Below are 909,163 nucleotides of genomic sequence, written 5' to 3'. Positions count from 1 at the left end.
AGCAGCTCCCCGAGGTGCTCGCGCACCTCGGGGTCGGCGTTCATCGCAGCCCAGGGGGCCAGGTCGGACTCCCGCCAGGGGCGCAGCAGGAGCCGTTCGGTGCGCAGTTCGGTCATGGCCCGAGCCAACCCCGGGCCGACCGCCCTGTCGAGCGGATTTCCCGCGGCCGGTGCTACTCGGTGCTGCCGGTCAGTTCCTCCGCCAGGGAGCGCTGGAAGGCGGTGACGATCGCCTGCACCACCAGCGGCTGGATGCGGTCGGCGAGGCTCTTCATCCGGTCCAGGTCGGCCGGGGCCGGGTCGCTCTCCCGGTACGGCTTCCACACCGTGTCGCGGAACAGCCGGTGCAGGTCGTGCGCGGTGGCCCGGCTGTGCAGCCGGACGACCGCCCGCGCCGCCAGCAGGGTCTCCAGCGGTATCGGCACGTCCAGGATGCGCACACCGAGCGGCAGCAGACCGGGGTCGATCTTGAAGACGTCCGGTTCCCCGGTGCGGTGCAGGGCGCCCATGGCGGCGAGCCGGTCCAGGTCGGCGTCGGAGAGGTCGCGGCCGATCCGCCGGGCGAGCTGCGCCCGGTCGGCCTCCTCGGCGGCCTCCGGAGTCCACGAGGCGACCAGCGCCCGGTGGATCGCGAGGTCCAGCGAGCCGATGTCCTCGGGCAGTTGGGCGAGGTAGCGCTCGATCGCGGCGAGCGTCAGGCCCTGCCGCTGCAACTCCTCGATCAGCTCCAGCCGCCCCAGGTGCTCCGGCCCGTACAGGCCCACCCGGCGCGGGCCCAGCTCGGGCGGCGGCAGCAGGCCCTTGGCGGCGTAGAAGCGCAGCGTGCGGACGGTCACCCCGGCCCGGGCCGCCAGTTCGTCGACGGTGAGCTGCGGTGTGCCTGCTGTCATACGGTGCAACCTCTTCCGCCCGCACGCCCCCACCGGGTGCTGCAGTCCTGCTGTGACACCACCAGTGTGACAGTGCCGCGACCTGGCGGTCCACCGCGTCCGCGCCGGCCGGCGGCGGGGCCTGTCGGCGGGGTGCCTAGGCTCCCCGCGTGATCGTGCGTCCCACCGGGAGTGCGGAGGGGCCGTACGACGCGGCCTTCCTGCCCCGTCAGCAGATGGTTCTCCGAGCCGCCGACCAGCCGATTTCGGACCCGGTGGCCAAGTTCGGCGGCGAGCCGGTCTGGCTCTCCGAGCCGGCCTGGCCGGTGCATCCGGCCTCCGGCGAGCCGCTGGTGTTCGTCGGACAGTTCCCCGTGCCCGGCCCGGAGCTCCGGCTGGCCTACCTGTTCCTCCACGAGGAGGACATCGTCATGGGAGGGACCGACCCGGAGGCCGGCGACGCCGTCGTGCTGGTGCAGCCGGACGGCCGCATCCCCTCCTTCGCCGCCGTCGGGCCGCCCGGAACGCGCGGGCGGACCCTGTGGCGCCGGGGCCCCGACGACACGGAGATCCCGGTCGAGTGGCACGTCGACCTGCAGCCCGTACCACCCGCCGTCGACCGCTCGATCGACGAGGCGGCGGCGTACCAGAAGGGCATGCGCGGTGACGGCCCGTACGTCGAGGACTGCGACGGAGAGGAACTGCGCGAGTACTTCGGCGGTACCGCCTGCTACCCCAACCACCACGCGCGGGTCGACGCCCCCTGGCGGTTCCTCTTCAAGATCGGCGACGCCGGTGAGGGCCCGGACGATCCGTACTTCCTCAACTTCGGCTACGGCTACGGCTTCGCCTACGTCAGCCCCGACCACCGGGAGGGCCGCTTCTTCTGGGACTGCTGACGTGGCGCCCGTGCACCTTCGACGGCAAGCTCTAGGCTTGCGGCCATGAGCCCTTCGATCGCCACCAACACCCGGGTGGAGCTGGCCGGTTTGCTGGACTTCGTCCGTCCGCGCCACCGGGCGCTGCTGCTCACCCGCCGCGCCGACGGCACCCCGCAGGCCTCCCCGCTGACCTGCGGCGTGGACGACTCCGGCCGGATCGTCGTCTCCACGTACCCGGAGCGGGCGAAGACCCGCAATGCCCGGCGCGACTCCGCGGTGAGCGTGGTGGTGCTCTCGGACGAGTGGAACGGCCCCTGGGTGCAGGTGGACGGCGAGGCCGAGGTGCTGGACATGCCGGAGGCGCTGGAGCCGCTGGTGGAGTACTACCGGAACATCGCCGGCGAGCACCCGGACTGGGACGAGTACCGCGAGGCGATGCGCCGGCAGGGCAAGTCGCTGATCCGGATCACTCCGCGCCGCTGGGGCCCGATCGCGACCGGCGGCTTCCCGGCCCGTCTGGTGGAGGACCAGGCGTAGCGGAACCGGCGAGCGCGGTGCGGACGAGGGCCAGGACCTCCTCGTCCGCCAGGCCCAGGGCGCGGGCCTCGGCGACCAGCGCCCCGGCGGCCGCGTCGAGGCGGGCCCGGCCGGGTGACGCGGCGTCGGTGATCTGCGCCCCGCGGCCGCGGCGCAGGTCGAGCAGCCCCTCCTCGCGGAGGATCTGGTAACCGCGCAGCACGGTGTGCATGTTGACGTCGAGTGATTCGGCGAGGCCGCGGGCGGGCGGCAGCCGGTCGCCGGGCCGTGCGGTGCCGTCGGCGACGGCGCGGCGGACGCAGGCGGCGATCTGCTCGGCCAGCGGCTGCGGGGAGGCGGGGTTCACGCGGAAGAGCACGGGCAGTCCTCCCGCGGGCGCCGGACGAGCGCGGTGAGCAGCCCGGCGGCGGTGGCGGCGTCGGGGACGGAGACGGTGAACTCCCGTCCGTCGGTGAGCAGGACGGCGAGGGCCTCGCCGGGCCGCAGCACCAGGCCGCTGCGGCCGGGCCCGGAGCGGTACCCCTCGTCGCCGAAGACCCCGGTCCACCGGACCTCGCGGCAGTCGGCGGCGGCGATCCGCTCCAGCGGCAGCTGGATCCGGGGCCGGCGGAGCAGCGGCAGGCGCACGGTCAGGCCGTGCCGGTCGACGGTGACCCGGATGCGGCCGGCGGCCGTGGCGATCGCGCCGATCAGGGCGACCGGCAGCGCGCCGGCGCCGGCCCCGGAAACCAGCAGGACGGCGGCGAGCCCGAGCAGGGCGGGGCCGAGGGTCCGCAGCAGCGGCGAGCCGACCGTGCGGGACCAGGAGACGGCCTCCCCGGGGGCGAGCCGGATCGGGGCGGGCACCGGGGGAGCGGCCTGCCCGGCCGGAGCCGGGCGTAGGACCGCACCGCCCAGCAACAGGCCGAGTACCGCAGCGAGGGCCGCGCCGCCGACGCAGACCGCCACGGCGGTGCCCGACGGGCGGGCGTCGGCGGCGCGGGCGGCGTGCGCATTGGCGACGGGCACCAGGCAGCACAGCGAGCCGAGCAGGGCGGCCGCCGCCCAGCCGCCGGCGGTCAGGGCGCGCCGTGCGCGGGCCGGCAGGTCGTCGGCGAGTGCCAGGCGGGCGAGGGTGCCGCCGGTGAGCGCGATCAGCCCGAGGGCGGCGGCGAGGAAGCGCCAGGCCGGCAGGGTGCCGTCGGCGCCGTCGGCCGAGAAGTGCACGGCGAGTGGCTCGGGCAGCTGCGGCCGCAGCCGGGCGTACACCAGCAGGACCGCTGCGGCGGCGACCGCGGGCGGCAGGACGGCGACGGCCACTGCGGTGCGGGAGGGCCGGGGCGGTGGGGGTAAGGGCAGGGCGGGCACGGAGATCCCTCCAGGGACGCGAACGATCGCAGATTGTTCGCACCATGCTAGAACAATGCCAGGACGGTGACGGAACGATCTGCGATCGTCGGTGCGAACCTCCGTGCCTCCGCCCCGAAGAAGCCCGGGCAGCCCCGAGCGGTCCCGGGGCAGCCGGGTCCGGCCGTCAGGCTGCGGTCAGCGGCAGCAGGTCGGCGTGGTGGCGGCGGGTGACCTCGGGGTGGGCCCGGAGGTAGCCCTTGAGTTCGTTGCGGCCGAACTCGGCGAACAGCGGGTTGGCCGGGTCCTGGGTGGCGCCCGGGGCGTGGTGGGCCTGGGGGAACTCCAGCGGTTCGATGTGGGCGTCCAGCCGGGGGTTGTAGAAGAACGGCACGGAGAACCGCTCGCGGGCGCCGGGCGGGCTGACCACCCGGTGGCTGGTGGCCTTCAGGTAGCCGTCCGTGGCGACCTCCAGCAGTTCGCCGAGGTTGACCACGAAGGCCCCGGGCAGCGGCGGCACCTCCAGGAAGGAGCCGTCCGGGCGCTCCACCTGGAGGCCGCCCACGGTGTCCTGGAGCAGCAGGGTGATGAAGCCGTAGTCCTTGTGCGAGCCGACGCCCTGGGCGGCGCCGTCCGGGGCCGTGCCGGGGTACCGCACCAGCTTGAGCCGCAGGTGGGGGTGGCCCTCGAAGGCGTAGTCGTAGAAGTCCGGCTCGGCGCCGATCGCGGTGAGCAGTTCGTGCAGCAGCCGCTGCCCGACGCCGCCGAGCCGGTCGATCCAGTGCAGCGAGGCCTCCCGCAGTTCGGGCAGCGTCTCCGGCCACTGGTTCGGGCCCTCCAGCCACCAGTACGGGGGCTCGCCGGAGGTCGGCACGTGCGGGGGCAGTTCGGCGCCGATGTCGAGCTGGTCGCGCCAGTCGCGGTTGCCGCCGGTGCGTTCGTCGCCGGTGCGGGTGTAGCCGCGGAAGTGCGGGGAGTTGAGGTTGCTCACGGCCAGCCGGTCGGCCTCGGGGAGGGCGAAGAAGGCGCGCATGGCGGCGGTGAGCGCGGCGGTCTCGGCCTCGGTCACGCCGTGCCCGACGAGCTGGAAGAAACCGACGCCGGTGGCGGCGGAGCGGAGCTCCACGTGCAGCCGGGCGCGCTCCTCCGCGCTGCCGTCGGCGAGGGAGAGGTCGATCACCGGGAGGCCGGCCGAGGTGCCGGCGACGGGACCGGTGGAGGCTGCAGGACCGTTGGAAGGGGACTGCTGGGTCATGGGTGACATCACCTGGGTGTCGTGTGCCCCGGCGGGCCCGGCGGTCGCCGGGGACGCTGCCGCTGCCGCGCCGGGTGTGGCCGGTGCAGCGGGGCCGGGGGAGGGTGTGTGCCCTGAGGGCGGAGGACGAGCGGGATCAGCCGGAGCGTCGACAGGACATGCTCGTGACGCGGAGCAGGTCCACGTGGCGACGGCTGACGAGAAGGAGCACGTCACCAGCGTAACGGACCGCGATCGGCGGTGGCCGGGCCCGTAAGTCCCCCGCCGGGGCCGGGCGGCTCATCCGGCGAGTGCGCGGGCCGCCCGTTCCCTCAGCTCGTTCTTTCTGACCTTGCCGCTGACCGTCATCGGGAAGCCCTCGACGACGTGCACGTAACGGGGGGTCTTGTAGTGGGCGAGGCGGCCGCGGCAGTACTCGGCGACCTCCTCCTGCCCGAGGCCGGCGGCCGGGTCGTGGAGCACCACGAAGGCGCAGACCTCCTCGCCGTAGCGCTCGTCGGGCACGCCGACGACCTGGACGTCGGCGATCTTCGGGTGGGTGTGCAGGAACTCCTCGATCTCGCGCGGGTACACGTTCTCGCCACCGCGGATGATCATGTCCTTGATCCGGCCGACGATCGCCAGGTAGCCGTCCTCGTGCATCACCGCGAGGTCGCCGGTGTGCATCCAGCCCTCGGCGTCGACCGCCTCGGCGGTGCGCTCCGGGTCGTTCCAGTAGCCGATCATCACCGAGTAGCCGCGGGTGCAGAGCTCGCCGGGCTCGCCGCGGCCGACCGTCCGCCCGGTCTCCGGCTCGACCACCTTGACCTCAAGGTGCGGCAGCACCCGGCCGACCGTGCCGGTGCGGTGCTCCAGGTCGTCGTCGCGGCGGGTCTGGGTGGAGACCGGCGAGGTCTCGGTCATGCCGTACGCGATGGCGACCTCGGCCATGTGCATCTCGGTCTGGACGCGCTTCATCACCTCGACCGGGCAGGGCGAGCCGGCCATGATGCCGGTGCGCAGCGAGGTGAGGTCGTAGCCGGCGAAGTCGGGCAGGCCGAGTTCGGCGATGAACATGGTCGGCACGCCGTACAGCGAGGTGGCCCGTTCGGCCTGCACCGCGTGCAGGGTGGCGGCCGGGTCGAAGCCCTGGCCGGGGATCACCACGCAGGCGCCGTGGCTGAGCGCCGCGAGGTTGCCCATCACCATGCCGAAGCAGTGGTAGAAGGGCACCGGCAGGCAGATCCGGTCCTGCTCGGTGTAGCCGACCAGCTCGCCCACCCAGAAGCCGTTGTTGAGGATGTTGCGGTGAGAGAGGGTGGCGCCCTTGGGGAAGCCGGTGGTGCCGGAGGTGTACTGGATGTTGATCGGGTCGTCCGGCGCCAGGTCGGCGGGGAGGCCGCCGTCGCCGTCCAGCTCCCGGAATTCGGCCTCGCCGATCCACAGCGTCTCGCGCAGGCCCGGGCACTCCTCGCAGATCTCGGCCACCATCGCCCGGTAGTCGCTGGTGCGGTACGCGGGCTGGGCGACCAGCAGACTCACCCCGGACTGGTTCAGCGCGTACGCCAACTCGTGCGTGCGGTAGGCCGGGTTGATGTTCACCAGGATCGCGCCGAGCCGGGCGGTGGCGTACTGCACCAGCACCCACTCGGGGCAGTTGAGCGCCCAGATGCCGACCCGGTCGCCGCGGCGCACCCCGCGGGCCTGCAGGCCGCGGGCCACCCGGTCGACGTCCCGGCCGAGTTCGGCGTACGTCCAGCGGCGGCCGCTCGGCACGTCCACCAGGGCCTCGCGGCCGGGGTGGGCGGCGACCGCGCGCTCCAGGCACTGCCCGATCGTCTCGTCCAGCAGCGGCACGTCGGTGCGGCCGTGCGTGTGGGAAGCCTGCGCGGTCACCATTGACCTCCTGGGCTGGGCGGATCTGCCGGGACCAAGGCTTGCCATCGGGCGGCGCCGCGTCAAGGGCGTCCCGCGCACGGCGCGGCGCGTCCGTGGCATTCGGCGGGCGGCCGCCCCGACCCGGCGGCGCTGTCACAGAGTTGTGACGAAAGCGGGAAGAAACCCGGTACTCGGTGGACGATGGTTCGCCTAGGGTCGATCCCATGGCGCGTCAAAACTCCATCGGTCTGGGCAAGAAGCTCCTCCTGGCGGCCCGTTTCACGGGCGCGAGCGTACTGGGCGGTGTGGTCGTCGCAGGGCTGGCGCTCCCCGCGGTCGGGGCGGCCGGACTCGGCGCGCAGTCCGCGGTGGAGGACTTCGACAGCCTGCCGGACGACTTCGTCACCCCGCCGCTGTCCCAGGCGTCCGTGATCTACGACGCGGACGGCGGGACGATCGCCACCGTCTACAGCCGGGACCGCACGGTCGTCCCCGCCGACGGCATATCGCCCCTGGTCAAGGCCGCGCTCGTCGACATCGAGGACAGCCGCTACTACCAGCACGGCGCCGTCGACCTGAAGGGCGTGCTGCGCGCCCTCAACTCCAACGCGGCATCGGGCACCACCGCGCAGGGCGCCTCCACCCTCACCCAGCAGTACGTCAAGAACGTCTTCGTCGACCAGGCCGGCGACGACCTGCAGAAGGTCCAGGAGGCGCAGCGGCAGACCCTGGAGCGGAAGATCCAGGAGCTCAAGTACGCCATCAAGGTCGAGGAGACCCTGACGAAGGACCAGATCCTCACCAACTACCTCAACATCACCTTCTTCGGCGAGAAGGCGTACGGCATCGAGGCGGCCGCCCAGCGCTACTTCAGCGTCCACGCAAAGGACCTGACCTTGCCTCAGGCGGCGCTGCTGGCCGGCCTGGTGCAGTCGCCGTCCGCCTACGACCCGATCGTCAACCCGAACACGGCCAAGCAGCGCCGCGACACGGTGCTGCACAAGATGGCCGAGTACGGGCACATCACCGCCGAGCAGGCCCGGGAGGCGATCGCCTCGCCGATCGCGCTGAAGGTCACCCGGGCCCACCAGGGCTGCATCACGGCCGGCCTGGGCGAGGGCTTCTTCTGCGACTACGTCCAGAAGACCGTGCTGGCCGACCCGGCGTTCGGGAAGACCCCCGAGGAGCGGCGGGCGCTGTGGCAGCGCGGCGGGCTGCAGATCCGCACCACCCTCGACCCGAAGTCCCAGAAGGCGGTGCAGCAGGCCGTCACCGAGCACGCCGCGCCGTCCGACCGGCCGGCCGCGGTGACGGCGATGGTCCAGCCGGGCACCGGCAAGGTCCTGGCGATGGCGCAGAGCCGCCCGTACGGGCTGGGCAAGGACCAGACGACGATCAACCTGAGCGTGCCCAAGCGGATGGGCGGCGGCATCGGCTACCCGACCGGCTCCACCTTCAAGCCGATCGTGGCGGCGGCCGCGCTGGAGGCCGGAATCCCGGTGAGCCGCAGCTACACCTCGGGCTACAGCATGCCCTGGCCGGAGATGCGGGACTGCTCGGGCGGCCGCTTCCCGGAGGGCGGCGAGGTGCACAACGACAGCCGCACCCTGGTCGGCAGCTTCGCCATGCCGGCCGCGATGAAGCACTCGGTCAACACCTACTTCGCCAACCTGGAGGCCGAGGCCGGGCTGTGCACGGTGGCGCGGACGGCCGCGAAGCTGGGCATCACCCAGCAGGCGGGCGGCGAGAAGCTCAGTGTGGTGCCGTCGATGACCCTCGGCAGCAACGACCTCTCGCCGCTGGAGATGGCCGCCGCCTACGCGGCGTTCGCCGCCCACGGCACGTACTGTGCGCCGACCGCGATCACCGCGGTGACCGGGCCGGACGGCAAGCCCCTCGGCGTGCCGAAGGCGGCGTGCAGCGAGGCGATGTCCAGGACCACCGCGGACACGGTCACCGCGATGCTCCGGGGCGTGGTCGAGGACGGCGGCACCGGCGACACCGCCGGCCTGTCCGACCGCCCGACGGCCGGCAAGACCGGTACCACCAACGAGGGACGGCAGGTCTGGTTCGTCGGCTACACGCCGGAGCTGGTCGCCGCGACGGTCGTCAGCGACACCATGAACCCGGCCCCGCTGGAGGGCCAGCGGATGGGCGGCAAGCGGATCGACCAGGCGTTCGGCGGCGCCGTCGCCGGGCCGATCTGGCGGGAGGCCGTCGAGGGCGCCCTGGACGGCGTCCCGGCAGGGGAGTTCACCTACGTGCGGCTGCCCGCCGCCACCCCGGAGCCCTCCGACTCCACGCGGCCGACCCCGGACGCCGGACAGCCGACCCAGGGGACCGGTCAGCCGGGCCAGGGCGGCGGGCGGCCCACCCGGGGCGGCCAGCCGACCCCGGGCGCGGGACAGCCCAGCCCCGGCACCGGGCGCCCGACCCGCGGCACCGGCGAGCCGACCCCGGGCGCCGGTCGGCCGAGCGAAGGCACGGGAGAGCCGGGCCCGGGCACCGGCCAGTAGCCGGCCGGTGGCGGGTCAGTAGCCGGTGGCGCCGTCGATGCGTTCGCGCAGCAGGTCGGCGTGGCCGTTGTGGCGGGCGTACTCGGCGAGCATGTGGACCAGGATGCGGCGCAGCGACACCGGCTGGCCGGTGGCCCGGTGCACGCCGGTGACGTCCAGCGAGGGGGCGGCGGCGACGATCTCCCGGGAGCGCTCGCACTGCGCCCGCCAGACGGCCAGCGCCTTGGCCGGGTCGCCGTCGAGCCGTTCGAAGTCCTGCTCGGGGTCGTCGTCGGAGTAGTAGAGCATCTCCACGTCCAGCCCGGCGAACTGCAAGTGCAGCCACCACCGCTCGACCCCGGCGAGGTGCCGCAGCAGCCCGTGCAGGGTCAGCCCGGAGGGCGGCACGGTGTGCTCGGAGAGCTGGGCCGCCGTCAGCCCGGCGCACTTGAGGGCCAGCGTCTCGCGGTGGAACTCCAGGTACGAGGTGAGGATCTCGCGTTCGTCGCCGACCAGCGGCGGACCGGGCCGGGAATCGGCGTCGGCCCAGCCCTGGGCGTAGTTCTGCGGCGGAATCTCGGGTACGGGGTTCTCGCTCATACCGCCACCCTGGCACGGCGGAGTGACAGGTCGCCCAGGGGCGCGTTCAGGAGGCCTCGCCGTGCGGGAACGGGCAGCCGCCCGACTCGCGGGGGCCGAAGGTGCCGAGCTCGGAGATCCGGTACCCGTCGGGGTAGCCGCGGACCTGCCGACCGTCCCGGGCCAGGTGCGGCCTGCGGCGCGGCGGCAGCAGCCGCACCAGCCGTCCGCGCAGCCGCATCCCGCCGCGGACCAGTGCGGTCAGCAGTGCCGGCGGCGCGGGATAGCCGAAGGCCTCCCGCAGCGGGTCGTCCAGCAGACAGATCGAGGAGCGGCGCATCTGGCCGCCGAGCGGGCGGGGGTACCAGCTCGCGGTGAGGTCCAGGGTGGCGTCGGAGACCGCCCGGCCGCCCTCGTCGAAGGCGAAGTTGGCGCGCTCGTAGTCGTCCAGCAGCCGCTCGAACTCCTCGTACGTCTCCGGGACGTCCCGCAGGCCCATGTGGCGGCCGAGCTCGCGGTAGTAGTTGACCGCGGCCCGGATCTCGTGGGCGGAGTACGGGCGCCAGCCGTAGTCGTCCAGCCAGCGCTTGGGCACCACCACGAAGGTGGCGAGGACGTAGACGAAGTCCTCGTTGGAGATCTCGTACCGGCGGTGCATCCGGTTCATCCGGCGGATCGCCTCGCGGCCCGGTTCGGAGTCGAAGCCGTGCTCCAGCACGGCCTCCAGGATCAGCACGGTGTCGTCGTACCGCTTCTGCGCGCGGTTGGTGAACTCGCCCGTCCTGGCCAGCAGCCGGCCGACGGAGGGCACCGCGTAGGTGCGGTAGAGCGCGAAGCCCAGCGACTGGTTGGTGTCCCAGGGGAACTCGTACCAGCTGCTGATCCGGTAGATCTCCGCGTAGTCGGTCTCCGGGTCGAGCTGCTGGATGCGTTCCAGCCACTGGTGACGCTTCATCATGGGCCTTCCGGCGGGCTGGGGGCGGGATCGCCCCCGACTGTAGGGGCTGTCCAAGATCACGGTCAACGGCGCCGGTCGCGTCCGGCGGTGCCCGCCGGCGGTCGGGGGAGCGGCCCGGCCCGCCCGTGTCGCGGAGGTGCGGGGCCCGTCCCGGGTGCAGGGTGGAGGGGTGACGGTGCACGGACGGCGGCGCCAGGCCGCCCTGCGCGGGGCGTGGCAGCGAGCCCATGCGCTGGTGATGATCCCGCTGGGATTCATCGTGCTGATCTCGGTGGTCGACCTGGCCTCCCCGGCCGACGTGCACCTCGGCCCGCTGCTGGTGGTCGCCCCCGCGATCACCGCCTCCTTCGCCGGCGCCTGGCTCGCCGGCCTGATCGGCGCCCTGGCGGTGGCCGCGCAGGTGGTCATCGGGATCTTCCACGGCGGCCTGTTCACCACCAACCACGAGACGCAGATCATTGCGCTGATCCTGGTCTCCACGGTGATCGTGCTGTACTGCCGCGTCCGGGAGAGACGCGGCCGGGAGCTCACCCGGGTGCGCTCGGTCTCCGAGACGGTGCAGCGGGTACTGCTGCGCCCGCTGCCCGACCGGCTGGGGCCGCTCCGGCTCGCCGCCCTCTACCTGCCCGCCGAGGACGAGGCACTGCTCGGCGGTGATCTGTACGCCGCGACCCGGGTGCCCGGTGCCACCCGGGTGCTGATCGGCGACGTCCGGGGCAAGGGCCTGACCGCCATCGAGGACGCCGCCCAGGTGCTCGGCGCCTTCCGTGAACTCGCCCACCACCACACCGGGTTGCCCGGCCTCGCCGCCGCCCTCGACGCCGGCTTCGCCCGGCACCTGGCCGAGACCGCGGGGAGCCCGGGTGCCGCCGGGACCGCCGGGGGCGCGGACGGGGACGGGGTCACGGACGGGGACGGGGTCACGGACGCCGACGACGCCGTCGAGCGCTTCGTCACCGTGCTGCTCGCCGACCTGCCGGACGACCCGGTGGAACCCGTCCGGATAGCCAACTGCGGACACCCGCCGCCGCTGCTGCTGGCCGAGGGGAAGCCCGTCCGCACCCTGGAGGCGGACGGCTCCGCCCCGCCGATCGGGCTCGGCACCCTGCCCGGCGCGCACTACCGGCAGGACGCCTACGACGTGCACTCCGGCGAGACCCTGCTGCTCTACACCGACGGCGTCACCGAGGCCCGCGACGGCGAGCGCGCCTTCTACCCGCTCGCCGAGCGCGCCGCCCACTGGGGAGGCGTGGAGCCGTCCGCCCTGGTCGACCGGCTCCGCCGCGACCTGCTGGCGCACGTCGGCGGGCGGCTGAAGGACGACGCCGCGGCCGTGGCCATCGAGCGGGCATGAGCCGCCGGGGCCGGGTGCGGCCGTGAACCGAGGGGCAGCGGACGGGTACGTCAGTCGCGGGCCGGGCGTTCCTGCACGGCCCAGCCGTTGCCGTCCGGGTCGGTGAAGAACACGAAGGAGTTCCAGTCGCCGCCCCTGCCCTCGGCCTTGACGCCCTCCTCGAAGTGCTGCACCGGGCTGACGTCCACACCTCCGGCGACCAGGTGCGCGCGGGCGGCGTCGATGTCGTCCACCACCAGCTGGAGCCCCTGCATGGAACCGGGCCGGGAGTCGCTGATCCCGGTGCCGACGATGATCGAGCAGCCGGAGCCGCGCGGGGTCAGCTGGACGATCCGGGCCTCCTCGCCGATCCGGGAGTCGGTGTCGACGGCGAAGCCGACCTGCTCGGCGTAGAAGTGCTTGGCGCGGTCCACGTCGGAGACGGGGACGACCACCACCTCGAGCTTCCAGTCCACGGTTCCTCGCCTCCCGTTCCCCGGGCCCGTTCCGCCTGGATACGTGCCCCACCCACTGTGCTCGACGGGCCACCCGCCGTCCCGGCCGACACGCAGGGTGGCCGGCCGTGTGTTCCTGCAGCTCAGTCAGGCGATTCGGGCTCGAAGAGTGTCGAGTGCATGTTTCGATCCCGAGGATGCGTCCACCGCCGGAATGCGTTCGCACGGTCGGCGGCGGCGCCGCCCGCCTCTACCCGCTGCGGATCGGCCCGTGAACCGCCTCCGGGGGGTGTCAGGCCAGGGCCGCCGCCACCGCCGCCTCGGCGTGCAGCCTGGCCGTCGGGAAGACCGGCACCGGGCTGTCCTCCGCCCCGACCAGCAGCTCGATCTCGGTGCAGCCCAGCACCACGCCCTCGGCGCCGCGGGCCACCAGGCCGGCGATCACCTCCCGGTACGCCGTCCGGGACTCCTCGCGGACCACGCCCAGGCACAGCTCCTCGTAGATCACCCGGTGCACCTCGGCCCGTCCGGGCCCGTCCGGCACCAGCACCTCCAGCCCGTGCCCGGCGAGGCGGCCGCGGTAGAAGTCCTGCTCCATGGTGAACGCGGTGCCCAGCAGGCCGATCCGGCGCAGCCCGGCGGCCCGGACGGCCCCGGCCGTGGTGTCGGCGAGGTGCAGCAGCGGCACGTCCACCACCGCCGCGACCCGGTCGGCCACCTTGTGCATGGTGTTGGTGCAGATCAGCAGCAGGTCGGCGCCGGCCGCGGCGAGCGCCTGCGCGGCACCCGCCAGCACCTCGCCCGCCTCGTCCCAGCGGCCGGCGGTCTGCAGCCGCTCGATCTCGGCGAAGTCCACCGAGTACAGCACGCACTTCGCCGAGTGCAGCCCGCCGAGCCGCTCCTTGGTGAGCTCGTTCAGCAGCCGGTAGTACTCGGCGGACGATTCCCAGCTCATCCCGCCGATCAGTCCGATCGTCCTCATCGCGCCACTCTCGCACACCGCCCGGCCGAGCCCCGCGGGGTTTCCCTAGCAGCAGCGCCCCTCGGCGCCGGCCCGGGTGAAGTCGCCCGCCGCGAAGGCCCCGGCGGGGATGGTGAAGTAGAGCGACCCGGCGTCGCCCCAGCCCCAGTCGAGTTCGGCGTCGCCGGCGAGCTGGAGCAGGTGGACGGCGGGCCCGTCGGCGTCGCGGGCGGTCACCGCGGAGCCGTAGGAGGTGTCCGGCCAGCCGAAGGCGCGGTGGCGGTCGGCGGTGTTCCCGTCCAGGCCGTCCATCGCGTCGAGGATCAGCGAGGGGGCGCCCCAGTGCGCGTCCCGGTCGAAGGTGACGTCCTCGTCCTCGAGGTCCCAGCAGTCCGGGAGCATCACCACCCCGGTGGCGTGCAGCGGGACGGCCGGCCACCGCGTCGCCGGTGCGGGCGCGTCCGTCTCCACCGCCCGCGCCGGGTCGGCGGGGAGCACCCGGTACATCGCGGGGGAGGAGGTGTCCAGCTTCGCGTACTCCTCGTACGGGATGTCCGGGTCGAGCCGGAAGAAGTTCAGCGGGCCCGGCCGGACCGGCAGTCGGTCGCCCAGCCAGGGGGCGAGCACGTCGGTGTCGAGGACGGCGAGCAGGGAGAGCGGCATGCCGTCGTGGACGGGCCAGGGGGTGCCGGGCTCCAGCAGGGCGGGGCCGCCGAGCCGGCAGTGGCCGGTGGCCGGGGTGCCGTCCGCCGCGCGGTCCAGCCGGAATCCCCGTCGGGCCATCGCGGCGAACTGCCCGCCGGCCTCCTCGCCGAGCCGTTCGGCGCAGATCCGGTGCAGGGCGGCGTCGTCGTCGAACTCCATGCCGGTGATCATTCCAGCGCCCGGGAAACCGGTTGGCACCGGGCCGCCGCGGCGGGTACGACTGGTGGCCATGACCCTCACCGAACCCGGATTCGCCCCCGTCCCGCTCGACCTCGGGCAGGTCCGCCTCGTCCCGTGGGGCGCCGGGTTGCTGCGGTACGCCCCGGGTGTCGCCCGGATCACCGCGGACGAGGAGGTCGCCCGGTGGAACCCGATCCGCGAGACCGACCCCGAGGCTTGGATCCTCGGCCACGCCGACGGCGGCACCGGGGACGTGGCGGGCTTCGCCGTGCTGGACACGGCCACCGAGGCCCTGCTCGGCACCGTCGGCCTGTACTGGCCGAACCGCGCCGACGGCCAGGCCGCCATCGGCTACCGGCTGCTGCCGGAGGCCCGCGGCCGGGGCGCGGCCACCCTGGCCACCGCGGCCGCCACCCGCTGGGCGTTCACCACCGCGGGCGCCCGCCGGATCGAGCTCTGCCACGCGGTCGGCAACACCGCCTCCTGCCGGGTCGCCGAACGCTGCGGCTTCCCCCTGGAGGGCACCCTGCGCGCCTCGCACCGCTACGGCGACGGCCGCCACCACGACGAACACCTGCACGCCCGCCTGGCGGGCGACCCGGAGCCGCCGCCGTTCGGCGCCGCCCGATGAGGGTTCACTCCCGGGCCGTCGGCATGCCGATCAGGACGGGCCCGCCGTCCGGGGCGCGGGTGCAGGCGTCGTGGCAGTCGGCGTCCAGGCTGCAGCAGAGCGAGCAGACGGTGCCCTCGTGGAACGGGCAGTGCGCGGTGTCCGGCACTTCGTAGGCGGTCTCGCAGACCGTGCACACCCGGGTGTCGGTGGCATCGGCGTTGCCGGCGTCCGGGTTGGGCCGGGCCAGGTAGTAGCGCCCCTTGGTGGCCCGGGCGATCAGCGGGCTCAGCACCATGGCCAGCACCAGCGCGATGAACGGGCTGAACGCCTGTGCATACGTGCCGAACCAGCCGAAGAAGGCGGCGATGGAGACCGCGGCGGCCACGCACATCGCCCCGAACCCCGACGGGTTGACGGCGTACAGGTGGGCCCGCTTGAACTCGATGTGCTTCGGGCTCAGTCCCAGCGGTTTGTTGATCACCAGGTCGGCGGTGACGGCGCCGATCCAGGCGATCGCGACGTTGGAGTAGAAGCCGAGCAGGCTGCCCAGCGCGCTGAACATGTTCATCTCCATCAGCAGCAGCGCGATGCCGCAGTTGAGGAAGATGTACCAGACCCGGCCGGGGTGGCGGTGCGTCAGCCGGGAGAAGAAGTTCGACCAGGACAGCGAGCCGGAGTAGGCGTTGGTCGAGTTGATCTTGATCTGGGAGACGATCACGAACACACCGGCCAGCGGCAGCGCCGCCGCGCCCAGCCAGGGCCGCAGCGACTCCACGTACGGTGCGATCGGCTCCAACGCCCTGGTCTCGCCGACCGCGTCCAGCGCGGCGAACGCGAGCAGTGCGCCGCCGAGTTGCTTCAGCGCGCCGATCACCACCCAGCCGGGACCCGCGGCCAGCACCGCGAGGTCCCAGCGGCGCGCGTTCTCCGGCGTCCGCTTCGGCATGAACCGCAGGTAGTCCGCCTGCTCGCCGATCTGTGCGATCAGCGACAGCGCCACGCCCGTGCCCAGCCCGAAGCCGAGCAGGGTGAACCCGGAGCCGACCCCGTCGGTGCCGCCGAAGTGCGTGAACCCGCCGAAGACGCCGGGGGAGTGGAACGCCAGCACGACGAACGGCGCAATCAGCCCGGCGATCCACACCGGTTGCGTCCACGCCTGCATCCGGGCGATCCAGCTCATCCCCTTGAACACGATCGGGATCACGATCAGCGTGGTCAGCAGGTAGCCGACCGGCAGCGGGATGTGCAGCACCTCGTGGAAGGCCTGCGCCATGATCGAGCCCTCGAGGGCGAAGAAGATGAACGTGAAGCTCGCGTACACCAGCGAGGTCAGCGTCGAGCCGAGGTAGCCGAAGCCCGAACCGCGGGTCAGCAGATCCATGTCGACGCCGTTGGCCGCGCACGCCCGGGCGATCGGGATGCCGGTCAGGAAGATCACCGCGGCGGCCGTCAGGATCGCCGCCAGCGCGTTGGTGAAGCCGTACGACATCACGATGCCCGCGCCGATCGCGTAGTCCGCGAGGTAGGCGATGCCGCCGAGCGCGGTCGACGCCACCGCCGTCGGTGACCAGCGGCGGAAGGAGTGCGGCGCGTACCGCAGCGAGTAGTCCTCCAGGGACTCGTCCGCGGCGGTGCCCCGGTACGAGCGGCGCGGCCCGGTGCTTCGCCGTCCGCCGTCGTCGGGCCGGGTCGGGGCGTGCGGGCTGGTCGTGTCGGTCATGTCACCGCTCCCGTCTGTCCTCGGGTTGTGCGGCGAGGGTAGGGGCGGGGAGTTAAGCGCATCGGCTCGCCACGGTTTCACCGCCGTAACTGCATCCGATCGGTGACGCACCGTCAACCGGACGCGCCGACGGGCCCGGTCGGCAGGTCCCGACCCGCCGACGGGCCCGCCACGGCACTCAGCCCTGCGGGTCGCGGCCCTTCCCGGGCGGCCCGGCGAAGGCCTGGACGATCGGCAGCCAGGCGGCCGCGGTGTCACCGACCGCGGTGAGGGCGAGGTCGTCGGGGTGCCGCCGCCGGGTGGCGAGCAGGCAGAAGTCCAGGGCCGGGCCGGTGACCCGGTCGGCCGCGTCCTCCGGCCCCCACGCCCACGACTCGCCCGCCGGGCCGGTGAGTTCGACCCGTACCGGCGCACCGGGGGCGGGCAGGCCGTGCGCCGAGAAGGCGAACCCCATGGTGCGCACGCCGAGGTGGGCGATGTGCCGCAGCCGGGCGGTCGGAACGCGCACGGCCCCGAGGGCGTCGGCGACGTCCTGGCCGTGCGCCCAGGTCTCCATCAGCCGGGCGGTCGCCATCGAGGGCGCCTTCATCGGCGGGCCGAACCAGGGCAGCCGGGTGTCCTGCGGCACCGCGGCGAGCGCCGCCGCGAGCCGTGCCCGCCCCTCCCGCCAGCGGCCGAGCAGCGCCTCCGGCGCCTCGCCGACCCCTTCCGCGGCACCCCGGTCCACGGCGTCGAGGCCGTCCTCCGCGAACAGGCGCTGTGCCTCCGCCGCGAACCGCTCCGGGTCGCCGGCCGCCAGCAGCGACCAGCGGTCGGTCCAGGCGAGGTGGGCCAGCTGGTGGGCGACGGTCCACCCCTCGGCGGGCGTGGCCGCGGCCAGCCCGTCGGCGTCCAACCCGGCCACCAGGTCGTCCAGTTCGGCGCTCTCGGCGTCCAGGTCCGCGAGCAGTGCGGTGATGTCGGCCATCCCGTTCCCCCTCTTCTCCGGTCTTTCCCGGTCCTTCTCCGATCCGGAAGCCCATCCTGCTGCCGGACTCCTCCCCAAGCCAGGGGGTGCGTGTGAGAATCGCCCGGTGAGGAGCGCAGCCCCCGAGCCCCCGGACACGCGCGCCGCCGAGCTGGTCAGGTCCGCGGTACTGGCCGACCTGGCCCGGCGGGTGGTCGCCGACTGCGGCGCGGACGTCGGCCTGGTCGGCGTGCCCGACGGCCCGGACGCCATGGTGCTGCAGCACTGGGCCGGCACCCGCGCCGACCTGCTGCACAACCTCCGGGTGCCGGCCGGCACCGGCCTCGGCGGCCGGGCCCTCGCCGAGCGGATGCCCGCCTGGGTCCCGGACTACCGGGCCGCCACCACCATCTCGCACCACTACGACGCCGCGGTCGGCGCCGACGACCTGTACGCGATGCTCGGCGTGCCGCTCGTCCACGGCGGCGCGGTGCACGGCGTGGTGTACGCCGCGCTGCGCACGGTGGTGCCCTTCGGCGACGTCCGGATCGGCTCGGTGGCCGACCTGGCCGGCACCGCCACCCGGGCGCTGGCGGGGGCGGCCGCCTGGGCACCGGCCGGGGCCGCCGCCCGGGCGGCCAAGGCGGCCGCGGACCGGGCGGCCGGGGCGGGGCTGACCCCGCGCGAGCACGAGGTGCTGCGCTGGGCGGCGACCGGCCGGACGAATCCGGAGATCGCCGACCGTCTCGGCCTCAGCTGCCACACCGTGACCGGCTACCTGAAGAGCGCGATGCACAAGCTCGGCGCCCGCAACCGGACCGAACTGGCCATCGCCGCCCGCGAGTCCGGCATCGTCCGGTGAGCCCCGGCGGTCAGTTGACCTTGCGCTCCCGCCCCGCCCAGTACGGCTCGCGCAGCCGGAACTTCTGCAGCTTGCCGGTGGCCGTCCGGGTGAGCTCGGTGCGGAACTCCACCGAGGTCGGCGCCTTGTAGCCGGCCAGCCGCTGCTTGCAGTGCGCGATCAGCTCGGCCTCCTCGGCCTTCGAGCCGTCCCGGAGCACCACCAGCGCCTTGATCGTCTCGCCCCACTTCTCGTCGGGGACGCCGATCACCGCGACCTCGGCGACCGCGGGATGGCCGTACAGGCAGTCCTCGACCTCGATGGAGGAGACGTTCTCGCCGCCGGTGATGATGACGTCCTTCTTGCGGTCGGAGACGGTGAGGTAGCCGTCGGTGAGGGCGCCGCCGTCACCGGTGTGGAACCAGCCGTCCTGCAGGGCGGCCGCGGTCTCGTCCGGGCGCTCCCAGTAGCTGTCCAGCACGGTGTTGGACCGCACCAGCACCTCGCCCTCCTCGTCCACCCGCACGGTGGAGCCGAGCGCGGGCGCCCCGGCCTGCACCAGCTTCTCCGCCCGCTCGGCGGGCGACAGGACGTCCCACTCGGCGCGGGTGCGGTTGACGGTGAGCACCGGGGAGGTCTCGGTCAGCCCGTAGAGCTGCATGAACTCCCAGCCGAGCTCGGCCTCGACGCGCTGCACCACGGAGGTGGGCGGCGGTGCGCCGGCCACCACCATCCGCACCCGGTCCCGGCCGGGGACGGGCCCGTCCCAGGTCTCCGCGGCGGAGAGCACGGCGGCGACCACGGCCGGTGCGCCGCACAGCAGGGTCACCCCGTGCTGCTCGACCCGGCGCAGGATCTCGGCGCCGTCCACCTTGCGCAGCACGATGTGCTGCCCGCCGAGCCCGGTGAGCACGTACGGCATGCCCCAGCCGTTGGCGTGGAACATCGGCAGCGTGTGCAGGTAGACGTCCCGGTCGGAGACGCCGAAGTGCAGGCCCATCAGCGCGGCGTTCAGCCACAGGTTGCGGTGGGTGAGCCGGACTCCCTTGGGGCGGGCGGTCGTTCCGCTGGTGTAGTTGACGGTGGCGGTGTCCGACTCGGCGACCGGGTGCCGCACCGGCTCGCGGTCGAAGGCGTACAGCTCGCGGTCGCTCTCCTCGCCGAGCACGAACCTGTGCCGGGCGGGCACCCCGGCCAGCGCGTCCGCCACCTCGGGGTCGGTCAGCAGCACCGAGGCGCCGCTCTGCTCGACGATGTACGCGACCTCCTCGGCCTTCAGCCGGAAGTTGACCGGGACCAGCACCCGGCCGAAGCCGCTCACCCCGTAGAAGGAGGTCAGCAGGCGGGCCGAGTTCTGCGAGACGACGGCCACCCGCTCGCCGGGGCCGACGCCCAGCCGGTCGAGGCCGGCCGCCTGGGCACGGGCCAGTTCGGCCATCCTGCGGTAGCTCACCTCGCCCCAGGAGGCGGCCGGCTGGGACGGCTCGTCGACGATCCCGACCCGGTCGCCGTAGACCAGCTCGGCGCGGTCGAGGAAGTCCATGACGGAGAGTGGTGTCTGCATGGGGCCACTGTGCCCGCCCCCGCCGCCGCCCGGACACCCCCGATCGGGGGTGTTGACCGGAACGGAGTACCCCGGCCGTGGGTCCCCACCAGGGGCGACCACCCGAGTGCCTCTGGAAAGCGATCTCCAGGAGCCGCTGCCGCGCCGCGCGTCGCGTGCCCCGGCGGCGGCCGTGGACCGATGCTGGGGGGTGGGAGCGGTGGCGTACGGAGAGGCGGGCACACCATGGCGAGGATCGCGGTCTTTGGTGCCAACGGGTCGATCGGCCGGTGCATCGCCACCGAGGCACTGTCACGCGGCCACCGGGTGACCGCGGCGGTCCGCGATCCCGCCCGCTACCAGGGGCTCAGCCCGGAGGTGGCCCGCGGCGACGTGCTGCACGCCGAGGACGTCGCCCGGATCGCCGAGGGGCAGGACGTGCTGGTGAGCGCGGTCGGCGGCGGGGACGGCCCGGGCGCCCGCCGGCTGATCGAACCGGCCGCCCGGGCCCTGGTCGCCGGCCTGCGGGCGCTGGGCTCGGCCGCCCCGCGGCTGATCGTCGTCGGCGGCGCGGGCAGCCTGGAGACCGCGCCCGGCGTCTGCGTCTGGGACACCCCTGGCCTGCCCGCCGACGTGCAGCAGATGATGCACGCGCACGGCGAGGCGCTCGCCTACCTGCGCACCGTCGCCGATCTGCACTGGACGGTGCTCAGCCCCGCCGCGGACCTCGTCCCCGGCGAGCGCACCGGCAGCTACCGGACGGACACCGACCGGCTGCTGGTCGACGCCGAGGGCCGCAGCGCCATCAGCATCCCGGACTTCGCGGTGGCCGTGGTGGACGAGATCGAGCAGCCCGCGCACATCGGCGAGCGCTTCACCTGCGCCCACTGAGCACCCGCGGTGCGGCTCCGGTCAGCCGAGCTGGACGGACCGCTTGGCGAGGCCCATCCAGAAGCCGTCGATCACGCTGCGCTGGACGCCCAGGTCGGCCTCGCCGGCGCCGAGGGTGACGAACAGCGGGGCGAAGTGCTCGGTGCGGGGGTGGGCGAAGCGGCCGGCCGGTGCCTTGTGCTCGAAGTCGAGCAGCGCGTCGACGTCCTTCGCCTCCAGGGCGCGGCGGCCCCAGTCGTCGAACTCGGCCATCACCGAGGACACCCGGCCGTCGGTGCTCAGCGCCCGCAGGTTGTGGGTGAAGAAGCCGCTGCCGACGATCAGCACGCCCTCGTCGCGGAGCGGGGCGAGCCTGCGGCCGATCTCCATCAGCCGCTGCGGGTCCAGGGTGGGCAGCGAGACCTGCAGGACGGGGATGTCGGCATCGGGGTACATCTCGACCAGCGGCACGTACGCGCCGTGGTCCAGCCCGCGGTCCGGGATGTCCTGGACGGGCATGCCGGCGGTGCGCAGCAGCTTGCGGACGCCGTCGGCGAGGGCGGGCGCGCCCGGCGCCGCGTACTGCACCCGGTAGTAGTGCTCGGGGAAGCCCCAGAAGTCGTAGACCAGCGGCACGGTGGTGGTGGCGCCCAGCGCGAGCGGGGCCTCCTCCCAGTGGGCGGAGACCATGAGGATCGCGGTGGGCCGGGGCAGGTCGGCGGACCAGGCGGCGAGCTGGCCGGGCCAGACCGGGTCGTCGGCCAGCGGCGGCGCGCCGTGCGAGAGGTAGAGGGCGGGCATGCGCCCGGGGGCTGCGGTGCTCATGGTGGTCGTCCTCCCTGGCAGTCTCACCGGTGGTTCAAATTTTAACCATCTGTGTCGACGGTACACCCTCATTCAAATTTGAACAACCGCGGTAGGATCGACCCATGGACGAACCCCGTTGGCTGAACGAGAACGAGATGGCCGCCTGGCGCGGCTTCGTCGCCGCCACCAACCTGGTCGCCCGCCACCTGGAGCGCCAGCTCAAGGAGGACGCCGGCCTCTCGCACACCCAGTACGAGATCCTCGTCCAGCTCTCCGCCGCCCCCGACGGCTCCCTGCGGATGACCGACCTGGCCGACCGGCTGCTCACCTCCAAGAGCGGCCTCACCTACCAGGTCGGCCAGCTGGAGCGCAGCGGCCTGGTCTCCCGGCGCTCCTGCCCCAGCGACGTGCGCGGCGTCTTCGCCGAGATCACCGACCAGGGCTGGGAGGCGCTGCGCGCCGCGGCGCCCGGTCACGTCGCCGCCGTCCGCGAGGCCCTGATCGACGTCCTCACCCCCGCCCAGCTGACCTCGCTCGCCGACAGCCTCGGCACCGTGGCGAGCCGCCTCCGCTGCCGCGGCGACCGGCCCGGCGACTGACTTTCGGCCGGACCGGCTGATCAGGCGGCGTCGAGCGCGACCTCGGTGGCCTTGATCAGGGCGATGACGGGCGTGCCGACGGTCAGGCGCAGTTCGTCGGCGGCGTCCGCGGTGATGGCCGCGGTCAGCTCCACCCCGCCCTCGGCGCTGATCCGCACCCCCGCCATCGCGGGGCCGGCGGTGACCTCGGTGACCGTGCCGGGCAGCCGGTTGCGGATGCTCAGCCCGCTGATCGGACCGGTGGCCAGGGCGACCTCGGTGGCTTTGACCAGGGCGTGCACCGCACTGCCGGTCTCCAGGCCGAGGTCGCGGACGGCCTCGGTGGTGACGGCGGCGGTGAGCTCCACGCCCTCCGACACGGCCACGCGCACGGTGGCCATCACCGCGCCGGTGGTGACGCCGACGACGGTGCCCGGGATGCGGTTGCGGATGCTGAGACTCACGGACTTCTTCCTTGTGTGCAGGGGGTGCCTTGCTCGGAGGGGTAACGGGACGTCAACCGACGGCTGCGGCACGGACGCAGAGCACGTCGGGCAGGTGAGAGGTGATCAGCGACCAGTGGTCGCCCTCGTCGGCACTGCCGTAGACCTCGCCGTTGCGGTTGCCGAAGTACACCCCGGCCGGGTCGGCGTCGTCGGTGCACAAGGCGTCCCGCAGCACCACCCCGTAGTGGGGTTCGTCCGGCAGGCCGTCCGAGAGCGGCTGCCAGGTCTCGCCGGCGTCACGGGTGCGGAAGATCCGGCAGCGGTTGTCGACGGGGAGGCGGGCGTAGTCCGCGGCGAGCGGGAAGAGGTAGGCGGTGCCGCCGGTGCGGGGGTGGGTGGCCAGGCCGAAGCCGAAGACCGCGGGGAGGTTGCCGCCGATGTCCGTCCAGTTGGCGCCGCCGTCGTCGCTGCGGTACACGCCGCCGTGGTTCTGCAGGTAGAGGCGGTCCGGGTCGCCGGCGTCCCGGGCGACCTTGTGCACGCACTGCCCGAACTCCGGGTACTGGTCGGGCAGGAACTCGGCCCGGATGCCGTGGTTGGCGGGCGACCAGCTCTCCCCGCCGTCCTTGGTGCGGTAGACGCCGCCGGTGGAGACGGCGACCGTCACGGCCCGGGCGTCGCGCGGGTCGGTGAGCACGGTGTGCATGCCCTGGCCGCCGAAGCCGGCGTTCCACTCGGTGCGCTGCGGATGGTCCCAGAGCGCCCGGACGAGTTCGAAGGTCTCGCCCCGGTCGGTGGAGCGGAACAGCGCGGCCGGCTGCGTCCCGGCGTACACCACGCCCGGTGCCTCGTCGCCGGCCGGCCGCAGCTGCCAGACCCGCTCCAGCGAGGTGCCGGTGTCCTCGGGGAACCGCACCGCGGGCCGGGCCGGCTCCTGCCAGCTCGCACCGAGGTCGTCGGACCACCAGACGGAGGGCCCCCAGTGGCTGGAGTCCGCGCCCGCCAGCAGCCGCACGGCGCCGTCGCGGCGGTCGACCGCCAGCGAGTAGACGGCGTTCATCGCGAAGTGCGGGCCGGTGAACTCCCACTTCTCGCGGTCGGAACTCCGGCCCAGGAACAGGCCCTTCCGAGTCCCGACGGCCAACAGCACATCGGTCATGCAGCACCACCCGGTGAACGGTCGCGGCCCCCGCGCCAGTCTCCTCCGGGCCCGGTGCGGGTGCACGTCACCGCGCCGGGCGGCCGGCCGCGCCGTCGCCGGGACGGGCGGACCCCACCTCGGGCCGAAGGGCCCGCCGGTGCCGAAAGGGCTGGCCCCTCCTGCCCGTCGGCGGGGGAGGAGGGCGAGCGAGGGAGCGCAGCGACGGAGCACGGGGCACCTCCCGGCCGTCAGGCCGGGGGAGAGTGTCGGCGCCGGGTCAGGAGGGCCCGGAGGCGAGTGCGGCAGGCGGCGGCGATCCACGGGAGGGGCGTTCCCGGTCACTTCCCGTCGCGCCAGGCCTCCAGCAGCCGCAGCCACACCTCGCTCACCGTCGGGTAGGCGGGCACCGCGTGCCAGAGCCGGGAGACCGGCACCTCGCCGACCACGGCGACGGTCGCCGAGTGCAGCAGTTCGGCGACGGCCGGGCCGACGAAGGTCGCCCCGACCACCACCTCCCGGTCGAGGTCGACGACCAGCCGGGCCCGCCCGCGGTACCCGTCCGCGTACAGCCTCGCCCCGGCGACCGCGCCGAGGTCGTGGTCGACGGCGCGGACCCGCAGCCCGGCCTGCTCGGCGGCGGCCAGTGTGAGGCCGACGGCGGCGGCCTCCGGCTCGGTGAAGACGGCCTGCGGCGCCCCCGCGGTGTCGGCGGTCGCGCTGTGCGTGCCCCAGCGGGCGGTGTCGAGCCGCTCGCCGCGGGCCCGTGCGGCGATCGCGGCCCCGGCGATCCGCGCCTGGTACTTGCCCTGGTGGGTCAGCAGCGCCCGCCGGTTCAGGTCGCCCGCCGCGTACAGCCAGTCGCCGGGCACCCCGGCGACCGTGCAGCTGTCGTCGACGGCCGGCCAGGAGCCGGGCTCCAGACCGATGCTCTCCAGCCCCAGGTCGCCGGTGTTGGGGCGGCGCCCGGTGGCGTACAGCACCTGGTCGGTCTCGATCTCGGACCCGTCGGCGAGGGTGAGCACCACCCCGCCGTCCCGCCGCACAGCGACGACCTCGGCGTGCCGCACCCGGACGCCGGCGGCCTCCAGCCCGTCCGCGACCAGCTCGCCGGCGAAGGGCTCCATCCGGCCGAGCAGCCTGCCGCGGGCCAGCAGCACCACCTCGCTGCCGAGGGACCGCCAGGCCGCCGCCATCTCCACCGCGACCACGCCGCCGCCGACCACCGCCAGCCGCCGGGGGACGTCCTGCGCGGAGGTGGCCTCCCGGCTCGTCCACGGGTCGGCCTCGGCGAGCCCCGGCACCTCGGGCAGGGCGGGCGAGCTGCCGGTGCACAGCGCCACCGCATGGCGGGCCGTCAGGACGCGCCCGCCGTCGACCTGCACGGCGCGCTCGCCGACCAGCCGGCCGTGGCCGCGCACCAGGTCGATGCCGACGCCGTCCAGCCACGCCACCTGGTCGTCGTCGTTCCAGTGGTCGGCGAAGGCGTCCCGGCGGGCCAGCACCGCGGCCGCGTCCAGGCCCTCGCCGACCGACACCCCGGCCACCGCCCGCGCATGGGCGGCGGCCGAGTGCGGGCGCAGCAGCGCCTTGCTGGGCATGCACGCCCAGTACGAGCACTCGCCGCCGACCAGTCGGCTCTCCACCAGTACGGTGCGCAGGCCGGCCGCGGCCGTCCGGTCGGCCAGGTTCTCGCCGGTCGAGCCCCCGCCGACCACCACCACGTCGTACTCGTCCGTCTGCGCCACGTGTGCCCTCGCTTCCGCTCGCCGCCGTCCGGCCCGGGCCCATCCTGCCCCGTGGCGGCGCCCGCTGTCGGCTCGCCGCGCCCTCGGACCGCCGCGTCCTCAGACCACCGCCTTCGCGAGCCCGTCCTGCTCCTGCCGGTCCTGGCCCGGCGCCCGCATCAGCCGCTGCGGGCGCCGCACCAGGAGGTAGCCGAGCCCGGCCAGGGTGACCGCGCCGGTGCCGAGCAGCGCCGCCCACACCTGGTACCAGGGGGCTCCGGGCGGTGCCAGCAGGGCGCGCGGCCAGCAGATGTTGACCACCTCCAGGCCCGTCCACAGCACCGCGAGCACATTCAGCGGTGTGCCCCAGCGGCCGTACGAGACCTCGCCCGCAGGGCGCCAGGCGCCGCGCAGCCGGGCGGCCAGGGCGACCGCGGTGAGCAGGAAGAAGGGGAGGAAGGTGGCCGCGGTGCCGAAGGCGATCAGCGAGCCGATCGCGGTGGACTCCAGGCCGAGCGGCAGCGCCGCACTGCTGACCAGGGTGGCGGCGACCAGGCCGCCGATCGGCGCGCCGTGCCGGTTGACCTTCCGCACCTGCGCGGAGAACGGGAACACCCCGTCGCGGGCGAGCGAGTACAGACCGCGGGCGGCGCCGCCCTGCGAGGCCATCAGGCAGGCGGTGAAGCTGACCAGCACCACCAGCACGAAGGGCTTCGCCGACCAGTCGCCGAAGCCGGCGGTGACCGCGGTGGTGACCGGGTCGAGGTCGGTGCCGGCGACCACCGCCGCCGGGTCCGGGTGGGCCAGCGGCACGGCGACGGCGTTGAGGATCACCACCAGGCCGACGCCGAGCAGCGACCAGCGCATCGCCCGCGGCACCTGGCGGGCCGCGTCCTTGGTCTCCTCCGCGGTGGAGACGCAGGCGTCGAAGCCGATGAACGCCCAGCCGCCGACGGCGACCACCGCCAGGAAGGAGAGCAGCGGGCCCGTGCCGGTGGCCGCCGGGGCGCCCAGCGTGTCGGTGAGCAGCCCGAGCCCGTGCTTGCGGAAGAACAGCAGCAGGGCCAGGCCCACCAGCACCGAGGCGACTGCCTCCGCCGCGATCCCCAGCGAGACGAACCGGCGCAGCAGGGTGATCCCGTACGCGTTGACCAGGGTGCAGAACAGCATGAAGCCGAACGCGGCCAGCACCAGCTGCGCCGGGGTCGGGGTCGCGCCGAACAGTGCGAAGAACCAGGGCGCCGCCAGGTAGGCGACCGTGGTGTTGGCGAACATCACCGCGAACTGCCAGAGCCAGCCGGTCAGCCAGGCGAACGACGGTCCGGCGAGGCGCCGGCTCCACTGGTAGGCGCCGCCCGCCAGCGGCCACTGCGAGGCGAGCTCGGAGTACACGCAGACCACCAGCAGCTGGCCGAGCAGGCAGACCGGCAGCGCCCACACCCAGGCGCCGCCGGCCACACCGATGCCGACCTGGGCGACGGCGTACAGGCCGACGACGGGGGAGACGACGGCGAAGCCCATGGAGATGTTGCCGAGGACCCCGAGGCTGCGCCGCAGCTCCTGCCGGTAGCCGAGGGCCTCGAGCCGTTCGGCGTCCGAGGGGCCGCCGGGGCCGTTCGGTCCGTCCGTGCTGCCGGGGTCGTCAGGTCCGTGCGGTCGTGGGGGAGTGGTCGTCATGCGGTCCGCCTTGCCGTCGCCGAGCCGAAAACTAACTTAGTTAGTTCGGGACGGTAGCCCGGACCGGCCGGTAGCGGAAGGGACCGACACCAGGCTGTAACGTGGCCGCTCGACCGGGACGCGCGAACAGAGGACGGGACACGTGGGGCGACCGACCAGGCCGCTGCTCAGCAGGGCGGTCATCGCACGGGCCGCCCTGGACGTCGTCGACGCCACCGGCCCCGACGGCCTCACCATGCGCGCCCTCGCCGACCGCCTCGGCGTCAAGGCCGCCTCGCTCTACAACCACGTCTCCGGCAAGGACGACCTCCTCGACGACCTCGCCGAACTGGTCAACGCCGAGATCGACCTCGCCCCGCTCGACGACCCCGACTGGCGCCGCGGCCTCGCCCGCTACGCCCACGGCTACCGGGCCGTCTTCCTGCGCCACCCCAACACCATCGCGCTGCTCGCCCGCCGCCGCGTCGAGGCCGACCGCCAGCTGCGCACCTACGACGCCCTGCTCGCCGCCCTCGCCAGGGCGGGCCTCGACCCCGCCGACGCCGCCGAGGCCGCCGCCGCCCTGGACTACCTCGTCCTCGGCTCGGCCCTGGAGACGTTCACCGCCGGCTTCACCCGCGACGCCGCCGACTACCGCCCCCGCCACCCCGCGCTCGCCGACGCCCTCACCGCCTCCGCCGCCCGAGGCCCCGGACTCGACGACCGCGGCTTCGGCCTCGCCCTCCGGCTCCTCCTGAACGGCCTCGGGCGTTCCCCCGAAGGTCATGGGTGCCCATAAGGGGCGCGGGGAACTGCGCGATTCGGATGTGTGCCGCCGTACAAGATCGCGGCTTGCCCGTGCTGTCGTGGCACCCGCACTCGGACTGCGCAGTTCCGCCCCTGGCCTCCGGCCGGAAGGTGCGGCGCCAGTGAGCCCCTGAATCGACCCGAGCACCCTTGAAGCGCGTCTGTGCCCCGTCATGCAGCGGCGCCCCCGGGCCGGTGACCCGGGGGCGCCGCTGCATTGCGTGATCGCGTGCTCAGGACTGCGCCGCGGCCTCCGCCTCGGCGCGGGCCTTCGCCACCTTCTCGTGCACCTCGGCCATGTCGAGCTTCCGGGCCTGGGCGATCAGGTCCTCCAGTGCGGGCTCGGGGAGCGCGCCGGGCTGTGCGAAGACCAGCACGCCCTCGCGGATGATCGCCAGCGTCGGGATCGACTGCACGTCGAACGCCGCCGCCAGCTCCTGCTGAGCCTCGGTGTCGACCTTCGCGAAGACGAGGTCGGGGTGCCGCTCGGCGGCCTTCTCGAAGATCGGGCCGAACATCCGGCACGGGCCGCACCAGGCCGCCCAGAAGTCGATCAGAACGAAGTCCTTGCCCTCCGGACCGGGAACGATCGCGTCGAAGTTCTCCGTGGTCAGCTCGACCGTGCTCATCTGCCCTACCTGCCCTTCGGAAGTGGTCCGGTGGCGTCAACCCGGTCCGCCCCCGAGGTATTCCGAAGATTTTTTCCACCGCGTTGAGTCGATCCGGCGCCGCAGCCGTATTCACCGGTGCGGGCGCGGGGAGAGCGCCCGGACACACCGGACTCACACCGTGGGGGAATCAGCCATGCCCGACATCCGCCGTACCGCCCTGCTCGCCGCCTCCGCCGCCGCCGTGATCGCCCTGGTCACCGCCTGCGAATCCGACGGCTACGGCAGCAACAACGCGGGCGGGACCACCGCCCCGGCCGCGAGCGCGCCCGCCACGCCGAACAGCCCGTCGGAGCAGTCCCCGACCTCCCCGGCGCCCGCCGGCGGCGGTACGGGGCTGCAGACCGCGACCTCCTCGACGCTCGGCACCATCGTCACCGACGGCAGCGGCTACACGCTCTACCGCTTCGACAAGGACACCGCCAAGCCGCCGGTCTCCAACTGCAACGGTGACTGCGCCAAGCTCTGGCCGCCCGTGATGGCGAGCGACAACCCGCAGCTCAAGGGCATCGACGCCAAGCTGGTCTCCACCGTCACCCGCGCCGACGGGAGCAAGCAGGTCACCCTGAACGGCTGGCCGCTCTACCGCTACACCCCCGACACCAAGCCCGGCGACACCAAGGGCCAGGGTGTCGGCGGCATCTGGTGGGCCGTCACCCCGACCGGTGCCAAGGCGGCGGCCGCCGCCTCGCCCGCCACCGGCGGCGGCTACGGCTACTGACACCCGACGACCGTCACCGGCAGCCGGCGGAGAACCCGCGGCTGCCGGACAGGCCCGGCCCGCCGGCACGTCGGCACCGCCCGACACCGGCGGCCGCGGCCGACGGCACTGTGGGCCCGGCCGCCGGTCGGGGAGTCGGGTGCGGCGCGGGCGCCCGCGCCGCACCCACCACCGTTATCGACAGGAACCGCCCCCGACTTGAGGGCCTCGAGGGCCGCGGCGACCCCGGATCTTCCGGGGCGCCGCACCCTTTGCCCCGTCCCGATCCGTCCCGACCCGGGGCAACGTCTCGACCTGGAGGTGCGCGTGCGCAAGGATGGCGCCGTGACCGAGCATCCGTACCGTCGGAGGGCGGGCGCCGGAGGTCCGCCGTCCGACGGCGGCCCGGCCGCGGCGCCAGACGAGGAACTGATGCGTGCCCTGTACCGGGACCATGCGGGCCCGCTGTTCGGCTTCGTGCTGCGCCTGGTGGGCGGCGACCGGCAGCGGGCCGAGGACGTGGTGCAGGAGACGCTGGTCCGCGCCTGGCGCAACATCCACCGTCTGGACGACACCGCCACCGGCTCCCTGCGCCCGTGGCTGGTGACGGTGGCCAGACGGATCGTGATCGACGGCCACCGCAGCAGCATGGCCCGCCCGCGGGAGGTCGACCCCGCGCCGCTGGAGCTGCTGCCCGCCGAGGACGAACTCGAGAAGGCACTGCGGCTGATGACCATCTCCGACGCGCTGGACGACCTGACCGACGCGCACCGCGAGGTCATCGTCGAGACGTATCTCAAGGGACGTACCGTCAACGAGGCCGCCGCGGAACTCGGTATTCCCGCGGGTACGGTCAGGTCGCGCATCTTCTACGGGCTGCGCGCCCTGAAGATCGCGCTGGAGGAGCGAGGAGTGACATCGTGACGTCGCACCACGGGCAGCACGTCGACGTCGGCGCGTACATCCTCGGTGTCCTCGACCCGGAGGACCTCGAGCGCTTCGAGGTGCACCTCGCCGGCTGCGCGGTGTGCGCCGCCGAGATCGACGAACTCTCCGGCGTGGCACCGCTGCTGGCGGAACTCGCCGATGCCGGGCCGGTGGCCGCGCCCCCGTCCCCGCAACTGCTGGACCGGTTGGTCGGCGAGGTCTCCGCGACCCGGAGACGCAGTCGCGTGCGCCGACTGGCGCTGGTCGCCGCCGCGGCGGTGCTGGTGGTCGGCGGCCCGCTGGCCACCCTGGCTGCGACCGGCGGTGACGACCACACGCCGCCGCCCGCCGCGGTCGCGCAGTTCGCCGCCACCGACCCGGCCACCGGTGTCTCCGCGCACGTCGGCGTCGAGCCGAAGAAGTGGGGCAGCAGCATCAGCCTGTCGCTGTCCAACGTGACCGGGCCGAAGAACTGCGACCTGGTCGCGGTCTCCCGGACCGGTGAGCGGCAGACGGTCACCACCTGGGCGGTGCCTGCCACCGGCTACGGCACCGACGCACTGCAGACCACCGGCGGTGCGGCCCTCGCCCCGGGCGACATCGACCACTTCGAGGTCCGCACCCTCGACGGCAACCAGCTGCTGGTCTCCGTTCCCGCGAAGAGCGCCTGACGCCCTCCTCGTCCGACCCCCTGCTCCGCCCCGACCGGTACCGCGCCCCGGCCGGGGCGGCCGTGCGGGGGAGCCCGGTGGGCCGGTGCGGTCGGGCCGGTGCGGTCGGGCCGGTGCGGTCGGGCCGGTGCGGTCGGGCCGGTGCGGTCGGGCCGGGCGGTCATGTCGGGGCGAAGGTGCGGTGCAGCAGGGCGGCGATCCCGGACGGGTCGGCCGGGTGGACGCGGCCGGCGAGGTAGCCGTCCGGGCGCACCAGGAAGGCCTCGGAGCCGCGGGCCCCGTACGCGGTGCGGAACTCGTCCAGGCCGTCGCGCACGGCCGGGACGGCGAGCCCGTCCGCGCCGTTGCCGGGGGCTACCACGGCGTACACGTCGAGCTCGCCGCGGGCCGCCTCGCGGGCGGCCTCGGCGCAGGCGGCCGGCAGGCCGTCGGCCGCGTCGGGGCCCAGGTACAGCAGCAGGGTGTGGTCGGGGCCGCGGAGCAGGTCGAAGAGCCGCTGCGGGAAGGCCGCGAGGGCCTGGACGAGACCGCGGCAGTCCGGCGCCCGGTCGCCGGGCCGGACGGGTAGGTCCGCGGCGCCGTCCGCCGCGTCCGGGCCGAGCAGCGGGCTGTCCGGGTAGCCGACCAGCAGTTGGGCCTCGCGGCGCAGCACGTCCTCCATGCTGCGGCCGTCCGAGCCGATGCCCTGCCTGGCGTGCCGGACGGTGCGGCCGACGACCTCCTCGCCGATCGGGTGCCGTTCGGCGTGGTAGCTGTCGAGGAGGGCGTCCCCGGCGGCGCCGCGCAGCACCAGGGCGAGTTTCCAGGCCAGGTTGTACGCGTCCTGGATGCCGGTGTTCATGCCCTGGGCGCCGGTCGGCGGGTGGATGTGCGCCGCGTCCCCGGCGACGAACACCCGTCCCGCCCGGTAGCGGTCGGCCAGCCGGTGGCTGATCCGGAACACCGAGGACCAGCGCAGTGCCGAGACGGTCGCCGGCCGCGGTGACAGCCGGTCGACGACGGCCTGGAGGTGTTCGACGCCGGGCGGCCCGCCGGCGTCGAGGCCGTGCGCGATGCCGTCCGGGCCGCTCGCGTCCCGCACCAGCTCGGGGGCGGCGACCGCCGTCACCCGGTAGCGGCCCCGCCCGGGCAGCGGGATCGCGACCAGCCCGTCGTCGGGTGCGCCGTTCGGGAGGTGCCGCACCGCCCGCACCGCGTACCCCTCGGGCATGTCCCAGTCGAGCTCCACGTCGCCGAGCATGTACGACTCGGTGAAGGCGCCGCCCCCGAAGTCCAGCCCGAGCCCCTTGCGCACCCGGCTGTGGGCGCCGTCGCAGCCGACCAGGTAGCGGCAGCGGACGTGTTCCGTCCCGGTCGGCGTCTGCAGCACGGCGTGGACCCCGTCGGCGTCCTGCTCGAAGGAGAGCAGCTCGCAGCCGCGCTCCACCCGGGTGCCGTACCCCTCCAGGTGCCCGGTGAGCAGGTCCTCGGTGGTGTACTGCGGCAGCGCGGCGAAGCCGTACGGCACGTCGGGCGGCAGCCGCAGCTCGATCCGCGGCTGCTCCAGGCCGTCGATCCAGCTCAGCTGGCCGCGCAGCGGCACGGCGGCGGCGAGCGCCTGCCGGGCCAGGCCCATGGTGTCCCAGATCTCCAGGGTGCGGGGCTGGACGCCGACGGCCTTGGCGTAGCGGTGCGGTAAGGCCAGCCGGTCGACGATCCGGCAGTCGGCGCCGTGCCGCCGCAGCTCCGCGGCGGCCGTGAGCCCCACCGGCCCGGCCCCGACCACCAGTACGTCCGTGTCCACCATGGCCGGCTCCCTCTGCCGCGGGCGTGCTCCGCCTTCCAGCGTGTGCACCCCGCGGTGCCGCTGCCACTCGCGGCGGGCGGCGCGGCGGCGGGTGTCGACCCGGCCGGTGCGCGTGTGGGGTCAGCCGCCGGGTGCGGCCCGGCGGGCCGTGATCCTGCGCAGGGTGCGGCCGCAGTGCCGGGCGTAGAGCCGCTGGAAGAGCGGGACCAGTGGGCCCGCGAGGCGGGTCAGGAGGGTGCCGGGCCGGCTGAAGGCGGTGACGGTGAACCGGACGGTGCCGTCCGCGGCGAGCTCGACGACGAAGGACTCCTCGCCGCACTCCGGGTGGCCGGCCAGGGTGCCGTAGGCGAAGCCCGCGCGGCGGGGCTCGTCGACGGCCCAGACGACCTCGCAGGGCGCTGTGACCCGTACCGGCCCGGCCCCGATCGTGCACGTGACCCGGGTGCCGGCGGTGGCGTTCGGCGCATCGGCGGTGATCCGGACCCCGGCCGCCCGGTGCATCAGCCAGGTGGTGACCGCCTGCCCCGCCACCGCGAAGTCCTCCGGCCCGCGGCCGACCGTGGTGCGGTGGTGCAGGTGGTGGTAGCCGGCCGGGAGCGGGCCGGTGCCTGCGGTTGCCCCGACCTCCGGGTAGGTGAAGCTCATGCGCGGGCCTCCTGGAGTCGAACTGAACGCGTTCAAGATAGCTGGTGCTGCGGCGCCGGCCGGGCGCACACTGGAGGGGGAAGGAGGCCGCGCCCGCCCTGCCGGTCCGCCGCGCGGACGGCCGGACCCAGGCCGCCGCAGCAGGCGGTCCCGGCCCGACCGCGAGGCGCGGAAGCCGCCATGTCACCCGCCGTCCCGCTGATCTGCCCCCGCTGCGGACTGCCGCAGCGCGTCGTCCCCGGAGGGCCTCAGCGCCCGGTCAAGGTGGTGCACGCCGACACCGGCCGCGAGGGCTGCGAGCGCCCCGACACCGGCCCCGGGGCACCTGCCGCCCGCTGACGTGCCGCGAGGTGCCGGGAGGTGCCCCGGCCTCAGGCCGCCGCGACCCGCGGGGCCGCCGACAGCGTGGCGGATATGGCGCGGGCGGTGTCGAAGGCGCCGATCGGATCGTTCGTCCGCGTCCACGGGTAGGCGCCGCACCACGGCCCGATCAGCCGGAACTGCTCCAGGGCCAGGTCGTGGCGGCCCGCCCGCGCCAGGTAGTGCGCCAGCAGGTGCCGCAGCGCGGGCAGCCGCTCGCGCCGACGGGAATGCCCGGGGGCGCGCCGCCCGGGTCGTGTTGGCGGGGTTCCGGGCCGCGGCGCACGCTGGAGGGGAAACCCCAGGAGGTGTCCGCCATGATGCACACACTCGTCGGATGGCACATCGAGTTGGAGTTCCAGGAGGAGGGCGACCGGACGAAGGCGGTCGCGCTCGTCCGGCTCTCCGACGGCACCGAGGTGCGCTCGCACGGCTTCAGCACCCGGCACCACGCCGACAGCCCGCAGCCCAGGGTGGGCGAGGAGGTCGCCGGCGCGCGGGCGCTCAACGACCTGGCCATGCAGTTGCTCACCAAGGCCCACGGCGAACTGAAGGAGGGCGCCGCAGCCTCCGACCGCCCGCTGATGTAGCCCCCGGCACCCGCGGCCCGGCCGGGGCGCCGCACCCCGGCCGGTACGCCGCGGCGCTGCCCGGTGCTACCCGGCGGCGCCGACCGCCGGTCCGGGTCCCGCCGCGGATGCACCCCCGTTCCCGGCCGCCGCCGCGGACGGCCGGGAACGCTCGGCCAGCCGCACCGCGGGCCCGGTCGCCGCGCCCGCCAGGGCGAACAGCCCGCCCAGGACCAGCCAGCCCGCCGTGCCGCCGCCCAGCACCAGCGAGGTGAGCAGCACCGGCCCGACCATCCGCGCGACCGCCGTCCCGGTGCCGTAGAAGCCCTGGTACTGGCCCTGCCGGTCGGCCGGGGCCAGCCCGAAGCCGATCTCCCAGGAGCCGGCGGCCAGCATCATCTCCCCGGCCACCTGCAGGGCCGCCGCCAGCAGCAGCACGGCCGCCGCCGTCCACGGGGAGGTGCCCGACGAGGACGCCGCGAACGCGGCACAGCACGCCAGCAGCAGTACCCCCGCCCACCGGACGTACCGGGCGGCCGAGGCGAGCCCGTCCACCCCGCGCGCCACCCGCACCTGGCAGACCACCACGGTCAGCGTGTTCAGCACCAGCAGTGCGGCCGTCAGCCAGTCCGGTGCCGCCGTCCGCCCGACGGTCCAGAGCGGCACGATCAGCGACAGCAGCGGCATGTAGAGCAGCATCACCGTGTTCAGCAATGCCAGCAGCGCGTACGGCCGGTCGCGCAGCACGGCCAGCCGCGGCTCGCCCGCCACCACTGCGGCCGGTGCCACCGACGGCAGCCGCGACAGCAGCACCGCCGCGGCGAGGAAGCTCAGCGCGTCCACCGCCAGCACCGTCCGGTACGCGGCCGGGGTGTCCAGGTGCAGGGCCGCGCCGCCCATCGCCGCGCCCACCGCGAGACCCGCGTTGACCGTCGACTGCAGGTAGGCGCGGACCTCCGTCCGCCGGCCCGGCTCCACCAGCCCGGCCAGCAGCGCCTGGCGGGCGGCGGACAGGCCGCTCTGCGCGCAGCCGTACAGCAGCGCACCCGCCAGGAACACCCCGAACGAGCCGGCGGCCAGCAGGACGCCCACCGCCGCCGAGGTGGCGACGGCCAGCAGCACCGCCACGCCGCGCGGCCCGCGCCGGTCGGCGAGGTGCCCGAGCGGCACGCCCGCGACGGCGCCGGCCGCCCAGCCGAGCGTCAGCCCGAGGCCGATCTGGGTCGCCGACAGCCCGACGACGCGAGTGAAGTACAGCGCCGAGCAGACCAGGTACGCGCCGTCGCCGAGCGCATTGGTCAGCTGGGCGCCCGCCAGCCCGCGGGCCGGGCCCGGGGGCGGCAGCAGTCCTCGGTGCGGCATGGCGGTCCCTCCCCGGCGACGGTCTCCGGGCCGAACCCTAGGTCATGCCACCGACAGATCGGTCCGGCACCGGAACGCCCGTCAGCCCGCGAGCTCCGCCAGCGGGACGCCGGTGTCGGCGAGCCGGGCCGTGTCCACCGGCCGGCCCGAGCGGACCAGGTCGCGGATCGGGTCGACGACGTCCCACACGTTCACGTTCATGCCGGCGAGCACCCGCCCGCCCGACATCCAGAACGCGATGAACTCCCGCCCCGGGACGTCCCCGCGGAACACCACCTCGTCGTACCCCTCGGGCTCCGCGTAGCCGGTGTACTCCATGCCGAGGTCGTACTGGTCGGTGAAGAAGTACGGCACCCGGTCGTACACCGCGTCCTGACCGAGCATCGACTTCGCCGCCGTGGCGGGCTGGTTGAGCGCGTTCGCCCAGTGCTCGACCCGGATCGGCTTCCCGAACAGCGGGTGGAAGGCGTTGGCGACGTCGCCGGCGGCGAAGACGTCCGGGTGCGAGGTGCGCAGGTGCTCGTCGGTGCGGACACCGTTCTCCACCGTCAGCCCGGCGGCCTCGGCGAGCCGGGTGTTGGGGGTGATGCCGACGCCGACGACGACCGTGTCCGCGGGCACCAGGGCGCCGTCGGCCAGCCGCACCCCGCCGTCCTCCACCGCCGCGACCTTCACGCCGAAGCGCAGGTCCACGCCGTGCGCCCGGTGCAGATCCGCGAAGACCTGTGCGACCTCGCGGCCCAGCACCCGCAGCAGCGGCAGTTCGGCGACCTCGAGCACCGTGACTTCTGCGCCGGCGAGCCGGGCGGCCGCCGCCGTCTCCAGGCCGATCCAGCCGGCCCCGACGATGACGATCCGCGCGCCCGGGGCGAACTGCGCCCTGATCCGCTCGCTGTCGCCGACCCGGCGCAGCTTCAGCACCTCCGGCCGGTCGCCGCCCGGGACGGGCAGCGGGCGCGGCGAGGCCCCGGTGGCCAGCAGCAGCTTGGCGAAGCCCACCCGGCTGCCGTCGGCGAGGGTCACCGTGTGCCCGTCCGGGTCGATCGCGGTCACCGCCGTGCCCAGGCGCAGTGTCACGTCGTTGGCGGCGTACCAGTCCGCCGGGTGGACCTCGAACTCGGCGCGCGGCGTCTTCCCCTGCAGATAGCCCTTGGAGAGCGGCGGCCGCTCGTACGGCAGGTCGGGCTCCTCGCCGATCAGCTCGATCGGGCCGGTGTGGCCCTCCGCGCGCAGTGCCTCGGCGGCCTTCGCCCCGGCCAGGCTCGCACCGACGATGACGTACGGCTCCATGCTCGCTCCCTTGCTCGACTCCGCCGCCCGCCGACCGGGCACGCCACACCGGAGCATGCCTTCCCGCGGGCCGATCGGTGCCGTCGACACCCCGGCGCGCGCCCCTCCCGCGGCCGTGCCGGGGTCGTGCGCCCGGGGATGCGCGCGCTGATCCGACGCGAACGGTCCGACACGCCCTAGGCTGAGCAGCGCCACGAACCGGAAGGAGACGCCCGCATGGGTGAGCAGAAGGCCAGGGTGCGGTGCGTACCGGCGGTGCCGTGCTGGGTCAGCCTGATGGCCCGGGACCTCGGCGTCGCCCAGGCCTTCTACGGCCCCCTGCTCGGCTGGGCCTTCGAGCCCGGGCCGGACCGCTGGGGCGACTACGTGTGGGCGGTGGTCGACGGTGTGGAGGTGGCCGGCATCGGGGTGATGGCCGGGGACTGGCAGCCGCCGGTGGCGTGGACGACGTACTTCGGCATCGAGAGCGCCGACCGGGCCGGCGAGCGCGTCCGGGAGCGCGGCGGCACGCTGGCGGTCGGCCCGCTCTCCTTCGACGCGGGGAGGGTGGCGCTGGCCGCCGACCCGCAGGGCGCGGCCTTCGGGATCTGGGAGGGCGAGCCCGGGTTCGAGACCTGGATGAGCGAGCCGGGGGCCCCGGTCTGGATCGAGCTGCGCAGCCCGGACCCGTTCGCCGCGGCGCTGTTCTACGGCGAGGTGTTCCGCTGGGACTCCCGCGACATCGACCACTTCGAGGTCCGCTACGAGCACGAGCGGGTGGTGCTGCGCTCGGAGGGCCGCAGTGTGGCGGCGCTGCGGGCGGCCCTCGGCGGCGTCCCGCACTGGGAGGTGTTCTTCTCCGTCGCCGACACCGACGAGGCCGTCCGCCGGGCGGTCGAGCTCGGCGGCAGTGTCGCGGCGCCCGCCGAGGACGGGCCGTACGGCCGGACGGCCCGCCTGCGGGACACCGAGGGCGGGCACTTCTCGGTGATCGGTCCGGGCCACACCCTGCAGGAGAGCTGACCCGGGCGGGCTTCCCAGCGGCCGGCCTGCTCAGCGGTCGGCGGTGGCGTGCGCGAAGAGCCGCCGCATGGCCTCGGGGAGTTCCTCGGCGCACCGCACCGGGCGGCGGAACTCGAAGCGGGCGTCGAGCATCCGGCCGTCCTCGCCGAGCAGCCGCAGCCGCAGGCCGAAGCGGTCCAGGGCGACCGGCCGCACCTCGCGGATCGCGTCGGCGTCCGGTGCGCAGCGCTGCCCGGCGGCGCGCAGGCCGAGCGCGTGCACCTGGTCGGCGTGGGACGCGGCCAGGTGCTGGAGCAGCAGGGCCTCCTCGCGGGCGACCGGGTCGGGTGCGGCGGCGGCGAAGGCGGCCGGGTCGACGCAGCACTCGCTGCCCCACAGGTCCTCCACCGCGAGGTGTTCGGGCACCAGGCAGAGCAGCACCCGGCCCTCGGCGCGGCGGTGCGGGAAGAGCGCCTCGATGCGGGCCGGGGTGGCCTGCGAGAGCACGGTGAGCGGGCCCTGGACGGCGGCGCGGCCGCGGATGCGGTACGGCAGGGCGACCGGTGCGACGTCCACGGCGTCCAGCTCGGCGGTCACCGGGCCGTCCCCGCGGGCGAGGACGGCGATCCGGTGCAGCGGCGAGGTCTCCCCGACGAGGACGGCGACGGCCCCGTCCGGGAGCACCGCGCAGTCGACGAAGGGCGGGAGCCCGGGGCGCTCGACCAGGTCGATCCCCGGCACGTCCAGGACCACCGAGGAGGCGCACTCCAGCAGCGTACGGATTCGTTCTGCACCACTCGGCACGGCGTCGGACATCGCCCCTCCTCATCAGGTTAGGTAAGCCTAGCCTAATCTTCGGATTGCGCCAGAGGGGTCCGGGGTGCGCCCCGGGTGGGCCGTGGGTCAGCCGGCCTCCGCGCCCAGCATGCGCAGCACCAGGACGCCGTACCGGCGGCCGAGCTCCTCGGGCGACTCGGTGGAGCGGTCGGTGTACCAGCGGGCGACGTCGATGCCGAGCGAGGTGACGGCGCGGGCCGCCGTCCGGGCGTCCGGCACCTCGAACTCGCCGCGGGCGACGCCCTTCTCGATGATCCGGCGGACGGTGTCCTCGATCCGGATGCGCAGCTCGGCGACCTCGGCGAAGGCGTCCTCCGGCAGGGCGTGCAACTCGTTGTTGACGATCCGGCCGACCGTGTGGCCGCGCGCGTGCCAGGCGGTGAACTCCTCGACCAGGTGCCGCATCTGCTCGACCGGCTCGCCGCTGGACGCCTCGGCGTCCTCGACCAGGGCGAGGGTCGACCGGTGGCCCGTCCGGCTGATCTCGGACAGCAGGGCAGCCTTGGACGGATAGTGGATGTAGAGCGCGGCGGGGCTCATCCCGGCGGCCGTGGCGATGTCCCGGGTCGTGGTGGCGTGGTAACCGCGGCGGGCGAAGGACTCCACGGCTGCGAGCAGCAGCCGCCGGGCGGTCTCGGTGCGCTCCCCGGGCCACAGGTCGGCGGTTGCTTGGTCGGTCATGGCGTCAATCCTCGCAGACGGATCAAGGCCGGAGTGCGCCCGGCTGTTGACAGTGTGGGCCGTCGCCAACATGCTAAGCAAGCGCTTAGTCACCACCCTGTCGAAAGATTACGGCGAAAGGTTCGGCGATGACACCCTCCTTCAAGGGCCAGGTGGCCCTGGTCACCGGCGCCAGCCGGGGCATCGGCCTCGGCATCGCCCGCGAGCTCGTCCAGCGCGGCGCCAAGGTCTGCATCACCGCCCGCAACCCGGAGCCGCTCGAAGAGGCCGTCCGCGACCTCGGCGGCTCCGAGTGTGCGATAGCCGTGGCGGGCAAGGCCGACGACCCCGCCCACCAGGAGGAGGCCGTCGCCCGCACCATGGAGGCCTTCGGCCGGCTCGACATGCTGGTCAACAACACCGGCATCAACCCCGCCTACGGCCCGGTCCTCGACACCGACCCCGCGGTCGCCGCCAAGATCTTCGCCGTCAACGTCCTCGCCCCGCTCGCCTGGACCCGCCGCGCCCACGCGGCCTGGATGGGCGAGAACGGCGGCTCGGTCGTCAACGTCGCCTCCATCGCCGGCATCCGCGCCTCCGCGAACATCGGCATGTACGGCGTCAGCAAGGCCGCCGTCATCCGCCTCACCATGGAGCTCGCCGCCGAACTCGGCCCGAACATCCGGGTCAACGCGGTCGCCCCCGCCGTCGTGAAGACCAAGTTCGCCGAGGCCCTCTTCGAGGGCCGCGAGGAGAAGGTCGTCCGCGCCTACCCGCTCGGCCGCCTCGGCCTGCCCGAGGACGTCGCCGGCGCCGTCGCCTTCCTGCTCTCCCAGGACGCCGCATGGATCACCGGCCAGACCCTCGTCGTCGACGGCGGCGTGACCCTGGGCGGCGGGCTGTGACCGGCCCGGCCGGGCAGGGCGTCGTCGTCACCGGCGCCGGACGCGGCATCGGCGAAGCCCTCGCCGCAGCCTTCGCGGCCGCCGGCGCCCGTGTGGTCGTCAACGACCTCGACGCCGAGGCCGCCGAGGCCGTCGCCGCCCGGATCGGCGGCATCCCCGCCCCCGGCGACGCAGCCTCCGCCGAAGGCGTCGCCGCCCTGATCGCCGCCGCCCGCAGCGCCCTCGGGCAGATCGACGTCTACTGCGCCAACGCCGGCATCGCCCCCGTCGGCGGTGCCGACGCCGGCCCCGAGGTCTGGGCCCGCGCCTGGGACGTCAACGTGATGTCCCACGTCCGCGCCGCCGAGCAGCTCCTCCCCGAGTGGCTGGAGCGCGGCGAAGGCCGCTTCCTCGCCACCGTCTCCGCCGCCGGCCTGCTCACCATGCTCGGCTCCGCCCCGTACGCAGTGTCCAAGCACGGCGCGCTCGCCTTCGCCGAATGGCTCGCCGCCACCTACCGGCACCGCGGCCTCAAGGTGCACGCGCTGTGCCCGCAGGGCGTCCGCACCGACATGCTCACCGGCACCGGCGCCGCGGGCCAGGTCCTGCTCACCCCCAACGCCATCGAACCCTCGGAGGCGGCGGAGGCCACGCTCAAGGCGATCGCCGAGGAGCGCTTCCTGATCCTGCCCCACCCCGAGGTCGCCGACTACTACGCGGCCCGCGCCACCACCCCCGACCGCTGGATCGGCGGCATGAACCACCTCCAGCAGGCCATCGAGAAGAGGGAGGGCACCACCGCATGAAAGCCTGGCAGATCACCGAACTCGGCGAACCCGCCGAGGTCATGCGGCTCACCGACACCGAACGGCCCGTACCCGCCGACGGCCGGCTCCTCGTCAAGGTGCTCGCCGCCGCCGTCAACTTCCCCGACGCCCTGATGTGCCGCGGCCACTACCAGATCCGCCCGCCGCTGCCCTTCACCCCCGGCGTCGAACTCTGCGGCGAGATCGTCGAGGGCGACCGCGCCGGCGAACGCGTCATCGGCACCCCGCTGCTGCCCGACGGCGCCTTCGCCGAGTACGCCCTGATGGACCCGGCCGCGGCCTTCACCGCCCCGCCCGCCCTGGACGACGCCGAGGCCGCCGCCCTCCACATCGGCTACCAGACCGCCTGGTTCGGCCTGCACCGCCGCGCCCGCCTCCAGGCCGGCGAGACCCTCCTCGTGCACGCCGCCGCCGGAGGCGTCGGCAGCGCCGCCGTCCAGCTCGGCAAGGCCGCAGGCGCCCGCGTCATCGGCGTCGTCGGCGGGCCCGAGAAGGCCGCCGCCGCACAGGCGCTCGGCGCCGACCTGGTGATCGACCGCCACCGCGAGGACTTCGTCACCGCCGTCAAGGAGGCCACCGGCGGCCGCGGCGCCGACGTCGTCTTCGACCCGGTCGGCGGCGACGCCTACACCGGTTCCACCAAGTGCATCGCCTTCGAGGGCCGCATCCTCGTCGTCGGCTTCGCCGGCGGCACCATCCCCGCCCCCGGCCTCAACCACGCCCTCGTCAAGAACTACGCCATCCTCGGCCTGCACTGGGGTCTGTACAACACGTACGACCCGCAGGCCGTCCGCGACTGCCACGCCGAACTCACCGCCCTCGCAGCCAAGGGCATCGTCAAACCCCTCATCGGCGAACGCCTCGCCTTCGACCAGGCCGCCACCGCCGTCCAGAAGGTCGCCGACGGCACCTCCATCGGCCGCCTGACCGTCCACCCGTAAAACCACTGAAGGGGCGCGGGGAACGGCGCGGAGTGGAAAGGCACATGCAGTGCCCTCCCACTCCGCGCCGTTCCCCGCGCCCCAGTTTTTTTGTGCTTCGCCGTTCCAGCAGGGTGAACCCCGAGGGGCGCGTGGGGCCCCTCGGGGTTCGTCTCAGCCGGCGACCGGGGCCGGGAGGTCCACCAGGCGGGCCAGGGCGGACCGGTGGGCGCCCGGGGTGCCGAGGGCGATCTGGTCGGCCTTGGCGCGCTTGAGGTAGAGGTGCGCCGGGTGCTCCCAGGTCATCCCGATGCCGCCGTGCAGCTGCACGCACTCCTCGGCCGCCCGCACCGCCACCGCCCCGCAGTGCGCCTGCGCCACCGCGACGGCGATCTCCGCGTCGGCATCGCCCCGAGCCAGCGTGTCCACCGCGTACCGGGCGGCCGCCCGCGCCCCGACCGTCTCCAGCCACAGGTCCGCGAGCCGGTGCTTCAGCGCCTGGAACGACCCCACGGGCCGCGCGAACTGCGTCCGCTGCTTCAGGTACGCCACCGTGGTGGCCACGCACCACTCCGCAAGGCCCAGCTGCTCGGAGGCGAGCAGCCCGGCCCCCGTCAGCAGCGCCCGCCGCACGGCCGCCTCGGCCGCTGCACCGGCGGCCAGCCGCCGCCCGGGCACCCCGGTCAGCGCGAGGTCGGCCAGCGGGCGGGTGAGGTCCAGCGACGTCCGGCGGGCGACGGTCAGTCCTGCCGCCGCCGCTTCGACCGCATATAGAGCGGCCCCGTCCGGCCCGACGGCCGGCACCAGCAGCACGTCCGCGACGAGGGCGTCGGCGACCGAGGTGACCCGGCCGCTGAGGGTGCCCGCACCGTCGACCCGCACGGTCGCCGGGAAGTTCGCACCGGGCGCGGTGGACAGCGGTACGGCGAGCGCGGCCGTCCGCTCCCCGCCGGCGAGCGCCGACACCAGCTCCTCGGCGCCGCAGGCGAGCAGGGCGGTCGTCGCGAGCACGGCACTGCCGAGGAACGGCACGGGTGCCGCGCTGCGTCCCAGCTCCTCAAGCACGACCGCGGTTTCGCGCAGCGAGGCACCGGCACCGCCGAGCGCCTCGGGCACCTGGAGGCCGGTGGTGCCGAGGTCGGCGGCGAGCTTGCGCCACAGCGCCGGGTCGTACGGAGCCGACCCCTCGCAGCGGGCGAGGATCGCCTCGGGCGGGCAGTGGTCGTCGAGCAACGCCCTTACGCTGCTGCGCAGTTCTTCCTCGACCTCGGAGTACAGCAGGTCGGCCGGGCCGGTGGCGTCGGTCATCGCGGCAGCTCCTTCCAGGGCACGTTCTTGTCGGTGCGCGGCTCGCCGGGCAGGCCGAGGACGCGCTCGGCGATGATGTTGCGCAGGATCTCCGAGGTGCCGCCCTCGATGGAGTTGCCCTTGGCGCGGAGGTAGCGGTAGCCGGCCTCGCGGCCGGTGAAGTCGACGTGGTCGGGCCGGACCATCGTCCAGTCGTCGTACGCGAGGCCCTCCTCGGCGAGGAGTTCGACCTCCAGGCCGCTCAACTCCTGGGCGAGCCGGGCGAAGGCGAGCTTCATCGCGGCGCCCTCGGGGCCGGGCTGGCCCAGCGCGAGCTGCTGGCGCAGCCGTTCACCGGTGAGCCGGGCGACCTCGGCGTCCACCCAGCCCTTGAGGAGGCGCTGGTGCAGGTCGTGGGTGCGCAGTTCCGGCCGGGCACGCCAGGTCTCGGCGACGACGCCGACCATGCCGGCCTCGCGCGGTGCGGCCTGGCCGCCGATGGCGACCCGCTCGTTGTTGAGGGTGGTCTGGGCGACCTGCCAGCCCTCGCCGACGGCGCCGAGCCGGTGCGCGTCGGGGATGCGGACGCCGGTGAGGAAGACCTCGTTGAACTCGGCCTCGCCGGTGATCTGCCGCAGCGGCCGGACGTCGACGCCGGGGTCGGTCATGTCGCAGACGAAGTAGGTGATGCCCTGGTGCTTGGGCACGTCCGGGTCGGTGCGGGCGATCAGGATGGCCCAGCGGGCGGTGTGCGCGCTGGACGTCCACACCTTCTGGCCGTCGACCGTCCAGGTGTCGCCGTCGAGGACGGCCCGGGTGCCGAGCGCGGCGAGGTCGGAGCCGGCACCGGGCTCGGAGAAGAGCTGGCACCACACCTCCTCGCCCGTCCACAGCGGCCGCAGGAAGCGCTGCTTCTGCTCCTCGGTGCCGTACTTGAGGATGGTGGGGGCGGCCATGCCGAGGCCGATGCCGATCTTCCGCGGGTCGTTGCCGGGCGCCCCGGCGGCGGCCAGCTCGGCGTCCACGACGGCCTGCAGGGGCCGCGGCGCGCCGAGGCCGCCGAGCCCCTCGGGGAAGTGCACCCAGGCCAGGCCGGCGTCGAAGCGGGCCCGCAGGAAGTCGAGCCGGTCGGTGGTGGCGGGGTCGTGCGCGGCGAGCAGTGCCGCGACGCGGCCTCGGATCTCCTGTGCGCCGATGGCCATCTCAGCCCTCCTTCTTCTGGTAGCGCGCCAGTTCGCGGCGGGCGAGCGAGCGGCGGTGCACCTCGTCGGGGCCGTCGGCGAGCCGCAGGGTGCGGTTGCCGGCCCAGAGCTGGGCGAGCGGGGTGTCCTGGCTGACGCCGGCGGCGCCGTGTGCCTGGACGGCCTTGTCGAGGACCCACTCGACGGTCTGCGGGACGATGATCTTGATGGCCTGGATCTCGGTGTGCGCACCGCGGTTGCCGACGGTGTCCATCAGCCAGGCGGTCTTGAGCACCAGCAGCCTGGCCTGCTCGATCCGCACCCGCGACTCGGCGATCCACTCCTGCACCACGCCCTGGTCGGCGAGCGGCCGCCCGAACGCCACCCGGTCGACGGCCCGGCGGCACATCAGCTCCAGGGCCCGCTCGGCGATGCCGATGGCCCGCATGCAGTGGTGGATGCGGCCGGGGCCGAGCCGGGCCTGGGCGATGGCGAAGCCCGAGCCCTCCTCGCCGATCAGGTTGGCGGCCGGCACGCGGGCGTTCTCGAAGACCACCTCGGCGTGGCCGCCGTGGTCCTGGTCCTCGTAGCCGAAGACGGTCATGCCGCGCTTCACGGTGACGCCGGGGGTGTCGCGGGGCACCAGGATCATCGACTGCTGCCGGTGCTTGGCGGCGGTGGGGTCGGTCTTGCCCATCACGATGAAGATCCGGCAGTTGGGGTTCATCGCGCCGGTGATGTACCACTTGCGGCCGTTGACGACGTACTCGTCGCCGTCCCGCTCGATCCGGGTGGTGATGTTGGAGGCGTCGGAGGAGGCGACGTCCGGCTCGGTCATGGCGAAGGCGGAGCGGATCTCACCGGCGAGCAGCGGCTCCAGCCACTGCTTGCGCTGCTCCTCGCTGCCGAACTGGTCGAGGACCTCCATGTTCCCGGTGTCCGGGGCGGCGCAGTTGAGCGCGGCGGGGGCGAGCAGCACGGACCGGCCGGTGATCTCGGCGAGCGGCGCGTACTGGAGGTTGGTGAGGCCGGCGCCGGCCTCACCGGGGAGGAAGAGGTTCCACAGGCCGCGTTCCCTGGCGGCCGTCCGGAGGTCGCCGACGACCGCCGGGATGGTCCACGGCTCGCGGGCCGGGTCGGCGAGCTGGGCCGCGAGCACCGGCTCGGCCGGGTACACGTGCTCGTCCATGAAGTCGAGCAGCTGGGAGCGGAGCTCCTCGGTGCGGGTGTCGAAGGAGAAGTCCACGGGTCAGCGCTCCTTGAGTGCGGTGAGGCCGAACTGCACGAACAACGGGACGAGTTCGCCGACGCGGTCGAAGCCGGCGCCGACCGTGCCGCCCTGGGTGAAGCGGTAGTGGATGCCCTCCAGCACCACCGCGAGCTTGAACGAGGCGAAGCCGGTGTACCAGCCGAGCGCGGAGACGTCCCGGCCGGAGCCGGCCGCGTAGCGGGCGACGAGTTCGGCGGTCTCCGGGAAACCCTCGGCGAGCGCCGCACCGGGCAGCACGCCGTCGAAGCGGCGGGCGAGTTCGGTGTACATCACCAGCAGGCCGAGGTCGGTGAGCGGGTCGCCGAGGGTGGACATCTCCCAGTCGAGCACCGCCCGGATGCGGTCGTCCGGGCCGACCAGGACGTTGTCCAGCCGGTAGTCGCCGTGCACCAGCGCGGGGGCGGGGGAGGCGGGCAGGGTGCGGGCGAGCTGCTCGTGCAGGTCGTCGATGCCGGCCACCTCGCGGCTGCGCGAGGCGTCCAGCTGCTTGCCCCAGCGGCGCAGCTGTCGCTCCAGGAAGCCCTCGGGGCGGCCGAAGGCGCCGAGTCCGACCGCCTCCGGCTCGACGGCGTGCAGGTCGACCAGGGTGTCGACCAGGTGCAGGCCGAGCGCGTGGACGCGGTCGGGGCCCAGTGCGGCGAGGGCCGCGGCGTCCCGGTGCGGTGTGCCCTCGACGTACTCCATGAGGTAGAACGGCGCGCCGATCACCTCGGCGTCCTCGACCAGCAGCAGCGGCTCCGGCACCGGTACCCGCGTCGGGTGCAGGCCGGCCAGCACGGTGTACTCGCGGGTCATGTCGTGCGCGGTGGCGAGGACGTGCCCCAGCGGCGGGCGGCGCAGCACCCACCGCCCGGTGCCGTCCTCCAGCAGATAGGTCAGGTTGGACTTGCCGCCCTCGAACAGCCGCGCGCGCAGCGGGCCGGTGACGGTGCCCGGCAGGTCGGCGTCGAGCCGCTCGCGCAGCCGGTCCAGGTCGAGACCGGGTGGAGTCTCGTGGGTGTCGCTCATGGGCCTCGCCTCGGGAAGGACGGTGTGGACGGAGCGCTGACTAAGCGCTTGCTTAGCTTCGTCCCCGCGCCTTCCCGTTGTCAACGGCCCGCACCGTCTGCCGCACGGGCGACCACCCGGGAGGTGCCCCCAGCGCCCCTCGTGGATGTCCATGTGCCCCCAAAACCGGGGAGCCCGGCCGCTGTGGGGCGGCCGGGCTCCTGCTGGGGGTCGAGCGGTCAGTGGCCGCCCTCGTCGACGACCTCGACGTCCTCGATGTTCTGCTCGATGGCGTCGGCGGGCAGCGCGACGCGGATCGCCCAGGCGTAGATGCCCAGCGCGAAGGCCGCGACCAGGGCCATGTCCCACCACATCGGGATGCGGCCGACACCGTCGCCGAAGCCGCCCTGCCAGGAGATCAGGCCGAGGCCGATCAGGTACGCCGGCAGCCACTGCGCCGGGCGCCAGTCGAGCCGGGGCGCGTTCGGCAGGCCCTTGCGGGTGGCGTACGCGGCGTAGCTGCCGAGCAGCAGGTAGCCGATGAGGATCGCGATGCCCAGGCGGGCCAGGGTGTGCCAGCCGGTCCAGTAGATGATCAGGGTGGCGACCACGAAGGACAGCGGCGCGACGACCTCGCCGAACGGCAGGCGGTAGGAGCGCTCGCGGTCCGGCAGGCGGCGGCGCAGGGCGCCGAAGGCGAGCGGGGCGCCGGCGTACATCAGCACCGAGGCGGAGGTGATGAAGCCGACCAGCTCCTGCCAGCTCGGGAAGGGCAGGAAGCAGATGACGCCGGTGACGAAGGAGATGGTCAGGCCGAACCACGGCACGCCGCGCTTGTCGACCTTCTCGAAGAGCTGCGGCGCGTAGCCGTTCTTGCTCAGGCCGTAGGAGATGCGCGAGGTGGAGGTGGTGTAGATCAGGCCGGTGCCGCCGGGGGAGACGATCGCGTCGAAGTACAGCACCCAGGCGAGCCAGCCGAGGCCGACCAGGGTGGCGAGGCCGGCGAACGGGCCGGAGATGCCGGGGAAGTCGAGGTTCTCCCAGCCCTTGGCGAAGGCGCCGGCGGGCAGCGCGGCGATGAAGACGACCTGCAGCAGGACGTAGATCGTGGTGCCGATGGCGACCGAGCCGAGCACCGCGCGGGGGATGTCGCGCTTGGGGTTCTTGCTCTCGCCGGCCAGCTGGATCGCCTGCTCGAAGCCGAGCAGGGCGAAGATGATGCCGCTGGTGCTGATCGCGGCGAGCACGCCCTTCAGGCCGAACGGCGCGAAGCCGTGCGAGGTGAAGTTGCCGCCGTGGAAGTTGGTCACCGCGAGCACGAAGATCGTGAGCAGCGGGATGAAGATCTTGAACCAGGTCGCCGCGGAGTTGGTGTGGGCCAGCACGCGGACGCCGAGGAAGTTCACCGCGACGAAGACGCCCATCAGCACGACCGCGACCACGAAGCCGCTGGGGGTGAGGGTGCCGTTGTCGTTGAGGAAGCCCTTGGCGAACTCCCAGTGGCCGGCGTACCCGATCATGGCCTCGACCTCGATCGGGGCGACCGTCGCGGCCTGCAGCCAGGAGAACCAGCCGAACGACATGCCGGCCAGGCCGCCGAAGGCGTAGTGCGGGTAGCGCGCGGTGCCGCCGGCGACCGGGAAGAGCCCGCCGAGCTCGGCGTGGACGAAGGCGAGCAGGACGATGGCGACCGCGCCGATGCCCCAGGAGATGAGCGCCGCCGGGCCGGCGACCATGACGGCGTTCTTGGCGCCGTAGAGCCAGCCGGAGCCGATGATCGAGCCGACGGAGGCCCAGAGGAGGCCGATCAGTCCGACCTCGCGCCGCAGGGAGCGACTGCCTGTGCCTGACGGCGGGGCGGAGGACGGGGCGAGCTGGTCGACAGAAGCCATGGGTGGGATTGACCTCTCGGATGAATGGCAGGGGTTGAGAGTTGCCCAAGGCTAGGCGGATCGATTTGCCGAACAGAACCCCATGATTCCGAAAAGTTATCTCCGCAGAACGGAAATGATCATGAATATTCGTCAAATGCCTTGCGGGGTGCGAGAGTTGACGAATGTGCAGGTCGTCGGGAGGTTTCAAGATTTGAGCTTTTCTTGAGGAATTCCCGGGCCGGGTATCGAACCCCGCGGTAGTGCATAATGATGAGGCGGGCCGGTGGAGATTTCCAGGGTCTGTTGTGGAAGACTATGCAGATCTGAAAAATGGTGCAGACCACCATTCAGTGCGGTTCGGGCGCTGCCGATCCGGGCTCCGTGCGGGCCTCAGCCGCCCAGCACCTTGTCGCCGAGTGCGTCCACCGTGAACCACCGGTCGAACAGCTGTCCGCCGGCCTGCCCCGGCTCGGCGTCCTCGGCGAAGTAGTACAGCGGGTGCCCCTTGTAGAGCACCTGCTCCGTCCCGTCGGTGCGCTTGCCGATGCCGAGCAGACCGTCGTCCACCCCGGTGCCCGCCACCGGGACGCCCTTGGTGGTGAGCGGCGGCCACTGCGCCGCGCACTCCTCGTAGCAGGTCGACTGCGTGGAGGTGTCGCCGGCGAACAGGTAGAGGGTGCGACCCTGGGCGTCCACCAGGATCGGTCCGAGCCCGGCGTCCTCGCCCAGCGACACCTGGGTGCCCGGCATCAGCCGCTCGGTCGGCTCGGCCTCCGCACTCGGCACCGGGGCCGCCGGCTCCGACTCCTGCTGCGCGGGCCGGCCCGGCAGCGGCGCCGGCGTCGGGTCGCCCGGGGCGCAGCCGAGGCAGACGGCGGCGAGCAGGACGGAGGCAAAAAGGGCGGCCGGACGGACCTTGGGCATCGCGGACTCCTTCACCGGGCGTGAGCGGTCTGCTACCACTAGCGCCCGCCACCGCCCGCCCGGCCACCCGAGCGGCCCGTCCCTCGGCGGTTGGAGTGGTCCGATTGCCCTGGATGGCCGCCTCCGGCCGAGTGGCGCGCCGGTGTGCGCGGGGCGCCGCCGTCGCGCCGGACCCGGCTCAGTCGGCCGGGCCGTCCGCGGCCCACACCGTACGGTCGCCGCCGCGCCAGCCCACCAGATCGGGGTCGTCGAGGTCGGGCTCCGCAACCCCGGCATGGCGGATGAACTCCGCCACGTCCTCCTCGCGGTACGCCTTGCCGACCAGCCGGCCGTAGATCTCGACCCGGCGGTACGGGTGGGCCCCGTGGGTGGGCGGGCGCACCACGACGGGCGGGGTGAAGATGTCCCCGTCGTTCCGCTCCGGTGACGCTGCCATATCCCCAGTGTCACCCCTTGCGCACCCGAGCGGGTCGTCCGCGCAGCGGGATCGCCCGGCCGGCCCACAGTCCGCAGCCCCTCCGGTCGCGCCGGGTGATCGCCGGGGTCAGACCGGCCGGTGCCGCGGCGGGTCCGGCAGTGGATCGGTGAACAGCGGCGCCCGGTACAGCGGCGGCGGCTCGCCCGGCAGCTCGGCGAGCAGCCAGTAGTGCCGCAGCATGAGCTGCAGGATCCGCCGCACCCGCAGCAGCAGCGCCGCCGCCAGCGGCAGCTCCACCAGCAGTGCGGCCCCGAGGCTGGCCCACATGCCCTCTCGCCCCCAGGACAGCATCACGTCGAACCAGGCGTCGCAGATCAGCAGCACGCCCGCGGCCAGCGCCCACGGCACCAGCAGCCGGCGCCGCCGCCAGCCGAACCAGGCGGTCGCCGCGAGCGCCACCAGCAGGCCCAGGTCGAAGCCGACCCAGGCCACCCGCCACTGCTCCGCCACGTAGTGCGCGGGCAGCGTCGCCGCCAGGTACGCGATCCACGGCAGCAGCGCGGCACAGCACACCACCAGCACCCCGAGGCCCCGCCGGCGGCGGCGGTCGATGCCGCGCAGCTCCTCCTCGTCGAGGATGGTCCGCCAATCGGTGCCCTGCCCGCAGTGCGGACAGCTCGGACGGTGCTGCGCCATGGTGTCCTCCCGGGCCGGGCCGGTCGTCCCCTCCCGGCATTCTCGCGAACGGCCACGGGGCGCCGCACCAGGGGCGCCGCGCCCCTACTGGTTGCCCGTACGCCCGGACAGGGGCCGCCCCGCTCCTGCGCCCCCTGTGCCGGGCCTGCGCTCCTGTGCCCCCGGGCCTGCGCCTGGCCCGGGGCGGGGGCGGCGTCGTCCCCTTGAGGGGCGCCCGGGGGCGGTGCGGACCACCCGCCGCCCGGGCGACCAGCCGCATGCCCGGACGAGCTCAGGCCAGCAGGTTCACCCCGGCCTCGAACACCCGCGGCAGCCGCGCCGCCAGCGGTACGATCCGCGGCGCCAGCACCGGCCGCTGCCGCGCCCACAGCAGCGCCCCGGTCAGCAGCCGGTAGCTGCGCGAGGCCCGCCGCCACGCCTGCTCGTACGCCTCCGGCCGGCCCGCCCTGACGCACCGCACCAGCTCGCCCGCGCAGGCCAGCGCCACCGACAGTCCCTCGCCGGTGAGCGCGTCCAGGTAGCCGGCGGCGTCACCGACCAGCAGCGCCCGCCCCGCCACCCGTGCCCGGGCCCGCTGGTGCAGCGGACCGGCCCCGCGGACCGCCGTACCGGCCCCCGCCGGCAGCCGCGCCGCCAGCAGCGGGAAGCGCGCCAGCTGCTCGTCGAACGGCGCCCGGTCCGAGGTGAGCAGCGCCACCCCGACCAGTTCCGGCCCGATCGGCGTCACGTACGCCTCGGCCCGCGCCGACCAGTGCACCTCCACCGCCTCGCACCACGGCGCGACCGGATAGTGCCGGCGCAGCCCGTACCGGGCCGGCCGCCCGGACGGGCCCGGCCGGTGCAGACCCAGGGCCCGGCGTACGGGGGAGTGCAGCCCGTCCGCGGCCACCAGATGGCGGGCCGTCAGCCCGGCCGCAGCCACCGACCGGGCCCCGACCTCCACCCCCTCCACCCGCAACGGCACGATGCGGACGTCGAGTTCGGCGGCGCGGGCGGCCAGCGCCGCGTGCAGTGCGGTACGCCGCACGCCGAGGCCGTGGCCGGCCCGGAAGTGCGCCTCGGCACTGCGGCCGCCGTCGGCCTCCAGGTAGCGGATGCCGTGGAAGGCCCGGCCCGGCGGCTCCACGCCCAGCCGCGCCAGCGCGCGGACGGCGGCCGGCATCAGCCCCTCGCCGCAGGCCTTGTCGACCGGGGTGGGGCGCGGCTCGGCCACCACGACCTCCAGCCCGGCGAGCGCGCCGTGCACCGCCGTGGCCAGCCCGGCCGGCCCGCCGCCGACCACCAGCAGGTCGATCACTGCGCGGCCGCCGGCGCCGCCCCGCCCAGCGCCGCCTCCTCGCAGCGGATCCGCACACCGAGCAGCCACAGGTTCAGCACGGTGAAGGCGGAGGCCGTCACCCACGCCGAGTGCACCAGCGGCAGCGCCGCACCCTCCGCCATCACCGCCAGGTAGTTGGGGTGCCGCAGCCATCGGTAGGGGCCGCGGGTGACCAGCGGCAGGCCGGGCACCACGATCACCCGGGTGTTCCAGCGCGGCCCGAGCGAGGCGATGCACCACCAGCGCAGCCCCTGTGCCGCGACCACCACCAGCAGCATCGGCACCCCGAGCGCCGGCGTGAACGGCCGGTCGGCGAGGACGGGTTCGAGCAGGCAGCCGACCAGCAGCGCCTTGTGCAGCAGCACCATCGGCGGGTAGTGGCCGCGGCCGTGCTCGGTGCCGCCGCGGGCCAGGCTCCACGCGGCATTGCGGCGGGCGACGGCCAGTTCGGCCAGCCGTTCGGCGGCCACCAGCAGGACGAGCAGGGTGTACCAGGTCATCGGGTCCTCGATCACCAGCGGAGCAGGACGAGTTCGGAGCAGAATCCCGGCCCGAGCGCCAGCACCAGGCCGGTCGAGCCGGGCGGCGGCGGTCCCTCCGCCACGACGTCGCGCAGGATGTGCAGCACCGACGCGGACGACAGGTTGCCCGAGCGCGCCAGCGAGCGGCGGCTCGGTGCGAGCGCCGACTCCGGCAGGCCGAGCCCGTCCTGGAGCGCGTCGAGCACCTTGGGGCCGCCCGGGTGGCAGATCCAGGCGGTGACGTCCGCGGGCTTCAGGTCGTGCTCGGCGAGGAACGCCGCGACCTCCTCCGTGACGTGCAGCCCGGCCAGTTCCGGCAGTTCGCCGCCGAGCACGATCCGGAAGCCGCGGTCGCCGATGTCCCAGCCCAGCAGGTGCCCGGTGCCCGGGTACAGCCGGCTGCGGGTCGCCACCACCTCCGGCCCGCGCGAGGTGCCGTACCGCGGATGCCCGGGGCCGACCGCGAGCAGCGCGCCCGCGCCGTCCCCGAACAGTGCGGAGGCCACCAGGTTGGCGGTGGAGGCGTCCGAGCGCTGCAGGGTGAGCGAGCACAGTTCGGTGGAGAGCAGCAGCGCCGCCTGCCCGGGCCGGCCGGCCAGGTGGTCGTGGAGCCGGGCGAGGCCCGCCGCGCCCGCCGCACAGCCCAGCCCGAAGACCGGCAGCCGGCGGACGTCCGGACGCAGCCCCAGCGGTCCGGCCAGCCGCGCCTCCAGCGAGGGCGCCGCGATGCCGGTGACCGAGGTCGATACCACCAGGTCGATCTCCTCCGCGGCCAGCCCCGACTCGGCGAGCGCGGCCCGTACGGCCCGCTCGCCGAGGTCCAGGGCGGCGGCGATGAAGGCGTCGTTCGCCTGCCCGAAGCCGTCGATGTCCGCGTACCGCTCGAGCGGCAGCGCCAGGTGGCGGGTCGTCACCCCGGCGCCGGCGTGCAGGCGCCGCAGCGCCGCCCGGTCCGTCCCCGGCGGCAGGCAGAGCGCCGCCAGCGCCTCGGCGATCTCCTCCTGCCGGTACCGGTGCGCCGGCAGTACCCCGCTCACCGCCACGATTCGGGTCATCGGCTCAGGATAGGGACAGAGCTGACCAATACGGCGAAACAGGTGCTCCCGGGCGTGGCACGGCCCGGCGCCGGTGCGGTCCTCCGTCCGCCCCCGTCCGGCGGGACTTCCCCGTGCGCCGTTCCGGGGCTCCCGCCGTGACGGGCCGTAGCCTGACGGCATGTCCAGTGGGGCGGTCGGTGCCGCGGCCGGGCGGTGGTTCCGCCGACCGGTCCGGCTGCTCGCCGCCTGCCACCCGGCACCGGCCGCGGCCGTCACCCTGTTCGGCGCCGCCCTGGCCGCCGCCGCGGGCCGGCCGGTCGGAGCCGTCCTGCTGACCGGGGCCGCGGTGGCCGCGGGCCAGCTCTCCATCGGCTGGTCCAACGACCGGATCGACCTCGCCAGGGACACCGCCGCAGGCCGGGCCGACAAGCCGCTCGCCCGCGGTGCCCTCGCCCCGAGGACGGTCGGCACGGCCGCCGCCGTGGCCCTCGCCGCGGCCGTCCCGCTCTCGCTCGCCTGCGGGCCCCGGGCCGGTGCGGCCCACCTCGCCGGTGTCGCCGCAGGCTGGGCGTACAACCTGCGGCTGAAGGGCACCCTGTTCTCCTGGCTGCCCTATGCGCTGGCGTTCGGACTGCTGCCCGCCTTCGCCACTGCGCCGCCCGGGGCCCCGCTTCCGCCGTGGTGGGTGACGGCCGCGGCCGCACTGCTGGGCTGCGGCGCGCACTTCGCCAATGTGCTGCCGGACATCGCCGCCGACCGTGCCGCGGGCGTCCTCGGCCTGCCCCAGCGGCTCGGCCCGCGGGCGTCGGCGGCCTGCGCCTCGGCCTGCATGGCGGCGGCCACGGCGGTGCTGGTGCTCGGCCCGGGGCGGCCTCTCGGCCCGCTCGACGCCCTCGTGCTCGCCCTGGCCGCGGGGGCGGCCCTGCTGGCCCCGGCCGTGCCCGGCCGGGGCCCGTTCCTGGTGGCGATCGCCGTGGCCGCCCTCGACGTCGCCCTGCTGCTCGGCCGCGGCCTCCCGCCGCCGGCTGACCGTGCAAGGCCCTGTCCGAGGCCCGACAGCAATTCCCTTGCGCCGTGGCGGCGCGGTCGGCAGAGTCCGGACCGTGCTGGAACTGCGCGTTCTGCACTCCGACGACTGGCGCCTGTGGCGTGAGCTGCGGCTGACGGCGCCGACCGGGGCGACTGCGGCGTTCGGATCCGTCCCGGCGGACCGGCAGGGCCCCGGCGACCGGGAGGACCGGTGGCGTGCCCGGCTGGAGATCCCCGGCGGGCACAACCTCGCCGCCGTGCTCGACGGCCGGCCGGCACGGTCGGGGGCATCCCCGCGGCGGAGCCGGGCGGCGTCGAACTGGTCTCGATGTGGGTCGACCCGGCGGCCCGCGGCCGCGGGGTGGCCGACGCCCTGATCCGGGCCGTCGAGCAGTGGGCGATCGCGGGTGGCGCCCGCACGCTGCGGCTGTCCGTGATGCGGGGCAACGCCGCGGCGGCCGCCCTCTACGAGCGCCACGGCTTCACCGGCACCGGCGAGCCGGGAGACCTGCTCCCCGGCGGCGTCCGTCGGGAACGCGTTCCGGCCAGGCGCCTGCCCACCGCCTGATCACCGGCGCGGTTCGTGCGGCGGGGACACGAACGGGCCCTGCACGCGCCGCCGGAGCCGGGGATGAGAGGCTCGTCCCATGGAACAGCGCGTACTCGGCCGGACCGGCCGCCCGGTCTCCGTCGTCGGACTCGGCACCTGGCAGCTCGGCGCGGACTGGGGTGACGTCCGCGAACAGGACGCCCTCGCCGTGCTGGACGCCTCCGTCGAGGCCGGCGTCACCCTCTTCGACACGGCGGACGTCTACGGCGACGGCCGCAGCGAGCAGTTGATCGGCCGCCACCTCAAGGAGCGCCCCGACTCGGGGGTGTTCGTGGCCACCAAGTTCGGCCGCCGCGCCGAGCAGCGGCCGGAGCACTACAACCTCGCCAACTTCCGTTCCTGGGCCGACCGTTCCCGCACCAACCTGGGCGTGGAGCGGCTCGACCTGGTGCAACTGCACTGCCCGCCGACCCCGGTGTACTCCACCGACGAGGTGTTCGACGCCCTGGACACCCTGGTCGCCGAGGAGCGGATCGCGGCGTACGGCGTCAGCGTCGAGACCTGCGACGAGGCGCTGACCGCGATCGCCCGTCCGAACGTCGCCAGCGTGCAGATCATCCTCAACGCCTTCCGGCTGAAGCCGCTGGAGCGGGTGCTGCCGGCCGCCGCCGAGGCCGGGGTCGGCATCCTCGCCCGGGTGCCGCTCGCCTCCGGCCTGCTCTCCGGCCGCTACACCCGCGACACCGTCTTCGCCGCCGACGACCACCGCACCTACAACCGGCACGGCGAGTCCTTCGACCAGGGCGAGACCTTCTCCGGCGTGGACTTCGCGACCGGCGTCGAGGCGGCCGCCGAGTTCTCGGCACTCGCCCCGGAGGGCGCCACCCCGGCCCAGACGGCACTGCGCTGGATCATCCAGCAGCCGGCCGTGACCACCGTCATCCCCGGCGCCCGCAACCCCGAGCAGGCCCGCGCCAATGCGGCCGCCGCCGCCCTGCCCCCGCTCTCCGAGGCCGCCCTGGACGCCGTCCGCGACCTCTACGACCGCCGCATCCGCGCCCAGGTCCACGCCCGCTGGTAACGGCCGCGTGCCGGGGCACGGACGAGAATCACGGGTTGCCCGCCTGCCTGCGGCGAATCGCCCTAGGCTGGGACCACCTGCCGCCGTCGGAGGGAGTCAGCACCATGACCGAGCCGACCGCAGGGCGTCCCTACATGCCCGGTTACGGCATCCGGCCGGCCGACGAGGGTTCCGGCCTGCTCGACTGGGAGTGGGCGGTGAAGCGGCTGGCCGGCTCGCACGACTACTGGGTGTCCTCGGTGCGCCCGGACGGCCGCCCGCACACCATGCCGGTCTGGGGCGTCTGGCTGGACGACGCGTTCTGGTTCTCCAGCAGCGTCTCCTCCCGCAAGATGCGCAATCTCGCGGAGCGGCCCGACTGCGTGGTGGCCACCGAGGACCCGCGCGACCCCGTGGTGCTGGAGGGGCGGGCCGAGCCGACCGCCGACCCGGCGGAGATCGCCGCCTTTCTGGCCGCGCTCAATGCCAAGTACGCGGTGGCGTACGGCGTCGACTTCCTCGACCCGGCCGTCAACGCCACCGTGCGGGTGCGCCCGGCGCAGGCGATCGGCCTGCTGCACACCGACTTCCGCGGCTCCCCGACCCGCTGGCGCTTCCCCGACACGGATTGATGCCCCGGCAGCGGCCGGCCCGCTGCCTCACGGCGCGGTGGCTCTGTCCGCCGCCTCCTTCGGCACGTCCGGCCGGCGGAACCACGAGCCCTGCACGGCCCACTGCACGAGCATCAGCACGACACCGAGCAGCAGTGCGCCGATGCCGATGACGGTCACACCGCCGGTGTCGCCGAAGATCGGCAGGTCGATCGAGGTGGAGCCGTAGTCCGGGTCGGCGTACACGTCGAAGGCGCCGTAGCAGAAGAAGTACAGCAGCATCAGACCGCCCGCCAGCGGGGCGACGCCCTTCAGGAAGAAGTCCTTGACGCTGCGGGTCAGCACCCGCCGGTAGTACCAGACGCAGGCGAAGCCGGTCAGGCCGTAGTAGAACGCGATGCCCAGGCCCACCGAGGCGATCGAGTCGGCGAGCACGTTGCCGCTGATCGCGGTGAGCAGCACGTAGAAGGCGATCGAGGCGATGCCCATGCCGATCGTCGACCAGGTCGGCGTGAGGTGCCGGGCGTGCACCCGGGCGAAGTGCGAGGGCAGCGCCTTGTGCGTGGCCATCGAGAAGCTCGTCCGGGCGGTCGGCAGGATCGTCGTCTGGGTGGACGCGGCCGACGAGGTCAGCACCATGAAGATCATCAGCTTGCTGAGGAACCCGCCGAAGCCGGTGGTGCCGAACACCGCGTCGCCGAGCCCCGACAGCACGTCCCCGGAGTTCTCCTCGTTGCCGAGCCCGATGCCCTCCGTGCCGATGCCCGCGAAGGCCATGGCCGAGGTCGACACCAGGGCGTAGATGGCCAGCAGCAGCACCGTCGAGATGACCGCCGCCCGGCCGGGGGTGCGGGCCGAGTCGGCCGTCTCCTCGTTCACCGACACCGCGGTGTCCCAGCCCCAGTAGATGAAGACCGCCGAGAGGATGCCCGCGGTGAACGCGGTCGACGACGACACCTCGAAGGGGTTGAACCAGGAGGCGTCGACCTCGATCGCCGTCGACGGCGGGTTCTCCCCGTACACCTTGACCAGGGCCGTCACCGACAGCAGCACCAGCATCACGACCTCGATGGCCAGCAGCCAGCGCTGCAGGGCCGCGGACAGCTCGATGCCGACGTAGCAGATCCACGTCATGACGGCGATCCAGGCGACACCGGCGACGGTCGTCCAGGTCGTCGACTCGGCCAGCGAGTCCAGCCCGAACAGCTGGAAGCCGTAGATGCCCGCGATCTGCGCCAGGTTCGCCATCACGATGATGTCGGCGACGATGATGCCCCAGCCGCCCATCCAGCCCGTCCGCGGGCCGAACGCCCGGGCCGCCCAGGTGAACGTCGTCCCGCAGTCCGGGTCGGAGGCGTTCAACTCCTTGTAGGACACGGCGATCAGCAGCATCGGGATGAACGCCAGGACGGTGACGATCGGCGCCTGCAGCCCCACCCCGACGACGAGGATGCCCAGCGTCGCCGCAAGGCTGTACGCGGGGGCCGTGGAGGCCAGGCCGATGGCGACGGACGACACCAGGCCGAGCGCGCCGGTCTTCAGACCCTTCTCGCCGGCACCCGAGCCGGTCGACCGGGGTGCGGTGGAAGGAGTCTGACTGCCGGGAGGCACCGACACCGGGCCACCCCCTCTCTCCAGCCCGGAGGCTGTGACGGGGCCGCAAGGGCTCGTACTCGCACCATCGTACGCCCGCAACCGCCACCGCACTCGGCGTCATAACCCCCTGTGACCTGCGAAGACGTCAATTCACCCGGTGGGCCCAGCCCGCTGGAGCCGCCCCCGGGGCCTGCCGCGGCGACGGCTGCCGCACAGAAGGCCGTCCGGTCGCCCCACAAGGGGCGCGCGTGCCCTTTCCTCAGCCACGTCCGCGCGGCTCGCCGCGGTACGTGCCGAAGTACCAGCGGTTGCCCTCCGGGTCGCGGGCGGCGAAGTCCCGAGAGCCGTAGTCCGTCTCGTGCAGGCCAGTCACGATCTCCGCCCCCGCCGCGACCGCCCGGGCGTGCACCGCGTCCGGGTCCGCCGTCACCACGTACGCGCCGAAGCTGCCCGGCGGGGTCGGCCCGCCGCCGTCCCCGTCGTCCGGGTCCTCGCGGACGGAGCCCAGCATCACCCCGCCGCCCTCCGGCCAGCTCACCTGCGCGTGGTGCACCACGTCCCCCTCGCCGTACACCGCGGTCTCCTCAAAACCGAACGCCTCCACCAGGAAGGCGATCAGCTTCCGCGCGTCGTGCGCCCGCAGCGTCGGCCACACCTGCGGTGCGGGCCCGCCCGCCGGGACCTCTGCCGTACCCATCCGAATCCACCTCCGTGTGCCGGCCCGTGCCGTCACACCCCAGACTGCACCGCCTCCGGCACCCCGGCTTGGACGAATCGGAACTCCTCCGCCAGCCACACGCTCGGCGCCACCCCCGCCAGCGCACGGAACTCCCGCGCCAGATGAGCCTGGTCGAAGTAGCCGCAGGCCGCCGCGAGTTCGGCCAGCCGGCCGCCCCCGGACGCCGCCATCCGGCGGGCCCGGTCGAAGCGCACCACCCGCGCCGCGGCCTTCGGCGACAGCCCGGTCTCCACCCGGAACCGCGCCGCCAGATGCCGCTCGCTCCACCCCACCTCCGCCGCCAGCGCCGCCACCGGCACCCGGCCACCACTGCGCCGCAGCACCGACCACGCCCGGCGGACCTCCGGTGCGACCTCCCCGAACGGCCCCGCGGCCCGGGGGAGCAGCGCGTCCAGCACCGCGAACCGCTCCGGCCAGCCGGCCGCGGCCAGCATCCGCTCCCGGATCTCCCCGGCGAGCGGCCCCAGCAGGTCCTCCGCGGGCAGGTCCAGCCCCGCCAGCTCGCCGGCCGGCAGCCCCAGCAGCGGGCGCGCCGCCAGCGGGTCCAGCGCCACCTGGATGCCCGACTGCCGCCCGGAGTGGGTGATCAGCGCCGGCACGGTGTGCAGCCCGCCCAGCAGCGCCGTGTAGTCCTGCGGCCCGCGGCCCGGCTCCGGGTGCTCGGCCACCGTCAGCGGATCGTCCAGGGTGAAGATCAGCGTCAGGTACGGCGAGGGCAGCCCCCGGTGCCGTCCCGGCGGCAGACCCGCCTGGCGGTACCCGGCGTACCAGGGCGCGCACCGCGCCATCGCCCCGGCCGGCCGTGCACGCGGACTCTCGTCGACCACCGTCCCGTCCACCACCCCGCCAGTATCGGCCCGCCGGGCGCCGTACGCGGTACCCGGGTGAGACCCGGGTCACATCCGGCGGGGTGGATGTCACACCCGGGCCCCCTGTGCTGCTCTCGATCGGTGACCGCACACGGGAGGCACACCATGACCGGCAGCGCAGCCGACGGCGACGGGGCGACCCGGGCCTTCGTCGACCACCGCGACCTGCTCTTCTCCATCGCCTACAGCATGCTCGGCACCGTCGCCGACACCGAGGACGTGCTGCAGGAGACCTGGCTCGCCTGGGCCGGCCGCGGCACCGCGCGGATCGACAACACCCGCGCCTACCTGGTGCGGATCGCCGTCAACAAGGCGCTCGCCCGCCGGGCCGCGGTCACCCGCCGCCGGGAGACCTACTTCGGCCCCTGGCTGCCCGAACCGCTCGTCGCCCCCGCCGGCGCCGAACCGCCCGCCGGCACCGCGGAGGAGGCCGAGCAGGCCGAGTCCGTCTCGATGGCCCTGATGGTCGTCCTGGAGACGCTCTCCCCGCTGGAGCGGGCCGTCTTCGTGCTGCACGAGGTCTTCGGCTACCAGCACACCGAGATCGCCGACCTGCTCGGCCGCACCCCCGCCGCCGTCCGCCAGACCGCCCACCGCGCCCGCGAGCACGTGCACGCCAGGCGCCCCCGCTACCGCACCGACGCAGCGCTGCGCCGCCGGGTCACCGAGCGGTTCGCCGCGGCCGTCGGAGGCGGCGACCTGCACGCACTGCTCGACCTGCTCGCCCCCGACGTCACCCTGTGGGCCGACGGCGGCGGCCGGGCCCCGGCGGCCGGGCGCCGGCCCGTGCACGGCCGCGAACAGGTCGCCCGGACGCTGATGGCCGGCGCGGCCCGGAACGCCGCCGCCCTGCACGTCCGCTGGGCCCGGGCCAACGGCGACCCGTCGGCCGTCCTCTTCGCCGGCGAGGAGCCGTTCGCCGTCCTGGTGGTCGAGCCGACCGCAGACGGCGACCACGTCCGCGACATCTACTTCGTGACCAACCCCGAGAAGCTCACCCGCATCCACTGACCCACCGGGAGACCACCGTGAGACTCACCGTCGTCGCCGCCACCGGCGGCATCGGCCGCCACCTCCTCGACCAGGCGCTGGCCGCCGGCCACCAGACAACCGTGCTCGTCCGCAACCCCGACCGGCTCACCCCCGAGCAACGGGCGTCCGACCGGATTCGGGTCGTCACCACCGACCTCGCCGACCCCGACCCGGCCGCCGTGGAACGCGCCGTCGACGGCGCCGACGCCGTGCTCTCCGGCCTCGGCGCCCGCTCCAACGCCGAGGCGGGCGTCGCCGAGCGCGGCACCCGCGCCCTCGTCCGCGCGATGCGCAGCACCGGCACCCGGCGGATCGTCGTGGTCAGCGCCGCGCCCGTCGGCACGGTGCCCTCGCCCGGCCGCCCCGCCCCGCCCCGGTACGACCCCGGCGACGGCTTCCTGATGCGCCACCTCTTCGGGCCGGCCGTCAAGGCCGCGCTGCGGCCGCACTACGCCGACCTGGCCCGGATGGAGGACGAACTGCGCGACAGCGGCCTCGACTGGACGGTCGTCCGCCCGCCCCGGCTCACCGACGGGCCGGCCACCGGCACCTCCCGGACGGCCCGCGGGCAGAACGTGCGCGGCGGCTGGACCGTCCCACGCGCCGAGGTCGCCCAGCGGATGCTGCGGCTCCTCGACGACCCGCAGACCGTCCGCGAGGTGCTCGCGGTCGCACGCTGAGCCGTCCGCCACCCCGCCCGGGCCGCTGCCGGCCGGGCGGGCGGGTTCAGGCGGCGGCCGGCAGGCGGTCGGCCGTGTGCCGGGTGCTTTCGGCGGGCGCCGCCGGGGCGCGCGGGAGCGGGGTGCCGAACACCGCAGCCCGAGCCGCTGCGGCCAGTTCCCGGCGGCCCGCCGTACCCGCCGGGATCGGCGCGCGGAACTCCACCTCCGCCACCAGCCCGCGGGCGGCGAGCACCCGGCGGAGCGAGGCGAGCAGTCCGTCCTCGCCGACGAACGCCGCGACGGTCGCCGTCCGCCCGTCCGCGAGCCGGTAGCGCACCGCCATCGGCTGGACGGTCGCCCCGGCACGCACGGCCGCCTCGAACAGGGCCGGCCGGAACCGCCCGCCGCTGCGCCCGCACCAGGTGCTGCCCTCAGGGAAGACCGCCACCGGCTCGCCGCGGCGCAGCGCCGCGGCGACCAGGTCCACGGTGGCCGGCAGCGTGCGCAGCCGGTCCCGGTCCAGGAACAGGGTGCCGGCCCAGGCTGCCAGCGGGCCGATCAGCGGCCAGCGCCGCACCTCCGTCTTCGCCAGCATCCGGCCCGGCCGGACGGCCAGCACCAGCAGGATGTCCAGCCACGACACATGGTTGGACACCAGCAGCACACCGCCGTCCGTCCATGGTGGCGGGCCCGCCCGCAGCTCCACGCCGAGCGAGCCGACCAGCAGCCGGGCCCAGCGCCGCACCAGGCGCTCGCGCAGCGCCGGCCCGCAGCAGCCGCGGACCAGTGGTGCCAGCGCCACCCCGGCGAGCAGCAGCCCCGCGCAGGACACGCCGCGCAGCAGCTGCCGGCCGGGGCCGACCGCCGGGTCCGCGCCGGCCACGCAGTCCTCCGGCGTGCAGGGCGCGGTCGGCAGCCAGGTGTTCACAAGGCGGGCCCGGCGGACAGGAAGTGCCGCAGGTAGCGGGGGTCGGTCCGCTCCAGCGACAGCAGCACGTACAGGTCGGCGACGCCGAAGTCCGGGTCGTGCGCGGGCTCCCCGCACACCCAGGCGCCCAGCCGCAGGTAGCCGCGCAGCAGCGGCGGGATCACCGCCCTGGCCGGGCGCTCGATCCCCGCGTGCTCCCACGGGCGCAGCGGGGCGACCCGGTACTCCTCGGGCGCGAGGTGCTTGGCGAGCACCGCGTCCCGCACACCGGCCGCGGCGCTGCCGCCGTCGGCCAGCGGGACGGAACAGCAGCCCGCCACCCAGGAGTTGCCGGTGGTGGTCAGGTAGCGGGCGATGCCGCCCCACATCAGGTTGACCACGGCGCCGCTGCCCCGGTGGTCCGCGTCGATGCAGGAACGCCCGACCTCCACCATCCCGTCGCGCAGCCCGGACAGCCGCGACAGGTCGAACTCGGTGTCGGAGTACAGCCGGCCGGCCCGCCGGGCCGCCTGCGGGCGCAGCAGCCGGTACGTGCCGACCACCTCGCCGGTCGCGTTCTCGCGCACCAGCAGGTGGTCGCAGAAGTCGTCGAACGGGTCGGCGTCCAGGCCCGGCAGCGGGCTGTCCAGGACGGCGCCCATCTCCTCGGCGAACACCCGGTGGCGCAACCGCTGCGCGGCCCGGACGTCGCCCTCGTCCTGGGCCAGGGCGACGCTGTAGCCGGCGGGCGCGGCCGGCTTCGCGGACGGGGCGGCAGCGGCGGCCCGCTGGGGAACGGTCTGCTGGGGAACGGACGTTGTGAGGACGGGGGCGGTGGTCATCGCGGACTCTCCCTGGTCGTGGACGGGGCTGGACGCACTGCGCTCCGGACGGCTCCCGGCACCCCGTCAGGCTCATGACGGGCCGGTCACCCGTATGTCTCCCGTGGCCGGTCGGCATCGAGGTGGCCGCCCGACGGAGCGCAGATGTGGACCCGCTGAACGCCTGGCGCGGCCCGCACCCCGCCCGCCGCCGCAGCCCCGCCCGCGCGGCCCAGCCCCACTCGTCCCGGCCGGTGCCGCGGCGAACTGCCGCGCCCGGCGCCGCCCGTACACGTACCGCGGCCCCGCGCCGGCCCGCGGCGCCACGGGCACCACCTCCTGGCCAGGCCCGCCCGGTTCGGCCACACTGGGCGAACCGGGACGAACAGCCCTGTCGACGGGACCGCCGGAAGGCCCGTCGTCGACGACGAGGTCGAAGGGGTCGAGGCAGTGCATGGTGATCTTCGCCGGCGCAGGGCGGCGCTGGAGGACGAGTGGTCCCGCTGGGTACCGCGGCAGGCCGCCGACCCGCACCCCCCGCTCGACCTGCACACCCCGGCCGGCTCCGCCGCCGTCCGGCCCGAGGTCGCCGACTCCTGGCTGCGCTCCCTGACCACCGTCGACCCCGGCCGCACCAGCGCACCCATCAGCGACCCCGGTTCGCGCTGGGCCGGCTCGCCGCTCCGCGCCCCGGTCGAGGCCCTCGCCGGCGAACTCCGCTCCATCGCCGACGACGCCGGGTTCGTCGTCGCCGTCACCGACGCGTCCGGCACCATCCTGTGGACCTGCGGCGGCCGCGTCATGCAGCGCAAGGCCGAACGCGTCAACTTCGCCCCCGGCTCCCACTGGGACGAGCCCGCCATGGGCACCAACGCCCTCTCCCTCGCCCTGCGCACCGGCCGCGCCGCCACCGTGTTCTCCGCCGAACACCTGGTCTCCGCCCTGCACGGCTGGGTCTGCTACTGCGCACCCGTCCGCAGCTCCGACGGCCGCATCCTCGGCACCCTCGACCTCTCCACCACCTGGGACCGCTCGCACCCGCTCGCGCTCACCACCGTCCGCACCCTCGCCGCTGCGATCGGCGCCGCACTCCCCGCCGACACCGCGGCCCCGGCATCCGAGGGCATCCGGCTCACCTGCCTGGGCCGCGAGGAAGCCACCCGTGACGGCACCGCCCTGCGCCTGCCGCCCCGGCAGTTGGAGATCCTCACCCTGCTCGCCCTGGAGCCAGGCGGCTTCTCCGCCGACCGGCTGCGCACCGCCCTGTACGGAGACCGGCCGGTCACCGCCACCACCCTCAAGGCCGAGATCTCCCACCTGCGCCGCGCCCTCGGCGGCGCCATCACCGCCCGCCGCTACCGGCTCGCCGCCCCCGTCGACTGCGACGCGGCGACCGTGCTGCGCGCGCTGGAACGCGGCGACACCGCCACCGCCCTGCAGCACTACACCGGGCCGCTGCTGCCGCACTCCGAGGCCCCCGGCATCGTCGAGCACCGCGAGTACCTGGCGGTCGCCGTCCGTTCCGCCGTACTGGCCGGGGCCGCCCCCGAACCCGCCCTGCGCTACGGCGAACTCGCCCCGTACGACGCCGAGGTGCACGAACACGCGCTGCGCTCCCTCGCCCCCGGCGACGGGCGGCGGGCGATCGCGCTCAGCCGGCTGCAGGCCGCCCTGCGGGACTGAGCCCCGGCGGCCTCGCGGCACCAACCTTTCACCAACCCGAAGAGGTGAGAGTGGCCCGCGCGCCACGGCAGAGGGACGGCCGCCGGCGCCCCCGCCCGCGCCTTTCGACGAGGAGAGCCGCCATGGTGTACGCCCAGCCCGGAACCGAGGGCAGCATCGTCAGCTTCGCCCAGCGCTACGACAACTTCATCGGCGGCAAGTGGGTCGCCCCGGTGGAAGGGCGCTACTTCGACAACCCCTCGCCGGTGACCGGCCAGGTGTTCTGCCAGGTCGCCCGCTCCTCCGCGGCCGACGTCGAACTCGCCCTGGACGCAGCGCACAACGCCGCCGACGCCTGGGGCCGCACCTCCACCACCGAGCGGGCCAACATCCTCAACCGGATCGCCGACCGGATCGAGCAGAACCTCGAGAAGCTCGCCGTCGCCGAGAGCTGGGAGAACGGCAAGCCCGTCCGGGAGACCCTCGCCGCCGACCTCCCGCTCGCCGTCGACCACTTCCGCTACTTCGCCGGCGTCGTCCGCGCCCAGGAGGGCGGCATCGCCGAGATCGACGCCGACACCGTCGCGTACCACTTCCACGAGCCGCTCGGCGTGGTCGGCCAGATCATCCCGTGGAACTTCCCGATCCTGATGGCCGCCTGGAAGCTCGCCCCGGCGCTCGCGGCCGGCAACTGCGTCGTCCTCAAGCCGGCCGAGCAGACCCCGGTGTCCATCCTGCTGGTCGTCGAACTCGTCGCCGACCTGCTGCCGCCCGGCGTCCTCAACGTGGTCAACGGCTTCGGCGTGGAGGCCGGCAAGCCGCTCGCGTCCAGCCCCCGCGTCGCCAAGGTCGCCTTCACCGGCGAGACCACCACCGGCCGCCTGATCATGCAGTACGCCAGCGAGAACATCATCCCGGTCACCCTCGAACTCGGCGGCAAGAGCCCGAACATCTTCCTGCCGGACGTCATGGCCGCCGACGACGACTACCTCGACAAGGCCGTCGAGGGCTTCGTGATGTTCGCCCTCAACCAGGGTGAGGTGTGCACCTGCCCGTCGCGGGCGCTCGTCCACTCCTCCATCTACGACGAGTTCATCGCCCGCTGCATCGCCCGCACCGAGGCCATCACCGCCGGCAACCCGCTCGACCCCGCCACCATGATCGGCGCCCAGGCCAGCAACGACCAGTACGAGAAGATCCTCTCCTACCTGGACATCGGCCGGCAGGAGGGCGCCGAGGTCCTCACCGGCGGCAACGCCCGTACCGTGCCCGGCCTGGACGGCGGCTACTACATCGAGCCGACGATCTTCCGCGGCACCAACGACATGCGGATCTTCCAGGAGGAGATCTTCGGCCCGGTCGTCTCCGTCGCCACCTACGACTCCGTCGAGGAGGCCCTGCACATCGCCAACGACACCCTCTACGGCCTCGGCGCCGGCGTCTGGACCCGCGACGGCAACACCGCCTACCGCCTCGGCCGCGCCATCAAGGCGGGCAGGGTGTGGACCAACTGCTACCACGCCTACCCGGCGCACGCCGCCTTCGGCGGCTACAAGAAGTCCGGCATCGGCCGCGAGACCCACAAGATGATGCTCGACCACTACCAGCAGACCAAGAACCTCCTGGTCAGCTACTCCGGTCAGAAGCTCGGCTTCTTCTGATGAAGCCGGCCCCCACCAGGATCGAACTCACCGGCGCGGCCGAGGAGTTGCTGAGGACGCTGGTGGCCGTGCACGGGCCGGTGATGTTCCACCAGTCCGGCGGCTGCTGCGACGGCAGTGCACCGATGTGCTACCCGCGCGGCGAGTTCCGGGTCGGTGCCTCGGACCTGCTGCTCGGCCGCGTCGCCGAAGGCACCCCGTTCTGGATCAGCGCCGACCAGTACGCCTACTGGCGGCACACCCACCTCACCGTGGACGTCGTCCCCGGCCGCGGCAGCGGATTCTCCCTGGAAGCCCCCGAAGGGGTGCGGTTCCTGATCCGCTCCCGCCTCTTCACCGACACCGAGACCGAGGCCCTCGCCGTCCAGGGCCCGCTGCCCACCGGCGCCGACCACCAGGAGCCGTAGGGCTCGTCGCCCGGGCCGCCCGACCGACCGGCCCGGACCGCGGGGACCTGCGCGAGACGGAAGTACGATGCCGTTCCTTCCGATTCGCGCGGTCCTCGTGGTGCACCGGTCCCCGCGGTCAGCGGGGGGTGCTGAAGTCCGCGGGCAGGCCGACCGCCACCTGCTGCCACACCGAGTCGAGTGCGATGGCGGTCAGCTGCGCGGTGTCCAGCACGGGTGCGTCGCGGGTCGGCTTGGTCGCGGTGGTGGGAGGACCGGGGATGTTGCTCGACCTGACGCTCACCTGAACGCCGTCCGCCCCGAGCAGGTTGACCTGCCACTCCTGCTCGCCGCCGGCCGCGCGCTTCGCACGGTTCACCGTCAGCACGGCGCCGTCCGGCCGGGGCGTCGCGGTGCAGGTCGGCGGATCCGTGGGCGGAGGGCAGAAGCTCCGCTCGGACGGGTTCCCCGGCCGCTGGCGGATGACCTCGACGATGACGCTTCCCTCACCCCGTGCGTCCGTGACGCCGTACGCGGCCATGGCCCGCCGCAGCGGGCGGCCCGGGCCGAGCGTCGTTTCGGAGCCCAGCCCCATGGGCTTGCTCAGCGCCAGGCCGGCGGGCAGCCGGGCACGGAAGAGCTCGAGCATCTGCTGGGCGGTGACCGGAACGGGGACACCGGTCGCCGCCGGAGAAGCGGGCGAGGCGGAGGCCTGCGCGGTGCCGGTCGCCGAACTCGTCGGGGCCGGGCCCGTGGCGGTGGTCGTCGGCTTCTGGTGGGCCGTCAGCGCGCCCGCCCCGGCGAGCAGGGCGACGGCGGCGGCCCCGGCGACGACGGTCCGGCGGCGCTTGCGGCGGCGGCCGCGCTGCTGCGCCCCGACCGCCATGGAATCGACGGACGGGGGCGGTGCGGCATCGACGGCCTGCCGCAGGGCATGGCTGAACTGGTCTTCGAACGGCATGGGGGTACTCGACTTCCTCGTGGAACGGTGACGGCCGACCTGCAGCGGTGACGGGCGGTGGCAGGCGGTGGCGGGCTAACCCGCGGCCTGCTCGGCGAAGCTGTCGCCGAGCAGGGCCCGCATCCGGTTGAGTGCGCGGTGGGCGCGCGAGCGGACGGCCGTGGAGCTGAGTTGCAGCGCGGCCGAGGTCTCCTCGATGCTGCGGTCCTCCCAGTACCGCAGCACGAGCACGGCCCGGTCGGCCGGCGACATCGCCTGCAGCGCCTGCATCAGGGTCACCCGCAGGGCGGGATCGGCGTCGGTGACCGACGTGTCCGGGAGTTCGTGCGCCGCCCGCTCGGTGCTGCTGCGCCGCCGGCGGTGCGACAGGAAGGTGTTGACGAGCACCGTCTGGGTGTAGCCGACCGGGTTCTCCATCCGGGCGACGCGCCGCCAGCGGACGTATATCCGACTCAGTGCCTCTTGGACGAGGTCCTCGGCCAGGTGCCGGTCTCCGCCGGTGAGCAGGTAGGCCGTGTGGAAGAGCTGGCCGCCCCGGGCTGCGGCGAACTCCAGGAAGTCGGGCGGCCCGGCAGCCGTCCGACCGGTCGTCGGTGAGTGGTCCATGCCTGGTTAACGCGGTGGGACGACGTCCGTGTTGCAGGGCGTCGCCACATTGTTCGAACGAACGGGCATCGCCCCGCCGTCCCGGTGGGTGCCGGGGCGGCGGGGCCGTCCTCGTTCTCCAGCCTCACGGCGGAAGGGCTCAGTGCGTGGCATCCAGCCGCGCCCGCTGGTCCGCCGTCAGCTCCAGGTCGACCGCGGCCAGGCTCTCGTCCAGCTGCGCCACCGAGGAGGCCCCCACCAGCGGGATCACCGGCACCTCGCCGCCGATCAGCCAGGCCAGCACCACCTGGTTCGCCGTCGCGCCGGTCTCCGCCGCGACCTCCCGCAGCACCGCCAGCCGCCCCGGCGTCCCCGCATGGTCGAAGCCCTCACCCAGCGGCTTGTCCGACCGTACGTAACTCCCGCCCAGCAGCGGCGAGTACGCCACCAGCGCCAGTCCCGGTTCCGACCGTACGTAGCTCAGCACCTCGCCGCCCGCCACCCCGATGCTGCCGTCCGCGGAGCGGAGCGTCGGCAGATCGGTGCGGTGCCGCAGATAGCTGTGGTGGTACTGCAGCACCTCCCAGCCCGGCAACCCGGCTGCTGCCGCGAGTGCCCGGCCCCGTTCCACCCGCCACGTCCAGTGGTTGCTCACCCCGAGCAGCCCCACCGAACCCTCCGCCGCCAGCGAACCGAACGCCTCCACCGTCTCGGCCAGTTCGGTCCGCGGATCCTCGATGTGCGCGTACAGCAGGTCGATCCGGTCGGTGCCGAGCCGCTCCGCGCTGCGCTCCGCCGCCTCGCGGACGGCCTTCGCCGACAGGCCCTCCACATTCCGGCTGAACCCCGTCGACGGCGCGAGCGGCCGGGCGCCCATCTTGGTCGCCACCACCACCTCGTCGCCGATCCCGCGGCTGCGGCGCCACCGGCCGAGCAGTTCCTCGCTCTCGCCGCCCTGCGAACCGTGCACCCAGAAGGCGTAGTTGTTCGAGGTGTCGACGAAGCTGCCGCCTGCTTCCACGAAGCGGTCGAGCAGCGCGAACGAGGTCGGCTCGTCCACCGAGGTGCCGAACAGCATCGCCCCCAGGGCGAGCACGCTCACCTCGCGGCGGGTCGACGGGTCGGCGCCGATCGTGCGGTACTTCATGGCTGCTGCTCCCCAACTCTCCTCAGTTCCCCCGTGGGGACGGACGGTTCGGAGTCTGTCGGTTGGAGTGCACGCGAAGTCAAGCGGCGGGCGGGGTGGCGGGAACCCGCGGGTGCGCTACCGTCGTCCGACTCTCCGAGCGCGCCGCACCGGCGGCGGGCGCAGAACACCGGACGGAAGGCAGGCCACGGCCGTGTCCCAGCACCACCCGCACCACGTCCAGCAGCACAGCGGTCCGCCGCCGCGCCCCGGCCGGGCCTGGTGGTGGCTGCCCGAGCACGAGCGCCGGCGCCGCCGGGAGCAGAAGCGCATCCGCGAGGAGTGGAAGCGCCGCAACAAGCGCAAGGACGACAACGACTGCTGCGACGCGTGCGACTGCTTCAGCGGGTTCGACCCCTGCATGATCGCCCTGATCCCGGTGATGCTGGCCTCCGTGCTCAAGGCCTTCACCACCCGCGGCCGTGCGGGCGCCGACACCGACCCGGCCGCCCCCGTCCCCACCGGACCGCTCGCCGCCGGCCTCTACGGCGCCGTCCGCCACTACCGCACCCGGATCAGCCCCGGCCGCCCCGCCTGCTGCCCGTACACCCCGTCCTGCTCCACCTACGCCGTCCAGGCCCTCCACCGCCACGGAGCCCTCCGCGGCTCCCGCCTCACCCTCGGCCGCCTCCTCCGCTGCCGCCCCGGCACCAGCGGCGGCAACGACCCCGTCCCGGGGCGGTGAGGCAGGCTGGTCGGATGGTCACCGTCGATGAAGTGCGCCGGCTGGCGCTGTCCCTGCCCCGCACCGAGGAGGCGCTGGTCCGCGACCGGATCAAGTTCAGGGTGGGCCGGATCGTCTACCTCGCCTTCAGCCGGGACGAGTCGGTCCTCGGCTTCGCCTACCCCAAGGAGGAGCGGGCCGCACTGATCGCCTCCGCCCCGGACACCTTCCTGCCGCCCGACCCCGCCGACGAACGCTTCAACTGGGTCCAGGTCCGGACGTCGGCCGTCGACACCGACGAGATGCGCGAACTGGTCCTGGACGCCTGGCGCATGGTCGTCCCCCGCCGTGTTGCCGCCGCCCACCTCGACGAGGGCGGCCCGGGCCGCTGACGGGCCGGGACGGCGAGGAGGGTACCCGGCATCGGCTGTCGTCGGTATGCGCTACAACTGAGCGCACCACCCCGACCATCCTTTGGAGCGGCATGTCGGACAGCGGCGCGGAGCTCGGTCTGCCATCGGCGTCCGGCCTGTACGAGCGGGTGGTGACCGACGCCGTGGCGGCCCGGCTGGCCACGCTCGGCGAGGCCGGATGGCGGGTGGTCGATCGCCCGGTGCCCGAGGACTCGACCCCGTTCGTGCTGGCTCGGCACATCGGCTCGGCGGTCGAGCGGGCGTTGCTGGATCTGAACCCGGAGGATCAGGTGGCGACGGCGAACCGCCTTCTCGCCGCCCTGGCCGAGTCCGGCGCCGGTACGGCCGATCAGGTGGTGCCCGGGCCGCGCGAGCTCGTCGCACTCGCCGACAAGGAAGCCGATGGCGTCTACCGAGTCCGGCCGCTGACCCCGCTGTCCGAGACCGCGCTGCTCACCAATGCTCCGGAGGAGCAGAGCCTCGGCCACGAACTCCGCGCCGAACTCGCCTCAGCCGACCGCGTCGACCTGCTCTGTGCCTTTGTGAAGTGGCATGGCCTCCGAGTGATGGAGGAGCCACTGCGCGAACTGAAGCGCCGAGGCGTCCAGCTGCGGGTCCTCACCACCACCTACCTCGGGGCCACCGAGCGCGCCGCCCTGGACCGCCTGGTCCGCGAGTTCGGCGCCGAGGTGAAGGTCAACCACGAACTGCGCTCGACCAGGCTGCACGCCAAGGCCTGGCTGTTCCGTCGGGCGAGCGGCTTCGACACGGCCTACGTCGGCAGCTCCAACCTGTCCCGGGCGGCGTTGCTCGACGGGCTGGAATGGAACGTCCGGCTGTCCGGCGTCGCCACACCGGCCGTCCTCCGCAAGTTCGAGGCGACCTTCGACTCCTACTGGGCCAACCCCGAGTTCCGGCCGTACCACCCGGACACCGACGCCGATGAGCTCGACGAGGCCCTTCGGGCTGCCGGCGGATGGTCGCGAGGCGGCGGCGCCACGCTGCTCTCCGGGCTGGAAGTGCGGCCCCACCCGCACCAGCAGGCGATGCTGGAGAGCCTGGATGCGGAACGCAAGGCCCGCGGGCACCATCGCAACCTCCTGGTCTCCGCCACCGGCACCGGCAAGACCGTCACAGCCGCGCTCGACTACCGCCGGCTGCGCGCCGAGCACGGGGGCGACCTGTCGCTGCTCTTCATCGCGCACCGGAAAGAGATACTCGAGCAGTCACAACGGGCTTACCGAGAAGTGTTGGCCGAGGCCACCTTCGGCGAACTGCTGGCCGGCGGAGCCCGCCCGCAACACCACCGCCACCTCTTCGCCAGCGTTCAATCACTCCACGGCGGCAAACTCGCCGACTTCGCTCCGGACGCCTTCGACGTCATCGTCATCGACGAGTTCCACCACGCCCAGGCGCCCACCTATCGGCAGATCATCGACCACTTCCAGCCCGGGGAACTGCTGGGCCTCACAGCCACCCCCGAGCGCGCCGACGGCAAGCGGGTCCAGGACGAGTTCTTCGACGGCCGTATCGCCGCCGAACTCCGGCTCTGGCAGGCCCTCGAGGACGACCTGCTCTGCCCCTTCCACTACTTCGGCGTCCACGACAACACCGACCTGCGAGCCATCGGCTGGCGTCAGGGTGCCTACGACGCCGACGAGCTGAGCGAGCTGCTGACCGGTGGACACACCCAGGCCCGGCAGGTCATTCAGACCGTCCGTGACAAGGTCGCCGACCCTAGCCGGATGCGGGCCCTCGGCTTCTGCGTGTCCGTCCGCCACGCCGAGCACATGGCCGCCGCCTTCCGGCAGGCCGGGCTGCACGCCCTCGCACTCTCGGCGAACACACCCGCCGAGCAGCGCCGCGAGGCCCTCGACGGGCTGCGCGCCGGCCGCATCCAAGTCCTCTTCAGCGTCGATCTCTTCAACGAGGGCCTGGACGTCCCGGACGTGGACACCATCCTGCTGCTCCGCCCCACCTCCAGCGCCACGATCTTCCTCCAGCAACTCGGCCGAGGTCTGCGCCGCTCGCCCCACAAGGCCGTCCTCACCGTGCTGGACTTCATCGGGTACCAGCGCAAGGAGTTCCGCTTCGACGAGCGTTTCCGCGCGCTCACCGGCCACACCCGCCGAGGCGTCCAGGAAGCCGTTGCCGACGACTTCCCGCTGCTTCCGTCGGGATGCCAGATCGTGCTCGACCGGGTCGCCAAGGACATCGTCCTGGAGAACATCAAGACTCAGCTCAAGGCCGACGCCAAGCAGTTGGCCGCTGAAATCCGCTCCTACGGTGTCCCGACGCTGGCCGGCTACCTGGCGGAGAGCCGCCGCGACATCGACGACCTCTACCGCGGCAAGAACTCCTGGACCAGCCTGCTCAGACGAGCCGGCCTCCTCACCGAACCCGTACCCGACGGCGAGGAGCCGCTGCTCCGTCGCGTGCCTTCCCTGCTCCACGTCGATGACCCCGCTCGGGTCGCGGCCTACTCCGCCCTGCTGGCGGACGACGCACCTGACCTTGACCACTCGGCCGAGCCGCTCCGGACCTACGCGGCGATGCTCTTCTTCTCACTCTGGCCGGGCGGCGGCGGATTCCCCACCATCGCCGAGGGTCTGCGCTCGCTGCACGGGCAGCACCGATTCCGCGAGGAACTGCGCCAGGTCCTCGCCCACGGCCTGGAGCACGCGGCCCACGCCCCCGTGACCCTCGGCACCGACCTCGGACCACTGACGCACCGGCCGCTCGCCGTACACGCCCACTACAACGCACCCGAGTTGCTGGCCGCGCTGGGCCGGGCCTCGATCGACGGCTTCAAGCCGGCCACGTTCCAGTCCGGCGTGGTGTGGTGCGAGGAGTCCCGGACGGACGCACTGCTGGTCACCATCAACAAGGACGAGAGGAACTTCTCGGCGAGCGTTCGCTACCGGGACTTCGCGCTCAACGCCGACCACTTCCACTGGGAGTCACAGAACAGCACCTCAGCCGCCAGCCGAACCGGCCAGCGCTACATCGGCCACCGGAAAGCCGGCACCAATGTGCTGCTGTTCGTCCGCCGCTCCAAGACCGTCGAGGGCCGCACCGCGCCCTACGTGCTGCTCGGCCCCGCCGATTACGTCTCCCACGAAGGCGACCGACCCATGGCCATCACCTGGCGGCTGCACCACGCCCTGCCTTCGGACGTCCACCACTTCACGGCCGTGACCGCAGGCTGAGTCCGAGAACGCAGAAATGCGGGCCGGGATTGCTCCCGACCCGCACTTCGTGCAGTGGTGTCCGAGGGGGGACTTGAACCCCCACGCCCGATAAAGGGCACTAGCACCTCAAGCTAGCGCGTCTGCCATTCCGCCACCCGGACGGGGTGTGTTGCCTCGGGGTTTCCGTTTCCTTCGCCCCCTGGCGACAGAGAGAACATTACCAGGCTGCGGGACTGCTTCTCACCTGCGTTTCTGCCTCCTGGCGCCGGCCCGGAGGAACGATTCATCGTCAAGAACTGCAAACATGGTCAAATCGGGCGGTCCCGAGCCCCGCGCAGGAGGGGAGCATGCTCCCCTGTGCGCCGGCGGCGACGGAGCGTGCGGGAGCTGTGGAGCGCGCGGGGCGCAGGCAGCGCCCCGAAGGGGCCGTGGTGGGTGCGGTGGTCGTGGAGAGTCGGCTCGAGGGGCGTGCTGATCTGGGGAAACCTCCGACAGCGTGACCGTTCCGCTGGTACAACGAATCGTGACCGGGCCGATGTGGTCCGATCACGTTCGCATGTGGTCTGAACAGGTCACCCGCCGCCAGTTTCCAGTCCCTTGACCAGCGGCCGACGGGTGCTCTCCTAGCCTCTGTGGACCAAGGGAGCCTTGAGCGGAACGCCCGATTCCCGAGAGGCCGCGGCCGGCGCCACCCGCGCGGGTCTGCGGCCGAGCCTCCCGTCACGATGCAAAGGGTGGCTTGACGTGGAACAGATGAGCGGGGCGGCCGAGCGCACGTCGACGGACGCCGGCACCGGGGACCCGTCCGGGGCGAGACAGCCGGGCGTCGGCCCGGAACCCGGCGTGTGGCGGTTCGGCGCGGAGGCGCAGGAGGCCGCCGTTCCGCAGACCCGCCATGCGGTGCGCGACCGCCTCCTCGCCCAGGGCATGGGCGGCGAGCGCTACCAGGAGCTGATCGACGACCTGCTGCTGATCGTCTCTGAGCTGGTCAGCAATGCGGTGAACCACGCAGCAGTGGTCTCGCCCCGCCTCACCACCGAGCTGGCGATCGGCGAGGGCTGGGTCCGGATCGCGGTGGAGGACCTGCACCCGTACCGGCCGAAGGCCCTGGAGAGCGACCTGGGCAATCTCGGCGGCCGGGGTCTGCTGCTGGTCAAGAGCGTCACCCTGCAGGCCGGCGGTACCTGCGACGTGGAGCGCACCGAGGGCGGCGGCAAGGTGATCTGGGCGTCGCTCCCGCTGCCGGCCCCGCGCACGGCGGAGCCGGACAGCCATCCCTGGGAGCGGTGAAGGCCCGCGACGAACGCGAGGCCCGCGACGAACGCGAAGAACGTGAAGAACGTGAAGGGCTCGCGAGAACCGCGGAAGCAGGAGCGCGCTACCAGCCGCGTCCGGTGATCTCCCGGATGCCGGGCAGCGCCGCCTCGAAGACCGTGCGGAACCAGGCGGAGAACGGCTTCTCGTTCTCCAGCTCCTTCAGCTCCTCCGCGGTGACGAAGCGGGTGTCGGCGATCTCGTCCGGGTCGGGGACGAGGTCGGCGGTGACCAGGCCGACGAAGAGGTGGTTCCACTCGCGCTCGATCAGCCCGGAGGCCTCGTCGGGCAGGTCGTAGCGGACGGTGCCGGCCTCGCAGAGCAGCGCGGGCGCGATTCCGAGCTCTTCGGCCGTCCGGCGGGCGGCGGCGACGAAGGGTGGCTCGTCGGGGTAGGGGTGGCCGCAGCAGGTGTTCGACCAGACGCCGGGGGAGTGGTACTTACTGAGGGCGCGGCGCTGCAGCAGCAGTCGGCCCTGCTTGTCGAAGAGGAAGACCGAGAACGCCCGGTGCGGTCGGCCCGGCTGCTGGTGGGCGAGAGCTTCTCGGCGGTGCCGATGGTGAACCCGTCGTCGTCGACGAGCTCCAGCAGGATCTCGGTCGCACCGGCCCCCGTCCCGGCAGTGCCGGTCGCACCTGTGTCGATCCCCTGGAGGGTGTGCGTCCGGCCGGTCGACGAGATGTCGGACATGTGGTCCCCTTCGCATGTGGCGTCGGGGCCCAAGTCTGCCCCATGCTGCAGAGTCCCGCGGTCGCGACGCACGTGTGCCCGGGGAAGGGGCGAATGGCCGGGTGATGTGTTCGGGCCCTGACCGAATCCGTTGCGGACTCTTCACTTTGTGTCCGTTCGAGAGTCGGACATGCGCCCGATATCCGCCGGTCCGCGGCTTGAATGCGAGGCGCGCCGTCCGGAATGATGATCTGCACGGTGCGGCGGCCCCCGACGGCCGCCGGCGGCGGATTCGAGCTGCCGCATGCCCGCCGAGCGCCCGACCCACGGTGTCCCATACGGCAGAGGACGCCCGTTTCGGGGGCAAACGGGCCGTCCGGTAGCCTCAACCGGTGCGCCGGGCCCGAAGGGCGGCGCACCCCCACCCCCCGTCCCACCGATCGACGCTGTCACCCCAGCGTGCACACCGTCGACCGTACGTACCGCCAGGGAGTGAGTCCCGCTGTCCACTGTGATCGTGACCGGCTCCGAGCCGTCGGCCGCCCGGGGAGCCGGCGACTCGCTCCCCATCGGCACCGGCCCGGCCGGCGGACTCGGGACGGGCGCAACCGCCACCGTGACCGCGGTGCCGATCCCCGCCCAGGCCGACCGCACCGCCGACCGTCCCGCGTCCGCCCGCCCGGGATCCGGCACCCCGACCGGTGCCACCGCCCCCGGCGCGCTCGCCGCCGACCTCGCCGCGATCGGCTTCGGCCGCGTCCTGCACGCCAGGGACACCGCCGAGCTCGCCGACCTGCTGGCCGCCGCCGACCCCGCCGAGCGGATCGCCGTCATAGACGCCGGCTTCGTCGGCCACCGGCACGCGCTGCGCCTGGCCCTCACCGACCCGCGCTACCCGGCCGGCGCCGTCCCCGGCGCCGTCGCCGTGAACGGCGCGGCCGCCCGCGAGGCGCTGATCTCCGCCGCCCAGGGCCTCACCGGCGCCGAGCCGAGCCTGCCCGACGCCCTGGCCGGCGCCGTCCAGCGCGGCGGCATCGCCGTCCAGCGCCCCGAGCTCGGCACCCTGGTCGCCACCGTCCCCGCCGACGCCGACGAGCTGGCCGCGGCCCGCGCCGCCGTCGCGCAGGTGGACGAGGAGGCCGTCCGGCTGCGCCGCGCGGTGAAGGCCCGCGACGGCTTCTTCACCACCTTCTGCGTCAGCCCGTACTCGCGCTACATCGCGCGCTGGTGCGCCCGCCGCGGCCTCACCCCCAACCAGGTCACCACGGCCTCGCTGGTCACCGCGCTCGCCGCGGCCGCCAGCGCCGCCACCGCGACCCGGCCGGGCTTCGTCGCCGCCGGCCTGCTGCTGATCTTCTCCTTCGTGCTGGACTGCACCGACGGACAGCTCGCCCGCTACTCCCTGCAGTACTCCACGGTCGGCGCCTGGCTGGACGCCACCTTCGACCGCGCCAAGGAGTACTCCTTCTACGCGGGCCTGGCGATCGCGGCGGCCCGCACCGGCGACCACGTGTGGGCGCTCGCGCTCGCCGCGATGGTGCTGATGACCTTCCGGCACAGCGTCGACTTCGCCTTCATGGCCGCCGACCAGGAGACCGCCCGCAACCCCGCCACCGCCGGCAGCAAGGTGCAGGGGGCGAACTCCAGCCCCACCGCGCAGCTCTCCAACCGGCTCGACCGGGTCGGCTGGACGGTCTGGGCCCGCCGCATCATCGTGCTGCCGATCGGCGAGCGCTGGGCCCTGATAGCCCTGCTCACCGCGTTCACCACCCCCCGCACCACGCTCACCGTGCTGCTCGTCGGCTGCGCCCTGGCCTGCTGCTATACCACCGCCGGCCGGGTGCTGCGCTCGGTCAACCGGCGCCGCCCGCGCACCGACCAGGCCGCCCGTGAGGTCGCGATCCTGGCCGACGGCGGACCGCTCGCCGAGCTGCTCGCCCCGGCGCTGCGCCCGGTCGCCCGCCGGCTGCCCGGCCTCGCCGTCCCGCTGCTCGCGGCGGCCGCCTCGGCCGGCCTGCCCGCCGCCGTGTACCTGCTCGGCGGCACCTGGGCCTCGGTCGCCGCCGCCGCCGGGTACGTGCTGCTGAGCTCGCTCGTGCTGGCCCGGAAGCTGACCGGCCCCCTGGACTGGCTGGCCCCCGCGTTCTTCCGCGCCGGCGAGTACCTGACCGTCCTCGCCCTGGCCCTGCGCCTGGACACCGCCTCGCTCCCGGCCGCGTTCGGGCTGGTTGCGGCCGTCGCCTACCATCACTACGACACGGTGTACCGCCTCCGCGGCGGCACCGGCGCGCCGGCCCGCTGGCTGGTTCGCGCGACCGGCGGCCAGGAGGGACGGGCCCTGCTCGTCACCCTCTTCGCCGCACTCGTGTACGGCGGCGCCCCCAGCGGGGCCGTCGGCCACGAGGGGCCCGGAGCAGCCGCCCTGCAGGGCGGCCTGGTGGCCCTGGCCGCCGTCCTGGCCCTGGTCGTCGTCGCCGAGTCCATCCACTTCTGGGTGTTCGGCGACGCCACGGCAGAACACGACGAATCAGGAGACACCGCATGATCGGCCTCGTCCTGGCCGCCGGCGCAGGCCGCCGGCTCCGCCCGTACACCGACACCCTGCCCAAGGCGCTGGTGCCGGTCGACGGGGACCGGACCGTCCTGGACCTCACCCTCGGCAACTTCGCCGAGGTCGGGCTCCGCGAGGCCGCCGTCGTGGTCGGGTACCGCAAGGAGGCCGTGTACGACCGCAAGGACGCGCTGGAGCAGAAGTACGGCGTCAAGCTCACCCTGGTCGAGAACGACAAGGCCGAGGAGTGGAACAACGCCTACTCCCTGTGGTGCGCCCGCGAGCTGTTCGGCGAGGGCCTGCTGCTCGCCAACGGCGACACCGTGCACCCGGCGTCCGTCCAGCGCACCATGCTCGACGGCAACGACCGGATGGCCAAGGAGGGCAACGCCCCCGGCATCCTGCTCGCCCTGGACACCGTGAAGAAGCTCGCCGACGAGGAGATGAAGGTCGTCGTCGACCCCGCCCTCGGCATGCGCCGCATCACCAAGCTGATGGACCCGGCCGAGGCCACCGGCGAGTACATCGGCGTCACGATCATCAACCCGTCGGCGAAGGACGCCCTCGCCGACGCCCTGCAGGCCACCTTCGAGCGCGACCCGCAGCTCTACTACGAGGACGGCTACCAGGAGATGGTGAACCGCGGCCTGCGCATCGACGTGCAGCCGATCGGCGAGGTCTCCTGGGTCGAGGTCGACAACCACGACGACCTGGCCCGCGCGCGGGAGATCGCGTGCCAGTACTGACCCGGCTGCTGCCCTCGCCGGTCTTCGTGGAGATCCGCGCGGGCGCCCTCGACGCGCTCGGCGGCATCCTCGCCGACCAGCGGCTGTCCGCCTCCGGGCGGATAGCGGTGGCGATCAGCAACGGCTCCGGCGCGGTGCTCCGGGAGCGGCTCGAACCGCTGCTCCCGGGCGCCGTCTGGTTCCAGGTCGCCGACGGCACGCTGGACGCCGCCGTGCGCCTGGCCGACGAGATGCGCAGCGGACACTTCGACGCACTGGTCGGCCTCGGCGGCGGCAAGATCATCGACGCGGCGAAGTACGCCGCCGCGCGGGTCGGCCTGCCCATCGTGGCGGTCGCCACCAACCTCGCCCACGACGGCATCTGCTCGCCGGTCTCGACCCTCGACAACGACGCCGGGCGCGGCTCCTACGGCGTGCCCAGCCCGATCGGGATCGTGGTCGACCTCGACGTCATCCGCAAGGCGCCGCAGCGCTTCGTCGCGGCGGGCATCGGCGACGTCATCTCCAACATCTCCGCCTGCGCCGACTGGGAGCTGTCGCACCGGGTCACCGGCGAGCCGGTCGACGGCCTGGCCGTCGCCATGGCCCGCTCGGCCGGCGAGAACCTGCTCCGCCACCCCGGCGCCCTGGAGGACGAGGACCTCCTGCTGGCCCTCGCGGAAGCCCTGGTACTGTCCGGCATCGCGATGAACATCGCGGGCAGCACCCGGCCCTCCTCGGGCGCCTGCCACGAGATCTCGCACGCCCTGGACGTGCTGTACCCCAAGCGGTCCGCCCAGCACGGCGAGCAGGTCGGCCTCGGCGCCGCCTTCGCGAGTTTCCTGCGGGGCGAGCACGAGCTAACCGGTCTGATCGTGGAGCGCCTGGCGCGCCACGGACTGCCGGTGACCGCCGACGCGATCGGCTTCACCGAGGCGGAGTTCACCGACGCGGTGCACTACGCCCCGAACACCCGCCCGGGCCGCTTCACCATCCTGGAACACCTCGACCTCTCCCCATCCGACATCAGGGACGCGTACGCCGACTATGTCCAAGCAGTCCACTGACATCCCCCCGGTCGCCCCGGTCGACCTGACCCGCCGCCCCTCGATCGAGGAGCTGCGGGCCGTCATCCACCCGGAGGGGATGCTCCAGCGCCGCAGCGCCGAGCACTGGGCCGGCCGGCTCTACATGCGGAAGATCTCGCTGCGGATCACCCGCGTGCTGAGCACCGTCACGGTGATCACGCCCAACGGGCTGACCTACCTGATGATGTTCACCGGCATCCTGGCCGGCGCCGCCCTGGTGATCCCCGGCATCACCGGCGCCGTCCTCGCCGCCCTGCTGATCCAGGTCTACCTGCTGCTCGACTGCGTGGACGGCGAGGTCGCCCGCTGGCGCCGGCAGACCTCGCTCACCGGCGTCTACCTGGACCGCGTCGGCCACTACATGTCCGAGGCCGCGCTGCTCACCGGCCTCGGTCTGCGTGCCGCCGACCTCTTCCACCAGGACGGCACCGCCTCCGCCTGGCAGTGGGCCTTCCTCGGCACGCTGGCCGCGCTCGGCGCCATCCTGATCAAGTCCGAGACGGACCTGGTCGACGTGGCCCGCGCCCGCAGCGGCATGACCGCCGTCGAGGACAGCGCCTCCGTGCCGCGCTCCTCCGGTGTCGCCAAGGCCCGCCGGGCCGCCTCGGTGCTCAAGTTCCACCGCCTGATCGGTGCCGTCGAGGCCTCGCTGTTCATCCTCGCGGCGGGCATCGCCGACCAGGTCGCCGGCGGCCTCTTCTGGACGCGCCTCGCCGTGGTGGTCCTGGCCGCGATCGCCATGCTGCAGACCGTCCTGCACCTGCTGAGCATCGTCCTGTCGAGCAGGCTGCGATGAGCGACGCCCTGCGGCTCGGCGCCGTCATCATCACCCAGGGCAACCGCCCCGCGGAGCTCAATGCCCTGATCGACTCCGTCCGCGCCCAGGACGGCCCCCCGGTCGAGCTGGCCGTGGTCGGCAACGGCGCCCCGCTGCCCCCGCTGCCGGACGACGTCCGCACCGCCGAGACGCCGGAGAACCTCGGCATCCCCGGCGGTCGCAACGTCGGCATCGAGCTCTTCGGGCCGGACGGCCGCGACGTCGACGTGGTGCTCTTCCTCGACGACGACGGCCTGCTGCCGGGCCGCGACTCCGCGGAGCTGCTGCGCCGGGCCTTCGCCGAGGACCCGACGCTCGGCATCGTCTCCTTCCGGATCGCCGACCCGGACACCGGCGCCACCCAGCGCCGGCACGTCCCCCGGCTGCGCGCCAGCGACCCGCTGCGCTCCTCCCGGGTGACCACCTTCCTGGGCGGCGCCAGCGCCGTGCGGACGGCGGTCTTCCCGCAGGCCGGCCAGCTGCCCGCCGAGTTCTTCTACGCGCACGAGGAGACCGACCTCGCCTGGCGCGCGCAGGACGCCGGCTGGTCCATCGACTACCGCGCCGACGTGGTGCTGTACCACCCCACCACCTCGCCGGCCCGGCACGCCTCGTACTTCCACAACGTGGCCCGCAACCGCGTGTGGCTGGCGCGGCGGAACCTTCCGGCCCTGCTGGTGCCTCTCTACTTGGGAACCTGGTTCCTGCTCACGCTGGCCCGCCGCCCGTCCGGCGACGCGCTGAAGGCCTGGCTGGGCGGTTTCCGGGCAGGTTGGCGCGAGGCCTGCGGTCCGCGACGGCCGATGCGATGGCGTACTGTATGGCGATTGACCCGCTTGGGCCGACCGCCAATCATCTGATCGCTGCAGCCGGCAGTGCCCCCCTGTCGGTCGAACTACCTTCCGTGATCAAGGACGAATGTGTCGACATTGAGTGACCCGCTCAGCCTCTCGGCCCCGAGGGGTGCCGACGCGGGCCTGACCCCCCAGCAGCTCGTGGCCAAGTACGGCCTCACGGTGAGCGGCCGGCGGCCCGGCCTGCCCCAGTACGTCAGGCAGCTCTGGGCCCGGCGCCATTTCATCGTGTCCTTCGCGACCGCGAGACTGGTCGCGCAGTACAGCACGGCGAAGCTGGGACAGGTCTGGCAGGTCGTGACCCCGCTGCTCAACTGCGTGGTCTACTTCCTGGTCTTCGGTCTGATCCTGGGCAACAAGTCGATTCCGAACTACGTGCCCTGGCTCTGCATCGGTGTCTTCATCTTCCAGTTCATCCAGAGTGCGGTGCAGAGCGGTACCCGCTCCATCTCCGACAACCTGGGCCTGATCCGGGCGCTGCACTTCCCCCGCGCCTGCCTGCCGATCGCCTTCACCATCATCCAGCTGCAGCAGCTGCTGATCTCGATGGTCGTCCTGGTCGGCATCGTGCTGGCGACCGGCATCATGCCGGGCCTGAGCTGGCTGCTGATCCTGCCGACGCTGGTGCTGCTCTGCATCTTCAACACCGGCGTCGCGCTGGTCATGGCCCGCATCGGCGCCAAGACCAGCGACATGGCGCAGCTGATGCCGTTCATCCTGCGCACCTGGATGTACCTCTCGGGCGTGTTCTACAGCATCGAGGCGAACATCGAGACCTGGCCGAAGTGGATCCAGCTGATCGCGGACGTCAACCCGGCCTCGGTCTACATGGACCTGATCCGGTTCGCGTTCGACCCGAGCCACTTCAACCGTGAGGGTCTGCCGCCGCACGTGTGGATGGTCGCCGTCGCGTGGGCTGTCATCGCGGGCCTGTTCGGGTTCGTGTACTTCTGGAAGGCGGAGGAGCAGTACGGCCGTGGCTGACACCGCAACGACCAACGTCAAGGAGGCGGCCCCCGTGGACGCCGACCAGGCTCGCGTGCCCACCGTCGTCGTGGACGACGTGCACATCGTGTACAAGGTCCACGGCGCAGGCTCGGGCAAGGGCAGCGCCACCTCGGCGCTGAGCCGGATCATCTCGCGCAAGCGCTCGCCCGCCATCCGCGAGGTGCACGCCGTGCGCGGCATCAGCTTCACCGCGTACAAGGGCGAGGCGATCGGCCTCATCGGCTCCAACGGCTCCGGCAAGTCGACCATGCTGGCCGCGATCGCCGGCCTGCTGCCGACCGAGCGCGGCGGCATCTACACCAACGGCCAGCCGTCGCTGCTCGGCGTGAACGCCGCGCTGATGAACGACCTGACCGGTGACCGGAACGTCGTGCTGGGCTGCCTGGCGATGGGCATGTCGCCCGCCGAGGTGAAGGCCCGCTACCAGGACATCGTCGACTTCTCGGGCATCAACGAGAAGGGCGACTTCATCACCCTGCCGATGCGCACGTACTCCTCCGGCATGGCGGCCCGTCTGCGGTTCTCCATCGCGGCGGCGAAGACCCACGACGTGCTGCTGATCGACGAGGCGCTGGCCACCGGCGACCAGAAGTTCCAGAAGCGGTCCGAGGCGCGCATCCGCGAGCTCCGCAAGGAGGCCGGCACGGTCTTCCTGGTGAGCCACAACAACAACGCGATCCGCGACACCTGCGAGCGCACCATCTGGATCGAGAAGGGCGAGCTCGTCATGGACGGCCTCACCGACGAGGTCGTGCGGGCGTACGAGAAGCAGAACCACGGCTGATCGCCGCGGGTCGGGGCCGGTGCGGGGGGTGTCCCCGCACCGGCCTCCGTGTTGACCGGACGAGTGCCCGGTACGCGTGTCCGAAGGGGAACGCCGGCCGGGAGCGGTGTAGAACGGGGGAGTGACGGCAGTGGTGGCTTCGGCCAAATCAGACAATCAGACAGATGGCGCCACGTTGCAGAAGGCGGACCTGGAGAACTTCCCGGTCGCACCGTCCTTCCTCCCCGCCGCCTGGCGCACCGACCTGATGGCGGTCTACGGCTTCGCCCGCCTGGTCGACGACGCCGGCGACGGCGACCTCGCCGAACCCGAGCAGGTCGCCGCCCTGCTGGACGCCCCGGTCGTCGCCGACCCCACCGCCTTCCGGCTCGGCCTGCTCGACGGCCTGGAGCGCGACCTCGACCGCGCCTTCGAGGCCGCCCTCGGCCGGGGCGGCGAGCCGCCCCGCCACCCGCTGATGAAGGCGCTCGTCCCGCTCGCCGACCGCCACCCGGTCACCCCCGAGCCGTTCCGCCGGCTGATCGAGGCCAACCGCGTCGACCAGACCACCACCCGCTACGCCACCTACCGCGACCTGCTCGGCTACTGCACCCTCTCCGCCGACCCGGTCGGCCGGCTGGTGCTCGCCATCGCCGGCGTCGCCACCCCCGAACGGATCGCCCTGTCCGACGCGATCTGCAGCGGCCTGCAGATCGTCGAGCACATCCAGGACGTCGCCGAGGACCTCGGCCGCGGCCGGATCTACCTGCCCGCCGACTCCCGGGAGCGCTTCGGCGTCACCGAGGCCGACCTCGCCGAGCCCACCGCGGGCCCCCGGGTCCGCGAGCTGATCGCCTTCGAGGCCGAGCGCGCCCGGACCCTGCTCGACCGCGGCGCCCCGCTGGTGGGTACGGTTCACGGGAGGCTACGGCTGCTACTCGCGGGATTCACCGCGGGAGGGTACGCGGCCCTGGCGGCCGTCGAGGACGCCGGGTACGACGTCCTCGCCCAGCAGCCCAAGCCGGACAAGCGCCGCCTCGCACTGCGGGCGGCGGCACTCTTCGCGAAGGGAAGGTGAACGCCCGAGTGGCGGCATCACCACTGGCGTCGGCGCCGGTCATGGCGGCCTACCGGTACTGCGAGGCGGTCACCGCACTGCAGGCCCGCAACTTCAGCTACGGCATCCGGCTGCTCCCGGAGCCCAAGCGACTGGCCATGTCCGCGCTCTACGCCCTGGCCCGCCGGGTGGACGACATCGGCGACGGAGACCTCCCCGCGGAGCGCAAGGCCGAGCAGCTGCGCCGCACCCGCGAGCTGCTGGACGAGATCCGGGCCGGCGCCGTCGGAGAGGACGACACCGACCCGATCAAGGTCGCCCTCGCGGACGCCGCCCGGCGCTTCCCGATCCCGCTCGGCGGCTTCGACGAGCTGATCGACGGCGTGGAGATGGACCTCAAGGGCGTCGAGTACCAGACCTACGAGGACCTCAAGGTCTACTGCCGCTGCGTCGCCGGCGCCATCGGCCGGCTGTCGCTCGGCGTGTACGGCTGCGAGGACCCGGAGCTCGGCGAGCGCTACGCCGACACCCTCGGCCTCGCCCTCCAGCTCACCAACATCCTGCGCGACCTGCGCGAGGACGCCGCCAACGGCCGCACCTACCTGCCCACCGAGGACCTCGTCCGGTTCGGCTGCCAGGAGGGCTTCGCCCTGCCCGAGCCGCCGGTCGGCGCCGACTTCACCGGGCTGATCGCCTTCGAGGCGCAGCGCGCCCAGCAGGCCTTCGAGGAGGGCCTGCGGCTGCTGCCGATGCTGGACCGCCGCAGCCGTGCCTGCACCGCCGCGATGGCCGGCATCTACCACCGCCTGCTGGGCCGGATCGCCGCCGAACCGGAGTCGGTGCTGCGCGGCCGGGTGTCCCTGCCGGGCTGGGAGAAGGCGTACGTGGCGCTGTCCGGGCTCGCCGGAGGGCGTTCTTGAAACTTCCGCCAGTTATGTCACGCTGTGTCAACAGGGAATCACGGGCAAATCCAGTGATGTTGTCCACGAAGCAACGGCGAGACCAGGGCAGGGGGTGGCACCGATGACCGCACGGACGACGGCCGAACGGCCCACCGCCGTCGTGGTCGGCGGCGGCCTGGCCGGCATCACGGCCGCCCTGCGCCTCGCCGAGGCCGACCACCGGGTCACCCTGCTGGAGACCAGGCCCCGGCTCGGCGGCCTCGCCTTCTCCTTCCGCCGCGGCGACCTGGTCGTCGACAACGGCCAGCACGTCTTCCTCCGCTGCTGCACCGCCTACCGCGGCCTGCTGGACCGTCTGGGCGCGGGCCGACTGGTGGATCTCCAGCCGCGCCTGGACGTCCCGGTGCTCGGCGTCGCCCCCGACGGCCGCCGCACCTTCGGCCGGCTGCGCCGCGCCGGCCTGCCGGTGCCGCTGCACCTGGCCGCCAGCCTGGCCGGGTACCCGCACCTCGGCCCGGCCGACCGGCTGCGCGTGGTGCGCGCCGCCCTCGCCCTGAAGGCGCTCGACCTCGCCGACCCGGCGCTGGACGAGATCTCCTTCGGCACCTGGCTGCGCCGCAACGGCCAGACCCCGGCGACCGTCGCCGCCCTGTGGGACCTGGTCGGCGTCGCCACGCTCAACGCCACCGCCGAGCAGACCTCGCTGGCGCTGGCCGCGATGGTCTTCAAGACCGGCCTGCTCTCCGACCCGGGCGCCTCCGACATCGGCATGGCCAACGTGCCGCTCGGCCGCATCCACCACGACGCGGCCGCGGCCGAGCTGGAGCGGCTCGGCGTCCAGGTGCGGCTGCGCACCCGGGCTGCGGAGATCAAGCCCGCCGACCGGCACGGCGTCCGGCTGGAGGACGGCGAGCTGCTCACCGCCGACACCGTGGTGCTGGCCGGCGCCCAGGAGTCGGCCGCCGCCCTGCTGCCCGCGGGTGCGCTCCCCGACCAGCACCGGCTCGGCGAGCTCGGCCACGCGCCGATCCTCAACGTCCACGTGGTGTACGACCGCACCCTGCTGCGCCGGCCGTTCTTCGCGGCGCTCGGCTCGCCCGTCCAGTGGGTGTTCGACCGAACGGCCCATTCGGGCCTCGGCATTCCCGGCGCCCAGTACCTGGCGCTGTCGCAGTCCGCGGTGCAGGCGGAGATCGACCTGCCGGTCGCCGCCCTGCGCGAGCGCTACCTGCCGGAGCTGGAGCGCCTGGTGCCCGGTGCCCGGGAGGCGGAGGTGCTGGACTTCTTCGTCACCCGCGAGCGCACCGCGACCTTCGACCCGGCCCCCGGCACCGCCCGGCTGCGGCCCTCGGCGGTCACCGGCATCCCCGGCCTCCTGCTGGCCGGTTCGTGGACGGCCACCGGCTGGCCCGCGACCATGGAGAGTGCGGTGCGCAGCGGCCATGCCGCGGCGGACGCCGCACTCGCCCGCTCCGGCCGGCGCCTGCCCGCCGACCGCGGCGACGGGCGGTGGCCGCGATGACGCCGCCCCGCCCCACCACCACTGACATCGCACGACGCCTGGCGCCCACAGCAGCCGGGCATTCGCACGGAGAGGGAACGTACGTGGAGGCTCGCACCCAGGGCGCCGGTTCGGTGAAGGACACCCCGTCGGTGCTCGACCTGCTGGCACGCGGCCGGACCATGTGCACCCCGTCACTGCGTGCCGCCGTCGCCCGTTTGGCCGCACCCATGGACACCGTCGGCGCCTACCACTTCGGCTGGATCGACCGGGACGGCAAGCCCGCCGCGGGGGACGGCGGCAAGGCGGTGCGGCCCGCGCTGGCGCTGCTGTCGGCCGAGGCGGCCGGCGCACCGGCCGAGGCGGGTGTCCCCGGGGGCGTCTCCGTCGAACTGGTACACAACTTTTCGCTGCTCCATGATGACCTGATGGACGGTGACGAGACCCGGCGGCACCGGGCCACCGCGTGGACGGTCTTCGGTCCGGCCCAGGCCATCCTGGTCGGCGACGCGCTGGCCACGCTGGGCACCGAGGTGCTGCTCGACGCGGCGGTGACGGGCGGGGCGACCGCCGCGGACGCCGCACGCGCCGTCCGCCTGATCACCACCGCCACCCGCAAGCTCATCGACGGCCAGGCCATGGACGTCGCCTTCGAGCAGCGCGACGCGGTGACGGTGGAGGAGTGTCTGGAGATGGAGGGCGGCAAGACCGGCGCCCTGCTGGCCGCCTCCGCCGCGATCGGCGCCGTGCTCGCGGGCGCCGACGACCGGGTCTCCGACGCGTTGCAGCGTTACGGTCATCACCTGGGCCTGGCCTTCCAGGCGGTGGACGACCTGCTCGGCATCTGGGGCGCGACCGAGGTGACCGGCAAGCCGCACTGGGGCGACCTGCGCCAGCGCAAGAAGTCGCTGCCGGTGTGCGCCGCGCTCGCCGAGGGCGGCGCCGCCTCCCGCAAGCTGGCCGACCAGCTGGCGGATCCGCAGGGCCGCGGCGAGGAGAGCGAGCAGGTGCTCGCCGCCCGGGCCGCGCTGATCGAGGAGGCGGGCGGCCGCGCCTGGACCCAGGAGGAGGCCCGCCGCCAGCACCAGACCGCCCTCGCCGCACTGGACGAGGTGCCGATGACCGACGAGGTGCGGGAGCACTTCGTCGCACTCGCCGAATTCGTGGTGGTACGAGAGAGGTGACGTGAGTTGACAGCAACCGCGGGCGGCCGGCTCGACCCTGAGTACGATTCCGAGCCGGTCGCGGTGGGCGACCGCCCCCCGGTCCCCGACCTGGTGGCCGACCGTCAGGTGCCGGTGCCGGTGCTGGACGGCCTCGACCCGCCGCCCGAGGACGGGCGGCCGGTCGGCGGTCCGGCTCCGGTAGGACGATCGGACGATGTGCCCGTCGAGGCCGCGCTGGCCCGGGCCACCGCCCACCTGCTGTCACTGCAGAACCCGGACGGCTGGTGGAAGGGCGACCTGGAGACCAACGTCACCATGGACGCCGAGGACCTTTTACTGCGTGAGTTCCTGGGCATCCGCACCGCGGACCAGACCCGGGCCACGGCAGCCTGGATCCGCTCGCAGCAGCGCGCGGACGGCACCTGGGCGACCTTCCACGGCGGGCCGCCCGAACTGTCCACCACCGTCGAGGCGTACGTCGCCCTGAAACTCGCCGGGGACGACCCCGGCGCCCCCCACATGCAGGCCGCCGCCCGGTACGTCCGGGAGGCCGGCGGCATCGCGGCCGCCCGCGTCTTCACCCGGATCTGGCTCGCCCTGTTCGGCTGGTGGCCCTGGCAGCGCCTCCCCGAACTCCCCCCGGAGATCCTCTTCCTGCCCACCTGGGCCCCGCTCAACATCTACGCCTTCGGCCAGTGGGCCCGGCAGACGATCGTCCCGCTCACCGTGGTCTCGGCGCACCGCCCGGTGCACCCCGCACCCTTCGCACTCACCGAGCTGCACGCCGACCCCGCCGACCCGTACCCCGTTCGGCCGATGGCCCCGGCAGTCAGCTGGGAGGGCCTCTTCCAGCGCCTCGACCGGCTGATGCACCACTACCACCGCTACGCGGTGCGCCCGCTGCGACGGATCGCGCTCGCCCGCGCCGGCCGCTGGATCGTCGACCGGCAGGAGGCCGACGGCTGCTGGGGCGGCATCCAGCCGCCCGCCGTCTACTCGCTGATCGCCCTCAACCTGCTCGGCTACCGGCTTGACCACCCGGTGATGAAGGCCGGCCTCGCCGCCTTCGACGGCTTCACCGTCCACACCGAGGACGGCAGACGCTGGATGGAGGCCTGCCAGTCCCCGGTCTGGGACACCTGCCTCGCCACCATCGCGCTGCGGGACGCCGGGCTGCCCGCCGACGACCCGGCCGTGGTGCGGGCCGCCGACTGGATGCTCGGCGAGGAGATCACCACCCGCGGCGACTGGTCGGTCAAGCGGCCCCGGCTCGCACCCGGCGGCTGGGCCTTCGAGTTCCACAACGACACCTACCCCGACATCGACGACACCGCCGAGGTCGTCCTCGCGCTGCGCCGGGTCGCCCACCCGGAGCCCGCCCGGCTCAAGGGCGCGGTGCGGCGCGGCGTCGAGTGGTGCCTCGGCATGCAGTCCCGCGACGGCGCCTGGGGCGCCTTCGACGTGGACAACACCAGCCACCTCCCCAACAAGCTGCCGTTCTGCGACTTCGGCGAGGTCATCGACCCGCCCTCGGCCGACGTCACCGCCCATGTGGTGGAGATGCTCGCCGAGGTCGGCAAGGCCGCCGACCCGCGCGCCCTGCGCGGTACCGCCTGGCTGCTCGACCACCAGGAGGAGGACGGCTCCTGGTTCGGCCGCTGGGGCACCAACTACATCTACGGCACCGGCTCGGTGCTGCCCGCCCTGGTCTCCGCCGGCATCCGCCCCGACCATCCGGCGATCCGCCGGGCCGTCCGCTGGCTGGAGAGCCGGCAGAACCCGGACGGCGGATGGGGCGAGGACATGCGCTCGTACGACGACCCGGGCACCTGGGCCGGGCGCGGCGAGTCCACCGCCTCGCAGACCGCCTGGGCGCTGATGTCCCTGCTCGCCGCGGGCGAGGCCCCGGGCGGGCCGGGCAGCGGCACCGAGGCCGTCGAACGCGGCGTCGCCTGGCTGGTCCGCACCCAGCGGGCCGACGGCACCTGGGACGAGCCGCAGTTCACCGGCACCGGCTTCCCCTGGGACTTCTCGATCAACTACCACCTCTACCGCCTGGTGTTCCCGGTGACGGCCCTCGGCCGGTACGTGTCGGGGCGCCCCCTCGGGGCAGGGGGTGGTGAGCGGTGAGAAAACGTCTCTGCACCGGGCCGAGCGGAGGTACCCATGACCGGTGAACCGTTGCTGGTGCTGTGCGCACTCGGGCCGGAGGCCTGGGCCCTGCGCGGCGGCGACTGGGCCGGGGCGATCGGCGGATCGCCCGTCCTCGTGCGGACGGGCATCGGCCGCGCCAGAGCCGGCCGGAGCGTGCGCGCGCTGCTCGCCACCGGCGGGTACGGCGCCCTGGTCGTCGCCGGGTTCGGCGCCTCCGTCGCCCCCGGCACCGAACCCGGGGAGGTCATCGTCGCCGACGCGGTGCGCGACACCGAGGGCGGGCGCTTCGAACTCGAGTCGGCCCCCTCGCTCGCCAAGGCCCTGCAGGCCTGCGGCCTGACCACGCACACCGGGCTGCACCACACCTCGGACCACGTGGTGCGCGGCGACCAGCGCCGCGCCCTGCACGCCCGCGGCGCCCTCGCCGTCGACATGGAGGCCGCCGCCGTGCTCGCCGCCCGCGCCGAGCTGAGGCCCGACCTGCCCGCCGCCGTGCTGCGGGTGGTCGTCGACACCCCCGAGCACGAGCTGATCCGGCCGGGCACCCTGCCGGCCGGGGTGCGCGCCTGGCGGGCCCTGCGCGCCGCCGTCCCCGGCCTCACCGAGTGGCACCGCCTGGTCGCCACCGCAGCACCCCGTCCACCACAGCCCTCGACACTCCCGCAGAAGGCGAGTTAGCCATGGCCATGCCGCTGCGTCAGTCCATCCGCGTGTCCACCTACCTGTTGCAGCAGAAGCTCAAGCGCCGTGAGAAGTTCCCACTGATCGTCGAGCTGGAGCCGCTCTACGCGTGCAACCTGGCCTGCGAGGGCTGCGGCAAGATCCAGCACCCGGCCGGGGTGCTCAAGCAGCGGATGCCGGTGGCCCAGGCGGTCGGCGCCGTGCTCGAGTCCGGTGCTCCGATGGTCTCCATCGCCGGCGGCGAGCCGCTGATGCACCCGCAGATCGACGAGATCGTGCGCCAGCTGGTCGCCCGCCGCAAGTACGTCTTCCTCTGCACCAACGCCCTGCTGATGCGCAAGAAGCTCGACAGATTCACTCCTTCGCCGTACTTCACCTTCACTGTCCACATCGACGGCCTGCGCGAGCGGCACGACGCCTCGGTGGCCAAGGAGGGCACCTTCGACGAGGCGGTGGAGGCCATCAGGGAGGCCAAGCGGCGCGGCTTCCGGGTCACCACCAACTCCACCTTCTTCAACACCGACACCCCGCAGACCGTCATCGAGGTGCTCGACTACCTCAACGACGAGCTCAAGGTCGACGAGATGATGATCTCGCCGGCGTACGCCTACGAGAAGGCGCCCGACCAGGACCACTTCCTCGGCGTCGAACAGACCAGGGAGCTCTTCCGCAAGGCCTTCGCCGGCGGCAACCGGCGGCGCTGGCGGCTCAACCACAGCCCGCTCTTCCTGGACTTCCTCGAGGGGAAGGTCGACTTCGAGTGCACCGCCTGGGGCATCCCCAACTACTCCCTCTTCGGCTGGCAGCGCCCCTGCTACCTGATGGCCGACAGCTACGTCCCCACCTACCGGGAACTCATCGAGGACACCGACTGGGACAAGTACGGCCGCGGCAGGGACCCGCGCTGCGACAACTGCATGGCCCACTGCGGCTACGAGCCAACCGCCGTCCTCGCCACCATGGGCTCCCTCAAGGAATCGCTGCGCGCCGCCCGGGAGACCCTCGGCTCCGGTCGGATCAACTGAACGCGCGCCCCGGCGCGCGCCCCAGCGCGCGCCCGGGCGTGCGGACAACAGGCGAGCCGACCGCCCCGGCCGCACCCTGGACACAGACGGTCATCGCTCTCCACGAAGTCGCGAGGTGAAGCCATGTCACTTCTGTCCACCATCCAGGGACCCGCCGACCTGAGACGCCTGCCCGCCGGCGACCTCCCACTCCTCGCCGACGAGATCCGCGACTTCCTGATCGACGCCGTCACCCGCACCGGAGGCCACCTCGGACCCAACCTCGGCGTGGTCGAACTGACCATCGCCGTCCACCGCGTCTTCGACTCCCCGCGCGACCGCATCCTCTTCGACACCGGCCACCAGGCCTACGTCCACAAGCTCCTCACCGGCCGCCAGGACTTCACCCGACTGCGCGGCCGCGGCGGCCTCTCCGGCTACCCCTCCCGCGCCGAGTCCGAGCACGACCTCATCGAGAACTCCCACGCCTCCGCCGCCCTCGGACACGCCGACGGCATCGCCAAGGCCAACCAGCTGCTCGGCCGCACCGACCGGCACACCGTCGCCGTCGTCGGCGACGGCGCCCTCACCGGCGGCATGGCCTGGGAGGCCCTCAACAACATCGCCGAGGCCGACGACCGCCCCCTGGTCATCGTCGTCAACGACAACGAACGCTCCTACGCCCGCACCATCGGCGGCCTCGCCCACCACCTCGCCACCCTGCGCACCACCCGCGGCTACGAGCGCTTCCTCGCCTGGGGCAAGGAGGCCCTGCAGCGCACCCCCGTCGTCGGCCCGCCCATCTTCGGCGCCCTGCACGGCGCCAAGAAGGGCTTCAAGGACGCCTTCGCCCCGCAGGGCATGTTCGAGGACCTCGGCCTCAAGTACGTCGGCCCGATCGACGGCCACGACATCGCCGCCGTCGAACAGGCGCTGCGCCGCGCCAAGCGCTTCGGCGGCCCGGTCATCGTCCACTGCATCACCCAGAAGGGCCGCGGCTACCGCCCCGCCGAACAGGACGAGGCCGACCGCTTCCACGCCGTCGGCGCCATGGACCCGTACACCTGCCTGCCCGTCTCGCCCTCCCGCGGCACCTCCTGGACGTCCGTCTTCGGCACCGAGATGGTCGAACTCGGCAAGGAACGCTCCGACATCGTCGCTATCACCGCCGCGATGCTCCAGCCGGTCGGCCTCGCCGACTTCGCCGCCGCCCACCCCGACCGCACCTTCGACGTCGGCATCGCCGAGCAGCACGCCGTCGCCAGCGCCGCCGGCCTCGCCACCGGCGGCCTGCACCCGGTCGTCGCCGTCTACGCCACCTTCCTCAACCGCGCCTTCGACCAGGTCCTCATGGACGTCGCCCTGCACGGGCTGGGCGTCACCTTCGTCCTCGACCGGGCCGGGGTCACCGGCAACGACGGCGCCTCCCACAACGGCATGTGGGACATGTCCGTCCTCCAGGTCGTCCCCGGCCTGCGGCTCGCCGCACCGCGCGACGCCGAACAGCTGCGCACCCAGCTCCGCGAGGCCGTCGAGGTCACCGACGCCCCCACCGTGCTGCGCTTCCCCAAGGGCGACCTCGGCCCCGGCGTGCCCGCCCTCCGCCGGGTCGGCGGGGTCGACGTCCTGGCCGCCACCGGGCCCGCCCCCGAGATCCTGCTGGTCGCCGTCGGCGCCATGGCCCCTGCCTGCCTGGACGCCGCCGCGCTGCTGCTCGCCGAGGGCTTCACCGCCACCGTCGTCGACCCGCGCTGGGTCAAGCCCGTCGACCCCGCCCTGGTCGACCTCGCCGCCGCCCACCGCCTCGTCGTCACCGTCGAGGACAACGGCCGCGCCGGCGGCGTCGGCGCCGCGATCGCCCAGGCCCTGCGCGACGGCGGCGTGGACACCCCGCTGCGCGACCTCGGTATTCCGCAGGAGTTCCTGGCCCACGCCGGCCGCGGTGAGATCCTCGAGGAGATCGGACTCACCGGCACCGGCGTGGCCGCCCAGACCGCCGCCCACGCCAAGCAGCTGCTACCGATCCGAGGAGCGAACCAGCACCATGGCTGACCGTCCCACCGGGGGCCTCGACCTCGCCGCCCTGCTCGCCGACCGCGCCGCCGAGCGCTACGAGCTGCACGCCAAGTACCTCAATCCGCAGCTGCCGCGAATGCTGCACACCATCGGCTTCGACAAGTACTACGAGCGCGCCCGGGGCCCGTACTTCTACGACGCCGACGGCAACGAGTACCTGGACATGCTGGCCGGCTTCGGGATCTTCGCACTCGGACGGCACCACCCGGCGGTCCGCGCCGCCGTCCAGCAGGTCATGGACCTCGACCTGCCCGACCTCACCCGCTTCGACTGCTCCCCGCTGCCCGGCCTGCTCGCCGAGCAGCTGATCGCCCGCGCCCCCGGCCTGGACCGGGTGTTCTTCGGCAACAGCGGCACCGAGGCCGTCGAGACGGCTCTCAAGTTCGCCCGCTGCGCCACCGGGAGGCGGCGCATCCTCTACTGCGACCACGCCTTCCACGGCCTCACCGCAGGCTCGCTCTCGGTCAACGGCGAGAGCGGCTTCCGCAAGGGCTTCGGGCCGCTGCTGCCCGACACCGCCGTACCGCTCGGCGACCTCGCGGCCCTGGCACGGGAGTTGAAGAAGGGCGACGTCGCCGCCCTGATCGTCGAGCCGATCCAGGGCAAGGGCGTGCACGCCGCGCCGCCCGGCTGGCTGCACGCCGCCCAGGAACTCCTGCACGCCCACAGGGCGCTGCTGATCTGCGACGAGGTGCAGACCGGCATCGGACGCACCGGCGACTTCTTCGCCTACCAGCACGAGGAGGGCGTCCTGCCCGACCTGGTGTGCGCGGCCAAAGCGCTCTCCGGCGGCTACGTGCCCATCGGGGCGACCCTCGGCAAGGGCTGGATCTTCGACAAGGTGTACTCCTCGATGGACCGGGTGCTGGTGCACTCCGCGTCCTTCGGCTCCAACGCCCAGGCCATGGCGGCCGGCCTCGCCACCCTGCACGTGATGCGCGAGGAACGGGTGGTGGAGAACGCCCGGACGGTCGGCGACCTGCTGCGCGCCAGGCTCGCCGAACTGGTCGACCGGTACGAGATGCTGGCCGACGTGCGCGGCCGCGGCCTGATGGTCGGCATCGAGTTCGGCCGCCCCAAGTCGCTGAAGCTGCGCACCGGTTGGACGGCCCTGCAGGCCGCCCGCAAGGGGCTGTTCGCGCAGATGGTGGTGGTGCCGCTGCTGCAGCGGCACCGCATCCTCACCCAGGTCTCCGGCGACCACCTGGAGGTCATCAAGCTGATCCCGCCGCTGATCGTCACCGAGAAGGAGGTCGACCGCTTCGTGGACGCCTTCACCGAGGTGATGGACGAGGCACACCGGGGCAGCGGCCTGATGTGGGACTTCGGCCGCACCCTGGTCAAACAGGCGGTCGGCGGCCGGTGAACCCGCCCGAGGGCGTTTCTTCATAGGCGTACGGTGCCCCGTGAGGGGCGCGGGGAACTGCGCAATCCGGATGTGGGCCACCGTGCAGACCACGGCTCGACCCGAACTGCCGTGACAGCCACTCCCGGACTGCGCAGTTCTCCCCCAGCCTTCGGCCGGGAGGTGCCCCCACGCGCCCCTGAATTGACCACCCGTGCGCCTTTGAAGACGGCTCCCGGGGTGGCTCAGCGCGGTGGCTCGATCTCCGTGAAGCCGCCGCCGAGCAGCCGGGCGTCCACGCCGTCCGGCGGCAGCTCGCCGTGTTCGGCCAAGACCTCCGCGGCGTACGCCTCGGCGTCGTCCTGCGGCTCGTAGCCGAGCGCACGGGCCGGGGCGAGGTCCCACCAGGCGCGGGTGTTGGCGCTGATGCCGTTCACCACCACGTGCCCGTCGACCGGGGCGGTGAGTGCGGCGTGCACCAGCCGGGCGCAGTCGGCGGGGCTCAGCCAGGTGGAGAGCATCCGGGTGGAGCGCGGCTTCGGGAAGCACGAGCCGATCCGGATCGAGACGCTCTCCACCCCGTACTTGTCGGCGTAGAGCTGCGCCAGGCCCTCGCCGAAGACCTTGGACAGGCCGTAGTAGGTGTCGGGCCGGGGCGCGATGTCCGTGCCGATCAGGCCCTTGCCGCCGGGGCCGGGGCCCTGCAGCGGGGTGAATCCGACGGCGTGGTTGGAGCTGGCGAAGACCACCCGCTTCACCCCCTCCAGCCGGACGGCCTCGTAGAGGTGGTAGGTGCCTTCGATGTTGGCGCCGAGGATGTGGGCGAAGGTGTCCTCCAGCGAGATGCCGCCGAGGTGGACGACGGCGTCCACGCCGCGGACGGCCTCCCGGACGGCGTCCGCGTCGCGCAGGTCGAAGGCGAGGGCGTCGGGCTCGCCGGGGATCGGGGCGAGGTCGGCGAGCCGGAGGCGGTGGCCGTACGGGGGCAGCAGTTCGCGCAGCGTGGTGCCGACGCCGCCGGCGGCGCCGGTGAGCAGGATGGTCTGTGGCATCGTCAGTCCGTGGTGATCGTGTGGCGCTTGATGTGGTCGAGGTCGAAGTGGTCGCCGAGGCCCGGCCGTTCGGGCAGCCGGACGGTGCCATGCTCGTCCATGGCGTCGACGATCGCGTGGAGGTGCGGCGGCACGGCGTCGAAGTCGGTGTGCGGATGGAGCAGCCCGCGCTCGTACCAGCGGCCGTTGGTGGTGGCGCCGAGCAGCGAGAGGTTGCCGGAGCCGTTGCCGTGCACCTCGCAGTCCATGTTGAAGGCTTCGGCGAGGTGCAGGGTGCGGACGGCGGGGGTGATGCCGCCGACGTCGGTGGTGCCGGTGCGCAGGATGTCGCAGGCGCCGGAGGTGATCCACTCGGCCCGGGTGAAGTTCTTGCCCCAGGAGGTCTCCGGGCCGATCACCGGGATGTCGAGCTGTTCGGCGAGCCAGCGGTAGGAGGAGACGGAGGCCTCCTCCATGGGCTCCTCGAACCAGTAGTAGTCCAGCTCCTGGAGGGCCCGGCCGAGTCGGAGCGCCTCGGTGCGGGAGTACCAGTGGTTGGCGTCCAGCATCAGCTCGATGCCGGGGCCGACGGCCTCGCGGACGGCGCTGCAGGCGGCGATGTCCAGGGCCACGGACGGGGCGCCGGCCACCGGCGGCATCCAGGTGTGCAGCTTGATCGCCCGGTAGCCGCGCTCGACGAGCTGCACCGCGAAGGCGGCGTAGTCGGCGGGGGTGGCGAGGCCGCCGGGGATCTCGTCGCCGCACATGGTGGAGGCGTAGGCGGGGACTTCGCTGCGGGCGCCGCCGAGCAGCTTCCACACCGGCAGACCGAGGCGCTGCCCGGCGAGGTCCCACAGGGCGAGGTCGACGAAGCCGAGGGCGCGGTCGGTGAGGCCGCCGTGCGCGCCGCGCTGGCGGCGGGCGAGCGAGGTCCACAGGCGTGTCCGATCCAGCGGGTCCTGCCCGATCAGCGCGGGGCGGACGTACTTGTCGAGCACGGCCGGGCGCAGGTGGTCGGGCTGGACGAGGACGCGTCCGGCGGCGCCGTCGGTGTCGGTGACGGTGAGCAGTGCCTCGCGGACCTCGTGGGGTGCGGAGGGGTGCCGGTGGCCGTGGGCGTCGACGGCGGTGCGGGCCTCGGTGGTGAAGACGGTGAGTTCGATGCGTTCGATCGTCGCGGTCACGGAGGTCAGCCGTTCTTGGACTGGTAGGTCTGCTGGGCCTTGGTGAAGGCGTCGGCGACGGACTTGGCGAAGTCGGCCGCGGACATCTTGCCGAGCAGCACCTTCTGGAAGGCGGGCTCGGCGTCGGTCTTGGTGATCTTGGAGTACTGGGGGAGGTGGACCGGCGGCTGGACGAGCCTGGCGGAGGTGGAGTTGAGCGCGTCGCCGGCCTGCTTGGTGATGCCGGACTTGGCGTACCACTCGTCGGCGTAGGCCTCGGTGTTGGCCGGGATCTGGCCGACGTTCTCGTTCCAGTAGCTGTTGGAGGCGTGCGAGTCGAGGAACTCCATGAACGCCCAGGCCTCGTCCTTGTGCTTGCTGTTCTTGAACAGGCCGAAGCCGTCGACCGGGTTGGCGAGGATGGAGGTGCCGTTGGGGCCGGCGGGCAGCAGCATGCCGGCCACCTTGTCGCCGAGCGCCGTCTTCACGTCCTTGGTGGAGCCCAGGTTGTGGTGGACCATCATCACCTGGTTGGCCTGGAACTGGGCGAGCATCTGCGGGTAGGCGTTGGAGACGTCGGCCTCCGGGGTGGTGTTCCTGTACTGCGCGGCGATCTTCTCGATCAGGGCGACGTTCTGCGGGTCGGCGACGGTGGACCTGCCGCTCGCGTCGAACATGGCGTCCAGGCCGGAGTAGGAGTAGGCCTCGGCGAGGATCTGGAAGCCGGAGCCGGCGCCGCCGCGGATGGTGAAGCCGTACTGGTTCTTGGACTTGTCGGTGAGCCCGGCGGCGGCGGCGAACAGCTCGTCCCAGGTCCTGGGGACGGTGATGCCGGCCTCCTTGAACTTGTCGGCGCGGTACCAGATGACGTCCTGGTTGCCGGAGGACGGCAGCTGGTACAGGCCCTTGCCGCCGGCGGCGCTCTTGGAGATGGTCAGGAAGTTGGCCGACAGCTTGCCGTTCAGCGGGCTCTTGGCGTACAGGTCGTCGAGCTGGGTGAGCGCCTTCTGCGCGGTGAGCGAGGCGAGCAGGGCGGTGGTGACGCCGCCGACGTCGGGCGTGGAGCCGGAGGCGACGGCGGTGTTGTACTTCTCGGCGATCTCGGAGCTGGTGACGCCGACGTACTTGACGGTGATGTTCGGGTGGGCCTTCTCGAACTCGTCGATGAGGTGCTGCATCAGCGGGGTTCTGGCCGGGCCGGCGTTGTTGTCCCAGTAGGTGATGGTGACCTTGCCGCCGGCGTCGGAGGAGGAGCCTGCCGAGGAGCAGGCGCTCAGCAGGCCGAGGGCGGCGAGGGCGGCGGCGGTGGTGCGCAGGGTGCGGCTCATGGCGGTGGTGTCCTGTCGGATCGGCGCGGGTGGGGTGTGCGGTGCTTCGGTGCCGGTTCTCAGCCCTTGACGGCGCCGGCGCTCATGCCCTGGACGAGGTACTTCTGGACGACGGCGAAGACCAGCACCACGGGGACGGCGGCGACCACGCCGCCCGCGGCCAGGGCGCCGAAGTCGACGGTGTTCTCGCCGATGGTGGTCTGCAGGCCGACCGGGACGGTCTGCAGCTCGGGGTCGTTGAGGAACATCAGGGCGAAGAGGAAGTTGTTCCAGCTGCCGATGAAGGCGAACGACCCGACCGCGACGATGCCGGGCCGCAGCAGCGGGAGGACGACGGCGAGGAAGGCGCGCAGCCGGCCGCAGCCGTCCACCATCGCGGACTCCTCCAGCTCCACCGGGACGTTCTTCACGAAGCCGCTCATCAGGATCATCGCGAGCGGGAGCTGGAAGGTGGTCTCGGCGACGATCAGGCTCCACCGGGAGTCGATCAGGTGGAAGGTGCGGAAGATGTCGAACAGCGGGATCAGCATCATCGCGCCCGGCACGAACTGGGTGCACAGCAGCGCCAGCATGAACACCTTGCGGCCGCGGAAGTCGAAGCGGGCCAGCGCGTAGCCGCCCATCAGCGCGAAGAAGGTGACGAACAGCAGGGTGAGCAGGGCGATCCAGACGCTGTTGCGGAAGTACGTGCTGAAGCCCATGCCGTTCCACACCGTTTCGAAGTGCGCGGTGGTGATCGGCCAGGGGAGCAGGGAGTTGGAGCCGGCCGGGCGGAGCGCGAAGAGCAGCATCCAGTAGAACGGCACCAGGGTGAAGAGCAGGTAGAGGCCGAGCGGCAGGAAGAGCCGCAGCAGGCGGCCGTCGCGCCGCCGGGCGGGGCGGGCGGTGCTGCCGGCGGCGGTGCCGGCCGGGGCGGGCAGGGCGGCGGTGGTCACGGGGGTGCGCTCCAGGTCGGGGGTGGTCATCGGGGCCGCCGTCACTTCCCGCCGCCGAACCTGCTGAGCCGCAGGTACAGGATCGAGCAGAACAGCAGGATCACGAAGGCCGCCGTGGTGAGCGCCGATCCGTAGCCGAAGTCGTACGACTTGCGGGCGAGTTGGGCGACGTACAGCGGGAGGCTGGTGGTCGCGCCGGCCGGGCCGCCGTTGGTGAGGGTGTAGAGCAGGTCGACGTTGTTGAACTCCCAGACCGAGCGCAGCAGCGTGGCGAGCACGATGGCGTCCCGCAGGTGCGGGAGGGTCACGTGGAAGAAGCTGCGGATGCGGCCGGCGCCGTCCATGGAGGCCGCCTCGTACAGCTCCTTGGGCACGGACTGCAGGTCGGCGAGGATGAGGATGGCGAAGAACGGTACGCCGCGCCAGAGTTCGGCGACCACGGCGGCACCGAAGACGGTGTCGGGGTTGCCGAGCACGGAGGTGGCGCTGTCGCCGATGCCGAGTTCGCCGAGGTGGTGGAAGACGCCGGTGGCCGGGTTGTAGAGCAGGATCCAGATGCCGGTGGTGAGCACGCCGGAGACCGCCCACGGGGAGAAGACCAGCGCGCGGGCGACGGCCCGGCCGACGAAGGTCTCGTTGACGATCAGCGCCAGGGCCAGGCCGAGCAGCAGCTGCAGGGCGACCTCGGCGAACACCCACTTCGCGGAGAAGGCCAGGCTGTGCCAGAACTGGGCGTCGGCGAACATCCGGCGGAAGTTGTCCAGGCCCACAAAGGCGTCGTCGTAGGGCTCGTTGACGACGTGGTGCTGGAGCGAGGAGTACAGGACACTGCCGACCGGGACGACCAGGAAGACGGCCAGCAGCAGCACCGTGGGTGCGATGAGGGTGTACGGGGTGAGGGCCCGGCGCAGTCGGGGGCCGCGGGTACTGGGGGTGCCGGAGAGAGCCACGCGTGTGCTCGCCTCCTCTCTGCCCGGGGGCGGAACCAGCCACGCCCTTGGACGTTGTTCACAGGTGTGGACACCCTAGGTTTGACCCGGTGGAGCGTCAACCCCCCGTGCATCGAATTTGCGTTCATGGATGTGGACTGCGGTCATGGTGATGTATAACGCTGTCGAGAGGTGCCGCACCGTCCGCGCACCCGCCCCTGCTGCCCCCTCCGCCGCCCCATCCCTGGAGAGCGACCCCCATGCCTGCTGACCTGCCCGCAGACCGCACCCCCCTCGCCGACCGCCTGGACGGCCTCCTCTTCTTCCCCGTCACGCCCTTCGCGCCCGACGGCACGGTCGACCTCGACGCCTTCCGCGCCCACGTCCGCGCCCGCCTCGACGCAGGTGCCGCCGCCGTCTTCGCCGCGTGCGGCACCGGCGAGTACCACGCCCTCGGACTCGACGAGTACGAGGCTGTCATCGCCGCCGCGGTCGAGGAAACGGCCGGCGCCGTGCCCGTCGTGGCCGGAGTGGGCCACGGCACCGCCCTCGCCCTGGACTTCCTGCGCCGGGCCGAACGGGCCGGTGCCGACGGCGTCCTCGCCCTGCCCCCGTACCTGGTCAGGCCCTCGCAGGAGGGGCTGTACCGGCACTACGCCGCGCTCGCCGCCGCCACCCGGCTGGAGATCATCGTCTACGCGCGCGACAACGCGGTGCTCGACCCCGAGACGGTCGTCCGCCTCGCCGGGGTCGACAACATCACCGGCTTCAAGGACGGTGTCGGCGACATCGACCGGATGCAGCGCATCGTCAGCGCCGTGCGCACCGCGCTGCCCGACCGCCCGTTCCGCTACTTCAACGGCCTGCCCACCGCCGAACTCACCGGCCTCGCCTACCGCGGCATCGGCGTCACCCTCTACTCCTCCGCCGTCTTCTGCTTCGCCCCCGACATCGCCCTCGCCTTCCACCGGGCGCTCAACACCGGCGACGACACCACCGCCAACCGCCTGCTCGACGGCTTCTACCGCCCGCTGGTCGAACTCCGCGCCCAGGGCAGCGGCTACGCCGTCTCCCTGGTCAAGGCCGGCGTCCGCCTCGACGGCCTGGAGGTCGGCCCCGTCCGCCCGCCGCTCACCGAGCCCGCCCCGGAGCACGTCGCCCGGCTCGCCGACCTCGTCAAGCACGGCCGCAGCCTCATCTGACCCCACCGAGTCCGACCCCACCGAGCCGGGGTGCCCGGCCCGCACCCGCCGGGCACCCCCCGCACCCCCGGAGCCGCCGTGCCCACCTCCGCCTTCCTCTACCCCTGGGACGTGCTCGGCGACCCGCACGCCGCCGCCCGCCTCGCCGCCCTCGGCCCGGACCGGGCCACCCTCGCCTCCGCCTACCACTCCACCCGTGCCCTGACCCCCCGCCACCCCGAACGGCGCATCGTCACCGCCCGGCACTCCGCCGTCTACTACCCCGCCTCCGCCCGCCGCTGGCGCGGCCGCCGGCTGCGCCCGTACGCCCAGGGCTGGCTGCCCGCCGCCGACCCGTTCGGCGAGGCGGCGCAGGCACTGCTCGGCGCCGGTCTCGAGGTGCACAGCTGGGTGGTGCTCGCGCACAACTCCCGGCTGGGGGAGGAGTTCCCGGCGAGCACCGTGCGCAACGCCTACGGCGAGCACTACACATGGGCACCGTGCATCGCCCGGCCCGAGGTGGTCGAGTACGCCGCCGACCTCGCTGCCGAGGCGGCCGTGCGCCCCGGCGCGACCGGCACCGAACTCGAGTCCTGCGGCTGGTACGGGCTGGCGCACCTGCACGCCCACGACAAGATCGGCGGGGTGCCGCTCGGCCCGGCCGGGCAGTTCCTGATGTCCCTCTGCTTCTGCGAGGTCTGCGAGCGCGGCTACGGGGATTCGGCCGGTGCACTCCGCAAGGCCGTCCGGGCGGCGCTGGAGCCGCTCTGGCGGGGCGCCCCCGAACCCCGGGCCGAGCAGGAGTGGGACCGGGTGGTGCAGTTGATCGGGGTCGGGGCCGCGGCCACTGCACTGGCCCACCGCCGGGCCGCCGCACTGCACTTCCAGCGGGCGGCGGTCGCGGCCGTCCGGGCGGCCGCACCGGCCGGGTTCCGGGTGCTGCTGCACGGCGACCCGCTGCCGCACCGGTCGGGGCCCAACCCCGGGGTGGACACTGCCGGGGTGCTGGAGTTCGCGGACGGGCTGGTGCTGCCCGAGCCGGCCCGGACACTGCCGCTCGCCGCACCGCACCGCCGCCCGGGGACGGTCCTGGCGGCCAACCTGCCGGTGGTGGCGGGCATGGGCGGGGCTGCGCCGGCGGTGGTGCCCGGTGCGGACGAACTGCGGCTCTACCATGCGGGGCTGGCCTCGGACTCGGATCTGGAGGCCGTTCGGGCGTTGCTGCGCCGAGAGGGCTTTTAGGGGCGCGGGGAGCTGCGCGGGCGGGAGGTGCGGCACCGTACCTTCCGATTCGCGCAGCTCCCCGCACCCCTGTTGTGGTTGTCCGTCAGGACTTGGTGCAGAGGCCGGAGGCCTGCAGGGCGGTGAGGATCTTCTCCGAGGTCTCGGGGCCGAAGCCCTTGGGGTGGGCGGCCGAGGTGAAGTTCTGGCCGGTGAGTTCGACCAGCTTGGCGTGGTCCTTGGGGAAGTTGTAGACGGCCTGGCACTGCTTGCGGGCGGCCTCCACGGTGGCCTCGGGCCCGCGGGAGACGATGTCCGGGTCGAGTGCCTTCAGTGCCGCGACCAGCTTGTCGGCGGTGCCGGAGTCCGGCTTCGCGGGCAGCCCGGCGTCCGAGGGCGGGGCCGGCTTGGGGCTGGCCGCGGTGTCCTGGGCGGCACCGGTGCCGGAGGCGGCCGGGGCGGTGGTGGCGGTGGCGGAGGCGGGCCCGGCGGCCGGGTCGGCCTTCGGGGCCGAGCCGCTGGAGGAGCAGCCGGCCAGGCCGAGCACGGCGGCGGCGGCCAGGGCCGCGGTGAGGGTACGGGTGCGCATGGCGGACAGACTGTCATGCCCCCGCCGATGGGGGGAGGGGTGGCGGCTCAGATCGTGGGCGGCCACACCGGCCGGTCGTCCGGGACGGGCCGGCCGAGGCCGCGCAGCGAGCCGGGTGGCAGCAGGTGCTGCCGGTGCAGGTCGGCGGCGACCAGCCGGGCCACCTCGATCGCGCCGTGCGCCTGGAAGTGCGTGTTGTCGGCGACCCCGTCCGGGTAGTTGCCGCCGGGCTCCCGCCACAGGAAGTACGCCTTGGTGCCCTCCGGGCCGAGCTGCTGCCACAGTGCCAGGCTGAGCGCCTGCAGGTCGACGAGCGGCACCCGCTCGGCCGCGGCGAGGTCGCGCATCGCCTGCGGGTAGGCGCCGTGCGAGGCGAGGGCCCGGCCGTCGGCGTCGAAGCGGCGCCGTTCGACCGAGGTGACCAGGACGGGCAGGGCGCCGCGGCTGCGCGCCCCGTCGAGGTAGCGGCGCAGGTACTGCTGGTAGGTGGTGTACGGGTCGGTGCCGCGGGCCGGGTCGGAGGTCTTCTCGTCGTTGTGGCCGAAGGACACCAGCAGGCGGTCGCCGGTGCGCAGGTCGGCCAGGATGCCGTCGAGCAGGCCGAGGTCGGCGAAGCTCTTGGAGCTGGCGCCGGACAGCGCCCGGTCGTCGACCGTCAGGTGCGGGCCGGTGAAGACCGGCAGGGCCTGGCCCCAGCCGGCCCGCGGGGCGGCGGCGGTGGGGTAGACGGAGGCGGTGGAGTCCCCGGCGACGAACACCGTGCTGCGGCGGGGTGCCGCCGCGGCGGGGGCGGTGTTGCCGAGGACGGCCAGCAGGGGCGCCGCGGCGGCGGCGAGGGCGAGGCTGCGGCGGGTCGGGTCGGTCATCGGTCTCCTCCGGTGCGGCCCGCAGACGGGCGGTCGTCCCAGGGGCGCCAGCCGTCGGCGCCGAGCAGGTGGCTCTCACGGGTGAGGAGGCCGGCCTGGGCGGCGGTCAGTTGCGGCCGCTCGGCGGGGTCGGCGATCAGCGCGCCGGGGCCCTCGTTGGCGTACTCGGCGAAGCGCTGCTGCTGCCACGGGTAGCTGTTCGACATGGTGGCGTAGGGGGTGGCGGCGTCGACGCCCGGGCCGAGCCAGGAGCCGCGGACCGTCAGCATCGGCCGGGCGGTCGGGTCGCTGCTCGGTACCCAGGGGCGGGCGAGCCGGTAGGCGCCGTCGGCGGCGGCGCTGGTGACGGTGCAGCGGGTGGCGAGGAATCCGTACGCGGTGGTGCGGGCGGTGCTGGGGGCGAAGACGAAGCCGAGGGGTGGTGCGGCGAGGTCGGTGCGGCCGAGGGTGTGCAGCCGGCAGTGCTCGAGGACGGCGGTGGCGCGGCCGAAGACGAAGTCGACGTCGCCCTCGATGTGGCAGTGGCCGTAGTACTGCCGGGCGGTGACGGCCAGGGCGGCGGTGTCGGCGTAGAGGGTGTCCTGGTGGCCGAGGAAGCGGCAGCGGTGGAAGGCGCAGCGGTCGCCGGTGACCTTGGCGGCGACGGCCTGGGTGCCGGTGCTGCCGGGGTGGTCGGCGCGCAGCCAGTCGTTGGCGAAGGTGATGTCGTACGCGGTGAGCCCGTCCGCCTGGAGGGCGGCGGTGGCGCTGCCGGTGGTGCCCAGGGTGCCGCCGCCGGGTTTGGGCGTGCCGGCCGCGTTGTCGTACACGAGGACGGTGTCGCGGGCGCGGCGGCTCGCGCCGATCAGGGTGAGGTGCGGGCGGGAGGGCGGGACGGTGACGGTCTCGCGGTAGGTGCCGGGGGCGAGGACGAGTGTCCAGCCGGTCTCCGCGGTGGTGCCGGTGGGCGTGGCGGTGACGGCGGCCTGGACGGTGGTGTGGTCGCCGTGGCCTTCCGGGTCGACGTACAGCGTGCGGGGGTCGAGCCGGGCGGTGGGGGAGCCGTAGCGGCCCCAGCGGCCGGGTCCGCCGTGGGCGGCGGCGGGTGCGGCGCCCGGGCCGGTGCCGAGGAGGGCGCCGGCGGAGGCGAGCAGGACGGTACGGCGGGTGGGCATGGCGGGCTCCGGGGGTCGGTGGGCCGCGGGCGGTGGGGCGCACCGGGGCCGGACAGGGGGCGACACGCTCCGCCGCTGTTCGGGAATGTGAACAGCGGTCGCATCCATGTCCGGGAACCCTAGGGAGGGCGGCGCGGCGCTGTCAATGCCGGCGCCGGTTCCGCAAACGCCGGCGCGCCCCGCACCGAGGGGTGCGGGGCGCGCCGGTCGGACGGTCCGTCAGATGTGCCGGGTGGCAAGGGTGAGCCGGTCGCGGGCGTCCATCAGGGCGTCGCGGATCATCTGCTCGCGGCCGGGCGTCAGCCGTGCCACCGGCACCGAGACGCTCACCGCGTCGCGCGCCGGGTGTCGGTACGGGATCGCCACGCCGAAGCAGCGCACGCCCAGCGTGTTCTCCTCCCGGTCGACGGCGTAGCCGAGTTCGCGGATCCGGTGCAGCTCCTCGATCAGTTCCTCGCGGTCGGTGTGGGTGTGCTCGGTCATCGGCTCCAGCTTCTCCGGCAGCAGCCGGCGGATCTGCTCGTCCGTCCGGGTGGCGAGCAGCGCCTTGCCGTGCGAGGTGCTGTACGCGGGCAGCCGCCGCCCGATCCGGGTGAACGGCCGCAGGCTGTGCTGGGACTGACGGGTCGCCAGGTACACCACGTTGGTGCCGTCCAGGCGGGCGAGGTGGATGGTCTCGCCGGTGTCGTCGGCCAGCCGGTCCAGTGTGGGCCTGGCCGCCGCCACCGCCTCGTCGCCGTCGATGTACGAGCTGCCGACCAGCAGGGCCCGCACCCCGATGCCGTACCGGGTGCCGGTGGCGTCGGTCTCCACCCAGCCCAGTTCGACCAGGGTGCGCAGCAGCATGTACAGGCTGGACTTGGGGTAGCCGGTCTGCTCCTGCACCTCGGCGAGGCTGTGCATGCCGGTGTTCCCGGCGAAGTACTCCAGGAGCTCCACGGTGCGCACCGCGGACTTGACCTGGGCGCCGCCGGTGGCGGCGTCGTTCGGCGAGGGCATGTCCTTGACCCCTTCCGTCACGCGGCGTATCGTCCCGCGAGTTCAAATAGTCGTATCACGTTCAGCATACTGAACAGATTCACGGTGTGGGAGACAGGCCCGCGTCACGCCCCCGTACGGCGGACGCTACCCGACCGGCACCGTGCTGAGGAGGCCCGCGTGCACACCGACGACGCCCAGCCCGCCCCCGTCCACTCCACCGACCCGCGGACCGGCGCATCCCGCGGCCCGGTCGCCGTGGAGGCCGGGGCCGACGCCGTCGACACCGCAGTCCGTGCCGCCGCCGCAACCCTCCCGGCGCTCGCCGACCGCACACGCCGCGCCGAGTTCCTGCGCGCCGCCGCCGACCGCCTGGACGCCGCCGCCGACGGGATCACCGCCACCGCCGACGCCGAGACCGCACTCGGCACCGCCCGGCTCACCGGCGAGCTCGCCCGCACCACCTACCAGCTGCGCGCCTTCGCCGACCAGCTCGCCGAGGGCTCCCACCTCGGCCTGGTCATCGACCACGCCGACCCGGCCCTCGGCCGCCCCGACCTGCGCCGGATGAAGCTGCCGCTCGGCGTCGTCGCGGTCTTCTCCGCGAGCAACTTCCCGCTCGCCTTCTCCGTCGCCGGCGGCGACACCGCCAGCGCACTCGCCGCCGGCTGCCCGGTCGTCGTCAAGGCGCACCCCGACCACCCGGCCACCGGTGAGCTCACCGCGCGGCTGGTCCGCGAGGCCGCGACCGCCGTCGGCCTGCCCGCGGACGTGCTCCGCCTGGTGCACGGCTTCGAGGCCGGCCCCGCACTCGTCCGCCACCCGCTCACCGCCGCCGTCGGCTTCACCGGCTCGGTGCGCGGCGGCCGCGCCCTGTACGACATGGCGGCGGCCCGGCCCCGGCCGATCCCCTTCCACGGCGAGCTCGGCAGCCTCAACCCGGTCGTCGTCACCGAGCGGGCCGCCGCCACCCGGGCCGAGGAGATCGGCGCCGGACTCGCCGGCTCCTTCACCCTCGGCAACGGCCAGTTCTGCGTGAAGCCCGGCCTGGTCCTCGTCCCGGCCGCCGAGCCCGGGGTCGAGAAGGCCGTGGTCGCCGCCGCCGCACAGGCCCCCGCCGCCCCGATGCTCGACCCGCGGATGCGCGAGGCCTACCTGGAGGGAGTGCGCGAACGCGCCGCGCACCCCGGCGTCGAGGTACTGCTCGCCGGTGGCGCAGAGGCCGTCGAGGGCGCGCCGCTGGCCGTCCGCGCCGGAATCCTCGCGGTCGCCGCCGGCGAACTCGCCGAGCCGCTGCTCGAGGAGTGCTTCGGCCCGGTCACCGTCCTCGTCCGCTACCGGGACGCGGCCGAGCTGGAGTCCGTCCTCGCCCGGCTGGACGGCAACCTCACCGCCACCGTCCAGCTCGCCGCGGACGAGCGCGGGCCCGAGGCGGCGGCCCTGCTGCAGCGACTGGTCCCGCTCGCGGGGCGGCTGGTCGTCGACGGCTGGCCGACCGGTGTCGCCGTCGCCCCCGCCATGCAGCACGGCGGCCCCTACCCGGCCACCACCTCCACCTCGACCTCGGTCGGCGCCACCGCGATCGAACGCTGGCTCCGCCCGGTCAGCTACCAGAACACCCCGCAGGCGCTGCTGCCGCCGGAGCTGCACGACGCCAACCCGCTGGGCCTGCCGCGGCTCGTCGACGGCCGCCGCGAGGCCTGATCCTGCGGAGCTCCGCGCTCACAGCTCCGTCCGGCGCCGGCGGACCACCACCCACAGGTCCGTCAGTGCCAGCAGCATCAGCACCCCGGAGCAGACCGCGAACACCGTCAGCGTCCCGCTGCTCGGGATGTCGGAGGAGCTGTTGCGCGAGGCCCACAGGGCGAACCCGACCGTCATCAGCGCGAAGACCGGCACGAAGATCACCGAGAGCAGGAAGCGCAGCTTCAGGTCACTGCGCGCGGTCGCCGGCTCGGTGCCGCTGCGCCAGTACCGGGGTGTCTTCGCCGGACGCATGGCACTCACCTCCCGCCCCTTCCAGCCTAGGGCGTGTCCTCGAGGAAACGGGTGCTCCACAAGGGGCGCGTGGGAGTGCCTGAATCGACCGCCCGAGTGCCCTCCGAAGACAGTTCCCGGGTGCGTCAGCGCCCGGTGGGCCCGTTCTTGCGGGTCGGGCCGTGGTAGAGCGCGGTGACCCACCGGTTGGCCGCCTCGACCAGGGGTTCGGCGAGCGGCAGGGCCAGCAGTACCAGCAGGCCGGCCGTCCAGCCGGCGACCACGTCCGAGATCCAGTGGGTGCCGAGGTACACGGTGGTGAGGCCGATCGACGCCGCCGTCAGGCCGGCGAGCAGTGCTCCCATCCGCCGCCACCGCACCGCCAGGTAGGCCAGCACGCCCCAGGTCACCACCGCGTTGGCGGTGTGCCCGGAGGGGAAGATCGTGCCTCCGGCGAACAGCTCGGGGGAGTCGATGAAGTGCGCGTAGTGCGGGCCGAGCCGGCCGGTCAGGATCTTCACGCCGCCGACCGTGATGTTGAGCAGCAGCAGCGCCGCCCCCATCACCAGCAGCGGCCGCACCGTCCGCGTCCGGTACGAGCGCCAGCCCAGCCAGAGGCAGGCCGCGATCGCCGAAGGCCCGCGCTGGCCCGCCACGATCCACACGTCGAGCAGCGGCCGCACCTCCGGCCACCGCTTGTACGGCTTGAGCAGCTCCAGCCACCAGTCCAGCCGGACCAGGGCGGTGTCCGCAAGCACTCCGGCCACGACGGCGGCGTACACCAGCGCGGTCGCGGCGATCAGGAGGACACGTCCGCGACCGATCCGCGCCCGGACGGGGGCCTCCGGCGGCAGGGGCACGGACTGCAGGTCGAGGGAGGGTCGGATCGAGGCTTGCACCCCCTGACCCTACCCGTCCGCCGATCGGGGGACGGGCAGGGGGCGGAACGGGGAGAGGCCCCGCGGATGCGGGGCCTCCCGGGGCCGGCTCGGGCGTTGATCAGGGGAGCAGTCGCTCCACGGCGACCCGTCCGTACTTCTGGAGGTCCTGCCGCGCCTTCTCGATCAGTTCCGGGGTCGGGGTGCGGCCGGAGGCCATCACCAGGTCCTCGGGGTCGACGGGGTGTTCGGCGCCGGTGTGCAGCAGGTGGTCCGGGGTGGGCATCGATCGGCTGTCAGTGGACTCGGACATGGAGGCCTCCGGGTGGTACGAATGTCGGCCGTGCCGTCGAAGCGGCGCGGGCGGCTCCGGCTCCGCGACCCCGTCGGGGCAGCGGACGTCTGCTACCGAGTGTGGACCATCCGGGGGCCTGTGCGCACTGCGACGCTCTGACCCGCCGGTCATCGGTGCAGTTCCCGGGCCGTTCCGGCCGCCGGGGCTGCGCGCCCCGGCGGCGGTGAAAGGGGTCAGTCGAGCGGGCCGCCGGCCACGTACACGACCTGGCCGGAGACGAAGCCCGCGCCCTCGCTCGCCAGGAAGGAGATGGTGTTGGCGACGTCCTCGGGGGTGCCGACCCGGTTCACCGGGATCTGGGTGGCGGCGGCCTGCTTGAACGCCTCGAACTCCATGCCGACCCGGGCGGCGGTGGCCGCGGTCATGTCGGTGGCGATGAAGCCGGGGGCGACCGCGTTGGCCGTAATGCCGAACTTGCCGAGCTCGATCGCCAGGGTCTTGGTGAAGCCCTGCAGGCCGGCCTTGGCGGAGGAGTAGTTGGCCTGGCCGCGGTTGCCCTGCGCCGAGGAGGAGGAGAGGTTGACGATCCGTCCGAAACCGGCGTCCACCATGTGCTTCTGCACCGCACGGGTCATCAGGAACGCACCCTTGAGGTGCACGTTCATGACGGTGTCCCAGTCGGACTCGGACATCTTGAAGAGCAGGTTGTCGCGCAGCACGCCGGCGTTGTTCACCAGCACCACGGGAGCGCCGAGTTCGGCCGCGATCCGGTCGACGGCGGCCTGCACCTGCTCGGCGTTCGAGACGTCGGCGCCGACGGCGAGCGCCCGGCCGCCCGCGGCGACGATCGCGTCCACGGTCTGCTTGCCCGCGGACTCCTCCAGGTCGACCACGGCGACGGCGTAGCCGTCGGCCGCCAGCCGGAGCGCGGTGGCGGCGCCGATGCCGCGGGCCCCGCCGGTGACGACCGCGACCCGGGTGGAGGTGGACTGCTCGGTCATGCTCGTACTCGTCTCTCTCGGTGGTGGGGCGGGCCGGCACCGAGGCGGCGGCCGACCCGCGTGCCCCGGCAGGGCGAGCCCGGGGCGAAAGGTGGTACACAGCGCGCTGCGCGCACACCCTACCGGCGGGTAGTCTCGCGGGCCAGGGTGCAGAGCCGCAGGTGACGGAGGGTGAGGACGGGCCGCGGCCGGACGGGGGAAACCCAGCCTGTCGTGGGCCCGACAGGTGGCGGAAATATGCCAACTTTGCCGAACATGCGACTACTATCAGCCCCTGCCTGCCAGGGCGGCTCGACCGTTTGTATAGTGTGCGCCAGCAGCCACCGGCTGCACGGCTGACGCGCCCTCCCACACAGCGGGACGCTTACTCGCCGTTACTGCCCCGCTCGGGTGTCCCACACACACCGAGCGTGACACCGGGACGGATTTCATGGTGCTGGGGGAGATCCCGACAACCCGAGTGGCCGGTCGACTGCAGCAGTCGCCTGGACACCTCATCCGCGTGGCCCAGCAGGTGCACACCCGCTTGTGGTCCGAGCACGTCGGAGCCGATCTGACGGCTCCGCAGTTCGCCGTACTCCTCGCGCTCGCCCTCGAGCCCGGTGCCGATCAGCGCACCGTCGGCGAACGGGCCTCGCTGGACAAGGCGACGATGGCCGAGATGGTCGCCCGTCTCGTCCGGCGCGGCCTGGTGCTGCGCCGCCGCGATCCGGCCGACGGCCGGCGCAAGCTGCTGGCCCTGTCTCAGAACGGCGCCCAGGCGGTCCGCGAGGCCACCGGCGGAGTCGTCCGCGTGCAGCGGACGCTCTTCGAGCCGCTCACACCCGACGAGCAGATCGAGATCGTCCGGGTCATGGCCAAGATAGCCCGCCTCGAACCGGCCGCGGTCGCCGCACTGACCGACGCCCGCCCGCTGCTCGACGCCCAGCGGGCGATCGGCTACCTCATCCGGGTGGCCCAGCAGGTGCACACCAAGCTCTGGTCCGAGAAGGTCGGCGCCGAGCTGACCGCGCCCCAGTATGCGGTGCTGGAAGCGCTGGAGGCCGAGCCGGGTGCGGACCAGCGCACGGTCGGCGAGCTCGCCTCGCTCGACAAGGCGACGATGGCCGAGATGGTCAGCCGGCTCGTCCGGCGCGGCCTGGTGCTCCGGCGCCGCGACCCCTCGGACGGCCGCCGCAACCTGCTGTCGCTCTCGCCCGCCGGGCAGGAGCTGCTGCACCGTTCGGCAGCCGGGGTGCGCGAGGTGCAGGAACTGCTCCTCGCCCCGCTGGAACCGCACGAGCACGAGCCGGCGCTGGCTCTGCTCGGCAAGACCGCCCGCCTCGACGCCGGGCTGTAACGATTCGGCAGCTGCACGGCCCTGGCCGGGCAGCCGCCCCGAGGGCCGTCACCTGTGCGGAGTGACGGCCCTCGGTCGTACCCGGGTGTCGCAGCCGGCCCTCCCGGCCGGCTGCCGTGCCCGGCTCAGTTCCAGTCGAAGCCCTGCGGGTCCGGACCGATCCGGCTGCCGGTGTCGATCGTGGCGATCGCAGCCATGTCCTCCGCGTCCAGCTCGAAGCCGGCCACGTCGAGGTTCTCCTTGATGCGCGCCGGGGTGACCGACTTCGGGATCGCGATGATCCCGCTCTGCAGGTGCCAGCGCAGCACCACCTGGGCCGGGGTGCGGCCGTGCTTGGCCGCGACCGCCGCCAGCGCCGGCTCGCCGAGCAGCGACTTGCCCTGGCCCAGCGGGCTCCACGCCTCGGTGGCGATGCCGTGCTGCGCGTGGAAGGCGCGCAGCTCCTGCTGCGGGAAGTAGGGGTGCAGCTCGACCTGGTTGAGCACCGGCACCACCGAGCTCTCCTGCAGCAGCACCTCCAGCTGCTGCGGGCCGAAGTTGGAGACGCCGACCGACTTGGCGCGGCCGTCCGCCGCCAGCTGCTCGAAGGCCTTCCAGATGTTGCCGAAGCTGCCGTGCATCGGGCGCGGCCAGTGGATCAGGTAGAGGTCGACGTAGTCCAGCCCGAGCTTGGCGAGCGACTCGTCGAAGGCGCGCAGCACTGCGTCCCGGCCCTGCGGCCCGGACCAGTCCGCGGTGCCGGAGTTCCACAGCTTGGTGGTGACGAACAGCTCCTCGCGCGGGACGCCGGACTTGGCGATCGCCACACCGGTGCCGGTCTCGTTCTCGTACACGGCGGCGGTGTCGATCGAGCGGTAGCCCGCCTCGATCGCGGCGCCGACCGCGGGCACGGCCTCCGCGTCCGGAACCTGCCAGACGCCGTAACCGAGCTGCGGGATCACCGCGCCGTTGTTGAGCGTGACGGTGGGGATAGAGCTCACGGGAAGGGGTGCCCTCCTGGTCGTCCAAATACTTCCGGAATCAACCAACCGGCGGCCGGAGGAGAACATTCCCCGGCGGTCGCACATTCCCTCGAACCGGTGAGCTTCGCGCCCCTCGAACCGGTGAGCTTCCCGCCGCCCTGGCCGGAACCGGGCGGTGCGGACGGAAAACCTGTTGCGCGGCCCGCAGCCGGGCGGGCACGCTCGGTGACCATGACGTCCTGAACCCCTTGCGGCGCCCCGCCTCCCCCGACCGGGCCGGCCGCCCCCGCCCCCGCCACCGCACCCCGCAGCCCAGGCAGCACCATGCGCCGGGCCATGCCGCCGTGCCCGCGACCCGGGCCCGCGCGCCCCGACCTGCCCGTACCACCCCCGTAACGGAGCGTCATGCCGCTCGTACACCTGCCGCTGGATGACCCCGGCAGTCCCGACCTCTCCTCCCCGCTGGGCCTGCTGCGCTGGCTCTCCCGCGCCCAGCGGCGCGGCCAGGTGCTCGCCACCTGCTGGGGCGTCCTCGAAATGGGCTGCCAGGCGGCCCTGCCGCTCGCCCTCGGCCTCGGCATCCAGTCCGCCGTCGACGGTGACACCGCCGGCATCTGGCGGGCCGGCGGCCTCGCCGTCCTGCTCGCCGTCCTCCAGGCCACCGGCACCGTGCTGCTGCACCGCCAGGCCGTGTGGAACTGGATCACCTGCGCGGCGCAGATCCGCCAGCTCGTCGCCCGCCGGGCCTCCGGTCTCGGCGCCGGCCTCTCCCGCCGGATCGCCACCGGCGAGGTCGTCGCCGTCAGCAGCGGCGACGTCGAGAAGATGGGCTGGTACGTGGAGCTGATGGCCCGCGTCCGCGCCGCCGTCCTCGTCTGGCTCGGGGTCAGCCTGGTGGTGCTCGTCCGCGAGCCGCTGCTCGGCGCCGCCGTCCTGCTCGGCGTGCCCGTCCTCGCCGTCGCCGTCTGGCCGCTGCTCGGCCCGTTCGAACGGCGCTACTCCGAGCAGCGCGCACTCGGCGGGAAGGCCACCGAGCTCGCCGCCGACACCGTGGCCGGCCTGCGGGTGCTGCGCGGCATCGGCGGCGAGGAACTGTTCCTCGAGCGGTACCGCACCGCCTCGCAGAAGGTCCGCCGGGCCGCCGTCCGCGCCGCCCGCACCTGGTCGCTGATGCAGGCCCAGCAGGTCCTGCTGCCCGGCCTCTTCGTCGTCGGCGTCACCTGGTACGGCGCCCACCTCGCCGCGACCGGCCGCCTCGGCATCGGCGAGCTGGTCGCCGTCTACGGAGCGACGGCCTTCCTCGCCGCACCGCTGCGCATCCTCGGCGAGGCCGCGCACGCCTGGTCGGTCGCCCGGGTCTCGGCCGGCCGCGCGGCCCGCGTCCTCGCGCTCAGCCGCACCGCGCCCGGCGCGGAGTTCACCGAGAGCCTCGGCCGCCCCGAGCGGGGCGACCTGCACGACCCGGTCACCGGGCTCACCGCCCGGGCCGGCCGGCTCACCGCCGTGGTCTGCGGCGACCCGGACTTCGCCGGCGAGCTCGCCGCCCGGCTCGGCGGGCACGTCCCGCTCGCCGAGGACGAGCAGCCGCAGCCCTCGGTGCGGCTCGGCGGCATCCCGCTGGACGGCGCGCCGCTCGCCGACGTCCGGGCCGCCGTGCTCGTCCACGACAAGGAGCCGGTGCTGCTCTCCGGCACCCTCGCCGAACTGCTCGACGTGCCCGGCGCCGGCCGGGTCGACGTCGCCGACGCGCTCGCCGCCGCCCGCGCCGAGGACGTGCTGGACGCCCTGGTCGACGGCTCGCCCGAATGCGGGGGAGACCCGATGGCCGCCCGGATCACCGAGCGGGGCCGCTCGCTCTCCGGCGGGCAGCGCCAGCGCCTCGCCCTGGCCCGCTCGCTGGTCGCCGACCCGCCGGTGCTGGTCATGGACGAGCCCACCAGCGCGGTCGACGCCCACACCGAGTCGCGGATCGCGGCCGGGCTGCGCAAGGTGCGCGACAGCCGCACCACGGTGGTCTTCGCCACCAGCCCCCTGCTGCTGGACCAGGCCGACGCCGTCGTCCTCGTCCAGGACGGGCGGGTCGCCGCCGTGGGCACCCACCGCGGGCTGCTGGCCGACCACCCGCAGTACCGCGCCGTGGTGACCCGCGACGAGGACGCCGCCGGGTCCGCCCCGGCGCCCGCCCGTGCCGCGAGCGCGCCGCAGAGCGACACCCCGCAGAACGACACCCCGCACGACGACACCCCGAAGGAGGCGGCATGCGGCTCCCTCGAGGGCTGAAGCCCCCCACCGTCCAGGAGCAGGGGCCCGCCACCATGCTCCCGGTGGCCGGCCCGGCCACCGTCCGCGCCTACGTCCGCCTGCTCGCCCGGCGCCACCGCGGCGGGTTCGCCGCCGTCGTCGTGCTGCACTCGGTCGCCACCCTGGCCGGCCTGGTCGGCCCCTGGGTGCTCGGTTCACTGGTGGAGTCCCTCTCCACCGGCACCACCGAGGGCCGCATCCTCGCCGCCGTCGGCTGGTACCTCGCCGCACTGCTCGTCCAGTCCGTGTTCATGGGGCTGTCCCGGCTGCGCGGCGGCGTCCTCGGCGAGGAGGTCCTCGCCGACCTCCGCGAGGACTTCCTGGTCCGCTCGGTCGCCCTGCCGCCCGGCGTGCTGGAGCGCGCCGGCACCGGAGACCTGGTCTCCCGCGGCACCACCGACATCGACCGGCTCGCCAAGTCCGTCCGCGAGGCGGTGCCCGAGCTCGCCGTCGCGGTGGTCTCCGTGGTGCTGGTGCTCGGCGCACTGGTGCTCACCTCGCCGCTGCTCGCCGCCACCGCACTGATCGGCCTGCCGCTGCTGCTCGCCAGCTCCCGCTGGTACTTCCGGCGCGCACCGCAGTCCTACCGGGCCGAGTCGGCAGGGTACGCGGCGGTCAACACCGTGCTCGCCGAGACGGTCGACGCGGGCCGCACCGTGGAGACGCTGCGCCTCGGTGACCGGCGCGTCCGGCTGACCGACCGCAAGATCGGCGAGTGGGTCGCCTGGGAGCGGTACACGCTGTGGCTGCGCTCGGTCTGGTTCCCGACCGTGGACGCGACCTACGCGCTGGCCGTGCTCGGCACGCTCACCCTGGGCGGGGTGTTCACCGTGCAGGGCTGGATCGGCGTGGGGCAGCTGACCGCCGGCGTGCTGTACGCCCAGGCCCTGGTGCACCCGGTGGACCTGATCCTGCGCTGGTACGACGAGCTGCAGATCGGGCAGGCCTCGCTGGCCCGGCTGGTCGGGGTCCGCGAGGTGCCCGACCCGGACACCGACGACACCCTCCTTCCGGACGGGCGGCGGGTGCAGGCCGAGCAGGTGCGCTTCGGCTATCGCGAGGGCGCCGACGTGCTGCACGGCATCAGCCTGGACGTCGCACCCGGCAGCCGGGTGGCCCTGGTCGGGCCGTCCGGCGCGGGCAAGTCCACGCTCGGCCGACTGCTCGCCGGCATCTACTCCCCGGGCCGCGGCTCGGTCACCCTCGGCGGCGCCGCACTGGCGGCGATGCCCGCCGAGCGGGTCCGCTCCGAGGTCGCCCTGGTCAACCAGGAGCACCACGTGTTCGTCGGCACCCTCCGGGACAACCTCCGGCTGGCCCGGCCGGAGGCGGACGACACGGAGCTGCGGGCAGCGCTCGCCGCGGTCGACGCCGAGGAGTGGGCGGACGCCCTGCCCGAGGGGCTGGACACCGAGGTCGGCTCGGGCGGCACCGCCCTCACCCCGGCCCAGGCCCAGCAGCTGGCGCTCGCCCGGCTCGTCCTTGCGGACCCGCACACCCTGGTGCTGGACGAGGCGACCTCGCTGCTCGACCCGCGCGCCGCCCGTCACCTGGAGCGCTCGCTCTCCCGGGTGCTGGAGGGGCGCACCGTGATCGCCATCGCCCACCGGCTGCACACCGCGCACGATGCCGACGTGATCGCGGTGGTCGAGCAGGGGCGGATCAGCGAGTACGGCAGCCACCGCGAACTGGTGGCGGCCGGCGGCCCGTACGCCGCGCTCTGGCGGTCCTGGCGCGACGAACGCTGACGCCGGCGGCCGCTGCCGGAGCCTGCCGGACATTGCGCCGCCCGGGTCGCACCGGGCGGCGCGATACCGGCAAACCTCCACAGAACGGATCGAACGGAGCAGACTGATGGTGTGACCAAGACTTCCGGTGGTACCTCGGGCGGGTCGTCCGGCCGGCGCCCGCGGGGCGAGATCGCGGGCGTGTCGACCAGGGTGATCGCCATCGCGGTGGTGGCGGTGCTGGCGATCTGGTTCCTCTTCGCCAACCTGGACGACGTGAAGATCCAGTTCTGGGTGTTCAGCGTGACCGCGCCGCTGTGGATCGCCCTGCTGGCCACCCTGCTGGCCGGCGGTGCGATCGGCTGGCTGCTCCGGGGCCGCAACGACAGGTGACGAGCCCCTGGCCGACCCGTGGCCGGGGTCGGCCCCGGCGCGCGGGCCGGCATGGAGCGCGTACGGTGACCACGAGCTGACGCACCGTCGAATCCGTCCCCAACGTCCGCTTATGATTCGTTGGTGTTCGATTCACGGCACATCAGGACGTTCCACCAGGTGGTCACCTCCGGCTCGTACTCGGCGGCGGCCCGCGAGCTCGGCTACACGCAGCCGGCGATCACCCAGCAGATGAAGGCCCTGGAGCGGTCGGTCGGCGTGCCGCTGTTCACCCGGGCTGGACGGGGCCTGCGGCTGACCGAGGCGGGCGAGGCGCTCGCCCGGCACGCGGAGACGATCCTCGACAGCCTCGACTCCGCGCAGCAGCAGCTCGGCGCACTCGCCCGGCTGCGCGCCGGCCGCGTCCGGGTGTGCGCCTTCCCGAGCGCCAATGCGACCCTCATCCCGCAGGCCATGGCCCGCCTGCTCACCGACCACCCCGGAATCCGGGTGGAACTCCTGGAGGCCGAGCCGCCGGAGTCCGTGGACCGGCTGCTGCGCGGCGAGTGCGACATCGCCCTGGCCTTCCAGTACCCGGGCCTGCCGGTGGAGGTCCCGCCCGAGCTGGTGGAGACACCGCTGCTGGAGGACCAGCTCACCGTCCTGCTCCCGGTCGGCCACCCGCTGGCCCGCCGGCACGGAGTCCGGCTCGCCGACCTCGCTGGCGAGCGGTGGATCGCGGGCTGTCCGCGCTGCCGGGCGAACCTGCTGCACATCTGCGCCGAGGAGGGCTGGACCCCGGACATCGTCTTCACCACCGACGACAACCTCGCCGTGCAGAGCCTGGTCGCCGCCGGCGTCGGTATTGCGCTGATGCCCGCGCTGGTGCTGTCCTTCCTGTGCCACGCCAAGGTCACCGGACGCGTGGTGGAGCCGCACCAGCGCCGCCGGGTCCTCGCCTACGTGCTCCGCGAGCACCTGCGGGTGCCGGCCACCGCGCTCGTGCTGGCCGAGCTGCAGAGGGCTGCCGCGGCCCGTTCCGGCTGCTGACGGCACTGCCCGCGTCCCGCATCCATAAGCGGGAGTTGGGGAGACCGCAAAGAACTGTCGTTGGACGTGATGGATGGCGCGTCCGACGCTGCTTCCATGGCCACCGCCGCGAACCAAGCCGCCGTCCCCGCCGCCGTCCCCGCCGCCACCGCGGCCGCCACGGCGCCGCCCGCCTCCGCCCGGACCGCCGTTCCCGCACCTGTGCCACCGCCCGCCGTTCCCGCCCTTCCCACGGCCCGGACGGCGTCCGAAGGCCGCAGCACACCCCGGATGCAGCGGCTGATCGACGAGCTCCGGGCCGTCGTCCGCCGCGGTCTGCACCCCGACGAGACCGCCCGCCTGGTCGGCGAGTGCCTCGCCCCGCACCTCGGCCCCGACGACCTGCTCACCGCCGAACAGCAGCAGGGCGACCCGTCCCGCTACCGCCAGCACCTGGTGCACGCCGAGGAGGACGGCTCCTTCTCCGTCGTCGCCCTGGTCTGGCTCCCCGGCCAGCAGACCCCGATCCACGACCACGTCGCCTGGTGCGTGGCCGGCGTCCACCGCGGCACGGAGAGCGAACTGCGCTACCGGCTCGTCCCGGACGGCCCGACCGCACGCCTGGAGTTCACCGAGGAGACCGTCAACCCGCAGGGCACGGTCGCCGCCTTCGCCCCGCCCGGCGACATCCACCTCGTCCGCAACCCCGGCCCCGGCACCGCACTCTCCGTCCACGTCTACGGCGCCGACATCGCCCGCCTCACCACCAACATCCGGCGCATCTACCGGCTGCCCGCCGACCCGCGGCCCTCCGCCGCCGACGGATCCTGCGTCGACCCGCGCCCGTCCGCCGACGGGGTGTGAGCCCGATGGCTCTCGGCCTGCGCCTCCCGGCCCGCCCGGCCGCCCCGCCGCTGCTGCCCCGCACCGGCCCCGGCCTGCTCCTCGCCTGCCTCGGCACCGCCGCCGCCTGGGGCGTCCATGCTGCCCTGCCCGCCGTCCCGCGGCTGACCGCCGCCGTCGTGCTCGGCGTGGCCGCCGCCCACCTGCCCGGGCTGCGCCCGGTCGTCCGCGGCCCCGCCCGCCCGGGGCTGTCGCTGGCCGGCCGCCGTCTGATGCGGGCCGGCATCGTGCTGCTCGGCCTCGCCCTCGGCCTCGACGACCTGCTCGGACTCGGCTGGGCGACCGTCGCCATGGTGCTCGCCGTGGTCGCCGCCACCTTCGCCGGGACGCTGTGGCTCGGCCGGCGCCTCGGCCTCCCCGGGGACCAGCCCCTGCTGGTCGCCACCGGCTACTCGATCTGCGGCGCCTCCGCCATCGGCGCGGTCGCCGAGACCGCCGGCAGCGACGAGGAGGACGTCGCCGCCTCGGTCGCCCTGGTCACTCTCTGTGGCACCCTCGCCATCGCCGTCCTGCCCCTGCTCCACCACCCGCTCGGGCTGGACGCGCCCGGCTTCGGCCGCTGGATCGGGGCGAGCGTGCACGATGTCGGGCAGGTGGTCGCCACCGCCCAGACCGCGGGGCCGGTGGCGCTGCGCGAGGCGGTGGTGGTCAAGCTCATGCGGGTGCTGCTCCTCGCGCCGCTGGTCGCCGGAGTGGCGTTCACGCTCGCCCGCCGGGTCCGGCCGGGCCGGGCGGACGGGCGGGCGGCTGCCTCTGCCGCGGCGGGCACCGGCGCCGCCCGCCGCCCGGTGCCGGTGCCGCTGTTCGTGCTGGGCTTCCTGCTGGCGGTCGGGCTGCGCTCCACCGGCCTGCTGCCGCAGCACGCCCTCGACCTCGCCCAGGACGGCCGCGAACTCCTGCTTGCGGCAGCCCTGTTCGGCCTCGGCAGCGCCGTCGACCTGCCCTCGCTGGCACGCACCGGGGGCCGGATCGCCCTGCTCGGGCTCGGTTCCTGGGCGGTGGTGGCAGGGGTGTCCTATATCGGTGTCCTGCTGACGCGGTGAGCGGATACAGTCGATCGCGTCCGACCTGATCGACCCGCGAAGGTGCCAGCGATGAACCGACCGCCCGTCAGGGACGGCGCCGCATCCGCCGCCGTGACGCTGGACCGCCGGGACGGCCCCCACGGCGAGGTGGTGCTGCGCCGCCGCGGCGAGCACCTGGAGATCATCGCCAACGGCTGCTTCCTGATGGACACCGCGGATGGCCGCTCCGAGCGGCTCCTCGTGCAGGCCGCGCTCGACCTGCTGGCCGCTCCGCGGCCGTCGGTGCTGATCGGCGGCCTCGGCGTCGGGTTCTCCCTGGCGTACGCGGCGGCCGAGCCGCGCTGGGGTGCCGTTGCGGTGGCCGAGCGCGAGGAGGCGGTGATCGACTGGCACCGCACCGGCCCGCTCGGCGCGATCTCGGCCGGGGCGCTGGCCGATCCCCGGGTGACCGTGCTGCACACCGACCTGGTGGCGCACCTGGCCGGGCCCGGTCCGGCGTACGACGCACTCTGCCTCGACATCGACAACGGGCCGGACTGGACGGTCGACGAGGCCAACGACGGCCTCTACGGCCCGGCGGGCCTCGCGGCAGCACACCGCCGGCTCAACTCCGGCGGCGTGCTGGCGGTGTGGAGTGCGCAGCCCTCCGCCGCCTTCGAACAGGCCCTGCGCGAGGCCGGGTTCGAGGATGTGCACACCCTCGAGATCGCGGTGGCGCGCGGCGTGCCGGACGTGGTGCATCTGGCACGCCGCGCGTGAAGTGCGCCCCTGCGCGGGCTACTTCAGGCCGTTGTCCACCGCGGTCATGAGCTCACCGTTCGCGGTGTCGCCGTCGAAGGACCAGATCATGGCCCCCGCCAGCCCCTGCGCCTTGATCCAGGCGGTCTTGCGGGCGATCTCCGTCGGGTCGTCGTAGGTGTAGAGGACGTTCCCGTTGTAGATGTAGGCGAAGCCCGCCGCCGGGTCCCGGTAGATCGTGTAACCGCCGCTCGTGGCCATGTCCTTGAGCTTGTGGTAGTCCTCGTAGCCGGCCTCGTAGGTGCCGGGGGCGGCGCCGCTCGAGGTCTGGAACAGGCCGTTGGTGGTGCCGCGCGGCACGCCCTGCCAGCCGCGTCCGTAGAACGGGATGCCGAGGGTCAGCTTGCTCTTCGGCGCCCCGCCCGTGACGTACGCGTTGATGGCGATCTCGGAGCTGAACCGCTGGTTGGCGGGGCTCGGGTCGCCGGCCGGCAGCTTGAGCGCCGACTGCTGGTTGGTGGTGGTCTCCCAGGCGCCGTGGTAGTCGTAGCCCTGGATGGTGGCGAAGTCGAACGCTCCGAACAGGCCCGGGATGTCGATGCCCGCGGAGATCTTCGCCGGGTCGGCCGGCAGGAAGGCGCTCAGCGTGTAGTGCTTGCCGGTGGTGGTGCCGAGCGCGTCCAGCTGGCGACGGAACTCCTGTGCCAGCAGGGTGTAGTTGGCCTTGTCGGCGGGCTTGTAGATGTTGCCGAGGTGGCCCTCCGAGTTCGGCCACTCCCAGTCGAGGTCGATGCCGTCGAAGATGCCCGCCGCCGAGCCCGCGCCGCCGCGGCCGTCGATCACCGGCAGGTTGCCCTTGATGTACATGTCGATGCAGGAGCTCACCAGCGCCTTGCGGGAGGCGTCGGTGGCGGCCGCGTCGGAGAACCACTTGCTGTACGACCAGCCGCCGAGGGAGATCTGGATCTTCAGGTTGGGGTGCTTGGCCTTCAGCTGCTTGAGCTGGTTGAAGTTGCCGGCCAGCGGCTGGTCCCAGGTGTCGGTGGTGCCGGCCACCGAGTTGCCCGCGTCCCAGCCCTTGCCGAAGTCGGCCCAGGCGTCACCGGCGCCGTCGCCCGCGTTCGGGTCGGAGTCGTTGCCGGCGGCCTTGTTGGTGATGAAGCACTGCTTGGTGGTCGGGTGGATGTTGGCGAAGGCGTAGTTGAGCGTGGTGAGCTTCCCGGCGGTGCCCGAGGTCTCCAACTGCTTGACGCTGTAGCCGCGGGAGTAGATCGACCACTGGGTGAAGTAGCCGATCTTCAGGTTGCCGCCGCCCCCGCCGCCGATCTGGGTGCGGGCGGTGACCGGGCCGGAGGCGGCCGAGGCGTTGCCCGCCGCGTCCCGGGCCTTCACGGTGAAGGTGTACGAGGTGTCCGCGGCCAGGCCGCCGACGGTGGCCGAGGTGCCGGTGACGGTCGCGGCGATCGTCCCGCCGTTGTAGACGTCGTAGGCGACCACGCCGACGTTGTCGGTGGAGGCGGCCCAGGTGAGCGACACCGAGCTGGACGTGGTGCCGGTGACCGTCGGCGTACCGGGGACGGTCGGCGGCTGCGGGTCGGTGGTGTTCGGGACGGTCACGGTGACCGGCCCGGCCGGGTTGGAACGGTTGCCCGCCGCGTCGAAGGCGACCACGATGAAGCTGTGCGCGCCCGCCGACAGCCCGGTGACCGTGGCCGAGGTGCCCGTCACGGTGGCCCGCTTGGTGGTGCCCTCCAGGACGTCGTAGCCGGCCACCCCGACGTTGTCGGTGGAGGCCGTCCAGGACAGCGCCGCGCCGTTGCTGCCGCTCAGCGTCCCGGTCAGGTTGCCGGGGGCGGACGGCGGCGCGGTGTCGACGCCCCCGCCGCCGCACGGGGCGCCGTTCAGCTTGCAGTTGGCGAGCGGCGCGTACGCACCCGAATAGGCGATGTTGAAGCCGAAGTTGTACGAGCCGCCGGCCGGGATGGTCGGCTGCCAGCTCGGGTTCTTCACGGTGACGTGCGAGGACGCCACCGTGTAGCTCGCGTTCCACAGCGAGGCCACCGAGTTGTTGGCCGGCAGGTCGAACTCGAGGGTCCAGCCGTTGATGGCGTTCGCGGTGCCGTTGGCGATGGTGTAGCTGCCGCCGTAACCGCTGCCCCAGTCCTGGTCCTTGGTGAAGGTGGCGGTGGCGGAGGCGGCGTGCGCCGTGGTGGCCGGAAGGGCCACCGCGAGGAACGGGGCGAGCAGGGTCCCCGCGGCGAGCAGGGGAAGGCGGAACCGACGTCTGCGCATGGGTGAGAGCTCCTGTCCGGGAGCACGCCGGACCGCGTACGGCCCGGGGCTCCGCTACCTGTGGGGGCGGTGCAGGTGCAGGGCTCCGGTCGCGAGGGCGCGGCGGAGCCGGGTCCCCGGGCCGTCGGGTTGCCGCGGAGGTCCTGTCCAGGAGGTTAGGGACCGCGGCCGCCACTGGCAATAGGTCTGGACCATCCCGGGCGTACCCGGGCGGTGACGATCCGTCATTCCGATGACAGGAAGGTGCGGACACCACAAGGGGCGCGGGAACTGCGCAGTCGGGAGGCGGCTCACCTCGACTGTCGAGGCCGGCCGCATCCGCGCAGTTCTCCGCGCCCCTGCGGGGTACTCCCGTGCGTCAGCCGAACGGGTTGTACGCCGGAGGCTCCTCCGGGGCCGGCGGCGCGGCGGCCGGGGCCGCGTTCGACGGTGCGGGCGGGGCGAAGGGGTTGAAGTCCGGCGGCGGCACGCGGACCGGCGTGCCCTTGCCGGAGCCCGCGGGTGCCTCCTCGGCCTCCGCCGTGGCGGCCGCGTTCGACGGTGCGGGCGGGGCGAAGGGGTTGAAGTCCGGCGGGGGGACGCGGACGGGGGTGCCCTTGCCGGAGCCCGCCGGGGCCTCGTCGGCCGGGGGAGCGACAGGCGCTGCCGGAGCAGGGGCCGCAACGGCCGCCGGAGCGGCGGCCGGCGCCGAGGTGACCGTGCCGAACGGGTCCTGCGGCTCGTTCGTCACCACCGTGCCGAACGGGTCGGCCGTAGCCGCAGCCGGCGCAGCGGCGACCGGCGCGGCCACCGGAGCGGGCGCGGCGGCCGGGGCCGCGTTCGACGGTGCGGGCGGGGCGAAGGGGTTGAAGTCCGGCGGCGGCACCCGGACGGGGGTGCCCTTGCCGGAGCCCGCGGGTGCCTCCTCGGCCTCCGCCGTGGCGGCCGCGTTCGACGGTGCGGGCGGGGCGAAGGGGTTGAAGTCCGGCGGCGGCACCCGGACCGGCGTGCCCTTGGGCCCCTCCGGAGCCGAGGCGGAGGCCAGGACCGGAGCCGGCTCGGCGGGCGCGGGGACAACCGGCGGCACCGGGGGCATCGGCGGTGCCGGCGGGGCGGCGGGCACGGGCTCGAAGGACGCCTGCGGCAGCGTCGGCGCCTCGGGCGCCACTGTCGGCACGGGGACGGGCGGTGCGACAGGCTCGGGTGCGGGTGCGGGTGCGGGTGCGGGTGCGGGTGCGGGTGCCGGTGCCTGGGCTGCGGCGGGGGCGGCCTGCTGGGCGGCGGCCTGCGGCGGGGCGGCCATGACGCCGTCCCAGCCGAGCTGCACACTCTGCAGGACGTCGGCGAAGGCGGCCGTGTACAGCTCCCAGTCGTCCGCCTGCACGGTGCCGAGCTGCAGCACCAGCGCGGAGGCGCCGTCCGGGAGCGGGAGCACCGCCTCCACCACGGAGCTGACCGCCCAGCGGCGCTGCCCGTCGGCGGCCACCGGCGCCGGCACCGGCGAGGTGCGCGGCTCCACCAGCAGCGCCGCGGGACCGGCCGGCAGCAGCACCGTCCAGACCTCGGCGTGCGGCCGGGCGTCGGCCAGCCGGACGGCGAGTTCGTCGGCCGGGCCGCTGTGCGGGTGGAAGGAGACGGTCAGCGAGGCGTGGCTGGTGCGACCGCCGGCGTCGAGCGCGCACAGGCCGGCGAAGACCACCCCGGCCGCCGCGGCCTCGTCGGCCAGCGAGGCGGCCAGCACCGACCAGGTGCGGCGCTCCGCGGCACGGCTGCCGGCGAAGACCTCCTCGGCGACCTCGGCGAGGTGCTCGGCCACCGCGGCACCGCCGCCGCGCGCGGTCAGCGGGTGGAACACGGTCGGCACGACCAGGCGCACCTCCACCCCGGACCCGGTGGACAGCTCCTCCGGCCCGCGGGTGGGCCGGTCCGAGGCCAGCGCGGCGAGCGGGGCGGTGAACGGCGGGCGGAGCTTGCTGTCGCCGGGCTCCGGCAGCACGGGCAGCTGGAAGGCGGCCGGGGCCGCACCGCCGTCGCCCGAGGTGCCGTCGACCGGGACGCCGCACACCTCTCCGGCGCCGTACCGCGCAGCCAGCGCGGCGGTCGCACCGGCGGCGGACCCGGCGCTGCGCGCAGTGCCGGCCTCCACCACCGTGCCGAGCCCACGGACCGTCAGCACACCGGGCCCGCCCGGGGAGATCCGCAGGCCGAAGAGCTCTTCGGCGGAGGAGTGGCCGTCCCGGCGGACCGCCGTCAGCGACTCCACCGGGTGGTGAGTGGCCCGTTCGTCCAGCAGCGCCTCGGCCAACACGTCCAGTGTGGCGGCGATCCGCTCCGCTGCCGCGAAACCGTCCAGAGTCATGCGCCGAGCCCCCTCGCTCTCGGTGGAAAGTCGGTCCACTTTCTATCAGACCGTGCCGACGCGGCGGCGATGCCCCGATTCGTACCGGCCGCCCGCCTGACCGGCCGACAGGTGTGCTGCCTGGTACCGGCAGGGCCAGGCAGCGCATCCCCGCAGCGGGTCACAATGGCCGACATGAGCACAGCGAGCAGTCTCAACGACTTCCTGCGCAGCCGCCGCGCCCGTCTGCGCCCGCAGGACGTGTCCCTGCCGGAGTACGGCGGCACCCGCCGCGTGGCCGGCCTGCGCCGCGAGGAGCTCGCCCAACTCGCCGGCGTCAGCGTCGACTACTACACGCGGATGGAACAGGGCCGGGTCGCCAACCCCTCGGAGGCGGTGCTCGACTCGCTGGCCCGCGCGCTGCGCCTCACCGAGGACGAGACCCGGCACCTGCACCAGCTGGCCCGGCCGCGGCGCACCGCCAGGTCCGCCCGCCCGCAGCCGCCCCGCCCGCAGAAGGTACGGCCGATGCTGCAGCGGCTGCTCGACGAACTCCACGACGTGCCCGCCTTCGTCATGGGCCGCCGGATGGACGTCCTGGCGTGGAACGCGGCGGCCTGCGCCCTGCTCGGCGACTACTCCCTCCTCGACCCGGCCGAGCGGAACGTCGCCCGGATCACCTTCCTCGACCCGGCGGCCCGCACGCTGTACGCGGACTGGACCTCCTGCGCCCGCGAGAACGTCGCCTATCTGCACCTGCAGGCCGGACAGCGCCCCGACGACCCGCTGCTGGCGAGCCTGATCGGGGAACTGTCGGTCAAGAGCCAGGACTTCCGCCGCTGGTGGGCCGAACACCCCGTCCAGGACAAGACCTCGGGCACCAAGCGGTTCCACCACCCGCTGGTCGGCGACCTCGAACTCGCCTACGAGACGCTGCGCACGGCCGACGACCCGGACCAGGCCCTCGTCACCTACGCCGCCGACCCGGGCACCCCCTCCCACGACGCCCTGCACATGCTCCTCGCCTGGTCGGCCCCCGCCGAACAGGCAACCCCGTAAGCGGCGCAGCTCCCCACACCCCTGAACGACCGCCCTGGGGAGGGTTTCAGCCGGAGGCGAGGCGGCCCAGGGCGTCGGCTATGCCGTCGACGGCGAGGAGGCCGGCCAGGTCGCGGACCAGGCCCGCGCACGGGCCGTCGGGCCGCTCGTCGGCGAAGAAGGAGGCGAACTCGACCGCCAGGTCCGGCTCGCGGGCGGCGGTCAGGGCCAGTGCGGCGACCAGCTCCTGCACCAGCTGCAGCTCCAACTCCTCGCGGGGCACGGCCCGGTCGCCCAGCCAGTCGAGCGAGCTGATCTCCGCGTTGGCGATCCAGGCCCGTACCGTGCGCCGCACGCCGGGGCTGGGCTTGGGCAGCGCCAGGTGCAGCAGGATCTGTTCGTGGGCGGCCCGCCGCACCTCGTCGATGACCGCGTTGGTGCCTGGGCTGGCCGCGACCGAGCCGCCGCGCAGCAGGGCCGCGAAGCCGGGGCCGTGGCTGTCGACGAAGTCGAGGTAGCGGCCCATCACCCGCAGCAGCCGCTCGGAGAGCGGGCCTTCGGCGGGCTCCTCGAAGCGGGCGGCGAGTTCCTGCCCGGCGCGGCGCAGCGACTCCTCGTAGATCGCCTGCTTGCCGGGGAAGTAGTGGTAGACCAGCGGGCGCGAGGCGCCGGCCGCGGCGGCGATGTCGTCGATCGACACCTCCTCGGGCGGGCGCCGGCTGAACAGCTCCAGTGCGACCGCGATCAGCTGTTCCCGCCGCTCGTCCACGCTGAGCCGGCGCCGCGGCGCCTTCTCGGCACGGCTGGGCTGATCCTCCGACCGGGGCGCCGCCGAGGGCGTACGGGAAACCATGGCGCCACCCTATCCAGGCTTGGTCACCGGATGATCACCCGATCATGCGGAAACCGCCCCGAACTAAGACCGGCCGGCACATGGCGTCGCGACGCCGCCCCCCATGTGCCGGCCGGTCTAAAGGTGACAAAAGTCTGACGTGCGGCCGCAGGGCCTGGTCCGCGGCCGCGTCGGGTGGTCGAATCGGGGTGTGAACGAATCCACCGGATCGCCGGTCGGGCGCCGGGTGGTGCTCGGCATGCTCGGGCTGGGCGCGGCGGGTGTCGCGGCCGGGCCGCACCTGCAGCGCGTCGTCGAGGCGGTCACCAGCCGCGACCCGACGGGCCTCAGCGGCCTGGTACCGGGTGGCGGCGGGTTCCGCTACTACTCGGTGGTGGCGGCCGTGCCGCAGCGGACGGCCGCGGACTACACGCTGAAGATCGACGGCCTGGTCGACCGCCCGGTCACCTACCGCCTCGCCGACCTGCAGGCGATGCCGCAGACCCGGCTGGTCCGCGACGTCCAGTGCGTCACCGGCTGGCGGGTGCCGGGCACCCCGTTCGAGGGGGTGCGGCTGAGCGTGCTGCTGGAGCGGGCCGGCGTCCGCGACGGTGCGACCGCCGTCCGCTTCACCTGCTTCGACGGCGCGTACGGCGAGAGCCTCACCCTGGACCAGGCCCGCCGCGACGACGTGCTGGTCGCCCTGCGCATGCAGGACCGCCCGCTCGGCCACGCGCACGGCGGCCCGGTGCGGCTGTACGTCGCACCGATGTACTTCTACAAGTCGGCCAAGTGGCTCTCCGGCATCACGGTGACCGAGAAGGTCCACCCCGGCTACTGGGAGCGCCTCGGGTACGACGTCGACGCCTGGGTCGGCCGCTCGAACGGACGCGACGATGCACCCACCGGCTGACCCGGCGCGGGTGCACCGCTTCGCCCGCGCCGAGCGCTGGGTGCACCGCGGCACCGCCGCCCTGATGCTGGTCTGCCTGGCGACCGCGCTGATGCTGTACTACCCGCCGCTGTCGGAGCTGGTCGGCCGCCGCCGGCTGGTCGTCCTGGTGCACGAGTGGTGCGGGCTGCTGCTGCCGGTGCCGCTGCTGCTGGGCCTCGCCTCCCGTGCGCTGCGGGCCGACCTCGCCCGGCTCAACCGCTTCACGGACGCCGACCGCCGCTGGCTGCGGGCGGTGCGCCGCCGCTCGTACGACCGGCCGGCCGGCAAGTTCAACGCCGGGCAGAAGCTGTACGCGGCGTGGATCGCCGGCGCGGTGCTGGTGATGCTCGGCACCGGTCTGCTGATGTGGTTCACGCACCTGGCGCCGCTGGTGTGGCGCACGGGTGCGACCTTCGTCCACGACTGGCTGGCGGTGGCGGTGGCCGTCGTGCTGGCCGGGCACGTCTGGATGGCGGTGCGCGACCCGGAGGCCCGCCGCGGCATGCGCACCGGCCTGGTGGACCGGCACTGGGCCGTCCGCGAGCACCCCGGGTGGGACCCTCAGGAGGAGCGCCACTCCAGGTAGCGGCGGTACGCCTCGCGGCCGTCCGGCACGAAGTCCCACTCGGCGAGCCGTTCGGCCAGCTCCTGTTCGGTCACCCAGCCGTGCCAGGCCACCTCCTCCACCTGCGGGGAGACCGGGCCGTCCCAACGGGCCTCGTGCATGTCGCAGAACCAGGAGAGGCCCTCCTGCTCGAACAGGAACCGGAACAGCGGCACCGGCTCGATCCCGCGCACGCCCAGCTCCTCCTCGGCCTCGCGCACCGCCGCCTCGGCGTACGTCTCCCCGGTGCCGACCACCCCGCCGACGAAGCAGTCGTACGCGCCGGGGGCGAACAGCTTGGTGTCGGTGCGCCGGTGCAGGAAGATCCGGTCCTGCGGGTCGCGGACCAGGATGAAGACGCAGCGGTGGGTGAGCCCGTCCCGGTACACCTCGGCCCGGGTCGCGGTGCCGATAACCCGGTCCTGGTCGTCCACCACGTCGAGCAGTTCCTCGGCAGGGTTCGTCATGGTCACGGACACTACAGCGGCACCGGTGGGACCACCCGACTATCGTTCCAAGCGAAGGCGCAGGCGAGGGAACGGCGGACACGTGGCAGTGGTGGACATCTGGGGCGAGACGGCGGCCGGGTTCGAGCCGGTGCGCGAGGCCTTCGCCCGCAACTTCCGCGAGTACGGCGAGCTCGGCGCGGCGTTCGCGCTCTACGCCGACGGCCGCAAGGTGGTCGACCTGTGGGGCGGCGACGCCCGGCCCGAGGTCGGCGGCCGGCCCGCCCCCGCCGTGCCGTGGACGGCCGACACAGCGCAGGTCCTGCGCTCCGTCACCAAGGGCCTCACCGCCGCCACCGCGCTCCACCTCGTCCAGCGCGGCGCCCTCGACCTGGACGCCCCGGTCTCCTCGTACTGGCCGGAGTTCGCCGCCGCCGGCAAGGGCCGGATACCGGTGCGCTGGCTGCTCTCGCACCAGGCCGGGCTGCCCGTCCTGGACGTGCCGCTGCGCCTGGAGGACCTGCTGACCTGGGAGCCGGCCGCGGCCGCGGTCGCCGCCCAGGCGCCCGTCTGGGAGCCGGGCACCGCGCACGGCTACCACCCGTTCACCTTCGGCTGGCTGGTCGGCGAGGTGGTCCGGCGGGTCAGCGGCCGCAGCATCGGCCACTACCTCGCCGAGGAGATCGCCCGCCCGCTCGGCCTGGACCTGTGGATCGGCCTGCCCGCGGGCGCCGCGCCGCGGGTCGGCCGGCTGGTCGACCTGCCCGCCCCGGAGGCCGCGCACACCGGCCCGAACGGCATGAAGGTCCGCCCCAAGGCGTCCGTGGTCCGCGCCTACCAGGACCGCACCTCGCTCACCGCACGGGCCTTCGGCGCCGTCCGCTCCACCGTCGACCTCAACGACCCGGCGGTGCAGGCCGCCGAGGTGCCCGGCGCGGGCGGCATCGGCACCGCCCGCTCGGTGGCCCGCTTCTACGCCTCGCTGATCGGCGCGGCCGACCGGCACGGCGGGGCGCCCGGCGAGCGGCTGCCCGCCCTGTTCGGCTCCGAGGTGCTCAAGGAGGCGATGGGCCCGGCCGTCAGCGGCCCGGACAAGGTGCTCATCGTCAACACCACCTTCGGGCACGGCTTCTTCCGGCACGGCGGGACGTCCCCGATGGCCTCGCCCGCCAGCTTCGGCCACCCCGGGCGCGGCGGCTCGCTGGGCTTCGCCGACCCGGAGCTCGGCATCGGCTTCGGCTACGTCACCAACGGCATGCAGCCGGGTGTGACCGGCGACATCCGCTCACGGACGCTGATGGCCGCCGTCCGCCAGTGCCTCGACGCGCTGTGACCTGACGACAAGTCACTTCTCCGGCCCCAGGCCGCGCTCGTGCAGCCACTCCAGCTGCCGCTGCTGCTGGGAGGCCCGGCCGCCCGCATGGTCGCCGAACCGCCACACCTCCATGTCCGCCGGACCGCCGTACCGGTGGTACGCGGCGAACACGGTGGACGGCGGGCACACCGGATCCATCAGCGCCGCACTGAACAGTGCCGGAGCACTCGCCCACGGCGCCAGGTGCAGCCCGTCCACGTACGCCAGGGTGGCGAAGACCTGCTCGACGGCGTCCCGGCGGTGCAGGCCCAGGTACTCGGCGATCTCCGGGTACGGGCCGGCCGAGGCGGTCTCCACCGCCCGCGGGAAGTGCTGCAGGAACGGCACGTCGACCAGTGCCGCCGCCACCGCGTCCCCCGCCAGTGCGGCCGCCGCCAGCGCGAGCCCGCCGCCCTGGCTGGCACCGGCCACCACCACCCGCGCCGGGTCGACCTGCGGCAGGCCGCGGACGAAGTCCACGGCCCGCACCGCGTCCGTGTACAGCCGCCGGTAGTAGTAGTCCTCCGGAGAGCCGATCCCGCGGGTCATGAAGCCGGCCGCCCACTGCGGGCCGCCCGGATGCGGGTCGGGGGTGTCGTGGCCCTGCCCGCGGGTGTCCATCACCAGGTACGCGTAGCCCGCCGAGACGTACAGCAGCCGCTCCAGCGGCAGACCCCGGCCCTGGCTGTATCCGAGGTACTCGACCACGGCGGGCAGCGGACCCCGGGCACCCCGCGGCACCAGCAGCCAGCCGGCGACCGGCTCGCCGCCGAACCCCGGGAACCGCACGTCGTACACCTCGGCACTGCGCAGCAGGCACCCTTCCACCGGCGTCACCGCACTCCCGCCGCCCACCGCCCTGGCCGCGGCCAGCGTGCCCTCCCAGAACACCTCCAGCCCCTCCGGCCCGGCCACCTCCGGCCGGTATCGCAGCAACTCCTCGTACGGCATGTCGGTCAGCGGCACAGCAACTCTCCTCACGGGCTGCCTGATTTGAGCGGATCGCCCGGGGCACGGGGTTCAGATCAGGCCGCGGCGGGCCGCCCAGACGGCGGCCTGGAGGGGGGTGCGGACGCCGATGCGGTCGCAGAGGACGCGGATGCGGCGCCGCAGGGTGCGGCTGGACGTGGAGAGCCTGCGGGCCACGGCGTCCAGGGGGAGGCCCTCGGCGAGGAGCAGCAGCAGTTGGTGCTCCTCGGGGGCGAGAAGTCCGGCCGCCGGCCGCCGGGTCTGCGGTGCGGGCGGCTGCTGCCGGTGCGGGGCGAGCCGTCCGGCGGGCTGGGTGCGGCCGCGGTTGAGTGCGGCGGTGGGGTGCGTGGTGGTGCTCGGGTGCATGGTGCTCGGGTGCATGGTGGCCTCCTTGCCACGGAGTGGTGTGGTGCCCGGTCAGATCGGCAGTTCGGCGCCGTCGCGCAGGTAGAGCGGGATGCGGTCGAGCGGGGCGTCGGCGGTCACCGTGGTGCCGCCGGGGTGTTCCTCGCCCGTCCAGGCGCACCGCCAGGTGGCGCCCTCCGGCAGCCGGACGGTGCGTTCGCGTGCGCCGGCCTCGACGACCGGCGCGACCAGCAGGTCGGGGCCGAGCAGGAACTGGTCGCCGGTCTCCCAGGCGGCCGGGTCGTCGGGGAACTCCACGAACAGCGGCCGCATCGGCGGTACGCCGGTCTCCGCGGTGTGCCGCATCTGCTCCTGGATGTACGGGCGGAGCCGCTCGCGCAGGTGCAGGTACCGGCTGAAGATCTCGTACGCCTCCTCGCCGTACGACCAGACCTCGTTGGGGCCGCCGGTCATGGCCGGGCCGAGCGGCATCCAGGGCTCGCGGTAGCCGTGCAGCCGGAACAGCGGGCAGAACGCGCCGTACTGGAACCAGCGGACGATCACCTCGCGGTACGCCGGGTCGTCCGGGTCGCCGCCGTGGAAGCCGCCGATGTCGGTCGTCCACCAGGGGATGCCGGAGACCATGACGTGCAGGCCGGCCTTGATCTGGTCGCGCAGGGTGGCGAAGTCGGTGCCGATGTCGCCGGACCACAGGGCGGCGCCGTAGCGCTGGGCGCCGGCCCAGGAGGAGCGGTTGAGGGTGACGACCTCGGTTTCGCCGGCGGCGTGCATGCCCTCGTGGAAGGCGCGGGCGTTCTCCCGCGGGTACATGTTGCCGACCTCGAGGCCGGGGCCGGCGTGGTAGCGCAGGTTGGCCTGGTGGCCGGGGTTGATCTCCGGTTCGCAGGCGTCCAGCCACCAGACCTTGATGCCGTGGGCGAGGTAGTTCTGCGAGATCCGCTCCCACAGGAACTCCCGGGCCTCCGGGTTGGTGGCGTCGTAGAAGGCGACCTGGACGGTGGAGTCGACGCCCTTGTCCGGCCATTCGGCGTGCGCCATCGGGCCGTACTCGGTGCCGATGAGCAGGCCGCGGCGCTCCATCTCGGCGTGGTTCTCGCTGAGCGGGCTGACGGAGGGCCAGACGGAGACCATCAGCCGCACGCCCATGTCGTCCAGTTCGCGGACCATGGCGGCCGGGTCGGGCCACTCGGCGGGGTCGAGCTTCCACTCGCCGAGGTGGGTCCAGTGGAAGAAGTCGTTGACGATGACGGACAGCGGCAGGCCCCGGCGCCGGTGCTCGCGGGCGACGGCGAGCAGTTCGTCCTGGGTGCGGTAGCGCAGCTTGCACTGCCAGAAACCGGTGGCCCACTCGGGGAGTTCGGGGGAGTGGCCGGTGGCGTCGGCGTACCGGGCGAGGGTCTGCGCGGGTCGGCCGGCGGTGATCCAGTAGTCGAACTGCCGGGCGCTGTCGGCGACCCAGCGGGTGCCGTTGACGGCCAGTTCGACCCGGCCGATCGCCGGGTTGTTCCACAGCAGCAGGTAGCCGCGGTCGGAGAGCAGCACCGGGACGGACACCTCGGCGTTGCGCTGCACCAGGTCGATCGTGGCGCCCTTCTGGTCGAGCAGCCCGTGCCGGTGCTGGCCGAGTCCGAAGAGCTTCTCCCCGTCGTAGGCGGCGAAGCGCTGCTCCAGCCGGTGGTAGCCGTTGCCGGTCGGGGTGTACAGCCGGGCGCCGGGCCACCAGAAGTGCGCGGGCTGCTCGGAGAGCAGTTCGCTGCCGTCGGCGCGCAGGAAGCGGACGACGCCCCGGTCCGTGACCTCGGCGGTGATCGCGCCGTTGACGATCCGTCCGACGGCGCCCTCGGTCTTCACCACGGCCTGCGGTGCGGCCGGCGGCTGCTCGGCCAGGGCGCCCGGCAGGTCGTGCCGCAGCCGGCCGCCGCGCACGGCCCGCACCCGGATCGCGTCCGGGCCCCAGGGCTCCAGCCGCAGGGTTTCCAGGTGGCCGTGCCACTCCAGGGCGCCCTCGCGCTCGCGGAGCACGCCGGGGGCCTCGGGCTTCTCCGGCGGGGGGACGGGCAGGGGGTGGTTCACGGACGGCTCCTGGGGGTGCGCGCGGGCAGCGCGGGGCGCGCCGGTGGCGGCTGCGCCGCGGCGTGCGGGATCGGTGGGGGAGCGGGCGCGTGCGGGTGCGCCCGGTGTCCCGGGGATCGGCGATGCGCGCGAGCGGCCCGGTGGAGCGGGTGGTGCGGGCGGGGCGGGCGGCCCCGGCGGTGCGTCGGGCGGTGTGTCAGGGGGTGGCGGCTGCGGGGCCGCTGGACTCCCGCACGGTGAGGGTGGGACGCAGCAGGGTGAGCCCGGAGGTGTCCTCGCCGCCGGCCTGTGCCATCAGCAGTTCGACGGCGCGGCGCCCCATCTCCTGGGCGGGGATGGAGACCGAGGTGAGCTGCGGGGCCGAGTGCAGGGCCACCTCGTCGGGGCAGATCGCCACGACGGAGACGTCCTCCGGCACGGCCCGCCCGGACTGGCGGAGCTGGCCGAGCAGGTGCGGCAGCGCGGCCTCGTTCTGCACCACGAATCCGGTGGTGTGCGGCCGCTCCTGGAGGATGCGGGAGATCGTGCCGCTGGCGGCCTCGTGGCCGGCCCCGCACGGGCGGTGCAGGTGGCTCAGGCCGCGGGCGGCGGCCTGCTGCCGGAAGCCTGCGAGGGTGCGCTCGGCGAAGCCGGTGTGCCGCCGGTAGACGGACTCGGCGGCGCCGATCAGCGCCACCTCGCGGTGGCCCAGGTCGGCCAGGTGGTCGGCGGCCAGTGCACCGGTGGCCTCGAAGTCGAGGTCGACGCAGGTGAGCCCGGCCGGGTCGGCGGGCAGCCCGATCAGTGCGGCGGCGGCCCCGGTCTGCCGGAGCAGCGGGATGCGCTCGTCCTCCAGTTCGACGTCCATGAGGATCATCGCGTCGGCCAGTCCGCTGGCGGCGATGCGCTTCACCGCGGACGGGCCCTCCTCGCTGGTGAGCAGCAGGACGTCGTGGCCGTAGCGGCGGGCCGTGGTGGTGATGGCGATCGCGATCTCCATCATCACCGGTACGAACATGTCGGTGCGCAGCGGGATCATCAGCGCGATCACGTTGGAGCGGTTGCTCGCCAGCGCCCGGGCCCCCGCGTGCGGGTGGTAGCCGAGCTCGGCGATGCTGCGCTCCACCCGCAGCCGGGTGTCCTGCGAGATGGACCGCTTGCCGCTGATGACGTACGAGACCGTGCTCGGGGACACCCCGGCGTGCCGGGCGACCTGGGCGAGCGTGACCATCTGGTGCTCCATCTCGCGACACTGCCGGGCGCCCTGGTGAAGCGCTTCGACAATGTCTGCTGTGCGGCTCGATGCTGTCCTGCCCGGAGAGCTTAGAGAGGCAGATGGACTGTGTCCAGACCCAGTGTCGAAGCGCTTCACCAACCCGGTCGGGGCGCTATGCCTGTCCGGTCTCGAAGCGGCTGATCCGGTCGCCGTCCACGGTGAAGCGCCAGGCGGTGCGCATCTCGCCCCAGGTGTCGTTGCGGTAGTTGGCGATCAGGGCGAGCCCTCCCTCCTTCTCGGTCTGGACCTCCATGTGGCCCCGCGAGGAGAAGATCTCGCGGTCAGCCCAGGCCGCCAGCGGGCGGTCGGAGCCGTCGTCGGACATGGTGGCGTCCGGTGTGAGCACGGCGAAGAACGCGTTCGGGTCGCCGCCGTTGATCGCGGTGACCAGGGCGCGCACGGCGGGGTTGGACAGCTTGGCGGCGGGGATCGTCATCTGTGGGGCTCCTTCGTCCCGGTTCCACGGCACGGTGCCGTGCTTTCCAGAGACCATGCGGCCCGGCCGCCCGCCAGCGGCCGTGCGCCGTCCGCGCCCCGCCTCCCCGGTGCGCGGCGCGGGCTGTGCTTTGATCCGCTTCCGGGGGCTGACCGCGGGGAACCGCCGACGGAAGGAGTGCCCTGGATGGGGCCGGCCGAACTGATCGTCCTGACGTTCCCGTACGAGGTCATCACCGCCGAGGCCGCCCGCGCGCTCGGTGCGCTGCGGACGGCCGGGGACATCCGGGTGATCGACTCCCTGGTGGTCACCCGGCGCGCCGACGGCGCCGTGGACTACGCGGAGGTCGGCGAGGTCGAGCACCTGGGCGGGGTGGTCGCCGCCGGCGGCGACCAGCTGCCGCTGATCGGCCCGGCCGATGCCGAGGAGGCCGCCCGGCTGCTGGAGCCGGGCAGCGTCGCGGTGCTGGTGCTCATCGAACACCTCTGGGCCAGGAGCGCGGCGGAGGCGCTGGGGGCGGTCGGCGGGCGGATCGCCTCGGGGGTGCGGATCTCCCCGGAGCGGATCGACGAGGCCGTCCGCGCCGCCCGGGCCCGCAGTGTGCGCTGAGCAGCCCGTACGGGTGTGCCGGTGGCTCTGGTCGCGGGGCGATCGTTCCGCTACGGTGGGTGCATCACCGGTCACCCGGTGCGGTAGCGGCCCGTCCGGCGTTCCCAGTGCAGATAGCCCGCCAGCCAGGCGGTGATGCCGTCGGCGTAGCGCTGTGCGATGCCGCGCTGTTCCTCGTCCAGTTCCAGTTCGCGGAACGCGCAGGGGAGTTCGGCGAGCAGCCGGGCGTAGTCCTCGACCATCAGCTGTGCCTCGGCGAGGACGACCGCACAGGCCTCCTCCGGCGGGCAGGCGCGCTCGCGCTGGACGATCATCACCAGGTTGTACACGTCCCCGCGGGGCGCCTCCAGCGGGTAGGAGCGGACGTCATTGCTGAACGAGGGGATGTCGGCGGCCACTTGGCGGAGCCGGCGGAGCACCGGGTGGTGGAAGGTGCTCTGCGGCACGGTGAAGCCGCCGAGGCGTTCCAGCATGTCGAAGATGGTCTCCATGGCTGCCGTGCCCCGACGGAGCGTCAGATAGCCGTCGCGGTCCGGGATGCGGGCGGAGCGGCGGCCGGCCGCCTCGGCCGGATGGCTGGCGAAGTACCACTCCCAGTTGGCGGCGGCGCGTGCCCGCCAGCGTCCCGGCATGCCGGCGGTCGACCGTCTCCAGAGGTCGGCGAAGGCCCGTTCGACGTCCGAGGAGCCGTCGGGCAGCGTGCCGTGCAGGATGTCGGTCAGCCGGTCGCAGATCCTGGCGACCTCGGCCGGCCGGCGCCCCAGCTCGCTGTCGAACTGGTCGTCGAAGAGGAAGAAGAAGCCCAGCATGTCGGCGGCGAGAGCGAGTTCGTCCGGCCCGACGGCGGGATGGCTGAGCGCCGCGAGCTCGGCCACCTCCCAGTGGCCGTAGGCGGTGGCGTCGGCGACGTCCGCCAGTGCGCGGTGGCGGTCGAGCCAGGAGCGGTGCCGGGCGGCCGCGTGGGCGTGGTGCCGGCTGCGCCGATGGGGGAACGGGAAGTCGAGCGAGCTGTCGTCGGACATGGTGCTCCCAGCGCGGTAACTCTCGGGTGTGGTGCGGTGCGTGAGCGTCGTACGGTGCCTCGATGCTGCTGCTGGTACTGGGACGTAACGAAGATCGACTGCGCCGTCCGGCCCGGCAGATTACCCGATCGGATCATCAGATGGCGTGCGCACCAGGGCATTTGCCCCTCGTGTCGTGGCTCAACCATGGGCCGCCACCGCTGCCTGCACGAATGCCGCCCGCGCGGGCGCACGCGGCGCTAGGGTCGTGAACGGAACGAGGATCGGAAGAGGCGGAGGTCACGGCGGTGGCGGCAGATCAGAACGGCCCGGTCGGACAGGAGCACGGCACCCCGCCGACCGAGGAGACCCTGCGCGAGCGCGACGCCGAGCTGCGCGCCGCCGACGAGGCGGTCGCCCGGCTGTGCCGCAAGTTCGCCGCCGGCGGCACCGAGATCGGCGAGGTGCTGCTCTACTCCGGCCCCGGCGGCATGGGCAAGACCTCCCTGCTGCACCGCGTCCGCCGGCTCGCCAAGCTCCAGCCCGAGTGCACCGTGCTCTTCGCCCGCGGCGGCGAGCGCCAGCGCAACGAGCCGTTCCGCGTCCTGCGCCAGCTGCTCCAGCCCGTCCTCGGCGCCCTCCCCGAGGGCGAGAAGGAGGAGGTCTTCGGCAACTGGTACGGCATCGTCGGCCCCGCCATCGGCCTCGTCCCGCCCTCCGACGAGCTCGAGCCGCTCGACCCGCAGGGCGTCCGCGACGGCCTCGACTTCGTCTTCACCCAACTCGCCCCGCGCCGCGCCCCGTTGGTCATGGTCGTCGACGACCTGCACTGGGCCGACCAGGAGTCGCTCAACTGGCTCGCCGCCTTCGCCGTCCGCTCCCGCGAACTGCCCGTGCTCCTCGTCCTCGCCTTCCGCGACGAGTTCGACCACAAGGCCCAGGGGCTGCGCCACCAGATCGAGTCCATCGCCCACCACCGCCACGAACTGCGCCGCCTCACCCCCGACACGGTCGCCGACCTCGTCCGCGCCGACCTCGGCGGCGACGCCGAGGACGCCTTCTGCCGCCAGGTCTGGGCCGTCACCGGCGGCACCCCGTACGAGGTCGTCTCGCTGCTCAGGGAGGTCCGCGACCAGGCCCTGGAGCCCAGCGAGGAGAACGCCCGCAAACTGCACGACCTCGCCGCCGCCGCCCGCGGCGAGACCCTCCAGCACTGGCTCGACAAGCTCGGCCCGACCACCCTGCGGTTCGCCTGGGCCGCCGCGCTGCTCGGCACCGACATCCGGCAGAGCCTCGCCGCCACCATCTCCGCCCAGGGCCCCGAGCAGGCCGAGGAGTCGGTGCGCCAGCTGCGCCGCCAGCGCGTCCTCACCAGCCAGCCCAACGGGCGCCTGGAGTTCGTCCACCCGCTGATCGGCACCTCGATCTACCTCACCATGCCCGCCGGCACCAAGACCGCCATGCACGGCATCGCGGCCGCCGCCATCGAGAACGCGGGCGGATCGATGCTCGCCGCCTCCCGCCACCTGCTGGAGGTGCACTGCGAGGGCGACGACGCGATCGTCCGCAAACTCCGCAAGGCCGCCCAGGAACACCTCGCGATCGGCGCACCCGACGCCGCCAAGCGCTGCCTGGAGCGCGCCCTCAACGAGCCGCCGGACGAGGACATCCGCGCCGAGGTGATCTACGAGCTCGGCTGCTCCGCCCTGCTCACCGACCCGGCCGCCACCGTCAACCAGCTCAGCCTCGCCCTCGAACCGGAGAGCGGCCTGCGCCCGGAGCTGAGGGTCGACGCCACCTTCCGGCTCTCCGAGGCGCTCGCCCACGCGGGCGAGCTGACCCGCGCCGCCGCGCTCTGCCAGGAGGAGGCCGACCGCACCCCGCCCGGGCCCGGCCGGCTGCGCCTGCAGGCCGCCCACTTCATGTGGGCCGCCTTCCGGCGCGACGAGGAGGACGCCCTCGGCCGCTCGCGCCGCCTGCAGGAGCTCTCCGACTCGCTCACCGGCCGGGACAGCGCCGAGCGGGCCGTGCTCGCCATGCGCGCCTGGGACCTCACCCTCCGCGGGGAGTCCGCCGTCGGCGCCGTCGAGCTCGCCGACCGGGCCCTGGTCGGCGGCCGGCTGCCGGGAGAACTCGGCTGGACGGCCACCACCTGGGGCTTCGAGCTGCCCGCCCTGATCGGCCTCACCCTCACCTACACCGACGAGCTCAACCGCGCCGAACGGCTCTTCTCCGACGCCATCATGGAGTTCGAGGTGGCCGGCTGGAGCGGCGCCCACCGCGGCTTCGCCTACTTCCTGATGGGGCTCGTCCGGTTCCGCCGCGGATTCCTGCTGGAGGCCGAGGACTTCCTCCGCCGCGGCCTGCGGATCTCCGAGCGGATCGCCCCCGACCTGCCGCTGCAGTGGGACATCGTCGGCGTCCTCGCCGACACCCTGCTCGCCCGCGGCCGCGTCCAGGAGGCCTGGGAGCTCGCCCAGCAGTACCGCTTCGGACCGCCCTACCACCCCACCGCCATGGTGCTGCCCGACGCACCCACCCTCTACGGCAAGCTGCTGCTGGCCCGCGGCGACCGCGCCGAGGCCGTCGAGGTCCTCACCGAGGCCGGCCGGCAGCTCGACGACCGCGGCCGCTACAACACCGTCTGGGCACCCTGGGCGAGCCACCTGGCGCTCGCCGTCGCCCCCGACGACCAGGACGCCGCCCGCAAGCTCGCCCAGGACGCCGTCGAGCGCGCCCGGCACTTCGGCTCGGCCTCCGCGATCGGCGCCGCCCTGCGCCTGCAGGCCGCCGTCAACGAGGGCCCGGTCGGCGTCGAGCTCCTGGAGGAGGCGGTCGCCGTGCTCGGCCAGTCCCCGGCCGGCCACGAGCACGCCCACGCCCTGGTCGACCTCGGCGCGGCCCTGCGCCGCGGCGGCCGCCTGGTCGACGCCGGCGAATACCTCTACCAGGGCATGGAGCTCGCCCAGCAGTGCGGCGCCGACGGCCTGGCCGCCCGCGCCCGGCGCGAGCTCGCCGTCTCCGGGCTGCGCCCCAACCGGCTGCGCACCCTCTCCAAGGACGCCCTCAGCCAGCACGAGTGGGAGGTCGCCGAACTCGCCGTCCGCGGCCTGCCGCCGCAGCGGATCGCCGAGGACCTCGACCTGCCGCTGAGCCTGGTGCACCGCCGGCTGGCCGCCGTGCACCGCAAGGCGGGCACCGGCCCCGAGGGCCTGGCCGCCGCCCTCGGGCTCCCCGACCGGGACACCGACACCGACGACTGACCTGCGGCTTGCCCGGCCGCCGTGGCCGACCGGGGCACGCAGGGCGCAGCAGCGCCGTGCGTGGCCCCGGTCGGGCTAGGCTGCTCCCGGGGCGACAAGATCGCTCAGAATCGAACAGATGTCGAGGTGAGGCGGACGCGGAGCCGCTTCGGTGAGGAGCACGCCATGGCGGCATCGGCACAGGCCACCGAGGTACGGCGACGGCCCTTCGAGCCCAGCGGCGCCGGCGCCGCGATCGAGCAGTGGACCCTGCGCAACGGCCCGCTCGAGGCCACCGTCCTCACGCTCGGCGCCACCCTGCACTCCCTCACCGCGCCCGACCGTTCCGGCACCCCGGGCCAGATCCTGCTCTCCACCGACGAGCTTCCGCTGATCCTGGGCGCGGCCCGCCACTACGGCACCACGGTCGGCCGCTACGCCAACCGGATCGCCGACTGCCGGATCACCGTCGACGGCGTGGACCACCCGCTGGCCCCCACCGGCAACGGCGTCACCCTGCACGGCGGCCCGGACGGCTTCGCGCACCGAGTCTGGGACGCCGAGGAGATCCCCGGCGGCGTCCGGCTCCGCCTGCACAGCCCGGACGGCGACCAGGGCTTCCCCGGCGCCCTGGACGTCACCGTCTCCTACACCCTCTCCGCCGACGCCGTGACCATCGACTACCACGCGGTCACCAACAGGCCCACCGTGGTCAACCTGACCAACCACGCCTACTTCAACCTCGCCGGCGAGGGCAACGGCGACGTCCTCGGCCACCTGCTCACCGTCGACGCCGACCACTACACCCCGGTGGACGCCCGGCAGATCCCGCTCGGCCCGTACGAGCCGGTGGCCGGCACCCCGTTCGACTTCACCACCGCCCGGCCGATCGGCAAGGGCATCACCGAGGACCACCCGCAGGTCGTGGCCGCCCGCGGCTACGACCACAACTGGGTGCTGCGCGACCGCCCGGCCGACGGCAGCCCGAGCCGTGCCGCCCTGCTGGAGGACCCGGAGAGCGGCCGCACCCTGGAGGTGCTGACCACCGAGCCCGGCATCCAGGTCTACACCGCCAACGGCTTCCGCGGCGCCGTCACCGGCGCCCGCGGCGTGCCCTACGGCCCCTACTCCGGCGTCGCCCTGGAGACCCAGCACCACCCCGACTCGCCGCACCACCCCGGCTACCCCTCGACCGAGCTGCGCCCGGGGGAGGAGTTCCGCTCGACCACCGTGCTGCGCCTCTCGGCCGCCTGACCGCGGTGGCCGCCTGACAGCCATTGCTGCAAGCACCGCAACGACGGCCCGTACCGCCCGGAAGCCCCGGCAGGTACGGGCCGTCGGCGTTTCTGCCGTGACCTGGAAGAACGCGACGGTGTGCGGCGCCGGCGGGGGTTCGCGGGCCGGCAACTCGGAGGACACGTGGATGTAACGATCCGGGCGAGCCTTGCAGAAAGTTGCTGCAAGGGCTTTCAGGTTGCCTTTCGGCGCTGTTACGTTCCTCCCCAAGCCCGACGGCCGCAACGGCGCAGTCGGCACGGGACAGCCATTATGCGCGGTCCTCCACCAATTCGGGCACCCCCACCTTCCTAGGAGTTCTCATGCGGCGTGGCATTGCGGCCTCCGCACTCGTTGCGGCCCTTGCGGTTTCTCTTGCAGCCTGCGGCAGCAGCGGCTCCGGCTCGGACGCCAAGGGCGACGGCGGTCCGGTCACCATCACCTACTGGGACACCTCCAACGCCACCAACGAGGCTCCGACCTACCAGGCGCTCGTCCAGAAGTTCGAGGCCGCCAACCCGAACATCAAGGTCAACTTCGTCAACGTGCCGTTCGACCAGGCGCAGAACAAGCTGCAGACCGCCATGGGCGCCAAGGGCGCGCCGGACGCGTTCCGCGCCGAGGTGGGCTGGACCTCCGCCTTCGCCAAGGCCGGCTTCCTGGAGCCGCTGGACGGCACCCCGGCGCTCCCCGACGCCTCCGCCTTCCAGCCGAGCCTGATCCAGCAGGCCAAGTACGAGGGCAAGACCTACGGCGCCCCGCTGGTCACCGACACCCTCGGCCTGCTCTACAACAAGGACCTGTTCGCCAAGGCCGGCATCACCAAGGCCCCCGCGACCTGGGACGAGCTGAAGGCCGACGCCGCGCTGCTCAAGGAGAAGGCCGGCGTGGACGGCTTCTTCATGCGGGCCGGCGACGGCTACTACGCCATGCCGTTCCTGTTCGGCGAGGGCACCAACATGGTGGACGCCCCCGGCAAGAAGATCACCATCAACTCGCCGGAGGCCGTCAAGGCCGTCGAGACCTACAAGTCGATGTTCACCTCGCCCGGCACCGTCAAGGCCGACGTGACCACCGACTCGTACGCCCACATGATGGACGCCTTCAACACCGGCAAGGTCGCGATGATCATCCAGGGTCCCTGGGAGATCACCAACATCTACAAGGGTGCGGCGTTCAGCAACAAGGCCAACCTGGGCATCGCCCCCGTCCCGGCCGGCTCCACCGGCAAGGCCGGCGCCCCGACCGGCGGCCACAACGTCTCCGTCTACGCCGGCTCCGACGCCGCCCACAAGGCCGCTGCCGAGAAGCTCGCCGCGTTCCTGACCTCGGCCGAGAGCCAGACCACCCTCGCGCTGAAGAACTCCACCCTGCCGACCCGCGGTGACGCCTTCACCACCGAGGTCAAGGCCAACCTGGGCATCGCGGGCTACCAGGCCATCCTGAGCTCCGCCCAGCCGCGGCCCGAGCTGCCCGAGTACTCCTCGCTGTTCGGCTCGATCGGCACCAACCTCGGCAAGATCGTCCAGGGCCAGGCCGACACCAAGGCCGGCCTCGACGCCACCGCCGTCGACTACGCGAAGCTCCTCCCCGGCTTCGCCAAGTAAGACCACGGCCGCCCCCGTACGAAGACCCAGTCGCCGACGCGAGGCGGCGGACCTCCCGAAAAGGTGTCAACAATGGCAGTCGCCGTGCAGGGCGCTCCCGGTAAGAGCAGCCGCGGCCGCGAACCGCGTCCGGGCCTCGTGCAGCGCCTCAAGCTCTCGTACAGCAAGTACTGGTACGCCTACGCCATGATCGCGCCGGTCGTGATCGTGCTCGGCGTGCTGGTCGGCTACCCGCTCGTGCGCGGCGTCTACCTGACGCTCACCGACGCCACCAGCCTCAACACCGGCCGCCAGATCGGCGTCAACCACATCCCGGACAGCTTCAAGTTCGTCGGCCTGCACAACTACGCCGACGTGCTGTGGGGTCCGGGCTCGTACGACCGCTTCTGGTCGCACTTCGTGTGGACGATCGCCTGGACGGCCATCTGCGTCCTCCTGCACTACACCATCGGCCTCACCCTCGCCCTGCTGCTCAACCAGAAGCTCCGCGGCCGCGGCCTCTACCGCATGCTGCTGATCCTGCCCTGGGCCGTGCCGACCTTCGTCACGGTCTTCTCCTGGCGCCTGATGCTCGCCGACGGCGGCGCGATCAACGCCGTCCTCGGCTCCGTCGGCCTGCCCGAGCCCGGCTGGCTCTCCGACCCGTTCGCGCAGAAGGCCGCCGCCATCGCGGTCAACACCTGGGTCGGCGTCCCGTTCATGATGGTCTCCCTGCTCGGCGGCCTGCAGTCCATCCCGGCCGAGCTCTACGAGGCCGCCGAGATGGACGGCGCCTCCCCGTGGCAGCGCTTCCGCTACGTCACCCTGCCGGGCCTGCGCACCGTCAGCAGCACCGTCGTCCTGCTCGGCGTGATCTGGACCTTCAACCAGTTCGCCGTCATCTTCCTGCTGTTCGGCAACGGCGCCCCCGACGCCCAGATCCTGGTCACCTGGGCCTACCGCCTCGGCTTCGGTCAGATGCCCCGCGACTACGCGGTGTCCGCCACCTACGGCGTACTGCTGCTCTCGCTCCTGATCGTCTTCACCAGCTTCTACCGCCGTTGGCTCGCCCGCAACGAGCAGGCGAACGGCTGAGCGCCGCGCGCATCCAGCAGACCAGCGACATCCACGAGGCAGGTACCCGATGACCACCACCACCGAACGACCGGCCGCCCGCTCCTCGGCCGCCCACGCCGCCCGGCCGGCGAAGGTCCGCAGCCGCGAGCAGCGCAGCCCGATCGCCACCGCGCTCAGCCACCTCGCACTGATCACGGCCAGCCTGATCGCGCTCTTCCCCGTCGTCTACATCGCCTACATCTCGCTGGGCCCCGACGACATGGACTACCTGCACCCCGGTGAGATCCTCGGCAAGGCGACCCTGTCGAACTACACCAAGGTGCTCAACGAGACCGACTTCTTCAGCTGGTTCGGCAACTCGGTGATCGTCGCCGGCGGCACCACCGTCGTCGGCGTCATGCTCGCCGCCAGCACCGGCTACGCCGTCTCCCGGATGCGCTTCGCCGGCCACAAGCAGCTGATGTGGACGCTGCTGGTGACCCAGATGTTCCCGATCGCCGTGCTGATCGTGCCGATGTACTACATCCTGTCCAACCTCCAGCTGCTGGACAGCTACCTCGGCCTGATCCTGGTCTACTCGGGCACCACCGTGCCGTACTGCGCCTGGCTGCTCAAGGGCTACTTCGACACCATCCCGGTGGAGATCGACGAGGCCGGCCGGGTCGACGGGCTCTCCCCGTTCGGCACCTTCTGGCGGCTCATCCTGCCGCTGGCCCGCCCGGGCCTGGCCGTCGCCGCCTTCTACTCCTTCCTCACCGCCTGGGCCGAGGTCGCGTTCGCCTCGACCTTCATGCTCAGCTCGGACAAGTACACGCTCGCGGTGGGCCTGCAGTCCTTCATCAGCGAGCACGACCACCAGTGGGGCCTGATGGCCACCACCTCGGTGCTGATCGCGCTGCCCGCCGCGCTGGTGTTCTACCTCGTCCAGCGCCACCTGGTCACCGGCCTGACCGCCGGTGCCGCGAAGTCCTGATCGCCGACGTGGCCGCCCGGGCGCGGCGGTCGGTCCGCCGACCGCCGCCGCCCGGCCGAACCCCCCACTGAGGCCCACGGGCCGACGTACCGTCAAACACGCTCTGTTCGCCGCGATTCCCCAAGGGATGACTGACCAATGACCCAGAACCTGGCCGACGCCTCCCGGCCCGCCCCCGTTCCCGCCGCCGAGCCGATCGCAGCGAGTGCGGGCGCGTCCAGAGGCTGGTGGCGGGACGCGGTCATCTACCAGGTGTACCCGCGCAGCTTCGCCGACTCCAACGGCGACGGCATGGGCGACCTTCCGGGCATCCGCAGCCGCCTGCCCTACCTGCGCGACCTCGGCGTCGACGCGGTCTGGCTCTCCCCGTTCTACGCCTCCCCGCAGGCCGACGCCGGCTACGACGTCTCCGACTACCGCGCGGTGGACCCGATGTTCGGCACCCTGCTGGACGCCGACGGCCTGATCCGCGACGCCCACGAGCTCGGCCTGCGGATCATCGTCGACCTCGTCCCCAACCACTCCTCCGACCAGCACGAGTGGTTCCAGCGCGCGCTGCGCGAGGGCCCCGGCTCCCCGCTGCGCGACCGCTACCACTTCCGCCCCGGCAAGGGCGAGAACGGCGAGCTGCCGCCGAACAACTGGGAGTCGATCTTCGGCGGCCCGGCCTGGACCCGCTCCGTCAACCCGGACGGCACCCCCGGCGAGTGGTACCTGCACCTGTTCGCCCCGGAGCAGCCCGACTTCAACTGGGAGAACCGGGCCGTCGCCGACGAGTTCCGCTCGATCCTGCGCTTCTGGCTGGACATGGGCGTCGACGGCTTCCGGATCGACGTCGCGCACGGCATGGTCAAGCAGGCCGGCCTGCCCGACATCGGCGCCGGCGACCAGCTGAAGCTGCTCGGCAACGACGTGATGCCCTTCTTCGACCAGGACGGCGTCCACGAGATCTACCGCGACTGGCGCAAGATCCTCGACGAGTACCCGGGCGAGCGGATCGGCGTCGCCGAGGCCTGGACCCCGACCGTCCAGCGCACCGCCAACTACGTCCGCCCCGACGAGCTGCACCAGGCCTTCAACTTCCAGTACCTGGGCACCTCCTGGGACGCCGCCGAGCTGCGCGGGGTCATCGACGTCTCGCTCGACTCGATGCGCCCGGTCGACGCCCCCACCACCTGGGTGCTCTCCAACCACGACGTCACCCGGCACGCCACCCGCTTCGCCAACGAGCCGGGCCAGGGCACCCAGATCCGCACCGCCGGCGACCGCGAGCTCGGCCTGCGCCGCGCCCGCGCCGCCAGCCTGCTGATGCTGGCGCTGCCCGGCTCCGCCTACGTCTACCAGGGCGAGGAGCTCGGCCTGCCGGACGTCACCGACCTGCCGGACGAGGTCCGCCAGGACCCGTCCTTCTTCCGGGCCTCCGGCCAGGACGGCTTCCGCGACGGCTGCCGGGTGCCGATCCCGTGGTCCGGCACCGAGGCCCCGTACGGCTTCGGCCCCAACGCCGGCGGCCCGAGCTGGCTGCCGCAGCCCGCCGAGTGGGCCGGGCTGAGCGTCGAGGTCCAGACCGGCGACCCGACCTCCACCCTGGAGCTCTACCGCTCCGCGCTGGCCGTCCGCCGCGCGCACCCCGCGCTCGGCGCCGGCACCGAGGTGACCTGGCTGGAGGCGCCCGAGGGCGTGCTGGCCTTCCGCCGGGACAGCGCGCAGGGCTCCTTCGTCTGCACCTCCAACACCACCGGTGCGCCGGTCCGGATCCCGGCTCCCGGACGTATCCTGCTGTCCTCCGCGGACACCGAGGCCGCGGACGGCGAGATTCTGCTGGCAGCGGACAGCACCGTATGGTGGGCGGTCTGAGATGGTTGCAATAGGCTCTGGGATCGTGACTACGGCGCGACTCTCGGACATCGCGGCGCAGGCGGGGGTCAGTGAAGCCACCGTCAGCCGCGTACTCAACGGCAAGGCGGGCGTCTCCGCGACCACCCGCCAGACCGTACTGGCCGCCCTCGACGTACTCGGGTACGAGAGGCCCACCCGGCTGCGGCAGCGCAGCGCGGGTCTGATCGGTCTGATCATCCCGGAGCTCAACAACCCGATCTTCCCGGCGCTCGCGCAGGTGATCGAGCAGGTGCTCAGCCGGCACGGCTACACGCCGGTCCTGTGCACCCAGACCCCCGGTGGCTCCACCGAGGACGAACTCGTGGAGCTGCTGGTGGAGCGGGGGGTGGCCGGCATCGTCTTCGTTTCCGGTCTGCACGCCGACACCACGGCCGACCACGAGCGGTACAACAAGCTGATCGGCCGCCAGGTGCCGTTCGTGATGATCAACGGCTACAGCGAGCGGATCGCCGCGCCGTTCATCTCGCCGGACGACCGGGCGGCGATGTGGATGGCCGTCCAGCACCTGGTCGAGCTCGGCCACACGAAGATCGGCCTCGCGATCGGGCAGCGGCGCTTCGTGCCGGTGCTCCGGAAGGTCGAGGGCTTCCGGGCGGCCGTGCAGGAACTCCTCGGGCTGACCGAGGAGGAGGCCGACGGCTGGGTCCACCACACGCTGTTCAGCGTGGAGGGCGGGCACGCCGCGGCCGGTGTGCTGCTCGACAAGGGCTGCACCGCGATCGTCTGCGGCAGCGACATGATGGCGCTCGGCGCGATCCGCGCGGCCCGGCAGCGCGGACTGTCCGTGCCGCAGGACGTCTCGGTGGTCGGGTTCGACGACTCGCCGCTGATAGCGTTCACCGAGCCGCCGCTGACCACCATCCGCCAGCCGGTGGAGGCCATGGCCACCGCCGCCGTCGACGCCCTCCTCGAGGAGGTCGGCGGAAACCCCGCGCAGCGCGCGGAGTTCATGTTCCAGCCGGAGCTCGTGATGCGCGGCTCCACCGGCGCCAGCGTGCGCTGACCCCCCGTCGAGCCCCACCGGGCAGCGGCACACCCGTACGGCCCCGGAGAGCCCTCTCTCCGGGGCCGCAGCCGTCTCTGGGGGGCCTTGTGGCAGCCACTGGGGCGCGGGCAGCCACCAGGGGCGCTGGGAGGTGCCCTCAGTGCCCCTGGTGGCTGCCTCCGGGGCCGTCAGGCGATCCCTCAGCCCTCTTCGACGGTGCGGTGCGGGCGGGCGGTGCGTTCGGCGTCGGCGGCGTCGCCGGTGCGGGCCTCGGTGCGCCGGCTGCGGGCCAGGTAGTCGCGGACGACGAGCTCGACCGCGTCCTGCGGGTTGCCCGCTCCGGCGGCCAGCATGACCTCGATCGCCAGATCGGCGTCCAGTGTGACGGTGACCTTCGCTGCCATGGCGGCTCCTCAACTCCGGGGGAGCGTCAGCCTATCCGGGCGGGAAAGCGGGAAGAGGCGGGCAGGCCGAAGCCCCGGAGCGGCGGAAGGCTGCTCCGGGGCATCGGTCGGGAGAGGGGCGCCCGGGCCGTGGGACCCGGTTACGGCTTCGGGCGCCTGGCCCCGGCGTACGGGACGCCGGGGCGGGGTGGATCAGACCCGGCCGGCGAAGTCCGGCGCCCAGTTGGCGATGGTCTGGACGCGCACACCGGCGCGCGGGTTGGCCGCCTCGACGTACTTGCCGTCGCCGATGTACATGGCGACGTGGTGCACGCCCGAGTTGGCGCCGTTGTTGGACCAGAACAGCAGGTCGCCCGGCTGCAGGTTGTCCAGCGAGACGCGGGTCGAGTAGTCGGCCTGGTCGGCGGCGACGCGCGGGACGGAGATGCCCGCGGCGCGCAGCGCGGCCTGGGTGAGGCCGGAGCAGTCCCAGCCGCCGTTGCCGGTGCCGCCGTAGATGTAGGCCTGGCCCACCTTGGAGAGCGCGAAGTTGACCGCGGCGGCCTTGGAGCCGGTGGCGGCCTTCGCGGCCGTGGTGGTGGTGCTCGCCTTGACCGCGGTGGCCGGGGCAGCCTGCGCCTTGGCCGGGGCGGCCTGGGCGGCCTGGGCGGTGGCGGCGGTGCCGAGCGACAGCTTCTGGCCCGGGTAGATGGAGTGCGGACCCTGCTTCAGGACCGACTTGTTGAGCTCGTAGAGCTTCTGCCAGCCGCCCTGGACGTGGTTGCGCTCGGCGATGGTCGACAGCCAGTCGCCGGCCCGGACGGTGTAGGTGCCGCCGTGGTTCCAGCGGTTCTGCTGCCAGGACTTCTTGCCCTGCCAGGCCTTGCCGTCCTGGGAGGTGCCGGCGGAGGCGGTGGAGCCGCTGCTCGCGGTGGTGGAGCCGGTGCTCGGCGCGGCCGGCTTGGCGGCCGTGCTGCTGCCGGTCGAGGCGGTGGTGGTGGAGGACGAGCCGCCGGGGTTGATCTCCGGGGCCGGGCCGCCCTTGGTCAGACCGGCCTTGACCGAGCAGACGGGCCAGGCGCCGGGGCCCTGGACGGCCAGGACCTTCTCGGCGATGGCGATCTGCTGGTCCTTGGTGGCGAGGTCGGCGCGGGCGGCGTAGGCGCCGCCACCGAAGGAGGACCAGGTGCTGTTGGTGAACTGGAGGCCACCGTAGAAGCCGTTGCCGGTGTTGATGTGCCAGTTGCCGGTGCTCTCGCACTGGGCGACCTTGTCCCAGGTGGCGACCGTGGCGGCGGAGGCGGTGCCGGCGGCGAGGGACGGGATCGACAGACCGATGCCGACGACGCCGGTGGTGGCGAGAATGCGGCGGCCGCGCTTGGAGTTGATGGACAGCATGAAGGAGCGTTCCTCTCCCACGCCTGCGAGGTGAGCTGTCGGATTCGGGCTGGAGTTGCCCGGCCGCCCGCGCGGAGGCAGCGGTCTTTCCGCTGTTTCCGCGCGCGCGGCTTCACCCCAAGCCGAGGAACGGCGCATGGCCGTTCCCGGGCGACTTACCTGGTTCCCCCGCCCCTGCCGAAGTGCGTTTCGCATTGCCAGTCGGACCGCCGGCAGGACTCGGCGTTCGGGCCAACTGGGTCCGTGTGACCACGAACGTGGGAGGACATTAGACAGAGTTAAGTTCAAACCGCAAACATGTGTGATGCCGATCACAGTCGATCTTGAATGAATTCATGATCGATTCTTCGGTGTGATTGTGATCGACTTCGGCCGCTTTTGCGCAAAACTCTTGGGCTGAAACGGGCTTGTTTATGCTTCAGGCGTCGGGCCCGGGCAGGGCCCCGGGGGGAGGGGTGGGCCGATCATGGAGCACGGTGACGGGATGCCCGAGGGGGCGCCGCGGCGGGTGGGCTCGCACCGCCGCCCCGGGCGCCGCCGACTGCTCGGCTGGATCGCCGCACCGGTCGCCGCCGCGGCGGTCGGCGGCGGGGAGTTGGCCCGCCGGGCGCTCGCCGCCCCGTCCGCCCCGCCGCCGGCCTCCGCGGCACCCTCCGCGGGCCCTGCAGGGGCTTCTGCCGGGCACACGCATGCCGCCCCGGCCCCGGCCGAGCCCTCGCCCTCCCCGGTCGATCTGACGGGCCGCCGCTGGTCGGACGCGGCCGGCTGGGGCGGCGCCGTACCCGGCCCGAAGAGCGCCGTGCGGATCTCCGACCGGGTGCTGCTGGACGCGGATGCCGCGGTCGGCTCGCTGCTCGTGGAGCCGGGGGGCTCGCTGGTCTTCGCCCCCGGGCGCAGCGTCGCGCTGGCCTCGGCGGGCAGTGTCGAGGTGCGCGGCACCCTGGTGCTGGCTCCCGCGGACGGCTCCGTGCATGCCCTGAGATTTCCCTCTGCGGACGAACGGTCCTTCCGGGGCGGCGGCATGACGATGGTGGAGGGGGACACCGGCCTCTGGGTCACCGGCTCCGGCTACCTGCGACTGGACGGCGCCGCCAAGACCGCGTGGGTGCGCGCCGCGGCCGCGCTGAAGGCCGGCGCCACCGAGCTGCAGCTGGCCGAGCCGCCGACCGGCTGGCAGCCCGGCGACGAGCTCGCCGTCACCCCGACCGGACCCCCCGACGAGGGCGACTTCTCCACCCGGTACGATCTGTGCACGATCAGACGGATCGACGGCCGCACCGTCACGCTGACCGCACCCCTGGCGCACGCCCACCCGCGCGTCGCGGTCGGCGGCGGCGTCACCGCGGGCGCCGAGGTGCTCAACCTGACCCGCAGCGTGCGGATCGAGGGCACCCCCCGCGGTCGTACCCACGTCCACCTGACCAGCTCCCGGCGGGCCGACGTCCGGCACGCCGCCCTCCGCTGGGTCGGCCCCCGCAAGGCGGGCAAGGAGACCTGGAACGGCACCCCGGTCACCGAGCCGGTCCTCGGCCGGTACGGGCTGCACTTCCACATGCTCGGCGACGCCTCCCGCGGCACCGCCGTCGAGGGCGTCGTCGTCCGCGACGCCGGCAGCCACGCCTTCGTCCCGCACGCCAGCCACGGCATCACCTTCCGCAGCTGCATCAGCCACGACACCTGGGAGGACGCCTACTGGTGGGACGGGCCGACGGACACCCGCACCCCGCAGGAGCCGTCCGACGACATCGCCTACGAGTCCTGCGTGGCCTCCCGCACCGTGTACGAGCCCGCCCCGCGCGGCTACCGGCTCACCGGCTTCTCGCTCGGGGCGGGCACCGGCGGCACCGCCCGCGACTGCGTGGCGGTCGGCGTCCAGGGCGCCGCCGGCGCCTCCGGCTACGAGTGGCCGGAGACCAGCGAGGGCGTCTGGACCTTCGAACGCTGCCTCGCCCACAACAACCTGCAGAACGGGATCTTCGTCTGGCTGAACGCCCGCCACCACCACACCGTCGACCGCTTCGTGGCCTACCACAACGGCGGCTGGGGCATCGAGCACGGCGCCTACCTCAACGACTTCGACTACACCTCCGGCGTGCTGTACGGCAACGCCGCCGGGGGAGTGGCCGTGCACGCCCTCGGCCGCGACAAGGGCACCGTCTTCGACGGCATGCTCATCGACGCCGCGGGACAGTCCGACTACGCCGTCGCCACCGCCAAGCACCAGCTCGCCGGAACGACGGTGACGATCGGCCGGAGCCGCCTGACGGGCTACCGGAAGGCCGGAGTGGCCTTCCGCGCCGCCCCCGACGGTGAGCCGGACGACATCGCGGTGCTCGACTGCTCCTTCGGCGGCAACGAGGTCTGGCTGGACCCGCAGTCCCCGCCGCCCACCCGGATCGTGCTGCGCAGGGCCGGTGAGCGTCAGGCCGTGCGGCTGGAGCCGGGCGCCGGCAAGCCGCAGTGGAACGCGGCGGCGGCACCCGTCGCCGTGGACGGCCCGCCCCGTGCCGTCAGCACCCCCTCGATCCGGCTCGCGGACGCTGCGGCGCCCACCCGGCGGCTGCCCGTCTGAGGAGCGGGCCCGACGCGGACTCCCGTTTCATGCGGATCCGGTGAGGGCTGTGCAGGCCCGGTGTGCGCGTAGGGGCATGGCGAAGGGCCCCGACCGCTCCGGTCGGGGCCCTTCGCTCGTGCTCACTGCTCGGCCGCGGGCTCCTCGGCCTCGGCGGCCTGCTCCTCGACCGGTGCCGGCGCGGGCAGCGCGGCCAGGTACGTGGAGGCGATCAGCTGGCCGACGGCCGGGTAGGCGCCCAGCGGCGCGGCGCTCGGGCAGCCGGTCTCCTCGGCGGCGGTCGCCAGCAGCTCCGAGTCGGCCTCCGGGCCGATCACCAGCGGAGCCAGCGCGGGACGCTGCGAACCCGTGGCCTTCAGGTGGTCCACCGCGGCGGCCACCGAGCCGGGCACGTCCAGCGCCGCGGCCACCACCGGCACCGCGAGGCGGGCGGCCAGCAGCACGCCGGTGATCCCGGCCGCGGCAGCGGCCTCCTCACCGCCGGACACGGTCAGCACCACGCCGTCGGCGGAGGTCGCGATGGCGAACAGCCGGGCGCGGTCGGCACGGGCCAGACCGGCCTCGGAGAGGCGGACGTGGACGGCCTCGGCGAGCAGCGGGTGCGGGCCCAGCGGATCGGTCACCGGGGAACCGGCGCCCGCCGCGACCTCGTGCAGCTCCGTCAGGAAGCCGTGCGGGCCGGGCAGCAGCGGGACGACGATCGGCGGCGGCGCGCCGTTGCCGGCGGCCATGGCCAGCAGGCCGGCGACGGTCGGGGCGTCCTCCGCCTCGTCCGCGAGGTAGCCGGCGGCGATCTCGATGCCCGGCTGCTCGCCGCGCACGATGGAGAGCAGCTCGTCGACGATCGGGCGGGCCTCCGGGCCGGCCGTGGCCGGCACGGCCAGCAGCAGGGCCGGGGAGCCGGCCGGGACCTCGGGGCGCTCGGGACGGCGGTGGCGCCCCCGCGCACGGGAGCCTGGCGTACGGACGGGCAGTGGCGCGCCCGGGATGGCTGCGGTGCTCATGGCGGAGATCGTAGGACATTCCGGGGTCCGGACTGCAGTCGACTCCCGTGAGGGGTTGGTGGTGACGGCGCAAGCCCGGACATAAGCGCGCAAAGCTCTACGCCGTGCGCCGGATGCGTGCGTGACGCGGCTCACAGTGGCTGATGTGACTGCGCGTAAGCTCCGATACGAAGGTTGAAGATCGACGGGCCGCAGGGCCGCCCGCACCCACCGTGATCGTCCCGGTGGACCTCTGGGTCGGCTTGCCCCGGTTTGCCCGGCTTGATGCACCCGGATTCGACGCTACTGATGAGTCAAATGCACGCGCTTTGTCCCGTGCTGATGCACGTGCAGGCCAGCTATCATCACGTCAAGTGAGGCGAACGCCAGGCTTTGGGAGAAGACCATGGGTGACACGTACAACGGCATGGCGGCGACGGACCTCGACGGGGTGGTCTGGCAGAAGAGCCGGCACAGCAACTCGCAGGGCAACTGCGTCGAGTTCGCGGCCCTCCCGGGCGGCGAGGTCGCCATGCGCAACTCCCGTTTCCCGGACGGGCCCGCGCTCATCTACACCCGTGCCGAGATAGCCGCACTGCTCCTCGGGGCGAAAGACGGGGAGTTCGACCACCTGGCGACCTGACGGGGCGCCGGCCCGCGGCGGCGCGCGGGCCCGGTGCGTCGGGCGGGCGTCGGGCGCTGTGCCGGCGAGGTCCTGCCGGGCGGTGCCGCGCCGGTGGGCGATGCGCCGGCAGTCGTTCGCACCGGCAGTTGTTGCACCAGTGGTCGTTGCACCGATATATGAGGGCCGTCGTGGAGGGTCGCCACGGCGGCCCGGTTGTGTCTGCGGCCGTCTTCCGGCTTCCCGGGGCCGCAGCTCCCGGGGATCAGGCCGAGCGGTGCCGACCGGTGCCGGTGGCCGGGGCTGATTCGAACAGGGCCCACACGACCTTGCCCGCGCCGGCCAGCGGGTGCCAGCCCCAGGAACTGCTGAAGGAATCGACCAGGTGCAGGCCGCGACCGGACTCCGCCACGAAGTCCGCCTCCCGCGCGACCGGGCCCTGGCTGCTGGGGTCGCTCACCGCGCACACCACCTGCGGGGCGCGGTGCACCAGGCTTATGCGTATAGGGGTGCGGCTGTCCGCCGCCTGCAGCCGGCCCGGTTGCGCGGGCACCTGGATGCCCTGGCCGGTGCAGCCGTCCGGCGGTGCACCCACCGCGTGGCGCAGCGCATTGGTCACCAACTCCGAGGCCACCAGGGCGACATCGTCGAAGAGCGACTCGAGTCCCCAGTTCCGCAGGGTGGTCCTGGCGAAGTCGCGGGCCGATCTGACGGCTTCGTAGCGAGGGGCGAGGGTACAGCTGACCACGTACGGGTCGGCAGCGATGGCCGTACCGGTGCTCATGAAGAGCTCCTCCCATAAGGGGGCGGACACGGCGGGACCCACCCGGGTCATGCCGGTCACCTCCGACTCGCTCGGCCGCTCGGCCGTTCGGCCGTAAGCCCGGACCCGCACACGAACTCCCGGCCGCACAGGGGAGCGGCCGGGAGGGCATGGGGGGTCGCGCGTTCGGTCGACGCGAAGCCCGCGGAGTTGTCAGGTGCGTGCAAGTGCACGTGCACCATGGTCCTCTGCGCTCACTGCAGATGCAAGAGTCGATTCACGTGCAATCGCATGATTGGCATATGCAAGGAGCGGATGCACGTGCAAGATGGAGGATGTGATGCAGAAATAGGAGATCCTTGCGCCACTACGGGCACCGAGCGCGCCCAACTGATGGCAGACTGTGCGCTGTTTGGCCCGAGGTGGAGGTTTCCGACCGCATGACCACAGTTCAGCCCGGCGGGGGCTCGATGGTGCGCCGCATCCTCCTCGGCTCCCAGCTGCGGCGCCTGCGCGAAGGACGCGGCATCACCCGCGAGGACGCCGGCTACACCATCCGCGCCTCCGAGTCGAAGATCAGCCGCATGGAGCTCGGCCGCGTCTCCTTCAAGGAGCGCGACGTCGCCGACCTCCTCAGCCTCTACGGCGTCGACGACACCACCGAGCGCGAGGCGCTGCTCGGACTCGTCCGCGAGGCCAACAAGTCCGGCTGGTGGCACAGCTTCAACGACGTCCTGCCCGGCTGGTTCCAGACGTACGTCGGCCTGGAGGAGGCCGCCGCCCTCATCCGCACCTACGAGGTGCAGTTCATCCCCGGCCTGCTGCAGGCCGAGGAGTACGCGCGCGCCGTCTTCTCCCAGAGCCGCCCCGCCATCGCTCCCGAGGAGCTCGAGCGCCGGGTCAGCCTGCGCATGCGCCGGCAGAACCTCCTGACCGAGGACCGGGCCCCGCGCCTGTGGGCCGTCATCGACGAGGCCGCGCTGCGCCGCCCGGTCGGCGGCCCGGCCGTCATGCGGGCCCAGGTGCAGCACCTGATCGACATGGCCGAGCGCCCGAACGTCACCATCCAGGTGATGCCGTTCCGCTTCGGCGCCCACGCCGGCGAGAGCGGGGCCTTCTCCATCCTGCGCTTCCCCGAGCAGGACCTCGCCGACGTGGTCTACCTGGAGCAGCTCACCAGCGCCCTCTACCTCGACAAGCGGGACGACGTCGACGCCTACATCCAGGTCATGGAACGCCTCTGCGTCGACAGCCTGACGCCCGATCAGACCGTCGACCTGCTCACCTCCATCCTCAAGGAGCGCTGAACGGATTCGCGGCACAGGACGGAGGACGGCCGGGCGCCCCTGACGGGGTGCCCGACTTTTTTGACGACTCGTCTCAGCGGGCGACCGGAGCCGGTGAGGGCCGCAGGCCGAGGGGGCGGTCGGCGAACGCCTGCTCCGGGTCGACCTCGTAGCAGAGGTTGATGCTCGAGTCGCCGAGGGTGGTGTCGACGAAGCGCTGGACGTCCCCGACGGACCCGGTCTCCCAGAGGCAGGTCACGGCGGAGCCGTCGACGTGCGGGTAGAACTGCAGCACCCGGGTGCCGTCCGGTGCGCCGGTGCCGTTCATGAGGGCCTGGCCGCGGGGGAACGCGGTCTCCGGGTTCAGGATCGTGTGCTGGACCACGACGTACATGGGAGTCCTCCTCGCTCGTGGTCGTTCCGTACCGACGGTTCGACGCTAGGCCCGCGGAGGCGGCCGCCGCGTCCCGCACATTCACCAAACCGGTGCGGGCGGGATGGTCAATCCTGGCCATGCCGCTCAGACGAGGCCGTGCTCCAGCGCGAACGTGCTCGCCGCGGTGCGCGAGGAGACGCCCAGCTTGCCGAAGATGTTCTGCAGGTGCCGGGCGACGGTGTGCTCGCTGATCACCAGGGCGGTGGCGATCTGCCGGTTGCTCGCGCCGCTCACCACCTCGCGGAGCACCTCGACCTCGCGCGGCGAGAGACCGTAGCCGCTCGCGCCCGTGTCGGTGTCCGGACCGCCCTGGATGAGGGAGTCGGTGCGGGCGACGTCCGGTCCGGCCCCGAGTTCGGCGAACACCGCACGGGCCGCCTGGAGTTCGAGGGCGGCGGTGTCGTCGTCACCCAGTGCGCGGCAGGCGCGCGCCACCAGGACACGGGCCCGCGCCGCCTCGTACGGCACCTCGAGCTCCTGCCATCCGTGCCACGCCCGCCGCCCCGCGGCGAGACCGGCGGCGGCGTCGCCACCGGCCAGTGCCGTGGAGGCCGAGCCGTACGCCGCCGCCGCGCGGAGCACTTCGCTGTCCTGGTGCTCGGCGGCGGCCTCCAGCTGGCGGGCGGCCTCGGCCGCGGCGTCGAGGTCGCCGCCGGCCAGCACGATCTCGACGTACGCCGGCAGGAGGGCCGCCCGCTCCAGCTCCCGGGTGTGCTCGGACACGGCCCGGCGGATCGTCGCCGCCGCGGCCTCGCCGTTGCCCTGCGCCAGCCGCAGCAGCGCGAACCCGGGCTGCGGCTCGAACCCGCAGCGGTTGGCCTCCCGGTAGGCCTGCTCGGCCTCGGCCGGACGGCCCTGCAGCCGGTGGATCTCGCCCTGCCGGTAGAAGGCCTGCCCGCAGGCGATCCGGTTCAGCACCCCCCGGGTGTAGCGGCCGGTGGCCCGGCAGGCCTCGTCGAGTGCGGCGGGCCAGGCGCCGCCGTACTGCATGACCTCGGCGCGGTGCATCAGGCACAGTCCGTTGTGGGCGACCATCTGCGGCCGGCGCTCGCACCACTGGGTCAGGGCGTCCGTCCACTCGCGCACATGGCGCAGGTCGTACAGGTCGTGGCAGAAGCTGATGGTGTTGCAGTAGACGATGCCGCTGACGACGGGCGACAGCGCACCGGACTCGACGACCACGAGCGCCTCGTCCACCAGCCGGAGGCCCTCGTGGAGGCGGCCCAGGTTCATCAGCGCCCGGCCCTGCTCGTCGCGCGCCAGCCACACCAGGTCGGCGTCGCCGAACCGCTCGCCGATCGCGGCGCCCTCGGCCGCCGTCGCGTGGCCGGCCTGCCAGTCGCCGCAGCCCATCTGGCCCAGCCACACGGGGATCAGCAGATAGCCGCGTTCGACGCAGTCCCGCCCGTCGGCATCGAGGAGGCGCTCGCCGAGGGAGAACCACCCGCTCGCCCGCGCACCGTGGCCCCGGAACAGCATGCTGTGGCCGATCCACACCGCGCAGCGGACGGCCCGCGGCACGTCGCCGGCGTCCAGCCACCCCGCGTGGGCGCGTTCCAGTGCTGCCACGTAGTCCTCGTCGAGCCCGAGCATGTAGGCGGACCTGGCCAGCAGCTCCAGGTCGCCGGCGCCCACCGGTGCGGCCGCGTCGGCGGCGCTCAGGCTCTCGAAGGCCTCGCGCCAGGCATCGGCGGTGTAGCTCGCACGGCCCCGGACGAGATCGGTGCGGGTGTCCACGAGCCGATTATCGACCTGCCGGACCGGACCGGCAGAAGTGCGCGGCAGGCCCGGGCGGGTGCCGGCCGACAGGGCCCGGGGCGGGGCGTCACACCCGGGTCGAGGCCCCCGCGCGGGCGGACGTCTGGGCGCGCTCGGGCGCCTCGGGCTGCGGCGGTACGCCCAGGCACCACGGGAGCCCGTAGCGGGCGAAGAGATCCGCGCGGATCGGGGCCAGGGGCGTCGACGCCCCCGGCAGCAGGACGCCGATGCAGCCGCCCATCAGTGCGCTGCGCAGCACCGCGTGCTCGGCGACCGGGTCGGGTGCGCCCCAGTCCTTCAGCAGGCCGCGCAGGATCGCGCCGAGCTGCTGCTGCTCCGGGTCCTGGACGAAGGCGCCGACGTCCGGGTCGAGGATCAGGGCCAGGTGCGAGCGCATCACTCGCGGGTGGTCCAGGGCGAGGCCGAGGACGGCGTCGATGGCCCGCGCCAGCCGGGCGTCGGGGGAGGCCCCGACGGGCAGCTCCGCCAGGGCGGCGGCCAGCTCCAGATGCATCAGCCGATGGGTGGCTGCCTGCATCAACAGCCGTTTGCCGTCGAAGTAGTACGAGACCAGACCACGTGCCAGCCCTGCCTGTTCGGCTATGTCGCCGAGGGTCGTCCCGGCGTATCCCCGCTGGTCCACGAGCTCGACGGTGGCGCGCATGATGCGGCGGCGGGAGCGCCGGCGCATCTCCTCATTGACCGATTCCCCGCGAGGTGCCATCGTGTCTGCTCCGTACGTTGACTGGCTCCCGGCCAATATACTGGCCGGGCCCGTCGCGGCGTGGCCGGACGAGTCGGGCCGAGGCCGTCGGCGGCGGCGTACGGCGAGCGCCGGCTCCACCAACACGGGGGTTTGGTGGAGCCGGCGCTGCCGTGTTCCCCGGCAGTCCGCAGCCCGTCCGGCAGGACGGAGCGGGCGGCGCGGCCGGCGCCGATCAGCGGTCGGCGAGGACCTTCCGTGAGGTGCCGACCGGCTCCCCGGCCGCAGCAGTCGGGTCGCCGACGGGAGCGACAGCAGCGGCCTCCTCGGTCGACCTGACCGGGCGGCGCTCCAGGACCCATCCGACCGTCGTCACCAGCAGCGCCGCAAGTGAGACCCCGGCCACCAGCAGCAGGGCCGGGCGGTACCCGTCGAGCTGGGCCTGCGGGCTCTGGCCGCCGGCGCTGCCCGCGGTGATCACCGCGGTGGCGGCGGCGAGGACGATCGCACTGCCGACCTGGAAGGCCGTGTTGACCAGGCCCGAGGCGAGCCCCTGCTCGTCGTCGGCGACCCCGTTGGTGGCGGCGATGTTGACCGACGGGAAGGCGAGCGCGAAGCCCACGCCGAGCAGCACCATGCTCGGCAGCACCAGGCCCAGGAAGCCGGAGTGCTCGTCCAGCCGGAGGAAGAGCGCGTAGCCGGCGGTCAGTGACAGCACACCGAGCGGCAGCAGCCGGGCGGTGCCGAACCGGTCGACCACGGCCCCCATCTTCGTCGCCGACAGGGCGACCAGGGCGCCCGCCGGGAGGAAGGCGAGGGCCATCTCCAGCGCCGACCAGCCCAGCAGTCGCTGCAGGTAGAGCGTGGCGATGAACTGGAAGCCGGCGTACGACCCGAAGACCGCCAGCGCCGCGATGTTGGCCCGGGCGACCCCGCCGTTGCGGAAGATGCCGAGGCGGACCAGCGGGTGGGCCGCCCGGGACTCGATCACCAGGAAGAGGGCCATCAGCACCGCCACGGCGGCCAGCGAGCCGATCGTGCGGGCGCTCGCCCAGCCGGCGTTCTGCGCCTCCGTCACGGTGAAGACGAGCAGGAGCAGGGAGCCGGTGCCGGTGATCGCGCCTGCCACGTCGTACCCGGAGGTGCCGCGCGGCGGGGCGGGCTGCCGCGGCAGCAGCCGGAAGGCGGCGGCCAGGGCGATCAGTGCGACGGGGACGGGCATCAGGAACGTCCAGCGCCAGCCGGCCGAGGTGAGCAGACCGCTGAGCACCAGGCCGAGCGAGAAGCCGCTGGCGCCGCAGGTCGTGTAGATGGAGAGCGCGCGGTTGCGGGCAGGGCCCTCGGCGAAGGTCGTGGTGATGATCGACAGGCCGGCCGGGGCGGTGAACGCGGCGCTCACACCCTTGAGGAACCGGGCGGCTATCAGCAGGCCGCCGTCGTCCACCAGGCCGCCGAGCAGCGAGGCGGCGGCGAAGACGGCGAGGGCGATCAGGAAGACGCGGCGCCTGCCGAGCAGGTCCGCGGCGCGGCCGCCGAGCAGCAGCAGGCCGCCGTAGCCGAGCACGTAGCCGCTGACCACCCACTGGAGGGCGGAGGTGGACAGGTGCAGGTCGGTGCCGATGGACGGCAGGGCCACGCCCACCATCGAGACGTCGAGGGCGTCGAGGAAGAGGGCGGCGCAGAGGACGACGAGGGTGCCCCACAGCCGTGGGCTCCAGGCCTGAGTCGTCGACGGGTCGTCAGATGTGGTCGTCATGGCAATGAGAGTACATGCGCATGCATCCAGTGCAAGTGAATTTAATGCGCCTGCATTAGATGTGCGGACATGTGCTAACCTTGCAGCGTGGCTGAACCGGACCTTGCCCCAGAGTCCGCCCTCGTGTTCGAGTGGCGGGACGTGCTCGCGCGGCACGCCGCCGTCTCCTGCGCGCTGGATCGCGCCCTGGGCGAGCAGTACGGCCTCGGCATGAGCGAGTTCGAGGTGCTGGAGCGCCTCTGGGAGGACGAGCTGCGCGAGGGCCCCGGCAAGCTCCGGGTCCAGGAGATAGCGCAGACGGTGCACCTCAGCCAGAGCGCCCTCTCCCGGCTGATCGGCCGGCTGGAGAAGGACGGCCTGGTCGGCCGGGTGATGTGCGAGCTCGACCGCCGCGGCATCTTCGTCGCCCTCACCGACGACGGGCGCGCCCGCTACCAGGAGGCCAAGCCGCTCCACCGCGAGGTGCTCGCCCGCACCCTCGGCTGAGGCCCTCGCCGGAGGCCGTGAACAGCGCGCCCTACAGCACGGCGGCCAGCGCCGGGGCCAGCGCCACCAGCACCACCCCCGCGGGAGCCACCAGGGCCGCGAGCGTCAGCCGCAGCCGGTGGAGCACCGTCAGCCGCGGCCGCCCGGCCAGCAGCCGGTCCACCCGCCGCGGCGCCTGCGCCAGATGGTGGGGCGGGCACGAGCCGAACACGCCGCGCCCGGCGTTGATCTCCACCAGGGCCAGCGCCGTGGTGAGCCGCCCGTGCCGCCTCGCCGCCCGGTCGTCGGCCGCCAGCTCCACCAACTCGCCGACCTGGTCCCGGAACGCGCTGAACACGCCCACCCCCGGGAACCCGGTCGCCAGGGCCTCCGCACACTGCGCCAGCCAGTGGTGCCGGGCCCGCACATGGCTGCGCTCGTGGCTCAGCACGGCGGCCAGCTCACGGTCGGTCAGCTGCTGCAGGGCGCCGGTGGTGACCACCAGACGGGCCTCCGGGCCGGGCAGCGACCAGGCCTCGGGACGGACGTTCTCCAGCACCACCAGCCGCTCGCCGGTGCGCCGCTCCGCGCCGGAGCGGTTGCCCGCCGTCAGCTCGGCGGGCAACTCCGGTGCGCGATCGTCCAGATGGGCCTGCTGGGCGCCGCGCAGCGCACGGGCGGCGCGCACCTCGCGGGTCAGCGCCACCGCGGTCTGCAGCGCGCCCAGCGCGAGCAGAGCGGCCGTCAGGCGCCCCCAGCCCTCCGCACCCGCCAGGCCGTACGCCTCCTCCATCCCCGACGGTGCGCCGGCGAACACCGCCTCCCGCAGCGCGGGGAGCGCGGCCGCACAGGCGAGCAGCAGACTGAGCAGGCAGCAGAGCAGCACGGCGACGACCAGGGACTGCCAGGCGAGCAGGGCCAGCACGGGTTCTCGCTCGGGCCAGCGGGCCCGGGCCAGTCGGCCCGGCGCCACGGTGGCGAGCAGCAGTCCGAGCAGCAGCAGGCTCAGCAGGGCCGTCATGGCAGGGGCTCCCCCGAGGAGCGATCAGGAGCGCGACAGTGCGCTGCTCCCAACCTATGCGCCCGGCGCCCGCCGTGGAACGGGTTCGGTGCACAGGTGACCAACGACACCCCGTCAGGCTCTTCGGGCCGCCGCCAGGACGTAGGGCGGCGGTCCGTTCCCGCACGGACGGAGCCGCAGGGGCCGCCCGGGGCGGTGAACGCGGGCCCTCACATCGTCAGCAGCATGGCGAACATCCCGATGCCCATCGCCACCCGGCAGGCCCGGACCGTCCTGTCCTCCCCGTGCCCCGGCCCGACGGCCCCGCCGGCCCCGGCCGCCACCCCCGCCACCGCGCCCGGGGCGGACAGCAGCCGGCTCCCGGCCCACAGCGTGTACCCGCCGAAGTAGAGCAGGAGCACACCGGTCAGCAACGGCAGCCCCATCGGGGCGGCGGCTGCGCTCGGGACTCCCGCCGTGTGGTGGAGGTGTGCGGGAGCCCCGGCCATGGCGAGTGCCGTGTAGGCCATGGCGAGTGCCCCGATGCCGTGGTGCAGCCGGTGCACCCGCCCGCCCCGCACCGCGAGGGCGCCCAGCACCAGCCCGCCGGCGAGCACGGTGAACAGCCAGCCCCAGACGGCCCCGGGGAGGACGGCCATGCCCGCCATCCCCACCGCCATCGCGGCCTCCGCGGCGTCGCCCTCCCGGTGCGCGGCCGTGCAGCCCGGACGCCGCAGCCGCAGGACGCACAGTGCGGCGGAGCCCGCGGACAGCCCCGCCAGCAACCACGTGACGACGGCCGGACCGTGCACGGCGCCCCTCCCGACCGGTGCGTACGGACAGTACGTCCACGATCACCGATGGCGGCCGGGGGCAGCAGGGCGCGCAGGGGGGCGCACGGTGGTGCCGCTCCGGTCGGGGCGCCGGGTCGCGCCCCGGCCGCCCCTGGGGCGAGGCGCCGGCGGGACCGGGGGAGCAGTGCCCGGCCGGCGGGCGCCCGCCCCGGTGGCGGGGCCGCGGGTCGCGCGGGATGGTCGGGATACGGCGGCACCGCCGTACCGCGGCGATGCCCCGGCGACCGTCCGGCCGCCCCGCTGCCTGCCGTCCCGGCACCGCCCGGAACAGCCCCGAGGGGTGATCGAACGGCCGGATTTCCCGCCGTGAACCCCGTGAGCCGCAGGATTGCCCGGCAGACCCCCCTTGAACAGAAGAACCTTTCGTATCTATGGTGGGTACGTCGCAATACCTCCTGTCGAAGTGAGTCTCCGATGCAGAATCTTTCGCCGACGCTCGCCGTAGCGGGCGATGCTTCCGCCTCTCCGGCCGGCCACCCCGCGTGGCTCCGTCTCAAGGACGCGGTGGAGGCCCTCCGCCCGCTGCAGTCCAAGGACGGCTCCATCGACCTCTCCGCTGTCCAGCGCACCACCGTCGACCCGCTGATCGAGACGGTGCTCACCTCGGTGCAGGAGCTCGCCCCCCTCTTCCCGCACGACGCCGCGTACCTCGCCGCCGTCCAGGACGACCTGCGCAAGTGGGCCGACACCGGGTACCGCGAGCCCGACTTCCTCGACTCGCTGCTCGCCTTCCAGCCCGCCGAGCAGCGCGCGGACGGCCTCGAGCACCTCGTCGTCTTCCCGATGTACACCCAGAACGGCAACCCGGACCGCAACCTCGAGGCCGTCCTCCTGAAGGTCGTCTGGCCGGACTGGCTGGCCGAGCTGGAGCGCGAGCGCTTCGACAACCCGATGTTCGTGCCGATCACCTTCACCGACTTCACGGCCGGCTACGACACCAACTCCGCCGTGCTCTTCCCGGAGACCGTGGCCGTCCGCAAGGCGCCGGAACGTTTCACCTGGGGCGGCATCTTCTGCGACCGCGAGGCGGCCCGCTTCCGCGCCGTCTCCACCAGCGCCGTCGAGCTGCTCGGCCTGGAGATCCCCGAGGACGCCACCGGCCTCCTCAAGGACCAGGACCGCGCCCAGCAGACCTTCGTGCTGTGGGACCTCATCCACGACCGCACCCACAGCCACGGCGACCTGCCGTTCGACCCCTTCATGATCAAGCAGCGCAGCCCGTTCTGGATGTACGGCCTGGAGGAGCTCCGCTGCGACCTCACCGCCTTCAAGGAGGCCGTGAAGCTGCAGGCCGAGGGCTACGCCCAGGGCCGCGACGTCCAGTACGCGATCCTCTTCGACCGCCTCTTCCGCTTCCCCGTCAGCGGCGACCGCGTCCGCAACTACGACGGCATGGGCGGCCAGCTGCTCTTCGCGTACCTGCACAAGCACGACGCGCTGCGCTGGCGCGACAACCGTCTCTCCATCGACTGGGACCGCGTCGCCGAGGTCACCAACCAGCTGTGCGGCGAGATCGAGACCCTCTACCGCGACGGCATCGACCGCCCGAAGACGGCCCACTGGATCGCCGCCTACGAGCTGGTCTCCCGCTACCTCACCCCGCACCCGGCCTCCACCTGGGCCAAGGGCACCGAGGCGCTCCCGCTCGACATCACCGACGGCAAGGCCCTCAACAAGGCCCTGTGCGACGCGGTCAAGCCGGACGAGTTCCCGCTCAGCATGTTCTACGAGGCCCTCGCCAAGAAGCTGGGCGGCGTCATCGCCGCCACCACCGGCATCACCGGCGCCGGCGTGCAGGAGGTCGCCGCGTGACCGCCCGCCTCGAAGGCAAGGTGATCGCCGTCGCCGGGGCCAGCGGCCCCGCCGGCCAGGCCACGATGCGCCGCCTCGCCGCCGACGGTGCCACCGTCATCGGCGCCGACATCGACCAGCAGCGCCTCGACAAGGCCCTCGACAGCGTCCGCACCACCGTGCCCGGCGCCAAGGTCGACGGCCAGGTCATCGACCTCCTCGACCCGCAGGAGGTGCACGACTGGGCCGACCACCTGGAGGCCGAGCACGGCCACGTCGACGGCCTGCTCCACCTGGTCGGCGGCTGGCGTGGCAGCAAGACCTTCTTCGACAGCCGCATCGACGACTGGGACTTCCTGCACGACACCGTCGTCCGCACCCTGCAGCACACCTCGCTGGCCTTCCAGCCCGCGCTGGTCCGCAGCGGCGGCCGCTACGCCATGGTGTCCGCGGCCGCGGCCCACAAGCCGACCGCCGGCGGCGCCGCGTACGCCGCCGCGAAGGCCGCCACCGAGGCCTGGACGCTGGCCATGGCGGACTCCTTCGTGAAGGAGACCACCTCCGGGAACGGCGTACCCACCGCCGCAGCTGCCATCCTGGTGATCAAGGCCCTGGTCTCCCCGGAGATGCGGGCCGAGAAGCCGGAGGCCAAGTTCGCCGGATTCACCGACACCGCCGACCTGGCCGAGACCCTGGCGGGCCTCTGGGACCGCCCCGCAGCAGAACTGAACGGACAGCACCTGTGGCTGACAGCCCGATGACCATCGGCACCGAAGGCGCCCGCACCGACGCGGTGCGGCACCACGACCCCGCCGTGCGTGGATTCGCCAGCGACAACTACGCCGGCATCCACCCGGAGATCCTCGCCGCGATAGCCCTCGCCAACGACGGCCACCAGGTCGCCTACGGCGAGGACGACTACACCGCCCACCTGCAGCAGGTCTTCCGCCGCCACTTCGGCGACCGGGCCGAGGCGTACCCCGTCTTCAACGGCACCGGCGCCAACGTGGTCGCCCTGCAGGCCCTCCTGCCGCGCTGGGGCGCGGTGATCGCGGCCGAGTCCGCGCACATCAACGTGGACGAGTGCGGCGCGCCGGAGAAGATCGCCGGGATCAAGATCCTCACCGTCCCCACCCCGGACGGCAAGCTCACCCCCGAGCTGATCGACCAGCAGGCCTGGGGCTGGGACGACGAGCACCGCGCGCAGCCGCTCGCCGTCTCCATCACCCAGAGCACCGAACTCGGCACCGTCTACACCGCCGAGGAGATCAAGGCGATCTGCGACCACGCCCACGAGCGCGGCATGCTCGTGCACGTGGACGGCTCCCGGCTCGCCAACGCCGCAGCCACCCTCGGCCGCCCGTTCCGCGAGTTCACCACGGACGCCGGCGTGGACGTGCTGTCCTACGGCGGCACCAAGAACGGCCTGATGCTGGGCGAGGTCGTGGTCGTGCTCAACCCCGAGCGCGTCCGCAACCTCAAGTACCTGCGCAAGATGTCGATGCAGCTCGCGTCGAAGATGCGCTTCGTCTCCGTGCAGTTCGAGGCGCTGCTCGCCGGCGACCTGTACCTGCGCAACGCCGGCCACGCCAACGCGATGGCCAAGCGTCTGGAGGCGGCCGTCAGCGGGATCGACGGCGTGACGGTCGTCCGCCCGGTGCAGGCCAACGCCGTGTTCGCGATCCTCCCGCGCGAGGTCAGCGAGCGGCTGCAGAAGCGCTACCGCTTCTACTTCTGGAACGAGCACACCGGCGAGGTGCGCTGGATGGCGTCCTTCGACACCAGTGAGGCCGACATCGACGCCTTCGCGGCAGCGATCGCCGAGGAGATGGGCCGGGTCTGACCTGACCCGACGACCGGCCCCTCGAGGCTCGGCACCGACGGCCCCGGCGCGGAAACCCGCGCCGGGGCCGTCGCCGTTCGTGCGGCCCCGGCCGGTGGCCTGCGGCGCCGTTTTGCATCCGCTCCCGGATCGGCGTAGTGTTCACTGGTCGCTCGGCAGGGAGCACCGGACACGCGTCTGCGCGGACGGTCCCGGAGCGGCCAATCCCTTGAAACACCACTTCCCGGCTCGGGCTGGGTCGCGCCTTGTCGCGTCCCTGCGCGAATTCGGCGTGCCTGTTTATAGGAATTGCATTCGGGCCGGTGTCGGATTCGCTTCTCGGAGCGGGGATCGGCTAAGGTTTGAAACGTCGGACGGGCCGCAGGGCCGGTTCCGGCAAAGCGATGGAGAAAGCAGGTCGGCGAAGAGCACTGACTCGGGTCTGATAAGCTGGAAACGCGAAAGAGCGAAACGCCCGGAGGGTCCGCTGGAAGGCGGTCCGAAGGAAGTGTCCGTTCCTTGAGAACTCAACAGCGTGCCAAAAGTCAACGCCAGATATGTTGACATCCCCGGCCGGTCCTTCGCGGATCGGTTGGAGATTCCTTTGGAAATAACACAGCGAGGACGCAGTGCGCGGGATCACCCTATTCCGGTGGTTGCCGTGCCGCTCAACGCGAGTGTGCACCCGATAACGGGTCATCATTCACGGAGAGTTTGATCCTGGCTCAGGACGAACGCTGGCGGCGTGCTTAACACATGCAAGTCGAACGGTGAAGCCCTTCGGGGTGGATCAGTGGCGAACGGGTGAGTAACACGTGGGCAATCTGCCCTGCACTCTGGGACAAGCCCTGGAAACGGGGTCTAATACCGGATACGACCCGCCCCTGCATGGGGGTGGGTGGAAAGCTCCGGCGGTGCAGGATGAGCCCGCGGCCTATCAGCTTGTTGGTGGGGTAATGGCCTACCAAGGCGACGACGGGTAGCCGGCCTGAGAGGGCGACCGGCCACACTGGGACTGAGACACGGCCCAGACTCCTACGGGAGGCAGCAGTGGGGAATATTGCACAATGGGCGAAAGCCTGATGCAGCGACGCCGCGTGAGGGATGACGGCCTTCGGGTTGTAAACCTCTTTCAGCAGGGAAGAAGCGCAAGTGACGGTACCTGCAGAAGAAGCACCGGCTAACTACGTGCCAGCAGCCGCGGTAATACGTAGGGTGCGAGCGTTGTCCGGAATTATTGGGCGTAAAGAGCTCGTAGGCGGCCTGTCGCGTCGGATGTGAAAGCCCGGGGCTTAACCCCGGGTCTGCATTCGATACGGGCAGGCTGGAGTGTGGTAGGGGAGATCGGAATTCCTGGTGTAGCGGTGAAATGCGCAGATATCAGGAGGAACACCGGTGGCGAAGGCGGATCTCTGGGCCATTACTGACGCTGAGGAGCGAAAGCGTGGGGAGCGAACAGGATTAGATACCCTGGTAGTCCACGCCGTAAACGTTGGGAACTAGGTGTTGGCGACATTCCACGTCGTCGGTGCCGCAGCTAACGCATTAAGTTCCCCGCCTGGGGAGTACGGCCGCAAGGCTAAAACTCAAAGGAATTGACGGGGGCCCGCACAAGCAGCGGAGCATGTGGCTTAATTCGACGCAACGCGAAGAACCTTACCAAGGCTTGACATACGCCGGAAACTGGTAGAGATATCAGCCCCCTTGTGGTCGGTGTACAGGTGGTGCATGGTTGTCGTCAGCTCGTGTCGTGAGATGTTGGGTTAAGTCCCGCAACGAGCGCAACCCTTGTTCTGTGTTGCCAGCGAGTAATGTCGGGGACTCACAGGAGACTGCCGGGGTCAACTCGGAGGAAGGTGGGGACGACGTCAAATCATCATGCCCCTTATGTCTTGGGCTGCACACGTGCTACAATGGCCGGTACAAAGGGCTGCGATGCCGCGAGGCGGAGCGAATCCCAAAAAGCCGGTCTCAGTTCGGATTGGGGTCTGCAACTCGACCCCATGAAGTTGGAGTTGCTAGTAATCGCAGATCAGCATGCTGCGGTGAATACGTTCCCGGGCCTTGTACACACCGCCCGTCACGTCACGAAAGTCGGTAACACCCGAAGCCGGTGGCCTAACCCTTGGGAGGGAGCCGTCGAAGGTGGGACCAGCGATTGGGACGAAGTCGTAACAAGGTAGCCGTACCGGAAGGTGCGGCTGGATCACCTCCTTTCTAAGGAGCACACAGCAGCTTCGGACGAGTGTTCCGGAGTGCTCGCTCATGGGTGGAACGTTGACTATTCGGCACGGACAGAGTCACGGACGCTAGTACTGCTTCGGCGTGGAACGTGTGATGTGAACTGTTCGGGTCGGGCACGCTGTTGGGTCCTGAGGGAACGATGGTTTCCTCGTGGATGCCGGTCCCATGCGACGCAGCCTTCGGGTTGCCGAGGGTGGGTGTCTGGTCGTTGTTTGAGAACTGCACAGTGGACGCGAGCATCTGTGGCCAAGTTTTTAAGGGCGCACGGTGGATGCCTTGGCACCAGGAACCGATGAAGGACGTGGGAGGCCGCGATAGGCCCCGGGGAGCTGTCAACCGAGCTTTGATCCGGGGGTGTCCGAATGGGGAAACCCGGCAGTCGTCATGGGCTGTCACCCATACCTGAACACATAGGGTATGTGGAGGGAACGCGGGGAAGTGAAACATCTCAGTACCCGCAGGAAGAGAAAACAACCGTGATTCCGGGAGTAGTGGCGAGCGAAACCGGATGAGGCCAAACCGTCATGGTGTGAGACCCGGCAGGGGTTGCCGTGACGGGGTTGTGGGAGTGGGCTTGACCGGTCTGCCGGCCGGTCGGCGAGTCAGAAACCGTTGGTGTAGTCGAAGGACATGCGAAAGGTCCGGCGTAGAGGGTAAGACCCCCGTAGACGAAACATCAGCGGCTTGCTTGCCTATTTCCCAAGTAGCACGGGGCCCGAGAAATCCCGTGTGAATCTGGCGGGACCACCCGCTAAGCCTAAATATTCCCTGGTGACCGATAGCGGATAGTACCGTGAGGGAATGGTGAAAAGTACCGCGGGAGCGGAGTGAAATAGTACCTGAAACCGTGTGCCTACAAGCCGTGGGGGCAGTCTTCGGACTGTGACTGCGTGCCTTTTGAAGAATGAGCCTGCGAGTTTGCGGTGTGTAGCGAGGTTAACCCGTGTGGGGTAGCCGTAGCGAAAGCGAGTCCGAATAGGGCGTTCGAGTTGCATGCCCAAGACCCGAAGCGGAGTGATCTAGCCATGGGCAGGTTGAAGCGCGGGTAAGACCGTGTGGAGGACCGAACCCACCAGGGTTGAAAACCTGGGGGATGACCTGTGGTTAGGGGTGAAAGGCCAATCAAACTCCGTGATAGCTGGTTCTCCCCGAAATGCATTTAGGTGCAGCGTCGCGTGTTTCTTGCCGGAGGTAGAGCACTGGATAGGCGATGGGCCTCACCGGGTTACTGACCTTAGCCAAACTCCGAATGCCGGTAAGTGAGAGCGCGGCAGTGAGACTGTGGGGGATAAGCTCCATGGTCGAGAGGGAAACAGCCCAGAACACCGACTAAGGTCCCCAAGCGTGTGCTAAGTGGGAAAGGATGTGGAGTCGCAGAGACAACCAGGAGGTTGGCTTAGAAGCAGCCACCCTTGAAAGAGTGCGTAATAGCTCACTGGTCAAGTGATTCCGCGCCGACAATGTAGCGGGGCTCAAGCACACCACCGAAGTCGTGTCATTGCAGCAATAGGGCCAACGCCCGCTGTGATGGGTAGGGGAGCGTCGTGTGCCGGGTGAAGCGGCCGAGGAATCGAGTCGTGGACGGTTCACGAGTGAGAATGCAGGCATGAGTAGCGATACAAGAGTGGGAAACTCTTGCGCCGATTGACCAAGGGTTCCTGGGTCAAGCTGATCTGCCCAGGGTAAGTCGGGACCTAAGGCGAGGCCGACAGGCGTAGTCGATGGACAACGGGTTGATATTCCCGTACCCGCTGTGAAGCGCCAACGCTGAACCCTCTGATGCTAAGCCCGTGAAGCCGCCCCGGATCCTTCGGGTGAAGGGGAGTGGTGGAGCCGGCGGCCCAAGGTGGTAGTAGGTGAGCGATGGGGTGACGCAGGAAGGTAGTCCAGCCCGGGCGGTGGTTGTCCCGGGGTAAGGGTGTAGGACGTCACGTAGGCAAATCCGCGTGACACATAGTCTGAGACCCGATGCCGAGCCGATTGTGGTGAAGTGGATGATCCTATGCTGTCGAGAAAAGCCTCTAGCGAGTTTCATGGCGGCCCGTACCCCAAACCGACTCAGGTGGTCAGGTAGAGAATACCGAGGCGTTCGGGTGAACTGTGGTTAAGGAACTCGGCAAAATGCCCCCGTAACTTCGGGAGAAGGGGGGCCAGCCCCGGTGACGAGTCTTGCACTCCGAGCTGGGGGTGGCCGCAGAGACCAGCGAGAAGCGACTGTTTACTAAAAACACAGGTCCGTGCGAAGCCGTAAGGCGATGTATACGGACTGACGCCTGCCCGGTGCTGGAACGTTAAGGGGACCGGTTAGTCCGATTTCGGTCGGGCGAAGCTGAGAACTTAAGCGCCAGTAAACGGCGGTGGTAACTATAACCATCCTAAGGTAGCGAAATTCCTTGTCGGGTAAGTTCCGACCTGCACGAATGGCGTAACGACTTCTCGACTGTCTCAACCACAGGCCCGGTGAAATTGCATTACGAGTAAAGATGCTCGTTTCGCGCAGCAGGACGGAAAGACCCCGGGACCTTTACTATAGCTTGATATTGGTGTTCGGTTCGGCTTGTGTAGGATAGGTGGGAGACTTTGAAGCAGCAACGCCAGTTGTTGTGGAGTCGACGTTGAAATACCACTCTGGTCGTGCTGGATGTCTAACCTGGGTCCGTGATCCGGATCAGGGACAGTGTCTGGTGGGTAGTTTAACTGGGGCGGTTGCCTCCTAAAGGGTAACGGAGGCGCCCAAAGGTTCCCTCAGCCTGGTTGGCAATCAGGTGTTGAGTGTAAGTGCACAAGGGAGCTTGACTGTGAGACTGACGGGTCGAGCAGGTACGAAAGTAGGGACTAGTGATCCGGCGGTGGCTTGTGGAAGCGCCGTCGCTCAACGGATAAAAGGTACCCCGGGGATAACAGGCTGATCTTCCCCAAGAGTCCATATCGACGGGATGGTTTGGCACCTCGATGTCGGCTCGTCGCATCCTGGGGCTGGAGTAGGTCCCAAGGGTTGGGCTGTTCGCCCATTAAAGCGGTACGCGAGCTGGGTTTAGAACGTCGTGAGACAGTTCGGTCCCTATCCGCTGTGCGCGTAGGAGTGTTGAGAAGGGCTGTCCCTAGTACGAGAGGACCGGGACGGACGAACCTCTGGTGTGCCAGTTGTCCTGCCAAGGGCATGGCTGGTTGGCTACGTTCGGGAGGGATAACCGCTGAAAGCATCTAAGCGGGAAGCCTGCTTCGAGATGAGCACTCCCACCTCCTGGAGAGGGTAAGGCTCCCAGTAGACGACTGGGTTGATAGGCCGGATATGGAAGCCCCGTGAGGGGTGGAGTTGACCGGTACTAATAGGCCGAGGGCTTGTCCTCAGTTGCTCGCGTCCACTGTGTTGGTTCTGAAACCACGAACAGGCCTTGTGCCGGTTGTTCGATGTGTTTCACAGTGTTTCGGTGGTCATAGCGCGAGGGAAACGCCCGGTCACATTCCGAACCCGGAAGCTAAGCCTCGTAGCGCCGATGGTACTGCAGGGGGGACCCTGTGGGAGAGTAGGACGCCGCCGAACAATTCTTCAGAGAAGCCCCGCCCGGGTCCCGGGCGGGGCTTCTCGCATTTCCGGAGGGGAGCCATTGTCGATCTGGAAGACGCGCTGTGAGGCGGGCGCGGCCGGCCTGCTGACCGTGGTCGCGGGCCTCGGGGTTAGGGCCGTGCTGGGCGGGAGCGTGGCGAAGTATGCCGGCGATGCGCTGTACGCGGTGCTCGTGTACACGCTGGTGGTGCTCATTGCGCCGCGGATTCGGCCGGCCAGGGCGGCCGTTGCGGCGACGCTGGTGAGTTGGGGTGTGGAGTTCTTCCAGCTCACAGGGTTGCCGGCACGGTGGTCCGAGAAGAGCGTGATGGCCCGTCTGGTCCTCGGGTCGACGTTCAATGCGCCCGACCTCCTCTGGTACGCCGTCGGCGCCGGTGCCTGTTGGGCGATGCACCGGGGCTTGTCAGGGGGCCGTGGAAGGATGCGCGCGGTACGGGAGGAGAAGTGAGATGCGTGGTGGGGTCTGGCGACTGACGCGACAGACGGAACTCGTCGGTGAGGTCGACATCGACGAGGGCGACTTTCCCTGGTTGGGCGGTGTGTTCCGTCCGGGGCCGGCCTGGGCGGCGGTGGCGCCGTGGTTCGCCGAGACGTTGGCGCTGCTGGAGGAAGAGGAGTACGAGCGTTTCGACGAGGCGTACGACCGGATCGCCGAGAATCTGACGTTCTCCTCACCGGACGGGCCGGTGGCCGAGTTCCTGCTGCACATCGAGGGCGACCGGGCATGGTTCCGCTGGAGCGACGAGCCGTTCGACACGGACTGAGGCGTTCACCGTCAACTCGTGACAGCAGGGGCGGGCACGGGCGGGGGGACGTCGCGCATGTGGCGGAGCGGGGAGAAGAACACGAACCAGCCGGCCGCCCATGCACCGACGAAGGCCAGCCAGAGTGCGGGCCGCACCCCGATCAGCGTGCCGAGTGCTCCGCCCAGGACGCCGCCTATCGGCAGTGTGCCCCACACGACCCAGCGGACGGCCGCGTTCATCCGGCCCATCAGCTCCGGCGGTGTCACCGACTGCCGGTAGCTGAGCTGCGCGACGTTGTAGACCATCGCGGAGAAGCCCGTGACGGCCCAGCCCAGCGGGAACAACAGCACCCCCCAGCCTTGCCAGGCGGCCGCCGCGACGACCTGCGGCGCGCTGAACACCAGCATCGACACCCAGATGATCCGCGCCGAGCCGATCTTCCCGGCGAGGCGGCCGGCGAACACGCCCCCGGCGATCCCGCCGATGGCCGAGCCCGCCATGATCAGCCCGGTCAGCGCGGGCGGCACGTGCAACTCCCGGACGAGGAAGACCACCGCCAGCGCCGACGTCATGCCGCCGAACAGGTTCGCGGTGCCCGTGCACACCACGACCCTGCGCAGAATGCCGTGCCCGAAAACGAACTTCAGCCCCTCGGCGATCCGGCGCCGCAGCGTCTCGTCCGCCGCCCGGGCCGGCGGCGGCTCCTCCCGGGTCCTGATCCCCAGGATCGACAGGACCGAGACCGCGTAGGAGACCGCATCGGCCGTCATCGCGCCCGCGGCGCCGAACAACCAGACCAGCCCGCCGCCCATGCTCGGTCCGCCGAGCTGCGCGAACTCCTGGGTGGTCCCGAGCTTGCCGTTGGCGCTCATCAGGCGATCGGCACGGACAAGTGACGGCACATAACTCTGGTACGAGACGTCGAAGAACACCGAGCACACACCGGCCGCCACGGCGACCACGTACAGCTGTGCCATCGTCAGGACGTCGAACGCCGCCGCCACCGGAACCGAGCCGATGATCACCAGCCGGAGGAGGTTGCAGACGATCATGACGGAACGCTTGGCAGCGCCGTCCACCATCGCACCGGCCGGCAACGCGATCAACGCGAACGCCAGCGTGGTGGCCGCGGCCAGCAGCCCGACCTGGAAGGTGCTCGCCTCGAGCACGACGAGCGCGAGCAGCGGCAGCGCGACCTGGGTGACCGCCGATCCCATCTCACTGACCGTCTGGCCGCTCCACAGCAGCATGAAATCCCGCTGACGCCAGAGGCTCGGACCATCGGTCTTCGCCCCGGCACCCTGTAAGTCCTGCGTCACTTCCGTCACCTGCACCGACTCCGCTCTCGGATCCGTGGCCCGGACCAACCGCTGATCACCAACACGTCGGCACGGTGCTCCCGGTTCTCGCCGGCATCTCCCGGGATCTCGACGGGGGCCTCAGCCGGCGGAGTTCAGCACGGCCGCGGCGATCTCCCTGACACGGTCCATGGTGATGCCGGTGCGCTGCTCGACGGCGAGCGGGTGGTCGGTGGGTTCCAGATCGATCCACGGCCGTTCGCCGACCGGGCGGGTGTGCAGCCGGGTCTTGAGGTTGATCGTGGTGGGGCGGTAGATCGGCAGCTCGGTGGAGAACCATCCGAAGTACGACGGCTCGTTCTCGCGTCCGGGCATGTCCCACACCTCGGCGGCGCGGGCGAAGTTGGTGGCGCTCAGCGAGACCCACACGCCCCAGGAGAAGACCTCGTCGCTGCCGATCACCGGGATCTCGACCAGGCCGCGGACGAAGAAGTGCTCGCCCTTGATCACGCACTGGTCGGAGGAGAGCAGGCTGTCCGGGTCCTCCGCCAGTGACTCGTCCCAGTGGGCAGGCGCCGGGCTGGAGAAGTTCATCGGGACGTCGCCGTGGTGGCTGTTGCAGCAGGTGCAGGTGAAGCCGTGCTCGGAGGACATGCCGCCGACCCTAACCCGGCCCTGCGACGGCCGACCGCCCGGGTCCGGTGGCGGCTGACGGCCGGAGGCCGGCACGGCCCGGGACGGTGCCGATGCCCACCGTGCCGGGTCAGGTGGCGCGGGTGCCGTCGAGGGTCTCGCGGATGATGTCGGCGTGGCCGGCGTGCCGGGCGACTTCCTCGATCATGTGCAGGAGCACCCAGCGCAGGTTGCGGTGGGCGAGCTTCGGCCACGCGCACGGGGCGTCCAGGTCGGTGGCCGCGACGATCTCGCGGCCGGCGGCGACCTGCTCCTCGTAGTACGCGAGCCAGTGCGGGACCGTGTCGTGCTCGCCCAGGACGAAGTCGTCGTCCGCGCCGCCCTCGACGTGCGGCCACTCGTCGGGGAAGTACCGGCCGGCCAGGATCACCTGGAACCAGCGGCGCTCCCACAGGGCGTTGTGCTTCAGCAGCCCGAGCAGGGTCAGCGAGCTGGAGGTGGGAGCCTTGCGGACGTCCGCCTCGCTGATGCCGTCCAGGGTGCGGAGCAGAGCGGCGCGCTGCTTGTCGAGGAACCCGCAGAGGGCGTCCCGCTCGGTGGCGGTGGAGAACTGGGGGGCCGTCATGTTCCGCGACCCTACCGAGTGACGGGTGGGGGCGGCGCCGGCACAGGGTGGAGCGATGATGCCGGGAGGGATGCGGGACGCCCCGGCCACGGGGGCTCGGGGCGTCCGATTCGTCGAAGGGGAGGCCGGGGTGTCAGCCGGACTTGGCGGCGCGGCGCTCGGCCTTCGCGGTGGCCTCGGCCTCGTCGGCGGCCTCGGCCTGCTCGGGGGTGGGGGCGGTGCCGCCGAGGTGGGCGGGGAGCCACCAGCTGTCCTCGGGGCCGGCGGGCTTGGCCGGGTACTCGCGCTGGGCGCGGTCGAGCATCTCGGTCATGGCCGCGCGGAGCCGGCGGGTGACCATGACCGGCTTGTCCTGCGGGGTGAGCTCGATCGGCTCGCCGATCATGACGGTGATCGGGACGTGGCGCTTGGTGAGGGTCTTCGGGCGGCCCTTGGTCCACAGCTGCTGGGTGCCCCAGAGGATGACGGGCAGCAGCGGGGTGCCGGACTCGGCGGCCATCCGGGCCGCGCCGGTCTTGAACTTCTTCAGCATGAACGAGCGGCTGATGGTGGCCTCGGGGAACACGCCGACGATCTCGCCCTCGCGCAGCGCCTTCACGGCGGCGTCGTAGGCGGGCTGGCCGTCCGCGCGGTCGACCGGGATGTGCCGCATGCCGCGCATCAGCGGGCCGGAGATGCGGTGCTTGAAGACGTCGTCCTTCGCCATGAAGCGGGTCAGGCGCTTGCCGCCGCGCCAGGGGCCGAGGCCGGCGAAGATGAAGTCGAGGTAGCTGATGTGATTGCTCACCAGGACGGCGCCGCCGGCTGCGGGGACGTGCTCGGCGCCGACAATCGAGATCCGCAGGTCGAGCGCCTTGAACGCGGTCAGTGCGGCGCGGATCACCGGCGGGTACACGAACTCAGCCACGGTCAGCCCTACTTCTCGTCGGGCCTGATGCCCGGTCCGGCGGTACCCGGGCCGCGGGGCCGACCGGCGAGGGCGCGGCACGCCGCGGCGGCCACGGGTGTTTCAGCCCGATGATCCCCCGAAGACGTGCCCGCTGTCACGTGGGGGTGTCCGCGGGGCGCGATTTCGGCGGAGAGTTCTACGTCACGTGAGACCTGCGTCTCATCCGGGAACCCGCCTGATTGTCGCCCGCTCGGGGCGGGGGCTCAGGCGCGGGCGCCGACCCGGGCGCCGCCACGGCGCAGGAGCAGGTAGGCCTCGCAGCCGAGGCAGTAACCGAAGGCGGCGTTGAGGAAGGCCGCGGCGAGGGCCAGCCCGGTGGCGGCCAGGCCCAGCCAGTCGGCGCCGGAGAGGAAGCCGGCGGTGCCAGCGAGGGCGAAGGCGAGGCCGACGCCCTGGGCGAAGCGTGGCGGCCGGGCGTCCTCGAGCTCCCGCGGCGGCCCGAGCCGGGGCCGGACCAGGATGCGGTAGACGAAGCCGTACGGGGAGTGCTGCACGCCGGCGAGGGCGCCGACGGCGAAGACCGCCGTCTGGACGGCGAGCAGGGCGCCGCTGCCGGTGACCAGGGCGGCGGCGAGCACGACGGAGGTGAGGGCGGCCGCGAAGCGCGGGCCGCGGGGGTCGATCTGCATGGAGGGTGACTCCTGGGGCGCGAACCGGTGGGGGCCTGTCCGGCCGCTCGTGGCGGCCGCGGTCAGCGACAGCGGGACGCGGTGGCCCGGCACAGGTCGACCACGCGGCGGGTGGTCAGCCGGGGCAGCCGGGGGCGCGGGGAGTCCATGCGGAGGATCGTAGGGGGCTGCCGGGTGCGTGGTCGAGCCCCGGGCAGTACGAGGGCCTGGGCAGGCGGTGGGCCACACTGGTGCGGTGACCGGTTTGGTGGTGTGCGGCGTGGTGCTGGTGCTGGCGAGCGCCTTCGGGCTGCTGCGTGCGCACCGGGACGGGAGGCTGCGGGTGCGGGCGAAGGACGGGGCGGTGCGGCTGTCGGCGGCGGACCTGGGCGGAGCGCTGGGGGAGCGGGCGACGCTGGTGCAGTTCTCGACCGCGTTCTGCCAGCCCTGCCGGGCGACCCGCCGGGTGCTGGCCGAGGTGTCGGGCATGGTCGAGGGGGTGGCGCACGTGGAGATCGACGCGGAGGCCGAGCTCGACCTGGTGCGCCGGCTGGACATCCTGCGCACCCCCACGGTGCTGGTGCTCGATGCGACCGGCCGGGTGATCCGCCGCGCGTCGGGCCAGCCGCGCCGGGCCGATGTGATCGCGGCCCTCGGCGAGGCCGTCTGACCGGCGGGCTCGGGCCTCTGGGAAGGCCGTCGATCTTCGGGGCCGTTGTCAAGACCTTCAATCTCACAGCCCGATCTGCCGCCCGGTCAGGTGGTACGGGGCGCCGCCTGGGGCAGGATGGGCGCAGACGGTGGTGCAGCCGTCCCGGAAGTCTGTCGGACGGTGTGTGCGGCGGGGGTCGGGACGCTCGGCCGGGGCCCCGCAGCGCTAAGCTACTGGCCAGTAGCATACGTGGCTACTGGCGAGTATGCTGCCAGGAAGTTCCGGACGGGCGCAGGAAGACGTGGCCCGCGTGGGGCGGGAGCGTGCGTTCCGCCCATCTGCACCGCCGCAGCCGCCGGACAGGACCAGTACAGGAGACAGGCCGTGAGCTTGAGGATCGTTGTCTGTGTGAAGTACGTGCCCGACGCGACCGGTGACCGTCGCTTCGCGGACGACACCACCACCGACCGGGATGGCGTGGACGGCCTCCTGTCGGAGCTGGACGAGTACGGCGTGGAGCAGGCGCTGCGGATCGCGGAGGCGTCCGGGGACGCCGAGGTGACGGTGCTGACCGTGGGCGGCGACGACGCGAAGGACGCGCTGCGCAAGGCGCTGTCGATGGGCGCGGACAAGGCCGTGCACGTCAACGACGAGGACATCCACGGCTCGGACGTGATCGGCACCTCGGCGATCGTGGCGAAGGCGCTGGAGAAGACCGGCTTCGACCTGGTGGTGTGCGGCATGGCCTCCACCGACGGCACGATGGGCGTGCTGCCCGCGCTGCTCGCCGAGCGCCTGGGCGTGCCGCAGGCCACCCTGCTGTCCGAGGTCGCGGTCGACAACGGCACGGTGAGGGGCCGCCGGGACGGCGACGCCGCCACCGAGCAGGTCGAGGCCCCGCTGCCGGCCGTGGTGTCGGTCACCGACCAGTCCGGCGAGGCCCGCTACCCCTCCTTCAAGGGCATCATGGCCGCGAAGAAGAAGCCCGTGCAGGAGTTCGACCTGGACGACCTGGGCATCGACGCCGACACCGTCGGCCTGGCCGGCTCCTGGACCAAGGTCGGCGAGATCACCGCCCGCCCGCCGCGCACCGCCGGCACCGTCGTCACCGACGAGGGCGACGGCGGCAAGCAGCTCGCCGCCTACCTCGCCGAGCAGAAGTTCATCTGACCCGCCCGCGCGCATCCAACGAACGATCAGGAGCAAGAACCAATGGCTGAGATCCTGGTTCTCGTGGACCACGCCGACGGCGCGGTCCGCAAGCCGGCCCTCGAACTGCTCACCCTGGCCCGCCGCATCGGCGAGCCCTCCGCCGTCGTCCTGGGCGCCGGCGACCACACGGCGGCGATCGCCGCCAAGGCCGCCGAGTACGGCGCCGCCAAGGTCTACACCGCCGACGCCGACCGGTTCGGCAGCCAGCTGGTGGTGCCGAAGGTCGACGCCCTCACCCAGATCGCCCAGGCCGCCGGCGCCGCCGCCGTGCTGGTCACCTCCTCCGGCGAGGGCAAGGAGATCGCCGCCCGCACCGCGCTGCGGCTCGGCTCGGGCATCATCACCGACGCCGTCGACCTCGAGCCGGGCGAGACCGGCCCGGTCGCCACCCAGTCGGTGTTCGCCGCCTCCTTCCAGGTCAAGTCGACCGTGACCGCCGGCGCCCCGGTGATCACCGTCAAGCCGAACGCCGCCGCCCCCGAGCCGGCCCCGGCCGCCGGCACCGTCGAGCCCGTGACGGTGGAGTTCACCGGCAACGCCGCCACCGTCACCGCCCGCACCCCGCGGGTCTCCTCCGGCCGCCCCGAGCTGACCGAGGCCGCGATCGTGGTCTCCGGCGGCCGCGGCGTCGGCGCCGCCGAGGGCTTCGCCGTCGTCGAGGAGCTCGCGGACGCGCTCGGCGCGGCCGTCGGCGCCTCCCGCGCCGCCGTCGACGCCGGCTGGTACCCGCACACCAACCAGGTCGGCCAGACCGGCAAGCAGGTCTCCCCGCAGCTGTACGTCGCCGCGGGCATCTCCGGCGCCATCCAGCACCGGGCCGGCATGCAGACCTCGAAGACCATCGTCGCGGTCAACAAGGACCCCGAGGCCCCGATCTTCGAGCTCGTCGACTACGGCGTCGTCGGCGACCTGTTCACCGTCCTCCCCCAGCTCACCGCCGAGGTCAAGGCGCGCAAGGGCTGATCTCCGCACGGCGCACGAGGGGCGCGGCACCCGGGAGACCGGGGGCCGCGCCCCTCGCCGTTCCGCACCTCCTCCGAGGGGCGTTCCATGTGCCGTTCCACCCGCCGGGACATCCCGGGTGCCCGCCGCCCGAGGCGCGTAGAGTCCGGACCATGGGACTTCTGACGGCACTTGAGGGCGGATACGGCGACCGGGGCGACGCGGTGGTGGTCGACGGCCGGGCGATGTCGTGGGAGGAGCTGCTGGGCGCCGCCGGCGCGGTGGCCGAGCGGGCCGCGGGCGCACCCGCGCTGGCCGTGCTGGCCAGGCCGACCGCGGAGACCGTGGTGGCCGTGGTCGGCGGGCTGCTGGCCGGCGTCCCGGTCGTACCGCTGCCGCCCGACTCGGGGCCCAAGGAGCGCGGGCACATCCTGCACGACTCCGGCGCCACCCTGCTGGCCGTCCCGGCGGGGGAGCACTCGGAGGACGTCGAGGCCCTGCCGGTCGACCTCGGCGCGCGTTCGGGCGCGACCTTCGCCGAGCCCGCGCCGGAGCGCCCCGCCTTCGTGCTCTACACCTCCGGCACCACCGGTGCGCCCAAGGGCGCCGTGATCCCGCGCTCCGCCGTCGCCGCGGGCCTGGACGGCCTGGCCGACGCCTGGCGGTGGACGGCCGACGACACCCTCGTCCACGGGCTGCCGCTCTTCCACGTGCACGGCCTGGTGCTCGGCGTGCTCGGAGCGCTGCGCACCGGCAGCCGACTGGTGCACACCGGGCGCCCCACGCCCGGCGCGTACGCCGGCGCGCAGGGCAGCCTGTACTTCGGTGTGCCGACCGTGTGGTCCCGGGTGGCGGCCGACGACACCGCTGCCCGCGCCCTGGCCGGCGCCCGGCTCCTGGTGTCCGGCAGCGCGCCGCTGCCGGTGCCCGTCTTCGAGCGGCTCGGCGAGCTCACCGGCCACGCGCCGATCGAGCGCTACGGCATGACCGAGTCGCTGATCACCCTCTCCACCCGCGCCGACGGCGAACGCCGCCCCGGCAGCGTCGGCCTGCCGCTGGAGGGCGTCCGCACCCGGCTGGTCGGCGAGGACGGCGGCGAGCTGCCCGCCGACGGCGAGTCGGTGGGCGAGCTGCAGGTCTCGGGCCCCACGCTGTTCGCCGGCTACCTCAACCGGCCGGACGCCGACGCCGAGTCCTGGACCGCGGACGGCTGGTTCCGCACCGGCGACGTCGCCGTGGTGGGCCCCGACGGATTCCACCGGATCGTCGGCCGGGCCTCGGTCGACCTCATCAAGAGCGGCGGCTACCGGATCGGCGCGGGCGAGGTCGAGGCGGCGCTGCGCGACCACCCGGAGGTCGCCGACGCCGCCGTGGTGGGCGTCCCCGACGACGACCTCGGGCAGGCCGTGGTGGCCTACGTGATCCCCGACGGGCCGGTGACCGGCGAGGGGCTCACCGCCTTCGTGTCCGAGCGGCTGTCCGCCCACAAGCGCCCCCGGCGGGTCGTGCTGGTGGACGAACTGCCCCGCAACGCCATGGGCAAGGTGCTCAAGAAGGAACTGCTCGACCTCGGCTGAGCGGCGCGCCCGGCATGTGCCGGGTGGCCGGTCGCCGACGCTGCCCCGGGCCGCCAGGCATGGGACGGCCGCCCGTACGGGTACCACCGGTGTGGCGCGGGGGCCGCAGTACGGACCTACGCCGCCCGGTGCGTGGGGCACCGGGGTGGGCCGAGGGCAGGGGATGCTCTGTGATCGTCTGGGTCAATGGCACGTTCGGCGCGGGAAAGACCACCGCGTGTCGGGAACTGGTGGAGCTGCTGCCGGGGAGCCTCCTCTTCGATCCCGAAGTCGTCGGCGCCGGACTCTGCCGGATGCTGCCCGCCGACCGGCTCGCCCCGGTCGCAGACTTCCAGGACCTGCCCTCCTGGCGGCGCCTGGTGCCCGAGGTCGCCGCGGCGCTGCTCGCCGAGGTGCCCGGGCCGCTGGTCGTCCCGATGGCGCTGCTCCGCGAGGACTACCGCGACGAGATCTTCGGCGGCCTCGCCTCCCGGGGACTGGCCGTGCACCACTTCGTGCTGGACCCTGACGAAACGATCCTGCAGCGGCGGATAGCCGAGCGGGAGGAGTACCCGGGCGACCCCGAGCGCAACGACCGCGTCCGCCGCTGGTGCCAGGACCACCTGCCCGCCTACCGCGCCGCCAGACGGTGGCTCGGCCGCGACGCCCAGCTCGTCGACACCACCGGCCTCACCCCGCAGCAGACCGCCCGGCACCTCGCCCGGCTCGTCGCGGACGGCACCGCCCGCTGCCCGATCGTGCAGACCCCCGATCCCAGCGGCGACACCGTCGCGGCCGCCGTGCTGCTCTTCGACGAACAGGACCGCGTCCTGCTCGTCGACCCGGTCTACAAGCCCTCCTGGGAGTTCCCCGGCGGCGTGGTCGAACGCGGCGAGGCACCCACCGACGCCGCCCTGCGGGAGACCGCCGAGGAGCTGGGCCTGCACCTCGACGCCCCCGCCCTGCGGTTGCTCGCCGTCGACTGGGAACCCCGCACCGGACCGCGCCGCGGCGGCCTGCGCCTGGTCTACGACGGCGGCCGCCTCGGTGCCGAGGAGCGGCAGCGGCTCCGCCTGCAGCCCGAGGAACTGCGCAGCTGGCGCTTCGTCACCCTGGACGAGGCCGCCGGCCTGCTCCCCGCCGCCCGCCTGCGGCGCCTCGCCGCGGCCCTGGACGCGCGCGAGCGCGGCGAGCTGCGCTACCTGGAGGCCGGACTGCCGGCCGCCGTCGGGGCCGCGAAGGCCGGCTGACCGGCCGGTGGCCGGCCGGCCCGCGGTCGGCCGGCCACGGCGGGCCGTCGTCACTGCTGCCGCCGTCGCTGCTGCCGTCACAGCGGGAACCAGCCGCTGCCGACGTACCAGTGGCCGCCCGAGCACAGGTGGTCCGCCAGGGCCCGCCGGAGCGCGGTGTCCCTCGGCAGGCGGGCCGGCGGGACGCCCGGGTCGTCGAACACGAAGCGCAGCGGGTCGTCGTCCGACGGGGCGCCGTTCGGGCGCAGCGGCCGGAACCGGCGCTGGAAGCGGACGATGTTGGCGTCCTCGGGCAGGTACCGGGCGAGCTGCCCGTCCAGCAGCCAGGAGAAGATGCAGGCCGCCCGGTACGGCTCCGCGGGGAAGTACCGCGGGAAGAAGGCGCGGGCCGCGGCGAGGGAGCGGTCGCAGGCCCCGGGCCCGAGCGGCCCGCAGAAGTCGGGGACGTGCAGGTTCAGGCACCACTCCCCGGCAGCCGGAGCGCCGCCGGCCGGGGCCTCCTCGGCGCGCAGGCGGTAGCGCTGGAACTGCAGCCGGCCCAGCTGGTAGAGCTCGCCGCGGAACGGCAGCGTCAGCCAGGAGACCGCGCCCAGCCCGCCCTCGGCGTGCCGCCGGCGGTACACCGTGAGCTGTCGGCCCAGGTCGGCCAGCGTGCTGCGGGACACCTCCGGCGGGATGCCGAGGGTCCGGTGCCAGGCCAGTACCCGCGGTGCCAGTGCGACGAACAGCAGCGCCGGCAGGTACCGGCCCACGGCTCCGTCCGCCTCCGGCCAGTGCGGGGGCAGCCCTGCCGGACGGCCCAGGGTGCCGACGGCGGCGGACTGCGGCTCCAGCGCCTCCTCGAAGATCCGGCGCAGGCCGCGGTCGCGGGCCAGGCGGGTACGGACGGCCACCAGCTGGTTGATGTCGAGGTGCGGCACGCCGAGGTCCAGCAGCGCCGCGGGGAGCCCGTCGGCGGGCGGGAGTCCGGGCTCCGTCACGCCGGGCTCCTTTCGTGGGACGTCCTTCCATGATGGGCGGGGGACGGGGGCGGGCGGGTGGTGCGGGGCGGGTGTGCGGGGGTGCGGGGCGGGCGTGCAGCTCCGGGCGGGCGCGGCTCGGCCGTTCCCGGGCCGCGCGGTTCCCCCGCGCCGCTGCGGGTGGGCTGGGAGGATGGCGGTGTGCCGTTCACGTTGAGCCATGTTGCGGCGGTGGTGCCGTTGCTGGGGCGGGGGCCCGGCGGGGGGTGGGTCGCGTCGGGGCTGGTGGCGGGGTCGATGGCGCCCGATGTGCCGTTCTTCGCGGATTCGCTGCTCCCGGGCGTCTACCGCCACGGTGCCCTGACGCACCGGTGGTGGGCGGTTCCGACCGTGGACGTGGCGATCGCCGCGGGGATGGCCGCGGTCTGGCAGGGGTTGCTGCGCGAGCCGCTGACCGGGCTGCTGCCCGCCGGGCTGCCGGTGCCGGCGGGGGCCGTGCCGCTGCGGGGTGCTGCGGGGGCCGGGGCGTTCGCGCTGTCGGCCGCGGTGGGGGCGGCGACGCACGTGGTGTGGGACTCGTTCACCCATCCGGGGAGGGCCGGGGTGCGGGCCGTTCCGGTGCTGGGCCGTCCCCTGGCGGGGGGTGTGCCGGTGTGCACCGCGCTGCAGTACGGGACCTCGGTGCTGGGGCTGGCGGTGCTGGGCGAGAAGGTGCGCCGGTCGGCGCGCACGGCGTCTGCCGGGCCGGCGGCGGGGCGGGCCGGCCCCTTGTTGCGGCTGGCCGCGGGTGCGGGGCTGGCGGGTTCGGCGGCGGTGGGGGCGGCCCACCGGCTGGCCCGCCGCGAGCGCGGGCCGCTGCCGGAGTTCTGCTTCGGGGCGGGGGCCGGGCTGGCCGTGGGGGCGGCGGCGTTCGCGGCGGCCGCCGCCGTACGGGCCGGCGGGAGGGCTCAGCGCAGGCGGGCGTAGGCGCGCAGGAAGAGCGCCTCGGTGAGGGCCATCCGCTCCAGCTCCTGCGGGTCGACGCTCTCGTTGACGGCGTGGATCTGGGTGGTCGGGTCCTCGACGCCGATGAGGATGATCTCTGCCTGCGGGTAGAGCGTGCGCAGGGTGTTGCAGAGCGGGATGGAGCCGCCCTCGCCGGAGGCGACCATCTCGCGGCCGAACGCCTCCCGCATGGCCTCGCCCATCGCCTCGTAGGCGGGCCCGGTGGTGTCGGCGTCGAACGCCTCGCCGCCGCTGAGCACGGTGACGGAGGCCTGTGCGCCCCACGGCACTGCCGCCTCCAGGTGGGCGGCGAGGGCCTGCTGGGCGGCCTTGAGCTCCATGCCCGGCGGGATGCGCAGGCTGACCAGGGCCTTGGCGCTCGCCTGGACGGAGGAGGTCGCGCCGATCACCGGCGGTGCGTCGATGCCGAGGACGGTGACCGACGGGCGGGCCCACAGCCGGTCGGCGACCGTGCCGGTGCCGGTCAGCGCGACACCGTCGAGGACCTTGGCGTCCGCGCGGAACTGCGCCTCGTCGTACTGGACGCCCGGCCACACCTGGTCGGCCGTCAGGCCCGCCACGGCGACGTCGCCGTGCTCGTCGTGCAGGGTGGCGAGCAGCCGGACCATCGCCTGCAGGGCGTCCGGTGCGGCGCCGCCGAAGGCTCCGGAGTGCAGGTTGCCGGCGAGCGTGGTGAGCGCGACCTCGATCACGGTCATGCCGCGCAGGCTGGCGGTGACGGTGGGCAGGCCGGGCGCGAAGTTGCCGGTGTCGCCGATGACGATCGCGTCGGCGGCGAGCAGGTCGGGGTGGGCCTCGGCGTAGCGCTCCAGGCCGCCGGTGCCCTGCTCCTCGGAGCCCTCGACGATCACCTTGAGGCCGACCGGGAGGCCGCCGTCGACCTCGCGCAGGGCGCGCAGCGCGGTGAGGTGCATGAGGATGTTGCCCTTGCAGTCGGCTGCGCCGCGGCCGTACCAGCGGCCGTCACGCTCCGTCAGTTCGAAGGGCGGGCTGTGCCAGCCGGCCTCGTCGAGCGGCGGCTGGACGTCGTAGTGGGAGTACAGCAGCACGGTCGGGGCGCCGGCCGGGCCGGGGAGCTCGGCGTAGACGGACTGGGTGCCGTCCGGGGTGTCCAGCAGCTGCACGCCGGTCAGACCCTCCGCGGCGAGCGCGTCGGCGACCCAGCGGGCGGCCTTCCGGCACTCCTCCACCGGGAACTGCCGGGGGTCGGCGACGGAGGGGAAGGCGACCAGCTCGGCCAGGTCGGCCTTGGCGCGCGGCATCAGGGTTCGGACGGCCGCCGCCAGGTGCTGCTGGGTCATCAGGTGTCTCCTGTTGACGAGGTGCGGGTGATTTGTCCGATCATAGGGCGGCGCCTCGGCGTGACCCGCGTCATCCCTGCTGGCAGGGGTGGTCGGCGGGTCTAGGATGCGATCGTGACTGACTCCGGTAGCTCCCTCGACCCGCACTCCGACGAGCACGAGGCCGTCGGGCACGAGGCCGCGCCCGCGGCCTCCGACCAGACCGATGTGGACCTGGAGGCCACCGGGCCGGACCCGCTCGGCGGCGTCTGGGACGTGGTCGTGGTCGGCGCCGGCCCGGCCGGCTCCTCCGCCGCGTACGCGGCCGCCGTCCAGGGGCGCCGGGTGCTGCTCCTCGACAAGGCCGAGCACCCCCGCTACAAGACCTGCGGCGGCGGCATCATCGGCCCCTCCCGGGACACCCTCCCGCCGGACTTCAAGCTTCCGCTGCAGGACCGCATCCACGCCGTCACCTTCGCGCTCGGCGGCCGCTTCACCCGCACCCGCCGCTCCAAGCGGATGCTGTTCGGCCTGGTCAACCGGGACGAGTTCGACCTGCGCCTGGTGCAGGCCGCCGAGCAGGCCGGCGCGGTGCTGGTCACCGGCGTGACCGCGACCGGCGTCGAGGAGCAGGACGGCGAGGGCCGCACGGCGTTCGTCACCACCGCGGACGGCCGGCGCATCGAGGCCCGCGCGGTCGTCGGTGCGGACGGCTCCGCCAGCCGCATCGGCCGGCACGTCGGCGTCTCCTTCGACCAGATCGACCTCGGCCTGGAGGCGGAGATCCCGGTGCCGGAGGAGGTCTCCCGGGCCTGGGCCGGCCGCATCCACCTCGACTGGGGTCCGCTGCCCGGCTCGTACGGCTGGGTGTTCCCCAAGACCGACTCCGGCACGCTGACCGTCGGCGTCATCTCCGCCCGCGGCGACGGCGAGCGCACCAAGCAGTACCTCGCCGACTACATCCGGCAGTTGGGCCTCTCCGGCTTCAAGCCGAGCATTGAGTCCGGCCACCTGACGCGCTGCCGCGCCGAGGACTCGCCGCTCTCCCGCGGGCGGGTGCTGGTCGCCGGCGACGCGGCGGGCCTGCTGGAGCCGTGGACGCGTGAGGGCATCTCGTACGCCCTGCGGTCGGGTCGGCTGGCCGGCGAGTGGGCGGTGAAGGTCGCCGAGGCCGAGGGCACGGCGGACGTGCGGCGGCAGGCGCTCAACTACGCCTTCGCGATCAAGGCGGGGCTGGGGGTGGAGATGCGGGCGGGCAAGATCATGCTCGGGGCCTTCGAGCGCCGGCCGCACCTGTTCCACGCCGCGGTCTGCCTGGTCACCCCCGCGTGGCGGGCCTTCGCCCGGACCACGCAGGGGCACACCACGTTCGCGCAGGTGATGCGGGAGCACCGGGCCGCCCGGAAGCTGGCGGCGGTCGCGGGGCGCTGACGCCTCCGGCAGGAGCGTGCCCGTAGGGGCGCGGGGAACTGCATCGGACTCGGGTGGGCCGTCATTCGGACGGTGGCCCGCTCCCGGATTGCGCAGTTCCCCGCGCCCCCATGGGTTGTCCTACTGCTTGAGGCCGGTGTCGAGGGCGGTCATCAGGGTGCCGGCGGGGGTGTCGCCGGACATCTCCCAGATCATGGCGCCGAGCAGGCCCTTGGACTTCAGCCAGGCGGTCTTCTTCCCGATCGACCAGGGGTCGTCGAAGGTCCACCACTGGCCGCCGGCGCCGGTGTAGCCGTAGGTGGAGACCGACTGCTCGTCGTGGCGGACCGTCAGGTTGGGCACGGCGGTGAGCAGGTTGTGGTAGCCGCGGGTGCCGGCCTCCTCGGCGAACTGGCCGGGGGCCGCACCGCCGGCGGTCTGCCATTCGCCGTTCGCCCCGCCGTCGGTGACGTTCTGCCAGCCGCGGCCGTAGAAGGGCAGGCCGATGGTCAGCTTGCGCGGGTTGACCCCGGCGTCGAGGTAGGTCTGCACGGCCGACTCCACCGAGAAGTGGAAGCCGTACGGGTCCTGGGTGTCGGTGTACAGGTTGGCCTGGTGGCCGGTGCGGTTCGGTTCCCAGGAGTTGTCGCTGCCGGCGCCGTGGAAGTCGTAGCCCTGGACGTTGGCGATGTCGAGGTACTGGAAGATCTTCGACAGGTCCCAGCCCTGGGCGATCTTGGCGGGGTCGGCCGGGGTGAAGGCGGTCAGCAGCCGGTGCGGGCCGCCGAGGGCGTCCAGCTGGGTGCGGAACTCGGCGAGCAGTGCGGTCAGGTTGGCCTTGTCGTTCGCCGACCAGTGGTTGCCGGCGTGGCCGTCGGGCGAGCCGGGCCACTCCCAGTCGAGGTCGATGCCGTCGAAGATCCCGGCGGCGGTGCCGGGGCCGCCGGCGCCGTTGTAGAGCGGCAGGTTGCCCTTGATCCAGACGTCGATGCAGGAGGAGACGAGTTTCTTGCGGGAGGCGTCGGTGGCGGCCGCGTCGGAGAAGTACTTGGAGTAGGTCCAGCCGCCGAGCGAGACCACGACCTTGAGGTTCGGGTGCTTGGCCTTGAGCTTCTTCAGCTGGTTGAGGTTGCCGCGCAGCGGGGCCCAGCCGTCGTCGGCGACCCCGTCGACGGACTGTGCGGCGCTGAACGGGCGGGAGTAGTCGGCGTCCGCGTCGCCCGCGCCGGTGCCCTGGTCCGGGTCCTGCGGGTTGGCGGTGGTGCCCCTGGTGACACCGGCCAGGCAGGTCAGGTTGACCGGGTCGATGTTCTCGAAGGCGTAGTTGACGACGTCGAGCTTGGCGGCGCTGCCCGAGGTGTCGAGGTTCTTCACGAAGTACTGCCGGCCGTAGATGCCCCACTGGGTGAAGTAGCCGACCCGGGCGTACTTGCCGGGACCGACCAGGTCGGCGGTGGTGACGCTCAGCGCCGGGGTGGCCGGGGAGGCGTTGTCGGCGGCGTCGCGGGCGCGGACGGTGAAGCCGTACGCGGTGGCGGGGGAGAGGCCGCCGACGGCGGCGGTGGTGCCGGTGACGGTCTGCGCGAGCACGCCGTCGCGGTAGACGTCGTAGGCGGCGACGCGCTGGTTGTCGGTGGCGGCCGTCCAGGCCAGGGCGACGCTGCTGGAGGTGACGGCGGTGCTGCGCAGGGCGGTCGGCGCGGTGGGCGGCACGGTGTCGCTCGCCGGGTCGACCGTCCGGGCGGTCACCGCGGGGCTCAGCGGGCCGGTGTTGCCGCGGCTGTCCTTCGCGCGCACGGTGAGCGTGTACGCGGTCGCCGGGGCGAGGCCGGCCAGGGTGGCCGAGGTGGTGGCGGAGGTGCCGAGCACGGTCGAGCCGCTCAGCACCTCGTACGAGGCGACCGGGAAGTCCCCGGCGGTGGCGGCGGGCCAGCTCAGCGCCACGGTGTGCGCGGTGGTGTCGGTGACCTGCGGGGTGCCGGGCGCGCCGGGCGGCACGTCGGCGGTGCCGTCGCACTTGTCGCCGTTGATCCGGCAGCCGGTGGGCGTGCCGATCGGGCCGTTGGCGACGAACCAGAAGCTGTACGGCTCGGTGGTGGCGTGCGGTTGCACGGTGCCGTTGTAGTACGCGTTGACGGCGGTGACGTGCCGGCCGGTGACGGTGGCCTGGCCGTTGTAGCTGCTGGAGATCGTCACCCCGGCCGGGAGGTCGAACTCCAGCGTCCAGCCGGTGACGGCGGCGGCGTTGTCGTTGCGGACGACGAAGGTGCCCTTCCACCAGGAGCCGTTGTCGGCGCTGGTGAAGGCGGCGGTCAGGCGGCCGGCGGCATGCGCCGGGGCGGCGGCGAGCAGGGCGAGCGGCAGAGCGAGCACGGCGAGCAGGGCGGTGATCCTGGCCCTGGCGCGCCGCGGCGGCCGGACGTGCATGGTGGTCTCCCTGTCTGGTGTGGGGGTGCCGTACAGGGGTGCCGGGAAGCCGTCGACGACTGTAGGTGGTATGGACCATTGCGGTCAACAGGGCCATGCCACGCGAGAACTGACGGTCTGTCGGGGTGTCCTACCGGAGCAGCTCGTCGGCCAGCGGGCTGCGCACGTACAGCACCATCCGGCCGTGCCGCGCCCGGTTCACCAGCCGGGTCCCGGCGAGCACCGACAGGTGCTGGCTGACCGCGCCCGGCGTCACCCCCAGCCGGCGCGCCAGCTCGGTGGTGCTGACCGGCTCGTCCAGCATCGCGAGCAGCCGGGCCTTCGGCGCACCGATCAGCTGCTCCAGCGCCCGCCTGGTGGGCGGCGGCGCGGCCGGGCCGGCCATGGTGGCCTGCCCGCGCGCCGGATAGTTGATCACCGGCGGGGACTCGTCGCTGATGTTGGTGATGGCGCCGCGGGCGAAGAACGTCGGGGTGAACACCAGGCCGCGGCCGCCCACGACGATGTCGCTGTCGCCGTCGCCCCAGTCCCGGCGGATCGTCAGCACGCCGTCCCGCCACAGCAGCCGCGGGTCCAGGTCCTGGAACAGCGCCGCCGCGCCCCGCTCGGCCAGCACCCGCGAGCGGTGCACGATGTCGGCGTGCAGCACCGAACGGGCCCGCGGCCACCACTCCGGCGCCAGACAGCGCACCCAGTAGGTCTCCAGGGCGTCCGCGATCTCCGCCAGCAGCCGCGGCGGATCGGCCAGGCCTCCGGCCAGCAGCGGCGGTAACTGCCGGTCGTGCGGCAGGAAGGCGGGCTCCAGCTCGGCCCGCAACCGCTCCGGCGGCAGCGCCCGGACGACCGCGAGCTCCGCCTGTATCTCCGGGAAGGGCGTGCTCGGGCGGGGCGTGAGGAAGTCCGGCACGTACCGGTTCGACGCCACCAGGCAGCGCAGCAGCGGGGCGCACTCCAGCCGCTCGAACTCCGGCCGGATGCGCTCGAACATCGGGGCCTGGTGCACGTACTTGCCCGGGTGCGTCCACATCCGCAGGCTCAGCACCGTCTCCTGCAGCGGGGAGCAGGCGAACGACGCCGACGCGAGGTCCTCGAGCCCGAGCCGGAAACGGTGCACCTGATCCCCCATTCGTCAGCCCCACCCTAAATCAGTTCCGGGGACTGATCCGCATGCGGTGCGATGTGCGCATGACCACCACCTCCACGGGGGCGCCGGCCGCGCCCCGGGCATCGTCACGCCTTCTGCACCCCGACCCGACGGTGCGTCGGCTCGCGGCCATCACCCTGGTGAACACTCTCGGCAACGGCCTGTTCATGACTCTCGGCGCCCTGTACTTCACCCGCGTCCTCGGTTTCGGCGCCGCCCAGGTCGGCCTCGGCCTCACCCTCGCCGGGCTGGTCGGCGTGCTCGTCGGCGTCCCCGCCGGACGCGCCGCCGACCGCTGGGGCACCAAGCCCGTGCTGCTCGTCCTGGTCTCCACCGAGGCCGTCGGCACCGCCTGCTACCCGCTGGTCGGCGGCTTCACCGCCTTCGTCCTGCTCGCCTGCGCCGTCACCGCGGCCGACCGCGGCAGCGCCACCGTCCGCAACGCCCTCTACGCCGAGATCCTGCCGCCCGACCGCCGGGTCGCCGGCCGCGCCTACCTGCGGGTCGTCACCAACGTCGGCATCGGCATCGGCACCGGCGTCGCCGCACTCGTCCTGGTCGCCGACACCCGCGGCGCCTACAACGCCGCCGTCCTCGCCGACGTCGCCACCTTCGCCGTCGTCGTCGTGATGTACGCCGCGCTCAAGACCCCCGGGCGCAGCCCGGGCGGGACGGCCGAACAGGCCGGCAAGCGCTCCGGCTCCGCGCTGCGCAACGCGCCGTACGTCCTGGTCGCCGGACTGAGCGGCCTGCTCGGCCTCCAGTTCGCCATGATCGAGGTCGGTGTGCCGCTGTGGATCGCCGACCACACCGAAGCCCCCCGGGTCGTCGTCGCCTGCACCCTCGTCGTCAACACGATCCTCGTCGTCGCCCTGCAGGTGCGGGCCACCCGCGGCACCGAGGAACCCCGCTCCGCAGCGCGGATCTTCCGCCGCGGCGGCATCCTCGTCGCCCTCTCCTGCGTGGCCTTCGCCCTCGCAGCCGGACTGCCCGCCTGGCTCGCCGTCCTGCTGCTGCTCACCGGGGCCGTCCTCCAGGCGCTCGGCGAGGTGCTGGGCCAGGCGGCCGGCTGGGCGCTCGGCTACGACCTCGCGGAGGAGGGTGCGCACGGCGAGTACCAGGGCGTCTTCAACACCGGCTTCTCCGCGGCGATGATGCTCGGCCCCGTCCTCGTCACCACCGTCGTCATCGGCCACGGCCCGATCGGCTGGGGCGCACTCGCGGCACTGTTCGCGGCGGCCAGCGCGGCCATGGTGCCCGCCGTGGGGTGGGCCCTGCGGCGCAAGGCCGCAGCGGCGGCCTGAGGCGCGCGCTGCACCCCCACGAAGGTGCACCCGTGGGGGCGCGTGGGGGTACCTCCCGGCCGAAGGCTGGGGGAGAACTGCGCGAGGCGGAAGGGCGCATGGCCGCTGTCTTCCGATTTCGCGCAGTTCCCCGCGCCCCTTCCGGGGCAGGCCGGTTCCGTCGCGCCGGTGCGGGGGCTTCAGCGGACGACTTCGGGGACGGGGCGGCTGTAGGGGCGGTCGGCGGGGGTGACGGCTTCGGCGGGGCCGGCGGCGCGGAGGACGACGTCGAGGACGTGGTCCGGGTCGCAGGCGTAGCCGCCGCCGGCCCAGGCCGGGTTGGCCTCGACCACGGCCCAGGTACCGTCGGTGAGCCGGCCGACGTCGACGACGACGGCGCTCGGCAGGCCACCCGCGGCCAGGACGTCGGCGGCGAAGGCGAACACCTCCGGGCCGACCCCGGGCGACACGGCGAGGCCGCCGTCGACCGCGTACCGGCTCGCCGCCCGCACCGCACCGTCCAGCACGAACAGCCGGTACTCCGAGGCGAACGCCACCACGTCGCTGACCTGCACCAGGGTGTCGTCGTCCAGGGCGTCCGGCCCGGGCAGCCCGCTGCCGTCCGGATAGACCCGGGCCGGGAACAGCTTGTCCACCGGCGGCTTCAGGAAGGCCGGGCGGCGCAGCCGGCGCGCCTCGGCCAGGGTGGTGCACTCCACCTGACGGCCCAGCAGGTCCGCGGGCAGCGAGGCCAGCCAGTCGGCCGGCGGCTCCAGCGGCGCAACGCCCAGCGCCCCGGCGGCCGCGTCGGCGAACAGCGGACCGCCGTACAGGTGCGCCGGCCGCAGTCCGGCCAGTTCGGCCGGGACCTCCCAGCGCACGGCGGTGTGCGCCCGCAGGCCCCTGCGGCGGGCGCAGGTGAGCAGTTGCAGGCCGGTCTCGTTGATCCGGGGCGCGAGCAGGAGGAGCGTCATGGGCGCCCATGGTGGCCTGCCCGGACCCGCCGCGGCCAGCGGATTTCCCCTGTCGTACTGGCCGACCGGACGGTCGGCGTGTCAAAGTCCTCCCGAGCCCGTCCGACCCACCCTCAGCCGGAAAGCAGGCCATCCGCGATGACCAGCGAGAGCCCTCTCGTCCGCATCACCACCGCCGATGCGGTCACGACCCTCGAACTCGACTCCCCGCACAACCGCAACGCCCTCTCCACCCGCCTCATGGCGGAGCTCGCCAAGGGCCTCGCCGAGGCGGCCGCCGACCCGGCGGTGCGCGCCGTGGTGCTCGGCCACACCGGCAAGGTGTTCTGTGCGGGCGCCGACCTGTCGGAGGCCACCGGCAGCGACCCGACGGTCGGCCCGCGCGGCCTGGTCGACATCCAGCGGGCGATCGTCGACTGCCCCAAGCCGGTGATCGCCGCGGTCAACGGCCACGCCCGGGCCGGCGGCCTCGGCCTGCTCGGTGCGGCGGACATCGCGATCGCCGGGCCGGCCACCACCTTCGCCTTCACCGAGGTCCGCCTCGGCCTGGCGCCGGCCGTGATCTCGCTGCCGCTGCGCCCCAAGCTGGAGCCGCGCGCGGCCGCCCGCTACTACCTGACCGGCGAGACCTTCGGCCCGGCGGAGGCGGCCCGGATGGGCCTGATCACGGAGGCCGCGGACGACGTCGAGGCCGCCCTCAAGGTGCTGCTGGACGCCGTCCGGCAGGGCTCGCCGCAGGGCCTCGCCGAGTCCAAGCGGCTGGCCACGGCCGCCGTGGTGGAGTCCTTCGAGCGGGACGCCGACGAGCGCGTGGCGCAGTCGGCGCGGCTGTTCGGTTCGGAGGAGGCGCAGGCGGGCATGCGGGCGTTCCTGGAGCGCCGCCCGGCGCCCTGGGCGCAGTAGCCGTTACGGGCCGGGCGGGCCGCCCCGGGTTCGGGCCCGGGGCGGCCGGGTGCGGCGGGCGGCCGTCAGGTCCAGACGACGGTCGCCTTCTCCCGCCACAGGTCCAGCAGGGAGCGGTCGCCGGCGGTGTCCACGGCGTCCGCCGGCAGGCGGTTCCACAGCAGCAGGTACAGGTGATCGGCGGGGCCGATCACCGTGCAGTTCGCCAGGCCGGTGCCGCCCCGCTCGACCTGCGGCGCGTCCTGGCCGATCGTCATCAGCCAGCTCTCGGGGCGGTCGGTCGGCCGGACCAGCAGGGTGCGCGGCGATTCGCTGCGCAGCTTCGTCCGGGGCCGGGACATGAAGCCGGTGAGCAGCTCGTCCAGGCCGTCGGCGGCCACCGCCGGGTCGATGCCGGTCCGTCCGCCGCCCGCCGCGGACTCGGCGTCCACCCGGTGCACGGTCGTCTCGTGGAGCTGTCGGCGGGCCCAGAACGCCAGCGGGGACGGCGCCGGCAGGAAGCTCCAGCAGGCGAGGTCGGCGGGTGCGGCGTCCAGCACGGCCACCAGGTCGCCGTGCCCGGTGCGGAACCACTCCACCAGCTCGGCGTCGGACGGCGCGGGACCCCAGGCGGCCAGCTTGCCCGCCTCGTCCAGCGGCCCGGTGAGGCCGCCCTTGACGTGGGCGGCGGCCCAGCGGTGCACCTGCCCGGTGTGCAGCAGCAGGTCGCGCAACTGCCAGCCGGGGCAGGTCGGCACGGGCGCGTCCGGCGCCGTCCGCGCGGCGGTGTCGGCCAGCAGCGCGCCCTCGCGGCGCAGGACGTCGACGAGCTCGGGGATCTCCATGCGGCGAGTGTGCCAGGGACCCGGTGTGATGTTGATCGCCCGGCGCCTCGCCGGGGGCGCACGCCCGCTACGGTGAGCGCATGCCGACCGCCCGTACGCTCCTTGCCGCCGCCCGCCTCCGGGGCCGCCGTGCCGCCGGCCACGTGGTGCACAGGGCCTGGAAGTTCGTGCAGGAGGCCGGCGCGGTGACCAACCGCACCCCGGGCCCGTACCGGTTCGGCGAACTCGGCGACGGCACCAAGCTGGCGTTCCCGCTCGGCGCGGTCTTCAACGAGCAGTGGATCACCATCGGGCCGTTCTCGATCATCGGCGAGCGGGTGACCATCTCCGCGGGCTTCCTGCCCGGCCTCGACCTCGGCCCCGAACCGATCGTGAAGATCGGCGGCGGCTGCGTCATCGGCCGCGGCAGCCACATCGTCGGCCACCAGTCGATCGTCCTCGGCGACGACGTGTGGACCGGCCCCAACGTCTACATCACCGACCAGGCCCACGAGTACCGCGACACCGACCTGCCGATCGGCAAGCAGTGGCCGCGCAACGAGCCGGTCGAGATCGGCGCAGGCTCCTGGATCGGCACCGGCGCGGTGATCCTCCCCGGCGCCCGGATCGGCCGCAACGTCGTGGTCGCGGCCGGCGCCGTCGTCCGCGGCGACATCCCGGACCACAGCGTCGTCGCCGGCGCACCCGCCAAGGTCGTCCGCAGCTGGTCCCCGGACGAGGGCTGGCAGCCGCCGCTGCGCCACGACGCCCCGCAGCCGATCCCGGACGGCGTCACCGCCGAACAGCTCCGCGCCCTGGTCGGCTGGGACCTCCGCATCCCCGGCCAGGCGGGCCCCACCGCCGACGAATCCCGCCTGGCGTAGCGCCCCACGAGGGCAGTCACCCCTGGTGGTGCATCCCAGCAGGGTTGCTGACGGCCGGCCACAGACAGGTGCCCCCACGCGCCCCCCAGGTGGCTGCCCCTGATGGAGCGCAACTAGGGGCTGACCGCAAGCACGAGGTAGGCCGCCAGCACGGCCAGGTGCACTGCGCCCTGCAGCGGGGTCGCCCGGCGGGGAATCACGGTCAGGGTGCCGACGGCCACGGTCAGGGTCAGCAGCACCATGTGCGAGGCGCCGAGGCCGAGGACGAGCGGTCCGCTCAGCCAGATCGAGGCGACGGCCACCGCGGGCACGGTCAGCCCGATGCTCGCCAGCGAGGAGCCCAGCGCCAGGTTGATGCTGGTCTGCACCCGGTTGCCCGCGGCGGCCCGCAGCGCGGCGATCGTCTCCGGCAGCAGTACCAGCAGGGCGATCACCACACCGACCACCGAGGCGGGCAGCCCGGCGTCCGCGACCGCCCTCTCGATGGTGGGGGAGACCCCCTTGGCCAGGCCCACCACTGCCACCAGCGCGACGGCCAGCAGTGCCAGGCTGATCATGGCGGTGCGGGCGCTCGGCAGCTCCCCGTGGTCGTCCTCGGTGAGCGGTTCGCCCTCGGCGCTGACCGGCAGGAAGTACTCGCGGTGGCGCAGCGTCTGGGTGGTCACGAACAGCCCGTACAGGCCGAGCGAGGCGATCCCGGCGAAGGTCAGCTGGGCGGTGTTGAACTGCGGGCCGGGCGTGCTGGTGGTGAAGGTGGGCAGCACCAGGCTCAGGGTGGACAGCGTGGCGATGGTCGCGAAGGCCGCGCCGGTGCCCTCGGCGTTGAACACCGCGATCCGGTGTTTCAGCGCGGTCAGCAGGATCGACAGGCCGAGCACGCCGTTGCAGGTGATCATCACGGCGGCGAACACGGTGTCCCGGGCGAGGGTGGCGTTCTTCACCGGCGCGTCCGCCATCAGGGTGACGATCAGCGCGACCTCGATGACGGTCACCGCCACCGCCAGCACCAGTGAGCCGAACGGCTCCCCGACCCGGTGCGCGATCACCTCGGCGTGGTGCACCGCCGCCAGCACCGCCCCGGCGAGGAACAGCGCGACCACGGCCACCGCCGGCCCCGGCAGCGACCGGCCCCAGGTCAGGACGAGGGTGACCAGCGCCAGGACCGGCAGCACGACGGTCCACTGGACGAGGCCTCGGCGGATGCGGTCGATCATCCGTCGAGCTTCCCATTCCGGCCGCGCGCCGGCCGGGCGGCGCCGCCGGGGTGTCGGGACTTCACCCCGACTGCCGCCCCCGACCGGAGCCCCGAGCCGGAGCCCCCGACCCAAGCCCCCGAGCGCCCCCGTCAGGCCTGCCCGCCGGCCGCCGCCCAGGCGTCCTGGACGAGCCGGTCCAGCGCCGAGCGCTCGGCCCGCCAGCCCAGCTCCTGCCCGATCCGGGTGCAGTCCGCGACCAGCCGCGGCGCCTCGGCCTGCGCGGGCAGGTGCACCACCGGCACCCGGCGACCGGTCACCCGTTCCACCGCCGCGACGATCTCCAGCATGCTCGCCGGCGTCGCCCCCACGTTGTAGACCCGGAACCCGCCGTGCGCGGCCAGCACGTCCTCCGCGCCCAGTGCCCGCAGGTAGGCGTCGGCCACGTCGTCCACGTGCACGAAGTCCCGTACCACGCTGCCGTCGCCGTTCATCTCCAGGTACGGGTGGCGGCCCGCGGCGACCGCCAGCGCCTTCGGAATGATCCGGGCCTCGTCCACGTCGCCCGCCCCGGCCGCGTTGAAGCAGCGCAGCACCACCGCCGACACCTCGCCGGCCGCCGAACGCTCCGCCAGTTCCCGCTCCGCCGCCAGCTTGGACTCGCCGTAAGGGTTGCCGGGTGCGGTCGGCGCCGACTCGTCGATCGGCTGCCGCGCCGGCGCGCCGTACACCGCCGCCGTCGACCCGAACACCACCAGTGGTCGGCCGCCGCCCTCCCGTCGGCGCAGTGCGTCCAGCAGCGCCGCCGTCCCGCCCAGATTGACCTCGCGGTGGGCCCCGGGACGCGCCACCGACTCCCGGCCGCGGGTCAGCGCCGCGAGGTGGCACACCGCATCCACCCCGGCGACCGCCGGCGCCAGCGCCGCCGCGTCCCGCACGTCCGCCCGGAACACCCGCGCCACCGGCAGGCCGCCCGCCGCGGTACGGCTGCTGCTCAGCGCCCGCACCTCGTGCCCGGCCGCCGCCAGCCGCCGCACCACCGCCTGTCCCACGAAGCCGAACGCCCCGGTCACCAGGACCCGCACAACCCCTCCCAGCGCGGACGAAAACCGATTGCACCCCTGGACGCCATGCTGTCACGATCACCGCCATGACGACCCGAAAGGCCGGCGCCGCCACCTCCCGGTGAGCGCGATGGCACACATCCTCCCCCCGCACCTCGACCTCCTGCCCCGCCCCGTACGCGCCGCCGCACTCGCGCAGCACGGCCGGGCCCTCACCGACGGGCAGTACGAGCGACTGCACGCCGCACTCGACGCGGGCGACCGGGACGACCGGCACACCGCCCTCTTCCTCGCCGTCGTCCGCCGCGACCTCGGAAGGGTCACCGCGGCCCTCGCCGATCCGCTGCTCGCCCGCCGCGCCCTGGCCGCCGCCGGACGCCTCCCCGTCCCCGACGGGGCGCTCGCCGGACTCGCCCGCACCGCACCCCGCGACACCCGGCACGACCTGTACCGACTGCTGCGCCGCGCCCGCCGGCACGCGCTCGCCGAACGGCTGCTGCCCGAGGTCCGCGACCGCTACGACGCCACCGAGGCCGCCCGGCTGCTGCCCGCCTGCACTCCGGCCGCCGTCGACCGCTGGCTGCCACTGCTCCCGGCGCCCGACGGTGTCCTGCAGTCCCTGGCCCGCACCGCGCCGCGCGCCGTCGCCCGGCTGCTCGCCGACACCGCCCGGCAGTCGGACGGCCCGGTCCCGCACCGGCTGCGCGGACGCCTCGCCGAGGTGGCCGCCCGCGACCGGGCCGCCGCCGAGCACCTCCTCACCACCGCCCCCGACCTGCTGCCGCCCGCAGCCGCCGCCCGCCTCCTCGAACGGCCCGCGACCGTCCTCGCGGTGATCCGCTCCGGCGCCGCCACCCGGCTGCACCTGCCCTCCGGACCGCTCCCCGCCCGCGCACTCCGCGCCGCCCGCGCCCTGCCGCCCGCCGACCTGCGCACCCTCGCCGACACCTGCCGCCCGCGGCCCTCCCGGTCGCTCTTCGACCGGACGGCCTGGGCCCCCGAGCCGTACCTGCTGCTGCTCGATCCCGACACCCGCTCCCGGCTCGTCCGCGAACGCCTCGCCGCCCGGCCGAACACCCGCCGCCCCGAGATCAACGCCCTGCTCACCCTCGACCCCGCGGAACGGGCCGAGGCCACCGCCCCCTACCTCGCTCGCGTGGGCGACAGCCACTACGTGTCCGCGAACCTCCTCGCACTGCTCCCGCTCGAGCAGTCCGAGGAACGCCTCACCGCCCTCGCTGACCACCACCGCCACACCACCCGCATGCTGGGCCGCACCGCCCTGTTGCGCACCGCCGCCCGGGAAGGCCGGGACACCTGGGCACGGGTCCTGCTCGGACTCGAACGCGCATGGCACGACCACCCCGAGGCACGTGCCCTCGTCCTCCAGGAGGCGGCCAGGACACCGGAGCACCTGCTCGCCGCCACACCGGAGAAGGTCCTGCGGGACGCCGCCCTCTCCACCGCCCAGGCCCGCGACTCCACGGCACCCTGTCTGGCCGCCGCCGACACCTGGCTGCGCCGGACGATCCGCCGCGCCGGTGCGGACGGCGACGCCGACCGGACCGCCGCCCTCACCGAGCTCGCCGTGCACCTGCGCGAACACCCCCGCGCACCGGCCGCCGCACCGCCGCTCGACCTCTCCGGGCCCTGTGCCCGGGCGGTGTGGGACCGACTGTCCGCGGCCCCCGGCTTCGACCGGCCCGAACGCCGGCTCGCCCTCGCCGAACTGCTCCCGCCGCTGCCCGCCGTCGACACCCGGCTGGAGCACTTCCTGACCGGGGACCACCAGCCCGCGCTGTCGGCCCGGGCCGCCCGGCTCTGGCTGCGCGACCCCGCGACACGCGAGGAGCGCTGCGCGGCCCTGCTCACGGCCGACCCCGCGTTCGCCCGGGTCGACGCGGTGTTCGCCGTACTCGCCCGACGGCGCACCGATCTGCTGCCCGCAGCCATGGCCGCGGCCGTGTCCGCCGGCCCCGGCGACCGCGCGCCGTGGCTGCCGGCGCTGCCGGACGGCGCCGACCGGCAGGCCCGCGCCGCGCACACCGCCTTGGTCGGCCCGGTCGCCGCCGACGACGGCCGACCGCTCGCGGTCCGCGCCGCGGCGGCAGCCGTCCTCACCGACCCGGCGCAGCTCACCGAACTCGCCGCCGGTGCCCCGCAGCCCGTCGCCGCCGCGGCCCTGCTCCAGCTGGCCGCCCGCACCGAACCGGCGGCCGCGCTGACCGTCCTGCTCGGCCACCTCGGCGGCGGAGTCCGCGGCCGGGCCGCCGTGCACGGAGTGCGCCAGGTGCTCGGGCGGCTGCCCGAGGCCACCGGCAAGCAGCTGCTGGCCGAGCACCTGGCCCGGCCCGGGCTGGCCGTCGGCACCGCAAAGGAACTCGTCCGCGCACTCGCCGGCCTGCCCGACCGGGACGCCGCCGAGCTGGCGCTCAGGACCTGGGACGACCCCGGGCTGCACCGCGACGTCCGGGCCGTCCTCGGCGCGGCGCTCACCCGCCACCTCGACCGGCCCGGCGTCCTGCCGCGGCTGGCCGCGCACCTCGGCGAGGAGGCGGTCCGCGAGGCCGTCCTCGGGGTGAACCACACCCGGCTGCCGCGGGCGTGCCAGGGCCCGTTCGACAGCCTGCTCCGTACGGCGGTGCGCTCGGCCGACCCGGCGTCCGCAGTCCGGGCCTTCGCCGCCGCCCGCCGGCGGGCCTCCGTGGACGAGGACGTCGCGCGGGCCGCCGCCGACCGGTTGCTGGAGCCCGACGAACCGGCGGAGGTCCGGCGTGCCGCGCTCGCCCTGTTCACCGAACGGCCCACCGACCCGGCCGTCGCCGCCTGCTGGCCGCAGCTGGTCGAACGGCTCGCCGCCGAGGCCCGCACCGACCTCCGGACCCGGCAGCGCCTGGCCGAGCTCGGCGGGCGGCACCAGCAGTACGCCCTGCCTCCGTCGCTGCTCGAACCCCTGGTGTCCGCCCTTGCCGCCGCCGGACTGCCGGCCGCCGCCACCGCCGCTGCCCTGGGCGCCGCCGTCGGCGCCCTCGTGGCGGGCGACACCGGACCGAAGCACTGGGACCGGGTGATCGCCCTGGCCGGCGACCGCCCGGTTCGGCTGCCCGAACCGGCCTTCCCGAACGGGCGTCACCCCGACCCTTCGGCAGTACGCACCGTCACCGAGCGCCTCCGAGCAGACGGCCGCCCGGTGACCGCCCTCCTCGGCGCACGCCTGGTCGCCGCCTACGAACGCTGCACCGCCGACGGAGCCCTTCAGGAGGAACTCCGCCACTGGCAGCACCACCCCGACCCCGACGTGGCCGAAGCCGCCCTCCTCCCGGACTGCTGACGCCGAGGCAGCCGGGCAACCCACAGGGGCGCCCCCGGCGCCCCTGACTCGGCCACCCGAGCGCCTTGAGAAGTGCCGCTGCCTCGGTCCTACGCCGCCCGGTGCGGCCTCCGCCCCACCACCAGGGCGAGCACACCCGCCAGGGCGGCCGCCGCCGCGACGCTGGTCAGTGCGAGCGGCAGCCCCACTGCGTCCGCGAGGAAGCCGATCACCGGCGGGCCGATCAGCATGCCCGCGTAGCCCAGGGCGGAGGCCGTGGCCACACCCTGCGGTCCGCCGGTGGCCCCGGCGCGGCCGATCGCCAGCGGGAAGATGTTGGCCAGGCCGATGCCGACGAGGACGAAGCCGCCGAGCACCACCGTCACCGACGGGGCCAGCGCCGCGACCATCATGCCGGTGGCCGCGGTGAGGCCACCGAGGAGCATCACCCGGGTCGCGCCGAGCCGGATCGACAGCCAGGTGCCGCTGACCCGTCCGGCGGTCATCGCGAAGGCGAAGGCGGCGTAGCCGGCGGCGGCCGTCCCGGCGCTCGCGTGGACGTCGTCCGTCAGGTGCAGGGTGGCCCAGTCCGCCAGGGCGCCCTCGCCGTACGCGGTGAAGAGCGCGGTCAGGCCGAGCAGGACGACCAGCAGCCGGGCGTGCCGCGGCGCTGCGGCCGGTGCGCCCGCGCCCCTCGCGGCCGTGGCCGTGGCCGCGGTGACGGCCGGCGCCGGTGCGTCGCCGTCCCGGTCCCGCAGCAGGACGGCGCCGGCCGCGGCGGTGACGGCCAGTCCGAGCACCCCGCCGAGGGCGAGCGCCCAGGCGGCACTGAAGGTGCCGGCGAGCAGGCCGCCGACCGCGGCGCCGAGCAGGCCGCCGAGGCTGTACCCGGCGTGGAAGCTCGGCATGACGGGGCGTCGCAGCCGGGCGACGAGGTCGACGGCGGCGCTGTTCATGCTCACGTTGGCCGCGCCGTACCCGGCGCCGAAGAGCAGCAGGACGGCGCCGAGGGCGGCCACCGAGTGGGTGTGCGCGGGGAGCGGCACGGCGAGGCTCAGCAGGGCGAGCGAGCCGACGGTGACCTTGCGGCTGCCGTACCGCACGCACAGCCGTCCGACGAGGGCCATGGTGGCGACGGCGCCGGCGGAGATGCAGAGCAGGGCCAGGCCGAGTGCGCTGTGCGAGGCGTGCACCTGGGCGCGCACATCGGGGATGCGCACCACCCAGGCGGCGAACAGGAAGCCGTCGATCGCGAAGAAGGCGGTGAGGGCGAGTCGGGCGGCGGACCACGTCCGCGGGGCGCGGACCGCGGTGGCGGCGGTGTCGGAGAGGGGGTCGGCGGCGGAGGAGCGGGCTTCTGTTTTGTTCAGTAGCGGCACAAAGTCAGAATAGAGGAGTGCCGACCTCACCCACAAGTGCGCAGCAGCCCACGGAACCGACGGAACCGCACGGACTGCCGACAGCCGGAACCGCCGACGACGCCCCGCGCGCGGCCACCGGCGAAACCCGGTCCGCGGTCACCGGCGACGTCCGGTCCGCGGCCGCCGCGGAACGCCGCCAGGGCGCCGACCACCGCCGTCCGGCCCTCGACCGGGGGCGCAGCCTGCTCGGCCCCGCCCTCGAACTGATCCACACCGGGCGGGCGCCGACCCGCTCCGCGCTGACCAGCGCCCTCGACGTCACCCGCGCCACCGCCGGCTCCGTCACCGGCGAACTCGAGGCCCTCGGGCTCATCACCGTCGACTCCCGGCCGGCCGGCGGAGGCCGCGGCCGCCCCTCCCACCGGCTCGCCGTGAACCCGGCCGGCCCGGTCGTGGTCGCCGCCCAGATCCACGCCGACAGCCTGAGCGTCGCCCTGGGCGGCCTCGGCGGCCGTCTGGAGGAGACCCGCTACCTGGCGCTGCCCGACGCGACCGACCCCGTCCGGATGCTGCGCGCCGTCGCCGAGGCCGGTGCAGAGCTCGCCCGTGCGAGCACCCGCCGCTGCCTCGGCATCGGGCTGGCGCTCCCGAACCCGGTCACCGAACCGGACGGCACCGCGCTCGCCGCCCTGCACTTCGCCTGGCCCAGCGGCACCCCGGTCGCCGACCTGTTCGCGCAGGAGGTGCAGCGCGCGGACTTCGGTCCGAAGGCCCGCACGCCGCTGCCCAGCGCCGTCGCCAACGACGCCAACCTGGCCGCCCTCGCCGAACACCGCCACGGCGCCGGCCGTGACGCCCGGCACCTGCTGCTGGTCACCTCCGGCCACCGCGGCGTCGGCGGCGCCCTGGTCATCGACGGCCGCCTGCACACCGGCAGCGCCGGACTCGCCCTGGAGGTCGGCCATCTGACGGTCGACCCGCAGGGCCGGCGCTGCGTGTGCGGCAACCGCGGCTGCCTCAACGCGGAGACCGACCCGGAGGCGCTGTTCGTCGCCGCGGACCGCACGCCCGACCCCGCCGTGCCGCTGCTCGACCAGGCCCGGCGGCTCGCCCGGTCCGCCGCCGACGACCCCGGCGCCGCCGAGGCCGTCGCCCACGTGGTCGACCGGCTCGGCCTCGGCCTGGCCGGCCTGGTCAACATCCTCAACCCGGACCGGATCGTGCTCAGCGGGCTCCACCTCGACCTGCTCGCCGCCGCCCCCGAACGGCTTGCCGCCGTGGTCGCCGACCGCTGCCTGTGGGGCCGCAGCGGACGGGTCCCGATCGTGCCCGCCCAGGTCGACCACGCCGGTCTCGCCGGCGCCGCCGAACTCGCCTGGCAGCCCTATCTGCACGACCCCCAGGCGGTGTACGCGGGCCGCGGCTGAGGCACCGGCGGGCCGGACGCGACGAGTCGGGGAGGGCGGCCGGCCTCAGGCCTTCAGGCGCAGCCAGGTGGTGCCGGAGCGATCCGTCGCGCCCCGGGGCGTCGGGCTCGGCGGGCCGAATCCGCTGCCGCCGCCGACCGCGGATGCCACCATGGACGGGGACGCGAAGCGGGGAGAGGGGCGGCGGGCCGATGTCGTACGAGCTGGACCATGTGGTGCTGTGGGTGGCCGATCCGGTGCGGTCGGCGGGCTTCTACCGCGACGTGGTGGGGCTGGAGCCCGTCCGGCTGGCCGAGTACGAGGCGGGCGAGGCGCCGTTCGTGAGCATGCGGATCACGGCCGGCACGCTGATCGACCTGGTGCCGCTGACCGTGGCACCCCGGCTCAACGCCGCTCCCGGCGCGGCCGGCAGCGCCGGCAACAAGGCCAACCACGTCTGCCTGGCGATGTCCGAGGACGACTTCGAGGCGCTGCGGACCCGGCTGGAGGCGGGCGGCCACCCGGTGACCCCGTACGCGGAGAAGTCGTTCGGTGCCCGCGGCATCGCGCCGCGGACGTACTACTTCGCCGACCCGGACGGGAACGTCCTGGAGGCCCGGTACTACGGCTGATCGCCGGGGCACGCCCTCAGGGCCGGTCCCCGCCCGCCAGGGCGCGGGCTTCGGCCGCGAAGCGGCTGACCAGCGGACTGCGGTCGCCGCGCCGGTGCACCAGGCCGACGGAGGTGCGGGCAGTGTCCGGGGAGATCCGGCGGTAGGCGACACCGCGCAGCCGGAACCGCCGCACTCCGGCCGGTGCCAGGGACACCCCGAAGCCGGCCCCGACCAGCGCCGCCACCGTCTGCCACTCCACGGCCCGCTGGGCGACCCGCGGTTCGAACCCGGCCTCCCGGCACACTCCGACGATCCGGTCGTGGACCGTCGGCCCGCATGCCCGCGGCAGCAGGACGAACGGTTCCGCCGCAAGGCCCGACACCGGGACGACCCGCCGGGCCGCCAGCGGATGCCCGGACGGCAGCACGGCGACGAAGCCCTCCGACGGCAGGGGTTCGACGACCAGGTCCGGGTCCTCGGGCGGCTCGCGCATCAGGCCGACGTCGATCGTGTGCGCGTGCAGCGCCGCCACCTGCGGCGCCGTGGTCATCTCGCGGATCTCCAGTTCCACCCCGGGATGCCCGTCCCGGAAGGCCCGCAGCAGGCCGGGCAGCACGGTCGGTGCCAGGGAGGCCGCGAAGCCGACCAGCAGCCGTCCCGCCTCGCCCGCCGCGACCCGGCGGGCCGCCGCCAGCCCGGCCGACACCTCCTCCAGGGCCCGCCGTGCCGCAGGCAGCAGTTCCTCGCCCGCCGCCGTGAGCGCGACCCGCCCCGGTTCCCGGAGGAACAGCGGATGGCCCATGCGGTCCTCCAGCCGCCGGATCTGCTGGCTCAGCGGCGGCTGCGCAATGCCCAGCCGCTCGGCGGCCCGCCCGAAGTGCAGCTCCTCGGCGAGCACGGCGAAGGCGTGCAGCTGGTTCAGTGCGAGCTCCGGGCGGCCGTCATCCATACGCCGAGAGATATCACGAGGGCTGCTGCGGCGTATTGGACGTATCGCTGCAGGCCTGCCTACGGTCGGGGCCATGACGCAGCGACGGACGATCCTCAGCGGCTCCCTCTTCGAGGAGCAGATCGGCTACGCCCGGGCGGTGGTGGACGGCGACCGGGTGCACGTCTCCGGCACCACCGGCTTCGACTACACCGCCATGACCGTCTCCGAGGACGTCGTGGAGCAGGCCGAGCAGTGCCTGCGGAACATCACCGCGGCGCTCGCCGAGGCGGGCTGCACCCTCGCCGACGTCGTCCGGGTGCGCTACCTGCTGCCGGACCGCGCGGACTTCGAGCCCATCTGGCCGGTGCTGCGCAGCGCGTTCGGCACCGTCCGCCCGGCCGCCACCATGATGGTCTGCGGTCTCGCCGACCCCCGGATGAAGGTGGAGATCGAGGTGGACGCACGGCGGCCCGCCATCGACTGATCGGCGGCGGGCCGGTTGTGGGACGTCGGGTCGTCGAACGGACGGGGAGCGGCTCAGACCGAGTAGCCGAGGCGGCCCACGGTGCGGCGGCGCAGCAGCCGCAGCAGCGGGGCCGGCCGATCGGCGGGAGGTTCACTGCTGCCCCGGGCCAGGCTGGCGAGCCGGTCGGCCTCGTGGCCGCTCACCGCGACCGGCGCACCGATGCCGAGGTCGCGGTGGCCGGACAGCTCGACGAGGGCTGCAACGAGCACGGAGTAGTCGCTCATTCTGAGTTCCTTTCGGTCGATTACCTCTGACCTCAAGGATGACGTGCCGTCATGACACCAGGTTTGCAGGTGAGTCTCACTCTCATGGCCGATCGACGACCGGAGGTTACAGGCCGGTGACCGTGCGCCCGGCGGTGTTACGGGGCGGGCGGTCCGGACGAGTCCGGGACGAGTCCGGGGGCGTTCGGTCGGCGGGAATCACCGGCCTGCCCCGGGCGTTCAGCGGGCATGACGCTTCCTTCCGACACCCAGGTCCTGCGCTACGCCGCGTTCACCACCGACCCGTCCGGCGGCAACCCCGCCGGCGTCGTGCCCGACGCGGCAGGGATCGACGACGACACCCGGCTCGCGGTGGCCGCCGAGCTCGGCTACTCCGAGACCGCCTTCCTCACCAGGGCGGGTGAACGGACGTACGAGGCGCGGTACTTCAGTCCGCTGGCCGAGGTGCCGTTCTGCGGCCACGCCACCATCGCCTCGGCGGTGGCGCTCGCCGAGCGGATCGGTCCCGGCCCGCTGATCTTCGAGACCAAGGCGGGCCCGGTGCCGGTCGACGTCGCCGCCGGTCCGCACGGCGGGCTGATCGCCACGCTCACCAGCGTCGAGCCCTCCGTCGAGCCGGCGGCCGAGGAGGACGTGGCCGAGGCACTGGCCGCTCTCGACTGGAGCGCCGACGACCTGGACGAGACGCTGCCGCCGCGGATCGCCTACGCCGGTGCCCGGCACCTGGTGCTCGCCGCCGCCACCCGCAAGCGGCTCGCCGACCTCGCGTACGACTTCGACCGGCTGGCCCGGCTGATGACCCGGCTCGACCTGACCACCGTCCAGCTGGTGCACCGCGTCTCGGACACCGTCTTCCACGTCCGCGACCCCTTCCCGGTCGGCGGGGTCGTGGAGGACCCGGCCACCGGTGCGGCCGCCGCCGCGTTCGGCGCGTACCTGAGCGAGCTGGAGGGCCTGGGTCAGGCCGTCCTCACCCTGCACCAGGGCGAGGACCTCGGCCGCCCGGGGCTGCTCAGCGTCGAACTGCGCGAGGGCGAGCGGCGGGTGCGGGTGAGCGGCGCCGCGGTGCGCATCCCCGACCCGGAGCGGTGACCGGCGCCGGCGGCCGTTCTCCGCGGCCTTCCTCCGCGCCCGTACTACGCAGGGAGTAGGCGCGCCCACCCCGGCAGGCTGACGCCCGGGCGGCGGTTCGGCGGCTAGCCTTCCCGGCATGACCGAGGAACCCCCGCCCTGGCAGCCGCCGTGGGTCCGCGCTTCGAAGGCGGGCTGGCCGGTCGCGTCCTCGGTGCTGGTCGCGGTCGCCCAGACGGTCGGGACGAGCGCGGCGGCCCGGCACCAGGCCGGGCGCCTGCCGCTGGACGCCTTCGGTTACCTGCTGCTCCTGCTCGGGCCGGCGCTGCTGGTCTTCCGGCAGCGCCGGCCGGTCGCCGTCGTGGTCGGCACCACCGCCGTCACCGTCGCCTACCTGTTCGCCGGGTACCCGTACGGGCCGGTCTTCATCAGCCTGGTGGTGGCCGTCTGCGTGGCCGTTCAGCGCGGCCACCGCCGGGCCGCCTGGGCCTGCGCGGGTGCCTTCTACACCGCCCACCTGCTGATCTCCTACGTCCTGCCCGCGGACTGGGTGCGCGGACCGGACTCCCGGCCGACCGGCTGGCAGGAACTCGGCGTCGCCGCCTGGCTGTTGCTGGTGATCGCGGTCGCGGAGATCCTGCGCTTCCGGGCCGAGCGGATCGAGGCCGTCCGGGCCGCCGCCGAGCAGGCCCAGCGCCGCCGGATCGACGAGGAACGGCTGCGGATGGCCCGCGAACTGCACGACATCCTGGCGCACAGCATCTCGCTCATCCACGTCCAGGCGGGGGTCGCCCTGGAACTGCTCGACAGCAGGCCCGAGCAGGCCAGGACGGCGCTGACCACCATCAAGGCCGCCAGCAAGGAGGCGCTCGGCGAGGTCCGGCAGGTGCTCGGCACCCTGCGCGGCCCGGACGCCGCGGCCCCGCGCAGCCCCGCCCCCGGCCTCGACCGGCTGGACGAGCTCGCCCAACAGGCCCGCCAGGCCGGGCTCGCGGTCGCCGTACGCAGCCGCGGCACCGCCCGGCCGCTACCCCAGGGGCTGGACCTGACCGCCTTCCGGATCGTCCAGGAGGCACTCACCAACGTCATCCGGCACTCGGCGGCACGCAGCGCCGACGTGCTGCTGGAGTGGTCGCCCGAGGGGCTCGCCGTCCAGGTCGAGGACCCCGGCCCGGCGGGGGCGGGGGAGCCCGGAGGGTCGGGCAGCGGGCTGATCGGCATGCGGGAGAGGGTGTCTGCGGCCGGCGGCACCCTGGAGGCGGGGCCGCGGGCAGAAGGCGGCTTCCGGGTGCGGGCGTGGCTGCCGACGGCGGCGCCGGGCGGTCCGGCACCGTCGGGCGGTCCGGCGGGAGGCGAGGACGCGTGATCCGGGTACTGCTGGCGGACGACCAGGTGCTGGTGCGGGCCGGATTCCGCGCCCTGCTGGACGCCCAGCCCGACCTCGAGGTGGTCGGCGAGGCCGACGACGGCGGGCAGGCCGTCGCACTCGCCGCCGAACTGCACCCCGACGTGGTGCTGATGGACATCCGGATGCCCCGGCTCGACGGTCTGGAGGCCACCCGCCGGATCGGCTCCGACCCGGCGCTGGCCGCCGTCCGGGTGGTCGTGCTGACCACCTTCGAGCTCGACGAGTACGTCTTCGAGGCGCTCCGCTCCGGTGCCGCCGGGTTCCTCGTGAAGGACACCGAACCGGCCGAACTGCTCCGCGCCGTACGGGTGGCCGCGGCGGGCGACGCCCTGCTGTCCCCGGGCGTGACCCGGCGGCTGATCGGCGAGTTCGCCGCCCGCTCCAAGTCCCCGCAGACGGGCGGATCGGAGGCGCTCGCCGCCCTCACCGACCGCGAACGGGAGGTGCTCGCCCTGGTCGGGCTGGGGCTCTCCAACGACGACATCGCCCGCCGACTGGTCGTCAGCCCGCTCACCGCCAAGACCCATGTGAGCCGGGCCATGGTGAAGCTCGGTGCCCGCGACCGGGCCCAACTGGTCGTCCTCGCCTACGAGTCGGGCCTCGTCAGGCCCGGCTGGCTGGGGTAGGCCGCGGCCCGTGCCGTCGCCGGCTGCAGGGCCGGTGCTGTCCCTGGCTGCAGGGCCCGTGGTGGTGCAGGGTTCAGGACGAACACTCATGCAGGCGGGATGGTGACGGCCCCGGCGGCGGAGAAGACTTCACCGCATGCGAACCCTCCACCGGGCGGCACACCCGCCCGCCACTGCCGCCCTTGCCGTCCTGCTGTCCCTCGCCCCCCTCCTCACCCCGGCACGCGCCCGTGCCGCCGCCCGGCGTGCCTCCCGCTGTGCGCTCTACTGCGCCGGCACGCCCCGGCACCGCCACGGGTACTACGGCGGGAGTACCGCAGGTGCCGCTGGCCGGACGACGCGCAGGGCAGGCCCCGGGCGGGACGCTCGATGCAGTCCCGCCACAGCCCTGCATCGAGGAGATGGACACCGTGGACACCCTGCTCGCACACGCCTACGGCCCCTGGCCCGGCCCGTGGATCCTGCTGATCCCGCTGGCCTGGGCTGCCGTGATCCTCCTGGTGATGCTGATCCTGCGCCGTACGGTCTGGCGCGGCGGCCACGGCCCCGGCGGCCGATGGCACGGCGGCAGCCCGCTCGCCACCCTCGGCGACCGGTACGCCCGCGGGGAGATCGACGCCGACGAGTACCGGGCCAGGCGCGCGGTGCTGACCGAGGCGGACAAGCGCACCGGCGGTGCACGATGACCGTCGTCGAGCTGCACGCCGCCGCCCGGGTCGCCGACGCGGTCAAGCTGTACGGCATCGGCGAGACGCAGGTCCGCGCCCTGGACCACGTCTCGGTGGAGTTCCCGGCCGGGCGGTTCACCGCCATCATGGGCCCGTCCGGCTCCGGCAAGTCCACCCTGATGCACTGTGCCGCGGGCCTGGACACCCTCACCGCCGGCAGCGCCTACATCGGCGGCACCGAGCTCGGCACCCTCAACGACCGCCGGCTGACCGAGCTGCGCCGCGAGCGCATCGGCTTCGTCTTCCAGTCGTTCAACCTGGTGCCCACCCTCACCGTCCGGGAGAACATCACCCTCCCGCTGGACCTGGCCGGCACGGCACCCGACCGGGACTGGGTGGACGCCCTGATCGACGTGGTCGGCCTCGGCGACCGGCTGCAGCACCGGCCGTCCGAGCTGTCCGGCGGCCAGCAGCAGCGCGTCGCCGTGGCCCGGGCGCTGGCCGGCCTGCCGCAGGTGGTCTTCGCGGACGAGCCGACCGGCAACCTGGACTCCCGCTCGGGCGCCGAGGTCCTCGGCCTGCTCCGGCAGGCCGTCGACACCATGGGCCGGGCCGTGGTGATGGTCACCCACGACCCGGGCGCCGCCGGCTGGGCCGACCAGGCGCTGTTCCTCGCTGACGGCCGACTGGTCGACAGCATGGACGCGCCCACCGCCGACCGGGTGCTCGACCGCATGAAGGCGTTCGACACCGCACCCAGCCCCGCGTTCATCGGCCCCGCCGCACCCGGCCCCACCGGGGCCGCCACCCTCCGGAGGAGTGAGCGAGGATGAACACCGCCCTGCGGATCGGTCTCCGCTCGGCCCGCGCCCACCGGCGCCGGCTGGTGGGCACCGTGCTCGCCGTCCTGCTCGGCGTCGCCTTCCTGACCGGCACCATGGTGCTCGGCGACACCCTGCGGGCCAACTTCGACACCCTCTTCACCGACGCCAACGCGGGCACCGGCGCGGTCGTCCGCAGCGCCGACGTGCTGCCGGCCCAGAACGTCCCCGGCGGTGTCCGCGCGCCGGTGGACACGGCCCTCGCCGACCGGCTGCGGACGGTGCCCGGGGTGAGCGCCGCCGAGCCGTCCGTCCAGGGCGCCGGCCAGCTCGTCGGACGGAACGGGGAGCCGGTCGGCGGCAAGGGCCCGCCCACCCTGGCCGGCAACTGGCTCGCCGACGGCACCCTCAACCCCTACCGGCTGGCCGAGGGGCGGGCACCCTCCGCACCCGGCGAGGCGGTCGTCAACCGCGGCGCCGCGAAGGCCGGCGACCTGCACATCGGCGACAGCACCGTGCTGCGCACCCCCGACCCGGTGCGGATCACCGTCGTCGGCATCGCCACCTTCGGCGCGGACGCGGACGGCATGGGCCCGTCCACCTTCACCGGCCTGACCCTCGCCGACGCCGAGAAGTACCTCACCCCCAAGGGCGAGGGCCAGGCCTCGGCGATCCGGCTCCGCTCCGACCCCCTGACGCAGCAACAGCTCGTCGACCGGGTGAAGCCGGTGCTGCCGACCGGTGTCGAGGCACTGACCGGCCAGGCCGCGACCGCCGAGTCCACCGCGGACGTCTCCGGCCGCTTCCTGACCATGTTCACCACCTTGCTGCTGGTCTTCGCCGGGATCGCGCTGCTGGTCGCCACCTTCACCATCCACAACACCTTCGCCATCGTCGTGGCGCAGCGGACCCGGGAGAACGCGCTGCTCCGGGCGCTCGGCGCGAGCCGCCGCCAGGTCCTCGGCGGCACCCTGGCGGAGGCGGCCGTCGTCGCGGTGGTCGCCTCGGCGGCTGGCCTGGCCGGCGGCATCGGGGTGGCGGCCGGGCTGAAGGCGCTGTTCGCGGCCCTCGGCTTCTCGCTGCCCACCGGCGGGATGGTGATCGCCGGGGCTTCCGTCGTCCTGCCGCTCACCGTCGGTGTCGTGGTCACCCTGGGCTCCGCCCTGCTGCCGGCCGTCCGGGCCGGCCGCACCGCCCCGCTGGCGGCGCTCCGCGAGAGCTCGGTGGACGACGCGGCGAGCGGCCGCTCCGGCCGGGTCCGTGCAGCACTGGGCGCGGCCCTGCTGGTGGGCGGGGTGCCTGTGGCGGTGGCCGGTGCCACCAACGGGCCGTCGGTGGCCATGACCACCGCGGGCGCGATGGCCGCGTTGGCCGGCACGGTCGTGCTCGGCCCGGTGGCGGCCGCGGTGGCCGTCCGGGTGCTCGGCGCCCCGCTGCCCCGGCTGCGCGGCGTCAGCGGTGCCCTGGCCCGGCGCAATGCGGCCCGCAACCCCTCGCGGACGGCGGCCACCGCGACCGCGCTGATGGTCGGCGTCGCCGTGGTGACGCTGTTCACCGTCTTCGCCGCCTCGATCCGCGCCACGCTGGACGACACCGTCGACCGCTCCTTCGCGGGCGACCTCGCGGTCACCGCGCCCGCCTTCGGCGCCGGCGGCAGCGGCGTCAGCCCGAAGCTCGCCGAGGCCGTGCGCGGCCTGCCCGAGGTCGAGCAGGCCGTGGGCCTCGGCCGGGGCGTCGCCCGGATCGACGGCCACGGCCGGGAGTTGGACATCACCGACCCGGCCCGGCTGCCCGGCGTGGTCGACCTCGGCCGGGTGGACGGCGACCTCGCCGCCCTGGGCATCGACGGCCTCGCCGTCTCCCGCAGCGAGGCGGCCGAGCGCGGATGGCAGCTGGGCTCGACGGTCTCCGTCGCCTTCATTGACGGCACGCAGCCGTTCACCGTCCGGGCGCTGTACCAGGGCGGCGGCGTGGCCGGCGACTACCTGATGACCCGCCAGGCCTGGGCGCCGCACCGGGTCCAGGACAGCGACACCCTGGTGGCGGTGGCCCTGAAGCCGGGCGTCTCCTTCGCCGAGGGCAAGGCAGCGGTGCAGCACGTCGCGGACGGCTTCGGCAAACCGCAGGTGCAGGACCGCGACGAGTACGCGGCGAGCGCCGCGGGCGGCGTCGACACCATGCTCTCCGTGGTCTACGCCCTGCTGGCGCTGGCCGTCCTGATCGCCCTGCTCGGCATCGCCAACACCCTGACGCTGTCCGTGCACGAGCGCACCCGGGAGCTCGGCCTGCTGCGGGCGGTCGGGCAGACGAGGGGCCAGCTGCGTTCGATGGTCCGCTGGGAGTCGGTGCTGGTCGCGGCGTTCGGCACGGTCGGCGGCCTCGGCCTCGGAGCCTTCCTGGGGTGGGCCCTGGTCCGGGCCTCCGACAGCGCGGGCACCGGCTCCTTCGCCCTCCCGCCCGGGCGGCTCGCCGTGGTGCTGCTGGCCGGCCTGGTGGCCGGCGCGGTCGCCGGGCTGCGCCCGGCCGGCCGGGCGGCCAGGCTGGACGTGCTGCGGGCGATCGCCGCGGACTGACCGGCCCCCTCGGGTCGGACGCAGGACGGGCGCAGGACGGGCGCAGCGGTGAGTGGTGCCGCTGCGCCCGTCCGTAACCACTGTGGCGGTCGATAAGGGTTCGCTGGAGATGCGGTAACAGTCACTTATCGTAGTCACCTGTTACGCTTGGTGGGGGTGACGTCGTCAGGACAAGGGAGGCTCGCGATGGCTCTGCACACCGTGGACGTGGACCGCTCCGACCCGGAGTACCGCGCCTGGCTCAAGGAGGCCGTGCGCAGGGTCCAGGCGGACGCCAACCGCTCCGCCGACACGCACCTGCTGCGCTTCCCGCTCCCCGACGAGTGGGGCATAGACCTCTACCTCAAGGACGAGTCCACCCACCCCACCGGCAGCCTCAAGCACCGGCTGGCCCGCTCGCTTTTCCTGTACGGCCTCTGCAACGGCTGGATCAGACCCGGCAAGCCGGTCATCGAGGCGTCCAGCGGGTCGACCGCCGTCTCGGAGGCGTACTTCGCCAAGCTGATCGGCGTCCCGTTCATCGCGGTGATGTCCCGGACGACCAGCCGGGCCAAGATCGAGCTGATCGAGTTCCACGGCGGCCGATGTCACCTCGTCGACGACCCCTGCGAGGTCTACGACGTGTCCGCCCGGCTCGCCGAGGAGACCGGCGGCCACTACATGGACCAGTTCACCTACGCCGAGCGCGCCACCGACTGGCGCGGCAACAACAACATCGCCGAGTCCGTCTTCGCCCAGCTGCGCCTTGAGCCGCACCCCGAGCCGGCCTGGATCGTCGCCACCGCGGGCACCGGCGGCACCTCCGCGACCATCGCCCGGTACGTGCACTACATGCAGTACGACACCCGGATCTGCGTGGCCGACCCGGAGAACTCCTGCTTCTTCGACGGCTGGGTCAACCACGACCCGGACGCGACCTGCACCAGCGGTTCGCGGATCGAGGGCATCGGCCGCCCCCGGATGGAGCCGAGCTTCGTGCCGGGCGCCGTCGACCGCATGATGAAGGTCCCCGACGCCGCCTCGATCGCGGCCGTCCGCGTGCTGGAGCGGGTCCTCGGCAAGAAGGCCGGCGCCTCCACCGGCACCGGCCTCTGGAGCGCCCTGCGGATCGTCGCCGAGATGCGCGCCGCCGGCCGGACGGGCAGCGTGGTCGCGCTCATCTGCGACCCGGGCGACCGCTACCTCGACAAGTACTACTCCGACGCCTGGCTCGCCGAGCAGGGCATCGACATCACCGCCTACGTCGCCGAACTCGACGGATTCCTCGACGGATCGTCGATCGGCCTGGGCTGACCGAACGGCGGGGCGGCGCACCCGCGCCGCCCACCGGAGCCGGAGCCACGAGCGGCCGAAAAAATCCCGGCCGGCGATGTCGAGAACCCGTGGCCGGCTCCGTCCCTGCGGTGAACGCGACCACAATGGGTCGCACCAGCACCGAGGAGGAGCACCATGGCCAAGTACCTGCTGCTCAAGCACTACCGCGGCGCCCCGGCTGCGGTGAACGACGTGCCGATGGACCAGTGGACGCCGGAGGAGATCTCGGCGCACATGCAGTACATGAGCGACTTCGCGGCCCGGCTGGAGCAGACCGGCGAGTTCGTCGACGGTCAGGCGCTCGCCCCCGAGGGGACGTTCGTCCGGTACGACGGCGAGGGCCGCCCGCCGGTCACCGACGGCCCGTTCGCCGAGACCAAGGACCTCATCGCCGGCTGGATGGTGATCGACGTCGACAGCTACGAGCGCGCCGTCGAGCTCGCCGGAGAACTGTCGGCCGCCCCCGGAGCGGGCGGGAAGCCGATCCACGAGTGGCTCGAGCTGCGCCCGTTCCTGTCGGCGCCGCCCACCATCACGGAGTGACCCCACCCATGGACGAGGCCCTGCTCCGGAGCCTCACGCCGAGCGTGCTCGGCATCCTCGTCCGCCGCGGAGCCGACTTCGCGGCGGCCGAGGACGCCGTGCAGGACGCGCTGCTCGAGGCGGTCCGCGTCTGGCCGGACGACCCGCCCCGGGACCCGAAGGGCTGGCTGGTCACCGTGGCCTGGCGCAAGTTCCTCGACGCGACCCGGGCGGACACCGCCCGCCGCCGGCGCGAGGATCTCGTCGACGAGGAGCCGGCGCCCGGGCCCGCGTCCGGGGTGGACGACACGCTCCGGCTCTACTTCCTGTGCGCCCACCCGTCGCTGACGCCGGCGTCCGCCGTCGCCCTCACGCTGCGCGCCGTCGGCGGGCTGACCACCCGCCAGATCGCCCGGGCGTACCTGGTGCCCGAGGCGACCATGGCGCAGCGGATCAGCCGGGCCAAGCGCACCGTCTCCGGCGTGCGGTTCGACCGGCCCGGCGATGTCGCCACCGTGCTGCGCGTCCTCTATCTGGTCTTCAACGAGGGCTACTCCGGCGACGTCGACCTCGCTGCCGAGGCCATCAGGCTCACCCGGCAGCTCGCGGCCCGGGTCGACCACCCCGAGGTGGCGGGGCTGCTCGCCCTCATGCTGCTCCACCACGCCCGGCGTGCTGGCCGGACGGCGCCCGACGGCAGCCTGGTGCCGCTCGCCGAGCAGGACCGCGGCCGGTGGGACACCGCGTCGATCGCCGAGGGCGTCGAGATCCTGCAGGCGGCCCTCGCCCGCGACCGGCTGGGCGAGTTCCAGGCCCAGGCCGCCATCGCGGCACTGCACGCCGACGCGCCCACCGCCGGGGAGACCGACTGGGTGCAGATCGTCGAGTGGTACGACGAGCTCGTCCGCCTGACCGACAGCCCGGTCGTCCGGCTCAACCGTGCGGTCGCCGTCGGCGAGGCCGACGGGCCGCGCGCCGGGCTGGCGGCGCTCGCGGCGCTGGACGAGTCGCTGCCCCGCCACACCGCGGTGGCGGCGCACCTCCACGAGCGCGACGGCGACATCGCCACGGCCGCCCGGCTGTACGCCGAGGCGGCCCACCGGGCGCCCAATCTCGCCGAGCGCGACCACCTGGTGCGCCAGGCCGCCAGGCTCAACGCCCGCCGGCGCCGCTGACGGGCCGTTCCCGGGCGGCGACGTGCGCGGATCACCGCGTGCCGGGGCGTTCTGCGCGCCCCTTCCTGAGGAGTCCTCAGCTCTCCCTGACTTTTTCGGTGCACGGGGATTGACCGTGCCGAAACTCGGGGCCTAGGTTTCCTGAAACTTGCGAACCTGGTATCGAAAGTTTTCGTAGAACTGGCTTTCGTAACCCCACCCCACGCGAAGGGACTCCCCGTGATCAAGGCGACTCGTGCCGCGCTCGCCGGCGCCGCTGCCGCAGCCCTGGCCGTCTCCCTGCTGGCCCTGCCCACCGCCTCGGCCGCCACCGGAGGCGAGGACGGCACCTCGACCGGCCGGGCGGAGGACGGCGCACCCCGCACCCTCGGCGAGCTCGGCCGCCGGGCCGGCATCCGGATCGGCACCGCCGTCGACATGTCGGCCCTGGCCGCCGACGCGCCGTACCGGGCCGAGGCCGCAGGCGAGTTCTCCTCGGTGACCCCGGAGAACGTCATGAAGTGGGAGGCGGTCGAGGCCACCCGGGGCAGCTACACCTGGGGCCCCGCCGACGAGTTGATCGACTTCGCCCGCGACAACCGCCAGCTCGTCCGCGGCCACACCCTGGTCTGGCACAGCCAGCTGCCCGCCTGGCTCACCACCGGCACCTTCACCCCCGACGAGCTCCGCGAGATCCTGCACCGCCACATCACCGACGAGGTCACCCACTTCAAGGGCAGGATCTGGCAGTGGGACGTCGTCAACGAGGCCTTCAACGACGACGGCACCCTGCGCGACAGCATCTGGCTGCGCAACCTCGGCCCCGGCTACATCGCGGACGCCTTCCGCTGGGCCCACGAGGCCGACCCCAAGGCCGAGCTGTACATCAACGACTACAACATCGAGGGCGTCAACGCGAAGAGCACGGCCCTCCTGGCCCTGGTCACCGAGCTGAAGAAGCAGCGTGTGCCGATCGACGGCGTGGGCGTCCAGGGCCACCTCGCCGTCCAGTACCCGGCCCCGCACGACATCGCCGACAACCTGCGGCGCTTCGACGACCTTGGCCTCGACACCGCGATCACCGAGGCCGACGTCCGCATGGTGCTCCCCGCCGACGCCACCAAGACCGAGGCGCAGGCCGAGGGATACAGCGTGCTGCTGCAGGGCTGCCTGCTCACCGAGCACTGCACCGACTTCACGGTGTGGGGCTTCACCGACAAGTACTCCTGGGTCCCCGGCACCTTCTCCGGCCAGGGCTCGGCGAACATCCTCACCGAGGACTACCGGCCCAAGCCCGCGTACACGGCGCTCAGCCAGGACCTCCGGCTCGCCGGCCGCGGCTGACCGGCCGGCTTGGAGGGCCGTACGCCGGCCGCCCGGCCTAGACCGACCGGAACAGCCCAGACCGACCGGCACACGGGGGGCGGCGTCGCGGCGCCCATGTGCCGGTCGGTCTCAGGCCAGGACGACCTCGCCGATCAGCTCCCGGGCGGCGGCCGCCGCCTCGGCCGGCAGGCCGGCGTCGGTGACCCAGGTGTCGACCTCGGCCAGTTCCGCGAAGGTGGACAGCCCGACCGTGCCCCACTTGGTGTGGTCGGCCACCAGCACCGTACGGCGGGCGGAGGCCACCAGGGCCCGATTGGTCTCCGCCTCCGCCAGGTTGGGCGTGGTCAGCCCGGCCTCCGGCGAGATGCCGTGGGTGCCGAGGAAGAGCAGGTCGAAGCGGAGCTCGCGGATCGTCCGGTCCGCCACCGGCCCGACCAGCGCATCGGACGGCGTCCGGACGCCCCCGGTGAGCACCACGGTCGCGGCCGGGCCGCCGCCGCGCTGCGCCTGCTCGAAGACGTCCGAGACCCGCACCGAGTTGGTGACCACGGTGAGCCGCTCGATCCCGGTCAGCTGCCGGGCGAGGGCGTAGGTGGTGGTGCCGCCGGAGAGGGCGATCGCCGACCCGGGGGAGACCAGCCGGGCGGCGGCGCGGGCGATCTGCTCCTTGGCGGACAGCTCCAGCGCCGACTTCGCCTCGAAGCCGGGCTCGTGGGTGCGGGCCTGCCCGGCCGGCACCGCCCCGCCGTGCACCTTCTCGACCGCGCCGGAGCGGGCCAGCGCGTCGAGGTCCCGACGGATCGTCATGTCGGACACGTTCAGCTGCTTGGTGAGCTCGTTGACCCGGACGCCGCCGCGCCGCCGGACCTCGTCGAGGATCAGCGCACGGCGCTGTTCGGCGAGCAGCTGGGCGTTGTCGGTCACGGGTTCTCCTCGGGTCGTCTCCCGGCCCATCCTTGCACGTGACCGGCGTGCGACGGCCGGGAGCGGTCGAAGCCGTCCGGCGCCCGCGCGGTACGAGGACCGGCTCAGACGGGCAGGTCCTCGGGGACGAGCAGCTGCAGCTCCTCGGTGGACGGGTCGGCGAGCTGGGCGACCCGCATCGCGTGCCGTTCCACCATCGTCTCGAACACCTGCCTGGCGGTCCGGCCGTTGCCGAACGCCGGGCCGCGCTCCAGCGAGGCGAAGTGCTCCCGCAGGGCCTTCTCGGTGGGCTCGGCCAGCTCGTACTCGTGCTCGGCGCACTGCGCGCGGGCGATCTCCAGCAGTTCGTCGGCGCTGTAGTCGGGGAAGGTGACGGTGCGGGAGAAGCGTGAGGACAGGCCGGGGTTGGCGGCCAGGAAGCGTTCCATCTCGGCGGTGTACCCGGCGACGATCACCACGACCTCGTCCCGGTGGTCCTCCATGAGCTTGACCAGGGTGTCGATGGCCTCCCGGCCGAAGTCCCGGCCGCCGTCCTCCGGCGCCAGCGCGTACGCCTCGTCGATGAAGAGCACGCCGCCGCGGGCCCGGTCGAAGGCGGCCGCGGTGCGGATCGCGGTGGAGCCGATGTGCTCGCCGACCAGGTCGACCCGGGCCACCTCCACCAGGTGGCCGCGCTGCAGCACGCCGAGCGCGGCCAGGATCTCGCCGTACAGCCGGGCGACGGTGGTCTTGCCGGTGCCGGGGGCGCCGGCGAAGGCCAGGTGGCGGCGGAGCGAGGGCGCCTTGAGCCCGGCCTGGCGGCGGCGCCGGCCGACGGTGATCAGGTCGATCAGGGTGCGCACCTCCTGCTTGACGGTGGCCAGGCCGATCAGGGCGTCCAGGTCGGCGAGCGCCTCGTCGGCGGGGCGGCAGTCCGGGATCGGGGCGATCGCGGCGGGTGTGAGGGCGGGCCCGGCGCTGGTCAGCCGGGCGGTGGCCGGTACGAGCGCCGGGCCGGGCAGTCCGGCGGCAGTGCCGAGCCCCAGCCCGGGCACACCGGGTGGCACCAGCGGCGGCGGAGGCGCGAGCGTCCCGGAGAAGGAGGGGGAGGGGGCGGCGGGCAGTGCGGCGCGCGGCAGCGGGAATGCGGGCGGCGGCGGGGGCACGTCGTCCGAGACGCAGCCCTCGGTGACCGGACCCGCCTCGGAGAACTCGAAACCGGCCCGCCCGTTCTGCTCCGCCCGGCAGCGGGTGAGCACGGTGCGGCAGCCGTCGATGACGTGGAAGCCGAAGCCGCGGCCGTGCGAGACCCGGAAGTCCTCGAAGGTGCCGCGGCCCTGGGCGGAGACGTACACGCCCGCGTCGCCCGCGCCGCGTACGGTGCACTCGCGCAGCACCGGGTCGGCGCCCTTGGCGACGATCACGCCGGTGGCGACGTCGGCGATCTCGCAGCCGGTCAGCAGTCCGCCGCTGCCGTGGTCGCGGAACCACAGCCCGGTGCCCGCCTCCTGGATACGGCAGTCGGTCAGGTCGGCGGTGGCGCCGCCGCTCACCGAGACCGCGGAGGAGCGGATGCGGCTGAACGAGCAGTCGGCGGCGCTCGCCCGGGAGTCGCGGTCGAGGACGAACAGGGCGTCCGGCAGGTCGTGCAGCGAGCAGTCGGCGAGGGAGACCCGGGCGCCGTCGCTCACCCAGAGCGCCGGGTAGTCGCCGCCCGCGGAGTGGATCTCGCTGCCCTCGGCCTCCACCTCGGTGTCTGCGTCCCAGACCGAGAGGGCGCCGCGGCCGAAGCCGTGCAGGGTGCACCGTTCGAGCCGCAGCCGGGCGCGGCCGCGCAGGTCGGCGGCGTTCTCCGGCAGATCGTGGATGCGGCAGCCGGTGAGCAGCAGTTCGGCCTCGCTGTCCAGGGTGAGGCCGTTGCCGGTGACGCGGTGCACGGTGCAGTCGGTGAGCCGGCCGACGGCGCCGTCCTCGGCCTGGACGCCGCTGCCGCGGATCTCGTAGATCTCGCAGCCGGTGAGTTCGGCGCCGCTGCCGGTGCCGGTGAGCAGCAGTCCGGCGCCGCCGGCGTGGTGGATGCGGCAGCGGTCGAGCACGGCGGCGGCGCCGCCGAGCACGGCGATCCCGGCCTGGCCGGCGGCGGACACCTCCAACTCCTGCAGTCCGGCCCGGGCGCCGGCGCGCAGCCGTACGCCGAGGCCGGCCGGGTTGGCGACGGTGCAGCCGCGCAGGACGGCGGAGGCGCCCTCGGCGAGTTCGACGCCGGCCGAGGCCTGGGTGTCGATCCGGCAGGTGTTCAGCCTGGCGCCGTCCGCGGTGACGAGGACGGCGGGCAGCGAGCGGTCGGAGCCCTCGACGGTGAGGTCCTGCACGGTGGCGGCGGCGGTGACGGTGAGCGGCACGCCGGCCGGCGGGTTGATCCGGACGCTGCCGGGGCCTCCGGCTGCCAGGACGGTGACCGCCTTGTCGAGCAGCACCGCCTCGCGGAAGGTGCCGGGCCGCACGGTCACGGTGTCGCCGGGTTCGGCGGCCTCCAGGGCTTCCCGGAGCGTGTCGTACTCGCCGGCGCGGCGGCGCCAGCGGGACCCGCTGTCCTGCGTGACCCGGACCCTGAGCTCTGTCATGCGGTCTGTCGTCCCCACCTTCGTCATCGGCCCTGCGGATGGTCGGCCGCCTGCGCGGGTGCCCGCTGCGGCAGGGGCGCCGTCCGCGCACTACAACGAGTGGGCGTCGGCGCGGTGCCGGTCAGCGCCGGGTGTCGGGCCGCGGGCGCGGGCCCTCCTCCAGCACGGTGACCTCGTCGCCGACCCGGACGGTGCCGAGGACGTCGCCGACGGCCCCCTCCGGGCGCTCCGGAATGAGGTTCTGACCGAAGACCAGCTTCTTGCCGAACCGCCGGCGGCGGCCGAGCGTCAGCAGCGGCTCGGGCCCGCGGCGCTCGCCGGTCTCCTGGTCGGTGGTGGTGACCACGCAGCGCCCGCACGGCTTGACGACCCGGAAGACCACCTCGCCGACCCTGATCCGGCGCCAGCCGTCCTCGGCCCACGGCTCGGTGCCGGAGACGACCAGGTTGGGGCGGAAGCGCTCCATCGGCAGCGGCTCGGCCCGCCGGTCGCCGTCGGGGTGGTCCGCGGCGAGGTGCCCGTTGAGCGCGTCCAGCGAGGCGGTGGTGGCGAGCAGCAGCGGGTAGCCGTCGGCCATGCTGGTGGTCTCGCCGGGCCGGCCGTACTCGGGGTCGATCTGCCGGCCGGTGGCCGGGGCCTCGAGGTGCAGCAGGCGGACGTCGCCGAGCCGCTCGGCGAACCAGGTCTGCACCTCCTTGGCCGCCTCGACCGCGGGGAACAGGGTACCGAAGACGTCGCCCTGCGCGGCCTGGTCGCCGGCGGCGGTGCCGGGCACGGGGATGTCGATCGTCGCTCCGGACGGGTCGGTGACGGTCAGCGAGCCGTCGGGGTGCGGCTGGGTCCGGTACTGGCCGAGGGACGGCTCGTCCCGCTGGGTCACGGCGCGGCCGGTCGGGCCGGCTAGCATCCAGCGGCGGTCCCCGGCGAGGCCCCACGGTTCCACCCGGGCACTGTCGGGGCTCAGCCGGTAGGTCGACTTGACGGGGTAGACGTGGAGCGCTGTCAGCTGCGGCATGCCCCCATCCTGCCAGCCGCCGACAGTGCTCCGGTGCCGCGGCCGGGAATGCACGGGGGCCGCCCGGTCCGCCTGGTGCGGCGGTCCGGACGGCCCCCGGAGGAAGACCTCGGTGCCTGCTCCCCCGGCGCCCTCGTTCGCCGGGGTGGTGCGGGTGCGGTCAGCCGGCCTGCGGGTAGTACGCGGGGCCGGGGTACTGCTGCTGGACGGGACGGACCGGGGCGACCGGTGCCGCCGGGCGCAGCTGGTTGCCGCCGAAGCTCTGGTCGGCGAAACCCTGCTGCTGGCCCTGGCCGAAACCCTGCGCGCCGAACTGGCCGGTCATCCCGGTCGGTGCCGACGCGAAGCTGTTCTGGCCGCCGAAGCTCTGGCCGGCCTGGTAGCCGCCCTGGGGCGACTGGAGGGCCGGCGCCTGCGGACGCTGCGGGGGGAGGTACGGCTGCTGGCCGCCGTACCCGGGGACGGCCGGCTGCGGCGCCGACCCGTACATCGACGGCGCGGACTGCGCCGGGATGTACGAGGTGGCGGGGCCGCTGCTGGGGCCGGGGCCCAGGGCGAGGCGGGCCGGCGGCAGGGCGGGCAGGTTGGAGGCGGCCGGGCTGTCGAAGCCGGTGCCGTAACCGCTGCCGTAGCTGCTGCTGTAGCCGGAGCCGTAGGTGGCCGGGGGCAGGGCCGCCGGCACGTTGATGGGCGCGATCTGCGGGACACCGCGTTCTGCGACGAGGCTGTCGTAGATGGGCGTGCCGGAGGAAAAAGACGGAGAGGGGTAGCCGACTCCGTCGTAGGAGCGGGGCGAGGTCATGGGGCATACCGTAAGCCCACAACGTGCCTGCTGAGGAGAGTGGAAGAGGTGGGATTTCGACCGTTCACACAGTCTTCGCTCGATCGAAAGGCTCGAAAGTAGGCAAATACGACATATCCTCGGCCACTTCAGGCCATCATCCGGGCCTGACCACCGGTCGAACGCCGGGCGAACCGGCGGCATCGATCCGACGGACCCTGCGCCGTCCGAACCGGAGGGCGTGCGGAGCACCCCGCACGCCCTGCGGATCACCCGGCCGGACGCCGGTCGCGAAACCGCCGGTCAGCGCACGTGGACGGGCTGCGCCGGGAACCCCGGCCGGCCGGCCAGCTCCGAGGTGCAGTGCGCGCAGCGGACGGCCGCGGCCGGAACCGTGCTCAGGCAGTCGGGGCAGTCGGTCTTCGCCACCGGCACGTCCTTGCGCGGCTCGAACCGCGCCTGCAGCCGGCCGACCGGCAGCACCACGGCGAAGTAGATCACCGCGGCGATCAGCACGAAGCTGATCAGCGCGTTGAGGAACGCCCCGTACGGGAACACCGTGCCGGCGACGGTGAACGCCTCCTTGCTGTAGTCCCCGACCGCACCGCTGGCGATGCCGATCAGCGGAGTCAGGAACGCCGTCACGAAGCCCGTCACCACGGCCGTGAAGGCCGCCCCGATGACGATGCCGACCGCCAGGTCGACGACGTTGCCGCGCAGCAGGAAGCTGCGGAATCCCTTGAACACCGGGTGACTCCTCGAGAGTGCGTAGGGCCGCGCCCGACGCGGCCCGGCCGGGCCCCGCAGGGCCCGACCGGCATCCTGCCGAGGCGGGCGGCCCGCGGTCCAACCGCCGTCACCCGTTCCGCCCAGTCGTCGTACCGCAGGCGCCCACAGCGCCGCACGGCGGCTCGAAGGCCCCCGCCGGCTCCCGGGTCAGACACCCGCCTCCCGCAGCCGCCCGGCCTGCGCCTGGACCTTCACCACCGCACCCGCGACCCGGCGCACCGCATCCGCGTCCATGTGCGACCACAGCGGCACCGTGAGCACCGAGTCGGCCAGCCGGTCGGTCAGCGGCAGCGCCTCCGCCTGCCCCAGGTGCGCATAGGCCTTCTGCCGGTGCACCGGCGGGTGGAAGTAGCGGCGGCTGTCCACGCCCTCGGCCTTCAGTGCCCGGCCCAGCTGCGCAGCACCGAGCCCGAAGGCGGCGTCGTCCACGATCAGCGTGAGGTCCTTGAAGGTCGAGGTGTCGCCCGGCTCCGGCAGGGCGAGCCGCAGGCCCGGCAGCCCGGCCACGGCGGCCGCGAACACTTCCACCAGCGCCCCGCGGTGCGCCACCCGCTCGGGCAGCCCGGTCAGCGAGGCCAGGCCGACCGCCGCGTGCAGCTCGCTCATCCGCGCGTTCAGGCCCGGGAACAGCGTGTCGTAGTCGCCCGGGTTGCCGTAGTCGCGGGCGGTGCGCAGGGTCGCGGCGAGCGAGGCGTCCCGGGTGGCGACCAGGCCGCCCTCGCCGGCCACCGCGACCTTCGTCGGGCTCATGGAGAACACCTCGGCCAGCCCGAAGCCGCCGATCGGCACCCCGCCGCGGGCGCTGCCGAAGCCGTGCGCGGCGTCGTAGACCAGCGGCACCCCGGACGCGTCGGCGACCTGCTGCAGCCGCTCCACCTGGCAGGGCGTGCCGTAGACGTGGGTGGCCATCAGCGCGGCCGGCCGGTCGGCGGCCTTCAGCCGGGCCCCGGCGTCCTCCGGGTCGAGGGTGATGTCCTGCTCGCGGGCCTCGGCGAACAGCGGGGTGCCGCCCGCCCAGTGCGCGGCGTGCGCGGTCGCCGAGAAGGTGAAGCCGGGCATCAGCACCGGCCGCCCGCCGCCCACCCCGGCGGCCTGCAGCACCAGCATCAGGCCGGCCGTGCAGTTGGACACCGCCACCACGTGCTGCACGCCGAGCAGTTCGGCGGCGCGCTCCTCGAGTTCGGCGACCGTCCGGCCGTTGGTGAGCTGCCCGCTCTCCAGCACGGCGGCGATCCTGGCCAGCGCCTCCTCGCTGTGCGGCACCTTGACGCGGGTCAGTGGCAGGCCGTCGGGGAAGGCCGGGGTGCCGCCGAGGGCGGCGGGCGTGTCGAGGTCGGTGGTCGTCATGGTCGGGTCGATCCCCCCTGGGTCGATGTGGTGCCGGATGCCGGCCGTCCGCCGGGTGCCGGCGCGCTGCCGGCCGTCGGCGCATGGCCGGGTGGAGGTGGTGCGTCCGGACCGCCGGTGCGGACCGGGGCTTCCTGCGCCGCGGCGCCCGTCCGCCCGCCCCACTGCCCGGGCTGCACCCGCCACAGCGGCGGCCGGGAGTGCGCGCGGGCCTTCGGGCGGTCCCCGTCGGGTCGCGGCACGGCGAGCAGCACCAGCACCAGCGGCAGCACCTGCACGCGTTCGCGCGACAGGATGCCCATGTTGTTGATGGTCGAGAAGGCCCAGCAGAACAACAGCGAGTAGACCAGCGTGAAGGCGATGTACGAGCGCCGCAGGAACCACCGCGGCACCTGGCTCAGCCGAGGCCAGCTGCGGATGAACATCACCAGCAGCGCGAAGCACTCCACGGACTGCACGAGGTTCTGGATGTTCGACGCCTCGAACGGGAACGGCCGGAACAGCACGCTGATCACGGCCACCGGGAGACCGGCGGGATTCAGGCTGACCTGTGGCGACTCCTCGTCCGCCGCCCCCTGGTTGATCACCGACCCGCCCTGCGAGGTCCGCCGCGAGGTCTCCGACAGCACCTGGTTGACACTGTCGCCGCCGGTGCCGCTCGTCCCGAAGAACGTGGACACCTGCTGCAGCATCAGCATCACCATCACGCCCAGCACCGCGACGGTCAGGATCGTCCGCAACGGCCCGAGCGCGCTCACCTGCTGCGGCCGCCGGCGCAGCACGTACGCCACCGTCAGGCCCGCGCCGGCCAGCACCGTCACGTGCGGGCGGACCATCGCCGTGCCCAGCGAGCCCAGCGCGATGCAGAGGAACGCGCCGAACCGGCGGTCCAGCAGCCGCGCCACCCCGTAGGTGGTCAGGCCCAGGCAGAACATCATCCAGGCGTCCTTGCCGATGCTGGACGGCCAGAACAGCAGCGACGGCAGGAAGAACACCAGCTTGGCGTACCGCCGGGAGTCCGCCTCCGGGAAGGCGATCTGCAGCGCCCGCCAGAACAGCAGCAGGCCCCAGAAGCCGAACCAGGAGAACACCAGGAACCCGCCGACCAGCGAAGGCCCGGTGATCGCGTACACCACGCCGGTCACGATGATGACGAAGCCGGTGCCGGCGACCTTCATCCCCAGGTCGTAGTGGAACGTGCCGGACAGCGGGTTGTGGCTGTCCAGGAACAGCGCCAGCTCGGTGCCCCGCTGGTGGTACATCTTGGCGTCGGCCGCGCCGCCGTACAGCACGAAGGCCATCAGGTACCGCGGGAAGGCGCACAGCAGCTTCAGCGCCATCGCCAGCATCAGCAGCCGGAAGACGTCCTTCTCCGGGTTGGCCGCCGCCACCCGCGCCAGGATCGGCGTGCCGATCGCCATCAGCGCGGGCAGCACCAGCAGCGCCCCCCAGGTGTCGTAGCCGGTGTGCACCATGGCGAGCACGAACGCCGTCACGTAGCCGACGACCAGGGCGCCCGCGACCGCCGACGGCCACGGCACCCGCCGCGACAGCGCGGCCAGCGCCGCCCGGCCGGGCAGCAGGCGGGCCGCCGCGGCCGGAGCCGCCATCAGAAGACCTCCAGATCGCCCAGGTTGAACCGCCAGTCGGCCGGGGTCCGGCCCGCGGCGAGCGGGCCGGACGGGGACCGGGCGGCCAGCACCATGCCGGTGCGCGGCGCGGTCAGGTACCCGGCCCGCCGGGCCGCCGCGGCCGCCTCCGTGCCGGCCGCCAGGTGCCCGGCCACGTGGTCGCAGCCCGCCCGGGCGGCCTCCCGCAGCAGCCGGGCCGCACTGCCCCGGTCGCCCGGACGGACGATCACGTCGGCCAGCGTGAACTCGTGCAGCGGCCCGCGCCGGCGGGGCCGGCCGACGGCCAGACCGGCGAGTTCGCCGCCGCGGTGGCAGGTGACCACCCGGTAGTCCAGGCCCGGGGCGTCGCCGTACCGCCAGCGCAGGAAGTCCGAGGTGCGGCGCACCGCCAGGCGGGTGTCGGTGACGTCGGCGGCGGCCCGCTCCCGCAGCAGCTCGTCCAGGCCGGTGCGCGGCCCCGCGAACCACTCGGCGGCGGTCGGCAGCGCGCAGGCGAGCGGCCGTTCGCCGCCGCCGGAGCGCCGTGCCAATGCCGCCCGCACCCCCAGGGCGAACGCGGCGGGCCGCGCCACCCGGACGGCGATCGGCACCCGGCCGAGCTCCTGCCAGCCCATCTTCAGATAGCCCGGCAGGCTGTTGCCGTTCGGCGTGTTGAAGACCAGCTCGGCCTGCGCGGAGACCTCCTCCAGCAGCCGCAGCGTGAGGTCACGGAAGATCCCGCGGCCCTGGAAGTCCGGGTGGGTGGCGGTGTCCACCGGGCGGACGGCGGGCACCGCCCGGCCGCCCGACTGCCACTGCCACCGCAGGAACAGCCGCACCCCGGCGAGGCGCCCGTCCGCGTGCTCGGCCACCAGCCCGGGGCTCGAGCCGAACGGATTCTGCCGGTGCTTCCACTCGAAGAACTCGGCACTGCGCGTACCGGTCGGCCCGCCCGCCAGCGAGGCGGTCAGCAGCTCCAGCACGGCGGGCGTGTCGGCGTCCCTCAGTGGACGGTACGTCAGCCCGGCGCTTGATGAGGTCATCTGGGTCTTCGGCTCCATGTCGTCTCGCTCGCCCGGCCCGGCGGGCCGGCCGCCACCCCGGTCAGCGGGCCAGCACCCGGGCGTACACCTGCTCGATCGCGCGCTGCGCCCCGGCCACGTCGAAGCCGCGGGACCGCTCCCGGGCCGCCTTGCCGAGGCGCTCGCGCAGCCCCTCGTCGGCGGCCAGCCGGCCGAGCGCCGCGGCCAGGGCCGCCGGGTCGCCGGGCGGCACCAGCAGGCCCTGCTCGCCGTCGTCCAGCACCTCCGGCATGCCGCCCACCCGGGTCACCACCGAGGGCAGGCCGCTGGTCATCGCCTCCATCAGGGCGACCGGCAGGCCCTCCTGGCGGGAGCTCAGGGTGAACACGTCCAGTGCGGGCAGCAGCGCGGGCACGTCCGGCCGGGAGCCGGCGAACACCACCCCCGCCCCGGCCCTCGCCCGCAGCTCCGCCTCCAGCGGGCCGGCGCCGATCAGCACCAGGGCCGCCGACGGGTGCTCGCGGCGCAGCAGGTCGAAGGCGGCGAGCAGGCCGGCCTGGTCCTTCTTGGCGGTCAGGTTGCCGACCGTGCCCACCACCAGCGCGTCCTGCGGCAGGCCGAGTTCGGTGCGAGCGGCGGCCCGGGCGGCCGGCCCCTCGGGCGCGCCGGCGAGGTCCGGGCCGTGGTGCACGACCGTCACCCAGCCTTCGGCCGGGCGGCGCCGGGCGATGGTGGCCGCCACCGCGTGCGAGACCGCGACCACCGCGTCGTTGCGCCGGTAGGTCAGCGCATTGGCCCAGCGGGTCGCCGTCCGGTAGCGCTCCCAGACGTTGTGCTCGGTGTGCACCAGCCGCGGCGCCCGCGGCCCGAACGCGGCGAGCCGGGCCGCCACCGCGGGGATCGGCATGTGCGAGTGCACCAGGTCGTAGCGCCGCTCGGAGAGCAGCCGCCGCAGCCGCACCGGCCACAGCGCTCCCGGCGCCCCGCCCAGGCAGTGCACCCGCACCCCGGCCGCCTCCAGCGCCGGCACCAGGGCATCCTTGTACGGCAGCACGTACGCGACCTCGATCTCGTACCGCTCGGTGTCGGCGTGCCGGGCGCAGTTGAGCAGCAGCTGTTCGGCGCCGCCCCGGCCGAGCCCCTTGGCGAGCCAGAGCACCCGCCGCCGGCCGCTCACCGGTCCTCGATTTCGCGCAGCTGGAGAGTGGTCTCCGCGACCGACTCGGCGGGGCGGCGGGCCCAGCTGGGCGCCGCCCGGTGGTGCTCCTCGGCGACCGCCGGGTCGGGCCGCGGCGCGCGCTCCGCAGCCGCCGGTTCGGCCGGCTCCTCGGCGGGCGCCGGCACCGGCGCGGGCGCGGGCCGCTCGGCCGCCGCGCGGGCGGACGGGCCGCCGGTGCGGCCGATCAGCAGTGCGCCGGTGCGCAGCCCGTCCCGCTTCAGCCGGCGCCCGGACGGGCCGATGGTGCCGAGCAGCGCCACACCGGCCACCGGCACACCGGTCCGGGCCAGCAGCTCGGAGACCCGGTCGGCCTGCTCCGGCGTCACGTTCCCGGCCAGCGCCGTCACCAGCACCGCGTCGGAGTGCTGGACCAGGTCGTAGGCGTCGTTGGCGTGCAGCAGCGGCGAGGTGTCGATGAGCACCACGTCGGCGTGCTCCCGGGCCCGGCGCAGCACCTCGCCGGCCCGCAGCACCAGCGCCGCCGGGTAGGCGGTGGTGTTGCCGCCGGTGATCAGGCGGACGCCCTCCACCCCGGTCTCCCGGATCAGGTCGTCCAGGGCGGGCAGCCGCTCGCCGCTGAGGAGTTCGGCCATGCCCGGGCCGTCGCCGACGCCGAAGTGCAGGTGGGCCTGCGGGTGGCGGAAGTCGCAGTCGAGGACCAGCACCGCGCGGCCGGTCTCGGCGAGCGCCGCGGCCAGGTTGGCGACGGTGGTGGTGCGGCCGTCACCGCTGCGCCCGGACATCACCAGGACCACCGGCGCTGGGCCGGTGCGGGCCTTCCTGGCCGTCCCGGTGCGCTCCTGGCCGGGCCGGCCGGAGAGCGACTCGGGGCCGGTCAGCAGCAGGGTGGAGCGCAGCGAGCGGTACGCCTCGGCGGCCGGGTCGGAGGGGCGGGCCACCACCAGCGGCTCGCGCAGCCGCCGCAGCCGTCGGCCGAGCTGCGGGATCTCGCCGATGACCGGCAGGTTGAAGGCCTCCTCGGTGGTGTTGCGGGTGCGCAGCCGGGTGTCCATCCGGCTGAGCATCAGCGCGGCGACCACACCGAGCGACAGGCCGAGGACGACCGCCAGCGAGAGCCGCATGCCGCGGCTGGGGGAGGTGAGCAGGCTGCCGCCGGCCTCCTTGGCGTCGATGCTGCCCCACTGCTGGATGGCGTCGGTCTGGCTGTAGTTCTGCAGGGTGCTGATGTCGGTGAGGGTCTTGGTGAGCGCGTTCAGGGCGGCGGTCAGCTGCGGCTGGAGCTTCGGCTGGTCGCCGGCGCCGGCCTTGGTGAAGGCGTGCTGGAGGCTGTTGACCTGCTCCTGCTGGCTGTCGGCCTGCGCCCGGAGCCGCTTGATCGACTCGTCGGCGCTCTTCTTCGACTCCTGGCTGTAGCCGTTGATGGTGGCCTCGGAGAGCGCCGCCGCGAGGTCGGTGCAGGTCTGCTGGGTCGGCCCGGTGGTGGTGAAGACCAGCATCTGGGTGGAGGCCGCGGTGACCGTCCGGCGGGCGGCGAGGGCGGCCACGTCGGTCATCCCGAGCTTCTTGGCGGCGGTCGTGGTCACGTCCGAGCCCTGCGCGTAGCTGAGCACCTGGTCGGCGCGGACGGACTCGCCGGCGCCGGCGACCGGCGTGATCGCGACCTTGCACTGCCACTTGCCGTCGTCCACGGCGTCGCCCGCCGGGGTGAGCAGGAAGCCGATGATCAGCGCCGCGACGGTGCAGCCGACCAGCAGCCGCCAGTAGCGCCGCAGGACGGTGAAGTGGTTTGCCGGTTCCACCGGTTGGTTCCCCTCGCGATCGTGGTGCGGGCACGCGGCGGACAGGTCGGGCCGCGTCGTCGGCGGACCCCGGTGGCGCCGGGTGCGGTGAGGCTGGACGGGACGGCCCCGGGAGGCCCCGGGGTGCGCGGTCAGGTGGCGGCCGGTAACGCATCCGGTCGGCGGGTGCCCGGCGGCAGGCCGGCGCATCGTGGCTGTCGAAGTGACATCAGGCCCCCTGACGGCGTCGCCCACCCGGCCGCCCCGGCCCGGATGCCTCGCGCGGATCGCCGTACCCCCCGGCTGCCCGCTTCCCCCCTGCGATGCTTGCCGTCGCGGATCTGCGGCGCAAGCGCTTTGACGATTCTCGGCAGGGCGCATTTCGGCGCTCCCGCACGCCCTGCAACGGTTCCAGCGGGATTGTCCGAGTTTGACGGTTCGTCAATCCATCGTGCGAATCAGCCTCTTGCCGGCACCCGGTGCAGCGACCGCTCGTAGAAGCCGACCATCTGCGCGCACACCTGCGACAGGGTGAACGAGGCCAGGAACCGCGCCCGCGCCGCCTTCACCCGCACCCGGGCCGCCGCCGTGTCGTCCAGCGCCGACACCAGCGCCCCGGCCAGCTCGGCCGGCCGCTCCGGCGGCACCAGCAGCGCATAGTCCTCCGAGCCGACCGTCTCCCGCAGCGCCGGCACGTCCGCGCACACCAGCGGCACCCCGACGCCCATCGCCTCCATCGCCGCGCTGCCCAGCCCCTCCCAGCGGGAGGGCACCGCGAAGGCGTCCGCCGCGGCCATCAGGTCGTACACGTCGCCGCGCGGCCCCAGGAAACGCACCTGCCCGGCCCGGCCCGCCAGCTCCTCCAGCCGCGCCGTCTCCGTCCCCGGGCTGCCCGCCAGCAGCAGCACCGCCTCCGGCACCTGGCGGCGCACCTGCGCGAACGCCTCCACCAGCACGTCCAGGCCCTTCTGGTACTGCTGCCGCGCCGCGGCCAGCACCACCGGGGTGTCCTCCGCCAGCCCCAGCGCCGCCCGCACCGCGGCCCGCCGCTCCGGCGTCACCGAACCCAGCAGCTCCGGGTCGCGCCCGCGCGGCACCACGTCGATCCGGTCCGGCGACACCCGCAGCCGCCGCGCCATCGACGAGGCGACGTGCCGGGTCAGCGCATGGAACCGCCGGGTGCCCTGGGCGGTCGCCGCATCCACCGCCTGCGCCGCCCGCACCTTCCACGGCGACAGCCCCCGCGCGTGCAGGTGCTCCGGCCCGTACGAGGAGTTCACCAGGCTCGACACCACCGGCGTCCCCGCCGCAAGCGCCGCCGCCCGGCCCAACACGTCCGACTCGTACAGCGTCGTGTGCACCAGGTCCGGCCGGTGCTCGCGGACCAGCCGGCGCAGCCCCGCCGCCGTCCCCGCCCGCCCCGCCCGGTGCACCCCGAACACCCGCGCCCCCGCCGCCACCAGCTGCGGCTGGAACCCGTCCGGCGACTCCTTCAGGTACGCGACGTCCAGCCGCACCCCCGAGCGCACCAGGTGCGGCGCCATCGCCGCCAGCCCCTGCTCGGCACCGCCGATCCGGTGCAGGCTGTCGATCACATAGAGCACATGCACAGCAGCGACCCCCCGGGAACCCCGGCGCGGCAGGTCTCCCGCCCGTCCCGCGCACTGACAGGCGCTCAGCATCCCAGCCCCGGCCCGCCTCCGCCAGGAAATCCGGCAGGAGGGGCCCGCACGGCCCGCGCCCGCGCACCCCGCCGGCCCGCCCGCCCCGATCCCGGCAACCACCTGCGCGGCGCGGGCGGGCTGTGCCAGGGTCGGGGCATGCCAGCCGCCGAGTCAGCGCAGCCCGCCGTCCTGCACCTGGTCACCGACCCGCGGCGGCGCGGCGCGCAGAACCTCGCCCGCGACCTGCACGCCGAACTGCTGCGCCGCGGCCACCGCTCCGAACTGCGCTCCCTCCAGCCGCACCCCGACGCGCCCGACGCCCGGGACGCGCCCCCGCTCGGCGCCACCCGCTACCACCCGGCCACCCTGCGGGCCCTGCGCGCCGCCGCCCGCCGCGCCGACGTCGTCGTCGCCCACGGCTCCTCCACCCTCCCGGCCTGCGCCGCCGCCCTGCTCGGCACCCGCACCCCCTTCGTCTACGTCAACATCGGCGACCCCCGGCACTGGACGGCCACCCCCGCCCGCCGCCTGCGCACCGGCCTCCTGCTGCGCCGCGCCGCCGCCGTCGCCGCCATCTCCGACGGCGCCCGCACCGTCCTCCTCGACCACTTCCGGCTGCCCGCCCGCACGGTGCGCACCATCCCCAACGGCCGCGCCGCCGACCGCTACCCGCCCGCCGCCGACCCGGCCGACCGGCGCGCCGCCCGCGCCGCCCTCGGCCTGCCCGCCGACGGGCCGCTGCTCGCCTGGGTCGGCGCCCTCGCCGGAGAGAAGCGCCCCGACCTCGCGATCGACGCCCTGGCCAAGATCCCCGGCGTCCACCTCGCCCTGGCCGGCGACGGCCCGCTGCGCGCCGCCACCGCCGCCCGCGACACCACCGGCCGCGCCACCTTCCTCGGCACCCTCGCCGACCCCGCACCGCTCTACCGGGCCGCCGACGCCCTGCTGCTCACCAGCGACAGCGAAGGCGTGCCCGGCGTGCTGATCGAAGCCGCCCTGGCCGGCCTGCCCGCCGTCGCCACCGACGTCGGCTGGGTCCGCGACGTCGTCCTGGACGGCGTCACCGGCACCCTCGTCCCGCCCGGCGACGCCGACGCCCTCGCCGTCGCCGCCGAGAAGCTGCTCGCCGACGCCCACGGCGCACTCGGCGCCGCCGCCCGCCGCCACGCCCTCGCCCGCTTCGACCTCGCCGTCGTCACCGACGCCTGGCAGCAACTCCTCACCGAAACCGCCCGCCGCTGAAACAAGGTGCCCGGGCGGGCACTTCAGGGGCGCGATCGTTCACCTGCAATTGCCTGTCCGCCGCAGGCGGCCGGGCGCATACTGTGCTCCGCGGCTCGCACCCGCGCGACAGGGCCACCCCGGACCCGGCCCGGCTGCGCCGCGGCGGGGGGTGTGCGATGGCGGTACTCGCGATCATCGTCGGAGTGGGCCTGCTCTGGCTGATCACCGGCGTCCGGGTGGTCCAGCAGTACGAGCGCGGCGTGGTCTTCCGGCTCGGCCAGGTCCGCAGGCAGGTCCGCGGCCCCGGCCCCACCCTGCTCATCCCGGTCGTCGACCGGATGCGCAAGGTCAACGTCCAGGTCATCACCATGCCGGTGCCCGCGCAGGAGGGCATCACCCGCGACAACGTCTCCGTCCGGGTCGACGCCGTGGTCTACTTCCGGGTCGTCGAGCCGATCCGCGCCACCGTCGACGTGCAGAACTACATGTTCGCCATGTCCCAGGTCGCCCAGACCTCGCTGCGCTCCATCATCGGCAAGAGCGAGCTCGACGACCTGCTCTCCGGCCGCGAGGGGCTCCACCGCGGCCTCGAACTCATGCTGGAGAGCCCGGCGGTGGGCTGGGGCGTGCACATCGACCGGGTCGAGATCAAGGACGTCGCGCTGCCCGACTCGATGAAGCGCTCGATGGCCCGCCAGGCGGAGGCCGACCGCGAGCGCCGCGCCCGCATCATCACCGCCGACGGCGAGTTCCAGGCCGCCGCCAAGCTCGCCGAGGCCGCCACCGTCATGGACGCCACCCCGGCCGCCCTGCAGCTGCGCCTGCTGCAGACCGTCGTCGAGGTCGCCGCCGAGAAGAACTCCACCCTGGTGCTGCCCTTCCCGGTCGAGCTGCTGCGCTTCTTCGACGCCGGCGCCGCCAAGGCCGCAGCCGCCGCGGCGACACCCGCCGTCCCCCACCAGGCCGCCGCACCCGTGGACCCGCCCGCGCCGAAGCCGGAGCCCGCCCCGGAGGCCTGAGCCGCCCCCGAACCGACTACCCGAGTGCCTTCGAAGACCCGCACTCGGCCGATCGGGCGAATCCGTCCCCGACCGCCCTGCTCCGGCTGGATCATGACGCGGCGCCACTGCCAGGCTGGCGCCCGTGAAGCTGCTGCGCACCGCCACCGCCCTGCTCGCCATCACCGCCGGCCTCGCCCCGGGCACCGCCGCGGCCGCCGCCCCCGACACCCCGCGGGACGGCGCCCACGCCCTGCACCCGGGCCACCCGCAGCGCACCGCGGCCCAGCACCAGGAGGCCGTGGAGTTCTTCTGGTACGGCTGCAAGCACTGCGCCCTGTTCGAGGAGCCGCTGGAGCGCTGGGCCGCCCGGCACAGCGCGGACGTCCTGCTGCGCCGAGTCCCCGCCGTCTGGCCCGGCGGCCCCGACGAGCAGCGCCAACTCGGCCACGCCCGGCTGTACTACACGCTGGAGAGGCTCGGCGAGGTCGACCGGCTGCAGGCCGCGGCGTTCCGGGCCGTCCGCGAGCGCCGCGCCGACCTCGCCACCGAGTCCGGTGCCGAGGCCTGGGCGCTCACCCAGGGCGTGGACACCGCCGCCTTCCGGGCCGCGTACCGCTCCGCCGAGGTGGACCGCCTGGTCGCCGACGCCCCCGAGCAGCTCGTCCGGAACCGCATCACCGAGATCCCGACCGTGCTGATCGGCTCCGGCCGGACGTCCCCGACCGGCGCCGGCGGCGTCGAGCGGATGCCCGACGCCATGGACGGCCTCGTCGAGCACCGCTGAGCCCCCCGCCGCCGACCCGTCCCACCTTCACCGAACAAGCCCCTGGCGCGCACACCTTGTGCCAGAGTGGGACGCCCGGGCCGCACCTCTGCTGAGCTGCGGCCCACCGGCATCCACATGCGAGAGGGCGGGGGCCCGTGGGGGGACACAGCACGCAGGTCGTCGACGGGCGCGGGACGGAGACGGCGGCCCGGCCGGCCGTGCCCGAAGGACCGCCGCCGGAGCTGGTCTTCAAACGGCGGCTGCGCCCGGCGCAGACCGCCCGCGAACTCTGGGCCGCCCGCGAACTCGTCCGCGCCCTCGCCGAACGCGACCTGCGCGCCCGCTACAAGCAGGCCGTCCTCGGCTTCGCCTGGGCGGTGCTCACCCCGCTCGCGCTGTGCGCCATCTTCACCCTGGTCTTCCACCGGGCCGTGAAGATCGACACCGGCGGGGTGTCCTACCCGCTGTTCGCCTACGTCGGCCTGATCGTCTGGCAGTTCTTCAGCAACACCATGAACCAGGGCGCGCTGAGCCTCGCCAACAACCTCAGCCTGCTCAACAAGGTGTACTGCCCGCGCGAGGTCTTCCCGCTGGCCACCATGCTGGTCGCCTCCGTCGACATGCTGATCGGCGTCGGCGTGCTCGGCGTGCTCTTCCTGGCCACCTGGACGGCCCCCGCCGCGACCGCCCTGTGGGTGCTGCCGCTGCTCGCGATCCAGTTCGCCTTCACCTACGGCGTGGCGCTGATCCTCTCCGTCGCGGTGGTGTACCTGCGCGACGTCCGCCACCTGCTGCCGATCATCACGCAGATGGGCGTCTTCGCGACCCCGGTCGCGTACCCGCTGGCCCGGATCCCCGCCCGGATGCAGGAGATCTACTGCGGCATCAACCCGCTCGGCGCCGTCATCGAGGGCTACCGCCGCGCCCTGCTGTACGGACAGGCCCCCGACGCCCGCCTCACCGTCATCGCCGCGGTGTCCTCGCTGGTCTTCCTGGTCGGCGGCTACCTGTTCTTCAAGAAGCTGGAAACGGGGATCGCCGATGTCGCGTGAGTACGAGCTGGGCACCATCCGCACCGAGCACGTCTGGAAGCGCTTCAAGGCCGACCAGCAGCGGATGCTGCTGCGCGACAAGGTCGAGTCGATGGCCCGCCGGCTGCGCGGCGGCCGCGGCGAGGACTGGCGCTGGGCACTGCGCGACATCAACCTGCACATCGAACCCGGCGAGTCCGTCGGCCTGATCGGCTCCAACGGCTCCGGCAAGTCCACCCTGCTGAAGATGCTGACCCGGGTGATGTACCCGTACGGCGGCATCATCGACGTCCGCGGCCGGATCGGCGCCCTGATCGAGATCCGGGCCGGCATCCACCCGGACCTCACCGGCCGGGAGAACGTCTACCTGTTCGGCGCGCTGCTCGGCCTCAAGCGCCGCGAAGTGGCGTCCCGCTTCGACGACATCGTCGAGTTCGCCCGCCTCGGCGGCGCCATCGACCGGCAGGTCAAGTTCTACTCCTCCGGCATGCAGATGCGCCTCGGCTTCGCCGTCGCCGCCTACCTGGAGCCGCACGTCCTGCTGGTCGACGAGGTGCTCGCCGTCGGCGACGCCGTCTTCCAGCAGCGCTGCCTGGACCGGATGCGCGAGGTCGCCGAACAGGGCACCACCATCGTCTTCGTCTCCCACGACCTGCCCGCCGTCCAGTCCATCTGCCGCCGCGGCGTCTGGCTGGAGCAGGGCACCGTCCGGGTCGACGCCGGGATCAAGGACGCCCTCGCCGGGTACCGCGACTCCATCGAGGCCCAGTCCGAGGCCTCCGCCCGCACCGGAGAACCGCTCCAACTGCTCAAGTACGAGGTCACCGGCGAGGACCGCGAGAACCTCGTCACCGACGAGCCGATGACCGTCGAACTCACCCTCGGCGGCGACTACCGCGGCGACGCCACCCTGCACCTCGGCGTCAGTGAGGGCACCTCCAGCCCGATCTTCCAGATCAGCCACGAGATCCGGCTCACCGGCGACGACCACCACGTCGCCTGCGTGATACCCCGCCTCCCGCTGCCCCGCGGCCGCTACACCCTCTGGGCGGGCGTCTACTCCATCGGCAAGACCGACGGCGGCACCCTGATGAGCTGGCACTCCGTCGGACAGTTCGACGTGTTCGGCCCCATGCTGGACACCCCGCCGCGCGCCGTGGTGCTGGCCGCGCCGGTCTTCGTCCCGCACCACTGGGAGGAGTGACCGCGGTGAGACCCGTCCGGGTGCTCGTGCACCTCAACAACCTCGCCCTCGGCGGCGCCCAGCTCAACGCCGTGGACATCGCCCGCACCATGCGCGACCGCGGCCACCACCCGGTGCTCTTCGCCCAGGGCGTCGCCGGCGACGCGCCCCTGGTCGGGGTCGCCGCCGGCCACGGCCTCGACGTGGTGGTGGCCGGCGGCCCGGACACCCCGCACGCCGAGGTCCGCCGCAGCATGCAGAAGCTGGCGGACGAACACGGCAGCGAACTGATCCACGCCTGGGAGGTACGGGCCGCCCGCAACGGCTTCTTCGGGCCCGGCCGGCTCGGCCGGATCCCCGTCGTCACCACCTTCTACGGCATCCGCATGCTGCGCGGCATGCCCAGGCACCAGCCGCTCGTCCTCGGCCTCGGCGCCCTCGTCGGCGACGGCAGGGCCTTCGGCCACCGCGACGTCCGCCTCGTCGAACCGCCCGTCAACACCGGCACCGACGCCCCCGGCCAGGTCGACGGCGCCGCCTGGCGCCGCGAACACGGCATCGGGGAGGAGGAGTTGCTCCTCGCCATCGTCACCCGCCTGGTGCCCGACCTGGAGAAGGACGCCGGCGCCGAACTCACCGTCGACGCCGTCCGCAGGCTCGACGACCCCCGGGTCCGCCTCGCCGTCGTCGGCGCCGGCCCCAGCCTGGAGCGGCTGCGCGCCCGCGCCGCCGAGGCCAACGCCGCCCTCGGACGCGAAGCCGTCCTCGTCCCCGGCCAGATGGCCGACCCCAGGCCCGCCTACGACGCCGCCGACGTCGTCCTCGGCATGGGCGGCTCCGCCCTCCGCGGCCTGGCCTTCGCCAAGCCCGTCGTCGTGCACGGCGCCGCGGGCTACACCGCCGTCCACGAACCCGGCCCGCTCGTCGAACCGCACGCCTCCCGCTGCATGTACGGCTTCGGCGACGGCAGCCGCGACCCCGGGCCGCTCGCCGACCAGCTCCGCAGCCTCCTCGACGACCCCGGCCGCCGCACCGAACTCGGCCGCTGGGGGCGCGAATGGGTGGTCGGCCGGTTCTCGCTCGACAGCGTCACCAGCGCCTTCGAACAGCTCTACCTCGAAGTGCTGGCCGCCCCGCCCGGCCCCGCCCGCTGGCTGCGCGACCTCGAGCAGATGACCCGCTACGAGTTCACCAAGCCCACCGCACTGCGCCTGCTCGGACGGTGACCCGCCGTCCGGCATTCCCAGTGATCGGACCCGTCGATCCGGCGTTGTAACGGCGTTGCCGCAGCTGGCAGCATCCATACGTCGGGTCGTTCGCGGGCGCAGCGCGCGGCGACCGCTCCGCCTTCCTTCCAACCAAGGGATCTGACAGCATGTCACGCGAGATCAGCGTCGCCATCGCCTACCACAGCGGCTACGGCCACACCGCCCGCCAGGCCGACTTCGTCCGCCAGGGCGCGGAGGACGTTCCGGGCACCACCGTCCACCTGATCGCCGTCGACCAGATCACCGACGAGCAGTGGGAGCAGCTCGACACCGCCGACGCCATCATCTTCGGCTCGCCGACCTACCTGGGCGACGTGTCGGCGGCCTTCCGTACCTTCGTCGAGAAGACCAGCGGCCGCTGGATGAAGCAGCAGTGGAAGGACAAGCTGGCCGCCGGCTTCGTCAACTCCGGCGCCAAGAGCGGCGACAAGCTGCACAGCCTGCAGTCGCTGTCGCTGTTCGCCGCCCAGCACAGCATGATGTGGGTCAACCTCGGCCTGCTGCCCGGCTGGAACAAGTCCACCGCCTCCGAGTTCGACCTGAACCGCCTCGGCGTGTGGCTCGGTGCCGCCGCCCAGTCCAACGGCGACCAGGGCGCCGACGCCATGCACAAGTCCGACCTGGCCACCGCCGAGCACCTCGGCCGCCGCGTCGCCGAGCAGGCCCACCGCATCTCCGCCTGACCGGTACTCCGGGGGCGCCGGGCAACCGGGTACGCCGACAGGGGCGCGGAGAACTGCGCGCAGCGGCAAGGCACATGGTCGATGCCTTCCGACTCGCGCGGTTCCCGCGCCCCCGTTTTGGGCGGCCCTACCTGTATGTGCGGCCCTTCCAGGCCGCTCCTCGGCCGCGCCAGTGCTGTGCTGCCGAGTCGACCGTCATCAGCAGGTACAGCCCCGCCGTGAACGGCAGCAGCAGCGCCTCCGCCGCCGGCCGCCCGTAGTACCGCTCCATGGGGACGAACGTCCCCGCCATCACCGCCCAGGCGGCGCCGCCGAGTGCGGCCGTCCACGCCGACCCCGAGGCCGCCCCGGCGACCACCGCAACGACCGGCACCAGGTACACCAGGGCGAGCCCCAGGACCGTCCCGGCCAGCAGCACCGGCGAGTACCGCAGCTGGGCGTAGGCACTGCGCGACACCATCCTCCACAGCTCCGCCAGCCGCGGGTAGGGCCGCACGCTGTCCACCTGTTCGGCGAGACCGAGCCAGGTCCGGCCGCCGGTGCGTTTCACCGCCCGGGCGAGGTTGACGTCGTCGATGACCGCCCCGCGGATCGCGGCCACGCCGCCCGCCCGCTCCAGCGCCTCCCGCCGGACGAGGGTGCAGCCGCCCGCCGCGGCGGCGGTCCCGGCCCCGGCCCGGTTGCTCCACCGGAACGGGTACAGCTGGGCGAAGAAGTACACGAAGGCCGGGACGATCAGCCGCTCCCACCGGGTCTCCACCCGCAGCCGGGCCATCTGCGAGACCAGGTCGAGGCCGTTCGCCTCGGCGGCGGCGACCAGGTCGGCGAGCAGGGTCGGGCCGTGGGCGATGTCGGCGTCGGTGAGCAGCAGGTGGCCGGTGTCGCCGGCGAGTTCGACGCCGTGCCGCAGGGCCCAGAGCTTGCCCGTCCAGCCGTCGGGGAGCGGGGGAGGGGTGGTGACCGTCAGCGGCAGCCCGCCGCCCTCGCCGAGCTGTTCGGCGATCGCGCCGGTGCCGTCGGAGCTGTGGTCGTCGACGAGGATCACCCGGGCCGAGCCGGGGTACTTCTGGGCGAGCAGCCCGGGCAGCGAGTGCGGCAGTACGGCGGCCTCGTCCCGGGCGGGCACCACCACGGCGACCGACGGCCACCTGCGCGGTGCGGGCCGGGGCGGCAGCCGCTGGTCGGTGCGCCAGAACATGCCGTGGCAGCAGGCCAGCCACACCCAGACGGCCAGGGACAGCGCGGACACCCACTGCAGCACGGTCACGCTGGCAGTCTGCCGCACCGGGTCCGTCCGCAGCGGTTCCCGTGCGGGGCGGTTCGGTAGAGTCGTCCCCTGTGAAGATCGCACTGGTGGACTCCGGACTCGGACTGCTCGCCGCCGCCGCCGCCCTGCGCCGGCTGCGCCCCGACGCGGACCTGGTGCTGTCCTCCGACCCCGACGGCATGCCCTGGGGTCCGCGCACCCCGGAGGACATCGCCGAGCACGCCCTGGCCTGTGCCCGGGCGGCCGCCGCCCTCGAGCCGCACGCCCTGGTGGTGGCCTGCAACACCGCCTCCGTGCACGGCCTGGCCCGGCTGCGGGCCGAGCTGGAGCCGGGCCTGCCGGTGATCGGCACCGTCCCCGCGATCAAGCCGGCCGCGGCCGCCGGCGGCAGGGTCGCGATCTGGGCCACCCCGGCCACCACCGGCAGCGCCTACCAGCGCGGCCTGATCGCGGACTTCGGCGGCTCCGCCGAGGTCGCCGAGGTGGCCTGCCCGGGCCTCGCGGACGCCGTGGAGCGCGGCGACCGGGCCGCCATCGTGGCCGCCGTCGCCGATGCCGCGGCCCGCACCCCGGCCGGCACCACCGGCGTCGTCCTCGGCTGCACCCACTACGAGCTCGTCCGGGACGAGATCCGTGCCGCGCTCGCCGACTCCGCCGCCCCCGGCCTGCGGCTGTACGGCTCCGCGGACGCGGTGGCCGCCCAGGCGCTGCGCCGGCTCGACGGTGCGGGCGTCACCGCGGGCGGCGGAACGCTGGCCGTGCTGCACAGCGGCCGTCCGACCGTCCTGTCCGAGGCCGCCGCCCGCTACCCGGAGGGCCGGCTGATCTCGAGCGCCGTCCCGGCCTGAGCCGCTGCCCGGCGGCGATTGCACCGTTCCGGCCCGCCGACGGGCCGTCCGTTCGTAGGGTGACGGCATGACCGAAACGATCATCTTCGACCGGCTGTGCAACTTCCGCGACCTCGGCGGCCACCGGGCGGCGGACGGCCGCACCGTCCGACCCGGTCTGCTCTACCGTTCCGACTCGCTGGGCAAGCTGGACGGCCCGGACCTGGCCCGCTTCCGGGCGCTCGGCATCCGTACGGTGATCGACCTGCGCTACCCGTGGGAGATCGCGCAGACCGCCCGCATCCCGGACTTCCCCGGGCTGGCCTTCCACAACCTGTCGATCGAGCACCGCCCGTACGACCAGGCCGCCCTCGGGCCGGACGTCGACCCCGGCCCGTACCTCGCCGAGCGCTACGCCGAGGTCGCCGAGGACGGCGCCGGCGAACTGGCCGAGGTGCTGAGGGTGATCGCGGACGCGGACGCCCCGCTGGCCTTCCACTGCTACTCCGGCAAGGACCGGACGGGCATCGTGGCGGCCCTCGTCCTCACCCTGCTCGGCGTCGCGGAGGAGGACATCCTCGCCGACTTCGCCCGGACCGAGCACGCCACCGCCACGCTGGTCGCCGAGTGGCACGCCCGCCACCCCGACCTCACCCTCGTCTGGCCCGGCTACGGCCGCGCACCCGCAGACATCATGCGCCGCTTCCTCGCCGCCCTGACCACCCGCTACGGCTCCGTCGCCGCCTACGCCGCCACCCGCCTCGGAGCCGACGACACCCTGACCGCCTCCCTCCGCACCCGCCTCCTCACCGTCTGACAGCCCAACGGGCAACGCATCAGGGGCGCGTGGGGGGCACCTCCCGGCCGAAGGCTGGGAGAACTGCGCGAGTCGAAGGCATCAAGCGTGTGCCTTCCCACCGCGCACAGTTCTCCGCGCCCCTCATGGGTGAACGGCCGCTAGACCGTCGCCCCCCGCCAGCGCTGCACGGCCGGCTCCAGCCCGGACAGGATGGTGTCGAAGCGCCGCGTCCCGGTCGTGGAGTCGACCTGCAGCCGGCTGATCTGCAGCGGATGGGCGGGCAGCCGGGGGCCGAGCCGGTGGTCGGAGAGGAAGCCCAGGCGGTAGCCGAGCCGCCGCAGCACCGCATCGGCCCGCGGGTCGTACCCGCCGTCCGGGTAGGCGAAGGCGGTGGGCGCCTCGCCGAGCCACCGGGTGAGGGCCAAGTGGGCCGCGGTGATCTCGGTCTGCACGGTGGAGTCGTCGCAGCGGCTCAGGCAGGGGTGGCCCAGGGTGTGGTTGCCGATGGCGATGTCGGCGGCCTGCAGGGCCCGGAGGTCCTCGGGGTGCAGCTGCTCCTGCCGCGGCGGCAGCCGGTCCGCGCTGACCCGCAGCTCCTGCAGACAGCGCCGGCGGTCCGGGTCGGGCAGTTCGCGCAGGCGGGCGAGCAGCCGCCCGGTGGCCCCGCCGGGCAGCAGCCGGGCCCGGCCGCCGTGCCGGGCGAGGTAGGCGGCCTCGTGCCACCAGAACGGCCGGTCGGTGCCGATGAGCTCGGCGATCACGAAGGCGGCGGCCGGGATGCCGCGGGCGGCGAGGAGGGGCAGGGCGTGGGTGAAGACGGTGCGGTCGGCGTCGTCGAAGGTGATGAGCACCGAGCGCGGCGGCAGCGGGCGGCCCTCGGTGACGGCCCGCTCGACGGCCGTCAGCGAGACCGGGTTGGCGAGCCGGCGCAGCCGGTCCAGCTGGGCGCCGAAGGAACGCGGGTCGGTGACGCCGTGGTAGGCGAGGACGGCGAGCCGCTGGGCCGCGCGGGCCCGGAAGAGGGGCTGGACGGGGGTGAGGCGGAGCCAGCTGCCGCGGTTGCGCAGCGGGGCGCGGTCGTGGGTGTGCACAGGGTCGCGTCGGACGGTCGTGGTCGGCAGGGCGCTGACGGTCGTCGAATCGGAGTACGGCACGCGGTTCCCCCCTCGGTCGCCGCAGTACGGCGTGGCGGTACCGTCGGCAGGCGGAGCCCGGCCTCCGACCCCGGGTGCGGCGGCTCCGCCCCCGGTGTGTTCCGGTCCGCGCCGAGGACTCCCTGCCCGGCTGCGAACGGCTCCTGGATCGCTCAATGTAATGGAGACCCACGGGCCCGACGGATGGTTGTACGGTCGTCGGCGAAATTTCGTCCGTCGTGCGCGGGCGCTTTTTCGGCGCTCTCGTGGACACTGGGCGGTATGCCGGGGGAGGGGTGCTCGGATAGCGTGGAGGACATGGTGCACACGGATGGTCACGAGTCCCTGACTCGATGGGCACGGATGTGGAGCGGGTGCGCGCTGGAGCGCCACAAGCTGCTTCTCTCGCTGGTCGGTGCCGCCTGCATCGTGGTGGGCATCCTGGTGGCCGTTCTGGTGCCGGAGAGCGACGGTCCGGCCTGGGCGATGGCGGTCGCGGGCTGCCTGGCGGCCGGTGTCGTGGTGCTGGCCCGGGTCGCCGTGGCCTGGCTGCGCAAGCCCGCCCGGGTCGGCTGACGGACCCCTCACGGCCGCTCCGCCCCTCCCGGCCCTCTTGACCCCGGTCCCCTCGCGCCCCCTGCGCCGGCCCCGCGTGCGAGCGCCCCGATTCCCGCCCGCCGGCGTCTCCGATTCCTGGCCGGAAAGCGCCCGGGAATGACCGGACCGGCCGGTTTTCGGCCCGCCTACCCGCTTCTTTCACATTTCCGGGGCAGCAGCCCCACACTTCCCCCTACTGTGGTTCCCGCCCGGGCGCGACCACCCCGGGCACGGGCCGGTACGACGGCGCCGGGGAGGGCGCCGCGGAGGGGAGAACGATGGGGACGACCGCCGCGCCCGCGGCTGCCGGAGGGTTCCGCACCACGCTCAAGCGCGGCCTGGCCCGCGCCGCCGGCTCGGTGCCCGGAGAGGGCGCCACCTTCCTCATCTACCACCGGATCGGCGGCGGCACCGCCGACGAGCTCGACGTCGCGACCGTCGACTTCACCGCCCAGCTGGACCTGCTCGCCGAGCTGCCGCCCGGCCGGGTCGTCTCCATCGACGAGGCCAGCGACCGGCTCGCCGCCGGCCGCCGCACCCCGAGCACCGTGCTGACCTTCGACGACGGCTTCGCCGACGTGTACGAGCGGGCCTGGCCGCTGCTCAAGGAGCGCGGCCTGCCGTTCACCGTCTACCTGGCCAGTGGGCACGTCGGCGGCGAGATGCGCTGGGAGGGCTCGACCGCCAAGGGCCCGGCCGCACCCGGCCTCGGTTGGGAGCAACTGCGCGAGATGGCCGGCTCCGGCCTGTGCACGGTCGCCAACCACACCCGCACCCACGCCCGGCCCGTCCTGCTGACCACCGCCGAGCTCGACGGCTGCAACGACGACGTGGAGCAGCACCTCGGCACCCGGCCCCGGCACTTCGCCTACACCTGGGGCGTGCCGGTGCCGCACATGGCCGTCGCCCTGCGGGCCCGGTTCCGCACCGCCGCCACCGGCGAGGTCGGCCGCAACCTGCCCGGCTCGGACCCGGCCCGGTTCTGCCGGGTGCCCGTCCGCCGCACCGACCCGATCGACTTCTTCCGTGCCAAGCTCTACGGCCGGCTGATCCCCGAGCGCGCCTACGCCCGGATCGTGGCCACCGCCAAGGCGGTGGGCGCCCGTGCCTGAGCCCGCCGTGACCGGCGTCCCCGCCGGCGTCCCGCGTCCCGCGCCCCGGCTGCGCGGCCCGGGCGGCCGCCCGCTGCGGGTCGCCCACCTGACCACCGTCGACATGAGCCTGCAGCTGCTGCTCGCCACCGAGCTCACGGTCGACGTGGAGGCCGGCTTCGAGACCTACGGGATCAGCGCACCCGGCCCGTACGTGCCGCAGCTGGAGGCGATCGGGGTGCGGCACGAGCCGCTGCACTCGCTGACCCGCTCCTGGCAGCCGCGGGCCGACGCGGCCGCCGGCCGGGAGCTGCTCGCCGTGCTGCGCCGCATCCGGCCGGACGTGCTGCACACGCACAACCCCAAGACCGGGGTGCTGGGCCGGATCCTCGGCCGGCTGGCCGGCGTCCCGGTGGTGGTCAACACCTGCCACGGGCTCTGGGCGCAGGCCCACGACCCGTCGGCGAAGCGCGCCTTCGTGCTCGGCGCGGAGGCGCTGGCCGGCCGGTTCTCGCACGCGGAGCTGTACCAGAACGCCGAGGACCGCCGCACCCTCGCCCGCGCCGTGCCGCGCCACCGCTCACGGGTGGTCGGCAACGGCGTCGACCTGACCAGGTTCACCGAGGACCGCTCGGCCGACCGCGCCCGGCTGCGGGCCGAGCTCGGGGTGTCCGACGGCGAGCTGCTGGTAGGCGGGGTCGGCCGGCAGGTCGCCGAGAAGGGCATCCGGGAGTACGCCGAGGCGGCCCGGGCCCTGGCCGGCAAGGCCCGCTTCGTCTGGATCGGCCCGCCCGACCCGGACAAGCCGGACGCCCTGGGCGGCCCCGAGAGCGGCGTGGAGTTCCTCGGCGCCCGCTCCGACATGCCCGAGCTGTACGCGGCGCTCGACGTCTTCGTCCTGCCCTCCTACCGCGAGGGCTTCTCGCGCTCGGCCATGGAGGCCGCGGCCGGCGGCCTGCCGATGGTCCTGAGCGACATACGCGGCTGCCGGGAGATCGGCACCCACGGCGAGCACCTGCTGCTCGCACCGCCCGGCGACGCCCGGGCGCTCACCACGGCGCTGGACCGGCTCCTCACCGAGCCGGACCTGCGCACCCGGCTCGGCACCGCGGCCCGCAGCAGGGCACTCGCCGAGTTCGACCAGCGCGCGGTCGCCCGGGTCTCGCTCGAGACCTATGCGGCCGTCGCCAGGGTCCGACGGCTGCCCTGGACGGTCGGCTGAGGGGCCCGCACACCACACATCCGTCCTGGGGGGAGAGCATGCAGCCTGTTGGGGGAGGAATCAGGCGTGGCGGTGATCTGCTGATCGCCGCGACGGCCGGGATCGTCGCGATCCCGCTCGGCCTGCTCGTCTACGTGCTGATCCGGTGCACCATGGGCGGGCCGGTGTTGTTCCGGCAGACCCGCACCGGCCGGCACGGCAAGGAGTTCGACATCCTCAAGTTCCGCACCATGCGGGAGAAACGTTATGCCGACGAGCCGGACGCACCACGCATAACCCGGCTCGGCCGCCTGCTGCGCACCACAAGCCTCGACGAACTGCCCCAGCTCTGGAACGTCGCCCGTGGGGAGATGGGCGTCATCGGCCCCCGGCCGACCCTGCCCGAGCAGGTCGTCCACTATTCCGACCGCCAGCGCGGCCGGCTCTCCGTCCGCCCCGGCCTCACCGGCTGGGCCCAGGTCAAGGGCCGCAACTCGATCACCTGGCCCGAGCGCATCGAACTCGACCTCTGGTACATCGCCCACCGCTCCCTCCTCCTCGACCTGCGCATCCTGCTGCTCACCGTCAAGGTGCTGCTCCGACCCGCCGGCATCACCGCCGCCGGCGGCGTCAACCCCGGCTTCCCCGCCCCCGCCGAGGCACCCGACCTGGTCGTGGTGCCGCTGATGGCCCCGCGGGAGGCCGAGCAGGCCGCCCCGACCGCCGCCGCCACCCGATGATGGAGCCATGACCGACCAGCTGTGGATCGCCGGCGCCGGGGGCGTCGGCCGCGAGGCACTCGACACCGCACTCGCGGCCGGCGTCCCGGTCGCCGGCTTCCTCGACGACCGGGCCCGCGGCACCGAGGTGCGCGGCCTGAAGGCGATCGCCCCGGAGGACCTGCCGCCCGGCAGCCGCTACCTGGTCGGCATCGCCGACCCGAACGTCCGGCTGCGGCTCACCGCCCTGCTCGACGCGGCGGGCGGCGAGCCCGCCGTGCTCGTCCACCCGCGGGCACTGATCGCCCCGGACACCGAACTCGCCCCCGGCTGCCTGGTGATGGGCGGCGCGTACATCTCCAGCAGCGTCCGCCTCGGTGCGCACAGCCAGGTGCACTACAACGCGACCGTCGGCCACGACGCCGTCCTGGGGGAGCGGGTCACCGTCTACCCGGGCGGCAACGTCTCCGGCTCCGTCCGGCTGGCGGACGGCGCCACCGTCGGCTCCAACGCCGTGGTGCTGCAGGGCCGCACGGTCGGCGCCGGCGCCTTCGTCGGCGCGGCCGCCGTGGTCACCCGGGACATCGCCCCCGGCACCGTCGTCGTCGGCTCCCCGGCCCGCCCGCTCCACCGGCCGGCGGACGGCTGACGAGGGCCCGGCCCGGCTGCGGAGGCTAGGGTCAGGCCATGGCCATCCCGAGCTTTCTCGCCGAACTCCGTGCCCTCGTCGGCACCCGTCCGCTCTGGCTCTCCGGCGTCGCCGCCGTGATCGTCGACGACCGCGGCCGCGTCCTGCTCAACCGCCGCAGCGACAACGGCAGATGGGCGCTGATCGGCGGCATCCTCGACCCGGGCGAGCAGCCCGCCGAGGGCCTCGCCCGGGAGGTGCTGGAGGAGACCGGGGTGCAGGTCGAGCCCGAGCGGCTGACCTCGGTGACCGTCTCCCCGCTGCTGGAGTACCCGAACGGCGACCGCGCCCAGTACCTCGACCTCACCTTCCGCTGCCGACTGCTGGCCGGCGAGCCACGGGTGAACGACGACGAGTCGCTGGAGGTCGGCTGGTTCGCCCCGGACGCGCTGCCCCCGCTGGACGACTACGCCCGGCACCGGCTGGCCCTCGCCCTGGCCGGTGCCGAGCACACCGTCTTCTCCTTCGAACCGCAGGTCAGCAGGAGCTGAACCACTCCGCGGTGCGCTCCAGGCCCTCCCGCAGCGGCACCGGCCGGACGTCCGGGAACAGCTCGCGCAGCCGTCCGTTGTCGGCCTGCGAGTCCCGGACGTCCCCCGCGCGCGGCTCGGTGTGCTCGGTCTCCAGCGGCCGGCCGAGCACCGAGCCCAGCTCGCCGATCAGCTCCATCAGGGTCGTCCGGGTGCCGAACGCCAGGTTCACCGGGTCCGGGTGGACGACCCGGCGCAGTACCGCCTCGGTCAGCACCTGGGCGACCGTGCCGACGTAGGTGAAGTCGCGGCTCTGCCCGCCGTCGCCGTGCACCGTCAGCGGACGGCCGGCCAGCGCCGCGTCCAGGAAGGCCGGCACCACCGCCGCGTACGCGTGCCCGGCAGGCTGCAGCGGGCCGAACACGTTGAAGAACCGCAGCGGCAGCACACCCAGCCCGTAGCAGTGGTGGTAGGCCGCCAGGTACGCCTCGGTGGCCAGCTTGCTCACCGCGTACGGGCTCATCGGGGCGGTGCGCATCGTCTCGCGCTTGGGCAGCTCGCGGTTGGCGCCGTACACCGAGGACGAGGAGGCCGCCGCCACGTACAGGCCGCCCGCGCGGCGGGCCGCCTCCAGCACCTGCAGGGTGCCGGTGGCGTTGGCGTGGTGGCTGGCCAGCGGGTCGGCCACCGACCGGGGGACGGAGGGCAGGGCCGCCAGGTGCACCACCGCGTCGGCGCCCGCGAACGCCTCGTCGAGCAGTGCCGCGTCCAGGATCGTGCCCTGGTGGAAGGCGACGTCCAGGCCCTCCAGATTGGCCTTGTCGCCGGTGGACAGGTCGTCCACCACCCGGACCTCCGCGACCTCGGGACGGGCCAGCAGGGCCCGCGCCAGATTGGCGCCGATGAAGCCGGCTCCGCCGGTGACGACCACGCGCATGCTGGGACTCCCCCCGTTCGGCCGGAGCCTCTCCCCGCCCCGCGCTCCCGGCCGATGCTAGCGGCGGCACCCGCTGCCGGGTGGTCGTTCCATCACAAATGGGGCCGACCGGTCTTGTGCTGGCGGTAGGTCTCCTCGGCCGCGTCCAGCACCGCCGCCAGGTCGCCGCCCGCCGTCGCGGTCACCACCGCCGCCACCGCGCCCTCCACGAACGGGGCGTCCGCGAACCGCACCGGGAAGGGCAGCCCGTGCTCGTCCGCGTCCGCGAGCAGCGCCAGCACCGTGGAGACCGCGCTGCCCATGTCGGACAGCACCGCGACCCCGTGCCCCTGGTCCACCCGCCGGGCCGCCGCCGCCACCAGCACCGCACTGGTGCCCAGACCGTCGGACTGGCTGCCGCCGGTCGCCGCGACCGGCGAAGGGTCCTCGCTGCCGGTCATGGTCAGCGCCAGCTTCCGCACCGCCAGCGCCAGCTCCTGGCTGTGCGAGACCAGTACCACCCCGACCCTGCCGTGCCCGGCCGGCCGGCCGGCCGGGGCACCGACGCGGGCCGCGTCGCGGTCGCGGACCCGGCGCCGGGGGCTGACGGGGCGTCGGAGATCGGGATCACATCGGCGCGCGTACCGGCCCGGCGGTCCATCGGCTGCTCCTGTGGGCTGCGAAGGTCTGGAAGGGCACTGCAGAAGCTGAACGCCCTGAGTGCACCACTCTTGCAGCCCGCCGCGCCCGGACCGGCCAATGGCGGCCGTGTCTACCACAGCGGATGCCGTGCCCGCGGGTGATCCGCCGCATCCACCGCGCTGTCGGCGAACCCGCCCCGCCGGGACGGCCCCGCTGGCTACGCTGGAGGCCGGACGACATCGGGAGGAGCACGGTATGGCGGCCAACACGGTGGCGGGCGCGGAGCACGCCCGGAAGCCCGTCCTGGACCTCGGCGGGGCGGAGTGGCTCTCCAGCAGCCAGGGAGCCGGCGACGTCCAGATCGCCTTCGTCGAGGGCTACATCGCGATGCGGGACGGCCGCAGCCCCGACGGCCCCGCGCTGATCTTCACCCCGGCCGAGTGGCGGGCCTTCGTCCTCGGTGCACGGGACGGCGAGTTCGACCTGACCTGACCCGGCCGGTCGGCACACGGAACGCCGGGCGGACCTCCGGCTGAACCCCCGGTGACGCCCCGGAGGTCACAAATGAATTCTGATGGTCCGAAACTCGTTGACTGCTGGACAAGCAGCGGCCCACAGTATGGAGCAGGCAGACGCCGTGCCGACCGCCCCCACGCGGTCGAGCACGGCGCCCGCTGTGCTACCCGTCACCGGCGCCGGCGACGAGCTCCTCCCGAGGTTTCCCCGCACGCACCTGAGTGCGTCGGCCGGTCCGGGCCCGTGGAAGGGCCGGTCGTCGCCGGGAGGTGTGGCACCGTGCCGAGAGCTACTCGACACCGGTACCGGTGCCCGGGTCATCCGCACGCCCCCACGCGGCGGTGCCCCGGACAGGTCCGCGAGTGCGACGGGCCGGGGCCCCGCGAACCTGGCTTGTGGAGTTGTCGTTCGTACTGCTGCGCCGCCCGCCCGGTGTCCTCGGACGCCGGCTCCGGCGACGGTCGATCAGGTCTGTTCGCACGACGACGTGCTGAGCGAGGGAAAGCGCGCCATGACACGCCTGAACAAGCCGCCCCCCGGTGGGGCGAGCCCACAGCGACTGTCGTGCTGAACCGAACGTAGCCCGGACGGTTGCTCAGAGTCAACATTGGTCTCTGAGCGTCGATGCCCGGCCGGTCACCGCCGTGCGCCCGCGTGCGCCGGAGCACCCGTGCGCGGGCCGGACGGCCGGGGCCCCGTACGATGGTGTCATGTCATTCCTTCGCCGTCGCTCGGGCTCGCCCGCAGGTCCGGACTTCGACGTGCTCGCCATGGATCCGGGCGACTGGCCCGGCCACTTCGGTGCCATGACGATGAACGCCCAGGACGGCTCGTGCCAGGGCATCTTCCTGCGCTACGACCTCTTCGGGGGCCGCGGCCCGGCCATGTTCATCGGCAACCTGCCGGAGGGCTCGCCCGCCCGCGAACCCGAGGACGACGTGCCCTTCGAGGTCCGCCAGCTCCTCGCCGCCCTCGAGAACGACGAGCCGGTGGAGTTCGTCTCCGCCGAGGACTTCCCGGTCATGCTCGGCGACGACCTGCTCATCGTGAAGAAGGTCAAGGTCAGCGAGGAGCGGGTGTTCTGCTCCCAGTTCGGCCGCAGCGACGGCGTGCTGGTCACCATCGCCTCCTGGGACCGCCCCATCGCGGACGACCTCTACCAACTGCTCAAGCCGCTGCCCGCAGAGATGTTCCAGCAGGGCTGAACCGACCGGTACGGGCGCGCTTGACGGTAGCGATCAACGCTTCGTACAGTCGCCGACATGTCATGCCTCCTCCCGCTGCTCACCCGCCGCAGGCATCTGGACCTGCGGCGCGACGCAGGCGGGACCTGTCCGGGCAGATGACCGGGGCCCCGGCCCCCTCGTCGTCCCCGCGGCACCGGGCCGCCACCGGCCGCCCGCGTCCGACCGGGTCGTCGGCCGGCCGTCCCGCCCGCCGCCGCCCCCACCCGGTGCCGTCCGCCGCCCGCCGCGTCCACGCCGACAGCCCGGAGACACCGACATGACCCCAGCACCCACCCCGGTCGACGAGCGCGCCGCCGTCGCCGACGCCCTCGCCCGCCTGCCCCGCGTCGCCGACCTGCTCGCCGCCCGCGCGGAGGAGCACGACCGCGACGGCACCTTCCCGTACCAGGGCGTCGAAGCCGTCCACGAGGCAGGCCTGCTCACCCTCACCGTCGCGCGACGGCACGGCGGCGCGGGCGCCGGCCTCGCCGACACCGTCCACGTCCTGGCCGGCCTCGGCCGAGGCGACGCCTCCGTCGCCGTCCTCGTCGCACACACCCTGCTGCTCCACGCCGAACAGGCCCGCGGCGGCCTCTGGCCCGCCGCCTCCTACCGGCGGGTGCTCACCGAGTCCCGGCGCGGCCCCGCACTGCTCGGCACCCTGCGCTCCGAGCCCGGCGGCCCGGTCGGCGCCCCGCCCGCCACCGTCGCCCACTGGGACGGCGAGGCCTGGGAGTTGACGGGCAGAAAGACCGACTGCAGCGGCGCCGAGGCACTCTCCTGGATGGCCGTGCCCGCCCGCACCGACGAGACCGTCCCCCGGGTCGGCCTCTTCCTCGTCCGCGGGGACAGCCCCGGCCTCGAGATCGACCCGGTCTGGGACCAGCTCGGCCTGCGCGCCAGCGCCGGGCACGACGTGATCCTCGACAAGGTGCGGGTCGCCCCCGAGCACGCCGTCCGGCTCACCCTGCCCGGGCACGCCGACCCCGCACAGCAGGCCGCCGCCGAACTCTCGCGGGCCTGGCACGACCTGGCGCTCTCCGCAGTCCACCTCGGCACCGCACGCGCCGCCCAGGACTGGCTGATCCGCTTCCTGCGGCAGCGCACCCCCGCCAACCTCACCGAACCGCTGGCCGAACTGCCGCGGTACCGCTACGCGCTCGGCGAGATAGAGGCCTCGCTGATCGGCGCCGAAGAAGTGCTCCGCGCGACCGCGGCCGGGATCGACCGCGGCGACCGCGAGGCCGTCGCCCGCAGCGCGGCCGGCCGCCTCATCGCCGGCCGGGCCGCAGGCTCCGCCGTCCAGGAGGCCGTGGCCCTCACCGGCAACCCGGGGCTCAGCCGCCGCCACCCGCTGGAGCGGTACCTGCGCGACGTCCTCAGCAGCCGGATGCACTTCCCCCCGGACGAAGCAGTCCTCGACACCCTCGGCCGCACCGCCCTCGACCGCGGCAACCCCCGCCGTCCCTCGTAACCGAACCCCGCACTGGCCGGCCGGCCGCAAAAGGGGCGCGGGGAACTGCGCGGGACGGAAGGTGCGGCGCCGTTTCTCCCGTTCCGCGCAGTTCCCCGCGCCCCTATGGCGCTTGCCCGTTGCCCCTGGTGGTTACTCCGTTTCCGGTGCTGTCAGCGGGTGCCGACCGCTGCGCGGACCGCGCGGCGGGCCAGTGCTGCGTCGTCGTAGAGGCGGCGGATCATGATGCGCTGTTCCTCGCCCGCGCCCGGGACGTCGTGCAGGCGGATCTCCCGCATCAGCACCATCACCAGGTTGACCAGGAAGGCGTCCCGGGCCAGCGTGCCGCCGGACTGGGCGAGCTGGCTGATCTGGCGGCGGGCCGCGGTGTCCCCGGAGAGCACGCTCCACAGCACCGCCAGGTCGTACCCGGGCAGGTACCAGCCGGCCTCCTCCCAGTCGAGCAGCACCGGGCCGGACGGGGCCAGCAGCAGGTTGCCGAGCAGGGCGTCGCCGTGGCACAGCTGCCAGGGGCTGTTGGCGAGGCCGTGCAGCAGCTGCCGGAGGTCGCCGGCGTCCCGGTCGGTCAGCTGGCCGACCGAGTGGAAGCGCGCGATCTCGAGCTGGTAGTCGAGCGGCTTGCCGAAGACGTCGGTCGGCGGCCGCCACAGGTTGAGGGTCCGGACGGCGCCGAGCACGGCCCGCACCTCGCCCGGGGTGGGCGGGTTCACCGGGTGCCGCTCGCGCGCCGCCGGGCGGCCGGGCACCCGCTCGAGCACCAGCACGCAGCGGTCGTGGTCGGCCGCCACCAGCCGCGGCAGCCGGACCGGCGGGCGGTGCCGGACGAACGCCCGGTAGACGGCGACCTCGTGGTGGAAGCGGGCGATCAGCTGTTCGTCCCTGGCCGCCTGCGGGGCAAGGCACTTGGCGACGACCGGGGCGCGTCCGATGGTGCCGGCGACGAGGATGTGCCGGCTGCCCTCCCGCAGCACCTGGCGGGGGAGGAACGCGGGACATATCCGCGAGACGGCGGCCAGCGCGGCCTTCACGGCGGGCGTCTGGAGCGCGGCGGGGTCGACCCGGTCGACGAAGCCGTCGCCCGTTCGGGTGGTCAGCAGTCGGCCGCCCATGGGGCGGCCGGCCTGGTCGGGCCGGCCGGCGAGCGCGGTGCGGGCCAGGGCGGTGCGGGGGTCGCGCAGCTCGGTGCCCCTCGGCGCGGGCCGGCCGCCGGCCGCGTTGGGGGGCCGCAGCGCGGGGCGGGCCTGGCCCGGGATGTGGCGCGCGCTGCCCGGTTCGAGGGCGGGTGCCGGGCGGGTGCCGGTGCTGGCTGTGGAGTACATGGGCTGGTGAGGGTCCCTTCCTGGCCGACTGCTGTGCCGTCTGTGCCCGTCGCCGGGGGCTTTGCGGTGCCCCTGGCGGGCCGGGCGGCCCCGGGTGGAGTGCGGGCGTCGGGCGCGGAGCGGGCGGGCCTCCTCCGCACCCTGGGGAATGCGGTGTCCGCCTGCCGCGCCGTGCCCGACGCCCCCGCGCCACCCGGCTTCGCCACCCCCTCCGAGGGAGCCCCGGAGGTGTCCGCCCGGAACCGGTCGACCCGGCCCCTGACGGCCCGTCGGGCCGGAACCGTGGACGCTCCGGCCGTTTCCCGGCTCCGAAGTCGGGGTGGCGCCTTCCTACCTGACACCCCGTCGGCACTGGCACACCATGTGGCGTGCCCTGGCGAACCCTGGCGAATGGTCGCGTGGCATGTGACAGAGCCACTACTGTCGAAAACAGCCGAGGAACCTGGGGGCTTCACGTGAGCAAGGGGCCGAACGCCAGACTCGCCGACCTGTTCGCCCTGACCGGATGGTCCAAGGGCGAGCTCGCCAGGCTGGTCAACCGGCGCGGTGCGGCGATGGGGCAGCAGCAGCTGTCGACCGACACCTCGCGGGTCCGGCGCTGGATCGAGCAGGGGGAGATCCCCCGCGATCCGGTGCCGAGGGTGCTCGCCGCCGTGTTCACGGAGCGGCTCGGCCGTGTCGTCACCACTGAGGACCTCGGTCTCGAGCGACACCGGCCCACCAGGGCGGGCACCCCCACGGAGACGGCGGCGGTGGTGCCCTGGCAGCCGGATCGGACAGCGGCGGTCCTCACCGAGTTCACGGGAATGGACCTCATGCTGAACCGACGCGGTCTGGTCGGTGCGGGCGCGGCGCTCGCCGCCGGCACCGTCATCGCCGACAACCTCCACGACTGGCTCACCGGCGACGGTGTGGCGTACGCCGCCGAACGGCCCGGCCCGCGCCACGTGCTCACCCAGGGCGGTGCGCAACCGGTCGTGGACGTGTACGACGCCGGCCCGGTCGGCAACGACGAGGTCTCCGCCCTGGAGCGGTCCGTGGAGGTCTTCCGGGCCTGGGACGCCTCCCGCGGCGGCGGCCTCCAGCGCAAGGCCGTGGTGGGCCAGTTGAACGAGGTCGGCGGAATTCTGACGCATCGCCACAGTCCGGCCGTGGAACGCCGGTTGTGGACGGTTGCGGCCAACCTGGCCGTGCTGGCCGGCTGGATGTCGCACGACGTGGGCCTGGAGCCCACCGCGCAGAAGTACTTCGTGATCGCCGCGCAGGCGGCGAAGGAGGCCGACGATCGTCCGCGGGCCGGTGAGGCGATCTCCCGGGCGGCCCGCCAGATGCTCCATCTCGGCCGGGCCGACGACGCGTTGGAGCTGATGCAGCTCGCCCAGGCCAGCGCGGGGGACCGCGCGCAGCCCCGGACCCGCGCCATGCTGCACACCGTCGAGGCGTGGGCGCAGGCCTCGCTGGGCCGCTCCGAGGCGACCCACCGGGTGCTGGGCGAGGCCGAGGACCTCTTCGTCCAGGAGGCCGGGGAGGCGCCGCCGAGCTGGATGCAACTGTTCAACGAGGCGGAGCTGCACGGCATGCAGGCGCTGGTGTACCGGACGCTCGCCGAGCACGACCCGGGCGCGGTCCGGCTCGCCGAGCACCATGCGCGGCGCGCCATCGACCTGCGTCCGGCCGGCCGGGAGCGCTCCGCCCTGCTCGACCAGATCACGCTGGCCTCGGTGTACTGGATCTCCGGCGAGCCCGATGCGGCGTGCCTGCAGGCCAAGCTGGCGATGAACGCGATCAACCAGACCTCCTCGATGCGCACCTGGGACCGGCTGCGCGAGATGTACCGGCTGGCCGGCCGCTACCGGGGGATGCCGGAGGTGGCGGAGCTGCGCGAGGAGATCGACGCGGTGATGCCGCAGCGGCGGCGCCAGGTCTGACCCGTCCGCCCGGGCCCGGGTCGGTGGGTCCGGGGCGTGCAGGGGTGCGCCCGGGGTTTCCTCGGGTGTCCTCGGTCGTGTCCGCGTGGGTGTGCCTCAGGCCGGGCGCAGCAGCATCCGCAGTGCGGTGGCCCGTCCGTCGGCGCCGATCAGCGGTGCGCCGGTGCAGCGCAGCACGGCCGTGCGGCCGTCGGGGCGGCGTATTCGGAGGGTGGTGGAGCAGGCCTGCCCGTGCACCAGGATGCGGGTGACCAGGCGGCAGAGCTGCGGCCGGTCCTCGGCGTGCAGCAGGGCGGGCAGGGCGTCGAGGGTGAGCGGGCCAAGGCGGCGGTCGCGGCCGAGCAGGCGGAACGCGCCGTCCGACCAGTGCACGCGGTCGGTGAGCAGGTCCCACTCCGCGGCGGCGACGTCTCCCGGGCGGCTCACGGCGGGTGCGGGGCCGGCGGTCAGGCTCATCGGGGCTCGCTGCGGTTCTGAGAGGTGAGGGTACGGCCCGCGGGGGCCGGGGGAGGCCCCGTGGGGGCGGCCTGTCGCACGAGCGTCCCACATTCGCGCGTCCGATGTGGGGGATATGCGGACATCGTCCGTGGATTTTCCAGAGGCATATGCCGGAGCGGCGGGCGCCTCCAGGGCCGCGGCGCCGCCGGCGGGGGCGCCCGACGGCTGTTCTCCGCCGCCGTTCCGTTGCCCTGTGTGCAGATAACGGCCCCAAGCGGTAGCCTTCGGTGATTCCGGCGCCCGGGCGCCTGTCCAGGACCGATCCACCCCCGGCGACGGAAATCCCGTTGCCTCGACGACCGCCGCAACGGATGCTGACCTCATGTTCGAGCCAGTGATAGCGCCCAGTGCCAGTCTCGTCGGCCTCCTGCAGAGAGGCCGCGGCGACGGGCAACTGCATGCCCTGGCAGCCGACCGTGCCGAGGCGATCGACGCCCTGGAGTACTGCGTCACCCACGACCCCCGCGCCGACTGGCAGGTCGAGAACCGCTCCCTCTACTACGCGCGCCTCTACATGGAGCTGGAGGCGCCGCTCACCGGCATCAAGCGTCACCTGCACGCACCCGAGGACGCCGTCGACCAGGACGAGGCCCGCACCGGCCTCGCCCTCTCCGTCCTCGGCCACCTCGCCGCGTACGGCCGCCGCGACGCCCTCGACCTGCTGCGCGGCTACACCGCCGCCGGCTGGAACTGGTCGTGGGCGCTCGACGAGCTGGCCCTACGCGACGACGACCGGGCCCTGCTGCAGATCGCCCCCGCCGTCCTCGACCGCTTCCCGGCAGGCCCGGAGGGCGACGCGAGCCTGCGGGCCGCCATCCGCGGCGCGTACGAACCGCGGCCCTGGCGGCTGTGGGCCGCCCACCACCCGCGGGTCGCCGCAGCCGGCGAGCAGTCACCCTTCGACCTGTGGCAGCGCCAGCTCGACCGCGGCGGCGTCACCCCGGGCTGGAGCACCGCCGACGTGCTCGCCTGGGCCGACCGTCCGGACCCGGCCGCCGCCGGTGCGCCCGACGCCGCTGCCGCCGCCCGCCGGGCGGCCGCTGCCGCCCGCTGCCTCGCCGCCGTCGTCCGGCCCGAGGACCGCGGCGAGGTGCTGAACGCCGCCCGCCACGGCGAGGTCGGCGCCCGCACCGCCGCCCTGCGCTATCTGGTCGACCGCAACGATCCCGCGGCGGCCGGCCTGATCGAGGCCGCTGCCGCCGACGTCGACGAGCGGATCGTCACCGCGGCCCTGGAGGTGCTCGGCCGGATGCGCGGCCCCCAGGCGCTGGCACACGCCCGCCGCTGGGCCGACCCGGCCACCGGCGGCGCCGACAGCGCCCTCGGCGAGGCCGCCGTCCAGTTGCTGGCCGACGCCGGCGAGCCCGCCGACGGGCCGCTGGTGGTGGACGCGCTGCGCCGCTGGATCTCCGTCCGCGGCGTCGAGGGAGCCGGTCTGGCCACCCTGGTCGACGGTGCGGGGCGGCTGGCCGCCGCCGCAGCCGTCCCCGCCCTGCGCCACGTGTACGGGGAGACGGTCTCCTCGGAGCTGCGCGGCCGCGCCGCCCGCGCACTGGCCGCGACCGACCCGCACTTCGCCGAGGGCCCGGCCGTCGAATGCCTGTGGGACTGCGAGGAGTCCACCCGGGAGCTGGCCGCCCGCCATGTCACCACCACGGGTGACGTTCGCGTGCTGGAACGCCTGCGCCGGCTCGCCGCCGACCCGGCGGAGGAGGCCGAGGTGCACGCCGCCGTGCGTGTGCGGCTGACGGCGCGGGAGCGTCCGTAGATCATCGAAGGTTGCGATTCCGGGCAAAACGCCCCCGGGCTTGCGGCATGATGAGCGGGACCTTCGCCAGCACGTCCCCTGGAGCACCGGCGCCATGAACCGATCCCGTCTGCTCGCCCGCGCCGCCGTGCCGCTGGCCGCCGCGGCCTCCGTGCTGGCCCTCGCCGCCCCGGCGCTGGCCCATGTCGAGGTCGAGTCGGCCACCGCCCGGGCCCTCGCGACGGACGCCGTGGTCGCCTTCGACGCCGAGGGGGAGTCGACCACCGCCGGCATCAAGCAGGTCCGGGTCGTGCTGCCGGAGGGCATCGCCCCGTCCGACGTGGCGCTCGTCGAGGCGCCCAAGGGCTGGACGTTCACCCCCTCCGCGGACGGCTTCCAGGTGGCCGGGGCGGCCCTGGCACCCGGGAAGAGCGCCGCCTACAAGGTCAAGGTGCGGCAGCTGCCGGACGCCAGGTCGGTCGCCTTCAAGACGCTGGTCGGTTACTCCGACGGCCGCGTCGACCGCTGGATCGAGCTGCCGCAGGGCACCGCCAAGCCCGACCACCCCGCGCCGGTGCTGAAGCTCGCCGCCGCCGCGCCCGGCGCCAAGCCGCTGCCGGCCTCCCCGTCGGCCTCCGCCACCGTCTCCGCTGCCGCCACCGACGCGCCGCCGCCCTCGCCCGCGCCGAGCCCCGCGAGCTCCTCGGCGAGCCCCGGGGCCACCGCCCCCGTCGCCTCGGACAGGGGCTCGGGCAGCGGCACCGCGACGATCCTCGTGGTGGTCCTCCTTGCCGCAGCGATCGTCGGCGTCGTCCTCTGGCGCCGCCGCGCGGCACCGCACGACTGACGCCGCAGCAGACGGAGGGCCCGGTCCGCAGCGCGGACCGGGCCCTCCGTCTGCTGCCGGGGCGGCTACTCGACGGCGCCCGCGTCCGGCGCGAGCACGCCCGCGGTGACCAGGCCGATGATGACCAGGCCCAGTGCCACCCGGTACACCACGAACGGCATGAAGCTGTTGTGCGAGATGTACTTCAGGAACCAGGCGATCGCCGCATAGCCCACCACGAAGGCGATGGCCGTGGCCAGCAGGGTCGGCCCCCAGGCCGGCGCCGGGCCCTCGCCGATCTTGAACAGCTCCAGCGTGCCGGAGGCCAGCACCGCCGGGATCGCCAGCAGGAACGAGTACCGCGCCGCCGCCTCCCGGCTGTAGCCGAGCAGCAGACCGGCACTGATCGTGCCGCCCGACCGCGAGACGCCCGGGATCAGCGCCAGGGACTGCGCGAAGCCGTACGCCACTGCGTGGGGCAGCGTCAGATCGCTGATGGGGCGGGCATTGCGCACCGCCCGGGAGCGGTCCGCGACCGCCAGGATCAGGCCGAACACGATCAGCGTGGTGCCGATGACCCGCAGATCGCGCAGCGAGGTCTCGATGGTGTCCTGGAAGGCCGCGCCGAAGATGCCGATCGGCAGCGTGCCGACGATGACGAACCAGCCGAGCCGGGCGTTCGGGTCGCTGCGCCGCTCCGGCTTGAACAGGGCCGTCACCCAGGTGCCGACGATGGCCGCGATGTCCTTGCGGAAGTAGATCAGCACCGCCGACTCGGTGCCCAGCTGGGTCACCGCCGTGAACGCCGCCCCGGGATCGTCCCAGCCCAGCAGCGCCGAGAACACCCGCAGGTGCGCGCTGGAGGAGACGGGCAGGAACTCGGTGAGCCCCTGGACGAGGCCGAGCACGGCCGCGTGGAACCAGTCGATCACCGGGCACCCCCCAGGGGCGTCCGTCGGTGGGTGTGCATGGGGGCTGTCCTGTTCCTCGTGATGGCGCGCGTCCGCGCGGGGCGGGACGCAGAAGGGCCGGAGTCCGGGGCCGCCGCTGTCCGGCCGCGCATCGCCGCCATGATCGCCCCCTCCGGCGCAGCTGGAGGATAAGCATTCAAGATGACCAGGATCTGTCTGCAGGGACAACATCCGGTGTCGCGCACGGGTGCCCCGTCGGGGGTGCGGAGAACTGTGCAGTCCGAGGGTGGGCGACATGACGGCATGTCAACCCCGGTCCGACCGCGAGGCTGCGGCATGCTGGCCGGGTCACGGCACCACGGACGGGAGCGATCGGCATGGGCGGACGGCTGGCCGGCAAGGCCGCGGTCATCACGGGAGCGGCCCGCGGCATCGGCCGCGCGACCGCGGAGCTGTTCGCCGACGAGGGCGCCCGGCTCGTCCTCACCGACATCGACGGCCCGGCCGTGGAGTCCCTGTGCACCGAACTCTCCGCCGACGGTGCCGAAGCGGTGCCGGTGGCCGGCGACGTCGCGGAGCCCGCCGACGCCCGGGCGATGATCGAGGCCGCCGTCCGCGCCTACGGTGCGATCGACGTGCTGGTCGCCAACGCCGGCGTCATCCCGCTGAGCACCGTCGCCGAGGCCACCCCCGAGGACTGGGACCGGGTGATGGCCGTCGACGGCCGCGGCATGTTCCTCACCTGCAAGTACGCGATCGAGCGGATGGCCGCCGCCGGCCGAGGCTCGATCGTCTGCCTCTCCTCGATCTCCGGCGTCGCCGGCCAGGCCTCCCAGGCCGTGTACGGCCCCGCCAAGTTCGTCGCCACCGGCCTCACCAAGCACCTGGCCGTCGAGTGCGCACCCCAGGGCATCCGGGTCAACGCCGTCGCCCCCGGCACCATCCGCACCGACCGCGTCCGGCAGCTGCCCGACGAGCCCGGCGGCCCCGAGTACCTGGAGGCGATCGTCGCGCTGCACCCGCTCGGCCGGCTCGGCGAACCGGAGGAGGTCGCCAGCGCCATCCTCTTCCTCGCCTCCGACGAGGCCTCCTTCGTCACCGGTGCGGTCCTGCCGGTCGACGGCGGATACCTGGCCCGGTAGACAGGACTCCGAGCCCGGACCGGCCGTCAGCCGCGGGCCGGGACGAAGCGCAGCGGCGTCCCCGGGCGGGCCTGTGCCGCGGCGGCGAGGTCGGCCCTGGGCACGACACCGACGACCGGATAGCCGCCGGTCGTCGGATGGTCGGCCAGGAACACCACCGGCAGGCCGTCCGGCGGCACCTGGACGGCGCCCAGCGGCATGCCTTCGCTGGGGAGTTCACCCCCGCGGGTCCGGGGCAGCGGCGGGCCCTCGGTGCGCAGGGCGATCCGGTTGGAGGCCGCCGCGACCCGGTAGCCGGCCCCGAGCGGCGGCCGGGCGAACCAGTCGTCGTGCGGCCCCGGCAGCAGCCGTAGCACCAGCTCCGCCGGAGGGCCGGGCAGCGGCACCAGGTCCGCGCCGGGGCCGGCCGCGGCCGTGCCGACCGGCAGCCGGTCGCCCTCCGCCAGCGGGGCGGGGCCGAGCCCGGACAGCAGGTCGGCCGAGCGGCTGCCCAGCACGGGCGGCACCGCGATCCCGCCGGCCACCGCCAGGTAGCTCCGCACCCCCGCGGTCGCCGGACCGACCTCCAGCAGCGCCCCGGCCGGCACCCGCACCGCGGCGCCCCAGGCGGCGGGCCGCCCGTCCAGCCGGACGGGGGCGGGCGCACCGGTCACCGCCACCACGGCCGGCGCCGAGGCCCGGACGGCCACCCCGCCCAGCGTGGTCTCCAGCGCCGCCGCGTCCGGCGGGTTGCCGAGCAGCCGGTTCGCCGCCCGCAGGGCCGGTTCGTCCAGTGCTCCCGCCCGCGGCACCCCCAGGTGCGCGACTCCGCGCCGGCCCAGGTCCTGGACGGTCGTCAGCGGGCCGGGCCGCACCACCAGCAGTTCAGCCACGGGACGCCACCGCCGTGAACCGGACCCGGGTGCCGGGCGCGAGCAGCGCCGCCGGCTCGCGCTCCGCGTCGAACAGCCGCAGCGCGGTGTGCCCGAGCAGCTGCCAGCCGCCGGGGGAGGAGCGCGGATAGACGCCGGTGTACGGCCCGGCCAGCGCCACCGAACCGGCCGGCACCGAGCTGCGCGGGGTCTCCCGCCGCGGCACCGCGTACTGCGCGGGCAGGCCGGTGAGGTAGCCGAAGCCGGGGGCGAAGCCGCAGAAGGCCACCCGGTACTCGGGCTCGGTGTGGATGCGTACCGCGGCCTCCGGGGAGACGCCCCACAGCCCGGCGACCTCGGCCAGGTCGGCGCCGTCGTACACGGTCGGCACCGACACCAGTGGTCCGTCGGCCGGCGGGTGCTCGGGCAGCGTCCAGCCGGCCAGTTCCCGGGCCAGCGCGGCGCGGTCGGCGACACCGTCCAGCAGCACCGTGCACGCGGCGGGCACGATCTCCGTCACCGCCGGCAACTGCGCACGGCGGTCCAGCAGTTCGGCGTACAGCGCGGCGACCTGCCCGGCCGAGCCCGCGGTGACGAGCAGTGCGTCCTCACCGACCGGCCGGACCACCGGCCTCGCGCCCCCCGCCCGGCCGCCCATCAGGTGAACGCCTCGACCCGCACCCCGGCGGAGGCCAGTGCCCCGCGCACCCGCCAGGCCAGCTGCGCCGCGCCCGGGGTGTCCCCGTGGACGCACAGCGAGCGGGCGCTGACCGCCACCGACTCGCCGCCCGCCGCGGTCACCGCGCCGTCCCGGGCCAGCCGGACGGCGCGGGTGATCACCGCCTCGGGATCGTGCACCACCGCGTCGGGTTCGCGCCGCGGCACGAGTGTCCCGGCCCGGGTGTAGGCGCGGTCCGCGAACGCCTCCGCCACCACCGGCAGGCCCACCCCCTCGGCCACGGCGAGGAGTTTGGAACCCGGCAGGCCGAGCAGCGGCAGCGGCCCGTCGCAGACCGCACCCGCGCGCAGCACACCGGAGACCACCGCCTCCGCCTGCTCGTCGTCCGCCACCACCCGGTTGTAGAGGGCGCCGTGCGGCTTCACGTAGGACACCCGGGAGCCCGCGGCCCGGGCGAAGACCTGCAACGCGCCGATCTGGTAGGCGATTTCGTCGGCGAGCTCGTCCGGCGGCACGTCCATCGCCCGGCGTCCGAACCCGGCGAGGTCCCGGTAGGAGACCTGGGCGCCGATCCGCACCCCGCGCTCCGCGGCCAGTGCGCAGACCCGCCGCATGGTGGAGGGATCACCCGCGTGGAACCCGCAGGCGACGTTGGCGCTGGTGACGACGGACAGCAGTGCCTCGTCGTCGGTCAGCGTCCAGCGTCCGAACCCCTCACCGAGGTCCGCATTGAGATCGATCACCGCGTCGGTCACGCGTCCGCCCGCCTTCCAGCCAGCTCCTGGTGGTGATCGTAGAGCCTGATCGTTTGCCCGCGTGCCGGGCCGGTCGTGCGGCCGCCGGGTTTGCCGAGTGGTCATCACCCGTTCGCGCAAGCACCGGCTTCCGTCACCGTGAACCGAGCACGAGCAGACCCACCAGCACCGGGAACGGCCCCTGCCGGGCCGACGGCCCGACGAGGCCGGGCGGGCGCCACCCACAGCACCGCCCGAACCGCGTCCCGAACCGCGTCCCGGACCGTCCCGGGCCACCGGCCGCGGCGTACCCAGTGCCGGGTGGGCCCGCAGTCCACGGCCGGTGCCGTACCGAGGGCGAACCACCACTACAGGACGGAGACCGGCGAGAACAGGCCCTTCTGCCACGGCTCGGGTGCCACCCGCACCGCCAGTGCGGGCACCAGTGCGAGCTGCACGGCCACGGCGGCACCGAAGGGCGCGGACGCCCGGCCGGTGGCTCCCGTGTTCACCGCGCTGTTCACCGCGCTCACCGCACCGGCCGCAGCGCCCGGGCGGCCTTGGCCGCCACCGCCGCCGACTCCGCGACGAACCGCCCGCGGCGGACGCCCAGCACCCGCAGCGCCGGGCCGTGGTCCAGCGCCACGAACCCGGCCGCGGCGGTGGCGAGCAGCCGCCAGAAGGCGACGGCGGGGGAGTGCAGCGGCGCCGGCAGCCGCCCCAGCGACTGGCGGAGCCGCAGGCAGTGGAAGGGGATGTGCCGCAGCTCGTCCGCGGCGATCCGCCCGGCGACCTCCGCGACCAGGCCGTCCGCGGCCCCGTCCCGCACGGCCCGGTAGTACGGCACGGCGACCACCTCGGCGACCAGCAGCACCATCAGCTCCAACCGCAGGCCGAACAGCCGGCGCAGCCGGACGAAGAGGGCGTCGCTCCAGTGCGAGCCGAGCAACGGCGTCCCGGTGGCGCGCAGCAGTTCCGCCAGCAGCCGGGCGTGGTTCTGCTCCTCGGCGACGAACAGCCGCACCGCGGTGGCGTAGTCGGCGTCCCCCGCCGCGTCGGCCTTGCCGATCAGGTCGGTGCCGTCGCCGTCCTCGCCGACCTGGAACTTCTGCAGGCTGCGCAGGAGCTGGGCCGAGGCGCGGGCCCCGCGGGTGAAGTCCGGGTCGCCCAGCTCCGTGCGCCAGGCCGCCTCGGCGGTGAAGTGCGCCACCCACCGCGCGAAATCCAGGCGGTCGAGGCCGACCGGTGCCCCGGTCGCCGTGTCGACGGCGGTCATCGGACGGCCGCCGGGGCAGCAGCGGCGAAGCCGTTCGGGGCGGTGACGGCCTGCGCCCACTCGAGGCGGCGGATCTCCTTCAGCACGATCAGCAGCGGCACGGCCCCGACCACGCCGAACGACATGTCGACGAATCGCCAGTACAGCGGGATGCCGCGGAGCGGTCCGCAGATCAGTGCCAGCGGCAGGATGCCGGCGCAGGCCAGCAGGGCCCAGCGGATCACCCAGACGTTGCGCACCGGGTCGCGGAGCGGGCCCCAGAACGCCGCGGCGATCACCAGGTGGGCGAAGGCCAGCCAGTCGGTGCCGTAGGCGAGGAACGGGTAGCGGTCGCCGGTCTCGGCGATGCCGTCGCGCACCCAAACCGCCCGCCCGGCCAGTCCCGGCCAGTGCTCGCCGAGGCCGCTGCCGGTCACCGCGTCGGCGAGCCAGCGGGTCTCGGTCTCCAGCGGGAAGGCCGTCAGGCCGCTCAGGACGAGGCAGACGATGAAGATCCACAGCCAGGCGCGGACGCGCCGCAGAGCGGCGGCCCGGGCCACCGCGGGATCGGTGTCCTTGGTCATGACGGCACTCTAGACCCTGGAATTGAACGCGTTCAAGATGAGAACTGAACATGTTCAACAAAGCCTGCGGGCGGCCGGAAACCGGGGCAACCAGGCTCGTTTCGGATGTTGTCGGTGCGAACCTCTAACCTTGTCCCCCGTGACCGCCATCGCAGACCAGCCCGCCGCGTACGAGCTCCGGCAGCCCGCCGCAGCCGCCCGGCCCGCACCCGGCCCGGCCGCCGACGAGGGGCTCGCCCGCCGGCTCAAGGCGCTGGCCTGCACCGCCCCCCTGCACGACCTCGACGCGCGCAAGGTCAACCTGGCCGGCGAGTACGGCTCGTACACGATGGCCGAGCTCGGCCTCGCCGTGATCGACCTGGTCACGCTCAACATGGACTTCGACACCGGCGCCGACCGCGACATAGTGCTGAGCCGCCTCCAGCCGCGGATCGCCGCGCAGAACCCGGCCCGCGCCACCGCCGAGCACGAGCGGGTCGGCCGCTGGGTCCTCGAGTCGCTGATCAACGTCGGCAGCGTCGACCGCGGCTTCCGCGCCGTCTACGGCACCTTCGGCGCCGACGGCGGCTACGTCCGCCGCGACTACGACTTCAAGCTCATCGAGGAGGTGCCGGGCCCCGACGGCGGCGTCTACCTGCGCACCACCGACGAGGCCGTCAACGTCCTCGTCGGCGCCCTCGACACCGACGTCACCTCCGCCCAGATCGCCGCCGAGGTCAAGCTCGAGGTGCTGATCCGCCGCGGCCGGCTCGCCGACGCGCAGCTCGCCGCCGAGCAGGCCCGCTACCGCACCGTCCAGTACGCCGAGACGCTGCGCCGCGCCCTCGAGGCCACCCGCCGCAACGTCCGCGCCGTCGACTGGATGGAGACCGTCCCCGATCTCATCGACGAGGCGCTCGACCACATCGCCGACCGGTACCGGCACGAGAACGCGATCCTCACCAACATCCGCAAGGCCCGCGACGAGAGCACCGACCCCGAGCACAAGCGCCGCGCCGCCGAACTCGTCGACATCGTCAAGGACTGCATCCGCCGCCACACCCAGCTGCAGACCCGCCTGCTGGAGGCCGGCCCGCTCTTCCGCGCCGAACAGGACCGCCAGGCCTTCGCCGCCCCCAGCGCCCGCAGCGGCATAGACCTCTACGGGCACCTCCTCGCCCCGCTCCTCGAACTCCCCCTGGAGCAGGCCGTCCGGCCCACCGACGCCTTCTTCGCCCGCGGCACCGGCCTGCGGACACCCGTCTCCGTCCGCGTCGCCGACCTCGTCGACCTGCTGCTCACCCCGCCCGTCGAACGAGAGCACCTCGGCGCCGAACTCCCCGAACCCGACCTCGTCGCCACACCCGACGACAGCCGGTTCAGCGAGGCCCAGCTCGAAGCCGCCCTCGAACTCCTCGACCTCCCCGCGGACGCCCCCCGACGGCTCTCCGGCCTGCTCGCCGAAGCCCGCCGCCAGGACCCGGACCTGCCCTACCTGGTCGCCCTGCTCGCCGTCCACGCCGCCAGCCCGCCGGTCGGCACCGCCTACCGCCAGGGCGAGGAACGCCTCCTCTTCGCCGTCGACGACGGCACCCGCCTCGACGACCCCGAATTCGGCGGCGCCGACCTCATCGTCGGCAGCGCCCTCCTCGACGCCGCAGGCATGGCCGCCGCCCGCAAGGAGGCCGGCTGATGGCGCAGCTCGCGCACAGGGCGCACCGCCAGGGGCGCGGGGAACTGCGCAACCCCAGCGCGGTCAACCTCGCGCACGGGGCCCACCCCCAGGGGCGCGGGGAACTGCGCACCCCGGAAGGCCCCCGACCCGCACCCGACCTCCCCGGGGCGACCCGCCCCCACCCGGCGGCCCACCCCACGATTGCGCAGTTCCCCGCGCCCCTTGAGGTGCACCGTTCCTGCAAGGAGTCTCGTTCGTGACGATCCACCACGATGCGGTGGCCTGGGCCCCCGAGCCGGAGCCGGCGGCAGCCCCCCTCACTCCGGCCGACGTCGCCGACGCCGCCCGGCTGGTCTCCTTCGGCCTGCAGGCGAAGCTCCTCCCGGCCCGTGACGCGGAGTACGCCGAACTCGTCCGCCGCTACCGCGAGGACCCGCCGTTCGCGCGCCTCGCGGATGCCGTGGCGACCGGCATGGGCCTGGTCGTCCTGGAGGTGTCGCCGCGGGCGGGCATGGCGGTGGCGGCGGGGGAGGACTCCGTCTTCGCCGTCCGGATGGGCGACTACTCGCGTCGGGCGGCCTCCGAGTCGACCGACCGCTTCCTGCACGGCCTCGCGCATCTCGCGGTGGCCGCCCTGGCCTTCCCCCGCCCGGAGGACCTGGCCGACGACGGCTATCTCGGCCGGGTCACCGTGAACGGCGTGGACACCTTCGTCCGGCAGGCCTGCCGCCGCCTCGAGGAGCGGGCGGAGGCGGAGGGCGAGGTCACCGACCCGGCCTCGGACGCTCCCGGCCTGGAGGCGGCCTGGCGGGTGTGGGCGCGCCGCTCGTCCACCGGTGCGACCAAGGACGCCCGCCGGCTGGCCGGTTCGACCACGGGCATCGTCTCCAAGGCGGTGCTGTTCCTGGTCGACTCCGGGTTCCTGCAGAAGACCTCGGACGACGCGGGCGGCACCTTCCGGACGACGGCCCGCTACCAGCTCCAGGTCCGCGACCTGGCCGGTTCGGCGGCGATGGCCGAGCTCACCGAGCTGGGCGTCGTCCCGGTGACGGACGGCACGGCCACCCTGCTGCCCGCAGACCACTCCGACGAGCTGGTCGCCGACGCCGGCCTGCCGTTCCACTCCCTCTGACCCTCCGGCCTGCCGGCCCCGACTCCCCGCACTCCGCCCCGACACTCCGCGCCCGTCCCCACCGACCGGCACCCACTCTGGAGAACCGCAGCACCATGTACGAGCTCAACCGGGTCCGCCTGTACTCGATCGGACCGGCCGGCGCCCGCTATGCCGACACGGTCCTCGACCTGCGCGGCGTCGGCGAGCCGGTGGCGGAGCCGGCCCCGCAGCAGATCGGCCTGTTCGGCGAGGAGCCGGAGGGCCCGCGGCGCCGCCCGGCCCCGGCCGGTGTGCTGTTCCTGGAGAACGGCGGCGGCAAGTCGGTGCTGCTCAAGCTGATCTTCTCGGTGATGCTGCCCGGCCACCGCAACACCCTGGGCGGTGCCAGCTCCGGCGTGCTCCGCAAGTTCCTGCTGGCCGACGACTGCGGGCACGTCGCCCTGGAGTGGCAGCACACGGTGACCGGCGAGCTGATCGTCGTCGGCAAGGTCAGCGAGTGGCGCGGCCGCCAGGTCTCCTCCGACCCGCGGAAGTTCGCCGAGCTCTGGTACTCCTTCCGCCCCGGACCGGGCCTGACCCTGGACGCCCTGCCGGTCGCCGAGCGGGTCAGCCTCGCCGGCGACCAGAAGGTCCGCGGCCGCCGCCGCACCATGAAGGGCTTCCGGGACGCCATGACCGAGGCCGGCAAGGCCTGTCCCCACCTGGACCTCACCTTCGAGGAGATCCACGACCGCTGGAACGAGCACCTCGGCGACCTCGGCCTCGACCCCGAACTCTTCCGCTACCAGCGCGAGATGAACGCGGACGAGGGCGAGGCCGCCGGCCTGTTCGCGGTGAAGCACGACGCCGACTTCACCGACCTGCTGCTGCGCGCCGTCACCGACACCCGCGACACCGACGGCCTCGCCGACCTCGTCCACGGCTTCGCCGCCAAGCTCGGCCGCCGCGCCGAGCTCACCGCCGAACGCGACTTCACCGCAGGCTCGCTGGACCTCCTGCAGCGGATCGTCGACGCCACCGCCGCCCGGGAGACCGTCCGCGAGACCCACCGCGCGGCTGAGCGCCGCACCCGCCGCCTCGCACACGCCCTCACCTCCCGCGCCGCCGCCGAACGCGACCGCGCCCAGGACCTCGCCGTCGAGGTCGCCGCCGCCGCGAGCGCCGTCACCGCCGCCGAGGCCGACCGCACCCGGCACTCCCTGATCACCGCCGAACTCACCCACCGGCACGCCACATTGGGCCTGGCCGCGGCCACCGGCGAGGCCGCCGCACTGCGCCGCGAACTCATCGACGCCCGTACCCTGCACTCCGCCTGGCAGGCCGCCGAGGCCGTGCTGCGCCACCGCGCGGCCGCCGACCGGGTCGCCCGCGTCTCCGCGGCGATCCGCGAGGCCGAGCTGGACGCCGCCCCGGCGCTCGCCGCCCGCGCCCAGGCCGCCGGCGCCCTCGCCCGCGCCCTGGAGACCGCCGCCCTCGCCGCCGAGGCCCGCGCCGACCAGGAGGAGCTGCGCGCCGGCGAGCTCCAGGAGGACGGCTCCGCCGCCCAGTCCGAGGCGACCGCCGCCGCCACCGCCGCGCAGAAGGCCCGCAGCGAGGCCGAGCACCTGCGCCAGCGCCTCGCCGAGGTCGAGCAGGAGACCGCCGCCGCCGTCGAGGCCGGCTGGATCGACGCTTCCGAAGACCCTGACCCGGCCCGCGCCGCCCTGTACGCCTCCGACGCCGAGAAGGCCGCCACCGCCGCCCTGGAGCAGGTCCGGGCCGCCGCGGAACAGGCCGCCGCCCGGGTCCGCGAGACCGCCGCCGCCGAGGCCCGGGCCGAGCTCGCCGCCGCCCGCGCCACCGACGCCCGCACCGCCGCCGAGCTCGCCCTGGCCGCCGAGCGGCGCACCGCCGCCCTGCTGGCCGCCGAGCCACGGCTCGCCGAGCTGCTCTCCCTGACGCCCCACCAGGAGGGTGCCGCGGAGGACGAGGGCTTCCTCACCCCCGCCGTCCTGGACCGCAGCGCCGAGGACCTGCGCGAGCAGCTCGACCAGGCCGTCGCCACCGCCGAGCGCACCCTGTTCGACCTGCGCACCGCCGCCGCCGACGACTCCCGCATCCTGGCCGCGCTCGGCGACGGCGGCCTGCTGCCGCCCGGCCCCGACGTGCTGGCCACCGTCGAGTACCTCGGCGAGCACGGCATCCCGGCCCTGCCCGGCTGGCGCTACCTCGCCCAGTCCGTCGACCCGGCCGACCACGACGCCATCCTCGCCGCCCGGCCCGAGCTGGTCGACGGCGTGGTCGTCACCGACCCGTCCTCGCTCGACCGCGCCCGCGAGGCCCTGCAGGCCGCCGCGCTGCTGCCGCGCTCCACCGTCGCCGTCGGCACCGCCGCCGCCCTGATCGCCCCGATCGAGGCCGAGCCGCCGTTCTTCCTGGTCCCGCCGAACCCCGCCATGCACGACGAGCGGGCCGCCGACGACGAGCGCCGCGGGCTGCGCACCCGCGCCACCGCCCGCGAGGAGCACATCCGCGAGCTCGCCGCCCGCCTCGGCCACGACCGGGCGCTCGCCGCCCGACTCGCCTCCTGGCACGCCCAGTGCCCGCCCGGCACCCTCGCCGAACTCGCCGACGCGGCCCGCGCCGCCGCCGAGCAGTCCGAGACCGCCACCGCCGTGCTCGCCGCCGCCCGCGCCGAGCACGCCGAGGCCGAGGGCGACCACACCGCCGCGGCCGGCGCCCACGAGGAGCGCCGCGAGGCCGCCCAGCAGGCCCGCCGCCGCGCCGACGCCCTCGCCGGCCTCGCCTTCCGCCTGCGCGAACGCGCCACCTGGACCCGTCGCCAGCGCGAACTCGCCGACGACGCCGCCGAGTGCGACCGCCGCCAGACCGCCTGCGCCGAACGCGCCCGCACCTGCGACGAGGACCGCCGCGCCGCCCAGCGCGCCGCCGACGACGCCCGCCGCACCGCCCGCACCCTGCGCGCCGAACGCGCCGAACTCTCCACCGTCGCCGAGGACGCCACCGAGCCCGCCGGCACCGCCGCCTCGCTGCCCGCCCTCCGCGAGGCCTACCGCGCCGCCTCCCAGGTGTACGAGAAGGTCGGCGTCGGCGCCGACCTGCGCGCCGAGCAGGCCCGCGCCGAGGGCGACGAGGCCGCCGCCGCGACCGAACTCGACCGCCTCACCAACAAGGTCCGCACCCGCGCCGAGGAGCTCCTCGCCAGCCCCGACGGCGCCGACGGCCCGGCCCGCCAGGCCGCCGCCGCCCGCGCCGAGGAACTCGTCGCCACCATCGAGGCCCGCTCCGCCACCGCCAGCGAACAGCTCGGCCGGCTCCGCGGCGAGGCCGAACGCTCCGCCCCCGCCGACGGCGAGGCCCACACCGAACTCCCCGAGGAGCTCGTCCCCACCGACCCCGAGCACGCCCAGACCCTGCTGCGCACCGCCACCCTGCTGCTCGCCGAGCGCCGCGAACGCCTGGACACCGCCCGCACCGAACACGCCGACCTGCTGCGCACCTTCCAGTCCGCGCAGGCCGCCGCCGCCGACTTCGACGAGACCGCAGGCCAGCTCCGCGACGGCCTGCGCGACAACCCCGACGAGGCCGAGCCCGCCGCCGAGCCGTACCTGGGCGGCCTCGCCGAGGCCCGCGCCGCCGCCACCGACACCCGCCGTACCCTGCGCACCGCCGCCGGCGAGCTCAGCGGCGCCGAGCTCGCCGTCCGCGACGCCGCCGACGCCCTCATCCGGCACGCCAACGCGGCCCGCTACGAGGCCGTCCGCACCCCGGCCCGCCAGCAGATCCGCGAACTGCCCACCGCCGCACTGCCCGAGCACGCCGCCGCCTGGGCCGCCGCCTTCGCACCCCGGCTGCGCGTCCTCACCGACGAACTCGCCCAGCTGGAGCGCAACCGCGGCTCGATCGTCGACCGGCTGCGCGGCCTGGTGGAGTCCTCGCTCGCCACCCTGCGCGCCGCCCAGCGACTCTCCCGCCTCCCGGAGGGGCTGGGGGAGTGGTCCGGCCAGGAGTTCCTGCGCATCCGCTTCGAGGACCCGGACCACGCCGTCCTCGTCGAGCGCCTCGGCGAGGTCATCGACGAGGCCACCCGGGCCGCCGTCAAGAAGAACTCCGACCTGCGCCGCGACGGCATGTCACTGCTGCTGCGCGGCGTCGCGGCGGCGATCGGCCCCAAGGGCGTCAGCGTCGAGATCCTCAAGCCGGACGCGGTGCTGCGCGCCGAACGCGTCGGCGTCGGCCAGATGTCGGACGTCTTCTCCGGCGGCCAGCTGCTCACCGCCGCCATCGCGCTCTACTGCACCATGGCCGCACTGCGCGCCAACGACCGCGGCCAGTCCCAACTGCGGCACGCCGGCACGCTCTTCCTCGACAACCCGATCGGCCGCGCCAACGCGACGTACCTGCTGGAGCTGCAGCGGGCCGTCGCCGACGCGCTCGGCGTCCAACTGATCTACACCACCGGCCTGTTCGACACCACCGCACTCGCCGAGTTCCCGCTGGTCATCCGCCTGCGCAACGACGCCGACCTGCGGGCCGGCCTCAAGTACATCTCGGTCGAGGAGCACCTGCGCCCCGGCCTGCCCGCCCCCCAGGACCCGGACGGCCCGACCGTCCACGGCGAGATCACCGCCACCCGCATGTTCAAGCGCCCCGCGGAGGCCCCCGCCGGCTGACCCGATCGGCCACTTCGGGTGCCCGCACCCCTGAAGTGGCCGATGGCCGGGTGCCGCACCCCGCCGCGGCGTTAGGCTCCTGGCTCAGGACCGGCCCCGGAACCGCCGCGGCGCCCGGCCGCCACGACCCGGGGGGAGGCCGTCGAATGGAGCTGCACCAGCCGGCGCAGACGGACCACCACCTGTCCCTGCACACCGCCCTGGTCCACTGCCCCCGCTGCGACTCCCGCGCGCTCCGCACCGGCGCCCGCCTGGTCTGCACCTCCTGCGGGCTGGTCCGCGAGACCGGCCGCTCCTTCGCCGGCCCCGTCCTGGTGACGGCCGGCGAACGCTGTCCCACCTGCGGCCGTACGCTGCGGCACGCTGCCGAGCACGCCGCCTGGCCCGGCACCGTCCGCGACCGGGCACTGCGCTGCGGCTGCGGGACGCGCTCCCGCCACCCGGTGGCCGTCCACCCCTCCTGGCACCGCAACCAGGGCGCCGATCCGGTCTCCGGCCTGCCGCTCTGGCTGCGCACCGGCGTCCGGGGCAACGTCCTGTGGGCCCTGGACGCCGCCCACCTGGACGCCGTCGAGGCCCAAGCCGAAGGGCCCGCCGATGTCGGCGCCGGGTCACGAGGGCCCGGAGGCGAGCGGGTGAGCAGTACGTCTCCGCGGTGCTGCGCCCGCCGAGCCGCGGCAACGGCACCCTGGCGAGCCGCCTCCCGGCGTGGATCAAGAGCGCCAAGAACCGCCGGGACGTACTGCTCACCCGCTCGCCTGCGGGCCCTGCTCCCGGCAGGCGGCGCAACGCCCTGACCGTCCCGATCTCCCCGCATCCCCGTCCGCCGCCCCCCGGAGGCCATGCATGCCGGTGCTCGCCCACCTCAGTGACATCCACCTCGGCCAGGTCCGCCCCGGCCCGGACGGGCCGGACGGCGGCGAGCGCGCCGAGGCGCGGGCCCGGCAGGTGATGGCCTATCTGGAAGGCCTGCCCGGGCCGATCGACGCCGTCCTGGTCACCGGCGACATCGCCGACCACGGTGCGCCCGAGGAGTACGCGGCGGCCGCCCGCATCCTCGCCTCCGACCGCTGGGAGGTGCTGACCTGCCCGGGCAACCACGACGTCCGGGAGGCCTACCGATCGGGGCTGCTCGGCGAGGATCCCGCCCCCGGCCCGGTCAACCGGCTGCACGAACTCCCCGGCCTCACCGTCCTGATGTGCGACTCGAGCATCCCCGGCCGCGACGAGGGCCGGCTCGACGAGGAGACCCTGGCCTGGCTGGACACCACCCTCAGCCACGCCCGCCGGGACGTGCCCGCCGTGGTGGCCTTCCACCACCCGCCGGTGGAGCTGCACGCCCCGCTGGTCGACGCCATCCGGCTGCAGGACACCCCGCGCCTGGCCGCCGTGCTGCGCTGCCACCCCCAGGTCGCCGCCGTGCTCTGCGGCCACGCCCACACCCCGGCAGCCACCCGCTTCGCCGGCCTGCCGCTGGCGGTCGCGCCCGGCGTGGTCTCCACCGTCACCCTTCCCTTCGAGGGCGGCGAGGGCATCGTCTTCGACCACCCGCCGATGGTCGCCTTCCACATCCTGGACGATCGGCGCAGGCTGACCACACATCACCGCATCGTTCTCTCCTGACATCGGGCCGTCCCCCACCGGCCACCCCGCCTCTGCCCGACCAGGAGCCCCCATGCCCCGCACCCTGCACGCCGAGCCGGTCGTCCGCGACCGCGCCCACCTCAACGAGAGCCCGCTCTGGGACGACCGCCACCAAGTCCTGCGCTGGGTCGACATCCTGGCCGGCCACGTGCACAGCTGGGACCCGGCGACCGGGGAGCGCACCCTGTTCGAGGCGGGTCTGCCGGTCGGCGCGGTGGCCCTGCGGGAGGCCGGCGGGCTCGTCCTGGCGGTCGCCGACGGCTTCGAGATACTCGAGGACGGCCGGACGACCCGGATCGCCGACCTCGACTCCGAGGGCGGCGATCTGCGGATGAACGACGCCGTCTGCGACGCCGAGGGCCGCCTGCTGGCCGGCACCATGGCCTACTCCCACGAGCCGGGCCGCGGCACCCTGCACCGCCTGGACCCGGACCACACCGTGCACACCGCCCTGCCGGAGGTCACCATCTCCAACGGCCTCGACTGGTCGCCGGACGGCAGGACCGCCTACTACGCCGACAGCCCCACCCGCGAGGTCCGCGCCTACCGCTACCACGAGGGCGGCCTGCTCGAGCCCCGCCCGTTCGCCGCGCCCGAGGGCGGTGTGCCGGACGGCCTCGCGGTCGACGCCGAGGGCGGCGTGTGGGTCGCGGTGGCCTTCGCCGGCACCGTCTGCCGCTACCTGCCGGACGGCACCCTGGACACCGTGGTCCGCGTTCCCGCCACCGTGACCACCAGCTGCGCCTTCGGCGGCCCCGGCCTGGACACCCTGTACATCACCACCGCCACCGAGAACCTCACCCCCGCCCAGCTCGCCGAGCAGCCGCTGGCGGGCGGGATCTTCGCCTGCACCCCCGGCGTCCGCGGCCGCCGCGCCCACCGCTTCCGCGGCTGACCCGGCCACGCCCCCGGGGCGTGTCCTCGAAGGTCACGGGTGCGCCCCTCGTACGGCACCCATGCCCTCGAGGGCGCGCCCCGGGCCCCCGATACACCCTCCGGTGGGCGAGGTGTCGTACTCGGTCGGAAACTTGAAGAAGTCTTCCCAGTCTTGGATGCTGGACCCCCCGGGCATGTCCCGGGTGGTGGGCCGGCGCCGCTGCCGGCAACGGAGGTCAGCCGTGACGGACCTGTTCCGCGAGGAGCTCGGGGCGCAGCTGATCCAGGCCCGCAGCGACCTCGCCACCGCCAGGGCGGCGGGCGACGACGACGGCGTCCAGGCCTACCGGGGGCGGATCGCGAGTCTGCTGCGGATCGCCGCGCGGCACGGAGTCGAGCTGCCGCACACGCCGGACGAAGAGGAAGACGAGGACGACTGAGCATGCCGGTCCCGCTCTACCAGGCCAAGGCGGAGTTCTTCCGTACCCTCGGTCACCCGGCCCGCATCCGCGTCCTCGAACTCCTCCAGGACGGCCCGCGTCCGGTCCGCGAGCTGCTCGCCGAGATGGACATCGAGCCGTCGAACCTGTCCCAGCAGCTGGCCGTGCTGCGCCGCACCAACCTGGTGACGGCGACCCGCGAGGGCAACACCGTGGTCTACGAGATGAGCACGCCGGACGTCGCCGATCTGCTGCGCGCCGCCCGCCGGATCCTCACCGAGATGATCGCCGACCAGGGCGTGCTGCTGGCCGAGCTGCGGGGCAACGACCGCATGCCGATGCTCTGACCGCCGGCGCGCCGCTCACCGCGCGGCGGTGTCAGACGCCCGCGCCGCCGGGGCGGTGGCAGTTGCGGTAGCCGGCGACCACGCTGTCGAGCAGGCCGGGGAAGCGGGCGGCCAGGTCCTCGCCGCGCAGGGTGTTCATCTTCGAGGTGCCGCGGCGCACCTGCCGGATCACGCCGGCCTCCCGCAGCACCCGGAAGTGGTGGGTGAGCGTGGACTTGGCCACCGGCACGTCGAAGGCCAGGCAGTTGACCTCGCCCGCGCACTCGGCCAGCGAGGACACGATCCGCAGCCGGACGGGGTCCGCGAGTGCGTGCAGCACGGCCTCCAGGTGGATCTCGTCCACGGCGGGCTCCGGGAAGGCGACGGCGTGGGGGGTCGTGTCGGGGCTGGTCTCGGTCACCCCCTCATAGTACGAGGGTCGTCGTAGTTTGACAGTTCTCGTAGTACGAGAGTTATCGTACTGAGCAGGCCATCCGGCCGACCGCAGAACCGCCTACCCGCCGGCCACCGCCGAAGGAGCTGCCGTGAGCGCCCTGTTCGAGCCGATCACCCTCCGCTCGCTGACCATCCCCAACCGGGTGTGGCTCTCGCCGATGTGCATGTACTCGGCGGCGCCGGACGGCCCCGAGCAGGGTGTCGCCACCGACTTCCACCTCGTCCACCTGGGCTCCCGCGCCGCGGGCGGCGCCGGCCTGGTGATGGTGGAGGCCACCGGTGTCCGGGCGGACGGCCGGATCTCCCCGTACGACCTCGGCCTGTGGAACGACCGCCAGCAGGAGGGCCTCGCCCGGATCGCCGCGGCGATCTCCGCGCACGGCTCGGTGCCGGCGATCCAGCTCGCGCACGCCGGCCGCAAGGCCTCCACCGGCCGCCCGAACGAGGGCTCCCTCCCGGTCGCGCCGGCCGACGGCGGCTGGCAGCCGGTCGGCGCCTCCCCGGCCGCCTTCGAGGGCCACCCGGTGCCGCACGAGCTGACCGCCGAGCAGATCGCCGAGCTGGTGCAGGACTTCGCCGCAGCCGCGGTCCGCGCCCGCGAGGCGGGCTTCCAGGTCGCCGAGATCCACGGCGCCCACGGCTACCTCGTCCACTCCTTCCTCTCGCCGCACTCCAACCACCGCACCGACGGCTACGGCGGCGACTTCGCCGGCCGCGCCCGCTTCGCGCTGGAGGTCGCCGCGGCCGTCCGCGCGGTCTGGCCGGAGGACCTGCCGGTGTTCTTCCGCGTCTCCGCCACCGACTGGCTGGACGGCGAGCCGAGCTGGGCGCCGGACGAGTCGGTGCTGCTCGCCAAGGAGCTGGAGGCGATCGGCATCGACCTGATCGACGTCTCCAGCGGCGGCATCGCCAAGCACGCCGCGATCACCGTCGGCCCCGGCTACCAGGTGCCGTTCGCCGAGAAGATCCGCACCGAGGCCGGCATCCCGGTCAGCGCCGTCGGCCAGATCACCGAGCCCGCCCAGGCCGAGGAGATCGTCGCCTCCGGCCGCGCGGACGCGGTGATGCTCGGCCGCGAACTGCTGCGCGACCCGTACTGGCCGCTGCACGCCGCCCGCGAGCTCGGCGCCGAGCGCACCTGGCCCCGCCAGTACGGCTACGCAGTGGGCTCGCGCGGCTGACCGGCCGTCACCGCCACACCCGGCTGCTCTCCAGCGGCGCCCGGCGACCCGCCGGGCGCCGTCGTGGTTCCCGGCTGCCCGCGAGCGGTGAGGCAGAGTTCGGCCCGCGCTGCCGCTGCGCAGCGATCTGACGCGAGATCAGGATCTCCAGCAGGCTCCATGCCGTGCCGAACACCCCCAGCCCCATCACCATCAGCGCCGGCACCAGCAGCCCGCTGCCCGCGTACGAGGCCAGGGTCGCCACGATCAGCGCCACCAGCGTCAGCGACAGGCTGAACAGGGCCCGCACCGCGGAGGCGCGCACCTCCTCGGGCAGACGGCGGCGAACGGCGGACATCGGCGAGCCTCCCCGGCGCAGCGGACGTACGGAGCGCGGCGGGTGTGCTCCGGCGCACCCCGCCCGACATCCACCACCCTGCCCCACGCCCGCCCGCCCATGCCCGGAAATCCCCGATTCACCCCGGAATCCGGCCCTCCTGTGGTGGCGGACCGTCAGTCCAGCGTTGCGTTGAGTTCCTCGAGCGCCCCCGCCACGATGGTGCGCATCGCCCGTTCGGCGAGTTCCGCGTCGCCCGCACAGATCGCCTCCGCGACCTCCCGGTGCAACTGCACCGCGTACGGCCGGGGCTGGTGCGGCATCAGGCGGTGCTCGGTGCGGCCGGTCAGCACGGCGCCGACCGTGTCCTTCAGGTGGGCGAACATCTCGTTGCCGGAGGCGCGCAGCACGATCGCGTGGAAGGCGATGTCGTGCTCGAGGAAGGTCTCCAGGTCGGCGGCGCGTGCGGTGACGGTCAGCTCCACCGCCAGCGCGCTCAGCTCGCGGCGGTCGTCGTCGCTGGCGTGGACGGCCGCGAGCGCCGCCGCCGCGGGCTCCACCGCGACCCGCAGCGAGCCCAGCGAGCGCAACTGGGCGGCCCGGTCGGCGCCGGCCAGCCGCCAGCGGATCACCAGCGGGTCGAAGACGTCCCACTCGCCCTTGGGCCGGACGGTGATCCCCACCCGGCGCCGCGGCGCGACCATGCGCATCGACTCCAGGATGCGGACGGCCTCGCGCACCACGGTGCGGGAGACCCGGAAGCGCTGCTCGAGTTCCTCGGTGCGCAGCACCGCGCCCGCGGGGATCTCGCCGGAGGCGATGGCCGGGCCGAGTTCGGCGAGCAGCTGGCCGGGCAGGCCCTGGATCTCCATCGGCCCAGACTATCGGGAAGTAAAAGTATGACGATTTTATTGCGGGCGGTTGAATAAGTCATACCTTTGCGCCAAGGTGAGCGCGGAACAGGCAGAAGAGGAGCACCACCCCATGGCTCTCAGCGTCGAGACCCAGCCGCCCGCCGTCGTGGTCATGGGCGTCTCCGGAGTCGGCAAGACCACGGTCGCGCGGCAGCTCGCCGAGCGGCTCGGCCTGCCGTACGCCGAGGCGGACGACTTCCACCCGGAAGCCAACATCGCCAAGATGAGCGCCGGCATCCCGCTCGACGACCAGGACCGCGAACCGTGGCTGCACGCCCTCGGCGACTGGCTCGGCGGGCGCGCCGCCGCAGGCACCGGCGGCGTCGTCACCTGCTCGGCCCTCAAGCGGCAGTACCGCGACACCCTCCGCGATCACTGCCCGGACGCCTTCTTCCTGCACCTCAGCGGCGGCCACCACCTGATCCAGGACCGGCTCGCCCACCGCGTCGACCACTTCATGCCGACGTCGCTCCTCGACTCCCAGTACGCCGCGCTCGAACCGCTCCAGCCCGACGAGCACGGTGCCGTACTGGACGTCGGCCCCACCCCAGCTACCCTCGTCGAGTCGGCCGCAGCCCTGCTGGGCCATGTCAACGGAGACCTCGCGTGACCCCCACCTCCCTGCTCGCGGCCGCCGCACCGGCCCTGCCGCACACCGACAGCAACGGCAGACTGCTCATCGCGGTGCTGCTCAGCATCGGCGCCATCGTGCTGCTGATCACCAAGCTGAAGCTGCACCCCTTCCTGGCGCTCCTGCTCGGCTCCGGCCTGCTCGCGGCCGTCGCCGCCGCCCCCTTCGACAAGCTGCTCACCAGCTTCGCCACCGGGTTCGGCAGCACCGTCGCCGGCGTCGGCCTGCTCATCGGCCTCGGCGCGATGCTCGGCAAGCTGCTCGCCGACTCGGGCGGCGCCAACACCATCGCCGACACCGTGCTGGCCCGCACGGGCAGGCGCGGGCTGCCCTGGGCGATGGCCCTGATCGCGGCCGTGCTGGGCCTGCCGCTCTTCTTCGAGGTCGGCGTCGTCCTGCTGATCCCGATCGTGCTGCTGGTCGCCCGCCGCGGCAACGTCCCGCTGATGCGGATCGGCATCCCCGCCCTCGCCGGGCTCTCCGTCCTGCACGGCCTGGTGCCCCCGCACCCCGGCCCGCTGGTCGCCGTGGACGCGCTCAAGGCCGACCTCGGCGTCACCCTCGCCTTCGGCCTGCTGATCGCCGTCCCCACGCTGATCGTCGCCGGCCCGCTCTTCGGCCGGATCGCCCAGCGCTGGGTCGGCCCGCTCGCGGTGCCCGCCGCACCGGGCTCCGACGCCGCCCCCGGCTCCGACGCCGACGGGCCCGCCGCCGCCGGGGACGGCACCCCGCACGGCGGGACCACCCCGGCAGGCACCGGCTCCGGGACGGCCACCGCCACCCGTACGGCGCTGCCCACGGCCGTCCGCCCCGAGCACGCCCCGCGGTTCGGCGCCGTGCTCGCCACCATCCTGCTGCCGGTCGTGCTGATGCTCGGCAAGGCACTGGTCGACGTGGTGGTCGACGACCCGAAGGCCGGAATCCAGCGGGTCTTCGACTTCATCGGCTCGCCGCTGATCGCCCTGCTCGCCGCGACCCTGCTCGGCATGGTCACCCTCGGCCGCGCGGCCGGCTTCGACAAGCAGCGGATCTCCGACACCGTCGCCGGCTCGCTCGGCCCGATCGCCGGCATCGTCTTCATCGTCGGCGCCGGCGGCGGCTTCAAGCAGACCCTGATCGACGTCGGCGTCGGCCAGGCCGTCAGCGACTGGGCCACCGACTGGCACGTCTCCGCCCTGCTGCTCGGCTGGCTGATCGCCGTCCTGATCCGCCTGGCCACCGGCTCCGCCACGGTCGCGACCATCACCGCCGCCGGCATCGTCGCCCCGCTGGCCGCCGGCATGTCGAGCAGCCACTCCGCCCTGCTGGTCCTCGCGATCGGCGCCGGCTCGCTCTTCTTCTCCCACGTCAACGACGCCGGCTTCTGGCTGGTCAAGGAGTACTTCGGGATGAGCGTCGGTCAGACCGTGAAGTCCTGGTCGGTCATGGAGACGATCATCTCCGTCGTGGCGATCGCCCTGATCCTCCCGCTCAGCCTGATCGTCTAGCGCTCGCCGCCGAACACACCGGAGCGGTCAGCGGGCCCGTTCGGCCCGACGGGCCAGCAGCTCCCCGAGCGGCGCGTCCGGCACCTTGCGCCACCGCTTCGGACGGCGGCCGGCCGCCCGCTCCGCCACCTCGGCCGCCCGGTCCCCGACCGGGCGGCCGTTCAGCGTCGCCAGCACCGTCCGCTGCAGCCGGCGGTTGGCACTGTTCACCGCCCGCTTGCGGAGACGGATGCTCGTCCGCGAGCTCTTGTCGTTCTCGCCGTAGGCGTTCCGCCGGTCCTTCAGGTAGCTCAGCCGCTTCTTCTCCCGCGGCGTCCTGCGCACCATGCACATCGCCCCCTTCCCGCACCGACGCTAGGCGCCGGGCGGTGAAGGGGGCGAACGCTTTTCGCGAGGCTGTGCTTATTACTTCCCACGCTTCGCGAGGCTGTGCCTATTACTTCTTTCCACGCTTCGCGAGGAAGGCCTCGACCTGCTTCCGCACCTCCGGCGTGTCCAGGCCGCGCACCGTCATGGTGGTGCGGCGCCGCAGCACGTCGTCGACGGTGTACGCCCACTCGTTGTCGGTGGCGTACGCGACCTGCGCCCAGACGTCCGGGCCGTCCGGGTGGATCGGGGCGCCGAGGTCCGGGTTCTCGGCGATCAGGTGGGCGATGTCGAAGGAGAGCGTGCCGTAGTGGCTGGCCAGGTGCTTGGCGACCAGCGGCTCCATGCGCGAGCCGGGCTCGCGGTCGACCAGCAGGCGGTGCGCGACGGCGTTCGGCGCGCCGACGCCGGGCAGCGGCACGGTCGCCGGGAAGGGCGACATGTCCTCGGCGAGGCCGGTGCCGGGCACGTGCTTGAGCTTCTCCAGCACGGCGCGGCCGATGTGCCGGTAGGTGGTCCACTTGCCGCCGGCGACCGACAGCATGCCGCCGCGGCCCTCGGTGACGACGGTCTCGCGCTTGGCGGCGGCGGTGTCGCCGGGGCCGCCGGGCAGCACCCGCAGGCCGGCGAAGGCGTAGGTGATGAGGTCGCGGTCGAGGTGCTCGTCGCGGATGGCGTGGCCGGCCTCGTCCATGATCTGGTCGATGTCGGCCTCGGTGGCGCGGACGTCCAGCGGGTCGCCGGTGTACTCCTCGTCCGTGGTGCCGAGCAGGACGTGGTCCTCCCACGGGATCGCGAAGGACACGCGGTACTTGTCGATCGGGATGGTCAGCGCGGCGCGCCACGGGGTGCGGCGCTTGACGACGACGTGTGCGCCCTTGGAGAGGCGGATGGACGGGGCGGCGCCCGCGTCCTCCATCTTCCGCAGGTGGTCGACCCACGGGCCGGTAGCGTTGAGCACCAGGCGGGCGGAGACGCCGAACTCGGTGCCGTCCAGGCGGTCGCGCAGCTCGGCGCCGGAGACCCGGCCGCCGGTGAAGCGCAGGCCGGTGACCTCGGCGTGGTTGAGCACCACGGCGCCGGACTCGACGGCGGCGCGGACGGTCATCACGGCGACCCGGGAGTCGTTCATCTGGTGGTCGCCGTAGACGGCGACCGAGCGCAGGCCCTCGGTGCGCAGCGCCGGCACCTGCTGGGCGGCGTGCGCGGCGGTGGAGACCCGGCCCATGCCGTCGCGGAAGGCGGAGAGCGCCGAGTAGAGGAAGACGCCGGCGCCGAGCTTGGGCGCGCTGTGCGGGCCGCCCTTGTAGACCGGCACGAAGAAGGTCAGCGGGTTGACCAGGTGCGGGGCGACGTCGGTGGCGAGCGCGCGGCGTTCCTTGTGGTTCTCGGCGACGAGCTTGACCGCGCCGGTCTGCAGGTAGCGCAGGCCGCCGTGGACGAGCTTGGAGGAGGCGCTGGAGGTGGCCCCGGCGAAGTCGCCCGCGTCCACCATGGCGACCTTGAGACCCGCCTGCGCCGCCGTCCAGGCGGTTGCGGTGCCGAGGATGCCGCCGCCGATCACCAGCAGGTCGTAGGTGGCCTTGCCGAGCAGCTCGCGGGTCTCGGCGCGGGAGGCGGTGCGGCCGGTGGTGAAGCCGGCGCCCAGAGTCGGAATGGTTGCCATGGTGTGTGTACGGCGGCCTGGTCGGGCTGCCGTGTCTCCTCTCGGGTGTGCGGTGCGGTCTCCGCCGGGAGACCGTGGCCGGCCCGGTGCGGCGGGCCGGAACGTCACGAAGGCCGGCCGGGGCGGCGCTGCCCCGGCCGGCTGGTCCGTCAGCTCTGCTCGTCCTCCTCGACCCAGCCCATGGTGCGCTCCACGGCCTTGAGCCACTTCTTGTACTCGCGCTCGCGGGTGGCCTCGTCCATGCGGGGGGTCCACTCGGCGGCGCGGTGCCAGTTGGCGCGCAGCGTGTCGAGGTCGCTCCAGAAGCCGACCGCGAGGCCGGCCGCGTAGGCCGCGCCCAGCGCCGTGGTCTCGGCGACGTAGGGGCGCTCGACGGGGGCGTCGAGGACGTCGGCGATGTTCTGCATCAGCAGGTTGTTGGAGGTCATGCCGCCGTCGACCTTGAGGGCGGTGAGCTCGACGCCGGAGTCCTTCTGCATGGCGTCGACGACCTCGCGGGTCTGCCAGGCGGTGGCCTCCAGGACGGCCCGGGCCAGGTGGCCCTTGGTCACGTACCGGGTCAGGCCGGCGATCACACCGCGGGCGTCGGAGCGCCAGTACGGGGCGAACAGGCCGGAGAACGCCGGGACGAAGTAGGCGCCGCCGTTGTCCTCGACGGTGGAGGCCAGGGTCTCGATCTCGGCCGCGGTGGAGATGATGCCGAGCTGGTCGCGCAGCCACTGCACCAGCGAACCGGTGACGGCGATCGAGCCCTCCAGGGCGTAGACCGGCTTCTGGTCGCCGATCCGGTAGCCGACCGTGGTCAGCAGGCCGTGGTAGGAGTTGACGACCTTCTCGCCGGTGTTCAGCAGCAGGAAGGTGCCGGTGCCGTAGGTCGACTTGGCCTCGCCCTCGTCGAAGCAGGTCTGGCCGAACAGCGCGGCCTGCTGGTCGCCGAGCGCGGAGGCGACGGGCACGCCCTCCAGGTCGCCGATCGCGTGGCCGTAGACCTCGGCGGAGGAGCGGATCTCCGGGAGGACGGCCAGCGGCACGTCCATGGACTCGGCGATCTTCTCGTCCCACTCCAGCGTGTGGAGGTTCATCAGCATGGTGCGGCTGGCGTTGGTCACGTCGGTGACGTGCTTGCCGCCGTTGACACCGCCGGTCAGGTTCCAGATGACCCAGGTGTCCATGGTGCCGAAGAGGATCTCGCCGGCCTCGGCGCGCTCGCGCAGGCCCTCGACGTTGTCCAGCAGCCAGCGGATCTTCGGGCCGGCGAAGTAGCTGGCCAGCGGGAGGCCGGTCTCGCGGCGGTAGCGGTCCTGGCCGACGTTGCGGCCGAGCTCGCGGCAGAGCGCCTCGGTGCGGGTGTCCTGCCAGACCAGCGCGTTGTGGACGGGCTCGCCGGTGTTCTTGTCCCACAGGACGGTGGTCTCGCGCTGGTTGGTGATGCCGATGGCGCGGATGTCGTCCTTGGTGAGGCCGGCCTTCTCGAGGGCCCCGCGGATCACCGACTGGACGCGGGTCCAGATCTCGGCGGCGTCGTGCTCGACCCAGCCAGGCTGCGGGAAGATCTGCGAGTGCTCCTGCTGGTCGACGGCGACGATCCGGCCGTCGGCGCCGAAGATGATGCAGCGGCTGGACGTGGTGCCCTGGTCGATCGCGGCGATGTAGTTCCCGGTGGGCGTGGTGCCAGAAGTCATGGGGTCCTCGGATCTGGATGAGGGATTCAGGGACGGGCAGGCCTGACGTGGGGTCAGTCCCCGTGGGCGGGTGCCGGGCAAACCCCGGTCGGGCTCAGAAGACGATGTGGTAGAAACCGCCGGCCAGCAGGCCGCCGATGGCCGGGCCGGCCACCGGAATCCACGCGTACGACCAGTCCGAGCTGCCCTTGTGGGGGATGGGCAGCAGGGCGTGGGCGATGCGCGGGCCGAGGTCGCGGGCCGGGTTGATCGCGTAGCCGGTCGGGCCGCCGAGCGAGAGGCCGATGCCGACGACGGTGAACGCAACGATCAGGATGCCGGTGCCGGAGAGGCCGAGGCCCTTGTTCAGGCCCTGGGTGAGGATGGCGAGGCAGAGCACGAAGGTGCCGATGATCTCGGTGAGCATGTTCTGGATCGGGTTCCGGATCTCCGGACCGGTCGAGAAGATGCCGAGGGTGGGGTCCTCGTTGGCCTGGAACTGGCCGAGGTAGGTGACCCACACCAGGAGGGCACCGATGAACGCGCCGAGCATCTGGGAGCCGATGTACAGCGGGACCTTGCTCCAGTCGCCGGTGTCGGCGGCGATGGCCAGGGTGACCGCGGGGTTGAGGTGGGCGCCGGACTTGGGGGCCGACATGTAGGCGGCGATGAGGACCGCGAAGCCCCAGCCGAAGGTGATGGCGAGCCAGCCGGCGTTGATCGCCTTCGACTTCTTGAGCGTGACCGCGGCGCAGACGCCGCCGCCGAGCAGAATCAGAGCGGCGGTGCCGAGGGTTTCGCCGACGAAGATGTCGCCGTTGGAGAAAGCGGACACAGAGACTCCCTTGTCCTGGTGGCCCGGAGGTGCGGGTGGGGGCAGGTGGGCCGGGCGATCCGGTGCGGGTGAGCGCAGTGGGAGCGGATCTCCCGGCCGCCGTTCGACAATGTCGACCGTTATGCGGAAGCTTCCACCGCGGCCACCCTCCACGTCAAGGCAGGGTTACGCACCTGTGACGGACGGGGTCACCGGGACGCGCCGGACGACCCGGGCAGTCGGCGGAACGGGCGAACCGCACCGTCCCCGGGCATGCGAAAAGGGCGCGGACGGGGCTGTGCCCGTCCGCGCCCTGCGCGGGTGTCCTCAGGGGCCTCCAGGGGCCCCGGGGCCGGTCAGAACCGGCCGGCGCCCAGGTCCCGGGAGATGGCCCGGGCGGCGCTGCGCACCGACGCCACCAGGCCCGGCTTCACGAAGCCGTCCTCGGTGACCGTCTCCACCGGCCCGCTGACGCAGACCGCGCCCACCGGATTGCGCCGCCGGTCCTGGATCAGCGCGCCGATCGAGGCCACGCCCTCCCAGGTCTCCTCGATCGAGTCGGCCCAGCCCCGCTCGCGGATCAGCGCGCACTCGGCGTCCACGTCCGCCGGGTCGGTCAGCGTGCGGAGCGTGTAGGACTCGAGCGGCCCGTCGCCCAGCTGCCCGCGCGCCACCGGGTCGTACGCCAGCAGCACCTTGCCCAGCGCGGTGGAGTGCAGCGGCTGCATCGAGCCGACCTCCAGCACCTGCCGGGTGTCGTCGGGGCGGAAGACGTGGTGCACGATCAGCACGCCCTGCTGGTGCAGCACGCCCAGGTAGACCGTCTCGCCGCTGGCCCGGGCCAGGTCGTCGGCCCACACCAGGGCGCGCGCCCGCAGCTCGTGCACGTCGAGGTAGCTCTGGCCGAGCCGGAGCAGCTCGGCGCCCAGCTGGTACTTCCCGCTCTCCGGGTCCTGCTCGACGAAGCCCTCCTGCTGCAGCGTGCGCAGGATGCCGTGCGCGGTGCCCTTGGCCAGGTCGAGGGCGGTCGCGACCTCGGACAGCCCGAGTCGGCGCTCACCGCCGGCCAGCAGGCGCATGATCGCGGCGGCCCGGGAGAGCGACTGGATCGGGCCGGGCATTGGCTACCTCCCCTGACAGGCGGTCGACATTGTCGACCGAAGTGTTGACGGCACGAGTCTGCCAGGCCGACGGCCGGACGCGCACCTTTCCGATCACTCCGCACCGCACGCGACCCGGTCACCCGCCCCCGCGCACGGCCCGGGCGAGCCCCGCGATCTCCCGCTCGCCGACCCGGCAGCAGCCGCCGACCAGCCGCGCCCCGTCCGCCAGCCAGCCGGCCACCCGGGACGCCCGGAAGGTCGGCTCGCCGCGCCAGCCGCGCGCCGCGGCGTCCCACTCCTCGCCGCTGTTGGGGTACACCACCACCGGCTTGCCGGCCGCCCGGGCCGCGAGCGGCACCGCCCGGTCCGCGTCGGCCGGCGTGCAGCAGTTGACCCCCACCGCCACCACCTCGTCCACGTCCGCGGCCATCGCCAGCGCCTCCGCCAGCGGCTGCCCGGCCCGCGTCCGGTCCCCGGCCGCGCCGAACGACAGCCAGGCCGGCACCCCCAGGCCCCGGACGGCGCGCAGCAGCGCCTCCGCCTCCACCGCGTCCGGCACGGTCTCCATGGCGAGCACGTCCGGGCCGGCCGCCGCCAGCACCTCCAGCCGCGGCCGGTGGAAGCGCTCCAGCTCGGCCGCGCTCAGCCCGTACCGGCCGCGGTACTCGGAACCGTCCGCGAGCACCGCCCCGTACGGGCCCACCGAGGCCGCCACGAACAGCGGGCCCGCGGCGCCCTCCGCCTCCGCCCGCCGCGCCGCCTCCCGGGCCAGCCGCACGCTCAGTGCCAGCAGCCGCTCCGCCTCGGCCCGGCCGAGGCCGCGGCGCGCGAAGCCCTCGAACGAGGCCTGGTAGCTGCCGGTGATCGCCACCTGGGCGCCGGCCCGGAAGTACCCCAGGTGCGCGGCGGTGACCGCCCCGGGGTCGTCCGCCAGCAGACGGGCCGACCAGAGCGCGTCGGAGAGGTCGTGCCCGGCGTCGGCGAGCTGGTTCGACAGGCCGCCGTCCAGCACCAGCGGCCCGGCCGCCAGGGCCGCGGCGAAGTCCGGGCGGGCCGGACGGGCGCCCGGCGAGGCGGGCGGGGGAGCGGCGGGCACGGGACACCTCCTGCGGCGCGGGCCGGCTCCTGCTGCGGTGGTCGGCGCGGATGCCTGAACTGTAGAGCGGCCGGGGCCGCTGCGGAGGCCCGGGGCGCGGATCGGCCCGCGACCCGGCCCCGCGGGCCGCAGGCGGGGCGATCCACCCGTACGAGTGATCGAAATTGGCTGGCGGTCGTCACCCTGCTGCGCTACGTTCTTCTCACATCGAGAACGACTCCCCGAGGCGCCGCTCCGACGGTTCGACGGCGCGGCACCCACCGAAGGCAGGTACGGACATGGCAGGCGACAGCGACACCGGGCGCCCCGGCGAGGCTGCGGGCGGGGGCGAGCACGCCTGGCTCGCGGCCTACGACCCGCGCGCCTTCACCCCCGTCGCCGTCACCGTCGACGTCGTCGCCCTCACCCTCCGGGCCGGTGAGCTCAACGTGCTGCTCGTCGAGCGCGGCGAGCCGCCCTACCAGGGCTGTTGGGCCCTGCCCGGCGGCTTCCTGCGCGCCGGCGAGGAGGACCTCCCCGGCGCCGCCGTCCGCGAACTCGCCGAGGAGACCGGCCTCGAGGGCACCCTGGAGGCTGCCGCCGCCCTCAGCCGCATCCACCTCGAACAGCTCGGCAGCTACGGCGCCCCCGAGCGCGACCCCCGGATGCACGTGGTCTCCGTCGCCTACCTCGCCTTCGCCCCCGACCTGCCCGACCCGCAGGCCGGCACCGACGCGGCGGCCGCCGCCTGGCACCCCGTCGCCACCCTCGACCTCACCACCCCCGAGACCGCCGGGCCGCCCGCCGACACCCACGGGGGTGGCGTCGGCGGGCAGCCCGGCATCCGCCTCGCCTTCGACCACGCCACGATCCTCGCCGACGGCCTCGACCGCGCCCGCGCCAAGATCGAGTACAGCCCGCTCGCCACCGCCTTCCTCCGGCACGACTTCACCATCCCCGAGCTGCGCGCCGTCTACGAGGCCGTCTGGGGCGAGCGCCTGCACGCCGGCAACTTCCACCGCAAGGTGCTCTCCGTGCCCGGCTTCGTCGAGTCCACCGGTGCCACCACCGAGCGCGGCGGCCCCCGCGGCGGCCCCCGCGCCCGCACCTACCAGGCAGGCGACGCCCGGCTGCTCCACCCGCCGCTGCTGCGCCCCTCGCACGAGGACGGCATCCGGTGACCGCGCCGCGCGCGGACCGGCCGCGCACCACCCCGCGCACCTTCACCGAGGCCCTCGCCGCCGTCCTCGGCGCCGCCGCCCCGGCCGACCTCTTCCCCGCCGACACGGCCGACGCCGCCCGCCGGTACCGCCGCCTCGCCCGCCTCCTGCACCCCGACACCGCACCCGAGGCCCACCGCGCCCGCGCCACCACCGCCTTCGTCGCCCTCGGCCGGCTCTGGGAGCAGCACAACGGGCCGGCCGACGGCGCCGCGGACGAGCTGCGCACCGCCCGGCACACCTACCGGCTCGGCCCGGTCGCCGCGACGGGCGACATCGCCGTCCTGCGCACCGCCACCACCACGTCCGGTGCCCGGGTCCTGCTGAAGATCCCGCGCAGCGCCGCCGACAACGACCTGATGGAGCGCGAGGCCGCCGCCCTCACCCGGCTCGCCCGCCACGGCGACCGCCGCTTCCACGCCTACGCACCGGCCCTCCTGGAGTCCTTCGGCCACCAGGACGCCACGGACCCGGCCGCCGAACCGCGCCAGGTCAACGCCCTGGTCCGGCAGAGCGGCCTGCGGCCGCTCACCGACGTCCTGCAGGCCTACCCCGACGGCATCGACCCGCGCGACGCCGCCTGGATCTGGCGCCGCCTGCTGGTCGCCCTCGGGTACGCCCACCGGGCCGGCGTCCGCCACGGCGCCGTCCTGCCGGAGCACGTCCTCGTCCACCCCGCCGAGCACGGCCTGGTCCTTGTCGACTGGTGCTACGCCGGCACCGGCGCACCCGCTCCCGCGCCCGCTCTGGTCGAGCGCCACCGCGCGCTCTACCCGCCGGAGGTCCCGGCCCGACAGGCTGTCACCGAGGCCACCGACATCCACCTCGCCACCCGCTGCATCGAGCTGCTCATGGGCGGCCGGGCGCCCAAGCAGATCCGCGCCTTCATCGCCGGCTGCACCCTGCCCGCCGAGCCCCGCCGACCGCACAACGCCTGGAAGCTCCTCGCCGAGCTCGACGAGCTGCTCCACGCCCTCTACGGCCCGCGCACCTTCCGGCCGTTCCACCTGCCACCCACTGCCTGAGGAGGCCCCGATGGGAAGCGGTTCCTGGTCCACCGACGTCTACGACGCCGCCGCGCACTACCGTGCCGGCACCGGCGCCAGCGCCTTCGCCTACAGCGACGCCACCACCCGCGGCGCCCGCTCCGACTGGAAGGCCCACCCCACCCTCGACCCGCACGGCCTCACCCTCCGCGAGAGCCGGGACTCCGACGAGCACCCCACCTCGCTCGCCATCGCCGTCCTGTTCGACGTCACCGGCTCCATGCAGACCGTCCCGCGCGTCCTGCAGACCAAGCTCCCCGAGCTGTTCGGCCTGCTCCTGCGCAAGGGGTACACCGAGCACCCGCAGATCCTCTTCGGCGCCGTCGGCGACGCCACCTGCGACCGCGTCCCCCTCCAGCTCGGCCAGTTCGAGTCCGACAACCGGATGGACGACAACCTCGGCAACATCCTGCTCGAGGGCGGTGGCGGCGGGCAGATGACCGAGTCCTACGAGCTCGCCATGTACGCCATGGCCCGGCACACCGCGCTGGACTGCGTCGAGCGCCGCGGCCGCAAGGGGTACCTCTTCCTGATCGGCGACGAACTCCCCTACGGCAAGGTCAAGGCCCGGGAGATCAGGGCCGTCCTCGGCGAGACCGTCTCCGAGGACATCCCGGTCAGCACGATCCTCGCCGAGCTCCGGGAGCTCTACCACGTGTACTTCATCCTCCCGGCCGGCACCGCCTACGCCGGCAACGCCGAAGTCCTCGGCACCTGGCGCAAGCTGCTCGGCCAGCACGTCATCGAGCTCGACGACCTCGACGCGGTCTGCGAGACCATCGCCCTCACCATCGGCCTGGGCGAGGAGGCCATCGACCTCCAGGAGGGGCTCGACGACCTCACCGACATCGGCTCCGGCGCCGTCGCCAGCGTCGGCAAGGCCCTCGACGGCCTCGCCCGGCACAGCCGCGAGGCCGCCGTCCCCGGCGCCGCCCTGCTCGACCCCGCGGACCGCTCGGCCACCGGCACCACCCGCCTCTGACCGACCCCGCCTCCGACCGCTCCGCCTCCGCCGTACTGCCGCAGCCTGCAGACCGCGCCGGCCCCACCCCGGGGCCGGCACCCGGCGCCCACCCACCCCGCCGCACCACCGACAGAACAGGCACCGCCGTGACCGAGCCCCTCACCGACGGACACGTCATCGTCTGCGACCTCGGCTTCGGCGACGCCGGCAAGGGCACCGTCGTCGACCACCTCTGCCGCGGACCGCTCGGCCCCGACACCGCCCGACCCGCCCGCGCCGTCGTCCGCTTCAACGGCGGAGCCCAGGCCGCCCACAACGTCGTCACCGACGACGGCCGGCACCACACCTTCGCCCAGTTCGGCTCCGGCACCCTCGCCGGCGTCCCCACCCACCTCTCCCGTTTCATGCTGGTCGACCCGCTCGCCCTCGCCGCCGAGGCCCGCCACCTCGCCACCCTCGGCGTGCCCGACCCGCTGGCCCTGCTCACCGTCGACCGCCGCGCCCTGCTGACCACCCCGTACCACGCCGCCGCCAACCGCATCCGCGAGCAGCGCCGCGGCACCGCCCGCCACGGCTCCTGCGGCATCGGCATCGGCGAAACCGCCCGCTACGCCCTCGACCACCCCGAGGACGCACCCACCGCCGACGACTGCACCCGCCCCGCCCGCCTCCGCCGCCGCCTCACCCTGCTCCGCGACCGCCTCGCCGACGAGCTCGGCCTCGCCCCCGCCGCCGTGCCCGCCCCGCCGCCCGCCGACTGCGCCGAGGCCTTCACCGCCTTCGCCTCCCGCGTCCGCCTCACCGGCCCCGAGGAGCTCACCCGCCTGCTGCGCAGCGGCCCCGTGGTGTTCGAAGGCGCCCAAGGCGTCCTGCTCGACGAACGGCACGGCTTCCACCCCTACACCACCTGGTCCACCACCACCTTCGCCAACGCCGAGACCCTCCTCGCCGAGGCAGGCCGGCCCGCCGCCGCCCTCCGCCTCGGCGTCCTGCGCACCTACACCACCCGGCACGGCCCCGGCCCGCTGCCCACCGAGGACAAGACCCTCGACCTCGCCGAGCCGCACAACACCACCGGCCGCTGGCAGGGAGCCTTCCGCACCGGACACTTCGACACCCTCGCCCACCGCTACGCCCTGACCGCCGCCGGCGGCGCCGACGCGCTCGCCCTCACCCACCTCGACACCGCCGCCCGCCACCCCGGCCTGCGCCTCTGCGACGGCTACGAACTCGACGGCGCACCGCTGCACGCCGTCACCAGCGGCAGCCCGGGCGACCTCGACGCCCAGGCCCGCCTCACCGAGGCCCTCGGCCGCGCCCGCCCCGGCCGCCTCACCGACCCGGGCCGCGACCCGCAGGCCTGGTCCGACGCCGTCGCCGACCGCCTCCGCACACCCGTGCTGATCGAGTCCCACGGCCCGACAGCCCGTCAGAAACACCACCGCCGACGCCCCGCCCGCCGCAGTACCATCCACCCCATGACCACACACCAGGCCGACCGGACGACCTACGGCCCCGGCTCGCACTGCCACTGGTGCGGCGCCCCCTACAGCCCCGGCACCGTCGGGTGGCCCCGCACCTGCCCCGGCTGCAACGAGATCAGCTACCGCAACCCGCTGCCCGTGGTCGTCACCCTCCTCCCCGTCGTCGCCCCCGAGTCCAACGGCCTGGTGGTCATCCGCCGCACCATCGAGCCCGGCTACGGCGAGCTCGCCCTCCCCGGCGGCTACATCGACTACGGGGAGAGCTGGCAGCAGGCCTGCGTGCGCGAGCTCCGCGAGGAGACCGGCATCGAGGCCGACCACACCCGGGTCGCCCTGGTCGCCACCGACTCCGACACCGCCGGCGGCTTCCTCTGCCTCTTCGGCATGCTCCCCGCCCGCCGCATCGAGGAGCTCCCGCCCTCCGTCCCCACCACCGAGACCGAGGGCTGGCAGTTCATGCCCACCGCCTCCCGGCTGGCCTTCCCCTTCCACACCCGAGTGGCCCACGCCTGGTTCAACGGCGACTACGCCCACCTCGCCTGAGACCACGCCGCCGCGGCCGGGCCCCGCCCCCGCCCGGGGGCCCTGGCGCGCCCGACGATCACATGGCAAGGTCTGCTCGTCAGCCACCACGCGGGCGGCCCGCCACAAGCAGCCCCGCCCACCGCCCCGGCCCTCGGCGGGGGCGCCCCACCCCGGGAGACCACCACCGTGAGCACCCCACCCGAAGGCCGACCGCTCTGGCGCCCCGACCCGGCCCGCGCCGCAGCCGCCCGGATCGTCGCCTTCCAGGCCTGGGCCGCCGAGCACCACGACGCCCCCGCGGCCCCGCTCGCCCCGGCCGCCGACGACGAGCAGGCCGCCGCCCGCTACGCCGCCCTGCACGCCTGGTCGACCGCCGACCTCGAGCGCTTCTGGACAGCGGTCACCGAGTGGTTCGACGTCCGCTTCACCACGGCCCCCGAGGCCGTCCTCGCCGACCAGGCCATGCCCGGCGCCCGCTGGTTCCCCGGTGCCCGCCTCAACTACGCCGAGCACGCGCTCCGCGCCGCCGAGGACGCCGACCGGGCCGACACGCCCGCGATCCTCCACCTGGACGAGACCACCGAGCATCCCGCCGCCCTCACCTGGGCCGAGCTCCGCCGCCAGGTCGGCTCGCTCGCCGCCGCCCTCCGCGCCCAGGGCGTCCGCCCCGGCGACCGCGTCGGCGCCTACCTGCCGAACATCCCGCAGGCCGTCGTCGCCCTCCTCGCCACCGCCGCCGTCGGCGCCGTCTGGACGTCCTGCGCCCCCGACTTTGGCGCCCGCAGTGTCCTCGACCGCCTCCAGCAGATCGAGCCGACCGTCCTCTTCGCCATCGACGGCTACCACTACGGCGGCAAGGACCACGACCGCACCGAGGTCGTCGCCGAGCTCCGCCGCGAACTCCCCTCGCTGCGCACCGTCGTCCACATCCCGCTGCTCGGCGGCCCGGCCCCCGACGGCGCCCTCGACTGGGCGGAGCTCGTCGCCGGCGACACCGAGCCCGTCTTCGAGCCGGTCCCCTTCGACCACCCGCTCTGGGTCCTCTACTCCTCCGGCACCACCGGCCTGCCCAAGGCCATCGTGCAGAGCCAGGGCGGCATCCTCGTCGAGCACCTCAAGCAGGCCTCGCTCCACCTCGACCTCGGCCCCGAGGACCGCTTCCTCTGGTACACCTCCACCGGCTGGATGATGTGGAACTTCCTCGTCGCCGGCCTCCTCGTCGGGTCCACGATCGTCACCTACGACGGCAGCCCCGGCCACCCCGACACCGGCGCCCTCTGGTCCGTCGCCGCCCGCACCCGCGCCACCGTCCTCGGCACCTCCGCCGCCTACGTGATCGCCAGCCGCAAGGCCGGCCTCCACCCCGGCCGCGACCTCGACCTCTCCGCCGTCCGCTGCATCGGCACCACCGGCTCCCCGCTGCCGCCCGACGGCTTCCAGTGGATCTACGACGAGGTCAAGCAGGACGTCTGGCTCGCCTCCGTCAGCGGCGGCACCGACGTCTGCAGCTGCTTCGTCGGCGGCGTCCCCACCCTCCCCGTCCACCTCGGCGAGATCCAGGCCCCCTGCCTCGGCGCCGCCGTCGAGTCCTGGGACGTCCAGGGCCACCCCCTCACCGACCAGGTCGGCGAGCTCGTCGTCACCAAGCCGCTGCCCTCCATGCCCATCGGCTTCTGGAACGACCCCGACGGCACCCGCTACCGGGACAGCTACTTCGACATGTACCCGGGCGTCTGGCGCCACGGCGACTGGATCACCGTCACCTCCCGCGGCACGGTGATCATCCACGGCCGCTCCGACTCCACGCTCAACCGCCAGGGCGTCCGGATGGGCTCCTCCGACATCTACGAGGTCGTCGAACGCCTCCCCGAGATCGCCGAGTCCCTGGTCATCGGCGTCGAGGAGCCCGACGGCGGGTACTGGATGCCGCTCTTCGTCGTCCTCGCCCCCGGCGCGGACCTCGACGACTCGCTGCGCGCCCGTGTCCGCACCGAGCTCCGCACCCAGCTCTCGCCCCGCCACGTCCCGGACGAGATCATCGCCGTCCACGGCCTTCCGCACACCCTCACCGGCAAGCGGATCGAGGTCCCGGTCAAGCGGCTGCTGTCGGGCACCCCGCTGGAGAAGGCGGTCAACCCCGGCTCGGTCGACAACCTCGACCACCTGCGGTTCTTCGAGCGCCTGGGCGCCGAGCGCCGCAGCTGAGCCCGCCCCGCCGACCGTCGCCGTCCGACCCCGGACATGCGAGCAGGGGCGCTTCCAACCCCCACGGTGGAAGCGCCCCTGCGGCCCCGGCCCTGCCCCGGGGCGCCTACTCGCCGGACAGCACCTGGTGCGCCGCCGCCCGCGCGTCGGCCGCGTTGTCCGCAGCCCGCGCCGCCGCAGCGGCCCGCCGGCACTGCGCCAGCGTGTACTTGGCCAGCGCCGTCCGCACATAAGGGATCGACGCGGCACCCATCGACAGGCTCGTCACCCCGAGCCCGGTGAGCACACAGGCGAGCAGCGGGTCGGATGCCGCCTCGCCGCACACCCCGCAGCTCTTGCCGACCGTCTGCGCGGCCTCGGCCGACAGCGCGATCAGGTCCAGCAGCGCCGGCTGCCACGGGTCCTGCAACCGGGCCAGCGCACCCACCTGCCGGTCCGCCGCGAAGGTGTACTGCGCCAGGTCGTTCGTCCCCAGCGACAGGAACTCCACCTCCTGGAGGATCGACCGCGACCGCAGCGCCGCCGACGGGATCTCCACCATCGCACCGAACTTCGCCTGCAGCCCCGCCTCACGGCAGGCCTCGGCGAAGGCCTTCGCATCCTGGCGGTCGGCCACCATCGGCGCCATGACCTCCAGGTGCACCGGCAGCCCCTCGGCCGCCCTGGCCAGCGCCCGCAGCTGCGCCGCCAGCACCTCCGGGTGCTCAAGAAGCGTCCGCAGCCCGCGCACCCCGAGCGCCGGGTTCGGTTCGTCCGCCGGCGTCAGGAAGTCGAGCGGCTTGTCGGCACCGGCGTCCAGCACCCGGACGACGACCCGCCGCTCCGGGAAGGCCTCCAGCACCTTCCGGTACGCCTCGTACTGCTTCTCCTCGCTCGGGGCCTTCGCCGAGTCGTCGAGGAAGAGGAACTCGGTGCGGAACAGGCCGACGCCCTCCGCCTCGGCCCCCAGCGCCGCCGGCAGGTCCGCCGGGCCGCCGATGTTCGCCAGCAGCGGCACCAGGTGCCCGTCCGAGGTCCGGCCGGGCCCGGAGGACGCGGCCAGCGCCGCCTTCCGCTCGGCCGCCAGCCGGCGCAGCTCCTCCTGCTTGTCGTCCGACGGGTTCACCAGCACCTCGCCGCTGCTGCCGTCGACCGCGACGACGACACCCTCGGCCACGCCGGTGGCCCCGGGCAGCGCCACGACCGCCGGCACCCCGAGCGCCCGTGCCAGGATCGCGCTGTGGCTGGTCGGCCCGCCCTCCTCGGTGACGAACCCCAGCACCAGCGTCGGGTCCAGCAGCGCCGTGTCCGCCGGAGCGAGGTCGTGCGCGAAGAGCACGTACGGCTCGTCGCTGTCCGGCACGCCGGGCATCGGCACACCGAGCAGCCGGGCCACGATCCGGTTCCGGACGTCGTCCAGGTCGGCCACCCGGCCGGCCAGGTAGTCGCCCGCCGAGGCGAGCAGCGCCCGGTAGGCGGCGAAGGCGTCGTAGATGCCCCGCTCGGCACTGCTGCCGACGGCGATCCGACGGCTGACGTCCGCCATCAGCTCAGGGTCCTGCGCCATCAGCGCCTGCGCCTCGAGCACGGCCTGCGCCTCACCGCCGGCCAGGTTGCCGCGCGCGATCAGGTCGGCGGCGACCGCGTCGACCGCGGCCTGCGCCCTCGCCTGCTCGTGCGGGGCGTCCTCGCTGGGTATCTGCGTCGCCGGGGGCTCCAGTACCGCCGTCCCCATGTGCCGCACCGGGCCGATGGCGACCCCGTGGCTGACCCCTACGCCGCGAAGCATCGGTTCCACGTTCTGAGTTTCCTTTCACCCGGCCAGGCTCGGGCTCCCGATTGCAGAGTGCGCACCGTCCCGCCGGTCCGCACCCGGGACGTCAGTTCCAGGTGAAGAGTTCGCCGCCGGTGGCGACCTCGCCGGTCTCGGCGACACCGGACAGCGCCTCCGAGGAGGCCTCCAGCGCGACGATCGGCGAAATGGGCGACTTTCCGGCGGCCTCGACCGCGGCCGGGTTCCAGCGGATCACCGGCTGGCCCCGCTTGACCTCGTCGCCCTTGCCGACGAGCAGCTCGAAGCCCTCGCCGTTCAGCTGCACCGTGTCGATGCCCAGGTGGGTCAGCACGCCGTGCCCGTCCGCGTCCACGACGACGAAGGCGTGCGGGTGCATCGAGACCACGAGCCCGTCCACCGGCGCGACCGCCTCGGTGGGCTCGCGCACCGGGTCGATGGCGGTGCCGGGCCCGACCATCGCGCCGGCGAAGACGGGGTCCGGCACATTGGCCAGTCCGACGGCCCGACCGGCGAGCGGCGAGGTCACAGTGGTCATGGTGGAGCCTCCCAGGTGCGGAGTACAGCGCGTGCGGCCGCGTTGCAGCGGCGTCGGCATCAGCTGAAGCCTAAATCATGTCAACTTCGGACATACCGGCGCGTAACGACAGGGTGGGCCGAGCGGGGACGCGCCCTGCTCGGGCAGCACCGAACCGCCGCGCGCCGGCCGTCGGCGCAGTAACGACGGGCCCGAGCCGACTCAAGTGGTCTAGTCCTCTGCGCCGATGCGCGCACTCTACGGCATGCGGGCGACTGCCGACGATCGCCTGCGCGCCGCGGTGCGACGGAGGGCCGGTACGCCGACCGGGTGACCCTGGTGCGACTCGATTAGGCGCTCGGCCGGGGAGCGGCTATCGTTGCTCGAGTCGCCACGGCGCGATGGTTAACTCAGCAAGTCGGGAACGCAAAGATCCGGTCAACGGCCGGTAAACGTTCTGATAAGCTGGAAACACGAAAGAGCGAAACGCCCGGAGGGTCCGCTGGAAGGCGGTCCGAAGGAAGTGTCCGTTCCTTGAGAACTCAACAGCGTGCCAAAAGTCAACGCCAGATATGTTGACATCCCCGGCCGGTCCGTGTGGATCGGTTGGAGATTCCTTTGGAAATAACACAGCGAGGACGCAGTGCGCGGGACCGCCCTATTCCGGTGGTTGCCGTGCCGCTCAACGCGAGTGTGCACCCGATAACGGGTCATCATTCACGGAGAGTTTGATCCTGGCTCAGGACGAACGCTGGCGGCGTGCTTAACACATGCAAGTCGAACGGTGAAGCCCTTCGGGGTGGATCAGTGGCGAACGGGTGAGTAACACGTGGGCAATCTGCCCTGCACTCTGGGACAAGCCCTGGAAACGGGGTCTAATACCGGATACGACCCGCCCCTGCATGGGGGTGGGTGGAAAGCTCCGGCGGTGCAGGATGAGCCCGCGGCCTATCAGCTTGTTGGTGGGGTAATGGCCTACCAAGGCGACGACGGGTAGCCGGCCTGAGAGGGCGACCGGCCACACTGGGACTGAGACACGGCCCAGACTCCTACGGGAGGCAGCAGTGGGGAATATTGCACAATGGGCGAAAGCCTGATGCAGCGACGCCGCGTGAGGGATGACGGCCTTCGGGTTGTAAACCTCTTTCAGCAGGGAAGAAGCGCAAGTGACGGTACCTGCAGAAGAAGCACCGGCTAACTACGTGCCAGCAGCCGCGGTAATACGTAGGGTGCGAGCGTTGTCCGGAATTATTGGGCGTAAAGAGCTCGTAGGCGGCCTGTCGCGTCGGATGTGAAAGCCCGGGGCTTAACCCCGGGTCTGCATTCGATACGGGCAGGCTGGAGTGTGGTAGGGGAGATCGGAATTCCTGGTGTAGCGGTGAAATGCGCAGATATCAGGAGGAACACCGGTGGCGAAGGCGGATCTCTGGGCCATTACTGACGCTGAGGAGCGAAAGCGTGGGGAGCGAACAGGATTAGATACCCTGGTAGTCCACGCCGTAAACGTTGGGAACTAGGTGTTGGCGACATTCCACGTCGTCGGTGCCGCAGCTAACGCATTAAGTTCCCCGCCTGGGGAGTACGGCCGCAAGGCTAAAACTCAAAGGAATTGACGGGGGCCCGCACAAGCAGCGGAGCATGTGGCTTAATTCGACGCAACGCGAAGAACCTTACCAAGGCTTGACATACGCCGGAAACTGGTAGAGATATCAGCCCCCTTGTGGTCGGTGTACAGGTGGTGCATGGTTGTCGTCAGCTCGTGTCGTGAGATGTTGGGTTAAGTCCCGCAACGAGCGCAACCCTTGTTCTGTGTTGCCAGCGAGTAATGTCGGGGACTCACAGGAGACTGCCGGGGTCAACTCGGAGGAAGGTGGGGACGACGTCAAATCATCATGCCCCTTATGTCTTGGGCTGCACACGTGCTACAATGGCCGGTACAAAGGGCTGCGATGCCGCGAGGCGGAGCGAATCCCAAAAAGCCGGTCTCAGTTCGGATTGGGGTCTGCAACTCGACCCCATGAAGTTGGAGTTGCTAGTAATCGCAGATCAGCATGCTGCGGTGAATACGTTCCCGGGCCTTGTACACACCGCCCGTCACGTCACGAAAGTCGGTAACACCCGAAGCCGGTGGCCTAACCCTTGGGAGGGAGCCGTCGAAGGTGGGACCAGCGATTGGGACGAAGTCGTAACAAGGTAGCCGTACCGGAAGGTGCGGCTGGATCACCTCCTTTCTAAGGAGCACACAGCAGCTTCGGACGAGTGTTCCGGAGTGCTCGCTCATGGGTGGAACGTTGACTATTCGGCACACACGGTAAGGGGTCACCAGTACTGCTCTTCGGGGCGTGGAACGTGGATCACCGCCGGGTGGGTCGGGCACGCTGTTGGGTCCTGAGGGAACGATGGTTTCCTCGTGGATGCCGGCCCCATGCGAGGGCGCTGCTTGGCAGTGTCGGAGTTTGGGTGTCTGGTCGTTGTTTGAGAACTGCACAGTGGACGCGAGCATCTGTGGCCAAGTTTTTAAGGGCGCACGGTGGATGCCTTGGCACCAGGAACCGATGAAGGACGTGGGAGGCCGCGATAGGCCCCGGGGAGCTGTCAACCGAGCTTTGATCCGGGGGTGTCCGAATGGGGAAACCCGGCAGTCGTCATGGGCTGTCACCCATACCTGAACACATAGGGTATGTGGAGGGAACGCGGGGAAGTGAAACATCTCAGTACCCGCAGGAAGAGAAAACAACCGTGATTCCGGGAGTAGTGGCGAGCGAAACCGGATGAGGCCAAACCGTCATGGTGTGAGACCCGGCAGGGGTTGCCGTGACGGGGTTGTGGGAGTGGGCTTGACCGGTCTGCCGGCCGGTCGGCGAGTCAGAAACCGTTGGTGTAGTCGAAGGACATGCGAAAGGTCCGGCGTAGAGGGTAAGACCCCCGTAGACGAAACATCAGCGGCTTGCTTGCCTATTTCCCAAGTAGCACGGGGCCCGAGAAATCCCGTGTGAATCTGGCGGGACCACCCGCTAAGCCTAAATATTCCCTGGTGACCGATAGCGGATAGTACCGTGAGGGAATGGTGAAAAGTACCGCGGGAGCGGAGTGAAATAGTACCTGAAACCGTGTGCCTACAAGCCGTGGGGGCAGTCTTCGGACTGTGACTGCGTGCCTTTTGAAGAATGAGCCTGCGAGTTTGCGGTGTGTAGCGAGGTTAACCCGTGTGGGGTAGCCGTAGCGAAAGCGAGTCCGAATAGGGCGTTCGAGTTGCATGCCCAAGACCCGAAGCGGAGTGATCTAGCCATGGGCAGGTTGAAGCGCGGGTAAGACCGTGTGGAGGACCGAACCCACCAGGGTTGAAAACCTGGGGGATGACCTGTGGTTAGGGGTGAAAGGCCAATCAAACTCCGTGATAGCTGGTTCTCCCCGAAATGCATTTAGGTGCAGCGTCGCGTGTTTCTTGCCGGAGGTAGAGCACTGGATAGGCGATGGGCCTCACCGGGTTACTGACCTTAGCCAAACTCCGAATGCCGGTAAGTGAGAGCGCGGCAGTGAGACTGTGGGGGATAAGCTCCATGGTCGAGAGGGAAACAGCCCAGAACACCGACTAAGGTCCCCAAGCGTGTGCTAAGTGGGAAAGGATGTGGAGTCGCAGAGACAACCAGGAGGTTGGCTTAGAAGCAGCCACCCTTGAAAGAGTGCGTAATAGCTCACTGGTCAAGTGATTCCGCGCCGACAATGTAGCGGGGCTCAAGCACACCACCGAAGTCGTGTCATTGCAGCAATAGGGCCAACGCCCGCTGTGATGGGTAGGGGAGCGTCGTGTGCCGGGTGAAGCGGCCGAGGAATCGAGTCGTGGACGGTTCACGAGTGAGAATGCAGGCATGAGTAGCGATACAAGAGTGGGAAACTCTTGCGCCGATTGACCAAGGGTTCCTGGGTCAAGCTGATCTGCCCAGGGTAAGTCGGGACCTAAGGCGAGGCCGACAGGCGTAGTCGATGGACAACGGGTTGATATTCCCGTACCCGCTGTGAAGCGCCAACGCTGAACCCTCTGATGCTAAGCCCGTGAAGCCGCCCCGGATCCTTCGGGTGAAGGGGAGTGGTGGAGCCGGCGGCCCAAGGTGGTAGTAGGTGAGCGATGGGGTGACGCAGGAAGGTAGTCCAGCCCGGGCGGTGGTTGTCCCGGGGTAAGGGTGTAGGACGTCACGTAGGCAAATCCGCGTGACACATAGTCTGAGACCCGATGCCGAGCCGATTGTGGTGAAGTGGATGATCCTATGCTGTCGAGAAAAGCCTCTAGCGAGTTTCATGGCGGCCCGTACCCCAAACCGACTCAGGTGGTCAGGTAGAGAATACCGAGGCGTTCGGGTGAACTGTGGTTAAGGAACTCGGCAAAATGCCCCCGTAACTTCGGGAGAAGGGGGGCCAGCCCCGGTGACGAGTCTTGCACTCCGAGCTGGGGGTGGCCGCAGAGACCAGCGAGAAGCGACTGTTTACTAAAAACACAGGTCCGTGCGAAGCCGTAAGGCGATGTATACGGACTGACGCCTGCCCGGTGCTGGAACGTTAAGGGGACCGGTTAGTCCGATTTCGGTCGGGCGAAGCTGAGAACTTAAGCGCCAGTAAACGGCGGTGGTAACTATAACCATCCTAAGGTAGCGAAATTCCTTGTCGGGTAAGTTCCGACCTGCACGAATGGCGTAACGACTTCTCGACTGTCTCAACCACAGGCCCGGTGAAATTGCATTACGAGTAAAGATGCTCGTTTCGCGCAGCAGGACGGAAAGACCCCGGGACCTTTACTATAGCTTGATATTGGTGTTCGGTTCGGCTTGTGTAGGATAGGTGGGAGACTTTGAAGCAGCAACGCCAGTTGTTGTGGAGTCGACATTGAAATACCACTCTGGTCGTGCTGGATGTCTAACCTGGGTCCGTGATCCGGATCAGGGACAGTGTCTGGTGGGTAGTTTAACTGGGGCGGTTGCCTCCTAAAGGGTAACGGAGGCGCCCAAAGGTTCCCTCAGCCTGGTTGGCAATCAGGTGTTGAGTGTAAGTGCACAAGGGAGCTTGACTGTGAGACTGACGGGTCGAGCAGGTACGAAAGTAGGGACTAGTGATCCGGCGGTGGCTTGTGGAAGCGCCGTCGCTCAACGGATAAAAGGTACCCCGGGGATAACAGGCTGATCTTCCCCAAGAGTCCATATCGACGGGATGGTTTGGCACCTCGATGTCGGCTCGTCGCATCCTGGGGCTGGAGTAGGTCCCAAGGGTTGGGCTGTTCGCCCATTAAAGCGGTACGCGAGCTGGGTTTAGAACGTCGTGAGACAGTTCGGTCCCTATCCGCTGTGCGCGTAGGAGTGTTGAGAAGGGCTGTCCCTAGTACGAGAGGACCGGGACGGACGAACCTCTGGTGTGCCAGTTGTCCTGCCAAGGGCATGGCTGGTTGGCTACGTTCGGGAGGGATAACCGCTGAAAGCATCTAAGCGGGAAGCCTGCTTCGAGATGAGCACTCCCACCTCCTGGAGAGGGTAAGGCTCCCAGTAGACGACTGGGTTGATAGGCCGGATATGGAAGCCCCGTGAGGGGTGGAGTTGACCGGTACTAATAGGCCGAGGGCTTGTCCTCAGTTGCTCGCGTCCACTGTGTTGGTTCTGAAACCACGAACAGGCCTTGTGCCGGTCGTTCGATGTGTTTCACAGTGTTTCGGTGGTCATAGCGCGAGGGAAACGCCCGGTCACATTCCGAACCCGGAAGCTAAGCCTCGTAGCGCCGATGGTACTGCAGGGGGGACCCTGTGGGAGAGTAGGACGCCGCCGAACAATTCTTCAAAGAGAAGCCCCCACCCGCGCAGGGTGGGGGCTTTGTTGTTGTAGGGTCAACCCCGCACAGTCGACCGGTGAGCGCGTCGAGCGGTACAGCTATCAGGAGGGTCCCAGGTGGAGGTTCAGGAGACGCGCGTGCAGACCGACCGCGTCCTCACCATCCCCAACCTGCTGAGCATCGGCCGGCTGGTCGGCGTTCCCATCTTCCTGTGGCTGATCCTGTGGCCGGTGTTCGGCGGGCCGAACAACGACGGCTGGGCGATCGTCATCCTGATGCTCAGCGGGGTGAGCGACTACCTCGACGGCAAGCTCGCCCGGCGCTGGGGGCAGATCAGCCGGCTCGGGCAGATCCTGGACCCGGCGGCGGACCGGCTCTACGTGCTCTCCACGCTCGTCGGTCTGACCTGGCGGGACATCCTGCCGCTGTGGGTGACGGCGGTCCTGCTGGCGCGCGAGGTGTTCATCGCGTCGCTGCTGCCGATTCTCAACCGGCACGGGTATGGCCCGTTGCAGGTGAGTTTCCTGGGCAAGGCGGCCACGTTCAATCTGATGTATGCGTTTCCGCTTCTGCTGCTGGGCAACGGCGAGAGCTGGCTCGCCACGGTTGCCGAACCGGTCAGTTGGGCATTCATCTGGTGGGGCACGACCCTCTACTGGTGGGCCGGCATCCTCTATGCGGTCCAGGCCAGGCAGCTCGTGCGGGCGGACCGCCCGGCTGTCTGAGTGCTGTTGACAAGATCTTCACGTCCGACTTGCCGCGACACGGTGAGTCGGACGTTTTTATCCGGGTAGAGAAGCCCTTGAACGGTTTGATGGATCTGCAGGGTTCACCACCGCACAAGGAGGACGCACCCGAAATGAAAGCCGTTGTGATGGCGGGTGGCGAGGGCACTCGGCTCCGTCCGATGACGTCGAGCATGCCCAAGCCGCTCCTGCCCGTGGCCAACCGGCCGATCATGGAGCATGTGCTCCGGCTGCTACGGCGGCACGGTCTCACGGACACCGTGGTGACCGTCCAGTTCCTGGCCTCCCTGGTGAAGAACTACTTCGGGGACGGCGAAGACCTGGGGATGAACCTCACCTATGCCAACGAAGAGGTCCCGCTGGGTACCGCGGGCAGTGTGAAGAACGCCGAGGACGCGCTCAAGGACGACTCGTTTCTGGTGATCTCCGGTGACGCCCTCACCGATTTCGATCTTTCCGAGCTCATCGCCTTCCACCGGGAGAAGGGCGCGCTGGTCACGGTGTGCCTGACCCGGGTGCCGAACCCGCTGGAGTTCGGCATCACCATCACCGACGACGAGGGCCGGGTCGAGCGCTTCCTCGAGAAGCCGACCTGGGGCCAGGTCTTCTCCGACACGGTGAACACCGGCATCTACGTGATGGAACCCGAGGTGTTCTCGTACGTCGCGGCCGGCGAGTCGGTCGACTGGTCGAGCGACGTCTTCCCGCAGCTGCTCAAGGAGGGCAAGCCGGTCTACGGCTATATCGCCGAGGGCTACTGGGAGGACGTGGGCACCCACGAGAGCTACCTGAAGGCCCAGGCGGACGTCCTCGAGGGCAAGGTCGAGGTCGAGCTGGACGGCTTCGAGATCTCCCCCGGCGTGTGGGTGGCCGAGGGTGCCGAGGTCGACCCCGAGGCGGTGCTGCGCGGTCCGCTGTACATCGGCGACTACGCCAAGGTCGAGGCCGGCGTGGAGCTGCGCGAGCACACCGTGCTGGGCAGCAACGTGGTCGTCAAGCGCGGTGCCTTCCTGCACAAGGCCGTCATCCACGACAACGTGTACGTCGGCCCGCAGAGCAACCTCCGCGGCTGCGTGATCGGCAAGAACACGGACGTCATGCGGGCGGCCCGGATCGACGAGGGGGCGGTCGTCGGCGACGAGTGCCTGATCGGCGAGGAGTCGCTGCTGGCGGGCAACGTCCGGGTGTACCCGTTCAAGACCATCGAGGCCGGCGCGGTCGTCAACACCTCGGTGATCTGGGAGTCCCGCGGCCAGGAGCACCTCTTCGGTGTCCGCGGCGTCTCCGGCATCCTCAACGTGGAGATCACCCCGGAGCTGGCCGTGCGGCTGGCCGGGGCGTACGCGACCACGCTGAAGAAGGGTGCGACCGTCACCATTGCGCGTGACCACTCGCGTGGTGCCCGGGCACTCAAGCGGGCGATGATCTCGGCGCTGCAGACCAGCGCCATCGACGTCCGCGACCTGGAGAACGTGCCGATGCCGGTCGCCCGGCAGAACACCGCGCGCGGCAGCGCGGGCGGCATCTTCCTGCGGACGACGCCCGGTGTGCCGGACTCGCTGGACATCCTGTTCTTCGATGCGAACGGCGCGGACCTCTCGCAGGCCGGCCAGCGGAAGCTGGACCGTGTCTACGCCCGCCAGGAGTTCCGGCGGGCCTTCCCCGGCGAGATCGGCGACCTGCTGCACCCGTCCAGCGTGTTCGACTCGTACGCGCGGAACCTGCTGCGGGCGGTCGACACCAGCGGGGTGCGCGAGGCGGGCCTGAAGGTCGTCGTGGACGCCGCGCACGGCAGTGCGGGGCTCGTTCTCCCGAGCATCCTCGGCCGGCTCGGCGTGGAGACGCTCACCGTCGACAGCGGCCTGGACGAGGCACGGCCGACCGAGGACGCCGAGGAGCGGCGGGCGGCCCTGGCCAGGCTCGGCGAGCTGGTCTCCTCCTCGCGGGCCGCCTTCGGGGTCCGCTTCGACCCGGTCGGCGAGCGCGTGTCCTTCGTGGACGAGCTCGGCCGGGTCATCCAGGACGACCGGGCGCTGCTGGTGCTGCTCGACCTGGTCGCCGCCGAGCGGCGCAGCGGCCAGGTGGCACTGCCGGTGACGACCACGCGGATCGCCGAACAGGTCGCCGCGTACCACGGCACCCAGGTGACCTGGACGACCACCTCGCCGGACGACCTGGCGAAGGCGGCCGCCGACGAGGGCACGGTCTTCGGCGGCGACGGCCGCGGCGGCTTCGTGGTGCCCGAGTTCAGCGGGGTGCTGGACGGCCCGGCGGCGTTCGTCCGCCTGGTCGGCCTGGTGGCGCGCACCCAGCTCACGCTGAGCCAGATCGATGCGCGCATCCCGCAGGCCCACATCCAGCGGCGCGACATCGCGACGCCGTGGGCGGCCAAGGGCATGGTGATGCGTTCGGTGGTGGAGGCGGCCGGGAACCGGCGGCTGGACACCACGGACGGCGTCCGCGTGGTGGAGGCGGACGGGCGCTGGACGCTCGTCCTGCCGGACCCCGCGGAGGCGGTCACCCACCTGTGGGCGGAGGGCCCGGACGACCAGGCTGCCGAGCAGCTGCTCGACGAGTGGGCGTCCGTGGTGGACTCCGCGGGACGCTAGCAACGCGTCTGCGAAGGCGCAGGGCGCCCCACGAGGGGCGCTGACCACCCGCGCGGTGAAACCGGCCGGGGCGGGGCGGCGAAGGGCCGCCCCACCCCGGCCGGTCACGTTTTCGACCAGCGCCCGGTCACGGTTGGGGTGCCGTTTCGGGCCCTACAACGGGGGCTGTGCGTACGCGGCCCCGGCGACATGGGACGATGGCCTGCATGCCAGCAACGCCGACGCCGAGCGACCGCAACGGACGGTTCAACCGTCCGGACGCCTCGATGTCCCTGCTGACCAATGTGATGGACCACAGTCTGGACGAGGGCTACGCCGAGGCGGCCCGCCGTTCCGAGGGCCCGAGCCGGCTGCCGAGGACCCTGCGGGGCAAGCTCACGCTGGCCGTCGGGCTGGCGCTGGCCGCGACCGTGGTGACCGTGGGCGGGGTGAACACCTTCAAGGCCGAGCCGACGCTCGCCAAGGAGCGGGACGCGCTCGTGCACCGCGTCAACGACTCCACCAGGACCGCCGACGACCTGCAGCGGCAGGTCGAGGACCTGCGGGACCGGGTGGGCCGGGCGCAGCAGGACGCGCTTCCCGTCGGCGGGGACGACCGGCTGGCGCAGCTGGCGGCCCGTACGGGCACCGGGGAGATCAGCGGGCCCGGAGTGAAGCTGGTCATCGAGGACGCGGCGGGCACCGGCGCGGGCGGCTCGGTGAGCAACCCGCGGGAGGCCGAGGGCTTCAGCAACACCGGCCGGCTGCGCGACCGGGACCTGCAGCTCGTGGTGAACGGGCTGTGGCTGTCCGGCGCCGAGGCGATCTCGATCAACGGCCAGCGGCTGACCACCCTGTCGGCGATCCGCGCCGCCGGTGATGCCGTGCTGGTGGACAACCGGCCGCTGGTGCCGCCGTACACCGTGCTCGCGGTCGGCAACGGCGAGCGGTTCGCGGAGACCTTCAGGTCCAGCTCGGCCGGGCGCTACCTCAAGCTGATCGAGGAGAGCTACGGCATCAAGTCCAACCTCTCGGTGCAGAAGAAGATGTCGCTGCCGGCCGCGCTCGGCGTGACCCTGCGGACTGCCCGGCCGCAGAACGCCGAGTCCTCGGCCCCGGCCGGAGCCTCGCCCTCGGGCAGTGCCCCGCCGTCGGCTTCCGCCCCTGCCAGTACTGCCACCAGTTCACCGGCCGGTACGGCCGGAACAGCCACCTCCACCCGGACAGGAGTACCTTCACCGTGATTGCCGTTCTGGGGCTCGTGATCGGCGTCGTCGTCGGCCTCTTCGTCCAGCCAGAGGTGCCCGACGCTGTTGTGCCGTACCTGCCGATCGCGGTGGTGGCGGCGCTGGACGCGGTCTTCGGCGGCGTCCGCGCGATGCTGGACGGGATCTTCAACGACAAGGTGTTCGTTGTCTCGTTCCTGTCGAACGTGGTGGTGGCGGCGTTGATCGTCTTCCTCGGCGACCAGCTCGGTGTGGGGGCGCAGCTCTCCACCGGCGTCGTCGTGGTGCTCGGTATCCGGATCTTCTCCAACGCAGCCGCGATCCGGCGGCATGTGTTCAGGGCGTAAGGAGAACCAGTCGTGGAACAGGACGACAAGCCGAAGGGCCGGCCGGGGCCGCAGGAGCCCGTGCCCGCCGCCGACCACCCTGCTGCCGAGCCGCCGGCTGTCGAGCCGCCGGCCGCCGGGGCGTCTGCCACCGAGCCGTCTACTGGCGAGCCGTCTGCCGTCGAGCCTGCCGAGCCGGTGGCCGAGGAGCCCGCGGTGGAGCCGGCCCCGGAGAAGGCCGCTGCGGCCGGCGCAGCCGCCGAGGAGGCCGTCGGGCCGGGAGAGGACGGGCCGCGCCCGCACACGGCCGGTGCAGGCTCCTCCGAGGACGCCTCCGAGGAGGGGCCGGCCGACGCGGACAGCACGTCCGGCAGTGACACGGCCGCCGACGAGGAGAACCCGGCCGGCGCCGACAGCACGTCCGCCGGTGACACGGCCGCCGGCAGCAACGGTGAGGGCGACTCGCGCCGCAGGCTCAGGGCCGCGGTGTGGCCGCCGCGGATATCGCGCGGGCAGCTGGTCGTGGCCGTGCTGCTCTTCGCGCTGGGCCTCGGCCTGGCGATCCAGGTGCGCTCCACCAACGACCACAACCAGCTGCGCGGCGCCCGCCAGGAGGATCTTGTCCGCATCCTCGACGAACTGGACAGCCGCCAGCAGCGTCTCCAGCAGGAGAGGACGCAGCTCGAGCAGTCCCTGACCCAGTTGGAGAACAGCTCCAACCAGGCGAAGGAGGCTCAGGAGCAGACCAGGAAGAAGGTGACCGAGCTGGGCGTGCTCGCGGGGACCGAGCCGGCAACCGGGCCGGGAATCGTCTTGACGATCAATGATCCCCAGGGGCAGGTGAAGGCGGATATGCTGCTGGACACCCTGCAGGAACTCCGGGCGGCGGGAGCGGAGGCGATTCAGATCAACGATGTGCGTGTGGTGGCCGGCACCTACTTCACCGACGGCCCCGACGGCGGTGTGCAGATCGACGGCAAGAGCGTGTCGCAGCCGTTCCGCTTCACGGTCGTGGGCAACCCGCAGGACCTGACGCCCGCGCTCAACATCCCGGGCGGTGTCGTGCGCACCTTGGAGAAGGAGCAGGCGACCGCCGTCATCACCCAGCAGCAGAAGGTCGTCGTCGACGCGCTCGCCGAGCCCAAGCCGCTGCAGTACGGCAAGCCGGCGGCGAAGTGACGGGTCGACTGTCCTACGGTCCGTCAGGTTTCCGCCACCCCCGGTGGCGGGCCGACGAGGCACCTGAGGCACACTGGGATGTTCCACCCGGGCGGTGCGCTCCGCCGCCTGCTCGGGCCCGGCCGGATGCCGGGCCAGCTGCCTGTCCGAGCCTGTCACCCTGCCCCGCGGGCGGGTCTGTCACACGCAAGGGGATTCGCCCGTGAGTCTGTTCTCGAAGCTGTTCGGCCGCAACAACCGCCAGGATTCGGTCGAGGCGCCCACCGCGCGCCACCGCCGCCCGGGTGAGGAGGCCGCCGTTCCCGGCATGCGGCCCGCGCCCGAGGCGGACCAGTACGCCGAGCGGCCGCTGTTCCGCGACGGCCAGGGCGCAGCTCCGTACGAGGGGAATGCGCAGGGCTACGGCGCGTCGGTTGAAACGGGTGGCGCGCCGCGCATAGGTTTCCCGGCAGCACCCTCAACCTCCGGTGGAGGGTTTACCCCGGACCCCTACGCCGGGCACGTCCAGCAGGGTGTGCCGAGCCAGGAGGCTGTGACGATGGCTGGCACCTCTCCGTGTCCGCGGTGCGGCAACCAGAACCCCCTCACGGCCAGGTTCTGCTCCAACTGCGGCACGGCGCTGCGCCACGCCCCGGTGCCCGAGGGCGCCGCCGAGACCACGTCGACCATCTCGATCTCCGGCATCGAGTCGTACGAGCCCGGTGCCACGTCGACCGGCGCCACCCCGGCGCTGTCGCCCGAGGTGCTGGCCGCGATCGACGCGCTGCCGCCGGGCTCGGCCCTGCTGATCGTGCAGCGCGGCCCGAACTCGGGCAGCCGCTTCCTGCTGGACTCCGACGTGACCACGGCAGGACGCCACCCGCAGGGCGACATCTTCCTGGACGACGTGACGGTCTCGCGCCGGCACGTGGAGTTCAGGCGGCTGCCCGGCGGCGGCTTCTCGGTGGCGGACGTCGGCAGCCTGAACGGCACGTACGTCAACCGGGAGCGGATCGACGAGGTCACGCTCAACAACGGTGACGAGGTCCAGATCGGCAAGTACCGGCTGGTGTTCTTCGCCGGTCACGCCCGGGGGTACTGAAACCGACGTCGGCAGGAGCCCGTGTGACTGCGAATCCTCCCACCACCCTCGGGGCCACCCCCGTGCCCGCCACACGACGTGCGGCCGAGGCACGGGGGAGGGGCGGCGACGAGCTGCTCTCGATCGGCGCCGTGCTGGCCTTCCTCCGGGACGACTTCCCCGAGGTCACCATCTCCAAGATCCGCTTCCTGGAGGCGGAGGGGCTGGTCGACCCGCAGCGCACCCCCTCGGGCTACCGCAAGTTCAGCGCCGGTGACGTCGAGCGCCTGGCGTACGTGCTGCGCATGCAGCGCGACCACTACCTGCCGCTGCGGGTGATCCGCGAACACCTGGACGCGATCGAGCGGGGTGAGTCGCCACCGGCGCTGCCGGCCCCGGAGGCCAGGCCCGGGCCGCTGGAGGAGGCGGACCGCGAGCTCGTCGCCGCGGCCGGGGCGGTCACCGGCGTCCGGCTCGGCCGGGCCGAACTGCTGGCCGCGGCCGAGGCGGAGGAGGCCGAGCTCCTCGAGTGGGAGTCGTACGGCCTGGTGGCGGCGGGTGCCGACGGCGGGTACGACGGCGAGGCGCTGCAGATCGCCCGGCTGGTCGCCGAGCTCGGCCGGTACGGGTTGGAGCCCCGGCACCTGCGGGCGATGAAGGCGGCCGCGGACCGCGAGGTCGCGCTGGTGGACCAGGTCGTGGCGCCGCTGCGGCGGCACCGCAACCCGCAGACCCGGGCGCACGCCGAGACCACCGCCCGGGAGCTGGCGACGCTGTCGGTGCGGCTGCACGCGGCCATGGTGCAGGCGGGGCTGCGGGCCCGGCCGAGCTGACCGCCGGCGCCCCTGCTGCGGGCCGGCCGGGCCGCGACACCCCCGGGGCATGTCGGCTGACCAGCAGGGGAAGGGCTGCGCTTTCCTATCGGCGGCGCGAGCCATAGGGTTGCCAGTGTGAATGAGCTCGACGTCGTGGGTGTCCGGGTGGAGATGCCTTCCAACCAGCCGATCGTGCTGCTGCGGGAGGTCGGGGGAGATCGGTACCTGCCGATCTGGATCGGTCCGGGCGAAGCGACCGCGATCGCCTTCGCGCAGCAGGGCATGACCCCGGTGCGGCCGCTGACGCACGACCTCTTCAAGGACGTGCTCGACGCGCTCGGCCAGCAGCTCACCGAGGTACGGATCAGCGACCTGCGCGAGGGCGTCTTCTACGCCGAGCTGGTCTTCTCCGGCGGTGTCGAGGTGAGCGCGCGCCCCTCGGACGCCATAGCGCTGGCCCTGCGGACCGGGACGCCGATCTACGGCAGCGAGAACGTGCTCGCCGAGGCCGGCATCGCCATCCCGGACGAGCAGGAAGACGAGGTGGAGAAGTTCCGCGAGTTCCTCGACCAGGTCTCGCCCGAGGACTTCGGGGGCGGCCAGCAGTAGCCCCGTGGGCTGCTGGTACCGCCGGGCCGGCGCGCCGTTCGCGGCCGCCGGCCGCGTCGTTTTCCCAGACGTAGTACCGGCCGCGACCCTCTGCAACTCACGCTTTGCAAAAAGTCGCCGTCCTACCCACACTTGGGGCACGAAAAACCACTCTCCGGAGTGACATCCGACCGGAGCCCCGGCGTGGCGATCGTTGACGGGCCTGTGGTGACTGCCTACCGTCAAGGGAGGCTACGGCCGGTCGGCGCCGTCCGGCGTCCGGAGAGCTGCGGGACCGAGTGGACGGAGGCAGGCATGAGCGGTAACGGCGATGAAGCCGCCGCCGGGGGCCTGTGCGCCGTGCACGTGCCGCGGGCCGGCCGCACCCCGGGCCCGCGTTCCTGGGAGGGCCCGGCCGAGCCGGCCGAGGGCGACCGCCCCCGGGTGGGCCGATTCCCGGCCGTCCAGGCCGGCCAGCCCGCGATCGAGCGCATCCCGCCGACCTCGGCCCTGGTCGGCTACCGCGGCCCGACCGCCTGTGCCGCCGCCGGTATCACCTACCGTCAACTCGACTACTGGGCCCGCACAGGGCTGCTCGAGCCGAGCGTCCGCACCGCGTACCCGGCCGGTGCGCAGCGACTGTACAGCTTCCGCGACATCCTGCTGCTGAAGATCGTCAAGCGGCTGCTGGACGCCGGCGTCTCGCTGCAGAACATCCGGGTCGCCGTGGCCCACCTGCAGGTGGCCGAGCCCACCGACCTCACCGGCCTGACCCTGATGTGCGACGGCGCCACCGTCTACGAGTGCACCAGCCCCCAGCAGGTGGTGGACCTGCTCGGCGGCGGCCAGGGCATGTTCGGCATCGCGGTGGGTGCGGTCTGGCAGGAGCTGGAGGCTACCCTCGGCCGACTGCACGCCGAGCGCACCGACACCGGCGAGACCCTGGTCGGCCACGACCCCGCCGACGAGCTCGCCCGCCGCCGCAACCGCGCGGTCTGACGCACCGCCACGCCCGGCCGGCCCGCACCGGGCGGGAACCGCCGCTGCCGTCCGGCGCGTCCCGCCTGATGTGTCGATCAAGGATCTGAAGGCCCTGCGCCGGGCCGCGGCGCGTCTGAAGCGGCCACTGCCCGGGCTCGGCGACCGGAAGGGGCGGCGCCGCTGGTTCCAGGCCGCAGTCGTGTTCAGCGCCGTCGCACTGGCGCCCAGCGCCTGGCTGTGGACGGCCCAGGACGGCCGCGTCCGCACGGTGGCCGACGCACCCTCCGCGCCCGTCGCCGTGGTCTTCGGCGCCGGCCTGTTCGACGGCGAGCCCTCCCCCTACCTCGCCCACCGGCTGGACGCGGCGCTGAGCCTCTATCAGCAGCACAAGGTGCAGGCGATCCTGGTCACCGGCGACAACAGCACCACCGACTACGACGAGACCGACGCCATGCGCGACTATCTCACCGAGCGCGGCGTGCCGGCGCAGCGGGTGGTCGGCGACTACGCGGGCTTCGACACCTGGGACTCCTGCATCCGGGCCCGCCGCATCTTCGGCGTCGACCACGCCCTGCTGGTCAGCCAGGGCTTCCACGTGCGCCGCGCACTGGCCCTGTGCGAGGCCGCCGGCATCGAGTCGCACGCGGTGGCCGTGGACGAGCCGCGCAACTCCACCTGGTACTACGGCGGGCTGCGCGAGATCCCCGGCGCCGGCAAGGCGGCCCTGGACGCCTTGCTGCGCCCCGACCCGACGTTCCTCGGCGAGACCGAGACCGGCGTCGCCCGCGCCCTCGCGGACGCCGCCCGGCCGTAGGACGCGTGGCACGACGCGCTCCCGCCCGCAGCCCTGCGTCCTTGGACGCACCCCGCCTCGAACGAATTGTCAGAGCCGTGCGCGATGATCTCCGTGTGCGGACTGTGCCGAGCATCATCCACCTCGACATGGACGCCTTCTTCGCCGCGGTGGAGCAGGCGGCCAAGCCGAGCCTGCGCGGCAAACCCGTGATCGTCGGCGGGCTCGGCGGCCGCGGGGTCGTCGCCACCGCCTCCTACGAGGCACGGAGGTTCGGCGTGCACTCGGCGATGCCGACGGCCCAGGCCCGCCGCCTCTGCCCGAACGCCGCCTTCCTGTCCGGCCGCTTCGCCGCGTACCGGGAGAACAGCGAGATCGTGATGGGCCTGCTGCGCGAGCGCTCCCCACTGGTCGAGCCGCTCAGCCTGGACGAGGCCTTCGTCGACCTGGAGGCCGGCCCGTACGGCCCCGCGCTGGCCGCGGCCGACCCGGCGGCCGGCGCCCAGCTGGTGCTCGCGGTCGCCGAGGACCTCCGCGCCGACATCCTCGAGCGCACCGGACTGACGGCCTCGGTGGGCGCGGCAGGCTCCAAGCTGATGGCGAAGATCGCCTCCGAGCAGGCCAAGCCCGACGGGCTCGTCCTGGTGGAGATCGGCTCCGAGCGGGCGGTGCTCAGCCCGATGCCCGTCCGAGCCCTGCCGGGGATCGGCCCGGCCACCGAGCAGACGCTGCGCCGGGCCGGGCTGACGACCGTGGCCGACCTCGCCGCGGCGGGGGAGGCGGAGCTCGTCCGGCTGCTCGGCCGCGCGCACGGCACCGGCGTCCACCTGATGGCGACAGGGCTGGACGAGCGGGCGGTGGTGCCGGACCGGGACGCCAAGTCCGTCTCCGTGGAGGACACCTTCGAGGTCGACCTCGCCGACCGGGACCGCATCCTGCACGAGATCGACCAGCTGACCGCGCGCTGCGTCCGGCGGCTGCGGGCGGCCGGCCGCTCGGGCCGCACTGTGGTGCTGAAGGTGCGGCGCTTCGACTTCTCCACGCTCACCCGCTCGGAGACGCTGCGCGCCCCCACCGACGACGAGGCGGTGATCGCCGAGACGGCGCGCCGGCTGGCGCTGCAGGTCGACACCACCGGCGGGGTCCGGCTGCTCGGGGTCGGTGTGTCCCAGCTCGCCGACTACACCCAGGAGGACCTGTTCGCGCAGGCCGCCCAGGCGGCGGAGTCCGAGCGGGCCGTCGAGGCGGAGCGTGCGGCCGAGGCCGAGGCCGAGTGGGGCACGGGGGCGGAGCAGGGCGGGGACGCGGCAGCGGAGGGCGGGGCCGCGTCGGAGCAGACCGGACCGGGGCCGGGCGGCGGGCCGGTGGTGGAGAGCGAGTCGCTGCTGCTGCGGCGCTGGCTGCCCGGCCAGGACGTGGCGCACCGCGAGTTCGGCCCCGGCTGGGTGCAGGGGAGCGGCGTCGGCCGGGTCACCGTTCGCTTCGAGACGCCGTACAGCGCGCCGGGCCGGGTGCGGACCTTCACCGTCGACGACCCCGACCTGCAGCCGTCAGGACCGCTGCCGCTGCGCGAAGCCTGAGCCACCGCCGGGCGACCGGGGCGGCGGCGCCGGGGGAGGAATGCCGAGCGGCCCCGCACCGTCCCAGGTGCGGGGCCGCTCGGCGGGGCCGGGCCGTGTCCGTGGTCGCGATGCCCACAACCTCCCACGGGGGTCCGGCCCCCTCGCGCCCTGTCCCCTGGCGCGAGGAGACGCCTCGTCAGGCGTCGGTCTTGGCCAGCTCGGGGCTGGGGGCGGCCGCGGTGCCGGCGGCCGGGGCCGGCGAGGCGGCCGGCTTGATCCGGCGGATGGCGAACGGCACCAGGCCGGCCACGACGCAGACCACGGCGGCGGTCCAGTAGGCGTGCTCGTAGGCGTCCAGCGTCGGCAGGGCGACCGGGATCGGCAGCTTCATGGTGTCGCCGGTGAGGATCGCGGCCATGACGGCGGTGCCGATGGCGCCGCCGACGGTGCGCAGCACCGCGTTCATGCCGTTGGCGATGCCGCTCTGCTCGGCCGGGACGGCGCCGTTGATGTAGGCCGGCATGGCGGCGTAGGCGAGGCCGACGCCGAGGCCGAAGACGGCGGAGGCCAGGTAGATGTCGATCTCGTGGCTGTGCCGGACGCCGAGGTAGGCCATGGCGATCGCGCCGAGGATGCCGCCGGCGACGAGGGGCAGGCGCGGGCCGCGGCGGGCGATCATCAGGGCGCCCAGCGGGGCGGCGACCATCGAGCCGAGCGCGGACGGCAGCAGCATCACGCCGGCGTGCAGCACGGTGGCGGTGAAGCCGTAGTGGGCGAGCTTCTCGGGGGTCTGCGCGAAGTTGCTGATGACCATGAAGGAGCCGTACATCCCGAAGCCCATGAGCAGGCCGGAGATGTTGGTGAAGGCGACGGCCGGGCGGGACATCATCTTCATGTCGACCAGCGGGTGGCTGACCTTGGCCTCGATGAGGATCCAGACGAGGGCGACCACGGCGGCGACGGCGAACAGGCCGAGGGTGCGGTTTGAGGTCCAGCCCCAGTTGTTGCCCTGGCTGACGGCGATCAGCAGGGCGGAGAGCCAGCCGGCCAGGGTGAGGGCGCCGAGCGGGTCCGCGCCGCCGTCCTTGTCGACGACCGGGTCCTTGGGCACCCGCAGGGCGACCAGCGCGACGGCGAGCAGGCCGAAGGCCAGGCCCATCCAGAAGATCGACTTGTAGCTCCAGTGCTCCAGCAGGAGGCCGGTGGCGACCAGGCCGAGGCCGCTGCCGACGCCCATGGAGGCGCTGATGGCGGCGACGCCGCCGGTGACCTTGGCCTTGGGCAGCTCGTCGCGGACGATGCTGATCGCGAGCGGCAGCACGCCACCGCCGGCGCCCTGCAGGACGCGGGCGACGACCAGCCAGGTGAAGGAGTGCGTGCCCACCGCGAGGGCGGAGCCGGCGACCAGGCCGGCGAGCGAGACCAGCAGCATCGGCTTGCGGCCGCGCAGGTCGCCGAACCGGCCGAGCAGCGGGGTGAGGACGGCTGCGGACAGCAGGTTGGCGGTCATCAGCCAGGTGATGCTGGAGCCGGAGACGTCCAGCTCCTTGGCCAGCGACGGCAGGATCGGCACGACCGCGGTCTGCACCACGCTGAACGCCAGCATGGCCAGCACGAGCGCGGGGAGCACCCGCGCACTGCTCGGCCGGTCTGCCGTGGTGGCGGGCTGTGGGGCCTCACTCACGGTGGGTTCCTCCCGTTTTGGTACTGCCCGGAGCCCGGTCAAGTGCTTCAGGCGAGAGATAGTGAATCAGCTGAAGTAACGATGCAGGCTGATACTTCAATGTGTCAAATATCGATTGGTGAAGCTTTGGCAAAGTGAAGGCCCCGGTCCGCATCGGCGGACCGGGGCCTTCACCCGGCGAACGGGCGACGCCCGCCCGTGCTCAGATGTGCCGCAGCGGCTCCGGCTGGGGCCCGGCCGTGCGGGCCGCCACCTGCGCGGGCGCCGGACCCGCCGGGTGGGGGCCGGTGTGCACGGCCGCCGGCGCCGGACCGTCGGCCGCGGCCGCCCGGTCGGCCGGCAGCGGCCCGTACGGCTGGTGCGCCGTCTCGTCGTGCACCTCCACGTGCTCGCGCCGCAGCTCCTCGCGGACGAGCTCCTCCTCGGTGTACCGCTCGACCACCAGGCGGACCCGCTCGACCGGCGCCAGGTACTTGCGTACCACCGGCCGCTCCTCGCGCAGGGTCACCTCCTCCATCGCCTCGGCGATCTCCTGCTCGGTCAGCACGGCCCGCTCGGCGTCGGTCACCGGCACCCGCTCCACCCGGACGCGCTCGCGCACCACCGGCACCCGCCGCTCCACGGCCTCCGAGGTCACGTACTTGCGCAGCCGCGCGGTGCCCAGCACGTGCCACTCGGTGCTGATGTCCAGGCGCTCCTCGCGGCAGGTGATCTCCACCGGCCCGCGCGGCCCGGCGTCGCCGTCGGCGTGCTGCCCGCCGGGGTGCTGCCCCTCGACGGACGGCACCCGGTGCGGTGCGGCGGACGGCGCGACCAGCGGGCGGACGTTGCCGCCGGCCGGCACCGCCTGGAGCCGCATCGTGTTGTCGTGCGCCTCCGGGCGGTGGTGGCCGTCGTGCGGCTCGGCGCGGTCGTGCCGGGTGCCGGGCCCGCCGTCCGGCTGCCGGGCGTGGCCGTGGCCGTTCGCGGCGGCCGGCCCGGCAGCCGGGGCGGCCGCCGGGCCGGGGGAGCCGTTGGCCACCGACCCGAAGTCGGCGTCCCGGCTGCGCCCGGCCGGGGCGGCTGCGGGTGCCTCCGCGGTCGGGCGGCCGGTGCCCGAGGTGTCCAGACCGTAGTAGCGGTAGAGCTGCAACTCCTGGGCCGGTGAGAGGTGCTGGCCCACGCCGAAGTCCGGGGACTCCTTGATCAGCGACTTGTCGTACGGGACCCGCAGCTCCTCGCCGGAGAACTCGCTGGTGGTCAGCGGGACGAAGGCGTCCCGGCCGAAGATCCCGGTGCGCACCGCGGCCCACTCGGGCTCGCCGGTTGCGTCGTCGAGATAGACCTCGTCGACCGTGCCGATCTTGTCACCGTTCCGGTCGACCGCCTTGTGCCCGATCAGGTCTCGCGGATCGATATCGGTCTGCACGCTGTCCTCCAGTGCAACTGCTCCTGTGGTACTCGGAAGTGGGGTCACCTGGAGGAGCTGGCCAGACGCCATCTCACACAAAACGCCATGGACCGGACAGCGGCGAGCCGGGCGGGGCCGTCCGGGCCGGTGATCGGCCGTCCGGGGGAACGCGGCGCGTGGGACGCCGGTCACAGCACCCGTCATCGACGGGTGTCCCGCTGGTACCCTGGGCGGCGACCGCCGAACCCGCGCGGGAGAGTCCCCGACCCTGCTGAGCTGGGGCAAGGGGCGCCGAAGGAGCAACTCCTCCCCGGAATCTCTCAGGCATCCGTACCGCACGGGACAGGTCACTCTGGAAAGCAGGGCAGGGCCGTCGGCACAGGAGCCGCCGGTGACCACCCTCACCGACGGTGCAAGCCGAAAAGATGCCCCAGGGCGTCGGGGCGGCGAAGCTCTCAGGTACCGATGACAGAGGGGGAGGCCTGACGGGTTCGTGCGTCCTCGGCTCCCCACGGCGGCCGACCGGCGTGCGTACCCCCGCCGGTCCGTGACCAGGAGGCCTCGACCCCCATGAACGCCCAGCCGAACCTCACCGAGCTCGAGCAGGCCAGCCCCTTCGAGACCCGCCACATCGGCCCCGACGCGGCCGCCCAGGCGAAGATGCTGGCCCAGGTGGGCTACGCCTCCCTGGACGAGCTGTCCGACGCGGCCGTGCCCGAGGCCATCCGCAGCCTGACCGCGCTGGGCCTGCCCGCCGGTCGCAGCGAGGCCCAGGTGCTCGCCGAGCTGCGCGAGCTGGCCGGGCGCAACCAGGTCGCCACCTCCATGATCGGCCTCGGCTACTACGGCACCTTCACCCCGCCGGTGATCCTGCGCAACGTGCTGGAGAACCCGGCCTGGTACACCGCCTACACCCCGTACCAGCCGGAGATCTCGCAGGGCCGCCTCGAGGCGCTGCTGAACTTCCAGACCCTGGTCTCCGACCTGACCGGCCTCGCCACCTCCGGCTCCTCCCTGCTCGACGAGGGCACCGCGGCCGCCGAGGCGATGGCCCTGGCCCGCCGCGTCACCAAGGTCAAGGGCGGCGTCTTCCTGATCGACGCCGACACCCTGCCGCAGACCGTCGCCGTGATCGAGACCCGCGCCGTGCCGACCGGCGTCGAGGTCGTCGTCGCCGACCTGTCCGAGGGCATCCCGGCCGAGATCGCCGAGCGCGGCGTCTTCGGCGTGCTGCTCCAGTACCCGGGTGCCTCCGGCGTCGTCCGCGACCTCGCCCCGGTCATCGAGCAGGCGCACGGCCTCGGCGCGGTCGTCGCGGTCGCCGCCGACCTGCTCGCCCTCACCCTGCTCAAGTCCCCGGGCTCGCTCGGCGCCGACATCGCCTGCGGCACCTCGCAGCGCTTCGGCGTCCCGATGGGCTTCGGCGGCCCGCACGCCGGCTACCTCGCCGTCCGCGCCGAGTACGCCCGCAACCTGCCCGGCCGCCTGGTCGGCGTCTCCGTCGACTCCGACGGCAACCGCGCCTACCGCCTCGCCCTGCAGACCCGCGAGCAGCACATCCGCCGCGAGAAGGCCACCAGCAACATCTGCACCGCCCAGGTGCTGCTCGCCGTGATGGCCTCCATGTACGCCGTCTACCACGGCCCCGACGGCCTGGCCGCGATCGCCCGCCGCACCCACCGCTACGCCGCGGCGCTCGCCGAGGGCCTGCGCGCCGACGGCGTCGAGCTGGTGCACGGCGCGTTCTTCGACACCGTCACCGCCCGCGTCCCGCAGCGCGCCGACGAGGTCGTCGCCGCCGCGCTCGCCGCGAACATCAACATCTTCAAGGTCGACGCCGACACCGTCTCGATCTCCTGCGACGAGACCACCACCCGCGAGCACGTCGCCGCCCTCTGGGCCGCCTTCGGCGTCACCGGCGCCGAGCTGGCCGAGACCGCCGACGCGCTGCCGGCCGCCCTGCTGCGCGAGGACGAGTACCTCACCCACCCGGTCTTCCACAGCCACCGCTCCGAGACCGCCATGCTGCGCTACCTGCGCCGCCTGTCGGACCGCGACTACGCGCTGGACCGCGGCATGATCCCGCTGGGCTCCTGCACCATGAAGCTCAACGCGACCACCGAGATGGAGCCGGTGACCTGGCCGGAGTTCGGCCAGCTGCACCCCTTCGCCCCGGCCGACCAGGTGCAGGGCTTCCTCAGCCTGATCCACGGCCTGGAGCAGCAGCTCGTCGAGGTGACCGGCTACGACGCGGTCTCCATCCAGCCGAACGCCGGCTCCCAGGGCGAGCTGGCCGGCCTGCTGGCCGTCCGCGCCTACCACCACGCCAACGGCGACACCCAGCGCGACGTCTGCCTCATCCCGTCCTCCGCGCACGGCACCAACGCCGCCTCCGCGGTGATGGCCGGCATGCGCGTCGTCGTGGTCAAGACCCTCACCGACGGCGACGTCGACGTCGAGGACCTCAAGGCCAAGATCCAGCAGCACCGCGACCAGCTGTCCGTGCTGATGGTCACCTACCCGTCCACCCACGGCGTGTTCGAGACCGAGATCACCACCATCTGCGAGCTGGTGCACGAGGCCGGCGGCCAGGTGTACGTCGACGGCGCCAACCTCAACGCGCTGGTCGGCCTTGCCAAGCCGGGCAAGTTCGGTGCCGACGTCTCGCACCTGAACCTGCACAAGACCTTCTGCATCCCGCACGGCGGCGGCGGTCCGGGCGTCGGCCCGGTCGCGGTCCGCGAGCACCTCGCGCCGTACCTGCCGAACCACCCGCTGCAGGAGGAGGCCGGCCCGGCCACCGGCGTCGGCCCGATCTCGGCCGCCCCGTGGGGCTCGGCGGCGATCCTGCCGATCTCCTGGGCGTACGTCCGCCTGATGGGCGGCGAGGGCCTCAAGCGCGCCACCCAGGTGGCCGTGCTGAACGCCAACTACATCGCCAAGCGGCTCGCCCCGCACTTCCCGGTGCTCTACACCGGCCCCGGCGGCCTGGTCGCGCACGAGTGCATCATCGACCTGCGCCCGCTCACCAAGGAGACCGGCGTCACCGTCGACGACATCGCCAAGCGCCTGATCGACTACGGTTTCCACGCCCCGACCATGTCCTTCCCGGTGGCCGGCACGCTGATGATCGAGCCCACCGAGTCCGAGGACCTGCACGAGATCGACCGCTTCTGCGAGGCGATGATCGAGATCCGCGCGGAGATCGACAAGGTCGGCTCCGGCGAGTGGCCCGCCGAGGACAACCCGCTGCGCAACGCCCCGCACACCGCCGCCAACCTGGCCGGCGACTGGCAGCACGCGTACACCCGCGAGGAGGCCGTCTTCCCGGCCGGCGTGAACCCCGCGGACAAGTACTGGCCGCCGGTGAGCCGCATCGACGGTGCGTACGGCGACCGCAACCTGGTCTGCTCCTGCCCGCCGCTGGACGAGTACGGCAACTGAACCGGTAGCGCATGACGGCGAGGGCCCCGGAGGAAGCTTCCTCCGGGGCCTCGCGGCGTTCGGGACGGCCTGGCGGCCGTCGGGCGGCTGTTGCTTGCCGGGCGGTTGCGCTTGTCCGTCAGGCTGCCACGGCGAGCGGCCGCCGCGGGGCGATCACCCGGCCGTCGGGCAGCAGTTCACCGGTGTCCTCGAAGAGGAGGACGCCGTTGCAGAGCAGGCTCCAGCCCTGCTCGGGGTGGCGGGCCACCGGGACGGCCGCTTCGCGGTCGGCCGACTCTGCCGAAGGGCACTCAGGACGGTGCTGGCACATAGCTCGTACCCTCGCTTCGCTCGCGATCCTCCCCGCCGCACGGCACCCCCGTGGCGCGCCGCCCTGCCGGCGGATCGTCCTCTTCGCCGGCCCAGGTGTGAACCGGCGCTCCAGTGGGTAGGACAACCGCCCACTTGTGCTGGTTCCCAGTGTCGGCATCCCGCGGCCTTCCCGCAGCCGTTTCGTGACATGCGCCACAACTCCTTGCCCGAGATCACCCGTTCAGGCGGCCGAGCAGCGCGGGAACGACGAAACGGGCCACCGGTGACCTGACCCCAATGGGTCAGACCCGATGGCCCGTCCGGGCGAGTCGACGCGTCGGCCCCGGCAGGGCCGCGGCGCGTCAGCCCTGGCTGAGCAGGACCGCGGTGCCGCCGAGCGGCGGGCGCTCCAGGGCCGCCAGCAGCTCGGCCGCGTGGTAGATCCGGTGCGCCGTCACGCCCAGCGGCGCGGGGGAGAGCGGGATCAGCAGGTCGTCCCCGCCGTCCGGCGCCGAACCGTTCAGCCACAGGGCGGTGGCGTAGTGGCCGGGCATCGACAGCAGCCGCGGCAGGCGGACGGTGCGCGAGCCCTGTGCCAGCTGCCAGGCCTGCCGCAGCGCCTGCACCGTGGAGTCGAGGTAGGGGCCGGCCGCGAAGTGCGAGAAGGTGTGCCCGCCCGCCGTCTCGGCGACCTCCGCCGCGGCGACCACACCACCGGTGCCGTGCTTGATGAGGAACCGCCAGCCGGTGCGCCGCGCCGTGCCGAGCGCGGACCCCTCCAGTACGTAGACGGCCAGCGGATGCGCGGGCAGCAGCGGGCCGGGGGTATGGCGCAGCGCGGCTGCGGCCGGCTTGCTCAGCGCGCTCTCGTCGTCGAGGGCGGCCAGCACGGCGCGCAGGGCGCTGGGCGGTGGCTGAGGGGTCTGCAGAGTCATGGCGGGTCGCCTCTCCGTGCGAGATCGGCGTGCGAGTGCGGCATACCGGCGTGGCGGGACCTGGGCCGTGTCCGGTTGGGCATGATCGCGGTGCGGGCGCGGGAACCACGCGAGCACGAGGTTGTCGTGCGACGGGAAACCGGCCGGGAGCGCAGTGCGAATTCTACTCGAACAGGTGCGCAGGGTGACCTTCTTATCACGTTCGGTGTGGTGCGGCAAGTCCGATCAGAGCTGACGGTCCGTCAGATTCGGGCGTCGCCACCGCGTTCGGGACGCCGGGCTATCGATCTTCCGGATGGGCATGATGCATGCACGGTCGACCTAGGGGAGGAGGACGCTCATGGGCGAGAAGGTCGCTGCCACTCGCGCTGAACTGTCCGACCGGCAGCTGTACCGCCGCAAGCTCCAGTCCTGTCTGGACGTGCTCGAGCGGATGCTGCGCGAGGGACGCTTCGACCGCCCCAGAGCGATGATGGGCCTGGAGATCGAGCTCAACCTGGCCGACGAGCAGGGCATGCCGGTGATGCGCAACGCGCAGGTCCTGCAGTCCATCGCCTCGGCCGACTTCCAGACCGAGCTGGGCCGCTTCAACATCGAGGTCAACGTGGCCCCGCGGCGGCTCGGCGGGCACGTCCTGGAGGAGCTCCGCGAGGAGGTCGACACCTGCCTGCGGTACGCCGACCGGCAGGCCGCCGAGGCCGGCGCCCGGATCGTCATGGTCGGCATCCTGCCGACCCTCGACGTGGACCACACCGGCCTGGACGCCATGTCGCACAACAACCGCTACAGCCTGCTCAGCGACCAGATACTGGCCGCGCGCGGCGAGGACATCGCGCTCGACATCGACGGCGTCGAGCACCTCGCCGTCGAATCCGTCTCGATGGTCGCCGAGGCCGCCGCCACCTCGCTCCAACTGCACCTGCAGGTCACCCCGGAGAAGTTCGCACCCGTCTGGAACGCCGCCCAGGCGATCTCCGCCAGCCAGGTCGCGCTCGGCGCCAACTCGCCGTTCCTGTTCGGCCGCGAACTGTGGCGCGAGACCCGCCCTGTGCTCTTCCAGCAGGCCTGCGACACCCGATCGGCGGAGCTCAAGGCCCAGGGCGTGCGCCCCATCACCTGGTTCGGGGAGCGCTGGGTCGACTCCGCGCTGGACCTCTTCGCCGAGAACCTGCGCTACTTCCCGGCCCTGCTGCCGATCTGCGACGACGAGGACCCGGTCAAGGTGCTCGCCTCCGGTGGCATCCCCAAACTCGCCGAGATGCGGCTCCACAACGGCACCATCTACCGCTGGAACCGCCCGGTGTACGACGTCGCCGACGGCGTCGCCCACCTGCGGGTGGAGAACCGCTGCCTGCCCGCCGGGCCCACCGTCAGCGACGTCCTCGCCAACGCCGCCTACTACTACGGACTCGTCCGCGTCCTGGCCGAACAGTCCAGGCCGGTCTGGACGAGGCTGCCCTTCGAACGCGCCGACGAGAACTTCCACACCGCCGCCCGGCACGGCATCGATGCCGTCCTGCACTGGCCACGGCACGGCCGGGCCGGCCGCGGCGGCACCGCACCCGTCCCCGTCACCGAACTGGTCCTGAACGAACTGCTCCCGCTGGCCCACCAGGGTCTCGACGAATGGGGCGTCGAACCCGCCGACCGCGACCGCTACCTCGGCATCATCGAACAGCGCTGCCTGCGCCGCACCAACGGCGCCTCCTGGCAGGCCGCCACCGTGCATCGGCTGCGCGAGCACTTCGGCATGGACCGCACCGCCGCCATCGCCGCCATGACCAGGAGGTACGTCGAGTACATGCGCACCGGGGAGCCCGTGCACACCTGGCCGGTCGGCTGACCGGGCCGCCACCCCGGCGCTTTCGTTCCCGTGTGCGAGGATGATCGGCCCGGAGGCCGAACCGGCCTCCGGGCCCGCGCGCCGGCCGGCCGCGGGCGGCCGCCCCCGCGGGAGACCAGGTGACCAGCGTTACGACCGAGCCGGAGACCGGCACTCCGGCCCGCCGCCTGCTCGGCGTCGAGCTGCTCATCGTGCTCGGGCTCTCGCTCGGCGCCAGCGGCATCGGCGCCCTGATCAGCTTCGCCGACTCGCTGAGCCAGCCCGTCGCGCTCAGCCAGCAGGTCGCCACCCTCAACGGCTCCCGCGCGCCCGGCCGGCCGTGGATCGACCTCGCCTGGCAGCTCTACTACATCGCCCGCGGCCTGATGCCGGTCGTCCTCGTCGGGTACCTCCTCGTACGGGAGTCCACCTCGCTGCGGGTGATCGGCTTCGACCTGCGGGACAAGGCCCGCGACCTCGGCCGCGGCACCCTGCTGGCCGCCGCGATCGGCGGCACCGGGCTCGGCCTCTACCTCGCCGCCCAGGCAGCCGGCTTCAACCTCACCGTCGCCCCCTCCGGACTCCCCGCCGTCTGGTGGCGGATTCCCGTCCTGATCCTCTCCGCCTGGCAGAACGCCATCCTCGAGGAAGTGATCGTCGTCGGCTACCTGCTGCGGCGCCTCGGGCAGCTCGGGTGGTCCTGGCCGGCGATGGTGGTCACCAGCTCGGTGCTGCGGGGGTCGTACCACCTGTACCAGGGCGTCGGCGGCCTGATCGGCAACATGGCGATGGGCGTCGTCTTCTGCCTCCTCTACCGCCGCTGGGGCCGGGTCGGCCCCCTGGTCACCGCCCACGCCCTCATCGACACCGTCGCCTTCGTCGGCTACGCCCTCCTCGCCGGCCACGTCTCCTGGCTCCCCACCCCCTGACGGGGTCGCTCCTGATGGGCCGGCCCTCAGGGGCCGGTCGTCCGGTGCCAGAGGCGGGGGCGCGGGGGGCGGTGGAGGAGGTGGTCGACGTGGTGGCGCTGGAGGCCCTGGAGCGGGTCGACGGGGATGAGCAGGCGGTCGCGTCGCAGGAGGGAGTTCCGGACCAGCCGGGGCGGCATCACGTCGTCGATCCAGGCGAACGGGCGGCCTGCCGCGTACCGGAGGAGCGGCGCCCACTTGTGGCCGGAGAACAGTTCCGCCAGCCGGATGCGCGGGTCGCCGGGCCGGCGGACGTAGCGGTTGACGGCGACGACCGGGAGTTCGGGGAGGCCGAGGAGCGGTGCGAGGAGTTCGTTGGCGGACTCCTGCCAGGTGGTGGCCCAGCACAGCTCGTAGGTGCCGGAGAGCTCCCGCAGCCAGGTGCCGTGTTCGGGGGAGAGCAGGACGTCGTAGCCGAGCAGGTGGTGCCGGTCGAAGGGGTCGTCGGGGTGCGGTTCGGCGGGGTTGAGGACGCCGTCGACGTCGATGAACAGCAGTGGTGCTGCGGGCAATGGGTGCTCCCCCCGGACGGCCTCGGACTGTCCTGGGGTACGGACGCGGTGGGCCGGCCGGCGGTTGCTCAGACGCCGGCGGTCTCGCGGAGGGGTGCTGCTGCGGCGGGCAGCGGGCGGGTGAGCCGACGGACCTCGGGGACGACGAGCACGGCGGCGGCGAGTGCCAGGGTGCCGACGGCGCAGGCCCACAGGGCGCCGCCGAGGCCGAGGGCCTCGGCCGCCGGGCCGGCCATGGCGGTGCCGAGCGGAGTGAGCGCGATCGAGCCCAGGTGGTCGTAGGCACTGACCCGGGAGAACATCTCGGGCGGGACCTCCTGCTGGAGGGCGACCATCCAGTTGACGCCGAACACGGTGACCCCGGCGCCGGAGACGAACATCGCCGCGACCAGCAGCGGCAGCCCGGCCCGGACGGCGAGGGCGAGGGCGGGCAGGGCGAACAGGAAGACGCCCCAGTTGCCGACGAGCAGGATGCGCCGGGGCTGCCAGCGGGTCATCAGCAGGCCGGCCGCGACCATGCCGATGCCGAACGCGGCCATCGCCAGGCCCCAGGCGCGGGCGCCGCCGAACCGCTGGGCGGCGACCACCGGACCGTAGACCGTCTCCACCGCGCCGACGCAGGCCACCACGAAGGAGAACTGCAGCACCACTGCCCACAGCCATCGCCGCGAGGCGAACTCCCGCCAGCCGAGCCGCAGTTCGTGGACGAGGCCGCCGCTGTGGGCGGCATCCCGGGGAGTGGCGTCGACCTTCAGGAAGATCCGCAGGCCGCCGGCCAGGGCGAAGCCGGCGGCGTCCAGCAGCAGCACCCAGCCCGGGCCGACGGCCGCGGTCAGTGCGCCGCCGAGCGCGGCACCGCCGATCTGCGCCCCGTTCATGGCCATCCGGTAGACCGAGAACGCCTTGCCGGCGTGTTCGGCGGCCACGCTCTCCATGATCATGCCCTCGGAGGCGGGGGCGTAGAACGCCTGCCCGGCGCCGCCGGCGGCGGACAGCAGCAGCAGTGCCCAGAGCGGGGTGGCGCCGCCGAGCACCAGCGCGGCCAGCACGGCCTGGGAGAGGGCGTTGAACAGGTTGGCCGCGACCATCACGTGATGGCGCGGCAGCCGGTCCGCGAGCGCTCCGCCGACCAGCAGGAACAGCACCAGCGGCACCAGGCGTGCCGCGGTGACCCAGCCGACCTCGGTCGCGGTGCCGCCGGCCTCCAGGACGGCGAAGGCGGTGGCGATCGGCGCACCCGCATTGCCCAGCCCGCTGACCACGGTCGCGGCGGTCTGGATACGGAAGTTCCGCCCGGCCCAGGCGAAGGGGCGCGGCGCAGCGGGGGTGGGGGAGGAGGCGGAGGTCACCCGGAGACTATCGGTGTTCCGCCACGGGATGTCCATCCGATTTCCGGAGCGCGGCGTCCGGTCCGTCCCGTCCGCGGGGTCCGGCGCCGGGCGGGTTCAGCCGAGGTGCCCCCACAGGAAGCTGAGGGTGCGCTGCCAGGCGATGTCGGCCTGCAGCGGGTCGTACGTGCCGAGCAGGTTCTCGTCGTTCATGAAGGCGTGGCCGGCCGGGTAGAAGTGGATCTCCGGCCGCCGGTCGGTGGCCTCGCCGATGAGCATCGCGGCCTCGTCCACCGCCTCCTGCGGGTTGGAGCGGTCCTCCTCGCCGTAGTGGCCGAGCACGTGTGCGGTCAGCCCGCGGTAGTCGAAACCGGGGATCTTCGGCAGCCCGTAGAACGGCACCACCGCGGCGACCCGGTCGCCCTCCTGTGCGGCGAGGACGAGGGCGAGCCCGCCGCCCATGCAGAACCCGACCGCACCGACCGAGTCCCCGACCACGTGCGCCTGCCCGAGCAGGAAGTCGACGGCGCCGCGCAGGTCTCGGGCAGCCCGGTCGGGCGGCATCGCACGCAGCATCCGGGCGGCCTCCTCGCGGTCGTGCGTGGTGGCGCCGCCGTACAGGTCGGGGGCGAGGGCGACGAAGCCCTCGGCGGCGAAGCGGTCCACCATCGACACCATGTGGGAGGTCAGCCCCCACCACTCCTGGACGACCACCACGCCGGGTCCGGTGCCCTGCGGTGGCAGCGCCAGGTAGCCGTGCGCGGTCCGCCCGTTGCTGGGGAAGGTGACGTTCTGCGGGGAACTGCCCATGGCCTCTCCGTGGGGTGGGCCGCAAGCGCGCGGCGGGCGGCGGGCACGGGTCGGGCCCGCCGGACGGTACGGGAGCGGTGCTGCGGAGGATGCGGGGACGATGCTATGCGCGGTGGGCCCGCGGCACCCGGCACCGGCACCGCGCCGATCGGGTGAGCGGGGCACCGCTGCGCCGCTCAGCCCATCTCCTCCAGGGCCCGGCCCTTGGTCTCCTTGATGCAGAAGACCACGAACGGGATGGAGAGCAGCGCGAAGCCCGCGTAGATGGCGTACGTCGCCGACAGGTTCCAGTCGGCGAGGTCCGGGAAGCTGACGGTGATCGCCCAGTTGGCGATCCACTGCGCGGACGCGGCGACGGACAGCGCCAGCGCCCGGATCGCATTGGGGAACATCTCGCCGAGCAGTACCCACACCACCACGCCCCAGGAGAAGGCGAAGCAGAACACGAAGACGTGCGCGGCGATCAGCGCCACCGTCGCGTAGGTCTGGTCGAGGGTGGCGCTGTCGCCGGTGCCCTGCCGGTGGGAGAACGCCCAGGCGGCGGTGCCCAGCGAGGCGGCCATGCCGATCGAGCCCGCCAGCGCCAGCGGCTTGCGGCCGATCCGGTCGACCAGGGTCATCGCGAGCACCGTGCCGATCACGTTGATGATCGAGGTGGAGAGACTGATCAGCAAGGAGTCGGACTCGTTGATGCCGACCGACTGCCAGAGGAACGACGAGTAGTAGAAGATCACGTTGATGCCGACGAACTGCTGGAACACCGAGGCGCCGATGCCGATCCACACGATCGGCAGCAGCCCCAGTCGCCCGCCCATGAGGTCCTTGGCGCGCGGTTTGTGCGTGGTGTTCAGGACGGCGCGGATCTCGGCGATCCGCGCGTCCAGGTCGACGTCCGGCCCCTCGACCTCGGCGAGCACCTCGCGCGCCTGCTCCTCGCGCCGGTCGGCGATCAGGTAGCGCGGCGACTCGGGGATGGCCAGCGCCATCAGCCCGTAGACCAGGGCGGGGATCGCCTCCACGCCGAGCATCCACTGCCAGGCCTGGATGCCGCCGAGGTGGTTGGTGGACTCGCCGCCGGCCGCCTCGTTGAGCGCGTAGTTGGCGAGCTGGGAGACGGTGATGCCCAGCACGATCGCCAACTGCTGGAAGGAGGCCAGCCGTCCGCGGTACGCGGTGGGCGCCACCTCGGCGATGTACGTCGGTGCGATCACCGAGGCGATGCCGATCGCGATGCCGCCGACGACCCGCCAGAAGCCGAGCAGGGCGATGCTCGGCGGGAACATCGAGCCGATGCCGCTGATCGCGAAGAGCACCGCGGCCAGCAGCATCGTCCGCACCCGGCCCATGCGGTCGGCGAGGCGGCCGGCGACGACCGCGCCGAAGGCCGAGCCGAGCAGGGCGATCGCCACCACGAACGCCGTCGTGCCGTTGCCCACCTCGAAGTGCCGCTGAATTCCCGTCACGGCGCCGTTGATGACGGCGCTGTCGTAGCCGAAGAGGAAGCCGCCCATCGCGGCCGCGGCCGAGATGAACACGACGTGGCCGAGATGGTCCTCGGCGTGCGGCGGGGAGGTGGACACGGCGAGCGGCCCCTCGACGGTCGGCGGCCCGCCTGCTCGGCCGGGTGGGCAGGGTACGTCCCACAGTCCATCAGCTCCCCGACCCGCCCGCGCGCCGGGCGACCCGTCAGGGGGCGCCCGAGTGCCTATGCAGGCGACTCCCGCGGTGCCGCCCGCAGGGCGTTGCGGCGCAGGACCTGGGTGCGGGCCCCGGCGTCGAGGCCGGTGGCGCGTTCGGCCAGCCGGTCGGCGAGTGCGGCCTGTTGCCCGACCGGCTTCTTGTCGTCGTACTTGAACTTGGCCCGCACCTCGCGGATCGTCAGCCGCAGCCCGCGCAGGCCGCCCAGCAGCGGGCCGAAGGGTGCCGCCCCGGGTGTGACGCCGAGCGGGGCCTCCGGCTGGAGGCGGGCCAGTTGGCGGGTGAGGATCTCGGCCTTGCCGGCCGCGTCCTCGACGATCTCGGCGGTGCAGTCGAAGTGGACGGAGGCGTAGAGGCTGGTCGGCGTGTGGGGCTCGTCGCGCCAGTACCCGGGGGCGTAGGCGTAGTCGTCGGTCACCGCGAGGGTGGCGTGCGGGTCGGCGCGCAGGGCGGCCCAGACCGGGTTGGGTGCGGCGAGGTGGAGCAGGATCTCGCCGGCGTCCGCGTCCAGCAGGAAGTGCGTGGGGACGAGCACCGGGCCCTGCCCGGCCGGGCCGTTGGCGGCGAGCAGGCCGAAGTCGCGGCCCTCGGCCAGCCAGGCCCGCCACTCGGCCTCGCTGCCCCTGTCCCACGGCCTGATCAGCACGGCTTCCCCCCGGCGGTGAACTCGGCGAGGTACCCGGGGAGGGGCAGCCCGTCGCCCGGGTGCGGCTCGGGGGTGCCGTAGGCGGTCTGCACCGGCACGACGCCGGACCAGTGCGGCAGGCCCAGGTCCTCCTCGTCGTCGTTCACCCCGCCGGTGCGGGTCTTGAGCGACACCTCGTGCAGGTCGAGGCGGATCACGGCGGTCGCGGCGAGCTCCTTGGCGTTCGCCGGGCGGGCGTCCGCGGAGCGGCCGGGCACGGCGTGGTCGACCAGCGCGTCCAGCGCCACCGCGAGCTCCTCGGGGTCGGTGACCTGGTGGGCGGTGCCGTGGGCCACCACCGAGCGGTAGTTGACGGAGTGGTTGAACGCGGACTTGGCCAGCACCAGGCCGTCGACCAGCGTCACCGTGACGCACACCGGCAGGCCCGGGTCGGCCCCGGCGGCGCGCAGCGGGCGGCTGCCGGTGGAGCCGTGCAGGTAGAGCCGGTCGCCGACCCGGGCGTAGATGGTGGGCAGCACGACGGGTGCGCCGTCGGCGACGAAGCCGAGGTGGCAGACCCAGGCGCTGTCCAGCACGGCGTGCACGGCCGTGCGGTCCCAGCTGGCGCGGTCCTTCGAACGGGTGGGCGTGGTGCGGGGCGTGCTGGCGTAGGCCGTGTCCGACATGACAGCCTCTCTGTACTAGTGCATACTGTGCTTTGTGCTAGGAGAGTATCCGATCAAGGGTCGGCGGGCCAGCGAGATTGCGGCCGACATCGAACGCGCGGTCGGCAGCGGCCACCTGCCGCCCGGTTCCGCGCTGCCCCCGCTGCGCGAGCTGGCCGGCGGCCTGGGCGTCAACCCCAACACCGTCGCCGCCGCCTACCGCCTGCTGCGCGACCGCGGTGTGATCGAGACGGCCGGCCGCAAGGGCAGCCGGGTGCGCCCCCGCCCGGTCACCACCCCGCGGGACGAGGTCCGCATCCCCGTCCCGCCCGGTGCGCGCGACCTCTCCGACGGCAATCCCGACCCGGCGCTGCTGCCCGCGCTCGGCCCCGCGCTCGCGGCCGCCGCCGGCGGCGAGCCGGTGCTGTACGGGCACCCGACCGCCGATCCCGGGCTGCTCGCCCTCGCCCGAGCCTCCTTCGAGGCGGACGGCGCCCCGCCCGGCGCCCTCGCCGTCTGCTCCGGCTCGCTCGACACCATCGAGCGGGCGCTGACCGTCCGGCTGCGCCCGGGCGACCCGGTCGCGGTGGAGGACCCGGGCTGGGGCAGCCTGCTCGACCTGCTCGCCGCACTCGGCCTCAAGCCGGTGCCGGTCCGGATGGACGACGAGGGGCCGCTGCCGGTCGAGGTGGCCAATGCGCTGGCCCTGGGCGCCCGCTGCCTGATCGTCACCAGCCGCGCGCAGAATCCGACCGGCGCCGCGCTCGGTGCGGCCCGTGCGGCCGCCCTGCGCGAGGTGATCGCCGCGCACCCGGACATCCTGCTCGTGGAGGACGACCACGGCCACGGCATGGTCGACCTGCCGTTCCAGTCCCTCGCGGCCGGTCCGGACGGCGTGCCGCTGACGGACCACCGGCTGCTGGTGCGCTCGGCGGCGAAGGCGTACGGGCCCGACCTGCGGCTGTCGGTGGCGGTCGGCGACGAGGACACGGTGGGGCGCATCCTGGGGCGGCAGCGGCTGGCCGCGGGCTGGGTGAGCCATCTGCTGCAGCGCACCGTCGCCGAGCTGTGGCGCACCGACGCAGCGCCGGTCGCCGAGGTGGCGGCGGCCTACCACGGGCGCCGCGAAGCCCTGCTGTCCGCGCTGGCCGCCCGCGGCATCGCGGCCCGGGGGCGGAGCGGCCTGAACGTGTGGGTGCCGGTGCCGGACGAGACGGCGGCGGCGGCCGGCCTGGTGCAGCGCGGCTGGGTGCCCGCCGCCGGTGCGCGGTTCCGGCTGCACTCGGCGCCGGGGCTGCGGCTCACGGTGGCCACCCTGGAGGCGGCGGAGGCCGTTCGGCTGGCGGAGGACGTGGCGGAGGTGCTGGCGGCCGGCCGCGGGGGCTCGCGACCGGTCTGACGTGCGGCGTTTCCGAGGTGGTGGCGCGCGGTGCCTGCGGACGCCCGGGGCGGGCGGCGGTGACGGAGGGACAAACCCCGTCACTGTCCGAATTGTGCGGTGCAGATACCTGGCGGTAACCAACGCGTCCATGCCATCTTCATCGCGCCACCGGCCGGCGGTCCACCCTCACCAGCCTCGCGCCCCCACAGCGCGAGGCCGTCCGCAGGAGTTCCGCCGTGCCCGAGATCAGCCCTGCCCGAAGAAGCGCAGCTGCACGAAGAGCCGCCGCCCTGCTCGCCTCCGCCGCCCTGGCCCTGCCGCTGCTGGCCGGCACCGCCGCACCGGCCGCCGCCGCCACCGGCCCCATCGCCGTCGTCTCCATGGGGGACAGCTACATCTCCGGCGAAGCCGGCCGCTGGAAGGGCAACAGCGACACCGCGAGCGGCAGCCGCGACGGCACCGACCGCGCCTGGACGGGCAGCGGCTACGACCCGGCCCGCGTCTACGGCTCCACCTACGCCAACGGCTGCGACCGCTCCGACTCCGCCGAGGTCCGCTCCGCCACCGGCATCGCGCAGACCCAGATCAACCTCGCCTGCTCCGGCGCGACCACCGCCAACGTCTTCCGCGCCGCCAACGGCGGCCAGTCCTTCAAGGGCGAGGCCCCGCAGGCCGACCAGCTCGCCGCCGTCGCCGCGCAGAACACCGTCAAGCTGATCACCCTCTCCGTCGGCGGCAACGACCTCGGCTTCGCCGACGTGATCTCCACCTGCGTCCAGGACTACGAGATCTGGTGGTCCTACTGCCACGACGACCAGCAGGCCGCGGTGAACGCCAGGATGGACGCCGCGATGGCCGGGGTCGGCAAGGCGGTCGACGAGGTCCGCGCGGTGATGTCCGCCGCCGGGTACAGCGCCTCCTCGTACCGGATCGTGCTGCAGTCCTACCCCTCTCCGATCCCGCGCAGCAGGGAGAACCGCTACCCCGAGAGCGGCTGGAGCCGCACCAACACCGGCGGCTGCCCGTTCTGGGACCTCGACGCGAACTGGGCGCGCGACACGCTCGTCCCGCAGATCTCCGACCGGCTGGCCGCCGTGGCCGCCGCGAAGGGCGTGCAGTTCCTCGACCTGCGGGACCTCCTGCAGGGCCGCGAGGTGTGCTCGACCGCGACGAGGCTGGCCACGCCGACCGTCGCGCCCTCGGCCACCACCAGCGAGTGGGCCCGCTTCCTCGACATGGGCACCACCACCCAGGGCACCCTGCAGGAGTCCTTCCACCCCAACCACTACGCGCAGCTCGCCCTCGGCCGCTGCCTGACCCTGCTGGACGCGAAGACCACCGGCAACTGGTCCTGCCGCAACACCCCCGGCCAGGACGCCGCCGGGATGTACCTGGCGGCCCGGTAGGACAGCCGCAAAGGGGCACGGGGACTCGCGGCTCCCCGTGCCCCCGGGCCGGCCGCCCGGCCCCTGGCTCAGTGCACGGCGCCGCGCATCAGCTTGCCCTCCGTGGACAGCAGCCCGGAGCGGTAGTCGAAGCGCGGCGTCGCCGCGAACATCAGATAGAGGTACTTCGGGTTCTCGGCGAACCAGTAGCCGGGCGTCAGGTCGCCGCGGCTCAGCGGCGCGGAGGTGACGTCCTCGGCGACCGTGTAGCCGCCGGGCACCCGCAGGTGGTCCCGCAGGCCGGTGAAGTAGGAGTACGCGGTCTCCTTGAACCGCTGCTCCCCGGTCAGCATCCACAGGTCGAAGGAGGAGTTGACGTACTCGGGGCGCAGGTCGTTGCGGCCCGAGCGGACGGTGGCGTTCCCGTAGTCGATCGCCTCCGGCACCACCGCGTTGTTGTCCAGGATCATCGTCCAGGTGTCGTAGTAGTCGACGGCGGCATCCATGTCCCCGCCCTTGCCGAGCAGGCCAGGGTAGAAGGAGCCGAGCTCGGAGGCGCCGCGGCCGGTCGTCCGCCCGGTGCTGTAGTCGACCTGCTTGTACCAGGCGTAGCCGCCCTGGTGCTCGAGCTGGTACCGGAGCACCGCGCCGGTCAGCAGCCGGTACCAGTCGCCGAGTTCGCGGTCGCCGAAGAGTTCGGCGCCGGCCCACAGGTACTCGTAGTAGGAGTCGACGGGTGGGTTGGGGGCGCAGGAGGTGGTGTCCGTCCAGCGACCGGTCTCGATGTTGAGGGTGGTGCCGAGCAGGCCGATCGCGGAGCGCCGGTCGAAGACGGCGCGCATGGCGCGCCTGGCGGCGTTCCAGTACTTCTGGTCGCCCGTCAGCTGCGAGAGCATGCCGAACTCGAGGATGTTGGAGCCGATCTCGGCGAGTGGGCCGGCGTTGCCGGAGACCGCCCCGGTCCGCAGGTTGACGTACCGGTAGGGCATGCCGGTGGGGGAGCGGGTGAAGGCGGGCAGCAGCCGGTCGGCGAGCTCCCGGCAGCGGTCGAGCAGCGGCTGCCGCCCGGTGCAGAGGTAGCCGGCGACCAGGCCGCCGACCAGGCGGATGATCGTCTCGAAGACCTGGACGTCGGCGTCCTGCGCGGGGTCGAGCTCGGCCTCGATCCAGTCCGCGGCGAGCGCGACCTCGTCGTCCAGCTCCATCAGCCACAGGGTGTCCAGCGCCTCCACGATGGACAGTCCGAAGGTGCGGCCCTCGGCGAAGAAGTCGTTGTGCCCGCCGGAGACGGGTCGGACCTCGTCGTGGCCCCAGGCGGCCCGCTTGTACCCCTCCCAGCTGTGCACGAACTCGTCGCGGATCTCCCGGGCGACCGCCGCGTCGGCCGGCATCGCGGCGGGTGCGGCGAGGGCGGCGGCTGCGGGTGCGGCCGCGGCGGACGAGGGTCGGGCGAGCGCGGCCCCGGCGGTGGCCACGGCGGCGGACAGCACGGTACGGCGGCGGGGCAGGGAGAGTGATCGCATGCTGCCGGACGCTAGCGACGGTGACCGTCCGTGGTCCGACAATCACGAGAAGACGCGTGTCGGCGCTACCGCCCAGGTCAGGGCGGTGGCGCCGACTGCGGGTCACCCGCCGGATTCACCCGACAGATGTCCTTGACTCTCCGTCAGGTGGCGGAGCCCCTGGCCAGCAGCGACTGGGCGTGCTCGCGGACCTGCTCCTTCGTCAGATAGGCGTCGGTGTACTCGAAGTCCTGCAGCCGGGCGGGCTGCCGGGCGAGGAAGCCGGTGCGCACGAAGTCGTCGCCGGCGGTCGCGTTCAGCAGCCAGTTCGCGCCGACGCGGAACTTGCCCGCGTTCGTCCGCATCGCCATCAGGTGGTAGCCGCGGGCCACCAACTGGGCCGGGACACCGTGCAGTTCGACGCCGACGGGCTTGGAGACGGCGTCCTTGCCGCCGAGGTCGACGACCAGGCCGAGGTCCTTGTGGTAGTAGGGCTCCAGCGGCTGGTTGTGCAGTGCGGCGACCACGTTGTCGGCGACCGCCTTGCCCTGCCGGGCCGAGTGCTGGGCGGTCGGCGGGCAGACCGCGCCGTCGCCCTTGGCGAGGTCCGGCACGGCGGCGGCGTCGCCCAGCGCGAACACCCCGTCGAACTGCGGCACCCGCATCTCCGCGGTCACCGCGATCCGGCCGCGGACGGTCTCCGCGTCCAGCGTCGCGATCAGCGGGCTGGCGACCACGCCTGCCGTCCAGATCAGCGTGCGGCTCGGCAGCACCCGGCCGTCGGTGAACTTGACGCTCTCCGCGCCGACCTCGGCCACCGACACCCCGAGCGACACCTCAACCCCGCGCCCGCGCATGATCTCCAGCGCCGTGGTGCCGAGCTTGTCGCCGAGCTCGGGCATCAGCTTCGGCGCGATGTCGATCAGGTGCCACTTGATCAGCCGCGGGTCCAGCCGCGGGTAGCGGCGGATCGCCGCCGTGGTGAGCCGCTGCAGGCAGGCTGCCGTCTCGGTGCCCGCGTAGCCGCCGCCGACCACCACGAACTGCAGCCGCGACTCCCGCTCGCGCTGGTCCAGCGTGGTCGACGCGAGGTCCAGCTGGGCGATCACGTGGTCGCGGATGTACGTGGCCTCGGCGAGCGTCTTCATGCCGCGCGCGTAGTCCCGCAGCCCCGGGATGTCGAAGGTGCGGGTCACGCTGCCGGGGGCGAGCACCAGGTAGTCGTACCGCTCGGCGACCACCTCGTCGGTGATCTTGCGGACCACGATCACCTTGGACCGCGGATCCACGCCGATCGCGCCGCCCGGCACGATGTGGGTGCGCCGCAGCGTGCGGCGCAGCGACACGGCGACCGACTGCGGGGTGAGCACCCCGGCGGCCACGTGCGGCAACAGCGGCAGGTAGAGCTGGTAGCTGAACGGAGTGACCAGGGAGATCTCGGCCTCGGAGGGCGCGAGCTTGCGCTCCAGGCGGCGTGCGCACTCGAGGCCGGCGAAGCCGCCGCCCACGATGAGGATTCTGGGTCGCTCCATCGTCCATCCCTTACGTGCTCGTCCGTGCCGTGCCGGGACATCGTTTTCCCCCAAACTCGCACGGACGAACAGGCACTGCCACCGCAGCAGGGCGCGGGAGGGAGCGCCGCGCCGATAGGCTGGCCGGATGCTCCCCGAGGTGACGGCGGTCCGGTACGTGACGCCCCTGCGCGAAGGCGGCTCGATGCCCGGCCTGGTCGAGGCCGACGACCGCCGCCTGTACGTCCTGAAGTGGTGCGGCGCGGCCCAGGGCCGCAAGGCGCTGATCGCCGAGGTGCTGGCCGGCGAACTCGGCCGGGGCCTCGGGCTGCCCGTCCCGGAGCTGGTGCTGCTGGACCTCGACCCGGTGCTCGCCCGCAGCGAGCCCGACCACCAGATCCAGGACCAGATGCGGGCCAGCGGCGGCGCCAACCTCGGCATGGCCTTCGTCAGCGGCGCGCTCAACTTCGACCCGCTCTGCTTCGACGTGGACCCGCAGCTCGCCGGGCGGGTGCTCTGGTTCGACGCCCTGATCGGCAACGTCGACCGGTCCTGGCGCAACCCCAACATGCTGATGGCGCCCGGCGGGCTGCGCCTGATCGACCACGGCGCCAGCCTGATCTTCCATCACCACTGGGCCGGCGCCGCCGGGTGGACCGGCCGCCGCTACGACGCGGGCGACCACGCGCTGCGGCACGCCGCGCCCGACCTCAAGGCCGCCGACGACGAGCTCGCTCCGCTGGCCCCGGCCGCGCTGGAGGCCGCGATCGCCGCGATCCCCGAGGTGTGGCTGGCCGACGAGCCGGGCTTCGACTCGCCGGGCGAGGTCCGAGAGGCGTACCGCACCCGGCTGACGGCCCGCCTCGCGGGCCCCCGCGACTGGCTTCCGGAGGTGGCCGGCTGATGGCCGAGCGGACGAACGACGAGTACCACGACTACGAGTACGCGGTGGTCCGTGCGGTGCCCCGGGTGGAGCGCGGCGAGTTCATCAACGTCGGGGTGCTGCTCTACTGCCGGCAGTCCGGCTACCTCGGCGCCCGGACCCACCTCGACCAGGGGCGGCTGCTCTCCCTCGACCCGGTCGCGGACGTCGCCGGGGTGCGGCGGGCGCTGCACGGGGTGGAGGCGGTGTGCGCGGGCGGCGGGGCCGCCGGGCCCGCGGCGGGGGACAGCCCGGGGCAGCGGTTCCGCTGGCTGACCGCGCCGCGCAGCGCCGTCCTCCAGCCGGGGCCGGTGCACACCGGCCTCACGGCCGACCCGGAGGCCGAGCTGCGGCACCTCTTCGACCAGCTGGTGCTGTAGGCGATCGGGTCGCCCGGATGCGTTCGGCAACAAGCCGCGCATGACAGTTGCGGTGCTCAAATCTTGAGCGGGTGAAGCATGCGGGCGTACGCTGGCCGCATGGGCACGACAGCGACCACCACCGCGCCGTCCGCCGCCGACCTGATGGAGTCGGTGGCGGCCGTCGGCGCCGCGTACTTCCAGGACTTCGCGGCCGCCGCGGGCCGGCACGGGCTCAGCTCGAGCCAGGCCAAGGCGCTCAAGGCCGTCCAGGAGCCGGTGCCGATGCGGGCGCTGGCCGGGCGGCTAGGCTGCGACGCGTCCAACGTCACCGGCATCGTCGACCGCCTGGAGGCCCTGGGCCTCGCCCACCGCGAGGCCGCGGCCGGCGACCGGCGGGTCAAGATCGTGGGCATCACCGACCGCGGCCGCGAGGTGCTCGACCTCGTCCGCGCCGACATGGTCCGCACCCGCGACGCCTTCGCCAGCCTGGCCCCCGAGCAGCGCACCGCCCTGCAGCAGCTCTGCGACCACGTGCTCCCGCTGCTCGCCGAACGCCAGGCGTAGCCACCCGCGGGGTGCGCGGACCTCGACTGTTAGGCTTGCGAAGCGTGAGCGCGAAGCCCCAGATCCCCAATGTCCTGGCCAACCGGTACGCCTCGGCGACGCTGGCCCAGCTCTGGTCCCCCGAGCACAAGGTGGTCCTCGAGCGCCACCTGTGGCTCGCCGTCCTCAAGGCCCAGCAGGACCTCGGCATCGAGGTCCCGGCCGGCGCCGTCGCCGACTACGAGCGCGTGATCGACCAGGTCGACCTGGAGTCGATCGCCGCCCGCGAGCGGGTCACCCGGCACGACGTGAAGGCCCGCATCGAGGAGTTCAGCGACCTCGCCGGGCACGAGCAGATCCACAAGGGCATGACCTCCCGGGATCTCACCGAGAACGTCGAGCAGCTGCAGATCCGCCAGTCGCTGGAGCACGTCCGCGACCGCACGGTGGCCGTCCTCGTCCGCCTCGGCCGGCTCTCCGCCCAGTACGGCGAGCTCGTCATGGCCGGCCGCTCGCACAACGTCGCCGCCCAGGCGACCACCCTCGGCAAGCGCTTCGCGACCGTCGCCGACGAGCTGCTGGTCGCCTTCGAGCGTGTCGAGGAGCTCCTCTCGCGCTACCCGCTGCGCGGCATCAAGGGCCCCGTCGGCACCGCCCAGGACATGCTCGACCTGCTCGGCGGTGACGCTGACAAGCTCGCCGAGCTGGAGCGCCGGGTCGCCGCCCACCTCGGCTTCGACAACGTGCTCACCAGCGTCGGCCAGGTCTACCCGCGCTCGCTGGACTTCGAGGTCGTCTCCGCGCTCGTCCAGCTGGCCGCCGGCCCCTCGAGCCTGGCCAAGACCATCCGCCTGATGGCCGGCCACGAGCTGGTCACCGAGGGCTTCAAGGCCGGCCAGGTCGGCTCCTCGGCGATGCCGCACAAGATGAACACCCGCTCCTGCGAGCGCGTCAACGGCCTCGCCGTCATCCTGCGCGGCTACGCCTCGATGACCGCCGAGCTCGGCGGCGACCAGTGGAACGAGGGCGACGTCTCCTGCTCCGTCGTCCGCCGGGTCGCCCTGCCGGACGCCTTCTTCGCCTTCGACGGCCTGCTGGAGACCTTCCTCACCGTCCTCGACGAGTTCGGCGCCTTCCCGGCCGTGATCGAGGCCGAGCTCGACCGCTACCTGCCGTTCCTCGCCACCACCAAGGTCCTGATGGGCGCGGTGCGGGCGGGCGTCGGCCGGGAGACCGCGCACGAGGTCATCAAGGAGCACGCCGTCGCCTCCGCCCTGGCCATGCGCGAGGGTGCCCGCGAGAACGCGCTGCTCGGCCGCCTCGCCGACGACGAGCGCATCCCGCTGGACCGCGCCGCCCTGGACGCGCTGCTCGCCGACCGGCTCTCCTTCACCGGCGCGGCCGGTGCCCAGGTCGCCGAGATCGTCCGCCGGATCGAGGCGGTCGCCGACCGCCACCCGGAGGCCGCCAAGTACGCCCCGGGCGACATCCTCTAGGGCTTCTGTTCAGGGGCGCGGGGAACTTCGCGGTTCCCCGCGCCCCTTGTGCGATCCCTCATGTGCTGTCGGGGTTCGGTGCGGTTCGCGGGTGGCCCGGGTCCATGGGCGGGGTGGTGGTGTCGCAGCGCCAGGTGCAGTTCGGCTCGGCGACCTCCCGTTCCGGCTCCAGGGCGTCGCTGCGGACGGTGGCCAGCGCCAGCAGGCCGCCCGCGGCGAGCAGGCCCGCGCAGATCAGCATCGCCGTCGCGAAGGCGTCGTCGACCTCCGCGGGGACGCGGTACGCGTCGCCGCTCAGCCCGGCGAGTGCGGGCAGCGCGGCCACCGCGAGCAGCCCGGCCGCGCGGGCCGCCGCGTTGTTCACCCCGCTGGCGATCCCGGCCCGCCGGACGTCCACCGCGGCCAGTACGGTCGCGGTCAGCGGCGCCACCAGCAGCGTCATCCCGCAGCCCAGCACCGTCACCGCGGGCAGCACGTCCGTCCAGTACGAGGCGTCCGGGCCGATCCGCAGCATCAGCAGCACACCGGCCGCGCAGATCATCGGGCCGAGGAACAGCGGCAGCCGCGGCCCGATCGCCCGGCCGAGGCGCCCGGCCCGGCTGGAGAAGGCCAGCATCAGTACGGTGATCGGCACCAGCGCCACACCGGAGGCCAGCGGGCTGAAGCCCGACACCACCTGCAGCTGCACGGTCAGCAGCAGGAAGATCCCGCTGAACGCGCCGTACACGCACAGCGTCACCAGGTTGACCGAGGCGAACAGCCGGGAGGAGAACAGCCCCAGCGGCAGCATCGGCTCCGGCGTCCGCCGCTCCACCAGCACGAACGCCACCCCGAACAGCACGCCCAGCAGCCCGGCGACCGGCGCGAAGACGCTGCCGGTCTCGGTCAGTGCGTACGTCACGCCGCCGAGCGCCAGGGCGGCGAGCACCGCGCCGAGCACGTCGAACCGCCCGGAGCGGTCCGGGTCCCGGGTCTCCGGCACGTGCCGGGCCGACACTGCGATCACCACGACGGCGACGGGCACGTTCAGCAGGAAGATCCACCGCCAGCCCGGCCCGTCGACCAGCCAGCCGCCGAGGAACGGGCCGACCGCCGCCGCGACGCCGCCCAGCCCCGACCAGGCGCCCACTGCGGCACCCCGGTCGTCCGGGTGGAACACCGCCTGCAGCATGGCGAGCGACCCCGGCGTCAGCAGCGCCCCGCCGATGCCCTGCAGGGCGCGGGCCGCGATCAGCACCTCGATCGTCGGTGCGGCCGCGCACGCCGCCGACGCCACCGCGAACCAGGCTACGCCGATCAGGAACACCCGCCGCCGCCCGTACCGGTCGCCCAGCGAGCCGCCGAGCAGGATCAGCGCGGCCAGCGTCAGCAGATAGGAGTTGACCGTCCACTGGAGGGCCTCGAGCGAGGCGTCCAGATCCTCGCCGATCCGCGGCAGGGCCACGTTGACCACGGTGCCGTCCAGCATCGCCATGCCGGAGCCGAGCACCGTCGCCAGCAGCACCCAGCGCGCCCGTGCCGAGCCCATCCGGATCGCCAGTGCCGCCTCGTCGCCGCTCATCCTTCGATCGTCCCCCGCACCGGGTCCCGCGCGCACCCCACGGGGAGGAAACGGCCATCGCTGACCGGGGCAACCGAAGCGTCACCACATGGACCCTCGCGGCGAGCTGGTGAACGCCCGTCGCGGTAGCACTGATCGGGTCACTTCAAGAGGCGGCAGAAATGCGGCTGTCTTACATTCGAGCCGTCCGTGGGCGGTCCTCGACCTCAAGGTAGCTGCGATGATGAGACACTCAGGCCAGGTGATTGCCACTGCATTATTGGCAACCGGCGCATTCACTTCTCCGGCCGCCGCGAGCCCGGCCGGCCCCGATCCAGCGGCGATCTGCGCCGTCGCGGGCCAGTACGCAGCTGCCGGATTTCTGTCCGAGGCAAGGGCGCTCTACAAGCAGGTGGCTGATTCCGACCAATCCAGCTGTATCGTCACGGGCGTTGTCAAGGTTCGCATGCAGGAGATCGACGCAACGGAGGCAGCAGAAATCGGGCGGCGTTTACTCGAGAGCGGCGACCTTGACTCCGCCCGGGTGAAGTTCCAGGAAGCACTGGATTTGAACAAGACGAACACGGACGCTGCGGCCGGTCTTGCCGAGGTTTCGGCGCGCAGGGCTCTTGCAAGGTCTGATTTCTCTGGCATTCGCGCTGGTCAACGGGGGATGCCGAGGAGGTCGAGGGGCTTGGTGAAGGGTTCGTAGGACAGGTCGCGGACGGCCGCGGCGATGTTGGTGGCGCCGTCGGCGCGCAGGTGGTTGAGCGCGGTGTTGCGCAAGCCGGCCATGTTCTCCGGGCCGTGACCGGTGCGGACCTGGGAACGGTCCTCGTCCCAGAGGGTGTCACGAACGTAGTGGATCTTGTTCTCGATGCCCCAGTGCCCGCGGACGGCCTGGGCGAGGTTCTCGGGCTTCGCCCGCGACGAGGGCAGGTCGGTGACCACGTAGACGGTCTCGCGGGTCCGCTTGCCGGTGGCCTGTTCGGTGCGGTGACGAGTGATCCGGGCGACCTGCCTGACGTGCGGGAACGCGAAGTGGGAGACGGTGAGGACCTGGACGACCCGGGTCTCGGTGCGACCGTGGCCCCGGCTGCGGTCGTAGTACTTGGCGGTGGCCTGCTTCCAGGGCAAGGCCCGGCAGCTGGCGTGCAGGGTCGGCTGGTTGGCCTTCACCGTCAGGACGAAGTGGGCCTTCTTGTCCTCGACCAGGAACCGGGCGGTCTCGACCTGGGTGTGCAGGGCGTCGGCGGTGACGACCGTACCGGAGATGTCCAGCGCCGCCAGCAGGTCCCGCAGGCACGGGATCTCGTTCGTCCCGTCCGGCACCCGCAGCTGAGCCAGCAGACGGTCGTCCTGGTCGACGACCGAGAGCAGGTGGGCGGCCTGCCGGTCTCGGGTGCGTGAGCCCCTCGCGCTCTTGCCGTCCGCCGCGAGCCGGCGTGGCCGGGGACCCGGCTCGCCGACCGGCTGCAGCAGGACAGCGAGCCCGGCCGGGTTCAGCTTCTCGACCACACGGCGCACAGTGTCCATCGACGCCGCCGGCCGCACGCCCAGCGCGCCGCGCGGCGGGAAGCCCAGCCTCTCCAGCGTGTGCTGCGGGGCGCGCCGTAGCCACTGACCAATCGCCGCGTACGAACGGGCCCCGGCCACCACCGCGCAGGCCGCCGCGCGGACCAGTGCGAGCAGTGGATACCGCCGTCCGCGCCGATCCCGCGGGTCCCACGCCTCGGGCCCGTCACCCGCACCGGTGACAACGCACGACAGCACGGCCGCGGGCATGGAAGACTCACAGAACACCGAAGCTCCGTTGGTAGTAAGCGACTTGAGAGGTCACTCACACCAACGGAGCTTCGGTCTTTCCGGTCACACCCCCGATGACCAGGCGCTTTGCAAGATCACATCGACCTTGCAACAGCCCTGACTCCTGCCAGCCGCGGTCCGGGGTCGCTGGTGGAGGATAGTGCGCTCAGCCCGAGGCTGGCGTACGAATATGCGTGCCTGGCCGGCCTTCCGCAGCCTCCGGCTGCGTCCAAGGCCATCCGATACCTGCGCTTCGCCCTGCCAGCCAAGGGTGACAAGCAGCTCGCCTGGGGCGATCCATGTTTGCGCGGCCTGCGTACCGAGGGGGAATTTCAGCAGCTGACGGGCAATGCGCCGCCGGAGGGATTCCTGGATCTGCCGACTTTTTCCGATCACCGGGCCGGCATGCGCGCCGCAGGACTGGTGTCGCCGAGTGATCTGCTCCACTTCACCGTTACCAGTCGGAGGCGAAATAGGTTGGCTGCGCACCTGTCTGCGTCGCCCATCGTCATCGCCAGGTACCGACGGATCGCGCAGCTGGCCGAACTTCACGGAAACCTCATGATGCCTGCGGTTCTCCATCTCCTGTTGGAATGCGAAATCGATTCTCCGGCCCGTCTGAGACTGGCAGTATTGAGCAGCCTGGGCGGCTTGGTGGAGGATCTGGAAGCTCGAGCTGAAGAATCTGGCGTGGCCCTCCCGCCAGAGCCGCGCACCTGGTTGGAATCAGCAGCTTCCAGGGCCGGTCGCTTTCAGTGCGCCGCGAGGGCACTCCTGTGCCGCCGGTAGATGCTCACGTGACACGGGATGACCGAGCGGAGGCGCCGATGGGCCCGGCGTGTTCGGTTCGGCACGCTGGTGGGAGCGTTTGCAGTCGGCTGCCTGCGGCGATGCTTGCGGCACGTCGTGTCCGCCGAGTTCTCCGGGCCGCCTGCTCCTAGTCTGGGCGCATGTCAGCCCCCGGCCCCGACTGGGCCCGCATCGCACCGGGCTGGGACCCGGAAACCCGGACCGACCGCGACGACGAGGCCGCCGAGGCGGAGCTCGCCGCGATCGGCCGCACCGCGGGCCGGGTCGCCGGCGGCGGCATCCGGGCCGCCGTCCTCGGCGTCAACGACGGGCTGGTCACCAACCTCTGCTTCATCCTCGGCATCGCCGGCGCCGCCGTGGACGCCGCGACGGTCCGGCTGTCCGGGCTGGCCAGCCTGGTCGCCGGGGCGCTGTCGATGGCCGCCGGCGAATGGGTGTCGGTGCGCGGCCAGCGCGAGGTCGCGCAGGGCATGGAGAGCACCCTCCAGCAGGCCTGGCGGCACTCCCCGCCGGTCGTGATGGCCCACCTGGCGCGCAGCATGCGCGAGCGCGGCCTCGACGCGGAGACCGCCGTCCGGGCCACCCGCGGCGTCGTGTCGGCCGGCCGGACGGCCCGGCCGACCAGTCTGCGCATCCTGTTCGGCGTCAGCGTCCAGGACGCCGGTTCGCCGGCCGTCGCCGCGGTCAGCTCGCTGCTGCTCTTCGCCGTGGGCGCACTCGTACCGCTGGTGCCGTGGTTCGTCACCGAGGGCGGCACCGCAGTGACCGCCTCCGCGGTGGTGACCGCCCTCGCCTCCCTGGCCGTCGGTGCCGCCCTCGGGCTCGGCTCAGGCCGCAGCGCCGTGCTCACCGCGCTGCGGCAGCTCCTGATCGTCGCTGCGGCCTCCGCCGTCACCTACGGCCTCGGCGCCCTGGCCGGCGACGCCGTGGGGTGAGGAGCTGTCTTCAAGGGCGCTCGGGCGGTCGCTCCGGGGGCGCACAGCCAGGCTCCGATGCTCCCGCGCTACTCCAGCAGGCCGGCGCGGCGCCAGCGCGGGGCTGTTCGGTGGTCGACGATGCCGAGGTCGGCGAAGAACACCATGGCCTTGCGGGCCCAGTCCGTACGGGCCTGCTGCCAGTGCGGGTTGGCGGCGGCGGCCCGCCTGGCCTCGGCGACGTCCAGCCCGGCGAGGGCGTAGACCCGCGGGTGGACGAGCTCCGCCACCGCGAGCCGGGCCATCACCAGCAGGCCGCGCCGGAACACCGCCCGCCGTGGCGCGCCCATCCCCGCCCAGAGCCGCTCCAGCTCCGGCTTGGCGTAGCCGATGTGCCGAGCCTCCTCGATCACGTGGATGCGCGCCACCTCGCGGGCCAGCGGCTGCAGCGACTCGTCGCGGACCATCTCGCGCTGCATCGCGTCGGTGAACTCCTCCACGAAGATCGCCCCGGCGAAGGTCATCGCGGTGTCGTTCAGCAGGAAGTGGAACTTGCCGCGCCGGTGCGCCTTCGCGGTCGGCCGCGCCGACGGGTAGCCGGTCGCCGTGATGTACTGGGCGAACATGGTGGAGTGCCGGCACTCGTCGGCGACCTCGGTGAGCGCGTACTGGGCGTGCCGGGTGGTCAGATCGCTCTCGTACACGTGCCGGATCAGGCCCTCCATGAGCACCAGCTCGAACCAGATGCCGGCCGCGGTCGCCGAGGCGAGCTGGTGGACGCTCAGCTGCGCCCGCTGCCGCGGCGTGAGCGACTCCCACAGCGGCGTGCCGTAGAGGGCGACCCGGTGCTGCGGCAGCGCGAAGTGGTCGGGGTCGAGGTGCTGGTCCCAGTCGATCTCGGTCAGCGGATCGTAGGAGTGCCGGGCGGAGGCGCGCAGCAGCCGGGCGGCGTTCTGCTCGCGGTCCTCGGGGCGGGCGGCGGTCTCTCGCATGGTCGGCTCCGGTGGGGGCGGGGGCACCAACGGGAGCAGTGAACCAGTTAGACGACGTGTCAACAAGGGGTCGCGCGCGGGCCGCGTCCGCTCCGGGGACACTGACCCCATGGAGCCAGTCGCGGCCTTGGAGCGCATCGCCTTCCTGCTGGAGCGCGAGGACGCCTCCCCGTACCGGGTGAAGGCCTTCCGCACGGCGGCGGACGCCGCCCGCACCCTGCCCGGCGGGCCGGTGGACGCCGCCCGCGCCGCCCGGCTGCCCGGGGTCGGCCCGAAGACCGCCCAGGTCATCGCCGAGGCCTCGGCCGGAGGCGTCCCCGGCTATCTCGCCGAACTCGAGGAACGCGCCGGACCGCTCGCCGAGGGCGCCGACGAACTGCGCACCGCCCTCAAGGGCGACTGCCACCTGCACTCCGACTGGTCCGACGGCGGCAGCCCGATCGAGGTGATGGCCCGCACCGCCCGCGACCTCGGCCACGAGTGGGCCGTCCTCACCGACCACTCGCCCCGCCTCACCGTGGCGAACGGCCTCAGCGCCGACCGCCTCCGCGAGCAACTGGAGGTCGTCGCCGCACTCAACCGCGAACTGGCGCCGTTCCGGCTGCTCACCGGCATCGAGTGCGACATCCTCGACGACGGGAGCCTCGACCAGGAGGACGGCCTGCTCGCCGAACTCGACCTGGTGGTCGCCTCCGTCCACTCCAGACTGCGGATGGAACGCGCCCCGATGACCCGCCGCCTGCTCGCCGCCGTCCGCAACCCGCTGGTCGACGTCCTCGGCCACTGCACCGGCCGCCGGGTCGGCGACCGGCCCCGCCCCGAGTCGCAGTTCGACGCCGAGGCCGTCTTCGCCGCCTGCGCCGAGTCCGGCACCGCCGTCGAGATCAACAGCCGCCCCGACCGCCGCGACCCGCCCACCGGGCTGATGCACCTCGCGATCCGGGCCGGCTGCGTCTTCACCGTCGACAGCGACGCCCACGCTCCCGGCCAGCTCGACTGGCAGGCGTACGGCTGCGCACGGGCCGCCGCGGCCGGGATCGGCCCGGACCGCATCGTCAACACCCGATCGGCCGACGACCTCCTCGCCTGGACCGCCGCCTAGGCAGCGGTCACCCGGCGGGGGCGCGGCCGCGGTTTCAGGCGGTCAGCCGTTCCCGCAGGTGGCCGAGGGTCTCGTCCTTGATGCCCAGGCCCGCGCGGGCGTAGCTCTCCACGTCGCCCCAGCCGTCCGCGACCGCCTGCAGGGCGGCCTCCAGGTAGGCGGTCCGTACCCCGAACACCGCCTCCGCGATCTCCGGGTCGCCGCCGCCCGCGGTGAACGCCTCGATCAGCGGGGCGAAGGCCGCCTGCACCGCCGCACCCACCGACAGGTACTCGGCGGCCACCGTCCGCTCGTCCGCGCCGAGCAGCAGCAGGACGAGTGCCGCACCCCAGCCGGTGCGGTCCTTGCCCGCGGTGCAGTGGAAGAGGACGGGCCCGCCGTCCTTGTGGGCGAGTGCGGTGAGCAGCTGCCGGTACGCCTGCCGGGCGGACTCGGCGGTGACGAAGGCGCGGTAGTCCGCGGCCAGTGCGCGGGCCGCCCCGCCGGCCCGGAACTCGCGGTTGGCGAGCAGGGGGTCGGCGAAGGCGGCGGCCAGCCGGGCGGCGGTGCCGGTGCCCGCCGGGTCGGCCATGACGTCGGCGACCAGCAGGTGCGCACCGCCCGGCATCCGGTCGGGGCGGGCGGCCCGTTCCCGCGCGGTGCGCAGGTCGACGACGGTGCGCACACCGAGTGCGGCGAAGGCGGGGTCGGAGGGGACGTCCAGGCGGTCCAGCTGGCCGGAGCGGAACGCCAGCCCCGGTCGGATCCGGGCGCCCCCGGCAATCGCGATCCCACCGAGATCGCGCAGGTTGGCGACGGTGCTGGAGCCCACGGTCCGGGAGCACTGCATGGCTACCTCCAGGCAGGGACGCGACTCATCTGCACGGTAGGCCCAGCGGTGCCCGGCCGCTCGCGGAACGCGGCCGTCCGACGCCGGAGCGCGGATGCGGCCCGGGCGGCACCGCCCCGCCGGGGCAGGGGGCGCAGGGGAGGCGCACGACAGCGCACCGGGCGCGCGCCGCCCGTGCCTCGCGCGCCGCATTGCCCGGCGGACCGCCAGGCGGCAGTGTGTGTCGGGGCTCACACAAGGTGGGCGGAGGAAGGGACGGACCGCCGGACATGGCAGCCAAGATCCTGATCGTCACCGGTGACGCGGCGGAGTCGCTGGAGGTGTTCTACCCCTACCAGCGGCTGCGCGAGGAGGGGTACGAGGTGCACATCGCCGCGCCCGCCAAGAAGACGCTGCAGTTCGTGGTGCACGACTTCGTGGACGGCTTCGACACCTACACCGAGAAGCCGGGCTACACCTGGCCCGCGGACGTCGCCGTCGCCGACGTCGACCCGGCCGACTACGTGGCCCTGGTGATCCCCGGCGGCCGCGCCCCCGAGTACCTGCGCAACAACGCCGACGTGCAGCGCATCGCCGCACACTTCTTCCAGGAGGACAAGCCGGTCGCGCAGATCTGCCACGGCCCGCTGATCACCCTGGTCGGCGGCACCCTCAACGGCCGTACCACCGCCGCCTACCCCGCGCTGGAGCCGGACGTCGCAGCCGGGGGCGCCGACTTCGTGGACAGTGAGGCCGTGGTCGACGGCGTGGTGGTCTCTGCCCGCGCCTGGCCCGACCACCCGGCGTGGATGCGCGCCTTCGTCGAGGTGCTGCGCGAGAAGGCACCGGTCGAGTAGCGCCGTACGCCCCCGACGGGCGATCAGGGCGGCCCGCCGGCCTCGAGCCGGCGGGCCGCCGCCGTGTCAGAGCTGCTCCGCCCGGGGCGGGTTGGGGCCGGCCACGGCACAGGTCAGCGCCGCCACCCTGGTCGCGAACCGGCACGCCTCGGCGACCGCGTCCGGTGTCAGTGCGTCCGGCCGCCCGCCGAGCAGGCCCTGCCCGCCGAGGCTGTGCAGCAGCCCGGCGGTGAACGCGTCGCCGGCGCCCACCGTGTCCACCACCTCGACCGGCCGCGCGGGCACCGCGATCCGCTCGCCGCGCAGCGAGGCCAGCACGCCGTCGGCGCCGAGCGTCACCACCACCAGCGGCACGCCGTCCGCGTGGAACCGGTCGCACACCGCCCCCACGGCGGCGCCGGGGAACAGGTGGCCGACGTCGTCCGAGCTCAGCCGCAGGATGTCCGCCAGTGCGCACCAGCGCGGCAGCCGCTCCCGGTAGACGGCCGGATCGACCAGCAGCGGACGGACATTGGGGTCGATCGACACCGTCGCCGTGGCCCTCGCGGCGGCCAGGTATGCCTCGATCGCCGGGCCGCCGGGGTCGCGGGCCAGCGCCAGCGAACCGGTGTGCACACAGGCCGGGCCGTCCGCGCCGCCCGGCGTCACGGCCGCCAACTCGGCCTCCGTCCACTGCCAGTCCGCGGTGCCCTCGGCGTGGAAGGAGAAGCTCGCCCGGCCCTCGCCGTCCAGCTCCGCCACGGCCAGCGTGCTGGACTCGGCCGCCGCCGCGCAGCCCGACAGGTCCACCCCCGAGCCGGCCAGCCGAGCACGGAACAGCCGCCCGAAGACGTCGTCCGCGAGCCGCGCCCGGAACGCCACCGGGGTGCCCAGCCGGGCCAGCGCGACCGCGGTGTTCGCCGGCCCGCCGCCCGGGTGCACCCGCAGCGCCAGCTCGCCGGGCCCGCTGCGGGCGGCGTCGGTGAACGCGTCGGCGACGCACTCGCCGATGACGGTGACGCGGACCGGGCTGTGCGGCACTTCGGGGACCTCCTGGACGGGCACGGGTGACCGCCGTCCATCATGCCCGCCGCCGCGGCCGCCGTGCGCCGACGGTCGCGGAGCCTGCCGCCTCAGGGCCGGCCCTCAGCCGGCGGCCGATCCGCCGGCCAGCAGCGCGGTCGTGAACTGCCGCCGTTGCGCCGGGTGTTCGCCGAGCCACCGGCCGAGCTGGTGGACGGCCTCCGGCCAGACCAGGCGGGTCAGGGCGGAGCGGGCCGCCAGGGCCCCGCCGACGGCCGCGGTGACCTCGGGCGGGATCACCTCGTCCCGGCCGGGGACGGCCAGCACCGAGCGGCCGGCGAAGCCGCGCAGCGCGGTGAGCGCGGGGGAGTCCCGCCAGCTGCCGGGCTGCCGGATGATCCCGGTGAAGCCCGCGCCGAACGGCACCGGCCAGGCCTGCCGGGCGTACACCGCGGGCGCGCACAGGCCGACGGCCCGCACCCGCGGGCCGTACCGGGCGGCCAGGTCGGCGACGGTCTGGCCGCTCATGCTGAAGCCGATCAGCACCAGCTCCCCACCGTCGGTGTGCCGGTCGATCAGGGCGGCGGCCTGCCGCACCCGCCGTTCCAGCGACAGCTCGGCGAGCCGGCCGGTGCTCGCACCGTGTCCGGAGAAGTCCAGTGCGAGCGCCCGGCAGCCGTGTCCGGCGAGGTCGCCCAGCAGCGGGACCAGCCGGCTGCTGTCGCTGCTGCCGGCGCCGTGCAGGGCGACGGCGGTGAGCCCGGTGGCGGGCGCGGTGGGCGGCAGGGAGAGGGCGGCGAGGTCCTCGCCGTCGGCGTCGAGACGGAAGCGGTCCATGGCGGGGGCGACGCCGCCCGGGCGGGCGCGGTTCCGGCCCCCGGCCCCGGGTGGCGCCGCCCGGGGTGCCGGGCCGTCCGATCGGGTGAAGGGTGGAGGCATGGCAGTGCAACCCGACACCGTGCGCACCCTGTTCGCCGCGGCGCAGGACACCTTCGGCCGGCACGTCCGCCGGGCGGCCGAGGGCGGCCTCTGGCAGGACCCGACCCCGTGCGCCGAGTGGACCGTGCGCGACCTGGTCAACCACCTGACCGCCGAGCATCTGTGGGTGCCCCCGCTGCTCGAGGGCCGCACGGTCGCGGAGATCGGTGACCGGTTCGACGGCGACGTGCTCGGCGACGACCCGGTCGCCGCGTGGACGGCGGCTGCCGAGGCCTCCCGGGCGGCCTTCGCCGCACCGGGCGCCCTGGAGCGCACCGTCCACCTCTCGTACGGCGAGCGCCCGGTGCTGGGCTACTGCCGGGAGATGACGGTCGACGCGATCGTCCACTCCTGGGACCTGGCCGTCGGCGTCGGTGCGGACCGGGCCATGGACCCGGCCGCCGCCGACTTCGCGTTCGCCGAGGTGTCCCCCTACGCGGACGGCCTGGCCTCCTCCGGCGTGTTCGGGCCGCCGGTGCCGGTGCCGGCGGACGCCGACGCCCAGACCAAGGTGCTGGGCCTGACCGGCCGCGACCCCGCCGACCCGCTGCACGCCGGAGGCTGAGGCCGCCGGCCCCGCGCCGGGCGCCCGCGGCCGACGCCGGTCAGCAGCTGCGCAGGCCGGGCACCTGGTTGAGCAGCTGCGCCCGCGGCGAGGTGAAGCGGGCGTAGGCCTCGCCGCTCTCGGCGCCGGGCCGGAAGGCCGCGACCCGGTGGCAGTTCTGGAAGGCCAGCTTCACCCCGAAGTGCCGCTCCAGGCTGCCGCGGATGGCGTCGCTGGCCATCGCCCGCAGCAGCTGGCCGCGCTCCGCGTCGCTCGGGGCGACCGTGTTGTCGGCGAACTCCTCGGGGGAGTCCTCGAGTTCGCCGCTCAGCCGGGCGACCAGCCGGTACGCGTAGGGCAGCGAGTCGCGGACGGTCTCGACGAACGCGGCCTCCTCGACGTCGCCGTGCTCGGCCTTCTCCAGCAGGGCGGCGGGGACGTTCAGGGACATGGCGGAGCTCCTTCTGATCGCGGAAGCGGTGGGGCAGGCGGATGCCCGGGCGCAAGGGGACGCCCCGGGCTAGTTCTGAAAGTGAAAGTCATTTCCAGCAAGCTCATCCTGATGAGGCCCTGACGACCTGTCAACCCCGGTGTCGGCCGAACGGGGGCCGGGTCGCGCGCCGCACCGGCCGTTCCTAGGCTTGGGGCGAGGAGGTGTCCCGGTGGAAGAGCACACGAGTGGCGCCGACCGGCGCATCCTGGACCGGATCGGTGAGATGGTCGCGGCCGAACGGGAACTCCGGACGATGCTGGCCGAGGGGCGGATCGACCCGGACAGCGAGCAGCAGCGGCTGCGCGAACTGGAAGCGGAGCTCGACCAGTGCTGGGACCTGCTCAGGCAGCGCCGGGCACGGGTCGACGCCGGGGACGACCCCGACCTCGCCGCGGTGCGCAGCATCGAGGAAGTCGAGCGCTACGAGTCCTGAGCGCCACGGTCGGTGACCGCGCGGTCGGTCGCGCCTCTGCGGGTCACTCCCCGCGGGCGCCGAGCAGCGCCTCCAGCGCCGCGGCATTGCGCTGCACGTCGGCCGCGAGCGACTCCATCAACGCGCGGCTCTCGGTGTCCCGCTCGCCGAACCACTCCGCGATGTCGCGGTAGGTGGCGACGACGATCCGCTCGGCCCGCAGATTGCGGGCCAGGGTGGCGGTGAGCGCCGAGTCGGCCGGCACCGAGTAGTCGGTGTGGGCCCGCTGGGCAAGGGTGTCCGGGTCGAAGTTGGGCCGGCCGCCGAGGGCCGCGATCCGCTCGGCCACCGCGACGGCGTGCCGCATGCCCTGCTCGGCGTGCGCGTTCAGCAGGGCCGCCGCCCGGACGGCCTGCTCCCCGCCGCCCCCGGCGGCGAGCGCGTCCCGGGTGTAGCGCAGCCAGCCGACGACCTCGGTGGCGACCACGTCGTTGAGGACGCTGATCGCCCGCTCCTCGTCCAGCCGCGGCGCGGTGCCCGGCTCGGCGGCCATCGTGCGGTGCGCCTCGCGGCTGATGCGGGTCACGTCGACGGCGAAGCTGTCGGCCATTGCGGTGCCTCCTGTGCGCGGGCGGTCCCCGTCATGACCGACGGTATGCCGGACGGCCGCGCGGGGAAACCGGGGCCGGCGCCCCGGGCGGGGGCGCCGGCCGGAGTCCGGGCTCAGAGCGGCAGCAGCTCGGGGCGCTTGGCCTCGATGTGGTCGCCGGAGGACTCGCCGCGCAGGCGGCGGCCGACCCACGGGATCAGGTAGGCCCGGGTCCACTGGAGGTTCTCCCGGCGCTGCTCGGCCGGGGTCGGCTCGGGCTGCGTCGGCCAGGGCGCCTCCGGGTCCTGCTCGACCGGGAGGCCGAGCGAGCGGGCGGCCAGCAGGGCGACCCGCTGGTGGCCCTCGGGGGAGAGGTGCAGCCGGTCGTCGCTCCAGGCGCGGCGGTCGTGCACCGAGCGCAGCGACCACAGGTCGGCGACGGCGCAGCCGTTGCGGTCGGCCACCGCCCGCAGGTGTCCGTTGTAGGTGGCGATCTTGCCGCGCAGGTGGCGCAGCACCGGCACGTTGCGGGTGTCGAAGCCGGTGCAGACCAGCACGGTGCCGGCGTTGCGGGCCAGCTCCACCACGGCCGCCTCGAAGCGCTCGGCGACCTCGTCGGGGTCGCTGCCCGGCCGCAGGATGTCGTTGCCGCCGGCGCAGAAGGTCACCAGGTCGGGCTGGATGCGCCGGACCTCGGGCACCTGCTCGGCCGTGATCTGGTCGAGCAGGCGGCCGCGGACGGCGAGGTTGGCGTACCGGAACTCGCGGTCGGGGCGCCGCTCGGCGAGCATCCCGGCGAGGCGGTCCGCCCAGCCCGCGTAGCGGCCGTCCGGGCCGGGGTCGTTGAGGCCCTCGGTGAAGCTGTCACCGAGGGCGGCGTAGGAAATGGGGTCAAAGGGCTCCAGTAGATCAGGCATGGGGTTGATGTTTCACCCTGTGAAGTGACCTACGCCACCGTAGGTGGGCTGTTGCAGAGCGTGATCTCTGCCACGCCGATCGTCGCCCGCTCGCCTCCGGGCCCTCCCGACCCGGCACCGACGATCGTCGCTCCGTCGCTGCGCTCCCTCGCTCCTCACTTTCGGCACCGGCGGGCCCTACGGCTCGGGCGGGGTTTCGCTCCCTTGCGGTTGGGGGCCTCAGACGGCTGCGGCGCAGGCGTCCAGGATGACCCGGCCGACCAGGGCCGGGTCGTCGCTCATCGGCACGTGCCCGCAGCCGGGCAGCCGTACCAGTCGGGCGCCGGGGATCTCGCGCAGCGCCCGGACGCCCTGGCGGCGCACCAGCAGGCGGTCCCGGGTGCCCCAGCCGATGGTCACCGGCACGCCCGGGACGTCGCCGGTGAAACGCACCCGGCGGCCGGCGGCGAGCGTCGGCGCGAAGCCGGTGGCCTCCCGCAGCGCCCGGGTCTCGCCGATCGCACCCGCGGCGCAGAGCGGCGGCCCGGCCGGGCGTAGATGCTGCTCACCAGCAGGGCGCGGCCGGCCGTGGACCGCGCCAGCCGTTCGACGGCGGGCTGCGGCAGCGCCCGGGCGCCCAGCCGCATGCCGGCCAGTACGGCGAAGGCGTACCGGCGCTCGGGCTCCGTCCAGAACCCGGCGGGGGAGAGGGCGGTGACCGAGCGGGCCAGGCCGGCCCGGCCGAGGCCGAGGGCGAGCAGGCCGCCCAGCGAGTTGCCCGCCACGTGCGGCCGCTCGACGCCGAGCGCGGCGCAGAAGGCGCCGATGGCGGGCACCACGGCCGGCAGGTCGTACGGGACGCCGTCCGGCAGCGCCGGCGAGGTGCCGAACCCGGGCAGGTCGACGGCGATCACCTCGTGGCGGGCGGTGAGCGCGGGCAGCACCGGCTCCCAGGCCTGCCAGTGGTGGCCGATGCCGTGCAGCAGCAGGAGCGGGCTGCCGGTGCCCTCCCGGTGGTAGCGCACCGTGGTGGTGCGCGGGCCGTACGGGGAGGGCAGGGTGAAGGTGACCTCGGCGGGCATGCGGAGCACTCCTCTGTTGGACGGAATGTCAGCAAGGATTACCGACCGGTAGCCGCCCCGGCAAGCCCCCGGCGGCGCCGGTGTCGAGCAGGGCGGAAATGACGTCAGAACAGCGCCCGCTGCGCATCCGGCGCGGGCGGGCGGCGGTGGCGACGCAGCTCCACCCCGCTGCACGGCCCCGACGGTGCCGGGGACAGCCCCCAGCCGGTCAGCCGTCGGGCGTCCAGCAGCAGCGGCTCACCGCCGTCCGGCTGCTCCAGGAACAGCTGCCGCCCGATCGGCGCCAGCAGCGTGCCGCCCACCGTGGCGCCGTCCGCCAGCCCCACCACCTCCCGGTACGCCGGCGGCGGCCCGGCCGACAACCCGAACAGCCCGACCTGGTCCACCACCTCGCCCTGCGGGAACAGCTCCACCGGATGCCCCGCCAGCACCCCCAGCACCGCCGAGCGCAGCTCCGCCACCCGCGCCGCCCGCTCCTCGGGCCCCGGCAGGTGCCACCACTGGTCGGCCTTCGCCCGCACCCCGAAGCGCTCACGGGCCAGCCCCGCCCCGGCCACCGTCAGCTCGGCCCGGCGGACGGCCGGCAGCGGACCCCGCGCGACCACCGTGAACACCGGAGCCCCCTGCTCCAGCAGCCGGGCCCGGCCGCGCTGCTCCGCCGTCAGCCCTACCTTGGCGAGATCGCCGCCGAACCAGGCCAGGTAGAGCAGGTACGTTCTGCCGTCGTCCAGGATCCGGTCGCGCGCCAGCGCCAGCCCGCGGTCGACCGCCTGGCAGGGCACGCACAGCACCGCCCCCGTCGACGGCTCGATCTCCGCCCGGTGCGGGCAGGGTCTGCGGTCGGCCTCACCGGCCAGCCACGGGCCCGAGCAGTACCGCGGCCCGTGCAGCCGCCAGCTCACCGCCGTGCCCGCCGCCACCACCCGCTCGTGCCGCCGGCCGCCGCGCACCGCCCCCAGCACCGCCTGCCCGTCCCGCCAGTCCAACCCGGTGCAGCGCCAGCCCGCCTGCCCGTCCACGTTCGCGACCTCCTCGGCTCCCGCACCCATCCCACCAGACGGCACCGACAACCCGCCCCCGGCCATGGGTGCGGGTGCCCCCGGCGGTGCGGCGGGCGTACGGTCGCCAGGGGGACGTACGAAGGAGGCCCTGTCATGGCGGAGCAGCGGATTCCCGGGATCGACCCGTCGGCGGTGCCGAGCGGCGAGGGGTGCGCGGAGTGCCTCGCCGGGCAGGACGCCGGCTGGTGGCTGCACCTTCGGCGCTGCGCCGAGTGCGGGCACATCGGCTGCTGCGACTCCTCGCCGTCCCAGCACGCCACCCGGCACGCCCGGGAGAGCGGGCACCCGTTCCTCACCAGTTTCGAACCGGGCGAGGACTGGTTCTGGAATGCCGAGACCGGCGAGTACTACACCGGGCCGGCCCTGGCCCCGCCGCTCTCCCGGCCGGGCGCACAGCCCTCGCCCGGCCCGTCCGAGAGGGTGCCCGCGGACTGGCAGAGCAGGCTGCACTAGTGTCCTGAGTCAGGACACTAGGCCCCCGGGAGAGGGCGTGGGCGGTTCAGTCGCCGAGGGCGAGCCGCAGGCCGAAAAGGGCGACCACGCCGCCGGTGATCCGGTCGAGGACGCGCTTGGCGGTCTCCCCGGCGAGCCACCGCTGGACGACCCGGGCGAAGCCCACCAGCACGGCCGACCAGAGCGTGCCGAGCACGATGTGCTCGCAGGTGAGCAGCGTGCCGAAGGCCAGGTGCGGTGCGCCCGGCGGGACGAACTGCGGCAGCAGCGCCATGTAGAACACGCCGACCTTGGGATTGAGCAGGTTGGTGAGTGCGCCGCGCCGCCAGCCGGCGCCGAAGTGGTCGCGTTCGCCGGCGTCCGCCGGGTCGCCCGGTTCGGCGGGGTGCCCGTCGGGCCGGCGCCGCCAGGAGTCGCGGATCATGCGCCCGCCCATCCACAGCAGGTAGGCCGCGCCTGCCCAGCGCAGCACCTCGTACGCCAGGTGGGAGGCGGTCAGGACGGCGGTGGCGCCGGCTGAGGCGAGGACGCCCCAGGCGAGGGTGCCGGTCTGGATGCCGAGGACGACGCCCCAGGCGCGTCGGCGGCGGCCGAGGACGGCGGTACGCAGGATGAGGGCCGTGTCGAGGCCGGGGGTGAGGGTCAGCAGGCCGACCAGGACGGCGAAGGACCAGAGGGCGGTGGCGTTGTCCATGCCCGGTGAGCCTATCGGTCGGCCGTTCCCGGGTCGCCGGGGCGGGGCCAACTGCGGCCCTCCTTGCCCTCGATGCTGCGGTTGAGCCGGGTGAGCAGTCGGGCGAGGGCGGCGACCTCGTCCTGCGGCCAGTCCGCCAGGACGGAGGCGAGGCCGTTCAGCGACCACTCGCGGTCGTGGTGCAGCCGGCGCAGGCCCTCCTCGGTGATGCGCAGTTTGCGGGCGATGCCGCCGGCCGGGTCCGGGATGCGCTCGACGAGGTTCTGACGGAGCATCGCCGCTGTCTGCCGGTTGACCGTGGAGGTGTCCAGGCCGAAGGCGTCAGCGAGCTGACCGATGGTCATCGGGCCCTCGGCCTCGATCCGGCTGAGCAGGGTGTACGCGCTGCGCTCCAGGCGGCCGCCGGCGTCGGCGCGCAGCGCGGCCATCGCCTGGTGGCGTCCGATCAGCATCAGTTCGCGTTCGAGGTCGCCGAGCTCCTCGTGCACAACGTCCTCCTCGTCGGTCCGCCGCCGGTGATCCCTCCGGCTCCAAGTCAATCGTATGTGCATCATGCACATCATGTGTACGATGCATATCGTACCCCCGTGACTTGGAGCCCCTCTTGAGCACACCTCCCTCCGCGCGCACCGGCGGCGGCGCGATCATCGGCGTCCTCGCCGGCGCCGGCATCGCCGTCTCGCTGATGAACACGCTCGTCGTCCCGCTCATCCCGGACCTGCCGGAACTGCTGGGCACCACACCCGCGAACGCCTCCTGGGCGATCACCGCCACCCTGCTCGCCGGCGCCGTGGCCACCCCCGTGCTCGGCCGGCTCGGCGACATGTACGGCAAGCGCCGCGTCCTGCTGGCCAGCCTCGCCCTGATGGTGATCGGGTCCTTCGTCCCGGCGCTGGCCGGCGGCCTCGTCCCGATGGTGGTCGGCCGCGCCCTGCAGGGCTGTGCGGCGGCCGTCATCCCGCTCGGCATCAGCATCATGCGCGACGAGCTGCCGCCGCAGCGGATGGGCTCGGCGATGGCCCTGGTCAGCTCCTCGCTCGGCATCGGCGGCGCGCTCGGCCTGCCGCTGGCCGCCGTCGTCGCCCAGCATGCCGACTGGCACGTGCTGTTCTGGGCCTCCGGCGCGCTCGGCGCGGTGGTGATCGCCCTGGTCGCGGCCTTCGTGCCGGAGTCCCCGGTGCGCTCCGGCGGCCGCTTCGACCTGGTCGGCGCGGTCGGCCTGTCCGTCGGCCTGCTCTGCCTGCTGCTCGCCGTCTCCAAGGGCGGCGACTGGGGCTGGGCGAGCGGCACCACCCTCGGCCTGTTCGGCACCGCCGCCGCGGTGCTGCTGCTCTGGGGCGTCTGGGAGCTGCGCTCCGGCAGCCCGCTGGTCGACCTGCGCACCACCGCCCGCCGCCAGGTGCTGATGACCAACATCGCCTCGGTGGTGATCGGCTTCGCGATGTACGCGATGTCGCTGATCGTCCCGCAGCTGCTCCAGCTGCCGGAGCGGACCGGCTACGGCCTGGGCCGGTCCATGGTGGTCGCGGGCCTGTGCATGGCGCCGTCCGGCCTGGTGATGATGGCCGTCTCGCCGTTCTCCGCCCGGCTGTCGGCGGCCCGCGGCCCCAAGGTGTCGCTGCTGGTCGGCTCGCTGGTGATCGCGGCCGGGTACGCGCTCTCGCTCGGGCTGACCGGGCACGTGTGGGGCATGGTGCTGTTCTCCAGCGTGATCGGCGCCGGTGTGGCCTTCGCCTACGCGGCGATGCCCGCGCTGATCATGTCCGCGGTGCCGGCCTCCGAGACCGCCGCCGCGAACGGGCTCAACAGCCTGATGCGCTCGATCGGCACCTCGACCTCGGCCGCCGTGGTCGGTGTGGTGCTCTCGCACATGACCGTGCGGATGGGTCCCGCGGTGCTGCCCTCCGAGGCGGGGTTCAAGACCGGTCTGACGATCGGTCTGGGCACCGCCGTCCTGGCCGCCCTGGTCACCCTGGCCGTCCCGGGCCGGGCCAGGGCGGCCGCAGCCCCCGCCCTCGTCGCCGAACCCGGCGACGAGCCCGCAGCCGAGCCGGCCGTCCGCGCCTGAGCAGGCAGCCGGCAACCGGCAGACGTACGGGCCGCCCCGCGGTGGGGCGGCCCGTACGGCGCGGTCAGGACCGGCGGCCGGTCGTCAGGCGTCGGCGCCCAGCCACAGGTCGGGGCCGAACACCTCGTAGTGGATGTCGGCCGGGCGCACGCCCGCCGCGATCAGCTGCCCGCGCACCGAGCGCAGGAAGGGCAGCGGGCCGCACAGGTAGGCGGTGGTGCCGGCCGGGATCTCCACGGTCGACAGGTCGACCAGCCCGGTGCGCTCGGCGGGCCACTCGCCGACCGGCCGCTCGTAGAAGACGTGCGCCTCGGCGTCCGCCAGCTTCGCGGTCAGCTGCTGCAGGTCCGCGCGGAAGGCGTGGGCCAGCTGGTCGCGGTCGCCGTGGACCGAGACCACCCGCCGGGTGGAGGCGGTGGCCGCCAGGTGCGACAGCATCCCGATCATCGGGGTGCAGCCGATGCCCGCGGAGGCCAGCAGCACCGGGCCGTCGCCCTCGGCCAGCGTCACGTCGCCGAACGGCGGGCTCAGCAGCAGGGTGTCGCCCGCGCCGATGTGCGCGTGCAGGTGGTTGGAGACCTCGCCGGCCGGGGTGTCGTCCACCCGCTTCACCGAGAACTGCAGTGCGCCGTCGGGCTGCCCGGAGAGGCTGTACTGGCGGATCTGGTGGGCGCCGTCCGGGAGTTCCACCTGTACCGAGACGTACTGGCCGGGCGAGGTGGCCGGCAGCGGGCCGCCGTCGGCCGGGCGGACGAGGAAGGTCGCCACGTCGTCGGTCTCCAGCAGCCGCGCCACCACGGTGTACGGGCGCCACAGCGCCTCCGGGCCGGTGCCGACCTCGGTGTACAGGCCCTTCTCCAGCGCGATCAGCGCGTTCGCCATCAGCCAGTAGACCTCGTCCCAGGCCGCCGCGACCTCGGGGGTCACCGCCTCGCCGAGCACCTCGACGATCGCCGCGAACAGGTGCTCGTGGACCACCGGGTACTGCTCCGGGGCGACGCCCAGCGAGGCGTGCTTGTGGGCGATCCGGGCGAGCATCGCGTCCGGCCGCTGCTCGGGGTGGGCGACCAGGGCGGAGGCGAAGGCGGCGATCGAGCCGGCCAGGGCCTGGCGCTGGGTGCCGTTCGCCTGGTTGCCGCGGTTGAACAGGTCGCGCAGCAGCTCCGGGTGGGCCTCGAACAGCCGCTCGTAGAAGCGTGCGGTGATGTCGCCGACGGCGGCGCCGACGACCGGCAGGGTGGCTTCGACGACCGGGGCGTTCTGCGGGGACAGCATGGAGGGCTCCCTTAATTGGTATTTGATCTTCGTATTTTGCTGGACGGGAACAGGGCGGGTGCCGGGTCCGGCGGACGGGCCGGGGTGGGGGCGGGTTCGGTCCGGGGGCGGCCCGGCTGTCAGTCCGGCGGGCGGACCGACAGGCCGAGTAGTACCGGGCCGGTCGGCGAGGCGACCAGGTCGTCGACCGACAGCGGGTCGAGCACCGCGAAGAACGCCTCCTGTGCCTGGCGGAGCGCACCGCGCAGCCGGCAGGCCGCCCGGAGCGGGCACGGCGGATCGTCCTCGCAGCCCACGACGTCACCGACACCCTCCAGCTCGCGCAGCAAAGCGCCGAGCGAACCGGTGCGGCCGGCCGGGGTGAGGGCCAGGCCGCCGCTGCGACCACGCCGCGCCTCCACCACGCCGAGGCGCTGCAGGCGGCTCACCACCTTGGCCGCGTGGGTGTAGGGCACGTCCATCGCGGCCGCCACCTCGCGGGTGGTCGGGTTGGACTCCTCGTCCAGCACGGCCAGCCGCATGGCGATGCGAAGCGCGATGTCGGTGCTCTTGGTCAACCTCACGCACAGCAGACTATCTAATGCGAATCCTGGATTCGTATTTGGGGTGCCTATTGCGGCATCCGTGCAGGTGGGGCGGCCTGCAGCCGGGCGAGCAGCTCGGGGCCGGACCAGCTGCGGCCGCCGCCGGGGCCGGCCGCCTCCGCCTGCCGGACGAGCTCGATCAGCCGGGTGTTGGCCGGCGCCGCCAGGCCGTGCCGGGCGGCCATCGCGACCACCTCGCCCTGCAGGCTGTCGATCTCCGTCCGCCGCCCGCGCTGCAGGTCCTCCCAGGTGGACGAGCGGGCCTCGGCGTCCACCTGCAGCGCCGCCGCGGCCAACCGCCGGAACACACCGTCCGGCAGGGCCAGCAGACGGGGCATCAGCGCCGTCGGCAGGGCGCCCAGCCGCGCCGGACGCACCCCGTCCGCACGCATCGCGGCGAGCGCCTCGCGCTGGCACAGCGCCAGGCAGCGGCGGTAGGCCCGCTGTCCGAGCTCCTCGCGCAGCGGCAGGCCGGACAGCGCGTTGACCGCGTTGTTGAGGTTCATCAACAGCTTGCCGTACTGCACCTCGCGCATGTCCGCGCGGCGCTCCACGGCCAGCCCGGCCGCCCGCGCGGCCTCGGCCAGGGCCGCCCCGGCCGGCTGGTCGTCGATCATCAGCGCACCGCCGGAACCCTGGTGGAAGACGCCGGGCGCCTTCTGCAGCACGTTGTACGGGACCATGCCGGCGACCACCGGGTGCTCCGGGCCGACGGCCTCCCTGATCGCCGCTGGGTTGTGCAGGCCGTTCTGGAAGCTGACCAGCGGGGTCGCCGGGCCGAGATGGGGCGCGACGGAGGCGGCGGCCTCGGCGGTGGCCGCCGACTTCACCGTGACCAGCACCAGATCGGCGCCGCCGGCGGCCGCCGGGTCGGTCTCCGCACGGAGCCCTCCGGCGGGCACCCGGATCGTGGGGCGGCCGCCGCCGGTGAGGGTCAGGCCGTCGGCTTGCACCGCCTCCATGGCCGCCGGGCGCCCGATCAGGGTCACCTCGGCGACCTCGGCGAGCAGGCCCCCGAGGTGGCAGCCGATGCTGCCGGCTCCGAGGACGGCGATCCGCAGCCGATCGGACGGCGGGGCGGGCAGGTCGGACGTCACGGCGGTCATCCTCCGGGCGGCGTACGGACGGGCGGGTGCCGAGCACCCTAGATCGTCCGGCCCCGCCTCCGCGAGGGGCGTGAGGCCCCCGGACGGCGCGGGTCGGCCGCAAGGGGCGCGGGCCTTGGCGCGGTGCGGGCCTGCCCGGCCGGCGTCCTGGCAGGATGGCGGCATGGAACGTGTGCTTGGAATCGGCGGGTACTTCATGCGCGCCGCCGACCCCGCGGCCCTGGGTGCGTGGTACCGCGACTGCCTGGGTCTGGACGCCGACGGGAACGGCCTGTGGCGTCAGGAGGCCGGGCCGACGGTGTTCGCGACGTTCGACTCCGGGACGGACTACTTCGCGTCCCGCACCCAGCAGACCATGCTCAACTTCCGGGTCCGCGACCTGGATGCGATGCTCGCGCAACTGCGCGCCAAGGGCGCGGACGTGGCCGAGGGCACCCAGGACATGGAGGGCGTCGGCCGGTTCGGCTGGGTCACCGATCCCGAGGGCAACCGGATCGAGCTGTGGCAGCCCGCCTGAACCTGAACCGCGCCGCCGAACGGGACTTGACGGCCTCCCGGTTCAGGGCAGGGGGCCGATGAGGGTGGCGGCGGTCCGGGCGATGCGGTTGCGGGTTCCGGCGCCGTCGAGGTAGCCGGCGACCATGGCGCCGTCGCGGAGCAGGAGGAGGGCGTCGGCGCCGGCGGCCGGGTCGGGATGGCCGCAGGCGCCGAGGAGTTCGGCGAGGGCGTCGCGGAACCACTGCCGGTGGTCGGCGACCAGGCGGCGGACGGGGTGGCCGGCGTCCGGGTACTCCGCGGCGGCGTTGATGAACGGGCACCCGCGGAACCCGGGCCCGCAGACCTCCTCGGCCAGCGCCTCGACGAGCACGGCCAGGGTGGTGCGCGGGTCGCCGGCCGCTGCCGCGGCGTCCGCCAGCCGGGCCCGGACGTGCTGGTCGCGTCGTCGGAGGTAGGCGAGGACGAGTTCGTCCTTGCCGGGAAAGTGCCGGTAGAAGGTGGCCTTGGTGATGCCGGCCTCGGCGATCAGGCGGTCGACGCCGACGGCCTGGATGCCTTCCGCGTAGAAGAGTTCCGCGGCGGTGTCGAGCAGTCGCTCCCGGGCCGCGGACCTGCGGGAGGCCGGGTCGGCGAGGACTGTTCGATCGCTCATGTGCCCCAACCCTACAGGCGGCGCACCGGCCCGGAGGCGGTCCTCGGGGCCCGGGCGTCACTCCGGGCGGCGGGCGGTGCCGTACCTGCTCCGCGGTCTTGCGCGGCCGGGCCCTCCCGCATTTAACTATCACTGCTAGTTAAATGCGGGAGCGGACACCGAGGAGCATCGGGTGCACCAGTACGCGGACCACTACATCGGCGGCACCTGGCGGCCCGCCGCCGGGCCGGACACCATCGAGGTGATCAACCCGGCGACCGAGCGCCCCATCGCCACCGTCCCGGCCGGTACCCCCGCCGAGGTCGACGAGGCCGTCGCCGCGGCCCGCGCCGCCGCCCCCGGCTGGGCCGCCGCCGGCCGCGAGGAGCGGCTCGCCGCCCTCACCCGGCTCCGCGACGGCCTCGTCGCCCACCGCACCGAGATCGCCGAGACCGTCACCGCCGAACTCGGCACCCCGATCGGCTTCGCCGACGCCGTCCAGGCCGGCACTCCGATCGCCGTCGCCTCCGCCTACCTCGACGTGCTGGCCGACTACGCCTTCCACGAGAAGGTCGGCAACTCCACCGTCTACGCCGAGCCCGCCGGCGTGGTCGCCGCCATCACGCCGTGGAACTACCCGCTGCACCTGATCGTCGCCAAGGTCGTCCCGGCGCTCGCGGCGGGCTGCACCGTCGTCCTCAAGCCCTCCGAGGAGACGCCGCTGATCGCCCGGCTGTTCGCCCGGATCGTCGACGGCGCCGGCCTGCCGCCCGGCGTGTTCAACCTGGTGACCGGCCTCGGCACGGTGGTCGGTGCCGCGCTCGCCGCCCACCCCGGTGTGGACGTGGTCTCCTTCACCGGCTCCACCGCCGTCGGCCGGGCCATCGGCGAGAGCGCCGGACGCGGCATCAAGAAGCTCTCCCTGGAACTCGGCGGCAAGTCCGCCAGCGTCGTCCTGCCCGGCGCCGACCTGGCCCGCGCGGTCAACGTCAACCTGGCCAACGTCTTCGCCAACTCCGGCCAGACCTGCACCGCCTGGACCCGCCTGCTGGTCCACCGCGACCAGTACGAGGAGGCCCTGGCCATCGCAGCCGCCTCGGCCGGCAAGTACGCCCCGGGCGACCCGGCCGACCCCGCCACCCGGGTCGGCCCGCTGGTCAGCGCCCGCCAGCGCGAGCGCGTCCGCGGCTACATCGCGGGCGCCCTGGAGGACGGCGCCCGCCTGGTCGCCGGCGGCCCCGAGCAGCCCGACGGACTGGAGCAGGGCTACTACGTCCGCCCCACCGTGCTCGCCGACCTCCCGCCGGACGCCACCGCCGCCCAGGAGGAGATCTTCGGCCCCGTCCTCGTGGTCCTGCCGTACGACGACGAGGAGCACGCCCTGGAGATCGCCAACGGCACCGAGTACGGCCTGGCGGGCGCCGTCTGGGCGGGCGACGACGACAGCGCCGCCGCCTTCGCCCGCCGCATGGACACCGGCCAGGTCGACATCAACGGCGGTCGCTTCAACCCGCTCGCCCCCTTCGGCGGCTGGAAGAACTCCGGCGTCGGCCGCGAACTCGGACGGCACGGCCTGGAGGAGTTCCTGCAGACCAAGTCCCTCCAGTTCTGACCCGGCCGTACCCCCGGCCGCACCCCCGTACGACCTCCCGCCTCCGCCACCCCGCCCGCACCCGAAGACACCGAGGTGACCGCCATGGTCCGCGCCGCCGTCCTGCGCTCCGCCGGGGCCCCGCTCGAGATCACCGAGATCGACCTGCCCGACCCCGGCCCCGGCCAGGTCCGCGTCCGGCTCGCCGCCGCCGGCGTCTGCCACTCCGACCTGTCGCTGACCCGCGGCAAACTGCGCGCCACCCTCCCGCTGGTGCTCGGCCACGAAGGCGCAGGCACCGTCCTCGCGGTCGGCGAGGGCGTCACCGCCGTGGCACCCGGCGACCCGGTGGTGCTCAACTGGGCGCCCGCCTGCCGCGCCTGCCCGTCCTGTGCGATCGGCGAGCCCTGGCTGTGCGACAACTCCGGTACGGCCTCCACCGGCCTGTACGCCGCGCTGGCCGACGGCACCGGCCTCCACCCGGGCCTGGGCGTCGGCGCGTTCGCCGAGGAGACCGTCGTCCACGAGCGGGCCGTGCTGCCGCTGCCGGCCGGGGTGCCGCTCGACGCGGCGGCCCTGCTCGGCTGCGCCGTCCTCACCGGCTACGGGGCCGTGCACAGTGCGGCCCGGGTGCGGATGGGGGAGTCGGTGGTGGTGTACGGGCTCGGCGGGATCGGCCTGGCCGTCCTGCAGGCGGCCCGCATCGCCGGCGCTGCACCGGTGGTCGCCGTCGACGTCTCGCCGGACAAGGAGGAACTGGCCCGCCGGCACGGCGCCACCGAGTTCCTGATCGCCGACGACAGCACCCCGAAGGCGGTCCGCGAACTGACCGGCGGCCGCGGCGCCGACCACGCCTTCGAGTGCGTCGGCCGCGGCAGCACCATCCGCTCGGCCTGGTCCGCGACCCGGCGCGGCGGGCGGACGACCGTGGTCGGCATCGGCGGCAAGGAGGACATGGTCTCCTTCTCCGCGCTGGAGCTCTTCCACTACGCCAGGACGCTCACCGCCTGCGTGTACGGCAACTGCGACCCGGTCGAGTCGGTGCCGGAGCTCGCCGGCCACGTCCGGACCGGGCGGCTCGACCTGGAGGCGCTGATCACCGACCGGATCGGCCTGGAGGACATCCCGGAGGCCTTCGAGCGGATGGCCGCCGGCCGCGGCGGCCGCTCCCTGGTCGTCTTCGACCACTGAGACCACCCGGCGCAACGCGGAAGGTCCCGCACCCTGTTGAGGGTGCGGGACCTTCCGCGTTGCCCGGGAGCCTCAGGCCGCGGGCTTCTCGGCCGCCGAGGCGACCGGGACCGGCTTCGGGGCCGAGCCGCCGGACTTGCGCAGGAAGAGGAACAGGGTCGGCACCAGGTAGGCGGCCCAGACCGCGACCTGCAGCACCGTCGGGTCCGGCTGGAAGTTGAAGACGCCCTTCAGCAGGGTGCCGTACCAGCTGTCCTTCGGAACGGTGCTGGAGATGTCGAAGGCCTGGCTGGTCAGGCCGGGGATCCAGCCGGCCTCCTGCAGGTCGTGCACGCCGTAGGCGAGCACGCCGGCCGCCACGACGACCAGCATCGCGCCCGTCCAGGTGAAGAACTTGGCGAGGTTGATCTTCAGGGCGCCGCGGTAGAACATCCAGCCCAGCACCACCGAGGTGAGCAGGCCGAGGATCGCGCCGACCAGCGGCCGCACCCCGTCGCTGGTCGCCTGGACGGCCGTCCAGATGAACAGCGCCGTCTCCAGGCCCTCCCGGCCGACCGCGAGGAAGGCCGTCACCACCAGGGCGAGGGTGCCCATCGCCAGCGCGGCGTCCAGCTTGCCGTGCAGCTCGGCCTTCAGGTGCCGGGCGGTGCGGCGCATCCAGAAGACCATCCAGGTGACCAGGCCGACCGCGACGATCGACAGCGAGCCGCCGAGCGCCTCCTGCGCCTCGAAGGTCAGCTGCGTCGAGCCGTACTGCAGCACCGCGCCGAAGGCCATGCTCAGCACGACGGCCGCGCCGATGCCGATCCAGACCGGCGCGAGGCGGTCCCGGCGGTCGGTCTTGACCAGATAGGCGATCAGGATGCAGACCACGAGGCTGGCTTCGAGGCCTTCCCGCAGACCGATCAGGTAGTTGCCGAACACAGGGGACTCCCGGGGGTGGAGGTGGTACGGGGCAGGGGCTCAGCCGAACAGGGCCTGGCCCCACCATTCGCCGGGCTTGCGGACACCGGGCGGGCACGCGAAGTGGCCGGAGCCGACGTGCACGATGTACTCGTTGAGCGCGTCGTTGGCGGCCAGCTTCGACTGCAGCGGCACGAAGGCCTTGCGGGTGTCGCGCTGGTAGGCGAGGAAGAACAGGCCGGCGTCGAGGCGGCCGAGGCCGTCCGTGCCGTCGGTGAAGGAGAAGCCGCGGCGCAGGATCATCAGCCCGTTGTTGCTGTCCGGGTGCGCCAGGCGGACGTGCGCGTCGTCCTTCATGGCGGACAGGTCCGGGGTGTCCCGCTCCTTCTGCTTGCCGACCGGCGCGCCCTCCAGCTTGGAGCGGCCGAAGACGTCCTCCTGCTCCTGCAGCGAGGTGCGGTCCCAGGTCTCGATGGTCATCCGGATGCGCCGGGCGACCAGGTACGAGCCGCCGGTCATCCAGTCCTGGCCGTCGCCGGGGGCCGCCCAGACGTGGTCGGCCAGCGCCTTGGCGTCGGTGCCGGCGATGTTGTGCGTGCCGTCCTTGAAGCCCATGAGGTTGCGCGGGGTCTGCGCCTCGGGGGTGGTCGAGGAGGTCTTGCCGAAACCGAGCTGCGACCAGCGGACGTTGACCACGCCCATGCCGATCCGGGCCAGGTTGCGGATCGCGTGCACGGCGACCTGCGGGTCGTCGGCGCACGCCTGCACGCAGATGTCGCCGCCGCTGCGCGCCGGGTCCAGCCGGTCGCCGGGGAACTTCGGCAGGTCGACCAGGGCGTCGGGGCGCTTCGCCTTGATGCCGAAGCGGTCCACGCCGTCCTTCTCGAACAGCGTCGGGCCGAAGCCGATGGTGAGGGTCAGACGGGAGGCCGGCAGGCCCAGGGCCTCGCCGGTGTCGTCCGGCGGCGCCTCCGGGATGCCGCCGGTGGCGCCGGTGCCGACCTCGCGGCCGCCGGTCATCGCCGCGGCGGCCTTCGTCCACTCCTTCAGCATCTTCACCAGGGCCTCGCGGTCCTTGGTGGCGACGTCGAAGGCGGCGAAGTGCAGGCGGTCCTGGACGGGCGTGGCGATGCCGGCCTGGTGGTCGCCGTAGAAGGGGATGTCGACGGTGGAGTCGATGCCGGGGGCGGCGGCGGGCGCACCCTCGTGCATGGTCGCGGCGGCGACCGAACCCGCGGCGGCCGCGCCGAGGGCGAGGCCGGCGCCCGCCCAGCCGATGACGGCGCGGCGGGTGGGTGCGGCGTGGTCGGCGGCGGTGTCCGGGGCAGTGGGCTCGGCGGTCTCGGCGTCCACGGTTGTTCCTATCGGTCCTGTCTCGGCGGAAAGCCGCGGCGGCCGGGTCGGCCGCCGCGGCGGGGCGCTGGTGCGGGCGTCCGGCTTACTTGGCGACGACCGCGGCGGCCAGCTTCGACAGCGGCTCACCCAGGGAGTTCACCGCGTCCGAGAAGACCTTGCGCTCGGGCTCGGTGACCTTGTCGTACGAGGTGTAGACCTCGCCCTGCTTGTACTTGGCGAGCAGCGCCTTGATGGCGGCGAATTCGGTGTCGAGGGTCTTGACGAGGGCGGCGTCCTTCTCGGCGACGACCGGCTTCAGCAGCTCGTACGCCTTCTCGGCACCCTCGACGTTGCCCGCGAAGTCGGACAGGTCGGTGTGCGAGTAGCGGTCCTCCTCGCCGGTGACCTTGCCGGTGGCGACCTCGTCCAGCAGCTCCTTGGCGCCGTTGGCCATCGAGGTCGGGGTGATCTCGGCCTTGGGGACGCGGGTCTGCCAGTCCTTCAGGTCCGTCACCAGCTGGTCGGCGAGCTTCTTCTCCTCGTCGCCGATCTTGTTGTCGGCGAACAGGGACTTCTCCAGGCGGTGCCAGCCCGTCCAGGTCTGGCCGGCCTCCAGGCCGTCCTCGCGGACGTCGGTCTTCGGGTCGATGTCGCCGAAGCTCTCGGCGATCGGCTCGGTGCGCTCCCAGCCCACGCGGGACGGGGCGAACAGCGACTTGGCCTTCTCGGCGTCACCGGCCTTGATGGCCTCGGCGAACTGGGTCACCACCGGGATGGTGGCGTCGGCCTGCTCCTGCGCGTACTTGCGGTACGCCTCGACCGCGGCGGCCAGACGCGGGTCGGCGGCCTTCGCGGCCGAGTCGCCGCCACCGGTGACGGTGATCTTCTGGCGGATGCCGTCGCCGGTCATGCCCGGCTTGCAGGCGATCTCGTACTCGCCGGCCTTGATCTCGGCGTGGATGGTCGCCTTGGTACCGGGGCCGATGTTCTCGCGCTCGGTGACGATCTTGTCGCCGGGACCGTAGACGTAGACCTCGGTGGCCTTGGAGCCCTTGTTCTCGACGGCGAGCTCGACCGTGCCGGCGGGGAAGCTGGTCCTGGAGACCTCGCAGGCGGTGTCGGAGGCGTTGACCTTGACGGCGTCCGCGGAGGACGCCTCGTCCTTCTTCGAGCAGCCGGCCAGGGCGGCGCCGGCCACGGCGAGGGTCAGAAGCGTCGCTGCAGAGCGGCGGGCAGACATTGGCGTACTCCGAGGGTGCTGGTCGATTTCCGGCACCCAGACAGTAGGGGAAGCAAGCCTAACCTAACAACCTTTCGAACCGTCAGGTGGAAGCATCGAATCCCAGCCGTGACCTCGGCAGTTCACCCCCTCCGGGCCGCCCCCGCCCGGCCCGCAGGCCGGTCCGGCACCCGGGTCGGACCGGCGCGGCAAGGATCGTTCGTCTGCCCCTGCATCCACTGCGGAGCCGGGTCGACCCAGGTGTTCAGCGCCGCCGCGGCCGCCCCGGCGTTACCCAGGTCATACCGGTCGACGGCCGGGAAGACCGGCTTCTTCCGGGTTGCCGGGCGGCAGAACCGCTGCGCCCGGTCCAGCAGCTTGCCGTTGTCGCCGGAGGCGGTCGGCGCGACGGTGACGTCCCGGAAGCGGTTCATCACGGACAGCGGCCGGAGCAGTCCGGTACGGACGGGGCGCACGGGGCCTCCGTGAGGGGCCTGAGGCGGCGTCACCCCATGGAAGCGCATCGGTGTGTCATGTATCAGGCGGCCTGCGGCATCCCGTGCCCGCCGCGTACGCTCAAGACGAGGAGGCACCGCCGATGGACAGTCAGGAATGGGACGCCCGCTACCGCGTCACCGAGCAGCTCTGGGGTGTCGAACCCAACCGCTGGGTCGTCCGCGAGTGCGCGGACCTGCCGCCCGGCCGCGCCCTCGACCTCGCCGCGGGCGAGGGGCGCAACAGCATCTGGCTCGCCGAGCGGGGCTGGCACGCCACCGCTGTCGACTTCTCCGCCGTCGCCCTCGACCGCGGCCGGGCCCTCGCCGCCACCCGCCCCGGCGGCACCGCCGACCGGATCGACTGGGTGCACGCCGACGTCCTCACCCACGCCCCGGAGCCCGGCGGCCACGACCTCGTCCTCGTCGCCTACCTCCAGATCCCCGCCGACGACCGCCGCACCGCAATGCGCAGTGCCGCCGGGGCACTCGCCCCCGGCGGCACCCTGCTGGTGGTCGGCCACGACACCGCCAACCTCACCGAGGGCGTCGGCGGCCCGCAGGACCCGCGCGTCCTCTTCACCCCGGCCGACGTGCTCGCCGACCTGGCCGGCCTCGGCCTGGAGACCGTCCGCGCCGAGCAGGTGCGCCGCCCCGTGGCCGCCCCCGACGGCCGCGGAACGGCGGGCGAGGCCGTCGACGCACTCGTCCGGCTGCGCCGGCCCGTGCGCCGACCCGCCCCGTCCTGCCCGTTCCGTCCCGCCCCGGCGCAGCGCTCAGCGCGGCCTGCGCCGGGCCCTGCGCGGCGAGGCCTCCAGCGCCTGGAGCCCGCCGGCCCGGAACCTGTCCCGCCAGGCGGCCACCAGCGCCGCCGAGTGTCCGAGCCGCCCGGCGGCATCCTCCGCGGAGGCGTGCTCGCAGGCCAGGACGATCCGGGCGCGCAGGGCGAGCCCGCGGTCCGGCGCATTGGGCGAGGCCCAGGAGCTCAGTACGGCGCGGTCCGGTTCGGCGATCCGGCGGGCGGCCGCGGCCGGCCGGGGCTGCCGGTCGCCGGGCAGGATCGCCTGGCTGTCGGCGTACCGGAGTTCGGCGCTCTCGTCGGCGATCCGGAAGGCGGTGCCGATCAGCGGCCGGCCGTGCTGGTCGGCGATGGTGCGCCTGACCTCCAGCCCGTCGGGTGCGGCGTGCTCGGCGGTGCCGCGGGCGAGCTGGACGCTGTCGGCGGCCCGTAACCGCAGCCCGGCCGCGGCCGCCCAGCCGTACAGGTCGCCGAGGTCGGCGTCCTGGCCGGACTCCGCCGCCGCCTCGCCGAGCGCCCAGGCGGCCCGCCCGAGCTGTGGCACCAGGACGGTCAGCACCGGCGCGAACCAGGAGAGCGCCGACTGGAGCGTCCGCCCCTCGGTGTCCCGCAGCCGGTGGTCGTAGGTCAGGGCGGCCCGCCCCGCGGGCAGCTCCAGTGCGGCGGCCGCCCAGTGCTCGGGTTGTCGGCGCAGCAGCCGGCCGTGGCCGGCGGCCGCCCGCGCCGGGCGCAGGAACGAGCCCGGGAAGGCGTGCGCCGGGGCCGGTCCGGGGGAGGGCCGGGCGGCCCGCCCCTCCCGTGGCGCGAGTACGTAGGTGCCGAGGTGGTCCCCGGCGACGCAGCCCTGCGTCCGCAGGTGCTGCAGTGCGGCCCGTACCGTCTGCCGGTTCACTCCGTACTCGGTGGCGAGCTGCCGCTCCGACGGCAGGTTCTGCCCCACCGGGAACCGCCCCCTCCGGATCTCGCCCCCCAGATCGCGCGCGATGTCCAGGTACGCCGGCGAACGGCGTTCCGTCTGTTGTCCAGGCATGCCGAGGAGACCCCCACTGGTCGTATCCGTAGCGCTACCCCATGACTGTGCACCGTCAGCATAGGGCACTGGTCTGGACCATTGGTCTGCTGCGGGTGAATCTTCCGTGCAGGCACCGGACATTGGGGCCCGGAGCGGCACCCGTCGCGCCGGGTACGGCCGAACGGGCGATCTTCCACCGCGCATTGGCCCAGCCGCTGTCGCGGTGCCGGTCAAACGCTCGCAGACTCGGAGACCGGGGGTGAGATCGAGTGAGAGGCTGTCCAGTGAAGCTCGTCGTTCGTCGGCTCGTTGTCGCCGCCACCGCGGCCTCCGTCGGTCTGGGCATGGCCGCCTGCGGCAGTGCCAAGCAGTCCACAGGCGGAGGCGCGTCCGGGTCCGCCGCCTCCGGCGGCACGGTCAAGGTGGGTCTTCTCCTTCCGGAGACCAAGACCACCCGTTACGAACAGTTCGACCGCCCGCTGCTCGAGGCCAAGATCAAGGAACTGGTCCCCAACGCGCAGATCGACTACTACAACGCCAACCAGGACGCGACCGTCCAGCAGACGCAGGTCGACACCGCCCTCACCAAGGGCAACCAGATCCTCGTCCTGGACGCGGTCGACTCCAAGGCCATCCAGTCCTCCGTCCAGAAGGCCCACGACGCCGGCGTCAAGGTCATCGCCTACGACCGCCTCGCCCAGGGCCCGGTGGACGCCTACGTCTCCTTCGACAACAACAAGGTCGGCCAACTCCAGGGCGAGGCCCTGGTGAAGGCCGTCGGCGACAAGTCCGGCTCCGGCGAGATCATCATGATCAACGGCTCGCCGACCGACCCCAACGCGGGCCAGTTCAAGGCCGGCGCGCACTCCGCCATCGACGGCAAGCTCAAGATCGGCAAGGAGTACGACACCCCCAACTGGGACCCGAACAACGCCAACCAGGAAGCCGCCGCCGCCATCACCGCGATCGGCGGGCCCAACGTGGTCGGCGTCTACTCCGCCAACGACGGCATGGCCGCCGGTATCGCCACCGCGCTCAAGGCCTCCAACCTCAGCGTCCCGCTGACCGGCCAGGACGCCCAGCTCGACGCCGTCCAGCGCATCCTCAACAACACCCAGACGATGTCGATCTACAAGCCGTACGAGCCTGAGGCGGCCGCCACCGCCGAGATCGTCGCCGCCTTCGCCAACGGCGCCAGCCCCTCGGCCTCCGCCGTCCCGACCACCTCGACCAGCGGCAGCGGCCAGAAGGTCCCGTCCAACCTGATCACGCCCATCGTGCTCGACAAGGCCAACATCAAGGACACCGTGATCAAGGACGGCCTCTACACCACCGAACAGATCTGCACCGCCGACTACGCCCAGGCCTGCAAGGACGCCGGACTGCAGTGACGCGTGCCCCCGTGTCCGTCGACCCACAAGGGAGTTGATGTCCGTGGCAGGCTCACCCGTCCTGGCACTGCGCGACGTCTCGAAACGGTTCGGCGCCGTCCAGGCGCTGACCGACGTCGAGCTCGAAGTGCACGCCGGCGAGGTCGTCGCCCTGGTCGGCGACAACGGCGCCGGGAAATCCACCCTGGTCAAGGCGATCGCCGGCGTGTACGTCCCCGACGGCGGCGTCCTCGAGTGGGAAGGGCGGCCGGTGACCGTCCACCGCCCGCAGGACGCCCAGCACCTCGGCATCGCCACCGTCTACCAGGACCTCGCGCTCTGCGACAACCTGGACGTGGTGGGCAACCTCTTCCTCGGCCGCGAACTCCGCCGCATCGGCATCCTGGACGAGGTCGCCATGGAGAAGCGCTCGCGCGAACTCCTCAACACCCTCTCCATCCGCATCCCGAGCGTGCGCATCCCCATCGCCTCGCTCTCCGGCGGTCAGCGGCAGACCGTCGCCATCGCCCGCGCACTGATCGGCGACCCGAAGGTCGTCATCCTCGACGAGCCCACGGCCGCCCTCGGCGTCGAGCAGACCGCCCAGGTGCTCGACCTGGTCGAGCGCCTGCGCGACCGCGGCCTCGGCGTCATCCTGATCAGCCACAACATGGCCGACGTCATGGCCGTCTCCGACAAGATCGCGGTGCTCCGCCTGGGCCGCAACAACGGCATCTTCGACCGCCGCGCGACCAACCAGGAGGAGATCATCTCCGCGATCACCGGCGCCACCGACAACGCCGTCACCCGCCGCAAGGCCCGAGGGCAGGAGGGCCAGCAGTGAGCAGCGACAACACCGGCGGCTCCGGCGGCGACCAGCAGCCGTACGAACGTCCACCGCTGCCCGAGGACAGCATGCCCAAGGGCGGCGTCAACGCCCCCGTCCCGGTCGCCGCCGACGCGACCCCGGCCGTCGACCCCCGCCTGATCGTCCGACAGGAGGGCCTGCACGGCTACCTCGACGAGTTCAGGCGCCGGATCGCCAGCGGCGAGCTCGGCTCACTGCCGGTCGTCCTCGCCCTGATCATCATCTGGGCGGTCTTCGGCAGCCTGGACTCGTCCTTCCTCTCCGCCCAGAACCTCTCCAACCTCTCGCAGCAGATCGTCGGCACCGGCATGATCGCCATCGGCGTCGTGTTCGTGCTGCTGCTGGGCGAGATCGACCTGTCGGTCGCCTCGGTCAGCGGGCTGTGCGCGGCCATCTACGCGGTGCTCAACGTCACCAACGGCGTCAACGCCTGGGTGGCCATGTTCGTCGCGATCGCCGGCGGTGCCGTGGTCGGCTTCATCCAGGGCTTCTTCTTCGCCAAGGTCGGCGTGCCCGCCTTCGTGGTCACCCTCGCCGGCAACCTCGGCTGGAACGGCCTGATGCTGCAGATCCTCGGCGCCACCGGCACGGTCAACCTCCCCGGCAACGACATCGTCTCCCGGCTCTACAGCACCATCTACAGTCAGCAGGTCGCCGCGTACGGGCTGGCGGCGGCGGGCGTACTGCTCTTCCTCGGCGCCTCACTGGTGGACGCACGGCGCAGACAGGCCGCCGGGGTGCCCTCCCGGCCGCTCACCGACATCGTGCTGCGCACCGCGGTGCTGGCGATCGTGGCCTTCCTCGCGGCGTACACGCTCAACCAGTACAAGGGCCTGCCGCTGGCCCTGCTGATCTTCCTGGTCTTCATCGTGGTGCTGGACTTCGTGCTCCGCCGCACCACCTACGGCCGGCAGATCTTCGCCCTCGGCGGCAACATCGAGGGCGCCCGCCGGGCCGGTATCAACGTGTCCTGGATCAGGATCTCGGTGTTCGCCATCGCCTCGGCGATGGCGGCGGTCGGCGGTCTGTTCCTGGCCGCGCAGATCCAGTCGGCGAGCCAGACCTCCGGCGGCGGCAACCTGCTGATGAACGCCATCGCCGCGGCGGTCATCGGCGGCACCAGCCTCTTCGGCGGCCGCGGCTCGACCTGGTCGGCACTGCTCGGCGCGCTGGTGATCGGCTCGATCCAGTCCGGCATGAACATCATGGGCCTCAGCAACGCCATCCAGTTCATGATCACCGGTGCGGTCCTGCTGGCGGCAGCGATCATCGACTCGCTGTCGCGCCGCACCCAGAAGGCGGCCGGCCGGGCCTGACCCCGGACGGCCGGTACGGCCCCTCCCCACCGAGTCCACCGGCGGACGCGTGCGGGGAGGGGCCGTCCGCACGCGTGCCGCGCCGGCCGTCTCAGGCGGTGGCGACCAGGTGCTTGTAGAAGAAGGTGCTCGGGCGGAGCGTGCCCGCCGGGTCGGCGGCGTAGTCGGGGACGGCGCCCAGGGTCGTCCAGCCCGCCCTGCGGTAGAGCCGCTCGGCGGAGCTGCCGGTCTCGGTGTCCAGCAGCAGGAGGGTGCGGCCGCGCTCGGCGGCGGCCTGCTCGGCGAGGGCCAGCAGTGCGCCGCCCAGCCCTCGGCCGCGCGCGTCGCTGTGCACCAGCAGCTTGCCGATCTCGGCGCGGTGCGCGCCGTTCGGGTACTGCGCCAGGGCGAGGCTGACCGTCCCGGCGGGCCGGTCGGACGGGCCGGCCGCCCACACCAGCAGGCTGCCCGCGGCGACGGCCGCCGCCCGGGAGCGCCACCAGTCGGCGGCCTCGGCGGTGGTCAGCCGGGCGGGGAAGCCGACCGAGGCGCCGCCGCGGACGGCGTCGACCAGCAGCTCGGCCAGGCCCGGGGCGGCGGCCTGCAGGCGCTCGGCGGTGAGGAGTTCGGGGGTGAGGAGTTCGGCGGTGGACACGGGCGTCCCTTCGGGGCTGGGCTGTCGGTCTGCCGCGCGGGCAGTGATGGGCGGGGAGTGATGTGCGGGCAGTGACGTGCAGGCGGTGCGGCCGTCAGGGCATGACGAGGGCGAGGACGTAGCGGGCCGGCTCCGGGCCCGGGCAGTGGAAGGCGGAGCGGCCCCACAGCCGGAAGCGCAGGCAGTCGCCGGGGGTCAGCCGGTGCGTCCGCTCCTGGACGGTGAGCTCCAGCAGCCCGGAGAGCAGCCACAGGTGCTGCTCCAGGCCGGGCACCGACGGGCCGTCGTAGTCGATCGCGGCCCCGGCCGGGAGGGTGCCCTCGAGCAGTTCGCCGCGCAGGCCGGCCAGCGGCGGCGAGACCGAGCGCCGGACGAAGCCGGAGGCCGGGTCCGTCCAGACCGGCTGGTCGGCGGCGCGCACCAGGCCGCTGCCGTTCTCCTCGACCTCGGCGAGCAGCTGGGACATCGTGCGGCCGTAGGCGCGGCAGAGTCGACCGAGCAGGGCCGCGGTCGGGCTGATCTCCGCGCGCTCCAGCCGGGAGAGCGTCGAGCGGCTGACGTCCGCGCGCAGCGCGAGCTCGTCCAGCGACCAGCCTTCGGCGGTGCGCAGCTCGGCGAGGCGGGCGGCCAGCCGAAGGTCCAGCGGGTCCTCGGATCTCATATCCGGGACTGTATCCCAGATCTGGGAGAGTTCTCCAGATCGGCCGGACAGCCGGGGCCGACCTATCGTGGAGGGGCGTGGGGGCCGGTACGAGGAGCGAGCGATGGAACCGGACAACGGGCAGTTGACCGTCTCGGTGCAGCGTTCGGCGCACGGCGTGGTCGTCCGACCCCAGGGAGAACTGGACCGGGACGGCGAGGTGCCCATGCGCGAGGCCCTGGAGCAGGCCGTCGCGGCGTCGCCCGGCCTGCTCGTCGTCGACTGCGGCGGGCTCACCTTCTGCGACTCGGCCGGCCTCGACCTGATCTTCGGTGCCCGCAGCGTCGTCGAGACGGCGGGCGGCGCCCTGGTCCTCGCCGACCCGGGCCCCGCCGTCACCGGCCTGCTGGAGATCGCCGGGGCCGACGAGGTGCTCAGGGTCTACGGCACGGTCGCCGAGGCGCTCGCCGCCGGCGAGCACTGACCGGTCGGTGGGCACTGGCCGGTCGGTGGGCACTGGCCGGTCGGTGGGCACTGGCCGGTCGGTGGGCACTGGCCGGTCGGCGAGCACTGACCGGTCGGTGGCACCAACCCCCCGGGAGGCGCCCTGGCGCCGGGGATAGGCTCGTTCCGTGAGTGACGACATGTCGGCGGAACCGCTCCCCGCAGCGGCCTCGGGGTTCGAGCGCGGTACGGACGGGCCCAAGGTGATCGTCGCGGGGGCGGACAGTTCGGAGGCCTCCTGGCGCGCGGTCGCCTACGCGGCCGGGCTCGCCCGGCGGCAGAACGCGCTGCTCGCCGTCGTCTTCGTGCAGCCCGTGCTCGGGGCGGCCGCCGCCTTCGGCCTGCCGGTCGCCGAGACCACCGGCGCCGTCGCCGGCGAACTGCTCGCCGAGATCCGCTCCGGCGTCGAACGGCTCCGCGGCATCTACGAGATGCGCTGGCAGTTCCTCACCTTCCCCGGCGACCCCTACAGCGGGCTGGTGCGCGCCGCCGACGAACTCAAGGCCGACGCCGTGGTCGTCGGCGCCTCCGAGAGCGCCGGACACCGGATCGTCGGCTCCGTCGCCGTCCGCCTGGTCAAGGCCGGCCGCTGGCCGGTCACCGTGGTGCCCTGACGGCACCTGCGGCGGACCGGGCGGCCGGGCCGCCGCGGCCGGGCCGGGTTCAGGCGGTGCGGCGGACCTTGAGGGCCCAGAGGACCAGGGGCACCTGCAGGGGCAGGCGGGCGGCGGCGATCTCGCGCCACGGGGAGGGGCGGTGCCGCCAGTCGTACGCCATCTTGACGTTGGCCGGGAAGGCCGCGGCGAACAGCCCGGCCGCGGCGAGCGCCCCCGCGGCTCTGGTGCGCGGTGCCAGGACCGCTGCGCCGACCGCGAGTTCGGCCACCCCGCTGGCGTACGTCCAGGCCCGTGGCGAGCCCGGCAGGGAACGCGGCACGATCGCGTCGAACTGCCGCGGCGCGGCGAAGTGCGCCACTCCGGCGCCGACCAGCAGACCGCCCAGGGCGCGGGCGGACAGGGAACGGACGGGCATCGCGGGACCTCCGAGCGGCGGGACGGCAGTTGTTACCCGACAGTAGTGTCCGCCGGGTGCCGCTGGGAAGGCGCGCCCCGCCCCGACCGGGACGGCCGCCCTGACACACTGCCGCTGTGGAGCTCCTCCTGGTGTCCGACACCCACGTCCCCGCCCGCGCCCGTACCCTCCCCGGCGAACTGCTCGACCGGATCGCCGCCGCCGACGCCGTGGTGCACGCCGGGACGACTGGACGGACACCGCCACCCTCGACCTCTTCGAGAGCCGCGCCCGCCGCCTGATCGCCGTCCACGGCAACAACGACGGCCCCGACCTGCGAGCCCGCCTCCCCGAGACCGCCCGCGCCGAACTCGACGGCCTGGTGCTCGGCGTCGTCCACGAGACCGGCCCGGCCCGCGGACGGGAGGAACGCTGCGCCGCCGCCCACCCGGGCCTGGACGTCCTGGTGTTCGGGCACAGCCACATCCCCTGGGACACCGCCACCGCGGGCGGCATGCGGCTGCTCAACCCGGGATCGCCGACGGACCGGCGGCGCCAGCCGCACTGCACCTACATGACCGCCCGGATCGAGGCGGGCCGGCTCCTCGACGTGGTGCTGCACCGGCTGCCGCCGCGCAGCACGACGGCGGGCGGTTGAACCCGCCCGCCGTCGTCGCCCTGCTCGCTGCGGCTGTCAGCCGACGAAGCCCAGTGCGGCCACCGCGCCGATCGCGCCGAGCCCCATGAAGACCGGCATCAGCACCTTGATCTCCACCCAGCTGCCGGCCCGGAAGCGCATCGCCTTCGGCGGGCCGATCGGGTACCAGCGCTTGCGGCCGATCGGGATCGGCCACAGCACCGGGCAGCCGGAGACCGTCAGCGCATCGCCCAGGCAGTGCACCAGCGCACCGAGCGCGACCGGCAGGCCGATCCACAGGTAGTCCTGGCCGGGCTGGTCGAACAGCCAGTTCGCGCCGTTGCCCGGCTTGTCGAGCACGCTCGCCAGCGTCCAGGCGCTGGTCGCACCGAGCAGCCACACCAGGATGTCGCTGGACATCCGGGCCTGCCGCCACAGCAGGCCCTCCACCGCCAGCACCATGTGGATGAACAGCACCACCAGGACGCCCCAGCGGTCGCCGTACGCGGAGAACAGCGAGGCCACCACGCCCGACAGCGCCGCCCAGAGCCAGGTGTGGGTCAGCGTGCGGTGGCCGCCGTTGCGGCGCGGGTCGCCCTTGCCGCGGGTCGCCTTGTAGGTCGCGGCGCCGATCTTGTCGATGACCTCGCACAGGCCGCGCGAGAGCGGGCCGAACGCGCGGGAGACGGTCGCCGCCTTGTGGTCGAGGTCGGGCGCGAGCGCGGCGCCCGCCGATATCAGCGCACCCGCCAGCAGGACGGGCCAGGGCATGGGCCGGTCCAGCGTGTACGCGGCCGCTCCTGCGGCCAGCCAGGCCGCCGCGCCGGAGAGCGCGTGTGCCGGTCCCATCATGGTGTTTCCCACCCCATCGCACGGTACGGGCGCCGTTGCGCGCCCCGGTAGGGGCGCAGCATAGCCGAGCCGGTCAAGGGCCCTGCCGGGGCCCCTGACTGCCGGTCACCGGCCCCGAGGGGGCGGTCGGTCGGGCCCGGAGCTCCGTACCCGGACGACTGCTCCTGATGGGCTGCCGCCGTGGATCAGCGGGCCTCCGCGCGCCGCTCCAGGGCGTCCCGCCCGGCCTCCTCGACCACGCCGACCGGGTCGGCGGCCAGCCGCTCGAGCAGCTCGACGGTGCCGGGGGTGGACCAGTTCCAGACGGTGTGGGCGAGCTTCGCCCGCACCCCGGGGTCGGGGTGGTCGGCGAGCACCGCCAACTGCTGCACCGGCCCCTTGCGGCGCCGCCGCAGGCCGAACCAGTGCAGCAGGTCGAGCAGTACGGCCGGATCGCCCGGATCGCCGGCGGCCTCCAGCCGGGCGAGCAGCACCCGGGTCGGGGCGGGCGGGCCGTCCAGCGGGTGCGGCAGGCGCTCGCGCAGCCGCCGGCCGCCGTACTCGCCGCGGACCCGGCAGCCGTCGCACTGGCAGGGCCGCCGGCCGTGCGAGCCGGGGAAGTACCGCCAGCCGGTCACCTGCGGGGCCGTCCGGACGCGGTGGATCTCCGCGGCGGACACCGACCGCGGCAGGAACACCTCCCAGCCGCGCGGGTCGTCCATCGCCGCGAGCCGGCCGGCGGCCTCGGCCGCCGTCACCTCCTCGCCGGCCCGGCCGAAGTGCCGGACCGTCACCGGCTCGGCGTCCGCCAGCCGGAAGTGCACCGCGACCAGCCCGCCCCGGGTACCGAAGCGGGCCAGCTCGCGCAGCCACTGATGGGTGAGCGTGTACGAGGGCAGCACCGGGAAGCAGTGCACGCCGCGCGACCCGCGGCCGGTGGCCCGGATGCCCGTACGCCTGATCCGCGGCGCATGGGCCGCCGAGGTGAGATGGACGAAGATCGGCACGGCAGTCAGACTAACGGCCGGTCATGACAGGCCGTCCGGGCCGGTGGCCCGCCGGGCGGCGGCCGAGACGGCCGCCGGCCGGGCCGCGAGCCCGGGCCGGGCCGCCCAGAACTCCGCAGGGCGCCCGGCCAGTGCCGCCAGGAGGTCTCCGGGGCCGAGGTCGCCCTCGGCTGCCGGGTCCACCTCCAGCAGGTCCGGTGCCACCGGCACCAGGAAGCGCAGGCCGACGTTCTGGCCGATCAGCAGCCGCAGCCCCTCGGCTCCCAGGTCGCGCAGCGGCAGCCGGTGCAGGGCGTGCGCGGTGGCGACCAGGCGCGTGGCGTCCGGCCCCGGTGAGGGCCGGGCGCCCTCGAGGTCGTCCAGGGAGCGGCCGAGATCCGGCGCCCCTCCAGCGTGCTCAGCAGTCACAGCCGCAGTCGCAGCAGTCTTTTTTTTTTTTTTTTTTTTTTTTTTTTTTTTTTTTTTTTTTTTTTTTTTTTTTTTTTTTTTTTTTTTTTTTTTTTTTTTTTTTTTTTTTTTTTTTTTTTTTTTTTTTTTTTTTTTTTTTTTTTTTTTTTTTTTTTTTTTTTTTTTTTTTTTTTTTTTTTTTTTTTTTTTTTTTTTTTTTTTTTTTTTTTTTTTTTTTTTTTTTTTTTTTTTTTTTTTTTTTTTTTTTTTTTTTTTTTTTTTTTTTTTTTTTTTTTTTTTTTTTTTTTTTTTTTTTTTTTTTTTTTTTTTTTTTTTTTTTTTTTTTTTTTTTTTTTTTTTTTTTTTTTTTTTTTTTTTTTTTTTTTTTTTTTTTTTTTTTTTTTTTTTTTTTTTTTTTTTTTTTTTTTTTTTTTTTTTTTTTTTTTTTTTTTTTTTTTTTTTTTTTTTTTTTTTTTTTTTTTTTTTTTTTTTTTTTTTTTTTTTTTTTTTTTTTTTTTTTTTTTTTTTTTTTTTTTTTTTACAGCCGTCGCAACAGTCGCACGAGTCGCAGCAGTCGCAGTCGCAATTGCAGTCGCAGTTCCGCTGGCAGAAACCGTCCTTCTTCTCCCGGCTCCACGGGTCCTCGTGCTCGCAGCACATCAGCTGGCAGGTGCAGGCCATCGCGGCCCACACCGCGCAGCCCGCGAGGCCGGAGCGGCGCGGCTTCTTCGGGGGGAGGGGCGTCGGCGGCTCGCCGATCAGCGGGCCGCCCGGGTGCGGGGCGTGTGCGGTGACCGAGCAGCCCGCGCCGTGGCCGAAGACCCGGTCGACGGCCAGCCCGGTCTCGTGGGCGAGCAGCCGGTGCACCAGCGCCCGCTCGGCGAACTCGACGTCCTTCAGTGCCAGCCGGATGCCGTGCACCGCATCCCGGCACAGCCGCTCGACCTCGGCCCGGCCGGTGCCGGTGGCGGTCAGCGGGTTCCACAGGCCGGCCGCCGCGTCCGCCTGCTCGTCCTCGGCGGCGTCCAGCAGGTGCGCGAGGCGCCCGAACAGCCGCCCGGCCTCGGCCAGTGCCGCCGCATTGCCCGGCCGGCCGGCGAGTACGGCGGTGTGCGCGAACGCCGCCGCCGTCGCCGTCTCGGTCGGCTCGGTCACCAGCAGCACCGAGGAGCCGGGCCCGGCCGCCCGCTCCAGCTCCGTCTGCCGGCCGGCCGCATCCAGCAGCACCGCGGTGTCGAAGCCCAGGCCCGCACCGCCGCCCGCGCTCTGCCTGTCCCAGCGCCGGGCCACCGCGCGGGCCCCGGCGGCGACCGGCCGCCGCGCGAACACCCCGTCCGCGTCCAGCACGTGGTCGCGGACCTTGACCGAGGCCAGCGCCAGCGACACCGCGGCGGCGAGCCGCGCACCCTCGCCGCGGGCGACCTCGGCGGTACGCATCCCGCGCAGCGGGCAGGGGCCCGCCGTCCGCCGCCCGTCGGCCACCCGCGGGGCCTGCGCCTCGACCAGGACGGATATCACCAGGCCGTCGTAGTTGGTGGCCGTCCTGGCCAGCTGCCCGTGGTCGTCGCGCAGTGCCAGGCACAGCCCGCACAGGTGCGCCGTCCACGAGTTGTGCAGTGCCTCCGACAGACTGTGCCGGCACGGCCTGATGATTCCGAACACCGTTCCCCCTCCCCGTCCGCGGCCTTGTACACCGCGGGTGAACGGCCGTCATCCTAGGGCCTGTCGGGCGCCCGACGCCGCGCGCCGATGCGACGCGGATTGTCGGACAGGCCCTGGGGGGTCGCCCCGGACACCCCACGGCCCCGCCCGTCTCCGGCTTGCCGAGGCGGACCGTCCGGGAGACGGTCGAAGGGGCACCGCAGGGGCGGTCGGCCCGGCGGGCCGGGGACTTCCGGCACTCCCGCCCGGGGCCGGCCCGCGATGGACTGGCAGCAGGCCCGCCGACCCGGCGCCGCACCCGCACCCGCTCGACCCGGGAGGACACCGCCATGAAGGCCGCCGTCGTACGCGACTTCACCGCACCGCTCGCCATCGAGGACCGCCCCCGCCCGGAGCCGGCCCCGCACCAGGTCCTGGTCCGCATCGAGGCGTCCGGCCTGTGCCACACCGACATCCACGCGGCCCGCGGCGACTGGCCCGTCCGCCCCACCCCGCCGTTCGTCCCCGGGCACGAGGGCGTCGGCATCGTCGAGCGGACCGGAGCACTGGTCCGGCACGTGCGGGTCGGCCAGCGGGTGGCCATCCCCTGGCTCGCCGACGCCTGCGGCCGCTGCGACCACTGCGTCTCCGGCTGGGAGACGCTCTGCCTGCAGCAGCACAACTCCGGCTACTCGGTGGACGGCGCGTACGCCGAGTACGCCGTCGCCCACGGCGACTACGTGGTGCCGGTGCCGGACGGCATCGACCCGCTGGACGCCGCACCGCTGTCCTGCGCCGGGGTCACCACCTACAAGGCCGTCAAGGTCGGCGGCGCCCGCCCCGGCTCGCGGGTGCTGGTCTCCGGCATCGGCGGCCTCGGCCACCTCGCCCTGCAGTACGCGCGGCTCCCGGCGCCGAGACGATCGCCGTCGACGTCACCGACGAGAAGCTCGACCTCGCCCGCGAACTCGGCGCAGACCACCTCGTCGACGCCCGCAAGCAGGACGTCGCCGCCGAGGTCCAGAAGCTCGGCGGCGCCGACGCCGCCATCGCGCTCGCCGTCAGCAACGCCTCGTTCCGGGCCGCGTACGGCGCGCTGCGCCGCGGCGGGACGCTGGTGCTGGTCGCCCTGCCGCCCGAGGGCACGCTGGAGATCCCGGTCTTCGACACCGTCCTCAACGGGACGAAGGTGGTCGGCTCGATCGTCGGCACCCGGCAGGACCTCGCCGAGGTGTTCCGGCTGCACGAACTCGGCCGCACCCGGGTGATGCGCGAGTCCCGCCGGCTGGAGGAGGTCAACGGCTGCTTCGAGGAGGTTCTGGCGGGCACGGTTGCCGCCCGGCTGGTGTTCGACCTGAGCTGAGGCGGTGCCGCACACCGCAGACGGGCCCCGTACAGGTTTCAGACCGCCAGGTAGCCGCCAGGTTCGGCGGCGAACAGGGGGCCGGCCGGGCCGGCCACCCGCCAGGCGGGGGCGGGGCGCGAGCCCGTCGTGTCGGGCGGCACCGACAGTACGGTGCCCGAGTCGAAGGCCAGCTCCAGGCCGCCCGAGCGGGTCACCGAGGCCGCCGCCACCCGCGCACCGGCCAGTGCGGCGAGTGCGGCGGACGGCCGCAGCGTCAGGCCGGGGTAGAAGTGCTCCACCTCGGCGGCCGTCCGCAGCCGGAAGTCGTTCTCCACCGTCAGCACCACACCGCCGGACAGCGTCACCGTCAGCCGCCCGGCCGCCGCGACCGCCTCCACCCGCAGGCCGCCCAGCACGGATTCGATCTCGCGGACCACGGAACCTCCTCGGACGGGCGGCGCTGGCCGCTCCATTGTGACGCCGCCCGGTACCGGCGTCATGCCGGCCCGGCCGCCGACACGCCGTTGACCAGCTCGATCGCGCCACCCGGCCCGCCCCGCCGGGCCAGGCACGCCGCCGCCCGCGGCCCGGCCTCCGCGGCGGGCACCGCGTCCGGGCGGGCGCCGCCGAGCCGGCCGCCGTCGAAGACGTACACCAGCTGCGGCATCACCCCGGTGTCGGCGGGCAGCCAGTCCAGGCCGAGCAGCCGGCCGGGCGGCCGTACCGTGCCGAGGCGTTCCCGCAGCAGCCGGGCCGCGGTCCCGCGCGGCGTCTCGCGGTCCGCCGCCACCGTGCCCTCCACGGAGACCACCCGGCCGGCGCCGTCGGTGGCGAGCACCTGGACGAGTGCCCGGATGCGCGGCCGGGTCGCGATGTACGTCCGGCGGTCCAGCGGCGGCGTCACCGGCGGCCGGTCGCCACCCGCCAGCGCCAGCCCGGCCGCCCGGGTGTACGGCGGCGCGGGGAGGGGCGGCAGCAGGGCCGCCGCGGGCCCCACCGGCCGGCTGTCCTCCAGCTCCACCGGCTCCGACCCGGCCGGGGCCCGCAGGCAGGCCGTGACCCGGCGGGACAGCTTCGGCGGCAGCGCCGACGCCGCCTGCCGGGGGGTCACGAACGCGTACCCGCCGATCTCGTCCTCCTGCAGCCGCACCGCGGCCAGCTCCGCCGCGGTCGGCGCCGGGGCCCAGTACAGGAAGGACACGATCGGCGGCCGGTACCTCGCCATCGCCCAGTCCACGCTCGCCAGCCCCTGCAGCCGCGGACGCAGCGCCATCTCCTCCAGCAGCTCGCGGACGGCCGTCTCCCGCAGCGTCGCGTCCTGCAGCTCCCACCCGCCGCCGGGCACCTCCACCGGGTGCTCGTGCTCGTACACCGCCCGGACGACCATCAGCCGCCCCGCGCCGTCCCGGAACAGCACCCCCGCTGCCGCCAGCGGAAACGGGCCGCCGCCACCGCCCCACCCCATACCGCCGCCCTCCGTGTGCCGCCCGCGCCGCCGTCCGGTCCTCACGGAAAGCATCCAGGACACTCCGGAGCGTACGCACGCCGTCCGGGGCCCGGCGGGCGAACATGGCCGGATGGCCGTCACCTACCGCAGGATCTACGGCGCACCGGGCCCCGACGAGGGCGTGCGCGTGCTGGTCGACCGGCTCTGGCCGCGCGGCCTGGCCAAGGAGAAGGCGGGCCTCGACGAATGGCTGCGCGCGGTCGCCCCCAGCACCGAACTGCGCCGGTGGTACGGGCACGACCCGGACCGGTGGGCGGAGTTCCGCAGCCGCTACCTGGCCGAACTGGAAGAGCCGGAGCAGGCCGAGGCCCTCGCCCACCTGCGCGACCTGGCCGCCCGCGGTCCGCTCACCCTGCTCACCGCCACCCGTGAGGCGGACCTCAGCCACGCCGCCGCCTTGGCGGAACTGCTCTCCGGAGAAGCCTGACCGTTCAGCTGCAGCTCAGGTGCACCAGAACAGGATCGGCGTGCACGACTTCGAGGGCCGCGGCGAAGGCCGGCCGTGCGTGGGCTTCGAGGTCGCCGTGGCGGTCGGCGCCGTGCTGCCCTGCTGCGTGGCGGAGGCGGTGGGCGCGGCCGTGGCAGTGGCGGAGCCGCTCGCCCTGGCACTCGCGGACCTCGAGGGCTTCACCGAGACCGTGGGGGACGGGGCGGCCGAAGTGGTGGCCGGAACCGCGGTGGCGGTCGCGGCGGCCGTCGCCTGCGCGTCGTCCACCGGGGCGGTGATCGGGCGGGCTGCGCCGTTGCCGTCGGGCGCGGCCAGTGCCAGCACGCCGGCGCCGCCCAGAGCCAGACCGGCCGCGGTCAGCAGGACGGCGCGGCGCCTGCGCGGCGCGGGCCGTCGCCGGGCCCGGCGGCCCTGCGGCTCGCCGTCCGCGGGGTGGTGGGGCAGGCCGGGCTGCTGTCCGCCGGGGGCGTAGCGCGGCGGCTCCGGGGCCGAGGCGGGCAGCACGGCCGTCGCGTCCATCGGCGCCGGGCCGCCGGGCCCTCCGCAGCCGGGGCAGGACAGTGCGCCGTTCAGATGGCGTCGGCACGGTGCGCAGTAGTCCATGGGATCTTCCGGGGTCGGTTCTCGCGCGGCTGGCGCGTACTTGCCACTGGACCCTACGCACGGCACCCGAACGGCCGACAGGTGTCATGTGTGAGGCTTTCGAGGAGATCCGATGCGGCCCGCCGCCCGCTCGGCACGCACGCGAACGGGCCGACCGCCCCAACGGGACGGCCGGCCCGCGCGCTGTTCGGCCGGGTCGACGCTACGAGCCGGAGACCTCCAGCACCTGCGCGTACGGCGCCAGCTTGCGCAGCGACTCGATGCTCTTCATGCACTGCTCCCGCGACTCCTCCGGGTCGCCGGTGACGACGACCGAGCCGTTGCTGGCCTTCAGGCGGAAGCGGTGGTTGCCCGACTCGTCGACGTACAGCTCGAACTTGCCTGCCATGACGGATTTCACCTCTCGATCGGGGGCCCCCTCTCCGGGCACCGTAGGAGCAAAACCCTTGCATCGCAGGCCAGATGAGGCATTCGGGTGGATACCGAACGGGCGCCGTTGCTCCTGGCTGGATGCCGACTGCACGCGCGCTACCTTCTTCTGCCGTGCCCGCCTCAGAGCGGTGGGCCTGCCGACCCCGCTGCTCGGCTCCCCGTTCGGCTGCCGGTGAGCGTGCTGTACTCCCGCGGCGTACGGGTTCGCTTCGGTGCTTCGATACGCCGTGATCTAGCATGAAACGAGAGGTTCGGCTCGATGCCCCGCACCATCGGGTGAGGAGGCCGCCATGGCGCAGGACGGCAGAGGCGGATTCGGGCAGCTGGGCGGTTCCCGGTATCTGCCGATCTCGGAGCACGGTCTGATCGGCGATCTCCGTACCGCTGCGCTCGTCGCCACCGACGGCACCATCGACTGGTACTGCTGCCCGCGCTTCGATGCACCCAGCGTGTTCGCGTCCATACTCGACGCCGACCGGGGCGGCCGCTTCGAACTGTCCGCGGACGTGCCCGCCCGTACCCGGCAGTTCTACTTCCCCGACACCAACGTCCTGATCACGCGGTTCTTCGCCGCGGACGGGGTGGCGGAGATCCAGGACTTCATGCCCGTCGTGGACGAGTCCCGCGAGGCGGACCGCCACCGGCTGATCCGGCGGGTGATCTGTGTCCGCGGGGTGCTCCCGTTCCGGGCGAAGGTCGCCCCGCGGTTCGGTTACGGGACCGAGGCGCACACCGTGGAGCTCGAGGACGGCCACGTGGTGTTCCGTTCCTCTTCGCTGTCCCTGGCGCTGACCACCACCGTGCCGACCGAGACCGACGGCGTGGACGTGTGGTCGCACTTCAAGCTGCTGGAGGGCGAGTCCGCGGTGTTCGCCCTCGACCGGGTGAGCGCCGATGTCAGCCCGCGTGCCTGCCCCGACCTGGAGGCGGAGCGGCAGTTCGAGGCCACCGTCCGGTTCTGGCGCCACTGGCTGTCCCGCTCGCGGTACCACGGACGGTGGCGGGAGATGGTGCATCGCTCGGCTCTGGTCCTGAAGCTGCTCACCTATGCGCCCACCGGCGCGATCGTTGCCGCGCCGACCACCAGCCTGCCCGAGCAGATCGGCGGCGAGCGCAACTGGGACTACCGCTACGTGTGGGTCCGCGACGCGGCCTTCTGCATCTACGCCATGCTCCGCCTGGGCTTCACCTCGGAGGCCGAGGCGTTCATGGGCTTCATCTCCGAGTACGGGATCATGCGGGGCACCAAGGAGACCGGACCGCTGCAGATCATGTACGGCATCGACGGGCGCTGCGACCTGCCCGAGTACGAGCTGTCCCACCTCGAGGGTCACCTCGGGTCCGCGCCGGTGCGGGTGGGGAACGCCGCCACCGGGCAGCTCCAGCTGGACATCTACGGCGCGCTGCTCGACTCCGTCTATCTCTACGACAAGTGGGGGCAGCCGATCAGCAGCGGTCACTGGGACGAGGTCGGTGCCGTGGTGGACTGGCTCTGCGAGCACTGGGACCAGCCGGACGAGGGGGTCTGGGAGACCCGGGCGGGCAGGCGCGACTTCGTGTACTCGCGGTTGATGTGCTGGGTTGCGCTGGAACGGGCGATACGGATGGCGAACCGGCGCGGGCTCCCCGCGGACCTGCTCCGCTGGCGGCAGTCCCGTGACGCGATCTACCGGCAGATCATGGCCCGCGGCTGGTCGGCCGAGCGCGGCGCGTTCGTCCAAGGGCTGGACGACAAGGTCCTCGACGCGTCCCTGTTGATGATGCCGATGGCCAAGTTCATCTCGCCCACCGACCCCAAGTGGCTCTCCACCCTGGACGTGCTCACCTCGGATCTGGTCTCCGACTCCCTGGTCTACCGTTACGACCCGGCGGCCAGTCCGGACGGACTCCGGGGCTCCGAGGGAACCTTCTCAATCTGCTCCTTCTGGTACGTCGAGGCGCTGGCCCGGGCGGGTCGGCTGGAGGAGGCCCGGCTTGCCTTCGAGAAGATGCTCACCTATGCCAACCATGTCGGCCTGTTCGCCGAGGAGATCGGCCGGACCGGCGAACAGCTCGGCAACTTCCCCCAGGCGTTCACCCATCTCTCGCTGATCAGCGCCGCCTTCAATCTGGACCGCGCTCTGGGCTGACGGTGGCGTCGCAGGAGTCGGCGCCGACGTCGCAGGACACGCCGCCGGGTCCGCCCTCCGCGACGGTGCGGGCGAGCCGGGCGAGCAGGGCCCGGAACACTTCGCGCTCGTCCTCGTCGATGACGGAGAGCAGTTCGTTCTCCGCCGTCCTCACCTGTCGCCGCAGTTCATGGAGGGTTTCGACGCCCTGCCGGGTCGCGACGATCTTGCGCCGACGGCGGTCGGCAGGGTCGAGTCGACGCTCCACCAGGCCCGCCGCCACCAGGTCGTCGAGCAGGTAGGTCATCACCGTGCGATCGATCCGTAGGTAGCCGGCCAGCGCGACCTGGTTCGGCCCGTCGCCCTCGACCACGGCCGCGAGCGTCTGAAAGCCGCGGGCGCCCTGGGCGACGCCTGCGAGCACCGAGGAGACGGCGGTCCGGTAGGCGTGCGCCACCGCCATGAGCGAGAAGCCGAAGTCCTCCGTGAGGTCGGCACACCCGGCTGCCGGCGCGGTCTGCGTCTCGCTGCCCATACCAGGAATGATACGCAGCGGCCCGCTGTTGGTGAGATTGTCTGCTCCGCAGACGATCTGCCGGGCAGCACAACTCCGCAGGTGCCAATCATGCCAAGCACCGCGAACGAGGAAGGCCAGGCCCGTCATGCTCAAGATCGGCATCATCCTCGGCAGCACCCGCCCCAACCGCAACGGCGAACAGGTCGCCAAGTGGGTGCTCGACATCGCATCGCGCCGTACCGACGCCGAGTTCGAACTCATCGACCTCCGCGACCACCCGTTGCCGCACCTCGACGAGCCCATGCCGCCGTCGCTCGGCCAGTACCAGAACGAACACACCCGGCAGTGGGCGGACGAGATCGCATCGTACGACGGGTTCGTCATCGTGACGCCCGAGTACAACCACGGCATTCCCGCCGTGCTGAAGAACGCGCTCGACTTCCTCTACGCCGAGTGGAACAACAAGGCGGTCGGCTACGTGTCCTACGGCGGAGTGGGCGGCGTCCGCGCCGTCGAACAGCTGCGCCTCGTCGCCGCCGAGCTCCAGATGGCCGACGTGCGCCAGCAGGTCGCGCTGTCCCTGATCACCGAGTTCGAGAACTACCGCGCGTTCAAACCGGGCGACTACAACCTGCCCGCCCTGAACGCGATGCTCGACCAGGTCATTGCCTGGAGCACCGCGCTGGCGCCGCTCCGCGTTCCGTCACCCGTCGCGGCGTGAGCGGACCGGAGAACGACGGGGTGGCGGCGCCGACAGCGGCCGGCACGAGACGCGCGGCATCGCACGGTGACGCGTGGCCACCCGGGCAGGCGGACCAGCGTTCGGAGGGGGAGGCGGCTCGCTCGACGTAAGCCTCGACGCACTCGGCTGCGATTTTCTGACCGACCGTCAGATCGTCAACCCTCCAGTCCACCGCCTTGCCGACAAGGTCGACGCGCTGCGGCGGTGTACCCGGCGGGGCCGGAGCCGATGACGATGACCTCGCGCACGTCGGTGTTATCGCTCGTGGGGCGTCAGCTCTCCTGCTGCTTGGCGTCGATCTCGGCGATCAGGCCCTCGATGAGGTGCTTGATCTCGTCACGGATGGGGCGGACCGCCTCGACGCCCTGACCCGCCGGGTCGTCGAGCTTCCAGTCCAGGTACTTCTTGCCGGGGAAGTAGGGGCAGGCGTCGCCGCAGCCCATGGTGATGACGTAGTCGGACGCCTGGACGGCGTCGGTGGTCAGCACCTTCGGCTGCTGGTCCGAGATGTCGATGCCGAGCTCGGCCATCGCGGCGACCGCCGACGGGTTGATCCGGTCGCCCGGCGCGGAGCCGGCCGAGCGGACCTCGATGCGGTCGCCCGCGAGGTGGCGCAGGAAACCGGCCGCCATCTGGGAGCGGCCCGCGTTGTGGATGCAGACGAACAGCACGGACGCGGAAGCGGTGGTGGGCATGGCTCTTCCTTCATCGAGACCCGCGGCCGGGGCGCGGCGCATCTCGGGCCCGGCGGGGCTGTGTGCTTGGGATTTCCCCCGACGGCCGCTAACGTATCAGCCCATGGTGATGTCAGTCGACAGTGACGTGTTGAAGGCCCTGGCCGACCCGCTGAGGATGCAGATCCTCGCGCTGCTCGCCCAGGAGGCGCTGTGCACGACCCACCTCGTCGAGGAGACCGGCGCCCGGCAGACGAACCTGTCGAACCACCTCAAGATCCTCCGGGATGCGGGGCTGGTCGACACCGAGCCGTGCGGTCGTTTCACCTATTACATGCTCCGCCCCGACGCCCTCGAGGCCGTCGCGGCGGGGTTCGCCGGGCTGGCCGCCACCGCCCGCGAGGCAGCAGGCCGCAAACGCTCTTGCTGAAACCCCCCACAGCCCCCACCGGCGGCCTGTCCCGCCCTGTACGAGGAGTGTCCTTGAGCGTCATGGACGAGGCGAGATCCGAGACTGACCCCGTGAACCATGCGAACACGGACGGCACCGAGGAGCCTCTGGCGGTCGAGCCGCCCGCGGTGCCGCTGCTGAACCGGGTGGCCGCCGAGCTGGTCGGCACCGCCGCCCTGGTGGCGGTCGTGGTCGGCTCCGGCATCCAGGCCACCGCACTCACCCAGGACGTCGGCCTGCAGCTGCTGGCCAACTCCCTGGCCACCGTGTTCGGCCTCGGCGTGCTGATCCTGCTGCTCGGCCCCGTCTCCGGCGCGCACTTCAACCCGGTCGTCACCCTCGCCGAGTGGTGGACCGGACGCCGCGACCCCAAGGGCCTCGGAGCGCGGGAGGTCGCCGCCTACATCCCGGCGCAGATCGCCGGTGCCATCGCCGGCGCGGTCCTCGCCGACGCGATGTTCGGCCAGGCCCTGGTGCAGTGGTCGACCCACGACCGCTCCGCGGGACACCTGCTGCTCGGAGAGGTCGTCGCCACCGCCGGCCTCGTCCTGCTGATCTTCGGCCTGGCCAAGAGCGACCTGCTGCGGTTCGCCCCCGTCGCGGTCGCCTCCTACATCGGCGCCGCGTACTGGTTCACCTCCTCCACCTCGTTCGCCAACCCGGCCGTCACCATCGGCCGGGCGTTCACCGACACCTTCGCCGGCATCGCGCCGTCCTCGGTGCCCGGGTTCATCGGCATGCAGTTGATCGGCGGGGTGGCGGGTCTGGCGCTGGTGGCGCTGATCTTCGCGCACCGCGCGGGCCGCAAGGCCGACGCCTCGTGAGCGCCGTCCGGCGCGCCCAGGTCCTGGTCGTCGGAGCGGGCCAGGCCGGCCTCGCCGCCGGGTACCACCTGCGGCGCGCCGGACTGGACTTCGCGATCCTCGACGCCTCCCCGTCGCCCGGCGGCGCATGGCAGCACTACTGGGACAGCCTCCACCTGTTCTCCCCGGCCGCCTACTCTTCACTGCCCGGCCGCCCGATGCCGGGCCAGACCGGAAAGGACTGGCCCGACGCCGACCACGTCGTGCAGTACCTGACCGAGTACGAGAAGCGGTACGAGCTGCCCGTCCACCGCCCCGTGCACGTCCACGCCGTGGAGAACTCCGGGGACGGCGGCCTGATCGCCCGTACCGACGACGGCACCTGGCACACCCGCGCCCTCGTCAGCGCCACCGGCAACTGGTGGCGGCCCTTCGTCCCGGCCGTCCCCGGCCGCGAATCCTTCACCGGCCGCCAGCTCCACACCCGCGACTACCACCGGGCCGAGGACTTCACCGGCCGGAGGGTGGTCGTCGTGGGCGGCGGCAACTCCGGCGCCCAGATCGCCGCCGACCTCACCGTCCCCCAGCCTTCGGCCGGGGGTGCCCCCATAGCCGCCGCCGTCCGCTGGGTCACCCGCCGACCGGCCCGCTTCCTCCCCGGCCACATCGACGGGCGCGCCCTGTTCGAGATCGCCACCCGCCGCGTCCGGCACGGCGGCGAACGGATCTCCGACCTCGGCGACATCGTGGCCACCCCGCCCGTCCGCCGGGCCCGGGACGCCGGTCTGCTCACCGACCACCGCATGTTCCACGCCCTCACCGCGGACGGCCCGCAGTGGGCGGACGGCACCGTCTGGCCCGCCGACGCCGTCATCTGGTGCACCGGCTTCCGCCCCGTCCTCGCCCACCTCGCCCCGCTCGGCCTGCGCACCGGTGATCGCGGCCGGATCGCCACCGTCGGCACCCGCGCGGAGACGGACCCGCGCATCCACCTGCTCGGCTACGGCGACTGGACCGGCCCGGCCTCCGCCACCCTCATCGGCGTCGGCCGCACCGCCCGCACCGCAGTCCAGGAGATCAGAGACCGGCTGAGCTGAGCCCTCACGCGGGTGCCACCGTGCGGAGGCGATCCGGAATCCCCAAGGGATCAGACCTGGGCTCCGACGGACCATTCGACGCGCGGTGGGCGGACGGCCGCACACAGCGGCTGTCCCTTGGCGTCGGTTGCACCCAGGCGGGCGACCAGCAACCCCGAACGTGCGGCAGCGGTGAGGACGGCCGGGTCGACGGCATCGAGCATGAGCTTGGCGCGGCGGAACACGGTGAACGTGCCGGTGCCGTCGACGGTGCCCCACGAGAGGTAGATGAACCGCTGACCGGGCCGGCCCTGGATGTACGGGCCTTTCATGTCGGTGCTCGAAGTGGTGCAGTCCAATGTCCAGGTCGCCGCGGAGGCATCGCCGGGCTGCGGATCGAGCAGTTCCTCGCGCCGTTGAACGGCGATGTGGATGTTCGTGTAACCGGGGAAGTCGGGCCCGGCGGCACAGGTGCGGCCGGGTAGGTCGAAGGCCTCGATCCGGATCTGCATGGGGACAGTCTTTCTCGGCGGTCTGTCAGCCGTCGGGACGACAGGACCCCGCCGCAGGCGTTCGGGTTCTCCTGTTTCGTGATCGGCAGCGGGTTCCGAGCCACTTCGATCGAGTGGTGTCTTCCTGACCGGCGGCCACGACTTGGCGCGTGTACCGGGCTGTTGGTCGTCTCCGGGAGCGATCTAGGCTGACAACAGCCCTGGGGCCGGAACAGCACGAGGAGCTGCGATGCATGAGGGCCGGGAGCTTGCCGAGGCTCAGCAGGAACACTGGCAGCAGACGTACGGAGCCCATCCCGGCATGTACGGCGACCGGCCTTCGGGCCCGGCGGTTCACGCCGCCGAGGTGTTCCGGGCCGCAGATGCGGACGACGTGCTGGAGCTGGGTGCCGGCCACGGCCGTGACGCGCTGTTCTTCGCCCGCTCGGGGTTCACCGTGCTGGCCGCCGACTTCAGCCCTGTCGGCCTGGACCAGCTCCGCGCGCAGGCCACCGCCGAGGGCCTGGCCGAGAAGGTCACCACCGCGGTGCATGATGTGCGCGAGCCGCTGCCGCTCGCCGACGCCTCGGTGGGCGCCGTCTTCGCACACATGCTGCTGTGCATGGCGCTGTCCACCAAGGAGATTCATGCCTTGGTCGCGGAGGTCCGCCGAGTCCTGCGGCCGGGCGGCGTCTTCGTCTACACCGTCCGCCACACCGGCGACGCCCACTACGGTGCGGGCGCCGGACACGGCGACGACATCTGGGAACACGGCGGCTTCGCCGTCCACTTCTTCCCCCGCCACCTGGTCGACGAGCTCGCCGAAGGCTGGACCCTCACCGACGTCCACCCCTTCGAGGAAGGCGACCTGCCGCGCCGCCTGTGGCGCATCACCCAGACCCTGCCCCGGTGATCGGCACTGCACCGCCCGCGTGGGCGGTCGACGGCGCCTGCTCTGTGCCCCGGTGCGCACCGCCTCCGCCACCGATCCGGCCGTCTGTGACGAGGCGGACGTCTGCCGCATCGATCACCGGCCAGTGATACCCCCGATCTCGACGCCGGACGACTGGAAGTCTGTGAGACGGGCATCCTGGCAACCCCGGGGCGTCCAGATGCGCGCGGGTCGACGGAGAGGACCGGTGACCATGGCCAGAAGCGGGCCGCTGGATCGGCAGGTGGTCCACGACGAGCTGGATCGGGCATGCGCCGAGTTCCACCGACTGCTGGCAGCGGCCGGGGCGGACGACCTTGCCCGGCTCACCCGCGGCACGCGGTGGACGAACGAGCAGCTGCTGTGGCACATGCTGTTCGGCTTCGTCGTCACGCGGGTCCTGCTCGTGCTCGCACGCCTCCTGGGCCGGTCGCCCCGCGGCGTCGGCCGGGCCTTCGCGCGGGTCCTGGACGCGGCCACCGTTCCGTTCGACCTCGTCAACTATGCCGGGCCGTGCGGGGCGGTGAAGGTCATCGGTCCCCGGCGGATGGGCGCGCAGTTCGACCGCGTCATCGCCGCCCTGCACCGCGGGCTGGACCGCGAGTCGGACGCCGATCTCGCTCGCGGTATGCACTACCCCGTCCGCTGGGACCCGTTCTTCAAGGACTACATGACCCTCGCGGACATCTACCGCTACCCCACCCGGCACTTCGACTTCCACCGCCGCCAGCTCACCCTCGACGACCGGGGCTGACGTCCGGACCCGTGGCGGCCGGACCTGACGAGGTCAGCCGACCGATGGACTACGACGCTCGATCAGGAGGACATCCCGCCAGACTCCGTGGTGGCGGCCGATGCGTTCGCGGGTGCCGATCACCCGGAAGCCGGTCCGGGCGTGGACGGCGAGGCTGGCGGTGTTCTCCGGGAACACGCCGGACTGGATCGTCCAGATCCCGGCCTCCTCCGTGGAGGCGATCAGCGCCCGCAGCAGCCGACCGGCGACACCACGGCCGCGGGCGTCGGGGTGGACGTACACCGAGTGCTCCACCACGCCCGCGTAGGCGCAGCGGTCGGAGACCCGGCTCGCCGCGACCCAGCCCAGGACGCGGTCGGTGCGGTCGACGGCCACGAAGCGGTGCTCGGCCAGTCTGGCCGTGTCGAACGCCTGCCAGGCGGGTGCAGCGGTCTCGAAGGTGGCGTTGCCCTCGTCGATGCCGGCCTGGTAGATCGCCAGGACCTGGTCGGCGTGGTCGTCGGTCATTGGCGCGACCCGGGTGTCAGCAGCCACGATCGTCCCCTTGGGGCAGCTCGGTACGGGGCTCGCCGAGGATGGTCGCGACGGCGGCCGGAAAGACCGTCAGGCAGGCGCGGTTGACCTGGTAGCGGGTGGAGGTGCCCTGCTTCTCGGGGAGGACGAAGCGCACCTCTGCAAGGACCTTCAGGTGGTGGGAGACCGTCGACTGGCCCACGGGCGAGCGTCCGACGATCTCGCCGACGCTCATCGGTCGGCCTTCGGCCGCGAGCAGGTGCAGCAGCTGGATGCGGGTGGGGTCGGCGAGTGCCTTGAACCACGACGCGTACAGCTCGGCGGCCTCGGCATCGACAACGGTACTGGTGCAGTTCGACTGGTTCATCGATAATCGACGATAGTCGATCGAATGCCCTGTGGGAACGCCTGCGGTCGGCTCAGCCCGTGGCGGCGGTGAGCATGCCGGCCATGGTGGCGAGCACGCTCGGGGTGACGCGGTAGTAGACCCAGGTGCCGCGCCGCTCCGAGGTGAGCAGGCCTGCCTCGCGGAGCTTCTTGAGGTGGTGGGAGACGGTGGGCTGGGAGACACCGACGTCCTGGATGTCGCACACGCACGCCTCGCCGCCTTCGTGGGAGGCCACGCGTGAGAAGAGCCGCAGGCGGACCGGGTCGGACAGGGCCTTGAACATCGCCGCCATCCTGACCGAGTCCTCCTCCGAGAGCGGGGCGGAGGTCAGCGGCGGGCAGCAGGGCGCTGCGGCCTCCGGTTCGAGCAGTGGAAGGTTGACCACCTCAAGATTCGACATGCATCTATGTTGACACTTGCCGAATCACATCGGAAGGGCGGCCTGCTGTCGGCCCAGTCGGGCGGCGAGATGCCGGGCGATGTGCGCGGCATCGCGGCCCACGCCGCGAAGGGAGGCCGAGGAGAGGCTGCGCCGCCACTCCAGGCCGACGTGGGCGAGCAGCGGGTGGGTGCGGGAGAGGCCGCCGCGGTGCAGCGGTGCGCCGTCGCCGCCCGGGGCGTCCAGGCCGTGCAGGTGCGGCACGGCGGGCCGGTAGCCGGTGGCGAGGATGGCGGCATCGGCGTACTCGCGCCGCCCGTTCGGCCACAGCAGCGTTCCGCCGTCCGCGGCCGTGAACGGCGGTCGCCGCTCCGGAGCGCGGGCCTCCAGCGCGGCGCGGTAGGCGCCCGTGTCGAAGGCGGGCGCGGTCGGCGGACGTCGCAGCAGGCGGCCGACCGGGGCCGAGTCCAGGCCGGAGACGGTGAGCCACACGTGGAAGTCGCGGCCGAACGGCCGCTGCCGGGCGAAGCGCACCGGGGAGCGGGTGGCGAGCGCGGTGGGGGAGTGGCGCCGGCTCTGTCGCCATCTGCACCGCGGAGTTCCCCGCGCCCGCCACCACGACCTGCCGGCCGGCGAACGGCTCGGGGCTGCGGTAGTCGCAGAAGTGCAGGGCCGTGCCGGTGAAGTCGGCCAGGCGGACTGCCCGCCCCCGATCGCCGCGACGTCCACCGTCCCTATGTTCCCCCCTGATTCGACAAACGCCTATGTTGACGCCCATCGAATCAGGTGCCATGCTGGCCGCACAGCAGGACATCGACAGACTTCGAAACAAGAGACCCCTGGAGGCAGCCATGACCGAGCACGCCACCGACGGCCGCGCCACCAGCTGCTGCCCCAGCAGCGGCCCGGCAGAGACGCACCGCACCCAGCAGCCCGCGGCCGCCACCCCCTGCTGCGGCACCGCCCAGGACGCCGCCGACGCCGGAACCTGCTGCGCCCCGGACGCCAAGCGCGAGGCCACCGCCGCCGGCGCCGGCTGCTGCTGACCCGGCCCTCCCACAGCCATTCACCCCTCCTACCGACGCGGAGACCCGAGATGACCGAGAGCACCCCCGAGGACCTGCCCGTCGCCGTCATCGGCGCCGGACCGATCGGCCTGGCCGCCGCCGCCCACCTGATCGAGCGCGGCATCGAACCCGTGGTGCTGGAAGCCGGAGCCTCGGCCGGCACGGCGGTCCGCGAGTGGGCCCACGTCAGGCTCTTCTCGCCGTGGGCGGAGCTGATCGACCCGGCCGCCGAGAAGCTCCTCGCCCCGGCCGGCTGGACCCGGCCCGACGGCAAGGCCTACCCCTCCGGCGGCGACTGGGCCGAGCAGTACCTGCAGCCCCTCGCCGACGTCCTCGGCGACCGCGTCCGCTACAACACCCGGGTGACCGGCGTCGCCCGCGCCGGCCGCGACCGCATCGTCGACTCCGGACGCGACGAGCAGCCGTTCACCGTCCACGTCGAGCACGCCGACGGCCGTGAGGAGCGCATCCTCGCCCGCGCGGTGGTCGACGCCTCCGGCACCTGGTCGACCCCCAACCCGCTCGGCGCCAACGGCCTGCCCGCCCTCGGCGAGCGCGCCGCCGACGGCCGCATCTCCTACCGCGTCCCCGACCTTGCAGACCCGGCGGTTCGGGAGCGGTTCGCAGGCAGGCGCACCGCCGTCGTCGGCACCGGCGCCTCCGCGTTCACAGCCCTGGCCCACCTCGCCGACCTGGCCAAGGCCGAGCCCGGTACGCACGCCGTCTGGGTGCTGCGCCGCGGCATCAACGGCAGCACGTACGGCGGGGGCGAGGCCGACCAGCTGCCCGCCCGCGGCGCGCTCGGCCTGCGGGCCAAGAAGGCCGTCGACGACGGCCACGCCACCGCGCTCACCGGCTTCCGCACCGCCGCCGTCGAGGCCGACGGTGACCGCCTGGTCCTCGTCGCCGAGGACGGCCGCCGCAGCGAAGGTGTCGACCAGGTCGTCGTGCTGACCGGCCTGCGCCCGGATCTGTCCTTCCTCTCCGAGGTCCGACTCGGCCTCGACGAGCGACTCCAGGCCCCCACCGCCCTCGCCCCGCTGATCGACCCCAACCAGCACTCCTGCGGCACCGTGTACCCGCACGGTGCAGGCGAGCTCACCCACCCCGAGAGCGACGTCTACCTGGTCGGCATGAAGTCCTACGGCCGCGCGCCGACGTTCCTCGCCATGACCGGCTACGAGCAGGTCCGCTCCGTCGCCGCAGCCCTCGCCGGAGACCACGAGGCCGCCGCCCGCGTCGAACTCACCCTCCCCGAGACCGGGGTCTGCGGCGGCGCCGGCCTCTTCGACGAGCCGAACGTCGCACAGAACGGCGGCGGGGGCTGCTGCTCGGTCCCGGCCGTGCCGCAGCTCATCACCCTCGGCGCTCCCGCCACCGAATCCTCGTCGTGCTCCACCAGCGGCGGTTGCTGACCCCTCTCGTGACTGCCATTCACCTCAGCGGGGTCGCGACCGGAACAGGGGACCGGTCGCGGCCCCGCGCCGCCCTGCCCGCCCTGTGCGCCACCCAGATCACCGGCCGGGGCATCCTCTACTACGCCTTCCCCGTGCTCGCCCCGCACATCACCGCCGACACCGGCATGACCACCCTGCTGCTCGCCCTGGTGCCGGGCCCCATCGCCCTGCCCGTCGGCATCGCGATCCTCGTCGGCACCATCCGCGGCAACCTCACCCTGCTCCACGCCACCGCCGTCACCGACCGCTGGGGCACCAACGCCTATGGACACCTCACCGCCCAGCTCGGCGCACCGGCCGCCATCGCCGGTGCCCTGGCTCCGTGGGCGACAGCGGCGATCACTCCGTCCCTGGGTGGCGGCTGTCCCGGCTTGTTCGGGGTCCTCGCTGCGACCTCGGCGGCCGCGGCTCTGTTCACCGCGGCCTCGACCGTGCGACGCAACCCCTGAGCCACTGCGACGGCAAGCACGGAAGCGGCGCCCGCCTCTGTTCACGAGAACCCGACAGCACCTGTAGACGAGTTCGGGCAGCGCGGGCCCCTGCCGAGTTGGCAGGGGCCCGCGCTGCAGAGAGCTGAGGAGAGCCTGGACCCGTCCTCGACGAGCAGCATCCCGGCCGACACCCGCCCACCGCCTACCGCCTACCGCCTACTGACGGCCTGACGGCCCGGCCTCACTTCAGGTGCCGGGCGAAGAACCGGGCCCCAGGGGCGAGCTCGAACTGCGGGACGCCGGTGTGCCCGCCCATGTTGGCGTGCAGGGTCTTCTCCTCGGAGCCGAAGGCGTCGAACAGGTCCAGGGCCGCCTGCCGGTCGTTCCCTTCGTCGTCCCACTGCAACAGGACATGCAGCGGAATGGTGACCCGGCGGGCCTCCTCGAACATGGCGGCGGGCACGAGACTCCCGGCGAAGAAACCGGCGGCCACGATGCGCGGCTCGACCACCGCAAGGCGGACGCCGATGGAGATCACTCCCCCCTCGTACCCGACCGGGCCGCCGATCTCGGGCAGCGACAGGAGGGCGTCCAGGGCGGCCTGCCATTCCGGGACCGCCTTCTCGACCAGCGGGAGGATGAGGGCGTCGACGATCTCGTCGCCGACCGGCTTGCCGGCCTCCATCGCCCGGCGCAGGTCGGCGCGGGCCTGCTCGGCGGCGACCCAACGGGGCCGGTCACCGCTCCCGGGGAGCTCGATGGTGGCCGCGGCGAAGCCGTACTCCGCCGCGTAGTACCGGGCCCGCCCCGCCAGCCGGGGATACATCTTGCGCAATCCGAGCGGAGGGTGGCCGATCAGGATCAGCGGCGCCGGTGCGGATGCAGGGCCGGGCGTCCACAGGATGCCGGGGATCTCGCCGAGGGTGAACTCGCGCTCGAGGACACCGTCGTCGAGACGCTGTTCGGAAGTGAATTGCACGGTCATGCCTTTCGGGAGTGCTCAGAGACGGCGCTCCCGGACGACCTATCGCCCGACCGTGACCCCGGAGGGGAGCACCCATGTCGATACTGCGTTCACGGGTACCACCTCCTCGTTCTCTCGCACGGCTCCCGGAAACGTAGCAGTGGTCGCCGTGGTCCGCCAAGCGGGTTCTTGCGCGGGCTCCGTGGCCGGACCCTCCTTCGCACAGTCGCCGGATGCGTCCCGGGCCGAGCGGGCCCGTGTTGCTTCGTTTCCGCAACTGCCGCCCCGGGGCTGCGACATAGTGTCTCCGTGGCCTCGGACGAAGGACGAACCATTGGTGGCAGGTACCGGCTGGACGTACCCGTCGGCCGCGGGGGAATGGGCCGGGTCTGGCGCGGGTACGACAGCACGCTCGACCGCACCCTGGCCGTCAAGGAAGTCCTGCTCCTGTGCCTGGTGGCCGGGACGGCGCTGAACGGCATCGGTCTGCTCACCGTGTCCACCGTCCCCGGCCACTTGCGCATGCTGCTGCTGAGCGCGGGTACCGCCGTCGCCTGCGGAGAGCTCCGGCGGGTGTGGGAGCCGGGTCGACTCCTGCGTGCCGGACCGCTGCTGCGCGCACCCGCAGGACCGGCCGCCGTCCGGGCCTTCGTCCTGGGACCGGTGGTGGCCCTCGCGGGCTGTGTCCATCTCAGCCTGTTCGTGGGGCTCGCCGACGCCGTGCTGAGGTGGGGCGCCAGCGCCGTGATGGTCGTCGTCACCCTCAAACTGCGTGGTGCGAGCGCTCGGAGCCCCATGCCCGTCGCGGCGCCTGCCGACTGAGCGGGCTCTCGCGCAGTGGGTCGACGCGGGTCGGTGCGGTGCTGGGCTGGCGCGAACCGTGAACGCCCGATCGTGAATTGACGTCTGGTCAGGCAGTGCACGTGTCAAGGGGAGGGGCGCCCGTGTCGGACGCGGAGCAGTGGGGTGGGCCGGAGCCGAAGCAGACCCTGAAAGGGCTGCTGGCGCTGGTGGGGGAGCGGTTCGTCGAGTTGTGCGCCGCGCCGCACGGGGTGGGCGGCGCCGTGCGGCGGGTGGTCGTGCTCGACCCGATGGAGCCGCAGGAGTCGCCGGGCGACCTGCTGGTCGCGGTCGGCGTCGACCCGCACTCCCCGGAGGCCGTCGCCCTGGTGCGCCGGGCCGGGAGCGCCGGCGCGGCCGGAGTGGTGCTCCGCCCCGGAGGGACGGAGACCGGGACCGAGGCGCTGCGGGAGGCAGCCGCCGAGGCCGGGACGGCGGTGCTCTTCCGCGGCTGGTGGACGGACTGGTCGACCGCGATCGGGATGCTGCACGCGGCACTGTCGGTGGCGCGGGAGCCGGGCATCGCCGGTGTGCCGCTGGGCGACCTGGACGAGCTGGCCAAGGCGATCGCGATCCAGGTCGGCGGCTCGGTGACGATCGAGGACCTGGACTCCAACGTCCTCGCCCACTCGCCCACCGGCCACGGCGCGGACCCGGTCCGCCAGGCGACCATCCTGGGCGGCAGGCCGCCGGCCGGACGCCTCCTGGACATGGACCGGGCCGGCTTCTTCCGCCAGCTCTGGAAGTCGACCGACGTGCTGTACCGCAAGGCCCACGGGGAGACCCCCGAACGCCTGATCGTGCCCGTCCGGGCCGGCGAAGTCCCCCTGGGCTCGATCTGGGTGGCCGCGGACGGGGAGCCGTTGTCCGTGCCCGCCGCCACCGAGGCCCTCCGCGCGGCCGCCCGCGCGGCCGTCGCCCACCTGCTGCACGACCGCGCACGCCGCGACGGACAGGACCAGCAGCTGCTGGAGGCCGCATGGGCCCTGCTGGACGGCCGCGGCTCCGCCGAACTGCTGGCCGCCAGGACGGGGCTGCCCCTCGCGGAGCCGTGCGCGGTCCTCTCCGTCCGCCTTCCCTCCGGCAGCGCAGGCGACCCGGGCCGCAACCGGCTGGTCAAACTGGCGTACCGGCACTGCTCCGCACAGGGCCTGCACCCGGTCGTCGTGCCCTCCGACCGGGGCGTCCTGGTGCTGGTCGGCGGCCTGGCGAAGGACGAGGGGCAGGCGCGCGCCCACATCGCGCGGCTGGGCCGGTCGCTGGCCCGGGACCTGTCGAACGAGCTCCGGGCGCGGGTGCGGATCGGAATCGGCGAGGTCCAAGGCAGTCTGGACGAGGCACCGGACTCCCGCCGGACGGCCGATCTGGCGCTCGGCGGCCTGCTGTTCGGCACCACCTCCCTCGACTGCGCGCGTGTGGAAGAGGTGGCCGACGCCGTGGCGCTGCTGCACTACGTCGACGCACTGAGGGGCGAACGCCCGCCCGTGACAACACCGGTGGACCGGCTGGTCGAGAAGGGCGACACCGCCCTCATGGACACGCTGCGCGCCTACCTCGACCACTCGCGGGAGAAGGCCAGGGCCGCAGACGCCCTGGGCGTCGCCCGGAGCACCTTCGCGCACCGCGTCGACCACACCCTGGTCAAGGCCAGCGGCATCGACCTGGACGACCCCGACGCCCGGCTGCTGGCCCAGCTCCAACTCCGCCTGCTGAGCCGCCGGACCGGCGACGCGGACTGAACTTCGCCGCCCCGCACGAAAAACGTGCACGGCGGTCGTCGCCCCGCACGACGGCGGGCCGGCAGGTACGGCCGGCCGACGCACGGCACGGCCCCGCCGGCCCCGCGTCGTCGCACCGCACCAACAGGCGGCCGCGGGCTCCCGGCGCCGGCCGCCGGCGCGGACCCGCCCCCGCAAACCCGGACGGCGGGACGAAGACGCAGCCGGCTCCTGACGGGCAGCCTGGTCACACACGGTCGACGCAGCAGTCCACGGCCGTGCAGCCGGACGACCCAGCGGAGCGTGACGCCATGACCGGACCCCAGCCGACCACCCTTCAGAGCCCCGAGCGGCGCGAGCTCATCCTCCGCGCGGCCGTCCGCGAAGGGCTCCTCGACCCCGAGCACGCGCAGCTCGCAGGGTTCGTCGACCTCGACGCCGTGGCGGCCACCGTCGATTCGCTGCACCGCGCCTTCCGGGGGCCGGGCGAGGTGCTGCACACCTTCGCGGCGAAGGCCAACTGCCTGGTCCCGGTGCTGGAGCGGCTGCGCGGCCTCGGGATGGGCTGCGAGGTCGCCAGCCCCGGAGAGTTCGCCCAGGCCCTCGCCGCCGGATTCGAGCCGGAGCGGATCGTCTACGACTCCCCGGCGAAGACCCGCAGCGAACTGTGCAGGGCCCTGGACCTCGGCGTCGCGATCAACATCGACAACTGGCAGGAACTCGCCCGGATCGACGAGATCCTGGCCGACCGGGCGCCGGACGAGGTCCGCTCCAGGATCGGCGTCCGGGTCAACCCCCAGGTCGGCGGCGGCTCCATCGGCGCCATGAGCACCGCCACCGCACACTCGAAGTTCGGGATCACCCTGGCCGACGAGGGCAACGCCGAGCGGCTCGTCGCCGCCTTCCGCGACCGGCCCTGGCTCACCTGGCTGCACTGCCACGTCGGCAGCCAGGGCTGCCCGCTCGACCTGATGGCCGAGGGCGTCGCGGCGGCCGCCGGCTTCGCGGAGAAGGTCAACAGCGAGCTCGGCCGGCGCCAGGTGGTGGGCCTCGACATCGGCGGCGGACTGCCCGTCAACTTCGACAGCGACCTCGTCAGCCCCGGCTACGACGCCTACGTGGCACGCCTCCGCACCCACGCGCCCGCCCTGTTCTCCGGCGAGTTCCGACTGGTCACCGAATTCGGCCGCTCGGTGCTGGCCAAGGCCGGCTTCACGGCCGCGTACGTCGAATACACCAAGAACTCCGGCGGACGGCCGATCGCCCTCACCTTCGCCGGCGTCCAGGTCGCCACCCGGACGGTCTTCGCCCCGGACTCCTGGCCGCTGCGGATCAGCGCACACGACGCCACCGGCACCGAGAAGCACGGCGGGCCGGTCGTGCAGGACATCGCCGGCCCCGCCTGCTTCGCCGGCGACCTGGTCGCCGAGGCCCGCCCGCTGCCGCTGCTGGAACCCGGCGACATCGTCGCCCTGCTGGACACCGGCGCCTACTACACGTCCACCCCGTTCGGCTACAACAGCCTCCTCGAACCGGCCGTCCACGGCGCCACCGTGGCGGCCGACGGCACCGTGCGGTTCAGCCTGCTGCGCCGGGCGCAGACCGTCGAGGACCTCCTGGCCAGGACCGGCGGGTGAACCGCGAGGCCACCCGCTCCGCCGCCACCCGCCCACCGACCCCGCGTCGCCGACCCCGAGGACCGTCATGACCCGCTCGCGCCGCCGCCCCGTACCGCCGTCCGTCCCGACACCGCCCGGCCGCAGGTTCCGGCCCGCCGACCAGATCGTCGTGGTCGCGGTCCTGATCCTCGCCTCCGCCCTCGCGGTGGCCGGCGTCCCCACCGCCACCGTGCTGGAGCTGCTCGCGGGTGCGGGCGGCGTCGCGGTGGGACTCATGCAGTGGCAGCCCGCCACCCTCCGCGGGCCCCGCCGGGCCCGGCCGTAGCCCGCGCCGTTCGACCCGCCCGTCGCTGTACGCCACGGGGAGGGTCCCGTATGAACGTCGGACAGGCGTTCACCGCGGTTTGTTCCACTGAGCGTGGCCGACCGCGGCGGCGGCCCGGTGGCCGTGTGCGAGCCGGGAATCCGAAGTGGCCGTGCGCACAAGGAGTTACCGGCTGCCCGCTGCCGGTCGACCCGTACCGGCCCGGACTTCCCTGGTCCCGGCCCGGCACCCTGCCTCCAAAACAGTCCCGGCCCGTCGGGCGCAGCGTGTGCGCCCGGCGGGCCGGGGGTCGTTCGTGCGATGGACCCGGGCGGGACGTCGTGGGTCGACCGCCCGGGTCCACCGGTCGGGGGCCGGGGTCAGCCGGCGGTCACCGAGGTGTCGTCGATCAGGAAGCTGGTCTGGAGGGAGGAGTCCTCGGTACCGGTGAACTTGATCGTGACGGTCTTGCCCTTGAACGCCGACAGGTCGAGCGTCCGCAGGACGTAGCCGGAGGCGGCGTCGGCGTTCGAGTAGGTGGCCAGGGTGGTCGTGGTGGTGCCGTTGACGACCTGGACCTTGAGGGTGTCGTACGCCGTGGTGCCGGTCTCGGCGGTGGTGATCTTGTTCCAGAAGGTGAGCTTCGGCGCGGTGGCCGTGGCCGGGATGCTGACCGACTGGGAGAGCGTGTCGGTGTGCGCGGTGCCGTAGCCGTCCAGCCAGGCGTAGTACGAGCCGTTGCGCGGCGTCTGGCCGGCGTCGGTCGTGATCACGCCGGTGGACGACGTCCACGAGGCGGTGCCGGACTCGAAGCCCGGGTTGAGCAGCAGGTTGGTGCCCGACGGGGGCGGGGTGGTGCCGCCGCAGGTGGTGGCGGTCGGGGCGACGGAGACCGCGCCCCACGCCTTCTCCACGGCCGCGCACTGGGTGCTGCCGGCGCCGTACAGGTCCTTGGCGGCCTTGATCGTGGCGGTGCGGGCACCCGGGTAGTCGGTGTTGGAGGTCATGTAGACCGACAGGGCGCGGTACCAGATCTTGGTGGACGCGTCGTTGCCGATGCCGGTGACCGAAGAGCCGTCGCAGGTCGGGCTGTTGCCCCACTGGGACTGGCCGGAGCCGGCGGCGAGCAGGTAGAAGAAGTGGTTGCCGACACCGGAGGAGTAGTGCGGGTTCAGGTTCTTGGTGCTGGTGGTCCAGCACTTGACCGACTTGCCGTCCTTGCTCGGGTCGTCCATCCAGCGCAGCGGCGTGCCGTTGCCGTTGATGTCGATCTTCTCGCCGATGAGGTAGTCGGGCGCGTCCGCCGGGCTGTTGGCGTTGAACTCGACCATCGTGCCCATGATGTCGGAGGTGGCCTCGTTGAGGCCGCCCGCGTCGCCGCTGTAGACGAGTCCGGCGGTGGCGGCGGTGACACCGTGGCTCATCTCGTGGCCGGCGACGTCGATCTCGGTGAACGGCTTGGAGCCCACGGCGCCGTCGCCGTAGATCATCGCGAAGCTGGCGTCGTCCCAGCCGGCGTTGCCGTAGTTGGTGCCGTAGTGGACGAAGGAACGGGCGCCGACGCCGTCGTTCTTGATGCCGGTGCGGCCGAGGACGTTCTTGTAGAAGTCCCAGGTGGCCTGGATGCCGTAGTGGGCGTCGACGGCGACCGTGGCGCGGTCGGACAGGGTGTTGTCGCCCCAGGTGTTGTCGGCGTCGTTGAAGGCGACGCCCCAGCCGGCCGGCGGGGAGTCGTTGGTGGCGGTCTGGTTCTGCGCGTCGCGGGTCTCGCCGTTGCCGCGGGCGGAGTCCTTGAGGGTGTAGCTGGTGGCGGAGTTCTGGGTGGTGCTGACGCTCACGTTGCCGACCTGGTACCCCTTGCCGGTACCGGTCGCGGCGACGGCGGCGAGGGCGGCGGGAGCGACCGGGGCGGTGGGGGCCGCCTTGGTCTTCTTCTGCTGCACACCCTCGGGCAGGAACGCCGAGAAGCTGTCCCAGCTCTCGCCCGTGGCACCGGTCTTGGCGTCCACCAGGACGTGGAAGTGGCTGGGGGACTGGTCCGGTGCGGTGCCGTTGACCGTGACCTCCCAGACCAGGCGGGGGGTCGCACCGGTCACGTCCACCTTCAGGGTGGCGGTGCTGCTGCTGCGGGTGCCGCGGAAGAGCTTGGCGGCCTTGGCGATCGCCTGCTGATCGGTGACGGAGGGGGTCACCGAGAGCGAGATCGGGGCGGCCAGGGTCAGGTCGGCGGAGTCGATCCGGCCGTCCGGGGCGGAGTGGACGACGACGTCGCCGCCGCGGACGGGGAGGCCCTGGTAGGTGCGGTCGAAGTGGACGTGGCGGGTGCCGTCCGCGTCGACCTGGACGTTGGTGGCGCGGAACCCGTCGTGGGCGCCGGCCTTCACCGCGTCCGGGTGGGCGGTGACCTGTGCGGTGGCGTCCTGCACGGCCTGGCTGTGGGAGGCCTTGGGCTGGGGGCCGGGAGCGGCCGAGGCGGGGGCGCCCGCGCCGGCGATCACGAGGCTGCTGACCGCGAGGGTGAGCGAGCCGCTCAGAAGGGGTCTCTTCATGGCGCCGAAGCGTGCTGGTTCATATGAATACCAGTCAACGCATGGCAATTCTGTAAAAATTAACAGACTTCAAGTTGACTGTTGATGCCGGCGGCCGCGGAACTGAAGGTTCCCTGTGAACAGGCCCTCCTGCCTGGGAGTTCTCGGTGGGCGAAAGTTCGTCCCCGTCGCCCGCCCGGCCCCCCCTGTGATCCATATCACCGCCGGGGAAGGCGAGGTGAGGCCCCGTCCCGGGGCGTGCCGGGACGGGGCGGAAGGGGTGCGCTCAGACGCCCGCGGCGACCAGGACGCCGTCGGTGGCGAAGCCGAGGAGCAGGCCGACGAGGATCATCCAGGTGGTCAGTTCCTTCATGGCCGCCCGCCGGGCGACGGCCAGCAGCTCGATCACCACGTAGAGGATCGAGCCGGCGGCCAGCCCCAGGAACGCCACGCTGACGGTCTCGTTGGTCACCTGTTGCCCGATCAGCGTGCCGACGAAGGTGGGGCCGCCGCCGATCAGGCCGAGCAGGGCCAGGAAGCCCCAGGAAGGACGCTCGCCGTCGGCCGCCAGCGGGGCGACGATGCCGAAGCCCTCGGTGGCGTTGTGCAGGCCGAATCCGATGACCAGCAGGACGGCGAGCGAGATGTCGCCCGCCGCGGCCGAACTGCCGATGGCCAGGCCCTCGGCGAGGTTGTGCAGGCCGATGCCGACGGCGATCATCAGCGCGAGGCTCGCCGCGTGCGAGCGCTGCCCGGTGGCGAGTTCGGTGGCCGCGGCGGCGCCCGGGCCGTGCGAGAGCGGCGGGGCGGGTGCGCTGCGGCGGGCCACCCAGCGGTCGTAGCGGACGAGCCCGACCAGGCCGACCGCCAGCCCGGCGGCGAGCACCCCGCCGTCCCGCGCGGCGGCCCCCCAGTCGTGGTCGGCCAGGGCGGTGTCGGTCGGTTCCCAGGCCTCGGCGAGGACGTCCCAGAACAGGAACAGCAGGATGCCGATGGCGGTGGCGTTCAGCGCGGCCCGCAGCCGCGGCGCGGGGCTGCGCAGCCGGCCGATCGGCAGGCCGAGGAAGATCGTGAAACCCGCGACGGCGCCGAGCAGGGCGATCTCCGGACCGGACATGGTGGACACCCCTCCCGGGAGAGCGCGGCAGCCGGAGGGCTGCGGCCGGATTGGTTAGGCTTACCTAATGCCTCTCTCCCCAAGCCTGGCCCGCCCGGTGCCGGGCCGCATCTTTGGCCGGGCCGGCCGTGTGCCGGCGGATGGCCGGGCTGCCGTCAGGCGGTGAGGCCGAGCGGGTCCGGCACCGCGTCGAGGAGTTCGGGGCCGTTCGACCGGACGCTGTTCACCGCGGTGGACACCGCCCGGACGGCCAGGTCGCCCTCGGCCGGGGTGTGCAGCAGTCGCCGCAGGTCGGTGGGGTCGGAGTTGCCCGGGTCGAGCCAGTCGGCGAGGTCCTCGAGGGAGATGGCCAGCGGCATCCGGTCGTGGATGCGGCCTGCGCTGTCGGTGGCGTCGGTGGTGATGACGGTTGTCGTGGTCAGCCAGGCGGCCGGGTCGTCGTCCGGGACGGAGCGGTCGCGCCAGAACTCGTACAGGCCGGCCATCAGCATCACCGAACCCGTGCTGAGGTAGTACGGCTGCTTGAAGGCCTTCCGGTCGCCGGAGGCCTCGACCGGCCGCCACTCGAAGTAGCCGTCCGCCGGGATCACGCAGCGGCGCGCGGCGAAGGCCTTGCGGAAGGCCGGCTTCTCGTGGACGGTCTCCGACCTGGCGTTGATCATCCGGGCCCCCGCGGACGGGTCCTTCGCCCAGGAAGGGACCAGGCCCCAGCGCAGCGGGCGCAGCTGCCGCACGACCTCGCCGGTCTCGCGGTCGACGCGCTCCAGCACCGCGGGCACCGGGTTGGTGGGTGCGACGTTCCAGCTCGGGGCGAGGGTCTCGGCCGGGTCCCAGCTCAGCTCGCCGAGCAGGTCGACGAGGTCGGCAGGAGTGGTGGTGGAGACGAAGCGACCGCACATGCCTCCACCCTGCCACGGCTGCTGCCGCAGGGCGGGCAACTCTCCGGACACAACCGGGATGCCCCTCGGCACGCACCCGTGTGCCCTAGGCGGGCCGTTCGCGGACCACGTCCTCGGGGCGTTTGTCGGTGCGCAGGCCTTCGAAGCGCGGGGCGCGCAGGCGGCCGTCGCGGGTCCACTCGGTGAAGGCGATCTTGGCGACCAGCCGGGGGTGGACCCAGTGCACCCGGCGTTCGGTGGTGGGCGGGTCGGCGAAGGGCGGGTCGGGGCGGGCGAGGGCGTCCAGTCGGGCCCGCAATCGGTGCAGCAGGGCGGTGTCGAAACCGGTGCCGACCTTGCCCGCGTAGCGCAGTTCGGTGCCCTCGTAGTGGCCGACGAGCAGTGCCCCGAAGCCGGTGCGCTGTCCGGAGGGTTCGGTGAAGCCGCCGATCACCAGTTCCTGGCCGGCGGTGCAGGGCAGTTTCAGCCAGTCCGAGGAGCGGCGCGGTACGTAGCGGCTGTCGGCGCGTTTGGCGATCAGGCCCTCCCAGCCGCGGGCGCAGGCTTCGGCGAGCGGCACCGGGCCGTCCGCCCGGGCGTGCTCGGTGAAGTACAGCGGGTCGGTGAACTCCAGGGATTCGCACAGCAGTTGCTTGCGGTGGAGGAGGGGGAGCCCGGTGGTGTCGTGTCCCATCAGGGCGGTCAGGTCGAACAGGAAGTAGTAGACCCGGACGCCGGCCGCGGCGGCCCGCACCGGGTCCCGCAGCTGCATCCGGCGCTGCAGGCGGGCGAAGCTGGTGCGGCCCTCGTCGTCGAAGGCGACGATCTCGCCGTCCACGGTGAACCGCGGCACGGGCTGGGCGGCGAGCGCGGCGACCAGTTCCGGGTACCCCCCGGCCATCGGTTTGCCGGTGCGCGAGACCAGGCGGACGGCGGCGCCGTCCCGCTCGGCGACGGCGCGGACGCCGTCCAGTTTGCGTTCCAGCAGCCAGTCGGCGGTGAAGACGCGGCGCTCGCTGGGCGAGGCGAGCATGGGGCGGATCAGCACGTTCTCGCAGGTACCCGGGGGTCGGCCGGGCGAAAACCGTTCCGGTCGTCCTGCCGCTTGGACGGCCCAGTGGGACAGTGGAGTCCGGGGGCGGCCGCTGGAAGGAGCACGCCGATGGACCAGCAACCCATGCCCGGCAGCATGCAGCCCACAGTCCGGCCGGGGGCCGCGGCGGTGCCGGAGGAACCGCACTACCCGATGCACCCGCACTTCCGGCAGAAGCCGAAACTGTCGGTCCGGATGCGGGAGATGTTCCTGGGGGTGAGCACCTCGGCCGTGGTGTTCCTGCTCTCGCTGACCGTCGGCCTGGTGATGGTCGAGGTGCAGGTGGACTCCAACTGGATGACCGCGTTCTGCTCGCTGGTCTGGGCGATCACCTTCTTCGCGATGATCGGCTGGTACATGGGCCACCGCGGCGGCGATCAGCTCCCGGTCGGCCGGGTCCAGGCGGCCTGACCGGCGCCGCGCCACGGGGTACGCGGACCGCGTACCCCGTGGCGTGCGGTGTGCCGTCAGCGGCGTCCCGCGGGGGTCAGCGGGCGCGCCAGACCGTGGTGATGTTGCAGAACTCGCGGATGCCGTGGCCGGAGAGCTCCCGCCCGTAGCCGGAGCGCTTGACGCCGCCGAACGGGAAGGCCGGGTGCGAGGCGGTCATGCCGTTGAAGAACACCCCGCCGGCCTCGATGTCGCGGGCGCAGCGCTCCTGCTCCGCGGCGTCGGTGGTCCACACGTTGGAGCTCAGGCCGAACGGCGTGTCGTTGGCCAGCTCGATCGCCTCGTCCAGGCTGTCCACCCGGTAGACGGTGGCGACCGGGCCGAAGGCCTCCTCGTGGTGGATGCGCATCTTGGGGGTGATGCCGGTCAGCACGGTCGGCAGGTAGTACCAGCCGCCGTCCAGCTCCTCGGGCAGGCCGTCCGGGCGGGCGCCGCCGCACTCGGCGACCGCGCCGGCGGCGACCGCGTCGTCGACCAGCTCCTCGAGGTCGGCCCGGCCCTGGCGGGTGGCCAGCGGGCCGATCTCGGTCTCCTCGACGAGCGGGTCACCGACCTTCAGCGTCCGCATCCGGTCGGTGAACGCGGTGGTGAAGGCGTCGTACACCTCGGCGTGCACGATGAAGCGCTTGGCGGCGATGCAGGACTGCCCGTTGTTCTGGGTGCGGGCGGTGACCGCCCACTGGACGGCGGCGGCCAGGTCGGCGGAGGGCATCACCAGGAACGGGTCGCTGCCGCCGAGTTCCAGCACCGACTTCTTCACCTCGTCGCCGGCGATCGAGCCGACCGAGCGGCCTGCGCCCTCGCTGCCGGTCAGGGTGACGGCCGCGACCCGCGGGTCGCGGACGACGCCCTCGACGGCGGAGGACTCGATCAGCAGGGTCTGGAAACAGCCCTGCGGGAAGCCCGCCTCCAGCAGCACCCGCTCCAGCGCCAGGGCGGTCCGCGGCACGTTCGAGGCGTGCTTGAGCAGGCCGACGTTGCCCGCCATCAGGGCCGGGGCGGCGAACCGCACCACCTGCCAGAGCGGGAAGTTCCACGGCATCACGGCGAGCACCACGCCGATCGGCCGGTAGCGGACGTGCACCGAGCCGGCGCCCGAGTCCGCCACGTCCGCCTCAGCCGGGTGCTCGTCGGCGAGCAGTTCCGGCGCGCGGTCGGCGTACCAGCGCATCGCCTTGGCGCACTTGGCGACCTCGGCGCGGGCCGCGGCGACCGGCTTGCCCATCTCCACGGTCATGGTGCGGGCGAGGTCGTCGCGCTCGGCGTCCAGCAGGTCGGCCGCCCGCCGCAGCAGGGCGGCCCGCTCGTCGAAACCGGTCGTCCGCCAGGAGGCGAAGGCCGCCGTGGCCAGGCCGAGCCGCTGCTCGAGGGCGGCGGCGTCGTACGGGGTGAAGGTCTCGACGGTCTCCCCGGTGGCCGGGTTGACGGTGGCGATGGCCATGGCTTTTCACTCCTCGGTTCGGGCACGCGGGTGCCGGTCGGGCCCCGGTCGGATCAACCCTCCCCCCCGATCGGGGTGGGGCGCTTGCCGCGGCGGCTGCCCGGAGTGCGGGCGGTGCCGCCGCGGCACACTCACCGTGCGGCAGGTCAGTGCGCGGCGAGCGGGTAGTGGTCGGAGAGGTCGGTGTACGTGTAGCTCCTACCCCAGCTGGTGACCGTCCACGGCACACTGTGGAAACGCACGACCTGGTTGGTGTACTGCTGCGGCCGGGCGTGGTCGGCCCGGTACAGCACGTAGTCCAGGTCCTCCTTGGGCTCGCCCGGGTAGCGGTAGGCGGCGATCGAGTTGTCGGCGGTGTCGAAGGAGTACGGCCATCCGGTGCGGGCGGAGGCCGGCGCGAGGTTCCCGTTGTCCAGCAGCGCCTGGTACTCGGAGCCGTGCGAGTCGACGTTGAGGTCGCCGGCGACCACGACGGGCTCGGCGGCCGGGATCTGCTTGGCGTCCAGGAAGGCGCGCATGGCGATGAGCTGCTCGGCCCGGACGGCCGCGGGCTCGCCGCTGGAGCAGCCCGAGTCGGTGGACTGCAGGTGGGTGCCGATCACGTGGGTGCGCAGGCCGTTGACGTTCAGCACGGCGTAGACGAAGCCCTTGTTGGACCACCAGTCGGCGCCGCAGGCGTCCTTGAAGACGTACTGCTCCTTGCGCAGGATCGGCCACTTGCTGAGCAGCGTCACCCCGCCGTCCTCGGGGGTGGTGGAGCTGTAGCTGCCCGAGGTGGCGTCCCAGCCGCTCGTCGAGCGGCCGACCACCGGCGTGTGGTACGGGTACGCGGCCGAGGCCCGGGCGGTGAGCGCGTCGGAGGCGGCGTTGTCGAAGGCCTCCTGGAGGACCACCACGTCGTGGCCCTGGAAGAAGTCCGCCGAGGCGATCGCCTGGGCGCGGTGGTCCTGGCCCCAGTTCGGGTAGAGCGACTTGCTCATCAGGAACACGTTGTACGAGAGGACGTCGAGCGCGGGCGCGGTCAGCGGGGCGCTCTCGGCCGCGGCGCCGGTGATTGCCGCGGCGCTTCCGGCGGCCGCCGCAGGGGTGGCGGCGAGGGTGCCGAGCAGGGCGGCCGCTGCGCAGGCTGCGGCGGCCGTTCCGGGGGCGCGGCGGACGGACGACAGGGGCATCGAAGCTCCGTGAGGGTGTGTCGTGAACCCGTCGAGTTGCGGGATGTTGTGCATCCAACTTCGGCGCCCGCACGGCATGCAAGACATCGGGCGAGCATCCGATGAACTCGTCCGAAACAGTGCTACCGATCGGTAGTCGGATGGCCTGCGGCCGGGGCGGGGCGGGGCGGGGCGCCCGACCCGGCCGCAGGAGGGCCGACCGCTCGTCAGTTCACCCCGCGGGCCGTCCAGAAGTCGCCGCGGGCGAGCACCGAGGTGTCCGTGTTGTCGGTGAAGAAGCCGTCCACGCCCAGGTCGTACAGGCGGCGGGCCCAGCCGATCGCATCGCCGTACGCGTTCGGGTCGGTGCCGCGGCGGAAGTCCACGGGGAGGAAGGAGTTCTCGTTGCGCACCGTCCACGGGTGCAGCACCAGGCCGGCCGCGTGCGCGTCCGCGACCAGCGTGGTGGGCGGCAGGAGCCTGCCCGCCGCGTCCACCGGCGCGATCAGCTGGGTGGTCGGGCCGATGCCCTGCGCGAACGAGGCCAGCCAGCGCAGACCCGCCGGCGTCACCAGGTCCGCGACCGTCCGCCGGTCCCCGGCCAGCACGAAGTCGTACGGCTGCGTGGTCGGCCCGCTCAGCAGCTGCACCCGCGGGTTGCCGACCAGCTTCGCCAGCCGCTGCAGACTGCTCGGCTCGAAGGACTGCAGGATCGCCCGGCCGTTCCGCCCGGCCAGACCGCAGCGGCGCAGCTCGTCCGCCAGCCGCTCCTCCAGCGGCAGTCCGATCGACCGGAAGTAGCTGGGGTGCTTGGTCTCCACGTACAGCCAGACCGGGCGGCCCAGGCTGCGGGAGCGCTTCTCGGCGAACTCCACCACCTCGCGGAAGGTCGGCACCGGCCAGCGGCCGTCGTAGGGCGTGTTGCGCTGGCGCTGCTGCGGCAGACGCTCCTTCGCGCGCAGGGTGCGCAGCTCGGCGAGGGTGAAGTCCTCGGTGAACCAGCCGGTCAGCGGCGTGCCGTCGACCGTCTTCGTCGTCCGGCGGGCGGCGAACTCGGGGTGGTCGGCGACGTCCGTGGTCTCGGCGATGTTGTTCTCGTGGCGGACCACCAGATGGCCGTCCCTGGTCGGGACGAGATCCTGCTCGATGACGTCGGCGCCGAGCTCCAGCGCCAGCTCGTAGCTGCCCAGGGTGTGCTCGGGGCGGTAGCCGCTGGCGCCGCGGTGGGCGACCACCAGCGGGTGCGGCAGGCGGTCCATGGCGGTGCCGGTGCGGACGGGCGGCCGCGTCCCGGCCGCCCGCTGCTCGTCGGCGGCGTACGCGGGTGCTGCCGTGGCCGCCGTACCCAGCGCGGTCGCGCCGAGGCCGGCTGCGCCGGTTGCGCGGAGGAACGTGCGGCGCGAGGAACCTTCACCGATCGGACGCTGCGTCATCTGGCCTCCCTGCCAAAGGGTCCGGTCTCTGCCACGGCACCCTAGGGCGCAGCCGCGCACCGCACGGTGAACCGCGGACGAACCACCGCCCAACCGCCGCCCAACGCCCTTGGCCGGGCCCGGTTCGGGCGTGCTCGTCGAATTCGGGCCACCCTGCGGGCGGCCCCTGCCGTCAGGGGGCGAGGCGACGGCGGCGGGTGGCGAGGAGGGTGACCGGGAGTGCCAGGAGGCCCAGCAGGGTGAGGGTGGTCCCGGCCCCGGTGACCCGGACGAGGGTGCGGACGGAGCCGGCCCCGGGGGCGTCCACCGTGCTGTCGGAGGCCCAGACCACGCGGCCGCGCACGGTGGAGTCGGCGATCGTGCCGTCCGCCACGTCGCCGAAGGAATCCGGAATCTGGGAGTCGATCGAGTCGTCCCGGTTGTCGCCCAGCACGAACAGCCGGTGCGGGCGAACGTGGACGCTGAAGGTCCGTGCCGTGCCCCGGGCATAGGGCTCGTCGATGCGTTCGCCGTTGCGGCGCAGTCCGTTCGCCCCGCAGCAGCCGAGGCTGTCCCCGCCGGTGCCGATGAGCCGCTTCACCTGCAGGCCGGTCGGCGTGCCGGCCGGGTCGACCGGCACGTCCAGCAGCAGGAGATCCCCGCGCCGGACGTCGGCGGCCGACGCCCGTTCGGTGAGGACGACGCCGCCCGGCTCGAGGGTCGGGGCCATGGCCGGGCCGCTCACCGCGCGCAGCTCGTAGCGCGTCGCCAGCACGGTCGCCGCCGGTGCCGCCGCGGCGAGACCCGCCGCCAGCATGCCGGCCGCCACCCACACCGGCGTCCGCCGTCTCCGTGCCACTGCGCTGCTCCCTCTCCCCGCCCGGCTCCGGACGGTGCGCCGGGGCCGCGCCATCCTACGGGCCGTCACCGCAGGTCGGAGCAGGGGAGGCCCCCTTCGGGCGGGCCGGTGGTCGGCCGCGGCCGGGCGGCGCTGCGGGGCCGGTGCGGTGATCCTGGAAGCGCGGGGTTCCGGAGGCCCCGGCGCCCGGAACCCGCGGGCCGGGGTGCGGCGTCCTCCGGGCGGACGGTACCGGTACGGCGGAAGGGCGGCGAGTGACGCGGGGCGAGGGGACGGCAGTACGGAATCGGGTACCGCGGATTCGGGCGCTTCGGGTGCCGGCCCGGAAGACCGGGAGCACCGGGAACGCCGGGAAGGCCCGGCTGCCCCGGCGCCGCGGCACGGTCGTCGCCGCGCTCGCCTGCACCGTTGCGCTGCTGCTGGTCGGCCACCGGCTGGTGCCCAACCGGGTGTGGCGGCTCGGCAGCCTGCTGGAGGCCTTCCTGCCGTGGATCGGCCTCGCCGTTCCCGTCCTGGCGGTCGCGGCGCTGATCAGGTGCTCGCGCACGGCCGCGGTCGCCGTGCTGCTCCCCGCCGTCGCCTGGGCGGCCCTCTTCGGCGGGCGACTGCTCCCCGGCGGCGACGGCCCGTACGACCTGACGGTGGTGCAGCACAACGTCGCGGCGGAGAACACCGATCCGGAGGGCACCGCCGCGAGGCTCGCCGCCACCGGCGCGGACCTGCTGGCCGTCGAGGAGCTGATGGAACCGGCGACCGGGGTGTACGAGCGCGTCCTCGGCGGTGCCTACCCCTACCGGGCGCGCTCCGGAACGGTCGGCCTGTGGTCGCGGTACCCGCTGGCGGACATCCGGCCGGTGGACCTCAAGCCCGCCGACGTGCACGAGTACTGGAAACGCGGGGTACGGGCCACCGCCCGTACCCCGCACGGGGATCTCGCCGTGTACGTGGCGCACCTGCCCTCGGTGCGGATCTCCCCGGCATCCGGCTTCACCTCGGCCCGGCGCGACGAGAGCGCCGGGAAGCTGGCCACCGCGATCGCGGCGGAGCCGCAGCAACGCCTGCTGCTCATGGGGGACTTCAACAGCACCCTGGACGACCGCGGCCTGGCACCGGTCACCTCCCGGTTGACCCCGGCCCGCGCCGGCTTCGACTTCAGCTGGCCGGCCGGCTTCCCGCTGGTCCGGATCGACCACGTGCTGTGCCGCGGCCTCACCCCGGTCGACACCTGGACCCTCGCCGCCACCGGCAGCGACCACCTGCCGGTGGCGGCCCGCATCCGCTTCTGAGCAACCACCGAGGGGCGCGGGGCCTGCGCAGTGCGGGTTCCGAATCGCACGGTTCCCCGCGCCCCTGAAGGGTCGGCCCCTCTTACGCTCCCGCCGCCAGGCGGGAGGACCCGATGTGGCTCATGCCGGCCGGAGCGCCGAGGAGCTTCGGGTGCTTCGCGGCGTCGACGGAACCGGGCCCGTGGACGGTGAGCTCGAAGTCTCGATGCGCCTTGGCGTCCGGAGCCAGCGGCAGGCGGATGCGCCCGTCCCCGACCAGACGCCGTACCGCGGTGCGGCTGAGCCCGAGCCCGAGCATGAGCAGTCGTTCGACGCGGACCGGCGCGGGCAGGTCGAAGCCGACCAGTACCTTGAGCGGCGTCGGGTCGTCGAGTGCGTAGAGGGGCGTACGGGTCTCCAGTGCCCAGGTACCGGTCCAGTCGAGGCGGTATCCGTTCCTGGCGGCGAGCGACGTGCTCATCGTCAGCTCCCGCACCACGGCCGGGTCGTTGTTCTCGTACGCCACCAGACGGGCGGGCTCCAGCGACGAGACGTGGGCGCGTTCGTGGACGGGCACCTTGGAGGTCCGGTCGCACGCCGCACAGCTCAGGAGCAGCCAGACGTCGAGGAGCTTGCCGTTCGCGTTGACGCGGATCTTGCCCGAGGGGCGGTGACGCGTGCCGGAGCAGTCCGGGCAGGGCCGTACGACAGCGGGCAGGGCGGACTGACGCACGGCCCACAGGGCCTTGCGGTCGGTATTCATGGATGTGGTTGCTTTCAGGACTCAGCAGGAGCTCTCGCAGGCCGAGCCGCGGCTCCTGGGACATGACGGTGCACACGAGGGCGCGGGTCGTCGCCTCGGGGCCGAGTGGTCAGGCTCAGAGGACGACCGCGCGACAGGTCGGTCGTTGCTACGTGGCAGCCGTTACATGTACATGTGGGTGATCATGTCGGGGCCGCGACCCGCGGGCAACTCAATTTCCCGAGTGGTCGGGCCGGGCGTAACCAGGCCGGGGGCTGGGCGGTTACGACTCGGAAAGTTCCGTGTAACCGGGGCACAACACTGGGCGGGTCGAATGGCCTACCCGTCGGTGTCCGACCTCCCACCCCGAGGTGCGAACAGATGAAGTTGACCCCCCGTGAGCAGGAGCGCCTGCTCATCCATGTGGCTGCCGATGTCGCCCGCTCGCGGCGGGCCCGCGGGTTGCGGCTCAACCATCCGGAGGCGGTCGCGCTGATCACCTCGCACGTGCTGGAGGGCGCCCGGGACGGCCGCAGCGTCGCCGAGCTGATGGAGTCCGGGCGGCAGGTGCTCACCCGCAAGGACGTGATGGAGGGGATCGCCGAGATGATCCCGGACGTCCAGGTGGAGTGCACCTTCCCCGACGGCACCAAGCTCGTCACCGTCCACGGGCCGATCCAGTGAGTGCGCAGGGGCCCCTGGTGCCGGGCGAAGTCCTGTACGGGGACGGGGAGATCGGGCTCAACGCCGGGCGGCCCGTCACCCGGCTGACCGTGGTGAACGGCGCCGACCGGCCGATCCAGGTCGGCTCGCACTACCACTTCGCCGAGGCCAACCCCGGCCTGGAGTTCGACCGTGCCGCGGCCCGCGGGCAGCGCCTCAACGTCCCGGCCGGCACCGCCGTCCGCTTCGAGCCGGGCATCCCGGCCGAGGTCGGACTCGTCCCGATCGGCGGCCGCCGCGAGGTGCACGGCCTGCGCGGCGAGACCGGAGGAGCCCTCGATGACTGAACGACGCGCCGCCCTGTGGCTGAGCCGAGAGCGCTACGCCGACCTGTACGGGCCCACCACCGGTGACCGCATCCGCCTGGCCGACACCGACCTGCTGATCGAGGTCGAGGAGGACCGCTGCCGCGGCGGCGACGAGGCGGTCTTCGGCGGCGGCAAGGTCATCCGCGAGTCGATGGGGCAGGCCCGGACCAGCCGCGCCGAGGGCGCCCCCGACACGGTGGTCACCGGCGCCGTCGTCCTCGACCACTGGGGTGTCGTCAAGGCCGACGTCGGCATCCGTGACGGCCGGATCACCGCCCTCGGCAAGGCCGGCAACCCGGAGACCATGGACGGTGTCCACCCCGGGCTGGTGATCGGCCCGGAGACCGAGGTGATCTCCGGCAACGGGAAGATCCTCACCGCCGGCGCCATCGACGCCCACGTCCACTTCATCTGCCCCCAACTCGCGGACGAGGCCCTGGCCTCCGGCATCACCACGCTGATCGGCGGTGGTACCGGCCCAGCCGAGGGCACCAAGGCCACCACCATCACCCCCGGCGGTTGGCACCTCGCCCGGATGTTCGCCGCGATGGACGACCTGCCGCTGAACATCGGCCTGCTCGGCAAGGGCAACACCGTCAACACCGCTGCCATGCACGACCAGTTGAGGGCCGGTGCGCTCGGATTCAAGATCCACGAGGACTGGGGCGCCACCCCCGCCGCGATCGACGCCTGCCTCGGTGTCTGCGAGCAGACCGGCGCCCAGCTCGCCATCCACACCGACACCCTGAACGAGGCCGGGTTCGTCGCCGACACCCTCGCCGCGATCGCCGGGCGCGGCATCCACGCCTACCACACCGAGGGCGCCGGCGGCGGCCACGCCCCCGACATCATCACCGTTGTCTCCCAGCCCAACGTGCTGCCCAGCTCCACCAATCCGACCCGCCCGCACACCGTCAACACCGTCGACGAGCACCTCGACATGCTGATGGTCTGCCACCACCTCAGCCCGCACGTCCCCGAGGACCTGGCCTTCGCCGAGTCCCGCATCCGGCCGTCCACCATCGCCGCCGAGGACGTCCTGCACGACCTGGGCGCCATCTCGATCATCAGCTCGGACTCCCAGGCCATGGGCCGGATCGGCGAGGTCGTCCTGCGGACCTGGCAGACCGCCCACGTCATGAAGATGCGCCGCGGCGCCCTGCCCGGCGACGGCCGCGCCGACAACCACCGGGCCCGCCGCTACGTCGCCAAGTACACGATCAACCCGGCCGCGGCGCAGGGCGTCGACCACGAGATCGGCTCCGTCGAACCCGGCAAGCTCGCCGACCTGGTGCTCTGGACCCCGGCCTTCTTCGGCGTCAAACCCGACCTGGTGATCAAGGGCGGCCAGATCGCCTGGGCCCAGATGGGTGACGCCAACGCCTCCATCCCCACCCCGCAACCCGTGCTGCCCCGGCCGCAGTTCGGCGCCACCGGCCGCGCCCCCGCCGCCAACTCCCTCAACTTCACCGCCCCAGCGGCGATCGACGACCGCCTGCCCGAACGCCTCGGCGAACAGCTCGGCGTCCGCAAGCAGTTCACCGCCATCCGCTCCACCCGAGGCGTCACCAAGGACGACATGGTGAACAACACCGCCCGCCCCGACGTCCGGGTCGACCCCGACACCTTCACCGTCACCATCGACGGCGAGACCGTCACCCCCGCTCCCGCCACCGAACTCCCGCTCGCCCAGCGGTACTTCCTCTTCTGAGGACGCCCAGGTGCACACCGCCCTGCTGCTCCTCGCCGACGGCCGCTTCCCGGCCGGCGGCCACGCCCACTCCGGTGGCGCCGAGGCCGCGGTCAAGGCCGGCCGGATCCACGACACCGACACCCTCGCCGCCTTCCTCACCGGACGGCTGCACACCACCGGCCTCACCGCCGCCGCACTGGCCGCGGCCGCCGCCGCTCCCGACGCCGACCTCGCCGCCCTCGACGAGGCCGCCGACGCCCGCACCCCCTCGCCCGCCCAGCGCACCACCAGCCGCCGCCTCGGCCGCCAACTCCTGCGCGCAGCCCGCGCCGCCTGGCCGCACCCCGTCCTCGACCGCCTGCACACCGCCCACCCCCGCGGCGCCCACCAGCCCGTCGCACTGGGCACCACCGCCCTCGCCGCCGGCCTCACCCCCGCCGAGGCGGCCGCCCTCGCCGCGTACGAGAGCGTCAACGGCCCCGCCACCGCCTGTGTCCGGCTGCTCGGCCTCGACCCCTACCAGGTCGCCGCCGTGCTCGCCCGGCTCGCCCCCGACCTCGACACCACGGCCGCCGAAGCGGCGGCCGCCGCCGCCCGCGGCACCCTGCCCGCCGCCTCCGCCCCGCTGCTCGACCTCTACGCCGAGCAGCACAGCTCCTGGAAGGTGCGTCTCTTTGCATCGTGACCACGTCGACCCCCACGACGCCCCCGCCCGCCACAGCTGGACCGAGCAGACCCGCACGCGCCACCGCCGGGCCCTGCGGATCGGCCTCGGCGGCCCCGTCGGCTCCGGCAAGACCGCCACCGTCGCCGCCCTCTGCCGGGCCCTGCGCGACGAGGTCTCGCTCGCCGTCGTCACCAACGACATCTACACCACCGAGGACGCCGAGTTCCTGCTGCGCAACGCCGTCCTGCCGCCCGAGCGGATCACCGCCGTCGAGACCGGCTGCTGCCCGCACACCGCCATCCGGGACGACATCTCGGCCAACCTGGAGGCCGTCGAGGAACTCGAGGAGAGCGTCGGCCCGCTCGACCTGGTGCTCGTCGAGTCCGGCGGCGACAACCTCACCGCCACCTTCAGCCGCGGCCTCGTCGACCACCAGATCTTCGTCATCGACGTCTCCGGCGGCGACAAGATCCCCCGCAAGGGCGGCCCCGGCGTCTCCACCTCCGACCTGCTCGTCGTCAACAAGACCGACCTCGCCCCGCTGGTCGGCGCCGACCTCGCCGTGATGGCCCGCGACGCCAAGGCGCAGCGCGGCGACCTGCCCACCGTCTTCACCGCCCTCACCGCGCCCGACGGCATCGCCCCGGTCGCCGCCTGGGTCCGCGCACGGCTCGCCGCCCGGTGACGGCCCCGCACCACACCGCCGCCGTCCGGGCCGCCGCACGGATCACCGCGGCACCCGACGGGCGGGGCGGCACCGCCCTGCCCGTCCTCGCCGGGGCCGGCCCGCTCGCCCTGCGCCGCACCCGCGGCGCCCCCGGCACCGCGCACGTCTGCGTGATCGGCTCGATGGCCGCCCCGCTCGGCGGCGACCGCCTCGCCCTGCACGCCGAAGTACTGCCCGGCGCCGCCCTCACCGTCACCAGCGCCGCCGCCACCGTCAGCCTCCCCGGGCCCGACCCCGCCCCCGCCCACTACGACCTGCAGCTGACCATCGGCGAGGACGCCGAACTCGACTGGCGGCCCGAACCGGTCGTCGCCGCCGCCGGCAGCCACCTCCTGCTCACCACCGTGATCACCCTCGCCGCCGGCGCCCGCCTGCGCTACCGGGAGGAACAGGTCCTCGGCCGCCGCCACGACTGGGCCCGCGGCGCAGCCCCCGGCCGGCTCACCGCCCGGCTCACCGTCCGCCGCGCCGGCCGCACCCTGCTCGACCAGCAGACCGACCTCGGCCCCGGCGCCCCCGGCTGGGACGGCCCCGCCGTCCTCGGCCCGCACCGCACCTGCGGACAGCTGCTCACCGTCGGACACCCCGCCCCCGCCCCGCCTCCCGCGGACACCGACGCCGCCCTGCTCGCCCTGCCCGGCGAGGCCGGCGACCCGCCCGCCGTCCTGCTCACCGCACTCGCCCCCGACGCCCTCGCACTGCGCCGCCTGCTCGGCTGACGAGCGAGGGCGTCACCGGCGAGAAGCTCCCGCCGGGCCGTCACATTCGCGCCGCCCCGAACGTCATTCAGGTGGAAGCGCGTACGGAGGAGGAAGGGCACCGATGGACGGGAACGACTGGCTGGCGGAACAGTTCGAGGGCCACCGCGCCCACCTGCGGGCAGTGGCGTACCGGATGCTCGGCTCGCTCGGCGAGGCCGAGGACGCGGTGCAGGAGGCCTGGCTGCGGCTCAGCCGCACCGACACCGCCGCCGTCGAGAACCTGGGCGGCTGGCTGACCACCGTGGTCGGCCGGGTCTGCCTCGACATGCTGCGCTCGCGCCGCGCCCGCCGGGAGGAGCCGGTGGGGGAGCGGCTGCCCGACCCGGTGGTGTCGCCCGCCGACGGCACCGACCCCGAGCAGCAGGCACTGCTCGCCGACTCGGTCGGGCTCGCCCTGCTGGTGGTGCTGGAGACGCTGGCCCCGGCGGAGCGGCTCGCGTTCGTGCTGCACGACATGTTCGGCCTGCCCTTCGACGAGATCGCGCCGATCGTGGACCGCACCCCGGCCGCCGCCCGGCAGCTGGCCAGCCGGGCCCGCAGGCGCGTCCAGGGGGCCTCGCCGGTGCCGGACCGGGACCCGGCCCGCCGCCGGCAGGTCGTCGACGCCTTCCTCGCGGCCTCCCGCGGCGGTGACTTCGAGGCGCTGGTGGCCGTGCTGCACCCCGAGGTGGTGCTGCGGGCGGACGACGGCCCGGCCGCCCCGCTCGTGGTGGTGCGCGGGGCCGAGGCGGTGGCCTCGCAGGCCTTCCGCTTCCGGCACCTGGCGCCGTTCGCCCGGCCGGCGCTGGTCAACGGCGGCGCCGGCACGGTGACCGTGGTCGAGGGCAGGCCCGTCTCGGTCATGGACTTCATCGTCGCGGACGGCCTGATCGTCGCGATCGACATCCTCGCCGACCCGGACCGCCTGGCCCGCCTCGACCTCGCCCTCCTGGAGGACTGAACCGGCCCGGCATGCGGCGAGCCCCGCCCGGCAGTGCGCCGGGCGGGGCTCGTCGGTGTACGGGGGAGCGGCGGGTTCAGCTCGCGTCGGCCGCGCGGCCGCGGCGGTCGAGGGAGGCGAGGTAGGCGTTGTAGGCGGCCAGCTCGGCGTCGCCGTCGCGGTCGGCGGCGCGGTCGCGGCGGCGGGCCTGCCGCTCCTCGGAGCGGGCCCACTGCAGGGTGAGGGCGATCAGCACGATCGCGGTCGGGATCTCGCCGAACGCCCAGGTGATGCCGCCGGCCAGCTTCTGGTCCTCGAGCAGGCGGGTGCCGGGCGGGGCGCCGGCCGCGGTGAAGGTCGACACCAGCGGGTGCGTCGCCATCATCACGGCGACGCCGAAGAAGGCGTGGAAGGGCATCCCCACGAACAGCTCCAGGATGCGCATCACGTAGCCGGGCCGGTGCGGGCCCGGGTCGACGCCCATGATCGGCCAGAAGAACAGCATGCCGACCGCCAGGAAGTGCACCATCATCGCGATGTGCCCGAGGCGGTACTCCATCAGGAAGTCGAACAGCGGGGTGAAGTACAGCGCGTACAGGCTGGCGATGAACAGCGGGATGGTGCAGCCCGGGTGCGAGACGACCCGGATGTACCGGCTGTGCAGCAGGGCCACCAGCAGTTCGCGCGGGCCGCGGCCGTTGCCCTTGCCGGCCGGCCGCAGGGCCCGCAGGGCGAGGGTGATGGGGGCGCCGAGCAGCAGCAGGATGGGGGAGAGCATGGACAGCACCATGTGCTGGATCATGTGGGCGCTGAACAGCACCATGCCGTAGTCGTTCAGCCGGGTGCAGGTGACCAGGAGCACGGTGCCGATGCCCGCGGCCCAGGCGACCAGGCGGCCGACCGGCCACTTGTCACCGCGGCGCCAGAGCCGGACGGCGGCCGCGGTGTACAGGCCGAGGGCCAGCAGAGCGCCGATCAGGAACGGCCAGTCCGGCGACCAGCCCAGTGCCGCGGACGGGCTGTACGGGCCGAGTGTCCCCATCCCCCCGTGGTGGTGCATCCCTGCGGTGCCGTCGCCCATCGGCGTGTCCTGCCTTCGCTGGTGCCGGCCGCGCCCGCCGCGGGCCGGTCCGGTTCGTCCGTTTTGCTTCCGGCCAAGAGTAGGCCGCACTTACGCGGCCGCAGCACCCGACCCCCGGGCCCCGGCCCCGGGCGCGCCGGAACAGGCTGTGGCTGCTGCCCTCCGTCAGCACCGTCTGCGTCGCCGTCCCGTACGCGCTGATCAACTACGGCGGGCAGCGGATCAGCTCCGGCTTCGCCTCGGTGCTCTTCGCCTCGGTGACCGTCCTCCTGGTGGCCTTCTCCCGGCTGATCTCCAGGATCACCGTGCTCGCCCGGCAGTGGGTGGGCATCGCCGCCGGCCTGGTCTGCCTCACCGTCCTCGTCCAGCAGACCTGCGGCGGGCTCGGCGCCCGCGACCTGCTCGCGCCCGCTGCCGTCCTCGCCGCCGCGGTGCTGCACGCCCTCACCTGCGCCGTGCCGGCCCGGCACGCGGCCGACATCCACGTCCTCACCGTCGAGGTGCTGCCGATCGGCATCGGCGGGGCGCTCCTGCTCGGCCTCGGCGTGGCCGCCGGCATGCTCGGCGCCTCCACCCTCACCAGGACCGGGCGCACCGGACCCGACCGGACCAGGACCGGGCGCACCGGACCCGACCGGCCGGCGAAGGGCGGGGGCGGCCGGGTGCGTGCCCGCCCCGTCGACTGACGGCCGCTCCTGCCCGGCGCCCTATCGGCCGGTGCTGCCGGCCGCCGGGACGAGGGTGTTCTCGCCGGTGTGCCCGGCCGCGAAGTCCTCGACGTTGCGGACGGTCGCGGCGATGATCTGGCCGACCGCGGTGTGCGTGAAGTACGCCTGGTGGGACGTCACCAGGACGTGCGGGAAGGTCATCAGCCGGGCCAGCACGTCGTCGGTCACCCCGTGCACGGACCGGTCGGTGAAGAACACCCCGGTCTCCTCCTCGTACACGTCGAGCCCCACGCCGGAGAGCCGGCCGGCCCGCAGGGTCTCCACCAGGGCGGCGCTGTCGACCAGGCCGCCGCGGCTGGAGTTGACCAGGATCGCGTCGTCCTTCATCCGGGCGAGGGCCTCCGCGTCGATCAGGTGCCGGGTGTCCGGCAGCAGCGGGACGTGCAGGCTCACCAGGTCGCTGCGGGCCAGCAGTTCGTCCTTGTCCACGTACGACATGCCGAGCTCCAGGCAGGCCGGGCTGGGTGCGATGTCCCAGCCGAGCAGCTCGGTGCCGAAGCCGTGCGCGATCCGGGCGAAGCACTCGCCGATCTTGCCGGTGCCGACCACGCCGACCGTCATCCCGTGGACGTCGCGGCCGAGCAGGCCGTCCAGCCGGAAGTCGAACTCCCGGGTGCGGGTCGCCGCGCGCAGCAGCCGCCGGTTCACCGCCAGGGCCAGCGCCCAGGCGTGCTCGGCCACCGCGTACGGCGAGTAGTACGAGACCCGGGCGACGGTGAGGCCGAGTTCGCGGGCGGCCGACAGGTCGATGTTGTTGAAGCCGGTGGAGCGCTGGGTGATCAGCTTGGTGCCGCCGGCCGCCAGCCGGGCCAGCACCTCGCCGTCCAGGACGTCGTTGACGCTGCTGCTGACCACCGGGAACCCGTCGGCGAGCGGTGCGGTGTCCCGGGTGAGGAAGACGTCCAGCATGCGCAGCGGGTGCCTGCCCTCGAACGCGGCGCTCAGCAGCGGCCGTTCGTCGGTCTGCACGCCGTAGGCGAGGATCTCCATCGGGCTGTCCCTCCAGCTCGCGGGTGGCGGCCGTCCCTTCGGCCGCCCTCCCAACCTATGGTGTGCCGCCGGGCCCGGCCATGGGCCGATTGCCCCCAATGGGTGTACCGACAGGGGCGCGGGGACTGCGCAGTCCGGGTCGGGGTGGTCTGTACGACGGCCCGCATCCGAACTGCGCAGTTCTCCACCGGCCTTCGGCCGGGAGGCGCCCCCCCGCGCGCCCCTGGGGACGACCCGTCAGCTGCGGCTGCCGGCCCGCCGCGGCCAGGGCTGCGCCGTCGGCGCCGACCGTGAGCAGTGCGGTCAGCAGGACGGTCGGGCCGAGCTCCATCGCGGTGTTGAGGACGCCGCCGGCCAGGCCGATCTGCTCCTCCGGGACGCCGTCGGTGGCGAGCACCGCGGCTCCGGCGAAGGCGAGCGCGGCGCCGAAGGGCAGCAGCACCAAGCCCGGGACGAGCGGCAGGTAGGTGCTCCCCGCGTCGAGGTGGGCCAGGGCGAGCAGGCCGGCCGCGCCGGTGGCCAGGCCGGCCGCGGTGACCGCCTTGGGCCCGAACCGGCCGACCAGCGGGCCGGCCACCCGTCCGCCGACCAGGAGGGCCGCGGCGTAGGGGAGGAAGGCGCCGGAGGTGGCGAGCGGGGTCCAGCCGAGGTCCTGCTGGAGGTGCAGGGTCAGCAGCAGGAAGAGGGTGGCGGTGCCGCCGGCGCTGAGCATGGTGGCGGCGAGGCCGAGCAGGCGGCGTCCGCCGTGGAGGAAGCCGAGCGGCAGCAGGGGCTGGGCGGCGCGCCGCTCGCGGAGCACGAAGGCGGCGAGCAGCAGGACGCCGAGGGCGAGCGGCAGGGCCCAGCCGCCGGTCTCGGTGAGGACGAGGCCGTAGCTGACCAGGACGGTGCCGGCGGTGGCGAGGACGGCGCCGGGCAGGTCGAGTGCGGGGCGCTGCTCGCGCGGCCGGTCGGCGGGCAGCAGCCGGGGGGCGAGGGCGAGCACGGTGGCGGCGACGATCACCGGGACGGCGAACATCCAGCGCCAGGACAGCCAGCTGGCGACCGCACCGGAGGCGAGGTTGCCGGTGGTGGCACCGAGAACGGAGAGCCCGCCCCAGGTGGCCATCGCCCTGCCGTACGCCTCCGGACCGGGCAGCAGCGCCTTGAGCACGGCCATGCCGGCGGGGGCGGCCAGGGCCGCGGCCGCACCCTGGACGAAGCGGAGCAGCAGCAGGGCGGTGTAGCCGGGGGCGATCGGGGCGGCGGCCGAGGCCAGGCCGAGGACGACCAGGCCGACGGTGAGGATGCGGCGGCCGCCGTAGCGGTCGGTGAGCCGCCCGCCGAGCAGCAGCAGTGCGGCGAAGGAGAGGCCGTAGGCGGCGTTCAGCAGGACGAGCCGGCTGTGGTCGGCGCCGAACTCGCGGCCGATGTCGGGCAGCGGCACGGAGATCGCCATCAGTGTGAAGATCAGTGTCGCCTGGACGGTGCCGAGCAGTGCGAAGCCCGGGCCGGTGCGCGGTCCGGATGCGGCGGTGGACGCCGCGGTGGTGGTGGTCGATGCCATGGTCTCCCCCTCTTAGTGAACCATTCGTTCCAGTATGAGGCCGTGCGACGGCCGCGCGATGCGGCCGATGGAGCGGTGGAGCGGTGGAGCGGTGGAGCGGTGGAGCGGGTATTGCCGGTGGAGCGGTGGTGCGCCCGGGCTCAGTCCAGCAGGGACAGGGCGAGCCGGGCCGCATCGGTGATCCGCTGCGGGTCCTCGCCGGCCTTGCCGACCACCCGCATGCCCTGCATCACGGTGAGCAGCAGCCGGGCGATCGCCCGCGGGTCCTTCTCCGGCGCCAGTTCGCCCTGGGCCTGTGCCCGGGCCAGCGCGCCGGCGGTGAGCGTCTCCAGGGTGTCCCAGCTGGCCCGGACCCTGCGGGCGGCCTCCGGGTCGTGGGCGGCGAGTTCGGTGGCGGTGTTGGTGATCAGGCAGCCGCGGTGCCGCTGCTCGCGCACCGCCTCGTCGGCGAAGCGCTGCAGCACGGCACGGACCGTGGGCAGGGCCGCGCCGGGCTGCGAGAGCTCGGAGAGCAGCTTGGCGTCGGTGTTCTCGCGGTACCGGTCGAGCGCCTTCAGGAACAGTTCGTGCTTGCCCCCGAAGGTGGCGTACAGGCTGGCGCGGCCGATGCCCAGGCGCTCGGTGAGGTCGGCCATCGAGGTCGCCTCGTACCCGCGCTCCCAGAACAGCTCCAGCGCCGACTGCAGCGCCGCGTCCGGATCGAACTCCTTGGTCCTTGCCATGGGAAGACCATAGCGCTATCTGGATCGATCGGTCAAGAAAGTTGGGCGAGAAAGAGCCCCGCCCGCCGGACGGCGGACGGGGCTCCGGGAAGGATCCGGAAGGACCGCAGGTCAGATGACCGTCTCGGCCTCGGTGTAGCGCTCCTGCGGAACGGTCTTCAGCTCGGCGACCGCCTCGCCGAGCGGCACCAGCCTGATGTCGGTGCCCTGCAGCGCGGTGATGTGGCCGAAGGCGCCCTTGTGCGCCGCCTCCACCGCGTGCCAGCCGAAGCGGGTGGCCAGCACCCGGTCGTACGCGGTCGGGGTGCCGCCGCGCTGGGTGTGGCCGAGGATCACCGGACGGGCCTCCTTGCCGAGGCGGTGCTCCAGCTCGCGGGAGAGCTGGGTGGCGATGCCGGTGAACCGCTCGTGGCCGTACATGTCCTTGGTGCCCTCCTCCCACGGCATGGTGCCGGGCTCGGGCTTGGCACCCTCGGCGCAGACCACGATGGCGAACTTCTTGTGCCGGTCGAAGCGCTCGCGCACCACGGCGGTCAGCTTGTCGATGTGGAAGGGGCGCTCGGGCACCACGATGGCGTGGGCGCCGGCCGCCATGCCCGCGTTCAGGGCGATCCAGCCGGTGTGGCGGCCCATCACCTCGACGACCATGACCCGCTGGTGCGACTCGGCGGTGGTCTTCAGACGGTCCAGCGCGTCGGTGGCCACCGAGACGGCGGTGTCGAAACCGAAGGTGACGTCGGTGCAGGCGATGTCGTTGTCGATGGTCTTCGGCACGCCGACCACCGGCAGGCCGGCGTCGCTCATCAGCTTGGCGGCCTTGAGGGTGCCCTCGCCGCCGATCGGGATGACCGCGTCGATGCCGAGGTCCTTGCAGTGCTGCTTGGCGCGCTCCACGCCGTCCCGCAGGTGGCTGGGCTGCACCCGGGAGGAGCCGAGGATCGTGCCGCCCTGGGCGAGGATGCCGCTCACCGACTCGAGGGTGAGGGGACGGTGGACGCCTTCGAGGAGGCCGCGCCAGCCGTCCTGGAAACCGATGATCTCGTCGCCGTGGTCGACCACCCCCCGGTGGACCACGGAACGGATCACGGCGTTCAGGCCGGGGCAGTCACCGCCGCTGGTCAGGACACCAATACGCATTGCTTTGCAACTCCCCTGGGGGCACCTCCCAGCCGCCAGGCTGGGGGGAAGAACCGGAGGCCGGACTACCACCTCGGTGTCGCCACCGCGGAACGGCCGCTCCCGGGCGTCGTCGGCCTGGGGGCGACCATGAGGCACAGCATACGGTCCCTGCGTCCGGCCGGGCAGGAGCCGAGCGGGAGCGGCATCGTCGACGCGTCCGCGCAAAACTGCGACCGGACGCCGAGGAGGGTGGTGCGTCCAGCGTTCCTATTCTCTTATGCATCCCGCCCGTGCGGCACCGACTGACCGAAATGCGGTCAATCGGTGCCCCTCGGAGGATCAGGCGGGCTGGCTCGTGGCCGCGATCCGCTCCGCACGCAGTGCGTCGTACCACGTGGTGTCGGCGGGCGGCAGGGCGCTGACATCCAGCGCCAGCTTGATCAGCATGTCGGCGACGGCAGGGTTGCGGGCCATCACGGGGCCGTGCAGGTAGGTGCCGAAGACGGTGTCGCGGAACGCGCCCTCCGTCCCGTCGCCGGTGCCGTTGCCGCGGCCCACCTGCACACTGGCGAAGGGCTTCACGCCCTCGCCGAGGTGGGTCACGCCCTGGTGGTTCTCGAAACCGGTCAGCTGCGGCAGGCCCAGCTGCGGGTTCACCTCGGCGAGCACGTCGCCCACGCAGCGGGCGCCCTCGCCGCGGGCCGTCCACACGTCGAGCAGCCCGAGGCCCGGCTCGCGCTCGCCCAGGTCGTTGATGAACTCGTGGCCGAGGATCTGGTAGCCGGCGCAGACCGAGAAGATGATCGCACCGTTCTCGGCTGCGCGGACCAGGCCGCCGTCGTTGCGCAGCCGCTCCGCGGCCAGCCGCTGCGGACGGTCCTCGCCGCCGCCGATCAGGTAGATGTCGCCGCTGGTCGGCACCGCCTGGTCCGAGCGGACGTCGATCCGGGTCACCCCGAGACCGCGCTGCCGCGCCCGCCGCTCGACGACCAGCGCATTGCCGCGGTCGCCGTACGTGCTGAGCAGGTCCGGGTAGACCCACACCAGGCGCAGGCTGCTCTCACTCATCCTCGAAGGCCTTCCGTACTGCTGCTGAGGCTGCTGGAACTGCGGGTCGGCGGGGTACGACATCAGGCCGCCACCGCCTTGCGCAGCTGCTGGAAGGCGGTGTAGTTGGCGATCGCCTCGATCCGGCCGGGCGGGGCCATCCGGACGGCCTGCTCCAGGGTGTCCACCACCTGGAACTGCAGCCCGGCGACCTCCAGGCGCACCGCGAGGTCGAGCTTGCGCTGGCCCATCACGAAGATCGGGTGGCCGGCCAGGCGCTCGTAGTCGACGTCCCACAGCCAGGAGGTGTCGGTGCCGTCCGCGTCCAGCGCGTTCACCGACAGCACCACCGGCGCCGGCGGCTGGTCGATCAGCGTGAAGGTCTCCAGCCAGCCGGCCGGGTTCTTCGCCAGCAGAAGCCGGACGTCCCGGCCCTGGTACTGCACCACGTCGTAGCGGCCGGCCACCGCGGCGACCGTCTGCATCCGCTGCAGCGCGACCTGCGGGGCGACCCCGAAGACCGCGGCGACCGCGGCGGAGCTGGTGGCGTTCGCCAGGTTGGCGCGGCCGGGCAGCTGGAGCTGGATCGGCCAGGCACCGCGGTGCGGGTCGATCACATGGGTGCCCTGCAGCGCCCAGTGCGGGTTCGGGCGGCGGAAACCGCACTGCGAGCAGAACCAGTCGTCGCCGGGGCGCTGCATCACACCGCCGCAGGACGGGCACGACCAGGCGTCCTCCTTCCACGCCTGCCCGGCGGCCACCCAGACCACCTTCTTGCAGGAGGAGGCGGCCCAGGTCACCAGCGGGTCGTCGGCGTTGGCGATGATCACCGCGTCCGAGTCCTTGAGGCCCTCGCGCCACTTCTCCGCCATCATGCGGGTCTCGGCGGCGCGGTCCAGCTGGTCGCGGGAGAGGTTCAGCAGCGCTATGGCCTTGGGCCGGGTGTCCCGGGCGACCGTGGCCAGGTACTTCTCGTCCACCTCGATCACGCCGAAGCGCGCGTCCGAACCGCCGGCCAGCGCGGCGGTGATGCCGGCGGGCATGTTGGCGCCAAGGGCGTTGGAGACCACCGGGCCGGCGGCGCGCAGCGCCTCGGCGATCAGCCGGGTGGTGGTGGTCTTGCCGTTGGTCGCACTGACCAGGACCACGTCGAGGTGCTCGGACAGCGTGGCGAGCAGGTCCGGGTCGAGCTTGAGGGCGATCTTGCCGCCGATCACCGAGCCACTGCCGCGGCCGGCCTTCTGCGAGAGGGCAGCGGCCATCTTGCCGGCCGTCACAGCGATCTTGGCGCGGGCGGGCAGCGAGGCGTCGCGTGCGGCCGTGGCTTCCGAATCGGTGCCTGGCATGCTCAGTGGTTCCTCCTTGCTGCTGCACCGCCCGGGTCGTGCGGTGACCGTCGGACGGCGGGGACGTGGGTCAGCCTACCCACTCCGGCGGTCGGCTTTGAGCCCAGGACCCTGCGCAGCCTGCCGGGACGGGTACGGAAGAGCCCTTGACAGCCGTCCGCCTCCGGCCGGTCCCGGACGTGATGACCGGTCACCGGCAGCCGGCGGAACTGTGCGAATCAGGGCAAATGGTCACCCCGGGTACTGGGCGACGACGAAGACGGAGGACGGGCGGAGCTTCTGCCAGGCGGTCGTGGGGTGGTAGCGGTAGTTCCAGGCGGTGGCGAGGGCGAGTGCGCGGTCGACGACCGCGCCGGCCCGGTTCGCGTACATGTTGCAGCGCAGGAGGCGCCCGATCCGGGAGGTCGGCGCGGCCGCGCAGAAGAGGCTCGACCGGATCGACAGCCCGGCCTCGCGGACGGCCCGCTCCAGCAGGTGTCGCGGGATGCCGCGTTCGCGCTTGGTCAGCCCGGGGCGGTCGGCCGAACGCCAGTCGCCCATGGAGACGACGGGTTCGCAGATCAGCACCCAGCCGCCCGGGGCCGTCACCCGGCCGATCTCCCGGACGACCTTGGACACGTTGGGGATGTGGTGCAGCACGCCGAAGCAGAGGACGAGGTCGAAGCTGCGGTCGGGGAACGGCATGTCGCCCGACGGGAGGGGGTCCTCGTACCGCACGGGCGTCGACCGCAGGTCGGCCGAGCGGAGGTGCGCGGAGGGTTCCAGGATCGTGATGTCGTCGATCCTGTCCAGCACGGGGAGGAACTCACCGCCGAAGGCGCTGCCGAGCCCGAGCGCGCGGGGGAAGCGGCGGTCGGGGAGGTACCGGAAGCCGTACTGGCGGTTGAACCCGCTGTAGCCGTACTCCTCCGAGTTGGAGGACGCCGCTCCCAGGTTCGCGTACGCCTCGCGTTCGTCGTCGAACCACTCCTCGATCTGCGCGGGGTCGAAGTCGTCCCCCCACAACTCGCGGCCGGACAGGTAGCGTTCGGCGAACTCGTCTGTTCTCATGCGGCGCACACTAGGGCCGCACCGGGAGGAGAAGGGTCCGCCCCGGCCGGGAGGGCCGCAGACATGCCACCGTTGGAGCAATGGAGCGGCGGCCCGGGTGCGGCGCGCCAGACTTGGCCCGGCCCACCGAGGAACGGAGACCGGGATGCTGAAGACGATGATCGCCGATCCGGACAAGCCCGGCTCGCTCTCGCACGCGGCACGCGCCCGCCGCTGGACGGAACTCCTCCGCTGCTTCCCGGACCTCGCCGAGATGCGGGTGCTCGACCTCGGCGGCACCCCCGACTCCTGGCGAGCGGCACCCTGCCGCCCGGCCCACGTGGTGACGGTCAATCTGGACCCGGCCACCGCACGGCACGGCGAGCCCGGCCTGACGGCGGTGGTCGCCGACGCCTGCGAGCTGCCGCCGTCCCTGGCGCACGAGCGCTTCGACCTGGTGTACTCCAACTCGCTGGTGGAGCACGTCGGCGGGCACAGCCGCCGGCAGCGGTTCGCCGAGGCGGTGCAGACCCGGGCGGGCCACCACTGGGTGCAGACCCCGTACCGCTACTTCCCGATCGAGCCGCACTGGGTGTTCCCCGGCATGCAGTTCCTGCCGTTCCGTGTGAGGGTCGCGATCTCCCAGCACTGGCCGCACGGGCACATCCGGTCCGACGGCCCCGCCCAGGCGGTGACGGACGTTGCCGAGGTCGAGCTGCTGTCGGCCACCGAGATGCGGTCGTACTTCCCCGACTCGCACATCTGGTTCGAGCGCTTCGCGGGCCTGCCCAAGTCACTGGTGGCCCGGGCATAAGGGGCGCTGTGGCGTCGCCACGCGCCCCTTATGGTCGGCCCGAGCCGGGTCAGGCGGCCGTCCGGAACCAGCGGGTGTAGGTGTCGGCGACCGTGTCGAGGTCGAAGTGCCGGTGCACCCGGCTGCGGCCGGCGGCGGCCAGCCGGGTCCGCAGGGCGGTGCTGCGGCCGAGTTCCACCATGGCGTCCGCGATCTCCCGGGGGGAGTCGATGTCGACCAGGACGCCGGCCCGTCCCTCGTCGAGGACCCAGGGCACCGCGCCGCTGCGGCGACCGGCGAGGACCGGGACCCCGACGGCCATGGCCTCCAGGAGGATCATCGGGCAGGCCTCCAGCCGCGAGGGATGGACCAGGGCGGTCGCCTCCGCGGCGAGGCGCTCGAGCAGCTCGCCGTGGCCGGTCGGGCCGACGAACTCCACTCCCTCCGTGAGGCCCTGGCCCGCCGCCCAGGCGGCGGCGGTGCCGTCCGGCTGGAACCCCTCGCCGAACATCAGCAGCCGGGCGGCCGGAAGGCGGCTCCGGGTCAGGCCGAAGGCCCGGAGCGCGGCCTGGCCGTTCTTCAGCGGGCCCCAGCCGTTGAGGACGGTGGCGAAGACCGGTGCGGCGGTGGCCGCAGGGGGAGGCGCGCTCGGCATGCCGGCGAGCCGGACGCCGTTGGGGATGACCCGGACGGGCACGGGTGCCCGCAGGACCCGCCGCAGGTGCCGGGCCGTGTACGGGCTGACGCCGCTCAGCGCGGTGGCCCGGTGGACGGCGGGCACGGCAAGGGTGTTGCGCAGCCAGCGGTACGGGCTGAGGCCCTCCTCCCAGGCACAGCGCAGCGGGGCGTCGTGGGCGGTGACGAAGGCGGGCATCCCGCTGCGGGCCGCGGCGAGGGCGAACTCGTACGTCCAGTGGGCGCTGATCACGTCGGCGGGCCGGGCGTGCATCTCGCGGACGAGGGCCTCCCGTTCGACCCGGAAGAAGTCGCGCAGGTAGTGCCGGGCGTGCGCCCGCATGGGCACCACGACGACGGTCAGCGGGCCCGATGTGCGGACCCAGGGCCGCTCGACCGCGCCGAGCGCGTACACGGTGACCCGGTGGCCCTGGTCGAGCCAGGTGCCGGCGAGCAGGCCGGTGTACGGCACGGCGTAGGTGGTCGGCGGTCGGCAGCCGAGGCGGTCGGCGAGCGGGGCGAGCGAGATCGGTCCGGTGAACCCGATGTGCATGGTGGTCCTTCCACCTCAGAGGCGGCCGGTGCGGGCAGGTCGGGGGAGCAGGCCGTGCGACGCGGCCATGGCGAAGACGGGCACGTTCCGGCGCACGAGGAGCCAGCAGGCGGTGACGGGGAGCAGGGCGAGCAGCCCGAGTGCGGTGGAGCCCGGCGCGGTGTGCCCGTACCGCGCGCCGGTGTGCGCCGCCAGGAAGAGCGAGCAGCCGATCACCGCATGGACCAGGTGCGCACGCAGGACGGCCGGCACCTCGACCAGGCCCGCCCGGTGCCAGCCGGCCAGCTGGAGGGCGTGCCCGACGGCGGGGCCGACGGCCATGGCGGCGGGGACGAGCGCGAGGCTGCGCATCCAGGTGGCGGCGCCGACGGCGAGGAGGACGGACAGGGCGACGGCGGTCTGGACGACCAGCAGTCCGCGCAGCGCCTTGCGGACCTCGTCGATGGCGTAGCCGATCGAGCAGAGGAAGTAGAGGGCGGCGTTCAGGGCCAGCAGCGGTACCAGCTCGGAGGCGGTCTCCCAGCCGGGGCCCAGGAGCACCGCGAGGGCGGACGGGCCGAGGCCGGCAGCGGCGCCGAACGGGATGAACGCCAGGCCGGAAGCGGCGCTGAGCATGTCCCGTACTTTCGGCGCCAGCGGCAGCCCCTGGCCGTGGGCCCGGGCCAGGACGGGCGTCGCCGCGTGGTGCAGGCTCTGGCACAGCAGGTTCAGCGGGATCGCGACGGTCAGCGAGGCCCGGGAGAACTGGCCGGCCGCGGCAGGGCCGAGCAGCCGGGCGGTCAGCCAGAGCGGGGACTGCAGGGCCGCCGTCTGCACCAGGCCGTAGCCGGTGAACGTGCCCGAGAGCCCGATCATCGACCGGGCCGGGACGTCCGGTCCGTCCGGGAGGTCCGCCCGGGCCAGCCGGGCGGTGGCGACGAGCAGCGTGCAGGCGGAGGCCGCCGGGAACGCCGCGGCCATCCCGTACGGATTCCAGCCGAGGCCGAGCAGCAGCGCGCCGGTGACCATCCCGCCCAGCTGGCCGCCGAGGTCGGCCGCCACGGACGCCCGGGCCAGCCCGCACCGGCGGAGCGCCGCCGTGGCGACCGCCGCGGACGGCAGGACGAGGAACTGCAGGCCCAGGATGCGCAGCAGAGGCTCCATCAGCGGGAGGTGCCACAGCGCGGCGCACGGGCCTGCGGTGACCTGCACGGCCAGGCAGCTCAGCGCTCCGGTGACGGCGGAGATCCGCCGGGCGGTGCGCAGCGCCTGACGCGTGAGGTCCTCGCTCCGCAGCAGGTAGGTGGCCAGTCCGGCGTTGGAGAAGAGCGTCAGGACCTGGAGGACGCCCAGCGCGGTGGCCTGCGCGCCGTACGCGCTGCTCAGCACGGTGCGCGCGGTGTAGGCGGTGTAGACGATCTGCAGCACGGTGTTGGCGGCGGCGCCGCCGTAGTTCCAGACCAGGGCCGCGAGTGCGCTGCGGGCCTCGGGGACGGCGCGGACGGTGCTCATGCGGCGGCCGCCCGGAGACGCAGGGACCGTCCCGCCGATGCGGACCGCCGTAGGGTGCGCGGCGCCGTCGGCCCTCTCAGCAGCAGGCCGATCAGCAGGCTCTGCTCGAAGGGCATGGCGTACGCCATGCAGAAGCAGGCCATGCCGGCCACGGACAGCCACATCGCCAGCCCCATCGGGGTGCGGTACGTGGTGCGGTGCAGCACGGCGAGGACGAGCCAGACGGCGGCGCAGAGCCCCACCAGGCCGACCCTGAGCAGCAGGTGCAGGTAGAAGTTGTGCGGCTGGCTCTCGACGACGTGTCCGTACAGCAGCCGGTCGAATCCGGAGCCGAAGGGCAGGCCGAACAGCCAGTCCGTCACGCCGTTCAGCCGGCCGACGAGCAGGTTCGAGCTGTCGATGCGCCACTCCAGGGTGTCTTCGTTGGTGGCCGAGGAGGCCAGGTTGCGGGTCAGGCCGGCGCCGGGCGAGAGCGACAGGAGCAGCAGGGCGGTCGCGGCGAGCAGCACCGCCAGGGTGATCCCGGCCGCCCTGAGCCCCGCCCTCGCGGGACGGAACAGCAGCCAGCCGGCCACCATCACGAGCGCGGCGAACCACACGGTGCGGTGCTGCAGCAGCACCACGACCGGCAGCAGCAGGCCGGCCAGCAGCCGGCCCCCGGGCGAGCCGAGCGGGTTGCACAGCAGCATGACCGCCGCCTGCGCCACGACCAGGGCCGAAGCGGCGTCCACCGGGCGGGAGTTGACCATCCGGCCGTCGACCAGGACGGAGGTGGAGTTGCTGCCGATCCCCAGCCGGCTCCACCAGAACACCGCGGCCAGGCAGTAGACGCAGGCCAGGACCGCCCACAGCCGGACGACCAGCCGGTCCAGCGACCTGTCCGACCGCACGGTGGCGGTGTAGCAGGCCGCTCCGAGTGCGTGGAGGAAGTACACCCGGGCCTCGTTCCCGGCTCCCTCGACTCCGTACGCCGCCATCCCGCTGACGACGGACGCCGACACCAGCAGGCCCAGCACTGCCAGGGCGACGTGGCCCGGGGCCGGCCTGATCGGGCGGCGCACCACGGAGACGACGGCGGCGATCCCGGCGCACACGGTCAGCAGGTCCAGCGGGTAGAGGCTGATCCCCGCACTCACCACCGGCACCTGGCCCCGCGCCAGCACCAGCCAGGCCTGGCCGCCGGCCAGCGTGCAGACGCCGAAGGCGGCGGAACGGACGAAGAGCAGCACCACGGCGACGGCCGTGGTGAGGGCCGCCGCCGCCAGGAGTGCGCTCTGCGCGGTGAACCCGGCGAGCACGTCAGGCCCGCCGGGCGCGGTCCAGGGCCGCGGCCAGCGTCGTCCGCGCGTAGGGCGCGACCATCAGCAGGGGCGCCCACGGCCACAGGTGCCGGTGGCAGAAGGCCCACCACTGCGCGGGCGGCAGCTCGCGCTGCGAGACCACCCGTCGCAGTGCCTCGCGGATCCCGATGCCGGGCTCCCGGGAGCCGCTCAGCGGCGGGTTGGTGTCGCAGGCGCCGACGTACCGCGGGGTGACCCAGAGCGGGATTCCGGCCCGCCGGGCCCTGAGGCCGTAGTCGAAGTCGCCCATCGAGTGCCGGAACCTGCGGTCGATGTCGCCGAGCCGCTCGCGCACGCTGCGCGGGACGAGCACCACGTTGCCGTTGCAGGTGTCGCAGGGCTCGGGCGCCCCGGTGGGGTCGACGAGCGAGAAGGCGTGCGAGCGCGGGTGCCAGCGGGGCAGGGTCCGCCGCCGGCCGGAGTAGGTGGTGCGGGCCCCGTCCGTGGAATGCAGCGCGCCCACGACCACGGCCCCGTCGCCGACCTGCTCGGCGGTGGCGAGGAGGTCGGCGAGCGCGTCGGCGGTGAGCTGCACGTCGTCGTTGAGCCACAGCTGGTGGTCCCAGGGCGGCAGGCCGCCGCGGGCGCTGCACCGGCTGGCGGTCCGCATCCCCTCGCCCCAGAAGACGTCCTGGCCGACCGTCACCACTTCGACCTCGGGGAAGTTCTCCGCGACCGCCCGGGCCGTGCCGTCGGTGCTGCCGGCGTCCACGAGGTGGACGGACAGGACCGTCCCCGCCGGCAGGCCGCGCTGGTTGCGCAGCGAGGCGAGCGCGGCCAGCGTCTTCGGGGCACGGTTGTGACAGGTCATCAGCACCGCGATACGGAGTTGTTCCACAGGACGAACATGGGCCACCGGGTGCCCCCGCGTCCCGCCGACACTCCGAGGTGTCGCGCTATTCGCGGAACAGCACCGCGTCGCACTGGTACATCCGACCCGTTCGGCCGTCGCTGAACCCGGGCAGGACGTGCATCAGGGCGAAGCCCCGGTCCCGGGCCCAGTCCAGGGCCTCCCGGTAGAGCATCCCGCCGGCGTACAGCGGCACCAGGGACATCTCCAGCTGCAGCCCCGCACAGTCGGCGATGCGCTCCCCGGCCCCGGCCAGCACCTGCCGTTCGAAGCCCTGGACGTCCAGCTTGAGGAAGGCCCGCTCGCCCTCGGCCACGAGGTTCGGCCACAGCGCGTCGAGGCGCTGCACCTCGACGTCCTCCGTCCGGACGTACGCACTCTCCGGCGCGGCCTCGGCGTGCAGCCCCAGCATCGGCAGCAGCGAGCTGCTCGCGCCGGCGTTGCCCGCGACGTTGATCGCCGCGGTGCCGGGCCGCTCCCCGAGCGCGCACCGCACGGCGTTCCAGCGCGGATCGCCGGCCGCCCGCCGGAGCAGCTGCCGGTGGAGTTCGCCGATCGGTTCGAAGGAGGTGATCCGTCCGCGGTAGCCGCAGACGCGCAGCCGGGAGGCATAGTGCCCGGTGTGCGCGCCGACGTCGAGGACGACGTCCACGCCGTGGTGGCGCAGCAGGCGGGCGACCGGGTGGTCGGGGCAGTCGTCGGGGTAGCGCGCAACGTCGAGGCCCAGTCGTCGGACGGCGCTCCGCGCGCTGTGCAGCAGGGTCATCGCGCCAGCTTCGCAGGAAGTGGCGGAGCATCAGTTCATTGGCGCGGCTCCGTCGGCGAGTGTCGCAGGCGGTGCCGCGCCCGCGCCGTGCAGGGCCGGGCCCTCGCCGGGGCCGGGCTGCCGCCGGCCGGGCAGCGATGCGGGTGATCCGGGAGAGCAGGCGAGCAGCACGGCGACGAGCACCAGGACCAGCAGCAGGAACGGGCTGAAGTCGACGCCGCGCAGCGGCGCCTCGGTCACACAGGTGGCCACGGTGATGGCCAGCAGCGCCCAGGGCAGTCCGGCACCGGCACGCGCGGTGCGGGCGGCGGCCGCCACCAACGCCACCGCGAACAGCAGCAGGCCGACGGCGCCGACCAGCCCGGAGGTGGCGAGCGTCTGGTGCAGCTGGCTGTGGGCATGGGAGTAGACGCCCTGGACGGGGGAGGAGCGGTCGGTGAACAGCGTGGGGCCGTAGCCGAGCAGGACGTCCGAGCGGAAGGCGCTCATCGCCATGTCCCAGACCGCCGTCCGCCCGTGCAGGGTGCTGACCTCGCGGTCCGACAGCACCTGCCCGGCCCCCTTCACCAGGGCCGGCACGAGGACGGCCCCGCAGGCCGCGATGCCCAGCACCAGCCCCCGGCGCAGCAGCGGGTGGACGCGGTCCTGCACCCCGCGGCGGTACAGGAAGAGCAGGCCCAGCGGCGCCGCCAGCCACGCGGTACGGGACTGGGCCAGGACCAGGACGGCCGCCGCCGCGGCGCCGTGCAGCGGCCACAGCCGGCCGCGGTACAGCGGCGCCAGCTCCACGGCGAGGGCCACCGAGGCGATGACACCCAGCAGGATCGGATGCGTGGTGACGCCGACCAGGCGCGAGGAGCCGAGCCCGGGCAGCCGGAAGTTCACGATGGGGCTTGCGGCCAGCGCCCAGTCCGGCGCGACGGCCAGCGCGCCCAGGCTGCCCCAGGTGTAGACCCGCAGCATCGCCCGCAGCCGGCGCAGCATCGCGGCGGGCCGGATCGGCGGCGCCGCGTACAGGGCCGCGACGGCCAGCGGGGCGAGGTAGAGCCGCCAGTCGTCCGCGCCGCCGTGTCCTCCGAACAGGGCGGACAGTACCGGGCCGGCGTACATGCCGACCGCCGCTGCGACCAGGGCCGGACCGACGGGACCGCCGGGCCGGCGGGGCCCGGCCAGGGCGCACAGCAGCACGCCGGCGAGCAGCGCCATGGTGCCGAGCACGTAGACCATGCCGAGCTGCAACTGCCAGGCGGCCTGGCCCTCCTGGACGGACGGGAGGTCCCATCCCGGTGGGGCGCCGGAGTCCGTGGAGCTGCGCGGCGACAGCACGACGGCGAAGAAGGCCGGGCCCAGGGCGACCGCCCACGAGGCGACTGCTGCCAGGCGGGGGGCCACGGTGGTGGTGCTGCGGCGCACAGACACTCCTCGACAGGGTGAGAGCGGCTGACCCGAAATACGGTCAAAAGTGTTTAAGCTCCCTAAGGGGATATCTCATGCCTTGGTGCAGAGTCCGGGCCGCCCCGGATGCCACGACCGGAACAACCCGAAGGGGTGCACGTTGGATCTGCGTGGATTTTTCAGGACCATGGCGCGACGCTGGCTGTCCGTCACGCTCCTGGCGCTGGCAGGCCTCGGCGCCGGGATCGCCGTGACGGCCGTCTCCACGCCGCAGTACCAGGCGAGCAGCCAGATCTTCGTCTCTACCCGCGCCACCAGCGACATCTCGGAACTCAACCAGGGCAGCGCGTTCTCCCAGGCGCGGGTCCAGTCCTATGCCGACATCATCTCGAGCCCCCGCATCACCGGCCCCGTCGTCAAGAAGCTGCGGCTGAAGACAACGGCGAACGAACTGTCCGGGCGCATTTCCGCCAACGCCAAGCTGAACACGGTGCTCATCGACATCACCGTCACCGACACCGACCCGGTGCAGGCCGCGCGGATCGCGAACGGCGTGGCCGAGGAGGCCGGCCGACAGATCGTCAGCCTGGAGACACCGCCCGGGCAGGGCACCGCCCCCGTCCACATCGGCATCACCCGGACGGCCGGGACACCCGGCGCGCCGCTCTCCCCGAAGCCCGTGCTCAACGCCGCGGCCGGCCTGCTCGCCGGCCTGCTGGCCGGTGTCGGCCTCGCTCTGCTGCGGGAGACCCTCGACACCACGCTGCGCACCGCCCACGCGCTCGGCAACGCCACCGGGCTGCCGGTGCTCGGGTCCGTGCCCTTCGACAAGGCCGCGCCGGACAACCCGCTCGCCGTCGGCCCGGTCGCCCACAGTGCACGGGCCGAGGCCTTCCGGCTGGTGCGGACGAACCTGCAGTTCGCCCAGGTGGACCGCAAGCCCCGGGTGATCATGGTGACCAGCCCGCTGCCGGGCGAAGGGAAGACCAACACCGCCGCGAACCTCGCGCTCTCCCTCTGCGAGACGGGCGGCCGGATCTGCCTGGTCGACGCCGACCTGCGCAACCCGTGCGTCGCCAAGACCTTCGGACTCGTCCAGGACGCCGGCCTGACCAGCGTGCTGATCGGCCAGGCGGCCGTCGGAGAGGTGCTGCAGGAGTGGGGCGACGCCGGCCTGAAGGTGCTCACCTCCGGGCCCGTCCCGCCCAACCCGGCGGAACTCCTCGCCTCCGACCGGATGGGACAGGTCCTCGCCGACCTCGCCCGGGACTTCGACACCGTCATCGTGGACAGCGCACCCCTGCTGCCCGTCGCCGACACGGTGGGGCTGGCCCACGCCGTCGACGGCGCGGTCTTCGTCGTACGGGCCGGCCGCACGCCCGGGGAACGGGTGCAGGCGGCCGTCGAGTCCCTGCGCTCGGTCGGCGCGCCCGTCCTCGGCGGCGTCCTGAGCATGGCCAAGCTGCAGAACGAGGGCTACGGGTACGGGTACGGCTACGGGTACGGCGAGCAGGTCGCGGGCGACCTGCTGGTGGCGCCCAGGAAGCTCGGCGAGGACACCGCGGCCGATGCGGTGAAGGCCGCCAAGTGACCCGCTTCGAGGTGCTGTTCGTCTGCACCGGCAACCTCTACCGCTCCCCGATCGGGGAGCGGCTGTTCGCCGCGCACACCGGCCCGTCCGACGGCGGCGTCCGGGTCGGCAGTGCCGGGACGCTGGCGCGCCCCGGCCTGCCGGTGCCGCCGAGCACGGCCGCCGTCCTGGAGGAACTGGGCGGCACGGCCGACGCATTCGCGACCAGGCGGCTGACCGCGGGCCTGGTCGCCTCGGCGGACCTGGTGCTGGGCCTCGCCCGGGAGCACCGCGACGCGGCGGTGCGCCTGCACCCCGTGGCGCTGCGGCGCTGCTTCGCGCTGGAGGAGTTCGTCCGCCTCGCCGACGCGGCGGGTCCGGAGGAGCCGGAGGGCGGCCCCCGCGCCGTGGTGGCGCGGGCGGCCGCACTGCGGGGCCGCACTCCTCCGGTCGCGGAAGGGGCCGACGACATCGCGGACCCGGACGGCCGTCCGGTGGAGGAGCTGCGGACGTGCGCCGCGCGGATCGACCGGGCCGTGCGCCGGGCCGCCGCCGCGCTGATGATCCGTCAGGGCCTGCCGCTGAGCGACTGACCCGCCCGGGCGGCGGTGCGCGCCAGCGCCCGTCCCGCCCGGAACAGGGCGGGATGGAAGCCGGAGAGGATGGTCTCCAGCCGGTCCGTACTGGTGCGGGTGGAGACCACCAGCCGGTCGATCCGCAGCGGGTGCAGGGCCGACGGGTCCGCCAGCCGGTGGTTGTAGAGGAACCCGGTGCGGTAGCCGGCCTGCTGGAGGATGCGGTGCACCCGCTCGTCGGTGTTCCCGTTGGGGTAGGCGAAGGCGGCGGGCGGGCGGCCGAGCAGGTCCGTCAGCTGCCGGTGCGCCTCCAGCACCTCCGTCCGGACCTGCTCGTCGTCGCAGCGGTCGAGGCAGGGGTGGGTCAGGGTGTGGTTGCCGATGACGACCCCGGCCGCCTCCAGCTCCCGCAGCTCGCCGCCGCTGAGCTGGCGCCGGCGCGGCGCGGGCACGGCGGCAGTGGCCCGCAGCTCGGCCAGGGCGAGCCGGCGCTCGCCCTCCGGGAGCAGCTTCAGCGTGTGGGCGGTGGCCTCCGGCGCGGCCGGCGGAAGGCGGTCGGTCCGCGCGCCGTGCCGGACCAGGTGCTCGACCTCCTCCCACCAGAACGGCGTGTCGGTGCCGACCAGCCCCGGGATGACGAAGCACACCGCGGGGATGCCCCGGGCGGCCAGCATCGGAAGGCCCCGGCTGTGCACGCTGTGGTCGCCGTCGTCGAAGGTGACGAGCACGCTGCGCGGCGGCAGCGGCCGGCCGCCGTGCACCGCCGCCTCGACCTGCTCCAGCGAGACCGGGACGAAGCGGCGCTGCAGCAGGTCGAGATGCGCCCCGAACGCCGCCGCGTCCTCGACCCCGTGGTAGCCGAGGACGGCGAGCCGGCCGGCCGAGCGGCGGCGGAACCACGCCTGGAAGGGCGAGCGCCGCAGGGCGCGGTCGGCGCCCTGCCACGCGTCCCAGCGCAGGTACCAGCCGACCAGCCGCGCCCGGACCGCCGGGTTCACGCGCGGACCAGGGCCGGGAACGAGACCCCGATGCCGACGCCCCGGTACCAGTGGTCACGGGGCTTCTCGCTGAAGTGCAGGAACTCCCGCCGCTGCTCCTCGGCCCAGCGGGGCAGCTCGCTCCAGCAGTACGTCTTCGTCGCGAGCACCACGGCGCCCGGGGACAGCAGCGGCGTCGCGGCGGCGAGCTCGGCCCGCTCGTGCTCCGGCGTCCAGCCGGTGTCCACGAACAGCAGGTCGATCGGGTGCTGCCGCACGACCGGGCCGGCCAGGAACTCCAGCGAGTCGCCGATCACATGGTCGACCACCTTGTCGTACGGGGGCACGATCAGCTCGCCCGCACGGTCGTCGATGTCCACGGTGGCCAGCCGGCCGCTGCCGTTCCTGAGCAGAGCCGCCGCGATCACCGCGCTGCCCAGGCCCCGGTTGGTGCCGGTCTCGACCACGAACTCCGGCCGCAGCGCCCGGACGAAGGCGTACCAGCCGATCCGGCGGCCGTAGCGGACCACCGGGTCGGTGGTGGCGTTCCGCTCGCTCCGTGCCAGGCGCGCGGCGACGACCCGACGCAGCTGCTCGTCCTCCTGCACCTCGGCCAGGTAGCCGCGGATCTCCTCTACCGGGCTGCCCGTCGCCGTGGCGACGAACCAGGAGAGGTGCTCGAGGTTGAGCGGCTCGAGGTCGTAGGTGTAGTGCACGTGCTCGCGCGAGCGGACGAGCCAGGACGCGGACTGCTTCACGGCCTGGGCGTTGTGGCGGGCCACGGCCGCCAGCCGGATCGGGAACGTGGCCAGGGGGGCCAGCGGGCTGGCCGCGATCCGCCGGGTCAGCGCAGTGTGCTGCATGACTGCTCCTAATGTGTCTTTCCCGTGCGAGTGGCGGGCCTCTGACATCCCGTCACGGCCGGTTTGTGGCAATTTATCCATTATGGAAAGAAAGTTTCCGGCGACACGCCACCCGGCCGGGCGCCCACAGGTGGCCCTGGTCGTGCCCTTCCTCTCCGAGTTCCGGCGCTCCTTCTACCGACGGCTCGAGGAGGACCTCGACGCCCGCGGGATCGCCCTCGTCGTCGCGTACGGCGAGCCCTACAGCCGGGACCAGCGCGCCCGCCGGGACGTGATCGACATGGACGGCGCGGTGCGGCTGCGGCAGTCCAGCCTGTGGGTCGCGGGCCGCCCGCTGGTCCACAAACGGCTCGGCTCCCTGGCCCGCACCTCGGACGTCCTGGTGGTGGACCAGTCCCTGCGCAACCTGGAGCTGTACCCGATGCTGCTGCGGCAGCTCGCCGGCCGCGGTCCGGCCGTCGCGATGTGGGACCACGGCCGGACCTACACCGCCCCGCAGTCGCGGCTGGAGCAGTCGCTCAAGTTCGCCCTCACTCGACGCGCCCGCTGGTTCTTCTCCTACACCGACGGCGGCTCGCGCGCGGTGACCGAGCACGGCTTCCCCCGGCAGCGGGTGACGGTGGTGCAGAACGCCGTCGACACCACGGCGCTGGGCGAGGCCTACCGCAGGGTGACGGAGGAACAGCTGGCCGCCCTGCGCGCCGAGCACGGCCTCACCGCGGGCCGCACCGGGCTGTTCGTCGGCGCGCTGAGCTCCAGCAAGCGCATTCCCTTCCTCGTCGCGGCGGCCGAGGCCGTCGCCGAGCGGCTGCCCGGCTTCCGGCTGCTGGTCGCAGGCGCCGGTGAGCAGCAGGACCTGGTGGAGGCCGCCGCGTCCCGCAGCCGGGTCGTGGTGCCGCTGGGGCCGGTGTTCGGCACCCGCAAGGCGCTGCTGGGGGCGGTGTCGGACGTCCTGCTCATGCCCGGGCTGGTCGGCCTGTGCGCCGTGGACTCCTTCGTCCTGGAGACCCCGGTCGTCACCACCCCGTGGCCCTGGCACGCCCCGGAGTTCGAGTACCTGGAGCACGGCCGCAACGCCCTCGTCGCACCGGACGACGTGCAGCAGTACGCGGACGCCGTGGCCGGCCTCCTCGGCAGCCCGGCGGAGCTCGGCGCCATGCGGCAGGAGTGCCGCAAGGACGCGGCGCGCTACACCGTGGAGGAGATGAGCCGCCGCTTCGCCGACGGGCTCGTCGACCTGCTCCGGGACGCGCGCCGGTGAGCCCGCGGACCGCCGCGCAGCCCGGCGCGCCCGCACGGGCCGACGGCTTCGAGATCCACCGGACCCCGGCCGCGCTCGCACCGTACGAGCAGGGCTGGCGGGACCTCGTCGCCGCCGTTCCCGGCTCCTCCTACTTCACGACGCCCGACTGGGTGCTCGGCACCTGGGAGGCCATGGACCCGGCCGCCGCCGCGGCGGCCGAGGTCGCACTCTGGACCGGACCGGACGGGCGGCCCGAGGCGGTGGTGCCGCTCGCCCGCACCAGGGGCAGGCTCCATCCGCGCATCCCTCTCCCGGTGAGGTTCTGGACCCTGCTGGGGGCGGACGCCGACGGCGCGGACCACGGGCTCCTCCCCGTCGCCCTGCACCGGCGCGAGGAGGTCCGGGCATGGCTGCGCCGACGCACCCGGGGCAGCAGCCTCTGGCTTCCCGCCATGGACCCGGAGGGCGACACCGCCCTGCTGCCCGCCGGCTCCCGCCGCATCGCCCGGACCACCTGCCCCCGGCTGGAGATCGGCACCGGGGTCGCCGTCGGCTCCGCAAGCTTCCGCCGTCTCATGAGACGCCGCGAGCGGCAGCTCGCCGAGGCCGGGATCGCCTTCCGCTGGGTCGGGCCGCAGGACATGACCGCCGAACTGCTCGACGCGGTGCTCGCCCTGCACCGCCTCCGGCAGGACCACCGCGGGGCGGTGACCGCCCTGGGCCCGCACCGCCGCCCGCTCCACCTGCGCCTCCAGGCCCGCGCCGACGCCGACCACGGACCGGCCGCCCTGGTCGCCGAACGTGAGGGCACCCCGGTCGGCGCCGTCTACGGCTTCCTCTGGCAGGACACCTTCGCCTACTACAACGGCGGCTGGGACCCGGCCTACGCCCGGCTGAGCCTCGGCACCGTCCTCCTCGACCGGACGATCGCGGAGGCCACCGCCCTGGGCGCACGCACCTTCGACTTCCTCCGCGGGGACGAGTCCTACAAGTACGACTCGTTCGGTGCCGCGGACCGCTTCGACGAGCAGTGGCTGCGGCCCCGCAGTGCGGGGGCCCTGGTGGCGGGCGCCGTGCTGCGCCACGCCCGGCGGCGGCACGGCGGCCCCTGAGTCCGCGTCAGCCCTTCGCCGGGTCGGGCGGCGGGGAGCGGTCCTCGCGCAGGGACCGGAACAGCTCGGAGGCGGCGGGCTCGTCCGGCACGTCCCGGTCCGGGTCCGCCGTGTACGGCTTGCGGGGGACGGTCCGGTAGTCCACCTGGCCCTCCGGGACGGCGCGGAGCCGCGTCACCAGGTCGTACAGCTTGCCGAGCGAGTCCAGCTCCGAGTCGGCGGTGATGGAGGACGTGACGGCGTCCAGCACCGGATAGAGGCGGGCGGGGTTGAACAGCGTCCCGCTGCTGCGCAGCTTCGCCGCCAGCAGGCCGAGGAAGGCCTGCTGGCGGGTCATCCGGTTGGTGTCGCTGCCGTCGCCGACGTACTCGCGGGCCCTCACGTAGGCCAGCGCATCGGTGCCCTGCAACAGGTGCGGCCCCGCGGACAGGTCGAGGCCCACGTTCGGGTCCCGCTCCGCCCGGGGCAGGTCCACCTCGACGCCGCCGACCGCGTCCACGATCCGGCTGAACCCCTCGAAGCCCACGACGAGGTGGTGGTCGACCCGGATGCCCGTGAGGTCCTCGAAGGTGCGGATCGTGCAGGCCGCGCCCCCGAGGTCGAAGGCCCAGTTGAACTGCGCGTACTGGGCGCGGCTGGCGCCCCCGCCGGCCCGCGGGCAGCTCGGGATGGACACCATCAGGTCCCGCGGCACGCTGACCACCTGGAGGCGCTTCCCGTCCCCGGCCAGGTGCACCAGCAGCACGGTGTCGGAGCGCGCGCTGCCCAGCTCGGGACGGTAGTCGGAGCCCATCACCAGGATGTTCTGGGCGTTCCCGGAGGACTTGGGCCGCAGGCCGGCCTGGTCCGCGAGGGCCTTTTCTGTCGCGGTGTCCGTGCGGAGGTTCCCGTCCAGCCGGACGTAGGCCCACCAGCCCAGGCCGATCGTGAGGGCCAGGACCGCGGCGACCGCCACGGCCAGCAGCCGCAGCACCCTCCGGCGCCGGTGCGGTGACGGTGCGTCGGCCGGCGCGTCCTCCGGTGTACCGGGCGGGGGAGTCCCCGGTGCGCCGGTCACCGTTGGTCGGCCCGTTCGGTGACCGGCCGTCCGGTGCCCGAATCGCCGTGTCCTGCCGTTCGCGCCGCCGTGCCCATCGGACCGCCGCCTTCCGTCCGGAGTAAAGGATGCGTGCCGCACCCGCAGGGTTCTTCCTGCTGTGTGAGAGTGATTGCCAGGAATGTCCCTGTTCACGTTTATCTGACATCTTTTACTCCTAAAGGGGTGTCAAGTGGCGATCTCTGTTCCGCGCCCGCCGTCCGAACGGCGATCGGTCAGAAGGCCTCCCGCCAAGCGGGCGATCGACATCGTCGGCGCCACGTCGCTCCTCCTGCTGTTCCTGCCGGTCATAGCGGCCGTCTTCCTGCTCCTCAAGGCCACCTACCCCGGCCCCGTGCTCTTCCGCCAGGTCCGCGCCGGCCTGCACGGCAGGCCCTTCTGCATGCTGAAGTTCCGCACCATGCACCTCGGCGCCCACGCGGCACGGGCCGCCCTGGCCGCGCGCAACGACTCCGACGGCCACCTGTTCAAACTGCGGGACGATCCCCGGGTCACCCGGATCGGCCGCCACCTGCGCAGGCTCTCGCTCGACGAACTGCCCCAGCTCCTCAACGTGCTCCGCGGGGAGATGTCGCTCGTCGGCCCGCGGCCGCTGCTGCTGGAGGACTCCGACTACACCGGGCGCGCCCGGGACCGGCTGCTCGTCCTGCCCGGCCTCACCGGCCTGTGGCAGGTGCGGGGCCGCTCGAACCTGCCGTGGGAGGAGATGCTCCGACTGGACCTGCACTACGTCGAGAACCTCTCCCTCCGCCTCGACGCCAGCATCCTGCTCCGAACCATCCCCGCAGTGATCACCAGCCGCGGGGCGCACTGAGGGCACCACGAGGGGCGCCGGGGGCGCTCCTCAGGCTTTTGGCCTGAAGCGCGCCCCCGGCGCCCCTCGTGGTGCAACCTCTACGGTGCGACCTCGCGGTGCAACCTCTACGGTGCGACCTCGCGGTGCAACCTCTACGGTGCGACCTCGCGGTGCAACCTCTACGGTGCGACCTCGCGGTAGAGGTGCTCGACGCTCCGCAGCCAGGTGGTCTCGGTGAAGTGCTCCTCGAAGACCCGGCGGCAGTGCGCCCGCAGGGCCGGGAAGCGGGTGCCGGCGGAGGCGAGGACGGGGCCGAGCGGCTCGTCCCAGGAGACCACCGCGCCCGTGCCGCGGGACCTGACGGTCTCGGCGACCGACGAGCCCTCGAAGGCGAGCACCGGGAGTCCGGCGGCGAGTGCCTCGACCTGCACCAGCGGTGCGCCCTCCAGGCAGCGGCTGGGGAAGACCAGCCCCCGCCAGCCGGGCAGCCGGCCGCGGAGCCCGGCGCGGTCCAGCCGGCCGAGGAAGCGGACCGACCGTGGGGCCGCCGCCTTCGCCCGGTCGAGGAGTTCGCCCTCGCCCACGACGTCCAGCGGCTCGGTGGCCGGCCAGCGCTCCAGCAGTTCCAGGACGCCCTTCTCGGCGGTGAGCCGGCCCGCGAAGAGCCACCGCTCCCCGGTGCCGCCGACCGGCGGGGGCGCCGGGTCGTCGACGAAGTTGGGGATCAGTGCGGCGCGTTCGGCCGCGAGCCCGGCCCGCCGGTAGGTGCGCAGGCTCAGCTCGGATAGCAGCACCAGCCGGTCGGCCCGGTGCAGCAGCGGATCGCCCTCCGGACCGCGGCGGTTGGCCCAGGCGAGCGGGGCGGTGGCGAGCCGCGACTCGCGGTAGCAGCCGTGCCGGACGCCGGCGAAGCGGTCGCCGTCCGGGCATGCGGTGCACGGGGAGCCGTTCCGGTAGAGGGTGGCTCCGGCGCACAGCGGACGGTAGTTGTGCAGGGTGGCCACCAGCGGGCCGTGCCAGTCCCGGACCCAGTCGCGGCCGAAGTTCGGGAACAGGTTGTGGACGTGCACCACGTCCGGGCCGAAGGCCCGCAGCTCCGCGACCGGGGAGCGACCGCGCCCGGTGGCGACGGTGGCGGCGGCCCGCAGCGGGTAGAGCCTGCTGCGGGCCAGGTCGTCGGTGTGGGCGGCCACCACGGTCACCTCGTGGCCCGCGGCCCGCAGCGCCCGCGCCTGGTCCCGGACGGCCTCGTTCTCGCCGCTGGGCTGGGCGGAGGCGTAGAAGCTGTGCACCAGTGCGATCCGCAGCGGGCCCATCGGTCAGTCGGCCTCTCTCATCCGGGGCGGGCGAAGCGCGATCCGCGCCAGGTACTCGGGGTTGTTGCGCAGGTAGCGCCGCCACAGCCGGCGGGGCTCCCGGGCGAGACGGTACGACCACTCCAGGCCGCGCTGCTGCATCCACGCCGGGGCGGGGCGCTGCAGTCCGGCGTGGAGGTCGAAGGCGGCCCCGACGCCGAGCAGCACGGGAGCCGTCAGCAGCGGCCGGTGCGCGGCCATCCAGCGCTCCTGCTTGGGCGTCGACAGGCCGACCCAGACCAGGTCCGCACCGCTGTCGTTGATCCGCCCGACGATCTCGGCGTCCTCCTCGGCGGTGAGCGGCCGGTACGGCGGCGAGTGCGTGCCGGCCACCCGCAGCCCGGGGAAGCGCGCGCACAGCCGCTCGGCGAGCAGCTCCGGCACGCCCGGCCCGGCGCCGTAGAAGTACGAGCTCCAGCCCCGTTCGGCGGCCCGGGCGAGGACGTCGAGCATCAGGGCGGGGCCCGGCACCCGGCTCATCGCGGGGGCGCCGGCCCGGCGCCCGGCCCACACCATCGGCATGCCGTCCGGCACGGTCAGCCCGGAGGCGTTGTGGATGCGCCGCAGCGCCGGGTCGCGCTGCGACTCCATCACCCCGTGCACGCCGGTGACGCAGACGTAGCCGCGCTCCCCGGTCTCCACCCGGCGGCCGATCTCCTCGACCGCGGTGCCGGGCGTCACGGCGCTGATGCCGACGCCCAGCACGTCCACTCGCGGCAGTGCCGCCATCAGCGCTGGTAGGGGCGGCCGTCGAGGCGGGCCCGCACCTGGTCGTGGACCCAGCGGTAGGTCTGCTCCAGGCCGTCGAGCAGTGGGATCGACGGCGCCCAGTCGAGTTCCTTGGCGATCCGGGTGTTGTCGCTGTTGCGCCCGCGCACGCCCAGCGGGCCGGGGATGTGGCGGTGCTTCAGCCGGACGCCCGCGACCTCCTCGACCAGGGCGTACAGCTGGTTGATCGTCACCAGCTGGTCGGAGCCGATGTTCAGCGGCTCGGTGCTCGCGCTGCGGGCCAGCCGCAGGGTGCCGGCCACGCAGTCGTCGATGAAGGTGAAGCTGCGGGTCTGCTCGCCGTCGCCCCAGATCTCGATCCGGTCCGTGCCGGTGAGCACGGCGGTGGCGACCTTGCGGCAGGCCGCGGCGGGGGCCTTCTCCCGCCCGCCGTCCCAGGTCCCGTACGGGCCGTAGACGTTGTGGTAGCGGCCGGCGCGGGTGGTCAGGCCGTAGTCCTCCCGGAAGTGCCGGGCCATCCGCTCGGAGAAGAGCTTCTCCCAGCCGTAGCCGTCCTCGGGCATCGCCGGGTAGGCGTCCTCCTCGCGCAGCGGGAGGACGTCCGCATCGGTCTGCTTGTCGGCGGCGTAGACGCAGGCGGAGGAGGAGTAGAAGTACCGCCCCGCACCGTGATCGCGGGCGGCGAGCAGCATGTGGGTGCTGGAGAGCACGGACAGCATGCAGGCCGCCTTGTTGCTCTCGATGAAGCCCATGCCGCCCATGTCGGCCGCCAGGTGGTAGACCTCGCCGGCACCACCGGCCATGGCCTCGTCGCAGGATTCGCGGAGCGAGAGGTCCCGGACGAGGTTCTGCGCCCCGGCGTGGACCTGGTACCAGTCCTCCTGGGGTTTGCGGTCCACGGCCCGCACGGTGAGGCCCTCGGCGAGCAGCGCACCCGTGAGGTGCCCTCCGATGAAGCCTCCGGCGCCCGTCACCACGGCATCGACATCAGCCACGGTTCGATCTCCCTTCCCGGCAAATGAGACAATTACCTGGAAAGGGGTATATCTGGGCTGAAGGGGCGTCAGCCCCCGCTCCCGGCGGGCCCCCGTTCGCGCCCATCCATTCGGCCCAACCGTGCACCCCCGGCCGCGCGCTGCGGGTGCACCACCCAGGGCGCTGGGGGGTGCACCACGAGGGGCGCGTGGGGGGAACCTCCCCCCACGCGCCCCTGAAGTGACCACCCAAGCACCTTTGAAGACGGCTCCTGATGCCTCCGGTTCAGCGGCCGGGGCGGGTGGGCCACGGGGTCGGCAGCTTGTCCGCCGCCTCCGCGAGGTGGGCGGTGATCACCAGGGTGCCGTCCTCGACCTGGTAGTCGAGCGGCGCCGCCAGCTTCCGCATGGTGGAGATCAGCCCGGTGTTGGAGGACTGGGTGACCGCGTACACGGTGGCCACCCCGGCCTCCAGGGCGAGGGCCGACATCCGGCGCAGCAGGTCCACGCCGAGGCCCTGCCGCTGCCAGGTGTCCTCGACGAGCAGGGCGACCTCGGCACCGTCGTCGTCCCACATCAGGTGGGCGAGGGCGACGATCCCGCCGTCGGAGTCCTCCACCGCGAGGGTCTGCCCGTGCCGCGGGTCGAGCAGGTGGTCCAGGTAGCGGTCGGCGTCCTTCACCGGGCCGTGGTAGCGCTTGCGCAGGGTGTCGGAGGAGCAGCGCCCGTGCATGGCCAGTGCGGCGTCCTTGTCGCCGGGCTCGGCACGGCGGACGGTCAGGTCGCCGGCCGGCCGGGCGAGCCGGGCCTCGACCTTGGGCACCCGCGGGCCGAGCAGGCTGTCCAGTTCGACGAGGGCCTGGCCGCGGGCGAACTCGGTCGGGGTGAACGGCAGGTGCGGCCGGGTCAGCTCGATGAGGTCGCCGCCGGGGACGGGCAGCCGCATGGTGTGCCCGTCCACGCCGGCCGGGGTGGACCGTCCGCGGTCGGGGTACTGCCGGATCGTGCAGCGGCCGAACAGCTGCCGCAGGGCGACCGGCAGCTCGGCGGCGTCCAGCGCGGTGCGGGTGGCGAGCGCCAGCACGTGGGTGGGCGCGTCCACCAGGTCGTGCGCGTCGGCGCGGTCCGTCCAGATGTCGGTGCCGCCGGCCGCGGCGACGGCGGCGGCGAGTTCGGTGCGGTCCAGGGTCTCCGGGGCGCGGACGAAGAACTCGTCGACCGTCCCGGCGGCCAGCGGGTGGGACTGCATCGAGATGATGTTGACCCGGTGCACGGCCAGCGCGGTGCACACCCGGGCCAGGCTGCCGGGGGAGTCCTCGACGGTCGTCCGGATGCGCCACAGCACGGTGGCCTCGAGGCCGTCCAGGGGGTCGCTCACCGCGGCCTCCCCGGGCGGGGCATGGGTGTGGGGCGCCGGAGGTCCGTGCGGCCGCCGGTGCGCCCACCAGCCGTGGAACACGGCCGTGGCGAGCATGGCGACGGCCGACACGACGAGCAGCACCGGGCCGTCGTGGCCGTGCACGACGACGTTGGCGACGAGGTCGGCGGTGGCGACGGCGAGGAAGACCGCCGCGAGTTCGACGGTCTCTCTGCGCCAGCGGTGGGTACGGGCGGCGCGCCGCTGGGCGCGCGAGGGGCCGGTGGCCGCAAGGGGTTCACGAGTGTCCATGCAGCCATCGTGTCGCGCCGGTGTTTCACGATCACGAATCCCCCGTGACCTGACGGTAAATGTCTCCGGGATGTGCCCGGTGGCATGATCGGGGCACGTCAGCAGGTGCGGTCGGTGCCCGGACGGCCCGTCAGCTCCGCGCCCGCGGCCAGCACTTCGTCCACGAGCAGCCGGATGTCGGCCTCCGTGGTGGTCGCGTTGAGCAGGCAGGCGCGGAGCATCTCCCGGCCGCGCAGCACCGCGCCGGTCACGAACACCCGGCCGCGCAGCTGGACGGCGGCCGGCAGCTCGCGGTTGAGCCGGTCGACGGCCTCCTCGTCCAGCCCGGCGGGCCGCAGCCGGAAGGCGACGATCGAGGTCTCCACCGGGGCGAGCAGTTCGAGCTCCGGCTCGGCCTCGACGAGTTCGCCCAGCCGGCGGGCGAGGGCGGTGGTGTGCGCGATGTCCGCGGCCACGCCGTCGCGTCCGCGGTGGGCGATGGACGCCCAGACCTTCAGCGAGCGGAACGGCCGGGTCTGCTCGGTGCCGTACTCGGAGAACCAGCCGAGCGAGCCGGCCGCCTCGTCGCGCAGGTAGGAGGGGACCAGGCTGAAGGTGCCGCGCAGCCCGTCGGTGTCGCGGACGAGTGCGCAGCCGCAGTCCACCGGCACGCCGAGCCACTTGTGCGGGTCCAGGGCGAGCGAGTCCGCACGCTCCATGCCGGCGTAGCGGTGGGCGATCGCCGGGTCGAGCACGCCGAAGGCGCCGTACGCGCCGTCGACGTGCAGCCACAGGCCCTCGCGCTCGGCGATGTCGGCGATCGGGTGGAACGGGTCGACGGCGCCGGTGCCGACCGTGCCCGCGGAGGCGACGACCAGGAACGGCAGCCGGCCGGCCGCCCGGTCCTCGGCGATCGCGCGTTCCAGGGCGCCGGTGTCCAGCCGGCCGTCCGCGTCGGTGCCGACGGTGCGCAGGTGGCGGCTGCCCAGGCCGAGCAGCTCGGCGGCCTTGCGGACACAGGAGTGGGTCTCGCCGGTGACGTAGCCGACCAGCGGCGGCAGGGCCGCCATGCCCTCCTCGCGGACGTCCACGCCGGCCTTCAGGGCGGCCCGGTTCCGGGCGGCGGCGAGGCAGACGATGGTGGCCATCGAGGTGCCGGAGGTCAGCAGGCCGCCGCCGGCCGGGTGCGGGAAGCCGACGAGCTCGGCGATCCAGCGCACCACCGCCCGCTCCAGGTGGACGTCGGCGTGGTCGCCGCCGGCCGAGCTGGGGTTCATCGCGGAGGCGGCCAGGGTGGCGAGGATGCCGGCGGGCTGCGGGGCGGAGTTCACCCAGCCGAAGAACCGCGGGTTGCCGTTGCCCATGGGGGCGGGCATGACCTGCTCGGCGATGGTCTTGAGCAGCCCGTCCAGGTCGGTGCCGGCGTCGGGCAGCGGCAGGTCGAGCAGGGCCCGGCGGTCGGCGTCGGCCATCGGCTGCCAGACCGGCCGCCCGGGCAGGCCCTCCAGGTAGTCGGAGACCAGGTCGGCGGCGGCGCGGGCGGCGGTGCGGAATTCCTCGGACGTCATGGCGGTGCGCTCCAGCAGTGGGGTGGGGAAGCCGCGGCGCGGCGTCCTCGGCGCACCTGCATGGAGATCGTACGCTCCTTACATCTGCACAGGTGAGGCAGCCACTCAGGTGCCCCCACGCGCCCCAGGGGTACGACTCAGTCCAGGGTGCTGGAGAGCCCGCCTGCGGAGCGGCAGTAGCCGGCGATCTCCTTGTCGGTGATCTGCGAGCACAGCTTGGCGGCGGCGCCGGACTCGGTGTAGTTGACCGTCCAGTAGCTGAGCATGCCCTGGGCGCAGGCCTTGCGCTGCCAGGCGTCGGCGGCGGTGGCGCACTGCTGGGCCGCCCAGTCCGCGCGGTCCAGGTTGTACTTCATGGTCCGCGAGCCGACCCCGCGGCTGCAGTCGTTGGCGCCGCCGCCGGCCTGTGCGTTCAGGCACCACTTCAGGGCCCCGGCGAAGGCCTCGGGGTGGTTGGCGTAGTCGTGCGAGCTGAGGTAGAGGGTCGGCGCGTAGAAGAAGCAGGCGGACTGGAAGAGGGCCGGCTGCTCGGGGCAGGGGTAGAGCGGTTCGGCGGCGAGCTTGTCGGCGGGCAGGTTCGCCTTGGCCTTCTCGTCCTCCTCGTCCGGGGCGAAGAGCTGCATGAACAGGCCCTCGGAGCAGGTGATCCGCCGGCTGGTGGTGGGGAACTTGTTGCACAGGTCGCGGGCGGACGGGATGTCCTGCTTGGTGACGAACATGATCCCGTGGCCGACGCCGTGGATGCACGGCCCGGTGTTGGCGGGCGCGCACAGCGTGAGGATGTCCTGCTGCGGGTTCTTGGAGGCGGCGAGCATCTCCTCGACCGCGCCGTGCAGGTAGCCGGCCGCGCAGGTCTCGTGCGGGAAGGAGATGACCTTCTGGAAGTCCTCGTGGTACCGCTTCACCGCCGTGTGGCCGAGCTCGTGCGCGATCGGGTGGCAGAACCGCACGGTGTACGGCTTCTCCTTGCTGATCTTGTCGAGGTCGGCGAGCGCCACGCCGGGGTCGGTGGCGTCCATCTCCGCCACCAGCTTGTTGCGCAGGGTGCTGCGGGTCCACACCGCGGGGTCGCCGGTCGGTGCGGCGGCGGGGGCGGCCCCGCCGCCGGGGGCGGCCTGGGTGGTGGCGGGTGCGCCGGCCGCGGCGGGCGCGGTCTCCGGCGTCCACCGGGTGACCGTGACCGCCCCGATCCCCAGTACGGCGAGCAGGACGGCGGTGACGATCGCGAAGATCCGCGGCTGCATGCTGGTGATTCCCCCGGTGGTCGACGACGGACGGGCGGCACACCCATCCTGACGGCGGCAGGGCCGATTGCACGGACCGGCTGCCGCCGAACGGTGAAGTGTCGGCACCGTCGGACGACGGAGTTCCCCCGGACGGCGGAACGGCCCCCTGCCGACACATCATCCCCACCGTCTCACACCACGAGTGACAGGTCGTACGTTCGCAGCCACTCGTCGAGGCCGAGCACCACCTCGGTGGCGGCCCTGGCGTACTGCGGGTCGGCGCCGGGCGCCAGCGCGTCGGCGGTGGCGCGGCGGTCCAGCAGAGCGGCCGCGGGGGCGGCCGGGTCGGCGGCGAGCCGGCCGAGCGCGGCCTGCAGGGCACGCGGGTAGCGGGTGTCCTGGATGGCCGGGTACGGGCTCTTGGGCCGGTCGGCGACCGCGTCCGGCAGCAGGTCGCGGACGGCGGCCCGCAGCAGGCTCTTCTCCCGGCCGTCGAAGACCTTCGTCCGCCACGGCGCGTTGAAGACGTACTCCACCAGGCGGTGGTCGCAGAACGGCACCCGCACCTCGAGCCCGCAGGCCATCGACAGGCGGTCCTTGCGGTCCAGCAGGATGCGGACGAACCGGGTCAGGCTCAGGTGGGTGAGTTCGCGCATCCGGCGTTCGACCGGGTCGGTGCCGGGCAGCTGGGGGACGGCGGCGATCGCCTCCCGGTACCGGTCGGCCCGGTAGGCCTCCAGGTCGAGCTTGCCGAGCAGGTCGGGGCCGAGCAGGCCCTCCCGGGGGCCGGCGCCGAGGCCGGCCGTGCGGGCCAGCAGGGCGGCCCAGGGGAAGGTCCCGGAGGCGATCAGCGCCGGGTCGTGGAACCACGGGTAGCCGCCGAACAGCTCGTCCGCCGACTCGCCGGACAGGGCGACCGTCGACTCCCGCCGCACCTCGCGGAAGAGCAGCAGCAGCGAGGTGTCCATGTCCCCGAAGTCGAAGGGCAGGTCACGGGCGCGCAGCGCGGCGGCCCGGTGCGCCGGGTCGCTGAGTGCGGCGCTGTCCAGCTCGACGGTGCGGTGCTCGGCGCCGACGTGGGCGGCGAGCAGCCGTGCGTACGGGCCGTCGGGGGTGCCGCGCATGGTGTCGGGCCGGAATTCCTCGCTCTGCCCGGTGAAGTCGACGTCGAAGGTGCGGATCGGGCCGCGGCCGTCGGCGTCCAGCGACCGGGCGGCGAGCGCGGTGACGGCGCTGGAGTCGAGGCCGCCGGAGAGCAGCGCGCACAGCGGCACGTCGGAGATCAGCTGGCGGCGGACGGTGTCCTCCAGCAGGCCGCGGACGGTCGCCACGGTGGCCGGCAGGTCGTCGGTGTGCTCGCGGGCCTCCAGCGTCCAGTAGCGGCGGGCGGCCATGCCGGCCCGGCGGACGGTCACCAGCTGGCCCGGCTCGACCTCGGCGATCCCCCGGTAGACGGTGTGCCCCGGGGTGCGGGTGGCGCCCAGCAGCTCGCGCAGCCCGGCCAGGTCGGTCTGCGGGCGGATCGCGGGGTGGGCGAAGAGCGCCTTGGGTTCGGAGCCGAAGACCACGCCGTCGGCGGTGCGGTGGTAGTACAGCGGCTTGACGCCCATCCGGTCGCGCACCAGCAGCAGCTCCTCGCTGCGGGCGTCCCACAGGGCGAAGGCGTACATGCCGTTCAGCCGGTCGGTGAAGGCCGGGCCCCACTGCAGGTAGGCGCGGAGCACCACCTCGGTGTCGCTGCGGGTGCGGAAGCGGTGGCCGGCCAGCTCCAGCTCGGCGCGGAGCTCGCGGTGGTTGTAGACCTCGCCGCCGTAGGTGAGGACGGCCGGGGTGTGCCCGTCCTCCTCGGCGGCCATCGGCTGGGCGCCGCCCGGCGGGTCGATCACGGCGAGTCTGCGGTGGCCCAGCGCGGCGTGCCGGGCGAGGTACAGCCCGGCGCCGTCCGGGCCCCGGCAGGCCATGGTGGCCGTCATCGCCTCCAGCACCGGCCGCTCCCCGGTGAGGTCCCGGTCGAACGCCACCCACCCCGCGATCCCGCACATCTCTGCCTCCGCCGATGCCGTTGCGTGTACGGACCACTACGCTACGATGTCGCGCTCGGCGCCCGCAAGGGTGTTCGACAGGGCCGAACGTCGGAATGCCTGCCCGATTTCGGGCAGGATTCTTGGGTATTCGGCGATCGGGTGCATAGGCTCCTGGTCCGTGCCCGCCTCACCGCACCCTCACGAAGACCTCCTCGCCCACCTCACCCGCACCAGCCCGCTGGGGCCGGGAGAGGCCGCGCGAGTCGTGGCGGAAGTGCTGGCGTACTTCTCCGAGACCACCGAGGAGTACGTCCGCCGCCGCCACGGTGAGCTGCAGGCACGTGGCCTGACCAACGAGCGGATCTTCGCCCGCCTCGGCGCCGAACTGGCGTCCCGGCGTGTTGCGGCGCCCGAGCTGTCCACCCGGCAGCTGCGCCGCATGGTGTACGGATGAGCCGCCGACCGCTGTGAAACCGAAGGAGTCCCACCCATGTGCGGAATCGTGGCCTACATCGGCCCCAAGGACGCGACCGCCTTCCTGCTGGAAGGCCTGCAGCGACTGGAGTACCGCGGTTACGACTCGGCCGGCGTCGCTGTCACCGGCAAGCAGGGCGCACTGAAGGTCTGCAAGGCGAAGGGCCGCGTCGCCGACCTCGCCGCCGCCGTCCCCGCCCGCTTCAAGGGCACCACCGGCATCGGCCACACCCGCTGGGCCACCCACGGCGAGCCCAGCGACGCCAACGCCCACCCGCACGTCGACAACGCCGAGAACATCGCCGTCGTCCACAACGGCATCATCGAGAACGCCGACGAACTGCGCGCCAAGCTCACCGCCGAGGGCGCCGTCTTCTCCTCCGAGACCGACACCGAGGTCCTCGCCCACCTGATCGCCGCCCACCGCATCGAGGGCACCGAGCTCGAGGACGCCGTCCGCGCCGCCCTCAAGCACGTCGTCGGCACCTACGGCATCGCCGTCGTCGACGCCCGCCAGCCCGACCGCATCGTCGTGGCCCGCAACGGCAGCCCGATCGTCCTCGGCCTCGGCGAGAAGGAGATGTTCGCCGCCTCCGACGTCGCCGCCCTCGTCCGCTACACCCGCCAGGTCGTCCACCTCGAGGACGGCGAACTCGCCGTCCTGCGCGCCGACGGCTTCCGCACCTTCACCGAGGACGCCCGCACCGTCACCCGCCAGCCGTCCACCGTCGACTGGGAGGTCGCCTCCTACGACACCGGCGGCTACGAGCACTACCTGCTCAAGGAGATCCACGAGCAGCCCGCCGCCGTCGAGCGCACCCTCTCCGGCCGCCTCGACGAGCGCTTCGCCACCGCCCACCTCGGCGGCCTCAACCTCGACGCCCGCGAACTCCGCGAGATCCGCCGGGTCAAGATCCTCGGCTGCGGCTCCGCCTACTACGCCGGCGAGATGGGCGCCCAGCTCATCGAGGAACTCGCCCGCATCCCCGCCCACAGCGAGCCCGCCTCCGAGTTCCGCTACCGCAACCCCGTCATCGAGGCCGACACCCTCTACGTCGCGGTCAGCCAGTCCGGCGAGACCTACGACACCCTCGCCGCCGTCCAGGAGATCAAGCGCAAGGGCGGCCGCGTCCTCGGCGTCGTCAACACCGTCGGCAGCGCCATCGCCCGCGAGTGCGACGGCGGCATCTACCTGCACGCCGGCCCGGAGATCTCGGTAGCCTCCACCAAGGCCTTCACCTCCACGGTGATCGCCTTCGCCCTGCTCGCCCTGCACTTCGGCCGCATCCACGACCTGTCGCCCGCCGACGGCCGCCGCATCGTCGCCGCCCTCAAGGCCCTGCCCGACCACATCCGGCAGATTCTCGACCAGCAGGACGAGATCGCCAAGCTCGCCGCCGAGTACGCCGACAACTCCGGAATGATGTTCATCGGCCGCGTCCGCGGGTACCCGGTCGCCCGCGAGGGCGCCCAGAAGCTCAAGGAGATCAGCTACGTCCACGCCGAGGCGTACCCCGCCAGCGAGCTCAAGCACGGCCCGCTCGCGCTGATCAGCCCCGAACTCCCCACCGTCGCCCTCGTCCCCGACGACGAGCTCCTCGACAAGAACCTCACCACCCTCGGCGAGATCAAGGCCCGCTCCGGCCGCGTCCTCGCCATCGCCCACCGCGCCCCCGAGACCAAGCTCGCCGACCACTGCATCGTCGTCCCCAAGAGCGAGCCCGAACTCGACCCGCTGCTCCTCAACATCCCCCTCCAGCTGCTGGCCTACCACGCCGCCGTCGCCCTCGGCCGCGACGTCGACAAGCCCCGCAACCTGGCCAAGTCCGTCACCGTCGAATAACCGAGTGACAAACAGGGGCGCGTGGGGGCACCTCCCGGCCGAAGGCCGGGGGAGAACCGTGCAGTTCCCCGCGCCCCTCGGCGGTGCCTAACCGTCCTGGAGGATGGCGGCGATGCCCCGGTGGGCGAGTTCCTCCTCGTGGCGGTGGCCCAGTCGGGGGGCCAACTCGAGGGCCTGCCGGTGGAGTCGCAGGGCCTCCTCGGGCAGGCCGGCGAGCCGGCAGGTTTCGGCGTAGGCGTTGAGGAAGCGGATCTTCCAGTGCTCCTCGAAGAGTTCGTCCAGCAGGGCGAACGCCTCCCGGTGGCGGGCCAGGGCCTCCTCGTAGCGGCCCATCTGCCGCAGGGCGACGCCGAGGCAGTTGAGGCACCACGCCTCGTTGTGCAGGTGCCTGTCCTCGCGGGACAGCTCCAGCGCCCGGTGCAGGTGCTCCACCGCCTCGTCGGGCGCCTCCCGGGCGACGGCCACCCCGAGGGTGATCCGGGCCGTCAGCGTGGGCGGCCATGCGGGGTCGGTGTGGGGGACGTCCAGCCCGGGCCCTCCCGGGCGCTGCGCCGCCTCCTCGCGGTGCCCCAGCTGCAGCAGCGCCCACGCCTCCGCCGCGGCCGCATGGGCGGCACCCGCAGGGCAGCCGTCCTGCTCGTACAACTTCCCTGCCAGCCGGAAGAGTTCGAGCGGTTCCTCGACGTGCCCCTCGTCCCATCGCAGATACCCGCGCCGCACGGCCAGTTCGGCCTCGGAGCGGACGTCCCCGACCCGGGACAGCTGCGGCAGCGCGGCCTCGTACGCGGCGCCGGCCTCCGCCATCCGTCCCGCGTTGTAGCGGGCGAAGCCCAGATCGCTGTGGGCCTCGCCCAGTTGCCTCGGATCGCCGAGCCGTTCGGCGGCGGCCAGCGACCGTTCGAAGAGGACGTTGAGGTGCGTGGTGCCGCAGCGCCGCGCGAAGTACGCCCGCAGGAACCGCGGCAGCTCGCAGACGTGCACGTCGGCCCCGACGGCCGCGGCCGTTTCGAAGGCGGCGATCATGTTCTCGTACTCCGAGGCGAGCCACCCGAGGGCCGCGTGCTTGTCCGCGAACTGCGGCAGTGCGGCCGGGGGCCTGCCTGCGGAGGGCGACCGGCCGGAGGACAGGAACGGCATCGCGGAGTCGGCGGCTGCCGCCGCGTGCACGTAGAAGTCGAGCACCCGGCCCAGCGCCCGCTCCAGCTCGGCCGGCTGGTCCTGCTGCCCGCAGGCCCGGCGCGCGTACCCGCGGACCAGGTCGTGCAGGCGGTAGCGGCCGGCCGTGGGCTGCTCCACGAGGTGGGCGTCGAGCAGGTCCTCCAGCACCGCCCGGGCGCTGTTCAGCGGCATGTCGGCGGCGGCGGCCGCCACGTACTCGTCGAAGGACGCCCCGGGCAGCAGGCCCAGCAGCCGGAACAGCCTGGCCTGGGCCCGGTCCAACTGCCGTACGGACATGGCGCATGCGGCGTCGAACTCGTCCACGCCCTGCGACATCCGCTCGACCAGGATGCCCACCGTCCAGCCCGGCCGGTGCCGCAGCCGGGCCGCGGCCAGCCGCAGGGCCAGCGGCAGGCGGCCGCACAGCCGCAGCACCTCGGCGGCGGACTCCGGGTCGCGGCCCAGCCGGCTGCCGGGGCCGCCGGGGTCGCCGCTGGCCCGGGCCAGCAGCTCCGCGCTCTCCTGCGGGCTCAGTACGTCCAGTGACACCGGCGGCACCTCGTCGAGGCCCACCAGCCGGTTGCGGCTCGTGATCAGGGCGACGGACGGCCCGGCGCCCGGCAGCAGCGGACGGACCTGCTCCGCGTCGGCGGCGTTGTCGAGGACGACGACGGCCCGCCGGCCGGCGAGCTCCGACCGCCAGCACGCCGCCAGCTGCTCGACGCCCTCCTGCGGGACCCGCTCGGACGGGACGTCCAGCGCGCCCAGCAGCATCCGCAGGGCGGAGTCGGGATCGAGCGGCTCCCGGCCCTCGGTGAACCCGTGCAGGTTCACGTACAGCTGGGCGTCCGGGAACCGGTCGGAGAGCCGGTGCGCGGCGTGCACCGTAAGGGAACTCTTGCCGACGCCGGCCATGCCGTCGACGGCGACCACCCCGTGGCTCTCCACCGCGGCGAACACGGCGGCCAGTTCGGCCTCGCGCCCGGTGAAGTCCGGCAGGTCGCGCGGCAGATCGTTGCGGGGCCGCGGCTGCACCTGGCGGCTGCTCTTCGGCGGCGCCGGCAGGGGGTTCGAGGAACGCTCCCACAGCGGGCGCAGCGGGCGCGGGTCGCGCTTGGCGATGCGGCAGAGGGCGACCACCGCGGGCCACGGCGGCACGGTCCGGCCGTTGAGGTACCGCGACAGGGACGACGAGCTGAGGCCGGTGTCCCGCGCCAGGGCCCGTACCCCGAGCCCGGACAACTCCTGGAGCAGCCGCAGCCGTTCGGCCAGCTCCTCCAGCGGTCCTGCCTGCGCCGCCTGCTCCTGCATGTCCATCGGCCCCCCGTCTCGCACTGTCCCGTTCCGGCAGAAGTCTCCCCGGCCGGGTCGCCGCTGATCAAGGCCGTTCCGGGTGTCCCACGGTGTCCCACGGCCCTCGCCGGGGCGGCCCGGCCCGGCTGGAATGTACTCACACCCCGCAAGGACGGGGCACCGACCGAAGGAGCAGATCGAGATGCAGTCCCGCATGCAGAACCCCGCCGCCGTGCTGCCGGGCGCGATGCAGTCCATCCAGGAGCTGTTCAAGGCCGTGCACTCGGGCGGCGTGGACGGACAGACGCTCGAGCTGGTGCACCTGAGGACCAGCCAGATCAACGGCTGCAGCGCCTGCGTCGACGGCGGCGCCAAGTCGGCCCGCAGGGCCGGGGTGAGCGACGAGCGCCTGGCCGCGGTCGCCGCCTGGCGGGAGGCCCCGTACTTCACCGACGCGGAGCGGGCGGCCCTCGCCCTGGCCGAGGCGGCGACGCGGCTGGCCGACCGCCCCGACGCGGTGAGCGACGAGATCTGGGACGCGGCCGCCACCCACTACGACGAGAAGCAGCTCGCCGCGATCGTCCTGATGACCGGCGTCACCAACCTGTTCAACCGGCTCAACGCCACGACGCGCCAGATCGCCGGCGCCTGGGGCTGACGGGCCCGCACCGCAGCACGTCCCTAGCATGAAAATCCTGCCCACCCACGACCTGCACCCCGACCCGGAAGGACACCAGCCATGAACGACACCAAGAAGACCGAGGGCACCTTCGACGGCTTCACGGCCGACGAGCGGGAGGCCATGAAGGAGCACGCCAAGGAGCTGAAGGCGGCCGCCCGCCGCGGCTCGCGTGCCGAGAAGGCGGCGGAGACGGAGGCCGCCGTGCTCGAGAAGATCGCCGAGATGCAGGAGTCGGACCGCACCATGGCCGAACGCATCCACGCCGTCGTCAAGGCCGGTGCGCCGGAGCTCGCGCCGAAGCTCTGGTACGGGATGCCCGCGTACGCCAAGGACGGCAAGGTGGTCTGTTTCTTCCAGAGCGCCCAGAAGTTCAAGACCCGGTACGCGACCTTCGGCTTCAGCGACCTGGCCAACCTCGACGACGGCACCATGTGGCCGACCACCTACGCCCTGGCCGACCTCACCCCCGCCGACGAGGCCAGGCTCGCCGACCTCGTCAAGCGCGCAGTCTCCTGAAGTTGTACGCGCCGGGGGCACCCCTGGTGGTGCCCCGCCCGGTGCGTCCGGTGCACCCCGTCAGGGTTCGACGATGCGGAGGGTGGCCACGGCCGGGTCGGCGGCGCCGCGGACGTGGCCGGTGGGGGCCGCTGCCACGTTCTGCAGGAAGTCGACCAGGTCGGCGGTGATCTCCTCGCCGGGCAGGACGTTCGGAATCCCCGGCGGGTAGGCGGAGAGGGTGTCGGCGGACACCCGCCCGACAGCCTCGGCGGCGGGTACCGGCCGGCCGGGGGACAGGAAGGCCTCGCGGGCGGTCATCCGTACCGGCCCCGGCTCCGGCAGCACGAGGTCCAGCGGGCGCCCGGAGACCCCGGCCTCCGCCGGCAGCGCGTGCAGCGCCGCGGCGAACCGCTCGGCGTCCGGCCCTGCGCCGGCCCCGACCACGGCGACCACGGCGGCGTCGGTGGCGACCTCCACCAGCACGCCGTGCTCCTGCATCAGCCGGCGCCGTGCCTCGTGCCCGGTGATGCCGCCCGCCCGGACGTCCACGGACACCCGCAGCGGGTCGGCGGCCACGATGTCCCGGAAGCGTCCGAAGCCGTCGCTGACCACCCTGAACCGCCCGCCGGCGCGGACCGCCGCCCGCATCGCCTCGGCGGCCGCCAGCGAGGCCGAGATGCCGTCGCGTCCGCAGACCAGCGCCCGCCGGGCCTCGTCCAGCGAGGCGAGCAGCAGGGCGCTCGCGCTGGTCGACTGGGTCAGGTGGAACACCCGCTCCACCAGCGGCTCCAGCCGGTCCGCGAACGGGCCTTCGCCGAGGTGCAGCATGGCGGCCTGGGTGAGCGCCCCGCCGAGCTTGTGGGTGCTGGACACCACCAGGTCGGCGCCCTGGGCGAGGGCGTTCGCGGGCAGGTCCGGGTGGAAGCCGAAGTGCGAGCCCCAGGCCTCGTCCACGATCAGCGGCACCCCGGCCGTGTGCGCGACCCTGGCGAGAGCGGCGACGTCGGCGACCGCGCCGAAGTAGCTCGGGGTGACCACGTAGGCGGCCGCGGCCTGCGGGTGCCGGGCGAGCGCGACCGCGAGGTCCCCGGCCGACACGCCGTGCGCGATGCCGGTCCGCCGGTCGACCGACGGCTGCACGAAGGCCGCGCCGAGGCCGGACAGCACCAGGCCGTCCACGACGCTGGAGTGCACGCTGCGCTGGACGACCAGCGTCCGGCCGAGGGCCTGGGCGACCAGGGCGGCGATCCGGTTGCCCTGCGAGGCGCCGTTGGTCAGGAACCACGTCCGCCGGGCGCCCCACGCGTCGGCGGCCAGCCGCAGCGCCTGCTCCATCGGGTTGTCCGGGCCCAGGTCGATGCCCTCCAGCAGCGGCGGCACGTCCAGGCGCAGCACCTGTTCGCCGAGGTGGCCGGCCAGCCCGGCGAAGCGGTCGGGGTCGGCGGCGTGGCCGGGGACGTTCAGCCGCAGCCAGTCGCCGGCGGTGCTGCGCCGCACGGCCTCGGCGTACGGGGCGTGCAGCTGCGCCGGGTCGGCGGAGGCCGCGGCGGCGGCGGAGACGGGGAGGGTCATGGTGCTCACCCCTCGACCGTCGCACCGCGCCGGCCATCGAGGAACCCGGTAGTTTTCTGGACATCTCCAGAAAACGTCGATAGCCGAGGCCCCGCCGTGCTCGAACTCCGGCACCTCCAGGTGCTCCGCGCGATCGCCCGCGAGGGCTCGCTCGCCGCCGCAGGCCGCGCCCTGCGGCACAGCCAGCCCACGGTCAGCCACCACCTGGCCACGCTGGAGGCGCACTTCCGCACTCCACTGGTGCACCGCGGCGCCCGTGGGGCCGTCCTCACCGAGGCCGGACTCGCCCTGCTGCCGCACGCCGAGGCGGTGCTGGGCCGGATCAGGGTCGCCGAGCGGGAGATCGCCGACCTGGTGGAGCGCGGCGCGTCGACGCTCCGCGTGGGCACCTTCCCGACCGCGGGCGCCCTGCTGCTGCCGCCGGCCGTCCGCACCCTGCACCGCAGCGGCGTGCACCTGGCCCTCACCGAGGGCGAGCTGCCGGCCCTGCTCGCGGGCCTGCGCAGCCACCAGCTGCAGCTCGCACTGGTCTACTCGCGGCCGGACGGCGGCCTCGACCTCGGCGAGGAGTTCGTCGTCCACCCGCTGCTGGAGGACCCGCTGCAGCTGGTGCTGCCCGCCGACCACCCGCAGGCCGTCCGCGCCCGGGTGCCGCTGGCCGCGCTCCGCGACGAGGGCTGGATCCTCGGCGTCAGCGAGTCGGACCCGGTGGACCGGGTGCTGGTCCGGGCCTGCGCCGAGGACGGCTTCGAGCCCGTCCCGGTGCTGCGCACCGACGACTACGGCGTCCTCCAGGGCTTCGTGGCCGCCGGGATCGGCGTCGCCCTGCTGCCCCGGCTCGGTCTCGGCGCGCACCGGGACGACCTCGCGGTGCGCGCCGTCGACGGCCCACAGCTCGCCCGGAGGATCGGGGTCGCCGCCCTGCGCACCAGCGATTCCGCCAATGCCCGCGCCCTTTTGGAAGCCCTGCGTGACGAGGCGGAACGGCTGCGTCACCGCTGGTCCGAGGCCGATCGGGCCGCGGGCGGCGGGGGATGATGCCCCGTCAGCTCGGGTGGACTATGGTGCGACCATGGCACTGGAGTGGGAGCAGGTCGTCGTCGACTCCGCCGATCCGGTGGCGCTGGGCCGCTGGTGGGCCTCGGCCCTCGGCTGGGTGGTGGTCAACGACGACGCCGACGAGTTCGAGATCCGCCCGTCCGCGGACACCCTGCCCGGCCTGGTCTTCCTCCCGGTGCCCGAACGCAAGCAGCTGAAGAACCGCCTCCACCTGGACTTCCGGCCGGACGACCAGGCCGCCGAGGTCGAGCGCCTGCTCGCCCTCGGCGCCCGCCGCGCCGACGTCGGACAGGGCGGGGCACCCTGGGTCGTCCTCGCAGACCCGGAGGGCAACGAGTTCTGCGTACTCGGCCAACGAAGCGACCCCTGACGGGAGAACGAGCGATGCGATTCGGGATCATCGGCACGGGCACGGTGGGCCGCACCCTGGCCACCAAACTCGTCGCGCTGGGCCACGAGGTCACCCTCGGCTCGCGCACCAAGGACAACACCGCGGCGCTCGCCTGGGCGGACCAGTCCGGCCCGCACGGCCACGCCGGCACCTTCGCCGACGCCGCGGAGTTCGGCGAGGTGGTCGTCAACGCCACCGCCGGCACGGTGTCGCTGGACGCGCTGCGCCTGGCCGGCGCCGAGCGCCTCGCGGGCAAGGTGCTGATCGACGTCTCCAACCCGCTGGTCTTCTCGCCCACCGGCGAGGTCACCCTCGCCCCGGTGAACACCGACAGCGTCGGCGAGCAGCTCCAGCGGGAGTTCCCCGAGACCCGGGTGGTGAAGGCGCTCAACACCCTCTCCGCCCCGCTGATGGTCGACCCGGGCCGGGTGCCCGGCCCGCACCAGCTGTTCGTGGCGGGCGACGACGCCGAGGCGAAGACCCTGGTGCGCGGCGTGCTGGAGCAGTTCGGCTGGCCCGGAGAGGACATCGTCGACCTCGGCGACATCACCGCGGCCCGCGGCGTCGAGATGCTCATGCCGTTCTGGCTGCGGCTGATGCGGCACTACGGCCACACCGACTTCAACTACTCGATCAGGAGCGCCGACTGATCATGGCGGACCAGGCACCACCCCCGCTCGAGCCGGTCGTCGAGGACTGGCACACCGCGCTCGCCGTCGTCGCCCACCCGGACGACATGGAGTACGGCGCCGCGGCGGCCGTCGCCCGCTGGACGTCCCAGGGCAAGCGCGTCGTCTACGCGATGGCCACCAGCGGCGAGGCCGGCATCGACTCCATGGACCCGGAGACCTGCCGCGGCGTCCGCGAGGCCGAGCAGATCGCCTCGGCGAAGCTGGTCGGTGTCGAGGTGGTCGACTTCCTCGGCCACCCGGACGGCGTCGTCGAGTACGGCCTGCCGCTGCGCCGGGACATCGCCCGGGCGATCCGGCGGCACCGGCCGGAGATCGTGATCACCACCAACTTCCGTGAGACCTACGGCGGGATGTGGCCCAACCAGGCGGACCACATCGCGGTCGGCCGGGCCACCCTGGACGCCGTCCGGGACGCGGGAAACCGCTGGGTCTTCCGGGAGCTGGTCGACGAGGGCCTCGAGCCGTGGAACGGCGTCCGGCAACTGTGGGCGGCCGCCTCGCCGGACGCGCGGCACGCGGTGGACACCACCGACTTCTTCGAGGCCGGTGTGGCGTCGCTGAAGGCCCACCGGGCCTACCTGGAGGGGCTCGGCGGCGACATGGCGGACGCCCGCGGCACGCTGGAGACCTTCGGTGCGATGGCCGGCGAGCGGCTCGGGACGCGCTACGCGTCGCCCTTCGAGGTCATCCCGCTGGGCTGACCGCCGCCCGAGTCGCTGCTGTCCGACCCGCCCCCGCACGACCCGCCCCTGCCGGGTCCGTGCGGGGGCGGGTCGCCGTCCGCGGGGGAGCCGGCCGCAGGGCCGTAGGTACCCCGTCCGTCCGTGCCCGGGCCTGCCGTGTCCCGACCGCTCGTGCCGGGGCCGTCGGTGCCCGGGCCGTCGGTGCCCGGGCCGTCGGTGTCCCGGCCGTCCGCGGGCCCGGCCGCCGCCCGCTCGCGGCGCCGCCGCAGTACCGTCCGCAGCACCAGGAGGGCGGCGAGCGCGCCCAGTGCGACCAGCAGGTACACCTGGTAGCGCAGGGCGCGTTCGTAGAGGGCGCCGATGTCGGTGCCCAGGACGTAGCCGAGGGTGGCCCAGACGCCCACCCAGAGCACGGCCCCGGCGATGTTGGCGGGCAGGAAGCGCCGCCAGGCCATCCCGGTGGTGCCGGCGATGATGCCGTTGGTCTGGCGCAGACCGTCGACGAACCGGGCGACGGTCACCACCTTGCCGCCGTTGCGCTCGAAGAAGCCCTGGGCACGTGCCGTCCGAGCCGGGGTGAGCGCGACGTAACGGCCCCACCGGTGGACGAAGGCGTGTCCGCCGGTGCGGCCGATCAGGTAGCCGAGGCAGTCGCCGACGACGGCCGCCGCGACCGCGATGGCGACCACCGCGGCGATGGACATCCGCCCGGTGCCCGCGTAGACGGCGGCGAGCACCAGGACGGTCTGGCCGGGGACGGGAATGCCGCAGTTGTCGAGCAGCACCAGCAGGCCCACTGCCAGATACCCGTAGTCGTCCAGCAGTGGGGCCAGGTGGGCCAGCGGGCCCGGCAGCGGGGGCGGGGGCAATCCCTTAGCGGCGTTCCTGCTGGTGCTCGATGACGCAGTCGGGGCCGGGGTAGACCAACCCGTCGTGGCCGTCCTCGAAGTGGACCAGGTACGGGGGCTCGCCGTCGGCGCCGCGGACTTCGATGATCTCGCCCTTGCGGTCCACCATGCCGACGGACTTGCTGTGGATGTGGAGCCGGTCGCCTACGGTGGCTTGCATGATCATGCTCCTCGGTGACTCTCGGCACTGAACTGTGCTTCCACTCTGCGGCGCGCTCCGGACGCACGCAATGGGGGCAGATCGGGCCCAACCTCCCAGGTCCCGCCGCTGATCACTTCCTTGCCGCCATGCAGCATCGAAATTGCATGCTTCGATCGGTTTTTTGCGCACGGGTATGGACTTCCTGCGCTGCGGCCTCGTAGTCTCACCACGCCCGGCGGGAAGCCGCGGGCTGCGCCGACACGACGTCAGCGCGGCGCGGCGGCCGGGCACTTGCCCCCACCCGGAGCACCCCCACGACCGGCAAGGATGTGCAGCCGCAGATGCAGCAACCACCACCCACTCCGCGCGGACGCCGTACCGTCGCGGCCCTGACCGCGACCGCCCTCGGCGCCGTCGGCCTGCTGACCGCCGTTCTGGCGAACGCCGGTGCCGCGCACGCCGCCGCCGTGCCCGCCCTCTCCCCGCTGAACGTCCCGGGCCGCGGCGCCACCGTGCCGTTCGTCGAGCAGGAGGCGGAGTACGCCGCCACCAACGGCATCGTGATCGGCCCGGACCGAAAGTACGGCAACCTGCCCTCCGAGGCGTCCGGCCGCCAGGCCGTCACCCTCAACGGGGTCGGCCAGTACGTCGAGTTCACCCTCACCAAGCCGGCCAACTCGATCGACTTCCGCTACAGCCTCCCGGACTCGCCGGACGGCAAGGGCCGCGACGCCTCGATCGACCTGCTGGTCGACGGCGCCAAGCTGAAGAGCGTCCCGGTCACCTCGAAGTACGGCTGGTACTACGGTGGTTACCCGTTCAACAACAACCCGGGCGACACCAACCCGCACCACTTCTACGACGAGACCCGTACGCTGCTCGGCCAGACCTACCCGGTCGGCACCAAGATCCGCCTGCAGGTCGCGTCGACCGCCCAGTCGCCGACCTTCACCGTCGACCTGGCGGACTTCGAGGAGGTCGCCGCGCCGATCGGCAAGCCGGCCGGCGCGCTGGACGTGGTCGCCGACTTCGGCGCCGACCCGACCGGCGCCACCGACTCCACCGCCAAGTTCCAGGCGGCGGTCAACGCGGGCGCCGCACAGGGCAAGACGGTCTACATCCCGCAGGGCAACTTCACCCTGTACAGCCACGTGGTCGTCGACCGGGTCACCCTGGTCGGTGCCGGCCCCTGGTACTCGGTGCTCGGCGGCCGCGACCCGATCAACCGCGCCAACGCGGCGGGCATCTACGGCAAGTGGGTGAACCAGGGCGGCAGCACCAACGTCAACCTCAAGGACTTCGCCGTCATCGGCGACATCCGCGAGCGGGTCGACGAGGACCAGGTCAACGCCATCGGCGGCGCCATGTCCAACTCCACCATCGACAACCTGTGGCTGCAGCACACCAAGGTCGGCGCCTGGATGGACGGCCCGATGGACCGCCTCACCATCAAGAACAGCCGCATCCTCGACCAGACCGCGGACGGCGTGAACTTCCACACCGGCGTCACCAACTCGACGGTCACCAACACCTTCGTCCGCAACACCGGCGACGACGGCCTCGCGTCCTGGCCGCAGGACAAGCCCAACACCAACGACAGCTTCACCCACAACACCGTGGTGCTGCCGATCCTGGCGAACAACATCGTCACCTACGGCGGCCGCGACTTCACCATCTCCGACAACGTCATGTCGGACACCATCTCCAACGGCGGCGGCCTGCACATCGCCAACCGCTACCCGGGAGTCAACTCCGGCAGCGGCACCGCCGTGGCGGGCACCATCACCGCCGCCCGCAACACCCTGATCCGCACCGGCAACAGCGACTACAACTGGAACTTCGGCGTCGGCGCGGTCTGGTTCAGCGGCCTCAACGAGCCGATCAACGGCGCCACCATCAACATCACCGACACCGACATCCTGGACAGCTCGTACGAGGCCGTCCAGACGATCGAGGGCCCGGCGAACGGCATCAACTTCACCAATGTGAACATCAACGGTGCAGGCACCTACGCCGTCCAGGCGCAGGCCGCTGCCACCATGAAGTTCACCAACGTGAAGGCCACCAACATCGCGCAGTCCGCCACCCCGATCCACAACTGCGTGGGCAGCGGCTTCGTGATCACCGACGGCGGCGGCAACTCCGGCCTCACCGGCTCCACCTGCAGCGGCACCTGGCCCACCCCGGTGTGGACGTACAACGGCGTGCCCTCGAACCCGGGCACCTCCAGCCCCTCGCCGAGCCCCTCGCAGTCCTCGTCGCCGTCGCCCAGCCCGTCCACCTCTCCGACGCCGACCTGCCCGACCGGCACCGGCAACATCGCCCAGGGCAAGGCCGCCACCGCTTCCAGCTCGAACCAGGCCTACGGTGCGGGCAACGTGGTGGACGGTGACGCCAACAGCTACTGGGAGAGCGCCAACAACGCCTTCCCGCAGTGGGTGCAGGTGGACCTCGGCTGTGCGGTGAGCCTGTCCAAGGTCACCCTGAAGCTGCCGCCGGCCTCGGCGTGGAACACCCGGACGCAGACCCTCGCGGTCTCCGGCTCCACCGACGGCACGTCCTTCACCACCCTGGCCGCCTCGGCCGGCCGCACCTTCGACCCGGCCACCGGCAACACGGTGACCGTCGACCTCCCCGCCAACACCACCCGCCACCTGCGGATCACCGTGACCGGCAACACCGCCTGGCCGGCCGCGCAGTTCTCCGAGGTGCAGGCCTTCCTCGGCAGCGGCCAGACCTCGTCCCCGTCGCCGACCCCCACCACCACGCCGGGCTGCAACCCGGGCACCGGCAACATCGCCCAGGGCAAGGCCGCCACCGCTTCCGGCTCGACCCAGGCCTACGGTGCGGGCAACGTGGTGGACGGTGACGCCAACAGCTACTGGGAGAGCGCCAACAACGCCTTCCCGCAGTGGGTGCAGGTGGACCTCGGCTGTGCGGTGAGCCTGTCCAAGGTCACCCTGAAGCTGCCGCCGGCCTCGGCGTGGAACACCCGGATGCAGACCCTCGCGGTCTCCGGCTCCACCGACGGCACGTCCTTCACCACCCTGGCCGCCTCGGCCGGCCGCACCTTCGACCCGGCCACCGGCAACACGGTGACGATCAACCTTCCGGCCAACTCCGTCCGCCACCTGCGGATCACGGTGACCGGGAACACCGGCTGGCCCGCAGGCCAGCTGTCCGAACTCCAGGCCTTCGCTTCCTGACACCCGGAGACCTGGCAGCGGATACCCACCTCGCCGGAGGTGGGCATCCGCCTTTTCCGCTCCAGGAGTTGTTGTCAAAGGCACTCGGGTGGTCGATCCAGGGGCGCCTGAAGAATCGCCTTTTAAGGAGCGGTCGTTCAGACTGCGGGGCGCTCGGCGAGGTAGCCGCGCAGCATCCGCTTGCACTCGCCGATGAGCGCCGGATCTCCCTCCGGGTCCACCCGGAAGGCCACCTTCAGGACGGCGTCCGCGCACTCCAGTGCCACCCGCAGGGACAGGGCGAAGCCCGGGTAGGCGAAGAGGTCGCCGCCCAGGGCGCCGATCCGTTCCGCCACCGCCGCGTTGTTGTCCAGGTCGCGGTCGAGCAGGTGCTCGTCGTCCCGCAGATCGCCCGGCACCGCGCCGACCAGCCCGAAGTCCAGGTGCCCGAAGCCGGCGACGGTGCGCTTCATGGCCACGAACTCGTCCACCGCCAGGTCGACGAAGGCCGCGACACCGACCGGTGCGGCTCCCTCGATCCGGGCGGAGAGCCGGGCGAGGAAGCTCTCCAGATTCCGTTCGGCCAGCGCGCCCAGCAGGCTATCCTTGCCGGAGAAGAACTGGTAGAGCGTTCCGATCGGCACCTGCGCCCGGTGGGCGACCTCCTTGGTGGTGAGCGCAGTCGGGCCGACCTCGTCGAGCAGGCCGGCGCAGGCGTCCAGCAGCCGCTCGTACCGCTCCAGGCTGCGTTGCTGGACGGGCCGCCGCCGGACGGCCGTGGTCGGTGGCCGCTGGTCCGTCCCCGTCTGCGCCTTCATGGGATCACTGTGCCGCATCCGGCGGTACAGGCGCGAATCGCCAATAAGGGACAGGGGCATGGGGCGGACGGGCAGTCACACCGGGTACGGGCGCGGGCCCGGGGAGTGCGTGCTTCCCGGGCCCGCGTCCGGGGGTGCGGCCGGTGTCAGCCGCAGTGGCTCCAGTCGCTGAAGTACGAGCTCTGGTCGGACTCGCTGAACCAGCCGCCCCACCGCACGCACTTGCCCGCCGCGTACGCGTACACCGGGCCGGCGTACTTGGTGTAGGAGCCGGTGTCGTTCTTCTCGGCGCTGCCCTGGACCTGGAGACGGGCCGACATCTTCACCGCGGGGCCGCTCTCGCCGCGAACCGTGACGACGCAGTTGTAGCCGGTGGAGCTGTTGTAGAGCAGGTAGGTCCACACCTCCCGGTTGATCAGCTTCTCCGAGTCGACGACGCTGTAGCCGGAGCCGCAGAGGGCGGTCGGTGACGCGGCGAGGGCCGAGGCCTGCGGCGCGGACATCACGGAGACGGCGCCGGCCATCGCCACGGCACCGAGGACTGCGGTCAGTTTCTTGAGCAAGGGAAGGTTCCTTTCGAGGACCGGAATTCCAGCCTGTCCACCCGAAGAATCCGGCAGCGGTGATTCCTGCCCATTTCCTGCGGATGCACAGCCCGGATGCTAGGCAGCCCCGCAACGGTCATGCCAAGCGAAGCCCCTGATGAGGGCGGTCGGCACACCCTTTCGGCCAACCGTCGGAAATGGCGCGGCGCGAGCGGGTGTTCCGCGATTACTGCGGGGTCGGGACACGGCCGGCCGGGCTGTCGTGCCCCCTTGTCCCCGTTGATTCCGATGTAGCGGCGGAGTATCGCGCCGCAATTCCGGTATTGACGGAATGCCGTGCGTGTGGTGCCGGGGTTCCGGCGGCCGTTCCGGGCTGCCGGTTCCACGCGGACATTGGCGTGAATCGGATGTCCGGGCGCCCCGGCCGCAGGAGCCTCAGTCGCCGGGGGCCGTGGGGAGTCCGGCCTCGGTCAGTTCGGCGCGCAGCCGCGGCCAGGTGGCGGCGAATCCGGGGTGGAGGCGGAGCGCGTCGATGCCGGCGGGGAGGAACCACCGGTGGGCGCTGCCCTCGCCGTCGCCGCGACGCGGGCGGAACGGCTCGGCGACGGCCGCGACGACGGTGTGGTACGCCCAGCCGCCGTGGTCGTCCACGAAGGTGTGCAGGTGCTGCAGGGCCGGGACGCCGCCGAGTTCCTCGGCGCATTCGCGGCGGGCGCCGTCCCAGGGGCTCTCACCCGCTCGAAGCGCGCCGCCGGGGATGCTCCAGGTGCGGCCGTGGTGGACCCGCCAGGAGCGGCGCTGCAGCAGCAACCGGGGCCCGTCGCAGAGGAGGAGGCCCGCGGCGCCGTACCGGCCCCAGTGCCGGCAACCGCGCCGGTCCCGGACGAACCCCTCGCCGCTGTCGGCCATCCTGTCCCCCTGTCCGGTGCGTCTTCGGACATTGTTCACCCCGGCCCGCCCGGCACGACGGGCCGCCCCGTCCAGGTGCGGCGCCCGTACCGGACGAAGCGGCTACGCCGTGCCCGGCGCCGGTCGGCCGATGGGCGGCCGGGTGTCGACCGGGTACCAGGCGGCATTGCCGGGTGCCGGGTTGAAGTCGTAGCGGATTCCGTTGCGGCCGAGTCCGACCAGCGCGAGCGAGGTGGTCGCCCAGATCCGCCCGGTGCCGAAGTCGCGGTGCTGGACGAGCGCGGCCGGATCGGTGCGGTCCAGCCCGTCGCCGTCCGCGATCGCCGGCCAGTCGCCCCACACCTCGGCGGTCGGGGCGTCGGCGCCGTCGACGGGGGCGGTCGGCGGCTCCGGCCGGCGGACGGCCGCCAGCCGGGGCCGGAAGTGCGCGAGCCGGGCGGCCATCATCCGCGAGGCGCGCTGCGAGGACGTGCGGTGCGCGGCGAGGCCCTCCATCCCGTCGTTGATGACGGCGTGCAGCCCCGGCTCCAGCGCCCGGCGGGTCAGCTCGGTGCCGCTCCACCCCAGCATGGACACCGCGTCCGGCCCGGCGGTGATCAGGTGGAACGGGTCGTAGCGCGCCCAGTCCCGGTCGGCGAGGTCGTCGCCCTCCGCGGCCAGCAGCGGCAGTTCACCGCGCGAGAGCCGGTGCGCCGGGTCGGCCGGGAGCCCGAAACCGTTCAGGATGCAGGACAGGCGGGGGGTGCGGCCGGCGCCGCCGGGATCGACCGCCAGCCAGGTGCCGCCCGCCAGCAGGTCGAGGCCGCCCAGCAGCCGCGGCCGGTCCGGCCAGTGCCGGGCGGGCGGCAGCCAGGCCCGGTCGGCGTACTCGTCCCGTGCGGCGAGGACGACGACCGGCACCGGCGAGCCGGGATCGAAGCTGACGAACACGGTGCACACGGCGCATCCCCTCTCCTCGGCGGTCTCCTGCCTGCGATCCTCGCACGGGACCGGGCTGTCCCGTCCTGCTGTCGGGATCTGACGTGCAGTCCGGGCGGCCGAGCCCTCGCCGGCGCGGAGCGGCACATCCGGGCGACGGGCGGTGGTCACCGATGCGACGCGCCGGTGCGGCGGAGGACGGTCACGCCGCCGAGGTCGGCGGGTTCGAGTTCGATCGCGCGGCGGAGCTGTTCCATGCGTTCCGGCATCGGCTCCCAGCCGGGTTCGCCGGCCATGTCGATGTTCAGGCTCCGGATCTCGCGGACGTAGGCCCGGGCCAGGCCCCGGAAGTGCAGCGGCAGGCCGGGCCGGCTGTGCCCGCTGGGGGCGACGCTCACCCACAGGGCGTCGGTGGTCTCGTTCTTCCGGCTTGCGGGCTTCGCGGCGTCCCGCACGACCAGGCGGCTGCGGACGGTCAGCCAGTGTCGCATCGCGGCCTGTGTCGGACCGGACAGCGCGACGGTCTCGGTGGCCGGTACGGCCTGTGGATTGCGGTGCTGGGGAAGCCGGGTGACGCGGATTCTGCCCCGGCGGGCATCGACGTCGCCCACGCGCAGGTGGCACAGCTCGCCGGCGCGGCAGCCGGTGTCCATCACCGTACCGATGATCGCGAGAATCCGGCTCCGGGCCTCGGACTGGCCCGGCCGGACCGCCCGCTCCAGGTGGCCCAGGAGGATGCTGCGCGGGCGGGCTGCCACGACCGGCCGGAGCACCACCTGCACGTCGCGTTCCGGAAGCACGACGGCGATCCCCGCTCCGGCGCCGATGATCTGCAGGCAGACCTCCCGCACGCTCATGGAGGCGGGGGAGGGCCGGTCCGGCCGGGCGGTCGGCTTGCGCCGCAGGAGGCCGAGTTCGGCTGCCGTCAGGTAGGCGGCGAGGGTGTCCGGCGCCAGCAGCTCCGTGAGGGAACCGGCCGCCGCCGGTGGGAGCTCGCCCCGTTCCAGCGCGGTGCGGAGTTCACCGGCGACCCACCGCAGTTGCTTCGCCCGGGACTTGCCCGTGGGCGGTTTGCAGGCGCGCTCCACCACGGCGTCCAGCGCCCCGACCGAGGGTGCTGCTTCCACCGGGACGTCTGCCATGCGGGCCACCTTAGTGCTGGGAGCGAGGCTTTTGTGATGATCGGCTAATAACTGGCCTGGAGCAAGATCATCGGGGGTCGGGTTCACGGGGGTGGCCGCCCGCTTCGGGTGATCCGTTTCGGCGTGGTGGCCGCCCTTCGGCACCTGTCCGGGATTCCCCGCGCCGCGGCGCCTGTCGCATGCCTCTGGTGTGCCTCGTCGGCATCGGACTAACATGAGGTTGCCTCATGTTCTTGTGCCGTGTTTTTTCGCCTCACCCGTCGCCACCGTGATGCAGGGAGTCAGGCTGTGCCGAACCGACTCGACCTCCCGTCCGACTTCCGCTGGGGGGCCTCCACCGCGGCGTACCAGATCGAAGGGGCGGTGGACGAGGACGGCCGTGGCCCGTCCGTCTGGGACGTGTTCGCCGCCCGGCCTGGCGCCGTCCGGGACGGGCACACCGGGGCGGTGGCCTGCGACCACTACCATCGCTATCCCGAGGACATCGCCCTGATGCGGGGCCTCGGCCTGGACGGCTACCGCTTCTCGATCGCCTGGCCGCGCATCCAGCCCGCCGGCGCAGGGCCGGTCAACCCGGCGGGGCTGGACTTCTACGAGCGCCTGGTCGACGCCCTGCTGGAGGCCGGCATCGCGCCGCTGCCCACCCTCTTCCACTGGGACCTCCCGCAGGCCCTCGAAGACGGCGGCGGCTGGCTCAACCGCGACACCGCACACCGCTTCGCCGAGTACGCCGCGGCGGTGGTGGACCGCCTGGGCGACCGCGTGCCCGCCTGGATCACCCTCAACGAGCCCTTCGTGCACATGGTGTACGGCTACGCCCTCGGCATCCACGCCCCCGGCCGTGCGCTGATGCTCGACGCGCTGCCCGCCGCCCACCACCAGCTGCTGGGCCACGGCCTGGCGGCCGCGGTGCTGCGCGAGCACGGCCTGCAGGTGATGATCGCCAACAACCTCACCCCGGTGTGGCCGGCCACCGACGACCCTGCCGACATCGAGGCCGCCAACGCCTACGACGCCCTGCACAACCGGCTGTTCACCGACCCGCTGCTGCTCGGGCACTACCCCGACCTGTCGGCCTTCGGCCTCACCGAGGACCTCGGCGGCGCGGTGCAGCCCGGCGACCTGAAACTCATCTCCGCCCCCGGCCTCGACGGCCTCGGCGTCAACTACTACAACCCCACCCGCATCGCCGCCCCCACCGACCCCGGCCTCCCCTTCTCCGAAGCCCCCATCGAGGGCGTCCCCCGCACCGCCTTCGACTGGCCGGTCGTCCCCGACGGCCTGCGCGGACTCCTCGTCGGCCTCCGCGACCGCTACGGCGCCGCACTCCCGCCCGTCACCATCACCGAGAACGGCTGCTCCGTCGCCGACCGACCCGCCCCCGGCGGCACCGTCGACGACCCCGACCGGATCAGCTACCTCGCCGGCCACCTCGACGCCCTCGCCGAGGCCGTCGCCGAAGGGGTCGACGTCCGCGGCTACTACACCTGGTCCCTCCTCGACAACTACGAATGGGCCGAGGGCTACCACCAGCGGTTCGGGCTGGTTCACGTCGACTTCGAGACCCAGGTGCGTACACCCAAGGCGTCGTACGCCTGGTACCGCGACCTGATCGCGGCCCATCGGCACCGGCACGCGCGGTAGTCCCAGCTGAGATGCCCGACTTCCCTTCCATATGGCCAATTTGAAGGCCCTGCCAGACCATCCTGCAGTGTCCGACTGTGATGGCAGGGTGTTCGACGGCCTGACCCATTCCGGTGAGGCCGGAGTGGCCGTGCGGGGATTCCTTCGAGGCGCTCGCGACGCCGTCCGCGGCCTGTGGGCCGGCGCGCTCGGGAGTCGGGAGGGCAGGTGCCAGGGCGGTCTCCGGCGGTGTGGTGGGCATCCTTGGCCAGGGCGCGGTGCTCTCCCCGCGGTCGCGGCACAGGCTGCCCGTGCTGTGGGCACACTCGGGACTCCGTCGGCTGTGCCCGGAGCACGGTTCCGGCTGTGGTGCCCTGTTTATGGTGCCTCGCATTCACACCGCGTCCGACGGTGTGCCTGTCGGTACCAGTGCCAGGAGGGCAGCCGATGAGCGCAGTCTCAGTACAGTCCGGAGTCGCCGGAGTCCCGGATGGGGCCGGCGACGTCCAGCCCGTGGGTGCCTACTTCGAACGCATGCCGTTCGGGCGGGCCCACGTGATGATCGCCCTCGCCCTGTTCATGGCCTTCGTCATCGAATCGTGGGAACAGCTCGCGCTGGTCTACGTGTCCGCCGACCTGGGCGACGCCTTCGCCCTCGACACCGGCCGGATCGGGTGGGTGCTGTCGGCCGTGGCCCTCGGCATGATCCCCGGCTCGCTGGTCTGGGGGCCGGTCGCCGACCGCATAGGGCGGCGGGCCGTGTGCCTGTGGAGCCTCGGCTCGTACGGCATGGTGGCGCTGGCGAGCGCGTTCTCGCCGGACTTCGCCACGCTGATGGCCGGCCGGGTGCTCTCCGGGATCGCGCTGGCCGGGATCTACACGATCACCTTCCCCTACTTCATGGAGCTGCTGCCGGCCCGGGTGCGCGGGCGGGCGGCGGTGTACCTGTCGATCGGATGGCCGATCGGGGTGCTCGCCGCCGTGGGGGTCACCCAGGCGCTGTCGGGGATGGGCTGGCACGTGGTGGCCATCGCGAGTGCGCTGGCGGGCCTGTGGGCGTTCGCGATCCGGGCCTGGGTGCCCGAGTCGCCGTACTGGCTGGCGGGCCGGGGCCGGCACGCCGAAGCCCGGGAGGTCCTGCTCGGCCTCGGGGCCGAGGTTCCGGAGGGCACCGTGTTCGCCGTCGTCGAGCCCGAGCGGGCCGGCAACCCGCTGGCGCTGCTGCGGGGTCGGCTGCTGCGGATCACCGTGCTCATGCTGGTCGTGAACTTCGCCTTCAACTGGGGCTACTGGGGTCTGCAGACCTGGCTGCCCACGCTGCTGCAGGAGAAGGGGCTGAGCATGTCCAGCAGCCTGGGCTTCGTGGCGCTGAGCGCGCTGTTCATGATCCCGGGCTATGTCTCGGCGTCCTACCTGACCGGGCGCTTCGGCCGCAAGAAGGTCTTCCTGCCCTATGTGGCGGCCTCTGCGGTCAGCGGGGTGCTGTTCGCCTGCTCCAGCACCCTGACCGAGCTGTACGTCGCCAACTTCGCGCTGTCGTTCTTCAGCCTCGGCGCGTGGGGCGTCTGGAACACCTGGAACGGCGAGTTCTACCCGACCGCGCTGCGTGGCACCGGCTACTCCTGGGCGACCGCGGCCCAGCTGATCTCCACCTCGGTCGCACCGTCGGTGGTCGGCTACCTGCTGGCGCGGGCGACCGGGTTCTCGTCCACGGTGCTGTTCATCACCGCGTTCCTGGTCGTGGCGCTGGTCGTGGCCGTGCCGCTGCCGGAGACCGAGGGCCGGGACCTGGAGTGACATACCGGGACAGACGGTGACAGGATCGTGCGGGTGAGACTGGGAGTGGACGTGGGGCGCGCCACCACCGTCGCCGTGCTGGTCGAGCCGGGCGGGTACACCGTGGCGCGCGCGGTGGTGGACAGCGTCCCCGGCCTTGCGGAGTGCCTGCGCGCGGTGCTCGCCGCACTGCCCGAGGACCGGATCGGTGAGGTCGACGCCGTGGGCCTCACCACCGACCTGGAACGCGGCCCGCTGCGGCTCCGGCCGGTCGCCGTCCTGCGGATCTCCCCACCCTGCCATCCGGCCCTCGGGCCGCTTGCGGGCTGGCCTCCGCGGGCCGCCCGCGCCATCGGCCCGCTCAGGCGGGTCGTACGCGGCGGCTCCGCGCTGACCGGGCGGCCGCTCGCCCCGCTCGACCGGGCAGCCGTCACCGACCTCGCGCGGCGGGCCGCCACCGAGGGCGTCACCGCTTTCGCCGTCGCGGCGTCCGGGGCGCTCACCCGGCCAGACCCGGAACTCGCCGCCGCCGAGGCCATCGCGGACGCCGTGCCCGGCGCGGAGATCACCCTGTCGCACGAGCTTGGCCGCTCGGGGCTGCGGGAACGCGAGAACACCGCCGTCCTCAACGCCGCCCTGCAGCCGTGGGCCCTGCGCCTGACCGGCACGGCCGAACGCGCCCTGCGGGCCGGCGGCGTCGTGGCACCGCTGCACCTGGCCCGCAACACCGGCGGACTGGTCTCCGCCGCGTACTTCCGCCGCTACCCGATCCTCGCCACCGCCTCCACCACCGCGAGCGCCGCGCGGGGCGCCGCGCTCGCGGCCGGGGCCGAGCGCGCCGTGGTCGTGGACGCCGGTGCGGCGGAATTCCGGTGCGTGAGCGTCACCGACGGCGAGGTGGAACGCTCCGACGTCGGCCCCGGCCTCGGCGGCGTCGACCTGGACCTGGACCGGATCCGCGCCGACGTCCTTCTCCGCGGTGACCTGGCGCAGCCCGGTGCCGACCAGGTCGCCGCCCTGGTGGCCGGAGTCCAGCAGCGGGCCCCCGGCGGGGTGCTGCTCGCGGCGGGCGGCGAGCCCCGGCTCGTGCCGGTCCGCACCCCGGATCCGGCGGTCGCGATCGCCGCCGCCGCGTACGGAGCCGCCCGCTCCGAGATCGTCGCCGAGGTCGACCGGGTCGCCGTCGCCGGCGGCAGCGCCGAACTCGATCGTCTCCTCGGTCTCGCCGGCGACCAGGCCCTGGCACGGGTCGTCGCCGCCGGCGCCGCCCCGGACACCGCCCGTATCGCCTTCGCCACGCACACCCCGGTCTCGTACCTCCCGGAGGGGGTACACCGCATCCGCGCCCGGGCCCTCGGCAGCCCCACGGGACTCCCGTCATGAGCCGCCGTCGACGGTTCGTCCCGTCGTACCGGCGGCCGCCCTCCGGGCCCGCTGAGCCCGTGCACCGGGAGCGGCGTTCGGGCGGTTCGTGCGCGCGGGTACCACCGGTGGGCGGCAGAGCCCCGCACCCTCGTCGTGCCCACGTCCGGGCGAGCGCACCGGCAGCGCCGAGCCGCCCCCCGGCAGGCACCTGCCCGCTCCCGCAGCTGCCGGGTCGGCGCCCATGACATCCGAGGTGAGGACCGTGCTGGACGCCGCGCGGCTGGAGGACCTCGCGAAGGGGGCGCTGGTGCTCGCCGCGGGTGCCGAGCACTCCTCGCACCGGGCGAGCCTCGACTGGGCGCGGGCCGCGATCGGCGAGCACGGGCCGGTGCCGCTGATCGGGGCCGGGGCGCTGGGTGCCGGACGGATGTGCGTGACCGTCAGCCTGCTCGGATCCTCGGCGGCGCTCGCCGAGCAGCTGCCCACGGGAGAGGAGCCGCGCCGGGCCGTAAGGGCGCTGGAGCGGCACCTGCGCCGGACGGCGGACGCCGTCGTCGCGCTCAACACCGCGGCCGAGAACGCCCTGCTCTCCGTCGTCACGGCGGCGACATGCGGGCTGCCGCTCGTGGACGGGGACGGCTGCGGACGGGTGCTCCCGCTGCTGGAGCAGACGACGTTCACGATCGCCGGGATCGAGATCGCACCGGTCGCCCTGGCCACGCCCGCCGGCGATGTGGTCGTCGTGGAGGCGGCCGGCAGCCGCGTGGAGGAGCTGGTACGGCCGCTGGTCCTCGCGGCCGGGGGCTGGGCCGTCGCCGCCTGCTACGCCATGGACGGTGAGCGGCTGGCCGCGGCCGTGGTCCCGGGCACCGTGAGCCGGGACCTGGCCGCGGGGCGTCCACCCCAGGGCGACCCGTTCGCCCCGTGGCAGCCGCGGCCCCGCAGGCTGGGCATCGGGCGGATCGCCGCCGTCGAGCACCCCGCACCGCCGGGACCGACAACCGCAGTGGGAGCGCCGCTTCCGTCCCGGCCGACCAGCGTGGTCGTCTCCGAGACCGAGGGCCTGCACCGCCGGTTCCGGCTGGAGGCGCACAACGAGGTGCTGCTGGTCCTCGCCGACGGCGCACCGGTCGCGGCCGCGCCCGACCAGATCCTGATGCTGTCGGCGGCCGACCGGCGCGTACTGGACGTCGAACGAGCCGTGCCCGGCATCGAGGTGGAGATCGTCGTGATCCCCGCCGCACCCGCCTGGCACTCCACGCAGGGCCGCCGACTGGCCGCCGCCGGCGGGCTCATCCTGCTGGGCCCCTTTCCGGACGGGGACACCGAAGAAGCGGAGGAGACCGAGTGGTGAGACGCGCCGACCTGCCCGCGCCCATGACCGTCGCGGAGCTGGTGCAGTACGGCCCGCTGCCCGGCATCCGCATCTTCGGTGCGGCCGGGCGCGGCGGCGAGGTCCTGGACGTGCGCATCGTCGACCGGCGGGAGGCGCTCGACGACCTGCGCCCGCACACCGCGGTCGTCCTCACCGACGCGCTCGCCCGGACCGGCTGGGTCGTGGAGATGGCCCTGCGCAAGGCCTGGGAGCACGCGGCCGCCTGCGTCGTCGTACCCGAGGCGGCGGTGGCCGCGCATCCGCCGGGGGCCCTCGCGGACCGGCTCGGGGTGCCGCTGCTGCTGATCCGCGAGGACGCACTGGAGGGCGCGGTACGGATCGCCTCCGCGGTGTCCCGGCCCGACGCCGGGCGGACCGCGCTGCTGGCGCAGGCCGCCCAGCGATTCGCCGCCGCCGGGCCGCACGCCGAACGCGTGCTGGCGGCGCTGCACACGGTGCTGCCCGCCACGTCGGTGGCGCTCACCGATCCGATGGGCGGGATGCTGAGCGGGCGGCAGTCCGTGCTCGCCTCCGCGGACGCGGTGCGGCTGGAGGTGCCGGGGCCCGACGGGCGGCCGCTGGCGGTGCTCGTCGCAGACTCCCGTTCGAAGGAGGCGGGCTGGGCGACGACGGTCGGGGCGGTGCTGCGGCTGGCGGTCCCCGCGCTGACCGCGTGGTCCGCCACCCGCCGCCTCGGCGAGGAACAGCTGGCCCGGCGGAGCGAACTGCTGCTGGACCAGCTGACGCACGGTTTCCCGGAGCAGGACGACGAGGCCCGCGACCGGATCCGCGCCGAGGCGGCCGCGCTTGGCTGGCCGCTGTCCGGCCCGATGGTCGCGTTCGCCCTGCGGCTGGCCGCAGACCCGGGCACCGGGACCGAACCGGGACCGGCGCTGCGTGCGCTGTGGGCCAGGCACGGCGTCGGCGGGCCGCTCGTCGCCCACGAGGACGGCTGGGTGTCCTGGCGGTCCGCGGCGGCCGACCTTCCGGACGCGGGCCCGGAGGTGTGGCTGCGACAGGGCGAGACACAGCTGCTCGAGGCCGTCCGGGCCATCGCCGACCGTCTTCCGGTTGCCGGCGGGGTGGCCGGCCCGGCCACCGGCCCCGACACCCTCGGCGCGGCACTGGCCGATGCCCGGGCCGCCGCGGAGGTCGCCGCGCTGCCCGGCTCCGTGGTCCGCGCCGACCGCATGGGGCCGGCCCAGCTGCTGTCCGCGCTCCCCACAGCGGCTCTGCGGCGTCCCGCCGAGGTGGTCCTGGCACCACTGCTCCGCGCGGACCGGGACGGAGCACTGCTGCGCACCCTGGCCGTCGTGCTGGACCAGGGCGCGGCCCCGTCGGAGGCGGCGGAGATCCTGGGCGTCCACCGGAACACGGTCGCGGCCCGTCTGGAGCGCATCCGCTCGCTCGGCTTCGATCCCGATGACCCGGACCAGCGCCTTCCGCTGCACCTCGCCTGCCGCGTCCTGCTCACGGGTCCGGAGTAGACCGACCGGCAATCGGGGGCGGCCCTCGTCCTGCCCGGCCGGCTCGCGGGGAGGCAGCGGCGAACGAGGGGTGGGCCCGGTCGCCGTGTGGGGGTGGTTGGCGACCGGGCCCGGATCAGGGGTGGTGGGGAAGGCCGTCAGGCATGGACGCCGTAGGCGGCCTCCGCCCGTTCGCGGGTGAGCAGGCCCTGCCGGAGGTCTTCCCGCACGGCCTCGGCGGGGCGCTCGGCGACCGGGCCGAACCCGCCGCCTCCGCCGCTCTCACAGCGCAGCACGTCGCCCCGGCGCACCGCCAGCGCGTTGACCTTGAGCAGTTCGCGCTCGTCGTCCCGGCCGGGGTTGAGGACGACGCGGGGCGGGGCGCCCTCGCCGCCGCCGAAGACGCCCCAGGCGGGGGTGACCGAACGCTCCCACCACAGCGACAGGTTCTGGTCGGCCTCGAAGCGGTACTCGCGCACCACGCCGTTGCCGCCGCGGGTGCGGCCCGCGCCGCCGGAGTCGGGGCGGACCGCGTACTCGGTGACGCGCACCGGGAAGAGGGTCTCCAACACCTCGACGGGCATGTCCCGCAGGGAGCCGTTGACGTTGTTGATCAGGCAGGACTCGCCGTCGTCGGTCTGCCAGGCCCCCCAGCCGCCGACGGTGGCCTCCTGGGAGACGAACAGCCTGCCGTTGCGCGGGTCGGTCCCGGTGAACTGCACGATCATCGAGTCGCCGTAGCTGGCGGCGGCCGCCCGGGCGGGCACCGCGGGGGCGAGCGCCTTGACGACCAGGTCGATGACCAGCCCGAGGTGGGAGTAGTAGTACTGACAGGCCGCCGGCTCGACGGCGGCGAGCATCGAACCCGGCCGGGTGAGCACGTCGAGCGGCCGGAACGATCCCCCGTTGAGCGGGACGTCGCCGCTGACCAGCAGCTTGTAGCCGACCCGGCAGGCGGCGACGGTCTGGGCCGCACCGCAGTTGACGGGGCCGGTCGCCTGGTCCGCGCAGTCGGTGACGTCCATCGTCATCCGGTCGCCGGAGATCTCGACGCGCACCGTGACGTGCAGCGGGGTGCCGAGGTCGATGCCGTCGTTGTCCAGGTGGCCGGTCGCCACGTAGACGCCGTCCGGGATGGCGGCGATCTGCTCGCGCTCCAGCCGCTCGGTCTGGGTGAAGATCGCGTCCCGTGCGGCGAGGACGGTCTCCAGCCCCCAGCGGCGGACGATCTCGGCGAACCGCCGGGCGCCGGTGCGGGCGCAGGCGACCTGGGCGCGCATGTCGCCGAGCGTCGGCTGCGGGAAGCGGACGTTGCGGGCGATCAGCGAGTGCGCCTGCTCGCAGGGCTCGCCGTCCTGATAGATCTTCAGGGGGCCCATCCGCAGGCCCTCCTGGTGGATGGAGGTGGAGTCCATCGAACCGCCGGGGTCCTTGGAACCCATGTCGATCCAGTGCGCCCGCGAGGCGGCGAAGCCGATGGGTCCGCCGCCGTCGGCGGTGTCCTCGGCGAAGATCGGGGCGTACACGGTGACGTCGTTGAGGTGGGTGCCGCCGATGTACGAGTCGTTGAGGACCCAGACGTCACCGGGCCGCCAGACCTCCGCGCCGTACATCTCCTCGGTGGCCCGCGTGCAGACCTCCAGGTTGCCCAGGAAGATCGGCAGGCCCGAGGACTGGCCGAGCACGTTGTGGTCCCGGTCGAGCAGCGCGACCGCACAGTCCTTCGCCTCGTAGATGGTGGGCGTGTAGGACGACCGGATGAGCGTGGTGTTCATGTCCTCCGCGGCCTGCAGCAGCGCGCAGCGGATGATCTCGGTGGTGACCGGGTCGATGGCCCGGGTGCCGGTGGCCGTCATGCCGTAGCTCCAACCTTGATGACGAGGAAGCCGTTCTCGTCGACGGTGACCGACGAGTCGGGCGGGACGACGGTGGTGGAGGTGGCCTCCACGATGACCGCGGGTCCGTAGACGCACTGCCCGGAGGGGAGCCGTTCGCGACGCAGGACCGCGGTGTCGTGCGGCCGGCCGTCGAAGACGACCTGACGCCGCGGTACGGCGTCGGTGGCGACCTCGTCGGCGGTGTACGGCAGGGCCGTGATCTCGGGCAGCGCCCCGAGCGCGGTGCTGCGCAGGGTGACGAACTCGACGGGCGCCTCGGGTGTGGCGTGCCCGTAGCGGCGTTCGTGCAGCCGGGCGAAGCGTGCGGCGGCGGTGGCGAGGAAGTCGTCGGCCGCCGGTTCGGCGGCGAACAGCAGAGGCACGGCGAGGGTGTAGTCCTGGCCCGCGTACCGCATGTCGACGACGTGCTCGACCCGCCGCCGCTCCATGGGGACGCCCTGCTCGGCGAGTTCGGTCAGTGCCTCGTCCTCCAGAGCGGCCAGCGCACGGGCCATGGCCTCGCCGTCGAGGTCGTCGCCCGTGGTGAAGTACTGCCGGGTCAGGTCGCGGCGGACCTCGGTACCGAGCATGCCCCAGGCGGAGAACGCCCCGGGGAAGCGCGGCACGACGACTTCGCGGATGCCGAGCTCGCGGGCGATCTCGACGGCGTGCATCGGGCCCGCCCCGCCGAATGCCAGCAGGACGAACTCCCGGGGTTCCAGGCCGTGTTCGACGGTGAGGGTGCGGATCGCCTGGGCCATCTTGGCGTTCGCGACGTCGCAGATGCCGCCCGCGAGTTCCAGCGGTTCCAGGCCGAGTTCGCCGGCGAGGGCACCGACGGCCTGCCGGGCCGCGTCGACGTCGAGTGTCATGTGGCCGCCGGCGAACCACTCCGGATCGACCCGGCCGAGCACCGCGTTGGCGTCGGTGACCGTGGCCCGGGTGCCGCCGCGGCCGTAGCAGGCGGGCCCCGGCACGGCGCCGGCCGACTCCGGGCCGACGCGCAGTCCGCCGGCCTCCGCGTAGGCGAGGGAGCCGCCGCCGGCGCCGATGGTGTGCAGGTTGACCAGCGGCATGAGGACGGGGAAGCCGTCCGCCGAGCCCTCGTTGGAGACGTCGGGGCGGCCGTCGAGGACCAGCGAGACGTCGAAGGAGGTGCCGCCCATGTCCACGCAGATCGCGTTGCGCCGGCCCAGCAGACCCGCGGCCGCGGCCCCGCCCATGGTGCCGCCGACCGGCCCGGACAGCAGCGTCTGGAGCGGGTGGCGGCGGGCGTGTGCGGCGTTCACGATGCCGCCGGAGGACTGCATCACCTGGACCGGGACGGTCAGGCCGTGCTCGGCGAACCGCCCCTCGATCCGGCTCAGATACCGGCGTACCACCGGGCCGGTGTAGGCCTCGAGGACGGCCGAGGACGTCCGCTCGTACTCGCGCCACTCGCCGGCCACCCGGTGCGACAGCACCACGACGACGTCCTCGCCGAGCTCCTGCTCGAGGATCTTCGCCGCCAGCAGCTCGTGGTCCGGGTTGACGTACGAGAAGAGGAACGAGACGGCGACCGCGTCGAAGCCCTCGTCCTTCGCCCGCCAGGCGGCGGCCCGCACGGCGTCCTCGTTGAGCGGTTCGAGCTCGGCGCCACGCCAGTCCAGGCGCCCGCCCGCCTCCACCGTGTCGCAGCGGTCGACCAGCGGCTTCGGCTTGCGGTAGTGCAGGTCGAACATCCGGTCCCGGTTGCCCCGGGCGATGTGGTAGACGTCCCGCATCCCGGCCGACGTGAGCAACAGGAAGCGGGCACCCTTGCGCTCCAGCAGGGCGTTGAGGCCCTGCGTCGTGCCGTGCACGAAGAAGGAGATGTCGCCGGGAGAGTCCACCGCCCGGCCCAGCGAGGCGAAGACCCCCTCGGCCAGGTCTCCCGGCGTCGTCGGCGCCTTGGCCGCGAAGAAGGTACCGCTGTCCTCGTCATAGGCGACGACATCGGTGAACGTCCCACCGATGTCCATGGCCACCCGATACGTCATGCCGCCTCCCGGCTTTCTCCAAGGGATCGCCGAGGACGCTAGTCGGGGGCCTCCGGGAGGAGCTGTGCGCGGCGCACGGGTGGCGGATCGCCGCAGTGCGCTGCGCCCGGTTCAGCGATCTCCACCAGGGACCCCGCCCGGCTGCTGCAGGTCCTCGTGCAGGTGGACGATGCGCCACGCAGTGTCCCCGCCACGCCGCAGGACGGCGGTGTTGCGGACCAGCTCGGGGCGCAGTTCGCCGGCGGACGGGTCGGGCGCGAAATCCACCAGCAGCCAGTAGCGCAGCACCGCGATGTCGCCGAAGACGTCCACCACCTGTCCGTACGGCTCCAGTCCGGTCTCCACCGGCCCCTCACCCGCAGCCGGGCGGGCCTCCCGCACCCGGTCCAGGTCCGGCTTCCCGAAGAGCAGCTCGGCGGTCCCGGAGTCCCAGACGGTGGCCTCCGGGTCGAGACAGGCGTCGATCCGCGGGCGGTCCCCGGCCGCGTAGGCCTCGTACATGGCGGTGATCACCTGCCACACGGCAGCGGCGTCGGCCGAGTCCGCGCCCGGGCGGGCGCCGCTGGGAAAACCTGGGACTGCGGGCATGAAGGGCCTCCTGAAGGCTGAGGGCGAAGGCGAGGGGCGCGGCCGGTCGAGCGGCGGCGGGCAGCCAACCTACACACCCTCGCCCGGGCCACGCTGCGCGTCGCCTCCCACCGGCCCCACCGCGCCGGGGGACGCGGCGCCGGGCGGCGTGGCCCGCACGGAGAGACCGCCGGGCCCGGCCCGGGGACTGTCGTCCACCGGGCCGGGCCTTCGTTCGGTTCGGCCTGCCGCAGCGGCCGGGGTTCAACGTCCGGTTCAGCAGTTGGGGATGACGGTGCCGTTGTTGTCCTTGGCCTCGTCGTTGCCCCACTTGGACAGGTAGTAGGCCGAGACCCACTGGCCGGCCGGGCCGACGTCCGGGTCGGTCTTCAGCCACCAGTGGTTGAAGCTGCTGCCGTTGCGGATCTCACGTCCCCACGCCTTGCAGAACACGTAGTTGGTGCCCTGGTAGAGCGTGCCGGTGCTCGTCGTGCTGGTCGGGGAGCCGTACACCGAGGCGTTGGCGAACGTGTCCACCCAGTACTTGGTGTTGCTGGGCGGCGGCGGGGGCGGGGTGGAGCCTCCGGGGCAGTCGGGGATGACGGTGCCGTTGTTGTCCTTGGCCTCGTCGTTGCCCCACTTGGACAGGTAGTAGGCCGAGACCCACTGGCCGGCCGGGCCGACGTCCGGGTCGGTCTTCAGCCACCAGTGGTTGAAGCTGCTGCCGTTGCGGATCTCACGTCCCCACGCCTTGCAGAACACGTAGTTGGTGCCCTGGTAGAGCGTGCCGGTGCTGGCCGTGCTGGTCGGGGAGCCGTACACCGAGGCGTTGGCGAACGTGTCCACCCAGTACCGGCCGCCGCCGGGCGGGGGCGGGGTCGAGCCGCCGCCGGGGCCGTAGAGGCGGATGGCGCCGTAGTAGTCGCCGTGCGAGGACAGTGCGGACACCTGCACGTGGCCGCCGGAGTACGGCGCCTCGGCGATGTAGCCCTGACCCAGGTAGATCGCCACGTGATGGATGGTGGACGGCGAGTTTCCGAAGAACACCAGGTCGCCCGGGAGCAGCCGGCCCGTCCCGTCGGCCCGGTAGAACCTGGCCACCGCGCGCGAGGACTTCCACTGCGTGGTGGTCACGCCGTTGATGACGTCCGTTCCCACCGCCAGGTAGTAGGCGTAGCGGACCATGCCGGAGCAGTCCAGGCCCTTCACGTGGCAGTCGTTGGGGGCACCGTTGGACGCGTCGCAGATGCCGTACGACGGGCCCGGCTGTGCGCCGTGGCCACCGCCCCACGAGTACGGCGTGCCGATCAGGCCGCAGGCCGCGTTCACCGCCGAGTTGGCCTGCGGCGCGGCCCCGGAGGAGAGGACACCGCAGGCGGGCGCCGCATTGGCCGGCTGCGCACCGGCGAAGAAGACGGCGAGGGAGGCCAGTACGGCCAGGAGTGCGGCGAGGCGTAGGACCGGAAGGGCCCGCCGCGGTAACAGGTCAACGCGCGTAGTCACAGGGCATCCTTAATCTCGTGCGCCACAAGTGGCGGCAGTGGAAGGGGGGTTGGTGGCGGCTATTCAAGCACCGCGAAGTCGACTCCGGTAGGCCCGGGTGAAAACATTTTCTGCAAGCCTCACGCGCACTCGGAAGCTCCATTGGTCCGCCACGGGTCGGGCACAGCGAAGCGCAACCGCACTGCGCGGATGCCGTGCAAAAGATAAGCCAACTACCGTACACGGCAACGGCGTTGGCGTCTGCGTGGGCCGCCGCCACAGTGCGGCCCGGGCGCGGTGTGCCGTAGTGGAACGGTCCGAATTCCCCCTGCTGAAAGGGAACGGAATGCGTACCGGGTCCGCGGGGAATCCGACTTCAGGGCGTCGTGGCATGGCCGGGGGGGGGATTCCTGCAGGATCTCGGATTCGATCGGTGCGGGCCGCGCCCGCGAGGTGTCAGCGGACGTACAGGTGGGTGGTCAGGTTGGTGAAGGAGACGGCGGAGCCGCTCTGGAGGAGCGCAACGCCTCCCCGCTGTCCCTGTACCCGGCCGGCGCGGCAGCCGACCCGGGCGGGAGTGACGGCGAACCCGGCGGGGTCGGTGGGGCAGGGCTCCTGGCGCGCGCCTCGGCGGTGTTCACGCAGGCGGTCGGTCGCACCCTCGCCGAGTTGCCGACGCACGACGTCGAGCGTGCGGTGCAGCGGCTGGCGGACCGCAAACGGCGGATCACCCTCGTCGGGGGGCGCTTCACCAACCTCTTCGCCCACTACCTCGGCCTGCACCTGATGCAGCTCCGGGACGACGTCCGTTTCCTGCCCGACCGCGATGTCGAGCGGGCGGCCGTGCCCGGCGCGCTCGGCCGCCGCGACGTCCTGGTGGTGTTCGACTACCGACGCTACGAGCCGGACAAGGTGACCATGGGGAGCTCGTCCAGGAGCAGGGCGGCCGGGTGGTCCTGTTCACGGACGCCTGGCTCTCCCCGGTGGCCGCCCATGCGGAGGTCGTGCTGCCCGGCCAGGTCGGGGCGCTCTCCCCTTGCGACAGTCTCGTCCCGACCCTCGCGGTCACCGAGGCGGTGATCGCCGGGATACTCGAGACCCTCGGCGAGGACGGGCACCGGCACATGCAGCGAGGCGAGGGCATCGCCAGGCGCGCCGGGCTCTACTGAGCCCGGAAGCCGCGGCAGTGGTTCTGCCGGGCCCGGCGTGAGGCGTCGGATCCGGGGCGGCAGACAGTTGCGTCTACGGTGCCGGCCTGTTCGACGGCCTAAGGGCTGCCGCCGGCGGTTCGGCCTGGTCCACGTCGATTTCGCGACACAGCGGCGCACACCGAAGGCGTCGTACGGTTGGTACCGCGACCTGATCGCTTCCCACCGTGCGTGGCAGGAGCGGTAGTAGGTGGCTGTATCTGAGATGACGCAAAGTCAGTCCGATGAATCGGGTGCCCGAAGTCGCATTCGACGACGTCATGGCACTGCGCTGCGCGCTGGCAGAGGTGACAGGGTGTTCAATGCGTTAGAGCATCTAACAGAAAGCCTGGTCGTAGCCATATCCCCTTCCTGGTTGAGTCGGCAGTGCTGCGGAAGGCGCTCGGGCCCGAGCTGTACGAGGCCGTACTGGCCGTCCGCCGCGCGGAGGCGGAGCTGTTCGCGATGTTCACCGACGCGGACGTCATCTAGTACTCCACCTGTAGTTCTTGATCACTGTTGCGGAGCGACCTGTCGTTGCCGCCGCCCGTCGTCGATCATGGGTGGCCTCATCCGTGCCGCTGCGCCGGGCGGACTGGAAGGCTGAGCTCATGGCTTCGAGCATCGTCTCCAGTGCACCGAGTATCTGCGGACTGGTACGAGCGCCCTCTGGGTTCGGTTGCGGGAGCTCCTGCAGGACCAGGGGCTTGACCCTGAGGCGACGGTCGTCGTTGGCCTCTTGCAGGAGGGCCCCGATCACGAGGATGGCCAAGTCTCCGGCGACGGCAGGGTCTACAGGTCCAGCCTCTTCTATTGATCAGAAACGGCTCGGGTTCTCATCAACATGAGGGGGCTTCACCGGGGTCGCCTGATCCGCCTCGATGGTCCTGGCCGCCTCGGCTGCTTCCCGGAAGGTGACGACCGCCTCGCCGTTCTCCCGCGCCCATGCGGTGAGCATCCTGATGGGTTCCTCCAGGGTTCGCCCGAGATCGGTCAGGCCGTACTCCACGCGCGGTGGCGCCTCGGCGTACGCGTGCCGCTCGACGAGCCCGTTGGCTTGGAGCCGGCGCAACGTCTGGGTCAGTACCTTGCGTGAAATGCCACCGCTCAGCTCGACCAGCTCGCCGTGGCGCAACGGGCCGTCGGTCAGCGCGAAGAGCGTGACCATGGACCACTTGCTGGCGATGATCTCCATGGCCAGGAGAGCGGGACAGTCGGCGAGGAAGGCAATTCCGGGTCGCAGGCTCATGCCCCGAAGGTTACCTGGAGGTACCTGATGGCCGCCTATCGTCGTCGAGGTGCGCACGCCCCCTTACTCGCATCTCGCACGATTGAGGTTTCAGCCATGTTCGTCTCCCTTGCCGTCGTCACCGTGGTCATGTCGGCGCTTCTCCTGCTATCGGCCGGGGCCAAGTCTCTGCGGACGCGGCACATCACCGAGCAGATGTCCACCCTCGGAGTGCCGCAGGGCATGATGGCTTTCCTGATCGGCGCTCAGATCGCGGGCGCGGCCGGTGTGATCGCCGGACTCTGGTGGGGACCCGTCGGAATCGCCGCCGCGATCGGCCTGACGCTCTATTTCGCCGGGGCGGTCGCCTTCCACCTGCGCGTCGGCGACCGCAAGGGCGCGTCTCCGGCGGTGGTCCTCACTGTGGCCTCCGTCGCCCTGATCGTGCTGCGTGCTGCCACCCTCTGACAGCGGACAGCCGGTCTGACGCTGGCCTTGATCGTGCTGAGTGAGGTTGGTCTCCGATGAGGACGGCCACCGTTGATCATCGTGAGTTGTGTCGACAAACGAAGATCAGCCGGTGGCCGTGGGCCACAGCGTAGATCCTGCTCGGTGGCAATCGGTATTCGAGGGCCTGATGGGCAAGGTGGCGGGCCGGTTCGCCCGGGTGGAACCCCGCCGCCGAGCAAGGGCGTTCGTGCTGGGGCTGCTCGCGGACCCGCCAAGGAAGAACTGCTGGACGATCGCCGAGCACGCCGGTAACGCCAGCCCGGCCGGCATGCAGCACCTGCTCAGCCGGGCCCGCTGGGATGCCGACCGAGTGCGTGACGACATACGGGACTTCGTAGTCGAGCACCTCGACGACGAGGACGCCGTACTGGTCGTCGACGAGACCGGGGACCTGAAGAAGGGCACCGCGAGCGTCGGGGTCCAGCGCCAGTACACCGGAACCGCGGGCCGGATCGAGAACTCCCAGGTCGCCGTCTACCTCGTCTACGCGAGTGCGGCCGGGCACGCCGCCATCGACCGCCGCCTCTACATCCCACGGTCCTGGACCCAGGACCCGCAGCGGTGCCGCTCGGTCGGCATCCCCGACGACCTGAGGTTCGCGACCAAGCCCGCCCTGGCCACCGAGATGATCGCCCAGGCCCTGGACGCCGGAGTCCGGGCCAGGTGGGTCACCGGTGATGAGGTCTACGGCGGCGACCCGCACCTGAGCGCCGACCTGGAACAGCGTCAGATCGGCTACGTCCTGGCCATCTCGCGCAAACGGCCCGTCCCCACCCACGCGGGCATCTTCCCGGCTGGCGTGCTGGCCCACGGCCTGCCGAAGAAAGCCTGGCAGCGGCTGTCGGCGGGAGCCGGAGCCAAGGGCCACCGCTTCTATGACTGGGCCCAGGTCGAGATCACCAGCCCGAGCGGCACCTCGGGGCATCGGTGGCTGCTCGTGCGACGCAACCGACGCACCGGCGAACTCGCCTACTACCGCTGCTCCTCACCCCGCCCCGTCCCCCTGACCGCACTGGTCAAGGTGGCCGGCCGCCGCTGGACAGTCGAGGAGACCTTCCAAGCCGCGAAGAGCCTGGCCGGACTGGACGAGCACCAGGTCCGCCGCGGGGTCTCCTGGCACCGCTGGACCACCCTGGCCATGCTCGCGCACGCTTTCCTCGCCGTCACAGCCGCCATCGAATGGGCCACGACCAACACGACCCCCGAGCTCAGCCCGCTGACCTGCAACGAGATCCAAAGACTGTTCGCAGCCCTGCTCGCACCGGCCCGCGACCTCGCCCACCGCCTGCACTGGTCCGCATGGCGCCGCCAGCACCAAGCACGCTCGCGCACCAGCCACTACCAGCGACAAGCCACCCAACAACCATGAAGATCACGATCTACAGCCGGAGTACTAGGCCGTTCGCTGGCGGTATTGACTGGCTACTCCTCGGGCTCCCAGTCGATCAGCTGCTCGAACACCTGCTGGTCGCCCTCGATCTTCAGGTCGCTCAGCGTGAGGCGGCCCCATACGAAGAGGAGCAGCTGCTCGGCCGTGCCCGTGGCCGAAGCGGAGGCGGGCGCGGCGTCGTCCGTGAGGGGTGCGGGCCAGGCGCCGGTGCCGTCCAGCGCGAGGAGCCAGGAGCGGCCCTCGGTGGCGTGGTAGTGGATGGTGGCGGCCTCGTGCGGCCAGGCCGCCGGGGTGGAGTTGCAGGTGTCGAGAAATTCGGCCACGCCGTCGATGGCGACGTCCGCCGGCATCGGCTGCACGGCGCCTGCGGCGAGCTGGGCGTCGTAGGTGTGCACCAGCACCTCGTGCACCCGGCGCCGGGCAACGCCCCAGGCATTCGCCGGCGACACGCCGGCGCCCCACCACGCCCAGCACTCGCGCTCCGGGCCGGCCTCGCGCAGCGCACTCAGCAGCAGCTCGTTCGACTCGGCGTACCAGGCCAGCAGCGCCTCGAGCTCGCGCGGCACCTCCGCGGCATCCTTGGCCGGCGGAGCCTCGGCCGGGCCCGCGGCGACGATCGCGGCCCACCAGCGCTGGCCCGTACCCAGGTGCTGCACCAGATCGAACAACGTCCACTCGGGGCAGGACGGCACCGGCGCGTCAAGGCTGGGCGCGGCGGCAACCGCACTCCGGAACGCGGCCGACCGCTCGTCGATCAGTTGCAGCAGGGCGGAATACTCAAGACTCTCTGTCACATCGCTTACCTATCACCCCAGCTCAGCCGACCGCACCCTATTTTCCAGGCCGTCGGCTGCGGGAGTTGGAGCACCTAACCGAAAGCCTGGTCGTAGCCATATCCCCTTCCTGGCCGGCTCGTCGAACGAGTCATGGGGAAGGGGAGCGGTCCTCCGTGGACGGTGCCGGATGACCTGTGGGGGCGGATCGAGCCGTTGCTGCCGGTCAGGCAGCGGCGTCCGCGCCATCCCGGCCGGCTGCCACTGGACGACCGTGGTTGCCTGCAGGGGATCCTGTTCGTGCTGTGCACGGGGATCCAGTGGGAATGGCTGCCGCAGGAGCTCGGCTTCGGGTCGGGGATGACCTGCTGGCGCCGGCTGCGGACTGGCACGAGGCCGGGGTGTGGGACCGGCCGCACCAGGTGCTGCTGACCGAGCTGCACCGTGCCGGGAAGCCGGCTGGTCCCGGGCGGTGATCGACGGCTCCCATCACCAGGCCCGTCGGGGCGGCCCAAAACCGGTCCGAGCCCGGTCGACCGTGCCCGGCCGGGCTCGAAGCACCACGTCATCACCGACGCAGGCGGCACCCCGCTCGCCATCACCCTGACCGGCGGCAACCGCCACGACATCACCCAGCTGCTGCCCCTGCTCGACGCGATCCCGCGGATCCGCGGAGTGACCGGTCGCCCCGTCACCGGCCGCGGCAGTTGTTCACCGACCGGGGCTACGACTTCGACAAGTACCGTCGGCTCCTGTGGAAGCGCGGTATCAAGCCGGTCATCGCCCGACGCGGAGTTCCGCACGGCTCCGGCCTGGGCTCGGTCCGCTGGGAGATCTGCGACGACATCCACGAGGCGTTGCTGAAGCTCGCCTGCTGTGTGATCACCTACAGGCGAGTCCAGGCATTGTGTTAGCTCCTCTTAGCGAGGTGCCACCAACGGTTCGGTACAGCCGGGGACGCCGTGAATCTCCCGCCGGCCGTCGGCCCGCCCGGCCGGCGCGCCAGGCAGTCGTCCGTCACGCCCACTTGATGGAGCAGCCCATGCTCGGCCGGTGCGGTTCCGGGACGGTCCGGCCGGCCAGCACCAGGTTGATGGCGTGCCGCAGCAGGTTCCCGGTGACTGGTTTCCCGTTGCCGGGCGTCGAGTCGTCCATTGCGCCCCGGTAGGCCAGCTCGCGGTGGGCGTCGTAGAGGAAGAAGTCCGGTGTACAGGCAGCCTGGTACGCCCGGCCGACGGACTGGTCGAGGTCGATGAGGTACGGGAAGGCCCACCCCGTGCGCGTGACCTGGGCGTGCAGCCCGTCGGTGTCGTCGGCGGGTGCGACGGCCGGGCTGTTGCTGCAGATCCCGACGACCGCGAGGTCCGGGAACTCGTCGACCAACTCGGCGAAAGCCTGCTCAACGTGCCGTACGTACGGGCAGTGGTTGCACAGGAAGGCCACCAGCAGGGCCGGTGCGGCGGCGAAGTCGTCCCGTGCCACGACCCGGCCGTCGATCGAGGGCAGCGAGAAGTTCGGCGCCGGTGTCCCGAGTGGGACCAGGGTGGAGATGGCGGCCATCTGATTCACTTCCTCTGATCGACGGCGGCGGCCGTGCGTATACCGCCATGGTCGTCCGATGGGACCGGTGGTTGCCAATTCACCGATGCCGGTCACCGCGACGTCTGCGTCGGCCGCAGTGACAACCGCCGGTCGATCGGCGGCGCCACCGCCGGCGACCGGGCGCCGGGCTACTGCGACAGCCACTGCGCCGACGACGAGTGACCGGCCGACATCGGCTGTACCTGGGCGTGGACCAGTGCGACGTCGGAGTCGTCCCCGACCCTGCCGCTCGCCCGGGGGCGCGTGTCCGTGGTGTCACCATCTCGTCACCGGACGCATCGGCCGGCCGGCAGGCTCTCCCGCGTCGAACCCGGCGAGCCGAAGCATGGGAAGATCGCTTCCCGACACCATCCGCGTCAAAGCGGTTGGCGAAGCCGTCCGAATCGTCATCGAGGAGCAGCTGTGACCGAGCAGCACGGCCCGCAGCAGCGCATCGCCGACGCCATTCGACCGGCGATGCTCAACGGCCTGCAGGACGCCGAACTGATCGGCGCGCCGGGCACCGATCGCATCAACGAATGGGTCGACTGGATTGCGGCGGTCATCGCCGGCGAGGTCGTACAGCCGATCGCTGCCGAACGCGACGCCTTCGCGGACCGGGTGGACACCCTCACGCACGTCGCCAGGCGCAACAAGGAGGGATACAAGGACGCGGCCCGAGACGTGCAGCTGCTCGAGGCCCGTGTCGCCGAGCTGGAAGCGGAGGTGACGCAGTTGCGTGTACCCGGTGTCGTGCTCGCCGGCCCGGGGGCGGAAGCCGACGCGGCAGCGGCGGCCGGTGCGCCGCCGCAGTCTCTCCGGGACCGGCTCCGCGCCAAGTACCCCGCCACCGCAGAGGCTCTGGACCGCCGGGATGCCGAGGCCGGTCAGAGCCGGAACGCAGAGGACTGACGGTCCGTCGGATGCGTCGGCGTCGGTGTCGGTCGTACGGCGCCGAGCGTGCCGATGTTGTAGTGGTGCAGGTGCCGCCCGCCCGCCGACATGTTGCCCCAGGGCAACCAGCCGCCCCGGATACCGTGGGTGATCAGCCGGACGATGCGGGCGCTCATGAACCGGTCCCCCCTCGTTGTTCCCGCCGACACTCGATCCGGTGCGTTCCCGCCGCGCCCGCGCGGTTGCCTTCCCCGCGATCCGCCACCCGGACGGCGCAAGGCCGCTGCCGCCGGCACGAGGGATCGGCGGTGTGTGCGGCCCGTAGCCGAGTCACACGGTTCGCGCCCGGGCGCATCGGGCGGCCGTGCCCCCGACCCCGGTCATCACCGGTGTGTGTGGGGGGCGTCCAGCCAGCCACCTTCACCGCCGCGAGCCCGGATACCGTCCTCGCCGTGTCGGTCGACTTCCTCTCCGACTTCGCCGCCGTCCACCCTCTCTACGACGAGACCGGTCCCGGGGCCGCCCAGGAGAGCGAGTACCAGGAGAGGATGGCGAGGATCGTCGCGCCGGGCAGTTCGGCCCAGTAGGCGAGGACCTGGCGCGGTTCCGGCGCCCGGCTGGCTCTTCGTCGCTGTGCGGTCCATGCCTGCTTACACAGCGTGTCCTACGCGGGGCCGAAGCCACTTCGGTCCCGGCTACGGCAGCGGCAGCTCGGTCCACACGGTCTTGCCGTCCCGGGTGTAGCGAGTACCCCAACGTTCCGTGAGCTGGGCGACCAGGAAGAGACCTCGTCCGCCCTCGTCGGTCATGCGGGCGCGCCGCAGGTGGGGTGAGGTGCTGCTGCCGTCGGAGACCTCGCAGATCAGGAAGCGGTCGTGGATCAGCCGCAGGACCACGGGTGCCCCGCCATAGCGGTAGGCGTTGGTGACCAGCTCGCTGACGGTCAGTTCGGCGGTGAAGGCCAGCTCGTCGAGCCCCCACTCCGCCAGCGTGGAGGTGGTCAACTGGCGGGCCCGGGCGGCGGCGGTGGGCTCTGCGGGCAACTCCCAGGAGGCCACGTTCTCCGCCGCCAGCACCCGGGTGCGGGCGATGAGCAGCGCGACGTCGTCGTGGGAAAGCTTCGGTAGCAGGGCGTTCTCCACCGCCGCGCAGGTCTCCTCGAGGAGCTGGGCGGGCCGGCACAGTGCCTCGCGCAGCCGCTGCAGCCCGACATCGAGATCGCGGTCCCGGGCCACGATGAGCCCGTCGGTGTAAAGCGCCAGCAGGCTGCCTTCCGCGAGCTGCAGCTCTGCGGCCTCGAAGGGCAGCCCGCCCAAGCCCAGAGGCGGCCCGGCGGGTAGGTCGGGAAGGCTGAAGCGGCCGTCCGGAGTCACCACCGCAGGCGGCAGGTGGCCGGCCCGCGCCAACGTGCACTGCCCGGAGACGGGGTCGTACACCGCGTAGAGGCAGGTCGCGCCGACGATCTGTTGCGATTGCGAACCTCCGTCGGCCATCTCCTGCTCATCGGCGAGGCGGTTCACCAAGTCGTCCAGATGGGAGAGCACCTCGTCCGGCGCGAGGTCCAGGTTGGCCAAGGTGTGGACGGCGGCGCGCAGTCGGCCCATGGTGGCTGCGGCGTGCAGGCCGTGGCCGACCACGTCGCCCACGACAAGGGCGACGCGGGCGCCGGAGAGTGGGATCACGTCGAACCAGTCGCCGCCGATGCCCGCGGCCGGATTGGCCGGCAGATAGCGATGGGCGACTTCGACGGCACGGTGCTCGGGCAGTCCGTGGGGCAGCAGGCTGCGCTGCAGGGTCAGCGCCGCTTGGTGCTCCTGGGTGAAACGGCGGGCGTTGTCGATGCAGACGGCGGCGCGGGCCGCGAACTCCTCGGCGAGCGTGAGGTCGTCCTCCTCGAACGCTTCGGGCCGCCCGGCCCGCCACAGGCTGACGACGCCCAGGAGCAGGCCGCGGGCGATCAGCGGCACCACGATGAGCGAGTGGGCCCCCAGGGCGACAGCGCGCCTGGAGCGCTCCGGGTCCTGGAAGTACCAGCCGGGGCTGCTCTCCAGCTCGTATTCGACAACCGGCAACTGCTCGATCAGGCACTTGGCCTGCGGCGTGCGGCGATCGAAGGAGAAGACCTCGCCGACCGGGTACATCACCTCGAGCGCCCCCGGTACGACCGCCTGGACCGCCGCTCTGCGCATCGGCCCGGATGCCCGGGTGGGCTCCTCGCCCCGGATCACAGGCTCCAGAAGGTCCACCGCGACGGCGTCGGCCAGATCGGGGACCGCGACGTCGGCCAGTTCCCGGGCGGTCTGCGCCACGTCCAGGGTGGTGCCGATCCGGGTACTCGCCCGGTTGAGCAGCGACAGGCGGCGCCGGGCCCGGTGGCGGTCGGTGACGTCCTCCACCATCTCGGTGACCCCGAGAACCCGGCCTGAGGGGTCCTGCATCCGGAAGGCCGAGATCGCCACCATGCGCTCACGGTCGGGATCCCGCCGCACCCGGCAGGGCTGCTCGGTGAAGATCAGCGGCTCGCCCGTCTCCAGGACCCGTCGCAGCCGTTCCTCGACCGTCTCCATGTCGGAACCGATCAGGAAGTCACCTATCCGCCGGCCGCGGTGCTGCTCGACCGGGATCTCGCTGAACCGGGCGATCGCCCTGTTGACCCGCAGGATGCTCAGGTCGGGGGCGTGCACCGCCAGGCCGATCGGGGAGCGCCGGAACAGGCCGTCGAGTACCGATCGGTCCGTCTCCCACTGGGCCATCTCCTCGGCGGGCGCTGCGACCAGGAACCACTCGGAACGTAGGTCGGCCCGCGTCACGGCACGGGCCCGGAATCCCAGCTCCACTCTGCGGCCGCTCTGGTGCAGCACCGGCAGCACCCCGTACCAGCCGCTCTCGCGCTCACACTCAGCGACCGCGGTCAGCACCGCATCCCGATCGGCGGGGTGGACCAGGAACTCGGCCGCCGCGCGACCGAGCGCCTCGTGCAGCCGGTACCCGAGCAGGGCCTCGGCTCGCTCGCTCCAGCCGACGACCCTGCCACGGTCGTCCAGGACAGCCCACGCCGAACGGCTCACTGTGAACGGATCCTCAGGAGCCTCGCCGATCGCGGGCACCGGTGCGTCCATATCGCCAGTATCACCGAGGGCGGATCACCCGACTTGCCGAGACCGGCAGCGGCGCTTGGACATGCTGCTCCGGGTGAGCGTGTCACGACGTGAAGCGCTGCCCGAGGATGCGCGCCGGGGGGCGCCGCAGGGCGACGTGCGGGGCATCCAGTGCTGAGAGTGGGAGGCCGATGCTGCCGACGACGCCCACGGTGCGTACCGCGTTCGGGAGGCGGTGACAGGGTGTGCGACGAGTCCTGGTGCCGTCACCAGTGGTTTCGTCGGCGGCCGGACCAGGTCGAAGGCACAGCGGTGCGGTCGGCGAACGCCCCGGTGTCTCGCGAGCCGGCCACATCGGACCTACGTCGCCGCGCCGCGTGCCGGGTCCTCCGCGTCCCGTCCTTCCGCGGCGAGGCGGCGTACGGTGCGCTCCAGGCGGGTCTGCCGGACCTGGGGCGTGGGTGCCTGGAGGAGGGGGAGGACGGTGAGGTAGCGGCCGGTGCGGTCGAGGGCTTGGAAGGCGCGGCCGGCGGCGGGGTCGGCTGCGAGCGCGCTGGCGAGGTCGTCGGGGACGGTGGCGGTGCGCTGGGACCGGTAGGCCCGTGCCCACCGGCCGTCGGCCTGCGCGCGGCGGACCTCGGCAAGACCTGGCTCGCGCATGCGGCCCTCGGCGGTGAGGACCGCCACCTTCTCGACGTTGACCTGCGACCAGAGGCTGCCCGGCCGCCGGGGGACGTACTTCTGCAGGTAGTACCGCTCGTCGAGTGCGCGCCGCTGACCGGAGATCCAGCCGTAGCACAGGCCCACGTCGACCGCTTGGTCGCTCGTCAGTGACGGTATCCCGGTGTTCTTCTTGGCCAGCTTCAGCCACACGCCCTCGTGCCTGCTGTGATGGACGCTCAGCCAGTTCGCGAACGCCTGTTCATCGGCGAAGGGAAGGACCTCGACCCCGTCGATCTTCTCCGTGTGCTCCATCCGGCAAGGCTAATGGGGTGTGGTGCCGGCGGAGCCGCGAGCAGCGGCGTCCGTGCCCGGCCGGGGGCGCCAAGGTGTCGGCGGCCCGTTCCTCCCGGCAGGCCGTGGATTCGGGCGCGCCGGGTGTGACGAGCAGGCCGTAGGTTCCGGGCCGAGGCCGGTCAGCACGATGCCTGCTGCCGGAGTACGCACCTTGCCGCAGGTGGAAGGAAGGCCGGTGTCGCACAGGACCGGTTCACCGGTGTCCCGCGGGACGGCTCGGCCAAGGCGGCCGCGACGACCGGCCGCCCGGGCTTCGACCGGCACCCTGCCGACTCCGGGAACGTTGTCGAGCGCTGCCCCGACTGCAATGGCACGGCCTGGACACCCGCTACGACAGGACCCGAGAGCCCGACCAGGCCGCCGTCGCCATCGCCTCGATCTCGCTCCGGATTCGACCCTTGGAGACGACCTCCGGCTAGCCCGCTTGGTCGGGCATCGCCATGGTGGTGGGGACGTAGCGCATGCCGTACTTCGCGCCGATCTCGTTGACCTTGGCCATGTCCATCCGGCCGTCGGCGGTGCGCAGGGCGGGTCCGGCGGCGAAGACGTCCTCCAGGTAACGGTCCCACCCGCCGGGCGTGGAGACCTGCAGGCAGCGGGCAGGCGGCTGGGAGGCATTGCGCATGGCGTGCGGGATGCCGCGCGGCAGCAGCGCGCACATGCCGGTGTCGAGCCGGTAGGTCCGGCCGTCGTAGTCGATCTCCATGGCGCCGTCCATCACATAGACGAACTCGTCCATCTGCTCGTGCACATGGAGCGGAACGTCGATGTCCAGCTGGTTGATCAGGATGGAGGCCCGGCCCTCGGTGTCGGCGGTGCCCGCCTTGACGCCGAATCCCGGCGGCAACGGGACGCTCGGCTGCCGGTTCTCGGCAGGCTGGAGGACAAAGAATCGTTCACTGCTCATAAAGCTGACTCCCCGTCGGTACTCGTCGGACTCGCGATGCGCCCGGACAGGTCGCATGGCGCGTCCACGGCCGTATACTTCTGCTGCGGAAGCGGATTCCTGTTCCGTTTTGATGCTAGAAAGGAGCACACGCAATGTCAACGCGATCGACCGACGGCGGGGAGCAGCGGCCGCGCGCCGATGTGGCCCGCAACCGCGCCCGGCTCCTCGCCGCTGCGCGCGAGCTGTTCACCGAGCGCGGCGACGAGGTGCAACTCCCGGACGTCGCAAGGGCGGCCGGCGTCGGAATCGGAACCGTGTACCGGCACTTCCCGACCCGGGACGCCCTTGTCGAGGCCGCGGCAGAGGACCGCTTCGCGGAGATCCTCGCCTTCGCCCGCGGCCTGGCCGACGAACCCGGCGACGATCCCGTGCTCAGCTACCTGCGCCACGTCGGCGAACTCCTGGAGAGCGACCGCGGCCTGTCCACCGCCATCGAGACACTCCGCGGCACGGCCGGCTCCGCGCCCCTCGGTCGCACCCGGACCCAACTCGAGGAAGCGGTAGCGGTGTTGGTCGAACACTCACGCCAGACCGGCGCCATCCGCCCGGACGCCACCGTCGCCGACGTCTACCTGCTGGTCGGCGCGATATCGGCAACTGTGCGGACCGGTAGCGGCCAATGGCGACGCCTGGTCGAACTCGCCGTGGAGGGGCTGTCGACCAGGCGCCCGGCGTAGCCGCCGTCGGCCCGCACCGGCGTGATGCGCCTGCATCATTGCGCACGGGCTTCGTCCGGCGACACTGACGATCGCGTTCCCAGCGCACTCGCGCTGGAAGGCGCGTCGCCGGGCGGCTGCGGGTCAAGGGGTCGCCTGTCCGGGGCCTGCGGCACGCCGAGGTCCGTCTGCGCGGCGGTGTGGTCGGGGGCGGGGCGGCCGCGAGCGGGGCGGCGAGGCCGTCGGGACGGTGGCGGTGCACCTGTGCATCGGCTGCCCGTTGCTCCCGGCAGCCCGTGGTCCAGCCGTACCGGGTGGCGAGCAGGCCGTGGGCTTCCGGGCAGAAGCTGGTCGGCGCGATCCTGCTGCCGACGCGTGCAACGCGACGTTCCGGGCCCGCCGCCCGAACCGGCCGCACCTGCGGTTCTCAGCCGGGCGGCCGTTCGTCGGTTGCACCGGGGGACCCGCCGGCGAGGTATGCCCTGATGGCGTCGATCAGGTTGCCGAAGACGTACTCGGGCGGGATCCGCTGCCACAACTCGTAGACCTTCAGGGTGTCCACCAGGGCCGAGTCGGGACGCGCCAGGACGAAGGTGACGTGGCGTGCGGCGAGGAAGTCGAGGAGGCTGTGCAGGCGGAGCCCGGCGGAGTAGTCGACGTCGGCGATCCCTGCGGCGTCGAGTACCAGCCAGCGCACCGGATCGGGTGCGTCGTCGACGAGGGCCCTGACCTCGTCGGCGAAGCGGCTCGCGTTCGCGTAGAAGAGCTCCGCGTTGAAGCGGAAGACGATCAGGCCGGGTGCACTCTCGATCCCGGGCTCGGCGGCCCGGTACGTGGGTTCGCCCTTCTCGGTGACCCCGACCACGAAGTCCTTGGGCCGGTACTCCCGTCGGACGACCTCGAAGAGGGACAGCGCGAGGGCCAGCAGGACGCCCTGCTCGACGCCGATGCCGAACACCGCGAAGGCGGTGACGACGGCGACGACGAACTCGTTCCGGCGCCGGGCGTAGATCCGTCGGAGGCCGCGTACGTCGACGAGGTCGAGGCCGACCAGGAACACGATTCCGGCCAGCACCGCGAGGGGCATGTCGGCCACCAGCGAGGTGAGGCCCAGGACGACCAGGAGCGAGATCAGGGCCATCGTGAGGTTGGCGACCTGGGTCCGGCCGCGCTGCTGGTCGAGGATCTCCGTCTTGGTCGGGGAACCGTTGACGACGAAGGTTCCGCTGAACCCGGCGGCGATGTTGGCGGCCGAGAGACCGACCAGGTCGCGGTTGATGTCGACGCGGTCACCGTGTTTGGTCGCGAAGGCGTGCGCCGTCGCCGCGCTCTGCGCCAGGATCAGGACGAAGCAGGAGAGCGCCACGGAGAAGACCCGGGACACGTCGCCGGGGGTCAGTCCGGACGGCAGACCGAGCGGCGGGAAGCCGCCCTCGACGGCGCCGACGACCGCGACCCCGTGGTGGGAGGCGCCGGTCGCCGCGGAGACGGAGATCAGCGCGACCACCGCCACGAGGGTGCCCGGGAATCTGGGCAGGAACCGTTTGAAGGCCACGATGACCACGATCGTGGCGGCGCCGTAGGCGGCGGTGCGCCATGAGATCTGGTCGAGGCGGGTCAGCCAGGACCACTGCTGCTGGAACCAGTTGCCGCGGCCTTCGGGGATGCCGAGCAGCTCGGGAATCTGAGCCGTCGCCACCTGGACACCGACACCCGTCAGGAACCCGATCAGGACGGCGGCCGACAGGAAATCGGCGAGGAAGCCGAGCCGGAGAAGGCGTGCAGCAGCCAGGATGGCGCCCGACACCAGGGCGGTGAGGCTGGCCAGCCCGACCCACTGCGGCGAGCCCGGAGTGACGCCGGCGATTCCCAGCTCGAGCAGGCCGGCGTAGAGGATCGCCGCAGTGGCGGAGTCCGCGCCGACGACGAGCAGCTTCGACGAGCCCAGCAGGGCGAACGCGACCACCGGAAGGATCAGTGTGTACAGGCCGGTGACGATGGGCATGCCGGCGATCGAGGTGTACCCCATGACCTCGGGGATCGCGACCGCCGACAGCGCCACCCCGGCGATCACGTCCCGGCCCAGCCACGCCCGCCGGTACCCGCGCATTGACGCGGGTACCAGCCTCGTCATGCCAGTCACGTGGGCACCTCGACAGCGGCCGGAGAACGCATACGCTCCATGGTGGCCGTCGGAGGACCGCGGTTCCGGCATTTGGTCCGAGTCTGCGGTGTCGGCGACGACCGCCCGGCGTTCGGGTGACTGCGGCCCGGGCCGTCACGGAGCGGCCCGGGCATCCCGCGGTCCGAGGCGGGTGGAGTGCTTACCGGGCTCGCGCACTGTTTGCCGCTGACGGCTCGCGGCCGGCGATGGCGTCGAAGACGTCCGCCATCGCCGCGAGGCTGTGTCCGCTCACGAAGGCGTCGCAGTGCGGAAGCGCTGCCGCGATCCCGGCGGCGAGCGGGGCGTAACCGGGCGCGGCCTTACGGGGGTTGACCCAGACGACGCGATGGGCGAGTCGGCCGAGCCGGGCCGTCTCCCGGCCGACGGCCGACGGGTCCTCGCCCTCCCAGCCGTCGGAGAAGATCACCACCACCGCTCCCCGGGCCATGCCGCGCCGTCCGAAGCGGTCGTTGAACTCCGCGAGCGCCCGCCCGATCAGCGTGCCGCCGGACCAGTCGGGGGCGGCCCGGCCCGCCCGGCGCAGCGCGGCATCCGGGGCCGTGTGCCGCAGCACCGGCGTCAGACGGGTCAGCCGGGTGGCGAAGACGAAGATCTCGGCGGCCACCCCGGATCCCGCCCGTGCGCACAGCCGGGAGAAGAACCGTACGTAGACGCGGGTGTACGGCTCCATGGAGCCGGAGACGTCGCACAGCAGCACCAGCGGTCGGCGGCGCAGCCGGCCGTGCGAGCGGGCCAGCCGGACGGTCTCCCCGCCGGTTCGCAGGCTGCGCCTCAGGCTTCGGCGCAGGTCGATGCGGCGGCCCCGCGGGTCGGCCTCCCGGCGGCGGGTGCGACGCAGCGGGACGCTGATCACGAGGTTGTCCAACAGGCGGTCCAGTTCGGCCAGTTCGCCCGGTCCGAAGGTGCCGAAGTCCTGCTGCGCGAGCGCTTCGGCGGTGCTGCCGACCAACCGCTCCGCGCCGGTGCGGGCGGGCCGCTCGCGCGCTTCGCCGGCGACGTCCCGGTGGAGCGGGCCACTCGGCAGGGGTCCGGCCGCGGGGCGTGGCGGTGCCGGGGCGGCGGCCGGGGGCGCGCCCGGTCCGGGTTCGAGGCCCGGGAGCGGCGGGTTGTCGGGGGATCCCCGGCTGTCGGCCGGGTCCGCCTGCCCGCCGAAGAGTGCGGCGAAGACGCGGTCGAACGGCTCGATCTGTTCATGGGCCGTGACGAAGGCCAGCCGGGCAGCCCAGTACAGCGTCGTCGGATCCACGGGCGGCAGCAGGTCCAGTACGTCCAGGAAGCGGCCCGAACGCTCGGGCGTGACCGGGACGCCGGAGCGGTGCAGCGCGGCGCCGAGGCGGGCGGCGAAGGCGGGCCGGTCGAAGGCCGGGAATCGGGCGGGCGGTGCGGTCATCGGCTCAGCCCTCGGGTCGGCCGACCAGCCAGGGGAGCCCGCGGTCGCGTACCAGGTCGACGTCCTCCCGGTACTTGACGAGGACGCCGAGGGTCCGGTCGGCGGCGTCGGCGTCGAGCCGCTCCACGCCGAGCAGGGTGAGCGCGCCGACCCAGTCGATGCTCTCGGCGATGCCGGGCGGCTTCTGGATCTCCAGGGTGCGGATCCGGCGTACCGACGCCGCCACGTCGGCCGCGAGCGAGGGCGTGGTCCCGGGGACGCGGCGGCGCACGATCTCGACGACCCGTTCGGTGTCCGGGTAGTCGATCCAGTGGTAGAGGCAGCGCCGTTTGAGGGCGTCGTGCAGGTCGCGGGTGCGGTTGGAGGTGAGTACGACGACCGGTGTGACGGTGGCGTGCACGGTGCCCAGTTCCGGGATGGTGACACTGGCCTCGGCCAGCACCTCCAGCAGGAAGGCCTCGAAGTCGTCGTCGGCGCGGTCGATCTCGTCGATCAGCAGCACCGCGGGCATGGGGCCCGGGTGGGTCAGCGCGGCGAGTACCGGGCGGCGCAGCAGGAAGGCGTCGGTGAAGAGGTCGGCCTCGGCCAGTGCCACGCCCTGGCTCTCGGCGAGCCGGATGCTCAGCAGCTGGCGCGGATAGTTCCACTCGTACAGCGCCTCGGCGGCGTCGAGTCCGTCGTAGCACTGCAGCCGGATCAGCGGGCTGCCGAGGACGCCGGCCAGGGCGCGGGCGGCCTCGGTCTTGCCGACGCCCGGTTCGCCCTCCAGCAGCAACGGCTGGGGCAGGCGCAGGGCGAGGTAGAGCGCGGTGGTCAGGCCGGGGTCGGCGAGGTAACCGAGGGAGTCCAGCGCGGCGTGCAGGGTCGGCGGGTCCGGTACGGCCCGCGCGACTGCCGCCCGGGCCGACTCGGCCGTCCCGGGCGTGCCGGCCTCGGTCACGGCACCTCCGCGGACTGGGCGGTCTCGGCCTCGAAGCGGTCGCGGCAGCCGGTCGAGCAGAACCAGTGCCGGTGCCCGCGGGCGTCCGAGTACGGGGTGTCGGCGGCGACGGCGACGGTCATGCCGCAGACCGGGTCGAGCGCGGTGAGCGGTTCGGCCGCCGCCTGCGCGGGCCCGGTGGCCGCCTCCTCGGTGTGCACCGACAGGGCGTGCCGCGAGGCCACCAGCTCGGCCAGGATCGACACGGCGATCTCGCCGGGCGTGCGGGCGCCGATCCACAGCCCGGCCGGCGTGTGGATCCGGCCGCGCTGCTCGGCGGTGAGGTCGAGGCCGTCGAGTACGGTGGCGCCGCGACGGCGGCTCGCGACCAGCGCGACGTACGGCACCCGGGCCCGCGCGGCACGGGTCAGCAGCCCCTCCTCCTGCCGTCCGTGGGAGGCGATCACCACGGCCGCCACGTCGGCGAGCTCCTCCGCGGTGACCTCCTCGGCGGCCGTCCGGATGTCGTACCCGAGCCCGGCACCGAGCGCGACCAGGCTCCGGCCGATGGGGGTGTCGCCGAGCACGAGCACCACCGGGGCGGGCCGCAGCGGCTCCAGGAAGATCTCCAACTCGCCGCCGGACAGACAGGGGTTGGCGACCAGCAGGGTGCCCGCCTCACCCTCCTCCTGCGGCTGTGCGGGAGCGTCGGGCGAGATCCGCAGCAGCAGCGACTCGCCGCTGCGCAGCAGCCGCAGTGCCTGCATGCGGACGGTCGCCTCGGCGCAGACCCCGCCGACGAAACCCTCGATCCGGCCGTCCTCCAGGACCAGCGCGGTGTCGCCCGGCTGCGCACTGGTCGGGTGCAGCGCACGCACCACAGTGGCCTTGACGAACGGCACCTGACTGTCGGTCAGTTCCGCCATCCGCCGCTCCAGGGCCGGGCTCGCACTCATGCGACCGCCTCGCAGGGCTCGGCAGGCGCTTCGCGCACACGCACCTTCTGATCGGTGGCCTCGCTTCGCTCGTTCACGGTGCCCGCCTCGCAGGGCTCGGCAGGCGCTTCGCGCACACGCACCTTCTGATCGGTGGCCTCGCTTCGCTCGTTCACGGTGCCCGCCTCGCAGGGCTCGGCAGGCGCTTCGCGCACACGCACCTTCTGATCGGTGGCCTCGCTCCGCTCGTTCACTGCGGCGCCTCCACACCTCCGTGCATCGCCAGCCACACCCGGCCGGGGGTCAGCGGCATGTCGGCGTGCCGGACGCCGATGGCGTCCATCACCGCGTTGACGACCGCCGGGGGCGAGCCGACCGTCGCGGACTCGCCGACGCCCTTGGCCCCGATCGGGTGGTGCGGGGACGGTGTGACGGTGTGGCCGAGCTCCCAGGCCGGCACTTCCAGCGCGGTGGGCACGAGGTAGTCCATGAAGGAGCCGGACAGGCAGTTGCCGTCCTCGTCGAAGCTGATGATCTCGCTCAGCGCCATGCCGACGCCGTCGGCGAGGCCGCCGTGCACCTGCCCCTCGATGATCATCGGGTTGATCCGGGTGCCGCAGTCGTCGACCGCGACGAAGCGGCGCACCTTCACCACGCCGGTGCCCGGGTCGACGTCCACCACGCACAGGTAGGCGCCGTACGGGAAGGTGAGGTTGGGCGGGTTGTAGACCGTGGTGGCCTCCAGATGGCCCTCCACGCCCTCGGGCAGTTCCAGCACGCCGTGCGCGGCGAGCGCGATCTCCTGGATCGTCTTCGCGGCCGTCGGGTCGCCCCTGACGAACCAGCGGCCCTTCTCCCACTCCAGGTCGTCGGGGGAGACCTCCATCATGGCGCCGGCGACGATCCGTGCCTTGTCGCGGACCTTGCGGGCCACCACCGCCGCCGCGGCGCCCGAGACCGGGGTCGAGCGGCTGCCGTAGGTGCCGAGTCCGAACGGCGTCTGGTCGGTGTCGCCGTGCACCACCTCGATGTCCTCCGGCGGGATGCCGAGCTCCTCGGCGACGATCTGGGCGAACGTCGTCTCGTGCCCCTGGCCCTGGCTCTGGACGCTGAGCCGCACCACCGCCTTGCCGGTCGGGTGCACCCGCAGCTCGCAGCCGTCGGCCATGCCGAGGCCCAGGATGTCCATGTGCCTGCGGGGCCCGGCGCCGACCGTCTCGGTGAAGAACGACAGGCCGATGCCCATCAGCTCGCCGCGCGCCCGCCGCTCGGCCTGCTCGCGGCGCAGCGCCTCGTAGCCGGCCAGGTCGAGCGCCTTGCGCAGGGTGGCCGGGTAGTCGCCCGAGTCGTACTCCCAGCCGGTCTTGCTCGGGTACGGGAACTGATCGGGCCGGATCAGGTTCTTCATCCGCAACTCGGCCGGGTCGGCGTGCAGTTCGTCCGCCAGGCAGTCCACCAGCCGCTCGATCAGGTACACCGCCTCGGTGACCCGGAACGAGCAGGCGTAGGCGACGCCGCCGGGTGCCTTGTCGGTGTAGACGCCGGTGACGGCACAGTGGGCGGCCTCGATGTCGTACGAGCCGGTGAAGACGTGGAAGAAACCGGCCGGGAACTTGCTGGGCTGGGCCGTCCCGTTGAACGCGCCGTGGTCGGCGAGCACCTTGACCCGGACGGCGAGGATCCGGCCCTCGCGGGTCGCGGCGATCTCGCCGTGCATGTGGTAGTCGCGGGCGAACGACGTGCTCATCAGGTTCTCGGAGCGGTCCTCCACCCACTTGACCGGCTTGTGGGTGAGGATCGAGCCCACGACCGCGCACACGTAGCCGGGGTAGATGCCGACCTTGTTGCCGAAGCCGCCGCCGATGTCGGGGGAGATCACCCGGATCTTGTGCTCGGGCAGCCCGGCGACCATCGCGTACAGGGTGCGGTGGGCGTGCGGCGCCTGGGTGGTCGACCAGAGGGTGAGCTTGCCGTCGACCGGGTCCATGTCGGCCACGCAGCCGCAGGTCTCCAGCGGGGCGGGGTGCACGCGCGGGTAGAGCATGTCCTGGGCGACGACCACCTCTGCGCGCGCGAACACCTCGTCGGTGGCCGCCCCGTCGCCCGCCTCCCAGTCGAAGATGCGGTTGTCGGTGCGGCCCTCCTGGTCGTCCCGGATCACCGGCGCGTCGGCGTCCAGCGCGTGCCGCGCGTCGATCACCGGGGGCAGCGGCTCGTACTCGACGTCGATCAGCTCGACGGCGTCGCGTGCCGCGTAGTGGTCGTCGGCGACGACGAACGCCACCTCCTGGCCCTGGAAGCGCACCTTGTCGGTGGCCAGCACCGCCTGGGTGTCCATCGACAGGGTGGGCATCCAGGCCAGGCCCAGCCCCTCCAGGGCGGCACCGGTGATCACCGCCCGGACCTTCGGGTGCGACTCGGCCGCAGAGGTGTCGATGGACACGATCCGGGCGTGCGCCAGCGGGCTGCGCAGCACGGCGCCGTGCAGCATGCCGGGCAGCTGCACGTCGTCCACGTAGTGCCCCTTGCCGCGGACGAACCGCGGGTCCTCCTTGCGCTTCAGCCGCCCGTAGCCGATCGGGCGCTCCTCCGCGGGCGCCGACCCGGTCTCCTGAACGGCGGTCATGGCGTGCTCCCCGCGCTCGCATCGGCGGCGACGGTGGCCTCCGCCGGGTGGTCCGCGGCCCATCGGACCGCGCGGACGATGTTCAAGTAGCCGGTGCACCGGCAGAGTTGGCCGGAGATCGCCTCGCGGATCTCCTGGTCGGTGGGGTCCGGATTGCGGTCCAGGAGCGCGCGGGCGGTCAGCATCATGCCCGGCGTGCAGAAGCCGCACTGCAACCCGTGCTGCTCGATGAACCCCTGCTGGACCGGGTCGAGGCCGTCTTCGGTCTCCAGGCTCTCCACGGTGCGCACCCGGTGCCCGGACGCCATGGCCGCCAGCATCGTGCAGCTCTTGACCGGCTCGCCGTCGAACAGCACCACGCAGGTACCGCAGTTGCTGGTGTCGCAGCCCCAGTGGGTGCCGGTGAGGCCCAGGTCGTCGCGCAGGAAGCGGACCAGCAGGTGCCGGGCCTCCACCTCGGCCGTGCGGTCCTCGCCGTTCACATTGATGGTGACCTGCATCGCCAGCCGTCCTTTCGGTTACGCCGTGCTCACGGCCCGCCGGGCCCGTTCGGCGGCCCGGCGCAGCGCGCGCTCGGTGAGCTCGCCGGCCAGGTGCCGCTTGTAGGCGGCGGTGCCGCGGGTGTCGGTGACCGGATCGCAGTCCTCGGCGGCGATCCGGCCGGCCGCGGCGAACGCCTCCTCGGACGGCTCGCGGCCGACCAGGGACTCCTCGGCGCGCCGGTAGCCGACGGCCGACACACCGACCGCCGCGAGCCCGACGCCGGCCGTCCCTATCCGCCCGTCCGCCAGCGACAGGGCGGCGCCGGCCGCCGCGATGGCCCAGTCCCCGGTCTTGCGCTCCACCTTCTCGTAGGCGCTGCCGGCGTTCGGCAGGATCGGCACGCGGATCTCGACCAGCATCTCGCCGAGCCCCACGTCCGTCTCGTACGGCCCTTTGTAGAAGTCCGCCATCGGCACCGAGCGCCGCCCGCCGTGGCCGAGCACCACCGCCACCGCCCGGACGGCCGCGCAGACCGCCGACAGGTCCTCCGCCGGGTCGGCCTGGCAGAGCGAGCCGCCGATGGTGCCCCGGTTGCGCACCGGCGGGTCGGCGATCACCCGTTCGGCGTCGTGGAAGATCGGGAAGAGCCGGCCGACCGGCTCGGACTCCAGCAGGCTGCGGTGGCGGGTGAGCGCGCCGATGCACAGCTCCGTGCCCTCCTGTCGCACGTAGTCCAGTTCGTGCAGGTCGTTGATGTCGACCAGGAGTCCCGGACGGGCCAGGCGCAGCTTCATCATCGGCAGCAGACTGTGCCCGCCGGCGATGACCCTGGCCTCCTCACCGAACCGCTCCAGCAGGGTGAGGGCGTCGTCCACGCTCTCCGCCCGCCGGTACTCGAATGACGCGGGAACCTGCACGACGGCCTCCTCACGCAGTGCCTCCGGTGATGGCGGACCCGCGGCAAGGACCACGTACCGCACGAGCGCACTGTCACCCCGGCGACCGCCCGGGTCAACGGCGACTGAAGGGAATGGTTAAGAGCCGTCCACGGCTGACATGTGGGGGAGGCCTTGCGACCGCTGGAGGCGGCGATGACCCTCACACAGCTCAGGGCGTTCGTCGCGGTGGCCCGGCTCGGCTCGGTCAAGGCCGCGGCGATCTCCCTGGGGGTCAGCGAGCCCGCGGTCTCGGGCGCGGTCGCCGTGCTGCGCCGCGAGCTCGGCGACCGGCTCTTCGTCCGGGCGGCGGGCGGGATCACCCTGACGCCCGGCGGGCGCCGGCTGGCCGCGGGCGCGGCCGAGATCGTGGGCCTGGCCGAGGAGACCCGCCGGCAGGTCCGGCAGGCCGGTGCGGACAGCTCCCACCTGCGGGTCGCCGCCACCGAGACGACCGCCGAGCAGATCGTCCCGCCGCTGCTGGAGGCCTTCGTCCGGCGGCACCCGGACGTGGAGACCACGACCCTCGCGGTGCCGTCCACCGCGCTCGGCGAGCTGCTGCTGGACCGGCGCGCGGACGTCGCGATCAGCCCGGTCGCCGCCGAGCCCTGCACGGTCGCCGCAGCGCCCGGCCCGGACACCCTCGAGCACATCCCGTTCCTGCGCATCCAGCTCGTGGTGGTCGCCTCGCCGCACCACGCCGGCGCCCGGCCGGACCACGTCGACGGCGGCCGGCTGCACCTGCCGATCGGCCGGCTGTCCCGGGAGCACTGGTTGCTCGGCCCGGGCGGGCTCGACCCCGGCACGCCCGGCGGCTCCTTCCTGACCCGGCACGGCGTCGGCGACGCCGACGCGTCGATCTTCCCCAGCACCAGTGCGGCGCTGGGCGCGGCCGTCGCCGGCGACGGGCTGTCGCTCGCCGTGCTCCACCTCGTCCGCGACGAGCTGCGCCACGGCACCCTCACCGTCGTCGCCGTCCCCGGCACCCCGGTCAACGGCGTGCTGCGGGCCGCCGCCCTGCGCGGTGACCGGCGCTCGCCGGCCGCGTCCGCGCTGTGCCGGTTCGTGACCACGCCCACCGCCGTGCGGAGCCTGCTGACCCGGGCCACCGGCGTGCCGGCGGACCACTACCGGCCGACCGTCCGGGTGAGCCTGTGGAGCTGACCGGGGACGGCTCCGGGGGAATCGCCGGGTGGCCGGTCATCGTTGGAACGTACGTCGACGGCCGGAACATCGGGGCACCGGGCAGATCCGGGCAAGGAGGCTCGTCCACATGGAGTTCACCAACGAGTTCCGCGTGAGCCTGCCGGTGGAAGCGGCCTGGGACCTCTTCACCGACGTCGAGCGGATCGCCCCGTGCATGCCGGGGGCGCAGCTCACCGAGGTCGAAGGCGACCGGTTCCACGGCACGGTCAAGGTGCGGGTCGGAGCGGTCACCGTGCAGTACCGGGGCACCGCCGCGTTCGACGAGCGGGACGAGGCGAGCCGCACCGTGCGGCTCACCGCCTCCGGACGCGACGCGCACGGCCAGGGCAACGCCGACGCGCACATCACCGCACGGCTGGCACCGGACGGCGACGGCACCCGGGTGACCGTCGAGACCCGGCTCAGCATCACCGGGAAGGTGGCCCAGTTCGGCAAGGGCGTCATGACGGACATCAGCCGGAAGCTGCTGGACCAGTTCGCGGCCTGCCTGGAGGAGCAGCTGGCCGCCGAGCACGAGAGCGGGGGCGAGGCCGTGCCGGCCGCGCAGCCGGCGGCCGCCGAACCCCCGGCTGCCGCATCCGCAGCTGCCGCACCCGCCGCCGGGTCGGCCGAACCCGCGGGGGAGCCGCAGGCCGCCTCGGCGGAGGGCGAGCCGCTGGACCTGCTCGCCGTGGCCCGCGGGCCGGTGGCCAAGCGCCTGGTGTCGATCGCCCTCGCCGGGTTGATCCTGCTGGGGGTCGCGCGCCGGCTGCGCCGGGTCTGCCGGTGTCTGCGAGGGGGACACCGTGCGTGACGTCCTGGACGAGGTGTACCGGTGGTACCGCGCGGGCGAGAGCTTCGGGCTCGCCACCGTGGTCAGCACCTTCCGGAGCGCGCCCCGCCGGCCGGGTGCGGCGATGGCGGTGTCGGCCTCCGGCACCGTGGTCGGCAGCGTCTCGGGCGGCTGCGTCGAGGGCGCGGTGTACGAGGAGGCCGAGGAGGCCCGGCTCTCGGGACGTCCGGTGCTGCGGTCGTACGGGGTGAGCGACGGCGACGCCTTCGAGGTGGGGCTGACCTGCGGCGGCACGATCCAGATCTTCGTCGAACCCGTGTCCAGCCGGACCTTCCCCGAACTGCCGGACGTGGTGACGTCGTTGGACGCCGGCGAGCCTGTCGCGGTGGCCACCGTGGTGACCGGCCCGGACGGCGGCCCGGGCGCGCTCGGGAGCCGCCTGGTCGTCTGGCCGGACCGCGACTCGGGCACCCTCGGCTCGGCCGCCCTGGACCGCGCGGTGGGCCTCGACGTCCGCGGTCTGCTCGAGCACGGCACGACGGGGCTGCGCCACTACGACACCGCGGGCCGCTGCCTGGACGGTGAGGAGTTCGCCGAGCTCGGCGAACTGACCGTGTTCGTGGGGTCGTTCGTCCCACCGCCGCGCATGCTGGTGTTCGGTGCGATCGACTTCGCCGCCGCGGTCGCCGAGTTGGGGTCCTTCCTCGGCTACCGCGTCACGGTGTGCGACGCGCGGGCGGTGTTCGCCACCGCCTCCCGTTTCCCGCACGCGGACGAGGTCGTGGTGCGGTGGCCGCACGAGTACCTGGCCGAGGAGGCCGCGGCGGGCCGGATCGACGGCCGCACGGTGGTGGCCGTCCTCACCCATGACCACAAGTTCGACGTGCCGCTGCTGGCCACCGCGCTGCGGTTGCCGCAGCTGGCGTACATCGGCGCGCTCGGCTCGCGCCGGACCCACCGCGAACGGCTGGCCCGCCTGCGCGAAGCCGGCCTGGAGGAAAGGGAGTTGGCCCGGATGTCGGCCCCCGCCGGGCTCGACCTCGGTGCCCGCACGCCACAGGAGACGGCAGTCTCCGTCGTCGCCGAGATCATCTCCGCCCGCTGGGGCGGCACCGGTCGGCCGCTCACCGGGACCGACGGCCCGATCCACACCGCCACCGCGGCCGGCGAGCAGCCGCCGGCCCCGGTGGAGGCCGGCTGAACAACGTGCCCGGCCGGCCGCCGGCGCGACGGCTCGTGGGGGGCGTTGCGGCAGTCCCGGTGAAGGGTGGGTGGGGGATGCGATGGGGCGCCGGTCGGTCGGACGGGCGGGCCCGGCCCGCGAGGACGGTGGGTACGTCGCGGGACCGACGATGCCGCCGTCCTGATGGCGCGTCAAGTCAAGGCGCGTGAGGTTTCTGCAATTTGCAGCAAGGCCATTCACTTCGCGGCATCACCGCCGACGGATCGGTCGACCGGGCACGGCGGTGGGGGAGGTTTGGCGGGCTGCCCGGGAAATCTTGTATGGTTCCTCGCGAATCATCCAGAGGGGTGGAGGGACCGGCCCTACGAAGCCCCGGCAACTCCCCGGTCGACCCGGCGTCCGAAGTACGCGCCGCGCCGCCCGGGATCAGTGCCAACTCCGGCCTGTCGCCAATGTGGCGCGGGAAAGATGAGGAGACACGGTGCTCTCTGTGCTGTCCTTCGTCCGGGCGCTTCCCGCCCCGGTCTCTCCGCGTGCCCGTCTCGTGCCCGGCACAGGCAATCGGCCGACTTCTCCGGCCTGTCCTCGCTGACCACCCCCGCTCCCCGCACGGAGCGTCCGTGAGCGAGGCCCGCCCGCCGCTCACGGGATCTGAGACGGAGTACCCATCCATGGAGAACACGAGCGGCGTCGGCGTGCTCGACAAGGTCACCTCGATCCTCGGCACGCTGGAGGCCGGCCCCGTCACCCTGAACGGACTGGTGGCCGCCACCGGCCTGGCGCGGCCCACCGCCCACCGGCTCGCCGTCGCACTCGAACACCACCGTCTGGTCACCAGGGACCTGCAGGGCCGGTTCGCCCTCGGCCCCCGGCTCGCCGAGCTCTCGGCGGCCGTCGGCGAGGACCGCCTGCTGTCCGCGGCCGGCCCGGTCCTGACCCACCTGCGCGACGTCACCGGTGAGAGCGCCCAGCTCTACCGCCGACAGGGCGAGATCCGGATCTGCGTGGCCGCCGCCGAGCGCCTCTCCGGGCTGCGCGACACGGTTCCCGTGGGAATCACCCTCCCCATGAAGGTCGGCTCCGCCGCCCAGATCCTGCTCGCCTGGGAGGAGCCCGAGCGCCTCCACCGCGGCCTGCAGGGCGCCGGCTTCACCGCCACCGCCCTCAGCGGCGTGCGGCGCCGCGGTTGGGCCCAGTCCATCGGCGAGCGCGAGCCCGGGGTCGCCTCCGTCTCCGCGCCCGTCCGCGGTCCGTCCGGCCGGGTCGTGGCCGCAGTCTCGGTCTCCGGCCCCATCGAACGGCTCACCCGTCACCCCGGCGCGCGTCTCTCCCAGGCCGTCATCGAGGCCGCCAACCGCCTCACCGAAGCCCTGCGGCACCCCTGACCGGCTCCCACCTGCACGTGGGGCTCGAGCCGCCGGAGCCCGGCCGGACGGCAGCCGGTTCGGTGGGCTCGCGGGGCTGGCCGACGGCCGGCGGCATCGGTAGCGTCAGCGTGTGGATCAGGACGAACGGTTGCTTCACGCCTCGTCGTTCGGTGCGGCGGCGGTCGCCTATGCCGAGCACCGCCCCGACTATGCGCCGGCCGCGGTGCGCTGGGCGCTCGAACCCGCGCCCGGCCCGCGGGTGCTCGACCTCGGCGCCGGTACCGGCAAGCTGACCGCAGGGCTGGTCGTGCTGGGTGCCGAGGTCGTCGCGGTCGAGCCCGACCCGGCGATGCTGGCCGAGCTGCGCCGCTCGCTGCCCGACGTCCGCGCCCTGCCGGGTACCGCCGAGGCGATACCGCTGCCGGACGCCTCCGTCGATGCGGTGCTGGCCGGCAACGCCATGCACTGGTTCGACATGGCCGTCGCGGGGCCCGAGATCGCCAGGGTCCTCGCACCCGGCGGCGTCCTGGCCGGTCTGTGGAACGTCCTGGACGACCGGGTCGACTGGGTCGCCGGGCTGGCCCGGGTCGGCGGGAGCGCGGCCGTCGGCCCCCGTGACACGCCCGCCGCCTGGCGGGCCGAGACGGCCGGCATGCACCTTCCGAAGACCGGCGGGGCCGCCCGGTTCGGTTCGCCGGAGCAGGCGGAGTTCCCGCACGGGCAGCGCCGCACCGCCGACTCCCTCGTGGCGGCACTCGCGACCCGCGCGGGGCTGCTGGTCATGCCGGACCGGGAACGGGAGGCCACGCTGGGCCGGATCCGCGCCTTCCTCGCGAGCGGACCGGAGACCGCCCGCGGTGAGTTCACCCTGCCGATGCTGACCGGCGTCCTGCGCGTCCGGCGGCTCTGAGGCATCGCCTCGACGTCCGGGTCCGCAGTACCGCCGCGAGGATGCGGGGTGTCACGTGTGGCCGGATCCGACTCCTCGCCCGGGCGGCCCGTGTCAGCATGCAGTCGGTGAGATTGACTGACTGAACACGGACAAGAAGAGGGGGGCTTCCATGACCACTCGGCTCAGGAGCGGCGCCGGTCGGCGGCGCCGGCCGGCGCTGACGGCGGCGGCGCTGTGCGGGATCATCGGTGCAGGCACGGTCGGCGCGACCCCGGCGGCAGCGGCCGATCAGCGGCACGCGATCTACGCCGTCGCCCACCGGGTCGACACCCTGGACGGTGTGGACGCCGCGCTCGACCACGGCGCCAACGGCATCGAGATCGACGTGTGCGCCTGGTGGAACCCGAACGAATGGCGCGCCTATCACGACTGTTCCTCGGCCGGCGACGCCCGGCTGGGCCCCGGCTTCGACAGCATGATCGACCGCATCCTCGCGAACGCCCGCGCGGGGCGCCGACTCGCACTGGTCTGGCTGGACATCAAGGACCCGAACTACTGCGGGGAGCAGCAGAACCGCGGATGCAGCGTCGCCGGCCTGCGCGACAAGGCGCAGCGGCTGACGGCTGCCGGGATCCAGGTGCTGTACGGCTTCTACGAGTACCACGGCGGCAGCACCCCGGACGTCGGCGGCAGGGGCTGGAAGAGCCTGGAGGGCAGGCTCGGCCCCCTGGAGGGCATGACGACGACCGGGACCCGCGATCGGGTGCGCGCCGCCTTCGACCGGTCGGGTTCCGCGATCCCGGCCGGTCGCCGGGTGATGGACTACGGCGACAGCGACATCACCAAGGGATTCGGCAACTGCACGGAAGCCACGTACAACACGTGTGCGGAGCTGAAGAAGGGTGCCGGGGACCGTGCCGCGGGACAGCTCGCGGCCACGCTGTCCTGGACGACCACCTACAACGATCCGTGGTACGTCGACAAGCTGCTGGGGGATGCGCAGGTGGACGGCGTCATCGCGGGCTACGGCGCCTTCACCGGGGTGCGTGAGTACGACGGCGGCTGGCAGTGCGCCAACGCCGTCAACCTCGTCCGTGACTGGGTGAACCGCCACAGTGCCACCCATCGCATGGCCACCGGCGGTGACCGCCTGTTCAGGTAGGACAGCGGCCGGGCCGCCGCCGGACGCCGGATCGGAGCCGTTCCGCCGCACCGGCGGCGTTTCGCCCGGCCGACGGTCCGGGGGCCGCCTAGTCTCGGCCTGTGGGACAGCCCGAGCAGCGCGCCGAAGGTGCGGGACCGTTCACCACCCGGCTCACCTGGCACCCGCCCGGCGGTGGCACCGCCGTGTGGGAGTCGCGGCTCGCCCGGCGGCGCGGACTCATCGCCGTCCGCCCGCCCGGCGTGAGCACCGGCCATCACGCCAGCGCCGACGACGCCGGACTCCGCCGCCTGCGCAGGCTCAACGCCATCGCGGCCACCGCCTTCGTCATCGGCGGCGCGCTGTTCGCGGCGGGCGCCGGTGTCGCCCAGTTCGGCTCCGGCGACGCCACCACCTGCGCCTCGATCTACTTCGCCGGCGGCCTGTTCTTCAACACCGGCGGCTACGTCTCCCTGCTCCAGGTCGTCAACGCGCCCCGCCATGTGCCCGGGGGCGAGGGCCGACTGGTCACCCGGCACTGGCGGTGGTGGAGCTACGAGCCGACCCGGGTGGACTGGCTGAGCGCGTTCGTCCTGTTCGCCGGCACCCTGGTGTTCGCCGTCAACCTGATCGACTCCTTCATGCAGGGACTGAGTGCCCAGCAGATCAACCGGCTGATCTGGACGCCCGACGTCATCGGCTGCGTGCTCTTCCTGGTCTCCGGCCACCTGGCGTTCGTCGAGATCTGCCACGGCCGGCCCTGCATCCGCCGCCGCAGCCTCGGCTGGTGGATCGTCGCCGTGAACCAGCTCGGCTCCGTCCTCTTCATGGTCTCGGCACTCGCCGCCTACACCCGACCCGCCACCGACAGTCTGATCAACTCAGACATCGCCAACTGGGGCACCCTCGTCGGAGCCCTCTGCTTCTCGGTCGGCGGTGTCCTCCAGCTCTACGAACGTCCCTAGCCGGCGGGTGGGGCGGGCTGTCAGCCAGTGGCGTTCGGCAGGGCTGTGCCGACCCGGGTGCGTACGGCCTCGACCGCCTCCCAGTCCGCCGTGCTCAGCAGGGCGAGGGCGGCGGGGAAGACGCCGTCCTGCTCCTTGAGGATGTGGGCCCGAAGCCGGCCGAGGGTGTCCAGGAGGCGTCCGGGCCAGGTGGGGTCGGCGGGCGTGCCGTCCGCCGCCTCGCCGAGGACGGCCTCGATGTGCCGGTGTTCGGCCTCCAGGACGGCGATGTGGTCGGGGAACTCCCCGGCCAGGGCCGGGAACAGGCCGCGCTCCTCGACCTCGGTGTGCGGGCGGAGCAGGGCGGCGATGTGCCGGGCGGCCGCGGCCGCGCGGGGTGTGTCGCCGTCGCGGTGCGCGGCCCGAACCGCGCCGATCAGGTTGACCACGGCCTCGTGTTCGTTCGTCAGGTCGCGTATGGCGGTGAGGGCCTGGCATCCGCAGTACTCGCACATGTCGGGGTGATCCCCTCTCTCGGCCGGCCGGCGGCCGGTCAGGCGTGGGCGGCGCGGTGGACGGCGCGCCTGACCCGGGTGGCGGTGAAGGCCAGGGCGGCCAGGGCGACGAGGACGAGTGCCGCCAGGCCGGCGGCGTAGGAGTGGTAGCTGCCGTACAGGGCGCCCAGCAGCAGCGGCGGGACGAATCCGCCGAGGCCGCCCGCCGCCCCGACCACACCGGTGACGGAGCCGACCTGGTCCGCGGGCGCGAGCAGGGCGACCAGGGCGAACGTCGCCCCGCTGCCGGCGCCCAGGGCCGCGGCCATGGCCAGGAAGGCCACCGTGCCGAGCGGGGCCAGTGCGGGGGTGAAGGCCTGGACCAGGGCACCGAGGGCGACCACGCCGAGCGCCCAGCCGAGCACCCGGACAGGGCCGGTCCGGTCCGACAGCCAGCCGCCGACCGGCCGCATCAGGACCGCCAGCAGCACGAACCCGGCCATCCGGTTCGCCGCGTCGGCCTGCTGGAGCCCGTAGGCGGTCTTGAGGTAGGTCGGCAGGTAGACGGAGAAGGCGACATAGCCGCCGAAGGCGACGGCGTACAGGGCCGAGGCCTGCCAGGTGGTGCGCAGCCGGAGCGTCTTGCCGAGGCGGCGGGCCAGCGGCTCGGACGGCACCGTGCGCCCCGGCGCGTCGCGCAGCAGGAGCAGGGCCACCACCGCGTACGCGGCGAGCACGACCGCGGTGAGGACGAAGGGGGCGGCGGTGCCGTGGCTCTTGACCAGGTTCACCGTGGTCAGGGCGCTGATCGCGGTGCCACCCATGCCGGCCCCGAAGACGCCGACGGCCGTACCCCGCCGCTCCGGGGGGAACCAGGCGCTGACGAAGGGCACGCCGACGGCGAACGAGGTACCGGCGATGCCCAGGAAGAACCCGCCGACGAGCAGTTGGGCCAGCGACGAGTGCCCGGCGAGGCCGAGGTACAGCACCGGAACGATGGTGGCGGCGGACACCAGCGGGAACATCACCCGGCCGCCGTAGCGGTCGGTGAGCGCGCCCACCGGGATGCGGCCCAGGGAGCCGACGATCACCGGCACGGCGACGAGCAGGGACTGCTGGAACGAACTGAGGCCGAGCGAGTCCTTGAACCGCGGGCCGAGCGGGCTGATCAGCGCCCAGGCCCAGAAGTTGAGGGCGAATCCGAGGGTGGCCAGGGTCAGCATCAGCGTCCGCTGCCCGGACGTCGGTGCAGTCGGTCGGTTCCCGTTCGGACGGGTGTCCATGGTGTGCTCTCCGTTTCTCCGGCGCGGGCGACGGACCGGGCCGGCGGGAGGAGTCCGGCCGGGCGTCGGACTGGGTCGTGCACGGTGGTCGCCCTCCGGTCCGATCAGGCATCAGCCTGCTGTGTCCGGGGTCTTCCGAGGCCCTGCCGACGGTCCCCGACCGGGGGACCGGAGGTCCTGATTCCAGCTGGGGCTCCCGGGACCCCCGGCGGGGTCATCAGGGACCTTCGGCCCCCGCGCGGACCGGTGTTCGCTGCCTACCGTTCGGCCCATGGAGCGCGAGACGACGGCGGGTGACTCCGGTGCCCGTGGAGAAGAGCAGTGGCCGCTGGCGGCGAGACGGCTGCTGACACGCCGCGAGGTGTCGGCCGACGGCCGGGCCGTGTTCGGCGAGGGCGGCACCGAGTGGGAGGGCTTCTACCGGGACCGCTGGTCCCACGACAAGGTGGTGCGGTCCACCCACGGGGTGAACTGCACCGGTTCCTGCTCCTGGATGGTGTACGTCAAGGAGGGCATCATCACCTGGGAGCACCAGGCGACCGACTACCCCTCCATCGGCACCGACTGCCCGGAGTACGAGCCGCGCGGCTGCCCGCGCGGAGCCTCCTTCTCCTGGTACACCTACTCGCCCAGCCGGGTGCGCTACCCGTACGTGCGCGGCGCGCTGCTCGAACTGTGGCGCGAGGCCCGCCGCCGGCTCGGCGATCCGGTGGCGGCGTGGGCCGAGATCACCGGCGACCCGGCCAAGGCCCGGGCGTACAAGAGCGCGCGCGGCAAGGGCGGCCTGGTGCGGGCGGACTGGGACGAGGTGACCGAGCTGGTCGCCGCCGCCCAGGTGCACACCGTCAAGACGTACGGCCCCGACCGGGTGGCGGGCTTCTCCCCGATCCCGGCGATGTCGATCGCGTCGTTCGCGGCCGGGGCCCGGTACCACTCGATGATCGGCGGGACGCTGCTGTCGTTCTACGACTGGTACGCGGACCTGCCCATCGCCTCGCCGCAGGTCTGGGGCGACCAGACCGACGTGCCGGAGTCCGCGGACTGGTGGAACGCGGGCTACCTGATCATGTGGGGCTCCAACATCCCCGTGACCCGCACGCCCGACGCGCACTTCCTGACCGAGACCCGCTACAACGGCACCAAGATCGTTGCGGTCAGCCCCGACTATGCCGACAACGTCAAGCACGCCGACGAATGGCTCGCCCCGCACCCCGGTACGGACGGCGCGCTGGCCATGGCCATGGGCCATGTGATCCTGCGCGAGTTCCTCGTCGACCGCGAAGTCCCGTACTTCCGGGACTACCTGCGCAAGTTCACCGACGCCCCGTTCCTGGTGGCCCTGCGCGAGCACGAGCACGGTCTCGTCCCGGACGGGTTCCTGACCGCGGCCGACCTCGGACACGACACGGAGCACGCCGGGTCCAAGACCGTCCTCGTCGACTCGGCCACCGGCGAGGCGGTCGTGCCGAACGGCTCGCTCGGCTTCCGCTGGGCGAAGGAGCAGGGCCACTGGAACCTCGACCTGGGCGATGTCGTACCCGAGCTGAGCCTGCTGGAGCGGGCCGAGGAGACGGTCGAGATCGCACTGCCCCGCTTCGACGAGGGCGCCACGGAGGGCGGCTCGGTCCTGGTGCGCGGTGTGCCGGTGCGCCGGATCGGCGGCCGACTCGTCACCACCGTCTTCGACCTGATGCTCGCCCAGTACGGGGTGCACCGCCCCGGTCTCCCGGGCAGCTGGCCGTCGTCGTACGAGGACGCGTCGCAGCCCTGCACCCCGGCCTGGCAGGAGACGATCACCTCCGTGCCGGCCGAGCAGGCGGCCCGCATCGGCCGAGAGTTCGCCCGCAACGCCGAGCGCACCAACGGCCGGTCCATGATCGCGCTGGGGGCCGGAACCAACCACTGGTTCCACTCCGACACCATCTACCGGGCCTTCCTGGCGCTCATCACCATGACCGGCTGCCAGGGCGTCAACGGCGGCGGCTGGGCGCACTACGTCGGCCAGGAGAAGGTCCGCCCGGTCACCGGGCAGCAGCACCTGTCGTTCGCCTTCGACTGGCAGCGGCCCACCCGGCACATGGCGGGCACCTCGTACTGGTACCTGAACTCCGACCAGTGGCGCTACGAGGCGTTCGGGCCCGACGAGATCGCCTCCCCGCTCGGGGAGGGACGGTTCCGGGGCAAGGGCTTCGCCGACTGTCTGGCGCAGGCCGTGCGACTGGGCTGGACGCCCGGTCACCCCGGCTTCAACCGCAACCCGCTCGACCTGACGGACGAAGCCGCCCGGGCCGGCCGGCCGGTCGCCGAGCACATCGTCGACGAGCTGAAGTCGGGACGGCTGCGGTTCGCCGCCGAGGACCCCGACGACCCCGCCAACTTCCCGCGCGTGCTGACCGTGTGGCGGGCCAACCTGCTCGGTTCCTCCGGCAAGGGCAACGAGTACTTCCTGCGCCACCTGCTGGGCACGGACGGGTCCGTCCGCTCCGAGGAGACCCCGCCCGAGGGCCGTCCGAAAGACGTGGTGTGGCGGGAGGAGGCGCCCGAGGGCAAGCTCGACCTGCTGGTCACCATGGACTTCCGGATGACCTCGACCGGCCTGTACGCCGACGTCGTCCTCCCGGCCGCCACCTGGTACGAGAAGGACGACCTGTCCAGCACGGACATGCACCCCTTCATGCACGCCTTCACCCCGGCCATCGCCCCGCCCTGGCAGGCGCGCACCGACTACGACACCTTCCTGACCCTCGCCGACCGGTTCAGCGAGCTGGCGGCCGACCACCTCGGCACCCGCACCGACGTCATCGCCGTGCCGCTGCTGCACGACACCCCGGACGAACTCGCCCAGCCGGGCGGTGTGGTGCGGGACTGGAAGACCGGCGAGTGCGAACCGGTCCCCGGGAAGACCATGCCGAAGCTGGCGGTCGTCGAACGGGACTACACCGCGATCGCGCAGAAGATGCGCGCCGTGGGCCCGCTGCTCGACACCCTGGGCACCACCACCAAGGGCGTCACCGTCGTCCCGGACAAGGAGATCGACGAACTCCGGCACCGCAACGGCACCGTCAGGGACGGGATCGCCGCCGGACGGCCCTCGCTCGCCACCGCGAGCCACATGTGCGAGGCGGTCCTCGCCCTGTCCGGCACCACCAACGGACGTCTGGCCGCCGAGGGCTTCCGGGTGCTCGAGAAGCAGACCGGCAGCGAGGGCCTGGTCGAACTCGCCGCCGAACGCGAGGCGGAGCGGATCACGTTCGCCGACACCCGCACCCAGCCCCGCGCGGTGCTGACGTCGTACGAGTGGTCGGGCTCGGAGACCGGCGGCCGGCGCTACTCGCCGTTCGTCATCAACACCGAGCACAAGAAGCCCTGGCACACCCTCACCGGCCGGCAGCACTTCTTCGTCCAGCACGACTGGGTGTCCGAGGTCGGCGAGCAACTGCCCGTCTACCGGCCTCCGCTGAACTCGCCCCGGCACTACGGCGACGAGCACCTGGGCGACGGCCGGGCCGAGGTCACCGTCCGCTACCTCACCCCGCACTCCAAGTGGTCCATCCACTCGAACTACCAGGACAACAAGTACATGCTCGACCTGTCCCGCGGCGGCCCGGTCATCTGGATGTCCACCGGCGACGCCGAGAGGATCGGCGTGAAGGACAACGACTGGATCGAGGCGTACAACCGCAACGGTGTCGTCGCCGCGCGAGCGGTGGTCACCCACAGGATGCCCGAGGGCACGGTGTACATGTACCACGCCCAGGACCGCAACGTGAACGTGCCGAAGACGGAGGTCAGCGGCAAGCGCGGCGGCATCCACAACTCCCTGACCAGGCTGCTGCTCAAGCCCACCCATCTCGCGGGCGGCTACGCACAGTTCACCTACGCCTTCAACTACTACGGCCCGACCGGAAACCAGCGCGACGAGGTCACCGTCATCCGGCGTCGCTCGCAGGACGTGGAGTACTGACATGCGCGTGATGGCCCAGATCGCGATGGTGATGAACCTCGACAAGTGCATCGGCTGCCACACCTGCTCGGTCACCTGCAAGCAGACGTGGACCAACCGCACCGGTGTCGAGTACGCCTGGTTCAACAACGTCGAGACCAAGCCCGGCGTCGGCTACCCGCGCCGCTACGAGGACCAGGAGAAGTGGAAGGGCGGCTGGATGCTCGACGCGCGCGGGCGGCTCGTCCTGCGCTCGGGCGGACGCGTCAAGCGGCTGCTGTCGTTGTTCTCCAACCCCGACCTGCCGTCCATCGAGGACTACTACGAGCCGGTCACCTACGACTACGACAACCTCGTCAGCGCCCCGGCCGGGCGCGACGTCCCGGTCGCCCGCCCGCGCTCGGTCCTCACCGGGGAGCCGACGGCGATCACCTGGGGCGCCAACTGGGAGGACGGCCTCGGCGGCGCGCCCGAGCACGCGGGCGGCGACCCCAACCTGACCGGCGAGTGGGCCGAGAAGGTGAAGTTCGAGTTCGAGCAGACCTTCCTCTTCCACCTGCCCCGGCTGTGCGAGCACTGCCTCAACCCGGCCTGCGTGTCGGCCTGTCCGTCCGGCGCGATGTACAAGCGGGTCGAGGACGGCATCGTCCTGGTGGACCAGGACCGCTGCCGCGGCTGGCGGATGTGCGTGACGGCGTGCCCGTACAAGAAGGTGTACGTCAACCACGCCACCGGCAAGGCCGAGAAGTGCACCTTCTGCTTCCCGCGGATCGAGGCCGGCCAGCCGACCGTCTGCTCCGAGACCTGCGTCGGCCGGCTGCGCTACCTGGGGCTCCTGCTGTACGACGCCGACCGTGTCGGCGAAGCCGCGGCCACCCCCGACGAGAAGGACCTGCTGGACGCCCAGCGCGGGGTCTTCCTCGACCCGCACGACCCCGAAGTGATCGCGGCGGCGCGGGAGTCGGGCATACCCGAGGACTGGATGGAGGCCGCCCGGCGCTCCCCCGTGCACGCGCTGGTCTCCACCTACAAGGTGGCGCTGCCGCTGCACCCGGAGTACCGCACCCTGCCGATGGTCTGGTACGTTCCCCCGCTCTCCCCGGTGCTCGACGCGGTGGACTCGGCGGGCGGCAACCAGGACAACCCCGACCACGTCTTCGCCGCCGTCACCCGGCTGCGCATCCCGCTGGAGTACCTGGCGGAGCTGTTCAGCGCCGGGGACACCGACGTGGTGGCCGGCGTGCTGATGAAGCTCACCGCGCTGCGCTCCTACATGCGTGAGCGCACCCTCGGCGAGGCGGGCGACGAGAGCGCGCTGAAGGCGGTCGGGCTCACCGCCCGCGAGGCGGAGGACCTGCACCGGCTGCTCGCCGTCGCCAAGTACTCCGACCGGTACGTCGTCCCCGCCGCGCACAAGGAGGACGCCGCCGCCCTCGCCGGGATCGAGGACCGGTGCCCGGTCGAGGTCTCAGGCGACCGGGGCGGCCGGGTGATGCTCGGCATCCCCACCCTGCGCCGCAGGACGGGGGAGTAGGGGCATGAACGCACCGCACATCGGCATCCGACCCCGGGCCCGCCGGACCCGTCCGGTCGGCACACCGCAGGAGACCGCGCAGCGCGTGCTCGTCCTGCGCCTGCTCTCCCTGCTGCTCCAGTACCCGGACACCGAACTGGCCGGCGCGCGACAGGCGTTGGCCGCCACCGTCGAGGCACTGCAGCCGTCCCCGGCCGCCGCCGAACTCGCAGCCTTCACCGCCTGGTTCGCCGAGCAGCCCCCCGACGCCCTGGAACGCCACTACGTCGAGGTCTTCGACCTGCGCCGCAGGAGCAGCCTCTACCTGACCTACTACCTGCACGGCGACACCCGCCGCCGCGGCACGGCCCTGCTCGCCCTCGCCCAGCGCTACCGCGCCGCCGGCTGGGAGCCCGACGCCGCCGAACTCCCCGACCACCTCCCGGTCGTCCTCGAGTACGCCGCGCTCGAGGGCCCGGGCAACGGCGAGGCCCCGCTGCGCCAGCACCGGCGCGGACTGGAGCTGATCCGGCACTCCCTGGCCGACGTGACGTCCCCCTACCGGCACCTGCTCGCCGCGCTGCTCACCCTCCTCCCGCCGCCGACCACCGCCGATCTGGAGGCCGTGGCGGAGCTCGCCGCCGCAGGCCCGCCGGCCGAGGAGGTCGGTCTCGAACCGTACGGCGGTCACCTGTTCGCGCCGCCGCAGACCTTCGTTCCGCCCGAGCCCGCCGCTCCGACGCTGATTCCGCTGTTGCCGACCCGGACCCGAGAGGACGACCGATGAGCCCCGCAGGTACCCCGCTCGCCGCCGCCGTGGGCGGCGCCGACCTGCTGCTGTGGGTCGCGTTCCCGTACATCTGCCTCGCGGTCTTCGTGGTGGGGCACATCTGGCGCTACCGCCAGGACCAGTTCGGCTGGACCTCGCGCACCAGCCAACTCCTGGAGCACCGTTGGCTGCGCTGGGGCAGTCCGCTGTTCCACCTGGGCGCCTTCGCGGTGATCGGCGGCCACGTCGTGGGCCTGGCCGTGCCGGCCTCGTGGACGGAGGCGGCCGGGATCTCCGAGCACGCCTACCACCTGACGGCCGTCTCGCTCGGCACGGTGGCCGGTGTGGCCATGATCGCCGGACTGGGCATGCTGTGCGCCCGCCGACTGCTCACCCGGCGGATCCGGCTCACCACCGACCGGAGCGACAAGCTGCTCTTCCCGCTGCTCACGGCGACCGTGCTGCTCGGCTTCTTGGCCACCGCGGTGCACAACGTCGCCGGCGACGGCTACGACTACCGGTCCACCGTCTCGGTCTGGTTCCGCGGCGTGTTCACGTTCCACCCCCAGCCCGAGGCGATGGCGGGCGCCCCCCTGCTGTTCCAGCTGCACGCGCTCTCGGCCTGCCTGCTCTTCGCCGCCTGGCCGTTCACCCGCCTGGTGCACGTGTGGAGCGCCCCCGTCGGCTACCTGGTCCGCCCGTACCTGGTCTACCGGCGGCGAGCCGCCCCGGCAGGCCGTCCGCAGGGGGCTGCGGCGGTACGCGGACGCCGGGCCTGAAGCGGCGAGAACCCCGCGGCGGGACGCCGGAGCGTCGCGCCGCGGGGTCCACCGGGCACCGGTCAGCAGCGGACGCTGCGCTCGCAGTCGGGCCAGCGCTTGATCTGCGCCTCGATGGCGTCCGCGCGGGCGTCCGCGGCGTCGGCCTCGCGGAAGTGGCCCTGGCTGCGCAGGCGCTCGGCCTCCTGGCGGAGCTTCGCGGCCCGGTCCGCAGATCCGGCAATCCGCTCCGGAATCCGGACACTTGGCGCCCTGCCCCCTGCCGATCGGCGGGGCCGTCCGGTACGCCCGGGTACGCCTCCGGCGCCGGTGATGTGGACGGGCCCGGTCAGAGCTCGTCGTGCCAGGCGAAGGCCGTGATCCGCCATCCGTCGGGGGTGCGGACGAACTGGATGGTCTTGGTGCCGCCGCCCTCGAACGGGACGCCGTCCAGGACTCCGGACTTGCGGTACTCGCCGAACCGCGAGGCGATGCCGCCGACGATCTCCGTCCGCTCGGAGGTCTCCCACTCGGAGAACTCGACCAGGCGGCCCTCGGAGAGCAGCCGCACCCGCGGCTCGATGAACTCCTCGACGGTGTACGCCGTGAACTGCGGGTTGGTGCTGACGATCACGCCGCCGGGAAGCATCAGGCGGCGCAGCCGGGCCACGTCGGCGGGCTTGCCGTCCCGGTTGTCGAAGGCGCCGAAGAACTCGGTGGTCAGCTGGTCGATCTCACTCTTGGACACGGTGCGACAGTAACATTGCACAGGTCTGCGGCGGCAGGGGTCGGGCGGACCACGAACGACCGTCTGCGGGCCGGAACCCGGCTCAGGCGGTCGGACCGTGCGCGTGCTCGCGGAGGCGTTCGGCGAGGGCGAGGAAGACGAAGACGTTCGGCGTCGTGCTCACCGCGGCACTGGTGAGCGCGCGCCACCGTCCGGCGACCTTCAGGCGGATGACACCGTCGAACACCTTGACCTCCTGGATCTCGTGCCACCGCGCCGACTCGCGCGCCGACCCGACCTCGTGCCGGGTCAGCCACAGCCGGCCGAACTCGAGCCTTCCGTCGGAGGCCAGTGCGGCGATCGCTGCGGGAAGTCGGGCGCGGGTGACCGCGTCCTGGACGGCCGGCCCCCACTCGCGCGGGTTGGTGAACTTCCCCGGCTCCGCGACCTCGCCCACGCCGTCCGCCCGGCCGCGCAGGACGACCTTCCCGCCCGCGACGTCCGTGAGCGTGTACTCGTACGACGTGTATCCGCCGACTCCGGTGTGCCGCACGGTGTTCTGGAGGACGGACGTGCTCTCGTAACGGACGGCGTGGACCCGGCCCTTCACCACGGCGGTGAGGCCGCGGTCGTAGAGGTCGAGCCGAACACCGCTGTTCTTCCTCGCCGTCGACCGCTCCAGCGGGATGCCGATCAGGCACAGCAGGAGCAACCCCAGCGGCAGCACCGCCATGGCCGCCGCCGCGGTCAGGGACAGGGCGAGCGCGATGCCGCCCAGCACGACGACGGCGGCCGCGGCGCAGCCGACGGAACCCGACTGCGACTGCGCCCCCGGGTACACCGCGCGCCGGGCACCCAGGCCCGCGCGGGCCGCGGCCTCGTCGACGGCGGTCGGCAACCGGCCTAGGTCGTCCGTGCGGCTGTCCTGTCCGGTCATGATCTCCCCTTGACGGCGCGGTCGGTGGCCCGCCCGGCGGTCCGGCGCGGTGCGCACCGAACGGGCCGTACGGTGCAGTGCCACGCTTCCCGCCGGACGTCCGGGCGGACAGGACACGGCACCGGCCAGATGTGACCGGTCGTCACCGCAGCCCGTGCGACAGCGCTGCACCGCACCGCACGCCCGCGGGAATTGTCAGACACGCCTAGGATGCGGCTGGTCGCAACGGGTTGCCCGGGGCGGGAGTTGCTCCGAAGGAGGGGGACGGATGGCGGGCCGGATGCTGTCGGACCGGTACGAGCTGGAGGAACTGCTGGGCCGGGGCGGCATGGGCGAGGTGTGGGCGGCCCGTGACCACCTGATCCGGCGCCGTGTCGCCGTCAAGCTGCTGCACCCCCAGCGCGACGCCGACTCCGCGGCGGAGCTGTTCTTCCGCGAGGCGCGCACCGCCGGCGGGCTCAACCACCCCGGTGTGGTCACCATCTTCGACCTGGGGACGAACACCGACGGCACGCCGTTCCTCGTCATGGAGCTGCTGGCCGGACGCGACCTGGGAACGGTGCTGCGCCAGGACGGCCCGCCCGAGCCGGCCGTCGCCGTCGAGTGGGCCGTCCAGGTCGCGGATGCGCTCGCCGTCGCGCACACCGCCGGGGTCGTGCACCGGGACCTCAAGCCCGCCAACCTGATGCTGACCACGGCCGGTTCGGTGAAGATCCTCGACTTCGGCATCGCCCGCTACCTGTCGACCGTGACCCAGGCCAGCCGCATCATCGGCACCCCCGCCTACATGCCTCCCGAGCGGCTGGAGGGCAAGGCCGGCGACGGCCGGGCCGACCTGTACGCGCTGGGCTGCGTGCTCTACGAACTGCTCACCGGGCGCTCCCCGTTCGGTGACCTGGACGCGGCTGCGCTGATGTTCGCCCACATCGGGCGGGTGGCTGCGCCGCCCAGCGCCCACCGCCCCGGCGTGTCCGCCACCCTCGACCTGCTCGTTGCCGACCTGCTCGCCAAGAAGCCGGAGCACCGGCCGTCCACTGCCGCCGAGGTCGCCGACCGCCTGCGTGCCATGGCCGTTGCACCCCCGAGGCCGCGCACCGCGGAACCGGTCCCGGCCCTTGTGGAGCCGAGCCCGACCGCCGTCGACCCGGACTGGGACCGGCTCAGGGAGGAGCAGCGGCGCGCCCGGTTGGCCCGGGCGACGACCCGGGACGCCACGGGCGGCGGAGCGGTTGCCGTGCAGCCGGAAGCGGCGGAGCAGGAACCGCCCGCGGAGCCCGCCGACTCCCCGCCGCCTGCCGAGACCGCACCGGAGGCCGAAGACAAACCCCGCAAGCCCGCGATGTCCGGGCCGCGGTCGGTGGTGGGCGCCCTGCTTCTGCTGTTCCTCCCGCTGGTGACGATCTGGGTGACCTCCGGATTCACCCACGCCTACCAGGCGGAGCCCGCCCCGGCGCTCTGGAAGCTGGTCGTTTACGGCGTGGTCGCCCTGCCCGTGCTGCTGCTGGCCGGGCTGGCTGCCGTGGTCGCCTTCGCGCTGCTGAGCGTGGATTGGGAAGAGCCGGGCTGGCTTATGACCCTCCTGGCCGCGCAGTTCGTCGGATGCCCGACCGTCTTCGTGCTGAGCCTCGTCGATCCCGGCTGGTTCGGCGTGCTCGGCACCTCGGCCGCGGTGGTCCCCCGCCTGCTCGGCCTCGCCTGATCTCCGCCGGCAGGCGGCCTTCGCAAGCGTCCGACCTGGGGATACGGGCGACCGGTCGTATTCGGCCGGTCGGTGTCCTGGCTGCTGACCGACCGCCGACAACACGATGTGGTGCGTCGGAAGCAGCCGACGCCGCGTCGTCGCACCGTGCTGACGATGCGCCGGATCAGCCGGCCCCGACGAGGGCCACCCATGCCGAACCAGGGGAGTAGCAGCATGTCCGACTCGCGTGCGAGCAAGTTCGTCCGCCGTTGCAAGGCCGTCGTCGGTGCGACGGCGCTGGCGTTCGCCGCCGCCGTGGCCGTCCCGGCCGCAGCGCAGGCCGAGCCCGTGCACCACTACTACATCGAGATCGGCGGGACGGGTTCGGTGGCGGAGGCGCCTGGCTGCACCAGCACCTTCTACTTCGCCAACCAGCACCTGAACGGCGGCATCCCGATCCCGGTCTGCTACCCGGCCAGCGGCGGCCCGTTCGTCGGCAGCCACAACGAGATGCCGGCGCCGTTCGCGGCGAGCTTCGGCGACAGCGTCAACCAGGGCTTCCGGAACGCGCTCGCCGCGCTCGAGAGCGCCTACCGTGCCGACCCCGCGGGGCACTTCACGATCGCCGGCTACTCGCAGGGCGCCTGGGTCGGCGACCTGCTGCTCCAGGCGGTGGCCGACAACGCCACCGCCGTCCCCCGGTCGCAGGTCGACGGGATGCTCTACGCCGACCCGCTGCAGCCCGACACCGGCTTCTGGCACCTGGTCCCGCGCGGGGTCTACCTGCCTGCGGTCGCGGTGTCCCCGGGCACCGGCCCGGCGGAGTTCCCGGGCGTCCCGGTGCAGCGCTTCTGCATCCGTACCGACGGGGTGTGCGACGCGACCTCGCTGGAGTCGTTCGGCGGCTTCCTCAAGCAGCACCCGCTCTACTGGCAGGAGGGCAGCATCATGACGCAGACCCTCGGCAACACCGGCGGCAACGGCACCGTCTGGGTCCCGGCCGCCGCCTGACGGCAGGCACAGGGCCGGCCGGTCAGCTCCGGTCGGCCCGGTCCTCCGTTGCCCCGCCGCGGTTCGCGGACTCGGCGCGGTTCGCAGGCCCCGCACCGGGGTCGGCGAACCGCGCCGGCGCGTACTTCGCCTGCTGCTGCCGGTAGGAGTGCGCCAGGTGGTGCTGCAGCCGGACGTGCCGGAACTGGTAGACGGCGCCGGTCTGGCGCAGCACTCCCCGGCGGTACGCGTCGTCCAGGAAGGCGGCCGTGTCCCAGGGCAGTTTGCCGGTCAGCGGCAGCCAGACCCGGGACAGCACCACCCACTGCCCCCAGGCGGTGAAGGAGAGGACGTACGACAGGGCGCCGCCGATCCCGCCGACCGCGCCGATCAGGAGCCCGTCCGTGAGACCCCAGGACATCGGCCCGAGGAAGCCGCGCAGCAGGCCGACGATCAGGTACCCGCCGAGGGCGATCGTCACGACGAGCAGCGGTGCCAGGACGGCGAGTTGCCGGGCGGCCGTGGCCCGGTTCGAGGAGAGCAGGCCGGTCGGGGTGGCCGCGGAGGCGACGTCCAGCGGCGCCTCGAGGACGGCCACGAGCCCGAAGACCAGCCCGGCGGCCGAGCCGAAGATCAGCCCGAAGGCGAGCATGTTGATGAGCGTGCCCTGGAGCACGTACACGTTCGTCAGCGGCAGGCCCATGTAGACGGCTCGTTCGAGGGTGAGGGCGCATGCGCAGCCGATGCCCATCACGGACCCGCCGAGCATCCCGCTGCCGAACCGGCCCACGAAGGTGCGTACGGGCCCGCGGCCCATGCTGTTGCGGGCTCTCGGCAGCCGCAGCCGGAACCGGGCCGGCTCGAACGGCCGGCCGCCGGACGCGGCCAGGACGGCGTACACCGAGCCGAAGGCCAGGCCGGCGGCCGGCCCCATCAGCGCCCCCTGCAGCAGGGCCTCGCCGAGGCCGGTGGGGGTGATGAGCAGGGTGACCGCCCAGTCGGCGCCGGCGACGCACAGCGCGGTGGCCAGGACGACCGCCGCCGTGCGCGTCGGCCGCCGCAGTGCGGCGGAGATCTGCCACCAGGCGAGGTCCTGCTGGTCGCGGTCGAGCCGTACCAGGTGGTGGGCGAGGAAGCCGAGCCAGCGCCGGGCGGAGTCCGGGTCCCGGTTCTGCGGCCCGCCGGGCCGGCCGTCGGCGGACTGCTCGGCGGCGCGCCGCCGGTAGACCGTCGGCACGAAGCCCGCCAGCAGGTGGTCCTCCAGGGAGTGCGCGGTGGGGAACCTGGCGCCGTCCAGCAACTCCGCCGGGCTCCGGTCGCGTGCGTCGCTGTACATGGTGCGGGCCAGGATGACCATCAGCGGGGTGCTCAGCACCTCGGCCAGGTGCCTGCTCGCCGGGCTCTCCCCGGCCCGCAGCTCCGCCAGGACGTCCTCCCACACCGCCCCGGCCGGGCCGCCGCCGTCGGCCTGGGCGGCCGGCCGCGCGGTCCGCGGCAGGTAGTCCGCGAGGTCGTCGAGGGTGAGGTCGGCGAGCTCGATCCCGGCCGCCCACACCAGCGGTGTGCCCGCCGCCCGCACGGCCTCGGCGAACTCGCCGCGGCGGCTGGTCAGGACGAGCGGCAGCGAGGTGGAGTTGAGCGCCTCCAGCGCCTCGCACCGCAATCCCTCCGCGATCTCGTCGAAGCCGTCCAGGACGGGCAGCACGAGGTCGGCGTCGACGAGCGCGGCGGCCAGGGTCGCCCCGCTGGGGACCCGGCGGGCCAGGTGCGGGTGGTCGCGCAGCAGCCGGCCGATCAGCCAGTCCCGCAGCACCGTCGTGGTCGGGTCCCAGGAGCCGAGGCTGAAGATCACCGGCACCCGGTCGGCACCGGTCCGCGTCTCCAGGAAGTCCAGGGCGAACCTGATCGTCAGGATCGACTTGCCCGAGCCGGCCCGGCCGAGCACCACCAGCCGGCCGGAGGAGATCCTCCGGTAGACCTCGGCGGCACTGCGCAGATCACCGCTCAGGTCCATCCGGTCCGCCGTGGCGCCCGGTTCGAGGCGCTGGACGTTCTCCGAGTGGTCCGTCAGATCCGGCGGTGCCTCCCGCCAGCGCACCGGGAGCGGGAAGGGGTCGTGGACCCGGCGCTGCTCCTCCTCGCGCCGCCAGCGGCGCCGCACCTCCCGCGCCAACTCGTCCGCGGCATCGGCGAGTGCGCCGCGCACCGGCGACGGACCGGGCGACCCGGGGGCCGGCAGGGCGGCCGGTGCACTCTCGGCCCTGCCGAGCGTGGCCGCCAGCAGCCGGCGGTCCCCGGGGCCCACCTCCAGGGCGTCCGCCAGCAGGTTCACCGTGCCGAGCCGGTGGTCGGTGGCCTTGCCGGTCTCCAGCCTGCGGATCGTACGGACGCTCACCCCGGACCGCTCCGCCAGGAGCTCCTGCGTCAGCCCCGCCTGCGTGCGCAAGCGGCGCAGCAGCGGCCCGAGTTCATCCGTCACTGCACTCCCTCTACTACTCCCGAGTAGGCCGAACCGCGGACGAGCCTACCCTGACGGTCGGTCATATATGGCCGGTGTCATGGCCTGTGCTCCGACCAGGGCGAACGCCAGCATCGGTGCTGCGGGCGGAAGGCCGGCCACGGGACCGGCCGGGCGGCGCGTCCCGTCGGGCAACCCGTGAGGAGAGGACATGGCCTACCGCTACTGGTGCGGCGAGTGCGGATTCAGGACGGCCTGGCTCGGCGAGTCCGAGGGCGAGCGGCAGCAGGTCGAGCACTACCGGCGCAAGCACCCCGGCATCCCGCCCGGCGGCCACGTGGAGGTCGACCGGAAGGACCCCGGGGGAGGCCTCGGATGCCTCCAACTCGTGGTCGTCGCCGTCGTCCTGCTGGCCCTCGCGGCCTCCTGCCGCCGCTGACGAAAGGAACGAAGGAACCATGGGAACGAACGACGAGCAGGGCTGGGACGCGGCCAGGGCCGCACACCGGGCGCTGCACGGCATCCTCGTCGAAGGCAAGCGGGCCGGGCAGGTCCAGGACGACCTCGACCGGGCGGGGCCGGCCTTCATCGGGGTCTTCTGCGCCTTCTTCCGCAACGTCATGGAGCGGGCCCTCACCGGGCACGAGAGCGTGGACACCGTCCGGTCGTACCTGAACCGCCTCAAGGCCGCCCACCCCAGGGAGCTGGCGGCCCTCCAGACGTACCCGATGGCGGTGTTCGTACTGGAGCAGATCGGCCCGGGGGCACCGCCTCCGGGCGAGTCCCGGCTGTTCTCGCTGGAGGGCGAACTGCTCCACCAGATGCGGCTGGCGGCGGACTACACGGCAAAACAGGAGAACCTCGTAGGAGACGTCCTGGAGCTCTACCTCCAGGGCGCCTCCGCCCGCTACGTCACCGGCACGTACTGACCGGGTGGCCCGCAGGGAGCGCCCTTCACGGCGTGGCCGTCTCCTGGTGGAGGTCGAGGGCGACGAGGAGGTGGACGGCTGCGTCCGTCCAGGGGGTGACGGCTGCGGCCGGGGTGTCGGTGCCGAGGGTGGTGGCGACGGTCCGGACCAGGCCGGCGGCGGTGTGCAGACCGGTGCGGTGCAGGTCCGCGGCGGCCGCGGCGAGGCGGTCGTGGCCGGTGCGGCCGCACCCCCGCAGGCCCGTCTGGACGAGATCGGCGAGTGCGGAGAAGGCGGACTCCAGGGCGCGGGTGATCGGGTCCGCGGTGCGTACGCCGGCGGGCGTGAGGATGCGGGTGCCGGTGTCGGCCGCCAGGTCGGGGAGGACGAGCCCGTCCGCGGTGAGGACGGCGAGCGGGTCGAGCACCGGGCGGCCGCCCTCCCGCCGCAGCAGGCCGCTGACGAAGCGGACCTGCCCGCTGCCGAGTGCGTCGGCGAGGGCGTCCAGCCGCCCCGGGCAGACCGGGTCGTGGTGGGCAAGGACGAGTGCGCTCCCGCCGGACGGGTCGTGGACGACCGCCTCCAGCCGCTGCCGGGCGGCGTCGTAGCCGACGGGTCCGACGGAGGAGACCGCCAGCACGCGGGCGGTGTCGGCCTCCACCCGCGGCCGGATCAGCCGTGGCGGCCGGTCGTCCCGGTCGCCCAGGTGTGCGGCGATGTCACGGACGAGGAGTGTCCCGGGCAGGTCGGCCCAGGCGGAGCCGACCGGGGTGACGCTCGTGGCGGCCACCCGTCCGCGGCCGATGGCGACCGTCCGGCCGGGGCTGCGGGAGATGGACTCGCTGACGATGTTGGCCCCGGCCAGGGCCCGCAGCGGGGAGCCGAGCAGGCGCCGGGCGGCCAGGTCGGCGCCGGTGAGGGACTGACCCTCCGCCAGGTCCCAGCGCTTGCGCAGCACCAGGGCGATCCCGGCGTCCGGCTGCGCGAGGTACAGCTCGGCCGAGCGTTCGGCCGGTGTCCGGCCGGAGATCCGGCAGCCGAGCGCGACCAGCCGGACGCGGCGCAGCGGGGTCTCGGCCGGCTCCTGGGTGCCGAGCACGCCGGGCCGGTCGAGTGCGCCGGCCCGGTGCCGGGCGTGGAGTTCGGCGACCAGAGCGGCGACCTGCGCCGCCTCGTACCGGGTGTCGCGTGCCGTGTAGGAGTCGACCTGGCTGCGCAGGTCGGTGAGGACCGCCGCGGGCCAGTGCAGTGAGGCCCGGGACAGGGCTGCGCCGGTGCGGTCCAGCTGTGCGGCGAACACGGGCGTGGTGTGGGCGACGCCGTCCAGCAGCAGCTCGTCGGCGAGGGCCAGGGCCTCGTCGAGGCCGGAGGGGTCGGTGTCGCGGCCGGGCCCGGCGGGGGCGGGGCCGCCGACCGAGACCCGGCGGCTCGCCGCGGGGGACGCTCCGCCGTCCGCGTCGGCCGCGCGGAAGGCCCAGACCGCGAGGGCGACGGTCTCCCCGCGCTGCGCCGCGGCGGCGTCGGTCAGGGCGTAGCCGAGCTCGTGCGGGACGGGGAATCGCACGGTGCAGGTGGCCAGTTCGACCCAGGGGGCGGGCTGCGCCTCGCGGGCGGGGTGCACGGTCGCCGTGTAGCCGCGGGCGAGGACGCGGCGGGCGGCGGCGAGGGCGGCCCCGCCGAGTTCGGCCTCGAGCCGGGCGTCGTCGAAGCAGCCCGGCGACCAGTCGACGAAGGACGGACCGACCGCCTCCTCCCGAACGGCTTCCCGGTGGGCCTGTCGGTAGGCCAGCACCAGGCCGATCCGGTGCCGGCAGGCGCCTGCCGCGGCGCAGCTGCACTCGGCGGCGTCCAGACCGGTGCCGGCGGGCAGACGGGTGTGGCTGCCGTCCGGGAAGGAGCCGAGGACGCCGCCGTCGGCCGCGAGTTCGATCCGGGGGCCGGCGCCGGCGTCCAGGTCCTTGGCGGCGCGCTTGACCAGGCCGCGGTTGGCGAGCGCGGCGAGCGTGTCCGAGGTGAGGGCGAGCAGGTCCTCCCGCGGCGGCGCGCCCGCGAGGGCGGCGTCGGCGGTCACCGGCCCACCTTCTCGGCGACGAACTCGGCGAGCCGGCCCGGCGTCATCGCGCCCACGTGGGCGCCTGCCTCGGCGAGCCGGCCCGCGAGCTTGCGGTCGTAGACCGGGTCGGCCTCCTCGTCCAGTGCGGCCAGGGCGAGGACGGTCGTGCCCTGCGCGACCAGGCCCCGGACGGTGCGGACCAGCCGGTAGGGGTCGCCGCCCTCGTAGAAGTCGGAGATCACCGCCACGATGCTGCGGCGCGGATTGTCGACCAGCCCGGCGGCGTGGTCGACGGCGCGGGCGATGTCGGTGCCGCCGCCGAGCTGGACTCCCATCAGCAGCTCGACCGGGTCGGCGACCTCCGAGGTCAGGTCGACCACCGCGGTGTCGAAGGCGATCAGGTGGGTGCGCAGCCCGGGCAGGCTCCACAGGCAGGCGGCGGTGACGGCGGAGTGGATCACCGAGTCGACCATCGAGCCCGACTGGTCGACGAGCAGGATCAGTTGCCACTGCTCCAGGTGCCGCCGGGTCCGCGAGTGGAAGTGCGGACGCTCGATCAGCACCCGGCGCTGCTCCGGCAGGTAGTGCGCCAGGTTGGCCCTGATGGTGGCCCGGAAGTCGAAGTCGCGGGCCGACGGCAGGCGGCTGGGGCGGCGCGACCGGGCACCGGTGAAGGCGCGGCGCAGCTCGGGGCGGAGCCGGTCCATCAGATCGCGGACCACCGCCTCGACGATGCGCCGGGCCATGGCGAGCACCTCGGGGTCGGTGACGATCTCGTCGATCCCGTACCGTTCCACGGCGTCCCGCTCCAGCCGTTCGACGGTCTCCTTGGGGAAGAGCCGGTGGACGTCGTCCAGCCAGTCGACGGCGGTGACCCGGGAGGGGCCGTCGCCGCTGGCCCGCGTGCCGGCCGGGCCGCTTCGGACGCCGCGCCGCTCCAGGTCGGCGTCGCGGCCGTAGAGCCATTCGAGCGCCGCGTCCCGTGCGGCGGCGTCCTGGCAGAGCGGGCCGGTGGCGCGTTCGGCGGGCGCGCCGAGGATCAGCCGCCAGCGCTCCAGCCCCTCGTCGGCGGTCACGCCCGCCGCGTGCTCGTGCCGACTGCCGGTCACCGCGGTGCCTGCCTGTTGCGCAGGCCGGACCTGTCGAGCAGTCGGATCACGTTCTCCTCCAGGGCCCGCGCGCGGGCCAGGTCCAGCGGGGCGGCCGAGGTGCGCAGCAGCGAGCGGGCCGAGCCGCGGCGGTTGCGCCGCTCCAGCAGGCGTTCGGCGATCCGTTCGCGTTCGCGCGGCGGGAACCAGGCGAAGGCCTGCCGCAGGGCGGGCAGGCCGGTGAGGAAGTCGTCGCCGGTCATGGCGGTGACGATCTCGTCGAGGGTGTCGAGCAGGGTGGCTGCCGGCGTGCCGCCGTCGACCGTGCCGCCGAGGCCGGTGATCTCGTCGCGGGCGAGGGCGAACAGGCCGGCCAGCCAGTCGCCGAGTTCCTGCGGGTCCGTCGTCGCGAGGGCGCGTGCCCGCTCGGCGGCCTCGCCGCCGCCGCAGCCGAGGGAGCGGAGCAGTCCGAGTGCGGCGCCGCGGAGGTCGGCGGGTGCGGCGGGGTCGGCCGCGATCCGGCGGGCGGTGTCGGCCGCGGCCGCGCGGGGGAGGGTCAGTACGGCCTCGGCGTGGCGGAGCGCGTCCCGGACGGCGGCCAGTGCCTGCAGCCGGCCGGGGTCGACGCCGCTGCCGCCGTGGAGTCCTTCGGCGAGCCACAGGACGCGGCCGACCGCCTCGTCGACGAGCCCGGCGAGCAGCGGGCTGCCCGCGGTGCCGTAGATCCGGTCGTGCCGCCACAGGTGCAGTGCGGTGGTCAGCACCTCGCCCGCCGGGCCGAGTTCGGCGATCGTGGCGATCCGGGCGGAGAGTGTGCCGAGCAGTTCTGCGGAGAGCGTGTCCGCCCCGCACAGCACGGCGTCGAAGAGCACCGTGGAGAGGGTGCCCGCCTCCGCGCCCGGTGAGCCGCCGGCCGCGGCCCGTGCTCGTTCGGCGAGGGCGACGGCGGCGGCCTCGTCCAGCCGTGCGCCGTGGGCGCCCGCCTCGATCAGCGCCGCCTCGCGCCCGTGCGCCGCGGCCGGCTCCCAGCGTTCGGTGAAGACCGGGTCCGACCCGGCGGCGGGGCCGGACTCGCGGACGTGGCCCGGAATGCCGAGCACCCGCAGCCGGTGCAGCACCCGGCTGCGCGCCAGGCCGTCCGGGTCGGTCAGGTCGGCGGTCGCCGCGCGGCCGGACTCCACGCCGCAGTGCGCGAGTTGCGCGGCCACGTCGTGCACCAGGGGCGGGGCGGGCGTGGCCGGATGCAGCCGGCCGACCCGGTCGCCGGTGCTCGCGGCCAGCATCTCGACCACGGCGGGATCGGTGCCGGGGGCGAGCGTGCCGCGCCCGCTCCACGGCAGCGGCTGCTCCAGGGCCTCGCTGATCAGTGCGCCCGCGAGGCCGTCGAGCACGTCGGTACGGGCCTGCACCGGGTGGCCGCGCATCGCGGCGAGGCCCGCGGCGAGGCTCCGGGCGGCGATCAGGTCGGCCGTGGAGACGCCGATGCGCCGGTCGCGCAGCCGTCCGACGATCTGTTCCAGCAGGCCGTCCGCGGCCGCGGCGGGCCCGCGCTCCCACAGCAGTTGGTAGTAGCCGGGGGAGGGCATGCCGGACTGGTAGCCGCCGAAGGCGTCGAGTTGGCGGAAGGAGTACGGCACCAGGAAGCTGCCGCCCAGCGCACCGGCCGGCGGCCGGGGGACGGCCGGCCACTCCTCCACCCCGAAGGGCCCGCCGACGCCGGCCAGTGTGCGCAGCGCGGGGGTGTGGAAGCCGCCGGTGACCACCAGGACCGGCCTTCCGCCGGCCCGGGCGAGTGCGGCGCGGACCCAGCGGGCCATGTACTCCTCCCGCGCCCGGTCGCCCGGTTCGGCCCGGGTGTCCCCGCGGACCAGGTCGAAGTAGGCGTCGAGCCGCTCCCGCAGGCCCTCGGGCGGCGCGACTTCGACGATCCGGTCCCACAGGGCGTCCACGGAGTCGGTGTCGAAGCGCCGGCAGAGGCGCCGGGTGGCCTCGGCGTACCGGCTCTCGGCGTCGGCGAATCGGTTGGCGAGCGGTTCGGCCCGTTTGGTGAAGGCCGGGTGCCAGGCCGGCAGGTCGATGAAGTGCACCTGCGCGCCGGCCGCGCGGCCGCGGGTCAGCGCGACCCACTCCGGCGAGTACTCGCACAGCGGTGTCCAGGACGTCGCGGTGCGCTGCTCGTCGCGGTAGTGGCTGAACACGGCGACCGGCAGCTCGTGGCCGAGCAGCAGCTCGTCCAGCCGGGGGTTCATGTCGGCCGGGCCCTCCACCAGCACGTGGGCCGGGCGGAGGGCCTCGACGAGGTCGGCCACCAGCCGTGCGCAGGCCGGCGAGTGGTGGCGCACGCCGACGAAGACCGCTCCGTCCGGGTGCCGCTTCGCGGGCGTGCGGCCGGGGTGTTCCGCGGGCATCAGCCGGCCAGCAGGTGTCGGGCCCGGTAGAGGTCCTGCCAGGCCGCGCCGGGCCGGCGCCCGGCCTGCTGCTCCAGGAAGCGGCGAAGCCGGGCGAGGTCCTCCGGGCTGTCCTTGGCCGCGGTGCCGGCGAGGCAGGTGACCACGTCTGCGGCGTTGCCGGGCTCGCCGCGCAGGAACCAGCCGCGTACGCCGACCGCGTGCGCCACCGACACGGCCTCCGCGGTGCTCATCACCGCGGAGATCCGCTCGCCGGAGGTCTGCGGGACGCGCAGTTCGCGGAACGTCCCGACCAGCACCTCCAGCACGTCGCGGTCGGGCGGCGCCTCGACTCCGGAGCGGCGCAGCAGCGCACCCACCTCGGCCTCGACCAGGGCGAGTTCGGTGTCGAAGTCGGCGACGGGGAAGACCGTCTCGAAGTTGAAGCGGCGCTTGAGGGCCGCGCTCATCTCGTTGACGCCGCGGTCCCGGGTGTTGGCGGTGGCGATCACGTTGAACCCGGCGCGGGCGAACACCATCCCCTCCGGCCCGTCCAACTCCGGTACGGCCATGACCCGTTCGGAGAGCAGGGAGAGCAGGCAGTCCTGCACCTCGAGCGGGCAGCGGGTGATCTCCTCGAAGCGGACGAGCCGCCCCTCGGCCATGCCGCGCAGCATCGGCGCCGGCACCAGGGAGCGCTGCGAGGGCCCTTCGGAGACGAGCAGCGCGTAGTTCCACGAGTACTTGATCTGGTCCTCGGTGGTGGCCGCGCCGCCCTGCACGGTGAGCGTCGAGGTGCCGCTGACCGCGGCCGCGATCAGCTCCGACAGCAGGGACTTGGCCGTGCCCGGTTCGCCGACGAGCATCAGTCCGCGGTTGGTGGCCAGCGTGACCAGCGCCCGTTCGACCAGCGCGGCGTTGCCGACGAACTTGCGGCCGATCCCGGCCTCCTCGTCGCCGACGACGAACCGGCGGGCGGCCCGCAGGCTCAGCTGCCAGCCGGGCGGGCGCGGGTCGTTGTCGGCGGCCCGCAGGGCCGCCAGTTCGTCCGCGTACCTGATCTCGGCGGGCGGCCGCTGGAGTGCGGCCCCCCGGACGTCGGCGCTCACTTCGCGGTCACCTCTTCCAGGTCGGCGAGCAGCTCGGAGGCGGTGACTGTGTCCAGGTCGCCGAAGCGCAGCGGGTAGTCGCGGCTGGACCAGTAGTCGCCCGGTGCCGTGTCCAGCCAGACCGTCTCGAAGACCTGGTCGGGGAAGAGGTCCAGAACGCCGACCGCGATGCCCTCGTCGAGCTGGATGACCAGATAACAGCCGTCGCCGAGCCGCTTGGAGAACCAGCGCTCCACACCGGCGTCCTGCGGTGTGCCGCGCTCCCAGCCCCGCTTGGTCAGGCCGAGCAGGCGGCCCACCGGCACCTTGCAGCCCTCGAAGCGCCCCAGGCGGCCGGCGGCCTCCTCCTCCGGCGACAGCCGGTGCACCGGCCGGCCGAGCTGCGGGAACGGCTGGAGGATCTCGTAGTCGGCGAAGAGCTCCGACCACGCGGCCACGGCCTCGCCGAGGTGCAGCGGGTGGGCGACGCGGACGGTCGCCTCGTCGGCGAGGGTGAACGCGTCGTCCTCGGCGTCGGCGAAGGTGCGGTCCTCGGCGACCCGGAAGGCGGTCGTCGTCGGGGTGCCCGCGCCGTCGGTGCCGTCCGCGAGCCAGACCAGGCGCCGCACGAGGTGCCAGACCAGCGGGTGCCGGACGAACAGCTCCCGGAACTCGGCCGCGGACCAGCTGCGCCCGGCGACCATGGCCGCCTCCAGCCGGCGGATCTGGCCGGAGGCGATGGTGCGGACGTCCTTCTTCAGCGCGGCGAAACGCTTGCGCTCGGCCGGGGCGAGCTCCTGGTCGTCCTTGACGCCGGGGGCGGGCAGGTCCTTGCGACGCTTGCCGGCGCCGTCCAGCACGAACGGGCGCAGCTGCTCGTCGAAGCCGACGGTGAAGCGGCGCGGGCCGTAGTCGACCACCGTGGTGCCGTCGGCGTCGAGGCCGAGGTCGGGGACGAGGCGGTCCGAGAGCTGCTCTCCGGTGAGGCCCAGGCCCCTGGCCACCTCGGCGATCTTGTTCTCGGCGCGGGTCCTGAGCGCCTTGAACTTCACCCGCTGGGCGATGCCGTGCAGGTGCAGCAGGGCGATGTCGCTGCCGATCTCGGCGAGGACGTCGAGTCCCTCCACTGCGCGGTGGTGGGCGCTCTGGCCCGGCCAGTCCCGCACGATCGGGGTGAGCCGGCGGACGGTCCCGTCGTCCCCGAGGGGCCCGAGGGCGTGCAGGGTCCAGCTCTCCTTGGCGGGCATGCCGGCCTGCCGCCACTCCTCGAACAGCGCCCAGGCGAACGCCGCCAGCGAGTCGGTGCGGCAGGCCTCGATTGCCACGGCGAGCCCCGGGTACGGGGCGCCGGGCTTCGACAGGGCCAGCATCATCAGCACGTGCCGTACGGCATCCGCCGGCAGCGCCTCGCCCGAGGTGAGCAGCAGCTGCGGCAGCACGGCGGGCTGCACCCAGCCGGGCAGCACCGGCATCCGGGCCGGCAGCGCGTTCTCCAGCGGGTCCGCGGCCAGTGCCTCGGAGACGATCTCCGCCGCCTCCTCGCCGTACCGGGCGGCGACGGCGGCCAGGACGGCGTCGGTGCCCTCGCCGGCCGCGACCTGGCGCAGCCCCTGCTCGGCGGCCCTGCGGGCGGGCCCGACGGGGCCGACCGCGTCCGGCACCAGCAGCACGGCCGCGGCCACCCCGTGCCGGGCGAACCAGGAACGGGCGGTCGGCTGGGCGGACTTGAGCCGGACCAGGGCGTCGGCCATCAGCCGGGCGGCGCGGACGTCGAGGATCGGCAGCAGCAGCGGAGCGACGTTCGCCGGCTGGGCCTCGGCGACCGCCAGTGCCGCACCGAGCGCCGCGGTGCCGTACCGGGCGAGGATCGGGCGCAGCGCGTCGTAGCCGCGCCAGGTGTCTGCGGGCCGCCAGTTCTCGACCCGGGGGGCGAGCACCTCGGCGGGGCCCTGCACCAGCAGGCGGCAGGCGTACCAGAGGCTGCTGCGCTTCCCGAGGACCTGGTCCGCCTCCGCGGCCCAGTCCGTCGACTCCGGGTACTGCCAGCCGGTGAACGCCGCCGCGGACCAGCGCTCCTGCTCGCCGTCGAGCCAGATCAGCTCCGCCGTGTCGTCCGGCTGCAGTCCTTCCAGCACACGCGGTTTGGTGGGCGTACGCCTGCGCGTCCACGGCGGGGAGACCAGCAGCGCCGGTAGTGCCTCCGGCGCCGCCTCGGCGACCCGCGGGCGGGCGCCGTCCAGCGTGCTGACCAGCTCCGCGGCCGCGGTGTCGAGCCGGGGCAGCAGCTCGGGCAGCAGGGCCAGGTGCGCCGTCACATGGTTGTTGAGGAGCTGTCGGGCGGCCGGGGCGTTCTTGCCGCCCTTGAGCGCCGCCGCGGCGAGCAGCCGGGTCGCCCGGACGGGGAACCGCTGCATGGCCTCCTGCAGGGCCTGGCGGATGTGCCGGTCGTCCATGCGGGCGAGCAGCAGGCGGAAGGCGTCGTCGCTCGGGAACTGCGCCACGGCCGAGGCGACGGTGCGTATCGCGTCGGAGCGGTAGGCGCTGTCGATCGCATCGCCGAGCAGGGGCACACAGGCCGTCCCGACGCTGTCGGCGAGCGTGGCGATGAGTGCCACGGACCAGCCGTGCCAGATCCGTACGGCCGGGTCGAGCCGGCCGACCTGCGCGGGATCGTCGAGCAGACGGAGCAGCAGTGACCGCATCATGGGCGCGTTCGCGCCGTGGCCGGGCTCGTCGGCGATGCAGTCGTCCGCCCACCCCGGTGTGCCCGGCGCCAGGTAGGCCGCGGCGAGGCGGCGCCGCGGCGTGGTGCGGCACTCCGCGAGCGCCGCGACGGCCTGCTCGTAGTCGGCCTCCTCCGCGGCGGCGAGCAGCGCCCGCACCCGGTCCAGCAGTGAGGACACGAGGTACGGGTGGATGTACTCCGCCGCGCGGAGGAAGCGCAGCGCCGTGTCCGTCCGGCCGGACCCGTGGTGGTCCCAGTCGGTGGTGACCTCGAAGACCTCCAGCGCCGCGCGGGCGGCGAACGCCGGGCCGTGCTCCATCATCCAGGTGTCGGCGAAGTCCGACTCCTGCCACCCGCCGGACGCCCACGCGGGCGGCACCATGCTCGCCACGGCGGCGGCCCCGAGCGGATCGGCCTCCCCGGCCAGGTAGGCGTACGCGGCGCGGACCAGCGCCGGGTCACTGGCAGGGGCGGCCAGGAACTGCCCGATCCGGTCGGACTGGGCCGCAATCTGGTCCCCGCAGCGGCGGACGGCGTCCGGCCTGGGCTTCTCCACGGTCCGTGCCGCGCTGTTGCCGCGGCGCGGCTGGACCATCCGCCGCCATGCGCGGGGCAGCACGAACGCGTCCTCGTCCGGCAGCCCGACGGGCCCGGCCTCGGGCTCGCGGGCGGGGGCCGGGGCCGGGGCCGCGTCGGCCGTCGTCTCGGCGTACCCCTTGCGCTGCTTCTCCGCCACCAGCTTGGCGAAGTGCGCCTCCGCCGCCTCCGCGGAGCCCAGCGCCTTCACCTGGAGGCGACCCTCCGAACCGATCCGGCCGTAGCGCACCTGCACCGAGGCACCCTCGACCGCAGCCTCCCAGAACTTCGCAGAACCGTCACCGACGAGCTCCCAGCGCCGCACAGCCTTCTCCTCCGAAGCGTGGTCGTGCACCGGGTGCAGCGGGCCCTCCGGTGATCAGTGGGCGAAACCCTAGCGACCAGGTCGGACAGCCTGCGCAGCGCGGTCGGCCCCACGGCCGGGCGGGCCCCTAGCCGCCCTTGCCGGAGGTGCCGCCCCCTCCGCCGAGGTCGTCGTGGCCCACGTGCTCGCCCGGTGTGGACAGCTCCTCGACGGCGGAGGCGCCGACCACTGCGCCGGTGGACCTCTTGCCGCGCCGCAGCCGGCGCTCCAGCCAGGTCGCGAAGGAGGTGAGGGCGAAGTTCAGCACGACGAAGATGGCCGCGACGACGGTGAAGCAGGCGATGGTGTTGGCCCCGTAGTTGGCGCTCATCGGGCGGACGGAGGCCAGTAGTTCGGAGAAGCCCAGCAGCGCGCCGCCCAGCGCGGTGTCCTTCACGATGACGACCATCTGGCTGACGATCGCCGGCAGCATCGCGGTGACCGACTGCGGCAGCAGCACGTAGCGCATCACCTGGTTCTTGCGCATGCCGATCGCCTCGGCCGCGTCGGTCTGGCCCCGCGGGAGGGAGAGGATGCCGGCCCGTACGATCTCCGCGAGCACGGCGCCGTTGTACAGGACCAGGCCGGTGACCACCGCGTACAGCGGCCGGCTGTCGGGGCTGACGTCGGTGAACTCGGAGTACGCGGCATTGGCGAACAGCATCAGGATCAGCACCGGGATGGCGCGGAAGAACTCCACGACGGTGCCGGCCGTGCCCCGCACCCACAGGTGGTCGGAGAGCCGGGCGATGCCGAACAGCGCCCCGAACGGCAGCGCGATGACCATGGCGAGCGAGGCGGCGATGAGGGTGTTCTCGAGCCCCGGCAGGAGGTACGTCTCCCAGGCGCGGGAGTCCGTGAAGAAGGGCCGCCACTTGACCCATTCGAGCTGGTTCTTGTCGATGAGGCTCTGGACCACCCACCAGGCCACACCGGCGACGGCGATCAGGAACGCCGCCGTGAACAGCAGGTTGCGCCGTTTGGCGCGCGGCCCCGGAGTGTCGTAGAGGACGGACGGCGGGGTCATCGCCTCACCGAGACCTTCTTGGCCACCCTTCCGAGGAGGAGCCCGGTCGGCAGCGTGAGGCAGATGAAGCCGAACGCGAAGACCGCGGAGATGAGGAGGAGTTGGGCCTCGTTCTCGATCATTTCCCGCATCAGCAGGGCGGCCTCGGCGACACCGATCGTGGCGGCCACGGTGGTGTTCTTGGTCAGCGCGATCAGCACGTTCGCCAGCGGGCCCACCACGGAGCGGAACGCCTGCGGAAGGACGACGAGCCTCAGCACCTGGGGGAAGCTCAGGCCGATGGCGCGCGCCGCCTCCGTCTGGCCCACGGGCACCGTGTTGATGCCGGACCGCAGCGCCTCGCAGACGAACGCCGAGGTGTAGGCGGTCAGTCCGAGCACGGCGAGCCGGAAGTTGATGGTGGTGAAGTTCTCGGCGCCGAGGGTGATGCCCAGCGTCTGGAACAGGCCCAGCGAGGTGAAGACGATGATCACGGTGAGGGGGATGTTCCGGACCACGTTGACGTAGGCCGTCCCGAAGCCGCGCATCAGGGGCACGGGGCTGACGCGCATGGCCGCCAGGACGGTGCCCCAGATCAGCGCGCCGACGGCGGAGTAGAAGGTGAGCTGCACCGTCACCCAGAAGGCGCCGAGCACGTTGTAGCCCTCGAGAAATTCGAACACGGTCTCCCCGCCTTCCGCGAGTGACGGGCGAGGCGCGCCGCCCCGGGGCGACGCGCCTCGGACTGCGCGTCTCAGGTGACGATGACGCCGATCTTCGGTGCGGGCTCGTTCTGGTAGCCGGACGGGCCGAGGTTCTTCTTGACCGCCGCCTCCCAGGAGCCGTCCGCGACCATCTTCTCCAGGGCGGCATTGATCTTCGCCTTGAGCTCGCTGTCCTTCTGGACGCCGATGCCGTAGTTCTCGTTGCTCATCTTGAAGCCGCCGAGCTTGAACTTGCCCTTGAACTCCGGCTGCGAGGCGTAGCCGGCGAGGATCACGTCGTCGGTGGTCAGCGCATCGACGGCCCCGTTCTCCAGGCCGGTCAGGCACTCCGAGTAGCCGCCGTACTCCTGCAGCTGCGCATTCGGGGCGATCTTGGTCTTGACGTTCTGCGCGGAGGTGGAGCCGGTGACGGAGCAGAGCTTCTTGTTGTTCAGGTCCTCGGGCTTCGTGATGGAGTTGTCGTCGGCCCGGATCAGCACGTCCTGGTGCGCCAGGAGGTACGGGCCGGCGAAGTCGACCTTCTCCGCACGGGCGGGCGTCATCGAGTACGAGGCGGCGATGAAGTCGACGTCGCCGCGCTGGAGCAGCGTCTCGCGGTCGGCGCTCTTCGCCTCCTTCCACTCGATGTTGCCGGGGTCGTAGCCGAGCTCCTTGGCCACGTACGTGGCCACGTCGACGTCGAGGCCCGTGTACGTGCCGTCCGGGGTCTTCAGCCCGATGCCCGGCTGGTCGAACTTGATGCCGACGGTGACCTTCTGATCGCCGCTGGCGCCGCTGGTGGTGCCGCCGCCGTCCGATCCGCAGCCTGCGGCCGTCAGGGACAGCCCGAGCGCAACCGCAGCCGCGAGGGTGACCTTGCGAAGTTCCATGGTGATCGTTCCTTGTGCTCGCTGGTCCCCGTCAGTGGTGCAGGATCTTCGAGAGGAAGTCCTTGGCCCGCTCGCTGCGCGGGTTGCTGAAGAACTGATCGGGTGTCGTCTCCTCTACGATCCGGCCATCTGCCATGAAGACCACACGGTTGGCGGCCGATCGGGCGAATCCCATCTCGTGGGTGACGACGACCATCGTCATTCCCTCGCGCGCCAGCTGCTGCATCACCTCCAGCACCTCGTTGATCATCTCGGGGTCGAGCGCGGAGGTCGGCTCGTCGAACAGCATGATCTTCGGGTCCATGGCCAGCGCCCTGGCGATCGCCACGCGCTGCTGCTGGCCGCCGGAGAGCTGCGCCGGGTACTTGTCCGCCTGCGAGGCGACGCCCACCCGCTCCAGCAGCCGGCGCGCCCGTTCCTCGGCGGCCTTCTTGTCCTTCTTGCGGACCTTGACCTGGCCGAGCGTGACGTTGTCGAGCACGGTCCTGTGCGCGAAGAGGTTGAACGACTGGAAGACCATGCCGACGTCCGCCCGCAGGGCCGCCAGCTCGCGGCCCTCGGCCGGCAGCGGCCTGCCGTCGATGGAGATCTCGCCGGAGTCGATGGTCTCCAGGCGGTTGATGGCGCGGCACAGCGTGGACTTCCCGCCCCCGGACGGCCCGATGACGACCACGACCTCACCACGGGCGATGGTGAGGTCGATGTCTTGGAGCACGTGGAGATCGCCGAAGTGCTTGTTGACGTCGCGCAGCACGACCAGATCGCCCGCGGCCGGGGTGGGGGTTTCCTTCGTCACGGCTGCTCCACTCGTCGGCTTCATGGTCCGCCGCCCGCACCGCAGCCGCACGCCGACCCGCGGACGGACACGTCAGGGGCGCCCCTGACGTGTCCCCCGACCTACGGCCAGGCGCGGGCCAGCACCGCGACGGCGGCCGCTCCCACGGCCCCGGCGCCCAGAAACAGGGCGACGAGGCGGCTCTTCAGGTGGCGGTAGCGCTCCTCGTACTCGCTCCGCAGCTCCCGGCAGCGCTGCGCGATGCGGGTGACGGCCAGACGGGACACCTGCAGGCGCTCCCGGGCGTAGGCCTCTTCGACTTCCTCGCGCTCGCCGGTCGTGAGCCACGGGAACTGGTCGGCGAAGGCGGCGGCGTCCCGCTGCGCCGTGGCGAGCTCGGCCTGCCACAGCAGGTAGCCCTCCAGCTGCTGCAGGCTGCCGGCGGCGTCGGTGGTGTGGTCGTCCATTCGGGGAGCCCCGGTCAGGCGTTGCCGCCGGGGCCGGACCGGCGACGCGGGTTGTCGTACTCGGCGGGGGTCACCCCGGCGAGGTGCTTGGCGGGTTCGCCGTGGTTGTCGAGGTAGTCGCGGGCGGCGATGTCGGGGTGGTGCAGCTCGAAGGCCGGGGATTCGGAGCGGATGCGCGGCAGGGTGAGGAAGTTGTGCCGCGGCGGCGGGCAGGAGGTGGCCCACTCCAGCGAGCGGCCGTACCCCCACGGGTCGTCGACGTCGACGTTCTCGCCGTACTTGGCGGTCTTCCAGACGTTGTAGAGGAACGGCAGGATCGACAGGCCGAGCAGGAAGGCGCCGACGGTGGAGACGCTGTTCAGCGTGGTGAAGCCGTCGGAGGCGAGGTAGTCGGCGTAGCGGCGGGGCATGCCCTCGGCGCCGAGCCAGTGCTGGACCAGGAAGGTGGTGTGGAAGCCGACGAACAGCGTCCAGAAGCAGATCTTGCCGAGCTGTTCGTCGAGCATCTTGCCGGTCATCTTCGGCCACCAGAAGTGGAATCCGCCGAACATCGCGAAGACGACGGTGCCGAACACCACGTAGTGGAAGTGGGCCACGACGAAGTACGAGTCCGAGACCTGGAAGTCGATCGGCGGCGCCGCCAGCAGGACACCCGTCAGGCCGCCGAAGAGGAAGGTGACCAGGAAGCCGACCACCCAGAGCATCGGGGTCTCGAAGCTCAGCGAGCCCTTCCACATGGTGCCGACCCAGTTGAAGAACTTCACGCCCGTCGGCACCGCGATCAGGAAGGTCATGAACGAGAAGAACGGCAGCAGCACCTGCCCGGTCACGAACATGTGGTGCGCCCACACCGTCACCGACAGACCGGCGATGGCGATGGTCGCGGCGACCAGGCCGGAGTAGCCGAACATCGGCTTGCGGCTGAAGACCGGCACGATCTCCGACACGATGCCGAAGAACGGCAGGGCGATGATGTACACCTCGGGGTGGCCGAAGAACCAGAACAGGTGCTGGTAGAGCATGGCCCCGCCGTTGGCCGCGTCGAAGACGTGCGCCCCGTACTTGCGGTCGGCCTCCAGCGCGAGGAAGGTCGCGGCGAGCACCGGGAAGACCAGGATCACCAGCACCGCGGTCAGCAGCACGTTCCAGACGAAGATCGACATCCGGAACATCGTCATGCCGGGCGCGCGCATGCAGATGATGGTGGTGATGAAGTTGACCGAGCCGAGGATGGTGCCGAAGCCGGAGAAGGTCAGCCCCATGATCCACATGTCCCCGCCGATGTTCGGGGAGTGCACCTCGTCCGACAGCGGCGGGTAGGAGAACCAGCCGAAGTCGGGTGCGCCCTGCGGGGTGAACAGGCTGGCGACGACGATCAGGGAGCCGAACAGGTAGAGCCAGTAGGCGAACATGTTCAGCCGCGGGAAGGCGACGTCGGGCGCGCCGATCTGCAGCGGCATGATCCAGTTCGCGAAGCCCGCGAACAGCGGGGTCGCGAACATCAGCAGCATCGCGCCGCCGTGCAGGGTGAACAGCTGGTTGAACTGCTCGTTCGAGATGATCTGGTTGCCGGGGCGGGCCAGTTCGGCGCGCATGATCAGGGCCATCACACCCGCGACCAGGAAGAACGCGAACGACGTCCCCAGGTAGAGCGTCCCGATCTTCTTGTGGTCCGTGGTGGTGAGCCACTGGACCAGGACCTTGCCTCGTGTCGTTTCCCGCGGTTGTGCACCGGCCTGTGCCGTTTCCGTCCCAGCAGCCATCGGTTCCGTACTCTCCTCGCCTGGTTCCCCCGGTCGCCATCATCATGGTGTAACCGGGCGAACGCACACGGTGGCGGCGAGCAGGTGCGCGTCGGCATCACCCGTTTGCCGGTACGAGATGCGGTCGCGGCGGCGCGTCGAGCCGGGGTCGCGCGGATCAGCGGTGGGCGAGTGCCAGCTGCAGGCCGCCGTCGGCCGAGGCCGGGAGGTCGAGCGCCGACGCGACGTCCGGCGGCAGGGTGCGCAGGCCCAGCAGGCCGGCGGTGAGCTCGGCGGCGGCGCGGTGCCAGTCGTTCGCACGGCGCAGCAGCGCGTGGCCGCTGCCGGTGACCCGGTAGCCGGCGGCCTGCGCACCGGCGGCGCGGGCGCGGGCGGCGAAGCGCTGGGTGGCATCGGGCGCGGTCACCCGGTCGAGGTCGCCGTGCAGCATCAGCAGGCGGCGGCCGGCCAGGTGCTCGCAGGGCTCGTCGTCGGGGCACCAGGGCGCGAGGGCGACCACACCGGTCACGCACGGGTGCCCGCCGGCCCGCAGCGCGGCCCGGCCGCCCATGGAGTGGCCGATCAGGACGGTCGGCACCGGGCCGAGCTCCTCGGCGAGGTCCTGCAGGGCGGCGACGGTGTCCTGTGCGGCGTCGGCCCGGTCGCCGTTCCAGCCGCGGCAGCGGTAGCGGACGACGCCGACCGCGACACCCGCCCCGGCGGTGGCCTTCTCCACCGCCCGCGCGAACGGCCGCATCCGCAGGCCCGGCAGGTTGACCGGACCGGGACGGTGCAGGCCCGCCTCCTGGCCGCCGTGCAGCACCAGCACCGCGGCGCCGGGCGCCTCGGGCCGCTCGCGCCACACCAGCGCCCGGTGGCCGGGGGCTCCCGGCACCGCCTGTCCGTCCATTGCCGTCACTCCTGTCAGCAGAGGCTGTCACTGTACGCGGCGGGGTGGGCGGACCGTAAGGACGGGTGGGCGCGGGCACCCGCCGCCCGGCCGGGCGCCCGCCGTGCTGACGCGGCGTCGGCCGTGCGGCCCACCGTCCGGCGCCGGGCTCGTAGGGTTGGGGGCATCGGCCCGCTTCGCGGGCCGGGCACGGGGACCGACCGTCACCACCGAAGGAGAGGCCATGTCTGACGCCCCCTCGACCCTGCCCGCCGCCGGCGCCCCCGGCCGGGCCGAGATCGGCGTGATCGGCGGGTCCGGGCTGTACGCGCTGCTCGACGACGTGACCGAGATCGCCGTCCAGACGCCGTACGGGCCGCCCAGCGACTCGGTCTTCCTCGGTGAGGTGGCCGGCCGCACCGTCGCCTTCCTGCCGCGGCACGGCCGCGGGCACAGCCTGCCGCCGCACCGCATCAACTACCGGGCGAACCTGTGGGCCCTGCACTCCCTCGGGGTACGGCAGGTGCTCGGCCCGTGCGCGGTCGGCGGCCTGCGCGCCGAGTACGGCCCGGGCACGCTGCTGGTGCCGGACCAGTTCGTGGACCGCACCGTGGGCCGGGCGCAGACCTTCTACGACGGCCTGCCGCTGCCCGACGGCTCCGTGCCCGAGGTCGTGCACGTCTCCATGGCGGACCCGTACTGCCCGGACGGCCGCCGGGTCGCGCTGGCGGCGGCCGGCGCCAGCGCCTGGGAGGCGGTCGACGGCGGCACCCTGGTGGTCATCGAGGGCCCGCGCTTCTCCACCCGCGCCGAGTCCCGCTGGTTCACCGCGAACGGCTGGTCGGTGGTCGGCATGACCGGGCACCCGGAGGCCGTCCTCGCCCGCGAACTCGGCGTCTGCTACACCTCGCTGGCCCTGGTCACCGACCTCGACGCGGGAGTGGAGACCGGCGAGGGCGTCACCCACGCCGAGGTGCTGGAGGTCTTCGCCCGCAACGTCGACCGGCTGCGGACCGTGCTCTTCAAGGCGCTCGCCGACCTCCCGGCGGCCCGCGACTGCGTCTGCTCGCACGCCCTCGACGGCCTCGACACCGGCCTCGCCGGCGTCCCCGGCTGAGGCATCGCAAGCACGCCGCGCGAGCCCCGCACGGAGAACCGTTTCGCTGCCCGCGGCGCACCTTAGGGTGCCTGCACGCGGGGGTTGCGGTGCCCCGGGGGTCCGTCCTGCCCGACGCGGCCGGGCCCCCGGCCCCGCGGCAGGTGCTTTCAGGACGCCCGGCGGGGAGCCGCCTTCTTCGCGGTGGTCTTCTCGGCCGGGGCCTTGCGTGCAGTGGTCTTCTTCGCGGGGGCCGTCCTGCACATGCACCTGGTGCAGGGCCGGGCCGCTGTGCCCATCGGTCGCCGCGTGCAGCCGGACGGGCACGCTGACCAGCCCGGACGTGATGACGCCTTTCCAGGGACCTGCGGCATGAGCTGTCTCTTTTATGGGAATTTACCCCGGTATGCCGGAGCGACAGGTCACGGAAGTCGAGGGCCGCCGCCTGGTCCTCTCCCACCTCGACAAGGTGCTCTGGCCGGCCACGGGCTGGACCAAGGGCGAGGCCCTGTACTACTACGCCCAGGTCGCGCCGCACCTGCTGCTGCACATCCGCCGCCGGCCGGCCACCCTGCTCCGCTTCCCCTCCGGCGTCGGCGAGGAGGGCTTCTTCGCCAAGAACCCGCCCCCCGGGCTGCCTGACTGGGTCCGCACCATGGTCGTCGACAGCCACGAAGGGCCCAAGGAGCGCGTCACCGTCGACGACCTCCCCACCCTGATGGCCCTCGCCAACGGCTACGCCCTCGAACTCCACGTCCCCCAGTGGAGCGCCGACACCGGCCCCGCCGCCCACGACCGGCTGGTCATCGACCTCGACCCGGGACCCGGCGCCGACATCACCCTCTGCTGCCAGGTCGCCCGGCTGATCCGCGAACGGCTCGCCGCCGACGGCCTCACCGCCCACGCCAAGACCTCCGGCAGCAAGGGCCTGCACCTGTACGCCGCCCTCCGCCCGAGCGACGCCTCCGCCGTCGTCGGTTACGCCCGCAGCCTCGCCGAGAGCCTCGCCGCCGAACACCCCCGGCACGTGGTCAGCAGGATGACCAAGACGCTGCGCCGCGGCAAGGTCTTCGTCGACTGGTCCCAGAACACCACCGCCAAGACCACCGCCGCCCCCTACACCCTGCGCGCCACCGCCGTCCCCGGCGTCTCCACCCCGCTCACCTGGGACGAGATCGAGCACTGCACCTCCCCGGACGACCTCGCCTTCACCCCCGACGACGTCCTCGCCCGCATCGCGGACCGCGGCGACCTGCTGGCCCCCCTCCTCACCGAGTCGGCAGAACTGCCCGCAGAGAGCTGACTATTCGTCAACTTCACCTCCCGAAGGTGGATTTGTGCCGCAGTGCACACAGGGTTGAGCAGAGTTGACTTTCCGTCACATCTGTTCAATGATCCCCGGGGCCGATCGCTCGCACACGCCCGATCGTGCCGCATCCGTACCCTGCGCCACCCGCGACCCGACCGGGCTCGTGGAGACACCCAGGCGGTCCGCCGTATCCGGTCGGCCGCCGCTCGGAACGGAGGACGACGAATGAAGCGGAAGATCCTCGCGCTGGTGATCGGCGGCGCGGCGCTGATAGGCAGCGCCCCCGCCTTCGCGACGGACCTGGATTCCTACTACGCGGGCGTCCACGCCTGGAGCCACGGCAGCAACGGCCAGGTCGCAGTCGCCGACACCGCCGCCGACAGCCACGAGGTGTACGCCAACTACGCCCGCTACGGCAAGGGTTCCGCCGAACTGCGGAACGGCTCGGGCAGCGGCAGCACCGTCTACAGCTCCATGGACACCTCGCACTACGTGACGAAGATCCAGGCGTGCGTGGCCATCGACTTCTTCCCGGACTCCTGCACCGGATGGGCCTACCGGTAGGGCCTGCCCGCCTACTTCAGCGACGAGGGCGTATGGACACAGCAGAGAGCGATCGTGCCGCCGGGGCCGGGCAACCCGTGCTCGACATCCGCGGGCTGCACTGCCGCGCGGGTGACCGGGTGCTGTTCGGTGGTCTTGACCTGGCCGTGCGGCCCGGTGAGTCGGTGGTGGTCACCGGGCCCAGCGGATCGGGCAAGAGCACGCTGCTGGCCTGCATCCTCGGCCTGGCACGCGGGGACTCCGGAACGGTGCGGGTCGCCGGCGAGGACATCGGGGCACTCGGCAGGCGGAGACTCGCCCGCCACCGCGCCGCGCACATCGGCATGGTCTTCCAGTTCGGCGAACTGCTGCCCGAGTTGACCCCGGCCGACAACGTCGCGCTGGCGGCCCTGCTGTCCGGCACCGGCAGGGCCGCGGCCTACGCGGCGGCCGAGGCGCTCCTGGCGGAGCTGGGCGTGCCGGCCGACGGCCCGACCGCCCGGCTCTCCGGAGGTGAGCGCCAACGTGCCGCCGTGGCAAGGGCCCTGGTCAACTCGCCCGCGCTGCTGCTCGCGGACGAACCCACCGGCTCCCTCGACGCGGCGGCGAGCTCCCAGGTGGCCGAACGACTCCTCGCCGTGCCCCGGCAGCGCGCCTGCGGCCTCCTCCTGGTCACCCACGACCTCGCGCTCGCCGAGCGCGCGGACCGCGTCCTGCACCTGGCCGACGGCGTGCTCCGGCCCGCGGTGACGAGCGGCGGCGCCGCGTGAGGAGATCCGGACGCCGTGTCCGCCTGCTGCGCATCGGCCTCCGGGCCGGCCTTGCGGCAGAGGCGGGCCGCATCCGCTTCGCCGCCGTCTGCACGGCAACGCTGGTGCTGTCGCTGGCCCTGGCCGCACTGGTCGCGATGCACGCCGTGTACGAGGGAGGGGCCGCGCGCGAAGTGGCACGGTCCCCACTCCCGGCCGCCGCGCCCGAGTCCGCGGCCTTCCTGTGGCAACCAGCCTCGGACTCGGTCGCGGGACGGCAGATCACCCTGTTCCAGGTCGTCCCGCTGCGGGCCGATGCCCCCGTCCCCCCGGGCCTGTCGCGCTGGCCGGGCCCCGGCGAGGTGTTCCTGTCGCCGGGCCTGCTGGCGGCCGGCCGCACCGAGGGGATCACCACCCGCTACGGGAAGTGGGCAGGCACGGTCGGCCCGTCCGGGCTCGCCGGCCCCGGTGAGAAGCTCGCCTACGTCCGCCCCGCCGCGGACCGGATCGACCGCGAACACGCCCTTGCCGCAGGTGGGTTCGGCGACCGCTTCGCCTCGGCCGCGGGGGACGGGCAGCGCGCCGCACCGGAGTGGATGTTCACCGCGATGGTCTGCGGCCTGCTGCTCCTGCCCGCCGCCGTGCTCGTCCTGCTGGCGGTCCGGATCGGCGCCCGGGGTCGCGACGACCGGGCAGCGCTGGTCGAGGTGCTCGGCGGCGGCCGGGGCGACCGGGCCCTGATCGCGCTGGGCGAGGCCGCACCGGCCGTGCTGGCGGGTGCTGTGCTCGCGGCCGCGGTGGTGTCCGCCGCCGCGGCCGCGGACACCACCGTCCCGCTGGTGGGCTTCCGGCTGCCCGCGGCCGATCTGCGTGCCGACCGGGTCGGGTTGGCGGCCGCGGTCGCCGCCGCAGCGGTCCTCGTCCCGGGCGCGGCCGTCCTCACTGCCGGGGGCCGTCCGGCAGGCGGCCGGGCCGGGGCCCGCAGGGTGCGGCCGCTGGCGCTGCCGGCCGACCCGGGGCGCAGGGCCGTGCTGTGCCCGGTGATGCTGCTGGTCGCCGTCCGCGGCCCCGACCTCCTCACCCTGGGCACCTCGCCGTACCTGCTGGTCAACTGGGCCGGCGTGGCCGGTGTCCTGCTCACCCTGCCGGCCGCCGTGGCTGTCGCGGCGGGAGCCTGGGGGAGGGGCCTCGCCCGGCTGGGGAGGCGGTTCGGCCGGCCGGCACTGGTCGTCGCGGGCAGCCGCGCCGCCGCCCACCCCGCGGCCGTCGCCCGACTGGTCTCCGGTGTGGTGGTGGCCGTCTGCCTGCTGGTCCAGGCCGTCGTCTGGTACGGGCAGTTCGGCGAGGCCGCGCGGGCCGCGCAGGCGACCAGGGACCGGCTCGGCGACAGCGCGCTGGTCGTGGCCGGGGCGTCCGGGATCACCGCCGAGCAGCTCGCCGAGATCGTCCGCCGGGGCGGCGGCCGGGTCGCGGCGGTGGCGCTGGTGGGAAGGCCGGAGCAGCACGAGTTCTGGCTCCAGGGCGACTGCCCGGCCCTCCGTACGCTGCGCCTGGACTGCCCTCCGCCGGGGACGGAGGCCCCGGTCGGCAGGCACCCCACAGATCCCCGGGTCGCCGAACTGGTGGCCTGGTACGGCGAGGGCGGGGCCCGGCCGACCGCGCGGCGCGGCTCTGCCGCCGGCTCCGCCGGGCCGGGCACCAGCAGCCGGCTCGTGCTGGTCTCCACCGACGGACGCGACCTCTCCGTCCCGGCGTTCAAGCAGGCCGCGTTCCAGGTGCTCCCGGGCGGCGCGTCCGTCGATGCCATCGGCGGGGACTGGCTGGCGGCCGCCCGCGTGAACGCGGACCACGGACGCTGGATCGTGCTGTTCGGCCTCGCCGGAGTCCTGGTCGTCGCCTTCGCGAGCGGCACCGCCGGGCTGGCCGAATTCGTCCGGACCGGGCGGGCGTTGGGGACGCTCGGGGTGCTGACCGGCAGCCGTACGGTGCACGCCGGCACCGCTGCCCTCGGCGTCTTCCTGCCGATCGCCGCCGCCGGGCTGGCGGGCGAGTTCACCGGTGTCTGGATGGCCCTGCCGACAGGCCGCGGCGGGGCTACCGGCCCGCTGGACCGGGCTCTGCTGCCGTGTGCCGCCGCGGTGGCCGTGGTCGCGGCCTGCCTCGCCCTCTGGGGATTCGCCGTCGCCGTCCGGGAAGGGCGGCGCTGGCGCCCGGTGGGCGACTGAGGCACGCGCCGAGCAGGGTGTGCGGCATCAGCCGTTCCACAGGCGGCGGGCCTCGGCGACCGCCTCGCGTCGGACGGCAGCCTTCCGGCTGCCCGTCCAGGGCCCCACCAGTCGGGGGCGAGCGGCAGCAGGGCGTGGGCGGTGGGCTGATCGGGGTGGAGGCCGATGCGGCGGAGGGCGTCGGCCCGCACCCTCACGGTGACGAAGCCGCGCCACCGCCCGCCCTGAGCGGGGTCGCGGCCGCAGGCCAGGTCGCAGCGGATCTGCTCCCCGGCGAACGGACGCCAGTCGATGCCGCGGTCACGCAGTCAAACGGCGAGGGCGAACCCCGGGCGCGGCATGCCGGACACGTTCTCGACGGTGAGGACCGTCACCCACTCCTCGTCCATGGGCCCAGACTGCCAGTCCGGCTGACGTGTTGTCGCACGGGTTTCCGGGTGTATGCCGGGTGGTCGGACACGGCCGGTAGGGTCCGGGGTATGACACAGGGGTTCGATCTCGTCGAAGGTGTCGCTGCCGGTCTCGAGGACCGTGCCGCGGCCTGGTGGTTCGTGCAGGACTTCGCGGAGCACTGGGTCGCTCCGCTCGGGGAGGACGACGGCTGGGCGGAGGCCGACCTGGCCGCGGCCGAGGAGCGGCTCGGGGTCCGGCTGCCGGCGGCGCTCCGCGAGGCGTACGGGCTGTTCGGACGCCGCCCCGACCTCACCGCCAACCACGACGTGCTCCTCGGGCCGGCCGACCTCCGCATCGACGAGGACGGCAAGGTGCTGGTGTTCCGCGCCGAGAACCAGGGAGCCGCAGCCTGGGGCGTCCTGCTCGACGACCTGCACCGGCCCGACCCGGCGGTGCTGATCGAGACCGGCGGCACCTGGAAGCCCTGGCTGGACCGGCTTTCCGTGGCCCTGGTCGAACTGGTCCTCTCCGAGTCCCTGCACGCCCCCGAGGGCCGCAGCGACCACCTGGAGCCGCTCGGGGACGAGACCCTCCACCTGGTCGAGGAGCAGTACGTCCAACTCCCCTTCCCCGACTACCCGGTCGGCAGCGAGCAGCCCGGCAGCCGCTGGTTCGCCGGCGACGACGTGCTGCTCCGCGTGGACGGCGGTGACTTCCTGTACGCCCGCGCCCTCACGCCCGAGGCGCTCGCTGACCTGCGCAAGGCCCTCCCCGGCGACTGGCTGAACGGGGAGTGAGACGCAGCAGCCGGGCCGCGGGCGCCGTGGTCGGCTCGGCCGTCGGGGACGCGCTGGGCGCGCCCTTCGAGTTCGGGCCGGCCGGGGCGTTCTCGGCACGCTTCCCGGCCCCCGGTGCCGGCGGCGAGATGTGCGGCGGGGGCGGCTGGGAGGCGGGCGAGGCCACCGACGACACCCAGATGGCGGTCCTCGTCGCCGAATCCCTGCTGGAGCGCGGCGGGTTGGACCTGCCGGACATCTTCGCCCGCTTCCGGCACTGGGCGGCCTCCGAGCCCAAGGACATCGGCCTGCAGACCGAGGACGTCCTGACCTCCGGTCTGCCCTGGGACCTCGCCGCGGCGATCCACTTCCAGACCAGCCTCCGTGCGGCGGGCAACGGTTCACTGATGCGGGTCGCCGGCTCCGCCGTCCGGTTCGCCCGTGCCGGACAGCAGGGCACGATGGACGCCGCCCGCCGGATCGCCGCCCTCACCCACGGCGACCGGGCCGCCTGGGAGGGTACCGCCGTCCTGCACGACCTCGTCCGGGTGGCCCTGGACGGCGGGGACCCGCTGGCGGCCGTCCCGGACGTCCTCGCCGCCGTCGACCCGGAGAACCGCGGCCGGTACGCCGTCGTCCTCGCCCCCGACTGGCATCCCGACGAGGCAACCGAGTTCAACGGCGCCGTCTGGCCCTGCCTCGGCTCCGCGGTCTGGGCGCTGCGCACCACCGACGGCTTCGAGGAGGCGCTGCGGGCCGCCGTCGACCTCGGCGGCGACACCGACACCGTGGCCGCCGTGACCGGTGCACTGGCCGGTGCGGTGTACGGCCTGGAGGCGATCCCCGAACGCTGGACGGCGCCCCTGCACGTCCTGCTCCCCGGCTCCGGCGGCCGGGTGCTCCGCCTCCCCGGCCTCCTCGACCTCGCCGCCCGCCTGGACGCCGCACACCCGGCGGACGCCTGACACCCGCCAGGTGGGCGGCCGACGTACGGCCGTGACGCACCCGCCGGGCACCTTACGGAAGTCGTACGGCCGGCCGGGGCGCCCGTGCCGGGGTGTCGGGGTTCCTATCCTCGGAGGTGTGAACCTGCCCGACGGCGTGAGCCGCCCCCCGCACACCGGCCGCATTCTGGTGGTCGACGACGACCCGACCGTCGCGGAGGTGGTCACCGGCTACCTCCGGCGGGCCGGCTACCAGGTCGACCGGGCCGCCGACGGGCACCAGGCGCTGGCCGCCGCCGCAACCGGCCCCGACCTGGTGGTGCTCGACCTGATGCTGCCCGGGATCGACGGCCTGGAGGTCTGCCGGCGGCTGCGGGCGACCGAGCACGGCGCCCGGCTGCCGGTGGTGATGCTGACCGCCAAGGGCGACGAGGCCGACCGCATCCTGGGCCTGGAGCTCGGCGCGGACGACTACGTCACCAAGCCGTTCAGCCCGCGGGAGCTGGTGCTGCGCGTCCGGTCGGTGCTGCGCCGCGCCGGGTCGGCCGCCCCGGTGTCCGGCACGCCGGCGCCCGGTGTTCTCGTGAGCGGAGACCTCGAACTGGACCCGCAGGCCCGCCGGGCGCGCCGTTCGGGCACCGAACTAGCGCTCACTCTGAGGGAGTTCGACCTGCTGGCGTTCTTCCTCCGGCACCCCGGCCAGGCGTTCGGACGGGAGGAGCTGATGCAGCGGGTGTGGGGCTGGGAGTTCGGCGACCTGTCCACGGTCACCGTCCACGTCCGCCGGCTGCGTGAGAAGATCGAGGACGACCCGGCCGCGCCGCGCCTGATCAGCACCGTCTGGGGCGTCGGCTACCGCTTCGACCCGGTGGGGAGCTGATCCGCCATGAGGGACCTGCTGTTGATCGCCGCCTTCGCCGCGCTCGGTGCGGGCGCGGCCGGCCTGCTCGGCTGGCCCGCCGTCCGGCTGCTGCGCCGCCGGTCGGTCGCCCTCTCGCTGCTGTGCGTGGCCGTGGTGACGGTGCTGGCGATGACCGCCGGCACCGTGTCGGTGGCGCAGGCGATGTTCCTGTCCGAGCACGACCTCGGTGTGGTGGTCACGGTGACCCTGATGGCGGCCGTGGTCTCGCTGGTGACCGCGGCGCTGCTGGGCCGCCAGGTGGTGGCCGGCAGCCGGGCGCTGGCCGCGGCCGCCCGTACGGTAGGCAGCGACGCCGGATTTGCCGCACCGGCCCAGCCGCTCGGCAGTGAACTGGCGCAGTTGAGCGAGGAGTTGGCGGCGACCAGCGCCAGGCTGGCGGAGTCCCGGCGGCGCGAGCAGGCGCTGGAGCACTCCCGCCGGGAGCTGATCGCCTGGATCTCGCACGACCTGCGGACCCCGCTGGCGGGCCTGCGGGCGATGGCCGAGGCGCTCGAGGACGGCGTTGCGGACGACCCGCCCCGCTACCTGACGCGGATGCGCACCGAGGTGGACCGGCTGACCGGCATGGTGGACGACCTGTTCGAGCTGTCCCGCATCCAGGCGGGCGCGCTGGCGCTCTCGCCGTCCCGGGTGTCGGTGTACGACCTGGTGGGCGATGCCGTCGCCGGCGCCTCCCCGCTGGCCCGTGAGCGGGGAGTGCGGCTGGAGGGCGGCCCGGTGGAGGCGGAGCCCGTCGAGGTGGACGGCCGGGAGATCACCCGGGTGCTCGGCAACCTGCTGGTCAACGCGATCCGCTGCACCCCCGCCGACGGGGTGGTGGCGGTCGCCGCCCGGCGGGAGGAGGGCGAGGTGCTGGTGTCGGTGACGGACGGCTGCGGCGGCATCCCGGAGGCCGATCTGCCACGGGTCTTCGAGACCGGCTGGCGCGGCGGCGCGGCCCGGACGCCGCGCACCGCGGCCGACGGGGCAGGGCCGCACCACGGGGACTCCGGCGCGGGGCTGGGTCTGGCGATCGTCCGCGGCATCGTCGAGGCGCACGCCGGCCGGGCGACCGTCCGGAACGTCTCCGGGGGCTGCTGCTTCGAGATCGCCCTGCCGGCGGCTGCGGCCCGGGTCTGAGCGGCCCTGCCCGCGCGGACCGTCCCGGCCGGGGATTTGTCATAGCCGTGACCGAATACGTTTACAGCTGCCGCGGTCCGCGCTACGTTCCGAGTGGGAGCGCTCCCATCCCTTCGCCGGGGCCTGCCCCGCGGGCCCCGCCCCCACCTGTCGAAAGGGACACCGCACATGGCAGACATCCGCCGACGGTTACACGTGCTCAGCCTGCTCACCCTCCTCGCCGCGCTGCCCGCGCTGGTGCTGGTGGTGCTCGGCGGCCCCCGGGCCGAGGCGCACGGGGCGCCGATGACGCCCGGCAGCCGCACCTTCCTCTGCTACCAGGACGCCATCACGTCCACCGGCGAGATCAAGCCCAGGAACGCGGCCTGCGCGGCCGCGGCCGGGATCGGCGGCACCACGCCCTTCTACAACTGGTACTCGGTGCTCCGCTCGGACGGCGCCGGGCGCACCCGCGGCTTCGTGCCGGACGGGCAGCTGTGCAGCGGCGGCAACACCAACTTCACCGGCTTCGACCCGGCCCGCACCGACTGGCCGCTGACCCACCTCACCAGCGGCGCCGCGTTCACCTTCACCTACAACGCCTGGGCGGCCCACCCGGGCACCTTCCACCAGTACGTCACCAAGGACGGCTTCGACCCCGCCGAGCCGCTGACCTGGGACGCCCTGGAGAGCACGCCCTTCCAGTCGGCCACCAACCCGGCGCTCACCGGTACGGTCGGCACCATCGAGGGCAAGTACACCTGGAACGGCACGCTGCCCGCGGGCAAGTCCGGACGGCACATCATCTACACCGTCTGGCAGCGCTCGGACAGCGCCGAGACCTTCTACTCCTGCTCCGACGTCGTCTTCGACGGCGGCACCGGCCAGGTGACCGGTGTCGGCGACGGCAGCGGCCCCACCGACCCGCCGCCGGCCTGCGCGGCCTGCTCGGCGACGTACCGGACGGTCGGCAGCTGGTCCGGCGGCTACCAGGGCGAAGTGACGGTGAAGAACACCGGCACCACGCCGATCCTCGGCTGGATGGTCCACTTCACCCTGCCGAACGGCCAGAGCCTGGCCAGCGTCTGGAACGGCACCGGTACCGGCACCGGCACCGCGGCGACCGTCGACAACGCGAGCTGGAACGGCTCCTTGGCGGTCGGCGCCTCGACCAGCTTCGGCTTCGTCGCCAACGGCGGCGCCCCCGATCCCGCGGTGGCGTACTCCTGCATGGTGATGTGACCCCGTCCCGGCACGGCCGATCCACCCGGCGCACCTGATCCGCCCGGCCCGCCGGCGAGTCGCCGACGGGCCGGTCCCGCGGCCCGGTCATGCCTCACGCGGGATCAGGGCGGCAGCGGTGCCGCCGCGGACCCCCGCACGCCCGTGGCGGGATCGCCCAATGTGCAACCCGGGTTCCGTCTGCGGCCGCGCCGGGTCCGCGGTGCAGGCGCGGCCGGGGCAGCAGACCCTAGGCTGGCCCCATGAGGGCGCTGCACCGTCTCGACCGCCGACTCTTCGCCCGCGTCGCCGTGAGCAGGCTGCGCGGGGCGCACCCCGTGCTGCCGCGGCTCAGCGCCGCGGCCAACCACGGCGTGCTCTGGTTCGGCGTGGCGGCCGCGCTCGCGGCCACCGGCAACCGGACCGCCCGGCGGGCCGCGCTGCGCGGCACCGGCGCGCTGGCACTGGCCTCGCTGCTGGCCAATGTCCCGGCGAAGTACGCCACCCGGCGGCCGCGGCCGCTGCTGGACGACGTCCCGCTCGTCCGGCGGCTCGCCGTGCAGCCGGTGACCACCTCCTTCCCGTCCGGGCACTCCGCCTCCGCGGCCGCGTTCACCGTGGGCCTGGCGCTGGAGTCGCCGGCGCTCGCGGTCTGCGCGGCGCCGGTGGCGTTCGGCGTGATGGCCTCCCGGGTGTACGTCGGCGTGCACTACCCGGGCGACGTGCTGGCCGGGGCCGCCCTCGGCGCCGGCGCGGCCCTGCTCACCACCCGCTGGTGGCCGCGTGCGGCCGAGCAGCCCGCCCGGGCGGCCCGGCCGCGGGTCGGCGCGCCCGCCCTGCCGCGCGGCAACGGCCTGGTCGTGGTCGTCAACGCCGACTCCGGCCCGGACGGCCCCGAGCCGGCCGTCGCCGAACTGCGCCGGCTGCTCCCGGAGGCGGAGATCGTCGAGCGGGGCCCCGACGGCGACCTCCCCGCCCTGGTCGAGCAGGCCGCCGACCGCGCCGCGGACACCGGCGGAGCACTCGGCATCTGCGGCGGCGACGGCTCGGTCAACCTCGCGGCCGCCGTCGCGCACCGCCGTGGCCTGCCGCTCGCCGTCTTCCCCGGCGGCACCCTCAACCACTTCGCCGTGGACGTCGGCGTCGTCGCGGCCGCCGACACCGCCGACGCGGTGGAGGCCGGCAACGCCGTCTCCGTCGACCTCGGACGGGCCTGCGGCCCCGGCGGCCCCGACCAGCACTTCCTCAACACCTTCAGCATCGGCGTCTACCCCGACCTCGTCCGCACCCGCGAGCGGTACGAGAAGCGGCTCGGCAAGTGGCCGGCGCTGGCCGTCGCGCTGGTCCAGGTGCTTTCCGCGGCCGAGCCCGTCCGGGTGTCCGTCGCCGGGGTCCCGCGCAACCTGTGGCTGCTCTTCGCGGGCAACAGCGTGTACGATCCGCCCGGCTTCGCCCCGACCCGGCGGGCCCGGCTCGACGACGGCCTGCTCGACGTCCGGGCGGTCGACGGCAGCCACCCGTTCGCCCGCACCCGGCTGGTGGCGGCCTTCCTGCTCGGCACCCTCGGACGCTCCCCGGTCTACCGCGAGGCCCGGCTGCACGCCCTGGACCTCACCGACCTGCGCGGCATCGACCACGCCGCCGTCGACGGCGAGGTCGTCGACGCCCCGGAACACCTGCTGCTGGAGAAGGTCCCGCGCGGCCTGACCGTCTACCGCCCCGCCGAATCCTGACCGGACGAACCGCCGGACGAAGCACCGGGCACGGGCTCCGCGGGCTCGACCACCGCCTCGACCCCGTGCCGCCGGAGCGCCGCGGCCAGCAGCTCCGTCTCGACCAGGGTGCCGGTGAGGCCGTTCGACGCCAGTTCGTCCGCGGCGCTCCGCGCCTCGGCGAGCGAGAGCCCACGGTGCTCGCGCAGGGCGCGCAGCAGGCCGACCCGGCCGGTGAGGGGAACCGCCGTCCGTACCCGGGCCGCACCGTGCTTCGCCAGCAGGGCCCGGCGCAGCGGCTCCGGAGTCGGACCGCCGGTGTCCTCCTCGCACCAGCCGTGCCCGCAGGCCCTGCAGCGCCCCTCGCTGCCCCACCACAGCCGCCCGCCGTGGACGAACTGGCCGCTGTCGCGGACCAGGACGCCGCCGCAGGCCCCACACTGCTCCGTGCTCTTCACGCCCTGGCTGATCACCGCGATCCCTCCCCGGAGGGCATCCTGCCACCCCGGCGCCACGGCAGGGCGGCATGATGGGGGAGTGCCCGAGGGCGACACCGTCTACCGTACGGCCGCGCAGCTCCGGGAGGCCCTGGCGGGCCACCGGCTGACCGCGGCCGACCTGCGCGTGCCCGCCCACGCCACCGCCGACCTGACGGACCGCCTGGTGCTGGAGGTCGTGCCGCGCGGCAAGCACCTGCTGACCCGGTTCGACGGCGGCCTCACCCTCCACACCCACCTGCGGATGGACGGCCGCTGGGCGGTCTTCCGGGCCGGCGAGAAGTGGCACGGCGGCCCCGCGCACCAGATCCGCGCCGTCCTCGGCACCGCCGAACGCACCGCCGTCGGCTACCGCCTTCCGGTCGTCGAACTCCTGCGCACCGCCGACGAGGACCGGGCCGTCGGCCACCTCGGCCCCGACCTGCTCGGCCCCGACTGGGACGCCGCCGAGGCGCTGCGCCGCCTCACCGCCGAGCCCGGACGCCCCGTCGGGGAGGCCCTGCTCGACCAGCGCAACCTGGCCGGCATCGGCAATGTGTACGCCAACGAGCTCTGCTTCATGGCCGCCGTCACGCCGTGGACGCCGGTCGGCGAGGTCGCCGTGCTCGACCGGATGGTCGCCAAGGCGCAGCAGCTGCTGGAGGCCAACAAACTGCGGGTGGAGCGGATCACCACCCGCGAGGACCGGGCCGACCGCCGCACCTGGGTGTACGGGCGGGCCCGCCGTCCCTGCGCCCGCTGCGGGACACCGGTGCGGACGGCCCAGTACGCCCAGGACCGCCCGGCCTTCTGGTGCCCCCGCTGCCAGCACGGGCCGAGCCCGGCCTGACGGGACGCGGCCGTCAGCGGCCGGTGCGGTCGCGGGTGTCGAAGCGGGCCAGCTCCAGGGCGGCGCGGTGCAGGACGGCGGTCAGTCCGGCCGTGTCGCTGCCGGGGAGGCCGCCGAGGCCGTCGGCGAGGTCCTCGACGACGTCCCGCGCGATCTCCGCGGCGATCTCTTCGGGGCCGGCAGCCGGCCCGAGCTTGCCGACGGCGGAGGCCGCCCGGGCGGGGGCGAGCAGGGCGGCCGCCTGTTCGACGAGCCAGCCGGGCACGCCCGCGGCCCCCTCGAGCGGGACGGCGTACGGGCGGGCGCCGGCGTACCGGGCATCCTCGGCGAACCCGGCCTGCTTGACCTTCAGCACGGGCCGGCCGACCGCCGTCGGCAGGTCCTCGGCGGGCTTCAGCACGTACCCCTCGGCGAGGTTGCCCTCCAGCGGCGGCAGGCCGAACAGGGCGGGCATCCGGCTGGGGAACAGGGCCGGCAGCTCCTGGAGCCGAACCAGCGGCCCCTCCGCCAGCAGCGGTGCACAGGGCAGCCCGGCGGACGCGGCTGCGCGGCGCAGCGGTGCGTCGCCGACCCAGAGCGGCTCGCCGCCGGCCTCCAGCACCGCGTCGAAGGCCAGCCAGTGCAGGCCGGGCGCGTACCAGACGCCGGTCTGCACGGCCGGGACGCCGTCCTCGGCCGGGACCTGCGGGTGCGGGTAGCGGCCGCCGAAGAGTTCCCCGTAGAGCACCACGCGGCCGGGTGTGCCGTACGCGTCGCGCAGGGCGTCGGCGGCGCGGCGGGCGGCCACCGCCAGGGCGGGCCAGATCCGGGACAGGCCGAAGAACCGGTCGAGGGCGTCGCCGTCCAGCACCTCGCGGCGCTTCGCCGCCCGTACGGCGCCGTCCTCGCAGACCAGGGCCAGGTGGGCGCCGTGCACCTTCTCGGTGGCCGTCCAGCGGCGGACGGCGGAGCCGCTCAGCGCGGCCCGCTCGGGGATCTTCGGGTACAGGGGGAAGCCGTCGACGGACATCCGCCGAGCATCCCGGCCCGGCCGCCCCCACGGCAAAGGGATTACCGACCGGGCCGAAACCCCGGCCATTGGGCCGCCCGGGGGTGCCCCGGCTGCTTCTAGGGCTCCACCAGGGCCGGGTGGCGGGGGTCGTCGACCTTGATCGAGAGGTCGGCGAGGTCGCGGGGGCGGGTCTCCTCCTCGTAGCGGGCGAAGGCGGGCAGGGTCCAGCGTTCGTCCTCGGGGGTGTGCCGGGCGAGGGCGGCGGGGCCCATGGCCAGGTGCACCGTCAGTTCGAAGGGCAGCCAGCGGCCGAGCAGCAGTGCACCGTCCACCAGCAGCACTCCGCCGGACGGCAGCTCGGTGTACGGTGCCCGGGTGGCCCGGTCGGCGGCCGCGTCCCAGAGCGAGGGCAGCACCCGTCCGCTCCCGCCCGGGTCCAGCGGCGCGAGGACCTCGCGCAGCAGCGCGCCGTCGTCGAGCCACAGGTCGTGGAAGGCGTCGGCGTCGTGCCGGCCGTACTCCAGTCGCAGGGAGGCGGGCCGCAGGAAGTCGGCGGCGGACACCCGGAGGACCGGGCGGCCGCGCAGCCGCAGCGGTTCGACGAGCGCGTCCGCGAGGGCGCCGGGCCGGGCGGCGGCCGCGCCGTCGAGGGCGACCCGCACCCACGGGGCGTCCCGCGCCGCGTCCTCGATCCGGTCGGCGACCAGGCCGGCCAGCCGTTCCCGGGAGATCGGTGTCACCCGCACCCTGCTGCTCCTTCCTCCCACCGGGCCGACTATATTGCGCCGGAACTGACGGACCATCACGCGAACACCGCACCCACCGGGGAGAACGCCGTGCCCGAGCTGACCCTTGCCGACGTCGACGCCCTCGCCGCCGAGGCCCATGCCGGGCAGGTGGACAAGATCGGTGCACCGTACGTCGAGCACGTGCGCGCCGTCGCCGCCGGGCTGGCGCCGTTCGGCACCGGCCTGCAGATGGCGGCGCTGCTGCACGACGTCCTGGAGGACACCCCGCTGACCGCCGACGACCTGCTGCGTGCCGGGGTGCCGTTCGGCGTGGTGGCGACCGTGCGGCGGGTCACCCGGGTCTCCGGGGTCGCCTACAGCGCGATGCTGGAGCAGATCGCCACCGACCACTCCGCGACCCTGGTGAAGATCGCCGACAATGCGCACAACTCGGTGGCCGAGCGCGCCGCCCGGCTCGACGAGGCGGACCGCCGCAGGCTCGCCGACCGGTACCGGGCCGCCCGCCGGGTGCTGTGGCCGGCCGCCGCCCCGGCCGACGTCCGGACCATCGTCGGGATCGTCAACCCCGCCCTGCTGGACGAGCTCGGCTGACCCGCCGGGCCCGCCCCGCCGCAGGCCGGGCGAGGTGTGGCCCCCGGGCCCCGGCAGGAGCACGCTGGAGTCAGGAACGCGGCCGGCCCGCCCGCCGCGGCGGCTCCGCCGTCCTGCGCCGCGGGCCCCGACCGCCCGAGCACAGGGAGCCGGCCATGTCCGACATGTACCAGCGGATGAACGACAAGACCGAGCGGGACGAGGAGGACGTGCGCTCGCGCGACCCCGAGGAGGGCATCACCTCGTACCAGACCGCGCACGCGCAGGACGAGTCGATGGCCTGGTGGCAGGGAATGGTGGACGAGGACAGAGGCAAGGGCGGCCCCGAGGGCCAGGCCCCCCAGGACGCTGCGATTGGGCAGGACGCGCGCTGGGAGCTGCCCGGCTACACCCACGAGCGCGAGCTCGGTGCGGGAGCGGCCGGGCGCGTCGTGCTGGCCAGCCATGATGCGACCGGCACGCCCGTCGCGGTCAAGTACCTCAACGGCGAGCACGCCGACCACGAGAACTTCCGTACCGAGGCCGGGCTGCTCGCCGGCCTCGACTCCCCGCACGTCACCCGTCTGTACGAGTACGTGGAGGGCCCGCGGGGCGCCGCCATCGTCATGGAGCTGGTCGACGGCATCTCGCTGCGCGACCTGCTGCAGGCCGAGGGCGCCACCGGCCCCGAGGCGGCGCTGACCGTGCTCAAGGGCTCGCTGCTCGGCCTCGCCGACGCCCACCGGGCCGGCGTGGTGCACCGCGACTACAAGCCCGGCAACGTCATCGTCACCACCGAGGGCGTCTCCAAGCTGGTCGACTTCGGCATCGCGGTGCAGAGCGGGGCCAAGGGCGACATCGCCGGCACCCCCGCCTACATGGCGCCCGAGCAGTGGGCCGGCGAGGCCGCCTCCCCGCGCGGCGACGTGTACGCCGCCACCGCGACCTTCTTCGAGTGCCTGACCGGCGCCAAGCCGTACGCCGGCACCACGCTGATGGAGCTGGCCGTCCAGCACACCGAGGCGGACATCCCCGACGAGCAGGCCCCCGAGGCGCTGCGCCCGCTGATCCGTTCCGGCCTGGCCAAGACCCCGCAGGACCGGCCGGAGGGTGCCGCCGAGCTGGTCGCCGACCTGGAGGCGGTCGCCGCCGGTGCGTACGGGCCGGAGTGGGAGGAGCGCGGCCGCGGCAGCTGGCCGGCCTGGTCGCCCTGCTGCCGCTGCTGCTGCCGCACCCGCACGGGCACGCCGCCGGCAACACCTCGGTCGCCACCACCACCCTGTCGCAGCCCCCGGGCGGCGTCGCCGCCGTCCGGCGGTTCGGTCCGCGGGCCAAGCTGCTGAGCGCCGCCACCGGACTCGTCCTGCTCGGCGGCACCCTCGCCGGGGTCGCGGCCGCCGGCTCCTCCGACTCCACCACGACCACCGAGGTCGCCGCCCCGAAGGCCACCACGACCTTCGGTTCCGACGGCCCCGTGGCGGTGCCGTCGTCGTCCGCCCCGCCGTCCGGTTCGCCCTCGGCGTCCGCGTCCCCGTCGGCCTCGGCCTCCCCGTCGGCGTCGCCGAGCGCCTCCCCGACCACCTCGCCGTTCGCCTCGCCGAGCACCTCCCCGACCAAGAAGCCGACCACGGCCCCGCCGACCAGCGCCCCGCCGACCACGCCCACGACCACGCCCACGACCAGCGCCCCGCCGCCGCCGACCCTGCGGGTCATGCGGCTGAGCGTCAGCACCACCTGCGGCAGCCGGAACTACGAGGTGGTCGCCAGGGTCACGGCCGCGACGGACGGTGCGGCGAGCGGCACGGTGACCGTCGCCTGGTATTCGGGCGTGAGCCGGCTGCCGGTCTCCACCGTTCAGCTCACCCTCCCGAAGGGCAAGACAAGCTTCAGCACCACGGTGTCGGCTCCGAGCACCTCCGGCTCCTGGACTGCACGGGTGAGTTCGAGTCCGGCGGCCGAATCGGGCCAGGGCAGCGCATCCGGTCCCGTCAACACGAGCACTTGCGTCATCCTGACCTGAGGAAACGAGACATGAGCACCCCGCAGCAGCCGGACGAGGACGCCACCGTCCGCTTCGGCGCCAAGCCGCCCCGGGCGGACGAGACCGTGCGCCTGAACGCGCCGAAGCCCGACCCGGAGGCGACCTTCCGCCTCGGCCCGGCGCCCGTGCCCGCGGCGGACCCGGAGGGCACCGTCCGGCTCGGCCCGGCCAAGCAGCCGGACCCGGAGGGCACCGTACGGCTGAACCCCGCGCAGCCGAACCCGGAGGCGACCGTTCGGCTCGGCGGAGCCGGGGCGCGGCCCGTGCCGCAGGCGTACCTCCCGCCGCCCTCGCAGCAGCAGCCGCCGGCCGAGAGCTTCGAGAGCGCCACCTTCCTCGATCCGCAGGTCTGGCCGACCCCGCCGGTCGGTACCGCCGTCCCGGCGCAGACCCCGGCGATGGGTACGCCCCTCACCCCGGCGATGGGCACCCCGATCACCCCCGCCCTGGGCACTCCGGTGCCCCTGACCGCAGCTGCGGCTGCTGCCACGGTGCCCGGCCCGGCGCCCGCGGCGCAGGACGGGCTGCAGCGCTTCGGACCGGGCGTGCCCCCGCAGGCGGCCGCGGTCTGGCACGGGGCGACCGCGCTGCCGCCGGCCCCGGAGCAGCCGAAGCGGCGCCGCCGCTGGCTGCTGCTCCTGCTGATCGCGGTGCTCGCCTGGCTGGCATGGGACCGCTACGGGCGGCCGGTCGCGGTGAGCGGGGTCGCCGTCCGCACGGACAACGCGAACGGGCCCTCGTGCGACGGCACGGCGGTGATCACCGGCACGATCTCCACCGAGGGCGGCGCGGGCAACGTCCGCTACCGCTGGAAGCGCAGTGACGGCACCGACTCCGGCGTGCTCACCCAGCCGGTCCCCAGTGGCCGCCGCACCACGGACGTGGTGCTCCGCTGGACCTTCCAGGGCCACGGCAGCGTGCAGGCCACGGCCACCCTGGAGATCGTGGGACCGGGCAGCGGCACCTCCTCGGTGTCCTTCCCCTACACCTGCCCCTGACGACGCCGCCCATCGAGCCGCTCTTGGCGTGCACGTTGTTCTCGGCCTTGGTGCCGCGCATGCGGGCGGCCAGGGTGCCGCCGACCATGCGGTCCGGGTTGCCGGCGACGGGCAGTGCGTTGTACCAGGCGTTGAACCAGGGCTTGTCCTGGGCGGCCTTGAGCAGGCCGGCCATCTTGCCCGGGGTGATCAGGTCGTAGCGGGAGAGGCCGGAGCCGTCGACCTGGCGGCCGCCCGGGGTCTCCAGGCCGTTGGCCTTGAGGAAGCCCTTGATCTGGTTGACGCCGGTGGCCCAGTCGCCCTTGCCGCCCTTGACCTTGCCGAGTTCCTTGGTCAGGTGCTCGGCGATGCCGTTGTTGCTGATCTTCAGCAGCGGGACGACCAGCTCGGCGAGGGTCTTGGAGTCGTGCGAGGCGAGGGGCTGCGAGGCCTCCGAACCGGTGGCGGTCTGGACGCCGCGCTGCACCTTCACGCCGTGCCGGGCGAGTGCGCCGGCGAAGACCTTGGCGGCGTAGGTGGCCGGGTCCTCGACGGTCACCCAGTAGGTGGCGGGTGCGGCGCCGGCGGCGATGCTGCCGGAGAGCAGCACCTCGTTGGCGCCGCGGCGGCGGTCGGCGTCGGCGGTGGTGGCGCTGCCGGCCGCGCCGGTGGTGATGCTGCCGGTGAACTTCATCGGGGCCTCGGCCGGCACCAGGGCGACCTTGGCCTTCTCGCCGGCCGCGCCCGGGGTGACGACGACCTGGACGGTGTCCATCTGGTACTCGGCGTCGTTGGCGACGGTCAGGCCGGATATCTGCGGGCTGTACGAGTAGGCCTCGTCGTCCCAGGCCCAGCCGGGGCCGAGCGGGGTGCTGTCGTAGCGGCTGCCGTCGGCGAGCACCCGGCCGGTGACGGTGGTGATGCCGGAGGCGGCGACCTTGGCGGCCAGGTCGTCGAGGTCCTGGACGAGCAGGCTGGGGTCGCCGCCGCCGCGGAGCACCAGGTCGCCGGCGAGCTTGCTGCCGGACACGGTGCCGGTGGTGCGGACCTCGGTGGTGAAGCGGTGGTCGGCGCCGAGCAGGTCGAGGGCGGCGGCCGAGGTGACGGTCTTCATGGTGGACGCCGGGGTGAGCAGGGCGCCGGGCTGGCGTGCGTAGAGGACCTGGCCGGTGGCGGCGTCGAGGACCTGGACGCCGGCCTGCGCGTTGGCGAGGCGGGCGTCGGCCAGCAGCGCGTCGAGGTCGGCCGTCAGCGTCGGGTCGGCCGGGGCCGGGTTGTCGGCCTGGGCCGAGCCGGCCAGCAGGGTGGCGGCGAGGGCGGCTGCTGCTGCAAGCGGCAGGGCGCGGCGGTGCAGGCGTGCGGGCACAGATGCTCCAGGAATCGGGTGCGGCGGGGCGCGCGCGTCGCCCACGCCCCCCATTGGCCTGTACATTATCATCTGACGGATCATCAGATGATCTTCCTCGGGAGTGATGGACCCCCGCTCCTGTACACGCCTCGGGAGCCCGGTAGGTATCACGGTTCTGCGGGAATTCCGGTTGCATGCCGCGCCGGTTCCCGTGCGGTGGAATCCGGCCGGCCCCGCGGGCTCAGCCCACCGAGAAGGCGGTGACCCCGCTGTCCGTCCCGACCAGCACCCGCCCGCCGGCGAGCACCGGGGAGGCGAAGTGCGGCGCGGGGCCGGTCTTCGCCCGCCGGAGCTCGCGTCCGGTCGCCGGGTCCAGGGCGAGCAGCACCCCGTGCCGGTCGTCCACCACCCACACGGCGCCACCGCCGACCACCGGCGACCCGCCCCGCCCGAGATCCACCTGCCAGTCCTCGTGCAGCGAGCCGTCCTGGCCCACCGTCAGCCGGGCCAGCCCCTGCAGGCAGGGCACGTACACCGCGGAGCCGTCCACTGCGGCGCCGCCGTACGCCGGGCAGACCGTCGCCTGCGCGACCTGCCCGCCGATGCCGCCGAGCCGCTGCGCGTCCATCACGTACGCCTCGCCGCGCTTGCCCACGGCCAGCACGTGGTCGCCGACCCGCACCGGTGCGAGCGAGCCCAGGTCCAGGTCGGAGGCGTTGTCGTCCGCCCAGGTCGAGGGGGCGAAGAAGTCGAGCCGCCGCAGCTCGGGGGAGAGGGCCACGACGGAGTCCGAGCCGTCGTAGGAGCCGCCCACCGACTCGCCGTTGCCGACCGCGACCAGCAGCCGGTCGCCGTCCACCACGGGCCCCCCGCTCGCCCAGATCCCGCCCTCGCGGGCGGTCGGCACCGCGTACGACAGGACGGTGCCGGCGCCGCTGGTCGGCACCGACACCACACTGCCGACGTAGTCGCCGCAGTCGCCGAAGAGGCCGCCGAAGGCGACCACCACCCGGCCGTTCCACAGCGCCAGCGCGGCCCGCTGCTGGTGCGCCACCGGGTCGCCCTTCGGCGGCTCGACCTCCCGCTGCACGGCGAGTGCGCCGGTCCGCGCGTCCAGCCCGGCCAGCAGGTGCTTCCCGCCGGCCAGCTCGGCGACCGCGAACACCCGCCCGGTGTCCGGATCGTAGACCGGTGTGCCGGTGATGCCCAGCGGGTCGATGTTGCCGCAGGGCAGCTCCGCCGCCCTGGCCGGGGAGCCCAGGTGACGGCTCCACACCACCTTCCCGGTGGCCGCGTCCAGCCCGTACACGGTGTTGTTCTCGGTGGCCGCGAGCACCCGGTCGCCGATCACCAGCGGCTGCGCGTACACCGCGCCGTCGAGCTCCGCCGTCCAGACGCCGTGCAGCGGACCGACCGGCGCCGCGCCCGGTGCCGTGCCGGTGCGCAGCGCGTCCCGGTGGTACGTCGGCCAGTCGCCGGGCTGCAGCGGGGTGGCGCTCGCCGCGGTGGCGACCACCGTGGACGGCAGCGCGCCGCCGGCGCCGCCGCCGGCCGAGGTGCAGCCGGCGAGCAGCGCGGCCAGTGCGAGGGCGACCGCGGGCAGCGCCCGCCGCCGGTCAGCTCGGGGCGGTCGCACCGCCGCCGGCCTTCACCGCCTCCACCATCCGCTGGTGGAGCTCGCGCGCCGTCGCCTCGTCCCCGGCGGGCACCGGACTGCCCTCCACGGTGAACCAGTCCAGCGCCCCGCTGTACTGCACCGTCAGCCGGGCCTCGCCCTCGATCCACGTCGTGTGGACCGTCAGATCGCCCTTGATGACGCCCAACTCGACCGTTCGCACCCCACCGGTGCCGGCGAGAATGCCCTGCGTGGTCCAGGTCGCCCAGGTGTTCACGGAGCCTCCCCGATGTGCGGCCGACAGTACGAACTCGTCATGCCCCAAGACATACCGGGTGACACTCCGGTTTCCGGTCGAATCACCCCGCCGTGGGCATGTCGAGGGCCGCCCCGCGGGGCCATCGGCAGGGCCCCGGCGGCATCGGGCGTGCCGTGCGGGGCGCGGCTACCATCGGCGGTATGGGAGAGCGACCCGCCGCGCTCACCGCGCCGCAGCTGGTACTCGAGACCGACGGCGACTCGCAGGTCATCAGCCCGAGTCGCACATACCACGTCGGCCGCGACCCGACGAGCGAGATCGTCCTCAGCGACCCGCGGGTCTCCTGGCACCACGCCGTGCTGCACGCCGACGGCGACCACTGGTCGCTCGACGACACCGGCTCCACCAACGGCACCTTCACCGACGGCCACCGGGTGCAGCACCTGGACGTCGGCCCCGGCAGCGTGCTCCGCTTCGGCAGCGCCGCCGACGGGCCCTGCTGCAGCCTCCACGAGCTGCCCCGGAAGCCGGCCGTCGACCGGCAACCGTCCGCGCTGACCGCCATCACCGGCTCGCTGCGCCCCCCGACCACCGTCCGCCCGCTGCCGGCGAAGGTGGTGCGGATCGGCCGCGCCCCCGACAGCGACCTGGTCGTCGGCGACCTGTCGGTCTCCCGCCGGCACGCCGAACTGCGCGCCCGGCCCGACGGCCGCTTCGAGATCGCCGACGTCGGCAGCCACAACGGCACCTACCTCAACGGCCAGCCGGTGCTCAACGCCCTGGTCGGCGAGGGCGACCTGATCGGCATCGGCCACTCGGTGTTCTGCCTGGTCGGCGACGAGCTGCAGCAGTTCGTCGACACCGGCGACGTCGACCTCGACGTGGACGGCCTCACCGTCACCGTCGCCGGCGGCCGCCGGCTGCTCGACTCGGTGACCTTCCCGGTCGGCCAGAAGACGCTGCTCGCCGTGGCCGGCCCGAGCGGCGCCGGCAAGTCCACCCTGCTCAACGCCCTCACCGGGCTGCGGCCCGCCGACGAGGGCGCCGTCCGCTACGACGGCCGCGACCTGTACCGCGACTACGCCGAGCTGCGCCGCCGGATCGGCCTCGTCCCGCAGGACGACATCCTGCACACCCAGCTGCCGGTCCGCCGCGCCCTGCGGTACGCCGCCGAACTGCGCTTCCCCGGCGACACCGCCGCCGCCGAGCGCGAGGCCCGGGTCGAGGAGGTCATCCACGAACTCGGCCTGGAGAAGCGCGCCGACCAGGTGATCTCCAGCCTCTCCGGCGGCCAGCGCAAGCGGGTCAGCGTCGCCCTGGAGCTGCTCACCAAGCCCTCGCTGCTCTTCCTGGACGAGCCGACCTCCGGCCTCGACCCCGGCATGGACCGCTCGGTCATGCAGATGCTGCGCAACCTGGCCGACGACGGGCGCACCGTCATCGTCGTCACCCACAGCGTGCTCAGCCTCGACCTGTGCGACCGGCTGCTGCTGCTCGCCCCCGGCGGCCGGATCGCCTTCTACGGCCCGCCCGGCGAGACGCTGGACTTCTTCGGCTTCAAACAGTGGCCGGACGCCTTCGACGCCTTCGAGAACGACGCCGACCGCGACTGGGCCGGCCAGTACCGGTCCTCGCCCGCCTACCGCCGCTACATCGCCGGCGCGATGGACCACCCCCGGCCGGCCGCCCTCCCGGCGCCCGCCGCCGAGGCGCCCGCGCCGCCGCCCCCGCCGCCGCAGAGCTGGGGCAAACAGGTCTCCACGCTGGTCCGCCGGTACGCCACCGCGCTGACCGCCGACCGCACCTTCCTGGCCGTCATGATCGCGCTGCCCTTCGTCATGGGCGCGATGGCCCGGGCGCTGGCCGGCAGCAAGCTGGACGAGAACAGCGTCTTCAACGGGCTGCTGATCCTCTGCGTCGGCGCGGTCCTCACCGGCGCCGCCAACTCCGTCCGCGAGCTGGTCAAGGAACGCGTCATCTACCAGCGAGAACGCGCCGTCGGCCTGTCCAGATCGGCCTACCTCTGGTCGAAGATCATCGTGTTGGGCACGATCACCGTCGTCCAGGCGGTGGTGCTCACCATGGTCGCCCTGCTGGGCGTCGATCTGCGCCCCCAGGGCGGCAGCGGCGTCCTCATGCCGTCGCTGGCGGAGATCACCCTGGCCGTCGCCCTGCTCGCCTTCACCGCCATGATGCTCGGCCTGCTCATCTCCGCCCTGGTGAAGAAGGAGGAGGTGACCATGCCGCTGCTGGTGCTCGTCGCGATCGTGCAGGTGGTGTTCTGCGGCGCGCTGATCCAGCTGAACAGCACGCCCGGGCTCGCCCAGCTGTCCTGGATCGTCCCCTCCCGCTGGGCGTTCGCCGCGATGGCCGGAACCCTCGACCTGCACGCGATCGTGCCCAAGCCGATCACCTCCGACCCCCTGTTCCGCCACGAGACCTCCGCCTGGCTGATCGCCATGGGCATGATGGTGGTGCTGAGCATCGTCCTCGGCCTGCTGGTCTCCCGCCTGCTGCGCCGTCACGAACCCGCCGTGATGCGGAGGTGACCGCCGGATGACAGCCCCGTACGAGTTCCAGCCGACCCATGTGGCTCCCGCCGACGGGCTGCAGACCTGGGCGAGCCCGGACCCGTCCCGGCCCTCGGTGCGGCTCGACCCGCTGCTGCCCGTCCGGGTCGCCGACAGCAGCGGCAACTGGTCCCGGATCGTCTGCTCCAACGGCTGGTCGGCCTGGGTCGACGGCCGCCTGCTGGTCACCGTGCCGCACCCGCCGCCCGGCACCGACCACGGCCTCGCCACCGTCGAGGACCCGCGGCCGCTGCTCGCCGCCCTCGAGAAGGCCCTCGCCTCCTACCGCCGCCTGGTCGGCGAGTACGCGGACGGCCTGATCGACCTGGAGACCTTCCGCGAGCGCACCCGCAACCTGCGGCTCGGCGCCGTCCTCGACGGCCCGTCCGCCTGGCTGCTCGACCTCGACCAGGGCCGCTGGTTCTACAGCGACGGCACCCGGCTCCAGACGTACGCCACCGTCGAGCCGCCGTCCGCCGGGGCGTCCGCGGCCGGCAGCCGGGGTGAGGCCGGATGACCACTGCCGCACCGACCGACCTGACCGGCCACCAGCTCGCCGCCTACCGGCTGGAGCAGCTGATCGGGCGCGGCGGCATGGCCGTGGTCTACCGCGCCGAGGACCTGCGCCTCGGCCGCACCGTCGCGGTCAAGCTGCTCGCCCCCGACCTCGTCCGCAACGACGTCTTCCGGGAGCGCTTCATCCGCGAGTCCAAGGCCGCCGCGGCCATCGACCACCCGCACATCGTGCCCGTCTACGATGCCGGCGAGGCCGACGGCCTGCTCTACATCGCGATGCGGTACGTCAGCGGCCGCGACCTGCGCGCCCTGCTCGACCGGGAGGGCCCGCTCTCGCTGCGGCAGACCGTGCGGATCACCACCCAGGTCGCCTCCGCGCTGGACGCCGCACACAGCCACGACCTCGTCCACCGCGACGTCAAGCCGGGCAACATCCTGGTCGCCGAGGGCACCGACTCCGAGCACCCCGAGCACGTCTACCTCACCGACTTCGGCCTCACCAAGAAGTCCCTCTCGCTCTCCGGCCTGACCACCGTCGGCCAGTTCGTCGGCACGCTGGACTACGTCGCCCCCGAACAGATCAACGGCAAGCCGGTGGACGGGCGCTGCGACGTCTACAGCCTCGCCTGCGTGGTCTACGAGATGCTCTCCGGCACCCCGCCCTACCAGCGCGACGACGACCTCGCCCAGCTCTGGGCCCACCTCAACGACCCGCCGCCGCACCTCAGCGAACAGCGCCCCAACCTGCCGCCCGCCCTGGACGACGTGCTGATCCGGGCACTCGCCAAGACCCCGGACGAGCGCTACGACAGCTGCCTGGCCTTCGTCGGCGCCCTGCACGGCGTCGAGCACGTCGCGGCGATCCCCGTGCCGACCCCGACTGAACTCGTCCCCCAGATCCCCGAGTCGGCCGTACCGAAGATCCCGCCCCCGCCCTCACCCCCGCCCGAGCCCCCGCCCTGGGCTCTTCCCGTCTACGGCACAGGGGGTAACCCATAGGGGCGGCCGGGGGCACCTCCCAGCTTTCGGCCGGGAGGTGCCCCCGGCGCCCCTCGTGGGACACCCCTACGCCGGTGGGTGGTTGTCGCGGCGCACGCGGGCCGCCGTCCAGCCGCCGATCAGGCCGGCCACCGCGCCCCAGACCGCGCCGACGGCGACCAGCACCAGCAGGTCCGGCTCCAGGACCGCCGCGCCGCTGCCGCCGAAGCCCAGCAGCGTCAGGCCGTATGCGGCGGAGATCCGGGTCAGCACGCCGATCAGCAGCATCGCCACGGCCAGTGCCAGCGCCAGGTGCAGGGCGTGCTGCCAGGCCTTGACCGTGGGCGGTGCGTGCATCGCCATGCCGAGGCCGGTCAGCAGCAGTGCCACCACGGCGAGGGCGACCAGCAGCCAGGCCCGGGAGTCCTGTTCGGTGAGGGTGGCGAGGTCCAGCCGGACGTTCTGGTCGTCCCGCAGCACCCCGGCCAGCGGCTGCGGCATCGGCAGGCCGAGGGTGCCCGCGACATGGCCGTGCCAGACCCCGCCCATGCCGACGCCGAGCGCCAGCCAGGCCAGGTTCGGCAGGCCGAGGAAGACCACCGCCAGCGTCTGCTTGGCGTGCCCGCCGACCGCGGCCTCCACCAGCCCGATCGGCAGTGCCAGCGCCACGTACACCAGCAGCAGCGTCAGGGTGGCGTGTGCGGCCGGGCGGACGGCGGTGTTGAAGCGCAGCAACGGCAGCGGCAGCGGGGTGCGCCGGGAGACGGCCAGTGCCAGCAGCAGGACGACCGCCAGCCACAGCAGGCCGAAGCCGACCGCCCGGCCGGTGTCCACCGCGAAGCCGACCGTCGGGGAGGCTCCGATGAGGTCGCCCAGTTCGTCGACCAGCGGTTCGCCGGTGGACACGGTGAAGCTCTTCTCGGCCGGCAGCGAGAGCAGCAGCACCGCCGCCGTCCACAGCACCGCGACCCGGCCCACCCGGGCCAGCAGCTCGCGGCCGGTGACGGTGGCGTGCAGCCGCATCGGCCGCAGGAACAGCCAGGCCAGCAGCAGCGCCCCGGTCAGCCCGACCGACAGCGGCACCGCCTCGATCCCGCCCTTGGCGCCGGCCACGAACGCCGCCCCGCCCTCCACCCGGGCGGACGCACCGAAGGCCATCAGCACGGTGGCGGCGACCACCGCCCCGTAGCCGCCGGACGGGAGCTCGTTCGCCCCCGCGAAGTACAGGCCGACGGCCGCCATCGCCACCATGCCCGCCACCGCGGCCGCCACTGCCGCCAGGGCCTCGCCCCAGTGCCGCAGTTCGGCCGAGGGGCCGCCGGTCCTGGCCCCTGTTCCGCCGCTCGTACGGGCACCGGGCCCGCTGCTCGTCCGCACACTCAGCTCCTGCCGGGTCGGCTCCGGTGGACTCCTTCCAGACTCCGCCCGCGGCCGGGGAACGGCGAGCTGTCGCGCGGGCGGGCCCGGGCGCGCGGAGAATGGCCTCCGGGGGGTGTCAAGGACGGGAGGAACACCCGTGAGCCCGAACCCGCCGCCGCCCGACCAGCCGTCCGGCCCGCCAGAGGGCCCGGCCGGGCCGCCGTCCGGACCGCTCTCCGGCCCTCCTTCCAGCCCGCCGCCGTCCGGCAGCCGTCCGGGCGATTCCGGTCCGACCTCCTACCCCTCGGGCCCGCCGTCCGGACCGACCTCCGGCCCGGGCGCCCACCCGGGCGGGGCCGGCGGCACCGGGGGGCCGCCCAGCGGTCCGCGGACGGTGGTCACGGGTGGCGGAGGCGGCGGCGAGCACCGGCGCACTCCGTGGTGGCGCAACCCGCGCACCGTCCTGCCGGCCGGTATCGCGGCGGTGGTGCTCGGCGTCGTCCTCGGCCTGGTGCTCAGCGCCGGGTCCGGCGGCACGGCGGCGGCCCAGCCGGTCGCGCTGCAGCCGGCCGGTTCCGCCGGGCAGGACCCGTTCACCGGTTCGGTCGCCCAAGAGGGCGCGAGCCCGAGCGCCGGCACCGGGTCGGCCGCACCGCCCACCGGCGGCACCCGCAGCGGCGGCGACGCGGGCCTCTACGGCGGCACCATGAACGTCTCCAGCTGCGACGTGGCCAAGCTGAGCGGATTCCTCACCGCCAACCCGGACAAGGCCAAGGCCTGGGCCGGGGTCGAGGGCATTCAGCCCAACGAGATCGACCCCTACCTGAAGACCCTCACCCCGGTGGTGCTGCGGGCCGACACCCGGGTCACCAACCACGGCTTCAGCAACGGCCAGGCCACCGCGTACCAGGCCGTCCTGCAGACCGGCACCGCCGTGCTGATCGACTCGCACGGTGTGCCGAGGGTCCGCTGTGCCTGCGGCAACCCGCTGCTGCCGCCGGCCCCCGGCGCGCCCGCCTCGTACAACGGGCAGCCCTGGTCCGGCTTCAACGGGCAGCAGGTGGTCACCGTGACGCCCGCCCCGGCGCCGATCGAGGTGATCGTGCTGGTGGACATGAACGGCACCCCGTTCGGCCGGCCGACCGGTGGCACGGGCGGCGACACCACCCACGCGCCGACGGTGCCGCCCACCGCGCCGTCCTCGGGCTCGTCCTCCGGCTCGTCCTCCGGCGAGCCGCTGGACGGCGAGCCGGAGGACGAGCCGGAGGACGAGCCCGAGGACGGCGCGGTGGGCGGCACCGTCGGCACGTGGGTGGTGTCGCCCACCGCGCCGTCCTCGGGCTCGTCCTCCGGCTCGTCCTCCGGCTCGCCGTCCAGCGGCTCGCCGTCCTCGGGGACACCGTCGAGCGGCACCCCGTCCTCCGGCAGCCCGAGCTCGGGGCCGTCGGGATCGGAGTCTGGCTCGACGGTGTCCCCGAGGACGGCGAGCCGCTGGACGGCGAGCCGGAGGACGAGCCGGAGGACGAGCCCGAGGACGGCGCGGTGGGCGACACCACCCACGTGCCGACGGTGCCGCCCACCGCGCCGTCCTCGGGCTCGTCCTCCGGCTCGTCCTCCGGCTCGCCGTCCAGCGGCTCGCCGTCCTCGGGGACACCGTCAACGGCCAGGCCACCGCGTACCAGGCCGTCCTGCAGACCGGCACCGCCGTGCTGATCGACTCGCACGGTGTGCCGAGGGTCCGCTGTGCCTGCGGCAACCCGCTGCTGCCGCCGGCCCCCGGCGCGCCCGCCTCGTACAACGGGCAGCCCTGGTCCGGCTTCAACGGGCAGCAGGTGGTCACCGTGACGCCCGCCCCGGCGCCGATCGAGGTGATCGTGCTGGTGGACATGAACGGCACCCCGTTCGGCCGGCCGACCGGTGGCACGGGCGGCGACACCACCCACGTGCCGACGGTGCCGCCCACCGCGCCGTCCTCGGGCTCGTCCTCCGGCTCGTCCTCCGGCTCGCCGTCCAGCGGCTCGCCGTCCTCGGGGACACCGTCGAGCGGCACCCCGTCCTCCGGCAGCCCGAGCTCGGGGCCGTCGGGATCGGAGTCCGGCTCGCCCTCGGCCCCGTCCTCGGCGCCCTCCTCGGCCCCGTCCTCGGTACCCTCCTCGGCCCCGTCCTCGGCCCCGTCCTCGGTGTACTCCTCGGCACCGGCGAGCTCCGCCGGGCACTCCTCCGCCCCGCAGAGCGCCCAGTCGGCACCGGCCTCCGCCCCGGTGTCCTGACCGCGACGACCCCGCCGGGCACCGACCGCCGTGTCGGTGCCCGGCGGTAGGTTCCGCGGCATGGGATTCACCGGAAACCTCACCGTCGCCCGCTCACGCACCCCGCTGGCCGAGAGCGCCGCCGTCCGCGCGAGCGGGGCTCTCCCGGAGCAGTCGGCGCAGGCCGGGGCATGGCAGTTCCTGGCGACGTCCGGGGAGGACGTGCGGGCCGCCGCCCTCGCGGCGGAGACGGCCGGGCCGGTGGTGAGTGCGTTCGTCCTCGACAGCGACTTCGCCGTGGTCGAGGCGTTCGACGCCGACGGGCCGACCTGGACGTGCGTGCTCTCGCCCGAGACGGCGCTGGACTACGACTGCCCGCAGGATTGGATCGGCGCTCCCGCCGAGACCGCCCGCACCGCGGCCGACTGGGCCGCCGCCCACGGCCTGACGGCCGACCACGCAGCCCTCGCGGCCGTCTTCGCCGCCGAGAGCGACCCGTTCGCCGAGGACCTCGTCCTGGAACTGCTCGCCGCCCTCGGCCTCCCCTTCGATACTCCCGCCGCCACCTGACCGTCGGCGCGCCCCGCGGGGGCGACCGGCTGGTAGCTTCGGGGCGCATGGAGAGCACGCAGAGTACGCAGGGCACCGCAGAGTCCGTCCGGGCCGCGCTGGACGGCTGGGGAGTGCCGTACGGGTGGGTGGAGATCGACCCGGAGTTCGCCGACACCGCGCAGTTCTGCGAGCGGTACGGCTTCACCCTGGAGGACTCGGTCAACTGCATCCTCGTGGTGGGCAAGACCGAGCCGCGCCGCTACGCCGCCTGCCTCGTCCAGGCCACCCGGCGGCTGGACGTCAACCGGGCCGTCAAGAAGCTGCTCGGCGCCCGCCGGGTGTCCTTCGCGAGCGCCGAGGAGACCGTCGAGCTGACCGGTATGCAGGTCGGCGGGGTGACGCCGGTGGCGCTGCCGCCGGGGATGCCGGTGTACGTGGACGCGCCGGTGCTGGAGCGCGCCGAGATCGTCCTCGGCGGCGGTGACCGGGCCGGCAAGCTGCTCGTCGCCCCGAAGGCCCTGCTCGACCACCTCCCGGGCGCGGAGGTGGTCGACGGACTGTCCACCGCCCCGCCGGCCTGACACCGGTCCGGACACCGCGGCCGGGGGACGGGGGGAACCTGGACGGAACGTCCAGCGCGTCCCCCCTGCGCCACTCCATTTCGTCTCCTGCCAAACCGTGGTTCGGGCGCACAGAATGTGCGCCACACCGAACGAAGGAGGTGCCGATGGGGACGGAACCGACGGAATCGGGCGCCGGCGCGCCGTTCACGGGCGCGCCGCTCGCCGGAGTGCTCGTCGCGGACTTCGGGCGGGTGCTCGCGGCCCCGTACGCCACGATGCTGCTCGCCGACCTCGGCGCGGACGTGGTCAAGGTCGAACGCCCCGACGGCGGCGACGACACCCGCGCCTGGGGCCCGCCCTACGCCCCGGACGGGCAGGCCACCTACTACCTGTCGGTCAACCGCAACAAGCGCTCCCTCACCCTCGACCTGCGCGAGGAGGCCGACCGCCGCCGGGCCCTCGAACTCGCCCGCCGCGCCGACGTGGTGGTGGAGAACTTCCGCCCCGGCACCATGGCCCGGCACGGCCTCGCGTACGAGGACGTGCACGCCGTCAACCCGCGCGCCGTGTACTGCTCGATCACCGGCTTCGGCACCGGCGAGGGCGCCGCGCTGCCCGGCTACGACCTGCTGATCCAGGCCGTCGGCGGGCTGATGAGCGTCACCGGAGCGGGGCCCGGCCAGCCCGTGAAGGCCGGGGTCGCCCTGGTCGACGTCCTCACCGGCCTGCACGCCGCCGTCGGCATCCTCGCCGCCCTGCGCGAGCGCGACACCACCGGCCGCGGCCAGCTCGTCGAGGTCAACCTGCTCTCCACGCTGCTGTCCAGCCTGGTCAACCAGTCCGCGGGCTACACCCTGGCCGGCGCCGTCCCCGGCATCCTCGGCAACCGCCACCCGTCCATCGCCCCGTACGAGGTGTTCCGCGCCGCCGACCGGCCGCTGGTGGTCGCGGTCGGCAACGACCGCCAGTTCGGCGCGCTGTGCCGCGGCGTGGACGCCCCCGACCTCGCCGACGACCCGCGCTTCACCACCAACGCCGACCGGGTCGCGCACGTCGACGAACTCGCCGAGGAGATCGGCCGGCGGCTCAAGGAGCGCACCGCCGCCGCCTGGTTCGAGCACCTCACCCCGCTCGGCGTCCCCTGCGGCCCGGTCAACGACGTCGCCGGAGCCTTCGGACTCGCCGAACGCCTCGGCCTCGCCCCGCGCACCGACCAGGGCCTGCCCGCCAACCCGATCGGCCTCTCCCGCACCCCGCCCGCCTACCGCCTCGCCCCGCCGCGGCTCGGCGAGCACACCGACGAACTCCTCGCCTGGCTCGACGCACCCCACCACCCCACGAACGGAGACACCCCGTGACCGGCCCGATGAAGGACCCGCTCGACCTGCTCGACATCCCGTCGCTGCTCACCGACGAGGAGCGCGAGATCCAGGCCACCGTGGCCCGCTTCCTCGCCGACCACGTCCGCCCCAACCTCGCCGAATGGTTCGAGAACGCGCACTTCCCGCGGGAGATCGCCCCCGAACTCGGCAAGCTCGGCGTCCTCGGCATGCACCTGGAGGGCTACGGCTGCGCCGGCACGAACGCGGTCGCCTACGGCCTGGCCTGCCTGGAGCTGGAGGCCGCCGACTCCGGCTTCCGCAGCTTCGTCTCCGTCCAGGGCTCGCTCGCCATGTACTCCATCCACCGCTACGGCTCCGAGGAGCAGAAGCAGGAGTGGCTGCCGCGGATGGCCGCCGGCGAGGCGATCGGCTGCTTCGGCCTGACCGAGCCGGACTTCGGCTCCAACCCGGCCGGCATGCGCACCAAGGCCGTCCGCGACGGCGACGACTGGATCCTCAACGGCGCCAAGATGTGGATCACCAACGGCGCCATCGCGGACATCGCCACCGTCTGGGCCTCGACCGAGGAGGGCATCCGCGGCTTCCTCGTCCCGCGCGGCACCCCCGGCTTCGAGGCCCGCGAGATCAAGCAGAAGCTCTCGCTGCGCGCCTCCACCACGGCCGAGCTGAGCTTCGCGGACGTCCGGCTGCCCGCCTCCGCGCAGCTGCCCGGGGCGCGCGGGCTCGGCGCCCCGCTGGGCTGCCTCAACGAGGCCCGTTTCGGCATCCTCTTCGGCGCGGTCGGTGCCGCCCGCGACTGCCTGCAGACCGCGCTGGCGTACGGCGCCGACCGGATCCAGTTCGACCGGCCGATCAGCGGTTTCCAGCTCACCCAGCAGAAGTTCGCCGACATGGCCGTCTCGCTGAACAACGCCGCCCTGCTCGCCGTCCACCTCGGCCGGCTCAAGGAGCAGGGCCGGATCCGCCCCGAGCAGGTCAGCACCGGCAAGCTCAACAACGTCCGCGAGGCGATCGCCATCGCCCGCGAGTGCCGCACGATCCTCGGCGCCAACGGCATCTCGCTGGACTACTCGCCGCTGCGCCATGCCAACAACCTGGAGTCCGTCCTCACCTACGAGGGCACCAGCGAGATCCACACCCTGGTCATCGGCCAGGCCCTCACCGGTATCCCCGCCTACCGCTGACGGCGGGGCCGGTCTCAGCCCAGGAAGGCGCGCAGCAGGGCGGCCGTGGCGGCCAGGTGCTCCTCGGTCGCCCGCCGCGCGCCGTCGGCGTCGCCCGCCAGGATCGCGTCCACCATGCCGCGGTGCTGGTGGGCGGCGTGGTCGATGTTCCGCTCCAGCATCGGGATGGCGTTGAGCAGGTCGTTCAGCCGCATCCGGGCCTCGGCGATCGCGGTGGCCAGCGAGCGCGAGCCGGTGAGTTCGGCGATCGCCAGGTGGAAGCGGGAGTCCAGGCGCCGGTACTCCTCCGGCGGGGCCTGCTCCAGCTCGGTCAGCCGCCGCTGCAGGTAGGCGCGCTGCTCGGCGGTGAGGCTGCGGCGGGCGGCGGTCTCCGCGGCGCCGGCCTCCAGGACGAGCCGGTAGGTGAGTGCGTCCTCGAGTTCCTCGCCGAGGTCGCTGGCGGCCCGGCGCAGCTCGGCTACGTCCGGCGGCGGCATCCGGTAGGTGACGAAGGTGCCGCCGTAGCGGCCGCGGCGGGACTCCACGGCGCCCGCCTGCTGCAGGGAGCGGATCGCCTCGCGCAGGGTCTCGCGGCCGACGCCGAGCCGGGCGGCGAGGTCGCGTTCGGCGGGCAGCCGGTCGCCGTGGCCGAAGACGCCCAGCTTGATGGCCTGCAGCAGCCGTTCGACGGTCTCCTCGAAGGCGTTGCCCGTCCGGACGGGCCGGAAGATCGCCCCCGCCTGCCAGTCGATCCCTGCCTCGTCCACGCGGGCATCGTACCCAGGCCCCTGTGTCCGTCCAGGGGTCTGCGCGCCCCTCTTGACGTGCCCCGAACCCAGGGTGAACGATGCTGCCCACTCAATGGTCTGTTTTCGGGCCATTGAGTGTTCGGAGGGCGCATCCACACCGCTGTGGCTGCGCGCGCGTCCAGGCCCGCCTCACTCCCCAGGGGTGCCCATGTCCGCCGACCCCACACCCGACTCCGCCGCGCACCACACTCCCGCACCCGTGTTTCCCCCGGCCTCCCCGCCGCCCCCCGCAATCCCGCTCGGGGCCGACGAACAGCGGCTGCACGAGCTCGGCTACGCCCAGGAGCTGGCCCGCTCGATGTCCGGCTTCTCCAACTTCGCGGTCTCCTTCTCCATCGTCTCGATCCTCTCCGGCTGCCTGACCCTGTACGGGATGGGCATGAACACCGGCGGCCCGGCGATGATCGTCTGGGGCTGGCCGCTGGTCGGCCTGCTCACCCTGTGCGTGGGCCTGGCGATGGCCGAGATCTGTTCGAGCTACCCGACCGCCGGCGGCCTCTACTACTGGTCCGCCAAGCTCGCCCGCAGCCGGGCCGCCGCCTGGTCCTGGTTCACCGGCTGGTTCAACTTCCTCGGCCAGGTCGCGGTGACCGCCGGCGTCGACTACGGCGCCGCGTTCTTCACCAACGCCTTCCTCGCCCTGCAGTTCGGCTTCGAGGCCACGCCGGTGCACACCGTGGAGATCTTCGCGGTGATCCTGCTGCTGCACGGCCTGCTCAACACCCTCGGCGTGAAGCTGGTCGCCCGCCTCAACGACATCTCGGTCTGGTGGCACCTGATCGGCGTCACCGTCATCGTCGGCGCGCTCGCCGTCCTGCCCTCGGAGCACGCCTCCGCGTCCTTCGTCTTCACCGAGTTCGTCAACAAGACCGGCTTCACCAGCAACTTCTACGTCGCCATGCTGGGCCTGCTGCTCGCCCAGTACACCCTCACCGGCTACGACGCCTCCGCGCACATGACCGAGGAGACCCACGACGCCGCCCGCTCCGGGCCGCGCGGCATCGTCAACGCGATCACCGTCTCGCTGGTCGCCGGCTGGGTGCTGCTGCTCGGCATCACCTTCGCCATCCGCGACTACGAGGGCGCGCTCGGCGGCCCGACCGGCGTCCCGCCCGCACAGATCTTCATCGACGCCATCGGCACCACCGGCGCCAAGGCGCTGCTGCTGATCGTCATCGGCGCCCAGTTCTTCTGCGGCATGGCCTCCGTCACCGCCAACTCCCGGATGATCTACGCCTTCTCCCGGGACGGCGCACTGCCCGGCTCCGCCCTCTGGCACCGCATCTCGCCGCGCACCCACACCCCCGTCAACGCGGTCTGGCTCGCCACCGGCGGCGCCCTGCTGCTCGGCCTGCCCGCGCTGTGGAACTCCACCGCCTACACCGCGGTCACCTCCATCTCGGTGATCGGCCTGTACATCTCGTACGTCATCCCGACTTTCCTCAGACTGCGCCAGGGTGACGCCTTCCAGCGCGGCCCCTGGCATCTGGGCCGCTGGAGCAGGATCATCGGGACCGTCGCGGTCGGCTGGACAGCCGTGATCACCGTGCTGTTCATGCTGCCCACCGTCAGCCCCGTCACCGCCGTCAGCTTCAACTACACGCCCGTCGCGGTCAGCGTCGTCCTCGGCTTCGCCGGCCTGTGGTGGCTGGTCTCCGCCAGGCACTGGTTCACCGGCCCCAAGGTCCACGGCACGCCCGAGGAACTCGCCGCCCTCGAAGCCGAACTGGAGACCCGATGAGCAGCCCCAGGCTCACCCTCGACCGGCTGCGCGAGCTGGTCGCCGACGGCAGTGTGGACACCGTCGTCCTCGCCATCACCGACATGCAGGGCCGCCTGCAGGGCAAGCGCCTCGCCGCCGAGTACTTCCTCACCGACGTCGTCCCCGGCGCCGCCGAGGGCTGCGGCTACCTGCTCGCCGTCGACACCGACATGAACACCGTGGACGGCTACGCCGTCTCCTCCTGGGAGAGCGGCTACGGCGACCTCGTCCTCGCCCCCGACCTCGCCACCCTGCGCATGGTGCCCTGGCACCCGGCCACCGCCATGGTCCAGTGCGACGTCCGGCACCACGACGGCCGCCCGGTCACCGTCTCCCCGCGGCAGGTCCTCCGCCGCCAGCTGGAGCGCCTCGCCGGCTACGGCTGGCAGGCGTACGCCGGCACCGAACTCGAGTTCATCGTCTTCCGTGACAGCTACGAACAGGCCTGGGAACGCGCCTACCACGGCCTCACCCCGGCCAACCAGTACAACGTCGACTACTCGATCCTCGGCACCGCCCGCATCGAACCCCTGCTGCGCCGGCTGCGCAACGAGATGGCCGGCGCGGGCCTCACCGTGGAGTCCGCCAAGGGCGAGTGCAACCTCGGCCAGCACGAGATCGCCTTCAAGTACGCCGACGCCCTCACCACCTGCGACAACCACGCCGTCTACAAGACCGGCGCCAAGGAGATCGCCGCGCAGGAGGGCTGCAGCCTCACCTTCATGGCCAAGTACGACGAGCGCGAGGGCAACTCCTGCCACATCCACCTCAGCCTGCGCGACGCGGCCGGCACCCCGGTGATGGCCGGCGACGGCCCGTACGGCTTCTCCCGCACCATGGAGCACTTCCTCGCCGGGCAGCTCGCGTGCCTCCGCGAGTTCGCGCTGCTGCTCGCCCCCACCGTCAACTCCTACAAGCGGTACGTTCCGGGCAGCTTCGCGCCCACCGCGATCGCCTGGGGCCGCGACAACCGCACCTGCGCGCTGCGGGTGGTCGGCCACGGCTCCTCGCTCCGCTTCGAGAACCGTGTCCCCGGCGGCGACGTCAACCCCTACCTGGCGGTCGCCGCACTGATCGCCGCCGGCCTGCACGGCATCGAGCACCAGCTCGAACTGGAGCCGGAGTTCACCGGCAACGCGTACGCCTCCGACGCTCCCCGGGTGCCCGCCACGCTGCGCGACGCGGTGGACGCCTTCGAGGGCAGTGAGGCCGCCACCGAGGCCTTCGGCAAGGACGTCGTCCGGCACTACACCCATGCCGGCCGGGTCGAACTCGCCGCCTACGACCGGGCGGTGACCGACTGGGAGCGGCGCCGCGGATTCGAGCGGCTGTGAGCACCCTGCACCACCGCCCGCTGATCGGCATCACCAGCTACCAGGAGGAGGCCGCCTGGTCGGTGTGGCGGCAGCACGCCTCACTCGTCCCGCAGACCTACGTCGACGCGGTCTCCCGGGCCGGCGGCACACCCGTCCTGCTGCCCCCGCAGCCGGGCGGCGCCGGCCGGCTGGTCGACGCGCTCGACGGGCTGGTCCTGGCCGGCGGCTCCGACATCGACCCGGCCCGGTACGGCGCCGCCGCCGACCCGCGCACGGGGGATCCCCACCGGCCCCGCGACGCCTGGGAGTTCGAGGTGCTGGAGGCGGCCCTGGAGCGGGACCTGCCGCTGCTCGGCGTCTGCCGCGGCATGCAGCTGCTCAACGTGGCGCTCGGCGGCACCCTCCTCCAGCACCTCCCCGACGGCAGCCACCAGCACGTCCCGGCGGAGTTCGTGCGGCAGCCCGTCCGCATCCGGCCGGGCAGCCGGACGGCCGCCGTCCTCGGCGACCACACCAAGGTCAACTGCTACCACCACCAGGCCGTCGCCCTCCTCGGCACCGGCCTGCACCCCACCGCCTGGAGCGCCGACGAGACCGTCGAGGCCGTCGAACTCCCCGGCCACCGCTTCGCGCTGGGCGTCCAGTGGCACCCCGAGACCGACCCCGACGACCTCCGCCTCTTCGAGGCACTCGTGCACGCGGCGGGCGGCGCCCCCGGAGGCGCGGACACCACCCCGAGCATTGCTTCTCCACCGGACAAGGAGCACTTCTGATGACCGATCCCGACCGCTACGAGGTGGTCAACCCGGCGACGGAGGAGGTGATCACCACCGTCGACATGGCCGGCCTCGCGGAGACGGACGCCGCGATCGCGAGGGCCAGGGCGGCGTTCGAGCCGTGGCGGCGCCTCGCCCCGGCGGACCGGGCCCGCCTGCTGCGGGCGTTCGCCGCGGCGGTGGACGCCGACCGCGAGCACCTGGCCGCCCTGGAGGTCGCCAACGCCGGGCACACCATCGGCAACGCCCGCTGGGAGGCGGGCAATGCCCGCGACGTCATCGAGTACTACGCCGCCGCGCCCGAGCGGCTGTTCGGCCGGCAGATCCCGGTGGCCGGCGGCATCGACGTGACGTTCAAGGAGCCGCTGGGCGTCGTCGGCATCATCGTGCCGTGGAACTTCCCGATGCCGATCGCCGCCTGGGGCCTCGCCCCGGCCCTCGCGGCGGGCAACACGGTCGTCCTGAAGCCGGCCGAGCTCACCCCGCTGACCGCGCTGCGGCTCGGTGAACTCGCCCTGCAGGCGGGCATTCCGGAGGGCGTGCTGGAGATCCTGCCGGGCCGCGGCCCGGTGGTCGGGCAGCGCTTCGTGACCCACCCGGACGTCCGCAAGGTGGTGTTCACCGGTTCCACCCGGGTCGGCAAGGAGATCATGGCGGGCTGCGCGGCCCAGGTGAAGCCGGTGACCCTGGAGTTGGGCGGCAAGAGCGCCAACATCGTCTTCGCCGACGCCGATCTGGCGAAGGCCGCCGCCACCGCGCCGTACGCGGTGTTCGACAACGCGGGGCAGGACTGCTGCGCGCGCTCCCGGATTTTGGTCGAGGAGTCCGTGTACGAGGACTTCCTGGCGCTGCTGGAGCCGGCCGTCCGCGGGGTGCGGGTCGGCGACCCGGCGGACGAGAAGACCGAGATGGGGCCGCTGATCTCGGCCGCGCACCGCGAGCGGGTGGCCTCGTACGTGACGGCGGCGGCGTTCACCGGCAGCGCGCCGGAGGGGCCAGGCTTCTGGTACCCGCCGACGGTGCTGGCGCCCGTGCGGCACGACGACCGGGCCTTCACCGAGGAGATCTTCGGCCCGGTGGTGGCGGTGGTGCCGTTCCGCGGCGAGGCGGACGCGGTGCGGATCGCCAACGCCACCGACTACGGGCTGTCCGGCTCGATCTGGACGAGGGACGTGGGCCGGGCCCTGCGGGTCGCCCGCGGCGTGGAGGCGGGCAACCTGTCCGTCAACTCGCACTCCTCGGTGCGCTACTCGACGCCGTTCGGCGGATTCAAGCAGTCCGGTCTGGGCCGCGAGCTCGGCCCGGACGCCCTCGACGCTTTCACCGAGACCAAGAACGTCTTCATCTCCACGGAGGAGTGACCAGCATGACCAAGCGACTGGACGGCCGGGTGGCGGTCATCACCGGAGCGGGCAGCGGCATCGGCCTGGCCACCGCGCGGCGGTTCGCCGCGGAGGGCGCCAAGGTCGTCTGCGTGGACCTCGACGAGGAGACCGGCGCCAAGGCCGCCAACGAGGTCGGCGGCCTGTTCGTGCGGGCCGACGTCACCGACGAGGACGCGGTGCGCGGCATGTACGAGCGGGCGGTCGAGGAGTACGGCAGCCTGGACATCGCCTTCAACAACGCGGGCATCTCCCCGCCGGACGACGACTCCATCCTCACCACCGGCCTGGAGGCGTGGAAGCGCGTCCAGGACGTCAACCTGACCAGCGTCTACCTGTGCTGCAAGTACGCGATCCCGCACATGCAGCGGCAGGGCAAGGGCTCGATCATCAACACCGCCTCCTTCGTGGCGGTGATGGGCGCGGCGACCTCGCAGATCTCCTACTCGGCCTCCAAGGGCGGGGTGCTGGCGATGTCCCGGGAGCTGGGCGTGCAGTTCGCCCGCGAGGGCATCCGGATCAACGCGCTCTGCCCGGGGCCGGTCAACACCCCGCTGCTGCAGGAGCTGTTCGCCAAGGACCCGGAGCGGGCCGCCCGCCGCCTGGTGCACATCCCGCTCGGCCGGTTCGCCGAGCCGGAGGAGATCGCCGCCGCGGTGGCCTTCCTGGCCAGCGACGACTCCTCGTTCATGACCGCCAACACCTTCCTGGTGGACGGCGGCATCTCCGGCGCCTACGTCACCCCGCAGTAGACCGACCTGACACGGCGGCGGCCGGGCGGCCCGAGGAGAGGGTGCCGCCCGGCCGCCGCCGCATCCACGGGTCGGTACGGGATCAGGAGGACGAGTCCCCGCCGACCGCGAGGCCGAGGCCGTAGCCGGCGGCGTCGCCGCCCACCGCGAAGGCCGCACCCTCGGCGGAGTACGCGTCGCCGCCCACCGCGAGGGCGTGCTCGACGAGCGCCTCGGCGTCGCCGCCGACCGCGAGGGCGCCGCCCTCGACGGCGCTGGCGTCGCCGCCGACGGCCAGCGCGCCGTGGGCGGAGGCCGTGCCGGCGGCGCCGAGGACGGCGAGGCCGGAGATGAGTGCGGCGGTGGTGAACCTGGCAAGGCTGGAGCGCATGAGTCCTCCTGGTCGGAAAGCCGGACGGCACCGATCGTCCGTCCCGCCACCGCCCGCGTACGAACCGACACGGCCCTGTCACCCGCCCGCCTCACCTCGACGGAGTAGCCCTTCGCCCGACCGGGTGATTTGGCCACGTGCCCCAGGAGTGTGTGGTCGCGCAGTTCCCCGCGCCCCCGTGGGGTTGCCCAGCTGCCTTCGACGACAACCTTCAGGGGGTGCCCGAGCGCCTTCGGCGACGCATCCGGGGGAGGTGGAGCGACGGGCGCCGGGTCAGCGGCCGGCGCCCGGGGGCAGTTCCAGCTCGAACCACACCACCTTGCCGTCCTTGGTGGCCCGGACTCCCCAGCGGTGCGCCAGTTCGTTGACCAGGTGCATGCCGCGGCCGCCCTCGTCCTCGGCGCGGGCCCGCCGCAGCCGCGGCTCGTGCCGGTCCCGGTCGGCGACCTCCACGGTGAGCACCTGGTTGCGGAACATCCGCAGCTGCACGGGGGCTCCCGCGTGCACCAGGGCGTTGGTGATGAGTTCGCTGGTCAGCAGCTCGACCATGTCGGTGAGCCCGGTCAGCCCCCACTCGGTGAGCGTCTCGCGGGCGAAGCGCCGGGCGTGCCGGACCATGGCGCGGTCCCCGGCGAGGGTGAGGGTGGCGAGCCGGTCGCCGCCGATCGGCCGGGAGTGCGCCATGATCACGGCGATGTCGTCCTGCCCGGCGGCGGCGCCGAGGGCGGCCAGTACGGCGTCGCAGGTCTGCTCCAGCGAGTCGCGGCGTTCGGCGACGGTGCGGCGCAGCATGTCGATGCCCTCGTCGAGGTCGCGGCCGCGGCGCTCGACGAGTCCGTCGGTGTAGAGGACCAGGATGGCGTCCTCGTCGAGGGTGGTGTGCACGGATTCGAAGGGCACGCCGCCGACGCCGAGCGGGGCGCCCGGGGGCAGCTCCAGGAGTTCGGTGGAGCCGTCGGAGCGGGCGATCACCGGCGGCAGGTGGCCGGCGGTGGCGGCGGTGCAGATCCGGTCGACCGGGTCGAAGAGCACGCAGACGCAGGTGGCGAACTGGCTTTCGCCGATCGCCGCGGCCGCGTCGTCGAGGCGGCGCAGCACCCGGGCCGGGTCCATCTCCAGGGTGATCAGGGTGCGGGCGACGGTGCGCAGCTGGCCCATGGTGGCGGCGGCCCGGATGCCGTGGCCCATCACGTCGCCGACGATCAGCGCGACCCGGCCGCCGCTGAGCGGCACCACGTCGAACCAGTCGCCGCCGACCTCGCTGATGACGCTGCTGGGCAGGTAGCGGTGGGCGATCTCCAGGCCGGGGGTGCGGTGCACGTCCTGCGGGAGGAGGCTGCGCTGCAGGGTGAGCGCGGTGTCCCGCTCGCGCCGGTAGATCCGGGCGTTGTCGATGCAGACGGCGGCCCGGGCGGCGAGTTCCTCGGCGAGCGCCACGTCGGCGTGGGTGAAGGCCTCCGGGTTGCGGGTGCGGACGAACTCGACGCCGCCGAGCACGGTGCCGCGGGCCAGCAGCGGCACCATCAGGTACGAGTGGACGCCGGCGTCCAGGCTGGGGGCGATCCGGTCGGGGTGGGCGACGATCCGGCGCAGCGCCTGCTCGTCGACGTGCGGGACGAGGATGGAACGGCCGGTGCGCAGGCTCTGCGCGTACAGCTGCGCGGAGCGGGAGCCGCCGCCGACCGGGTCCGCGGCGCCGACCATCTTGCCTTCCTCGTCGATCTCGCCGACGGCGACGGCCCGCAGCATCACCGAGCCGTCCCGCGGCACCGGTTCCGGCTCGTCGCCCTCCAGGACGGACTCCAGCAGGTCGACGGTGACGAAGTCGGCGAACCGGGGGAGCACCACGTCGATCAGCTCCTGCGCGGTGCGCTGCAGGTCGAGGGTGGTGCCGATCCGGGTGGAGGCCTCGTTCAGCAGGGCGAGGCGGGCCTGGGCGGCGCCGGCCGCCTCCAGGGCCCGCTGCCGCTGCTCGGCGGCGTCCCGCTCGCGTGTGTACAGCAGGGCGTTGTCGATGGAGACGGCGGCCCGGGCGGCGAGTTCCCCGGCGAGGCGCAGGTCCTCCTCGTCGTAGGGGCGTTCGGTGACGCTGCGGTAGAAGGTGGCGATGCCGACGGCGGCCCCGCGGGCGATCAGCGGCACCACCATGACCGAGCGGACCCGCTGTTCGCGGACGGCCGCGGCGCGCTCCGGGTCGTCGTTGAACCAGTTGAGCGTCGGCTCGTCGAGGTGCGGCAGCAGCACCGGGCGGCGGTGGGCGAGCACCCAGGCGTACGGCGTCGACGGGTGGAAGCGGTGCACGCTGCCGACCGGGGAGACCGGGCTCATGCCGCTGCCGGGCACGGTGTGGAAGGCCATCCGGCGCAGCACGGCGGAGCGGTCCGCGCGGCCGGGGCCGCCGGTCTCGGCGCCGCGCACCAGGGCGTCCAGGACCTCGACGACGACGGTGTCGGCGAGCCGGGGGCTGGCGGTCTCGGCGAGCTCGCGGGCGGTCTGGGTGAGGTCGAGGGTGGTGCCGATCCGCGCCGAGGCGGCGTTGACCAGGGCGAGCCGCTCCTGGGCGGCCCGGGCCTCGGTGAGGGCCTGCTCGCGGGCCTGCGCGGTCTGCTGCTGGTGCAGGTAGAGCCGGGCGTTGTCGATGGCGACGGCGGCCCGGGAGGCGAGTTCGTCGCCGAGGGTGCTGTCCTCCGGGCCGAAGCCCTCCCGGTCGGGGCTGCGGGAGTACACCACCATGCCGAGGACGGTGCCGCGGGCGACCAGCGGGGCGACCCGCACCGGCCGCGGGCGGTCGTCGAGGTAGCTGCGGACGCGTTCGGTCAGCGCCTCGTCGGCGAGCAGCGGCAGGTCCCAGTTGGGGGCGACGACCGTCCGGCCGGAGGTGAGGGCCTGCTCGTAGACCGAGCCGGGCGGCACCCGGTAGACGGCCTCGGTGGGCAGGTCGGCGATCGGGTGTTCCGGGTCGGCGGTGGCGACGGCGAGGCGGCGCACCCGCAGCCCGTCGTCCACGGCGGCCGCGTCGGTACCGGAGACGAGGTGTTCCAGGGCGAAGACGCCGACCGCGTCGGCGAGCCTCGGCACGATCACCTCGGCGAGCTCCCGGGCGGTCTGGCGCAGGTCCAGGGTGGTGCCGATGGAGGCGGTGGCGTCGGCGAGCACGGTGAGGCGTTCGCGGGCGAGGGCGGCGGCGTGCTCGGCCCGGTAGCGCTCGGTGACGTCGACGATGGTCGAGCTGACGCCGAGCACGTGCCCGCCGGGCTCCTCCAGCCGGAAGTACGAGGCCGACCAGGCGTGGTCGTGGGTGGGGTCGCCGGGGGTGCGGCCGTGCGAGCGGGAGTCGACGACCGGCGGGCCGCCCTCCAGCACCTTGCGCATGACGGCCTCGACCTCGCGGCCGTTGATGCCGGGCAGCACCTCGGTGACCCGGCTCCCCAGGTGCTCGGCGACCGGGAGGCCGTTGATCCGGGCGAGGGCGTCGTTCAGCCGGACGAAGCGCAGGTCCGGGTCGTAGACGGCCATGCCGACCGGGGACTGGGTGAAGAAGCCGTCCAGGACGGCGAGGTCGGCCTGCAGCCGGCGCAGCGCGGTCACGTCGGAGGCGACGGCCAGCACCAGGGGATGCCCGTCGGGGCCGTTGATCGGGTGGGTGCGGAACTCGAGGTTCACATGGTGGCCCTCGCGGTGCTTGACCGGGAACACCCCGGACCAGGCCCGGCCGCTGAGGATGTGCTCGAACAGGACCAGCACGTCCTCGCGCTGGTCCTCGGTGATCAGCAGGTTCGCCGCGAACTCGCCGACGGCCTCCTCGGTGCTGTAGCCGAGCAGCGTCTCGGCATCCCGGCTCCAGTGCAGGATGCGCCCGTCGTCGGCGATGAGCGCGGTGGCGATCGGCACCATGAGCAGCCCGTCCTGGGCAGGCCGGACGGGCCCCTCCGAAGCCGTTTCCCGGCGGTTCGGCGGGCTTGTGCCCTGCTCGGGATCGTCCATGCCAGGCACCGTCCAGGAGATCGGCGTTCCGCCCTGCCATCCTCCCATGGCTGCCGGAGCCCGCACAGAGGAGCGCACGGGCCCGGGGCACGCCCCGGGCCGCCCGGGGGCACGGGCGGGGCCGATAGGGTTCGCACGGTGAGACGCAGGTCAGGCATCCCGGCGAGCCCGCTGCCGCAGCGGGACGGCATCGACGCGGTCCGGCTCCGGCTGCCCCCGGACGGGCCGTGGCCGACCGTCCGCGGCTACCTCCTGGAGCGCTACGGCCGGGCGATCGGCCCCGCACGGGTCGAGACGATGCTGCGCGAGGGCGTCTTCGTCACCACCGAGGGTCCGCTCACCGCGGACACGGCCTACCGGCCGGGGGAGTTCGTCTGGTTCCACCGCGAGCTGGAGCCGGAGACGCCGGTGCCCTTCGAGGTGGAGGTGCTGTACCGGGACGAGCGGATCGTGGTCGTCGACAAGCCGCACTTCCTGTCCACCACCCCGCGCGGCCGCCATGTCACCGAGACGGCCCTCGCCCGGCTGCGCCGCGACCTCGGTCTGCCCGGCCTCGGCCCGGCGCACCGCCTGGACCGGCTGACCGCCGGGCTGGTGCTGTTCGTCGCCCGCCCCGAGCTGCGCGGCGCCTACCAGGGGCTGTTCGAGCGCCGGGCGGTCCGCAAGGAGTACGAGGCGATCGCCGGGTACGACCCGCAGCGGCCGCTGCCCGCCACCGTCCGCAGCCGGATCGTCAAGGAGCGGGGCGAGCTCGCCGCCCGCGAGGTCGAGGGCGAACCCAACAGCGAGAGCCGGATCGAACTCGTCGGGCACCGCGACGGGCTCGGCCGCTACCGCCTCCACCCGCACACCGGCCGCACCCACCAGCTGCGGCTGCACATGGCCTCGCTCGGCCTGCCGATCCTCGGCGACCCGCTCTACCCGCAGGTGCTCGCCGAGCCCGCCCCGGACGACTTCCGCCGACCGCTCCAACTGCTCGGCGCAGTCCTGGAGTTCACCGACCCGGTGAGCAAGCGTCCGCTGCGCTTCGACAGTCGCCGCACCCTGAGCGCCTGGACCTCCCGCCCCTCCTGGGAAGCCGGTACCCGGGGTGGGGTCGACCCGTAGGGGCGCGGGGGCCCTTCTCACAGCCCTTCTGCCGCGAGCGCCCGCACCGTCGCGACGGTGTCCGCCTCGGCCGCGGTCTTGTCCTCCCGGTAGCGGACCACCCGGGCGAAGCGCAGGGCCAGCCCCGCCGGGTACCGCGGGCTGCGCTGCAGGCCGTCGAAGGCGACCTCCACCACCAGCTCCGGCCGCACCTGCACGTCGTACGCGCCGCGGCCGGTCTCCCGGGCCAGCAGCTCGCGGGTCTGCCAGGCCAGCAGTTCGTCGGTGAGGCCCTTGAAGGTCTTGCCGAGCATCACCCACTCCGGCAGCCCCTCCTCGCCGCCGGAACGCGCCCCCAGGTGCAGGTTGCTCAGGTAGCCCTGCCGCCGCCCGGTGCCCCATTCGGCGGCGAGCACCACCAGGTCCAGCGTGTGGTGCGGCTTCACCTTGATCCACCCCGCGCCGCGCGGCCGGCCTCGTACGCCGCCGCCGGGTCCTTGACCACCACGCCCTCGTGGCCGCGGCCGAGGGCACCGTCCAGGAAGGCGGCCGCCTCCGCAGGGTCGGCGGTGACCAGCCGCGGCACCCGCAGCGCGCCGTCCACCAGGCCGGCCAGTGCGGCCCAGCGCCGCTCACCGGGCTCGTCGATCAGGTCGGTGCCGTCCAGGTGCAGCAGGTCGAAGAAGTACGGGTGCAGCGGCACCTCGGCGCGCAGCCGCTGCGGGTCCTGCCGGGAGGCGGTGCGGGCGGCCGTCACCTGGAAGGGCCGCGGCCGCCCGTCCGGGCCCAGGGCGATCGCCTCGCCGTCCAGGACGGCCGAGCGGACGGGCAGCGCCAGCGCGGCCTCGACGAGCTCCGGGACGCGCGCGGTGATGTCGTCCAGGCTGCGGGTGAACACCCCGACCTCGCCGCCGTCCCGGTGCACCTGCACCCTGATGCCGTCGAGCTTCCACTCCAGGGCCGCCGGGGAGGCCTTCGCCAGCGCCTCCGCGACGCCCGGCGCGGAGGAGGCCAGCATCGGCCGCACCGGCCGGCCCACCTCCAGCCCGAACGCGCCCAGCGCCGGGGCCCCGCCGGTCAGCGCGGCCTCCGTGACGGCCCGCGCCGAGCCGCGGAACATCAGCGCCCGCCGCACCGCGGCCGCGGGCACCCCGGCGGCCTTCGCCACCGCCTCGGCCATCACGCCGTCCAGCGCACCCTGCCGCAGCTCGCCGACCAGCACCCCGCGCAGCAGCCGCTGCTCCGCCCCGGTGGCCCGCCCGAACAGGCCGTCCAGCAGCTCCCGCCGGGCGGCCTGCGCACCGCGCCCGTGCACCGCGGCCAGCTCCGCCAGCAGCCCCTCCGTCTCGGCGACGCCGAGCGAGGGCTCTGCAGCCGGGTCCGGAAGCTCGCGCAGCGCGGCGTACCCGACGCCGACCCGCATCCGGCGGGACTCGCCGGACAGCAGGGCGGCGGCGGCCGGGCCGTCCTGCGGACCCAGCTCCCGCAGGCAGTCGGCCAGCAGGGCGATCTTCGCGGTCCGGCCGGGTTCGGCGGCGACCGCCTCCGACACCCGGGCGACTCGTTCCAGCACGGCGGGCTCCCGTCCCGAGGGGGCGACTGCCTGCCATCCTGCCCCGGTCAGCCGCCCAGCGGCACGGTGGCGCCGGTGAGGGTGTCGTGGCTGCGGGCCGCGTCGAAGACGCCCGTGAGGTCCGGGTGCCGGCCGACCACGGTGTGGGCGAGTGCCAGCTCCGCGGGCTCCAGACGGCGGGTCAGCCCGACGTGCGGGGCCCAGCGGCCGGGCAGGTAGTGCGTGTCGGGCTGCTCGGCGCCGTCCAGCAGCAGCCACACCCGGCGGTGCAGGTCGACCAGCTCGAAGGTCGGCACCACCGACCAGCTCAGCACCCGCCGGCGGCTGCGCGCCGAGAACGACAGCAGCCCGGTCAGCCGCACGGGCAGCGGCAGCACCTCGGCCATCAGCTCGCCCACCGCGTCCAGCGCGCCCTCGGGCGCGGCCCCGCAGGCGGCCAGCGCCAGCGCGGCCTCGACGAGCTCCGGGACGCGCGCGGTGATGTCGTCCAGGCTGCGGGTGAACACCCCGACCTCGCCGCCGTCCCGGTGCACCTGCACCCTGATGCCGTCGAGCTTCCACTCCAGGGCCGCCGGGGAGGCCTTCGCCAGCGCCTCCGCGACGCCCGGCGCGGAGGAGGCCAGCATCGGCCGCACCGGCCGGCCCACCTCCAGCCCGAACGCGCCCAGCGCCGGGGCCCCGCCGGTCAGCGCGGCCTCCGTGACGGCCCGCGCCGAGCCGCGGAACATCAGCGCCCGCCGCACCGCGGCCGCGGGCACCCCGGCGGCCTTCGCCACCGCCTCGGCCATCACGCCGTCCAGCGCACCCTGCCGCAGCTCGCCGACCAGCACCCCGCGCAGCAGCCGCTGCTCCGCCCCGGTGGCCCGCCCGAACAGGCCGTCCAGCAGCTCCCGCCGGGCGGCCTGCGCACCGCGCCCGTGCACCGCGGCCAGCTCCGCCAGCAGCCCCTCCGTCTCGGCGACGCCGAGCGAGGGCTCTGCAGCCGGGTCCGGAAGCTCGCGCAGCGCGGCGTACCCGACGCCGACCCGCATCCGGCGGGACTCGCCGGACAGCAGGGCGGCGGCGGCCGGGCCGTCCTGCGGACCCAGCTCCCGCAGGCAGTCGGCCAGCAGGGCGATCTTCGCGGTCCGGCCGGGTTCGGCGGCGACCGCCTCCGACACCCGGGCGACTCGTTCCAGCACGGCGGGCTCCCGTCCCGAGGGGGCGACTGCCTGCCATCCTGCCCCGGTCAGCCGCCCAGCGGCACGGTGGCGCCGGTGAGGGTGTCGTGGCTGCGGGCCGCGTCGAAGACGCCCGTGAGGTCCGGGTGCCGGCCGACCACGGTGTGGGCGAGTGCCAGCTCCGCGGGCTCCAGACGGCGGGTCAGCCCGACGTGCGGGGCCCAGCGGCCGGGCAGGTAGTGCGTGTCGGGCTGCTCGGCGCCGTCCAGCAGCAGCCACACCCGGCGGTGCAGGTCGACCAGCTCGAAGGTCGGCACCACCGACCAGCTCAGCACCCGCCGGCGGCTGCGCGCCGAGAACGACAGCAGCCCGGTCAGCCGCACGGGCAGCGGCAGCACCTCGGCCATCAGCTCGCCCACCGCGTCCAGCGCGCCCTCGGGCGCGGCCCCGCAGGCGGCCAGCGCCAGCGCGGCCTCGACGAGCTCCGGGACGCGCGCGGTGATGTCGTCCAGGCTGCGGGTGAACACCCCGACCTCGCCGCCGTCCCGGTGCACCTGCACCCTGATGCCGTCGAGCTTCCACTCCAGGGCCGCCGGGGAGGCCTTCGCCAGCGCCTCCGCGACGCCCGGCGCGGAGGAGGCCAGCATCGGCCGCACCGGCCGGCCCACCTCCAGCCCGAACGCGCCCAGCGCCGGGGCCCCGCCGGTCAGCGCGGCCTCCGTGACGGCCCGCGCCGAGCCGCGGAACATCAGCGCCCGCCGCACCGCGGCCGCGGGCACCCCGGCGGCCTTCGCCACCGCCTCGGCCATCACGCCGTCCAGCGCACCCTGCCGCAGCTCGCCGACCAGCACCCCGCGCAGCAGCCGCTGCTCCGCCCCGGTGGCCCGCCCGAACAGGCCGTCCAGCAGCTCCCGCCGGGCGGCCTGCGCACCGCGCCCGTGCACCGCGGCCAGCTCCGCCAGCAGCCCCTCCGTCTCGGCGACGCCGAGCGAGGGCTCTGCAGCCGGGTCCGGAAGCTCGCGCAGCGCGGCGTACCCGACGCCGACCCGCATCCGGCGGGACTCGCCGGACAGCAGGGCGGCGGCGGCCGGGCCGTCCTGCGGACCCAGCTCCCGCAGGCAGTCGGCCAGCAGGGCGATCTTCGCGGTCCGGCCGGGTTCGGCGGCGACCGCCTCCGACACCCGGGCGACTCGTTCCAGCACGGCGGGCTCCCGTCCCGAGGGGGCGACTGCCTGCCATCCTGCCCCGGTCAGCCGCCCAGCGGCACGGTGGCGCCGGTGAGGGTGTCGTGGCTGCGGGCCGCGTCGAAGACGCCCGTGAGGTCCGGGTGCCGGCCGACCACGGTGTGGGCGAGTGCCAGCTCCGCGGGCTCCAGACGGCGGGTCAGCCCGACGTGCGGGGCCCAGCGGCCGGGCAGGTAGTGCGTGTCGGGCTGCTCGGCGCCGTCCAGCAGCAGCCACACCCGGCGGTGCAGGTCGACCAGCTCGAAGGTCGGCACCACCGACCAGCTCAGCACCCGCCGGCGGCTGCGCGCCGAGAACGACAGCAGCCCGGTCAGCCGCACGGGCAGCGGCAGCACCTCGGCCATCAGCTCGCCCACCGCGTCCAGCGCGCCCTCGGGCGCGGCCCCGCAGGCGGCCAGCGTCAGGTGCGGCCGGTGCCCGGGGTGGGTGTTGCGGGCCAGGCTCGGCACCCCGGCCTCGGAGAGCTGCTGCCAGACCTCCCGCACCGCCGCGTCGAGGGCGGGTGCGCAGGTCAGCTCGACGGTCTGCATGCGCCCACGCTACGGGCCGGCCCGCACGCCCCCGCCGACGGGGTTCACTGCGGCGGCCCTCCAACGCGGGCGCCCCGCGGCCCGCCGGGCGACCATGCGAGGGTGACCACCAGCGAGACCAGCCCGCCGGCCGCGGCCGCCGCGCCGCCCGTCCTGGACCGGCGGCAGCGCAACGTCGTCTTCGTCACGATCATGCTCGGCATGCTGCTCGCCGCCCTCGACCAGACCATCGTCGGCACCGCGCTGCCGACCATCGTCTCGGACCTGGGCGGCGCCGAGCACATGTCCTGGGTGGTCACCTCCTACCTGCTAGCCGAGACCGTGACCACCGCGCTGGTCGGCAAGTTCGGCGACCTGTTTGGCCGCAAGCTGGTCTTCCAGGTCTCCGCGATCGTCTTCATCACCGGCTCCTTCCTGTGCGGCCTGGCGACGAACATGTCGCTGCTGATCGCCTGGCGGGCCATGCAGGGCGTCGGCGCCGGCGGTCTGATGGTCACCTCGATGGCGCTGATCGCCGACGTCATCCCGCTGCGCGAGCGCGGCAAGTACCAGGGCGCGATCGGCGCCGTCTTCGGCGTCGCCACCGTGGTCGGGCCGCTGCTCGGCGGCCTGTTCACCGACCACCTGACCTGGCGCTGGGCGTTCTACGTCAACGTGCCGATCGCGATCGTCGTGGTCGTGGCCGCCGCCCGGACGATCCCCTCCGTCCGCTCCGCCGGCCGCCCGGTCATCGACTACCTCGGCATCGGGCTGGTCGCCGTCGGCTCCAGCGCCGTGATCCTGGCGACCAGCTGGGGCGGCAACGAGTACGCCTGGAGCTCGCCGGTGATCATCGGCCTGTTCGCGGGCGGCGCCGTCGCGCTCGGGCTGTTCTGCTGGGCGGAGACCCGCGCGGCCGAACCGATGCTGCCGATGCGGCTGTTCCGCAACCCGGTGTTCTCGGTCTGCTCGGTGCTCAGCTTCATCGTCGGCTTCGCCATGCTCGGCGCGATGACCTTCCTGCCGACCTTCCTGCAGTACGTCGACGGCGACTCGGCGACCGTCTCCGGCGTGCGGACCCTCCCGATGGTCTTCGGCCTGCTGGTCGCCTCGGTCTTCAGCGGCACCGTGGTCAGCCGCACCGGGCGCTACCGGATCTTCCCGATCGTCGGCTCCGCCGTGATGGCCGTCGGCCTCTACCTGCTGTCGCTGATGGACGCCGACACCCCGAGCTGGCTGCAGTCGCTGTACATGCTCGTCCTCGGCGCCGGCATCGGCCTGTGCATGCAGGTGCTCACCATCGCCGTCCAGAACACCGTCGACTACGCCGACCTCGGCACCGCCACCTCCGGCGTCACCTTCTTCCGCACCCTCGGCAGCTCCTTCGGCACCGCCGTCTTCGGCACCATCTACACCAACACCCTCGGCGACCGCCTCGCCGAGGGGATCGCCGCCTCGGCAAGCCTCACCGGAGCCGACCCGGCCGCCCTGGCGCGCGCCGCCGAGAACCCGAAGGCGCTGCACGAACTGCCCGCCGACCAGGCCGCCCCGATCGTCGACGCCTACGCCGACGCCCTGCACACCGTCTTCCTGTGGACGGTGCCGGTCGCCGCGATCGGCTTCGTCGTCGCGCTCTTCCTCAAGCAGGTGAAGCTCCGCGACTCCACCCGCGCCACCTCCACCGACATGGGGGAGGGCTTCGCCCAGCCGGTCTCCGGGGACTCCGCGCGGGTGCTCGAACTCTCCGTCGCCACCATCATCCGCAGCACCGACCTGGAGACCGCCCGGCGGATCGTCGACGAGTCCGGGACACGGCTGGACATGGCCCAGGCCTGGGCGGTCATGCAGGTCGAACTCTTCACCCGCACCGTCGGCCACTCCTCCCTCGCCCTGATCGCGGCCCGCCGGAGGCTCCCGCCGGAAGTGCTCGAACCGGTCTTCACCCGTGCCGTCACCGAGGGCTGGCTCTCCCGGGTCAACGGCTACTACATGCACACCGAGGCCGGGCAGGTGGAGGCCGGGAAGATCAGCCACGCCTGGGCCCAGTGGCTCTACGAACAGCTGGAACGGGAGGCCGGCCGCCCCCGCAGCGCCGAACTCCGCGCCGCCGTCGACACCATCGCCAAACGCCTCATCGCCGAGGACCTCACCGAAGGCCTCCCCGCAGCAACCCTGCGCGGCGCGTAAGGGGGCAACCCGCAGGGGCGCGGGGAACTGCGCGGTCCGGGGGCGGGTCACCTCGCTGACGTGGGCCGGCCCGATTCCGTACGGTGGTCCACTCCCTGATGGCGCAGTTCCCCGCGCCCCTATGGTGCTGCCCCGATGCGTTGGCCCTGCCCGGTTCAGCGGAAGGTTGCGGCGAGGAGGGCGACGTCGTCGTCGGCGGTGGGGGAGAGGCCGGTGAGGACGGCGTCCAGGAGGTGCTCGCCGTCGGCGTTGCGGGGCAGTCGCAGGTGGGTCAGGCGGGCCAGCGAGGCGTCGATGGGTTCGTCGCGGCGTTCGACCAGGCCGTCGGTGTAGAGCAGCAGGTGGTGGCCGGGCGGGCACTGGGCGGTGACCTCGGCGAAGCCGCCGAAGCCGGTGGCCAGTGGTGGTCCGGGCTCGACCGCGAGCAGTCGGACGGAGCCGTCCGGGGCGATCAGGGCGGGCGGCAGGTGCCCGGCGCTGGCGAAGGTGCAGACGCCGGTCTCCGGGGACATCACCACCGCCAGGCAGGTGGCGGGGCGCCCGGCGGCCAGCGGTGCGGTCAGCCGGTCCATCCGCTCGAGGATGCGGCCGGGCGGCAGGTTGCCGGAGGCGATCATCCGCAGCATGGCCTGGTAGTGGCTCATCTCGACGGCGGCTTCCAGGCTGTGCCCCATCACGTCGCCGATCGCCAGCAGCGTGGTGCCGTCGGGCCGCGCCACGGTCTCGTACCAGTCGCCGCCGACGAGGGCGCTGGCGCCGGCCGGCCGGTAGCGGAAGGCGACCTCCAGGCCGGGGTGCGGGGCGCCCGGTTCGGCGAGCAGGGCCCGCTGCAGGTCCAGGGCGATGCCGTGTTCGCGGGTGAAGCGGCGGGCGTTGTCGATGCTGACGGCGGCCCGCAGCGCGAGGTCGGCGACCACCACCGCATCCTCCTGGGTGAACAGCGGCGAGGCGCCGGCCCGGATCAGGGTGACGGTGCCGAGCGGACGGCCGCGGGCCACCAGCGGCGCGACCATGCCGGAGTGGACGCCTGCGCGGCGCAGTGCCGCCAGCCGGTCGGCGCTTGCCGCGGCCTGCCCGAGCCGGGCGTCGGAGGGGAGGTTCTCCACCACGGGCCGGCCGGTCTCCAGGGCCCGCCGGGCGGCGGAGCCGGGCTGGTGGTCGATGTACTCGCCGGCCTTGCCGAGGGCCCGTGCACACTCCTCCAGTTCCGGGACGGAGACCAGCGAGGCCCGGCGCAGCCGCAGGTGCCGGCGCGAGGCATGCAGGGCGGGCGCGTCCTCGGACGGCGGCAGGACGTCCACCGAGGCGGCGTCGCCGAGTTCGGGGACGAGGAAGCGGGCGAGCTCCACGCAGGTGGTGTCCATGTCGAGGGTGGTGCCGATCATGGTGGAGGCGCTGTCCAGCATGGCGAGCCGCTCGCGGGCGCGTTCCAGTTCGTGCTGCTGCTGGCGGGAGGCGGTGACCTCGAGCACGATCCCCGCGAGGCCGACGATCCGGCCGCCGACCTCCAGCCGGTGGTAGGCGCCGTGGAAGTAGCGGCGGGCGAGCGGCGAGGGCACCCGGGTCTGCCCGCTGGAGGTGGTCTCCCGCGGGATGCCGTCCGCGAGGACGGCCCGCAGCACGTCGGTGCGCGCGTCGATGCCCGGCACGATCTCGGCGATGGTGCGGCCGACGTGGTCCTCGGCGGGCACGCCGTTCATCCGGGCGAGAGAGGAGTTGACGTACAGGTACCGCAGGTCGGTGTCGAGGACGCCGACCGCGCCCGGGGTGCCCTCCAGCAGTTCGCGGAGCGGGGACGGCAGGCTGCGCCACACACCGTCGTCGGCCATGGCGTCACCGCCTTCCCGCAGCACGTCCGCCCTCCATCGTCGCGGGCGCGGCAGGCGGCTGCATCCGCAGAGGTTTCCGGCCGCGGCGCGGTCGGGCCCCGGCCGACTTGCCGCCCGCCCGCGCGCTGACAAGGTGGGAGAGCGAGCCCTTGCCCGAGAGGGGAGCACCCGTGCAGCCGAACGACCGCGACCGCACCGACGCCGCGCTGCTGGAGGCGCTGTTCACCCGTGCCCCGGCCGGGCTGTTCGTGCTCGACCCGGAGCTGCGCGTGGTGCGTTTCAACACCGCGGCCCGCGGCATGCGCGGCCTGCCCCCGGACGCCGTGGTGGGCCGGACGGTCGAGGAGTTCGCCCCCGGCTTCCCGCACGAGAAGCTGACCGAGATCGCCCGGGCCGTCCTGGCCACCGGGAACTCGGTGCGTCGCCTGGAGGTCTCCGGGACGGTTCCGCACGACCCGGAACGCCGGATGGTGGCCTCGCTGTCGATGTTCCGGCTGAGCGCCCCCGGCGGCCGGGTGCTCGGCCTGGCCGTGATGGTCGAGGACATCACCGAGCAGCAGGCCACCGCCGAACGGCTGGCGATCCTGAACGACGCGCAGCGGCTGATCGGCTCCACCCTGGACGCCTCCGCGACGGCCGGTGAACTCGCCGAGGTGGCGGTCGGCCGGTTCGCCGACATCGTGATCGTCGACCTGCTGGACGACGTCCTGCGCGGCCGGCGCCTGCCGCCGGGCCCGGTGCCCGCCGACGTGCCGCTGCGCCGGGCGGTGCTCCGCTCCACCGAGGAGTTCCGCAGCTCGGTGCCGACCGGGTCGCTCACCTCGCTGATCTTCCCGACCGTGCTCACCCAGAGCATGCACGACCACCGGCCGCGGCTGATCGCCCACTTGAGCGCCGACGACCCGCTGATGGTCGCCGACCCGGCGCGGGCCCGCCGGCTCGCCGAGGCCGGCGCCCGATCGCTGGTCGTCGCGCCGCTCACCGTGCACGGCACGGCGCTCGGCCTCGCCGTCTTCATCCGCTCCGCCACCGAGGCCCCCTTCGACGAGCAGGACCTCGAAGTCGCGACCGAGCTGGCCGACCGAACGGCGCTGAGCGTCCACCGGGCCTGGCAGTACCTGTACGAGCGGACCATCGCCACCGCGCTGCAGCGCCGCCTGCTGCCCGTCCGGCCGCCCGAGCTGCCCGCCGTCGACACCGCCTACCTGCACCTGTCCGGGGACGCCGACGCCGACTGGTTCGACGTCGTCCCGCTCTCCGGCGGCCGGGTCGCGCTGGTCTGCGGCACGGTCGCCGGACGCGGCGTGGAGGCCGCCGCCACCATGGGCCAGCTGCGCACCGTGGTGCAGACCCTGGCCCGCCAGGACCTGCCGGCCGACGAACTGCTCGGCGTCCTCGACGAGACGGTGCGCCGGCTGGCCGAGGAGACGGTGCCCCAGCCGGGCGAGCCGCAGGTCGCCGCGAGCTGCCTCTACCTCGTCTACGACCCGGTCACCGGCCGCTGCAGCGCGGCCGCCGCCGGCCACCCGCCGCTGATGCCGATCGCGCGCAACGGCGGCCTGCTCGACTTCGACGTGCCGGTCGGCCCCGCGCTCGGCCGCGGCGGCGGAGAGGGCTACGAGGCCGTCGCCGTCGAACTGCCGGAGGGCAGCCTGCTGGCGCTGTACACCCGCGGCCTGACGGCGGGCGCCGACAGCGCCGGCCAGGGCGGCCGGGACCGGCTGCGGCGGCTGCTCGCCCACCCCGACCGCAGCCTGCGCGAGCTGTGCGACGACGTCGCGTACGCCGCCGTGCCGCACCGGCTCGACGAGGACGCCCTGCTGCTGCTCGCCCGCACCAGGATCTTCGGCAGCGACCGGGTCGCGCTCTGGACGCTCCCGGCCGACCCGGCGGTGGTCGCCACCGCCCGCACCCTGGTCTCCCAGCAGCTCGCCGCCTGGGGGCTGCACGGGGTCGCCGACGACACCGAACTGATCGTCAGCGAGCTCGTCACCAACGCCATCCGGTACGGCAAGGGCCCCGTCCGGCTGCGGCTGATCCGCGACCGCGGCCTGCTCTGCGAGGTCACCGACAGCAACTCCGCCGCCCCCCACATGCGGCTGGCCCGCACCGGCGACGAGGGCGGCCGCGGCCTCTTCCTGGTGATGCACCTGAGCCGCCGCTGGGGCACCCGGTACGGGGAGCGCGGCAAGACCGTGTGGGCCGAGCAGCCCCTGGTGGTGGCGCCCGAGCGGGCCGCAACCATCGCATGATCGACTCGTTGGATGATCAGCAGTCCACCGGGCTGCCGCCCGTACCGACAGCCACCGGAGCCCCCGCCCATGGACCGCCAGACCCCGCGCCGCCGCGCGTCGCGGCCCGCCGACCGGCGCACCGCCGCAGCGCCCGAGGGCGTCGTGCAGAGCGACGCGGAGGAGGTCCTGGTCGTCAACTACCGCCGCCTCGCCCGGATCGCCTACCTGGTGCTGCCGGCCGGGGCGGACCGGCGCCGGCGCCTGCTGCGCGCCCACGCCGTCACCCAGCGCGCCCTGTCCGGCCCGCCCTGGAACGCCGCCGGGCGCCGCCCCGCCGAGGAGCTCTACGAGGAGCTGCGGGACCGCGTGGTGCGCCGCGCCCTGGCCGCCGCCCGCCGCCCCGGCGACCGCGCCCTGCGGGTCCTGCCCCAGGTCTGGGGCCTGCGCTTGACCACCGCGGACGGCGACCTCGCCGCCCTCGCCCTCGACCGGGCACTCGCCGCGCTCACCCCCGCAGGCCGGGCCGCCTACGCCCTGCACGCCGTCGACGGACTGCCGCCCTCCGAGGTCGCCGCGGTGCTCGTCCGCGCCGGCGAGACCAGGCCCGACCGGGCCCGGCGGGAGGCCGACGCCGTCCCGGACGGCCTCGCCGGGCACTGGGACGGCGAACGCTTCGACCCGTGCCTCGTCCGCGTCCAGCCCGGCGACCTGATCCGCCGCCGCCGGGCCGCCCGGCTGGCCGCCGCCGCCCTGCTGCTCCTGCCCGTCGCCGCCGGGACCGGCCTGGTGGTCCGGGAGTCCCGGGCGCCCGCGCTCCGGCTGCCCTCCTCGGACGGCGCAGCGGCTGCCGCCGACCCCGCCGGACTGGTCCGGGTGGACGCCGCACTGTGGAGCCGCAGCGCCCGGCTCGACCACTCCGTCTGGCCCGCCCGCGGCGACCGCACCGGCGACCGGCAGCTGCTCGGCCGCGCCCTCGCCGCCTGGCGCGGCACCACCCCCGCCCGCCTCGAACCGGGCACCGCCGCCGGCCCGCCCGCCGCACCTCCCCACCTGCTGTACGCCGGGACGGTCGACGGCGACCCGGTCGTCCTGCTCCACGACGGCGGCCGGATCGCCCAGTGGACGGACAGCCGGGGCCTGCTGCTCGCCCGCGCCGACGACTCCGACGTGACCACCGCGGCCGCCCTGGTGCTGCACCGCTCGGGCGGCTCGGTGCGCTACCTGCTCGCCCCCTGGATCGACGAGGCCGCGCTGCGCAGCCTGCGCGAACCCGGCCGCCCGGCCCGCCCGCTCGCCCGGCGGGACGGCGTCACCGACCGGGTCCCCGCACCGCCGGCCGGCGGCTGCCCCGACCTGCCCGCGCTGCAGCTGCGCTCCTCCCGCACCGTCGCCGAGAACCATGCCTTCCTGCTCGCCGACCTCGGCGGCCTCGCCCCGGCCCACTTGACCTACACCCCGCCGCCCACTGCCAGTACCGCAAGGGCGCCCCGTGAGGCCGCCGGCCCGGAGGCGCTGGCCACCTGGGCGCACACCGCCTGTGCCGTGCCCGAGCGCTCCGCGGGGGTCAAGGCCCTCAATGCCTGGGCCTTCGCCGTTCAGCCGCTGCCGCAGCAGGCGGGCAGCGCCACCTGGGTCTGCCTGCGCACCGACCGCTGGAACGGCACCGGCTCGGCCGCCACCGAGCTGCTGCTGCCGGGCGACCGCGAGCCGGTGCGGACCGGCTTCGCCGAGGGCCGCGGCTGCAGCCGCTTCGACCAGGACACCGTGGCCTGGAGCCGCTGGCGTGCCCCCGACGGTCACGACCTGCTCCTGGTCGCGGGGAGTCGCCGCATCGTCCGGCTGACCGTCCGCGCCGGGCACACGGCCGCCGACCGCTCGGTGCAGGACCGGACCCTGGTCGTCGACCGCCCGGGCCCGGAGCGCCCCTCGGTCGAGGGCGTCCGCGGCGACGGCACGGTGGTCCGCCCGCTGCCCTGATCCCGCCCCGGGCGCCGGCCTCACCCGCCCGGCCGCCACGGCGGGCCGCCGCCCCCCGCCCCGCGTACGGTCGTCGCGACACCGGCGGACGGACGACGGGAGGCGAACCGTGGCGACCACCGGCCTGCCGGACCAGGTGCCCCGGACGGTCCCGCCCGGCCGGACGGAGACCCGCGGCGGCCCCGTCCGCGCCGCACTCATCGGCGCCGGCACCGGGCTGCTGGTGGTGCTCGCGATCACCGTCGGCAGCCGCGGGCTGCGCGGCCTGGACTCCGACCTGGTGCCCTACGCGGTCGTCACCGTCGTCCTCGCCTGCGTCCTGGCGCACCGCGGCGCGGACCGCATCGCCGCCACCGCCCGCCGGTTGCTGCGGTGGGCCAGGCACCCGTCCCGCCCGCGCCTCCGCCTCCACCGGCGCGCCGGACCGCGGCCCTCGCCGGCCGGCCGGCTGGTGCTCTGGGGCTCCGCGGCGGCCGCAGCCGTCGCTCTCCCGCTCGGCTGGGGCTGGTTCGCCGTCGGCGCCGTCGGCACGTACGGGCCGGGCCTGCGGCTGCGGCTCTACGGCCGGGACGTCCTCGGCTACACCCGGGACGGCCTCCCCGGCCTGCTCGTCCGCCACTGGCTCGACCTGGCCGCCCTCGTGGTGCTCGCCGGCTGCGCAGGGCTGTTCCTGCAGTGGCGGCGCGAGGGGCGGGACGACCCGGGACGGCGCAGCGCCCGCGACGTGGTGCCGCTCGCGGCACCGGCCGCCGTCGCCGCCACCGGCCTGCTGCTCACCGCCTCGGAGGTGATCCTCGGCGGCGGCGGCCACCGGTTCCTGTCGGTGCTCCACCTGGTCTCCCTGGTGGCCGCAGTGGCGCTGCTGCCGTACGGCGGGTACCGCCGGATCCTCCGCGGCCGGGCCCGTACGGCCGAGGAGTGTCCCGTTCACGAGGCGGAGGTGCCGAGCCCGTGGTGACCGGCAAGGACCTCCCCGCCCGCCGCGACTGCCTGCGCGTCGCCGCCGTCGTCTCCGGCGGACTCGCCACCGGCACCGCCCTGGTCGCCGCCGGCGCCCTGCCGCGTCGCGGCGACGGCACCGCCGTCCCCGTCCGGATCGCCGACCGGATCGCCCGCGGCCAGGCCGTCGCCTTCGCCTATCCCGGCCCCGAGGACCGCGCCCTGGCCGTCCGGCTCGCCGACGGCACACTCGTCGGCCACTCCGCCGTCTGCACCCACCTCGCCTGCGCCCTGGTGCACCGCCCCGGGCAAGGGCCCGACGGGGACCTCCACTGCCCGTGCCACGGCGGCGGGTTCGACGTCCGGACGGGCGAGGTCACCGGCGGGCCGCCGCCCCGCGCGCTGCCGAAGGTCCTGCTCACCGAGGACGCCCGCGGAGCGGTCTGGGCGGTCGGCACCGCACGCCCCGGCGAGGACGAGCAGGCGGGCCTCTGCCGCGGCCTGCGCGCACGCGACCCGGACACCGCGGACCGGATCGGCTGCGAGCCGTGAGCGCGTCCGGGGAGAGCGGCGGGACCGGGCCGGAGCCGCAGCGGCCCGCCCGGCACCGGATGGTGCTCGCCGGCGTCCTGGTGGCCTTCCAGGCCTGGGCGCTGGCCGCAGCCGCCGACGCCTGGGCGGAGGGCGCCACCACGGCCGTCCGGTGGTGGACCGGCCTCTCCGCGCTGGCCTTCCTCGCCGTCCTGGCGCTACGACCGGCGCCCGCTGAAGCCGGGCGGTGCGGACGGTCGGGGATAGGCTGATCACGGCCCGGCAGCCACCGGAGAGGAACGGACGGCCGTGCAGATCACCAAGGACACCCGCCTGTGCATGTCGCTCGCGGCCCGGCCCGGCAACTTCGGGACGCGTTTCCACAACTACCTGTACGGCGAACTCGGTCTGGACTACGTCTACAAGGCCTTCACCACCGACGACCTGCCCGCCGCCATCGGCGGAGTGCGGGCGCTCGGCATCCGCGGCTGCGCGATCTCCATGCCCTTCAAGGAGGACGTGATCCCGCTCGTGGACGAGCTGGCGCCGTCCGCCGCCGCCCTCCGCTCGGTGAACACCCTGGTCAACGACGACGGCCGGCTGACCGCCCACAACACCGACTACACCGCGATCCGGCTGCTGCTGGAGAGCCGGAAGGTGCCGGCCGGGGCCGACTTCGTCCTGCGCGGCAGCGGCGGCATGGCGAAGGCCGTCGCCGGAGCCCTGCACGACGCCGGCTTCCGGCAGGGCACGGTCGTCGCCCGCAATCCGCAGGCCGGGCGGGAGCTCGCCGACCGGTACGGATTCGACTGGCGGCCGGACGCCGGCGGCCTGCAGGCGGCGCTGCTGGTGAACGCGACACCGATCGGCATGGCGGGCGGGCCCGAGGCCGAGGACCCGGCCTTCGCGGAGGAGGCCGTCCGCGCCGCCGGCACCGTCTTCGAGGTGGTCGCACTGCCGGTGGAGACCCCGCTCGTCCGCGCCGCCCGGGCGGCGGGCACACCCGTGATCACGGGGGCGGAGGTGCTGGTGCTGCAGGCCCTGGAGCAGTTCGAGCTGTACACCGGCGTCCGCCCGGACGAGGAGCTGGTGGCCCGCGCCGCCGCGCACGCCCGCGGCTGAGCGCGGCGGGCCGTGTGCCGGGTCGGGCCGGGGCAAGGGGGCGGGTTCGGGAGGCGGGGGCGGGCGACGGTTTCCCTCGGGGTATAACTGCAGCGTGACCACCGATCTGCCACCGTCGACCAGACCCGTGACGCTGGAACACGTCGCGAAGGTGGCCGGCGTGTCCCGAGCGACCGTGTCCCGCGTGGTGAACGGCAAGTCCACCGTCGATCCCGAGCTCCGCCGGATCGTCGAGGAGGCCGTCGCCGCCACCAACTACGTGCCGAACTCCGCCGCCCGCTCGCTCGTCACCCGGCGCACCAACTCGGTGGCCCTGGTGGTCTCCGAGGCCGAGCGGCGCAACCAGCCGCTGGACCCGTTCGTCGGGCGGATGTTCACCGACCCGCACTTCGGCCGGGTGGTGAGCGGCGTCATCCAGGTGCTGCGCCCGCAGGGCATGCAGATGGTGCTGATGCTGGCGGACGACGCCGAGTCGCGCAGCCAACTGCTCGGCTATCTGCGGCAGGGCCACGTCGACGGCGTCATCCTGATCTCCTCCAACGCCGCCGACCCGCTGCCGGCCTGGCTCACCGAGGCCCGCATCCCGGCGGTGCAGGCGTCCAGGCCCGCCTCCTCCAGCTCGATCGCGTACGTGGACGTGGACCAGCGGGAGGGCGTCCGGCTGGCGGTCGACCACCTGGTGGGGCTGGGACGGAAGCGGATCGCGACGATCACCGGCCCGCTGGACATGCCCGCCAGCCAGGAGCGGCTGACCGGCTTCCGCGAGGCGCTGGCCGCGCACGGCCACGGCGAGGGCGTGTACGTGGAGGGCGACTTCACGCAGGACGGCGGCGCGGCGGCGATGCGGGTGCTGCTGGAGCGGGCGCCCGACCTGGACGCGGTGTTCATCGCCTCGGACCTGATGGCCCTCGGCGCGCTGCCGGTGCTGTCGCGCAGCGGGCGGCGGGTGCCCGAGGACGTCGCGGTGGTCGGCTTCGACGACAGCAGCGCGGCGCTGGCCTGCGACCCGCAGCTGACCACGGTGCGGCAGCCGGTCGAGGACATGGCGGCCGAGATGGCGCGGCTGGTGCTGCGGCAGATCGCGGAGCCGGCCAAGACGATGCCGATGGTGGTCTTCCGGCCGTCACTGGTGATCCGCCACTCCGCCTGAGCCGAGGCAGGCCCGCGTAGGGGCGTGGGGAACTGCTGGGGGCGCGGGGAACTGCGCAGTCCGGGGGCGGGCGTCACAACGGTACGGGCCGGCCATGGTCTGTACGACGGCCCGCATCCGAATTGCGCAGTTCCCCCCAGCCTTCGGCCGGGAGGTATCCCCACGCGCCCCTGTCGACTCTCCCTTGGAGAGCGTTTTCTCATCTGGGTGTAGCTGGCAGGCGCACGCCCATTGACACGGGAGGTTTTTCGGGGGCACTCTCTAGCCGCTGGTGAGAGAGCGCTCTCTCGATTGGCTCGAGCAGACGGAGAGGAGACCCGTGGACCTGACGCAGCTGGAGCGGCACCGGCCGACCCTGGAGGACGTCGCCGAGCGTGCCGGGGTTTCCCGGGCCACCGCCTCCCGGGTGGTCAGCGGCTCTCACCCGGTCAGCGAGCGGCGCCGGTCCGCCGTGCTGCGCGCCGTCGCCGACCTGCGGTACGTGCCCAACCAGGCCGCCCGCTCCCTGGTGAGCCGCCGCACCGGCTCGTACGCCCTGGTGCTGCCGGAGGGGATGGGGCAGGTCTTCTCGGAGGGCTTCTTCCCCACCCTGATCCGCGGTGCCACGGCCGAACTCGAGGAGTCCGACGAACAGTTGGTCATCCTGCTGGCCGGTTCCGCAGCCGGCCGGCGGCGGATCGAGCAGTACGCGCGGGGCGGGCACGTGGACGGCGTCGTGCTCGCCTCGGTGCACGACCGCGATCCGCTGCCCGGCCTGCTGGCGGGCACCGGCATCCCCGTGGTGTGCAGCGAACGCTCCTACGGCGGGCTGCAGTTGCCCTACATCGGGGTGGACAACGCGGGCGGTGCGGCTGCCGCCGTCCGGTACCTGAAGAAGATCGGCCGGACCCGGATCGCCACCGTCGCCGGGCCCTCCTCCACCCCGGCGGGGCAGGACCGGCTGGCCGCCTACCTGCGCGAGACCACCCGGGTGCACCGCCGTCCGCTGGTCGCCGAGGCCGACTTCACCGTCGAGGGCGGCCGGGCCGCGGCCGCCCGGCTGCTGGCGGAGGAGCCGCGGATCGACGGCCTCTTCGCCGCCTCCGACCAGATGGCCCTGGGCGCGCTCGACGCCCTGCGGCGGGCCGGCCGCCGGGTGCCCGAGGACGTGGCCGTGGTCGGCTTCGACGACGTCGACTGCGCCCGCCTCGCCGAGCCCGCGCTCACCACCGTGCACCAGCCGATCGAGCAGCTCGGCCGCCAACTCGTCCGCCTGGTGCAGCGGTTGGCAGCCGGGGAGGAGGCCGGACCGGCGCTGGTGCTGCCCACCGCGCTGGTCGTGCGCGATTCCGCCTGACCCGGCCACCCGACCCCCGCCCGAGGACGGCCATGGACCACCCCCGACTCCGCAGGCCGACGGCGCGCGGACCGCCGTGCGCGGGCCCCGCCCCCCACCGATGCACCGTCGTTCAGACTCCGCACCACCCCCACCCAGCTGGAGTTCCCCATGACAACGGCACCACCGCACGTCCTGTCGCGCGTGCCGCGCCCCCGGCGGGCGCTGACCCGGCTGCTGACGGCCCTGCTGCTCGCCGTCGGCGCCCTGCTCGTCCCGTTCGCCCCCGCGGCCCCCGCGGCTGAGAGCCTGCTTTCCCAGGGCAGGACCGTCACCGCCTCCTCCACCGAGAACGGCGTGGCCTTCCCGGCCTCGGCCGCCGTCGACGGCAATGCCGGCACCCGCTGGTCGAGTGCCTTCGGCGACCCGCAGTGGCTCCAGGTCGACCTGGGCGCCACCGCCACCGTCAGCCGTGTCGTCCTGCAGTGGGAGGCCGCCTACGCGACCGGCTTCAAGCTGCAGACCTCCGCCGACGGCACCGCCTGGACGGACGTCTACAGCACCGCCGCCGGCACCGGCGGCACCCAGAACCTCACCGTGAACGGCACCGGCCGCTACGTCCGGATGTACGGCACCGCCCGGGCCACCCAGTACGGCTACTCGCTCTGGGAGTTCCAGGTGTACGGCACCCCCGGCGGCGGCACGGGCGGCGGCGACGTCCAACTCTCGTACAACAAGCCGGCCGTGGCCTCCAGCAGTCAGAACGACGGCGGTTGCGGCAACTGCACGCCGGGGAAGGCCGTGGACCAGGACCCGGCCACCCGCTGGGCCACCGCCGCCTGGAGCGACCCGGCCTGGATCTACATCGACCTCGGCGCCACCGCCACCGTCCACAAGGTGATCCTCCAGTGGGACCCGGCCTACGCCACCGCGTACAGGCTGCAGGTTTCGGGCGACGCCGCCAACTGGACGGACATCTACTCCACCACCACCGGCAAGGGCTTCAAGGAGACCATCACCAACCTGAACGGCACCGGCCGCTACGTCCGGATGTACGGCACCGCCCGGGTCGGCCAGTACGGCTACTCGCTCTGGGAGTTCCAGGTGTTCGGCACCGGCGGCAGCCCCGTCACCCCGCCGCCGCTGCCGCCGAACCCGACCTTCCCGGCCGGCCGGCTGGTCTTCGGCGACGAGTTCAACGGCCCGAACGGCACCGCGCCGGACGCCGGCAAGTGGACCACCGACCCCGGCCCGGGCGTCAACAACGAGCTGGAGTACTACACCACCGGCAACAAGAACCTCTTCCAGGACGGCACCGGCAACCTGGTGATCGAGGCCCGCAAGGAGGTCACCCCCGGCTCGTCCTGCCCGCGGGACCCGCTCTCCGGCAGCACCACCTGCCAGTACACCTCCGGCCGGATCAACACCTCCGGCCACTTCGACTTCACCTACGGCCACGCCGAGGCCCGGATCAAGGTGACCGGTACCCAGGGCCTGTGGCCGGCCTTCTGGATGCTCGGCTCCAACTTCAAGTCCGGTACCCCGTGGCCGTACTCGGGTGAGATCGACATCATGGAGCACGTGGGCAAGGTCGCCGACACGGTGTACTCCACGCTGCACGCGCCCGCATACAACGGCGCGGGCGGGTACGGCTCGCCGTACACCCTGGCGGGCACCGACTTCGCAGGCGCCTTCCACACCTACGCCGTGGACTGGGACTCCGCCCACATGACGTTCTACGTGGACGGCAACGCCTTCTTCACCGTGGACCGCACCGCCCTGGAGACCACCCGCGGCCCGTGGGTGTACGACCACCCGTTCTACCTGATCCTCAACAACGCGGTGGGCGGCGACTGGCCGGGCGCCCCGGACGCCTCGACCGTGTTCCCGCAGAAGATGCTCGTGGACTACGTCCGCGTCTACCAGTAGCGGGAGTCGCCGCCGGCCGGGTGCCCCGTGCGGAGCACCCGGCCGGCGGTACTGCTGTGCGCGCCGATCGGGGCGTCGAGGGCGGTCAGGGCCGGTAGACGCGGCCCGGCTCCGGGGCCGCGGGGGCGAGGAGTTGGGAGACCGTCACCACCGTGTAGCCGCGGCGGTGGAGTTCGGCGAGGATGCCCGGGACGGCCGGGACGGTGCCCGGGTAGATGTCGTGCAGCAGGATGATCCCGTCGCGGCGGACCTGGTCGAGGACGCGCTGCTGGATCAGCGCCGAGTCATTGGTGTCGTAGTCCTTGGCGGTGACGCTCCACAGCACCTGGGCGACGCCGAGTTCGGCGCAGATCCGGGACACCTCGTCGTCGGTGCGGCCCTGCGGCGGGCGCATCAGGACGGGCCGCCTGCCGGTGATCCGCTCCACGGCGTCCTGGGTGCGGGATATCTCGGCACGCGCCTCTGCGGACGGGATCTCGGTGAGGATGCGGTGCGTCCAGGTGTGGTTGGCCGGCTCGTGGCCCTCGGCGACGATGCGGCGGACGGTGTCGGGGTGCTCCACCACGTGGTTCTTGCCGAGCATGAAGAAGGTCGCGTGCGCGTTCTCCCGCTTGAGGATGTCGAGCAGCCCGGGCGTGTACTCGCTCGGCCCGGCGTCGAAGGTGAGGGCCACGCAGGTGGCCTTGCGGCAGTCGACGCCCTGGACGGCGGTGTCCTGGGAGACCGCCGACGCCCGGTCGCGGGCCGCCCGCGGGGCGGTGGTCTCGTACGAGGCGCAGCCGCCCAGGGCCAGGGCCACGGCGGCCGCCATGGCGAGCGCTGGTACGGTACGCCTGCGAACCCTGCTGCTGCCGAACGGCATCGAGCCCCCTCCCCGCGGCCACGCCGCCGGTCGGAGGCGTGTTCGAGGAGACTCTAAACGACCTTACATACCTGGTATGCAGCGGGGTTGTTGTGCTCAGGCCATCCGGCCGTGCTCAGGCCATCCAGAAGAAGACCGCGGTCATCCGCTTGTCCTCCATCGTGCTGCCCCAGTAGCCGGTCGCGGTGTGGATGATGTTGGCGCTGTACAGCAGCAGCCGGTTGAAGCGGTGCGGGACGCGGACGTCCTCGACGAAGGCGTCGGCGGGCACGAAGCGGGTCCCGAGCGCATCGACCAGGTTGTTGTGCGGGGCGGCCACGATGTTGCCGCCCAGCGCCCCGCCCGGGAGCTGCTGGCGGTAGAAGCTGGTGCCGCAGTCCTTCGGCGCCTCGGGGTTGAGGTAGAGCACTGCGGCGTAGCGGCACACCGCGCGCGAGTCGGTGTGCGGGCGCGGCTCGCACTCGTCCTTGCCGACCACCTGGATGCAGTTGTGGTTCACGGTGGCGCCGGCCGGCCCGGTCTCCGCCCAGATCCGGCGTGCGCCGGTCGCCTTCGTCACCAGGCCCTCGACGTGGGCGAGTTCGTCCGGCGTCAGGCCCGGCATGGTGCGCATGCCCGGCCAGGTCTCGGGCTTGTGCGGGTAGCCCTGGCTCCAGTCGTCGCGGGCCAGGCAGCGGGCCCGGACGGCTTCGGCGTCGGGGAGCACGTCGTCGATGACCCAGTAGTCGCGGCCGCGGGTCGGCTTGCGATAGGGCAGGACCGGGAGCACCGGCGTCCGGGGGAGGGGTGACATGGCCCCGACGGTAGCCAGGCCGGTCGGCGCCTCTCGCCCGTGATCAGGTCAATTGTGCGTCAAGGCGAGGCCAAGGCGGTCGGTGCCGGTGCCGCGGTCTGCGGCGCGCCGAAGTGCGCGACGTAGTGCCAGACCCGCTTGAGGTCCTGCGGGTCGTACCGGCCGCTGCGCTCGGCGTCGCCGATGATCCGCGCGTCCAGCAGGCCGTCCTCGGCGATCTCCTCGCCCAGGGCGACGAACTCCGGTCCGCGGAAGTCCGGACGGCGGCGCAGCACGTCGACGGTGATCCGGAAACCCGGGTGCCACTCGAGCGGGCAGGGCAGCCGGCGGGCGTCCTTCTCGACCTGCGTGCCGCGGTAGCAGGGGTCCAGGACGAGCGCCTCCACGTCGCGGTCCAGCCGGACCGGGCCGTGGACCTGTGCTTCGACGTAGTCGTCCAGCGGGGGCGGGTTGTCGCGTTCGAGGATCGCGAGGAGTGCGAACCGGGTTGCGACGCCGAAGTTCTCCGGTTCGGTGAAGCTGTCGGGATAGCAGAAGGTGGCCCGTTCGACCGTGTCGGCGGTCAGCCGGAGGTAGGAGGAGCCGAACCGGGGTGCGCCGCCGCCGGGCAGGCCGCGGAAGTCCACGGCGCCGTAGACCGGGCGCTCGTGGCCCGGGGCGTCGTCGTAGGCGCCGCCGAACATCCGGCTCTCCCAGCGCCATCGGTCGCCTCCGGGGTGGGCGGAGAGGCTGCCGGCCCCCGTGCCGGTGACGAACTGCGAGCGGTAGAGGCCGTCTTCGGCCAGCCCGTGCAGGACGGGCCGGCCGCGCGCCGTCCGGTCCGGGTGGAAGTTCAGCGTCAGGCGCAGCCGGGGGTCGATCGGGCCGCCCGTCGAGCGCGCCGTGACATGGCGCAGGGCGCGCCGTTGCGGGGTGTCCTCGATGCCGGTGCTCATCGCCGCAGTCTGCCGGAGCCGCGGGCCGCGGCGCATCCGGATTCGAGCGGGGTAACGCCCCTGAACCGACTTCAGAACAGCCAGCGGGCGAAGACGACGGCGCCGAGGACGGTGAGGCCGAGGAGGGTCAGGGCGGCGAGCACGGCCACCACGGCGCAGGAGAAGAACGCGAGGTCGGAGGCCGTGTCCTCCGCCACGACGGTGCCGTCCGCGTCGCGGAGTTCGTCGCGGACCGCCTTGGCGTCGTACCAGTCGACCGGGTGTCCGGCTCGGGTGGTGGCGGCTTCGCGGACTTCTGCCAGCCGGGTGCGGGCGGTCTCCGTCGGGGCGTCGGACTCCGGGCCGCGCCAGGCGAGGGCGGCCATCCGGGCGAGCGGGTCGGCGTAGCGCTCCTCGAAGGCGGCGGTCTCCGCCGGGTCGCGGTCCTCGTCCAGGTACGTCCAGCGGCCGGCCTCGGCGGGCTCGCCGTACAGCCGGTACACCTCGGCCAGCCTGCGGCGCGCCGTCAGGTCGGCGGGGCGGCTCCCGACCAGGCCGCGCAGGCGCTGGCGGGCGACGGGTATCCGGCCGGCGCGGAGGTCCGCGTCGGCCCGGGTGAGGGCGGTCCCGACGGTCATCGGAGCATGGTCGGGGCCGGCGCAACCGCAGGTCAAGGCGGTTTCCGCCGGGGAGGGGCCGCTCAGGCGTTTGCGGACGGGAGGAAGCCCTCCAGCAGCGGGACGAGCAGCCGGGTGCGCCGCATGACGTCCATGTGGGTGGTGCGCGGCAGGACGGCCAGCCGGGCGTCCGGGATCAGCTCGTACATCTCCACCGCGTGGTCGAGGCGGACGAAGTCGTGGTCGCCGACGACCAGCAGGGTGGGTGCCGCCAGGCGGTGGAGTGCCTCGGCCGGCCAGCCCTCGAAGGTGCCGACCGCGCCCGAGGCCTTGGCGGCGAAGTCGTCGAAGTGGTCCGGCTCGGGGGAGACGGCGAGGTAGGCCTCGCGCATATCGGCGAAGTCCCGTTCGGTGGGCATCCGGGTGGAGCCGGGGTGGAGTTCGGAGTGGCGGATCTCGTCGTGGTAGCCGTCGGGGCGGTAGTTGGTGGAGGCGAGGACGAGGTGGTCCACCCGGGCCGGGTGGCTGATCGCCAGCTCCAGTGCGACGTAGCCGCCGAGGCTGAAGCCGAGCAGGTCGGCCCGTTCGATGCCGAGGTGGTCGAGCAGCCCGAGGACGTCCTCGGCGAGGTGGCCGATGCGGAACTCGCGGTCGGTGTCGGCGGTGTGTCCGTGGCCCTGGAGCTCGGGTGCGATCACCCGGCGGCCGGGCGGGAGCGCCGCGATCAGGGTGCCGAAGGCCATCTCGGCGGTCAGCAGGCCGCCGTGCAGGGCGATCAGCGGCCGCCCGTCGGCGGGGCCGTGCTCCTCGTAGTACAGGTCGATCCCGTTGACGTGCAGGTGGCGGCCGGCGGTCACGAGTCCTCCTGGCTGGGGCGGCGTTCCGCTCCAGTCTGGGCCGCCGGACCGCCGCCGCCCGGGAGGAGCGACGGCCCGGCGAGCCGCGGGCGGGCCAGGTGCCCCGGCGCCCCTGAACCGGACCCGGCCACTCCGAATGTCAGTGGCGGTCGAGATGATGTTCGACATGAAGGACGCAGCCGCCCTGGCCACCCATGCCGCCTATGCCGATGCCGTCGCCACCGCCGTGCAGGCGGCCGCGGCCTACTACGCCGACGGCGCCACGTCGCTGGGCGACGACGAGTACGACGCGCTGCTGCGCTCGATCGAGGCCTACGAGCAGGCCAACCCCGGTGAGGCGCTGCCCGACTCGCCGACCGGCAAGGTCGCCGGCGGCGCCGCGGTCGGCGACGTCCCGCACTCGGTGCCCATGCTCAGCCTGGACAACGTCTTCTCCGGCGAGGAGCTGGAGGCCTGGGCGGCCGGCCTGGAGCGCCGGCTCGGCCGCCCGGTCGACGGCTGGTGCGTCGAGCCCAAGCTCGACGGCCTCGCCGTGGCCGCCCGCTACCGCGCAGGCCGCCTCGTCCGCCTGATCACCCGCGGCGACGGCCTGGCCGGCGAGGACATCGGCCACGCCGCCGACGCCGTCCTCGGCTTGCCGCAGACCCTCGCCGAGCCGCTCGACATCGAACTGCGCGGTGAAGTCCTCCTGACGCAGAGCCAGTTCGAGAAGGCCAACGAGGTGCGGACGGCGCACGGCGCCACCCCCTTCGCCAACCCCCGCAACGGCGCCGCCGGCACCCTGCGGGCCAAGGACCGCCCGTACCGGATCGAGCTCACCTTCTTCGCCTACGGCGCGATCGGCCTCGACGGCCTCGGCCACAGCGAGATCCTCGAGCGGCTCGCCGCCCTCGGGGCCAACACCGCCGCCGGCACGGCCGCCACGCCCGCCCGCTGCGCCGGCGTCGCCGAGGTGCAGCAGCGGATCGACGCGATCGCCGCCCTGCGTGCCGCCCTGCCCTTCGGCATCGACGGCATCGTGGTGAAGGCCGACGCCGCCGCCGACCAGGAGCAGGCCGGCGCGGGCTCCCGGGCGCCGCGCTGGGCCGTCGCCTACAAGCTGCCCGCCGTGCACAAGGTCACCCGGCTGCTCGGCGTCGAGTGGAACGTCGGCCGCACCGGCGTGATCGCCCCGCGCGCCGTCCTGGAGCCGGTCGAGGTCGACGGCGTCACCATCACCTACGCCACCCTGCACAACCCGGCCGACATCACCCGCCGCGGCCTGCTGATCGGCGACCAGGTCTTCGTCCACCGCGCCGGGGACGTCATCCCGCGGGTCGAGGCGCCGCTCGTCGACCAGCGCACCGGCGACGAGCAGCCGATCGAGTTCCCCGCCGCCTGCCCGCGGTGCGGCGACGCCATCGACACCTCGCAGCAGCGGTGGCGCTGCGTCCGCGGCCGCGGCTGCCAGGCCGTCGCCTCCATCCGGTACGCCGTCGGGCGCGACCAGCTCGACGTCGAGGGCCTCGGCGGCACCCGCGCCGTCCAGCTGGTCGAGGCCGGCCTGGTCGCCGACCCCGCCGACCTGTTCGCGCTGACCCGCGAGCAGCTGCTCACCCTCGACCGGATGGGCGACACCAGCGCCGACAACCTGATCGCCGCCATCGAGGAGGCCAGGACGCGCCCGCTCAACCGGGTGTTCTGCGCACTCGGCGTGCTCGGCACCGGGCGTTCCATGTCCCGCCGCATCGCCGCCCACTTCGGCAGCATGGCCGCCATCCGGGCCGCCGATGCCGAGGCCCTCGCCGAGGTCGACGGCATCGGCCCCGAGAAGGCCGCCGTGATCGTCACCGAACTCGTCGAACTCGCCCCCGTCCTGGACAAGCTGGCGGCCCACGGCGTCGGCACCGCCGAGACCCCGCCCGCCGCCGCAGCCGCCGCCACCGGGGAGGCCGCAGGCCCGCTCGCCGGCGAAGCCGTCGTGGTCACGGGCAGCATGACCGGGCCGCTCGCCGAGCTCAGCCGCAACCAGATCAACGAACTGATCGAGCGGGCCGGCGGCAAGGCCTCGTCCTCGGTCTCCAAGCGGACCACCCTGCTGGTCGCCGGCGAGAAGGCGGGCTCCAAGCGGGCGAAGGCCGAGGAGCTGGGCATCCGGGTGGTGTCGCCGGAGGGCCTGGCCGAGCTGGTGGGGGCGCTGCTGGTGTGAGGGGGCGGCGTGGCCGCGGGCTGTCGGCTTCGGGCCCGGGCCGCCCGGAGCCTGAGTCCCGGGGCCCCAGGTCCCGTGAATCCTGAGGCCGGACGGGTGGCCTGGCTGGCCGATGGCGGACACGGCGGGGGTGAGGATGCGGGGGTGGGTGCCCGGCGTGCGTAGGGTGCAGGTCGGCGGGCGGCCGGTCGGGCCGTGGGTCCGCCGGAGAGGAGCCCTGGAGTGAAGCTGCTGCGCGTCGGCCCCGCGGGGTCGGAACGGCCCGCCGTCCTCGCCGGTGACGGCCGGCTGCTGGACCTGTCCGGCCTCACCGCGGATATCGACGGCCGCTTCCTGGCCGGCGGCGGCGTGGCGGCCGTCCGGGCTGCCCTCGCCGCCGGCACCCCGCTGCCCGAGCTCGACCCGCAGGGTCTGCGGATCGGCGCACCGGTGGCCCGGCCCGGCAAGGTGGTCTGCATCGGCCTCAACTACCGCGACCACGCGGAGGAGACCGGTGCCGCCGTCCCGGCCCGCCCGGTGGTGTTCCTGAAGGACCCGGGGACGGTCGTCGGGCCGTACGACCGGGTGCTGATCCCGCGCGGCTCGGTGAAGACCGACTGGGAGGTGGAGCTCGCCGCCGTCGTCGGGAGCCGGGCCCGCTACCTCTCCTCGCCCGCCGAGGCGCTCGGCACGGTCGCCGGGTACGCGGTGAGCAACGACGTCTCCGAGCGGGAGTTCCAGCTGGAGTTCTCCGGGCAGTGGGACCTCGGCAAGTCCTGCGAGACGTTCAACCCGCTGGGGCCGTGGCTGGTCACGCCGGACGAGGTCGGCGACCCGCAGGCGCTCGCCGTGCAGCTGGACGTGAACGGCGTCCGGCGCCAGCAGGGCAGCACCAAGGACATGATCTTCGAGGTCGGGTACCTCCTCTGGTACCTCAGCCAGTACATGGTCCTGGAGCCCGGGGACGTCATCAACACCGGGACCCCGGCGGGCGTCGCCCTCGGCCGGCCCGACCACCCGTACCTGCGCCCGGGCGACGTCGTCGAGCCCGCCATCGACGGTCTCGGCAGCCAGCGCCAGACCTTCGCCGCGGCCTGAGCCCGGCCGCCCGGGGCGCCGCGGTGCGCGTCCGGCTCGGCTCGGACTGGCCGGTCTGCACCCTGGCCGCCCCTACGGCGAAGTCCTCTGCCTCACCGATGAGTTGATCGCACACCTCGCCCCGGCCGAGCGGCAGGCAGTGCTCGCCGGGACGGCCGTCCGCAGCCACCGGCTCCGTACGGCGCCCGACGCCGACCTCTGAGGGGCGGGGGAACTGCGCAGCTCAAGAGCGGCCGCCTCAACGCTCGCGGGCAACCCCTGAGTGGTTGGCCCGGTGTGTGAGGGCGCCGCCCACCCTTCCGGGGACGCCGCCGTTCCGCCGGACGGAGCAGCCGCCGGGGTGGCGCCCGCCGCGCACCCCGCCCGGCTCGCACCGTGGGGTATGACCCGTACTCAGACCGCGCTGCTGTGCGCGGCCACACTGTTCGCAGCCACGCTGCAGACCACCGTTGGGGCTGCCACCGCCGCACCCTCCGGCGGCCACGACCGGCAGACCTGCGAGGCCACCCCCGGACCGCTCCGCGGTCCGGCCCGCCGGATCGACCGCATCGTGCGCGAGACGATGGAGGAGTTCGATCTCAAGTCCGTGCTGTTCAAGGTGACGGAGGACGGCCGCGAGATCGTGACCGGCGCCCGCGGGGAGTCGATGACGAGCGTCCCCGCCGAGCCCGGCATGCACTTCCGCTCCGGTTCGGTGGCCATCGCCTACATGGGCACCGTGCTGCTGCAGCTGGTCGAGGAGGGCCGGGTCGGCCTCGACGACCCCGTCTCCCGCTGGCTGCCCGGCCTGCCGCACGGCGACGAGATCACCCTGCGGATGCTGGGCAGTTCGACCTCCGGTCTGGTCGACTACGTCCGCGACCCGGGCTTCCTCGCCGCGCTCGACGCCGACCCGTTCCAGCACTGGACGCCGGAGGAGCTGGTCGGCATCTCCACCGCCCAGCCGCTCTGGTACGAGCCGGGCACCGACTGGAGCTACTCGCACGCCAACTTCGTCCTGCTCGGCGCCGCGCTGGAGCGGATCACCGACACCCGGCTCGACCGGCTGCTGGAGGAGCGGGTGATGGGCCCGCTCGGGCTGAAGGACACCCGCAACGGCTTCACGCCCGACATCCCCACGCCCGTGCAGCACGCCTTCACCGCGGAGCGCGGCACCTACGAGGAGTCCACCTTCTGGGACCCGTCCTGGACGACCGCGCCCGGGGCCGTCCTCACCACCCACATCTGCGACCTGGAGCGTTCGGCCCGGGCCATCGGGAGCGGCGAACTGCTCTCCCGCCGCTCCTTCCGCGTCCAGCTCGACCCCGGCACGGTCGGCCTCGGCGGCGGGACGCCGACCTGTCCGCCCGACGTCTGCCTGCTCAACACCGAGGCCAGGCACTTCGGCCTGGGCGTGATCGTGGTCAACGACTGGATCCTGCAGAACCCGTCCTTCTCCGGCTACGCCGCCATCCAGGCCTATCTGCCGCACAATCGGCTCTCCATCGCCGTGTCGGCCACCAAGGGGCCCGGCTCGCCGGACCAGAACTCGGCGCAGGTCGTCGCCGAGCGCATCTCCGAACTGCTCGCCCCGGAGAACCCGTTGGTCCTCGCCTGATTCCTCCCGTCCCCGCACCGCCCCCTGCTGCCCGTGCACTGCCCCGCCGTCCCGTCCGCACCGGCCGGCCCCGTCGAAGGGGTCGGCCGGAGGCGGTTCAGGCCCCGTACCGATGGGTAACCCGGCTCTGCCGACGCCTCGTTGGCATGCATCCGCCACTCTCGAACCCCGGGCAGGCCCGATGATCCGGCACCTCCTCCGCACCGCGCTGCTGCTCCCCCTGGCCGCCGCCCTGGCGGCCGCACCGGCCGGCCCCGCCGGTGCCGCGCCCGCAGCGTCCGAACTGCCCGCCGCCACCGCACAGTCGGCCGGCTGGGCGGCCCCGCTCTCCACCCGCGGCCGCGACATCGTCGACGCCGACGGCCGGAAGTTCCAGCTCCGGGCCGGCAACTGGGACGGCGCACAGGGCTCGTGGAACGGATCGGGCGACAAGGCGGACCCCGCCAACCACCACAGCGGACAGGACTCCCACGGCATCCCGCTGGGCCTCGACCGCACACCCCTGCCCGCGCTGCTCGCCGACTTCCACCGGCTCGGCCTCAACAGCATCCGGCTGCCCTTCTCCAACGAGATGATCCGCACCACCGCACCGGTGCCGGACGCGGCCGTCGCCGCCAACCCCGCGCTGCGCGGCCTCACCCCGCTCGGGGTCTACGACGCCGTGGTGCGCGCACTCACCGCCGACGGATTCGCCGTGATCCTCAACAACCACACCAACACCACCCGTTGGTGCTGTGGCCTGGACGGCAACGAGCGCTGGAACAGCAGCCAGTCCACCCGCCAGTGGGAGGACGACTGGGTGTTCATGGCCCGCCGCTACCGCGACGACAAGCGGGTGGTCGGCGCCGACCTCTACAACGAGGTCCGCCGCGACTACCTCGACGACCCCAACTGGGGCCTCGGCGACGCCCACGACTGGTACACCGCCGCCCAGCGCGCCGGCGACCGCATCCTCACCGAGGGCAGCCCCGACCTGCTGATCGTGGTCGAGGGCATCAACTGGACGGGCATCCCCGCCGACGGCCTGCCGCACGGCCGCCCCGCCCTCGCACCCGTCCGCACCCTCTCGCACACCCTGGTCGCCTCGCACAAACTCGTCTACTCCGCCCACTTCTACGGCTACACCGGCCCGCGCCACAGCGGCGCCACCGGCCTCGGCGAGACCCACGACGCCCGCTACCAGGACCTCACCCGCGACGAGCTGTACCGCGTCCTCGACGAACAGGCCCTCTACGTCGCAGCCGGGACCGGAGAGCACTTCACCGCCCCCGTCTGGATCAGCGAGTTCGGCATCGGCGCCGACGAGGGCGCGGCCGCACCGCGCGCCTGGTTCGGCAACTTCACCGACCGGCTCGCCGCCCTCGGCACCGACTTCGCCTACTGGCCCCTCGTCGGCTGGAACGACCCCGGACGCGGCGACAGTTGGGCCCTGCTCCGGTACGACTCCGCAGGCCGCCGCTCGGGCGTGCTGGACGGCACGGACTGGCGCGCCGCCGGCTGGAACCGCCTCACCGCCGTACCCGCCCCGAACGGGCCGGTACCGCCCGTCGACGCCTGGCACATGCTGAGCACCGACCACGCCGACGCCGTGCAGTCCCTGCGCGTCCGCGCCGCCGGCGACTGGGACGGCGGAGCCCGCAAGGCCGTCTGCCCCGACGGCGAACGCCTCACCGGCCTCGCCCACACCGGCGGACGCGGCCTGTGCACCGACACCGCCACCGGCGGCGACCTCCGGGCCGCCACCGGGGACGCCGTCGTCGTCCGCGACGAACGGAACGTCCCCGCCGGCGGCGACTGGGCCTCCGGCTACACCAAGTTCCAGTGCGCCCAGGGCCAGTTCCTGATCGGCTACAGCCTCCGCGGCGCCCGCGTCTCCGCCGCCCTCTGCGTCCAGGCCCGCCGCCCCCTCGGCACCGCCGGGCGCACCGTCTGGTTCGACCGCGGCGACAACCGCCCCGCCGGCAACCCCGGCGGCGAGTACGCACACGGCGCCTACAAGGGCCAGTGCAGCCCCGGCGAATACGCCGCCGGTATCGCCTTCACCACCCGCATCGGCTCCTCCGGCACCCCCGACGCCCTCCTCTGCCGCCCGCTGGCCTGAGCCTCCCGTGCCTCGAGCACAATGCAGGGCGGAGACGGGGACGGACGGACTTCGGAAAGGTGCGGTGTGGTCCGGGAGAGCGACATCGGATGGCTGTGCGGCCTGGTCGGCCGGGCGGAGCCGGACGAGGGCTGGGAGGAGGACGAGCACGTCCGGTACTGGCTGTACCAGGAGTGCCTGTCTGCCTGCACGGCCGGGACCGAGGCGGCGATCGTGGAGATCGTCGTGCGGGACCCGGACCGTGCGATGGCCGAGTCCACTCTGGTCCGGTACGTGGACGGGCTGGCGCCCGACTGCGGATCGGCCGGCTCCTTCGCCGACCGGGTGCAGGGGATTGCGGCGCGGGCCGCGGGATTCGACTTCCTGCGGACGAGGATCGAGCACTGGATGCTCGTCAAGCGGGCCGACACCGATCCCGCGGGCGTGCTCCCCGAGATCCTGGCGGGCACCCATTGGCTCCAGCGGAGGACCGTGGAGACCTCGCGGTCGCGCCGGGTCCTGACCGCCCTGGCCGAGGACGGGGGCAGCAGGAAGGTCAGGAACGCGGCCGCCGAGCGGCTCCGCAGGGAGTCCCCCGACGGGTGGGTGCCGTAGGGCCCGTCCGCCCCCGGGCCGGGTCAGGTGGGGAAGCCGAGGTGGACGTGGTCGTGGTGGGCGTCGTCGGTGAAGTACTGGCGGGGTGTGGTGCCGCCGGGGAGTTGGCGGGGGCCGCCGATGTTGTAGGAGCCGAGGGCGGCGGCGTCCCGCATGAAACCGTCCACCAGGTCGTGCGGGGTGGCCGGGTCGACCACGGCGTGGTCGTCGATCTGCCAGACGTCGACGGCCCGGCCCCGGGTGTGATCGCTCGTGCGGGAGGTGTCGAAGACGTTGACCGGGTGGCCGCTGCGGAGCACCGTCACCGTGAAGGTGTACTTCGCGGCGAGCGCCAGCATCGCCTCGAGCACGCTGTCGTGGACGGCGCCGCCGCGGACGTCGGCGATCGCCGCGAACGGCAGTCGGATGCGCGGTTGGGCCAGTACCCGCTGCGCCGCGTCGGAGATCCGTGCGGCGGGCGGTGCGGGTTCGGCCGGGTGCAGGGCGGTGACGTTCCACCGGGGCTGGGCCCGGACGAGGCGGACGTCGATGGTGGTGCCGCCGGCCGCGTCCGGGGTCCACTGCCGGCAGACGACCATCACGCTCGCGGAGTCCGGCTCGTAGCCGCCCCACTGGGCGTTCACGATCTGTAGCGCGGCCGCTTCGGCGGGCCCGAGGAGCGGCCCGGCCTGTTCGGCGAGCGAGGGGTCGAGGCCGAGCGCCGCGACCCGCTTCCGGGCGGCGGCCAGGCCCTGTTCGCCGGGAGGCCAGGCGCCGATCGCCTCCACCAGTTGCACGGCGCGCAGCTTGACCTCGGGATGGTTCTCGCCCGGCCCGGGCTGCCAGGGCGTGGTCACGGGCAGCCCGGCCGACGACGGCGAGGACGGCGCCGAGGAGGGCGAGGCGGACGGCGACCCGGGTGTGCCGGGGCCCGCGGCCGTCCCGGCCCGGCTCGTGCAGGCGCCCGCCAGGGCCCCGGCGAGGCCCAGCAGCACGGCTCGCCGCGGCAGGACGTGGGCCGGCGGTGCGGGCCGGCGGCTCGGGGCGTCCACCGCTCCACGGTAAGGCCGCGGCGGGCCCCGCACCCTGCGGGAGCACCCGGGCCCGGCCGGCAGGATCCTCGAGACGCGCCCTCGCGCACGACCAGGACCGTCAGATCCGGACGGCCGCGCTCGCCCCGCTCTCCCGGCCGCAGCGGTCCACCGCCGTGGCCGTGTACCGGCCCGCGGCAGCGACCGGGAGCGGCCGGCCGGCGTCCGCGGCCGGGAGGACCGCCGTCAGGGTGCCGGCCGTGCGGCCGTGTGCCTGCGGGTGGTGGTAGAGCGCGTACCGGAAGGGCGGCCGGGCGCCGGGGCCGGGGGAGAGGAGCAGACCGGCGTCGGAGGCGGCGAGCCGCGGGGGAGACGGCGGCGTGCCGCCGGCCAGGCGGGGGAGCAGCGGGCCGAGGGAGGGCCGGCGCCAGTGGTCGGCGGCGAGCCGGGCGACCGCGCCGATCGGGTCGGCGCGCAGGTTGCGGGCGCTGAACAGGATGTCGCCGCCGATCTGCGGCAGTTCGGCGTTGAGGGCGAGGTGCCGGGAGAGTTCGGCCGGGTCCTGCCAGGCCTCGGCCTGCCCGGGGGCGCCCGCGCGGTAGGCGGACTGGCCGATCCACAGCAGGGTGTCCCGGTCGGCGGTCTGTGCGGCCCACCAGCGGGCCAGGGTGCGGTAGTCGGCCTGCGGGTGCCCGATGTGCCAGTACAGCTGCGGGGCGACGTAGTCGAGCAGGCCGTCGCGCACCCAGCCGAGCGAGTCGGCGTGCAGGCCGTCGTACGACTGGAACGCCGAGGTGGCCGATCCGGCCGGGTCGGTGGCGGCGTTGCGCCAGACCCCGAACGGGCTGACCCCGAACGCCGCCTCGGGGCGCACCGCCCGTACCAGGTCGCGCAGTTCGCGGATCAGCAGGTCGACGTTGCGCCTGCGCCAGGCGGCCCGGTCGGTGGAGCCGGCGCCGTACGCGGCGAAGGAGGCGTCGTCGGCGAACGGCTCCCCGCCCGTCGGGTAGGGGTAGAAGTAGTCGTCGAGGTGGACGCCGTCGACCGGGTAGCGGACCACCGCGTCCAGGATCGCCTGCTCGACGAAGGCACGGGCCGCGGGGACGCCCGGGTCGTAGTAGAGCCGGCCGCCGTGGGCGACCGTCCACTCGGGGTGGCGGCGGGCCGGGTGGTGCGCGGCGAGCCGGGCGGGGTCGGCGTGCAGGGCCACCCGGTAGGGGTTGAACCAGGCGTGGAAGGCGAGGCCGCGGGTGTGGGCGGCGTCCACCAGGAAGCGCAGCACGTCCCAGCCGGGGTCGAGCCCCTGGGTGCCGGTCAGCCAGTGCGACCACGGCTCGAAGGGTGACGGCCAGAACGCGTCCGCGGTCGGCCGCACCTGCACGAACACCGCGTTGACGCCGAGCGCCGCGGCCGCGTCCAGCAGCCCGGTGTACGCGCTGCGCAGCCGGTCCTCGGGCAGGCCGGGGGCGGGCGGCCAGTCCATGTGTTCGACCGAGGCGATCCACAGGCCGCGCAGCTGCCGCTCCGGCGTGTCCGCGGTTCGGGCCGCCGCGCCGGGGGTGGCGGCCAGGGCGAGCGCACCGAAGCCGCCCAGGAACAGCCGACGGGACGGACGCAGCGGCATGGGGGCTCCCGGGGGCGCGAAGGTACCGCCACTGTCCCGCCCGCCGTCGACGCCGGGGCGGCGGCGCACCGCCGGCATCCTCCGCACGGGGGAATTGCCGGGTGAATTGTCGGCCCCCGCGGCGCCACCGGCCACTTCTGACGGCCCGTCGGGGACAGAGTGGTCACCGGCTCCACTCCTCGGGAGGCAACACCGTGCTCACCCTTCCGGTCCGGCTGCTGTCGGTGCCGCTCGCCGTCGCGCTCGCCGCCCTGCTGCCCGCCGGGTCGGCCCCCGCCGGGTCGCCGTGGACCACTGCGGAGGCCCGGAGCCTCGGCTCCGATCTGGACGGGCTGCTCGCCGACGTCCGCCTCGCCGGGGCGCAGGTGTCCGCGCTGGTCACCGACGCCGCCACCGGCGAGGTGCTGTACCAGCGTTCGTCCGGGGCGCTGATGCTGCCCGCCTCCACGCTCAAGACGGTGACCGCGGCGGCCGCCCTCGACCTGCTCGGCCCGGGCCATCGCTTCACCACCGAGGTGCTCGCCGCCGGCCCGCGCACCGGCGGGCGGATCGACGGCGACCTGGTGCTCCGCGGCGGCGGCGACCCGACACTCCTCCCGGCCGACCTGGACGCCCTGGCGGCGCAGGTCGCCGGGGCCGGTGTCACCGAGGTGGGCGGCGCGCTGCTGGCCGACGCGAGCCGCTGGGACGGCGTGCCGCTCGGCCCCAGCTGGGCCTGGGACGACCAGGCGGCGTACTACAGCCCGCAGATCTCCGCACTCACCCTCACCACCGACACCGACTACGACCCCGGCACGGTACGGGTGGTCCTGACGCCCGGCGACGCCGCCGGCCGGCCCGCGACGGTGCGGGTCGTCCCGGCGGAGGCACCGGTGCGGTTCACGGGGCAGGTGGTCACCGGCGCGGCCGGCAGCGCCCGGACGGCCGCCGTCGACCGTACCCCCGGCGGCAACGAACTCCTGCTCTCCGGCAGTGTCCCGGCCGGCGGCGGCGCCGGCGAGGAGTGGATCGCCGTGGACCGCCCGGCGCTGGTCGCGGGTGCGGTGTTCGCCGCCGCGCTCGCCCGGCACGGGGTCACCGTGCGCGGGCAGCTCGCCGAGGGCCGGGCGCCCGCGGGCGCCGCCGTGCTCGCCGCCCACGACTCGGCGCCGCTCGCCGACCTGATGGCGCCCTTCCTGAAGCTCAGCAACAACGGCATCGCCGAGCACCTGGTCAAGGAGATCGGAAAGGTTCGGGCGGAGAACGGGAGTTGGGCGTCCGGCACGGACCAGGTGCGCGGCTTCCTGCAGCGTGCCGGGCTGGAGCCCACCGAGGCCCGGCAGGTGGACGGCTCCGGGCTGTCCCGGCACAACCTGCTGACCGCCGGGCGGCTCACCGCCCTGCTGCAGTTCGCCCGCAAACAGCCGTGGTTCGACACCTGGTACCGGGCGCTGCCGGTGGCCGGCGACGCCCGCCGCGCGGTCGGCGGCACCCTCGCCAACCGGATGCGCGGCACCGCCGCGGAGGGCAGGGTGCACGCCAAGACCGGCTCCATGACCGGCGTGGACGCACTGGCCGGCTACGTGGAGCGGGCCGACGGCCGCACCCTCGCCTTCGCCGTCCTGGTCAACAACTTCAACGGCACCGGGCCGCGTCCGGTGATCGACGCCTTCGCCGTCCGGCTCGCCGGCGACGGCGGCGCCGCACTGCGGACGGCACCCGCCGCACCCGGCCCCGCCCGGGACTGGGAGACCGCCTGCCTCACGGACGCCAGGTGCTGACCGCCCGCGCCCTGCGCCTGCCGGCCGCCGCGCTGGCGCTGGCCGTGCTGGCGTCGGCCGCCGGCTGCGTCCGCCGCGGTGACGAGGACCTCGGGCCCGTCCCGGACGTGCCCGGCGGCGAGTTCACCGTCGCCCTCACCGAACCTGACCACCTCACCCCCGGCCGCACCACCAGCAGCTACTCGCTGCAGGTGATCCAGGGCCTCTTCGACACCCCGGTCGCCCTGGACCCGGCCGACGGCCACGCCGTCCCGCTGGCCGCCGAGTCGCTGACCACCGACGACCAGCGGGTGTGGACGCTCAGGTTCCGGCCCGGCGCGGCCTTCCACAACGGCGAGCCGGTCACCGCGGCCAGCTACGCCGCCGCCTGGAACGCCGCCGCGTACGGCCCCAACGGCTGGGAGGCCAACGGGTACTTCAGCCAGATCGACGGCTACGCCGCCCTCAACCCGGCGGACGGCGCCGAGCCCGCCGCCGACCGGCTCTCCGGCCTCGAGGTGGTGGACGACACCACCCTGAGGGTCACGCTGGGCGCACCCTTCAGCCAGTTCCCGATGCTGCTGGCCTTCCCCGCCTTCGCCCCGCTGCCGAAGGCGGCCTTCGACGACCCGGCCGGGTACGACCTCCACCCGGTCGGCAACGGCCCGTTCGCGATGGACGGCGACTGGCGGCACCACCAGCGGATCGACCTGCGCCGGGCCGGCGGCTACACCGGCCTGCGTCCGCCGACGGCCGACGCCGTGCACTTCCGGATCTTCACCAGCAAGGACACCGCCTTCACCGAACTCCGGGCCGGCCACGTCGACTTCATGGCCAGCGTGCCGCCCGCCCGGGCCTACGAGGCAAAGCGCACCTTCGGCCGGCGGTACTCGGTGCGGCCCAGCGGCACCATGGACTACCTCGGCCTGCCGCTGTGGGACCCGCGGTACGCCAAACCGGAGCTGCGGCAGGCCATTTCGATGGCGATCGACCGCAAGGGCATCACCCGGGCCATCTTCAACGAGGTCTTCGCACCGGCCGACTCGCTGGTCGCCGCGATGATCCCCGGCCACCGGGCGGGCGCCTGCGGCGAGACCTGCACCTACCGGCCGGAGCGCGCCAAGGAGTTGTTCGACAAGGCGGGCGGCTTCACCGGCACGCTGGAGCTGTACTTCGCCAACTCCGACCCCACCTACGAGCAGTGGATGACCGCGGTCGCCAACGAGCTCAAGCAGAACCTGGGCATCCGCGACGTCGCCTTCCGCAAGATGTCCGGCGCCGACCTCGGCCCCATCCTCAACGGCCGCAAGGCGACCGGCCCGTACCGGCAGAACTGGGTGGTCGACTACCCCAGCGTGCAGAACTACCTCGCCGGGCTGCTCGGCCCCAACAACCGTTCCGGCTGGTCCGACCCGGCCTTCGACGAGGCGCTCGCCCTCGGCAACGCGGCCCCGACCGCCGCCGAGTCGGAGGAGCACTACCACCGGGCCGAGGCCATCGCGCTCAAGGCCCTGCCGCTGATCCCGCTCTGGAACTGGCAGGACCAGACCGCCTGGAGCAGCCGGATCGGCAACGTCGTCGTCGACCCGTACGTCGCCGGGCTGCACCTGGAGAAGGTGACCGTGCGGCACTGACCCAGCCCTGACCACCGTCGCAACCACACGATCCGGGGGCGCCCGCCGATGGGCCGATACATCGCCCGCCGCCTGCTGTACGCCGTTCCCGTACTGCTGGCGACCACCTTCCTGATCCACGCCATGGTCTTCGTCCTGCCCGGCGACCCGATCCAGGGTCTGGCCGGCGACCGGCCCGTACCGCCCGCCGTCCTCGCCGAACTGCACCACCGCTACCACCTCGACGACCCGCTGGTCGTCCAGTACGCCAAGTACCTCGGCGGCCTGCTGACCGGCGACCTGGGCCGGACCTTCACCGGGGAGCCGGTCGCCGACGCCCTCACCGGCCGCTGGCAGGTCACCCTGCGGCTCGGCCTCACCGCCTGGTTCCTGGAGACCGTCCTCGGCATCGCCCTCGGTGTGTGGGCCGCGCTGCGCAAGGGCCGCTGGGCGGACAACGCGGTGCTCGCCGGCACCACCCTGGTGATCGCCGTCCCCGTCTACATCGTCGGCTACCTCGCCCAACTCCTGCTCGGCGTACGGCTCGGCTGGTTCCCGATCTCCGGCACCGAGGACGGCTGGCCCACCGCCTACCTGCTGCCCGGCCTGGTCCTGGCCTCCTTCGGCGTCGCCTACGTCGCCCGGCTCACCCGGGCCTCCCTGCTGGAGAACCTGCGCGCCGACTACGTGCGCACGGCCGGCGCCAAGGGCCTGCCCAGGTGGCGGGTGATCGTCCGGCACACCCTGCGCAACTCGCTGATCCCGGTGGTCACCTTCCTCGGCGTCGAACTCGGCTCGCTGATGGCCGGCGCGGTCGTCACCGAGTACGTCTTCAACCTGCCCGGCATCGGCCAACAGGTCTTCCAGGCCATCCAGTTGCGCGAAGGACCGACCGTGGTCGGCATCACCACCGCACTGGTGCTGGTCTACTGCCTCGCCAACCTGCTGGTCGACGTCCTGTACGGCCTGCTCGACCCGAGGATCCGCCATGACCAGTAGCCCGCCCGCACCGGCGCCGCCGCCCGCACCCGCACCGCCGGCCCCCGCCCCGACCCGCGACCTCCTGCTGCCCCCCAAGCGGCGCCCCGGCCGCGGCGAGTCCCCCTCCGCGAGCGCCTGGCGCGACCTGCGCACCCGGCCGCTCGTCCTCGCCTGCACCGGCGTCCTGCTGCTGATGGCCCTGATGGCGGCCTTCCCGGAGCCCTTCATCGCGGTGCTCACCCACGACAGCGGCCGCTGCGAACTCTCCGACTCCCGGGTCGGCCCCAGCATCGACCACCCCTTCGGCTTCGACCTGCAGGGCTGCGACTACCTCGGGCAGGTCGTCCGCGGCAGCCGCCCCTCCCTGGTCATCGGGATCGCGGTGACCGCCGGCGCGCTGCTGCTGTCCGTCGTCCTCGGCCTGCTGGCCGGCTTCTACGGCGGCTGGGTGGACGGCCTGGTCTCCCGGGTCACCGACGTCTTCTTCGGCCTGCCGTTCGTGCTCGGCGCCACCGTCGTCCTGGTCGCCTTCCCCGACCACGGGCTCGGTGCGATGACCCTCGTCCTGGTCGCACTCGGCTGGACGACCATGACCCGGGTGATGCGCGCCCAGGTCATCGGCCTCAAGGACGCCGACTACGTGCAGGCCGCCCGCTCCACCGGCGCCCGCCCGCTGCGCCTGATGACCCGGCACCTGCTGCCGAACGCGGTGACCCCGGTGGTCGTGGTCGCCATGCTCAACGTCGGAAACGTCATCTCCGGTGAGGCCACGCTGGACTTCCTCGGCGTCGGACTGCAGTACCCTGCCCTCTCCTGGGGTCTGCAACTCAACGCGGCCCAGGCGTACTTCCTCGACTTCCCGCACCTGCTCGCCTTCCCCGCGCTGTTCCTGTCGGCGACCGTGCTGAGCTTCATCCTGCTCGGCGACGCCGTCCGGGACGCCTACGACCCGAAGCTGAAGTGAGGCCCCGCATGCCGACCCCTCCCCGCACCCGCACGGTGCCGGCGGCCCTGCGCCCGGGCGACCGGGTCGCCGTCGCCGCACCCGCCGGGCCGCCCGACCCCGACCTGCTCGACCGCGGCACCGCCCTGCTCGCCTCCTGGGGCCTGGAGGTGACCGTGCTGCCGCACGTCCGCGACAGCTACCTCGGCCACCTGGCCGGCCGCGACGAGGACCGCGCCGCCGACCTCACCGCCGCCTGCACCGACCCCGGCATCCGCGCCGTCTTCTGCGCCCGCGGCGGCTACGGCACCCAGCGCATGGTCGACCTGGTGGACTGGCGGGCGATCGCGGCCGCACCAGCGCCCGCCCTGCTGGTCGGCTCCAGCGACATCACCGCCCTGCACGAGGCCTTCGCCGCCCGGCTCGGCACCACCACCCTGCACGCCCCGATGCCCGCCACCGGCGCCCTGGTCGACCGCCCGGAGAGCGCCGACCACCTGCGCACCGTGCTCTTCGAGCCCGAGAAGGCCACCGAACTGCCGCTCACCAGTGAGGTGCTGGCCCCCGGCACCGCCCGCGGCCGGCTCGCCGGCGGCAACGCCAGCCTGCTCGCCGCCTCCGTCGGCACCCCCACCGCACTGCCGCCGGACGGCTGCCTGCTGCTCCTGGAGGAGACCGGCGAGGAGCCCTACCGGCTGGACCGCATCCTCACCCAGCTCACCCGCTCCGGCACGCTGGCCCGGGCGGCCGGCATCGTCCTCGGCGACTTCACCGACTGCGGGCCCGAGGACGAGGTCCGCGCGGTGCTCGCCGACCGGCTCGGCGGACTCGGCATCCCCGTCGCCGCCGGTCTGCCCGCCGGGCACGGGCAGCTCCAGCTGACCGTGCCGCTCGGCATCCCGGCCGAACTCGGCAGGGGCGTGCTCACCCTGCTGGAGCCGCCGCTCGCCCCGCGCGACGGCCACGGCCGCCCGACCGCCGAGGAGGCCGCGTGCGCGTCCTGATCTCCGCCGACATGGAGGGCGCCACCGGCACCACCTGGCCGGAGGACGTCGAACCCGGCGCCCCCGCCTGGCGGCGGATGCGCCGCCTGCTCACCGCGGACGTCAACGCCTGCATCGCCGGCCTGTACGCCGGAGGCGCCGAGGAGGTGCTGGTCAACGAGGCGCACGAGACCCAGCGCAACGTCCTGCTGGAGGAACTCGACCCGCGGGCCCGGCTGCTGGTCGGCCGCCACAAGCCGCTCGGCATGATGCAGGGCGTCCAGGACGCCGACGCCGTGGTCTTCCTCGGCTACCACACCGGCGCCGGCGAACCCGGCGTCCTCGCCCACACCTACCTGGGCGCCGGCCTCACCGGCTTCCGGATCGACGGCGAGAACGCCGACGAGGGCCGGATGAACGCACTGACCGCCGCCGAGCACGGCGTGCCGGTCATCCTGGTCACCGGCGACGACCGCACCTGCGAGGCCGCCGCAGCCTGGGCACCCGAGGCGCGTACGGCCGCCGTCAAGGAGTGCGTCAGCCGGTACGCGGCGATCTGCCTGCCCCCGGAGCGCAGCACCGCCCTGATCCGCGAACGGGCCGAACTCGCCATGCGGGACCACCGGATGCTCGGCCGCCCCGAACCGGTCACCGGCCCGCACCGCTTCGAGATCGACTTCCACGCCACCCACCAGGCCGAGGCCGTCGCAGCCGTCCCCACCGTCGAACTGCTCGGCCCGCGTACCGTCGGATACACCGCACCCGGGGCCACCCGGGCCGCCCGCACCTTCAAGGTCTGCACCGTCGTCGCACGGGCGGCCGCCGAACAGCACTACGGCTGACCGCGGCCGTGCAGCAGTGGCCGTGCATCCGCGGCTGCGCACCAGCAGTCGTGCACGACAGGAGGACCCGTGACCGTGACCCCGCAGGCGCTCGACACCGAGGTGGCCGGCCTCTGCCGCGACCTGCTGCGCATCGACACCGTCAACCCGGGCGACGGCAGTGGCCCGGGTGAGCGCGAGGCCGCCGAGTACGTCGCCGCCCGGCTCGCCGAGGCCGGGCTCGCCCCGCTGCTCACGGAGTCCGCGCCGCGCCGCGCCAGCGTGCTCGCCCGGGTTGCCGGCACCGACCCCTCGCTGCCGCCGCTGCTCGTCCACGGCCACCTCGACACCGTGCCCTTCGACGCCGCCGACTGGACGCACCACCCGCTCTCCGGCGAGGAGGCGGACGGCTGCCTGTGGGGCCGCGGCGCGGTGGACATGAAGGGCACCCTCGCCATGACGCTGGCGCTGGTCCGCGGCTGGTCCCGCACTGGGCGGCGGCCGCGCCGCGACCTGGTGCTGGCCTTCCTGGCCGACGAGGAGTCCACCGGGGAGTACGGCGCCCGCTTCGCGGTGGACCGGCACCGCGAGTGGTTCGACGGCGTGACCGAGGCGATCGGCGAGTCCGGCGGGTACTCGGTGCCGGCCGGGCAGCAGCGGCTCTACCCGGTCGCGGTGGGCGAGCGCTGCACCGCGTGGATGCGGCTGGCCGCCACCGGCACCGCCGGCCACGGCTCCCGCGGCGGCGCCGACAACGCCGTCGCCACCCTGGTGCACGGGCTGTCCCGGCTGGCCGCCCACCCCTGGCCGACCCGGCTGACGCCGCCGGTGGAGGCGCTGCTCGCCGAACTCGAGCGCGTCCTCGGCACCGTGATCGACCGGGAGCGGCTGGAGGCTGAGGCCGTCCGACTGGGGCGGGCCGGCGGACTGTTCGCGCACACCGTCCGCAACTCGGCCGTGCCGACGGTGCTGCAGGCCGGGCGGAAGGTGAACGTGATCCCCGGCAGCGCCTCCGCCCAGGTCGACGGCCGGTTCCTGCCCGGTACCCGCGAGGAGTACCTGGAGACCGTCGAGCGGCTGCTGGGCCCGCAGGTGGCACGGGAGTTCATCAACCTGGAGGAGGCCGTCGCCGCCGACCACACCGGCCCGGCCTTCGCCGCGATGGCCGACGCCCTGCGCGCCGAGGACCCGGCCGCCCGGCCCGTGCCGTACCTGATGTCCGGCGGCACCGACGCCAAGACCTTCAACCGGCTGGGCATCGCCTGCTACGGCTTCGCACCGCTGCTGCTCGACCCTGAACTCGACTACCCGCGGATGTTCCACGGAGTGGACGAACGGGTGTCGGCCTCCGGCCTGGCCTTCGGCGTACGGGTGCTGGACCGCTTCCTCGGCAGCTACTGAAGGGCACATGGGCAGCCACACAGGGGTGCGGGGACCACCCCTCAGCGGCGGGCTGCCTTCTCGCGGGTGCGGGCAGGTGCGCTGCCCGTCCGCGGGCCGGCGGCGGCCTTCCGGGCTGCGGCGTCCGGCACGGTGAAGGCGTACAGGCCGGTGGCCACCGCGATCGCGGCAAGTACCAGGTAGGCCAACCGGTAGGCCTCCAGCGGCGGGTGGGCCTGCGCGGGTCCGCCGGCGCCGAGCACCAGGACGGTGGTCACCACGGCCGGCGCCAGTGCATTGCCGGTCTGCCGGACGACCGTGTTGAGAGTGGCCGCATGGGCGACGTCCGCCGGGGCGACGGTGCTGAACGAGGCGATCGTGGTGGGCACGAAGACCCCGCCCATCGCCAGGCCGAGCAGGAACATGTAGCCGCGGAACGCCCACAGGCTCGTCCCCCCGTCGGCAGCGGCGAACAGCAGCAGCACCCCGGCGACGCCCAGCATGCCGGTACCGATGATCACCCGCGGCCCGACCCTCGAGTACACCGCGCCGACCAGCTGCATGGTGAGGAGCACCCCGAAGGCCTCGGTGAAGGTGGTGCTGCCGCTGTCCAGCGCCGAACCGCCGCGGGCCTCCTGAATGTAGATCGGGCCGAGGAACATCGCGCCCATGATGGGCACGTAGCCGACCAGGCTGATCAGGTTGGTGTCGCGGAACAGCCGGTCGCGGAACAGCCGCAGCCGCAGGATCGGTTCGGCGACCCGCAGTTCGACGGTCACCGCCACGGCGAGCAGCACCGAGCCGGCCGCCAGTGCACCCAGCACCGGCGGCTGCGACCAGCCGAGTTCCGGCCCGGTGCAGACCCCGTACATCAGGGTGGCGGTGCCGGCGGCGCAGAGCAGCAGGCCGGGCAGGTCGAGCCGGCCCGCGGCGTGGTCCCGGTGCTCGGCGAGGAAGGCCAGACCGAAGAGGACGGCCAGGGTGCCGAAGGGCACGTTGACGTAGAACACCCAGCGCCAGGACAGGCCGGTCACCAGCAGGCCGCCGAGCAGCGGGGCCAGTGCCGGGGCGATCTGCTGCGGAATGATCAGCAGCCGGGCGAGGCGCACCTGCTCGGCCTGGCCGAAGGTGCGGAACAGCAGCGCCTGCGAGGTCGGCATCAGCAGGCCCGCGGCGAGGCCCTGCAGGGCGCGGGCGGCGACCAGGGCGGTGAGGTTCGGGGCGGCCCCGCACAGACCGGAGGCCGCGGTGAAGGCGCCCAGGGAGAGCAGCAGCGTGCGGCGGCCGCCGTGGCGCTCCACGAGCCAGGCGGACGCGGGGATCATCATGCCCAGGCAGACCGGGTAGACCACGACGACGCCGGTCAGTGCGGCCGGGGTCAGGTGGAACTGCCGGGCGATGCTGGGCAGTGCGACGGTGGTGATCGCACCGTCGACGATGCAGATGAACGTGGTCAGGACGGTCATGATGGGCACGACGTGGCGCTGGCTCAGGCGGGTGCTCATAGAAACTGAGCATACTCACTATGATGGTGCTCATAAAGATGCAGGGATGGGGACGGCACGGCATGGCAGCACAGGGACAGGCCCCCGGGCGCAACTTCGGCAGCAGCGACGTCCTGGTGGACGAGCTCTTCGCCACCACCCAGCGGCTGCGCGCCTTCGTGGACGGCAGGCTCCGCGAGCACGGCGCCTCCGTGTCGCGGCTGCGCACCCTCCGGGTACTCGCCCGCGCCGGCGAACCGCTGCGCATGAGGGATCTCGCCGAACTCGTCGGCAACGCCCCCCGCACCACCACCACCATCGTCGACAGCCTGGAACGGGACGGTCTGGTCGAGCGGGTGCGCCATCCCGAGGACCGTCGCGCCTTCCTGCTGACCCTCACCGAGGAGGGCATCCGCCGCCACCGCGAGGCCGAGGAACTGGACCGCGAGGCCCTGGCCGCCGCCACCGGCACCCTCGAGCCCGCCGAACGCGAACAGCTGCGCGCCCTCCTCGCCCGCATCCGCACCGCCGTCGGCGAGGAGGCGTCCGCAGCCGGCACGGACGGGTGAACTGCCGTCCCGCGGACGGCAACCCGGCGCGCGATCCGGGTATCGGACGGGTGAAAGGACGGGCTCGGCCGTCAGGCCGGCCGATCTTCCTGCCGAAGGGGTTCGTGACCGGAAGGAGGGGATCACCTCGCGTTATGTCCTGCTGGGCCTCGGCCTCGTCTCCGCCCTCGCCCTCGTCCTCTTCCTCGCTGCAGCGCGGGCGGGCACCCGCAGCGAGGAGGAGGACGAACAGGAGCCGTAGGGGCTGATCGATTCGGGTGCCCCCGGCGCCCCAGGTGGTCGCCCGTTGCCCCATTCACCTTCACCGCAGGGGGCGGCCCTCGCGTTGGTGGCGGCCGGGGGTTGTCCCGAAGGCGCGGCGGAAGGCTTCCACGAAGGCGCTCGGTGAGGACCAGCCGCAGGCCGTCGCCACCGAGGTCACCGGCCGGCCCGCCGCCAGCAGGGTCAGTGCGTGGTGCAGCCGCAGCTGTGCCCGCCACTGCGGGAAGCTCATTCCCGTCTCGCGGCGGAACAGCCGGCTCAGCGTGCGCTCGGACGCCCCGACGGCTGCGCCCAGTTCGGCGAGGCTCCGGCCGTCGGCCGGGTCCGCGGCGAGCAGGTCGGCCAGGTCGCGAAGGCGCGGGTCTGCGGGGGTGGGCAGCCGCAGTCCGAGGGCGGGCGCCCGGCGCAGCTGGTCCAGGGCGACCTGCTCCAGGGCGCCGGCCTGTTCGCCCTGCGGCGGCTCCGGCCCGCTGAGGACTTCGACCACCTCCCACAGCAGTGCCGACACCGCGAGCACCGCGGGCTCGGTCAGACCGAGCGGGTTGACCTCGGCGGGGAAGCTGAGGCTGCGCAATTCGCTGGGCCCGTGGGCCCGGTGGGCGTGCGCGACGCCGGCCGGCACCCACACCCCGCGGTGGGCGGGCACTGCCCAGCTGCCCTGCTCGGTCGACACCTCCAGCACGCCCCGGCCGGGGCAGATCAGTTGGTTGACGGTGTGGAAGTGCCAGTCGATGCGCTCGCGGTGGGCCAGCGGGCGGCGGGTCGGTCCGTGCAGATCCTGGCGGGTTGTCGACACGGATCGGCAGACTATCGGAAGCCCGTACCCCCGCCCCCCGGCCAGGCTGGTCACGTCAACGAACGTATGGGGAGGCGCAGATGACGCTCGAGGACGGCACACGCCGGACAGCCGGCACGGCGGCCCACGCGCCGCCGCGGCCCGGGGGCGACGGAACCGGCGGTGTCTGGCGCCGGATGCGCCTGTGGGGCACCGCCCACGCCGTGGACGACTTCTACCAGGGGCTGGTGCCCGCGGTGGTGCCGTACTTCGCGCTGGACCGGGGCTACGACTACGTCGCCGTCGGCGGGCTCACCCTGGCTGCGACGATCGGGAGTTCGGTGCCGCAGCCGGCGATCGGGCTGGCCGTCGACCGCTGGCGGCTCGGCGGTCTCGCCGCCGCGGGGGTGGCGCTGGCCGGGGTCGGCCTCGGCCTGTCGGGGCTGGTGGAGTCGTACGCCGCGGCCTGGCTGCTGGTCCTGCTGTCGGGGCTCGGCGTGGCGATGTTCCACCCGGCGGCCGGGCGGTCGGCGCGGGAGGCGGCGGGCGGGAGCACGGCGGCGATGAGCGTGTTCGCGGCGGGCGGCAGTGTCGGCTTCTTCCTGGCACCGGTGCTGGCCACGCCCGCGCTGGCGGCCTGGGGAGTCCGGTCGACGGTGCTGTTCGTGCCGCCGGCGCTGCTGACGGGCTGGGTGCTGCTGCGCCACCGGCGGCGGCAGCGGGCGGCGGCTCCGGCCCGGGCGGAGGCTCCGGCGGGGCCGGACCGCTGGCCGCCGTTCCTGGTGCTGACCGGGGTGGGGGTGGTGCGCTCGGTGGTCTTCTTCGGGGTGAGCACCTTCCTGGAGCTGCACTGGCTGCGCGACCTGCACGCCTCGCGCGCCGTGGCGGGGGCGGCGCTGGCGGGCTTCCTGGGCGGTGGCGTCGCCGGGACGCTGCTGGGAGGGCGGATCGCGGACCGGATCGGCGCGGTGGCCGCGGTGCGGCTGGGCACGGCGCTCACCGTTCCGGCGCTGGCCGGCCTGTGGCTGGCTCCGGGCGCCGTCGCCCCGCTGGTCTTCGCGGTGCTCACCGGGCTGGTGCTGAACGTGCCCTTCGCGGTGCTGGTGAAGCTCGGCCAGGACTACCTGCCGGGGCGCCCGGGCACCGCGGCCGGGGTCACCCTCGGGCTGGCGCTGAGTGCGGGCGGGCTGAGTGCGCCGCTGCTGGGCGCGGTCGCGCAGGACCACGGCACGCAGGGGGTGCTGGCGGTGCTCTGTGCGGTGCCGCTGGCGGCACTGGCACTGGCCTACCTGCTGGTCGAGCCCGGCGGGGGCCCGGTCGGCCGGGTCAGGCGACGTGGCAGAGCTTGACCACGGAGACCCGGTGCAGGTCGATCGCGAGCGGGGTGTGCCGGCGGTGCCGGCGGGCGTCCTCGGACTCGGCCCGGGCGAGCGCCTCGGCGAGTGCGTGCTCGGCCTCGTGCGCGTCGACGATGAAGAGGTGGACGCCGCCGTCGGGCGTGCCGTCCGGCCCGGTGTCACCGGAGTCGTGCGGAATCTCCACACGCCAGCGGAACAGATGCGGCGCGGCCGGCCTGGACCTCTTGGTCATCGGCGTGCTTCCTCTCCCGTGCGGACGTGACGGGCGTTGGAGCTCCGTGGCGTTCGGGACCTTTGTGCGGTTCGTATCACCGTATGGGGGTGAAATATGTCCGTCAAGAGGACGAGATGTGCAGTAAATATTCCGTTCAGCGGATAAATGCGGGGCAACCCCGGTACGGTGCTTGTATGAGCGACCTCCACGAGTCGGCCGCCCTGTCCGCCCGGCGGCTGCGTACCCGCACCGCCCTGCTCGCCGTCCTCGCAGAGTACGGCGCCCTCAGCCGTGCCGACCTCGGCCGGCTCACCGGCCTGTCGCGGTCCGCCGTCAGCAGCGCGGTCGCCGACCTGCGCGCCGAGGGCGCCGTCACCGAGCAGCACGCCCCGTCCGCCGTCGCGGCCGGGCGCGGGCGGCCCGCCGCGGTCGTCGCGCTCAGCCGCGACACCGGGCTCGTCCTCGGCCTCGACCTGGGGCACTCGCACATCACCGCCGCGGTCGGCACCGGCGAGGGCACCGTCCTCGGGGAGGCCACCGCCCACCTCGACATCGACGACCACCCGGAGCAGGCGCTCGACACGGCGGCCGACCTCGCCGCCGAGGCCGTCCGGCAGGCCGGCTGCGAGCCCGGGGGGATCGGCGCGGCCGCGGCGGGGCTGCCCGCCGCCATGGACCTGCGCACCCGGACCGTCCGGTCGCCCACCGTCCTCGCCAAGTGGATCGGCCTCGACCCGGCCGCCGAGCTCGGCCGCCGCCTCGGCATCCCCGTGACCGTCGCCAACGACGCCGAGATGGGCGCCCGCGGCGAGCGCGCCCTGGGCGCCGGGCGCGGCTTCGGCGACCTGATCTACGTCAAGGCCTCGCACGGCGTCGGCAGCGGCCTCGTCCTCGGCGGCCAGGTGTACCGCGGTGCCCTCGGGCTCGCCGGCGAGATCGGGCACATCCAGCTGCCCGGGGCGACCAACTGGTGCCGCTGCGGCAACCGCGGGTGCCTGGAGACGGTCGTCTCCGTCCAGGAGGTCCGGCGCCGGCTCACCCACGTGCTGGCCAGCGCCGACCGCGGGGCGGTGCCCGCCGAGATCCCGCCGCTGGCCGAGCTGGGCGCCCGCCCGGCGGCCGCCCGGGTGATCACTGATGCGGGCCGCACCCTCGGCCGCGTCCTGGCGGACCTGGTCAACTGCCTCAACCCGGCCGCGATCATCATCGGCGGGGAGCTCGGCCAGGCCGGCGCCCCGCTGGTCGCCGGCGTCCGCGAGTCCGTCGACCGCTACGCCCAGCCCGCCGTCGCCGAGGCGGTGGAGATCCTGCCCGGCGCGCTGGGCGTCCGCGCCGAGCTGCACGGCGCCCTGGTCACCGCGGCGGAGAGCCGCCGCTCGGCGGCCTGACGGCGGCCCGCCCCGCACGGGGGTGCGGGCCGGGCCGGGTGCAGGGCGGGCCGCCGTCGGTCCCGGCCGTTCCGGTGGGCCCGCCCGGCCCCGATGGCGGCCGGGGTGGGGCCGGGCGGGAGCTGGTGCGCCTCCGGTCAGGGGCAGGTCTTCCAGGCCAGGTGGTAGACCGTGTTGATGTCCCCGTCGGTGGAGTCCATCGTCATGAAGCTGGTGGTCTTGTTCGGGTCCGAGGTGCCCGCGTTGACCCGCAGCTCGGTGTTGATGTTGAAGTTCCGCTGCTCGCCGCAGGGTGCGTACACCAGGGCGGCGACGTCCACCGAGTCGGTGGCCTGCCAGCTGTCGTCGACCGGTCCGGTGAAGCGGTGGTTGCTGGAGGTGGTCTGCGCGGAGCCCTGGAAGTAGTAGCTGGCCTTCTGCAGGCCGGTGGCGCCGCGCTCCAGGTGGGCGAAGCCGCGGTAGTCGGCGGAGGCGATCGCGTAGGTGAAGCCCTGCGGCACGTGCACGTTCAGGTTGAGCTGGCAGTTCTTGCGGTAGTCGGTCGGCTTGGAGCCGACGCCGACCTGGGCCAGGTACTGGCTGTAGGTGACCGTGAAGGCCGTGTTGTCGGGTGAGACCGCGACCGCGGCGGTGCCGGCGGGACAGCCCGAGCCGTTGACCGTCGCCACGTTGATCACGATCTTGTCCGGCGGCGGCGGGGTGGTCCACGGGCCGGCGGGCGAGGCGGCCGCGGCCCCGGGGGCGGTGACCAGTGAGGCGGCGGCGGCGCCGACGGCGACGAGCATGCGAACGATCAAGACGGGTCCTTCCGATCGTGCACCGGCCGCCGGACGGGTTGTCCGTCCGGCGGTTTGTCGCGTACATGTCACCATGGTTGCGGCCCTGCGTACAGAGGGCCGACGACGCTCCGTCAGGAACGCCTGACGGAGCGTCGTCCTCCGGAACTCCTCGCCGACCGCCGGAACCGCCGCCGCACACCGCCCGACTACCTGCTCCGGGCCGGCAGCGGCCGGCCCCAGCACCACGGACCACCGGGAGAGTTCCATGCGTTCTCGCACGCTGTGCGGCCTGGCCGCCGCCCTTGCCCTGCTCGCCGCCGCCTGCTCCGGCGGCAGCGGCACCGCACCCGCGGGCACGGCCGCACCGGCCGCGAGCGGATTCCCCGTCAGGACGGCCGACTGCACCGGGGCCGAGACCGTCTTCGACGCCCCGCCGAGCCGCATCGTCACGAGCAACGCCGCCGCCCTCGAGATGCTGCTGCAGCTCGGCGCCGGCGACCGAGTGATCGGCACCGGCTTCCCGCCGGGCGCCGGCACCGTGCCCGCCCCGCTCGCCGACCGGGCCGCCGCCGTCCCCGTCCTCGGACGCACCGTCATCGCCAAGGAGAAGCTCCTCGGCTCCGGCGCCGACCTCTACGTCGACACCTTCGCCGCCATGGGCGCCATGGGCGGGGCCATGGGGGCCGCGCCGACCGAGCAGGAGTTCGCCGCCGCCGGCATCAAGCACGTCCGGCTGCACTCCACCGCCTGCGCCGACCGGCTGAAGGGCCCGCAGCAGGACCTCGCCGAGGTGGAGGCCGACATCCGCAGGCTCGGCGCCGTCACCGGCACCGCCGCCCGCGCCGAGGAACTCGTCGCCGGCATGGAACGCACCGTCGGTGCGGTCCGCACCGCCCTCGCGGCCGTCCCCGCCGACCGTCGGCCCTCCTACTTCTTCTTCGACGCCGACGCCGGCACCAAGCAGCCGATGGCCGCCTGCGGGCGCCAGGTCGCCAACGCCGTCATCACCCTCGCCGGCGCGCGCAACGTCTTCGCCGGCTGCGGGGGCACCTTCAAGCCGGTCTCCTGGGAGGACGTGGTCGCCGCCGACCCGGACTGGATCCAGCTCGGCGTCCGCAACCGCGGCAGCGAGGCGGAGACCCGCAAGGCGTACGAGCAGGCCGAGGCCTTCCTGCGCGACTTCCCCGCCACCAAGGGGCTCAGGGCCGTCCGCGAAGGGCACTTCGTCCGGATCGGCTCCGAGACCACCACCATCGCCGGCGTCCGCAACGCCGACACCGTGCGGGAGATCGCCCGCACCGTCCACCCCGGCCTCGCCGTGGACGGCCGCTAGATGAAGGCCCCCACCACCACCCCCGCTGCCGGTGGCCGCGCCGCCGTCCGGGCCGGCGCGGCGGCCGCCGTCCTCGCCCTCGCGCTGGCCGTCTCGCTCACCCTCGCCGTCTCGCTCGGCGCCGTCCACGTCCCGCCCGGCGAGGTGTGGACCGTCCTCGCCCGGCGCCTGTCCGGGCAGCCGCCCGAACCCGGCACCCGGGACCTCATCGTCTGGCAACTGCGCACCCCGCGCGCCCTGTTGGCCGCCCTGGTCGGGGCAGGTCTGGGGCTGGTCGGCACCGCCGTGCAGGCACTCGTCCGCAACCCGCTCGCCGACCCCTACCTGCTCGGCATCTCCTCCGGCGCCACCCTGGGCGCCGTCGCGGCCACCGTGCTCGGCGCGGGCGCCGGCCTCGGCATCGGCCTCTCCGGCGCCGCGTTCGCCGGCGCCCTCACCGCCTTCGCCCTGGTCTGGACGCTCGCCCGCCGCGGCGGCGGCTTCGCCCCGCTGCGCCTGGTGCTGGCCGGCATCGGCATCGGCCAGTTCCTCTCCGGCTTCACCAGCTTCCTCGTCCTGCAGGCGGGGGACGAACAGCGCACCCGCGGCGTGCTGTTCTGGCTGATGGGCAGCCTCGGCGGCACCACCTGGAGCCAACTCGCCCTGCCCGCGGCCGCCGTGGCGCTCGGCGCGATCGTCCTGCAGGCCCGCGCCCGCGCCCTGAACGCCCTGCTCGTCGGCGAGGAGACCGCCGCCGGCCTCGGCGTGGACACCGTCCGGCTGCGCCGCGAACTCTTCGCCGTCACCAGCCTGCTGACCGGCACCATGGTCGCCGTCTCCGGGGCGATCGGCTTCGTCGGCCTGCTCGTCCCGCACGTCTGCCGGCTGCTGGTCGGCGCGGACCACCGGCGGCTGCTGCCGCTCGCCGCACTCGCCGGCGCCGTCCTGCTCACCGCGGTCGACACCCTCGCCCGCACCGCCCTGGCCACCCAGGAGGTGCCGATCGGCGTGGTCACCGCCCTGCTCGGCGCACCCGTCCTGCTGTACCTGCTCGACCGGCGGGGGGAGCACCGATGAGGATCGACATCGAGGACCTGACCGTCGCCCTGGCCGGGCGGGACGTCCTGTGCGGAGCCCGGCTGGTCGCCGCCGAGGGCGAGATCGCGGGCCTGGTCGGGCCGAACGGCAGCGGCAAGTCCACCCTGTTGCGCACCGTCTACCGGCACCTGCGGCCGCGCGCCGGACGGGTGCTGCTGGCCGGCCGGGACGTCCGGTCGCTGACCGCGGCCGCGGCCGCCCGGCACATCGCCGCGCTGCCCCAGGAGCGCGGCACGGAGACGGAGTTCACCGTCCGCGAGATGGTCGCCATGGGACGCTCCCCCTACCAGCGGGCCTTCGCCGGGGAGTCCGCCGCCGACCTGGCCCTGGTCACCGCCGCCCTCACCGAGGTCGGCCTGCAGGGGCACGGGGCGCGGCCGTTCGCCGCCCTCTCCGGTGGCGAGCGCCAACGCGTCCTGCTCGCCCGGGCGTTCGCCCAGCAGCCGGACGTCCTGGTGCTGGACGAGCCGACCAACCACCTCGACGTGCAGCACCAGATCGAGCTGCTGGCCCTGCTCCGCGCCCGGCGCCGCACCACCCTCATCTCGCTGCACGACCTCAACGCCGCGGCCTCGCTCTGCGACCGGCTGCACGTGCTGCACCGCGGCGCCGTGGTGGCCTCCGGGCCGCCGCGCGAGGTGCTCACCCCCGAGCTGCTCGCCGAGGTCTTCGGCGTCCGGGCGGCGGTGGTCGACCACCCGCTGACCGGCGATCCGCTGATCGCCTTCGACCACCGCGGGGCGGACGGCCGGTGAGCACCGTGCGGGCGGCGGCGGTCAGAAGTCGGCCTTGATGCTCTTCATGGTGAGGTGCGACTCGGCGCGCAGCACGCCCGGCAGGCCGCTCAGCCTGCCGGTCAGGAAGGCCTCGTAGGCGGCGTGGTCCGCGACCGCCACGCGGAGGAAGTAGTCGGGGCGGCCGAACAGCCGGCGGAACTCGACCACCTCCTCGAAGGAGGCCACCGTCTCCTCGAAGGCCTGCACGGTCTTCAGGTCGGTGGCGTACACCTCGACGTCGACCAGGACCTCCAGGCCCCGGCCCACCGCCGCCGGGTCGACGACGGCCCGGTAGCCGGCGATGACGCCCGCGTCCTCCAGCCGCTTGACCCGCCGCAGGCACGGCGGCGGGGTCAGGCCCACCCGCCTGGCCAGTTCGACGTTGGTGAGACGCCCGTCCCGCCGCAGATGGAACAAAATGTCGCGATCGATGGCATCCAGGCTCATTTCATTGCTCATAGCGTGATCATAAGGCCACAATCCGCAACCACATAAGGTGCATTCTGTCCTAATGTTTCGGCATGGCTCTGCTTTCGTCCGCCGCCGACGCGACCGCACCCGCCCCTGCGGCCGCTCCCGCCCCCGAACCCGTGCCCCCGGCCGGCCGCCAGGCCCGCCGGCCGCGCTGAGGCCCTCGCCGCGCTGCGGGACTCGGCCTCCGTGGGCCTCGGCATGGTGCCGCTCGGGCTGGCCTTCGGGGTGCTGGTCACCCACGCCGGACTCTCCTGGTGGTGGGCGAGCGTCTTCACCGCCGTGATCTACGCCGGATCGTTCGAGTTCCTGCTCGTCGGCCTGGTCGCCGCGGCCGCCCCGATCGCGACGGTCGCCCTGACCGCCCTGCTGGTCAACGTCCGGCACGTCTTCTACGCGCTGTCCTTCCCGCTGCACCGGGTGAAGGGCCGCGGGGCCAGGGCGTACGGCACCTTCGCCCTGACCGACGAGGCCTACGCGCTGACCTCGGGCGACCGGGCCCGCACGTGGTCCGGCCGCCGCATCCTGTGGCTCCAGGCGTTCCTGCAGCTGTACTGGGTGGGCGGCGCCACCGCAGGGGCCCTGCTCGGCACCCTGGTCCCCGACGGCATCACGGGCCTGGACTTCGCCCTCACGGCGCTCTTCGCGGTGCTGGCGATCGACGCCGTCCGCGAACGGCGCGGCGACCTGCCCACCCCGCTGCTCGCCCTGCTCAGCGCCCTCGCCGCCCGCCTCGCCGTCCCCGGACAGATGCTGCCGGCCGCCTTCGCCCTGTTCACCGCCGGCCTCCTCGCCCGCCGGCTCGCCACCCGCAGGAGGGCAATCCGTGCCTGACACCCGCTACCTGCTCGCGGCGGTGGCCGTGTCCGCCGCCGTCACCTGGGCCCTGCGCGCCCTGCCGTTCACCGCCCTGACCCCGCTGCGCACCAGCCGGACGGTCCGGTACCTCAGCACCCGGATGCCCGCCGGCGTGATGGTGATCCTGCTCGCCTACTGCCTGCGCGACCTCTCGCCGACCGCGCCGGGCAGCCTCGTCCCGCTGGTCGCCCTCGCCGTCACCGCCGGCCTGCACCTGTGGCGCCGCAGCGCCCTGCTGAGCATCGGCTGCGGCACCGCCGTGCACGTCGCGCTGGCCAGTGCACTTCTCGCGCACTGACCCGCAGCGACCGGAGGCCGGGCCTCAGCACTCCTCGAAGTGGCTGGGGCGGCCGTCCCGCAGGACGGGCCGGCCGCGCCGCTCCGCCACCGCCCGGTGCACCAACTCCCGTCCGCCGTCGGCGCGCAGCAGCACACAGGAGTGCCAGGGCGTGGTCCAGGCGTCCGCGGCGTCGAGCAGCCGCAGACCGAACTTCTCCGCGCCCGGCCGCTGCGGATGGATGGACAGCCGCACCGCCCGCGGATGGTGCTCCTCGATCAGCGCGCCCCAGGCCCGGCTGCGCTGCACCACCCCGTACGCGCGGCGGCGGCAGGCGCGCTGCAGCGCGGATCTGCTGCCGGTGAAGCCGACCGTGTCGTCCAGCAGGAAGCGGGTGATCCCCCGGTACAGGGCGAGGGTGTCCGGGTCGGTGCGGACCTCGGCCCGCAACTCCTCCAGACGGGGTGCGTAACGCTCGTGCACCAGCGCCCGTTTGGCGTCGTACGGCAGGTCGCCGAGGATGTCCCGCAGGTCGAAGAGGGAGAGCCGGTGCAGGCCCTCGCGGCTGATCACTGCGGCGAGTTCGTCGGCGTAGGCGTCGATGTGCGCGTCCGGCACCTGGATGAGGTCGCCGAAGACGTGGCCGTCCGAGCAGATCACCATCCGCGCGCCCGGCGGGTGGACCTCCTCCACCGCGGCGCACAGCCCGTCGAGGAAGGCCAGGGAGAGCCGTTCGCCCTCGTCCGGCAGGTGCCCGAGCACCTTGGCGGGGCTCGGCGACTTGCACGGGAATCCCGGCAGGGTGAGGACGACGGGCTCCCCGGCGGCCACGAAGCCGGCGATCCGCCGGAGTTGGGCCGGGAAGGCCGCGGCCGGCACGCTGCCGGCGCCGTCCGCGGCACGGCGGTGCGGGAGCAGCAGCTCCAGGACGGCGGCGCTGGTGCGGGCGACCGAGGGCGGGGCGAGGGGTGCGGTGAGGGTGCCGGCGGGCGGCATACGGGACTCCACGGGACGGTGCGGTGCAGGCGGTGACGGGCGGTGCGGGTCTTGCGGATCGGGGCTCAGAGGCGGCGGTCGTACGCGACGGGCAGCGATTCGGTGCCGCGGGCGAGCACGGCGGGGATCCACTCCAGGGCGTCCAGGTCGCCGGCCGGCCGCAGCCCGGGCAGCCGGGCCAGCAGAGTGCCGAGCGCGATCTGCAGTTGGGCCCTGGCGAGGGCCGCGCCCGGGCAGAAGTGGACGCCGTGGCCGAAGGCCAGGTGGGCGTTGGGGGAGCGGCCGAGGTCGAGCGCGTCGGCGTCCGGGAACTGCGTCCCGTCGCGGCCCGCGGCGGCCAGCGAGACGATCACCGAGTCGCCGGCCGGGATGCGGGTGCCGTGCAGGTCGCTGTCGGTGGCGAAGAACCGCCAGGTGGTGAGCTCGAACGCGCCGTCGTGGCGCAGCAGTTCCTCCACCGCCCGGGGCAGCAGGGCGGGCTCGGCGCGGAGCCTCGCCAACTGGCCGGGGTGCCGGAGCAGGGCCACCAGCATGGTGGAGATCTGGTTGGTGACCGGCTCCTGACCGGCGACGAGGAGCTGGAACACCATCGAGTCCAGCTCCGGGCGGGTCAGTTCGCCCGCGTCGTGCGCGGCGACCAGCCGGGCGAGCAGACCGGGGCCGTCCGGGCCGCCGCTCTGTGCGGCGCGCCGGTCGGCGACCACCTCGGCGATGTACGCCTCCAGGCAGCGCAGCCGGGCCTCGTACGCAGGGCGGCCCGGGTCCTGCGGCCCGACCGGCTGCACGACCTTGCCCCAGTCCCGGTCGAACCGGTCGGCCAGGGCAGGCGGCAGGCCGATGGCCTCGGCCAGCACCCGGAACGGGTAGCGGGCCGCGAACCCGGCCACCAGGTCGGCCCCGCCGGTGGCGGGGAGTTCGTCGACCAGGGCGTCGGCGAGCTCCTGCAGGCGGGGACGGAGCGCCTCCACCCGGCGCGGCGCGAAGGCGTCCGCGACCAGGGCGCGCAGGGCGGTGTGCCGGGGCGGGTCCTGGTGCAGCAGGTGCACCTGCAGCCGGGAGTGCTGCGGCTCCGGCATGATCGAGGCGAGCCGACGCCAATTCGCGTTGCCCAGCGCATGGTTCTTGCCGAGCCGCGGGTCGGAGAGGGCCTCCCGGGCGGCCCGGTACCCGGTGACCAGCCAGGCGGTGATGCCGGACGGGAACCGCACACGGTGCACCGGCCCGGCCTCGCGCATCCGGCGGTACAGCGGGTACGGGTCCCGCTTGAACTCCCGCCCGTACAGCGGAACGGGATCGGGCAGGGCGGTGCCCGCGGAGAACGGGCAGACGGGTCCGGACGCGGTCATGGGGTGTCCTTGCGATCGGTGGACTGACGTGGAATCAGGTGTGGTTGCGGCCGGTGACGGCGAGCAGGACGGCGGCGGCGCCGACACAGGCCGCCGCCGCCGCGAGCCCTCCGCGGACGCCTCCGGCCCCGGCGGCGGCCGTCGCGAGCGCGGGCCCCACGGCGAAGCCCAGGCTGCGGGCGAGTTGGACGACCGAGCCGGCGGAGCCCAGCCGGCCGGGCGGGGCGGACTGCAGCGCCAGGGCCTGCACCGGGCCGCCGTACAGGCCCATGCCGCAGCCCGCGACCGCCAGGCGCCACGCGCTGTCGGCCGGCGCCCCGGAGCCGCCCAGCAGGAGCAGCAGCCCGGCCGCCGTCACCGCAGCGCCCGCAACGGCCGTACGGCGCGCGCCGAGCCGCCCGGCGAGCCGCCCGCCCGCCTGCCCCGCCAGGCCCATCGCGAGCGGGAAGCACAGCATGGTGAGGCCGGTGGCGGTCGCGCTCACCCCGGCGTCCCGCTGGAGGTGCAGGGCGAGCAGGTACTGCATGCCCGCGACGCCCGCGGCCAGCGCCGTGACGGTGCCGTGCACCGGCGACAGCACCGCCACGGCTGCCCGCCCGGCCGGCCGCCGCAGCCACACCGCGGCCAGGACGGCCGCGGAGGTCACGAGTACCGCAAGGCCGAACCGTCCGGGCGACAGCGTCAGCGCCAGCAGCACCGCCGCCACCGCCCCGCCGACGAGCGCGGTATCGGCCAGGGCCGGCCCAGGGCTCGGCTTCGGGGGCAGACGGGTGCCGGAGCCGGGGCGCGGGGAGCTCTGCGATCCGGATGCGGGCCCGTCGTGCAGCCCGTGGCCGGGAGGCGCGGCCCTCCGGACCGTCCACAGCGCGGCCGCGCAGACGGGCAATGCCAGCAGGAACACCGCCCGCCAACCCACCGCGTCCAGCAGCGGCCCGCCGAGCGCCGGCCCGGAGACCGCGCCCAGTGGGCCGAGCGTGGCCGGAACACTCAACGCCCGTGCCCGCAGGGCGGGTCGGACCGCCCGCGCGGCCACCACCGGCATCAGGACGAACACCAGCGCACCGAACACGCCCTGCCCCGCCCGCGCCGCGATCAGCCAGCCCGCCCCGGGCGCCAGGGCGGCCGCCGTTCCGCAGGCCGCGAAGCCGACCACCGCCGGCTGCACCGCGGCACGCAGCCCGACGCCGTCCAGCCACCGTCCGGCCGGCAGCAGCAGGGCCACCACCGGCAGCTGGTAGGCGAGCGCGGCCCACTGCGCCGTCCGCTCCGGCACGGCGAGGTCCCGTGCGATCGACGGCAGCGCCAGGTTGACCGCATTCATGTCCAGCAGTGCGGCGAACGACAGCAGCCCCGCCACCGCCACCAGACCCCAACGGTCCTGCTGCGGCGGGGCTGCAGGGTCGGCCGTGCCGGTCATCGCGGGTCCTTCCGGGGTGGGACGGGCACCGCCGGCCGATGCCCGTCCCACCAGTCGGGCGCAACCGGCAGGCGGTTCCCGAACACCCGGACCAATTCCGGCTGCGCGCCCGACGCCCGGGAGGTCAGCCCGCGGCGCCCGCCGGGACCTCGATCCCGGGCGCACCGCCCGCGGTCTCCGCCTCCCGCAGCAGACCCACAAGTTGCTCCCGGGCCCGGGCCACCCGTGAGCGCACCGTGCCGATCGGGCAGCCCGCCACCTCGGCCGCCTCCCCGTAGCTCATCCCGACCACCTGGGTCAGCACGAAGGCCTCGCGCCGCTGTTCGGGCACCCGTGCCAGCAGGTCGCCCAGAGCGATCCCGTCCTCGAACCCGGCGGTCAACCGCGGCTGTTGGCGCTCCGCGGCCTCCTCCCAGTCCGGCAGTGCTGCGTGCTGGGGACGGACGGCGGCGCTGCGGTAGCGGTCCACCACCGTCCGCCGGGCGATCGACAGCAGCCATGTCCGGGCCGAGGACCGGCCCGCGAAACCGGGCAGGCTGCGCAGTGCCCGCAGGAACGTCTCCTGCGCCAGGTCGTCCGCGGCATCGGTGCCCGCGAGGTGCGCCACGAACCGCCACACGTCGCGCTGGGTGGCCCGGACGAAGGCCTCCACGTCCTCCGTCCGGCCGAGCCTTGCCGCCAGGGCGAGTTCCGTCAGTCGGACGTCATCCACGGCGCGCCACCCGCCTCGCGCAGTCTCCCGGTGCGGACGGCGCTACCGTCCGCACCGCACCGTGCGGGAGCATGGGCGGATGACCTGTGCCGACTACCGCGCGGCGGCGTCCGCGCAGCTCGATGGCGAAGCACCCGCGACGGACGGCGGACCGCACTGCGCCGACTGCGCCGACTGGCTGGCCGCAGCCCACCGGCTGCAGGCCCTGACGCGGGCCGCACCCGGCCCCACCGAGGGCTGGACGCGGCAACTGCTCGGCAGCCTCGGCATCGCGACGGAGGGGGGCACGACGGACGGGGGCGGGACGGACAAGAGTTCTCATGAGGGTTCCTGACGGCAGGAAGGAGCGCGCGGCGCCACCCCACGGGCGCGCCGCCGACGGTCACCGGCCGACGGCACCCCGCCCCGGGGCGCGCCGAACCGCGCCGCACGGCCGCGGACTTCACCGCAGCGACGGCACTCCCGGAGCGCACCGGCCGGTCGGGGCACACGCCGGCCCGGCCACTGCCCCTCCCGGCGGACGGCACCGGGAGCGCAGCGGCAACCGGCCCGCTGCCGCAGCGGGGGACGACCCCGGGGACGGCGGGCTGTTCAGACGGCCGGCAGCAGCGCCGGCGGCCCCCGTCTGACCACCGCGTGCGCCAGCGCCGGCCGCCGGGGCCGACGCGCACCGCGCACCACCGGGCGGACCGCCCGCGGTGCCTCCGGCCGGTACGGCGAGAGCAGCAGCACCAGCGGCGCGAGGACATCGGCCAGCGTTCGGAGGACGGCGGCCGTCGCGGCCAGTGCGGCCTCCCCGCGCCACAGCAGCAGCGAGCAGGCGAACGCCGCCAGCAGGTGCGCGGCGACCATCCCGGCCGACATGCCGTGCAGCAGGCCGGACGAGCCGGCCGCGGCCGCGTGGTGCCCCGCGTGCGCGGAACTTCCGGCCGCACCCAGCAGCGCCGGGTCCAGCCCGGCCGCCTGCGCCAGCTGCACCGGATCGACCCCGGCCGGGGTCTCGCCGTGCACGCACAGCAGCAGGCGCAGCAGGTCCGCGGACGGCGGTGCAGGCGCCGGCGACGTCCGTTCGAACAGCAGGTGCAGCGCGGCCTGGGCGGTGATCATCCAGGCGGCGACCGGGCCGAGCCCGCGCCGCCGCCCTGCCGGCACCCAGGTGCCGGCGGCCGTCCCCGCGACCGCGAGCCCGAGCACCCCCGGCCGCACCTCGCCGCCGGAGACGGCACAGTGCCCGGCCGCGGCCAGCGCCACGCACACGGTGGCGAAGACCGCGACACGCAGGAGGCGGAGCTGACAGACGATCACAATGCCCCCATCGTCGCATCCCCCCACCACCCGGCCTCGACCACCCCCGGACACCACGGCTGCCGGGCATGCCACCCAGGGGCCCCGCGCCCCCGGTCGCCCCAGGGCCCGGCGCGGTGCCGCTCGGGTCAGGCCGCGCTGCCGGTGTCGGCGGCGTCGGCCTGGTGGAGCAGCAGGGCTGCGAGCCGGCGGGCCTCGGCGGGTGTCAGGGAGGCCCAGACCTCGGTGGTGCCGTGCGGCTCGGGGACGGTGTGCAGGACGACCCGCCCGCCGCCGGTGGGAAGGACGCCGGGTGCCAGCGGGGAGACGGCGATCGTCCGGGCGCACGAGGTGTGCAGGAGCTGCGGCGGGGCGCTGCGACGGGTGTCGGTCGGCACGGTGTCCTCCGGTGGTCCCGGCCCGCCGTCGGGTGCCGGGCCGCGGCTTCCAGCGGACCGCGGGCGGCCCCGGCCGGACCAGGGCCGCCGGGCCCGCCGCACGTCCCTGCCCGGGTGCTGCCCGGCCGCCGCCCGGCCCGGCCGGGTCGACGGGCCTTCCGGCGGTCGGTACCGGGCCGTTGGGCCCTGTCCCGGGCAGCCGCCGGAGGCGCACGCTCGGAGTACCGACGGAACCCGGCGGCAAGGAGAGATCACCATGATCCAGCCAGGCCCCACCCCGGACGAGCTGCGCGCCCTGGCCGCCGCCGGAGGCGCCGCTCCTTCCCTGCACAACAGCCAGCCGTGGCGTTTCCGGCCGAGCGCGGACCTGCGCCGGCTGGAGGTGTTCGCGGACTACCGGCGGGCCGTTCCGGTCACCGACCCGGACGGCCGGGCGCTGCACATCTCGGTCGGCGCCGCCCTGCTCAACCTGCGGGTGGCCGCGGTCCAGCTCGGGCGCGACCCCGTGGTCCGGCTGACGCCCGGCAGCGCGGGCCGTGACCCGCTGGCCGTCGTCGACCTGTCGGCGCGCCGTCCGGCCGACGCTCCGCCGCCGTTCGGCCGGGACCTCTACCCGGCGCTGTTCCGGCGGCACTCCAGCCGCGAGCCGTTCACCAACCGGGACGTCCCGGAGGCGGTGCTCGGCGAACTCGCCGCCGCAGCCCGGGCGGAGGGCGCGGCGATGGCGGTCCTCGAGGAGGCCGGCGTGCGGCGCGTCCTCGACCTCACGGCGGAGGCCGAGGCCCGGATCGCCGCGGACGTGGCCCGGCAGGCCGAGACCCGCTCCTGGCTGCGCCCCGAGGCACCCGCCGTGGACGGCATCCCGGCCTCGGCCCTCGGCCCGCAGGATCACGACGCCCGGGTGCCGATGCGCAGCTTCACCGGCCGGCCGCCCGGCCCCGCCACGCTGCCCCAGCCGCCCACCGCCCGCTTCGAGGCACTGCCGCAGCTGGCCACCCTGACCACCCACGGCGACCGCCCGGCGGACTGGCTGCGGGCCGGGCAGGCGATGGAACGGGTCTGGCTGCTCGCCACCCTGTACGGCCTGCGGCTCTCGGTCCTCCACCAGGCGGTGGAGTGGCCGGACACCCGCCCGCTGCTCCGCGACCCCGAGGAGGGCCCCGGCCACGTGCAGCTCGTCCTCCGCTGCGGCTACGGCCCGCCCGGCCCGGCCACCCCGCGCCGCCCGGTCGACGACATCCTCGACCTTCCGCAGGGGTACTGAGCCCGGACCGCACCGCGGTCGGGAAGGCTGCACGAGCCGTCGCACCGGACCACGATGGAGGGAGGAGGGGCCCGCGGCGGGAGGAGTCGAACGATGCCCCAGCACACCCGCGAACCGGCGACCGCCCGGCCGGCGGTGCTCCTCGGGCTCGCCGTGGAGGCGGTGCGCTGCGCATCCGACGCGGCGCTCGCGGCCCCCGGCACCCCGGGTCCGTCCGGTGCCGGGCCCGCCCCGGCCGGTGAAGGTCCGGCGGACGCCGCCCTGGCCGAGGCCGAGCGTGCCCTGCAGCCGCTGGAGTCCGCGATCGAGGAGGACACCGCCGCGCTGCTCGCCCGCCACGACCCCGAGCCGCGCGGCACCAGGGCGCTGCTCGCCGAGGTCCACCTGGGCGCGGACGTCCAGCAGCTGGCCGAACTCGCCCGCCGGACGGGGGAGATCGCCTGGGTGCGCCGCTCCCGCGGCCCGCTGCCGGAGGACCTGCGGGCCGTCCTGCGGCCGACGGCCTCGCTCGCCCTCGCCATGCTGGACCGGGCCGCCGGAGCCCTGCGCGAGGCCCGCCCCGGACGCCTCGCCGGGCTGGAGGGCGACGCCGCCGAGCTGGACCGCCGGCAGGCCCTGCTGTACGGGAGGCTGCTCGCCGCCGACCCGTCCGTGGAGCGCGCGGACCTGGTCGACGCCGTCCTGCTGTGCGGCTACTACCGGCGCTGCGCGGACCTCGCCCTCTCCGCCGCGCGCCACGCGGACCTCTTCACCTCCGCGGAGTGACCGTTTCCACCCCAGGGGTGCCGGCCCTGCTGCGGACGGACCAGGCGCGGTGACGGCCGCCCCGGGGCGTCGTTGCGCAGCCCATGAAGAAGATCACCGCGCTCTGTGCGCTCACCCTTGCCCTGCTCGCCCCGGCCGCCTCCGCGCGGGCCGACAACGACAGCAACTTCGGCGGCGGCGTCAACGCCGCCAACAACTGGAACTTCACGGCCGCTGCCGTCTGCCTGGCCGAGGTGGCCGTGGTCCCGGTCCTGGGTGACTGGGTCGGTGACCACGTGAACAACTGCAGCAACGGCAACGTCATCGACCACGCCACCGGCCTCGTCGGCGGCCTGCCCCCGAAGCAGGCGGCGCCCGGCACGCACTGACGACCGGTCAGGGCAGCCCGGCCGCGGCCGTGGCCTCCCGCAGCCGACGGGCGACGGCATCGTCGACGACGGTGCCGCCGTGGGCGATCAGCAGCCCGGCGAGTTCGGGGTCGGCGGGGTCGACGGCCAGCAGCCCGTCCGGGACGAGGGCGGCCAGCAGGTCGGCGACCACCCGCGCATAGGCCGTGGAGGCGGTGGCCGGGACGGCGGCGGCCAGGTCGCCGGCGCCGATCACCAGGACACCGCCGACCGTGCGCTCGGTGGCGGGGACGGCCGGTTCGACGGTGCGCCCGTCGGCGTCGCAGGCCAGGTCGACCACGACCGAGCCGGGGCGCAGCGACCGCACGGCCGCGGTGTCGATCGGCATGGGCACCGACTCACTGCTGCTGACGACCACGTCGAAGCGCGACAGCACGGCCCCGCGCCGCCGTACGTCCCAGGAGCCGAGCGGCAGCACGAAGCCGCCCTGGGCGGCGATCGCGGCCTGTGCGGCCCGGCCGGCGGCGTACGCGTGGACGGTGGCGCCCAGCCGGCGCGCCGTGTCGATCGCCCGCAGGCCGGCGGGGCCCGCGCCCAGCACCAGGACGAGCGCGGGTTCGGCGACCCCGCCGGCCAGCTCCCGGCCGAGCCGGTCCGCGGCCAGCAGGACGGCCTTGTACCCGGCCAGCGCCGCCTGGCCGCAGCCCGCGTCGAACCGTCCGGCCGGCACGCCGGGCATCCCGGGCAGCGGCGGGGGATCGGTGCCGATCAGGGTGAGCCCGGCGTCCGCCCAGCGCCGGACGAGGTGCGGGACCTGCCCGGCCCGCAGCAGGCAGAGCAGCAGCTGCCCCCAGCGCAGCCGGTCGACGGTCTCCGCGGGCGGCCGGCGCACCGCGGCCAGGACGTCCGCACGGGCCGGCAGCTCCCCGGCGGGAACGATCTCGGCCCCCGCCGCCGTGTACGCCGCATCCGGGAAACCCGCGGCGGCGCCGGCGCCCGTCTCGACCAGGACGCGCACACCCAGCTGGCGGACGGCCGGGACCGAGCGCGGCACGAGCGCCACCCGCCGCTCACCCGGAAGGGATTCGCGGCACACCCCCAGCACCACGGCCGACATCGCCACTCACCGACCTGTCCATGTCTACGACCAGTATCCCCTGTTTGCGGGCCCGGGCGGCCGGGCCGGAGACTGGACGTGCTCGGGTTCCCGCTGGGAGGCGGTCGTGGCAGCACCGGGTTGGCAGTTCTGGGTGGACCGCGGGGGCACCTTCACCGATGTCGTCGCCCGGCGGCCGGACGGCCGCATCCTCACCTGCAAGGTGCTCTCCGAGGACCGCCGGCACCGGGACCCGGCCGTGCAGGGCATTCGCACCCTGCTCGGCCTCGGCCCCGAGGAGCCGCTCGACGGGGTGCCGATCGACACCGTCCGGATGGGCACCACGGTCGCCACCAACGCCCTGCTGACCCGCAGCGGCGAGCGCACCGCCCTGGTGGTCACCCGCGGCTTCGGCGACGCCCTGCGGATCGGCTACCAGAACCGCCCGCACATCTTCGCCCGCGAGATCCTCCTGCCCGAGCTGCTGCACGAGCGGGTGATCGAGGTGGACGAGCGGATCACCGCCGACGGCACCGTGCTCCGCCCGCCCGACCTGGACGCACTCGCCGAACAACTGGAGGCCGCGCACCGGGACGGCATCCGCTCGGTCGCGGTCGCCCTGCTGCACAGCCACCTGCACCCGGAGCACGAGCAGGCCGTCGGCGCGGCCGTCCGGCGTGCTGGCTTCCCGCACCTGTCGCTCTCCAGCGAGGTGAGCCCGCTGATGAAGCTGGTGCCGCGCGGCGACACCACCGTGCTGGACGCCTACCTCTCGCCGGTGCTGCGCCGCTACGTCGAGCAGGTCGCGGACAAGCTGCACGGGGTGCGGCTGATGTTCATGCAGTCCAACGGCGGGCTCGCCGAGGCCGGGCACTTCCGCGGCAAGGACGCCGTGCTGTCCGGCCCGGCCGGCGGCATCGTCGGCATGGCCCGGATGTCCGAACTCGCGGGACACGACCGGGTGATCGGCTTCGACATGGGCGGCACCTCCACCGACGTGTCGCACTACGCGGGCGCCTACGAGCGGGTGTTCACCACCCAGGTCGCCGGCGTCCGGCTGCGCGCCCCGATGCTGGCCATCCACACGGTGGCCGCGGGCGGCGGCTCGGTGCTGCACTTCGACGGCAGCCGCTACCGGGTCGGCCCGGACTCCGCCGGCGCCGTACCGGGACCGGTCTGCTACCGCGGCGGCGGCCCGCTCACCGTCACCGACGCCAACCTGATGCTCGGCCGCATCCAACCCGCCCACTTCCCCGCTGTGTTCGGCCCGGACGGCGATCAGCCGCTCGACCTGGACGCCGTCCGGCAGGCCTTCACCGCCCGCAGCGCGGAGATCCGCGAGCACACCGGGGACGACCGCAGCCCCGAGGAGGTCGCCGCCGGCTACCTGCGGATCGCCGTCGCCAACATCGCCAACGCGGTCAAACGGGTCTCCGTCCAACAGGGCCACGACGTCACCCGGTACGCGCTGACCACCTTCGGCGGCGCGGGCGGCCAGCACGCCTGCGCGGTCGCCGACGCCCTCGGCATCCGCACCGTGATCGTCCCGCCGATGGCCGGAGTGCTGTCCGCCCTCGGCATCGGGCTCGCCGACACCGCCGTGCTGCGCGAACAGTCCGTGGAAGCCGCACTGGAACCCGCCGCGATGCCGCGGATCGACGCGCTGGCCGAGGAGCTGACCGAGGCCGCGCGCGCCGAACTGCTCGCCGAGGGCGTGCCCGCCGACCGCATCCGCACCACCTGCCGCGCCCACCTCCGCTACGACGGCACCGACACCGCCGTCCCCGTGGAACTCGCCGGGCCGCAGGCCATGACCGAGGCCTTCGAGGACGGACACCGCACGCTCTACTCCTTCCTGATGGACCGTCCGATCGTCGTCGAGTCCCTCGCCGTGGAGGCCGCCGGCCTCACCGAACAGCCCGACCTCACCCCGCTCGGCGCAGCCGGGGGCGAGGACCCTGCCCACGAGGAGCCTGCCGACGAAGCGCCCGCCGACGAGGAGCCCGCCGGAGAGCCCGAGCAGGTCCGGCTGTGGAGCGACGGGGCGTGGCACGAGGCCGCGCTGCTCCAGCGCGAACTCCTGCACCCCGGGCAGACGGTGGCCGGTCCTGCGGTGATCGCCGAAGCGGGCTCCACCACCGTGGTGGACACCGGCTGGCAGGCCGCCGCAGGCCCGCTCGGCCACCTCCTGATGGAACGCACCGCCGCACCCGCCGAGGCCGACGCCACCGCCGAGGCGGACCCGGTGCTGCTGGAGGTCTTCAACAACCTCTTCACGGCCATCGCCCAACAGATGGGCGCCCGGCTGGAGTCCACCGCGCAGTCGGTCAACATCAAGGAACGGCTGGACTTCTCCTGCGCCCTCTTCGACCCGGACGGCAACCTGGTCGCCAACGCCCCGCACATCCCCGTCCACCTCGGCTCGATGGGCACCACCGTCAAGGAGGTGCTGCGCCGCCGCCACGGCTCGATCCGGCCCGGCGACGCGTACGCCGTCAACGACCCCTACCACGGGGGCACGCACCTGCCCGACATCACCGTGGTCACCCCGGTCTTCGACGGCGAGGGTGAGGAGATCCTGTTCTTCGTCGCCTCCCGCGGGCACCACGCCGAGATCGGCGGGCTGACCCCCGGATCCATGCCGGCCGCCAGCCGCCGGATCGAGGAGGAGGGCGTCCTCTTCGACGACTGGCTGCTCGTCGAGGACGGCCGGCTGCGCGAGGCCGAGACGCGGCAACTGCTCGCCTCCGCGACCCACCCCTCGCGCAACCCGGACGCCAACCTCGCCGACCTGCGCGCCCAGATCGCCGCCAACCGCAAGGGAGTCGAGGAGGTCGGCGCGATGATCGACCACTTCGGGCGGGACGTCGTCCAGGCGTACATGCGGCACGTCCAGGACAACGCCGCCGAGGCCGTCCGCCGGGTGGTCGACCGGCTGGAGGAGGGCGAGTACCGCTACGAGACGGACTCCGGGGCGGTGATCGCCGTCCGGGTCTCCGTCGACCGCGAACACCGCACCGCCACCGTCGACTTCACCGGCAGCTCGGCGCAGCTCCCCGGCAACCTGAACGCTCCCTCGGCGGTGGTCACCGCCGCCGTCCTGTACGTCTTCCGGACCCTGCTGGCCGACGACATCCCGCTCAACGACGGCTGCCTGCGCCCGCTGCGGATCGTCGTACCGCCCGGGTCGATGCTGGCACCCGAGCACCCGGCGGCCGTGGTCGCCGGGAACGTGGAGACCTCGCAGGCCCTGGTGGGCGCCCTGTACGCGGCGCTCGGAGTGCAGGCCGAGGGCTCCGGCACGATGAACAACGTGAGCTTCGGCAACCGCCGCCACCAGTACTACGAGACCCTCGGTTCCGGCTCCGGAGCGGGGGACGGCTTCGACGGCGCCTCCGTCGTCCAGACCCACATGACCAACTCCCGCCTCACCGACCCGGAGGTGCTGGAGTGGCGGCTGCCGGTGCTGCTGGAGGAGTACGCGGTCCGGCCGGGCAGCGGCGGCGCAGGGCGCTGGCACGGCGGCGACGGGGCCGTCCGCCGGGTGCGGTTCCGCGAGCCGATGACCGTCAGCCTGCTCACCGGCCACCGCCGCGTCCCCCCGTACGGTCTGGCGGGCGGCGAACCCGGCGCCCTGGGCGCCAACCGGATCGAACGCGCCGACGGCACCGTCCAGCACCTGGCCGGCTGCGACTCGGCCGAGGTCGCCGCCGAGGACGTCCTGGTCATCGAAACCCCCGGCGGAGGCGGCTACGGCCCGCCCGGTGACCCGCACCAGGGCAGCCCATAGGGGCCCAGTTGCCTCAACAACGCGTCTCAGGCCCCCGCGGGGGCGAGGAGGTGGCGCAGGGAGCGGTTGTGGCGGCGGAGCCAGGCGCGGTAGGCGGGGTTGACGCTCGCCAGGTCGAGGTAGGCCCGCCGGAGGTCGGTGTAGAGGTCGTCGAGCACCTGGCCGCCGACCGCGCCGGGCCGCCAGGTGAGCAGCAGCCGTACGGCGAACGGGTCGCCCTGCACCGGTCGTAGTACGGTGCCCGGCCCGGGCGGCGAGGTCGGCTGGCAGGGGCGTACCGCTTCGCCGGAGGCGACGAGTTCGGCGGCGGTCGCGTTGTCGCGGACCTGGACGACCCGCGGGTCGAGCCCGGCCTCGGCGAACACCCGCCGCAGCGCCGCGTATTCGTGGTCGGCGGTGGGGTCGACCATCCAGGTGTCCCCGGCCAGGTCGGCGAGCCGGACGACGGACTGGGCGGCGGCCGGGTGCCCCTCGGACAGGGCGACGAACTGCGGTTCGCGGGCCATCAGGACGCGCTGTGCGGCGCCGGCCGGCAGCCGCAGCGGGAAGCCCTCGCTCTCGTGGACGAAGGCGATGTCCAGCTGGTCGGCGGCGACCATGTGCAGCAGGGCGATGGCCGAGATGTCGATGTGGATGGTGGTGTCGGTGTCCGGGAGGCGGTCGTGGACGCGGCGCAGCCAGGCGGCGACGGCGCGGCTGCCGACGCTGCCGATCCGCAGGCGTCTCCGTCCGGTGCCGGCGGCCTCCTCGCGGGCGGCGGCGAGGAGGGCGTCCATGCCGCTGATGACGGGTCTGGCCCGGGAGAGCACCGAGTGGCCGAGCGGGGTGGGCCGGCTGCCGGTCTGCTCGCGGGTGAACAGCCTTCCTCCGATGGCCCGTTCGATGCGGTGCAACTGGGTGGTGAGGGAGGGCTGGGTCATGCCGAGCCGGCGGGCGGCCTTCCGTACGCTGCCGGTGTCCGCGATCGCGCACAGTACACGCAGGTGTCTGACGTCGAGCTCCACGACGGGAGCATAACCAGGCACCCCCGATCCGCCAAGTGCATGCCAAGATTTGCTCACGGAACGTCAAAGATCTTCGCTGCCAGGGGTATTGCACGGTGCTATCACCGGTTGGCATCTCCGCGCTCCCGGTCCGCTGGCCCAAGCTCGGTGCATCAACCGTCACCGTGTCCCGCGGCCTCCCCACGGCCCGGGACCCGCGAATGGAGTCCCCCACATGAAACGCTCCATGACCGTGCTCGCCGCTGCCCTCGGCCTCGCCCTCGCCGGTGCCACCGCCGCGGCGCCCGCCTCGGCGGCCCCTGCCGTCCAGCAGGGCGTCCAGGGCTACACCGGCACGGCCCACGCCGGCACGGCCGCCGAGGAGGCCGGCAACAAGGCGTTCTACGAGGCCGTGATGAAGTCGGCGCTGGCCAAGCAGGCCGCCCACCCCTACCTCAAGGCCGTCACCGTCACCTACGACGCCAGCCGGGCGCCCTCCTTCTCGACCGTGATCTCCCGCAGTGCGCAGATCTGGAACAGCTCGGTGAGCAACGTCCAGCTGCGCTCCGGCAGCAACGCCGACTTCCGCTACTACGAGGGCAACGACTCCCGCGGCTCCTACGCCAGCACCGACGGCCACGGCCGCGGCTACATCTTCCTCGACTACGCGCAGAACCGGCAGTACAACTCGCTCCGGGTCACCGCGCACGAGACCGGCCACGTGCTCGGTCTGCCCGACCACTACTCCGGCCCGTGCAGCGAGCTGATGTCCGGCGGCGGCCCCGGCACCTCCTGCACCAACCCCTACCCGAACGCGGCCGAGAAGCGCCGCGTCCAGTCCCTCTGGACGAACGGCTTCGCCGTGGTCGGCTGACGACCGCGCGGCACGCCGACGGCCCGGCCCCCGTATGGAGGAGCCGGGCCGTTGTCGCTACTCAGTGACGGCCGCCGAGCGTGAACAGCAGGATCACGAAGCCGGCGAACAGATGCGTGCCCGCGATGTAGATCGAGGCGCGGATCAGCATCGCCCTGCGCTTGTTCTTCTCGTCGCGGACTGCCTCGCTCACGGCCGTGCTCCCGGTGTCTGGGCGTACCTGCCCGTCCATTGTGCACGGTCGCCCCGCACCGCCCGCCGGGCGGCCCCGCCCGGTCAGGGCGCCGAGCCGAAGTCCTGCGTCCACCACGGGCCGCCCTCGCCCAGGTGCACCCCGACGCCCAGGTCGGTGAAGCCGCAGTTGAGGATGTTCGCCTTGTGGCCGGGGCTGTTCATCCAGCTCTTCATCACGTCCGCGGCGTCGCGCTGGCCGCGGGCTATGTTCTCGCCCCAGCTGCTCCACTTGTAGCCCGCCGCGTCGATCCGCGGCTGCGGGCCCTGGCCGTCCGGGTTGGTGTGGTCGAAGAAGTTCCGCGCCGCCATGTCGTCCGAGTGGCGCTGCGCCGCGAGCTCCAGCTTGGCGTCGGACTTCACCGGGGTGCAGCCGACCTTGCTGCGCTCCTGGTTGACCAGCTGGACCACCTGCTGCTTGATGCTGAGCGTCGTCGGGGCCGGGCTCGCGCTCTTCGAGCGGGTCGGCGTCGGCCTGGGCGTCGTCGGGGTGGACGTGGGCGTGGGCGTGGGGGAGGTCGACGGACTGGCGGACGGCGAGGGGGAGGCCGTCGGCGACGGGGTGGGCGTGGGGGACGGCGGCGCTTCGCTGGAGAGGGCCGCCTGCACCTGCACGGACGGGACGGGCGGCTCGGCGGTCGTCCGGCCGCCGGGGTCGGGCAGGGCGACGGCGATGATCGCGGCCGTGGCGGCGGTCACCGCGACCGTGCCGCCGACCGCCAGCGGCACCCGCGGCCGGGCGCTGACACCGCGGTGCGCGCCGCGGCCACCGCCTCGCCGGTGCGAACGCGGCAGCGAGCCGTGGTGCGACACGGTGGAGGGCGCGGGGGCCGGCGGAGCCGCGGCCGGCGAGAGGTAGGCGCCCAGCGCGCCGAGGTCGCCCGCCGACACCGGCACCATGGCCAGGCCGGCCAGCAGCCCCTCGGCCGGGAACAGGCCGCTCCAGTGGCGCGAGCAGATCGCGCACTCGCGGGCGTGCCGGGCGATCCGCTTGCGCCACAGCGCGCTCGGCACGCCGTCCCAGCGCATGGTGAGCTCCGAGAGCGTCCCGCACCGGTCGGCCACCGCCAGTGCGCGGACGACGACGCGGGCCGTCTCCAGCTGGCCCTTCATCCGCTGCACCCGCACGGCGGCGTGCTGCGGCGGCAGCTCCAGCGCGGAGGCCAGCTCGCCGCGGGTCAGCTCGCCGGCCGCCTCCAGCCACCACAGGGCGAGCAGCTCGCGGTCGGCCTCGTCGAGCCAGCGGGTCGCTTCGGCCACCTCGCGGCGCTGCCCGGACAGGCCGAGCCGGACGATGGTGAGGTCGACGAAGTCCGCCCCCGGGTCGGCGACGTCGTACGCGTCGCTCAGCCCGGCGCCCGCCGCACCCGCCTGCATCCGCTCGTGGTGGCGCCGGCGGATCTGGTTCATCGCGATGGCCACCAGCCACGAGCGGAACCCGGCCGGGTCGCGCAGGCCGTGCAGGCCGTCCATGGCTCTGAGCAGGGTCTCCTGCACGACGTCGTCGGTGTCGGAGTGCCCGCCCAGTGCCCGGCCGACGATGTTGTAGAGCAGAGGCAGGTGCCCGCTGATCAGCTCGTCCGTGGCGCGCTGGTCGCCGGCCCGGGCCTGCACGACCAGCAGTGCTGCGCGGTCACTGTCCATGGCGGTCCACCTTCTCGGTCGGGCCGGTGTGCGGCCCCGTGCTGTGCTGCTGTCGTACTGGGAGATCGTTCCGCGGGCTCCGGATAACGAAAATCGCACCGGATTTCTGTACGAGGCACCGGGCAGTTGTGCGGTGGACAGTAGCCGACCGCGCAGCCGGGCCGCACCCGCCGGGCGTGCCCGTTGTGACCTGCGGAAAAAACTCGCTCGCGCCGGGCGGCCGGCTCCGTCACCCTGGCGCGATGACGGATTCCCTGGTGAGCACGGCTGCGGCGGGCGCTGCGGCAGGTCTGGGCGTGGCGATGCCCCTGGGCGCGGTCGGCGTCCTGCTGCTGCAGGAGGGCGGCCGCGGTCTGCGCCAGGGGGCGAGCGCGGCGACTGCGGTCGCCCTGGTGGACTTCGTGTACGCAGCGGTCGCCGTCCTGGTCGGTCCGAGGCTGGTCGGTCTGATCGGCGGCGGTGAGCGGTGGGTGCGGCTGGTGGCCGCCGCGGTGCTGGTGGCGATCGCGGTCCGCGGCCTGCTGTCGCTGCGCGGCGGGTCGGCCCCCGGGGCCGCGGCCGCACCGGTCGAGGGCGGCACGGCCCGGCGCTCCTTCGTCCGCTTCGCACTGCTGACCCTGGTCAACCCGACGACGGCGCTCTACTTCACCGCGCTCACCGCGGCCCGCGGTGCGGCGGCCGCAGGTACGGCGGTGGCCGTCGTCTTCGCCTGTGCGGTGTTCGCGGCCTCCCTGGTCTGGCAACAGTTGCTCGCCGCGGCCGGCGCGTTCGCCGGGACGCGGCTGACCGTGCGGACCAGGCGCGTCACGTACGCGTTCGGCTACGGGCTGGTGCTCTGCTTCGCCGTCCGGCTGGCCTGGCCGACGGGCTGACCGGGCACTCCGGGAGGGGGCCCGATCCGGGCGCTGTGGCCCGGGCCACACGATGGGCCGACCGGTGTCCGGCTTCGTTGGGCGCTCCGTGGTCGACCGGTCGACACCGTGTCGACCGTGTGGCCCGGATCACCGGCGGATCTGCGTGATCCGGCTCACCGGAGCCCTCCGCCGACGGGCCGGAATCCGCTCTAAATCGCGCCCGGCGGATTCGCCCCGAAAGATCGATACGGCCGGTAACGGTGCCCTGACCTGCTGGTTTGTGGTCGAACCTTGTTTCGTGGGTGGTGGGTCCCTACCTTCGAAACCAGTGCGGCGGACCGCCTGGCCCGAGGGCCTGGTGATGCCGATGCCGCCGTACCCCATGAACCGCAGGCCGATCGGGTCTGCTGACCCGTGCCCGGGTGTGTCCCGGGCGTGCCCGAAGGGAACCGCATGCTTTTCCGTCACGAGACCGCCGCTGCCACCTCCACCGCCGCCAAGCGCACCAAGCGTCTGCGGATGGCCGTCATGGGCGGCGCGCTGGCCGTCCTGCCGGTGGCCGGCCTCGTCACGGCGAACACCGCCTCCGCCGCCCCGGCGTCGACCTGGGACAAGGTCGCCGCGTGCGAGTCCTCGGGCAACTGGGCGATCAACTCCGGCAACGGCTTCTACGGCGGCCTGCAGTTCACCTCCAGCACGTGGGGTGCGTTCGGTGGCCACGCGTACGCCGCGAACGCGCACCAGGCGACCAAGGCGCAGCAGATCGCCGTCGCCGAGAAGGTCCTGGCCGCGCAGGGCCCCGGCGCCTGGCCGGTGTGCTCGGTCAAGGCCGGCCTGACCAAGTAAGACCCGTACGCGACCGCCGCGGCCCCACACCCGGCCCGGCCCCCGCGCACCGCAACGGCCCGTTCCCCCACCAGGGGAACGGGCCGTCCGCATGCCCGGCTCAGCCCAGGGTGTAGTGGAAGGCGTACGTGTGGTTGCCCTCGTCGTCGATCCGGATGTCGAGCCGGCCGGTGATCCCCGCCAGCTCCTCCGTACCGGTGCCCGGCACCACCGCGACCACCAGCCGCTCGCCGCCGCTGCCCGGCGCGCAGTGCTGCAGCACGAAGCTGCCCTTGCGGCCGTCGAGCTCACCCGTGTAACGCTCGAAAGCCGTGTACGCGGCGGGCCGGCCCTCGCCGTCCGCGGCGCTGATCATGTGCACGGTACTGGTGCCCGCCAGCGCACCCCGGAAGGTCTTGGTCAGCCTCACCCGGGCCAGCGTCGCGCCGGGCAGCTCGTCGACCACCTCGGGCTCCCAGCTGTCCACCGTGAACGCGCCCTCGGCCTGCCTGTCCATCGCCGTCCCCTCGTCGTCACGGATCGCCTGCGGCCAGCCTGGCACGCCGCACCGACAACGGACCGCCGACAGACCGGTCGGGCCCGGCACAGGCATCAGCCCGCGAGCACCCGCACCGCCGCCGCGAGCCGCGCCGGGGCCTGCGGGTCGTACTGCAGGAAGAGCCGCGGCTCGGTCAGCTCCAGCTCGATCAGCAGCGGTGCACCGTCCTCGTCGCGCACCAGATCCACCCGGGCGTACAGCAGCTCCGAGCGCTCGGGCACGGCCGCCAGCACCTGCTCGGCAACCGCCAGCTGATCGGCGTCCGGCTCCCTGGCCTCGTCCGCGAACCGGCCTTCCGGCCCGGAGAGCATCGGCCCGCGGCGCACCGCATGGCTGAACCCGCCGCCCAGGAAGACCAGCGAGGTCTCGCCCTCACCGTCCACCGCCGGCAGGTAGGGCTGCACCATCGCCGTCCGGCCGGCCGCGGTCAGGCTCTCGGCGTGGGCGGCGGCCGCCGCCCGGTCGGTGGTCCGCACGGTGTCCCGGGCCCCGGACGACACGGTCGGCTTCACCACCAGCTCCGGCCACGGCGCCGTCCCGTCGGCCAGCCGCCCGCCCGGCGCGACCCACGCGGTCGGCACCACCGGCACCCCGGCCCCGGCGAGTTCCCGCAGATACGTCTTGTCGGTGTTGCGCTCCAGCACCGGCACCGGATTGCAGAGCCGGGTCAGCTCCGCCGTCCGCCGCGCCCAGTCCAGGAACTCCGCCCGGCGCCCGATGTAGTCCCAGGTGCTGCGCACCACCGCCACGTCGTACCGCGACCACTCGGCCGCCGGGTCGTCCCACACCACCCGCTCGGCAGCCAGCCCCTGCCCGGCGAAGGCGGCCAGCGCCACCTCCACCTCCATGTCCGGCGCCTCCCGGCTGGTCACGTACGCCACGGCGGGGGCGGGTGTCGCGGTCATGCTGCTGCTTCTCCTCCGGTAGGCCGACCGAACGGTTCGTCGTACGAGCACCCTAGGGGCAGGCGCCAAAGGCATTTGGTGCACCCCCGAGTGGTGTCCCGTGTGCTCCGGGGCCGGCCGGCTGCGGGCCGTGGGGTGGCGGGCACGGTCGATCTGGTGGGGGACGAGGCGCTGGCGGGGGTGGACCTGGTCGGCCCGCTCGGTCCCGTCCCGGCTGCGCCGGGCGTACGGCTGGTGACGGCGTCGGTCGCCGAGTGGCAGCCCGAGCGGTGCTACGAACTCATCCCGCACTCGCTCCGGAGTCGGTGCGCTGCCCGGACGGCCGCAGTGCCGCCCGCCCGGTGCTGGCCGGGCAGCGGGCGGCGGGCTTCCGGTACAGCTCGCGGCGGCGCCTGCTGACCCTCGAGGGCGGGCGTGAACTGCCCCCGGCGTTCCCCGGGTTCGCCCACCTGGGGGCCGATCCGGCGGCCGGTCCGAACTGGACCGGCCAGTCGAGGGTGGCCTCGTACTACGCCCGACCGCGCTGTGCCCGACCGCCCGGCCCGGCCCGACCGACGAGGTCGGTGAGCAGGGTGCGGCCCTCCGGCCAGTCGCCGAGACCGGAGTCGCTGTTGATGTGCCCGAGGGCGCCGGCCCCGACGAACTGCGAGCCCCAGGCGGCGGCGAAGGCGGCCGCCCGCTCGATCGTGCACCAGGGGTCGTCGCTGCTGGCCACCACGGTGCTCGCGAAGGGCAGCGGCTGCAGCGGGACGGGCCGGAAGCCGTACAGCTCGGGGACCTCGGCGGTGTCGACGTCGGCCGGGGCGACGAGCAGGGCGCCGAGCACCCCGGCGGTGTCGGTGCGGCCGGCGGCCCAGTGCGCCACCGTGATGCAGCCGAGGCTGTGCGCGACGAGGACGACGGGCCGGCCGGCGGCGACGACCGCCCGGTCGAGCTCGGCGACCCAGTCCGCGAGCTGCGGCTTGTCCCAGTCGGCCTGCTGCACCCGGACGAAGCCGGGGTCGGCGGCCTCCCAGCGGCTCTGCCAGTGCTCGGGGCCGGAGTTCTGGTAGCCGGGCAGGACGAGGTGGGCGGGGGCGTCGGACACGGGCGGGCTCCTTCGGCTGACTGACCGGGCGGTTCGGACGCGGCGGTGGTGGTGGGAGCGGCGTCAGCCGGCGGGCGGCAGGACCTCTTCGACCGCGCTGGTCCCGGTGCCGGGCCGGGACTCCCAGCGCCAGGTCTCGTCGAGGCGCAGCCGTCCGTCGCCGAGCCGGGAGACGGTGCTGACGCAGTGTCCGCTGCTGGTCTCGCCGTCCCGGTTGAGCTGGACGTACCGGAAGTCGAGGGTGTCGCCGGCGCGGGTGCCGACGAGGTGGCCGTGCACGATGTCGCCGCCCTGGTACGAGGCCCAGACGCGCCCCTCCTGCTCGCGGTAGGCGAAGCTGGTCGCGGCGTCGACCTCGCCCTGCTCGGCGCGTCCGATGGGCGAGAAGACCAGGCCGTCGAGGGATGGCAACATGGGCGGCGCTCCTTCCGTGCGGAGCGCACAGTCGATCACGGCGGCCGCGGGGGCTGCCATCCGTTTCCGGATACTGGGACGGCGGTCTCGCTGCGCGGAAGCCCGGCAGGTCGGTCAGGGCGAGCGGGCCGGGCTCAGAGGTAGTCGTCGAGCAGGGCGAGCGTGAAGCCCTGCTGTTCGACGGTGCGCAGCACCAGCCGCAGCATGTCCGTCATCGTCCCGTTCCACTCCCTGGGCCCGCGGAAGTGGGTGAGGATGATGTCGCCGGGGTGCAGCACCCGGTCCGCCTGGCGGTACTCCATGCGGTCGGGGAAGGCCTCCTCGTTCCACAGCGGGACGGCGCGGATGCCGCACTCCTTGGCGGCCCGCAGGGTGTCGTCGGTGTACTCGCCGTAGGGCGGGCGGAAGAGCGGCGGCCTGCTGCCGGTCTCGCGGTCGATCTCGTCCTGCTGGCCGCAGATCTCGGTGCGCTGCTCGGCGGCGGTCAGCTTGCGCATGTCCCGGTGGTTGAGGGTGTGGTTGCCGGCGGTGGCCCGGCCGTCGGCGGTGAGGCCGCGGAAGTAGCCCCAGTCGGAGCGGGCGAGGTAGCCGGAGAGGAACGTGCTGTAGCGGATGCCGAGTTCGGCGGTCATCCGGGCGAACTCCGGGTCCTTCTCGGCGCCGTCGTCGATGGTGAGGAAGACGACGCGGTCCTCGGTCGGGACGCGCCGGACGACGGGCGGCAGGCCGTCCCGCAGGGTGACCCCGGGCTGTCCGGCGGCGAGCGCGGGGCGCTGCCCGGGCGGGGGAGGGGCGGTGGCGGGCAGCCGGTCCAGGTGCCAGCGCTCGGCCTTGGCGCGGGCCTGGCGTTCGGCCGCCGCGCGGGCGGCCACCACCGGGTCGACCTGGTGCTGCTCGGCGAGGAAGGGGATCGGTTCCGGGACGTCCGGCGGCAGGGCGGCGGCAGAGGCCGGGGCTGCGGCGGTGACCGGGGGAGCGGCGGGCCGGGCGGGGGGAGCGGTGCAGGCCGTCAGGACGAGACCGAGGCCGGCCCAGACTATTGGCCCAACCCTGCGGCGACTACCTGATGATCTGATCTTCATACCGGCGGATGATCCCCGGACGGCTCGCACGCCAACCGCCGGCCCCGGCGGTGTCCCGCGGACGGCCCAGCGACGGAGTGTCAGGCCGGGGGCTGGACATCGCCCGTGGTAGTGCTCCGCCCGCCGGGCCGGCCCGGCCCTCCGCCCGGCGGAAGGCCGGGGTGGTGCGCGGCGGGCCCGGGGCCCGCACCGGGTGCACCCGCGGTGGTGTCGGACGGGCCGTCGTCGAAGGCGATCCGGGAGACGATCCGGTAGCGGTCCCCGCGGTACACCGAGTGCACGTACTCCATGGGCCGCCCGTCCGCGTCACTGGTCAGGCGCTCGAACAGCAGTGCCGGCGAGAGCACCGGAACCCCCAGCAGCCGGGACTCGCTCTCGTTGGTGACGGTGGGTTCGATCGACTGCACCGCCTCGCGGACGCGGACGCCGTGCCGCTCGCGCAGCAGGTCGTAGAAGTCGCCCGACTCCATGTCGGCCGGCTGCAGACCGGGCACCAGCGCGGCCGGCACGTGCAGGTGCTCGATGGCCATCGGCTCACCGTCGACCAGCCTCAGCCGGGCGATCCGGGTCAGCTTCGCCGCGGGGGAGATCCGCAGCCGCCGGCCGAGCCGTGCCCCGGCCGGCACGGTCTCGAACTCCAGCACCCGCCCGGCCCAGCTGCCTGCTGCCCGCGGCACGCTGAAGGCGCTGCCCTCGGAGGCCATCGCCATCTCCTGGACGACCTTCTCCGGCGCCACGAACATGCCGCGCCCGTGCTCGCGGACCAGCAGACCGGTTGCCACCAGCTCGTCCACCGCCGCCCGCAGCGTCGGCCGGGACACCCCGAGCTCCTCGCACAACGCCCGCTCGGACGGGATCGGCTCACCGGGCCTGCGGGCCTCCACCAGATCCCGCAGATGCTCGCGCACCCGCGTCCGCTTCACTGCGCCCCCCGGTCTCTCGCCCGACATGGCAGCTCCCTCGTCCCGAAACTGACCAGTACCTTACCAATACGGCGCCGCCGGGATCAGGGGATGCGGGCGGGCGCCCATGTGGGTTATCGCGCCACGTTGCGCCTTCTCATGAGCTCTGCGCCCTCTTTGCGCACGCGCGGAATCCGTGAGACGCCGCCCCTGCAAATCGGGTTGCCACCGGGCGGTCCGGCCGGATAGGAAGCCTGAATGCTTAGAGGTAGCACGGTCGGGCTCAGGGCCCGGCACGAGGACGACATTCCGATCCTGCGGACCGAGCTCTACGACGACGTGGTCAACTCCTCGCGCGCCGAAGGCAGGCCCTGGCGGCCGATGGCGCCCGGCTCGAAGGACCCGCGGCTCGTGGTGGACGACACGAACGAGGGGCTCGTCCAGTTCTCCGTGGTGGAGCTGGACGGCGGCACGCTGGTCGGCACCGCGACCCTGTGGGGCATCGACACCCACCACCGGTCCGCGCACATCGGGCTGGGCCTGCTGCCGTCCGCCCGCGGCAAGGGCTACGGCACCGACGTGGTCGCGGTGCTCTGTCACTACGGCTTCGTGGTGCGCAGCCTGCAGCGCCTGCAGATCGAGACGCTGGCGGACAACACCGCGATGCTGCGCTCCGCCGAACGCAACGGCTTCGTCCGCGAGGGCGTGCTGCGCTCCTCGGCCTGGGTGATGGGCGAGTTCCTGGACGAGGTGCTGCTCGGGCTCCTCGTCCACGACTGGAAGCCGGAGCCGAAGCTCTAGGTTGCCGCCGGGCCCGGCCGCTCCGGGACGACGACGTGGCCTCCGCCGCGCTCCGCGGCGGGGGCCACCGCCCGGCCGGCGGTGCAGACGATCGCCGAACGGGCGGATCGGGCGCCGGAGGCCCGCTCAGCGCTCCGCGACCACGACGTAGAACGTGACGGCCGCGAAGAAGGGCCCGCTCTCGAGGTGGTTGAGCCAGCGGGCGGCCCCGTCCTCGGTGAAGTACCCGGCGGCGACGGCTCGGCGGGTGCAGCGTTCCAGGCCGAGGACCAGGTCGGCGGTGCGGACGTCCCGGAAGACCGGGGTGATCGGGAGGACGGCCGACACCGCGAACCCGGCCTCCGAAGCCAGCCGCGGGAGCCGGCTGCCGATGCGGGCGTTGTGCACCGCCTGCTCGGTGACGTACCGGGTGTAGGCCTGCGACAGGTCGCCGTCCGGGTGGTCGACGGTCAGGGTGCCCCAGTCCGGCTCGCCCGTGACGAGCCGTCCGCCGGGCCGCAGCACCCGGCGGATTTCCGCGAGCGCCCGGCCCGGGTCGGCCACGTGCTGCAGTACCCGGTCGGTGCGGGCGCGGTCCGCGGCGCCGTCCGGCAGCGGCAGGTCGTGGAGGTCGCCGAGCCGGACCTCGACGGCGGCCTGCCCCGCCGTCCGCGCGGTCGCGGTGTCGACGGCGGCCCGGTCGTGGTCGACGCCGATCACCCGCCCTGCCGGGCCCACCGCCCCGGCCAGTGCGCCGAGGTCCGTGCCGGGGCCGCAGCCGAGGTCCAGCACCGTCCCGCCGGGCCGGACGTCGAGCTCCTCGAGCATGCGCTGCTTGTAGGACCGCCCGAGATCCGTGGCGGCCACCCGGTCGAGGTAGGCGATCGGGTCGGGGGTGTCGGTCTCGAACGCGGTGGAGGTCATGTCTGCCAGTCAATCAACCCCCGTCCGGCGACGGGGCGCCGAAGCCCTTCCGGTGCCGCCACTTGACGGGCCAACTGGTCTATGCCACTTTCTTTTACCAGTGGTGCTCCAGTCCGCAAGTGGTAAGTTTTCCGTCCTCCCGAGGTGGCTCCGCCGTGATCATTCCGACGCCCCGCCGGATCGTCCCCGCGCCCGGCCGGTTCACGTTCGACCACGGTACGGCCGTGTACGCCGCAGGCCCGGCCGCGGCCGCCGCCGACCTGCTCCGCACCCTGCTCCGCCCGGCCACCGGGCTTCCGCTGCCGCCCTCCCCGGACGGCGCCGTGCTGCTCGCCGTCGACCCGGCGCTCACCGCCGAACTCGGCCCCGAGGGCTACCGGCTCGCCGTCACCCCCGAGGCCGTCCGCCTGCACGCCGCCGCCACCGCCGGCCTGCTGCACGGCATCCAGCGGCTGCGCCAGCTGCTCCCCGCCGAGGCGCTGATGGACCGTCCGGTGCCGGGCGTCCGCTGGCAGCTGCCCTGCCTGACCGTCACCGACCGCCCCCGCTACCCCTGGCGCGGCCTGATGCTCGACGTCGCCCGGCACTTCCTGCCCGTCGCCCACCTGCACCGCACCGTCGACCTGCTCGCCCTGCACGGGCTGAACGTGCTGCACCTGCACCTGACGGACGACCAGGGCTGGCGGATGCCGGTCTACTCCTACCCGCGGCTCACCGCGGTCGGCTCCGTCCGGGCGCGGACGATGACCGGCCGGGCCGGCAGCGGGAGCTTCGACGACCGCCCGCACGGCGGCGCGTACACCAAGGCCGAACTGCGCGGCCTCGTCCGCCACGCGGCCGAGCGCGGGGTCACCGTCGTTCCCGAGATCGAGATGCCCGGCCACGTCCGGGCCGCCCTCGCCGCCTACCCGCGGCTCGGAAACGTTCCCGGGCGGCAGCTCGACGTGTGGACGGAGTGGGGTGTCTGCGAGAACGTCCTCGGGGTGCACGACGAGGCACTGGCCTTCTGCACCGACGTGCTGGACGAGGTGATGGAGGTCTTCCCCTCGCCGTACGTGCACCTCGGCGGCGACGAGTGCCCCACCGCCGAGTGGGAGGCCGCCCCGTCCGCCCGGCAGCGCGCCGCCGGGCTCGGCCTCGCCTCGCCCAAGGAACTGCACGGCTGGTTCCTCGGCCGGATCGGCGCCCACCTGCTGGAGCGCGGCCGGCGGCCGGTCTGCTGGGCCGAGGACAGCAGCAGCCCCGGGCTGCCGCCCGAGTTCACCGTGATGCCCTGGCGGGACGCCGACCACGGCCTCGACGCCGCGCTCCGCGGCCACGACATCGTGATGGCCCCCTACCGCGCCACCTACCTGGACTACCCCGCGTCCGACCGTCCCGACGAGCGGCTCGGCCAGGACGGCGCGGTGGTGGACCTGCAGGCCGTCCACGGGCTCGATCCGGCCCCCGCGCACTGGCCGGAGGAGGCCCGGGCCCGGGTCCTCGGCGCCCAGGCCCAGCTGTGGACCGAGTTCGTGCCCGACCCCGCGGAGGCCGACCGCCGGCTCTACCCGAGGCTCTGCGCCCTCGCCGAGCGCGCCTGGAACCCGGACACCGACTGGCCCGCCTTCGAGCACGCCCTCACCGGCCACCGCCCCCGACTGGCGGCCCTGGGCCTGCCGACGGCCTTCTGACCGGGCGCACCCGACCCGCCCGCTCACGCCCGCCCCGCTCACGCCCCGCCCGCGGCCCCGCCGCCCCCGATCCGCACCACCCGCACGCTCCCTGCCCTGCACCCGGGTGCCGCGCTCCGCGGCACCGTCCCGCACCGCCCCACCGGAGAGAGGGATCACCGTGTCAGGAAAGCCCCGTACCCCGCGCCGCCTGCGCACCGCGACGGCCGTCTGCGTCGCCGCCGGACTGGCGGGCGCCGCGCTGCTCACCGCGCCCGCCTCGGCCGCGACCGACGCGCTGAGCGTCCGCTACCGCACCAGCGCCACCGGTGCCACCGCCGACCAGTCCGAGCCCTGGCTGGAGGTCGTCAACACCGGCACCACCACCGTGCCGCTCGGCGAGATCAAGCTGCGCTACTACTTCAAGGCGGACGGCCCGAACACCGTCTACCGCTTCGCCTGCTCCTGGGCGGTCAAGGGCTGCGCCAACATCACCGGCACCTTCGGCACCCTCGCGAACCCGACCGCGACCGCCGACCGCTACCTGGAGATCGGCTTCACCGCCGGCGCCGGCTCGCTCGCCCCGGGCCAGAGCACCGGCGACATGCAACTGCGGTTCTACCGCTCCGACTGGCAGACCCTCGTCCAGTCGGACGACTACTCCTTCGGCGCCGCGCAGACCTCCTACGCGAACTGGGACAAGGTCACCCTGCAGCGCTCCGGCACCCTGCTCTGGGGCACCGCCCCGGCCGGCAACACCCCGACCACGCCGCCGACCACGCCCCCCACGACCCCGCCCACCACGCCGCCCACCGACCCGAACGCACCGGCCCTGTTCGACGACTTCTCCTACACCTCCAGCAGCGACCCCCGGTTGCAGCAGAACGGCTGGACGGTGAAGTCCGGCCAGGGCGGCCCGGGCGTCCCCGGCGCCACCTGGTCCCCGGCGGACGTCACCTTCGCGAGCTCCGTGATGAACCTCCGGCTCACCACCGACGGCACCGCGGCGGGCACCAGGGAGACGGAGATCCAGACCACCGCCCGGAAGTTCAAGAACGGCACCTACGCGGCCCGGGTGAAGTTCGACGACGCCCCGAGCGGCGGCCCCGACGGCGACCACGTCAACCAGACCTTCTTCGCCTTCACCCCGCTCAACCGGCCGATGGACCCGGACTACAGCGAGCAGGACTTCGAGTACCTGCCGAACGGCGGCTGGGGCGAGCAGGGCAACATCATGTACTCCACGTCCTGGGAGACCTACAACCCGGACCCGTGGAACGCCGTCAACACCCACACCGAGAGCCGCACCTCCTTCAACGGCTGGCACGACCTCCAGATCACCATCGACTCCACCGCCATCACCTACTACATCGACGGACAGGTCTTCGCGGTGCACGGCGAGCCCTACCTGCCCGAGACCCGGCAGTGGATCGACTTCAACCACTGGCTGATCGACCTCAACGGCCAGACCGCCGGCACCCCGCGCTCCTACGACGAGCAGGTCGACTACGTGTACTTCGTCCAGGACCAGGTGCTCACCCCGGCCCAGGTCGCCGCCAAGGTCGCCGGCTACCGGGCGGCGGGCACCGCCTTCACCGACACGGTGCCCGCCGGCTGATCCGCAACGGCTGCCGCGCCCGCCCGCCCGGCCCGGAGGGGCCTGCGCGGCCGGACGGCAAGGGCTCCGCTCCGATCGGCCCCGATCCGATCGGAGCGGAGCCACTGGTTCCGTTTGACACCTTCGGAGGTCCGGGACTAGGGATGAAGAATGCGCCTGGGCGTGCCGGCTGACGGCGATCCGGGGGCGGTGGCCGGGCAGCCGGACGCCCCCGCAGACAGTCACGCCCCCGGCCTCCAGCTGCCGCCCGGCAGCGCGGACCACGAACGTCCGCCGCCCGGCAGCGCGGACCGGCACGCCCCGGACGGCGCGGGCGGTGCCGCCACCGGGCCGCCCGGCACGAACCCCGGGTCCGCACGCCCCGGCACCGGTGCAGGCCTGTCCGGGCCGAACGGCCCACCCGGCCCGTCGCCCGTGCCGCCCGGCCCGTCCCCCGGCGCGGCCGACCGCGCGGCCCTCGACCGCGACGCCGTGGAGAAACTCCTGGCCGAGGCGCTGACCAGGGCGGTCGCCGCCACCTCCGGCTACGGCGGGCTGATCTACCTCCCGTCGCCCGACCGCCGATCGCTCGTGCTCAGCACCGTCGTCGGCGTCCCCCTGCCGCTGCTCAGCGCCTTCCGGCGGATCGCCGTGATGGCCCCGCTCCCCACCTCCGAGGCCTACCGCACCGGCCGCACCATCGTCCTCGCCGACCCCGACGAGACCATGCGGCGCTTCCCCAGGCTCGCCGTCGGTCTGCCCTACGCCTACTCCTTCGCCGCCGCACCGATCAGCACCCGCGACGACACCCTCGGCGTGCTGTGCGTGCTGTGGCCCGGCGGCGCCGAGGCGGGCCTGCCCGGCGGGGCCCGCCGCCAGCTGCGCACCTCGGCCAACCGGATCGCCGCCGCCCTCGCCCCGTACGGCTCCCTGGTCGCCGCCGACCAGCCGACCGTCGTCCAGCTCCCGCCGCCGTCCGGCCCGGCCACCCGCGTCGGCGTCTTCGACTGGGACATCCCCGGCAGCAGCCTCACCATCGACGACGACCTCGCCGGCATCCTCGGCATCGCCCCCGGCTCCTTCGACGGCCGCGCCGCCACCCTCGTCGACCGGCTCTCCCGCGAGGACGTGCCGCTGCTGCGCGAGGCCGTCCGCCGCGCCGCCCGGGAGGGCCGCCCGTTCGACCGGCAGGTCAGGGTCAAGGACCCGCGCGGCGGGCACCGCACCCTCGAACTCCGCGGCCGCCGGGTCGCCGACGGAACCCACCTGGTGATCGTCGTCCTCGACGACTCCGCCGGCTCCGCCGCGGTCGCCGCCGTCGAGCGCCTGCGCGACGGCGTCTTCGCCCTCGACGCCGAGGGCATGGTCGTCTACGTCAACCGGACGGCCGAGATGTTCCTCCAGGCCAGACGGGACGAACTCCTCGGACGCCACCCCTGGGACGTGCTGCCCTGGCTCGGCGACCCCGCCTACGAGGACCGCTACCGCGCCGCGATGCTCTCCCGCCGCCCCACCGCCTTCCTCGCCTGCCGGCCCCCCGACCACTGGCTCGCCTTCTCGCTGTACCCGGACGCCCACGGCGTCACCGGCCGGATCGTCGCCGCCGCCGAGCCCACCGACCCGGCCGCCCGCAACGCCCTGCTGCACGAGGCCCCGTCGCCGGCCGCCCCCGCCAGCCTCGGCGCCACCTACCACCTGCTCCAGCTCGCCAGCGCCCTCACCGAGGCGGTCACCGTCCAGGAGGTCTGCGACACCGTCCTCCAGCAGATCCTGCCCGGCTACGGCGGCCAGGAGCTCGCCCTCTACCTCGCCCAGAACGGCCGCATGCACCTCGTCGCGCAGAGCGGCTACCCGGAGGGCTTCCTCGACCGCTTCGAGGCCACCCCGATGGGCGCCCGGCTGCCCGGCGCCGAGACCCTCAGCGCCGGAAGCCCGCTGTTCTTCCAGACCTCGAGCGAACTCCAGGCCGCCTACCCCGGCATCCCCCAGGACGAGATGCGGGCCTGGGCCTTCCTGCCGCTCATCGCCTCCGGCCACCCCGTCGGCAGCCTCATCCTCGGCTTCGAGCAGCCCCGCACCTTCACCCCAGAGGACCGCGTCCAGCTCACCGCCCTCGGCGGCCTGATCGCCCAGGCCCTGGAACGCGCCCGCCTCTACGACGCCGAGTTCACCCTCGCCCGCGGACTCCAGCAGGCCCTCCTCCCGCACCGGCTGCCCGCCGTGTCCGGCATCGCCATCACCGCCCGCTACCTCCCCGGCACCCGGGGCATGGAGATCGGCGGCGACTGGTACGACGTGATCGCCACCCCGCACGGCCTCTGCCTGGTCATCGGGGACGTCGAGGGCCACAACGTGGGTGCCGCAGCCACCATGGGCCAGCTGCGCAGCGCCGTCCGCGCCTTCGCCTCCGGCGGCAGCCCGCCCGCCGAGGTCCTCGTCCGCACCAACCACCTCCTCGTCGACCTCGATCCCGGTCTGCTCGCCAGCTGCTGCCTGATCCACCTCGACCCGACCGACGGGCGCGCCCACGGCGTCCGGGCCGGCCACCTGCCGCCGCTGCTGCGACGGCCCGACGGCCGCACCGAGGTCGTCGACCTGGAGGGCGGCCCGCTCCTCGGCGTCGACCGGTCGGCGCACTACCCGACCACCCGGCTGCACCTGCCGGTCGGCTCCGTCCTCGCCCTGTACACCGACGGGCTGGTCGAGACCCCCTCCACCTCCATCGACCAGGGCATCGACGAACTGCGCAGCTCGCTCGCGCACGCCGGGCCCGTCCTGCCCGCCCTGCCGGGCGCACCCGACAGCGCCGGGTCCGCCCACGGGGCACGCACCCTCGACGGCCTCGCCGACCGGCTGGTCGCACGGGCCAGCCGGACGGCGCAGCGGCTGGACGACATCGCGCTGCTGCTGATCCGCCGCGAGTGACCCGCCGGCGCCGGCCGGAGCAGCGACTTTGGTCGAAGCAGGTCGATACCGAGGATGGTGGCGGCCGCCCGGGGGCGGACCGCTAGCCTCTGCCCGTGACCACGAAAACGACCGCGCTCCGCACCCCGGGGCCGCTCCTGGGAGCGCTCCTCCCGACGGCCCCGACCAGGGCGGACCTCCGGCCGAGGGCCCTGCTGCGCCGCGTCCTGCCGGGCCCCTGGGGCACGCTCAGGGTGGTCAACGAGGGCGTGGCCGCGGTCGTCGTCGGCGGCCTCGGCGGTCTGATCCAGCTCGCCGACTCCGGCCCGGCCGGGGCGCTCGCCGCGGGGCTCGCCGGGGCCGTGCTGTGTCTGCTGCGGCGCGGCCTGCCCGGCACCGTCCTGGTGGTGACCGGCGCGGCGATCGGCGGGTACGGCGGCTTCCTCCCGCTGCTGGTCGCGGCCGGCTGGTCGGCCGGGTACCGGATCACCCGGCCGCTGCTGCTGACCGTCGCCTTCTGCACCGCCTTCACCGGTGTGCTGATCACCGCGCTGGGGCTGAACACCGACGGCCTGCCGGTCCGCGCCAACCTGGTGGTCTCCACGGTCGGCTTCCTGCTGCTGGCCGTCCTGCCCGCCGTCGTGGGCCGGTACCGCGCCCAGCGCCGGGCCCTGCTCAGCGCCCTGCAGGAGCGCAATGCGCAGCTCGTGCGCGAGCGGGTGATGATCGCCCACCAGGCCCGGCTGCGCGAGCGGCACCGGATCGCCCAGGACATGCACGACAGCCTCGGCCACCAACTCGCCCTGATATCCGTGCACACCGGTGCGCTGGAGGTCGACCGCACCCTCACCGCGCCGCAGCGGGAGGCGGTGGGCGTCCTCCGGCAGGCGGCGGCCGGTGCCATGCGGGAGCTCCGCGAGGTGGTCGGCCTGCTCCGCGACGACACGCTGCCGGAGGCCGGCGGGGTGGAGGCCGTGGAGCGGCTCGCCGAGGCGTCCCGGGCGGCCGGCGCGAAGGTCGCCCTCGAGCGGTCGGGCGAGCCCAGGGCGCTGCCGGCGGCCGCCGGCCATGCGGCGTACCGGATCGTCCAGGAGGGGCTGACCAACGCCCACAAGCACGCGCCGGGTGCTCCGATCTCCGTCGCCCTGCGGTACGAGCCGGATGCCCTGGTGGTGGAGGTGCACAACGGGCCCGCCCCGGAGGCGGCCGACGGGGCCGTCCGCGGCGGCCAGGGCCTGACCGGCCTGCGCGAGCGGGCGAGGCTGCTCGGCGGCATGGTGCACGCGAGCCCCACCCCGGAGGGCGGGTTCCGGCTGGCCGGCGTGCTCCCGTACGACGGCACGGGCCGGGGCGAGGGCGCCGCGGCGGGCGGGCCGTCCGACGAGCTGGACCTCGGCTTCCCGGTGGTGCCGCCGGAGCCGCTGCCGCGCCGCAGCCCGGCCCTGGGCTGCGCGATCGGGGCGGGTCTGGTGCTGCTGGCCTCCCTCGGCGCGCTGGTCTGGGCCGCCCTGACGTTCTTCCAGATGCTGGGGAACGCCACGCTGTCCCGGGAGACCTTCGACGGCCTGCGGGTCGGCACCTCGGAGCAGGAGGTGCGCAGCATCCTGCCGCCCGGCAGCAGGATGATGACCGGTGAGTACCGCGACCAGGGCCCGCCGGTGCCGGCCGACGCCTCCTGCGCGTGGTTCATGTCGGACGAGGACAGCGCCTCGATCGAGACGGAGACCGTGCTCAGGCTGTGCTTCCGCGACGGCCGCCTGGTCGACAAGCAGCACTACCCTGCCAGGTGACGACCAGTGATGCCGCTCAGGAGGCCGCAGAAGTGATCAAGGTCCTCGTCGCCGACGACGAGCCGCTCATCCGGGCCGGTATCCGGATGATCCTGACCTCGGCGGACGACATCGACGTGGTGGCCGAGGCCGCCGACGGCCGCGAGGCCCTCGAGCTCGCCCGGGCCCACGCGGTGGACGTGGTGCTGCTCGACATCCAGATGCCGGTGATGGACGGTCTGACCGCACTGGCCGAGCTGCCGCGGGCCGCCCCGGGCGCCCGGGCCCTCGTCCTCACCACCTTCGGCGAGCGGGAGAACGTGCTGCGCGCGATCGCCTCCGGCGGCGCCGGGTTCCTGCTCAAGGACACCGCGCCGGGCGAACTCATCCAGGCCGTCCGGGCCGCGGCCGGCGGCAACGCCTTCCTGTCACCGGCCGCCACCCGGCACATCGTCGACAGCCTGGCGGCCGGCCCGGCCACCGCCCGCGGCGAGGCCGCCCGCCGCAGGCTGGCCGTCCTCACCGACCGGGAGCGCACGGTGGTCGACCTGCTCGGCGAGGGCCTCTCCAATGCGGACGCCGGGGCCCGGCTGCACATGAGCGAGGCCACGGTGAAGACGTACGTCAGCCGCATCCTGGCCAAGCTCGGGTGCGACAACCGCGTGCAGGCCGCCCTGCTCGCGCGCGACGCCGGGCTCTGACGTCGGGCTCTGCCGCGGGGCTCCGACCAGGCCGGTCCGGCAGGCCCGCTCAGGCCTGCGGCTGGAGCACTCCGGAGAGCCGGGCCTGTGCCCGGTCGAGTTCGCTGTTGACCTGGGCCCGCAGGGCCGGCAGCAGTGCGAGTGCGGCCCGGGCGGCGTCCGCGGAGGGCTCCGGGTCGGCCTGGGCGGCCGTCACCGCGGCCCGCAGCGGCATGGTGGTCAGCGCCGTCTCCCAGGCGGCGCGGTGCACCCCGGAGGCGTAGCGGGAGGTCAGGTACTCCAGCGGTGTCAGGGCGAGGCCGTCGCCGTCCTCCGGTCCGGCGAGCCGGTCGCTGGGCAGCAGCCAGGCGATGCCGTCCCGGGCGATCAGTTCGAAGGCCCTGGACTCGTCCGCCGTCGCCCAGGGGCCGCTGCCCGCGGTGGCCGCGGCGAGCAGCCGTTCCAGCATCGCGGCCTCGCGCGGGCCGGCCGTGCGGTCCGGGTGCTCCTGTTCCGCGAGGAGCTGGGCCAGGTGGTAGCGCTGGCCCCAGCTGCCGACCCAGCGGTGCATGGCGCCGGCCCTGGTCTCCCGGAGGGCGGCCAGGGCCAGGGCACGGGTGGTGATGTCGCGTCGGACGAGGACGCCCTCGGAGTCGGGACCGAGCCTCCGCAGGGCGGTCTGCACCGTGGCGGGCGTGGGGCCGTCGTACCAGCGCAGCGTCCAGCTGCGGCGGGCGGGGTCGTACTGCGGCTCGAAGGCGGTGCGGTACTGCGCGCCGAGCCGGTCGGCGAGCCGGCGCAGACGCGGTTTGCGCCGGGATGAGGGGGTGGGCATGGCTGCACAGTAACCAGCGCGCGCGGGCGCGCGAGGCGACGCGCGCGACCCCTCACCCCGGTGGGCGCCGCCCATCCGGCCCGAGGGGTGGACCCCGTGGCACGCGCGTACCCTCGTCCGTCCCTCCGGCGCAACAGCACGGTTCGGCGCTGCAGCACAGGCGGCGGCCCGCCTCGCAGGCCCCCGCCTCAGGCGTCGGCGAAGTCGATGTCCCGCAGCCGCAGGGCGCCCGTCTGGTCGAGCAGCACGGTGGTGGCGCAGCCCGCGACCGGCCCCTCGGCCAGAGCCAGCGAGGCGTGCAGCCGGGCGGTCGCCCACCGGTGCCGGGCGAAGGCGTACGCGGAGACCTGCCGGCCCCGCTCCTGCTGCCCCTGGGCGGCCTGCTGCGGGCTGGCGTCGAGCAGCAGCAGGTGCAGCCGCCGGCCCTGGGCGGCGGCCGTCCGGGCCACCCACCGGCGCACCCACGGCAGGGTGCCGCAGTCGTGCACCACCAGCGGTCCGCCCGCCCGCAGCGCCCGGTGCAGGCCCAGGTAGTGGTGCAGCCGCACCAGCGGGCGGTACAGCGCATACGGCACGCGGGGCAGCCGTTCCTGGTAGCGCTCGCGGGAGTGCTGGGAGTCGACGACGGGTGCCCGGGCGCAGCGCCGCATCAGCGTGGACTTGCCGCTGCCGGGCAGGCCGGAGACCACCACGACGTCCCCGGCCGGGTAGCGCAGCGCGCCGGGGACCGGCCGGTCGCGCAGGTCGTGCAGGCCGACCGGCCGCAGTACGCCTTCGGGCGTCCGTGCCGCCGTGAGCGGTTGTTCGGTCCCGGCCCCCGTCACGGGCCCGGTACTGACGGTTTCGCGCACCGCCCCCTCCTTCCGGTACCCGTGCCCTACCCGGAACGGGACAAGGGCTCACCAAGAGAGGGTAATGGGATCATCGGAGTCGGCGGGGTGCCGTTTCGGGCGGTGACCCACCTGTGGTCTGCTGGAACGGCTTCGGTACGCCGCCGTGACATCCGCGCCCCGCGGGCCCGCTGACGCCGCGTCGGGCGCCGGACGGGACCGTCGGGCCGGTCCGATCCGCGGCGCGACACGCCGTCGGCTGTGACCCGCTTGTAGCTGTTCGCGGACGACTTGGGCGATCTTGCCCGGAAGGTTCGTGGCATCCTGGAGCGCTGTGTCCGGGCCGAGGGAGCCCGGCGGGGGGACGGGAGTCGCGGATGAGGTTCTGCTTCCTGGTCGAGGAGCACTACCGGAACGACGGCATGCCGCTCGACGTGGTGCGCCGGCTGACCGCGTGGGGCCACCGGGTCGACGTGGTCCGGCCCGGCGGCTCGCTGATGGACCTCGGCGAGCTGGTCCGCGCGGGCGACCACGACGCCTGGGTGCTCAAGACCGTCTCCGGCGGCCCGGGCCTCGGCCTGCTGGAGGCCGCCGCGGCCGTCGGCCTCACCACCGTCAACGACGCGCGGGCCATCCGCCCCGTCCGCGACAAGGCACAGGCCGCCGTGATCGCCGCCCACCGCGGCCTGCCCGTCCCGCCCACCTGGGCCGCCGCCCGCTGGGAGGACTTCGGGCGCATACCCGACAGCCACTACCCGCTGGTGGTCAAACCCGCCGACGGCAGCTCCGGCCGCGCCGTCCACCTCGTCGAACGCCCCGACCACCTCGCCCTGCTCGGCGCCGAGCTCGGCGGCGAGGGGCTGCTCATCGCGCAGCCGTACGTCCCGAACGGCGGCGTGGACCTCAAGGTCTACTGCGCCGGCGGCGAACTGTTCGCCACCGAGCGGACCTCCCCGCTGCACCCGGACCACCCGCACCGCGAACGGCCGGTCGCGCTCGCCCCCGAGGTGGCCGCGGTGGCCGCCCAGGTCGGCGAGGTCTTCGGGCTGGACCTGTACGGCGTGGACATCCTGCTCGGCCCGGACGGCCCGGTGGTCGTGGACGTCAACGACTTCCCGAGCTTCCGGGCCGTCCCGCAGGCGGTGGCCCGGGTGTCCCGCGCGGTGCTCCGGCTGGCCCGCACCGGCTCCTCCTGGCCGTCGGTCGCCGCAGTGCCGCCGCAGGGCGTCGGGAGCACCGTCCCCGCCGCGGTCGGCGGCGCCGCGTGACCCGGCAGCTCCGGGTCCGCCTGCTCACCGCCGACCCCGGCCACCCGCTGCTCACCGCCGCAGCGGTACTGCTGCGCGCCGGCGGTCACACCGTGGACACCCAGCACCCCGCCGCACCGGAGGAGCCCGGCCGCCCCGACGTCTGCCTGCTAAAGGCCCGGACACCGCAGGCGCTCGCCCTCGCCGCACGGCTGGAGGAGCGGGGCGTGCCGGTGGTCAACCCGGTGGCCGCCACGGCCTTCTGCCAGGACCGGCAGCGGATGGCCGACCGCGCCCTGGCCGCGGGCCTGCCGTTCGCGCCGACCCGCACCGCGGACCTGGCCGGTCTGGACGTCCCGGAGCCGGCGGTGGTCAAGAGCCTGCACAGCCGCCGCGGCGACCTGGTCGCCGCCGTCCCCGACACCGCCACGGCCCGGCGCCTCGCGGCCGAGTGGCCCGGGGAGCCGGTCGTCGTCCAGCCGCTGGCGGCCAACGACGGCTGGGACCACAAGCTGTGGGCGGTGGACGGCCGCCTCTTCGCCGAGCGCCGCCGCTCCGAACTCGCCCCGCCCGCGCCCGGTGCAGCCACCCGGGCCGCGCTCCCGGTCGCCGAACTGCCCGCGCACTGGCGGGACCTCGCCCTCGCCGCCGGCGAGGTCTTCGGGCTGGACGTCTACGGTGTCGACATCCTGGCCACCGCCGCAGGCCCGCTGATCGTGGACGTCAACGCCTTCCCCGGGATCCGCGGCCAGGCCGGCGCGCCGGAGGCCCTGGCCGCCCTGGCCGTCGCCGCGGGCACCGGCAGCCGCCGGCCGGCGGAGCGCGCAGCCGTCCGGGCGGCCGGCTGACGGACACGCACGGGGCTGCTGACGGACACGCACGGGGCGCGCGGTCAGCGGTATCCCGTCGCGTCGGCCGGCCGGCCCGGATCCTGGACCTCGACCATGTAGCGCCAGGCGTCCGGCCGGCTGCCGTCGAGGTCGGTGAACCCGTACACCCCGGCGAGCCCGCCGCTGGAGAGCGACTGCCCGTTCCAGCGGCTCACCTTGCGGTCCGCGGCCAGCGCGGCGACGGCCCGGCCCACGTAGCGCGGCGTCTCGGAGATGCAGAAGTGCGGCTGGAGCGCCAGCGCGTCGCGCCAGTTCTCCTCCGTGACGCCGAAGTGGTCGAGCATGATCTCCGAGCGCATCCAGCCGGGCGTCAGGGCCACCGCCGTGGCGCCCCGCGACCCCAGCTCGTGGCCGAGCGAGAACGCCATCCGCAGCACCGAGGCCTTGGCGAGGTCGTAGAAGAACGACACCCGGTAGGTGTCCCGGTTGTACTCGGCGGTGCCGTCGGTCACCTCGACCACCAGACCGCCGGGGTGGCGCAGCAGCAGGGGGAGCGCGTGGTGACTGGTGATCGCGTGGGTCTCCACCGCGAGCCGGAGCAGCCGCAGCCCCTTGTCGAGGTCGTGCTCCCACACCGGGGTGTCCCAGACGAAGAGGTTCTCGCCGCCCCACACGTCGTTCACCAGGACGTCCAGCCGGCCCTGTTCGGCGGCGATCCGGTCGACCAGGCTGCGCACTTCGGCGGGCACCAGGTGGTCGGTGGGGACGGCGATGCCGCGGCCGCCCGCCGCGGTCACCAGGTCGGCGGTGTCCTCGAGGACCTCCGGGCGGTCGTACTCCGACCGCCGTTCCCGGGTGCTGCGGCCGGTGACGTAGACGGTGGCCCCGGCCGCCCCGAGCTCGACCGCGATCCCCCGGCCGGCACCCCTGGTCGCCCCGGCGACCAAAGCGACCCTGCCGTCCAGCGCTCCAGGCATGTGTGTCCTTCCGTGCTGATCGTCGCCCGCTCGCCTCCGGGCCCTCTTGATCCGGCGCCGACGGTCTCCCCCGGCCTGGCGGCTGGGAGGTGCCCCCATGCTCCGTCGCTGCGCTCCCTCGCTTCTCCCTTCCGGCGCCGGCGGGCCCTTCGGCTCGGGGCGGGGGCTACCAGGCGGTGGGGCGGACCTCGAAGCCGGTGAGGCCCTCGGGGGGTTCCTCGGAGACGCGGCGTTCCTCGACGACGGCGCGGCTCGGCCCGCGCCCGCACCACGCCACCATGCGCTCGACGGCGTCCTGCGGGCCCTCGAAGACGGCCTCGACCCGGCCGTCCGGGAGGTTCCGTACCCAGCCCGCCACGCCCGCCGCGGCGGCCTCCCGTCGGCAGGTGTCCCGGAAGAACACGCCCTGCACGACCCCGGCCACCACCACGCGTCTACGGATCACGCCTGCCAGGTATACCCGATCCGCGCCGCCCTGCCGAGGCCGCCGCGCCGCCCGCGAACGGGCCCGCCGTACGGCCCTTCCGGCAGCGATCGGGGGGAGGGCGAACGGCCGACGGTCCGTCATGTCCGGCCCTCCGCACGGCCTCCGGCCTGCGGAATTCCGGCGGCGGGAATTCTTGAACGGCCCGGGACGGGTGCGCCGTGGAATTCGCCGGGCGTTCCGCCGGAGGTCTCCCGGATTTCTCCCGGGGGAATGCGGAAACGGCCGGGGCGGCCTTTCGGCTGCCCCGGCCCGCTTGTCCTTCCCGGGCGTCAGGCCGTGGCCGGCGTCAGCTTCGGGTTCGAGCCGTACTCGTTGTCGCCGGGCTGGCCCTCGAGGACCGCGAAGACGATCAGGGCGATGGCGCCGACGAACGGCACCAGGCCGATCAGCAGCCACCAGCCGGAGCGGCCGGTGTCGTGCAGGCGGCGGACGGTCACGGCCAGGGACGGGAGGAGCACCGCGAGGCCGTAGAGGGCGGTGAGCAGGGAGGTGTCGAGGAGGTAGCCCACGATCCCCAGGACGACGTAGACGGCGAAGTTGACCAGCGCGTACATCCAGTATTCCTTGCGGCGTGCCCGGCCGCCGAAACCCACGTAATTCTTGAGTACAGCCAAGTACCAGTCCACGTCAGTTTTCCCTGTTTCCGTGTCGATTGGGTTGGGGGGAATGTAGTGGTGCCGGTGATGGGCGGTCAAGAAGTTATGCAGCAGGGTGGGGGCAAAGATTTCGGCCGGGCCGACACTCTGCTGTAACCCTGTCGCAGTGGCCCCGACAATCAGCGGTACTAGGCTGGTGGCAGGGCCGCCCGACCGGTGGCCCAGCCCCTGCGGCCCCGACGATGCGGCCCTCGACATCCGAGGAGGACCGTGCGCCTGCCACTGCCCCGCCCCCTGTCCGCCGCACCCGGCTGGCTGCTGCACCCGCTGCGCTGGCAGCGCGGCGGACCGGTGCCCTGGCCGGCCATGGTGCGGGGCGCCCTGGGCATGGGCCCGGTGCTGGCGCTCTGCCTCGCCGCCGGGCAGCCGCAGGCAGGCGTCCTGGCCGGGCTGGGTGCGATGTTCGCCGGTATCAACGACCGCCCCGGCACCTGGCGCAGCGGCGTGGCGCACATGGCGCTGCCCGCTCTCGCCGGCGCACTCGGCCTGCTGCTCGGACGGACGGCAGGCCCCTGGGCGCTGCCGGTGCTCGCACTGGTGGGCCTGGTGTCGGGCGCGGTGAGCGTGGCCGGCCCGGTCTGGTCGCTGGCGGGCCTGCAACTGCTCGTCCTGACCGCCGTGGGCGGCGGCATGCCGCTGACGGTGCCGGCCTGGCTCGGCGCCGCATTCTTCCTCGCGGGCGCGGCCTGGATGCTGCTGCTCCGCCTGACGGTACGTCGCCCGGCCGGCGGCCCGGCAGCGGACGAACGGGCCGCAGTGGCGGCGGTGTACGACGCGCTGGCCGACGCCCTGGAGGCGGTCGGCACCCCCGCCGCCGAGCCGGCCCGGCGCGCGCTGACCGCCGCACTCGACCGGGCCGACGAGGCGCTTCGGCTGCGGGCGCTGTTCCGGCTGCCGGGCCGCGCCCGGGCCGCCGCCGACCTGCGGACGGCCGCCCGCCTCGGCACCGCGGCCGCGCTCTGCGAGGCCAGCGTCGCCCTGCTCTGGGAGGGTGCCCCGCTGCCGCCGCGGATCGCCGACGGGCCGCGCCGCCTCGCGGACGCCGTCCGCCGCGACACCGCGCCGGGCGCGCTGCCCGCCCCCGTCTCCGACACCCCGGCGCGCAGCGCCTTCGACCGGGCCGTCCTGGAGGCGGGACTCGCCTTCGGCGCGGCCGACCCCGAGGCACCGCCCCGGCGCCCGCGGCGCCTGCTGGTGCACCCGGCGGGCCCGGCGGGCCGCGAGTACGGCCTGCGGGTTGCCGCCTGCGTCACCGTCAGCACCGCCGTGGCGCTCCTGCTGCACACCGGGCACTGGTACTGGCTGCCCGCCACCGCGGCGTTCCTGGTGAAGCCGGACTTCGGCCCGCTGTTCTCCCGGGTGGTCAGCCGCTTCGTGGGCACCGCCGCCGGCGTGCTGGCCTTCGTACCGCTCGCCGGGCTGCTCACCGGCCCCTGGTGGCCGGCCGCGGCGGTGGCCGCCGGGGGTGCGCTGATCCCGTTCGCCGTACGGCACTTCGCCCTGCAGACCGCGGTGATCACGGTGACCGTGCTGGCCTTCGTCTCGGTCGGCGGCGACCGGCAGGCCGCCGCCTCCCGGCTCGCCGACACCGCGGTCGCCTGTGCGCTGGTCCTGCTCGTCGGGCACCTGCCCCGGCTCGCCGACACCCAGGCGCGGGTCGGCCACCGCTCCGCGCGCGCCCTGCGGCACACCCGCCGCTACCTGGACCACGTGCTGACCGGCCCCGAGTCCGAGCCGCGCCGCGCGGAACTGCGCCGCGCCGCCTACCAGGCGCTCGCCGAGGCCCGTACCGCCGCCGAGACCGCCGCCGTGGAGCTGCACACCGGACGCACCCGGGACTGGCTGCGCGTCACCACCGGCGCCGAGCGGATCGTCGACGCGGCCACCGCCGCCGCCGTCCGCCTGGAGCACGGCGCGGCCCGGCCGGACGCCCCGGCGGCCCGTCGGGTGGCCGAGGCCCTGGACGCCGTCGCCGACGCGCTCGACGGCCGCGGCGGCCCGCCGGCCGGGCGGCCCGCCCTGGAGGAGCTGCCGCCGGACTGCCTGACCCTCAACGACATCGTCGGCGAACTCCACCGCATCCGGGACCTCACCACCGCCGCCTGACCGGCGGCGCACCACCACTGCCGTGCCACGGCCGCCGCCGACCCCCGTCCCGGGCCGGCGGCGGTCCGGACGATAGGGTCGGTACGAACCCGCCCGACCCGGCCCGGCCCGGCGCAAAATCCCCGCGCCGCCGGACACTTCCGGCCGGAGCGGCCCTGCGGCGGTCAGCGGCGACCGCCCGCCCGCCCAGCGAACCCGCCCACCGGACCGGCGCACCCGCCGCCGGTGGCGGGACCACGGAGTCACCATGCCTCTGGCGCTCGTCGCCCTAGCCGTCACCGCCTTCGCCATCGGCACCACCGAGTTCGCCGCCATGGGCCTGCTGCCGCAGATCGCCGACGGCCTGCACGTGTCCATCCCGCAGGCCGGCTGGCTGATCTCGCTCTACGCCCTGGGCGTGGTGATCGGCGCGCCGCTGCTCACCGGCCTGTGCGCGCGGCTGCCGCGCAAGGCCGTCCTGGTCGGGCTCACCGGCCTCTTCACGGTCGGCAACCTGCTCTGCGCGATCGCCCCGAACTTCGCCTTCCTCGCCGTCGCCCGGCTGATCACCGGCCTGCCGCACGGCGCGTTCTTCGGCGCCGGCGCCGTCGCGGCGGCCGAACTCGCCGCACCGCACATGCGGGCCCGGGCGGTGTCGGTGATGTTCTCCGGGCTGACGGTGGCCAACATCGTCGGCGTCCCCGCCGCCACCCTGCTCGGCCAGCAACTCGGCTGGCGGGCCGCGATGCTGGTGGTCGTCGCGATCGGCGCACTGGGCGCCGCCGCGATCGCCCGGCTCGTCCCGCACCTGCCCAGCCACCCGCAGGCCGGGCTCCGGCACGAGCTGTCGGCCTTCCGCAGCGGGCAGCTGTGGCTGGCCCTCGCGACCGTCGTCGTCGGCTGCGCCGGCCTGTTCGCCTGCTACAGCTACATCACCCCGCTGCTCACCGAGGTCGCCGGGTTCGCGGAGAGCTCGGTGACGGTCGTCCTCGCCCTGTTCGGCGTCGGCTTCACGATCGGCAACGCGATCGGCGGCTGGGCCGCCGACCGGGCGCTGCGGCCCAGCATCTGCGCCGCCTTCCTGCTGATGGCGCTGGCGCTCGGGGTGTTCGCGGTGACCGCGCACGCCAGGTGGTCGGCCGCGGCGATCGTGGTGCTGATCGGCATCGCCGGGTTCGCGGTGGTGCCGACGGTGCAGACGCTGGTGCTGCAGAAGGCCCGGAACGCGCCGACCCTCGCCTCGGCGACCGTTCAGGGGGCGTTCAACCTCGGCAACGCCCAGGGCGCCTACCTCGGCGGGCTCGCGCTGAGCGCCGGCTGGGGCTGGACCTCGCCCACCCTGGTCGGCTCCGCCCTGGCACTGGCCGGCTGCGCCATCGCCGGCGTCTCCTGGGCCGTGGACCGGCAGGCGGGCGAGCCCTCCCGATCCGTGGCCGGCCCGACGCGGGAAGCCCTCCAGCACCAGCCGAACTGACCCCCCGGGTGCCCCGGCCGGAACCCACACCGGGAGCCCCGGCGGGACACTCGCCCGCCGGGGCAGCCGGCCCCGCTCAGTCCAGCGGGGCCACCAACTCGCCGGTGGCCGCCAGGTGCACCGTCAGCGCCTCGGTCGGGCACATCTCGGCCGCCTCCGTCAGCTCCTCCGAGGCCGTGGCCACGGCGTGGCGCGGCCGGGCCTTCCCGTCGTCGCCGAGCAGCAGGTCGCCCGGCGCGGCGGCCGCGCACAGCCCGGTGCCCACACAGCGCACCCGGTCCACCCGGACCTCCAGGCCATCCGGCGAAGAACCGCCCGCCGAGGAGCCGCTCACCAGGCCACCGCCAGCCGCAGCGGGCTGCGGGTGAGCAGGCCGCGCCGCCACTCGATCGCCTCCACCGGGTCGACCAGCCGCAGCGCCGGGAACCGCCGGGCCAGCCCGTGCAGGGCGAGTTCCAGTTCCATCCGGGCCAGCCAGGCGCCCAGGCAGTGATGCGGGCCGGCGCCGAAGGTCAGGCTGGGCGTGTCGAGCGGATCGAACAGCGGGATGCCGTCGGGGTAGACGGCCGGGTCGTGGTTGGCCGTGCGGGCGTCCGCGGCGACCACACTGCCGGCCGGGATCAGCACCCCGCCGATCTCCACGTCCTCGACCGCGCGGCGCAGCAGGCCGGGCGTCGTCTCCTGGTCGCCGAGCGGCACCGCGCGCAGCAGCTGCTCGGCCGCCGCGGCCGCGTTCGCCTCGCTCTCGGCGATGCGGGCCCAGCCGTCGGCGCCTTCGGAGAGCAGGTAGACCAGGGCGTTGCCGAGGGAGGTCATGGTGGTCTCGTGCCCGGCCACGACCAGGCCGCAGACCAGGGAGACCAACTGGGCCTCGGTGACGCCCTCGGTGCGGTCGGCGGCCTCGACCAGACTGCTCACCAGGTCCTCGCCCGGGTCCTTGCGGCGCTCGTCGACGAGCTGCTGCCCGAACCGGCCGAACTCCTGCATGGCCTGCTGGATCTCCTCCGCGGTGTACGCGGTGGCCGACAGCGCGTGGTCGCTCCAGCGGCCGAGCCGCTCGTAGTCCAGGCCGTCCAGGCCCATCAGCCGGCTGATCACCGCGACCGGCAGTGACCGGCTGAACGCGCCCACCACGTCGGCGGGGGAGCCGGCCGTCTCCAGGCCGTCCAGCAGCCCCTCCACCACCGAACCCACCCAGGGCCGCCAGCGGGCGATCGACCGCGGGGTGAAGGCGCGCTGCACGGTGCGGCGCAGCCGCTGGTGCTCCTCGCCGTCGAGGTTGAGCATGGCCTGCGGGTCGTCCAGCAGATTCGGTACCAGCGTGGTGGCGGGGGCGTCGGGAGCGAACAGCGAGGCCCGGTCGAAGCGCGGGTCGGCGAGCAGCTTGCGGACGTCGGCGTGGCGGGTCACCACCCAGACGGGCGTGCCGGTGGGCAGCGCCGCCAGACGCGGCGGGCCGGGCTCGGCGTGGCGCAGGCAGTGCAGCGGGACGAGGGCGGGCATGTCGGGGGCCGCGGGGTGCGCGGTGGTCATCCGGTCCTCCAGGCGTCGGCGCCCGGCCGTCCGCCCTGCGCGCACCGCAGGCGGACGCGTCGGTCCGGGCGTTCACTCGTGCAGGTGTGCGGGGTCGGCGGGCGTGCGGGCGCCGCGGCACCCGTCCCGACACCCGACCGTACGGGTACGGCGGACGCGCCGGAAGGACGCGAATCGGCCATCGGAGGACCGGAGTCCGCCGATGGCCGACGCCGTCTCAGATACCGGTCTCCGCGGGCAGTCGGCCGGCCCGGACGGCGGCCAGCAGCTCGGCGTGGTCGGCCTCGCTGCGGTCCGCGTACGCGACGGCGAAGTCCGCCATCGCCACGTCCAGTTCCTCGCTCTTGCCGCAGTACCCGGCGAGCACCGCCGCGTCCGCGGTGTGGGTGTGTGCCCGGGCGAGCAGTGCGCCGGTCAGCCGGCCGTAGTCGTCCAGCTGGTCGGGGCGCAGTGCCGCCGGGTCGACGCTGCCCTTGCGGTTGCGGAACTGCCGCACCTGGTAGGGGAGTCCGTCGACGGTCGTCCAGCCCATCAGCACGTCGCTGACCACCTGGATGCGGCGCTGGCCGAGCACCACCCGCTGGCCCTCGTGGACCGGCAGGCCGGAGACCGCGAAGCCGGCCCGGGCCAGGTGCGGCAGCAGCACCGAGGGCCGTGCCTCCTTCACCTGCAGCACCAGCGGCTGCTCGCGCTGGTCGACCAGCAGCACCACGTACGCCCGGGTGCCGACACTGCCGGTGCCGACGATCCGGAACGCCACGTCCTGGACGCTGTACCGGCTCAGCAGCGGCTGCATCTCCGGTGCCACGGTCGACAGGTAGGCCGCCAGCGAGCCCGCCACCGCGGCGGTCTCGGCGTCCGGCACCCGGCTGAGCACCGGCGGCGCCGGGGTGAACCGCCAGCCGCCGTCGTCCTGACGGACCGTCGACTTCGCGGCGAACCGGGCACTGGTGTTCCGTAGCGCCTTCTCCGCCACCGCCTCCAGCACCCCGGCCAGGTCGTGCGCCTCGGCGAAGGCGACGAGGTGCTCGTCGGCGATCGCGTTCCAGGCGTCCAGCGCGGGCAGCTTCGCCAGCTTGCGCACCGTCTTGCGGTACGAGGACGAGGCGTGGAACGCCGCCTGCCGGCAGACGTCCTCCGAGGCACCCGCCTGGCGGCCGGCCAGCACCAGGCTCGCCGCGAGCCGCTTCAGGTCCCACTCCCACGGACCGGGGGCGGTCTCGTCGAAGTCGTTGATGTCGATCACCAGCCGGCCGCGGGCGTCGCCGTAGAGGCCGAAATTCGCCGCGTGCGCGTCACCGCAGAGCTGCGAGACGACCCCTGACACCGGGGTGTCCGCCAGGTCGTGGGCCATCAGCCCGGCCGAACCGCGCAGGAACGCGAACGGCGAGGCCGCCATCCGTCCCACTCTTATCGGCACCAGGTGCTCCAGGCGCCCGATGTTGGCCTCGTCCACCGCCTCGGCCACGGTCGGCCGGTCGGCCGACACCTCGAAGCGGGCGTGCGTCGCCCGCGGAGCCCGCTCGCGCAGCGCCCTGCCGCGCTGCTTGCCGTCCCCCTGCGGGGGCCACGGTGCGAATCCCGGTACCGCCTGTCCCAAGATCGCCCCACCCGCCGTCTGCTCGGCCAACCCCACCACCGGCACTCCGTCTCCTCTGGCTGATCACGCTACTGCAGCCCAGCACGCTACCGCCGGAGGCTCCCCGGCAGGCAGCGGGTCCGTTCCGGGTCCGTAACATGCAGGTCATGGCCCATGATCTCGGCGCACTCGACGACGCCTACCTCGCCTTCTGGCGCGAGTACCAGCTGTGCACCTTCACCACGCTGCGACCGGACGGCACGCCGCACGTGGTGCCGGTGGGCGCCACCTTCGACCCCGAGACGCTGGTGGCGCGGGTGATCAGCAGCCGCACCAGCCGCAAGGTGCGCAACGTGGCCGAGGCCGGCCCGGACGGCGCCCGGGTGGCGCTCTGCCAGGTCGACCGGGCCCGCTGGGCGACCCTGGAGGGCGTGGCGACGGTCAGCCAGGACCCGGACAAGGTGGCCGACGCGGTGTCCCGCTACACCGAGCGCTACCGCCCGCCGCGGGTGAATCCGGACCGCGTGGTGATCGAGATCCGGGTCGACCGGGCGCTCGGCCGGGCCTGAACCCCGGACGTCGACGACAGGCGCCCCGCTCCGCCCGGCAGGACCGGGGGAGCGGGGCGCCGCGGTTCGACGGTGCGGGTCAGCCCACGCTGACCGCCGACCAGGCGGCGGCGACCGCCGCGTACTCGGTGCTGCCGGCGCCGTACAGGTCGGTGGCAGCCTTGAGGGTCGCCGTGCGCGCACCGGCGTAGTTGGTGGTCGACGTCATGTAGACGGTCAGCGCGCGGTACCAGATCTTGCCCAGCGCGTCCCGGCCGATGCCGGAGACGGTGGAGCCGTTGCAGGTGGGGCTGTTGTACGAGACCCCGTTGACGACCTTGGCGCCGCTGCCCTCGGCGAGCAGGTACGCGAAGTGGTTGGCCACGCCCGAGGAGTAGTGCACGTCCAGGTTGCCGACGCTCGAACTCCAGCAGTCCGCCGACTTGGTGTCCCGCGAGGGCTGGTCCATGAAGCGCAGTGCGGGCTTGCCGAAGCCGGACTTCACGATCCGCTCGCCGATCAGGTAGTCGCCCGCGTCGGAGGCGTTGCCCGCGTACCACTCGACCAGCGTGCCCATGATGTCCGAGGTCGCCTCGTTCAACCCGCCGGACTCGCCGGAGTAGTTGAGCTTGGCACTGCGCGAGGTCACGCCGTGCGACATCTCGTGTCCGGCGACGTCCAGCGACACCAGCGGGCCGAAGGTCGAGCCGTCGCCGTCGCCGTACGTCATGCAGAAGCAGCTGTCCTGCCAGAACGCGTTGTTGTAGTTGTTGCCGTAGTGCACCCGGTTGTACGAGCCCTTGCCGTCGCCGGCGATGCCGGAGCGGCCGTGCACGTTCTTGTAGTAGTCCCAGGTCGTGTTGGTGCCGTACTGCGCGTCGACGGCGGCGGTGGCCCGGTCGGCGGTGGTGCCGGTGCCCCAGTGGTTGTCCGCGTCGGTGAACAGCGTGGCGGGCGCCCGGCTGAAGCAGATCGAACCGAAGCACAGGTCGGTCTTGTTGGCGGCGTCGCCGGTGTAGGTGTTGCCGCGGGTCGGGTCCTTCAGCTGGTAGCTGCTGCCGGAAGCGGTGGTCTCCAGCGCGACCGTGCCGCTGTACAGCGAGGCGCCGTCGCCGGCCGCGGTCTCCAGGCCGTCCCAGGCGTCGATCCGGGCGCCCGTCCGGGCGTCGGTCAGCACCGTCCTGGCCACCGGGTTGCCCAGGTAGTCGGTGCCGGAGACGGTGGTCTGCCAGGCGAGGCGCGGTGTGCCGGAGCGGGCGTCGACCACCAACTGCGGCTGTGCGCCCTGCTGCACGGTGGTGCGGCCCTGGCCGGCGCGGGCGAGTTCGCCGTTCGCCTGCTCGACGGCGGCGGCCTTGCCGACGGTCGGGGTGGTCGACGGCACGGCCAGGTCCGTGGTCGCGGCCCGGTCCGCCCCGCGGTACGAGCCGTCCGGGGCCAGGTGCACCACCAGGTCGCCGCCGAGCACCGGCAGGCCGGCGTAGCTGCGGTCGAAGCGGACGTGGCGGCTGCCGTCGGCATCCGCCACCACGTCCCGCACGGTGCTGGACTGCCGTTCGGTGACGCCGAGTTGGGCCGCGTGCGAGGTCATCGCGGCCTCGGCCCTCGCCACCGCGGCCGACTGGGACGGCGCCGGGCGGTCGGCCGCACCCGCGGTCGGCGAAACGGCGGTCACCAGCGCGCCCGCCACGACGGCGACGGCGGTGGCCACGGCGGTGCTGCGGGGAATGCGCATCGTGCTCCTCGGTGTGTGGGGAGGGTGCGGGCGCCCGCGAGGGGTGTGCGCGGGGCCCGGCGGAGCGTGGCGCTGAACCTGAGAGAGGGTCACGGCGGAGGGGTGCCGCCGGAGTACGTTGTTTTACATGTCCAGGACAGTTCCCGTAAAGACCGCCTGCAGAGGGATCTGTGAGGGGCAGCCACGCGGGGCGCGGCTCGATGTGTGGAAGAGCCGGGTGCCGTTGCCCACGCTGGCCGCCCGGGGTCGAACCCTGTGGCCGAGAGGATCAGGAGCCGTTCCATGTCCGACGAGATCGCCCTGCGCCCGGTGACCGCCGACGACCTCGACCTGTTCGAGTGCGAGTTCAACGGGCCGGAGGGGGCCGGTCAGTACCAGTGGTCGGCTTCGGCTCACCGGCCGGCCTGCGCCGGCAGTTCGCGGAGAACGGCCTGCTCGGCCCCGACAGCGGCGTGCTCTCCGTCGCGGAGGCGGGCCGGACGGTGGGTCGGGTCGAGTGGTTCGCCGGCACCTGGGGGCGGCCCGCCACTTCCACCTGCTGGACCCTGGCGATCGGACTGGTGCCCGCTGCGCACGGCCGCGGCATAGGCAACCGGGCCCAGCGACTGCTGGCCGAGTACCTCTTCGACCACACCAGGGCCGAACGGCTCCAGGCCTGGACGGACTGCGCCAACCTCGCCGAGCAGCGCGCGTTGGAGAAGGCGGGCTTCGTCGGGGAGGGCGTGCTGCGCTCCGCGCAGTGGCGCGGCGGCCGGTGGCACGATCAGGTGATCTTCTCCATGCTCCGTGCGGAGCGGCCCGGCGGCGAGCCGAGCTGAACACACGGCAGTGACCGGGCTGACGGGTGGTCGGGTCCCGTTCGGCGGATCACACGACAGGCTCGGGTCGGGGCTTCTCGTCGGCGAGTTCGCGCAGCACGCCGACGAGAGCCGTGACGGCGGCCGACGGCCCGGTGCTCGGCCACAGCAGGCCGTAGTCGAGGGTCGGCCCGTCACGGAAGGGGACGAACACGACGCCGGGTCGGTCGTGGTACCGGGCGGCGCGCACGGCCACGACCGACACGCCGAGACCCGCGGCGACCATGGCGGGGGCCTCGGGCCAGAACGTGTATGCGGCTCCTCGGGGGACTGGGCGCCCCGAAGGGGTATGGGAGGGCAGGTGGAAGTCCAGCAGGGATTTCGGGACGTTGCCCCGCGGGGTGATCAGCGGGGCATCGGCCAGGTCCTCCAGTGACACACTGCTGCGCCCGGCCAACGCGTGGCCGGCCGGGACCATCAGTGCCCGCGGCTCGGAGAGCAGCACGGGTCCGCTGGTGATGCCGGGCTCGCGTACGGGGAACTCGCTCACCTGCACGTCCAACTCGCCTCGCCGCAGCGGGCCGAGCGGGTCGTCGAACTGGATCTCGTGGATCTGCACGGTGCACCCGGCGTGCCGGACGCGGAAGATCTCGGCCGCGCGGAGGACCAGATCGGCGCACCAGGGAGTCGAGTAGCCGACGCGCAGCGGACCGGTGATGCCGCGCGCCTCGGCGACGGCCCGGTCGATGGCCTGCTGGATCTGCAGGCGGGCGGGCAGCAGGTCGTCGCGCAGCTGTTGGCCGAGCGCGGTGAGGCGGACCGTGCGGGAGGTGCGTTCGAACAGCGGCGCGCCGATGCGCCGTTCCTGCTTCTTGATGGCGTGGCTGACCCGGGACGGAGTGATGTGCAGCCGCTCGGCGGTGCGCCCGAAGTGCAGTTCCTCGGCCAGCGCCAGGAAGATCTCGATGTCGCGCAGTTCCATGCCGCCTCCTGATCATGAACCTAGCGGTCAATGCTGCGTTGACACAACGCGCATCGATGACCGGCGGGACAACGCAGCCTTGCCGACTTCGCCGTTGTTCGCCCCCCAGGGCGCCCGCCAGGCTGAGAGCCGGTGCCTGAGGGGTGGTGCCTGACGGGCAGTGACCGGGCCGGCCGCCTGGCCCGCGACGTGGGGCTGTTCGCCGTCCGCATCAGCGGCTGCGTGGCGTGCGTGCACGCGCACACCGCCGGGCCACGAGCCCCGGGACGTGCCGTAGATCGACCACTGAACACAAGGAGACCCGTGATGGGAACGCGTGACGCCGGCTTCTCGAAGACGGGACTGCAGAGGGTGCGCGACGTGCTCGCGCGGCATGTCGAGTCGGGACGGATACCCGGGGTCGTGGCGCTGGTGAGCCGGGGTTCGGAGACGCACGTCGAGGCACTCGGGACGATGCACCACGGCGGCGGCGCGCCGATGCGCCGGGACACGGTCTTCCGGATGGCCTCCACATCCAAGCCGGTCACCATGGCCACGGCCATGGTCCTGCTGGACGAGTGCCGGCTGCGCCCGGACGACCTGGTCGAGCAGTGGCTGCCGGAACTGGCCGACCGGCAGGTGCTGAAGCGGATCGACGGCCCGCTGGACGACACCGTGCCGGCGCGGCGACCGATCACCGTACGGGATGTGCTGACCTGCACCTTCGGCCTCGGCATGGATATGACGTCACTGGGCACGCCGATCATGAACGCCGTCTTCGAGCAGGGTCTCACCCCCGATCTGCCGACCCCGATGCCCGAGCCGGACGAGTGGATGCGCCGCCTCGGCACGCTCCCGCTGATGCACCAGCCCGGCGAGCGCTGGCAGTACCACATCGGCAGTGATCTGCTCGGCGTGCTCGTCGCCAGGGTCACCGGCCGACCGTTCGAGACCTTCCTGCGCGAGCGCGTCCTCGAGCCGCTGGGCATGACGGACACCGGCTTCCACGTGCCTGCCGACAAGGCCGACCGCCTGCCCACCCTCTACGCCCCCGACCCGCGGACGGGCGAGTTCACCGTGTGGGACGAGGCTGCGGACGGGCGCTGGAGCAAGCCTCCGGCGTTCCCGGGCGGCGGTGGCGGTCTAGTCTCCACCGCCGACGACTACCACGCCTACTTCCGGATGCTGCTGAACCGCGGCCTGCACGGGAGCGAGCGGATCCTGTCCCGGCCCGCCGTCGACCTGATGACCACCAACCGTCTCACGCCCGAGCAGAACGCCGCGCGCACCGCCATGGCCCTCGACAACGTCCACCTGTCCTTCGGCCAGGGACAGCACGGCGGTTGGGGCCTCGGCATGGCGGTGCGCACCTACCGCGGCGACTACGCGCCCGTCGGACAGTTCGGCTGGGACGGCGGAAGCGGCACCTCGACCTACGCCGACCCGGAGAACGGGCTCACCGGGATCCTGCTCACCCAGGTCGGCATGTCCGTCCCCAACGCCGCCCACCTCATCCAGGACTTCTGGACCACCGTCTACCAGGCCGTCGACGACTGACACCGACCCACCGTCCTGCCGGTCCACAGAACTTCGTCACCGCCGGCTCCGTCGCCCTGGCCTCCGCGACCGGCCCGGTCGGCCACGTACTCGCAGAGAAGGGCAAGGGCGTGGCCCTTCACGGCAAGTCCGTGGCCGACCGGGCCGACCAGGTGCTGCCGGCTCCCACCGCAGCCATGGCCCTGCTCAACCAGCGGGATCCCGCAGAGGCCGACAACTTCCGCAACACCGTCCTCGTTGCCCTCGACGCCGTCGGGACGGCCGCCCGGAACAGCAGGTTGGCCCGCTGAGCCCGGTGTGCCACCGCCCGCCGCATCCTTCGCGACGCCTGACCGCCGTCCCCTCGCTCGCGGCCCGGGACGGCGGGTCAGACCGCCCAGTCCTCGCAGTACTCCAGGTGCAGGCCCCGGCCGTGCGGCGCAAGGATGCCCTCGAGGTGGTGGATCTCGGCGCAGTAGTGCGGGGAGGCGGGATGGGCGCGGATGTGGGCGGGGCCGTGCCGGGCCACGTCCAGGAAGCGGTCCGCGGTCTCCCGGAAGGCCCTGGCGCTGCCGGTCATGAACAGCGTCCCGGCCACCACGTACTGGTGGAAGCGGTCGCGGTACTCCTGGTGGTGGCGGGCCTGGTAGTCGACCCCGTCCGCGGTCCGCCTGGCCTCCGGGAGGTCGGCGGTCTGCGGCACCCCGGCGCCGAGCCGGGCCCGCAGTTCCTTCCACCGCGCCGGGGGGAACTGCAGCGAGTGGTGCAGCAGCACCAGATCCAGCCGCTCGTCCTCGCCCGCCGCCCGGGCGAACGCCGCCGGTGGGCGGTTGCGGCGGATCGGCAGATGGACCAGCGACCGCGGCGACCGCGCCGCCAGCAGCCACAGCCCGCCGACCGTCCGTGCCGCCCCGCGGTCGAACCAGCCGTTCAGGAAGTGGTCCTGGTCGAGCAGCACCGCCCGCTCCACGGCGTGGCGCGGGCGGATCACCCGGTACTCCTCGGCGCCGAGCCGCGCCCGGTGCACCTGGACCGGCAGCTTCACCGCTTGCCGCCCACGGGCCCCAGGTACAGGTAGTCGGCCTGCCCGGTGCTGCGCGCCCGGTCGACCGACTCCAGGAACTTCATCCGCCGCGGGCTGAGCTCGGCCGCCCACTCCTTCAACGGCTGCACCCGGAAGCCGGTGTGCTCGGCCGGGTCGGTGCGGATCGCCGCCAGCTGGGCGTCGTCCAGGGCGCCGCCGTCGAAGACGAAACCGATCTTGAACGGCAGTTCGCCCACCGGCGGGGCGAACATCACCGTCAGCAGCCGGCCCGGCTCCTCCGGGAGCACCAGGCCGGTCTCCTCCCAGGTCTCGCGCCGCGCGCAGCCCCACGGGTCCTCGCCGAAGTCGAGGTTCCCGCCGGGCAGCTGCCACAGCTCCGGGTCGTAGACCGACTTGAGCATCAGCGGATTGCCCGCCGCGTCGGTCAGATGGGCGGCGGCGAACACCGTGCCGTGCGGAAGCGTCCGGACGAACTCCGCGGTCGGCAGCAGTTCCACGGCAGCACCACCCTCCCGGCCCGGGCTCACTCGCCGGGGTAACGCACCCCGATCCGGTCCCGGACCGCGTCCAGCGTACGCATCACCGCGAGCGAACCGTCCAGCGGCACCAGGGGTGATTCGGTCAGCCCGGCGCGCAGGCACCGCCCGACCTCCGCCGCCTCCGGCCCGTACCCGTGCCCGGCGCGCGGCGCCGCCCGGAACTCCTCCGGCTCCCTGCCGCCGCGGTGCAGCACGAAGCCGTCCGGGTGGAAGAAGTCCCGCTCGATCTCGATCCGGCCCGCCGAGCCCTGGACGGTCGCCCGCTGCCCGCTCTGCGCGGTCAGCGAGCAGCCCAGCAGCGCGGTGGCCCCGCTCGCGTGGCCGAGCACGATCGCCGTGTTGGCGTCCACGCCCTGCGGGGTGAGCCGTGCCCAGGCGTGCACCGACTCCGGCTCGCCGAGCAGCAGTTGGGCGAAGGCCACCGGATAGACGCCGAGGTCGAGCAGGGCGCCGCCGCCGAGCGCCGGGTCCCACAGCCGGTGCGCCGGGTCGAACTCCGCCGGGAAGCCGAAGTCCGCGTGCACCGAACGGACTTCACCGATCGCGCCGTCCGCGATCAGCTCGGTGATCCGGCGCACCGCCGGATCCAGGTACGTCCACATCGCCTCCATCAGGAAGAGCCCGCGCTTGCGCGCGGTGGAGATCAGCTCCTCCGTCTGCGGGGCACTCAGCGTGAACGGCTTCTCGCACAGCACCGACCGGCCGGCGTCCAGCAGCAGAGCCGTCGCCTCGTGGTGGAAGGCGTGCGGGGTGGCCACGTAGACCACGTCCACCTCGGCGTCCGCCGCCAGCTCCCGCCAACTGCCGTACGCCCGCGGGACGCCGAAACGGTCGGCGAAGGCACGCGCACCGGCCGCGGAGCGGGACGCCACCGCCACCACCTCGGCGCCCTCCACGCCCAGCAGGTCCTCGGTGAAGGAGGCGGCGATGCCGCCGGTGGCGAGGATTCCCCAGCGGATCGGGCGGTCGGCGGCGGGCTGCATGCTGCTCCCTCGGGTACGGGCGGTGCGGTGCGGGCCTGCTGGTCACCGGCCCTGCGGTGGGCGGCACGGGTGGTCCCCGAGGGTCATCGCCCCGGCAACCGCTCTCCGGCCGCCGGTCACCCTAACCCGCGGCGCCCGGCGGACGGCACCCCTGTCCGCCCGTCGGGCACCCCGCCCGGTCAGCCCTCCACCACCGGCCCCTCCCCGGGCGGGCCCGCCGACAGGGCCGGCCCGGCCTGCGCCACCTCCACGGCCGCGGCCAGCGGCACGTCGCCGCAGGACGGCCCGACCAGCACCGTGAACACGCCCTTTTCGGCCAGCCAGCGCCGCTCCCCGACCGACCAGTGGGCCAGTGCCCGCGGTGCCACCTCGATCCGCGCCTCCACCCGCTGCCCGGGCTCGGCGCGCACTGCCGCGAAGCCCGCCAGCCAGCGCACCGGGCGTGCCACCGCGCTCCCCGGCCGCGCCAGGTAGACCTGCACCACCTCGCGCGAGCCGCGCCGCCCGGTGTTGCGCAGCACAGCCCGGACGGCGAACCCGGTGCCCGGCGCGATCCGCCGGGGGACCTCCACGGCCAGGTACTCCCAGCTGCCGTAGCCGAGCCCGTGGCCGAACCAGTACGCGGGTTCGGCGCCCGCCCGGAGCCAGCCGCGGTGGCCGATGTCCAGGCCCTCCCGGTAGGCGAGCACACCGTCGAGCGGCCGGGTGCCGAGGACGGCCGGGCCGTGGCCGGTCGCGGGCCAGGTGGCGGGCAGCCGGCCGCCCGGCTCGGCACGGCCGAACAGCACGTCGGCGAGTCCGTCCCCGCCCTCCTGGCCGGGGAACCAGCCGAGCAGCACCGCCCCGGCCTCGCCGCGCCACGGCATCAGCACGGGCCCGCCGGAGTTGACCACGACCACGGTCGCGGGGTTGGCGGCGGCCACCGCGGAGACCAGCGCGTCCTGGCCGCCGGGCAGTTCGAGGGTGTCGCGGTCGAAGCCCTCGCTCTCGTGCTGCTCGGAGGTGCCGACCACAACCACCACCGCGTCCGCCCCGCGGGCGAGGGCGACGGCGGCCGCGAACTCCTCCTCGGGCGTCCCCGCCGGCGCGTCGGCGGTCAGCGCGACCACCTTGCCGTGGCCGGGCTCCACGATGCGGCGGGCCAGCAGTTCGACCTCCTGCCCCTGCGCCAGCTCCACCCCGGCCTGCCGGAAGGCCGGTGCGACGTGCAGGTACGTCGGGTCGTCGGACTCCGGCTCGGCGTAGGTGTCGAGCACCGTCCGGCCGTCCGCCTGCAGGCTGACGGAGCCCAGCCCGACCACCCCGAGCCGCCAGCGTCCGGCGGCGGGGGCGCGCAGCACCGTGCGGAGCTCCACGCTGTGCAGGGCCGACAGGTCGACGGTCTCGTCGATCTCGAAGCTGCGGCCGCTCGGCCGGTCCTCGTGGTGCAGCACGGCACCCTCGGCGTCCAGGAAGCGGACGTGCACCCCCGGTGCACCGGTCACGGGGTTGCGGCAGTCGGCCGGCCCGACGGGCTGCGGCCGTACCGAGGTCCGCACCCCGGCGGCGTGGCGGATTTCGACGCCGTCCGGGAGCGCGGCCCGGATGCCGTCCAGCGGCGACACGGCGGAGGCCGGGTAGACGGAGGCGCTGCCGCCGCCCTGGATACGGGCCGCCGCCGCGTTCGGGCCGATCACGGCGATGCGGCGCAGCCGCGCGGGATCGAGCGGGAGCAGGCCGCCGCGGTTCTCCAGCAGGACGGCCCCGGCGGCCGCCGCGCGGCGCAGCAGCGGCCGGGCGTCCTCTCCGGCTGCCCCGCCCGCTGCGGACGCGGACACGGGGGCCGCCTCCCCGAGGGCACCGACCCGGCGGGCCAGCCGCAGCAGTCGGCGCACCTTGTCGTCGAGCGCCGCCTCCGGCACGCTCCCGGCGCGGACGGCCTCGGCGAGCCGCTCGCCCCAGTGCTCGTTCGGGCCCGGCATGGCGAGGTCGACACCCGCCGCACCGGCGGCCTCGGTGCTGCGTACGGCCCCCCAGTCGGAGACCACCAGGCCGTCGAACCCCCATTCGCCCTTCAGCGGTTCGTCCAGCAGCGGACTCTCGCTCATGGCGCGGCCGTTGACCCCGTTGTACGCCGACATCACGGCCCACACGCCGGCCCGCACGGCGGCCTCGAACGGGGCGAGGTAGACCTCGCGCAGGGTGCGCTCGTCGATCGCGGCGTCGAGGGTGAGGCGTTCGGTCTCGGACTCGTTGCCGACGTAGTGCTTGGCGGTGGCGGCGACCCCGCCGCCCTGGAGGCCGCGGATGTAGGCGGCGCCGATCCGGCCGGTGAGCAGCGGATCCTCGGCGAAGCACTCGAAGTTCCGCCCGGCGAAGGGGGAGCGGTGCAGGTTGAGGGTGGGGGCGAGCAGCATGTCGACGCCCTTGCGACGGGCCTCGGCGGCCAGCACCGCGCCGAGCCGTTCGACCAGCTCCTCGTCCCAACTGGCCGCCATGGCGGTGGGGGAGGGGAGGGCGAGGGCGGTGTCCGTCTCGTCCCAGCGCTCGCCGCGGACGCCGATCGGCCCGTCGGAGGTGACGACCGGCCGCAGCCCGAGTGCCGGTTCGCCACTCGTGCGGAAGGTGCCGCCGCCGGAGACCAGCCTGGCCTTCCGCGTGGTGTCGAGGCCGTCGGCGACGGCACGGCGGGGGACGGGGGTGTCGATGGCGGTCATCCCTTCACGGCCCCTTGCATGATTCCGTCGATGATCTGGCGTCCCATCAGGAGGAAGACGGCGATCACCGGGAGACTGGCGACCAGCGCGCCGGTGAGCACGAGCGAGTAGTCCTTGATGTAGCCACTGGCCAGCTCGGAGAGGGTGAGCTGGATGGTGGGGTTCTGCTGGGTCATGACCACCTTGGGCCAGTAGAAGTCGTTCCAGGTGGCCATGAAGGTGAGCATGCCGAGCACGGCCATCGCGGGGCGGGCGGCGGGCAGTGCGACGTGCCAGTACAGGCCGCGGGTGGTGCAGCCGTCCATCCGTGCGGCGTCGAGCAGTTCGTCGGGGACGGCGGTGACCAGGTACTGCCGCATGAAGAACAGGCCGAAGGCGTTGGCGACGGCCGGCACGATCAGCGCCTGCAGGCGGTCGGCCCAGTGGAACCAGTTCGCCATCATGATGTAGAGCGGGATGATGCCCAGCTGGGTCGGCACCATCATGGTGGCCACCACCGAGGCCAGCAGCGGGTTGCGGCCCCGGAAGGGGAGTTTGGCGAAGGCGAAGCCGGCCAGCGAACTGGTCAGCACCACACAGGCGGTGACGGTCGAGGAGACGATCACCGAGTTGAGCAGGGCGAGGCCCATGTCGGTCTGCCGGAAGGCCTCGCCGATGTTGTGCAGCAGGTTCCCGCCGGGCAGCAGCACCGGGGGCACCCGGTGGATGTCGGTGTTGTTCCGGGACGCGGCGACGACCGTCCAGTACAGCGGGAAGACGGACAGCACCACGCCGACCGCGAGCGTGGCGTACACGCCCTTGCCGGCCGAGAGTTGGCGGTTGCGGCTCATGAGGCGTCGACCCCCTTCAGCCGGCGGGCGGCCAGCAGGTTGGCGGCCACCACGACCACGATCAGCAGGAACATCGCCCACGAGATCGCGGCCCCGTAGCCGTACTTGAAGCGGCCCCAGAACTGGTTGTACGAGTACAGCGCCAGGGTCTGGAACTGGTGCTGGGAGCCGCCGGTGGTCGGGTCCTGCTGCTGGCCGAACAGCATCGGCTCGCCGAAGAGCTGGAGTGCGCCGATGGTGGACACGATGACGGTGAACAGGATGGTCGGCCGCAGCATCGGGACCGTGATCGAGCGGAACTGCCGCCAGCGGCTCGCCCCGTCGATCGCCGCGGCCTCGTACAGCTCGAACGGCACCGACTGCATCGCGGCCAGGTAGATGAGCGCGTTGTAGCCCGTCCAGCGCCAGGTGACGATCGCCGAGATGGCCGCCCAGGAGGAGAGGGTGCCGGCCTGCCAGTCGATCCGGTCGGCGCCGAAGAGGCCGAGCACCCAGTTGACCAGGCCGAAGTCGCGGCCGAAGAGCTGGACGAAGATCAGGGTGACCGCGGCGACCGAGGTGACGTTGGGCAGCAGCACGCCGAGCCGGAAGAAGGTGCGGCCCTTGATCCGGTAGTTCAGCAGGTGGGCGAGGCCCAGGGCGAGCAGGAGTTGGGGCACGGTGGAGAGCACGCCGATGCCCAGGGTGTTCTTGAGGGCGTTCCAGAAGAACGGGTCGTCCAGCAGGCGCCGGTAGTTCTCCAGGCCGACCCAGCTGCTCTCGGTGCCGGGCCGGTCGGCCCGCCAGCCGGTCATGGAGACGTAACCGGTGTAGAGCATCGGGAAGAGTCCGAACACCGCGAACACCGCGAAGAACGGTGCGACGTACAGGTAGGGGGAGGTTCTGCGCTCGATGCGGTTCCAGCGGGCGGCCGGTGCGCGGGCCGGGCGCAGCGGCGTGTCGGCGGACACGGTCGCGGCCATGGTGGGGTGCTCCTAGCGGATGGGCCGCGGTGCCGGCGGGGTCAGGTCCGGGCCGGCACCGCGGGGTCTGGGGCTGTCAGCCGGTGATGTTGTCGACGTCGGCGAGGGCCTTCTGCCAGGCGGTGGCCGGGTCGGCCTTGCCCTGCTCGATCGAGGTCAGGGCGTTGCCGATGGCGGTGCCGATCTCCGCGCCGTGGGCGCCGAGCGGCTGCGGCTTCAGGTCCTTGGCGGACTGGGAGAAGATCCTGCCGGTGGGCGCGTTGTTGAACAGCGGGTCGGTGTGCTCGGCGATGTCGGGCTGGCTCCAGAGCGCCTGGTCGGACGGGAAGTAGCCCTTGTTCTTGAAGAGCCAGGCCTCCTGCTCCGGTGCGGTGAGCCACTTGGCGAGTTCGACGGCCGCCTTGGTGTGCTTGCCGGACTTGGGCACGGTCAGGTACGAGCCGCCCCAGTTGCCGCCGCCGCCGGGGATCCGGGCGATGTCCCACGTGCCGCCGTCGGTGGGCGGGTTGGCCTTGAACTGGTAGCTCATCCAGGCGGGGCAGGCGACGGTGGCGAACTGGCTCTTCTGGAAGCCGGTGTCCCAGGCCGGGGTGAAGGCCTGGATGCCGGCCGACTGGCCGTCCTCGACCGCTTTGGCGACGAGGTCGAAGGCCTGCTTGACGGCCGGGTTCTCCTTGACCACGGGCTTGCCGGAGGCGTCGTAGAAGCCGGTCGGGGCCTGGGCAACGACGGCGCTGAACAGGTTGCCGGCGCTGTCGAACCACTTCACGCTCTTGTTGGGGCTGTTGGCGAGGAACTGCTTGCCCGCGGCTGTGTAGGCGGGCCAGTCGGTGAGCAGGGCGGAGACCCGGTCGCGCTCGGTGGGCAGCCCGGCGGCCTTGAAGAGGTCGCTGCGGTAGCAGAGCGCCATGCCGCCCATGTCGGTGCCGAGCCCGAACAGGGCCTTGCCGTCGGCGCTGGAGGCGGGGGCGGTCTTGGACGGCACCCACTGGTCCTTGCTGACTCCGTACTGCAGGAAGTCGACGAACTTGGCGGCCTGCGGCTGGAAGCCGGCCACCTGGCCGATCTCGACGGCCTCGATGTCGGCGGTGCCGGAGCCGGCGAGCAGGTGGGCGTGCAGGTTCTGGTGGTGGGCGCCCAGGTCGGCCCGGTTCTCCTTGACGGTGATGTTGGGGTGCAGCTGCTCGTACTGCTTGTAGAGGTCGGCGTAGCCGAACTCGGAGAACAGGTTCACGGTGAGCGTGATCTTCGCGTCGGCGGCGTCCTCGGCCGCCGGGCCGCTGCTGGAGCAGCCGCCGGCCAGCAGGGCGGCGGCGAGGGCGGCGGAGGCGGCGAGGGCCGCGGATCTCCGGCCGGGGCGGGCGGTGGGCATGGCTGGGCTCCTTGCGGGGATTCGGCGTGATGTGGGAGAGCGCTCCACCGCGCGGACGTGCGGGCGACCGCCGGATCAGATGGGAGAGCGCTCTCCCGTCGAACGGAGCCTGGCCCCGAAACTGTCCGGCCGTCAAGGGCTTGTACTCAAAAGCTTTGCGCACCTGCCGATTTGAAAGCGTGATCGGCGGGGGTCGGCGTGCTGCGCGGGGCTTGACATGACGGAAACATCGAGGCAACCATTCCCATGACTGCGAGAGCGCTCTCCCAGGAAACGGCCGACGCGTGCCGTCCTCCCCCACCCGTCTCGTCAGGAGAGTCCCCCATGCTCGCTCCACCCGCCCGAGCGGCCGCCCCGGCCGTGCACTCGTCACCGCCCTGGCGCGCCCTGGCCGCCGTGCTCGCCGGTGCCCTGGTCGCCGGCCTGCTGCTGTTCCTCCCCGCCGGCCGCGCCCAGGCGGCCGCCTCCCTGCTCTCCCAGGGCCGTCCGGTCACCGCGTCCAGTGAGGAGAACTACGGCACCGCGGCCGCGAATGCGGTGGACGGCAACACCGGTACCCGCTGGTCCTCGGCCAACAGCGACCCGCAGTGGCTCCAGGTCGACCTGGGCGCCGTCGCCACGGTGAGCCAGGTGGTGCTCAACTGGGAGGCCGCGTACGGCAAGGCGTACAAGATCCAGGTCTCCGCGGACGGTACGAGCTGGACGGACGTGTACTCCACCACGACCGGCGCGGGCGGTACCGAGACGCTGAACGTCTCCGGCAGCGGCCGGTACGTGCGGGTGTACGGCACCCAGCGCGGCACCGGATACGGCTACTCGCTCTGGGAGTTCCAGGTCTACGGCACGCTCGGCGGCACGCCCACCGGCAGCTGCGGCACCGCCGATGCGGCCCAGGGCAGGCCGGTCACCGCGTCCAGCGAGGAGAACTACGGCACCGCGGCGGCCAATGCGGTGGACGGCAACACCGGTACCCGCTGGTCCTCGGCCAACAGCGACCCGCAGTGGCTCCAGGTCGACCTCGGCTCGGTGCAGAGCGTCTGCCAGGTGGTGCTCAACTGGGAGGCCGCGTACGGCAAGGCGTACAAGATCCAGGTCTCCGCGGACGGTACGAGCTGGACGGACGTGTACTCCACCACGACCGGCGCGGGCGGCACCGAGACGCTGAACGTCTCCGGCAGCGGCCGGTACGTGCGGATGTACGGCACCCAGCGCGGCACCGGATACGGCTACTCGCTCTGGGAGTTCCAGGTCCGCACCGGCGGCGGCAGCACCCCGCCGACCGAGCCGCCCACGACGCCGCCGACCACTCCGCCCGGCAACTGGACCACCGTCTTCAACGAGGACTTCAACGGTACGGCCGGTACCGCGCCGAGCGGCAACGACTGGATCACCGACACCGGCACCGCCTACCCCGGCGGCCCGGCCAACTGGGGCACCGGCGAGGTGCAGACCGCCACCAACTCACCGGCCAACGTGGGGCTCAACGGCAGCGGTGCACTCAACCTGACCGCGCTGAAGAACGGTTCGGCCTGGACGTCCGGCCGGGTCGAGTCCAAGCGGACCGACTTCGCCGCCCCGGCCGGCGGCCAGCTGCAGATCTCGGCCACCGTCAAGCAGCCCGACGTGGCCAACGGCCTCGGCTACTGGCCGTCGTTCCGGGCGATGGGTGCCGCCAACCGCGGCAACTTCACCGTATGGCCCGGCGCCGGCGAGACCGACATCCTGGAGAACGTCAACGGCCGCAGCCAGCTCTCCACCACCCTGCACTGCGGCACCGCCCCGGGCGGCAACTGCAACGAGTACAACGGCATGACCAGCGGCCTGGCCTCCTGCACCGGCTGCCAGACCGGCTACCACACCTACTCGCAGATCATCGACCGCACCAGCTCGGACGAGCAGATCCGCTGGTACCTCGACGGCCGCCAGGTCTGGCAGGTCAACGAGTCGCAGGTCGGCGTCGCCACCTGGGACGCGGCCGTGCACCACGGCTTCTACCTGGTGTTCAACCTCGGCATCGGCGGCGGCTACCCCAACGCGGTCTGCAACTGCACCACCCCGACCGACGCCACCAGCTCCGGCGGCACCCTGAGCATCGACAAGGTCACCGTCCAGGTCGCCACCGGCACCGCCCCCGCCCCGCTCACCGACCCGGCCGTGCCCACCGCGCCGTCCACCGTCAAGGTCACCGGCTCGCAGGGCAACTGGCAGCTGCAGGTGAACGGGCAGCCGTACCAGCTCAAGGGCATCACCTGGGGCCCGGCCAACTCCGCGGCCGACGCCCACATCCGCGAGCTGAAGGCGATGGGCGTCAACACCCTGCGCACCTGGGGCACCGACGCCGGCAGCAAGCCGCTGCTGGACACCGCCGCCGCGCACGGCCTCAAGGTGGTCAACGGCTTCTGGCTCAACCAGGGCGCCGACTACGTCAACGACACCGCGTACATGGACTCCACGCTCGACCAGATCAAGCAGTGGGTCACCACGTACAAGAACCACCCCGGCGTGCTGATGTGGGACGTCGGCAACGAGGTCATCCTCACCACCCAGGACCACACCTACAACGGCACCACCGTCGAGCAGCAGCGCGTCGCCTACGCCAAGTACGTGGAGCGGGTCACCCAGGCGATCCACGCCATCGACACCAACCACCCGGTGACCTCCACCGACGCGTACACCGCGGCGTGGAAGTACTACAAGGACCACACGCCGAGCCTCGACCTGCTCGCGGTGAACTCCTACGGCGCGGTCTGCAACGTCAAGAACGACTGGATCAGCGGCGGTTACACCAAGCCGTACATCATCACCGAGTCCGGCGAGGACGGCGAGTGGGAGGTGCCGAACGACGCCAACGGCGTGCCGCTGGAGCCCACCGACATCAAGAAGCGCGACGCCTACCTCTCCAACTGGGGCTGCATCACCGGCCACACCGGCGTGTCGCTCGGCGCGACGGTCTTCCACTACGGCACCGAGAACGACTTCGGCGGCGTCTGGTACAACACCGTGCCCTCCGGCTGGCGCCGGCTCGCCTTCCACTCCGTCGCCAAGAACTACGGCGGCAACGTCGGCAGCAACACCCCGCCGGTGATCTCGGACATGACGCTGAGCAACACGGCGACCGTGCCGGCCGGCGGCACCTTCGACATCGCGGCCACCGCCACCGACCCCAACGGCGACCTGATCCGCTACAACCTCTACTACTGCGCCAAGTACGCGGGCGGCGGCACCGGGTTCAGCCAGGTCGCCTTCGCCCAGACCGGCGACGGCCGCTTCACCGCGGTCGCCCCGAAGAACCTCGGCGTCTACAAGGTCTACGTCTACGCCTACGACGGCCACGGCAACGTGGGCATCGAGACCAAGTCCTTCCGGGTGGTGGCCCCCACCCCGGGCGGCACCAACCTGGCGCTCGGCCGGCCCGCCACCGCCTCCACCTTCCAGGCCCAGGGCAACGGCGCGCCCTACCCGGCGTCCAACGCCACCGACGGCAACTGGAGCACCCGGTGGGCCAGCGAGTGGGCCGACCCGCAGTGGCTCCAGGTCGACCTGGGCGCGGTGAAGTCCTTCAAGCACGTCCAGCTGGGCTGGGAGGGCGCCTACGGCAAGGCGTTCCAGATCCAGACCTCCGCGGACGGCGCCAACTGGACCACCGTCTGGTCGACGACGAGCGGCACCGGCGGCATCGACGACATCGACGTGAACGGCAGCGGCCGGTACGTGCGCGTGAACATCACGCAGCGCGGCACCGCCTACGGCGACTCGCTGTTCGAGTTCGGCGTCTACGCCTGACCCGGACGCCCCGACCCGGACGCCCCGACCCGGACGCCCCGACCCGGACGCCCCGACCCGGGCTCCCCGGCCGGGGCTCCGTGACCCGGACACCGTGTCCGGTCCAAGACTCCCGGGACGCGTCCCGCCCCACCCGGCGCGTCCCGGGGCAACCCCCACCCATCGTCACGAATGGAGGTCCGATGCGACCCCGTTTCCTGTCCCGGGGCAGGCCGAGGCGGACGGCGCTCGCCGTCGCGTTCGCCGCGGTGCTCGCCCTCGCGGGCATCGGCGGCACCGCCCGCCAGGCCGTCGCCGCCGACGGACTGATCTCGCAGTCCAGGCCGGTGACCGCCTCGTCCATCGAGAGCCTGAACTTCCCGGCCGGAGCCGTCGTCGACGGCGACCCGACCAGCCGGTGGGCCTCGAACTGGAGCGACCCGCAGTGGCTCCAGATCGACCTCGGCGGCCCCGCGACCGTCAGCAAGGTCGAGCTCAGCTGGGAGGCGGCCTACGCCAAGTCCTACCAGCTGCAGACCTCGTCGGACGCCGCCACCTGGTCGACGATCTACTCGACGACCACCTCGGCCGGCGGCGTGCAGTCGCTGAACGTCAACGGCACCGGCCGGTACATCCGGCTCAACGCCACCCAGCGGGCCACCCAGTACGGCTACTCGCTGTACGAGTTCAAGGTGTACGGCACGGTCACCACCCCGCAGACCGGCTACGTCCTCGCCAACCCGCAGGTGACCGGGGTGACGCCGTCCACGGCCAACCCGCCGCACACCTACTTCCACGAGTTCCAGGCCAACTGCTCGCCGACCCGGAACCTGCCGGACGACCCGATCGTGTTCCCCGGGCTGGCCGGTGCCTCGCACATGCACACCTTCATGGGCAACACCACCACCACGGCGACCTCCACCCCGGCCTCGCTGGCGGCGGGCGGCACCACCTGCCTCGCCCCCGGCGACAAGTCCGCCTACTGGATGCCGACCATGTACAACGGCGCCACGGAGGTCAACCCGGTCGGCCTGCAGACCGTCTACTACAAGACGGGGGTGAACGACTACACCTCGGTGCGGCCGTTCCCACCGGGTCTGCGGTTCGTCGTCGGCAGCCCGTCCGCGACGCAGACCGAGTTCGCCACCAACCCGGGCTACGTGGCCGGCTGGGAGTGCGGCAACAGCTACCACAACACCGACCTGCCGACCTCCTGCCCCGGCGGCGGCGCGGTCAACCTGCGCTACCAGGCCCCCAGTTGCTGGAACGGCCTGTACCTGGACACCCCCGACCACAAGAGCCACATGGCCTACCCGGTCAACGGTGTCTGCCCCTCCATCCACCCGGTGGCGCTCCCGATGATCGAGTTCAAGATGGCGTGGCCGGTGCCCTCCGGCGACCTCTCGCAGCTGCGGCTGTCGAGCGGCCGGGGGTACTCCTTCCACTACGACTTCTTCAACGCGTGGGACGCGCCCACCCTGGCCGCACTGGTCGACCACTGCATCGTCGGCGGTCTCCAGTGCAACGCCCGCGGCTACGACGAGACCCAGCCCGGGCGCGGTGCGGCGCTGAACGAGCAGTACCTGCTGCCCTGACGCCCGCCGGCCGACCGTCGCCCCCGTCCTCCCCGCTCCCCCGGGGAGGGCGGGGGCGCACGGCGTGCGGCGGTACGGGCCCCGGAACGCCGCTGGTGAAGGCCGGGGAACACGCTGATAGAGCGCTCTCCCGCGTGCTATAAAAGGCTCATGAGCGAAGCCCTCCGCCCGGCCGCCCAGCGCTCCGCGACCCTGGAGGACGTGGCCCGGGTCGCCGGCGTCTCCCGCGCGACCGTCTCCCGCGTGATCAACGGCATCCGCAACGTCGACCCGGCCATCCAGGAGAGCGTCCGCCGGGCCGTCGCCTCCACCGGATACGTGCCCAACGGCGCCGCCCGATCCCTGGTCACCCGCCGGGCCGGCGCCCTCGCCCTGGTCGTCTCCGGCAGCGGCACCGACGAGCGGGACGAGGAGGCCACCCGGACACAGGTCTTCACCGACCCCTTCTTCGGCCGGGTGGTCAGCGGTGTCTTCACCGGCCTGCGCCCGCACGGCGTCCATCCGGTGCTGATGCTCGCCGACGCCCCCGAGGCCCGCGAGCAGGCGCTCTCCTACCTCAAGCAGGGCAACGCCGACGGCGCCATGGTGGTCTCCACCCATGCCGACGACCCGATGCCCGGCCTGCTGCTGGCCGCCGGCGTGCCCACCGTGCTCTTCGGCCGCCCGGCCGCCCCGCTGCCGGTCAGCTGCGTCGACCTGGCCAACCGGGACGGCGCCCGGCTCGCCGCCGACCACCTGCACGCCCGCGGCCGCCGCCGGGTGGCGACCATCGCCGGCCCGCCCGCCGTGCGCGCCGCCCGCGACCGGCTGGACGGCTTCCACGAGGCGATGGCCCGCCACGGCATGCCGTACCTGCCGCACGCCGAGGCGGACTTCACACAGGCAGGCGGTGAGCGCGCGATGGCCCGTCTGCTCGTCGAACACCCGGACCTCGACGGGGTGTTCGCCGCCAACGACCTGATGGCGCAGGGGGCCGTCGCGGTGCTGCGCGACCACGGCCTGCGGGTGCCGGAGGACGTCGCGGTGGTCGGCTTCGACGACAGCAGCGCCGCGACCGCCGCCGGCCCCTGCTCACCACCGTCCGTCAGCCGGTGGAGGAGATGGCCGCCGAGATGGCCCGCATCCTGCTGGACGTGCTGGCGCGCCCCGGCCGTGGCGCCACCTCGGTGATCTTCGAGCCGGAGCTGGTCGTCCGCCGGTCGTCCTGATCGCCTGTCAGGCTCATGCGGAATCAAGTCCTCCACATTTGTGCGTGAGTTATGGGGATCATGCGGATGGTTGTGCGGGTCGTGTCGTAGAGTTGGCGCGTACAGTTCGATGACCGGGGGGATGTCGTGCGCCGTGCCGCGCCTGCTGCTGCGCTCGTGCTGGGCCTGGCCTGCCTGACGTCCTGCGGCAGTGCGTCCGGCCCGGCCGCCGACCGCGCCCCTGCGGCCGGTGGCACGGCGGCCGCGCCCACCGCCCCGGGCTCCGCCGCGTCCGGCGCCCCGTCCGACCCTGCCGCCCCCTCCGGCTCCGCGGCGGCGGGCGGCACCCCGGCAGCCGCGGGCGGCACCATCACCGTCGCCTTCGCCGGCGACGTCCACTTCGAGGGCCGGACGGAGGCCCGCCTCGCCGGCGGCCCCGACACCGCGCTCGGCCCGATCTCCCGCACGCTCGCCGCCGCCGACCTGGCGGTGCTCAACCTGGAGACGGCGATCACCGGCCGCGGCGCGCCCGAGCCCAAGACCTACACCTTCCGAACCAGCCCCAAGGCGCTGCAGTCGCTGCGCGACGCGGGGGTGGACGTGGTCTCGCTGGCCAACAACCACGCCGTCGACTTCGGCGCCGACGGCCTCGCCGACACGCTCGCCGCCAAGGCCTCCTCACCGATCCCGGTGGTCGGCTTCGGCCGCAACGCCCAGGAGGCGTACGCCCCGTACGTGACCACCGTCAAGGGCGTGAAGGTCGCGGTGCTCGCGGCCAGCCAGGTCCAGGACCTCACCAACCAGAAGTGGCGGGCGGGTTCGTCCAAGGCCGGGATCGCCTCCGCCCTCGACCCGGCCGCGCTCGTCCGGGCGGTCGCCGCGGCCAAGCAGCAGGCCCCCGTCGTCCTGGTCTACCTGCACTGGGGCGAGGAGGGCCACACCTGCCCGACCGGCGCCCAGACCGACCTCGCCCGCAAGCTCTCCGCGGCGGGCGCCACCGCGGTGGTCGGCACCCACGCCCACACCATGCTGGGCTCGGGCATGCTCGGCGACACCTACGTGGCGTACGGCTTCGGCAACTTCCTCTGGTACGGCACCTCGAACTACACCGACTCCGACGAGACCGGCGTCACCACGCTCATCCTGAGCGGGGACGGCCGTACCGTCGGCGAGCGGTTCACCCCCGCGCACATCGACAAGCGCGGCGTCCCGGTGCCGCAGTCCGGTGCCGCCGCGACCGCGGCCCAGCGCCGCCGCGACCGGCTGCGCTCCTGCACCGGCCTCGCCCCGGCGCCCGCGGCCCGCGACTGAGCACCGAGGCTCCGACACCCCCCGACCCGGTCACGGCCGGGCCCCCGATCGGCCGCGCCACGCACCGGTGCGGCCGCGGAACCGCTGGGACACGGCGTGAGCAGCCCTGAACGCTCATGCCGCCCAGCGGCCCGCACTCCTCACACCCGGCGTCCGCCCGGCCCGGCCACTGCCAGCGGGCCCTCCTGCGGGGTCGCCCGGTAGGCCCGTTCGCGCCACCAGGAGGCGTCGACCTCGACCTCCTCCCACTCCGCGGTGCGGCGCAGGATGTGGGCGGTGATCCGCTCCGGCAGCCGGACGGCGTGCTCCCGCACGTAGTGGGCGAGGCCGGAGGGCCAGAGGTACTCGCCGTCGGTGAACTCGGCCGACCCGTTGACCTCGCCGCAGATGCGGCATCTTGAGACGCCCAGGAACTGGCGCGCGACGTGCCCCTGCTCCAAGTAGTCGGCGACCTCGGAGCGTTCCCACATCTCCCAGTCCGGGTCCACCAGGGCAGCGGGGTCGGGCAGGTCCGGGGTCTCCGGTGAGTGCCAGTATCCGAACAGCGTCAGCCTCACGGCGCGCCTCCCTCCCGGGCGACGGCCATGCTCCTGACGCCCGCTCACATCCGGCGATGTGATGCGAAGCCTGCGTCAGGTGCCGGGTGCACGTCAACGGTCGGGCGTCACGAGCCGCGCAGGCGCTCGATCTCCCGGCGGTCGCGCTTGGTCGGTCGGCCGGTACCGCGGTCGCGCAGGGCCGTCGGCGCGGCGAACTCGCGCGGCGGCGGGGGCGGGGAGTGGTCGACGTAGCACTGCGCGGCGATCTCCGCACCGACCCGCTTGCGGATCGGCCGGGACACCACCACGACCCGCTCCCGGCCGTCGTACCGCAGCCGGACCTCGTCCCCCGGCTTCACGGTCTGCGCCGGCTTGGCCCGCTCGTCGTTCACCCGCACATGCCCGGCCCGGCACGCCGCCGAGGCCATCGAGCGCGTCTTCAGCAGCCGGACCGACCAGATCCAACTGTCGACCCGAACCGGTCCCTCGTCCTCAGCCATGCCCCGAGCTTATGCGTTCCGGGCCCGCCGCTACGTCCAACGGGTGGTCGTCGCGGGCTCCCGCGGCCCCGCCGTGCGTGTCCGTACGGCACCGGCGTGACCATGGCGGACATGAGCCCAGACCGCGCACCGGGCCCGGCCCGGACCCCGTACGAGATCGCCAATGCCGTGGGCGAGGAGATCCGCGTCCTCAACCACCGGACCGCCGCCGGGATCGGGGCCTTCCCCGACCCGACCAGCGTGCACGACGTCATCACCGCGCTGCACGCGATCCTCTTCCACCTGCCGCAGGCGCTCGGCCAGGCCGCCGCGGGGCTGGCCGCGATCCCGGCCGAGCAGATCGGGGTGGCCATGCCGGACGGCGAGGGGGACACCGCGGCGGCCCGGCAGGCCCGGGTCACCGAGGAGCTGGCCCGCGCCGCCGAGACGCTGGAGGTCGCCCGGGCACACGTCGCGGCCGCCTCGGCGTTCACCAGCGGCCTGGACCGCACCACGGCGGCCGGCGACGACGACCCGCTCGACGACCTGGTCGCCGCCTTCCACGACTGAGGGCTCCGGGGGCGGGGCCCGCCGTCGCGGTCCGCGGCCCCGGGCGGCCCCGCACTCCCCGAGAACCCGAGGACACCGCATGGGCCGGAGCCTTCCTCCGCACCGCGTCGGAACCGGCTGCGCCGTACTGCTCGCCGCGGCCTTCACAAGCGTGCAGCTCACGGCCGTCACCGGCCGGGATTCCCCGGACTCCAGGAAATACATCTCCCACGCGCTGTCACTGAGCGGAGAGAGCCGGGCCCGGGCGACGGCCCGCACCATCGACTACGTGTGCGCCGACCCGGGCGGCGGGCGGCTCACCTGGATCCCCTGGACGGCGGACACCTCCGCGGCGGAGACGGCCGACGAGTGCGGGCAACGCCTGACCGCGTCGGCCGCGTACTGGCTCGAGCACGGCAACACCTCCGGGATGACCGGACCGTTCCTCAACCACCGCTACATGGCGATCTTCGAGGCCCGCCCCGGGTACCCGCTGCTGCTGGTCCCCTTCGTCTCCGCCTTCGGCCTGGCCTGGGGCATCTGGCTGGCCGGCCTCGCGGTCACGCTGGCGGGGAGCCTGCTCGTGCCGGCCGCCCTGCGCGTCGCCGGCGTCCCGTGGCCGGCCGCCCTGTGCGGGCAGGCCCTCTACCTGGCCCTGCCCACCGGCACCACGGCGATGCGCCCGATGTCCGACGGGCTCGCCATGGCCGGTGCGGCAGCGGTGGTGCTCGGCGCCACGCTGGCACTGAACGGGAGGAGGCGGGCCGGGCCGCTGGTCGCCGCCGCGACGGCCGCCGCCGGTGCTCAACCAGGCCGGGCACCCCAGTCTCGCGATGGCGACGGGCCACCGCCTGATCGTCCTGGTCTGGTTCCTCCCGGTCCTGGTGCTCCCCGCGCTCGGCAGACGCAGGACCGGAGCCCCGCCGACGCGCAGGCCGTCAGACACGCCTTAGCCCTCCGGCAGGGCCGCCTCGTACACCCAGGCGCCGTCCAGCCGGACGAAGGTGCTGTGCTCCTCCATGGCACCGGGCTCGCCGCCGTCGGTGAAGTGCGCCCGGAAGCGCACCGTGCCCTCGGTGTGGAAGGGGCCGCCGTCCGCCGTCTCCAGGATCTCCAGCCCCGTCCACTGCAGCCCAGGGTCGAATCCGACCCGGGGCGGCCGTGCGTCGGGGTGCCAGGTGCGCAGCAGGTAGGCCTCGTCGCGGACGGCGAAGGCGCTGTACCGCGAGCGCATCAGCTGCTCGGCGGTGGCCGCCGCGGCCTCGCCCCGGTGCAGCCGCCCGCAGCAGCCGCCGTAGGGGCCGCCGGAGCCGCAGGGGCAGGGATCGGCGGGGGAGATGCGGGGGTGGCGGCGGCGCTTCGACATGTGCCCATTCTGCCGGTCGGGCCGCCCCTCCCGGGAACGGGGACACTGGTGCTGCAACTGCACGGCCGCCGCTAACGTCTTCTCGGGTGAGGGATCCAGGCGCGGCCCGAGGAGGCGCATCATGCGACGGTGGATCACGATCCCGATGGCACTCGTTCTCGCCGGCACCGGTGCCGTGGTGGTACCGACCGCGGCATCTGCAACAGCACCGGCGACGGTGACCACCTGCCCGACCGGTTGGGGCAGCCTGCCGAAGGCCGCCACCGCCACGACCGGCCAGCATCCGCTGACCAACATCCGCACCGGTCAGCACCTGTGCTGGGACCGCATGGTGCTAGACATCCCCGGCACCTCGGCGTCCGCACGGGTGGGCTACCACGTGCAGTACGTCTCCTCGCTGATCCAGGACGGTTCCGGGAAGACGCTGCCGATCCGCGGCGGCGCGATCATCGAGATCGTCGTCGTGGCGCCGTCCTACGACCCGGAGACCGGCAACGCGGTCTACCCGGCGAAGGCCGGCCAGCCGCTGCCCGGTGTGAACCTCACCGGCTACAACACCTTCAGGGACGCCAAGTTCGGCGGCAGCTTCGAGGGCCAGAGCCAGGTCGGCCTCGGTGTCCGGGCCCGACTGCCCTTCCGGGTCTTCCAGTTGGACAACCGGCTGGTCATCGACGTGGCGCACAGCTGGAACGCCACCTTCTGAGCCGTACGCGAGCCGTACGGGCACGGCACGGAGAAAACACACAGTGCTCCCGGCCGGGTGCGGACCCGGCCGGGAGCACATTCGTCGTGGTTACGGGTAGGCGACCAGGTTGGCCACGTTGGACGAGGAGTTGGACGGTCCTCCGGTCGAGTTGATCACGTGGTTGATGGTGCCCGTGCCGCCCAGCGACACGGTGACCATGTCGTGGAAGCGCACCCCGGAGCGGTTCGGCGCCTCGAAGGCGTGCTCGGCCACCACGGACGGGTTGACGTTGAAGTAGCAGTAGCTGCCGAGCCCCCACGCCTCGTGGCTGGTGACCGAGTCGCCCACCTTGTAGGCCGCGTAGCCGCGGGTGGAGCCGTTCGTCCAGGCGGACTGGTTCGGCGGGTCGTACGGCATCTCGTTCTGGAAGAAGTACGTCCGGCCGCCGTTGCCGTTCCACACCACCTGGGTCTGCTGGTAGTGCTCGACGAACAGGCCGTACATGGTGACGTTGTTGCCGTTGACGGTGAGGCCGTTGGCGGCGGTGTTGCTCGTCCAGCCGACTCCGCTGCCGTGGTCGGCGCGCCAGATCCACATGTGGTCGCCGATCACGCCGTTGCTGTTGACCACGAGGGACTGGGTGGCCCTGCCGACGCCGGCGCCGCCGACCCGGAAGAACACGTCGTGCAGCGAGGTCGGGTTCGCCGAGTGGTCGGCGGCGGAGCCGGCCGGGCCGACCTGCATCAGCACCGCGGAGTTGGCGGTGCCCGCGTCGATCAGCAGCCCGGCCACCTTGACGCCGTCGACGTCGGCGACGGTCATCGCGGTGACGCCGTTGTCCGGCACCAGCGTGGCGAGGCCGAGGCCGAGCACCACGGTGTCGGGGCGGGTCAGGTCGATCGACCGGTCGAGGTGGTACACACCGGGCGTGAACAGCAGGTTCTTGCCCTGGCCGAGTGCGCCGTTGATGTCGGCGGCGGTGGCGCCGGGCTTGACGATGTAGAACTGGTCGATCGGCAGCGAGCCGCCCTGCTGCGCCCCGCCGGCCCAGCTGGTGCCGCTGCTGTTGCTGCGCAGCGCCGGGACGAACACCTTGTAGGCGCCGGCCGCGTCCACGTACAGGAACGGCTTCTCGCGGACCACCGGGGTCTGGCCGACGGTGGTGTAGGGCGGGTTGGGGAAGGAGTTGGCCGGGGCGTTGACGTCGCCGACGAAGACCATGTTCCAGTTGGAGCCCGTCCAGCTGCCCCACTGGGCGTTGCGGGAGAGCCACTGCTGCTGGGAGCCGGAGCGGACCTGCCCGTCGATCTTCGAGTCGGCGATGAAGCCGCCGCTGGACCAGCCGCCGTCGTCCAGCTGGAGGTTGCCGCGGACGTGCATCCGCCGGTAGGGCGCGGCCTGCGAGACGGCCCAGCGGTCGGTGCCGCCGGTCGGGTTGACCGAGAGGTTCTCGGCGGAGCGCCAGAAGTTCTGGGTGGCGTTGCCCTGGAACCAGTCGGCCTCGGCGTGCACGGCGCCGTTGATGGTCACGTCGTCGGGGGAGAGGCCGAGCCCGGCGACCTGGGTGTAGAAGCCGACGTTGGCGTCGACGCTGTAGCTGCCGGGCTTGAAGAGCAGGGCCTGCCGCTGGCTGCCGAACTGGTTGGACTCCTGCTGGGAGAAGACCGAGTTGAGCTTCGCCTGGATCGTCGAGGCCGGCATCGACGGGTCGAAGACCGCCACGTTGGGCCCGAAGTCCGGGGTGCCGGGCGGGTTCTGGCTGCCGCTGCCGAAGGAGAAGGACTGTGCGGCGGTGCCGTTGCAGGTCCACTGCTGGAACTGGACGGCGTCGGCGGTGGAGGCGCTCGGCACGTCCAGGCACTTGCCGCTGTTGCGGTTGACGAAGTGGTACGTGCCGCCGGCCTCGGCGACCGGCTGCCACTGCTGGTTGAGGCCGCCGCCGTACGCCCACAGCTGGATCTTCCCGCCGTCGGCGGTGGAGACATCGGTGACGTCGAGCACCTTGGTGGTGTCGTTCCGGGCGTTGATCCGGACGTAGCCGCCACTGGTGTCCTGGAACTGCCACTGCTGGGCGTTGGTGCCGTTGCAGCCGTACTGCTGTACGGCGGTGCCGTTGGCGGTGGCGGCGGCCGCCGCGTCCACGCACTTGCCGCTGTGCTTGGCGACGACGGTGGTGAAGCCGGTCGGCAGGCCGGCCGCCTGGGCGGCGGGGCCCTGGACGAGCAGGACGGCGGTGGAGGCCGAGGCGATCAGGCCGACGGCGGTGACCAGCGGGAGGGCCCGCCGGCGGGCGTGGGCACGCCTGTGCCCGGGTGTCGATGGCACGGTTGTGCTCCTCTCGTGTCGGGGCCGGGCGTCAGGCCGGCAGGGTCCACTGCTGGTTGGCGCCGGCGAAGCAGTCCCAGATCTGCAGCCGGGTGCCGTTGGCGGAGCTCGGTCCGGTGGCGTCCAGGCAGCGGCCGGAGGCGGGGTTCACCAGGGTCTTGTCGGCGCGGGCCTGCCACTGCTGGGCGCCGGTGCCGTTGCAGTCGTACAGCTGCACCTGGGTGCCGTTGGCGGTGCCGGCGGCGGTGACGTCCATGCACTTGCCGAGGGCGCGGACCGTGCCGTCGGTGCCGACCGTCCAGGTCTGCGCGGCGGTGCCGTTGCAGTCGTACAGCTGGATCGCGGTGCCGTTGGCGCTGTTCGCCGCGGCGACGTCGACGCACTTGCCGCCGTAGCCGGTGATCCGGCCGGTGCGGCCGGTGGGCGGCGGGGTGGTGGTGCCGGTGAGCGCGTCGAAGGTCTTGGTGAACTGGTACGGCGACTGCGGGGTGCCGCTGCAGGAGTCGGAGAGCGTGCCGTTGACGGCGCAGGCCTTGTCGCGGCCGATCGCCCAGAAGGCGAGCTGCTGGATGCCGCGGGAGGCGGCGAAGGACTCCAGGGTGGTGGCGTTGCCGGTGGTGAAGACCTCGGCGGTGGTGTCGTTGACCCCGATCATCGGGGTGTTGCCCTCCATCGCCCAGAGCTGCTCGGAGGTCTTGCCGGTCCATATCTGCCCGAGCTGGGTGTGCAGGCCGTTGGCGGCGTTGATCGCGGCCTGCCCCATGTCCATGGCCGGGCCGTAGTCCATGGTCATGATGTTGACCATGTTGACGTCCAGGCCGCGGCTCTTGGCGTTGTTCAGCAGGCTGATCGAGTTGGACTCCAGGCCGGACGGGCTCACCGGCAGGGTGTAGTTCACGGCGAGCCGCTTGCCGGCCGCCGCGTACTGCTGCTGGAGGCCGGCCAGCGCCTGGTTGCGGCGGTCGTTGGCGGCGGTGTCGTTGAGCGCCGAGCCCTCGATGTCGAGGTCGATCCGGGTCAGGTCGAGGGTGTCGACCACCCGCTTGTACTGGGCCTGGAGTGCGGAGACGCTGGTGCAGGCCTGGCCGAGTTCGGTGCCTGCGGCGCCGCCGAAGGAGGCGATCACGTCGCCGCCGGCCGAGCGCAGGCTGTTGATCGCGGTCTGCCAGGAGGCATCGGCGATGTCGGTGCTGCCGTTGAAGGTGGCGTTGCAGCTGCCGTTGCTGATCACGAACGCCAGGGTGAAGTACTTGAGACCGGTCGCGTTGCGCACCTCGGTCATCACCGAGGGCGACTTCCAGGTCTCCAGGTACGGCGCTGCGAAGTGGGCCGGGAAGCCCGGCCCCGGGTTGGCGGCAGCGGCGGCGGGCGTGCTGCCGGCCACCAGCAGTGCGGCGGCCGTCGCGGGCAGCGCGGCCGCCGTCGCGACGGTGCGGACAAGGTTGCGGAGCAAGGTGTTCTCCTCCTGCCCGGGCGGTCACCCGGGCGTGGTGGGGTGAGGATCAGGGACCTTTGCGTTCACGAAGTGAACATCGCGCAGCACTGAACGGCCCGGTCGGCAGGGTCGAACGGCCGACGGGCAATGCGCTGCGATGGAACGGGCGGATCTCCTTACGATCCGTCAACAACCCTCCACAGCAACCGTCTGGTGGGGTGTCACCAGTTCGTCCCGGGTGCGGCGGACGGCGCAGGAGTCCCGACGAATTGGTCTGGACCCTTTTTCAGAACGTGAAGTTAGGCCCGTTGAACCAGCCGCGTCAACCCCCGTGCTTACAGAAGCCGAAGGCGGCACGCCCGGTCACGCTGCGTGCCCCGGGGCGCCGACACCCCGGGGCCGGTGGAGTATGAGGGGGAGAGGAGACCACCGGGCGAGGTGAACGAGATGGAGGACCGCCGCTTCCCGTTCCTCGACGGCGTCGCCGGGGCGCTCGTCGACGGCAGCGGCACGATCATCGGCTGCACCAGCGCGGTCGAGGATCTGCTCGCCCTGCCCGCCCGGGCCCTCGTCGGCCGCCCGCTGCGCGACCTCCTCGCCGACCCGGACAGCTGGCGCAGCCCCGACGACTCCGCCGCCGGCTGGGACGGCAAGGTCACCGTCCGCACCGGCGACGGCCGCCCGCTCAGCCTCGACGTCCGCGTCCTCACCCTGCACGGCGGCAACCCCGCCGACCCGGCCGCCACCCGGCAGGTCGTCCTCGGCGCCAAGTCCTCCACCGTCGCCCGGTGGCGCCAGGACCAGGCCTTCACCCGCGAACTCTTCCTCCAGGACCGCTTCGGCCTCGCCGTCTTCGACACCGATCTGCAGATCGTCCGCACCAACACCCACCTGCTGCCGTACAGCGGCGTCCCGCCCACCCTCACCGGCCTCAAGCTCGCCGACTTCCTCCAGCCCCAGGACGCCGTCGCCCTGGAGGCCCACCTGCGCGAGGTCCTGGAGACCGGCCGCCCGCTGGTCCTCGCCGAAGGCCTCGCCCGCACCGTCGTCGACCCCCGCAGCGGCCGGATGATGGCCATCTCCGCCTTCCGCCTGCAGGACGCCGAAGGCGTCGTCATCGGCCTCACGGTGCTGTTCACCGACATCACCGAACAGCACCGCTCCCGGCAGCGCCTCGCCCTGCTGCACCGGGTCACCGCAGCCGCCGGCGGCTCCCTCTCGGTCACCGGCACCGCCGAGGGCCTCGCCAAGGCCCTCGTCTCCGACCTCGCCGACGTCGCCGTGGTCGACATCGCCGCCGCCGTCTTCACCGGCGACGAACCCGCCCCCGACCCCACCGGCCGCCTGCTGCTGCGCCGCACCGCCGTGGCCGGCGAGGCCGCGCCCGCCACCGGCGACACCGTTCTCGTCCGCGCCGACGGAACCCCCGACCGCGGCACCACCGCCGAGGCCGCCCACGACTGGGAGATCACCGCGCCGCTGGTGGCCCGCGGCATCCTGCTCGGCCAGGTCACCAGCCGCCGCAACCGCTGGAAGGACCCCTACGAGGAGGGCGACCGGCTGCTGCTCGCCGAGATCGCCGCCCGGGCCGCCCTCGCCGTCGACAACGCCCGCCGCTACACCCGCGAGCACCGCGCCGCCGTCGGCCTCCAGCGCAGCCTGCTGCCGCCAGCCGTCCGCACCGTCGCCGCCGTCTCCACCGCCAGCGTCTACCTGCCCACCGACAGCGCCGGCGGCGTCGGCGGCGACTGGTTCGACGTCATCCCGCTCTCCTCCGCCCGGGTCGCCCTGGTCGTCGGCGACGTCGCCGGCCACGGCCTGCAGGCCACCGCCACCATGGGCCGGCTGCGCACCGCCGTCCGAACCCTCGCCGACCTCGACCTGGAACCGGACGAACTGCTCGTCCACCTCGACGACCTGGTCTCCCAGCTGCTCTTCGAGGGCGACTTCGCCGCCGACGCCGAGGACACCGACCACGCGGACCAGGAAGCCCCCGCGGACACCGCCCGCGCCGGCCGCCGGCAGCGGCCCGAACCCGGCTCCGTCGGCGCCACCTGCCTGTACGCCGTCTACGACCCGGTCACCCGCGGCTGCACCGTCGCCAGCGCCGGCCACCCGCCGCCCGCCGTCGCCGCCCCCGACGGCACCGCACACTTCCTGCCGGTCACCCCCGGCCCGCCGCTCGGCGTCGGCGGCCTGCCCTTCGAGGCCACCGAGACCGTCCTCGACCCGGGCAGCGTCCTCGCCCTCTACACCGACGGGCTGATCGAACGCGGCGAGGGTGACATCGACGAGGGCATGGCCGAGATCGGCCGCCGGCTCTCCGCGGTCGCCCGCGAGGACCGCCCCCTGCGCGAGGCCGCCCTGCAGGTCGTCGCCGGACTGCCGCCCACCCGGCTCCGCGACGACGTCACCCTGCTGCTCGCCCGCACCCGCGCCGTGCCCGCCGCCGACACCGCCGCCTGGTCCGTGGAACCCGACCCGGCCGCCGTCGCCCGCGTCCGGTCCGACGCCACGGACCAGCTCGCCGCCTGGGGCCTCGACGAACTGGCCTTCACCACCGAACTCGTCCTCAGCGAACTGGTCACCAACGCCATCCGCTACGCCGGCGGCCCGGTCGGCGTCCGGCTGATCCGCGCCGACACCCTCACCTGCGAGGTCTCCGACGGCAGCAGCACCCAGCCGCGGATGCGGCGCGCCCGCCTCACCGACGAGGGCGGCCGCGGCCTCTACCTGGTCGCCCAGCTCACCGACCGCTGGGGCAGCCGCTACACCGCCGCCGGCAAGACCATCTGGACCGAACAGGAACTCCCACCCGACCCCTGACGATCTTCTCAGAGGCACGGCGCACCCTCAGGGGCGCGGGAGGTGCCCCCACGCGCCCCTATAGCGCCGCCCTCACCGCAAGGTGCTCCGCAGGAACTCCCGGTTCAGTGCCGAGATCGCCGACAGCGGGATGCCCTTGGGGCAGGCCGTCGCGCATTCGCCGGTGTTGGTGCAGCCGCCGAAGTCCTCGGCGTCCATCGCCCCGACCATGCCCCGTACCCGGCCCGACCGCTCCGGTGCGCCCTGCGGCAGCAGGTTGAGGTGCACCACCTTCGCCGCCGTGAACAGCATCGCCGAGCCGTTCGGGCAGGCCGCCACGCAGGCCCCGCAGCCGATGCAGGCGGCGTGCTCGAAGGCCGCGTCCGCCGCCTCCTTGGGCACCGGCGTGGCGTGCGCCTCCGGCGCGCTGCCGGTCGGCGCGGTGATGTACCCGCCGGCGCCGATCACCCGGTCCAGTGCGGAGCGGTCCACCACCAGGTCCTTGACCACCGGGAACGCCGCGGCCCGCCACGGCTCCACGTCGACGGTCGCGCCGTCCTCGAAGTGCCGCATGTGCAACTGGCAGGTGGTGGTGGGCTGCGGGCCGTGTGCCTGCCCGTCGATGACCATGCCGCAGGCGCCGCAGATCCCCTCGCGGCAGTCGTGGTCGAAGGCCACCGGCTCCTCGCCGCGCAGCGCCAGCGTCTCGTTGAGGGTGTCCAGCATCTCCAGGAAGGACATGTCGGGGCTGATCTCCCCGACCTGGTAGGTGGTGAAGCCGCCGGGCTCGTCCGGGCCGGCCTGCCGCCAGATCCGCAGGGTGAGGTTCATGCGTAGCTCCGCTGGGTGGGGTGGACGTACTCGAAGGAGAGCTGCTCCCGGTGGAGCACGGGGGCGCGGCCGGTGCCGGTGAACTCCCAGGCGGCGGCGTACGAGAAGGCCTCGTCGTCGCGCAGCGCCTCGCCCTGCGCGGTGCGGCTCTCCTCGCGGAAGTGACCGCCGCAGGACTCGGTGCGGTGGAGTGCGTCCAGGCACATCAGCTCGGCGAGTTCGAGGTGGTCGGCGACCCGGTTGGCCTTCTCCAGCTGCTGGTTGAGGCTCTCCCCGCTGCCCGGCACGGTGACCCGCCGCCAGAACTCCTCACGCAGTTCCGGGATGCGCGCCAGCGCGCGGCGCAGCCCGGCGTCCGTGCGGGCCATCCCGCAGTCGTCCCACATGATCCGGCCGAGTTCGCGGTGGAAGGACTCGGGGGTACGGTCGCCGCGCACCGCGAGCAGCCGCTCCAGCCGGTCCACCACCTCCTGCCGAACGCTGGCGACCTGCGGGTCACCGGGGTCGAGCGGCTCCGAACCCTGCCGCGCCAGGTAGTCGTTGAGCGCCGGCGGCAGGACGAAGTAGCCGTCGGCCAGGCCCTGCATCAGGGCGCTGGCGCCGAGCCGGTTGGCGCCGTGGTCGGAGAAGTTGGCCTCGCCGATCGCGAACAGGCCCGGCACGGTGGTCTGCAGGTCGTAGTCCACCCACAGCCCGCCCATGGTGTAGTGCACCGCGGGGTAGATCCGCATCGGCACCCGGTACGGGTCCTCCGCGGTGATCCGCTCGTACATCTCGAAGAGGTTGCCGTAGCGCGCGGAGACCGTGTCGCGGCCCAGCCGGGCGATGGCGTCCGCGAAGTCCAGGTACACGCCCTGGCCGCCCGGCCCGACGCCGCGGCCCTCGTCGCAGACCGCCTTGGCGGCACGGGAGGCGATGTCGCGCGGCACCAGGTTGCCGAAGGACGGATACATCCGCTCCAGGTAGTAGTCCCGTTCGGCCTCGGGGATCTCCGCGGGCGGGCGGGCGTCCCCGGCCGCCTTCGGCACCCAGATCCGGCCGTCGTTGCGCAGCGACTCGCTCATCAGGGTGAGCTTCGACTGGTGGTCGCCCGAGCGGGGGATGCACGTCGGGTGGATCTGGGTGAAGCACGGGTTGCCGAACCACGCGCCGCGGCGGTGAGCCCGCCAGACCGCGGTGGCATTGGAGTTCTTGGCGTTGGTCGACAGGTGGAAGACGTTGCCGTACCCGCCGGTGGCCAGCACCACCGCGTCCGCGAGGTGCGTGCCGACCTCGCCGGTCACCAGGTCGCGGGCGACGATCCCGCGGGCCCGGCCGCCGACCACCACCAGGTCGAGCATCTCGGTGCGAGGGTGCATCTCCACCCCGCCGCCGGCGATCTGCCGCGACAGCGCCTGGTAGGCGCCGAGCAGGAGCTGCTGGCCGGTCTGCCCCCGGGCGTAGAAGGTCCGCTGCACCTGCACCCCGCCGAACGAGCGGGTGTCCAGCAGGCCGCCGTACTCGCGGGCGAACGGCACGCCCTGCGCCACGCACTGGTCGATGATCTCCACCGAGATCTGCGCCAGCCGGTGCACATTGGACTCCCGCGCCCGGAAGTCGCCGCCCTTGACGGTGTCGTAGAACAGCCGCCGCACGCTGTCGCCGTCGTTGCGGTAGTTCTTCGCCGCGTTGATGCCGCCCTGTGCGGCGATCGAGTGCGCCCTGCGCGGTGAGTCCTGGAAGCAGAACTGCACCACCCGGTAGCCCTGTTCGGCGAGCGTCGCCCCGGCCGAGGCACCGGCCAGGCCGGTGCCGACCACGATCACGGTGTGCTTGCGGCGGTTCGCCGGGTTGACCAGCTTCGCCTCGAACCGCCGCCGGTCCCAGCGCTGTTCGATCGGCCCGGCGGGCGCCTTGGTGTCGGCGACCGGCTCGCCGACGGTGTAGTCCAGGTACGGGGTCACTTCACCGCTCCGATCATCACGGCCACCGGCACGGCGAGGAACCCGGCCGTCAGCACCAGCGCCAGTACGTTCGCCGTCGCCTTCAACACCCGGTCGCGGCGTGCGTTGTTGAGGCCGAGGGTCTGCGCGGCGCTCCAGAATCCGTGCCGCACGTGCAGCCCGACGGCCAGCATGGCCACGATGTAGATCCCGCCGCCGTACCAGGTGGAGAAGGACGCCACCACGTTCTGGTACGGGTGGCCCTCCTCGGCCCGCGGGTTCACCGTCAGCGTGGTCAGGTCCAGGATGTGCCAGACGATGAACAGCGCCAGGATCACCCCGCCCCAGCGCATCGTCCGGGTCGCGTAGCTCGCCCGCGCCCGGCGCCGCGCGTACTTCTGCGGCCGCGCCGCCAGATCGCGCCGGCTCAGCTGGTACGCGGCGACGCCGTGCGCCACCACCGAGGCCAGCAGCACCAGCCGGGCGATCCACAGGAACCAGGCGTGCCCGAGGAAGGGCTGCCCGACGGTGCGCAGCCACGCCGCGTAGCCGTTGAGGTCGTCCGGCCCGAAGAAGATCTTCAGATTCCCCAGCATGTGGGCCACCAGGTACAGCAGCATCACCGCACCGCTGGCGGCCATCACCGCCTTCTTGCCGATCGTCGAACCCCACAGCGCCGCCAGGGCGTGCCGGGGCCGACGCGTTCCAGTCGCCAGAGCCATGCGCTCCACGCTAGGAACGGCACCTACCCGCCGTCCAAGACATGAAAGGGCTCGCCACGATAGGCTCAGGCTATTAAAATCAGGGGCGACCCCAGGTGGGCATCGTGCAACTCCAGCAGCTCCGCTACTTCACCGCCGTCGCCGAGCTCGGCAACTTCACCCGGGCCGCCGAGCGGCTGCACGTCGCGCAGCCCTCGCTCTCCCAGCAGATCAAGGCGCTGGAGCGGGAGCTGGGCGCCGAACTGCTGCACCGCACCCGCGGTGCCACCACCCCCACCGATGCGGGCGAGGCCCTGCTGCCGCTGGCCCGCCGCATCCTCGCCGACACCGACAGTGCCCGCCTGGCCGTCCAGGAGACCGTCCAGTTGCGCCGCGGCCGGGTCCGCCTCGGTGCGCCGCCCAGCCTCTGCGTCAGCCTGCTGCCGGACGTGCTCGGCGCCTTCAGGGGCCGCTTCCCCGGTGTCGACCTGCAGATCAGCGAGGGCGGTTCCGGCGACCTGGTGGCCGCGCTGGACGCCGGCGAGCTCGACCTGGCGCTGATCGTCTCCCCGAGCCCCGGCGGCGGCACCCTGCCGACGCTCGCGGTCACCCCGCTGCTGCACGAGGACCTGGTGCTGGTCTCCGCCCGGCCGCTGCCCCACCAGGCCGTCGCCGTCGAGGAGTTGCGCGATCGGCCGCTGGTGATGTTCCGCACCGGGTACGCACTGCGCGACGCCACCCTGGCGGCCTGCCGGGAGGCCGGTTTCGAGCCGCGCTTCGCCGTCGAGGGCGGCGAGATGGACGCCGTGCTCGGCTTCGTCCGGGCCGGGCTCGGGCCCGCCGTGGTGCCCGCCATGGTCGCGGCCCGCTCCGGCCTGCCCACCGCCCGCTTCACCGGTGCCGGCCTCGGCCGCACCGTCTCGCTCGCGCACGGCCGGGACATCCCGCTCGGCCGCGCCGCCGACCGGATGCGCGCCACCGTCGCGGAGCAGCTCGCCGCACAGGCACGGCGCGGCGAACTGCCGGAAGGCACCCGGCTGCTCGCCGCACCGTGACCGGCGGCGGTACCGCTCAGCAGATCCGCGGCAGCTGCTCGCCGACCGGCAGGTCGATCACCCGCGTCCCGCCGAGTGCGGTCCGCGCGACCACCATCCCGGGGTGGTCGGCCACGCACTCGCCGATCACCGCCGCGCCCGCGCCGAGCGGGTGCGCCCGCATCGCCGCCAGCACCGCCTCGGCGTGCTCCCGCGGCACGAACGCGACCAGCTTGCCCTCGTTGGCCACGTACAGCGGGTCAAGGCCGAGGATCGCGCAGGCGTTGGCGACCTCGGGCGGGACGGGGATGCTGCGCTCCTGGACGACCACGCCGACCCCGGCGGCCGCCGCGATCTCGTTGAGCGAGGCGCCGAGCCCACCGCGGGTGGGGTCGCGCAGTACGTGCAGGTCCGGGGTGACCGCCAGCATCGCCTGCACCAGGCCGCCGAGCGGGGCGCAGTCGCTCTGCACGCCGACCCCGAACTCCAGGCCCTCGCGGACGCTCATCACGGCGACGCCGTGCAGCCCGATCGGCCCGCTGACGATCACCACGTCGCCCGGTTCGGCGCGCTGCGGCCGAATGTCGACCCCGGCCGGGATCAGCCCGATGCCGGCGGTGTTGAGGTAGATCCCGTCGCCGCGGCCGGCCTCGACGACCTTGGTGTCGCCGGTGGCCACCTCGACCCCGGCGGCCCGTGCCGCCGCGCCGAGCGCCTGGGCGACCCGGGCCACCTGGGCGGTCTCCACGCCCTCCTCCAGGATGAACCCGCAGGACAGGTAGGCGGCCGTGGCGCCGCTCATCGCCAGGTCGTTGACGGTGCCGTTGACGGCCAGGTCGCCGATGCTGCCGCCGGGGAAGAACAGCGGCCGCACCACGTAGGAGTCGGTGGAGAAGGCGAGCCGCACCCCGCCGAGGGTGACGGCCGCGGAGTCGCCGAGCGCGGCCAGCACCGGGCCGCCGAAGGCGGGCGCGAAGACGTGCTCGACGAGTTCGGCGGAGAGCGCCCCGCCGCCGCCGTGCCCCATCACCACCCGCGGGTGGTCGCGCAGCGGCAGCGGGCAGGACCAGTTGGAGAAGTCGGGTGCGGCGAGGGTGTCGGTGTCAGGCAACGGGGCTCGCCTCCAGCGGGGCGGCGGGTGCGGCGGGCGCACCCAGGCGGCGGTACAGGTAGTAGGCGGCGCAGGCGCCCTCGCTGGAGACCATGGTCGCGCCCAGCGGGTTGCGCGGGGTGCAGACGGTGCCGAAGGCCTCGCACTGGTGCGGCTTGAGCAGCCCCTGCAGCACCTCGCCGGCCCGGCAGGCGGCCGGCTCGCAGGTGTTCACGCCGCCCACGTCGAAGCGGTGCTCGGCGTCGAATTCGCGGTAGCGCGACGACAGCCGCCAGCCGCTCTGCGGGATGGTGCCGATGCCGCGCCAGGCCCGGTCGGTGGTCTCGAAGACGTCGGCGAGCATGGCCTGCGCGGCCGGGTTGCCCTCGTCGCGCACCGCCCGCGGGTACGCGTTGTCCACCGTGTGCTCGCCGCGCTCCAGTTGGCGGACGGTGCGGCGGATGCCCTCGAGGATGTCCAGCGGCTCGAAGCCGGTGACCACGATCGGCACCTTGAACCGCTCGGCGAGTTCCGGGTACTCGGCGGTGCCCATCACGGAGCAGACGTGCCCGGCGGCGAGGAAGCCCTGCACCCGGCACTCCGGCGACTGCATGATCGCCTCGATCGCCGGGGGCACCCGCACGTGGGAGACCAGCAGGCTGAAGTTGCCGATGCCGCGCTTCTTCGCCTGGTACACCGTCATGGCGTTGGGCGGGGCGGTGGTCTCGAAGCCGATGCCGAAGAACACCACCTGCTTGTCCGGGTTCTGCTCGGCGACCCGCAGGGCGTCCAGCGGCGAGTACACCACGCGGACGTCACCGCCCTCGCCGCGCACCCGGAACAGGTCGCGGTCGGTGCCCGGCACCCGCAGCATGTCGCCGAACGAGCAGAAGATCACCTCGGGCCGGGAGGCGATCTCCAGCGCCTTGTCGATCACCTCCAGCGGGGTGACGCACACCGGGCAGCCCGGCCCGTGGATCAACTCGATCCCCTCGGGCAGCAGTTGGTCGATGCCGTGCCGGATGATGGTGTGCGTCTGGCCGCCGCAGACCTCCATCAGCGCCCACGGCCGGGTGACCGAGGCGCGGATGTCGTCCAGCAGCCGCCGGGCGAGGTCCGGGTTCTGGAACTCCTCCAGGTACTTCACTTCTTCTCCGCCTCCTTCGGGGCGCCCGCGGCGGCCTCCCACGGATCGCCGAACTCCTCCTGCAGCAGGCCCAGTTCCTCGAAGAGTTCGAGCGTGCGGCGGGCCGACTCCTCGTCCAGGCGCTGCAGCGCGAACCCGACGTGCACGATCGCGTACTCGCCGACCGCCAGGTCGGGCAGGTACTCCAGGCACACGTCCTTGACCACGCCGCCGAAGTCCACGACGGCCATCCGTGTGCCGTCGCGCTCCTCGATCTCCATCACCCTGCCGGGCACCGCCAGGCACATCGGGGTCTCCTCGTTCGTCCTCCGGGGGCGGCTTGCCCCCGGTCTTCAGCTGCCGGTCCGGGCGGCGACCACGAGCTGGCCGAGCGCCAGACCGCCGTCGTTGGGCGGCACCAGCCGGTGCCGCAGCACGGTGAAGCCGGCCGCCCGCAGCCGGTGCAGGCAGTCCTCGGTGAGCAGGGCGTTGCCGAACACCCCGCCGGTCAGTGCCGCGGCGGTGAGCCCGGTCCGCTCGCGCGCCTCGGTGCACAGCCGCTCCACCAGGGCGGCCACGGCCGAGTGGAAGCGCCGGGCGACGACCCCGGCGGGCTCCCCGGCCGCGACATCGGCCACCACGGCCGCGAGCACCGGGCCCGGGTCGGCGACCAGCGCGGCCGCGCCGTCGCCCGCGCCCGGCCGCAGCCCGAAGGCGTACGGCCGGTCGTCGGCGGCCGCGTCCAGTGCGGCCGCCTCCAACTCCACGGCGGCCTGGGCCTCGTAGCCGACCCGGTGGCAGACGTCGGCCAGCGAGGAGACGGCGTCGAACAGCCGGCCCATGCTGGAGGTCGGCACGCAGTTCAGCTCGCGCGCCAACTGCTGCTTCAGCACTGCCAGTTCCTCGGCCGGACAGGTCGCCGTGCAGGGCAGGTCGGGAGCCCAGGGCAGGCCCGCCGCGTACAGGTGGGCAAGGGCCATCCGGTACGGCCGCTCCACCGCGGCGTCCCCGCCGGGCAGCGGCACGTAGCCGAGCTGTGCGAAACGCTCGAAGCCGTCGTAGTCGGCGAGCAGGACCTCGCCGCCCCAGACCGCGCCGTCCTCGCCGTAGCCGGTGCCGTCGAAGGCGACGCCGATGACCTTCCCGGTGCCGTCCAGGCCGTGCTCGGCCATCGCGGAGGCGATGTGCGCATGATGGTGCTGCACGGTGCGGACCTCGCGCCTGCCGGCCTCGCGGCGCGCCCACAGGGCGGAGCGGTACCGCGGGTGCCGGTCGGCCGCCAGCAGCTCCGGACGGACCCCGGTGACGGCCGCCAACTGGCGCACGGCGCGACCGAATCCGGCGAGCGTGGCCAGGTCGTCCATGTCGCCGACGTGCCCGGACGGCCAGGCGGTGCGGCCCGCTGCCAGGGCGAAGGTGTTCTTGAGGTCGCCGCCGACCGCGAGCACCGGGCGGACCTCGACCGGCAGCGGCACCGGCAGCGGTGCGTAGCCGCGCGAGCGCCGGACGGGCAGCACCTCGCCGTCCACGACCCGTACCACCGAGTCGTCGCAGGGCACGTGGATCGGCCGGTTGTGCGCCAACCAGCCGTCCACCAACGGCGCGAGGCGCTCCAGCGCCTCGTCGTCGTCGGTGACGATGGGCTCGCCGGACAGATTGCCGCTGGTCATCACCAGCAGCCGCGGCCCGTCCGGGTCGCCGGGCAGGCCGAGCAGCAGCCGGTGCAGCGGGGTGTACGGCAGCATGATGCCGAGGTCGGGGCAGCGCGGTGCGACACCGCCGGCGATCCCGTCCTCGTACGGCCTGCGGCGCAGCAGCACGATCGGGCGGGCGGGCGACTCGAGGGCCTCCCGTTCGGCGTCGCCGAGGTGCACCAGCGCGGCCGCCTGGGCGGTCGAACCGGCCATCACCGCAAAGGGTTTGTCGCCGCGGCGCTTGCGCCTGCGGAGTTCCGCGACGGCGGCGGCGCTGCCCGCGTCGCACACCAGGTGGTAGCCGCCGAGGCCCTTGACGGCGAGCACGGCGCCGGCGGCCAGCATAGCCCGGGCGCCGTCCAGCGCCCGGGACCCGGTGCGCGGCGCCCGTCCGGGCACGGTGAGCGAGAGGGTGGGCCCGCAGGCGTGGCAGCAGATCGGCTGGGCGTGGAAGCGCCGGTCGGCCGGGTCGCGGTACTCGCGGGAGCAGTCCTCGCACATCGGGAAACCGGCCATGGTCGTGGCGGCCCGGTCGTACGGCAGGTCGGTGACGATGGTGAACCGCGGCCCGCAGTTGGTGCAGGTGATGAACGGGTGGCGGTGCCGCCGGTCGGCCGGGTCGGCGAGTTCGGCCAGGCAGTCGGCGCAGGTGGCGGTGTCCGCCGGGATGAGGGTGCGGCTGCCGCCGCCGCCCGTGGACGGCACGATGGCGAAGCCCGGGTCTCCGGTGGCCTCGATCGCCTCGTGCAGCACGGAGAGGACCCGGGCCAGCGGCGGTGCGTCGCCGGCGATCCGCCGGCAGAACGCCTCGACGGCGTCGGGGCGGCCCTCCACCTCGGCGAGCACGCCCTCGCCGGTGTTGGTGACGTGCCCGGTCAGTTGCAGCTCCCCGGCGAGCGAGTGCACGAACGGGCGGAACCCCACGCCCTGCACGATGCCGCCGACCCGGACCCGGCGGCGCTCGACGGACGGCGCCGACGGCTCGGCCGTCACGAGGCGTCCAGCGGCAGCTCCGCCGGTGCCCCGTGCGCGTGCCCGTGGCTGTGCAGGTGGCCGTCCTCGTGACTGTGGCCGTGGCCGGCGGTCTGCGGCGGCCCGTGGTGGTGCCCGGCGGCGGGCACGCCCATCACCGGCCGGTGCACGGCGCCGCCGTCCAGCACGGCGCAGGCGCGGTCCAACAGCTGCCCGACGCCCTCCCCGGTGCGCGCCGAGGTGAAGACCACCTCGACCCCCGGGTTGACCCGCTCGATGTTGGCGAGGAAGGACTTCTCGTCGAAGCCGACCGCGTCCGCGAGGTCCGCCTTGGTCACCACCACCAGGTGGGCCAGCCCGAAGGCGGTCGGGTACTTCAGCGGCTTGTCCTCGCCCTCGGTCACCGAGGCGAGCGCCACCCGCAGGCTCTCCCCGAGGTCGTACGAGGCCGGGCAGACCAGGTTGCCGACGTTCTCCACGAAGAGCAGCCGGGTGTCGTCCGGCAGCCAGCCGTCCAGGTGGCGGGCGAGCATCGCCGCCTCCAGGTGGCACAGCCCGTCGGTGAGCACCTGCTTGACGGGGGCACCGGAACGGGCCAGCCGCAGGGCGTCGTTCTCGGTGGCGAGGTCCGCGGTGAGGGCGGCGGCGGGGATGCCGCGCTGCCCGGCGAGCACCAACTCGGCTTCCAGCAGCGCGGTCTTGCCGCTGCCCGGGCTGGAGAGCAGGTTCACCGCGACGGTGCCGCGGGCCGCGAGCGCCGCCCGCAGTTCCCGGGCGGCGTCCTCGTTGCGGGCGAGCACGGCCTGCTGGAGGTCGATGACTCGGCACATGGCGTCAGCCTTCCTGGTCGGCGTACGCCGGACGGTCCGCCCAGCGGACGCTGCGGATCTGCAGCTCCCGCCCGGCCACGAGCTCGGTGCCGGCGCCGTCGCCGCACCCCGGGCAGGTCAGCTCCGGCGGCATCCCGACCGCCCAGCCGGTGCCGCAGGCCGTGCACCTCGCCTGCCCCGGAACGGTCTCGGCGACCAGCTCGGCGCCTTCCAGGACCGTTCCGGCGCAGGCGAGTCCGAAGCAGAAGTGCAGCGAGTCGGGCACCACGCCGGCCAGTTCGCCGACCTGCAGCACCACCGACTCGACCCGGCCGGCCCCCTCGGGGGAGGCCTGCGCCACCTGCTCCACCACGGCCATGGCGATCGACATCTCGTGCATCGGCACCCCGTTCCGCGGCTGGAGGCGGTGACCGTCCGGTCGGCCACCATTACAGGCCGCTGCCCCGGGGTGCCGGGTGCGCCGCGCCGAGCGGGCGGCGCGGGCTTACGCCATTCGCAGCATCGCGCCGCGGTCACATCTGCCGGATGCGCAGGTACCGCTTGATGTCCGGAAGGCTCTGGACGAGCACGGCGGCCGCGGCGGCGCTCAGAAGGATGATCAGGAGCTTGCGCATGAGGGTGCCTCTCTGTCGGTGGTGTCTTGGACCGGCCGGCAATCGGGGGGCGGCGTCGCGACGCCATGGCTCTCGCCCGAACGGGTTCTCCTCGGTCGCCGCAGCTCCGCTGCCACTCCCTCGTCGGCACCGCCCGGACTCGGCCCTGCCGCCGCTCCTTCACCCACCCCCCGATTGCCGGCCGGTCTTCGTTCGGGAAGGTCGGCGGGCCCGCCGTCGAGGAGCCGGAGGACCACGGCGACGGCCTCGTCCACGGCCGCGGCGACCGGGGCGCTGAGCCCCATGCCCTCCTCGACCGACTCCGGTTCGCAGCCCACCACGAACACCTGCCGCGGCGGGCTGCCGCCGGTGCCGGCGCTGAGCGTGGCGAGCAGCGCCAGGACGGCGTCCGGGCCCATCCGGTGGCCGTCCAGGGCGGGCGCCTGCGGCTCGATCGCACCGGGCGCCGGTGCCTCCAGCAGGTACACCGTGCCGGGTGCGCCTCCGCGTTCGGTGGCGTCGACCAGGACGAGCGTGTCGTAGCCGTCCAGCAGCCGGTACGCCAGGTGCACGCCGCGCACCCCGATGTCGGCCACCTCGACGCCCTCGGGCAGCGGGCGGCCGGTGAGCCTGCGCACCGCCTCGACGCCGAAGCCGTCGTCGCCGAGGAAGATGTTGCCGACCCCGGCGACCAGGACCCGGCCCGCGGTCTCCCGGCGGTCCGTCATGACTCCTCCGCGAGGGCGAGTTCGTCCGGCTGGAAGTACAGGAAGCGGCCCTGGGCCCGCCACAGGTCGGCGCCCGGGTCGCCCTCCACGGTCACCGCCAGGTGCACCGCGCCGTCGACGTCCTGCAGCACCGCCTCGACCAGCGCGGTGCGGCCCTGCAGGAAGAGGTCCTGGGCGTCGGTGCGGCGCCGGCCGGGCCGCAGCACGACCTTGTCGCCCGCGCCGACCGGCCGGCCGTCGATCACCACCCGGTCGCGGGCCGGGTCCACGCCCGGGTCGCCGCCCGGGTCCCACCACGGGGTGTCCGGGCGGACGCCGGGGACGGCGGCCTCGGCGGGCGGGCCCGCCGTCACCTCGCGCAGCGCCCGTACGGCGCCGTGCAGACGCTCCATCACCTCCGGCGGCAGCGAGTCCGCCAGGTCGACCGCGGCGCCGGCCCGCTCGTCCGTGCCGCGGGCCTCCCGCTTCTCCCGCTCGGTCAGTGCGGAGGTGCGCAGCGCCAGGATCTCGTCGATCTCGGTGCCGTCGTACAGCGAGCCGGGGCTCTCCGGCGCCACCTGCGGGTGGTCCTCCAGGATGATCGGGGAGGACAGCACCACGTCGGCGCGGCCGTCGTCGCCGGCGAGCACCGGCCAGGTGCGCCGGTTCCGGCACTCGGCGACGGCCTCCTTGGCCCACTCCGGCGGGTCGGTCATCGACACGAAGGAGCCGCTGTCCAGGCCGAGCAGCAGGTGCGCGGAGACCAGCGAGTGCGCCAGCGCCTCCTCCCGGCCCTCCTCGGGGCCGGCCGTCCACACCGTGGTGTTCTCCACCACCGCGCGCAGCCGGTACGCCGCGTAGGGGCCGGGCAGCGGCTGCAGCCGCACCCGCAGCACGCCGTCGACCTGGGCGCAGCGCCGCACCGTCCGGCCGACCGTCCGCCCGTCCTCGCCCTCGCGCACCGCCTCGATCTCGGTGCGGGCCGGGCAGTGCACCGGCACGGCGACCTCGCCGGCCAGCAGCTCGTCGACGGTCGCGGACAGCTGGACGCGCTCCTCGGCGCCCTCGTCCCACGGCGTCAGGACCCGGTCGGCGAGCTCCAGGGCCTCGGTGTCCTCGTGCCCGCCGTCCTCGCGCAGCCGCTGCACGGTGCGCCGCTGGACGCGCAGGAAGCGCAGTTCGGCGCTGATCGTGGCGCCGCGCCGCGGCTCCACCAGGAGCTCGGTGCACTGGTCGGGGTGTTCGCCGCTGCCCTCGCCGAAGCCCGGCGGCACCAGGACGCCGAACTGCCAGCGCAGCCGGTTCTTGGCGGACGAGGCCCGGTACGGGTACAGCACGTAGCCCTCGAACAGCACGGCGTCGGCGATCTGCCGGGCGCCGGCGAACCGCTCGGCGGCGGGGCGGACGGTGCTCATCGGGCTGCCTCCTCGGCCAGCGCGGGGCTGCCCGCGGCGGCCAGCAGCGCGCGCACGGTGGCCTCCCAGGAGGGCAGGCCGTGCCGGGAACGGTAGGCCAGCAGCTCGTCCATGGTGTCCCGGGGGAGCCGCAGCCAGCCACAGCCGGGGAAGTGCTGCTCCATCGCCTCCCGCCACACCCGCACCGGCAGGCGGACCCTGGTCTCCTTGTGCCAGGGCACCGGCTGCACGGCGAAGCCGTCCGCGCCGGTGAAGACGGTGCCGGAGAACAGCATCAGCAGCGGCACGTCGCCGTCGGTGAGCGAGGCGAAGTAGCGGGTCGCCGCGATGTCCAGGTCGTAGCTGACCGGCACCGGCAGCTCCACCTCGGTACTGCCGGTGAAGCCCGGCACCATCAGCGGGACCTGCGCGAACTGCACCGGGTTCAGGCTGGTGCCCCAGCGGGACCGCTCGCCGAAGAGGTCGCCGAGCCGCTCGGCCTCCGTGTCGTCGTAGCTGCGCCTCGCGGGCTCGATGCGCAGCTGGCAGCGGAGCGCCAGGGCGTGCACCCGGGCGCCGCCGGAGCCGATCCGCAGCCGGAAGAGCAGGGTCGGCCCGGCGGCGTACCGGTCGCCCTGCACCCCGGTGCAGTCGAAGGTCAGGTCACAGGTCGTCACGGGGTGTCCTCGGTCAGGGGCCGGGCGAGGCCGGCGAGGCGGTCGAAGAAGCCGTCCAGCTCGGCGTGGGCCGCGGGGCCGCCGTCGAAGCCCTGCCAGTGCAGCCGCATCCGCCCGACCAGTTCGTAGCAGGCGTCGACCGGCACCAGGTGGCAGGTCGTCACGCCGTGGGCGCGGCGCAGCAGCAGCGCCTCGACGTCCGGTTCCAGCATCGCCGCGAGCCGGGTGCGGCCGAGGACGGCCTGCCAGGACTCCGGGTCGAGTTCGCTTTCCGCGGGGCCGGCCGGGCTCGGGTAGAGCGCGACCAGCCGGTCCAGTTCGGCGTTGCGGAGGAAGAAGACGGTGGAGACCGGGATCTGCAGCGCCTCCCAGTCGGCGCCGTCGATGCCGTGGCCGGGGTCGACCAGGTAGCGGCGGGGCACGCCGCGGTACCGGCCGCCGGCCGCGCCGGGCTGCTCGAACAGCATGGCGCAGGCGGTGCAGGCACAGGCGAGCGCGCGCTGGGAGGTGTCGGCGAGGTGCCGGTGCTCCGGGGGGAGTCCGGCGCCGCAGAAGGTGCAGCGTTCCGGGCGGGGCGCCGCGGGCCTGCGCAGTCGGCGCAGGACCGCGGCACCCCCGCCCGGGGCGTCGGTGGCGGGCGTGGTCATCCGGCGTCCGCCCCCACCGGGGGCCGTCGGCCGATCTGCAGCAGGGCGGGCTGCGGGGCGGCCTGCTCCAGCCGGATGTCCGTCACCTCGGGGGCGAAGCAGGCGAGTACGGCCGCCACGTCCCGCCGCAGCGACTCCTCGCCGCCGCAGCCGCAGCCGCCGGGGGCGGTGCGCAGCCGCACCGACCCGGCCTCGGCGGCGTAGCCGATCAGCTCGGCCGGGCGCCCGGGGAGGGACGCGAGCGCCCGTCTGATCCGTTGCTGCACGCCCTCCGGGTGGAGTTCGTGCAGCACCAGCAGCCCGGACACCACCTGATCGTCGAGCAGCGCGGCCGGCACGGCGGCGCCGTTCGCGGTCAGCAGCGCGACCAGCCGGGCCAGTCCCTCGCCGTAGAACGCCATGAGCTCGCGGACGAGGTCCTCGGCCGCGGCGACGGCCGCCTCGTCCGCCTCGCCGGCCAGGCGGTCCAGGACTTCCTGGACGCGCCGGCCGGCCGTCTCCGCGGTCATCAGGCGAGCCCGCTCAGGCCGGTGGGGACGTGCATCTTCTGCACCGTCCGGCCGTCGCCGACGTACATGTGCACGCCGCAGGGCAGGCACGGGTCGAAGCTGCGCACGGCCCGCATGATGTCGATGCCCTTGAAGTTCTCCGGGGTGTTCTCCTCGAAGATCGGCGTGTTCTGCACCGCGTCCTCGTACGGTCCCGGGGTGCCGTAGCTGTCGCGGACGCTGGCGTTCCACGGGGTCGGCGGGTACGGGTGGTAGTTGGCGATCTTGCCGTCGCGGATCACCATGTGGTGCGACAGCACGCCGCGGACGGCCTCGGTGAAGCCGCAGCCGATGGACTCGTCCGGTACCTCGAACTTCTCCCAGGTCTGGGTGCGCCCGGCGCGGACCTCGTCCAGCGCCTTCTCGGCGAAGTGCAGGGCGCAGGCGGCGGCGTAGGCCTGGAAGTAGGTGCGGGCGCGGTTGCGCTCCAGCGCGTTGGACCACTGCGGGATCTTCCACTCGAAGGTGGTCTCCGGCTTGGTCATGGTCTTCGGCAGGTTGATGACGACGCTGTGGCCGGTGGCCTTGACGTAGCCGATGTCGACCAGGCCGGAGAGCGCGGTGGACCACAGGCGGGCGATCGGGCCGCCGCCGGTGTCCAGGGCGAGGTGGTCCTTGCCGTCGAACCAGCGCGGGGACATCACCCAGCTGTACTTGTCGTCGAAGTTCCGCTTCTGCGGCTGCGGGATGGTGTGCTGGTTCCACGGGTGCCGCGGGTCGACGGGGTTGCCGAGCGGGTCGTGGGTGACGAAGAGCTCCTGCCCCTCCCAGTCCTGGTAGTAGGAGCTGCCGAGCAGGATGCGGATGCCCAGGTTGATCTGCGTGAGGTCGTTGGTGACGAGCTTTCCGTCCACGATGACGCCCGGGGTGACGAACATCCGCCGGCCCCAGTCCGTCATGTTGCGGTACGTGAAGTCGCAGTGGTCGGGGTCGTTGAGGCTGCCCCAGCAGCCGAGCAGGATGCGCCGGCGGCCGACCTCCTCGTAGCCGGGCAGGGCCTCGTAGAAGAAGTCGAAGAGGTCGTCGTGGAGCGGGACGACGCGCTTCATGAACTCCACGTAGCGGGTCAGCCGGCTGAGGTAGTCGGTGAACAACTGCACGGTGGCGACCGTGCCGACGCCCCCGGGGTAGAGCGTGGAGGGGTGCACGTGGCGGCCCTCCATCAGGCAGAACATCTCCCGGGTGTACCGGCTGACCTGCAGCGCCTCGCGGTAGAACTCGCCCTCGATGGGGTTGAGCGAGCGCATGATGTCGGCGATGGTCTTGTAGCCGTGCTCGGCGGCGTGCGGGGCCTCGGTGCGCTCGGCGCGCTCCAGCACGCCGGGGTTGGTCTCGCGGACCATCTTCTCGCAGTAGTCGACCCCGACCAGGTTCTCCTGGAAGATGTTGTGGTCGAACATGTACTCGGCGGCCTCGCCGAGGTTGATGATCCACTCGCCCAGGTGCGGGGGCTTCACCCCGTACGCCATGTTCTGCGTGTAGACCGAACAGGTGGCGTGGTTGTCGCCGCAGATGCCGCAGATCCGGCTGGTGATGAAGTGCGCGTCGCGCGGGTCCTTCCCGCGCATGAACACGCTGTAGCCGCGGAAGACCGACGAGGTGCTGTAGCACTCGGCGACCTTCTTCTGCTTGAAATCGATCTTCGTGTGGATGCCCAGGCTGCCCACGATCCGGGTGATCGGGTCCCAGGACATCTCCATCAGGCCGTCGCCGGTCGGCTTCGCTGTCGTCGCCATCGGGAGTGTGTGCCCTTCGTCGTTGCGTCGGGGAGCAGGGGTGGACGCCGCGCGCCGTCCGGCGCGCGGCGTCCGGTGCGGTCACCAGGGGGTGCGGTAACCGGTGGTCAGCTTGCGGCCGGTGCGCCGCCACTTGGGCTCCTTGTCCACCGTCCTCGCGGTGATGGAGCGCAGGCGGCGGATGGCGGCCCCGTAGGCCTCGCTGGCGGTCGCGGAGACCCGGGCGCCCGGGGGCTCGTCCATGAAGGGCATGAACTTGTCCGGGAAGCCGGGCATGGTGCAGGCGATGCAGACGCCGCCCACGTTCGGACAGCCACCGACGCCGTTGATCCAGCCGCGCTTGGGCACGTTGCACTTGACGACCGGGCCCCAGCAGCCGAGCTTCACCAGGCACTCGGGCTCGCCGTACGCCTCCGCGAACTGGCCCTGCTCGTAGTAGCCGCCGCGGTCGCAGCCCTCGTGGACGGTCGCGCCGAACAGCCAGGTCGGCCGCAGCTTGTCGTCCAGCGGGATCATCGGGGCCGAACCCGCCAGCTGGTACAGCAGGTAGGTCAGCGTCTCGGAGAAGTTGTCCGGCTGGATCGGACAGCCCGGTACGCAGACGATCGGCAGCCCGGCCTTGGACGTCCAGTCCCAGCCCAGGTAGTCGGGCACACCCATGGCGCCGGTCGGATTGCCCGCCATGGCATGGATTCCGCCGTACGTGGCACAGGTGCCGATCGCGACCACGGCGGTGGCCTTGGGGGCGAGGCGGTCGAGCCACTCGCTGGTGGTGATCGGCTGGCCGGTCTCCGGGTTGTCGCCGAAGCCGCACCAGTAGCCCTCGGGCTTGATCGACTCGTTGGGGATGGATCCCTCCACCACCAGCACGAACGGCTCGAGTTCGCCGCGGTCGGCCTTGAAGAACCACTCGACGAAGTTGTCCGCGCCCTGCACCGGGCCGCACTCGAAGTCGATCAGCGGCCAGTGCACCGCGATCTCCGGCAGGCCCGGCAGGGCTCCGGTGACGATCTCCTCGATGCTCGGCTGCATCGCGGCGGTCAGCGAGACCGAGTCGCCGTCACAGCTCAGACCGGCGTTGATCCAGAGGATGTGCACCGGCGGCTGCTTGCCGGCCGGTGCCCCGCCCTGGCCTTCGGCCTGGGCAGTGGTAGCCGTAGCACCCATGTGGATGCCTCCTAGAAACGGGGATGAGACCGGACAAAACGGACTCAATGCTTTTCATAGCAGCGTCCGTGCTCCTCCGCCCGGGCGAACGGCCGACAGGGTCGCTCGAACGGACTCAGCCGGAAGCGGGCGCAACGGCGTGTCCTGCGGCCCCTTGTGCCGCCCCGTCGGGCGGCATACGGTGTGTTCCGCCCGATCGAACGCATCGTTTGGTCGGCGCCCCCGCCCGTCCGTCCGAGCCGAACCGGGTGTCCCATGACCGATCAGACGGCCGCTGCCGCACCGGATGCGGACCTGCAGGCCCTCGGCGCCCGCATCCGCGGCTACCGGGAGATGCGCGGCCTGTCGCTGCGCGGCCTCGGCGAGGCGGCCGGCGCCAGCCCGGGCTTCCTCAGCCAGGTCGAACGCGGCCTCGCCGGCGCCAGCATCGGGATGCTCCGCAGGATCGCCGGCGCCCTCGGCCTCACCATGGCCGATCTCTTCGACCAGGACACCCCCGCAGGCCCCCGCGTCGTCCGCCGCGCCGAGCGCCCCGCCCTGCACACCGCCCCCGGCACCCGCAAGTACCTCGTCTCGCAGCGGCCGCTCTCCCACCTGGAGGTCTACGCGGGCGAGTTCGACCCCGGCACCTCGACCGGCGAGGAGGCGTACAGCCACGGCGACTCCCAGGAGATCCTGGTCGTCCTCGCCGGCAGCGTCACCGTCGAGCTCGACGGGCACCCGTACACCCTGCGCACCGGCGACAGCCTCGACTACCGCACCTCCGCGCCGCACCGGGTGGCCAACACCTCGGACGGCCCCGCCGAGGTGCTCTGGATCATCAGCCCGGCCACCCCGGACTGACCGACCTCCCCCGACCGGACCGACCCCCACCGAGGCAGCGAACATGAGCCCCACCCGGCCCGCCGGACCCGCCCGCACCAACGGCGCCGTCTCCTTCTGGTACGCCGACGGCCTGCCCGACCGCCGCCCCGCCCTGGACGGCGACCTCGACGTGGACGTCGCCCTCGTCGGCGGCGGCTACACCGCCCTGTGGACCGCCTACTACCTCAAGCAGGCCGAGCCCTCGCTGCGGATCGCCGTCCTGGAGAAGGAGTTCGCCGGGTTCGGCGCCTCCGGCCGCAACGGCGGCTGGCTCACCTCCGCGCTGCCCGGCCAGTTCCGCCGCTACGCCGCCGCCCACGGCCGGCCCGCCGCCGTGGCCATGCAGAAGGCCATGTTCGCCACCGTCGACGAAGTGATCTCGGTGGCCGCCGCCGAGGGCATCGACGCCGACATCCGCAAGGACGGCGAGCTGCACGTCGCCGTCGGCCCCGTCCAGGAGCAGCGGATGCTCGCCCACCTGCCCGCCCTGCGCGGCGAGGGCTGGGACGAACAGGACATGGTCCGCCTCGGCGCCGGCGAACTCGCCGACCGGGTGCGCGTCGCCGGTGCCCGCGGCGCCCTGTGGACACCGCACACCGCCCGTATCCACCCGGCCAAGCTGGTCCGCGGCCTCGCCGCCGCCGTCGAACGGCTCGGCGTCACCGTGTACGAGGACACCGAGGTCGTCGCGATCCGCCCCGGCGCAGCCGTCTGCCGCCGCGGCACCGTCCGCGCCCGGTACGTCGTCCGCGCGCTGGAGGGCTTCACCGCCGGGATGGCGGGCCACCGCCGCACCTGGGTGCCGATGAACAGCAGCATGGTCGTCACCGCGCCGCTGGACCGACAGGTCTGGGACGAGATCGGCTGGCAGGGCGCCGAGGTCCTGGGGGACGAGGCGCACGCCTACTGCTACCTCCAGCGCACCGCGGACGACCGGATCGCCATCGGCGGCCGCGGCGTCCCCTACCGCTTCGGTTCGCACGTCGACACCCGGGGCGAGACGCACGTCTCCACGCAGCGCGGCCTCGCCGAGCTGCTCGGCCGGCTGTTCCCCGCCGCGGCCGGTGCCCCGATCGACCACGCCTGGTCCGGGGTGCTCGGCGTGCCCCGCGACTGGTGCGCCACCGTCCAGCTCGACCCGGCGACCGGGCTCGGCGCCGCCGGCGGCTACGTCGGCCACGGCGTCGCCACCGCCAACCTCGCCGGCCGCACCCTGCGGGACCTGGTGCTCGGCCACGACACCGAACTCACCCGGCTGCCCTGGGTCGGCCGCAAGGTGCGCGGCTGGGAGCCCGAACCGCTGCGCTGGCTCGGCATCCGCGGCCTGTACGTCGCCTACCGCGCGCGCCCGGCGCGCGAGGCGGCCGGGCTCGGACGGACCTCGCTGATCGCCCGCGCCGCCGACCTGCTGAGCGGCCGCTGACGACCCGTCGGTGATTGCGGCCAGGAACTGGCCTGTATGCGGGGCACACTACCGGGCATGACGACATTCCGTGGCCTCGCAACCATCCGCTACCACGCCGACGACCTGGCCGAGGCGCGCCGCTGGTACACCGAATTCCTGGGTGTGGAGCCGTACTTCGAGCAGCCCCAGTACATCGAGTTCCGGCTCGGCGACCACTCGCAGGAGCTCGGCATCTCGCGCACCCCCTCCGCCCCGGCCGGCGTGGTCGCCTACTGGCACGTGGACGACGTCGACGCGGTGATGGCCCGGCTGCTGGAGCTCGGTGCGAAGGAGCACGAGCCGTTGCGGAACTACGGCGGCTTCCGGGCCGGCGCCGTGCTCGACCCGTTCGGCAACATCCTCGGCGTGATGCACAACCCGCATTACCTGGAAGTCCTGGCGGGCCGCAGCTGAGCCCCTCGGGACGTACCCGGGCGGGCAATTCAGGTGCCCGCGGCGCCGCTTGTGTGCCCGATGTTCTGCCGGGGCGGGTTTCAGGACCGGGTGTCGGGCTCCCAGAGGGGCTTGAGCTGGGCGATCCAGGTGTCCTTGACGGTGAATCCGACGTGGCCGTAGAGGCCGAGGGCGCCGGTCGGGGAGTCCGCGTCGACGCCCAGCGAGGCGGTGGCGAAGCCGTCCTCGCGGGCCTGGGCGAGGGTGTGCGCCAGCAGGGCGGAGGCGATGCCGCGCTTGCGGCCGGCGCGGCAGGTGCCGACCAGGGAGATGTAGAGGTCGCGCTTTCCGGTGGCCTCGGCGTGCGCGGCGTACTCCTCGCCGAGCACGAAGCCGAGCGGGCGGCCGTCGGCGCCGCCGTCCGCGGTGTCGTAGGCGATCGAGCTCAGGCCCGGGCGGAAGGCCGGATTGGCCGTCATGTGGACCCAGCTCTCCACCGTGGACTCGGTGGAGCCCCAGTGGTCGCGGAAGGCGTCGTTGCGCAGCAGCCGGGCGTCCTCGGAACGCTCGGGGGTGAAGCCGCGGACCTCGACCCCGTCCGGTGCCGGGATGTCCGGCAGCGGCTCCAGCAGGTCGCGGGTCATGCCGTGGAACCACCGCGACGCCGTGTAGCCGTGCGCCGCGTACAGCTCCCCGGCGGGGGTGTTGCGGGACAGGCTGGAGCTGTAGAGGGTCAGCGGGCGGTCCGGGTAGCGGTCCAGGTGGATCGGCAGCGCCGCCTGCTCCGCCCACTCCAGCAGTGCGGCGCCGATGCCGCGGCCGCGGTGGGCCGGGTGGACACCGCCCAGGTAGTACAGCTCGTGCACCGGGTCGGCGGCCGTCCGGGCCTTCAGATAGCCGTAGCCGACCATCTTCGGGCCGTCGTAGAAGGCGATCGATCCGCGCGGGAAGTCGCAGTACGGGTCGGCCAGGTACTCGTGGAGGTCGTCCGGGCCGTGGTGTTCGTCCTCCCGGTCCTCGGCCTCGATGGCGGCCAGCAGCTCCAGCCACTCGCCGATCTGGTCGGCGTCGATCGGCCGCCGGTCGTAACGTGCGTCAGTGCCCATACCGCGGATTCTCGGCGCCCCGGCGGCGCCCTGGCAAAGGATTTACGGCGGAGCGGCCCGGCGGCCTTCAGTCCTGCGGTGGGGCGGCGGCGTCGCCGTCCGGCCGCTGCGCGGTCCGTTCCGGGGCCGTCCGGGTGGCCAGCTCGTAGAGGGCGTTGGTGGTCTCGGGGTGCTGGATCTCGTCGAGGAGGTGGTCCTGCTCCGGGTTTCCCGAGTAGCGGAGCGTGCTCACGGCCTTGCTCGCCGCGTCCGCCGCGTCCCTGGAATGCAGCCTGCTCACGGCGGCCTCCTTCCGGTGGCGTCCGGGTGCCGGAGGTGCTCCGGGGCCCCTGGGACCAGTCTAGAGGCGCCGCCCGGCCGTGCCGCGGACATCCGACGGAACACGGCAGGGCGCCCACCCGGCCGCGCCGCCGCGGACCGACCGTGCCGGTGGGGCCTGACATTCCGTCGGCAAACCGATGGACTCGGCGCCGCCGCCCGGCAATAGTGGCGCCCATGGCTTCTCTCGTGCGACACATCACCATCGACTGCGCCGACGCCTACCGGCTCGGCACCTTCTGGGCGGCTGTCCTGGACAGCTCCGTCCACGACGACGACCGGCCCGGCGACCCCGAGTGCCTGGTCGAGAGCAAGGGTGCCGGCCTGCTCTTCGTCACCGTCCCGGAGCCCAAGACCGTCAAGAACCGCGTCCACCTGGACGTCCAGCCCCAGGACCGCACCCGTGACGAGGAGGTCGAGCGCCTGCTCGCCCTCGGCGCCGTGCTGGCCGCGGACCACCGCAGGCCGGACGGCACCGGCTGGGTCACCCTGGCCGACCCGGAGGGCAACGAGTTCTGCGTCGAGCGCAGCGCCGCCGAGCGCAGCGGCGCCTGAGCGGACGCCCCCGGGCGGGCGGCGTCAGCGGTCCGGGCGCGGCGGCCGGGCAGGCAGCAGGGCCGCGGCGTCGCGCCAGGCGAAGCGCAGCTTGGCGGGGGCGCCGTGCAGCTGGGACGGGTCGCCGCCCGGGGGCGGGACGGCCGTCCGCTCCACGCAGGTGCCGCCGCGGGCGCGGTAGAACTGCTGGGCGTCCGTGTTCTGTTCGAGGACCCAGAGGTACACGGACGGCCCAGCCGCCCGCTCGGCGACCGCGCGGGCGCCCCGGGCCAGCAGCTCGGTGCCCGTGCCGGTGCGGTGCCTGCGGTGCGCGACGTGCAGGTTGTCGACCAGGCTGCCCCAGCGCCCGTCGTGGTCGAGGACGAGGTGCACGAATCCCGCCAGCCCCTCCGCGTCCTCGGCCAGCACGGTCGCACTGCCGGCGGGCGCGGCGAGCCGGGTCGACCACACGGCCCGGCGGTCGTCGAGCACGTCGCCGTCCAGGAAGGCGTCGGAGTAGGCGCCTCGGTAGTGGCGCCGCCAGCTGTCGGCGTGCAGCAGGGCCACCTGCTCGGCATCCTCGGGGCGTGCCTCGCGGTAGTGCAGGGCTGTCATGGCGTCACCTCTCGTCGGCCACCGGGCAGCTGCCCGGCGTGCCCGGTCAAGTCGTCGCTCCGGCCACCAGGGATGCCATCAGTCCGGGCGGCAGGGAGGGGTTGGCCGCTGCGGCCCGAACCACCTGCCAGTCGTCGTCGGTGAGCAGGGCGGCCAGGGCTTCGGGGGGCAGGGCGGGGTGGCCGGCGGCGAGGTGGCGGGCGCGGGCGTCGGCCAGGCAGGGAAGCAGGGCCACGGCGGTGGCCCGTGGATGCTCGGCGATGCTGCGGAGTGCCTTCCGGGCGGGCGGCTGCTGCCGGGCGAGGTCGGCCAGCAGGGTCGGCGGCGCGTCCGGATTGGCGGCGGCCCCGGCGGCGACCGACGGGCCGAACCGTCCGACCACGGTGCGCAGCTGCGTCTCCGTGAGCCCCGGGTGCGAGGCCACGGCGGCGACCACCGCGGCGTCCGGGTCGGCCGCCAGCGCGTCGCGTACGTCGTCCGGTAGATCGCGCCGCCGGGCGGCGAGCATCCGGACCCGTGCCTGCGGGGAGGCGGCCATCTCCCGGATCTCGGCCTCGGAGGCCTCGGCGATCCGCGGCAGCAGCGCCGGCCCGGTGCGGACGGCCGGGGCCAGGCGGACGAGCAGGTCCAGCGGCAGGCGGGGGTTGTCCAGCAGGGCGCGCTGCACGCCGTGGCCGCGGTCCTCCGCCAGCGTCCGCAGCACTGCCTCGCCGGTCGCGGGGTTCGCGGCCAGCGCGCTCCTGACCATGGGCACGGTGTCGCGGGCCAGCCGCGGCTGCACGGCCGGCGGCAGGTCCGCGCGGTCGGCGAGTGCCACCCGGAGCAGGGCGGACGGGGCGTCGGCGAAGGTCGCGGCGGCCTCGGCCGGTACGGCCGGGTTCTGCAGCGCGACCTGCCGGATCGCGTGCAGCGTGGACTCGTGATCGCCGCTGCACGCCGCGTCCGGCGGCAGGTCGCAGGCGGGGCGCGGGCAGTCCGGCGGGTGCACCCAGGGCACCGGCTCGCGCTCGCACACCCCGCACCAGCGTGCCTCCGGCAGTCCGCGGCCGGTCAGCAGGGCGGCCAGTACCGGCGGCGGCACCGCCTCGTTGGCCGCCGTCCGCAGGCGGACCTCGGCGTGCGGGTGCCCGGCCAGCCGGGCCGCCAACTCCGGGTCGGCCGTCCACAAGGCGAGTTCGGCGACGACGCCGATCTCCGGGTCGGCCGCGAGTGCCCGCGCGGTCGCGGGCGGCAGCCCCGGGCAGGCGGCCAGCCGCTCGCGGCGGTCGGCATCGGGGTCGGCGGCGAGCAGTTGCGCCCATTCCGGGCGGCCGGCCTGCCGGTCGAGCAGGGCGAGGGCGGCATCGGGCAGTGCCGCGGGGTCGACGTCCTCCGCGGTGAGCCACCCGAGCCGGGCGAGCGAGGCGGCTGTCGCCCCGTCATGTGCGGCCAGGGCGAGGACCTGGGCCCGGGTGAGGTCGGTGCGGTCGGCGAGGTCGTCGGCGAGCTCGCGGTCCGGGCCGGTGAGCGCCAGGCGGACCAGCTCGTCGACCAGGGCGGCGGGCAGGGTCGGGTTGGCGGCGAGCCCGCAGAGGATGTCCTGCACGTGGGGAATCCTGCCGGAGCCGCTGCGGGGCGTCGCGCGAATTTCGGCAGGTGGACGGCCGCGGGGCTGTCACAGGGGTGTGGCACAGTGCCGCGCATGGAGAACGACATGCACGGTGCGGCGCTGATCGAGCGAGTCATCGCGAAGGTCAGGGAGGACGGCTGGGAGGCCGCCGACATGCCCGACCTGGACGAGGAGCCGGTGCCGCTCGCGCCGGAGGCCATCGACGCGCTGCGGCTGCCGGGCGGCCGGCCGCTGCCGCCGAGCCTGCGACGCTGGCTCGCCTTCGACTCCCGGCTGCCCGTCGACCTCGGCTGGTACGAGGAGCCGTCGGCGCCCGTCCTGGCGGGCCGCTCGCTGTCGGAGACCACCGAGGAGATGTACGGCTTCGGGCCCGGCGAGGAGGGCTGGGCGGCGATGTTCGGCGAGTTCGAGGCGCTGCTGCCGGGCCGCGGCTTCCCGCTGGTCGGGGGCTCCGACTCGCGGCGGCTGCTGTACGTCGGCGAGCCGGACTCGGCGGGGGAGTACCCGGTGCTGGTCACCGACACCGACGACCTCCCGTACGTGGCGGTGATGTACCCGGGGCTGGACGTCTACCTCGCCGACGAGGCGGGCCTGCTGGACCTGGACTTCGACACGTACACCGGGCTGATGGACCATCCGGTCTACGGGGGCCGGATGCGCGAGCACGCGGAGCTGACGCGGCTGGGCACCGAGGGCCTGGAGATCCAGGACCTGTACTTCCCGGATGCCGGGGCCGACACGGACTGAGCACCGCGCACCGCGCACCGAGTGCCGGACCGGGGGCGGTGCCGTCCCCGGGCGGCAGCGCTCCACGGGTGTGTCGATTTGTACCGATCTAGCATCGTTCGGGAACGGACCTGTCAGTGCGTCAGCCGGGGTCCGTTCCGCTGCTGCCGTCCCCGGCCTGCGGACCCCCTCCCGAAAGGATGCACCGCCGTGCGCGTGCCCACCCCCGCCCGACTCCTCCTGCCGGTGCTCAGCGCCGCCCTGGCCGTACCCCTGCTGACCGCGGCGCCCGGTGCGGCGGCGGCCTCCGCCGAGTTCGGGTCGCTCGTCCAGTTCAAGAGCGCGAAGTTCGGCAAGTGCATCTTCGACACGCCCGGCGGCGGCTACAACTACAAGCTGCGCGACTGCCACGAGGACGACCTGCGGCAGCAGTTCGCCCGGGAGCAGCTCGGCGACGGCTCCATCGTCTACAAGGGGGTCGCCTCCGGCCAGTGCCTGGACAACAACGGCACCGCGGCCTACGCCCACGACTGCAACAGCAGCGGCTACCAGCACTGGTGGGAGAAGAACAAGGCCGGCCCGGTGATCACCCTGCAGAACCAGCAGACCCTGCAGTGCCTCGACAGCGACGGCGAGAACGTCTACGTCCACGAGTGCGGCGAACTGACCAACCCCAATCAGCGCTGGCAGATCGTCACCCTGCCCTGACGGGTGCCCCGGCGGCGGCCCCGCCCCGAGGGGCCGCCGATCGGTGATTCCGATCGTCCGGCACCGGCCGGCCGGGGCGGGAACAACGGCGGCCGCCCGGCGATTGTCCCCGGTGCCCGTGATCACCGCCCGGAGGGGGCCCGTCCATGGCCACGCTGACCGTCCGTTACATCGGCGGCCCGACCGCCGTCCTGGAGCTCGGCGGCGTCCGGCTGCTCACCGACCCGACCTTCGACGCGCCGGGCGTCCACCCGGCCGGTTCGCGCAGCCTCACCAAGACGGCGGGCCCCGCGGTGCCGGCCGCCGACCTCGGCCCGCTGGACGCCGTACTGCTCTCGCACGACCACCACCCCGACAACCTGGACGACGCCGGGCGGGCCCTCGTCACCGCGCCCGACGCGCCGCCCGTGCTCTCCACCGCCTCGGCGTCCGAGCGGCTCGGCGGCGGGGTCCGCGCCCTGCCGAACTGGCAGCACACCGCACTCGCCCGACCCGGCGGCGGGGAGCTGCGGATCACCGGCGTGCCCGCCCTGCACGGGCCCAAGGGCAGCGAGCACCTGGTGGGCGAGGTCACCGGCTTCGTACTGTCCGGCGACGGCCTGCCCACCGTGTACGTCAGCGGCGACAACGCCTCGCTGGACATCGTCCGCGAGGTCGCCGACCGGCTCGGCCCGGTCGACGTCGCCGTGCTCTTCGCCGGGGCCGCCCGCACCGCGCTCGTCCCGGACGCGCCGCTCACCCTGACCAGCGCCGCGGCCGCCGAGGCCGCCGGGATCCTCGATGCCCGCCACGTCGTGCCGCTGCACTTCGAGCACTGGGCGCACTTCACCGAGGACGGCGCCTCGCTCGCGGAGGCCTTCGCCCGGGTCGGTCTGACCGACCGTCTGCACCTCCTCGCACCGGGCGCGTCCGTCGAGCTCTGAACACGCCGACACGGCGAGGCACGGACGGGCGCGGCGGTCGGGGAGTCCCGTCCGCCGCGCCCGTCCGCGCCCGGGCGGCCCGGTCAGTCCTGTACGGCGGGCGTCAGAGAACTGCCCGAGGCCCGCAGCATCTCCTCGCGCGGCACGACCTTGATCCGCTCGCGGCCCTCGCGCTCGCCGAGCGCGCGCTCGTGGGCGTCCAGGCCCTTCCAGCCCTCCCAGGTGGTGAAGTCGACGCCGCGCTCCTCGAGGAAGGCGACGACGGCGTCCTCGGCGGGCGAGGCGGCGGGGCGCAGCCCGGCCTTGTGGTCCTCGACCAGGCAGGCGATCGTCTCGTTGGCGTCGCCCTTGGTGTGGCCGATCAGACCGACCGGGCCGCGCTTGACCCAGCCGGTGACGTACGTCGAGGGCAGGTGCGCCCCGGCCTCGACGACCCGGCCGGCCTCGTGCGGGACGGTCGCCGACAGGGTGTCGAACGGCAGCTTGGGCAGCTCGTCCGAGGCGTACCCGACGGCGCGGTAGACCGCCTGGACGTCCCAGTCGCGGAAGGTGCCGGTGCCCTTGGTGTCACCGGTGCCGTCCAGGGCGGTGCGCTCGGTGCGCAGGCCGACCACCCGGCCGTCCTCGCCGACCACCTCGACCGGGGACTCGAAGAAGTGCAGGTGGATGCGGTGCGGACGGTCGCCGATGTCGCGGATCGCCCAGTTCTCCAGCGTGGCGGCGACCATGTCGGCCTGCTTGTTGGCGCGCCGGGCGGCGATCGAGCCGTCGTCGTACTCGATGTCCTCCGGGTCGACGATCACCTCGATCGTGGGGGAGTGGTCGAGCTCGCGCAGCTCCATCGGGCTGAACTTCGCCTGTGCCGGGCCGCGCCGGCCGAACACGTGGATCTCCACGGCCCGGTTGGCCGCCAGGCCGTCGTACACGTTCCCCGGGATCTCGGTCGGCAGCAGCTCGTCGGCGGTCTTCGCCAGGATGCGGGCCACGTCGAGGGCGACGTTGCCGACACCGAGCACCGCGACCTTCTCGGCCTCCAGCGGCCAGGTGCGCGGCACGTCCGGGTGGCCGTCGTACCAGGAGACGAAGTCGGCGGCGCCGTAAGAACCCTCCAGCTCGATGCCGGGGATGCGGAGGTCGCGGTCGGCCACCGCGCCGGTGGCGAACACCAGGGCGTCGTAGAAGCGGTGCAGGTCGTCCAGGGAGAGGTCGCCCGGGTAGTCGACGTTGCCGAAGAACCGGACCTGCGGCTTGTCGAGCACCTGGTGCAGGGCGGTCACGATGCCCTTGATCCGCGGGTGGTCGGGCGCCACGCCGTAGCGGATCAGCCCGAACGGCGCGGGCAGCCGCTCCAGGATGTCGATCGAGACACCCGGGTCGGCGGCGATGTCGGACTTGAGCAGGGCATCGGCCGCGTAGACACCGGCGGGGCCGGCTCCGACGATCGCGACCCGGACGGGGCGGGACATGGCGGCATCCTTCGGCAGGGGCGGGCCGCAGGCGGCCCGGGACGGACGGCGGAGAGGTTCCGACTGCCACCCTCGCCCGAGCACCCGCCCCGCGGTACATGCCTCGGGCTTATGGACCCATAAGACCGTTGTATGGGCAGGCCGCGACAGACGCACTTAATTCAAGGCTCGACAAAAGGCGGGGGTGTGGCCGTAGACTCCGGGACCGGGGCCTCCGGGAGCGCCCCCGGCCGCGTGGTCGCGCCGTCCGACCGCCACGTCCGTACCTGCCCTGGAGCGCCATGACTGCCGCTGCCGCCCTGTCCGACGCACCTGACTCCGATGGGCCCGACGGCGAGCGCGCCGTACGGGAACTGACGGAGCAGCGCGTCCGGCACGCCCTCGGCCCCGTCCGGATCGTCGGGGGACGGGCTCTGCACGGCGGCCTCTACAACGCCGCCCGCCTCGTGGAACTCGCCGACGGGCGGCGTCTGGTGCTCAAGGCCGCGCCGCCCGGGGACGCACCCTCGCTGGGCCACGAGCACGGCCTGCTCGGCACCGAGACGCTCTTCCACCGGCTCGCCGCCGCCACCGGCGCCCCCGTCCCCGCCGTCCTCCACCACGAACCCGCCGGGCCGGACAACCCCGGCGAGTGGCTGCTGCTCGACTACCTGGACGGCAGCACCTGGGACGAGCTGCGCGAGGAGCTGACGCCCGAACAGCGCGGCCCGTTGCGCCGCAGTCTGGGCGAGACGGCCGCCCGCATCGCCACGGCCACCGGCCCCCACTACGGCTATCCGCAGCCCGTCCCGGGCCTTCGGGGCGAGACCTGGCAGGCCGCGTTCGCCGGCATGCTGCGCACCGTCCTCGCCGACGCCGCCCGATTCGACGTGCCGCTGCCCGCGCCCGCGGCCGTCCTCACCGGCCTCCCCGAGCGCTTCGCCGCCGCCCTCGCCGAGGTCCGCCGCCCCGCCCTCGTCCACTTCGACGCCTGGGAGGGCAACATCGTCCTCACCCGCGACCCGGACGGCAGCCACGGCGCCGGCGGCACCTGGCGCCTCGGCGGCCTCATCGACGGCGAACGCGCCTTCTTCGGCGACCCGCTCGCCGAACTCGTCGGCCTCGACCCGCTCGGCGCCCCCGAGGACGACCCCGACCTGATGGCCGGCTACCGGAGCATCACCCCGGAGCTGACCACCACCACACCCGGTGCCCGGGCCAGGCTCGCCCTCTACCGGATCTACCTGGCGCTGGTCATGCGGGTCGAGTCCGCGCCCCGCCGCTACGCCCCCGACCACACCGCCTGGCTGCTCTCCTGGTCCGCCGAACGGGTCGCCGAACAGCTCGCGGTCCTGGACCCGCTCGCCGACTGAGCCGGCGCGGGCCACCGGCGACCCTCACCGGTCCGGCGTGCGGGTCCGCGCCGCCATCGCCGTCCAGAAGCCGGCCAGTTCGCGGTCGGTCATGCCCTGCCACAGGGCCTTCCGCCGGTGCAGCGAGTGGACGGCCACCAGGGCCCGCTGCTGGCGGCAGAACGGCTCCCGCAGCTCCGCGCGCGGCAGCTCGCCCTTCGGCGGGTAGGGGCACAGCTCGAACGGGCAGTCGCGCAGGCAGGTGGAGCCCGGCTCGGCCGCCCCCGGCATGCCCACCGTGCGCTCCGGCTGCAGCGGCCTGCGGTCCTTGGCCAGGCAGGGTGGCAGGGTCGCCCGGTTGGTGCGCTCCAGCCTGGCCTCCAGGTCCTCGACCGAGCCGCTGCGCTCGGTGAGGTTCAGCAGCAGGAGCACGTCGGCCAGCAGCTGCTGCGCCCGCGGGTGCAGGGTGCTCCAGCCCACCGAGGGCGGGATCCAGAGGTTGTGCTTGCGGTACACGCCGGGGTCGGCCGGGCTGGACCCGATGTTGGCCATCGCTCCCTTCTCGTCGATCCACACGAAGCGCTCCGGGTGCCCGGACTCCAGGGCCAGCGCCGCGAGGTCGCCGGCCTCGGCCACGAAGGGGTGCAGCCGGGGCACGCCCCGCCGCGTCGACTCGTCGGCCCGCCGGTCGCCCGGCGCCCGCTCGCTGCCTGCCATGGTCAGCCACCGTTCCACGGCGTGCAGCGGGTCGACCGGCGTACGGTCGGCGTGCTCCCGGTGCTCCAGCCCTCCGTCGGTGGCGTCCGGCAGCTCCCACAGGCACAGCGCATGGATCAGCGTCAGTTGCGAGTACCAGAACCGCGCATGGGTGAGCATCACCTCGGCCCGCTCGACCAGGTACTCGCGGGCCTCGACGGAGGCGGCGGGGTGCCGGCGGCGGCGGTTGGCCGCGCTCTTGAAGCCCTGCGCGAGCGCGATCTCCAGTGAGAGCGGCAGGTCGGCCCGGCCGTTCGCGCCGTCCGGCTGCAGGTGGGCCAGCCACAGGTCCAGCCGCTCGCGGGCCTGGCTGCGGCGGTCGTCCCCGACCGAGCCGAGGATCATCGGGACGAGCCACGCCCGCAGCACGAACTGCCGCCACAGCGGCGCCACCCCCGACTCGTCGTCGTCGCTCCCGCCGTTCCTGCTGCCCCTGCCGTTCCCGGCGGCCACCGCCGCGGCGGCCCGCCCGGGGCCGGGATTCCCTGCGGCGGCAGGGGCAGGGGTCGGCCCGTCGGGGGACGCGCCGACCCCGGCCGCCACCGCGGCCGGCCGCGGCCGCGGGGCGATCCGCTGCTCGCGTTCCGCCTTCGCCCGGTAGTGCAGCTCCTCGAGGCCGAGCCGGTACTGCACCACCGGGTCGTACCGCAGCGCCGCCGGGTCGCCCCTGGACGACGGCCAGGGGAAGAACTTCCGTATCGCGTCGAAGGCGGCGTCCCCGCCGGCCCCGATCTCCTGCGCGATGGCCAGCCGCACGGGGTAGGCCGGTTCCTGGCAGCAGATCCGGATCAGCCGCTCGTAGGCGGGCTTCACCCGGGGCCGGCAGGCGGCGTTCCGCTCCGGCCGGTCGAGACGGCGCAGTGCCTCGCCGAAGCGGTGGACCGTCCGGGTCTTCGCCTCGTCCAGGGTGCGCTGGTCACCGGTGGTGATGTCGGTCCAGCGGTCGCAGAGGGTGTCGGCGATGCGCTGGTGGCAGGAGTCGTCGACCGTCACGCTGTCGATCTCCAGGGCGGCGGCGTAGAGGTCGAGGGCCTTGGCGTCCTGGCGTCCGTCGGCGGCCCGCAGCAGCCGTTCGACGACGGGCCGGCGGGGTGTGCGGTCGCGCAGGCGGGAGCGCAGGATCAGGGCCATCAGCAGTTCCCGCCCGGGCTCCTCCAGGGCGGTGCTCAGCGGGTCGTCCGGGGCCCGCATCTGCACGGCGCCCAGGAAGCGGGAGCCGAGGTAGGCCTGCAGGATGCTGTGCGGGAAGCGGACCTTGTGGCCGTACGCCTCGACCAGTCCGAGCTGCTCGCCGTGTGCGGCGTAGAGCGACAGGGCGGCGCGCCAGCAGCCCTCGTCCTCCGTGCGGGGCAGGTCGGCGACGCGTGCCCGCAGTGCGGCCCAGATCTCGGGCTGGCGGATCTCCGTGCACCGGTGGCCGTGTTCGTCCCGGCCGGCGAGGAGCTCGTCGAAGCGCACCTCCATGCGGTCCCGGAGCAGGCCGATGCAGGCCAGTGCCGAGATCACGTCCACGGCGCTCTCGCGGCGGCGGCGCGGCAGTGCGAACTGCGCCTGCAGGTGGCCCTCGACCAGCGCCTTCCGCCAGGACTCCAGGAGGCTCAGCCGGATGCCCGCGCGGTCGCTGCCGCGGGTGTCGATCTGGTCCCACTCCTTGGTGTTCTCGAAGTGCTCGAGCAGCTGGTGGCGGCGCAGCTGGCGGGCGATCTGCAGGTAGAGCGGGGATTCGGAGACCCCGGCGGTCTCGACGATCCAGTCGAGCCGACGGCCGTCCACGCCGGGTTCCTGCCGCTCCAGGAAGGTCAGGGCGGCCTCTTCGCTGAGGGGTTCCAGGTCGATGATCGCGGCGGGGGTGCCCTCCAGGGCGGCGTGCGGGCGGGAGGCGACGACCAGGGGGAGGTGCTGGCGGTCGGCGCGCCGGACGGCCCGGCGGATCAGGCTGTCGCGGTCCCGCTGCCGGTCGCCGTCGCAGAACGCCTCCTCCAGCCCGTCCGCGAGGACGACCACCCGGTCGTCCATGCAGAGCTGGCGCCAGACGCGCTCGGCCTGCGCCCGGGAGACCACCCCCGGGTCGACCTCGTCGCAGAACCGCTGCCTGGCCAGCTCCGCGAAGTTCAGCTCGGCGCCGTCCAGGTCGACCCCGCGCAGGTGGACGGGGACGGGCACGGCGCCCTTCTCCGCCAGTAACTGCGTCAGCTGGACCAGCACCGCGGTCTTCCCGCTCCCGACGCTCCCCACCAGCACGTACGGGCGCCGGGTGCGCCGGTCGCGGAGCGCCTGGGCGAGCACCGCGCAGAGCTCCTGGCGGCCGACGACCTCCTCGATGATGGTGCCGGCCGTGGGCACCAGGTCGCGGGGGCGCTGCCGGGCCGTCCGGTGGATCGGGTGGTAGACGCGGTAGTAGCGGACGGCGAGGAAGACGAAGATGCTCAGCGCCAGGACGAGGAAGGGCGTCACGAAGCCGATCACGGCGCTGCACGACGCGCCCGTCCGGCCGCAGCGCCGTTCGACCGGGCCCGGCGAGCCGGTGATCACCACCCACAGCGCCATGCCCAGCCAGCCGACGAACACCAGCGTGCCGATCACGGCGAACAGCCGGACGTACATGGCGGGCGTCCACCGGCGGCCCCAGCGCCGCGGGGACGGCACCTGGCGCCGCGCCACCGAGTGCACCCGCATCAGCCGCAGCACCCGCCGGACGGCCGCCGCGGAGCGCGACCACACCCGGCGCACCCGTACCTGGCGCGGTGCGCTGTGGGGGCGGTGCTTGCCCTCGGGGTGCCGGATGACCTGACTCATCGTGGTTCCCTCGTCGGCGGAGCCGGCGGGTCACGGCCGGAGGGGTCGGGCCTGCAGGCGTCCGGTGCGTCCAGGACGGGGTCCGTAAAGGGCCTGTTCTTCGCCTCCTCGGCCGCTCGGTGGGCCGGGGCAGGGACTTTCCCAGGATACGCGCGGGGGGCCGGCCCTGCCCCGGCCGTCGCACTGCGTCACCGCACCGGCCCGGCCCGGGCGCTGTGGTCACGGTCCGTCAGCAGTGGACGGCCGCCGAGAGGGGTGACGCAGCGTCACATCCGGGTTCGGCGGCACGCCGGGTGTTCTGGGGCGGCCGTGGCCCGCACCGTCAGGCGGCGGCCCGTCTGCCGTGGGCGAGGGCGGAGGCGGTGTCGGGGTAGGTGGGGATGACGGAGTCCAGGTTGGTCGCCCGGTAGGAGGCGGCGGCGGAGCCCTGCAGCCCGGCGACCGCGACGGCCGTGCGCCGGCCCCGGCAGCTCTTGTGCGCGACGACCACGGCGCTCATCCCGCAGGAGTCCCAGAAGTCGAGCTCGGACAGGTCGACCACCAGCTGGTGCGGCTCGCGGGCGAGCTCGCTCAGCAGCGCCTCGCGCAGCGTGGGTGCGGTGGCCCCGTCGAGGCTGCCGCGGACGCCGAGCACCACCTGGCCGCTGCGGCGGCTGACCGTGATGGCGCGTGCGCCGGGCTCGAAGGGGAGGTCCAGCAGGATGCGGCCGTGGCCATTGGCGTACATGGGCTGCTCCAGGTTCCGGCCCCGTCCGCTGCGGGGGTTTCACGAGAGCGTGGGAGCGCTCCCGCACTCCATGGTTGCCGCGAGGGCCGGTCGTGTGTCAAGCGAAAGGAGGTCTTTGTTACGGTCGTGTGGCCCGGAGTCGAATCATTGTGGCTGGCGTGGCGCGGTCGTGCGCCGACGTACGGTGCGTTGCCGGGTGTGGAGGATGTCGCGGAGGACGGGCTTCGGAACCCAGATCTGGGAGCGCTCCCAGAAGTGGTGAAGCGTCGCTCAGCCGCCCGAGGCCAGCCGGGCGGCCCGCAGGCTGAGGTAGTGCCGCTCCGGGAGGTTGGTGGCGCGCTCGGCGGCGGCCCGGTAGTCGGCGAGTGCGGCCTGCCGGTCGCCGGCCGTCTCCTCCAGGTGTGCCCGCGCCGCGTACAGCCGCTGGTGGCCGGCGAGGCGCCCCGGCGTGTCGAGCGCGGCGAGCAGTTCCAGCCCGACGTGCGGGCCGTGCACCATGGCGGCGGCGACGGCCCGGTTCAGCGAGACCACCGGGTTGTCGGAGAGGCGCTCCAGCACCCCGTACAGGGCGAGGATCTGCGGCCAGTCCGTGGACTCCGCGGTGGCGGCCTCGTCGTGCACGGCGGCGATGGCGGCCTGCACCTGGTACGGGCCGACCGGCCCGCGCGGCAGGGTGGCCGTGATCAGGGCGGTGCCCTCGGCGATCGCCGCAAAGTCCCAGCGCGAGCGGTCCTGCTCGGCCAGCGGGACGAGCCCGCCGTCCGGCCCGGTGCGGGCGGCGCTGCGGGCATGGGTGAGCAGCATCAGTGCGAGCAGGCCGGCCGCCTCGCTGCTGTCGGGGACGGCCCGGTGCAGGGCCCGGGCGAGCCGGACGGCCTCCTGGGAGAGGTCGACCCGCTGCAGCGCCGGGCCGGCGCTGCTGGCGTAGCCCTCGTTGAAGACCAGGTAGAGCACGTGCAGGACCAGGGCGAGGCGGCGCGGCAGCTCGTCGGCGGCGGGCATCCGGAACGGCACGCCCGAGGACCTGATGCGCTGCTTGGCGCGGCTGATCCGCTGGCCCATGGTCGCCTCGGGCACCAGGAAGGCACGGGCGATCTCGCCGGTGGTGAGCCCGCCGACCGACCGGAGGGTGAGCGCCACGGCGGCCGAGGGCGAGAGCACCGGGTGACAGCAGAGGAACAGCACCGTGAGCGAGTCGTCGCGGTCCGCGGCGGCGTCCTCGTCGGCGGGCGGTGCGGCGCGGCGGTCCTCCGGCTCGCGGGTCGCCACGGCCTCCTCGCGCCGCCGCCGCGCGGCCTCGCTGCGGACCTGCTCGGTCAGCCGCCGGGAGGCGACCGTGACGAGCCAGGCCTGCGGGTGGTCGGGGAGCCCCTGCTCCGGCCACTGGGCGGCGGCCGCGATCAGCGCCTCCTGGACGGCGTCCTCGGCGGCGTAGAAGTCGCCGTGGCGGCGGGTGAGCACGCCGACGACCCGCGGCGCGAGCTCGCGCAGCAGGTCGTCGACGCGGGGGTCGGTGCCGGTCAGGGCTCAGAGCTCCGTGGGCGGGGCGGCCATCACCTGCCGCACCTCGATCGGCATGTTCAGCGGCTTGCCGCCGGGTCCGGGGGCGGAGGAGGCGCGCGCGGCGATCTCCAGCGCCCGCTGCTCGCTCTCGCAGTCGAGGATCCAGTAGCCGGCCAGGAACTCCTTGGTCTCCGGGAAGGGGCCCTCGGTGACCAGCGGCGTGCCGTCGTCCGAGGCGCGGACGATCTTCGCGGTGTCGGGGAAGGCGAGGCCCTGCGCGTCCACGAACTCGCCGTTCCGGAGGAGCTCGGCGTTGGTGTCGTGCATGAACGCGATGTGCGCCCGGACCTCCTCCTCGGCCCACTCGGTGATCGCAGGGAAGTCGTTGCCCCGGGCGCTGAACTGCATCAGCAGCATGTACTTCATCGCTGTCTCCTCCACTCGGGCGGCCCCGGACGGGGCGCGCTCTCACAGGTGGGTAGAAGCCGGCGGCGCGATTTCGACACCGGGAGCGGGAAATCCGGAAGATTCCTCCCGGACCGCCGCGGGCGCCTCCGAGCCTCGGCCGTGGGTCACCCCTCGGTGCTCGCCGACTGCCGCCGGCAGGCCTCGCTAGCGCAGGTCGGCGCGGCGGGCGCGACCCCACCAGGAGAGGAAGGAGTCGAAGACCTGGCCCGTGCCGGGCGACACCGGCCTGCGGTGCCTGGGCCTGGACCAGGCGCGCGCCTGCACGGCGAGGTCCCGGGGGGTGCAGGAGCAGCTGGCGGGGGAGCACGGTGTCATGGACGTGGCCTTCCCATGCACTGTCGCGGTCTCGTCACAGAACCGTACCGGTGGCGCAACCGCAAAACGGTCCTGACGCGCCGTCGGGAGTGGAATGCCCCCTTCCGATTGTGTTGTCCGGGTCTGCCCGGACGGGCCGGCGGTAGCGATCCTGAGAGGTTGCTGGGAGTCGGGCAGGTGCACGGACGGCTCCGGGAGGGTACGGTCGGGCGGACGAGCAGCGCGTTCCCCTCCGTCGGTGCAGTGCGTACAGCTGGGAGTTTGCTGAGCGGGGGGCGCACGCGGCGCACGGGGTGGGTACGTGTGAAATGGCAAATGACCTATGTGCTGATTATTCGACAACTTTGCACTCTCCTGGGTGATTCGGTGGATGCGGCGGGGGCCGATGGTCATACGATGTGCGGCGGGGGATGACGTTGCGCGGCGCCCTGAGCGCCGCGTTTTTTGGTGACCGCACAACCCGTACACCCGCACACTCCGCACATCGCACAAGCCGGACGGCGACTCTCCGCGCGACCCGCGCGCCGTCCGAGGGGGAGGGACACCTCATGGGGCGTAGAGCCCGCATTGCTGCTGCCTGCACGGTGGCAGGACTGGTCATGACGCTGGCGCCGATGCCCGGCGCGTACGCGGCGCCGACTCCCAGGATCGATCTGAAGCTGCTGGTCGTCGACGACGGCGGACCGGCCGTCGGCGCGATCGTGGCCGAACTCGAGAGCACCGGCGTGCCGTACACCCGGATCGACCTCGCCTCGGCGAGCCGTCCGACCATCGCCGCCGCGTTCCTGAGCGACACGGTGGACGGCGCCCCGCGCGCCAAGTTCCAGGCCGTCGTGATGCCCAGCGAGAGCCCGGCCGGCCTCAGCGCCGGCGAGCTCACCGCGCTCGCCTCGTACGAGCAGCAGTTCGGCATCCGCCAGGTGGACGCCTACACCTACGCCGGTGCCGGCGTGGGCCTCAACTGGGGCACCCTGCCCGGCGCGTACGCCGGCAGCCTGGACGGCGTCCAGGCGCAGGTGACCGCCGCCGGCAAGTCCGGCCCGTTCGGCTACCTCGAGGGCGGCGTCACCTTCGAGGACAACTCCCCGTCGGTCGGGGAGAGCTACGGCTACCTGGCCACGCCGCTCGCCCAGCAGGCGGCCGGCGCCACCTTCACCCCGTACGTGGACGCGCCGATCCCCGGCACCGGCACGCGCGGCTCCCTGGTCGGCGAGTACGCCCACGACGGCCGGCGCGAACTGGTCGTCACCTTCGTCTACAACGCCTACCAGCGGCAGTACCGCCAGCTGGCGCGCGGCATCGTGGAGTGGGCCACCGAGGGCATCCACCTCGGCTACGACCGCAACTACTTCGCCCTGCACGTCGACGACGTCTTCATGGGCGACGACCGCTGGGACACCGTCCTCAAGTGCACCCCCGGCGACGTCACCTGCCCGCCCGGCAGCAACCCGGAGGAGCACCCCAGCCGGATGACGGCTGCGGACGCCCAGTACCTGAAGACGTGGCAGCAGAACCACAACTTCAAGGTCGACCTGGCGTACAACGGCCAGGGCACCGAGGACTTCAAGGCCGAGAACGGCGGCACCGACCCGCTGACCGCCCAGCTCATCGCCGACCAGGCGTCCTACCGGTGGATCAACCACACCTACTCGCACCAGTTCCTCGGCTGCGTGCAGGACGTCACCGTGGTGCCCTGGCGCTGCACCACCAACGCCAGCGGGCAGACGGTGTGGACCAGCCAGGCCGACATCACCTCCCAGATCACCAACAACCGCACCTGGGCGGCCAACAACGGCCTCACCAACGTGGACAACACCGAGCTGGTCACCGGTGAGCACTCCGGCCTGGTCACCAACCCGCAGCAGCCCACCGACAACCCGTACCTGGCGCCGTCCGTGGACAACACCGGCGTCCGCTGGCTGGCCAGCGACTCCTCCCGCGAGCACGACCAGCGCGAGGTCGGCGACGCGCTGACCATCCCGCGCTACCCGCTGAACGTGTTCTACAACGCGGCGAAGACGGTCGAGGAGGTGGACGAGTACAACTGGATCTACACCTCCCGCGCCCAGGGCGGCAGCGGCATCTGCGAGGACAACCCGGCCACCAGCACCTGCCTGCCCACCCCGCTGGACCTCAACACCGGCTACGCCGACTACATCGTCCCGCTCGAGGCCCGACTGGCCGTCAACCGGGCGATCAACAACGACCCGCGGCCGCACTTCGTCCACCAGTCGAACTACGCCGAGGACCGCATCGCCTACCCGGTGATGGAGCGCATCCTCTCCGAGTACGACGGGCTGTACGCCGCCGACACCCCGCTGGTGAACCTCCGCCAGAAGGACATCGGCGTCGAACTGCAGCGCCGCGCGGCCTGGAACAACGCCGTCGACGCCGGCCAGGTCACCGCCTACCGGATCGGCAACACCGTCACCATCAGCGCCCCGGCCGGCGTCCTCGCCGAGGCCACCATGCCCACCGGCACCAAGCAGCAGCAGCTGATCGGCAGCACCAACTTCGGCTCCGCGTACGCCGGGCAGCTGTCCGGCTGGGTCGGCCCCGGCCTCACCCAGACCAGCGTCACCCTGAAGCTCCCGAGCTCCGAGGTGCCCGCGGCGGCCGCCCTGAAGACCCTGCGCACGACCATCGCCAAGACGGTCGCCAGCCTGCCGGTGCCCAAGGGCGTCAAGAACCCCGTCCCGGCCGGCCCGACCGCAGACGCCGACACGCTCAACCAGCTGACAGGAACCACCGGCTGATCCGGCCGGAAACCGAAGGCCCGGGCGGCCCGGGCCGGGGAGCGACCCTCCCCGGCCCGGCCACCGCCCCGCACCACGCGCACCGACACCGCCCGCCTGCCCGGGGGCGGGATTTCCTGGGGGGGAATCCATGAACACACGTCTGCACGCCGTGCCCGCGGCCGGCGCCGAGCCCGAAGCGCCGGGCGCGGTACGCCCGGTCGACCTGGCGCACCTGGTCGGCACCCGCGTGACCATGCTCACCGAGGGCACCTACCCGCACAGCCACGGCGGCGTCAGCGTCTGGTGCGACCAGCTCGTCACCGGCATGCCCGACACCGAGTTCCGGGTCATCGCGATCACCGGTACCGCCGGCCAGTCGCTCGCCTGGGACCTCCCCGCGCACGTCACCGACGTCCGCGCCGTCCCGCTCTGGGGCCCCGCCCCGCCCGGCCAGGCACCCAAGGGCGCCGCCATGCGCGCCTTCCTCACCGGCTACGAGCGCTTCCTGCTCTCCCTCCTCGACCCCGCAGAGGAGGACGCCTTCGGCCCCGAGCTGTACGTCCTCGCCGACCACGCCCGGGCCGGCTCAGCCCCGCACTGCGCTCCGAGGCCGCCCTGCGCGTCCTCGCCGACGTCTGGAACCGCCCCCACCTGGCCACCTCGGCCGCCAAACCCAGCCTGCACGACGCCCTCACCGCCACCGAACTCCTCGAGCACGCGCTGCGCCCGCTCGCCGCCCACCCCAAGCCCGGCGGCGTCCTGCACGCCGTCAGCGGCGGCCTCGCCGCCCTGCCCGGCCTGGTCGGCAACCACCTGCACGGCACCCCGTTCCTGCTCACCGAGCACGGCATCTACCTGCGCGAGCGCTACCTCGGCTACGGCACCGGCTACGCCTGGCCGGTCAAGGCCCTGGTGCTCGGCTTCTACCGGATGCTCGCCGTCGAGAGCTACGCCCGGGCCGCCCTGGTCACCCCCGGCAACCGCTACAACCGCCGCTGGGAGGAGCGCGCCGGAGCCCCCGCCGAGCGCATCCGCACCGTCTACAACGGCGTCGACCCGGCCGCGTTCCCGCCCGCCGGGCCCGAACCCGAGGTGCCCACCCTCAGCTGGGCCGGCCGGGTCGACCCGATCAAGGACCTGGAGACGCTGATCCGGGCCTTCGCCATCGTCCGCGCCGAGATACCCGGCGCCCGGCTGCGGCTGTTCGGCGGCACACCCGCCGGCGGCGCCGCGTACCGGGAGCGCTGCGAGGCCCTCGCCGTCGACCTCGGCATCGGCGACGCGGTGGTCTTCGAGGGCCGCGTCGACGACATCCGGGACGCCTACGCGGCCGGCAACGTGGTCATGCTGTCCAGCATCAGCGAGGGCTTCCCCTTCACCCTCATCGAGGCGATGTCCTGCGGCCGCGCCACCGTCTCCACCGACGTCGGCGGCGTCCGGGAGGCCGTCGGCGACACCGGCCTCGTCGTCCCGCCCCGCGAGCCCGAGGCGATGGCCAAGGCCGCCCTCGAACTCCTCCGCGACTCCGACCGCCGCGCCGAAATGGGCCGCGGCGCCCGCATGCGCGTCATCGAGCAGTTCACCCTCCGCCAGACCATCGACTCCTTCCGCGACATCTACCGCGAGCTCGACCGCCGCGACCGCTTCCGGACCGCCGACGACAGCGGACCCTTCGACTGGTGGACGCCCGCGCAGCGCGAGGAGGCCGCCGCCGCCGAGGCCGCGGCCGGCCTGGCCCGCCGTCGGGGCCGCCGGATGAGCACCCTGCTGAACCTCTCCGAGGACGGGCCGCGCCCCGAGGACACCGTCGTCCTGCACCTGCCGCCGCGCCGCAAGGACACCGACCGGCCGGACGAGACGCTCGCCCTGCGCGTCCCGCCGCCCGGCGAGCTCACCAAGGACGCGGCCGGTGGGGCCCGCAACCCGGACGAGACCCTCGCGCTGCGGGTGGTCGAACCCGGCGCGGCCGAGCCCGTGCCGCTGCCCGACGACCCGCTCGACGAACTCGCCGAACGGCTCGCCGACGTCTGCGCCCGCGCCGTCCACCCCTTCGAGATCGCCGCGGTGCTGGAGTCCGACGGCCTGACGGACGAGCAGGCCGCCGTCCGCTACGGCCGCACCGACTCCTTCGCCATCGCCGAGGAACTGTTCGCCCGCACCGAGCGGCGCCACCCCGCGCCGCCCGAGCCCAACGACCCCTGGCAGGCCGACCCGCTGCGCACCGTGCTGCGCGGCCTGCTGTTCGCCCTCCCGGGCCTCGCCTACCTGCCGACCGCGCGCTTCCTCCAGGGCGCCGGCGCAGGCAGCGCCCTCGCCCTCACCGCCCTGGTCGGCTGGGGGCTCAACCAGGCGCTCGCCCACCGGGCGTACGCCTGGCGGTCCGTCGGCGCCCGGTCCGCGGTCGGGCGCAGCCTGCTGCGCGGCGGTCTCACCGCCACCGCGCTCGGCACGGCGGCGGCCGCCCTCGCCGGGGCGGACACGGCCGTGCTGCTGTTCGCCGCCGGACAGTCGCTGTACCTCGCCTGCGCGACCGTCCTGCTGATCACCCGTCGGGCCAAGCGGCTGATGGGCGCACTCGCGCCGACCGCCGCCGGGGCCGCGGCCACCCTCGCCGTCGACCTGCCGGACTGGCTGCGGATCGCCGGCCCCGCCCTGTCGCTCGCCCTCGCCGCCGTCTTCGCCGGCATCGAGATCTGGCTGCGGCTGCGGGCCGGCGACGAGGCCCCGGCGGGCGGCGTGCCGCTCGCCGACAGCCTGCCGCACGGCCTGTTCGGCCTGGCGGTGGGCGCCCTGGTCATCACCGCCTCCTTCGGCGACCCGTGGCGGCCCGCCGTCCCCGGCGGCGCCTCGGCGGCCGTGGCGCTGACGCTCAGCATGGGCCTGGCCGAGTGGCTGCTCTTCCGGTTCCGCAGCCGGTCGGTGACGGCGCTGCACACCAGCACCACCGCCGACCAGTTCCGCAACCGCACCGACCGCACGCTCCTCCTGCTGATCGCGGGCTACCTCACCGTGCTCGCCGCCCTCGGCACCGGAGCCTGCCTGCTCTGGACGGGGAAGCTCCCCGGCCCCGTCCAGCTCGGCGGCCTGCTGCTGCTCGGCGCCCTGCTCTGGACGGCCCTGCTGCTCCAGGTCTTCGGCGCCGTCTGGCCGCCCGCCCTGATATGCACCGCCGCAGCCGTCGCGGAGAGCACGGCCGGCGCCCTGCACCCGGCCTCGGCCACCGCGGCCCGGCTCACCGCCACCGGCCTCGCCGTGGGCGCGACCGTGTTCGTCGCCCGCGCCAGAACGGGCCGCATCACCGCGCACAGATGACGCGGTGCCCGCCCCGGCGGGCCCCGCCGCAACCGCGGCACCCCTGTACCCCCACCGCGTGCCCCCCGAGGGCCGCGAGCCGAACCACACGTCCACACCACCGGAGGCTCGCCATGAGCAACACCACCACCGCCGCCGTCACCGGAGCCGAGGGCTTCATCGGCTCCCATCTCGTCGAGAAGCTCGTCGCCGACGGGCACCGCGTCCGCGCCATGGTCCAGTACAACTCCTTCTCCTCGTTCGGCTGGCTGGAGACCCTGGACAAGGACGTCCTGGACAGCGTGGAGATCGTCCTCGGCGACGTCCGCGACCCGGGCTCGGTGACCGGCCTGGTCAAGGGCACCGACGCGGTCTACCACCTGGCGGCCCTCATCGCGATCCCGTACTCCTACCAGGCCCCGCACTCCTACGTGGAGACCAACGTCACCGGCACCCTCAACGTGCTGGAGGCCGTCCGCCACCTGGAGATCCCGCGCCTGGTGCACACCTCCACCAGCGAGACCTACGGCACCGCGCAGACCGTCCCGATCACCGAGGACCACCCGATCAACACCCAGTCCCCGTACGCGGCCTCCAAGGCCGGCGGCGACCGGCTCGCGGACAGCTACCACGCCAGCTTCGAGACCCCCGTGGTGACGCTCCGTCCGTTCAACACCTTCGGCCCGCGCCAGTCCATGCGCGCCGTCATCCCGACCGTCATCGGCCAGGTCGCGGCGGGGGAGCGCACCATCACCCTCGGGGACCTCCGCCCCACCCGCGACTTCCTCTACGTCAAGGACACCGCCGCCGCGTTCGCGACCGTCGGCACCGCCCCCGCCGAGCAGGTCGTCGGCCGCACCTTCAACGCCGGCACCGGTGGCGAGATCTCCGTCGGCGACCTGGTCACCCTGGTCGGCAAGCTGATGGACGCCGACCTGACGGTCCGTGAGGACACCGACCGCATCCGCCCCGCCGCCTCCGAGGTCATGCGCCTGGTCGCCGACGCCACCCGGCTGCGCGCCGCCACCGGCTGGGCCCCCGCCCACTCCCTGGAGGAGGGCCTGCTGCACACCATCGAGTTCTTCCGCGACCCGGCCAACCTGGCCCGCTACAAGACCGACCTGTACAACGTCTGATCCGCGCCCGCACCCACCGCACACAGACAAGGAGCACGTCATGCACGCTGTCATCCTGGCCGGCGGCAAGGGCGTCCGCCTGCGCCCGTACACCACTGCGCTGCCCAAGCCGCTCGTCCCGATCGGCGACCAGCACGCCATCCTCGAGATCGTCATGCGCCAGCTCGTGGCCGCCGGCTTCGAGAGCTGCACCCTCGCCATCGGCCACCTCGGCCACATCATCCGTGCCTATGTCGGCGACGGCTCCCAGTGGGGCATGGACGTCACCTACACCACCGAGGACAGCCCGCTCGGCACCATGGGCCCGCTGCTCACCATGCTCGACACCCTCCCCGAGCACTTCCTCGTCATGAACGGCGACGTGCTCACCGACCTGCCCTACGGCGACGTCCTCAAGCAGCACACCGACGCCGGCGCGCCGCTCACCATCGCCACCTACGCCCGCAAGGTCAACATCGACTTCGGCGTCCTCACCACCGAGCACGGCCGGGTCACCGAGTTCCGCGAGAAGCCCAGCATGGACTACCACGTCTCGATGGGCGTCTACGGCCTCTCCAGGTCCACCCTCACCCGCTACACCGCGGGCAAGCCGCTCGGGTTCGACGACCTGGTGCTCGACCTGCTGGAGGCCGGAACCCCGCCGCAGGCCTACGAGTTCGCCGGCTACTGGCTCGACATCGGCCGCCCCGACGACTACGACCGGGCCAACGCGGACTTCCGGGAGAACCGCGACCTGCTGCTGCGGGGTGCCTGACCCATGGACGTCCTCGTCCTCGGAGCCACCGGTTTCCTGGGCGGCCACATCGCGGAGCACCTGCGCACCCTCCCCGGTGCGCGGGTGCTCCGCGCCGGCCGCTCCGCCGCCGCCGACCTGCGGATCGACCTCACCGACGAGACCGTCGAGGGCCTCACCGCGCTGCTCGCCGACCTCCGGCCGGCGGCGGTGGTGAACTGCGCCGGCGCGGTCACCGGCGACGCCCTGCTGCAGACCGGCCTCAACGCCCGCGGCCCCGCCGTGCTCGCCGCCGCCCTGCGCGCGGCCGTGCCCGGCAGCCGCCTCGTCCACCTCGGCTCCGCCGCCGAGTACGGCGCCTGCGAGCACGGCACCTCGCTCGCCGAGGACGCCGCCCCGCGGCCCGGTGGCCTCTACGGCGCCACCAAGCTGGCCGGCACCCTGGCCGTCGCCGAGGCCGCCGCCCGCGGCCAGGACGCCGTCGTGCTCCGGGTGTTCAACCCGGTCGGCCCCGGCTCGCCCGGCACCTCGCTGGCCGGCCTCTCGCCGCCGAGATCCGCCGGGCCGGCCCCGGCGGCACCGTCACCGTCGGCGACCTGTCCGCCCACCGCGACTTCGTCGACGCCCGCGACGTCGCCCGGGCGGTGGCCGCCGTCCTCACCGCCGCGAACCCGCTGCCGGCGGTCCTCAACATCGCCGGCGGCGAGGCCAGGCCGGTCCGCGCCGTCGCCGACGCCCTGGTCGCCGCCGCACAGTTCACCGGCCGGATCGAGGAGCACGGCGCCGGCTCCGAGCGCTCCGCCGCCGTCTCCTGGCAGCAGGCCGACATCACCGCCGCCCGCACCCTCGGGTGGGAGCCGCGGATCGCGCTCGCCGACTCGCTGGCCGACCTCTGGCACAGCCTGAAGGACACCCCGGAGCAGACCGCCTGATGGAGCGCCAGCTGGTACCGCTCTACGTGCACCCGGCCGAGGACCCGCCCGCCTGGCGGGCCCTCGTCCGGGCCGCACCGCGCCTGTACGGCGTCGTCGTCAACGCGGCCGACGGCCCCGGCGCCGCCCCCGACCCGGTCCTCGCCGAGCCCTTCGCCGAACTCCGCGAGGCCGGGGTGCGCATCCTCGGCTACGTCGACACCGCGTACGGCCGCCGCCCGCACGCCGCCGTCGTCGAGGACCTCCAGCGCCACCGCACCTGGTACGGCACCGACGGCGTCTACTTCGACCAGGCCTGCACCGACCCCGCCTTCCTGCCCTACCAGCGGCGGCTCACCGTCGCCGCCCGCGCCCTCGGCTGCGAGACCGTCGTCCTCGGCCACGGCACCCACCCCGACCCGGCCTACGCCGACGGCACGGTTGCCGACCTGCTAGTCACCTTCGAGGGAGACTGGCAGGCGTACGAGGCGGCGCCCGTGCCGCGCTGGACGGCGGACCACCCGGCGGAACTCTTCTGCCACCTGGTGCACGGCGTGCCCTCCGGCCGGCTGCGCGCCGTCCCCCGCGAGGCCAGACTGCGCGGCGCCGCCGTCCACTACGCGACAACGGGCGACGGCGACAACCCGTGGCGCACCCTGTCACCGGCCCTCACCCCGGCCCTCGCGGGGCCAGCCCTCTCGCCCACCCGGACGGAGACCGACTGATGACCCGCCGACCGCACCCCGCCGCCCTCGCCGCAGCCGCCCTGCTGCTCACCCTCGCCGGGTGCTCGAGCGGAGGCGGCGACGACGGCCCCGACCCGGACGAGCCCACCGCCACCGCCTCCGGGACGGCGAACCCGGCACCGTCCGGCTCGGCATCGGCGAGCGGCAGCCCCTTGGCGAGCGCCTCGCCGACGCCCGGCAGCGACTCGGCGCCCTCCGGCTCCCCGTCCGGCGCCCGCCCGACCGCCGCCCGCTGGCAGCCGGCCCCGCGCACCGCCTGGCAGTGGCAGCTCGACGGCCGCGTCGACACCGGCATCGACGTACCGGTCTACGACATCGACGGCTTCGAGAACGACGCCGCCACGGTCGCCGCCCTGCACGCCAAGGGCCGCAAGGTGATCTGCTACGTCAACGTCGGCGCCTACGAGGACTACCGCTCCGACGCGGCGGCCTTCCCGAAGGCCGTGCGCGGCGGGGCCAACGGCTGGAAGGGCGAGTCCTCGCTGGACATCCGGCGCACCGACGTCCTGCTGCCGCTGATGGCCAAGCGCTTCGACATGTGCCGGGACAAGGGCTTCGACGCCGTCGAACCCGACCTGGTCGAGAACTACCGCGCCGACACCGGCTTCCCGATCAGCGCCGCCGACCAGATCGCCTACAACAAGGCCATCGCCAAACTCGCCCACGACCGCGGCCTCGCCGTCGGCCTCAAGAACGACCTCGACCAGATCCCCGCCCTGGTCGGCGACTTCGACTTCGCGGTGAACGAGCAGTGCGCCGAGTTCGACGAGTGCGACGCCCTCAAGCCCTTCATCGCGGCCGGCAAGGCGGTCTTCCACGTCGAGTACAAGACGCCCAACGCCCAGTACTGCGCCAAGAGCCGGCAGATCGGCCTCAGCTCGATGACCAAGCGCCTGGGGCTCGACGCCTGGCGGCAGCCCTGCTGATCCCCCTTCCACCGGGTGCGGCGCCTGCGCCATGATGATCCGTCCCTTGCGAACGGAGCACCATGCACATCACGGCCGAATACGATCCGACCCCGCAGGAACGCGTGCGCGCCTTGCAACAGGTCACGGCGAAACAGCGCCGGAAGGCCTGGACCGTGGGCGTCCTCGCACCGGCATTCGGCGCCGTCGAGATCTGGGCCTGGCACAACCCCGTGTTCGGCGGCATGACCCTCTCCCTCGGCCTGGTCTCGCTGGTCATGCTCACCTTCGGCACCCGGTCCGCCGTCCGGGACCAGACGCCGACCGCGTCCGGCCCGACCGAGGTCACCGTCACCGAGACCGGGGTGACCGTCCGGCGGCCGGGTCACACGACGGAGACCGCCTGGTGGGCCGTCCGGTTCGTGGAGACAGCTGACTTCTTCCTGCTCTTCCACGCCCCGAAGCTCTTCACCCCGATCCTCAAGCGGGGCTTCACCCCGGAGCAGCTGGCGGAGGTGCGCGCCCTCGCCGCGGCGGGCCTGCGCAGCCCGCAGGACTCTCCCGGGCGACTGCCGCCGGCTAGTCACGCTCCAGCCGGGGTTCTCATACCCGGTCGAGCGTGTCCACAGGCCGGTCTCATCCGCGCAGCTCAGCATCGTGGCATGGACAACGACCACGACGAGGGCCGGCGGGTCAGCCGGCGGACCGCCCTGGCCGGGCTCGGCAGCATCGGGCTCGGCGCACTGCTCGCCGCCTGCGGCCGGGGCGGCGGCAGCACCACCACGGCCACCGCCTCCGACGGTGCGACCGTCTCCGTCTCGCCGCAGGCCACCGGCACCGGAGACCTCACCGGCCTGTTCGCCGGCGCCAACACCTGCGCCCTCTCGCCCGCGACCACGCAGGGCCCCTACTACTTCGACGCCGACAAGATCCGCTCGGACATCCGGGAGGACCGCGAGGGCTCCCGGCTTCGGCTGGCGGTCCGCGTCCAGGACAGCGAGACCTGCCAGGCCCTGCCCGACGCGGTGGTGGAGATCTGGCACTGCGACGCGGCCGGCCACTACTCCGGTGCCGAGGCACTCTCCACGGGAGGCGGCGGCGCACCGGGTGGGACACCGCCCTCGGGACCTCCGCCGTCCGGAGCCCCGGGCGGCCCCGGCGGTAATGGGAGCCAGGGCGGCCAGGGCAGTCAGGCCGACCTCGTCCCGCAGGACGACAAGCGCTACCTGCGCGGCGCCCAGGTCACCGACAAGAACGGCATCGTCTCCTTCACCACCATCTGGCCCGGCTGGTACTCCGGCCGCACCGTGCACATCCACGCCATGGTCCACGTGAACGACGAACGGACCCTCACCACCCAGCTGATGATGGACGAGAAGCTCAATTCGGCCGTCCTCGCGAAGCAGCCCTATGCGGCACACACCGGCCGCGACACCTTCAACGACGGCGACAGCATCTACAAGCCCGCCATGCTGCTGAGGATCACCGAGGACGGCGACGGCCACCTCGGCGTCATCACCCTCGCCGCCGACCCGGACAAGAACGGCAAGTAGTCCGTCAGTCGCCGCTCCGCCGGTGCTGCTCCGGCAGGCTGCTCTCCGGGTGCACCCAGAGCAGCACATTGTTCGGCCCGCCCTGCGCCCGCTCCGACCGGAAGAACTCCAGCACCTCCCGGTCGGAGTGGCGCAGGCTGAAGTGCGTCAGCACGAACAGCGTCTCCGGGTGCGCCGCCACCACCGGCCGCAGCCGGCTCCACACGGTGTGGCCGACCCGGTCGGCCCGCTCCAGCTCGGCGTCGTCCAGATACGTGCACTCGGTGATCACCACCGGGTACTCGAAGAGCCACGGGTTCCGCTCGAAGACGTTCACATGCGTGTCGCCGAGATAGGCGAACAGCGGCCGGCGGACCTCCCGTTCGACCTCCGCGCCCTCCCGGCGCCGCTGCGCCACGATCCGCCCGAACTCCGCGCCGCGCCCCTCGGCGAGCAGTGTCCGCCGCAGCTCCTCGTACTCGGGGGCGAGGGCGGTCCGCACCTCGGAGAAGGCGTACCCCACGCACGGCACCTTGTGCTCGCACTCCACCACCCGGACGCGGTGGCCGCCGCGCCCGAAGGCGAACTCGTCGCCGCCCGCCACCCCGTGCAGCCGGTGCCCGGCCAGCGCCGGATCGTAGGCCGGGCCGTGGTTGAGTTCGGCCGAGGCACGCAGGTAGGACTCCACGTAGGGTACGGCCGCAGCCGGCAGGTGGATGTCGACCCCGGAGGCCTTGGCGGCGAGGAAGTCCAGGTCCTTGGCGTGGTCGGCGTGGGTGTGGGTGAGGAAGACGGTGTCCGGCTGCCGGCCCTCGCAGAGTCCGGCGTCGAGGCTGCACCGCAGCTCGGGGATGTGGAAGAAGGTCTTGTCGTTGGCCCGCGAGTAGCCGGTGAGGGTCAGCCGGGTGCCGGGAATCCGCCAGGTCTTCCACTGCCGGAACGGGTGGCCGTCGGCCAGCCGCTCGGGATGGTCGGCCTGCCGTTCGGGCGCCTGCGTCATCGGTGTCCTCCCCATGGACCGCCGGGGCCGGCGGTGGTCGGACCGCCGGGGTCTGGTGCGGCGCCGATCGTAGCGGCCGGGGGTGCAGCGGGCTCCGGAGTTTTCAACGCCCCGCGGGTGAGCGCTCTCTGATGGCGGGTCCGCTGAGCCCGTCGTCCCGACCGGTGCGTTGACGGAGCACCTTGACGATGTCTTGACACTGCTCGAAGGGCGCTCCTATCGTCCGTGAGAGAGCGCTCTCTCATGCGATGCCGCCACCCCACCTCGGGCACCGCGCGCTCGGCTCCGACCCCCACCCGACAGGAGAGCCATGAGTCCCATCGCCATGCGGTCCCGACCGCGCCCGCACGCCCGCCGCCGCGCCGTCTGGCGCCACCGCCTGGTCGCCCTGGCCGCCGCCGTGCTCACCGCGGGCGCCGTGCTGACCGGCACCTCCGGCCCGGCGCAGGCCGTCGACCAGCCGATCTCGCAGGGTCGGCCGGTCACCGCGTCCTCGCTCGAGAACGCCGCCTACCCGGCCTCGCTCGCCGTCGACGGCAACGAGGGCAGCCGCTGGTCCAGCGCCGCCGCCGACAACCAGTGGATCAGGGTCGACCTCGGCGGCAACGCCGCCATCGACCGGATCGTGCTCAACTGGGAGGCCGCGTACGCCAGCGCCTACCAGGTCCAGGTCTCGGCCAACGGCAACGACTGGCTGACGGTGCGCCAGGTCACCGGCTCCACCGGCGGACGGCAGACCCTCGACCTCTCCGCGACCGGCCGCTACGTCCGGGTGCTGGCCACCGCACGGGCCACGGTCTGGGGCGTCTCGCTCTGGGAGTTCCAGGTGTACGGCGCGCTCGGCACCCAGGGCGTGCCGCCCGGGGCCGTCCGGGTCGCCGAGTTCCTCGCGGACTGCCCGTACAGCCACCGGCTGCCCGACGACCCGATCGTCTTCCCCGGCCTGCCCGGCGCCTCCCACATGCACAGCTTCTTCGGCAACGCCGCCACCGACGCCAACTCCGACCTCGGCAAGCTGGAGAAGTCCGGCGGCACCTGCAACCCGGCCACCGACGTCTCCTCCTACTGGGTGCCCACCCTGTACGCCGACAACGCCCCCGTGGAGCCGACCGGCACCACCTTCTACTACCTCGGCGAGGGCGTCCGCGACGACGTCATCGCACTGACCCAGCCCTTCCCGCGCGGCCTGCGGATCGTCGCCGGCAACGCCAAGGCGACCGGCCCGAACGACAACAGCATCGCCCGCTGGTCCTGCCTGCACGCGGGCGAGGTCAACCCCTCGCACGACTTCGTCAACTGCCCGGCCGGCTCCATGCTGGAGTCCTACCTGGACTTCCCGCAGTGCTGGAACGGCAAGGACCTCGACTCCGCCGACCACAAGAGCCACATGTCCTACCCCGTGAACGGCGCCTGCCCGGCCACCCACCCGATCCCGGTGCCCAAGCTCCGCCAGGTGCTGCGCTACCCGGTGACCGGCGACCCGGCCCGGCTGCGGTTGGCCTCCGGCCCCGGCTACACCATGCACGGCGACTTCTTCAACGTGTGGCCGGCCGCCGAAATGGCCCGCCGGGTCCGCGACTGCATCGACCCGATCGTCAAGTGCGGTGCCAACGGCACCGCCTGACCTGACGACACCTGCCCGGGTGCGGCCGCGGACGCCCGTTCGCGCCGTACCCGGGCCCCAGGAGGAACGATGAGACGAGCCTTCGTCGGCGCGGCACTTGCCGCACTCGCCGTCTGCGGCGGGCTGGCCGCCGTGGCACGGCCCGCCGAGCGGCCCGCCCCCGCCGCGGCAGCGCCCGTTGTGGCGGCCCCCGCACCGTACAACCCGACCGACGCAGCCTGGCTGCAACTCCTCGTCCCGATGACCGAACAGAACATCCGGCTCGCCGAGTTGACCGCCGCCCGGGCCACCTCGCCGGAACTGCGCGCACTGGCCGCCGAGATCGCCGAAGGCCACCGGACGGAACTCGCCCGCCTCCGGGAACTCACCCGCCTCGGGGGAGTGACCGGCGACAACCCGCACACCGGCCACGACATGCCAGGCATGACCACCGCCGCCGAGTACGCCGAGGCCGAGCACACCACCGGCGCCGACTTCGACCGCCTGGCCGCCCTGCACCTGCGCGAATACCTGGAGCAGTCCGTCCGCCTCGCCGCCTCCGAATCCACCGCCGGCAGCGCCGACGCCGCCCGCCGCCTCGCCGTCGACCTCCACCGCACCCGCTCCGCCCAACTCACCCGCCTCGGGCCCTGAACGGCCGGTTCCTGACCCGGCAGCCGGTCCGGTAGCTGGTCCACGGAGTCCGGCAGCAGCCGGAACAGGTGGTCGGCGGAGTCGGGCCGACCGCCGATATTCGCTTGCGTGCCCTCGTCACGCAGGTCAACGTGGCCTGACCCTCCGGAGAAGGCAGAGCAGATGACCGCGCAGACCCAGCACGTCGACCACGAACTCGTCCGGGCCGCGGCCGAGGTCGCCCGTACGCGGTGCCGGGGCGACAACCACACCATGGCGGCCGCGGCCCGTGCCCGGGACGGCCGGATCGTCACCGCGGTGAACGCCTACCACTTCACGGGAGGCCCCTGCGCCGAGCTGGTCCTCATCGGCACGGCGGCCGCCCAGGGCGCGTACGAGCTGGAGACGATCGTCGCCGTGGGCGACCGCGACCGAGGGGTCGTCCCCCCGTGCGGGCGGTGCCGCCAGGTCCTCCTCGACTACTTCCCCGCCCTCAAGGTCATCGTCGGCGCAGGCGACCGCATCCGGACCGTCCTCATCACCGACCTGCTGCCCGAGAGCTACGTCTGGGCCGACCACCAGCTCGACACCGAGTGAACCCCACCGCCCGGTGTGGACGGCACGGCGAATGCTGTTGGACACGTCCTGGGCCGACGCTTCTGTGTATGCGCGGACGGAGTTATCGCTATGTCGGGCCGACCGGGCTGAGGAGTCTCGTCCGGCCGGGCGGTGAGGGTTTCGGCGTGCATTCGCCGGCGGACTTCGAGGAGTGGGTCTCGGCCCGGACGGCGGAGGAGTTGTCCGAGCCCTTCACCTACGTCGTCGACGGGGCCGGGATCCTGCGGCTCTCGCCGCGTCGCAGCGAGCACGTGGTGTGTGCCGGTGGGGAAGCGGTCCTGAGCGCCGGTGAGATCGGCTTTCGCGCGGAGTCCCACCGGTGGGTGGCCGAGGAGGTCAGCAATCAGTCGACCGGCTACTGCCCGGACGCCTGCTCGTGGCAGGCCGTCGCCGATGCGCTCGACCGGGCCGGGATCGCCGCTCCGCCCGGCTTCACCCACGAAGTGGTGTTCCGGCGCTGCCCTGCCTGCGAGCAGCTGAACATCGTGCGCGAGGCGGACTTCGTCTGCGTCTTCTGCGACGGGGCTCTGCCACGGGAGTGGAACGTGGACCGGCCCTGACGCCGACCGGACCCGGACAAGCCGGACCGTAAACCGCTGGCGGCGGACGGTGCGGGGGCCGGATGCTGGGCGCGGCGGGATCTTCCCGCCCCGTCCGCCCCTTCCGTGGGGCCCGGCACGCTCTCGGTACCGAAAGGCGCGCACATGCACTTCAGCGTCATCGTCGCTCTCCCGCCCACAGCCCGGGACGACGTCGCGAAGGCACTCGTTGCCGCCCTCGGTCCGTTCGACGAGAACCGGGAGGTGGAGGCGTACCGGGAGTACCTGACCGGCGCCCCGGCCGGGATCGGGTGCATCGCCGCGCTGCGCCGCAGCGGGCTGCTGCCCGCCGGCGACGACCTGACCTGGCAGGAGGCCGCCGATGCCCACAACCGCCACTTCGGCACCGAACCGGGCAGCGAGGGCGCCCTGCACGTCGACGGGGAGGGCCGAGCCTACTTCCTGAGCACCTGCAACCCCGATGCGAAGTGGGACGGTTGGGTGGTCGGCGGCCGCTGGCCGGACCACTTCGTGCACCGCCCCGACGCCGCCGGGGACCCCCGCCTGATCGTCGATCACCAGGAGGGTACGGGCGGGACGCTGCGCTGCGACGGCGGCCCCCGTGCCCTGCTCGACTTCGAGGCGATGCGCGACCTCGAGGAACGCGAGGCCGCCGCGCGCCACGACCGCTGGACGGAACTCGTCGGCGGTCTGCCCGCCGCACAGCCGTGGCGGCACTTCCTGGCCCGGCACCTGGCGGACCCGGACGGCTACCCGATGGAGCAGGCCCGGGACGACCACCGGACGCAGGCCAGGTGCCGGGCCGCGCACGACAGCGAGGAATTCCGGTACTGGGACGGCGGGTTCTCGACGGGCCGTGCGGAGTACGTGGCGCGGGCCCGGGCCGAGGCCGTCCCGAACTACGCCCTGCTGCGCCTGGACGGGACGTGGACGGAGCCCGGCAGCGACACGGAGGAGGACCGCGCCGCGTACGCGCGGGAGGCGAACGCGTACCTGGACGCGCTGGACGGCGGCACCCTGCTGGTGACCGTCGACTGCCACTGCTGATCCGCCCGGCCGTTCCGGTGGCCGGTCGACCCGGCCGCCGTCCCAGCTGCCGGGGGCCTCGGCGGTCACCGCGATGCCTACGACGAACGGGCGGCGCGGGCCCGCAGCCTCCGGTGGCCGTCCGGTAAGTACCGGACGGCCACCGGCCTGCGGGAGCCGTGCGCGGCAGGTCAGCCGACGTTGACCGCCGTCCAGGCCGCCGCGACGGCGGCGTACTCGGCGGACCCGGCACCGTAGAGGTCGGTGGCGGCCTGGAGGGTCGCGGTACGGGCGCCCTGGTAGTCGGTGGTCGAGGTCATGTAGACGCTCAGCGCCCGGTACCAGACCTGCAGGGCCTTGTCGCGGCCGATGCCGGTGACGGTGGAGCCGTTGTAGGTCGGCGAGTCGTAGCTGACGCCGTTGATGGTCTTCGCGCCGCTGCCCTCGGCCAGCAGGTAGAAGAAGTGGTTGCCGACGCCGGACGAGTAGTGCACGTCCAGGCTGCCCACGCTCGAGGACCAGTAGTCGGCGGAGCGGCCGTCCCTGGACGGCTTGTCCATGTAGCGCAGCGGGCTGCCGTCGCCGCGGATGTCGATGAGTTCGCCGATGAGGTAGTCGCCCTTGTCGGAGGCGAGGTTGGCGTAGAACTCCACGGCGGTGCCGAAGATGTCGCTGGTGGCCTCGTTGAGGCCGCCGGACTCACCGGAGTAGTTGAGGCCGGCGGTGTTGGAGGTGACGCCGTGGCTCATCTCGTGGCCGGAGACGTCCAAGGAGGTCAGCGGGTGGGTGTTGCCGGCGCCGTCGCCGTACGTCATGCAGAAGCAGCTGTCGCTCCAGAACGCGTTGGAGTAGTCCCGGCCGTAGTGGACCCGGCTGTACGCGCCGATGCCGTCGTTGCGGATGCCGAGGCGGCCGAAGGTGTTCTTGTAGAAGTCCCAGGTGGCGGCGGCGCCGTACTGGGCGTCCACGGCGGCGGACTGGCCATCGGCGGCCGACCCGTTGCCCCACACGTTGTCGGCGTCGGTGTAGAGGGTGCCCTTGCCGCCCTTCTTGCCGTTCATGGAGACGGTGTACTGGCCGCCCCGGGTGGCGTCCCTGAGCTCGTAGGCCGAGGCCGTCCGGTCGGTGGTGAGTGCGACGGTGCCGACGAACACGCCGGTGCCCGAACCGGTCGCGGTCGCGGTCTGCACCTGCTCGTGGGTCGAGAGCACCTCGCCGGTGGCGGCGTCGGTGACGACCACCCGGCTGCTCGGGGTGCCGTCGGTGCGGACGCCCCCGACGGTGGTGCGGTGGGCCAGTCTCGGCTTTCCGGAGGCCGCCCACACGACCAGCTGCGCCGCACCGGCCGGGTCCACGGAGGCCAGGGCGGGCTCGTCCCCGTCCGAGACGCCGACGGTGGCGGCCACCGCACCGTGCGCCTTGGCGGCGGCCTGCGTGGCGGAGAGCTTCGGGGTGAGCGTGGCGGGGGCGATCGAGCCCTTCACGGCGCGGTCGGTGGACCGGATCGCACCCTGCGCGCTCTGGTGGACTATCAGGTCGCCGCCGAGGACGGGGAGCCCGGCGAAGGTGCGCTCGTACCGCACGTGGCGGGTGCCGTCGCCGTCCACGACGGTGTCCTTCACGATCAGCTGCTCCTGGGCCGACAGGCCGAGGGCCCGGGCCGTTGCGGTGGGGGCCGGGGCTGCGTGTGCCGCTCCGGCACTGACCTGGATCGCGCCGGCCAGGACGGCCGAGGCGGACAGAACGGCTCCGAGGGCGAGCTTTCGCTTCACGTACGGTTCCTTCCGGGGTCAACCGCGGGTGCGCGGTCGCGCCGGGTTCCGAGGCGCCGGGTTGGCGCGGGCTGGGTGCGGAGCGGGCGCTGGCGTGGCCGGAATCATGGCGAAGAATCAGGTGCCGGGAAAAGGGCGTCCGCACAAGTGGCAGGACTTCGCCAGGTCGGCCGGGCGTCCCACCGGAATTCGGACGGGAATTGCGGGGCGCATACCTGCTGGCAGACCGGCTTGCGGCGGCCCGCGGCCTGCGTGTACCGGAATCCGGCCGGTCGGCGTGCGGGGCGGGGCGCTTGCAAGGGCGGGTGGCGCAGCCTCGCCACGAACGCCCCTTGCCGGGGGGAAATTGATTCAGTATGCGCCGGAAGCGAATTGGCCTGGCGTCGGAAATGCATTTCGGGCACGGCTCGGGGGCGAACGCCGGGTGGGGCATCCGCCTCGCCGCGGGCCCGGTGACATCGTGGGCCGCACATGACTGAGCGCCGAAACGCCGTCCGGTGTCACACCCGCTCGCACGGGGGTGCACCCACGCGCCCCCGGGTGCGCCGTCTCCGGGCTGCGCGTCAGCATGCTCCGGGCGCCGTACCTTCTCCGGTCCTGGGAGTCACCGGGCCGCGGCGGCGAGCAGGTCCATCTCCGCGGGGCTGAGCCGGAGTGCTCCTGCCGCGACGTTCGCCTCCAGGTGGCCGGGATTGCCCGTCCCCGGGATGGCCAGTACGTGCGGGCCCTGCTGCAGCGTCCAGGCGAGCCGGACCTGTGCGGCCGAGGCGCCGTGCGCGGCGGCGACGGCGAGCACCTGCGGGCTCTCCGGCCCGGCGGCGGTGGCGCCCTGTTCGCGTCCTGACCCGGCGATCGCGAAGTACGGCACGAAGGCGATGTCGTCGTCGGCGCAGTGCTGCATGACCTCGTCGTACGGCCGCCCGTCGAGGGTGAAGCGGTTCTGCACGGCCACCACCGGCGCGACGGCCCGGGCCTCGGCCAGCTGGGCGGGCGTGACGTTGGAGACCCCGAGGTGGCGGACCAGCCCGGCGTCGCGGAGTTCGGCCAGGGCGCCGACGTGCTCGGCGATCGACGACTGGCCCATCCGCCGCAGGTACACCAGGTCGAGGTGGTCGCGGCCGAGTTGGCGCAGGTTCTCCTCGACCTGCCCGCGCAGCTGCTCGGGCCCGGCCGTGTACCACGCGCCGGACGGGTCCCGGCCCGGGCCCACCTTGGTGGCGATGACCAGGTCGTCGGGGTACGGCGAGAGTGCGGTGGCGATCAGCTCGTTGGCCGAGCGCAGCCGGGAGAAGTAGAACGAGGCGGTGTCGATGTGGTTGACGCCGAGTTCGACCGCGCGGCGCAGGACCCGGACGGACCTGCCGCGGTCGCTGGGTGTGCCCTCGTCGAACGCTGCGCTGCCGGTGAGGCGCATGGCGCCGAGGCCGATGCGGTTCACCCGTAGGTCGCCGAGTGTCCAGGTGCCCGCGGCGGTGGCGTCGATGCCCGTGGTGGTGTGGCTCAACTGTGCTGTCCCCTCCGAATGCTGACGGAGGAGGCATCATGGCGGCCCGTCCGCCGGGTGGAGAAGGGCCGGCGGCCACCGGAAATGTCACATCCCGTACGGGAACGCAGGGATGTGACGAACCGTTGTCCTTTCGAGGCCGCGGAGCAACCGTGACAGTGCATCACCCCAGCGAGAAGGCCTCGGCGAGCAGCTCGATCTGGGTGGTGAGCAGGGTGTCGCCGGTGTGCCCCATGCCGGTGAAGTGGCCGGAGACCTCCAGGCCGATGGTGCCGTGCAGGGTGCTCCAGGCGAGGACGGTGCCGGTGAGGGCGGTGGCGACGGCCTCGGTGCCGTCGGGGGCGCTGGCGGCCACCCAGGCGGCGACGGCCGCGTCCGCCGCGAGCCAGGCCCGCATCTGGGCGACCACGGGGGCGGTGGCGGGTGCCGGGGTGCCGGCGGCGAAGACGGGCAGGAAGGGCGTGAGGACGGCCCGGGCGCTCGCGAGGGTCTCGGGCGGGGCGGTGTAGCCGGGGGTCGGGGTGCCCTGGATCAGCAGGTAGCGGTGCGGCTGCGCGACGGCCCAGCCGCGGTACGCAGTGGCCAGGGCGTGCAGCCGGGCGCGCGGGCCGGTGCCCGGGTCGGGGGCGGCGGCGACGGCCGCGGCGGCGTCCTCGTAGGCGTCCGAGATGAGGGCGCCGAGCAGGTCGTCCCGGCTGGCGAAGTATCGGTACAGCGCGGGCCCGGACATGCCGAGCCCCTTGGCGATCTTCACCAGGGCGAGGCCGTCGGTGCCGCCCTCGGCCAGCTGCCGCAGTGCGGCGTCCTTGATCTCGGTGCGGGTCTGCTCCCGGTAGCGGGCGCGCGGACCGGTCGTACGGGCCTCTGCCATCTCGGCCGCCCTCTCCTCATCGTTACTGGTTGTCGCGGTAGTAAGAGTCTCTCACGGTCGACCCGTCGTCGCGCTTGCGATCGCCACTCACAACAGTTACAGTCTATAACAGAAGCGAGAGGCGATCGCGAAGAGAACGGCCCGCCCATGCGGACCGAAGAGAGGGGACACCATGAACATCCAGGAGCAGCAGCTGCACGTCGTGCTCGGCGCCGGCCCGGCCGGCACGGCCCTCGCGGCGGAGCTCGCCCGCCGTGGCCACGCCGTCCGCCTGGTCGACCGTGCGGGGGAAGGGCCTGCGCCGCAGGGCGTCGAGCGCCGCGCCGGCGACGTCGCCACCCCGGCCGGTGCGCTGGCCGCCGTCGAGGGCGCCGACGTCGTCTACCACTGCGTCAACGTCGGCTACCACCTGCAGGTCGAGCTGATGCCGCAGATCCAGCGGGCCGTGCTCGGCGCGGTCGAGAAGACGGGCGCCCGCCTGGTCGTGCTGGACACCCTCTACCCGTACGGCCCGACCGGCGGCGCGCCGATGACCGAGCGCACCCCGTGGAACGCCGTCAGCCGCAAGGGCCGGATGCGGGCCGAACTGGACGAGGCCTACCTGACCGCGCACCGTGAGGGCCGCGCCCGGGTGGTGCTCGGCCGCTCCGCGGACTTCGTCGGCCCCGGCGTGCTCAACTCCACCCTCGGCGGCGCCGTCTTCCCGGCCGCGCTCACCGGCGGCGAGGTGCTGGGCCTGGGCGACATCGACCTGCCGCACAGCCACACCGACATCCGGGACGTCGCCGCCGGGCTCGCCACCCTCGGCGAGCACCCCGAGGCCGACGGCCGGGTCTGGCACCTGCCTACCGCGCCGGCCCGGACGCCCCGCGAGGTCCACGCCATGATCGAGGAGTGGATCGGCCGGCCGCTGAACGTCTTCGTCCTGGACGCGCCGCGGCCCTTCGGCCCCTTCGACGAGGTGTTCATGGCCGAGTACGCCGAGATGTTCTACCAGCACACCGAGCCGCAGGTGGTGGACTCCGGCGACTTCGAGAAGGCCTTCGGCGCCGCCCCGATCCCGCTGGAGCGGACCCTCGACGAGACCCTCGACTGGTACCGGGACCTGCTGGCCGCGCACGCCCCGCGTGCCTGACCGGCCGTCCGATCGGCCGCCCGGCCGACCGGCGCCGCGCACCCGGCCGACCGGCGCCGCGCACCCGAAGGGCCGACGCCGCGCCACCCCGCCTACGGGCGCCCGGACGGTTCGTCCAGATCCGGTTCCACGGGCCCGCCGGCCACCGCCGGCGGGCCCGGCCGCGCAGCCCGATCGTGATCCGCCCGCGGTCCGGACAGTCCGTCCCGCCCCCTACGATGACGGGCATGAACACTGGGGGGCCGGAGACACGGCTCATCGACGGCCGTTTCGAACTGCTGCAGCGCCTCGGCGGCGGAGGCATGGGCCTGGTCTGGCGCGCCCGCGACAACGCCCTGCACCGGGAGGTCGCCCTCAAGGAGGTCCGCCCGCCGGACCCGGCGATGCTCGCAGGCGACCCGGTCGCCGCCCAGGAGCTCCGCGAGCGCGTGCTGCGCGAGGCCCGCGCCCTCGCCCGCCTCCAGCACCCCAACGTGGTGATCATCCACCACATCGTCGACACCCCCGACCAGCCGCACCCCTGGCTGGTCATGGAGCTGGTCAGCGGCGGCAGCCTCGCCGACCGGCTGGCGAACGGTCCGCTGAGCGTCCCCGAGGCGGCCAGGATCGGCCGCGGCGTCCTCGCCGCCCTGCGCTCCGCGCACGCCGCCGGCATCCAGCACCGCGACGTCAAGCCCGGCAACGTCCTGCTGCGCCAGGACGGCACGCCCGTCCTCACCGACTTCGGCATCGCCGCCATGCAGGACGCCACCGCGCTCACCGCCACCGGTTCGCTCATCGGCTCGCCCGAGTACATCGCCCCCGAGCGCATCCGCGGCGGCGCCGGCGACGCCTCCTCCGACCTGTGGTCGCTCGGCATGATGCTGTACGTCGCGATCGAGGGCCACCACCCGCTGCGCCGCTCCACCACCCTGGCCACCCTGGCCGCGGTCCTCGACGAGCCGCTGCCGCCGCCCGTCCGCGGCGCCCAGCTCGGCCCGCTGCTCGGCTCCCTGCTCTCGCGGGATCCGGCCCTCCGCCCCGACGCCGAGATGCTCGACCGGCTGCTGGCCGCGGCCGAGCAGGGCGAGCAGGCCGCCCCGCCCTCCGGCTGGGCGCCGACCGTCAAGGAGACCTTCAAGCAGCCCGGCCCGCCCGAGGCACCGACCCCCGGCGCCTTCGGCGCCCCCGCGACCGGCTCCCCGGCGCCGTACGGTGCACCCGGTGTGCCCGGTGCCTTCGGTGCGCCCGCCGGAGGCTACGGCTTCCCGCAGCCGTCCACCGGCCCGAACAACGGCTACGGCTTCCCCCAGCCCTCCACGGGTCCGAACGGCGGTTACGGATTCCCGCAGTCGCAGACCGGGCCCAACGGCGGCTACGGATTTCCGCAGTCGCCCACCGGTCCGACGGGCGGTTACGGCCACCCGCAGTCGCCGACCGGCCCGACCGGCGCCTGGACGCCGCAGGGCGGCCACCCCGGCCACCTGCCCACGTCCGCCCGCCGGGGCCGGGTCGTGCTGCTCACCGTGTCGGTGGCCGGCGCCGCCCTCGCCGGCACGCTGGCCTGGAACGCCGTGCAGGACACCAACCGCGGCAACAACAGCACCGCGAACACGGTGACCACCACCGGCGGTACCGGCAGCACCACCGCGTCCGGCAGCGGCCGCACGGCCTCGCCCGCGGCCACCACCACCAAGTCCGGCGGCAAGAACGCCCCCGCCCCGAAGGACCTGCTCACCCCGGCCGGCATCCGCGCCGTCGTGGACGCGATCACCCCGACCGCCGGCACCACGATGATCAACGAGCTGGTGGTCTACCCCACCTACGCGATGGCCGAGACCCCGAAGGCCGACAACGCCAAGCTCTACGACCGCATCGACTACCGCGACGGCCGGACGACCAAGGCCGCCGGCGGCACCGTCATCGGCGACGACAAGCCGGTCGACCTCAAGGTCTACAACTGGGACGTCATCCCGGACCTGCTGAAGGAGGCCGAGGCGAAGCTGAACGTCAAGACCCCGACGAGCCGCTACCTGATCATCGGCCCGGACATGTTCGACGGCAGCCCGACCATCCGCGTCTACCTCTCCGACGACTACGGCAGCGGCTACCTCTCGGCCGACACCAAGGGCAACGTCATCAAGGCCTACCCGCACGAGTGACCGGCCCCGGCGCAACCGAACTCCGGCCGTGTTCTGCGCGGCCGGGCCCACCGAGGAGAGGCATTGGACGCCCCGCACCCCGTCGACCGGCCCGACGCCGACTGGCTCAACCCGCCGGAGTCCGCCGTCCGGGACGGCGACGCCCTGGTCGTCACCACCCGTGAGCGCAGCGACTTCTGGCGCACCACCGGCTACGGCTTCGTCCGCGACGACGGCCACGCCCTGCTCGCACCGCTCCCGGACGGAACCGCCGCCGAGGTGACCTTCCTCGCCGCCTTCGACGCCCTCTACGACCAGGCCGGCCTGATGGTCCGCGTCGACGAGCGCACCTGGACGAAGGCCGGCGTCGAGATGTCCGACGGCGTCCCCCACCTCGGTGCGGTCGTCACCCGCGACGTCTCCGACTGGTCCCTGGCCCCCGTCCCGGACTGGCACGGCCGCCTCGTCACCGTCCGTGCCAGCCGCAGCGGCGACGCCCTCACCGTCCGCGCCCGCTGCGAGGACGGCCCCTGGCGCCTCGTCCGCTACGCCCCGCTCGCCCCCGGCGCCGCCGCCCTGGCCGGCCCCTTCTGCTGCTCCCCGGAACGCAAGGGCCTCCAGGTCCGCTTCACCGCCTTCACCCTCGGCCCCGCCGACGCCTCCCTCCACACACCCGGCATCTGACCGCCGGGCGTACGGTGGCAGCAGCCGCCGCCCGGTGTTTGGCCGCGGTGGGCGGGCGGGCAGGCGCGCCGCGGAAGGCGGTGGTGGGACGTGGACGGGATCGGGCAGGTGATGGGCGGCTTCCTGGAGGAGTCGCACCGCATCGGGCCCCGGGACATCGCCGGGCTGGTGGACGACACCGCCCGTGCGATGGGCCTGTACGGTGCCGGCGTCTATCTGGCCGACGTCCAGCAGGTGCGGCTGGTGCCGCTGCCGGACGACCGCGGCCCGGACGGCGACCCGGCGGCGGCCGCCGTGCCGGTGGAGGGCACGCTGGCCGGCTGGGCGTACCGGACGGTGCAGCCGCGGGAGGCCTCCGCCGACGGGCACGTCGAGCTGTGGCTGCCGCTGGTCGACGGCGTGGAGCGGATCGGCGTGCTGCGCGCGACGGCGCCCTCCTCCGGCCCCGAGGTGCTGGACCGCTGCCGTGCGCTCGCCTCGCTCACGGCGCTGGTGGTGATCTCGAAGGCGGCGTTCAGCGACGTGATGGCGGAGGCCGTCCGCAGCCGGCCGATGACCCTGCAGGCCGAGCTGGCCTGGGCGTTCATGCCGCCCCGTACGCTGGGCACCCGCCGCGTCACCTCCTCGGCGGCCCTGGAGCCGGCGTACGAGATCGGCGGCGACGCCTTCGACCACAGCCTGCTGCGCGACCGGTTGCACCTGACGGTCGTCGACGCGATGGGACACGACCTGGCGGCCGGCGGGGCCTCGGCGGTGGCGGTGGCGGGCTGCCGGGCCACCCGCCGGGCGGGCGGCGGCCTGCCGGAGATCGCCGATGCGGTCGACCGGGCGCTGTCGCGCTGGATTCCGGACCGCCTGCTGACCGCGGTCTTCGCCGACCTGGACATCGCCACCGGCAGGCTGACCTGGGTGAACTTCGGGCATCCGCCGCCGCTGCTGATCCGCCGCCAGCACGTCGTCCCGGGCGCCCTGGAACGTACGGCGCAGCTGCCGCTGGGGCTGGGCCCGGGCTATCCGCGGCAGCCCGCGACCGTCCACCGGGCGCAGCTGGAGCCGGGGGACCGCATCCTGGTCCACACCGACGGCGTCACCGAGGCACGGTCCGCGGGCGGCGAACTCTTCGGCGAGGAACGGCTGGTGGACCTGGTGGTGCGTTCCGCTGCAGCCGGCGAGCCGGCGCCGGAGGCGCTGCGGCGGCTGGTCCTGGCGCTGCTCGAGCACCAGGACCACCGGCTGCACGACGACGCGACGATCGTGCTGGCCGAGTGGCACCCGCAGGGCTGAACCGCCCGCCGCCGGGTGGTGCGCAACGGCCGAAGCATCGCACACGCAGCATGCCTTTTCTGGAACACTGTGCGTGACGTGCCGGACACCCGGGGTGCCGACCCCGGGCGGTCCGCCGTGCCGTGCGCAGGCCGTCGAGGGGGCGTGATGGACACCGTGATCGTGCAACTGCCGGACGCCGACGGGGCTCCGCCCGGCGCGCCGCGGCTGCTGCGGATGGGCCCGGACGACACCGCGGACTTCGGCCGCGGCGCCCCGGGCTGCCCGGTCGCGATCCCGCTGCCGGACCAGGGCGTCTCCCGTCGGGCCGGCGAGCTCACCGCCGCGGCCGACTACTGGCGGTTGTCCAACTTCAGCCGCTCGGCGACGTACGTGGTGGAGAACCTGGAGGGTGCGGGCGAGCACCTGAAGGTGGCGCCGGGCCGGCTGGGTGCGCCGGTGCCGTTCGAGTTCTCCCGGGTGGTGCTGCCCTCGCTCGGCGGCGGCTGCCACTTCAAGGTGTTCGCCCCGCTCCACGCCTACCTGGACCGCGGCTCCGGCTCACCGCGCGGCGAGCACACCGTCAGCCCGTTCGCCCTGGACGCCACCGCCAAGTACTTCCTCGTCCTGGTGGCGCTCTGCGAGCCGCGGCTGCGCGGCACCTCGGCGGCCGTCCCGGGGGTCGGCGACGTGGTCGAGCGTCTGCGCACCGGCCCGGACGGCTCCGCCCCGACCCGCTCCGCGGTCAACTACCACATCGACTACCTGGCGGAGTCCAAGCTCAGGCTGCGTCCTGACGGGGCGTCCGCGGGCGACGGGCCGCTGCGCAAGCGCGAGGAGCTGGTCGGCCTGGCGCTCCGCTTCGACCTGGTCCGCGAGGAGCACCTGGCCCTGCTGCCGCCGCGCGGCGCCCGCAGGGCGCCGACGGGAGGGGCGGACGGGTGAGCAGCACCGGGTTCCCGGCCGACCTGCCGCCGGAGGTGCCGCCCGGCTACCGGGTGGCCGGGCACCGGGTCACCGGGCCGATCGGCGCGGGCGGCTGGGGCGCCGTGTACGCGGCGGTGCGGTGCTCGGACGGCGCCCCGGCGGCGGTGAAGTTCCTCCCGGCCGGCCGCCTCGCCCCGGGCCGGCGCCGGGAGGCGGCCGAACTCGCCCGACGGGAGGCGGAGTTCAGCCGGTCGGCGGGGCATCCGCGGCTGATCCGCACCTTCCGCACGGCGGTCGTCCGCGACCCGCGCCGTCCCGGCCTGGACGGCGCGGTGGTGCTGGTGATGGAACGGGCCGAACGGAGCCTGCTCGACCGGCTGCAGGACGGTTCGGCCCTGCCCGCCGCGGAGGCGGAGCGGCTGCTCGCCGAGGTCTGCGAGGGCCTCGCCCACATGCACGGCCACGGCTGGGTGCACGGCGACCTCAAGCCGGCGAACGTGCTGCTGATGGCCGACGGATCGGTGCGGCTCGCCGACTTCGGCCTCACCGCCGAACTCGACGGCACCCACGCCTATGTGCCGCCGCTCGGCTCGCTCGACCATGTGCCGCCGGAGTGGTGGTCGGAACGCAGCGGGGTGCGCGGCGTGGCGCTGCGCCCGGCGTCCGACGTGTGGGCGTTCGGGGTGCTGGCGCACCAGCTGTTCGCCGGCGGTGCGCACCCCTTCCCCGGGGCGGCGGCCCGGGCACGGGCGCTGGCCGCGCAGTCGTACGCCCGCGGGCGGGAGCCGCTGCGACTGGACGAGCGGGTACCGGAGCGCTGGCGGCCGCTGGTCGTGGACTGCCTGGCGGCGGACCGTGCCGCCCGCCCGGCCGATGCCGCCGCGGTGGCCGCCCGTCTGCCCTCCCGGTACGGCGCACCCCGGGCCGGCGCCGGAGGGCCCTGCTCGCCGGCGCCGCTGCTGCGGTCGCGGCTTGCGCGGCGGCGGCCGTGCTGCCGGCCGTGGCGCCGGACGGCGGGGGAGCGGCCGACCGCCCCCGTACGGCCGCCACGTCCCCCGCCTCCCCGGCGTCCCCCGCCTCCCCGGCCGCCGACGCGGCGGGTGCGCTGCCGGGTGCCGTTCCTGCGGGCTCCGACGTCCCCGCCGCCCTGCGCGAGCCGATCACCCGGGCGGCCCGCCGCTGCCCGGAGCCCGAGGTCACGCCGGTGCTGCTCGCCGCGATGCTGAAGGCCGAGAGCGGCTTCGACCCGGATGCCGTCCGCCCGGAGACGCAGGAGTACGGCATCGCCATGTGGACGCCCGCGGTGTTCAACGCCTGGGCGCAGGACGGCGACCTGGACGGCCGCAAGGACTACATGTCGCCGCCGGACGCGATCATCTCGATGGGCTCGTACGTGTGCTGGCTGGCCCAGCAGTTCAAGCGCCGCGGGATGCACGAGGACTTGCCGGCGCTGCTCGCGGCCGGCTACCGCACCAGCGACAAGACGATCGCGGAGGCGCGCGGGGTGCCCGAGCGGGCGCGGGCGCACGTGGACCGGGTCCTGGAGTACCTCGCCCAGTACACCCGGTGAGCCCAGTACACCCGGTGAGCCCACTGCGCCCGGCGAGCGCGGTACGCCCGGTGAGCCCGCCCGGGCCCCGCCGGCGGGGTGTCAGCAGCTGGGCAGGCCGGGCACCGGCTGGTCGTTGCCGCCGCCGGAGAGGTAGACGACGTTGACCCAGACGCCCTTGTTGCCGCTGTCGTCGTCGGTCTTGGCCCACCAGTTGTTGCGGTACGGGCCCTCGACGACCTCGCTGCCGACGGCCTGGCAGTAGAAGTAGTTGGTGCCCGCGTTGAGGGTGCCGGCACGGACGTTGCCGGCGAAGTAGGAGGGCGCGGTCTTCCACACGTTGCAGTTGTACTTGCCGCCGCCGATGCCGTAGCAGCCGCTCGCGGCCTCGGCGGTCGCGGGGACGAGGCCGGTCAGGGCGAGGCCGGCGGCGGCAGCCGCGCCGGCGAGGACGAACTTGCGGACAGTGGACACAGCGGACATGGGGTGCTCCTTGCAGGGTGGTTGAGGGATTCGACGGTGGTCGGCCGCACCGGCCTCCCCGTCGTCCACCAGCAAACCCCGTCCGCGGTCCGCCCGGTACCTGACATCTGTCAGGGCGTCAGGCGCAGGTTCGCGACACCCTCTTTTCGTCGTATTGACGACAACCCTTGCCGGCAGTTATCGTCATTGCGACGAAAAGAACTGCGAAGGGAGTCCACCACCATGGCCGACATCACCAGGCGCCTTGGGTTCCGGCATCTGCGCGCCGCGCCCACCTCCCACATCCGCCACCTGCGCGGCGGCAAGCCGGCCCACGAGGGCGCCGGCCTGGCCTTCTGGTTCCGCCCGCTCGCCGCGGCGATATCGGAAGTCCCGCTGAACGACCGCGAGTTGTCCATGCTCTTCCACGCCAGGACGGCCGACTTCCAGGACCTCGCCGTCCAGGCCACCGTCACCTACCGGATCGACGACCCCGTGGTCGCCGCCGGCCGCCTCGACTTCGGCATCGACCCGGACACCGGCGCCTGGCGGGCCGAGCCGCTCGAACAGCTCGGCACCCTGCTCACCGAGACCGCCCAGCAGCACGCCCTCGAGCTGATCGCCCGCACCCCGCTCGCCGCCGCCCTCGTCGACGGCGTCACCGCCGTCCGCCGCCGGATCGCGGACGGCCTCGCCTCCGAGGCCCGGCTCGCCGAGATCGGCCTCACCGTGATCGCCGTCCGGGTCACCGCGCTCCGCCCGGAGGCCGAGACCGAACGCGCCCTGCGCACCCCGGCCCGCGAGCAGGTGCAGCAGGAGGCCGACCGGGCCACCTTCGAGCGCCGGGCCCTCGCCGTCGAGCGGGAGAGCGCCATCGCCGAGAACGAGATGGCCAACCGGATCGAACTCGCCCGCCGCGAGGAGGAGCTGGTCGGCCAGGAGGGCGCCAACGCACGCCGCCGTGCCGAGCAGGACGCCGAGGCGGACGCCGTCCGCGCCGAGGCCGAATCGGCCCGCCGCACCCGGCTCGCCACCGCCGAGGCCGAGGCCAACCGCGTCCTCGCCGCCGCCCAGGCCGAGGCCGAACGCGCCCTCGGCGAGGCCAAGGCCGCCACCGAGCAGGCCTGGCTCGCCGCCCACCAGGAGGCCGGCCCCGAGGTGCTGCGCGCCCTCGCGATGATCCGGCTGGCCGAGCACCTGCCGCGGATCGACAGCGTCACCCTCACCCCGGACGTCCTCACCGGCCTGCTCACCCGACTCGGCACCGGCGGCGACGGCGGTGCCCGATGAGCCTCGCCCCCCGCGCGGTGCTCGTCCACCGCCGCACCGAGTACGAGGAACTCCTCGCCCGGCACGGCTCCCGCGGGCAGGCCGCGTTCTTCCTGGAGTCCCGCGGCCGCTCCCTCGCCGAGGCCGAGGAACGCCACAACCGGGCGGGGGTCGCGCTCGCCGCCGTCGCCGGGGCGATCCCGGCCGACTGGCGCCGGAGCCGGGTCGAGCGCGCCGACCTCGACCGCTTCCTGTTCACCCCGGAGGACGTGGTCGTCGTGGTCGGCCAGGACGGCCTGGTCGCCAACGCCGCCAAGTACCTGGCAGGCCAGCCGGTCGTCGGCATCGACACCGACCCGGGCCGCAACCCCGGCGTGCTCGTCCGCCACCGCCCCGACGACGCCGCCCGGCTGCTCCGGGCGGCCGCCGGGCCCGGCGCGGACGCCCTCGTCGAGGAGCGGACGATGGTCGAGGCGGTCGCCGACGACACCCAGCGGCTGCTCGCCCTCAACGAGGTCTACCTGGGGCAGAGCGGCCACCAGACCGCGCGCTACCGCCTCACCGCCCCGGGCGCCGCCCCGGAGGCACAGGCCTCCTCCGGCATCCTGGTCGGCACCGGCACGGGCGCCACCGGCTGGTGCCGCTCCGCCTGGCTCGAGCGCGGCAGCACGCTGCGCCTGCCGGAACCCACCGGCTCCGCCGTGGCCTGGTTCGTCCGGGAGGCCTGGCCGTCCCCGACCACCGGCACCGACCGCGTCCAGGGCCTGCTCGACGGGCGGGAGCGCCTCGAGGTCACGGTCGAGTCCGACCGGCTGGTGGTCTTCGGCGACGGCGTGGAGTCCGACGCCCTCCAGCTCGGCTGGGGACAGCGCCTGACGGTCGGCGTCGCCGCCGAACGCCTCCGCCTGATCGCCTGACGGCCGGCTTCCCGCGCCCCGACGGGACCGGCGGACCGGTGTGCGGCCGCCCGCGGCCCGTGCTCCCGCGAGCCCCCCTGCGCGCCCGCACGACGGGTCGCGCACGGCGCGTCGGCGCGCACGGCTCTGCCACAGTGGCCGCGGGGCTCGATCCGCAAGCCCCCACCACCCACGGGAAGGCGGCATACATGGCACGTCGCTGGCTGGTCACCGGATGTTCGTCGGGTCTCGGCCTGGCCCTCGCCACCGCGGTGGCCGAGGCCGGTGACCACGTCCTGGCCACCGCCCGCAAGCCGGACACCCTGGCCGAACTGGCCGCCCGCCACCCGGGCCGGGTGGTCACCGCGGCACTCGACATCCGCGACCCCGGTCAGTGCGAGGCCGCCGTCACCGCCGCCGTCGAGCGGCTCGGCGGCCTGGACGTCCTGGTGAACAACGCCGGCAGCGGGCTCTTCGGCGCCGTCGAGGAGGTCTCCGACGAGGAACTGCGCGACCAGCTGGAGATCCTGGTCGTCGCGCCGTGGCGGCTCGCCCGCCTCGCCCTGCCGGTGATGCGCGCCCAGGGCTCCGGCCACATCGTCAACGTCTCCTCGCTGGCCGGCCGGATGGCCTTCCCGGGGCTCGGCGCCTACGTCGCCGGCAAGTACGCCCTCGAGGGGATGAGCCAGGCACTGGCCGCCGAGGCCGCCCCGCTCGGCATCCGGGTCACGGCCGTCGAACCGGGCGGCTACGCCACCGGGTACGGCGACGCCATCACCGCGACCTCCGCCCGCATCCCCGCCTACGCCCCGGTCACCGACCCGATGCGGGCCGGTATGCACGGCATGCGGGACAACCCGCACCTCGGCCGCCCCGAGGACTTCGCCCACCACGTCCTGCGGATCGTCACCGCCGAAGGCACCCCGCTCCGCGTCCCCGTCGGCACCGACGCCTTCGCCTACCTCGCCGCCGTCGAAGAAGCCGCCCGCACCGAACTGACCGCCGCCCGCACCTTCATCCTCGACGAATAGCCGCCCCCGGCAGCCAGGCACCCAAGAAGGGGGCACCCCAGACTGTCGGGCACACCGAAAGGGGCGCGTGGAACTGCGCGAACCCGGGAGGCGCGGCGCCGCACCTCCCGCCCCGCGCAACTCCTCGCGCCCCTCTGGCGGCCCGCGGCAGGCGGGCCGCCCGAGGGTGGCCTACCGCTGCTCGGGAGGCTGCTCGCCGAGGTGCTCGTTGATCTTCTGCTGGGTGGCGTCGACCTGACCCTGGTACTTGTTCTGGGTCTTTGCGTCGATCGCGTCACCGGTCTTCTCGACACCCTTCTGAGCGGTGTCCTCGTGGCCCTTCATCATGCTCTTGAGCTTGTCCAGCATCGACATCTGGCTTCCTCCTTCGGAGCTGCCGGTTCTCCCACCATCGCCGACCCGGACGAGATCCACATCTCCAGCGGCGGGCGGGCCCGGCTCAGGGCGGTGCGGCGGCCGCCCAGTACCCGGGCACGGCGTCCGTGCGCCGTTTCAGGTCGCCCCGGACGCGGACGGCCAGTCGGCGGGTGTCCCGCCGGTTCACCACGGCGCCCAGCCCCGCCCCCACCAGCAGCGGGAACAGCGAGGGCAGTTTCCGCAGGGTGCTCCGGGTGAGCCGCTTGCGGACCTTCCGCCGCACCTCGCTGCCCACCGCCAGCCCCGTCACCGCCGCCACGCCCACCGGATGCTCGGGCGTCACCGCCCTCAGCCCGCGCCGGTCGGCCCAGGCGTTCACGTACGCCGCCGTCCGCTGCGCCGGGGTCCCGCCCGCGGGTACCCCGTACACCTGGTGCAGTTCGGCGATCAGCTTGATCTCGACGGCCGCGACGACCAGGGTCTCCGCCGCCACCTCCGCGGCCATCGCCGCCGGCACCGGCAGCATCGCCGCCGCACCGACCCCGGCACCGACCGAGGCCGAGGCCCGCACGGCCCCCGCGACCAGCAGGTCGGCCAGCGCGTCCGGGTCGCCGGCGCCCGGGTGCTGTGCCCGCAGCGTCGCCAGGTCCCGGACGGGGATGCGCGGCGCCGTCTGCAGCAGCCGCTCGGTGAGCGCCCGGCCGCCGACCCAGGTCACCCGGGCCGTGGCGGCCCCGCCGCGGAGCAGCAGCCGGACGGTCGAGCCGACCAGGGCACCGGCACGGCCCATCGCCCGGCGCCGGCCCGCCTGCGAGCCCTCCTCCATCTCCCGGGAGAGCGAGGCCAGCTCCTCGGCCGCTTCCTCGGGAGTCAGTTCCGGCACGTCCGGGGCGCCCCCCGCAGCGCCCTCGTCCGGCGGTACGCGGCGTCGTCTGCGCAGCAGTCCCATGGCAGCTCACCTACCCGGTGCCCCCGGAGGCTACGCCGTTCCGGCCGCCGAGCCGCCCGCGCGGCCCACCCCCCCCGTCGCTGTGACCGCCGTCACGGCCCCGGCCCCGGCGGTGCGCCGCGCGGAGCGCCCGGCCGGGGCGAGAATGATCACATGCCCGCTCACCCCGAGCTGCCGGGCCACTCCGGCCAGACCGCGTGCGGCACCGACATGCGCACCCCGCTGCGGGACTTCCTCCGCACGGAGACCGGCAGCGCCGCCGTCCTGCTCACCGCCACCCTGGCCGCGCTGATCTGGGCCAACGCCGCCCCGGGGTCGTACGAATCCTTCTGGGAGACCGTCCTCGCGGTGCGGATCGGCGATGCCGGGGTCTCCCTCGACCTGCGCGAATGGGTGAACAGCGGGCTCATGACGCTGTTCTTCTTCGTGGTCGGCCTGGAGGCCCGCCGCGAGTTCGACATGGGCGAGCTCCGCGAGCGACGGCGGATCGCCGTCCCGCTGATCGCCGGGGTGTGCGGCATGGCCGTGCCCGTGGCGATCTACCTCGCCGTCAACGCGGGCGACGGCGAGGCGCACGGCTGGGGCACCGCGATGTCGACCGACACCGCCTTCGCCCTCGGCATGCTCGCCCTCTTCGGCAGGCGGCTGCCCGAGGCGCTGCGCACCTTCATCCTCACCGTGTCCGTGGTCGACGACTTCGTCGCGCTGGGCGTCATCGCGATCGCCTACAGCAGCAGCATCGACCTGCCCGCCCTGCTCGCCGGCCTCGGCGTCTTCGCGGTGATCCTGCTCGTCCGGGCCGCCGGGGTCCGCCGCGGCGGTGTGTACGCGCTGCTCGGCGTCGCCCTGTGGGTCGCCCTGCTCGAGTCGGGCGTCGACCCGGTCGTCACCGGCCTCGCCATGGGCCTGCTCACCTACGCCTACCCGGCCTCCCGCGGCGACCTGGAGCGGGCCACCGACCTGTTCCGGCTGTTCCGCGAGCAGCCCACGCCCGAGCTGGAGCGTTCGCTGCGGGTCGGCCTCGCCACCGCGATCTCCCCGAACGAGCGCCTCCAGCGCGTCTACCACCCGTGGACGAGCTACGTCATCGTGCCGCTGTTCGCCCTCGCCAACGCCGGGATCACGTTCGGCTCCGAGCAGCTCACCCGGGCCCTGCACTCGCCGGTCACCCTCGGCATCGTGCTCGGCTACGTCCTCGGCAAGCCCGTCGGCATCCTCGGCTCCGCGCTGCTCACCACCGCGTTCAGCCGCGGCCGGCTGCGCCCGCCGGTCGGCTGGGGCGCGGTCGCCGCGGGCGGCAGCATCGCCGGCATCGGCTTCACCGTCTCGCTGCTGATCGCCACCCTCGCCTTCGACGGACCGCGCCTGGAGGAGGCGAAGGTCGGCATCCTGGCCGCCGTGGTCTGCGCCTCCGCCGCCACCTGGGCGGTCACCCGCGCCATCGGCCTGATGCCGCAGCGCGGCCGGATGCGCGCCCTGCTCGGCACCTCGGAGAGCATCGTCGACCTCGCCGCCTCCGTCGACACCGACCGGGACCACATCCGCGGCCCGCTCGACGCCCTGGTGACCGTCGTCGAGTACGGCGACTTCGAATGCCCCTACTGCGGGCAGGCCGAGCCCGTCGTCCGGGAACTCCTGGCCGGCCACGGCGACGTCCGCTACGTCTGGCGCCACCTGCCGCTGAACGACGTCCACCCGCACGCCCAGCTGGCCGCGGAGGCGGCGGAGGCCGCAGGCCGACAGGGCGCCTACTGGGAGATGCACGACCTGCTGCTCTCCCACCAGGGCGCACTGAAGATCCCCGACCTGCTGCGGTACGCGGAGGCGGTCGGGGCCGACGCGGAGCGCTTCGAGCAGGACCTGCGGGCCAGGGCCGGGGCCGGCCGGGTCGCCGAGGACGTGGACTCCGCCGACCTCAGCGGTGTCTCCGGCACCCCGACCTTCTTCGTCAACGGTCGGCGCCACCACGGTGCCTACGACATCGCCGGGCTCACCGAGGCGGTCCGCGCCGCCCGTGAAAGGGCAGCCCTGATCCGCTGACCGGGCCGCGGGGAGGCCGCCCCGCACCGCCCCGGTCGGACATGCCCGGCCGCCGGGTGCACCCTGGTCGGTAGGGGCGGGGAGCGCCGTGACACACCCGGGCGCCCTCCGCCCGCCGCGGCAGCCGGAAGGAGGGCCCCTTGGCCGATGCCGGCCACGGCACCGGGGGCCCGCAGCCCGGTGCCCGGACGGCCCGCCCGCCCGGGACCGCCGAGCCGGATCCCCAGCGCTGGCGGGCCCTGGTCGTCTGCCTGATCGCCGGCTTCATGACCCTGCTCGACGTCAGCATCGTCAATGTCGCCCTGCCGACCGTCCGCGCCGGCCTGCACATGGGCCAGAGCGGCCTGCAGTGGGTGGTCAGCGGCTACGCCCTGGCCTTCGGCCTCGCCCTGGTGCCCGCCGGGCGCATCGGCGACGCCCGCGACCGCCGGACCGTCTTCCTCTTCGGCCTCGCCCTGTTCACCGCGGCCAGCGCCCTGGCGGGTGCCGCCCAGAACGAGGCCTGGCTGATCGTCGCCCGCCTCGTCCAGGGCTTCGCCGGCGGCATCGTCGTCCCGCAGGTGTCCGGCTTCATCCAGACCTCCTTCCCGGGCCCGGAACGCGGCCGGGCCTTCGGCATGCTCGGCGCCGTCATCGGCGTCTCCACCGCCGTCGGCCCGCTGCTCGGCGGCCTGCTCATCCACGTCTTCGGCCCGCAGGACGGCTGGCGCTGGGTCTTCCTCGTCAACGTGCCCATCGGCGTGGCCGCACTCCCCGTCGCCCACCACCTGCTGCCCGCCCGCAGACCGGCGCCGGGCGGCCGCCGGCACAGCGACCTCGACCCGGTCGGCGTCCTGCTCCTCGGCACCGGCACCACCGCACTGCTGCTGCCCTTCGTCCAGGAGCAGTGGCACGGCACCGCCCGCTGGCTGCTGGTGCCGGCCGCCCTCGGCGTGCTCACCGCCTTCGTCGCCTGGGAGATCCGGTACGGGCGCAGCCGCGAGCCGCTGGTCAGCATGGACCTCTTCACCCGCCGCTCGTACGCCGCCGGCACCCTGATCTCGCTGGCCTACTTCGCCGGGTTCACCTCGGTGTTCTTCGTCTTCACGCTCTACCTGCAGGCCGGCCTGCACTACAGCGCACTGGCCGCGGGGGTGGCGATCACCCCGTTCGCGCTCGGCTCCGGTGCGGCGGCCGTGCTCGGCGGGCGGCTGGTCGCCCGGCACGGGCGCCGGCTGGTGGCGGTGGGTCTCGCCACCGTCCTCGCCGGGCTGGCCGGCGCCGCGCTCGCGGCCCACTTCAGCTCCGGTTCCGCCGCCGGCTGGGCCACCGCGGGCCCGCTGCTGCTCGCCGGCATCGGCAGCGGCCTGGTCATCGCCCCCAACGTGACCGTCACCCTGCAGGAGGTGCCCGTCGTGCGGGCCGGCAGCGCCGGGGGAGTCCTGCAGACCGCGCAGCGGATCGGGTCCGCCGTCGGCATCGCCGTGGTCGGCTCGGTCTTCCTCTCGCACGCCGCCGGGGGCCCGCACGCCTGGTCCACCGCCTTCGACACCGGCATCGCCGTCTCCGCGGGCTTCGTCCTCGTCTCCCTCACCGTGGCCACCGCCGACATCCGCCGCGGCCGGCGCGAGCCCGCCGACCGGGACTGAGTCCGGCCCGCCGCCGCGATTGGCCGGCGCCGCAGCGGACAGACGCGCAGCGTGGACACCAATCGCAGGCACACGCTGGCCCGCCGCCGGACGCCCGCCCGCCCCGGCCCCGACGCACGGGTGCGACGGCGTGCCCCCGACCGGCCGACCCGGCTGCGGCGGCGCGGCTGGACGGACGCCCTCCGGCGCACCGTCAAGGAGGTGCTCGACGACGAGCTCACCGACCGGGCCGCCTCGCTGACCTACTACAGCGTCCTCGCGATCTTCCCGACCCTGCTGCTGCTGGTCTCCGTCATCGGCCTGGTCGGCCGCACCGCCACCGAGCAGATGCTCGACAACCTCCGGACGTGGACCCCGGGCCCGGCCCGCGACATCCTGCTCGGCGGCCTCACCGATCTGCAGGGCAGCCGTGCCGCCGGCGGCGCCCTCGCCGTCGTCGGCCTGGCCGGCGCCCTGTGGTCGGCCTCCGGATACATCGCCGCCTTCATCCGGGCCTCCAACACGGTCTACGACATCCGCGAGGGGCGGCCGGTGTGGAAGCTGACCCCGCTGCGCCTGGGCCTGACCGTGCTGCTGATGCTGCTGCTCGCCGCGAGCGCCGTCATCGTGGTCTTCACCGGGCCGGTCGCGCAGCGGGCCGGGGAGGCGCTGGGCATCGGCGACGCGGGGGTCGCCGTCTGGTCGGTCGCCAAGTGGCCGGTGCTGCTCCTGCTGGTCACGGTGATGATCGGAGTGCTGTACTGGGCGGCGCCGAACGTCCGGGGTCGCGGGTTCCGCTGGGTGTCACCCGGCAGTTTCCTGGCGGTGGGCCTCTGGCTGGCGCTGTCCGGCGGCTTCGCCGCCTTCGTGGCGAACTTCGCCTCGTACAACCGCATCTACGGCACCCTCGGCGGAGTGATCGTCTTCCTGATCTGGCTGTGGCTGTCCAACCTGGCGATCCTGCTGGGCCTCGAGTTCGACGCCGAGCTGTCCCGGGCCCGCGCCGTCCAGGGCGGACTGCCGCGGGACGCGGAGCCGTACGTGGAGCCCCGCTCCACCCACAGCTGGGCGGACGTCGCCGACCGCCGACGGCACGGCCCGCGGGGCGGGAGACCCTGACCCGGCGGACAGGAGGCGGAGACCGTGGCGGGCAGCAGTGGCAGGAGGACCGGGCGGGGCGGGCGGAAGATCGGCGAGCGCACGGGGGCCGGGGGCCGTACGGTCGATGCCGCGCCCGCAGGGGTGCGCTCCCGCGTCCGCGGCGGCGCGGCGGGCCGGTCGGTCGGCGCCCGGACGGGGGCGCTGCGCGCGCCGCCGGCCGACCGACGGAGGGAGGTCCCGGTGATCGGCAGCAGCCCGCCGCTGGACGACCGGCCGCTGCCCGAGCAGGACGGCCGCGGCCCGTCCGGCGGCCTGCGCCACAGACTGGCCGAGGTGGCCCGCGAGGTGTGGCAGCGCGGCCGGGAGATCGAACTTCTGCACCGTGCGATGGCCTTCGCGGCGCTGTGCTTCGTGACCGTGGTGCCGCTGCTCGTGGTGATCGCGGCGGCCTCGCCCACCAGCGGCAGCGGCATCGCGGACTGGATGATCGACGGCCTGGGGCTGTCCGGCCGCTCCGCCGCGGCGGTGGACGAACTGTTCGCCTCCCGCCGGGAGGTCGTCAGTACCACCACCGGCCTCAGCCTCGCCGCCCTGGCGGTGTTCGGGGTCTCCCTGATGGCGGCCGTCCAGAACGCGTACGAGCGGATCTGGCGGGTGCCGCCGGGCGCCTGGCACACGGTGTGGCGCCAGGTGGTCGGCCTGGGCGGGCTGATCGGCTATGTGCTGGTCGCCGAGTGGAGCGGCGTGCCGTGGCGCCACACGGGCGCCCAGCCGACGCTGCGGGTGGCGGCGACGCTGGTCGGCGGTGTGCTGTTCTTCTGGTGGCTGCAGCGGCTGCTGCTGGGCTCCCGGATGCCGTGGCGCACCCTGCTGCCGGGCGCTGTCGCGACCGTGCTGGCACTGGTCGGCCTGCGGGTGTTCTCCCGGCTGGCCTTCGCGCCGCTGATCGTCTCCAACGCGGTGTCGTACGGCGTGATCGGCACCGTGCTGGTGGTGCAGTCCTGGCTGATCGGGGTCGGCTACTGCGTGTACGCGGGGGCGCTGACGGGCCATGCACTTCACCGGGCGCCGACCCCGCGCCGCCGCGGCCTGCGCTGACCGGCGGGGTCCGGGCTGCCCGCTGCTATAACTCGTATGCGAAGGATGCCTGTGGCGGGCGGGTCTGACGCCCGATCCGTGCAGCGCGGCCCGGTGCGCCGGGTCGATGGCCCGTCATGGCCGGTCGGGCGCCGGGTCTCGATCGCAGCACGAGGAGGTAACGCGAGAGGCCCCGCGGGCGGGCGTGTCAGTGCCGGACTCCATACTGATCACCGCCGCGGATGCCTCCGGCGGGGCGGCCCCAGATCACTTCTCTGTGCAAGGAAGATCCATGTTCTCCACGCGTCTTGTCCGTACCGCCGCCGTCTGCGTGGTCCTGGCCGCCGGTGCCACGGCCTGCGCCAGCGACGGCAAGCCTGCGGCCAAGGCCCCCGCCGCCCCGGCTTCGCCCTCGGCCAGCCCGGTGCAGACCCTCGACACCGAGAAGCTGTCGGGCGACGAGATCATGAAGCAGGCCCACACCGCGATGTCCGCGCTGACCGCGCTGAAGCTGGACGGCACCATCACCACCGACGGCCAGAAGATCACCATGCACCTGGCCGCCGACAAGGCGGGCAACTGCAAGGGCACCGTCGCCGTCGGCGGCGAGGGCCAGGTGGAGATCCTGCACAACGGCACCGGCACCTGGATCAAGCCGGACGCCGCCTTCTGGAAGAAGATCGGCAGCGAGAAGGCCAACCCGAAGGCCGGCGCCGCCGCTGCCGAGCTGTTCAAGGGCCGCTACCTGACCGGTGGCCAGGACGACACCGAAATCAAGGAGATCGCGAGCATGTGCGATCTCATCAAGGGCATCACCCAGGGCGGCGACGACCCGGACACCAAGGTCACCAAGGGCTCGGCCGGCACCACCAACGGTGTCAAGACCTTCAGCCTGGTCGGGACCGACCCCGACGGTGCCCGCACCACCGCCTACATCGCCACCGAGGGCAAGCCGTACCTGGTTCGCATGGAGCAGACCACCGGCAGCGAGCCCGGCCAGATGGACTTCAGCGAGTTCGACAAGCCGATCACCGTCCAGGCCCCGCCGGCGGACGAGGTCATCGACTTCACCCTCTTCAAGGAGAAGCTCAAGACGGCCTGACCCGGGTTCCGTCGCCCGCGGCGCGGGTCCCGTCCAGGCCGGACGGGACCCGCGCCGCGCGGCTCGGGCTCAGCTGGGCAGGCCGGGGAGGCGGTGGCGCTCCGCCTGCCCGGGCCGGTCGAGCACGGCGTCGTACGGGGCGGGTGCCTGCGGGGCGGCGATGCCCGGCCCGCCGGCCGGGGCGAGACCGGCCCAGCGCTGCAGCGCCGCGGTGGCGGTGGCACGGTCGGCGTCGGCGAGGGCGCCGATGGACGCGCCGTGGTTGCCGCCCGCGACCGTCATCACCCAGCTGTCCCGGGCCCGGGAGGAGAGGCCGAACTTCTCGGCGCTCCACGGGTCCGCCGACCCGTACACGAAGAGGGTGTGCCGGGCGTTGCGGCTGATCCAGCGGTCGACGTCACGGGTGAGCGAGGGGTCGAAGCCGCGCCGCGCGACGCTGTCCGGGATGTAGTCCCAGACCGAGATCCGGTACTTGAGCAGCGGCTTCAGGTGCGGGTACGCCACCTCGGGCGCGCCGAGTTCGGTGGCCGCCTGGTAGTAGTACGGCGCGTAGTACGACAGCGTCTGGTCGGTGTAGAACGAGAAGCCCTCCACGCCGTCCAGCCAGTCCCACAGCTGCTGGTCGGTGGCGTCCTTGCCGGGGACGGCGGCGCAGTCGGCCGCGGTGCCGTACTGCCAGAACGCCCACGGGGTGTCGATGACGAGCGCCTCCAGCGCCTTGTCCGCGCTGCCCAGGTACTCGGCGGAGAAGGTCAGGCCGTTGTCCTCGGCGTACTGCTCGAAGCGGGCGGCCAGCCGGGTGCGGCGGCGCAGCGTCTCGGTCTGCACGGCGGCCAGCGCGGCGCGGCACTCGGGGGTGCCGTTGCTGCGGATCACCTCCGCGTAGGCCCGGTCGCCGGGCCGGGCGGCGTCGTCCGGGGCCACGTAGGCCACCGTGCCGTCCATGTCGCCGGGGTGGAAGCGCTCGTAGTGGGCGGCGTTCATGCCGCCCTTGCTGCCGCCGGTGGCGATCCACCGGCCGGTGTAGACCGACTTCAGCGCGGTGAACACGGCGTGCTGGTCGTCGGTGGCCTGGCGGACGTTCAGGGTGGACCAGTCGCCGCCGGTGACCGGCTCCGAGCCGCGGAAGAACCGGTACTCCAGGGAGACCTGGTTGGCGTCCAGCAGCCGGGTGGGCTCGGAGCGCGAGGGGCCCGGGTCGGCGGGCAGGCCGTAGCCGCTCGCCGAGAAGACGGTCGGCCGGTCGAGGCCGCGGTGCAGCACGGTCAGCCGCTGCTGGAAGCTGCCGCGCTCCGGGTGCCGGTGGTCGACGGGCTGGGTGTACGTCAGGACGAAGAAGCGGTAGCCGGTGACGGTCTTCTCCTGGACGAGGTGCATCCCGGGGAGGGCCGCGAGCCGGTCCTTGATGTCGGCGTCCTGCGCGGGAGCGGACCGTGCGGTCGGCGGTGCGGGTGAGGCCCAGGCGGGCGCGGGGAGCAGGCAGGCGGACACCAGGCCCGCCGCGACGATGGTCCAGAGGCGGCTGCGACTGCGCAACAGGGCCCTCCCGGGGCAGCGGCGAATCAAGCGACGGCACAAGTTTGTTTAACCCACCGCACAACCTAAGGCTGACATGCACCCGCCACAACCACTTTGACGAAACGTCATGGTCGTGTGGGAGCCGGTCGAAGGCAACCGGCACCGGGAAGTGCCGTTACATCCGGGAACGGACTCACTCCGCCGACTCCGGACCGATCGGCGGGACCACCCCGAGCGCCGCCATCAGCGCGGCGGGCCCGCTCGGAGGAGGTCCGGGAGTCTTCGACACGTGCTGCTTCAATTCACCGAGCCAGGAGTTCACCCTCAGCCCGGGAGAGTTCAACCGGTTCGCAACGACGGGCTTCAGAGCGGACAGCAGGCCCGCCGGCCCGGTGTCCGTGCCGGCACTTCCTTCACGCCAGAGGAGGGTCAGCACCCCCGGTGATGCCTGAGCGGCAGCCTTCCGGAAGGTCGCCTCGTCGCCGGCCTCGATCTTCCGTCCGGTGCGTGCCGCCGCGATCAGCGGCATGAAGACGTGATCGGGCCGCCTGTGGACCCGGCCGAGCAGGTGCGCAGAGGGAAGCGCGGTGTCCAGGGTGCGCCGTGTCCAGTCCGACTCCGGGAGCCAGGCCGCTGCCCAGCACAGTCCGACGGGGAACGCAGGGTTGGGTGCGAGCACGGGGACAGCCTTCGGCAGCAGCCCCTCCAGCCCCACCTCGAGGAGGGACTGGGCGGCCCAGCCGATGCGGGTCCAGTGCGCCTCGGGTTCGACCACGAGGCGCTGCCGGAGCGTGGCAGAGAGCTCCGCGGCCAGGCCGGAGCCGATCCGGGCGACCTGGTGGGGCGAGAGCCTGTGGAGCTGGCGCAGCAGCGCGGACCCGCTCGCCAGGCCGAGCCGTTCGGCCAGCAACCGCTCGTCGAAATGGTCCAGTTCGGCGAGGATGTCGCCGGCCAGGGTGCCCCTGCCGGTGAGTTCGAGGATGTTGACCAGACCCGGGACCTGGCGGAGGTCCTCGACGGCTCCCCCTCCGATCCGGTCGAGCAGACGTCCGGCCTGGACGTCCTTCGCCAGACCGTGCCCCCATGTTTTCTGCCAGGTGAACGCCAGCTGGAGCAGTTCCGAGACCGCCCTGGGGCTCGCCAGCAACGAGATCGTCGAGGCCCACCGATCGTTGACCAGATCGTGGATCCAGTGCGTGTCGTACCTGCCGGGCATGACACCGAGGCGTGCCAGGTGCCGACCGACCTGGGCCTGGGTGACCGGGTTCTGCTCGTACTGGACCTCCCGGCTGAACCTCCGCCAATGGTGCTCGCTCTCCCGCAAGGTCGTCAGCAGCTCGCGGCCGAGACTGCCCCGGACGGCCTCCACCGCATGGATCAGCTCGCAGACCTGCACCGGCTCCCCGGCGGAACGCCGCATCGTCGCCTCGAGAAAGCCGAGGCGGTCGTCGCCGACGGCCCACTCGAGGGAGCCGAGTGTTTCGCCGGCCACCACCGGATCGAGCTTCGAGAGGTTGTTCAACGCCTGGGCCACCTCCTGGGGGCGCCGGGCACGGGTGATCGCGGTCGCCCAGTCCCAGTACGGCAGCTGTTCCTGCAGCTGCCTCTGCACCACCGAGGCCGCCGACTCCTCGCCGCCCATCCGCAGGGTGGTGGCGACCACCCTCAGGTACTCGGCGACCTCGCTGATGCTGCGCGCACCCGAGAGGGCCTGCAGCTGGCGGCGGCCGACGCGGTAGTCCGCGGTGACCTCGGGATGGAGGATCCGCCCGAGCCGGTGGAGGTGCGTCAGCGTGTCGAGCCCCGTTCCCGGCCGAGCCAGGAGCCGGCTCATCGTTCCCCTGTCGATCCGTTCGGCGAGCCGCTTCAGGAAGGCCTCGCCGAGATAGGCATCGGCACCGAGCAGCAGGGCGAGGCGCGGCGCCCACGACCTGATCGACAGGTGCGGCGCCGTGATCGATCGGACGACGAGGTCGCAGGCACTGTTCTCCACCTCATGGCGGTAGCTGGCGCCTGCGGCCCACAGCCCCTGAAGGAAGTGGTAGAGAACGGACGGGCGGATCTCCCGCGCGACCAGCTCGAGGGCCAGGTCCCGCCCGATGAGCTCGGCCAGCAGGCCCGCGAAGCGCTGGGCGGCGGAAGCATAGAGGTCGTCGGTCTTCTGCGCGCTGAGCAGCAGCAGGCCGGCCCCCTTGGCGTCGGGCAGTTCGCGGACCCTGTGCGCCAGGCGCTCCGCGAGCCTGCGGTTAGGCAGCAGCTTGCCCCCGCGTTCGTGGAAGAGCAGACGGCGGACGGTCGCGCTGTGCAGCCGGGCCACGACGCTGATCAGGTGGGCGGCATCGGCTGGAGCAGCCGAGTCGAGCACGCTGCGCAGCTCTGCTTCCGGCTTGAGGCTGTGGAGCAGGCGGGTGCAGAAGGCGCGGTTGTTCGCCGCGAGGTCGCTCAGCGCCGCGGTGATCTCCGAGCCGGGCGCCTGCTGGAGGGCCGCCCGAAGACGGGTCGCGTACGGGGCGATCAGCTCCTTCTCCCAGTCGAACCTGGTGTTGTCCGCTTCGAAGTGCAGCCGCAGGGAGATCCACGCCACGACGGCGGCGAACCCCGCATCCGGTGCGGGCCGCGCCTCTAGGAGGTCCTGGACGTGCCGGTGCTTCAGCAGCGGATAACGGTCGAAGGGCCGGCCGGTCTCGCCGTGGCAGCGCGCGACCAGCCCGTCGAGCTTCCGGATCAGGATGAGGTCCCGGCTGTTCGAGGCGTCAGCGCCCACCGAGAGCAGTTCGGCCTGCGAGACCACCATCTCGCATCCCGCGTCATCCATGTCGTAGAGACTCCACGCCAGGCGCAATCGGTCGGCGAGCGAGGCCGGTCGCTCGAGGACCGTCCGCAGGCCGTCGTTGGGACCGGCCAGCCATGTGACGAACGCGGTGTAGGCCTCCGTCTTCGCGACATGCAGGTGGGTCTGTTCGATCACCCGCGCCACATCGGACAGCCCGCGTGAATCCAGGCTGTCTGCCGTCGGCAGCGCGCGGAGCACCGCCGTCAGCGCGGCGGAGACCGGCTCGCCGGCCAGGTGCTCGGCACAGACCCGCAGCGCGGCCGCCGCGCTGATGGGATCGGCACGCTCGAGCCAGGCGTGCAGCCCCGCAGCGAGACCGGGCTCGCCGAGCAGGGCCGGAAGGACTTCCTCGTTGTGCGCCCGGCAGGCGCGGAGCAGCCCGACCACGCGTCCCGGGGCGCCGTCCGTCATCAGACGGAGGAGGTACGGGACCACGTACGCCAGTGCGTCCGGCTCGCTCCGCACCGAGGTGCGGTCCGACGGATCGGCGCCCGCCGAGCCGTTGACCACCAGCCGCGCGACGGTCCGGCTCGCCAGCCGGACGAGGCCGTCGCGGGAGCGCACGCCGATGGCCGTGAGGCCCGCCTTGTCGATCGGCCCGAGGAGCTCCTCCGGGACCGGCTCGCCGAACAGGGACACCGCAGCCACCGTGCGTACGGTCTCCAGCTGAGCCTCGTCCAGGTCGGCGAGTCGCTTCTGCACGAACCAGGCCAGGGCGGCGCCTGCCCGTGCGTCGGTTACCTCCGTCGACTGGGCTGCGATGTCGCGGATCAGCCGCCCGAGGATCCAGAGGTCCCCGCGGGCCGCGGCGATCACGACCGGGAGGAGATCCTTCGCGGTGCGCGCGGCCCCCGCCGGGTATTCGGCGACGATCCGTTCCGCCAGATTCCGTACGGCAGTGTCGTCGAGCACGGCCCGCACCGGAGACACCGTCCCGGTGTTCCAGTCGACACCCGACCCGTTGCCGTACCGGGCCACCGCGAGGACGCTGATCCTCAGCCGGGCCGCCAGATCGGCCACGGCGTCGCCGAGTCTGCCGTTCCGCACGGGATGCAGGTTCTCCAGCACTACCAGGGTGCGATGTTCGGCGGTGACGCCTGTCCGGGTCAGTGCGGCCTGCACCACCGCGGGGAGCTCACCGTCGGGAGGCAGTTCGCGGCCGATCGGGCTCAGCACGACGACCTGCCATTTCTGCCGCTCCAGGCGGGCGACCACTTGACGGGCGATGACGCTCTTCCCGCTGTTGGCCTGCCCGCCGAGAATCAGGCCGAGCGCCGGGTGCTGCGTGTACTGCCCGCACAGCACGTCGACCTGCGGCGGCTCGACGAGGAGCGGTTCGTCGGGATCGACGGGCACACCCCGCACCATGGCGCGGGGTGTGCGGGGCGGAGCGTGCAGGATCTCCCAGCCGTGCATTCGAAGGGCCTTGCCGCGCAGGGCGTGGGCGGCTGCGGCCCAGTCCTCGCCCCACAGGAGGCGGCACGCCCCGGCGAGATCGTGATCGTCGTCGAGGGTGGTCTCCGCTCCCCGCACCAGGCTCCAGCCACGCCTCGTCCGGGCGAGCACGGCGAGTCCGGCATGGGCGGCTGCATCCGATGCCGGCTCCGGCGATGCCGACTCCGTCCACCGGCCGCCCGGCGTGATGCCGCCCAGAACCAGCACTCCGAGTGAGGCCGGTGTCGGCAGGCCGGTCTCGCGGGCCAGGTGACCGAGCGCCAGGCTTGCAGCCACGGATCCGTCCGCGACCGTCGAGGGGCTGAGCACTCCCGGCGCCGCGAAGTCGGCGCGGATCACCGGAGGCTGGGCGATCCCCATCCGGGTGAGGAGCGTCCGTGCGGCGGCGAGTGCCCGGTCAGCCTCCAGGAGGAACTGTTCGCCGAACGGCGACCACGTCGGGGTGCGGGGGCCGGCGCTGGCCTCCCGGGGGCCGCCCTGGGCGGGCAGAACGGGTCCTCGCCGAGCGGCAGGGGCGACCTCCAGCGTGGCCAGCACGGTTCGGCCTGCGGCTCTGTCGAGTGGCGCGTACAGCGTGGCCGCGGACCCCTGGCCGAGCGGTGTCCGATCGGTGAACTCGGCGACACCGTAAAGGCCTTCGATCAGCCCGGCCGTATGCATCACGGCCAGGTGGCCGGCGAGGCCGGTGGACCCGGAATCGAGCGCCTCGGCCAGCAGCGCGCCCGCCGAGCACAGCTCCTGCGTAGGACCGTCGTGCCGCAGCAGCCATGCGGGTGCGCAGAACCCGTCCCCCGCCGCGGCGGCCCGATCGACCAGCACTCGCACGACCTCGCAAAGCCGGGTGTCGATCTCCCCTGCCGGCTGTTCGACGAGTCCGGCGAGCGCGTGCAGGGCCAGCACGGCCTCGTAGGACGCCTGCTGGGCCGTTGCCGTCGGTGTCCTTGTGTCCGTGTCCGTCATCGGGTTCCTCCGTTCTGGGTCACAGCCCGGTGTGCCACCCGGCGATCCGGGCGACCCCGAGTTCCGTACAGATGATCAGGTGGCCCGCCAGATCCAGATCCGCGCAGCGGACCTCCAGTCCGACGTCGACCATTGCTCGGGGGCCGTGGCCGTTCAGCGGCGTCATGCACACGGTGCCGTCGAGTGAGGCCGACACGAGGATCGGCGCGGCGCCGTCCGGGACGACCCGCAGTGACGAGATGGGCCGCTGACCGTGCCGCACCAGGAGGCGGTGGTGGCCTCCGGTCACGTCGGTCGCGTACACGGCCCCCTCGTGACCTGCCGTCAGGAGTGTTCGGCCGTGCGCTGCGACGAGCCTGATCGCCCGGCGGGACGGCGATGCGAACGAGTCCAGCAGTTCGCCGCTCCCGGCCTGCCACACCGCGACCTCGTCGGCGGTCGCGCCGACGACCAGCACGCGGTCGTCGACGACCGTGGCTGCCGCCGACTGGAGGACCAGGCCTCCTGTGTCCACCCGGGGGCCGGTTCTGCCGGGTGAGATGAACTGCCATTCCTCGTCGGACGCGGCAAGCACGCCGTACGGGAGGACGGGGCAGGCGATGACACTCCCGTCGAACGGGGCCAGCTCCCCGCCGGTGCCGGCTTTCAGGTGATGCAGGGTCAGTTGGCCGTTCCAACGTCCCACGGTGAGGACGGGCTGCTGTTGCAACCAGCCGCCGCCCAGCGCGGTGACGATCTCCCCCGCGGGGAGCAGCGTTTGCCAACCGGACGAAGCGGCACCGTGCGTGCGCACCGAGCCGTCGATCGACGCGAGCACCATGTGTCCGGCGTTCTCGGCCGGCAGCGTGACGGTGGAGACGGCCGGAGGCAGCCGGACCGCCCGGTCCCAGCGCGAGGTCCAGCGCTCCGACAGGTCCGTGGCATTCGAGGCGAGGAGCGATCGGCTGCGTGCCCCTGCGAGAAGCGCCATGCGGGACAGCTCGCAGCCGTCGGAGGGCTCGCGGCTGCGTACGCCGTCGTAGACGGCGCGGGTCGTCCGGGCGGTCTCCGAATCGGCGAGGTCGAGGGCACGGCGGAGCCTCGCCGGGTCGGCCATGAGCAGGAAGCCGGGGTCGTCGAGGTGGTTCTCCAGCGTGCGGGCGAGCATGGCGTGCTCCGCGAAGTTGACGCGCGCGTAATGGCCGGCACCTGCCCATCCGCAGGTGTCGGTGTCGCCGGGTCGCAGAGCCTCGGTGAATGCCTTGTGGACTGCCTCGGCATCGACGCCCTGCCGCAGGTGGGCGGCCAGTTCCTCGTGCTGGAGCCGCCAGCCGCCGGTCTGCTCCGATCCGGCGGACTCGGCGATGAGATGGCCCGCCTGGACCTGGATGCGGTCCAGGTCCGAGTGGTTGACCTCGCGATCGCTGAGCCGCCGGACCAGGTCGATCCACAGGGAATAGTCGGGCATGCCGCCGCGCAGCGCGAACGCCAGCGGTCTCAGCAGGTCGGCGCCCCAGCGCGGGTCATCGGGATGGAGCGCGGCCAGCTGGCTCACGAAGATCTCGTCCATGAACACGCGCACCTCGGTGGACTCCTGCGTGGCCAGGTGGCAGGCGTAGAGCAGGGCGTGCATGAAGGATCCGTCGGCGCACTCGGCCACCCGCGCGGCCCACCCGTCCAGCACCGGGGGAGGGACGTCGCGGTGGAGCGACCCGGCGTGCCCGCCGAGTACCGTCGCGGCCAGCAGTTTGACGTCGTCCGGGTGGAAGTAGTCGCAGTCGTCGAGGTCGAGGACGACCCAGCCCGGCTCCTTGACGGTGGAGCGCGTGCTCGCCACGAGCCGGACGGTCGGGACGGCGGCCAGCTTTCGCAGGAGGTCGGTCATGCCCGGCTGGTCCGGGGCGCCGTCGACCGCGTCGATGACGATCCGAACCGGCTCGGGGTGGTCGGCAACGGCTTCGACGCATGCGTCGACGTCGTCCGGCGGAAGCCGATGGGTCAGCCGCATGGCGATGTACTGCGCGATGCTCAGCGGGTCCTCGCCGAGGGCGTCCGCGATGACGGTCACACAGCCGAGGGGTACGAGGCCGACCGCATCGCGATCCGCGGTTCTCAACGGTGTGCCCCGCGAGGCTGCGGCCAGCCATGCCAGCAGCGTGGACTTCCCCGATCCGCTACGGCCTGTCAGGAGGAGGAGTCGGTCCCGCGGATCGGTGCCGGACAGGTGGGCCACCAGTTCCCCGATCGCCCGGCGTCGTCCGACGAACGCCCAGCCCATGTCGGGGGCGCCGTCGACCAACCCTTGAGCGGCCAGGTCGATCGGCAGGATGCCTTTGACGTGGCGGGGATTGGGAAAGACGCGGCAGGTGAGGGACCAGTTCTTGGACATCCACAACGTTGCCCGCTGGTCCTCGGGCAGCCGGAGGTTGATCTCCTCGGTCAGCGCGCGGGGGTGGATGTACGCGGAGCTGTGCGGGAGGCCGGGGCAGCGAAGAGCGGTCGCGAACGCCTCGGCGAAGGCCATCGGCTGCGCCGTCGTGGTGGACGAGGCCGCTGCAATGAGGTAGACGGGGGGCCGGTTCCGGTCCTCACGCAGGATGTGTTCCCGCAATCGCTGGAACTCGGCGTCCGCCGCCTCGGCGAAGCAGGCGTCGACGACGACCGCCACCTCGGGCGGGCCGGGCTGCCGCATGACCTCCCGTGCGAGCTCGGTGGCAGTGATGCTGTCCCTGTCCCTGTCCCTGTCGCTGCGGTGCTTCGAGCTGCGGGTCGCGAGGCAGTAGTCGGTATCGGTGTGGAACCCGTGGCCCGAGTAGTACACGGCTGCGGCGTCCGGCGGGTTCGGCTCGGCATCCCGATCGTCCGGAGAGGTTCCGGTGACCGCGCCTCCCACCGCGTCGAGGAACTCTCCGCTCGTCGGATTGAGGGTGCTGCCGGGGGCCGCCGTCATGCCGCAGGCCGTGGTGAGCGCAGCCTGTACCAGCGCCAGCTCCTTCGGGACGTCGCCCAGACGTTCGAAGTCCTCCGATTCGTACTCCGCCGTTCCCGCGACGATGCAGACTCGGCGGAGTCCGTCGGCAGTGTCACCTGTGGCCACAGGCACCGGCGACCGCTTCCGCGGTCTCGCGCGTGGTGAGGTAGCGGACGACCGAGTGGGCGTTGCGCAGGCCGTTGCCGACCAGCCGGTCCTCGACGTCCTTGCCGAAGACCGGGCCGAGTTCCTTCAGCAGCGCGACCGGGTCTTCTTGTGCCGCGACGTTGACCCACCGCCTGGTGCCCGGCCACACCGCCTCGGCGCCGGGGCGCACGGGGGGCTGCAGACGCGAGGCAACCGCCTCCATGCCCAGCGGAGAACCCAGGGTGACCAGGGTGTCGACGTTCCAGTCCGGGTTCTCGCACAGCGCCTCGTAGGCGACGACGCTGCCGAGCGAGTGTGCGACGATCACCCGGGTCTCCGCGGTGACCGTACGGGACACCTGGTCGAGGACGGAGCGCCGGAGCGTCCCGTCGGTCAAGTACCGGTGCACCTGCTTGACGAACCAGATGACGGCTTTCGCCGGAACGTCCCCGAGGAACTTGCTGACCTCGAGCTTGCGCAGCAGGTCGCCGACGACACCCTTGGCGGTCCCGCCGGTCGGGAGGCTCGCGGCCATCGCCTGCAGCAGCTCGAGCTCGAAGCCTGCTTCCACCTCACCCGCCTGGTACGGCGGCAGCGAGCCGACATCGTCGGAGGAACCGCCGCTCTTGGTGCCCTTCGAACGGAAACAGTTGCCGTAGAACGCCGCGGCGACCTCGGCGGGCCCCGGCGGCTCCAGGCCGGCGTCGATCATGCCGGTGCGCAGGGCCTGGTACCACTCGCGGTGCATGCCTTCACGGCTGGCGTACGTGTACCAGATGCCGTGGATCATCACGACGGTCGCCATGGAGTTCCCTCGCTCAGTGGGCCGCGCGGCATCGGAAGCGGACGGCCGCTGCTACCGGAATCTAGCCAGAGGTTGTCCGATCGCCGGGCGAAAGATCACATTTGACCGAGTGTGGGTACGTCTGCCAGAAGTCGACCGTTATTCCCTGTTCGGCCTGATCTGGCGTCAGCCGGTGACGGCGAGTTCGGCGACGACGGCGAGGTGGTCGGTACCGGGGACGGTGTGCTCGGAGACGGTGACGGCGGCCAGGTCGTCGCCGTGCAGCACGTGGTCGAGCTGGAGCACGGGCGGCAGGACGGGTCGGTCGGCCGGCCAGGTGCCGTCGAAGCCGCGTCCGAGCTCCGCATGGGTGTCGGTCAGCCCGCGGTCGAGCAGGCGCCGCATCGGCGTGTGGTCGAGCGTCGCGTTGAAGTCGCCGAGCAGGACGGCGTTGCGGGCCCGCCCCTGCACGTCCGTCTCCAGCGTGTCGAAGCCTTGGGCCCACAGCCGGGAGTCGCCGAGCGGGTAGAAGGTGTGGACGGCGACCAGGCGCACCGGCCGGCCGTCGACGGACACCTCGGCCGAGGTCGGCGGGGCCGACACGCCCGCGCCGGCCGCCCGCGTCCCGGTCAGCGGCAGCCGGGAGTACAGCGCCGTGTCGGAGGACGTCGGCGGCACCCGGTACGGCATCAGCTCGGCCATGCCGGCCCGGTCCAGGGCGGCCGCCAGCGTCGGGTTCGCCTCCTCCATGGCGAGGACGTCCACCCGCTCGTCGCGGACCAGCCGCACCACGGCCGCCGGGTCGACCCGGCCCACGTACGCATTGACGGTGGCCACCCGCAGCCGCGGCGCCGACGTCGGCACGGCCCCGCCGTCCCCCACGAACCGCGGCACCAGCCAGAACAGCTGGACGACGGTCAGCGCGGCCGCGACCGCCGTCAGCAGCCGAGCCCGCAGCACCGCCGTCACGAACAGCAGCAGCACGCTCAGCAGCGCCGCGTACGGCACCCCCGCGACCGGCATCGCCAGGTCGGTGCCGTCGTCCAGCCCCCCGAGCCGCACCACCACCAGCCCGGCGGGCACGAGCAGCAGCACCGCGCACACGAACAGCACGACGGCCCGCAGCCCGCGCAGCCACCCGCGCCCGGACGGCTCCGGCGCGGGCGGCGGAGCGGCAGCCCCGATCCCTGTCACAAGTCCGACCATCCGACACTCCCGTCCTCCCCGCCGCCCGCCGGACCCGCTCGGGGCCGGCCGCCGACGGCCGTGATCGCCGTGGGGCGACGTCGACTGGAGACGTCCGGCCGGAGGCAGTGGTTCCCACGGGCATGCCCGCGGGTCCGCGGACGACCGGGGCCGGCCGCGGATGACGCCCGGTCAGTCCGTCCCCTCCGCAGGGTCCGCAGCCCGACACCCCTACAGGTGACGACAGGTCAACCGCCTGCGAACGAACCCGGTCGGAGTAGGGAGTACGGCGGACGGACCGAACACGCGGGCGACGGAATGCAGACCGGTCGCACTGCCCGTAGCTTCCGTGGCATGGACATCAACCGCCGCCTGGTGCTGCGCCGCGCGCTGCAAGCCGTCGCCGCCGGGGCCGTGACCGCACTGCCTGCGGCGGCCCACCCGCACCGCTCGGTCGCCGCCGACGCACCCGTCGCGGTGGCTGCGCCCGTCCCCGTCCGCCTCGCCGCCCCGGCCGCCCCGCCGATCGTGCTGCGTTCCACCTGGCAGAGCGGGGAGACGGTCGCACAGGTGCAGTACGACCGGGCGGTGAGGGCCGTGCTCATCCACCACACGGACGACCCGAACTCCTACGACGCCCGCGACGTGCCCGACATCCTGCGGGCCATCCGCCGCGACCACCTGGAGTTCCGCGGCTGGGACGACATCGGCTACAACTTCCTGGTCGACCGCTTCGGCACGATCTGGGAGGGCCGCCTCGGCGGTGTCGACCGCCCGGTCGTGGGCGCCCACACCATGGGCTTCAACCGGGACACCGTCGGCATCGCGGCGATCGGCACCTACAACTCCGGGACGGAGGTCCCCGCGCCCGTCGTGGACGCCATCGCCCGACTGGCCGCCTGGAAGCTCGGGCTGCACGGGATCCGGGCCGACGACCGGTCCGAGCTGACCTCGACCAACAGCGGCAGCCGCTTCCCGGTCGGCGCCAGGCACGCCTTCAACGCCGTCTCCGGGCACCGCGACGCCTTCTGCACCCTGTGCCCCGGCGAGTCCCTCTACGCCGAGATCCCCGGCATCATCGACCGGGCCGCCCACCTCCAGCAGGACGCCCTGACGGCACCCGTGGTCCAGTGAAGACCGCCCGTGACACGCCCTAGACCGGCTTGACGGCGAACAGCTCCAGGTGCCCGCAGGACGGGCAGCGGAAGGCGTCGATCTGCCACCGCGGGCGGCCCAGCCGCTTGGCACCGCCGAAGATGCCGCGCTCCAGGGCACCGGCTATCCAGCGCGCATACCCGCGGGAGCCCTCCCCGGTGTCCTCCACGAACCCCTGCTCCAGCCCGACGACACCGCACTGCGTGCACTTCAGGTTCTCCACACCACGGAGTCTAGGAGAGCGCCCCGACACCCCGGCAGGGAAGGCGGGGGACCGTAATTCCGTTGCCGCATCCGGGGACCGGGGCGACGATCGGGGGATGGCCGCACATCCGCCGAACAGCACCGCCCCGGGCCCGGACGGCCGGGCCGGGATCGACGCCGCCCTGGTGCGGCGGCTGCTCGCGGCACAGTTCCCGCAGTGGGGCGGCCTGCCGGTGCGGCCGGTGGAGGTCGACGGCTGGGACAACCGCACGTACCGCCTCGGCGACGCCATGACGGTCCGTCTGCCGACCGCCGCCGGGTACGTCCCGGCGGTCGCCAAGGAGCACCGGTGGCTGCCGCTGCTCGCGCCGTCGCTGCCGGTGGCGGTGCCGCAGGTCCTCGCGGTCGGCGCCCCGGGCGACGGGTACCCGTTCCCCTGGTCGGTCCGCGGCTGGCTGCCCGGGGAGACGGCCGACCGCGGGCACATCGCCGACCTGCCGCAGTTCGCCGTCGCGGTGGCCGGGTTCCTGCTCGCCCTGCAGGCCTGCGACCCGGCCGGCGGCCCGGCAGCCGGCGGGCACAGCTGGTACCGCGGTGCCCCGCCGGCCCACTACGACGCCGAGACCCGCCGCTGTCTGGCGGCCCTCGAGGGACAGGTCGACACCGCCCTCGCCGCCGAGGTGTGGGAGGCCGCGCTCGCCGCCGAATGGACGGGCGAACCCGTGTGGTTCCACGGCGACATCGCCGCCGGCAACCTGCTGGTCGCCGACGGCGGGCTCGCGGCCGTCATCGACTTCGGCACCTCCGGGGTCGGCGATCCGGCCTGCGACCTGGTGATCGCGTGGACGATGTTCGCCGGGGCCGGCCGGGAGGCGTTCCGGCACGCCGTCCGGCAGCCCGCGGCCACCTGGGCGCGGGCCCGCGGCTGGGCCCTGTGGAAGGCGCTGCTGGTGATGACCGAGTCCCTCGGCACCGACCCGGCCCGGGCCGCCGTCCACCGCCGCGTCGTCGAGCAGGTCCTCGCCGACCACACCGCCCACGGCTGAGCCGGGCCCGGGGGGCAGCTACGGGCAGGCGGCGAGCGCGATCAGCACGGCCCGGGTCTTGGTCTGCCCGAACTGCGGCAGCGGGACGTTCCTGGCGAGCAGCGCCCGCGCCAGCTGCGCCTGCACGTCGGCGGCTGCGTCGGCACCGGTACGGACGGAGAGTTCCAGGAAGCGCAGGTTGGTCCGGGTGGTCCACTCCTCGACCGCCACCGGCTCCGCGACCTCGCTCCACCGGAGCTCCCACTTCACGGTGTCCACCGGACCGAGCGCGGTGAGCCCGCGGAGGTCGTCCCCGGTGACCCCGGCGTGCTCGAGCAACTGGTGCTGCCGGCCCGTCAGTGTCCTGCGGACGGGGGAGTGTTCGGCCCTGCGGGCCTCGGCCGGGCTGAGCTCGATCCGCAGCGAGGCCGCCGTGACCGCCTGGTAGGCGGGACCGGTGAGGTCCTCCTCGACCGCGTACTCCCAGTGCTTGCCGCGGTCGGCGGTCTGCCAACGGCGCGGCAGGGCCGGGCAGGGCCGCAGTTTGACGGTCAGGTCCGCCTCGGCCGCACCGCCGTTGGCGGAGGTGTCGCGCCGCAGCCGCAGCACGACACCGCGCTCCAGTAACGGCAGCGCGGGCGGCGTCGCCGCGGGGCCGGACGCCGGCCGGCCGTCCAGCCGCTCCCAGAAGTGCAGCCGCCGCCGCCGTCCCCGGTCCGGGTCGAGCACCAGGGCGCCCGCGGCGGCGGCCGCCTCCGTGCCCGCGAAACTGATCTTGATCTCTGCGGTCTCTGCCGCCGGCTTCTGTGCCATGCTGCCGTTCTCGCACAGCTTCCGACCGCCCGCATCCGCGGGCCGTTGCCGCACCGCACCCGGAGGCCGACCCCCGATCAACCGTGTGAACAATGCTCCGACTGGATACGCCTAGTGCCGCGTCAGGCAACCTTCGCTCGTCAAGGAGCGGCCCGAGGCGCCCGACTGGGCGTGCCGCCGGAGCGCCCTTGTACTGGACGTACTCGGGTGCTTCGGCGGTGCGTCCAGGCGGGATGCATCGGGCCGCGACGGGGCGAAGGTTGCCTGACGCGGCACTAGCGGCTGACGGTGAGCCAGGCCGCGGCGGCGGTTGCGCGGGCGATGTCGGCGGCGTAGCCGGCGTTCACCGTCCGGTCAGCAGGCAGGTGGTAGTCGGGGTTCGGCTCGGGCGCGGGGGCGGACGGCCCGGGGCCGGCGAAGAAGTCCTCGGACGCCAGGCAGGCCGGGTAGCCGTGCAGCTGGAAGCTGTAGTGGTCGCTGCGCCCTTCGGCCGGGTCGCCCGTGCCGTTCGCCCCGGCGAAGATCTGCGGCGCGGGCAGCCCGGGCGACACCTGCGGTGCCAGTGCCGCGATCAGCTCGGCGATCTGCCGCGAGCGGGTCTGCACGGCGGGGGAGGGGGAGAAACCGGCGTGCAGTTCGAAGGCGGACGGGGCGGCCGTGTCGAATCCGATCATGTCGAGTTGGAAGACCGCCCGGATGTCCGCGCCGAGCCGCGCCTGCTCGCCGGCATAGGCGCGGCTGCCCACCAGCCCGTGCTCCTCGGCGTTGAAGAAGACGAAGCGGATCTCGCGGCGGTGCGCGTGGTCGGCACCGGCCAGAGCCACGACCGCCCGCAGTGCGCCGAGCACGCCGGCGACGCCGCTGCCGTCGTCGTCGGCCCCCGGGGCGGGGTCGACCGGCGCGCGGTACCCGGCCTGGCGGGCACCGGTGGAGTCCATGTGCGCGGTCACCAGGACGACCCCGGGGACGCCGGTGCCGGGCAGTACGGCCTCGACGTTCTCCAGCGGCCGTCCCTCGTGGACGAAGCGGTGCGTCCCGACGGTGAGCAGGCCGCCGCCGATCGCGGTGACGTCCTCGATCAGCGCCCGTACGGCGGAGGCGTTGCCCGGGTGCAGGATGTGGCGGCTGTCGATGGCGGCCCCGCCGGGCGGCGGCTCGCCGCCGCTGTAGCGGGCCACGTCGCGGCCCAGCCGGTCGGCGGTGATGTGGCGTACCAGCAGCTTCCGCTCGTCCGCGGAGAGTTCGGCCGCGCCGGGTCCGTCGGCGGCGGGTCCGGCGGCGGCGAATCCGTCCGCCGGGGCGTCCGCCGCGCCCGGGGCGAGCAGGGCGGGGGAGGGGAGCAGCTTCAGGTGGTGGCCGTGCCGGGCGCCGCCGAAGTGGAACTCCTCCAGCGACCGGCCGGCGGGGATCGCCACGAGAAGCCCCTCCTCGGTGGAGCTGAGCACCCGTCCTGCGGAGCCGTTGCCACCGAACAGGCCGGCCGCGTTGCCGGCCGCCGAGCCGAAGCCGCTCTCCGCCCGCCGGTCGTCCCGCAGCAGGTAGAGGTCGGCGGTCAGCGGCTCGTCGGCCTCGCCGAGGCGGTCGACCGAGAAGCCCAGGTCGTCCAGGGCCAGCGCGGTGGCCGCGTCCGCGACCGCGTACACCTCGGTAGCCGGTGCGCCGTCGCCGTTCCCGGCGAGGTGCAGCGGCACCAGCGGCTGCTCCCGCAGCATCGCCCGCCAGTCCGCGGCGGCGCCGCGCTGCGGCACCCGGACCCGTAGGAAGCGCAGCGGTGCCGTGCCGTCCAGCACCCGCTCGGCCAGGCCGGGGTGCGGGGCGACCAGGAATCCGGCGGACCGGGCGAAGGCCCGTTCGGTGGCGTCCTCGCCGACGAACAGCAGCCGCGGGCCCTCGCCCGGCGTGTCGGCACGTACGGTGGCCGCGGCCTGCTGGAACACCAGGGCGGAGTCCTTCCGGCCGAAGCGGATCAGCGGTTCCTCGAAGAAGGCGAGCAGCCCGGCCCGGTCCAGGGCCGCTTCGACCCGGTCGGCCGGGACGGGGCCGCGGTCGGAGAGGATGCCGAGTCGGACGCTCCGGCCGCGCAGCGCCTCGAGCACCGCGGGCACGTCCGGGAAGGAGGTGAGGTCGGTGATGTCCTGGCCGTCCGGGGACACCCTCACGCGGGCGAGGGTGTTCCCGATGTCGAAGAAGGCAACAGGGCACGGAGTTTCGACCATGGCGGGCCTCCGCAGGGGAAACGGGGGATCTCGCAGCGGGCTCGGCGTGGACGCGACGCGCTGCGCGGGGTGCGCGGGCTCGGGCGCACCGTGCAACACCGTGAACCCTCTCCGCGACCCCTGCAACCGCTGGTCCTCGACCGGCCCGCGGGCACCCCTGACGGCCGCACCCGCCGTGCGGGTATCCCGGTGTCGCAGCGCGTTGGTGACACACCCGGGCCCGGCCAGACGGCAGACTCGTCCCACAGCCGACGGATCGGGGACGAGGAGGTGGCCGCGTGGCCCGCGTGCCGCTGTTGTCGCTGCGCGGGATCTCCAAGCGGTTCGGCACGGTACAGGCGCTCAGCAGCATCGATCTGCAGGTCGACCGGGGCGAGGTGCTCGCCCTGGTGGGCGACAACGGCGCCGGCAAGTCCACCGTGATCAAGATCATCGCCGGGGTCAGCCCGCCCGACTCGGGCACCATCGAGTGGGACGGGCGCCCGGTCGAGCTGCGCCGTCCCCGGGACGCCCAACGGCTCGGCATCGCCACCGTCTACCAGGACCTCGCGCTCTGCGACAGCCTCGACGTCGTCGCCAACCTCTACCTGGGCCGCGAGCTGCGCCGCTACGGCCTGCTCCGCGAGGTGGAGATGGAGAAGCGCTCGCTCGCCCTGCTCAACCGGCTCGCGGTGCGGCTGCCCAGCGTGCGCATCCCCGTCCTGTCGCTCTCCGGCGGCCAGCGCCAGGCGGTGGCGATCGCCCGCTCGCTGATCGGCCGCCCGCACCTGGTGATGCTCGACGAGCCGACCGCCGCGCTCGGCCTGGAGCAGAGCTCGCAGGCGCTCGACCTGATCCGGCGGCTGCGCGAGCAGGGCCACGCGGTGATCATGATCAGCCACAACCTCGACGACGTGCAGGCCGTCGCCGACCGGGTGGCCGTGCTCCGGCTCGGCCGCAACAACGGCGTGTTCGAGGCGAAGTACAGCACCCAGGAGCAGATCACCGCCGCCATCACCGGCAGCCATCCGATGGCCGTCACCCTGCAGCAGAGCCTGCTGCCGCGCGGCCTGCCCGAGCAGGACGCGGTGGACGCCGCCTACCGCTACCTGCCGGCCCACGCCGGGGTCGGCGGCGACTGGTTCGACGTCATCCCGCTCTCCGGCGCCCGGGTCGCCCTGGTCGTCGGCGACGTCGTCGGCCACGGCCTGCACGCGGCCGCCACCATGGGCCGGCTGCGCACCGCGGTGCACAACTTCTCCGCCCTCGACCTCGCCCCCGACGAACTGCTCACCCACCTGGACGACGTGGTGAGCCGGATCGACCAGGAGGAGGCGGCGGGCGGCATGGAGGGCGCGATCATCGGCGCCACCTGCCTGTACGCGATCTACGATCCGGTCTCCCGGCGCTGCCAGCTCGCCCGGGCCGGGCACCTGCCGGCCGTGCTCGTCCACCCGGACGGCACGGTGGAGATCCCGGACACGCCGGTCGGCCCGCCGCTGGGCCTGCGCGGCATGCCCTTCACCACCGCCGAGCTGGAGATCCCCGAGGGCGCCCAGCTGGTGCTGTACACGGACGGGCTGGTGGAGGCCAGGACCCGGGACATCGACATCGGGCTCGACCTGCTGCGCGATGCGCTCTCGCACCCGGGCCGCAGCCCGGAGGAGACCTGCCAGGTCGTCCTGGAGGCCATGCTCCCGCACCGCCCGGAGGACGACGTGGCGCTGCTGGTGGCCCGTACCCGCGCCCTGCCGGCCGACCGGATCGCCTCCTGGGAGGTGCCCGCCGACCCGGCGGCCGTCGCCGAGAGCCGGGCCTTCGCCACCGCCCAGCTGCAGCGCTGGGGCCTGGATCTGCTGGAGCCAGGCACCGAGCTGATCCTCAGCGAGCTCGTCACCAACGCCATCCGGCACGCCGCGGGCCCGATCGGCGTCCGGCTGCTCTACGACCGGGCGCTGATCTGCGAGGTCTCGGACGGCAGCAGCACCTCGCCGAGGCTTCGGCAGGCCTCCTCGACCGACGAGGGCGGCCGCGGCCTGTTCCTGGTGGCGCAGATCGCCGAGCGCTGGGGGACGCGCTACACCGCCGAGGGCAAGGTGATCTGGGCCGAGCAGGTCGTGCCCTGAGGCCGCGCACCGGCCCGTCGGCCCGGCCTTCACCGACGGCGCACCCGGGCGGCGAGCAGCGCGATGTCGTCCTCCGCGGCCTGCGGTGTCAGGGCGTGCAACACCGCGTCCAGCAGGTCGTCGAGCTCGCCGGCGGCCGGCAGCCGCAGGGCCGCCAGCCGGGCGAGCGAGACGTCGATGTCCTCGCCGCGCCGCTCCACCAGCCCGTCGGTGTACAGCAGCAGCACCTGCTCGGGCAGCAGCTCGCGGGCCTGCTGCTCGTAGCCGCCCAGCCCGGTGCCCAGCGGCGGCCCGGTGGGCACCACGACCAGGTCGGTCGGCGCATCCGGCAGGACGAGGGCCGGCGGCAGGTGGCCGGCGCTGGAGAACGTCCAGCGGCTGCGGCCCGGGTCGGCGAGGGCGAGCAGACAGGTCGCCGGACGGGAGGACTCGTTCTCCGAGATCAGGGTGTCCAGCTGGCGCAGGATGCGGTGCGGGGGCAGGTCCATGCCGGCCACGTCGCGCAGCATCGAGCGGTACGTGCTCATGTCGACGGCTGCCTCCACGCCGTGCCCCATGACGTCGCCCATGGCCAGCAGGGTGCGTCCGAACGGCAGCCTGACCGTCTCGTACCAGTCGCCGCCGACCACCGAACTGGTGCCGGAGGGCAGATAGCGCGAGGCGAGCTCCAGATTGGGGTGCGGGTTGCCGGGCTCGGCGAGCAGCGCCTGCTGGAGCTGCAGCGCGATCCCCTGGGAGCGGGTGTAGCGGCGGGCGTTGTCGACGCCGACCGCGGCCCGGCCGGCGAGGTCGCCGATCAGCACGGTGTCGTCCTCGGTGAACGGGCGGACCGGCTCCCGGGTGCGGGCCAGCGTCAGCACACCGAGCGTCCGGCCCCGGGCGATGAGCGGCACGGTCAGCATCGCGTCCAGCCCGGCCGCCCGGTACGCCTCCGGGGCGCCCTTCTCCGCGGAGCCCGGCCACGGCCCGTCGGCCGGCCGGACGAGGACGGGCACCCCGGTGCGCAGGCTGTGCGCCGCCGCGGAGCCGGGCGGGTACCGCACGGACTCGCCGGCCCTGGAGAGCGGCGCCAGGTGCGGCCGCAGCGCCGGCGCGCAGACCACGGCGGCCCGGTGCAGCCGTAGCGTCCCGCTGTGCGCGCCGCGTTCGACGGCGTCCGGCGGCAGCAGCTCGACGACGGCGGCGTCGGCCATGGCCGGCACGGTGAACTCGGCGAGTTCCACGCAGGTGGTGTCGACGTCCAGGGTGGTGCCGATCCGGCCGGCGGCGGCGTCCAGGACGGTCAGCCGGGCGCGGGCCTGCTCCAGTTCGTGCGGGGCCCGCTGCCCGTCACCGTTCCCGGGGCCGAGGGCGGCGACCACCAGCCCGGCCGTCCGGCCGCGGATCTCCAGCCTCCGGGCGCGCAGCCGCAGCCCCGGCGCGGCGGGGTGGCCGGCCGAGGGCTCCTGCGGTCGTCCTCCGCCGAGGACGGCCTGCAGGGCGGGTGCGGCGGCGGCGAGTGGTGTGTCGGCGGCGGGCAGGCCCAGCAGGTCGCCGGGGGCGAGGCCGACAGTGCGGAAGAAGGCCGCATTGGCGTACTGCCAGCGGAGCTCCGGATCGAGGACGGCGAGGCCGACGGGGGCGTCCTCCAGGACGTACCGCAGCAGTTCCTCGCCATGGGTGGCCAGGGCGGCCGCCGCCCGGTCGATCGAGGCGTCGGCGGCGTCCGGGCCCGAAGCCTCCGCGTGCAACCCGCCTCCTCGGCCGTGCCGGTGCCACAGCCCCAGGATCACGCGGGCCGGTGCGGACCGCACCACATCCCGGTTCCGCCCTCCGGGTGCCGGAGGAAGCGGCGGGGCGAAGACTGGAGGCGTGCGGACCGCGAGCCCCGGGCCGCGGCCCGACGACGGTCGCCCCCGAGGACCACGCCATGAGCGCACCACCGAGCCGCGTCGCCGTGATCGGCGACTGCCCGCTCTTCCGGCGCGGCCTCGCCCAGGTCGTCGGCGCCGCGGACGACCTCGAGTGCACCGTCGGAGCGCCGTCCGTGGACGAGGCCGAGGACGCCCTGCAGCCGGGCGACGTCGTCCTGCTCGACCTGCAGTTACCGCCCGCCGAACTCGCCGCGGTGGTGCACCGGCTGAATGCCCGCGGGCTGGAGGTCGTGGTGCTCTGCTCCGAGCTGCAGCGCGACATCGTGCCGCCGATGCAGGCCGGCGCCCGCGGCTGCCTCAGCCGGCAGGCCGGCGAACCCGAACTGCTCGCCGCCGTCCGGCTGGTCGCCTCCGGCTGCCCGTACGTCTCCGCGGCGCTGGCGCTGCGGCCCTGGGCGGACGGGACGTGCCGGGTCACCGAGCGGGAGCGGCAGATCCTCGCCCTGCTGGCCGGCGGAGAGACCGACCACGGCATCGCCAGGCGGCTCGGCATCAGCGAGCACACCGTCCACTCCCACCTGGACCGCCTCCGCGACAAGGTCGGCTCCCGCCGCCGCGTCGACCTGACCCGCTTCGCCCTGGCCCACGACATCGTCCCCGACGACCTGCCGCAGCAGGGCAATCCGTAGGTGCCACACGCGCCCCTGTGGGATGCCCCGTTGCGTTGCCTTCAGGCGACGGTGCCGAGGGCGTGGGGGGTGTTGTTGAAGCGGCGGCCGCCGGTCTCCGTCACCGTGACGATGTCCTCGATCCGTACGCCGAACCGGCCGGGCAGGTAGATGCCCGGTTCGATGGAGAAGCACATCCCGGGCACCAGACGCTGCTGCTCGCCCTCGACCATGTACGGCGGTTCGTGGGTGGTCAGCCCGATGCCGTGGCCGGTCCGGTGGATGAAGTACTCGCCGTACCCGGCCTCGGTGACGACCGCCCGGGCGACCCGGTCGATCTCCTGGCACTCGACGCCGGGACGGACGGCCTCGAAGGCCTTCTGCTGGGCGTGCCGCACCACCTCGTGCACCTCCCGGACCTCGGCCGGGGCGTCCGCACCGACGTGCACGGTGCGGGTGGTGTCGGAGCCGTAGCCGTCCTTGAGGCCGCCGAAGTCGAGGACGACGGTGTCGCCCTCCCGGATGACCCGGTCGTCGGCCTCGTGGTGCGGGTTGGCGCCGTTCGGCCCGGAGCCGACCACGGTGAAGTCGACCTGGCTGTGGCCGTACTCGAGCAGCAGCGAGGCGAGGTCGGCGGCGACCTCGTTCTCGGTGCGCCCGGCGAACGGGACCTCCAGGATGCGCCGGTAGGTGGCGTCGGCGGCGCCGCCGGCCGCGGCCAGGCGTTCCAGCTCGTCGGCGTCCTTGACGGCGCGCAGCATCGGCAGCGCCCGGGTGAGCGAGGTGTAGCTGCTGCCCGGCAGGGCCTCCTGGAGGGCCAGCAGGTGCAGCGCCCAGGCGGAGTCGGAGATGCCGTACCGGCCCGCCGGGTCGAGGGCGGGGGCGACGGTCCCGCGGTACGGGTCGCTGCCGTCCGTCCAGTCGGTGAAGCGGACGGCTCCGGCGCCGGGGGCCGCCTCGGCGTCCGGCCGCTCCAGCCGGGGCACCACCAGGACGGGCTCGCGGTCGGGGGCGAGCAGCAGTGCGGTGACGCGTTCCGTCATGGCCGTCGGCCGGTAGCCGGTCAGGTAGACCAGGTCGGGCCCCGGGGTGACGACCAGTCCGGACAGCCCGGCCAGGGCGGCGGACTCGACGGCGCGGGCCATCCGGTGGGCGAAGTCCTCGGTGGTGAACGGCTTCGGCATGGGTGCGGCCTCTCGGACGGGCGGTCAGGAACGGTCGGCGTAGTGCCGCAGGAACAACGCCTCGACCAGGGCCATGCGTTCGATCTCGGACGGATCGACGCTCTCGTTCGGCGCGTGGATGAGGCAGCGCGGCTCCTCGACGCCCATCAGGACGATCTCCGCCTCGCGGTAGGTGTCCGCGAGGACGTTGCACAGCGGGATGGAGCCGCCCTGGCCGAGGTAGGAGATCGGCAGGCCGTAGGCCTGCCGCATGGCGCGGTCGAGCGCCGCGTACGCCCGGCCGTCGGTGGCGGCGCGGAACGGCGAGCCGGTGCTCTCGCTCTCCACCTCGACCCGGGCGCCCCAGGGGGCGGCCTCCCGGAGGTGGGCGGCGAGCGCGTCGCGGGCGGCGTACGGGTCGGTGCCGGGCGGCACCCGCAGGCTGACCCGGGCGCGGGCGGCGGCCGGGACGGCGGCGGCCGAGCCGACCACCGGCGGGCAGTCGATGCCGAGGACGGTGACCGCGGGCCGCGCCCACAGCCGGTCGGCGACGGTGCCGGAGCCGGTCAGCGCCACACCGTCCAGCACGCCGGCGTCCGCCCGGAACTGCTGCTCGTCGTAGCCGACGCCGGGCCAGATCCCGCCGCCGTCCAGGCCCTTGATCCGGGTGCCGCCGTTGGCGTCGCGCAGCGAGTCGAGGATGCGGATCAGTGCGGCGAGGGCGTCCGGGGCCGGCCCGCCGAACATCCCGGAGTGCATGTCGCCGGCCAGCGTCCGCACGGTGACCACCACACTGGCCAGGCCGCGCAGGCTGGTGGTGGCGGTGGGCACGCCGACCGCCGCGTTGCCGGTGTCGCAGATCAGCAGGGCGTCGGCGTGCAGCTCGTCGGTGTGCTGTCGGACGTACGCCTCCAGCCCGCCGGTGCCCTGCTCCTCGGAGCCCTCGGCGACGAACTTGAGGCCGACCGGGACGTCCTCGCCGAGCGCCCGCAGCGCGGTGAGGTGCATGACGATGTTGCCCTTGCAGTCGGCGGCGCCGCGCCCGTACCAGCGGCCGCCGCGCTCGGTGAGCTCGAACGGCGGCGAGGTCCAGGCGGCGTCGTCCAGCGGCGGCTGCACGTCGTAGTGGCAGTACAGCAGCACGGTGGGGGCGCCCGGCGGGGGAGGACGGTGGCCGATCACGGCGTGGCTGCCGTCCGGGGTCTCGGCGAGGTGGACGTCGCGCAGTCCGGCCTCGGTGAACGAGGCGGCGACCCACTCGGCGGCCTGCCGGCAGTGCTCCGGCGGGTACTGCCGCGGGTCGGCGACCGAGGGGATGGCGACCAGCTCGGCCAGGTCGGCCCTGGCGCGGGGCATCAGGGCGGCGATCCGCCCGGCGAGGTCGTCGGCGGGGTCGGGCATGCGGGGCTCCCGGGTCTCGCGCGGCGGCCGTGCCGCCCGGGGCGGGCGGCACGGCCGTCGGTCGGGTCAGGTGTTCACGGTCTTGGCGGTCTCGAGGTCGTCGAGCTTGTCGCGGAACTCGTCCAGCTTGTCCGGGCAGTAGACGTTCAGCACGATCGCCTCGGCCTCCGCCGCCTTGGCGTCGGCGACGATCGGCCGCCGGCCGGGGCCGCCCGCGCCGTTCGCCAGGTCGACCTTCCACAGCGCGTTCTTCAGCGCCCCGGCCGGGTTCTCGCAGACGGCGCCGCCGTCGGTGCCCAGCGTCTTGGCGATCTGCTCCTGGTCCGGCACCGCGCGGTAGCCGGCCGAGACCAGTTCGTCGGACAGCTGCTGCGCCTTGCTGAAGGACTCGTTGGTGGCGTGCTGCTGGGTGTAGGTCAGCAGGCCGATGACCAGCATCGCGACCAGCAGCACGATCGCGCCGATGTAGATCCGGCGGTGCTCGGAGGCCATCCTGGTCGGGCTCATGCCGCGCCTCCCTCGGCCGCGGCCGCCTCGGGCTGCCGCCAGCTCGGCTTGCGGGTCTTCAGGAAGGCGAACGGGACGATCAGGCCGAGCAGCAGCAGGCCGCCGCCGACGATCAGGACGTACGACCAGACGCTGCCGCCGCCGAACTGCGAGGACGGCACGAAGCCGATGACCATCGCTGCCGCGGAGGCCAGGAAGCCGGTCACGCACAGCACGACCAACGCCGGTGCCCGGTAGCCGCGCGGGTGGTCGGGCTGGGTGCGCCGCAGCCGGATGGCGGCCAGGAACATCAGCAGATACATGATCAGGTACACCTGGGTGGTGATCACCGAGAAGATCCAGTACGCGCTGGAGACGTTCGGGATGAAGGCGTACATCAGCGCGATGGCGGTGGTCACGACGCCCTGCGTCACCAGGATGTTCTGCTGCACGCCGTGCGCGTTGAGCCGCTGCAGGAACGGCGGCAGGTAGCCCTCCTGGCGGGAGATCAGCAGCAGGCCCTTGGACGGGCCGGCCAGCCAGGTCAGCATGCCGCCCAGCGAGGCGGCGACCAGGCCGACCGCGATCACCGGGGTCAGCCAGCCGATGTCGAAGTACTGGAAGAACGCGTCGAAGGCCTGCATCACGCCGGCGGTGAGGCTCAGCTGGTCGGAGGGCACCACCCAGCTGATCGCCAGCGCGGGCAGGATGAAGATCAGCAGCACCAGGCCCATCGCCAGGAACATCGACTTCGGGAACTCCCTCGGCGGGTCCTTCAGCGAGGAGACGTGGACGGCGTTCATCTCCATGCCCGAGTAGCTGAGGAAGTTGTTGACGATGAGGACCAGGCTGGCCAGGCCCGTCCAGGCCGGGAAGAGGTGGCTGGCGTTCATCGGCGCGGCCGAGGGGTTGCCCTGGCCGAGGAAGACCAGGCCGAGCACGACGAGCAGGGTGCCCGGGATCAGGGTGCCGATCACCAGGCCCCAGGAGGCGAGGCCGGCCACCGCGCCGGTGCCGCGGGAGGACACCCAGACACCGGTAGGCGCCAGGCGGTGAGGGCGAGGCGGGCGCGGGTGAGGCCGGTCGGGGTGGTGAGGTCGAGGCGGAGGGTGCGGGCAAGCTGGTCGATGCGGCGGGAGACGCTGCTGTGGTGGAGATGGAGCTGGTCGGCGGCGCGGCGCAGGGAGCCGCTGTGCAGGTAGACGTCGAGGGTGGCCAAGTCCTCGGCAGTGAGGCGGGCGATCCCGGCGACGTCCGGGTTGGTGCGTGACAGGTCGTCGGGTACGTCGGCCAGCAGGGCGAGGGCGCCGAGGTCGGCGTGGTGGATGACGGGTTCGCGTGGGGTGGTGAAGCGGAGCGCGGTGCGGGCTTGCGGCCAGGACAGGTCGGGGCGGTCGGCGGTGCCGATGCCCGCGCGCACGCTGTCCGGGAACCGGGCCCGGTCGACGGTGGTGGCGAGGATGACGCCGACCTCGCCGAGGAGCGCCGCCTTGACCGGGCGGCCCGGGCAGATCAGTCGGCCGAGCCGGTCCAGCGGGCGCGGGGTGCGGACGGCGACGACCTGCACGGGCAGGTCGGCGGCGAAGCCGAGCAGTCGCAGCGCGCGGGCGCGGGCCGCCTCGTCGGTGCCGGGGCTGACGGCCAGTTCGACCAGCGCGGGGTCGGCCATGGTGGTCCGCGCCGGGGCGTAGCGTTCGACGGTGGCCGCGGCGGCGAGGGCGAGTCGGTCGAGCAGGACTTCGTCGAGCTGGTGGGCCGCGCCGGGGCGTTCCAGCCAGACCGTGCCGATCTCCTCCTCGTCGAGGGTGATCGGCGCGGTGGTGGACGCCGGTGCGGGCGAGGCGGACGCCGGGGTCCCGTCGGGCGAGACCCGTATCTCCTGCCCGGTGCCGTGCAGCCGGATCCCGGCCCCGCACTCGGCCAGGCCCGCCGAGGCGCGGGCGAGCGCGGCGAGATCCACCCGCCGGCGCATCAGCGTGTCGTAGAACGCCACGATCCGGATCGCGCCGTCGACGTACGGATCCAGCCCAGACAGCCGTACGGCCAGTGCCTCCATGGCAGCAGGATAGGCAGCGGACCCCGCACAAGGTTCGCGCCGAGCGGTGCGCTATCGGGCCGGAACGCGCGACGGACGGCGGCTGACCGACCGCCAGGCGGCGGTGAGGATGGCATCCATGAGCATGGATCCCGAACTCGAAGCATTCGTCCCGCTGTTCCCCCGGGCCGACCTCACCGAACCGCTCCGCGAGCGCGAGCAGTACGCCGCGATGGCCGCCGCACGGCCCGCCCCGGACACCTCCGATCTGGATATTGAGGACCGCACGGTGCCCGCCGATCCCGACGTGCCGGTGCGGATCTACCGACCGCGCGGCGCCCGCGGCGCCGTCGTGTGGATGCACGGCGGCGGATACGTCGTCGGTAACGTGGACACCGAGCACCACTGGGCCGCCCGGCTCGCCAAAGGCTCCGGCCAGATGATCGTCTCGGTGGGTTTCCGGCTCGCCCCCGAGAACCCGTTCCCGGCCGCCCTGGACGACGTCTACGCCGTGCTGTGCTGGACGGCCGGGCACGCCGCCGAACTCGGCGTCGACCCAGACCGCATCGCCGTCGGCGGGCACAGCGCCGGCGCCGGTCTCGCCGCCGCGGTGGCGCTGCGGGCACGCGACGAGCGAGGCCCGTCGATCCGCTTCCAGCTGCTCAACGAAGCCGAGCTCGACGACCGACAGGAAACCTGGTCGCAGCGGAACTTCACCGACACGCCCTGGGTCAACTCCGCCATCGTCGCCCAGTCCTGGCAGCACTACCTGGGCACCCGCACCGGCGCGCCGTACAGCGCCGCAGCCCGGGCCGCCGACCTGTCCGGCCTGCCGCCCGCCTACATCGCCACCGCGGAGTACGACCCGAACCGCGACGACGACATCGCGTACGCGGTGCGCCTGCTGCAGGCGGGCGTCTCAGTGGAGCTGCACCAGTGGCCGGGCACCTTCCACGGCTCGCAGGCGATCCTGTCCGCCGACGTGTCGCAACGTCAGATCGCCGCGCTCGCGGACGCGCTGCGCCGCGCCCTGGCGCTTCCGGCATTTCCGCCCGGCCGAACTGATCGAGCTGGGGCTCTCCGCCCCGCCGACCGGCGAACCGGGCGGCCCGACCGGGGTGTACTCCAACACCAACTACCTGCTCCTCGGCCAACTCCTGGAGCGGGTGACCGGCACCCCGGCCGAGGAGTACATCACCCGCAACGTCATCGAGCGCGCCGGCCTCCGGCACACCGGGTTCCCGACCGGGCCGCGCATCGAGGGGCCGCACTCGCGGATGTACGAGGCGCTGTTCGGCGTGCTCGACCCGCCGCGCGACTACAGCGTCTACGACATGTCCTGGGTGACGACCGGGGCCGGACTGGTGTCCACCATGGAGGACCTCAACCGCTTCTACGGCCGGCTGCTCGACGGCGGGATCGTCGGCCGCTCCTCGCTGGAGCAGATGCAGCGGACGATCCCGGTCCGGGCCCTGGACGGCACGACGGTCCAGTACGGCCTCGGGCTGCACCGGGTCGACATCCCGGGGTGCGGAACCTTCTGGGGCCACGACGGCACGGTCTGGGGGGCCGGGACGATGTCCCTGACCCGGGCCGACGGCCGGCGCCGGATGTCCGTCGCGATCAACCTCATGCGATGGAGCGCACCGGACCCCTCGGGCAGGCCGCACCCCGTCGACGAGGCGCTGACGGCGCTGTACCGCCAGGCCCTGTGCGGGGGCACCCCGTAGGGACACCGCCGGGGGCACTACCTCAGGGGCGGTTGACCCTTGATGCAGGGTCAGGTGTTCGACCGTACGTCATGTTCACGGCGGATTCGGTTCACTTCGTGCTCCTATCTTCACACCGCCCGGGCGATCCCCGGGTGCGCGTGCGGCAGCAACCCGCCGGGCGCGCCGATGTGTCGAGGAGACACCCTGATGCAGCGCAGGGCCTTGAAGGCCGCCACCGTGCTGGCACTCTCGGGCAGCCTGGTCGGCAGTGCGGCGGTCACCGCCCACTCCGAGCCGGCCGAGCAGAGCGAGCGGCACGCGGAGATCCGCAACGTCATCTACCTGCTCGGCGACGGCATGGGCCGCACGCACGTCACCGCCGGCCGCGAGCGCTACTACGGCGCCGCCGGCCGGCTGAACATGGAGAAGCTGCCCTTCACCGGCGCCGTCGCCACGTACGCCGTCGAGAAGGACAGCACCCGTCCCGCCCTGGTCACCGACTCGGCCAGCTCCGCCACCGCATGGTCCTCCGGCGTGAAGACCTACAACGCGGCGATCGGCGTCGACGCGTACGAGAAGAAGGTCGCCACGCTGATGGAGCAGGCCAAGGCGGCCGGCTTCGCCACCGGCAACGTCTCCACCGCGGAGATCACCGACGCCACCCCGGCCGCCCAGTTCAGCCACGCCCTGCTGCGCGGCTGCCAGGGCCCGGTCTACACCGACGCCGCCTGCCTCCCGAAGAAGGCCGACGGCACGTACGAGTCCGCCCCGGCCGACCGCACGCTGATCACCCCGATCGCCGAGCAGATCGCCCGCAACGGCACCGCCGACGTCGTCCTTGGCGGCGGCCTGGCCCGCTTCGAGCCCGACGACCAGAAGGCGCTCCAGGCCCAGGGCTACCAGGTGCTCGGCAGCTTCGGCGACCCGGCACTGCCCGCCCAGACCGCGGCCAGCCAGAAGGCCGCCACCAAGGCCGACCTCGCCGCCGCCAAGGGCCGCAAGGTCGTCGGCCTGTTCAACCGCGGCAACCTGACGGTCGAGCAGGCCAAGGCCGGCCTGCCCGCCGACGCCCCGCAGCGCCAGGAGCCCACCCTCGCCGAGATGACGAACAAGGCCGTCTCGCTGCTCGGCAAGAACAACCGCAAGGGCTTCTTCCTGCAGGTCGAGGGCGCGCAGATCGACAAGCGCTCGCACGCCAACGACGCCGCGCAGACCCTCGCCGAGGTCAAGGCCTTCGACGACGCGGTCGCCGCCGCCGTGGACTTCGCCAAGAAGGACGGCCACACCCTCGTCGTCGTCACCGCCGACCACGAGTGCGCCGGCTTCAACATCATCGAGAGGGGCTCCTACACCAACGCAGAGGCGGCCGCCCCGCCGGCCAACACCGACGGCGGCAACACCGCCAACAACAGCACCCCGAGCCGTTCCACCAGCGGCGCCAAGGACCCGGCCCGCTCCAGTGGCATCGTCAACGGCGCCGGCGCCAAGGACCCGAAGAACTTCGCCCCGGCGACGTTCCGCACCCCGGACGACCCGGCCGGCGTCACCGACGGCAGCGCCGACGCCAGCCTCTGGCTGACCTACCTGTCGGGCAACCACACCGGCGCCGACGTGCCGATCTTCGCCTACGGCCCGGGCGGCCAGCGGTTCGCCGCCAGCCAGGACAACACCGAGCTCTACGGCAAGATGTACGCCGCGCTCTTCCGCAAGGCACCGCGGCACTGACCGCGCGGCCCCGCGCCGAGGGCACCGGCCCGCGGCGCGCGGCCCACGGCGGGGCAGGGAGGAAGACACCTCCCGGCCCCGCCGGCACCCGCCCCACCGACACCCGCCGCCGCCGTGCCGACCCCAGGAGCACCATGAAGGCCCGTCCGCCCGTCCGCCCCGCCACGGCCGCCCTGCTCTCGGCACTGCTGCTCGGCGCGCTCGCCGGCTGCTCCGGCACACCGGCCGCCGACCCGCAGCCCGCCCCCGTCCCCTCGCTCTCGCTGCCCGCCCCCAAGCAGGCCGCCGCCCCCGCCGCCGTCCTGAGCGCACCGCCCGGCCCCGGCGAGGTCAGGATCGAGGACGGCCCGTTCACCGACCGCGTCCGCCTCACCGGCCTGCGGCTCGACGGCGGCAGGGCCGTCACCGGCCACCTCGCTGTCACCTCCGACGTCAGCGACGTCCTCGCCCTCGAACTCCGCGCCGCCTTCTACGACGCGCACGGCGCCCTCGTCGGCACCGGCGCCTTCCACTACCAGGAGGAGGACGAGTCCTCCGGCCGCCACGACGGCCCCCGCGCCGGCGGCGACGGCATCGACATCACCGTCCCCGCGGAGAAGCTCACCGGCACCCCGAGCGGGGCCGTCCTCACGCTGCCCGTCCTGGTCAACGAGTAGCCGCCCGGCCCGGCGCTCGGTTGATCGCCACCGGCCCACGGGCCATGCTGGAGGGTGCACGCGTGGAAGCCCGGTCCGCGGGGACGACCGGCGGGGGCTTCGGCGACGGCGGGAAGAGCATCGATGCACGAAACAGCCGACGCACCGGAGAGCGGACATCCCTCCCCGGCGGGGACGGCTGCGGCCGTCGTCGGCCCGGACGGCGTGCTGACCGCCTGGAGCCCCGGCGCGCAGCACCTGCTCGGCCACCGCCCGGACGAGGTCCTCGGCCGCCCCGCCGCCGACCTGCTCGCCGCACCGCCGCCCCCCGCCGCCCGCGAGCACATCGAGGACGGCGCGGAGTGGAGCGGCCGGATCGCCCTGCGCCACCGCGACGGCCGGACCGTCCACGCCGACCTCCGCGCCACCCCCCTGCACACCGCCGACACCGCGCCCGCCTGGGCCGTCACCGCCTCCCCGGCGGCCGGCGACGGCGCCGCCGGCGCGCAGCAGCTCCGCGAATGGGCCTTCGCCCAGCTGCCCATCGCCGTCGGCGTCTACGACCGGGACACCCGCCTGGTCGGCGCCAACAACGAAGTGCTGCGGATCATGGGCGAGGTCGACGAACCCCTCGGCCGGCTCATGGCGGACGTCGTCGGCCGCTGCTCCGGACTGCCCCGCGACCGGCTCCGCGACCTGATGGGCCACGTCCTCACCGCCGGCGAGACCGTCCGCGACGAGAACTTCGTCCACACCCCCAGCGAGGCCGGCACCCAGGCCTGGACGACCGTCCTCTACCCGCTCAAGAGCCCCGACGGCGGCGTCCGCGGCGTCGCCATCGGCGGACTCGACACCACCGACCAGTACCGGGCCCGGCAGCGGCTCGCCGTCGTCAGCGCGGCCGGCGTCCGCATCGGCACCACCCTCGACGTCACCCGCACCGCCCAGGAACTCGCCGACGTCGCCACCGAGCGGTTCGCCGACTTCGTCAGCGTCGACCTGCTCGACAGCGTCTTCCACGGCACCGAGGCCTTCCCCGGCAGCGAGCACGGCCCGCACCCCGCCGTCGGGCCGCCCGTATTCCGCCGGGCCGCCGAACAGTCCGTCCTGGTGGGCTGCCCCGAGTCCGCCGTCCCGCACGGCCAGACCGACCACCTGCCCGCCGACTCCCCGATGGCCCGCGCCCTCGCCACCGGACGGCCCTCACGGCACCACATCGACGACCCCGACGTCCGGCGCTGGCTCGCCGTCGACCCCGTCCGGGCCCGGCGCGCCGCCGAGGCCGGCAGCCACTCGATGATCGTCGCCCCGCTGCTCGCCCGCGGCACCACCCTCGGCATAGTCCTCTACGTCCGGCACCGCACCGACCAGGACTTCGACGCCGACGACCTGCTCCTCGCCGAGGAGATCACCGCCCGGGCCGCCCTCAGCATCGACAACGCCCGCCGCTACACCTTCGAACGCAACACCGCCCTCGCCCTCCAGCGCAGCATGATGCCGCACCGCGCCCCCCGGCAGGCCGCCGTCGAGGTCGCCTCCCGCTACCTGCCGGCCGGCCCGCAGGCCGGCGTCGGCGGCGACTGGTTCGACGTCATCCCGCTCTCCGGTGCCCGCGTCGCGCTGGTCGTCGGCGACGTCGTCGGCCACGGCATCCAGGCCTCCGCCACCATGGGCCGGCTGCGCACCGCCGTCCGCACCCTCGCCGACGTCGACATCCCGCCCGACGAACTCCTCACCCACCTCGACGACCTCGTCCTGCGGCTCGACCGGGAGGCCGACCCGCGCACCGCCGAGGCCGACGGCCGCGAAGCCGGCGACGTCGGCGCCACCTGCCTCTACGCCGTCTACGACCCGGTCTCCCGCCGCTGCACCCTCGCCCGGGCCGGCCACCCCGGGCCGGCCGTCGTCCGCCCCGGCGGCGCCGTCCACTTCCCCGAACTGCCCGCCGGACCACCGCTCGGACTCGGCGGCCTGCCCTTCGAATCCGCCGAACTCGACCTGCCCGAAGGCAGCGTCCTCGCCCTCTTCACCGACGGCCTGGTCGAATCCCTCGACCACGACGTCGACAACGGCATCGACCGGCTCACCCGCGCGCTCGCCCGCGGCGGGCCCGCCCTCGAGCAGACCTGCGACGACATCCTGAAACTGCTGCTCCCGGAGACCCCCTCCGACGACATCGCCCTGCTGCTCGCCCGCACCCGCGCCCTCGACGCCTCCCAGGTGGCCACCTGGGACGTTCCCCCCGACCCCGCCGCCGTCTCCCACGCCCGCCGGCTCGCGGCCCGGCAACTCGCCGCCTGGGGGCTGGGCGCCGCCACCTTCGTCACCGAACTCGTCGTCAGCGAACTGGTCACCAACGCCATCCGCTACGGGCGCCCGCCCATCGAACTGCGGCTCATCCACGACAGCAGCCTCATCTGCGAGGTCTCCGACACGAGCAGCACCGCCCCCCACCTGCGGCGCGCCCGCAGCTTCGACGAAGGCGGCCGCGGCCTCCTGCTGGTCGCCCAGCTGACCCAGGGCTGGGGGACCCGGCACACACCCTTCGGAAAGACCATCTGGACCGAACAGACACTCCCCGCGGGGTAAAGGGGTCGACCCCTCGGGGTGGCCGCCGAGGGCCATGTCCGAAATCCGCCGGTCGGCGGGGTGGGGAGGCGGCACAGTGGAGGTCGGCGGCCGGATGCACCCCGGGTGCAGGGCTGCCGGGAGGATCGGAGAGGAACGGGAACATGACGCTGTACACCACTGTCGACAGCCCGGTCGGCGCGCTGCTGCTGGTCGGGGAGGAGTCGGCGACCGCGGCGGGCGGCGTTGCGCTGGCCTCGGTGTCGCTGCCGGGGCAGAAGCGCGGTGCGGTCGTCCAGGAGGGCTGGCGGCGGGACGACGCGGCCTTCGGTGAGGTCTCCGCCCAGCTGCGCGCCTACTTCGCGGGTGAGGCGACCGGCTTCGACGTGGAGTGCACCCCCCGCGGCACCGACTTCCAGCGCCGGGTGTGGGCCGCCCTGGAAGCCGTCCCGTACGGGACCACGACGACCTACACCACGATCGCGGTGGCGGCCGGCTCGCCCGGCGCGATGCGTGCGGTCGGCGCCGCGATCGGGGCCAACCCGCTGCTGATCGTCCGGCCCTGCCACCGCGTGGTCGGCGCCGACGGCTCCCTCACCGGCTACGCGGGCGGCCTCCCCGCCAAGCAGCACCTGCTCGCCCACGAGGGCGCCCGGCCCGCCGGCTGAGGCGGCAACGCGGGTCGTGCCGGTGCGCGCTGACGGGCGGACAGTTCCGCGGCCGTCTGGCAGGATGGCCCGCCGATGACCGAGACGGAGTGCGTGGAGTGCGGGGGGACGGTCGCCCCCGACGGCCGGTGCTGGGACTGCGGTGCGCAGCAGCCGGAGTTCAGGTCGAGGGTGGAGCTGGTCGCGGACGGCGGGGCCGCGGGGGTGTGCGACCGCGGTAGGCACCGCGGGGTGAACGCGGACGCCATGGCACTGACCAGGGTGGGGCCGTGGACGATCGGGGTGGTCTGCGACGGGGTGTCGATGGCGCCGCGGGCCGAACGGGCGGCCCGGGTGGCGGCCGAGGCCGGGGCGTCGGCGCTGGCCGCCCGGCTGGCGGAGGGCGTCCTGCCGGAGACCGCGCTCGCCGAGGCGGTGGTCCGCGCGGGCCGGGCGGTGAGCGCGCTCGCCGCCTCACCGGACGCCGCCCCGGCCTGCACCCTGGTCGCGGGCATCAGCGGGCCGGAGGGCATCTGGAGCGCCTGGGTCGGCGACAGCCGGGCGTACTGGCTGCCCGACGAGGGCCCGGGGATGGCGCTCACCGAGGACGACAGCGGTGAACTCGGCTGCCTTGCCGCCTGGTTGGGTGCCGATGCGGGCGAGCCGGTGCCGCAGGTGCGCAGCTACCGGCCGCCGGTGCCCGGCAGGCTGCTGCTGTGCACGGACGGACTGTCGCGCTATCTGCCCACCGCCGGGGAACTCCGGGACACGGCAGACCTCCGGCCGAACGCCTGCCCCGGGCGCAGCCTGCTGCCAGCCGCCCGCGCGCTGGTGGAACACGCCCTGGCCGCCGGCGGCCAGGACAACGTCACCGCCCTGCTCCTCCCGGTCTCGGCGGCCGTGCCGGCCCGGCCCGCGGCGCCCGGCCCTGCCTGAGCAGGGTCGCGGTGGTTCAGGGTCAGCGGGCGCCGGCCAGCTCGACGATCAGCCGGGCCGTGCCGGCCGGATCGACGATCTGGTGCAGGTGGGCGCCGGGCAGGTGCGCCACCCGCCAGCCGCGGTCGCGTGCCTCGGCGGCCACGTCCTCGTACGGGGAGCCGAACAGCAGGTAGGAGCACGGGTGGTCGTCCCAGCCCACGGGGACGGGGATCTGTTGCTCGTAGTAGGAGAGCGGCAGGGCGGGCTGCTCCTCGGTGACCGTCCGCCGCAGCTGCGGATCGGGGAACATCGGGGCGACGTCCGCCTCGTCCCACCAGTCCGTCCAGCGGGGGAGCCGGCCGTCGACGGCCATGGTGCGCAGGACGTCCAGCCGCTCGGGCGGGGCCACCGGGGTGGGCCCGACCCGGGCCGGCAGCGCGGCGTCGACGAAGACCGAGGCGGCGACCGGATGGTCGAGGCCCGCCCGGATCACCGGCAGGAACAGGCCTGCATTGCTGTGGACCACCAGGACCACCGGCACGTCGGCGGGGACGCCCGTGAGACCGTCGCGGACCGCGTCGACGACCCGGGGCCAGTACGGCGGGCCGCCCTCGGCGACGTGCAGCAGCGACGGGACGTGCACCCGGTGCCCTGCCGCGGCCAGTTGCCCGGCCACCGGCCGCCAGGTGGCCGGGCCGACGGACGGACTGTGGACCAGGGCGAAGACCGGCTGCTGCATGGCAGCATCCTGGCGGCGCGCCCGGCGCGCGGCCACCGGATCGGCGGAGAGCGAACATCCCGCACGGGCGGGGGAATCCGGTTGCCCGGGCCCGGCGCCGGTGGTCGAATCGCACGGTGCCGAACCGCCGTGAGACCGAGCGCATGCTGATCCGCCCCTTCACCGGAGCGGACCTCGACGACCTCGCGGCCCTGCACGGCGACCCCGAGGTGATGCGCCGGATCGACGACGGCCGCCCCGTCCCGCGCGCCGTCACGGAGCACGACACGCTGCCCGCCCTGCTCCGCGAGTACCGCGAACTCCCGGCCGGGGCAGGCTGTTTCGCCGCGGTCGAGAGGTCGACCGGCGGCTTCCTCGGGTGGTTCTCGCTGCGCCCGGCGGCAAGCCGTGGCCTGACCGGCGGAACGGAGCTCGGCTACCGGCTGCGGCCCGCCTGCTGGGGGCGGGGGCTCGCCACCGAGGGGGCGCGGGCGATGGTCGGTTCGGCCTTCCGCGATCTGGGGGCCCAGCGGGTGGTGGCCACCACGATGACGGTCAACACCGCCTCCCGCCGGGTGCTGGAGAAGGCCGGGCTGGTGCTCGTCCGGACGTTCTTCGAGGAGTGGCCGGAGTACATCGAGGGTGCCGAGCACGGTGATGTGGAGTACGCGCTGACGCGGCAGGAGTGGGCCCGCCGGGAGGGTTCGGGTCAGCAGTAGGTGATCGGGCGGCCGGTGCGGAGCACGTACTGGGCGGCGCGCAGGTGGACGGCGGTGTAGAAGGCGGCGGACAGGTCCTCGCTCCACGGGCCCGGGCGGGTCCCGGCCAGTGCGGCGGCCGGGCCGTCCAGGAACCAGAAGGTGAGCTGGAGGTTGCTGCTCGCCGTGGGGGTCTCGGGCGGCAGCCCGATCGCCGCGGCCAGCCGCTCGGCGGCGGCGAGCGAGGCGGGGGCGCCGGCGATCACGGTCTCGTCGTCGAAGGCGCAGCCGATCGGCAGCGTGACGGGCGCTTCGAGGGGGGCGGGCACCAGGACCGTCCAGTTGTGGAGAGCCTCGGTCTCGGCGGGGGAGAGGTGCGCCTCGCACAGCCGGGCGAAGCCCTCGACGGGCGGGCTCATCTTCTCCTCGAAGTCCGTGCCGGTGCGCGGGCCGACGCCCGGTGCCGAGGGTGCGGGTCGGTACGGGGGCAGGCCCCGCCGGAGGAGTTCGGCGTCCAGCGCGGTGGCGGTCTCGGCCCAGCCGCCCTCGTGGCTGCCGAACCAGTCCGCCGTCCCGATGTCGACCAGGTAGATGCCCATGGCCGGGACGGTAGGGCCCGCCACTGACAGGGCGGACCCGGAACGGAGCCCCGCAGCACCGCCCGGAGGGCCGCCGCGGTACCGCTGAGCAGCCGGAACGCCACCGTGCGCAGTCGGTGTGACCCAGGCCATCCGGGAGGCGCCGACCGGGGTGCCGGACGCTCGCGGGGTGTCGGCGGGCCTTCACCGAGCGCCGACAATGTGCCCCGCCTCACGCCGCAATCCGGGTGGCGCCGGTCACATCGGCGGGCTTCCGGCGGCCCTCGGGCCCGTGCCTTCGGGGTTCTCTGAAGCCGGATACCTGCGGTAACGGTGCCCCGACCTGCTGGTTTGTGGTCGAACCTTGTTTCGTGGGTGGTGGGTCCCTACCTTCGAAACCAGTGCGGCGGACCGCCTGGCCCGAGGGCCTGGTGATGCCGATGCCGCCGTACCCCATGAACCGCAGGCCGATCGGGTCTGCTGACCCGTGCCCGGGTGTGTCCCGGGCGTGCCCGAAGGGAACCGCATGCTTTTCCGTCACGAGACCGCCGCTGCCACCTCCACCGCCGCCAAGCGCACCAAGCGTCTGCGGATGGCCGTCATGGGCGGCGCACTGGCCGTCCTGCCGGTGGCCGGCCTCGTCACGGCGAACACCGCCTCCGCCGCCCCGGCGTCGACCTGGGACAAGGTCGCCGCGTGCGAGTCCTCGGGCAACTGGGCGATCAACTCCGGCAACGGCTTCTACGGCGGCCTGCAGTTCACCTCCAGCACGTGGGGTGCGTTCGGTGGCCACGCGTACGCCGCGAACGCGCACCAGGCGACCAAGGCGCAGCAGATCGCCGTCGCCGAGAAGGTCCTGGCCGCGCAGGGCCCCGGCGCCTGGCCGGTGTGCTCGGTCAAGGCCGGCCTGACCAAGTAAGACCCGTACGCGACCGCCGCGGCCCCACACCCGGCCCGGCCCCCGCGCACCGCAACGGCCCGTTCCCCCACCAGGGGAACGGGCCGTCCGCATGCCTGCGTCCGGCCGCGCTCAGGCGTGCCGGGCGGCGAGCACCGGCCCGAGCTGGGTGCGGGAGCGGATGCCCAGGGTGGCGAAGATGTTCCGCAGGTGGTGTTCGACGGTGCGCGGGCTGAGCGAGAGCTGCCGGGCGATCTCGTTGTTGGTCGCGCCGTCCGCGGCCTTGCGGGCGATGTGCGCCTGCTGGGCGGTGAGCGCGCCGACGGGAGTCCGGACGACGGGCCCGCCGTGGTCGGCGCCGGCGGCGCGCAGTTCGGTGCGGGCCTCCTCGGCCCACGGCCGGGCGCCGCAGTGCTCGAAGCCGTCCAGGGCCTCGCGCAGGTGGTGGCGGGCCCGGCCGGGGTGCCGGCGGCGGCGCAGGACCTTGCCGAGCTGGAGTGCGGTGCGGGCCTGTTCGAGGACGGAGTCGGCGGCGGCGTGCAGTGCGAGCGCCTCGTGGTGCAGGTCGACGACGGTGTCCGGGGCGCCGCCGTCGGCCTCGGCGAGCAGGGCGCGGCAGCGGGCGGCGAGTGCCCGGGCGTGCTCGCCGGCGCCGCCGGACGCCCAGGCGGAGAACTCGCGCACCGCGGGCCGCGCCTCCTCGGTGCGGCCGGCCCGGACGCAGGCCTCCACCAGGCAGGGCACGGCGAGCAGCCGCAGCGCGAAGTGGCCCTGGGCGGGGCCGGGGGCGGTGAGGGCGAGCAGCCGGGTGGCGGCCCGGTCGTGCCGTCCTGCGGTGGCGTCGCGGCGCGCGAGTGCCCAGGCGCTGACGACCGTGGCGGTGACCAGGCCGTGCGTGACGGCCGTCCGGTCCGCGGCGGCCGCGTGCTCGGCGCACTCGGCGGCGTCGCCGCGGGTGGCGGCGGTGAGCGCGAGGACGGCGTGGTGGTGGGCGGCGGGATTGCGCCGGCCGGTGCGTTCGGCGACGGCGAGGCCCTCGCTGGCGTGGAACTCGGCGCGTTCGGGGAGACCGGCGTACAGCTCGGCGTAGGCGAGCCGTTGCAGCAGGTGCGGGACGGCGGCCTCGTGGCCGTGCGCGCGGGCCAGCGCGATGGCGCGGGCGGCCAGGTCGCGGGCGGCCGCGGCGTCGCCGAGCACGGCGGCCGCGGCCAGCGCCCTGGCCAGTGCGGGCGGCCGGGTCTCGCGGTGGCCGTCCGCCACCGTGCGGCGCAGTTCGGGGATGCTGCGGCTGTAGTGCCGGTCGAGGGCGGCCGCGGTGCCGCGGGCGCTGTGCAGCATCACGGCGGGGACGGCGGCCGTCCGGCCTGCGGGTTCGGGCCGGCGGAGCAGTTCGGCGGTCTCTGCGCGGCAGCCGGCCCGGTCGCCGGCCGTCCAGGCGGCCTCGGCGGCGTGCAGCCGGGCGTCGCGGGCGAGGTCGGGCTCGGCGTCCGCGAGCAGGTCGGCGGCGAGGCCGAGGGTGGCGCGGGCCTGCCGGACGGGTCCGTCGCTGAGTTCGGCCATGCCCAGGGTGTAGGCGGCCCGGCCGCGGACGGTGTGGTCGGCGGGCAGCCGGCGGGCGCGGGCGAGCAGCAGCCGGGCCCGCCCGGTGTCCCCGGCGAGCCGGGCCTGCTCGGCGGCCCGGGCCCAGCGGTCGGCGGCGAGCACGGTCTGCGGGCCGAGTTCGGCGGCGCGGCCGAGCAGGGCGGCGAGCTGGCCGGGCGGCACGGTGGGCCCGGCGGCGCGCACGGCTGCGTCCAGGGCGTCGGCCGCGGCGGGGTCGGGCCCCGGTGCGGCGGCGGCCGCGTGCCAGAGGTGGGCCAGCCGGGGGCCGGTCTCCGCGGTGGCCCGGGCGAGCCTGCGGTGGGCGGTCCGGCGGTCGGCGGCCGTGGCGGACCGGTGCACGGCCGACTGCCAGAGCGGCTCGGTGAAGCGCGGCCGGTCGCCGCCGTCCTGCACGATGCCGGCCAGTCCGGCCGCGGCGAGGCCGGTGGCGAGTCCGCCGACGGGCCTGTCGGGGTCGGGGAACAGCGCGGGGTGCGGGAGGTCGGGGCGGAACGCGGCGGTCTCCTCGGCGAGGGCGAGGGTGAGCAGCGCGGTCCGTTCGGCGTCCGGCAGTGCGGCGAGCCGCGCGGTGTAGCGCTGCAGCAGCGGGACGGCGGGCAGCGGCGAGGGCAGCAGGGCCCGGCCGGAGAGCTGGGCGGGGGTGAGGCGGGCGAGCAGTTCGGCGAGCAGTGCGGGCCGGCCGTGCGCCTCCCGCAGCAGGGCCTCCAGGACGGTCGGCGCGACCGGGCCCGGCGCGGCCTCCCGGACGAGGGCTGCCGCGGCGGCGGCGGGCAGCGGTCCGAGATCGAGGCGGGGCAGGCCGTCGAGGTGCGGGTCGGGCCCGTGGTGGGTGTCGGCGGTGAGCAGCAGGGCGGCCGGGCAGCGGGGGCCGAGCCGGCGGGCGGCCACGGCGAGGGCGGCCCGGGAGGGCTCGTCCCAGTGGTGGACGTCGTCGACGGCGAGCAGGACGGGCCGACGGGCGGTCAGGGCACGCAGCAGGCCGAGCAGGCGGCCCGCGTGGGCCGCCGCCGGGGCCCCGGCGGGCTCGGCGTCCTCGGCAGGTCCGGCGGTGGAGGCGGCTGCGGCGAGGGCGGCTGCGGTGAGTTCGGCGGCGAGCAGGTCGAGGGCTGCGTACGGGAGGCCGGTCTCGGCGGGGTGGCCGTGGGCGGTGACGGTGAGGGCGCCCGCGGCGGCCGCGGTGCGGACGGCCCGGTCGGCCAGCGCGGTGCGGCCGGCGCCGGGCGGGCCGCAGAGCAGCAGGACGCCGCCCTCCGCGGTGCGGGCGCGCCCGACGAGGCCATCCAGGACCCGGATCTCGGTCTCGCGTCCGTGCATGGGCAGCCCTTCCCCGCGTCCTCGGCCGGTCCCGCCCGCGGCGGCGGGGCGCCGGGCGCGCCTCCCGGCGTGCACAGGTCAGCAGAGCGGTCGGTGCCGGTCCAGCCGGTGGGGCGGAAGGCTGTCCGGCTGCCCAGTGGCGGCGGGCTGCGGCTGGGCGGGCGCACAAGGCCGGGACGGGTTGCGGGCACCGGTGGTTTCACCGATTCGCCGGCGTCCGGCGGCGCCGAGACTGTGGGCGCCCTGACGTCCGGTCAGGGTTCCCCCACCCACTGTCTGGAGGTAGGGATGCGCCGGATTCTCGGCTCCCTTTTCCTGTGCCTGGCGGCCGTCACCGCGTTCGTGGTGCCTTCCGGGACGGCCCACGCGGCCGGGCACCGCCCGGTGATCTTCGTGCACGGCTACACCGGCAGCGCGTCCAACTGGACGACCGCGCTCTCGGTGTTCGCGTCCGGCGGCTACGGCTCCTCCGAGCTGTACACCTTCGAGTACGACTGGAACCAGTCGAACCAGACCAGCGCCGCGCAGCTCGCGACCTTCGTCGACCAGGTCCGCGCCCGCACCGGCGCCTCCCAGGTCGACCTGGTCAACCACTCGATGGGCGGCCTGGTGACGCGGTGGTACGTCAAGCAGCTCGGCGGCCACACCAAGGTCGCGCACTGGGCCTCGCTGGCCGGCGCCAACCACGGCACCACCTACGCGGCGAACTGCATCGTCTACCCGTCCTGCCAGGAGATGTACCCGGGCTCGGCCTTCCTGGCCACGCTCAACAGCGGTGACGAGACCCCCGGCAGCACCGCCTACCGCACCTGGTACTCGCCCTGCGACGGCATCATCATCCCGTACACCAGCACCGCCGTCAGCGGCGCCACCAACACCCTGGTGGCCTGCCAGACGCACATCGGCTTCCTGACCGACCTGTCGGTGCTCGCCCAGGTGCGCGGCTTCGTGTCCGCCTGACGCCCGGCGCCCCGCCCCGCCGCCCCACCCCGGTGGCGGGGCGGGGTGTCCGCCGTACCCGGAGGGGTGCGCCGCGTCGCCCGGGTGCGGCGCGGCGCGGCGGGTACAAGGGAATGATGCGCGAACTGTGGACTCGGACGAGCGGCACCGTACGCCGGTGGATCGGGGACCCCACCGTCTCCCTGTACCTGCGGGCCACGGTGGCCGCCACGCTGTCGTACGTCGTCGCGCTGCAGGTCAGCGCCGAGCCGGCGCCGCTGACGGCGCCGCTGACCGCCCTGCTCATCGTCCAGGTCACCGTCTACTCCACGCTGAAGACCAGCATCCGCCGGGTCAACTCGGTGATCGTCGGCGTGCTCATCGCGATCGGCTTCAGCGCGGTGGTCGGGCTCTCCTGGTGGAGCCTCGCCCTGACCATCCTCGCCTCGCTGGTGGTGGGGCACTTCGTGCGCGTCGACGAGTTCGTCAACGAGGTCGCGATCAGCGCCATGCTGATCCTCGGCACCACCCAGCTCGCCTCGCAGGCCTGGGACCGGGTACTGGAGACCCTCATCGGCGCCGGCGTCGGGCTCGCCTTCAACGTCGTCTTCGCGCCGCCGGTCTGGGTCGACACCGCCGGCGAGGCCGTCGAGGGACTCGCCCGCCGCGCCCGCCACCTGCTGCTGGAGATCGCCGACGAACTCGGCGGCCCGGCCCCCGTCGAACAGGCCGCCGCCCGGCTGCACGAGGCCCGCCGCCTCGACCAGGCCATCGCCGACGTCGACGCCGCACTGCGCCAGGCCGAGGACAGCCTGCGGCTCAACCCCAGGGTCAGCGAGGGCCTGCTGTCGCGCATCGTGCTGCGCACCGGCCTGGACACGCTGGAGATCTGCGTGGTCGTCATCCGGGTGCTCACCCGCTCCCTCACCGACCTGGCCAAACGCCGCGACGGCGAACAGCGGCTCTTCCCCCAGGACGTCACGGTGGCGATGGAGGAGCTGCTCGGCCACGTCGGCGGCGCCCTGGTCAGCTTCGCGGTCCTCGTCACGACCCAGGTCAGCCGCAGCGCGGAGGAGGCCGAGGGGCGCCTCACCGCCGAGCTCGCCGCCGCCTGGACCGTCCGCGAGAACGTGGCCCAGCTGCTGCTGCGGCACGTCCAGGAGGACCCGGAGGCCTGGCAGCTGTACGGCTCGGTGCTCGCCGAGATCGACCGGATGCTCGACGAACTCGCCCTGGAACACCGCTCCCGCCGCCTCATGGAGGAACTCGACCGCGCCTCGGCGGCCAACGCCGAACGTCTCGACCGCCTCGGCCGCTTCGCGGGCCTGCGCCGCCTCGTCCGCGGCGGGCGGCTGCGCCGCCGCAAGATCTGACGAATCATCAGAAGTGCTCGACCGGCGCCTTTAGCTGCCCTTAGGGTTCCCTTCAGGCGCACCATCGGTGGCCACCTTGACAGGTATATACCAGTACGGTTGAGTCCTGGTCAGCCCCGCAGCGCGGCCCGCACCCATCGGTTCCCGAGGCCTGCGCGCGGCGGCTCCCTCCCGTCCTCGACTCCGTGCGGCCCCCACCGCACGAAGGGGTGATCACGTGTCAAGGAAGCACCGTCTCCCGGTGAAGCGCCGTTTCCTCGCGGCGGGCGCCGCGGCCGCGGCCGTGGCAGGCCTCGCGGTTGCGATACCCACCGTCGCCTCGGCGGGCAGCTGCGCCGCCGCCTGGAACTCCTCCTCCGTCTACACCGGCGGTATGTCCGCCTCGTACAGCGGCCACAACTGGACCGCCAAGTGGTGGACCCAGGGCGAGACGCCCTCCACCGGCGGCTCCGGCGTCTGGGCCGACCAGGGCAGCTGCGGCGGCGGCGGTGGCAGCACCCCGACGCCGACCGGCAGCAGCTGCGACCACCCCGCCTGGGTGGCCGGCCGGACGTACACCACCGGCAGCATCGTCCGCTACACCGACGGCAAGCTGTACCGGGCCACGCACGACAATCCGGGCTACGACCCGGTGATCTCCACCTGGTACTGGGAGCCCTACACCTGCTCCGGCGGCGGCAGCACCCCGACCCCGACCCAGACCTCGAACCCGGGCGGATTCCCGGTCAGCGAGGCGCAGTTCAACCAGATGTTCCCGAACCGGAACTCCTTCTACACCTACGCCGGCCTCAAGGCCGCGCTGGCCGCCTACCCGGCGTTCGCCAACACCGGCAGCGACACGGTGAAGAAGCAGGAGGCCGCCGCCTTCCTCGCCAACGTCAGCCACGAGACCGGCGGCCTGGTCTACGTGGTCGAGCAGAACACCGCCAACTACCCGCACTACTGCGACTCCTCGCAGCCGTACGGCTGCCCGGCCGGCCAGGCCGCCTACTACGGCCGCGGCCCGATCCAGCTCAGCTGGAACTTCAACTACAAGGCGGCCGGCGACGCCCTCGGCATCGACCTGCTGCACAACCCCAACCTGGTGCAGACCGACTCGTCCGTCGCCTGGAAGACCGGACTCTGGTACTGGAACACCCAGTCCGGCCCCGGCACCATGACGCCGCACAACGCGATGGTGAACGGCGCCGGCTTCGGCGAGACCATCCGCAGCATCAACGGCAGCCTGGAGTGCAACGGGCGCAACCCCGCCCAGGTGCAGAGCCGGATCAACTCGTACCAGAGCTTCACCCAGATCCTCGGCACCGTTCCGGGCAGCAACCTGAGCTGCTGACCCGCGCCGAGGCCGCCGGGCCCGCCGTCCCCCTCGGGCGGCGGGCCCGGCCGCACGCCCGCGTTTCCCCGGCCGGCGCACCCGTGACCCGGGCGGCCGGGCGGGTTCGCCGGGGAAGCCGGGCCGGGATGTGGTGAGGTGGAGAGGATGCCGTCGGCACCGCCGGCGGACGCTCCGGCCGGGAGGTCCCCGTGAAGACGCGCACCGCGACCGTCCTCGCCCTGCTGCCCGTGCTCTGCGCGGCCCTGGCCGGCTGCAGCTCCTCCGCCGCGCCGCCGACCGGGTCCGCGGCCGCCGAGACCCCGGGCACGACGGCCTCCGGCACGGCGACGGCCTCCGCGCCTGCGACGGCCACCGTCGCCGACGGCCTGGACTCGCCCTGGGGCCTCGTCCGCCTCCCGGACGGCGCCCTGCTGGTCGGCTCCCGCGACACCGGGCGGATCGTCCGCATCGACCCCGGCTCCGGCGACCGCACCGACGTCGGCACCGTCCCCGGTGTGCTGCACGCCGGCGAGGGCGGCCTGCTCGGCCTCGCCCTCGGCCCCGACGGGGCGCTCTACGCGTACTACACCGGCACCGACGACAACCGCATCGTCCGCTTCACCTACGACACCTCCCGCCCGGTCGGTGCGCAGCTCACCGAGCCCGCCATCGTCCTCACCGGCATCCCCAAGGGCAACAACCACAACGGCGGCCGGATCGCCTTCGGCCCCGACGGCATGCTCTACGTCGGCACCGGCGAGAGCGGCCGTCCCGCGCTCGCCCAGGACCGCTCCTCGCTCGGCGGCAAGATCCTCCGGATCACCCCCGAGGGCGCCCCCGCCCCCGGCAACCCCTTCCCCGGCTCGCCGGTCTGGTCGCTCGGCCACCGCAACGTCCAGGGCCTCGCCTGGGACGCCCAGGGGCGGCTGTGGGCCTCCGAGTTCGGCCAGAACACCTGGGACGAGCTGAACCTGATCCGCCCGGGCGCCAACTACGGCTGGCCGATCGTCGAGGGGCAGGCCGACCGCCCCGGCTTCACCGACCCCGTCGTCCAGTGGCGCCCCGCGGACGCCTCGCCCAGCGGCATCGCCTTCGCCGACGGTGCGATCTGGATGGCCGGCCTGCGCGGCCAGCGCCTCTGGCGGATCCCGCTCGACGGCGACCGTGCGGCGGGCGACCCCGTCGCCCACCTGGACCACGCCGACGGACGGCTGCGCACCGTGCTCGCCGAGCCCGACGGCACCCTGCTGGTCGTCACCAACAACACCGACGGCCGCGGCGACCCGCGTCCAGGCGACGACCGCGTCCTGCGCTACGACCCGAGCTGACGGGGCCGGCCCCGGCGCCCGCGAGCGCCGCCCCCGCGCCCCGGCCTATCGTGGGCCCGTGGGCGCAGGCCCGGCGCCCCGTACGCCTGCGGCCCCGGCAAGGAGGTGCGGCATGGCCGACCCGGGCAGGGCGCCGTGACCCCGCAGGGCGCCGCGACGCCGCAGCCCGCCGTCCGGACGGCGCGGCTGCCCGGCGGGTTGGTGCTCCCGTACGCCGAGCAGGGGCCGCCCTCGGCGCCGACGGTGGTGCTGGTGCACGCCGTCGCCGACTCCTGGCGGTCCTTCGAGCCGCTGATGGCCGAGCTGCCCGGCGACCTGCACGTCCTCGCACCGAGCCAGCGCGGGCACGGCGGTGCGAGCTGTCCGCCGGAGGGCTACCGGCCGGCGGACTTCGCGGCCGACCTGGCGGCGTTCCTGGACCTGCTCGGGATCGGGCGGGCCGTCCTCGTCGGCGCGTCCAGCTCGGGCTTCACCGTGCGGCGGTTCGCGGCGGACCACCCGGACCGCATCCGCGGCCTGGTCTTCCTCGGTTCGCCCGCGCTGCTGTCCGACAAGCCGGGGGCGGCCGAGCTCTGGGAGTCCGTCTCCCGCTTCACCGACCCGCTCGACCCGGCGGTGGTCCGCGGGCTGGTGGAGTCGCTGCTCAGCCGGCCGCTGCCGCAGGACTTCGTCGACCTGATGGTGGGTGAGAGCCTCCGCGCCCCGGCGCGGGTGTGGCGCGACACCTTCCGCGGCCTGCTCGACGAGACCGGGCCGGACGGGCTGGACGGCATCACCGCACCCGCCCTGGTGGTCTGGGGCGACCGGGACGGCATCCTGCCACTGGCCGACCAGGAACGGCTGGCGGCCGCCCTGCCGCGGGCCGAACTGCTCGTCCACGAGGGCTCCGGCCACGTGGTGTACTGGGAGGACCCCGCCCGCACCGCCGCCGACCTCGCCGCCTTCGTGGCCGCCTGCGGCGAGGCGTCCTGACGGTCGGTCACGTCGGCCCGGCGGTCCTCGGGAAACCCCGTGGTCACCTCGCGGGTCTGCGGCTAGCATCCGGCGGGTGATCGATATCAACCACGTCATCGAGGACGCGCTCGCCAAGATCCGGGCCGGCTACGTCTTCCCCGAGAAGGCCGATGCCGTCGACGCCGCGATCCGGCGCCGCCTGGCCGACGGCGAGTACACGGGCCTGGCCGGCCCCGAGCTGTGCGAGGCGGTGACCGCCCACCTGCAGGAGGCCTGCCCCGACAAGCACATGCGGCTGCTGTGGCGGGACGACCCGCAGCCGATGGAGGGGGAGGAGACCCCGGACGAGGAGAAGGCCCGCTGGGCCGCCACCTACCGCGTCGAGGCCTACGGCATCCGGCGCGTCGAGCAGCTCGACGGCAACCTCGGCTACCTCGACCTGCGGTCCATACCCGACGCCGCGGAGGGCGGTCGCGCCTTCGCCGCCGCGATGGAACTCCTCACGCACACCGAGGCGCTCGTCCTCGACCTGCGGAAGTGCCGCGGCGGCTCGCCCGACGGCGTGGCGCTGTGGTGCAGCTACCTCTTCCCGGACGGCGAGGTGCACCTGAACGACGTGTACGACCGCGCCACGGACTCCACCCGCCAGTTCTGGACCTCCGCCCACGTGCCCGGGCCGCGCTACGCGGACCGCCCGGTGTACGTGCTGACCAGCGCCTTCACCTTCTCCGGCGGCGAGGAGCTGGCCTACAACCTGAAGGTCAACGGGCGGGCGACGCTGGTCGGCGAGACCACCCGCGGCGGGGCGCACCCGACCGACCGGCTGCCGGTCACCCCGCACATCACGGTGACCGTGCCCACCGCCCGCTCGGTCAACCCGGTCACCGGCACCAACTGGGAGGGCGTCGGCGTCGTCCCGGACGTGGCCGTCCCCGCCGAGGAGGCGCTCGAGGAGGCGGTGGCCCTGGCACTGGGCCGGGAGCGGGTGGCGGCTGCCTCCTGACGGGGCGCCGGTTCAGAGGGCGGTGTAGCGGAACAGGTCGAAGTCCGCGCGGGTGGTGGTCGGGTGCGGTGCGGTGGCGTACAGGCCGACGTACGTGCCGGTGAAGCCGCCCGCGTGCCGGCTGCTGAGGATGCGGCCGTCGACCGTGCCGAGGGCCGCCGCGGCGCCGTCGGCCGGGCCGCAGGCGAAGGTGTAGTCCTGGCCGCGGGCGGTGACGGCGAGACGGACGGGCCCTGCGGGGAGCGGCCGTTCGGCGCGGACGGTGTCGCGGCCGCCCTCGCGCACGGTCAGCCGGGCGAGCCGGCCGCCCGCCGCGTCCCGGTCGACGAGCAGCCGGACGTGGTGGCCGGGGTCGTAGAAGGCCGCCAGGCCCGCCTGCTCGCCCGGGGCCGCCGGGGCGAAGTCGAGCAGCGCCTCGGCGGTGAAGTCCCGGTGCTGCTGGCGGCGGCCGACGAACGCCGGGGTGTCGTGCTCGGCCAGGGTCTGCGGGAGCAGCCGCAGCCGCAGGTGGCCCGGGCGTTCGGCGAGGCTGTGGAAGGCCGCCCGCGGTGTGCGCAGCAGGTTCCACTCCGGGCCGAGCACGGGCGCGTCGAAGTGGTCGACGGGGTCGGCGGCCGGCCACGGGTGCGGCGGCAGGGCGACCCGGGTGACCTCCTCCAGCCGTCCGCTGCCGGGGTTGAACACCGGCCAGCCGTCCTCCCAGACGACCCGGGCGAGGAAGGTCTCCCGGCCGAGGTTGGCGTGCCCGCCGCCGCCGTACGGCCGGGAGGCGAGCAGCAGTGCGTACCAGTCGCCGGCCGGGGTGCGGACGAGGTCGGCGTGTCCGGCGCCGGTGACCGGGTGGCCCAGCCCGAGGTGGCGGTGGGTCAGCACCGGGTTGCGCGGGTTGTTCTCGTACGGCCCGGTCAGGCGGGTGCTGCGGGCGACCGTGACGGCGTGGTCGTGCTCGGTGCCGCCCTCGGCGACCACCAGGTGGTAGTACCCGCCGTGGCGGTACAGGTGCGGGCCCTCGGCCCAGCGGGCGCCGACCAGGGCTCCGCGGAAGAGCACGTGCTCCTCGCCGGTGAGGACGCCGCGGTCCAGGTCGACCGCGCGCAGCCAGATCTCCGTCCGCCCGTCCCGGTGGGTCTGACGGGTGCCCAGCAGGTGGGTCGAGCCGTCGTCGTCGACGAAGAGCGAGGGGTCGAAGCCGGGCGCCTCGGGCAGCCAGACCGGGTCCGACCAGCGGCCCGCCGGGTCGTCCGCGGTGAGCAGGAAGGTGCCGGAGCGGCGCACGCCGTCCACCAGGGTGCACACCAGCCGGAACCGGCCGCCGATGTGGTGCAGCGAGGCGGCGTACAGGCCGCCGGAGGGGCGCACGCCGTCGAGGGCGAGCTGTTCGGGCCGGTCGACGGCGTGGCCGATCGGCCGCCAGTGCACGAGGTCCCGGCTGTGGTGCAGCGGCAGCCCGGGGAAGTACTCGAAGGAGGAGGTGACCAGGTAGTAGTCCTCGCCGACCCGGCAGACGGACGGGTCGGGGTGGAAGCCCGGCAGCACGGGGTTGCGGGCGTCCTGGTGGTGCGGCCGGGGAGTGTCCTCTGGTGCGGCCATGAGCGTCCTTGTGCGGAGTGCGGTGGTGTCGGCCTGTCCGCTTCGAAAAGTTTCGATGCATTTGCCGATCGTGATCGATCGACCGTACGTGCCCCCTTCGGGTGCGTCAAGGCCCGCCACCGCACGGCATGCAGGCCGTGCACGCGGGGCCGAGCGTACGTTGGGAGCACGGACCCGGCGGGCCTGCCGGGCCGGCGCCCGAGGAGGCACCCCATGTCGAGTCCCGGAACCGCGAGCGGCGCGCCCGAGCAGGAGAAGCCCGGTCAGGAGCAGTTCGACCAGGAGAAGCAGGAGGCGTTCGCCGGCCGTATGGTCGACATCCTCAACGGGTCCGCCCTGGCCCTGATGGTGAGCGTCGGCCACCAGGTCGGCCTGTTCGAGGCCATGGCCGGTTCTCCGCCCGCCACCAGCGCCGGCCTCGCCGAGGCGAGCGGGCTCGACGAGCGCTACGTCCGCGAATGGCTCGGCGGCATGGTCGTCGGCGGCATCGTGGAGTACGACCCGGACGCCGGCACCTACACCCTGCCGCCCGAGCACGCCCCCTCGCTCACCGCCGCCGGAGGTCCCGACAACCTGGCGGGCATGATGCAGTACGTCGGGCTGATGGGCGGGGTCGAACAGCAGGTCGCCGAGTCCTTCCGCAAGGGCGGCGGCGTCCCCTACTCGGCGTACCCGCGCTTCCAGGCCCTCCAGGCCGAGGAGAGCGCCCGGGTGTACGACCTGGCGCTCGTCGACACCATCGTCCCGCTCGTCCCCGGCCTGGCCGAACGGCTGCGCAGCGGCATCGACGCGCTCGACGTGGGCACCGGCCGGGGCCACGCGCCGGTCGTCCTCGCGGCCGCCTTCCCGGAGAGCCGCTTCCACGGCCTGGACCGCTCCGAGGAGGGCATCGCCTTCGGCCGCGGCGAGGCCGAACGCCGCGGCCTGCAGAACGTCGCGCTCGCCGTCGGCGACTCCACCGGGATCGGCGGGCAGTACGACCTGATCACCGCCTTCGACGTCATCCACGACCTCGCCGAACCCGGCCCGACCCTGGCCGCGATCGCCGCCGCCCTGCGCGACGACGGAACGTTCCTGATGGGCGACATCGCCGCCTCCAGCCGACTCGAGGAGAACATCGGCCACCCCTTCGGACCGGCGCTGTACTGCTTCTCCGTCTTCTACTGCATGACCACCTCGCTCAGCACCGGCGGCGCTGGCCTCGGCACCGTCTGGGGCGAGCAGACCGCCCGCCGGATGCTCGCCGAGGCGGGCTTCCGCGAGGTGGAGGTGCGGTCGGTCGAGGGCGACCCGGTGAACGTGTACTACGTGGCCCGCAAGGGGTGAGTGCCGGGCGGGCCGTACGGGTGTCCCGAATCCGACCGTGTGGCGCGGCACAGCGGGGGGAGACGCACCGGCGGGGTCGGTGGTGACGGTTCGCCGGCTCCGGCCGATGCACCGTCACTTCCGAGGAGGCCCAGCCGATGAACGCGTCCGTGCCGATGAACCCGTCCGTCCCGCCCGTGCCGCCGAACCTGTCCGTTCCCGAACTCACGGCCGAGGCCGCCGAACTGCTGCGCGCCGCGGGCGCCGCCTCCCGGCAGGGCGCCCGCCCCGGGCTGCTGCACACGGCCGAGGCCGCCGAGATCGTCGGCGCCCTCGCCGGGCTCACCGCCCGACTGCCCGAACTCCTGGACCGGGTCGAGGCGTTCCTGAGCAGCGAGCAGGCCGCCGGCCGGATCGCCCCCGGCGCCGCCGCCGGTGACGCCGCGTACGACGTCATCCGGTCGGCCCGCGACGCCCGCGAGCAGCTCTACGAGGCGAGCCGCACGGCCGCCCTGCTCGCCGAGTCCGTGGCCGGCGCCGCCGCCACCCTCGCCCCGCTCGGCGCACCCCGGACGGCCGGCGGCCCGACCGTCCCGCACGCCTGACCGCACCCCCTCGGCGCTCGGCCGCGCCCACCCGTGTCCGCGGAATCGGGCAAACGCCGTTTCCCGGGCGATCCGGAGCGGTAGGTTCTGACATGCAGTCACCTGCCGCCGGGGGACGGCCGACTGCACACGTGACACGTGCGCCGCTACGACGCCGGCAGGGGGGCTTGCCACCGTGGACGACTACGAGGCCATCAGATCGGGCATTCTCGAGACCTTCGAACGGGCCGTCGACGCCGCCGGACGGGACGGGGCCGAAGCCACCCGCCGCTCGCTCGCCGAGGCCCGCGACATCCTGGCCGCCGACCGGCTCCGGCCGGTCGTGCTCGGCGAGTTCAAGGCCGGCAAGTCCAGCCTGCTGAACGCACTGCTCGACGACACCGGCGAACCGCCCCTGCTGCCCGAGGCGGAGGAGATCGCCACCAGCGTGGCGGCCTCCGTCTCGTACGGGGACCAGGAGACGATCGAGATCCTCCGGGACACCGACGACGGCACGCCGGGCCTGCGCGTCGACCGACGCGGCCTGCGCGAACACGGCACCGAGCACGGCAACCCGGAGAACCGGCGCGGCGTGCTGTCCGTGCACATCCGCACCCCCAGCCCGCTGCTGCGCCCGGGCCTCACCCTGGTGGACACCCCCGGCCTCGGCGGCCCCTACCTGGGCCACAACGCCGCCACCCTCGCGGCCCTGCCCGGTGCGGACGCCGTGATGCTCGTCCTGGACTCCTCGCAGCCGGTGCTCCGCAGCCACCTGGAGACGGTGCGGCGCGCCGCCTCCGCGGTCTCCGCCACCGACACGCCCGGCGCCCTGTTCTTCGTGCTCACCAAGACCGACCTCGGCGGCTACGGCGAAGTGCTGGCCGACACCCGGGCCAAGCTGGCCGGGGCCCTGGGGCGCCCCGCCGCCGAAATCACCGTGGTGCCGGTCTCCGCCCGCGCCCACCGCGACTTCCTCGCCCACGGCGACGAGGAGGACCGGGCGGCCGGCAACCTCGCAGGACTGACCGACGCCCTGTGGGCCGCGCTCTGCCACCGCGGCGTGCCGCGCGTCCTGGGCGGCGCGCTCGACAGCCTCGACCGCGGCGTCCGGGCCCTGCTCGCCCCGCTCGAGGGCCAGACCGAGGCACTCGAGGACGGCACCCGGCGCACCGTCGGGGAACTCCGCCGCCGCGCGCTGGAGCACCAGGCCAGGCTCGCCGAACTGCGCAAGGGCCGGGCGCAGCGGCGGGTGGCCCTCCGGCGGCGGATCGACACCGTGCAGGAGGAGCTCCGCAGGGACGCCGAGGAGCGGCACGCCCGGATCTGGGACCGCTTCGAGAGCCACTACCTCGAGGAGGACGCCTACCTGACCGATCCCCAGCGCCTGGTGGCCCAGCTGACCGCGGACGCCGCCCAGGTGGTCGGCGAGATCAACGCCCGGGCCGGCACCGCCACCGCGGCCGTCCTCGTGCGGACGGCCGCCGAGACCGGGCTCGCCATGGGCAGCTCCCGACCCACCGAGATGGCCGCACCCACCTCCGGCGACCTGGTCGTCCGCGGCCGGCTCGGCGAGAAGCACCGCTCCGGGCGGCTCAAGCGCCGGCTCCGGGACCTCTCCTTCGGCGGCTCCATGGGCACCACCACCGGCGCCCTCATCGGCAGCGTCGTCCCCGGCCTCGGCACGGCCGTCGGCGCGGCGGTCGGCGGACTCGTCGGCATGGCCGCCGGCTGGGCCAGCGCCGGCCGCGACCTCCGCAACGAGGACCGCCGCCTGGACCGCAGCAGCCTGCGCACCCAGCTCCAGCCGCTGAAGCGCCGTCAGGCGGCGCACATCTCGGCCTCGGTGAAGGACATCTGCGAGGAGTTCCGCGAGCAGGCCGAACAGGAGATGGAGGAGCGCATCGAGCAGGAGCGCGAGGCCAACCAGCGGCTCGTCGCCGCCCTCAAGGACACCGAGGACCTCACCACGGCGACCGCCGGCACCCGCCTCGCCGAACTCCGCGAACGGACCCGCCCGCTGCAGGAACTCCGCACCCGCACCGCCGAACTGGAGGCCCGCACCCAGGCCTTCACCGCAGCCGCCGTCGACCGCACGGCCGGCGGCGGAGCGGCAGGAGCCCGGAAGCCGGAGCCGGTCACCGTCCCCGGTGCGGCCGGCGACATCTCCTGGGCGGAGGACCGGACGTGATCGCCTTCGACACTCCCGACGACCCGTTCTCCGCGGACCACCCGGCCGACGACCACACTTACGACTCGTACGACACCCACGACTCGTACGACACCCACGATGCGCACGACTTCCACGAGTCGTACGACGTGCACGCCGGCGGGGAGCCCGAGGATGCGCACCACGCTGCGGACCCCACGGACCCGTACGCCGTGCACGACCCGGACCCGGACACCGCCGCGGCGCTGCCGCACGACCCCTACGCCCCGGACGGCCCGGAGCCCGGGCCCTCGTTCGGTCTGCACACCGAAGGCCCGGTGGTCGGCGACCCGCAGGCCGCCGCGCAGTACTGGCACCAGCAGGAGCAGCCGTACAGCTGCGCCGTGGTCTCCCAGGAGTACGTCCTGGACCAGGTGACCGGTGTCGACCGCACCGAGACGGACCTCTCCGCGCTCGCCGAGGAGCACGGCTGGTACGACCCCTCGCACGGCACGGCCGTCGACGACATGGCCCGGCTGCTCGAGTACCACGGCGTCCCCGTGGCCGCGCAGGACGGGGCGAACCTGGACGACCTCCGCTTCGCGCTCGCCGACGGCGACCACGTGATCGTGCCGGTGGACTCGCAGGAGATCATGGACCCGCAGTACGCCGCCGAGGCCGCCCTGGAGGGCGTGCCGGCCATCCCCGGGCAGGGCGCCGACCACGCCGTGGTGGTGACCGGCCTGGACTACAGCGACCCGGACCGGCCCGTGGTCGTCCTGAACGACCCCGGACACGGCGGCGGCGCCGCCTTCCGGGTGCCGATGGACACCTTCTACCGCGCCTGGGAGGACTCCGGACGCCACCTCGTCCGGGCCGACGGCGCTGCACGAACGGACGAGGATGACTGACCCGGGCCCCGCCGCCACCCGTACCGGGCAGCTCATGCAGCAGCTGCGCCGCACCCCGTTCTTCCGCAGCCAGCTGCCGATGGAGTCCTACCTGGCCTGGCCGATCCCGCTGCGCCGCCCCGACGGCACCGGCCGGCCCGCCGTGCACCTGCGCTTCGCCGTCTTCTCCGGCGACCGCGACCCGGACGGGCGCGGCATCCTCGTCCGCCCGCCGTTCGCGACCCTCACCGTCGCCCGCCGCACCGGCCGGCTGGTCGAGTACGCGGACCTCCGCTTCACCCGGCCGTGGCCCGCCGACGCCGGGCACGAACCGGTCGGCCGCTTCCCCGGCGAACGGCTCGCCGGGACGGTCGGCGACTACCGACTGCTGCGCCACCGCCTGCTCGCCCGCTACGACGAACTCCTCGACGCCCTGGAGCAGGGCCGCTCCCTGCCGCCGGACGCCGAGGCCGACTTCGCCGACCTCCTCGGCCGCCTGATCGAGCCCGGCCTGGAGCCCTACCTGCGGGCCCTCGGCCCGGCCTTCCTCGCCCGCTTCCTCGGCCCCGGCCCCTCCGCGGCCGACGACCCGGCGCCGGACGGCTCCCCGGCCGGGGACGGGCGCAGCAGCGGTGCGGGGCGCCGTTGACCTCCCCCCGCACCCTGCGGGCCCGCGCCGACGCCGCCTTCGCCGCCGGCCTGGCCGCGGCCGACGGCCCGCCCGCGCTGCGGCCCCTCGCCGACGCGCTGCGCGCCGCCCGCGAAGGGCTCGCCCGGCCCCTGGGGATCGCCCTGGTCGGCCGGGTCAGCTCGGGCAAGTCGACCCTGGTCAACGCACTCCTCGGCGAGGAGATCGCCCCGACCGGCATCACCGACCTCACCTTCACCGTCACCCGGCTGACGCACGGCCCCGAACGGACCGTCACCGCCCACTTCCTGGACGGCCGTCCGCCCGTGCCGTTCCGCCCGGAGGAGCTGGCCGCGCTGGCCGGCGCCGAGCGCACCGCCGGCAGCGCCCAACCGCTGCTCGGAATCGACCACCTGGCCGTCACCGACCCCAACCCCCGGCTCGCCGCCTTCGACCTGATCGACACACCCGGCCTGGACTCGGTCTTCGAGGGGGACTCCGCGGCCACCCTCCGGCTGCTCGGCCGCACCGGCGCCGAGGTCCGCGACTCCTCCGCGGCCCACGCCGGCCGGGCCGACGCCCTCGTCGTGGTGACCCCATGGCACGGCCTGGCGGAGAACCTGCGCACCCTGCTGGCCGACCTCCGCGGCGCGGGCTTCGCCGAGCACGGGCCGATCTCCACCGTCGCCGCCCTCACCAAGGTCGAGCAGCTCTGGCCCGACCACCCCGACCCGCTGCGGCGCGGCGCCGAACTCGCCGCCGGCACCATGGCGGTGCCCGGCACCGACCGCGTCCTGCACACCGTCCGCCCGGTCGCCGGCCTGCTCGCCTCCGGCGCCGCCGCGCTGACCGAGGAGCTGATGGCCGACCTCGCCGCCCTGGCCCCGCTGACGGCCCGCCCCAGCGGCCGTCCCGACCAGGACGTGCTGACCGTACGGCTGCGCCGGGGCCCGCAGTGGGAGCAGGATCCGGCCGTCGACCTCCCGGTGCCGCCCGACCGGCGCCGCACCCTCAGCCGCCTGCTCACCCCGTACGGCGTCCACCTGGCCTGCCGGCTGCTGCACGAGGAGCGGGCCGCCGACCTGCCGGCCCTGCGCGGCCTACTGCTGGCCCGCAGCGGCATCGGCGGATTCACCGGCCTGCTGGAGGACCACTTCGGCGCCCGCGCCGACCTCGTCCGGCTGCGCGGCCGGCTCGACCACGCCTACCGGGTGCAGGCCCGGCCCGCCGAGCCCCCGTCGGAGCCCGAGCGGGTGCGTGCCGAGGCCGCGCTCGCCCCGCTGCTCGCCCTCGACCACGACGAGGGCGCCTTCCTCGAACTCGAGGTGCTGCGCGACCACTACCGCGGGCTGCTCGCCCTCGACGCGGAGCTCGGCGGGGAGCTGCCGCGCGTCCTCGGCGAACGCGGCGCCTCCGCCGCCGAACGGCTCGGCCTGCCCGCCGACGCCGACCCCGCCGAGCGGCGGACCGCCGCCCACGAGGGCCGCATCCGCTGGGCTGCCGCTGCCGCCGACCCGGCCCACGGCGGGCGCACCCGGCGCGCCGTCGCCGCCGTCCTCCGCGCCTACGAGGACCTCGCCGCCGCCCACACCGACGGCCCCGACCTGCTCGACGAGTCCGACCTGACCGACGGGCCCGGCCTGTCCGGCACGGCCGCGGTGCGGGTCCCGGCAGGAGAGGGCGCGAGGTGAGCGATTCCCCCGTGCTGGTCGCCGACATCGGCTTCGCCACCACCTCCGGCACCCTGGTCGCCGACGGCGAGTCCGTGCCGCTGCGCGAACCGGCGAGCGGCTCCCGGCTGTGGCCGACCGCGGTCGCTCTCGACCTGCCCGGCGGGCCGCTGATCGTCGGCACGCCCGCGATGCACCGCCGCCGGATCGCGCCGACGGCCTTCCGCCACGACTTCCTGCGCGACCTCGGCCGCAGCCGTCCGCTGTGGATCGGCGGCCGCCCCTTCCACGCCCGCAGTTGTGTCGCGGCGCTGCTCCGGGCACTGCGCGCCGAGGCCGACCGGCTCGGCCCCGCGCCCGTCCGGCACCTCCTGCTCACCTGCCCCGGTTCCTACCTGCGGGGCGAGGCAGACCCGCGCCGCGCCGCCCTGCAGGCGGCCGGGCGGCAGGCGGGCTTCACCGAGGTCCAGTTGCTGGCGGCGCCGCTGGCGGCCGCCCTCGCCCCGCCGGCCGGGCCCGGCTTCGCCCCCGACGAGACCGTCCTGGTCTACGACCTGGGCGCCGGCACCTTCGACACGGCGCTGGTCCGCTTCCTCCCGGACGGCACCGTCCGGGAGGAGGGCTCGGCGATGACGCTGGACTTCCACGGCGGCGCCGACCTGGACGCCCTGATCGCCGCCGACGTCCGGCGCAGCCTGCCCGACTCGGCCACCGGGCCGGCCGGGCGCCCGACCGACCCCGTGGTGGCCGCCCAGACCGGCCAGCTGGTCGCCGAGTTCGCGCGGCGGATCAAGCACCGGCTGAGCAGCGAACCGGCTGCCACCGACGTCCTGCTGCCCGGCGCGCCGCCGTACACCCTCGAACGGGAGCGGCTGGCCGAACTCGCCGCCGAGCTGCTCGCCGACACCGTCGCCTGCAGCCGGCGGCTGCTGGCCGCCAACGGCACGGCCCCGGACGAGCTGGCGGGTGTGCTGGCGACCGGCGGCAGCACCCGGCTGCCGTTCGTCACCGAGCGGCTCGCCGCCGCCTTCGGCCGGCCCGTGCACCGGCCGCTGGACGCGTCGCTCGCCGTGGTGCAGGGCGCCGCCGCCTGGCTGCGGCGCGAACCGCGCCGGCTCGCGCCCGCCGCAGGTCGGCCCGGCAGCACGCCGCTGACCTGGCCGCTGCCGCCCGGCGGGGCGGTGCTCGACCGCTGGCTGACCTCGCCCGGCGCCCGCTACCGGCCCGGACAGGCGCTGGCCGTCCTGCGCGGCACCGACGGCGGCCGGTGGCAGCTGGAGGCCCCGGCGGCGGCCGGCGTCGTCCGAGACCTGCACGCCGGGCCCGGTGCGCGGATCACCGCCGGCCAGTGGCCGGTGACCGTCGGCCCGGCGCCGCTGCCCGACCGCCCGGAGGGCCCGGGCAGCGTGCTGGAGCCGCCCGCCGTCACCCACCGCCTGCTGCACGGCGACCGGTTGCAGTGGATCGCCTTCCACCCGTCGGGCCGGGAACTCGCCACCGCCGGCGGGACGGCCGGCATCCGCGTCCACGGCGTCGGCCGGCGGCCGGTGGTGCTGCGGGAGCTCGCCGGTACCGGCGAGGCGACCTCGCTCGCGTACCGGCCGGACGGCACCCAGCTGCTCTGCTCCTCCTCCCAGGCCCGGCCCGGCAGCGCCGTCCGGCTGTACGACGGCGGGTCGGGGGAGCTGCTGCGCACCGTCTCCCACCCGAAGTGGATCTACCAGGCGGTGTTCGCCCCGGACGGCCTGTCGGTGGCGAGCAGCGCGGACGACCGGGTGGTCCGGGTGCACCGGACGGCGGACGGTCTGCTGCTCGGGCAGCTTCCGCACCCCGAGCGGGTGAAGGGGGTCGGTTTCGCCCCGGACGGCGGCACGCTCGCCACGGCCTGTGCCGACGGCGCCCTCCGGCTGTGGGACCTCGTCTCCGGCCGGGTCCGGCACGTCCGGCTCGGCGGGGACGTCCGGTGGCTCGCCTTCGCCCCGGACGGGCGGAGCGTCGCCGCCACCTCGGCCCGGCCGGGCGGTCCTGGCCGGACGGTCGCGGAGGTCCTCGTCCACGAGACCGAGAGCGGTGCCCTCCTCGCCACCCTCGGCCACGCCGAGCCGGTCACCGCCCTGGCGTTCAGCCCGGACGGCGCGCTGCTCGCCACCGCCTGCCGGGACGGCCGGGCGCGGCTGCACGCCACCGAGGACTGGCAGCTCCGGTACACCCTGGACCACGACGGCCCGGTCTGGGCCGTCGCCTTCGCCCCCGACGGCCGAACCCTGGCCACCGGCACCGAACGCGGCACCGCCGTCCTCTGGCAGCTCACCCCGAAGCCCGGCTGACGGCCCGCCCGCCCCGCCCGACGCCGGGCACTGCCACCCGGGCAGAATGGCCCGGTGAACGGGGACCCGACGAACGGCGACGCGAGCACCGCGGAGGGCCCGGCCGAGGCCAGGCCGGCGCCGACCGCGGCGCTGACCGGCGCCGAACTGCTGCGCTGGTACTGGACGCTGGACGAGCTCACCGCACTGGCGCGCGAGACCGGCGTGCCCCGCGGCGGCGGCAAGGCGGCGCTCACCGAACGGCTCGCCGCCAGGCTCGACGGCCGCCCGCTGCCGGCCGCCCCGGCGCCGCGGCCCCGGCCGGGCCGGCAGCTCGCCGCACCCGTCGACGGGGACACCGTCATCCCCGAGGGGCAGCGCTGCAGCCAGGTGCTGCGGGCCTGGTTCACCGAGCAGATCGGCCCCGGCTTCCACTTCGACGCCGCGATGCGCTCCTTCGTCGCGGAGAACGCCGGCCGCACGCTCGCCGACGCCGTCCGGCACTGGCACGCCACCCGCGAGCAGGCGGCCGCCCCGCAGGAGGTGGGCGCGCAGTTCGAGTTCAACCGCTTCCTGCGCGCCTGGCACGCCGAGCACCCGGCCGGCACCCGCGCCGAGGCCGTCGAGGCCTGGCGCGGCCACCGTGCCCTTCCCCGCGAGGCCCGCTGACCGGTGCGGCCGGTCTCAGCCGCCGGCCGGGGACGTCCAGCCGGCGGCGACACGGCCGAGGCGGACGCGCTGCGGGTGGTCGCCGACCGGGGTGGAGGCGACCTTCCGGCCGGTGGCGAAGTCGATCGCGGTGATCCGGTCGGCGCCGCTCTCCGAGATGACGCAGGACGCGCCGTCCCCGCTGACGGTCGCCCAGTACGGCTTCGAGGCGGCGACGAGCCGACCGGCCTTCAGGGTGGACCGGTCCACGACCGTCGCGTAGTCGTCCATCGTCCCGGCGACGCACAGCCTGGTGCCGTCGGGGCTCATCGCCAGGCCGTGGTGGCGGGAGTCGTTGACCCAGGTGGTGCGGTCCGGGTCGGTCGCCGGGTTGGCCGGCAGGTCGGTGACCCGGGTGATCCGGTCGGCCGCGACGTCGTACTCGAGGAGCCCGTTGAAGAAGGACACCTGGAAGTAGAGCATCGAGCCGTCCGGGCTGAAGGCGACGGGGCGGACGGCGTCGGAGAGGTCCTTGCGGCCGATCGCGTCCAGGCGGTCCCGCATGTCGATGGTCCGCACCTCGCGGAAGGTCTGCGCGTCGACCACGGTGATGTGCCGGTCGCCCTTCGTCCAGTCCAGCCAGGGCGCGTCCAGGGCGGTGGTGACCTCGCCGATCGCCATGTTCCAGATCCGGGTGCCGCCGTCGGTGAAGACGTTCTCGTGCGGCTTGTCGCCGGTGCGGAACGAGCCGACCTGGCGGCCCGTCCGGATGTCCAGGACGTGCACGGTGTTGGAGGTGGAGGCGGAGACCGCGACCCGGGTGCCGTCGGGGGAGAGCGCCATGTGGTCGGAGCGGTAACCGGACACCGGGAAGCGCCAGTTGGTCCGGCCGGTGGCGAGGTCGATCGACACCACGTCGGCGAAGCTGGGGCGGGAGACCACCACGGCGGAGCCGTCCGGCGTGGAGTACATGTCGTCGACGAACTGGTCGTGGCCCTCGCCGGGGCCGAGCCTGACGCCCAGGAAGTAGGCGAGCTTCACCGGGTTGAGGTAGATCTCGGCGAGCCGCTGGTCCTTGTCCGGGACGACGTCGATCCGGCCGATCCGGGCGAGCGCGCCGGAGGACTCCACCACGTCGGCGGTGCCGTCCCAGTTGTTGCCGACGAAGAGCACCTCGCGCAGCCCGGACGCGCCCGCGGCGGCCGTCTGCGGTGCGGCCCCGGCGGTGGCCGGGCCGCCCGCCGCCAGGGCGAGGGCGGCGCAGACGGCGAGCAGCGCGCGCCGGGTCAGGCTGCGGGAACGGGGACGGCGGCGGACGGGGGAGAGGGCGGGCCGAACGGGTGCGGGCATCGTCGTTCCTTCCGGGAGCGGGCCGGGGCGGGGGCCGGCGGTGGCCGCCGGCGGCGGTGGTCCTGGAGGTCTGAAAACGTGCACGTTCAGATTTGCTACTTGAAAGTAACGACGGCCGGGCGTCCCGACAAGACACCGGACACGGGAAACTGAGGCACCGTCGAAGAAGGGGGCCAGGGTGGCAGGCAGACTGAAGCAGCCGACCGGGCGGTACGGGGGCAGGTCCGCCGAGGAGCGGCAGGCCGAGCGCCGCCGCCGCTTCCTCGACGCCGGACTGCAGCTCTTCGGCGGCGAGCCCGGCTACCGCAACACCACGGTCGCCGCCCTCTGCGAGGCGGCCGGGCTGTCGAGCCGTCAGTTCTACGAGGAGTTCCGCACCCTGGAGGACGTGCTGGCCGCACTCCACCTCCAGGTCAACGACTGGGCCGAGGAGGCGGCCCTCGCCGCCCTCGCCACCGCCGGCGGCCTGCCGGTCGCCGAGCGCGCCGTCGCCGTCTTCGGCGCCTACGCCGCAGACGTCACCGGCGACCCGCGCCGACTGCGGATCACCTTCGTCGAGATCATCGGCGTCAGCCCGCGACTCGAGGAACAGCGGCTGGCCCGCCGGGCCCGCTGGGTCGACCTGCTCTGCGCGGAGGCCGCGGCCGCCGTCGAGCGGGGGGAGGCGGCGCCGCGGGACTACCGGCTGGCCGCCGCAGCCTTCATCGGCGGGGTCAACGGCCTGCTCCACGACTGGGCCGAGGGCTGGGTGGACGCAACCCTCGACCAGGTGGTCGCCGAACTCGTCCGCATCCTCCTGGGCATCCTCGGCGACCGGCACCCCCGGTGACGGATGCCTCACAGGGGGCGCGTGGGGTACCCCCACGCGCCCCCTGTGGTGCACCCTGTGCGGTGCTGCACTCCGTGCGTCAGGAGGCGCACTCCTTGCAGATCGGCTGCCCGTTGGCGTCCTCGCCGGCGAGCTGGCTGCGGTGCCGCACCATGAAGCACGTCCCGCAGGTGAATTCGTCCTGCTGCTTCGGCAGGACCTGGACGGTCAGTTCCTCGCCCGACAGGTCCGCGCCCGGCAGCTCGAGCCCCTCGGCCGCGTCGAACTCGTCGACGTCGACCTTGCCGTCCGCCCGCTCGGAGCGGTGGGCCTTCAGCTCCTCGATGCTCTCCTCGGAGCCCTCGTCGTCGCCCTTGCGCGGGGCGTCGTAGTCGGTGGCCACGCTGTCGTCCCTTCGTGGACTGATTGACCTCGGTTGGAGAAACCAGCCTCCCCCGGGAGCCGCCCGCCCGCACCCGCTGGACACGGTTCGTGCGTCCGTCGCCGTTCACAGCCGGAGGGCCACCAGGGCGACGTCGTCGGTGCCCCGGTGGTCGGTGCCGAGGTCGGCCAGCAGGGCGTCCGCGAGCTCCTCCGGGCCCAGGCCGCGGTGCAGGACCGCGGCGGAGGCGAGCCGCTCCAGGCCGACGTCGATGTCCTCGCCGCGCCGCTCGATCAGCCCGTCGGTGTAGAGCAGCAGCGTCGCCCCCGGCCGGTACGGGACGGCTGCCTCGGAGCGTGGCGTGGCCGAGTCCCAGGCGCCGAGCGGCGGGTCGGTCGCCCCGTCCAGCAGGGTCACGGAGCCGTCCGCCTCGACGAGGACCGGCGGCGGATGCCCGGCGCTGCTGTAGCGAACGGACCGGGAGGACCGGTCCACGATGGTCTGCACGGCCGTCGTGGACAGGGCACCCTCGACGGTGGCCGCGAAACGGGCGAGGGTCTTCAGCGCCTGCGCGGGCTGCCGGGTGGCGCGCAGCGCGGCGTTGAGCGCACTGTGCAGCTGGCCCATGACACCGGCCGCCTCCAGGCCGTGGCCCACGACGTCGCCCACTGCCACCCCGAGCAGCTGCCGGTCGAGCTCGACCAGGTCGTACCAGTCGCCGCAGACGTTGAGCGACTGCGTGGCCGGCCGGTAGCGCACGGCCGCGACCGCGCGGAGCGCGGGCGGCACGGCAGGCAGCATCGCCTGCTGCAGGCTCAGTGCGACCTCGCGCTGCCGGTCGTGGGCGCCTCGCAGCTCCTCGTTGAGGTCGGCGAGCTCCTGGGCGCGGGCGAACAGGTCCGCGGCCATCCGGTCCTCCCGGGTGAGGCCCATCGGAACGGCGCCGTCGTGCAGCTCCACGAGCTGCCGTACGAGTGCCGTCACCTCCTCCACCCGGTGCACGATCAGCACCACCTCGCCGTCCTCGCCGAGCACCGGCGTGTTGAGCGTGCTCCAGTACCGCGCCTCGAACACCCCGGGGAGGTCGGTCCGGTCGACGCCGTACTTCTGCATCGGCATGCTGTCGGCCTTCCGGGTGGCCAGCACCCGGTCCAGTGAGGCCCGCAGCAGGCCGGCACCGGTGTCGTCGCCGTCGTCCGGGTCGCCGGGGAAGACGTCGAACAGCGCCCGGCCGACGAGCTCCCCGCGGCTGCGCCCGGTAACGCGCAGGTAGGCGTCGTTGGCGTCCGCCATGACCAGGCCCGGGGTCAGGACGAGCATGGGGCTGGGCGTGGCCCGGAACGCCGCCCCGTAGTCCACAGCCGGCGGTTCCACTCGGCTCCTCGGTCGGGATCTCCAGGAGGCCTCAATCTACGCCCGCACCGGGGCGTCCGCCCGGTACGCCGCCGCAGGCGGGGCGGTGCACGGGTGGCCGTTCGGATGCGGACGGCTGCGGCGGTGCCCCGGGCCGGGGCACCGCCGCGGCGTGGATCAGCCGGCCTCGCGGCTGCGCCAGGTGGCCCGGACGAGCTCCCGTTCGGCGCCGGTGAGGTGGACGGCGGCGGCGAGCCAGCGCTCCGCGTACCGGTCGGCGCTGGCCTCGCCGAGCCGCCCGAACACGTCGCGCTGCCTCCGGTCGGCCTCCTCCGCCAGGGCGGTGGTGAGCTCCGCGGCGGTACGGAAGCCGGTGCGGCGCAGTGCCGCGGCATCCGTCCGGGCGCCGCCGCTGCGGGCGGACTCGGCGACCGCGCGCCGCCCGCCGGAGACGGCGAGCTCCACCTGGCGGCGGACCCGCCACAGCGGGGAGCCGTCCAGCGGGTCGGGCTCCGCGGCGACCACCGGCCCGTCGGCGGCCAGTTCCTCCGCGGACGGGAAGTTGGCGCCCTGCAGCAGGTCGTAGCCGAGGTCCGCGTGGCCCTGCCACTCCGGCGGCAGCTTCAGCGTGGCCGACGCCCCCGGGACGGGGGCGACCGCCAGCGGACGCAGGGTGGCGGCCCGGTCCGGCTCGACCCGGCCGAGCACCCGCACCCGCAGGCCCGGGTGGGCGGCCAGCCGGGCGAGGTTGGCGGTGTGCGCCAGGTCGGGGTGGCGGTTGGCCGCCACCAGCCGGACGAGCGGGCCGTGCGGCGCGCCCGTCTCCCGGTCCAGTTCGCGGGCGAGCAGGCAGTCGGCCTCCGCGCCGAGGACGACCAGGTCGCAGCCGACCGGCCGGCGCAGCCGCTCGGTCTGCTCCGGGTCGGCGAGCGGGCCGTCGGCGAGCCGGTCGGCGGCGGACTCGGCCAGCGGCCGGGAGAACAGCGAGGCCACCGGGCCCGAGCCCCAGCCCAGTCCGGCCACCGGGTTGGCCCGGACGCCGCGGCCGGAACCGAGCCTGCCGTCCGCGGAGACGGTCGCGCCGGAGACCAGCAGGCCGCCGCGGGACAGCCCGGCGTGGTCGAGGGCGGCCGACCCCACCGAGACGGGGGCGGTGCCGGCACCGCGGGCCCGGGCGGGGCCGCCCGGCTTGATGTCGGCGACCGACAGCCAGCGGCCGTCCTCGGTGACCAGGTGGGTCACCACGCCGCCGTAGCCGGTGGCGGTGAGCACCGGCTCGCGGAACACGCCGTGCACCCGCAGCGCACCGCCCGGCTTGTAGGCGCGGCGGGCCGTGCCGAGCAGCGCCGGGTCGGCCGGGCCGGAGCGCAACAGGGCGGTGGTGAGCAGGAGTTCGCGCAGTGCGGCGGCCAGGTCGGCGGTGCGGTGGCTGCTGTAGCGGGCACGGGCGCCGCGCAGGCCGCGCACCACCCGCAGCGCGGCGGCCTCGGCCCGGTGCAGGTCGGCCAGCCGCGCGGTGTGCGCGGCCCGCAGCAGTTCGGCCTGCGGGACGGCCCCGGCGGCCGGCACCCCGGCCGCGAGGACGGCCGCCGCGGCCGTCCACAGGTCGTCGGCCGCCCTCACCTGGGCGGGGGTCGGCCGGGCGGGCGCGGGCGGCTCCGCGGCAGCCGGCGCCTGCCCGGCGGCCTCCTCGGCCGCGGGCGCACCGCCCTCGGCCTCGGCGCTCTCGGCCTGCGGGGCGGCCCCGGCGGCCGGCGGGTCGGCGATCGGGCAGCAGCCCAGCACGGCCGCCCGGTGCAGGCAGCGCGGTGCCAGCAGGCAGCTGCACTGCGCCTGGCCCTCCTCGGCCACCGTGCCGGCCGGGCCGGGCAGCAGGGTCACCACGGTGTCCTCGCCGCACCGGACGCTCACCCCCGCACCGTCGGGCCCGGGGGCCAGGGGCAGTGCGGCGTACTGCTCCACGGTGGCGTCGAGCTTCTTGCGCAGACGGGACGTCAGGGACTCCACGGCCGCCGCCAGCACCTCGGGTGCGACGGGGGGCAGTCGGAGCTCGTCGGCAGCGGTCATCGCCTGTCCTTCGGTCATCGGGTGCCTCCGCGGAGGCGGTCGCCGACCCAGCGGGCGAGGGCGAGCGGGCTGAGGGCGGCCACCGGCATGCCGGCGGCGACGAGCTGCCGGGCGACGGGCACCGAGTAGCGCGGCGTGCCGGTGTCGTCGAGCGCCGCGCAGCCCATCAGGTGCACCCCGGAGGAGGCCAGCGCGCGGACCTCGCCGAGCAGGCCGCCGAGCGGGTAGCCCTCCTCGAAGTCGCTGACGACCACGACGAGGGTGCGGCTGGGCACGGTCACCAGCGACCGCGCGTGGGCGAGCGCGGCGCCGATGTGGGTGCCGCCGCCGACCTTGACCTCCAGCAGCAGCGACAGCGGGTCGGAGACCTTGTCGGTCAGGTCGGCGACCTGGGTGGAGAAGGCCAGGAAGTGGGTGGAGAGGGTCGGCACGCCGCCCAGCACCGCCGCGGTCAGGGCGGACCAGATGACCGAGGCCTCCATCGACCCGGACACGTCGACCACCAGGATCAGCCGCCAGTCGGCCTCCCGCCGGGAGCGGGTGCTGAACACCGGCTGCTCGGGCACCACGACCGTCCGGCCGTCCTCGAGCCGGCGGGTGTGGGCCAGGTTGGCCCGCAGGGTGCGCGGCAGATCGATCCGGCCGCCGGGGCGGCGGGTCGGCCGCGGGGTGGCCAGGCCGGTCATGGCCGGGCGCAGCCGGGTGGCGAGCTCGCGGGCGAGTTCGTCGACCAGGCGGCGCACCAGCGGGCGCAGCTTGTCGAGCTGGTGCTCGGGCATGCCGCCGGCCAGGTTGAGGACGGAGGTCAGCAGCTCCATCGACGGGCGGACGGCCGACGGGTCGATCTCGGCGAGCACGTCGGTGCGACCGGTGTCCGCGGCGGCGGCGAGCACCTCCTCGCGGACGTCGGCGCCGAAGAGCGCCTCCAGCTCCTCCGACCACTCGCGGGCGGTGGGGAAGGAGGCCTCCTGGCCGCCGCCGCCGCCGCTGCCGGAGCCGGCGTCGAGGTCGGCGGCACCCTCGCCGCGCCCGGCGCCGTACAGCTCGTCCAGGGCGTGCGCGTAGCGTCGGGCGCCCTCGGGAAGGCGCTCGGGCTCGCGGCCGAGCAGCAGGCGCCAGCGGTCGGTCGGCGAGAGCCGGTCCGGTGCGGCGTCGCCGCCCGCGGGTTGCGCGGCCTCCGGCCGGGCCCCGGCGGTGCCGGGCTCGGTCCCGGGGGCGTCGGGCCCGGCCCCGGGGGTGTCCGTTCCGGCAGCGCCGGGCCCGGTGCCGGGCAGGCCGAGGGCCGCGAGGGCCTCGGCGGCGGCGGTGTCCGCCGCCGCCCACAGGGCGATCAGCTCGGCGGGAGCGGCGAGCGTCAGGTCGAGGCGCTCGCCGAGCCGTTCGGTGACGGTGTCCAGGAGTCGGCCGCGCCCGGCCGGGCTGAGTGCGTCGAAGCCGGCCCGCAGGGCGGGCAGCCGATCCAGGAAGCCCCGGTCCGGCAGGGCGTCGATGCGCCCCATCAGCGGGTCGAGCGCGTCCGGCGCGTACTGCAGCAGCGGGCCGCCTGCGGTGAGCAGGCCGGTGAGCAGCCGGGCGAGCCGGCGGCGCCCCTCGGCGTCGGCGGCGGCGTCGACCCAGCCGGCGGCGCGGGCGCCGAGGCGGTCCGCGGTGTCCAGGTCGAGCAGGACGCGGGCGGCCAGGGCCGCGCCCTGGACGAGCGGGGAGCCCGTCCGGGCGAGGTCGGCGAGGGCGTCGTCCATGCGCAGGCCGAGCCGGTGGTCGCCGGCCCGGGTGGCGAGGGCGACCAGGGCGGCGGCGTCCGCCGGGTCCTCGCTGCCGGCCAGGCCGGGCAGGCCGCGGACGGCGGCGTCCAGCAGGACGACGGCCAGCTCGGCGGCCTGTGCCCGGCTCTGCTCGGTGGTGCCGGGCAGGTGGGAGAGCCGCAGCGCCTCCAACAGGTCCAGCGCGTCGAGGAGTTCGGGCAGGGTCGCGGAGGCGGGCAGCAGCTCCCCGGCCTCGGTGAGCCGTTCGGCGACGAGGCCGGGCAGGTCGCAGCCGGCGGCGGCGCGCAGCCCCTTCAGCACCTGGCGGCAGGTCGGGCCGCCGTCCGCGGCCTGGTGGCGCGCGGTCTCCCGGAGGGTGCCGGCGGCGGCGAGTTCGGCGGTGACGCCGCGCACGCCGGCCAGGTCGAGCCGGGCGGCGGTGGACGGCGTCCAGGACATCCGCCAGCGGGTGGTCAGCGCGGTCGCGTCGCCGGTGCCGGCCACCTCGAGCGGCTTGCCGTAGTCGATGCCGCAGACGGCGAGGCGCTGCAGCAGCACCTCGCGGCGCCGGTCCAGCGGGGAGCGCTGCGGGTCGAGGCGCAGCTCGCGGGAGTCCGGGTCGTCCGGGCAGGGCAGGCGCAGCTCGGCGAGTTCCGCCTCCACGGACGGGCCGAGGCCCGAGCGCGGGGTGCCGGGGGCGAGCCGGCCGCGGTCGGCGCCGACCAGGACGGCCTCCAGGGCCTTGGCGAGGGCCCGGCCGCGGCCGAGCGGTTCGCCCTGGCCGAGCACGGCGGTGACCGCCTCCAGCAGCTCGCCGCGGCCGGGGGCCGGGAGGTTGCGCAGCCGGGCGAGGTCGCAGGCGAGGCGCAGGGTCTCGGCGGCCTCGCCGGTGCCGGCGGGGTGGCCGGCGGCGCGCAGCTCCCGGCAGATGTCGGTGATCGCCCGGGCGGCGGCCTCCTGCACCCCGTCCGGGTCGCCCTGCGCGGCCAGCACCTGCTGCTGCCAGCGGGGGTCGCGGATGCCCGCCGGGTAGCCGGAGCGGGCGTCGAGCAGGCCGAAGGTGTAGGGGACGAGCGAGGTGACCGGGCCGCCCTCGGCGGGTGCCGGGGCCGCCACGTCGTCGACGGTGTCGGCGAACGGACCTGCGGGCAGTGCGGGCCCGTGGAAGGCGCCGACGACCGCGGCGACCCGGCGGCCGCCGGCGGCGGCCTCGGCGATCGCCTTGCGCATGTGGGCCTCGCGGGCGAGGTCGCGGGCGGGCACGCCGCCGCGCTCGGCCGCGTCCCGGCGCAGCGCCCAGCCGACGGCGAGGGCGGCGCGGCGCACGGCCTCCGGCTCGCTGCCGGGGGCGCGCACCTCGACGGAGCGGTCCCACAGGTCGTCGCCGTCGCGGCCGGTGCCGGCCGCCTCCAGGGCGTCCGCGTACGCGGTGCCGGCGGCGCGGGCAGGGGCGGAGTCCGGCGCGGGCGCCGACTCCCAGTCCCGGTCGGCCATCGGCAGGTCGCAGCAGCGCACCTCGACGCCGTGCTCGCGGGCCCAGCGGATCGCGGCGAGCTCGGGCGAGAAGTCGGCGAACGGGTAGAAGCCGAGCCGGCCGTCGCCGTCCGCCCCGGCCAGGGCGACGGGGGCGACGGTGCCGGGGTCGGCGAGGTGCGGCAGCCACCGCTGGAAGTCGGTCGGCAGCTCCACGCAGACCACCTGCGGGTCGGCCTTGTCGAGCAGTGCGGGCACCACCGCGGCCAGGGCCGGGCTGTGGTGCCGCACGCCGATCAGGTAGGGCTCCGCGGAGGCGGCGAGCGCCTCCACGGCCTCCCGCGGGTCGGCGGTGTCCTCAGTGGTACGGGGGTCGGTCACCGCAGGTTCTCCCGCAGGTCCCACAGGCGGCGCCACATCGCGGAGCCGTCCTCGGCGCGGCGGCGCACCGGGCCGTCCCAGTAGCCGAGCAGGCGGCCGTGGTCGGCCGGGTCGTCCTTGCGGACGGCGCCGAGCAGGTGCCCCGGGACCAGGTCGAGGACGTCGCCGCCGGGCAGGTAGGCGCGGGCCAGGCCGAGCGAGGCGGCGACGTGCACGGCCTCGGCGGTGGACATCACGGTGCCCGGGCGCTCGACGTCCCAGCCCTCGGCGGAGCGGCCGGTGCGCAGGTCCCGGAAGACGGTGACGAGCACGTCGAGCACGGAGTCGTCGACGCCGAAGGCGGCGCCGGCGCGCTGCACGGCCGCGGTCGCCTGGGTGCGGACCAGCTCGGTCTCGGCGTCGGCGTCGGCGATCGGGTGGACCGTCTCGAAGTTGAAGCGGCGCTTGAGGGCGGCGGACATCTCGGAGACGCCCCGGTCGCGCAGGTTGGCGGTGGCGATCACGGTGAATCCGGGCACGGCGGCGACGGTGGCGTCCGCGGTGCCGGCGAGCTCGGGCACGCTGACCCGGCGGTCGGAGAGGATCGACACCAGCGCGTCCTGCACCTCGGGCAGGCAGCGGGTGACCTCCTCGATCCGGGCGACCTTGCCGCTGCGCATCGCGGTCATCACCGGCGAGGCGACCAGCGCCTGCGGGGTGGGGCCCTGGGCGAGCAGCAGCGCGTAGTTCCAGCCGTAGCGGAAGGCGTCCTCGGTGGTGCCGGCGGTGCCCTGCACGGTGAGCTCGCTGGTGCCGCTGACCGCGGCGGACAGCAGCTCGGAGAGCATCGACTTGGCGGTGCCGGGCTCGCCGACGAGCAGCAGGCCGCGCTCGCCCGCGAGGGTGACGACGCAGCGCTCCACCAGGGCGCGCTCGCCGACGAACTTCGGGGCGATGACCAGCTTGGCGGGCAGGGCGCCGTCCTGGCGGCGCTTCGGCGGCAGGGTGAGGGCCTCGCCGTCGCTGCCGCACACGAAGGTGACCACGGCGCTCGGGGTGAGCGCCCAGCCGGGCGGGCGGGGGCCCTCGTCGTGGGCGGCGAGGAAGGCGAGTTCGGCGGCGTACCGCTCCTCGGCCGGCAGGATCTGCCGGGCCTGCGGGGCCGTCTGATCGGTCGTCGGGGTCATAGGTTCGGTCCTTCGGTCCAGGGATGGGGATGTGGCGGGGCAGGGGGTGCGGCCAGTTGCCTGGTGCGGCACTGGTGCCGCACCCCCGGGTGCCCGGTGCTCCGTCAGCGGCGCCGGCCGCGGCGCGCCTTGGGCGCCTTCAGCTGCTGGAAGCGCGGCAGGTCGCCGTCGAGCAGGCGCTGCCAGGCCCGGCGGTACAGCTCGGCCGCGGGCTCGGCGGGCATCAGCACGCCCAGCGCGGTGGAGCCGCCGCCGAACAGCGGGAGCTTCCAGGTCTCCAGCGGCAGGTGCGGGCTGCGCTGCTCCGTCCAGCCGCCGGGCAGGAAGAGCGTGCGCCCGGCGCGGGCCCGGGTGGCCTGCACCACCAGGTCGGTCGCCGCGAGTTCGGCCCGGGCGGCCTTGATCCGGGCCGGCCGCCAGCCCGTCCAGCGGGAGGTGTTGCGGTCGGTCGGGTCGGGCATGGCCAGCAGCATCAGGTAGAGCGCGGCGGCGTCCGCGCCGAGTCCGTGCTTCTCGCAGGCGGCCTCGACCAGGTCGGGCACCGAGCGCGACGGGTCCTGCGGCCACCAGGTGCCGTCCTTGCCGCGCTCGCCGGCCGCGGGCTCGCCCGGGTCGCCGAGCAGGGCCTCGAAGCCGGCCGAGCGGGCCGTCCGCAGGGCGGCCTCGGCGGGGAACGGCTCGGCGCCGTTCTCCCGCAGCGCGGGCAGGTGCGGGTCCTCGCCGGCCGCGTCGAGCAGCGCCGTCCGGATGCCGGGGGCGGGCTGGTCGTCGTAGGTGGCCATGACGACCGCGCCCCACCGCTCGTAGCCCTCGCCGACCTCGATCGGCGCGCCCGCGACCTTGCGGAACTGCGGCAGGCTCACGTACCGGCCCAGGTCGAGCATCAGCTCGGGGTGGGCGAGCCGGGCGCGGACGGCGGCGAGCGCGGCCGGCAGCGCGGCCCGCAGCGGGTCGCCGGCCGGCAGGCGGTGGGCCAGCCAGCTGCTCATCGCGACCGCGCCGACCAGGGTGGCCGCGGTGAAGCCGCCGCCGGAGCCCTCGACCGGCACCACCCGGTCGTTGCGGACCGTCCAGGCCAGGTCCTCGGTGAGCTCCTTGGCCCGGGCCGGGTCCAGCACACCGGCCAGCGCCTGGCGGGCGCCCCAGTCGGTGCGCACCGCGCGGACGGCCTCGGCCAGCAGCGCCTCCGGGACGGCGACCCGGGGGCCGACCAGCTCGTTCCACACCGCGGCGGCGGCCGCCACGTCCGGGCCCTCGGTCCACAGCAGGGCCGGGTCGGCCGGCACCAGCGCGGCGAGCACCCGGCGGCGGGTCCCGGCGTCGAGGCCGCGCAGCTCGTCCCGGGCGACCGCGGCGTCCGCGACCTTGAGGCCGAGCATCGCGCGGGTCTCGGTGGGCAGGAAGTTCCGCTCCCAGGCCTCGATCCGCGGCATGCCGGACACCACCAGGGAGGCCATGGTGACGGTGACGCCGGTGAGCTCGGCGAACCGGGCGGCGGCCTCCGGGAACCACGGGGCCGGCTCGCGGTCGGCGGCGTACGCCAGGGCGGCGGCCGCCCGGTCGTCCGCGGCCGCGCCGGCGAGCGGCTCGGAGGACAGCACGGTGTACGGCGCGGGCACCGCGAAGGCGCCGGCCGGGTCGTGGAAGAGGACGGTCGACTCGGTGTCCCCGTTGGTCGCGACGGTGTTGTCGACGAACATCAGGAACGCGCCGCCGCCCAGCGGGAGCAGCGTGTTGCGGTCACCGCTGCGGACCGAGCCGTTGTGCGCGGTCAGGTGGTGGGCCGCCAGGTGCAGCCGGAGGCTGCGCCAGTGCGCGGTGCCGGCGGTGTCGGCGAGGTCGATCCCGGCGAGGCCCTCGAACAGGCCGCGCAGCGCGGCACGGTCCTCGGCGGCGGAGGTGGCGGACACCGCCCGCAGCGCGGCCGCGGCGGGCAGCGCCGGCATCACCTCCCAGGTGATCCGCGTGGTCGGCAGGTTGGCCCCGTCCGGGTGCACGCTGCCCGCGGGCGCGGCCTCGGCGTCCGCGGCGGCCGCCTTGGCCAGGAAGTGCAGCTGCTCGGCGGCGTAGCGGCTCCCCTGCACGTTGTACCAGTAGCCGACCGCGCCGAGACCGCTGATGGCGGTCTGCAGCTCCTGGTCGCCGGGGCCGGGCGCCTCCTCGACGACGGGGGCGTCGCCGGAGAGCTCCTGGTCCAGGCGGGCGGTGACCTCGCGCAGCCGCTTCAGCGGGCCGAGCGCGAAGCGGACCGTGCCGGCGATGCCGGCGGCCAGCGCGTCGGAGGTGATCTCCGGCAGCAGTGCGCGAACCGCGGCCGGCAGTTCCTCGGGGTGCTGCGGGTCGGCCTCGTCGGCAGCCTTGAGCAGGGCGGCGGCGGTCTCGTCGTCCAGATGGCGCAGCGCCGCGGAGCCCTGCGGGTCGCGCGGCTGCAGGCAGTGCCAGTAGCGCAGCGGCGGCAGGATCAGCGTGCCCTCGGCGAAGGCGCCGGGGGCGGCGTCGGTGCGGGCGGTGGCGGTGGTCACGCCGTCGGCGTCGACCAGCCGGATGCCGTAGCTGCCGTCCCGGACGACGGCCTGCGGCCGGTCCGCGCCGGGGAACTGCACGATCCGCAGCGGGCTGCCCTGGCGCGCGGGCACGGTGACGGTGCCTCCGGCGAGGTCCTCGCCGCGCCGCGAGCCGTCCGGCAGGAGGACGGTGCGCCAGCCGATGACGCCGTCGACCGGCGCGCCGGCGGGGGAGGGCACGGTGGTCGGCGCCGGCCGCACCCAGCCGCTCTCGAGGGTGCTGCCCGCCGGGGCGTCGCGCAGGGCGTCGGCGAGGAAGGCCGGGGAGGAGGCGCGGCCGACGGTGTTGGTCGCCGGGTCGTACTCGTGCCAGGTGTACGGGGCGTCGCCGCCCGGGTCGGCCCACACCCAGAACGACCGGCCGTCGGAGAGGACGGTGCGCTCGGCGGGCAGGGCGGTGTCGCCGGCGTGCACGGTGCCGTGGCCGGAGGTGCTGCCGCCGCCGGGCAGCGGCAGGCTGTGGGTGGTCATCGAGCCGAGCCAGTAGGTGCGGGTGCCGCGCCGGCCGGTGTTCTCCGGCATGGTGAACACCTGGTCGGCGGCGGTGTGCCAGTAGCCGACCGTCCGGTTGTTCTGCGCCTTGGACTGCCACTGGACGAGCAGCGAGCCGTCCACGTAGTGGTAGCCGGCCTCCGACGAGTCGCCGGCGGGGACGCGCAGGTCGTGGCTGAGCTCGGTGCCGTCGGCGGAGAGCACCCGGGCCTGCGAGGGGCCGGCCGCGATCAGGTGCGGCCAGGCGTCGGCGATGACGATCTCGTCGACGTCCTTGCGGGGGACGAGGTCGGCGGCGGCCTCGTCCCAGGCCGGCCAGCCGAGCTCGTCCAGCAGGCCGGCCCGCAGGGCGCGTGCCAGCACCGAGGCCACGTCGGTGTCGGCGGCGGTGCGGACCTCGTCCTCGGCGAGCACCAGGACCTCACCGGGCAGCCAGCTCAGCTTGTGGAAGGCGTTCGGGATCTCGGGCAGGCCGGCGGCGAGCGGCTGCCGGGCGACCTCGGCCATCCACTCGGCGAGCAGCGGCCGGCCGCCGGGCGAGCGGGTCAGCAGCCCGAAGGTGCGCCGGCCCTCGGTGTTGTCGTTGATCCGGTGGGCGCCGAGCCGGAACGCCTTGCGGAACCGCGGGTCGGCCGCCAGGGCGACCAGGTCGCGACGGTCGTTCCCGTGCGCCCAGGACTCCAGCCGCAGCACGGTGTTCTCGCCCGGGTCGGCCACCGGCACGCCGAGCGCCAGCAGCTGGTCGAGCAGGTCGACGTCCGCGTCGGTGACCGGGACGGCCGTGCCGGCCTCCGCGTGCTCGGTGCGCAGCCGCTCGGCGATCCGGTCGACGAGCGGGTAGAGCACGGGTATCTCGGCGCGGACGTTCCAGCGGCTGCCGCGCCAGGCGAGGAAGCGGCCGAACCATCCGGCGGTGCCGTCCGAAGGGCGCTGCTCCGCGGGCAGGTCGGCGTCGGCGAGGCCGGCGGTCGCGCCGGACTCCTCGAGGATGCCCAGCCACAGGCCGGGCAGCTCCAGCTCCCAGCCGGTCGGCATCAGGTCGAGCAGCTTGCCTCGCTCGGCCGGGTCGCGCCGGCCGAGCGCCACCAGCGCGTCGCGGTGGCGGGTCCACCAGCCGGTGGCGGCGCGCAGCGTGGCCGGCAGGGTGAGCAGCTCGGCGAGGTAGTCGGCCTCGGCGGCCTCCGGGTCCGCGCCGGCGGCGCGGGCGAGCCGGCGCAGGTCGGTGGCCATCTGGGCGGACGGCTCCACGCCGCCGGCGGTGCGGCGCACGCAGAGCAGGCGGAACCGGTCGAAGGCCTCCTGGGCGCTGACCCGGGCGGTCAGCTCCTTGGCGTACCCGGAGAGCACCTTGACGGGCAGTGCGCCGGCCAGCGCGAACTCCAGGAACACCGCGTCGGTGCGCAGTTCGTCCAGCGCCAGGCCGTGCTGGGCCTCCGCCTTGCGGGCCCGGGTGAACAGCTGGGAGGCGAACTGGGTGTTCTCGACGCCGAGGAAGACCCGGCCGGCCTGCTCGAAGAAGGTCGGCAGGAAGTGCGGCACGGCCTCGGCCAGCTGCTCGCCGAGCTTGAGGTAGGCCTCCAGGGCGGCCTTCGGCTTGGTGGAGGCGAGCTTGGCGACCCGCTCCATCTCCGGGACGATCGCCAGCGCGTGGTGCCCGTCCTCCGGGTGGTGCGCGAGCACCCACTCGGGGAAGCCCAGCGACTGGCGCTGGCCGACACCGACCTCGACCGGGTCGCCGTCCGGCTCCAGACCGAGGAAGCCGGCCACCAGGTCCTCGGCCTCGCCGAGCTCCTCCGGAACGAGCCGGACCACGACCCGCCCGTCCAGGCCGGGGTGGCGGTAGCTGCGCGCGGTCAGCGGTACGGCCTGCTCGCCGGCGCCCCGGGTGCCGGGCGGCAGTACGGCGCCCGCCTGCAGCAGTTCGGCGGCCTGTGCCTCGGTCGTCGCCATCGCCGTACCAGCCCCCGTGTCCTTGTCCTTGCTCATGCGTTCGTGCCCTTCTCGACCGTGCGGCCCGCGTACAGCGCGGCGGCCATCCGCATCCCCTCCGACCAGGCGACCGGGCCGACCTCGGGCAGGGTCAGCAGCCGGCCCTCGCCGTCCCGCCAGCAGAGCGAGCCGGTCTGCGCACCGTCGTTCCAGTACTGCTCGCCGATCCACACCGCGGGCTCGACCGTCCGCCCGCCGTCGCGCACCCGGGTGGTCGCATAGCCGCCGGAGACCCGGTAGCCGAGCGATCCCGCGCGGGCCGCCAGGCCGAAGCGGGAGAACTTGCCGCCGGTGAACTCCTTGACCTCGGTGGCCTTCTCCGCCACCTCGGCGGGCTTCGCGAAGACCGCCCGGTGGATCTGGTCCACGCCCTGGACGACGCCCAGTTCGGCCGCGAACTCCCGCAGGTCCTCCAGGTCCTCCAGCAGCACGGGGTGCGGCAGGGTCACCGTGGCCGGGGAGATCCGGACGGTCTCGCCGTCCAGGTCCACCAGCCGCAGCTCGCCGTCGGCGGTCGCGTCGCGCAGGAAGCCGACCTCGTCCTCGCCGTCGCCGACGACCACCAGGTCGCGCAGCGCCGCCTGCCAGGTCTCGTCCGGCCAGACCCGGGCGAGCACGCCGGTCGGCACCGGCAGCGAGGACACCATCCAGGCGTCGACCTGCTGCCGGCAGGACTCGGCGTGGCGGTCCAGCCAGGTGACGAACCGGCGCAGCCGGTCCACCTCGGGGTGCTCGCGCACCGCCTTCGGCAGCGTCTTCAGCTGCTTCCCGGCGGAGCGCCCGGCGGTTGCCCGCGCCGTCACCCTGCCCTCCACCAGGGCGACCTCGTACCCGTCGCCCGCCGCCAGCCAACCCATGGCAGTCCCCACCTCGTGCTCGACATGTCGTCAGAAACCCCCGCAGTCGACCGGGGGTTCGAACACCCCGTCCGCGGTGATGTCGGAAACCTAGCGCCACCCGCGGACAACGCATTCCGCTGGGCGGTGCACGGGCCGCCGGGCGGCGCTTTGGAGGGGTTGCCGATACGGACGGCGAACGGGGCCGCGGGGTTGCGGCGGTCCGCGAGCGGTGTGCGGCGGCGGCGCGGCCGCGGGCTCGTCGCTGCACGCACCAGACGGGCGCAGCCCCCGCAACCGGCCGGCACGCCGCCGCGCCGCTGTGGTGCAGATCACAGTTCACGGGTGCACCGCGTGCCCCTGGACGACCCCCGGTCAGGCGCTCGGGACGTGCTCCGCCTGCCCGCCCGGCTCGGTCTGCTGCTGGAGCTCCGCGACCTGGCGGCGCAGTTCGCGGACCTCCGCGGTCAGGTCCTGGATCGCCCGGTGGTTCAGGTGGTCGATCCGGTCCTCCGCCTCGAAACGGGACACGAACCACGCCGCGATGTTGGCCGTCACCACACCCAGCAGGGCGATCCCCGACAGCATCAGCGCCACCGCCAGCAGCCGCCCCAGCCCGGTGGTCGGCGTCAGATCGCCGTACCCGACGGTGGTCATGGTGGTGAAGGACCACCAGAGCGCGTCCTCCAGGGTGCGGATGGTCGCGGTCGGGGAGGCCCGCTCGATCTCCAGCACGGCCAGCGAGCCGAACACCAGCAGCCCCAGCACCACCCCCGCCACGTACGTCGTCAGCCGCACCTGCGAGGCCATCCGGACCCGCTGCCCGGCCAGCAGCAGCGTCGACACCAGCCGCAGCAGGCGCAGCGGCTGCACCAGCGGCAGCAGCACCGAGGCCAGGTCGAGCGGGCTGTGCCGGACGAACTGCCAGCGGTCCTCGGCCAGCACCAGTCGCGTCGCGTAGTCCAGCGCGAACGCGGCCCACACCGCCCACTCCGCCCAGGCCGCCCCACCGATCACCCACTCCGGTGCCCCGGGCGCGAGCACCGGCACCGCGTACGCGACGGCGAACAGCACCGAGAGTCCGATCAGCGGGGCCTGGGTGCGGCGCTCCCAGCGTTCACGTCGGGTCGTCATGTCCGGCCTTCCTCCGCGGGCACGAGCTGCGGGGCCGGACAGCCGCGCCGCCCGCCCGCGGCACCGCACGGCGCACCCATGGACGCCGGCGGCCGCCGCCGTGCCGGACGAACACCCTGGTCAACAGCCCCGCAGGCATCCTCCCACGGCAGCGCGCCGCCGATCGCCGCGATCGTCAGGACCGAGCGGATCTGCGAACGCGCCACGGACACCGGGTACACCGCCCGGTGCACGGGCCCCGGAGCGCCCTTCCCGCGGGGTTCGCCCGGCACGCCCGTCCGCGGGACGGGCCCCGGTGCCGACGGCCGGTCACGGTTGGTACGCTCCCGGTGAGCCGTGACTGGCGCGCAGGGATGGACTCGACCATCGGGGAGCGGCTCCGTGTCTCACGCTGTCGCCGTGCGCCTGGGCCGTTCGAATCGTCACGAGGAGACCGCCTTGGCCACGCCCGGCATCCCGTCCGCGCCCCACACCCAGGTCGACCCCACCGCGGGCACCGCCTTCCGCACCGCCATCGACACCGTCCGCGCCGTCGAACCCCGCGTCGCCGACGCCATCGGCGCCGAGATCGAGGACCAGCGGGCCTCCCTCAAGCTGATCGCCAGCGAGAACTACGCCTCCCCGGCCGTGCTGCTGGCCATGGGCAACTGGTTCAGCGACAAGTACGCCGAGGGCACCGTCGGCCGCCGCTTCTACGCCGGCTGCCGCAACGTCGACACCGTCGAGGCACTCGCCGCCGAACACGCCCGCGAACTGTTCGGCGCCGAACACGCCTACGTCCAGCCGCACTCCGGCATCGACGCCAACCTGGTCGCCTTCTGGGCCGTCCTCTCCCAGCGGGTGGAGAGCCCCGCGCTGCGCCGCGCCGGGGTCCGCCAGGTCAACGACCTCACCGAGCAGGACTGGGCCGAACTGCGCCGCGAACTCGGCAACCAGCGGCTGCTCGGCATGTCCCTGGACACCGGCGGCCACCTCACCCACGGCTTCCGCCCCAACATCTCCGGCAAGATGTTCGACCAGCGCAGCTACGGCACCGACCCGGCCACCGGCCTGATCGACTACGACGCGCTGCGCGCCACCGCGCGCGAGTTCCGCCCGCTGATCCTGGTCGCCGGCTACTCCGCCTACCCGCGGCTGGTCAACTTCCGCCTGATGCGGGAGATCGCCGACGAGGTCGGCGCCACCCTCATGGTCGACATGGCGCACTTCGCCGGCCTGGTCGCGGGCAAGGTCCTCACCGGCGACTTCGACCCGGTGCAGCACGCCCAGATCGTCACCACCACCACCCACAAGTCGCTCCGCGGCCCGCGCGGCGGCATGGTGCTGTGCACCTCCGAACTGGCCGAGCACGTCGACCGCGGCTGCCCGATGGTCCTCGGCGGCCCGCTCTCGCACGTGATGGCCGCCAAGGCCGTCGCCCTCGCCGAGGCCCGCCGCCCCGAATTCCGCGACTACGCGCAGCGCGTGGTGGACAACGCCCGCGCCCTCGCCGACGGCCTGCTGCGCCGCGGCGCCACCCTCGTCACCGGCGGCACCGACAACCACCTGGTGCTGGCCGACGTCTCCGGCTACGGCCTGACCGGCCGCCAGGCCGAGGCCGCCCTGCTGGACTCCGGCGTCGTCACCAACCGCAACGCCGTCCCGAACGACCCCAACGGTGCCTGGTACACCTCCGGCGTCCGGATCGGCACCCCGGCCCTCACCACCCGCGGCCTCGGCACCGCCGAAATGGACGAGATCGCCGACCTGATCGACACCGTCCTGCGCGGCACCACCCCCGCCGCCACCGCCGCCGGCACCCCCTCCAAGGCCCAGTACGTCCTGGACGCCCGGATCCGCGACACCGTGGCCAAGCGCGCCACCGACCTGCTTGCCGGCTTCCCGCTCTACCCGGGCCTCGACCTGCTCTGACGGTGCGCCGCACAAGGGGCGCGTGGGGGCACCTCCCGGCCGAAGGCCGGGGAGAACTGCGCAATCGGGATGTGGGACCACGGATCGGCCCGTGCTGCCGTGACGCCCGTTTCCGGCCGCGTAGTTCCCCGCGCCCCTGGGGGTGACCCGTTCGAGCCGGGCGAATGCCGGTTGTGCTTGGACCTGGTGGGCATCCACCAGGGGCCCGTGGGGGCACCTCCCGGCCGAAGGCTGGGGAGAACTGCGCAATCGGGATGTGGGCCGCTGTACTGGTCGTGGCTTGCCGATGTTGCCGCCCCTGAACGGGTCCCCTACGGCTCGTCGTCCACGGCGCCGGGGGCCAGGGCCGGGGCGGGGAAGGCGTGGCGGGTCTCGGCGCCGGACCACCAGATGCCGATGGCGAAAACCGCGGTGGCTTCCAGCAGGGCAGCCCGGTCCAGGCCGCCGCAGGGCAGCGGGGTGCAGCCCATCGAACCGATCAGGTCCGCGGTCAGGCCGGCGGCGGCCGGGGCGTCCGTGCAGTACGGGACCGCCAGCGCCGCACCGTCGAACTCAGGCCGTGGCAGTGTCCAGATGCTCTCGTGGCAGATGCCGAAGGCCTTCGCCACCCGGGCGTCCGGGGCTGCCGCCGTGAGGCGGGCCGCGACGGAGTCCCGTCCGCCGGCCGTGGTCAGCACCGGTCCTGCGGAGCCGGGCGCCATCGGCACCGTGCAGTCCAGCAGCGTGCGCCCGGCGAGGGTCCGGGCCAGTCCCTCCACCACCTGCGGTGCGGCCTCGGCGGGCAGTGCCACCAGGACGGCCTCGCCGAAGCCGGCCGCTTCCGTCAGGCCGCCGTGCCGGGCGGTGCCCGCCACGGCCGCCGTCCGGGCCGCCGCCCTGCGGTCACGCCCGCCCACCAGGACCTCGTGCCCGGCCCGCACCCAGGCTCCGCCCAGGGCCGTCGCCATCGCACCCGTACCGAGAATGCCGATCCGCATCGTCCGCTCCTCCTCGCCGTGCGCCGCTCCGACGGCGGCGTGTCCCTGGACGCTAGGCGGGTCGATGCACACCGCCCGGTGTGTGTCGGCCGGGCAGGATGTCACCCGTGGGAGAGCCGGACGACGACATGGGCGGGGACGTGTTCGCGGCGGACTGCCGGGCCAGGATCGCCTTCGAGGTGATCGCCAACCGCTGGGACAGTGTGGTGGTGTACGTCCTCGGCGAGCAGGGCCCGATGCGGCCCCGTGCCATGCTGACCCGGATCGGCGGCATCAGCCCTAAGGTGCTCAACGAGGCCCTGCGACGGCTGGAGTGCAACGGACTGGTGGAGCGCCGCCGTTACGCCGAGGCCCCGCCCCGGGTGGACTACGCCCTGACAGGGCCCGGCCGCGCCCTGATCGGCCCGATCAGTGCCCTGGGTGCCTGGGCCGCAGAGCACGGCGACGCCGTCCTCGCCGCCCAGGACCGCTTCGACCGCGACCGGGACCGCGATCGGCCCCGCCGCCCCCGATCCGACACGTAGGCTGAGCGTCCTGCCGACGGGGGAGCGAGGGGTGGCCATGACTGCCGAGGGCAAGGTCGACATGACGCGCAGCCAGGTGTTCGGCGAGGTTGCCGAGCTCTACGACGCCGCCAGGCCGGGCTACTCGGACGAGCTGGTCGCGGAGGTGCTGGCGTACGCGGCGCTCGGCGGCCGGGCGGCGCTGGAGATCGGTGCGGGGACGGGCAAGGCCACCGTGCCGTTCGCCGGGGGCGGCATTCCGCTGCTGTGCATCGAGCCGGACGCTCGCATGGCGGAGGTGCTGCGCCGCAACACCGCGCGCCACCCGGGGGTGCAGGTCCAGGTGGGCCCGTTCGAGGAGCTGTGCCCGGACGACCGCCGGTTCGGGTTGGTCCTCGCCGCGACGTCCTGGCACTGGGTGGACCCGGCGCGGCGCTGGGACCTCGTCCACGGCGCCCTCGCCCCGGGCGGCGCGGTGGCCCTGTTCTGGAACCCGCAGGGCGTCCGCGACGCCGGGCTGCACGCCGCACTGGCGGAGGTCGACCGCCGGCACGGTCTGGCCGGCACGCCGCACAGCGTCCGGGCGGCCGACTTCGGTGATGTGCCGGGGAACTGGGGCGGCCTGCACGGCGGTTGGCCGGAGGCGGAGTGCCGGAGCGACGGACGCTTCACCGACCTGCGGTCGGTGCGCTTCCGTCAGGACTGCCACTACGACACCGAGAGCTACCTCGGGTACCTGGCCTCGCTGACGACCTATCGCGTGCTGCCGTCCGACCGGCGCGAGCGCGTCCTGGCGGACACTGCCCGGGTGCTGGACGCCCACGGCGGTGTCGCCACGGAGCGCTTCAGCGACCTCTTCCTGGCGCGGGCCCGGTAGTACCCGGTACGGAGGTCAGCCGAAGAGCCGCAGGGCGCAGGCGACGAGTGCCGCCCGCATCTCGCCGCGGTCGTCGACGTGGAGGCCCGGGCGGAGCCAGACCGCTGACTGGTTCAGCACCCCGTGCAGGCACTGCATCGCCACGTTGATGTTCTCGCAGCTGAACTCGCCGTCGGCCACACCGCGTTCGACGACCCGCCGGAAGACGGCGTCGGGCTCACCAGCTCGGTCGTCCACGACTCGACGGGCCCCGTCGGGCGGCTGGAACAGGTGGTGACGATCCGCCGACAGGCCCTGGCCGCCGCGCACCCCGCACCGGTCGGCTGAGGCCGCGCAGCCGTACGGGCCGGTGGCCGGGAGTCAGCCGGTGGGCCCGCCTCCGGCCAGCGCGCGGTGGAGGAGGGCCGCGTCGTCGGCAGTGGTCTCGATCCACACCGGCCTGCCGGGCATGCTCTCATAGCGGGTCACCAGGCGGCCGACCAGTGCCGCCGCCCGGTCGGGCTCGGCCGCCGTCACCACCACGACCTGCCCGCCGACCGGCACGTCCACGCTGCGCCCCGACCGCCCGAAGGTGAAGCGCGCCGTCGCAGCGCCCGGCTCCACCCGCAGGCGGCCCACCGCTGCGCCGTCCAGCAGCTCCAGGCGGGAAACGGTCGCCAGCCGGCCCGGCACCTCGACGGCGCCGCCCGCCGCGAACAGCACGGCCCGTCGACGGGCCCGGTACCGGAACCCGCGGGGAACGACCTGCTCACGCACCAGGTCCACCAGCAGCTTCGCCGGTACGTCCACGCGCCCTCCACCTCCTCGCCCGGGCCGGCCGCCCACCGTAGACCACGCCACCCGGGGCCGGGACGGTGGGCCGCCCGTCGGTAGGGTGTGCCGGTCCTGAGGAAGGGGGCAGCGCTGGTGCAGCAGGAGTGGCCCGAGGGCCCGGCGGCCGACCCGGAGGCGGCACGCGAGCGGTACGCGCACGACCTGCAGGAGGCGCGCCGGGATCTCCGGGAGGCGGTGCGGCCGGACTTCTTCGGGGCCAACATCGGCCTCGGCCTGGTCGCCCTGGCCGCGGTGGCCGTCGGGTACGTCAAGGGCCCGGTGGTGGGAGCCGCGGTGCCGGCGGCCTTCGCGGTGCTCTTCCTGGTCGTCGCGGCGATCACGGCCGCCTGCGGCGTTCGCGGCGCGAAACTGCTGCGCCGCAGCTACCTCCTGACCTTCGGCTGGGGCGACTGGATCTGACCGACCCCTTTGCCTACGGACGGTTCGTCAACGGTGCGACGGCTCCGGGCAGGCGACGGTCGGGGCGAATTGCCGCCGGTGTCACCCGATCTGATGGACCGGCGGTCGGCGGGGCCAGCCCGGGGGGTCGGTCCGTGCGCGGTTCCGTGCGGAATCGGTGATCGTTCCGTGCTGGATCGGGGCGGCGGCGGGGTATGGGATGTCCGCCGTGGCGGCAACCGGCCGTGCCACGGTGCCGTCCTCCCCGGCGGCGCCCGACGGGCGGCCGGTGCCCCCGGTACTGCGCCACCCCGGCGACCGTACTCCCCGAACCGAAAGGCCCCGCCGTGGACATCCGACGCCGTGCTCTCGCCGCCGCCCTCGCCCTGGCCGCCCCGTGGGCGCTGGCCGGCTGCACCGGCGACGGCGCCGACGGAGCGGCGGACACCGCCGCCACCAGTGCCGTCTCCGCCGCCGCACAGTCCGCGTCCGCCGCGGGCACCGCCGCCTCGGCGGCCGCCTCGCCGACGTCCGCCGCAGCCTCCGCCGCGGCCACTGCTGCCAAGACCTCGGCCAAGCCCACCGCCACCCCGACCGGCGGCTCCGGCGGTGGCGGCGAGGCCGAGCGCTGCGTCAACCCCTGGCTGAGCGTGACCCCGTCCACCTCGGACGGCGCCGCCGGCACCATGGTGCAGCGCTTCGTGCTCACCAACACGTCCACCGCGCCCTGCTTCCTGCAGGGCCGCCCCTCCGTCGCCCCGTACGCCCCGACCGGGCAGCCGGCCCTGGCCGTCACGGTCGGCGCGATCCCCGCGGGCTTCGGCAACCTGGGCGGCGGCGGCAGCACGCTGCTGCTGGCACCCGGCGCCACCGCCGCGTTCTTCCTCAAGTGGAGCAACGTGCCGGTCGGCGACGGCCCCTGCCCCAAGGCCGCCGGCTTCGCCTTCCGCGCGCCGCTGGACCCGCTGGCCGACCCCGACAAGAAGGTGCCGTTCGCGTTCCAGCCGTGCGGCGGCAGCATCCAGGTCTCCCAGGTGCTCCCCGCCTCCGTCACGTCGTGAGCCGACGGCCCGCCATCCCGCCGTGCGGGCGGCCCGGTGCTGCCCGACACTGATCGCGACGACCGCGCCGGACGGGCGCGGTCGCGGCACGCGGCCCCGGCCGGCAGGGAGAGTGAGCGACCGTGGCGGAGAGCGGCTGCGCCATGATGAAACGCCTGGCGAAGACCCAGCGGGAGGAGATCCACCGCTCCCGGCAGAGCATCACCGAGTTCGAGGCGAAGATCCGGGCTCTGGAGGCCGAGCCCGAACCCGACCATGCGCAGATCTGGGCGCTCAGGCAGGCCGTACAGCGCCTGGGCCAGAAGATCGAGGAGGACGAACGCGCCCTCTTCGACCTCGAGTCCGTGATCACGGAGAACTGCCGGCCGTGACCGGGGTGCCGTCCGGCGGCACGCGGCTGGAGGCCGCCCGAGTCGGGGTTCGCGCCCCTGCCCGGGCGGCCTCGCCGGCGGTCCGCCGGTCGTCGCGGATCAGCCGATCTCGATCTCCGCGAGCGGGTCGTTGTCCGTGGCCGCACCCGACAGCCAGGCGGTGACCAGCGCCGGACCGGCCTCCCAGAAGGAGACGTCCGGCACGTACGGCGTCGCGGCGAGGCGGACCACCACGTCCTGCGGGCTGCCCGTGCAGGTGACCATGGGCAGCGCGCCGGCCTCGTCCACCGAACCGGTGATGCCCTGTATCGCCCGCACCAGGACGGCGCGGACGTCACCGGCGGGGCAGGAGACCGAGACGGTGACGTCGAGGACGCGGCCGTCCTCGGCAATGGCGCCGCCGACGACGGCGATGCTGCCCTCGCCGACGGCGGACGCCTGCGGAGCGGCGGCCATGAGCGAACCGGTGGCGAGAAGCGCCGCAAGGGCGGCCGTGCGGAGGGTCCGGGAAACGGACATGGGTCGATCCCTTTCGTGATCGCGGAGACGGCCGGCCTCGGGAGGAGGCGGCCCGCGGACCAACCTCCACCGGACCCCCGGGGCCGGCAACTCGCAGCCCCCGTTCGATCGCGCACGGTAACGGTACGCGCAGAGGCGGTGCCCGATCAGGTGCCCCACGTGCCCCTCGATCAACCACCCGAGCGCTCACGGAGGACACCCCCTAGCCTGGGCATGATGAGCCGCACGCGCGTACTCGTGGACCGGCTGCTCGCCCGTGATCCGGGCCTCAAGACGGTGCACCGCGCCGTGCGGGTCAGCCTGGCGGCCTGCGCCGGCTTCTACTCCTGCCGCTACGGTCTCGGACAGCCCGTCGCGGGCACCTATGCGCTGTTCGGGGCGATCGCCATCGGCGTCCTCTCCCGGATCGGCGGCGGCTCCCGCGCCCGGGTCCGGACCCTGCTGCTCGTCCTGCCCGCCACCTGGGTGCTGGTGTCGCTGGGCACCCTGCTCGCCGTGCGCACCTGGGCGGCGGCGCTCGGCATGCTCGCCGTCGGCTTCGCGGTGGCCTTCGCCACCGTCGGCGGCCCCCGGCTGGTCGGGCTCGCCAACGGGCTGCAGCTCTTCTACATCCTCCCGTGCTTCCCGCCCTACGCACCGGACGACCTGCCGCAGCGGCTGGCCGGCGTCACCCTCGGCATCGTCCTGCCGGCCGTCGCCGAACTGCTGCTCTGGCCGGCGCCGCCGCCGGTGGACTACCGGGACCGGCTCGCCCGCGCGGGCGCCGCCGTGGCCGCCCTCGCCGACCGCACCGCGGCACGCTGCGAGAGCCCCACCGCCCGCCTGGCCGCCGCAGGCCCCGACCCCAGCGCCGAGCCCATGGCCGAACTGCGGCTCTCCCGGATCCCCCTGCTGGAGCGCCCGGCCTCGGCCGGGGCCACCGACCGCGCCCTGACCCAGGCCGCCACCGCCCTGCGCCACACCCGCACCCAGCTGCTGCGGATCGGCCGCTTCGCCGACCGCGCCGGCCCGGACCCGGAGGCCGCCACCCTCCTCCACGCCACGGCCGACGCCGTCCGGAAGTCCGCGGCGGGCGTCCGACCGGGCCTGCCGGCACCCGCCGTGCCCCCGATCGAGGCGGCCGTCGCCGCCTTCGAGGAGCAGCGGGCGGCCGCGGTCCACCCCTTCACCGCCCCGGACGGCCGCGACCCGGTGCAGGACCGGGCGGCCGCCCGGCTCGCCCTCGGCAGTATCGCCCTCGAGGCGGCCGAGGGCGCCCGCTTCCTCGCCCTGGCCGTACGGATCTCCCGGCACGCGCCCGTCCCGCCCGACCGGACGCCGCCCGCAGAACGGCCCGGCCCGTTCTGGTACGCGGGCCGCCCGGCCGCCCGGCTCTGGTGGAGCCGCTTCCGGTACAACCTCACGCCCCGGTCGGTCTACTTCCAGAACGCCCTGCGGACGGCCGCCGCCCTCGCCGCCGCCCGGACGGTCGCCGGCAGCCTCGACCTCGCCCACGGTTTCTGGGTGCTGCTCGCGACCCTCACCCTGATGCGCACCACCGCGGCCGACATCCGGATGACGCTGCGCCCCGCCCTCACCGGCACGCTGTGCGGGGCCGCCGCCACCGCCGCCATGCTCGTCCTGGTCGGCGACCGGAACCTCTTCTACGCCGTCACCCTGCCGGTCGCCATGCTCGTCGCCTTCACCGTCGGACCGCTCCTCGGCCTGGCCTGGGCCCAGGGCACCTTCACCGTCGTGATCGCCATGGTCTTCGCCCAGCTGGCCCCGGCCGGCTGGCGGCTCGCCGAGACCCGGCTGCTCGACGTGGCCACCGGCGCCGCCGTCGGCACCCTCGCCGGCCTGTGCGCCTGGCCCCGCGGCGGCGGCCGGGAGCTCCGCCGCCGGACGGCCGAACTGCTGGCCGACAGCGCCGCCGCCATCCGCGAGACCGTCGCCGTCCTCACCGGAGCCCCCGCCTCCGGCGGCGCGCTCCGCCGGGCCCGCGTCACCGCCGTCCTCACCGAGGCCACCTACGCGCAGTACCGCTCCGAACACCACGACACGCCGCCCGACGGGCCCGACTGGCAGGCGGCGCAGCTCGCCGGGCTGCACACCGTCCGCGGCGCCGAACAGCTCCTCGCCCGGATCGCCCCCGAATCCCTCGCCCCGTGGCCGGACACCTCCGCCTCCCTCGCCCGGGACGCCGACCGCGCCGCCGCCGCTTTCCGCGGCCAGGGTGCCGCCCTGCTCGCCGGGCGGCCGGCCGGCCCCGCCGACCCGCTGCTGGCCGAGGCCCGCACCGTTCTGACGGACGAACGGACCACGGCGACCCGGCTGCCGGCCGACCCGGCGGCCCTGCACACCGTGGACCTGGCGGTCTGGCTCGGCGGCGTCATCGACGACCTCGCCGCCGTGGCCGCACCCGCGGCGGACGCCGCGCCCTCCGGGGCAGCGGTCAGCCCTCCCGGTCGGCCTTCCGCTCCTCCGGGCCGGCGGCCGGCGGTGCCGCCGGACGGGACCGGGCCGCCTCGCTCTCCGCGGTGACCCGCGTGCCGGGGTGCCACAGGGCGCAGAGGAAGGCCACCGCCAGCGCCGCCGCCATGCCGTACAGCACCGGCCGGTAGGCCGCGGCGAAGTCCGCCCGGATGGCGTCCAGCAGGACGGGGTCGACACCGCTGCCCGCCCCGGAGGCCCCCGGGCCCGGCCCGGTGAGGCTGCGGGTGATCAGCTCCGCCGTCGAACGGGCGGTCCCCTGCGGCAGACCGCGCTCCTCCAGCGTCGAGGTGATCCGGTTCGCCGTGGTGTGCAGCAGCACCGTGCCGAACACCGCCAGGCCGGCACTCGCCGCGTAGTTCCGGATCGTCTGGGTGATCCCGGTGACCTCCCCGTACGAGCGGCCGATCGCCCGGTTGACGGCGTCCGTCGAGGCAGGGGTGAGCAGCAGCCCGATCCCGGCGCCGGCCAGCACGATCCACGGCCACTGCGCCGCCAGCGACAGATGGGTGATCCTCGCCGCCCACAGGGCGAAGCCGGCCGCGCCGACCGCGGTGCCCAGCAGCATGGCCGGCCGGGCGCCGCGCCGGTCCAGGATGCGGCCGCCGATCTGCGAGGCGGGCCCGAAACCGGCGAAGAACACCAGCAGGTACAGGCCCGCCTCGTTGGCCGAGTACCCGAGCGCCAGCTGCGCGTACAGCGAGGCGAAGAAGAACACCGGGACGAAGGCCGGCATGGCGAAGAACAGCACCGCGTTGTCGGCCGAGAACGCGCGGTCCGCGAAGACCTGCATGGTGATCAGCGGGTCCCTGCTGCGCAGCTCGGCCAGGACGAACAGGACCAGCACGGCCAGCCCGCCGCCGATGCACAGCCAGGTCGCGGCGCTGTCCCAGCCCCACAGCGCGGCCTGCTGCAGGCCCAGCACACTCAGCCCCATGCCGACCGCCACCAGCACGGCCCCGGGCCAGTCGACCGGCTCCGGACGGGGCGTGTTGCGGATGCGGGCGCGCAGCGTCAGCACCAGGGCGACCGCCGCCACCGGCACGTTCACCCAGAAGATCGCCCGCCACGTCCAACTGGTCAGCCAGCCGCCGAGGATCGGGCCGATGGCCGTCAACCCGCCCGCCACGCCGAAGAACAGCGCCAGGGCGCGGCCGCGCCGCTCCACCGGGAACACCTCGACCACCACCGCCAGCGCGGCCGGGAACATCAGCGCCGCGCCCACCCCCTGCACGGCCCGGAACCCGATCAGCCACGGCTCCGCCGCACCGCCCGTCGGCACGGCCCCGCACAGCGCCGAGGCCGCCACGAACACCGCCGTGCCGACCAGCATCATCCGCTTGTGGCCGGCGATGTCGGAGATCCGCCCGCCCAGCGCGAAGAACGCCGCCAGCGTCAGCAGGTAGGCGTTGACCACCCACTGCATGCCGCCCGCGGAGAGGCCGAGTTCGCGGATGATGCTCGGCGCCGCGATCGACACGACGGTCTGGTCGATGAAGGTCATCGAGACGGCGAACAGCATGCCCGCCAGCGCGAGCCCCTCACTGGTGGCGCCCCCGCCCCGCCCTCCGGTGCCCGAAGCCACAGCACTCTCCCTTCCCGAGGCAGCCCCCCGTCGACACTGCCCGCCCCGCCCCGACGGGCCGCACTGCGCCACGGCCAAGTCATCCACTCGGCGCAGACCGCGGCCGGCCCCTCGGGGAGAAGAAAACCGCGCGACTCGCCCGCCGGGACCGCCCACAATGGCCCCATGCGTATTCGAGCCGTCCGCACCGACGACCTCCCGCTGCTCCAGGACATCGAGCGGGCTGCCGGGCAGCCGTTCCGCGAGGTCGGGATGGCGGAGATCGCGGACGACGAGCCTTTCTCCACCGAGGAGTTGGCGGAATTCGTGGCGGCCGGTCTGGCCTGGGCCGCGGTCGACGGCACCGATGCGCCGCTCGCGTACCTGGTGGCCGAGCGGGTGGACGGCAACCTGCACGTCGAGCAGGTGTCGGTGCACCCGGACAGTGCCCGCCGGGGTGTCGGACGGGCGCTGCTGGACCACCTCGCGGCGCTGGCCGCCGCCGAGGGCGTCCCCGCCCTCACCCTCACCACCTTCGCCGAGGTGCCGTGGAACGCGCCGTACTACGCGCGCTGCGGTTTCACCGTCCTCACCGAGGAGCACCTCGGCCCCGGCCTGCGGGCCGTCCGCGGCCGGGAGGCGGCGCACGGGCTCGACCGGTGGCCGCGGGTGTGCATGCTGCGCCCGGTCCCGCCGTCCGCCGTCGGCGCCTGACGGCCGGTCAGTCGGTGGTCGGCGCCGCCAGGTCGAGGGTGAAGCTGAACCGGTCGCCGCGGTAGAGGGTGCGCACCTGCTCCAGCGGGGTGCCCGCGGTGTCCCGGCTGCAGCGGTGGAGCAGCAGCATCGGCAGCGCCGGCGGGGTGCCGATCAGCAGCGCCTCCCGGGGGGTGGCGAGGACGGTCTCGATCCGTTCCTCGGCTCCGCCGAGGTCCAGGCCCTGGTCCCGCAGGTAGTGGTAGAAGGAGCCGGTGGGGTCGAAGTCCTGGTCCAGCCGCGGGACGCGGGCCGCGGCGACCCAGGTGCTCTCCAGTCCGACCCGCTCCTCGTCGGCCCGCAGGACGCGCTCCAGATGCCAGACCGGTTCGCCCGCCGGCAGCCCCAGCCGGGCGGCCAGCGCCGGGTCGGCAGGGGTGCGGTCGAGCCCGATCAGCGTGCGGTCCGGCCGCATTCCGTGCCGGCTCACCCCTTCGGTGTAGCTGGCGAGCGACAGCGGCTGTTCGATCTTGCGGCCGGCGACCACGGTGTTGCGTCCGCGGCGGCGCAGCCGGCCCTCCAGGAGCAGTTCCCGCAGGGCCTGACGGACGGTCGCCCGGGCCACCCCGTACCGGCCGGCGAGGTCGACCTCCGTGGGCAGCACCCCGCCGGCGCCGAGTTCGTCGAGGAGCGACTCCAACCGGGTCTTCACCAGGTAGTACTTGGGCACGCGGCCGTGCTCCGGGACTCCGGAGCGGACGGCCGCGAGCGGCGGTTGCGGGGTGCCGTGGCTCACGCCGCCACCGTACAAGACGCCCCGTCGGGCGACGCCCACTGCATAACGAAACGGTAACGGGTATGGACTGAACTTCCCGAGCTGTTCACGCGCCGGTGTCCTCGGAGGGGCGGGCGCCTTTGCCCCTGGCCCGCACGCTCGTTGCCGTACGGATGCCGGCCCGAGTGCCGAGCGCCGCACCAGTTCCGTGCCCTGTCCCACGCCGACTCCCCGGGAGCCCACGTGCGCACGCCCCGCCACCTCCGGTCCGTTCTCGCCGCCGCGGCACTCACCGCCGGCCTGCTGCCCCTGGCCGGCGTCACCGCCACTGCCGCGGCGACCGCCGCCACCACCGGCCCGTACAAGGGCCTGCCGAACGGCACCAAGCAGGCCAAGACCCTCGTCATCGGCATCGACGGCACCCGCTACGACAAGCTGCTCGCCGCGGACGCCCCCAACCTCAAGGCCCTGATGGCGGGCGGCCTCACCGCCACCTCGAACCTGTACGCCGACCCGCTGGCGCCCACCCTCTCCGGGCCCGGCTGGTCCACCGTCGCCACCGGCGTCTGGCCCGACAGGCACGGCGTCAAGGACAACACCTTCGCCGGCTCGCACTTCGACCTGTACCCGGATCTCGCGACCCGCCTGGAGACCGCCGACCCCGCCGCGTCCACCCTGGTCGCCGCCTCCTGGAACCCGATCGCCGACACCGTCTTCAAGGGCCGCGCCGACCTGCGGATCGCCGAGAGCGAGAACGACGCCAGGACCGCCTCCGACGCCGCCGACTACCTCGCCAACGGCAACCCCGACACCGCCTTCCTCCACTTCGACCAGGTCGACGAGGCCGGCCACGGCCACGGCGGTGCCAGCGCCCAGTACCTGGCCGCGATCCACAACGTCGACTCCCTGGTCGGCCAGGTCGTCAACGCCGTCAAGTCCCGCCCCACGTACGGCTCCGAGGACTGGCTGATCCTCGTCACCACCGACCACGGCCACACCGACGCGGGCGGCCACGGCGGCAACAGCGCCGACGAGCGGCGGACCTTCGTCATCGCCACCGGCGCCGGACACGCCCCCGGCTCCACCCGCCAGGACGTCAGGACCGTCGACATCGCCCCGACCGTCCTCCAGCACGAGGGCGTTGCCGTCGACCCGGCCTGGAAGCTCGACGGCAAGCCGATCGGCGACATCGTCCCCGACGCCTTCGACGGGCTGCGCCCCGCCCTGCAGGGCCGCACCGACGAGACCGGCATCCCCGCCACCGTCAAGGGCTGGACTCACACCCCGCCCGCCGGCTGGAGCATCGACAACTCCGCGATGCCCTCCGGCGGCGTCACCGAGTGGCGTGGATGGGCCTTCGCCACCGACGAGTTCTGGACGGCCGCGCAGCTCGGCCAGGCCCGCGAGACCAACGTCCGCGCCCGCAACGTCTTCGCGGTCGCCGACTCCGACGAGTGGGACGACAGGGCGCACGGCGCGGGCCGGTTCGACTCCACCCTGATCAGCCCCCGCTACCAGCTCGACGGGGCCGCCACGGCCACCCTCCGCTTCGCCACCGACTACAAGGTGGACGGCCCGCAGACCGGCGACGTCTACATCGACTTCGACTCCGGCACCCCGCAGCTGCTCAAGTCCTACCGGGCCGACGCCAACACCTTCGAGAGCATCCCGGTGACCGTGCCCGCCGGCGCCGCAACCGCCCAGCTGCGCTTCCGCTACACCGGCACCAACAGCGCCTTCTGGACTGTCGACCAGGTCTCGCTCGACCGGTGACCGCCCCGGCGGGAGCCGCTTCCTCCGCGGCTCCCGCCCCGGCCGTCAGACCTTCTCGGCCGCGACGGCGTCGCCCGCCGTGCGGCGGGCGGACCGCTCGGCCAGTGCCCGGGCCCCGACGGCGAGCCCCGCCGCAGCCGTCCCGAACACGGCCGCGGCCGGGTTGACCCAGGCGGACACCGTGGAGGTGGTGTACACGGTGCCGCTCCGGCGGTGGCACATGAACCGCAGCGGGACGAATCCGACCCGGTAGTCGTCCACCTCCCGCGCCTTCTCCATGCCCACCCCGCGGCACGGCCACGGCGGCGCCGAGTCCGCCCCGCCGCTGTCGGCATCCATCGCATCGAGCCCCACCTGGCCGAGCCCGTACGCGTACGCCACCACCGCGCCCGACGCCGCAACCACGGCCAGGGCGCGCAGCAGCTGCACCGTGCCCGAGCGCCGAACCGACCCCAGCGTCCGAACGAGCCCTTTGACGGCGAGGACGACGGCATAGGCGAACCCTGCGAGCGAGACGAGCAGGAGCAGCAGACCCACGACGATTCCCCCTGACGGTTCTGCGAAGCGACGGTGCCCGCCCGTGACAGGGCGTGCGTGGGCCGCCCGCTCGCCGATGTACCGTCAAGGAGCCTACCTGCACCCCGTGCGGGTCCGGACCCGTCCCGAGCAACCTCGCATCGGGGTCGAACCACCCGGTCGGAGTACCCGCGCGGGCCGCGTGCCCCCAGGAGGGCGGACGGATGTTGCGCCGATCGGGTGGAGTGAGCGCAAAGGGCCAACCCGAGGGCGCATTCCTGCCGAAGAGCTGATGGAGGCTGCACCTCACCGGAGCGGCCGACGCTTCGTCAGAACAGCTCGACAGGACAGGAGTCCACCATGACCACCCTCCGCACCACCCTCGCCCTCGCGGCTGCCGCCGGCACCCTGCTCCTCGGCGCCGGCACCGCCTCGGCGAGCGCCGGCGCCGAAGGGATCGCCACTGGCTCGCCCGGCGTGCTGTCCGGCAACGTCATCCAGGTGCCGGTCCACGTCCCGGTGAACGTGTGCGGCAACTCGATCGGCGTCGTCTCCATCCTCAACCCGGCGTTCGGCAACGCCTGCGCCAACATCGGCTGACACTCCGTCAGCACCAGCCCGCCGGCCCCGGACGCGCCGTCACACCGCACCGCCCGGGGCCGGCGGGCCACCCCGAACGACCGGGGTCGCCCGCGCGTGCCGAAAGCCGTGGCCGCTGTCAGCGGGCGCTGCCCGTGAGGTCGGCCTGGTAGCGGGTCTGTCCGCAGAAGGCGCCGCCGTAGCCCATGATGTCGATCCGGCCGGTCAGCCGTCCGCCCGAGGCCGTCACCCGCATCGATCCCGACACCGGCGCGAACGGGCAGGCGGCCAGGCCGGAGGAGACCGTGTAGTGGTTGCCGAGGGTCGCCGCGATCCGCTGGTCGGGCTCCACGGTGACGGTCGAGCCGGAGGCCGTGACATACGCCAGGTCGAGGCGGGCGGCACCGGCCCCCGGATTGCAGCCCGAGTTGCTGCCGAACCAGATCGCGCCGACCTCCGGACGGGCCGCGGGGGAGCCGGAGACCAGGCAGACCTCCACCGGGTTCACACCGTCGGTGGTGCCGGACTCGCTGATGGTGCCGAGGATGCGGAGGGTGCCCGCGCGGTTGAACGAGCGCCCGCCGGCCACACCCGTGATCGTCACGTCGTAGGTGCCCGAAGGCCCGTCCTCCGCGGTGTCGGCACTCGTGCTGCCGTCGTCGCCGCCGTCCGCCCCGGGCGTGGCGGACTCCTCCTCGGCCTCCGGGCTGCTCTCCTCGGGCTCCTCGGACTCCTCGGACGAGGGCGTGGCGGACTCCTCGTCCGGTGAGGCGGACGGCGAAGCGCCTGCCGAGTCCTCCGGCGACGCCGAGGCCGACGCCGATACCGACCCCGGGGACGCCGTCCCGGCCGACAGCACCGCGGAGTCCGAGGAGCCGGACGAGGCGCCGCCCCCGCACCCCGCGGCCAGCAGCACCGCCGCGACCGCGGCCCCCACCGCACGTCTTCTCCGCCCCGCCATGGCCGACCCCTCCCTCACCCGGGGCCGCGCCGCCCCGGCTGCTCCCATTCCGGCGCGGGACAGCGTGGCAGGAATCGTGGGTCTTCGAGCCGGTTCGGGTGAATTGCTGCGGATTCGAGCCCCGATGTGCACCGGCGCAGCGCGGCCCGGCCGCGGAGCAGGCCCGGGCTACGCTGTCCGGGTGATCGCATTCTCCGCGCCGGTCGCCGGCGACGTCCTGATGCGGCCCGCCGTCCCGGAGGACGCCGAGGCGCTGTGCCGTGCGCTGGTCCGCAACCGGGAGCACCTGCGGCCCTGGGACCCGCCGCGGGACGAGGACTTCTTCACCGTGGCCGGGCAGCGCGCCCGCCTGCACGACCGGCTGGTGCAGGCGGAGGCGGGGCGGCTCGCCCCCTGGGTCCTGGCGAGCGGGGACGAGATCGTCGGCGCCGTCACGCTGTCCAACATCGTGCGGCTGCACGTCCAGAGCGCCAACCTCGGTTACTGGGTGGACGCCGCCCAGGCCGGCCGCGGCCTCGCCTCCGCAGCCACCTTGCTGGCCTGCCGCGCCGCCGACACCGAACTCGGCCTGCACCGCCTGGAGGCCGGCGCGGCCGCCGCCAACACCGCCTCCCAGCGGGTGCTCGCCAAGTGCGGCTTCGAACTGATCGGCACCGCCCGCGGCCTGCTCTTCCTGGACGGCGTCTGGCACGACCACGTCCTCTACCAGCGTCTGCTCAACGACCGCCCCCTGCAGACGCCCTGACGGTCCTCCCGCCCTCCGGCGCGGCCGCCTCGCCCCACCGGTAGGCGAGTTCGACGATCCGGTCGTCGGGCGGCTGGTACAGCCGGGTCGGGTGGTGGGCGCCGAGCAGCGGCCCGAGCGCGTCGATGGCCGGCTTCCACAGGGTGGACCGGTTGCGCCCGCCGGAGACCCGGAAGACGATGCTCAGCTGCAGCGCGCGGCCGGGCGCCGGCGGCTCGGACACCGCCTCGGCGCACGCTGCGCGGATCCGGTCCTTCCACGCGGTGGAGGTA

At 73.9% G+C, this 909,163-nt stretch carries 795 protein-coding genes, 1 tRNA gene, 6 rRNA genes, 21 pseudogenes and 5 riboswitches (2 of these 828 only partly in view); of the genes and pseudogenes, 422 read left to right on the top strand and 401 right to left on the bottom strand.

Annotated features, from left to right (window positions below):
* Together ACQ614_RS08540 and ACQ614_RS08535 are read right to left on the bottom strand one after the other, a co-directional pair.
* Positions 1–116 (bottom strand): annotated as a pseudogene (locus ACQ614_RS08540) (GNAT family N-acetyltransferase) (it extends 440 nt beyond the left edge of the window).
* Between the two features lie 56 nt (positions 117–172).
* Complete coding sequence (locus tag ACQ614_RS08535; protein ID WP_431677788.1) at positions 173–889, bottom strand: MerR family transcriptional regulator; 717 nt, start codon at positions 887–889, stop codon at positions 173–175.
* 149 nt (positions 890–1,038) lie between these two features.
* Between ACQ614_RS08535 and ACQ614_RS08530 the strand changes: the two genes are divergently transcribed.
* A complete protein-coding gene (locus ACQ614_RS08530) occupies positions 1,039–1,767 on the top strand; it encodes a hypothetical protein (protein ID WP_431677787.1) in 729 nt (242 codons plus the stop codon).
* Between the two features lie 45 nt (positions 1,768–1,812).
* Positions 1,813–2,286 (top strand): PPOX class F420-dependent oxidoreductase, encoded by a 474-nt coding sequence (locus ACQ614_RS08525; RefSeq protein WP_431677786.1) that lies wholly within the window; start codon positions 1,813–1,815, stop codon positions 2,284–2,286.
* Here ACQ614_RS08525 and ACQ614_RS08520 read toward each other — a convergent pair.
* The 4 genes from ACQ614_RS08520 to ACQ614_RS08505 form a co-directional block, all read right to left on the bottom strand.
* The gene (locus tag ACQ614_RS08520) at positions 2,216–2,644 is read right to left on the bottom strand and encodes a GntR family transcriptional regulator (RefSeq protein WP_431677785.1); all 429 of its coding nucleotides are present in this window, start codon (positions 2,642–2,644) and stop codon (positions 2,216–2,218) included. The genes ACQ614_RS08525 and ACQ614_RS08520 overlap by 71 nt on opposite strands.
* Positions 2,629–3,633, bottom strand: a complete 1,005-nt coding sequence (locus tag ACQ614_RS08515) for a hypothetical protein (RefSeq protein WP_431677783.1) — start codon at positions 3,631–3,633, stop codon at positions 2,629–2,631. The genes ACQ614_RS08520 and ACQ614_RS08515 overlap by 16 nt, the downstream gene beginning before the upstream one ends.
* A 166-nt stretch (positions 3,634–3,799) precedes the next feature.
* Positions 3,800–4,867: an isopenicillin N synthase family dioxygenase gene (locus tag ACQ614_RS08510; RefSeq protein ID WP_431677781.1), complete on the bottom strand. Its 1,068-nt coding sequence runs from the start codon at positions 4,865–4,867 to the stop codon at positions 3,800–3,802.
* Between the two features lie 279 nt (positions 4,868–5,146).
* Positions 5,147–6,742, bottom strand: coding sequence for an AMP-binding protein (locus ACQ614_RS08505; protein WP_431677780.1), 1,596 nt, complete (start codon positions 6,740–6,742; stop codon positions 5,147–5,149).
* Between the two features lie 206 nt (positions 6,743–6,948).
* Here ACQ614_RS08505 and ACQ614_RS08500 point away from each other — a divergent pair, with 206 nt between their 5' ends.
* Positions 6,949–9,240, top strand: a complete 2,292-nt coding sequence (locus ACQ614_RS08500) for a transglycosylase domain-containing protein (protein ID WP_431677779.1) — start codon at positions 6,949–6,951, stop codon at positions 9,238–9,240.
* A gap of 15 nt (positions 9,241–9,255) precedes the next feature.
* On the opposite strand, the gene ACQ614_RS08495 is transcribed toward ACQ614_RS08500, so the two are convergent.
* The gene (locus ACQ614_RS08495; protein ID WP_431677778.1) at positions 9,256–9,819 is read right to left on the bottom strand and encodes a DinB family protein; all 564 of its coding nucleotides are present in this window, start codon (positions 9,817–9,819) and stop codon (positions 9,256–9,258) included.
* A 46-nt stretch (positions 9,820–9,865) separates the two neighbouring features.
* Positions 9,866–10,753 carry an oxygenase MpaB family protein gene (locus ACQ614_RS08490; RefSeq protein ID WP_431683864.1) on the bottom strand — a complete coding sequence of 296 codons (888 nt, stop codon included), beginning with the start codon at positions 10,751–10,753 and terminating at the stop codon, positions 9,866–9,868.
* Positions 10,754–10,925: 172 nt separating this feature from the next.
* On the opposite strand from ACQ614_RS08490, the gene ACQ614_RS08485 reads away from it, so the two are divergent.
* Positions 10,926–12,110, top strand: coding sequence for a PP2C family protein-serine/threonine phosphatase (locus ACQ614_RS08485; protein WP_431677777.1), 1,185 nt, complete (start codon positions 10,926–10,928; stop codon positions 12,108–12,110).
* Between the two features lie 50 nt (positions 12,111–12,160).
* Here the strand turns inward: ACQ614_RS08485 and ACQ614_RS08480 are convergent, their stop codons facing one another.
* The 3 genes from ACQ614_RS08480 to ACQ614_RS08470 all read right to left on the bottom strand — a co-directional run bounded on the left by ACQ614_RS08480 (position 12,161) and on the right by ACQ614_RS08470 (position 14,369).
* A complete protein-coding gene (locus ACQ614_RS08480) occupies positions 12,161–12,565 on the bottom strand; it encodes a VOC family protein (RefSeq protein WP_431677775.1) in 405 nt (134 codons plus the stop codon).
* Between the two features lie 271 nt (positions 12,566–12,836).
* Positions 12,837–13,526, bottom strand: a complete 690-nt coding sequence (locus ACQ614_RS08475; RefSeq protein ID WP_431677774.1) for an aspartate/glutamate racemase family protein — start codon at positions 13,524–13,526, stop codon at positions 12,837–12,839.
* Between the two features lie 45 nt (positions 13,527–13,571).
* Positions 13,572–14,369, bottom strand: coding sequence for a DUF1963 domain-containing protein (locus ACQ614_RS08470; RefSeq protein ID WP_431677773.1), 798 nt, complete (start codon positions 14,367–14,369; stop codon positions 13,572–13,574).
* A 70-nt stretch (positions 14,370–14,439) separates the two neighbouring features.
* On the opposite strand from ACQ614_RS08470, the gene ACQ614_RS08465 reads away from it, so the two are divergent.
* On the top strand, positions 14,440–15,021 hold the full coding sequence (locus ACQ614_RS08465; protein WP_431677772.1) for a GNAT family N-acetyltransferase: 582 nt from the start codon (positions 14,440–14,442) through the stop codon (positions 15,019–15,021).
* Between the two features lie 4 nt (positions 15,022–15,025).
* On the opposite strand, the gene ACQ614_RS08460 is transcribed toward ACQ614_RS08465, so the two are convergent.
* Together ACQ614_RS08460 and ACQ614_RS08455 are read right to left on the bottom strand one after the other, a co-directional pair.
* The gene (locus ACQ614_RS08460; RefSeq protein ID WP_431677771.1) at positions 15,026–16,723 is read right to left on the bottom strand and encodes a purine-cytosine permease family protein; all 1,698 of its coding nucleotides are present in this window, start codon (positions 16,721–16,723) and stop codon (positions 15,026–15,028) included.
* A gap of 178 nt (positions 16,724–16,901) precedes the next feature.
* Positions 16,902–17,690, bottom strand: coding sequence for a TIGR03084 family metal-binding protein (locus tag ACQ614_RS08455; protein ID WP_431677770.1), 789 nt, complete (start codon positions 17,688–17,690; stop codon positions 16,902–16,904).
* 106 nt (positions 17,691–17,796) lie between these two features.
* On the opposite strand from ACQ614_RS08455, the gene ACQ614_RS08450 reads away from it, so the two are divergent.
* Entirely contained in the window at positions 17,797–18,531 is a 735-nt protein-coding gene (locus ACQ614_RS08450) for a LuxR C-terminal-related transcriptional regulator (protein WP_431677769.1), read from the top strand.
* Between the two features lie 10 nt (positions 18,532–18,541).
* On the opposite strand, the gene ACQ614_RS08445 is transcribed toward ACQ614_RS08450, so the two are convergent.
* Positions 18,542–20,074 carry an AMP-binding protein gene (locus ACQ614_RS08445; protein WP_431677767.1) on the bottom strand — a complete coding sequence of 511 codons (1,533 nt, stop codon included), beginning with the start codon at positions 20,072–20,074 and terminating at the stop codon, positions 18,542–18,544.
* 225 nt (positions 20,075–20,299) lie between these two features.
* Between ACQ614_RS08445 and ACQ614_RS08440 the strand changes: the two genes are divergently transcribed.
* Positions 20,300–20,944 carry an NAD(P)-dependent oxidoreductase gene (locus ACQ614_RS08440; RefSeq protein WP_431677766.1) on the top strand — a complete coding sequence of 215 codons (645 nt, stop codon included), beginning with the start codon at positions 20,300–20,302 and terminating at the stop codon, positions 20,942–20,944.
* Between the two features lie 21 nt (positions 20,945–20,965).
* On the opposite strand, the gene ACQ614_RS08435 is transcribed toward ACQ614_RS08440, so the two are convergent.
* Positions 20,966–21,748 carry a dioxygenase family protein gene (locus ACQ614_RS08435; protein ID WP_431677764.1) on the bottom strand — a complete coding sequence of 261 codons (783 nt, stop codon included), beginning with the start codon at positions 21,746–21,748 and terminating at the stop codon, positions 20,966–20,968.
* Positions 21,749–21,852: 104 nt separating this feature from the next.
* Between ACQ614_RS08435 and ACQ614_RS08430 the strand changes: the two genes are divergently transcribed.
* A complete protein-coding gene (locus tag ACQ614_RS08430) occupies positions 21,853–22,329 on the top strand; it encodes a MarR family winged helix-turn-helix transcriptional regulator (RefSeq protein WP_431677763.1) in 477 nt (158 codons plus the stop codon).
* A gap of 20 nt (positions 22,330–22,349) precedes the next feature.
* On the opposite strand, the gene ACQ614_RS08425 is transcribed toward ACQ614_RS08430, so the two are convergent.
* The 4 genes from ACQ614_RS08425 to ACQ614_RS08410 all read right to left on the bottom strand — a co-directional run bounded on the left by ACQ614_RS08425 (position 22,350) and on the right by ACQ614_RS08410 (position 27,296).
* Positions 22,350–22,772 (bottom strand): TOBE domain-containing protein, encoded by a 423-nt coding sequence (locus ACQ614_RS08425; protein ID WP_431677762.1) that lies wholly within the window; start codon positions 22,770–22,772, stop codon positions 22,350–22,352.
* 52 nt (positions 22,773–22,824) lie between these two features.
* Positions 22,825–23,913, bottom strand: a complete 1,089-nt coding sequence (locus ACQ614_RS08420; protein ID WP_431677761.1) for a WD40/YVTN/BNR-like repeat-containing protein — start codon at positions 23,911–23,913, stop codon at positions 22,825–22,827.
* 320 nt (positions 23,914–24,233) lie between these two features.
* Positions 24,234–25,640, bottom strand: a complete 1,407-nt coding sequence (locus ACQ614_RS08415) for a dihydrolipoyl dehydrogenase family protein (protein WP_431677760.1) — start codon at positions 25,638–25,640, stop codon at positions 24,234–24,236.
* A 99-nt stretch (positions 25,641–25,739) separates the two neighbouring features.
* A complete protein-coding gene (locus tag ACQ614_RS08410; RefSeq protein WP_431677759.1) occupies positions 25,740–27,296 on the bottom strand; it encodes an APC family permease in 1,557 nt (518 codons plus the stop codon).
* Positions 27,297–27,438: 142 nt separating this feature from the next.
* On the opposite strand from ACQ614_RS08410, the gene ACQ614_RS08405 reads away from it, so the two are divergent.
* The gene (locus ACQ614_RS08405) at positions 27,439–28,074 is read left to right on the top strand and encodes a TetR/AcrR family transcriptional regulator (RefSeq protein WP_431677758.1); all 636 of its coding nucleotides are present in this window, start codon (positions 27,439–27,441) and stop codon (positions 28,072–28,074) included.
* Between the two features lie 241 nt (positions 28,075–28,315).
* Here the strand turns inward: ACQ614_RS08405 and trxA are convergent, their stop codons facing one another.
* On the bottom strand, positions 28,316–28,711 hold the full coding sequence (gene trxA / locus ACQ614_RS08400) for a thioredoxin (RefSeq protein ID WP_431677756.1): 396 nt from the start codon (positions 28,709–28,711) through the stop codon (positions 28,316–28,318).
* Between the two features lie 175 nt (positions 28,712–28,886).
* On the opposite strand from trxA, the gene ACQ614_RS08395 reads away from it, so the two are divergent.
* The 3 genes from ACQ614_RS08395 to ACQ614_RS08385 all read left to right on the top strand — a co-directional run bounded on the left by ACQ614_RS08395 (position 28,887) and on the right by ACQ614_RS08385 (position 31,048).
* Positions 28,887–29,471 (top strand): hypothetical protein, encoded by a 585-nt coding sequence (locus tag ACQ614_RS08395; protein WP_431677754.1) that lies wholly within the window; start codon positions 28,887–28,889, stop codon positions 29,469–29,471.
* A gap of 306 nt (positions 29,472–29,777) precedes the next feature.
* Positions 29,778–30,374, top strand: a complete 597-nt coding sequence (locus ACQ614_RS08390) for a sigma-70 family RNA polymerase sigma factor (RefSeq protein WP_363493688.1) — start codon at positions 29,778–29,780, stop codon at positions 30,372–30,374.
* Positions 30,371–31,048: an anti-sigma factor family protein gene (locus ACQ614_RS08385; protein ID WP_431677753.1), complete on the top strand. Its 678-nt coding sequence runs from the start codon at positions 30,371–30,373 to the stop codon at positions 31,046–31,048. Before ACQ614_RS08390 ends, ACQ614_RS08385 begins: the two co-directional genes overlap by 4 nt.
* Positions 31,049–31,208: 160 nt before the next feature.
* Here the strand turns inward: ACQ614_RS08385 and ACQ614_RS08380 are convergent, their stop codons facing one another.
* Together ACQ614_RS08380 and ACQ614_RS08375 are read right to left on the bottom strand one after the other, a co-directional pair.
* Positions 31,209–32,834 carry an FAD-dependent monooxygenase gene (locus ACQ614_RS08380; RefSeq protein ID WP_431677752.1) on the bottom strand — a complete coding sequence of 542 codons (1,626 nt, stop codon included), beginning with the start codon at positions 32,832–32,834 and terminating at the stop codon, positions 31,209–31,211.
* A gap of 120 nt (positions 32,835–32,954) precedes the next feature.
* Entirely contained in the window at positions 32,955–33,479 is a 525-nt protein-coding gene (locus ACQ614_RS08375; protein WP_431677750.1) for a DUF1990 family protein, read from the bottom strand.
* Between the two features lie 180 nt (positions 33,480–33,659).
* On the opposite strand from ACQ614_RS08375, the gene ACQ614_RS08370 reads away from it, so the two are divergent.
* Positions 33,660–33,818 carry a hypothetical protein gene (locus ACQ614_RS08370; RefSeq protein ID WP_431677749.1) on the top strand — a complete coding sequence of 53 codons (159 nt, stop codon included), beginning with the start codon at positions 33,660–33,662 and terminating at the stop codon, positions 33,816–33,818.
* A gap of 32 nt (positions 33,819–33,850) precedes the next feature.
* Here ACQ614_RS08370 and ACQ614_RS08365 read toward each other — a convergent pair whose 3' ends face one another.
* On the bottom strand, positions 33,851–34,165 hold the full coding sequence (locus tag ACQ614_RS08365) for a hypothetical protein (protein WP_431677748.1): 315 nt from the start codon (positions 34,163–34,165) through the stop codon (positions 33,851–33,853).
* On the opposite strand from ACQ614_RS08365, the gene ACQ614_RS08360 reads away from it, so the two are divergent.
* Complete coding sequence (locus ACQ614_RS08360; RefSeq protein ID WP_363493681.1) at positions 34,157–34,429, top strand: DUF1876 domain-containing protein; 273 nt, start codon at positions 34,157–34,159, stop codon at positions 34,427–34,429. The two genes, ACQ614_RS08365 and ACQ614_RS08360, sit on opposite strands and share 9 nt — an antisense overlap.
* Before the next feature lie 66 nt (positions 34,430–34,495).
* On the opposite strand, the gene ACQ614_RS08355 is transcribed toward ACQ614_RS08360, so the two are convergent.
* Both ACQ614_RS08355 and ACQ614_RS08350 read right to left on the bottom strand, forming a co-directional pair.
* Complete coding sequence (locus tag ACQ614_RS08355; RefSeq protein WP_431677747.1) at positions 34,496–35,770, bottom strand: MFS transporter; 1,275 nt, start codon at positions 35,768–35,770, stop codon at positions 34,496–34,498.
* Positions 35,771–35,851: 81 nt separating this feature from the next.
* Positions 35,852–37,060 (bottom strand): NAD(P)/FAD-dependent oxidoreductase, encoded by a 1,209-nt coding sequence (locus tag ACQ614_RS08350; RefSeq protein WP_431677746.1) that lies wholly within the window; start codon positions 37,058–37,060, stop codon positions 35,852–35,854.
* A gap of 216 nt (positions 37,061–37,276) precedes the next feature.
* Here ACQ614_RS08350 and ACQ614_RS08345 point away from each other — a divergent pair, with 216 nt between their 5' ends.
* Positions 37,277–38,062 carry a VOC family protein gene (locus ACQ614_RS08345; protein WP_363498985.1) on the top strand — a complete coding sequence of 262 codons (786 nt, stop codon included), beginning with the start codon at positions 37,277–37,279 and terminating at the stop codon, positions 38,060–38,062.
* 30 nt (positions 38,063–38,092) lie between these two features.
* Here ACQ614_RS08345 and ACQ614_RS08340 read toward each other — a convergent pair whose 3' ends face one another.
* Together ACQ614_RS08340 and ACQ614_RS08335 are read right to left on the bottom strand one after the other, a co-directional pair.
* Positions 38,093–38,857, bottom strand: a complete 765-nt coding sequence (locus tag ACQ614_RS08340) for a DUF2470 domain-containing protein (protein WP_431677745.1) — start codon at positions 38,855–38,857, stop codon at positions 38,093–38,095.
* Positions 38,858–38,944: 87 nt separating this feature from the next.
* Positions 38,945–39,559 carry a TetR/AcrR family transcriptional regulator gene (locus ACQ614_RS08335; RefSeq protein ID WP_431677744.1) on the bottom strand — a complete coding sequence of 205 codons (615 nt, stop codon included), beginning with the start codon at positions 39,557–39,559 and terminating at the stop codon, positions 38,945–38,947.
* 128 nt (positions 39,560–39,687) lie between these two features.
* Here ACQ614_RS08335 and ACQ614_RS08330 point away from each other — a divergent pair, with 128 nt between their 5' ends.
* Genes ACQ614_RS08330 through ACQ614_RS08320 form a run of 3 tightly spaced genes read left to right on the top strand, consistent with a single transcriptional unit; the run spans position 39,688 to position 42,190 of the window.
* The gene (locus tag ACQ614_RS08330; RefSeq protein WP_431677742.1) at positions 39,688–40,443 is read left to right on the top strand and encodes an SDR family oxidoreductase; all 756 of its coding nucleotides are present in this window, start codon (positions 39,688–39,690) and stop codon (positions 40,441–40,443) included.
* Positions 40,440–41,228 carry an SDR family oxidoreductase gene (locus ACQ614_RS08325; protein WP_431677741.1) on the top strand — a complete coding sequence of 263 codons (789 nt, stop codon included), beginning with the start codon at positions 40,440–40,442 and terminating at the stop codon, positions 41,226–41,228. The genes ACQ614_RS08330 and ACQ614_RS08325 overlap by 4 nt, the downstream gene beginning before the upstream one ends.
* Positions 41,225–42,190 (top strand): NADPH:quinone oxidoreductase family protein, encoded by a 966-nt coding sequence (locus ACQ614_RS08320; RefSeq protein ID WP_431677740.1) that lies wholly within the window; start codon positions 41,225–41,227, stop codon positions 42,188–42,190. The genes ACQ614_RS08325 and ACQ614_RS08320 overlap by 4 nt, the downstream gene beginning before the upstream one ends.
* Before the next feature lie 153 nt (positions 42,191–42,343).
* Here ACQ614_RS08320 and ACQ614_RS08315 read toward each other — a convergent pair whose 3' ends face one another.
* The 11 genes from ACQ614_RS08315 to ACQ614_RS08265 form a co-directional block, all read right to left on the bottom strand.
* Complete coding sequence (locus ACQ614_RS08315; RefSeq protein WP_431677739.1) at positions 42,344–43,477, bottom strand: acyl-CoA dehydrogenase family protein; 1,134 nt, start codon at positions 43,475–43,477, stop codon at positions 42,344–42,346.
* Positions 43,474–44,658, bottom strand: coding sequence for an acyl-CoA dehydrogenase family protein (locus tag ACQ614_RS08310; protein ID WP_431677738.1), 1,185 nt, complete (start codon positions 44,656–44,658; stop codon positions 43,474–43,476). Before ACQ614_RS08310 ends, ACQ614_RS08315 begins: the two co-directional genes overlap by 4 nt.
* A 1-nt stretch (position 44,659) precedes the next feature.
* Complete coding sequence (locus ACQ614_RS08305; RefSeq protein ID WP_431677737.1) at positions 44,660–45,883, bottom strand: acyl-CoA dehydrogenase family protein; 1,224 nt, start codon at positions 45,881–45,883, stop codon at positions 44,660–44,662.
* A 3-nt stretch (positions 45,884–45,886) separates the two neighbouring features.
* A complete protein-coding gene (locus ACQ614_RS08300; RefSeq protein WP_431677736.1) occupies positions 45,887–46,915 on the bottom strand; it encodes a phosphotransferase family protein in 1,029 nt (342 codons plus the stop codon).
* A 218-nt stretch (positions 46,916–47,133) separates the two neighbouring features.
* The gene (locus ACQ614_RS08295; RefSeq protein ID WP_431677735.1) at positions 47,134–48,786 is read right to left on the bottom strand and encodes an APC family permease; all 1,653 of its coding nucleotides are present in this window, start codon (positions 48,784–48,786) and stop codon (positions 47,134–47,136) included.
* A 372-nt stretch (positions 48,787–49,158) separates the two neighbouring features.
* On the bottom strand, positions 49,159–49,692 hold the full coding sequence (locus ACQ614_RS08290) for a COG4315 family predicted lipoprotein (RefSeq protein WP_431677734.1): 534 nt from the start codon (positions 49,690–49,692) through the stop codon (positions 49,159–49,161).
* 178 nt (positions 49,693–49,870) lie between these two features.
* Positions 49,871–50,128: a hypothetical protein gene (locus tag ACQ614_RS08285; protein ID WP_363498951.1), complete on the bottom strand. Its 258-nt coding sequence runs from the start codon at positions 50,126–50,128 to the stop codon at positions 49,871–49,873.
* A gap of 108 nt (positions 50,129–50,236) precedes the next feature.
* The gene (locus tag ACQ614_RS08280; protein ID WP_431677733.1) at positions 50,237–50,806 is read right to left on the bottom strand and encodes a hypothetical protein; all 570 of its coding nucleotides are present in this window, start codon (positions 50,804–50,806) and stop codon (positions 50,237–50,239) included.
* A gap of 271 nt (positions 50,807–51,077) precedes the next feature.
* Positions 51,078–52,103: an NAD(P)/FAD-dependent oxidoreductase gene (locus tag ACQ614_RS08275; protein ID WP_431677732.1), complete on the bottom strand. Its 1,026-nt coding sequence runs from the start codon at positions 52,101–52,103 to the stop codon at positions 51,078–51,080.
* The gene (locus tag ACQ614_RS08270) at positions 52,100–52,624 is read right to left on the bottom strand and encodes an isoprenylcysteine carboxyl methyltransferase family protein (RefSeq protein WP_431683863.1); all 525 of its coding nucleotides are present in this window, start codon (positions 52,622–52,624) and stop codon (positions 52,100–52,102) included. Before ACQ614_RS08270 ends, ACQ614_RS08275 begins: the two co-directional genes overlap by 4 nt.
* A gap of 11 nt (positions 52,625–52,635) precedes the next feature.
* The gene (locus tag ACQ614_RS08265; protein WP_431677731.1) at positions 52,636–53,700 is read right to left on the bottom strand and encodes a type III polyketide synthase; all 1,065 of its coding nucleotides are present in this window, start codon (positions 53,698–53,700) and stop codon (positions 52,636–52,638) included.
* A gap of 160 nt (positions 53,701–53,860) precedes the next feature.
* Between ACQ614_RS08265 and ACQ614_RS08260 the strand changes: the two genes are divergently transcribed.
* The 4 genes from ACQ614_RS08260 to ACQ614_RS08245 all read left to right on the top strand — a co-directional run bounded on the left by ACQ614_RS08260 (position 53,861) and on the right by ACQ614_RS08245 (position 56,953).
* Complete coding sequence (locus ACQ614_RS08260; RefSeq protein ID WP_431677730.1) at positions 53,861–54,835, top strand: UbiA family prenyltransferase; 975 nt, start codon at positions 53,861–53,863, stop codon at positions 54,833–54,835.
* 87 nt (positions 54,836–54,922) lie between these two features.
* Entirely contained in the window at positions 54,923–55,279 is a 357-nt protein-coding gene (locus ACQ614_RS08255) for a GNAT family N-acetyltransferase (protein WP_431677729.1), read from the top strand.
* Between the two features lie 79 nt (positions 55,280–55,358).
* Complete coding sequence (locus ACQ614_RS08250; protein WP_431677728.1) at positions 55,359–56,342, top strand: aldo/keto reductase; 984 nt, start codon at positions 55,359–55,361, stop codon at positions 56,340–56,342.
* A 104-nt stretch (positions 56,343–56,446) separates the two neighbouring features.
* Positions 56,447–56,953 (top strand): pyridoxamine 5'-phosphate oxidase family protein, encoded by a 507-nt coding sequence (locus ACQ614_RS08245; protein ID WP_431677727.1) that lies wholly within the window; start codon positions 56,447–56,449, stop codon positions 56,951–56,953.
* Between the two features lie 27 nt (positions 56,954–56,980).
* Here ACQ614_RS08245 and ACQ614_RS08240 read toward each other — a convergent pair whose 3' ends face one another.
* From ACQ614_RS08240 to ACQ614_RS08230, 3 genes are all read right to left on the bottom strand, one after another.
* Positions 56,981–58,549 (bottom strand): APC family permease, encoded by a 1,569-nt coding sequence (locus tag ACQ614_RS08240; RefSeq protein WP_431677726.1) that lies wholly within the window; start codon positions 58,547–58,549, stop codon positions 56,981–56,983.
* Between the two features lie 238 nt (positions 58,550–58,787).
* Positions 58,788–59,225, bottom strand: coding sequence for a VOC family protein (locus ACQ614_RS08235; RefSeq protein WP_431677725.1), 438 nt, complete (start codon positions 59,223–59,225; stop codon positions 58,788–58,790).
* Positions 59,226–59,257: 32 nt separating this feature from the next.
* Entirely contained in the window at positions 59,258–60,109 is an 852-nt protein-coding gene (locus ACQ614_RS08230) for a helix-turn-helix transcriptional regulator (RefSeq protein ID WP_431677724.1), read from the bottom strand.
* Between the two features lie 132 nt (positions 60,110–60,241).
* Here ACQ614_RS08230 and sigJ (ACQ614_RS08225) point away from each other — a divergent pair, with 132 nt between their 5' ends.
* Together sigJ (ACQ614_RS08225) and ACQ614_RS08220 are read left to right on the top strand one after the other, a co-directional pair.
* Entirely contained in the window at positions 60,242–61,147 is a 906-nt protein-coding gene (gene sigJ / locus ACQ614_RS08225) for an RNA polymerase sigma factor SigJ (protein WP_431677723.1), read from the top strand.
* A gap of 17 nt (positions 61,148–61,164) precedes the next feature.
* Positions 61,165–61,848 (top strand): NAD(P)-dependent oxidoreductase, encoded by a 684-nt coding sequence (locus ACQ614_RS08220; protein ID WP_431677722.1) that lies wholly within the window; start codon positions 61,165–61,167, stop codon positions 61,846–61,848.
* A gap of 46 nt (positions 61,849–61,894) precedes the next feature.
* On the opposite strand, the gene ACQ614_RS08215 is transcribed toward ACQ614_RS08220, so the two are convergent.
* Positions 61,895–62,713, bottom strand: coding sequence for a lysophospholipid acyltransferase family protein (locus tag ACQ614_RS08215; RefSeq protein ID WP_431677721.1), 819 nt, complete (start codon positions 62,711–62,713; stop codon positions 61,895–61,897).
* A gap of 41 nt (positions 62,714–62,754) precedes the next feature.
* Positions 62,755–63,579: a GNAT family N-acetyltransferase gene (locus tag ACQ614_RS08210; protein WP_431677720.1), complete on the bottom strand. Its 825-nt coding sequence runs from the start codon at positions 63,577–63,579 to the stop codon at positions 62,755–62,757.
* Positions 63,580–64,008: 429 nt separating this feature from the next.
* Here ACQ614_RS08210 and ACQ614_RS08205 point away from each other — a divergent pair, with 429 nt between their 5' ends.
* From ACQ614_RS08205 to ACQ614_RS08195, 3 genes are all read left to right on the top strand, one after another.
* Entirely contained in the window at positions 64,009–65,241 is a 1,233-nt protein-coding gene (locus ACQ614_RS08205) for a GAF domain-containing protein (protein WP_431677719.1), read from the top strand.
* Between the two features lie 122 nt (positions 65,242–65,363).
* On the top strand, positions 65,364–66,881 hold the full coding sequence (gene adh / locus ACQ614_RS08200; protein WP_431677718.1) for an aldehyde dehydrogenase: 1,518 nt from the start codon (positions 65,364–65,366) through the stop codon (positions 66,879–66,881).
* Positions 66,881–67,288, top strand: coding sequence for a DUF779 domain-containing protein (locus ACQ614_RS08195; protein WP_431677717.1), 408 nt, complete (start codon positions 66,881–66,883; stop codon positions 67,286–67,288). Before adh ends, ACQ614_RS08195 begins: the two co-directional genes overlap by 1 nt.
* Before the next feature lie 118 nt (positions 67,289–67,406).
* On the opposite strand, the gene ACQ614_RS08190 is transcribed toward ACQ614_RS08195, so the two are convergent.
* The 3 genes from ACQ614_RS08190 to ACQ614_RS08180 form a co-directional block, all read right to left on the bottom strand.
* Positions 67,407–68,228 (bottom strand): hypothetical protein, encoded by an 822-nt coding sequence (locus ACQ614_RS08190; protein ID WP_431677716.1) that lies wholly within the window; start codon positions 68,226–68,228, stop codon positions 67,407–67,409.
* Between the two features lie 75 nt (positions 68,229–68,303).
* Entirely contained in the window at positions 68,304–68,834 is a 531-nt protein-coding gene (locus ACQ614_RS08185; RefSeq protein ID WP_431677715.1) for a SigE family RNA polymerase sigma factor, read from the bottom strand.
* Between the two features lie 139 nt (positions 68,835–68,973).
* Positions 68,974–69,960: an aldo/keto reductase gene (locus ACQ614_RS08180; RefSeq protein ID WP_431677714.1), complete on the bottom strand. Its 987-nt coding sequence runs from the start codon at positions 69,958–69,960 to the stop codon at positions 68,974–68,976.
* Between the two features lie 193 nt (positions 69,961–70,153).
* Here ACQ614_RS08180 and yidD point away from each other — a divergent pair, with 193 nt between their 5' ends.
* From yidD to ACQ614_RS08165, 3 genes are all read left to right on the top strand, one after another.
* The gene (gene yidD, locus ACQ614_RS08175; protein ID WP_431677713.1) at positions 70,154–70,684 is read left to right on the top strand and encodes a membrane protein insertion efficiency factor YidD; all 531 of its coding nucleotides are present in this window, start codon (positions 70,154–70,156) and stop codon (positions 70,682–70,684) included.
* 14 nt (positions 70,685–70,698) lie between these two features.
* Positions 70,699–71,055, top strand: coding sequence for an MmcQ/YjbR family DNA-binding protein (locus ACQ614_RS08170; protein ID WP_431677712.1), 357 nt, complete (start codon positions 70,699–70,701; stop codon positions 71,053–71,055).
* Positions 71,056–71,147: 92 nt separating this feature from the next.
* Entirely contained in the window at positions 71,148–74,285 is a 3,138-nt protein-coding gene (locus ACQ614_RS08165) for a DUF3427 domain-containing protein (RefSeq protein ID WP_431677711.1), read from the top strand.
* Between the two features lie 55 nt (positions 74,286–74,340).
* On the opposite strand, the gene ACQ614_RS08160 is transcribed toward ACQ614_RS08165, so the two are convergent.
* Positions 74,341–74,428: transfer RNA gene (locus ACQ614_RS08160), tRNA-Leu, on the bottom strand.
* Positions 74,429–75,020: 592 nt separating this feature from the next.
* Between ACQ614_RS08160 and ACQ614_RS08155 the strand changes: the two genes are divergently transcribed.
* Entirely contained in the window at positions 75,021–75,557 is a 537-nt protein-coding gene (locus tag ACQ614_RS08155) for an ATP-binding protein (RefSeq protein WP_431683862.1), read from the top strand.
* 88 nt (positions 75,558–75,645) lie between these two features.
* On the opposite strand, the pseudogene idi reads toward ACQ614_RS08155, so the two are convergent.
* Positions 75,646–76,271: pseudogene (idi, locus tag ACQ614_RS08150) on the bottom strand (isopentenyl-diphosphate Delta-isomerase).
* Between the two features lie 721 nt (positions 76,272–76,992).
* Here idi and ACQ614_RS08145 point away from each other — a divergent pair.
* From ACQ614_RS08145 to ACQ614_RS08070, 16 genes are all read left to right on the top strand, one after another.
* Entirely contained in the window at positions 76,993–78,795 is a 1,803-nt protein-coding gene (locus ACQ614_RS08145) for a DUF5941 domain-containing protein (RefSeq protein WP_431683861.1), read from the top strand.
* Entirely contained in the window at positions 78,792–79,547 is a 756-nt protein-coding gene (locus ACQ614_RS08140) for a sugar phosphate nucleotidyltransferase (protein ID WP_431677710.1), read from the top strand. The genes ACQ614_RS08145 and ACQ614_RS08140 overlap by 4 nt, the downstream gene beginning before the upstream one ends.
* A complete protein-coding gene (locus ACQ614_RS08135) occupies positions 79,535–80,593 on the top strand; it encodes an iron-containing alcohol dehydrogenase family protein (protein ID WP_431677709.1) in 1,059 nt (352 codons plus the stop codon). The genes ACQ614_RS08140 and ACQ614_RS08135 overlap by 13 nt, the downstream gene beginning before the upstream one ends.
* Before the next feature lie 79 nt (positions 80,594–80,672).
* On the top strand, positions 80,673–81,410 hold the full coding sequence (locus ACQ614_RS08130) for a CDP-alcohol phosphatidyltransferase family protein (RefSeq protein ID WP_431683860.1): 738 nt from the start codon (positions 80,673–80,675) through the stop codon (positions 81,408–81,410).
* Positions 81,407–82,291 carry a glycosyltransferase family 2 protein gene (locus tag ACQ614_RS08125; RefSeq protein WP_431677708.1) on the top strand — a complete coding sequence of 295 codons (885 nt, stop codon included), beginning with the start codon at positions 81,407–81,409 and terminating at the stop codon, positions 82,289–82,291. Before ACQ614_RS08130 ends, ACQ614_RS08125 begins: the two co-directional genes overlap by 4 nt.
* Positions 82,292–82,351: 60 nt before the next feature.
* On the top strand, positions 82,352–83,269 hold the full coding sequence (locus tag ACQ614_RS08120; protein ID WP_431677707.1) for an ABC transporter permease: 918 nt from the start codon (positions 82,352–82,354) through the stop codon (positions 83,267–83,269).
* Positions 83,262–84,077: an ABC transporter ATP-binding protein gene (locus ACQ614_RS08115; RefSeq protein ID WP_363493940.1), complete on the top strand. Its 816-nt coding sequence runs from the start codon at positions 83,262–83,264 to the stop codon at positions 84,075–84,077. The genes ACQ614_RS08120 and ACQ614_RS08115 overlap by 8 nt, the downstream gene beginning before the upstream one ends.
* A gap of 175 nt (positions 84,078–84,252) precedes the next feature.
* On the top strand, positions 84,253–85,134 hold the full coding sequence (gene hpnC, locus ACQ614_RS08110; protein WP_431677706.1) for a squalene synthase HpnC: 882 nt from the start codon (positions 84,253–84,255) through the stop codon (positions 85,132–85,134).
* Positions 85,135–85,175: 41 nt separating this feature from the next.
* On the top strand, positions 85,176–86,033 hold the full coding sequence (hpnD, locus tag ACQ614_RS08105) for a presqualene diphosphate synthase HpnD (RefSeq protein ID WP_363493973.1): 858 nt from the start codon (positions 85,176–85,178) through the stop codon (positions 86,031–86,033).
* Positions 86,034–86,136: 103 nt separating this feature from the next.
* Positions 86,137–87,537: a hydroxysqualene dehydroxylase HpnE gene (hpnE, locus tag ACQ614_RS08100; RefSeq protein ID WP_431677705.1), complete on the top strand. Its 1,401-nt coding sequence runs from the start codon at positions 86,137–86,139 to the stop codon at positions 87,535–87,537.
* A gap of 161 nt (positions 87,538–87,698) precedes the next feature.
* Positions 87,699–88,700, top strand: coding sequence for a polyprenyl synthetase family protein (locus ACQ614_RS08095; protein ID WP_363493971.1), 1,002 nt, complete (start codon positions 87,699–87,701; stop codon positions 88,698–88,700).
* A 198-nt stretch (positions 88,701–88,898) separates the two neighbouring features.
* A complete protein-coding gene (gene shc, locus ACQ614_RS08090; protein WP_431683859.1) occupies positions 88,899–90,812 on the top strand; it encodes a squalene--hopene cyclase in 1,914 nt (637 codons plus the stop codon).
* Positions 90,813–90,848: 36 nt separating this feature from the next.
* Complete coding sequence (locus ACQ614_RS08085) at positions 90,849–91,514, top strand: 1-hydroxy-2-methyl-2-butenyl 4-diphosphate reductase (RefSeq protein WP_431677704.1); 666 nt, start codon at positions 90,849–90,851, stop codon at positions 91,512–91,514.
* A gap of 2 nt (positions 91,515–91,516) precedes the next feature.
* Entirely contained in the window at positions 91,517–92,542 is a 1,026-nt protein-coding gene (hpnH, locus tag ACQ614_RS08080; protein ID WP_431677703.1) for an adenosyl-hopene transferase HpnH, read from the top strand.
* 123 nt (positions 92,543–92,665) lie between these two features.
* Positions 92,666–94,573 (top strand): 1-deoxy-D-xylulose-5-phosphate synthase, encoded by a 1,908-nt coding sequence (dxs, locus tag ACQ614_RS08075; protein WP_431677702.1) that lies wholly within the window; start codon positions 92,666–92,668, stop codon positions 94,571–94,573.
* Positions 94,566–95,963 carry an aspartate aminotransferase family protein gene (locus ACQ614_RS08070; RefSeq protein ID WP_431677701.1) on the top strand — a complete coding sequence of 466 codons (1,398 nt, stop codon included), beginning with the start codon at positions 94,566–94,568 and terminating at the stop codon, positions 95,961–95,963. Before dxs ends, ACQ614_RS08070 begins: the two co-directional genes overlap by 8 nt.
* Positions 95,964–96,187: 224 nt before the next feature.
* On the opposite strand, the gene ACQ614_RS08065 is transcribed toward ACQ614_RS08070, so the two are convergent.
* Genes ACQ614_RS08065 through ACQ614_RS08045 form a run of 5 tightly spaced genes read right to left on the bottom strand, consistent with a single transcriptional unit; the run spans position 96,188 to position 101,349 of the window.
* A complete protein-coding gene (locus ACQ614_RS08065) occupies positions 96,188–97,000 on the bottom strand; it encodes an NAD-dependent epimerase/dehydratase family protein (protein WP_431683858.1) in 813 nt (270 codons plus the stop codon).
* The gene (locus tag ACQ614_RS08060; protein ID WP_431677700.1) at positions 96,997–98,157 is read right to left on the bottom strand and encodes an enolase C-terminal domain-like protein; all 1,161 of its coding nucleotides are present in this window, start codon (positions 98,155–98,157) and stop codon (positions 96,997–96,999) included. Before ACQ614_RS08060 ends, ACQ614_RS08065 begins: the two co-directional genes overlap by 4 nt.
* A 5-nt stretch (positions 98,158–98,162) precedes the next feature.
* Positions 98,163–99,464 carry an ABC transporter substrate-binding protein gene (locus tag ACQ614_RS08055; RefSeq protein WP_431677699.1) on the bottom strand — a complete coding sequence of 434 codons (1,302 nt, stop codon included), beginning with the start codon at positions 99,462–99,464 and terminating at the stop codon, positions 98,163–98,165.
* A gap of 59 nt (positions 99,465–99,523) precedes the next feature.
* Entirely contained in the window at positions 99,524–100,429 is a 906-nt protein-coding gene (locus ACQ614_RS08050; RefSeq protein ID WP_431677698.1) for a carbohydrate ABC transporter permease, read from the bottom strand.
* Positions 100,430–100,440: 11 nt separating this feature from the next.
* Entirely contained in the window at positions 100,441–101,349 is a 909-nt protein-coding gene (locus tag ACQ614_RS08045) for a carbohydrate ABC transporter permease (RefSeq protein WP_431677697.1), read from the bottom strand.
* Positions 101,350–101,588: 239 nt separating this feature from the next.
* Between ACQ614_RS08045 and ACQ614_RS08040 the strand changes: the two genes are divergently transcribed.
* The gene (locus tag ACQ614_RS08040) at positions 101,589–102,530 is read left to right on the top strand and encodes a 5-dehydro-4-deoxyglucarate dehydratase (protein WP_431677696.1); all 942 of its coding nucleotides are present in this window, start codon (positions 101,589–101,591) and stop codon (positions 102,528–102,530) included.
* Between the two features lie 78 nt (positions 102,531–102,608).
* Positions 102,609–103,751 carry a hypothetical protein gene (locus ACQ614_RS08035; RefSeq protein WP_431677695.1) on the top strand — a complete coding sequence of 381 codons (1,143 nt, stop codon included), beginning with the start codon at positions 102,609–102,611 and terminating at the stop codon, positions 103,749–103,751.
* Between the two features lie 85 nt (positions 103,752–103,836).
* Here the strand turns inward: ACQ614_RS08035 and ACQ614_RS08030 are convergent, their stop codons facing one another.
* The 4 genes from ACQ614_RS08030 to ACQ614_RS08015 form a co-directional block, all read right to left on the bottom strand.
* A complete protein-coding gene (locus ACQ614_RS08030) occupies positions 103,837–104,319 on the bottom strand; it encodes a hypothetical protein (protein WP_431677694.1) in 483 nt (160 codons plus the stop codon).
* Between the two features lie 47 nt (positions 104,320–104,366).
* Positions 104,367–105,185, bottom strand: coding sequence for a rhamnogalacturonan acetylesterase (locus tag ACQ614_RS08025; RefSeq protein WP_431677693.1), 819 nt, complete (start codon positions 105,183–105,185; stop codon positions 104,367–104,369).
* The gene (locus tag ACQ614_RS08020; RefSeq protein WP_431677692.1) at positions 105,182–106,339 is read right to left on the bottom strand and encodes a pectinesterase family protein; all 1,158 of its coding nucleotides are present in this window, start codon (positions 106,337–106,339) and stop codon (positions 105,182–105,184) included. The genes ACQ614_RS08025 and ACQ614_RS08020 overlap by 4 nt, the downstream gene beginning before the upstream one ends.
* Positions 106,340–106,558: 219 nt before the next feature.
* Complete coding sequence (locus ACQ614_RS08015; RefSeq protein WP_431683857.1) at positions 106,559–107,338, bottom strand: IclR family transcriptional regulator; 780 nt, start codon at positions 107,336–107,338, stop codon at positions 106,559–106,561.
* 159 nt (positions 107,339–107,497) lie between these two features.
* Here ACQ614_RS08015 and ACQ614_RS08010 point away from each other — a divergent pair, with 159 nt between their 5' ends.
* On the top strand, positions 107,498–109,021 hold the full coding sequence (locus tag ACQ614_RS08010) for an aldehyde dehydrogenase (NADP(+)) (protein ID WP_431677691.1): 1,524 nt from the start codon (positions 107,498–107,500) through the stop codon (positions 109,019–109,021).
* Between the two features lie 18 nt (positions 109,022–109,039).
* Here ACQ614_RS08010 and ACQ614_RS08005 read toward each other — a convergent pair whose 3' ends face one another.
* From ACQ614_RS08005 to fabG, 4 genes are all read right to left on the bottom strand, one after another.
* Positions 109,040–109,315, bottom strand: coding sequence for a DUF6343 family protein (locus tag ACQ614_RS08005; RefSeq protein WP_431683856.1), 276 nt, complete (start codon positions 109,313–109,315; stop codon positions 109,040–109,042).
* A gap of 125 nt (positions 109,316–109,440) precedes the next feature.
* Positions 109,441–110,193, bottom strand: coding sequence for a phosphatase PAP2 family protein (locus ACQ614_RS08000; RefSeq protein WP_431677690.1), 753 nt, complete (start codon positions 110,191–110,193; stop codon positions 109,441–109,443).
* Positions 110,194–110,293: 100 nt separating this feature from the next.
* The gene (locus tag ACQ614_RS07995) at positions 110,294–110,485 is read right to left on the bottom strand and encodes a hypothetical protein (RefSeq protein WP_030272071.1); all 192 of its coding nucleotides are present in this window, start codon (positions 110,483–110,485) and stop codon (positions 110,294–110,296) included.
* 215 nt (positions 110,486–110,700) lie between these two features.
* Positions 110,701–111,468: a 3-oxoacyl-ACP reductase FabG gene (fabG, locus tag ACQ614_RS07990; RefSeq protein WP_431677689.1), complete on the bottom strand. Its 768-nt coding sequence runs from the start codon at positions 111,466–111,468 to the stop codon at positions 110,701–110,703.
* 502 nt (positions 111,469–111,970) lie between these two features.
* Between fabG and ACQ614_RS07985 the strand changes: the two genes are divergently transcribed.
* On the top strand, positions 111,971–112,807 hold the full coding sequence (locus tag ACQ614_RS07985; RefSeq protein ID WP_431677688.1) for a MarR family winged helix-turn-helix transcriptional regulator: 837 nt from the start codon (positions 111,971–111,973) through the stop codon (positions 112,805–112,807).
* Positions 112,808–112,932: 125 nt separating this feature from the next.
* Here ACQ614_RS07985 and ACQ614_RS07980 read toward each other — a convergent pair whose 3' ends face one another.
* On the bottom strand, positions 112,933–113,787 hold the full coding sequence (locus tag ACQ614_RS07980; protein ID WP_431677687.1) for an aldo/keto reductase: 855 nt from the start codon (positions 113,785–113,787) through the stop codon (positions 112,933–112,935).
* 387 nt (positions 113,788–114,174) lie between these two features.
* On the opposite strand from ACQ614_RS07980, the gene ACQ614_RS07975 reads away from it, so the two are divergent.
* The 7 genes from ACQ614_RS07975 to ACQ614_RS07945 all read left to right on the top strand — a co-directional run bounded on the left by ACQ614_RS07975 (position 114,175) and on the right by ACQ614_RS07945 (position 121,885).
* Positions 114,175–116,049 (top strand): ABC transporter transmembrane domain-containing protein, encoded by a 1,875-nt coding sequence (locus tag ACQ614_RS07975; RefSeq protein WP_431677686.1) that lies wholly within the window; start codon positions 114,175–114,177, stop codon positions 116,047–116,049.
* Positions 116,028–117,818 (top strand): ABC transporter ATP-binding protein, encoded by a 1,791-nt coding sequence (locus ACQ614_RS07970; RefSeq protein ID WP_431677685.1) that lies wholly within the window; start codon positions 116,028–116,030, stop codon positions 117,816–117,818. Before ACQ614_RS07975 ends, ACQ614_RS07970 begins: the two co-directional genes overlap by 22 nt.
* 111 nt (positions 117,819–117,929) lie before the next feature.
* Entirely contained in the window at positions 117,930–118,190 is a 261-nt protein-coding gene (locus ACQ614_RS07965; protein ID WP_363493912.1) for a LapA family protein, read from the top strand.
* Positions 118,191–118,313: 123 nt separating this feature from the next.
* A complete protein-coding gene (locus ACQ614_RS07960) occupies positions 118,314–119,219 on the top strand; it encodes a LysR family transcriptional regulator (RefSeq protein ID WP_431677684.1) in 906 nt (301 codons plus the stop codon).
* Between the two features lie 270 nt (positions 119,220–119,489).
* Positions 119,490–120,062 carry a cysteine dioxygenase gene (locus ACQ614_RS07955; RefSeq protein ID WP_431683855.1) on the top strand — a complete coding sequence of 191 codons (573 nt, stop codon included), beginning with the start codon at positions 119,490–119,492 and terminating at the stop codon, positions 120,060–120,062.
* Between the two features lie 5 nt (positions 120,063–120,067).
* On the top strand, positions 120,068–121,144 hold the full coding sequence (locus ACQ614_RS07950; RefSeq protein WP_431677683.1) for a YeiH family protein: 1,077 nt from the start codon (positions 120,068–120,070) through the stop codon (positions 121,142–121,144).
* A 51-nt stretch (positions 121,145–121,195) separates the two neighbouring features.
* The gene (locus tag ACQ614_RS07945; protein WP_431677682.1) at positions 121,196–121,885 is read left to right on the top strand and encodes a spermidine synthase; all 690 of its coding nucleotides are present in this window, start codon (positions 121,196–121,198) and stop codon (positions 121,883–121,885) included.
* 18 nt (positions 121,886–121,903) lie between these two features.
* On the opposite strand, the gene ACQ614_RS07940 is transcribed toward ACQ614_RS07945, so the two are convergent.
* Positions 121,904–124,156 carry a glycosyl hydrolase family 18 protein gene (locus tag ACQ614_RS07940; protein WP_431677681.1) on the bottom strand — a complete coding sequence of 751 codons (2,253 nt, stop codon included), beginning with the start codon at positions 124,154–124,156 and terminating at the stop codon, positions 121,904–121,906.
* 358 nt (positions 124,157–124,514) lie between these two features.
* On the bottom strand, positions 124,515–126,494 hold the full coding sequence (locus ACQ614_RS07935; protein WP_431677680.1) for a hypothetical protein: 1,980 nt from the start codon (positions 126,492–126,494) through the stop codon (positions 124,515–124,517).
* A 174-nt stretch (positions 126,495–126,668) separates the two neighbouring features.
* On the opposite strand from ACQ614_RS07935, the gene ACQ614_RS07930 reads away from it, so the two are divergent.
* Entirely contained in the window at positions 126,669–127,532 is an 864-nt protein-coding gene (locus tag ACQ614_RS07930; protein ID WP_431677679.1) for a helix-turn-helix transcriptional regulator, read from the top strand.
* 46 nt (positions 127,533–127,578) lie between these two features.
* Here the strand turns inward: ACQ614_RS07930 and ACQ614_RS07925 are convergent, their stop codons facing one another.
* The gene (locus ACQ614_RS07925) at positions 127,579–128,364 is read right to left on the bottom strand and encodes a TetR/AcrR family transcriptional regulator (RefSeq protein ID WP_363493898.1); all 786 of its coding nucleotides are present in this window, start codon (positions 128,362–128,364) and stop codon (positions 127,579–127,581) included.
* Positions 128,365–128,602: 238 nt separating this feature from the next.
* Here ACQ614_RS07925 and ACQ614_RS07920 point away from each other — a divergent pair, with 238 nt between their 5' ends.
* The gene (locus ACQ614_RS07920; protein ID WP_363493960.1) at positions 128,603–129,256 is read left to right on the top strand and encodes a molybdopterin-dependent oxidoreductase; all 654 of its coding nucleotides are present in this window, start codon (positions 128,603–128,605) and stop codon (positions 129,254–129,256) included.
* Positions 129,240–129,863: a cytochrome b/b6 domain-containing protein gene (locus tag ACQ614_RS07915; RefSeq protein ID WP_431677678.1), complete on the top strand. Its 624-nt coding sequence runs from the start codon at positions 129,240–129,242 to the stop codon at positions 129,861–129,863. Before ACQ614_RS07920 ends, ACQ614_RS07915 begins: the two co-directional genes overlap by 17 nt.
* On the opposite strand, the gene ACQ614_RS07910 is transcribed toward ACQ614_RS07915, so the two are convergent.
* Positions 129,839–130,348, bottom strand: a complete 510-nt coding sequence (locus ACQ614_RS07910) for an NUDIX hydrolase (protein WP_431677677.1) — start codon at positions 130,346–130,348, stop codon at positions 129,839–129,841. The genes ACQ614_RS07915 and ACQ614_RS07910 overlap by 25 nt on opposite strands.
* A gap of 88 nt (positions 130,349–130,436) precedes the next feature.
* Here ACQ614_RS07910 and ACQ614_RS07905 point away from each other — a divergent pair, with 88 nt between their 5' ends.
* On the top strand, positions 130,437–131,660 hold the full coding sequence (locus ACQ614_RS07905) for a serine hydrolase domain-containing protein (RefSeq protein ID WP_363493958.1): 1,224 nt from the start codon (positions 130,437–130,439) through the stop codon (positions 131,658–131,660).
* Positions 131,661–131,672: 12 nt separating this feature from the next.
* Here the strand turns inward: ACQ614_RS07905 and ACQ614_RS07900 are convergent, their stop codons facing one another.
* The 5 genes from ACQ614_RS07900 to ACQ614_RS07880 form a co-directional block, all read right to left on the bottom strand.
* A complete protein-coding gene (locus tag ACQ614_RS07900; RefSeq protein ID WP_431677676.1) occupies positions 131,673–132,647 on the bottom strand; it encodes an acetylxylan esterase in 975 nt (324 codons plus the stop codon).
* Between the two features lie 54 nt (positions 132,648–132,701).
* Positions 132,702–133,031 carry a hypothetical protein gene (locus tag ACQ614_RS07895; RefSeq protein WP_431677675.1) on the bottom strand — a complete coding sequence of 110 codons (330 nt, stop codon included), beginning with the start codon at positions 133,029–133,031 and terminating at the stop codon, positions 132,702–132,704.
* 36 nt (positions 133,032–133,067) lie between these two features.
* Positions 133,068–135,089 (bottom strand): glycoside hydrolase family 31 protein, encoded by a 2,022-nt coding sequence (locus tag ACQ614_RS07890; protein ID WP_431677674.1) that lies wholly within the window; start codon positions 135,087–135,089, stop codon positions 133,068–133,070.
* A gap of 196 nt (positions 135,090–135,285) precedes the next feature.
* Complete coding sequence (locus tag ACQ614_RS07885) at positions 135,286–136,311, bottom strand: LacI family DNA-binding transcriptional regulator (RefSeq protein WP_431677673.1); 1,026 nt, start codon at positions 136,309–136,311, stop codon at positions 135,286–135,288.
* 145 nt (positions 136,312–136,456) lie between these two features.
* Positions 136,457–136,780: a nuclear transport factor 2 family protein gene (locus tag ACQ614_RS07880; RefSeq protein WP_363493886.1), complete on the bottom strand. Its 324-nt coding sequence runs from the start codon at positions 136,778–136,780 to the stop codon at positions 136,457–136,459.
* A 186-nt stretch (positions 136,781–136,966) separates the two neighbouring features.
* Between ACQ614_RS07880 and ACQ614_RS07875 the strand changes: the two genes are divergently transcribed.
* The gene (locus tag ACQ614_RS07875) at positions 136,967–137,389 is read left to right on the top strand and encodes a DUF6325 family protein (protein WP_431677672.1); all 423 of its coding nucleotides are present in this window, start codon (positions 136,967–136,969) and stop codon (positions 137,387–137,389) included.
* 71 nt (positions 137,390–137,460) lie between these two features.
* Here ACQ614_RS07875 and ACQ614_RS07870 read toward each other — a convergent pair whose 3' ends face one another.
* A complete protein-coding gene (locus tag ACQ614_RS07870; RefSeq protein ID WP_431677671.1) occupies positions 137,461–138,411 on the bottom strand; it encodes a terpene synthase family protein in 951 nt (316 codons plus the stop codon).
* A 287-nt stretch (positions 138,412–138,698) separates the two neighbouring features.
* Here ACQ614_RS07870 and ACQ614_RS07865 point away from each other — a divergent pair, with 287 nt between their 5' ends.
* The 7 genes from ACQ614_RS07865 (at position 138,699) to ACQ614_RS07835 (ending at position 149,445) form a co-directional block, all read left to right on the top strand.
* Positions 138,699–141,653 carry an ATP-binding protein gene (locus ACQ614_RS07865; protein WP_431677670.1) on the top strand — a complete coding sequence of 985 codons (2,955 nt, stop codon included), beginning with the start codon at positions 138,699–138,701 and terminating at the stop codon, positions 141,651–141,653.
* A gap of 165 nt (positions 141,654–141,818) precedes the next feature.
* Positions 141,819–142,886: an aldose epimerase family protein gene (locus tag ACQ614_RS07860; protein ID WP_431677669.1), complete on the top strand. Its 1,068-nt coding sequence runs from the start codon at positions 141,819–141,821 to the stop codon at positions 142,884–142,886.
* Positions 142,887–143,230: 344 nt separating this feature from the next.
* Positions 143,231–144,514, top strand: a complete 1,284-nt coding sequence (locus tag ACQ614_RS07855; protein ID WP_431677668.1) for an extracellular solute-binding protein — start codon at positions 143,231–143,233, stop codon at positions 144,512–144,514.
* A gap of 72 nt (positions 144,515–144,586) precedes the next feature.
* A complete protein-coding gene (locus ACQ614_RS07850) occupies positions 144,587–145,588 on the top strand; it encodes a carbohydrate ABC transporter permease (RefSeq protein ID WP_431677667.1) in 1,002 nt (333 codons plus the stop codon).
* A gap of 49 nt (positions 145,589–145,637) precedes the next feature.
* Positions 145,638–146,543, top strand: a complete 906-nt coding sequence (locus ACQ614_RS07845) for a sugar ABC transporter permease (RefSeq protein WP_363493874.1) — start codon at positions 145,638–145,640, stop codon at positions 146,541–146,543.
* Between the two features lie 138 nt (positions 146,544–146,681).
* Positions 146,682–148,400 carry a glycoside hydrolase family 13 protein gene (locus ACQ614_RS07840; protein ID WP_431677666.1) on the top strand — a complete coding sequence of 573 codons (1,719 nt, stop codon included), beginning with the start codon at positions 146,682–146,684 and terminating at the stop codon, positions 148,398–148,400.
* A 1-nt stretch (position 148,401) separates the two neighbouring features.
* On the top strand, positions 148,402–149,445 hold the full coding sequence (locus ACQ614_RS07835) for a LacI family DNA-binding transcriptional regulator (RefSeq protein ID WP_363493870.1): 1,044 nt from the start codon (positions 148,402–148,404) through the stop codon (positions 149,443–149,445).
* Between the two features lie 182 nt (positions 149,446–149,627).
* On the opposite strand, the gene ACQ614_RS07830 is transcribed toward ACQ614_RS07835, so the two are convergent.
* Positions 149,628–149,831 (bottom strand): hypothetical protein, encoded by a 204-nt coding sequence (locus ACQ614_RS07830; protein ID WP_363493868.1) that lies wholly within the window; start codon positions 149,829–149,831, stop codon positions 149,628–149,630.
* 192 nt (positions 149,832–150,023) lie between these two features.
* Positions 150,024–151,208: a transglycosylase family protein gene (locus ACQ614_RS07825; RefSeq protein ID WP_431683854.1), complete on the bottom strand. Its 1,185-nt coding sequence runs from the start codon at positions 151,206–151,208 to the stop codon at positions 150,024–150,026.
* Positions 151,209–151,213: 5 nt separating this feature from the next.
* Positions 151,214–151,412: riboswitch (cyclic di-AMP (ydaO/yuaA leader) on the bottom strand.
* 262 nt (positions 151,413–151,674) lie between these two features.
* On the opposite strand from ACQ614_RS07825, the gene ACQ614_RS07820 reads away from it, so the two are divergent.
* Positions 151,675–153,780: a hypothetical protein gene (locus ACQ614_RS07820; RefSeq protein WP_431677665.1), complete on the top strand. Its 2,106-nt coding sequence runs from the start codon at positions 151,675–151,677 to the stop codon at positions 153,778–153,780.
* 122 nt (positions 153,781–153,902) lie between these two features.
* On the opposite strand, the gene ACQ614_RS07815 is transcribed toward ACQ614_RS07820, so the two are convergent.
* Positions 153,903–154,784 carry a hypothetical protein gene (locus ACQ614_RS07815; protein ID WP_431677664.1) on the bottom strand — a complete coding sequence of 294 codons (882 nt, stop codon included), beginning with the start codon at positions 154,782–154,784 and terminating at the stop codon, positions 153,903–153,905.
* 385 nt (positions 154,785–155,169) lie between these two features.
* Here ACQ614_RS07815 and ACQ614_RS07810 point away from each other — a divergent pair, with 385 nt between their 5' ends.
* Positions 155,170–155,406, top strand: a complete 237-nt coding sequence (locus ACQ614_RS07810; protein ID WP_431677663.1) for a DUF397 domain-containing protein — start codon at positions 155,170–155,172, stop codon at positions 155,404–155,406.
* Between the two features lie 244 nt (positions 155,407–155,650).
* Here the strand turns inward: ACQ614_RS07810 and ACQ614_RS07805 are convergent, their stop codons facing one another.
* Positions 155,651–156,169, bottom strand: coding sequence for an ATP-binding protein (locus tag ACQ614_RS07805; protein ID WP_431677662.1), 519 nt, complete (start codon positions 156,167–156,169; stop codon positions 155,651–155,653).
* 419 nt (positions 156,170–156,588) lie between these two features.
* Between ACQ614_RS07805 and ACQ614_RS07800 the strand changes: the two genes are divergently transcribed.
* On the top strand, positions 156,589–157,455 hold the full coding sequence (locus ACQ614_RS07800; RefSeq protein ID WP_431677661.1) for a helix-turn-helix domain-containing protein: 867 nt from the start codon (positions 156,589–156,591) through the stop codon (positions 157,453–157,455).
* Positions 157,456–157,528: 73 nt separating this feature from the next.
* Here ACQ614_RS07800 and ACQ614_RS07795 read toward each other — a convergent pair whose 3' ends face one another.
* The 4 genes from ACQ614_RS07795 to ACQ614_RS07780 all read right to left on the bottom strand — a co-directional run bounded on the left by ACQ614_RS07795 (position 157,529) and on the right by ACQ614_RS07780 (position 162,087).
* A complete protein-coding gene (locus ACQ614_RS07795; protein ID WP_363493856.1) occupies positions 157,529–157,828 on the bottom strand; it encodes a hypothetical protein in 300 nt (99 codons plus the stop codon).
* Between the two features lie 126 nt (positions 157,829–157,954).
* Positions 157,955–159,607: a LuxR C-terminal-related transcriptional regulator gene (locus ACQ614_RS07790; RefSeq protein WP_431677660.1), complete on the bottom strand. Its 1,653-nt coding sequence runs from the start codon at positions 159,605–159,607 to the stop codon at positions 157,955–157,957.
* An 88-nt stretch (positions 159,608–159,695) separates the two neighbouring features.
* Positions 159,696–160,319 (bottom strand): TetR/AcrR family transcriptional regulator, encoded by a 624-nt coding sequence (locus tag ACQ614_RS07785; protein WP_431677659.1) that lies wholly within the window; start codon positions 160,317–160,319, stop codon positions 159,696–159,698.
* Between the two features lie 247 nt (positions 160,320–160,566).
* Complete coding sequence (locus ACQ614_RS07780; protein ID WP_431677658.1) at positions 160,567–162,087, bottom strand: MFS transporter; 1,521 nt, start codon at positions 162,085–162,087, stop codon at positions 160,567–160,569.
* Positions 162,088–162,174: 87 nt separating this feature from the next.
* Between ACQ614_RS07780 and ACQ614_RS07775 the strand changes: the two genes are divergently transcribed.
* Positions 162,175–162,573, top strand: a complete 399-nt coding sequence (locus tag ACQ614_RS07775) for a MarR family winged helix-turn-helix transcriptional regulator (protein ID WP_431677657.1) — start codon at positions 162,175–162,177, stop codon at positions 162,571–162,573.
* A gap of 31 nt (positions 162,574–162,604) precedes the next feature.
* Here ACQ614_RS07775 and ACQ614_RS07770 read toward each other — a convergent pair whose 3' ends face one another.
* On the bottom strand, positions 162,605–163,573 hold the full coding sequence (locus tag ACQ614_RS07770) for a M56 family metallopeptidase (RefSeq protein WP_431677656.1): 969 nt from the start codon (positions 163,571–163,573) through the stop codon (positions 162,605–162,607).
* Between the two features lie 209 nt (positions 163,574–163,782).
* Positions 163,783–164,364: a DUF5134 domain-containing protein gene (locus tag ACQ614_RS07765; protein WP_431677655.1), complete on the bottom strand. Its 582-nt coding sequence runs from the start codon at positions 164,362–164,364 to the stop codon at positions 163,783–163,785.
* A 456-nt stretch (positions 164,365–164,820) separates the two neighbouring features.
* Between ACQ614_RS07765 and ACQ614_RS07760 the strand changes: the two genes are divergently transcribed.
* From ACQ614_RS07760 to ACQ614_RS07725, 8 genes are all read left to right on the top strand, one after another.
* Positions 164,821–166,218 carry a DUF6421 family protein gene (locus ACQ614_RS07760; RefSeq protein WP_431677654.1) on the top strand — a complete coding sequence of 466 codons (1,398 nt, stop codon included), beginning with the start codon at positions 164,821–164,823 and terminating at the stop codon, positions 166,216–166,218.
* Complete coding sequence (locus ACQ614_RS07755; RefSeq protein ID WP_363493840.1) at positions 166,215–166,958, top strand: SDR family NAD(P)-dependent oxidoreductase; 744 nt, start codon at positions 166,215–166,217, stop codon at positions 166,956–166,958. Before ACQ614_RS07760 ends, ACQ614_RS07755 begins: the two co-directional genes overlap by 4 nt.
* The gene (locus ACQ614_RS07750; protein ID WP_431683853.1) at positions 166,955–168,040 is read left to right on the top strand and encodes a threonine aldolase family protein; all 1,086 of its coding nucleotides are present in this window, start codon (positions 166,955–166,957) and stop codon (positions 168,038–168,040) included. The genes ACQ614_RS07755 and ACQ614_RS07750 overlap by 4 nt, the downstream gene beginning before the upstream one ends.
* Positions 168,041–168,721: 681 nt before the next feature.
* Positions 168,722–170,236, top strand: a 16S ribosomal RNA gene (locus ACQ614_RS07745).
* Positions 170,237–170,507: 271 nt separating this feature from the next.
* A 23S ribosomal RNA gene (locus ACQ614_RS07740) occupies positions 170,508–173,613 on the top strand.
* A 77-nt stretch (positions 173,614–173,690) separates the two neighbouring features.
* A 5S ribosomal RNA gene (rrf, locus tag ACQ614_RS07735) occupies positions 173,691–173,807 on the top strand.
* Together the 16S, 23S and 5S rRNA genes form the textbook arrangement of a ribosomal RNA operon.
* Positions 173,808–173,871: 64 nt before the next feature.
* On the top strand, positions 173,872–174,279 hold the full coding sequence (locus tag ACQ614_RS07730; protein ID WP_431677653.1) for a DUF2809 domain-containing protein: 408 nt from the start codon (positions 173,872–173,874) through the stop codon (positions 174,277–174,279).
* A 1-nt stretch (position 174,280) separates the two neighbouring features.
* The gene (locus ACQ614_RS07725; protein WP_431677652.1) at positions 174,281–174,595 is read left to right on the top strand and encodes a hypothetical protein; all 315 of its coding nucleotides are present in this window, start codon (positions 174,281–174,283) and stop codon (positions 174,593–174,595) included.
* 11 nt (positions 174,596–174,606) lie between these two features.
* On the opposite strand, the gene ACQ614_RS07720 is transcribed toward ACQ614_RS07725, so the two are convergent.
* The 5 genes from ACQ614_RS07720 to ACQ614_RS07700 form a co-directional block, all read right to left on the bottom strand.
* Entirely contained in the window at positions 174,607–175,905 is a 1,299-nt protein-coding gene (locus tag ACQ614_RS07720; RefSeq protein WP_431677651.1) for an MFS transporter, read from the bottom strand.
* A gap of 111 nt (positions 175,906–176,016) precedes the next feature.
* On the bottom strand, positions 176,017–176,529 hold the full coding sequence (locus ACQ614_RS07715) for a DUF2199 domain-containing protein (protein ID WP_431677650.1): 513 nt from the start codon (positions 176,527–176,529) through the stop codon (positions 176,017–176,019).
* Between the two features lie 109 nt (positions 176,530–176,638).
* A complete protein-coding gene (locus ACQ614_RS07710; RefSeq protein WP_431677649.1) occupies positions 176,639–177,133 on the bottom strand; it encodes a DinB family protein in 495 nt (164 codons plus the stop codon).
* 133 nt (positions 177,134–177,266) lie between these two features.
* Positions 177,267–178,040, bottom strand: a complete 774-nt coding sequence (locus tag ACQ614_RS07705) for a lysophospholipid acyltransferase family protein (protein WP_431677648.1) — start codon at positions 178,038–178,040, stop codon at positions 177,267–177,269.
* Positions 178,041–178,285: 245 nt separating this feature from the next.
* Complete coding sequence (locus ACQ614_RS07700; protein WP_431677647.1) at positions 178,286–178,711, bottom strand: DUF4395 domain-containing protein; 426 nt, start codon at positions 178,709–178,711, stop codon at positions 178,286–178,288.
* 235 nt (positions 178,712–178,946) lie between these two features.
* Here ACQ614_RS07700 and ACQ614_RS07695 point away from each other — a divergent pair, with 235 nt between their 5' ends.
* From ACQ614_RS07695 to ACQ614_RS07675, 5 genes are all read left to right on the top strand, one after another.
* Positions 178,947–179,360 (top strand): TlpA family protein disulfide reductase, encoded by a 414-nt coding sequence (locus ACQ614_RS07695; protein WP_431677646.1) that lies wholly within the window; start codon positions 178,947–178,949, stop codon positions 179,358–179,360.
* A 366-nt stretch (positions 179,361–179,726) separates the two neighbouring features.
* Positions 179,727–180,512: an electron transfer flavoprotein subunit beta/FixA family protein gene (locus ACQ614_RS07690; protein WP_431677645.1), complete on the top strand. Its 786-nt coding sequence runs from the start codon at positions 179,727–179,729 to the stop codon at positions 180,510–180,512.
* Between the two features lie 42 nt (positions 180,513–180,554).
* Positions 180,555–181,517 carry an electron transfer flavoprotein subunit alpha/FixB family protein gene (locus ACQ614_RS07685; protein ID WP_431677644.1) on the top strand — a complete coding sequence of 321 codons (963 nt, stop codon included), beginning with the start codon at positions 180,555–180,557 and terminating at the stop codon, positions 181,515–181,517.
* A gap of 152 nt (positions 181,518–181,669) precedes the next feature.
* On the top strand, positions 181,670–183,073 hold the full coding sequence (locus ACQ614_RS07680; RefSeq protein WP_431677643.1) for an acyl-CoA synthetase: 1,404 nt from the start codon (positions 181,670–181,672) through the stop codon (positions 183,071–183,073).
* Between the two features lie 170 nt (positions 183,074–183,243).
* Positions 183,244–184,302 (top strand): NUDIX domain-containing protein, encoded by a 1,059-nt coding sequence (locus ACQ614_RS07675; RefSeq protein WP_431677642.1) that lies wholly within the window; start codon positions 183,244–183,246, stop codon positions 184,300–184,302.
* A 77-nt stretch (positions 184,303–184,379) separates the two neighbouring features.
* On the opposite strand, the gene ACQ614_RS07670 is transcribed toward ACQ614_RS07675, so the two are convergent.
* Entirely contained in the window at positions 184,380–185,282 is a 903-nt protein-coding gene (locus ACQ614_RS07670) for an acyltransferase domain-containing protein (RefSeq protein WP_431677641.1), read from the bottom strand.
* Positions 185,283–185,339: 57 nt separating this feature from the next.
* Here ACQ614_RS07670 and ACQ614_RS07665 point away from each other — a divergent pair, with 57 nt between their 5' ends.
* On the top strand, positions 185,340–186,227 hold the full coding sequence (locus tag ACQ614_RS07665; protein WP_431677640.1) for a DUF4184 family protein: 888 nt from the start codon (positions 185,340–185,342) through the stop codon (positions 186,225–186,227).
* Here ACQ614_RS07665 and ACQ614_RS07660 read toward each other — a convergent pair.
* Positions 186,209–187,567, bottom strand: coding sequence for a dipeptidase (locus ACQ614_RS07660; RefSeq protein ID WP_431677639.1), 1,359 nt, complete (start codon positions 187,565–187,567; stop codon positions 186,209–186,211). The two genes, ACQ614_RS07665 and ACQ614_RS07660, sit on opposite strands and share 19 nt — an antisense overlap.
* Before the next feature lie 207 nt (positions 187,568–187,774).
* Between ACQ614_RS07660 and ACQ614_RS07655 the strand changes: the two genes are divergently transcribed.
* A complete protein-coding gene (locus tag ACQ614_RS07655) occupies positions 187,775–188,977 on the top strand; it encodes a geranylgeranyl reductase family protein (protein WP_431683852.1) in 1,203 nt (400 codons plus the stop codon).
* A 120-nt stretch (positions 188,978–189,097) separates the two neighbouring features.
* On the opposite strand, the gene ACQ614_RS07650 is transcribed toward ACQ614_RS07655, so the two are convergent.
* On the bottom strand, positions 189,098–191,383 hold the full coding sequence (locus ACQ614_RS07650; protein ID WP_431677638.1) for a glycosyl hydrolase family 18 protein: 2,286 nt from the start codon (positions 191,381–191,383) through the stop codon (positions 189,098–189,100).
* Between the two features lie 130 nt (positions 191,384–191,513).
* A complete protein-coding gene (locus tag ACQ614_RS07645) occupies positions 191,514–192,509 on the bottom strand; it encodes a helix-turn-helix domain-containing protein (RefSeq protein ID WP_431677637.1) in 996 nt (331 codons plus the stop codon).
* A 59-nt stretch (positions 192,510–192,568) separates the two neighbouring features.
* Here ACQ614_RS07645 and ACQ614_RS07640 point away from each other — a divergent pair, with 59 nt between their 5' ends.
* The gene (locus tag ACQ614_RS07640) at positions 192,569–193,831 is read left to right on the top strand and encodes an MFS transporter (protein ID WP_431677636.1); all 1,263 of its coding nucleotides are present in this window, start codon (positions 192,569–192,571) and stop codon (positions 193,829–193,831) included.
* A 179-nt stretch (positions 193,832–194,010) separates the two neighbouring features.
* Here the strand turns inward: ACQ614_RS07640 and ACQ614_RS07635 are convergent, their stop codons facing one another.
* On the bottom strand, positions 194,011–194,784 hold the full coding sequence (locus ACQ614_RS07635) for an ATP-grasp domain-containing protein (RefSeq protein ID WP_431677635.1): 774 nt from the start codon (positions 194,782–194,784) through the stop codon (positions 194,011–194,013).
* A gap of 138 nt (positions 194,785–194,922) precedes the next feature.
* On the opposite strand from ACQ614_RS07635, the gene ACQ614_RS07630 reads away from it, so the two are divergent.
* Positions 194,923–195,687 carry an enoyl-CoA hydratase family protein gene (locus ACQ614_RS07630; RefSeq protein ID WP_431677634.1) on the top strand — a complete coding sequence of 255 codons (765 nt, stop codon included), beginning with the start codon at positions 194,923–194,925 and terminating at the stop codon, positions 195,685–195,687.
* Positions 195,688–195,752: 65 nt separating this feature from the next.
* On the opposite strand, the gene ACQ614_RS07625 is transcribed toward ACQ614_RS07630, so the two are convergent.
* The gene (locus ACQ614_RS07625; RefSeq protein ID WP_431677633.1) at positions 195,753–196,511 is read right to left on the bottom strand and encodes a maleylpyruvate isomerase family mycothiol-dependent enzyme; all 759 of its coding nucleotides are present in this window, start codon (positions 196,509–196,511) and stop codon (positions 195,753–195,755) included.
* Between the two features lie 80 nt (positions 196,512–196,591).
* Between ACQ614_RS07625 and ACQ614_RS07620 the strand changes: the two genes are divergently transcribed.
* Positions 196,592–197,374: an acyltransferase gene (locus ACQ614_RS07620; RefSeq protein ID WP_431677632.1), complete on the top strand. Its 783-nt coding sequence runs from the start codon at positions 196,592–196,594 to the stop codon at positions 197,372–197,374.
* Positions 197,375–197,487: 113 nt separating this feature from the next.
* On the opposite strand, the gene ACQ614_RS07615 is transcribed toward ACQ614_RS07620, so the two are convergent.
* Together ACQ614_RS07615 and ACQ614_RS07610 are read right to left on the bottom strand one after the other, a co-directional pair.
* Positions 197,488–198,588 carry a calcium:proton antiporter gene (locus ACQ614_RS07615; protein WP_431677631.1) on the bottom strand — a complete coding sequence of 367 codons (1,101 nt, stop codon included), beginning with the start codon at positions 198,586–198,588 and terminating at the stop codon, positions 197,488–197,490.
* Between the two features lie 131 nt (positions 198,589–198,719).
* A complete protein-coding gene (locus tag ACQ614_RS07610; protein WP_431677630.1) occupies positions 198,720–199,652 on the bottom strand; it encodes an NAD-dependent epimerase/dehydratase family protein in 933 nt (310 codons plus the stop codon).
* Positions 199,653–199,761: 109 nt separating this feature from the next.
* Between ACQ614_RS07610 and ACQ614_RS07605 the strand changes: the two genes are divergently transcribed.
* Positions 199,762–202,962 (top strand): hypothetical protein, encoded by a 3,201-nt coding sequence (locus tag ACQ614_RS07605; RefSeq protein WP_431677629.1) that lies wholly within the window; start codon positions 199,762–199,764, stop codon positions 202,960–202,962.
* Between the two features lie 89 nt (positions 202,963–203,051).
* Here the strand turns inward: ACQ614_RS07605 and ACQ614_RS07600 are convergent, their stop codons facing one another.
* The gene (locus ACQ614_RS07600; RefSeq protein ID WP_431677628.1) at positions 203,052–204,320 is read right to left on the bottom strand and encodes an MFS transporter; all 1,269 of its coding nucleotides are present in this window, start codon (positions 204,318–204,320) and stop codon (positions 203,052–203,054) included.
* Positions 204,321–204,544: 224 nt separating this feature from the next.
* Between ACQ614_RS07600 and ACQ614_RS07595 the strand changes: the two genes are divergently transcribed.
* Positions 204,545–205,729: an ROK family protein gene (locus ACQ614_RS07595; RefSeq protein ID WP_431683851.1), complete on the top strand. Its 1,185-nt coding sequence runs from the start codon at positions 204,545–204,547 to the stop codon at positions 205,727–205,729.
* Between the two features lie 191 nt (positions 205,730–205,920).
* The gene (locus ACQ614_RS07590) at positions 205,921–206,340 is read left to right on the top strand and encodes a VOC family protein (protein WP_431677627.1); all 420 of its coding nucleotides are present in this window, start codon (positions 205,921–205,923) and stop codon (positions 206,338–206,340) included.
* Positions 206,341–206,356: 16 nt separating this feature from the next.
* On the opposite strand, the gene ACQ614_RS07585 is transcribed toward ACQ614_RS07590, so the two are convergent.
* Positions 206,357–207,271, bottom strand: coding sequence for a LysR family transcriptional regulator (locus ACQ614_RS07585; protein WP_431677626.1), 915 nt, complete (start codon positions 207,269–207,271; stop codon positions 206,357–206,359).
* A gap of 73 nt (positions 207,272–207,344) precedes the next feature.
* Between ACQ614_RS07585 and ACQ614_RS07580 the strand changes: the two genes are divergently transcribed.
* Positions 207,345–207,737 (top strand): RidA family protein, encoded by a 393-nt coding sequence (locus ACQ614_RS07580; RefSeq protein WP_431677625.1) that lies wholly within the window; start codon positions 207,345–207,347, stop codon positions 207,735–207,737.
* 53 nt (positions 207,738–207,790) lie between these two features.
* Here the strand turns inward: ACQ614_RS07580 and ACQ614_RS07575 are convergent, their stop codons facing one another.
* The gene (locus ACQ614_RS07575; RefSeq protein ID WP_431677624.1) at positions 207,791–208,003 is read right to left on the bottom strand and encodes a hypothetical protein; all 213 of its coding nucleotides are present in this window, start codon (positions 208,001–208,003) and stop codon (positions 207,791–207,793) included.
* Between the two features lie 228 nt (positions 208,004–208,231).
* Here ACQ614_RS07575 and ACQ614_RS07570 point away from each other — a divergent pair, with 228 nt between their 5' ends.
* The 10 genes from ACQ614_RS07570 to ACQ614_RS07525 all read left to right on the top strand — a co-directional run bounded on the left by ACQ614_RS07570 (position 208,232) and on the right by ACQ614_RS07525 (position 219,504).
* Complete coding sequence (locus ACQ614_RS07570; protein ID WP_431677623.1) at positions 208,232–209,095, top strand: PhzF family phenazine biosynthesis protein; 864 nt, start codon at positions 208,232–208,234, stop codon at positions 209,093–209,095.
* A 118-nt stretch (positions 209,096–209,213) separates the two neighbouring features.
* Positions 209,214–210,440 carry a sensor histidine kinase gene (locus ACQ614_RS07565; RefSeq protein ID WP_431677622.1) on the top strand — a complete coding sequence of 409 codons (1,227 nt, stop codon included), beginning with the start codon at positions 209,214–209,216 and terminating at the stop codon, positions 210,438–210,440.
* On the top strand, positions 210,437–211,108 hold the full coding sequence (locus tag ACQ614_RS07560) for a response regulator (protein WP_431677621.1): 672 nt from the start codon (positions 210,437–210,439) through the stop codon (positions 211,106–211,108). Before ACQ614_RS07565 ends, ACQ614_RS07560 begins: the two co-directional genes overlap by 4 nt.
* 401 nt (positions 211,109–211,509) lie before the next feature.
* The gene (locus ACQ614_RS07555) at positions 211,510–211,794 is read left to right on the top strand and encodes an SHOCT domain-containing protein (protein WP_431677620.1); all 285 of its coding nucleotides are present in this window, start codon (positions 211,510–211,512) and stop codon (positions 211,792–211,794) included.
* Positions 211,791–212,609, top strand: a complete 819-nt coding sequence (locus ACQ614_RS07550; RefSeq protein ID WP_431677619.1) for an ABC transporter ATP-binding protein — start codon at positions 211,791–211,793, stop codon at positions 212,607–212,609. The genes ACQ614_RS07555 and ACQ614_RS07550 overlap by 4 nt, the downstream gene beginning before the upstream one ends.
* Positions 212,606–215,170, top strand: a complete 2,565-nt coding sequence (locus ACQ614_RS07545; protein WP_431677618.1) for an ABC transporter permease — start codon at positions 212,606–212,608, stop codon at positions 215,168–215,170. Before ACQ614_RS07550 ends, ACQ614_RS07545 begins: the two co-directional genes overlap by 4 nt.
* A 186-nt stretch (positions 215,171–215,356) precedes the next feature.
* Positions 215,357–216,463 (top strand): PLP-dependent cysteine synthase family protein, encoded by a 1,107-nt coding sequence (locus tag ACQ614_RS07540; RefSeq protein WP_431677617.1) that lies wholly within the window; start codon positions 215,357–215,359, stop codon positions 216,461–216,463.
* 156 nt (positions 216,464–216,619) lie between these two features.
* Positions 216,620–217,027, top strand: coding sequence for a YciI family protein (locus ACQ614_RS07535; RefSeq protein WP_431677616.1), 408 nt, complete (start codon positions 216,620–216,622; stop codon positions 217,025–217,027).
* An 8-nt stretch (positions 217,028–217,035) separates the two neighbouring features.
* Positions 217,036–218,181, top strand: coding sequence for an RNA polymerase sigma factor (locus ACQ614_RS07530; RefSeq protein ID WP_431683850.1), 1,146 nt, complete (start codon positions 217,036–217,038; stop codon positions 218,179–218,181).
* A 219-nt stretch (positions 218,182–218,400) separates the two neighbouring features.
* A complete protein-coding gene (locus ACQ614_RS07525; RefSeq protein ID WP_431677615.1) occupies positions 218,401–219,504 on the top strand; it encodes an endo-1,4-beta-xylanase in 1,104 nt (367 codons plus the stop codon).
* Between the two features lie 111 nt (positions 219,505–219,615).
* Here ACQ614_RS07525 and ACQ614_RS07520 read toward each other — a convergent pair whose 3' ends face one another.
* The 11 genes from ACQ614_RS07520 to ACQ614_RS07470 all read right to left on the bottom strand — a co-directional run bounded on the left by ACQ614_RS07520 (position 219,616) and on the right by ACQ614_RS07470 (position 234,130).
* A complete protein-coding gene (locus tag ACQ614_RS07520) occupies positions 219,616–220,440 on the bottom strand; it encodes a DeoR/GlpR family DNA-binding transcription regulator (protein ID WP_431677614.1) in 825 nt (274 codons plus the stop codon).
* Between the two features lie 74 nt (positions 220,441–220,514).
* Positions 220,515–223,013 carry a right-handed parallel beta-helix repeat-containing protein gene (locus tag ACQ614_RS07515; RefSeq protein ID WP_431677613.1) on the bottom strand — a complete coding sequence of 833 codons (2,499 nt, stop codon included), beginning with the start codon at positions 223,011–223,013 and terminating at the stop codon, positions 220,515–220,517.
* Positions 223,014–223,134: 121 nt separating this feature from the next.
* Positions 223,135–224,028: an MOSC domain-containing protein gene (locus ACQ614_RS07510; protein WP_431677612.1), complete on the bottom strand. Its 894-nt coding sequence runs from the start codon at positions 224,026–224,028 to the stop codon at positions 223,135–223,137.
* Positions 224,029–224,188: 160 nt separating this feature from the next.
* Positions 224,189–224,830 carry a DUF6643 family protein gene (locus ACQ614_RS07505; protein WP_431677611.1) on the bottom strand — a complete coding sequence of 214 codons (642 nt, stop codon included), beginning with the start codon at positions 224,828–224,830 and terminating at the stop codon, positions 224,189–224,191.
* A gap of 282 nt (positions 224,831–225,112) precedes the next feature.
* Positions 225,113–225,556: a large conductance mechanosensitive channel protein MscL gene (gene mscL, locus ACQ614_RS07500; protein WP_431677610.1), complete on the bottom strand. Its 444-nt coding sequence runs from the start codon at positions 225,554–225,556 to the stop codon at positions 225,113–225,115.
* Between the two features lie 189 nt (positions 225,557–225,745).
* On the bottom strand, positions 225,746–226,945 hold the full coding sequence (locus ACQ614_RS07495; protein WP_431677609.1) for a DegT/DnrJ/EryC1/StrS family aminotransferase: 1,200 nt from the start codon (positions 226,943–226,945) through the stop codon (positions 225,746–225,748).
* On the bottom strand, positions 226,942–228,555 hold the full coding sequence (locus ACQ614_RS07490; RefSeq protein ID WP_431677608.1) for a hypothetical protein: 1,614 nt from the start codon (positions 228,553–228,555) through the stop codon (positions 226,942–226,944). The genes ACQ614_RS07495 and ACQ614_RS07490 overlap by 4 nt, the downstream gene beginning before the upstream one ends.
* Positions 228,555–229,598 carry a GNAT family N-acetyltransferase gene (locus ACQ614_RS07485; RefSeq protein ID WP_431677607.1) on the bottom strand — a complete coding sequence of 348 codons (1,044 nt, stop codon included), beginning with the start codon at positions 229,596–229,598 and terminating at the stop codon, positions 228,555–228,557. The genes ACQ614_RS07490 and ACQ614_RS07485 overlap by 1 nt, the downstream gene beginning before the upstream one ends.
* A 61-nt stretch (positions 229,599–229,659) precedes the next feature.
* Positions 229,660–230,754: a glycosyltransferase gene (locus tag ACQ614_RS07480; RefSeq protein WP_431677606.1), complete on the bottom strand. Its 1,095-nt coding sequence runs from the start codon at positions 230,752–230,754 to the stop codon at positions 229,660–229,662.
* The gene (locus ACQ614_RS07475) at positions 230,751–232,556 is read right to left on the bottom strand and encodes a tyrosine-protein kinase family protein (RefSeq protein WP_431677605.1); all 1,806 of its coding nucleotides are present in this window, start codon (positions 232,554–232,556) and stop codon (positions 230,751–230,753) included. The genes ACQ614_RS07480 and ACQ614_RS07475 overlap by 4 nt, the downstream gene beginning before the upstream one ends.
* 437 nt (positions 232,557–232,993) lie before the next feature.
* Positions 232,994–234,130: a glycosyltransferase family 4 protein gene (locus tag ACQ614_RS07470; protein ID WP_431677604.1), complete on the bottom strand. Its 1,137-nt coding sequence runs from the start codon at positions 234,128–234,130 to the stop codon at positions 232,994–232,996.
* A gap of 225 nt (positions 234,131–234,355) precedes the next feature.
* Here ACQ614_RS07470 and ACQ614_RS07465 point away from each other — a divergent pair, with 225 nt between their 5' ends.
* The 7 genes from ACQ614_RS07465 (at position 234,356) to ACQ614_RS07435 (ending at position 241,355) form a co-directional block, all read left to right on the top strand.
* Positions 234,356–235,441, top strand: a complete 1,086-nt coding sequence (locus tag ACQ614_RS07465; RefSeq protein WP_431677603.1) for a glycosyltransferase — start codon at positions 234,356–234,358, stop codon at positions 235,439–235,441.
* Between the two features lie 158 nt (positions 235,442–235,599).
* Positions 235,600–236,442 (top strand): SPFH domain-containing protein, encoded by an 843-nt coding sequence (locus ACQ614_RS07460; RefSeq protein ID WP_431677602.1) that lies wholly within the window; start codon positions 235,600–235,602, stop codon positions 236,440–236,442.
* 124 nt (positions 236,443–236,566) lie between these two features.
* Positions 236,567–237,208, top strand: a complete 642-nt coding sequence (locus ACQ614_RS07455; RefSeq protein ID WP_431677601.1) for a thiol:disulfide interchange protein DsbA/DsbL — start codon at positions 236,567–236,569, stop codon at positions 237,206–237,208.
* A 137-nt stretch (positions 237,209–237,345) separates the two neighbouring features.
* Positions 237,346–238,242, top strand: coding sequence for an ABC transporter permease (locus tag ACQ614_RS07450; protein ID WP_431677600.1), 897 nt, complete (start codon positions 237,346–237,348; stop codon positions 238,240–238,242).
* Complete coding sequence (locus tag ACQ614_RS07445) at positions 238,232–239,425, top strand: ABC transporter ATP-binding protein (protein ID WP_363495698.1); 1,194 nt, start codon at positions 238,232–238,234, stop codon at positions 239,423–239,425. Before ACQ614_RS07450 ends, ACQ614_RS07445 begins: the two co-directional genes overlap by 11 nt.
* A 5-nt stretch (positions 239,426–239,430) precedes the next feature.
* On the top strand, positions 239,431–240,630 hold the full coding sequence (locus ACQ614_RS07440; RefSeq protein ID WP_431677599.1) for a glycosyltransferase: 1,200 nt from the start codon (positions 239,431–239,433) through the stop codon (positions 240,628–240,630).
* A 149-nt stretch (positions 240,631–240,779) separates the two neighbouring features.
* Positions 240,780–241,355 (top strand): flavodoxin family protein, encoded by a 576-nt coding sequence (locus ACQ614_RS07435; RefSeq protein WP_431677598.1) that lies wholly within the window; start codon positions 240,780–240,782, stop codon positions 241,353–241,355.
* Positions 241,356–241,482: 127 nt separating this feature from the next.
* Here ACQ614_RS07435 and ACQ614_RS07430 read toward each other — a convergent pair whose 3' ends face one another.
* Entirely contained in the window at positions 241,483–242,622 is a 1,140-nt protein-coding gene (locus tag ACQ614_RS07430) for a glycosyltransferase (protein WP_431677597.1), read from the bottom strand.
* Between the two features lie 71 nt (positions 242,623–242,693).
* Between ACQ614_RS07430 and ACQ614_RS07425 the strand changes: the two genes are divergently transcribed.
* Entirely contained in the window at positions 242,694–243,470 is a 777-nt protein-coding gene (locus tag ACQ614_RS07425) for a glutamate racemase (RefSeq protein ID WP_431677596.1), read from the top strand.
* 67 nt (positions 243,471–243,537) lie between these two features.
* Positions 243,538–244,266 (top strand): tyrosine-protein phosphatase, encoded by a 729-nt coding sequence (locus ACQ614_RS07420; protein ID WP_431677595.1) that lies wholly within the window; start codon positions 243,538–243,540, stop codon positions 244,264–244,266.
* Between the two features lie 140 nt (positions 244,267–244,406).
* Here the strand turns inward: ACQ614_RS07420 and ACQ614_RS07415 are convergent, their stop codons facing one another.
* Positions 244,407–245,402: a polysaccharide deacetylase family protein gene (locus ACQ614_RS07415; RefSeq protein ID WP_431677594.1), complete on the bottom strand. Its 996-nt coding sequence runs from the start codon at positions 245,400–245,402 to the stop codon at positions 244,407–244,409.
* A 297-nt stretch (positions 245,403–245,699) separates the two neighbouring features.
* Between ACQ614_RS07415 and ACQ614_RS07410 the strand changes: the two genes are divergently transcribed.
* From ACQ614_RS07410 to ACQ614_RS07385, 6 genes are all read left to right on the top strand, one after another.
* Entirely contained in the window at positions 245,700–245,957 is a 258-nt protein-coding gene (locus ACQ614_RS07410; protein WP_431677593.1) for a hypothetical protein, read from the top strand.
* A 299-nt stretch (positions 245,958–246,256) separates the two neighbouring features.
* Positions 246,257–247,090, top strand: coding sequence for a polysaccharide deacetylase family protein (locus ACQ614_RS07405; protein WP_431677592.1), 834 nt, complete (start codon positions 246,257–246,259; stop codon positions 247,088–247,090).
* A complete protein-coding gene (locus tag ACQ614_RS07400) occupies positions 247,083–248,291 on the top strand; it encodes a glycosyltransferase family 4 protein (protein ID WP_431677591.1) in 1,209 nt (402 codons plus the stop codon). Before ACQ614_RS07405 ends, ACQ614_RS07400 begins: the two co-directional genes overlap by 8 nt.
* Positions 248,292–248,329: 38 nt before the next feature.
* Complete coding sequence (locus ACQ614_RS07395; protein ID WP_431677590.1) at positions 248,330–249,010, top strand: sugar transferase; 681 nt, start codon at positions 248,330–248,332, stop codon at positions 249,008–249,010.
* A gap of 7 nt (positions 249,011–249,017) precedes the next feature.
* Positions 249,018–249,638 carry a NeuD/PglB/VioB family sugar acetyltransferase gene (locus ACQ614_RS07390; protein ID WP_431677589.1) on the top strand — a complete coding sequence of 207 codons (621 nt, stop codon included), beginning with the start codon at positions 249,018–249,020 and terminating at the stop codon, positions 249,636–249,638.
* A gap of 38 nt (positions 249,639–249,676) precedes the next feature.
* Complete coding sequence (locus tag ACQ614_RS07385; protein WP_431677588.1) at positions 249,677–250,168, top strand: NUDIX hydrolase; 492 nt, start codon at positions 249,677–249,679, stop codon at positions 250,166–250,168.
* Here the strand turns inward: ACQ614_RS07385 and ACQ614_RS07380 are convergent.
* Positions 250,155–251,084: an NAD-dependent epimerase/dehydratase family protein gene (locus ACQ614_RS07380; protein WP_363495660.1), complete on the bottom strand. Its 930-nt coding sequence runs from the start codon at positions 251,082–251,084 to the stop codon at positions 250,155–250,157. The genes ACQ614_RS07385 and ACQ614_RS07380 overlap by 14 nt on opposite strands.
* Positions 251,085–251,176: 92 nt before the next feature.
* Positions 251,177–251,584 carry a PTS-dependent dihydroxyacetone kinase phosphotransferase subunit DhaM gene (locus ACQ614_RS07375; protein WP_431677587.1) on the bottom strand — a complete coding sequence of 136 codons (408 nt, stop codon included), beginning with the start codon at positions 251,582–251,584 and terminating at the stop codon, positions 251,177–251,179.
* Between the two features lie 376 nt (positions 251,585–251,960).
* On the opposite strand from ACQ614_RS07375, the gene ACQ614_RS07370 reads away from it, so the two are divergent.
* The 3 genes from ACQ614_RS07370 to ACQ614_RS07360 all read left to right on the top strand — a co-directional run bounded on the left by ACQ614_RS07370 (position 251,961) and on the right by ACQ614_RS07360 (position 254,921).
* Positions 251,961–252,197, top strand: a complete 237-nt coding sequence (locus ACQ614_RS07370; RefSeq protein WP_431677586.1) for a DUF397 domain-containing protein — start codon at positions 251,961–251,963, stop codon at positions 252,195–252,197.
* A 734-nt stretch (positions 252,198–252,931) separates the two neighbouring features.
* Positions 252,932–253,426, top strand: a complete 495-nt coding sequence (locus tag ACQ614_RS07365) for a hypothetical protein (RefSeq protein ID WP_363495651.1) — start codon at positions 252,932–252,934, stop codon at positions 253,424–253,426.
* Positions 253,427–253,724: 298 nt separating this feature from the next.
* On the top strand, positions 253,725–254,921 hold the full coding sequence (locus ACQ614_RS07360; protein WP_431677585.1) for an acyl-CoA dehydrogenase family protein: 1,197 nt from the start codon (positions 253,725–253,727) through the stop codon (positions 254,919–254,921).
* A gap of 152 nt (positions 254,922–255,073) precedes the next feature.
* Here the strand turns inward: ACQ614_RS07360 and ACQ614_RS07355 are convergent, their stop codons facing one another.
* Positions 255,074–256,240: an aminoglycoside phosphotransferase family protein gene (locus tag ACQ614_RS07355; protein ID WP_431677584.1), complete on the bottom strand. Its 1,167-nt coding sequence runs from the start codon at positions 256,238–256,240 to the stop codon at positions 255,074–255,076.
* 455 nt (positions 256,241–256,695) lie between these two features.
* Here ACQ614_RS07355 and ACQ614_RS07350 point away from each other — a divergent pair, with 455 nt between their 5' ends.
* Entirely contained in the window at positions 256,696–258,168 is a 1,473-nt protein-coding gene (locus ACQ614_RS07350; RefSeq protein WP_431677583.1) for a DNA-binding protein NsdB, read from the top strand.
* Between the two features lie 96 nt (positions 258,169–258,264).
* On the opposite strand, the gene ACQ614_RS07345 is transcribed toward ACQ614_RS07350, so the two are convergent.
* The gene (locus tag ACQ614_RS07345) at positions 258,265–258,624 is read right to left on the bottom strand and encodes a PAS domain-containing protein (RefSeq protein WP_431677582.1); all 360 of its coding nucleotides are present in this window, start codon (positions 258,622–258,624) and stop codon (positions 258,265–258,267) included.
* A gap of 364 nt (positions 258,625–258,988) precedes the next feature.
* Between ACQ614_RS07345 and ACQ614_RS07340 the strand changes: the two genes are divergently transcribed.
* Positions 258,989–260,434: a HEAT repeat domain-containing protein gene (locus ACQ614_RS07340; RefSeq protein WP_431677580.1), complete on the top strand. Its 1,446-nt coding sequence runs from the start codon at positions 258,989–258,991 to the stop codon at positions 260,432–260,434.
* A 94-nt stretch (positions 260,435–260,528) separates the two neighbouring features.
* Entirely contained in the window at positions 260,529–261,260 is a 732-nt protein-coding gene (locus tag ACQ614_RS07335) for a DUF1775 domain-containing protein (protein WP_431677579.1), read from the top strand.
* Positions 261,261–261,325: 65 nt separating this feature from the next.
* Here ACQ614_RS07335 and ACQ614_RS07330 read toward each other — a convergent pair whose 3' ends face one another.
* Positions 261,326–262,168, bottom strand: a complete 843-nt coding sequence (locus ACQ614_RS07330) for an undecaprenyl-diphosphate phosphatase (protein WP_431683849.1) — start codon at positions 262,166–262,168, stop codon at positions 261,326–261,328.
* 359 nt (positions 262,169–262,527) lie between these two features.
* Here ACQ614_RS07330 and ACQ614_RS07325 point away from each other — a divergent pair, with 359 nt between their 5' ends.
* On the top strand, positions 262,528–263,292 hold the full coding sequence (locus ACQ614_RS07325; RefSeq protein ID WP_431677577.1) for an SDR family NAD(P)-dependent oxidoreductase: 765 nt from the start codon (positions 262,528–262,530) through the stop codon (positions 263,290–263,292).
* Positions 263,293–263,318: 26 nt separating this feature from the next.
* Here the strand turns inward: ACQ614_RS07325 and ACQ614_RS07320 are convergent, their stop codons facing one another.
* From ACQ614_RS07320 to ACQ614_RS07295, 6 genes are all read right to left on the bottom strand, one after another.
* The gene (locus tag ACQ614_RS07320) at positions 263,319–264,164 is read right to left on the bottom strand and encodes a biotin-dependent carboxyltransferase family protein (protein ID WP_431677576.1); all 846 of its coding nucleotides are present in this window, start codon (positions 264,162–264,164) and stop codon (positions 263,319–263,321) included.
* Entirely contained in the window at positions 264,157–264,801 is a 645-nt protein-coding gene (pxpB, locus tag ACQ614_RS07315) for a 5-oxoprolinase subunit PxpB (RefSeq protein ID WP_431677575.1), read from the bottom strand. Before pxpB ends, ACQ614_RS07320 begins: the two co-directional genes overlap by 8 nt.
* On the bottom strand, positions 264,801–265,577 hold the full coding sequence (locus ACQ614_RS07310) for a LamB/YcsF family protein (RefSeq protein ID WP_431677573.1): 777 nt from the start codon (positions 265,575–265,577) through the stop codon (positions 264,801–264,803). The genes pxpB and ACQ614_RS07310 overlap by 1 nt, the downstream gene beginning before the upstream one ends.
* 347 nt (positions 265,578–265,924) lie before the next feature.
* Entirely contained in the window at positions 265,925–266,080 is a 156-nt protein-coding gene (locus ACQ614_RS07305; protein ID WP_431677571.1) for a hypothetical protein, read from the bottom strand.
* A 5-nt stretch (positions 266,081–266,085) separates the two neighbouring features.
* Positions 266,086–266,832: a ferritin-like domain-containing protein gene (locus tag ACQ614_RS07300; protein ID WP_431677570.1), complete on the bottom strand. Its 747-nt coding sequence runs from the start codon at positions 266,830–266,832 to the stop codon at positions 266,086–266,088.
* Positions 266,829–267,395: a hypothetical protein gene (locus tag ACQ614_RS07295; protein ID WP_431677568.1), complete on the bottom strand. Its 567-nt coding sequence runs from the start codon at positions 267,393–267,395 to the stop codon at positions 266,829–266,831. The genes ACQ614_RS07300 and ACQ614_RS07295 overlap by 4 nt, the downstream gene beginning before the upstream one ends.
* Positions 267,396–267,534: 139 nt before the next feature.
* On the opposite strand from ACQ614_RS07295, the gene ACQ614_RS07290 reads away from it, so the two are divergent.
* The 8 genes from ACQ614_RS07290 (at position 267,535) to ACQ614_RS07255 (ending at position 278,143) form a co-directional block, all read left to right on the top strand.
* Positions 267,535–269,067 (top strand): hypothetical protein, encoded by a 1,533-nt coding sequence (locus ACQ614_RS07290; protein WP_431677567.1) that lies wholly within the window; start codon positions 267,535–267,537, stop codon positions 269,065–269,067.
* Between the two features lie 238 nt (positions 269,068–269,305).
* Positions 269,306–270,181 (top strand): hypothetical protein, encoded by an 876-nt coding sequence (locus ACQ614_RS07285; RefSeq protein ID WP_431677565.1) that lies wholly within the window; start codon positions 269,306–269,308, stop codon positions 270,179–270,181.
* Between the two features lie 95 nt (positions 270,182–270,276).
* Positions 270,277–274,836, top strand: coding sequence for a hypothetical protein (locus tag ACQ614_RS07280; protein WP_431677563.1), 4,560 nt, complete (start codon positions 270,277–270,279; stop codon positions 274,834–274,836).
* A gap of 146 nt (positions 274,837–274,982) precedes the next feature.
* On the top strand, positions 274,983–275,633 hold the full coding sequence (locus ACQ614_RS07275; RefSeq protein WP_431677562.1) for a hypothetical protein: 651 nt from the start codon (positions 274,983–274,985) through the stop codon (positions 275,631–275,633).
* Positions 275,634–275,682: 49 nt separating this feature from the next.
* Complete coding sequence (locus ACQ614_RS07270) at positions 275,683–276,459, top strand: phosphodiesterase (RefSeq protein WP_431677560.1); 777 nt, start codon at positions 275,683–275,685, stop codon at positions 276,457–276,459.
* Between the two features lie 52 nt (positions 276,460–276,511).
* Positions 276,512–277,375, top strand: a complete 864-nt coding sequence (locus ACQ614_RS07265) for an SMP-30/gluconolactonase/LRE family protein (RefSeq protein WP_431677558.1) — start codon at positions 276,512–276,514, stop codon at positions 277,373–277,375.
* 223 nt (positions 277,376–277,598) lie between these two features.
* Positions 277,599–277,796 carry a hypothetical protein gene (locus ACQ614_RS07260; RefSeq protein WP_431677556.1) on the top strand — a complete coding sequence of 66 codons (198 nt, stop codon included), beginning with the start codon at positions 277,599–277,601 and terminating at the stop codon, positions 277,794–277,796.
* A 2-nt stretch (positions 277,797–277,798) separates the two neighbouring features.
* Positions 277,799–278,143, top strand: a complete 345-nt coding sequence (locus ACQ614_RS07255; protein ID WP_431677554.1) for an ArsR/SmtB family transcription factor — start codon at positions 277,799–277,801, stop codon at positions 278,141–278,143.
* A gap of 31 nt (positions 278,144–278,174) precedes the next feature.
* On the opposite strand, the gene ACQ614_RS07250 is transcribed toward ACQ614_RS07255, so the two are convergent.
* Positions 278,175–278,543 carry an ArsR/SmtB family transcription factor gene (locus ACQ614_RS07250; protein WP_431677552.1) on the bottom strand — a complete coding sequence of 123 codons (369 nt, stop codon included), beginning with the start codon at positions 278,541–278,543 and terminating at the stop codon, positions 278,175–278,177.
* Positions 278,544–278,667: 124 nt separating this feature from the next.
* On the opposite strand from ACQ614_RS07250, the gene ACQ614_RS07245 reads away from it, so the two are divergent.
* The gene (locus tag ACQ614_RS07245) at positions 278,668–279,759 is read left to right on the top strand and encodes an NADH:flavin oxidoreductase/NADH oxidase (protein ID WP_431677550.1); all 1,092 of its coding nucleotides are present in this window, start codon (positions 278,668–278,670) and stop codon (positions 279,757–279,759) included.
* A 7-nt stretch (positions 279,760–279,766) separates the two neighbouring features.
* Here the strand turns inward: ACQ614_RS07245 and ACQ614_RS07240 are convergent, their stop codons facing one another.
* Together ACQ614_RS07240 and ACQ614_RS07235 are read right to left on the bottom strand one after the other, a co-directional pair.
* Positions 279,767–280,096 (bottom strand): hypothetical protein, encoded by a 330-nt coding sequence (locus ACQ614_RS07240; protein WP_431677548.1) that lies wholly within the window; start codon positions 280,094–280,096, stop codon positions 279,767–279,769.
* Between the two features lie 155 nt (positions 280,097–280,251).
* Positions 280,252–280,947: a FadR/GntR family transcriptional regulator gene (locus ACQ614_RS07235; RefSeq protein ID WP_431677546.1), complete on the bottom strand. Its 696-nt coding sequence runs from the start codon at positions 280,945–280,947 to the stop codon at positions 280,252–280,254.
* 112 nt (positions 280,948–281,059) lie between these two features.
* Between ACQ614_RS07235 and ACQ614_RS07230 the strand changes: the two genes are divergently transcribed.
* Together ACQ614_RS07230 and ACQ614_RS07225 are read left to right on the top strand one after the other, a co-directional pair.
* Positions 281,060–281,599 carry a gluconokinase gene (locus tag ACQ614_RS07230; protein ID WP_431677544.1) on the top strand — a complete coding sequence of 180 codons (540 nt, stop codon included), beginning with the start codon at positions 281,060–281,062 and terminating at the stop codon, positions 281,597–281,599.
* On the top strand, positions 281,596–283,107 hold the full coding sequence (locus tag ACQ614_RS07225) for an SLC13 family permease (RefSeq protein ID WP_431677542.1): 1,512 nt from the start codon (positions 281,596–281,598) through the stop codon (positions 283,105–283,107). Before ACQ614_RS07230 ends, ACQ614_RS07225 begins: the two co-directional genes overlap by 4 nt.
* A gap of 27 nt (positions 283,108–283,134) precedes the next feature.
* Here the strand turns inward: ACQ614_RS07225 and ACQ614_RS07220 are convergent, their stop codons facing one another.
* From ACQ614_RS07220 to mmuM, 6 genes are all read right to left on the bottom strand, one after another.
* A complete protein-coding gene (locus ACQ614_RS07220) occupies positions 283,135–283,434 on the bottom strand; it encodes a hypothetical protein (protein WP_431677540.1) in 300 nt (99 codons plus the stop codon).
* A 109-nt stretch (positions 283,435–283,543) separates the two neighbouring features.
* Complete coding sequence (locus tag ACQ614_RS07215) at positions 283,544–285,139, bottom strand: glycerol-3-phosphate dehydrogenase/oxidase (RefSeq protein ID WP_431677539.1); 1,596 nt, start codon at positions 285,137–285,139, stop codon at positions 283,544–283,546.
* A gap of 149 nt (positions 285,140–285,288) precedes the next feature.
* Positions 285,289–286,821: a glycerol kinase GlpK gene (glpK, locus tag ACQ614_RS07210; RefSeq protein ID WP_431677537.1), complete on the bottom strand. Its 1,533-nt coding sequence runs from the start codon at positions 286,819–286,821 to the stop codon at positions 285,289–285,291.
* A 94-nt stretch (positions 286,822–286,915) separates the two neighbouring features.
* Positions 286,916–287,635, bottom strand: coding sequence for an MIP/aquaporin family protein (locus ACQ614_RS07205; RefSeq protein WP_431677535.1), 720 nt, complete (start codon positions 287,633–287,635; stop codon positions 286,916–286,918).
* 335 nt (positions 287,636–287,970) lie between these two features.
* Positions 287,971–288,735, bottom strand: a complete 765-nt coding sequence (locus ACQ614_RS07200; protein WP_363498772.1) for an IclR family transcriptional regulator — start codon at positions 288,733–288,735, stop codon at positions 287,971–287,973.
* A gap of 118 nt (positions 288,736–288,853) precedes the next feature.
* Positions 288,854–289,813, bottom strand: coding sequence for a homocysteine S-methyltransferase (mmuM, locus tag ACQ614_RS07195; protein WP_431677532.1), 960 nt, complete (start codon positions 289,811–289,813; stop codon positions 288,854–288,856).
* Between the two features lie 278 nt (positions 289,814–290,091).
* Between mmuM and ACQ614_RS07190 the strand changes: the two genes are divergently transcribed.
* From ACQ614_RS07190 to ACQ614_RS07165, 6 genes and pseudogenes are all read left to right on the top strand, one after another.
* Entirely contained in the window at positions 290,092–290,973 is an 882-nt protein-coding gene (locus tag ACQ614_RS07190) for an NUDIX hydrolase (RefSeq protein WP_431677530.1), read from the top strand.
* Positions 290,970–292,037 carry a molecular chaperone DnaJ gene (locus tag ACQ614_RS07185; protein WP_431677528.1) on the top strand — a complete coding sequence of 356 codons (1,068 nt, stop codon included), beginning with the start codon at positions 290,970–290,972 and terminating at the stop codon, positions 292,035–292,037. The genes ACQ614_RS07190 and ACQ614_RS07185 overlap by 4 nt, the downstream gene beginning before the upstream one ends.
* A 10-nt stretch (positions 292,038–292,047) precedes the next feature.
* Entirely contained in the window at positions 292,048–293,040 is a 993-nt protein-coding gene (locus tag ACQ614_RS07180) for a hypothetical protein (protein WP_431677526.1), read from the top strand.
* Positions 293,041–293,168: 128 nt separating this feature from the next.
* Positions 293,169–294,263, top strand: a pseudogene (locus ACQ614_RS07175) (adenylosuccinate synthetase); the annotation flags it as partial.
* Positions 294,264–294,500: 237 nt separating this feature from the next.
* On the top strand, positions 294,501–295,049 hold the full coding sequence (locus tag ACQ614_RS07170) for an NUDIX domain-containing protein (RefSeq protein ID WP_431683848.1): 549 nt from the start codon (positions 294,501–294,503) through the stop codon (positions 295,047–295,049).
* 168 nt (positions 295,050–295,217) lie between these two features.
* Positions 295,218–297,236: an acetoacetate--CoA ligase gene (locus ACQ614_RS07165; protein WP_431677524.1), complete on the top strand. Its 2,019-nt coding sequence runs from the start codon at positions 295,218–295,220 to the stop codon at positions 297,234–297,236.
* Positions 297,237–297,342: 106 nt separating this feature from the next.
* On the opposite strand, the gene ptsP is transcribed toward ACQ614_RS07165, so the two are convergent.
* Positions 297,343–299,013: a phosphoenolpyruvate--protein phosphotransferase gene (gene ptsP / locus ACQ614_RS07160; RefSeq protein WP_431677522.1), complete on the bottom strand. Its 1,671-nt coding sequence runs from the start codon at positions 299,011–299,013 to the stop codon at positions 297,343–297,345.
* 82 nt (positions 299,014–299,095) lie between these two features.
* Positions 299,096–299,545 (bottom strand): PTS sugar transporter subunit IIA, encoded by a 450-nt coding sequence (locus ACQ614_RS07155; RefSeq protein ID WP_431677520.1) that lies wholly within the window; start codon positions 299,543–299,545, stop codon positions 299,096–299,098.
* Between the two features lie 695 nt (positions 299,546–300,240).
* Between ACQ614_RS07155 and ACQ614_RS07150 the strand changes: the two genes are divergently transcribed.
* The 14 genes from ACQ614_RS07150 to ACQ614_RS07085 all read left to right on the top strand — a co-directional run bounded on the left by ACQ614_RS07150 (position 300,241) and on the right by ACQ614_RS07085 (position 317,214).
* Positions 300,241–301,755: ribosomal RNA gene (locus ACQ614_RS07150) — 16S ribosomal RNA — on the top strand.
* Positions 301,756–302,031: 276 nt separating this feature from the next.
* Positions 302,032–305,137, top strand: a 23S ribosomal RNA gene (locus tag ACQ614_RS07145).
* Positions 305,138–305,214: 77 nt separating this feature from the next.
* Positions 305,215–305,331: ribosomal RNA gene (gene rrf / locus ACQ614_RS07140) — 5S ribosomal RNA — on the top strand.
* Positions 305,332–305,448: 117 nt separating this feature from the next.
* A complete protein-coding gene (locus ACQ614_RS07135) occupies positions 305,449–306,057 on the top strand; it encodes a CDP-alcohol phosphatidyltransferase family protein (protein WP_431677518.1) in 609 nt (202 codons plus the stop codon).
* 134 nt (positions 306,058–306,191) lie between these two features.
* Entirely contained in the window at positions 306,192–308,687 is a 2,496-nt protein-coding gene (locus ACQ614_RS07130) for a sugar phosphate nucleotidyltransferase (RefSeq protein ID WP_431677516.1), read from the top strand.
* A gap of 197 nt (positions 308,688–308,884) precedes the next feature.
* Positions 308,885–309,910 (top strand): DUF881 domain-containing protein, encoded by a 1,026-nt coding sequence (locus ACQ614_RS07125; RefSeq protein WP_431677514.1) that lies wholly within the window; start codon positions 308,885–308,887, stop codon positions 309,908–309,910.
* Positions 309,907–310,239, top strand: a complete 333-nt coding sequence (locus ACQ614_RS07120; protein ID WP_030269510.1) for a small basic family protein — start codon at positions 309,907–309,909, stop codon at positions 310,237–310,239. The genes ACQ614_RS07125 and ACQ614_RS07120 overlap by 4 nt, the downstream gene beginning before the upstream one ends.
* A 12-nt stretch (positions 310,240–310,251) precedes the next feature.
* Positions 310,252–311,397 (top strand): DUF881 domain-containing protein, encoded by a 1,146-nt coding sequence (locus tag ACQ614_RS07115; protein WP_431677512.1) that lies wholly within the window; start codon positions 310,252–310,254, stop codon positions 311,395–311,397.
* Positions 311,398–311,599: 202 nt separating this feature from the next.
* The gene (locus tag ACQ614_RS07110; protein ID WP_363492026.1) at positions 311,600–312,478 is read left to right on the top strand and encodes an FHA domain-containing protein; all 879 of its coding nucleotides are present in this window, start codon (positions 311,600–311,602) and stop codon (positions 312,476–312,478) included.
* A gap of 62 nt (positions 312,479–312,540) precedes the next feature.
* The gene (gene ftsR / locus ACQ614_RS07105) at positions 312,541–313,290 is read left to right on the top strand and encodes a transcriptional regulator FtsR (RefSeq protein ID WP_431683847.1); all 750 of its coding nucleotides are present in this window, start codon (positions 312,541–312,543) and stop codon (positions 313,288–313,290) included.
* A 117-nt stretch (positions 313,291–313,407) separates the two neighbouring features.
* Complete coding sequence (locus tag ACQ614_RS07100) at positions 313,408–313,881, top strand: bifunctional nuclease family protein (RefSeq protein ID WP_263106328.1); 474 nt, start codon at positions 313,408–313,410, stop codon at positions 313,879–313,881.
* A 294-nt stretch (positions 313,882–314,175) separates the two neighbouring features.
* Positions 314,176–314,859: a MerR family transcriptional regulator gene (locus ACQ614_RS07095; RefSeq protein ID WP_431677509.1), complete on the top strand. Its 684-nt coding sequence runs from the start codon at positions 314,176–314,178 to the stop codon at positions 314,857–314,859.
* Between the two features lie 94 nt (positions 314,860–314,953).
* A complete protein-coding gene (locus ACQ614_RS07090; RefSeq protein ID WP_431683846.1) occupies positions 314,954–315,655 on the top strand; it encodes a SanA/YdcF family protein in 702 nt (233 codons plus the stop codon).
* Between the two features lie 95 nt (positions 315,656–315,750).
* Positions 315,751–317,214 carry a DNA polymerase IV gene (locus tag ACQ614_RS07085; protein WP_431677507.1) on the top strand — a complete coding sequence of 488 codons (1,464 nt, stop codon included), beginning with the start codon at positions 315,751–315,753 and terminating at the stop codon, positions 317,212–317,214.
* A gap of 178 nt (positions 317,215–317,392) precedes the next feature.
* Here the strand turns inward: ACQ614_RS07085 and ACQ614_RS07080 are convergent, their stop codons facing one another.
* Positions 317,393–318,880, bottom strand: coding sequence for an MFS transporter (locus ACQ614_RS07080; RefSeq protein ID WP_431677505.1), 1,488 nt, complete (start codon positions 318,878–318,880; stop codon positions 317,393–317,395).
* 202 nt (positions 318,881–319,082) lie between these two features.
* Complete coding sequence (locus ACQ614_RS07075) at positions 319,083–320,288, bottom strand: DUF2382 domain-containing protein (protein WP_431677503.1); 1,206 nt, start codon at positions 320,286–320,288, stop codon at positions 319,083–319,085.
* A gap of 223 nt (positions 320,289–320,511) precedes the next feature.
* A riboswitch (glycine riboswitch) is annotated at positions 320,512–320,616 on the top strand.
* A 1-nt stretch (position 320,617) separates the two neighbouring features.
* Positions 320,618–320,749: riboswitch (glycine riboswitch) on the top strand.
* A gap of 91 nt (positions 320,750–320,840) precedes the next feature.
* Here ACQ614_RS07075 and gcvP point away from each other — a divergent pair.
* The gene (gene gcvP / locus ACQ614_RS07070) at positions 320,841–323,714 is read left to right on the top strand and encodes an aminomethyl-transferring glycine dehydrogenase (RefSeq protein ID WP_431677501.1); all 2,874 of its coding nucleotides are present in this window, start codon (positions 320,841–320,843) and stop codon (positions 323,712–323,714) included.
* Between the two features lie 118 nt (positions 323,715–323,832).
* On the opposite strand, the gene ACQ614_RS07065 is transcribed toward gcvP, so the two are convergent.
* Positions 323,833–324,024 carry a DUF5999 family protein gene (locus ACQ614_RS07065; protein WP_095876357.1) on the bottom strand — a complete coding sequence of 64 codons (192 nt, stop codon included), beginning with the start codon at positions 324,022–324,024 and terminating at the stop codon, positions 323,833–323,835.
* A 343-nt stretch (positions 324,025–324,367) separates the two neighbouring features.
* Entirely contained in the window at positions 324,368–324,940 is a 573-nt protein-coding gene (locus ACQ614_RS07060; protein WP_431677499.1) for a hypothetical protein, read from the bottom strand.
* A 340-nt stretch (positions 324,941–325,280) separates the two neighbouring features.
* Here ACQ614_RS07060 and ACQ614_RS07055 point away from each other — a divergent pair, with 340 nt between their 5' ends.
* Both ACQ614_RS07055 and ACQ614_RS07050 read left to right on the top strand, forming a co-directional pair.
* Positions 325,281–326,783: a glutamate--cysteine ligase gene (locus ACQ614_RS07055; protein WP_363492018.1), complete on the top strand. Its 1,503-nt coding sequence runs from the start codon at positions 325,281–325,283 to the stop codon at positions 326,781–326,783.
* A gap of 119 nt (positions 326,784–326,902) precedes the next feature.
* Positions 326,903–327,691 carry a CPBP family intramembrane glutamic endopeptidase gene (locus ACQ614_RS07050; RefSeq protein WP_431677497.1) on the top strand — a complete coding sequence of 263 codons (789 nt, stop codon included), beginning with the start codon at positions 326,903–326,905 and terminating at the stop codon, positions 327,689–327,691.
* A gap of 26 nt (positions 327,692–327,717) precedes the next feature.
* Here the strand turns inward: ACQ614_RS07050 and ACQ614_RS07045 are convergent, their stop codons facing one another.
* The 6 genes from ACQ614_RS07045 to ACQ614_RS07020 form a co-directional block, all read right to left on the bottom strand.
* Complete coding sequence (locus ACQ614_RS07045; protein WP_431677495.1) at positions 327,718–328,242, bottom strand: HAD domain-containing protein; 525 nt, start codon at positions 328,240–328,242, stop codon at positions 327,718–327,720.
* 68 nt (positions 328,243–328,310) lie between these two features.
* Complete coding sequence (locus ACQ614_RS07040) at positions 328,311–329,591, bottom strand: MFS transporter (protein WP_431677494.1); 1,281 nt, start codon at positions 329,589–329,591, stop codon at positions 328,311–328,313.
* A 96-nt stretch (positions 329,592–329,687) separates the two neighbouring features.
* The gene (locus tag ACQ614_RS07035) at positions 329,688–330,380 is read right to left on the bottom strand and encodes a dienelactone hydrolase family protein (RefSeq protein WP_431677492.1); all 693 of its coding nucleotides are present in this window, start codon (positions 330,378–330,380) and stop codon (positions 329,688–329,690) included.
* A gap of 176 nt (positions 330,381–330,556) precedes the next feature.
* Complete coding sequence (locus ACQ614_RS07030; RefSeq protein ID WP_431677490.1) at positions 330,557–331,960, bottom strand: sugar porter family MFS transporter; 1,404 nt, start codon at positions 331,958–331,960, stop codon at positions 330,557–330,559.
* Positions 331,961–332,085: 125 nt separating this feature from the next.
* Entirely contained in the window at positions 332,086–332,724 is a 639-nt protein-coding gene (locus ACQ614_RS07025) for an FMN-binding negative transcriptional regulator (RefSeq protein WP_431677488.1), read from the bottom strand.
* Complete coding sequence (locus tag ACQ614_RS07020) at positions 332,718–333,389, bottom strand: pyridoxamine 5'-phosphate oxidase family protein (RefSeq protein WP_431677486.1); 672 nt, start codon at positions 333,387–333,389, stop codon at positions 332,718–332,720. Before ACQ614_RS07020 ends, ACQ614_RS07025 begins: the two co-directional genes overlap by 7 nt.
* Before the next feature lie 34 nt (positions 333,390–333,423).
* Between ACQ614_RS07020 and ACQ614_RS07015 the strand changes: the two genes are divergently transcribed.
* Both ACQ614_RS07015 and ACQ614_RS07010 read left to right on the top strand, forming a co-directional pair.
* Positions 333,424–334,767 carry an aminotransferase class I/II-fold pyridoxal phosphate-dependent enzyme gene (locus ACQ614_RS07015; protein ID WP_431677485.1) on the top strand — a complete coding sequence of 448 codons (1,344 nt, stop codon included), beginning with the start codon at positions 333,424–333,426 and terminating at the stop codon, positions 334,765–334,767.
* A 218-nt stretch (positions 334,768–334,985) separates the two neighbouring features.
* Positions 334,986–336,155: a GDSL-type esterase/lipase family protein gene (locus ACQ614_RS07010; RefSeq protein ID WP_431677484.1), complete on the top strand. Its 1,170-nt coding sequence runs from the start codon at positions 334,986–334,988 to the stop codon at positions 336,153–336,155.
* Between the two features lie 68 nt (positions 336,156–336,223).
* Here the strand turns inward: ACQ614_RS07010 and ACQ614_RS07005 are convergent, their stop codons facing one another.
* Together ACQ614_RS07005 and ACQ614_RS07000 are read right to left on the bottom strand one after the other, a co-directional pair.
* Positions 336,224–337,657 (bottom strand): glycoside hydrolase family 47 protein, encoded by a 1,434-nt coding sequence (locus ACQ614_RS07005; RefSeq protein ID WP_431677483.1) that lies wholly within the window; start codon positions 337,655–337,657, stop codon positions 336,224–336,226.
* A gap of 143 nt (positions 337,658–337,800) precedes the next feature.
* Positions 337,801–339,168 (bottom strand): NAD(P)/FAD-dependent oxidoreductase, encoded by a 1,368-nt coding sequence (locus ACQ614_RS07000; RefSeq protein WP_431677481.1) that lies wholly within the window; start codon positions 339,166–339,168, stop codon positions 337,801–337,803.
* A gap of 127 nt (positions 339,169–339,295) precedes the next feature.
* On the opposite strand from ACQ614_RS07000, the gene ACQ614_RS06995 reads away from it, so the two are divergent.
* From ACQ614_RS06995 to purB, 4 genes are all read left to right on the top strand, one after another.
* On the top strand, positions 339,296–340,051 hold the full coding sequence (locus ACQ614_RS06995; protein ID WP_431677479.1) for a HipA family kinase: 756 nt from the start codon (positions 339,296–339,298) through the stop codon (positions 340,049–340,051).
* Entirely contained in the window at positions 340,051–340,449 is a 399-nt protein-coding gene (locus tag ACQ614_RS06990) for a DUF3037 domain-containing protein (protein WP_363492004.1), read from the top strand. Before ACQ614_RS06995 ends, ACQ614_RS06990 begins: the two co-directional genes overlap by 1 nt.
* Before the next feature lie 99 nt (positions 340,450–340,548).
* Complete coding sequence (locus ACQ614_RS06985) at positions 340,549–340,995, top strand: MarR family winged helix-turn-helix transcriptional regulator (RefSeq protein ID WP_431677477.1); 447 nt, start codon at positions 340,549–340,551, stop codon at positions 340,993–340,995.
* 35 nt (positions 340,996–341,030) lie between these two features.
* Complete coding sequence (purB, locus tag ACQ614_RS06980; protein WP_431677475.1) at positions 341,031–342,470, top strand: adenylosuccinate lyase; 1,440 nt, start codon at positions 341,031–341,033, stop codon at positions 342,468–342,470.
* Between the two features lie 58 nt (positions 342,471–342,528).
* Here purB and ACQ614_RS06975 read toward each other — a convergent pair whose 3' ends face one another.
* Positions 342,529–344,031 carry an MFS transporter gene (locus tag ACQ614_RS06975; RefSeq protein WP_431677473.1) on the bottom strand — a complete coding sequence of 501 codons (1,503 nt, stop codon included), beginning with the start codon at positions 344,029–344,031 and terminating at the stop codon, positions 342,529–342,531.
* 241 nt (positions 344,032–344,272) lie between these two features.
* Between ACQ614_RS06975 and ACQ614_RS06970 the strand changes: the two genes are divergently transcribed.
* On the top strand, positions 344,273–344,722 hold the full coding sequence (locus tag ACQ614_RS06970; RefSeq protein WP_431677471.1) for a hypothetical protein: 450 nt from the start codon (positions 344,273–344,275) through the stop codon (positions 344,720–344,722).
* On the opposite strand, the gene ACQ614_RS06965 is transcribed toward ACQ614_RS06970, so the two are convergent.
* Entirely contained in the window at positions 344,674–345,795 is a 1,122-nt protein-coding gene (locus tag ACQ614_RS06965) for an ISAs1 family transposase (protein ID WP_431676013.1), read from the bottom strand. The two genes, ACQ614_RS06970 and ACQ614_RS06965, sit on opposite strands and share 49 nt — an antisense overlap.
* A 971-nt stretch (positions 345,796–346,766) precedes the next feature.
* Between ACQ614_RS06965 and ACQ614_RS06960 the strand changes: the two genes are divergently transcribed.
* On the top strand, positions 346,767–347,561 hold the full coding sequence (locus tag ACQ614_RS06960; RefSeq protein WP_431677469.1) for a VIT1/CCC1 transporter family protein: 795 nt from the start codon (positions 346,767–346,769) through the stop codon (positions 347,559–347,561).
* A 68-nt stretch (positions 347,562–347,629) separates the two neighbouring features.
* On the opposite strand, the gene ACQ614_RS06955 is transcribed toward ACQ614_RS06960, so the two are convergent.
* Positions 347,630–348,532 (bottom strand): AurF N-oxygenase family protein, encoded by a 903-nt coding sequence (locus ACQ614_RS06955; protein ID WP_431677467.1) that lies wholly within the window; start codon positions 348,530–348,532, stop codon positions 347,630–347,632.
* A gap of 109 nt (positions 348,533–348,641) precedes the next feature.
* On the opposite strand from ACQ614_RS06955, the gene ACQ614_RS06950 reads away from it, so the two are divergent.
* Positions 348,642–349,634 (top strand): PHP domain-containing protein, encoded by a 993-nt coding sequence (locus ACQ614_RS06950; RefSeq protein WP_431677465.1) that lies wholly within the window; start codon positions 348,642–348,644, stop codon positions 349,632–349,634.
* 34 nt (positions 349,635–349,668) lie between these two features.
* On the opposite strand, the gene ACQ614_RS06945 is transcribed toward ACQ614_RS06950, so the two are convergent.
* Positions 349,669–350,463, bottom strand: coding sequence for a tyrosine-protein phosphatase (locus ACQ614_RS06945; RefSeq protein WP_431677463.1), 795 nt, complete (start codon positions 350,461–350,463; stop codon positions 349,669–349,671).
* Between the two features lie 269 nt (positions 350,464–350,732).
* Between ACQ614_RS06945 and ACQ614_RS06940 the strand changes: the two genes are divergently transcribed.
* Positions 350,733–351,299, top strand: coding sequence for a DJ-1/PfpI family protein (locus ACQ614_RS06940; RefSeq protein ID WP_431677461.1), 567 nt, complete (start codon positions 350,733–350,735; stop codon positions 351,297–351,299).
* A 66-nt stretch (positions 351,300–351,365) separates the two neighbouring features.
* Here the strand turns inward: ACQ614_RS06940 and ACQ614_RS06935 are convergent, their stop codons facing one another.
* Together ACQ614_RS06935 and ACQ614_RS06930 are read right to left on the bottom strand one after the other, a co-directional pair.
* Positions 351,366–352,319, bottom strand: coding sequence for a carbohydrate kinase family protein (locus tag ACQ614_RS06935; protein ID WP_431677459.1), 954 nt, complete (start codon positions 352,317–352,319; stop codon positions 351,366–351,368).
* A gap of 105 nt (positions 352,320–352,424) precedes the next feature.
* Positions 352,425–353,138, bottom strand: a complete 714-nt coding sequence (locus ACQ614_RS06930) for an alpha/beta hydrolase (RefSeq protein ID WP_431677457.1) — start codon at positions 353,136–353,138, stop codon at positions 352,425–352,427.
* A gap of 100 nt (positions 353,139–353,238) precedes the next feature.
* Here ACQ614_RS06930 and ACQ614_RS06925 point away from each other — a divergent pair, with 100 nt between their 5' ends.
* The gene (locus tag ACQ614_RS06925) at positions 353,239–353,844 is read left to right on the top strand and encodes a TIGR03086 family metal-binding protein (RefSeq protein ID WP_431677455.1); all 606 of its coding nucleotides are present in this window, start codon (positions 353,239–353,241) and stop codon (positions 353,842–353,844) included.
* A gap of 40 nt (positions 353,845–353,884) precedes the next feature.
* Here the strand turns inward: ACQ614_RS06925 and ACQ614_RS06920 are convergent, their stop codons facing one another.
* A complete protein-coding gene (locus ACQ614_RS06920) occupies positions 353,885–354,274 on the bottom strand; it encodes an SCO5389 family protein (RefSeq protein WP_431677453.1) in 390 nt (129 codons plus the stop codon).
* Between the two features lie 211 nt (positions 354,275–354,485).
* On the opposite strand from ACQ614_RS06920, the gene ACQ614_RS06915 reads away from it, so the two are divergent.
* A complete protein-coding gene (locus tag ACQ614_RS06915) occupies positions 354,486–354,749 on the top strand; it encodes a DUF2630 family protein (protein WP_363491991.1) in 264 nt (87 codons plus the stop codon).
* 43 nt (positions 354,750–354,792) lie between these two features.
* On the opposite strand, the gene ACQ614_RS06910 is transcribed toward ACQ614_RS06915, so the two are convergent.
* The 4 genes and pseudogenes from ACQ614_RS06910 to ACQ614_RS06895 all read right to left on the bottom strand — a co-directional run bounded on the left by ACQ614_RS06910 (position 354,793) and on the right by ACQ614_RS06895 (position 358,314).
* Positions 354,793–355,338, bottom strand: coding sequence for a ferritin-like domain-containing protein (locus ACQ614_RS06910; protein ID WP_431677451.1), 546 nt, complete (start codon positions 355,336–355,338; stop codon positions 354,793–354,795).
* Positions 355,339–355,451: 113 nt separating this feature from the next.
* A complete protein-coding gene (locus ACQ614_RS06905; RefSeq protein WP_431677449.1) occupies positions 355,452–356,234 on the bottom strand; it encodes an SGNH/GDSL hydrolase family protein in 783 nt (260 codons plus the stop codon).
* A 219-nt stretch (positions 356,235–356,453) separates the two neighbouring features.
* Positions 356,454–357,295: pseudogene (locus ACQ614_RS06900) on the bottom strand (alpha/beta fold hydrolase).
* Between the two features lie 104 nt (positions 357,296–357,399).
* Positions 357,400–358,314, bottom strand: a complete 915-nt coding sequence (locus ACQ614_RS06895) for a DUF2797 domain-containing protein (protein ID WP_431677447.1) — start codon at positions 358,312–358,314, stop codon at positions 357,400–357,402.
* 135 nt (positions 358,315–358,449) lie between these two features.
* Between ACQ614_RS06895 and ACQ614_RS06890 the strand changes: the two genes are divergently transcribed.
* Complete coding sequence (locus ACQ614_RS06890; protein ID WP_431677445.1) at positions 358,450–358,809, top strand: UBP-type zinc finger domain-containing protein; 360 nt, start codon at positions 358,450–358,452, stop codon at positions 358,807–358,809.
* 46 nt (positions 358,810–358,855) lie between these two features.
* Here ACQ614_RS06890 and ACQ614_RS06885 read toward each other — a convergent pair whose 3' ends face one another.
* Both ACQ614_RS06885 and ACQ614_RS06880 read right to left on the bottom strand, forming a co-directional pair.
* Positions 358,856–359,503 (bottom strand): LysE family translocator, encoded by a 648-nt coding sequence (locus ACQ614_RS06885; RefSeq protein ID WP_431677443.1) that lies wholly within the window; start codon positions 359,501–359,503, stop codon positions 358,856–358,858.
* 11 nt (positions 359,504–359,514) lie between these two features.
* Positions 359,515–359,955, bottom strand: a complete 441-nt coding sequence (locus ACQ614_RS06880) for a MarR family winged helix-turn-helix transcriptional regulator (protein WP_431683845.1) — start codon at positions 359,953–359,955, stop codon at positions 359,515–359,517.
* A gap of 233 nt (positions 359,956–360,188) precedes the next feature.
* On the opposite strand from ACQ614_RS06880, the gene ACQ614_RS06875 reads away from it, so the two are divergent.
* Entirely contained in the window at positions 360,189–361,571 is a 1,383-nt protein-coding gene (locus ACQ614_RS06875; RefSeq protein ID WP_431683844.1) for an MFS transporter, read from the top strand.
* A gap of 84 nt (positions 361,572–361,655) precedes the next feature.
* Here ACQ614_RS06875 and ACQ614_RS06870 read toward each other — a convergent pair whose 3' ends face one another.
* From ACQ614_RS06870 to ACQ614_RS06860, 3 genes are all read right to left on the bottom strand, one after another.
* Positions 361,656–362,846, bottom strand: coding sequence for a globin domain-containing protein (locus ACQ614_RS06870; RefSeq protein ID WP_431677441.1), 1,191 nt, complete (start codon positions 362,844–362,846; stop codon positions 361,656–361,658).
* Between the two features lie 119 nt (positions 362,847–362,965).
* Complete coding sequence (locus ACQ614_RS06865; protein WP_363491981.1) at positions 362,966–363,409, bottom strand: RrF2 family transcriptional regulator; 444 nt, start codon at positions 363,407–363,409, stop codon at positions 362,966–362,968.
* Positions 363,410–363,456: 47 nt separating this feature from the next.
* Positions 363,457–364,536, bottom strand: a complete 1,080-nt coding sequence (locus ACQ614_RS06860; protein WP_431677440.1) for a 2-dehydropantoate 2-reductase — start codon at positions 364,534–364,536, stop codon at positions 363,457–363,459.
* A gap of 163 nt (positions 364,537–364,699) precedes the next feature.
* Here ACQ614_RS06860 and ACQ614_RS06855 point away from each other — a divergent pair, with 163 nt between their 5' ends.
* Positions 364,700–365,053, top strand: coding sequence for a VOC family protein (locus tag ACQ614_RS06855; RefSeq protein WP_431677438.1), 354 nt, complete (start codon positions 364,700–364,702; stop codon positions 365,051–365,053).
* Between the two features lie 42 nt (positions 365,054–365,095).
* On the opposite strand, the gene ACQ614_RS06850 is transcribed toward ACQ614_RS06855, so the two are convergent.
* Positions 365,096–365,686, bottom strand: coding sequence for a TetR/AcrR family transcriptional regulator (locus tag ACQ614_RS06850; protein ID WP_431677436.1), 591 nt, complete (start codon positions 365,684–365,686; stop codon positions 365,096–365,098).
* 172 nt (positions 365,687–365,858) lie between these two features.
* Between ACQ614_RS06850 and ACQ614_RS06845 the strand changes: the two genes are divergently transcribed.
* Entirely contained in the window at positions 365,859–367,277 is a 1,419-nt protein-coding gene (locus ACQ614_RS06845; RefSeq protein WP_431677434.1) for an aldehyde dehydrogenase family protein, read from the top strand.
* An 84-nt stretch (positions 367,278–367,361) separates the two neighbouring features.
* Positions 367,362–368,447, top strand: coding sequence for a Zn-dependent alcohol dehydrogenase (locus ACQ614_RS06840; RefSeq protein WP_431683843.1), 1,086 nt, complete (start codon positions 367,362–367,364; stop codon positions 368,445–368,447).
* A gap of 72 nt (positions 368,448–368,519) precedes the next feature.
* On the opposite strand, the gene efeU is transcribed toward ACQ614_RS06840, so the two are convergent.
* The 4 genes from efeU to ACQ614_RS06820 all read right to left on the bottom strand — a co-directional run bounded on the left by efeU (position 368,520) and on the right by ACQ614_RS06820 (position 372,380).
* Complete coding sequence (gene efeU / locus ACQ614_RS06835; protein ID WP_431677432.1) at positions 368,520–369,371, bottom strand: iron uptake transporter permease EfeU; 852 nt, start codon at positions 369,369–369,371, stop codon at positions 368,520–368,522.
* A 39-nt stretch (positions 369,372–369,410) separates the two neighbouring features.
* Positions 369,411–370,703 carry an iron uptake transporter deferrochelatase/peroxidase subunit gene (efeB, locus tag ACQ614_RS06830; RefSeq protein ID WP_431677430.1) on the bottom strand — a complete coding sequence of 431 codons (1,293 nt, stop codon included), beginning with the start codon at positions 370,701–370,703 and terminating at the stop codon, positions 369,411–369,413.
* Between the two features lie 85 nt (positions 370,704–370,788).
* Complete coding sequence (gene efeO, locus ACQ614_RS06825) at positions 370,789–371,925, bottom strand: iron uptake system protein EfeO (protein WP_431677428.1); 1,137 nt, start codon at positions 371,923–371,925, stop codon at positions 370,789–370,791.
* Between the two features lie 122 nt (positions 371,926–372,047).
* Positions 372,048–372,380 (bottom strand): hypothetical protein, encoded by a 333-nt coding sequence (locus tag ACQ614_RS06820; protein ID WP_431677426.1) that lies wholly within the window; start codon positions 372,378–372,380, stop codon positions 372,048–372,050.
* Positions 372,381–372,502: 122 nt separating this feature from the next.
* Here ACQ614_RS06820 and ACQ614_RS06815 point away from each other — a divergent pair.
* Positions 372,503–372,859, top strand: a pseudogene (locus ACQ614_RS06815) (class I SAM-dependent methyltransferase); the annotation flags it as partial.
* A 315-nt stretch (positions 372,860–373,174) separates the two neighbouring features.
* On the opposite strand, the gene ACQ614_RS06810 reads toward ACQ614_RS06815, so the two are convergent.
* Positions 373,175–374,227, bottom strand: coding sequence for a GntR family transcriptional regulator (locus ACQ614_RS06810; protein WP_431677424.1), 1,053 nt, complete (start codon positions 374,225–374,227; stop codon positions 373,175–373,177).
* Between the two features lie 326 nt (positions 374,228–374,553).
* On the opposite strand from ACQ614_RS06810, the gene ACQ614_RS06805 reads away from it, so the two are divergent.
* The 3 genes from ACQ614_RS06805 to ACQ614_RS06795 all read left to right on the top strand — a co-directional run bounded on the left by ACQ614_RS06805 (position 374,554) and on the right by ACQ614_RS06795 (position 377,763).
* The gene (locus ACQ614_RS06805) at positions 374,554–375,600 is read left to right on the top strand and encodes a sugar ABC transporter substrate-binding protein (protein WP_431683842.1); all 1,047 of its coding nucleotides are present in this window, start codon (positions 374,554–374,556) and stop codon (positions 375,598–375,600) included.
* Positions 375,601–375,643: 43 nt separating this feature from the next.
* Positions 375,644–376,423 carry an ATP-binding cassette domain-containing protein gene (locus tag ACQ614_RS06800; protein WP_431677422.1) on the top strand — a complete coding sequence of 260 codons (780 nt, stop codon included), beginning with the start codon at positions 375,644–375,646 and terminating at the stop codon, positions 376,421–376,423.
* Between the two features lie 71 nt (positions 376,424–376,494).
* The gene (locus ACQ614_RS06795) at positions 376,495–377,763 is read left to right on the top strand and encodes a sugar ABC transporter permease (RefSeq protein ID WP_431683841.1); all 1,269 of its coding nucleotides are present in this window, start codon (positions 376,495–376,497) and stop codon (positions 377,761–377,763) included.
* Between the two features lie 91 nt (positions 377,764–377,854).
* Here the strand turns inward: ACQ614_RS06795 and ACQ614_RS06790 are convergent, their stop codons facing one another.
* Positions 377,855–378,397 carry a GNAT family N-acetyltransferase gene (locus ACQ614_RS06790; protein ID WP_431677420.1) on the bottom strand — a complete coding sequence of 181 codons (543 nt, stop codon included), beginning with the start codon at positions 378,395–378,397 and terminating at the stop codon, positions 377,855–377,857.
* Between the two features lie 94 nt (positions 378,398–378,491).
* On the bottom strand, positions 378,492–379,058 hold the full coding sequence (locus ACQ614_RS06785) for a helix-turn-helix domain-containing protein (protein WP_363491968.1): 567 nt from the start codon (positions 379,056–379,058) through the stop codon (positions 378,492–378,494).
* A 103-nt stretch (positions 379,059–379,161) separates the two neighbouring features.
* On the opposite strand from ACQ614_RS06785, the gene ACQ614_RS06780 reads away from it, so the two are divergent.
* Together ACQ614_RS06780 and ACQ614_RS06775 are read left to right on the top strand one after the other, a co-directional pair.
* Positions 379,162–379,521, top strand: a complete 360-nt coding sequence (locus ACQ614_RS06780; RefSeq protein ID WP_363491967.1) for an STAS domain-containing protein — start codon at positions 379,162–379,164, stop codon at positions 379,519–379,521.
* A gap of 160 nt (positions 379,522–379,681) precedes the next feature.
* Positions 379,682–380,155 carry a universal stress protein gene (locus ACQ614_RS06775; protein WP_431683840.1) on the top strand — a complete coding sequence of 158 codons (474 nt, stop codon included), beginning with the start codon at positions 379,682–379,684 and terminating at the stop codon, positions 380,153–380,155.
* Between the two features lie 49 nt (positions 380,156–380,204).
* On the opposite strand, the gene ACQ614_RS06770 is transcribed toward ACQ614_RS06775, so the two are convergent.
* On the bottom strand, positions 380,205–380,573 hold the full coding sequence (locus tag ACQ614_RS06770) for a DoxX family protein (protein WP_431677417.1): 369 nt from the start codon (positions 380,571–380,573) through the stop codon (positions 380,205–380,207).
* A 116-nt stretch (positions 380,574–380,689) separates the two neighbouring features.
* On the opposite strand from ACQ614_RS06770, the pseudogene ACQ614_RS06765 reads away from it, so the two are divergent.
* Positions 380,690–381,210: pseudogene (locus tag ACQ614_RS06765) on the top strand (metallophosphoesterase family protein).
* Positions 381,211–381,246: 36 nt separating this feature from the next.
* Here the strand turns inward: ACQ614_RS06765 and ACQ614_RS06760 are convergent.
* The 4 genes and pseudogenes from ACQ614_RS06760 to ACQ614_RS06745 form a co-directional block, all read right to left on the bottom strand.
* The gene (locus ACQ614_RS06760; RefSeq protein WP_263106390.1) at positions 381,247–382,041 is read right to left on the bottom strand and encodes a metal-dependent hydrolase; all 795 of its coding nucleotides are present in this window, start codon (positions 382,039–382,041) and stop codon (positions 381,247–381,249) included.
* Between the two features lie 185 nt (positions 382,042–382,226).
* Positions 382,227–383,027, bottom strand: coding sequence for a HEAT repeat domain-containing protein (locus ACQ614_RS06755; protein ID WP_431677414.1), 801 nt, complete (start codon positions 383,025–383,027; stop codon positions 382,227–382,229).
* A 21-nt stretch (positions 383,028–383,048) separates the two neighbouring features.
* Positions 383,049–383,435: a contact-dependent growth inhibition system immunity protein gene (locus tag ACQ614_RS06750; RefSeq protein WP_431683839.1), complete on the bottom strand. Its 387-nt coding sequence runs from the start codon at positions 383,433–383,435 to the stop codon at positions 383,049–383,051.
* Positions 383,436–383,954: 519 nt separating this feature from the next.
* A pseudogene (locus tag ACQ614_RS06745) lies at positions 383,955–385,076 on the bottom strand (DUF5685 family protein); the annotation flags it as partial.
* Between the two features lie 329 nt (positions 385,077–385,405).
* On the opposite strand from ACQ614_RS06745, the pseudogene ACQ614_RS06740 reads away from it, so the two are divergent.
* Positions 385,406–386,418, top strand: a pseudogene (locus ACQ614_RS06740) (zinc-dependent alcohol dehydrogenase).
* 38 nt (positions 386,419–386,456) lie between these two features.
* Here ACQ614_RS06740 and ACQ614_RS06735 read toward each other — a convergent pair.
* Together ACQ614_RS06735 and ACQ614_RS06730 are read right to left on the bottom strand one after the other, a co-directional pair.
* Positions 386,457–386,837 carry a DUF6188 family protein gene (locus ACQ614_RS06735; RefSeq protein WP_431677412.1) on the bottom strand — a complete coding sequence of 127 codons (381 nt, stop codon included), beginning with the start codon at positions 386,835–386,837 and terminating at the stop codon, positions 386,457–386,459.
* Between the two features lie 59 nt (positions 386,838–386,896).
* Positions 386,897–387,919, bottom strand: a complete 1,023-nt coding sequence (locus ACQ614_RS06730) for an NUDIX domain-containing protein (protein WP_431677410.1) — start codon at positions 387,917–387,919, stop codon at positions 386,897–386,899.
* A gap of 58 nt (positions 387,920–387,977) precedes the next feature.
* On the opposite strand from ACQ614_RS06730, the gene ACQ614_RS06725 reads away from it, so the two are divergent.
* Positions 387,978–388,334 (top strand): DUF488 domain-containing protein, encoded by a 357-nt coding sequence (locus ACQ614_RS06725; RefSeq protein ID WP_431677408.1) that lies wholly within the window; start codon positions 387,978–387,980, stop codon positions 388,332–388,334.
* A 15-nt stretch (positions 388,335–388,349) separates the two neighbouring features.
* Here ACQ614_RS06725 and ACQ614_RS06720 read toward each other — a convergent pair whose 3' ends face one another.
* On the bottom strand, positions 388,350–388,958 hold the full coding sequence (locus ACQ614_RS06720) for an SCO2400 family protein (RefSeq protein WP_431677406.1): 609 nt from the start codon (positions 388,956–388,958) through the stop codon (positions 388,350–388,352).
* Between the two features lie 202 nt (positions 388,959–389,160).
* The gene (locus ACQ614_RS06715) at positions 389,161–389,346 is read right to left on the bottom strand and encodes a YegP family protein (RefSeq protein WP_363491955.1); all 186 of its coding nucleotides are present in this window, start codon (positions 389,344–389,346) and stop codon (positions 389,161–389,163) included.
* A gap of 334 nt (positions 389,347–389,680) precedes the next feature.
* On the opposite strand from ACQ614_RS06715, the gene ACQ614_RS06710 reads away from it, so the two are divergent.
* Positions 389,681–391,519 (top strand): glycoside hydrolase family 15 protein, encoded by a 1,839-nt coding sequence (locus ACQ614_RS06710; RefSeq protein ID WP_431677404.1) that lies wholly within the window; start codon positions 389,681–389,683, stop codon positions 391,517–391,519.
* On the opposite strand, the gene ACQ614_RS06705 is transcribed toward ACQ614_RS06710, so the two are convergent.
* Positions 391,494–392,033, bottom strand: a complete 540-nt coding sequence (locus tag ACQ614_RS06705) for a MarR family winged helix-turn-helix transcriptional regulator (protein ID WP_431677400.1) — start codon at positions 392,031–392,033, stop codon at positions 391,494–391,496. The two genes, ACQ614_RS06710 and ACQ614_RS06705, sit on opposite strands and share 26 nt — an antisense overlap.
* 127 nt (positions 392,034–392,160) lie before the next feature.
* Here ACQ614_RS06705 and ACQ614_RS06700 point away from each other — a divergent pair, with 127 nt between their 5' ends.
* Positions 392,161–392,736, top strand: a complete 576-nt coding sequence (locus ACQ614_RS06700) for an NADPH-dependent FMN reductase (RefSeq protein ID WP_431677398.1) — start codon at positions 392,161–392,163, stop codon at positions 392,734–392,736.
* A 293-nt stretch (positions 392,737–393,029) separates the two neighbouring features.
* On the opposite strand, the gene ACQ614_RS06695 is transcribed toward ACQ614_RS06700, so the two are convergent.
* A complete protein-coding gene (locus tag ACQ614_RS06695; RefSeq protein WP_431677396.1) occupies positions 393,030–393,452 on the bottom strand; it encodes an arsenate reductase ArsC in 423 nt (140 codons plus the stop codon).
* A 103-nt stretch (positions 393,453–393,555) separates the two neighbouring features.
* Here ACQ614_RS06695 and ACQ614_RS06690 point away from each other — a divergent pair, with 103 nt between their 5' ends.
* The 3 genes from ACQ614_RS06690 (at position 393,556) to ACQ614_RS06680 (ending at position 395,782) form a co-directional block, all read left to right on the top strand.
* Positions 393,556–393,861, top strand: coding sequence for an ArsR/SmtB family transcription factor (locus tag ACQ614_RS06690; protein ID WP_431677394.1), 306 nt, complete (start codon positions 393,556–393,558; stop codon positions 393,859–393,861).
* 92 nt (positions 393,862–393,953) lie between these two features.
* Positions 393,954–394,706, top strand: a complete 753-nt coding sequence (locus ACQ614_RS06685) for an aquaporin (RefSeq protein ID WP_431677392.1) — start codon at positions 393,954–393,956, stop codon at positions 394,704–394,706.
* Entirely contained in the window at positions 394,703–395,782 is a 1,080-nt protein-coding gene (locus ACQ614_RS06680) for an ArsO family NAD(P)H-dependent flavin-containing monooxygenase (protein WP_431677390.1), read from the top strand. Before ACQ614_RS06685 ends, ACQ614_RS06680 begins: the two co-directional genes overlap by 4 nt.
* A gap of 50 nt (positions 395,783–395,832) precedes the next feature.
* Here ACQ614_RS06680 and ACQ614_RS06675 read toward each other — a convergent pair whose 3' ends face one another.
* Positions 395,833–396,273 carry a DUF5990 family protein gene (locus tag ACQ614_RS06675; protein ID WP_431677389.1) on the bottom strand — a complete coding sequence of 147 codons (441 nt, stop codon included), beginning with the start codon at positions 396,271–396,273 and terminating at the stop codon, positions 395,833–395,835.
* A gap of 229 nt (positions 396,274–396,502) precedes the next feature.
* Here ACQ614_RS06675 and ACQ614_RS06670 point away from each other — a divergent pair, with 229 nt between their 5' ends.
* Together ACQ614_RS06670 and ACQ614_RS06665 are read left to right on the top strand one after the other, a co-directional pair.
* Entirely contained in the window at positions 396,503–397,165 is a 663-nt protein-coding gene (locus ACQ614_RS06670; RefSeq protein ID WP_431677387.1) for a class I SAM-dependent methyltransferase, read from the top strand.
* 232 nt (positions 397,166–397,397) lie between these two features.
* Positions 397,398–397,937, top strand: coding sequence for a DinB family protein (locus ACQ614_RS06665; protein ID WP_431683838.1), 540 nt, complete (start codon positions 397,398–397,400; stop codon positions 397,935–397,937).
* A gap of 33 nt (positions 397,938–397,970) precedes the next feature.
* On the opposite strand, the gene ACQ614_RS06660 is transcribed toward ACQ614_RS06665, so the two are convergent.
* Genes ACQ614_RS06660 through ACQ614_RS06645 form a run of 4 tightly spaced genes read right to left on the bottom strand, consistent with a single transcriptional unit; the run spans position 397,971 to position 399,751 of the window.
* The gene (locus tag ACQ614_RS06660) at positions 397,971–398,444 is read right to left on the bottom strand and encodes an N-acetyltransferase family protein (RefSeq protein WP_431683837.1); all 474 of its coding nucleotides are present in this window, start codon (positions 398,442–398,444) and stop codon (positions 397,971–397,973) included.
* Positions 398,445–398,460: 16 nt separating this feature from the next.
* Positions 398,461–398,817 carry an ArsR/SmtB family transcription factor gene (locus ACQ614_RS06655; RefSeq protein ID WP_431677386.1) on the bottom strand — a complete coding sequence of 119 codons (357 nt, stop codon included), beginning with the start codon at positions 398,815–398,817 and terminating at the stop codon, positions 398,461–398,463.
* Between the two features lie 52 nt (positions 398,818–398,869).
* A complete protein-coding gene (locus ACQ614_RS06650) occupies positions 398,870–399,238 on the bottom strand; it encodes an ArsR/SmtB family transcription factor (protein ID WP_431677385.1) in 369 nt (122 codons plus the stop codon).
* Positions 399,239–399,262: 24 nt separating this feature from the next.
* Positions 399,263–399,751 carry a hypothetical protein gene (locus tag ACQ614_RS06645; RefSeq protein WP_431677384.1) on the bottom strand — a complete coding sequence of 163 codons (489 nt, stop codon included), beginning with the start codon at positions 399,749–399,751 and terminating at the stop codon, positions 399,263–399,265.
* Between the two features lie 317 nt (positions 399,752–400,068).
* Between ACQ614_RS06645 and ACQ614_RS06640 the strand changes: the two genes are divergently transcribed.
* From ACQ614_RS06640 to ACQ614_RS06630, 3 genes are read left to right on the top strand one after another with little or no spacing between them, the layout of a single operon-like run.
* Positions 400,069–400,263 carry a hypothetical protein gene (locus tag ACQ614_RS06640; RefSeq protein WP_431677383.1) on the top strand — a complete coding sequence of 65 codons (195 nt, stop codon included), beginning with the start codon at positions 400,069–400,071 and terminating at the stop codon, positions 400,261–400,263.
* A gap of 50 nt (positions 400,264–400,313) precedes the next feature.
* The gene (locus ACQ614_RS06635) at positions 400,314–401,699 is read left to right on the top strand and encodes an NAD(P)-binding domain-containing protein (protein WP_431677382.1); all 1,386 of its coding nucleotides are present in this window, start codon (positions 400,314–400,316) and stop codon (positions 401,697–401,699) included.
* Between the two features lie 8 nt (positions 401,700–401,707).
* Complete coding sequence (locus tag ACQ614_RS06630) at positions 401,708–402,190, top strand: hypothetical protein (protein ID WP_431677380.1); 483 nt, start codon at positions 401,708–401,710, stop codon at positions 402,188–402,190.
* Positions 402,191–402,413: 223 nt separating this feature from the next.
* On the opposite strand, the gene ACQ614_RS06625 is transcribed toward ACQ614_RS06630, so the two are convergent.
* A complete protein-coding gene (locus ACQ614_RS06625) occupies positions 402,414–403,151 on the bottom strand; it encodes an alpha/beta hydrolase (RefSeq protein ID WP_431677378.1) in 738 nt (245 codons plus the stop codon).
* A 294-nt stretch (positions 403,152–403,445) separates the two neighbouring features.
* Here ACQ614_RS06625 and ACQ614_RS06620 point away from each other — a divergent pair, with 294 nt between their 5' ends.
* From ACQ614_RS06620 to ACQ614_RS06605, 4 genes are all read left to right on the top strand, one after another.
* The gene (locus tag ACQ614_RS06620) at positions 403,446–403,958 is read left to right on the top strand and encodes a hypothetical protein (RefSeq protein WP_431677377.1); all 513 of its coding nucleotides are present in this window, start codon (positions 403,446–403,448) and stop codon (positions 403,956–403,958) included.
* Positions 403,959–404,080: 122 nt separating this feature from the next.
* Complete coding sequence (locus tag ACQ614_RS06615; protein WP_431677375.1) at positions 404,081–405,715, top strand: PucR family transcriptional regulator; 1,635 nt, start codon at positions 404,081–404,083, stop codon at positions 405,713–405,715.
* A 290-nt stretch (positions 405,716–406,005) separates the two neighbouring features.
* Entirely contained in the window at positions 406,006–407,331 is a 1,326-nt protein-coding gene (locus ACQ614_RS06610; protein ID WP_431677373.1) for a diaminopimelate decarboxylase, read from the top strand.
* A 67-nt stretch (positions 407,332–407,398) separates the two neighbouring features.
* Complete coding sequence (locus tag ACQ614_RS06605; protein WP_431677372.1) at positions 407,399–407,638, top strand: hypothetical protein; 240 nt, start codon at positions 407,399–407,401, stop codon at positions 407,636–407,638.
* 359 nt (positions 407,639–407,997) lie between these two features.
* Here ACQ614_RS06605 and ACQ614_RS06600 read toward each other — a convergent pair whose 3' ends face one another.
* From ACQ614_RS06600 to ligD (ACQ614_RS06585), 4 genes are all read right to left on the bottom strand, one after another.
* Complete coding sequence (locus tag ACQ614_RS06600; protein ID WP_431677370.1) at positions 407,998–410,166, bottom strand: M4 family metallopeptidase; 2,169 nt, start codon at positions 410,164–410,166, stop codon at positions 407,998–408,000.
* A gap of 265 nt (positions 410,167–410,431) precedes the next feature.
* Positions 410,432–411,262, bottom strand: coding sequence for a ZIP family metal transporter (locus tag ACQ614_RS06595; protein WP_363491940.1), 831 nt, complete (start codon positions 411,260–411,262; stop codon positions 410,432–410,434).
* Between the two features lie 155 nt (positions 411,263–411,417).
* Positions 411,418–412,161: an SOS response-associated peptidase gene (locus tag ACQ614_RS06590; RefSeq protein ID WP_431677367.1), complete on the bottom strand. Its 744-nt coding sequence runs from the start codon at positions 412,159–412,161 to the stop codon at positions 411,418–411,420.
* Positions 412,162–412,246: 85 nt separating this feature from the next.
* Positions 412,247–413,188, bottom strand: a complete 942-nt coding sequence (gene ligD / locus ACQ614_RS06585; RefSeq protein ID WP_431677365.1) for a non-homologous end-joining DNA ligase — start codon at positions 413,186–413,188, stop codon at positions 412,247–412,249.
* 114 nt (positions 413,189–413,302) lie between these two features.
* Here ligD (ACQ614_RS06585) and ACQ614_RS06580 point away from each other — a divergent pair, with 114 nt between their 5' ends.
* On the top strand, positions 413,303–413,644 hold the full coding sequence (locus ACQ614_RS06580) for a hypothetical protein (RefSeq protein ID WP_431677364.1): 342 nt from the start codon (positions 413,303–413,305) through the stop codon (positions 413,642–413,644).
* Positions 413,645–413,720: 76 nt separating this feature from the next.
* On the opposite strand, the gene ACQ614_RS06575 is transcribed toward ACQ614_RS06580, so the two are convergent.
* The 4 genes from ACQ614_RS06575 to lepB all read right to left on the bottom strand — a co-directional run bounded on the left by ACQ614_RS06575 (position 413,721) and on the right by lepB (position 418,546).
* Positions 413,721–415,124 carry an NADP-dependent succinic semialdehyde dehydrogenase gene (locus tag ACQ614_RS06575; RefSeq protein ID WP_431677362.1) on the bottom strand — a complete coding sequence of 468 codons (1,404 nt, stop codon included), beginning with the start codon at positions 415,122–415,124 and terminating at the stop codon, positions 413,721–413,723.
* A gap of 146 nt (positions 415,125–415,270) precedes the next feature.
* The gene (sph, locus tag ACQ614_RS06570) at positions 415,271–416,296 is read right to left on the bottom strand and encodes a sphingomyelin phosphodiesterase (protein ID WP_431677360.1); all 1,026 of its coding nucleotides are present in this window, start codon (positions 416,294–416,296) and stop codon (positions 415,271–415,273) included.
* 206 nt (positions 416,297–416,502) lie between these two features.
* Positions 416,503–417,708: a glycerophosphodiester phosphodiesterase gene (locus ACQ614_RS06565; RefSeq protein ID WP_431677358.1), complete on the bottom strand. Its 1,206-nt coding sequence runs from the start codon at positions 417,706–417,708 to the stop codon at positions 416,503–416,505.
* A gap of 172 nt (positions 417,709–417,880) precedes the next feature.
* Complete coding sequence (lepB, locus tag ACQ614_RS06560) at positions 417,881–418,546, bottom strand: signal peptidase I (RefSeq protein WP_431677356.1); 666 nt, start codon at positions 418,544–418,546, stop codon at positions 417,881–417,883.
* A gap of 362 nt (positions 418,547–418,908) precedes the next feature.
* Here lepB and ACQ614_RS06555 point away from each other — a divergent pair, with 362 nt between their 5' ends.
* A complete protein-coding gene (locus ACQ614_RS06555; RefSeq protein WP_431683836.1) occupies positions 418,909–419,832 on the top strand; it encodes an endonuclease/exonuclease/phosphatase family protein in 924 nt (307 codons plus the stop codon).
* Between the two features lie 82 nt (positions 419,833–419,914).
* Here ACQ614_RS06555 and ACQ614_RS06550 read toward each other — a convergent pair whose 3' ends face one another.
* Positions 419,915–420,574 (bottom strand): DUF1062 domain-containing protein, encoded by a 660-nt coding sequence (locus ACQ614_RS06550; RefSeq protein ID WP_431677354.1) that lies wholly within the window; start codon positions 420,572–420,574, stop codon positions 419,915–419,917.
* 360 nt (positions 420,575–420,934) lie between these two features.
* Between ACQ614_RS06550 and ACQ614_RS06545 the strand changes: the two genes are divergently transcribed.
* The 7 genes from ACQ614_RS06545 (at position 420,935) to sigJ (ACQ614_RS06515) (ending at position 426,372) form a co-directional block, all read left to right on the top strand.
* The gene (locus ACQ614_RS06545) at positions 420,935–421,237 is read left to right on the top strand and encodes an urease subunit gamma (protein ID WP_431677352.1); all 303 of its coding nucleotides are present in this window, start codon (positions 420,935–420,937) and stop codon (positions 421,235–421,237) included.
* Positions 421,238–421,251: 14 nt separating this feature from the next.
* On the top strand, positions 421,252–421,563 hold the full coding sequence (locus ACQ614_RS06540; protein WP_431683835.1) for an urease subunit beta: 312 nt from the start codon (positions 421,252–421,254) through the stop codon (positions 421,561–421,563).
* The gene (locus ACQ614_RS06535) at positions 421,556–423,295 is read left to right on the top strand and encodes an urease subunit alpha (protein WP_431677350.1); all 1,740 of its coding nucleotides are present in this window, start codon (positions 421,556–421,558) and stop codon (positions 423,293–423,295) included. The genes ACQ614_RS06540 and ACQ614_RS06535 overlap by 8 nt, the downstream gene beginning before the upstream one ends.
* Positions 423,296–423,305: 10 nt before the next feature.
* Positions 423,306–423,962 (top strand): urease accessory protein UreF, encoded by a 657-nt coding sequence (locus ACQ614_RS06530; RefSeq protein ID WP_431677348.1) that lies wholly within the window; start codon positions 423,306–423,308, stop codon positions 423,960–423,962.
* Positions 423,952–424,629, top strand: coding sequence for an urease accessory protein UreG (ureG, locus tag ACQ614_RS06525; RefSeq protein WP_431677346.1), 678 nt, complete (start codon positions 423,952–423,954; stop codon positions 424,627–424,629). The genes ACQ614_RS06530 and ureG overlap by 11 nt, the downstream gene beginning before the upstream one ends.
* A complete protein-coding gene (locus tag ACQ614_RS06520; RefSeq protein ID WP_431677344.1) occupies positions 424,626–425,390 on the top strand; it encodes an urease accessory protein UreD in 765 nt (254 codons plus the stop codon). The genes ureG and ACQ614_RS06520 overlap by 4 nt, the downstream gene beginning before the upstream one ends.
* Positions 425,391–425,493: 103 nt before the next feature.
* Complete coding sequence (sigJ, locus tag ACQ614_RS06515) at positions 425,494–426,372, top strand: RNA polymerase sigma factor SigJ (RefSeq protein ID WP_431677342.1); 879 nt, start codon at positions 425,494–425,496, stop codon at positions 426,370–426,372.
* Positions 426,373–426,448: 76 nt separating this feature from the next.
* Here sigJ (ACQ614_RS06515) and ACQ614_RS06510 read toward each other — a convergent pair whose 3' ends face one another.
* Complete coding sequence (locus tag ACQ614_RS06510; RefSeq protein WP_431683834.1) at positions 426,449–427,411, bottom strand: cytochrome c oxidase assembly protein; 963 nt, start codon at positions 427,409–427,411, stop codon at positions 426,449–426,451.
* 167 nt (positions 427,412–427,578) lie between these two features.
* Between ACQ614_RS06510 and ACQ614_RS06505 the strand changes: the two genes are divergently transcribed.
* Positions 427,579–428,118, top strand: a complete 540-nt coding sequence (locus ACQ614_RS06505) for a DMT family transporter (protein ID WP_431683833.1) — start codon at positions 427,579–427,581, stop codon at positions 428,116–428,118.
* A gap of 21 nt (positions 428,119–428,139) precedes the next feature.
* Here ACQ614_RS06505 and ACQ614_RS06500 read toward each other — a convergent pair whose 3' ends face one another.
* The 7 genes from ACQ614_RS06500 to ACQ614_RS06470 form a co-directional block, all read right to left on the bottom strand.
* Positions 428,140–429,150, bottom strand: coding sequence for a 2-hydroxyacid dehydrogenase (locus ACQ614_RS06500; RefSeq protein WP_431677340.1), 1,011 nt, complete (start codon positions 429,148–429,150; stop codon positions 428,140–428,142).
* Positions 429,151–429,205: 55 nt separating this feature from the next.
* On the bottom strand, positions 429,206–430,696 hold the full coding sequence (locus ACQ614_RS06495) for an MFS transporter (protein WP_431677338.1): 1,491 nt from the start codon (positions 430,694–430,696) through the stop codon (positions 429,206–429,208).
* A 140-nt stretch (positions 430,697–430,836) separates the two neighbouring features.
* Entirely contained in the window at positions 430,837–431,418 is a 582-nt protein-coding gene (locus tag ACQ614_RS06490) for a TetR/AcrR family transcriptional regulator (RefSeq protein ID WP_431677337.1), read from the bottom strand.
* A gap of 111 nt (positions 431,419–431,529) precedes the next feature.
* Entirely contained in the window at positions 431,530–432,555 is a 1,026-nt protein-coding gene (locus tag ACQ614_RS06485; protein WP_431677335.1) for a 6-phosphofructokinase, read from the bottom strand.
* Positions 432,556–432,876: 321 nt separating this feature from the next.
* Complete coding sequence (locus ACQ614_RS06480; RefSeq protein WP_363491917.1) at positions 432,877–433,605, bottom strand: type 1 glutamine amidotransferase; 729 nt, start codon at positions 433,603–433,605, stop codon at positions 432,877–432,879.
* A gap of 62 nt (positions 433,606–433,667) precedes the next feature.
* Positions 433,668–434,930 carry a Mur ligase family protein gene (locus ACQ614_RS06475; protein WP_363491916.1) on the bottom strand — a complete coding sequence of 421 codons (1,263 nt, stop codon included), beginning with the start codon at positions 434,928–434,930 and terminating at the stop codon, positions 433,668–433,670.
* Positions 434,931–435,161: 231 nt separating this feature from the next.
* Positions 435,162–435,980, bottom strand: coding sequence for a methyltransferase domain-containing protein (locus tag ACQ614_RS06470; protein WP_431677334.1), 819 nt, complete (start codon positions 435,978–435,980; stop codon positions 435,162–435,164).
* A 145-nt stretch (positions 435,981–436,125) separates the two neighbouring features.
* On the opposite strand from ACQ614_RS06470, the gene ACQ614_RS06465 reads away from it, so the two are divergent.
* A complete protein-coding gene (locus ACQ614_RS06465) occupies positions 436,126–436,773 on the top strand; it encodes a class I SAM-dependent methyltransferase (RefSeq protein WP_431677333.1) in 648 nt (215 codons plus the stop codon).
* Between the two features lie 49 nt (positions 436,774–436,822).
* Here the strand turns inward: ACQ614_RS06465 and ACQ614_RS06460 are convergent, their stop codons facing one another.
* The 6 genes from ACQ614_RS06460 to ACQ614_RS06435 are packed head-to-tail and all read right to left on the bottom strand — an operon-like array spanning position 436,823 to position 443,840.
* Positions 436,823–437,980: a glycosyltransferase family 4 protein gene (locus ACQ614_RS06460; RefSeq protein WP_431677332.1), complete on the bottom strand. Its 1,158-nt coding sequence runs from the start codon at positions 437,978–437,980 to the stop codon at positions 436,823–436,825.
* Positions 437,981–437,995: 15 nt separating this feature from the next.
* Positions 437,996–439,471, bottom strand: coding sequence for an oligosaccharide flippase family protein (locus ACQ614_RS06455; protein WP_431677331.1), 1,476 nt, complete (start codon positions 439,469–439,471; stop codon positions 437,996–437,998).
* Positions 439,468–440,769: a hypothetical protein gene (locus tag ACQ614_RS06450; protein WP_431677330.1), complete on the bottom strand. Its 1,302-nt coding sequence runs from the start codon at positions 440,767–440,769 to the stop codon at positions 439,468–439,470. Before ACQ614_RS06450 ends, ACQ614_RS06455 begins: the two co-directional genes overlap by 4 nt.
* Position 440,770: 1 nt before the next feature.
* The gene (locus ACQ614_RS06445) at positions 440,771–441,649 is read right to left on the bottom strand and encodes a glycosyltransferase family 2 protein (protein ID WP_431677328.1); all 879 of its coding nucleotides are present in this window, start codon (positions 441,647–441,649) and stop codon (positions 440,771–440,773) included.
* Between the two features lie 58 nt (positions 441,650–441,707).
* Positions 441,708–442,427 carry an FkbM family methyltransferase gene (locus ACQ614_RS06440; protein ID WP_431677326.1) on the bottom strand — a complete coding sequence of 240 codons (720 nt, stop codon included), beginning with the start codon at positions 442,425–442,427 and terminating at the stop codon, positions 441,708–441,710.
* Positions 442,428–442,457: 30 nt separating this feature from the next.
* Entirely contained in the window at positions 442,458–443,840 is a 1,383-nt protein-coding gene (locus tag ACQ614_RS06435; RefSeq protein WP_431677324.1) for an O-antigen ligase family protein, read from the bottom strand.
* Between the two features lie 49 nt (positions 443,841–443,889).
* Between ACQ614_RS06435 and ACQ614_RS06430 the strand changes: the two genes are divergently transcribed.
* Together ACQ614_RS06430 and ACQ614_RS06425 are read left to right on the top strand one after the other, a co-directional pair.
* Entirely contained in the window at positions 443,890–445,413 is a 1,524-nt protein-coding gene (locus ACQ614_RS06430; RefSeq protein ID WP_431677323.1) for a polysaccharide biosynthesis tyrosine autokinase, read from the top strand.
* The gene (locus tag ACQ614_RS06425; RefSeq protein ID WP_431677321.1) at positions 445,410–445,985 is read left to right on the top strand and encodes a low molecular weight phosphatase family protein; all 576 of its coding nucleotides are present in this window, start codon (positions 445,410–445,412) and stop codon (positions 445,983–445,985) included. Before ACQ614_RS06430 ends, ACQ614_RS06425 begins: the two co-directional genes overlap by 4 nt.
* Here the strand turns inward: ACQ614_RS06425 and ACQ614_RS06420 are convergent.
* Positions 445,961–446,965 (bottom strand): polysaccharide deacetylase family protein, encoded by a 1,005-nt coding sequence (locus tag ACQ614_RS06420; protein WP_431677320.1) that lies wholly within the window; start codon positions 446,963–446,965, stop codon positions 445,961–445,963. The two genes, ACQ614_RS06425 and ACQ614_RS06420, sit on opposite strands and share 25 nt — an antisense overlap.
* Complete coding sequence (locus ACQ614_RS06415) at positions 446,962–447,807, bottom strand: class I SAM-dependent methyltransferase (protein WP_431677319.1); 846 nt, start codon at positions 447,805–447,807, stop codon at positions 446,962–446,964. The genes ACQ614_RS06420 and ACQ614_RS06415 overlap by 4 nt, the downstream gene beginning before the upstream one ends.
* Before the next feature lie 142 nt (positions 447,808–447,949).
* Between ACQ614_RS06415 and ACQ614_RS06410 the strand changes: the two genes are divergently transcribed.
* Positions 447,950–449,068, top strand: coding sequence for a glycosyltransferase family 4 protein (locus ACQ614_RS06410; protein ID WP_431677317.1), 1,119 nt, complete (start codon positions 447,950–447,952; stop codon positions 449,066–449,068).
* The gene (locus ACQ614_RS06405) at positions 449,065–450,162 is read left to right on the top strand and encodes a GNAT family N-acetyltransferase (protein WP_431677315.1); all 1,098 of its coding nucleotides are present in this window, start codon (positions 449,065–449,067) and stop codon (positions 450,160–450,162) included. Before ACQ614_RS06410 ends, ACQ614_RS06405 begins: the two co-directional genes overlap by 4 nt.
* Before the next feature lie 7 nt (positions 450,163–450,169).
* On the opposite strand, the gene ACQ614_RS06400 is transcribed toward ACQ614_RS06405, so the two are convergent.
* Positions 450,170–451,135, bottom strand: a complete 966-nt coding sequence (locus ACQ614_RS06400) for an LCP family protein (protein ID WP_431677313.1) — start codon at positions 451,133–451,135, stop codon at positions 450,170–450,172.
* Between the two features lie 295 nt (positions 451,136–451,430).
* Between ACQ614_RS06400 and ACQ614_RS06395 the strand changes: the two genes are divergently transcribed.
* On the top strand, positions 451,431–452,072 hold the full coding sequence (locus tag ACQ614_RS06395; protein WP_431677312.1) for a sugar transferase: 642 nt from the start codon (positions 451,431–451,433) through the stop codon (positions 452,070–452,072).
* A 161-nt stretch (positions 452,073–452,233) separates the two neighbouring features.
* Here ACQ614_RS06395 and ACQ614_RS06390 read toward each other — a convergent pair whose 3' ends face one another.
* From ACQ614_RS06390 to asnB, 7 genes are all read right to left on the bottom strand, one after another.
* Entirely contained in the window at positions 452,234–453,370 is a 1,137-nt protein-coding gene (locus ACQ614_RS06390) for a glycosyltransferase (RefSeq protein WP_431677311.1), read from the bottom strand.
* Between the two features lie 3 nt (positions 453,371–453,373).
* On the bottom strand, positions 453,374–454,138 hold the full coding sequence (locus tag ACQ614_RS06385; RefSeq protein ID WP_431677310.1) for a WecB/TagA/CpsF family glycosyltransferase: 765 nt from the start codon (positions 454,136–454,138) through the stop codon (positions 453,374–453,376).
* On the bottom strand, positions 454,138–455,133 hold the full coding sequence (locus tag ACQ614_RS06380; RefSeq protein WP_431677309.1) for an NAD-dependent epimerase/dehydratase family protein: 996 nt from the start codon (positions 455,131–455,133) through the stop codon (positions 454,138–454,140). The genes ACQ614_RS06385 and ACQ614_RS06380 overlap by 1 nt, the downstream gene beginning before the upstream one ends.
* A 265-nt stretch (positions 455,134–455,398) precedes the next feature.
* Positions 455,399–456,781, bottom strand: a complete 1,383-nt coding sequence (locus ACQ614_RS06375; RefSeq protein ID WP_431677308.1) for a GNAT family N-acetyltransferase — start codon at positions 456,779–456,781, stop codon at positions 455,399–455,401.
* 98 nt (positions 456,782–456,879) lie between these two features.
* Positions 456,880–458,328, bottom strand: a complete 1,449-nt coding sequence (locus ACQ614_RS06370) for a pyridoxal phosphate-dependent decarboxylase family protein (RefSeq protein ID WP_431677307.1) — start codon at positions 458,326–458,328, stop codon at positions 456,880–456,882.
* Positions 458,329–458,465: 137 nt separating this feature from the next.
* Positions 458,466–459,572 (bottom strand): hypothetical protein, encoded by a 1,107-nt coding sequence (locus ACQ614_RS06365; protein WP_431677305.1) that lies wholly within the window; start codon positions 459,570–459,572, stop codon positions 458,466–458,468.
* 173 nt (positions 459,573–459,745) lie between these two features.
* Positions 459,746–461,596, bottom strand: coding sequence for an asparagine synthase (glutamine-hydrolyzing) (asnB, locus tag ACQ614_RS06360; RefSeq protein WP_431677303.1), 1,851 nt, complete (start codon positions 461,594–461,596; stop codon positions 459,746–459,748).
* Between the two features lie 160 nt (positions 461,597–461,756).
* Here asnB and ACQ614_RS06355 point away from each other — a divergent pair, with 160 nt between their 5' ends.
* On the top strand, positions 461,757–462,032 hold the full coding sequence (locus ACQ614_RS06355; protein WP_363491911.1) for a hypothetical protein: 276 nt from the start codon (positions 461,757–461,759) through the stop codon (positions 462,030–462,032).
* A 36-nt stretch (positions 462,033–462,068) separates the two neighbouring features.
* Positions 462,069–463,895 (top strand): glutamine--fructose-6-phosphate transaminase (isomerizing), encoded by a 1,827-nt coding sequence (gene glmS, locus ACQ614_RS06350; protein WP_363491910.1) that lies wholly within the window; start codon positions 462,069–462,071, stop codon positions 463,893–463,895.
* 87 nt (positions 463,896–463,982) lie between these two features.
* Here the strand turns inward: glmS and ACQ614_RS06345 are convergent, their stop codons facing one another.
* Complete coding sequence (locus ACQ614_RS06345; RefSeq protein WP_431677300.1) at positions 463,983–466,370, bottom strand: tetratricopeptide repeat protein; 2,388 nt, start codon at positions 466,368–466,370, stop codon at positions 463,983–463,985.
* 178 nt (positions 466,371–466,548) lie between these two features.
* Here ACQ614_RS06345 and ACQ614_RS06340 point away from each other — a divergent pair, with 178 nt between their 5' ends.
* Both ACQ614_RS06340 and ACQ614_RS06335 read left to right on the top strand, forming a co-directional pair.
* Positions 466,549–467,004 carry a carboxymuconolactone decarboxylase family protein gene (locus ACQ614_RS06340; protein WP_431677298.1) on the top strand — a complete coding sequence of 152 codons (456 nt, stop codon included), beginning with the start codon at positions 466,549–466,551 and terminating at the stop codon, positions 467,002–467,004.
* An 81-nt stretch (positions 467,005–467,085) separates the two neighbouring features.
* Complete coding sequence (locus tag ACQ614_RS06335) at positions 467,086–467,544, top strand: iron chaperone (protein WP_431677296.1); 459 nt, start codon at positions 467,086–467,088, stop codon at positions 467,542–467,544.
* Between the two features lie 60 nt (positions 467,545–467,604).
* On the opposite strand, the gene ACQ614_RS06330 is transcribed toward ACQ614_RS06335, so the two are convergent.
* Complete coding sequence (locus ACQ614_RS06330; protein WP_431683832.1) at positions 467,605–469,098, bottom strand: aminotransferase class I/II-fold pyridoxal phosphate-dependent enzyme; 1,494 nt, start codon at positions 469,096–469,098, stop codon at positions 467,605–467,607.
* A gap of 96 nt (positions 469,099–469,194) precedes the next feature.
* Here ACQ614_RS06330 and ACQ614_RS06325 point away from each other — a divergent pair, with 96 nt between their 5' ends.
* Genes ACQ614_RS06325 through ACQ614_RS06310 form a run of 4 tightly spaced genes read left to right on the top strand, consistent with a single transcriptional unit; the run spans position 469,195 to position 471,941 of the window.
* Positions 469,195–470,136, top strand: a complete 942-nt coding sequence (locus ACQ614_RS06325) for a LysR substrate-binding domain-containing protein (RefSeq protein ID WP_431677294.1) — start codon at positions 469,195–469,197, stop codon at positions 470,134–470,136.
* Positions 470,137–470,170: 34 nt separating this feature from the next.
* Complete coding sequence (locus ACQ614_RS06320) at positions 470,171–470,527, top strand: VOC family protein (protein ID WP_431677292.1); 357 nt, start codon at positions 470,171–470,173, stop codon at positions 470,525–470,527.
* Positions 470,528–470,541: 14 nt separating this feature from the next.
* Positions 470,542–471,198, top strand: a complete 657-nt coding sequence (locus ACQ614_RS06315; protein WP_431677290.1) for an NADPH-dependent F420 reductase — start codon at positions 470,542–470,544, stop codon at positions 471,196–471,198.
* Between the two features lie 2 nt (positions 471,199–471,200).
* Entirely contained in the window at positions 471,201–471,941 is a 741-nt protein-coding gene (locus ACQ614_RS06310) for a PIG-L deacetylase family protein (RefSeq protein WP_431677288.1), read from the top strand.
* On the opposite strand, the gene ACQ614_RS06305 is transcribed toward ACQ614_RS06310, so the two are convergent.
* Together ACQ614_RS06305 and ACQ614_RS06300 are read right to left on the bottom strand one after the other, a co-directional pair.
* Complete coding sequence (locus tag ACQ614_RS06305; RefSeq protein WP_431677286.1) at positions 471,905–472,792, bottom strand: DedA family protein; 888 nt, start codon at positions 472,790–472,792, stop codon at positions 471,905–471,907. The genes ACQ614_RS06310 and ACQ614_RS06305 overlap by 37 nt on opposite strands.
* Positions 472,793–472,796: 4 nt before the next feature.
* A complete protein-coding gene (locus ACQ614_RS06300) occupies positions 472,797–472,991 on the bottom strand; it encodes a DUF1918 domain-containing protein (protein WP_431677284.1) in 195 nt (64 codons plus the stop codon).
* Positions 472,992–473,314: 323 nt separating this feature from the next.
* Between ACQ614_RS06300 and ACQ614_RS06295 the strand changes: the two are divergent.
* Positions 473,315–475,693, top strand: a pseudogene (locus ACQ614_RS06295) (discoidin domain-containing protein); the annotation flags it as partial.
* Positions 475,682–476,179, top strand: coding sequence for a discoidin domain-containing protein (locus tag ACQ614_RS06290; protein WP_431683831.1), 498 nt, complete (start codon positions 475,682–475,684; stop codon positions 476,177–476,179). The pseudogene ACQ614_RS06295 and the gene ACQ614_RS06290, both read left to right, overlap by 12 nt.
* A 137-nt stretch (positions 476,180–476,316) precedes the next feature.
* On the opposite strand, the gene ACQ614_RS06285 is transcribed toward ACQ614_RS06290, so the two are convergent.
* From ACQ614_RS06285 to ACQ614_RS06265, 5 genes are all read right to left on the bottom strand, one after another.
* A complete protein-coding gene (locus tag ACQ614_RS06285; protein ID WP_431677282.1) occupies positions 476,317–476,976 on the bottom strand; it encodes a TetR family transcriptional regulator in 660 nt (219 codons plus the stop codon).
* A gap of 146 nt (positions 476,977–477,122) precedes the next feature.
* Complete coding sequence (locus ACQ614_RS06280; protein ID WP_431677280.1) at positions 477,123–477,539, bottom strand: acetyltransferase; 417 nt, start codon at positions 477,537–477,539, stop codon at positions 477,123–477,125.
* Positions 477,540–477,956: 417 nt separating this feature from the next.
* Positions 477,957–478,430, bottom strand: coding sequence for an NUDIX domain-containing protein (locus ACQ614_RS06275; RefSeq protein WP_431677278.1), 474 nt, complete (start codon positions 478,428–478,430; stop codon positions 477,957–477,959).
* A gap of 102 nt (positions 478,431–478,532) precedes the next feature.
* Positions 478,533–479,369: an NRDE family protein gene (locus ACQ614_RS06270; RefSeq protein ID WP_431677276.1), complete on the bottom strand. Its 837-nt coding sequence runs from the start codon at positions 479,367–479,369 to the stop codon at positions 478,533–478,535.
* A gap of 146 nt (positions 479,370–479,515) precedes the next feature.
* A complete protein-coding gene (locus tag ACQ614_RS06265) occupies positions 479,516–480,490 on the bottom strand; it encodes a site-specific integrase (RefSeq protein WP_431677274.1) in 975 nt (324 codons plus the stop codon).
* Between the two features lie 288 nt (positions 480,491–480,778).
* Here ACQ614_RS06265 and ACQ614_RS06260 point away from each other — a divergent pair, with 288 nt between their 5' ends.
* The 5 genes from ACQ614_RS06260 to ACQ614_RS06240 all read left to right on the top strand — a co-directional run bounded on the left by ACQ614_RS06260 (position 480,779) and on the right by ACQ614_RS06240 (position 488,116).
* The gene (locus tag ACQ614_RS06260; protein WP_431677272.1) at positions 480,779–482,134 is read left to right on the top strand and encodes a GH1 family beta-glucosidase; all 1,356 of its coding nucleotides are present in this window, start codon (positions 480,779–480,781) and stop codon (positions 482,132–482,134) included.
* 426 nt (positions 482,135–482,560) lie between these two features.
* The gene (locus tag ACQ614_RS06255; protein WP_431677270.1) at positions 482,561–483,910 is read left to right on the top strand and encodes an MFS transporter; all 1,350 of its coding nucleotides are present in this window, start codon (positions 482,561–482,563) and stop codon (positions 483,908–483,910) included.
* Positions 483,911–483,943: 33 nt separating this feature from the next.
* On the top strand, positions 483,944–485,272 hold the full coding sequence (locus tag ACQ614_RS06250; protein WP_431677268.1) for a hydantoinase/oxoprolinase family protein: 1,329 nt from the start codon (positions 483,944–483,946) through the stop codon (positions 485,270–485,272).
* Between the two features lie 223 nt (positions 485,273–485,495).
* On the top strand, positions 485,496–486,608 hold the full coding sequence (locus tag ACQ614_RS06245) for a DUF917 domain-containing protein (RefSeq protein ID WP_431677266.1): 1,113 nt from the start codon (positions 485,496–485,498) through the stop codon (positions 486,606–486,608).
* Entirely contained in the window at positions 486,605–488,116 is a 1,512-nt protein-coding gene (locus tag ACQ614_RS06240) for a PucR family transcriptional regulator (protein WP_431677264.1), read from the top strand. The genes ACQ614_RS06245 and ACQ614_RS06240 overlap by 4 nt, the downstream gene beginning before the upstream one ends.
* A gap of 137 nt (positions 488,117–488,253) precedes the next feature.
* On the opposite strand, the gene ACQ614_RS06235 is transcribed toward ACQ614_RS06240, so the two are convergent.
* The 5 genes from ACQ614_RS06235 to ACQ614_RS06215 form a co-directional block, all read right to left on the bottom strand.
* Positions 488,254–489,951: a hydantoinase B/oxoprolinase family protein gene (locus ACQ614_RS06235; protein ID WP_431677262.1), complete on the bottom strand. Its 1,698-nt coding sequence runs from the start codon at positions 489,949–489,951 to the stop codon at positions 488,254–488,256.
* A complete protein-coding gene (locus tag ACQ614_RS06230) occupies positions 489,948–491,990 on the bottom strand; it encodes a hydantoinase/oxoprolinase family protein (protein WP_431677260.1) in 2,043 nt (680 codons plus the stop codon). The genes ACQ614_RS06235 and ACQ614_RS06230 overlap by 4 nt, the downstream gene beginning before the upstream one ends.
* A gap of 111 nt (positions 491,991–492,101) precedes the next feature.
* A complete protein-coding gene (locus ACQ614_RS06225) occupies positions 492,102–492,578 on the bottom strand; it encodes a YybH family protein (RefSeq protein ID WP_431677258.1) in 477 nt (158 codons plus the stop codon).
* Between the two features lie 255 nt (positions 492,579–492,833).
* Entirely contained in the window at positions 492,834–494,060 is a 1,227-nt protein-coding gene (locus ACQ614_RS06220) for a C40 family peptidase (RefSeq protein ID WP_431677256.1), read from the bottom strand.
* A 435-nt stretch (positions 494,061–494,495) separates the two neighbouring features.
* On the bottom strand, positions 494,496–494,822 hold the full coding sequence (locus tag ACQ614_RS06215) for a hypothetical protein (protein ID WP_431677254.1): 327 nt from the start codon (positions 494,820–494,822) through the stop codon (positions 494,496–494,498).
* A 167-nt stretch (positions 494,823–494,989) separates the two neighbouring features.
* On the opposite strand from ACQ614_RS06215, the gene ACQ614_RS06210 reads away from it, so the two are divergent.
* Positions 494,990–495,208 carry a hypothetical protein gene (locus ACQ614_RS06210; RefSeq protein WP_431677252.1) on the top strand — a complete coding sequence of 73 codons (219 nt, stop codon included), beginning with the start codon at positions 494,990–494,992 and terminating at the stop codon, positions 495,206–495,208.
* 100 nt (positions 495,209–495,308) lie between these two features.
* Positions 495,309–495,434, top strand: a pseudogene (locus ACQ614_RS06205) (family 1 glycosylhydrolase); the annotation flags it as partial.
* A gap of 609 nt (positions 495,435–496,043) precedes the next feature.
* Here the strand turns inward: ACQ614_RS06205 and ACQ614_RS06200 are convergent.
* A complete protein-coding gene (locus ACQ614_RS06200) occupies positions 496,044–496,475 on the bottom strand; it encodes a winged helix-turn-helix transcriptional regulator (protein WP_431677250.1) in 432 nt (143 codons plus the stop codon).
* A 96-nt stretch (positions 496,476–496,571) separates the two neighbouring features.
* On the opposite strand from ACQ614_RS06200, the gene ACQ614_RS06195 reads away from it, so the two are divergent.
* Together ACQ614_RS06195 and ACQ614_RS06190 are read left to right on the top strand one after the other, a co-directional pair.
* A complete protein-coding gene (locus tag ACQ614_RS06195; RefSeq protein WP_431677248.1) occupies positions 496,572–496,922 on the top strand; it encodes a DoxX family protein in 351 nt (116 codons plus the stop codon).
* A 169-nt stretch (positions 496,923–497,091) separates the two neighbouring features.
* The gene (locus tag ACQ614_RS06190; RefSeq protein WP_431677246.1) at positions 497,092–498,333 is read left to right on the top strand and encodes an IS701 family transposase; all 1,242 of its coding nucleotides are present in this window, start codon (positions 497,092–497,094) and stop codon (positions 498,331–498,333) included.
* A gap of 53 nt (positions 498,334–498,386) precedes the next feature.
* Here the strand turns inward: ACQ614_RS06190 and ACQ614_RS06185 are convergent, their stop codons facing one another.
* The gene (locus ACQ614_RS06185) at positions 498,387–499,148 is read right to left on the bottom strand and encodes a maleylpyruvate isomerase family mycothiol-dependent enzyme (protein ID WP_431677244.1); all 762 of its coding nucleotides are present in this window, start codon (positions 499,146–499,148) and stop codon (positions 498,387–498,389) included.
* Positions 499,149–499,280: 132 nt separating this feature from the next.
* On the opposite strand from ACQ614_RS06185, the pseudogene ACQ614_RS06180 reads away from it, so the two are divergent.
* Positions 499,281–500,041 (top strand): annotated as a pseudogene (locus ACQ614_RS06180) (IS5 family transposase).
* A 103-nt stretch (positions 500,042–500,144) separates the two neighbouring features.
* Here ACQ614_RS06180 and ACQ614_RS06175 read toward each other — a convergent pair.
* Complete coding sequence (locus tag ACQ614_RS06175) at positions 500,145–500,687, bottom strand: thioredoxin family protein (protein WP_431677242.1); 543 nt, start codon at positions 500,685–500,687, stop codon at positions 500,145–500,147.
* A 444-nt stretch (positions 500,688–501,131) separates the two neighbouring features.
* Here ACQ614_RS06175 and ACQ614_RS06170 point away from each other — a divergent pair, with 444 nt between their 5' ends.
* Entirely contained in the window at positions 501,132–501,620 is a 489-nt protein-coding gene (locus tag ACQ614_RS06170; RefSeq protein WP_431677241.1) for a hypothetical protein, read from the top strand.
* On the opposite strand, the gene ACQ614_RS06165 is transcribed toward ACQ614_RS06170, so the two are convergent.
* On the bottom strand, positions 501,596–501,778 hold the full coding sequence (locus ACQ614_RS06165; RefSeq protein WP_431677239.1) for a hypothetical protein: 183 nt from the start codon (positions 501,776–501,778) through the stop codon (positions 501,596–501,598). The genes ACQ614_RS06170 and ACQ614_RS06165 overlap by 25 nt on opposite strands.
* Positions 501,779–502,054: 276 nt before the next feature.
* On the opposite strand from ACQ614_RS06165, the gene ACQ614_RS06160 reads away from it, so the two are divergent.
* Positions 502,055–502,189: a hypothetical protein gene (locus ACQ614_RS06160; RefSeq protein ID WP_431677238.1), complete on the top strand. Its 135-nt coding sequence runs from the start codon at positions 502,055–502,057 to the stop codon at positions 502,187–502,189.
* Between the two features lie 108 nt (positions 502,190–502,297).
* Here the strand turns inward: ACQ614_RS06160 and ACQ614_RS06155 are convergent, their stop codons facing one another.
* From ACQ614_RS06155 to ACQ614_RS06145, 3 genes are all read right to left on the bottom strand, one after another.
* Complete coding sequence (locus ACQ614_RS06155; protein WP_431677236.1) at positions 502,298–504,721, bottom strand: SpoIIE family protein phosphatase; 2,424 nt, start codon at positions 504,719–504,721, stop codon at positions 502,298–502,300.
* Positions 504,722–505,060: 339 nt separating this feature from the next.
* The gene (locus ACQ614_RS06150) at positions 505,061–505,675 is read right to left on the bottom strand and encodes a YdeI/OmpD-associated family protein (RefSeq protein WP_431677234.1); all 615 of its coding nucleotides are present in this window, start codon (positions 505,673–505,675) and stop codon (positions 505,061–505,063) included.
* Positions 505,676–506,132: 457 nt separating this feature from the next.
* The gene (locus tag ACQ614_RS06145; RefSeq protein ID WP_431677233.1) at positions 506,133–506,624 is read right to left on the bottom strand and encodes a cupin domain-containing protein; all 492 of its coding nucleotides are present in this window, start codon (positions 506,622–506,624) and stop codon (positions 506,133–506,135) included.
* Positions 506,625–506,758: 134 nt separating this feature from the next.
* On the opposite strand from ACQ614_RS06145, the gene ACQ614_RS06140 reads away from it, so the two are divergent.
* Positions 506,759–507,343, top strand: a complete 585-nt coding sequence (locus ACQ614_RS06140) for a TetR/AcrR family transcriptional regulator (RefSeq protein WP_431677231.1) — start codon at positions 506,759–506,761, stop codon at positions 507,341–507,343.
* Positions 507,344–507,749: 406 nt separating this feature from the next.
* On the opposite strand, the gene ACQ614_RS06135 is transcribed toward ACQ614_RS06140, so the two are convergent.
* The 8 genes from ACQ614_RS06135 to ACQ614_RS06100 form a co-directional block, all read right to left on the bottom strand.
* Complete coding sequence (locus tag ACQ614_RS06135; RefSeq protein WP_431677229.1) at positions 507,750–509,456, bottom strand: SulP family inorganic anion transporter; 1,707 nt, start codon at positions 509,454–509,456, stop codon at positions 507,750–507,752.
* 190 nt (positions 509,457–509,646) lie between these two features.
* Entirely contained in the window at positions 509,647–510,897 is a 1,251-nt protein-coding gene (locus ACQ614_RS06130) for a vWA domain-containing protein (RefSeq protein ID WP_431677227.1), read from the bottom strand.
* Between the two features lie 4 nt (positions 510,898–510,901).
* Complete coding sequence (locus tag ACQ614_RS06125; RefSeq protein WP_431677226.1) at positions 510,902–511,837, bottom strand: AAA family ATPase; 936 nt, start codon at positions 511,835–511,837, stop codon at positions 510,902–510,904.
* Positions 511,834–512,772: an XdhC family protein gene (locus ACQ614_RS06120; protein ID WP_431677224.1), complete on the bottom strand. Its 939-nt coding sequence runs from the start codon at positions 512,770–512,772 to the stop codon at positions 511,834–511,836. The genes ACQ614_RS06125 and ACQ614_RS06120 overlap by 4 nt, the downstream gene beginning before the upstream one ends.
* A complete protein-coding gene (locus ACQ614_RS06115; protein ID WP_431677222.1) occupies positions 512,769–513,005 on the bottom strand; it encodes a hypothetical protein in 237 nt (78 codons plus the stop codon). The genes ACQ614_RS06120 and ACQ614_RS06115 overlap by 4 nt, the downstream gene beginning before the upstream one ends.
* Entirely contained in the window at positions 513,002–515,377 is a 2,376-nt protein-coding gene (locus ACQ614_RS06110) for an aerobic carbon-monoxide dehydrogenase large subunit (RefSeq protein ID WP_431677221.1), read from the bottom strand. The genes ACQ614_RS06115 and ACQ614_RS06110 overlap by 4 nt, the downstream gene beginning before the upstream one ends.
* Complete coding sequence (locus ACQ614_RS06105; protein WP_431677219.1) at positions 515,374–515,877, bottom strand: (2Fe-2S)-binding protein; 504 nt, start codon at positions 515,875–515,877, stop codon at positions 515,374–515,376. Before ACQ614_RS06105 ends, ACQ614_RS06110 begins: the two co-directional genes overlap by 4 nt.
* Before the next feature lie 18 nt (positions 515,878–515,895).
* Complete coding sequence (locus ACQ614_RS06100; protein WP_431677217.1) at positions 515,896–516,777, bottom strand: FAD binding domain-containing protein; 882 nt, start codon at positions 516,775–516,777, stop codon at positions 515,896–515,898.
* Between the two features lie 174 nt (positions 516,778–516,951).
* On the opposite strand from ACQ614_RS06100, the gene ACQ614_RS06095 reads away from it, so the two are divergent.
* The 7 genes from ACQ614_RS06095 (at position 516,952) to ACQ614_RS06065 (ending at position 524,321) form a co-directional block, all read left to right on the top strand.
* Complete coding sequence (locus ACQ614_RS06095) at positions 516,952–517,959, top strand: LysR family transcriptional regulator (protein ID WP_431677216.1); 1,008 nt, start codon at positions 516,952–516,954, stop codon at positions 517,957–517,959.
* A 109-nt stretch (positions 517,960–518,068) separates the two neighbouring features.
* Positions 518,069–518,794 (top strand): SRPBCC family protein, encoded by a 726-nt coding sequence (locus ACQ614_RS06090; protein WP_431677214.1) that lies wholly within the window; start codon positions 518,069–518,071, stop codon positions 518,792–518,794.
* Positions 518,787–519,974: an XdhC family protein gene (locus ACQ614_RS06085; protein ID WP_431677213.1), complete on the top strand. Its 1,188-nt coding sequence runs from the start codon at positions 518,787–518,789 to the stop codon at positions 519,972–519,974. The genes ACQ614_RS06090 and ACQ614_RS06085 overlap by 8 nt, the downstream gene beginning before the upstream one ends.
* A gap of 314 nt (positions 519,975–520,288) precedes the next feature.
* A riboswitch (SAM riboswitch) is annotated at positions 520,289–520,431 on the top strand.
* A gap of 196 nt (positions 520,432–520,627) precedes the next feature.
* Positions 520,628–521,341, top strand: coding sequence for an IclR family transcriptional regulator (locus ACQ614_RS06080; protein ID WP_431677211.1), 714 nt, complete (start codon positions 520,628–520,630; stop codon positions 521,339–521,341).
* A gap of 112 nt (positions 521,342–521,453) precedes the next feature.
* Positions 521,454–522,233 (top strand): class I SAM-dependent methyltransferase, encoded by a 780-nt coding sequence (locus ACQ614_RS06075; RefSeq protein WP_431677209.1) that lies wholly within the window; start codon positions 521,454–521,456, stop codon positions 522,231–522,233.
* A gap of 151 nt (positions 522,234–522,384) precedes the next feature.
* Entirely contained in the window at positions 522,385–523,377 is a 993-nt protein-coding gene (locus tag ACQ614_RS06070) for a phospholipase (RefSeq protein ID WP_431677208.1), read from the top strand.
* Between the two features lie 101 nt (positions 523,378–523,478).
* Positions 523,479–524,321: a hypothetical protein gene (locus ACQ614_RS06065; protein WP_431677206.1), complete on the top strand. Its 843-nt coding sequence runs from the start codon at positions 523,479–523,481 to the stop codon at positions 524,319–524,321.
* 20 nt (positions 524,322–524,341) lie between these two features.
* Here the strand turns inward: ACQ614_RS06065 and ACQ614_RS06060 are convergent, their stop codons facing one another.
* Positions 524,342–524,815, bottom strand: coding sequence for a hemerythrin domain-containing protein (locus tag ACQ614_RS06060; RefSeq protein WP_431677205.1), 474 nt, complete (start codon positions 524,813–524,815; stop codon positions 524,342–524,344).
* 38 nt (positions 524,816–524,853) lie between these two features.
* Positions 524,854–526,077 (bottom strand): MFS transporter, encoded by a 1,224-nt coding sequence (locus tag ACQ614_RS06055; RefSeq protein WP_431677203.1) that lies wholly within the window; start codon positions 526,075–526,077, stop codon positions 524,854–524,856.
* Between the two features lie 271 nt (positions 526,078–526,348).
* Between ACQ614_RS06055 and ACQ614_RS06050 the strand changes: the two genes are divergently transcribed.
* Genes ACQ614_RS06050 through narI form a run of 4 tightly spaced genes read left to right on the top strand, consistent with a single transcriptional unit; the run spans position 526,349 to position 533,081 of the window.
* Positions 526,349–530,041, top strand: a complete 3,693-nt coding sequence (locus ACQ614_RS06050; protein ID WP_431677201.1) for a nitrate reductase subunit alpha — start codon at positions 526,349–526,351, stop codon at positions 530,039–530,041.
* Position 530,042: 1 nt separating this feature from the next.
* The gene (narH, locus tag ACQ614_RS06045; RefSeq protein ID WP_431677200.1) at positions 530,043–531,554 is read left to right on the top strand and encodes a nitrate reductase subunit beta; all 1,512 of its coding nucleotides are present in this window, start codon (positions 530,043–530,045) and stop codon (positions 531,552–531,554) included.
* A 4-nt stretch (positions 531,555–531,558) separates the two neighbouring features.
* Positions 531,559–532,320: a nitrate reductase molybdenum cofactor assembly chaperone gene (narJ, locus tag ACQ614_RS06040; protein WP_431677198.1), complete on the top strand. Its 762-nt coding sequence runs from the start codon at positions 531,559–531,561 to the stop codon at positions 532,318–532,320.
* The gene (narI, locus tag ACQ614_RS06035; protein ID WP_431677196.1) at positions 532,317–533,081 is read left to right on the top strand and encodes a respiratory nitrate reductase subunit gamma; all 765 of its coding nucleotides are present in this window, start codon (positions 532,317–532,319) and stop codon (positions 533,079–533,081) included. Before narJ ends, narI begins: the two co-directional genes overlap by 4 nt.
* 328 nt (positions 533,082–533,409) lie before the next feature.
* On the opposite strand, the gene ACQ614_RS06030 is transcribed toward narI, so the two are convergent.
* Both ACQ614_RS06030 and ACQ614_RS06025 read right to left on the bottom strand, forming a co-directional pair.
* Complete coding sequence (locus ACQ614_RS06030; RefSeq protein WP_431677194.1) at positions 533,410–533,808, bottom strand: DUF4440 domain-containing protein; 399 nt, start codon at positions 533,806–533,808, stop codon at positions 533,410–533,412.
* 82 nt (positions 533,809–533,890) lie between these two features.
* On the bottom strand, positions 533,891–534,724 hold the full coding sequence (locus ACQ614_RS06025) for a DUF6585 family protein (RefSeq protein WP_431677192.1): 834 nt from the start codon (positions 534,722–534,724) through the stop codon (positions 533,891–533,893).
* Positions 534,725–534,992: 268 nt separating this feature from the next.
* Between ACQ614_RS06025 and ACQ614_RS06020 the strand changes: the two genes are divergently transcribed.
* The gene (locus ACQ614_RS06020; RefSeq protein ID WP_431677191.1) at positions 534,993–536,423 is read left to right on the top strand and encodes a protein kinase domain-containing protein; all 1,431 of its coding nucleotides are present in this window, start codon (positions 534,993–534,995) and stop codon (positions 536,421–536,423) included.
* A gap of 216 nt (positions 536,424–536,639) precedes the next feature.
* Positions 536,640–537,416 carry a PE-PPE domain-containing protein gene (locus ACQ614_RS06015; protein ID WP_431677190.1) on the top strand — a complete coding sequence of 259 codons (777 nt, stop codon included), beginning with the start codon at positions 536,640–536,642 and terminating at the stop codon, positions 537,414–537,416.
* A 22-nt stretch (positions 537,417–537,438) separates the two neighbouring features.
* Here the strand turns inward: ACQ614_RS06015 and ACQ614_RS06010 are convergent, their stop codons facing one another.
* Positions 537,439–539,874, bottom strand: a complete 2,436-nt coding sequence (locus tag ACQ614_RS06010) for a helix-turn-helix domain-containing protein (protein ID WP_431677188.1) — start codon at positions 539,872–539,874, stop codon at positions 537,439–537,441.
* 190 nt (positions 539,875–540,064) lie between these two features.
* On the opposite strand from ACQ614_RS06010, the gene ACQ614_RS06005 reads away from it, so the two are divergent.
* A complete protein-coding gene (locus ACQ614_RS06005) occupies positions 540,065–540,292 on the top strand; it encodes a hypothetical protein (protein ID WP_431677187.1) in 228 nt (75 codons plus the stop codon).
* Between the two features lie 19 nt (positions 540,293–540,311).
* Positions 540,312–540,782 (top strand): hypothetical protein, encoded by a 471-nt coding sequence (locus ACQ614_RS06000; RefSeq protein ID WP_431677186.1) that lies wholly within the window; start codon positions 540,312–540,314, stop codon positions 540,780–540,782.
* Between the two features lie 25 nt (positions 540,783–540,807).
* On the opposite strand, the gene ACQ614_RS05995 is transcribed toward ACQ614_RS06000, so the two are convergent.
* The 12 genes from ACQ614_RS05995 to ACQ614_RS05940 form a co-directional block, all read right to left on the bottom strand.
* A complete protein-coding gene (locus tag ACQ614_RS05995) occupies positions 540,808–542,832 on the bottom strand; it encodes a hypothetical protein (protein ID WP_431677184.1) in 2,025 nt (674 codons plus the stop codon).
* The gene (locus tag ACQ614_RS05990; protein WP_431677183.1) at positions 542,829–543,923 is read right to left on the bottom strand and encodes a VWA domain-containing protein; all 1,095 of its coding nucleotides are present in this window, start codon (positions 543,921–543,923) and stop codon (positions 542,829–542,831) included. The genes ACQ614_RS05995 and ACQ614_RS05990 overlap by 4 nt, the downstream gene beginning before the upstream one ends.
* Entirely contained in the window at positions 543,920–546,310 is a 2,391-nt protein-coding gene (locus ACQ614_RS05985) for a DUF5682 family protein (RefSeq protein WP_431677181.1), read from the bottom strand. The genes ACQ614_RS05990 and ACQ614_RS05985 overlap by 4 nt, the downstream gene beginning before the upstream one ends.
* Positions 546,310–547,398, bottom strand: coding sequence for an ATP-binding protein (locus ACQ614_RS05980; protein ID WP_431677180.1), 1,089 nt, complete (start codon positions 547,396–547,398; stop codon positions 546,310–546,312). The genes ACQ614_RS05985 and ACQ614_RS05980 overlap by 1 nt, the downstream gene beginning before the upstream one ends.
* On the bottom strand, positions 547,395–551,003 hold the full coding sequence (locus tag ACQ614_RS05975; RefSeq protein WP_431677179.1) for a DUF4132 domain-containing protein: 3,609 nt from the start codon (positions 551,001–551,003) through the stop codon (positions 547,395–547,397). Before ACQ614_RS05975 ends, ACQ614_RS05980 begins: the two co-directional genes overlap by 4 nt.
* Positions 551,004–551,130: 127 nt before the next feature.
* The gene (locus tag ACQ614_RS05970; RefSeq protein ID WP_431677177.1) at positions 551,131–552,069 is read right to left on the bottom strand and encodes an amino acid ABC transporter permease; all 939 of its coding nucleotides are present in this window, start codon (positions 552,067–552,069) and stop codon (positions 551,131–551,133) included.
* Positions 552,066–552,731, bottom strand: coding sequence for an amino acid ABC transporter permease (locus ACQ614_RS05965; protein WP_431677176.1), 666 nt, complete (start codon positions 552,729–552,731; stop codon positions 552,066–552,068). Before ACQ614_RS05965 ends, ACQ614_RS05970 begins: the two co-directional genes overlap by 4 nt.
* Before the next feature lie 71 nt (positions 552,732–552,802).
* Positions 552,803–553,642, bottom strand: coding sequence for a glutamate ABC transporter substrate-binding protein (locus ACQ614_RS05960; RefSeq protein ID WP_431677175.1), 840 nt, complete (start codon positions 553,640–553,642; stop codon positions 552,803–552,805).
* 31 nt (positions 553,643–553,673) lie between these two features.
* Positions 553,674–554,462 (bottom strand): amino acid ABC transporter ATP-binding protein, encoded by a 789-nt coding sequence (locus ACQ614_RS05955; RefSeq protein WP_431677173.1) that lies wholly within the window; start codon positions 554,460–554,462, stop codon positions 553,674–553,676.
* A gap of 77 nt (positions 554,463–554,539) precedes the next feature.
* A complete protein-coding gene (locus tag ACQ614_RS05950) occupies positions 554,540–554,884 on the bottom strand; it encodes a hypothetical protein (protein ID WP_363491438.1) in 345 nt (114 codons plus the stop codon).
* Between the two features lie 14 nt (positions 554,885–554,898).
* The gene (gene ctaD, locus ACQ614_RS05945; RefSeq protein ID WP_431677172.1) at positions 554,899–556,647 is read right to left on the bottom strand and encodes an aa3-type cytochrome oxidase subunit I; all 1,749 of its coding nucleotides are present in this window, start codon (positions 556,645–556,647) and stop codon (positions 554,899–554,901) included.
* A gap of 157 nt (positions 556,648–556,804) precedes the next feature.
* Positions 556,805–557,536, bottom strand: coding sequence for an alpha/beta fold hydrolase (locus tag ACQ614_RS05940; RefSeq protein WP_431677170.1), 732 nt, complete (start codon positions 557,534–557,536; stop codon positions 556,805–556,807).
* Positions 557,537–557,759: 223 nt separating this feature from the next.
* Here ACQ614_RS05940 and ACQ614_RS05935 point away from each other — a divergent pair, with 223 nt between their 5' ends.
* The 11 genes from ACQ614_RS05935 (at position 557,760) to ACQ614_RS05885 (ending at position 570,524) form a co-directional block, all read left to right on the top strand.
* The gene (locus tag ACQ614_RS05935) at positions 557,760–558,632 is read left to right on the top strand and encodes an S-methyl-5'-thioadenosine phosphorylase (RefSeq protein ID WP_431677169.1); all 873 of its coding nucleotides are present in this window, start codon (positions 557,760–557,762) and stop codon (positions 558,630–558,632) included.
* A gap of 385 nt (positions 558,633–559,017) precedes the next feature.
* Complete coding sequence (gene ligD / locus ACQ614_RS05930; RefSeq protein WP_431677167.1) at positions 559,018–559,914, top strand: non-homologous end-joining DNA ligase; 897 nt, start codon at positions 559,018–559,020, stop codon at positions 559,912–559,914.
* 231 nt (positions 559,915–560,145) lie between these two features.
* A complete protein-coding gene (locus ACQ614_RS05925) occupies positions 560,146–560,484 on the top strand; it encodes a hypothetical protein (RefSeq protein WP_431677165.1) in 339 nt (112 codons plus the stop codon).
* 32 nt (positions 560,485–560,516) lie between these two features.
* On the top strand, positions 560,517–561,233 hold the full coding sequence (locus ACQ614_RS05920) for an ABC transporter ATP-binding protein (RefSeq protein WP_431677163.1): 717 nt from the start codon (positions 560,517–560,519) through the stop codon (positions 561,231–561,233).
* A complete protein-coding gene (locus tag ACQ614_RS05915; protein WP_431677161.1) occupies positions 561,230–563,437 on the top strand; it encodes an ABC transporter permease in 2,208 nt (735 codons plus the stop codon). Before ACQ614_RS05920 ends, ACQ614_RS05915 begins: the two co-directional genes overlap by 4 nt.
* A gap of 479 nt (positions 563,438–563,916) precedes the next feature.
* Positions 563,917–564,627: an SMI1/KNR4 family protein gene (locus ACQ614_RS05910; RefSeq protein WP_431677160.1), complete on the top strand. Its 711-nt coding sequence runs from the start codon at positions 563,917–563,919 to the stop codon at positions 564,625–564,627.
* Positions 564,624–565,571 carry an ADP-ribosylglycohydrolase family protein gene (locus ACQ614_RS05905; protein ID WP_431677159.1) on the top strand — a complete coding sequence of 316 codons (948 nt, stop codon included), beginning with the start codon at positions 564,624–564,626 and terminating at the stop codon, positions 565,569–565,571. Before ACQ614_RS05910 ends, ACQ614_RS05905 begins: the two co-directional genes overlap by 4 nt.
* A gap of 163 nt (positions 565,572–565,734) precedes the next feature.
* The gene (locus ACQ614_RS05900) at positions 565,735–566,430 is read left to right on the top strand and encodes a response regulator transcription factor (RefSeq protein WP_431683830.1); all 696 of its coding nucleotides are present in this window, start codon (positions 565,735–565,737) and stop codon (positions 566,428–566,430) included.
* Between the two features lie 6 nt (positions 566,431–566,436).
* Positions 566,437–567,591, top strand: coding sequence for a sensor histidine kinase (locus tag ACQ614_RS05895; protein ID WP_431677157.1), 1,155 nt, complete (start codon positions 566,437–566,439; stop codon positions 567,589–567,591).
* Between the two features lie 168 nt (positions 567,592–567,759).
* Complete coding sequence (locus ACQ614_RS05890; RefSeq protein ID WP_431677155.1) at positions 567,760–568,812, top strand: lytic polysaccharide monooxygenase auxiliary activity family 9 protein; 1,053 nt, start codon at positions 567,760–567,762, stop codon at positions 568,810–568,812.
* 242 nt (positions 568,813–569,054) lie between these two features.
* A complete protein-coding gene (locus tag ACQ614_RS05885; protein ID WP_431677154.1) occupies positions 569,055–570,524 on the top strand; it encodes a bifunctional phosphatase PAP2/diacylglycerol kinase family protein in 1,470 nt (489 codons plus the stop codon).
* On the opposite strand, the gene ACQ614_RS05880 is transcribed toward ACQ614_RS05885, so the two are convergent.
* Positions 570,503–570,976, bottom strand: a complete 474-nt coding sequence (locus tag ACQ614_RS05880; RefSeq protein ID WP_431677152.1) for a hypothetical protein — start codon at positions 570,974–570,976, stop codon at positions 570,503–570,505. The genes ACQ614_RS05885 and ACQ614_RS05880 overlap by 22 nt on opposite strands.
* Before the next feature lie 64 nt (positions 570,977–571,040).
* On the opposite strand from ACQ614_RS05880, the gene ACQ614_RS05875 reads away from it, so the two are divergent.
* On the top strand, positions 571,041–571,829 hold the full coding sequence (locus tag ACQ614_RS05875; RefSeq protein ID WP_431677150.1) for an Fpg/Nei family DNA glycosylase: 789 nt from the start codon (positions 571,041–571,043) through the stop codon (positions 571,827–571,829).
* Between the two features lie 13 nt (positions 571,830–571,842).
* Here ACQ614_RS05875 and ACQ614_RS05870 read toward each other — a convergent pair whose 3' ends face one another.
* Both ACQ614_RS05870 and ACQ614_RS05865 read right to left on the bottom strand, forming a co-directional pair.
* Positions 571,843–572,838, bottom strand: a complete 996-nt coding sequence (locus ACQ614_RS05870) for an RNA ligase family protein (protein WP_431677149.1) — start codon at positions 572,836–572,838, stop codon at positions 571,843–571,845.
* Positions 572,839–572,936: 98 nt separating this feature from the next.
* Entirely contained in the window at positions 572,937–573,566 is a 630-nt protein-coding gene (locus ACQ614_RS05865) for a uridine kinase (protein ID WP_431677147.1), read from the bottom strand.
* 90 nt (positions 573,567–573,656) lie between these two features.
* Between ACQ614_RS05865 and ACQ614_RS05860 the strand changes: the two genes are divergently transcribed.
* Together ACQ614_RS05860 and ACQ614_RS05855 are read left to right on the top strand one after the other, a co-directional pair.
* Positions 573,657–574,160 carry an HD domain-containing protein gene (locus ACQ614_RS05860; protein ID WP_431677145.1) on the top strand — a complete coding sequence of 168 codons (504 nt, stop codon included), beginning with the start codon at positions 573,657–573,659 and terminating at the stop codon, positions 574,158–574,160.
* Between the two features lie 155 nt (positions 574,161–574,315).
* Positions 574,316–575,482 (top strand): serine/threonine-protein kinase, encoded by a 1,167-nt coding sequence (locus ACQ614_RS05855; RefSeq protein WP_431677144.1) that lies wholly within the window; start codon positions 574,316–574,318, stop codon positions 575,480–575,482.
* 1,541 nt (positions 575,483–577,023) lie between these two features.
* On the opposite strand, the gene dacB (ACQ614_RS05850) is transcribed toward ACQ614_RS05855, so the two are convergent.
* The 3 genes from dacB (ACQ614_RS05850) to ACQ614_RS05840 all read right to left on the bottom strand — a co-directional run bounded on the left by dacB (ACQ614_RS05850) (position 577,024) and on the right by ACQ614_RS05840 (position 580,397).
* Positions 577,024–578,523, bottom strand: a complete 1,500-nt coding sequence (gene dacB / locus ACQ614_RS05850; protein WP_431677143.1) for a D-alanyl-D-alanine carboxypeptidase/D-alanyl-D-alanine endopeptidase — start codon at positions 578,521–578,523, stop codon at positions 577,024–577,026.
* A gap of 223 nt (positions 578,524–578,746) precedes the next feature.
* A complete protein-coding gene (locus tag ACQ614_RS05845; RefSeq protein WP_431677142.1) occupies positions 578,747–580,141 on the bottom strand; it encodes a PQQ-binding-like beta-propeller repeat protein in 1,395 nt (464 codons plus the stop codon).
* Positions 580,122–580,397, bottom strand: coding sequence for a hypothetical protein (locus ACQ614_RS05840; RefSeq protein ID WP_431677141.1), 276 nt, complete (start codon positions 580,395–580,397; stop codon positions 580,122–580,124). The genes ACQ614_RS05845 and ACQ614_RS05840 overlap by 20 nt, the downstream gene beginning before the upstream one ends.
* A gap of 182 nt (positions 580,398–580,579) precedes the next feature.
* Between ACQ614_RS05840 and ACQ614_RS05835 the strand changes: the two genes are divergently transcribed.
* Genes ACQ614_RS05835 through ACQ614_RS05825 form a run of 3 tightly spaced genes read left to right on the top strand, consistent with a single transcriptional unit; the run spans position 580,580 to position 584,464 of the window.
* Positions 580,580–582,928, top strand: a complete 2,349-nt coding sequence (locus ACQ614_RS05835; protein ID WP_431677140.1) for an FHA domain-containing protein — start codon at positions 580,580–580,582, stop codon at positions 582,926–582,928.
* A gap of 7 nt (positions 582,929–582,935) precedes the next feature.
* Positions 582,936–583,466, top strand: coding sequence for a hypothetical protein (locus ACQ614_RS05830; protein ID WP_431677139.1), 531 nt, complete (start codon positions 582,936–582,938; stop codon positions 583,464–583,466).
* Complete coding sequence (locus tag ACQ614_RS05825; protein WP_431677137.1) at positions 583,463–584,464, top strand: serine/threonine-protein kinase; 1,002 nt, start codon at positions 583,463–583,465, stop codon at positions 584,462–584,464. Before ACQ614_RS05830 ends, ACQ614_RS05825 begins: the two co-directional genes overlap by 4 nt.
* Before the next feature lie 66 nt (positions 584,465–584,530).
* On the opposite strand, the gene ACQ614_RS05820 is transcribed toward ACQ614_RS05825, so the two are convergent.
* Complete coding sequence (locus tag ACQ614_RS05820) at positions 584,531–585,820, bottom strand: streptophobe family protein (protein ID WP_431677135.1); 1,290 nt, start codon at positions 585,818–585,820, stop codon at positions 584,531–584,533.
* Positions 585,821–586,508: 688 nt separating this feature from the next.
* Here ACQ614_RS05820 and ACQ614_RS05815 point away from each other — a divergent pair.
* The 6 genes and pseudogenes from ACQ614_RS05815 to ACQ614_RS05790 all read left to right on the top strand — a co-directional run.
* A pseudogene (locus tag ACQ614_RS05815) lies at positions 586,509–586,880 on the top strand (DUF6777 domain-containing protein); the annotation flags it as partial.
* Positions 586,881–587,508: 628 nt separating this feature from the next.
* The gene (locus ACQ614_RS05810; RefSeq protein ID WP_431677133.1) at positions 587,509–588,072 is read left to right on the top strand and encodes a DUF6777 domain-containing protein; all 564 of its coding nucleotides are present in this window, start codon (positions 587,509–587,511) and stop codon (positions 588,070–588,072) included.
* A gap of 60 nt (positions 588,073–588,132) precedes the next feature.
* Positions 588,133–588,621, top strand: a complete 489-nt coding sequence (locus tag ACQ614_RS05805; protein ID WP_431677132.1) for a hypothetical protein — start codon at positions 588,133–588,135, stop codon at positions 588,619–588,621.
* 47 nt (positions 588,622–588,668) lie between these two features.
* On the top strand, positions 588,669–589,184 hold the full coding sequence (locus ACQ614_RS05800) for a YbaK/EbsC family protein (RefSeq protein WP_431677130.1): 516 nt from the start codon (positions 588,669–588,671) through the stop codon (positions 589,182–589,184).
* Between the two features lie 146 nt (positions 589,185–589,330).
* Positions 589,331–590,524 (top strand): CaiB/BaiF CoA transferase family protein, encoded by a 1,194-nt coding sequence (locus tag ACQ614_RS05795; RefSeq protein WP_431677128.1) that lies wholly within the window; start codon positions 589,331–589,333, stop codon positions 590,522–590,524.
* An 8-nt stretch (positions 590,525–590,532) separates the two neighbouring features.
* The gene (locus ACQ614_RS05790) at positions 590,533–591,693 is read left to right on the top strand and encodes an acyl-CoA dehydrogenase family protein (RefSeq protein ID WP_431683829.1); all 1,161 of its coding nucleotides are present in this window, start codon (positions 590,533–590,535) and stop codon (positions 591,691–591,693) included.
* Positions 591,694–591,707: 14 nt separating this feature from the next.
* Here ACQ614_RS05790 and ACQ614_RS05785 read toward each other — a convergent pair whose 3' ends face one another.
* Positions 591,708–592,439: a FadR/GntR family transcriptional regulator gene (locus ACQ614_RS05785; RefSeq protein WP_363491469.1), complete on the bottom strand. Its 732-nt coding sequence runs from the start codon at positions 592,437–592,439 to the stop codon at positions 591,708–591,710.
* A 190-nt stretch (positions 592,440–592,629) separates the two neighbouring features.
* Here ACQ614_RS05785 and ACQ614_RS05780 point away from each other — a divergent pair, with 190 nt between their 5' ends.
* Genes ACQ614_RS05780 through ACQ614_RS05760 form a run of 5 tightly spaced genes read left to right on the top strand, consistent with a single transcriptional unit; the run spans position 592,630 to position 598,469 of the window.
* Positions 592,630–594,222, top strand: coding sequence for an amino acid permease (locus ACQ614_RS05780; protein WP_431677127.1), 1,593 nt, complete (start codon positions 592,630–592,632; stop codon positions 594,220–594,222).
* Positions 594,219–595,577, top strand: a complete 1,359-nt coding sequence (locus ACQ614_RS05775) for a glutamine synthetase family protein (RefSeq protein ID WP_431677125.1) — start codon at positions 594,219–594,221, stop codon at positions 595,575–595,577. Before ACQ614_RS05780 ends, ACQ614_RS05775 begins: the two co-directional genes overlap by 4 nt.
* Positions 595,574–596,332 carry a gamma-glutamyl-gamma-aminobutyrate hydrolase family protein gene (locus ACQ614_RS05770; RefSeq protein ID WP_431677124.1) on the top strand — a complete coding sequence of 253 codons (759 nt, stop codon included), beginning with the start codon at positions 595,574–595,576 and terminating at the stop codon, positions 596,330–596,332. The genes ACQ614_RS05775 and ACQ614_RS05770 overlap by 4 nt, the downstream gene beginning before the upstream one ends.
* A complete protein-coding gene (locus ACQ614_RS05765) occupies positions 596,332–597,696 on the top strand; it encodes an aldehyde dehydrogenase family protein (protein WP_431677122.1) in 1,365 nt (454 codons plus the stop codon). The genes ACQ614_RS05770 and ACQ614_RS05765 overlap by 1 nt, the downstream gene beginning before the upstream one ends.
* A 5-nt stretch (positions 597,697–597,701) precedes the next feature.
* Positions 597,702–598,469, top strand: a complete 768-nt coding sequence (locus tag ACQ614_RS05760; RefSeq protein ID WP_363491474.1) for a 3-oxoacyl-ACP reductase — start codon at positions 597,702–597,704, stop codon at positions 598,467–598,469.
* Between the two features lie 82 nt (positions 598,470–598,551).
* On the opposite strand, the gene ACQ614_RS05755 is transcribed toward ACQ614_RS05760, so the two are convergent.
* Together ACQ614_RS05755 and ACQ614_RS05750 are read right to left on the bottom strand one after the other, a co-directional pair.
* The gene (locus ACQ614_RS05755; protein ID WP_431677120.1) at positions 598,552–598,839 is read right to left on the bottom strand and encodes a hypothetical protein; all 288 of its coding nucleotides are present in this window, start codon (positions 598,837–598,839) and stop codon (positions 598,552–598,554) included.
* A gap of 273 nt (positions 598,840–599,112) precedes the next feature.
* Positions 599,113–602,823 (bottom strand): SpoIIE family protein phosphatase, encoded by a 3,711-nt coding sequence (locus tag ACQ614_RS05750; RefSeq protein WP_431677119.1) that lies wholly within the window; start codon positions 602,821–602,823, stop codon positions 599,113–599,115.
* A gap of 138 nt (positions 602,824–602,961) precedes the next feature.
* Between ACQ614_RS05750 and ACQ614_RS05745 the strand changes: the two genes are divergently transcribed.
* On the top strand, positions 602,962–603,930 hold the full coding sequence (locus tag ACQ614_RS05745) for an RluA family pseudouridine synthase (RefSeq protein WP_431677117.1): 969 nt from the start codon (positions 602,962–602,964) through the stop codon (positions 603,928–603,930).
* Positions 603,931–603,947: 17 nt separating this feature from the next.
* Here the strand turns inward: ACQ614_RS05745 and ACQ614_RS05740 are convergent.
* From ACQ614_RS05740 to ACQ614_RS05725, 4 genes and pseudogenes are all read right to left on the bottom strand, one after another.
* Positions 603,948–605,482: pseudogene (locus ACQ614_RS05740) on the bottom strand (ATP-dependent DNA ligase).
* A 47-nt stretch (positions 605,483–605,529) separates the two neighbouring features.
* Complete coding sequence (locus ACQ614_RS05735; protein WP_431677116.1) at positions 605,530–606,663, bottom strand: hypothetical protein; 1,134 nt, start codon at positions 606,661–606,663, stop codon at positions 605,530–605,532.
* 47 nt (positions 606,664–606,710) lie between these two features.
* Entirely contained in the window at positions 606,711–607,844 is a 1,134-nt protein-coding gene (locus ACQ614_RS05730; RefSeq protein WP_431677116.1) for a hypothetical protein, read from the bottom strand.
* Positions 607,845–607,891: 47 nt separating this feature from the next.
* Positions 607,892–608,416 carry a 2'-5' RNA ligase family protein gene (locus tag ACQ614_RS05725; protein WP_431677114.1) on the bottom strand — a complete coding sequence of 175 codons (525 nt, stop codon included), beginning with the start codon at positions 608,414–608,416 and terminating at the stop codon, positions 607,892–607,894.
* A gap of 102 nt (positions 608,417–608,518) precedes the next feature.
* Between ACQ614_RS05725 and ACQ614_RS05720 the strand changes: the two genes are divergently transcribed.
* Positions 608,519–610,582, top strand: a complete 2,064-nt coding sequence (locus ACQ614_RS05720) for an MDR family MFS transporter (protein ID WP_431677113.1) — start codon at positions 608,519–608,521, stop codon at positions 610,580–610,582.
* Positions 610,583–610,737: 155 nt separating this feature from the next.
* Here the strand turns inward: ACQ614_RS05720 and ACQ614_RS05715 are convergent, their stop codons facing one another.
* Entirely contained in the window at positions 610,738–612,411 is a 1,674-nt protein-coding gene (locus tag ACQ614_RS05715; RefSeq protein ID WP_431677111.1) for a SpoIIE family protein phosphatase, read from the bottom strand.
* A gap of 170 nt (positions 612,412–612,581) precedes the next feature.
* Here ACQ614_RS05715 and ACQ614_RS05710 point away from each other — a divergent pair, with 170 nt between their 5' ends.
* The 9 genes from ACQ614_RS05710 to ACQ614_RS05670 all read left to right on the top strand — a co-directional run bounded on the left by ACQ614_RS05710 (position 612,582) and on the right by ACQ614_RS05670 (position 623,608).
* Entirely contained in the window at positions 612,582–614,663 is a 2,082-nt protein-coding gene (locus ACQ614_RS05710; RefSeq protein ID WP_431677110.1) for a SpoIIE family protein phosphatase, read from the top strand.
* Between the two features lie 69 nt (positions 614,664–614,732).
* Positions 614,733–616,622, top strand: coding sequence for a hypothetical protein (locus ACQ614_RS05705; protein ID WP_431677108.1), 1,890 nt, complete (start codon positions 614,733–614,735; stop codon positions 616,620–616,622).
* A gap of 109 nt (positions 616,623–616,731) precedes the next feature.
* Entirely contained in the window at positions 616,732–617,580 is an 849-nt protein-coding gene (locus tag ACQ614_RS05700) for a hypothetical protein (protein WP_431677106.1), read from the top strand.
* Positions 617,574–618,113: a ubiquinol-cytochrome c reductase iron-sulfur subunit gene (locus ACQ614_RS05695; protein ID WP_431677105.1), complete on the top strand. Its 540-nt coding sequence runs from the start codon at positions 617,574–617,576 to the stop codon at positions 618,111–618,113. The genes ACQ614_RS05700 and ACQ614_RS05695 overlap by 7 nt, the downstream gene beginning before the upstream one ends.
* Positions 618,110–618,364, top strand: a complete 255-nt coding sequence (locus ACQ614_RS05690; protein ID WP_431677103.1) for a hypothetical protein — start codon at positions 618,110–618,112, stop codon at positions 618,362–618,364. The genes ACQ614_RS05695 and ACQ614_RS05690 overlap by 4 nt, the downstream gene beginning before the upstream one ends.
* A gap of 37 nt (positions 618,365–618,401) precedes the next feature.
* Complete coding sequence (locus ACQ614_RS05685; protein ID WP_431677102.1) at positions 618,402–619,214, top strand: shikimate 5-dehydrogenase; 813 nt, start codon at positions 618,402–618,404, stop codon at positions 619,212–619,214.
* A gap of 106 nt (positions 619,215–619,320) precedes the next feature.
* Entirely contained in the window at positions 619,321–620,364 is a 1,044-nt protein-coding gene (locus ACQ614_RS05680; RefSeq protein ID WP_431683828.1) for a LacI family DNA-binding transcriptional regulator, read from the top strand.
* Positions 620,365–620,683: 319 nt separating this feature from the next.
* Positions 620,684–621,700, top strand: coding sequence for a LacI family DNA-binding transcriptional regulator (locus ACQ614_RS05675; protein ID WP_431677101.1), 1,017 nt, complete (start codon positions 620,684–620,686; stop codon positions 621,698–621,700).
* A 150-nt stretch (positions 621,701–621,850) separates the two neighbouring features.
* Positions 621,851–623,608: a discoidin domain-containing protein gene (locus tag ACQ614_RS05670; RefSeq protein WP_431677100.1), complete on the top strand. Its 1,758-nt coding sequence runs from the start codon at positions 621,851–621,853 to the stop codon at positions 623,606–623,608.
* 85 nt (positions 623,609–623,693) lie between these two features.
* On the opposite strand, the gene ACQ614_RS05665 is transcribed toward ACQ614_RS05670, so the two are convergent.
* From ACQ614_RS05665 to ACQ614_RS05645, 5 genes are all read right to left on the bottom strand, one after another.
* The gene (locus ACQ614_RS05665; protein ID WP_431677098.1) at positions 623,694–624,470 is read right to left on the bottom strand and encodes a polysaccharide deacetylase family protein; all 777 of its coding nucleotides are present in this window, start codon (positions 624,468–624,470) and stop codon (positions 623,694–623,696) included.
* A 115-nt stretch (positions 624,471–624,585) separates the two neighbouring features.
* The gene (locus ACQ614_RS05660; RefSeq protein ID WP_431677096.1) at positions 624,586–625,263 is read right to left on the bottom strand and encodes a DUF6445 family protein; all 678 of its coding nucleotides are present in this window, start codon (positions 625,261–625,263) and stop codon (positions 624,586–624,588) included.
* 59 nt (positions 625,264–625,322) lie between these two features.
* Entirely contained in the window at positions 625,323–626,198 is an 876-nt protein-coding gene (locus ACQ614_RS05655) for a DUF3626 domain-containing protein (protein WP_431677095.1), read from the bottom strand.
* 71 nt (positions 626,199–626,269) lie between these two features.
* The gene (locus ACQ614_RS05650; RefSeq protein WP_431677094.1) at positions 626,270–626,815 is read right to left on the bottom strand and encodes a DUF6584 family protein; all 546 of its coding nucleotides are present in this window, start codon (positions 626,813–626,815) and stop codon (positions 626,270–626,272) included.
* A 62-nt stretch (positions 626,816–626,877) separates the two neighbouring features.
* The gene (locus tag ACQ614_RS05645; protein ID WP_431677092.1) at positions 626,878–627,651 is read right to left on the bottom strand and encodes an alpha/beta fold hydrolase; all 774 of its coding nucleotides are present in this window, start codon (positions 627,649–627,651) and stop codon (positions 626,878–626,880) included.
* Between the two features lie 157 nt (positions 627,652–627,808).
* On the opposite strand from ACQ614_RS05645, the gene ligA reads away from it, so the two are divergent.
* From ligA to ACQ614_RS05620, 5 genes are all read left to right on the top strand, one after another.
* Positions 627,809–629,839 carry an NAD-dependent DNA ligase LigA gene (gene ligA / locus ACQ614_RS05640; protein ID WP_431683827.1) on the top strand — a complete coding sequence of 677 codons (2,031 nt, stop codon included), beginning with the start codon at positions 627,809–627,811 and terminating at the stop codon, positions 629,837–629,839.
* A gap of 222 nt (positions 629,840–630,061) precedes the next feature.
* Entirely contained in the window at positions 630,062–630,916 is an 855-nt protein-coding gene (locus ACQ614_RS05635) for a fumarylacetoacetate hydrolase family protein (RefSeq protein ID WP_431677091.1), read from the top strand.
* A gap of 382 nt (positions 630,917–631,298) precedes the next feature.
* A complete protein-coding gene (locus ACQ614_RS05630; RefSeq protein ID WP_431677089.1) occupies positions 631,299–632,513 on the top strand; it encodes a serine hydrolase domain-containing protein in 1,215 nt (404 codons plus the stop codon).
* Between the two features lie 181 nt (positions 632,514–632,694).
* A complete protein-coding gene (locus tag ACQ614_RS05625) occupies positions 632,695–634,614 on the top strand; it encodes a glycoside hydrolase family 5 protein (RefSeq protein ID WP_431677087.1) in 1,920 nt (639 codons plus the stop codon).
* Between the two features lie 66 nt (positions 634,615–634,680).
* Positions 634,681–635,208 carry a hypothetical protein gene (locus ACQ614_RS05620; RefSeq protein ID WP_431677086.1) on the top strand — a complete coding sequence of 176 codons (528 nt, stop codon included), beginning with the start codon at positions 634,681–634,683 and terminating at the stop codon, positions 635,206–635,208.
* 23 nt (positions 635,209–635,231) lie between these two features.
* On the opposite strand, the gene ACQ614_RS05615 is transcribed toward ACQ614_RS05620, so the two are convergent.
* Together ACQ614_RS05615 and ACQ614_RS05610 are read right to left on the bottom strand one after the other, a co-directional pair.
* Positions 635,232–636,239, bottom strand: coding sequence for a hypothetical protein (locus tag ACQ614_RS05615; RefSeq protein WP_431677084.1), 1,008 nt, complete (start codon positions 636,237–636,239; stop codon positions 635,232–635,234).
* A gap of 100 nt (positions 636,240–636,339) precedes the next feature.
* The gene (locus ACQ614_RS05610; RefSeq protein WP_431677082.1) at positions 636,340–637,842 is read right to left on the bottom strand and encodes a glycoside hydrolase family 10 protein; all 1,503 of its coding nucleotides are present in this window, start codon (positions 637,840–637,842) and stop codon (positions 636,340–636,342) included.
* 194 nt (positions 637,843–638,036) lie between these two features.
* Here ACQ614_RS05610 and dacB (ACQ614_RS05605) point away from each other — a divergent pair, with 194 nt between their 5' ends.
* From dacB (ACQ614_RS05605) to ACQ614_RS05575, 7 genes are all read left to right on the top strand, one after another.
* On the top strand, positions 638,037–639,602 hold the full coding sequence (gene dacB / locus ACQ614_RS05605) for a D-alanyl-D-alanine carboxypeptidase/D-alanyl-D-alanine endopeptidase (RefSeq protein ID WP_431677081.1): 1,566 nt from the start codon (positions 638,037–638,039) through the stop codon (positions 639,600–639,602).
* On the top strand, positions 639,596–641,215 hold the full coding sequence (locus tag ACQ614_RS05600) for a peptide ABC transporter substrate-binding protein (RefSeq protein ID WP_431677079.1): 1,620 nt from the start codon (positions 639,596–639,598) through the stop codon (positions 641,213–641,215). Before dacB (ACQ614_RS05605) ends, ACQ614_RS05600 begins: the two co-directional genes overlap by 7 nt.
* 48 nt (positions 641,216–641,263) lie before the next feature.
* Entirely contained in the window at positions 641,264–642,193 is a 930-nt protein-coding gene (locus ACQ614_RS05595; RefSeq protein WP_431677077.1) for an ABC transporter permease, read from the top strand.
* On the top strand, positions 642,183–643,139 hold the full coding sequence (locus tag ACQ614_RS05590; RefSeq protein WP_431677076.1) for an ABC transporter permease: 957 nt from the start codon (positions 642,183–642,185) through the stop codon (positions 643,137–643,139). Before ACQ614_RS05595 ends, ACQ614_RS05590 begins: the two co-directional genes overlap by 11 nt.
* 8 nt (positions 643,140–643,147) lie before the next feature.
* Positions 643,148–644,122, top strand: coding sequence for a S66 peptidase family protein (locus ACQ614_RS05585; RefSeq protein ID WP_431677074.1), 975 nt, complete (start codon positions 643,148–643,150; stop codon positions 644,120–644,122).
* Positions 644,110–644,943: a M55 family metallopeptidase gene (locus ACQ614_RS05580; protein WP_431677073.1), complete on the top strand. Its 834-nt coding sequence runs from the start codon at positions 644,110–644,112 to the stop codon at positions 644,941–644,943. The genes ACQ614_RS05585 and ACQ614_RS05580 overlap by 13 nt, the downstream gene beginning before the upstream one ends.
* Before the next feature lie 69 nt (positions 644,944–645,012).
* Entirely contained in the window at positions 645,013–646,323 is a 1,311-nt protein-coding gene (locus tag ACQ614_RS05575; protein WP_431677072.1) for a M20/M25/M40 family metallo-hydrolase, read from the top strand.
* Between the two features lie 41 nt (positions 646,324–646,364).
* Here the strand turns inward: ACQ614_RS05575 and ACQ614_RS05570 are convergent, their stop codons facing one another.
* Complete coding sequence (locus ACQ614_RS05570; protein WP_431677070.1) at positions 646,365–647,807, bottom strand: DHA2 family efflux MFS transporter permease subunit; 1,443 nt, start codon at positions 647,805–647,807, stop codon at positions 646,365–646,367.
* A gap of 62 nt (positions 647,808–647,869) precedes the next feature.
* Between ACQ614_RS05570 and ACQ614_RS05565 the strand changes: the two genes are divergently transcribed.
* Positions 647,870–648,355, top strand: coding sequence for a MarR family winged helix-turn-helix transcriptional regulator (locus ACQ614_RS05565; RefSeq protein ID WP_431677069.1), 486 nt, complete (start codon positions 647,870–647,872; stop codon positions 648,353–648,355).
* 301 nt (positions 648,356–648,656) lie between these two features.
* Here the strand turns inward: ACQ614_RS05565 and ACQ614_RS05560 are convergent, their stop codons facing one another.
* Positions 648,657–649,412 carry a helix-turn-helix domain-containing protein gene (locus tag ACQ614_RS05560; RefSeq protein WP_431677068.1) on the bottom strand — a complete coding sequence of 252 codons (756 nt, stop codon included), beginning with the start codon at positions 649,410–649,412 and terminating at the stop codon, positions 648,657–648,659.
* A gap of 80 nt (positions 649,413–649,492) precedes the next feature.
* Between ACQ614_RS05560 and ACQ614_RS05555 the strand changes: the two genes are divergently transcribed.
* Positions 649,493–650,740 carry an MFS transporter gene (locus tag ACQ614_RS05555; protein ID WP_431677067.1) on the top strand — a complete coding sequence of 416 codons (1,248 nt, stop codon included), beginning with the start codon at positions 649,493–649,495 and terminating at the stop codon, positions 650,738–650,740.
* On the opposite strand, the gene ACQ614_RS05550 is transcribed toward ACQ614_RS05555, so the two are convergent.
* Positions 650,718–650,981 carry a hypothetical protein gene (locus ACQ614_RS05550; protein ID WP_363491512.1) on the bottom strand — a complete coding sequence of 88 codons (264 nt, stop codon included), beginning with the start codon at positions 650,979–650,981 and terminating at the stop codon, positions 650,718–650,720. The genes ACQ614_RS05555 and ACQ614_RS05550 overlap by 23 nt on opposite strands.
* A gap of 176 nt (positions 650,982–651,157) precedes the next feature.
* Here ACQ614_RS05550 and ACQ614_RS05545 point away from each other — a divergent pair, with 176 nt between their 5' ends.
* Complete coding sequence (locus ACQ614_RS05545) at positions 651,158–652,351, top strand: ROK family transcriptional regulator (protein ID WP_431677065.1); 1,194 nt, start codon at positions 651,158–651,160, stop codon at positions 652,349–652,351.
* Between the two features lie 137 nt (positions 652,352–652,488).
* Here ACQ614_RS05545 and ACQ614_RS05540 read toward each other — a convergent pair whose 3' ends face one another.
* Positions 652,489–653,136: a DUF4360 domain-containing protein gene (locus ACQ614_RS05540; protein ID WP_431683826.1), complete on the bottom strand. Its 648-nt coding sequence runs from the start codon at positions 653,134–653,136 to the stop codon at positions 652,489–652,491.
* Between the two features lie 259 nt (positions 653,137–653,395).
* Here ACQ614_RS05540 and ACQ614_RS05535 point away from each other — a divergent pair, with 259 nt between their 5' ends.
* Genes ACQ614_RS05535 through ACQ614_RS05525 form a run of 3 tightly spaced genes read left to right on the top strand, consistent with a single transcriptional unit; the run spans position 653,396 to position 656,295 of the window.
* Entirely contained in the window at positions 653,396–654,463 is a 1,068-nt protein-coding gene (locus tag ACQ614_RS05535; protein WP_431677063.1) for an ABC transporter substrate-binding protein, read from the top strand.
* Complete coding sequence (locus ACQ614_RS05530; RefSeq protein WP_431677062.1) at positions 654,464–655,519, top strand: FecCD family ABC transporter permease; 1,056 nt, start codon at positions 654,464–654,466, stop codon at positions 655,517–655,519.
* Positions 655,516–656,295, top strand: a complete 780-nt coding sequence (locus tag ACQ614_RS05525) for an ABC transporter ATP-binding protein (RefSeq protein ID WP_431677060.1) — start codon at positions 655,516–655,518, stop codon at positions 656,293–656,295. Before ACQ614_RS05530 ends, ACQ614_RS05525 begins: the two co-directional genes overlap by 4 nt.
* A gap of 21 nt (positions 656,296–656,316) precedes the next feature.
* Here ACQ614_RS05525 and ACQ614_RS05520 read toward each other — a convergent pair whose 3' ends face one another.
* Positions 656,317–656,775 (bottom strand): Lrp/AsnC family transcriptional regulator, encoded by a 459-nt coding sequence (locus ACQ614_RS05520; protein WP_431677059.1) that lies wholly within the window; start codon positions 656,773–656,775, stop codon positions 656,317–656,319.
* A 201-nt stretch (positions 656,776–656,976) separates the two neighbouring features.
* On the opposite strand from ACQ614_RS05520, the gene ACQ614_RS05515 reads away from it, so the two are divergent.
* Together ACQ614_RS05515 and ACQ614_RS05510 are read left to right on the top strand one after the other, a co-directional pair.
* Positions 656,977–657,621, top strand: a complete 645-nt coding sequence (locus ACQ614_RS05515) for an AzlC family ABC transporter permease (RefSeq protein WP_431677057.1) — start codon at positions 656,977–656,979, stop codon at positions 657,619–657,621.
* The gene (locus tag ACQ614_RS05510; protein ID WP_431677055.1) at positions 657,614–657,943 is read left to right on the top strand and encodes a branched-chain amino acid transporter permease; all 330 of its coding nucleotides are present in this window, start codon (positions 657,614–657,616) and stop codon (positions 657,941–657,943) included. Before ACQ614_RS05515 ends, ACQ614_RS05510 begins: the two co-directional genes overlap by 8 nt.
* A gap of 24 nt (positions 657,944–657,967) precedes the next feature.
* Here the strand turns inward: ACQ614_RS05510 and ACQ614_RS05505 are convergent, their stop codons facing one another.
* The 4 genes from ACQ614_RS05505 to ACQ614_RS05490 form a co-directional block, all read right to left on the bottom strand.
* Complete coding sequence (locus ACQ614_RS05505) at positions 657,968–658,918, bottom strand: L-tyrosine/L-tryptophan isonitrile synthase family protein (RefSeq protein WP_431677054.1); 951 nt, start codon at positions 658,916–658,918, stop codon at positions 657,968–657,970.
* A 65-nt stretch (positions 658,919–658,983) separates the two neighbouring features.
* Positions 658,984–660,264: a cytochrome P450 family protein gene (locus tag ACQ614_RS05500; RefSeq protein ID WP_431677053.1), complete on the bottom strand. Its 1,281-nt coding sequence runs from the start codon at positions 660,262–660,264 to the stop codon at positions 658,984–658,986.
* Between the two features lie 34 nt (positions 660,265–660,298).
* Positions 660,299–661,681 (bottom strand): MFS transporter, encoded by a 1,383-nt coding sequence (locus ACQ614_RS05495; protein WP_431677051.1) that lies wholly within the window; start codon positions 661,679–661,681, stop codon positions 660,299–660,301.
* 124 nt (positions 661,682–661,805) lie between these two features.
* Positions 661,806–662,393, bottom strand: a complete 588-nt coding sequence (locus ACQ614_RS05490) for a sigma-70 family RNA polymerase sigma factor (RefSeq protein ID WP_431677049.1) — start codon at positions 662,391–662,393, stop codon at positions 661,806–661,808.
* A gap of 79 nt (positions 662,394–662,472) precedes the next feature.
* On the opposite strand from ACQ614_RS05490, the gene ACQ614_RS05485 reads away from it, so the two are divergent.
* Positions 662,473–662,727: a hypothetical protein gene (locus ACQ614_RS05485; protein ID WP_431677048.1), complete on the top strand. Its 255-nt coding sequence runs from the start codon at positions 662,473–662,475 to the stop codon at positions 662,725–662,727.
* Positions 662,728–662,984: 257 nt separating this feature from the next.
* Here the strand turns inward: ACQ614_RS05485 and ACQ614_RS05480 are convergent, their stop codons facing one another.
* On the bottom strand, positions 662,985–663,698 hold the full coding sequence (locus tag ACQ614_RS05480) for a hypothetical protein (protein ID WP_431677046.1): 714 nt from the start codon (positions 663,696–663,698) through the stop codon (positions 662,985–662,987).
* A 128-nt stretch (positions 663,699–663,826) separates the two neighbouring features.
* Positions 663,827–664,075 carry a hypothetical protein gene (locus ACQ614_RS05475; protein ID WP_431677044.1) on the bottom strand — a complete coding sequence of 83 codons (249 nt, stop codon included), beginning with the start codon at positions 664,073–664,075 and terminating at the stop codon, positions 663,827–663,829.
* A 256-nt stretch (positions 664,076–664,331) separates the two neighbouring features.
* Between ACQ614_RS05475 and ACQ614_RS05470 the strand changes: the two genes are divergently transcribed.
* The 3 genes from ACQ614_RS05470 to ACQ614_RS05460 all read left to right on the top strand — a co-directional run bounded on the left by ACQ614_RS05470 (position 664,332) and on the right by ACQ614_RS05460 (position 666,472).
* On the top strand, positions 664,332–665,339 hold the full coding sequence (locus tag ACQ614_RS05470; protein WP_431677042.1) for an Acg family FMN-binding oxidoreductase: 1,008 nt from the start codon (positions 664,332–664,334) through the stop codon (positions 665,337–665,339).
* Positions 665,340–665,432: 93 nt separating this feature from the next.
* Positions 665,433–666,104, top strand: coding sequence for a hypothetical protein (locus ACQ614_RS05465; RefSeq protein WP_431677041.1), 672 nt, complete (start codon positions 665,433–665,435; stop codon positions 666,102–666,104).
* Between the two features lie 83 nt (positions 666,105–666,187).
* The gene (locus ACQ614_RS05460) at positions 666,188–666,472 is read left to right on the top strand and encodes a hypothetical protein (protein ID WP_431677039.1); all 285 of its coding nucleotides are present in this window, start codon (positions 666,188–666,190) and stop codon (positions 666,470–666,472) included.
* A 7-nt stretch (positions 666,473–666,479) separates the two neighbouring features.
* Here the strand turns inward: ACQ614_RS05460 and ACQ614_RS05455 are convergent, their stop codons facing one another.
* Entirely contained in the window at positions 666,480–667,568 is a 1,089-nt protein-coding gene (locus ACQ614_RS05455; RefSeq protein WP_431683825.1) for an NAD(P) transhydrogenase subunit alpha, read from the bottom strand.
* Positions 667,569–667,674: 106 nt separating this feature from the next.
* Here ACQ614_RS05455 and ACQ614_RS05450 point away from each other — a divergent pair, with 106 nt between their 5' ends.
* The gene (locus ACQ614_RS05450; RefSeq protein ID WP_431677038.1) at positions 667,675–671,337 is read left to right on the top strand and encodes a hydantoinase B/oxoprolinase family protein; all 3,663 of its coding nucleotides are present in this window, start codon (positions 667,675–667,677) and stop codon (positions 671,335–671,337) included.
* Positions 671,338–671,363: 26 nt separating this feature from the next.
* Here the strand turns inward: ACQ614_RS05450 and ACQ614_RS05445 are convergent, their stop codons facing one another.
* Complete coding sequence (locus tag ACQ614_RS05445) at positions 671,364–672,341, bottom strand: LysR family transcriptional regulator (protein ID WP_431677036.1); 978 nt, start codon at positions 672,339–672,341, stop codon at positions 671,364–671,366.
* A 214-nt stretch (positions 672,342–672,555) separates the two neighbouring features.
* On the opposite strand from ACQ614_RS05445, the gene snpA reads away from it, so the two are divergent.
* Complete coding sequence (gene snpA, locus ACQ614_RS05440; protein ID WP_431677034.1) at positions 672,556–673,194, top strand: snapalysin; 639 nt, start codon at positions 672,556–672,558, stop codon at positions 673,192–673,194.
* Between the two features lie 61 nt (positions 673,195–673,255).
* Here snpA and ACQ614_RS05435 read toward each other — a convergent pair whose 3' ends face one another.
* Both ACQ614_RS05435 and ACQ614_RS05430 read right to left on the bottom strand, forming a co-directional pair.
* Positions 673,256–673,387, bottom strand: a complete 132-nt coding sequence (locus ACQ614_RS05435; protein WP_363491530.1) for a DUF6126 family protein — start codon at positions 673,385–673,387, stop codon at positions 673,256–673,258.
* Between the two features lie 83 nt (positions 673,388–673,470).
* Positions 673,471–675,069: a sigma-70 family RNA polymerase sigma factor gene (locus ACQ614_RS05430; protein WP_431677033.1), complete on the bottom strand. Its 1,599-nt coding sequence runs from the start codon at positions 675,067–675,069 to the stop codon at positions 673,471–673,473.
* 242 nt (positions 675,070–675,311) lie between these two features.
* Here ACQ614_RS05430 and ACQ614_RS05425 point away from each other — a divergent pair, with 242 nt between their 5' ends.
* Together ACQ614_RS05425 and ACQ614_RS05420 are read left to right on the top strand one after the other, a co-directional pair.
* Positions 675,312–675,941 carry a LysE family transporter gene (locus ACQ614_RS05425; protein WP_431677031.1) on the top strand — a complete coding sequence of 210 codons (630 nt, stop codon included), beginning with the start codon at positions 675,312–675,314 and terminating at the stop codon, positions 675,939–675,941.
* A gap of 435 nt (positions 675,942–676,376) precedes the next feature.
* Positions 676,377–676,769, top strand: coding sequence for a transglycosylase family protein (locus ACQ614_RS05420; RefSeq protein ID WP_431676880.1), 393 nt, complete (start codon positions 676,377–676,379; stop codon positions 676,767–676,769).
* Between the two features lie 100 nt (positions 676,770–676,869).
* On the opposite strand, the gene ACQ614_RS05415 is transcribed toward ACQ614_RS05420, so the two are convergent.
* The 6 genes from ACQ614_RS05415 to ACQ614_RS05390 all read right to left on the bottom strand — a co-directional run bounded on the left by ACQ614_RS05415 (position 676,870) and on the right by ACQ614_RS05390 (position 681,745).
* Positions 676,870–677,265, bottom strand: a complete 396-nt coding sequence (locus ACQ614_RS05415) for a DUF3224 domain-containing protein (RefSeq protein ID WP_431677029.1) — start codon at positions 677,263–677,265, stop codon at positions 676,870–676,872.
* Between the two features lie 95 nt (positions 677,266–677,360).
* Entirely contained in the window at positions 677,361–678,212 is an 852-nt protein-coding gene (locus tag ACQ614_RS05410; protein WP_431677028.1) for an ATP-grasp domain-containing protein, read from the bottom strand.
* A gap of 508 nt (positions 678,213–678,720) precedes the next feature.
* Positions 678,721–679,299 carry an RBBP9/YdeN family alpha/beta hydrolase gene (locus ACQ614_RS05405; protein WP_431677026.1) on the bottom strand — a complete coding sequence of 193 codons (579 nt, stop codon included), beginning with the start codon at positions 679,297–679,299 and terminating at the stop codon, positions 678,721–678,723.
* A gap of 63 nt (positions 679,300–679,362) precedes the next feature.
* Positions 679,363–679,713, bottom strand: a complete 351-nt coding sequence (locus tag ACQ614_RS05400; protein WP_431677024.1) for a hypothetical protein — start codon at positions 679,711–679,713, stop codon at positions 679,363–679,365.
* A 134-nt stretch (positions 679,714–679,847) separates the two neighbouring features.
* A complete protein-coding gene (locus ACQ614_RS05395; RefSeq protein WP_431677023.1) occupies positions 679,848–680,795 on the bottom strand; it encodes a polysaccharide deacetylase family protein in 948 nt (315 codons plus the stop codon).
* Between the two features lie 80 nt (positions 680,796–680,875).
* Complete coding sequence (locus ACQ614_RS05390; RefSeq protein WP_431677021.1) at positions 680,876–681,745, bottom strand: GntR family transcriptional regulator; 870 nt, start codon at positions 681,743–681,745, stop codon at positions 680,876–680,878.
* Between the two features lie 210 nt (positions 681,746–681,955).
* Between ACQ614_RS05390 and ACQ614_RS05385 the strand changes: the two genes are divergently transcribed.
* Positions 681,956–682,498, top strand: coding sequence for a GNAT family N-acetyltransferase (locus ACQ614_RS05385; RefSeq protein ID WP_431677019.1), 543 nt, complete (start codon positions 681,956–681,958; stop codon positions 682,496–682,498).
* A 126-nt stretch (positions 682,499–682,624) separates the two neighbouring features.
* Here the strand turns inward: ACQ614_RS05385 and ACQ614_RS05380 are convergent, their stop codons facing one another.
* The gene (locus tag ACQ614_RS05380) at positions 682,625–683,401 is read right to left on the bottom strand and encodes a methyltransferase domain-containing protein (RefSeq protein WP_431677018.1); all 777 of its coding nucleotides are present in this window, start codon (positions 683,399–683,401) and stop codon (positions 682,625–682,627) included.
* A gap of 155 nt (positions 683,402–683,556) precedes the next feature.
* On the opposite strand from ACQ614_RS05380, the gene ACQ614_RS05375 reads away from it, so the two are divergent.
* The 5 genes from ACQ614_RS05375 (at position 683,557) to ACQ614_RS05355 (ending at position 692,024) form a co-directional block, all read left to right on the top strand.
* Entirely contained in the window at positions 683,557–685,074 is a 1,518-nt protein-coding gene (locus ACQ614_RS05375; protein WP_431677016.1) for a beta-N-acetylhexosaminidase, read from the top strand.
* A gap of 160 nt (positions 685,075–685,234) precedes the next feature.
* Positions 685,235–686,671, top strand: a complete 1,437-nt coding sequence (locus ACQ614_RS05370) for a cellulose binding domain-containing protein (RefSeq protein ID WP_431677015.1) — start codon at positions 685,235–685,237, stop codon at positions 686,669–686,671.
* Between the two features lie 150 nt (positions 686,672–686,821).
* Entirely contained in the window at positions 686,822–689,575 is a 2,754-nt protein-coding gene (locus tag ACQ614_RS05365) for a SpoIIE family protein phosphatase (protein WP_431677013.1), read from the top strand.
* Positions 689,576–689,670: 95 nt separating this feature from the next.
* Complete coding sequence (locus tag ACQ614_RS05360; RefSeq protein WP_431677012.1) at positions 689,671–691,344, top strand: sensor histidine kinase; 1,674 nt, start codon at positions 689,671–689,673, stop codon at positions 691,342–691,344.
* A gap of 32 nt (positions 691,345–691,376) precedes the next feature.
* Positions 691,377–692,024, top strand: coding sequence for a response regulator transcription factor (locus ACQ614_RS05355; protein WP_363489776.1), 648 nt, complete (start codon positions 691,377–691,379; stop codon positions 692,022–692,024).
* 49 nt (positions 692,025–692,073) lie between these two features.
* On the opposite strand, the gene ACQ614_RS05350 is transcribed toward ACQ614_RS05355, so the two are convergent.
* Both ACQ614_RS05350 and ACQ614_RS05345 read right to left on the bottom strand, forming a co-directional pair.
* The gene (locus ACQ614_RS05350) at positions 692,074–692,838 is read right to left on the bottom strand and encodes a hypothetical protein (protein WP_431677011.1); all 765 of its coding nucleotides are present in this window, start codon (positions 692,836–692,838) and stop codon (positions 692,074–692,076) included.
* 188 nt (positions 692,839–693,026) lie between these two features.
* Complete coding sequence (locus ACQ614_RS05345) at positions 693,027–693,689, bottom strand: AAA family ATPase (RefSeq protein ID WP_431677010.1); 663 nt, start codon at positions 693,687–693,689, stop codon at positions 693,027–693,029.
* A gap of 356 nt (positions 693,690–694,045) precedes the next feature.
* On the opposite strand from ACQ614_RS05345, the gene ACQ614_RS05340 reads away from it, so the two are divergent.
* Together ACQ614_RS05340 and ACQ614_RS05335 are read left to right on the top strand one after the other, a co-directional pair.
* Positions 694,046–694,936: an ATP-grasp domain-containing protein gene (locus ACQ614_RS05340; protein WP_431677009.1), complete on the top strand. Its 891-nt coding sequence runs from the start codon at positions 694,046–694,048 to the stop codon at positions 694,934–694,936.
* Positions 694,933–695,763, top strand: coding sequence for an ATP-grasp domain-containing protein (locus tag ACQ614_RS05335; RefSeq protein ID WP_431677008.1), 831 nt, complete (start codon positions 694,933–694,935; stop codon positions 695,761–695,763). The genes ACQ614_RS05340 and ACQ614_RS05335 overlap by 4 nt, the downstream gene beginning before the upstream one ends.
* 44 nt (positions 695,764–695,807) lie before the next feature.
* Here ACQ614_RS05335 and ACQ614_RS05330 read toward each other — a convergent pair whose 3' ends face one another.
* The 3 genes from ACQ614_RS05330 to ACQ614_RS05320 all read right to left on the bottom strand — a co-directional run bounded on the left by ACQ614_RS05330 (position 695,808) and on the right by ACQ614_RS05320 (position 697,835).
* On the bottom strand, positions 695,808–696,722 hold the full coding sequence (locus ACQ614_RS05330; protein WP_431677007.1) for an SDR family oxidoreductase: 915 nt from the start codon (positions 696,720–696,722) through the stop codon (positions 695,808–695,810).
* 166 nt (positions 696,723–696,888) lie between these two features.
* Positions 696,889–697,167, bottom strand: a complete 279-nt coding sequence (locus ACQ614_RS05325; protein ID WP_431677006.1) for an acylphosphatase — start codon at positions 697,165–697,167, stop codon at positions 696,889–696,891.
* Positions 697,168–697,478: 311 nt separating this feature from the next.
* Positions 697,479–697,835: a DUF805 domain-containing protein gene (locus ACQ614_RS05320; RefSeq protein ID WP_431677005.1), complete on the bottom strand. Its 357-nt coding sequence runs from the start codon at positions 697,833–697,835 to the stop codon at positions 697,479–697,481.
* 240 nt (positions 697,836–698,075) lie between these two features.
* Here ACQ614_RS05320 and ACQ614_RS05315 point away from each other — a divergent pair, with 240 nt between their 5' ends.
* Positions 698,076–699,971, top strand: a complete 1,896-nt coding sequence (locus ACQ614_RS05315; RefSeq protein WP_431677003.1) for an FUSC family protein — start codon at positions 698,076–698,078, stop codon at positions 699,969–699,971.
* 247 nt (positions 699,972–700,218) lie between these two features.
* The gene (locus tag ACQ614_RS05310) at positions 700,219–701,424 is read left to right on the top strand and encodes an MFS transporter (RefSeq protein WP_431677002.1); all 1,206 of its coding nucleotides are present in this window, start codon (positions 700,219–700,221) and stop codon (positions 701,422–701,424) included.
* A gap of 76 nt (positions 701,425–701,500) precedes the next feature.
* On the opposite strand, the gene ACQ614_RS05305 is transcribed toward ACQ614_RS05310, so the two are convergent.
* The 3 genes from ACQ614_RS05305 to ACQ614_RS05295 form a co-directional block, all read right to left on the bottom strand.
* A complete protein-coding gene (locus tag ACQ614_RS05305; protein WP_431677000.1) occupies positions 701,501–701,758 on the bottom strand; it encodes a ferredoxin in 258 nt (85 codons plus the stop codon).
* Positions 701,755–702,957, bottom strand: coding sequence for a cytochrome P450 (locus ACQ614_RS05300; protein WP_431676999.1), 1,203 nt, complete (start codon positions 702,955–702,957; stop codon positions 701,755–701,757). Before ACQ614_RS05300 ends, ACQ614_RS05305 begins: the two co-directional genes overlap by 4 nt.
* A 217-nt stretch (positions 702,958–703,174) precedes the next feature.
* Positions 703,175–704,596 (bottom strand): DUF2252 domain-containing protein, encoded by a 1,422-nt coding sequence (locus ACQ614_RS05295; RefSeq protein WP_431676997.1) that lies wholly within the window; start codon positions 704,594–704,596, stop codon positions 703,175–703,177.
* 107 nt (positions 704,597–704,703) lie between these two features.
* Here ACQ614_RS05295 and ACQ614_RS05290 point away from each other — a divergent pair, with 107 nt between their 5' ends.
* Positions 704,704–705,105 carry a pyridoxamine 5'-phosphate oxidase family protein gene (locus ACQ614_RS05290; protein WP_431676996.1) on the top strand — a complete coding sequence of 134 codons (402 nt, stop codon included), beginning with the start codon at positions 704,704–704,706 and terminating at the stop codon, positions 705,103–705,105.
* 79 nt (positions 705,106–705,184) lie between these two features.
* On the opposite strand, the gene ACQ614_RS05285 is transcribed toward ACQ614_RS05290, so the two are convergent.
* Positions 705,185–706,819 carry a M4 family metallopeptidase gene (locus tag ACQ614_RS05285; RefSeq protein WP_431676994.1) on the bottom strand — a complete coding sequence of 545 codons (1,635 nt, stop codon included), beginning with the start codon at positions 706,817–706,819 and terminating at the stop codon, positions 705,185–705,187.
* Between the two features lie 377 nt (positions 706,820–707,196).
* Between ACQ614_RS05285 and ACQ614_RS05280 the strand changes: the two genes are divergently transcribed.
* Positions 707,197–707,637, top strand: coding sequence for a GNAT family N-acetyltransferase (locus tag ACQ614_RS05280; protein WP_431676992.1), 441 nt, complete (start codon positions 707,197–707,199; stop codon positions 707,635–707,637).
* Positions 707,638–707,686: 49 nt separating this feature from the next.
* Here the strand turns inward: ACQ614_RS05280 and ACQ614_RS05275 are convergent, their stop codons facing one another.
* A complete protein-coding gene (locus ACQ614_RS05275) occupies positions 707,687–708,598 on the bottom strand; it encodes a LysR family transcriptional regulator (protein ID WP_431676991.1) in 912 nt (303 codons plus the stop codon).
* A gap of 306 nt (positions 708,599–708,904) precedes the next feature.
* Between ACQ614_RS05275 and ACQ614_RS05270 the strand changes: the two genes are divergently transcribed.
* Positions 708,905–710,134, top strand: coding sequence for a serine hydrolase domain-containing protein (locus tag ACQ614_RS05270; protein WP_431676990.1), 1,230 nt, complete (start codon positions 708,905–708,907; stop codon positions 710,132–710,134).
* A 110-nt stretch (positions 710,135–710,244) separates the two neighbouring features.
* On the top strand, positions 710,245–710,424 hold the full coding sequence (locus tag ACQ614_RS05265) for a hypothetical protein (protein WP_431676989.1): 180 nt from the start codon (positions 710,245–710,247) through the stop codon (positions 710,422–710,424).
* Positions 710,425–710,501: 77 nt separating this feature from the next.
* Here the strand turns inward: ACQ614_RS05265 and ACQ614_RS05260 are convergent, their stop codons facing one another.
* From ACQ614_RS05260 to ACQ614_RS05230, 7 genes are all read right to left on the bottom strand, one after another.
* Positions 710,502–711,158, bottom strand: a complete 657-nt coding sequence (locus ACQ614_RS05260) for a hypothetical protein (protein WP_431676987.1) — start codon at positions 711,156–711,158, stop codon at positions 710,502–710,504.
* Positions 711,155–711,655 carry an NUDIX domain-containing protein gene (locus ACQ614_RS05255; protein ID WP_431676986.1) on the bottom strand — a complete coding sequence of 167 codons (501 nt, stop codon included), beginning with the start codon at positions 711,653–711,655 and terminating at the stop codon, positions 711,155–711,157. The genes ACQ614_RS05260 and ACQ614_RS05255 overlap by 4 nt, the downstream gene beginning before the upstream one ends.
* Before the next feature lie 26 nt (positions 711,656–711,681).
* Entirely contained in the window at positions 711,682–712,680 is a 999-nt protein-coding gene (locus ACQ614_RS05250) for a Gfo/Idh/MocA family protein (protein WP_431676985.1), read from the bottom strand.
* 179 nt (positions 712,681–712,859) lie between these two features.
* Positions 712,860–715,376, bottom strand: a complete 2,517-nt coding sequence (locus ACQ614_RS05245; RefSeq protein WP_431676983.1) for a glycoside hydrolase family 3 C-terminal domain-containing protein — start codon at positions 715,374–715,376, stop codon at positions 712,860–712,862.
* Positions 715,373–716,206 carry a carbohydrate ABC transporter permease gene (locus tag ACQ614_RS05240; RefSeq protein WP_431676982.1) on the bottom strand — a complete coding sequence of 278 codons (834 nt, stop codon included), beginning with the start codon at positions 716,204–716,206 and terminating at the stop codon, positions 715,373–715,375. Before ACQ614_RS05240 ends, ACQ614_RS05245 begins: the two co-directional genes overlap by 4 nt.
* Positions 716,203–717,168, bottom strand: coding sequence for a carbohydrate ABC transporter permease (locus ACQ614_RS05235; RefSeq protein ID WP_431676981.1), 966 nt, complete (start codon positions 717,166–717,168; stop codon positions 716,203–716,205). The genes ACQ614_RS05240 and ACQ614_RS05235 overlap by 4 nt, the downstream gene beginning before the upstream one ends.
* 76 nt (positions 717,169–717,244) lie before the next feature.
* Positions 717,245–718,540 (bottom strand): ABC transporter substrate-binding protein, encoded by a 1,296-nt coding sequence (locus ACQ614_RS05230; protein ID WP_431676980.1) that lies wholly within the window; start codon positions 718,538–718,540, stop codon positions 717,245–717,247.
* Between the two features lie 324 nt (positions 718,541–718,864).
* On the opposite strand from ACQ614_RS05230, the gene ACQ614_RS05225 reads away from it, so the two are divergent.
* From ACQ614_RS05225 to ACQ614_RS05210, 4 genes and pseudogenes are all read left to right on the top strand, one after another.
* Positions 718,865–722,323 carry a discoidin domain-containing protein gene (locus tag ACQ614_RS05225; protein WP_431676979.1) on the top strand — a complete coding sequence of 1,153 codons (3,459 nt, stop codon included), beginning with the start codon at positions 718,865–718,867 and terminating at the stop codon, positions 722,321–722,323.
* A 182-nt stretch (positions 722,324–722,505) separates the two neighbouring features.
* Positions 722,506–723,897: a DUF1996 domain-containing protein gene (locus tag ACQ614_RS05220; RefSeq protein ID WP_431676978.1), complete on the top strand. Its 1,392-nt coding sequence runs from the start codon at positions 722,506–722,508 to the stop codon at positions 723,895–723,897.
* Between the two features lie 150 nt (positions 723,898–724,047).
* Positions 724,048–725,105 (top strand): annotated as a pseudogene (locus tag ACQ614_RS05215) (LacI family DNA-binding transcriptional regulator).
* Between the two features lie 126 nt (positions 725,106–725,231).
* Positions 725,232–726,395: a CapA family protein gene (locus ACQ614_RS05210; RefSeq protein ID WP_431676977.1), complete on the top strand. Its 1,164-nt coding sequence runs from the start codon at positions 725,232–725,234 to the stop codon at positions 726,393–726,395.
* 140 nt (positions 726,396–726,535) lie between these two features.
* On the opposite strand, the gene ACQ614_RS05205 is transcribed toward ACQ614_RS05210, so the two are convergent.
* Entirely contained in the window at positions 726,536–726,952 is a 417-nt protein-coding gene (locus ACQ614_RS05205; RefSeq protein ID WP_431676976.1) for a hypothetical protein, read from the bottom strand.
* A gap of 107 nt (positions 726,953–727,059) precedes the next feature.
* A complete protein-coding gene (locus tag ACQ614_RS05200) occupies positions 727,060–727,434 on the bottom strand; it encodes an RNA-binding S4 domain-containing protein (protein WP_431676975.1) in 375 nt (124 codons plus the stop codon).
* Positions 727,435–727,545: 111 nt separating this feature from the next.
* Between ACQ614_RS05200 and ACQ614_RS05195 the strand changes: the two genes are divergently transcribed.
* On the top strand, positions 727,546–727,983 hold the full coding sequence (locus tag ACQ614_RS05195; RefSeq protein WP_431676974.1) for a hypothetical protein: 438 nt from the start codon (positions 727,546–727,548) through the stop codon (positions 727,981–727,983).
* Positions 727,984–728,911: 928 nt separating this feature from the next.
* On the opposite strand, the gene ACQ614_RS05190 is transcribed toward ACQ614_RS05195, so the two are convergent.
* Complete coding sequence (locus ACQ614_RS05190) at positions 728,912–729,328, bottom strand: YchJ family protein (protein WP_431676973.1); 417 nt, start codon at positions 729,326–729,328, stop codon at positions 728,912–728,914.
* A gap of 121 nt (positions 729,329–729,449) precedes the next feature.
* On the opposite strand from ACQ614_RS05190, the gene ACQ614_RS05185 reads away from it, so the two are divergent.
* On the top strand, positions 729,450–730,031 hold the full coding sequence (locus tag ACQ614_RS05185) for an AMIN-like domain-containing (lipo)protein (RefSeq protein ID WP_431676972.1): 582 nt from the start codon (positions 729,450–729,452) through the stop codon (positions 730,029–730,031).
* A gap of 90 nt (positions 730,032–730,121) precedes the next feature.
* Here ACQ614_RS05185 and ACQ614_RS05180 read toward each other — a convergent pair whose 3' ends face one another.
* Together ACQ614_RS05180 and ACQ614_RS05175 are read right to left on the bottom strand one after the other, a co-directional pair.
* Positions 730,122–732,338, bottom strand: coding sequence for an RICIN domain-containing protein (locus ACQ614_RS05180; protein ID WP_431676971.1), 2,217 nt, complete (start codon positions 732,336–732,338; stop codon positions 730,122–730,124).
* 31 nt (positions 732,339–732,369) lie between these two features.
* Positions 732,370–733,791 carry an RICIN domain-containing protein gene (locus ACQ614_RS05175; RefSeq protein ID WP_431676970.1) on the bottom strand — a complete coding sequence of 474 codons (1,422 nt, stop codon included), beginning with the start codon at positions 733,789–733,791 and terminating at the stop codon, positions 732,370–732,372.
* A 429-nt stretch (positions 733,792–734,220) separates the two neighbouring features.
* Between ACQ614_RS05175 and ACQ614_RS05170 the strand changes: the two genes are divergently transcribed.
* Positions 734,221–736,599 carry a SpoIIE family protein phosphatase gene (locus ACQ614_RS05170; RefSeq protein ID WP_431683824.1) on the top strand — a complete coding sequence of 793 codons (2,379 nt, stop codon included), beginning with the start codon at positions 734,221–734,223 and terminating at the stop codon, positions 736,597–736,599.
* Between the two features lie 72 nt (positions 736,600–736,671).
* Here the strand turns inward: ACQ614_RS05170 and ACQ614_RS05165 are convergent, their stop codons facing one another.
* The 3 genes from ACQ614_RS05165 to ACQ614_RS05155 are packed head-to-tail and all read right to left on the bottom strand — an operon-like array spanning position 736,672 to position 740,053.
* Positions 736,672–737,409 (bottom strand): succinate dehydrogenase/fumarate reductase iron-sulfur subunit, encoded by a 738-nt coding sequence (locus ACQ614_RS05165; protein WP_431676969.1) that lies wholly within the window; start codon positions 737,407–737,409, stop codon positions 736,672–736,674.
* Positions 737,406–739,352, bottom strand: a complete 1,947-nt coding sequence (locus tag ACQ614_RS05160; protein ID WP_431676968.1) for a fumarate reductase/succinate dehydrogenase flavoprotein subunit — start codon at positions 739,350–739,352, stop codon at positions 737,406–737,408. Before ACQ614_RS05160 ends, ACQ614_RS05165 begins: the two co-directional genes overlap by 4 nt.
* A complete protein-coding gene (locus tag ACQ614_RS05155) occupies positions 739,349–740,053 on the bottom strand; it encodes a succinate dehydrogenase cytochrome b subunit (RefSeq protein ID WP_431676967.1) in 705 nt (234 codons plus the stop codon). The genes ACQ614_RS05160 and ACQ614_RS05155 overlap by 4 nt, the downstream gene beginning before the upstream one ends.
* 104 nt (positions 740,054–740,157) lie before the next feature.
* Here ACQ614_RS05155 and ACQ614_RS05150 point away from each other — a divergent pair, with 104 nt between their 5' ends.
* Positions 740,158–741,087 carry a LysR family transcriptional regulator gene (locus ACQ614_RS05150; protein WP_431676966.1) on the top strand — a complete coding sequence of 310 codons (930 nt, stop codon included), beginning with the start codon at positions 740,158–740,160 and terminating at the stop codon, positions 741,085–741,087.
* A gap of 16 nt (positions 741,088–741,103) precedes the next feature.
* Here the strand turns inward: ACQ614_RS05150 and hypE are convergent, their stop codons facing one another.
* The 14 genes from hypE to ACQ614_RS05080 all read right to left on the bottom strand — a co-directional run bounded on the left by hypE (position 741,104) and on the right by ACQ614_RS05080 (position 754,247).
* A complete protein-coding gene (gene hypE, locus ACQ614_RS05145) occupies positions 741,104–742,177 on the bottom strand; it encodes a hydrogenase expression/formation protein HypE (RefSeq protein WP_431676965.1) in 1,074 nt (357 codons plus the stop codon).
* Positions 742,170–743,303, bottom strand: a complete 1,134-nt coding sequence (hypD, locus tag ACQ614_RS05140; protein WP_431676964.1) for a hydrogenase formation protein HypD — start codon at positions 743,301–743,303, stop codon at positions 742,170–742,172. Before hypD ends, hypE begins: the two co-directional genes overlap by 8 nt.
* Positions 743,300–743,590, bottom strand: a complete 291-nt coding sequence (locus ACQ614_RS05135) for a HypC/HybG/HupF family hydrogenase formation chaperone (RefSeq protein WP_363489626.1) — start codon at positions 743,588–743,590, stop codon at positions 743,300–743,302. The genes hypD and ACQ614_RS05135 overlap by 4 nt, the downstream gene beginning before the upstream one ends.
* A gap of 45 nt (positions 743,591–743,635) precedes the next feature.
* On the bottom strand, positions 743,636–745,969 hold the full coding sequence (hypF, locus tag ACQ614_RS05130) for a carbamoyltransferase HypF (RefSeq protein ID WP_431676963.1): 2,334 nt from the start codon (positions 745,967–745,969) through the stop codon (positions 743,636–743,638).
* Positions 745,966–746,778, bottom strand: a complete 813-nt coding sequence (hypB, locus tag ACQ614_RS05125) for a hydrogenase nickel incorporation protein HypB (protein ID WP_431676962.1) — start codon at positions 746,776–746,778, stop codon at positions 745,966–745,968. Before hypB ends, hypF begins: the two co-directional genes overlap by 4 nt.
* Positions 746,779–746,782: 4 nt before the next feature.
* Positions 746,783–747,157 (bottom strand): hydrogenase maturation nickel metallochaperone HypA, encoded by a 375-nt coding sequence (locus ACQ614_RS05120; RefSeq protein WP_431676961.1) that lies wholly within the window; start codon positions 747,155–747,157, stop codon positions 746,783–746,785.
* A gap of 133 nt (positions 747,158–747,290) precedes the next feature.
* The gene (locus ACQ614_RS05115) at positions 747,291–747,392 is read right to left on the bottom strand and encodes a DUF6893 family small protein (RefSeq protein WP_431676960.1); all 102 of its coding nucleotides are present in this window, start codon (positions 747,390–747,392) and stop codon (positions 747,291–747,293) included.
* The gene (locus ACQ614_RS05110) at positions 747,377–748,099 is read right to left on the bottom strand and encodes a hydrogenase maturation protease (protein WP_431676959.1); all 723 of its coding nucleotides are present in this window, start codon (positions 748,097–748,099) and stop codon (positions 747,377–747,379) included. Before ACQ614_RS05110 ends, ACQ614_RS05115 begins: the two co-directional genes overlap by 16 nt.
* Entirely contained in the window at positions 748,096–749,493 is a 1,398-nt protein-coding gene (locus ACQ614_RS05105) for a hypothetical protein (protein ID WP_431676958.1), read from the bottom strand. The genes ACQ614_RS05110 and ACQ614_RS05105 overlap by 4 nt, the downstream gene beginning before the upstream one ends.
* On the bottom strand, positions 749,490–750,149 hold the full coding sequence (locus ACQ614_RS05100) for a DUF6084 family protein (RefSeq protein WP_431676957.1): 660 nt from the start codon (positions 750,147–750,149) through the stop codon (positions 749,490–749,492). The genes ACQ614_RS05105 and ACQ614_RS05100 overlap by 4 nt, the downstream gene beginning before the upstream one ends.
* Positions 750,146–750,796, bottom strand: a complete 651-nt coding sequence (locus ACQ614_RS05095) for a DUF5947 family protein (protein ID WP_431676956.1) — start codon at positions 750,794–750,796, stop codon at positions 750,146–750,148. The genes ACQ614_RS05100 and ACQ614_RS05095 overlap by 4 nt, the downstream gene beginning before the upstream one ends.
* Positions 750,793–751,305, bottom strand: a complete 513-nt coding sequence (locus ACQ614_RS05090; RefSeq protein ID WP_431676955.1) for a hypothetical protein — start codon at positions 751,303–751,305, stop codon at positions 750,793–750,795. Before ACQ614_RS05090 ends, ACQ614_RS05095 begins: the two co-directional genes overlap by 4 nt.
* Complete coding sequence (locus ACQ614_RS05085; protein ID WP_431676954.1) at positions 751,305–753,080, bottom strand: nickel-dependent hydrogenase large subunit; 1,776 nt, start codon at positions 753,078–753,080, stop codon at positions 751,305–751,307. Before ACQ614_RS05085 ends, ACQ614_RS05090 begins: the two co-directional genes overlap by 1 nt.
* Positions 753,081–753,161: 81 nt before the next feature.
* Positions 753,162–754,247 carry a hydrogenase expression protein HypE gene (locus ACQ614_RS05080; RefSeq protein ID WP_431676953.1) on the bottom strand — a complete coding sequence of 362 codons (1,086 nt, stop codon included), beginning with the start codon at positions 754,245–754,247 and terminating at the stop codon, positions 753,162–753,164.
* Positions 754,248–754,502: 255 nt separating this feature from the next.
* Between ACQ614_RS05080 and ACQ614_RS05075 the strand changes: the two genes are divergently transcribed.
* The 3 genes from ACQ614_RS05075 to ACQ614_RS05065 are packed head-to-tail and all read left to right on the top strand — an operon-like array spanning position 754,503 to position 756,969.
* Positions 754,503–755,090, top strand: a complete 588-nt coding sequence (locus tag ACQ614_RS05075; protein WP_431676952.1) for a helix-turn-helix domain-containing protein — start codon at positions 754,503–754,505, stop codon at positions 755,088–755,090.
* Between the two features lie 43 nt (positions 755,091–755,133).
* Positions 755,134–756,534, top strand: a complete 1,401-nt coding sequence (locus ACQ614_RS05070) for an NAD(P)/FAD-dependent oxidoreductase (RefSeq protein ID WP_431676951.1) — start codon at positions 755,134–755,136, stop codon at positions 756,532–756,534.
* 57 nt (positions 756,535–756,591) lie between these two features.
* A complete protein-coding gene (locus tag ACQ614_RS05065) occupies positions 756,592–756,969 on the top strand; it encodes a VOC family protein (RefSeq protein ID WP_431676950.1) in 378 nt (125 codons plus the stop codon).
* An 80-nt stretch (positions 756,970–757,049) separates the two neighbouring features.
* Here the strand turns inward: ACQ614_RS05065 and ACQ614_RS05060 are convergent, their stop codons facing one another.
* Both ACQ614_RS05060 and ACQ614_RS05055 read right to left on the bottom strand, forming a co-directional pair.
* Complete coding sequence (locus tag ACQ614_RS05060; RefSeq protein ID WP_431676949.1) at positions 757,050–758,054, bottom strand: GNAT family N-acetyltransferase; 1,005 nt, start codon at positions 758,052–758,054, stop codon at positions 757,050–757,052.
* Between the two features lie 67 nt (positions 758,055–758,121).
* On the bottom strand, positions 758,122–758,334 hold the full coding sequence (locus ACQ614_RS05055; RefSeq protein WP_431676948.1) for a hypothetical protein: 213 nt from the start codon (positions 758,332–758,334) through the stop codon (positions 758,122–758,124).
* A 215-nt stretch (positions 758,335–758,549) separates the two neighbouring features.
* On the opposite strand from ACQ614_RS05055, the gene ACQ614_RS05050 reads away from it, so the two are divergent.
* On the top strand, positions 758,550–758,927 hold the full coding sequence (locus ACQ614_RS05050; RefSeq protein WP_431676947.1) for a VOC family protein: 378 nt from the start codon (positions 758,550–758,552) through the stop codon (positions 758,925–758,927).
* Positions 758,928–758,951: 24 nt separating this feature from the next.
* On the opposite strand, the gene ACQ614_RS05045 is transcribed toward ACQ614_RS05050, so the two are convergent.
* Entirely contained in the window at positions 758,952–759,521 is a 570-nt protein-coding gene (locus ACQ614_RS05045) for an N-acetyltransferase family protein (protein ID WP_431676946.1), read from the bottom strand.
* 46 nt (positions 759,522–759,567) lie between these two features.
* A complete protein-coding gene (locus ACQ614_RS05040; protein ID WP_431676945.1) occupies positions 759,568–761,106 on the bottom strand; it encodes a hypothetical protein in 1,539 nt (512 codons plus the stop codon).
* A gap of 96 nt (positions 761,107–761,202) precedes the next feature.
* Between ACQ614_RS05040 and ACQ614_RS05035 the strand changes: the two genes are divergently transcribed.
* From ACQ614_RS05035 to ACQ614_RS05025, 3 genes are all read left to right on the top strand, one after another.
* A complete protein-coding gene (locus tag ACQ614_RS05035) occupies positions 761,203–761,877 on the top strand; it encodes a hypothetical protein (protein WP_431676944.1) in 675 nt (224 codons plus the stop codon).
* 189 nt (positions 761,878–762,066) lie between these two features.
* Positions 762,067–762,564, top strand: coding sequence for an RICIN domain-containing protein (locus ACQ614_RS05030; RefSeq protein ID WP_431676943.1), 498 nt, complete (start codon positions 762,067–762,069; stop codon positions 762,562–762,564).
* A 146-nt stretch (positions 762,565–762,710) separates the two neighbouring features.
* Entirely contained in the window at positions 762,711–763,487 is a 777-nt protein-coding gene (locus ACQ614_RS05025; protein WP_431676942.1) for an MBL fold metallo-hydrolase, read from the top strand.
* An 83-nt stretch (positions 763,488–763,570) separates the two neighbouring features.
* On the opposite strand, the gene ACQ614_RS05020 is transcribed toward ACQ614_RS05025, so the two are convergent.
* The gene (locus tag ACQ614_RS05020) at positions 763,571–764,953 is read right to left on the bottom strand and encodes an FAD-dependent oxidoreductase (RefSeq protein ID WP_431676941.1); all 1,383 of its coding nucleotides are present in this window, start codon (positions 764,951–764,953) and stop codon (positions 763,571–763,573) included.
* Positions 764,954–765,234: 281 nt separating this feature from the next.
* Between ACQ614_RS05020 and ACQ614_RS05015 the strand changes: the two genes are divergently transcribed.
* The gene (locus ACQ614_RS05015; protein ID WP_431676940.1) at positions 765,235–766,305 is read left to right on the top strand and encodes a phosphotransferase family protein; all 1,071 of its coding nucleotides are present in this window, start codon (positions 765,235–765,237) and stop codon (positions 766,303–766,305) included.
* Between the two features lie 24 nt (positions 766,306–766,329).
* Here the strand turns inward: ACQ614_RS05015 and ACQ614_RS05010 are convergent, their stop codons facing one another.
* The 5 genes from ACQ614_RS05010 to ACQ614_RS04990 all read right to left on the bottom strand — a co-directional run bounded on the left by ACQ614_RS05010 (position 766,330) and on the right by ACQ614_RS04990 (position 772,849).
* Positions 766,330–769,836 carry an NACHT domain-containing protein gene (locus ACQ614_RS05010; RefSeq protein ID WP_431676939.1) on the bottom strand — a complete coding sequence of 1,169 codons (3,507 nt, stop codon included), beginning with the start codon at positions 769,834–769,836 and terminating at the stop codon, positions 766,330–766,332.
* Positions 769,837–770,158: 322 nt separating this feature from the next.
* Complete coding sequence (locus ACQ614_RS05005; protein WP_431676938.1) at positions 770,159–770,563, bottom strand: STAS domain-containing protein; 405 nt, start codon at positions 770,561–770,563, stop codon at positions 770,159–770,161.
* A 270-nt stretch (positions 770,564–770,833) separates the two neighbouring features.
* A complete protein-coding gene (locus ACQ614_RS05000; RefSeq protein WP_431683823.1) occupies positions 770,834–772,087 on the bottom strand; it encodes an RNA polymerase sigma factor in 1,254 nt (417 codons plus the stop codon).
* Between the two features lie 3 nt (positions 772,088–772,090).
* On the bottom strand, positions 772,091–772,492 hold the full coding sequence (locus ACQ614_RS04995) for a YciI family protein (protein ID WP_431676937.1): 402 nt from the start codon (positions 772,490–772,492) through the stop codon (positions 772,091–772,093).
* 186 nt (positions 772,493–772,678) lie between these two features.
* A complete protein-coding gene (locus ACQ614_RS04990; protein ID WP_431676936.1) occupies positions 772,679–772,849 on the bottom strand; it encodes a hypothetical protein in 171 nt (56 codons plus the stop codon).
* Positions 772,850–773,448: 599 nt separating this feature from the next.
* Here ACQ614_RS04990 and ACQ614_RS04985 point away from each other — a divergent pair.
* The 8 genes and pseudogenes from ACQ614_RS04985 to ACQ614_RS04950 all read left to right on the top strand — a co-directional run bounded on the left by ACQ614_RS04985 (position 773,449) and on the right by ACQ614_RS04950 (position 784,862).
* Positions 773,449–775,605 carry a hypothetical protein gene (locus ACQ614_RS04985; protein ID WP_431676935.1) on the top strand — a complete coding sequence of 719 codons (2,157 nt, stop codon included), beginning with the start codon at positions 773,449–773,451 and terminating at the stop codon, positions 775,603–775,605.
* Positions 775,606–775,840: 235 nt separating this feature from the next.
* A pseudogene (gene pelF / locus ACQ614_RS04980) lies at positions 775,841–777,225 on the top strand (GT4 family glycosyltransferase PelF); the annotation flags it as partial.
* Positions 777,226–779,012: 1,787 nt separating this feature from the next.
* Positions 779,013–780,014, top strand: coding sequence for an SDR family NAD(P)-dependent oxidoreductase (locus tag ACQ614_RS04975; RefSeq protein WP_431676934.1), 1,002 nt, complete (start codon positions 779,013–779,015; stop codon positions 780,012–780,014).
* Between the two features lie 40 nt (positions 780,015–780,054).
* A complete protein-coding gene (locus ACQ614_RS04970; RefSeq protein WP_431676933.1) occupies positions 780,055–780,768 on the top strand; it encodes a sugar phosphate nucleotidyltransferase in 714 nt (237 codons plus the stop codon).
* 3 nt (positions 780,769–780,771) lie between these two features.
* Positions 780,772–781,679, top strand: a pseudogene (locus tag ACQ614_RS04965) (NAD-dependent epimerase/dehydratase family protein).
* Positions 781,679–782,383: a spherulation-specific family 4 protein gene (locus ACQ614_RS04960; protein WP_431676932.1), complete on the top strand. Its 705-nt coding sequence runs from the start codon at positions 781,679–781,681 to the stop codon at positions 782,381–782,383. Before ACQ614_RS04965 ends, ACQ614_RS04960 begins: the two are co-directional and overlap by 1 nt.
* Positions 782,383–783,330, top strand: coding sequence for an endo alpha-1,4 polygalactosaminidase (locus ACQ614_RS04955; protein ID WP_431676931.1), 948 nt, complete (start codon positions 782,383–782,385; stop codon positions 783,328–783,330). The genes ACQ614_RS04960 and ACQ614_RS04955 overlap by 1 nt, the downstream gene beginning before the upstream one ends.
* Before the next feature lie 104 nt (positions 783,331–783,434).
* Entirely contained in the window at positions 783,435–784,862 is a 1,428-nt protein-coding gene (locus tag ACQ614_RS04950; protein ID WP_431676930.1) for a YcxB family protein, read from the top strand.
* Between the two features lie 4 nt (positions 784,863–784,866).
* On the opposite strand, the gene ACQ614_RS04945 is transcribed toward ACQ614_RS04950, so the two are convergent.
* Positions 784,867–785,841: an MBL fold metallo-hydrolase gene (locus ACQ614_RS04945; RefSeq protein ID WP_431676929.1), complete on the bottom strand. Its 975-nt coding sequence runs from the start codon at positions 785,839–785,841 to the stop codon at positions 784,867–784,869.
* A gap of 310 nt (positions 785,842–786,151) precedes the next feature.
* Between ACQ614_RS04945 and ACQ614_RS04940 the strand changes: the two genes are divergently transcribed.
* From ACQ614_RS04940 to ACQ614_RS04920, 5 genes are all read left to right on the top strand, one after another.
* Positions 786,152–787,465 (top strand): DUF1996 domain-containing protein, encoded by a 1,314-nt coding sequence (locus tag ACQ614_RS04940; protein ID WP_431676928.1) that lies wholly within the window; start codon positions 786,152–786,154, stop codon positions 787,463–787,465.
* 69 nt (positions 787,466–787,534) lie between these two features.
* Entirely contained in the window at positions 787,535–788,098 is a 564-nt protein-coding gene (locus tag ACQ614_RS04935) for a DUF305 domain-containing protein (RefSeq protein ID WP_431676927.1), read from the top strand.
* A 162-nt stretch (positions 788,099–788,260) separates the two neighbouring features.
* Positions 788,261–788,674 (top strand): cytidine deaminase, encoded by a 414-nt coding sequence (locus ACQ614_RS04930; protein ID WP_431676926.1) that lies wholly within the window; start codon positions 788,261–788,263, stop codon positions 788,672–788,674.
* A gap of 68 nt (positions 788,675–788,742) precedes the next feature.
* Positions 788,743–789,255, top strand: coding sequence for a hypothetical protein (locus ACQ614_RS04925; RefSeq protein WP_431676925.1), 513 nt, complete (start codon positions 788,743–788,745; stop codon positions 789,253–789,255).
* Positions 789,256–789,399: 144 nt separating this feature from the next.
* The gene (locus ACQ614_RS04920) at positions 789,400–790,302 is read left to right on the top strand and encodes a hypothetical protein (protein ID WP_431676924.1); all 903 of its coding nucleotides are present in this window, start codon (positions 789,400–789,402) and stop codon (positions 790,300–790,302) included.
* A gap of 170 nt (positions 790,303–790,472) precedes the next feature.
* Here ACQ614_RS04920 and ACQ614_RS04915 read toward each other — a convergent pair whose 3' ends face one another.
* The 3 genes from ACQ614_RS04915 to ACQ614_RS04905 all read right to left on the bottom strand — a co-directional run bounded on the left by ACQ614_RS04915 (position 790,473) and on the right by ACQ614_RS04905 (position 794,428).
* Positions 790,473–792,053 (bottom strand): M4 family metallopeptidase, encoded by a 1,581-nt coding sequence (locus tag ACQ614_RS04915; protein WP_431676923.1) that lies wholly within the window; start codon positions 792,051–792,053, stop codon positions 790,473–790,475.
* 604 nt (positions 792,054–792,657) lie between these two features.
* Positions 792,658–793,557, bottom strand: coding sequence for an aldo/keto reductase (locus ACQ614_RS04910; RefSeq protein WP_431676922.1), 900 nt, complete (start codon positions 793,555–793,557; stop codon positions 792,658–792,660).
* A 163-nt stretch (positions 793,558–793,720) separates the two neighbouring features.
* Complete coding sequence (locus ACQ614_RS04905; RefSeq protein ID WP_431676921.1) at positions 793,721–794,428, bottom strand: TetR/AcrR family transcriptional regulator; 708 nt, start codon at positions 794,426–794,428, stop codon at positions 793,721–793,723.
* A gap of 172 nt (positions 794,429–794,600) precedes the next feature.
* Between ACQ614_RS04905 and ACQ614_RS04900 the strand changes: the two genes are divergently transcribed.
* The 7 genes from ACQ614_RS04900 (at position 794,601) to ACQ614_RS04870 (ending at position 802,127) form a co-directional block, all read left to right on the top strand.
* A complete protein-coding gene (locus tag ACQ614_RS04900; protein ID WP_431676920.1) occupies positions 794,601–795,563 on the top strand; it encodes an NAD-dependent epimerase/dehydratase family protein in 963 nt (320 codons plus the stop codon).
* 227 nt (positions 795,564–795,790) lie between these two features.
* Positions 795,791–797,704, top strand: coding sequence for a protein kinase domain-containing protein (locus ACQ614_RS04895; RefSeq protein WP_431676919.1), 1,914 nt, complete (start codon positions 795,791–795,793; stop codon positions 797,702–797,704).
* Between the two features lie 63 nt (positions 797,705–797,767).
* Entirely contained in the window at positions 797,768–798,367 is a 600-nt protein-coding gene (locus tag ACQ614_RS04890) for a DUF1349 domain-containing protein (protein WP_431676918.1), read from the top strand.
* 90 nt (positions 798,368–798,457) lie between these two features.
* Positions 798,458–799,651, top strand: coding sequence for a PP2C family protein-serine/threonine phosphatase (locus tag ACQ614_RS04885; RefSeq protein WP_431676917.1), 1,194 nt, complete (start codon positions 798,458–798,460; stop codon positions 799,649–799,651).
* Positions 799,652–799,798: 147 nt separating this feature from the next.
* Positions 799,799–800,575 carry a serine/threonine protein kinase gene (locus tag ACQ614_RS04880; protein WP_431676916.1) on the top strand — a complete coding sequence of 259 codons (777 nt, stop codon included), beginning with the start codon at positions 799,799–799,801 and terminating at the stop codon, positions 800,573–800,575.
* Entirely contained in the window at positions 800,572–801,783 is a 1,212-nt protein-coding gene (locus tag ACQ614_RS04875; protein WP_431676915.1) for a serine/threonine-protein kinase, read from the top strand. Before ACQ614_RS04880 ends, ACQ614_RS04875 begins: the two co-directional genes overlap by 4 nt.
* On the top strand, positions 801,762–802,127 hold the full coding sequence (locus ACQ614_RS04870; protein ID WP_431676914.1) for a transglycosylase SLT domain-containing protein: 366 nt from the start codon (positions 801,762–801,764) through the stop codon (positions 802,125–802,127). Before ACQ614_RS04875 ends, ACQ614_RS04870 begins: the two co-directional genes overlap by 22 nt.
* An 81-nt stretch (positions 802,128–802,208) precedes the next feature.
* On the opposite strand, the gene ACQ614_RS04865 is transcribed toward ACQ614_RS04870, so the two are convergent.
* Positions 802,209–802,589, bottom strand: a complete 381-nt coding sequence (locus ACQ614_RS04865) for a hypothetical protein (RefSeq protein ID WP_431676913.1) — start codon at positions 802,587–802,589, stop codon at positions 802,209–802,211.
* A gap of 222 nt (positions 802,590–802,811) precedes the next feature.
* Between ACQ614_RS04865 and ACQ614_RS04860 the strand changes: the two genes are divergently transcribed.
* The 3 genes from ACQ614_RS04860 to ACQ614_RS04850 all read left to right on the top strand — a co-directional run bounded on the left by ACQ614_RS04860 (position 802,812) and on the right by ACQ614_RS04850 (position 805,764).
* A complete protein-coding gene (locus ACQ614_RS04860) occupies positions 802,812–803,858 on the top strand; it encodes an SPFH domain-containing protein (RefSeq protein ID WP_431676912.1) in 1,047 nt (348 codons plus the stop codon).
* Positions 803,855–804,754: a hypothetical protein gene (locus ACQ614_RS04855; RefSeq protein ID WP_431676911.1), complete on the top strand. Its 900-nt coding sequence runs from the start codon at positions 803,855–803,857 to the stop codon at positions 804,752–804,754. The genes ACQ614_RS04860 and ACQ614_RS04855 overlap by 4 nt, the downstream gene beginning before the upstream one ends.
* Before the next feature lie 188 nt (positions 804,755–804,942).
* A complete protein-coding gene (locus ACQ614_RS04850) occupies positions 804,943–805,764 on the top strand; it encodes an SDR family oxidoreductase (RefSeq protein WP_431676910.1) in 822 nt (273 codons plus the stop codon).
* Positions 805,765–805,935: 171 nt separating this feature from the next.
* On the opposite strand, the gene ACQ614_RS04845 is transcribed toward ACQ614_RS04850, so the two are convergent.
* Both ACQ614_RS04845 and ACQ614_RS04840 read right to left on the bottom strand, forming a co-directional pair.
* Complete coding sequence (locus ACQ614_RS04845; RefSeq protein WP_431676909.1) at positions 805,936–806,118, bottom strand: antitoxin; 183 nt, start codon at positions 806,116–806,118, stop codon at positions 805,936–805,938.
* Positions 806,119–806,203: 85 nt separating this feature from the next.
* A complete protein-coding gene (locus ACQ614_RS04840) occupies positions 806,204–807,070 on the bottom strand; it encodes a hypothetical protein (RefSeq protein WP_431676908.1) in 867 nt (288 codons plus the stop codon).
* Between the two features lie 153 nt (positions 807,071–807,223).
* On the opposite strand from ACQ614_RS04840, the gene nhaA reads away from it, so the two are divergent.
* The 5 genes from nhaA to ACQ614_RS04815 all read left to right on the top strand — a co-directional run bounded on the left by nhaA (position 807,224) and on the right by ACQ614_RS04815 (position 813,997).
* Entirely contained in the window at positions 807,224–809,110 is a 1,887-nt protein-coding gene (gene nhaA, locus ACQ614_RS04835) for a Na+/H+ antiporter NhaA (protein WP_431676907.1), read from the top strand.
* Between the two features lie 140 nt (positions 809,111–809,250).
* The gene (locus tag ACQ614_RS04830; RefSeq protein ID WP_431676906.1) at positions 809,251–810,738 is read left to right on the top strand and encodes an MFS transporter; all 1,488 of its coding nucleotides are present in this window, start codon (positions 809,251–809,253) and stop codon (positions 810,736–810,738) included.
* A gap of 51 nt (positions 810,739–810,789) precedes the next feature.
* Positions 810,790–811,836, top strand: coding sequence for a YihY/virulence factor BrkB family protein (locus ACQ614_RS04825; RefSeq protein WP_431676905.1), 1,047 nt, complete (start codon positions 810,790–810,792; stop codon positions 811,834–811,836).
* Between the two features lie 222 nt (positions 811,837–812,058).
* Positions 812,059–812,916 (top strand): YhjD/YihY/BrkB family envelope integrity protein, encoded by an 858-nt coding sequence (locus ACQ614_RS04820; RefSeq protein WP_431676904.1) that lies wholly within the window; start codon positions 812,059–812,061, stop codon positions 812,914–812,916.
* Positions 812,917–813,187: 271 nt separating this feature from the next.
* On the top strand, positions 813,188–813,997 hold the full coding sequence (locus tag ACQ614_RS04815; RefSeq protein WP_431676903.1) for a hypothetical protein: 810 nt from the start codon (positions 813,188–813,190) through the stop codon (positions 813,995–813,997).
* A gap of 69 nt (positions 813,998–814,066) precedes the next feature.
* On the opposite strand, the gene ACQ614_RS04810 is transcribed toward ACQ614_RS04815, so the two are convergent.
* From ACQ614_RS04810 to ACQ614_RS04790, 5 genes are all read right to left on the bottom strand, one after another.
* Complete coding sequence (locus ACQ614_RS04810) at positions 814,067–815,533, bottom strand: S28 family serine protease (RefSeq protein WP_431676902.1); 1,467 nt, start codon at positions 815,531–815,533, stop codon at positions 814,067–814,069.
* A 175-nt stretch (positions 815,534–815,708) separates the two neighbouring features.
* Positions 815,709–820,763: a hypothetical protein gene (locus ACQ614_RS04805; RefSeq protein WP_431676901.1), complete on the bottom strand. Its 5,055-nt coding sequence runs from the start codon at positions 820,761–820,763 to the stop codon at positions 815,709–815,711.
* 19 nt (positions 820,764–820,782) lie between these two features.
* On the bottom strand, positions 820,783–823,845 hold the full coding sequence (locus ACQ614_RS04800; RefSeq protein WP_431676900.1) for an AAA family ATPase: 3,063 nt from the start codon (positions 823,843–823,845) through the stop codon (positions 820,783–820,785).
* Positions 823,826–824,665, bottom strand: coding sequence for a hypothetical protein (locus ACQ614_RS04795; RefSeq protein ID WP_431676899.1), 840 nt, complete (start codon positions 824,663–824,665; stop codon positions 823,826–823,828). The genes ACQ614_RS04800 and ACQ614_RS04795 overlap by 20 nt, the downstream gene beginning before the upstream one ends.
* Before the next feature lie 165 nt (positions 824,666–824,830).
* Positions 824,831–825,838 (bottom strand): endonuclease/exonuclease/phosphatase family protein, encoded by a 1,008-nt coding sequence (locus ACQ614_RS04790; RefSeq protein WP_431676898.1) that lies wholly within the window; start codon positions 825,836–825,838, stop codon positions 824,831–824,833.
* A 345-nt stretch (positions 825,839–826,183) separates the two neighbouring features.
* On the opposite strand from ACQ614_RS04790, the gene ACQ614_RS04785 reads away from it, so the two are divergent.
* Positions 826,184–826,963, top strand: coding sequence for a peptidoglycan recognition protein family protein (locus tag ACQ614_RS04785; protein WP_431676897.1), 780 nt, complete (start codon positions 826,184–826,186; stop codon positions 826,961–826,963).
* Positions 826,964–826,982: 19 nt separating this feature from the next.
* Here the strand turns inward: ACQ614_RS04785 and ACQ614_RS04780 are convergent, their stop codons facing one another.
* Positions 826,983–827,207 (bottom strand): hypothetical protein, encoded by a 225-nt coding sequence (locus ACQ614_RS04780; RefSeq protein ID WP_363489505.1) that lies wholly within the window; start codon positions 827,205–827,207, stop codon positions 826,983–826,985.
* 97 nt (positions 827,208–827,304) lie between these two features.
* Here ACQ614_RS04780 and ACQ614_RS04775 point away from each other — a divergent pair, with 97 nt between their 5' ends.
* Positions 827,305–828,234 carry an aminoglycoside phosphotransferase family protein gene (locus ACQ614_RS04775; protein ID WP_431676896.1) on the top strand — a complete coding sequence of 310 codons (930 nt, stop codon included), beginning with the start codon at positions 827,305–827,307 and terminating at the stop codon, positions 828,232–828,234.
* An 18-nt stretch (positions 828,235–828,252) separates the two neighbouring features.
* On the opposite strand, the gene ACQ614_RS04770 is transcribed toward ACQ614_RS04775, so the two are convergent.
* Positions 828,253–829,026: a hypothetical protein gene (locus tag ACQ614_RS04770; RefSeq protein ID WP_431676895.1), complete on the bottom strand. Its 774-nt coding sequence runs from the start codon at positions 829,024–829,026 to the stop codon at positions 828,253–828,255.
* 275 nt (positions 829,027–829,301) lie between these two features.
* Positions 829,302–831,185, bottom strand: coding sequence for a M20/M25/M40 family metallo-hydrolase (locus ACQ614_RS04765; protein ID WP_431676894.1), 1,884 nt, complete (start codon positions 831,183–831,185; stop codon positions 829,302–829,304).
* A gap of 335 nt (positions 831,186–831,520) precedes the next feature.
* On the opposite strand from ACQ614_RS04765, the pseudogene ACQ614_RS04760 reads away from it, so the two are divergent.
* Positions 831,521–832,024 (top strand): annotated as a pseudogene (locus ACQ614_RS04760) (ATP-binding cassette domain-containing protein); the annotation flags it as partial.
* Positions 832,025–832,237: 213 nt separating this feature from the next.
* A pseudogene (locus ACQ614_RS04755) lies at positions 832,238–833,347 on the top strand (ATP-binding SpoIIE family protein phosphatase); the annotation flags it as partial.
* Positions 833,348–833,376: 29 nt separating this feature from the next.
* Here ACQ614_RS04755 and ACQ614_RS04750 read toward each other — a convergent pair.
* Positions 833,377–835,077 (bottom strand): SpoIIE family protein phosphatase, encoded by a 1,701-nt coding sequence (locus tag ACQ614_RS04750; RefSeq protein WP_431676893.1) that lies wholly within the window; start codon positions 835,075–835,077, stop codon positions 833,377–833,379.
* 179 nt (positions 835,078–835,256) lie between these two features.
* Here ACQ614_RS04750 and ACQ614_RS04745 point away from each other — a divergent pair, with 179 nt between their 5' ends.
* Positions 835,257–835,889 carry a LuxR C-terminal-related transcriptional regulator gene (locus tag ACQ614_RS04745; protein WP_431676892.1) on the top strand — a complete coding sequence of 211 codons (633 nt, stop codon included), beginning with the start codon at positions 835,257–835,259 and terminating at the stop codon, positions 835,887–835,889.
* A 41-nt stretch (positions 835,890–835,930) separates the two neighbouring features.
* On the opposite strand, the gene ACQ614_RS04740 is transcribed toward ACQ614_RS04745, so the two are convergent.
* The 5 genes and pseudogenes from ACQ614_RS04740 to ACQ614_RS04720 all read right to left on the bottom strand — a co-directional run bounded on the left by ACQ614_RS04740 (position 835,931) and on the right by ACQ614_RS04720 (position 840,974).
* Positions 835,931–837,052, bottom strand: coding sequence for an aminopeptidase P family protein (locus ACQ614_RS04740; RefSeq protein ID WP_431676891.1), 1,122 nt, complete (start codon positions 837,050–837,052; stop codon positions 835,931–835,933).
* Between the two features lie 24 nt (positions 837,053–837,076).
* Complete coding sequence (locus tag ACQ614_RS04735) at positions 837,077–838,432, bottom strand: dipeptidase (protein WP_431676890.1); 1,356 nt, start codon at positions 838,430–838,432, stop codon at positions 837,077–837,079.
* Between the two features lie 66 nt (positions 838,433–838,498).
* On the bottom strand, positions 838,499–838,939 hold the full coding sequence (locus ACQ614_RS04730; RefSeq protein WP_431676889.1) for a hypothetical protein: 441 nt from the start codon (positions 838,937–838,939) through the stop codon (positions 838,499–838,501).
* Positions 838,936–839,958, bottom strand: a pseudogene (locus tag ACQ614_RS04725) (APC family permease); the annotation flags it as partial. The pseudogene ACQ614_RS04725 and the gene ACQ614_RS04730, both read right to left, overlap by 4 nt.
* Positions 839,892–840,974 carry a helix-turn-helix domain-containing protein gene (locus ACQ614_RS04720; protein WP_431676888.1) on the bottom strand — a complete coding sequence of 361 codons (1,083 nt, stop codon included), beginning with the start codon at positions 840,972–840,974 and terminating at the stop codon, positions 839,892–839,894. The gene ACQ614_RS04720 and the pseudogene ACQ614_RS04725, both read right to left, overlap by 67 nt.
* 109 nt (positions 840,975–841,083) lie before the next feature.
* Here ACQ614_RS04720 and ACQ614_RS04715 point away from each other — a divergent pair.
* From ACQ614_RS04715 to ACQ614_RS04685, 7 genes and pseudogenes are all read left to right on the top strand, one after another.
* Positions 841,084–841,902 (top strand): annotated as a pseudogene (locus ACQ614_RS04715) (alpha/beta hydrolase); the annotation flags it as partial.
* A gap of 85 nt (positions 841,903–841,987) precedes the next feature.
* Positions 841,988–842,683: pseudogene (locus tag ACQ614_RS04710) on the top strand (serine hydrolase domain-containing protein); the annotation flags it as partial.
* 189 nt (positions 842,684–842,872) lie between these two features.
* Positions 842,873–844,390: an alkaline phosphatase gene (locus ACQ614_RS04705; RefSeq protein ID WP_431676887.1), complete on the top strand. Its 1,518-nt coding sequence runs from the start codon at positions 842,873–842,875 to the stop codon at positions 844,388–844,390.
* Between the two features lie 134 nt (positions 844,391–844,524).
* Positions 844,525–845,046: a hypothetical protein gene (locus tag ACQ614_RS04700; protein WP_431684129.1), complete on the top strand. Its 522-nt coding sequence runs from the start codon at positions 844,525–844,527 to the stop codon at positions 845,044–845,046.
* Between the two features lie 123 nt (positions 845,047–845,169).
* On the top strand, positions 845,170–847,614 hold the full coding sequence (locus tag ACQ614_RS04695) for a SpoIIE family protein phosphatase (RefSeq protein ID WP_431676886.1): 2,445 nt from the start codon (positions 845,170–845,172) through the stop codon (positions 847,612–847,614).
* Between the two features lie 143 nt (positions 847,615–847,757).
* Entirely contained in the window at positions 847,758–848,261 is a 504-nt protein-coding gene (locus ACQ614_RS04690) for a methylated-DNA--[protein]-cysteine S-methyltransferase (RefSeq protein ID WP_431676885.1), read from the top strand.
* A gap of 231 nt (positions 848,262–848,492) precedes the next feature.
* Positions 848,493–849,176, top strand: coding sequence for a PP2C family protein-serine/threonine phosphatase (locus tag ACQ614_RS04685; RefSeq protein WP_431676884.1), 684 nt, complete (start codon positions 848,493–848,495; stop codon positions 849,174–849,176).
* A 22-nt stretch (positions 849,177–849,198) separates the two neighbouring features.
* Here the strand turns inward: ACQ614_RS04685 and ACQ614_RS04680 are convergent, their stop codons facing one another.
* Positions 849,199–849,897 carry an alpha/beta hydrolase gene (locus tag ACQ614_RS04680; RefSeq protein ID WP_431676883.1) on the bottom strand — a complete coding sequence of 233 codons (699 nt, stop codon included), beginning with the start codon at positions 849,895–849,897 and terminating at the stop codon, positions 849,199–849,201.
* Between the two features lie 116 nt (positions 849,898–850,013).
* On the opposite strand from ACQ614_RS04680, the gene ACQ614_RS04675 reads away from it, so the two are divergent.
* A complete protein-coding gene (locus ACQ614_RS04675) occupies positions 850,014–850,595 on the top strand; it encodes a GNAT family N-acetyltransferase (protein ID WP_431676882.1) in 582 nt (193 codons plus the stop codon).
* Here ACQ614_RS04675 and ACQ614_RS04670 read toward each other — a convergent pair.
* On the bottom strand, positions 850,586–851,173 hold the full coding sequence (locus tag ACQ614_RS04670) for a hypothetical protein (protein ID WP_431676881.1): 588 nt from the start codon (positions 851,171–851,173) through the stop codon (positions 850,586–850,588). The genes ACQ614_RS04675 and ACQ614_RS04670 overlap by 10 nt on opposite strands.
* 505 nt (positions 851,174–851,678) lie before the next feature.
* Between ACQ614_RS04670 and ACQ614_RS04665 the strand changes: the two genes are divergently transcribed.
* Positions 851,679–852,071 carry a transglycosylase family protein gene (locus ACQ614_RS04665; RefSeq protein ID WP_431676880.1) on the top strand — a complete coding sequence of 131 codons (393 nt, stop codon included), beginning with the start codon at positions 851,679–851,681 and terminating at the stop codon, positions 852,069–852,071.
* A gap of 111 nt (positions 852,072–852,182) precedes the next feature.
* Here the strand turns inward: ACQ614_RS04665 and ACQ614_RS04660 are convergent, their stop codons facing one another.
* The gene (locus ACQ614_RS04660; protein ID WP_431676879.1) at positions 852,183–854,966 is read right to left on the bottom strand and encodes an AAA family ATPase; all 2,784 of its coding nucleotides are present in this window, start codon (positions 854,964–854,966) and stop codon (positions 852,183–852,185) included.
* Positions 854,967–855,254: 288 nt separating this feature from the next.
* Between ACQ614_RS04660 and ACQ614_RS04655 the strand changes: the two genes are divergently transcribed.
* The 6 genes from ACQ614_RS04655 (at position 855,255) to ACQ614_RS04630 (ending at position 861,878) form a co-directional block, all read left to right on the top strand.
* Positions 855,255–855,926, top strand: a complete 672-nt coding sequence (locus tag ACQ614_RS04655) for an esterase/lipase family protein (protein WP_431676878.1) — start codon at positions 855,255–855,257, stop codon at positions 855,924–855,926.
* 116 nt (positions 855,927–856,042) lie between these two features.
* Entirely contained in the window at positions 856,043–857,278 is a 1,236-nt protein-coding gene (locus ACQ614_RS04650) for an FUSC family protein (protein WP_431676877.1), read from the top strand.
* 241 nt (positions 857,279–857,519) lie between these two features.
* Positions 857,520–858,611, top strand: a complete 1,092-nt coding sequence (locus ACQ614_RS04645) for a glycoside hydrolase family 19 protein (protein ID WP_431676876.1) — start codon at positions 857,520–857,522, stop codon at positions 858,609–858,611.
* 191 nt (positions 858,612–858,802) lie between these two features.
* The gene (locus tag ACQ614_RS04640; RefSeq protein ID WP_431676875.1) at positions 858,803–859,921 is read left to right on the top strand and encodes a PQQ-dependent sugar dehydrogenase; all 1,119 of its coding nucleotides are present in this window, start codon (positions 858,803–858,805) and stop codon (positions 859,919–859,921) included.
* Positions 859,922–860,056: 135 nt separating this feature from the next.
* On the top strand, positions 860,057–860,893 hold the full coding sequence (locus ACQ614_RS04635; protein ID WP_431676874.1) for an alpha/beta fold hydrolase: 837 nt from the start codon (positions 860,057–860,059) through the stop codon (positions 860,891–860,893).
* A 76-nt stretch (positions 860,894–860,969) separates the two neighbouring features.
* The gene (locus ACQ614_RS04630; RefSeq protein ID WP_431676873.1) at positions 860,970–861,878 is read left to right on the top strand and encodes a S41 family peptidase; all 909 of its coding nucleotides are present in this window, start codon (positions 860,970–860,972) and stop codon (positions 861,876–861,878) included.
* A 12-nt stretch (positions 861,879–861,890) separates the two neighbouring features.
* Here the strand turns inward: ACQ614_RS04630 and ACQ614_RS04625 are convergent, their stop codons facing one another.
* A complete protein-coding gene (locus ACQ614_RS04625; RefSeq protein ID WP_431676872.1) occupies positions 861,891–863,468 on the bottom strand; it encodes a glycoside hydrolase family 43 protein in 1,578 nt (525 codons plus the stop codon).
* Positions 863,469–863,777: 309 nt separating this feature from the next.
* Here ACQ614_RS04625 and ACQ614_RS04620 point away from each other — a divergent pair, with 309 nt between their 5' ends.
* The 8 genes from ACQ614_RS04620 to ACQ614_RS04585 all read left to right on the top strand — a co-directional run bounded on the left by ACQ614_RS04620 (position 863,778) and on the right by ACQ614_RS04585 (position 873,666).
* The gene (locus ACQ614_RS04620) at positions 863,778–864,794 is read left to right on the top strand and encodes a class I SAM-dependent methyltransferase (RefSeq protein ID WP_431683822.1); all 1,017 of its coding nucleotides are present in this window, start codon (positions 863,778–863,780) and stop codon (positions 864,792–864,794) included.
* Positions 864,795–864,931: 137 nt separating this feature from the next.
* On the top strand, positions 864,932–865,378 hold the full coding sequence (locus ACQ614_RS04615) for a hypothetical protein (protein WP_431676871.1): 447 nt from the start codon (positions 864,932–864,934) through the stop codon (positions 865,376–865,378).
* 175 nt (positions 865,379–865,553) lie between these two features.
* Entirely contained in the window at positions 865,554–867,545 is a 1,992-nt protein-coding gene (locus tag ACQ614_RS04610) for a dynamin family protein (RefSeq protein WP_431676870.1), read from the top strand.
* Entirely contained in the window at positions 867,542–868,414 is an 873-nt protein-coding gene (locus ACQ614_RS04605; protein ID WP_431676869.1) for a C39 family peptidase, read from the top strand. Before ACQ614_RS04610 ends, ACQ614_RS04605 begins: the two co-directional genes overlap by 4 nt.
* A complete protein-coding gene (locus ACQ614_RS04600; protein ID WP_431676868.1) occupies positions 868,407–869,042 on the top strand; it encodes a hypothetical protein in 636 nt (211 codons plus the stop codon). The genes ACQ614_RS04605 and ACQ614_RS04600 overlap by 8 nt, the downstream gene beginning before the upstream one ends.
* On the top strand, positions 869,039–870,712 hold the full coding sequence (locus ACQ614_RS04595) for a dynamin family protein (RefSeq protein WP_431676867.1): 1,674 nt from the start codon (positions 869,039–869,041) through the stop codon (positions 870,710–870,712). Before ACQ614_RS04600 ends, ACQ614_RS04595 begins: the two co-directional genes overlap by 4 nt.
* Entirely contained in the window at positions 870,709–873,018 is a 2,310-nt protein-coding gene (locus tag ACQ614_RS04590) for an Hsp70 family protein (protein ID WP_431676866.1), read from the top strand. Before ACQ614_RS04595 ends, ACQ614_RS04590 begins: the two co-directional genes overlap by 4 nt.
* Positions 873,019–873,072: 54 nt before the next feature.
* Positions 873,073–873,666, top strand: coding sequence for a DUF6434 domain-containing protein (locus ACQ614_RS04585; RefSeq protein WP_431676865.1), 594 nt, complete (start codon positions 873,073–873,075; stop codon positions 873,664–873,666).
* A gap of 15 nt (positions 873,667–873,681) precedes the next feature.
* Here the strand turns inward: ACQ614_RS04585 and ACQ614_RS04580 are convergent, their stop codons facing one another.
* Complete coding sequence (locus ACQ614_RS04580; protein ID WP_431676864.1) at positions 873,682–874,995, bottom strand: YncE family protein; 1,314 nt, start codon at positions 874,993–874,995, stop codon at positions 873,682–873,684.
* A 178-nt stretch (positions 874,996–875,173) separates the two neighbouring features.
* Here ACQ614_RS04580 and ACQ614_RS04575 point away from each other — a divergent pair, with 178 nt between their 5' ends.
* Positions 875,174–875,824 (top strand): TetR/AcrR family transcriptional regulator, encoded by a 651-nt coding sequence (locus tag ACQ614_RS04575; protein WP_431676863.1) that lies wholly within the window; start codon positions 875,174–875,176, stop codon positions 875,822–875,824.
* Positions 875,825–875,903: 79 nt separating this feature from the next.
* Here ACQ614_RS04575 and ACQ614_RS04570 read toward each other — a convergent pair whose 3' ends face one another.
* The 8 genes from ACQ614_RS04570 to ACQ614_RS04535 all read right to left on the bottom strand — a co-directional run bounded on the left by ACQ614_RS04570 (position 875,904) and on the right by ACQ614_RS04535 (position 891,382).
* Positions 875,904–876,206 carry a DUF4193 domain-containing protein gene (locus ACQ614_RS04570; protein WP_431676862.1) on the bottom strand — a complete coding sequence of 101 codons (303 nt, stop codon included), beginning with the start codon at positions 876,204–876,206 and terminating at the stop codon, positions 875,904–875,906.
* A gap of 105 nt (positions 876,207–876,311) precedes the next feature.
* The gene (locus tag ACQ614_RS04565; RefSeq protein WP_431676861.1) at positions 876,312–877,559 is read right to left on the bottom strand and encodes a PP2C family protein-serine/threonine phosphatase; all 1,248 of its coding nucleotides are present in this window, start codon (positions 877,557–877,559) and stop codon (positions 876,312–876,314) included.
* Between the two features lie 156 nt (positions 877,560–877,715).
* Positions 877,716–879,623, bottom strand: a complete 1,908-nt coding sequence (locus ACQ614_RS04560; RefSeq protein ID WP_431676860.1) for a hypothetical protein — start codon at positions 879,621–879,623, stop codon at positions 877,716–877,718.
* On the bottom strand, positions 879,620–883,201 hold the full coding sequence (locus tag ACQ614_RS04555) for a vWA domain-containing protein (RefSeq protein ID WP_431676859.1): 3,582 nt from the start codon (positions 883,199–883,201) through the stop codon (positions 879,620–879,622). The genes ACQ614_RS04560 and ACQ614_RS04555 overlap by 4 nt, the downstream gene beginning before the upstream one ends.
* Positions 883,198–884,367, bottom strand: a complete 1,170-nt coding sequence (locus tag ACQ614_RS04550; RefSeq protein WP_431676858.1) for an ATP-binding protein — start codon at positions 884,365–884,367, stop codon at positions 883,198–883,200. Before ACQ614_RS04550 ends, ACQ614_RS04555 begins: the two co-directional genes overlap by 4 nt.
* A gap of 104 nt (positions 884,368–884,471) precedes the next feature.
* Entirely contained in the window at positions 884,472–889,409 is a 4,938-nt protein-coding gene (locus tag ACQ614_RS04545; RefSeq protein ID WP_431676857.1) for a DNA-binding protein, read from the bottom strand.
* Positions 889,406–890,269: a DUF4132 domain-containing protein gene (locus ACQ614_RS04540; RefSeq protein ID WP_431676856.1), complete on the bottom strand. Its 864-nt coding sequence runs from the start codon at positions 890,267–890,269 to the stop codon at positions 889,406–889,408. Before ACQ614_RS04540 ends, ACQ614_RS04545 begins: the two co-directional genes overlap by 4 nt.
* Before the next feature lie 354 nt (positions 890,270–890,623).
* Entirely contained in the window at positions 890,624–891,382 is a 759-nt protein-coding gene (locus ACQ614_RS04535) for an ion channel (RefSeq protein ID WP_431676855.1), read from the bottom strand.
* A 326-nt stretch (positions 891,383–891,708) separates the two neighbouring features.
* Positions 891,709–891,800, top strand: a riboswitch (ZMP/ZTP riboswitch).
* Positions 891,801–891,820: 20 nt separating this feature from the next.
* Here ACQ614_RS04535 and ACQ614_RS04530 point away from each other — a divergent pair.
* Positions 891,821–893,293 (top strand): glycine hydroxymethyltransferase, encoded by a 1,473-nt coding sequence (locus ACQ614_RS04530; protein WP_431676854.1) that lies wholly within the window; start codon positions 891,821–891,823, stop codon positions 893,291–893,293.
* 311 nt (positions 893,294–893,604) lie between these two features.
* Here the strand turns inward: ACQ614_RS04530 and ACQ614_RS04525 are convergent, their stop codons facing one another.
* Positions 893,605–894,270: an NADPH-dependent F420 reductase gene (locus ACQ614_RS04525; RefSeq protein WP_431676853.1), complete on the bottom strand. Its 666-nt coding sequence runs from the start codon at positions 894,268–894,270 to the stop codon at positions 893,605–893,607.
* A gap of 98 nt (positions 894,271–894,368) precedes the next feature.
* Between ACQ614_RS04525 and ACQ614_RS04520 the strand changes: the two genes are divergently transcribed.
* Positions 894,369–894,794, top strand: a complete 426-nt coding sequence (locus tag ACQ614_RS04520; protein WP_431676852.1) for a winged helix-turn-helix transcriptional regulator — start codon at positions 894,369–894,371, stop codon at positions 894,792–894,794.
* A 37-nt stretch (positions 894,795–894,831) separates the two neighbouring features.
* Positions 894,832–895,650 (top strand): class I SAM-dependent methyltransferase, encoded by an 819-nt coding sequence (locus ACQ614_RS04515; protein ID WP_431683821.1) that lies wholly within the window; start codon positions 894,832–894,834, stop codon positions 895,648–895,650.
* Between the two features lie 15 nt (positions 895,651–895,665).
* Here the strand turns inward: ACQ614_RS04515 and ACQ614_RS04510 are convergent, their stop codons facing one another.
* Together ACQ614_RS04510 and ACQ614_RS04505 are read right to left on the bottom strand one after the other, a co-directional pair.
* Positions 895,666–895,887, bottom strand: a complete 222-nt coding sequence (locus tag ACQ614_RS04510) for a hypothetical protein (RefSeq protein WP_431676851.1) — start codon at positions 895,885–895,887, stop codon at positions 895,666–895,668.
* A 123-nt stretch (positions 895,888–896,010) separates the two neighbouring features.
* Positions 896,011–896,439 carry a hypothetical protein gene (locus ACQ614_RS04505; RefSeq protein ID WP_431676850.1) on the bottom strand — a complete coding sequence of 143 codons (429 nt, stop codon included), beginning with the start codon at positions 896,437–896,439 and terminating at the stop codon, positions 896,011–896,013.
* Between the two features lie 117 nt (positions 896,440–896,556).
* On the opposite strand from ACQ614_RS04505, the gene ACQ614_RS04500 reads away from it, so the two are divergent.
* The 3 genes from ACQ614_RS04500 (at position 896,557) to ACQ614_RS04490 (ending at position 898,294) form a co-directional block, all read left to right on the top strand.
* On the top strand, positions 896,557–896,883 hold the full coding sequence (locus ACQ614_RS04500; RefSeq protein WP_431676849.1) for a hypothetical protein: 327 nt from the start codon (positions 896,557–896,559) through the stop codon (positions 896,881–896,883).
* A gap of 326 nt (positions 896,884–897,209) precedes the next feature.
* Entirely contained in the window at positions 897,210–897,923 is a 714-nt protein-coding gene (locus ACQ614_RS04495) for a DUF4232 domain-containing protein (protein ID WP_431676848.1), read from the top strand.
* A 122-nt stretch (positions 897,924–898,045) separates the two neighbouring features.
* Positions 898,046–898,294: a hypothetical protein gene (locus ACQ614_RS04490; protein WP_431676847.1), complete on the top strand. Its 249-nt coding sequence runs from the start codon at positions 898,046–898,048 to the stop codon at positions 898,292–898,294.
* Between the two features lie 99 nt (positions 898,295–898,393).
* Here ACQ614_RS04490 and ACQ614_RS04485 read toward each other — a convergent pair whose 3' ends face one another.
* A complete protein-coding gene (locus ACQ614_RS04485) occupies positions 898,394–898,813 on the bottom strand; it encodes a hypothetical protein (protein ID WP_431676846.1) in 420 nt (139 codons plus the stop codon).
* Positions 898,814–899,029: 216 nt separating this feature from the next.
* Between ACQ614_RS04485 and ACQ614_RS04480 the strand changes: the two genes are divergently transcribed.
* Positions 899,030–901,336 (top strand): FUSC family protein, encoded by a 2,307-nt coding sequence (locus ACQ614_RS04480; protein WP_431676845.1) that lies wholly within the window; start codon positions 899,030–899,032, stop codon positions 901,334–901,336.
* On the opposite strand, the gene ACQ614_RS04475 is transcribed toward ACQ614_RS04480, so the two are convergent.
* Positions 901,248–902,807, bottom strand: coding sequence for an MFS transporter (locus ACQ614_RS04475; protein WP_431683820.1), 1,560 nt, complete (start codon positions 902,805–902,807; stop codon positions 901,248–901,250). The genes ACQ614_RS04480 and ACQ614_RS04475 overlap by 89 nt on opposite strands.
* Positions 902,808–903,035: 228 nt before the next feature.
* Here ACQ614_RS04475 and ACQ614_RS04470 point away from each other — a divergent pair, with 228 nt between their 5' ends.
* Positions 903,036–903,563 carry a GNAT family N-acetyltransferase gene (locus tag ACQ614_RS04470; RefSeq protein WP_431676844.1) on the top strand — a complete coding sequence of 176 codons (528 nt, stop codon included), beginning with the start codon at positions 903,036–903,038 and terminating at the stop codon, positions 903,561–903,563.
* A 7-nt stretch (positions 903,564–903,570) separates the two neighbouring features.
* On the opposite strand, the gene ACQ614_RS04465 is transcribed toward ACQ614_RS04470, so the two are convergent.
* Positions 903,571–904,338 (bottom strand): GntR family transcriptional regulator, encoded by a 768-nt coding sequence (locus tag ACQ614_RS04465; RefSeq protein WP_431676843.1) that lies wholly within the window; start codon positions 904,336–904,338, stop codon positions 903,571–903,573.
* Between the two features lie 222 nt (positions 904,339–904,560).
* Between ACQ614_RS04465 and ACQ614_RS04460 the strand changes: the two genes are divergently transcribed.
* The gene (locus tag ACQ614_RS04460) at positions 904,561–906,090 is read left to right on the top strand and encodes an alkaline phosphatase family protein (protein WP_431676842.1); all 1,530 of its coding nucleotides are present in this window, start codon (positions 904,561–904,563) and stop codon (positions 906,088–906,090) included.
* A 45-nt stretch (positions 906,091–906,135) separates the two neighbouring features.
* Here ACQ614_RS04460 and ACQ614_RS04455 read toward each other — a convergent pair whose 3' ends face one another.
* Positions 906,136–906,627 (bottom strand): hypothetical protein, encoded by a 492-nt coding sequence (locus ACQ614_RS04455; protein ID WP_431676841.1) that lies wholly within the window; start codon positions 906,625–906,627, stop codon positions 906,136–906,138.
* 339 nt (positions 906,628–906,966) lie between these two features.
* On the opposite strand from ACQ614_RS04455, the gene ACQ614_RS04450 reads away from it, so the two are divergent.
* On the top strand, positions 906,967–907,206 hold the full coding sequence (locus ACQ614_RS04450) for a chaplin (protein ID WP_431676840.1): 240 nt from the start codon (positions 906,967–906,969) through the stop codon (positions 907,204–907,206).
* 118 nt (positions 907,207–907,324) lie between these two features.
* On the opposite strand, the gene ACQ614_RS04445 is transcribed toward ACQ614_RS04450, so the two are convergent.
* The gene (locus ACQ614_RS04445) at positions 907,325–908,122 is read right to left on the bottom strand and encodes a hypothetical protein (protein ID WP_431676839.1); all 798 of its coding nucleotides are present in this window, start codon (positions 908,120–908,122) and stop codon (positions 907,325–907,327) included.
* Between the two features lie 244 nt (positions 908,123–908,366).
* Here ACQ614_RS04445 and ACQ614_RS04440 point away from each other — a divergent pair, with 244 nt between their 5' ends.
* The gene (locus tag ACQ614_RS04440) at positions 908,367–908,891 is read left to right on the top strand and encodes a GNAT family N-acetyltransferase (RefSeq protein ID WP_431683819.1); all 525 of its coding nucleotides are present in this window, start codon (positions 908,367–908,369) and stop codon (positions 908,889–908,891) included.
* Here ACQ614_RS04440 and ACQ614_RS04435 read toward each other — a convergent pair.
* A complete protein-coding gene (locus ACQ614_RS04435; RefSeq protein ID WP_431676838.1) occupies positions 908,863–909,114 on the bottom strand; it encodes a hypothetical protein in 252 nt (83 codons plus the stop codon). The genes ACQ614_RS04440 and ACQ614_RS04435 overlap by 29 nt on opposite strands.
* 40 nt (positions 909,115–909,154) lie before the next feature.
* Between ACQ614_RS04435 and ACQ614_RS04430 the strand changes: the two genes are divergently transcribed.
* A protein-coding gene (locus ACQ614_RS04430) for a hypothetical protein (RefSeq protein ID WP_431676837.1) crosses the window boundary here: on the top strand, positions 909,155–909,163 show its start. 156 nt of this gene lie beyond the right edge of the window; 9 of the gene's 165 nt are visible here — the first part of the coding sequence; the start codon lies at positions 909,155–909,157; its stop codon lies beyond the right edge, outside the window.

The sequence above is a fragment of the Kitasatospora dryopteridis genome (assembly GCF_050749075.1).
Classification (GTDB): Bacteria; Actinomycetota; Actinomycetes; order Streptomycetales; family Streptomycetaceae; genus Kitasatospora.
This window is presented reverse-complemented; position numbering and strand designations above follow the sequence as displayed.

Bases quoted from the DNA above. Each gene is read 5' to 3' on its own strand.
- ACQ614_RS08535 (WP_431677788.1), bottom strand. From the start codon at position 889: ATGACAGCAGGCACACCGCAGCTCACCGTCGACGAACTGGCGGCCCGG.
- ACQ614_RS08525 (WP_431677786.1), top strand. From the start codon at position 1,813: ATGAGCCCTTCGATCGCCACCAACACCCGGGTGGAGCTGGCCGGTTTG.
- ACQ614_RS08510 (WP_431677781.1), bottom strand. From the start codon at position 4,867: ATGACCCAGCAGTCCCCTTCCAACGGTCCTGCAGCCTCCACCGGTCCC.
- ACQ614_RS08500 (WP_431677779.1), top strand. From the start codon at position 6,949: ATGGCGCGTCAAAACTCCATCGGTCTGGGCAAGAAGCTCCTCCTGGCG.
- ACQ614_RS08495 (WP_431677778.1), bottom strand. From the start codon at position 9,819: ATGAGCGAGAACCCCGTACCCGAGATTCCGCCGCAGAACTACGCCCAG.
- ACQ614_RS08490 (WP_431683864.1), bottom strand. From the start codon at position 10,753: ATGAAGCGTCACCAGTGGCTGGAACGCATCCAGCAGCTCGACCCGGAG.
- ACQ614_RS08475 (WP_431677774.1), bottom strand. From the start codon at position 13,526: ATGAGGACGATCGGACTGATCGGCGGGATGAGCTGGGAATCGTCCGCC.
- ACQ614_RS08470 (WP_431677773.1), bottom strand. From the start codon at position 14,369: ATGGAGTTCGACGACGACGCCGCCCTGCACCGGATCTGCGCCGAACGG.
- ACQ614_RS08465 (WP_431677772.1), top strand. From the start codon at position 14,440: ATGACCCTCACCGAACCCGGATTCGCCCCCGTCCCGCTCGACCTCGGG.
- ACQ614_RS08460 (WP_431677771.1), bottom strand. From the start codon at position 16,723: ATGACCGACACGACCAGCCCGCACGCCCCGACCCGGCCCGACGACGGC.
- ACQ614_RS08455 (WP_431677770.1), bottom strand. From the start codon at position 17,690: ATGGCCGACATCACCGCACTGCTCGCGGACCTGGACGCCGAGAGCGCC.
- ACQ614_RS08445 (WP_431677767.1), bottom strand. From the start codon at position 20,074: ATGCAGACACCACTCTCCGTCATGGACTTCCTCGACCGCGCCGAGCTG.
- ACQ614_RS08440 (WP_431677766.1), top strand. From the start codon at position 20,300: ATGGCGAGGATCGCGGTCTTTGGTGCCAACGGGTCGATCGGCCGGTGC.
- ACQ614_RS08435 (WP_431677764.1), bottom strand. From the start codon at position 21,748: ATGAGCACCGCAGCCCCCGGGCGCATGCCCGCCCTCTACCTCTCGCAC.
- ACQ614_RS08430 (WP_431677763.1), top strand. From the start codon at position 21,853: ATGGACGAACCCCGTTGGCTGAACGAGAACGAGATGGCCGCCTGGCGC.
- ACQ614_RS08420 (WP_431677761.1), bottom strand. From the start codon at position 23,913: ATGACCGATGTGCTGTTGGCCGTCGGGACTCGGAAGGGCCTGTTCCTG.
- ACQ614_RS08410 (WP_431677759.1), bottom strand. From the start codon at position 27,296: ATGACGACCACTCCCCCACGACCGCACGGACCTGACGACCCCGGCAGC.
- trxA (WP_431677756.1), bottom strand. From the start codon at position 28,711: ATGAGCACGGTCGAGCTGACCACGGAGAACTTCGACGCGATCGTTCCC.
- ACQ614_RS08395 (WP_431677754.1), top strand. From the start codon at position 28,887: ATGCCCGACATCCGCCGTACCGCCCTGCTCGCCGCCTCCGCCGCCGCC.
- ACQ614_RS08380 (WP_431677752.1), bottom strand. From the start codon at position 32,834: ATGGTGGACACGGACGTACTGGTGGTCGGGGCCGGGCCGGTGGGGCTC.
- ACQ614_RS08375 (WP_431677750.1), bottom strand. From the start codon at position 33,479: ATGAGCTTCACCTACCCGGAGGTCGGGGCAACCGCAGGCACCGGCCCG.
- ACQ614_RS08370 (WP_431677749.1), top strand. From the start codon at position 33,660: ATGTCACCCGCCGTCCCGCTGATCTGCCCCCGCTGCGGACTGCCGCAG.
- ACQ614_RS08360 (WP_363493681.1), top strand. From the start codon at position 34,157: ATGATGCACACACTCGTCGGATGGCACATCGAGTTGGAGTTCCAGGAG.
- ACQ614_RS08355 (WP_431677747.1), bottom strand. From the start codon at position 35,770: ATGCCGCACCGAGGACTGCTGCCGCCCCCGGGCCCGGCCCGCGGGCTG.
- ACQ614_RS08350 (WP_431677746.1), bottom strand. From the start codon at position 37,060: ATGGAGCCGTACGTCATCGTCGGTGCGAGCCTGGCCGGGGCGAAGGCC.
- ACQ614_RS08345 (WP_363498985.1), top strand. From the start codon at position 37,277: ATGGGTGAGCAGAAGGCCAGGGTGCGGTGCGTACCGGCGGTGCCGTGC.
- ACQ614_RS08340 (WP_431677745.1), bottom strand. From the start codon at position 38,857: ATGTCCGACGCCGTGCCGAGTGGTGCAGAACGAATCCGTACGCTGCTG.
- ACQ614_RS08335 (WP_431677744.1), bottom strand. From the start codon at position 39,559: ATGACCGACCAAGCAACCGCCGACCTGTGGCCCGGGGAGCGCACCGAG.
- ACQ614_RS08330 (WP_431677742.1), top strand. From the start codon at position 39,688: ATGACACCCTCCTTCAAGGGCCAGGTGGCCCTGGTCACCGGCGCCAGC.
- ACQ614_RS08320 (WP_431677740.1), top strand. From the start codon at position 41,225: ATGAAAGCCTGGCAGATCACCGAACTCGGCGAACCCGCCGAGGTCATG.
- ACQ614_RS08315 (WP_431677739.1), bottom strand. From the start codon at position 43,477: ATGACCGACGCCACCGGCCCGGCCGACCTGCTGTACTCCGAGGTCGAG.
- ACQ614_RS08310 (WP_431677738.1), bottom strand. From the start codon at position 44,658: ATGGCCATCGGCGCACAGGAGATCCGAGGCCGCGTCGCGGCACTGCTC.
- ACQ614_RS08300 (WP_431677736.1), bottom strand. From the start codon at position 46,915: ATGAGCGACACCCACGAGACTCCACCCGGTCTCGACCTGGACCGGCTG.
- ACQ614_RS08295 (WP_431677735.1), bottom strand. From the start codon at position 48,786: ATGGCTTCTGTCGACCAGCTCGCCCCGTCCTCCGCCCCGCCGTCAGGC.
- ACQ614_RS08290 (WP_431677734.1), bottom strand. From the start codon at position 49,692: ATGCCCAAGGTCCGTCCGGCCGCCCTTTTTGCCTCCGTCCTGCTCGCC.
- ACQ614_RS08285 (WP_363498951.1), bottom strand. From the start codon at position 50,128: ATGGCAGCGTCACCGGAGCGGAACGACGGGGACATCTTCACCCCGCCC.
- ACQ614_RS08280 (WP_431677733.1), bottom strand. From the start codon at position 50,806: ATGGCGCAGCACCGTCCGAGCTGTCCGCACTGCGGGCAGGGCACCGAT.
- ACQ614_RS08270 (WP_431683863.1), bottom strand. From the start codon at position 52,624: ATGACCTGGTACACCCTGCTCGTCCTGCTGGTGGCCGCCGAACGGCTG.
- ACQ614_RS08265 (WP_431677731.1), bottom strand. From the start codon at position 53,700: ATGACCCGAATCGTGGCGGTGAGCGGGGTACTGCCGGCGCACCGGTAC.
- ACQ614_RS08260 (WP_431677730.1), top strand. From the start codon at position 53,861: ATGTCCAGTGGGGCGGTCGGTGCCGCGGCCGGGCGGTGGTTCCGCCGA.
- ACQ614_RS08250 (WP_431677728.1), top strand. From the start codon at position 55,359: ATGGAACAGCGCGTACTCGGCCGGACCGGCCGCCCGGTCTCCGTCGTC.
- ACQ614_RS08245 (WP_431677727.1), top strand. From the start codon at position 56,447: ATGACCGAGCCGACCGCAGGGCGTCCCTACATGCCCGGTTACGGCATC.
- ACQ614_RS08235 (WP_431677725.1), bottom strand. From the start codon at position 59,225: ATGGGTACGGCAGAGGTCCCGGCGGGCGGGCCCGCACCGCAGGTGTGG.
- sigJ (WP_431677723.1), top strand. From the start codon at position 60,242: ATGACCGGCAGCGCAGCCGACGGCGACGGGGCGACCCGGGCCTTCGTC.
- ACQ614_RS08210 (WP_431677720.1), bottom strand. From the start codon at position 63,579: ATGACCACCGCCCCCGTCCTCACAACGTCCGTTCCCCAGCAGACCGTT.
- adh (WP_431677718.1), top strand. From the start codon at position 65,364: ATGGTGTACGCCCAGCCCGGAACCGAGGGCAGCATCGTCAGCTTCGCC.
- ACQ614_RS08195 (WP_431677717.1), top strand. From the start codon at position 66,881: ATGAAGCCGGCCCCCACCAGGATCGAACTCACCGGCGCGGCCGAGGAG.
- ACQ614_RS08190 (WP_431677716.1), bottom strand. From the start codon at position 68,228: ATGCCGTTCGAAGACCAGTTCAGCCATGCCCTGCGGCAGGCCGTCGAT.
- ACQ614_RS08185 (WP_431677715.1), bottom strand. From the start codon at position 68,834: ATGGACCACTCACCGACGACCGGTCGGACGGCTGCCGGGCCGCCCGAC.
- ACQ614_RS08180 (WP_431677714.1), bottom strand. From the start codon at position 69,960: ATGAAGTACCGCACGATCGGCGCCGACCCGTCGACCCGCCGCGAGGTG.
- ACQ614_RS08170 (WP_431677712.1), top strand. From the start codon at position 70,699: ATGGTCACCGTCGATGAAGTGCGCCGGCTGGCGCTGTCCCTGCCCCGC.
- ACQ614_RS08165 (WP_431677711.1), top strand. From the start codon at position 71,148: ATGTCGGACAGCGGCGCGGAGCTCGGTCTGCCATCGGCGTCCGGCCTG.
- ACQ614_RS08155 (WP_431683862.1), top strand. From the start codon at position 75,021: ATGAGCGGGGCGGCCGAGCGCACGTCGACGGACGCCGGCACCGGGGAC.
- ACQ614_RS08140 (WP_431677710.1), top strand. From the start codon at position 78,792: ATGATCGGCCTCGTCCTGGCCGCCGGCGCAGGCCGCCGGCTCCGCCCG.
- ACQ614_RS08130 (WP_431683860.1), top strand. From the start codon at position 80,673: ATGCTCCAGCGCCGCAGCGCCGAGCACTGGGCCGGCCGGCTCTACATG.
- ACQ614_RS08125 (WP_431677708.1), top strand. From the start codon at position 81,407: ATGAGCGACGCCCTGCGGCTCGGCGCCGTCATCATCACCCAGGGCAAC.
- hpnD (WP_363493973.1), top strand. From the start codon at position 85,176: ATGGCGGCCTACCGGTACTGCGAGGCGGTCACCGCACTGCAGGCCCGC.
- hpnE (WP_431677705.1), top strand. From the start codon at position 86,137: ATGACCGCACGGACGACGGCCGAACGGCCCACCGCCGTCGTGGTCGGC.
- ACQ614_RS08095 (WP_363493971.1), top strand. From the start codon at position 87,699: ATGTGCACCCCGTCACTGCGTGCCGCCGTCGCCCGTTTGGCCGCACCC.
- ACQ614_RS08085 (WP_431677704.1), top strand. From the start codon at position 90,849: ATGACCGGTGAACCGTTGCTGGTGCTGTGCGCACTCGGGCCGGAGGCC.
- hpnH (WP_431677703.1), top strand. From the start codon at position 91,517: ATGGCCATGCCGCTGCGTCAGTCCATCCGCGTGTCCACCTACCTGTTG.
- dxs (WP_431677702.1), top strand. From the start codon at position 92,666: ATGTCACTTCTGTCCACCATCCAGGGACCCGCCGACCTGAGACGCCTG.
- ACQ614_RS08070 (WP_431677701.1), top strand. From the start codon at position 94,566: ATGGCTGACCGTCCCACCGGGGGCCTCGACCTCGCCGCCCTGCTCGCC.
- ACQ614_RS08055 (WP_431677699.1), bottom strand. From the start codon at position 99,464: ATGAGCCGCACCCTGCGCACCACCGCCGCCGCCCTCGCCGCCCTCGGC.
- ACQ614_RS08050 (WP_431677698.1), bottom strand. From the start codon at position 100,429: ATGACCACCCCCGACCTGGAGCGCACCCCCGTGACCACCGCCGCCCTG.
- ACQ614_RS08040 (WP_431677696.1), top strand. From the start codon at position 101,589: ATGCCTGCTGACCTGCCCGCAGACCGCACCCCCCTCGCCGACCGCCTG.
- ACQ614_RS08030 (WP_431677694.1), bottom strand. From the start codon at position 104,319: ATGCGCACCCGTACCCTCACCGCGGCCCTGGCCGCCGCCGCCGTGCTC.
- ACQ614_RS08025 (WP_431677693.1), bottom strand. From the start codon at position 105,185: ATGACCGACCCGACCCGCCGCAGCCTCGCCCTCGCCGCCGCCGCGGCG.
- ACQ614_RS08020 (WP_431677692.1), bottom strand. From the start codon at position 106,339: ATGCCCACCCGCCGTACCGTCCTGCTCGCCTCCGCCGGCGCCCTCCTC.
- ACQ614_RS08015 (WP_431683857.1), bottom strand. From the start codon at position 107,338: ATGCCCTCGCCGAACGACGCCGCCACCGGCGGCGCCCAGGTCAAGTCC.
- ACQ614_RS08005 (WP_431683856.1), bottom strand. From the start codon at position 109,315: ATGCGTCCGGCGAAGACACCCCGGTACTGGCGCAGCGGCACCGAGCCG.
- ACQ614_RS07995 (WP_030272071.1), bottom strand. From the start codon at position 110,485: ATGTCCGAGTCCACTGACAGCCGATCGATGCCCACCCCGGACCACCTG.
- fabG (WP_431677689.1), bottom strand. From the start codon at position 111,468: ATGACCGAGCAGTCCACCTCCACCCGGGTCGCGGTCGTCACCGGCGGG.
- ACQ614_RS07975 (WP_431677686.1), top strand. From the start codon at position 114,175: ATGCCGCTCGTACACCTGCCGCTGGATGACCCCGGCAGTCCCGACCTC.
- ACQ614_RS07970 (WP_431677685.1), top strand. From the start codon at position 116,028: ATGCGGCTCCCTCGAGGGCTGAAGCCCCCCACCGTCCAGGAGCAGGGG.
- ACQ614_RS07955 (WP_431683855.1), top strand. From the start codon at position 119,490: ATGCAGCGGCTGATCGACGAGCTCCGGGCCGTCGTCCGCCGCGGTCTG.
- ACQ614_RS07950 (WP_431677683.1), top strand. From the start codon at position 120,068: ATGGCTCTCGGCCTGCGCCTCCCGGCCCGCCCGGCCGCCCCGCCGCTG.
- ACQ614_RS07945 (WP_431677682.1), top strand. From the start codon at position 121,196: ATGAACCGACCGCCCGTCAGGGACGGCGCCGCATCCGCCGCCGTGACG.
- ACQ614_RS07940 (WP_431677681.1), bottom strand. From the start codon at position 124,156: ATGCGCAGACGTCGGTTCCGCCTTCCCCTGCTCGCCGCGGGGACCCTG.
- ACQ614_RS07935 (WP_431677680.1), bottom strand. From the start codon at position 126,494: ATGACTCTGGACGGTTTCGCGGCAGCGGAGCGGATCGCCGCCACACTG.
- ACQ614_RS07930 (WP_431677679.1), top strand. From the start codon at position 126,669: ATGAGCACAGCGAGCAGTCTCAACGACTTCCTGCGCAGCCGCCGCGCC.
- ACQ614_RS07925 (WP_363493898.1), bottom strand. From the start codon at position 128,364: ATGGTTTCCCGTACGCCCTCGGCGGCGCCCCGGTCGGAGGATCAGCCC.
- ACQ614_RS07920 (WP_363493960.1), top strand. From the start codon at position 128,603: ATGCTCGGGCTGGGCGCGGCGGGTGTCGCGGCCGGGCCGCACCTGCAG.
- ACQ614_RS07915 (WP_431677678.1), top strand. From the start codon at position 129,240: ATGCACCCACCGGCTGACCCGGCGCGGGTGCACCGCTTCGCCCGCGCC.
- ACQ614_RS07910 (WP_431677677.1), bottom strand. From the start codon at position 130,348: ATGACGAACCCTGCCGAGGAACTGCTCGACGTGGTGGACGACCAGGAC.
- ACQ614_RS07895 (WP_431677675.1), bottom strand. From the start codon at position 133,031: ATGCACCCGAGCACCATGCACCCGAGCACCACCACGCACCCCACCGCC.
- ACQ614_RS07885 (WP_431677673.1), bottom strand. From the start codon at position 136,311: ATGGAGCACCAGATGGTCACGCTCGCCCAGGTCGCCCGGCACGCCGGG.
- ACQ614_RS07880 (WP_363493886.1), bottom strand. From the start codon at position 136,780: ATGACGATCCCCGCCGCCAAGCTGTCCAACCCCGCCGTGCGCGCCCTG.
- ACQ614_RS07875 (WP_431677672.1), top strand. From the start codon at position 136,967: ATGGGGCCGGCCGAACTGATCGTCCTGACGTTCCCGTACGAGGTCATC.
- ACQ614_RS07870 (WP_431677671.1), bottom strand. From the start codon at position 138,411: ATGTCCGACGACAGCTCGCTCGACTTCCCGTTCCCCCATCGGCGCAGC.
- ACQ614_RS07860 (WP_431677669.1), top strand. From the start codon at position 141,819: ATGGCGGCATCGGCACAGGCCACCGAGGTACGGCGACGGCCCTTCGAG.
- ACQ614_RS07855 (WP_431677668.1), top strand. From the start codon at position 143,231: ATGCGGCGTGGCATTGCGGCCTCCGCACTCGTTGCGGCCCTTGCGGTT.
- ACQ614_RS07850 (WP_431677667.1), top strand. From the start codon at position 144,587: ATGGCAGTCGCCGTGCAGGGCGCTCCCGGTAAGAGCAGCCGCGGCCGC.
- ACQ614_RS07845 (WP_363493874.1), top strand. From the start codon at position 145,638: ATGACCACCACCACCGAACGACCGGCCGCCCGCTCCTCGGCCGCCCAC.
- ACQ614_RS07840 (WP_431677666.1), top strand. From the start codon at position 146,682: ATGACCCAGAACCTGGCCGACGCCTCCCGGCCCGCCCCCGTTCCCGCC.
- ACQ614_RS07835 (WP_363493870.1), top strand. From the start codon at position 148,402: ATGGTTGCAATAGGCTCTGGGATCGTGACTACGGCGCGACTCTCGGAC.
- ACQ614_RS07830 (WP_363493868.1), bottom strand. From the start codon at position 149,831: ATGGCAGCGAAGGTCACCGTCACACTGGACGCCGATCTGGCGATCGAG.
- ACQ614_RS07825 (WP_431683854.1), bottom strand. From the start codon at position 151,208: ATGCTGTCCATCAACTCCAAGCGCGGCCGCCGCATTCTCGCCACCACC.
- ACQ614_RS07820 (WP_431677665.1), top strand. From the start codon at position 151,675: ATGGAGCACGGTGACGGGATGCCCGAGGGGGCGCCGCGGCGGGTGGGC.
- ACQ614_RS07815 (WP_431677664.1), bottom strand. From the start codon at position 154,784: ATGAGCACCGCAGCCATCCCGGGCGCGCCACTGCCCGTCCGTACGCCA.
- ACQ614_RS07810 (WP_431677663.1), top strand. From the start codon at position 155,170: ATGGGTGACACGTACAACGGCATGGCGGCGACGGACCTCGACGGGGTG.
- ACQ614_RS07805 (WP_431677662.1), bottom strand. From the start codon at position 156,169: ATGAGCACCGGTACGGCCATCGCTGCCGACCCGTACGTGGTCAGCTGT.
- ACQ614_RS07800 (WP_431677661.1), top strand. From the start codon at position 156,589: ATGACCACAGTTCAGCCCGGCGGGGGCTCGATGGTGCGCCGCATCCTC.
- ACQ614_RS07795 (WP_363493856.1), bottom strand. From the start codon at position 157,828: ATGTACGTCGTGGTCCAGCACACGATCCTGAACCCGGAGACCGCGTTC.
- ACQ614_RS07785 (WP_431677659.1), bottom strand. From the start codon at position 160,319: ATGCGCCGGCGCTCCCGCCGCCGCATCATGCGCGCCACCGTCGAGCTC.
- ACQ614_RS07780 (WP_431677658.1), bottom strand. From the start codon at position 162,087: ATGACGACCACATCTGACGACCCGTCGACGACTCAGGCCTGGAGCCCA.
- ACQ614_RS07770 (WP_431677656.1), bottom strand. From the start codon at position 163,573: ATGACGGCCCTGCTGAGCCTGCTGCTGCTCGGACTGCTGCTCGCCACC.
- ACQ614_RS07760 (WP_431677654.1), top strand. From the start codon at position 164,821: ATGCAGAATCTTTCGCCGACGCTCGCCGTAGCGGGCGATGCTTCCGCC.
- ACQ614_RS07750 (WP_431683853.1), top strand. From the start codon at position 166,955: ATGACCATCGGCACCGAAGGCGCCCGCACCGACGCGGTGCGGCACCAC.
- ACQ614_RS07725 (WP_431677652.1), top strand. From the start codon at position 174,281: ATGCGTGGTGGGGTCTGGCGACTGACGCGACAGACGGAACTCGTCGGT.
- ACQ614_RS07715 (WP_431677650.1), bottom strand. From the start codon at position 176,529: ATGTCCTCCGAGCACGGCTTCACCTGCACCTGCTGCAACAGCCACCAC.
- ACQ614_RS07710 (WP_431677649.1), bottom strand. From the start codon at position 177,133: ATGACGGCCCCCCAGTTCTCCACCGCCACCGAGCGGGACGCCCTCTGC.
- ACQ614_RS07700 (WP_431677647.1), bottom strand. From the start codon at position 178,711: ATGCAGATCGACCCCCGCGGCCCGCGCTTCGCGGCCGCCCTCACCTCC.
- ACQ614_RS07685 (WP_431677644.1), top strand. From the start codon at position 180,555: ATGGCTGAGATCCTGGTTCTCGTGGACCACGCCGACGGCGCGGTCCGC.
- ACQ614_RS07680 (WP_431677643.1), top strand. From the start codon at position 181,670: ATGGGACTTCTGACGGCACTTGAGGGCGGATACGGCGACCGGGGCGAC.
- ACQ614_RS07660 (WP_431677639.1), bottom strand. From the start codon at position 187,567: ATGACCCAGCAGCACCTGGCGGCGGCCGTCCGAACCCTGATGCCGCGC.
- ACQ614_RS07650 (WP_431677638.1), bottom strand. From the start codon at position 191,383: ATGCACGTCCGGCCGCCGCGGCGCGCCAGGGCCAGGATCACCGCCCTG.
- ACQ614_RS07645 (WP_431677637.1), bottom strand. From the start codon at position 192,509: ATGGGGGATCAGGTGCACCGTTTCCGGCTCGGGCTCGAGGACCTCGCG.
- ACQ614_RS07640 (WP_431677636.1), top strand. From the start codon at position 192,569: ATGACCACCACCTCCACGGGGGCGCCGGCCGCGCCCCGGGCATCGTCA.
- ACQ614_RS07635 (WP_431677635.1), bottom strand. From the start codon at position 194,784: ATGACGCTCCTCCTGCTCGCGCCCCGGATCAACGAGACCGGCCTGCAA.
- ACQ614_RS07630 (WP_431677634.1), top strand. From the start codon at position 194,923: ATGACCAGCGAGAGCCCTCTCGTCCGCATCACCACCGCCGATGCGGTC.
- ACQ614_RS07625 (WP_431677633.1), bottom strand. From the start codon at position 196,511: ATGGAGATCCCCGAGCTCGTCGACGTCCTGCGCCGCGAGGGCGCGCTG.
- ACQ614_RS07620 (WP_431677632.1), top strand. From the start codon at position 196,592: ATGCCGACCGCCCGTACGCTCCTTGCCGCCGCCCGCCTCCGGGGCCGC.
- ACQ614_RS07615 (WP_431677631.1), bottom strand. From the start codon at position 198,588: ATGATCGACCGCATCCGCCGAGGCCTCGTCCAGTGGACCGTCGTGCTG.
- ACQ614_RS07605 (WP_431677629.1), top strand. From the start codon at position 199,762: ATGGCACACATCCTCCCCCCGCACCTCGACCTCCTGCCCCGCCCCGTA.
- ACQ614_RS07590 (WP_431677627.1), top strand. From the start codon at position 205,921: ATGTCGTACGAGCTGGACCATGTGGTGCTGTGGGTGGCCGATCCGGTG.
- ACQ614_RS07585 (WP_431677626.1), bottom strand. From the start codon at position 207,271: ATGGATGACGGCCGCCCGGAGCTCGCACTGAACCAGCTGCACGCCTTC.
- ACQ614_RS07580 (WP_431677625.1), top strand. From the start codon at position 207,345: ATGACGCAGCGACGGACGATCCTCAGCGGCTCCCTCTTCGAGGAGCAG.
- ACQ614_RS07575 (WP_431677624.1), bottom strand. From the start codon at position 208,003: ATGAGCGACTACTCCGTGCTCGTTGCAGCCCTCGTCGAGCTGTCCGGC.
- ACQ614_RS07570 (WP_431677623.1), top strand. From the start codon at position 208,232: ATGACGCTTCCTTCCGACACCCAGGTCCTGCGCTACGCCGCGTTCACC.
- ACQ614_RS07565 (WP_431677622.1), top strand. From the start codon at position 209,214: ATGACCGAGGAACCCCCGCCCTGGCAGCCGCCGTGGGTCCGCGCTTCG.
- ACQ614_RS07555 (WP_431677620.1), top strand. From the start codon at position 211,510: ATGGACACCGTGGACACCCTGCTCGCACACGCCTACGGCCCCTGGCCC.
- ACQ614_RS07550 (WP_431677619.1), top strand. From the start codon at position 211,791: ATGACCGTCGTCGAGCTGCACGCCGCCGCCCGGGTCGCCGACGCGGTC.
- ACQ614_RS07545 (WP_431677618.1), top strand. From the start codon at position 212,606: ATGAACACCGCCCTGCGGATCGGTCTCCGCTCGGCCCGCGCCCACCGG.
- ACQ614_RS07540 (WP_431677617.1), top strand. From the start codon at position 215,357: ATGGCTCTGCACACCGTGGACGTGGACCGCTCCGACCCGGAGTACCGC.
- ACQ614_RS07535 (WP_431677616.1), top strand. From the start codon at position 216,620: ATGGCCAAGTACCTGCTGCTCAAGCACTACCGCGGCGCCCCGGCTGCG.
- ACQ614_RS07530 (WP_431683850.1), top strand. From the start codon at position 217,036: ATGGACGAGGCCCTGCTCCGGAGCCTCACGCCGAGCGTGCTCGGCATC.
- ACQ614_RS07520 (WP_431677614.1), bottom strand. From the start codon at position 220,440: ATGGGCCGGGAGACGACCCGAGGAGAACCCGTGACCGACAACGCCCAG.
- ACQ614_RS07515 (WP_431677613.1), bottom strand. From the start codon at position 223,013: ATGACAGAGCTCAGGGTCCGGGTCACGCAGGACAGCGGGTCCCGCTGG.
- ACQ614_RS07510 (WP_431677612.1), bottom strand. From the start codon at position 224,028: ATGCCGCAGCTGACAGCGCTCCACGTCTACCCCGTCAAGTCGACCTAC.
- ACQ614_RS07505 (WP_431677611.1), bottom strand. From the start codon at position 224,830: ATGACCTCGCCCCGCTCCTACGACGGAGTCGGCTACCCCTCTCCGTCT.
- ACQ614_RS07495 (WP_431677609.1), bottom strand. From the start codon at position 226,945: ATGACGACCACCGACCTCGACACGCCCGCCGCCCTCGGCGGCACCCCG.
- ACQ614_RS07490 (WP_431677608.1), bottom strand. From the start codon at position 228,555: ATGGCGGCTCCGGCCGCGGCGGCCCGCCTGCTGCCCGGCCGGGCGGCG.
- ACQ614_RS07485 (WP_431677607.1), bottom strand. From the start codon at position 229,598: ATGACCTCATCAAGCGCCGGGCTGACGTACCGTCCACTGAGGGACGCC.
- ACQ614_RS07465 (WP_431677603.1), top strand. From the start codon at position 234,356: ATGCCAGCCGCCGAGTCAGCGCAGCCCGCCGTCCTGCACCTGGTCACC.
- ACQ614_RS07460 (WP_431677602.1), top strand. From the start codon at position 235,600: ATGGCGGTACTCGCGATCATCGTCGGAGTGGGCCTGCTCTGGCTGATC.
- ACQ614_RS07445 (WP_363495698.1), top strand. From the start codon at position 238,232: ATGTCGCGTGAGTACGAGCTGGGCACCATCCGCACCGAGCACGTCTGG.
- ACQ614_RS07435 (WP_431677598.1), top strand. From the start codon at position 240,780: ATGTCACGCGAGATCAGCGTCGCCATCGCCTACCACAGCGGCTACGGC.
- ACQ614_RS07420 (WP_431677595.1), top strand. From the start codon at position 243,538: ATGACCGAAACGATCATCTTCGACCGGCTGTGCAACTTCCGCGACCTC.
- ACQ614_RS07410 (WP_431677593.1), top strand. From the start codon at position 245,700: ATGGTGCACACGGATGGTCACGAGTCCCTGACTCGATGGGCACGGATG.
- ACQ614_RS07405 (WP_431677592.1), top strand. From the start codon at position 246,257: ATGGGGACGACCGCCGCGCCCGCGGCTGCCGGAGGGTTCCGCACCACG.
- ACQ614_RS07395 (WP_431677590.1), top strand. From the start codon at position 248,330: ATGCAGCCTGTTGGGGGAGGAATCAGGCGTGGCGGTGATCTGCTGATC.
- ACQ614_RS07390 (WP_431677589.1), top strand. From the start codon at position 249,018: ATGACCGACCAGCTGTGGATCGCCGGCGCCGGGGGCGTCGGCCGCGAG.
- ACQ614_RS07385 (WP_431677588.1), top strand. From the start codon at position 249,677: ATGGCCATCCCGAGCTTTCTCGCCGAACTCCGTGCCCTCGTCGGCACC.
- ACQ614_RS07380 (WP_363495660.1), bottom strand. From the start codon at position 251,084: ATGCGCGTGGTCGTCACCGGCGGAGCCGGCTTCATCGGCGCCAATCTG.
- ACQ614_RS07370 (WP_431677586.1), top strand. From the start codon at position 251,961: ATGGCGGCCAACACGGTGGCGGGCGCGGAGCACGCCCGGAAGCCCGTC.
- ACQ614_RS07365 (WP_363495651.1), top strand. From the start codon at position 252,932: ATGTCATTCCTTCGCCGTCGCTCGGGCTCGCCCGCAGGTCCGGACTTC.
- ACQ614_RS07360 (WP_431677585.1), top strand. From the start codon at position 253,725: ATGACCCCAGCACCCACCCCGGTCGACGAGCGCGCCGCCGTCGCCGAC.
- ACQ614_RS07355 (WP_431677584.1), bottom strand. From the start codon at position 256,240: ATGTACTCCACAGCCAGCACCGGCACCCGCCCGGCACCCGCCCTCGAA.
- ACQ614_RS07345 (WP_431677582.1), bottom strand. From the start codon at position 258,624: ATGAGCCTGACCGCCGGCCCCGCACCCGCCGTGAGCCGCCCGGGAGAC.
- ACQ614_RS07340 (WP_431677580.1), top strand. From the start codon at position 258,989: ATGTTCGAGCCAGTGATAGCGCCCAGTGCCAGTCTCGTCGGCCTCCTG.
- ACQ614_RS07335 (WP_431677579.1), top strand. From the start codon at position 260,529: ATGAACCGATCCCGTCTGCTCGCCCGCGCCGCCGTGCCGCTGGCCGCC.
- ACQ614_RS07325 (WP_431677577.1), top strand. From the start codon at position 262,528: ATGGGCGGACGGCTGGCCGGCAAGGCCGCGGTCATCACGGGAGCGGCC.
- pxpB (WP_431677575.1), bottom strand. From the start codon at position 264,801: ATGGGCGGCCGGGCGGGGGGCGCGAGGCCGGTGGTCCGGCCGGTCGGT.
- ACQ614_RS07300 (WP_431677570.1), bottom strand. From the start codon at position 266,832: ATGACCGCCGTCGACACGGCGACCGGGGCACCGGTCGGCCTCGACCGC.
- ACQ614_RS07295 (WP_431677568.1), bottom strand. From the start codon at position 267,395: ATGACCAAGGACACCGATCCCGCGGTGGCCCGGGCCGCCGCTCTGCGG.
- ACQ614_RS07280 (WP_431677563.1), top strand. From the start codon at position 270,277: ATGTACGAGCTCAACCGGGTCCGCCTGTACTCGATCGGACCGGCCGGC.
- ACQ614_RS07275 (WP_431677562.1), top strand. From the start codon at position 274,983: ATGGAGCTGCACCAGCCGGCGCAGACGGACCACCACCTGTCCCTGCAC.
- ACQ614_RS07270 (WP_431677560.1), top strand. From the start codon at position 275,683: ATGCCGGTGCTCGCCCACCTCAGTGACATCCACCTCGGCCAGGTCCGC.
- ACQ614_RS07265 (WP_431677558.1), top strand. From the start codon at position 276,512: ATGCCCCGCACCCTGCACGCCGAGCCGGTCGTCCGCGACCGCGCCCAC.
- ACQ614_RS07255 (WP_431677554.1), top strand. From the start codon at position 277,799: ATGCCGGTCCCGCTCTACCAGGCCAAGGCGGAGTTCTTCCGTACCCTC.
- ACQ614_RS07240 (WP_431677548.1), bottom strand. From the start codon at position 280,096: ATGTCCGCCGTTCGCCGCCGTCTGCCCGAGGAGGTGCGCGCCTCCGCG.
- ACQ614_RS07235 (WP_431677546.1), bottom strand. From the start codon at position 280,947: ATGGAGATCCAGGGCCTGCCCGGCCAGCTGCTCGCCGAACTCGGCCCG.
- ACQ614_RS07230 (WP_431677544.1), top strand. From the start codon at position 281,060: ATGGCTCTCAGCGTCGAGACCCAGCCGCCCGCCGTCGTGGTCATGGGC.
- ACQ614_RS07220 (WP_431677540.1), bottom strand. From the start codon at position 283,434: ATGGTGCGCAGGACGCCGCGGGAGAAGAAGCGGCTGAGCTACCTGAAG.
- ACQ614_RS07215 (WP_431677539.1), bottom strand. From the start codon at position 285,139: ATGGCAACCATTCCGACTCTGGGCGCCGGCTTCACCACCGGCCGCACC.
- glpK (WP_431677537.1), bottom strand. From the start codon at position 286,821: ATGACTTCTGGCACCACGCCCACCGGGAACTACATCGCCGCGATCGAC.
- ACQ614_RS07200 (WP_363498772.1), bottom strand. From the start codon at position 288,735: ATGCCCGGCCCGATCCAGTCGCTCTCCCGGGCCGCCGCGATCATGCGC.
- ACQ614_RS07190 (WP_431677530.1), top strand. From the start codon at position 290,092: ATGGCAGGCGACAGCGACACCGGGCGCCCCGGCGAGGCTGCGGGCGGG.
- ACQ614_RS07180 (WP_431677526.1), top strand. From the start codon at position 292,048: ATGGGAAGCGGTTCCTGGTCCACCGACGTCTACGACGCCGCCGCGCAC.
- ACQ614_RS07170 (WP_431683848.1), top strand. From the start codon at position 294,501: ATGACCACACACCAGGCCGACCGGACGACCTACGGCCCCGGCTCGCAC.
- ACQ614_RS07155 (WP_431677520.1), bottom strand. From the start codon at position 299,545: ATGACCACTGTGACCTCGCCGCTCGCCGGTCGGGCCGTCGGACTGGCC.
- ACQ614_RS07130 (WP_431677516.1), top strand. From the start codon at position 306,192: ATGAAAGCCGTTGTGATGGCGGGTGGCGAGGGCACTCGGCTCCGTCCG.
- ACQ614_RS07125 (WP_431677514.1), top strand. From the start codon at position 308,885: ATGGCCTGCATGCCAGCAACGCCGACGCCGAGCGACCGCAACGGACGG.
- ACQ614_RS07095 (WP_431677509.1), top strand. From the start codon at position 314,176: ATGAGCGGTAACGGCGATGAAGCCGCCGCCGGGGGCCTGTGCGCCGTG.
- gcvP (WP_431677501.1), top strand. From the start codon at position 320,841: ATGAACGCCCAGCCGAACCTCACCGAGCTCGAGCAGGCCAGCCCCTTC.
- ACQ614_RS07065 (WP_095876357.1), bottom strand. From the start codon at position 324,024: ATGTGCCAGCACCGTCCTGAGTGCCCTTCGGCAGAGTCGGCCGACCGC.
- ACQ614_RS07060 (WP_431677499.1), bottom strand. From the start codon at position 324,940: ATGACTCTGCAGACCCCTCAGCCACCGCCCAGCGCCCTGCGCGCCGTG.
- ACQ614_RS07055 (WP_363492018.1), top strand. From the start codon at position 325,281: ATGGGCGAGAAGGTCGCTGCCACTCGCGCTGAACTGTCCGACCGGCAG.
- ACQ614_RS07035 (WP_431677492.1), bottom strand. From the start codon at position 330,380: ATGGGCAGTTCCCCGCAGAACGTCACCTTCCCCAGCAACGGGCGGACC.
- ACQ614_RS07020 (WP_431677486.1), bottom strand. From the start codon at position 333,389: ATGTCGGACACGGCCTACGCCAGCACGCCCCGCACCACGCCCACCCGT.
- ACQ614_RS07005 (WP_431677483.1), bottom strand. From the start codon at position 337,657: ATGCGATCACTCTCCCTGCCCCGCCGCCGTACCGTGCTGTCCGCCGCC.
- ACQ614_RS07000 (WP_431677481.1), bottom strand. From the start codon at position 339,168: ATGGAGCGACCCAGAATCCTCATCGTGGGCGGCGGCTTCGCCGGCCTC.
- ACQ614_RS06995 (WP_431677479.1), top strand. From the start codon at position 339,296: ATGCTCCCCGAGGTGACGGCGGTCCGGTACGTGACGCCCCTGCGCGAA.
- ACQ614_RS06990 (WP_363492004.1), top strand. From the start codon at position 340,051: ATGGCCGAGCGGACGAACGACGAGTACCACGACTACGAGTACGCGGTG.
- ACQ614_RS06985 (WP_431677477.1), top strand. From the start codon at position 340,549: ATGGGCACGACAGCGACCACCACCGCGCCGTCCGCCGCCGACCTGATG.
- ACQ614_RS06975 (WP_431677473.1), bottom strand. From the start codon at position 344,031: ATGAGCGGCGACGAGGCGGCACTGGCGATCCGGATGGGCTCGGCACGG.
- ACQ614_RS06965 (WP_431676013.1), bottom strand. From the start codon at position 345,795: ATGCCCGCGGCCGTGCTGTCGTGCGTTGTCACCGGTGCGGGTGACGGG.
- ACQ614_RS06960 (WP_431677469.1), top strand. From the start codon at position 346,767: ATGTCAGCCCCCGGCCCCGACTGGGCCCGCATCGCACCGGGCTGGGAC.
- ACQ614_RS06955 (WP_431677467.1), bottom strand. From the start codon at position 348,532: ATGCGAGAGACCGCCGCCCGCCCCGAGGACCGCGAGCAGAACGCCGCC.
- ACQ614_RS06950 (WP_431677465.1), top strand. From the start codon at position 348,642: ATGGAGCCAGTCGCGGCCTTGGAGCGCATCGCCTTCCTGCTGGAGCGC.
- ACQ614_RS06945 (WP_431677463.1), bottom strand. From the start codon at position 350,463: ATGCAGTGCTCCCGGACCGTGGGCTCCAGCACCGTCGCCAACCTGCGC.
- ACQ614_RS06940 (WP_431677461.1), top strand. From the start codon at position 350,733: ATGGCAGCCAAGATCCTGATCGTCACCGGTGACGCGGCGGAGTCGCTG.
- ACQ614_RS06930 (WP_431677457.1), bottom strand. From the start codon at position 353,138: ATGGACCGCTTCCGTCTCGACGCCGACGGCGAGGACCTCGCCGCCCTC.
- ACQ614_RS06925 (WP_431677455.1), top strand. From the start codon at position 353,239: ATGGCAGTGCAACCCGACACCGTGCGCACCCTGTTCGCCGCGGCGCAG.
- ACQ614_RS06920 (WP_431677453.1), bottom strand. From the start codon at position 354,274: ATGTCCCTGAACGTCCCCGCCGCCCTGCTGGAGAAGGCCGAGCACGGC.
- ACQ614_RS06910 (WP_431677451.1), bottom strand. From the start codon at position 355,338: ATGGCCGACAGCTTCGCCGTCGACGTGACCCGCATCAGCCGCGAGGCG.
- ACQ614_RS06905 (WP_431677449.1), bottom strand. From the start codon at position 356,234: ATGCCTGATCTACTGGAGCCCTTTGACCCCATTTCCTACGCCGCCCTC.
- ACQ614_RS06890 (WP_431677445.1), top strand. From the start codon at position 358,450: ATGGCGGAGCAGCGGATTCCCGGGATCGACCCGTCGGCGGTGCCGAGC.
- ACQ614_RS06885 (WP_431677443.1), bottom strand. From the start codon at position 359,503: ATGGACAACGCCACCGCCCTCTGGTCCTTCGCCGTCCTGGTCGGCCTG.
- ACQ614_RS06880 (WP_431683845.1), bottom strand. From the start codon at position 359,955: ATGCTGATCGGACGCCACCAGGCGATGGCCGCGCTGCGCGCCGACGCC.
- ACQ614_RS06875 (WP_431683844.1), top strand. From the start codon at position 360,189: ATGAACACGCTCGTCGTCCCGCTCATCCCGGACCTGCCGGAACTGCTG.
- ACQ614_RS06870 (WP_431677441.1), bottom strand. From the start codon at position 362,846: ATGCTGTCCCCGCAGAACGCCCCGGTCGTCGAAGCCACCCTGCCGGTC.
- ACQ614_RS06860 (WP_431677440.1), bottom strand. From the start codon at position 364,536: ATGACCGCCGTGACGTCCGACCTGCCCGCCCCGCCGTCCGATCGGCTG.
- ACQ614_RS06855 (WP_431677438.1), top strand. From the start codon at position 364,700: ATGGAACGTGTGCTTGGAATCGGCGGGTACTTCATGCGCGCCGCCGAC.
- ACQ614_RS06850 (WP_431677436.1), bottom strand. From the start codon at position 365,686: ATGAGCGATCGAACAGTCCTCGCCGACCCGGCCTCCCGCAGGTCCGCG.
- ACQ614_RS06840 (WP_431683843.1), top strand. From the start codon at position 367,362: ATGGTCCGCGCCGCCGTCCTGCGCTCCGCCGGGGCCCCGCTCGAGATC.
- efeO (WP_431677428.1), bottom strand. From the start codon at position 371,925: ATGTCTGCCCGCCGCTCTGCAGCGACGCTTCTGACCCTCGCCGTGGCC.
- ACQ614_RS06810 (WP_431677424.1), bottom strand. From the start codon at position 374,227: ATGCCTGGACAACAGACGGAACGCCGTTCGCCGGCGTACCTGGACATC.
- ACQ614_RS06805 (WP_431683842.1), top strand. From the start codon at position 374,554: ATGGCCGCCTGCGGCAGTGCCAAGCAGTCCACAGGCGGAGGCGCGTCC.
- ACQ614_RS06795 (WP_431683841.1), top strand. From the start codon at position 376,495: ATGCCCAAGGGCGGCGTCAACGCCCCCGTCCCGGTCGCCGCCGACGCG.
- ACQ614_RS06785 (WP_363491968.1), bottom strand. From the start codon at position 379,058: ATGAGATCCGAGGACCCGCTGGACCTTCGGCTGGCCGCCCGCCTCGCC.
- ACQ614_RS06780 (WP_363491967.1), top strand. From the start codon at position 379,162: ATGGAACCGGACAACGGGCAGTTGACCGTCTCGGTGCAGCGTTCGGCG.
- ACQ614_RS06775 (WP_431683840.1), top strand. From the start codon at position 379,682: ATGTCGGCGGAACCGCTCCCCGCAGCGGCCTCGGGGTTCGAGCGCGGT.
- ACQ614_RS06770 (WP_431677417.1), bottom strand. From the start codon at position 380,573: ATGCCCGTCCGTTCCCTGTCCGCCCGCGCCCTGGGCGGTCTGCTGGTC.
- ACQ614_RS06760 (WP_263106390.1), bottom strand. From the start codon at position 382,041: ATGATGGGACCGGCACACGCGCTCTCCGGCGCGGCGGCCTGGCTGGCC.
- ACQ614_RS06730 (WP_431677410.1), bottom strand. From the start codon at position 387,919: ATGCTTTCCGTGAGGACCGGACGGCGGCGCGGGCGGCACACGGAGGGC.
- ACQ614_RS06725 (WP_431677408.1), top strand. From the start codon at position 387,978: ATGGCCGTCACCTACCGCAGGATCTACGGCGCACCGGGCCCCGACGAG.
- ACQ614_RS06720 (WP_431677406.1), bottom strand. From the start codon at position 388,958: ATGGACTACTGCGCACCGTGCCGACGCCATCTGAACGGCGCACTGTCC.
- ACQ614_RS06715 (WP_363491955.1), bottom strand. From the start codon at position 389,346: ATGGCAGGCAAGTTCGAGCTGTACGTCGACGAGTCGGGCAACCACCGC.
- ACQ614_RS06710 (WP_431677404.1), top strand. From the start codon at position 389,681: ATGGCGCAGGACGGCAGAGGCGGATTCGGGCAGCTGGGCGGTTCCCGG.
- ACQ614_RS06705 (WP_431677400.1), bottom strand. From the start codon at position 392,033: ATGGGCAGCGAGACGCAGACCGCGCCGGCAGCCGGGTGTGCCGACCTC.
- ACQ614_RS06700 (WP_431677398.1), top strand. From the start codon at position 392,161: ATGCTCAAGATCGGCATCATCCTCGGCAGCACCCGCCCCAACCGCAAC.
- ACQ614_RS06695 (WP_431677396.1), bottom strand. From the start codon at position 393,452: ATGCCCACCACCGCTTCCGCGTCCGTGCTGTTCGTCTGCATCCACAAC.
- ACQ614_RS06690 (WP_431677394.1), top strand. From the start codon at position 393,556: ATGGTGATGTCAGTCGACAGTGACGTGTTGAAGGCCCTGGCCGACCCG.
- ACQ614_RS06675 (WP_431677389.1), bottom strand. From the start codon at position 396,273: ATGCAGATCCGGATCGAGGCCTTCGACCTACCCGGCCGCACCTGTGCC.
- ACQ614_RS06670 (WP_431677387.1), top strand. From the start codon at position 396,503: ATGCATGAGGGCCGGGAGCTTGCCGAGGCTCAGCAGGAACACTGGCAG.
- ACQ614_RS06665 (WP_431683838.1), top strand. From the start codon at position 397,398: ATGGCCAGAAGCGGGCCGCTGGATCGGCAGGTGGTCCACGACGAGCTG.
- ACQ614_RS06660 (WP_431683837.1), bottom strand. From the start codon at position 398,444: ATGACCGACGACCACGCCGACCAGGTCCTGGCGATCTACCAGGCCGGC.
- ACQ614_RS06655 (WP_431677386.1), bottom strand. From the start codon at position 398,817: ATGAACCAGTCGAACTGCACCAGTACCGTTGTCGATGCCGAGGCCGCC.
- ACQ614_RS06650 (WP_431677385.1), bottom strand. From the start codon at position 399,238: ATGTCGAATCTTGAGGTGGTCAACCTTCCACTGCTCGAACCGGAGGCC.
- ACQ614_RS06640 (WP_431677383.1), top strand. From the start codon at position 400,069: ATGACCGAGCACGCCACCGACGGCCGCGCCACCAGCTGCTGCCCCAGC.
- ACQ614_RS06635 (WP_431677382.1), top strand. From the start codon at position 400,314: ATGACCGAGAGCACCCCCGAGGACCTGCCCGTCGCCGTCATCGGCGCC.
- ACQ614_RS06610 (WP_431677373.1), top strand. From the start codon at position 406,006: ATGACCGGACCCCAGCCGACCACCCTTCAGAGCCCCGAGCGGCGCGAG.
- ACQ614_RS06605 (WP_431677372.1), top strand. From the start codon at position 407,399: ATGACCCGCTCGCGCCGCCGCCCCGTACCGCCGTCCGTCCCGACACCG.
- ACQ614_RS06600 (WP_431677370.1), bottom strand. From the start codon at position 410,166: ATGAAGAGACCCCTTCTGAGCGGCTCGCTCACCCTCGCGGTCAGCAGC.
- ACQ614_RS06595 (WP_363491940.1), bottom strand. From the start codon at position 411,262: ATGTCCGGTCCGGAGATCGCCCTGCTCGGCGCCGTCGCGGGTTTCACG.
- ACQ614_RS06590 (WP_431677367.1), bottom strand. From the start codon at position 412,161: ATGTGCGGTCGCTTCGTCTCCACCACCACTCCTGCCGACCTCGTCGAC.
- ACQ614_RS06580 (WP_431677364.1), top strand. From the start codon at position 413,303: ATGGACCAGCAACCCATGCCCGGCAGCATGCAGCCCACAGTCCGGCCG.
- ACQ614_RS06575 (WP_431677362.1), bottom strand. From the start codon at position 415,124: ATGGCCATCGCCACCGTCAACCCGGCCACCGGGGAGACCGTCGAGACC.
- sph (WP_431677360.1), bottom strand. From the start codon at position 416,296: ATGCCCCTGTCGTCCGTCCGCCGCGCCCCCGGAACGGCCGCCGCAGCC.
- ACQ614_RS06565 (WP_431677358.1), bottom strand. From the start codon at position 417,708: ATGACGCAGCGTCCGATCGGTGAAGGTTCCTCGCGCCGCACGTTCCTC.
- ACQ614_RS06550 (WP_431677354.1), bottom strand. From the start codon at position 420,574: ATGAATACCGACCGCAAGGCCCTGTGGGCCGTGCGTCAGTCCGCCCTG.
- ACQ614_RS06545 (WP_431677352.1), top strand. From the start codon at position 420,935: ATGAAGTTGACCCCCCGTGAGCAGGAGCGCCTGCTCATCCATGTGGCT.
- ACQ614_RS06535 (WP_431677350.1), top strand. From the start codon at position 421,556: ATGACTGAACGACGCGCCGCCCTGTGGCTGAGCCGAGAGCGCTACGCC.
- sigJ (WP_431677342.1), top strand. From the start codon at position 425,494: ATGGACGGGAACGACTGGCTGGCGGAACAGTTCGAGGGCCACCGCGCC.
- ACQ614_RS06510 (WP_431683834.1), bottom strand. From the start codon at position 427,411: ATGCACCACCACGGGGGGATGGGGACACTCGGCCCGTACAGCCCGTCC.
- ACQ614_RS06500 (WP_431677340.1), bottom strand. From the start codon at position 429,150: ATGGAGATCCTCGCCTACGGCGTGCAGACCGACGAACGGCCGCTGCTG.
- ACQ614_RS06495 (WP_431677338.1), bottom strand. From the start codon at position 430,696: ATGGCATCGACCACCACCACCGCGGCGTCCACCGCCGCATCCGGACCG.
- ACQ614_RS06490 (WP_431677337.1), bottom strand. From the start codon at position 431,418: ATGGCAAGGACCAAGGAGTTCGATCCGGACGCGGCGCTGCAGTCGGCG.
- ACQ614_RS06485 (WP_431677335.1), bottom strand. From the start codon at position 432,555: ATGCGTATTGGTGTCCTGACCAGCGGCGGTGACTGCCCCGGCCTGAAC.
- ACQ614_RS06480 (WP_363491917.1), bottom strand. From the start codon at position 433,605: ATGAGTGAGAGCAGCCTGCGCCTGGTGTGGGTCTACCCGGACCTGCTC.
- ACQ614_RS06475 (WP_363491916.1), bottom strand. From the start codon at position 434,930: ATGCCAGGCACCGATTCGGAAGCCACGGCCGCACGCGACGCCTCGCTG.
- ACQ614_RS06470 (WP_431677334.1), bottom strand. From the start codon at position 435,980: ATGAGAACAGACGAGTTCGCCGAACGCTACCTGTCCGGCCGCGAGTTG.
- ACQ614_RS06465 (WP_431677333.1), top strand. From the start codon at position 436,126: ATGCTGAAGACGATGATCGCCGATCCGGACAAGCCCGGCTCGCTCTCG.
- ACQ614_RS06460 (WP_431677332.1), bottom strand. From the start codon at position 437,980: ATGCACATCGGGTTCACCGGACCGATCTCGCTCGCCCCGCTCGCCGAC.
- ACQ614_RS06455 (WP_431677331.1), bottom strand. From the start codon at position 439,471: ATGAGCACCGTCCGCGCCGTCCCCGAGGCCCGCAGCGCACTCGCGGCC.
- ACQ614_RS06440 (WP_431677326.1), bottom strand. From the start codon at position 442,427: ATGACCCTGCTGCACAGCGCGCGGAGCGCCGTCCGACGACTGGGCCTC.
- ACQ614_RS06415 (WP_431677319.1), bottom strand. From the start codon at position 447,807: ATGCAGCACACTGCGCTGACCCGGCGGATCGCGGCCAGCCCGCTGGCC.
- ACQ614_RS06390 (WP_431677311.1), bottom strand. From the start codon at position 453,370: ATGGGCCCGCTGCGGATCGCACTGGTGCACAGCTTCTACGCCTCCGCC.
- ACQ614_RS06385 (WP_431677310.1), bottom strand. From the start codon at position 454,138: ATGGCGGCACTGCCGCGAGTGGACGTGCTGGGCGTCGGCATCAGCGCC.
- ACQ614_RS06375 (WP_431677308.1), bottom strand. From the start codon at position 456,781: ATGGACACTCGTGAACCCCTTGCGGCCACCGGCCCCTCGCGCGCCCAG.
- ACQ614_RS06370 (WP_431677307.1), bottom strand. From the start codon at position 458,328: ATGACGTCCGAGGAATTCCGCACCGCCGCCCGCGCCGCCGCCGACCTG.
- ACQ614_RS06365 (WP_431677305.1), bottom strand. From the start codon at position 459,572: ATGCAGCCGCGGATCTTCGCGATCGTCACCGCCGTCCTGCTCGCCGTA.
- asnB (WP_431677303.1), bottom strand. From the start codon at position 461,596: ATGTGCGGGATCGCGGGGTGGGTGGCGTTCGACCGGGACCTCACCGGG.
- glmS (WP_363491910.1), top strand. From the start codon at position 462,069: ATGTGCGGAATCGTGGCCTACATCGGCCCCAAGGACGCGACCGCCTTC.
- ACQ614_RS06345 (WP_431677300.1), bottom strand. From the start codon at position 466,370: ATGGACATGCAGGAGCAGGCGGCGCAGGCAGGACCGCTGGAGGAGCTG.
- ACQ614_RS06340 (WP_431677298.1), top strand. From the start codon at position 466,549: ATGCAGTCCCGCATGCAGAACCCCGCCGCCGTGCTGCCGGGCGCGATG.
- ACQ614_RS06335 (WP_431677296.1), top strand. From the start codon at position 467,086: ATGAACGACACCAAGAAGACCGAGGGCACCTTCGACGGCTTCACGGCC.
- ACQ614_RS06330 (WP_431683832.1), bottom strand. From the start codon at position 469,098: ATGACCCTCCCCGTCTCCGCCGCCGCCGCGGCCTCCGCCGACCCGGCG.
- ACQ614_RS06320 (WP_431677292.1), top strand. From the start codon at position 470,171: ATGGCACTGGAGTGGGAGCAGGTCGTCGTCGACTCCGCCGATCCGGTG.
- ACQ614_RS06315 (WP_431677290.1), top strand. From the start codon at position 470,542: ATGCGATTCGGGATCATCGGCACGGGCACGGTGGGCCGCACCCTGGCC.
- ACQ614_RS06310 (WP_431677288.1), top strand. From the start codon at position 471,201: ATGGCGGACCAGGCACCACCCCCGCTCGAGCCGGTCGTCGAGGACTGG.
- ACQ614_RS06300 (WP_431677284.1), bottom strand. From the start codon at position 472,991: ATGCAAGCCACCGTAGGCGACCGGCTCCACATCCACAGCAAGTCCGTC.
- ACQ614_RS06285 (WP_431677282.1), bottom strand. From the start codon at position 476,976: ATGAAGGCGCAGACGGGGACGGACCAGCGGCCACCGACCACGGCCGTC.
- ACQ614_RS06275 (WP_431677278.1), bottom strand. From the start codon at position 478,430: ATGGCCGACAGCGGCGAGGGGTTCGTCCGGGACCGGCGCGGTTGCCGG.
- ACQ614_RS06265 (WP_431677274.1), bottom strand. From the start codon at position 480,490: ATGGCAGACGTCCCGGTGGAAGCAGCACCCTCGGTCGGGGCGCTGGAC.
- ACQ614_RS06255 (WP_431677270.1), top strand. From the start codon at position 482,561: ATGAGCGCAGTCTCAGTACAGTCCGGAGTCGCCGGAGTCCCGGATGGG.
- ACQ614_RS06245 (WP_431677266.1), top strand. From the start codon at position 485,496: ATGACATCCGAGGTGAGGACCGTGCTGGACGCCGCGCGGCTGGAGGAC.
- ACQ614_RS06235 (WP_431677262.1), bottom strand. From the start codon at position 489,951: ATGACGGCCACCGGCACCCGGGCCATCGACCCGGTCACCACCGAGATC.
- ACQ614_RS06230 (WP_431677260.1), bottom strand. From the start codon at position 491,990: ATGACGTATCGGGTGGCCATGGACATCGGTGGGACGTTCACCGATGTC.
- ACQ614_RS06225 (WP_431677258.1), bottom strand. From the start codon at position 492,578: ATGCCCGCAGTCCCAGGTTTTCCCAGCGGCGCCCGCCCGGGCGCGGAC.
- ACQ614_RS06200 (WP_431677250.1), bottom strand. From the start codon at position 496,475: ATGAGCCTGCGACCCGGAATTGCCTTCCTCGCCGACTGTCCCGCTCTC.
- ACQ614_RS06195 (WP_431677248.1), top strand. From the start codon at position 496,572: ATGTTCGTCTCCCTTGCCGTCGTCACCGTGGTCATGTCGGCGCTTCTC.
- ACQ614_RS06190 (WP_431677246.1), top strand. From the start codon at position 497,092: ATGGGCAAGGTGGCGGGCCGGTTCGCCCGGGTGGAACCCCGCCGCCGA.
- ACQ614_RS06175 (WP_431677242.1), bottom strand. From the start codon at position 500,687: ATGGCCGCCATCTCCACCCTGGTCCCACTCGGGACACCGGCGCCGAAC.
- ACQ614_RS06165 (WP_431677239.1), bottom strand. From the start codon at position 501,778: ATGAGCGCCCGCATCGTCCGGCTGATCACCCACGGTATCCGGGGCGGC.
- ACQ614_RS06155 (WP_431677236.1), bottom strand. From the start codon at position 504,721: ATGGACGCACCGGTGCCCGCGATCGGCGAGGCTCCTGAGGATCCGTTC.
- ACQ614_RS06150 (WP_431677234.1), bottom strand. From the start codon at position 505,675: ATGGAGCACACGGAGAAGATCGACGGGGTCGAGGTCCTTCCCTTCGCC.
- ACQ614_RS06145 (WP_431677233.1), bottom strand. From the start codon at position 506,624: ATGAGCAGTGAACGATTCTTTGTCCTCCAGCCTGCCGAGAACCGGCAG.
- ACQ614_RS06140 (WP_431677231.1), top strand. From the start codon at position 506,759: ATGTCAACGCGATCGACCGACGGCGGGGAGCAGCGGCCGCGCGCCGAT.
- ACQ614_RS06135 (WP_431677229.1), bottom strand. From the start codon at position 509,456: ATGACGAGGCTGGTACCCGCGTCAATGCGCGGGTACCGGCGGGCGTGG.
- ACQ614_RS06130 (WP_431677227.1), bottom strand. From the start codon at position 510,897: ATGACCGCACCGCCCGCCCGATTCCCGGCCTTCGACCGGCCCGCCTTC.
- ACQ614_RS06120 (WP_431677224.1), bottom strand. From the start codon at position 512,772: ATGAGTGCGAGCCCGGCCCTGGAGCGGCGGATGGCGGAACTGACCGAC.
- ACQ614_RS06110 (WP_431677221.1), bottom strand. From the start codon at position 515,377: ATGACCGCCGTTCAGGAGACCGGGTCGGCGCCCGCGGAGGAGCGCCCG.
- ACQ614_RS06105 (WP_431677219.1), bottom strand. From the start codon at position 515,877: ATGCAGGTCACCATCAATGTGAACGGCGAGGACCGCACGGCCGAGGTG.
- ACQ614_RS06095 (WP_431677216.1), top strand. From the start codon at position 516,952: ATGACCCTCACACAGCTCAGGGCGTTCGTCGCGGTGGCCCGGCTCGGC.
- ACQ614_RS06090 (WP_431677214.1), top strand. From the start codon at position 518,069: ATGGAGTTCACCAACGAGTTCCGCGTGAGCCTGCCGGTGGAAGCGGCC.
- ACQ614_RS06080 (WP_431677211.1), top strand. From the start codon at position 520,628: ATGGAGAACACGAGCGGCGTCGGCGTGCTCGACAAGGTCACCTCGATC.
- ACQ614_RS06070 (WP_431677208.1), top strand. From the start codon at position 522,385: ATGACCACTCGGCTCAGGAGCGGCGCCGGTCGGCGGCGCCGGCCGGCG.
- ACQ614_RS06060 (WP_431677205.1), bottom strand. From the start codon at position 524,815: ATGTGCGAGTACTGCGGATGCCAGGCCCTCACCGCCATACGCGACCTG.
- ACQ614_RS06055 (WP_431677203.1), bottom strand. From the start codon at position 526,077: ATGGACACCCGTCCGAACGGGAACCGACCGACTGCACCGACGTCCGGG.
- ACQ614_RS06050 (WP_431677201.1), top strand. From the start codon at position 526,349: ATGGAGCGCGAGACGACGGCGGGTGACTCCGGTGCCCGTGGAGAAGAG.
- narH (WP_431677200.1), top strand. From the start codon at position 530,043: ATGCGCGTGATGGCCCAGATCGCGATGGTGATGAACCTCGACAAGTGC.
- narJ (WP_431677198.1), top strand. From the start codon at position 531,559: ATGAACGCACCGCACATCGGCATCCGACCCCGGGCCCGCCGGACCCGT.
- narI (WP_431677196.1), top strand. From the start codon at position 532,317: ATGAGCCCCGCAGGTACCCCGCTCGCCGCCGCCGTGGGCGGCGCCGAC.
- ACQ614_RS06025 (WP_431677192.1), bottom strand. From the start codon at position 534,724: ATGACCGGACAGGACAGCCGCACGGACGACCTAGGCCGGTTGCCGACC.
- ACQ614_RS06020 (WP_431677191.1), top strand. From the start codon at position 534,993: ATGGCGGGCCGGATGCTGTCGGACCGGTACGAGCTGGAGGAACTGCTG.
- ACQ614_RS06015 (WP_431677190.1), top strand. From the start codon at position 536,640: ATGTCCGACTCGCGTGCGAGCAAGTTCGTCCGCCGTTGCAAGGCCGTC.
- ACQ614_RS06005 (WP_431677187.1), top strand. From the start codon at position 540,065: ATGGCCTACCGCTACTGGTGCGGCGAGTGCGGATTCAGGACGGCCTGG.
- ACQ614_RS06000 (WP_431677186.1), top strand. From the start codon at position 540,312: ATGGGAACGAACGACGAGCAGGGCTGGGACGCGGCCAGGGCCGCACAC.
- ACQ614_RS05985 (WP_431677181.1), bottom strand. From the start codon at position 546,310: ATGCCCGCGGAACACCCCGGCCGCACGCCCGCGAAGCGGCACCCGGAC.
- ACQ614_RS05970 (WP_431677177.1), bottom strand. From the start codon at position 552,069: ATGACCCCGCCGTCCGTCCTCTACGACACTCCGGGGCCGCGCGCCAAA.
- ACQ614_RS05960 (WP_431677175.1), bottom strand. From the start codon at position 553,642: ATGGAACTTCGCAAGGTCACCCTCGCGGCTGCGGTTGCGCTCGGGCTG.
- ACQ614_RS05955 (WP_431677173.1), bottom strand. From the start codon at position 554,462: ATGAAGCCGACGAGTGGAGCAGCCGTGACGAAGGAAACCCCCACCCCG.
- ACQ614_RS05950 (WP_363491438.1), bottom strand. From the start codon at position 554,884: ATGGACGACCACACCACCGACGCCGCCGGCAGCCTGCAGCAGCTGGAG.
- ctaD (WP_431677172.1), bottom strand. From the start codon at position 556,647: ATGGCTGCTGGGACGGAAACGGCACAGGCCGGTGCACAACCGCGGGAA.
- ACQ614_RS05940 (WP_431677170.1), bottom strand. From the start codon at position 557,536: ATGGACGGACAGGCGGTGCCGGGAGCCCCCGGCCACCGGGCGCTGGTG.
- ACQ614_RS05935 (WP_431677169.1), top strand. From the start codon at position 557,760: ATGTCTGACGCCCCCTCGACCCTGCCCGCCGCCGGCGCCCCCGGCCGG.
- ligD (WP_431677167.1), top strand. From the start codon at position 559,018: ATGCCGGAGCGACAGGTCACGGAAGTCGAGGGCCGCCGCCTGGTCCTC.
- ACQ614_RS05925 (WP_431677165.1), top strand. From the start codon at position 560,146: ATGAAGCGGAAGATCCTCGCGCTGGTGATCGGCGGCGCGGCGCTGATA.
- ACQ614_RS05920 (WP_431677163.1), top strand. From the start codon at position 560,517: ATGGACACAGCAGAGAGCGATCGTGCCGCCGGGGCCGGGCAACCCGTG.
- ACQ614_RS05910 (WP_431677160.1), top strand. From the start codon at position 563,917: ATGACACAGGGGTTCGATCTCGTCGAAGGTGTCGCTGCCGGTCTCGAG.
- ACQ614_RS05895 (WP_431677157.1), top strand. From the start codon at position 566,437: ATGAGGGACCTGCTGTTGATCGCCGCCTTCGCCGCGCTCGGTGCGGGC.
- ACQ614_RS05890 (WP_431677155.1), top strand. From the start codon at position 567,760: ATGGCAGACATCCGCCGACGGTTACACGTGCTCAGCCTGCTCACCCTC.
- ACQ614_RS05885 (WP_431677154.1), top strand. From the start codon at position 569,055: ATGAGGGCGCTGCACCGTCTCGACCGCCGACTCTTCGCCCGCGTCGCC.
- ACQ614_RS05870 (WP_431677149.1), bottom strand. From the start codon at position 572,838: ATGTCCGTCGACGGCTTCCCCCTGTACCCGAAGATCCCCGAGCGGGCC.
- ACQ614_RS05855 (WP_431677144.1), top strand. From the start codon at position 574,316: ATGTCCGACATGTACCAGCGGATGAACGACAAGACCGAGCGGGACGAG.
- ACQ614_RS05835 (WP_431677140.1), top strand. From the start codon at position 580,580: ATGGGAGAGCGACCCGCCGCGCTCACCGCGCCGCAGCTGGTACTCGAG.
- ACQ614_RS05830 (WP_431677139.1), top strand. From the start codon at position 582,936: ATGACAGCCCCGTACGAGTTCCAGCCGACCCATGTGGCTCCCGCCGAC.
- ACQ614_RS05825 (WP_431677137.1), top strand. From the start codon at position 583,463: ATGACCACTGCCGCACCGACCGACCTGACCGGCCACCAGCTCGCCGCC.
- ACQ614_RS05805 (WP_431677132.1), top strand. From the start codon at position 588,133: ATGGGATTCACCGGAAACCTCACCGTCGCCCGCTCACGCACCCCGCTG.
- ACQ614_RS05800 (WP_431677130.1), top strand. From the start codon at position 588,669: ATGGAGAGCACGCAGAGTACGCAGGGCACCGCAGAGTCCGTCCGGGCC.
- ACQ614_RS05795 (WP_431677128.1), top strand. From the start codon at position 589,331: ATGGGGACGGAACCGACGGAATCGGGCGCCGGCGCGCCGTTCACGGGC.
- ACQ614_RS05790 (WP_431683829.1), top strand. From the start codon at position 590,533: ATGAAGGACCCGCTCGACCTGCTCGACATCCCGTCGCTGCTCACCGAC.
- ACQ614_RS05780 (WP_431677127.1), top strand. From the start codon at position 592,630: ATGTCCGCCGACCCCACACCCGACTCCGCCGCGCACCACACTCCCGCA.
- ACQ614_RS05775 (WP_431677125.1), top strand. From the start codon at position 594,219: ATGAGCAGCCCCAGGCTCACCCTCGACCGGCTGCGCGAGCTGGTCGCC.
- ACQ614_RS05765 (WP_431677122.1), top strand. From the start codon at position 596,332: ATGACCGATCCCGACCGCTACGAGGTGGTCAACCCGGCGACGGAGGAG.
- ACQ614_RS05760 (WP_363491474.1), top strand. From the start codon at position 597,702: ATGACCAAGCGACTGGACGGCCGGGTGGCGGTCATCACCGGAGCGGGC.
- ACQ614_RS05755 (WP_431677120.1), bottom strand. From the start codon at position 598,839: ATGCGCTCCAGCCTTGCCAGGTTCACCACCGCCGCACTCATCTCCGGC.
- ACQ614_RS05750 (WP_431677119.1), bottom strand. From the start codon at position 602,823: ATGGACGATCCCGAGCAGGGCACAAGCCCGCCGAACCGCCGGGAAACG.
- ACQ614_RS05725 (WP_431677114.1), bottom strand. From the start codon at position 608,416: ATGCAGACCGTCGAGCTGACCTGCGCACCCGCCCTCGACGCGGCGGTG.
- ACQ614_RS05715 (WP_431677111.1), bottom strand. From the start codon at position 612,411: ATGGCCGACGACGGTGTGTGGCGCAGCCTGCCGTCCCCGCTCCGCGAA.
- ACQ614_RS05705 (WP_431677108.1), top strand. From the start codon at position 614,733: ATGGACCGCCAGACCCCGCGCCGCCGCGCGTCGCGGCCCGCCGACCGG.
- ACQ614_RS05670 (WP_431677100.1), top strand. From the start codon at position 621,851: ATGACAACGGCACCACCGCACGTCCTGTCGCGCGTGCCGCGCCCCCGG.
- ACQ614_RS05665 (WP_431677098.1), bottom strand. From the start codon at position 624,470: ATGCCGTTCGGCAGCAGCAGGGTTCGCAGGCGTACCGTACCAGCGCTC.
- ACQ614_RS05660 (WP_431677096.1), bottom strand. From the start codon at position 625,263: ATGTCACCCCTCCCCCGGACGCCGGTGCTCCCGGTCCTGCCCTATCGC.
- ACQ614_RS05655 (WP_431677095.1), bottom strand. From the start codon at position 626,198: ATGAGCACCGGCATCGAGGACACCCCGCAACGGCGCGCCCTGCGCCAT.
- ACQ614_RS05650 (WP_431677094.1), bottom strand. From the start codon at position 626,815: ATGACCGTCGGGACCGCCCTCACCCGGGCCGACGCGGACCTCCGCGCC.
- ligA (WP_431683827.1), top strand. From the start codon at position 627,809: ATGTTCGACATGAAGGACGCAGCCGCCCTGGCCACCCATGCCGCCTAT.
- ACQ614_RS05630 (WP_431677089.1), top strand. From the start codon at position 631,299: ATGACCCGTACTCAGACCGCGCTGCTGTGCGCGGCCACACTGTTCGCA.
- ACQ614_RS05625 (WP_431677087.1), top strand. From the start codon at position 632,695: ATGATCCGGCACCTCCTCCGCACCGCGCTGCTGCTCCCCCTGGCCGCC.
- ACQ614_RS05610 (WP_431677082.1), bottom strand. From the start codon at position 637,842: ATGCCGCTGCGTCCGTCCCGTCGGCTGTTCCTGGGCGGCTTCGGTGCG.
- ACQ614_RS05595 (WP_431677077.1), top strand. From the start codon at position 641,264: ATGGGCCGATACATCGCCCGCCGCCTGCTGTACGCCGTTCCCGTACTG.
- ACQ614_RS05590 (WP_431677076.1), top strand. From the start codon at position 642,183: ATGACCAGTAGCCCGCCCGCACCGGCGCCGCCGCCCGCACCCGCACCG.
- ACQ614_RS05585 (WP_431677074.1), top strand. From the start codon at position 643,148: ATGCCGACCCCTCCCCGCACCCGCACGGTGCCGGCGGCCCTGCGCCCG.
- ACQ614_RS05570 (WP_431677070.1), bottom strand. From the start codon at position 647,807: ATGAGCACCCGCCTGAGCCAGCGCCACGTCGTGCCCATCATGACCGTC.
- ACQ614_RS05565 (WP_431677069.1), top strand. From the start codon at position 647,870: ATGGCAGCACAGGGACAGGCCCCCGGGCGCAACTTCGGCAGCAGCGAC.
- ACQ614_RS05555 (WP_431677067.1), top strand. From the start codon at position 649,493: ATGACGCTCGAGGACGGCACACGCCGGACAGCCGGCACGGCGGCCCAC.
- ACQ614_RS05550 (WP_363491512.1), bottom strand. From the start codon at position 650,981: ATGACCAAGAGGTCCAGGCCGGCCGCGCCGCATCTGTTCCGCTGGCGT.
- ACQ614_RS05545 (WP_431677065.1), top strand. From the start codon at position 651,158: ATGAGCGACCTCCACGAGTCGGCCGCCCTGTCCGCCCGGCGGCTGCGT.
- ACQ614_RS05540 (WP_431683826.1), bottom strand. From the start codon at position 653,136: ATGCTCGTCGCCGTCGGCGCCGCCGCCGCCTCACTGGTCACCGCCCCC.
- ACQ614_RS05535 (WP_431677063.1), top strand. From the start codon at position 653,396: ATGCGTTCTCGCACGCTGTGCGGCCTGGCCGCCGCCCTTGCCCTGCTC.
- ACQ614_RS05530 (WP_431677062.1), top strand. From the start codon at position 654,464: ATGAAGGCCCCCACCACCACCCCCGCTGCCGGTGGCCGCGCCGCCGTC.
- ACQ614_RS05525 (WP_431677060.1), top strand. From the start codon at position 655,516: ATGAGGATCGACATCGAGGACCTGACCGTCGCCCTGGCCGGGCGGGAC.
- ACQ614_RS05520 (WP_431677059.1), bottom strand. From the start codon at position 656,775: ATGAGCAATGAAATGAGCCTGGATGCCATCGATCGCGACATTTTGTTC.
- ACQ614_RS05505 (WP_431677054.1), bottom strand. From the start codon at position 658,918: ATGCCGCCCGCCGGCACCCTCACCGCACCCCTCGCCCCGCCCTCGGTC.
- ACQ614_RS05500 (WP_431677053.1), bottom strand. From the start codon at position 660,264: ATGACCGCGTCCGGACCCGTCTGCCCGTTCTCCGCGGGCACCGCCCTG.
- ACQ614_RS05495 (WP_431677051.1), bottom strand. From the start codon at position 661,681: ATGACCGGCACGGCCGACCCTGCAGCCCCGCCGCAGCAGGACCGTTGG.
- ACQ614_RS05485 (WP_431677048.1), top strand. From the start codon at position 662,473: ATGACCTGTGCCGACTACCGCGCGGCGGCGTCCGCGCAGCTCGATGGC.
- ACQ614_RS05470 (WP_431677042.1), top strand. From the start codon at position 664,332: ATGATCCAGCCAGGCCCCACCCCGGACGAGCTGCGCGCCCTGGCCGCC.
- ACQ614_RS05465 (WP_431677041.1), top strand. From the start codon at position 665,433: ATGCCCCAGCACACCCGCGAACCGGCGACCGCCCGGCCGGCGGTGCTC.
- ACQ614_RS05460 (WP_431677039.1), top strand. From the start codon at position 666,188: ATGAAGAAGATCACCGCGCTCTGTGCGCTCACCCTTGCCCTGCTCGCC.
- ACQ614_RS05455 (WP_431683825.1), bottom strand. From the start codon at position 667,568: ATGTCGGCCGTGGTGCTGGGGGTGTGCCGCGAATCCCTTCCGGGTGAG.
- snpA (WP_431677034.1), top strand. From the start codon at position 672,556: ATGAAACGCTCCATGACCGTGCTCGCCGCTGCCCTCGGCCTCGCCCTC.
- ACQ614_RS05430 (WP_431677033.1), bottom strand. From the start codon at position 675,069: ATGGACAGTGACCGCGCAGCACTGCTGGTCGTGCAGGCCCGGGCCGGC.
- ACQ614_RS05425 (WP_431677031.1), top strand. From the start codon at position 675,312: ATGACGGATTCCCTGGTGAGCACGGCTGCGGCGGGCGCTGCGGCAGGT.
- ACQ614_RS05420 (WP_431676880.1), top strand. From the start codon at position 676,377: ATGCTTTTCCGTCACGAGACCGCCGCTGCCACCTCCACCGCCGCCAAG.
- ACQ614_RS05415 (WP_431677029.1), bottom strand. From the start codon at position 677,265: ATGGACAGGCAGGCCGAGGGCGCGTTCACGGTGGACAGCTGGGAGCCC.
- ACQ614_RS05410 (WP_431677028.1), bottom strand. From the start codon at position 678,212: ATGACCGCGACACCCGCCCCCGCCGTGGCGTACGTGACCAGCCGGGAG.
- ACQ614_RS05400 (WP_431677024.1), bottom strand. From the start codon at position 679,713: ATGTTGCCATCCCTCGACGGCCTGGTCTTCTCGCCCATCGGACGCGCC.
- ACQ614_RS05395 (WP_431677023.1), bottom strand. From the start codon at position 680,795: ATGAAGATCAGATCATCAGGTAGTCGCCGCAGGGTTGGGCCAATAGTC.
- ACQ614_RS05390 (WP_431677021.1), bottom strand. From the start codon at position 681,745: ATGTCGGGCGAGAGACCGGGGGGCGCAGTGAAGCGGACGCGGGTGCGC.
- ACQ614_RS05385 (WP_431677019.1), top strand. From the start codon at position 681,956: ATGCTTAGAGGTAGCACGGTCGGGCTCAGGGCCCGGCACGAGGACGAC.
- ACQ614_RS05380 (WP_431677018.1), bottom strand. From the start codon at position 683,401: ATGACCTCCACCGCGTTCGAGACCGACACCCCCGACCCGATCGCCTAC.
- ACQ614_RS05365 (WP_431677013.1), top strand. From the start codon at position 686,822: ATGCGCCTGGGCGTGCCGGCTGACGGCGATCCGGGGGCGGTGGCCGGG.
- ACQ614_RS05350 (WP_431677011.1), bottom strand. From the start codon at position 692,838: ATGCCCACCCCCTCATCCCGGCGCAAACCGCGTCTGCGCCGGCTCGCC.
- ACQ614_RS05340 (WP_431677009.1), top strand. From the start codon at position 694,046: ATGAGGTTCTGCTTCCTGGTCGAGGAGCACTACCGGAACGACGGCATG.
- ACQ614_RS05330 (WP_431677007.1), bottom strand. From the start codon at position 696,722: ATGCCTGGAGCGCTGGACGGCAGGGTCGCTTTGGTCGCCGGGGCGACC.
- ACQ614_RS05310 (WP_431677002.1), top strand. From the start codon at position 700,219: ATGCCTCTGGCGCTCGTCGCCCTAGCCGTCACCGCCTTCGCCATCGGC.
- ACQ614_RS05300 (WP_431676999.1), bottom strand. From the start codon at position 702,957: ATGACCACCGCGCACCCCGCGGCCCCCGACATGCCCGCCCTCGTCCCG.
- ACQ614_RS05290 (WP_431676996.1), top strand. From the start codon at position 704,704: ATGGCCCATGATCTCGGCGCACTCGACGACGCCTACCTCGCCTTCTGG.
- ACQ614_RS05285 (WP_431676994.1), bottom strand. From the start codon at position 706,819: ATGCGCATTCCCCGCAGCACCGCCGTGGCCACCGCCGTCGCCGTCGTG.
- ACQ614_RS05275 (WP_431676991.1), bottom strand. From the start codon at position 708,598: ATGGAACTGCGCGACATCGAGATCTTCCTGGCGCTGGCCGAGGAACTG.
- ACQ614_RS05270 (WP_431676990.1), top strand. From the start codon at position 708,905: ATGGGAACGCGTGACGCCGGCTTCTCGAAGACGGGACTGCAGAGGGTG.
- ACQ614_RS05250 (WP_431676985.1), bottom strand. From the start codon at position 712,680: ATGCAGCCCGCCGCCGACCGCCCGATCCGCTGGGGAATCCTCGCCACC.
- ACQ614_RS05245 (WP_431676983.1), bottom strand. From the start codon at position 715,376: ATGACCGCCATCGACACCCCCGTCCCCCGCCGTGCCGTCGCCGACGGC.
- ACQ614_RS05240 (WP_431676982.1), bottom strand. From the start codon at position 716,206: ATGAGCCGCAACCGCCAACTCTCGGCCGGCAAGGGCGTGTACGCCACG.
- ACQ614_RS05235 (WP_431676981.1), bottom strand. From the start codon at position 717,168: ATGGCCGCGACCGTGTCCGCCGACACGCCGCTGCGCCCGGCCCGCGCA.
- ACQ614_RS05230 (WP_431676980.1), bottom strand. From the start codon at position 718,540: ATGCCCACCGCCCGCCCCGGCCGGAGATCCGCGGCCCTCGCCGCCTCC.
- ACQ614_RS05225 (WP_431676979.1), top strand. From the start codon at position 718,865: ATGCTCGCTCCACCCGCCCGAGCGGCCGCCCCGGCCGTGCACTCGTCA.
- ACQ614_RS05220 (WP_431676978.1), top strand. From the start codon at position 722,506: ATGCGACCCCGTTTCCTGTCCCGGGGCAGGCCGAGGCGGACGGCGCTC.
- ACQ614_RS05200 (WP_431676975.1), bottom strand. From the start codon at position 727,434: ATGGCTGAGGACGAGGGACCGGTTCGGGTCGACAGTTGGATCTGGTCG.
- ACQ614_RS05195 (WP_431676974.1), top strand. From the start codon at position 727,546: ATGAGCCCAGACCGCGCACCGGGCCCGGCCCGGACCCCGTACGAGATC.
- ACQ614_RS05190 (WP_431676973.1), bottom strand. From the start codon at position 729,328: ATGTCGAAGCGCCGCCGCCACCCCCGCATCTCCCCCGCCGATCCCTGC.
- ACQ614_RS05185 (WP_431676972.1), top strand. From the start codon at position 729,450: ATGCGACGGTGGATCACGATCCCGATGGCACTCGTTCTCGCCGGCACC.
- ACQ614_RS05170 (WP_431683824.1), top strand. From the start codon at position 734,221: ATGGAGGACCGCCGCTTCCCGTTCCTCGACGGCGTCGCCGGGGCGCTC.
- ACQ614_RS05165 (WP_431676969.1), bottom strand. From the start codon at position 737,409: ATGAACCTCACCCTGCGGATCTGGCGGCAGGCCGGCCCGGACGAGCCC.
- ACQ614_RS05155 (WP_431676967.1), bottom strand. From the start codon at position 740,053: ATGGCTCTGGCGACTGGAACGCGTCGGCCCCGGCACGCCCTGGCGGCG.
- ACQ614_RS05135 (WP_363489626.1), bottom strand. From the start codon at position 743,590: ATGTGCCTGGCGGTGCCCGGCAGGGTGATGGAGATCGAGGAGCGCGAC.
- hypB (WP_431676962.1), bottom strand. From the start codon at position 746,778: ATGTGCCGAGTCATCGACCTCCAGCAGGCCGTGCTCGCCCGCAACGAG.
- ACQ614_RS05120 (WP_431676961.1), bottom strand. From the start codon at position 747,157: ATGCACGAGATGTCGATCGCCATGGCCGTGGTGGAGCAGGTGGCGCAG.
- ACQ614_RS05115 (WP_431676960.1), bottom strand. From the start codon at position 747,392: ATGCGCAAGCTCCTGATCATCCTTCTGAGCGCCGCCGCGGCCGCCGTG.
- ACQ614_RS05110 (WP_431676959.1), bottom strand. From the start codon at position 748,099: ATGACGGACCGCCGGGAGACCGCGGGCCGGGTCCTGGTCGCCGGGGTC.
- ACQ614_RS05105 (WP_431676958.1), bottom strand. From the start codon at position 749,493: ATGAGCACCGTCCGCCCCGCCGCCGAGCGGTTCGCCGGCGCCCGGCAG.
- ACQ614_RS05095 (WP_431676956.1), bottom strand. From the start codon at position 750,796: ATGACCACGCCCGCCACCGACGCCCCGGGCGGGGGTGCCGCGGTCCTG.
- ACQ614_RS05090 (WP_431676955.1), bottom strand. From the start codon at position 751,305: ATGACCGCGGAGACGGCCGGCCGGCGCGTCCAGGAAGTCCTGGACCGC.
- ACQ614_RS05085 (WP_431676954.1), bottom strand. From the start codon at position 753,080: ATGGCGACGACAGCGAAGCCGACCGGCGACGGCCTGATGGAGATGTCC.
- ACQ614_RS05080 (WP_431676953.1), bottom strand. From the start codon at position 754,247: ATGGGTGCTACGGCTACCACTGCCCAGGCCGAAGGCCAGGGCGGGGCA.
- ACQ614_RS05075 (WP_431676952.1), top strand. From the start codon at position 754,503: ATGACCGATCAGACGGCCGCTGCCGCACCGGATGCGGACCTGCAGGCC.
- ACQ614_RS05070 (WP_431676951.1), top strand. From the start codon at position 755,134: ATGAGCCCCACCCGGCCCGCCGGACCCGCCCGCACCAACGGCGCCGTC.
- ACQ614_RS05065 (WP_431676950.1), top strand. From the start codon at position 756,592: ATGACGACATTCCGTGGCCTCGCAACCATCCGCTACCACGCCGACGAC.
- ACQ614_RS05060 (WP_431676949.1), bottom strand. From the start codon at position 758,054: ATGGGCACTGACGCACGTTACGACCGGCGGCCGATCGACGCCGACCAG.
- ACQ614_RS05050 (WP_431676947.1), top strand. From the start codon at position 758,550: ATGGCTTCTCTCGTGCGACACATCACCATCGACTGCGCCGACGCCTAC.
- ACQ614_RS05045 (WP_431676946.1), bottom strand. From the start codon at position 759,521: ATGACAGCCCTGCACTACCGCGAGGCACGCCCCGAGGATGCCGAGCAG.
- ACQ614_RS05035 (WP_431676944.1), top strand. From the start codon at position 761,203: ATGGAGAACGACATGCACGGTGCGGCGCTGATCGAGCGAGTCATCGCG.
- ACQ614_RS05025 (WP_431676942.1), top strand. From the start codon at position 762,711: ATGGCCACGCTGACCGTCCGTTACATCGGCGGCCCGACCGCCGTCCTG.
- ACQ614_RS05020 (WP_431676941.1), bottom strand. From the start codon at position 764,953: ATGTCCCGCCCCGTCCGGGTCGCGATCGTCGGAGCCGGCCCCGCCGGT.
- ACQ614_RS05015 (WP_431676940.1), top strand. From the start codon at position 765,235: ATGACTGCCGCTGCCGCCCTGTCCGACGCACCTGACTCCGATGGGCCC.
- ACQ614_RS05010 (WP_431676939.1), bottom strand. From the start codon at position 769,836: ATGAGTCAGGTCATCCGGCACCCCGAGGGCAAGCACCGCCCCCACAGC.
- ACQ614_RS05005 (WP_431676938.1), bottom strand. From the start codon at position 770,563: ATGTACGCCAATGGCCACGGCCGCATCCTGCTGGACCTCCCCTTCGAG.
- ACQ614_RS04995 (WP_431676937.1), bottom strand. From the start codon at position 772,492: ATGAAGTACATGCTGCTGATGCAGTTCAGCGCCCGGGGCAACGACTTC.
- ACQ614_RS04990 (WP_431676936.1), bottom strand. From the start codon at position 772,849: ATGACACCGTGCTCCCCCGCCAGCTGCTCCTGCACCCCCCGGGACCTC.
- ACQ614_RS04985 (WP_431676935.1), top strand. From the start codon at position 773,449: ATGACGCTGGCGCCGATGCCCGGCGCGTACGCGGCGCCGACTCCCAGG.
- ACQ614_RS04975 (WP_431676934.1), top strand. From the start codon at position 779,013: ATGAGCAACACCACCACCGCCGCCGTCACCGGAGCCGAGGGCTTCATC.
- ACQ614_RS04970 (WP_431676933.1), top strand. From the start codon at position 780,055: ATGCACGCTGTCATCCTGGCCGGCGGCAAGGGCGTCCGCCTGCGCCCG.
- ACQ614_RS04960 (WP_431676932.1), top strand. From the start codon at position 781,679: ATGGAGCGCCAGCTGGTACCGCTCTACGTGCACCCGGCCGAGGACCCG.
- ACQ614_RS04955 (WP_431676931.1), top strand. From the start codon at position 782,383: ATGACCCGCCGACCGCACCCCGCCGCCCTCGCCGCAGCCGCCCTGCTG.
- ACQ614_RS04945 (WP_431676929.1), bottom strand. From the start codon at position 785,841: ATGACGCAGGCGCCCGAACGGCAGGCCGACCATCCCGAGCGGCTGGCC.
- ACQ614_RS04940 (WP_431676928.1), top strand. From the start codon at position 786,152: ATGAGTCCCATCGCCATGCGGTCCCGACCGCGCCCGCACGCCCGCCGC.
- ACQ614_RS04935 (WP_431676927.1), top strand. From the start codon at position 787,535: ATGAGACGAGCCTTCGTCGGCGCGGCACTTGCCGCACTCGCCGTCTGC.
- ACQ614_RS04930 (WP_431676926.1), top strand. From the start codon at position 788,261: ATGACCGCGCAGACCCAGCACGTCGACCACGAACTCGTCCGGGCCGCG.
- ACQ614_RS04925 (WP_431676925.1), top strand. From the start codon at position 788,743: ATGCGCGGACGGAGTTATCGCTATGTCGGGCCGACCGGGCTGAGGAGT.
- ACQ614_RS04920 (WP_431676924.1), top strand. From the start codon at position 789,400: ATGCACTTCAGCGTCATCGTCGCTCTCCCGCCCACAGCCCGGGACGAC.
- ACQ614_RS04905 (WP_431676921.1), bottom strand. From the start codon at position 794,428: ATGGCAGAGGCCCGTACGACCGGTCCGCGCGCCCGCTACCGGGAGCAG.
- ACQ614_RS04900 (WP_431676920.1), top strand. From the start codon at position 794,601: ATGAACATCCAGGAGCAGCAGCTGCACGTCGTGCTCGGCGCCGGCCCG.
- ACQ614_RS04895 (WP_431676919.1), top strand. From the start codon at position 795,791: ATGAACACTGGGGGGCCGGAGACACGGCTCATCGACGGCCGTTTCGAA.
- ACQ614_RS04880 (WP_431676916.1), top strand. From the start codon at position 799,799: ATGGACACCGTGATCGTGCAACTGCCGGACGCCGACGGGGCTCCGCCC.
- ACQ614_RS04865 (WP_431676913.1), bottom strand. From the start codon at position 802,589: ATGTCCGCTGTGTCCACTGTCCGCAAGTTCGTCCTCGCCGGCGCGGCT.
- ACQ614_RS04860 (WP_431676912.1), top strand. From the start codon at position 802,812: ATGGCCGACATCACCAGGCGCCTTGGGTTCCGGCATCTGCGCGCCGCG.
- ACQ614_RS04855 (WP_431676911.1), top strand. From the start codon at position 803,855: ATGAGCCTCGCCCCCCGCGCGGTGCTCGTCCACCGCCGCACCGAGTAC.
- ACQ614_RS04850 (WP_431676910.1), top strand. From the start codon at position 804,943: ATGGCACGTCGCTGGCTGGTCACCGGATGTTCGTCGGGTCTCGGCCTG.
- ACQ614_RS04845 (WP_431676909.1), bottom strand. From the start codon at position 806,118: ATGTCGATGCTGGACAAGCTCAAGAGCATGATGAAGGGCCACGAGGAC.
- ACQ614_RS04840 (WP_431676908.1), bottom strand. From the start codon at position 807,070: ATGGGACTGCTGCGCAGACGACGCCGCGTACCGCCGGACGAGGGCGCT.
- nhaA (WP_431676907.1), top strand. From the start codon at position 807,224: ATGCCCGCTCACCCCGAGCTGCCGGGCCACTCCGGCCAGACCGCGTGC.
- ACQ614_RS04815 (WP_431676903.1), top strand. From the start codon at position 813,188: ATGTTCTCCACGCGTCTTGTCCGTACCGCCGCCGTCTGCGTGGTCCTG.
- ACQ614_RS04805 (WP_431676901.1), bottom strand. From the start codon at position 820,763: ATGACGGACACGGACACAAGGACACCGACGGCAACGGCCCAGCAGGCG.
- ACQ614_RS04795 (WP_431676899.1), bottom strand. From the start codon at position 824,665: ATGGCGACCGTCGTGATGATCCACGGCATCTGGTACACGTACGCCAGC.
- ACQ614_RS04785 (WP_431676897.1), top strand. From the start codon at position 826,184: ATGGACATCAACCGCCGCCTGGTGCTGCGCCGCGCGCTGCAAGCCGTC.
- ACQ614_RS04775 (WP_431676896.1), top strand. From the start codon at position 827,305: ATGGCCGCACATCCGCCGAACAGCACCGCCCCGGGCCCGGACGGCCGG.
- ACQ614_RS04770 (WP_431676895.1), bottom strand. From the start codon at position 829,026: ATGGCACAGAAGCCGGCGGCAGAGACCGCAGAGATCAAGATCAGTTTC.
- ACQ614_RS04745 (WP_431676892.1), top strand. From the start codon at position 835,257: ATGAGCGCACCACCGAGCCGCGTCGCCGTGATCGGCGACTGCCCGCTC.
- ACQ614_RS04740 (WP_431676891.1), bottom strand. From the start codon at position 837,052: ATGCCGAAGCCGTTCACCACCGAGGACTTCGCCCACCGGATGGCCCGC.
- ACQ614_RS04735 (WP_431676890.1), bottom strand. From the start codon at position 838,432: ATGCCCGACCCCGCCGACGACCTCGCCGGGCGGATCGCCGCCCTGATG.
- ACQ614_RS04730 (WP_431676889.1), bottom strand. From the start codon at position 838,939: ATGAGCCCGACCAGGATGGCCTCCGAGCACCGCCGGATCTACATCGGC.
- ACQ614_RS04720 (WP_431676888.1), bottom strand. From the start codon at position 840,974: ATGGAGGCACTGGCCGTACGGCTGTCTGGGCTGGATCCGTACGTCGAC.
- ACQ614_RS04705 (WP_431676887.1), top strand. From the start codon at position 842,873: ATGCAGCGCAGGGCCTTGAAGGCCGCCACCGTGCTGGCACTCTCGGGC.
- ACQ614_RS04700 (WP_431684129.1), top strand. From the start codon at position 844,525: ATGAAGGCCCGTCCGCCCGTCCGCCCCGCCACGGCCGCCCTGCTCTCG.
- ACQ614_RS04695 (WP_431676886.1), top strand. From the start codon at position 845,170: ATGCACGAAACAGCCGACGCACCGGAGAGCGGACATCCCTCCCCGGCG.
- ACQ614_RS04690 (WP_431676885.1), top strand. From the start codon at position 847,758: ATGACGCTGTACACCACTGTCGACAGCCCGGTCGGCGCGCTGCTGCTG.
- ACQ614_RS04680 (WP_431676883.1), bottom strand. From the start codon at position 849,897: ATGCAGCAGCCGGTCTTCGCCCTGGTCCACAGTCCGTCCGTCGGCCCG.
- ACQ614_RS04670 (WP_431676881.1), bottom strand. From the start codon at position 851,173: ATGGGCATCTACCTGGTCGACATCGGGACGGCGGACTGGTTCGGCAGC.
- ACQ614_RS04665 (WP_431676880.1), top strand. From the start codon at position 851,679: ATGCTTTTCCGTCACGAGACCGCCGCTGCCACCTCCACCGCCGCCAAG.
- ACQ614_RS04660 (WP_431676879.1), bottom strand. From the start codon at position 854,966: ATGCACGGACGCGAGACCGAGATCCGGGTCCTGGATGGCCTCGTCGGG.
- ACQ614_RS04655 (WP_431676878.1), top strand. From the start codon at position 855,255: ATGCGCCGGATTCTCGGCTCCCTTTTCCTGTGCCTGGCGGCCGTCACC.
- ACQ614_RS04650 (WP_431676877.1), top strand. From the start codon at position 856,043: ATGCGCGAACTGTGGACTCGGACGAGCGGCACCGTACGCCGGTGGATC.
- ACQ614_RS04625 (WP_431676872.1), bottom strand. From the start codon at position 863,468: ATGGCCGCACCAGAGGACACTCCCCGGCCGCACCACCAGGACGCCCGC.
- ACQ614_RS04620 (WP_431683822.1), top strand. From the start codon at position 863,778: ATGGTCGACATCCTCAACGGGTCCGCCCTGGCCCTGATGGTGAGCGTC.
- ACQ614_RS04615 (WP_431676871.1), top strand. From the start codon at position 864,932: ATGAACGCGTCCGTGCCGATGAACCCGTCCGTCCCGCCCGTGCCGCCG.
- ACQ614_RS04600 (WP_431676868.1), top strand. From the start codon at position 868,407: ATGACTGACCCGGGCCCCGCCGCCACCCGTACCGGGCAGCTCATGCAG.
- ACQ614_RS04580 (WP_431676864.1), bottom strand. From the start codon at position 874,995: ATGCCCGCACCCGTTCGGCCCGCCCTCTCCCCCGTCCGCCGCCGTCCC.
- ACQ614_RS04560 (WP_431676860.1), bottom strand. From the start codon at position 879,623: ATGACCGAAGGACAGGCGATGACCGCTGCCGACGAGCTCCGACTGCCC.
- ACQ614_RS04550 (WP_431676858.1), bottom strand. From the start codon at position 884,367: ATGACCCCGACGACCGATCAGACGGCCCCGCAGGCCCGGCAGATCCTG.
- ACQ614_RS04545 (WP_431676857.1), bottom strand. From the start codon at position 889,409: ATGAGCAAGGACAAGGACACGGGGGCTGGTACGGCGATGGCGACGACC.
- ACQ614_RS04540 (WP_431676856.1), bottom strand. From the start codon at position 890,269: ATGGGTTGGCTGGCGGCGGGCGACGGGTACGAGGTCGCCCTGGTGGAG.
- ACQ614_RS04535 (WP_431676855.1), bottom strand. From the start codon at position 891,382: ATGACGACCCGACGTGAACGCTGGGAGCGCCGCACCCAGGCCCCGCTG.
- ACQ614_RS04525 (WP_431676853.1), bottom strand. From the start codon at position 894,270: ATGCGGATCGGCATTCTCGGTACGGGTGCGATGGCGACGGCCCTGGGC.
- ACQ614_RS04520 (WP_431676852.1), top strand. From the start codon at position 894,369: ATGTCACCCGTGGGAGAGCCGGACGACGACATGGGCGGGGACGTGTTC.
- ACQ614_RS04515 (WP_431683821.1), top strand. From the start codon at position 894,832: ATGACTGCCGAGGGCAAGGTCGACATGACGCGCAGCCAGGTGTTCGGC.
- ACQ614_RS04485 (WP_431676846.1), bottom strand. From the start codon at position 898,813: ATGTCCGTTTCCCGGACCCTCCGCACGGCCGCCCTTGCGGCGCTTCTC.
- ACQ614_RS04480 (WP_431676845.1), top strand. From the start codon at position 899,030: ATGAGCCGCACGCGCGTACTCGTGGACCGGCTGCTCGCCCGTGATCCG.
- ACQ614_RS04475 (WP_431683820.1), bottom strand. From the start codon at position 902,807: ATGCTGTTCGCCGTCTCGATGACCTTCATCGACCAGACCGTCGTGTCG.
- ACQ614_RS04470 (WP_431676844.1), top strand. From the start codon at position 903,036: ATGCGTATTCGAGCCGTCCGCACCGACGACCTCCCGCTGCTCCAGGAC.
- ACQ614_RS04450 (WP_431676840.1), top strand. From the start codon at position 906,967: ATGACCACCCTCCGCACCACCCTCGCCCTCGCGGCTGCCGCCGGCACC.
- ACQ614_RS04440 (WP_431683819.1), top strand. From the start codon at position 908,367: ATGCGGCCCGCCGTCCCGGAGGACGCCGAGGCGCTGTGCCGTGCGCTG.